Here is an 892,582-nt window from a genome sequence, read left to right on the forward strand (position 1 = left end):
CGCAGGGTGCGTACGATGTTGATGCGCGAAGGGTTGCCTTCGTTGCTGATGCCGGCGCGCACGGTCTTGAAGGTGTCACTGCCGGTGAGGTGGCGCTTGACCAGGTTGGGCAGCTCCAGGTCCTCGAACATGAAGTCGAGGAATTCCTCCTGGGTGATCTGGAAGACGAAGTCATCCATCCCGTCGCCCTGGTTGCTCGCCTTGCCGGCGCCCCGACCACCGCCGCCGCCCTGGGGGCGCGGGATGTGTTCGCCGGTGGTGAATTCCTTGTTGCCGGGGTGGATCACCGTCTGGCGACCGCCACGACCATGGTGCAGGACCGGCTCGTCGATATCGCGGCCAGGAATACTGATCTGCTCGCCGTGTTCCATGTCGGTGATGGAGCGGCGGCTGACGGCCTCTTCGACGGCCTTCTTGATGTGCTCGCGGTAACGCCGCAGGAAGCGCTGGCGGTTCACCGTGCTCTTGTTCTTGCCGTTCAGACGCCGGTCGATGACGTAGCTCATGAATGCTCCTCAGGGCCTGCTGCGCAGCGGCGTGGAGCCGCCAAGGACAGGTCCGAATGCGACGGCGACCGGCGCGGCGGGAATACCGCCGCGCCGATGGCAGACTACTGCGACTTGCGAACCCGCAGATACCATTCCGACAGCAGGCGCACCTGCTTCTCGGTGTAGCCGCGCTCGACCATGCGTTTGACGAAGTCGTTGTGCTTCTGCTGATCCTCCTTGCTTGCCTTGGCGTTGAAGCTGATGACCGGCAGCAGGTCCTCGGTGTTGGAGAACATTTTCTTCTCGATCACCACGCGCAGCTTCTCGTACGACAGCCAGCTGGGGTTCTTGCCGTTGTTGCCGGCGCGGGCGCGCAGCACGAAGTTGACGATCTCGTTGCGGAAGTCCTTCGGGTTGCTGATGCCAGCCGGTTTCTCGATCTTCTCCAGTTCCTCGTTGAGGGCGGCGCGGTTGAGGATCTCGCCGGTTTCCGGATCGCGGTACTCCTGGTCCTGGATCCAGAAGTCGGCGTACAGCACGTAGCGGTCGAAGATGTTCTGGCCGTACTCGCTGTAAGACTCCAGGTATGCAGTCTGGATTTCCTTGCCGATGAATTCGACGTAGCGCGGCGCCAGGTATTCCTTCAGGAAGCGCAGGTAACGCTCGCGGGTCTCCGGCGGGAACTGCTCCTGTTCGATCTGTTGTTCCAGCACGTAGAGCAGGTGTACCGGGTTTGCGGCGACTTCATGCGGATCGAAGTTGAACACCTTGGAAAGGATCTTGAAGGCGAAGCGGGTGGAAAGCCCGGACATGCCTTCGTCGACCCCGGCGGTGTCGCGGTATTCCTGGATCGACTTGGCCTTGGGATCGGTGTCCTTGAGGTTTTCACCGTCGTAGACGCGCATCTTCGAGTAGATGTTGGAGTTTTCCGGCTCCTTCAGGCGCGACAGCACGGAGAACTGCGAGAGCATCTTCAGGGTGTCCGGTGCGCAGTGGGCGTGCGCCAGGGAGCTGTTGATCAGCAGCTTGTCGTAGATCTTGATCTCATCGGAGACGCGCAGGCAGTACGGCACCTTGACGATGTAGATCCGGTCGATGAAGGCCTCGTTGTTCTTGTTGTTGCGGAAGCTGTGCCATTCCGATTCGTTGGAGTGGGCGAGGATGATGCCGCTGTAGGGCAGGGAACCGAGGCCTTCGGTGCTGTTGTAGTTGCCTTCCTGGGTTGCGGTGAGCAAGGGGTGCAGGACCTTGATCGGCGCCTTGAACATCTCGACGAATTCCATCAGGCCCTGGTTGGCCCGGCACAGCGCACCCGAGTAGCTGTAGGCATCGGCGTCGTTCTGCGGGAATTCTTCCAGCTTGCGGATATCCACCTTGCCGACCAGTGCAGAGATGTCCTGGTTGTTCTCGTCACCAGGTTCGGTCTTGGCGATGGCGATCTGGTTGAGAATCGAGGGGTGCAGCTTGACCACGCGGAACTGGCTGATGTCGCCACCGAATTCGTTGAGGCGCTTGGTGGCCCAGGGCGACATGACCGAGCGCAGGTAGCGGCGCGGGATGCCGTAGTCTTCCTCGAGGATGGCGCCGTCTTCGTCCGGGTTGAACAGCCCCAGGGGCGACTCGAACACTGGCGAGCCCTTGATCGCGTAGAAGGGCACGTGCTCCATCAGTTGCTTGAGCTTTTCGGCGAGGGAGGATTTACCGCCGCCGACCGGGCCCAGGAGGTAAAGGATCTGCTTCTTCTCTTCCAGGCCTTGGGCGGCGTGGCGGAAGAAGGAGACGATCTGGTCGATGCATTCTTCCATGCCATGGAAGTCGGCAAAGGCCGGGTAGCGACGTATCACCTTGTTGGAGAATATTCGCGACAGGCGGGAATCGACGGATGTGTCGAGTAGTTCAGGCTCGCCGATGGCCATCAGTATCCGCTCGGCGGCGGTGGCGTAGGCGATCTTGTCCTGCTTGCAGAGATCCAGGTACTCCTGGAGGGAGTACTCTTCTTGACGGGTCGCTTCGAAGCGTTCCTGGAAGTGACTGAAAATGCTCATGACGTCTCCTCGCTCGATGCATGGAGCCGGCGCCGGATCGGTCTGTGCGGGTGCGGTCGGGCTGCCAGTGCTTACCGGCGAGAATCCCCCAGAACTCCAACGGAACCTGGCCACTGCCCTGAACCGCCCCAATGGTCACTGCCGATTAACCGGAAGCCGGTGTGCCGGCTCTCCCTTTTTTGGATGGCCTGAGGGAAAGGATAGTTCGTTCTTCGGTGTGTAAAGGACGAAAGAGCGAGAAGTTACAGATTTTTTGAAGGGGCTAATCCGCCCCTTTCGTAGGGGCTTTCAGTCAGAGCCGCCGACGCTGGTATCCGCGGGATAGACGCCGCGCCACAGCTCGAAGCCGCCATCGAGGCTGTAGACCTCGGAGAAGCCCTGCTGGACGAAATAGGCTGCCGCGCTCTGGCTGGAGTTGCCGTGGTAGCAGACCACGACCAGAGGTGCATCCATGTCGGCCTCGCGGATGAAGTCGGCCACCGAGTAGTTGTCGATGTGCCGCGAGCCGCTGATATGGCCTGCCGCGTAGCTCTGTGGATCGCGGATGTCGACGACCTGGGCGCCGCTTTCGCGCAGTTGCTGGGCCTGGTCGGGGGCGATGCGCTTGAAGTCGCTCATGGGGTTTACCTCGCAAGGCGCGGAGCCTTTGGCTCCGCTGCAATCATTCTGGTTTATCGGCGCAGCTGCAATGGATGCGCTCGAGGGTATCGACGTTCATCAGCGTCATGCTGCCGCCCCACACGCAACCGGTGTCGAGGGCGAACAGGCCGGGGACATCACACTGGCCTTCCAGCGCGGCCCAGTGGCCGAAGATGATCTTGCGCCCGGCGGCCTTGCGCTCGGCGTAGCTGAACCAGGGGGCGTAGCCGGGCGGCGCGGTGTCCAGGCCTTCCTTGGATTTCAGGTCGAGCTTGCCGTCGGGTGTGCAGAAGCGCATGCGCGTGAAGTAGTTGGTGATCACCCGCAGGCGCGCGATGCCATGCAGCTTCTTGTCCCACTTGGCCGGCTCGTTGCCGTACATGCCATCGAGGAACATCGGCAACTGGGTATCGTCGCGCAGGGCGGCTTCGACCTCGGCGGCGCGTTGCAGGGCCTTGTCGATATCCCACTGCGGCGGGATGCCGGCGTGCACCAGGGTCATGTCACGCTGGGCGTCGTGGTGGACCAGCGGCATCTGTCGCAGCCATTCGATCAGCTGCGCGCAGTCCGGCGCCTCGACGATCTCGCGCAGGGTGTCGTTCTTCTTCAGGCGCTCGGCGTTGTAGGCGACGGCAATCAGGTGAAGGTCATGGTTGCCCAGTACGCAGACCAGCGAATCGCGAATGGAATAAAGGAAGCGCAGGGTCTCCAGCGACGCCGGGCCACGGTTGACCAGGTCGCCTACCAGCCACAGCTTGTCGTGTGCCGGGTCGAACTTCACCTGCTCCAGCAGGCACTTGAGCGGTTCCAGGCAGCCCTGCAGGTCGCCGACGGCGTAGGTGGCCATCAGTGCAGTGCCCCCGGTACGGCGAGGCGGAACGCCGCGATGTCTGCGTCGAAGTGATGACCGTCCGCGGCGACCATCTGGTAGCTGCCGTGCATGCTGCCGACCTTGGTCGCCATCACGGTGCCGCTGGTATAGGTGTGACTGGCGCCCGGCTCTATCAGCGGCTTCTCGCCGACCACACCGGCGCCGCGCACTTCCTGCACGTGGCCGTCGCCGTCGGTGATGATCCAGTGGCGGGTCAGCAGCTTGGCGGCCAGCTCGCCGTGGTTGTGGATGGTCACGGTGTAGGCGAATACGTAGCGCTGCTGTTCCGGCTGGGACTGTTCAGGCAGGTGGCGGGTGGTGACGCTGACGCTGACCTGGTAGCGGGGGTCGCTCATGCGCTCGGTCCTTGCTCGGCTTCCGGGTGGGTTTCGCTGTAGCGGTTAGCCAGGCTGACGAAGTCGGCAACGCTCAGTTGCTCGGGGCGCAGCGTCGGGTCGACGCCGGCGGCTTCGATGTCCTCGACGCTCATCAGCGTGCGCAGGGTATTGCGCAGGGTCTTGCGGCGCTGGTTGAAGGCCTCGCGGACGATACGCTCCAGAACGCGGTGATCCTTGGCCGGATGGGGCGGCTCAGCGTAGGGCACCAGGCGGACGATGGCCGACTCGACCTTGGGCGGCGGGTTGAACGCGCCAGGGCCGACGGTGAACAGGTAATCCACGCGGCAGAAGTACTGCACCATGATCGACAGGCGACCCCAGTCGCCATTGCCTGGCTCGGCGGCCAGGCGCTCCACCACTTCCTTCTGCAGCATGAAGTGCATGTCCTGGATGAGCGAGGCGTGGTCCAGGAGGTGGAAGATCAGCGGGGTGGAGATGTTGTAGGGCAGGTTGCCGACTACGCGCAGCTTGTCTTCGGGGGCGGCGATGAGGCTTGCGAAGTCGAACTTCATGGCGTCGCCCTGGTGCAGGCTGAAGTTGGGCTTCAGGCCGAAGCGCCATTTCAGTTGCGGGATCAGGTCCAGGTCGAGCTCGATCACGTCGAGCTTCGCGCCGCTGTCCACCAGGCCCTCGGTCAGGGCGCCCTGGCCCGGGCCGATTTCCAGCAGGTGCTGGCCTTCCTTGGCGGCGATGGCGCGCAGGATCTTGTGAATCACCCCGGCGTCATGCAGGAAGTTCTGCCCAAAGCGTTTGCGGGCGCGGTGCTGGAAAAGTTCGGACATCGAAGGCTCCGGAGAGCAGCCGGGCGCTTGCGGCGGCCGGCTGGAGGCGGAAAAACCATCAGTTTACCAGCCCGGCGCGGCCAGCACGAAACGCTGGCCGAACGGAATGCCCGGGATCAGCGCGCGCCGGTGCTGGCTTCGGCCATCTGGTAGGCGGTTTCCAGGGCGACCTGCAGGCTGCCACTGTCGATTCGCCCGGTGCCGGCGAGGTCCAGCGCGGTGCCGTGGTCCACCGAGGTGCGGATGATCGGCAGGCCCAGCGTCACGTTCACTGCAGCGCCGAAGCCCTTGTACTTGAGCACCGGCAGGCCCTGGTCGTGGTACATGGCCAGCACGGCGTCGCAGTGTTCCAGGTGCTTGGGAGTGAACAGCGTATCGGCCGGCAGCGGGCCTATCAGTTGCATGCCTTCGGTGCGCAGGCGTTCCAGGGTTGGCTCGATCACGTCGATCTCTTCGTGGCCGAGGTGGCCGCCTTCGCCGGCATGGGGGTTCAGGCCGCAGACGAGGATGCGCGGATTGGCCAGGCCGAACTTGTCGCGCAGGTCCGCATGGAGGATGCGGGTAACGCGCTCCAGGCGATTGGCTGTGATGGCATCGGCGATCTGCCGCAGCGGCAGGTGGGTGGTGACCAATGCGACGCGCAGTCCGCGGGTGGCGAGCATCATCACTACCTGGGCGGTGTGGGTGAGGTCGGCGAGGAACTCGGTGTGGCCAGAGAAGGCGATACCAGCCTCGTTGATCACACCCTTGTGCACCGGTGCGGTGATCATCCCGGCGAAGTGTCCGTCCAGGCAGCCCTGGCCGGCGCGGGTCAGGGTCTCCAGCACATAGGCGGCGTTGGCCTGGTTCAGCTTGCCCGGTTCGACGGGGGCGGCCAGCGGGGTATCCCAGATATACAGGGTGCCTGCCGGGGCGGCAGCGCTGGGCCAATGACCGGGAGCGACGTCTTGCAGGTCGATGTCCAACCCCAGCAGGGCGGCGCGCTGTGCCAGCAGGTCACGGCTGGCGACGGCGACCAGCGGGTGCGGTTGCGCTTCGCGAGCCAGCAGCAGACAGAGGTCGGGGCCGATGCCGGCGGGCTCGCCGGGGGTGAGGGCGAAAAGGTGGGGAGTGCTCATCAGGGGGGGCTCTCGAATCGGTATTTGCAGCGGATGGCTCTACTCTACGACGAAGCCCTCGTTCTTCGAAGCTTTCGGCGGGCAAAAAGAAACCCGGCCTTGGCCGGGTTTCTTCTTGAGCGACTCGCGCTGCTTACTGCTTGATCTCGACGTAGGCTTCGTCGCGGATCTGGCGCAGCCAGGCCTGCAGTTCCTCGTCGTACTTGCGTGCGCGAAGGGTCTGCGCGGCTTGTTGCTCGCGGAACTTGTCGCTGCTGTCGGTGGCGCGGCGACCGAGGACTTCCAGCACGTGCCAGCCGAACGGCGAGCGGAACGGCTTGGTGACCTGGCCTTGCGGCGCGTTGTTCATCACCTCGCGGAACTCCGGTACCAGGGATTCCGGGTCGACCCAGTTGAGGTCGCCACCGTTGAGCTTGGAGCCCGGGTCTTCGGAGAACTTCTTCGCCAGATCAGCGAAGCTTTCACCGGCCTGAATGCGCTCGTAGAGCTTCTCGGCCAGTTGCTGAGTCGCTTCCTCGCTGCGGATTTCGCTGGGCTTTAGAAGGATGTGGCGGACGTGGACTTCGTCACGCAGCATCTTGCTGCCGCCACGCTTCTCTTCCAGCTTGAGGATGATGAAGCCGCCGGGGCCGCGCAGGGGCTCGGTAACGTCACCCACAGCGAGGCTGCCGACCATGGTGTCGAACGGAGAGGGCAACTGGGCGGCCTTGCGCCAGCCGATCTCGCCGCCCTCCAGGGCGTTGTCGCCGGCGGAACGGGCGACGGCCATCTGGTTGAAGTCCGCGCCCTGCTTGAGTTGCTGGTACATCTCGGCAGCTTGACGGGCAGCGGCCTGGACGGTTTCAGGCGAAGCGCTGTCCGGCACCGGGATCACGATATTGGCCAGGCGATACTCTTCCGAGAGCTGGATCTTGCCCAGGTCCGAAGCCAGGAAGTTCTGCACCTCCTGCTCGCTGACCTGGATGCGCTCGGCCACGCGGCGCTGGCGCACACGGCTGATGATCATCTCGCGGCGCACCTGCTCGCGGGCCTCGTCATACGACAGGCCGTCGTGGGCGAGGGCGGCGCGGAACTGATCCAGGCTCATGTTGTTGCGCTGGGCAATGGTGCCCATGGCCTGGTTCAGCTCTTCGTCGGTAATGCGCACGCCGGAGCGGTCACCGATCTGCAGCTGGATGTTCTCGATGATCAGGCGCTCGAGCACTTGCTGGGTCAGCACATGCTCGGGCGGCAGCGGCGCGCCGCGCTTCTGGATGGTTGCACGGACTTCGCGCAGGCGCTGGTCCAGCTGGCTCTGCATCACCACGTCGTTATCGACGATGGCGACTACACGGTCCAGCGGAACCACTTCGGCGTGCACGACGGAACTTGCCAACAGCGCGCCCAGCATCAGCGGGCGCAGGGCCTTACATAGCATTGTCTTCACGTTGACGATAACCCTGGATACCTTGGTCGAGGAAGCCTTCCACCTGGTTGCCAACCACGCCGCCAAGGCCTTTCAAGATGATTTGAAGGAATACACCGCGGTCGGCCTTGGACGTGGAGGTCACGAATTCCTCGTCGTCGTAGTCGACCCAGTAGCGATTGATCAGGCGCAGCTTCCAGCAGCAGCTGTCGTACTCGAAGCCACCAAAGGCTTCCAGCGTGCGGCTCTGGTTGTAGTCGAACTGCCAGCGACCGATGGCGGCCCACTGCGGCAGAACCGGCCAGATGAACGAGAAGTCGTGCTGTTCGATCTTGTACTCGTCGCTGCCGTACTCGAACTGGCCGGTGTTGGGGTTGAAGCGCTTGCTGTCCGCACGGTAGCGGTAGCCAGCGTTCAGCACCTTGCGAGGATCGGCTTCGGGCTGATAGTGGAACATCAGGTTGCCGTTGTCGGTGTGGTGCGTGTTCGGGTTCCAGTTGAAGTCCGAGCTGGCGTACCAGTCGTGGTTGAAGCGGTAGATACCGGTGAGCGCGTAGGGCGAGCGCCAAGTGTCTGCGTCCGGGTTTTTCTTGCCACTGGCAGCCAGGTCGTTCTCGGTCAGGCCAGGCAGTTGTACCCGGCGGTCGCTGAAGTAGTAGATCTGGCCGGCAGCAATGTAGGCGCGCTCAAAGCCGTCGTCCTCGATGAAGCGGGAGCCCAGGCCCAGGGACAGCTGGTTGGCGTCGCCAATGCGGTCACGACCAGTGAAGCGGTTCTCACGCCACAGCGAGTCGTAGCTGAAGGTGAACTCGCCGGTATCGAAGGTCGGCAGGTTGTCCTGGTTCTTGTACGGGACGTACAGGTACATCGCGCGCGGTTCCAGGGTCTGGCGGAATTTGGTGCCGCCGAAGGTGGTGTCGCGGTCGAAGTACAGGCCGGAATCGAGCTTGGCCAGGCCGAGCGAACGATCGGGGCTGCTGTCGTAGTCGATGTAGGACGGCAGAGTAGCCTTGCCCTGGCTGTCGAGGTCCAAATCGTACTTGGTGTACAGACCTTTGACGGTTGGGGTCATGAAGCCCCAGCTGCGGTTCATCGGCAGGCTGATGCCCGGCTCGGCGTGGAAGCGATCGCCGGTCGCGCGCGCCAGGCCCTGGATGTTGTTGTCCGGGCGTGGGTAACGGGTCGGATCGTTTACGTCGATGCGGTAGTAGCCTTCATCCAGGTCGCGGTCGAAGCGCACGGCTTCGGTGCTGTAGGTGAAGTCCAGGCCGCCCGGGTTGAACGGCAGCTTGCCGTCCAGGGTGAGCTGCGGCAGACGGTCGTACGGGGTGACGTCAGTCACGGTCGCCAGCTGGTAGGACTGTGCGTTCAGTCTGGCAGTGTAGCTGTCGCCGCGGTAGGTCAGGATGCCTTGCTGGTTGACGTAGGTCGGCGAGCCGATGCCCAGCGAGGTGTCCAGGTCCTGGAAGTAGTACGGGTCGCTGATACGGGTGTAGTCGACTTGCGCCATCAGGCGCTCATCCAGGCCACTGACGTTCTTCCAGCCGTACAGCCAGCGGGTGTCGGTGTACTGCGGGAAGTCCTCGCGGTCGTCGTTCTTGTCGTTCAGGTAGGCCGCTGTGACCTGGCCTTCGCTGCTGTGGGTCAGGTAGCGGAACTCACCTTCCATCAGCAGGCCGCGCTTGACCATGTAGTGCGGGTACAACGTGGCGTCGTAGTTGGGCGCCAGGTTGAAGTAGTACGGCGTGGTCAGCGTGAAGCCGGTGTCGGTCGAGCTGGCGAAGGAAGGCGCCAGGAAGCCGGATTGACGACGGTTGTCGATCGGGAAGTAGATATACGGGGTGTAGAAGACCGGAATGTCCTTCACCCGCAGGGTCGCGTTGGTCGCGGTGCCGAAGCCGGTGGCCGGGTTCAGCTTGATGTTGTTGCCCTTGAGGACCCAGGCGTTGCTGCTCGGTTCGCAGCGGGTGTAGGTGCCGTCCTTGAGCTGGATGATCGCGTCTTCCTGGCGCTTGGCGTACAGCGCGCTGCCGCGGATCTGCGCCTGGTGCATGACGTACTCGGCGTTGTCGATCTTCGCCGCGCCGTTGTCCAGTTGCAGTTCGGCGTGGTCGCCGACGATCAGCGCGCCGTTGTCGCGCAGCTTGACGTTGCCGACCAGCTCGCCGCGGTTCTCGGCCTGGTGCAGGTTGGCCTCGTCGGCCTCCACCTGCATGCTGCCCTGGCGCAGGACCACGTTACCCGCGAGGGTGGCGACCTGTTTTTCCTGCTCGTAGCGGGAGACCTTGGCCGAAACGTAGGTCGGGGCCTCGTCGTTCGGCGTCTTGTCGTTCATGCCCGGGCGGGTCGGCTCGACGTAGGCGCCGCTGCAGTACGGGCCCATTTCCGCCTGCTGGGCAGCGGTGAGCTTGTCACGCGGGATCCAGTCGAGGTGGCTGTAGTCGCTGCTGCGCGACTTCAGGCCGCGCCCGCTGGACTCGGTGACCAGTTGTTTGGGCTCTTCGCCAGCGCTGCTGCTCGAGCTGCTCGAGGACTTCGAGCCGCTGGCGGCAGCGGTGCCGCCGGCGCTGACCGAGCTGGCGCCATGCTGTGGACGCGGTACGCTGCTGGCGCTGTTCTGCGAGGAGCAGTCCCAGGCGCCAGACGCGGAGGGCTGGCAGGCGAACTGCTCGCCGGGTGCCGCGGTCACAGTGGCGAGCGGTTGGATAGCCAGCAGGCCACCGGTCACCAGTAAGGGGAATTTTCTACGGAACACGGGGAAATTCACTGCCATCTTGTTAATCCGGGCTTCCTGCGAGCCTTCAGCCCAAAACGGGCCGCACGCCTATCGATGGGCTCAAAAAGATGCTGGATAATAAAGCATGACCCGCGCAACGGCTAGGGCCGTGGAGAACCCATAAAGATGTCACAGGATGCCCGTTACCAGCAGATGATCGGCTGGTTGGACTTGAGTTTGCCCGCAGTGTTCAACGCGCAGGGCTGGGGCCAGGTGCCCGAAGCGAGCCTTACCGCGGCCAGCAGCGACGCCAGCTTCCGCCGCTATTTCCGCTGGCAGGGCGAGGGTCGCAGCCTGATCGTGATGGACGCGCCGCCGCCCCAGGAAGACTGCAGACCCTTCATCAAGGTCGCCGGTCTGCTGGCTGAAGCGGGTGTGCATGTTCCGAAGATTCTGGCCGAGGACGTCGAGCAGGGCTTCCTGCTGCTCGATGATCTGGGTCGCCAGACCTACCTGGATGTACTCACCGCGCAGAACGCCGAGGAGCTGTTCGAGGACGCCCTCGACGCCCTGGTGGCCTTCCAGCAGGTCGACGTTGCCGAGCGCCTGCCGGCCTACGATGAGGCCCTGTTGCGCCGCGAGCTGCAGCTGTTTCCCGACTGGTACCTGCAGCGCCACCTTGGCGTGACCCTCGAAGGTGAGCAGCTCGCGCGCTGGGAGCGTACCTGCGACCTGCTGGTGCAGAGCGCCCTGGAGCAGCCGCGTGTATTCGTGCACCGCGACTACATGCCGCGCAACCTGATGCTCAGCGAGCCGAACCCCGGCATCCTGGATTTCCAGGATGCGGTCTACGGCCCGGTGACCTACGACGTGACCTGCCTTTATAAGGACGCCTTCCTCAGTTGGCCCGAGCCGCGCGTGCACGACGGCCTCTCGCGTTACTGGCGCAAGGCCCAGGCTGCCGGTGTCCCGCTGCCGGACAGCTTCGAGAGCTTCTTCCGCGCCAGCGACCTGATGGGTGCCCAGCGCCACTTGAAGGTGATCGGTATCTTTGCGCGCATCTGCCACCGTGATGGCAAGCCACGCTACCTGGGCGACGTACCTCGCTTCTTCCGTTACCTGGAAAGCGTCATCGCGCGCCGACCGGAACTGGCCGACCTCGCTGCATTGCTGGCCAGCCTGCCCAAAGACGAGACACACCCCGCATGAAGGCCATGATCCTCGCCGCGGGCAAGGGTGAACGCCTGCGCCCGCTGACCCTGCATACACCCAAGCCGCTGGTGCGTGCTGGTGGCGTGCCGCTGATCGAGTACCAGCTGCAGGCGCTGCGCCGGGCCGGATTCGATCAATTGGTGATCAATCACGCCTGGCTCGGCCAGCAGATCGAGGATCACCTGGGCGACGGTTCGGCTTTTGGCGTGGACATTCGCTACTCGCCCGAGGGCGAACCGCTGGAAACCGGCGGCGGTATCTTCAAGGCGCTGCCACTGCTGGGGGACGAGGCATTCGTCATCGCCAATGGCGACATCTGGACCGACTTCGACTACGCGGGCCTGCACGGAGCGTTGGCCGAGGACGACCTGGTGCACCTGGTGCTGGTGGATAACCCCGGCCACCACAGCCGAGGTGATTTCTGTCTGAGTGAAGGCCGCGTCAGCGATTACCGCGAAGGTCAGCCCAGTCTGACCTACAGTGGCATCGCCATCCTCCGTCCCGAGCTGTTCGCGGGCTGCAAGCCCGGTGCCTTCAAGCTGGCGCCACTGTTGCGCCAGGCCATGGAGGCCGGTCGGGTGAGCGGCGTCTATCATCGTGGACGCTGGATTGACGTCGGCACCCACGAGCGCCTGGCAGAAGTCGAACGCCAACTGGCGGAGGGCTGAGGTGTTCTGGCCGGGGACTTTGCTGGGTGTCATCGCCGGCTGGGCATTGGCGAGCATTCCGGGCGCCATGCTCGGCGCGTTGCTGGGCCAGGTGCTCGACCGGCGCCTGAAGAAGCGTACCTGGCGGGGTCTTCTCGAACAGTTGCGCGGTGGGCCCCAGGTGGGCGACCAGGAACTGCTCTTCCTGCTGCTCGGCCGACTGGCCAAGAGTCGCGGGCGTGTGATCGATGCGCACATCCAGCAGGCGCGCTCGGAGATGCAGCGCCTGCAGCTGGACGACAAGGCCCGTCGCCAGGCGATCGACGCCTTCGGTCGCGGCAAACTGGGTGGGGCGTTGCTGGATGCTGGCTTGCGCCAGCGCCAAGGCCAGGAAGCCACTGCCGAAGGTCTGCTCCAGGCCTGCTGGCGCATGGCCTGGGCAGGCGGTGCGCCGAATGCCGCGCAAAAGAATCTGCTCCTGCAATGGGGTGACTCGCTAGGGCTTTCCCGCTCCAGGGTTCTCGCGCTGTCGTCGGGCGCCGAGCCGCCCAGGGCGCCGGTGACTGCCCGCGAGTCCTATACCTCGGCGCTGCGCCTGCTGGGCGTGACGACGGAGAGCGAACCGGAGGAGATCAAGCGCGCCTACCGCAAGCTGATCAGCCAGAACCACCCGGACAAGCTCGAAGGCATGGGGGCGAGCCCCGAGCGGATCGCCGCGGCGACCAATCGCACCCGCGAGATCCAGGCTGCCTACCTGCTGGTACGCCACCGTCGCGGGTTTCGCTGAGCCGGGCGGCCCTCAGGGTTGCTCGATCGGCTCCAGGTGCATCGACAGCCAGCCGCGGATGCGCCGGTACAGCTGGTCCTGCTCGGTGCCCAGGTCGGCGGGCAGGGCGTTCATGCCGATCTGCACGTAGTTGGGTGCCTTCTGCCGCTTGCTCGCCTGCAGGCGCAGCTTGGCGGCTGCCACGTCAGGTGCCTTGTCCTTGTAATAGAAGTCGCCGGTGGCGAGGTTCAGCAGCGGCACGGTCTCGTCCAGCGATGGCTTGAAGTCGCGCGGCATCTCCGGTGCTACCAGCAGCAGGTTCTTGATGTCGGCTGGCGTACGCTCGCCCAGGTAGCGGGTCGCCCAATAGGCGCCGGTGCCGTGGCCAAGCAGGACGATGGTCTTGGGGTTGTGTTGCTGGGCCAGTTCGACGGCCGCCTGGATGCGCGCCAGAACGCGCTCGGCGTGGACCTTGCGCAGTTCTACCGGGTCGGTGGGCGGCGGCGGGGCTTCGGCGCTGGCCTGGGCAGGCTCGGCACTGCCGGTCTCGGCAGTGCTTTCCGGTGTGGGTGTCGCGCTGCCTTCGCTGCCCTTCACTTCGGGCTTGCTGGCGCTGTCGGCGGCCGTGGCATCGGTGTCGGCGCTGGCCTTGTCCGGCGATTCCTTCGGGCGTGGCGTCGGCGCAGTGCTCTGCGGGTCGGGGAGGGTAATGGCCAGGGTCTGCCAGCCGGCATCGGGTAACTTGCGCCGCAGCGGGCCTATCGCCACCGGCCAGTCGGCGCTTTCTCCGTCGCCGGGGATCAGGATGACCGCGCCTGATGCGTCGGCAGTGTTGGCCGGCAACCAGAGGGAGAGGAATGTCTCGTCGCCTGCCTTGAGCTCCTGGCGCTCGCTTTCGGGCAACTGGCGCACAAGGCCGCTGGCTTCGTCCTGGCTGCGCTCGCTCACCGCCGGGCGCACCACCGGCGCGGCAGCCGGTTTTTCGGCGACGGGCTTGGCGTCTTCGGCCCAACTGGCGCCCAGCGGCGCAAGGCCAAGGCACAGGCTGAGGGCGAGAAACGTCGGGCGAGGCAAGTGAGGCATCGGAGATATCCCTGTCTGGCGGGCAGCGAGCGGCGGGCGCGAGAGCGGCCAGCCTAGCGGCTTGTATTAGCTTTGTCAGGCGCAGGCGTGCCGGGTTCAACCGGGGTTGCTGTAAGGTATGCCGGCCCTTTGCTTTGACCCGAGTGAAATCCATGGTGCTGTCGGCATGAGTCGTCTGTTCTGGAAAGTCTGCCTGGCCTGGTTGTGCTGCCTGCCTTTACTGGCCGTGGCGGAAACTGCCGCGCCACCGTTGACGCTCGATGAAGCACAACTCGCGTGGCTCGCCGAGCACCCGCAGCTACGTGTGGGCGCCGTGCTCGAAGCGCCCTATGTGCAGCAGGATCGCCGCTTGCAGCAGCTCTCCGGCGCCAACGTCGAGCTGCTGGAGTGGTTGGCCAAGGCCCTGCACGTCAGCCTGGAGTGGCGCACCTATCCCGACCAGACCGCGCTGGAGAAGGCGGTGCGCGCTGGAGAAATCGACCTCGCGCCCGGCGTCAGCCAGACGCCTTCGACCTTGCGCGACTGGCTGTTCTCCGACCCTTACCTGCGCGTTCCTCGCCTGGTCGTGGGCGATCGTCGCAGCGGCACGTCGGTGGAGCTGGATACCCTTGGCGACGGTGAGTCCGTCTCCGTACGCGGCCCCGGCCCGGTGGTGGATTACCTGCGCGGCACCTATTCGGGGCTGACCCTGCAGGTTGTCGACAGCGACCGCGAAGTACTGCGCAAGGTGCTGGGTCGCGAGGCCAACTATGCGGTGATCGACGAAGCGCAGCTGGCCCGCCTGACCCGCGAAACCGAATTCACCGGCCTGCTGGTGGTGGCCGACATCGGTTATCCGCAGTTGCTGCGCGTGGCGACCCGGCGTGGCCTGCCGGAGCTGGCCGGGATCATCGACGCGGCCCTGCGCGCGGTGCCCGCCAAGGACCTCGACCAGCTCCACGAGCGCTGGCTGCAGCCGACCTACCCCCGCCTGGGTTCCTCCCCCGGTTTCTGGCAGAACCTCTGCATCCTGCTCGGCCTGTTGCTGTTGTTCGCGGTTGCCGCGCTGCTCTGGCTGCGCCGCCAGCATCATGCGCTGGAGTCGCGATTGCTCGCGGCGCGCCGCGATATCGAATTGCGCCAGTCGGCGGAGCAGGCCTTGCGCCTGACCCAGTTCGCCATCGACAGCAGCACCGTGGGCATCCTCTGGGTCAACTGGGATAGCCATGTGCGGTATGCCAACCGTGCCGCCGAAGAGTTGCTCGGCTATCTGCCGGGGGCGGTAGTGGACCGGCCGCTGTCGGACTTCGAACCGACGCTGAACATGGATCGCTGGCTGAACCTCTGGCGCCGCGCGCGCAATGCCGACGAGGCGCCGCTGAGCTTCGAAACCCGCTGCCTGCGCGCCGACGGCCAGTGGCTGCCGGCGGACGTTTCGCTGAGCTTCCTGCGCTTCGGCGATTCGGAATACCTGCTGGTGTTCCTCAATGACGTCACCGAGCGCCGCCGTGCCCGCGCCGCGCTGGAGGAAAGCGAGGCGCGCCTGCAGGGCATCGCCGCCAACGTGCCGGGGCTGGTGTTCCGCCTGGAGCCCAATGCGCCGGATGACGACTCCGACTTCGCCTACATCAGCTTCATCACCGGCGGCAGCGAAACCTCCCTGGGCTACTCGCCCGGCTACCTGCGCGAAAGCGGCCTGGGCATCATGGGACTGGTGCATCCGTCAGAACGCGAGGGTTACCTCGCCAGCCAGCTGGAAGCGGTAGAGGGCCATCGCAACTGGCTGTGGCAGGGCCGCATTCTCACCCGCAGCCATGAGCCGCGCTGGGTCGACATCAAGGCTACGGTGCGTACCCTGGACGACGGTCGCCCGGCCTGGGATGGCGTGGTCTGGGACATCACCGAGCACAAGCAGATCGAGCTGGAACTGCAGGATTCCCGCGCGCAGTTGCGTGAGTTGTCGGCGCACCTGGAGAGCGTGCGGGAGGAGGAGAAGGCGCGCATCGCCCGCGAGGTGCACGATGAACTGGGCCAGGTGCTCACCGTGCTCAAGCTGGAGACGTCCATGTGCGAACTGGCCTATGCGGAGCTGGACAGCGGCCTGCGCGAGCGCCTGGACAACATGAAGCGGCTGATCGCCCAGCTGTTCCAGCTGGTCCGCGACGTGGCGACCGCGCTGCGCCCGCCGATCCTCGATGCCGGTATTGGCTCGGCGGTGGAATGGCAGGCGCGCCGCTTCGAATCGCGTACGCAGATTCCCTGTCTGGTGGAGGTGCCGGAAAACCCGCCGGAGCTGTCCGATGCCAAGGCTATCGGGCTGTTCCGCATCCTTCAGGAGGCGCTGACCAATGTCATGCGCCATGCCCAGGCGCATACTGTGGAATTGCAGCTGAGCGTCGAAGGGCGCGAGTTGTGCCTGCGGATCGCCGATGACGGTGTGGGCTTCGACCCGAACGCCACGCGCCAGGGTGTTTCCTTTGGCCTGGTCGGGATGCGCGAGCGGGTGCTGATGTTCGGCGGCACCCTGCAGATCGACAGCCAGCCCGGGGAGGGCACCACGCTGTGGATACGGGTGCCTCTGCGCTCGGCAAGCGCTTAACCGGGCGGCAAGCATAACGACAATGACAAGAGTGGATCGGGAGGAAGGGCGGTGATTCGAGTGCTGGTGGCGGAAGACCATACGATCGTGCGCGAAGGTATCAAGCAACTGATCGGCATGGCCAAGGACCTGCAGGTGGTGGGCGAGGCCACCAACGGCGAGCAGTTGCTCGAAACCCTGCGCCAGACGCCCTGCGAAGTGGTCCTGCTGGACATCTCCATGCCCGGCGTCAACGGCCTGGAAGCCATCCCGCGGATCCGCGCGCTGAACAACCCGCCGGCGATCCTCATGCTGTCGATGCACGACGAGGTGCAGATGGTCGCCCGTGCGCTGAAGGTCGGCGCCGCCGGCTACGCCACCAAGGACAGCGACCCGGCGCTGCTGCTCACGGCGATCCGCAAGGTGGCCAGTGGCGGCCGCTACATCGACCCCGACCTCGCCGACCGCATGGTCTTCGAAGTCGGCCTTACCGATTCGCGCCCGCCCCACGCGCTGCTGTCCGAGCGCGAATTTTCGGTATTCGAGCGTCTGGTGCAGGGCGAGGGCGTCAACGAGATCGCCCAGCAACTGGCGGTGAGCAGCAAGACCATCAGCACCCACAAGGCGCGGCTGATGCAGAAGCTCAATGCCAACTCGGTGGCAGACCTGGTGCGTTACGCCATGGAACACAAGCTCGTCTGATCGCTCCCCGCTGCCGTTTTGATCTGCGGCAGATGGCCATCTGAATTTTCCCTCCACTCTGTGCGACGTGTCCGATTTCTGTAACACACCGTCTATCTAGCGGGCGTGAGGCAGGGAATGATTGCCGGCTTCATGCAGTACGTCGTGATAACAAGGAGAAGAAGATGTTGCGAGCGGTAAGGGGAGGGCTGCTGTTCGGCCTGCTGGGAAGCGCGGCGATGCCGGCGCTGGCGGACTACGTCACGGTGATTTCCTTCGGGGGCGCCAACAAGGCAGCGCAGGAAGCGGCCTTCTACAAGCCGTTCAAGGAAGTGACTGGCAACGCCGTCGTACACGGCTCCTACAACGGCGACCTGGCCAAGCTCAAGCGCATGGTGGAAATCAGCCATGTGTCCTGGGACGTGGTGGAGGTCGAGGCCCCCGAGCTCGCGCGCGGTTGCGAGGAAGGGCTGTTCATGAAGCTCGATCCCAAGACCCTGGGCAACACCGCCGATTTCGTTCCCGGCGCGGTGCAGCCGTGCGGCGTCGGCATCTTCGTCTGGACCACGCTGCTGGCCTACAACCAGAGCAAGCTGCAGGGCACGCCCAGCAGCTGGGCGGATTTCTGGGACACGAAGAAATTCCCCGGCAAGCGCGGCTTGCGCTGGGGCGCCAAGTACAGCCTGGAATTCGCCCTGATGGCCGACGGCGTCGCGCCCAAGGACGTCTACAAGGTGCTCGCCACCAACGACGGCGTCGACCGCGCCTTCCGCAAGCTCGATGAGCTGAAACCGAGCATCAACTGGTGGAAGTCGGGCCAGGATCCGGTGCGTGATCTCGCCGACGGCACTGTGGTGATGAGCTCCGCCTACAACGGCCGGATCGCCGCTGCGCAGGCCGAGCAGAAGGGCTTCCGCATGGTCTGGTCCGGCGGCATCTACGACTTCGACTTCTGGGCGCTGCCCTCGGGCGTGTTCAAGAAGGAACTGGCCGAGCAGTTCGTCAACTTCGCCGGCCAGCCGCAGCAGCAGAAGGCTTTCGCCGAGAACATCTCCTACGGTCCGACCAACCGCAAGGCCGTGGAGTTGCTGGCGCCGGACGTGGCCGCCAACCTGCCCACCGCGCCGCAGAACATCGCCAATGCCGTGGGCATGAACGTGGCGTTCTGGGCCGAGCACGGTGACGCGCTGGAGCAGCGCTTCCAGGCCTGGGCCAAGCGCTGATCGACGGGCTGCCGGCCACAGGTTGGTCGGCAGTCGGTTTCCCTGGATCTTGTAGGGCGATCCCTACAAAGCATCCTCTCTAAGCCTTATAGCAATCTCTCATACCGCCCGATTTGCGTGCCGTTCCAGCTTCTCTAGGCTTGAGATCAACGGCATTTACAAAAAAACAAAGGTGCGGTGATGGCCGAGAATCAGGCAAACGATGTGCTGGTGAGTTTCCGTGGCGTGCAGAAGAGCTACGACGGCGAATCCCTCATCGTGAAGGACCTCAATCTGGACATTCGCAAAGGCGAATTCCTGACACTGCTGGGACCTTCCGGTTCCGGCAAGACCACCAGCCTGATGATGCTGGCCGGTTTCGAAACTCCTACCGCCGGTGAAATCCAGCTCGCCGGCCGCGCCATCAACAACGTCCCCCCGCACAAGCGCGACATCGGCATGGTGTTCCAGAACTATGCCCTGTTCCCGCACATGACGGTGGCCGAGAACCTGGCCTTCCCGCTCTCCGTGCGCGGCATGAGCAAGACCGACGTCAGCGAGCGGGTGAAGCGCGCGCTGTCGATGGTCCAACTCGACACCTTCGCCGGTCGCTATCCCGCCCAGCTCTCCGGTGGCCAGCAGCAGCGCGTGGCCCTGGCCCGCGCGCTGGTCTTCGAGCCGCAACTGGTGCTGATGGACGAACCCCTGGGTGCCCTGGATAAACAGCTGCGTGAGCACATGCAGATGGAGATCAAGCACATCCACCAGCGCCTGGGCGTGACCGTGGTCTACGTGACCCACGACCAGGGCGAAGCCCTGACCATGTCCGACCGCGTGGCGGTGTTCCACCAGGGCGAGATCCAGCAGATCGCCCCGCCCGCCGAGCTCTACGAGCATCCGCGCAATTCCTTCGTCGCCAACTTCATTGGCGAGAACAACCGCATCGCCGGCCAGCTCCAGGCCCGCGATGGCGACCGCTGCACCGTGGGTCTGGCCCGTGGCGAGAAGGTCGAGGCGCTGGCGGTCAACGTCGGCAACGTCGGTGACACCGTCAGCCTGTCGATCCGCCCCGAGCGCGTGCGCCTGAACGGCCACAGTGAAAACTGCGCGAACCGCTTCTCCGGTCGCGTCGCCGAGTTCATCTACCTGGGTGACCACGTGCGCATTCGCCTGGAGGTCTGCGGCCGTACCGATTTCTTCGTCAAACAGCCGATCGCCGAGCTCGATCCCGCGCTCAGTGTTGGCGACGTGGTTCCGCTGGGCTGGGAAGTCGAGCACGTCCGCGCGCTCGACCCACTGTCCGCGGCGTAACAGCGCGGCCCGGCCACTCCCGGACGCATCCAAGAAAAACAAACCTGCACACTGTGGAGACAACAATAATGTCGAAGTCCTTGAAAGCATCGGGGCTCAAACTCGCAGCGCTGACTCTGGGCGTGGCTTTCGCGGCCCAGTCCATGGCCGCCACCGACCTGACCGTGGTGTCCTTCGGCGGCGCCAACAAGAACGCCCAGGTGAAGGCGTTCTACGGCCCCTACGAGAAGAGCACCGGCAACAAGATCGTTGCCGGCGAGTACAACGGCGAGATGGCCAAGGTGAAGGCCATGGTCGACACCAACAGCGTCTCCTGGGACCTGGTGGAAGTCGAATCGCCGGAACTGGCCCGTGGCTGTGACGAAGGCCTATTCGAAGAGATCGACCCGGCCATCCTTGGCAAGGCCGAAGACTATGTGCCGGGCGCCGTGAGCAACTGCGGCGTGGGCTTCTTCGTGTGGTCCACCGTGCTGGCCTACAACGCCGACAAGCTGAAGACCGCGCCGACCAGCTGGGCCGATTTCTGGGACACCCAGAAATTCCCGGGCAAGCGCGGCCTGCGCAAGGGCGCCAAGTACACCCTGGAATTCGCCCTGATGGCCGACGGCGTTGCGCCCAAGGACGTCTACAAGGTGCTGGCGACCAAGGAAGGCCAGGACCGCGCCTTCAAGAAGCTCGATCAGATCAAGCCGAACATCCAGTGGTGGGAAGCCGGCGCCCAGCCGCCGCAGTACCTCGCCTCCGGTGACGTGGTCATGAGCTCCGCCTACAACGGCCGCATCGCCGCCGTGCAGAAAGAGAGCAACCTGAAGATCGTCTGGAACGGCGGTATCTACGACTTCGACGCCTGGGCCATCCCGAAAGGCGCCAAGAAGAAGGATGAGAGCCTGAAGTTCATCGCCTTCTCGGTCCAGCCCGAGCAGCAGAAGACCTACTCCGAGAACATCGCCTACGGCCCGGTCAACAAGAACGCCGTACCGCTGCTGAGCAAGGACCTGCTGAAGGACATGCCGACCACCCCGGAAAACATGCAGGGCCAGGTGGGCATGGACGTGACCTTCTGGGCTGACTACGGCGAGCAGCTGGAACAGCGCTTCAACGCCTGGGCTGCCAAGTAAGCAGCCGTCCCTTGCCGTCGCGGCTACCCGAGCCGCGGCGGACCGGAACCGCCGCTCCCCCTCGCGGCGGCTCCTCCTGACACCACACCTTGGCCGCTCCTAAGGCGGCCTGTTTTACCGGAGTTCGTTATGGCCACCGCTGTGTCTCTGAACGAGGTCGCCGGCCCCACCCTCAAGCAGCGCCTGGCGCGCGCGGAGCGGATGAACCGTCTGAAGTCCCAGGCGCTGGTGCTGCCCCTGCTGGTCTTCCTGCTGCTGACCTTCCTGGTGCCCATCGCGGCGCTGCTCTACAAGAGCGTGAACAACCCCGAGGTCGTCGGCGCCATGCCGCTGACCGTCAACGCCATCGCCGAATGGGACGGCAAGTCGCTGCCCTCGGACGAGGTGTACAAGGCGCTGAGCGAAGACCTGGTCGCTGCGCGCAAGAACCAGACCATCGGTGACCTGTCCAAGCGCCTGAACATGGAGCTGGCCGGCTACCGCAGCCTGCTGTCCAAGACCGCCCGCGCGCTGCCGTTCAAGGAGCAGCCGGCGTCGTACAAGGACGCCATGGAAGCCCTCGACGAGCGCTGGGGTGACCCGGCCTACTGGCAGGCGATCCGCCGCAACGCCAGCTCCGTCACTCCCTATTACCTGCTGGCGGCGCTGGATCACCGCATCGATGACCTGGGCGAGATCGCCCGCGCCACGCCCGACCAGTCGATCTACCTGGACATCTTCGCCCGCACCTTCTGGATGGGCGCGGTGATCACCCTGATCTGCCTCGCGCTGGCCTACCCGCTGGCCTACCTGCTGGCGATCCTGCCGACCCGCAAGTCCAACCTGCTGATGATCATGGTGCTGCTGCCGTTCTGGACCTCGATCCTGGTGCGTGTCGCCGCGTGGATCGTGCTGTTGCAGTCGGGCGGCCTGATCAACGGCGCGCTGCTGAAGATGGGCCTGATCGACCAGCCGCTGCAGTTGGTGTTCAACCGCACCGGCGTGTACATCTCCATGGTCCACATCATGCTGCCGTTCATGATCCTGCCGATCTACAGCGTGATGAAGGGCATTTCCCCCAGCTACATGCGCGCCGCGATTTCGCTGGGCTGCCACCCGTTCGCCAGCTTCTGGAAGGTCTACTTCCCGCAGACCGTGGCCGGTGTCGGCGCCGGTTGCCTGCTGGTGTTCATCCTGTCGATCGGCTACTACATCACCCCGGCGCTGCTGGGCAGCCCGAACGACCAGATGGTCAGCTACTTCGTCGCCTTCTACACCAACACCACCATCAACTGGGGCATGGCCACGGCCCTGGGCGGCCTGCTGCTGTTCGCCACCCTGGTGCTCTACGTGATCTATGGCTGGCTGGTGGGCGCGAGCCGCCTGCGCCTGGGCTGATGAGGAGAACAAGAAGATGCTGAGCCCCTACATGTCCCCGGTCGAGCGCGTGTGGTTCTACACCCTGCGCATCCTCTGCGGCCTGATCCTGCTGTTCCTGGTGCTGCCGGTACTGGTCATCGTGCCGCTGTCGTTCAACTCCGGCACCTTCCTGGTCTACCCGCTGCAGGGTTTCTCCCTGCGCTGGTACGCCGACTTCTTCAACTCCGCCGAGTGGATGCGAGCGCTGACCAACAGCATCATCGTTGCTCCGGCGGCTACCGTGCTGGCGATGGTCTTCGGCACCCTGGCGTCGATCGGCCTGACCCGCGGCGATTTCCGCGGCAAGGCGCTGATCATGAGCCTGGTGATTTCGCCGATGGTCGTGCCGGTGGTGATCATCGGCGTGGCCAGCTACCTGTTCTTCGCGCCGCTGGGCCTGGGCAACAGCTACATCTCGCTGATCATCGTCCACGCGGTGCTGGGTGTGCCGTTCGTCATCATCACCGTGTCGGCAACCCTGCAGGGCTTCAACTACAACCTGGTGCGCGCCGCCGCCAGCCTGGGTGCGCCGCCGGTGCTGACCTTCTTCAAGGTCACCCTGCCGTTGATCGCTCCCGGTGTGATTTCTGGTGCGCTGTTCGCCTTCGCCACCTCGTTCGACGAAGTGGTAGTGACCCTGTTCCTCGCCGGCCCCGAGCAGGCCACCCTGCCGCGCCAGATGTTCAGCGGCATCCGCGAGAACCTCAGCCCGACCATCGCCGCTGCGGCGACCCTGCTGATCGGCTTCTCCGTCCTGCTCCTGCTGACCCTCGAGTGGCTGCGCGGCCGCAGCGAGAAACTGCGCACCGCACCGACTTCCTGATTCACAGTGTTTCGCGGACGGTTCCGTCGTCGTGCTCACCCACGGCGGCGGGATCGATCCGCGATCTTTTTCCTGCGTTCTCGCATTTCCCGCCTCGTTCGTGAACTTTCCGCCTCGACTATCGGCACGGTCATCGCAGAGATGCCCTTCGGCCTACGTGAGCGGCTACAATGCGCGCCATCCGTGATTTCGCCCACAGAGGTGCGCCATGCAACCCTACGCCATCGCTCCGTCGATCCTGTCCGCCGACTTCGCCCGCCTGGGTGAGGACGTCGACAAGGTGCTCGCCGCCGGCGCCGACATCGTTCACTTCGACGTGATGGACAACCACTACGTGCCGAACCTGACCATCGGCCCGATGGTCTGTACGGCCCTGCGCAAGTACGGCGTCACCGCGCCCATCGATGTGCACCTGATGGTTTCCCCGGTGGACCGCATCATCGGTGACTTCATCGAGGCTGGCGCCACCTACATCACCTTCCACCCCGAAGCCACCCAGCACATCGACCGTTCCCTGCAACTGATCAAGGACGGCGGCTGCAAAGCAGGCCTGGTGTTCAACCCGGCCACCTCGCTGGACGCGCTGAAGTATGTGATGGACAAGATCGACATGGTCCTGCTGATGAGCGTGAACCCCGGCTTCGGTGGGCAGAAGTTCATCCCCGGCACCCTCGACAAGCTGCGCGAAGCCCGAGCGCTGATCGACGCCTCCGGCCGTGACATCCGCCTGGAGATCGATGGCGGCGTGAACGTGAAGAATATCCGCGAGATCGCCGAAGCAGGCGCCGACACCTTCGTCGCCGGTTCCGCCATCTTCAATGCACCGGACTACGCCGAGGTCATCCGCGCCATGCACGCTGAGCTGGCGCAGGCGCGCAAGTGATGAGCGCTGCACAACTGCCGTTCGCCGGTCTGCCGCGTCTGGTGATGTTCGACCTGGACGGCACCCTGGTGGACTCGGTCCCCGACCTCGCCGCCGCGGTGGACAAGATGCTGCTGGCGCTCGGGCGCCAGCCGGCCGGCCTGGACGCCGTGCGTCACTGGGTCGGCAACGGTGCGCGCGTGCTGGTGCGCCGCGCCCTGGCCAATGACATCGAACACGAGGGCGTCAGCGAGGAAGACACCGAGCGCGCCCTCGAGCTGTTCATGGATGCCTACGCCGACAGCCACGCGCTGACCGTGGTCTATCCCGGCGTGATCGAGACGCTGAAGTGGCTGAAGAAGCGCGGCGTCGAGCTGGCGCTGATCACCAACAAGCCCGAGCGCTTCGTCGGCCCGCTGCTCGACGAGATGAAGCTGGGCAAGTTCTTCCGCTGGATCATCGGCGGCGACACCCTGCCACAGCAGAAGCCCGACCCGGCCGCGCTGCTGTTCGTGATGAAGATGGCCGGTGTGTCGGCAGAACAGGCGCTGTTCGTCGGTGACTCGCGCAACGACATCCTCGCCGCCAAAGCTGCCGGCGTGCGCAGCGTGGGCCTGAGCTACGGCTACAACCACGGCCGCCCCATCGCCGAGGAAACCCCGACGCTGGTGCTCGATGACCTGCGCCATCTGCTGCCTTGCTTCGACTCGGGCAAAGCGATAGTGTTGCCCGACTCCGCCTCAACTCCCGCTCAGCGAGACAGCACCGTGGAAACGGCTCCCCACACACTCTGGATGAAAGTCATCAAGGCCCTGGCCCGCTGGCGCTGGCGCGCCTGACATCCTTTGGCCGGTACGCCCGGCGCGTGTGTGCAACCAAGTCCGTTACCTCCTCATTCCACGAGGCTGATCATGACCCGCGAAGAATTCCAGCACCTGGCCGCCGAAGGCTACAACCGCATTCCGCTGACCTGCGAAACCCTTGCCGACTTCGACACCCCGCTGTCGATCTACCTGAAGCTGGCCGACGGCTCCAACACCTACCTGCTCGAATCCGTGCAGGGCGGCGAGAAGTGGGGCCGCTACTCCATCATCGGCCTGCCCAGCCGTACCGTGTTGCGGGTGTACGGCCACCAGGCGAGCGTCAAGGTCGACGGCGTCGAGACCGAGAGCTTCGAATGCGCCGACCCGCTGGCCTTCGTCGAGGAGTTCAAGGAGCGCTACCGCGTGCCGACCATTGCCGGTCTGCCGCGCTTCAACGGTGGTCTGGTCGGCTACTTCGGCTATGACTGCGTGCGCTACGTCGAGCAGCGCCTGGCGCAGTGCCCGAATCCCGATCCGCTGAACAACCCTGACATCCTGCTGATGGTCTCCGACGCGGTGGTCGTCTTCGACAACCTCGCCGGCAAGATGCACGCGATCGTCCTCGTCGACCCGGCCCAGGCCAACGCCTATGACCACGGGCTGGCCCAGCTGGAAGAACTGCTGGAGCGCCTGCGCCAGCCGATCACCCCGCGCCGCGGCCTGGACTTCAGCGCCGTGAATGCCCCGGAGCCGCAGTTCCGCGCCAGCTTCACCCGCGAGGACTACGAGCGTGCCGTTGGCACCATCAAGGAATACATCCTGGCCGGCGATTGCATGCAGGTCGTACCGTCGCAGCGCATGTCCATCGACTTCACCGCTGCGCCGATCGACCTGTACCGCGCGCTGCGCTGCTTCAACCCGACGCCCTACATGTACTTCTTCAACTTCGGCGACTTCCATGTCGTCGGTAGTTCGCCGGAAGTGCTGGTACGGGTCGAGGACGGCGAAGTTACCGTGCGCCCCATCGCCGGCACCCGCCCGCGTGGCGCGACCGAGGAGGCCGACCGAGCGCTGGAGGAGGACCTGCTGTCCGATGCCAAGGAAATTGCCGAGCACCTGATGCTCATCGACCTGGGCCGCAACGACGTCGGCCGTGTGTCGCAGACTGGCAGCGTGAAGGTCACCGAGCAGATGGTGATCGAGCGCTACTCCAACGTGATGCACATCGTCTCCAACGTGAACGGCCAACTGAACGAGAAGCTCAGCGCGATGGACGCCCTGCGCGCGATCCTGCCGGCGGGCACCTTGTCCGGCGCGCCGAAGATTCGCGCGATGGAAATCATCGACGAGCTGGAGCCGGTCAAGCGTGGCGTCTACGGCGGTGCCGTGGGTTACCTCGCGTGGAACGGCAACATGGACACCGCCATCGCCATCCGCACCGCGGTGATCAAGAATGGCGAACTGCACGTGCAGGCCGGCGGCGGCATCGTTGCCGACTCGGTGCCCGCAGCGGAGTGGGAAGAAACCATCAACAAGCGCCGCGCGATGTTCCGCGCCGTGGCGCTGGCCGAGCACACCGCCAAGGTGCATGGTCGCGATTGAGTTGCTGATTTACCGGAAAAGCCCCGCTTCGGCGGGGCTTTTTCTTTTCATAGGGGCCGCGCGCCTGACTGCATAGCCCGGCGGTGCAGTACCGGGTGAAGTCACCGCATCAGCCGGCAGAATCGCTGGGGGAGGGCGGCGAGCTCTCGCACAGACTATCCAATGGCGCAGCTCTTCGTAGGAGCGAGCTTGCTCGCGAACAGAGCCTTCCGGCCGCTCCGTCGCTGGGGGGGCGCGCGAGCAATAACGATGGCGTCCCCCTCGCTCCTACAGCACATGATGTATTGCACGCTGGGACTTAACCTGCCTGCCGCGCCTCTACTACCAGCAGGTTCGCCTTGCGCCGGGCGAGGGCGGCGTCCGCCTGCTGCGAGCGCTCCTCCACATACGCGGCCAGGTGATCCACGGCGACGTACTGCATCGCCTTGTGGCTGTCATCCAGCGTGGTCACCGGCAGGGCGATGCGCCCGCAGGACAGCGCCTTGCTGAAGTTTTCCCGGTTCAGGTTGCGGAACCAGCGCTCGCGCACTTGCTCCAGCGGCACCAGGACATCTCCGAAAATCTGGTAGACCAGGCTCACGGTTTCCGGGCGTGGGGCGTGGCGGACTTCTACGGTCGACTGCATGGGGCTCTCCTGTTCCGGCGGTTGTAGCGGCAATAGAAATATAGCAAAGGTTGTATTTCTATTCAATCACCCCCCATGAAAAAGCCCCGCCGAGGCGGGGCTTTTTCTGTGGCAGAAGCTCAGCGAACCAGGGTAGGTGCGCGGCGGTGGCGCACGGTGGACCACCAGAATACCCAGCCGATCATGCGGATCTGCCCGCTGTCGAACTGCTCCGCCGGGTACTCCTCGTCGGGGTACTCGTCGCGGTTGAAGCTGCGCAGACGGATGCCGCCGCCGGGCAGGCGATAGACGAACTTCACCCGCAGCATGCCCTCGTGTTCCAGGGCGTAGATCTCGCCGTCGGTGATGTGCGTGGTGGCTGTGTCGATGCCAATGGTGGAGCCATCCATGATCAGCGGCTCCATGCTGTTGCCGGTGAGCTGGGCGCAGATCGCCGTAGCCGGATCGACCCCCGCCGCGCGCAGCGTGGCGTACGAGAAACGCAGCTTGCGCCCCTCTATCTCGCGCACTGCAGTGCGCCCGGCGCCGGCCGCCAGTTCCACTTCCTTGTACAGGCGTAGTTCCACTTCGTCCTCGTCCAGCGGTGTGTCGCTATCCCATGGGTGCAGCGGTTCCAGTCGCAGCGGGCTGCCATCGGCGGGGCGCGGCGCGGGTGCGCTGGTGCCCGGTGCCGGCGTGCCTTCGCCGGTGGCCAGCCAGGTCGGCGAGACCCCCAGCGCGCTGGCGATCTCGATCAGCTTGCGCGTGCTCTGCGCCTTGCCCGAGGTCAGCTTGTGAATGGTGTTCTGCGAAACCCCGGCGGCTTCGGCCAGGGTTTCCTGCTTGAGGTTGCGCGAGGCCATCGCCTGTTTCAGGCGGTCGGCCAGCGTCGATGAGGGCGTCTTGTCCATGGCGGCACTCTACCTCCTGGGTTGTAGCGTGTAAATAGCTTTGGTGTTGACTAAATATAGCTATAGTTGTAATCATAAAAGTCAGCAGCTACCGGAGAGACGAAAACCGGTTCGGCTAACGGGAAGCGAACGGCTTCCCCCTCACTGCGGCAGGGAAGCCGTGGGTTGCCTGCGCAGCAGGCTGGAGGACGCGGGTGGGCCAGGGAGGCGCCGCCTGCGTACCGGCAAGGGATGCCGTCCGATGAGTCGGTGTCCGCGACGAATAGATCGCGACTGACCACCCAGGCGGCCGAAGGCTCGGCGACCACGGAGGGTACGTCGCCAGGAGGACCTTTATGAGCCAACACTCGAACTACGCAATGCAGCCCGAATCCCTCGCCGATGCGGAGGTGTGCCATGGCTGACATCGCCGACTACGCCAATGACCTGATGCTGGAGCGCATCGAGGACATGCTGCACAGCCGGCGCTCCTCGACGGCCATCAGCTCCGCCGAGTACTGCGAGGACTGCGGTGACGACATCCCGCCGGCGCGCCGCCTGGCCGCGCCGGGCTGCACTCGCTGCATCGACTGCCAGGCAATCGACGAACTCGAGCGGCGGCACTGAGCCGCCAGGGAGACACGCCGTGATCAAACCCATCGATGAAATGCTCAAGCTCTGGGCCGAAGAAATGCACAACCCCGGCAGCGCGGGCGGCGGCTACGCCGGCGGCAACCTGCTGGCGATGATGATGGCCAACAAGGGCGAGATGATTCGTGGCACGCGAGGCAGCAAGGTGATCCTCGACCGCGTCGCGGAACTGGACCTGATCATCAACCACCTGCCTGACGAGCAGAAGGACGTGGTCACCGAGCATTACCTCAATCGCGATAGCGAGGCTTCGCAGAAGTACCGGCACTGCCGCTGCAGCCGCAATACCTTCTACCTGCGCCTGCATGTGGCGCACCAGAGTATCCAGTCGCGGCTGATGCGCCGCGTCGCCTGACCTTCTCCATTCCCCACACGAAGCCCGGCCCTGCGCCGGGCTTCGTGCTTTTCGCGGGCGCCCTTGAGTTATGCTCGCGCCCCATGACGACACCTATCCTGATTCGCCGTGCCGAAGCTGCCGACGTCGATGCCATCCTGCACATCCTGGGCGAAACCTACGAAGCCACGTGGAAGCCGGAACTCAGTGCCAAGGCCATCGCGCGCTTCGAGGCGAGCTCGCACACCGAGGCCTATGTACGCGAGCGCCTGGCGTATTTCGAAGTGGCCTGCTTCGACGGCAAGGTAGTCGGCCTGGTCGACTGGCGCGACGATTTCATCGATGCCCTGCATGTTTCTCCCCGTCACCAGCGCCTGGGTATCGGTGCGGCTCTGTTGCGTCACGCCGAAACCGCTATCGCTGGCGCGGGCTATGCGCACATTCGCTTGGAGACCGATACCTTCAACCAGCAGGCGCGTGCCTTCTATGGCAAGCACGGCTATGCGGAGATCGATTTCTACCCGGACGAGGAGTGGCACAGCGGCTTCACCACCGTGCTGATGAACAAGGATCTCTGAAATTTCCGACGCTGGATTTCGGTGTTTCGACAACGTATTGCGGTGTGTCATCTGCGTATTGCAGCGCATTCCTCGAGAAGCCTTGTTCCGGCAGGAATCGGGGGGTAAAAAGTAGTCATTCTTGTAAAGGTGCGTCCCCAGGGAGCACAACGCGAAACCCCCGAAAAGCCCGGCCAGTGAGCCGGGCTTTTTCATGCCCGCGCTTTCTGATCCGCCGGTTGCGGCGGGTGGCCGGCGAGCACGCCGGCAGTCATCCCCGGTTGGCTGATAGCCGCCGGTTTCGCCCGTTCGCGGGCGTCTTTATCCAAGGTGAGCCAATGGGCAACGAACCTCAGACCCTGGCCGAGGTGCCTTTGTGGGGGCTGATCCTGCTCGCGGTGGCGGGCGGCATCAGCGGTGAAATGTGGCGCGCCGACAAGGCGGGCCTGGGCGGCTGGCGGTTGCTGCGGCGTCTGGCGTTGCGCTCCGGGGCCTCCATCGTCTGCGGTATGGCGGTGATGTTCCTCGCCATGGCTTGCGGCGCTTCGCTGACCCTCGCTGCGGCTATCGGCAGCCTGACGGCAGCGGCAGGTGCCGAGATCGCCGTCGGCCTTTATGAACGCTGGGCGGCGAAGCGCCTGGGTGTCTGCGAACTGCCGCCGAGCGAGCGCGGGCAAGAGTGAAGCTGCAAGGAGACGACATGTCCGAACAATCTTTGACCCTGGCGCTGTTGCTCGACACGGTAGAGCAGGCGCTGTCCGCGCGACTGACCGAGATCGGCGCCTTTCTGCGTGGCCCGCTGACGCAAGCGCCGGCGACACTTCCTGCGCTGGCGCTGGAGTACGCGGGCCTGCTGCCTGGCCGTGATCCCGGCAATGGGCAGACCGCACTCATCTGCCGGCTCCAGACGCGCATTCTGGTGGCAAGAGATGATGCGCAAGCGGAGGCCTTGGCACTGCGCACTGTCGCCGCGCTGGCCGTGCTTTTACGCGGTCAGAACTGGGGGCTGGAACTGGAGCCGGTGAGCTTCATTCAGGCCCAGCCGGAGCTCGATAATTCAGAGCTGGCGGCGTGTCGCGTGTGGCTGGTGGAGTGGCAGCAGCCGGTGCTGCTGGGCGAGACCGAGTGGCCCTGGGAAGACCAGCCGCCGGGCAGCCTCATGCTGGGCTTCGACCCGCAGACCGGACCCGGCCACGAGGACGACTACTTCGACCCGGGAGCCGTGCAATGAACCAGGATTACGTGAGCGCGGAACATGACCGCATGCTCGCCGCCCTGGTCATGCCTTGTGAAGTGGTGGCCGTGGACCTGGCGGCGGCGCAGGTGCGCGTGCGCTCCGGCGAATGGACCAGCGCCTGGGTGCGCTGGCACTCGCAGGCGGCCGGTGCTGCACGGCATTGGCGGGCGCCGAGCCTGGGCGAGCAAGGTGTGCTGCTCAGTCCGTCCGGAATGGCCGCCATGGGTACCTTCGTGCCGGGGCTGTTCGGCGCGGCCTCGGCGCCACCGAACAATCGCGGCGAGGTCGAGAGCTGGCACTTTCCCGATGGTGCTGTGCTCAGCTACGACTGGCAGGCGCATCGCTATGACCTGCAGCTGCCTGCCGGCACCGCCACGGTGAAAGTCGGCGGCACGCAGGTGGTGATCGACCCCGGAGCGGTGAGTATCACCGCCGCCAGCATCCAGCTGACCGGCCCGGTGACCATCAAGGGCGCGCTGACGGTGAACGGCAACATCAGCAGCACCGGCTCGATCATGGACACCGCCGGCAACAGCAACCACCACACTCATTGAAGTCGCTTCGACTTCCAACCCAGGCCCGCCTCGTGCGGGCCTCTGCATTTCTGGAGACCTGCCATGGGCAACTTTTCCCGTGCGCACCCTGAGCGACGGAGGGCGCGGCCATGATCGGCATGGATCGACGCAACGGCCAGCCGCTCGGCGCGCTGGCGCACCTGAAGCAATCCATCGAGGACATCCTCACCACCCCGCTGGGCAGTCGGCGCATGCGCCCCGAATACGGCAGCCGGCTGCGACGCATGGTCGACCTGCCGGTAACCGAAGGCTGGAAGGGCGCGGTGCAGGCTGAAGTGGCCCGTGCCATCGGCCGCTGGGAGCCGCGCCTGCGCCTGAGTTCGGTGCAGGTCGTGGCGGTGGTCGCCGGCAGCGTTTCGCTGCGCCTGCGCGGCGTCTACCTGGGCGACGAGATCGGACTGGAGGTGGCGGCATGAGCCTGATCGACCTGTCTCAACTGCCCGCTCCCGCGGTCGTGGAGACCCTCGACTACGAGACGCTCTACGCAGAGCTGCTGGCGGATTTTCGTAGCGCCATGGGCGATGGCTGGACCGCTGCGGTGGAGTCCGATCCGGTGGTCAAACTGTTGGAGCTGGCGGCCTATCGCGAACTGCTGCTGCGTGCGCGGATCAATGACGCCGCCCGTGCGGTGATGCTTGGCTATGCGACCCAGGGCGACCTCGATCAACTGGCTGCCGGCTACAACGTCAAGCGCCTGGTGATCCAGGAGGCGGATGCCACGACCTCGCCACCGACTCCGGCCGTGCTGGAGGGCGACGATTCCCTGCGCAACCGCACGCAACTGGCCTTCGACCAGCTGTCGGTGGCTGGGCCGCGCAATGCCTACGTGGCCTTCGCGCTCGGCGCCGACGGGCGTATCGCGGATGTTTCGGCGATCAGCCCGCAGCCCTGTGAGGCGCTGGTCAGTGTGCTGTCGTCGGAAGGCAATGGAACGGCAACGGAGGAACTGCTTCAGGCGGTGCGCGTTGCGCTGAACGATGAAGACGTGCGCCCGGTGGGCGATCGTCTCACGGTGCAGTCCGCAGCCATCGTGTCCTACCAGGTCGATGCCGTGCTCTACATCTACCCGGGCCCGGAGGCCGAGCTGATCCAGCAGGCCGCCGAGGCTTCGCTGCAGACCTACATTGCTACGCAGCGGCGCATCGGTCGCGATATCCGCCGCAGCGCGCTGTTCGCCGCGCTGCATGTGGAAGGCGTGCAACGCGTCGAGCTGGCCAAGCCGGCTGCCGACGTGGTGCTCGACTCGACCCAGGCGGCGTATTGCAGCGGCTACCAGATCCGCGTGGGTGGCTCCGATGAGTAGCCGCCTGCTGCCTATCAACTCGACTCCGCTGGAGCGCGTGCTGGCCGACGTGCAGGTCGGCGACCTGCCGGTGCCCCTGCGCGAGCTGATGGACCCGCAGCGCTGCCCGGTGGCCCTGCTGCCGTACCTGGCCTGGGCCTGGTCGGTGGACCGCTGGGACCCGGCCTGGAGCGAGGCAGTGAAGCGCAAGGCGGTGTCCGCGGCGTTCCGCATCCACCAGCACAAGGGGACCATCGCTGCCCTGCGGCGGGTGATCGAGCCGCTGGGTTACCTGATCGAAATCATCGAATGGTGGCAGGGCTCGCCCGTGGGCGAGCCGGGCACCTTCCGCCTGCGCATCGGCGTGCTCGACAGCGGTATCAGCGAGGAAATGTACCAGGAGGTGGAGCGTCTCATCGATGACGCCAAGCCGCTCACGCGGCACCTCATCGGGCTGGACATCAGCCTGGAATCCCAGGGGCGGATCACCGTCGGCTCCGGGCAATACGACGGCGACATCGTCACCGTCTACCCCTACCTCCCGGATGTGATCGAAGCGATCGGCAGCCACGGCTTGCCGGGCCGGGAGCACACCATCGATAGCTTGAGTGTCTACCCATGGCAGTAACCTACTACGCACTACTCACCACCATCGGTGCCGGCAAGCTGGCGAATGCCACTGCGCTGGGCACCACCCTGAAAATCACCCAGCTCGCTGTAGGCGACGGTGGCGGCAACGTACCGACCCCCGACGCCAGCCGCACGCAACTGGTCAACGAAGTCCGCCGCGCTCCGCTGAACCGCTTGAGCGTCGACCCGGCGAACAGCTCGCAGATCATCGCCGAACAGGTCATCCCCGAGGACGTGGGCGGCTGGTGGATCCGCGAGATGGGCCTGTACGACGAAGCCGGCGCGCTGATCGCCTACGCGAACTGTGCGCCCTCCTATAAACCGCAACTGGCCGAGGGCAGCGGCCGCACCCAGACCGTGCGTATCGTGCTGATCGTCAGCAACGCCGCTTCGGTGGAATTGAAGATCGACCCGAGTGTGGTGCTGGCGACGCGGGAGTATGTCGATAGCGCCATCGTCAGTGCGATGAACCGCCTGGACTGCAAGCAGTCGGTCCGAGTTGCGACTACTGGCGCCATTGCGTTGAGTGGGCTGCAGACGGTAGATGGCATCGTGCTCGCAGCGGGTGACCGGATCCTGGTGAAGAACCAGGTCAATGCTAGCCAGAACGGCATCTACGTAGCAGTTGTCGGAGCCTGGATTCGTAGCGCTGACGCTGACGAAAACACGGAAGTAACTCCAGCGCTCACTGTCGCTGTCGAGACCGGCTACACCCAGGCAGATTCTGTCTGGCAGCTAATCACTGACACGCCAATTGCGATCGGCACCACCGAGCTGACATTCCAGAACATCACCAACGGGCTGGCTAGGCTGGCTTCGCCGATATTTACTGGTAGTCCTTCGGCACCGACACCACCCCAGTTCGATAAAGACATCAGCCTCTCGACGACTGAGTTCGTGCAGCGAGCGCTTGGCAATTTCTCCAGTCAGATCAGTGTCAACACGACTCGTGCCCTAACGCTGGATTTGGCTGGCCAGATTATCAACTGCGGGAACACCATCAGCATAACGTTGCCAACGGGCACGGCCGAGGCGGTGGGGGCTACGTTCCAGATCAACAATGCTGGTAGTGGAGTTGTGACTGTGCAGGCCCCCGTCGGGCAAAGTTTGTACGGTGTTGGAAACGGTACGGCTCGCACGTTCACACTTGGTTCTGGCGATACGGTGACAGTTGCGTATGTTGGTGGAAATGCTTGGTACGGCTGGGGTGGCATACAGATAGGCGCGTCGGCTGGTTTCGCTAGTCTTAAACAAGACAGCGGCTATCAGAAGTTGCCCAGTGGATTGATTTTCCAGTGGCTTACTGGAAGTTCTGATTCTGCTGGCAACGTGCAGGTCTCGTTGCCGATGCAGTTCCCGAACGCATTCTTGGGAGGGGTTGCAAGCGAATATTCCCCTGCAGGGTGGACTAGCAATCGCACTACGGTTTGGGCAATTGATCCAACAACCAGCAGTAAGTCGGTTCTTGGCGCAAAGGTCAGGGATATTCAGGGAGCAGGTGGCCCATCGCTGAATCCTGGCATAGCCGGGCGATTCTTCGTGTGGGGGTATTGAATATGACGTTCTACTTTGCAGCGAAAACACTTGGGTTTCTCTCGTCGAATATCCATGGACGCGACATACCTGCTAATGCAGTCGAAATTTCCAAGGAGGCATACGACACACTGATGTCTGGACAAGCCAATGGATGGCGAATAGCGGCAGATGAGGCAGGACACCCGGTATTGCTGGAGTCCTTGCCGCTGACAGATGACGCGTTACGTCACGTCATCTCTACTCGACGGTTTGGAGTGGAGACCGTTGGTGTGAAGGTGCGGGGCGTTGTGTTTTCCTCTGCCCGCGATAGCCAAGGGCTGATTGGAAGTGTGGCTCATGCTGCCTTGTTGGACCCTGGCTATCGCTGTAACTGGAAGACCCAGGATGGTTTTGTGGAGTTGAATGCCCAGCAAATTCTCGATATGGCGGCCTCTATCCGCAAGCACGTACAGGCCTGCTTTGACCGTGAAGCAGAGTTGCTCGCTCATCTGGAGGGTGGAACCTTCACCGAGTCAATGCTCGACGAAGGCTGGCCCGTCTGACTTAAACACTGAATCTCTGCCCATCGTTCTTGCGACCAGGGCAAACCACCCAACCGCCTCCCGGCGGTTTTTTTATGTCTGGAGAAAACCCTATGAGCTTCTTTCACGGCGTCACCGTGACCAATGTCGACGTCGGTGCGCGCACCATTGCGCTGCCGTCGTCCTCGATCATCGGCCTGGTGGACACCTTCACCCCCGATGCCAAGCTGACCGCGCAGGCCGATGTGCCGGTGCTGCTCACCAGCCTGCGCGAGGCGGCTGCCGCGTTTGGCACCGCGTCGGCGATCTACAAGTCCTGCACCGCCATCTTCACCCAGTCCGCCGCGGTGGTCGTGGCGGTTGGTGTGGCCAAGGTCGAGGATGCTGCGCAGCTGACTTCCGCGATCATCGGCAGCGTCACAGAAGCCGGCCAGCGTACCGGTCTGCAGGCGCTGCTCGATGGCAAGTCCCGCTTCAACGCCCAGCCGCGCCTGCTGATCGCGCCGAAGCACTCCGCCACTCAGGCAGTCGCCACCGCGATGGGAGCGCTGGCCGAGAAGCTGCGCGCCATCGCCATTGTCGACGGCCCCAACACCACCGACGAGGCGGCCATCGCCTATGCCGGCGAATTCGGCAGCAAGCGCATCTACCTGGTCGACCCGGGCGTGCAGTACTGGGATACCGCCAGCAGCGCCACCCTCGACGCGCCGGCTTCGGCCAATGCCGCCGCGCTGTTCGCCTGGACCGACAGCCAGTACGGCTTCTGGTCCTCGCCGTCGAACAAGGAGTTGCTCGGCATTACCGGTACCGGCCGCCCCATCGAGTTCCTCGATGGCGACGAGACCTGCCGCGCGAACCTGCTCAACAACGCCAACATCACCACCATCATCCGAGACGACGGCTACCGCCTGTGGGGCAACCGCACGCTGTCCAGCGATGCCAAGTGGGCCTTCGTGACCCGCGTGCGGACCATGGACATGGTGATGGACGCGATCCTCGCCGGGCACAAGTGGGCGGTCGACCGCGGCATCACCAAGACCTACGTGAAGGACGTTACCGAGGGCCTGCAGGCCTTCATGCGCGACCTGAAGAACCAGGGCGCGGTGATCGACTTCGAGGTCTATGCCGACCCGGAACTCAACACCGCCAGCCAGCTGGCGCAGGGCAAGGTGTACTGGAACATCCGCTTCACCGACGTACCGCCTGCCGAGAACCCCAACTTCCGCGTCGAGGTGACCGATCAGTGGCTCACCGAAGTCCTGGACGCAGCTTAAGGAGAACCCCAGATGATTCCGCAGATCCTCACCAACACCAACCTGTTCGTCGACGGCGTGAGCTTTGCCGGTGACGTCCCCTCCCTGACCCTGCCGACCCTCAAGGTGAAGACCCAGGAGTACCGTGCCGGCGGCATGGACGCACCGGTCCTGCTCGACGTCGGCCTGGAGGCCATGGAGGCCAAGTTCACCACCAACGGCGCACGCCGCGAGGCCATGAAGTTCTTCGGCCTGAGTGACCAGGGCTCCTTCAACGGCACCTTCCGCGGCTCCTTCAAGACCCAGAAGGGTGGCACCGTTCCTGTGGTTGCCACCGTCCGTGGCCTGCTCAAGGAGATCAACCCGGGCGACTGGAAGGCCGGTGACCTGGCCGCCTGCACCTACAGCGTGGCGGTCAGCTACTACAAGCTGGAAGTGGAAGGCCGCGAGATGTTCGAGATCGACCCGGCCAACTCGGTGCGCAAGATCGACGGCGTCGACCAGCTCGTCGCCATGCGTAACGACCTGGGCGTCTGAGGAGAACCGTGATGCAAGACTCCGTCAAACAGCCCGCGTGGCTGAGCCTGTCCGAGGACGCGGCGGTGGTGAAACTGTCCCGCCCGACCTCCTGCAACGGTGTCGACGTCGACGCCCTCACCCTGCGTGCTCCCACCGTGCGCGACATCCGCCTGGCCAGCAAGGTGGCCAGCGATGACGAGGAGCGCGAGCTGCAACTGTTCGCCTCGCTGGTGCAGGTCAGCCGCCAGGATCTGGAGGGGCTCAAGCTCAGCGACTACCAACGCCTGCAGCACGCCTACTTTCGCCTGGTGCGAGACGACGGCGATGAGCTTCGAGCTGATGCGCCAGTTGGCGCGGCGGCTGGCGACTGAGTCGGGCTTCACGGCGGGTGAACTGGAGCGCATGACCCTCAGCGACCTGCGTTGGTGGCTGGGGGACGAGGCGGGCTAGTTTGCCCTCGCGGAGCGCCGGGTGACCGGCGCTCCCTTGTCGTCGAAGTGGCGATTGTCGTCAGAGGGCGAGTGAAATGGAAATGAGTGAAAAGTCGGAAGTGCTGGTGGCGGCCGTCCTCGGTCTGGGCAGCACGCTCGGGCGGGTGATAGCCGACTCCACCGTGCGCCTGGGAACCCTCGTTGGAAAGCTGGATGCGAGTCTGCCGCTGCGCGTGCTGGTGGATGGCATCGATACCGTTCAGGACAACCAGGAAATCCGCCATCGCGCCAGCGAGCGCAACGCGGGGGAGACAAGGCTGGCGCTGCGCAGAATCATCGATCTGCTGGGGCAGCGGCCGGCAGAGGTACGCTTGCCGAAGATCACCGTCAGCGTGGCGCCGGCAGCCAGTGCACCGGCGAACGACTGGCAGCGCATGGAGACGGTGACCAGGACGTTGTCCGAGCTGAACTCCGTCGGTGATGTCGCACGATCCTCCCTGAGCGCGAGCCTCGCGTTCCGTGGGCGTCTGATGCAGGTACGCGAAGCGGCAGGGCAACCCTACGACCCGGTCGCGGAGGCGGCATTGGGCAAGCGGGTGGTTAAGGCGGCTGATGAAGCCGCGATGCCGCGCGACAAGGTGCTGGACCTGGCTCAGGCCATGGTCGAGAGCAAGGTGCCGCTCGCCGATATGGACGCGATGTTGCCGATCGCGGCCAGGTTCGCCCAGGGGCAGGGTGTGTCGCCGGAAACAACGGCACAGCTGATCAGCGCTCTGCAGCACAAGGGCGGTTTGAACAATGCTGCCGATCTGGAGCGTGCGCTGAGCGCAGTGGCTTGGCGTGGTCAGAAGGAAGCTCCGTCGGTCGCGCTGTTCAGTCGCGATCTGCTCGGCAGCCTGGCCTCGGTCCGGCCGGGCGACTCGCCAGCGGTCGAGACCTTGCTGCAATCTCGGCAGGCTCTGGCAGCCGCGCCTGCCGATCTGCTTCAGCAAGGCGTGGAGAAACGCCGTGCCTCGCCGCTGGGGCAACTGGAAGCCAGTGAGCAGAAAGTCTCTGCTGCGATGCTCGGGATTGGCGATGCCATGCTCAGCCATCAGGGTGCCCTGGAAGTTGTCGGCGGTGGTCTGTTGGCTCTGAAGTCCCTGATCGATGCAAAGAAATTCGTCGAGGACGCCAATGATGCGATGCCCTGGAACTGGGGCAGGCGCGATGTCCAGGATGTCTTTGTCACCAACTGGCCAGTTGGCGAGTTGGGCGACCTCCCTGATCGCCGGCCGAAAGGCAAGGGCAAAGGAAAGGGCGGCGGAAAATCAAAAGCTGGCGGCTCAGGCGGTGCTGCTCGTGGCGGTCTCTTCCAGCGCGCCCGATCCACCCTGGGACGCGCCGCCGGAGCCGCCTCCGGATGGCTCGGCCGCGCGGCACAATCCGTGCGCTCCTCGCGTGTTGGTCGCGCCGCTGGTGGCGTCCTGCGTCGTGGCGCAGGCCTGGTACGCAACGTTAGTGCTTCCGGAGTCGGAAGGGCGGTCGGTGGGCTCGTGCGGGGAATGGGGGCGGGGCTGCGACGCTTCGCTCCGGTCAGCGCCGCGATGGCGATTACCGATGCCGCTTCGGTCTATGCCAGTGACCAATCGCCTGCGCAGAAGGCGGTTGGCTACGGCAAGGCCGGTGGTGCCGCCATTGGCGCGACAGTCGGTGCGGCTCTGGGCACGCTGATCCCAATTCCTCTGGTAGGCACGCTGGTCGGAGGTTCCATTGGCGCGACCGTGGGCGAGCTGATCGGTGGCAAGGTCGGGGCGCTGTTAGGCCCGTCTGAGGAGATACAGAAACCACCGCCGCTCCCGCCGCTGCCCGCTGCTCCCGCAGCCACGGCAGCTATTGCCAGCGCTCCGCCCAACTGGACCTTCTCGCCGCAGGTGAGCATCAACGTGGCGGGCAATATCGTCAATCCGCAGCAGTTGCTGGACGAACTGATCCCGGCGATGCGCCGGCTGATTGCCGAGGCCCAGCAGGAACGGCAGCGCAACGCGCTGTTCGACACCGTCGTCATGTAGGGAGGCCCCATGACCTATCTGGAACAGTTCAATACCGGCCTGGGCATGATTGCGGGTGCTGCCACGGCCGCCCGCCGCGACCTGGAGCAGGTCGCCGCGCCGGTGGACAAGGCGATGCTGCATATTCGCAGTGGCGTGGCTGCGCTCGAAGGCCTGCCCGGTGTCACCCCCGAAGCGGCAGCAAAGCTCAAGCGCGTCACCGATGGCATCGTCCGCGCCCAGGGCAAGCTGCAGGACGGGGTGAAGAAAGCCCAGGCCGAGCAGGAAAAGCTGCAGAAGAACCTCGACAAGGCCAGGCAAGTGGCGGCCGAGGTCAACGCGCACGTGGAGAAGCTGGGCGAAGAGATCAACAACGCCGGCCAGGCGGTGAACAAGGTGCTGGGCAAGATCGATCCGCGCCTGAAGGACATCCTGCCCAGCTCGGTGTTGACGCCTCGGCTCGATCCCTCCGAGCAGATGTGCAAGGTGCCGCAGCACCTGCTGATCATGACCCCGTTGAAGTCGACCGAGCAGACCTACTACTTCAACGTCGACACCACCGGCTTCCATCGCCTGACCCGCACCAGCAGCTACGCCTGGAAGGACCAGGCGCGACTCGGCCGGCGCAGCGCGCAGCAGAGCGTCGGCCTGGGGCCGGAAACGCTCACGCTCAATGGCGTGGTGATGCCGCTGTTCATCCGTGCCGGCGACACCTCGCAGCGCGTCGGCTGGAACCAGCCGCGGACGCTGCGTGACATTGCGGCGTTGAGCGAGCCGGTCCATCTGGGTACCGGCCGCGGCGATGACCTGGGCAATTGGTGCCTGACCAAGATCACCGAGACGCAGGAAGCGCTGTTCGCCAATGGCGTGCCGCGTCAGCAAACCCTTGACCTGGAGTTCACCCGCTATGGCGACGACGATAGTCAGAAGCGCTGACGGCGACCTGCTGGACCGCCTCTGCTACCAGCGCTACGGGCATCTCAATGGCTGCGTGGAAGCCGTGCTCGATGCCAATCCCGGACTGGCCGACGAGGCTCAGCCTCTACGAGCGGGCGTGATCATCCGCCTGCCGGAACAGGTCGTGCCTGCAGACCAGGGCGTGCGCTTGTGGGAGTGACCATCGGCATTCGCTTCAGCAACCAGGCCCCGCTCCGGCGGGGCCTTTTCATTCGGGGTGGCCTATGAAACCTGCCTTTCGCATCAGCGCCGACGGCGCGGACATCACGGCGTTGGTCAGCGACCGCTTGATCGAACTGCAACTGACCGACAAGCCTGGGCTGGAATCGGACACCTTCCAGATCACCATCGATGACCGCGATGGCGCCGTCACGCTGCCCCGGCGCGGCGCGGCGCTGGAAGTCTTTCTCGGCTACGACGGCGCGCCGCTCACGCGCATGGGCCGATATGTGGTGGATACGCTTACCTACAGCGGTATGCCGGACAGCCTGGTGATCAAGGGCAAGAGCGGCGACATGCGCGGCCAGGGCAAGGCCGCCCGCAGTGGCAGCTGGGAAGGCATGAGCCTGGCGAGCGTGGTAGCAGATATCGCGGCGCGCAATGGCTGGCGTGCGGCGTGCAATGTCGAGACGCTGATCGCGCGCATCGACCAGATCCGCGAATCCGACTTCAACTTCATCACCCGGCTGGCCCGGCAGTACGACTGCACCGCGAAGCTGGCCAACAACAGCCTGCTGGTGCAGCCGCGCCAGTCTGGCCGCAGCGCCAGTGGGCAGGCGCTGGAGATACCGGTGCTGGGGCGCGGGGACGTGGGCTCGTTCCGATTTACCCTGGATGACCGCAAGGTGGTGGCGGCGGTGAAAGTGCCTTATCGGGGGGCAGACGGCGTGCAGAAGCAGGTGCGTGTGCCCAATCCGGACGCTCCCTCGCAAGTCGCCGCGGAGCATTGCGACCGCCATCCGCAGCCGGACGAGGCGGCCGCCCGGCGTCTCGCTGCTGCACGGCTGGCCGAGTTCAATCGCAACAGCGCCGAAGTGCAGCTCGACATGCCCGGTCGTGCCGATCTGTTCGCCGAACTGACTGTTGATCTGAAGGGCTTCAAGGCCGGGCTCGATGGTCGCTACCTGATCGACTCGGTCACCCAGCATTTTTCCGCCGGTGGCTGGACCACTACGGTGCAGTGCAATGGCGGGGCGCAGGGCAAGGGCAAGGCGGGGGAGGGCGGTTGACATGCTTATGGACGAACGCCAGCTGCTGCTGATCCTGCCCAACGCCCGCCCTGTCGCGGGCGTTTTTTTGCCGGTACTGGATACCGCCATGGCGGACTTCGGTATCGATACGCTGCCGCGCATTGCTGCCTTCATCGCCCAGGTGGGCCACGAAAGTGCGCAACTCACCCGTTGCGTGGAAAGCCTGACCTACAGTGCGCAGCGCCTGGCCATGGTCTGGCCCCGGCGTTTTCGCAGTGCCGACGGTTCGCCCACGGCATTGGCGCGGGAGGTTGCTTACCAGCCGGAACGGATCGCCAATCTGGTCTATGCCGGGCGCAACGGGAATGGCGACGAGGCGTCCGGCGATGGCTGGCGCTTTCGTGGGAGGGGCCTGTTGCAGGTCACTGGGCGGAGCAATTACCGCGCTGTCGGTGAAGGGCTCGCGCAACCCTTTGTGGCCCGCCCGCAGCTGCTGGCAGAACCGCGCTGGGCGTGTCGTACCGCAGCGTGGTGGTGGCAGCGCAACGGGCTCAATGAGCTGGCCGATGGGGCGCGCTTCGAGGACATCACCCGGCGCATCAATGGCGGGCTGAATGGCCTCGAGGACCGTGCGAGGGTTTGGCGCCGCGCCCTGGAGGTGCTGGGATGAGCCGCTTCGGGTTGGTGCTGGGGCTGGCCGGCTTTCTGCTGGGTGGCTTCATTGGCGGCTGGCTGACGGCGCGTCTCTATGGCGGCCAGCTGGAAAGCCTGCGCCTGGAACAGGCGCGCTGCAGAGATGCCGGCGAGGCGCTGGAGTCGAAGCTGGTGCTGCAAAATGCTCAGGTCGAGGCGCTGGAGCAGTCTGCCCGCCAGCGTGCGGACTCCGCCGAGCGCGCGCTGGCACTCGCACGCGAACAGGCGCGGAGCCATGAAGTTGCTGCCAGTCGGCTGCTGCTGGAGCGCAGCGAAGGCGATGAATGCGTCGTGGTCCGTCAACTGATCGACCGGGAGCTGTTGCCATGAAGCTGCTGCGGGTTTTCCCCGTGCTGCTCCTGACGGGCTGCACTTCCATCGCGCCAGCGCCGGTGGAGGTGCGTGTTCCCGTCCCGGTACCGTGTCAGGCGCCGGTTGTCGAAACCCCTCGATTCGCCACCGCCGACCTGCGCCCGGCGGACGATCTGCAAACCAAGGTGCGTGCGCTGCTGGCCGAGCGGCAGCAGCACCTGGCCTACGAAACCCGCTTGCGTGCCGCCCTCGAAGCTTGCCGCTGAACCTTCCTACCTTCGTCGGCAGGGGCGCCGCGCTTATTGCGCTGGCGCCCGGCCTTGGGCTACTGTTCGGCCATCGCTAGGCGAGACCGCAACCGTGATCCACCGCACCCGCATCATCACCTCCCTCCTCAAGGCATTCGCCCGTTGGCGCTGGCGCGCCTGATTCCTTCTTTCCCGGCATAGCGCCGGTCTCTTCTTACGCGTCCATTTCTCCCATCCGCTGGCATAATTGCCAGATTCGCGCAGCCCGCGAGGCCGCAACGGGTGTCGACGATGGCGCGATCCGAAAGCAGTGCAATCATGAGGTTCGAGCAGACATGCTGCTGATGATCGATCAGCACGATTGATGTTCTCACCTATCCTCACTTGTTCCCCTTCTCCTACGGAGCGCCCTGTTTTCGCGGGCCTTACGTCCTCTTCTGTTCTCTTCAGTTCGCAGACATCCCCGTAAAATGCGGGTATCGTTGCGGGTATCAATGGACCGATACCCGCATACCCTCATGCCTCTCACAGATGTGAAGATCCGCCAGACGAAGCCTGGCCCTGACCCCATCAAGCTCACCGACGGCGGCGGCCTGCTCCTAGAGGTTCGCCCGAATGGTTCGAAGCTGTGGCGATACCGCTACAGACTCGCCGGCAAGGAGAACACCTTTGCCATCGGTGCCTATCCAGACGTGTCACTCTCGGAGGCGCGTGCGGAGCGCGATGAGGCCAGGGCTCTGGTGAAAGCCGGCCGGCATCCGTCACACGTCCGGCAGACCGAGAAGGCCAAGCAGCTGGCGGAGAATCGGAACACCTTCGAAGCGGTAGCCGAGGAGTGGATCGAGAAGCGTCTGAGCAAGCGAACGGACAAGTACCGTGACCAGATCCGCCGGGCCTTCCAGAAAAATGTCTATCCCCACATTGGCCGGCTGCCGCTGCGCGAGATCACCGCTGCGCACATCCTGGACATCATGCGGCGGATGGATGCTCGCGGCGCGCCGGCATATGCCCTGCAGGTGCGCCAGTGGATCTCGGCGGTGTTCTGTTATGGCGTGGTCACGCTGCGCGCTGATGCCGATCCTGCTGCGGCTGTGAAGGGCGCCGTCGAGCGAGCTGAAATCAACCATAGCCAGCCGATGTCGCGCGAGCAGTTGGGGGTCTACCTGGCGGCGGTCGACCAGTACAAAGGCTTCCGCGTCACGGTGATCGCCCTGCGCCTGCTGCCGATGCTGTTTACCCGCACTGTTGAGCTGCGCGCAGCGCGCTGGTCCGAGTTCGACCTGGACGATGCGCTGTGGACGGTGCCGGCGGAGCGGATGAAGAAGCGGCGCGTACACCTGGTTCCGCTCTCTGCTCAGGCAGTGGAACTGCTTCGGGAGCTCCGAACGATCACAGGCGGCGAACTGTTGTTCCCGGGGTTGAAGGACCCGGCGCGGCCGCTGAGCCCGACGACGTTGAACCGCGCGATGGAGTACATGGGGCTGACGGGATGGCACTGCCACGACTTCCGCGCGACCGCGAACACGCACCTGGAAGAACTGGGCAGCTTCCGCCCCCAGGTGATCGACGCGCAGATGGCTCACAAGGAAAAGGACAAGACGAAGAAGGCTTACAACCACGCCGCCTATATTGATGAGCGACGAATGATGATGCAGGCGTGGGCCGACTGGGTTGATGGCTGCCGGGCGATTGAGTAAAGGAGGGCGGACCTGTGCCGCCCTTTCTCCTACGAGGCCAGCCGCTCGCGTTTTCGCTCATCAAGCCAAGCCTGCACTTCCCGCTGCGACCAGCGCGACGCTCTGCCTAGCTTGACCGGCGCGGGAAAGTCCCCCGTCCCGATCATCCGGTAGATCGCTGTTCTGCCGAGCCCAACCTGGGTGCTCACTGCCTCGAATTTCAGCAGGTTGTCCACCTGGACGATGCCTTTCTGAGCGTCTTCCGCCATACCTACCTCCAGATTTCCCGCGCCACGATTTTACTGCGAGCCAGTTCGTGGCGCGCGCCATGTGTATTCATTGCTTTCCGATCTGCGGCCGCTTCGGCGCCGGGTCGACGTCGATGAACCCGCTTCCTTTGAAGTCGCCATCAGTTGCGCGCGCCATGTCCACTTCCAGTCGCGCGGTGGCATTCACCTCTCCGGCGACTGCCGCCACTGCTTTCGCCTGGTCGACTGAAAGCGACCCGTCCAGTACCCGCTCCATCGTCTTGCCCAGGATCTCCCTCAGTTCGTTCAGATTCTTCATCTCTCTCTTTCTCCAGTCGTTTCAACTTCGCCTTGAAGAAGCCGAGCGTTACAGCAGTGCTGTGTACTTCGCGCGGGTAGCGCACGATTGAATGGCGCCGCATCCGCTCAGCTTCGGTGATCATCTCGAGGTTGCTCGGGTCCAGGTTCTGGCTGTCCCCATCCCTGAACACGATTAGGTGTCCGGCGGGAATGGGCCCATGGAGTTCTTCCCACACAGCCCGGTGAGCAAGCTTCCAATCCCTTGTTTCCCCTGTGTCGGAGACCTTCCTGAACAGCTTCCCGCCTTGCATAGATTCCGTGCCGACCGGGACAGCGGTTGAGTTCCTATAGCCGCTATCCCGTTTGGCCTTCATGTGCTCGCTATGAGCACGATGAGCGGCCTTTCGGTCTGGGCTGTCGATCCTTTTGATGCCGAGGATTGCCGCTCTGGCGCGCAGGGCAGTTGAGGTCCTGCCGGTGATACGGCGCATCTCGGCCATTTCCATGCTCGGGTAGATCTCGCGTAACTGGTCCTCGTCTGGCTGCGTCCAAGGGCGCTTGCCCAGACCGAGGAAGCTGGCCCTGCTGACCACGGCGGACAGTGTCCGGCCGAGCGCCTGCGCAACCTGCTCGGCACCCATGGTGCCGTAGAGTTCGCGCAGACGATCATCGTCAGCTGGCAGCCAACGCTTCTTCACTTGGCCACCTCCGGTTTGCGCTCGATCACCCTGGTGCTGCCGTCGCTGTCGTGTACCGTCAGCCCAGGCCGGCGCGTGGAAACATTGCCGTTGCCGTCGACCATACGGACGGGCAGGCCATAGAGCGGGCCTCCAGGGGAAAACGGGTCAGGCATCTCCTCAGGATGCTCATCGAGGAAGATCAGCATCCGCTCTAGATAGCACTGGAAAAGCGGCCCATCCTTCCAGATGTCCTGGCCCCGGCGATGCGCAGCGCTATCTTCAAGCCCTGCCGCAAAGGCGATGTAGTCCAGGGCTCGGCCTTCATCCATTTCCTTTCGAATGCGGCCGCGGTGCGCTGGGTTTACCGCCAGTGCGTCACAGATGCCGGCCACACCGATCTCATGCTCAATTGCGGTTCCAGCACCTAGGAGCCACTGCGCGATCGCCACTTGCCCCTTTGTGCGCCTATCGACGCGGGTCTGGTGATTGGTTTTGGCGTTGTCGAGTTGCGCCTGCGTGAATGGGAGTCCGCGCTTCAGTCGGCGCTCAGTGGTGCGAAGACTGCGCCAGTCGATATCGGTCCAGGAGCGGTACTGTCTTGCGATACGTCGGCAGATCAGCAGGTTGCAGCGAAGCGAGAGCCCAGGCTTTTGCCATATCTCGATCGCTTTCTCGAAGTGTTCAGGCTTCATCAGCACGAGCAGAACCCTCCACTACCTTGATCGATATCGACAGGCCCGATGCCTCCGCGTACGCGGTCAGCTCGCCTATGGTGGTCTCGGCGCGCTGAAGCGCCTTGCCCAGGTCCTGCAGGCGCGCGCCAAGGAGGAACATGGGGCTGGCGAGCGCCTGTGCGCTTGCCGCCACATCACCGGCAATGCGGGCCGGCACGTGTGCATTCAGGGTCATAGGACGAACCTCTCTTGCCGCAGCGCTGGGGTTGCGGCGGTTGGGGTTGCTGGCTTGGGGCACGAGACCACCAGGGTGGTGCCGCGCATATCGATGGTGGGCTTGGTCAGGCGCCGCGCTTCGTCGCGCTGCTCGAGCGCCGCCTGGTAGAAGGCGAAGTTCGCGATCGCGGCGATGCCGAGCAGCCAGTGCCAGAACCAGTGGTTTCTGCTCATGGATTCGGCCCTCTGGCTACGCATACCGCGCAGGTGCGGTTGATCATCAGATGGCAGTAGCAGACGCCACGGCTCTTCAGATCAGTGATCGACTCCTCTTCCCTTGGATTGCAGGTGGTTGGTATCTGGTATTCAGAGCACGCCGGGCACTCCAGGCGGCAATTGCGCCGCCCGCTCCAAACCATCAGACGCCCGCATTCTGGACACTTGCAATCCTCAGACATCGCCCACCTCCAGGTCCGGCCGGGGGAAAATGTTCTGACCATCGGCCGCGTTTGCCTGGTAGACGTCGCTGTTACGATTGTCGCGGTCCTGCCAGAGGCGCACGCCCTCGGCCATAGCCTGGTCGTAGTCGGACGCATCGAAAATGTCCTCTGCGAACATCGGTCCATTGGCGCCGCACTCGTGGCAGTAGACGAAGGCCTCGACCGACAGGCCGTCGTCGCCGTAGCTGTCCAGGCGAGGAGCCGAGCCGAATCCCTGGGATGCCAGCTGCACGAAAGGTACAGGCGGCCCGCCGCAGAATCCGCAAGGCTTGAGCAGCACCAGGTCAGGCCCGTGCTCGCGGAGATCGGCAGCCACCCGCTCGATCTGGGCCGCGTGCTCCTCGGGCGAAGGCAGGTCCTGTCGACGGGGGGCTGACTGGCCAGCGGTACCGGTGATGATGTCGAAGATTCCCGGCTTGGGAGCCTCGCTGGCCGCAGCCCGATCGGCTATGTGTTGGTCGATCTTCTGCACCAAGGCCAGGCCGGCGCGAGCGCCTTGCCAGGGGCAGTTCTCGTCGACGTGATCCGGCTGGCTACAGATGCGACAGCAATCAGAAGCCCTCGCCGGATGGGGTTGCTCGCAGGGAACAAACTTGCGACGAACGTGTTCGCTACCAGGTTTAGCCGGTTCTGCAGCGGCGCCAGAGGCCCGGGTGCTTTGCTGCGCCCGTCCGCCGGAGTTCTCCAGGAATGCTGTTGTTATCTCGCGAATGCGGCGAAGCGCGGCCAGTGGTTCGCTCTGCCCATTGATCGCGCAGCTCTCGATGCAGATCAGAGCGCTTTCCAGACCGACAACGACACCCTCCAGCTTTTCGGAGTTCTCCACGTAACGCTCGACAGAGTCGATGAGTCCGCCGGCGGACTGTGCTGCTTTGCGCTTGTCCTCGATGGCGTTGCCATCTGCAATCTCAGCGATGACTGCTCCGCCACGCCCGATAGCTACCGCGGCACCTGACTGCATAGCGGGGCGCATGGCTTCGAAGTTCAGGCCGAGGCCTTCCTGCAGGACGATAGTGATGCGCTCCATGGTCACTCTCCCACAGCCTTGGGCAGGCGATCTTCGTCAGCGCCATGGATTCGCTCATAGACTTCCTGGCGGTGAACCTCGATGTCACGCGGCGCGGTAACGCCGATGCGAATCTGATTGCCGGTGATGCTGAGCACGGTGACTTCGATGTCATCGCCAATGCGGATGGTTTCTCCAGGGCGGCGGTTGAGGATGAGCATGGTTCCTTCTCCTTGGCATGGGTCCGGCAGGGCCGGCCCTTCAATGGGGCGTTACTTCACGCCGATGAATGGAAGGGGAGAGCCCTGCGCCATGTACTGCGGGAGCTTGCCGTCCCACTTCTCCACAGCGTTCAAGGTCACGACGTCGGGGTTGGCTCGCAGGGCCTGGGCGCGGATCTCGATAGCTTTCGCGTCGGCCTGGGCCAGGGTCAGCTTGGCGTCGGCTTCACCCTGCGCGCGGGCGCGCTCCTTGTCGGCCTCGGCCTTCGCCTGGGCGACCTCGTTGCGCCGCTGTTCTGCCATCTGGGTCGCCTGGATCTTCGCGTTCAGGCTCTGCGTTACCTGCGGCGGCAGCACCAGGTCGGAGGCGTAATAGATGCGCTCGACGTTCAGCCCGATGGGCGCAACCTGCTCACGCACGCGCTTCTCGACAGCCAGGAGCAAGTCGCTCTTGCCGGCGCCGTAGACGCTTTCGACCGGGAGCTTCGAGGCGATGTCGTTGAACGCATCGCGGACCATGTTGCGCAGGAACTTGTTGGTGATCTCGTCGATGCCAGCGCGATACTTCTGGAACAGCGCGGAGACCTTCTCCGGCGCGACCGAGTAAGTGATGCCAACGTCGCCGCCTACCTTCATGCCTTCAATGGTCTGGAAGGTAATGGCGCTCTCGCCACTCCAGGTCTCGGTCTGGGTGAAGGTGGGGAAGAGGTACAGGTCTTCGTTCCAGCCTACCCAGTAGCGACCGGTTCCCACCTCCTTCAGCTCGACACCCTTCTCGGAGCCGTAGAGGTTGACGATGACGCCGACATTGCCGGCTGGCACCTTGGAGCACGCCGTCAGGGCGGCGAGCATGCAGAGCAGGAGGGCGGTGGTGATCCGCTTCATTCGTGGTTCTCCGAGTTGGTGGTGCTGCTGTTGGCCGCCTGTTGGCGGAATCTGAGGAAGAGGTGCAGGCCGATGCAGCCGGAGGCGATCAGCCACACCGCCGGCACGAGGAACCCGAGACCTGCCTGCAGGGTGTCTTTGCTGCTGACCAGGGCCGGCGCGACTCCGCCGAGAAGTACTGCGCTCAGGGCCGCATAGAGCAGAGCGGCGAGGCAGATCAGGAACAGGCGGCCAGGCCGCATCAGGGTGTTACTCATGTCGTCTCCTTTCTCCGGGCAAGCCGATCCCCTGCCGGGCTGTTTGGCTTTCCGAAAGTCAGTGGTGGGTGTTCACCGGACTGCGCTCGATCAGGAGCGCACGCCGCTGATCACGCGGCTATGAGTCCTGCCTCCTCGCTCCGTCGCGAGGTCTGGCGCAGCTCGCTCTTGCGCTCCGGCGGGCGGCGGTCACGACGAATGGGGTCGTCATCGAGGATCGGGTGGATTGCGGCCATGCCGGCCAGCAGCATGACGCAGGCTGGTGCGATGATCTGGCGGCGGAAAGCCTCCAGCACCAGGCCGCGGACGGTCTTGGCGCCAAGCTTGAAGCGCGCGTCATCGAGGCGCTTCTGTACGGTTCCGGGGGAGATGCCCATCACTCGCGCGATTTCCTTCGCGCTCATCTCGTCGGCGGCGAGCAAGGTCGCCTCCAGCTCACGGGGCGCGAGGCCCATGCCGAGGGTGCCTTTCCATTTGCCGGTGTTGATAGTGGTGGTTTCCATGAGTGCTCTCCTTCGTTGCGCTTGAAATATGGGCGTACTCATATTTCCTGTCAAGGGGAATACTCATATTTTTGAGCAAAAAAAAGCGAGGCGACAGATGGCCTCGCTTCGGAGCGTCATTCAAACCAAGCGTGGGCGCCCCTTGTGTCGAACGGTGGACCACCAGAACACCCATCCCAGAACTGTCAGGTTCTGTTCTCTGAGTTGATCGCTCGTGTACTCCTCGTCTTCAAACTCCTCACGATTGAAGCTTCGAAGTCGAATGCCGCCTCCTGGCAGTCGATACACGAACTTAACCCTCAGCATTCCGTCATGCTCCAGAGCGTAGATCTCACCATCGATTATCTGCGTACTGGAGGTGTCAACGCCGATCGTGGAGCCGTCCATTATCAGTGGCTCCATACTCTTGCCTACCAGTTGGGTACAGATCGCGGCCCCTGGGTCGACGCCTGCCGCGCGAAGAGTGGCATAGGAGAATCGTAACTTCCGGCCATAAACGGGCTGGACGGTACTGCGCCCGCTACCTGCCGCCATTTGTACCTCGCGAAACAGAGGCAGCTCCGCATCATCTGCTGCAAGGCTTGTGGAGTCATCCCACCCGTCCACCTGGCCGAGATAGGTCGCTTCGGAGGTTCTCTCACTGGCTTCGGCTAGCGAGACGATAGTTCCGTTTGATGCGAGCATTTCTCCGCTGCCGTTCTCAAGCCACAGGGCATTCACACCACAAACGCTAGCGATGCTTGCGTTGTAGCTGGTGCTCTGAGACTTGCCTCGCTCCAGGTTAGAGACCGAGGTCTGGTCAATGCCCACTCGCTGGGCCAGTTCGGCCTGAGTTAGGCCTGCATGTTTTCTCGCCTTCTTCAGGCGCTCGCTGTATGTGCTCATACCGAAATTCTCAGGAGTTTGCTCATACGATTGCAAATGGGAGTTGTCATGGGCTACCGTAGGGGAAAACTCATATTGAGGCGACCCGTGAACGAAATTTATGAGCGCCTGGTTAAGCACTTCGACACCCAGGAGCTTGCTGCTGCGGCCCTGAAGGTTGATCAGTCGACGGTCTCTGGCTGGATTCGCGGTCGCTGGAAGATGTCACCCAGAGTAGCCGTTCGAGCTGAAGAGGCGACCGGTGGGCTCTTCTCGCGCCGCGACCTTTGCCCAGATTTCCCTTGGGGTCCCGCCGAGCAGAATTGCCGCGACCTTGGTGCAAACGATAGAGACCGCGGGGAGCCGGCGGTAGGCGGGCAAACATGCTGCTGATCCATACAGTGCTTTTCCTGCGAAGCGCAGCACAGCTTCTCAACTCGCGCGTCCTCTGTGTTTCGCATGCGAAACCGAAAGCCTTTTGTGAAAAGGGTTGCTCCCAGAACACTTTTCTACTGGATGTCTCGGCGCGGCGATCTGGGCGGGGGATTCATCGGCTGGGCCCCTTGGGGGCCTTCGTTCGCCTCGTCGCTTGGGATATTTCTAAAAGGGTGCAGGCTGCCTGCATCGACCAATTGCAGCAAAACCGGGGGCTTGCACTTTGAAAAAGTCTGATACGCGCGCACGCGCTCCTCTCTCTCAGCCGCCCTGATCCCAGGGGTTGCACTTCCCAGAATGTGTGGAGGATGGGTTTTGCCCATTCGCCAGACAGCAAAAAGCCCGCTTGGCGGCGGGCTCTTCAGAACCACCCGTTGGCGCGGGTGGCGGGTACTTCTTTGTCTCAAGGAGACGAACATGCCAAGTAAAAATACTCCAGCGCCGGCAGCGGCGCAACAGCTGAAGACCACCAAGGTCGACTTTGCCAACCAGTGCCATGGCGAACTCCTTAGCGTTCGCCCCGGTGTCCCGGCAGTGGAGGCTCTGCAGTTGGCCCGCAGTCTTGCGAGTGGGGTCCAGCAGATCCTTGGCCATCTCAGCGACGTCATCAACTACGGCGACAACCTCGGCTACATGGACGAGATGCGCGCCATCGGCTTCCTCAGCGATACCGTTGCCTCCCTGATCTTCTCTGTAGAGCGCGGCATGGAAGCTCAAGGGGGCGAGGCATGAACCTGGACGCCCCGGAACAGCTTCGTACCACCTTGGAGGTCACGAATGACGTCCTGGCTGCGTTTGGCTCTGCTGCCGATGGGGAGCAGGAGCAGCGCACCTCTCTGGAAATCGCAAACGATCTCCTTGAGTGCATGGAAGCCGAGGTAACTCAGATCATGGAGATGCGCTCCATCCTGCTCGCAGTCTGGCGCGACCCCGAGGCTACAGCGCACATCAAGAACCTCGTCGGCGCCGGAATCAATGCCAGCCACTTCGTGAGCAAGGGGCTAGAGGTCTTGGCGATCTCGTTCAGGGAGGAGTTGGCAGCGCTCGAGCAGCCGGACCAAGTTTCCGCTCCCTCCGATGTCGATGGAGGTGAAGCATGACCGCCAAGCGCTTCGCCCGGGTAACTCCTGAGCAGTACCAGTCCATGTCCAACCTGGCCCGCGAGAAGCGGACCTGCCTTGAACTCGTGGCATCCAGCGAGATCGGCGGCGCCTTCGGCACGTTCGACTGCATGGTCGGCGACGTTTTCCTCAATGCAGCTGATGACAGTCGCTGGCTGGGTGAGCGGATCATCATCAAGCTGGCTATCGACATCGACGTGGATCGCTTCCGCGCGACCGCGCGACCAGAGATCGACTGGTCGGCGTTGGCAGACGACGAGATCCACCTGTTCGTCCTGCAGCATGAGCTCGGCCACCGCGTCGACAACTACTGCACCTACGACATGCCGACTCGTGAGCTGACGGATGACGTTTATGAGCAGTGCAGGCGCCACGTGCGTTGGGCAAACGAGATCCTCGCCGACCGCTACGCCTGGAGCATGATCCGTCCTGGTGAGCCCATGCCGATCGGGGAACATGGCCGGAAGAATGCTGAGCTGATCGCCGAGACCTTGGCCTTCCTCGATCAGCACATCCCACGCCGGCCGTGCGCACCTCTGCCCATCGATCAAGGGCAGTACGCCTGCGTTCCGACTCGAATGCTGGCCAACGACATCCTCGCGGCCTACGTGGGCCCGGAGGTGCATCCCAGCAAGATCGCCAGGGCGAAGGAGATGGTTGAGCGCACCCGCGAGCGCTTGGGCCTGCCGATCCCTGCGCCGCTGTTCGAGGCCGGCCCTGGCGACATCATCCTCACCAACCTCCCGCAGAGGGCAGCAGCATGACCGACCTGATCACCACCGGCGGCCAGGCCGCAACCATGACCAGCTTGGAGTTGGTCGAGTTCATCAACCAGCACCGCGAGCGGCAGGCGGAACAAGCCGGGCAGCTGTTCCCCTCGTATGAGTTCCCCGAGCTGACCCACGCCAACCTGCTCGCCAAGATCCCCAAGGTTATCGGCGAGGTATCTCATTCATTTGAATGCGATCTCCCTGACAGCTATGGGCGCCCGCGGCGTGGCTACCGCCTCCTGAAGCGCGAGGCCTGTTTGATGGCCATGTCCTACAGCTATGCCCTGCAGGCGGCCGTGTTCGACCACATGACGGCGCTGGAGGAGCGCGCGGCCAAACCGCTGACCGCTGCCGAGCAACTGCTGGCCAGCGTGCAGCTCACCGTTGACCTGGAACGCCGCCAGCGGCAGACCGAGCACCAGGTGGCAGCGCTTGCCGAGACCGTCGGTGACATGGATCGCGCCCATCCGCTGCTCGACTCGATCCCCAACGGCATGGAGAGCATCACCGCCATTCGCCAGCGGATCGGTAAGCAGTACGGCCTGCCGCCCAGGGTGATCGATGCGGTGGTGCGCGAGATGCCGCACAGCCCGCGCCCCTTCGCGATGGTTCGCAGCCAGCACGAGGAGGTCAACGGCCGCCCGTTCGCGGTCTGGGCCAAGGCCGAGATCAGCAGGGTGTTCGATCGCTTCGCCCGCGGCTGCACCTTCGTGACTCAGCACCGCGCCACACACCCTGACTTTGGCGCAGGCCAGGAGCGCTTCCAGATGCGCGGCTCCCCTGTGCAGGAGGTGGACGTATGAGCCCCCGTCCGCTTCATCCGGGCCTGATCACCACAGGCGCCAACGGCCAGCCGGTTATCGCCGGCCCGTGGCCTTCCTACCGCCAATTCCGCGGCCTGCCTGAGCGTGAGCGATGGGTGCTGTACGGCCACGCCAAGGCCTGCCGCTCCGCGCTCGAGGACCAGGGCTTCGTCATGGCCGAGAGCTACGACGACTTCGTGAAGCGGGTAACTGAGGAGCTGGACGTATGAACGATGCAGTACCGGCTGATCCGTTGGTGCCGGTGGAGGTCGACCTGCGCGGCCTGGCGTTCATGCCCCTCGATGTGGTCCGCCTCCTCGACAGTGACCTGTTCGCACTCACCAACGGCGAAGAGTTCAAGGCGGCGCTCTCTCTGTGGTGCAAGGCCTGGCTGCAGGTGCCTGCAGCTTCGCTGCCAAACGACGATCGCGTGCTTGCTTATCTCTCCGGGGCCGGCGGCCGCTGGGGGAGAGTGAAGGGCATGGCGCTGCGTGGATGGCAGCTCTGCAGCGATGACCGCCTGTATCACCCTGTGATCGCTGAGAAGGCCCTGGCGGCATGGGAGGAGCGCGTCGCCTATCGAGAGCGCCGGGACAACGAAGCAGAGCGCCTGCGCCGGCACAGAGAGGAGCACAAGAGGCTCCGCGATCAGTTGCGCGAGTTCGGCATCACCTATCCCCACAGCGCACCGATGGAAACGCTTAGGTCCGCGTTGCAGGACGCAGAACTGAACCGGCAGCGAAGCGTATCAGGCAACGCACCCGAACGCGTTTCAACACCGTTGCCTGATACGGGCCAGCTACGGCTAAGAGAGGGAGAGGGAGAGGGAGAGGGAGAGGGAGAGGGAGAGGGACAGAGACAGAGAGAGGGAGAGGGATATCTATTAGATCCCCCCTTACCCCCAGAGGGGGGAGCCGCTACCGCGGCGGGCGAACAGGACAAGCCTCAACGCAAGCGGAAGGAACCAGCCCCGGCGTTCGATCCGCTGGCTGCCAAGCCGGCCAACGTGAGCGCCGAGACCTGGTCCAGGTGGGTGCAGCACCGCAAGGAGATCCGCAAGCCGCTGACGCCGACCTCGTGCAGCCAGCAGGCCGCGCAGTTGGCCACGTGCCCGAACCCTGATGCGGTGATCGCCAAGAGCATTGCCAGCGGTTGGCAGGGGCTGTTCCCCGACCAAGTTGCTCGAGGCCAAGGCGCCAAACCCTCGAGCTTCACCAACCTACCCAAGCACAACGCAGACCAGAATTCAGAGGAGCCCGACCATGACGGCCCGAATTTCTAACTTCGCCCGCGCCCCCGAGCGCATCCTCGGCACCGAGAACGGCGCCCTTTGCCAGCAGCACCGCTCCTACACCGAAACCAAGGTGGAGCAGTTCGAAGGCGGCTATCTCGACGTGGGCTGCCCGGCCTGCCAGTGGTCGGCGTTGCGGCTCGCTCCTACGGGCACCGAGCAGCACCGGCAGGCCCTGCAGGTGGAGCAGGCGCGCAAGCTGAACGTCCTGCTGATCGGCTCCGGCATCACGCCGCGGTTTCGTGCCGCGATGCTGGATAACTACCTGACTGGCGGCAACGCGCGAATGACTGCCGTGCTCGAGCGCTGCCGCGAATTTGCCGAGAACTTCCCAGAGCACTATCAGGCCGGCAACTCGCTCCTGCTGGTGGGAAACGTGGGCACCGGCAAGACCCACCTGGGCAGTGCCATCGTTCAGCACGTGATCCGCGCCCACGGCGCCCAGGCGGTCATAGTCAGCGCCGCGCAGATCATCCGGGCCGCGAAGGGCTCCATGGCCCGGAATGCCCAGTACACCGAGCGCGACGTGATCGAGGAACTGGCCGGCTTCGACCTGCTGGTGATCGACGAGGTGGGCGCCCAGAGCGGCACTGAGTACGAACGCAGCCTACTGCACGAGGTGATCGACCAGCGCTACCAGCAAGTGCTGCCCACCGTGCTCATCTCGAACCTCCCGGCCGATGCTGCTGCGCCTGTCGATGGCCAGCTCACGCTCCAGGACTTCATCGGTGAGCGTGCTCTGGACCGCCTGCGTCAGGGTGGCCGAGCAGTCCGCTTCACCTGGGAGTCCGCGCGCAAGGGGGCGCCCGCATGAGCCGTGACCTGCATAGTCTCGAGGCTGAACACGGCGTGCTCGGCGCGCTCTTCATGGGCGCCGCCCAGAGCGATCAGGCCCTGGTCGACCAGATCGTGGAGAAGCTGACCACGGATGACTTCTACTTCGACGACAACGCCGCGCTGTTTCAGACCATCGCAGACCTTCATGCCGAGGGGGTGCCAGTCGATCCGGTCACCGTTGCCCAGGTTCGTCCCGCGCTGCCGAGCGAGGTGAAGACGCTGGAATACGCCTTCTCGATTCACCGCAACGTGCCGTCGACGGCGAACTGGAAGACCTACTGCAGGCATCTGCGCGAGCGCTCCACTCTGCGCCGCCAAGTCGAGATTGGCCGCCTGATCGAGAGCTTGGCCACCGAGGATCGGCCTCTGGCCGAGATCATCGCCAAGGCACAGGAGGCCATGGCTGACCTGCGTGACCTCGACGACGACGTGCCGGCGTATCGCCGTCTCGATGAGGTGGTGCTGAAGGTGGTGGACCAGTTGGATGATGGTCTGAACGACCGCCTGCCCAAGTTCCAGGACACCGGCCTGGCTGACCTCGACAAGCTGATGCGCGGCATCCGCCCGAAAAAGGTCACCGTCATTGCCGGCCTGCCTGGCAGTGGAAAGACCACCTTGGCGCTGCAGATCGCCCAGCATAACGCCGTGAAGCGTGGGAAGCCTTGGCTGGTGTTCTCGCTGGAGATGCCCGAGGAAGAACTGGGCATTCGTGCGATCGCCTCGCTGGGCGGGATCGATCTCAAGCGCCTCGACTCGCCCAAGGACTTGGACGGGGACGACTGGGAGCGTGTCACTGCTGCGGCGGCCCAAGCCAATGATGCGCCCCTGTTCATCTGCGACGACCCCACTGTCACGCCCACGCGGATGCGCGCCATCTCCCGGCGCGTCATGCGCGAGCACGGGCTGGCGGGAATCGTGGTGGACTACGTCGGCCTTGTTCCGCCGGATGCCAAGGGGCGGACCCGGTCCGATGAGGTGGGCGCTGTGAGCAAGGCCCTGGTGCGCCTCGCCAAGGAGCTGGACGTGCCCGTGATCGAGCTGTCGCAGCTCAACCGCGAGTCGACCAAGCGCACCGGCAAGGCCAAGCGCCCGCAGGCCAGTGATATGCGCGACTCCGGCGAGATCGAGGCTGATGCGAGCTGCATCCTCATCGTCCATCGCGACATGGACAGCGAAGAGGGGCAGAACGGGATCACCGAAATCCTCATGCCGAAGAACCGCAACGCACCGCCAGGGCTTTGCATTGTTCAGCAGCAGGGCCAGTACGGCCGTTTCGTGAACCTCTGCGGGTATCGCGACCCCTCCCAGGAAGAGGTCGAGATGGGCCGCAGCTTCGCCAGCCAGTACGGCGGCAAGGGGAAGGCAGCATGAGCATCGAGAACAAACTCCCTGATCCGCTTCCTGAGTCGCTGGAGGTGTGCCGTGGGCTGATGGAGCGCCTGACTGCCGACTGCAACAACGTCCGCGACCAGATCGAAGAGTCGGACGCGCTGTGGAAGGCCACTGGCCGTGCACCGAACCCTTTGTGGTATCGAAAGGCTCGCTCTGCCTTGCGTTGGCTGAACCGTGACCGCGTGCGCCTGCAGGAGCACATGTCACGCCTCAGGAAGGCGTCGACTGCGCAGGGAAACCAGGACGAGAATCGCTTGCTGATCCTCGCTCTGCGTGAGCACGTCAGCCCCGAGGTGTTCCAGGCCTTCGTCAACAAGGCCCGCTCCCAGGCGGGGCATGGATTCTCCGATTTCAAATCGGAGAATTCCGGCGAGGTGCTCGCATGACTTCCTCGACCGCTTACGTCCGCTTCAGCGATGCGGAGATCCGCCGGCAGGCCCAGGGCACGGCGAAGACCCTGCGCGATGCCCGCTATCCGGCGCTGCGCTTCCGCTTCCACCAGGACCGCGCCCGCGGCTCGTGGCACGTCGTTGTGCGCAAGCGCTGGGGCAAGGCTGCGAGTTATCCCGATCTCACCGCTAGCGCGATGCTGGAGGCCCTGCCGGCGATCCTTGCCCGGCGTGTGGCGGAGCCTGATAGCACCAGCACGGCACGATTCTTCGCGACCGTTGGCCAGGTGCTGGAATGGCAATTGGAGCGCCAGATGACCAACCGCGCTCTGTCCGCCAAGCGCAAGGCCTCGGTGAAGTCGATGATCCGGCGCCACCTGCTGCCACGCCTGCGCGATCTGCCGGTGAGGGACGCCACCAAGGCCACGCTGGACCGCGTGCTGTTCTGGCCCCTGCAGGAGCAGTTCTCGCCGGGCTATGTGCGGCAGGCCTACGGCATCCTCATGGGTGCCATGCGGCAGGCTCACCGCCTCGAGCTGATCCTCGGCAACCCGATGGGGTCGATGCGCTTCACCGACTTCGTGCGCGGCAAGATCCCGCCCAAGCCTGCTGGTCTCCGACCGGACGGAACCGGCCAGCTCCTCGCCCAGCTCGCGGATCACTACGGGAAGGCCCCTGCGGAGGCGCTGGTGGCCCTGCTGATGCTTTGCCATGGCACCCGGCTCGGTGAGACCCGCTCCGCTCGCTGGCGTGACTTCTGGCTGGAGGAAGGGCTGTGGACGATCCCGGCGCGGGACACAAAGACCCGTAGCGAGCACCAGCTGCCGCTCACCGGTCAGGTGCTGGCCCTGCTGCGCGCCCACCGGGAGTACCAGCAGCGCCGCGGCATCGAGTCGGTCTATCTGTTCCCCGGCGCCCGGGGGAAGCCAATCTCGCCCAGCCAGGCGACGGTGATCTTCGCGGCGATGTCGGGCGGCGAGTGGAGCAGTCACGACCTGCGCAAGCTGGCCCGCACGTCCTGGACCGAGCTGGGTGTGGATCACCTGATCGGGGAGATGCTGCTGAACCACGTCATGAACGGGGTGCTGGCCGCGTACATCCAGACTCGCGCCAAGGAGCGGAAACGGGAGGCCCTGCAGCTGTGGCACGACCACCTCGACACTCTCGGCTTCCAGCGCATCCACGGTGAGACATGTGTGGAACTCGCTCCTGCCGATCCCCTTACCAACGCAAGCAGCATCAGCGCTGCCAGCGCTTTTTAGGTTCTCGAAAGATGGAGGAACCAATGAGCCAAGTGACTTCGCTTTTCCCTCGGAAGAACCTGCAGCCGGTGGAGCGCGTGCTGCTCAAGACGGCGGCCAAGGAGTTCGCCCTGGATCGCCTGGCCGGCGTCGGCGCGCTCACCTGCCTGATGCACCTGGTGGTGGACTGGCACAGCAGCCGCGCCGAGCAGGGTTTCACCGAGTACGCCCAGGCCTGGATCGCCCAGGGCAACATCAAAGGCGGCAAGGGCGTGGAGGCCCTCATGCGCGACCTGTTTGGCTGTGATCAGCCGCAACCGCCCAAGGGGGCCGCATGACGGGAATCTATCGAGATGTGTTGCCAGCGATCGTTCGCGTCCTGGCCGCCGACGTGATCGACAACACGGCGAAGCAGAGCTGGCAGAAGCTCATCGATCGGAAGGTGGATGGCGGGTACCGCGCGCTGCTCTCTGCACAGGACCAGTTCGAGTTCGACTGCATGCTCCACGCGCTATTGCATCGCGAGCTGAGCCAGTCGGAGTGGGACGTCTTGTATGCGCGCTACTCGACCCACAATGGCCGCCGCCTCAACGCTGTCGGCCGGATGGTGCCGAGGGTCACCAGCCCAGCGCCGCGCGTCTTCTTGACCTACGCGGTGACCAGTTGGTGCATCCCGAAGCTGAAGGGGAAAGATGGCAAGCGCTCCACCGATGTCCTGGTGCTGTCGGAGAAGTGGTACGACATCAATCAGTGGGACACCGAGGCGCGGCCTGACTCGACTCGCAGCCGTTGGCGCCGAGATATCTGGAAGGCGCTGAACGCCATCGAGGAGCAAGCGATCGTTCGTGTCACCGAGATCCTGGAGCGGGAGAGATTGGTCGAAGTCGCTTGACTCTTGTGAGCGAATGAGCGAAATTGCCCACATCTGCTGATCCGTGCGCGCCGCACAGACCAGCCCCAAAAAGCCCGGCCACTGTGTCGGGCTTTTCCGTTTCTGGACCCGGCCACCGTGCCGGGTTTTTTATTGCTCGCAGATTGTTGCCGCGGCCAGGGCGGACCCCGAAAGGGGCAGGCCTGGACACCGTGAGCCGGAAGCGCGGTGATACGGAAAAACACCGGCAGAGCAGGCGTATCGACATCCTCGATACTCCCGGTGCGGCCTGTTCGGACAGCGTGGAAAGACACGCGCTCAATGCAGGTGAATGCGCAGGCTGATGCGCTATGTGGAGAATGGACGCGAAAACGGTACACCAACGGGGCAAACACCCCCCGGGTGAGGCTGAAACGCTGCCGCCGTCTAGCATGCCGGAGATCAGCACCGGCCCCTGCGCCAATTTCAAAGCCCAGCCATCAAGCTGGGCTTTTTCATTTGAGCCCCGGTGAGGGGATAACGAGATGGCCAACATGCCCGACAAACCGGAGACCTGGGCGCTTGTGCTCGCCTGGCTGAGCCAACACGCGCCCGTGCTGTACGCCACTGGTCTCTCGTTCCTGATGGCTGCCGTCCGGATCATCTATGGCGGTGGCACCCAGCGGCAGGCGCTGCTGGAAGGCGCGCTATGCGGCGGGCTCACGCTCACCCTGATCAGCGGCCTGGAGTTCTTCGGCCTTCCTCAGTCGCTATCCACCTTCGTTGGTGGGTGGGTCGGCTTCCTTGGCGTCGAGAAGGTCAGGGCGCTGGCTGACCGGTACGCCAACTTCAAGATTCCCGCCAGCAAGGCAGGTGAGTGATGGCCTGCAAGCGCTGCGAGGAGACCAGGGCCTACATCCTGGCAAACCTGAGGATGATGTATGAGCGAGCAACCCTGCGAAAAAGAAAGTCCGATCCTCGTGGTCAAGATCCCACAGGTGCTGAGCAAGCAAGCGGCAGAGATGGCCGAACGAGAGGTTGAGCAGATTGCCCAGCGTCTCGGGATGCGGCACATCCTTGTATGCGGAGGCAGCGATGCGCACGTCGAAAGCGACCTGCGCCCGCTGCTGAGTGATCTGGTTGCCGAGCAACGCAAGACCAATCAGTTACTCACCGCGCTGATCACTGCCATGGCAGAAGAGGACGGCGGGGATGGAGAGCCAGATCCAATCATCCCGCGAGATTTGGCGGGTCGGCCCATCGGTTTGCGCCGAGGCCCCGCTGACCATGCCTAAGGTTCAGACCCTCAAGCCAAGGCTGCAGCAGGTCGGCTCGAAGCTGAAGGCAACAGCCAACACCAGCGAACGACGCATGACTGGCAGCAGGCTGCAGAAGCGCCGCTATCGGCTGTGGCTGGCTTCGCCTCAGTGCGCCGAGTGCGGCGTGATGGTGGCTTACCCCAGTGGCTTCGAGCTGGACCACAAGATCCCGCTCTACCAGGGCGGCGAGGACACGGAGGAGAACTGCCAGATCCTCTGCTGTGGGCCGGGCAGCTGCCACGACCGCAAGACCCGGACCGATGAGGCCTCAGCCTGAGGCACGTCAGTCCCCCAATATTTGCACCGTCTTGGGGCGAAAAATCGCCGACGAGGGGGAGGGGTGGGTCAAAAGTCTGAAAAGTCGTTGCACGGGAAACCTCGCCCCCTCTCACGTGCACATTTTCTCCCCCCTTGAGGTTTTTGTTAATGGCGTTAACAGACAAGCAACGGAAGTTTGTCGACGCAAAGGCCCGTGGAGCTTCCAACAAGGAAGCCGCCGAGGCCGCTGGCTGTGTGGGTTCTAGCGCTTCTGTGTCCGGCTCCCGCTGGGGCAATGATCCGAAGATCATCGCAGCGATCGAGGAGCGAAAAGCTGAGCTGAATGTTAATCGCAGGTCTCGCTCGGCGAAGGCCGGGAACCAGCCAGATGATGACGTCGATGACTTGCCTGAGGCAGACGGAGAATTCCTCACCTGCCTCCCAGATACCCAGGACCCGCTCGAATGGTTGCTGGCTCTGATGAATGAGCCGCGCGCAAAAATCTTTGACCGTAGGAATGCCGCACAGACGGCCATGCCCTATGTGCATGGAAAGCGTGGCGAGCAGGGCAAGAAGGAAGCGAAGCAGGAAGCCGCGAAGGAAGTCGGCAAAGGTAAATACAGCCAAGGCAAGCCGCCGCCGCTCAAAGTTGTGAGGTAACCCATGCTCTGGACAACTGCCTGCCCCGGATGGTGGCAGCGCCTGAGCGTGGGCGAATCAATCATCCCGCCTCCGCTTTTTCCGCAGGAGGCTGAGGAGGGGCTGGAGGTTTTCCGCTCCCTCAAGATTGTTGATGCCCCCGGAAGCCCCACCATCGAGGCTGCGTGCGCCCCCTGGGTGCTCGAGTTCGCTGGGGCGATCTTCGGCAGCTACAACAGCGAGACCGGTCAGCGGCTGATCACCGAGTACTTCCTTTGCATCCCGAAGAAGAACTCGAAGTCGACCATCGCCGCAGCGATCATGCTGACTGCGCTGATCCGCAATTGGCGGCTTGAGGCTGAGTTCATCATCCTCGCGCCCACGAAGGAGATTGCGGACAACAGCTTCAAGCCTGCAGCGGCAATGGTGAAGCACAACGAGGAGCTATCCGCTCTTCTTCACGTGCAACGCCCGATGCGTGAGATTCGCCACCTGGAGACAGGCGCAACGCTGAAAGTGGTTGCGGCGGACAGCGACGTGGTCGGCGGCAAGAAAGCGGTTGGCGTTCTGATCGATGAGGCGTGGCTATTCGGTAAGAACCCGAAGGCGTCGGACATGATCAGAGAGGCTACCGGTGGTCTGCTGTCGCGCCCCGAAGGCTTCACCATCTACCTGACGACTCAGTCGAATGAGCCCCCCGCTGGCGTCTTCAAGTCGAAGCTGAGTTACGCGCGCGGCGTGAGAGACGGCAGCATTAAGGACAACAAGTTCCTGCCGGTCATCTACGAGTTCCCGCAGGAAATGATTCAGAGCGGCGAGGCCAGGCGCCCGGAAAACTTCCACCTGGTGAACCCGAACATGGGGTTCTCGGTAGACAGGCCTACGCTCGAGCGCCTGTTCAGCCAGGCCGAAATCGATGGTGAATCTGAAATTCGCGGCTTCCTGGCCAAGTTCCTGAACATCGAGGTCGGCCTGGCGCTGATGTCGAATAGCTGGGCAGGTGCAGAGCACTGGGAGAAGCGGGCCGATAGAACTCTCTCATTCCAGGAGCTGCTGCGCCGCTCCGAGGTGGTGGTGGCTGGCATCGACGGTGGCGGCCTCGATGACCTCCTAGGCCTGACCTTGCTCGGGCGCGAACACCAGACCCGCCGATGGCTGCACTGGGCGCACGCCTGGGCACACGAGATCGTGCTCGAGCGCCGCAAGGACATCGCCACCAAGCTCCTGGACTTCCAGAAGGATGGCGATCTGACCATCGTCGCCTTGCCTGGCGATGACGTGAGAGAGCTTGCGGACATTCTCTGCCAGGTGAAAGACGCTGGGCTGATGCCAGAGCAGAAGGCTATCGGCGTTGACCAAGCCGGCATTGGCGACATTGTCGATGAGCTCACCACCGAGGAGCGCGGCTTCACGATGGAACACATCGTGGGAATCGGTCAGGGCTGGAAGCTCACCGGATCGATCAAGACCACCGAGCGGAAGGTCGCCGGCGGCGAGCTCGTGCACGGCGGGCAGCCGCTGATGGCCTGGTGCGTCGGCAACGCGCGGACCGTCCAGGTCGGCAACGCTCTCGCCATCAACAAGCAGGTCAGCGGCACCGCCAAGATTGACCCACTGATGGCCACCTTCGACGCGGCAACGCTCATGGCTCTCAACCCCTCAGCTTGTGATGAGGGAGATTTCAACGACTTCCTGAAGGCACCGATCATCGTATGAAGCCCAAGACGAAGAAGCCGAGCCGGATCAAGGCTGCCGTGCTGGGCTGGCTGGGTGTACCGGTCGGCCTGACGGATGAAGCCTTCTGGAGCCAGTTCGGCACCAACGTAGCTGGCCAGGCGGTCAATGAGTGCTCGGTCCTCAAGCTGTCGGCTGTGTGGGCCTGTGCTCGCCTGATTGCCGAGACCATCTCGACACTGCCGCTCGGGCTCTATGAGAAGACGGCCCGCGGGCGGATCGCGTTGACGGACCACCCGCTCTACAGCGTCATTCACTCCCGCCCCAACCCTGACTCCACCGCGGTGGTGTTCTGGGAGGCGATGATCGTCTCCATGTTGCTCCGTGGTAACGGGTTCGCGGAGAAGAACTACATCGGCAAGCGGATGGTGTCGATGGACTTCCTGGCGCCTGGCCGGCTTTCCATCACGCGGGACGCCAACGGCAACAGGAAGTACCGGTACACCGAGAAGGACGGGACGCAGCGCGAGATCCCCGCGAAGAACATCTTCCGCATCCCAGGCTTTACCATCGACGGTGACTGGGGGCTGTCCGCGATCGAGTACGGCTCGCAAGTCTTCGGATCAGCCCTGGCTGCGGGTAACGCCGCCAATAGCACCTTCGAGAAGGGCTTGGCGCCGACCGTTGCCTTCACCATGCAGCGCGTCCTCAACAAGGAGCAGCGCACCGAGTTTCGGGAGAGCCTTGCCGAAGTCAGTGGGGCGATCAACGCCGGCAAGTCGCCCCTGCTTGAGGGCGGAATGGATGCCAAAACCATCGGCATCAACCCCAAGGACGCCCAGCTTCTGGAGTCCCGCGCGTTCAGCGTTGAGGAAATCTGCCGCTGGTTCCGGGTACCGCCATTCATGGTAGGACAGTCGGAAAAATCCAGCTCCTGGGGGACCGGCATCGAGCAGCAGATGATCGGCTTCCTGACCTTTACCTTGAGGCCGTGGCTGACCCGCATCGAGCAGGCCATCAACAAGGACCTGCTCTCCCTGGCCGACCAGATGACGACCTACGCGGAGTTTTCCGTGGAAGGCCTTCTCCGCGCCGACAGCAAAGGGCGCGCCGAGTACCTGGCAAGCATGGTGAACAACGGCCTGATGACGCGAGATGAAGGCCGAGCAAAGGACAACCTGCCGCTGATGGGTGGCAATGCCGACGTGCTCACAGTGCAGACCGCACTGATCCCCCTCGACCAGCTGGGCAAGGCCCCCGCCGGCAACTGATCCAGAGGAACCACCATGTCCAGAAAAGCACTGCCCGCCGCGCGCGTGGGCGCGCCGGCGGCTGGCCTGCGTTTTGACCTGTCGGCCCGCGCCATGGAGCGCTGGAACCCGGCAGTGCAGGCGGCCTCCGAAAAAGACAACAGCATCAGCATCTTCGACATCATCGGCCAGGACTACTGGACCGGCGAGGGTGTTACCGCCAAGCGCATTGCCGGCGCACTCCGCGCGATCGGCGACGGCGACGTAGTGGTGAATATCAACAGCCCCGGCGGCGACATGTTCGAGGGGCTGGCTATCTACAACCTGCTCCGCGAGCACCCCGGGAACGTGACCATCAAGGTGCTCGGCATGGCCGCCTCGGCCGCCTCCATCATCGCGATGGCAGGAGACGAGGTGCAGGTGGCTCGTGCGGGCTTCCTGATGATTCACAACGCCTGGACCTTGGCCGCCGGAAACCGGCACGACTTCCGGGAATTTGCGGATTACCTGGAGCCCTTCGACGCGGCGATGGCTGACGTCTATGTGGCTCGCACCGGCCTGGATGCCAAGACTGTCGCCACGATGATGGACGGCGAGACCTGGATCGGCGGCAGCAAGGCGGTCGAGCAGGGCTTCGCTGACTCGCTGCTCGACTCCGACGAGGTCGCTGGCGGCAACGAGAAGCCATCTGCACAGACCGTGCGCCGCATCGAGAACGCGCTTCGCGCTTCCGGAATGCCTCGGTCCGAGGCCATGCGATTGATCTCCGATTTCAAAGCCAGCCTGAGCGACTCGGCCGGCGATGGTGAGCGTGACGCCACCAACCTTGGCGACGGCGCAGCCTCCGCCATCAGCTCCACCATCTCCCTCGAAAACTTCATCAAGAGGTAAGGCCAAATGAGCCAACTTGAACAAGAGTACAAGCAGGTCCAGGCGGACCTGAAAAAGGTCGGTGACGACCTGCGCACCTACGCCGAGCAGTCCGAGAAGGAACTGAAGGCGCACTCCAAGCTGTCCGAAGACACCAAGGCCAGCGTCGATAAGCTCCTGGTTTCCCAAGGCGAGCTTCAGGCCCGGCTGCATGCTGCCGAGCAGCTCATGGCCAAGCTGGAGAAAGGTGGTGGCCGGATCGCCACTCCGGAGAGCATGGGTGAAACCTTCGTCGCCGCCGAAGGCTACGATGCCTGGGCCGCCCGCGCAGCCGGCGGTGCGAAGGGGAGCTTCACCGTTCCGGTGAAGGCTGCCATCACCAGCCTGCCCACCTCGGCCGGCGACCTGATCCAGCCGCAGCGCGTTGGCATGATCCTGCCGACCCAGCAGCGCCTGTTCGTGCGCGACCTGCTGGCCTGGGGCCGCACCACCTCGAACTCCATCGAGTACGTGCGCGAGACTGGCTTTACCAACAACGCGGCTCCGGTCTCGGAGAATCCGCAGAACCCGAAGCCGGAATCGGATATCACCTTCGAGCTGGACACCGATCCGGTGGCGACCATCGCCCACTGGGTGCGCGCTTCCCGCCAGGTGCTGTCGGACGCCCCCATGCTGGCCAGCTACATCGATGGCCGCCTGCGCTACGGCCTCAAGCTCAAGGAAGAGCTGCAGCTGCTCAAAGGCTCCGGCGTCGGCCTCAACCTGAACGGCATCTACACCCAGGCTAGCGTTTACGCGAACCCGGGCGTGGTCGTGCAGGCCGAGACCGCAATCGACCGCCTGCGCCTCGCTCTGCTGCAGGTCACTCTGGCCGAGTACGAAGCCGACGGCATCGTGCTGAGCCCGGTGGACTGGGCAGCGATCGAGCTGACCAAGGACAAGAACAACAACTACGTCTTCGCAACCCCGACCGGCCTGGCCGTCCCGGGCCTGTGGGGACGTCCTGTTGTTGCCTCCCAGTCCATGGACATCGGCGACTTCCTGACTGGCTCCTTCCAGCAGGGCGCCGAGGGCTGGGACCGCGAGGACGTCAGCGTCACCGTCTCCACCGAGGACCGCGACAACCTCGTGAAGAACATGGTCACCATCCTCTGCGAGGAGCGCGTGGGCCTGTCGGTGTTCCGTCCGGAAGCCTTCGTGAAGGGCGACTTCGACGGCCTGCCGGCGTCCTGATCCACTGGCGGGGCTTCGGCCCCGCCCTCTCCTGAGGAGTGACCATGGTCCTGGTAACAGCAACCACAGGTTTTGACCACGGCGGTCGTCGCCGGCGCGGCGAAGAGTTCGACGTCAGTCCGCAGCAGGCACTGGCGCTGAAGCGCAATCGGCTCGTCACCTACGACGAGAACCAGGTGGACCCCGATCCAGCCGCTGGCGAGAAGTCGTCTGCATCGCAAGTGGCCCCAGTCTCACCGCAGACGACTGCGAAACAGTCCGGGCGTGGCGCGAAGAAGAAGCCGGCCGCGGAGTAATCGTCACCAACACCACTTTCCGGCTCTGCCCCTGGGCTGACGTCCTGTATGCGATGGACGCGGCCTGGTGGCAGGTCCACGGCGATGAAGCCGCCGGCGCCTTCGACGGTGAGCGCTGCGCGCCTTTGACCTTCAAGGGCGTGAAGACGGTGCGGTTCCAGCAGTTCCAGAACAGCGGCGCCGGTGCGGCCTCGCTCGCGGCCTTCTGGGGCGCGCGGCGGATCATCCTGCTGGGTTACGACTGCCAGAAAACCGGTGGGCGCGCTCACTGGCACGGCGACCACCCGGCCGCCCTGGGCAATGCCGGCAGCCTCGACAAGTGGCCAGCCCAGTTTCGCCAGCTGGCTGCGCATCTCGCCGGGCTCGAAGTCATCAACTGCAGTCGCGAGACGGCCCTGGAGGCCTTCCCCCGGCGCATCCTTGAAGAGGTTCTCTCGTGAGCGTCATCAACCTTCAGGACGTGAAGCAGGCCCTGCGCGTTATCCACAGCGCCGACGACGACCTGATCCAGCAGCTGATCGACAGCGCCGAGGATGAGGCTGTGCGCTTCTGCGGTCGCACGCAGCTGCCGACCCTGCCGCTGGACAACCCCTGCACGCCGAGCAGCGAGGACGTCCCCTCCAGCGAGGACCCGGTGGCGCCCAGCGTCTTCACCGCGGTGGTCGCGCTGGTAAAGGCCGACTACGAGGCAACGGTCGATGAGGCGAAGAAGCTGCGCGATCTGGCCGAGGTCAAGCTGATGCCCTATCGCATCGGCCTGGGGGTGTGAGGTGCTGACCAATCGATTGCGGCACCGGATCACCTTCCAGGCGCAGGAGCAGCAGCAGGACTCGGAGTCGGGTGACGTGCTGCTGATCTGGGTGGATGCCTCGCTGTCCGACGGCACGCCGCTGGTGGACGTACCGGCCGAGGTGCTCACCGGCGCCGGCCGGGAGTTCATGGCGGCGAACACCAAGCAGAACGAGACAGACGCCCGGATCAACCTGCGTTGGTTCCCGGGTCTGGACATGTCCTGGCGAGTCATCTGGCAGGGCGAGCAATTCACCATAACCGGCGCCGACATGGATGCCACGGGGCGCAAGGAGTGGCGCCTGCGCTGCGCGACAGGAGTCACCGACGGTCGATGATGATCATCAACGGCATGAAGGGGCTGGGCGACAACATCTACCAGCGGGCATTCATCAAGCAGCTACCGCGCGGCGTGTGGCTGGAGACTCCCTGGCCCGAGCTCTACCAGGATATTCCCGACATCAACCTGATCCTGCCGGTGACCAGGCTTCGCACGCAGATGAAGAACATCTGCAGGCAGCCGAAAGGCACCTGGCAGCGCCGCCCTCGCGGCACTGTCGTTCAGGTTGGGTACGGCCGGGAGGGCATCTTCCCGGGAATGATGCGCAGCTTCGCTCGAACACCCGGAGAGATGGACCTGCCAGATTTCGGGCCATCGCCGGTCGAAGGCCGCTACGTGGTGATCCGGCCGGCAACGGTCCGCTCCGAGTGGCGCGCTGACACCCGCAACCCGCTGCCCGAGTACATCGCCCAGGCTGCGGATGAGATGCGCCGGCGCGGCTTCAAGGTGGTCTCGGTCGCCGACCTGGTCGAAGGCCGGGAATGGGCGCTCGACCCGCTGCCCACCGCCGACCTGCAGTTCCACCGCGGCGAGCTGCCGATCGACCAGCTGCTGGCCCTCGTCCAGGGAGCTGCAGCAGTGATCGGCGGAATCGGCTGGCTCCTGCCGGCTGCGATCGCGGCCAAGGTTCCGGCCCTGATCATCTGTGGTGGCCAAGGCGGCTACAACGCGCCGGAGCTCATCACCTCCAAGGTGATGGACACCTCGCGAATCCAATTCGTGGTGCCCGACAAGTTCTGTCGCTGCACCCAGAAAGAACACAACTGCGACAAGAGGATCTCGGACTATGACGCACGCCTTGCCGCCTGGGCTGACCGACTGCCTGCTGTGGTCGGATGAGCTGGGCATGGGGTACCACCCGCGCAAGCCGATGGACTACTCCGGCCCCTACTTCGAGAAGTACCAGGCGATGGATGCGACCCCGATGGGGGATGCCTTGACCAAGGCCCGCGTGCGCATGGTGCGCCGCCACCACGTCGGCGACCTGGTCGACATCGGCATCGGCGGCGGGCGCTTCCTCGAGGCGTCTGGGGCCTTCGGCTTCGACGTGAACGCCGACGCGGTGCGCTGGCTCAAGGAGCACGGCAATTTCCTGGACCCCTACAGCAGCAAGATCCCGGCGATCACCTGCTGGGACAGCCTCGAGCACATCCCGAACCCTGAAGAGTTGCTGGCCCAGGTGGTCGACTGGGTGTTCGTCTCGATGCCGATCTACCACGACCAGGCCGACTGTCTGGCGAGCAAGCACTTTAAGCCAGGTGAGCACCTCTGGTACTGGACTCAGAACGGCCTTATCAGCTGGTTCGCGCGCCTCGGCTTCGGCTGTGTCGAGATCAACCAGGAAGAGTCAGACATCGGCCGGGAGGGCATCACCAGCTTCGCGTTCCGGAGGTTCCATGGCTGATCACATCCACACCCCGAACGATGGCAGAGGCCAGCGCGACGTGTTCGTGAATGGCAATCGAATCGACAACGTCGTGTGGGCTGATGCGCGCGGCGGCGTGGTGTGGTTCTGCCCGGCGCCGGTGCGAGTTGCCAAGCGCAAGGACATCATCTACGCCCGCCGCCTGCGCGGCACGGTAGAGGTTGTCGCTCGTGGCTGATGGCGCGGAGTTCAGCATCACTGGCTTGGAGTCCCTGCTGGGCAAGCTGGATGGTCTGAGCTTCGACATTCGCCGCAAGGGTGGCCGCGCCGCTCTGCGCAAGGCAGCCATGGTGGCGCTGAATGCCGCGAAGGCCGGCGCCGAGAGGATCGACGATCCAGGCACCGGTCGGAGCATCTCCGACAATATCGCCCTGCGCTGGAATGGTCGGCTATTCAAGAAATCCGGAGACCTTGGCTTCCGCATTGGCGTGCTCCATGGGGCTGTTTTGCCGGCCAAGGGCGACAGCGTCGACAAGCAGAAGAACGCGCCGACTCCGCACTGGCGCCTTTGGGAGTTTGGGACCTCGAAGATGAAGGCCTCACCGTTCATGCGCAGTGCGCTGGCCGACAACATCGCCGAGGTGACCAACACCTTCGTCAGCGAGTACGAGAAAGCCATCGACCGCGCCATCAAGCGCGCCCAGAAGAAGGCAGCCAGGAGCAGCTGATGTACGCACCTATTTTCAAGGTCTGCTCGCAGGCTGCCGGCGTGGTCGCCTTGCTCGGCTCGAAGCCCACCAGGCTTTACCTGTTCGCTGAGGCGCCCGACAAGCCGCCGCGTCCCTATGCGACCTGGCAGACCTACGGGGGCGCGCCAGAGAACTTCCTTGCCCACCGCCCCGACATCGACTCTTTCAGCCTGCAGGTGGACGCCTTCGCGGAAACCGCTGCCCAGGCTCGCGCGGTCGCGGCAGCTATTCGTGACGCGATAGAACTGCGCGCCACGATCACCCGCTGGGGCGGTGAAGAAAAGGACGAGCCAACTGGCCTGTATCGAATCAGCTTCGACGTTGACTGGTGGGTGAACCGCTAGCCCGCCGACCTCAGTAACGACCCGCATTCAGCGGGTTTTTTTGTGCCTCAAGAAACCCGCGACAGGAGAACCCCATGTCCATCTTGGCCCAAGGAACGCAGTACTTCGTGCTCGATCCGAACCTCGACAGCAACGGCCCCGGCGTGCTGGAGATCGATTGCATCACCGCCTTCAACCCTGGCGGCAACCCGTCCGACCAGATCGATGACACCTGCCTGAAGGCTCGCTCGCGTACCTTCAAAAAGGGCCTGCGCAATCCAGGTCAGGCCACTGGAACCTTGAACGCCGATCCGCAGAACGATAGCCATTATCGATTCTGGCAGTTCGCTGAAGACCCCGAGTTCGATCAGGTTGAGATGGACATGGTCATCGGCTGGTCTGATGGCCCGCTCGACGCGAGCGGCGAGCCGACTTCCCTGCCGACCGTCGCCAGCGATGGCGGTTTCAACCTGCCAGACGACCGTACCTGGTACCGCTTCCGCGGTTACGTATCGGATTTCCCGTTCGACTTCCAGAGCAATGCGGTGGTGGCCACCAACTTCACCGTCCAGCGCTCCGGTCGCGGCTACTGGATTCGGAAGGTCTAAACCATGCAGCTCAGCCTCTCCAGTCTCACGAAAATGGGCGCCTTCACTGGCGCCCCGGTCGAGAAGGAAATCACCTGGAAGCAGAAGGACTCTGCGGAAGAGTTCAAGGCCACGGTCTTCGTCCGTCCGCTGGGTTACCGCACCGCTGTCTCCGACGTCCTGGCCCATACCGGCAAGGTCGATGGCGTCGCCGGGCGGATTGCGGCCAGCATTTGCGACCAGGATGGCAATCCGATCTTCTCGGTGCTGGACATTACCCACGGCCCGCTCGACCAGGAGGCCCTGGCTGAGGACCCAGAATCGACCAAGCGCCTTGGCGCCCTCGATGGGAACCTCACCGTGGCGCTGCTGGTGGCCATTCAGGAAGTCAACGCCCCGGGAAAGAGCCAAGCCTCGGAGAGCTAGACGAGGTCTGGCACGAGCTCGTGCTGAATGGTGTGGGTGGCAGGACAATCGCCGAGGCGCAGGAGCGCATGAGCCTGCAGGAGTTCTCGCAGTGGGTGGCCTTCCGCAAAAAACGGGGAGGCCTCCACCCAGGGCGCCGCATTGATCGCGGCTTCGCCCTGCTGGCCAGCATGTATGCGAACACCCACACCAAGAATGGCGGGTTCAAGATCGCCGACTTCCAGCCATTCGAGGCTGATGACAAACCGATCTCGCTGGTGGCTGCCATGGAGAATTGGGACTGACTGTCGGCCTATGGTAGGTTTCAGGCCTCCTATCACATGGAGGATGAAGCATGCGCTATATGGCTCTCCTGGTGGGCGCCTTGTTCGTTTCCGGCGCCGCGCAGGCCAATGAGCTTTGCGACAAGGTCGCAAGCACCGCGCGCGAGGTCATGAAGGATCGTCAGAACGGAGTTCCGATCGACTCGATCATGGCTCAGCTCGATAAGCGGCCAGGCGATTCGAGCGAGCTCATAAGGCAGATGGTGCTCACCGCTTATGAACGAGATCGTCGCTATTCCGAGAAATCTAAGGAGCGCGACATAGTCGAGTTCGGCAATGAAATGTACCTGCACTGCTCAAAATTGAAGTAACTGTCCTTTCCTTCAAAACCCGCTTCGGCGGGTTTTTTATTGCCCGGAGTTTTTCATGCCAGCACGCAGCCTCGGCACCCTTACCCTCGATGTCATCGCCAAGGTTGGTGGCTTCGTGTCCGGCATGGATGCCTCCGAGCGCAGCGCGGAGAAGTGGCGCAAGTCTGTCGAGAAGTCCGCCAAGGCGGTCGGCGTTGCTATCGGAGGCGCAATCGCCACCGGAACGACAGCCCTTACCGCCATGACCGTTGGCGCCGTCAGATCTGCTGGGGAAATCACCAACCTTGCTAGCGTGGCCAACGCCGGAACCACCGAGTTTCAGAAGTACGCCGCCGGGGCAAAGTTGGTTGGCGTAGAGCAAGACAAGCTCGCTGATATTTTCAAGGACGTGAACGACAAGGTCGGTGACTTCCTCAACACCGGCGGCGGTGCGCTGGCAGACTTCTTCACGCAGATCGCGCCGAAGGTTGGTGTCACCGCTGAGGATTTCCGGAACCTGTCTGGGCCGCAGGCCCTGGGCTTGTATGTCAGCAGCCTGGAGAAGGCCAACGTCAGCCAAGCCGACATGACCTTCTACATGGAGGCGATCGCCAGTGACGCCACCGCTCTTCTGCCTCTGCTCCGGAATAACTCCGAGGGGTTCACTGCCCTCGGTGACGCCGCTGAAATGGCCGGCGCGATCATGGATGAGAAGACCATCAAGTCGGCCAATGAACTGCAGGCCGCCACCTGGCTTATTGAGCAGAGCGCTGCAGGGCTGAAGAATCAGCTAACCGGGCAACTGTTGCCAGTGCTTGCCGACTTTGCTGACGGGCTCTTCGATGTCTCCAAGGAAGGCAGTGCAACTGTCGCTGTCGGCGAGTTCGTAGTGGAAACCATCAAGTGGATGGCAAAGGCGGCGGTGGGAGCGGTTGGCGCCTTCGACCTGATGGGGAAAGCTATTGGCGGCGCTGCTGCTACTGCGGCAGCTGGGTTCAAGGATGCTGACTGGACGGATTTTGCAGCTGGGCCCGTCGGCTTAGCGCACCTGCTTTACAAAAACCGTCAGAACATCCAGCAGACAGCTGCCGGAGTTGGTGAGGATCTCGACGCTACCGCCCAGAAGTACGGGGATTTCCTCGACACCATCGACAAGGCGGGTACCGGCGGAACGAGTGGACGCATCTCTCAACTGGGAGATTTGCTGGCCAAGTTGCGCGCGGAAGGCAACAAGCCTGGGACGTTCACCGCAGTTACCAAGGAAGAACAGGCAGCCGCGAAGGCCGCCGAGCAGGCCGCCAAGGCCCTGCAGAAGCGCTTCGATGATGCCGAGACCGGCTACGAGCGTCAGATCGCCCTGATCAATACCGAGGTGGACAAGCGCAAGGACGCCACCGAGGTCGCCAAGCTCCAGTTCGAGATCGAGTCGGGCAAGCTGAAGGGCATCAACGCCCAGCAGCAGGAGCGCCTCAACGGCCTGGCCGCCGAGCTCGATCGCCTGCAGAAGATCAAGCAGGCGAACGAGGATGCTGCGAAGGCGGCTGCATACCGCTCCTCGCTGGGGCAGGAGAACTCGACCGCCGCGGCCGGCTTCGACCTGGAGCTGGCCGGTGCTGGTGCCGGCGACAAGTACCGCGCCCGTCTGCAAGGCCTTCTGGAAATCCGCCAGCGCTTCAATGAGAAGCTCTCGGACCTGACCACGCAGTTGAACTCCGGCGACATCAGCAAGGAGCTGTACGACAAGGAAACCGCGATCCTCCAGCAGGCGCTGAACGAGCGGCTGAAGATTCAGGAGGACTATTACGATCGGGTGGACGAGGTCCAGGCGGATTGGATGGCCGGTGTCGATGAGGCCTTCCAGAACTACGTCGACAGCGCCGAGAACCACTACCAGGTCGCCGCTGATGCTGTGACCGACATCCTTGGCGGCGCCACCAGCGCGCTCAGCGACAGCATTTACGACGTCTTCACCAACACCGAGTCGCTCGGTGACGCGCTGGGCAATCTGGCCACCACCATCGGCCAGACGATTGTGCGGGCGATCGCTGATATGGCTGCGCAGTGGCTGGTGGCCCAGGCCGTCCAGCTGATCTATGGGCGTACCACGCAGGCGACGGCGGCAGCGACGATGGCTGCGAACGCTCAGGCAACTGCGCTGCAGGCTGGCCTTGCTGCATTCGCCTCTACTGCTGCCATTCCGATCGTGGGCCCTGTTGCTGCCCCTGGCGCGATGGCCGCTGCCCTCGCTGTCGCTGAGCCGTTGGCTGCAGCTGTCGGCGCAACGGCGCTGGCTGGTATGGCCCACGACGGCATCGACCAGATCCCGGCGGATGGCACCTGGTACCTGCAGAAGGGCGAGCGCGTAACCACAGCAGAGACCAGCGCGAAGCTGGACAGCACGCTGGACCGCGTGCGCGCCGACATGGCGAAGAACTCCGGCCGCGGTGGCGGTATTCGGGACATCAACTTCTACCAGACAACCACCGATTCCAAGAGCCAGAACGAGGCAAATGCCAAGGCCGCTCGCCGGATCAACAGGATCGTCAATGGCGCACCGAGGTTTGAGTGATGGGTGAGTTCATCGAAGAGCGCCTGGACCCTTGCATTCGTCTCGGCGCTGAGACTGAAGACGGGTTCTTCCTGGAGGTGACTCGCACTGCCAGCGGCGCGCGGTATGCTGCCCTAAAGAACGGGAAGCCATGGCGCACCTTTGACATAGAGTACATCAAGGATGACGAGGCGCTGGCTCTGGAGGTGGCGAGCCTCTACTACCGGACATGGGGTGGCTACGCGGGCTTCCGCGTGCAGGCTTGGGACGACTACACCACGGCGCTGGATGGAAAGTCAGCCTACACCGCAAGGGACTGCGTTCTCGATGTCGTCAGCCCCGGGGTCTACCAGTTGGTGAAGGAGTACGGCCGGGACAAGCCGGCGCTGCCCAGCATTGGCCGCCCCCGCAGAACGATCTTCAAGCCCGTCGCCGGCGAGGTACTGATCGCCGTGGCCGAGCGGGACTACCCGAACGGCCATGCCATCGACTACACCACTGGCAGGATCACCCTGGCCGCGAATAAGGCAGGCGCCATCACCGGGATCACGAAGGGCGCCAACACGGTGATCACCGTGAGCAACACCTTTTCCGCCGGCGAGTCTGTGGCGTTGGACCAGATATCCGGAACTACGCAGCTCAATGGGATGCGGGCCGTGATCTCCTCACGAACTTCCACGACCATCACGCTGCCGATCAACTCAAGTTCATTTGGCGACTACACCTCCGGCGGCGTGGTGCAGACGCAGCCATTAAACAAGGGGGCTGACATCCTCACGGCTGGCTGCATGTTCGATTACCCGGTGGTCTTCAGTTCCAAGTTCAACGTCCAGGCGCTCGGCATGGACGTCGGCCAGGCATCCGGCCTGAGCCTCGAGGAAATCCTCAACCCCTGATAACCGCCGGCTCCTGCCGGGCCTTCTGACTGGAATCATCATGAAGCCTCACGTTGCCAACTGGTCGACGAAGATTCGTTGCGCCCGCATTGTGGCGCGCGACGGGACCACGGTTCGGATCACTGAAAGCCCTGTCGACCTGATCATGACCAATGGGCAGGTCTATCGGTCCGATACCGGCTATGAGTTCACCGGGTATGACGACCAGGCAAGCATGGCGCCCGGCAGTTTCGATCTGACCGGGATTCTCGACCACGGCATCAGTCGCGACCAGATCGGCAGCGGGGTTTTCGACAGCGCGCGCATCTGGGCCTTCTCGACCACATGGAATGCGCCTGTGGAGGACGAGGAGCCGGGGGCGGTCGCCTTCCTCGGCAAGACCTCGATCGGTGATACGACGTACTCCACCGAGGTGATGTCGCTTGGCGACGTGCTCAGCCAGCAGAACAACCGCTCCTACACCCCGCAGTGCCCCTATGTGCTCTTCGATCAGCACCTGGGCCAGGAGCTCATCGCGTCTACGCGGAGCAAGTGCATTGGCCCGCGCTCGTCGCCAGATGGCCCGAACATCGAGGCATTCAAGGTCTATGGCTCGATCACTTCGGTGACCAGCCAGTACCAGTTCCAGGACACCAGCCGTACCGAGGAGGACGACTGGTTCACTGCTGGCGAAGTGCTTTTCCTGACCGGAGCCAACGCTGGCCTAAGGGCCCTCCGGATCAAGCTGAGCACTGCCGGCGGCCAGTTCTACCTCCACGGCGGCATGTTCTACATGCCTCAGGTAGGCGACACCTACGTGATGATTCCCGGCTGCCGTAAGCGCAGGCAGGAGGATTGCCGAGTCAAGTTCAACAACGTGAAGAACATCGGCTCGCAGCCAGATGTGCCGACGGCATCCGAATACACCCAGGTGGGGCGTGGCTCATGAAGCGATCCGAAATCGTCGCCTTGGCCATGGCACAGCAGCGCACGCCGTTCCGTCACCAGGGGCGCGTTCCAGGCCTGGTGCTCGACTGCGTGGGGCTCTATATCCACATCTGCAGCGAGCTCGGCATCGAGCACATCGACACGGAAGGCTATGCGCGCCAGCCCTATGACGGAACGCTCGAGCGCGAGCTCGACCGTCAGCCGGGGCTGGAAAAGATCAGCCTTAACGAGGCTCAGGCGGGGGACGTGCTTGCGATGCGCATCAGTCGGGCGCCGCAGCACATTGCCATCCATGCCGGCTTCATCGATGGCCATCCCTACATCATCCATTCCAGTGAGGAGGCCGGGTACGTCTGCCACCATCGGCTCGACTCTACCTGGCGCCATCGCCTCCTCATGGCTTATCGCTTCAAGGGTGTCGATGTATGAGTCTCAGCGCGCAGATTTTTGGTACCGACAGCAGCATTTTCAAGTTCAACAACATTATGTTGGGCGGCGGCCCGAAGATCATCGACAGCCTCTACCGGAAGATTTTCCCAGAGCCTGATACCCCGTCGCCGACCATCCCCACCGTCCAGGAAAGTGCCTACGGCAACCCGATCCCGCGCTTCTACGGCATGATCGGCACGGCCGGCAACATCATCTGGCTGAAGGGCGGAAAGCTCGACTACACCGTCAAAAAGAAGAAGAGCGGCGGCAAGGGCGGCGGCTCCAGCGCGGCCACTGTCACCTATTCGTATTTCGCGACTTTCGCCCTGTGCCTGGGCGAGGGGCCAATCGCCGGCATCCGGCGCATGTGGTGCGGCGATAAGCTGATCTACAACGCCGGCAGCGATGACTTGGAAACGATCATTGCCAGCAATAAGGCGGCGAAGAACTGGAAGCTATATCTCGGCACCGACGATCAGATGCCTGATCCGGACATCGAGGCTGACAAGGGCGTTGGCAATACTCCGGCCTATCGCGGCTTGGCTTACATCAAGTTCAAGCGTTTCGCGCTCAAGGATTACGGCAACTCGCTTGCTGGCGCGCAGTTCAAGGTTGAGGTCATGTCGACTTCCGATATGGCTGTCACCAGCATCCTCTCTGATCGCATCCCGAACTACCCGAGCGCGAACAACCCGGACTGGAACGGCCAGATTTCCTACTTCAGCGGGGAGTCCTCGCTGGCCTATATCGGGCGCTGGGATAACGAATACCAGACGAGCCTGGTCGACGTTTACCGCGTAATTGCAGGGCGGTCCTTCTATCAGACCACTATCACTGCATCCAGCAACCAGCCATTCGCTATCGGCCAGTCCGATGAAGACTCTTTCGTGAACGGCGTCAGCGGGACGTATCACTACTGGAGCAGCACCTACCAGAACTTCACCAGCATCTCGACCTATGACTATGGGGCGACGGATGCTCGATTCGTGAAGAATGGTGACTTTATTGTCTTCGGTGGCAGCAACTCCACCGATGGCAGGCTCCGCAAGTATCGCCTTGTGCCCTATGTGCTGACCGGCGAACTCGAGGCGACGTCTGACCCAATCGAGCGGATCGGCGGCCTCGCGTACGACTCCGGGAAGATTTACGCGGTTTCTGCCGTGTCGCGGAAAATCTATGTCTTCAATGAAGACTTGGTGCTGCTTGAGCAGTTCGACTACTCGGCGTCGATTGGTGGCTTTGGATCGAATACGAGGATCGCTGTAGAAAATGGCGTGATCTATCTCCTCACCGCCAACCTGTATGTAGTCACTCCTACGTCCTATCAGCTGATCTGGACGATCCCGGTAGGGTATGCGACCAGCCAGGCGAACATCATTTCCTCTGGTGGCGTGATCATCATCTGGAACGCTGTTCAGGCGGGCTCGCGCCCCTATAGGCAGTTCTACTTGGCTGCGCCGGCCAGCCCCGGCGTTGTCACGCTGGCTGATGTGGTGTTCGACCAGTGCATCCGGTCAGAGCTGATCACCGCCGCTGATATCGATGTCTCCCTCCTTACCCAGCCTATCCAGGGTTACAAGCTGCTTGGCGGCTCGATGCGAGACGCCATCGAACCGCTCAGGACGGCCTACCCGTTCGATCTGCGGATGCACGGCTACAAGCTGCAGGGTCTTCCGCGGGGCCAGACCTCCCTGGTCACCGTCCCGGCGGGTGATCTGGCGGCAACGGATGGTGATGAGATCTCCGACGCGCTTCCTTACGACTGGGAGATGGAAACGCAGCTGCCGGCGCGGGTGACCGCCAAGGGGCTGAGCGCCGTTCGTGAGTATGCCGATGCTAGTCAGAGCTTCGACAGGATCAGCACTGCCGCAGTAAACACAAAAACGATAAGCCTCGGCCTTGTGCTGAGCGATGACGAGCTCGCCCAGATTGCTGAGATGAACTGCGAGCGGACATGGGAGGAGGAGCAACAACCGTTCGCCTTCTCTCTGCCTCCGATCTATCAGGCGCATGAGCCAGGCGACGTCATTACGCTGGCACCCAAGTTTGGCGTCTTCCCGATCCGGCTGACCGAGGTATCCACTCAGCCGAACGGAATCCTGGAATGCAAGGGCGTGAAGAACAACGCTGCCCTGTATTCCAGCAATGCCGTCGGTGCGCCAAGCCCTGGGCCTGGCGGAAAAATTCCGCTCGATGGCCCATCTGTCGCTCTGCTTCTCGACATTCCTGTGGTGGACGAGACGATTCAGAACACCCCGGGTTTCGTAGCCACGATGAGCGGTTACACCGAGGGCTGGAGCGGGGGTGTGCTGGTCCAGTCTCCGGATGGTGGGCAGACCTGGTCCGACCTACAGGGGTTCGATGGTCGCGGCACGTTCGGCAGAGCGGCAGGGACTCTGCCGGCGAGCAACTGCACGGTCATCGACCAGCGCAGCGTCATCGTCAGCTTAATCTCTGGTGAGCTGGAAAGCGTCACGCGCGACCAGATGCTGGCCGGCGTGAACTATGCGGCGTATGGGGCGGATGGGCGTTGGGAGATTGTCCGCTTCCAGAATGCTGCGCTGCAGGCAGACGGCACCTACCTGGTGTCCAACTTCGTTCGCGGGCAGCGCGGCACCGAGTGGGCGACAGGTCTTCACCAGAGCGGTGACTGGTTCATCTTGCTGGATGACCCGGACAACATCTTCATCGGCATGCCGGTGGAGTCTATCGGCTCCGCGCGTACCTACCGTGCGGTCACGACCGGCGAGTCCATCGATACCGCGACCGATCAGGCCTTCACCTACCGTGGAGTGAATCTGGAGTGCCTGTCGCCGGTTTACGCCCGCGGCAGCCGCGACAGCTCCAGCAACTTCTCCGGCACCTTCACGCGCCGCAGCCGGCTGAGCAGCACCTGGTGGACGAACGGGATCGCGGCCCCGGTGGGGGAGACCAGCGAGGCCTACGAGATCGACGTCATGTCCGGGTCGACGGTGAAACGCACGATCCATGCCACCTCGCCGGCCTGGTCTTATTTGGCCGATGACCAGACGCTCGACTTCGGCTCGCCGCAGTCCTCTATCACCTTCCGCATCTTTCAAATCTCGGCCGTAGTCGGCCGCGGATATCCGCTTGAGGTAACTCTCTGATGGCATCCACGAAGCTCGGTCTCGAGTGGCTGGCGAATGGCGCGGCGAACCAGACTCTGGCAAACCTTACCTTCGCCACGCTGAACCAGGTGGTGCAGCTCTGCATCCTGGATAAGGACCGCACCACCGCGCCCTCATCGCCCAACGATGAGGACGCCTATATCGTCGCTTCGGGCAACTGGGGGACGGCATCCAGCAAGGCCGGCCAGATTGCCTGGTGGTCGTCGACTGCCGGGGCATGGCAGTTCATCGTGCCGAAGGCAGGGTGGACAGCCTCGGTGCTCGATGAAGTGGACGGGGTTGGCGCCTCTCGCCAGTATGTGTGCGTTGTCACCGGCGGCGTCCCGGGGTGGATTCAACGCGAAGGGGCGGGAGGAGCCACAGGTTCTGCCGTGGTCACGGACGCGACCACAGCGCGCACGCTCGGCCTGGCGGACAATGGGGCCTACATCCGCTTCACGAACGCTGGAGCTACCGCGGTCACGGTCCCTCCGCAGTCCTCTGTGGCATGGGGGGCGGTGACAGAGATCCATGTGCGACGAGTGACCGGCGCTGCCCTTACGCTGACGCCAGGGTCTGGCGTTACGCTCAATGCTCCATCGGGCGGCACCCTGGTGCTCTCCAGCGCCATGACCGTGACACTCAAACGCGTAGCCAGCGATGTTTGGGACATCATCGGCCAGACGGTGCCGCTATGATTCCCGGCATCGTAGCGGGGCAGATGGGCGGCAGCGCGCCCGCAGGAGATCCGTACTGGGATAACCGTGTCGCCCTTTTGCACTTCGATGGGACGAACGGATCGACCACGTTTACCGACTCGAAAGGGATCGTGACCTGGTCCGCCGGCGGGACAGCGGCACTCACCACCACCGACCCGAAGTTCGGGACGGCTCAGTTCAATTCTGGATCAGCAGGGTATGCCCTTGCGGCCTATAACGCTGCCTTCAATATCTCGAACCAGGCGTGCACCTTCGAAGGCTTCCTCACCGTCGTCTCGCTGCCGGCGAGCTTCGCGACGCTGTTGTCCTGGAACGCCAATACGGGCACTTATGCCCAGATGCGACTCGATTTGCGATCAGATGGGAAGCTCGCCCTTCTGGTGAGTAGCGCAAGTGCTGGCACATGGTTGCGCACCGATGATGCAGCAATCGCCGGCGGAACCCTGGTCGCGGGGACAAGGTACTTCATCAGGATCGGTCGAGACGCGAGCAACAACGCCTTCATTGAGATCGACACCGTCGCAGTCGTCAGTTACGCGGCAGCCATCACGGTCGCGAACTATTCCGGCAACACGCTTCTCGGCGGCTACCAGAGCGGCGGTGTTCTCGGCTTGCCGGTCGTTCGTTGGGATGAGGTCAGATTCAGCGTAGGTCGCAGCGAGCGAGGGAGGCCGATACCGACGGCAGCCTTCCCGAACAGCCTGTGATCATCGACCAACCAGAGCCCGCCTAGCGCGGGCTTTTTCTTGCTTGGAGACCCTATGGACCTTCGAGAAGTACGCCGCTCGATCATCGAGCCGGCGCTGTTGCTGCTGCCTGCCAAGATGGAAAGCCCACAGGCGGTGGTCATGCTGCTGGCCATCGGGCTGCAGGAGTCGCGCTTCGAGCACCGCCGCCAGATGGGCAATGGCCCAGCGAAGTCGTTCTGGCAGGCAGAGCAGGGCGGCGGCATGGTCACCGGCCTGCTGCGCTACCGCGTCGAGAGCGTTCGCGATCTGGCGACAGGCCTGTGCGCAGTGCGCGGAGTAGCGCCGGCAGCACCGGACGTGTGGAACGCCATCGAGCGCGACGACGTGCTGGCCGCTGGCCTGGCGCGCCTGCTGCTCTATACCGATCCGGCCCGCCTGCCCGAGCTTGGCAAGGAATCGGCGGCCTGGGATCTCTACCTCCGGACCTGGCGACCTGGCGCCTACGACCGCGGCACTCCCGCCCAGCGCGCCGAACTGCGGAAGAAGTGGGCCACGAACTACGCGGCGGCGCTGGCGGTGGCCCAGTGACCGCCGGCTGGAAGTTCCTCGCCGTGGGGCTGACGGTTCTGCTGCTGCTCGCCGCCGGCGCCGGCCTGGGTGCATGGTTGGCCGCCGGGCACTACCGGCCGCAGTTGGCAACGGCCCAGAAGCAGATCGCCGACAGCTCGGCCGCCGTGGCCAGTTGCGTGACGACGCGGGATAGCCTGGTAGCCGGCGTCGATGCGCAGAAACAGGCGCTGGTGCGCCTGCAGGCTGCTGCTGCGCAGTCCGCCGAGCGCGCGCTTGTCGCCCAGCAGGCTGCGGAGGGCCGCGATATTGCCGCCCAGCAGAGCGCCCAAGTCATCCTGGCCGAGCGAATCCCGGTCGGCGCCGAGGCCTGCGGCGCGGCGCGTCGGGCATTCGACCAGGAACTGGCACAGGAGCGCGCGCGATGAAAGCGATGTTGATCGGGCTTTCCCTAGCGCTGGCCGGCTGCCAATCCCAGCAGCCAGCGCCCGCGCCGGAGCCGCGTGTGGTTGAAGTCCAGGTGCCGGTGCCGGTTCCCTGCAAGACCACGCCTGTGGCGCGGCCGGCGTTCGCAGTCGACTCGCTGCCGCTGGGCGCCGCGATCGATGAGCAGATGCGCGCCTTGCGCGCGGAGAGGAAGCAGCGGCAGGGCTACGAGGCACGGCTGGAGGCGGCAGTGCAGGCCTGCCAGTAGGTGGAATTACGCGACACAGTGATATTGCGCCGCGCATAGGTGGTGGGCTACTGTTCCGGTCATTGCAAGAGAGACGGCTACAGTGATCCACCTCCGCAGCATCATCACCTCCCTGATCAAGGCTTTCGCCCGTTGGCGCTGGCGCGCCTGACATTTCTTTTCCCGGTCTTCGCCGGGCCCTCTCCGCCGTCCTGCACCGCCAAGCCCAGCCGAAAAAATAGCGGGTACTTAAACGGGTATCAGTAAAGACGGACCACAGCGAAAGCTTTAAGAATCAATAGGTTAGAGCAAAAATGCTGCTGATGATCGATAACTACGATTCCTTCACCTACAACCTGGTGCAGTACTTCGCCGAGTTGAAGGCCGACATCCACGTCATTCGCAATGACGAACTGAGCGTCGACGAGATCGCTGCGCTCAACCCCGAACGCATCGTCCTGTCTCCCGGCCCGTGCACGCCGAACGAGGCGGGCGTTTCCCTGGAAGTCATCGAGCGCTTCGCCGGCAAGCTGCCGTTGCTGGGCGTGTGCCTGGGCCATCAATCCATCGGCCAGGCCTTCGGCGGCGACGTGGTGCGGGCGCGCCAGGTCATGCATGGCAAGGTAAGCCCGGTGTTCCACAAGGACCTGGGCGTATTCGCCGGCCTGAACAACCCGCTGACCCAGACTCGTTACCACTCCCTGGTCGTGAAGCGCGAGACGCTGCCCGATTGCCTGGAAATGACCGCCTGGACGGCGCTGGAAGACGGCTCGGTCGACGAGATCATGGGCCTGCGCCACAAGACGCTGAACGTCGAGGGCGTGCAGTTCCACCCCGAGTCGATCCTTTCCGAGCAGGGCCACGAGATGCTGGCCAACTTCCTCAAGCAGACCGGCGGGGTGCGCGCATGAACATCAAGGAAGCCCTCAACCGCGTGGTCAACCAGCTGGACCTGACCACCGAGGAAATGCAGGACGTCATGCGCGAGATCATGACCGGGCAGTGCACCGACGCGCAGATCGGCGCCTTCCTCATGGGCATGCGCATGAAGAGCGAGACCATCGACGAGATCGTCGGTGCCGTGGCTGTGATGCGTGAGCTGGCCGACCAGGTCGAGCTGGACAGCCTGAAGCACGTGGTCGATGTCGTCGGCACCGGTGGCGACGGCGCGAACATCTTCAACGTGTCCTCGGCGGCGGCCTTCGTGGTCGCCGCAGCGGGCGGCAAGGTCGCCAAGCACGGTAACCGTGCAGTCTCCGGCAAGAGCGGCAGCGCCGACCTGCTGGAAGCCGCCGGCATCTACCTGGACCTCAAGCCGGTCCAGGTGAAGCGCTGCATCGAGACCGTCGGTGTCGGCTTCATGTTCGCCCAGGTCCACCACAAGGCCATGAAGCACGCCGCCGCGCCGCGCCGCGAGCTGGGCCTGCGTACCCTGTTCAACATGCTCGGTCCGCTGACCAACCCGGCTGGCGTAAAGCACCAGGTGGTCGGCGTGTTCAGCCAGGCGCTGTGCCGTCCGCTGGCCGAGGTGCTCAAGCGCCTGGGCAGCGAGCACATCCTGGTGGTGCATTCGCGCGATGGCCTGGACGAGTTCAGCCTCGCCGCGCCGACCCATGTCGCCGAGCTGAAAGACGGCGTGGTCACCGAATACGAAGTGCAGCCGGAGGACTTCGGCATCAAGAGCCAGAGCCTGATCGGCCTGACCGTGGACAGCCCGCAGCAGTCGCTGGAACTGATCCGTGACGCCCTCGGCCGGCGCAAGACCGAGGCCGGGCAGAAGGCCGCCGAACTGATTGTGCTCAACGCTGGCGCCGCGCTCTATGCGGCCGACCTCGCCACCAGCCTGCACGAAGGCATGCAATTGGCCCACGACGCCCTGCACACGGGGCTGGCGCGGGAGAAGATGGAAGAGCTGGCGGCCTTCACCGCCGTTTACCGAGAGGAGAACGCACAGTGAGTGTGCCGACGGTTCTGCAGAAGATCCTGGCCCGCAAGGCCGAAGAAGTCGCCGAACGCCGAGCCCGTGTCAGCTTCGCAGAAGTTGAGCAGCTGGCGCGTGCGGCGGATGCCCCGCGTGGTTTCGCCGATGCTCTGCTGGAGCGCGCCAAGCGCCGCGAGCCGGCAGTGATCGCCGAGGTGAAGAAGGCTTCCCCGAGCAAGGGCATCCTGCGCGAGAACTTCGATCCCGCCGACATCGCTCGCAGCTACGAAGAGGGCGGTGCCGCCTGCCTCTCGGTGCTGACCGACATCGACTTCTTCCTCGGCAGTGATGCCTACCTGAAGGAAGCCCGCGCGGCCTGCAAGCTGCCGGTGATCCGCAAGGATTTCATGATCGACCCCTACCAGGTGGTGGAAGCCCGTGCCATCGGCGCCGACTGCATCCTGCTGATTGTCTCGGCACTGGATGACGTGCGCATGGCCGAGCTGGCCTCGGTGGCCAAGGATGTTGGCCTCGACGTGCTGGTGGAAGTGCATGACGCCCCTGAGCTGGAGCGTGCACTGAAGACCCTGGACACCCCACTGGTCGGCATCAACAACCGCAACCTGCACACCTTCGAGGTGAGCCTGGAGACCACCCTGGACCTGCTGCCGGAAATCCCGCGCGAGCGCATGGTGATCACCGAGAGCGGCATCCTCAACCGCGCTGATGTCGAGCTGATGGAAGTCAGCGACGTGTTCGGCTTCCTGGTCGGTGAAGCCTTCATGCGTGCCGACGAGCCGGGCACCGAACTCAAGCGCCTGTTCTTCCCCGAGCGCAGCAAGGTCAAGCTGGGCGCCGATCCGGACTGACGGCCCTTATGCAGGAGCGAGCTTGCTCGCGAACTACCCAGATGCCGTAGTGACCGGAAAGGGTTCGCGAGCAAGCTCGCTCCTACAGGATCAGAAAACAAAAAAGCCGGCGATTGCCGGCTTTTTTGCTTTCTGGTGTTCCTTCAGCGGGTGCCGAAAACCACCATGGTCTTGCCTTTCACGTGCACCAGGCCCTGTTCTTCCAGGCTCTTGAGCACGCGGCCGACCATCTCGCGGGAGCAGCCGACGATACGGCCGATTTCCTGGCGGGTGATCTTGATCTGCATGCCGTCCGGGTGGGTCATGGCATCCGGCTGCTGGCACAGGTCCAACAGGGTGCGCGCGACGCGACCGGTGACGTCGAGGAAGGCCAGGTCGCCGACTTTGCGCGTGGTCTTGCGCAGGCGATCCGCCATCTGGCTGCCCAGGGTGAAGAGAATCTCCGGGTCCTGCTGGCTCAGTTCGCGGAACTTCGCGTAGCTGATCTCGGCGACTTCGCATTCGGTCTTGGCGCGGATCCAGGCACTACGCTCCTGGCCGGTGCTGCCTTCCTTCTCGAAGAGCCCCATTTCCCCGAAGAAGTCGCCAGTGTTGAGATACCCGATGATCATCTCGCGGCCGTCGTCATCCTCGATCAGGACGGTGACCGACCCCTTGATGATGAAGAACAGGCTCTCGCAGCGGTCACCGGCGTAGATGATGGTGCTCTTGGCGGTGAAGCGGCGGCGATGACAGTGCGCGAGCAGCTTGTCGAGGTTCTTGATTTTGGGTGTGAGGGTAATAGCTACCATGCCCGAGTCCCGGAAAGTAGAAAAAGTGGCCTTTGCACAACAGGCGCTAATGATTTTTTATGTTCAGCTGTAGTGCCGTGCGTCCCTGGCTCGATCCCCCTCGATCCGCAGGGCGGCAGATTGCCTTGCTGAGCATTCTTGCGCGTACGTAAATCCGCAAGAGCTTAACAGACGACGTGTTACCAACAATCGGAAAGCTGGAACATTCGTGCGGGCAATTTCTGAGAGTGTGCCAGTAAACCGGCGCCAGCTTAAGTGATAAATGCATACTCGCCGTGTGGAAATGAGACCTGGGTAACAGCCATCGCTCCCACTGGGCGTGCTAGGGGCCTGTGATAAGCTGTTGCCCCTTTTTTCCGGCGGAGTTCCTTGCAATGAAAGCGCGAATCCAGTGGGCGGGCGAGGCGATGTTCCTCGGCGAATCCGGCAGCGGCCACGTCGTGGTGATGGATGGCCCGCCAGATGCCGGTGGCCGCAACCTCGGTGTGCGTCCGATGGAGATGCTCCTGCTCGGCCTGGGCGGCTGCACCAACTTCGATGTGGTCAGCATCCTGAAGAAGGGCCGCCAGCCGGTGGAAAGCTGCGAGGCCTTCCTCGAAGCCGAGCGCGCCGATGAAGATCCGAAGGTGTTCACCAAGATCCACGTGCATTTCGTGGTCAAGGGCCGTGGGCTGAAGGAAGCGCAGGTCAAGCGCGCCGTTGAACTGTCGGCCGAGAAATACTGCTCCGCCTCGATCATGCTCGGGCGCGCCGGCGTCGAGATTACCCACGACTACGAGATCGTGGAACTGGGCTGACAAGCCGCGTCATCCTTTCATCATCAGGGGCGCGCAAACTCTGGCAGAGGTCGCTTGACCTCTGCATAATGCGCCACCTTTTTTCAGGGCCATCCGGCTCGAAACCAAGCAACCACAATCGCCATCGCGAAGAGGTGTAAACCGTCCTACGCAGGTGCCGCCGTACGCATCTGACGGGCATGCTCAACCACGCGGCAGAGCCGCATTTGATGAGAGTTCCCCCACGGTGAAAAGCAAACTCAAGCTCCACGGGTTCAACAACCTGACGAAGACCTTGAGCTTCAACATCTATGACATCTGCTATGCCGAGACGCCTGAAGACCAGCAGGCTTACGTTCAGTACATCGATGAAGAGTACGATGCCGAACGCCTCACGCAGATCCTCACCGATGTTGTCGACATCATTGGCGCAAACATCCTGAACATCGCCCGTCAGGATTACGATCCGCAAGGCGCCAGCGTGACCATCCTGATCTCCGAGCAGCCGGTCACCCCGACCGACAGCCAGATCGAGGAATCCCCCGGGCCGCTGCCGGAAACCATCCTGGCGCACCTCGACAAGAGCCATATCACCGTACACACCTACCCGGAGATTCATCCGGTGGAAGGCATTGCGACCTTCCGGGTGGACATCGATGTGTCGACCTGCGGTGTCATCTCGCCGCTCAAGGCGCTCAACTACCTCATCCACCAGTTCGACTCGGACATCGTTACCGTGGATTACCGCGTGCGCGGCTTCACTCGTGATGTGGAAGGCAAGAAGCACTTCATCGACCACGAGATCAACTCGATCCAGAACTATCTCTCCGACGACACGTACGAGGCCTATCAGATGACCGACGTGAACGTGTACCAGGAGAACCTGTTCCACACCAAGATGCTGCTCAAGGAGTTCGACCTGGACAATTACCTGTTCGGCGATGCGACCCGCAACCTGTCGCCCGAGCAGCGCAAGCAGGTGGAAGAGCGTGTGCGGCACGAGATGCTGGAAATATTCTACGCGCGCAACATGCCGCGCTGATCGAGCTACTGCGCTGGGAGATACGGCGTTGAAAAGCCGGGCTGAAATGCTCATTTGCTGCAGCAAACTCCGCTTTCATCCCGACTTTTCGCCTTGTCTCTTCTGCGCTCGTAACGCTCGATAGTAGAAACGAAAAAGGGGCGCCCACTGGGTGCCCCTTTTTTTGTCGGTCGGATCAGATCCGGTAGGTGGACTTGGTCATCACCTTGGACAGCAGCGTCATGCCGAACTTCACCGGCGCCGGGAAGCGCAGGCCGCCGGCCTCGATGGCGCTGGTGGCGTGGTGTTCCTCGTCCTCGCGCATCTGTTCGAGAATGGCGCGGGATTTCTGGTCCTCGACGGGGATTTCCGCCAGGTGCTCGTCCAGGTGCTTGCACACCTGATCCTCGGTGGCCGCGACGAAGCCCAGGCTGACGCGGTCGCTGATCAGCCCGGCGGCAGCGCCGACACCGAAGGACAGGCCGTAGAAGATCGGATTGAGCACGCTCGGACGGCTGCCCAGCTCGCGGATGCGCTGTTCACACCAGGCGAGGTGATCGACTTCTTCATCGGCCGCTTCTTCCATGGCCTTGCGCACCTTCGGCAGCTTGGCGGTCAGCGCCTGGCCCTGGTACAGCGCCTGGGCGCAGACCTCGCCGGTGTGGTTGATGCGCATCAGGCCGGCCACGTGTCGGGCATCGGTGTCGCTGAGCTCGGCGTCGGGCTGGACGATGGCGGGGGACGGGCGGCCCGGATGACCGCTGAAGGGCAGCAGGGTGCGCAGGGCGGCATCGGCCTGCAGCAGGAAGCGGTCGGCGGGGGAGTAGTGACGGTCGGCGGACATGGCGCACCTCCGAGTAGGAACATTCGCCCGGCAGTTTACCGGATGGCGGATGACAGGTCTTGCCGAGGTGCGCGCAGCTTCTTCTGCTCGATCAGCCGAAGATCAGCCCGGCGGCCAGTGCAGCTGGCGCTGACCCAGCACGTGCATGTGGATGTGGTGCACGGTCTGGCCGCCCAGGTCGTTGCAGTTCATCACCACGCGGAAGCCCTCGTCGCAGCCCTGTTCCTTCGCCAGCCGCTGGGCGGTGAAGAGGATGTGCCCGGCCAGCGGCTTGTCCGCCTCGGTCAGGTCGTTGAGGGTCGAGATGTGTTGCTTGGGGATCACCAGGAAATGCACGGGCGCCTGTGGGCCGATGTCGTGGAATGCGATGACCTGGTCATCTTCATAGAGCTTGCGCGCGGGAATCTCCCCGGCGACGATCTTGCAGAACAGACAGTCCACGAAATGCTCCTCCAGCGGTGTGGTCAGGAGCAGGAGTTTAGCGGTCGTCGACCGCCGCGCCCAGTTCCGGGCCGGCCAACGCAAGGAGCAAGCGTGCAGAACGATATCCATGATCTGGGCCTGGTGCTCGATTCCAGGGTCAAGCTGATCGTTATCGAGTCCTGGGATGAACCGCGGGTGCTGGAGACCCTGACCGGCCTGGCGGTACGCCGAGGGCTCAACCTGCAGCTGTGGTCGGCGACCGAAGGCTTGCAGCGTCTTGGTTTTGGTGGCGAACCCCAGGGAGAGGGCGACAGCCGCGAAGCAGAGAACGCCCTGCGTCTGATCAAGGCCGACCCGCAGCCGAACCTCTATGTGCTCTGCGATCTGCATCCGTATCTGGTGGATAACCCGCGCGCCGTGCGTCTGCTCAAGGAGATCGCCATGGCCGAGGGCAATTTCCGCCCCACGGTGGTGCTGGTTTCCCACGCCCTGAAGTTGCCCGCCGAAGTTCAGCGCTTCGCCGCGCGCTTTGCCCTGTCGCTGCCCTCCGAGGATGAGCTGGTGGGGTTGGTCCGTGAAGAAGCGAGCCGCTGGAGTGAACGCAACAAGGGAGCGCGGGTGCGCACGGACAACCGGACGCTGCGCCAGGTGGTGAAGAACCTGCGTGGGCTGACCCACGGCGAGGCCCGATTGCTGGCGCGTAGCGTCATCTGCAATGACGGGGCTATCACCCAGGAAGACCTGCCGGAGCTCAACCGCACCAAGTTCGAGCTGCTCAACCTCGATGGCGTGCTCAGCTTCGAGCACGATACCGCGCGCTTCGCCGAAGTCGGCGGTCTGGCCAGCCTCAAGCGCTGGCTGGGCGAGCGCCAGAGCGCCTTCACCGAGGGCAAGGACAAGGACCTGCCCAAGGGCGTGCTGCTGGTCGGAGTTCAAGGTGGTGGCAAGAGCCTGGCGGCCAAGGCGATCTCCGGCCTCTGGGGGCTGCCACTGCTGCGCCTGGACTTCGGCAGCCTCTACAACAAGTACTTCGGCGAAACCGAGCGCAACCTGCGTGAGGCGTTGCGCCTTGCGGGCAGCATGGCGCCCTGCGTGCTCTGGGCCGACGAGATCGAGAAGGGCGTGGCCACGGGGGATCAGGACAACGGCGTCAGCCAGCGGTTGCTGGCGACCCTGCTGACCTGGATGGCCGAGCGCAAGGCGTCGGTGTTCATGGTGGCGACCGCCAACGCCATCGATCGCCTGCCGCCGGAGCTGGTGCGCAAGGGGCGCTTCGACGAGCTGTTCTTCGTCGATCTGCCGGACCACGCCGTGCGGATGGACATCTTCCGCATCCACCTCGTGCGCCGTGAACTGGAGGTGGCGCAGTTCGAACTGGGGGAACTGGCCGAAGCCGCCGACGGATTCTCTGGCGCCGAGATCGAGCAGGCGGTGGTTGGCGCCTTCTACGCAGCGCAGGCGCGACAGAAGGCCGTGGATCAGACGCTGCTGCTGGAGGAAATCCGCCGCACCGCGCCGTTGTCGGTGGTCATGGCGGAAGAGCTGGCCGCGCTGCGCCAGTGGGCCGACGGCCGTACCGTGCGCGCAGACTGAGCCGGGATCAGCTGGCCAGCGCCAGGCGGTTGATGCGTCCGGCCAGCTTGCGCATGACCCAGCGCGGCAGCAGACGCACGCCGCAGGCGAACAGGCGGTTGCGCCAACCGGGGATGATCATCGCGGGCGCGCGGCGCAGCGCTTTCACCGCCAGGAAGGCGACTTCCTCGGGAGTCATGACGCGCTTGCCATCGTCGAGCTTGCCCAGGCGCATGTCGGCGTTGCGGTAGAAGGCCGTACGGGTAGGCCCCGGGCACAGCACCGAGACCTTGATGCCACGGCCTTTGAGCTCCTCGCGCAAACCTTCGGAGAAATGCAGCACGAACGCTTTGCTGGCGTAGTAGCTGCTCATCCAGGGGCCGGGCAGCAGGCTGGCCATGGAGGCGACGTTGAGAATCCGCCCGCCGCCCGTGCGCTCCATCATCGCTCCGATGCCGTGGCACAGGCGCGCCAGGGCCAGGACGTTGAGCTCCAGCAGTTCCTGTTCGCGGGACCAGTCCTGGTCGATGAAGGCGCCGGAGGTGCCGACGCCGGCATTGTTCACCAGCAGCTCGATCTGCCGCCCGCTCTGTTCCAGCTCGTGCAGCAGGCCGGAGATCTGCAGCGGTTCGGACAGGTCGCAGACGCGGAACAGCACCTCCACCCCGAAACGCTGAGACAACTCGCAGGCGGCGCTGTCCAGCGCATCGCGCTGGCGCGCCACCAGGATCAGTGCCTGGCCACGGCGGGCGAGGGCTTCGGCCAGGGCCAGGCCGATTCCGCTGGAAGCGCCGGTGATGAGGGCAAAACGAGGCATTCAGGAGTCTCTGTGACGGGGTGGCGTTCGACCACGCCCGCCACGGGTTGTTGCATTACTGATCCGAGTCGCCGCCTTCGGTGTCGCCGCTGCTGAAGTCGCCGTCGGAAGGCTCCGCGGTGGCTGCCGGATCGGCAGCTTCGTCGCCTTGCTGATACTGCGAGGCCTGCGCGGCCTGGGCACGTTCGACGTAGCTCTGGTAGGCCGGGATCGCGATGGCGGCGAGGATACCGCCAAACACCGGGAACAGTAGCCAGGAGAAGGCCAGGACCTTGACGCCGGTGCTGTTGGGTGGCGGCGGCGGGCCGAAGCGGTTGGCCGTCTGCTCGCCGGGCATGAACAGCATCAGCAGGCTGAGGACTACGTTGACGAAGGGCACCAGCAGGGCGAGCCAGAGCCAGCCGGACCATCCCAGGTCATGCAGGCGCTGCACGCCGATGGGCACGCTGAAGACCATGGCGGCGATGACCACTGCGGCGATGGCAGCCACGCCCAGGGGCAGCGACACGGCCATCAGCAGGCTGGCGACCAGGTAGGCGCCGAAGACGATGAAGGACAGGGCGGCGGACCAGCCGAGGTAGCGCACGCGACCGATCCGACCGGACAGGCTGCGAACCTTGAGTTCGCCGAATTCCGGCAGGTCTTCGCCGACCTTCGCCTGCGGCGGAGCGTAAGGGGAGGAGGCTGCAGCGGGGGCTGCTGCTACGGCCGGAGCGGCGCTGGCCAATTCGGCCTGGCGTGCCAGGTACTTCTCGATGACGATGCCGCAGGCGCTGCATTCGATGGCGCTGGCCTGCTCATGCCCGCACTTGGGGCAGGTCATCTGCTCGTTGCTGGCGCTTTCGCCGGCGGCGCGGGCTGCCAGGGTCGCTTCGCTGGGGTGGTCATCGGTCTCCACCAGGCTGAAACCGGCAACGCCTTCGGCTTCCTTGCGGGCGTTGGCGCCAGCGCCATGGAGGGCGCGCAGGTACTTGTCGGCTTCATCGCCGGAGAGGTCGCGCTTGAGCACGACCGGCTGGCCGCTGAACAGCGCTTCGATCTTCGACGCATCGCTCTTGAACAGGCGGGCGAGGTTTTCCTTGGCGGTTTCCAGTGGCGTCTGCGGCATCAGTGCGCCGTCGAACACGATCTTGAAGCGGGATTGATCCATCGGGGCATCCTTGTCTTCTGGCTATGTTGGAATCGCTACAGCGTAATCGGGCCGCCGGAGGCCAACAAGCGGCCCCGACGGATATATCGCGAGTGGTGCCGAAGCTCAGACCAGCAGCTGGTTGGACAGGCCGGCGCTGCGGGTCAGGGCCTGGCGGTACTCGTGGTCGAGCCGGGCAATCAGCTCGCCCACCGCCGGCAGGTCGCGGATGTCGCCGACACCCTGGCCGGCGGACCACACGGTCTTCCAGGCCTTGGCCTCGTCGCTCACCGGCTTTAGCTTCTCGCCATAGTTGAGCGCACCCTTGTCGTTCAGCCGTTGCATGTCGAAACCGGCGGCCTCGAGGCTCTGGCGCATGAAGCTGGCGGGTACGCCGGAGACGGCGGGGGTGTGGATGATATCGGCGGCACGGGCGTCCAGCAGCATGTGCTTGTAGGCCTCGGTGGCGGCGCTCTCGCGGGTCGCGATGAAGCGAGTGCCGAGGTAGGCGAGGTCGGCGCCCAGCACCTGGGCGGCGAGGATCTCGTGGCCGTGGTTGATGCAGCCGGCCAGCAGCAGGGTCTTGTCGAAGAACTGGCGGATCTCGGCGACCAGCGCGAAGGGACTCCAGGTACCGGCATGGCCACCGGCGCCTGCGGCCACGGCGATCAGGCCATCGACACCGGCCTCGGCGGCCTTCTCGGCATGGCGGCGGGTGGTGACGTCATGGAACACCAGGCCACCATAGCTGTGCACCGCATCCACCACCTCGCGCACTGCGCCCAGGCTGGTGATGACGATGGGTACCTTGTGCTCGACGCAGAGCTTCAGGTCTTCCTGCAGGCGCGGGTTGGTGTTGTGGACGATCAGGTTCACCGCATAGGGTGCGGCCTGCGGGTCGGCGGCCAGCCCGGCCTCTATCTCTTCCAGCCAGGCCTTGAAGCCGCTGCTCTCGCGCTGGTTCAGCGCGGGGAAGCTGCCGACGATGCCGCTCTTGCAGCAGGCCAGCACCAGTTGCGGGTTGGAGACCAGGAACATCGGTGCCGCCACCAGGGGAATGCGCAGGCGGCGGTCGAGCAGGGCGGGCAGGGACATGACAGTCTCCTTGTCGGGGTCAGAAAGGTTTGACGACCACCAGGATCACGATGGCGATTAGGAACAGCACCGGCACTTCGTTGAACCAGCGGTAGAACACGTGGCTGCGGCCTTTCTCGCCACGGGCGAAGCGCTTGAGCATGGCGCCACAGGCGTGGTGGTAGCCGATCAGCAGGACCACCAGGGTCAGCTTGGCGTGCATCCAGCCCTGGGTTAGCCAGGCCGGGTTGAGGTAGAGCATCCAGGCGCCGAGGACGAGGGTGAGGATCATCGACGGGCCCATGATGCCGCGGTACAGCTTGCGCTCCATGGTGCAGAAGCGCTCGCGGCTGGCGGCGTCCTCGCTCATGGCGTGGTAGACGAACAGGCGTGGCAGATAGAAGAGGCCGGCAAACCAGCAGACCACGGCAATGATGTGAAAGGCTTTCAACCACAGGTAAAGCATCAGGACTTCCTCGGATCACGGTAGAGCCGATAGTAGTGGCGCCGTGCAATGGCGTCATCCCTGGTTCTATTACACTAGGAGCGTCATCGACCTTCCCATGCGTGGTGCGTTGCCGCGTGTGCCGCTTGGCATCCGGTAGATGCCCGGCTCATTGCCCATGTCCGAATCCCCATCGCCAGAGCACTCCATCGAGCCGCTTGCCGAGGCTGTGCAACGTCCGGCCGCCAAGCGCCCCTTGCTTCGGCATCCGCTGTTGCGGCGCTGGCGCCGAACCCTGGCGTTCTGGCTCGGGGCCTTGTTGGTCGGCCTGGTGGCGCTGGCTTTTGCTCATCTGGCGGATCTGGCCAGTGCGACTTTCCGTGGTGTGGTCGCGCACAGTCAGTGGTGGCCCTGGCTGATCTGCCCGCTGGGTTTTGCCGGGCTGGTATGGATGACCCAGGGGGCGCTGAAGAACACCCGCGGTAGCGGTATTCCACAAGTCATCGTGGCGTTGGACCAGCGCAGTAGCCGCACACGCAATGCATTGCTGTCGGTGCGAATCGCTGTGGGCAAGCTGCTGTTGACCTTGCTCGCGTTGTTGGCTGGTGCCTCGGCGGGGCGTGAGGGCCCTACGGTGCACATCGGTGCGGCGCTGATGTATTCATTCGGCCGTCGCCTGGGGCTCTATGACAAGCGCACGGTGTCCGGCCTGATCATCGCCGGTGGGGCGGCGGGCATTGCGGCCGCCTTCAATACGCCGCTGGGCGGGGTGGTGTTCGCCATCGAAGAACTGAGCCGCACCTTCGAGCAGCGCTTCAGCGGGCTGGTGCTCACTGCTGTGCTGCTCGGCGGCATGGTCACGCTCGGTCTGATGGGCAGCTACAGCTACTTCGGCCGCCTCTCGGAAAGCATGCCGCTGGGGCCGGCTTGGATCGCCGTAGTCGCCTGCGGGGTGATTGGCGGTTTGCTCGGCGGGCTTTACTGCCGGCTGGTGCTGCCGACCCAGCGCGGCCCGCTCAGTTTCATCAGCCGCTGGCGCGGGCGCTGGCCGATCCGCTTCGCCGCGGCCTGCGGGCTGGTACTGGCGCTGCTTGGCTTTCTGTCCGGGCAGCATGTGTTCGGTACCGGGTATGCCGAAACCCGTTCCATCCTCGAAGGGCAGCCAGTGGTGGGACATGACTTCCTCCTGTGGAAGTTCCTCGCCAACGTGATTTCCTTCATCGCCGGCATCCCGGGCGGGCTGTTCTCGCCCTCGCTCACCGTCGGTGCCAGCCTGGCTCCCTGGCTGGCACCGCTGATCCCGGGTGCAAGCCTGCCAGCAGTGGCGCTGCTGGGGATGTCAGCCTACCTCGCCGGGGTCACGCGCACGCCGCTTACCGCTACGGTGATCACCGTGGAAATGTCCCACAGCCCGGACATGCTGATCCCGATCCTTGCCGCCACACTGCTGGCCAGTGGCGTGTCGGCGCGCCTGAACCCGCTGCCGATCTATCACGCGCTCGCTCGTCAGATGCAGGAAACCCTGGCTCCGACCAAAGGCTCTTAAACCGGCGTGCATTCGCTCTGTTCAGCGGGGGCAGCGGCTCATATCATGGCTGCCCCTGAATTTGGCCCCATAGGTGGAGTGACAGGCAGATGATCAAGGTCGGTATCGTAGGCGGTACGGGTTATACGGGCGTGGAACTGCTGCGCCTGCTGGCACAGCATCCCCAGGCTCGCGTCGAGGTGATTACCTCGCGTTCCGAAGAGGGCGTGAAAGTCGCCGACATGTACCCGAACCTGCGAGGCCACTACGACGGCCTGGCTTTCAGCGTGCCGGACGTGAAGCGTCTGGGCGAGTGCGACGTGGTGTTCTTCGCCACTCCCCACGGCGTGGCCCACGCACTGGCCGGCGAACTGCTGGCGACCGGTACCCGAGTAATCGACCTGTCCGCGGACTTCCGCCTGCAGGATGCCGAAGAGTGGGCCAAGTGGTATGGCCAGCCCCACGGCGCGCCGGAACTGCTGCCCGAAGCGGTCTACGGCCTGCCGGAAGTTAACCGCGAGGCCATCAAGTCCGCGCGCCTGATCGCCGTTCCCGGTTGCTACCCGACGGCCACCCAGCTCGGCTTCATCCCACTGCTGGAGAACGGCCTGGCCGATGCCAGCCAGCTGATCGCCGACTGCAAGTCCGGCGTCAGCGGTGCCGGCCGCGGTGCCAAGGTCGGTTCGCTGTTCTGCGAGGCCGGCGAGAGCATGATGGCCTACTCGGTGAAAGGTCACCGTCACCTGCCGGAAATCAGCCAGGGCCTGCGTCGTGCGGCCAAGGGTGATGTCGGCCTGACCTTCGTGCCGCACTTGACCCCGATGATCCGTGGCATCCACGCCACCCTCTACGCACGCGTCGCGGACCGTGGCGTCGACCTGCAGAAGCTGTATGAAGAGCGCTACGCCAACGAACCGTTCGTCGACGTGATGCCAGCCGGCAGCCATCCGGAAACCCGCAGCGTGCGCGGCGCCAACGTCTGCCGCATCGCGGTGCACCGTCCGCAGGGCGGCGACCTGGTGGTGATCCTGTCGGTCATCGACAACCTGGTGAAGGGCGCGTCCGGCCAGGCGATCCAGAATATGAACATTCTGTTCGGCCTGGACGAGCACCTGGGCCTGTCCAACGTCGCGCTGCTGCCGTAAGGAAAGACTGCCCCGGAAGGCGGTCGATTGATCTGGACCAATGGATGAGTCGGATTAGTTGACCGTTTTTCTGGGGTAAGCGGATAATGGTCCGCAATGTTGTAACGTACGGCTTCGGCCGGGAGAGTTTTCACCATGACCATCGAAACCTTCACCCCCACTCCGCTGATGTTCTCGCAAGGCGCTGCGAACAAGGTGAAGAACCTGATCGACGAAGAAGGCAATCCGCGCCTCAAGCTGCGGGTGTTCGTCACGGGCGGTGGCTGTTCGGGCTTCCAGTACGGATTCACCTTCGATGAAGACACCGCGGACGACGACACCATCGTCGAGCGCGACGGCGTCAACCTCGTGGTCGATCCGATGAGCTTCCAGTACCTCGCCGGTGCCGAAGTGGACTACCAGGAAGGCCTCGAAGGTTCGCGGTTCGTCATCAAGAACCCGAACGCAGCGACCACCTGCGGCTGCGGCCAGTCCTTCTCGATCTGATGCCGTAGAAGCAAAAACGCCGCGCATCTGCGCGGCGTTTTTGTTTGTGTGGCGGTTCAGGCGGGGTAGAGCGCGCCGAGAATACGCGGCCCTTGGGCGGCGGTGACTTCAGGGCAGTTGCCGGGCTGGCGTTCGAAGAAACGATGGGCCAGCCAGGCGAAGGCCATGGCCTCCATCCATTCCGGTGGGACGCCGCGATCGAGGCTGCTGATTACGCTGGCGCCAGGCATGTGCGCGGCCAGCCGCTGCATCAGCGTCGTGTTGAAGGCGCCGCCACCGCAAACCACCACTTCCTCGCAGCCTGGCTGCGCATCCAATAGTGCCCCGGCGATGCTTTGTGCGGTCAACTCGAGCAGGGTTGCCTGTACATCCTCGCCCTTCACCGGGCCATGCTTGACCAGGATGGCGTTCAGCCAATTCAGGTTGAAGCGCTCGCGTCCGGTGCTCTTCGGGCCTTTGGCGGCAAAGAAGTCATCAGCCAGCATCTTCTGCAGCAGTACCTGATCGATACTGCCGCTGGCAGCCCAGGCGCCATCACGGTCATAGGCTTCGCCCCGCTGCTCCTGAATCCAGGCATCCAGCAGGACGTTGCCGGGACCGCAATCGAACCCGCGAACCGGCTTGCCAGGGCTAAGCAGGGAGACGTTGCTGAATCCGCCCACGTTGAGGATGGCGCACTCGCGATCATCTCGGTCGAACAGCGCGCGGTGGAAGGCGGGCACCAACGGAGCACCCTGGCCGCCAGCGGCGACGTCGCGGCGGCGGAAGTCGGCCACTACGTCGATGCTGGTCAGTTCGGCGAGCAGTGCCGGGTTGCCGATCTGCACGGTGAAGCCCAGGTGCGGGTCGTGGCGAATGGTCTGGCCGTGGCTGCCAATGGCGCGAATTGCGCTGGCGCTGAGCTTCTCGCGGGCGAGGAGTTCATTGATGCCCTGTGCGGCCAGGCGTACCCAGCTGTTTTCCGCGAGGGCAGAGCGGGCTATTTCGTCAGGGCCGGGAGAGCAGAGTGCCAGGAGGTCGGCACGCAGTGCCGCAGGCATGGGGAGATAATGGGAGGCGAGCAGAGTGGTCTGCTCGCCTTGCTCGATCAGGGCGATGTCCAGCCCGTCGAGACTGGTACCGGACATCACCCCCAGATAGAGCGGCATGACTCAGCGCTTGTTCAGGGCCAGGAAGGTTGCCTTCTCCTGGTCCATGCGCGCGATCAGCGGTTGCGCCTGCGCCATGAAGCGCTTGCGCTCCGGGCCGCTCAGCGGATCGGCTGTCGGCAACTTGGCACTCAGCGGGTCGACATGCTGGCCGTTGACCTGGAATTCGTAATGCAGGTGCGGGCCGGTGGCGAGGCCAGTCATGCCGACGTAGCCGATGATCTGGCCCTGCTTCACTGCCACGCCGGAGCGGATGCCCTTGGCGAAGCGGCTCATGTGGCCGTACACGGTGCGATAGCGCTGGCCGTGCTGGATCACCACGGCGTTGCCGTAGCCACCCTTGCGGCCGGCTTCGAGGATCTTGCCGTCGCCGGTCGCCTTGATCGGCGTGCCGATCGGCGCCGCGTAGTCGACGCCCTTGTGTGCACGAATCTTGTTCAGGATCGGGTGGAAACGCCCGATAGAGAAGCGCGAGCTGATGCGGGCGAAGTCCACCGGAGTACGGATGAAGGCCTTGCGCATGCTGCTGCCATCGGCGCGCAGGTAGCTGGTGCTGCCCTGTTTGCTGGTGTAGCGCACCGCAGTGTATTCCTTGCCGCGGTTGACGAAGCGCACCGCGAGGATGCTGCCCGTGCCAACCTGCTTGCCCTGCACCTGCTGGGATTCGTAGATCACGTCGAACGAATCGCCTTCGCGAATATCCTGGGCGAAGTCGATGTCGTATCCGAGGACATTGGCCATCGACATGATCAGGTCGTGGGACAGCCCCGCATTCTTGCCGGCGACGAACAGCGAGCTGTCGACGCGGCCGTGTGCATAGTTCGCATGTACCGAGGGCTTGACCAGGTCGCGCTTGAAGTCATAGCCCTTGGCGGACTTGTTCAGGCTGATGGTTTCAAGGTCGTTGCGCTTGACCTTCAGGCTCTGCAGCTCGCCCTTGGAGTCGAGAAGGAAGTCCACGTCCTGGCCGATATCAAGACGGGTGAACTGCTTGGCGTCCTTGTTGGCGGCAAGCATGTCGTGCACGACGTTCGCCGGCAGGCCGGCCTTCGCGAACACGGTAGAAAGGGTGTCGCCCTTGCCCACGGTCACGCTTTTCCACGCAGGTTCTGCGGAAGCGGAGGGGGAGGCTTGCTGGGTCGAATCGGCGAGATCGTTCTTCTTTTCCGCGTCTTTTCCGGCGCTGTTCTGGTTGTCCGGCTGGCCTTCTATCTGTGCAAAAGGCGAAGAGCCGTCGTCTTCCGTGACCGCGTTGGGTCGAAGATCGTCTTTTTCCTGGAGGATCTGCTCGGTGCCGCTTTCCAGCTCGAGATTGAGCGTGGTCTTCTTCGCCTCGACCTCGGCCGAGGGGAACACCAGCAGAGCCAGGCTGAGGAGCGCTGCTACACCGCTTGCGGCCAGCAGATGGCTCTTCGGGTAGTACGGCGCTTTCTGATCGGATTGCGTCATGGCGTGAGTGGTGTTTTTGGAATGTGAAATAACTGCCTAAAATATAACCAAATTCCCTCTGAAGCAACCCTGATGTCGGGCTTCTGACGTCCTGTCTTCTGGCGCTGGGCAAAACTTGTTTTTAGTGCCTGTTCTTGTATCGTTGGTTCCCTTTCGCAATTCGCAACGTACAGGAACCTGCAATGAAGTCGGTCGAAGAGCAGCTGGCGCTGATCCAGCGCGGTGCAGACGAAATTCTCGTGGAGGCCGAGCTGATCGAAAAGCTCAAGCGCGGTCAGCCCCTGCGTATCAAGGCCGGCTTCGACCCGACCGCTCCCGACCTGCACCTGGGACATACCGTCCTTATTAATAAGCTGCGTCAGTTCCAGGAGTTGGGCCATCAGGTGATCTTCCTGATCGGTGACTTCACTGGGATGATCGGTGACCCCAGCGGTAAAAGTGTTACTCGCCCACCCCTCACTCGCGAGCAGGTTCTCGACAACGCCGAGACGTACAAGGCCCAGGTCTTCAAGATTCTCGACCCCGCGAAGACCGAAGTAGCCTTCAACTCCACCTGGATGGACCAGCTTTCCCCCGCTGATTTCATTCGTCTGGCTTCCCAGTACACCGTTGCTCGTATGCTGGAACGCGATGATTTCAGCAAACGCTATGCCAGCAATCAGTCCATCGCCATTCACGAGTTCCTTTATCCGCTCGTTCAGGGGTATGACTCGGTGGCGCTGCGCGCGGACGTCGAGCTCGGCGGTACTGACCAGAAGTTTAACCTGCTGATGGGGCGCGAACTGCAGCGTGCTTACGATCAGGAGCCTCAGTGCATTCTGACCATGCCGTTGCTCGAAGGCCTGGACGGCGTGAAGAAGATGTCCAAGTCCCTGGGGAACTACATCGGCATCCAGGAAGCGCCGGGCGTCATGTACAGCAAGCTGGTCTCCATTCCCGACACCTTGATGTGGCGTTACTTCGAGCTGCTCAGCTTCCGTTCCATGGAAGAGATCGAGGGCTTCCGAAAAGATGTCGAGGCAGGCGCCAATCCGCGCGACATCAAAATCAAGCTGGCCGAAGAGATCGTTGCTCGCTTCCATGGCGAAGAGGCTGCTGCTTCGGCGCACAAGTCCGCCGGTAACCGCCTGAAGGAGGGTGAGCTGCCAGAAGACCTGCCGGAAGTAGAAGTGGCGGCGGCAGAAGATCTGCCAATCGGCGCTGTCCTTAATAAGGCAGGTCTGGTGAAGAACTCCGCGGTTGCTCGCGACCTGCTGTCCTCGGGCGGCGTGCGCGTGGACGGCGAAGTGGTAGATCGTAGCTTCGTCTTCGCGGTTGGTTCGACTCACGTGCTGCAGGCGGGCAAGAAGGCCTTTGCTCGTGTGTCTCTGGTTGCAGAGTGAAGAAAGTTTAAATTAGTCGTTGACGGCCAATTTAAACTCCCTATAATGCGCACCACTCCCAGCGACGAAGCGCTGAAAGAACTTGAAAATCAAGTACTTACAGAGATTCGAAATTGAGAGTGGTGACCAGGCAGGTGATTCACTTGCCGCTTTTCTCTAGCTGCTTCGGTGGCTCGCTGAAAAGAAGGTTGCCGAGGTGCTTGACAGTGAGTTTGATCGCTGTAGAATGCGCCTCCCGCTGATGAGAGGTTTCACTTCTCGGAAGCCCAAGCGATTGAGTAGAAAAGAAATTTTCGAAAAATAAAGCTTGACGAAAGATGAGGTTAGCGTAGAATTCGCGCCTCGGTTGAGACGAAAGCCTTAACCAACTGCTCTTTAACAAGTTGAATCAAGCAATTCGTGTGGGTGCTTGTGATGTAAGACTGATGATCGACTGATTATCAGCAACGCAAGTAACACTCGTGAATTCGAGAGTTTTAGCTCTTTAAATAGAGCATGCGATTGCTGAGCCAAGTTTAGGGTTTTCTCAAAACCCAAGCAGTATTGAACTGAAGAGTTTGATCATGGCTCAGATTGAACGCTGGCGGCAGGCCTAACACATGCAAGTCGAGCGGATGATGGGAGCTTGCTCCCGGATTCAGCGGCGGACGGGTGAGTAATGCCTAGGAATCTGCCTGGTAGTGGGGGACAACGTTTCGAAAGGAACGCTAATACCGCATACGTCCTACGGGAGAAAGCAGGGGACCTTCGGGCCTTGCGCTATCAGATGAGCCTAGGTCGGATTAGCTAGTTGGTGGGGTAAAGGCCTACCAAGGCGACGATCCGTAACTGGTCTGAGAGGATGATCAGTCACACTGGAACTGAGACACGGTCCAGACTCCTACGGGAGGCAGCAGTGGGGAATATTGGACAATGGGCGAAAGCCTGATCCAGCCATGCCGCGTGTGTGAAGAAGGTCTTCGGATTGTAAAGCACTTTAAGTTGGGAGGAAGGGCAGTAAGTTAATACCTTGCTGTTTTGACGTTACCAACAGAATAAGCACCGGCTAACTTCGTGCCAGCAGCCGCGGTAATACGAAGGGTGCAAGCGTTAATCGGAATTACTGGGCGTAAAGCGCGCGTAGGTGGTTTGGTAAGATGGATGTGAAATCCCCGGGCTCAACCTGGGAACTGCATCCATAACTGCCTGACTAGAGTACGGTAGAGGGTGGTGGAATTTCCTGTGTAGCGGTGAAATGCGTAGATATAGGAAGGAACACCAGTGGCGAAGGCGACCACCTGGACTGATACTGACACTGAGGTGCGAAAGCGTGGGGAGCAAACAGGATTAGATACCCTGGTAGTCCACGCCGTAAACGATGTCGACTAGCCGTTGGGATCCTTGAGATCTTAGTGGCGCAGCTAACGCGATAAGTCGACCGCCTGGGGAGTACGGCCGCAAGGTTAAAACTCAAATGAATTGACGGGGGCCCGCACAAGCGGTGGAGCATGTGGTTTAATTCGAAGCAACGCGAAGAACCTTACCTGGCCTTGACATGTCCGGAACCTTGCAGAGATGCGAGGGTGCCTTCGGGAATCGGAACACAGGTGCTGCATGGCTGTCGTCAGCTCGTGTCGTGAGATGTTGGGTTAAGTCCCGTAACGAGCGCAACCCTTGTCCTTAGTTACCAGCACGTTATGGTGGGCACTCTAAGGAGACTGCCGGTGACAAACCGGAGGAAGGTGGGGATGACGTCAAGTCATCATGGCCCTTACGGCCAGGGCTACACACGTGCTACAATGGTCGGTACAGAGGGTTGCCAAGCCGCGAGGTGGAGCTAATCCCATAAAACCGATCGTAGTCCGGATCGCAGTCTGCAACTCGACTGCGTGAAGTCGGAATCGCTAGTAATCGTGAATCAGAATGTCACGGTGAATACGTTCCCGGGCCTTGTACACACCGCCCGTCACACCATGGGAGTGGGTTGCTCCAGAAGTAGCTAGTCTAACCGCAAGGGGGACGGTTACCACGGAGTGATTCATGACTGGGGTGAAGTCGTAACAAGGTAGCCGTAGGGGAACCTGCGGCTGGATCACCTCCTTAATCGAAGATCTCAGCTTCTTCATAAGCTCCCACACGAATTGCTTGATTCACTGGTTAGACGATTGGGTCTGTAGCTCAGTTGGTTAGAGCGCACCCCTGATAAGGGTGAGGTCGGCAGTTCGAATCTGCCCAGACCCACCAATTGTTGTGGTGTGCTGCTGATCCGAATGGGGCCATAGCTCAGCTGGGAGAGCGCCTGCTTTGCACGCAGGAGGTCAGGAGTTCGATCCTCCTTGGCTCCACCATTAATCGTCGAAAGCTCAGACATGAATGTTCAGGTTGAACGAACATTGATGTCTGGTCTTTGTGCCAGAACTGTTCTTTAAAAATTTGGGTATGTGATAGAAGTAGACTGAATAATCTCTTTCACTGGTGATTATTCAAGTCAAGGTAAAATTTGCGAGTTCAAGCGCGAATTTTCGGCGAATGTCGTCTTCACGTTCGAGACAATAACCAGATTGCTTGGGGTTATATGGTCAAGTGAAGAAGCGCATACGGTGGATGCCTTGGCAGTCAGAGGCGATGAAAGACGTGGTAGCCTGCGATAAGCTTCGGGGAGTCGGCAAACAGACTTTGATCCGGAGATCTCTGAATGGGGAAACCCACCCGGGATAACCTGGGTATCTTGCACTGAATACATAGGTGTAAGAGGCGAACCAGGGGAACTGAAACATCTAAGTACCCTGAGGAAAAGAAATCAACCGAGATTCCCTTAGTAGTGGCGAGCGAACGGGGATTAGCCCTTAAGCTTCTTTGAATCTAACAGAACGCTCTGGAAAGTGCGGCCATAGTGGGTGATAGCCCCGTATGTGAAAGGTTCTTTGAAGTGAAATCGAGTAGGACGGAGCACGAGAAACTTTGTCTGAATATGGGGGGACCATCCTCCAAGGCTAAATACTACTGACTGACCGATAGTGAACCAGTACCGTGAGGGAAAGGCGAAAAGAACCCCGGAGAGGGGAGTGAAATAGAACCTGAAACCGTATGCGTACAAGCAGTGGGAGCCTACTTTGTTAGGTGACTGCGTACCTTTTGTATAATGGGTCAGCGACTTATATTCAGTGGCGAGCTTAACCGTATAGGGAAGGCGTAGCGAAAGCGAGTCTTAATAGGGCGTTTTAGTCGCTGGGTATAGACCCGAAACCGGGCGATCTATCCATGAGCAGGTTGAAGGTTAGGTAACACTGACTGGAGGACCGAACCCACTCCCGTTGAAAAGGTAGGGGATGACTTGTGGATCGGAGTGAAAGGCTAATCAAGCTCGGAGATAGCTGGTTCTCCTCGAAAGCTATTTAGGTAGCGCCTCACGTATCACTCCAGGGGGTAGAGCACTGTTTCGGCTAGGGGGTCATCCCGACTTACCAAACCGATGCAAACTCCGAATACCTGGAAGTGTCAGCGTGGGAGACACACGGCGGGTGCTAACGTCCGTCGTGAAAAGGGAAACAACCCAGACCGTCAGCTAAGGTCCCAAAGTTATGGTTAAGTGGTAAACGATGTGGGAAGGCTTAGACAGCTAGGAGGTTGGCTTAGAAGCAGCCACCCTTTAAAGAAAGCGTAATAGCTCACTAGTCGAGTCGGCCTGCGCGGAAGATGTAACGGGGCTCAAACCATACACCGAAGCTACGGGTGCATCGCAAGATGCGCGGTAGAGGAGCGTTCTGTAAGCCTGTGAAGGTGAGTTGAGAAGCTTGCTGGAGGTATCAGAAGTGCGAATGCTGACATGAGTAACGACAATGGGAGTGAAAAACTCCCACGCCGAAAGACCAAGGGTTCCTGCGCAACGTTAATCGACGCAGGGTTAGTCGGTCCCTAAGGCGAGGCTGAAGAGCGTAGTCGATGGGAAACAGGTTAATATTCCTGTACTTCTAGTTACTGCGATGGAGGGACGGAGAAGGCTAGGCCAGCTTGGCGTTGGTTGTCCAAGTTTAAGGTGGTAGGCAGAGATCTTAGGTAAATCCGGGGTCTTAATGCCGAGAGCTGATGACGAGTCATCTTTTAGATGATGAAGTGGTTGATGCCATGCTTCCAGGAAAAGCTTCTAAGCTTCAGGTAACTAGGAACCGTACCCCAAACCGACACAGGTGGTTGGGTAGAGAATACCAAGGCGCTTGAGAGAACTCGGGTGAAGGAACTAGGCAAAATGGCACCGTAACTTCGGGAGAAGGTGCGCCGGCGAGGGTGAAGTATTTACTACGTAAGCCCATGCCGGTCGAAGATACCAGGCCGCTGCGACTGTTTATTAAAAACACAGCACTCTGCAAACACGAAAGTGGACGTATAGGGTGTGACGCCTGCCCGGTGCCGGAAGGTTAATTGATGGGGTTAGCGAAAGCGAAGCTCTTGATCGAAGCCCCGGTAAACGGCGGCCGTAACTATAACGGTCCTAAGGTAGCGAAATTCCTTGTCGGGTAAGTTCCGACCTGCACGAATGGCGTAACGATGGCGGCGCTGTCTCCACCCGAGACTCAGTGAAATTGAAATCGCTGTGAAGATGCAGTGTATCCGCGGCTAGACGGAAAGACCCCGTGAACCTTTACTGTAGCTTTGCACTGGACTTTGAGCCTGCTTGTGTAGGATAGGTGGGAGGCTTTGAAGCGTGGACGCCAGTCTGCGTGGAGCCATCCTTGAAATACCACCCTGGCATGCTTGAGGTTCTAACTCTGGTCCGTTATCCGGATCGAGGACAGTGTATGGTGGGCAGTTTGACTGGGGCGGTCTCCTCCTAAAGAGTAACGGAGGAGTACGAAGGTGCGCTCAGACCGGTCGGAAATCGGTCGTAGAGTATAAAGGCAAAAGCGCGCTTGACTGCGAGACAGACACGTCGAGCAGGTACGAAAGTAGGTCTTAGTGATCCGGTGGTTCTGTATGGAAGGGCCATCGCTCAACGGATAAAAGGTACTCCGGGGATAACAGGCTGATACCGCCCAAGAGTTCATATCGACGGCGGTGTTTGGCACCTCGATGTCGGCTCATCACATCCTGGGGCTGAAGCCGGTCCCAAGGGTATGGCTGTTCGCCATTTAAAGTGGTACGCGAGCTGGGTTTAGAACGTCGTGAGACAGTTCGGTCCCTATCTGCCGTGGACGTTTGAGATTTGAGAGGGGCTGCTCCTAGTACGAGAGGACCGGAGTGGACGAACCTCTGGTGTTCCGGTTGTCACGCCAGTGGCATTGCCGGGTAGCTATGTTCGGAATAGATAACCGCTGAAAGCATCTAAGCGGGAAACTAGCCTCAAGATGAGATCTCACTGGGAACTTGATTCCCCTAAAGGGCCGTCGAAGACTACGACGTTGATAGGTCGGGTGTGTAAGCGCTGTGAGGCGTTGAGCTAACCGATACTAATTGCCCGTGAGGCTTGACCATATAACACCCAAACAATTTGTGTGTTGTACGGTGAAGACGTAACGAACCGAAAGTTCGTGTGAACCGCAAATACCTGTCACATACCCGAATCTGGATGAGCGTGTGCATCTGCCACGAGCATCCATAAAGAATTGCTTGACGACCATAGAGCGTTGGAACCACCTGATCCCATCCCGAACTCAGTAGTGAAACGACGCATCGCCGATGGTAGTGTGGAGTTTCTCCATGTGAGAGTAGGTCATCGTCAAGCTCCTATCCCAAGACCCCTGGTCAGCTTCGCTGGCCGGGGGTTTTGCTTTTGCGCGCGGGAAAGTTGTGCCATTGCTGCGTAGGCAATTCAGGCATGCCTCTATATGATGCGTGCCTGACTGTTGCGGGGGTGATATGCAGACCTTGCTGAAATTGCTGAGCGATGGCCGCTTTCATTCCGGAGAAGAGCTGGGTGCTCTGCTCGGAGTAAGTCGCAGTGCTGTCTGGAAGCGCCTTGAGGGGTTCGAGCACGACTACGGTGTGGTCGTGCAGCGTGTGCGCGGTCGCGGTTATCGCCTGGAAGAGCCGCTGAGTATCATCGCGCCCAGACCCGATACCGGCCTCTGGCCTCTCGATGTTCTGTTTTCGATCGATTCCACCAACGCCGAAGTTCTGCGACGCCTCTCTGCCGGTGCCACGGCGCCATTCGCCATCTTGGGCGAGCGCCAGACTGCTGGACGAGGCAGGCGAGGGCGGCAATGGGAAAGTCCCTTCGGTGCCAACCTTTATTACACCCTGGGTATCAGCGTGCGCGGTGGTGCGCAGGAGCTGGAAGGGATGAGTCTGGTGGTTGGTCTTGCAGTGGCTAAAGCCATCCAGGCGCTGGGTGTAAAGGATGTTGGCTTGAAGTGGCCCAATGACGTCCTGGTCGGTGGCAAGAAGATTGCCGGTATCCTGCTGGAGTTGACGGGGGATCCTGCTGATATCTGCAGCGTTGCCATCGGTATCGGTATCAATGTGAACATGCGCAAGGCGGATGCCATTGATCAGCCCTGGACCTCGGTTCGAGAAGCGCTAAGCAGGGTGGTCGATCGCAATGAGTTGCTGCAGGCGCTGGAGTCGCAACTCGCGCATGCACTTTCCCGCCATCGCGAGCGCGGTTTTGCCGCCAGTCGTGAAGAGTGGGAGTCCCTTCACCTGTGGCAGGGGCGGCAAGTCACGCTGTCCACTGTCGCCAATAATATCGTTGGGCGCGCCCTTGGCATCGACGAAAGGGGGGCGCTGCGCCTCCTGGTGGATGGCAAGGAGCAGAGCTACAGCGGAGGCGAGCTGAGTCTGAGGTTGTCGGATGATTCTTGAGTTGGATTGCGGAAATAGCCTGATCAAGTGGCGGGTGGTCAGGAGGCACGACCTGGTGACTGTCGCGGGTGGTGTGGCTGATTCTGATCAGGCGTTGTTAACACAACTGCGGGCGAGTGGGGTGGTGGATATCCACTACTGCCGCATGGTCAGCGTGCGTAGCGAGCAGGAAACCGACGCGCTTCGTGTCGGTCTGGAGACCGCTTTTCCCGTTACGGTGCATATTGCTGCCCCTGCGACCGAGCTGAGCGGGGTCGTGAATGGCTATCGCGAGTACCAGCGTCTCGGAATGGATCGGTGGCTCGCTCTGGTGGCAGGTCATTGTCTGGCGGGTCGTGGCTGCCTGGTGCTCGATCTCGGTACGGCAGTTACCTCCGATCTGGTCGACGCTGCTGGCAAGCATCTGGGGGGCTACATTGCGCCCGGGATGCCACTGATGCGCAGTCAGTTGCGCACGCACACGCGCCGTATTCGCTATGGTGACGATGCTGCTCATGAGGCACTGCAGAATTTGCTGCCGGGCCAAGAGACCTCTGAAGCGGTGGAGCGCGGGTGTGTGTTGATGCTGCGGGGGTTCGTGCGGGAGCAGATCGCTCTGGCAAACAGGCTGCTGGGTGATGACTGCGCTGTCTATTTGACCGGAGGGGACGCCGAGCTCGTCAAGGATGAGAGCGCTCGTGCTGTCGTGCTTCCGGACCTGGTATTTCTCGGCCTGGCGCTCGCCTGTCCGATCGAGTGAGTCTGATCGATGCGTTGGTTCTTTCTTTTTCTGCTCGCCCTCAATGTCTTCTATTACGTCTGGCATCAGCAGCAGGTGCCGCTCCGTCCGAAGGAGATCGCGCCGCTCAGCCTGTTTCATGCGGATCAGAAGAATATTCGGCTACTCAGCGAGTCTGCCGAGGCGCCTCAGCGCCGTCCGGCAGAAGAAAAGCCGGCGACTGCTCCCGCGTCCGCGTGTGTTTACCTGGGCAGCTTCCCGGTTGAGGATCGTGCCCGGCAACTGGTCCAGCGCTTGCTGAGCCTGGATGTCCAGGCTTCGGTTCAAACCGTGGATGCTGCTGCTGGCCTCGATTACTGGGTTTATCTCCCGCCCCTGGCGTCGCGACAGGCTTCGTTGTGGCAGCTGCGCGAGCTGCAGGCGAGGAAGATCGATAGTTACATCATCACTGAAGGTGACCTGACTGATGGAATTTCCCTCGGAATCTTCCAGCGCAAGGATTCCGCTGACAGCGTCGTAGAGCGTCTGAAGGCTGCTGGGTACGATGCTCTGGTGCGCGAGCTGGCTCGTTCGCAGCATGATTACTGGGCGCAGATAAGCGCGGAAAGCGGGCGCCTGGTGGACGATTCCCTGGTGCGTCAGCTGGCCCCGGATTTCCCGGAACTGCAAAAACAAACAATGCTGTGTAAAAACGTTGCAAGCCCTCAATAGTTTGAATAGAATGGCGCCCGCTTCACAGGGGTGGCCTGAAAAGGTCGAACACTGGAAGCCGTTGTCGAAGAGCTAAGCTCAAGTTTTTTAAAGAAAAACAGTTGACAACGCGGTGGCAGGCTGTAGAATGCCGCCTCACTCGGAGGGGTTCCCGAGCGGCCAAAGGGATCAGACTGTAAATCTGACGTCTCAGACTTCGAAGGTTCGAATCCTTCCCCCTCCACCAGTTTCAAGCGTGAGCTGCAAGCTCCGCGGGTATAGTTCAGTGGTAGAACCTCAGCCTTCCAAGCTGATGATGCGGGTTCGATTCCCGCTACCCGCTCCAAGTTTGTTGCTTATGTCTTGCTCATGTAGCTCAGCTGGTAGAGCACACCCTTGGTAAGGGTGAGGTCAGCGGTTCAAATCCGCTCATGAGCTCCATCTCGCAAAGGCAGATATGAAAATATCTGCCTTTGTTTTAATGGTGACGTGACTTTCTCAATTCCTTACGGGAGGCGGTCAAGATGGCTAAAGAAAAGTTTGAGCGTAACAAGCCGCACGTAAACGTCGGCACCATCGGTCACGTTGACCACGGCAAAACCACTCTGACCGCTGCTCTGACTAAGGTCTGCTCCGAGACCTGGGGCGGCTCCGCTCGCGCTTTCGACCAGATCGACAACGCGCCGGAAGAGAAGGCTCGTGGTATCACCATCAACACCTCTCACGTTGAATACGACTCGCCGGTACGCCACTACGCTCACGTAGACTGCCCGGGCCACGCCGACTACGTGAAGAACATGATCACCGGTGCTGCCCAGATGGACGGCGCGATCCTGGTTTGCTCGGCTGCTGACGGTCCCATGCCGCAGACCCGCGAGCACATCCTGCTGTCCCGTCAGGTAGGCGTTCCTTACATTGTCGTGTTCCTGAACAAGGCCGACATGGTTGACGACGCCGAGCTGCTGGAACTGGTCGAAATGGAAGTTCGCGATCTGCTGAACACCTACGACTTCCCGGGCGACGACACTCCGATCGTGATCGGTTCTGCTCTGATGGCCCTGAACGGCCAGGACGACAACGAGATGGGCGTTTCCGCCGTGCGCAAGCTGGTAGAAACCCTGGACTCGTACATCCCCGAGCCCGAGCGCGCCATCGACAAGCCGTTCCTGATGCCGATCGAAGACGTGTTCTCGATCTCCGGTCGCGGCACCGTGGTAACTGGCCGTGTTGAGCGTGGCATCGTCAAGATCCAGGAAGAAGTGGAAATCGTCGGCATCAAGGCGACCACCAAGACTACCTGCACCGGCGTTGAAATGTTCCGCAAGCTGCTCGACGAAGGTCGTGCTGGTGAGAACGTTGGCGTTCTGCTGCGTGGCACCAAGCGTGAAGACGTAGAGCGTGGCCAGGTTCTGGCCAAGCCGGGCACCATCAAGCCGCACACCAAGTTCGAGTGCGAAGTGTACGTGCTGTCCAAAGAAGAAGGTGGTCGTCACACCCCGTTCTTCAAAGGCTACCGTCCGCAGTTCTACTTCCGTACCACCGACGTAACCGGCAACTGCGAACTGCCGGAAGGCGTTGAGATGGTAATGCCGGGCGATAACGTGAAAATGGTTGTCACCCTGATCGCTCCGATCGCCATGGAAGATGGCCTGCGCTTCGCGATTCGCGAGGGCGGCCGTACCGTTGGCGCCGGCGTGGTTGCCAAGATCATCGAATAATCGATTGATCTTTCCCTCTCAGGCCGGCATAATGGTCGGCCTGACTTTGTTCTAGGCCAGTAGCTCAATTGGCAGAGCGGCGGTCTCCAAAACCGCAGGTTGGGGGTTCGATTCCCTCCTGGCCTGCCAGATTTCTAAAAAATCTGGCACTTCTTTAAACGGGATTCCTAGCAGATGAATGCGAAGGTAGAAGCCAAAGAGTCGCGTCTTGATCTCTTGAAGTGGCTTGTGGTTGCAGTGCTGGTGGTGGTGGCTGTGGTTGCCAACCAGTATTACTCCGCGCAACCGATCTTCTATCGCGTTCTCGGTATTCTCGTGATGGCGGCTGTTGCAGGTTTTATTGCGCTGCAAACCGTCAAGGGGCGTGCGTTCTTTACTTTGGCTAAAGAGGCTCGCGCCGAGATTCGCAAGGTTGTATGGCCGTCTCGTCAAGAGACAACTCAGACCACGCTGATCGTAGTGGCAGTAGTGCTGGTAATGGCGCTGGTGCTTTGGGGGCTCGACTCCCTGCTGGGTTGGCTGGTTTCCATGATCGTAGGTTAAGGGTGTTCCGTGGCTAAGCGTTGGTACGTTGTGCATGCCTACTCGGGTTACGAGAAGCATGTCATGCGCTCGCTGATCGAGCGGGTCAAACTGGCCGGCATGGAAGATGGGTTTGGTGAGATTCTCGTCCCCACCGAAGAAGTCGTGGAGATGCGGAACGGCCAGAAGCGCAAGAGTGAGCGCAAATTCTTCCCGGGCTATGTCCTGGTGCAGATGGAAATGAATGAGGGTACTTGGCACCTGGTCAAGGACACTCCTCGTGTCATGGGCTTCATTGGTGGTACTGCCGACAAGCCGGCGCCGATCACCGACAAGGAAGCCGATGCCATTCTGCGTCGTGTTGCCGATAGCGGTGACAAGCCGAAGCCGAAGACTCTGTTCGAGCCGGGCGAAACCGTTCGTGTCATCGATGGTCCGTTCGCTGACTTCAATGGTGTCGTCGAAGAAGTTAACTACGAAAAGAGCCGCATCCAGGTCGCTGTGCTCATTTTCGGTCGCTCTACTCCGGTAGAGCTGGAGTTCAGCCAGGTAGAGAAAGTTTAACTGGCACACTGAATCCCACACCCCGCAGCCGTAGGCTGCGGGGTTTTGTCGTCCTTGGGATAAAACGCGAAAGCAACCGGGGAGCCCGACAGGGCGCTTGACCCGCATTTGGAGTAGCAAATGGCTAAGAAAATCACGGCTTACATCAAGCTGCAAGTTAAGGCCGGCCAGGCCAACCCGTCGCCGCCCGTCGGCCCGGCTCTGGGTCAGCACGGCGTGAACATCATGGAATTCTGCAAGGCGTTCAACGCCAAGACCCAAGGCCAAGAGCCGGGTCTGCCGACTCCTGTAATCATCACCGTTTACAGCGACCGTAGCTTCACCTTCGAAACCAAGAGCACCCCGGCTGCCGTCCTGCTGAAAAAAGCAGCTGGCATCACCAGCGGTTCCGCTCGTCCGAACTCTCAGAAAGTCGGCACCGTTACCCGTGCTCAGCTGGAAGAGATCGCCAAGGCCAAGCAGGCTGACCTGACCGCTGCTGACCTGGACGCTGCCGTACGCACCATTGCTGGCTCCGCGCGCAGCATGGGCCTGAACGTGGAGGGTGTGTAATGGCTAAGCTGACCAAGCGTCAAAAGGCTATCGCCGAGAAGATCGAAGCGGGCAAGCAATACGGCTTCGAAGATGCCGCTAAGCTGCTGGCCGAGCTGTCGACCATCAAGTTCAAGGAGTCCGTGGACATCGCCATCAATCTGGGCGTTGATCCGCGTAAATCCGACCAGGTCGTACGTGGTGCCACCGTTCTGCCGAACGGCACCGGCAAATCCGTACGCGTTGCCGTCTTCACCCAGGGTCCTGGTGTTGAAGCTGCCCTGGCTGCTGGTGCAGACAAGGTTGGCATGGACGAACTGGCTGCCGAAATGAAAGCCGGCGACCTGAACTACGACGTCGTCATCGCTTCCCCGGACGCCATGCGTGTTGTTGGCCAGCTGGGTCAGGTACTGGGCCCGCGCGGTCTGATGCCGAACCCGAAAGTCGGCACCGTGACTCCGGACGTCGCTACCGCCGTCAAGAACGCCAAAGCCGGTCAGGTACGTTTCCGTACCGACAAGAACGGCATCATCCACGCTTCCGTTGGCAAGATCGACTTCGAGCCGGTCAAGCTGAAGCAGAACGTGGAAGCGCTGCTGAGCGATCTGAAGCGCCTGAAACCGTCCTCCTCGAAGGGCGTGTACGTTCAGCGCGTTACCCTGAGCACCACCATGGGCCCGGGTCTGCAGATCGATCAGGCTTCGCTGGAAGGCTGATGAACTAAGTCGGACAGTGGGTTCGCCCATTGTCCGCAGGTATTGGGGTCCCTGCCTGGCGGGGGCTATCCAAGACCGTAGGCGGCGCAAGCCTTAAACCTCAAGCCTACGCAGATGGTGCTCCCGATTCGTTTACCGAATCAGACACCAAAACGCCGTCCGGCTCCGGCTGGACGAATCGGTAACATCCAGGAGTAAACCCGTGGCAATTAAACTCGAAGACAAGAAGGCCATCGTCGCTGAAGTCAACGAGGCTGCCAAAGCCGGTCTGTCCGCTGTCGTGGTTGATGCACGCGGCGTGACTGTCGGCGCTATGACCGGACTCCGTAAAGAGGCCCGCGCAGCTGGTGTGTACGTGAAAGTCGTACGTAACACCCTGCTCAAGCGCGCCGTTGAAGGCACTCAGTTTGAAGTGCTCAACGACACGTTCAAGGGCCCGACCCTGATTGCTTTCTCCAACGAACATCCGGGCGCTGCCGCTCGTATCTTCAAGGAGTTTGCCAAGGGTCAGGACAAGTTCGAGATCAAGGCGGCCGCGTTCGAGGGTCAGTTCCTCGCAGCCAATCAGATCGACGTGCTGGCGACCCTGCCGACCTACAACGAAGCTGTTGCACAGCTGATGAGCGTGATCCAAGGCGCTACCAGCAAGCTGGCTCGTACTCTGGCGGCAATTCGCGATCAGAAAGAAGCTACCGCAGCCTAAGGCTCGGCATCTCCTTTCAACCTTTTTTGTTTAATTCGATGGCCTTAGGCCGTCACCCAATACAGGAATTAGAGTCATGGCTCTGACCAACGAAGACATCATCTCCGCCGTATCCGAAATGTCCGTCATGCAGATCGTTGAACTGATCAAGGCGATGGAAGAGAAGTTCGGCGTTACCGCTGCTGCCGCTACCGTTGCTGCTGCTGGCCCGGCTGCTGCCGCTGCTGAAGAGCAAACCGAGTTCACCATCGTTCTGGCCGAAGCTGGCGACAAGAAAGTGAACGTGATCAAGGTCGTTCGTGAACTGACCGGTCTGGGCCTGAAAGAAGCCAAGGCTGTCGTTGACGGCGCCCCGGGCGTGGTCAAGGAAGGCGCTTCGAAAGAAGAAGCCGAAGCTGCCAAGAAAGCCCTGGAAGAAGCAGGCGCCAAGGTCGAGCTCAAGTAAGTTCGTACCTTGCGTCGACAGCCCGAGCGTTAAGCGACAGGCTGATGGCTGGTGGCAATTGCCACCGGCCTTTTTCCGTTATGGGTGGGGTGCCGTAGGTGCCCCCCATAACGTGAAAATCCCGCCACGAGTGGCGGCGCAAACCTAGGGTTTGCACGATTTTTGGGCTGCTCCCCTGTGCGGGAGAGGCCAAACAAGCAGGTGACCAAGCTGGGGAACGCTGATGGCTTACTCATACACTGAGAAAAAACGTATCCGCAAGGACTTTAGCAAGTTGCCGGACGTCATGGATGTGCCGTATTTGCTGGCCATCCAGCTGGATTCCTATCGCGAATTCCTGCAGGCCGGCGCGAGCAAGGACCAGGTTCGAGACATCGGCCTGCATGCGGCCTTCAAGTCCGTTTTCCCGATTATCAGCTATTCCGGCAATGCTGCCCTGGAATACGTCGGCTACCGTCTGGGCGAGCCGGCCTTTGATGTCAAGGAATGCGTGCTGCGCGGTGTGACCTTCGCGGTCCCGCTGCGTGTGAAAGTGCGCCTGATCATTTTCGACAAGGAATCGTCGAACAAAGCGATCAAGGACATCAAGGAACAAGAAGTCTATATGGGGGAGATCCCCCTGATGACCGAGAACGGTACCTTCATCATTAACGGTACCGAGCGCGTCATCGTTTCCCAGTTGCACCGTTCCCCGGGTGTGTTCTTCGACCACGACCGTGGCAAGACCCACAGCTCCGGCAAGCTGCTGTACTCCGCTCGCATCATTCCTTACCGCGGTTCCTGGCTCGACTTCGAGTTCGACCCGAAGGATTGCGTGTTCGTGCGTATCGACCGTCGCCGCAAGCTGCCGGCTTCCGTCCTGCTGCGCGCGCTGAACTACAGCACCGAGGAAATCCTCAACGCGTTCTATGACACCAACGTCTACGAGATCAAGGGCGAGACCCTGAATCTGGAGCTGGTGCCGTCGCGTCTGCGTGGCGAGATCGCCAGCTTCGATATCAAGGATGCTGCCGGCAAGGTCATCGTCGAAGCGGGCCGCCGTATCACTGCGCGCCACATCAACCAGCTCGAGAAGGCCGGCATCACCCAGCTGGAAGTGCCGTTCGACTACCTGATTGGCCGTACCGTAGCCAAGGCTGTCGTGCACCCGGCTACCGGCGAGATCATCGCCGAGTGCAACACCGAGCTGACCGTCGATGCCCTGGCCAAGATTGCCAAGGCCCAGGTTGCTCGCCTGGAAACCCTGTACACCAACGACATCGACTGCGGTCCGTTCATCTCCGATACGCTGAAGATCGACTCCACCAGCAACCAACTGGAAGCGCTGGTCGAGATCTATCGCATGATGCGTCCCGGTGAGCCGCCGACCAAGGAAGCCGCCGAGACGCTGTTCGGCAACCTGTTCTTCAGCGCCGAGCGTTACGACCTGTCCGCCGTTGGCCGCATGAAGTTCAACCGCCGTATCGGTCGTACCGAGATCGAAGGCGCTGGCGTCCTGAGCAAGGAAGACATCGTCGAGGTCCTCAAGACCCTCGTTGCTATCCGTAACGGCAAAGGCATCGTCGACGACATCGACCACCTGGGTAACCGTCGCGTTCGTTGCGTTGGCGAGATGGCCGAGAACCAGTTCCGTGTTGGCCTGGTGCGTGTAGAGCGCGCGGTCAAGGAACGCCTGTCGATGGCCGAAAGCGAAGGCCTGATGCCGCAGGACCTGATCAACGCCAAGCCAGTGGCTGCCGCGATCAAGGAGTTCTTCGGCTCCAGCCAGCTGTCGCAGTTCATGGACCAGAACAACCCGCTCTCCGAGATCACCCACAAGCGCCGCGTCTCCGCACTCGGCCCAGGTGGTCTGACCCGTGAGCGCGCGGGCTTCGAGGTTCGTGACGTACACCCGACCCACTACGGCCGCGTGTGCCCGATCGAAACCCCTGAAGGTCCGAACATCGGTCTGATCAACTCCCTGGCTACCTACGCCCGCACCAACAAATACGGCTTCCTCGAAAGCCCGTACCGCGTGGTGAAGGAAGGTCTGGTCAGCGACGACATCGTCTTCCTGTCCGCGATCGAAGAAGCTGATCACGTCATCGCTCAGGCGTCTGCGACCCTGAACGAAAAAGGCCAGCTGATCGACGAACTGGTTGCCGTACGTCACCTGAACGAATTCACCGTGAAGGCGCCGGAAGACGTCACCCTCATGGACGTATCGCCGAAGCAGGTCGTTTCCGTCGCTGCCTCGCTGATTCCGTTCCTCGAGCACGACGACGCCAACCGTGCACTCATGGGTTCGAACATGCAGCGTCAGGCTGTACCGACCCTGCGCGCCGACAAGCCGCTGGTAGGTACCGGTATGGAGCGCAACGTCGCCCGTGACTCCGGTGTCTGCGTGGTTGCACGTCGCGGCGGTGTGATCGACTCGGTCGATGCCAGCCGTATCGTGGTTCGTGTGAACGACGACGAAGTCGAGACTGGCGAAGCCGGTGTCGACATCTACAACCTGACCAAATACACCCGTTCCAACCAGAACACCTGCATCAACCAGCGTCCGCTGGTACAGAAGGGTGATCAGGTTTCGCGCAGCGACATCCTGGCCGACGGTCCGTCCACCGACATGGGTGAACTGGCTCTGGGTCAGAACATGCGCGTAGCGTTCATGCCCTGGAACGGCTTCAACTTCGAAGACTCCATCTGCCTGTCCGAGCGCGTGGTCCAGGAAGATCGTTTCACCACGATTCACATCCAGGAACTGACCTGCGTTGCCCGTGACACCAAGCTCGGCCCAGAAGAAATCACTGCGGACATCCCGAACGTGGGTGAGGCTGCGCTGAACAAGCTGGACGAAGCTGGCATCGTCTACGTCGGCGCCGAAGTACAGGCTGGCGACATCCTGGTCGGCAAGGTCACCCCGAAGGGCGAGACCCAGCTGACTCCGGAAGAGAAGCTGCTGCGTGCGATCTTCGGTGAGAAGGCGTCCGACGTGAAGGACACCTCCCTGCGCGTGCCGACTGGCACCAAGGGCACCGTCATCGACGTACAAGTCTTCACTCGCGATGGTGTAGAGCGCGATAGCCGCGCCCTGTCCATCGAGAAAATGCAGCTGGACGAGATCCGCAAGGACCTGAACGAAGAGTTCCGCATCGTCGAAGGCGCAACCTTCGAGCGTCTGCGTTCCGCTCTGGTCGGTGCCAAGGCCGACGGCGGTCCTGCCCTGAAGAAAGGCGCAGAGATCACCGACGAGTACCTGGACGGCCTTGAGCGCGGCCAGTGGTTCAAGCTGCGTATGGCGGAAGACGCTCTGAACGAGCAGCTGGAGAAGGCCCAGGCCTACATCAGCGACCGCCGTCAGATGCTGGACGACAAGTTCGAAGACAAGAAGCGCAAACTGCAGCAGGGCGATGACCTGGCTCCGGGCGTACTGAAGATCGTCAAGGTCTACCTCGCTATCAAGCGCCGCATCCAGCCGGGCGACAAGATGGCAGGCCGCCACGGTAACAAGGGTGTGGTCTCGGTGATCATGCCGGTCGAAGACATGCCGCACGACGTGCATGGCACTCCGGTCGACATCGTTCTGAACCCGCTGGGCGTACCGTCGCGTATGAACGTCGGCCAGATCCTCGAAACCCACCTGGGCCTCGCGGCCAAGGGCCTGGGCGAGAAGATCAACCGCATGCTCGAAGAGCAGCGCAAGATCGCCGAGCTGCGTGTGTTCCTGAACGAGATCTACAACGAGATCGGCGGCCGCCAGGAGAGCCTGGACGAGCTGAACGATAACGAGATCCTCGCTCTGGCCAACAACCTCAAGGGCGGCGTGCCCATGGCTACCCCGGTATTCGACGGTGCCAAGGAGCGCGAGATCAAGGCCATGCTGAAGCTGGCCGATCTGCCGGAAAGCGGTCAGATGCGCCTGTATGACGGCCGCACCGGCAACCAGTTCGAGCGTACGACCACCGTTGGTTACATGTACATGCTCAAGCTGAACCACCTGGTCGATGACAAGATGCACGCACGTTCCACCGGCTCCTACAGCCTGGTTACCCAGCAGCCGCTGGGTGGTAAGGCGCAGTTCGGTGGCCAGCGTTTCGGGGAGATGGAGGTCTGGGCGCTGGAAGCCTACGGTGCCGCCTACACCCTGCAGGAAATGCTGACCGTGAAGTCGGACGACGTGAACGGCCGTACCAAGATGTACAAGAACATCGTGGACGGGGATCACCGCATGGAGGCCGGCATGCCCGAGTCCTTCAACGTGTTGATCAAAGAGATCCGCTCGCTCGGCATCGATATCGAACTGGAAACCGAATAACACGTGACGTCAGAACGGTGCGGCTGGTCAAGGCCGGTCGTACCGGGTCCGTGAGGAGGAAAGGCCTTGAAAGACTTGCTTAATCTGTTGAAAAACCAGGGTCAGATCGAAGAGTTCGATGCCATCCGTATTGGCCTGGCCTCGCCCGAGATGATTCGTTCCTGGTCCTTCGGCGAAGTCAAGAAGCCGGAGACCATCAACTACCGTACCTTCAAGCCGGAGCGCGATGGCCTGTTCTGCGCCAAGATCTTCGGCCCGGTGAAGGACTACGAGTGCCTGTGCGGTAAGTACAAGCGCCTGAAACACCGTGGTGTGATCTGCGAGAAGTGCGGCGTGGAAGTCGCTTTGGCCAAGGTGCGCCGTGAGCGCATGGGCCACATCGAGCTGGCCTCGCCGGTCGCCCACATCTGGTTCCTGAAGTCCCTGCCGTCCCGTATCGGCCTGCTGCTGGACATGACCCTGCGTGACATCGAGCGCGTGCTCTATTTCGAGAGCTATGTCGTGATCGATCCGGGCATGACCACCCTCGAGAAGGGTCAGCTGCTGAACGACGAGCAATACTTCGAAGCCCTCGAAGAGTTCGGTGACGACTTCGACGCCCGCATGGGTGCGGAGGCCGTTCGCGAGCTGCTCAACGCTATCGATCTGGAGCACGAGATCGGCCGCCTGCGCGAAGAGATTCCGCAGACCAACTCGGAAACCAAGATCAAGAAGCTGTCCAAGCGCCTGAAGCTGATGGAAGCCTTCCAGGGCTCCGGCAACCATCCCGAGTGGATGGTACTGACCGTCCTGCCGGTGCTGCCGCCGGACCTGCGTCCGCTGGTTCCGCTGGATGGCGGCCGCTTCGCGACTTCGGATCTGAACGATCTGTATCGCCGCGTGATCAACCGTAACAACCGTCTGAAGCGCCTGCTCGACCTGGCTGCTCCGGACATTATCGTGCGCAACGAAAAGCGCATGCTGCAGGAAGCTGTCGATGCCCTGCTGGACAACGGCCGTCGCGGCCGTGCCATCACCGGCTCGAACAAGCGCCCGCTGAAGTCCCTGGCCGACATGATCAAGGGCAAGCAAGGTCGCTTCCGTCAGAACCTGCTCGGCAAGCGCGTGGACTACTCCGGTCGTTCGGTAATTACCGTAGGTCCGACCCTGCGTCTGCACCAGTGCGGTCTGCCGAAGAAAATGGCCCTGGAGCTGTTCAAGCCGTTCATTTTCGGCAAGCTGGAAGGTCGTGGCATGGCCACCACCATCAAAGCCGCCAAGAAGATGGTCGAGCGCGAGCTGCCGGAAGTGTGGGACGTTCTCGCTGAAGTCATCCGCGAACACCCCGTACTGCTGAACCGTGCGCCGACCCTGCACCGTCTGGGCATCCAGGCGTTCGAGCCGGTACTGATCGAAGGTAAAGCCATCCAGCTGCACCCGCTGGTCTGCGCCGCGTACAACGCCGACTTCGACGGTGACCAGATGGCCGTGCACGTTCCGCTGACCCTCGAGGCTCAGCTGGAAGCGCGCGCGCTGATGATGTCCACCAACAACATTCTGTCGCCCGCCAACGGCGAGCCGATCATCGTTCCGTCGCAGGACGTGGTAATGGGTCTGTACTACATGACCCGTGAAGCGATCAACGCGAAGGGCGAGGGCATGGCTTTCGCAGACCTGCAGGAAGTTGACCGCGCGTACCGCAGCGGCCAGGTGTCCCTGCACGCCCGCGTAAAAGTGCGCATCAATGAGAAGATCAAGAACGAAGACGGCTCCCTGACCGCCAACACCCGTATCGTCGACTCCACCGTCGGCCGTGCGCTGCTGTTCCAGGTTGTCCCGGCCGGCCTGCCCTTCGACGTGGTCAACCAGTCGATGAAGAAGAAGGCGATCTCCAAGCTGATCAACCATTGCTACCGCGTGGTGGGTCTGAAGGACACCGTCATCTTCGCTGACCAGCTGATGTACACCGGCTTCGCCTACTCGACCATCTCCGGTGTGTCGATCGGCGTGAACGACTTCGTCATCCCGGACGAAAAGGCTCGCATCATCGATGCCGCCACCGAGGAAGTGAAGGAGATCGAGAGCCAGTACGCCTCCGGCCTGGTAACCCAGGGCGAGAAGTACAACAAGGTGATCGACCTCTGGTCCAAGGCCAACGACGAAGTGTCCAAGGCGATGATGGCCAACCTCTCGAAAGAGAAGGTGACCGATCGCGAGGGCAAGCAGGTCGACCAGGAGTCCTTCAACTCCATGTACATGATGGCGGACTCCGGTGCGCGGGGTTCCGCGGCCCAGATCCGTCAGCTGGCGGGTATGCGCGGCCTGATGGCCAAGCCGGACGGCTCCATCATCGAGACCCCGATCACCGCGAACTTCCGTGAAGGCCTGAACGTACTCCAGTACTTCATCTCCACTCACGGTGCTCGTAAAGGTCTGGCGGATACCGCACTGAAGACCGCGAACTCCGGTTACCTGACCCGTCGTCTCGTCGACGTGGCCCAGGACCTGGTCGTGACCGAGATCGATTGCGGCACCGAGCATGGCCTGGTCATGTCCCCGCACATCGAAGGCGGTGACGTGGTAGAGCCACTGGGTGAGCGTGTACTCGGCCGCGTGATCGCTCGCGACGTGTTCAAGCCAGGCAGCGACGACGTGATCGTTGAAGCCGGCACCCTGATCGACGAGAAGTGGGTCGATTTCCTCGAGCAGATGAGCGTCGACGAAGTCGTTGTGCGTTCGCCGATCACCTGCGAAACCCGCCACGGCATCTGCGCCATGTGCTACGGCCGCGATCTGGCCCGTGGTCACCGCGTGAACATCGGTGAGGCTGTCGGCGTTATCGCTGCCCAGTCGATCGGTGAGCCGGGCACCCAGCTGACCATGCGTACCTTCCACATCGGTGGTGCGGCCAGCCGTACTTCCGCCGTGGACAACGTACAGGTCAAGAACGGCGGCACCATTCGCCTGCACAACCTGAAGCACGTAGAGCGTGCCGACGGCGCCCTGGTAGCGGTTTCCCGTTCCGGTGAGCTGGCGGTCGCCGACGACTTCGGTCGTGAGCGCGAGCGCTACAAGCTGCCGTACGGTGCGGTGATTTCCGTGAAGGAAGGTGACAAGGTCGATCCGGGCGCTATCGTCGCCAAGTGGGACCCGCACACCCACCCGATCGTCACCGAGATGGACGGCACCGTGGCCTTCGTGGGCATGGAAGAGGGCATCACCATCAAGCGCCAGACCGACGAACTGACCGGTCTGACCAACATTGAAGTGATGGATCCGAAGGATCGTCCGGCTGCCGGCAAGGACATCCGTCCGGCCGTGAAGCTGATCGATGCCGCAGGCAAGGATCTGCTGCTGCCGGGTACCGACGTGCCGGCCCAGTACTTCCTGCCGGCGAACGCCCTGGTCAACCTCAACGATGGCGCGAAAGTGCGTATCGGTGACGTTATCGCGCGTATCCCGCAGGAAACCTCGAAGACCCGCGACATCACCGGTGGTCTGCCGCGCGTTGCCGACCTGTTCGAAGCTCGTCGTCCGAAAGAGCCTTCGATCCTGGCGGAAATCAGCGGCACCATTTCCTTCGGCAAGGAAACCAAGGGCAAGCGCCGCCTGGTCATCACTCCCACCGACGGTAGCGATCCGTACGAGGAGCTGATTCCGAAGTGGCGTCACCTGAACGTGTTCGAAGGTGAACAGGTAAGCCGCGGTGAAGTGATCTCCGACGGCCCGAGCAACCCGCACGACATTCTGCGTCTGCTGGGTGTGAGCTCGCTGGCCAAGTACATCGTCAACGAGATCCAGGACGTCTACCGTCTGCAGGGCGTGAAGATCAACGACAAGCACATCGAGACCATTCTGCGTCAGATGCTGCGCAAGGTCGAAGTGGCCGAGTCGGGCGATTCGTCCTTCATCAAGGGCGACCAGGTCGAACTGGTTCACGTGCTGGAAGAGAACGAAGTGCTGGGTACCCAGGACAAGTTCCCGGCCAAGTACGAGCGCGTCCTGCTGGGTATCACCAAGGCCTCGCTGTCCACCGAGTCGTTCATCTCGGCGGCATCCTTCCAGGAGACCACTCGCGTCCTCACCGAGGCGGCGGTCACCGGCAAGCGCGACTACCTGCGCGGCCTGAAGGAAAACGTGGTCGTGGGTCGTCTGATCCCGGCGGGTACCGGTCTGGCTTACCACAGCGAGCGCAAGCGTCAGCGCGAGCTCGGCAAACCGCAGCGCGTCAGCGCGAGCGAGGCCGAAGCAGCACTGGCCGAAGCGCTCAATCTGAGCGGTAACTAAGCCTCAAACAAAGCCCCGGTTGTCTTGACAACCGGGGCTTTGTCTTGACTGGAATCCGTAAGCTCTTTAGTATCTTGTACCCCGAAAATTGGCAGGGCGCTTGCTCTGCCCATTTTCGTTTTTAAGTGTCGTAAGACAATCAGTGGAGCTATAGATGGCAACTATCAACCAGCTGGTGCGCAAGCCGCGCAAGCGCCTGGTAGACAAGAGCGGCGTTCCTGCCCTGCAGAACTGCCCTCAGCGTCGCGGCGTATGCACCCGCGTATACACCACCACCCCGAAGAAGCCGAACTCCGCACTGCGTAAAGTGTGCCGTGTTCGTCTGACCAACGGTTTCGAGGTTTCCTCGTACATCGGCGGTGAAGGTCACAACCTGCAAGAGCACAGCGTAGTGCTGATCCGTGGCGGTCGTGTAAAAGACCTTCCGGGTGTTCGCTACCACACCGTGCGCGGTTCGCTGGACACCTCCGGTGTCAAAGACCGTAAGCAGGGTCGTTCGAAGTACGGCGCGAAGCGTCCGAAGTAATTTTGTTTTCCTATTTGCTGAGTCGATAAGAGTAAGGTCGGGCATCGAGTCCCGGATTACCTGAAGACCGTTTGAGGGCTTATCAATGCCAAGACGTCGTGTAGCGGCCAAACGTGAGATCCTGGCCGATCCGAAATACGGAAGCCAGATTCTGGCGAAGTTCATGAACCACGTGATGGAAAGCGGCAAGAAAGCCGTTGCCGAGCGTATCGTTTACGGTGCTCTGGACAAGGTCAAAGAGCGCGGTAAAGGCGACCCCCTGGAACTCTTCGAAAAAGCACTCGACGCCATCGCTCCGCTGGTCGAAGTGAAGTCCCGCCGTGTCGGCGGTGCTACCTACCAGGTTCCGGTCGAAGTACGTCCGTCCCGTCGTAATGCACTGGCCATGCGTTGGCTGGTGGACTTCGCCCGCAAGCGTGGCGAGAAGTCCATGGCGCTGCGTCTGGCTGGCGAGCTGCTGGATGCCGCTGAAGGCAAAGGCGCTGCCGTCAAGAAGCGCGAAGACGTGCACCGTATGGCCGAGGCCAACAAAGCGTTCTCGCACTACCGCTTCTAATTACGGCAACAACACTTCTGCGAGGGCTTTATGGCTCGTAACACAGCAATCAACCGCTACCGGAACATTGGTATCTGTGCCCACGTTGACGCGGGCAAGACCACCACTACCGAGCGGATCCTGTTCTACACAGGTCTCAGCCACAAGATGGGTGAGGTGCACGACGGCGCTGCTACTACCGACTGGATGGTGCAGGAGCAGGAGCGTGGTATCACCATCACCTCCGCTGCGATCACGACCTTCTGGGAAGGTTCGCGCGGCCAGTACGACAAGTACCGCGTAAACGTCATCGACACCCCCGGCCACGTAGACTTCACCATTGAAGTTGAGCGCTCCCTGCGCGTACTGGACGGTGCCGTCGTTGTGTTCTGCGGCACCTCCGGCGTTGAGCCGCAGTCCGAAACCGTATGGCGTCAAGCCAACAAGTACGGCGTTCCGCGTATTGTTTACGTGAACAAGATGGACCGCGCCGGCGCCAACTTCCTGCGCGTCGTCGGTCAGATCAAGAACCGCCTGGGTCACACCCCGGTCCCGGTTCAGCTGGCCATCGGTGCAGAAGATGACTTCCAGGGTCAGGTTGACCTGCTGAAGATGAAGGCCATCTACTGGAACGAAGACGACAAAGGCACTTCCTATCGCGAGGAAGAAATTCCCGCCGATATGGTCGAGCTGGCCAATGAGTGGCGCAACAACATGGTCGAGGCTGCTGCCGAAGCCAACGAAGAGCTGATGAACAAGTACCTGGAAGAGGGTGAGCTGTCGATCGAAGAGATCAAGGCTGGCCTGCGTCTGCGTACTATCGCCTGCGAAATCGTACCGGCTGTCTGCGGCTCGTCGTTCAAGAACAAGGGCGTGCCCCTGGTTCTCGACGCCGTCATCGACTTCCTGCCTGCTCCGACCGAGATTCCGGCGATCCAGGGTATCCACCCGGATCACATTGACGACGGCGACGATGCTCCGAAAGACGAGCGTCCGGCTGACGACAATGCTCCGTTCTCGGCTCTGGCATTCAAGATCGCCACTGACCCGTTCGTAGGTACTCTGACCTTCGTTCGCGTCTACTCGGGCGTTCTGGAGTCTGGTAACTCGGTTATCAACTCCGTGAAAGGCAAGAAAGAGCGCGTTGGTCGTATGGTGCAGATGCACGCCAACCAGCGTGACGAGATCAAAGAAGTACGCGCTGGCGACATCGCTGCTCTGATCGGCATGAAGGACGTCACCACCGGTGACACCCTGTGCGACATCGAGAAGCCGATCATCCTCGAGCGTATGGACTTCCCGGAGCCGGTAATCTCGGTAGCTGTTGAGCCGAAGACCAAGGCCGACCAGGAGAAGATGGGCATCGCCCTCGGCAAGCTGGCTCAGGAAGACCCGTCGTTCCGCGTCAAGACCGACGAAGAAACCGGCCAGACCATCATCTCCGGTATGGGTGAGCTGCACCTGGACATCCTCGTCGACCGCATGAAGCGTGAATTCGGCGTTGAGGCGAACATCGGCAAGCCGCAGGTTTCGTACCGCGAAACCATCTCGAAGGACAACATCGAGATCGAAGGCAAGTTCGTTCGTCAGTCCGGTGGTCGTGGTCAGTTCGGTCACTGCTGGATTCGTTTCTCGACTCCGGACGTGGACGACAAGGGCAACATCACTGAAGGCCTGGTCTTCACCAACGAAGTCGTGGGCGGTGTGGTTCCGAAGGAATACATCCCGGCCATCCAGAAAGGCATCGAAGAGCAGATGAAGAACGGCGTTGTAGCCGGCTATCCGCTGATCGGCCTGAAGGCGACCGTCTTCGATGGTTCCTACCACGACGTCGACTCCAACGAGATGGCGTTCAAGATCGCTGCTTCCATGGCGACCAAGCAGCTGGCCCAGAAGGGCGGCGGCAAGGTTCTGGAGCCGATCATGAAGGTGGAAGTGGTGACTCCTGAGGACTACATGGGTGACGTGATGGGTGACCTGAACCGTCGTCGTGGTCTGATTCAGGGGATGGAAGACTCGGTTTCCGGTAAGGTTATCCGTGCCGAGGTTCCGCTGGGCGAGATGTTCGGTTATGCAACCGACGTGCGTTCCATGTCCCAGGGTCGCGCTAGCTACTCCATGGAATTCTCCAAGTATGCTGAAGCTCCGGCGAACGTCGTCGAAGCTCTGGCCAAAAAACAAGCTTGATTCAGCTCTTTTAGTAAGAGGTTACTCTCGTGGCTAAAGAAAAATTTGAACGTAACAAACCGCACGTCAACGTCGGCACCATCGGTCACGTTGACCACGGCAAAACCACTCTGACCGCTGCTCTGACCAAGGTCTGCTCCGAGACCTGGGGCGGCTCCGCTCGCGCTTTCGACCAGATCGACAACGCGCCGGAAGAGAAGGCTCGTGGTATCACCATCAACACCTCTCACGTTGAATACGACTCGCCGGTACGCCACTACGCTCACGTAGACTGCCCGGGCCACGCCGACTACGTGAAGAACATGATCACCGGTGCTGCCCAGATGGACGGCGCGATCCTGGTTTGCTCGGCTGCTGACGGTCCCATGCCGCAGACCCGCGAGCACATCCTGCTGTCCCGTCAGGTAGGCGTTCCTTACATTGTCGTGTTCCTGAACAAGGCCGACATGGTTGACGACGCCGAGCTGCTGGAACTGGTCGAAATGGAAGTTCGCGATCTGCTGAACACCTACGACTTCCCGGGCGACGACACTCCGATCGTGATCGGTTCTGCTCTGATGGCCCTGAACGGCCAGGACGACAACGAGATGGGCGTTTCCGCCGTGCGCAAGCTGGTAGAAACCCTGGACTCGTACATCCCCGAGCCCGAGCGCGCCATCGACAAGCCGTTCCTGATGCCGATCGAAGACGTGTTCTCGATCTCCGGTCGCGGCACCGTGGTAACTGGCCGTGTTGAGCGTGGCATCGTCAAGATCCAGGAAGAAGTGGAAATCGTCGGCATCAAGGCGACCACCAAGACTACCTGCACCGGCGTTGAAATGTTCCGCAAGCTGCTCGACGAAGGTCGTGCTGGTGAGAACGTTGGCGTTCTGCTGCGTGGCACCAAGCGTGAAGACGTAGAGCGTGGCCAGGTTCTGGCCAAGCCGGGCACCATCAAGCCGCACACCAAGTTCGAGTGCGAAGTGTACGTGCTGTCCAAAGAAGAAGGTGGTCGTCACACCCCGTTCTTCAAAGGCTACCGTCCGCAGTTCTACTTCCGTACCACCGACGTAACCGGCAACTGCGAACTGCCGGAAGGCGTTGAGATGGTAATGCCGGGCGACAACGTGAAAATGGTTGTCACCCTGATCGCTCCGATCGCCATGGAAGATGGCCTGCGCTTCGCGATTCGCGAAGGCGGCCGTACCGTTGGCGCCGGCGTGGTTGCCAAGATCATCGAGTAATCGCTGATCCGCTCCAGAAAAAGGGACCCTTCGGGGTCCCTTTTTCGTTGAGTTGGTTAAATATTGACACCCCCCAGGAGCATCCGTACAATTGCGCCTCCTTTTAACGGGCGGAGTCCGTCCGTTGGGAATGGCAACTTGGAGTCTGAGGTCAAATGCAAAATCAACAAATCCGTATTCGGTTGAAGGCTTTTGATCACCGCCTGATCGACCAATCTACCCAGGAAATCGTGGAAACCGCGAAACGTACTGGCGCTCAGGTGCGTGGTCCGATTCCTCTGCCGACCCGCAAGGAACGTTACACCGTGCTGATTTCCCCGCACGTCAACAAGGACGCTCGTGACCAGTACGAAATTCGTACCCACAAGCGTGTTCTCGACATCGTTCAGCCGACCGACAAAACCGTCGACGCGCTGATGAAGCTCGACCTTGCTGCTGGCGTCGAAGTACAGATCAGCCTCGGCTAATGCCTTCGGCATTGGTCGTGTAACGCTCTGAAATGGGCGGCCATAGCGGGTGAAAGCCCCGTACACTAAAGAGGTTCTAAAGATGACAATTGGTGTTGTCGGTCGTAAGTGCGGCATGACCCGCATCTTCACCGAAGATGGTGTCTCTATTCCGGTCACGGTCATTGAGGTCGAGCCGAATCGCGTCACCCAGTTCAAAAACGAAGAAAGCGATGGCTATCGCGCTGTGCAGGTCACTGCTGGCGAGCGTCGTGCTTCTCGCGTGACCAAGGCGCAAGCCGGTCACTTTGCCAAGGCGAATGTCGCCGCCGGTCGCGGCGTGTGGGAATTCCGTCTGGGCGAAGAGGAGTTCAAAGCGGGCGATTCCATCTCTGTCGATCTGTTCCAGGCAGGCCAGCTGGTAGACGTTACCGGTGAGTCCAAGGGTAAAGGCTTCGCCGGTACCATCAAGCGCTGGAACTTCCGTGGTCAAGATAACACCCACGGTAACTCCGTTTCCCACCGCGTCCCGGGTTCCATCGGCCAGTGCCAGACTCCTGGTCGAGTGTTCAAGGGCAAAAAAATGTCGGGCCACATGGGTGCTGAGCGTGTAACCGTTCAATCCCTTGAGGTCGTGCGTGTCGATGCAGAGCGCAATCTGCTGCTGGTCAAAGGTGCCGTTCCCGGCGCTACCGGTGGTGATGTGCTGGTGCGTCCGGCAGCCAAGGCTCGCGGTTAAGAGAGGAAGCTGAGATGCAACTGAATGTAAATGGCGCTCAGGCGATCGAGGTTTCCGAGCGTACTTTTGGTAGCGAATTCAACGAGACCCTGGTTCACCAGGCAGTCGTAGCCTACATGGCTGGCGGCCGTCAGGGCACCAAGGCTCAGAAAACTCGTTCCGAAGTCTCCGGTGGTGGCAAGAAGCCGTGGCGTCAGAAGGGCACTGGTCGTGCTCGTGCTGGCACCATCCGTAGCCCCATCTGGCGTGGCGGCGGCGCGACCTTCGCGGCCAAGCCCCAGGATCACTCCCAGAAGCTCAACAAGAAGATGTACCGCGCGGCTCTGCGCTCCATCCTCTCCGAGCTGGTTCGTCTGGATCGTCTGGTTGTCGTTGCCGACTTCGCTGTCGATGCACCGAAGACCAAAGGTCTGGTCAGCAAGCTGGAAGGCCTGGGCCTGAAAGATGTACTGATCGTCACCGAAGGCGTCGATGAGAACCTGTACCTGGCAGCTCGCAACCTGGCCCACGTCGATGTGCGTGACGTCCAGGCTTCCGATCCGGTCAGCCTCATCGCCTACGACAAGGTGCTGGTCACCGTGTCCGCCGTGAAGAAGTTCGAGGAGCTGCTGGCATGAACCAGGAACGCGTATTCAAAGTGCTGCTGGGCCCGCATATCTCCGAGAAGGCCACTGGCCTGGCGGACGGCAACAGCCAATTCGTTTTCAAGGTTGCCACTGATGCAACCAAGCTGGAAATCAAGAAGGCCGTAGAAAGCCTGTTCGGCGTGAAAGTACGTCGCGTCACCACCCTGAACGTTCAGGGCAAGACCAAGCGTACCGTTCGCGGCCTGGGCAAGCGTAACGACTGGAAAAAAGCGTACATCGCTCTCCAGCCGGGCCAGGATCTCGATTTCGCAGCTGGCGCTGAGTAAAGGGGTGCATCATGGCAATCGTTAAATGCAAACCGACTTCCGCTGGTCGTCGTTTCGTCGTCAAGGTAGTGAACCAGGACCTGCACAAAGGTGCTCCGTTCGCTCCCCTGCTCGAGAAGAAGTCCAAGTCGGGCGGCCGTAACAACAACGGTCGTATCACCACCCGTCATATCGGTGGTGGCCACAAGCAGCACTATCGTCTGGTCGACTTCCGTCGCAACAAGGATGGCATTCCTGCCATCGTTGAACGCGTCGAATACGATCCGAACCGTACTGCTCACATCGCTCTGCTGAAATATGCGGACGGCGAGCGTCGTTACATCATCGCCCCCAAAGGCGTGGTGGCTGGCGATCAACTGATCTCCGGTATCGGCGCTCCGATCAAGGCTGGCAACAACATGCCGCTGCGCAACATCCCGGTTGGTAGCACCATCCACGGTATCGAACTGAAGCCTGGCAAAGGCGCTCAGATCGCTCGCTCCGCTGGCGCTTCGGCTCAGCTGGTTGCCCGTGAAGGTGCATACGTAACCGTACGTCTGCGTTCCGGTGAGATGCGCAAAGTCCTGGCTGACTGCCGTGCGACCCTGGGTGAGGTCTCGAACTCCGAGCACAGCCTGCGTTCGCTGGGTAAAGCCGGTGCCAAACGCTGGCGTGGCGTTCGCCCGACCGTTCGTGGTGTTGCCATGAACCCGGTCGACCACCCGCACGGTGGTGGTGAAGGTCGTACCTCTGCTGGTCGTCATCCGGTATCGCCGTGGGGTCTTCAGACCAAGGGTAAGAAGACTCGCGCGAACAAGCGTACCGACAACATGATCGTCCGTCGCCGCAAGTAAATAGAGGGATACGACAGTGCCACGTTCTCTGAAAAAAGGTCCTTTTATCGATCTTCACCTGCTGAAGAAGATCGAAGTGGCGGTAGAAAAGAACGACCGCAAGCCGATCAAGACCTGGTCGCGCCGTTCTATGATCATGCCGCACATGGTTGGTCTGACCATCGCTGTCCACAACGGCCGTCAACACGTGCCGGTTCTGGTCAACGAAGACATGGTCGGTCACAAACTCGGCGAGTTCGCTGCTACCCGCACTTATCGTGGGCACGCTGCGGACAAGAAAGCCAAGCGTTAAGGGGTAAGGAAGATGGAAGTAGCCGCTAAGCTCTCGGGCGCTCGTATCTCCGCCCAGAAAGCCCGCTTGGTCGCCGACCAGATCCGCGGGAAGAAGGTGGGCGACGCGCTCAACCTCCTGGCTTTCAGCAACAAGAAAGCCGCCGAGATCATGAAGAAAGTGCTGGAGTCGGCCGTTGCCAACGCCGAGCACAACGAAGGCGCCGATGTAGACGATCTCAAAGTCTCCACCGTCTTCGTCAACGAAGGTCGTTCGCTCAAGCGCATCATGCCGCGTGCCAAAGGCCGTGCTGATCGCATCGTCAAGCGGTCTTGCCATATCACTGTCAAGGTTGCGGACAAGTAACGGAGTCGATCAGATGGGTCAGAAAGTACATCCCAATGGCATCCGCCTGGGTATCGTCAAGGAGCACACCTCCGTTTGGTACGCAGATAAGCGCACTTACGCCGATTATCTGTTCGCCGACCTGAAGGTACGTGAGTATCTCCAAGACAAACTAAAAAGCGCGTCCGTAAGCCGTATCGACATCCATCGTCCGGCTCAAACCGCACGCATCACCATCCACACCGCTCGTCCCGGCATCGTGATCGGCAAGAAAGGTGAAGATGTTGAGAAGCTGCGTCAGGACCTGACCAAGCAAATGGGTGTGCCGGTGCACATCAACATCGAAGAGATCCGCAAGCCGGAACTCGACGGTATGCTGGTTGCGCAAAGCGTAGCTCAGCAGCTGGAGCGTCGCGTTATGTTCCGTCGTGCCATGAAGCGCGCTGTACAGAACGCCATGCGCATTGGTGCCAAAGGCATCAAGATCCAGGTAAGCGGTCGTCTGGGCGGCGCTGAAATCGCTCGTACCGAGTGGTATCGCGAAGGTCGTGTGCCCCTGCACACCCTGCGTGCCGACATCGACTACGCAACCTACGAAGCGCACACCACCTACGGTGTGATCGGTGTGAAGGTTTGGATCTTCAAAGGCGAGGTCATCGGTGGCCGCCAGGAAGAGCTCAAGCCCCAAGCGCCCGCTCCTCGTAAAAAAGCTGCTAAGTAAGGAGTACGCAAATGCTGCAACCTAAGCGTACGAAGTTCCGCAAGCAAATGACCGGTCACAACCGTGGCCTGGCTCATCGCGGTTCCAAAGTCAGCTTCGGCGAGTTCGCCCTCAAGGCAACCAGCCGCGGCCGTCTCACCGCGCGTCAGATCGAGTCCGCACGTCGTGCGCTGACCCGTCACGTAAAACGTGGCGGCAAGATCTGGATTCGCGTATTCCCCGACAAGCCTGTTACCAAGAAGCCCCTGGAAGTACGTATGGGTAAAGGTAAGGGCGGCGTCGAGTACTGGGTTGCCCAGATTCAACCGGGCAAGGTCCTGTACGAGATCGAGGGTGTATCCGAAGAGCTGGCGCGTGAGGCATTCGCCCTGGCTGCTGCAAAGCTGCCGCTCGCCACCTCCTTTGTTAAGCGGACGGTGATGTGATGAAAGCGAATGAACTTCGTGAAAAATCCGTTGAGCAGCTGAACGAGCAACTGCTCGGCCTGCTGCGCGACCAGTTCAATCTGCGCATGCAGAAAGCAACTGGCCAGTTGGGGCAGTCTCACCTGCTCTCGCAGGTTAAGCGCGACATCGCTCGCGTGAAAACTGTGCTCAACCAGCAAGCAGGTAAGTAATCATGGCTGAAGCTCAGAAAACCGTCCGTACGCTGACTGGCCGCGTCGTCAGCGACAAGATGGACAAGACCGTCACCGTTCTGATCGAGCGCCGCGTTAAGCACCCGATCTACGGCAAATACGTGAAGCGTTCGACCAAACTGCACGCCCACGACGAAACCAACCAGTGCCGCATTGGTGACCTCGTCACCATCCGCGAGACCCGTCCTCTGGCGAAGACCAAGGCCTGGACTCTGGTTGACATCGTCGAGCGCGCGGTTGAAGTCTAAGGGTCGGAGATAGAAGATGATTCAGACTCAATCCATGCTCGAAGTCGCTGATAACAGCGGCGCGCGTCGCGTAATGTGCATCAAGGTGCTCGGCGGTTCCCACCGCCGTTACGCCGGCATTGGCGACATCATCAAGGTCACCGTCAAGGAAGCAATTCCGCGTGGCAAGGTGAAGAAGGGCCAGGTAATGACTGCCGTGGTCGTTCGCACCAAGCACGGCGTACGTCGTACCGACGGTTCCATCATTCGCTTCGACGGCAACGCCGCCGTCCTGCTGAACAACAAGCAGGAGCCGATCGGCACCCGTATCTTCGGGCCCGTGACTCGTGAACTTCGTACTGAGAAGTTCATGAAGATCGTCTCCCTTGCCCCAGAAGTGCTGTAAGGAGTAGCCGTCATGCAAAAAATTCGTCGTGACGACGAAGTCATCGTCATTGCCGGCAAGGACAAGGGCAAGCGTGGCAAAGTGATCAAGGTTCTGGCTGACGACCGTCTGGTCGTTGGCGGTGTGAACCTGGTCAAGCGCCACACCAAGCCCAACCCCATGCTCAACCAGCAAGGCGGGATCGTCGAGAAGGAGGCGCCTCTGCACGTCTCCAACGTCGCCATCTTCAACGCTGAAACCAACAAGGCTGACCGCGTTGGTTTCAAAGTCGAAGACGGTAAGAAGATTCGTGTCTTCAAGTCGACCCAGAAACCGGTTCAGGCTTGAGGGAGCTAGGTAGATCACCATGGCACGATTGAAAGAAATTTATCGGAAGGAAATCGCTCCCAAGCTGAAGCAAGAGCTTCAGCTGGCGAACGTGATGGAAGTTCCGCGCGTTACCAAAATCACCCTGAACATGGGTCTTGGCGAAGCTGTCGGCGACAAGAAAGTCATCGAGAGCGCCGTAGCTGATCTGGAAAAGATCGCGGGTCAGAAGCCGGTCGTGACTTACGCTCGTAAGTCCATCGCTGGCTTCAAGATTCGTGAAGGCTGGCCGATCGGCGTGAAAGTCACCCTGCGTGGCGATCGCATGTACGAGTTCCTGGACCGTCTGCTGTCGATCTCCCTGCCGCGCGTTCGTGACTTCCGCGGTCTGAACGCCAAGTCCTTCGACGGCCGTGGCAACTACAGCATGGGCGTCAAAGAGCAGATCATCTTCCCGGAAATCGATTACGACAAGATCGATGCCCTCCGCGGTATGGATATCACTCTGACCACCACCGCGCGTTCGGATGATGAAGGTCGTGCCCTGCTGCGCGCCTTCAAATTCCCGTTCCGCAACTGATTGGAGTAGGACCATGGCTAAAGAGAGCATGAAGAACCGTGAGCTGAAGCGTCAGCAAACGGTAGCCAAGTACGCCAAAAAGCGTGCCGAGCTGAAAGCGATCATCGCTAATCCGAGCACTTCGGCTGAAGATCGCTGGAATGCCCAGGTCGCCCTGCAGAAGCAACCGCGTGACGCGAGCGCCAGCCGCCTGCGTAACCGTTGCCGCCTGACCGGTCGTCCGCACGGTTACTACCGCAAGTTCGGCCTGAGCCGTAACAAGCTGCGTGAAGCAGCAATGCGCGGTGACGTACCGGGCCTGGTGAAAGCCAGCTGGTAAGTGTTAGACGGAGCTGGCAACGGCTCCGTTGATCGCTTTGCGAATCAAGCCCCTTCTTGGGGCTTGATTCGTTTTTAAGCGATCTCTAGAATACCCGGCTCCCCCGAGTCCGGGTTTTAGTTCGTCCGGCGTTTTGAGGGCGAGTTATGAAGTTGAAGGCTTATCTTTTGTATCAGGAGCATTAAGCCCATGAGTATGCAGGACCCGTTAGCAGACATGCTAACTCGCATCCGTAATGCCCAGATGGCTGAGAAGACCGTCGTGAGCATGCCGTCTTCCAAGCTGAAAGCGGCAGTCGCCAAAGTCCTCAAGGACGAAGGCTACATTGCGGATTTCCAAGTCACCGCCGAGGCCAAGCCTCTGCTGTCGATCGAGCTGAAGTACTTCGAAGGCAAGCCTGTCATCGAGGAAGTGAAGCGAATCAGCCGTCCTGGCCTGCGCCAGTACAAATCCGTAGACCAGCTGCCGAAAGTTCGTGGCGGCCTGGGCGTTTCGATCGTCTCCACCAACAAAGGTGTGATGACTGACCGTGCTGCCCGTGCCGCTGGCGTCGGTGGCGAAGTGCTCTGCACTGTGTTCTAAGGGGAATCAGCATGTCTCGCGTTGCTAAGAACCCCGTCATTCTGCCTGCCGGCGTTGAAATCAAGCTGGCTGGTCAGGAACTTTCGATCAAGGGTGCCAAAGGCGCTCTCGAGCTGAAAGTACATCCGTCCGTCGAAGTCATTCAGGACAACGGTGAGCTGCGTTTCGCTGCGCGTAACGGCGACCAGCAGACCCGTGCCATGGCCGGTACCACCCGCGCTCTGGTCAACAACATGGTAATCGGCGTCAGCCAGGGCTTCGAGCGCAAGCTCCAGCTGGTTGGTGTTGGTTACAAGGCGCAGGCCAAAGGCCAAGTGCTGTCCCTGGCTCTCGGCTTCTCCCACCCGGTTGATTACGAACTGCCTGCCGGCATCGTCGCGGAAACCCCCAGCCAGACCGACATCCTGATCAAGGGTATCGACAAGCAGCTGGTTGGCCAGGTTGCCGCGGAAATCCGCGACTTCCGTCCGCCGGAGCCGTACAAAGGCAAGGGCGTGCGTTACGCCGACGAAGTCGTCCTTCGTAAAGAAGCCAAGAAGAAGTAGGGCATAGCAAATGAGCGTCAAGAAAGAAACCCGTCTGCGCCGCGCTCGCAAGGCTCGCCTGAAGATGCGCGAACTGGAAGCCGTACGCCTCTGCGTGTACCGCTCCTCCCAGCACATCTACGCCCAGGTCATTGCAGCCGACGGCGGCAAGGTCCTGGCCAGCGCCTCGACCCTGGACAAAGAACTGCGCGAAGCTGCCACCGGCAACGTCGACGCAGCCAAGAAAGTTGGTCAACTGGTCGCGGAACGCGCCAAGGCTGCCGGCGTCACTCAGGTGGCGTTCGACCGTTCTGGCTTCAAGTACCACGGTCGTATCAAGGCCCTGGCTGATGCCGCTCGTGAAGGCGGTCTGGAGTTCTAAGTTATGGCAAACAACGATCAAAAGCGCGACGAAGGCTACATCGAGAAGCTGGTTCAAGTGAACCGCGTCGCCAAAACCGTAAAAGGTGGCCGTATCTTCGCCTTCACCGCGCTGACCGTGGTTGGCGATGGCAAGGGCCGTGTTGGCTTCGGTCGTGGCAAGGCGCGTGAAGTGCCGGCCGCTATCCAGAAGGCAATGGAAGCTGCTCGCCGCAACATGATCCAGGTTGATCTGAACGGCACCACCCTGCAGTACCCGACCAAGTCCGCCCATGGCGCCTCCAAGGTGTACATGCAGCCGGCTTCCGAAGGTACCGGCATCATCGCCGGCGGCGCCATGCGTGCTGTCCTGGAAGTGGCCGGTGTGCAGAACGTTCTGGCGAAGTGCTACGGCTCCACCAATCCGGTGAACGTGGTCTACGCAACCTTCAAGGGCCTGAAGAACATGCAGTCCCCTGAGTCGGTAGCGGCCAAGCGTGGCAAGAGCGTCGAGGAGATTCTCTAACCATGGCAACTGTCAAAGTTACCCTGATCAAGAGCCTGAACGGCCGTCTGGCCAATCACAAGGCTTGCGTCAAAGGCCTCGGCCTGCGTCGCATTAATCACACCGTTGAAGTTCAGGACACTCCTGAAAACCGCGGCATGATTAACAAGGCTTACTACCTGCTGCGTGTGGAGGGTTAATCCATGCAACTGAACGATCTGCGTTCCGCGCCGGGTGCCCGTCGCGAAAAGCACCGTCCGGGCCGTGGCATCGGTAGCGGTCTGGGCAAGACCGGTGGCCGTGGTCACAAAGGTCAAACCTCCCGCTCCGGTGGCTCCATCGCTCCGGGCTTCGAGGGTGGTCAGCAACCGCTGCACCGTCGTCTGCCGAAGTTCGGCTTCAACTCGCTGAAAGCCATGGATCGCGCAGAAGTGCGCACTTCCGAACTGGCCAAGGTCGAGGGTGATGTCGTAACCGTGCAGTCCCTGAAGGATGCCAACGTGATTAACCAGAACGTACAGCGTGTGAAAGTCATGCTGTCGGGCGAAGTTACTCGCGCAGTCACCCTGAAAGGCATCGGCGCCACCAAGGGCGCTCGTGCGGCTATCGAAGCAGCTGGCGGCAAAATCGAGGACTAAATGGCTAAGCAAGGTGCTCTCTCTGCGCTGAGCAACGGTGGTGGTTTGTCCGAGCTCTGGGCACGTCTGCGTTTCCTGTTCCTGGCGATCATCGTCTATCGGATCGGCGCGCATATCCCAGTCCCGGGCATCAACCCCGATCGCTTGGCGGCACTGTTCCGGCAGAACGAGGGGACCATTCTTAGCCTCTTCAACATGTTTTCCGGCGGCGCGCTGGAGCGCATGAGTATCTTTGCACTGGGGATCATGCCGTACATCTCGGCATCGATCATCATGCAGCTCATGACCGCTATCAGCCCGCAGCTGGAGCAGTTGAAGAAAGAGGGTGAGTCTGGGCGTCGCAAGATCAGCCAGTACACCCGCTACGCAACTCTCGTCCTGGCACTCGTCCAGGCCATTGGCATGTCCATTGGTCTGGGTAGCCAGGGCGTGGCCTTCTCCAACGACTTCGGCTTCTACTTCGTGTCGGTCACCACCTTCGTGGCGGGTGCACTGTTCATGATGTGGCTGGGTGAGCAGATCACCGAGCGGGGTGTCGGCAACGGCATCTCCATGCTGATCTTCTCCGGTATTGTCGCAGGTCTGCCCCGAGCAATCGGCCAGTCCTTCGAGTCCGCGCGTCAAGGTGACATCAACATCTTCGCCCTGATCGCCATCGGCCTGCTGGCCGTGGCAATCATCGCGTTCGTTGTGTTCATCGAGCGGGGTCAGCGTCGTATCGCCGTGCACTACGCCAAGCGCCAGCAAGGTCGCAAGGTGTTTGCCGCCCAGACCAGCCATCTGCCGCTGAAAGTGAACATGGCGGGTGTCATTCCCGCGATTTTCGCCAGCAGCATCCTGCTGTTCCCGGCATCCCTGGGTGCCTGGTTCGGTCAGTCGGAAGGCCTGGGTTGGCTGCAGGACGTCGCGCAAGCGATCGCTCCTGGTCAGCCGCTGAACATTCTGCTGTTTAGTGCAGGGATCGTTTTCTTCTGCTTCTTCTACACGGCGCTGATGTTCAACCCGAAGGACGTGGCGGAAAACCTCAAGAAGTCCGGTGCATTTATTCCGGGTATTCGTCCGGGTGAACAGTCGGCTCGCTACATCGATGGCGTGCTGACCCGTTTGACCATGTTCGGTGCCCTGTACATGACGGCTGTGTGCCTGCTGCCCCAGTTCCTGGTCGTAGCTGCCCACGTACCGTTCTACCTTGGCGGGACCTCGTTGCTGATCGTGGTCGTGGTTGTGATGGACTTTATGGCTCAAGTACAATCGCACCTCGTTTCTCACCAGTACGAATCCCTCATGAAGAAAGCCAACCTGAAGGGCTATGGCAGCGGTCTGCTGCGCTAATCCGTAAGGTTCGAGGAGTCACTGATGAAAGTTCGTGCATCGGTTAAGAAGCTGTGCCGTAACTGCAAGATCGTCCGTCGCGAAGGCGTCGTTCGTGTGATCTGCAGCTCGGAGCCGCGTCACAAGCAGCGCCAAGGCTGAGTGTGAACCACGCGTTATAACCCGGCAGCTAGTGTGCTGCCGGGTTGATTATTTGTTTTTACAGCGCTAATATCCGCGCCCTTTCTTGGCTCCCTGGGCGCCGGGTAGCTGTCAATTGGAGTTTTTCTGAATGGCCCGTATTGCAGGCGTAAACATTCCGGATAACAAGCACACTGTTATCTCGCTGACCTACATCTATGGTGTTGGTCGCACTACCGCACAGAGCATCTGTGCAGCCACCGGCATCAGCCCGGCTGTAAAGATCAAAGAGCTGAGCGAAGAGCAGATTGATTCGCTGCGTACCGAGGTGGCCAAGCTGACCACCGAAGGTGACCTGCGTCGCGAAATCAACATGAACATCAAGCGTCTGATGGACCTCGGTTGCTACCGCGGTCTGCGTCATCGTCGTGGTCTGCCGGTTCGCGGTCAGCGCACCAAGACCAACGCGCGCACCCGTAAGGGCCCGCGTAAGCCGATCCGCAAGTAATCGCTTAGGAATCTAGTCATGGCAAAACCTGCTGCTCGTCCTCGCAAGAAAGTCAAAAAGACGGTGGTCGACGGGATCGCGCACATCCACGCGTCCTTCAACAACACCATCGTTACCATTACCGACCGTCAGGGTAACGCTCTTTCCTGGGCTACCTCTGGTGGTTCGGGCTTCCGTGGCTCGCGTAAGAGCACCCCGTTCGCTGCCCAGGTAGCGGCCGAGCGTGCCGGCCAGGCTGCTCTGGAATACGGTCTGAAGAACCTTGACGTCAACGTCAAAGGCCCGGGCCCGGGTCGCGAATCGGCTGTTCGTGCGCTGAATGCCTGCGGTTACAAGATCGCCAGCATCACCGACGTAACCCCGATCCCGCATAACGGCTGCCGTCCGCCGAAAAAGCGTCGCGTGTAATAGGAGACAGTGAGAAATGGCTCGTTACATTGGTCCCAAGTGCAAACTGTCCCGCCGCGAAGGCACTGACCTCTTCCTGAAGAGCGGCGTTCGTGCCCTCGACTCGAAGTGCAAGGCAGAACAAGTTCCCGGCCAGCATGGCCAGCGTCGTGGTCGCCTGTCCGACTACGGTCTGCAGCTGCGCGAGAAGCAAAAAGTTCGCCGCATCTACGGCGTTCTGGAACGTCAATTCCGTGGCTACTATCAGGAAGCGTCCCGCCGCAAGGGCTCCACGGGTGAAAACCTGCTGCAGCTGCTTGAGTGCCGTCTGGACAACGTCGTCTACCGTATGGGCTTCGGTTCCACCCGTTCCGAATCCCGTCAGCTGGTGTCCCACAAGACCATCAGCGTCAACGGTCAGACCGTAAACGTACCGTCCTACCAGGTCAAAGCCGGTGACGTAGTTGCTGTTCGCGAGAAATCGAAGAACCAGCTGCGTATCGCCCAAGCTCTGGACCTGTGCGCCCAGCGCGGTCGCGTTGAGTGGGTCGAAGTGGACTCCGACAAGAAAGCTGGCACCTTCAAAAGTGTCCCGGCTCGTGCCGATCTGTCCGCCGACATCAACGAAAACCTGATTGTCGAGCTCTACTCCAAGTAAGGGCTAGAAAATAGGTGCATCCATGCAGAGTTCGGTAAATGAGTTCCTGACCCCCCGCCACATCGATGTGCAGGTGGTCAGCCAAACCCGCGCCAAGATCACTCTCGAGCCTCTCGAGCGTGGTTTCGGCCATACCCTGGGCAACGCGCTGCGTCGCATCCTGTTGTCCTCCATGCCTGGCTGTGCAGTAGTCGAGGCCGAGATCGACGGCGTGCTCCACGAGTACTCCGCCATCGAAGGTGTGCAGGAAGACGTCATCGAGATCCTGCTCAACCTGAAAGGCCTGGCTATCAAGCTGCACGGTCGTGACGAAGTGACGCTGACCCTGGCGAAAAAGGGCTCGGGTGTGGTGACCGCTGCCGATATTCAGCTGGATCATGATGTCGAGATCGTCAACGGTGACCATGTTATCGCCCACCTGGCCGATAACGGCGCGCTGAACATGAAGCTGAAAGTCGCTCGTGGCCGTGGCTACGAGCCGGCTGATGCCCGCTCGAGCGATGAAGACGAAAGCCGTAGCATTGGCCGTCTTCAGCTCGATGCCTCGTTCAGCCCCGTACGTCGTGTTGCCTACGTGGTCGAAAACGCCCGTGTCGAACAGCGTACCAACCTGGACAAGCTGGTCCTCGATCTGGAAACCAACGGCACCCTGGACCCTGAAGAGGCTATCCGTCGCGCCGCTACCATCCTGCAACAGCAGCTGGCAGCGTTCGTGGACCTCAAAGGCGACAGCGAGCCTGTTGTTGAAGAGCAGGAAGACGAGATCGATCCGATCCTGCTGCGTCCGGTCGATGACCTTGAGCTGACCGTCCGTTCGGCCAACTGCCTGAAGGCAGAGAACATCTACTACATCGGTGACCTGATTCAGCGCACCGAAGTAGAGCTGCTCAAAACGCCGAACCTGGGTAAGAAGTCCCTGACCGAAATCAAGGACGTTCTGGCCTCTCGCGGTCTGTCCCTCGGTATGCGCCTCGACAACTGGCCGCCGGCAAGTCTCAAGAAAGACGACAAGGCTACTGCCTGATCGTCGTAGCTACCGAACGTAAAGTTTGGAAAGGAATTGAACCATGCGCCATCGTAAAAGTGGTCGTCACCTGAGCCGCACCAGCGCGCACCGCAAGGCTATGTTCCAGAACATGGCTGTGTCGCTCTTCGAACACGAACTGATCAAAACCACCCTGCCCAAGGCCAAGGAACTGCGTCGCGTTGCCGAGCCGCTGATCACCCTGGCTAAAGTGGATAGCGTTGCCAACCGTCGTCTCGCTTTCGACCGTACCCGTTCGAAAGAAGCCGTAGGCAAGCTGTTCAACGAACTGGGCAAGCGCTACGCCAACCGTCCGGGCGGCTACCTGCGCATCCTGAAGTGCGGCTTCCGCGCCGGCGACAATGCCCCCATGGCATACGTCGAACTGATTGACCGCGCTGTTGGCGGCCAAGCAGTAGAAGCTGCAGAGTAAGGTTTACGCCTTATAAGAAACCGGGCCTTGTGCCCGGTTTTTTATCGCCTATCGAAAAGTTTTTATCTATCGATCAGCTCGAATCAATAAATTGGCTGATCCATCCCATTGTCACCGATCCTTAACGGCGTCGACTTCTACTGCTAGCTGCGCTGGATCAACAGCCGCATAGCCGATGGAAGCGCTTAATTGTCCGATTGGGATGCTGGGCCGCACTCACCGTCCATGTGCAGTGTCGGACTTCCAACACCCCGCCGTTGAGGAGAGTAACGATGAGTGACAACACCCGCCTGACGACTGCTGCCGGAGCGCCGGTCGCTGATAACCAGAACGTCCAGACCGCCGGCCCGCGGGGCCCGATGCTGCTGCAGGACGTCTGGTTCCTGGAGAAGCTTGCGCACTTCGACCGTGAGGTGATCCCCGAGCGTCGCATGCACGCCAAGGGCTCCGCCGCCTACGGCACTTTCACCGTCACCCACGACATCACCCGCTACAGCCGCGCGAAGCTGTTTGCCGAGGTCGGCAAGCAGACTCCCCTGTTCCTGCGTTTCTCCACGGTTGCCGGTGAGCGTGGGGCTGCCGACGCCGAGCGCGATATCCGCGGCTTCGCGATGAAGTTCTACACCGAGGAAGGCAACTGGGACCTGGTCGGCAACAACACCCCGGTCTTCTACTTCCGCGACCCGCTGAAGTTTCCCGACCTGAACCACGTGGTGAAACGCGACCCGCGCACCAACCTGCGCAATGCCACGCTGAAGTGGGACTTCTTCTCGCACCTGCCCGAAGCGCTGCATCAACTGACCATCGACTTCAGCGACCGTGGCCTGCCGCGCAGCTACCGTCACGTTCATGGTTTCGGCAGCCACACCTTCAGCTTCATCAACGCCGGCAACGAGCGTTTCTGGGTCAAGTTCCACTTCAAGACTCAGCAGGGCATCGAGAACCTGAGCAATGAGGAAGCCGCCAAGCTGGTTGGCGCCGATCGCGAAAGCTCGCAGCGTGACCTGTATGACGCTATCGACCGCGGCGACTTCCCGCGCTGGAAGATGTATGTGCAGGTGATGCCGGAGAAGGAAGCAGCGACCTACCGCTACAACCCGTTCGACCTGACCAAGGTCTGGCCGCACGGCGACTACCCGCTGATCGAGGTCGGCTACTTCGAGCTCAATCGCAATCCGGCGAACTACTTTGCCGAGGTCGAACAATCCGCGTTCAGTCCGGCGAACATCGTCCCCGGCATCGGTTTCTCGCCGGACAAGATGCTTCAGGGCCGCCTGTTCTCCTACGGTGATGCGCACCGCTACCGCCTGGGGGTGAACCATCACCAGATCCCGGTGAACGCTGCGCGCAACAACCCGCGCATCTATCACCGCGACGGGGCCATGCGGGTGGACGGCAATAACGCTGACATGACCGTCACCTACGAGCCGAACAGCTTCAACCAGTGGCAGGAGCAGCCGGACTATTCCGAGCCGCCGCTGACCCTGGAAGGCAGCGCTGATCACTGGAACCACCGCGTGGACGATGACTACTACAGCCAGCCGGCCGCGCTGTTCCGCCTGTTCGACGAAGCTCAGCGGCAGCGTCTGTACGAGAACATCGCCGGCGACATGGCGGGCGTACCGGAAGCCATCCAGCGCCGCCAGCTAGCTCTGTTCTTCAAGATCGATCCGGCTTACGGCGAAGGCGTCGCCAAGGCGCTGGGCCTGAAGCTGGGCTAAGCTGGAACCGCTCCACCAACCGCCCTCTTCGGAGGGCGGTTGCGTTTAAGGGGCATTGCGGACTTGACCCCGGTCATGGCCAGTCGCGACCATAGCGCCGTTTAATTCGCTGTCACGTCCCAGGGAGAAGGCTGATGCAAGGCCACGCCGAGGTTATCGATTATCTCAACACGCTGCTGACCGGTGAGCTGGCCGCTCGCGACCAGTACTTCATCCACTCGCGCATGTATGAGGATTGGGGCTTCACCAAGCTCTACGAGCGCCTCAACCACGAGATGGAAGAGGAAACCCAGCACGCCGACGCGCTGCTGCGCCGTATCCTGCTGCTCGAAGGCACCCCGCGCATGCGTCCGGACGACATCCATCCGGGCAAGACCGTGCCGGAGATGCTGGAGGCCGACCTCAAGCTGGAGCGCCACGTACGCGCAGCGCTGGCCAAGGGCATTGCCCTGTGTGAGAAGCACAAGGACTTCGTCACCCGCGATATCCTGCGCGTGCAGCTCACCGATACCGAGGAAGACCACGCCTACTGGCTGGAGCAGCAACTCGGCCTGATTGCCAAGATGGGCCTGGAGAATTACCTGCAGTCGCAGCTCTGACCCGCGGTGTCGCTTCACAAGAGCCCTCGGCGCTAGCGCGTCGGGGGCTTTTTGTTCTGGCGTCCGGTGGTATCCCTTGTAGGAGCGAGCTTGCTCGCGAACCGCCCAATTGCTGAGCTGCCTGGAAACGCTGTTCGCGAGCAAGCTCGCTCCTACGAAAAGCTCAAGAAAAAGCCCCTGCGCCGGAAGGCGACAGGGGCTTTTTCATGCCGCCGCGGATCAGGCCCGATCACGCTCCAGCAGCGGTTTGAGGAAGTGCCCGGTGTGCGATACCGCCAGCTCCGCGACCTGCTCCGGCGTGCCGGTGGCGATGATCTGGCCGCCCTTGGAGCCACCTTCGGGGCCGAGGTCGACCAGCCAGTCGGCGGTCTTGATCACATCCAGGTTGTGCTCGATGACCACCACGGTGTTGCCGTGGTCGCGCAGTCGGTGGAGCACGTCTAGGAGTTGCTGGATATCCGCGAAGTGCAGGCCGGTGGTTGGCTCGTCGAGGATGTACAGGGTCTTGCCGGTATCGCGCTTGGACAGCTCGCGAGACAGCTTCACCCGCTGCGCCTCGCCGCCGGACAGCGTCGTCGCACTCTGCCCCAGCTTGATGTAGGACAGGCCGACATCCATCAGCGTCTGCAGCTTGCGGGCGATGGCCGGTACGGCATCGAAGAACGCCCGCGCGTCCTCGATGGTCATGTCCAGCACCTCGGTGATGCTCTTGCCCTTGTAGCGGACCTCCAGGGTCTCGCGGTTATAGCGCTTGCCCTTGCACACGTCGCAGGGGACGTAGATGTCCGGCAGGAAGTGCATCTCCACCTTGATCACGCCGTCGCCCTGGCAGGCTTCGCAGCGGCCGCCCTTGACGTTGAACGAGAAGCGCCCCGGGCCGTAGCCGCGCGAACGGGCTTCCGGCACGCCGGCGAACAGCTCGCGGATCGGTGTGAACAGCCCGGTGTAGGTCGCGGGGTTGGAGCGTGGCGTGCGGCCGATGGGGCTCTGGTCGATGTCCACCACCTTGTCCAGATGCTGCAGGCCGTCGAACGAATCGTAAGGCGCGACTTCCAGCGTGGTGGCGCCGTTGAGCGCAGTGGCGGTGATCGGGAACAGGGTGTTGTTGATCAGCGTCGACTTGCCCGAGCCGGACACCCCGGTGATGCAGGTGAACAGGCCGACCGGGATCTCCAGGTTGACGTTCTGCAGGTTGTTGCCGCGCGCGCCCTTGAGCTTGAGCAACTGCTTCTTGTTGCGCGGGGTACGCTCGGCCGGCACGACGATCTTGGTACGCCCGGACAGGTAGGCGCCGGTGACCGAGTCCGGATGGTCCATGACCTGCTGCGGCGTGCCCTCGGCGACGATCTGCCCGCCATGCACGCCGGCGCCGGGACCGATGTCCACGACGTAATCGGCGAGGCGGATGGCGTCCTCGTCGTGCTCCACCACGATCACCGTGTTACCCAGGTTGCGCAGGTGGGTCAGGGTGCCCAGCAGGCGCTCGTTGTCGCGCTGGTGCAGGCCGATGGAGGGTTCGTCGAGGATGTACATGACGCCCACCAGGCCGGCACCGATCTGGCTGGCCAGGCGAATGCGTTGGGCCTCACCGCCGGACAGGGTGTCGGCGCTCCGGTCCAGAGTCAGGTAGTCGAGGCCGACGTTGACCAGGAACTGCAGGCGCTCGCGGATCTCCTTGAGGATCTTCGAGGCGATCTCGCCGCGGCGACCGGTGAGGGTCAGGCTCTCGGCGTACTCACAGGCGGTGCCCACCGGCATCGAGGTGATCGCCGGCAGCGTCTTGTCGCCCACCCACACGTGGCGCGCCTCGCGGCGCAGGCGGGTGCCGTGGCAGTCCGGGCAGGGCTGGGTGCTGAGGAACTTCGCCAGCTCCTCGCGCACGGTGGCCGACTCGGTCTCGCGGTAGCGGCGTTCCAGGTTCGGCAGGATGCCTTCGAACGGGTGTGCGCGCTTGACGATGTCGCCCCGGTCGTTGAGGTAGCGGAACTCGACGTTCTCGCGGCCCGAGCCGTTGAGGATGAACTTCTGGTGGTCCGGGTCGAGGTCCTGGAAGGGCTCTTCCAGGCTGAAGCCGAAGTGCCCGGCCAGCGAGCCGAGCATCTGGAAGTAGTAGACGTTGCGCCGGTCCCAGCCGCGGATTGCGCCTTCGGCCAGGGTCAGCTCACCATTGACCACCCGCCGCGCGTCGAAGAACTGCTTCACGCCCAGGCCGTCGCAGGTCGGGCAGGCGCCGGCCGGGTTGTTGAAGGAGAACAGCTTGGGTTCCAGCTCGCTGATGGAATGCCCGCAGATCGGGCAGGCGAAGCGGGCGGAGAAGATCATCTCTTCGCCTTCCTCGTCGTCCATCGGGGCTACGAGTGCGATGCCGTCGGCCAGGTTGATCGCCGTCTCGAAGGACTCTGCCAGGCGCTGCTGCAGGTCGCCGCGGACCTTGAAGCGGTCGACCACGATATCGATGGAGTGCTTGAGCTTCTTGTCCAGCTTGGGCACTTCATCCAGCTCGTAGAGCTTGCCGTCGACGCGGGCGCGAACGAAGCCCTGGGCGCGCATCTCTTCGAACACCGCCAGGTGCTCGCCCTTGCGCTCGCGGATCACCGGAGCCAGCAGCATCAGCTTGCGGCCTTCGGGCAGCGCCAGCACCTGGTCGACCATCTGGCTGACGGTCTGCGCCTCCAGCGGGATGTCGTGGTCCGGGCAGCGCGGGATACCGACACGCGCATAGAGCAGGCGCAGGTAGTCGTAGATCTCGGTGATGGTGCCCACGGTGGAGCGCGGGTTGTGGGACGTGGATTTCTGCTCGATGGAAATCGCCGGCGACAGGCCTTCGATGGTGTCGACGTCGGGCTTTTCCATCATCGAGAGGAACTGCCGGGCATAGGCCGACAGGGATTCCACGTAACGGCGCTGGCCCTCGGCGTAGAGGGTGTCGAAGGCCAGGGAAGATTTGCCGGAACCCGACAGGCCGGTGATCACGATCAGCTTGTCGCGCGGCAGGGTCAGGTCGATGTTCTTCAGGTTGTGGGTACGTGCCCCACGGATGAGGATCTTGTCCACTGCGGCCTCGCATGGCGGGCGAAAACTATCGATTATACGGGGCGTTTCCGGCACGCGGCAAAGCAGCGCGTGTGTGCCCTTGGACCGTTGGGCTGGTAGAATGCGCGGCTATTTTTCGGCGTTGGCGACAACCGGCCCTGCAGGGCCCGGGGGCGCGATGCCACGGGGGCAATCCAGCGCATTCCCGTTTTTTGTCTTTTCATGAGGGGCTTATGCAAGATTCCCACACTGAGCGCATGAGTGGCACCGAAACCCGTGCGGCCGCCGGCCTGTCGCTGGTCTTCGCGTTCCGCATGCTCGGCATGTTCATGGTCCTGCCGGTCCTGGCGACCTATGGCCAGGACCTGGCCGGCGCCACCCCGGCACTGATCGGCCTGGCCATTGGCGCCTACGGCCTGACCCAGGCGATCCTGCAGATTCCGCTGGGCACGCTGTCCGACCGCATCGGCCGCCGCCCGATCATCATCGTCGGTCTGCTGGTATTCGCTGCTGGCGCGGTGCTGGCGGCCAACGCCGATTCCATCTGGGGCATCATCGCCGGCCGTGTCCTGCAGGGCGCCGGGGCAATTTCCGCGGCCGTGATGGCGATGCTCTCCGACCTCACCCGCGAGCAGCACCGCACCAAGGCCATGGCGATGATCGGCATGAGCATCGGTGTGTCCTTCGCCGTGGCGATGGTCGCCGGCCCCGTGCTGACCCACTGGTTCGGCCTGCACGGTCTGTTCTGGTTCACCGCCGGCATGGCCCTGGTGGGCATGCTGATCATTCTGTTCTTCGTGCCCACGCCCGACCACCGCATGCAGCACCGCGAGTCCAGCGTGGCCAAGCAGTCGCTGCTGCCGACCCTGAAGAACGGCGAGCTGCTGCGCCTGGACGCCGGCATCCTGGTCCTGCACGCGATCCTCATGGCCAGCTTCGTTGCCTTGCCGCTGGCCCTGGTGGAGCGCGCCGGGCTGCCCAAGGAAGAACACTGGTGGGTCTACCTGACCGCGCTGCTGGTGGGTTTCTTCGGCATGGTCCCGTTCATCATCTACGCCGAGAAGAAGCGCCAGATGAAGCGCGTGCTGGCCGGCGCCGTGGCGACCCTGATGCTCTGCGAGCTGTTCTTCTGGGAGTTCGGCAACAGCCTCAAGGAACTGGTGTTCGGCATCATCGTCTACTTCACCGCGTTCAACCTGCTGGAGGCCTCGCTGCCGTCGCTGGTGAGCAAGGTGTCGCCGGCCGGCGGCAAGGGCACGGCGATGGGCGTGTACTCCACCAGCCAGTTCCTCGGCGCTGCCGTAGGCGGCATTCTGGGCGGCTGGATGTACCAGCACGGCGGGCTCGACGGGGTGTTCATCGGCTGCGCGGTGCTGGCTGCCATCTGGCTGGCGATTGCTGTTACCATGCGTGAACCGCCTTATGTAACGAGTATTCGCCTGCCTCTTTCCGATGAGGCGCTGCGCGATGCTTCGTTGGCTGAGCGTTTCAAGGCATTGCCCGGTGTGAGCGATGTGATGGTGGTCGCTGAAGAAGCGGCCGCTTATGTCAAAGTGGATTCCCAACAAGTTGATCGCACGTCCCTCGAGCGCCTTGCCGGCGCCGAGCAGGCGACGTGCTGAAGCCTTTAGGAGAGCGTCATGGCCCGTGGGGTTAACAAAGTCATTCTGGTGGGTAACGTCGGTGGCGATCCGGAAACCCGTTACATGCCCAACGGCAACGCGGTGACCAACGTCACCCTGGCCACCAGCGAGAGCTGGAAGGACAAGCAGACCGGCCAGCAGCAGGAGCGTACCGAGTGGCACCGCGTGGTGTTCTTCGGTCGTCTGGCGGAAATCGTCGCCGAGTACGTGCGCAAGGGCTCGCAGATCTACGTCGAAGGCAGCCTGCGTACCCGCAAGTGGCAGGGTCAGGACGGCCAGGACAAGTACACCACCGAGATCGTGGTCGACATCAACGGCAACATGCAGCTGCTGGGTGGCCGTCCGGGCGCCGGTGGTGACGATGCTCCACGCGCTCCCCGCGAGCCGCAGCAGCGTCCGCAGCAGGCCCAGCGTCCTGCGCCGCAGCAACAGTCCCAGCCCGCGCCGCAACCGGCTCCGGACTACGACAGCTTCGACGACGACATTCCGTTCTAAGTCGAACGGTTCGTCACCAAGAGCGCAGCCTTCGAGCTGCGCTTTTGCGTTTCTGGGACGCTCGTTTTGGCGAATCTTCGTAAAGGTCTTTCTCGAAAGCACCTATTTAATTAGCTAGCTAATTAAATGATTCTGGAATTGCCTTGATGTACGGCAAAACCGGAGAAGAAAAGACATGAGCATTACAGTGACCGAGCGTGACGACGACCACAAATCCCGCGAGTTCCGCGCCATCGGTGGGCGTTGCTGGGATGTGCACCAGGAAGGCCTGCTGGTCGGCATCTTCCACACCGAAGGCGAGGCGCAGGCCTATCGCATTTCCCTGGAGCTGGAAGCGCGTTACCGCCACGCGGCGGAGTTCTAAAAAGCAAAAAAGCCCCGTGGCGACGGCCGCGCCACGGGGCTTATGAGTCCGAAATCCCTGTAGGAGCGAGCTTGCTCGCGAACCGCCCAGCATCGGTGCCGCCGGAAACCCCGTTCGCGAGCAAGCTCGCTCCTACAAAAAGCGCCGGGTGACGGGCGATCAGAACTGATAGTTCACCGTCGCGGTGACGTTGCGCTTCTCGCCGAAGTAGCAGAAATCCAGGCTGTAGCAGGACGCCACGTAGTCCTTGTCCAGCAGGTTGTTGGCGTTGAGGCTGACATCCAGACCCTTCAGACCAACGCGAGACAGGTCGTAGCCGATGCGTGCATCCACCAGGGTGTAGTCCGGTACGCGCAGGGTATTTTCCTTGTCCGCCCAGGTCTCGCCGACATAGCGTGCGCCGCCACCGAGTGTCAGGCCGTCCAGCGGGCCGGCGTTGAAGCCGTAGTCGGCCCACAGCGAGGCCATGTGCTTGGGCGCCTGGTTCGGGGTGTGACCCTGGTTGCCGTCGAGCGACTTGGTGTAGGTGATGTCGGTGTAGGTGTAGCTGCCGAGCACCTTGAGGTTGTCGGTGACCTGAGTGTGGGCTTCCAGCTCGAAGCCCTGGGAGCGCACTTCACCCACGGAGGTGTAGAAGTTGTCCTGCGGCTCCTTCGAGGCGACGTTCTCCTGGGTGATGTGGAAGATCGACGCGGTGTACAGGCTGCGGCTGCCCTCGGGCTGGAACTTCAGGCCGGCCTCCCATTGCTTGCCCTCGGTCGGCTCCAGCGGCGTGCCGGACTGGTCGGAGTAGGCGTTGGGGTTGAACGACTCGGAGTAGCTGATGTACGGCGCGATGCCGTTGTCGAACAGGTACAGCGCACCGATGCGTCCGGTGAATTTCTTCCAGTCGTCGTCGGCTTTGCTGCCGGTGCTGCGGTTCTTGTCCTCGACGGTCACCCAGTCCTCGCGCATGCCCAGGGAGAAGCGCCAGTGGTCGATGTCGATCAGGTCCTGCAGGTAGACGCCGGTCTGTTCCAGGCGACGGGTGTGGTTGTCGTCGGGGTAGTAGCTGATGGCGTCGTTGCCGTAGTGTGGGTCGAAGGCATCCAGTGGCGCCACCGAGCCGGAGCGCCAGTCCACGGTGGTGCGGCGCTTCTGGTAGTCCAGGCCCATCAGCAGGGTGTGCTTGGCGGCGCCAGTGCTGAACTCGGCCTGGGCCATGTTATCGATGATGTACGCCTGCAGGTGCTCGCTGGCGCCGGAGTAGTAGCGGTTCAGGGTGTTCTGGTCCGGTGCGGTCCAGCCGTAGGCGTAGACCTGCGAGAGGTCGACGTCGGAATCCAGGTAGCGGAAGTTCTGCCGCGCGGTCCACACGTCGTCGAAACGGTGCTCCAGCTGGTAGCCGAACATGCGCTGGGTGCGGTCGAAATCGTCCTGGCTCGGCTCGCCGTCGAAGAACTCGCGGGAGATCTTCTGGCCGTTGTGGTGATACAGCGCGCCGTCCGCCGGCACGCCGCCGTGGTAGCCGCCGTTCGGGTCGTGTTGCAGGTAGCCCTGCAGGGTCAGCGTGGTGTCGTCGGTGAAGTCGATGGCCAGGGTTGGGGCGATGGCGTAGCGCTCTTCCTTGACGTGGTCGAACTGGGTGTCCGAGCCCTTGCCCAGGCCGACCAGACGGTAGGCGATGCGCTTTTCCTCATCCAGCGGGCCGCTGAAGTCGAAGCCCATTTCCTTTTGGCCCATGTTGCCGACGGTGCCGGTGATCTGGTGGTAGTCCTCGTACAGCGGCTTCTTGCTGGTCAGCGCCACCAGGCCGCCGGGCAGGCTGCGGCCGTAGAGCACCGAGGACGGGCCCTTGAGCACGTCGATGCGCTCGAGGAAGTACGGGTCGATCTGCATCGAACTGAAGGTGCCGCTATCGCCCATGGCCTTCAGGCCGTCGAGGTAGATGTTGTCCACGCTGTTGTCGGCGAAGCCGCGCATCACCACATAGTCGTAGCGGTTCGACGCGCCGACCTGGCCGGTGAAGATACCGGGGGTGTAGCGCATGGCTTGCTGCACGGTCTTCGAGGCGGTGTCGTCGATCTGCTCGCGGGTGATGACCGAGACGCTCTGGCTGGTTTCCAGCAGGGACTTGGAGGTCTTGGTGGCGATCTGGCTGTGGGTTGCCAGGTAGCCGTCTTCCTCGCCCAGCGCATTACCGAGGGCGAATACGTCGCTGGCCGGCATGGCCAGTACGTCGGTCGGCGCGGCCGGGCGCAGTACGTAGTTGCCGTTGCCCTGATCCACTGCTTCCAGCGGGGTGTCCACCAGCAGACGGCCCAGGCCCTGGTCCACCGAGTAGGTGCCGTTCAGCCCAGCCGAGTTCAGGCCGCGGGTCTGCTCCGGGGTAGCCGACAGGGTGATTCCCGCTTCGCGGGCGAAAGCATTCAGCACCTCGCCCAGCGGGCCGGCCGGAATGGCATAGGCGCGGCTGCTGGTGATGGCGCTGGCGTCCGCAGCAACGGCGTTCAGCGGCAGGCTGGCGCCCAGGCTTGCACAGAGCAGGGCGCCGCGCACGGCGTGGGCCAGCCGGCTGGCGCGGGGCAGGGCGGGAGAGTTGGTCGGGACGTGGACGGCTCGCATGGAGGGGCTTCCGTGGACAAGGGAAATGATCGGGTTATTCCTCCTTGCCGGCCGAGGCGGCGAAACCCGACAGAAATAATTCGCGATTGCGAAGAAATATTATTTGGCGGCGATCTTGTCGGTGGCTTGGTTTGAGGCTCGGGCAAGGGCCCCTCCCCCTCTCCCTGAAGGGAGAGGGGGCTGATCGGAGTGGGGTGATACGCCTTTGCTCGCCGGTGGGCGCAGTGCTTTCCGTTCGCACGGATAACTCCCTCTCCCTTCGGAGCGGGGCGCGCAGCCAGGGTGGGGGAGAGGGTGCTGGGCCGAGCGCCGATCTTCCCATTCAGCCCCGCGCAGTGACCGTCACCCACCAGTCCGTGCGTTTCTCTATCCGTACTGGCAGGGTCTGCGGCAGCAGGGCGAGCAGTTGGTTGGTGTCGTCCAGGCGGAATACCCCGGACAGGCGCAGGTCGGCCACGCTCGCATCGCACTGCAGATGCCCGTGGCGATAGCGGCCAATTTCCGCAAGGAAATCGGCCAGGCGCATGTCGCGGGTGACGATCAGCCCGTCGGCCCAGGCGGCGCTGTCCATGTTGCTCCGCTCGGCCAGCAGTGCGCTGTCGCCGTTGATCTCGTAGGTCTGCCCGGCTTCGGCGATGGCGGTGGTCTGGCCGCGAACACGCGGGGCGATCGCCACCAAGCCGTCCTCGACGCTCAGGCGCGTAGAGCGTTCGTCCTGGCGCAACACGAAGCGCGTGCCCAGCGCCTCGAACAGGCCGTCGCGGTTGCTCACCCGCAGCGGTCGCGCGGCATCCTTGGCCGTGCTCAGGAGGATTTCACCGCGCTCCAGAATCAGCAGTCGCTGGCTCGGATCGAAGCGCACGTTCACCGCACTGTCGGTGTTCAGTTGCAGGATGCTGCCGTCCGCCAGGGTGAAGCGCTGGCGTTCGCCGATCCCCGTGCTGAAGTCCGCCATCCAGCGCTGCCAGGGCGTGACATCGCGGGCCAGCCACAGCGCGGAAGCGCCGATGGCGAAGGTCGAGAGCAGCTTGAGCGCCTGGCGCCGTTGCAGGCGCTGGGTGGTGTTTTCCAGCGTCTCCAGCGCCACACGGGCGCCGGGCACGGCCTGGTAACCGCTGGCCAGTTCGCTGTTCAGCGCCTGCACCCGCAGCCAGGCGGTTTCGTGTTCGGGGTTGGCCTGGCGCCAGTGCTCGCAGGCGCTGAGCAGTTCGGGATCGGCCGTGCCGTTCAGGCGCAGGGTCCATTGGATGGCCTGTTTCACCACCCGTGGATCGGGCGTTGCGCTGGCGCCGCTCACTCGGCGTACCGCAGCTGGTAGCAGTGGAACAAGGCTTCGGCGATGTAGCGCTCCACCGAGCGTACCGAGACGCCCAGTTGCTCCGCGATTCGCGCGTGGGGCATGCCTTCGCACTGAGCCAGCAGGAAGGCTTTGCGCACCTTCGGCTTGAGGCCGTCGAGCAGGCGGGCGATGTTTTCCAGCAATTGCAGGATGTTGTGCCGGTCTTCCGCTGAGGGCACCTGCGCTTCCGGCAGATGGGCGATGGAGTCGAGGTAGGCGCGCTCCAGCTCCTGGCGTCGCCAGTGATCGATGACCAGGCCGCGGGCGACGGTGCGCAGGAACGCGCGCGGTGTGTGCAGTTCGACGCGCTCGGGTCTGAGCAATACGCGCAGGAACGTGTCCTGGGCCAGGTCGGCGGCATCGGCGGCATTGCCCAATCGGCCGCGAAGCCAGTTGTGCAGCCAGCCGTGATGGTCGCTGTAGAGCGACTGGACGTCGAAGGTCGAGGACATGGGTGCGCAGAGCTTGCAAATGATAATTTATCGCATTTTCAACAAGGCGCTGGCCATTTGCAAGATGTGTCTGAGCCGTGGGCGATTCCCTGTAGGAGCGCCCCATGGGCGCGATCGCGGGCATAGCCCGCTCCTACAGGGTTCGGCGCCCGGGTTCAGCGATACCAGTTCGTAGGATGGGTGGAGCTTGCGATACCCATCAGCCTGACAGCCAGGCTATCGATGGGCATCGCTTCGCTCCACGCCATCCTGCGCGGGCGCCAACAGGCAGAATTGGCGTGAAACGCCCGGGTTCAGCGGTACCAGCGCGGCGTGTACACCCAGTCGCCACCGCCGGCCCGGGGGAAGCGCCGGGTCAGGGACGAGCCGATGATCACCAGGGTGCGCATGTCCACCATCTCCGGTACCAGTTCGCCCAGGGTGACGACGCGCAACGCCTCCGCCGGGCGGCCGATGTCACGGCCAAGCACCACCAGGGTTTCCGGCGTGCGGTGGCGGCGGACGATTTCCAGCGCGCGCCCCAGCTGCCAGGGGCGCGCTTTGGAGATCGGGTTGTAGAAAGCCATGGCCAGGTCGGCGGCACCGGCATGGTCCAGGCGCGTCTCGATGGTCTCCCAGGGCTTGAGGTTGTCCGACAGAGAAATCAGGCAGAAGTCATGTCCCAGCGGTGCCCCGGCCTTGGCCGCGGCGGCCAGCGCAGCGGACACGCCTGGCAGTACCTCCAGCTCCACGCCATGCCAGTGCGGATCGCTGCTCTCGTGCAGGGCTTCCATCACGGCGGCGGCCATGGCGAACACGCCGGGGTCACCGGAGGAAATCACCACCACGCGCCGGCCGCTGGCAGCCAGCTCGAAGGCGTGGCGGGCGCGCTGCATTTCCTCGCGATTGTCGGTGCAGTGGCGCACCTGGTCGTCACGCAGCGGCTCGGCCATCTTCACGTAGGTTTCGTAGCCGAGAAGGTCCTGGGCTTCGTCCAGCGCGCGGCGCACGGCGGGAATCATGAAGTCGCTGGCGCCGGGGCCGAGACCGATCACGCTAAGACGTCCGCGCGGCTGGCCGATGCTCTGGGCTTCCAGCGGAGTGGCGGCGCGGTGCAGATGGAAGGAATCGCCGTGCAGCACTTCCGCTGGCAGCGTCGCGTCCTGCTCGACGAAGCGCAGCGGAACATTCAACTCTGCGGCAGCCATGGACAGTGCTGGATCGGCCATCCGACAGCGCGGGGCGATCAGTGCTGCCAGCGACGCCTCGGCCAGGCCGGCCTGCGCCAGGCCCTGGCGGATGCGCTCGGGCAGTTGCGAGTCCACCAGCGTGACATGGGCGAGGACGATACGCGGATGGATGCGCAGCTCATGCTGCCCGATGCCCTCGGCACGGGCGTCGATGCGCAGGGTGTGTGCGGCATCTTCGGCCAGCGGCAGGTCCAGCTCGTCCAGCCAGGGTGCGTTGCCCTCGATGCGCAGGGTGTCACCGCCCAGCAGGTCGGAGACGAAGCGTTTGCCCTGCTCGATGTCCGCCAGCGCATAGCCCGGCGGCGGGTCGAGCAGGCAGGCGCCGAAGCGCAACTCGCCGCTGGTGGTGATGGCGGGTGCCACGTTCAGCTTGGCGGCGATCTCGCGGGCCATGCGGTTTACCCCGCCGAGCCCGCCGAGCAGCGGCACCACGGCGCTGCCGTCTTCGGCCACGGCCAGGACCGGCGGCTCTGCGCCTTTCTCTACCAGCAACGGAGCGAGGGTGCGGATGACGATACCGGCGGCGCACAGGGCGATGATCGGGGTGTCATCGCGGTACAGCTGGCGCAGGGTCTCGCCGAAGTTTGCGTAGGACTCATCGGCGCCTTCGACGCGATCCTTCAGACCCATCACGCGCGCCTGTGGGTAAACGCCTTGCAGGCATCGGGCCGTGGCCAGGGCGCCCTGGCCGAGAATGACGATGGCGGCGCGCATCAGCCGTTCCACCGCTGGCCGGGGATGACGATCATCGAGAAGTACGGCGAAGCCATCGGATCGACGTCGTCCAGCGCGACGATGCGCTGCTCGCGCATGGTCGCGCGCTCGACGTAATGGGCTCCGCCGTCACGGCCCAGCTCGCGCAGCACGCGGCGGACCTTGTCGAAGTTGCGGCCGAGCTTCATCACCACCGCCGCATCGGCGTCGGCCAGGCGGCGCTTGAGTTCGTCCTCGGGCAGTACGCCGGAGAGTACCGACAGGCTCTGGTTGCGGTACACCAACGGCACGCCGAGCACCGCCGCGCTGCCGAGCATCGAGCAGACGCCGGGTACGACTTCGGTGTCATACCGTTCCGAAAGACGGTCATGCAGGTACATGTAGGAGCCGTAGAAGAACGGGTCGCCCTCGCAGATCACTGCCACGTCGCGGCCGGCGTCCAGGTGCATCGCCACCTGCTCGGCGGCGGTGTCGTAGAAGTCGCTGATCACGCCTTCGTAGGTCAGTGGCGGCTCCAGCTTCTCGGTGGTCACCGGGTAGACCAGCGGCAGGCGCTGCTGCTCATCGAGCAGGTGCTGTTCGATGATGGCGAAGGCGTTGCCGCCAAGACCTGCGTGGTGCTTGGCCTTGGCCACGAAGTAGCCGATCACCGGGGCGGCGCGCAGCAGGCGCAGGGCCTTGAGGGTCAGCAGTTCCGGGTCGCCCGGGCCGACGCCCAGGCCGATGAGGCGGCCGGTCATCACTCCACCTCCGTGGCCAGGGCGTTCACCGCCGCAGCGGCCATCGCGCTGCCGCCACGGCGTCCGCGCACGATCACGTAGGGCACGCCACGGCTGTCGGCGGCGAGGGCATCCTTGGACTCCATGGCGCCGACGAAGCCCACCGGGAAACCGAGGATCAGCGCCGGTTTCGGGGCGCCGGCATCGAGCATTTCCAGCAGGTAGAAGAGGGCGGTCGGCGCGTTGCCGATCACCACCACGCTGCCTTCCAGGTGCTCGCGCCAGTGTTCCAGCGCCACCGCCGAGCGGGTGTTGCCCAGCTCGCGGGCGAGTTCCGGAACGTCCGGATCATTGAGGGTGCAGATCACCTCGTTGTGTGCCGGCAGGCGGGCGCGGGTGATGCCCTCGGCGACCATCCGCGCATCGCAGAGAATCGGCGCGCCAGCGGCCAGCGCCGCACGGCCGATGGCCCCGGCGCCTTCGGAGAAACGCAGGTCTTGCACGACGTCGACCATGCCGCAGGCGTGGATCACTCGCACGGCGAGTTTTTCCAGGTCGGCGGGGATGCCGCTGAGATCAGCTTCGGCGCGGATGGTGGCGAAGGATTGGCGATAGATCGCCTGGCCGTCGCGGATGTAATCAAGCATCGGTGGAAACTCCGGGTGCGGCGAGCAGGTCGCCCGCGGCATCGAGGGAAAGGTTGCGCGCCAGCGGCTGGCCGAAGCCGGCCACGCCATCGGCGCGGCGGAACAGGTCATAGCGGCCGTCGGCGACGGCCAGCAGGGTGTAGGGGGCAACGTGGGCGGCGGCGCAGGAACGCGGGCAGCCGCACAGGTGCACGCCGGCCTGGGCTGCGTGGCGCAGGCGTGTGGCCAGGCGCAGGGCGTCGGCCTTGGTGTCGGCCAGCCCGCGTGCGCAACCCGTGGAGCCGCTGCACGCGACGATGCGCGAGAGCGGTTGAGCGGCGTCGATCACCAGGCCGAGGTTGGCCAGCGCGCCGAGGACGACGGCGACATCGGTGGGTGCCACGCCAGGGAGGATCAGACTTTGCCAGGGCGTCAGACGCAGCTGTCCGCCGCTGAAGCGCTCGGCGAGGTCGGCCAGGCCGAACAGCGTGGTGCTGTCCAGGCGTCCGAGGACGAATCCCGCACCGACCATGGCGCGGTCCGGCTGGCGCTGTAGCTGAATCCCGAGATGGCCGAATGCTCGCGGTGCAGGACGTCGCCAGTTATCCACAGCCGGCCCGAGGTGCAACTGGAAAGGCAGGCGTTGCTGCAGGCGCTCCAGCAGTACTTCATCGCGGAGCATCTCGCGCAGGTGGCGCATGCGCGTCTGGCCGTCGCCGGCGAGATCGAGGAACAGGTGCAGCAGGCTTTCCACCAGCAGCGGTACCTGCTCGGCGGACACGGCGGCGAGGGCGGGACGATCCGTCTCGCGCTGCGGCGGACAGCCGGCGAGACCGAAGGCGAACAGCGGTGCCGCGTCGTCGGACATGGCTGACAGCCAGAGGTCGTTGGGGTGCTCCAGCATCGCCAGCGCTTCACCGGCGTCCAGCTGAATGCCGAACTTGGGAGACAGACCGTGGAAGCGTGGGGTGCGCTCCAGCAGGTCGAGCAACTGCCAGGCCAGTGGCGCAGGGTCGAACATCGCCGAGGCATCCAGGCCCAGCGCCGGGCTGACCAGCAGGTTGCGCACATCGTCCGAGGCCAGCTCACGCGGGCCGAGGCCGGCGGTCAGCAGCTCATGGCTCAGCGCATGTTCGGCGCCAGCCTGCACGCCGCGAATCTGCAGGTTGGCGCGGTTGGTCGCTTCCAGCACACCGTCGGCGTGGCGCTCGGCGGCCTGGGCGATGGCGCGCGCGGCGCGGGCGTCGAGTTGCCCACAAGGCAGCTTGATACGGCAGATGCCGCCATCGCGGGAGGCCACGATGCGCAGCAGGCCGGGGCAGGCATGCGGGCGGACGGGCAGGGCTGAGGAGTCTTGCACGGAGGTCACCAGGGCTGGGTCGCGGTGACCTGCGAATCCCCCCAGGGGGATTTCACGACACCGATACACCCCGCTCGATGTCTGCACGCGCGACTGGTTTCGTCGGCAGGTCTCCTGGCTGGCAGGTCCTCATCCAGCGCGGCCTTCCCGGTTTCCCAGTGGCCTGGCCGGCGGCACGGAACCTCGTTCTCGTGTCGCCGCATTGCGCGGACTCGCTGCTTACAGTTGCGGGGGCAGCCACGGCTTAACCGTGTTCCCTCTTCGGCTCTGAGAAACCTCGCCACAAAGGCGAAGCGTCCTACGAGCACCGACGAAGCGGGTATTATGCCTGCTTTGCCCGATGTCAGGAAAAGCCTGCCCGTCGGATCAATCGTCGCACCCCGAGGAATTTTCATGACGCCCTGGCTGACCATCGTCGGCATCGGCGAGGACGGTTATGCCGGCCTCGGCAAGGCCGCGCGCCGCGCCCTGCTCGCCGCCAGTGAAGTGATTGGCGCGCCCCGCCAGCTGGAGTTGCTGCCGCATTGCCTGGGCGCCCGTCGCCAGGCCTGGCCGAGCCCGTTCAGCCTGGAACCGGTGCTGCGCCGGCGTGGCGAACCGACCTGCGTACTGGCCAGCGGCGACCCGATGCTGTTCGGCGTCGGTGCCAGCCTTGCCCGTCAGATTCCGTCCGAGGAAATGCTCGTGCTTTCCGCGCCATCCTCCGCTTCTCTCGCGGCGGCACGAATGGGCTGGGCATTGCAGGACTGCACGCTGCTGTCGTTGGTGGCGCGCCCATTGGCCGCACTCAACGCGCAGATCCATGACGGCGCCAGGCTGCTGATCCTCAGCAACGATGGCGGCAGCCCGACCGCCATTGCCGCTCTGCTGCGCGAACGCGGTTTCGGCGCGAGTCGCCTCAGTGTGCTGGAACACCTCGGCGGTGAGGCGGAGCGACGCATCGACGGGCTTGCCAGCGACTGGTCGCAGAGCGAGACCGCTGCGCTGAACCTGGTGGCTGTGCACTGCGTCGCGGGTGTCGATGCGGTTCGCCTGCCGCTGACCAGCGGTTTGCCGGACGATGCCTACCGCCATGACGGCCAACTGACCAAGCGTGACGTGCGCGCCGTGACCCTGGCGCGGTTGGCGCCCAGGCCCGGCGAGCTGCTCTGGGACGTCGGCGCCGGCTGTGGCTCCATCGGTATCGAATGGATGCGCGCGCATCCGAGCTGCCGCACGCTGGCCATCGAAGCCAACGATGGGCGCCAGGAACACATTCGCTTCAACCGCGACAGCCTCGGCGTGCCGGCGTTGCAACTGGTCTGCGGCGCCGCGCCGGAAGCCTTGCAGGGGCTGGAGCGCCCCGACGCGATCTTCATCGGCGGTGGCGTGACCCTGCCCGGCGTGTTCGAGCAATGCTGGGAGCAACTCAAGCCCGGCGGTCGTCTGGTTGCCAACGCCGTCACCCTGCAGAGCGAGTCCATGCTGCTGAGCTGGCGCGCGCGCATCGGCGGCGAGCTGACCCGCCTGTCGGTGTCCCAGGCCCAGCCGCTCGGCGGCTTCGATACCTGGCGCGCGGCGTTGCCGATCACCCTGCTGGAAGTCTGGAAGGAATGAAGCGTTTTTCGTACCACGACTGCATGGGTATCGCTTCGCCCCACCCATCCTGCGGTGCGCGTAGTCATGCGTGACGAAACCCCGGAAGAACCCCGCCCGCTGCGCAGCGGCTACACCACCGGCAGCTGCGCTACCGCCACCAGCCTGGCGGCGGCGCGTCTGCTGCTCACCGGTGAGGCGCTGGACGCCGCGCAGATATCCCTGCCGAAAGAGCGCCGCGCGACCCTGCGCCTGGAGTTCTGCCGCCTCATCGCTGGCGGCGCCGAAGCCGGTACGCTGAAGGATGCCGGCGACGATCCGGACGTGACCCACGGTGCGCTGGTCTTCGCGCGCGTCGCCTTGAGCGATGAGCCGGGCGTGCGCTTTTACGCTGGAGAAGGCGTCGGCACCGTCACCAAGCCGGGGCTGGTGCTGGCGGTGGGCGAGCCGGCGATCAACCCGGTGCCGCGGCAGATGATGCAAGGCAACCTCGCTGCGTTGGCGGCTGAGTGCGGCTATGCCGGCGGCTTCGACGTCACGATCAACATCGAGGGCGGCGCCGAGCTGGCGCTCAAGACCATGAACCCGCGCCTGGGTATCCTCGGCGGGCTGTCGATCCTCGGCACCACCGGCATTGTCCGGCCGTTCTCCTGCTCGGCCTACATCGCCTCGATCCAGCAGGGCATCGATGTTGCCCGCGCCAACGGCTTCCGCCACCTCGCCGCCTGCACCGGCAATGCCAGCGAAGATGCCATGCGCCGTCGCTACGGCTTCGACGACACTGCGCTGATCGAGATGGGCGACTTCGCCGGTGCCGCGCTCAAGCACCTGCGCAAGGTGCCGGTGGAACGTTTCAGTGTCTGCGGCGGCTTCGGCAAGATCAGCAAGCTCGCCGCCGGCCACATGGACCTGCACAGTCGTCACTCCAGCATCGACCTGCCGCAGCTGGCCGAGTGGGCGGCGGCCATAGGCGCCTCGGCGGAGCTGCAACAACGCATGCGCGAAGCCAACACCAGCCAGCAGGCGCTGGCGCTTTGTCGCGCCGAAGGCATCGCCCTGGGGGATGCCGTTTGCGCCCGCGCGCTGGCCTTTGCCCGGCGCATCGTGCCCCTGGAAGTCACGCTGGAAGTCTTCGCCATCGACCGCCAGGGCAACCTGGTGGGCGAAGCGCTGGAGGTACGATGAAGCGCGTCCTGCTGCTGGGCGGCATTGGCGAGGCGCTGGCCATCGCGCGCCGTCTGGGGCCGCAGCATCTCTACAGCCTCGCCGGGCTGGGCAAGGTGCCGGACGATCTGGCCTGCGAAGTGCGTATCGGTGGCTACGGCGGCGCCGAAGGCCTTGCGGACTATATCCGCGAGCGCGGTTTCGACCTGCTGCTCGACGCCACCCATCCCTACGCCGCGCAGATCAGCGCCAACGCCGCCCGCGCCGCGCAACTGGCCGACGTGCCGTGCTGGGCGCTGCGGCGTCCCGGCTGGCAGGCAGGGCCTCTGGATGACTGGTGTGACGTTGCTGACTGGTCGTCGCTGATCGCTGCACTGCAAGCGTTCCGCCGACCGCTATTCACGATGGGCCGTGAGCCGCTGGAGCACCTGGACGAGATCCCCGCCCATCAGCACTGGACCGTGCGCTGCCTGCAAAGCCTGCCTGGCAACGCTCGCGCCGACGTGCTCGGCGCGCGCGGGCCGTTCACTCTGGAGGGCGAGCGCGAGCTGTTCACCCGCCTGGGCACCGACGTGCTGGTCAGCAAGAACAGCGGCAGCCAGGCCACCGAGCCGAAGCTGCAGGTCGCCCGCGAGCGGGGTGTGCCGGTGCTGATCCTGGCGCGGCCGGGGTTGCCGGAAGTGGATCGCGAGTTCGACAGCATCGAGGCGCTCTGGCAGGCGCTGGAGCCCCTCGCCGCCGATTGACGGAACGTCCTGCGCCACGGGTGTTCACAGCTTCGTAGCGATTCGAGGGCAAGCTCGCGGTTGCGTCAAGACCGCGCTTCTCCGCCGCGCCGCCAGCCCCTATGCTGAGCCCCGGTTATCACAGGGAGTGACCCCATGCTGCGAATCCTCGGCCGCGCTTCATCGATCAACGTGCGCAAGGTGCTGTGGACCTGCGCCGAACTGAACCTGGCCTACGAACGGGAAGACTGGGGCACGGGCTTTCGCTCCACCGCTTCGGCGGAGTTCATCGCGCTCAACCCCAACGCCATGGTGCCGGTCCTCGTCGACGGCGACTTCGTGCTCTGGGAATCCAATGCCATTTGCAGCTACCTCGCCACCCAGTATCCCCAGGGCGAATTGCTGCCCACCTCACCGCACGAGCGCGCGCTAGTGGAGCAGTGGATGGGCTGGCAGGCCACCGAACTGAACACTGCCTGGCGCTATGTGTTCATGGCCCGTGTGCGTAACAGCCCCAGCCATACCGACGAGTCCGCCATCGCCCTGAGCGAGGCGCAGTGGAACCATTGCATGGCCCTGCTGGACCGCCAGCTGGAGCGTACCGGCGCGTTCGTCACCGGCGCCTGCTTCAGCCTCGCCGATGTCGTGCTCGGCCTGTCGGTGAATCGCTGGTACCTGACGCCCCTGCAGCGTCCGGATCTACCGGCGGTGGCGGCCTATTACGAGCGGCTGAGCGAGCGGCCGGGGTTCCTGTTGCATGGGCGCAACGGCGAGCCTTGATCCGGGCCATGCAATGCAGCGGTCAAATCAGCGAGCTTTGCTTGCCAGGTCGCTGATCGGCCGATACTCGGCGTCAAGTTCTTGCGCCAGTTTCCGCGCCCGTCCGAGCCTGACGGCTCCCCCCTCGATATCCACCAGCAGCGTCGGGCAGTTCAACGGTTGCAGCTCCGGCCAGTCGCGCAGGCGGCCATCGGTCAGCACCAGCAGGCGCTGGCGCTCACCTGACTGCTGCCGCTGGCGTTTGTCCAGCCATTCGCGGGCTTGTTGCAGCGCCTCGATCAGCGGGGTACCGCCGCCCGCGCCGAGCTGCTCCAGCCACTCCTGCAATTGACTCGAGGCCTTCTGGCCCTGCCATAACCAGCGCGCTTGTGTGCCAGTGGCGTGTAGTACGGCGAGGCGTGCGCGTTGCCGGTAGGCCTGCTCGAAGGTGTCGGCGAGCAGCCCCTTGGCCTGTGCGAGCGCGCCATGGCGGCGGGTGCTGGCGGAGGCATCGACTATCACCAGCCAGAGTTCGCCGGGCTTGCGACTGCGGGCGCGCAGCACGAGGTCGGCGCGGTGTTGCGGGCGGCCGTTGCGCAGGGTGGCGGGCCAGTCGATACGGCCGTGCGCGCCCGGCTGGCGGGCGCCGCTGCGGCCGCCGGCAAGCTGGCCGGGTCTGGGGTTGGCATCCGCGCCTGGGGCCGGGCGCGGGCGGATGCTCAGGGCTTTTTTGGCCAGCCCGTCAGTTGCCGGCGTTCGCCCATGGCCACGTTCCGGGCGGGCAGTTCGCCCCACTGGCCTTCGCCGTTCGAGGCGTTGGAGGGGGCCTCGGATTGGCTGGAAGCGGACTGCGGCGGCGTGCTCGGTTGGGGCGGTGTGTGACGACGGCGGTGGGCGAGGGCGAAGTGCTCGACGGCATTTATGTCCTGCGCGTCGATAGCGTGGGCACCGCGCCATGCCGCATGAGCGCGGGCGGCGCGCAGCCAGACGAGGTCGGCGCGCAGGCCGTCTACGCCGGCGGCGTGGCAGCGTTGGGCGATGTCATTCAGCGCCACGTCATCCAGCGCAATCGACGCCAGCCGCTGGCGCGCATCGACACAGCGCTGTTGCAGCGCTTGCTGTGCGCCTTGCCACTGAATGAGGAACGCCTGCGGGTCGGCATCGAAAGCCAGCCGCCGGCGGACGATTTCGGCTCGCTCGGTCGGCGCGGGCGTACCTTCCAGTTGCACCTTGAGACCGAAGCGATCCAGCAGTTGCGGGCGCAGTTCGCCTTCTTCGGGGTTCATCGTGCCGATCAGTACGAAGCGCGCCGGATGGCTGTGGGACAGGCCGTCGCGCTCGATCAGGTTGATCCCGCTGGCGGCCACATCGAGCAGCAGGTCGACGAGGTGGTCGGGCAGCAGGTTCACTTCATCCACATAAAGTACGCCGTCGTGGGCATGCGCCAATACGCCGGGGGAGAACTGCACGCGGCCTTCACCCAGCGCCGCATCCAGGTCGAGGGTACCGACAATGCGCTCCTCGCTGGCGCCCAGCGGCAGGGTGACGAAGCGCCCGCCATCCAGCAGGTCGGCCACGCCGCGCGCCAGGGTGGACTTGGCCATGCCGCGCGGCCCTTCGATCAGCACGCCGCCGATGGCCGGATCGATGGCCGCCAGGCACAGGGCCAGCTTCAGCTCATCGGCGCCAACGACGGCAGCCAGTGGGAAATGGGGAAGGGCGCTCATGGGGATTTCCTGCGGATTTCGTCCGTGCATGGTAGCGAACCGAGAGTAGGAGGTGCGACCAATGTCCATCAGAACGATAGAGCCAAGTCATTGAACGATGCGTCGCGATGCAGTAACTTGGCTCCACTTCCACGGAGAACATCATGCCGTCCAGCCTGTCCATCCAGTCCCTCGCCCGCCTCGGTGCCATCGGCTCCGTGGTTGCTCGCGCGCAGGTTCTGGCCGCGGCTGCCGGCTATTTCTTCTATGGGTATTGGTTTAGCCAAAGGCGCGCCTGATACCCCACAGGCGCCCTAGCAAGCAGGGTCGCCAACCAGACAGTTTCCCAAAACCCCGGTCGGCAACCCGACCGGGGTTTTTGTTTTTCCGGCCCACAAGGCCAACGCATTGCAAACCAATTGAATCGGGCCAAAACGCCCGGACAGAGGATCGACACATGAACACCACTTATTACCGTTACTACCGCAACTCCGACTGGCGATTTAGCAGCGCGCTGCGTGCCACCCAACGAACCTTGCCACGAACACTTAGATAGAGCGCCGAGCGCGGAACGACCACCGCGCCGGCCAAGGATGCCAGTCAGATGAACGCTTCCACCTCCACCCTGATCCGCCCAGAACACGCAGCTACCGCCGAAGTCCTCGACCTGCCGCTGCCTTCCGCTCGCCGCCGCGAACAGCCGCTGCCGAGCCCCGCCGAACTGCGCCAGCGTCTGCCGCTGTCCGCCGCCATGGCCCACCGCGTCCGCGAAGGCCGCGAAGCGATCCGCGCCGTCCTCGATGGCCGTGACCCGCGCCTGCTGGTGGTGATCGGTCCCTGCTCGCTGCACGACCCCGTCTCCGCCCTCGAATACGCCGACCGCCTCGCCGAACTGGCGCCGCAGGTGAGCGACCAACTGCTGCTGGTGATGCGCGCCTACGTCGAGAAACCGCGTACCACCATCGGCTGGAAAGGCCTGGTTTACGATCCGCAGCTGGACGGCACTGGCGACATGGCCGGCGGCCTCGAACTGTCGCGCCGGCTGATGCTGGGCATGCTCGAACGCGGCCTGCCGATCGCCACCGAACTGTTGCAACCGCTGGTGGCCGGCTACTTCGACGACCTGCTGGGCTGGGCCGCCATCGGCGCACGCACCAGCGAATCCCAGGTGCATCGCGAGATGGTCAGCGGCCTCGACCTGCCGGTGGGTTTCAAGAACGGCACCGACGGCAGCATCGGCATCGCCACCGACGCCATGCGCTCGGCAGCGCATCCGCACCAGCACTTCGGCATCGATGCGCAGGGCCGACCGTCGCTGGTACAGACCCAGGGCAACCCGGACACCCATCTGGTCCTGCGTGGCGGCCACGCCGGTCCGAACTTCGACGCGGCCAACGTGCAGCAGATTCGCCAGGGCCTGGAGAAGCTCGGCCTCGAGCCGAACATCATGGTCGATTGCAGCCACGCCAATAGCGGCAAGGACCCGCTGCGCCAACCGGCGGTACTGGACAGCGTGCTCGACCAGCGCCTGGCTGGCGACGCATCGCTGCGCGGCGTGATGCTGGAGAGCCACCTGTTCGACGGCTGCCAACCGCTGTCCGGTGAGCTGCGCTACGGTGTATCGATCACCGACGGCTGCCTGGGCTGGAGCGGCACCGAGGCGCTGTTGCTGAATGCGGCGCAGCGCCTGCGTCGGGGCTGAGGTTTTTCTGTACGAGCGAGCTTGCTCGCGAACGATTTTCCCGGCGGCTCCGAGGCTGGGCGGGTTCGCGAGCAAGCTCGCTCCTACACGTCAATGCGCCATACCGCACTGGAGGTGCGTTTTGTGTGGGGGCAACTGGCTTCTTCAGTTTGTAGGATGGGTGGAGCCTAAGCGATACCCATGCTGCTGGCGCAGGAATTGATGGGTATCACTTCGCTCCACGCCATCCTACGAAAACTGGAAATTCCTCACTGTTCCTCGCTGTCCACCAGCAGGTTCTCCAGCGTCTCCCGATAGTCCCCCGGCTCTTCCCACAACCCGCGCTGCTGCGCTTCCACCAGGCGTTCGGCGATGTCGCGCAGGGCTTCGGGGTTGTGCTGGCGGATGAACTCGCGGGTGTCGTCGTCCAGCAGGTAGGCGTCGGCCAGCAGGCGGTACTGGTGGTCGTCGACCAGTTCGCTGGTGGCGTCGAAGGCAAACAGGTAATCCACCGTGGCGGCCAGTTCGAAGGCGCCCTTGTAGCCGTGGCGCTTCATGCCGGCGATCCATTTCGGGTTCACCGCGCGCGAGCGCACCACGCGGCCCAGTTCTTCCTTGAGGGTGCGGACGCGCGGGTTGTCCGGCTGGCTGTGGTCGCCGTGGTAGCTGGCCAGCGCCTGGCCCTGGATGACCTCGGCGGCGGCGAGCATGCCGCCCTGGAACTGGTAGTAGTCGTTGGAATCGAGGATGTCGTGCTCGCGGTTGTCCTGGTTGTGCAGCACCGCCTGCAGGCCGGACAGGCGCTGGGCGAAGCGCTCGCGCGCCGGGGTGCCGTCGTCGCCGGCGCCGTAGGCGTAGCCGCCCCAGTTGAGGTAGGCCTCGGCGAGGTCGGCGCGGTTGTCCCACTGGCGGGACTCGATCACGCCCTGCACGCCGGCACCGTAGGCGCCAGGCTGTGCGCCGAAGATGCGCCAGCCGGCCTGACGGCGGGCTTCGTCGAGGTCCAGGCCTTCGCTCAGCAGGCGAGATTGATCAGCACGCACGCGAGCCGCCAGCGGGTTCAGATCGTCCGGCTCATCCAGCGCGGCGACAGCCTGCACGGCGGCGTCGAACAGGCGGATCAGGTTGGCGAAGGCATCGCGGAAGAAGCCCGAGACCCGCAGCGTCACGTCGACCCGCGGGCGGTCGAGCAGGGTGATCGGCAGGATCTCGAAGTCCTCCACGCGCTGGCTGCCGGCCTGCCACACCGGGCGCACGCCGAGCAGCGCGAGGGCCTGGGCGATGTCGTCGCCGCCGGTGCGCATGGTTGCCGTGCCCCACACCGACAGGCCGAGCTGGCGCAGGTGGTCGCCGTGGTCCTGGAGGTGGCGTTCGAGCAGGCGACTGGCGGACTGGAAGCCGAGGCGGAAGGCAGTGGGCGTGGGCAGGTTGCGCACGTCCACGGTGAAGAAGTTGCGCCCGGTGGGCAGTACGTCGACCCGCCCGCGACTGGGTGCGCCGCTGGGGCCGGGTGGGACGAAACGGCCGCTGAGGCCGGCGAGCAGGTGGCCGATTTCGCTGGCGCCACAGGCATCCAGGGTCGGGGCGATCTGCTGGTGAAGCTGCGCGAGCACCGCCGCGCTGGCGCTGCCGGGTGCGCTGACCGAGCCGTCGATCAGGCGCAGGGCGAACAGCTCCAGGCGTTCGCGGGTGTCGCCGTTGCTGCGCCAGGGTTCGTCGCTGACGGCGGTCAGCGAATCAGGGCGCGGACCTTCCCACGGCTCGGCGAAAGCGGCGTCCAGCGGGTCGCGGCCGAGCTTCAGGTCTTCGCTCAGCGCGCGCAGCAGGCTGGCGTTGCCGCCACGCCCATCGCCGCGCGGGATGCGCACCAGCGACAGCAACGTGTCGCGGCGCAACTCGCCCACGGGCGACTCGCCGAACACGTGCAGGCCGTCGCGAATCTGCGATTCCTTGAGGTCGCACAGGTAGGCGTCCAGCTGCGGCAGCCAGCTTTCCGGATCGTCACTCAACTGCAGGCCCAGCTCGCGGTCCAGCGCGGTCTCACGCACCAGCGTGAGGATGTCGCCACGCAGTTCGCTGGCGCGGCGCGGGTCGAGCAGCGAGGCGTCGTAGTACTCGTCGGCCAGGCGTTCGAGGTCGCGCAGCGGGCCGTAGTTTTCCGCGCGGGTCAGCGGCGGCATCAGGTGGTCGATGATCACCGCCTGGGCGCGGCGCTTGGCCTGTGCGCCTTCGCCGGGGTCGTTGACGATGAACGGGTAGAGGTTGGGGAGCGGGCCGAGGATCGCGTCGGGCCAGCATTCCTCCGAGAGCCCGACGCCCTTGCCGGGCAGCCATTCGAGGTTGCCGTGCTTGCCGACGTGGATTACCGCATCGGCGCCGAACACTTCGCGCAGCCAGAAGTAGAAGGCGAGGTAGCCGTGGGGCGGCACCAATGACGGATCGTGGTAGATCGCTGCTGCGTCGAGCTGGTAGCCACGTGCTGGCTGGATGCCGACAAAGCCCAGGCCGAAGCGCAGGCCAGCGACCATCATCCGGCCGCTGCGGAACATCGGATCCTGTTGCGGCTCGCCCCAGCGCTCGCGCACGGCTTGCTGGTTGGCTTCGGGCAGGCGCGCGAAGCAGGCAAGGTAGTCGTCCAGCGCCAGGCTCTGCGCGCAGGGGCGCAGGTCGAGGCTGTCGAGGTCGTTGCTGACGCCACCGAGCAGTTGCTGGATCAGCGCCGTGCCGGAAGCGGGCAGGCCGGCGACCGGATAACCCTGGGCCTCCAGCGCACGCAGGATGTTCAAGGCGGCGGCCGGCGTGTCGAGGCCGACGCCATTGCCGATGCGCCCATCGCGGGTTGGATAGTTGGCGAGGATCAGCGCCACGCGCTTGTCGGCGTTGGCCTTGCGCGCCAGCAGCATCCAGCGCCGCGCCAGTTCGGCGACGAAGTCCATGCCCGGCCGGTGCGGCAGGTAGCAGACCACATCGCTCTGGCTGCGCTCGCTGCGCCAGGCCAGGCCCTTGAAGCTGATCGGCCGGGTGATGAGGCGGCCATCCAGTTCCGGCAGTGCGATGTGCATGGCCAGGTCGCGCGGGCCGAGGCCTTGCGGGTTGGCGCGCCAGAGGTCGAGGTTGTCCAGCGAGCAGATCGCTTGCAGCACCGGCACGTCGCGGCGGAACGGCCGGTCCTGTGGCGCCTCCGGGTTCGACTGGGCGAAACCGGTGGTGTTGATGATCAGTTCGGCGTCGGCGCTATCGAGCAGGTTTTCCACTGCTTCCAGGCAGGCGGCTTCCTTGAGGCTGGCCACGGCAATGGGCAGCGGGTTGATGCCCTGGGCCAGCAGGCGATCGCAGAAGGTGTCGATGAAGCCGGTGTTCGCCGCTTGCAGATGCGTGCGGTAGAACAGCAGCGCGGCGACTGGGCACTCGGGATTCCAGTCGGCCTGCCAGCGGGCGAGGTCGCAGCGGCCGGTCTGTGGATGGTAGAGCGCGATGCGGGGCAGCGTTTGCGGCTCGCTCCACGGATAGTCGCGTTGCAGATGGCGCGTGGCGAGGCTGGCGAAGAGGTGCCGGGCGTTGTCCATCCCGCCCTGGCGCAGGTACTGCCAGAGGCGCTCTGCATCCTGCGGCGGGACGCTGCACAGCGCGCTGAGTTCGGGGTCGGGCTTGTCGTCGCCGGGTACCGCGATCAGCGTGACGCCGCGCTCGGCCAACGCCACCAACTGCTCCATGCCGTAGCGCCAGTAGCCGATGCCGCCGTGTACCGAGATCAGGATGACCTTGGCGTGCTGCAGCACTTCGTCGACGTAAAGGTCCACCGAGGCGTGGTTCTGCAGCTGCATCGGGTTGGCCAGCCGCAGGCTCGGGTAGTCCTCCGGCAGCTCGCGGGCGGCCTCGGCGAGCAGTGCCAGGTGCGAGTCGCCGCTGCAGAGAATCACCAGCTCGGCGGGCGTCTGGGCCAGGTGGGCGATGCCGTCGTCGGGGACGAAACCGCCGGGTTGGGTGCGCAGCAGGTGCATGGGCTTGCTCGGTGGTGGCTCTTCGTAGGAGCGAGCTTGCTCGCGAACAGCCTCGCGTCGGGGCTTGGTTCGCGAGCAAGCTCGCTCCTACAGGGACTTGGCATGACCGCAGGATGGGTGGAGCTTGCGTTACCCATCATCGGTGGTGGGTATCGCTGCGCTCCACGCCACCCTACGAGGTCATTACGCCAGGGCAGTACGCAGCTCGTTGGCGATGGTCGCCTGGTCCAGTTCCTGGCCGATCACCACCAGGCGCGTGCCACGGGTTTCGTCGCTGCGCCAGGCGCGGTCGAAGTGCTTGTCGAAGCGCTTGCCGACACCCTGCACCAGCAGGCGCATGGGCTTGCCGGGGATGGCGACGAAGCCCTTGATGCGCAGCACGGCGTGGCGCTCGACCAGCGCGTTCAACGCCTCGAGCAGGGCGCGTTCTTCCACTTCCGGCAGGTCGACATGGAAGGAGTCGAACTCGTCGTGGTCATGATCTTCATGGCCTTCGTGGTCGTGGTGTGTCGGGCGGCTGTCGATGTGCAGCTCGGCCTCGGCGTTCAGCCCCAGCAGCACCGAGAGCGGCAGCTGGCCGGAGCTGGCTTCGACGATCTTCACCGCCGGCGGCAGCTCCTCGGCGACTTCGGCGCGTACGCGGGCCAGCGCTTGGGCGTCGAGCAGGTCGGCCTTGTTCAGCACCACCAGGTCGGCGCTGGCCAGCTGGTCTTCGAAGAGTTCGTGCAGCGGCGATTCGTGGTCCAGGTTCGGGTCCTGCTGGCGCTGCTCGTCGACCTGCTCGGGATGGGCGGCGAAGGTGCCGGCGGCCACGGCCGGGCTGTCGACCACGGTGATCACCGCATCCACCGTGCAGGCGTTGCGGATTTCCGGCCACTGGAAGGCTTGCACCAGCGGCTTGGGCAGGGCCAGGCCCGAGGTCTCGATGAGGATCTGGTCGAGGTCGCCGCGACGCGCCACCAGTTCGCGCATCACCGGGAAGAACTCTTCCTGCACGGTGCAGCACAGGCAGCCGTTGGCCAGTTCGAAGACGCGGCCGACCGCCTCTTCTTCGCTGCAGCCGATGGAGCACTGCTTGAGGATGTCGCCGTCGATGCCCAGCTCGCCGAATTCGTTGACGATCACCGCGATGCGGCGGCCTTCGGCGTTGTCCAGCATGTGGCGGAGCAGGGTGGTCTTGCCGGCGCCGAGGAAGCCGGTGACGATGGTGACGGGGAGTTTGGCCAGGGTTTTCATGCGCGCCTCGCAAGCGGAAGTTGGCGGGCGGATGAAGGGCGCGCGCGCGGGTTCGCCGCGCAACGAAGGTCGCCACCGGATCACCCCGCCCGGTTGTCTTGATGCTGCACGAGGCAGGTCTCCTGGCTCACAGCCCTCTGTCGTCTCTTCGCCTTCCCGCCCGAATCGGCAGTGGCGCGTGAAGAGACAGGCTGTTCACAGTTGCGGGGGCAGCCGTGGCGCATCCGAAGATTTCCACGTTCCCTCTTAGCTCCGGCCAGCGCCGGAGAACCTCGAAGCAGGGAAGGCTACGCAGCGCAGGCGGGACGGTCAATCGCCGGGGATCGGTTGACGCCTGTCGGCTGCCGTGGTCAGCTAGCGCGGTTCCAGGTGTCTCGCGCCACGCGCGAGGTGAAACGGGAAGCCGGTGCGTCCGCAAGGACCAGTCCGGCGCTGCCCCCGCAACGGTAAGCGATCGTAGGGTCATCAGTAGTCACTGTGCTGACGCATGGGAAGACTGACCCGCTTGGCCACAGGCCAACGTCGCAAGCCCGGAGACCGGCCTGGAGCTTTCGTTTTTTGGCAAACCCGCGGTGGGCGGGCGCAGGCCGTGGCGCGACCGTTCCGGCGCGTTCGAATGCGTTCAACCTCTGCGTTCTCTTACTTTGATCTTCAGAGGGAACGTTCATGTCCAGCAGCACCCTGACGCACGCGTCGAGCACTTCCATCCCCCTTTCCAAGCGCATCAGCCTGGCCGTTGGCGCCAGCCTGCTGGGCGCGCTGCTGGTGTACTTCGCCGGCTTCTCGCATCTGGATGCGGTCCACAACGCCGCGCACGACACCCGCCACAGCGCCGGTTTCCCCTGCCACTAATGTGCACCGCCTGCGCGTAAGCGCAGCGAATTCGAGGCACTCTCGGTCGCGCTTTTGCAGCGTTCGAGGCCTCGTCTCGCCTGGAGAATTGCAATGATCAAACGTATCGCCCAGACCGCCGGTTTCGCCGGTCTGATCGCGGCGCTGGTACTCACCGTGGTCCAGTTGCTGTGGGTATCCCCGCTGATCCTCAAGGCGGAGACTTTCGAGAAAGCCGAGCCGGCCGCCGCGCTGGTCGAAGAACATGCCCACGAGCATGCCGAGGGCGCCGCCGCCGGCCACCACCATGATGACGAAGCCTGGGAGCCAGAAGACGGCTGGCAGCGCATCCTCTCCACCACCGGTGGCAACCTGGTGGTCGCCGTGGGTTTCGCGCTGATGCTGGCCGGCCTGTTCACCCTGCGTGAGCCGGGCAAGACTTCCGAAGGCCTGCTCTGGGGGCTGGCCGGTTTCGCCGTGTTCACCCTGGCACCTTCGCTGGGCCTGCCGCCGGAAGTCCCTGGTACCGCCGCCGCCGATCTGACCCTGCGGCAGACCTGGTGGATCGGCACCGCCGCCGCCACTGCCGTTGGCCTCGCGCTGCTGGTGTTCGGCCGTCACTGGGCACTGAAGGCCGTCGGTGTCGCGTTGCTGGTGGTACCGCATGTGATCGGTGCGCCGCAGCCGGAAGTGCATTCCAGCCTTGCACCGGAAAGCCTGGCCCACGAGTTCATCATCGCCTCGCTGGTCACCAACGCGGTGTTCTGGGCAGCCCTTGGCCTGGTCGCGGCCTGGCTGTTCCGTCGCTTCGCACCGTCGGCCTGATTCGCGCGTTATGCTCGCCCCCGCAGCCGGCACCGCCGCCTGCGGGGTTTTGTTTTCTGGAGGTAGGGAATGACGCTGGTTGCCGGCCTGGGTTGCCGCCGTGGCTGCTCGCTCGATGAACTGCGCGAGTTGCTGCGCGCGACGTTGGCCGAGTCCGGGCTCGACGAGTCGCACCTCACCGCGCTGGCCAGTGCCACGCTGAAGGCCGACGAGGAGGGGTTGTTGGCGCTGGCCGCCGCACTCGATCTGCCACTGAGGCTGTTCACGCCCCAACAGCTGGCAGCGTGCGAGAAGCGCCTGAGCGATCCCTCCGAAACCGTGCGCGCGGCCACTGGCAGCGCCAGCGTCGCCGAGGCTGCCGCGCTGCTGCAGGCCGAGGCCCAGGGCAACGCGCCGGCACGCCTGCTGGTGGGAAAACGGCGCAGCGACCAAGCCACCTGCGCGTTGGCCTTCATCCCCGTCGAATCCGCACAGGAGCAGCCATGACGGTCTACTTCATCGGCGCCGGCCCCGGCGACCCCGAACTCATCACGGTCAAGGGCCAGCGGTTGATCCGCACCTGCCCGGTGATCCTCTACGCCGGCTCGCTGGTGCCGCCAGCGGTGCTGGAAGGGCACAGCGCCGAACGCGTGGTGAATACTGCCGAACTGAACCTGGACGAGATCGTCGCGCTGCTGGCGCAGGCCCATGCCGAGGGCAAGGACGTGGCACGGGTGCACTCCGGTGATCCCTCGCTGTACGGCGCCATCGGCGAGCAGATCCGCCACCTGCGCGACCTGGGCATCGCCTACGAGATCATCCCCGGTGTTACCGCGACTTCCGCCTGCGCGGCGATCCTGGGTTGTGAGCTGACCCTGCCGGATATCTCGCAGACGCTGATCCTCACCCGCTACGCCAGCCGGACGCGCATGCCGGAAGGCGAATCCCTCGCCGAACTGGCGCAGCACCGCGCGACCCTGGCCATTCACCTAGGCGTCGGCCAGTTGGCCAATATCGTTGCAGAGTTGCTGCCGTACTACGGCGCGGATTGCCCCATTGCGGTGATCCACCGCGCCAGCTGGCCGGACCAGGACCAGGTCACCGGCACCCTCGGCGACATCCTGCCCAAGGCAGAAGCCAAGGGTTTCCGGCGTACGGCGCTGATCCTGGTGGGCAGGGTGCTGGGGGCGGAAGGGTTTGCCGATTCGTCGCTGTACAGCGCGGAGCATGCGCACCTGTATCGGCCGTAGCGAAATCACTCGGCTGGCAGGGGCCGCGATCCAAGACTCTGGGCGAAGCGCAACAGGTAGCCGTCCGGGTCCTGGACGAGGAAATTGCGCTCGCCGTACAACTGTTCGTCCTGCCGGTACCAGCGCTCCTCGACGGGTTTGCGTAGCGAGATGCGCGCCTCGTTCAGCGAACTCACCAGCGCCTGAATATCGGGGCAGCGAATGGAGAAGTTGACGCCTCGTCCCAGTGGAGGGTCCAGTGGGCGCACGCTCCATGGCGAGTCGGAATGCCAGTCCTGCTCCAGCATGAGCTGGCTGTCGCCAAAGGAAAGAAAGGCGAAGTCGTCTTCGCGGCGCTGGTACTCGATGGCGAAACCGAGCACCTCGCAGTAGAAGTGCAGGCTTCTCGTCAGGTCTGCGACGATCAGTTCCGGCACCAGGGCGTTCATCTTCAGCATGTCGGTGTTCTCACGCCAGCCACTGCTCCCCGCGCGGCGCCATGCCGCGCCGCAGGTACCAGCGTACCCACAGGTGCACGCCGAGTGCGGCGCACACCGTGAGCAGGATCATCAGGTCTTCGGCATCCATGGCAGCTTCCCTCGTCCGGGTTTCCTGCCTGACAGGGTAGGCCTGCGACAAAGTGCCGCACAGATACAGATCGTTTCCGAATGTGCGGATCAGTCCTGCGGCGCTTGTCAGCCCTGCAGCGAATGAATGATCCGTCCGAGGGTTTCCATGGCCTGTTCGCTGGCCGTCGTCCAGGGGTGCCCATAGTTCAGCCGCAGGCAGTGGCCGAAGCGCCGCGTCGCCGAGAAGATCGGCCCCGGCGCCAGGCTGATGCCCTGGGCGTGGGCGAGCTGGAACAGCTTGAGCGCGTCGATCTGCTCGGGCAGCTCCAGCCACAGGAAGTAGCCGCCGCTGGGCCGGGTGACGCGGGTAGCGGCGGGGAAGTGCCGGGCCACGGCGGCGAGCATCGCGTGCTGCTGGCTTTCCAGCGCGTGGCGCAGCTTGCGCAGGTGGCGGTCGTAACCGCCGTGCTGCAGGTAATCGGCGATGGCCGCCTGGGCCGGCACCGAGGCTGACAGGCTGGTCATCAGCTTGAGCCGCTCGATCTGCTCGGCGTAGCGTCCGCCGGCCACCCAGCCGACCCGATAGCCTGGCGCCAGGCTCTTGGAGAAGGAACTGCAGTGCATCACCAGCCCTTCGCTGTCGAACGCCTTCACCGGTTTGGGCGCCTGGGCGGCGAAGTACAGTTCGGCGTAGACGTCGTCCTCGATCAGCGGCACCTGGTGCTGGCTCAGCAGGGCGGCGAGGGCGCGTTTCTTGTCTTCGCTCATGCTGGCGCCCAGCGGGTTCTGGAAGTTGCTCATGAACCAGCAGGCCTTGATCGGCAAGCGCGCCAGGCTGTCGGCAAGCACGTCGAGGTCGATGCCTTCGCGCGGGTGTACAGGGATTTCCACGGCCTTGAGCTTCAACCGCTCCAGTACCTGCAGGCTGGCGTAGAAGGCCGGTGCTTCGATGGCGACCAGGTCGCCCGGCTGGGTGACCACCTGCAGGCACAGGTTGAGCGCTTCCAGCGCGCCGTTGGTGACCACCAGTTCCTCCACCGGCAGCGGCATGCCGCCGACCATGTAGCGCAGGGCGATCTGCCGGCGCAGCGCGTGGCTGCCGGGGGCGAGGTCAGCGACCACCGAGCGCGGGTCCATGTCACGCACGGCGTGGGCCATGGAGCGGGCCAGGCGTGGAAGGGGGAAGAGTTCCGGCGCCGGGAAGGCCGAGCCGAAGGGCACGGTGTCCGGGTCCTTGATCGAGCTGAGCACCGAGAACACCAGTTCGCTGACGTCCACTTCGGTGGTCTGCGCGTCGTGGCGGGCGATCTCCGGTTCGGCCAGGGCCCGCTGCACGTGCTCGCGGACGAAGTAGCCCGAGCGCGCGCGGGCGACGATCAACCCGCGATCCTCCAGCAGGTAATAAGCCTGGAACACCGTGGAAGCGCTGACCCCGTAGGTGCGGCTGGCGTGCCGCACCGAGGGGACCTTCTGGCCGGGGGCGAGCACGCCGCTGCGGATCAGGCCGGCAATCTCGTCGGCGAATTTCTCGTAGCGCTTCATCTTGTCCTGCACGGCGGCCTGGGGGGCGGAAGAGTCCGCCCACTCTAGGCGCTGCGCCGAGGTCACGCCAAGCTCCCTGGCCATGCTCAGCGCCTCGGCGAGACGAAGGTGCTGGCGGCGTCGATCTCCTCATTACCGTCACTGACGCGGAAGTGCAGCGGCACCGAACCACCCGCGCTGCTCTGCGCCTCACTGGCCACCGAGACGGCGAAGTCGCGAATCTCGCCTGGTTGCAGCATCAGCTCCGGCACGCCCTGCAGGCGGTAGCCGGCACCGTCGGCGAGGCTCAGGTGGTAATGCTGCGGCTGCTGGGTCTTGTTGATCAGCTTGAGGTTGTAGATGTTCTCGATCTCGCCGGCGGCGTTCTCGCGGAACAGGCCACGGTCGCGGGCCACGTCGAGGTTGATCAGCGGCCTCGCCTCCAATGCCCAGACGAAGGCGCCGATCATCACCAGCAGGACTGCCGCGTAGCCGATCAGGCGCGGGCGCAGCAGGTGGGTCTTGCCGCCTTCGAGCGCACGCTCGGAGGTGTAGCGCACCAGCCCGCGGTCGTAGCCCATCTTGTCCATCACCGAGTCGCAGGCGTCGATGCAGGCCGCGCAGCCGATGCAGGCGATCTGCAGGCCGTCGCGGATGTCGATGCCGGTGGGGCAGACCTGCACGCACTGGTGGCAGTCGATGCAGTCGCCCAGGCCCAGGGCCTTGGGATCGGCGTCCTTCTTGCGTGCGCCACGGGATTCGCCGCGCACCGCGTCGTAGGAAATGATCAGGGTGTCCTTGTCGAACATCACGCTCTGGAAGCGCGAGTACGGGCACATGTGGATGCACACCTGCTCGCGCAGCCAGCCGGCGTTGGCGTAGGTGGCGGCGGCGAAGAAGGCGACCCAGAAGGTGCTTTCCAGGTCGAGCTTGAAGGTGAGCAGGTCCATCACCAGCGGCCGCACCGGCGTGAAGTAGCCGATGAAAGTGACCGCCGTGGCCAGGCTGATCAGCAGCCAGAGACCGTGCTTGGCACTTTTGCGCAGGACTTTCTCGGCGCTGGCCGGGCCCTTGTCGAGTTTCATGCGCTGGTTGCGGTCGCCCTCGGTGACCTGCTCGGCCCACATGAAGATCCAGGTCCACACGCTCTGCGGGCAGGTGTAGCCGCACCAGACGCGGCCGGCGAACACCGTAATGAAGAACAGGCCAAAGGCGGCGATGATCAGAATCGCCGAGAGCAGGATGAAATCCTGCGGCCAGAAGGTCGCGCCGAAGATGTAGAACTTGCGCTCGGGCAGGTCCCAGAGCACCGCCTGGCGGCCGTTCCACTGCAGCCACAGGGTACCGAAGAACAGCAGGAACAGCAGGCCGCCGCCGAGCCGGCGCAGGTCGCGGAAACGCCCGGCGAAGCGCTTGGTGTAAACCGTCGGGGTCACCGCCGACAGCGGTTTCGGTGGCGGGGTGAAGCGTTGCGGTGCGTCGATCTCGATGACCTTCGCGGGGATTCTTTCGCTCATTATCGTGGCCCATCAGGCAGAAGAGGCGCCGCGACTGTACGAATCGGTCTGCACCCGAAACAGATTCAGGTCCGCCGGAAAAAACCATATCAGATGACGAAAATCGCTCCGCCCCGCGGCGCCACGGGCTCGGCGTGCTGGGCGATAGGGCGGCTGATCGGGCCTGTTGCGGCAACCGGTCGCAGGCCCGCCGGGACAGGCGCGGGGCGCATCTGATCCGGTTTTTCCCGCGCGATCTGCCGCTGTTTTGCGCAGCAGGCGCCGGCCACTATTTGGTCAACCGCAAAGTAGCGCGCTCGACGACAGAAGCAGGCCGCTACGCAACGTCCCGAAGGTGGCCTGGCGATGTACCGATACGATGATTACGACCGCGCCCTGGTGCGCGAGCGGGTGGCGCAGTTCCGTGACCAGGTGCAGCGCCGCCTGAGCGATGAGCTGAGCGAAGAGGAGTTCCTGCCGTTGCGTCTGCAGAACGGCCTGTATCTGCAGAAGCACGCCTACATGCTGCGCGTGGCGATTCCCTACGGCACCCTGTCCAGCGGGCAGATGCGCATCCTGGCCTGGATCGCCCGCGAGCACGACCGCGGCTACGGTCACTTCACCACGCGGCAGAACATCCAGTTCAACTGGGTCGAATTGGCACGCGTGCCGGACATTCTCGAACGCCTGGCAGATGTCGAGATGCATGCCATCCAGACTTCCGGCAACTGCGTGCGCAACATCACCACCGAGGCCTTCGCCGGTGTCGCCGCCGACGAGTTTCTCGATCCGCGCCCGCTGGCGGAAATCCTCCGCCAGTGGTCGACGGTGAACCCCGAATTCCTGTTCCTGCCGCGCAAGTTCAAGATCGCCCTCTGTGCCGCCGAAGAAGACCGTGCGGCAGTGATGATGCACGACATCGGCCTCTACCTGCGCCGCGCCGAGGATGGCGAGCTGCGACTGAAGGTGCTGGTCGGCGGCGGGCTGGGGCGCACGCCGATGCTCGGCCAGGTGATTCGCGACGACCTGCCCTGGTGGCACCTGCTGTCCTACGTCGAGGCCATCCTGCGCGTGTACAACCGCCATGGCCGGCGCGACAACAAGTACAAGGCGCGGATCAAGATCCTGGTGAAGGCGCTGGGCATCGAGGCGTTCTCCCGCGAGGTAGAGGAAGAGTGGCAGCACCTGCGCGATGGCGAGGCGCAGCTGACGCTCGATGAGTACCAGCGCGTCGCGGCGGCATTCGATCCGCCGGTCTACGCGCCTTCTGACGATCTTGCTTTCGGGACGGCGTTGGCCGCTGATGCGGCATTCGCTCGCTGGGTGTCGCGCAACGTGCGCCCGCACCGCGTACCGGGCTATGCCAGCGTGGTGCTCTCCACCAAGCCGGGTGCCGAGGCGCCGCCGGGGGATGCGACGGCCGAGCAGATGGAGCGGGTGGCCGACTGGGCCGAGCGCTTCGGCTTCGGCGAAATCCGCGTCGCCCATGAACAGAACCTGGTACTGCCGGACGTACGCAAGGCCGATCTCCATGCGCTCTGGCGGGAAGCCTGCGCGGCTGGCCTGGGCACGCCGAACCAGGGGCTGCTGACCGACATCATCGCGTGCCCCGGCGGCGATTTCTGTGCGCTGGCCAATGCCAAGTCGATCCCCATCGCCCAGGGCATCCAGCAGCGCTTCGAAGACCTGGACTACCTGCACGACCTGGGCGACCTGAGCCTGAATATCTCCGGCTGCATGAACGCCTGCGGTCACCACCACATCGGCAACATCGGCATCCTCGGCGTCGATAAGAACGGCAGCGAGTGGTACCAGATCACCCTGGGTGGCGCGCAGGGTACGAAAAGCGCGCTGGGCAAGGTGATCGGCCCGTCGTTCAGCGCCGCCGAGGTGCCGGACGTGATCGAGGCGCTGGTGCAGACCTACGTGGAGCAGCGTGGCGCGGGCGAGCGCTTCGTCGAAACGGTCGAACGCATCGGCCTGGAGCCTTTCAAGGCGCGGGTTTACCGCCAGGCGGAGGTGCCGGCATGAAGAATCTGATTCGTCTGCGTGACGGTGTGGCCGAGCTGGCGCCACACGATCCCTGGACGCTCTTGCGTGAAGTGCCTGATGAGTTGCCTGACGGTCATTTCATCCTGCCACTGAAGGATTGGCTAGCGCTCAGCTCTGGTAGGAGCGAGCTTGCTCGCGAACAGAGTGCTCCCGAGACGCCGGAGCTGGTCGGTTCGCGAGCAAGCTCGCTCCTACAGAATGCCGGGGTGTGGCTGGCGCCGGAGGACGATCCCGAAGACCTGATCTGGCGCCTGAAGGAGCCCGCCTTGATCGCCATCGACTTCCCCAGCTTCCGCGACGGTCGCGGCTACAGCCTGGCCTACCTGCTGCGCAGTCGCCTGGGGTGGCGCGGCGAGTTGCGCGCGGTGGGCGACGTGCTGCGCGACCAGCTGGCGCACCTGCGCCAGTGCGGTTTCGACGCCTTCGCCGTGCGCGAGGACAAGTCCGTGGAAGACGCGCTGAAGGGGCTGGCGGGCCTGAGCGTGCTCTATGGCCGCTCGGTGATCGAGCCGCGTCCGCTGTTCCGTCGTCGCACTTAGCACGTCACCGCCGCTCGCGGCCAAGGCTGCAGCGGGTCGGCCAAGCTTGACGCTGTGCCGGGGGGCAGGAAAAATGCGGGCATCATCCTCGACGCCGCGTGCGCCGGGGTAACCCACGGATTCGAGTGACCCCCAGAATATGCGCATGCGCCTGATGCTGTTGGGTGGCGGTAATGCCCTTGGACAGGCGCTGATCCGCCTTGGTGCCGAGGAAGACATCGGCTTCCTCGCCCCCCGGCCGCCCGAACAGGGCTGGGACGCCTCCAGCCTCACCGTCCTGCTGGACGAGACCCGCCCCGACGCGGTGATCAACCTCGCCTACTACTTCGACTGGTTCCAGGCCGAGGCCGTCGACGCCGCTCGCCTGGCCAGCCAGGAGCGCGCGGTGGAGCGTCTGTCGGAACTCTGCCAGCACCACGAGATCCTGCTGATCCAGCCGTCCAGCTACCGCGTGTTCGATGGCGCCCGCGCCACCGCCTACAGCGAGAAGGACGAGCCGCTGCCCCTGGGCCCGCGCGGCCAGGCGTTGTGGCGTATGGAACAGTGGGTGCGGGCGACCTGCCCGCGCCATGTGCTGCTGCGCTTCGGCTGGCTGCTGGATGACAGCGCCGACGGCGTGCTTGGCCGCTTCCTCGGGAGAGCCGAGAAGGAGCAGGTGCTGTTCCTCGCCGACGACCGGCGCGGCAACCCGACCCCGGTGGATGACGCCGCGCGGGTGATCCTCTCCGTGCTCAAGCAACTCGACTGCCAGTCGCCGCTGTGGGGTACCTACCACTACGGCGGCCTGGAGGCCACGACCACCCTGTCCCTGGGTCAGGTGGTGCTCGGCGAGGCCCGCGCCTTCCATACCCTGGCCGTCCAGGAACCGAGCCCGCAGGCCCACGCCGCGCGCCCGGACGCCGGTGACGAACCGCAGCATGCGGTGCTCGCCTGCAAGAAGATCCTCCATACCTTCGGTATCAAGCCGCGCGCCTGGCGCGCCGGCCTGCCCGCCCTGCTGGACCGTTACTACCGCCATGTCTGATCGCCTCATTCCCTCCGCGCAGCCCATCCTCATCACCGGCGGCGCGGGGTTCATCGGTTCCCACCTGGCCGACGCCCTGCTGGCGCAGGGGTTTGCCGTACGCGTGCTGGACGACCTGTCCACCGGCAAGCGCGAGAACCTCGACAGCCGCGTCGAACTGATAGTCGGTAACGTTGCCGATGAAGCCGCTTTGCGCGGTGCGGTGAGCGGTTGCCAGGGCGTCGTGCACCTGGCGGCCATCGCTTCGGTGCAGGCTTCGGTGGAAGACCCGGTGGGCACCCACCGCGCCAACTTCATCGGCACCCTGAATCTCTGCGAGGCGATGCGCCAGGAAGGCATCCATCGAGTGCTGTTCGCTTCCAGCGCAGCCGTCTACGGGCAGAACGGCGAAGGCTCCGCCATCGACGAGGACGTGGTGAAGGCGCCGCTGACGCCCTATGCCTCGGACAAGCTGGCCAGCGAGTACTACCTGGACTTCTACCGTCGCGAACACGGCCTGGAGCCGGCGATCTTTCGTTTCTTCAACGTCTATGGCCCGCGCCAGGACCCGTCCTCGCCCTATTCCGGGGTGATCAGCATCTTCGCCCGGCGCGCCGAGCAGGGCCTGCCGATCACCGTGTTCGGCGACGGCGAGCAGACTCGCGACTTCATCTATGTCGGTGATCTGGTGAAGCTGCTGATGACGGCGCTGCTGGCGAATGACGTGGCCGAGTCGGCGATCAACGTCGGCCTCGACCAGTCCACCAGCCTCAACCAGTTGCTGGCCGAGATCGGCAAGCTCACCGGCGGGCTGCCGCCGGTCACCTACCAGCCGGCGCGCCACGGTGATATCCGCCACTCCCGCGCGGACAACCGCCGCCTGCTGGAGCGCTACAGCCTGGATACCCCCACGCCGTTGGCAGAGGGCCTGGCCCAGCTGATCACCACCAGGGCTTGTTGACGGCCAGGTAGAAGATGCTGGCCAGCGAACCCAGCGCGAGCACGCTGAGCAGCGCCTTGCGCGGTTTCGATGCGCTGCGCAGGGCAAAAGCCGCCAGCACGATGTAGAGCACCAGCAGGCCGATCTTTGCCTGCAACCATACCGGCAGCGGCCAGGGCATCGCCAGGTGCACCAGGCCCAGGGCGCTGAGCAGCAGCAGGGTGTCGATCAGATGGGGCAGTCCGCGCTGCCAGCCCGAAGGGCGCTTGCCCCACCAGCTCAGTCCCAGGCGCAGGAGAAAGAGCAGGGTGCTGATGATCGCCAGGCTGACGTGCAGTGCTTTGAGTTCGAGGTACATACCGGTTCCCTGAAAGTGAAAAAGGCGCCCTTGGGCGCCTTTTTCATGTTTGCTCCGTCAGAAACGGTAGCCGAAACCGACCATGTAAACCCAGGGGTCGACGTCGACATCAACCTTGACTTTGCCTACGCCATCCAGATTGGTAGTGGCTTTGGTATCGATGTCCATGTACCACACCGCGGCGTTGACAAAGGCGTGTTCGTTAAGCATGTAGTCCATGCCCAGTTCGGCGGCCAGGCCCCAGGAGTCTTGCAGCTTCAGGTTGCTGAAACCCTGATCCTTGCGGGAGCTGGTGAGGTCTTCGTCAAAGAAGGTGGTGTAGTTCACGCCGAGGCCGCCATAAGGCTGGAAGGCAGAACCGGTACCACCCATGGGGTAGTACTGCAGCAGTACGGTTGGTGGCAACTGTTTGATATCAGCGAGCTTGCCATCAAGGCCGCCCAAGCCTTTCACGTCAACCTGGTGCTTGAACGGAGTCGCGGCGACCAATTCGACGCCGATTTTGTCGGTGAGCAAGTATGCGAAGGTCAGGCCCAATTGGGTATCGCTATCGACGGTAGCTTTTCCACCCAGCGATGTGCCATTGGCTTTCAGGTGGCCGCTGCTATCGTCAGGGTCAACGGTGGCGATACCGCCGCGTACCAGGAAGTCGCCAGCCTGGTGGCCGCGAATGTCGGCGGCCTGGGCTGCGATCGGCGCTGCGACGGCGAGGGAGAGAAGCGAGGCGGTGAGCCAGGACTTACGCATGATGAGCTCCAATATCTCTTTGGTATAAGTGTTGGTGCTCAGAATAGTAGAGAGCGCTAAAAGCACACTTTTGACCTGGCTCAATAAAGACCCCAGACCGCAGAGGGTCAAGGCGTGCGGCAAAGCGCCGCACCATTACTGGCCGGTGTACTCGTAGGGTTCGATGCTGCTGGCCTGCATCTGGTAGCCGGCCTCGGCAAGATCGCTTTCCATCGCCTTCACGCTCATCTTGCCGATGATCCAGAAGGGTTGGTAAAGCTCGTCGACTTTTACGCCCTTGCCGCCTCGAACATAGACGATCTGGTTGGATGGCGGTGCTGGTACGTGGATGCAAGCGCCGTAATAGGGCACCAACAGGAAGTCGCGCACGGTCTGGCCGTCTTCCTCCACTTCCAGGGGCACGATGTAGCCCGGCATCTTCACTTCCTGGCCGTCCAACTGCGCTACCACGGGTGCGTTGGGTATCTGCTGCTTCACTGCCGGGCCACTCTCCGAATTGAGTACATCGGAAAGCTTGGACATATCGTGCAGCGGCACCGGCGGCGGGGGCGGTGGTGCGCCCTCGGGGATCAGCTCGGGCCAGGTCAGCTCACGCGGCGCCGCCCAGACGGCGGCGCTGGTGGCGAGCAGCAGGAGGAACAGCAGACGGCGCATGGGACTTCTCTGTACGGGGATGGCTTGCACGGGGCTGGTTCAGAGCCGGATCGACAAGCCATCGGCGAGCGATTGCCGATAGGCACGCCACGCCGGCACACAGCCGATCAGCAGCGCGGCCAGGAGTATGCCGCCCAGCAGTGACCATTCATAGGCGCTGGGCAGCGCCAATGGCAGGAAGATACCGTAGTTCGCCTGCACGAAGGCCTGACTGCCGGCGATGCCCGCATAGAGCAGCCCGACGCCCAATGCCACGCCCGCCAGCGCCAGGGCGAAGGCCTCCGCCACCAGCAGGCTGAAGATGTGCCAGGGCCGCGCGCCCACCGAGCGCAGGATGGCCATCTCGCGGCGGCGCTCGTTGAGGCTGGTGAGGATCGCCGTGAGCATGCCGATCAGGCCGGTCAGCACCACGAACAGCGAGACCACGAACAGCGCCTTTTCCGCCGTGCCCATCAGTCCCCAAAGCTCCTGCAGCGCCACGCCCGGCAGGATCGCCATCAGCGGCTCGCCGTCGTATTCGTTGATCTGCCGCTGCAGGGTGAAGGTCGCTACCTTGCTCTTCAGGCCCAGCAGGAAGGCGGTGATCGCCTTGGGTTGCAGATCCATGGTGCGCGCCTGGTCCTCGCTGACGCGGTCGGTGCCGCGTGCGGGGACGCCGTTCTTCCAGTCGACGTGCAGCGCCTCCATGCCCTGCAGCGAGATGTGCAGGGTGCGGTCCACCGGCGTACCGGTGCGCTTGAGGATGCCGACCACGGTGAAGGGTTTGTCGTCGTGCTGCACCAGGCTGATGGTGCTGACGCCGTGGGCGAGGACGATCTTGTCGCCGAGTTTGTAGTGCAGCGCCTCGGCGACTTCCGCACCCAGTACCACGTCGAAGAGGTCCTGGCCGAACGGCCGGCCCTCGGCGAGTTCCAGCATCTGCCCGCGGCCAAAGCGGTAATGCTCGAAGTAGCCGGTGTCGGTCCCCATGACGCGGTAGCCACGGTGCGAGTCGCCCAGGGAGATCGGGATGGCCCACTTCACCAGCGGGCTGTGGGTCACCGTCTCGTAGCTTTCCCAGCGGATGTTGTTGGTGGCGTTGCCGATGCGGAACACCGAGTAGAGCAACAGGTTCACCGAGCCCGAGCGGGCGCCGACGATCAGGTCGGTGCCGGAGATGGTGCTGGCGAAGCTGGCCTTGGCCTCGGTGCGTACGCGCTCCACCGCCAGCAGCAGGCAGGCGGAGAGGGCGATGGCGAAGATGGTCAGCAGCGCGGTGAAGCGGCGGTTGGACAGGCTGGCGAGCGCCAGGCGCAACAGGTACATGCTCAAATTCCCGGAGCGCGGGCGGCGCGGTTGAGGTCGGCGAGGGAGACGCTGCGGTCGAACAGCGGCGCCAGACTCTGGTCGTGGCTGACGAACAGCAGGCTGGCACCGGCCTCGCGGCACTCGGCGAACAGCAGTTGGAGGAAGGCCTCGCGGGCGTCGGCGTCCAGTGCCGAGGTGGGTTCGTCGGCGATCACCAGTTCCGGCTGGCCGATCAGCGCGCGGGCCGCAGCGACCCGTTGCTGCTGGCCGATGGACAGGCTGTCGGCGCGGCGTTCGATCAGTGCCGCGTCACCCAGCCCCAGGTGTTTCAGCAATGCCTCGGCGGCCTTGATCACACTGCCGTGGCGCAGGGTCGCTCGCTCGGCGCGGCTGTGGGAGAAATGACAGGGCAGCTCGACGTTCTCCCGTACCGAGAGGAACGGCAGCAGGTTGAACTGCTGGAAGATGTAGCCGGTGTGATCGACGCGATAGTGGTCGCGGCGTGCCGATTTCATCTGCGCGATGTCCTCGCCGAGCAGCTTCACGCTGCCGCGCTGGGGGCGCTGTACGCCGCCGAGCAGGCCGAGCAGGGTGGTCTTGCCGCTGCCGGACGGGCCCTTGAGGAACAGGGTTTCGCCAGCGGCCAGCGCGAAGGCGGGGATGTCCAGCAGCTCCGCCTGGCCAGGCCAGGCGAAGCCGAGGTTGTCGAGTTCGAGCAGTGCAGTCATTTCAGCGCGTCGTGATCAGAAGTTCAGGGTGGGGTTGGCGGCAGTCAATTCTGCACCTTGCTGGCCGCTCGGGCCGATCAGTTGTACCTGAATCTTCTGGGTGGCCGAGAAACGCTTGAACAGCGGAGAGAAGTCGAGGCTGGCGAGGTCCTGCGGCTGGGCGCAAGTCAGCAGGTAGTGGGCGTCGATGTCGGCGTGATGATGGCCTTCGTGCTCGTCGTGGTCGCCATCCGCGTGGTCGTGATCCTCTTCAGCCTTGGGCGCATCGCCGAACAGCGGGCTGGACAGCTCCACCGATTGCACGCTGCACTTGGCCGAGGCGGGGAGGGCAAGCAGTTGCAGCGGCTGCTTGAGCTGGGCCTGCACGGCGGCGACCGTGGCCTTGTCGGCGTCGCTGGTGGCGGCGTGCTCGAAGCCGACGAAGTTCATCGCCGGGCTGTCCATCTCCAGTTCCAGGGTCTTGCCGTCGAGGGCGACGTTGAGCTGGGCGACGCCATGCTCGTGCTTGCCGAGGCTGCCGTGTTCATGTTCGTCGTGGGCTTGGGCGGCGAGGGGCAGCAGGGCGACAGCGAGCAGCAGGGGGCGCATGGGAAACTCCAGTCCGATGAATGATTTTGTTACGTTATAACAGATGAAAAATTAAGGCCAGCTTAGCGTGTGTTTGGCGCGGCACCGATGGCGTGGGAGCATGCGCGAAACAGCGCGAGGAGAAGGGCGATGCTGAGGATCAAAGGCACCATCGGCGACTGGCCGGTGGACCTGACCGTGGAAATGGACGACGCCGACTGGGCGAAGCTGGCGCAGAACCTGCCGAAGGCGGTGGTGGCGCCGGCCGCCCCGGCGGCGCCAGTGGCCGCCACGGCTCCGGCAGACAGGCTGTGGCTGGCCGCGCAGGACCTGTTGCAGCGCAGTGGCAGCTGCGAAGGGCCGCAGTTGATGGGCGAGCTGGAGGCGCTGGCCGGCAGTGCGGCGGCGGCGAAGGGATTGCTGGTGCGGCTGCGGCACAACCCGAAGGTGAAGATCGAGGTGCGCGAGGGCGTGCAGGTCTTCAACTGGATCGAGGAGTAGAAGCGATCTGGTAGGGCGAACAACGCGCCAGCGTTATCCGCCGCTGCGGCTACGGCGGATAACCTGCTCCAGGTTATCCGCCCTACGGTAACGCGTCGCCGGATATCTGTAGGAGCGAGCTTGCTCGCGAACAGCCCTGCAGCGGGGTTCGGTTCGCGAGCAAGCTCGCTCCTACACGGTTATGCCTGCCAGCGGCGCGGCGGTCAGTACAGTACGTTCGCCAACTTGCGGCGGTAGGCGATCACCAGGGGATGGTCGTTGCCCAGCAGGTCGAACACCTGCACCAGCGTCTTGCGCGGCAGGTCCTCGCCGTAGCTGCGGTTGCGCACGAACAGCTTGAGCAGGGCGTCCAGCGCCGCCTCGTACTGCTGGCGGGCCAGTTGCTGCACGGCCAGCTGGTAGGTGGCTTCGTCGTCGTTGGCGTCGGCGGCCAGGCGGGTCTTCAGCGTGGCGGCGTCGGGCAGCTCGGCCGCCTGGCGCAGGAAGGTCAGCTGGGCCTTGGCGGCGGCCAGTGCCTGCTTGTGGTCGTCGCTCTTCACCGCCTCGAGCACGGTCTCGGCCTCACCCAGCTCGCCGCGCTCGGCGAGGCAGCGGGCATAGAGGATCAGCGCGGCGGCATTGGTATTGTCCTCGCCCAGCAGCGCTTTCAGTTGCGCCTCGGCGTCGGCGAAGCGGCCTTCGTTGAAGGCGGTCTGTGCCAGCTCCAGCGGATTGCCGGCGGCCGGGGCGGGCGGTTGTACGTGCTGTTCGAGCATCTGGCGGATCGCCGACTCTGGCTGCGCGCCGGCAAAGCCGTCCACCGGCTGGCCGTCCTTGAACAGCACCACGGTGGGCAGGCTGCGGATGCCGAAGCGCATCACGATGTCCTGCTCGACGTCGCAGTTGACCTTGGCCAGCAGCAGCTCGCCCTGGTAGGACTCGGTGATCTGCGCCAGCAGCGGCATCAGCGCCTTGCACGGGGCGCACCAGTCGGCCCAGAAGTCCACCAGGACCGGCTTGTGGAAGGAGTTCTCGATGACGACCTGATCGAAGTTGGCGATGCTGGCGTCGAAGATGTAGGGCGTCTCGCTCATGGGGAATCTCGAATCGAGTGGGGCGATGGAGGTGATTGCCACTATAAGTGGGGGCGCTGCCTGACGGAAACAACCCGCGGTTGCTGCCCGGCAGGAACTGGCGCTTGCACGCAGGCTGGATGGGGCCTAGGCGAGCCCCATGCTGTTGGAGCGGCGAGTGATGGGTATCGCTTCGCTCCACGCCATCCTGCGAATGCCAGTCCGGCTCAGTCTCGTTGCGCGTGATACAGGCTGACGTGGCGGAATTCGGCCGGCTCGGCCAGGTCCGGCCAGGTGCAGCCGTCGAGAATCCCCAGGCGCTGGTACAGCGGATGGCTGAAGTCGCGGACGCGCGAGTCGGCCACCAGGGCTTCGCGGCCACGGCCGAGGAATTCGTCCAGCAGCGGCAGGTTGGCGCGATCGTAGAGCACGTCGGCAACGATGATCAGGTCAAAGCGGTCCTCTTCCTGGAAAAAGTCCGTCGAGTAGCTCAGCTCCACGCCGTTCAGCTCGGCATTGGCGCGGCAGGCGTCCAGCGCCAGCGGGTCGAGGTCGCAGGCCACCACTTCGGCGGCGCCGGCCTTGGCCGCGGCGATGGCGGCTATTCCGGAGCCCGCGCCGAAATCCAGCACGCGCTTGCCGCGTACCCATTCGGGCTTTTCCGCCAGCCAATGCGCCAGCACCAGCCCGCTGGCCCAGCAGAAGCACCAGTAGGGCGGCTCTTCGAGGATGCGCCGGGTTTCGTCGGGGCTGAACTCGCGGTCCATGTTCTGCGCGTCGATCAGCCAGAGGCGGATGTCGGTGCCGGGCAATGTTTCAGCGGACAGGCGTGCGTCGCCGAGCAGTTCGCCCAGGGCGTTCTGCAGGGAAAGCGGCGGTGTCACGGCGCGCGCTCCAGGCGCAGTTCACCGAGGGCACGGGTTTCCGGCTGGGTGATGCGCACCGGCGGCAGGCGCCAGGCCAGCTGGCCGGACTGCGAGACGCGGCCGTGCAGTTCGACGCGGGCGCCGGCCGGGAAGGATTGCGGGTTGAATACCACGCGGAACGGCAGCGCCTGGCCGGTGGCGATCATCTTCTCGCTGGAGAGCAGTTGCTGCGGGCGGTCGCGCTGGTCGATCACCAGCAGCGCCAGCTCCACTTCGCTGCCGGCCGGCAGGAAGCCCTGGGAGCTGCTGAGCTGGCCGCTGAGGGCGCGCAGGTTGGCCGGCACGGGCTCGTCCAGCGGGGAAGAGGGCTTTTTCGTGACGGCGACCGGCTGGGTGACCGGCGCGGGTTTCTCGCTGGCGCAGGCGGCCAGCAGGACGGTAAGGGACAGGCAGAGCAGGCGGGCGAACATGGCGGGCTCCATCGCAACAGGTTCCGGGCGGGCGCCTGTATAGCCTAATGCCTGCGGCCTGTCTCGTGGGAGCGGGGTTTATTCGGCCAGTCGATGCGCTACCATGAGCCTCTTACCTATTCCTCCGACAAGACTGCCCAAGACTCGCCATGCATTGTCCTTTCTGCGGCGCCCACGACACCAAAGTCATCGATTCGCGCCTGGTCGCCGAGGGCGACCAGGTCCGCCGGCGCCGCGAGTGCCTGGCCTGCGGCGAGCGTTTCACCACCTTCGAGACCGCCGAACTGGTCATGCCGCGCCTGATCAAGCAGGACGGCAGCCGCCAGCCCTTCGACGAGGACAAGCTGCGCGCCGGCATGCAGCGCGCGCTGGAGAAGCGCCCGGTGAGCATCGAGCGGCTGGAAGAGGCGATGGCGCATATCAAGCACAAGCTGCGCGCCACCGGCGAGCGCGAGATCAAGTCGCGGGTGCTGGGCGAGCTGGTGATGGCCGAGTTGCAGAAGCTCGACGAAGTCGCCTACATCCGTTTCGCCTCGGTCTATCGCCGCTTCCAGGACCTCAACGAATTCCGCGAGGAAATCGAGCGCCTGGCCCGCGAACCGTCGAAGGAATGAGTGCCATGGACCCCATGGAAAGCCTGGACGAACTCTGGATGGCCCGCGCCATCGAGCTGGCCCGCAAGGGCTGGTACACGACCCATCCCAATCCGCGCGTCGGCTGCGTCATCGTCCGCGATGGCGAGGTAGTCGGTGAAGGCTGGCACGTGCGCGCCGGCGAGCCCCATGCGGAAGTCCACGCCCTGCGCCAGGCTGGCGACAAGGCCCGTGGTGCCACCGCCTACGTCACCCTGGAGCCCTGCAGCCACTTCGGTCGCACGCCGCCGTGCGCCGATGCGCTGATCGGTGCCGGCCTCGCCCGTGTAGTCGCGGCCATGCAGGACCCGAACCCGCAGGTTGCCGGCAGTGGCATGCGGCGCATCGCCGAAGCCGGCATCGAAGTGCGCTCCGGTGTGCTGGAAAACGAAGCCCGCGCATTGAACCAGGGCTTCCTCAAGCGCATGGAAACCGGTTTACCGTTTGTCCGCGTGAAGCTGGCGATGAGCCTGGATGGCCGTACCGCCATGGCCAGCGGCGAGAGCCAGTGGATCACCGGCCCGGCCGCGCGCCGCGCCGTGCAGCGCTTGCGTGCGCAATCCAGTGTGGTGCTGTCCGGCGCCGATACCGTGATGACCGATGACGCCCGCCTGACCGTGCGCCCGGACGAGCTGGGCCTGGATGCCGACCAGACCGAACTGGCCTCCCGGCGCCAGCCGATGCGCGTGCTGATCGATGGACGCCTGCGCGTGCCGTTGACCGCGACCTTCTTCCAGGCCGGCCCCGCGCTGGTGGTGAGCACCCAGGACGACCCGAACTACGCCGTGGTCGGTCACGAACTGCTGAACCTCGCCGGCCTCGATGGCCAGGTCGACCTGCTGGCGCTGCTGAGCGAGCTCGGCCGCCGTGGCGTCAACGAGGTGCTGGTGGAGGCCGGCCCGCGCCTGGCCGGTGCCTTCGCCCGCCTCGGTCTGGTGGACGAGTACAGCATCTTCATGGCGCCCAAGCTGCTCGGCTCTTCCGCACGCCCCTTGCTGGAGCTGCCGCTGGAGCGCATGAGCGAATCCCGCGAGCTGAAGATCGTCGATATCCGCGCTGTGGGTGACGACTGGCTGGTCACCGCCAGGCCCGTCTGATTCCGCCTTTCCCGGCTTGCCGCTGAGCCCGCGAGGAGCGCTCGGGGTCAAGCCGAAACTTCCGACTCGCGGCCACCTGTGGTAAAACGCCACACGCGGTCGACGCTGTAACGACCGCGATTGACGTTCTCAGGGCGGGGTGCAAGTCCCCACCGGCGGTAATGGCGCGCAATGCGTCTAGCCCGCGAGCGCTTGTCCAGACCGGTTCGCCGGATGGGCAAGGTCAGCAGACCCGGTGTGATTCCGGGGCCGACGGTCATAGTCCGGATGAAGAGAGAACGGGATGAGCCATCGGAGCGTGCCTGCACGCGTCCGAGAAGTCCCTTCGATCCGATACGCCCTGTTTTTTAACGAAAAACAGGAGTTCGCTTGTATGCACCATTGCGTTACTTCGCCGGCATGCCGGCCAGCCGCTCTTACCGTGCGGGAGGCCTCATGTTCACCGGCATAATCGAATCCATCGGCACCATCGCATCCATCACCCCGAAAGGCGGTGACGTGCGCCTGTACGTGAAGACCGGCAAGCTCGACCTCGCCGACGTCAAGCTCGGCGACAGCATCGCGGTCAACGGCATCTGCCTGACGGCGGTGGAGCTGCCCGGCGACGGCTTCTGGGCCGATGTCAGTCGCGAGACCCTGGCCCGCACCGCCTTCGCGCAGCTCAAGATCGGCAGCCGGGTGAACCTGGAAAAGGCCCTGACCCCGACCACCCGCCTGGGCGGCCACCTGGTCAGCGGCCACGTCGACGGCGTCGGCGAGATCGTCAAGCGTGAGGAAAACGCCCGCGCCATCCAGTTCACCGTGCGCGCACCGCGCGAGTTGGCCAAGTACATCGCGCTCAAGGGCTCGATCACCGTGGACGGCACCAGCCTGACGGTGAACGCGGTCAACGGCGCCGAGTTCGAGCTGACCATCGTCCCGCACACCGTGCAGGAGACCATCATGGCCGACTACCGTGGTGGTCGCCTGGTCAACCTCGAAGTCGACCTGCTGGCGCGTTACCTGGAGCGCCTGCTGCTCGGCGACAAGGCGGCGGACCCCGCGGCCGGCGCTGGCGGCATCACCGAAGCATTCCTGGCCGAAAACGGCTTCATGAAACACTGATAAGGCTCTTCCCCGTATGGCACTCAACAGCATTGAAGAACTGCTCGACGACATGCGTCAGGGCAAGATGGTCATCCTCATGGATGACGAGGACCGCGAGAACGAAGGCGACCTGATCATCGCCTCCGAGTGTGTCCGCACCGAAGACATCAACTTCATGGCCCGCTTCGCCCGTGGCCTGATCTGCATGCCGATGACCCGCGAGCGCTGCGAGCGCCTCGGCATCCCGCTGATGGTGCAGCGCAACGGCTCCGGCTTCGGCACCAAGTTCACCGTTTCCATCGAGGCCGCCGAAGGCGTCACCACCGGCATCTCCGCCGCTGACCGCGCGCGCACCGTGCAGGCCGCCGCCGCGAAGAACGCCGTCGCCGCCGACATCGTCAGCCCCGGCCACATCTTCCCGCTGATGTCGCAGCCCGGCGGCGTGCTGGCTCGCGCCGGCCACACCGAAGCGGCCTGCGACCTGGCGCGCATGGCCGGTTTCGAGCCGTCCGGCGTGATCTGCGAGATCATGAACGACGACGGCACCATGGCCCGTCGCCCGGAACTGGAAGAGTTCGCCCAGCAGCACGGCATCAAGATCGGCACCATCGCCGACCTGATCCACTACCGCCTGATCCACGAGCGCACCGTCGAGCGCCTCGCTGAGCAGCCGCTGGATACCGAGCTGGGCCAGTTCAACCTGATCACCTACCGCGACTCCGTGGAAGGCGACGTGCACCTGGCGCTGACCCTGGGCAAGGTCTGCCCGGAAGAGCCGACCCTGGTGCGCGTGCACAACCCCGACCCGCTGCGCGACCTGCTGATGGTCAACCAGGCGGGCCGCTGGAGCCTGCGCGCGGCCATGGCCAAGGTGGCCGAGGCCGGCACCGGCGTGGTCCTGCTGCTGGGCCACCAGGTCGGCGGTGATGATCTGCTGGCGCACGTCCGCGAGATCACCAACACCCCGGCGCCGGCGCAGAAACCGACCACCACCTACAGCACCGTGGGTGCCGGGTCGCAGATCCTGCGCGACCTGGGTGTGCGCAAGATGCGCCTGATGTCGGCACCGATGCGCTTCAATGCGATATCCGGTTTCGACCTCGAAGTAGTAGAATACCTGCCCGCTGAATGAACCTCGCCGCCGTGCCCTGGCACGGCGGTGCCGTTCTTCTACCTTATTTGCGGAGCGTCATCGGACGCTCCGGCTCTTTAACAGTGAGACTTGCCCATGACCCTGAAGACCATCGAAGGTACCTTCATCGCCCCCAAAGGCCGCTTTGCCCTGGTGGTTGGCCGCTTCAACAGCTTCGTGGTGGAAAGCCTGGTGGAAGGCGCCATCGACGCGCTGGTGCGCCACGGCGTCGCCCAGAGCGACATCACCGTGATCCGTGCTCCGGGCGCCTTCGAAATCCCGCTGGTCGCGCAGAAAGTCGCCCAGCGCGGCGAGTTCGACGCCATCATCGCCCTCGGCGCGGTGATCCGTGGCGGCACCCCGCACTTCGAATACGTGGCCGGTGAGTGCACCAAGGGTCTGGCGCAGGTTTCCCTGCAGTTCGGCGTGCCGGTCGCCTTCGGCGTGCTGACTGTCGACTCCATCGAACAAGCCATCGAGCGCTCCGGCACCAAGGCCGGCAACAAAGGCGCCGAAGCTGCCCTGTCCGCCCTGGAAATGGTGAGCCTGCTGTCGCAGCTGGAGGCCAAGTGAGCCAGGACAGCACTACTCCGGACAGCAAGCCGGCCAAGCCCGCCAAGCCGAACAAGATCGCCATGCGTCGCAAGGCCCGCAGCCTCGCGGTGCAGGCCCTGTACTCCTGGCAGATGGCTGGCCAGCCGCTCAACGAGATCGAGGCGTCCTTCCGCACCGAGAACGATTTCAGCGATGTGGACGGTGCCTACTTCCACGAGATCCTGCACGGCGTACCGCGCCTGAAGACCGATCTGGACGAGGAGTTCACTCCCTGCCTGGACCGCGCCCTGGAAGAGGTCGACCCGGTTGAACTGGCGATCCTGCGCCTGGCCACCTACGAGCTGCGCAACCGCCTGGACGTGCCCTACAAGGTCGTCATCAACGAAGGCATCGAGCTGGCCAAGACCTTCGGCGCCACCGACGGACACAAGTTCGTCAACGGCGTGCTGGACAAGCTCGCTCCGCGCCTGCGCGCCGCCGAACTGCGTGGCGCCAAGCGCTGAGGCATGGGTGAGTTCGAGCTGATCCGTCGCTACTTCGCCTCGGCCGCCTGTGCGGCCGGCGGCGAGGCAGTGGCATTGGGGATCGGCGACGACTGCGCGCTCCTCGCTCCTAAGGCCGGCGAACAGCTGGCGATTTCCACCGACACGCTCGTCGTCGGTGTGCATTTCCCCACCGTCTGCGATCCCTTCCTGCTCGGCCAGCGTGCCCTGGCGGTGTCCGCCAGCGACCTGGCGGCCATGGGCGCATCACCCATCGGCTTCACCCTTGCCCTGACCCTGCCCGAGGCCGATCCGGACTGGCTGGAAGGTTTCGCCCGTGGCTTGAACCAGAAGGCGCAGGAATGCGCGCTGGCGCTGATCGGCGGCGACACCACCCGCGGTCCGCTGGCGATGACCGTCACCGTGTTCGGCGGCGTGCCGGCCGGACAGGCGCTGACTCGCGCTGGAGCACGCCCGGGCGATCTGCTGTGTGTCGGTGGTCCGTTGGGCGAGGCGGGCGGGGCGTTGCCGCTGGTGCTGGGCGAGATGACCGCTGAACCGTCCGTCGCCGAGCCGCTGCTGGCGCGCTACTGGTCGCCGCAGCCACAACTGGACTTCGGGCAGGCGCTGCGTGGCAAGGCCTCGGCGGCGCTGGATATTTCCGACGGGCTGCTTGCCGACTGCGGACACATCGCCCGCGCCTCGGGCGTGGCGCTCATCGTCGAAGCCGACAAACTGCCCGAAAGCCCCGCGCTGGAAGCCCTGCTGGGCGCCGAGCGCGCTCAGCAGCTCAAGCTGGGCGCCGGTGACGACTATGTGCTCGCCTTCACTCTGCCTGCCGAGCATCTGCCGGCACTTTCGGCGAACTGGCCGGCCCTGCGTGTGGTCGGTAGGGTGGAAGCCGGTTCCGGCGTCCGTGTGCTCGATGGCGCCGGCGCCGACATCACGCCGCGTCAGGGCGGCTACCTGCATTTCATGGAGTGACCGTGACAGAACACCCCAACCAGGCCCCGGCCCAACCCGTACCCCATTCGGTCTGGAGCAATCCCTGGCACTTCCTGGCCTTCGGCTTCGGCTCGGGCACCCTGCCCAAGGCGCCGGGCACCTGGGGTTCGCTGGTTGCGCTACCCTTCATACCACTCTGGCAGATGCTGCCGGACTGGGGTTACTGGCTGATGCTGGGCATCACCATGCTGTTCGGCTTCTGGCTGTGCGGCAAGGTGGCCGACGACCTGCGTGTACACGATCACGAAGGCATCGTCTGGGACGAGATGGTCGGCATGTGGATCACCCTCTGGCTGGTGCCGGAGGGCTGGTGGTGGCTGCTGGTCGGTTTCGTGGTGTTCCGCATCGTTGACATTGCCAAGCCCTGGCCGATCAGCTGGATCGACCGCAACGTCCATGGCGGTGTCGGCATCATGCTGGACGATGTGCTGGCCGGCGTTTTCGCCTGGCTGGTGATGCAAGGCCTGACATGGGGTTGGGCCCACTGGCTGATCTGAGGAAGATCGATGCGCCGACTGCTGTGCCTGCTCCTCTGCCTGTGCTGGCTGCCGGCGATTTCCCTGACGTCGGCCCTGGCCGCCGAAGCACCTGCCGGGCTACCTGCCGAGGTCCGAGTGGTCAGCGAGGTCTGGGTCAACTACAGCCAGGCCGACGGCCGTGGCCTGGCCTGGGACCTGCTGCGGGCCATCTATGAGCCCGAAGGCGTCCGCCTGAGCCTGCGCAGCGAGCCCTACGTGCGCTCTGTCGGGCTGGTGCAACGCGGCGAGGCGGACGCGTGGGTTGGCTCCTACCGCAACGAAATCGATCACATCATTTATCCGCACTGGCCCTATGACGTCGACCCCATCGGCGCGCTGGGCCTGAAGAGTTCGCCCCAGCCAACCCTGGCCACGCTCGACCGCTATCGCCTGGCGTGGATGCGTGGCTATGCGTTCGACCGCTACCTGGATCACCTCAAGCAGCGCAACGAGCTGCAGCGGCGCAGTTCTGCCTTGCCGATGCTCGACGGCCACCGCATCGACTACTTCATCGACGCACGGCCCGAGCTGGAAGAGATGATCGAGGCCAAGGGTGTCGACGCCAGCGTCTACCACATCACCGATGTGGGTTCGATTCCGCTGTATCTTGGCTTCGCCAACAACGACCGTGGGCGGGCATTGGCGAAGCTCTATGATTCCCGCATGCAGGCGCTCTACCACAGCGGCGAACTGGAGCGCATCTTCGCCCGCTGGCACTGGCCCTATGCCCCGCTGAAACCCCTGCTGCCGCCCAAGGAGTGATCGCCATGCGCCTGTCTGCCCTGATCTGCCTGTCCATCTGCTCCCTCGTCGCCGTGGCGGCGCCTCAGGTGCAGGTAGTGGGTCTGTTCCCTGGTGCCGCAGTGCTCAATATCGACGGTCAGCGCAAGCTGCTGAAGGTTGGCCAGACCGGTCCGGAAGGCGTCCAGGTGGTCAGCGCCGACAGCCACAAGGCGGTGCTGCGCGTCGGCGGGGTCGAGCAGACCTACGAACTGAGCCGCGAGTACAACAGTGCAGGTTACGCCACGCCGGCCGCGAACGCCGAGACGAGTATCGCCCGCGGTACCGGTGGCCATTACTGGGTGGCCGGCACGATCAACAACCAGAATGCGCAGTTCCTGGTGGATACCGGCGCGACCTCGATCGCCATGAACGAAGGTCAGGCCCGGCGCCTGGGGCTGGATTACCGCGCCGGCGGTACGCCCATGATGGCCTCCACCGCCAGCGGTACGGCCAAGGGCTGGCGGGTGACCCTCAACAGCGTGAAGCTCGGCGGTGTCGAGGTGCTAGGGGTTGAGGCGGTGGTGCTCGAAGGCGATTTCCCCACCGATATTCTGCTGGGCATGAGTTATCTCAACCGCGTCGGTTGGCGCGAAGACCAGGGCATGATGTACATCCAGGCCAAGCACTGATCGCTCGGCTTCTATCAACCGCATCGATGCTTATCTTGCAGAATTCGCAATGACGGTGCGGACGACGCAGCTGTTACAATGCCGGCCTTCTTTCCTTAGATAAATCTTTCAGGAGTTTCCGGTGTCTGTCGTTTTCGTCGCCGCCTCCAAGCTGCCCACTCCTTTCGGCGAATTCACCATGCATGGCTTCCTCGACGAGGAAACCGGCAAGGAACACGTCGCCCTGACCATGGGCAAGCTCGATGACGGCCAGCCGGTGCTGGGGCGTCTGCATTCCGAATGCCTCACCGGCGATGCGCTGTTCAGCCTGCGCTGCGACTGCGGTTTCCAGCTCGAGGGCGCACTGTCGGCCATCGCCAAGGAAGGCCGCGGTGTCCTGCTGTACCTGCGTCAGGAAGGTCGTGGCATCGGCCTGCTCAACAAGATCCGCGCCTACGCCCTGCAGGATGAAGGAGCGGATACCGTGGAAGCCAACCTGGCCCTGGGCTTTGGCGCCGACCAGCGTGACTATGCCATGTGCCTGCCGATGCTCAAGCACCTGGGCGTCTGCTCGCTGAAGCTGATGACCAACAACCCGCGCAAGGTGAAGGCGCTCGAAGGCTATGGCCTGACCGTTGCCGAGCGCGTGCCGCTGCAGAAGGGCCTGAACCCGCATAACAAGCGCTACCTGCAGACCAAGGCAGGCAAGCTTGGCCACATGCTGGGCAACATGCATCAGGGCGAAGCCGAGGCCGAGGCATCCGCTTCGTGAATCGCGCCGCTGCCCGGCGCCGGCTGAATCTGATCTGGTGGCTATTGCTGGCGCTTGCGCTGGCGCCGCAGCACCTGATGCTGGCGCTGGTGGGCGAGGCGCCCTTCGGCGATACGCTGGCGACGCCGGTGTTCGTCGTCGGACTGCTGTCGATGTTCCTTACCCTGCCGCTGTTCCGTCGCTACAAGCACGCGCTGATCGCCACCGGCAAGGCGCGAGATAACGCCGACGAGCCGGCTGCCTGGCAAGCGCTGGGCGCCGCACAGCGCCGTGGCGCGCTGGTGGGCAGCCTGCCGGCCTGGATCGGTGCCCTGGCGGTGCTGGTCGACCTGCATGGCGTGCCGGTCCTGCTGCTGGGCTTCGCCAGTCTGGTTATCCTCTGGCTCTACCGCCTGCCGCGCCAACTGGCCTGATGCGCCACTTCCTCTGCCTGCTCCTGTTGTTCGCCGGCCTGCCCGTTGCCGCAGCGGAGCGGGTGGTCAGCCTGGCGCCCTCGCTCACCGACATGGTCCTCGAACTGGGTGCCGCCGACCGGCTGGCCGGCCTGCTCGATGGTGGGCCGCGTCCGGAATCTCTGAAAAGTCTGCCGTCCGTCGGCCGCTACGGCCAGGTCAACCTCGAACAGATTCTCGCCCTGCAGCCGGACCTGCTGCTGGTCTGGCCCGGCGCCGTGCCCGAAGCACAGCTGCAACGCCTGAAGTCCGCAGGTATCCCGGTCTATGTGGCCGATCCGCACCGTCTGGAGGATATCTCCCAGCAGTTCCGCGAGCTGGGCGAGCACCTGGGGCGGGCGGAGCAGGGGCGTGAGCTGGCGGAAGCCTTCGATGCGCGCTTGGTGCAGCTGCGGGCGCAGTACCGCCGCGAGCAGCCGCTCAGGGTGTTCTATCAGGTGTGGGACCGCCCGCTCTATACCGTCGGTGGCCGGCAGATCATCAGCGAGGCGCTGGAAGTCTGTGGCGGGCGCAACCTGTTCGCCGACCTCGACCTGCCGGCACCGCAGGTTGGTCAGGAAGCCGTGCTGGCGCGCGATCCGCAAGTGATCCTGGCGGCCAGCGAGGATCAGCTGCGTGATTGGACCCGCATGCAGCAGCTCAGCGCCACGAGGCTCAAGCAGCTCTGGGTGGTGCCGGATCGCGATCTGGAGAAGCCGAGCTTCGCGATGCTCGACGCCACCGAGAAGCTCTGCCGTTTGCTGGCCGGGGCCAGGACCAGCGACTGAGCTGGCCGGGGTTCGCGAGCAAGGACTAGGCGTCCCCCTTGGTCCTACGAAGATCCATTCCGGCGTTTCCGGCTACTTGTAGGAGCGAGCTTGCTCGCGAACAGCCGTGCACAGGCGCTTCCCCACGACGCCATCTTCGTCGGGTGCATAACCCGGAACGGATTTATCCGCCAAAGCCGCTGATAACGCCCTAGGCGTTATGCGCCCTACCGGGAGCAGTCGATCAGAACCCTTCCAGCACGATCTTGCCCTTGGCCGTGTTGCTTTCCAGCAGCGCATGGGCGCGACGCAGGTTGGCGGCGTCGATCTTGCCGAAGTGCTCGCCCAGGGTGGTCTTCAGCACGCCACTGTCGATCAGCCCGGCCACGCGCTGCAGCAGCTTGTGCTGCTCGATCATGTCGTCGGTCTGGAACATCGAGCGGGTGTACATGAACTCCCAGTGCAGCGACAGGCTCTTCTGCTTGAGCAGGCGCACGTCGAGGTTCAGCGGGTCGTCGATCAGTGCCAGGCGACCCTGCGGGCGCAGGCTGGCGACGATCTCGGCGAGGTGCTCCTCGGTCTGGTTGAGGCTGGCCACGTGGGTGACTTCGCCGACGCCGATGCGTTTGAGCTCTTCGCTCAGCGGCTTGCGGTGATCGATCACGTGGTGCGCGCCAAGGTTGCGTACCCATTCCTGGGTTTCCGGGCGCGAGGCGGTGCCGATCACGGTCATGCCGGTGAGTTGGCGTGCCAGCTGGGTGAGGATCGAGCCCACACCGCCGGCGGCGCCGACGATCAGCAGGCTCTGGCCTTTGCTCGCATTGCCCTCGGCCACCTGCAGGCGGTCGAACAGCAGTTCCCAGGCAGTAATGGTCGTCAGTGGCAGGGCGGCGGCGTGGGCGAAATCCAGGCTGGTCGGCATCGCGCCGACGATACGCTCGTCCACCAGCTGCAGTTCGGCATTGCTGCCGGGGCGAGTCAGGTCGCCGGCATACCAGACCTTGTCGCCCGGCTTGAACAGGCTGACCTCGTTGCCCACCGCGCGGACCACGCCGGCGGCATCCCAGCCGAGCACCTTGTACTGGCCTTCGGCAGGTTGAGCGCGTTGGCGCACCTTGGTGTCCACCGGGTTGACGGAGATGGCGCGCACTTCCACCAGCAGGTCACGCGGGCCGGGCGTTGGGTCGGGCAGCTGGATGTCGAGCAGGGAATTGGCATCGTTGCTGGGCAGACTCTGGGTGTAGCCGATGGCTTTCATGGGAATTCCTATTCGTTTTGAACGATCAGTCGATGCGGTTCATCAGGCGGATGTCGAGCTCCGCCAGGTCGGCTTCGGCGGCCTTCACGAAGGCCTGGAAGTGCGGGCTGGCCTCGTGCTCGGCCAGGGCTTCTTCGCTCTGCCATTGCTCGATCATGTAGATCAGCTCGGCGTCCTTGATATCGCGGTGCAGGTCGTACTGCAGGCAGCCCGCCTCGGCGCGGGACGGCGCGAGCATGCCGTGCAGGCGCTCCTGCAGGCTGTCGGCATGGCCGGGCTTGGCGCGAATGATGGCGATCAGGGTCAGGCTCATCCGGGTATCTCCAGATTGATGGGGCAGGTGCGTTGAAAGTGAAGGCATGCTGCTCTCTTTCTTCGGGAAGAAAAACCGCGTAAGTAGAGAGTCTCTTTCAAAGGATTTTTGAAAATGCTGCGTTTCGACGACCTGCAGATCTTCGTCCGCACCGCCGAGCGCGGCAGCCTTTCCGCCGCCGCTCGTGAGCTGGAGCTGTCACCGGCGGTGGCCAGCGCGGCGCTCAAACGCCTGGAAAACGAGTTGGACGTGCGCCTGTTCGCCCGCTCCACCCGCAGCCTGCGCCTGACCGCCGAGGGTGAGCTGTATCTGGCCCACGCCCGTGCGGCGTTGCAGAGCCTGGACGACGGCCGCCAGCTGCTGGCCGGCGGCAAGAGCGAGATCGCCGGCAACTTCCAGGTTTCGGCACCGTCGGATTTCGGTCGCAACGTGCTGTTGCCCTGGCTCGACGAATTCCAGGCGCTGCACCCGCGGATGAACCTGCGCCTGCTGATCAGCGACCGCCAGGCCGACCTCTACCGGCAGCCGGTGGACGTGGCTTTCCGCTTGGGCCTGCCGGGCGATTCGAACCTGGTGGCGCTGCCGCTGGCTCCGGAAAATCGTCGGGTGCTCTGCGCCGCGCCGGAGTACTTCGCGCGCCATGGCAAGCCGGCGCACCCGGACGAGCTACAGAAACACAACTGCCTGCTGTACATGCTGGGCGGACGTGCCCACGAGCGCTGGCGTTTCAGCGACAGCCGCAGGCAGCACGAAGTGACGGTGCGCGGCGATCGCCTTTGCGACGATGCCGATGTGGTGCGGCGCTGGGCGGTGGCGGGGCAGGGGCTGGTCTACAAGTCCTGGCTGGACGTGGCGGCCGATGTGCGTGCCGGCCGGCTGGAAGTGGCGTTGGCCGACTACCTGGGCGAAGCCACGCCGATGAACCTGTTCTGCACTCACCGCGCCCAGCTCAGCCGGGCGGTGACCCAGTTGCGCGAGTTCGTGCAGTTGCGCTGCGCCGACCTGATGCGCGAGCGCCCCTGGGCCTGATGCCGGGTCAGAGCGGCGTGTAGCGGTGGATGGCTGCCGACAGTCCCCAGGCGCTGGCGACCGCCAGCAGGACCATGGCGGTCGGCAGCAGGCTCCACCAGATGCGCGGCGTCAGGGCCGGCAGCTCGCTGCGGCGCTGGCTTATCCACAGGCTGGCGGCGCACACCGAGGCGCCGAGCAGGGCGCCGGCGATGATGTCGCTGGGCCAGTGGGCGCCCAGGTACACGCGCGACAGGGCGATGCTGGCGGCGGGAATCACCGCCAGCAGCATCCAGGTCAGGCGCACGCGCGGGGATTTCTCCCGGCTGGCCAGCACGCCGAGCACCAGGAAGAAGGCGAAGGACGCCGAGCTGTGCCCGCTGGGCATGCTGAAGGCGGACAGCGGGTCGGCGATCACTTCCGGGCGCGCGCGGCCGAAGAAGTGCTTGAGCGTGGTATTGAGCAGCGCCGTACCGACCATGGTGCCAGCGGCGAAGAAAGCGTGCCGCCACAGCCGCAGGGCGGCCAGCAGGAGGGCGAGCAGCGCGCCGGCTATGAACTGGGTACGGAAGTCGCCGACACGGGTGACAGCCACCATGATGTGATCCAGCCATGCATGGCGGTGTTCCTGCACTAGAGCCATGAGGCCCTTGTCCAGGGCATCGAGGTGCGGCCAGCCGATCAGCATGCCGATCAGCAGCGCGAAACAGCCAATAGCGCCGATCAGCGGGGCGTTGCGCTCCTTGCGCAGCTCAGCGTGGATGATCAGGGCCAGCACCGCGGCGACGCAGGCGGCGACCACCCCGGCTTCCGGCCAGAATCCTTCGGGCAGCGGCAGACGCATGGCCGCGCCGGTCGCCCAGCCGGGCACCAGGTAGGCGATGGACCAGCCGGCGGCAGCCACGATGGAGACTGCCAGGAAGCGTCCGAAGGGCATGTCGAGCATGCCGGCGATCATTGGCAGGAACGGCCGCAATGCGCCGATGAAGCGGCCCACCAGCAGGCTGGCGACTCCATAGCGGTGGAAGAAGCCTTCGGCCGCGGCCATCCATTCCGGGTGGTGGCGCAGCACCGGCAAGCGTCGGATGTCCTGGTGGAAGTGGCGGCCGATCCAGTAGGACGACAGGTCGCCCAGCAAGCCGCCGAAGAACGCCAGCGCCAGGGTTTCCCCCAGGCCCAGGGCGCCGCTGCCGGCCAGTACGGCGATGGCGAAGAGCATGACCACGCCGGGCAGGATGATGCCGATGACGGCGGCACATTCGAGGAAGGCAACCAGGAACAGGACCAGGGCGAGCCATTGCGGGTGGGTCGCCATCCAGGCGTTGAAGGCGGCGAGATCGATCATCGGCGGGAGTCGTCCTGGGTTCCGAGCAGGTGGTAGTCGTGGCCTTCGACCTGTCCGCGGCGCAAAGGGTTGCGTGTGCAGAAGTTGGCGAAGGCGGCATCGACGAAGCGGTATTGCAGGTGTTCGTCGCGGCCGTGGGGAATGCCCAGACGCGCAGCCTGGATGACCAGCGAGGGCTGCTCGGCGATGTCGTCGACGAACAGGCGCTGCGGGTCGAAGCGCTGGGCGTCCCAGTCCGGGACCTTCAGGCCCATCGAGCGGCAGAGCAGGGTCTGGCCGTTGCACAGCTTGCCCAGCGGGCGTTCGCTGCCGTCGGCGGCGGGGTTGAGCTGGCGCATGCGGGCCAGCGAGTCATCGCCGGAAATGCGGTCCATCCAGGGGTGGCCGGACTTGATCAGTACCGCATTGCCGGGCCCGCCGGCACTGAAATTCAGGGAGTCGCCGCCGCGGGCGTAATACATGTAGATGTGCCCGCCATCGAGGAACAGCGCCTTGCGCTTTTCGGTGTAGCCCAGGGAGGCGTGGCTGCCTTTCTCATCGAGGTAATAGGCCTCGGTCTCGATGATCCGTGCTGACAGCCACAGGTCGCCGACCCGGTGGCGGACCACCTTGCCCAGCAGGTCGCGGGCGACGGTGAGGGCGTCGCGGTTGAAGAAGGCGTCCGGCAGCGGGTTGGCCTTTGGCCAGGGCAAACTTAGGTTGGGTTCGGCGGGCATCGGATTGTCGCGGTTCTCGGGCCGGTCTTAGGCTGGGGAATCATAACAACAAGATTCTTAAGCATGGCTGAACGGATCCGGGCCGACAGCGCCCACATCACCCCCAGCGCGCACTACACCGGTTACGTCTGGTATCGCCACCAGTTGGCCGACCCAGCCTTCGCCACGGCGTTCGGCCGCTGGGTGCACAGCTGCGTGGCACCGATCAACTGGGGCGCGCGGATCGGCTTCGGGCTGAATATCGAAGATTTCCTGTTACAACGTCACCTGCTGATCGATGCTCGGCTGACCCAGTCCATCGAATTGCGCGGTGTTACCCAGGTGGTGGAGATTGCTTGCGGACTTTCTCCCCGCGGGCGGCGCTTCCGCGAGCGCTATCCCCAGCTGACTTATCTCGAGGCCGACCTGCCACCGATGGCGGCGCGCAAATCCGCGCTGCTCCAGGAGCAGGGTTGGCTGGACGGCAAGCATCGCGTGCGGGCTGTGGATATCCTTGCCGAACAGGGCGAGCAGACCCTCGCCGCGCTGCTTTGCGAACTGGACCCGGACCGCCCGGTGGCGGTAATCACCGAGGGGCTGGTGAATTACTTCCAGCGCCCGGTGATCGAGAACTTTTGGCGTCGGCTGAGCTCAGCGCTGCGGGTGTTCCCGGAAGCGACCTACTTGACCGAACTCTACCCCGATCTGCGCGAGCACCCGCGCTACCGGCAGATCCGCTGGGGTGTCGGGCTGATCGGCAAACTGACCCGTGGTGGCTATCCGCTGCATTACCGCAGTGCCGCTGAAATCGAGGAAGCATTCGTTGGATGCGGATTCGGCCGGGTAAACGTGCTCGACCCACAGGTGGACGGCGCGGGGTTGGGCCTGCCGAAAGGACGGATGCCGAGCCTGGTGCGGGTGATCGAGGCGCGGATTTGATCGACATCTTTGTAGGTTCGGAGTGGTGACTGCCCTCTCCCTAGCCCTCTCCCTGAAGGGAGAGGGGACTGTCCTCAGCCGCTTGTGGCAGGGGAGTCCCCATGAAGTAACCGGCTGACGCCAGAGTCCCCAGCCACGCCGAACGGCTCCCTCTCCCTTCAGGGAGAGGGCGGGGGAGAGGGAAGCAGTCCGAGCGCGGGGACATCATCGCTCAGTCAATCAAGCCGCACACGCCCCCTGCTGCATCGGCACCACCATCGCCGCCAGTGCCGCGCTGGCTTGTGGGTCGCCGTGGGCGAAGATGAAGGCCAGGCCGTCGCCGCTGTAGCGCAGCGGCAGGATATCCAGCTCCGGCAGCCCGGCGGCAACCATCTTCCAGCCGCGCGCCGGGCGATCCAGCGGCAGCGCGACGCGGATCAGTCCGCCGAAATACCCCAGCTCCGCCAGCTCGCAGCGCCATTCGCCGCCTTCGTCGTTGCGCAACACGGCGCGCGTGTCGGCCGGCGCCAGGCGCGGCTCGAAGCGGCGCTCCAGATGCAGCAACTGCTGGCGCTGGAAGCGCGTGCTGCCGGCGGCGCTGCGCGGCAGCGGTTCGCCACGCAGGAAGGGGTTGTACAGCCGGGCGCAGGCGTCGCGGCGTTCGAACTGGGCCAGGTGGTCGGCGTTGTGGATCAGCGCAAATTCGGCGTCCGTGCAGGCATGGGCGAACTCGGCGTGCTCCCAGGGCTGGGTGAAGTGATCGTACTCGCCCGCCAGCACCAGGGTCGGGCATTGCGGGTGGCGGTCGAAGCCGCCGAAGGCCAGCAGGCGCTGGCTGTTCTGCCGGTAGCGTTCGATCTCCGCCGGGGTCAGGCGCTGCAATTGGCGCAGCAGGGCCTTGCGGAATACCGGGGAAACACCGGTGTCGGCCAGCCGTAGCGGGTTGATCAGGCCGGTCAGCACGCCGTGGGCGAAGGGCGTCTGCTCGCCCAGTTCCAGGCGCGCCAGGGCTTCCACCAGCAAGGCGCGGGCGCCGGGGCGGCCGAAGGCGGTGATACCGGCCAGCAGCAGGCGTCCGCAGCGCGCCGGGTGGCGGGCCGCGAACAGCGCGGCCAGGGCCGAGCCGTAGGACAGCCCGATGGGCATCAGCGGTGGCAGTTGCAACGTTTCGGCGAAGGCGGCGATCAGGTCGGCCAGGTCCTCCAGGCTCAGCTGCGGCGCCAGTTGCAGGTTGCCGCCCTGGCTGGGCAGGTCCAGCAGGATCACCGGGTGCCCGGCGAGCAGCTCGGAAACTTCGCTGGCGAAAGAGCGGAAGCTCTGGAACGCGCCGCCCAGCAGCAGGACTGGCGGGCGAGTGTCATCTTCCCTGGAGGAGAAGGCCTGGTAGTGCAGTTGCCAACCGTCCAGTTCCAGCACCGCCGGGGCGGCGGTCAGGGACTGGGCGCTGTAATCGGTGCGATAGCGCATGGCAGTTCTCCGGCGGTGGACCGCCTCTTGTTGTTCTTCCCTGGCCTGAGTCCCTGGCATGCGAGCACTGCGGGGGCAACTAGCCATGCTTGCAAAGTAACCAGCCGATACGAATTTGGTTACCCAACCTTCGGGCGGCGTAAGGGGCCAGGGAGCCTGCGGATGTCACCGTTTCACCGATGGGGCGGGGTGTTGAGGCGGGTAAGCGTTACGTGCGGCGCGTCGCTGACCGGCCGGCTGCTGTGGCTGGCCGCTGAGGGGGCGCTCCCGCTATACTTGCGCATTTCCCTCACGCAGACGCGTTTGATCATGACCGAGTCCGTTCTCGACTATATGAGCCGCCTGGGCCGCGCCGCCCGTGAAGCGTCGCGCGTTGTCGCGCGCGCCACGACCGCGCAGAAGAACCAAGCCCTGCTGGCCGCAGCCGATGCCCTGGACGCCGCCCGCGCCCAGCTGACCGAAGCCAACGAACAGGATCTGGCCAATGGCCGTGCCAATGGTCTGGAGCCAGCCATGCTCGATCGCCTGGCCCTGACCCCGGCGCGCATCGACGACATGATCGAAGGTCTGCGCCAGGTCGCCACGCTGCCGGATCCCATCGGCGAGATCCGCGACATGCGTTACGTGCCGTCCGGCATCCAGCTGGGCAAGATGCGCGTGCCCCTGGGTGTGGTCGGCATCATCTACGAATCGCGTCCGAACGTGACCATCGACGCCGCCAGCCTGTGCCTGAAGTCGGGCAACGCGACCATCCTGCGCGGTGGTTCCGAGGCGATCCACTCCAACCAGGCGATTGCCGCGTGCATCCAGACGGGCCTGGCCGCAGCAGGCCTGCCCGCCAGCGTCGTGCAGGTCGTGGAAACCACCGACCGCGCCGCCGTCGGCGCGCTGATCACCATGCCCGAGTATGTGGACGTCATCGTTCCGCGCGGTGGCAAGGGCCTGATCGAGCGCATCAGCCGCGATGCCAAGGTGCCGGTGATCAAGCACCTGGACGGCATCTGCCATGTCTACATCGACGTTGCCGCCGACCTGGACAAGGCGATCCGTGTCGCCGACAACGCCAAGACCCAGCGCTACGCACCGTGCAACACCATGGAGACGCTGCTGGTGCACGCCGGCATCGCCGACCGCGTGCTGCCGCCGCTGGCTGCCATCTACCGCGACAAGGGCGTGGAACTGCGTGGTGACGCCGCCACCCGCGCGCTGCTGGGCGCCGACGTGCTGGAAGCCACCGAGGAAGACTGGCGCACCGAGTACAACGCGCCGATCCTGTCGATCCGTATCGTCGACGGCCTCGACGCGGCGATCGAGCACATCAACACCTATGGCTCGCAGCACACCGACGCCATCATCACCGAGAACTTCACCGATGCCCGCCGCTTCCTCACCGAAGTGGACTCGGCCTCGGTCATGGTCAACGCCTCGACCCGCTTCGCCGACGGCTTCGAGTACGGCCTGGGCGCCGAGATCGGTATTTCCACCGACAAGCTGCACGCCCGCGGTCCGGTCGGCCTGGAAGGCCTGACCAGCGAGAAATACGTGGTGTTCGGCGACGGACACGTGCGGACCTGATGAACAAGGCGCGTTCCCGACGGGTCGGTCTGTTCGGCGGCACCTTCGACCCGGTGCACATCGGCCACTTGCGCAGTGCGCTGGAGATGGCCGAGCAGTTCGAGTTCGACGAATTGCGCCTGATCCCCAACTTCCGCCCGCCGCACCGCGACACCCCCCAGGTGAAACCGGAACAGCGGCTGGCGATGGTCGAGCTGGCGGCTGCCGGCGTAGACCCGCTGGTGGTCGACGACCGCGAGCTGAAGCGTGACAAACCCTCCTACACCATCGACACCCTGGAGTCGCTGCGTGGGGAGCTGGATGTGCAGGACCAGTTGTTCCTGCTGGTTGGCTGGGACGCATTCTGCGGCCTGCCGACCTGGCATCGCTGGGAAGAGTTGCTGGAGCACTGTCATATCGTCGTGCTGCAGCGCCCGGATGCCGACAGCGAGCCGCCGGAAGACCTGCGCGACCTGCTGGCGGCGCGCAGTGTTGCCGACCCGAAGGCGATGACCGGCCCCGCCGGGCAGATCACCTTCGTCTGGCAGACGCCGCTGGCAGTATCCGCCACCCAGATCCGCCAACTCCTGTCGCAGGGGCGCTCCGTGCGCTACCTGGTGCCGGATGCGGTATTGAACTATATCGAGGCGCACGGCCTGTACCAGGCGTCTCACTGATCAAGTTAGAGAGTCATTCAATGCAAACCGAACAACTGGTCGAGCTGGCCATCGCCGCTCTGGAAGATCTCAAGGCGCAGGACATCGTCGTCATCGACGTGCGTGAGAAAACCAGCATCACCGACGCCATGGTCATCGCCACCGGCGCCTCCAGCCGTCAGGTCAAGTCGCTGGCCGACAACGTCCTGGAAAAGGTCAAGGAACAGGGCGTGCGCCCGATCGGCAGCGAAGGCCAGGAAGGCGGCGAATGGGTCCTGATCGACCTGGCCAACGTCGTGGTCCACGTCATGCAGCCGGCTACCCGCCAGTTCTACGACCTGGAGCGCCTGTGGCAGGGCGCCGAGCAGAGCCGCGCTTCGCACAGCGCCGAGTAAGCCTGCCGTGCGTCTGCGTCTGATCGCGGTCGGCTCGCGCATGCCGCGCTGGGTGGAAGAGGGCTGGGCGGAGTACGTCAAGCGCCTGCCCTCGGAGCTGTCCCTGGAACTGGTGGAGATCCCGCTCAACACGCGCGGCAAGAATGCCGACGTGGCGCGGCTGATCCGCCAGGAAGGCGAGGCCATGCTGAGCAAGGTCCAGCCTGGGGAACGCATCGTCACCCTGGAAGTCGAAGGCAAGCCCTGGAGCACCCCCCAGCTGGCGCAGGAGCTCGATCGCTGGCGCCTGGACGCGCGCACCGTCAACCTCATGGTCGGCGGGCCGGAAGGCCTGGCGCCAGAGGTCTGCGCGCGCAGCGAGCAGCGCTGGTCGCTGTCGCCGCTGACCCTGCCGCACCCGCTGGTGCGGATCCTGGTCGGCGAGCAGATCTACCGCGCCTGGACGGTTCTGTCCGGGCACCCCTACCACAAGTAGTCGTAGCCGTTTTCGATGCCGCAGCCGATACAGCTCAAGGACCACGAGAAGGACGCCCGTCTGGTCCGCGCCCGCGTCATCGTCGGCGGGGTGGCGATCTTCCTGCTCGCCCTGGTGCTGGTGGCGCGCATGTATCACCTGCAGGTGACGCAGTACGACTACCACTCGACGCTGTCGGAGAACAACCGCGTCCACGTGCAGCCGATTCCGCCCAATCGCGGGCTGATCTTCGACCGCAACGGGGTGATCATCGCCGACAACCGTCCCAGCTTCAGCCTGACCATCACCCGCGAGCGCACCGAGAACCTGCAGGACACGCTCAAGACCCTGGTGGACATCCTCGGCCTCACCGAGGAAGACAAGGCGATCTTCGAGAAACGCATGAAACAGGGGCGCCGGCCGTTCGAGCCAGTGCCGATCATGTTCGAGCTGTCCGAGGAGCAGATCGCCCGTATCGCGGTGAACCAGTACCGCCTGAACGGCGTCGACGTGGCCGCGCAATTCGTCCGCCATTATCCGCTGGGCGAACACTTCGCCCACTCGGTCGGCTATGTCGGGCGGATCAACGAGGCGGAACTGAAGAAGCTCGACCCGGTGGCCTATTCGGGCACCCACCACATCGGCAAGACCGGCGTGGAAAAATTCTACGAGGACGCGCTGCACGGCACGGTTGGCTACGAAGAAGTCGAGACCAACGCCCGCGGCCGCGTCCTGCGCGTGCTCAAACGCACCGAGCCGGTCTCCGGCCGCGACATCGTACTGAGCATCGACAGCAAGCTGCAGGCTGCCGCGGAAACCGCACTGGCCGGCCGACGTGGTGCCATCGTGGCGATCCAGCCGTCCACTGGCGAAGTGCTGGCAATGGTCAGCCAGCCCGCCTACGACCCCAACCTGTTCGTCACCGGCATCAGCTTCAAGGACTATGCGGCCCTGCGCGATTCCGAGGACCGCCCGCTGTATAACCGTGTGCTGCGCGGCCTGTACCCGCCCGGCTCGACGGTGAAGCCGGCCGTGGCTATCGCCGGCCTCGATGCGGGTGTCGTGACCCCGGCCAGCCGCGTGTTCGACCCCGGCTACTACCAACTGCCGAACTACGACCACAAGTACCGCAACTGGAACCGCACGGGCGACGGCTGGGTGAACCTGGAAACGGCGATCATGCGCTCCAACGACACCTATTTCTACGATCTGGCCCATAAGTTGGGGATCGACCGTCTGCACGACTACATGAGCGAATTCGGCTTCGGCCAGCGGGTCGCCCTGGACATGTTCGGCGAAGCCGAAGGCCTGATGCCATCGCGCCAATGGAAGCGTGCCCTGCGCCGGCAGGCCTGGTTCCCCGGCGAAACCCTGATTCTCGGCATCGGCCAGGGCTACATGCAGGCCACACCGCTGCAGCTGGCGCAGATGACCGCGCTGCTGGCCAACAAGGGCAAGTGGATTCGTCCGCACCTGGCCAAGACCATCGACGGCAAGCCGCCGGTCGACGAGGATCCGATGCCGGATATCAAGCTCAAGGACCCGAACAACTGGAACCTGGTGGACTACGGCATGCAGCAGGTAGTCCACGGGCCACGCGGCACTGCGCACAAGGTCGGAGCCACTTCCGTCTACCGCATCGCCGGCAAGTCCGGTACCGCACAGGTCGTCGCGATCAAGCAGGGCGAGAAGTACAACCGCTCCAAGCTGCTCGAGCGCCACCGCGACCACGCCCTGTTCGTCGGCTTCGCTCCGGCGGACAACCCACAGATCGCCGTGGCGGTAATGGTCGAGAACGGCGAGTCCGGCTCCGGCGTCGCCGCCCCCGTGCTCAAGGCCGTGACTGACGCCTGGTTGCTCGACGAGACCGGCAAGCTCAAACCCGAATACGCACCGCAGGCCACGGCGGAGGCGCCCAAACCATGACCATGAACGGAAATTTCGACCGTACGCTGTCCAGCGAAGACGTCATGAAGCGGCGCTCCAGCCTGCTGCAGCGCCTGCACATCGACGGCCTGCTGCTCCTGCTGCTGGTCACCCTCGGTTCGGTCGGCCTGTTCGTCCTGTACTCCGCCAGCGGCAAGAGCTGGGACCTGCTGATCAAGCAGGCTTCGTCGTTCGGCCTGGGCCTGGGCGCGATGTTCGTGCTGGCGCAGATCGAGCCGCGCTTCCTCGCCCGCTGGGTGCCGCTGGGCTACCTGATCGGCGTGGCGCTGCTGGTGGTGGTGGACGTGATGGGCCACAACGCCATGGGCGCAACCCGCTGGATCAACATTCCAGGGGTGATCCGCTTCCAGCCGGCGGAGTTCATGAAGCTGCTGATGCCGATGACGATTGCCTGGTACCTGTCCAAGCGTTCACTGCCACCGGGCTTCAAGCACAGCGTGGTGGGGCTTGCGCTGATCGTCGTGCCCTTCGTGCTGATCCTCAAGCAGCCGGACCTGGGAACGGCCATGCTGGTACTGGCTTCCGGCTCCTTCGTGCTGTTCGTTGGCGGCCTGCGCTGGCGCTGGATCATCATGGCCGTATCGGCTGCGGTGCCGGTCGCCGTGGGCATGTGGTACTTCGTCATGCACGATTACCAGAAGCAGCGCGTACTGACTTTCCTTGACCCGGAAAGCGACCCGCTGGGCACCGGCTGGAACATCATCCAGTCAAAAGCGGCCATCGGTTCGGGCGGCGTGTTCGGCAAGGGCTGGCTGCTGGGCACGCAGTCCCATCTGGATTTTTTGCCCGAAAGCCATACGGACTTTATCATTGCCGTGCTCGGCGAAGAGTTCGGCCTGGTCGGGGTGTGCCTCCTGCTGGTGCTGTACCTGCTGGTGATCTACCGGGGGTTGGTGATCACGGCGCAGGCGCAGACGCTGTTCGGCAAGTTGCTCGCCGGCAGTATCACCATGACCTTCTTCGTGTATGTGTTCGTCAACATTGGTATGGTCAGCGGATTGTTGCCAGTGGTGGGGGTGCCGCTGCCCTTCATTAGTTACGGCGGAACTTCGCTGGTGACCCTGATGTCAGGGTTCGGCGTTTTGATGTCGATCCACACCCACCGGAAGTGGATCGCCCAGGTTTGATGACAAGAGTGAAGAAAGGAATGCAAGTACTGCGCGCCTGGGCTGCCAGGGGGGTGCATTGGGTCGGAATCGCGGGGGCGATCGGCATGTCCGGCGCAACCCACGCGGGCGACTACGATGGTTCGCCCCAGGTCGCCGAGTTCGTCAGCGAGATGACCCGCGACTACGGCTTCGCCGGCGAACAGCTCATGGGCGTCTTCCACGACGTGGAGCGCAAGCAGTCCATCCTCGACGCTATCTCTCGCCCGGCCGAACGGGTGAAGACCTGGAAGGAATACCGCCCGATCTTCGTCACCGACGCGCGCATCAACCGCGGCGTGGACTTCTGGAACCAGAACGCCGAGGCCCTGGCTCGCGCCGAACAGGAATACGGCGTGCCGGCCCAGTACATCGTTTCCATCATTGGCGTGGAGACCTTCTTCGGCCGCAACACCGGCAACTTCAAGGTGATGGACGCGCTGTCCACCCTGGGCTTCGACTACCCGCCGCGCGCCGACTTCTTCCGCAAGGAGCTCAAGCAGTTCCTGCTGCTGGCCCGCGAACAGCAGGTTGACCCGCTCAGCCTGACCGGCTCCTACGCCGGCGCCATGGGGCTGCCGCAGTTCATGCCGAGCAGCTTCCGCGCCTACGCCGTGGACTTCGACGGCGACGGCCATATCAATATCTGGAGCGACCCCACCGATGCCATCGGCAGCGTCGCTAACTACTTCAAACAGCATGGCTGGCATACCGGCGAGCCGGTGGTGACGCAGGCGGAAATCGGCACCTCCACCGCCGAAGACGCGCTCACCCAGGGCCTGGAGCCGCAGCTGAACCTTGGTCAGCTACGCTCCCAGGGCTGGCGCACCCATGACGTGATCCGCGACGACCTGATGGTGACCGCCATGCGCCTGGAAGGCGCACAGGGCACCGAGTACTGGGTCGGCCTGCCGAACTTCTACGTGATCACCCGTTACAACCGCAGCGCCATGTATGCCATGGCGGTCCATCAGCTGGCCGGCGAGATCGCCAAGGCACGAGGTGTCCATTGAGCAAGCGAATCGCAAGTCCCGGCCTCTGGTCGCTGGCCGCCTGCGTTGGCCTGAGCACCGTGTTCCTCGCCAGTTGCACCGGCAACCGCGCGCCGCAACCGCAGCCGCAGGTCAGCAGCGGTATCTCCGGCCCGTACGACTACAACCGGCCGCACCGCGATGGAGCGCCCTGGTGGGACGTGGACGTCTCGCGCATCCCCGATGCCGTGCCGATGCCGCACAACGGGCCGTTCAAGAACAACCCCTACACCGTGCTGGGCAAGACCTACTACCCGCTCAACAACGCGAACACCTACAACGTGGTCGGCACGGCCTCCTGGTACGGCACCAAGTTCCATGGCCAGGCCACCGCCAACGGCGAGCAGTACGACCTGTACGGCATGACCGCCGCGCACAAGACCCTGCCGCTGCCCAGCTATGTGCGCGTGACCAACCTGGACAACGGCAAGAGCGTCATCGTCCGCGTCAACGACCGTGGCCCGTTCTATTCCGACCGGGTGATCGACCTGTCCTTCGCCGCCGCCAAGAAGCTCGGCTACGCCGAGACCGGCACCGCCCACGTCAAGGTTGAAGGTATCGACCCCGACCGCTGGTGGGCCTCCCAGGGCAAGCAGCCGCCGATGATCATGGCCCTGCCGAAGATGGCCTCGCAGCCTGCCGCCGCGCAGCCGCAGGCGGTCGCCATGGCCCAGCCCATCGAAACCTACACGCCTCCGCCAGCGCAGCACGCCGCGCCAGTGGCGCCGGTCCAGATCGACTCAAAAAAAAACGCTTCATTACCAGCCGATGGCCTGTATCTCCAGGTGGGTGCCTTCGCCAACCCGGACGCTGCGGAGCTTCTCAAGGAGAAGGTCGGCGGCCTGACGGGGGCGAAATCCTTTATCAGCTCGGTCGTGGTCAACCAGCAGACCTTGTACCGGGTACGCCTGGGACCGATCGGAACGCAGGATGAAGCAAGTCGGATGCAGGACAGCATCCGCGTGGCCAACCTTGGCCAACCCAAGCTCGTGCGCCTGGACTGAGTTTCCACCGCACGTGCAATAGCGGCACGTAGAGGCCGCCTCACGAGTTCCCCCGCGGGGGAGTGTTTGACCATTAGTAAACCCCAGAGAGACGGATGAACATCTTCAACTTCGCCAAACGCCTGTCCTTGCTCGTGCTGTTCAGCGCCCCCGTGGCCAGCTGGGCAGCTGAAGTCGTTCCCGCCGCCCCGCAGCTCGCGGCCAAGGCCTGGGTGCTGATGGACGGCGCCAGCGGCAACATCCTGGTCGAGAACGCCGGCGACGAGCGCCTGCCGCCCGCCAGCCTGACCAAGCTGATGACCGCCTACATTGCCACCAAGGAAATCGAAGGCGGCCGCATCGCCGAATCCGACTTGGTCACCGTCAGCGAACACGCCTGGCGCACCGGCGGCTCGCGCATGTTCATCAAGGTCGGCTCCCAGGTCTCGGTGAGCGACCTGCTGCACGGCATCATCATCCAGTCGGGCAACGACGCCTCCGTCGCCCTGGCCGAGCACATCGCCGGCAGCGAAGACGCTTTTGCCGACATGATGAACACCACCGCGCAGAAGTTGGGCATGACCAATTCCCACTTCATGGACGCCACCGGCCTGCCCAACCCGGACCACTATTCGTCCGCCAAGGACATGGCCACGCTGGCTCGCGCCATCATCTACGGCGAGCCGACCCACTACGCCATCTACGCGCAGAAAGAGTTCTTCTGGAACAACATCAAGCAGCCCAACCGCAACCTGCTGCTGTGGCGCGACAAGACCGTCGACGGCCTGAAGACCGGTCACACCGACGAAGCCGGCTACTGCCTGGTGGCTTCCGCCGTGCGTGACGGTCAGCGCATGATCGCCGTGGTGTTCGGCACCAACAGCGAACAGGCTCGCGCCGCCGAAACCCAGAAGCTGCTGACCTACGGCTTCCGCTTCTTCGAATCGCAGACCTTCTACAAGAAGGGCGCCGAGCTGACCAAGGCCATGGTCTGGAAAGGCTCCGAGCATGAAGTCAAAGCCGGCCTGTCCGAGGACCTGACCATGACCGTGCCGCGCGGTCAGCTCAAGCAGCTGCAGGCCAACATGGTCGTCGAGCCGAACCTGATGGCGCCGATCCAGCAGGGTCAGGTGATCGGCAAGGTCGAGGTCAAGCTGGGTGACAAGGTGGTCCGCACCTCCGACCTGGTCGCGCTGAACGCCGTTGAAGAAGGCGGCTTCTTCCGCCGTATCTGGGACAGCATCCGCCTGTTCTTCTTCGGTCTGTTCAACTGACCGCCCGTCCCGGTCTTGCACTTTTGTATACAAGACCGGGATTGACCCGCCCGCGCAGTCGCAAACTCGGGTAAAATGCCCGCCTGCGACTGCCTGGTCCCCCCGTGGCCCGGCGGCCGTCGTCCGATCCACCCGGAGCGCCCCCATCCCGGACGCTCATGCGGAGGCGGGCCACACGCCCGCGAGAGCCATGACTGATACCCCTGATTCTGTCGATACCACAGAACAACCCGCGCCGAAGATCGAGTTCCCCTGCGAACGCTATCCGATCAAGGTCATCGGCGATGCCGGCGAAGGTTTCTCCGATCTGGTCATCGAAGTCATCCAGCGCCATGCGCCGGAGCTCGACATCACCACCCTGGTCACCCGTGACAGCCGCAACGGCCGCTTCCTGTCCGTGCAGGTGCTGATCACCGCCACCGGCGTCGACCAACTGCAGAACATCCATAAAGACCTGCGCGCCACCGGCCGCGTCCACATGGTGCTCTGATGGGCGAAACGCTGGGCTTTCGTGAGCTGGGTATCCTCCCTTACGAGCCGACCTGGCACGCCATGCAGCGCTTCACCGCCGAGCGCGAAGCCGTCACGCCCGATGAAGTCTGGCTGCTCGAGCACGAGCGGGTATTCACCCAGGGCCAGGCCGGCAAGGCCGAGCACGTGCTGTTCCCCGGTGATATCCCGGTCGTCCAGGTCGACCGCGGCGGCCAGGTGACCTACCACGGCCCCGGCCAACTGGTCGCCTACCTGATGCTCGACGTGCGTCGCTCCGGCATTGGCGTGCGTGACCTTGTCTCGCGCATCGAGCAGAGTCTCATCGGCCTGCTCGACAGCTACGGCGTCACGGCTGTGTCCAAATCCGACGCACCGGGCGTCTATGTGGACGGCGCGAAGATCGCATCCCTTGGCCTGCGCATCCGCAATGGCCGCTCCTTCCATGGCCTGGCCCTTAACGTGGACATGGACCTGGAACCCTTTCGACGCATCAATCCCTGCGGTTACGCAGGTATGGCCATGACCCAGCTGAGTCAGCTGGCCGGCCCCATCGCATTGGCCGATGTGCGCGAGCGCCTGCGTGGCGAACTCGTCGAACGCCTTGGCTACGTGGCACAGAAGACCCTAATGGGCGGGATCCAACCTAGATGAGCACTGTTGTGGAGAGTTCCGGCCAGGCTGCCCCGGCCGCCAAGCCGGGCAAGGTGGAAGTTGGCGTCAAGCTGCGCGGCGCAGAGAAGGTCGCGCGTATTCCGGTGAAGATCATCCCCACCGACGAACTGCCGAAGAAGCCCGACTGGATTCGCGTGCGCATCCCTGTTTCCCCCGAGGTCGACCGTATCAAGCAACTGCTGCGCAAGCACAAGCTGCACAGCGTTTGCGAGGAAGCTTCCTGCCCGAACCTGGGCGAGTGCTTCTCCGGTGGCACCGCGACCTTCATGATCATGGGCGACATCTGCACCCGCCGCTGCCCGTTCTGCGACGTCGGCCATGGTCGTCCGAAGCCGCTGGACGTCGATGAGCCGACCAACCTCGCCATCGCCATCGCCGACCTGCGCCTGAAGTACGTGGTGATCACCTCGGTGGACCGCGACGACCTGCGTGACGGCGGCGCCCAGCACTTCGCTGACTGCCTGCGTGAAATCCGCAAGCTGTCCCCCGGCGTGCAGCTGGAGACCCTGGTCCCGGACTACCGCGGCCGTATGGACATCGCCCTGGAAATCACCGCCAACGAGCCGCCGGACGTGTTCAACCACAACCTGGAAACCGTACCGCGCCTGTACAAGTCCTCCCGTCCGGGCTCCGATTTCGAGTGGTCGCTGGACCTGCTGCAGAAGTTCAAGCAGATGGTTCCGCACGTACCGACCAAGTCCGGCCTGATGCTAGGCCTGGGCGAGACCGACGAGGAAGTCATCGAAGTCATGCACCGCATGCGCGAGCACGACATCGACATGCTGACCCTCGGTCAGTACCTGCAGCCCTCGCGCAACCACCTGCCGGTGCAGCGCTTCGTCCACCCGGACACCTTCGCCTGGTTCGCCGAGGAAGGAGAGAAGATGGGCTTCAAGAACGTTGCTTCCGGCCCTCTGGTGCGTTCCTCGTACCACGCCGATCAGCAGGCGCACGGTACCAAGATCGGTTGATCGCCTGGAGTTTCTACCCGCCCCGGTAGCCGCTCGAAGAAAAGGCCGCCTCTCCCACGAGAGGCGGCCTTTTTCGTTTCCGCATTCCGTGTCTCGTTTTCGAGCTGACCACCCCTAGCGTGTAGGAATTCCCGATTTCGAATCGGATGATTCCTGACGGCATTGGCACTTTGGCCGACAGCGCCGACATTGTTGCATCAGCAGAATTCACAGGTTGCTCGCTCTTTCCGAGGGCAGCGCTCAATGCCATGGGGAACATCGATATGGCTTGAACCGGTTGGGAGCAAGTTCCCGGCCCCCTAATCACACTGCTGAGTCATCACCATGAAAAAGCTGCTCGTAGCTGCAATTCTCTCCTCCGCCTCCGTGGGCGCCTTCGCCTATGACGCCCAGGTCAACTTCTCTGGCGAAGTACTGGACCAGACTTGCGAGGTGAACGGCACCACCAAGCCTGCCGTTCTCGCTGTGACATTGCCGACGGTGAACAAGGATTCCCTGGTCGGTACCGATAGCTGGACTGGCAACACCCCTTTCACTTTCAACCTGACCAACTGCCCGGTGCAGCTCACCAAGGCTAAGTGGGAAATCACTGGCCAGGTCGACAGTGCCGGCACTCTGACCAACACCATTGCCGGCGGCACCAATGCCACCGTTCGCCTGATCGACCCGGCCAACAACTACATCAACATCAACACCGACACAGGCTACAGCTTCACCCCGGCCGCTGACGGCAGCGCCACCTTGAAGTACATGGCCCAGTACTACTCCCAGGCGGGCTCCGCGACCCCCGGTAAGTTGAGCACCGTTGGCTACTGGACCCTGACCTACTAATAGGGGGCGCGCCGCTTTTGGCGCGTGTGCTTTGTTGCTGCACCCGGAGGGAAGGGTAGCCACCTCGCTCTTCCTATCCGGCTTTCAAAGGTGATCGTGCAATGGCAAGTCTGAGTTCAAAATTCCTCTGGTTCGCCGGCTGCCTAGGCGCGACGATCCTTTGGTCGGGCCTGGCGCAGGCCGGCATCGTCATTCAGGGTTCCCGAGTGGTGTACCCCGCCAAAGAGCGGGAAGTGACCGTCAAGCTGACTAATGTTGGCGAGCAGCCTTCCCTGGTGCAGGCCTGGGTCGACAAGGGCAATGAAAAGCTCACTGCCGACAAGGCCGATGGCCCCTTCCTGATCACTCCCCCTATCACGCGTGTAGAGGCCAAGAAGGGGCAGACCCTGCGCCTGGTCTATACCGGCGATGAAGCCGCCTCGAAGAAGCAGGAAACCGTCTTCTGGCTGAACGTGCTCGACGTTCCTCCCATGCCCAAGGATCAGGAGGCGAACTTCCTCCAGGTGGCCGTTCGCTCGCGGATGAAGATTTTCTATCGCCCCGAGGGGTTGGCGGGTAACCCGAACCAGGCCGCGGAAAATCTCAGCTGGTCGGTCGTCCAAGCTGGCAGTGGCTACGTCATCCGCGCCCGTAACGACGGGGCGTTCCACGTCTCGCTCGCCACTGTCCAGCTAATTGCCGGCGGTAGGAGTTACGACGTGCGCAAGGACGACGTGAAGATGGTGGCCCCGGGCAGTAATGTGGATTTCGCCCTGCCGAGCCTCGCGGGTCTGCCAGGCGCTGGCGCCAAGGTCGACTACCAGTGGGTGACGGACTACGGCGCATTGAACCAGCACGAGAGCGCTCTCTGATACCAGCATGGCCGGATTGAGTCCGGCCAGTTGCATTCAACCTGACTAGGTTCCCCTGCCGATTTTTGCGCGGAGAGGATTCGTTCGTCCCGAGAAAGGCGGACCACTGGAGAAAACACCATGGATCTGAAGCAAGGTACTGACTTCCTGCCGTTCGAGCGCTCGTCGCTGGCTGCCGCGGTTGCATCCCAAGCTGCCTCATCGGCCGTCATTGGCTGTGGCCTGATGCTGGGTGCCTTGCTGATGCTCGGCGGCGGCTCTGTTCGCGCAGAAGAGGCTGCGGACAGCGGAGCATCTCCAGTCGTTCTCCAGAATTCACCTTCCTTCGCCGCTTTCAACCCTAACTTCTTCGATAATGGCGGTAGCAGTCCCAGCGTCGATGTATCACGATTCGAAAACGGTACGCCGGTGGAGCCGGGCACCTATCGGCTGGACGTCTATGTCAATGATGCCTGGATCGGCCGTATGCCGATCAGCGCGGTATCCAACGGCAGCGGTAAGGGGGCGACTGTTCGCTACTGCGTGAAGGCCGCACAGTTCCCCGAGTTAGGTGTAGCCGTCAGCAAGTTGCCGGCAGAAAACCAGAAGCTTGTCTCCGGCGACTGTGTCGACTTCGCTGCCGCCGTCCCGGATGGCAAGATCGACGTTGACCTCTCCGAGCTGACGGCTCGCGTGTCTATTCCGCAGCTCTACGTGGGTCGGCAGGTTCGGGGTTACGTGGACCCTTCGCAATGGGACGCTGGCGTCACCGCTGGCTTCCTCAACTACGATACCAACCTGTATCGCACGGACAGCAGTGGCTCCAACTCCACACAGAAGTATGCCGGCATCAATGCGGGGATGAACCTCGCCGATTGGCGCCTGCGCTACAACGGCACCTACAACCACAGCAAGACTGACGGTAGTCCGGCGCAGAGTGGCTACAAGTCGCTCAGCACCTATGCCCAGCGGGATGTCACCGCTTTGAAGTCGCAATTCACGGCGGGGCAATACTATACCCCCAGCGATCTGTTCGACTCGGTGCCCTTCACGGGTATCCAACTGTCCAGTGACGACCGCATGCTGCCTGATTCGCAGCGTGGATTTGCACCCGATATCCGAGGAGTCGCCGACTCCAACGCGCGGGTTCGTGTCTTGCAGGGGACGAACGTCATTTACGAAACGACGGTGGCGCCAGGCCCATTCGAAATCAACGATCTGTTCAATACCGGCTATGCAGGTGACCTGACCGTGGAAGTCACCGAGGCCGATGGCCGTGTGAAATCCTTCCTGGTGCCCTATGCCTCCATCAGCCAACTGGTGCGGCCAGGCGTGTCCCGCTACAGCTTGACCGGGGGGCAGTATCGTGATGACACCCTGGATCGTGAGCCCAACTTTGCCCAGGGCACCTATCAGTACGGCCTTAACAACCTGATGACCGCCTATACCGGCGGCATCGTCGCCAATTCGTACCAGGCTGCCCAGGGTGGCCTTGCGTTCAGCACCCCCTTTGGTGCCCTGGCGGCGGATGTCACCCAGTCACATGCCACCGCTTTGCCTACCGAACGCTATGGGGTCGAATCCGACATGAGCGGCCAGAGCTACCGACTGACCTACAGCAAGCTGCTGGAAGCGACCTCCACCAACATGACGATCGCCGCCTACCGCTTCAATAGTGAGAACTACCTGAGCCTTCAGGACTACGCTCAGATCTGGGGCCGGCTCAGCGAGAAGTACGATCTGGATCGTCAGCGCAACCGCTACCAACTGACTGTCAACCAACCGGTGGGGGAGCGCAGTTCCTTCTATTTCAGCGGCTCCAAGCAAAACTACTGGAACCGTAGCGATACCGATACGAGTTTTCAGGCCGGTTACAGCACCGGGTTCAGTTGGGGGACCGTCAACCTGAGCGCGTCCCGGACCAGCACGGGCAGCACCAGCAATCGCGATGGCCGTATCAACGACAGCGATTACCAGAATACCTACATGGTCAGCGTCAACGTTCCGATCGGTATGGACAGCGGCCATCCAATGTCGCTGACTACCAACCTGAACGTCACCGACAGCAAGAACAACAGCGTCCAGAGCACCCTCAGCGGCACCACGGGTGAAGAGCGGCAGATCAGCTATGCCGTCTACGGGTCAGGCAGCAAGACCGATGGGGACCGTAAGTACAACGGGGGCGCCAACGTCACCTACAACTCGCCCCATGCCATTTATACCGCCAGTGCCAGCGGTGGTGACGGCTACAAGCAGGCAGGCTTTGGTGCCCGTGGCTCCATCGTGGCTCACCCGGGCGGTATCAACTTCAGCCAGAACCAGGGTGAGACGCTTGCCATCCTCGAAGCCAAAGGTGCTGAGGGGGCGTCGGTCAATGCAAACGTCGGAGCCAAGGTGGCCGGCAACGGCTATGCCGTGGTGGGGGGGCTGACTCCGTACCGCCAGAACGACGTCGAGATTGACCCGAAAGGCACCTCCAAGGATGTTGAGCTCCAGGTTACCTCCCAGAGCGTCGCCCCGCGCTATGGCTCGATCGTCATGCTCAAGTACCCGACCGTCAGCGGTGCGCCAGTGCTGATGACAGTCAAACGGGATGATGGCGAAGTCATTCCGCTGGGGGCTGACGTGCTGGATGCTAAGGGCAACAGCTTGTCCATGGTGGGGCAGGGAGGGCGCATCTTCTTGCGCGGCCTGGAAAATGTCGGGGAGTTGATGGTCAAGTGGGGTGATGGTTCGGGCCAGCGTTGCCATATCAACTATCAATTGCCGAACAGCGGCAGCAAGGATGCTCCGTTCTTGAAGGTTGAATCGACTTGCCGAGCGATAGTGGATAAGCCGGCGATGGCGCAAAGATAAGATAGACTTTTAAAGCGTGCGAATGTTTCGGTGGGAAATATGATTCGCATTCGCGAGATGTGTTTCAGTGAGCCTCGTAAACGGCATCTTGTAGTTTTAGGTTTGAGATGAAAATATTTTCTTTTTTGTTGTTATTGTGCGTATTGTCGGCACGAGCATACGCAGTCAGTACATGCGTTGCTTATTCCGGTTTGCCCGGCGTTATTGCATACCCAGGCTCGGTCGCTATTTCGTCATCGCTGAAATATGGAGATATGATACCCGGCACCCAGAGGCCATTTTCTGCATCGGGAACCTGTAAGCTAGGTGTGAATAGCGGAGGGGGGAATACGCCAACCATACAAGTGGGCAGCAAAATCGTCATCTGCACCATGAATGGCGGCTCCACCGAAATTTCTCCGGGAATATACTCCACTGGTGTAAATGGCGTTGGTATGCGCGTACGGGACAGTTCTGGAAGTACGATTACCAATGCCACCTCTCAGGCTTGCGCATCCCAGATTTCGACCATTGGCTCCGGCGGCTCGTATAACTTCTCCGGGACGCTGGAGTTGGTCAGGACGTCAGGTGCTATTCCATCGGGAGCAGTCCTGAACAAGGCAGGTACGCAATGGGCCTTTGGCGTCTATAATACCGGCATTGTACTGAATAATGATAATGGAAGTATTTATACCGGGAGCAGCAGCATATCGGCTTCAGGAAGCATAGTGTTTCGTGCTTTGACCTGTACGGTTTCCGCTCCAGGGAACGTGGTTTTGAAGAAAGCGCGATTGTCGAAGTTTCAGAATATCGGTGATGTCGATGGGGCGAGTCCATTCAATGTATCCCTTCAGTGTAACGATAATGCTTTGGTTGGTATGACGATGGATGCTGCCTACGGCTACAGTGTCATTGATGCTTCCAATGGCGTAATTGGAATATTTCAGCAGTCGGGAGCGGCAAAAGGATTTGGTCTTCAGATCAGCCGTGCTAACGGCTCGGTCATGCCATTTCAGACCCGTGTTGATATGGGTGCGATCACGGCGGACTCTATTAATAACTATGGATTCAGCGTGCAGTACAGGAGAGTTTCCTCACCAGTTTCTTCTGGCGTAGTTACTAGTGGCTTGGTCTTGACGATGGATTATCAATAGAAGTTAACCCCGCGCCTCTACCTCCATAAAAAATAACGGCTCGGCCGCTGTAGCCGAGCAGCTGTTCTTCGTGTAAGCACGGGTGGCTTTGTAGGATTCAGGGAGCAGTGAAATCGATAATTCCCTGATTTCGGATGTAATTGCTGGCAGAGCCTTGGGGATATTTCGGTAGGTTGACGGGTGCTTGTCGGGCGAGCTTTTCATCCGCAACGAGCCTGTCGTCCTGTTGCGGTCATGACTCTTGAAAAAGGAACTTGAAATGAAAAATCTGCTGGTTGCAGGGGTGTTATCCACACTGGTTACTGGGGCATTTGCCTACGATGCTCAAGTAAACATTGGCGGTGAGGTGATCACCGAGTCCTGCAAGATAAACAACTCCGCCACTGAACCGGTGTCGATCAACGTTCCGTTGAGCAGCATCAACACCAGCGCGCTGCCATCGGTGGGCAGTTGGGCGCAGAACACCAAGTTCGTGGTATCGCTGACGGATTGTCCGGGGGCGGTCAATGTTGTCTGGGAGAAATTTGCCAATGTTGACGCGAGCACCGGCGCGTTGATCAACACGGTCTCCGGTGGCACCAACGCTCAGATTCGAGTGCTGGATAGGAGCTTTACGCCGATCAACATGAATCAGGACACCGGCATTCAGGTGACCACGACCTCGGCCGACCTTCCTTATTACGCGCAGTACTACGCCAAGGTGACGCCAGTGACACCCGGCAAGATTTCTACCTTTGGTTATATCAGCCTGTACTACCAGTAACAGGGGGCCGTACTCCGGTGGCAATTAGTCCACCGGGTACGACAGGACAACAGGCGCCTTCGGGCGCCTTTTTCATTTCGCCTGTTCAGTGTGCGTTGCGCAACTGCTGCAACAGCGCCGGGGTCGGGTAGCCGTCAGCTGGCTGGTCGATGGACTGCTGGAAGGTGCGGATGGCCTTGCGCGTATTGGCGCCAATGATGCCATCGACCGTTCCGGGAGAAAGGCCTCGGTCGGCCAGTGTCTGTTGCAGTTCAATACGTTCGCTGCGGCTCAGCGGCGTGTCTTCCACCGGCCAGTTTCCCACCAGTTTTCCGCCGCCCTTGAAGCTGTCCGCCAGAAGACCAACGGCGAGGGCATAAGACGTGGAGTTGTTGTACTTGAGTATTGCGCGGAAGTTGTCGGTCACCAGGAACGCCGGGCCGCGATAGCCTGCCGGTAGCACCAGCGAGACGCTGGCCTGCGGGTCCGAAGGCAGGTTGCCACTCGCCGGACGAACACCCTGGCGCAGCCACTCGGCCATGGGTTTGCGTATGCTCATTTCCGCCTGGGAGTAGTCGAAGCCTGGCGGCAGGCGCACTTCGAAGCCCCAGGACTGGCCGCGCTGCCAGCCGGAGGTCTTCAGGTAATTGGCGGTGGAGGCAAGGGCGTCCGGGGACGAGCCCCAGATATCGCGTCGGCCGTCGCCGTCGAAGTCCACCGCGTACTGGTTGTAAGTGGTGGGAATGAATTGCGTCTGCCCCATGGCGCCGGCCCAGGAGCCGATCATGTTGCCGGCTGGCACGTCACCGTGCTGGATGATCCGAAGCGCCGCGATCAACTGGTCGCGACCGAAGTCTGGGCGGCGACCTTCATAGGCGAGGGTGGCGAGGGAGCGGATGACGTTCTTGCTGCCCATCTGCTGGCCGAAATTGCTTTCCATGCCCCAGATCGCTACCACTGCTTCGCGGTCCACACCGTAAGCCGTGTCGATGCGTTGCAGCACCTCCGCGTTCTGCAGTAGGCGGTCCTGACCATTGCGCACTCGCGCCGGGGAGACGGCGCTTTCCAGGTACTGCCAGACGGGGCGAGTGAACTCGGGTTGACTGCGGTCGGCGGTCACCACCGAGTCATCCGGCTCGATGCCTTCGAACGCCTGATCGAAGGTCTGCGGGCTGATGCCGGCGGCCAGCGCTTGCGCGCGGAAGCCGTCGCGCCATTGGGCGAAGCTCTGCGTGGGTTGAGCATGCTCGACGGCGGCGCCTTTGGGCGGCGGCTCGGTGCAGGAGGTCAACAGGCCGAAGCTGGCCAGGGACAGTGCGGCGATGAGCAGGCAACGTTGGCCGACAACAGGTGAAACAGGCTTGCGCATTGCTCTCCTCGGGAACTGGCAGGGGAGGGGCCACCTTAACATGGCGTCTTTGACGCGTCTGCGTTCGACAGAGGCGGCGGGTCAGCAGATTCGATGTTGCAGCGGCGGCAAAATTCCCTCCGGCGACGGGGCGGTCGTCGGGCGGTGCACTTTTAAGTCTTGTGCGGGGGCTTTGGGGGCTCAGTCGAGGGCTTGGCCCGCTGCTACAAGGGCATCATTTATTGCCTGGGCTGCCACCGCTTTCCTGATCGACGTTGGGTGCGCTCTGGTTCAGTTCCTTGAGCATGTCGTCATAGGCGGCGCAGTCGTCGGGGCGCTGCTCACTGGAGCGGGACTTCTTCATTTCCGCGAGCTTTTCGTTGAGCTTCTGCGCGCGCTGGGGATCGCTGCGGGTGACTTCGGTGACCTTGGCGGCGACCTGCTTGCCCTTGGCTTCAGCTTCCTGATCGGAGCAGAACGCATGGGCGGACAGGCTGAAGGGGAGGGCGAGGATGGCGACTATCAGGGGCGCTTTCATGGGTGGACCTCCAGGGCTTGGCTGTCCGGTTGAAAGCGAAAGGGCGGGGGTGGTTCAGGTTTTCTGAGGATTTCAGGCCGCCAGAAGCGAAGAAGCCTCCCAATTTCGGGAGGCTTCGCGGCGGTAACTGCCTTTGCCTTTGAGCGGTTGTTCCTGTCGGCTGCGGAACAGCGGTTGCGCGACCAGGGACTTGGCCTTGTTCGGCCGTTTGGATTTCTTCGCCATGGGTCTTTCCTCGTTGAGGCCGGCGCCGTTGCCGGCGCGCGCATCTTCCGCCTATCTGGGACGCTTGTCCATGCCACTGGTCTACCGGCGGGCGGGCCAAGGCGAGCGGTTGGCGTTCGGGGCTACGCTGGGACGACGGACCTTTCTGATATGACAGACAAGAACGAGGGCAAGGGTGATGAAGTTTCTCTGCATGATCTACTTCGACGAGCGCAAGGCCGCTGAGCTGCCGGAAGCCGAACTGCGTGGCATTGTCGACGAGTGCATGACCTACAGCGAGCAACTGCGCCGCAGCGGCAACTACATTGCGGCCAATGCGCTGTTGCCGACGCCGACCGGGCGCACGTTGCGCGGGCAAGGCGAAAAGCTCGCCGTTACCGACGGGCCGTTCGCCGAGACGCGGGAACAGCTGGGCGGTTTCTACCTGATCGAGGCACTGAGCATGGAGGAGGCCGAGCGGATCGCCGCGAAGATTCCGCCAGGGCGGCTCGGGTGCGTGGAGGTTCGCCAGGTGCGGGAGTGGGAATGAGGCGGAATCCCTCTCGAAGGAAGCCCGCTTCCTCGTGATGAGATACCTCGGAGCTGGCCTGTAGGGCGCCCGATGGGCGCGATCGCGGGCGCGGCCCGCTCCTACAGGGGGTGGCCTTCAGAATGCCTGTGGGCAGTTTCCTAAGAGGTGAACCGGGCCACGCTATGCGGCGAAACGTCCGGGTTTGAGCTGTCGGAACAGTGAAATCTCCTACCTTCTTTTAGCCTTGAGGGCCTACGTGCGTGCTCGCTAGATTCCGGCTGCCACGGTCAATCCCGTGGCCGGGTGTCGCAGCCCGGTATAGCCAACAGGTGCGCACGTAACACCTTTGCTCTCAAGTCAGGCAACCCTGTCTGATAGGTGATGCATCCATGGTGGGCCGTGCGGTGCAGGCTTATGCCTGGCCGGTTTTTGGCTCCTGTTCGCCGGTACTGCGACCTCCGCACGGTCCCGCCTCCCTAACTTGCGTCGCAGTGAGTTAGCGAGGCGGCTCTTTGCTGAAAAGGAGTGTTTTTGCATGCACTATCCCCCTTTTACTCTCGCGCCCCACCCTGGTTCTTTCTGTCCTGCTGCACCGTCCCCGGAGGTGCGCCATGACTGAGTTCCTCCCCGTTCCGCTGGAATCCCGACCCTACGAAGACGTGATGTTCATCAATGCCCTGGCCTCGGTCGAGGCGTTGCGCGACGCCGCGCTGCGGCGTCTGACAGCGGTGGAAGACCTGCTGTGCTTGCTGGAGGACGACTCCGATCCTGGCCTGATCCGCGCGACGTCGCGTCTGGCATCGGCACTCTCGCCGCTGGTCAGCGAAGCTCGGCAGCTTTACGAACTGGCGCTGGATCGGCCGACCGAGGAGCGGGGAAAGGCGCGTCCCGCGTCGCAGGAGTCAGGAGCGGCGTTGCGCTGATCCGTTCTGGAGCCGGGGGGAGGCGCCTCGCGGATTCATCGAACCCTGGCCTGTGGCGGATTGTCGCTATTTCTGTAACAGATTTTTTCAGAGGCGCGACTGTGGCTGGTTCGCTGGCTCGGTTAGCTTGGTAGCTGACTAACTATTGCCTCGGTGTGCAGGGACCGCGACGCCCCCGGCTGGAGATGTGTCATGCAGCAATGGTCCCCGACCCAGCGCAATGTGGTGATCGCTTCGGTGCTCGCCTGGACGCTGGATGCCTTTGACTTCTTCCTCCTGGTCTTCGTCCTCACCGATATCGCGCAGACCTTCCAGGTGGACCTCCCGCAGGTGTCGCTGGCGATCCTGCTGACCCTGGCGGTGCGGCCCATCGGTGCGCTGCTGTTCGGACGCGCTGCCGAGCGTTATGGCCGGCGACCGGTGCTGATGGTCAACATCCTGATCTACTCGGTGCTGGAACTGGCCTCGGCCTTTTCGCCGAACCTCGAGACCTTCCTGATCCTGCGCGTGGTCTACGGCGTGGCGATGGGAGGCATCTGGGGCGTGGCTTCCTCGCTGGCGATGGAGACCATTCCCGAGCGTTCGCGGGGGATGGTGTCGGGGTTGTTCCAGGCGGGTTACCCGGCGGGCTACCTGATCGCTTCGATCATCTATGGCCTGTTCTTTGAAGCGCTGGGCTGGCGTGGGATGTTCATCGTCGGTTGCCTGCCGGTGGTGCTGGTGGTGTTCATCTGGTTCAAGGTGCCGGAATCGCCGATCTGGCAGGCGGCACGCGAGCGCAAGGAGTCGACGCCGCTGTGGCCGGTGCTGCGCAGCCAGTGGAAGTTGTGCCTGTACGCGGTCCTGTTGATGGCTTGCTTCAACTTCTTCAGCCATGGCACGCAGGACCTTTACCCGACTTTCCTGAAGGTGCAGCACGGGTTTGATACGCAGACGGTCAGCCTGATCGCGGTGGTCTATAACATCGCGGCGATCCTGGGAGGCATTCTGTTCGGCAGTCTGTCCGAGCGTATCGGGCGGAAGAAGGCCATCATCTGCGGCTCGCTGCTGGCGCTACCGGTGCTGCCATTGTGGGCATTCAGCCACGGCGCGGTGGCGCTGGGCGTCGGCGCCTTCCTGATGCAGTTCATGGTGCAGGGCGCCTGGGGTGTGATTCCCGCCTATCTGAACGAATTGGCGCCGGTGGGCACTCGAGCGGTGCTGCCGGGGTTCGTCTATCAACTGGGCAACCTGATCGCTTCGGTCAATGCGCCACTGCAGGCGGAGATCGCCAGGAGCTACAGCTTTGGGACGGCGATGGCCGTGGTTGCCGGGGTCGTGGCGGTGCTCATCTGCGTGCTGATCAGTACCGGGCGCGATACTCGCGGTGTGGCGCTGGATAGGGCGGAAGGCCAGGAGCACCGGGCAGTGCCGGCGCGGTCCTGAAACACCGGGCACTGGGCGGGTGTACGAGCAAGCTCGTTCCTACCGGGCGCCGCGTAGGGGCGGACTGCGTCCGTGATGGCCTCTAGTCAGGTCGCGAGGCGTTGCAATCAGGCCGAAGGCAGGCTGATGCGCTGGCCGGCGACCAGCAGGGCGAGGCGGGCGAGGCTGTTCCAGACGTTGCCGGGGGCCTGGCCCTTGATCTGTGCGTCGATCAGCTGGGCGTCCTGCAGCATCTGGTTCCAGCGCTGCGTGGTGTGCCGTTGCAGGGCCTTGCTCATCAGCGGGCGACGCTTGTCCCAGATGGGAGGGCGGGCCTGGCTGAAGGCCTTGTCGAGCGGGACGCCCTGGCTGAACTGCTGGGCGAGGCTGGCGAGCACGCGGATTTCCCGGGCCAGGGCCCAGAGGATGACCGGGGGTTCCACCCCTTCGCCGCGCAGGCCTTCGAGCATGCGCAGGCAGTGGGCGGCTTCGCCGTTGAGGGCAGCATCGATCAGGCCGAAGACGTCGAAGCGCGCGCTGTCGGCCACGGCTGCCTGCACGGTGTCGGCGTCGATCTGCTGGCCATCGGCAAGCAGCTTGAGCTTCTCGATTTCCTGGGCGGCGGCCAGCAGGTTGCCTTCGACGCGCGCGGCGATCAGGTCAACCGCTTCCTGGCTGGCGGCGAGTCCGGCCTGGGAGAGGCGCTGACGGATCCACTGCGGCAACTGGTGTGCGTCGATGGGCCAGATCTGGATGAACTGGGCGGCGTCGCCGTCGATCAGGGCCTTGGCCCATTTGGTCTTCTGCGTGCTGCCGTCGAGTTTGGGCAGGCTGACCAGCAGGACGGTGTCTTCCGGCGGACGCTGCAGGTATTCCTGGAGAATCGCCGCGCCCTTGTCGCCAGGCTTGCCAGAGGGAAGGCGCAGTTCGATCAGGCGCTTCTCGGCGAACAGCGAAAGGCTGGCGCCGGCCTCCAGCAGCTGGCCCCAATCGAAGTTGGCTTCGGCGTTGAACACCTGGCGCTCACCGAAATCACGCTGGCGGCAGGCGGCACGGATGGCGTCGCAGGCTTCCTGGCAGAGCAACGGTTCGTCGCCGCTGACCACGTAGACGGGCGCGAGGTTGCCTTGCAGGTGCTTGGCGAGTTGTCCGGGATTGAGCTTCATGATGAGAAAGGGGCCGGTTGGCCGGCCCCTTGTCGCTTACTGCTTCGGAAATTCGATCGGCGACTGCTGCGGCTGAGACTTGGCAGCCTCGTCCGCGGCCTTCATCGCGTCCGCTTCGGCCTTGGCCTTGGCTTCCGCCTTGGCTTGCAGGTCGTCGAGCTGGGCCGGGGTGATCAGCTGCAGGCGGGTGACCATCTGCTGGACCAGGTCGCGGCGCATTTCGGCACGGATCTGCTGGGCTTCCTGGTCGGAACCGATCAGGTTGTTCTCGTCCTGCACGTAGACCTTGCGGACCTGCACCTGATTGGCGAGCAGCAGCAGGTTGTCGCTGCCGCGAATCTCGTAGCTCAGGGTGTTGGTCAGTTCGTTTTCTGCGCTGCGCGCCGAGCTGGTGTAGCTGACGCTACGCTGGGTCACGTCTTCGCGGGCGAGGATCAGGTGGTACGGCGCACGGGAGACGACTTTCACGCCGCTGCCTTCAAGCACCTGCTTGAGCTGCGTGACGGTGTCGCCATAGGCGTTGCGCGCGCTCACGTCGATCTCCTTGAGCGCAAAGTTCGTATCGCCCAGGCCACGCAGTTGGAAACCGCAGGCGCTCAGCACGCTGGCCAGGCCGATCAGCGCGAGGCTGGTCAGGATACGTTTCATCAAGCTTCCCTCACTCCTGTTGATCCGGTATGCCCGTGGCGAAGGTGCCACGGGCGAATGGGTCTTTTCCAGCGTTGCTTTTAGTTGGCGACGATATTGACCAGCTTGCCGGGCACCACGATGACCTTGCGGATGGTCAGGCCGTCGGTGAAGCGCAGCACGTTTTCGTTGGCGCGAGCGGCGGCTTCGACTTCCTCGCGGCTGGCGCTGGCGGGCATTTCGATGTGGCCGCGCAGCTTGCCGTTGACCTGAACCACCAGTTGCAGGCTGTCCTGTACCAGGGCGGCTTCGTCGACCTGCGGCCAACTGGCGTCGATGACGGCGCCGTCCTTGCCCAGCTCTTCCCAGACCACGTGGCAGATGTGCGGGGTGATCGGGGCGAGCAGCAGGGTGACGGTTTCCAGGCCTTCCTGCAGCAGGGCGCGGTCGGCGGCGGATTCGGTCGGAGCCTTTTCCAGTACGTTCATCAGGGTCATCACGGCGGCGATGGCGGTGTTGAACTTGTGGTGCTGGCCGACGTCCTGGCTGGCCTGACGGATGGCCAGGTGGATGGCGCGGTGAATGGCCTTCTGCGCGTCGTCCAGCGCGGACTTGTCCACGGCGCCGGCGGGGCCTGCATTGACGTGGGCCTGGGCCAGACGCCAGACGCGGCGCAGGAAGCGGTTGGCGCCTTCAATGCCGGAGTCGGACCATTCGCAGCTCATGTCCGGCGGCGAGGCAAACATCATGAACAGGCGGCAGGTGTCGGCGCCGTAGGCGTCGATCATGGCCTGCGGGTCCACGCCGTTGTTCTTGGACTTGGACATCTTCTCGGTGCCGCCGATTTCCACCGGCAGGCCGTCGGTCCTCAGGCGTGCGCCGATGACCTTGGCCTTGGCGTCACGCTCGACTTCCACGTCCGCCGGGTTGAACCATTCCTTGCCACCGTTGGCGGCGACGCGGTAGTACGTCTCGGCGACCACCATGCCCTGGGTCAGCAGGTTCTTGAACGGTTCGTCGGAGTCGATCAGGCCTTCGTCGCGCATCAGCTTGTGGAAGAAGCGCGCGTAGAGCAGGTGAAGGATCGCGTGTTCGATACCGCCGATGTACTGGTCGACCGGCAGCCAGTAGTTGGCGGCCTTCTTGTCCAGCATGCCGTCTTCGAACTGCGGGCAGGCGTAGCGGGCGAAGTACCAGGAGGACTCGACAAAGGTGTCCATGGTGTCGGTTTCGCGCTTGGCCGGCTGGCCGCATTTCGGGCAGCTGCACTCGTAGAACGAGGGCAGTTTGGCCAGCGGCGAACCAGCGCCGTCCGGCACCACGTCTTCGGGCAGGACCACCGGCAGCTGGTCGGCCGGTACCGGCACGTCACCACAGCTGTCGCAGTGGATGATCGGGATCGGGCAGCCCCAGTAGCGCTGGCGGCTGATGCCCCAGTCGCGCAGGCGGAACTGGGTGCGCTGCTGGCCGAGGCTCTTGGCAGCGAGGTCGGCGCCAATGGCATCGAACGCAGCCTGGTAACCCAGGCCGTCGTATTTGCCGGAGTTGACGGTGACGACGCTCTCGTCCTTCAGGCCGTACCACTCTTTCCAGGTGCCGGCTTCGAAGTCGTTGTCGCCTTCTACCTTGGCGATGACCTGAACGATGGGCAGGCCGTACTTGTTGGAGAACTCGAAGTCGCGCTCGTCGTGACCCGGGACCGCCATTACGGCGCCTTCGCCGTAGGTCATCAGGACGTAGTTGGCGATCCACACTGGCAGCTTGTCGCCGGTCAGCGGATGCTCGACGAACAGGGAAGTGGCGACGCCTTTCTTCTCCTGGGTGGCGATGTCGGCTTCGGCGACACCGCCGCGCTTGCACTCGTCGATGAACGCTTGCAGCGATGGATCGCGCTCGGCGGCCAGGGTGGCCAGCGGATGCTCGGCGGCCACGGCGACGTAGGTGGCGCCCATCAGGGTGTCCGGGCGGGTGGTGAAGACTTTCAGTTGGCCGGCTTCGCCGATGGAGGCCTGGTCATAGGGGAATGCGATTTCCATGCCGCGGGACTTGCCGATCCAGTTGCGCTGCATGGTCTTGACCTGTTCCGGCCAGCCCGGCAGGTCGTCGAGGCTGGACAGCAGCTCTTCGGCATAGGCAGTGATCTTGAAGTAGTACATCGGGATTTCGCGCTTTTCGATCAGCGCGCCCGAACGCCAGCCACGGCCGTCGATGACCTGCTCGTTGGCCAGTACGGTCTGGTCTGCCGGGTCCCAGTTCACGGTACCGTTCTTGCGGTAGATCACGCCCTTCTCGAACAGGCGGGTGAACAGCCACTGTTCCCAGCGGTAGTAGTCCGGCTTGCAGGTGGTGACTTCGCGGGACCAGTCGATCGCCAGGCCCAGGCTGTTGAGCTGGGACTTCATGTAGGCGATGTTGTCGTAGGTCCAGGCTGCCGGTGCGACGTTGTTCTTCATCGCGGCGTTTTCCGCCGGCATGCCGAACGCGTCCCAGCCCATCGGCTGCAGGACGTTCTTGCCCTGCATGCGGTGGTAGCGGCTGATCACGTCACCGATGGTGTAGTTGCGCACGTGCCCCATGTGTAGCTTGCCGCTCGGATACGGGAACATCGACAGGCAGTAGAACTTCTCCTTGCCGGCGACTTCGTCGACGCGGAAAGAGTTGTGTTCGTTCCAGAAGTTCTGGGCCTGGGATTCGATCTCGAGAGGCTGATATTGCTCGTGCATGGCGCGATTTGAACCTGTACGGAAGAGAATTGTGCGGCCGGGGAGGTCGAGTGGCCCTCCGCTTCACCAGCCCCTGAGAAAACAAGGGTCGGGCGGCTACAGAAAGCCTCGTAGCATACATGACCCCCACCCGAGCCGGTAGCCCGCGCCGTTTGTCGCGCGCTCGGTGTGGCACGGGGTGGGCCGCTAAGCTTTGCCTGAGGGCGGGAGGTTTCCGCCTGTCTTGAGGTGACTGATGGCTGAGCTGCATCGCGCAAGTGCTTCGGGTTCCGGTCTGTATGAACGGTTGTTGCAACGGCTCGCGCTGGCCCTGGATGAGGCCGACACCGCTGAGCGATTACGTGACGAGTGCCCCGTGGAACTGGAGTTGCGCGGTTTGAGCAGTGCCGAGATGGCGTTGATCAGGGCTTATCTGGACCAGGATGTGAACTGGCTGCGCGGCTGGCATGCCGCGGCGGAAGAACTCGCCATGCTGGAGCGCGCACCGGCCCGCGCCGCGCGCCATGTGCGTCAATCCGCACCTCCCAGCCGTCTGCGCCTGGTGCCGCGCCCTCAGCAACTGCAGTGCGCGCTGTGTGGTTCGCCGGTGGCCTGGAGTCGCAACCAGGGCGTGTTGCCCTGCACATCCTGCGGCTCGCAGCTGTTCCGTAACGCGAAGGCACGCTGACATTTCCCCGATCCGTTAGGCTTGGCGCCTCGACAAGGAGTCGCCAATGCCTATCCGCTTCATCCTCAAACAGATTTTCATGCCGCCGGGATTGCTGCTGCTTTTGCTGTTCCTGGGTTTCGTGCTGCGCCGGCGTTGTCCGCGCTTATCGGTGTTCTGCTTCTTTTCCGGCTTCCTCGGCCTGCTGGTGATGAGCCTGCCGGTGACGGTGGAGTGGGGCGCGCGCCAGCTGGAGCAGCAGGATGCTCTGAAGCAGGCGGACTGGGCGGCTTTGGCACAACGCGCCGACGCCATTGTGGTGCTGGGTGCCGGCAGGGTGCGCGGGGATCGCGCCTGGGATGCGGACCAGCCCGGCCTGATGGCCCGCGAGCGCATTCGCTATGCGGCGCGCCTGGCCAAGGCCAGTGGCTTGCCGGTATTGACCTCCGGCGGCCTGCATTACGGCACACCGCCCAGCGAGGCGCGAATCATGGCGCAGAGCCTGCTGGACGATTACGGCGTGCCGGTGCATTGGGAGGAGGGACGCAGCCGCACGACCTGGGAGAATGCGCGATTCAGCGCCGACATGCTGCGCGAAGCGGGGATCAAGCGGGTGGTCTTGGTTACCAGTGCCATTCACATGCCGCGCTCGATCTGGAGCTTCGAAAAGGCCGGGCTGGAAGTGCTGCCGGCGCCCTCGGGCTATATCGGCACGGACGACGCAGTGCCCATGGGTGGCTGGCTGCCGGAAGGGCGGGCGATCTGGCAGAGCGGGCAGTTGCTGAACGAGGCGATTGGGCTGGTGGGGTATCGGTTGTTCTACCGATAGACCCGGATTTGGGCTGTTCGCGAGCAAGCTCGCTCCTACAGGTCCGAGCTCGCTTTTGTAGGAGCGAGCTTGCTCGCGAACCTGGCTCCCATGATGAAAAAGGGCCTCGCGATGAGGCCCTTTTCGTTGGAGTCAGCCGAACAGTCGGCGTTCTTCCGGATGCGTACGGCGACGCACCAGCGCCCATACCAGCAGCACGGCGCTGAGGATCGCCAGTGGCCAGACGCGCCATTGCAGGTAGGGTGTCAGGCCCTGCATCGGTACGACTTCGCCACGCAGCACGCCTTGCTGGAATTGCGGAATCTGCACCGCCAGCTTGCCGAACGGGTCGATCAGCGCGGTAACGCCGTTGTTGGTGCCGCGCACCATCCAGCGACCGGCTTCCAGGGCGCGCATCTGCGCCATCTGCAGGTGCTGCAGCGGGCCGATGGAGGTGCCGAACCACGCGTCATTGCTGATGGTCAGCAGCAGCTGGCTCTGCGCCGCGAGCTCGGCGGCGAACTCCGGGTAGACCACTTCGTAGCAGATGTACGGCGCCACGGAGTAGCCCTTGGCCTTGAGCAGCGGCTGGTCGGCCGGACCGCGGGCGAAGTCGGACATGGGCAGGTCGAAGAAGGCGATCAGGCCGCGCAGCAGGTCCTGCAGTGGGACGTATTCACCGAAGGGCACCAGCTTCTGCTTGAGGTAGTTGCCGCTGCCGTCGCCAACTACGGTGATGCCGTTGTAGTAACGGATGCCCTCGGCCGTCTTCTCGCGCACCGGCACGCCGGTAATGAGCGCGGCCTTCTTGGCGGTGGCGACACCATTGATCATCTCCAGGTAGCCGGTGGCCTGGTCCTTGAGGATCGGCACGGCGGTTTCCGGCCAGACGATCAGGTCGACGTCGTGCTGCTCGGCGGTGAGGTCGCGGTACAGCTCCAGCTGGTGAGTGATGGCCTTCGGGTCCCACTTCATTTCCTGGGCGATGTTGCCCTGCAGCGCGGCGACCTTCAGCGGTGCGCCGGCCGGGGTGGTCCAGGCGTGGCCCTTGTAGCCCAGGCCCACGGCCCAGGGGGCGATCAGCAGGATCAGGCCGGTGACCAGGCGCGCGGGGCGCCGGGTCAGGGCCGGGATGTTGACGATCAGCGCGCCGCTCAGGGCGATGGCGAAGGACACCAGCCAGACGCCGCCCAGCGGGGCGAGGCCGGCCAGCGGGCCTTCCAGCTGGCTGTAGCCGGCATAGAGCCAGGGGAAGCCGGTGAGGAACCAGCTGCGGAACAGTTCCAGCACTACCCACAATGCGGCGAAGGCCAGCGCGTCGCTGACTGGCGCATTGTTGCGACGGAAGAATTTCGCCCAGACCCAGGCAGGCAGGGCGAAGAAGAAGGCCACGCCAGCGCTGAATCCGCCCACCAGGAAGCCAGCCAGCGGCCCGGACGCGCCGCCGAAGTTGTGGATGCTGAAGTAGATCCAGCTGGTGCCGGCGATGAAGGCGCCGAAGCCGTACCACCAGCCACGCCAGAGCGCCGAGCCCGCGGTCGTGCCGCGCAGGCCGAGGTAGAACAGGGCCAGCGAGAGCACCGCCAGCGGCCAGTAGCCGAACGGGGCGAGGGTCAGCGGCGTGAGCGCGCCAGCGGCCAGGGCGAGCAGATGGCCTGGCAGGCCGGGGCGGGTGATCCAGCGCATCGGAAATCCTTGTAGCGGTTAAGCGATGCGCAAGAGTAATGGAGAGACGAACGGTAGGCTATGGGGATGAAAGCCAAAAGCCATGAGCTGACTGCGGCAGGGTGTTGCAGGAGCGTTCGGAGCTGATTGTAGGAGCGAGCATGCTCGCGAACGGCCCTCGCAGCGGAGTGGGTTCGCGAGGCCGAATCCGTTCCCTACGGATAACGGCGCTCCCCACATCCCTGTGGGTCACAAGCTCGCTCCTGCAGGGGTTTACCTTCAATCCTGCAGCGGAGTGAGGCGCAGCAGATGCAGCCGGCGGCTGTCCGCGTTGAGCACGCGGAAGCGGAAGCCACCCAGTTCGGTGGTCTCATTGCGCTTGGGCAGGTGGCCAAAGGCGCTCATCACCACGCCGCCGACGGTGTCGAATTCCTCGTCGGAGAATTCCGCGCCGAAGAAATCGTTGAAGGCTTCCACCGGGGTCAGCGCCTTGACGATGAAGTCACCGCTGGGCAGCGGCTTGATGTAGCTGTCTTCCTCGACGTCGTGCTCGTCCTCGATGTCGCCGACGATCTGCTCCAGCACGTCCTCGATGGTCACCAGCCCCGCCACGCCGCCGTACTCGTCAATGACGATGGCCATGTGGTTGTGGTTGGCGCGGAACTCGCGCAGCAGCACGTTCAGACGCTTGGATTCCGGCACGAAGGTGGCCGGCCGCAGCAGGTCCTTGATATTGAACGCATGCGTGTCGTCGTGAAGGATCAGCGGCAGCAGGTCCTTGGCCAGCAGGACGCCCATGACGTCGTCGAGGCTCTCACCCACGACCGGGTAGCGCGAGTGCGCCGCCTCGATGATCGCCGGCAGGAACTCACGCGGCGTCTGGGTGGCCTTGATGCTGATCATCTGCGAGCGCGGCACCATGATGTCGCGCACCTGCAGGTCGGCGACCTGGATCGCCCCCTCGACGATGGACAGCGCTTCGCTGTCGAGCAGCTTGTTGACGTGGGCTTCGCGCAGCAGCTCCAGCAGCTCCTGGCGGTTTCTCGGCTCATGGGCAAAAGCCTGGGTGATCTTGTCCAACCACGACTTGTGCCCATTGCTCGATCGATCTTCGCTCATCTTTTCCTTGCTCGGTGGCTTTTATTCTTCATCGGCCGCGTACGGGTCCGGGTGACCCAGTTCGGCCAGCAATTCCCGTTCCAGGCCTTCCATTTCCTCGGCTTCGGCATCATCGATGTGATCGTAGCCGAGCAGGTGGAGGCAACCATGGATGACGAGGTGGGCCCAGTGGGCCTCGGCGGACTTGTCCTGTTCGGCGGCCTCGCGGGTGACTACGGGGGCGCAGATCACCAGGTCGCCGAGCAGCGGGATGTCCAGCAACTCATCGGGAACATCGGCGGGGAAGGACAATACGTTGGTGGCGTAGTCCTTGTGTCGCCAGGTCTTGTTCAGTTCGCGCCCTTCGGCTTCGTCCACCACGCGGATGGTGAGTTCAGAATCATTCGAGCGCTGGCGCAAGGCCAGCTCGCACCATTTTCTGAAGTCAGCTTCGCTCGGCAGGTCGGTCGCTTCGGAAGCGACCTGCAGGTCCAGTTCAAGCATGCTTGTTGCCCTGGCCTTCTACGCCGGTCAGGCGATTCTCGTAAGCGTCGTAGGCGTCGACGATGCGCTGCACCAGCGGATGGCGCACCACGTCCTTGGACTTGAAGTGGGTGAAGCTGATGCCGGGAACGTCGCGCAGCACTTCCATCACGTGCTTCAGGCCAGAGCGCGTGCCTTTCGGCAGGTCGACCTGGGTGACGTCGCCGGTGATCACCGCGGTGGAGCCGAAGCCGATCCGGGTGAGGAACATCTTCATCTGTTCCATCGTGGTGTTCTGGCTTTCGTCGAGGATGATGAAGCTGTTGCTCAGCGTGCGGCCGCGCATGTAGGCCAGCGGCGCGACTTCGATCACCTGGCGTTCGATCAGCTTGGCCACGGTCTCGAAGCCGAGCATTTCGTACAGCGCGTCGTACAGCGGGCGCAGGTAGGGGTCGATCTTCTGAGACAGGTCGCCAGGCAGGAAACCGAGCTTCTCGCCGGCCTCGACCGCTGGGCGTACCAGCAGGATGCGGCGGATCTGCTCGCGCTCCAGGGCGTCTACGGCGCAGGCCACGGCGAGATAGGTCTTGCCGGTGCCGGCCGGGCCGATGCCGAAGTTGATGTCGTGGTCGAGGATGGCCTTCACGTAGCGCTGCTGGTTGGCACCGCGCGGGCGGATGTGCGCCTGGCGAGTCTTGAGCGTGACCAGCGGGGCGACGGGCTCCACGGCGAGTTCTTCCAGTCCTGACTCCTGCAGGAACAGGTGAACCAGGTCGGGCGTCATCTCGGTGCCGTTCTGCACTTCGCGGTAGAGGCGCTGCAGGAGGTTTTCGGCCGCTTGGGTGCGCTCGGGGTCACCGACCAGTTCGAACTGGTTGCCGCGGTTGCGGATCTCGATGCCGAGGCGCTTCTCGATCTGGTGCAGGTGTTCGTCGAACTGGCCGCACAGGTTGGCGAAGCTGCGGGCCTCGAAGGGCTCGAGCATGAAACGATGAATATCCAGGGGGGCGTTCAAGGTGTTGTCTAAGTCGCCGTGCTTCAAAGGGAGATGGTCGAAGAATAACCCCACGCGACCGAGTACGAAAGTTCAGTCGCCAACAGGTCAATCAACGGTCGGTTGTCAGTGACTTGCTTCCACAAGCGTCGCGCGCAGGGAGTTGGGCAGCGCCTCGTAGATTTCCACGTCGACGAACTGGCCGATCAGGCGTGGATTGTCGCAGCGGAAGTTGACCACGCGGTTGTTCTCGGTGCGCCCCTGCAACTGGCCGGGGTCGCGCTTGGCGTAGTCGGTGACGAGGATGCGCTGGATAGTGCCGACCATCCGTCGGCTGATCTCGAAGCCCTGCTGGTTGAGGCGGCTGTTGAGGATCAGCAGGCGCTGCTTCTTTACATCGTCCGGGGTGTCGTCAGCCAGGTCGGCGGCCGGGGTACCCGGGCGTGAGCTGTAGATGAAGGAGAACGAGTAGTCGAAGCCGACGTCTTCCACCAGCTTCAGGGTCTGTTCGAAATCTTTCTCGGTTTCTCCGGGGAAGCCGATGATGAAGTCCGAGCTGATGCAGATGTCCGGCACCGCGGCCTTAAGCTTGCGGATGCGCGACTTGAACTCCAGCGCGGTGTGGTTGCGCTTCATCGCTGCGAGGATGCGGTCGGAACCGGCCTGCACCGGCAGGTGGACGAACTTCACCAGTTGCGGCACTTCGGCGTGGGCGGCAATCAGCGAGTCGGAGAACTCCAGTGGGTGCGAGGTGGTGTAGCGGATGCGCTCGATGCCATCGACCTCGGCGATCACGCGGATCAGCTCGGCGAAGTCGGCGATGCGGCCGTCATGGGTAGGGCCGCGGTAGCCGTTGACGTTCTGGCCGAGCAGGGTGACCTCCTTCACGCCGTTCTCGGCCAGGTGGATCACCTCGGCCAGCACGTCGTCGAACGGGCGGCTGACTTCCTCGCCACGGGTATAGGGCACCACGCAGAAGGTGCAGTACTTGCTGCAGCCTTCCATCACCGAGACGAAGGCGGTGGGGCCGTCGACACGGGGCTCGGGCAGGCGATCGAACTTCTCGATTTCCGGGAAGGACACATCCACCTGCGGTTTGCGGGTGGTGCGGGCGGCGTCGATCATTTCCGGCAGGCGGTGCAGCGTCTGCGGGCCAAACACTACGTCAACGTAGGGCGCGCGCTCGCGGATCGCGGCGCCTTCCTGGCTGGCCACGCAGCCGCCGACGCCGATCACCAGGTTGGGGTTCTGCTGCTTCAGCGTGCGCCAGGCGCCCAGCTCGGAGAACACCTTCTCCTGGGCCTTCTCGCGGATCGAGCAGGTATTGAGCAGGATGACGTCGGCTTCTTCGGCCTTTTCGGTGATCTCCAGGGCCTGGTGCTCACCCAGCAGGTCGGCCATGCGCGAGCTGTCGTACTCGTTCATCTGGCAACCGTGGGTCTGGATGAAAAGCTTCTTGGCCATGGAACCTGTCTTGGGTTGGTTAAAAAACGACCGCGCATTATAAGCCCCGGGGCGGGCATCTACCAGCGGCGGGCTTGAGGGGCGGCTGTCTGTGCTATGCTGCGTCCCCTTTTTGCAAAGCTGTCATCCTTCGTTCATGAGCAAGCGCGAGAACCCGATCTACAAGGTGGTCTTCCTCAACCAGGGCCAGGTGTACGAGATGTACGCCAAGCAGATCTATCAGAGCGATCTGTGGGGCTTCCTGGAGATCGAGGAGTTCGTCTTTGGCGAGCGCACCCAGGTAGTGGTGGACCCCAGCGAGGAGAAGCTCAAGGCGCAGTTCGACGGCGTCATCCGCAGCTTCGTGCCGCTGCACTCGATCATCCGCATCGACGAAGTGGAGCGTCTGGGCACCGCGAAGATCAGCGAGGCTAAGCCCAGCGGCAATGTGATGCCGTTCCCCATGCCGATGCCGAGCAAGGACAACTGACGCTCTTCGGGTTGGCCCGGGTTCGAGTCTGGCTTCCATCTGCTGCGTCGGCCGCTCTCCTGCTGGCGCTCAGTTGCTGGCTGGTCTTTGGCTTCTCCCCGCAACGAGGATTTCCCGATCGGGCGTCCCTGGAGTCGCTGACGGGTACCGTCTCCTGGGTTGAGTCCTCGCGAAACTCTCTGTCTTTCGGCCTCGAAGGACACGATCTTCGATTCTTCTATCCCAAGAGTGCGGGTGACGTAACCCGCGTGCTGAGCCATCTACGCTCGGCACTGCCGATCACTGTGCGCTATGCGAGGCCCGCGTCAGGCGGTGACAGGGCTGCCGTCTGGGGGCTGCTCGCGAGCAACGTCAGCATTCGCTCGTACGATGAGATTGCGCAGCAACGCCAGCGGGACAATTACCTTGCGATGCCGCTGGGGCTGATCTGTCTGGTGGCGGGGTTGTATTTGCTGGACCGTGCGTGGCGCCAGTACGAGGGTTCGACGCCGTCTTAAGGCAGCGGCGAGAACGGTGAGTTGCCGGCGGTCTGCAGTTCGATCAGGTAGTTGCGGAAAATCTGTCCGAGGACCTTGGTGGCGATGTCCAGCTCGTCCTTGTTCATCTGCTCGGCGACCAGGTCGGCGCTGTCCATGGCGTCTTCGGCGCCGTTGACCGCGGCCATCTTCAGCACGATGTAGGCCTGCACATTGTTGGCCTTCACGCCTTCGCCACGGAAGAACATGGTGCCCAGGCGCAGCTGCGCGTCGGCGTGGCCTTGCAGCGAAGCCTTCTCGTACCAGTGCAGGGCGGCCTGGAAGTCGCGTGGGGCGCGCTCGCCGGTGTAGAAGAATTCCCCCAGTTCGAACTGCGCCTGGGCGTCGCCGGCATTGGCGGCCTGCTGGCAGCTGGCCAGGGCCTGTTGCAGCTGTTCGGGCACGGTGTTCAAGGTGCAGCGTCCGGTGGCTGGAATCAGCAGCGAGTTGCCGCCCGCCTGAGTGAACAGGGGCAGTGCGAGCAACAGGCAGCCCAGCAGGGTGCGACCGGAACGGTACATGGGGAGAAGCGGCCTCCAGGATCGGGGCGGGTAAAACCCGGCCAGCGAAATGCGCCAGCCTTCACATTATGAAATAAGCGGGCGCTTCCTTACAAAGTCTTTACCTTCTTTTCTGTTTTTTTGCTGGAAACGGCTGCGGCGGCGGGGTGGGTATAACGCGGGTATAAAGCCCCGAAAGCGTCGGGGCAGAGCGGAAGGCGCCCGGACGGGCGCCTTCGCGAGGGGCGGCTTACTTGAGGGCGGCGAAAGCGCGCTCGGCGGCGTCCAGGGTCAGTTTCAGCTCGGTTTCGCCGTGGGCGATGGAGGTGAAGCCGGCCTCGAAGGCGCTAGGGGCCAGGTAGATGCCGGCGTCCAGCATCAAGTGGAAGAAGCGCTTGAAGCGTTCTGCATCACTGGTCATCACGTCGTCGAAGGTCACGATGTCATCGGCGCCGGTGAAGTACAGGCCGAACATCGCGGCACCCGCCTGGGTGGTCACGAAGGGGATGCCGGCGGCGTCGGCGCGCTCCTGCAGGCCCTGCAGCATGCGGGTGGTGTAGGTGGTCAGCTCGTCGTGGAAGCCGGGGCGGCTGATCAGGCGCAGGGTGGTCAGGCCAGCGGCCATGGCCAGCGGGTTGCCCGACAGGGTGCCGGCCTGGTAGACCGGGCCGAGCGGGGAAATCTGCTCCATGATCTGGCGCTTGCCGCCGAAGGCGCCCACCGGCATGCCACCGCCGATGATCTTGCCGAAGGTCGACAGGTCCGGGGTGATGCCGTAGTGCGCCTGAGCGCCGCCCAGGGCGACGCGGAAGCCGGTCATCACTTCGTCGAAGATCAGCACTACACCGTGTTGGTCGCACAGGCTGCGCAGGCCTTCCAGGAAGCCTGGAGCCGGCGGGACGCAGTTCATGTTGCCGGCGACCGGCTCGACGATGATGCAGGCCACGTCCTTGCCGACTTCAGCCAGGGTCTTCTCGACGGCGGCGATGTCGTTGTAGGGCAGGGTCAGGGTGTGCTTGGCGAAGGCTGCCGGCACGCCGGGGGAGTTCGGTACGCCGAAGGTCAGGGCGCCGGAGCCGGCTTTCACCAGCAGGCTGTCGGAGTGACCGTGGTAGCAGCCCTCGAACTTGATGATGCTATCGCGGCCGGTGTAGCCACGGGCCAGGCGGATGGCGCTCATGGTGGCTTCGGTACCGGAGCTGACCATGCGAACCATGTCCATGGACGGCACCAGGGAGCAGACCAGGTCGGCCATTTCCACTTCCAGCGCGGTCGGCGCGCCGTAGGACAGGCCGTGGTCGAGCTGCTTGCGCACGGCGTCGAGGACTTCCGGGTGGCTGTGGCCGAGGATCATCGGGCCCCAGGAGCCGACGTAGTCGACGTAGCGCTTGTCATCCTCGTCCACCACGTAGGCGCCTTCCGCGTGCTTGAAGAACAGCGGAGTGCCGCCAACGCTCTTGAACGCGCGTACCGGCGAGTTCACGCCACCGGGGATGTGTTTCTGGGCATTGGCGAAAAGCGTTTCGGAACGGGACATGGTGTACCTCGCGAAGCTGTGAAGGGCTGGGCGCTTGGCGCTCAGCGGGTTTCGAAGAGTTGGCTGAAGGCGCGGGCGCGCTGTTCGACTTCGGCCGGGGTGTCGGCGGCGAACAGGGCGTGGATCACGGCAATCATGTCGGCGCCACGGGCAATCAGCTCGGGTGCGTTATCCAGGGTCACACCGCCGATGGCCACCAGCGGCACGTTGAAGCGCGCCCTGGCCTGCTCCAGCAGTTCGAGGCTGGCGGCGGAGGCGCCGGGTTTGGTCTGGGAGGCGAAGAAGCGGCCGAAGGCGACGTAGCTGGCGCCTTCGGCGATGGCCTTCTCGGCCAGGTCGAGGCTGGCGTGGCAGGTGCCGCCGATGACGGCATCGCGGCCGAGCAGGGCGCGGGCGGCGGCCAGCGAGCCGTCGGTCTGCCCCAGATGTACGCTGACGCCCAGGCGCGCCGCCAGTTCGGCGTCATCGTTGATCAGCAGTGTGGCGCCGTAGCGCGCGCAGAGGTCGCGCAGGGCCTCGGCCTCGCGCAGGCGGCGCGAGGCGTCGTCGGACTTGTCGCGGTACTGCAGCAGTTTGGCGCCGCCCTTCAGGGCGGCTTCGACGTAGGGTAGCAGGCGGCCGCCGTCGAGCAGCTGGCTGTCGGTGATGGCGTAGAGTCCGCGCAGTTTCATCAGTGCCTCGATCTTCGTGCGATTGATCAGTGAATCAGTTGCAATAGTCCAGCGGCAGGCGGCGTGGCACGTACTGGCCGTGGCCGGGCGCTTCCGCATCGCGCAGGGTGCGCCAGGTGTAGTCCAGGGCGCTGCGCACTGCGCTCACCAGTTCCTCGCCCAGGGCCAGGCGGCCGGCGAGGGTGCTCGCCAGGGTGCAGCCCGAGCCGTGGTAGCTCCCGGGCAGGCGCTGGCAGGTGAAGGTGTGGCGCTGGCCGTCGCGGGTGTACAGGCGATTGTGCACCTCGGACTCGTCGCCATGGCCGCCGGTGATCAGCAGGGTCTGGATATAAGGCAGCAGCTTGTCGGCGCACTCGTCCGCCGTGCCCTCGGGCAGTTCGGCGAGGATGCGCGCTTCAGGCAGGTTCGGTGTCGCCACTGCGGCAATCGGCAGCAGGCGTTCGCGCATGGCGTAGCCGACGTCGTCCTTGCCCAGCGAGCCCCCGCCGCCGGCGCGCAGCACCGGGTCGCAGACCAGCGGGATGCCCGGCAGGGACTGCATGATCTCGACGACTGTGTCGACCATCTGCACCGAGCCAAGCATGCCCAGCTTGACCGCAGCCACCGGCAGGTCGGCGATCACGGCGTTGGCCTGGGCCAGCACCCACTCGCGGTCGAGCACGCGGAAGTCGGAAACGTTGACGGTATCCTGAACGGTCAGCGCGGTGACGGTCGGCGCCGCGTGGCAGCCTTGGGCGATCAGGGCTTCGATATCGGCCTGCAGGCCGGCACCGCCACTGGGGTCGTGGCCGGACAGGCAGAGCACTACGGGACGGGAGGCAGGTGTTTTCATGGCGCGGGAGCTTATCACCAAATCGCGGCGCTGAGCTGACCGAGCGGTCCGATGCGCATCGCCCGGCCGAGTCCTGCCCGGATGGTCGAATGCCACGTGGCACAAGGCCTGTGCTAGAGTTCGCCGATTCCAACACAACGCCTCCACGGCGCGCCAAAGCAGGGGATGGGGATCTCCGGCGCAGCTGTCGGTGGCACTGCGGGGCACCATGCGGCACTGGCTGATCTTCCTGATCCTTCTCATCCTCTCGCCAGTGGCGAGCGCCATCAGCTTCGACGAGCACGTCGGGCAATTGCCCCTGGGGCGGGCGATGGATGTCTTCGAGGACGTGCGCGGCACGGCCGATATCGCCGAGATCAGCTCGCCGGCGCTGGCCGCCAGCTTCCGCCACCATGAACGTGACGTGCTCAATGCCGGCTATTCGCGCTCGGTGTTCTGGCTGCGCCTGGACCTGGACTACCAGCCCAAGGCCTCGAGCGATCCGGCCAACTGGTTGCTGGAGCTTGCCTACCCGCCACTGGACAAGCTCGATCTGTACCTGCCCGACGGCCAGGGCGGCTTCAAGCTGGCCCAGCGCACCGGCGATACCCTGCCGTTCGACAGCCGGCCGATCCGCCAGAACAACTACCTGTTCGACCTCAAGCTGGAGCCGGGCAAGCCGCTGCGCGTCTACCTGCGCCTGGAAAGCCAGGGCTCGATCCAGGCGCCGCTGACGCTCTGGTCGTCCAAGGCCTACCTGGAGGAGCAGCCGCAGCGCATCTATGTGCTGGGCATCATCTATGGCGTGCTGCTGGTGATGCTGATCTACAACCTGTTCATCTTCCTCAGCGTCCGCGACACCAGCTACCTCTATTACATCCTTTATATAGCCTCGTTCGGCTTCTACCAGATCTCGGTCAATGGCGCGGGCATCGAGTATTTCTGGCCCAGCAATCCCTGGTGGGCCAACGCTGCCACGCCGTTCCTGATCGGCTCGGCCGGTCTGTTCGGCTGCCAGTTCGCCCGCAGCTTCCTGCATACCCGTGAGCACAGCCTGTGGATCGACCGCATCCTGCGCGTGCTGATGGGCATCGGCGCGCTGGTAATGGTGCTGGCGCTGACCGTCAGCTACGCCATCGCCCTGCGGCTGGCTACCTACCTGGCGCTGGCGTTCACCGTGGTCATCTTCACCGCCGGCATCGTCGCCTGGCTGCGTGGCATGCGCGTGGCGCGCTACTTCATCTTCGCCTGGAGCGCCTTCCTGCTCGGCGGGGTCATCAACACACTGATGGTGCTGGGGTTCCTGCCGAACATCTTCCTCACCATGTACGCCAGCCAGATCGGTTCGGCGCTGGAGGTTGGCCTGTTGTCCCTGGCGCTGGCGGATCGCATCAACGCCATGAAGGAAGAGCGCACGCGTATCCTCCAGGAAACCAGCCGCAAGCTGGAGCAGCTGAACCTGGAACTGGCCAGCAGCAACCGCCTGAAGGACGAATTCCTCGCGACCGTCACCCACGAGCTGCGTACGCCCATGAGCGGGGTGATCGGTTCGCTGGAGCTGATGCAGACGGTGCCCATGGACATCGAGCTTGCCCAGTACCACAAGACCGCCACCGGATCGGCGCGCGACATGATGCGCATGGTCAACGACATCCTCGCGCTGATCGAACTGCAGGCCGGCAAGCTTTACCCGCGTCGCGAGCCGTTCAGTCTGCGCGGCTTGTGCGACGGATTGCGTGCTCAGTACGCGCCGCGTGCCGAAGAGCGCGGGCTGCGCTTCGTCCTGCAGCTGGACGAGAGTCTGCCCGACACCCTCGAAGGCGATGCCGGCAAGCTGACCCAGGCGCTGGGTTACCTGATCGACAATGCCATCAAGTTCACCCATCAGGGTGGCGTGCACCTGCGGGTTGGCGGTGTCCCGAACAATGAAGGGCTGGTGCTGCGCGTTGAAGTGCAGGACAGCGGTATCGGCTTCTCCACTCCGCCGGATGGCGCGCTCTACCAGCGCTTCTTCCAACTCGACGGATCGCTGACTCGCGAATACGGCGGCCTCGGTATTGGCCTGGCGCTGACCCGCAAGCTGGTCGCGCTGCTGGGCGGCACGCTGACCCACGAATCCGTGCCGGGGCAGGGCAGTCGCTTTGCCCTGGAGCTGCAGGTCGGTCAGCCGGTGCAGAGCATTGCCCCGCCGCCGCGTCGCGCGGGCGGCCAGGTGCTGCGCAGCCCGGACCAGTGCACCGTGCTGGTGGTGGAAGACAACGCCATCAACCAACTGGTGATCCGCGGCATGTTGCTCAAGCTCGGTTATCGAGTCCGTACGGCCGACAACGGTGCCGAAGCCATCGAGCTGCTGCGGCGAGAGGCCGTCGACACCGTGCTGCTGGATTGCCAGATGCCGGTGATGGATGGCTTCGCTACCTGCCGGGCGATCCGTACACTGCCGCGCTGCGCCGACCTGCCGGTGCTGGCGATCACCGCCCACAGCCATAGCGGCGACCGCGAGCGCTGCCTGGCTGCTGGGATGAGCGACTACATGGCCAAACCGGTGAAGTTCGAGGAGCTGCAGGCGCTACTGCACGACTGGCTGCTGTGCCAGCCGGCGCTGTCGAATCCTGTCTGATGCCGGGGGCTGCGCGGGAGCAACTGTCTTTCGCGCGGTATCTGTTCGCGAGCAAGCTCGCTCCTACGAAGAGTGCACCGGAGCAGGCCCTGTAGGAGCGAGCTTGCTCGCGAACTGTCTCTGTGGCGCCGAGCCATGGTGTTCGTGCGCTCCCTGATGAAAAACGCCGCGATCCCTTTCGGCATCGCGGCGTTTCTGTTTCGGCGAGCGGTCAGGTTCAGACCTTGACGACCCAGCCTTCCGGGCCTTCCACGTCACCCTTCTGGATGCCGGTCAGCTCTTCGTAGAGGCGGCGGGTCACCGGGCCGACGTCTTCGCGGCTGAAGAATACGTGCAGGTTGTCCTTGTACTGGATGCCGCCGATCGGGGTGATCACGGCCGCGGTACCGCAGGCGCCGGCTTCCTTGAAGCGGGCCAGGTCGTCGATCTGCACGTCGCCTTCGACCACTTTCAGGCCCAGGCGCTGTTCGGCCAGTTGCATCAGCGACAGGCGGGTAATGCCCGGCAGTACCGAGCTGGAGCGCGGGGTGACGAACTCGTTGTCGTGGGTAATGGCGAAGAAGTTGGCCGAGCCCACTTCCTCGATGCGGCTATGGGTGGCCGGGTCGAGGTAGATGCAGTCGGCGAAGCCGTCTTTCTTGGCCTGGGCGCCTGGCATCAGGCTGGCGGCGTAGTTGCCGCCGACCTTGGCGGCGCCGGTGCCGTTGGGCGCGGCGCGGTCGTAGGTGGAGATCACGAAGTCATGGGGCTTCATGCCGCCTTTGAAGTAGGCGCCGACCGGGATGCAGAACACCGAGAAGATGAATTCCGGAGCCGGGCGCACGCCGATGTTGTCGCCAACGCCGATCACGAACGGGCGCAGGTACAGCGCGCCGCCGGAACCGTAGGGGGGAATGAAGCGCTCGTTCGCGCGCACGACCTGCTTGCAGGCTTCGATGAACTGCGCTTCGGACACTTGCGGCATCAGTACGCGGGCGCAGCTGCGAGCCATGCGCGCGGCGTTCTGGTCCGGGCGGAACAGGTTGATCGAGCCGTCCTTGCAGCGGTAGGCCTTCAGGCCTTCGAAGCACTGCTGGCCGTAGTGCAGGGCGGAGGAGCCCTCGCTGATGTGCAGGGTGTTGTCTTCGGTCAGCTTGCCGTCGTCCCACAGACCATCGCGCCAGTGGGAGATGTAGCGGAAGTCGGTCTTGATGTAATCGAATCCGAGCGTGCCCCAATCGATGTCTTTCTGTTCCATGGTTGCCTCATTCAATGGGATTACCTGCGGCTGCCGCGAGCCATGCAAGGCCGGCGAGCATCCGGGCAGAGGGTTTGGCGGGCTCTGGCGGCGGGCTGCCCGGATCGCACAGGGATTCGGGCTTGCGGCGGGAACGGTGTTCTCCGCGGGATGGTCACCGCCAGGACTCCATCAAGACTTGCCATGATACCGGCGATAGTCGCGGCTGTGGGCCTCTGGCGGCGAATATCGCTGCCATCAGTCGCATCGGGAATGTCGCGACGCGGGAGCTGGCGCGCGAGGTTTCGTTGTGCAGTTTTGCGTCAGCTCCGCTGGTTTCGTTGAAGTCATCCATTCACATGAATGTCATTTCATATGATGAATGGTTGTTGGCTTATTCCGTGGGGCCGGTCTGCGGGAACAGCGAGCGGCTGATGAAGCGAGCCGTCTCGTGCAGGCTGGCGCCGATCTGCTCCAGCTTCTCGCGGTCGTGCTGGGCGCTGATGCCGATGCCGGAGATCACGAAGCGTGGCTGCCGGTCGTGATCGGTGATCGCGCTGGCGACCATGCTGACGCCGCGGTACAGGTGGTCCTGGTCGATGGCCCAGCCCTGCTCCAGGGCGTCGCGGGCGTCGCGCTGGTACTCCTCGAAGCTGGGCGGAGTCTCCCAGCGCACGCGAGTCAGGCGGCGGCGCAGTTCATCCTCGGGAAGATTGCGCAGGCTGGCGATGCAGCGTCCGGCGGCGCCCACCAGTTCCGGCAGGCGCGAGCCGACGGCAACGTTGACGTGCGCTACGGCTGGGGCGGACACGGCGATCACGCGGATGTGCGCATCGTCGGTGACCTGCCACAGGGTGATCAGGATGCTGTGGCTGGTGCTCAGGCGCTCCAGCTCCGGCTGGATCAGGTCGGCGTAGCTGCGGCCGATGAAGCTCACCGCCAGCTCCGACAGGCCCAGACCCAGGCGATAGGTCTTGGTTTCGTTGTCGAACGAAGTCAGTGCCTCGTTGCTCAGCGTGCGCAGGATATTGAAGGTGGTGCTCGGGCTGATGCCGGTGGCGCGAGCAATGGCGGTCGCGCCTTCGGGGCCTTCGGCATTGGCCAGGTGGCGCAGGATCTGGATGGCATTCACCACGGCGCCGACATCCTTGGCGTTGCCGGTGCGTTTGTTGCTGGCTTCTTCGACGGTTTTTTCAGTGGTCATATTCTGTATTCTGATTGACATTCAGTATTGTGAATGTATTCTGACCCTGCGACGCCTGCAACGGCTTCCGTGAAGCTGGCTTGGCATGGGCGGTAACGCACTTTGCAACAAAGGCAGAACAAGAACAAAGGAGAAACCTCAATGGTGGATTTCCCCGACCGCAACATGCCAGGGCCCGAGGCGCAGTACCTCGCCTTCCTTGCCCAGGGTCGCTTCATGTTGCAGCGCAGCGCCTCCACCGGCCGGCACGTGTTCTACCCGCGCACCCAGGTGCCCGGCAGCGGCGAAACGGACCTTGAATGGGTCCCCGCCAGTGGCCTGGGCACTCTTTATGCCCTGACCGTCAACCGCGCCCGCAGCGGTGACTACAACGTCGCCCTGGTCGACCTCGACGAAGGCGTGCGCATGATGTCGCGCATCGAAGGACACCTCAGCCTGCCCATCGGCACCCGCGTCAAGGCGCGTATCGCCCAGCAGGAGAGTGGTGCCGTCGTTGTCTTCGAGCCCCTGGCGGAGGTGCAGCCATGAGCCAGGTCCTGCGCGGCAAGACCGCCATCGTCGGCATCGGCAGCGCCGGTATCGGCGAAGCCCACGGCTACAGCGCCATGGAACTGCTCGGCCAGGCCTCGATGAAGGCCATCGCCGATGCCGGACTGAAGCTCTCGGACATCGACGCCGTATTCTCGGCCACCAGCTCCCACGCCTTCCCGACCCTCTCGGTCTGCGAATACCTGGGTATCAAGCCGAAATTCGTCGACGGCACCAACGTCGGCGGCTCCAGCTTCGAGTTGCACCTGCTGCAGGCGACACTGGCCCTGGAGGCCGGCCTGTGTGACGCGGCGCTGATCTGCTACGGCTCCAACCAGCGCACGGCTGGCGGCAAGCTGGTGTCGATGAGCGAGCCGCAGTGGCATGAGACGCCCTACCAGCCGCGCCACCCGATCACCGCCTATGCACTGGCCGCGAGCCGGCACATGCATCAGTACGGCACTACCCGCGAGCACCTGGCCGAAGTGGCCGTGGCCGCGCGGGGCTGGGCCAACCTCAACCCCGAAGCCTTCGCCCGTGGCCCGCTGAGCATCGATGACGTGCTCGCCGCGCGGATGGTCAGCGACCCGCTGAGCAAGGCCGACTGCTGCCTGGTCACCGATGGCGGCGGCGCCTGCGTGATGGTGCGTACTGACCGCGCGCGGGACCTGCCCAAGGCGCCGATCTACTTCCTCGGCGCGGCCGGTGCGCAATGGCACCGCTCCATCGTTGCCATGCCCGACCTCACTGTCACCGCCGCATCCGAGAGTGGGCCGCGCGCAATGCAGATGGCCGGGGTGAAGCACTCGGACATCGATCTGGTGATGGTTTACGACGCCTTCACCATCAACACGATTCTGTTCCTAGAAGACCTCGGCTTCTGCCCGAAGGGCGAGGGCGGCCGCTTCGTCCAGGGTGGGCGCATTGCCCCCGGCGGCGAGCTGGCGGTGAACACCAACGGTGGCGGGCTGTCCTGTGTGCATCCGGGCATGTACGGCATGTTCCTGATCATCGAGGCAGTCACCCAGCTGCGCCGTCAGGCCGGTGAACGCCAGCTGAAGAAAGCCGACGTGGCGCTGCTGCACGGCAACGGCGGCACGCTGTCCAGCCAGGTCACCGCGCTGCTCGGCACCCAGAACGTGCTCTGAGATTCGGGTTCGACGCTCCCGGTGGCCGTAACAGACGGCCCACCGTGGACGCGCTCGCCTTCGCGCCGGCCCACAAACGGCCGGCACCCGCTACTTGTTCAGGTGGAACGTCATGTCAGTGAGTCACTTGCAACACTCCGGTTTCTCCAGTCTCACCCCTCTGGTGCAGCCGCGCTCGGTCGCGGTGGTCGGCGCCTCCAGCGACCCGCACCGCATCGGCGGTCGCCCCATCGCCTACATGCTGCGCAACGGCTTCAGCGGTCGCATCCTGCCGGTGAACCCCAACCGTACCGAGATCCAGGGCCTGCCTGCCTATGCCAGCGTCGACGCGCTGCCCGAGGCGCCAGACGTGGCGATCATCGCGGTGCCCGCGCCGCAGGTGCTGGAGACCGTCCAGGCACTGGGGCGCAAGGGCGCGCGCAGCGCCATCGTATTTTCCTCTGGCTTCAGCGAAGTCGGCGAGGAAGGCGTGGCCATGCAGGACGCCATCGTCGAGGCTGCACGCGCGGCCAACATGCGCCTGCTGGGGCCGAACGCGCTGGGCGTGTTCAACGCCAACCTGGGCTACTACGCCTTCTTCTCCACCAGCCTGGAACGCGGAATTCCGTTGGCCGGGCGGGTCGGCATCGCAACCCAGTCCGGCGCCTACGGCGCGCACCTGCTCGGCCTGTCGCGGCAGCGCGGGCTGGGCACGCCGATCTGCGTCGCCACTGGCAACGAGGCCGACGTCACCCTGGGCGATGCCATTGGCTGGTTGGTGGAATCGCCGGAGATCGACGTGGTGATGGCCTATGCCGAATCCATCCGCAACGTCGACAGCTTCCTGGCCGCCCTGGAAGCGGCCCATCGCGCCGGCAAGCCGGTGATCCTGCACAAGGTCGGGCGCAGCGAGCTGGGCGGCCGCGCGGCGATGTCCCACACCGCCTCCCTGGCCGGTGACGACAAGGTGCTTGACGCGGTGCTAGCCGACTACGCGGTGGTCCGCGCGCGCACCACCGAGGAGCTGGTGGACATCGCCTACCTCGCCACCCAGCGCATCTACCCGGTGAACAACAGCCTGGGGATGATCACCGTCAGCGGCGGCGCCGGCATCATCGTCAGCGACGCCGCCGAGGACGTCGGCCTGCCCATGCCGCCGATGCCGGAAGCGGCCCAGGCGCGCCTGAAACAGCGCCTGCACTATGCCTCGCCGCTCAACCCGGTGGACTGTACCGCCCAGGCGCTCAACGACCTGAGCCTGGTCCACGACTTCACCGAGTCCATGGTGGTGGACGGCGGCTACCGTTCGCTGATCGCCTTCTTCACCCAGGCCGGAACCGCCGCCTCCATCGGCCCGCGCCTGGCCGAGCAGTTCGCGCGGATCAAGGTCGACCATCCGGACCGCCTGTTCGTGGTCTCGGTGATGGGCGAGGGCGAGGAATTGGCGCCCTACCAGAAAGCCGGCTTCGCCCTGTTCGAAGACCCGACCCGCGCCGTGCGCGCCATCCAGGCCATGGGCCAGCTGGGCGAGGCCTTCGCCCGACCGCTGCGCAGGATTCCCGTTTCCGGCGGCGTGGAGCTGCCGGCCAGCACGCCCGGTGAGGCCGAAGCCAAGCAACTGCTGGCCCGCGCCGGCATCGAATCGGCGCCCGAGCGGGTTCTGAAGAGTGCTGTGGAAGCTGCTGCTTTCGCCGAGCAGATCGGTTTCCCGGTGGTGCTGAAAATCGCCTCGGCGGACATCCTGCACAAATCGGAAATCGGCGGCGTGCTGCTCAATGTGAACAGCGCCCAGGCCGTGCGCGAGGGCTATGACCTGTTGCTGCAACGCGCTGCCGAGCACGCGCCGAACGCTCGCCTCGACGGCGTGCTGGTGGCCCGTCAGCTGCAGGGCGGCGTGGAGTGTTTCATGGGCATCCAGCGCGACCCGCAGTTCGGGCCGGTGGCGGTGTTCGGCCTCGGCGGCATCTTCGTCGAAGTCCTCAAGGACGTGGTGTTCCGCCGCTGCCCGTTCGGCGTCGACGAGGCCGAGCAGATGATCCGCAGTATCAAGGGGGCACCGCTGCTGCTGGGCGCCCGTGGCCGTCCGGTGACAGATATCAAGGCGCTGTCGCGGGTGCTCGCGCAGCTCTCTCAGTTCGCCGCCGAAGCCGGCCCGCGCCTGCGCTCGGTGGACCTCAACCCGGTCTTCGCCATGCCCGAGGGGCAGGGCGCCTGGGCCGCCGACGCGGTGCTGGAAGTGGAGGAGGTGGCCCATGGCGCTGAATCCTGAGCACTTGCTGAACTACCCGATTCCCGAAGTACGGCAGCGCTTCAGCCGCCACGACAGTGCTTTCTATGCACTGTCGGTGGGCCTGGGTGCGGACCCGATGGACGAACACCAGCTGACCTTCGTCGACGCCAACCGCGACCTCCAGGCGCTGCCCTGCATGGCCGTGGTGCTCGGTCATCCCGGCTTCTGGCTGGGCAACCCGGACACCGGCGTCGACGCCCTGCGCCTGGTCCACGGCGAGCAGAGCATCGAATGGCGCAAGCCGCTGCCGGTGGAAGGTGAAGTGATTGGCCGCACCCGTGTCACGGGGCTGGTGGACAAGGGCGCCGGCAAGGGCGCGCTGCTCTACAGCGAGAAGGTCGTCAGCGATGCGCAGAGCGGCGAGGTGCTGGCGATCGCCCGTGGCACCACCTTCCTGCGCGGGGACGGCGGCTTCGGTGGCGACAGCCAGTCGCTGAGCCAGCCGCACCGTTTGCCCGAACAGGCGCCGGACCTGGTCATCGACCTGCCGACACGCCCCGAACAGGCGCTGCATTACCGCCTCAACGGCGACGACAACCCGATCCACGCCAGCCCTGCAGCGGCCGCCCGCGGTGGTTTTCCGCGGCCGATCCTGCATGGCCTGTGCACCCTCGGCGTGGCCTTCCACGCGCTGCTGCGCGGTTACGCCGACTACCGCGCGGAGCGCTTCGCCCACCTGCAGGTGCGCTTCTCCGCACCGGTGTTCCCCGGCGAAACCCTGCGTACCGAAATCTGGAACGACGGCTCCTTCCGCACCCGCGTCGTCGAACGCGACGTGGTGGTGCTCGACAACGGCCGCGTACGCCTAACCCCGGACAGCGGAGAAACAGCCGGGATGGCCTAGCGCGAAGACGACCTCAACTCACCTGCGAGAACAACAACAATGAACGCATCCGACAGCTTGGCCCAGGGCTCCGCGATACCGCGGCGGACCCTGGTGATCGCCTTCTTCTTCTGCTTCCTGGGTCTGCTCGCCGACGGCGCGGACCTGATGTTCCTCGCCTACAGCCTGAACAGCCTCAAGGCTGAGTTCGGCCTGTCCAACTTCGAGGCCGGGTCGCTGGGCAGCATCACCCTGGCCGGCATGGCCATCGGCGGCATCTACGGTGGCTGGGCGTGCGACCGCTTCGGTCGGGTGCGCGTGGTGACCTGGACCATCCTGGTGTTCTCCGTCGGCACCGCGTTGCTGGGCCTGGCGCACAACTACTGGGCCTTCGCGCTGATCCGCTTCGTCTCCTCGCTGGGCCTGGGCTCGCTGTTCGTGGCCTGCAACATCCTGATGTCCGAGTTCGTCACCGCCAAGTACCGCACCACCATCCTGGCGACCATGCAGGCCGGCTGGACCGTGGGCTACCTGGTGGCGACCGTCCTCGCCGGACAGATCATCCCGGATTACGGCTGGCGTGCGCTGTTCTTCACCGCCATCGGCGCGGCGCTGATCTGCCTGGCGCTGCGGCCCTGGGTGCCGGAGTCGCCGTCGTGGCTGGCCGCTCGTGCGCAACGGGTGCAACAGCGTGCTGCCGGCGCCGCCCGCCAGGCGGCCAGCAGCGGCGGCATGCGCCAGTTGCTGGTCGACCCGTCCACCCGACGGATGTTCGTGCTCTGGAGCCTCACCTCGTGCTTCCTGCTGTTCGGCTACTACGGCACCAACAACTGGATGCCCTCGTACCTGGAGAGCGAGCTGGGCATGAACTTCAAGTCCATGACCGGCTACATGGTCGGCACCTACACCGCGATGATCCTCGGCAAGGTGCTCGCCGGCATCGCCTCGGACCGCTTCGGCCGCCGCGCCACCTTCGCCGCCGGCGCCATCGGCACCGCCATCTTCATGCCGGTGATCGTGTTCTGGCACACGCCGGACAACATCGTCTGGATCCTCGCGCTGTTCGGCTTCATCTACGGCGTGCCGGTGGGCGTGCTGGCCACCTACATGACCGAGAGCTTCTCCACCCAGGTACGCGGCGCCGCCGTGGGCACTTCCTACAACCTCGGCCGCATCGGCGCGGCGGTGGCCCCGGCGGCCATCGGCCTGCTGGCCTCCCACGTGTCCATCGGCGCGGGCTTCCTGGTGATGGGTATCACCTACGTCATCACCGGCCTGATCCCCGCGCTGCTGATCCCCAACCGGCTGTATGACCCGAACCGCGAAGCGCGCACGGCGCAGCCCAGCGCGCCTGCGCCTGCGTCGACGCACAGCACTGCCCGCCCGCTGGGCCAACCCGTCACGGAGGAAAGCCTGCGATGACCGATCTCACCTGCGCTGCCAATGCGCCCGGGCCGGACATGTTCCCCCGCGATCGATACACCTTCCAGGAGTTCCTCGGCCTGGAGCGCTGGATCGACGGCGATGTCGTGCGGGTGCGCCTGCGCCATCGACCGGAGCTGATGAACTACATCGACAGCTTCCACGGCGGCGTGCTGATGAGCGTGCTCGACGCCGCCATGGCCGGGGCCATCCGCGCGCAGATGCCGGGTTGCTCGATGGTCACCATCGACATGGCCACCCACTTCATGGGCAGCACCCGCGGCGAGATCAACGCCGTCGGCCGGTTGCTCAAGCGCACCCGCACGCTGTGCTTCTGCGCGGCGGATATCTACGACGAGGCCGGCGAGCTGATCGCCAGCGCCACCGGCAGTTTCAAGTACCGGCCCGCAGCGGCCGGAGCTGTTCAACCGACACGGGAATGATGAAATGACCGACCACACCGCGATGGCCGAGGAACGCGAAGAGCGCCTGCGGCTGATCCGTGACAGCGCCGCCTCCCTGGTCCCGCGCGGCGGCGACCTGGGGCGGGTGCGCCGCCTGCGCTTCCAGTCGGCGGGCGTGGACCGCGACGCCTGGGGTGAAGTCTGCGCCATGGGCTGGCCGGGCCTGCGCCTCGCCGAAGAGCTGGGCGGCAGCGGCCTGGGCATGGCCGAGTACACCGCGCTGCTGGAAGAGCTCGGGCGCGGCCTGCTGCCCGAGCCGCTGATCGAGGCGAGCCTGGTGGCGCCATTACTGCCGGCTGACGAGCGCGACGCGCTGCTGGCTGGCGAGCGGTTGATCCTGCCCGCCGGTATCGGCTACGAAGCGGGCGCTGCGTTACCGGTACTGCGCGACGGCCAGTTGCGCGGCGAGATCGCCCATGTGGCGCTGGGGGCTGCCGCCGACGCGTGGCTGGTCGCCTGCAACACCGGTCTCGCGTTGGTGCAGCGCAATGCCGAGGGATTGAGTGTTCACCAGGAACCGACCCAGGACGGCGGCCACCTCGCGCGTCTGCGCTTCGACGGCACGCCGGCGAAGCTTGTCGAAGCCACGCCCGCGGCGCTCGATGAGTCGGCACTGGCCTGCGCCGCCTACCTGGTGGGCCTGATGGATGCGACCTTCGAACAGACCCGCGACTACCTCGGTGTACGCCGCCAGTTCGGCCGCGAGATCGGCAGCTTCCAGTCGCTGCAGCACCGCATGGTTGACCTTAAGCTGCAGATCGAACTGGCCCGCGCCATCGTCGGCGAAGCGGCCACCGCGCTGGACGAAGGCGCGCCGACTGCGCGGGTACAGCGCCTGGTGTCCACCGCCAAGGTGCGTGCGGCCGAGACCGCCATGCTGGTCACTCGCCAGGCGATCCAGCTGCATGGCGGCATCGGCTACACCGACGAGGCCGACATCGGCCTGTTCCTGCGCCGCGCCATGGTGCTGCTCAACTGCCAGGGCTCGCTGGCCTTCCACCGAGCGCGCTACATCGCCCTGCTGCATGCGGAGGTGGCGTGATGAGCGAGATGCTGCTGCAGGAAAGCCATGGCTCGGTGCGTCTGCTGCGCTTCAACAATCCGGTGCGGCGCAATGCGTTGTCCCCCGCGCTGCGTGCCGAGTTGCTCGAAGCACTGCGTGAGGCGGATGCCGATCCCGCCGTGCGCAGCGTGGTGCTCACTGGCTCGGCGGAAGTCTTCAGCGCCGGCGGTGACCTCAGCGACATGCACGTCACCGACCTCAACGCCGGCCGCGTGCGCATGCAGAAGAACGCCGACCTGATCCGCCAGATGCTGCGCATGGGTAAGCCGGTCATCGCCGCCATCGAAGGTTGGGCGGTGGGTGCCGGGCTGTCCGTGGCGCTGGCCTGCGACAGCCTGGTATGTGGCGGCACGGCACGCTTTGCCGCCGGCTTCGGCAAGGTCGGGCTGATCGCCGATCTTGGCCAACTGCACACCCTGCCGGCCCGTATCGGCATCGGCCGCGCCCGGCAGGTGCTGATGTTCGGTCAGGTGATCGAAGCCGAGGAAGCGCTGCGCATTGGCCTGGTGGATCAGCTCTGTGCACCCGGTGCCGCGCTGGATGCCGCGCTCGCGCTGGCCGCGAAGGTCGAGCAGCAGGCACCGCTGCCGCTGACGCTGACCAAGGCCTTGCTGGCCGACGGCCTGGAACTGCTGCTCGAACGCGAGGGCGACTTCCAGAGCCAGCTGTTCCTCAGCGCCGACCATGCCGAAGGCAAGGCGGCTTTCCTCGAAAAACGTTCCCCGAACTTCCGGGGCCAGTAATCAAGAGAGCAGTGACATGACCGATTACAACGCCCTGGGCGATGACGAATTCCGCCGGCTGGTGCGCGACTGGGTCGCCGCCAACTACCCGCAACGCATCCGCAACCCGGCCCACCGCCTGGGCCGCGACGACACCTGGGAGTGGTACCAGGCGCTGTCGCAGCAGGGCTGGCTGTGCCCCGGCTGGCCCGTGCAGCACGGCGGCATGGGGCTGTCCGCCGGCAAGCAGCTGATCATGATCGAGGAGATGGAAAACTACGGCTGCGCGCGCCTGCCCGACAGCGGCATCACCATGCTCGGTCCGCTACTGATCCGCTATGGCACCGACGCCCAGCGCGAGCGCTTCCTGCCGCGCATCCTCAGTGGCGAAGACATCTGGTGCCAGGGTTACAGCGAACCCAACGCTGGCTCCGACCTGGCCAGCCTGCGCACCGAGGCTGTGCTGCGTGACGGCGAATGGGTGATCAACGGCCAGAAGACCTGGACCACCATGGGCACCGAGGCCAACTGGATCTTCGTGCTGGCGCGCACCGAGCGTAGCGCCAAGGCGCAGCAGGGCATCAGCTTCCTGCTGGTGCCGATGGACAGCCCCGGCGTCGAGGTTCGGCCGATCCTCAACCTCGAACTGCAGGGCGAATTCTGCGAGGTGTTCTTCAACGACGTGCGCGTGCCGGAGGAGAACCTCGTCGGCGCGGTCAACCACGGCTGGGGCATGGCCAAGGCGCTGCTGGGCTTCGAGCGCATCTTCCTCGGCTCGCCGAAGCAGGCCACCTTCGCCCTCGAACGCCTGGTGCGCCTGGCGCGTCACCAGGGTCTGTGGGACGACCCGGTGTTCTCCCAGCGCTTTGCCGCACTGAGCATGGACCTGGACTGCCACAAAGCGCTCTACGAACGCTTCGCCGAACGCCTGCGGCGTGGCGAGGAGCTGGGCCCGGACGTTTCCCTGCTGAAGATCCACCAGTCCGAGCTGTACCAGCGCATCAGCGAGCTCGGACTGGAGATCGCCGGCGTGGACTCCGCCCTGCTCAACCCCTTCGCCGACGATCCCGAGCTGCACCCGGCGGGCATCTTCATCCAGTCACGGCCGACCACCATCTACGGCGGCACCAACGAGATCCAGCGCAACATCCTGGCCAAGGCCGTGCTCGGCCTGCCGAGCTGATCTGCGCGCAACGAATTCTCCGATTGAACGAACCGAACAGTAAGGAATTAGCGATGACCCAACGACTCAACGAAGGCAAGGTAGCGATCGTCACCGGCGCCGGTGGCGGCATCGGCCGCGAGATTGCCCTGGCCCTGGCCGACAGTGGCGCGCGGGTACTGATCAACGATATCGGCGTGTCCCTGCAGGGCGAGGGCGGCTCGGCGTCCCCGGCCGAGGAAACCCTCGGGCTGATCCGCCAGCGCGGCGGCGACGGCGCCATCAATACCGACAGCGTGTCGGACTGGGACAGCGCTCGGCGCATCGTCTCCAGTGCCATCGATGCCTTCGGCCGCGTGGACATCGTGGTGAACAACGCCGGCATCCTGCGCGACACCATCTTCCACAAGATGAGCGCCGAGGACTGGTTGTCGGTGATCAACGTGCACCTCAACGGCAGCTTCTTCGTCAGCCGCGCTGCCGCCGAGCACTTCCGCGCGCAGAACAGCGGTGCCTTTGTGCACATGACCAGCACCTCGGGGCTGATCGGCAACTTCGGCCAGGCCAACTACTCGGCAGCCAAGCTCGGCATCGTCGCCCTGAGCAAGTCCATCGCCCTCGACATGCAGCGCTACAACGTGCGTTCCAACTGTATCGCACCCTTCGCCTGGAGCCGCATGACCGACTCCATCCCGGCCGAGACGCCGGAGCAGAAGGCGCGGGTGGAAAACCTCCAGCGCATGACCCCGGACAAGAACGCGCCGCTGGCCGTCTACCTTGCCTCGGATGCTGCCAGCGCGGTCAACGGCCAGGTGTTCGCCGCGCGCAACCACGAGATCTTCCTGATGAGCCAGAGCCGCCCGCTGCGCAGCGTGCACAGCGACAACGGCTGGACCCCGCAGAGCATCGCCGAGCACGGCATGCCGGCATTGCGCGGCAGCTTCATGGACCTGGCGCGCAGCCCGGACGTGTTCTCCTGGGACCCGATCTGACCTTTCGGAGGCAGGCGCATGTTCAAGACCCGATTCACCGAAACCTTCGGCGTGCGGCACCCGATCATGCAGGGCGGCATGCAGTGGGTGGGGCGCGCCGAGATGGCGGCGGCGGTGGCCAACGCCGGTGGGCTGGCGACGCTGTCGGCGCTGACCCAGCCGACCCCGCAGGCGCTGGCCGACGAGATTGCGCGCTGCCGTGAACTCACCGACCAGCCTTTCGGCGTCAACCTCACGCTGTTGCCGACGCAGAAGCCGATCCCCTACGCCGAGTACCGCGCGGCGATCATCGAGGGCGGCATCCGCGTGGTCGAGACCGCCGGCAACAACCCCGGTGAACACATCGCCGAGTTCCGCCAGCACGGGATCAAGGTGATCCACAAATGCACCGCCGTGCGCCATGCGCTCAAGGCCGAGCAACTGGGGGTGGATGCGGTATCCATCGACGGCTTCGAGTGCGCTGGCCATCCGGGGGAGGACGACATTCCTGGCCTGGTCCTGCTGCCGGCGGCGGCCAACCGGCTGAGCGTGCCGATCATCGCCTCCGGCGGTTTCGCCGACGGCCGGGGACTGGTGGCGGCGCTGGCGCTGGGGGCCGACGCGATCAACATGGGCACGCGCTTCCTCAGCACCCGCGAATGCCCGATCCACCCGCAGGTCAAGGCGGCGATCCGTGCCGCCGACGAGCGCTCCACCGACGTGATCATGCGTTCGCTGCGCAACAGCGCACGGGTCGCGCGCAACGCCATCAGCCAGGAAGTTCTGGCCATCGAGGCACGCGGCAACGCCACCTACGCCGACGTCGCCACGCTGGTCAGCGGGCTGCGCGGGCGCACGGTCTACGAGCAGGGCGACACCGACCTGGGGATTTGGTCGGCAGGCATGGTCCAGGGCCTGATCGATGACGAACCGACCTGCGAGGAACTGCTACGCGGCATCGTCGAGCAGGCGCAGGGCCTGATCCGCAAACGACTGGAGGGCCTGCTCTCCGATTGATCCCAAGCGCGGCGCCTTCAGGAGCGGCGCCGCCTTCACCTCACCTGACGAAGAGACAACAACAATGAAAAATCTTCCCGTACGGGCGCTCGTGTCGAGCTTCGCCTGCCTGCCCCTGTTCGCCCACGCGGACTTCATCGCGGACAGCAAGGCCAACCTGGAACTGCGCAATTTCTACTTCAACCGCGACTACCGCCAAAGCGGTGCCGCCCAGTCGAAATCCGAGGAGTGGGCGCAGGGGTTCCTGCTGCGTTTCGAGTCTGGCTACACCGAGGGCACGGTCGGCGTGGGCGTCGATGCTCTCGGCCTGCTGGGGATCAAGCTGGACTCCAGCCCGGACCGCACCGGCTCCGGCCTGCTGCCGTACTCGGCCAGCGACAAGCGCGCCGCCGACGACTACAGCGACCTGGGCGTGACTGCCAAGCTGCGTGCGTCGAAAAGCACCCTGAAGGTCGGCACCCTGCTGCCGAAGATGCCGGTGGTGCAGTACAACGACACGCGCCTGCACCCGCAGACCTTCCAGGGCGGCCTCGCCGAGATCAACGAGATTGAAGGCCTCACCGCGCAGCTCGGCCAGCTTCGGCAGGTAAAACAGCGCGACTCGACCAACGACGAAGACCTGTCGATGACCCGTGGCAACAAGCGCAACATCGTGCTGGGCAGCCATACCAGCAGCGACCGCTTCAACCTCGCCGGTGGCACCTACCGCTGGACCGACAACCTCAGCACCAGCTACCACTACGGCGGCCTGGAGAACTTCTACCGCCAGCACTACCTGAGTGTGGTGCACACCCTGCCGATCACCGCGGGCCAATCGCTCAAGTCCGACATCCGCTGGGCGCGCTCCACCGATGACGGCGGCAGCAACGTCGACAACCGTGCGCTCAACGCACTGTTCACCTACCGCATCGGTGGCAGCGGTTTTGGCGTGGGCTACCAGCGCATGTCCGGTGATACCGGCTTTGCTTACCTGTCCGGCACCGACCCGTACCTGACCAACTTCGTGCAGATCGGCGACTTCGCCAACAAGGACGAGCGCTCCTGGCAGGCGCGCTACGACTACGATTTCGCCGGCCTCGGCCTGCCCGGCCTGACCTTCATGACCCGTTACCTGCAGGGCGACCACATCGACCTGCTCAACGGCCAGGGACGCGGCAAGGAGTGGGAGCGCGACACCGACATCGGCTACGTGGTGCAGAACGGCCCGTTCAAGAACCTCGGTTTCAAGGTGCGCAACGGTGCCTTCCGCAGCGACTTTGGCAACGATATCGACGAAACGCGGGTCATCGTCAGCTACCAGATGCCGCTTTGGTAGCTGTGAAAATGAGCGGTGGTGGTTTGGCCAGAATCGCTCCGTCCGTGGCGGGAATGTCCCTTTCCGCCAAAGTCTGAACCGTGATTCACTGCTTTTCATGCAGTGAATCAGGATTCAGATCATGGCTTACCGGCAAACCCCGGCCCGCCTGCAAAAGGACGGCGAACAGCGTGAGCGCATCCTCGCGCTGGCGCTGTCGCGGGTTGCCGATGGCGGCTTCACCGCGCTGACCATGCAGGGCCTGGCCGATGATGCCGGCATCGCCACCGGCAGCCTCTACCGGCATTTCAGCGGCAAGGGCGAACTGGCCGCAGAAGTCTTTGCCCGCGCCAGCCAGCATGAAGTCGATACCCTGGGCACTTTGCTGAAAGCTTCCGGCAGCGCATCCGAACGCCTGAGCCGAGGCCTGCACCAGTTCGCCGCCCGTGCCTGGGGTAGCCGCCAACTGGCCTTTGCGCTGATCGCCGAGCCGGTGGACCCGGAAGTGGACGAGCAGCGCCTGATCTACCGCGAAGCCTACGCCGCGCTGTTTGTCACCCTGCTGGAGCAGGGCATCGCCGCCGGCGAATTCCAGCCGCAGCCGGTGCAACTGACCGCCGCCTGCCTGGTCGGCGCCATCGCCGAGGCTCTGATCGGCCCGCTCTCGCCACCGGCTCGAGCCGCGCGCGATGCTGGGCAATCCAGGGTTGCCCTGGAGGACGTCAGTGACGCCCTCGTGACTTTCTGCCTGCGCGCCGTCGGGGCGCGCCCATCTGTTCTGCCAAAGCCTGCCTCGCCCACAACCGCCACGGAGGACCCGCCATGAGCCTGCACCAGTACGCCGAAACCCATGAAGTGACCAACCAGGTGCCGCCGCTGGACGGTGCCAACCTTTATCGCATCGACCTGCCGCTGCAGGAGTGGGTGTGTCGCTATGACGGCGGCTTCGCCGAGCAGAAGCTCGACGCTTACGGTGCGCTGGCCGGCGGGCCATTGATGGCGGCGGGTTTCCTGGCCAACGAGAACAAGCCGGTGTTCAAGTCGCACGACCGCTATGGTCACCGTGTCGACCTGATCGAATTCCACCCGGCCTATCACGAGCTGATGCGTGCCTCCATCGAGGCCGGCATTCCCTCCATGCCCTGGACCGACCCGCGCGCCGGTGCCCAGGTTGCCCGCGCGGGCCTCAGCTACCTGCACAGCCAGGCCGAAGCCGGCACCGGCTGCCCGCTGACCATGACCTTCGCCAGCGTGCCGGCGATCCGCCTGCAAGCGGACGTCGCCGAGAAGTGGCTACCGAAGATCCTTTCCACCGAATACGACCCGCGCAACCTGCCCATCGAGCAGAAGGCCGGCGCCACCATCGGCATGGCCATGACCGAGAAGCAGGGCGGCACCGACGTCCGCGCCAACACCACCCGCGCCTATCCGGTGGGCATTCCCGGCCCGGGCCAGGCTTACGAGCTGGTTGGCCACAAGTGGTTCTGCTCGGCGCCCATGTGCGATGCCTTCCTTACCCTGGCCTATACCGACAAGGGGCTGACCTGCTTCCTGCTGCCGCGTCACCGCCCGGACGGCAGCCGTAACGAGTTCTACATCCAGCGCCTGAAGAACAAGCTGGGCAACTGGTCCAACGCCTCCAGCGAGGTGGAGTACCGAGGCGCGCTGGCGTGGATGGTCGGTGAGGAAGGCCGTGGCGTGCCGACCATCATCGAGATGGTCGCCATGACCCGCTTCGATTGCATGATCGGTTCCAGCTCCCTGATGCGCCAGGCGTTGACCCAGGCCGCGCACCACTGCGCCTACCGCCAGGTCGGTGGCCGCGTGCTGGCCGAGCAGCCGCTGATGCAGAATGTGCTGGCCGACCTTGCACTGGAAAGCGAAGCCGCGCTGGCGCTGACCATGCGCATGGGCCGTGCCCTGGACCATCTGCACGACGAGCAGGAGGACAAGTTCGCCCGCCTGGTCACCGCCGTGGGCAAATACTGGATCTGCAAACGCGCCCCCGCGATGATCAACGAAGCCGCCGAATGCCTGGGTGGCGCCGGCTACGTCGAGGACACCATCCTCCCGCGCCTGTACCGCGAAGCGCCGGTCAACTCCACCTGGGAAGGCTCGGGTAACGTGCAGTGCCTGGACGTGTTGCGCGCGCTGTCGAAGGAACCCGGCGTGCTCGACGCGCTGTTCGCCGAACTCGGCGACGGCCACGGCGACGCGCGACTGGCCTCGTTCATCGGCAACCTCAAGGCCTCTTTCGCCGACACCCAGGACATCCAGTACCGCGCCCGCCAGCTCACCGAGAATGTCGCCGTAGCGCTGCAGGCCAAGCTGCTGCTCGAAGCGGGCAATTCGGTGGTCTCCGACGCCTTCATCGCCAGCCGCCTGGACGACGGCGGCCGTGTCTACGGCACCCTGCCGCGCGGGGTGGATGTGGAAGCGCTGGTAGCGCGCTCGACGCCGCATCTGGCGTGAGCCCGGGAGGGCGGGGAAGTCCTGCCCCGCCCGTTCACGGTCACGTGCCGCGGGTGAGCTTTTCCAGCGCTGCAGTTGCCAGGAAGGAGGAGCGGCTCTTCACGCCGTGCAGGCGCACATGGTTGTCGATGCGCTGGATGATGTAGCCGGGCAGGGTGACGTTGACCTTCTCGGTCTTGCCCAGGTACGGGGTGACATCGATCTCCAGCAGACCCCAGCCCATTCCTTCGAAATCAGGATGGCTGCGGTGAGCCGCGACACTGGTCGGCAACGGGACGTCCTCGCCGGCTCCAGCAATTTCTTCGAGCATCAGGTGCGCAACTTCGACGGCCGCTGCATAGGCCTCTTCGTAGGTGTCTCCGGCAGTGACTGCCCCGGGAATATCCGGAATGTGGATGCCGATGGCCGTGTCGTCGTTGCCCCACTCGATGGCGATTGGGTATTGCATGTCAGCCTCCTGAGGGTGATGGATCAAATCAGGCCGGCTCGCTTCTTGATGCTGCGCACCGTGCCGATGGGGAGGTCCTTCTTCGGATGAGGAACGGGGACCGAGTGAAGGCAGCCGGGGTGGGTGAAGACATGATGGCTGCCGGTAATCCGTTGAAGCGTCCACCCTGCTGTTTCCAGTTCCTTGATCAGTTCCCTGCTCTGCACGGTCTCATCCTTTCCTGTTGATGATTTAAATACCTCCAGGGGTATATTTCAAGTCATGAAATAACCCTGGAGGCATGTTTCACATTCAGATACCCGTTCGAGAACGCAGCGAGCGCCACCAGCCGGCGCGTGAAGTTGTATCGGGTTTGGGTTGCAGCAACTGCGGCACGTCGCTGTAGCGCACCCAGAGTTGGTCGTTCCATTCCAGCAGGGCGATGTCGCGGCTTTCCCAGCGCAGCAGGGAGCGGCGCGGTTGCTGGACGGGGAGGGTGGGGCCGCGCAGGGCGGGGATGACTTCCTGAGTTATCCATTGGCGCAAGCTGCGGTTTTCCGGGTGTCGGTAGCGCGTCAGCAGAAAGAAGAAGCCGCCCTCGCTGACTATCCAAGCGTCTTCCTCGCTTGTCTGGGTCTGTAGGCGGACTTTCTGTCGCAGGTCGGTATCGAGACGGTGAGCGACATACTGTTCGGCGTCGTGCCCGATCAGGCCGCCAAGGTCGCGGGCGGCGAACCAAGGCTGGTCCTCAATTATCAGGGCCCGAAGCGGGCGTTGGTGTCGCATGAAAACTGAAGGAATGTGAACGTCAATGTTCATGAAAGGAACTCATCTGATTGGATCAAAAGTTCCTGCCTCCCTCCGCCGTCAATCGAGGGGTGGCAGACCGCGCGGGGTTGACGGACCGGCAATCAGACAAACCGGCAGATCCCATCCAGAGGAGGGTCTCCCTGCGCGACCTGCCATTGAACGTGACTGCAATAATGCAGACGGACAAGGCATACGAAGGTGTTCACCACCGTCATAGGTGTCGCAAGACGCAAGCGCGTCTAATTGATCAGGCCGTCAAACCCGGCTGCGGGATTGACCGCAGCGCGGTCAATCTAGCCGCGACACCTCGATAAACAAGGCCCCTCCGGCAGCTTGGGATGCCCCGACACGCGATATACGAAAACGGAAGGTCGCCCGGTAATTCGGGCTGTCATCCGCACTCGCGGGCACGGATTCTGTCATAGGCTTTCTTCAACGCTTCCGCTCGTCCTGCCGGTTCCGAATCTGTCATCCCTTTCTGTGACGGAAGCAGGCAAGATGGAGCTGATCGTTCAGACAGGATGCCCACCATGAGTCTTACGACTGGCGACGAGTTCTTCGTCGCGCAGACCGCCGAAGAGGCCGTCGATCAACTGGCCGTGCTCCACGAGCGCGCCACCGGCGCCCTGAACCAGGCGCTGAAGCGGTACCTGAAGGACCGCGAAGTTCCCGACGCGCAGCAGCGCGAGCAATTCCGCTACCCGCTGCTGCGGGTGACCTACCTGTGCCAGGGTGAAGTGCCGTCCACTACCCGCGCCTACGCCAAGGTCCAGGTGCCCGGCACCTACGCGGTGACCATCACCCAGCCCAAGGCCTTCCGCAAATACCTGCTGGAACAGCTGCGCCCGCTGATGGAGGACTTCACCGTGCGCGTGGAAGTCGGCGTCAGCCAGCAGAACATTCCTTACCCCTATGTGGTGGAAAGCGGCGACGAACTGGGTGGTTCCGGCGTAACGGCCGCCGAGCTGGCGCGGGTGTTCCCCAGTACCGATCTGTCGGCCACCTCCGATGGGGTGGCGGATGGCCTGTATGAATGGGAAGGCGCCGACCCGATGCCGCTGGCGCTGTTCGACGCCGCGCGCACCGACTTCTCCCTGCGCCGCATGGTGCATTACACCGGCAGCGACTGGCGCCATGTGCAGCCGTGGATCCTGCTGACCAACTACCACCGTTACGTCGACCAGTTCATTCACCTGGGCCTGGAGCGCCTGCGCGATGACCCGCGCTTCGTGCGCATGGTGTTGCCGGGCAATGTGATCATCGAGCGCGGCACCGACGCGGGCGAAGCCAACGCCATCGTCGCCAGCGTCGAATGGCACCGCTTCCAGATGCCGGCCTACCACCTGATCGCCGAGGATGGCGACGGCGTGACCCTGGTGAACATCGGCGTCGGCCCGTCCAATGCGAAGAACATCACCGACCACCTCGCCGTTCTGCGCCCGCACTGCTGGTTGATGGTCGGCCACTGTGGCGGCCTGCGGCAGTCGCAGACCATCGGCGATTACGTGCTGGCCCACGCCTACATGCGCCGCGACGGTATCCTCGACCGCGTGCTGCCGCCGCACATTCCGATCCCGGCACTGGCCGAGGTACAACTGGCGTTGCAGGAAGCGGCCGCGCTGGTGACCGGCGAGCGCGGCGATCAGCTCAAGCGTCGCCTGCGCACCGGCACCGTGCTCACCTACGACGACCGAAACTGGGAGCTGCACTGGGCCCAGGAGCGCCCGCTGATCAACCTGGCGCGGGCGATTGCGGTGGACATGGAAAGCGGCACCATCGCTGCCCAGGGCTACCGTCTGCGGGTGCCTTACGGCACGTTGCTGTGCGTCTCGGACAAGCCGTTGCACAGCGAGATCAAGCTGCCCGGCGCGGCCACGGCTTTCTACCAGCGCGCAGTGAGCCAGCACCTGTCCATCGGCATCGCCGCCGTCGACCTGTTGCGTACCCAGCTCAACTCGCTGCACTCGCGCAAACTGCGCAGCTTCGACGAGCCGCCGTTCCGCTGATCTGCGACAGGGCGCGGAGTGCCTGCCGGGGCGATGGTGGTTGCCCCGGCTGCCTGAAGAAAGCCGAAGGAGAGTGTTGCCGATGACCGATCCTCGCAAGACCCCGGCGGGCCGTGTGCTCGCTCTGCTCGACCTGACCTCGCTGAATGCCGGCGATGACCTGCAAAGCACCGTGGACCTCTGCCGCCGTGCACTGACGCCTTATGGCGAAGTGGCGGCGGTGTGCGTGTGGCCGAAGCTGGTACACGTCGCTCGGCGCACGCTCAACACCCTGGGCGGGCGCTCGGTGAAGGTTGTCAGCGTGTGCAACTTCCCCGCCGGCAATGCGCCGCTGGCGGATGTGGTGGAGGAGGTGCGCAAGACCCTCGCCGAAGGCGCTGATGAAATCGATCTGGTCTATCCCTGGCGCAAGCTCAAGGCGGGCGAGGCCACCGGTGCGGAGGAGCTGATTCGTACCTGCAAGACACTCTGTGGTCCCTACCATCGCCTGAAGGTCATCCTGGAAACCGGCGAGCTGGACGATGCGGAGCTGATCCGCACGGCTTGCCGCGAATCCATCGCCGGCGGCGCGGATTTCCTCAAGACCAGTACCGGCAAGGCGGCCACGCATGCCACGCCCGAAGCCGTGCGAGTGATGCTTGAAATCATCGAGGAAGAGGGCGGCAAGGTCGGGCTGAAGGTCTCCGGTGGGCTGCGCAGCCTGGCCGACGCACTGCAATACCGGACGCTGGTGGAGGAGCGTTTGGGTGCCGCGTGGATCACGCCGGAGCACCTGCGTTTCGGCGCCTCCGCACTGCTCGACGATCTACTGCGTGAGCTGAGCACCGAGGCCAAGCCCATCTCCACTCGCAGCTATTGAACCGAGCGCGTTGACGCCACCCGAGACGAGCCTAGGATGCTCGCCTCCCGCGCCACGGGGAACCGTGGCGCGTCCCTCCGGTCGGACCTTCGCCGACCTTTTCCGCTGGTGATCCCATGCCGTTTCGCGCTCCTTCTCACCTCACCAACCCTCTGCGCCGTTTTGCCCGCCGACTGGTGGAAAACGGCACGCTCGAAGTTGCCGCGCCGCTCCCTCTGCCCGACAGCATTGCCGGCGAGCCCTGGTTCTCCGTGGGCAAGGCAGTGGCAGGGCTGGGCGGCGAACGGGTGGATGGCTGGTGCCTGGAAGAGTGGCCCGGCCTGGCCTTGCGCGCCCGTTTCAGCGCCTGCTGGCGCGACGCTCAGGGCCGCTTGTGGAATGTGCTGCCAGGCGGTGAAGCCATTGCCTTCCTGCCCGACCCGAAGCGCCGCTACGAAGGCGTTCCTCTGGCCGAGCACCTGCACGCGCTGGAGCGTGACGAACTGCTGGAGGACTACCTCTGGCTCAGCCGCGAGCTGAGCAAACCGCAGCTGGACGACGAGCGCCGGGAAGTCCGTGAGTCCATGCGCCAGCGCCTGGAAAGCTGGCTGGAGCTGGGCGGTCGGGGTGATAAACCTTGCCCGTGCAACAGTGGCAAGCGTTATCGCAATTGCTGCAGCAAGCGCGTCCGCGAGCACTGACCCAAGGGGATTTTTCGTAGGGCGAATAACGCGCCAGCGTTATCCGCCGAGAAGGGCCGGCGGACAACCTGTTCCAGGTTATGCGCCTACCGATCTGACGTTTTCTATAGGAGCGAGCTTGCTCGCGAACCGCCCAGCACCCAAGCCGCCGGAAGGCACGTTCGCGAGCAAGAGCGATGGCCTCCCCCTCGCTCCTACAGCGATGCGTCTGGCATAGGTGGGACGAGCCATTGTTCGCCCGGCTTCGGCGCGCGGAAACGCTCCGCCGCCACGCCTCGCTTCTGCAACGCCGCCGCCAGGTCGCTGACCGGCGTGAACTGCCCTTCGTCGCTCAGGCGGAAGGTGCCGAAGTGGATCGCCATGCTGCATTGTGAGTCGAGATGCTGGTGCGCTTGCACCGCATCGTCCGGGTTCATGTGGTGGTGGCGCATGAACCAGCGCGGTTCGTAGGCGCCGATGGGCAGGGCGGCGAAGCGCATGGGGCCGAAGCGCTCGTGCATCAGGCCGAACTCTTCGCCCAGCCCGGTATCGCCGGGGAACAGCAGCGGGCCATCCGGCGACTCCAGCACGAAGCCCATCCACAGCGTGCGGTTGGTGTCGCGCCGCGAGCGCGCCGACCAGTGCTGCGCCGGCACGCCGGTGAGCAGCATGCCCTCGGGCATCGGCAGGCTCTGCCACCAGTCCAGCTCGGCGATATCAGTGAAGCCGCAGGCGCGGATCAGCTCGCCATTGCCCAGGCCGGTCACCACCTTCGCGGACGGGAAGCGCCGGGCCAGTTCGCGCAGGCTGTGGATATCCAGGTGGTCGTAGTGGTTGTGGCTGACCAGGATCAGGTTGATCGGCGGCAGCTCGTCCAGCGCCAGGCCCGGCGGATGTACGCGCTTGGGGCCAACGAAGCTGAACGGGCTGGTGCGCTCGCACCAGAGCGGGTCGGTGAGGATATTCAGGCCGCGGTGCTGGATCAGCAGGGTGGCGTGGTTGATGTAGGTGACGCGCAGTTCGTCACTCTCGACGCGGGCTGGTGTCTCCGGGCGGGCATCCGGGCCGGGTTGGGCAATCCACTCTTGCTGGCGGCCGCGCTCACGCTGCCACTTGAGAAAGGCGCGCAGGCCGTTGTGCGGTTGGCGGTCGAGGTTGTGGAAGCGGCTACCGTCGAAATGTTCGGATTGCGGGCCGCGATAGCGGGCGCCGAGGCGACCGCTGAGGTTCTGCAAGGTGATCAGCCAGGTGGGGTGGCTCATGGGCATGCTCGTGCGTGCTCTTGCGATGAGGACTCGGCACAACCTAGCATGCCGGGCATTCGCCGTACCCCCAACCTCGGTTACCAGTCTTTTCGCCATGTCTCGTCCTCCGCGTCCCGCCAATCGTCGTCCCGCCAGCCGTCCCGCGCCTCGCCGTGTGGCCAAGGCGCCGCCGGCGCAACCGAAGCTGATCCTGCTGAACAAGCCGTTCGACGTGCTGACGCAATTCAACGACAGCGAGGGCCGCGCGACGTTGAAGAATTTCGTCGATGTGCCGGGCATCTACCCGGCGGGCCGCCTGGACCGCGACAGCGAAGGCTTGCTCCTGCTGACCAATGACGGTCGCTTGCAGGCGCGCATTGCCGACCCGAAGCACAAGCTGCCGAAGACCTATTGGGTGCAGGTGGAAGGCGAGCCGAGCGAAGAACAGCTCGATCAGCTGCGCAAGGGCGTGCAGCTCAATGATGGCCCGACCCTGCCGGCGGAGGCCCGGCGGCTGGAGGAGCCGCGGCTGTGGGAGCGCAACCCGCCGGTGCGTTTTCGCAAGTCGGTCCCGACGGCCTGGCTGGAGCTGGTGATCCGCGAAGGGCGCAACCGGCAGGTGCGGCGGATGACGGCGGCAGTCGGCCTGCCCACGCTGCGCCTGGTGCGCGTGCGCATCGGGCCGTGGCAGCTGGATGGGCTGCAGCCGGGGCAGTGGCGGGAAGTCAGCCCCGAGCTCTGAAACTCGGGGCGGGGGTGCGGGTCAGAAGCCGCCTTCGAGCCCGGCGACGACCACGGACTTGATCAGGAAGCCGAGCACGCCCAGGCCCAGAGCAAAGAACAGAACCATGGTGCCCATGCGGCCGGCCTTGGACTTCTTGGCGAGGTCCCAGACGATGAAGGCCATGAACAGGATCAGGCCGGTCACCAGGCCATACATCATCCAGTCTTCGAAACTTTCGTTCATTACAGCTCCTGCCCGGTGCGGAGGTTATCCGAGGGACGCCGGGGCGCGGTGGTGGTGAAGAAGGCGCGCATTATACGCATGCGGCGCTTTGTCGTTCAGAGCCGTTCATAAATTGAACAGTTCCTCCTGCGCGGCGGGTGCAATGCCGCAAAAGTTCGCGCCGAGGCACGGCTGGCGGGGAAATCTGCGGTATCGATTTCGTTCGGCGGGAGGCAGGGTGCGCCGCTGTGTCGCAGGGGCGCAGGTTGTAGGAGCGAGCTTGCTCGCGAAGCGCACGGCACCGGCGTGCCAGGAGGCCACGTTCGCGAGCAAGGGCTAGGCGCCCCCCTCGGTCCTGCAGAAAGCCGATCAGGCCCGCAGGTGATCCAGCGGCAACTCGGTGCTCGCCAGCACATTGCGCAGTACGAAGCTCGAGCGCACGCTGGTGACCCCTTCGATACGGGTCACGGTGCCGAGCAGGAAGTGCTGGTAGTGCTCCATGTCCGGCACCATGACCTTGAGCTGGTAGTCTGCGTCCATCCCGGTCACCAGGCTGCATTCCAGTACCTCGGGGCACTTGCCGATGATCTGCTGGAAGTGCTCGAAACGCTCCGGCGTATGACGGTCCATGCCGATCAGCACGAAGGCGGTGAGGCTCAGGCCGAGCTTCTTGCTGTCGAGCAGGGCGACCTGGCGGACGATGTAGCCGTCGTCCTCGAGCTGCTTCACCCGCCGCGAGCAGGGCGAGGGCGACAGGCCGATGCGTTCGGCCAGCTCCTGGTTGGAGATGCGTGCGTCGCGTTGCAGTTCGGCAAGAATGCGCAGGTCGTAGCGGTCCAGCTTGTCCATGAAAGCCTCGTTATTCTATTGAATTGCGCTTGTGGCGTAATTTTTAGGTATTTGTTGCTCAGGTGGTGCCTGTATGAGCAATCTTAGCAATCATTTCCTTGCCTTGTCGCTTTACTATTTCTCCCAGATTCACAGCCCGGACATCACGTCCCCTGCGATCCGCCCAATCAGGCGCTTCGCGGCCCGCCGACCCCACAGGATCGCGCCGGCCACCGGGCTACGCACTGCCCAGAAGGTGGAGCGAGGTGAGCCGGCGCCAACAGCGACGAGCAGGACGAGATTCCGGAAGGGAGGCTGACGAGTCTCCCTTTTTTCTTGCCCGCGATTTACCCCCCATCTTTACCCTGACTTTACCCAGCACCCTGCAATGGCGGCTTCGCGCCGTGGTCTATGGCAATGTCACATCACGGTTTCGGCCATTGCCGAAGTGAGGAATCCATGAAGTCGGGTCTCGGGCGGTTCGCCTCGTTCGCTGTGCTTTCTCTGGCCGTCGCGGCCCAGGCGCTGGCAGCCGACGGTCCCGATATGCAGGGCCGTCCGGCGGCAGGCGGCGGGCCGTCCCAGGGGGGGCCGCAGGGCAGCAATGGAGGCCAGGAGCGTGGTCGTCCACAGGGCAACAATGGCGGCCAGTGGCAGGGCCGTCCTCAGGGCGGCAATGGAGGCCAGGAGCACGGTCGTCCGCAGGGCAACAACGGTGGCCAGTGGCAGGGGCGCCCGCAGGGCAATAATGGTGGCCAGGACCACGGCCGTCCGCAGGGCAATACCGGCGGCCAGTGGCAGGGGCGTCCGCCGGGCAACAGTGGGGGCCAGGACCATGGCCGTCCACAGGGCAACAATGGCGACCAGTGGCAGGGCCATCCGCCGGGTAACAGTGGTGGCCAGGACCACGATCGTCCGCCGGGCAATAACGGCGGCCAATGGCAGGGTCGTCCGCCAGGCAACAACGGTGGGCAATGGCAAGGCCGCCCGCCGAACAACGACCACGACAGCACCGGCTGGCAGGGCGGCAATCGCCCGCCATCGGCCGGCTGGCAGGGTCGTCCGCCGCCCTCCCACGGCAACTGGGGCCCGCATCCGTCCTACTGGCGGCCGGGCTATGTGGTCAATTCCATGCCGAGCGGCCATTACCGCGTGCCTTATCGCGGCAGCGACTACTACTTCAACGATGGCTACTGGTACCGCCCTTACGGCTCACGCTATGTAGTGGTGACGCCACCTTATGGCGTGCGCGTACGCTATCTGCCGTCCTACGCCGAGCAGGTGTGGATCGGCAGCATCGGCTACTTCCTGGCCGCCGGTACCTACTACCTGTGGCAGGCCAGCTCGCAGGACTACGAAGTGGTGGAGCCGCCGCAGCAGGTGGCCAGCGTGGCGCAGTCGGCTTATGACGTGATCGCCTACCCGATGTACAACCAAGGCCCGGACCAGCAGGCCCGCGACCGCTACGAATGTCACCGCTGGGCCGCCGATCAGAGTGGCTTCGACCCGGCCCTGGCGAGCTATGCGCCCCCGGCCTACGTTGCCGACAACTACCGCCGCGCGCTGGGCGCCTGCCTGAGCGGACGCGGCTACAGCGTCAACTGATGCCCTCTAGCTGATGGTTTCCTTGCCTACCACTTCCTGCGGGTCGGCGTGCACCAGCACCTCGGCCCGCGGAAACTCCTTGTGGATCGCCAGCACCGCCTCGTCGCACAGATGATGCGCTTTCGACAGTGACAGCTCGCCGGGCAGCTCCAGGTGCAACTGGACGAACCAGTGCGTGCCGGAAATCCGCGTGCGCAAGTCATGGGCGCCGAGCACGCCGGGCACTTCGCGCACCAGTTCGAGCATGCGCGTGCTGACGTCCGGCGGCAGCTCCTCGTCCATCAGCACCGCGACCGATTCGCGGGCGATCTGGAAGGAGCTCCAGAGGATGTAGAACGCGATGCCCAGGCCGAAGATGGCGTCCATCTGCTGCCAGCCGAACTGCGCGAGGAGCAACGCCACCAGGATGCTGCTGTTGAGCAGCAGATCCGAGCGGTAGTGCAGGGAGTCGGCGCGGATGGCGTTGGAGCCGGTGATCTTCACCACGTAGCCCTGCACCATCAGCAGGCCAGCGGTGAGCACCAGCGACAGGACCATCACCGCAATGCCCCAGCCGACGGCTTCCACCGGTTCGGGGTGCTGCAGGCGGTCGATGGCCTGCGCGCCGACCAGTACGGCACTGACCGCGATGAACAGCGCCTGCGCCAGCCCCGACAGCGATTCCGCCTTGCCGTGGCCATAGCGGTGGTCGTCGTCCGCCGGGCGAATGGCGTAGTGCACCGCCAGCAGGTTGAGGAAGGACGCGGCGCCGTCGAGCAGCGAGTCGGTGAGGCCGGCGAGCAGACTGACCGACCCGCTGAGCCACCAGGCGATGGCCTTGGCGACGATCAGGGTGGTGGCGACGCCGAGCGACGCAAAGGTCGCCAGCCGCATCAGGTGGGCGTGGCTGGCGTGCTTGAGCATCAGGTGTCCAGGCGGTTGGGCAGGAAGTAGATGTAGTCCAGCAGCGGCGCCTTCTGGCCCAGCGTGGTGAGCGCAGCGCTCATCTGCCCGCGGTGGTGGGTGCCGTGGTTGACCAGGTGCTGGACGATGTTCGCCAGGCTCTGGCGGTGTTCCTGCCCGGCCATGTTGCGATAGTCCAGCTGGGTACCGAGGGTGGCGTCGCTCTGCTTGCTCAGCCACAGGCGCCAGGCACCGACGCCGTCATTGAGGAAATCGGCGAGACCGGCCCGATCAGGCGCGGCCTCGGCGTCGAGCCGTTCGAACTGCCAGGGCTCTCGCTGCACGCGGGCGAACCAGATGCGATCGACCACCGCGAGGTGGTTGAGGGTGCCGTGCAGGCTGCCGAAGAACAGCCCGCGCGGTGCGCGGTAGGCCTCTTCATCCAGGGGCGCGACGGCCTCCAGGATGCGTTCGTAGGCCCACTGGTGGTACGCCAGGAGTTGTTGCAGGTGTGAAGCGAGAGCGCCGTGCATATCAGGCCTCCGGGCGCAGGCCCAGGCTGGCGAGTTGTTGGAGGCTGCCGCTGCGCTGGAGCAGACGCGGGTCGTCCAGGGGCAGGCTGCGGCCGGTTTCACGCTCGAGGATCGCCTTGAGTTTAGCCTTGTCCACGGTGCCGTCTTCACTCACGGCATCCTTGAGCTTCTCCGGGGCGACCGAGTACTTCTCATCGGGCAGGTAGATCGCGCCGGTGGCGAAGTCTACGCCGAAGGCGATCAGGCCCGGGATGACGTAGAACAACAGGCCGACGGCATCCAGGGCGGCGACAGCCGGGTCGATGCGGCCGTCGATCTGGCCGCGACGATCAGGGTAGAACAGGGTGCCGCAGGCCGTCAGCTGGCTGAACAGGGCGGCGCTCAGAACTGCACAGGAGACTCGGGTGGCAAGACGCATGAAAAAACCTCCGGGAGGATGATGCGGACAACTATAACAACGAGTCTTGAACGGCTGCTGGCAGTTTCGCACTAGCCGGCGTTCTCGTTGCTTCTATTGACTGCCGAGTTGGCGCCGCGGTTCGCCCGCTATAATCGCCGCCCCCCGCGTAATCCGGGTTACCGCCTTATGAAATTCGAGTTCCAGGAGCCGGCATGAACGCCCTTCCCATCGACAGCGTCCTACCCGCCCTGCGCCAGGCCCTGGCCGCGCGCCACGAAGTGGTGCTGGAAGCGCCGCCCGGCGCCGGCAAGACCACCCGCGTGCCGCTGGCGCTGCTGGGCGAGGCGTGGCTGGACGGACAGTCGATCCTGATGCTGGAACCGCGCCGCCTGGCTGCCCGCGCCGCCGCCGAAAGACTGGCCACGGAACTGGGTGAAAAGGTCGGCGAGACCGTCGGCTACCGCATTCGCCTGGACAGCAGGGTGGGACCGAAGACGCGCATCGAGGTGGTCACTGAAGGCATCCTCGCCCGCCGCCTGCAGGACGACCCGGCGCTGGAGGGCGTGGGGCTGGTGATCTTCGATGAGTTCCACGAGCGCTCGCTGGATGCCGACCTCGCGCTGGCGCTGACCCTCAACGGTCGCGCGCTGCTACGCGACGAGCCGCCGCTCAAGGTACTGGTGATGTCCGCCACGCTGGAAGGCGAGCGCCTGTCTGCATTGCTCGACGATGCGCCGGTGGTGCGCAGCGAGGGCCGCATGTTCCCGGTGGGTATTCGCTGGGGCCGGCCTTGGCAGGCCGGCGAGCTCATCGAGCCGCGTGTGGTGCAGACAGTGCAACAGGCGCTGGCGGATGAGCCCGGCAGCCTGCTGGTGTTCCTCCCCGGCCAGGCGGAGATTCGTCGCGTCGCCGAACAATTGGGTGAGGCACTGGCCGGTCGTCCCGAAGTCCTCATCTGCCCGCTGCACGGCGACCTCGACCTCGACGCCCAGCGCGCCGCCATCGAGCCCGCACCGACGGGCAAGCGCAAGGTGGTGCTGGCGACCAACATTGCCGAGACCAGCCTGACCATCGACGGCGTGCGCGTTGTCGTGGATGCCGGGCTGGCGCGGGTGCCACGCTTCGATCCGGGCAGTGGCATGACCCGACTGGACACCCAGCGTATCTCCCGTGCCTCCGCCACCCAGCGCGCCGGCCGTGCCGGGCGCCTGGAACCGGGCGCCTGCTATCGCCTGTGGTCCGAGGCACAGCACGATCAACTGCCGGCTTACGGCACGGCGGAAATCCTCCAGGCCGACCTGGCTGGCCTGGCCCTGCAACTGGCGCGCTGGGGCGTCGCTCCGCAGGAACTGGCCTGGCTCGACCTGCCGCCCGCCGCCGCTTATGCCCAGGCCCAGGATTTGCTGGAGCGCCTTGGCGCGCTCGCTTCCCGTGTCGGTGGCGGCAGCCTCACGCCCCACGGCCAGGCCATGGCCGAAGTACCGGCGCACCCGCGTATCGCCCATCTGCTGCTGCGCGGCCATGCGTTGGGGCTGGGGCAGTTGGCCTGTGATCTGGCCGCCCTGCTGGGCGAGCGTGACATCCTGCGCGGCAACGATGCCGACCTGCATCATCGCATCGCTTTACTGGCCGGCGAGCAGAGCGGCCCGCGCGCCAGCCGGGGCGCGGTGCAACGTGTTCGCCAGCTGGCGCGGCAGTTCAAGGGCTACTTGCGCGGCCCGGCCCGCGAGCCGGTGGCCGACCCCGATCATCCGCGCTGGCTGGGCGGCCTGCTGGCCTTCGCCTACCCGGACCGCATCGCCCGACAGCGTCGCGCTGGCGGTGGCGAGTACCGCCTGGCCAACGGCCGCGCCGCGCTGTTCGGCGAGCCGGACGCGCTGATGAAAGAAGCCTGGCTGGTGATCGCCGACCTCGGCAGCCGCCAGGGCCAGCGCGAGGAGCGCATCTACCTGGCAGCGGCGCTGGAGCCGGCACTGTTCGAGACCATCCTCGCCGAACAGGTCAGCGTCCACGATGAGCTGGAGTGGGACGAGCGCGAAGGCGTGCTGCGCGCCGAGCGTCAGCGCAAGGTCGGCGAGCTGGTGCTGTCCACCGAGGCGCTGCCCAACCTCGACGCCGAGGCCCGCAGCCGTGCGCTGCTTGGGCTGGTGCGGCGCAAGGGACTGGAGCTGCTGCCGTGGACGCCGGAGCTGCGCCAGTGGCAGGCGCGCATTGCCTTGCTGCGCCGGCTCGATCTGGACGGCAAGGGCGAGAGCGAGTGGCCGGACGTCAGCGACGCCGCGCTGCTGGCTTCGCTGGAAGACTGGCTGCTGCCCTACCTTGGCAAGGTTTCGCGGCTGTCGCACTTCGCCAACCTGGAGCTGAGCGGGATTCTTCATGCGCTGCTGCCCTGGCCGTTGCCGCAAAGGCTGGACGAGTTGGCGCCGCGCACGCTGCAGGTGCCGTCCGGCTCGAATATCCGTCTGGACTACAGCGAGTTTCCGCCGGTGCTCGCCGTTCGCCTGCAGGAGCTGTTCGGCCTGGCCGATACGCCGCGCATCGCGGGTGGCCGGGTGGCGGTCAAGTTGCACCTGCTATCCCCGGCGCAGCGTCCGGTGCAGGTCACCCAGGACCTGGCCAACTTCTGGCGTAGCACCTATGCGGAAGTGAAGAAGGATCTGAAGGGCCGATACCCCAAGCACTATTGGCCGGACGATCCCTTGATCGCCGAGCCAACGGCACGGGCGAAGCCGCGCAAGGGATAGCTCGGGCGTGGAGCGTTCGCTCCGTAGGATGGCGTGGAGCGAAGCGATACCCATCGCTCGTGGGCGCGGCATTCCAGTCCCGTAGCGTAGAGTGCATTACGCGCCAGCGTTATCCGCTGCTTGATGGCAGGCGGATAACCTGCTCCAGGTTATGCGCCCTGCGGGTACGCCGGCGAATGGAAGACGGTCGCGCCTGTGCGAAACGCCGTTCAGGGCAATTTCATTTCGTAGCCCGCCGCCACCAGGTCGTCGTAGGCGCGGTCCAGCTGCGCGCGCAGACCTTCGGCGTCGGGAGCGTGGCGGGAGACGATGAGCTTGGTCGGCACGCTGTACAGGCTGTCGAAGGCCAGTGGCGCCATGTTCAGTTCCCGGCGTGCCTGCTCCACCGGGGTCTGGTAGTCGATCAGGTAATCGCCGCGGCCGCGTTCGAGCATCTGTAAGGCAGCAGCGTGGGTGCTGGTGCGATGGATTTCCAGTTGCAGCTTGGGGTCGGCCAGCATCTCGGTGATGGGGCGCCAATAGCTGTAGCCGCTGATGAGGATGACGCGGCTGCCGGTCAGCCCATCCGGTATTTTCGGAGAGTTTTGCGAGGGCATGCGGTAGAGGTTCAGCTCAACGTGACCGAGCACGCGCTCGCACTCCAGGGTGCTGTCGGCCAGCTCGACCTTGCCCGGTGCGCCGGCCCACAGCTGCACGCTGCCGTCCTGCAGGCCGAGGTACAGGCGGGCGCTGGGCAGCGGACGGAAGTCGGCGCGGTAACCGGCCTTGAGCAGGATGCGCCGGACCATCTCGGCGCCGCTGCCTCGGGTGCTGCCATCCGGGGCAGTGTAGGTATAGGGCGGGAATTCGTAGTAGCCCACGGTCAAGGCCGGCAGCGGGTGCGGCAGGCGGTCGGCCAGCGTGGGCCTGTCGACGGCGAGGGCGTTGAGGCAGAAGAGGGCGAGGATCAGCCCGGCGAGACGGCGCAAATGCATGGATGGCCTGGATGCTCGTTATCGTTTTTGTTCGAAGCGAGCCAAGCATGCGACTGCCACATCGCGCTTGTCCAGCCTCCACCGGCGGCGATGTGCCGCAGCGCTCAGTGAGGTAGCAGGAAGCGCGCGGATAGCGGCAGGTGGTTGGAGATGCGCAGGGTGTCGTGGCTGCGTACGCCGGCATCCAGGCGGTTCAGGCTGGTGCTGTGGAACAGGTAGTCGAGGGTGCGATCGGGCTTGTGCACGCGCGGGTCGTTGGGGAAGTGGGTGTACCACTTCTCCTGGTCGGCGCCGCTGGATTCCTCGACCGCCGGGACCACTGGGAAGCGCGCCGCCAGCAGGTTCAGTTCGCTGTTGGCGCGGTAGGGCTCGCGCAGCACTTCCGGCAGGTAGGGGTACTGGCCCAGCGGCAGCAGGCCGAGGTCGCCGCCGAGCAGCCAGGGGCGGCCGGCGGCCTGCAGGGTGTTCAGGTGGGCCTCGACGGCCTCGACCTGCCGCTGTGGGGTGTTGTCGCCGTTGGGGCGTTCCAGGCGCGTGTTGATCACGCTGAGCTGGCCACCGCCGCGAATCGGCAGGTCGCTCTGCAGCATCGCCGGCTGCGGGGCGAACAGGTGCAGCAGCGGGATGGATGAGCGCTGCGGCAGGGCGATGCGCTCGCCGCCGGTGATCTGGAAACGACTGAAGGTCACCAGCTTACGCCCGGCGCTGCCGAAAACATGGGGGTTCGGATCGAAGCGCGCTTTCCAGTCGAAGGCGGCGGTGGAGCAGGGGTAGAGGTCGGTCAGGCGATCGCCGATGAGCGCCTGCTGGTCCTGCTTGCCGGTGGCGGCGGCACCGTCGTCGACCTCCTGCAGCAGGACGATGTCCGGGGCCTCGTCGCGAATCACCCGCACCACTTCGTCGAGGCTGTAGGCGATGTCCTCGGGGCTGGGGCTGTCGTCGGGACCGGTGGTGTCGGGCAGGTCGTCCCAGAAGATGTAGCGCTTGCCGGCCAGGTACTGGACGTTCCAGGTCATCACCTTCAGCGCCTGCCCCGGCTGCAGTTGCGGCGCGGGTGCGCGGCACTGCGCGGCGACGCTTTCACGCTCGGCGGGGTGCCAGGCCAGCAGCCAGGCGGCGGCGGTGACGGCGAGCAGCAGGGCGATGAGCAGCACGAAGAGGAAGCGGTGGCGAAGCGAGAGGCTCATGGGTGACCAGGGGCTATGCTTGTTGGGTCCAGAGGATAGTGGTTGCGACTTTGTATTTCACCTCCGTGTTTGATGTGGGAATTATCCTGAAACCTTGTGAGATGTAGTTCGCAAGACGTCAACATCGCGCCCTGCGGGCTTCGGGAGACTGCCATGCCCCGCACACTCTTCTCCCATTCGACCTACCGGCGCAAGGTGGTGCTGGTCAGCGGCGGCTGTTCCGGTATCGGCCGCGCGCTGGTGCTGCGCTTTGCCCAGGCCGGCGCGCACCCGGTGATCCTCGACCTCGATCAGGCGGCGCTGGACAGCCTGGTGCAGCACTTGCGCGAGCACCTGAACGTCGAAGCCCTCGGCCTGCGCTGCGACATCGCCGACGCTGAGGCGGTGGAGCGTGCAGTAGCGCTTGCCGTCGAGCGCTTCGGCGGCATCGACGTGCTGGTGAACAACGCCGGCATCACCCACCGCAGCCTGTTCATCGAGACCGAGCTGGCGGTGTTCCGGCGGGTGATGGCAGTGAACTTCTATGGTGCGCTGCACTGCACCCAGGCGGCGCTGCCCAGCCTGCTGGCGCGGCACGGGCAGATCGTCGTGCTCAGTTCGCTGACCGGCTTCGCCCCGTTGCTTTACCGCAGCGCCTACAACGCCAGCAAGCACGCGCTGCACGGGCTGTTCGACACGCTGCGCATGGAGCTGGACGGCACCGGCGTGGCGATCACCCTGGCCTGCCCGGGCTTTACCGCCACCGATCTGCGCAAGAACGCCCTGGTGGGCGACGGCTCGGTGATTCGCCAGCCAGCCGTGGTGCTGGGCGCGGAAGTGGCCTCGCCGCGCGACGTGGCCGAGGCGATCTACCAGGGGGCCTTGCGTCGTCGGCGACTGCTGGTGCTGTCCAACGTCAATTGGCGTGCGCGCCTGCTGGCGCGGTTTTTCCCCCGGCTGTTCGAGAAGCTGCTGGTGCCGAAGATGTCGGGGCTCAGGCCGGGACATTAGCTTTTCTACAGATGAAGCCCCTTGCCACCCCTCAGTGGGAGTGGGTATCGAAACCTCCACCCGCCAGCGCCATGTCCCAGAACGACGCCTCGATCTTGTGCCCGTCCAGGTCACGGATGAAGCAGCCGTAGTAGGGGGCGCCGTAGAGCGGACGCGGACCGGGGGCGCCCTCGTCGGTGGCGCCAGCGGCAATCGCGGCGCGGTAGAAAGCGTCCACGTCCTCGCGGGAATTGGCCATGAAGCCGAAATGCGTGCCGTTGCCGACAGAGGCCGGGCGCCCGTCGATGGGCGTCTGCAGCCAGAACTCGGGGAACACCCGGCCGTAGGCCACGGCGCCGGGGTGTTCCATGATCGGCTGGCAGCCCAGGGCCGGCAGCACGGCGTCGTAGAACGCCTTGGCGCGGGGATAGTCGTTGGTGCCGATGGAAATGTGCGAAAGGCAGCTGGGCGGGAAGTCGCTCACGGCGAGTCTCCATACTCGGGGAAAGGAGACTCCAGCGTAGAACCCCGGCTCGTTGTGTGCCGGGGGATTTGTTGCGACTTGCTGCCGCTCAGGCGGCTTCGCGGCCGAGCAGGATGAAGATGCGGTAGGCGGCCACCGTCAGCAGCAGCTGGAAGAACCCGCTCAGCGAGTGCAGGACCACGCTCAGGACCGACGCGTCCTTGCCGGCCTCGGTGATCCAGCCCTCGGCGATCCACACCGGGGCGAGGATGGCCAGGGAGGTCATCAACAGCAGGAAGAAATGCCCGGTGGTCAGCGCGAAGCTCTCGCGCATCGCGTCGATGGGCGAACGGCCGCGCTGCACCAGGAGGAATTCGGCGAAGGCCAGCTTGATCATGACGAAGATGCCCGGCAGGACCATCAGGTACAGGCCGATCACGATCAGCAGCGAGGTGATTGCCGAGAGCAGGGCGAAGGCCGGCCACAGCCGCAGGGCTGCGCTCCACAGTTCGCGTACGCCCCGCTCGACGCCTTCGCCGGCGTCGATCATGTAGAGGATCAGGCTGGCGGTGTAGATCGGGTAGAACACCAGGCCCGCGGCCATGCCCCAGGGCGCGAAGTTCTGCGGGCCGGCGGCGACGTTGATCTGCTGCTGGACCAACGTCTCGATGACGATCCAGGGCAGGCACAGCGGCACCAGGATGCCGAGGTGACGGGAGAAGAAGAACCAGGTGTCGCGGAGGATGGAAAGGGGATTCATCAGTAACCCGATACTGTCCGAGGGCTTCGACTCTAACTTAAGCAAACCCTCAGCTGAAGACGCCAGAATTCTGCGATCGGAACTTGTTTTTTTGCGAGCCGATCCAATGTTGGAAAGGCAATGTTCTGCCGAACCACCCGCTCACTCGAGGTCTGCCTTGAATTCCGAAGAGCAATCCCTGATCGATGGTCTGTTCACCCGCCTGCGTGACGCCGAGGCGCAGACCGCGCCGCGCGACGTCGACGCCGAAGCACAGATCAACCGGCACCTGGTGCAACAGCCGGCTGCGCCGTACTACATGGCCCAGGCGATGCTGATCCAGGAAGCGGCGATCAAGCGCCTGGACCAGCGCGTCAAGGAGCTGGAAGCGCAGCAGGCCAGGGCGCAGGAACAGCGCCCGAGCAGCGGCGGCTTCCTCGCCGGGCTGTTCGGCGGCGGCCAGAGCCAGGATCCGCGCCCGGCGCAACCGCAGCAACGCCCGGATGGCTGGGGCCAGACGCGCTTCTCGCAACCCGGCGGCAATGCGGCTTACGCCAATACCCCTGCGAGCAGCAATCCGAACGACTTCAGACCTGCTCAGCCTGCGCAAGCCGCGCCCCAGGGCGGCGGCTTCCTGCGCGGTGCCCTGCAGACCGCTGCGGGCGTGGCCGGTGGCGTGATGGTGGCGAATGCGCTGACCAGCCTGTTCCACAGCAGCCAGCCCCAGGAGATCGTCGAGGTGATCCAGGAGCAGCCGGTACAGCCGGAGCCCTCGAGCTTCGATGACTCCCGAGGCGACGATTCCTTCGGGGGTGGCGACCGCTATGCCGACAACAACTTCAGCGACGCCAATTACGACGACGGCGGCAGCTTCGGTGACGACTCCGGCTTCTTCGGCGGTGACGACGGCGATATGTTCAGCTGAGCGCACGCCCAAGCTGACCCGCCCGCCGGGACTGGCGGGGGCGCGTCGCTGTGCCGATAATGCGCCCCCGCTGTTCGAGTCCCGGAGTCACCGTTGAAGACCATCGCCCTGTTCGCCGACGTGCAGAACCTCTACTACACCGTGCGTCAGGCCTACGGCTGCCACTTCAACTACGCTGCGCTGTGGGCCGAGCTGAGTGCCCAGGGCACTATCGTCCAGGCCTACGCCTATGCCATCGACCGTGGCGATGCCAGGCAGCAGCAGTTCCAGCAGATCCTGCGCAAGCTTGGCTTCACCGTGAAGCTCAAGCCCTACATCCAGCGCGCCGACGGTTCGGCCAAGGGTGACTGGGACGTGGGCATCACCATCGACATCCTCGACGCCGCGCCAAACGTGGACGAGATCGTCCTGGCTTCCGGCGACGGTGATTTCGACCTGCTGCTCGACCGCGTCCGTGCCGGCGGCACCGATGCCACTGCCTACGGCGTGCCGGGCCTTACCGCCCAGGCGCTGATCCGCGCGGCCAGCCGCTACGTGCCCGTCGAAGGCTCGCTGCTGCTGCGATCCTGACCCTTGCGGCTACAATGCCGCCCATTCCAAATCGTTTTTGCGAGCGCTCCATGACCTTCGCCTCCCTTGGCCTGATCGATCCCCTCCTGCACGCCCTCGACGGGCTCGGCTACCAGAATCCGACGGCGGTGCAGGCCCAGGCCATCCCTGCGGTGCTCAAGGGGCGCGACCTGCTGGCCGCCGCCCAGACCGGCACCGGCAAGACCGCCGGCTTCGCCCTGCCGCTGCTGCAGAGGCTGCTGCAGGAAGGCCCGCAGGTGGCCGCCAACTCGATCCGCGCCCTGGTACTGGTGCCGACCCGCGAGCTGGCCGAGCAGGTCCATGAGAGTGTCCGCGCCTACGGCCAGCATGTGCCGCTGCGCACCGCCGTGGCGTACGGCGGGGTCAGCATCAACCCGCAGATGATGAAGCTGCGCAAGGGTGTCGATGTACTGGTGGCGACGCCCGGCCGCCTGCTCGACCTGTATCGGCAGAACGCCCTGAAATTCACCCAGCTGCAGGTGCTGGTGCTGGACGAGGCCGACCGCATGCTCGACCTGGGCTTCGCCCGCGAGCTGGACGAAGTCTTCGCCGCGCTGCCCCGGCGCCGGCAGACCCTGCTGTTTTCCGCAACCTTCTCCGACGCCATTCGGCAGATGGCCCGCGAGCTGCTGCGTGACCCGCTGACCATCGACGTGGCGCCGCGCAATACGGCGGCAAAGACGGTGAAGCAGCACCTGGTCACCGTGGACAAGAAGCGCAAGGCTGAGCTGTTCCTGCACCTGCTGCGTGAGCAGGGCTGGCGCCAGGCGCTGGTGTTCGCCAAGACCCGCAAGGGCGTCGACGAGCTGGTCGACGTGCTGCACAAGCAAGGCATTCGCGCGGACTCGATCCACGGCGACAAGCCGCAGCCGACACGCCTGCGCGCGCTGGCGCGGTTCAAGGCCGGCGAAGTGGATTTCCTCGTCGCCACCGACGTCGCCGCGCGCGGCCTGGATATCGAGGAGATGCCGCTGGTGGTCAACTTCGACCTGCCCATCGTCCCCGAGGATTACGTGCACCGCATCGGCCGCACCGGTCGCGCTGGCGCCAGCGGTCAGGCGATCTCGCTGGTCTGCGCCGATGAAGTGCAGCAGCTGGCGGCCATCGAGACGCTGATCGGGCAACTGTTGCAGCGTCGTGAAGAGGATGGGTTCGAAGCCGAACACCGGGTGCCGCAGACCACGCTGGGCGGCCAGGTACTGAAGAAGCCGAAGAAGCCCAAGCAACCCAAGGTGCCCGAAGGCAAGCCGGGCAAGGTTCACCTCGGCTCGCTGCTGGATGACAAGCCGCAGGTCAAGGCGGTGCGCAAGGCCCCGGGCTTTGGCCTCGGTGGTAAACCGGCCGGCGGCAAGTCTCCCGCCGGCAAATCGCCTGCTGCAAAGCCGGGCGGCAAGGGCGGTCGTCGCCCCTGAGCCGATAAGGCGCGCGCCTGCTCCATCGCGGTGCGCGGCCTTGGGCTGAATCGGGGTTGTCTTCAGGCGCGGCGGGGCCTTGCGGGGTGTGGCGCAAAAGCTGCATTTCCGTGTGGAATCCCGAACGCCTATAGTGTGCCCATTGCGCACACAACAAGAACGACAGCCCATGCGCCACAAGGAACTCAAAGCCTGGACCGGCGGAGTCGCCCATCTGCTCCCGCTGGCCGCCGGTCGCCCGCGCCTGCTCGGCCTCAGCCAATGGCTGCAGCAGGTCTGCGCGGTGGATAACTTCGTGCTCTTCGTCTACGAAGGCAACCACCGACCACTGGACCTGTTCGACAGCTTCCCGGCGGACATCCGGCATGTCTACGTCGAGGACTACCAGGCCGGCCCGTACCTGCTCGATCCCTTCTACCTCGCCTGCACCCGCCACCAGGCGCCCGGCCTGTGGCGTTTGCGGCAGTTCGCGCCGGACCACTTCTACTTGGGCGAGTACTACCAGACGTATTACCAGCAGACCGGCCTGACCGAGGAGATCGCCTTCTTCATCGACCTTGCCGATGGCGCCACCGCCGTGCTCTCGCTGATGCGCAAGACCTCCAGCCCCGCCTACAGCCGTGACGAGATGCAACTGCTGGAGTGCGCGCGGCCGGTGGTCGAGCAGGTGGTACGCGAGGCCTGGGAGCTGCGCCGTGCGCAACCGCGCCCGGCACAGGACCTGGACTACCAGATCCGCGAGGCCTTCGACCAGTTCGGCGCCCAGCTGCTCACGCCCCGTGAGCAGGAGATCGTCCAGCTTCTGCTGCGTGGCCACTCCAGCGCTTCGGTGGCCGAGCAGCTGGATATCAGCCCCGGTACGGTGAAGATCCACCGCAAGAACATCTACGCCAAGCTCGGCATCGGCAGCCAGTCGGAGCTGCTCGGGCTGTTCATCCGTGAACTGGCGGGTCGCGATGCGGCGGGTGGGATGCTCGCGGCGGGTTGAGTGTTGGCAACCCGTAGGGCGAATAACCGTTCACGGTTATCCGCCGTTGTCTTTGGCTGCGATCCGCGCGGCGGATAACGCTTGGGGCGTTATGCGCCCTACGTCACTCGGTCCTGCGGGCCAGGCATTCAATCCCGCCATCTATCCCCCGAGGGATATATACACCCCGAAAGCCCCGTTGCTAGCTTGAGCCCCAACAAGAACAAAGTGGGAGCGCGCGGTGATGGAGAGCGGTCAGGACTTCGATATCGAATTCCGCAACGTGGTCAAGCGCTACGGCAGCGTGCCGGCGGTCAACGGGCTGAGCTTCCGGGTGAAGCGCGGCGCCTTCCATTCCTTCCTCGGCAGTTCGGGCTGCGGCAAGACCACCACCCTGCGGATGATCGCCGGCTTCGAGCAGCCCAGCGAAGGCGAAGTGTTGTTGGCCGGTAAGGCCGTGGCCGGGGTGCCGGCGCACCAGCGCGCAGTGAACATGGTGTTCCAGCACTACGCGTTGTTCCCGCACCTGACGGTGGCCGAGAACATCGCCTACGGCCTGCGCTACCGCACGCCGCGCCCGGACCGTACGCAGCAGCGCCGCATGGCCGACGAGGCGCTGGAGATGGTGCGCCTGTCCGGCTTCGGCATGCGCAAGCCCCACGAGCTTTCCGGTGGCCAGCAACAGCGCGTGGCGCTGGCCCGCGCGCTGGTCAACAAGCCCACCGTGCTGCTGCTCGACGAGCCCCTGGCGGCGCTGGATCGCAAGCTGCGCAAGGAGATGCAGTCCGAGTTGCTGCGTCTGCAGCGCGAGGTCGGCATCACCTTCGTGCTGGTCACCCATGACCAGGAAGAAGCGCTGTCGATGAGCGACAGCATCAGCATCATGAAGGACGGCCTGATCATCCAGACCGCCACCCCCGAGGCGCTCTACGAGACCCCGGCGAGCCGCTACGTGGCGGACTTCATCGGCGAGTCCAACCTCTTCTCCGGCACCGTGCGCCGACTTGATTCCGGCCGGGTGGTCCTGGGCACCCCGGCCGGGCTGGAACTGAGCAGCCCGCCGACGCCCACCGGCCCTGCGCTGGCGCCCCAGGCCGAGGGTTGCATCGCCGTGCGCCCCGAGCTGGTCGGCATCGCCGCCGCCGACTCGGAGCTGCAGCGCGAGGTGCGCCTGAAGGGCCGCGTCGAAGACCGTATCTACCTGGGCAACCTCACCGAGTACCGCGTGCGCACCGACGCCTTCGGCATCGTCTGCGTACGTGTGCCGCGCAAGGCAGGAGGCGAGGCCGAGGCCTTCGAGCACGGTGCGCCGGTACTGGTCGGCTGGAACCAGGCCAGCGGCCTGGCCATGGCCCTTTGAGTTCGACGATCCAACCATAACGACAATCAGCAGACAGGCGGGGAGTGACGATGGACAAGAAGAGCTTCATCAAGACGATGCGCAGCTGGGAAAACGGCTCCATCACGCGGCGCGATTTCCTCGGCAAGACCGGTCTCGGCCTGGCGATGGCGGTGGTCGCCGCCAACACCCCCGGCCTGCTGACCGGCAAGGCCTACGCGGCCGAGGGCAGCAACATCGGTGACCGCCTGGCGCTGGCCACCTGGCCGAACTACCACAGCCAGGAAAACTTCGACGCCTTCGCCAAGGCCACGGGCGCGCGCGTACAGATGAACGTGTTCGGCTCCAACGAGGAGATGCTCGCCAAGCTGCAGGCCGGCGGCAGCGGCTGGGACGTCTTCGTGCCGACCAACTACACGATCAGCACCTATGTGCAGCTCGGGCTAATCGAGCCGCTGGACCTCTCGCGCATTCCCAACTTCGACCCCAAGGCCTTCGAGGAGCGCTTCATGGCCCAGGGCACGGTGGACGGCAAGGTCTACGCGGTGCCGAAGAACTGGGGCACCACCGGCATCGTCTATGACGCCAGTCGTGTGAAGGGCAGCCCGGATTCCTGGAAGCAGTTCTGGGACCTCACGCTGACCAGCGCCTCGGGCCGCACCATCGTCCACGACTACCAGCTCACCGCCATCGGCAACGCGCTGAAGTATTACGGCTACAGCTTCAACTCGCTGGACCCGAAGGAACTGGCCGAGGCCGAGAAGCTGCTGATCCAGGCCAAGCCGCACCTGTTCGCGATCAACTCCGACATCCAGCCTTCAATGCGCAACGGCGACGCCTGGATGGCCATGGCCTGGACCGGCGATGCCTCGCAGCTGCACCGCGACAACCCGGACATGACCTTCGTGCTGGGCAAGGAGGGCGGCGAGATCTGGAGCGACTTCTTCGCCATTCCCAAGGGCGCCGAGCACAAGGATGCTGCCTACGCCTTCATCAACTACCTGCTCGACCCGCAGCACAACAAGCTGGAGGTGCTCTCCCACGGCTACCCGAGCGGGGACAAGCGCGTCGATGCGCTGCTCTCCAAGGAGATGCTCGACGATCCGATCATGTACCCGGCGGCCGAGCGTCTTTCGCCGCTGGAGTTCGGCGCCGCGGCGACCCTCACCAGCCCGGCGCGCGCCGAACTGATGGCGCGGTTCAAGGCCGCCTGACGGCCTCTTTGTAGGAGCGAGCTCGCTCGCGAACCCGCCCAGCCTCCGAGCTGACGGGAGAAGCGTTCGCGAGCAAGCTCGCTCCTACAGGGGAGCTGCGTAATTCCATGCGTAGGGAATCGAACATGAACATCGCTGTCAGCGCCCCGTTGCCGCAGACCCAGGCGACGCCCACGGTCTCGCGTGCGAAAAGCCTCGGCCGGCGCGTCACGCTCCTGCTGCTCCTGCCGTCCACCCTGTGGTTCCTGCTGCTTCTGCTGATGCCGCTGGTGATCATCCTGGTCTTCAGCTTCGGCGAACGCAGCGCCGTGGGCGGCTACGGCGGCGGGCTGACGCTGGAGAACTACCTGAACCTCGGTTCCCGCGCCCAGGCCTTCTGGAACACCCTGACCCTGGCGCCGCTGGGCACTCTCGCGTGCCTGCTGGCGGCCTACCCGCTGGCCTACTTCCTGGCGGTGAAGGTGCGGCGCAACAAGTCGCTGCTGCTGACCCTGGTGATCGTGCCGTTCTGGACCAGTTTCCTGATCCGCACCTACGCCTGGATCTTCATCCTCAGCGGCCGCGGCATCCCGGCGCTGCTGGAGAGCTTCGGCATCGCCGACGTGCGCCTGATCAACACGCCGTACGCGGTGCTGATCGGCATCGTCTACGGCTACCTGCCGCTGATGGTGTTCCCCATCTACGTGACCCTGGAAAAACTCGACAAGCGCCTGCTGGAAGCTTCCGGTGACCTCGGCGCGAGTGCCTTCGAGACCTTCCGCCGGATCACCCTGCCGCTGTCCGCGCCGGGGGTGATCACCGGGGTGATGCTGGTGTTCATCCTGCTCATGGGCGAGTTCCTGATCCCGGCGATCCTCGGCGGCGGCAAGGTGTTCTTCGTTGGCAACGCGCTGGTCGACCTGTTCCTGCAATCGCGCAACTGGCCCTTCGGCAGCGCGGTGGCGATGACCCTGGTGGCGATGATGCTGGTGATCATCGGCGTCTACCTGAAACTCGTGGCGCGCTACGGCGGCTCACGCAACGACGGAGTGCTCTGAGATGTGGCTGCGCAGTTACTCCACCTCGGTCTACCTGTTCCTCTACGCGCCCATCGCGCTGATCATGCTCTTCGCCTTCAACGCCGGGCGCAGCGGGCTGAGCTTCCAGTGCTGCTCGGTGCAGTGGTTCGGCCGTGCCTTCGGCAACCCATTCATCATGGAAGCGCTGGGCAACAGTGCGCTGATCGCCTTCTGCTCGGCGCTGATCGCCACACTGTTCGGCACCCTTGCGGTGTTCGGCCTGCAGCGCGTCGGCAAGCGCGTGCGCCTGCTGTTCGACGCGCTGACCTACTGCGCGATCATCGTGCCGGGCATCGTCATCGGCATTGCCACGCTGATCGCCTTCATCACTTTGTTCGACGTGGTGAACCCGCTGCTGGCGCTGCTGGACATCGGCCTGCCGAAACTCAAAATGGGCTTCGGTACCGTGGTGGCGGCGCACTCGCTGTTCACCATGGCGCTGGTGATGGTGATCGTCCGCACCCGCGTCGAGGCCATGGACAAGTCGTTGCTGGAAGCTTCCGCCGACCTCTATGCGCCGCCGCTGGACACCTTCCGGCGTGTGACCCTGCCGCAGATCGCCCCGGCGATCCTCGCCGGCTTCCTGCTGGCGTTCACCTTCAGCTTCGACGATTTCATCATCGCCTTCTTCGTTGCCGGCTCCGAGACCACGCTGCCGATCTACATCTTCTCGTCGATCCGCCGCGGCATCACGCCGGAGATCAACGCCATCTCCACGGTGATCATCTGCGCCTCGCTGGCGCTGCTGTTCACCTCCCGCTACCTGCAGAACCGCCGCACCGGCGTTCAGGCCGCCTGAGGGCCGACTTCAAGGAGACGCGAGCATGCGTGACCAGCTCTACATCAACGGGCAGTGGGTCAGGCCAGACCTGGGCGGTCGCTTCACCAGCTTCGACCCGGCCAACGGCCAGCCGCTGCGTGAAGTGCCGGCGGCCACCGAGGAAGACGTCGACCACGCCGTACGCGCGGCGCGTACCGCGTTCAATCGCGGCTGGGGGCAGAGCCGCGGCAGCGAACGCGCCGAATGGCTGGAAGCGCTGGCCGGCGAGCTGGAACGGAACCAGGATTCGCTGGCTGAACTGGAAGTGCGCGACAACGGCAAGCCGCTGCCCGAGGCGCAGTGGGACGTGGCCGACGCCATCGGCTGCTTCCGCTACTACGCCGAGCTGGCGCGGGAACTGGACGAGCGCCAGGACCAGGTTCTGGCGCTGCCCGACGAGCGCTTCCGCTGCCGCATCCGCCAGGAACCGGTGGGCGTGGCGGGGCAGATCATTCCCTGGAACTACCCGCTGCTGATGGCGGCCTGGAAGGTCGCGCCAGCCCTGGCGGCGGGTGCGACCTGCGTGCTCAAACCGTCCGAGCTGACACCGCTGAGCGCCCTGGAGCTGGCGGCCGCGGCGGACGCCGTGGGCCTGCCAGCGGGCGTACTCAATGTATTGCCCGGCCACGGCGCAGAGGCCGGCGGGCCGCTGAGCCAGCATCCGGGCGTGGACAAGCTGGCGTTCACCGGCAGCGTGCCGACCGGCTCGCGGATCATGTCGGCGGCAGCCCAGGACATCAAGAACGTCAGCCTGGAGCTGGGCGGCAAATCGGCCTTCATCGTCTTCGACGACAGCGATGTCGAGGCGGCGGTGGAGTGGATCCTGTTCGGTATTTTCTGGAACCAGGGGCAGGTATGCAGCGCCACCTCGCGCCTGCTGGTGCAGGAGGGCATCGCCCAGCGCCTGATCGAGCGGCTGGTGGAGGCGACCCGCGCCATCACCATTGGTGACGGCCTGCAGCCGGGCGTGCTGCTGGGGCCGCTGGTCAGCCAGGGACAGCACGAAAAGGTACTCGGTTTCGTCGAAAAAGGCCGCGCGGGCGGCGCCCGGCTGCTCACCGGCGGCAAACGTCCGGCGGGATTGAATGAGGGTTGGTTCATCGAGCCGGCGATCTTCGACGAACCGACCGAGGACGCGCTGATCTGGCGCGAGGAAATCTTCGGCCCGGTGCTCTGTGTGAAGCGCTTCAAGACCGAGGCCGAGGCCCTGCGCCTGGCCAACGACAGCCGCTTCGGCCTGGCAGGCGCGGTGATGTCGGGCGACCCGCAACGCGCCGCGCGGGTGGCCGACGGGCTGCGCGCGGGGATCGTCTGGGTCAACTGCTCGCAGCCCACCTTCACCCAGGCGCCCTGGGGTGGCATGAAGCAGAGTGGCATCGGCCGCGAGCTGGGCGTGTGGGGGCTGGAGAACTACCTGGAGGTGAAGCAGGTAACCGAGTATGTCTCCGATCAGCCCTGGGGCTGGTACCTGAAGTAGCGGCATCACTGTAGGAGCGATCTTGCTTACTCCCAGTCACCCGGGGGGTTCGGCCGGGCTTCGCCCCTCTCCCTAACCCTCTCCCTGAAGGGAGAGGGAACCGTTGGGCAGAGTCGGGTGTTCCGGAGTCAGCCGGCTAGCATAGGGTAGCCGGCTGAAATCTAATCTCGCTCGGCACGGACAAGCCCCCTCTCCCTTCAGGGAGAGGGCAGGGGAGAGGGATCGAGGGTCAACCCAGTACACTGCAGTACCCGACGAGCACCACCCGCGACACACCTCAGTCGAGGTTATGCCCGATCCGCCAGAGCACGCCGCTCGGGTCGTGCAGGGTGAAGTCGCGCATTTTCCACGGCTGGTCTTCCAGTGCACCGAGGCGCACGCCATAGCGCTCGGCGAGGCCGGAGTCGCGGACCTTCGCGTACCAGGCGTCGGCATCCTCCACCAGCAGGTGCAGCATCAGGTTCTCGGCGAATTCCTTGACGTAGTAGTTCTGCAGCAGGAAGGCGCAGTGGTCGCCATGGTGGAAGTAGGCGAGTTCCTCGGAGTTCCACGGCGAGAGGAATCCCAGGTCCTTGTAGAACTGTTGGGAGAGCGTGAAATCGCGGGCGGGGACGAAGACTTTCAGTTCAACGCTGGCAGTGCTCATGGGCAACCTTCCTGGTAAGTCGTGAGCAGGCTTTTCGACGGTGCCCTCAACGCGGGCCGGCCGCCTCTGGTGGGCGGCTGGCCGCGAGTCTAGCTCAGAGCTGGCGCTGCATGTAGCGGTGGCTGGAAACGCCCGGCAGGGTCGAGACGCGCTCTACCTGCACGCTGAAACCCAGGCGTTCATAGAGCGCCTGGGCCTTGGGGTTGGCCACCGAAACGTCCAGCGCCGCCATGGGCAGGTTGGCGTCGCGACCCATTTGCAGGAAGTGATCGATCAGCTGGCTGCCCAGGCCTTCGCCGCGCAGCGTCGGCGTGACGCCCAGATGCGCGAGGTACAGCGTCCGGCGCGGCGGCGGGCAGATGATCTTCTCCAGTTGCAGGCCACGGCGTATCACCCCCGCCGATCCCAGTCCGAAGTAGCCGAGGATCTGCCGCGTAGCCGCCAGTAGGTAGCCCAGGTTCGCCTCGCCGCCGAACACCGTGCCGGCCGCCACCACCTGGCCGTCCTGTTCGCCGACCCAGTGCTGGCGCCAGCCGAACTGCCCGTTGCCCTGCACGAAGGCGTAGCGCAGGAAGTCCTGGGCGCTGTGGCGGCCAGTGCGGGCGAAGGCATAGTCGAAGGCATCGGGGCCGGAGCTGTAGATCAGCGGGATGGCGGCGTCGACATCATTGGGGCGGGCGCGGCGAAAGGTCAGCGGCATGCAGGCGACTCCTGGGTGGGAGTCGAGAATCTAGCACTGTCGTTCCATAAAGTGCAGCGCTCAGCCTTGGGCTTCGAGCCACTTCAGCGCGCCCAATCCGGACGTACGGCCGCTGGCGAAGCAGGCGGTGAGCAGATAGCCCCCGGTGGGCGCTTCCCAGTCGAGCATCTCGCCGGCGCAGAACACGCCCGGCAGCACCTTGAGCATCAGGTGCTCGTCCAGTGCCTCGAAGGTCACCCCGCCGGCGCTGCTGATGGCTTCATCCAGCGGGCGGGTGCGCACCACGGTCAGCGGGAGTGCTTTGATCCGTTCGGCGAGGCGCTGCGGATCAGCGTAGTCGGCGGCTGTGGACAACTCGCGCAACAGTCCGGCGCGCACGCCGTCCAGGCCGAGTCGGCCGCGCAGGTGGTTGGCCATGGACTTGGAGCCGCGCGGCTGCGCGACAGCCTTGGCGACCTGCTCCAGGCTGCGGCTGGGCAGCAGGTCCAGGTGCACGGTGGCGCTGCCGGTCTGCTCGATGCACTCGCGGATGCCGGAGGACAGCGCGTAGACCAGGCTGCCCTCGATGCCGCCGGCCGTGACCACGAACTCTCCCTGACGCGGCGTACCGTCGGCCAGCGAGAGCGCCACCGGCTTGACCGGTGCGCCAGCGAACTTCTCGCGGAAGAACTCGCTCCAGCCGGCCACCTCGAAGCCGCAGTTGGCCGGGCGCAGTGGCGAGATATCCACCGCGCGTTCGGCCAGCAGCGGCACCCAGGTGCCGTCCGAGCCCAGGCGCTGCCAGCTGCCGCCCCCGAGGGCCAGCACAGTGGCATCGCCCGTCAGGCTACGCTGGCCTTCCGGTCCGTCGATCAGCAGCGCGCCCTCGGCGTCCCAGCCCAGCCAGCGGTGACGGGTGTGGATAACCACGCCGGCTTCGCGCAGGCGTTTGAGCCAGGCGCGCAGCAGCGGCGCGGCCTTCATGTCGGTGGGGAAGACGCGGCCGGAGGTGCCGACGAAGGTCTCGATCCCCAGGCCATGAATCCACGCGCACAGCGCCTGGTTGTCGAAGGCGTCGATTAGCGGCGCGAGGCTCGGCGCGCGCTGGCCGTAGCGCGACAGGAAGGGTTCGCGCTCCTCGGAGTGGGTGATGTTCATGCCGCCCACGCCAGCCAGCAGGAACTTGCGCCCGACCGAGGGCATGGCATCGAACAGCTGTACCTGCACGCCGGCACCAGCCAGGACTTCGGCCGCCATGAGGCCGGCGGGGCCGCCGCCGATGACAATCGCGGTACGGGAGGCGAGCGGGCGGAGATCGGTCATGCAGGAGGCCAGGCGAAGGAGGGGGGGGAAAGGCCGCAATTCTAGCGCAGCGGTGCGGCGCGCCGGTTGCTCATTTTTTGTCCAGGTCTCGCGGAGCCTGTGTCGTTGGGCGCGGCAGGCATTTTTCCGCAGCTTATCCACAGGCCGCCTCACAGTTATCGTGGAAAAGCCGCACAGCGGCGAAAGCGGGGCTCCAAGCCCTGATGGATAGGGGTTGCGAGAATTCCTACAGGGGATCGGGATTGCGCCGATGTTGGCGCTTTTGTGAATCCATCAGCATGCGGGCCTCTTGCAACCTTGGTCCGACTGTCGATGAAAGTCCGTGATTACCTTCGCTCTCATGAGGCCCACCTGTGGGTGGAGGGCAGCGACACCCGCGTCCGGGTGAATGGCCTCGACATTGTCATCCGTAGCCTGCCCAGCGAGGAGATCCGCACCCTCCTCAACGAGGCGGTGGCCCATATGGTGGTGCGCCTGAACAAGAACCTGCAGGGTTCGAAGGTCAAGTTCGAACAGCGGGTACTGGAGCTGCTGTCGATACAGATTGCGCTGCACAACCTCTATGTCTTCACCAACTGGAGCCGCCTGTTGCCGCGTTACCTGCAATTCGCGGGGCCGCTGCGCGCCCAGGAACTGCTGCAGCATCATGTGCCCGAGCAGGTGATGCGCTTTTGCGAGAGGAGTTACGGCGACGAGTGCCGCCCGCGGGCTGCCGCGCTGCTGGGGTTTTCCGCCCATGAACTGGCGCGCTGGGAGCAGCAGCGCCTGCCCACGCGAATGGACACCAACAACTCGCGCTACCGGGCCAACTGAAACTCGCGCGCCACCCGCGCGGCGCTGTGGTGCAGGATGCCATGGCGCCGGGCCAGCGCCTGGCGGTCCTTGTCGTAGCCACCGCCGATCACGCCCACCACTGGGATATCGCTGGACAGGCAGCGGCGGATGACGTGCTCGTCGCGCGCCGCCAGTCCCGCGTCGGTGAGTTGCAGGTAACCCAGGGCGTCGTCCTTGTGCACATCCACGCCGGCGTCATAGAGCACGATGTCCGGCTGGTACAGCGGTAACAGGTAGTCCAGCGCTTCCTGCACCACCTTCAGGTACTCCGCGTCCCCCAGGTGCAGTGGCAGGGGAATGTCCCAGTCGCTCTGCGCCTTGCGCGCGGGGAAGTTCTTCTCGCAGTGCAGTGACACGGTCACGGCATCCGGTACGTTCTCCAGGATGCGCGCGGTGCCGTCGCCCTGGTGCACGTCGCAGTCGAAGATCAGCACCCGGTTGGCCTTGCCGCTTTCCAGCAGGTAGAGGCTGATCACTGCCAGGTCGTTGAAGATGCAGAAGCCCGAGGCGTGGTCGTGGTGTGCGTGGTGCGTGCCGCCGGCGAGGTGGCAGGCCAGGCCGTTCTGCAGTGCCAGTTCGGCCGTCAGCAGCGAGCCACCCACTGCGCGCACCGTGCGCCTCGCCAGCGCTTGAGTCCAGGGCAGGCCAAGGCGGCGAAGTTCCTCGCGCTCCATCGCGCCGCTGCAATAGCGCTCGATATAGTTGCGGTCGTGGGCCAGGGCGAGGATATCCACAGGGCAGAGTTCCGGGCGCAGCAGCTGCTCGTCCTGCACCAGGGCGCTGTCCACCAGGTGGTCGCGCAGCAGGCGGAACTTCTCCATGGGAAAACGATGGTTGTCCGGAAAGGGCGGACTGTAGTCGTCGTGGTAGACCAGGGGCAGCGGCATGGCGTCGGCGGATCGGGAATGTGCTGCACAGGGTACGTCGTCGTGGCGCACAGACGAAAGGGCCGGCATTGCGCCGGCCACATCGCATTCGAGCTCGCGTATCAGCCTTCGTTGGAGGCTGCTGCGTTGCGCTGTTCGCCGCGGCTGGTAGCCACCGACACCGACCACAGCACGAAGCCGCCGATGGCCAGCAGGCTGCCGACCCAGCCCGGCGAGGTCCAGCCGTAGCCCGCCGCCAGGGCCAGGCCGCCGAGGTACGGGCCCAGCGCGTTGGCGAAGTTGAACGCCGAGTGGTTCAGTGCCGCGGCCAGGCCCTGGGCGTCCTCGGCGACGTCCATCAGGCGGGTCTGCAGGACGGTGCCGAGGGCGCCGCCGAAGCCGACGAAGAACACGCAGATCGAGATGGTCCAGATGTTCCCGGCAGTGAACGGGAAGATCGCCAGCACCACCGCGCTCCACACCAGCAAGCCACCGGCGGTGGGCATCACGGCACGGTCGGCTAGCACCGGAATGAACAGGTTGCCCAGGGTCATGCCGATACCGAACACCGCCATCACCAGCGGCACGATGCTCGGCGAGACGTGGGTCACCGCGCCGAGGATATCGGCCAGGTAGGTGTACACCGCGAACAGGCCGCCGAAGCCGATGGCGCCGATGCCCAGGGTCAGCCAGACCTGCCCGCGCTTGAGCGCACCCAGCTCGCGCAGCGGGCTGGAGTTCGGCTCGGCGGGCGAGTAGGGGGCCAGCAGGCGCACGCAGATCATGGTCAGCACGCCCAGCGCAGCAACCAGGGCGAAGCTCCAGCGCCAGCCCACGGCCTGGCTCAGCCAGTTGGCCAGCGGCACGCCGATGATGGTGGCGACGGTGAGGCCGAGGAACATCCGCCCGACCGCCACGGTGCGCCGGTGCGGCGGCACGATGGAGGCGGCGACCAGCGCGGCGATGCCGAAATAGGCACCGTGGGGCAGACCGCTGATGAAGCGGAACAGCAGCATCCAGTGGTAGGTCGGCGCCAGGGCGCTCAGGCCGTTGCCGACAGCGAACAGCGCCATCAGCAGCACCAGCAGGGTGCGCCGCGGGAGGCGCGCGCCGAGCACCGCCAGCAGCGGTGCACCGACGACTACGCCCAGGGCGTAGGCGCTGATCACATGACCGGCGGTCGGGGCATCGATGCCCAGTGCCGGGGCGAAGTAGGGCAGCAGGCTCATGGTGGCGAATTCGGTGGTGCCGATGGCGAAGCCGCCGACAGCCAATGCGAAAAGCACCAGGGCCGTACTGCGTTGCAGTCCGGTGGTGGAGGTCGTCATGGGAGTTCCTTGGTCTTTTTTGAGGTGCGCCATGGCGGCGCGGCTGTCTGCGTGAGCACGGTCAAGGCAGTGACCGACAGCGAAGGTAGGAGAAAAATACCAGATGAAGGTGCTTTGTGCTGAATCGATTGCGCCTGGTCTGACGGATTGCGCCCTACAGCCGTGGGGACGGGTATCATGGTCTTCTCTGATGAACCGCGATGCCGCCCATGGATTTTCCCAGCCTGACCACCGAGCGCCTGCTGCTGCGTCCCTGGCGCCACGACGACCTGGTGCCCTTCGCCGCGCTGAATGCCGACGCCGAGGTGATGCGCCATTTCCCTGCCTGCATGAGCCGTGAGGAAAGCGATTTGCTGGCCGCGCGAATCCTCCAGCATTTCGATGAGCAGGGCTTCGGTCAGTGGATCGTCGAGCGCCGCAGTGACGGAGCATTCATAGGCGTACTCGGGTTGGCTCGGGTCTCCTTCGAAGCGGCGTTCACCCCGGCGGTGGAGATCGGCTGGCGCTTCAATGTTGCCTACTGGCGCCAGGGCTATGCGCTGGAAGCGGCCCGTGCGGCGCTGGACTTTGCATTCGACCAGTTGAAGCTAGACGAGGTCGTGGCCTTCACCGTGCCGGCCAACCTGCCCTCGCAAGGATTGATGCAGCGCCTGGGCATGCAGCGTGACGAGGCTGGTGATTTCGAGCATCCGCGCCTGCCCGAAGGCCACGCCCTGCGCCCGCATGTGCTGTACCGGATGCGCCGCCCATGACGCCGGAAGAGGGCGTGCGCGCCTTTCACCAACTGAGTAGCCACCGCCCCGAGCGCTTCGCCCCCGGCCCCGGCCAGCTCGACTGGGCGACTCAGCCGGCTGCCTTCCGCCGTTATGCCGGCGCGCGTTGCGTCGAGCTGCTGCATCGGCCGCAGGAAGAGTCGCCGGGGTATGACGAAGCATTTGCCGGCCCCATCGGCCAGCCAGCGCCGCTTGATCTGGCCAGCGTTTCGCAATTGCTCTACGACAGCCTGGCTATCTCGGCGTGGAAGGAAGCGGGCGGCAACCGCTGGGCGCTGCGGGTCAATCCGTCCAGTGGCAACCTGCACCCGACCGAGGCCTATCTGCTGCTGCCTGCCGGGGCTGTGGATAACGCCGCGCTGCTGGCTCATTACAGCGCCGACGAGCATGTGCTGGAGGTGCGTGCCGAGCTGCCCACGCCGCTGGCCGAACAGCTGAACCACGCTCTGCCCGCTGGCGGTTTCCTGCTGGCGCTGGCGAGCATCCCCTGGCGCGAGGCCTGGAAGTACGGCGAGCGCGCCTATCGCTACTGCAATCACGACCTCGGCCACGCGCTGGCCTGCCTGAGCATCGCCGCAGCGATCCAGGGCTGGGAAGTGCGCCTGTTGCATGGTGTCGCCGAGGCACGGCTGGATGCGCTGATCGGCCTCGACCGTGACGGCTTCAGCGAGCACGAATTCGCCGACGCACTGCTGTGGATCGGCCCGGCACAACCCGCCGAATTCCCGCTGCCCAACAACCTGCTCAAGGGCCTCGCCGAACTGCCGCTGGCCGGAACGCCCAATCGCCTGTCGCGGGACTATCGCCACTGGCCGGAGCTGGAGCGCGTGCACGCGCTGTGCCGCGCGCCTGCGTTGCCGGCTGGCGAATGGGCCGCGTCGCAGCTGGAAGCGGCTGTGGATAACCCCGGCCTGCCGCTGCGCCCGATCCTCCACCGCCGCCGCAGCGCGCAGTCCATGGACGGCCGCAGCGGCATTCACGCCGAGCTGCTGTATGCCTGGCTGCGCCGCCTGATGCCGGAGCGCTCGCCCGTGCCCTTCGCCTGTACCGGCGAACCGGCGCGCATCGACCTGCTGCTGTTCATCCACCGCGTCCAGGGCCTGGAACCCGGCTTGTACTGGCTGGGCCGCAGTGGCCGCGACGCCGGTGGGCTGCGCGCGGACTACCTGTGGCAGAGCGTGGAGGAAAGCGGCCTGCCGCTGTACCGCCTGCTGTCCGGCGATGCGCGCGGGCTGTCGGCTTTCCTCTCCTGCGGGCAGGACATCGCCAGTGACGGCTGCGTCGCCTTTGCCATGCTCGCCGATCTCGACGCTGCGCTGGCCGAGGGGGCATGGACTTATCCGCGCCTGTACTGGGAGGCCGGCCAGATCGGCCAACTGCTCTACCTGGAAGCCGAGGCTGCGGGAATTTCCGGCACCGGCATCGGCTGCTATTTCGATCCGGCGCTGGAAGAACTGCTGGGCGGGAGTTCGGACTGCCCGGTCAGCCTCTATCATTTCACCATCGGCCGCGCGGTCTGGGATGAACGGCTCACCAGCCTTCCCGCCTACAGCGCGCCGCGCCGACTCCCACTTCAGCAAGACCGCAATTGAGGAAACAACGCGCATGACCCAGATCCTGGACAACCTGGTGGCTCTGCTGAGCCTGGAACAGATCGAAGAGAACCTGTTCCGCGGCACGAGCCAGGACCTCGGGTTCCGCCAGCTGTACGGCGGGCAGGTACTCGGCCAGGCGCTGTCGGCGGCCAGCCAGACCGTCGAGGCGGAGCGCCACGTGCATTCGATGCACGGTTACTTCCTGCGTCCGGGTGATGCCAGCAAGCCGGTCGTCTACCAGGTCGATCGCGTGCGTGACGGCGGCACCTTCAGTACCCGCCGCGTCACCGCGATCCAGAAGGGCCAGCCGATCTTCGCCCTGAGCACCTCGTTCCAGACCGACGAGGAAGGCTTCGAGCACCAGATCACCATGCCCGACGTGGTCGGCCCGGAGAACCTGCCTACCGACCTGGAACTGAAGAAGGCCGGCGCGGAGAAATTCCCAGAACGCATCCGCGACAAGCTGCTCTATCCCAAGCCCATCGAGATCCGTCCGGTCACCCAGAACGACCCTTACGAACCCACCGTCGGCGAGCCGATCAAGTACCTCTGGCTGCGCGCTGACGGCAAGCTGCCGGACATCCCGGCACTGCACAAGTACATCCTCGCCTACGCCTCGGACTTCGGTTTCCTCACCACCTCGCTGCTGCCCCACGGCCGCTCGGTCTGGCAGAAGGACATGCAGGTCGCCACCATTGACCACTCCGTGTGGTTCCACCGCGACCTGCGTGCGGACGAATGGCTGCTCTACGCCATCGACAGCCCCTGGGCCGGCAACGGCCGTGGCTTTGTGCGCGGCAGCATCTTCAACCGTGACGGCCAGCTGGTCGCATCCTCGACCCAGGAAGGCCTGATCCGCCGCCGCGAGGACTGGGCATGACGCTCGCCCTGTCGCTGGGAGAGATTCGCCACTGGGTGTTCGACATGGACGGCACCCTGACCCTGGCGGTGCACGACTTCCCGGCGATCAAGCGGGCGCTGGGGATTCCCCAGGAACACGACATCCTCACCCACCTGGCCGCGTTGCCGGAAGATGAGGCAGCAGCCAAGCACGCCTGGCTGCTGGAGCATGAGCGCGAGCTGGCGGTGGCGTCCAAGGCCGCGCCGGGCGCGGTGGAACTGGTGTGTGCGCTGCACGGCGCGGGTTACCGGCTCGGCATTCTCACCCGCAATGCCCATGAGCTGGCGCTGATCACACTGGACGCCATCGGCATCGGCGATTGCTTCCTCACCGAGGATGTTCTCGGCCGTGGCGAGGCGGACCCCAAGCCCAGCCCGGACGGCCTGCTGCGCCTGGCCGCGCGCTGGGATGTGGCGCCGCAGCGGATGCTGATGGTCGGCGATTACCGCTTCGATCTCGATTGCGCCCGTGCCGCCGGCGCGCACAGCGCGCTGGTCAATCTGGCCGACCATCTACAAGAGAACCCCTGGCCCGAGCTGACCGACTGGCATGCGCAGGACTGCGCGGAGCTGGGACGGATGGCGGGCGTGCTGGTCTGAGTCCGCTGCCTTGCGGGTTCGCGAGCAAGCTCGCTCCTACGATGAGCAAACCGGGGAGCTCAGGGATATCCCTGCACGCCAACCCTGTAGGAGCGAGCTTGCTCGCGAACAGCCGCCAGCACCGAGGTTCCCGGTAGGAGCGCCCCTTGGTCGCGCTCCTGGCATATGTGTGAACCTCGATCCGTAGGATGGGTGGAGCCTAGGCGATACCCATGCTGGCAGTGCCAGGCACGATGGGTATCGCTGCGCTCCACGCCATCCTACGAAAGCGCCGCAGCGCTGGCAGGAGTTACAGCTCCGGCGTCCAGGTCACCGCCAGCAGCGCGGTGCGGCCCGGTTCGCGGTAGGGGCGGGCTTCGCCCATGTAGTCGCTCGGGCTGGTCGGGCGCAGGTAGTCGCCCAGGGTGTAGTTGCGATCCAGGGCGTTATCCAGCTTCAGGTCGAAGCGAATTTCATTGCTGGCCAACCAACTGGTGCGCAGGTCGAGCACGCCGTAGCCGGACAGCTCGCGGGTGTTGGCGGCGTCGTCGTAGCGCTGGCTGACCGCGCGCCAGGTGCCGCCGACACCGAAGGCGCCGAACTGGCGGTCGAGGTCCAGGCTCAGGGTGCGGCGCGCGCGGTAGGGCAGGGTGTGGCCGGTGTCGCGGTCGCGCGGGTCGATCAGGCTCAGGCCGAGTGCGGCCTGCCAGCCCAGTACCTCGCGGGCGACGCTGGCCTCGAAGCCATCGATGCGCGCCTTGTTGATGTTCTCCGGCTGGTTGCTGGTACTGTCCCAGGCGATCAGGTCATCGATCTCGGTGCGGTACAGCGAGGCTTCCAGGTGCGTGCCGGAGAAGTCTCCGCGCCATTGCAGCTCGTAGGTCTTCGAGGTCTCGGCCTTCAGGTCCGGGTTGCTCGCGCCGGGGTAGTAGAGGTCGCTGAAGGTCGGCGCGCGGAAGCCTTCGCCGTAGCTGGCGATCCAGGTCTGGCTGTCGCCCACCGGCAGGCTGAAGGCGGCGTTCCAGCTGTTCTGGCTGCCATAGGCCTGGTTGTTGTCGTGACGGATACCCAACTCGGTGCCGAAGCTGTCGCCCTTGAAACTGTGCTGGGCGAAGAAGGCGCGGTTGCTGCGCTGGTCCTCGGCGAAATCGGTGGTGCCGTCGACCTTGTCTTCGTACCAGTCGGCGCCCAGGGCCAGCTGGTTGGCTTCGTCCAGTTGCAGGCGGTTGAGCCAGCTCGCCGAGTGGCGGGTGGTTTCCAGCGTGCCGTTGTTCCAGCTGTCGGCGGCGCCCACGGCCTTGTTGCGGTCATAGCTGCGACCCAGCTCCAGGCGGCTGTTCCACATCGAGGTGATCTGGCCGTCGAGGTAGGCGCTGTAGCTGCTGACGCGGAATTCGTCACGGGGCGAGCCCGGCTCGAAGTTGTAGGCGTCGTCGTATTCGTTCTTGCCGCGCTGGTCGTTGAGGTTCAGGCCGGCCTTCCAGTCCTCGCTGAAGCGATGGTCCAGGTTCAGGTGCACGGCCTTGTTGCGCTGGGCGTCGTGGTCGTTGTCGGCGCCGACGTTGTCGCTGGTGCGGTCCCAGCCCTGGCTCTCGTCCAGGCTGCCGCCGAGGTTGTAGCGGGTCTGCTCGTTACCGCCGGAGAGGCTCAGGCTGCGCTCGAAGGTGCCGTGGCTGCCGGCGGCCAGGCGCACTTCCGGGTGCAGGCCGGCTTCGCCGCGGCGGGTGAAGATCTGGATGACGCCGCCGATGGCATCGGCGCCGTACAGCGCGGAACGCGGGCCACGGGTCACTTCGACACGCTCGATGCTGTCGATGCTCAGGTAGTCCAGGCGGGCGATGCCGCTGCTGGCCGAGGCGACGCGTTGGCCGTCCACCAGCACCAGGGTCTGCGCGGTGCTGGTGCCACGCACGGAGTACGAGACCACGCCGCCGGAGCTGCCCATCTGCACGCCGGGCACGCGGGCGAGCAGGGCGGGGACGCTGCGCACCTGCAGGCGTTCGATGTCGGCACGGGTGAATACGCTGTTGGCCGAGGTGGCTTCGGCGCGCGGCTGGGCCTGGCGCGCGGAGGTGATCACCTGGTCGGAGAGTGTGTAGATGTCGCCAGCGGCGAAGGCCATGCCGGGCAGCAGGCTGGTGGCCAGGGCGAGTCGGGTCAGTTTCATGGAGCGTCCTCAAAAGCGGTCGGATGACTTTCGAGGAGGGCGTGGCAAGGGCGGCAGGCCGCACTTGACGGTGCGGCCCTCCGCAACACCTGTCGGGGCGTGTCGAGGGCGGTCTCCGGGCTGCCGACGTCACATCGCCGCCTTCCCACAGTCGTGCAGTGGCTACTGGCGATGCTGCAATCCATGAAGGATCGCGTCGGTTACCGTTGCGGGGGCAGCGCAGGTCTTTCACCTGCTTCCCGTTACCTCGAACGAAAACGGGGCGAACCATACGACCAAGGTCTGCGATGAGCAAGGGCAGCGGCGATCGACGGCTCGTGCTGCGCTGTGCCAACGCTTTCCGACGACTCGCCGCCAGCCCATCTGGCAGGGGCTTTGCCGACCTATTGCGGGCTGCGACGAAATCGCCCAGGTCGTGCCCATGGGCGCGATGGCCCGCTCGAACTCTGTCGATCCGCTGAAAAGTTTGCCGATTTTCGATAGGGCTGGTCTGCCCCCCTTGGTTAGCCTTTTGTTCATGGACAAGAGGTGCGCCCGATGAGCAGAGAACGAATCATTCAGGAGTTTGTGCCAGGCAAGCAGGTGACCCTGGCACACCTGATTGCGCATCCGCAGGAAGACCTGTCGAGCAAGATCGGCGTCCCTGGCGCCGAGGCCATCGGCATCATGACGCTCACCCCCGGCGAGACGGCGATGATCGCGGGTGATTTCGCCACCAAGGCCGCCAATGTGCAGATCGGCTTCCTCGATCGCTTCAGCGGCGCACTGGTCCTCTATGGCAGCGTCGGTGCGGTGGAAGAAGCGCTGGAGCGTACCTGCGCCAACCTCGACCGCCTGCTCGCCTACACCATTTGCCCGGTGACCCGGAGTTGAGCATGCAGACCCATCGATATGCCCTGGTCGGCGGCGTGGGAGCGGGCAAGACCACCTTGTTCAACGCCCTGCGCGGCCGCCGCGAAACGCCGCGCAAGACCCAGGCCCTGGACTTCGACCTGTGCGGTGCGATGGATACCCCCGGCGAGTTCATCAGTCATCCACGGCTGTACCGGGCCTTGATTACCAGCACCGACAACGTGGACACCCTGGTCTACGTGCATCCGGCCAATGAGCCGGAGTGTCGTTTGCCGCCGGGACTGCTCGACATTCACTCGGGCAAGCGCCTGGTCGGTGTGATCAGCAAGTGCGACCTGGCCGACGCGGACCCGGATGCGGCCGAGTCCCTGATGCGGCGGCACGGCATCCATGGCGAGATCCTGCGCGTCGCCCAGGACGACCCCACCAGTATCGAGCGTCTGCGCCAGGTGTTGCACGGACGCGCTCCGCTTGAGGAAAAGTATCCATGAAAAAGCTGATTACCGCGGGCTCCGTGCGCGAGGCGATTGCCGCCGGGCAGCGTTCGCTCGAAGTCGAGCTGCCGCGCTGCATTCTGACGCCCGAGGCGCGGATGATCGCCGAGGAAGCAGGGCTGGAGATCATCGAGCGCATCGCCGGTGAGGCCGTGCAGCCTGGGGATGGTACGGCCATGAAAGGCACCGAGGCGGTCAACGATTCCGCGGTTGCCAGCGAGGACCAGATTGCGGCCATCCGCGCAGCCGTGCTGGAGCGTCTTCCTGCCGATGCCGATGCGGCACTGGTTGAACAACTGGTGCGCAAGGCGGCTCGGGCGGGTGGCATGACAGCGAGTCCGGAACCGTCGGGATTCGAGTCGCGCACCGGTGCTGGCGGCATCAAGCTGGTGAAGGGCGACAGCGTGCGTTTCGGCCTGCTCGACGGCGTCGAGGGCGGTTGCCAGATCGGCATCACCGACGTGGTCGGTACCGAGGATGGCAGCAGCATGGGCGCCGGCTTCATGCAGTGGGAAAACGCTTTCTTCCCGTGGACGCTGAACTACGACGAGGTGGACCTGGTACTCGAGGGTGAGCTGCACATTCGTCAGCACGGCGAGACCCTGGTTGGCCGGCCCGGCGACCTGCTGTTCATTCCCAAGGGCAGCCGCATCGAGTTCGGTACGCCGACCCGTGTGCGCTTCCTCTATGTGGCCTGGCCGGCCAACTGGCAGGAGCAATGAGGCGATGAGCACCTTCATCACCGAGACCTGGCTGCGTGAGCGACATGGCCTGAGCGAAGGTACCGAGTTGCACCTGCCGGCCGACGCCCGCTTGACCCCGGCGGCGCGTGCGCTGATCGAGGCGCGCCGGCTGACAGTGAAGTACCACGACGAGCAAGGGCGCCTGTTCCGCGACAACCAGGCCGGCGATGGCGCCGAGCCGGAGCCGGTGCACGGGCTGACCGGTCAGGCGGAAAGCGTCGTTGCCTGCTGCCAGCTGTGTCACCAGCCGGCCGAGCACAAGCCCGAGGGCATGACGCACCTGAACGCCCGCGAGCTGGTGGCCAAGAACGATCCGCGCCTGCGCTTGCGCGCCCAGCTCGATGCGGCCATCGCCCTCGCGGTGTGGTTGCAGGTGGAGCTGCGCGAACCTCAGGAACTGGTCGCCTGGCTGGGTGACCTGCGCTCGGTGCTGGGCCAGGTGATGCGCGCTGATGTGCTGGGTGAGTCGTTGCCTGGTTTCAGCATCGGCGGGCTCGATGATGGCGAGCTGCACCGCCTGTCCCATGCGCCGCTGAAGTACCTCGGGCATGACCATCTGGTGCCGGAGCTGGCGCACGGGCGTGCCTGCGCACAACTCAACCTGTTGCGCGCCAAGGTGCGCGAAGTCGAGGTCTGTGCCGCCGAGGTGTTCATCGGACCCGGCTACCAACTGCAGCGCAAGGATCTGCTGCACGCACTCAATCGGCTTTCCAGTGCGCTCTATGTGGCGATGCTGCTCAGTGTCCTGCACCAGCGCGGCCAGCCTTGGCCCAGTCGAGAAGTGCTGCTGCAACGCCTGCAAGGAGATCGCTCATGAGCCTGCTCGACGAGTGCCGCCGGGCCGCCCGGCTTGATCCACCGCGGGTGGTATTCCCTGATGGCCTGGATCGCCGCGCCATCGAGGCGGCGCAGTATCTCAAGCGCGAAGGGCTGGCACAGCCACTGCTCCTGGGCAACCCCTTCGCCCTGCGCAGCTATTGCCTGGAGCAGGGCGTGCGTCTGGGCGAGGTACCCGTGCTCGACCCCGAGCACTCGCCCAGGATCGATGCCTTTGTCGAGTCCTTGTTGCAGCGGCAGTCGAAGCTGACCCCGGAGCAGGCGTGTGAGTCGCTGCGTTCACCGCTCGGGTTCGGCGCGGCCATGCTCGAGGCGGGCCTGGTCGACCTGTGCATTGCCGGCAATCTCAGTTCCACCGCCGATGTGCTGCGCGCAGGTCTGCGAGTGGTGGGCCTGGAACCGGGTAACCGCACACTGTCTTCGGTGTTCTTCATGCTGCCGCCCGATGGCGGGCAGCCGCTGGCGTTCGCCGATTGCGGCGTGATCCCGCGGCCGACGGTGGAGCAGCTGGCGGATATCACGCTCAGCTCGGCTGTCAGCTTCGAGCGGGTGACCGGTCAGCCGGCGAAGGTGGCGATGCTCTCCTTCTCCAGCCATGGCAGCGCCCGCCATCCCGATGCCGAGGCCGTACGCGAGGCCTGCGCGCTGGTACGCGAACGCGCGCCGCAATTGTGTGTGGATGGCGAGCTGCAGTTCGACGCGGCTTTCGTGCCCCAGGTCGCCGCCCTGAAGGTGCCCTCCAGCCCGCTGCAGGGGGCGGCCAATGTGTTCGTCTTCCCCAGCCTGGAGGCCGGCAATATTGGCTACAAGATCGCTCAGCGCCTGGGTGGCTATCGCGCCATTGGGCCGATGCTGCAGGGCATGCGCGCCGCGCTGCACGACCTGTCCCGTGGCTGTAGTACGGAAGAAATGATTCAGATGGTTCTGCTCGCCGGAAAGATGGGCGGTGGAGCCGCTGCTGTGAACCGCGTCGCCTGAGCGGCCGGTTCGAGCCATACGGTGGCCCCCGCCGTCCCGGGGGTGAGTCGAGTGGTCAGCCACTCGGATGCAGTCCCGCAAGGGTGATTGTTCGAGGAGAGTGTGATGGAAGCGTTAGGCATGATTGAAACCAAGGGCCTGGTGGCGCTGATCGAAGCGTCCGACGCCATGGTCAAGGCCGCCCGGGTCAAGCTGGTCGGGGTCAAGCAGATCGGTGGTGGCCTGGTCACCGCGATGGTGCGTGGCGACGTCGCCGCGTGCAAGGCCGCCACTGATGCCGGCGCCGCCGCGGCACAGCGCGTCGGGGAGGTGGTTTCGGTGCAGGTGATCCCGCGTCCGCATTCGGACCTGGAAGAAGTCTTCCCGATCAAGCTGACCGGTGGTTCGCTGGATTGATGATCCGAGTGTGCGGTGTACCAACGTGTTGGTGCTCCGCCATCGGTGAATGCACCTCGCCGCCCCGGAGCCGTCCCTGCGATACAGGGCGGCGCCGGCCAGCGGCATGGCAAGGAATGACGAATGAAACTGGCAATGGTGGTGGGGCAGGTGGTTTGCACCGTCAAGCATCCGGGCCTGGGACTCGACCGGCTGTTACTGGTCCAGGGACTGGACGGTGAAGGCCGACCCGACGGCGAGCGCCTGGTCGCCAGCGATGCCATCGGCGCCGGCAACGGCGAATGGGTTCTGCTGGCCAGCGGGAGCTCCGCACGGCAGGCCAGCAGCGACGGGCGCGCGCCCATAGATCTGTGCGTGGTCGGCATCGTCGATGAGGCGGTGCTGGACGGCGAAGTGTTCTACCGCAAGTAAGCGCGCCAAGACAGCGCACCCCGAATTTCGAAACGGCTTCTCCGCTGGCCCCGTCCAGCCGGAGCGGACGGATTCATCCTGAATTTGAGAGAGGCACGACGTGGATATCAACCCGAAGGAAATCGAACAGGTAGTCAAGGCGGTACTCGCCTCGATAGGGGCGACCTCCACGGCCGCTGCAGCCTCCGCGCCGGGTGTCAGTTGTGCACCGGGCGTCTTCATCGAACTCGACGACGCCGTGGCGGCCGCTCGCCACGCACAAAAGGCTCTGCATTCGGTCGCCATGCGCAACACCGCGGTTGCCGCCATTCGCGGCGCCGGTGAACGCCATGCCCGTGAACTGGCGGAGCTGGCGGTGGAAGAAACCGGCATGGGCCGGGTGGACGACAAGATCGCCAAGAACATCGCCCAGGCTCGTCATACCCCGGGTACCGAATGCCTGCAGGCGCAGGTGCTGACCGGCGACCACGGCTTGACCCTGATCGAGAATGCCGCCTGGGGCGTGATCGCCTCGGTGACGCCGTCGACCAACCCGGCGGCCACGGTGATCAACAACGCCATCAGCATGATCGCCGCCGGCAACTCGGTGGTGTTCGCCCCGCACCCGGCGGCCAAACGGGTATCCCAGCGCACGGTCAGCCTGCTCAATGAAGCGTTGGTCGAAGCGGGCGCGCCGGCCAATCTGATCACCACCGTACAGAGTCCGGACATCGAAACCGCGCAGCGCCTGTTCCGTTATCCGGGCATCGGGCTGCTGGTGGTCACCGGTGGCGAGGCCGTGGTCGAGGCGGCGCGCAAGCACACCGACAAACGCCTGATCGCCGCCGGTGCCGGCAACCCGCCGGTGGTGGTGGACGAATCCGCCGACCTGGCGCGCGCCGGGCGCGACATCGTGTTTGGCGCCTCGTTCGACAACAACATCATCTGCGCCGACGAGAAGGTGCTGATCGTCGTCGAAAGCGTGGCCGACCGTCTCAAGGCCGAGATGCTCAAGCATCAGGCGGTGGAGCTGACAGCGGCCCAGGCAGCGCAGCTGCTACCGGTGCTGCTGCCGAAGATCGACGCCCAGGGCCGTGGTGCTGTGTCCCGCGACTGGGTCGGCCGCGACGCGGCGAAGATCGCCGCCGCCATCGGCCTGCAAGTGCCTGCCGACACGCGTCTGCTGTTGGTGGAAACCAGTGCCGAGCACCCGTTTGCGGTCACCGAACTGATGATGCCGGTGCTGCCCATGGTGCGGGTCGCCAGCGTCGAGCGCGCCATCGAGTTGGCCGTGACGCTCGAAGGTGGCTGCCACCACACCGCTGCCATGCACTCGCGCAATCTGGAAAACCTCGATCGCATGGCCAACGCCATCGACACCAGCATCTTCGTCAAGAACGGGCCGTGCATTGCGGGCCTGGGCTTTGGTGGGGAGGGCTGGACCACCATGACCATCACCACACCCACCGGCGAGGGCGTGACCTCGGCGCGCACCTTCGTGCGCCTGCGTCGGTGCGTCATGGTCGATCAACTGCGAATCGTCTGAGGCGGCCATGCAACGCGATCTGCAGCACTGGCTGTCACCCCGCTTGCGGCGCGCCGCCGCCTGCCTGGCTGAACCCGCCGTGACGGACATCGTCGCGGGGCCGCTGAGCCTGGGCATCGACCTGGGGACTTGCGACGTGGTGTCGATGGTACTCGACACCCAGGGCATACCGGTTGCTGTGCGCCTGGACTGGGCGGATGTGGTGCGTGATGGCGTGGTCTGGGATTTCTACGGTGCGGTGACGCTCGTCCGCCGGCAACTCGACAGCCTGCAGGAGCAGTTGGGCGTGCGCTTCACCCAGGCGGCGACCTCCTTCCCTCCGGGCACCGAGCCACGCATCTCGATCAACGTGCTGGAAGCGGCCGGGCTGGATGTCACCTGCGTGATCGACGAGCCCTCCGCCGTGGCACGGATGCTCCGGCTGAAGAGTGCCGCGGTGGTCGACATCGGTGGTGGCACCACTGGCGTAGCGGTGGTGCGTGACGGCCAGGTCATTCATTCCGCCGACGAGCCCACTGGTGGTCACCACGTCAGCCTGGTGCTGGCCGGCCACCTGGGCATTGCCCTGGAAGAGGCCGAGCAGCGTAAACGCCGTGAAGGCGAAGCGCTCTGGCCGCTGGTGCGCCCGGTGTTCGAGAAGATGACCGACATCGTCCGCCAACACTTGCGCGGCTTCGACGTCGACGAAATCTACCTGTCCGGCGGCTCCTGCACCCTGCCCGGCGTGCAGGCGTTGTTCGCCCAGGCGTTTCCACAGCAGCGGGTGCTGCTGCCGGCGCCCCCTCTCTTCACGACCCCACTGGCCATTGCCAGTTGTGGCCTGCAAGCCGCGTCAGGAGTTTCACCATGAAGCAGCAGGATGTCGGCCGGGTGATCTACCGTGCCCTGGACATGCTCAACGCCCGAGCCGTGCGTGAGTTTCGCGTGCCACCCAGCACCTACATCGGCGCCGGTGCCATCGCGCGCGCTGGAGAAGCGATCAGGGCCTGCGGCATCGGCCGGGTGTTCGTGATGGTCGATGGTCTGCTGCACCAGCAGGGACTCGACGAAGGGCTGTTCCGCTCGCTGGACGATGCCGGCGTGGCCTTCGAATGCCTGGTCTATCCCGGCGGTGAGCCACACAGCGAAACCGTGGAAGCGGCGGGCCGGCAATTGCTCGCCACCGCCTGTGACGGCGTGCTGGCCTTCGGTGGCGGCTCGGTGCTGGATGCCGCCAAGGTCACCGCGATGCTGGCAGCCAACCCGGGTTGTGCGCTGAACGGCCTGGGACAGGAAGGGCAGCCGTTGCGCCGCCGAGTGCCACTGATCGCCGTACCGACCACCGCCGGCACCGGCTCCGAAGCCACCAATGTGGCGGTCATCACCGACAGCATCCGGCGGGTGAAGCAGGTGTTGGTGCACACCGACCTGATTCCTGACCTGGCGATCATCGATGCCTGTCTGACCGTTGGCGTGCCGCCGGCCGTGACCGCCACTACCGGTATCGATGCGCTGACCCATGCGGTGGAGGCCTATGTGTCGCCGACCGCCACGCCTCTGACCCAGGGCCTGGCCCTGCGCGCCGTGACGCTGATCGGCGAGGCGCTGCCGCTGGCAGTGGGGCAGGGCGGCAACGTCGCTGCGCGCGAGTCGATGATGCTCGCTTCCTACATGGCCGGAATGGCCTTCTCCAACTCCGGGCTGGGGCTCTGCCATGCCACTGCTCACCCGCTCGGCGCGCGCTACGGCATCCCTCACGGGCAGGCCAACGCGCTGATGCTGCCGGCCGTCATGCGTTTCAACCAACTGGTGTGCAAGCGCGCCTACGCCGAGATCGGTTGTGCGCTGACCCGCCGTGAGCTGGATGCCAGCGACAGCATTGGTGCCGTGCAGCAGCTGATCGACGAAGTCGGTGCGGGTCGCCCACTGGCGTCGTTCGGCGTGTTGCGCGAGGACTTCGCCGCCCTTGCCGAGGTTGCGCTGCAGGACAACTGCCTGGCCGGAAACCCGCGCACTGCCACGGCACAACAAATCATCGGCATCTACCAGGATGCCTGGCAGCGCTGAGGCGGCTGCCCAACGGAATCAAGAGACGTTCAGGAGCAGTAGCAGTCATGAGCATCAACGAAATCATCATGGTCATCATGATGGTCTTCCTGCTGATCGCAGCGGTGGACAGGGTATTCAGCCAGTTTGGTGGATCGGAACGCATCCTCGGCTTCATCGGCCTGGGCAAGGTCGGACGGGGCATCGAGGGGGCCGGCTCGCAGTTCGAAGAAGGCTTCATGGCCATGGGCGCCCTGGGCCTGGCGATGGTCGGTATCACCGCGCTGGCGCCGGTACTGGCGCACCTGCTCGGCCCGCTGGTGATCCCGCTGTATGAAAGTGTTGGGGCGAGCCCGGCCATGTTTGCCGGCACCCTGCTGGCCAACGACATGGGCGCGTTCTTCCTGGCCAAGGAACTGGCCGGTGGCGACACCGCCGCCTGGCTGTACTCCGGCCTGATCCTCGGCGCGATGATGGGCCCGACCCTGGTGTTCATCATTCCCGTGGCGCTGGGCATCATCGAGCCGGGCGACCGCCGCTACCTGGCCCTTGGCACGCTGGCTGGCATCGTCACCATTCCGCTGGGCTGCATCGCCGGTGGGCTGGTGGCGATGGTCTCGAACATCGAGGTCAACGGCCTGCCGGTCGAGTTCACCCTGGCGATGATCCTGATCAACATGATCCCGGTGCTGATCGTCGCCGGCCTGATCGCCCTGGGCCTGAAGTTCTGCCCGGAAAAGATCATTGCCGGCTTCGAAGTGTTCGCCAAGATCCTCGTCGGCGTGATCACCGTCGGCCTGGCTGCCGCCGTGGTGCAGTACACCGTTGGCTGGACGCTGATCCCCGGCATCGATCCGATCTTCATGAGCGCCGGTGACAAGCCGGGCGAGGTGATGCGCGCCATCGAGGTGATCGGCTCGATCGCCTGCGTATTGCTGGGCGCCTATCCCATGGTGATGTTGCTGACCCGCTGGTTCGGCACACCGCTGATGAAGGTCGGCAGCCTGCTGGGGATGAACAAGGATGCCGCCGCCGGCATGGTCGCCAGCCTGGCCAACGTGATCCCGATGTTCGGCATGTTCGGCAAGATGGATAACCGCGGCAAGGTCATCAATTGCGCCTTCGCCGTGTCCGCTGGCTTCGCCCTGGGCGACCACCTCGGTTTCACCGCCGCGAACATGTCCGCGATGATCTTCCCGATGATCGTCGGCAAGCTGATCGGCGGCGTCACCGCGGTGATCGTGGCGATGATGATCGTGCCCAGGTCCGAGCCGCTCGCCATCGACGCCGATGCGCCCGCATCGCTGCCGGCCAAATAGGAGCGCGGCGATGAGCAGGAAGGAGTTGCGCAGCGTTGGTATCGACATCGGCACCACCACCACCCAGGTGATCTTCTCCCGGCTGGTGCTGGTGAACCGCGCGTCGCTGTCCCAGGTGCCGCACTACGAGTTCGCCTCGCGGGAGGTCACCTATGTCAGTCCGGTGACTTTCACGCCGATCGACTTCGAGGAGCACCTGCGCGAAGACGAGCTGCTCGACTTCATTCTTGCGCAATATCAAGCGGCAGGGCTGGTGCCGGAGGACATCGAATCCGGCGCGATCATCATCACCGGTGAAACCTCCAAGGCGCGCAATGCCCGTCCAGCCGTGCTGAAGCTGGCCGAGCGGCTCGGTGACTTCGTGGTTGCCAGCGCCGGGCCGCACCTGGAGTCGGTGATCGCCGGGCGCGGCGCCGGTGCCGCCGAGCTGTCGGCGCAAAGCGCCAGCCGCGTTCTGAACATCGACATCGGTGGCGGCACCGCCAACTATGCGCTGTTCGAGGCCGGCCGGGTGGTCGCCTCGGCCTGCCTGAACGTCGGCGGGCACCTGGTGGAGCTCGATGGCCAGGGGCGGGTCAGGCACCTGCACGCCCCTGCACGCGCCATCTGCCGTGAGCTGTTTCCCGGCTTTGACGAGGCCCGTGGGCTGAGCGCCGAGCAGTTGCGCGCGCTGACCCGGCGCATGGCCCATTTGCTTCATGAGGTGATCAGCGGCGAGCTGTCACCGCTGGCGCACGAACTGCTGATGACTGCTCCGCTGCCGGCCACGGCGCCGCTGCACGCGGTGACCCTCTCCGGCGGCGTCGGGCAGTGTTACTACCATGATCGCGACGAGGCGCCGTTGCGCTACGGCGATATCGGCCCTTTGCTGGCCAACGCGCTGCGCGAGGACGCGGGACTCGCCAGCCTGCCGATCCGCGAGCCGAAACAGACCGTGCGCGCCACGGTGATCGGCGCCGGCGCTCACAGCCTGTCGCTGTCGGGCAGCACCATCTGGTTGCGCGACCTGCACCTGCCGTTGCGCAACATCCCGGTCATCCATGGTGTGCCTGGCCAGGCATCGGTCGAGGCCTGGAGCGCCCGCCTGGCGCAGATGGACCTGCGCGCCAGCGAGGACCTCTATGCCCTGGCCCTGGCCGACGACCTGCCCATCGCCTACCAGGCGTTGCAACGCTGCGTGACGGAACTCAGCGAGTTCCAGCGCCGGCATCCCAATCCCCATCCATTGCTGGTTGTCGCCAGCCAGGACCTCGGCAAGGCGCTGGGCATGTTGCTCCAGCCGCACCTGGCCGGGCGGGCCCTGGCGGTGATCGACGAGGTCGCGACCGGCGATGGCGATTACATCGATATCGGCAGCCCGATCTTCGACGGCGAGATCCTCCCGGTCACCGTCAAGTCCCTGGCTTTTCCTTCCTGAGCTTTCTCTTTCCCAAGGCAGTGACGATGAAACTCAAGACTCAGTTGTTCGGCAAGATCTACCAGTTCGGTAGCGTCAAGGAAGTCCTGGCCAAGGCCAACGAGCCACGCTCAGGCGACATTCTCGCAGGAGTTGCCGCGAGCACTGCCCAGGAGCGTGTCGCGGCCAAGCAGGTGCTTTCGGAACTGACCGTCGCCGACATCCGCATGAACCCGGTCATCCCTTATGAGGAGGACTGCGTCACGCGGTTGATCCAGGACGGCATCAACGAGACGTCCTATGCCCGTGTGGCGAACTGGAGCATCGGCGAGCTGCGCGAGTACATCCTCGCCGACAGCACCGACACCGATGCCATTGCCTTCCTCCGCAAGGGGTTGAGCTCCGAGGTGGTCGCGGCGGTGGCGAAGATCTGCTCCAACACCGACCTGATCTACGGCGCGAAGAAGATCCCGGTGGTCAAGCGCGCCAACAACACCATCGGCCTGCCCGGACACTTCAGCGCCCGCCTGCAACCCAACGACACCCGCGACGATGTGAAGAGCATCGCCGCGCAACTGTACGAGGGGCTGTCCTACGGCATCGGCGACGCGGTGATCGGGGTCAACCCGGTGACCGACAACGTGGAGAACACCACCCGGGTACTGGGCACCCTCTACGAGGCCATCGACAAGTTCGAGATTCCGACCCAGGGCTGCGTGCTGGCGCACGTCACCACCCAGGTCGAGGCCATTCGCCGGGGCGCACCGGGCGGGCTGATCTTCCAGAGCATCTGCGGCAGCGAGAAGGGTCTGCGCGAGTTCGGTGTGGAACTGGCCATGCTCGACGAAGCACGGGCCGTGGGCGCCGAGTACAACCGTATCGCCGGCAGCAACTGCCTGTACTTCGAAACCGGCCAGGGCTCGGCGCTGTCCGCTGGGGCGCACTTCGGCGCCGACCAGTTGACCATGGAAGCGCGCAACTACGGCCTGGCCCGCCACTACGACCCGTTCATGGTCAACACGGTGGTCGGCTTCATCGGCCCGGAGTACCTCTACAACGACCGCCAGATTATCCGCGCCGGTCTCGAAGACCACTTCATGGGCAAGCTCAGTGGCCTCTCCATGGGCGTGGACTGCTGCTACACCAACCACGCCGACGCCGACCAGAACTCCAACGAGAACCTGATGATCCTGCTCGCCGCCGCTGGCTGCAACTTCATCATCGGCATGCCGATGGGCGACGACATCATGCTCAATTACCAGACCAGCGCCTTCCACGACACCGCCACCATTCGCCAGTTGCTCGGCCTGCGTCCGGCACCGGAATTCGAGCAGTGGCTCGAGCGCATGGGGCTGATGCACAACGGCCGGCTGACGGCGCGCGCCGGCGATCCCTCCATTTTCTTTTAAAGGTGAACTGACATGCATCAGCAGCAGATCGAGGACATCGTTCGCTCCGTATTGAACGAGCTCAAGGCAAGTCCGGCCGGTGCCCCGGGAATGGAGGCGGCACCCGCTCAGGCCGGCGTCGAGGACGGCCTGTGCTCCTGGGACCTGGGCTCCGCCGAGGCCCGGCAATGGATCGGTATCGACAACGCGCAGCGCCCGGAGGTGCTCCAGGAATTCCGCAAATCCACCGCCGCGCGCGTCTGCCTCGGGCGTGCCGGCGTGCGTCCGCGCACCCAGGCACTGCTGCGTTTCCTGGCGGACCACTCGCGCTCCAAGGACACCGTGCTCAAGGAGGTCTCTGCCGAGTGGGTGAAGCAGCAGGGCCTGCTCGAAGTGCAATCGGAAGTGGAAACCAAGGACCAGTACCTGACCCGTCCGGACATGGGCCGTCGCCTTGACGAAAAGGCCATCGCCACACTGTTGGCCGAGTGCAGGAAGAACCCGCAGGTGCAGGTGGTGATCTCCGATGGTTTGTCCACCGATGCGGTGACGGCGAACTTCGACGAGATCCTGCCGCCCTTGCTGCAGGGCCTGAAAAGCGCCGGGCTGGATGTCGGCACGCCGTTCTTCGTGCGCTACGGCCGGGTCAAGGTCGAAGACCAGATCGGCGAACTGCTCGGCGCCCAGGTAGTGATCCTGCTGGTGGGTGAGCGTCCGGGTCTGGGCCAGTCGGAAAGCCTGTCCTGCTACGCGGTGTACAAGCCGACCCAGGCTGGCACCGTGGAAGCCGACCGTACCTGCATCTCCAACATCCACCGTGGCGGCACTCCGCCGGTGGAAGCGGCAGCGGTCATTGTCGATCTGGCCAAGCGGATGCTGGAGAAGAAAGCCTCCGGTATCGCACTGAACCGTTAAGGGAGTGACATTCGATGAGCATGCTCGATCCGATCAAACCCAGCGTCACGGCCATGCGCCTGATCGCTTCGCTGCAGGATGACTTCCGCCGCGAACTGAAACTCCCCGATGACATCCGCAGCCTCGGCCTGATCAGCGTCGACTCCGATGACGTCGCCTACATCGCCGCTGACGAAGCCACCAAGCAGGCGTTGGTGCAAGTGGTCTACGGCCGCTCGCTCTACGCCGGCGCCGCCAACGGCCCGTCGTCCACCGCTGGCGAAGTACTGATCATGCTCGGTGGGCCGAACCCTGCCGAGGTGCGCGCCGGCCTCGATGCGATGGTCGCCACCATCGAGAACGGCCCGGCGTTCCGCTGGGCCAACGATGCCGAGAACATCGCCTTCCTCGCCCATGTGGTATCGCGCACCGGCAGCTACCTGGCGCAGACCGCGGGGATCACCGAGGGCGATCCCATCGCCTACCTGGTGGCGCCTCCGCTGGAAGCGACCTTTGGCATCGACGCGGCGCTCAAGGCTGCCGACGTGCAACTGGTGACCTACGTACCGCCGCCTTCGGAGACCAACTACTCGGCCGCGTTCCTCAGTGGCAGCCAGGCGGCCTGCCTGGCCGCTTGCAACGCCTTCCGCGAAGCCGTCCTGGACGTTGCGCGGCAGCCTGTCCAGTTGCGCTGAGGAGGAACGCGGAATGCTCAACGCCATCGGTCTGCTGGAAGTTCGTGGCCTGGTCGTCGGGATCGAGGCCGCTGACGCCATGCTCAAGTCGGCCTCGGTTCGCCTGCTACGCCAGGCACTCACCAATCCTGCGCTGGTCAGCCTGGTGGTGGAGGGCGATCTCGCAGCCTGCCGCGCTGCACTGGATGCTGGCGCAGCTGTAGCCTTGCGCGCCAACGCGCTGGTCAGCCGCAAGGAAATCGGCCGGCCGGAGGACGACACGGCCTACCTGCTGGACACTCTGCTGGCGGAGCCACCTCCGCCTCCGTCAACCGCTTGCGCCAGCGCGCCGGCGGTCGTTGCCGAGGAACCGATCGAGGTGCCGGAAGGGCTTCTGCCGTTGTTGGCGCAGCACAAGCACGGCTGCAGTGCCAGTGAGGTGTCGGCGGCGTTCGAGGTGCCAGTGGAGGTGGCTCGCGATTGGCTGGAGCAACTCTGCGTCAGCGGCAAGTTGCGCAAGCGCGGCAGCCGCTACCGGCGTGCGGGAGGTAGTGCGACATGACCCGCATCCTCGACCTGGATGCCGGGCTGATCCGGCGCCGGGTAGCGGCGGCAGGTGTGGTCGGGGCCGGCGGCGCCGGCTTCCCGACTCACGTCAAGCTCAATGCCAGCGCCGAGATCTACCTGGTCAACGGCGCGGAGTGCGAGCCTTTGCTGAAGGTCGACCAGCAGATGGCCGATGAGCAGGCCGAGTGGTTGATCAAGGGGCTGCTGTACGGCATGGCTGCGACCGGCGCCGCTGAAGGCATCATTGCGCTCAAGGCCAAATACCAGGCCGCCATCGATCGCCTGACGCCGTTGCTCCCCGAGCGCGTGCGGTTGCACATCCTGCCGGACATCTATCCGGCCGGCGACGAGGTGATCACCATCTGGCTGGCCACTGGCCGGCGTGTACCGCCGGCGCAGCTTCCGCTGTCCATCGGCGTGGTGGTGAGCAACGTGCAGACGCTGATCAACGTCGCCCGCGCGGTCGAGCTCGAGCAGCCGGTCACCCAGCGCACCCTGACGGTGAACGGCGCGGTGCGCCAGCCGCTGACGCTCAGCCTGCCGCTGGGTACGCCGCTGCGCGAGGCGCTGGCGTTGGCTGGCGGCTGCACGGTGAGCAATCCCGCCTTCATCAATGGCGGGCCGATGATGGGGCACCTGCTGGATGACCTCGACGAGCCGGTGACCAAGACCACCGGCGGCCTGCTGGTGCTGCCCGAGGATCACCTGCTGATCCGCCGTCGCCGGCAGAGCATGGACACGGTGCTGGCCATGGCACGTTCGGTGTGCGAGCAGTGCACGCTGTGCACCGAACTCTGCCCACGGCACATGATCGGTCACGAACTGCCGCCGCACCTGATCGTGCGCGCCACCAATTACCAGCACATTGCCCAGCCCAGTGTATTGCTGTCGGCGCTGACCTGTTCCGAGTGCGGTATCTGCGAGGCCTATGCCTGCCCGGTGGAGATATCGCCGATGCGCTTGAATCAGGCGCTCAAGGGCCGTCTGCGCGCCGAGGGCGCCCGCTACGAAGGCGAGCTGCGCGCGGCCGACCCGATGGCCGAGTACCGCCTGCTGCCGGTCAGCCGGCTGATTTCCCGCCTGGAGCTGCAAGCCTTCAACCACAAGGCGCCGATGCAGGTCACGGACTACGCCCCGCGTGAGGTCAGCCTGCCGTTGCGCCAGCACATCGGCGTGGCAGCCGAGCCTTGCGTTGGCGTGGGCCAGACGGTGGTTGCCGGCCAATGCATCGCCAGCATCCCTGAAGGGCAGCTGGGTGTTCCGCTGCACGCGAGTATCGATGGCCAGGTCATCGAGGTCGGTATCAGCCATATCCGCATTGCAGCCTCCACCGCGGACACACTTTCCCAAGGAGAATCTCCATGTATCACGCCATCGGCCTGATCGAGCTGACCAGCATTGCCCGTGGCGTCCAGGTCGCCGACCTGATGCTCAAGAGTGCCGATGTGCAACTGCTCTCGGCCAAGACCATCTGTCCCGGCAAGTACATTGCCATGGTCGGCGGACAGATCGCTGCGGTGCAGCAGGCCGTTGCCACGGGAGAAGAGGCGGGCGGCCACATGGTGGTCGATCGCTTCGTTCTGCCCAATATCCACGAATCGGTGTTGCCGGCGATCAGCGGCGTGACCCGGGTGGAGCGCACCCAGGCGCTGGGCGTGGTGGAAACCTTCAGTGTGGCAGCCTGCATCGAAGCGGCGGACGCCGCGGTGAAAGCGGCCAACGTGGTACTGGTGCGGGTACACATGGCCTTCGGCATTGGCGGCAAATGCTACCTGGTGGTGACCGGCGACGTCGCCGACGTGGAGACCGCGGTCAAGGTCGCGTCGCAAAGTGCCGGTGAGAAGGGTCTGCTGGTTCACAGCATGACGGTTCCCAGGCCGCACGTTGACCTGTGGCAGCACCTGCTCTAGCTGACTGAAACAGTCTTGTCAGGCGGCCGAAGAGTCGCTGATCCAAGTAAGAAATGTTGTGCCTTGCAGATGAAGTTGGCGTTCAGCGCCAGATTTGGTCGTGGACCCCGTCGGGGTGTGGCAAGGCAAGCATGAGCAGTAAAAAGCGCGAGATCGACCTGCATCACTTGTGGCAGGAGCAAGGAACGGGGGGCCCGGCCCAGGAGCCACTGGGGCGTAGCGAGTGTGTTCGCCTGCGTCGTACGGAGGACGTCTATGCCCATGCCTGTCACATCACCGCCTGGCAGCAGCTTTACGACCAGTTGAGGCCGGGGGCATTCCAGGGGGAGTTGGACGAGGTCTGGCTGAAGGGGCTGCAGTTCTTCCGTGAACGCACCAGCCACGCCCTGCACCAGTCCTGCATGGTTTGGCCGGGCGCCTTCTGGTTTGGCATTCCTTTCGCGACACAGGCCCAGGGCTACATTGGTCGTCGGCAGATCGACACCGAGTCCATTGCGGTAAGGCCCGGTGGTCGGGAGTTCGAGCTGAGCACCCCGGACGACTACGGCATCCTCGGCCTGGTAGTCGACAGAGGGTTGTTGCAGGAACAACTGGAATTCCAGGGGCAGGCGCAGACGTTGTGCCTGCTGGAAGAACACACCGTGCTGCACCTGGATGCCGCCCACAAGCAACGCTTGTGCATGTACATCGACGAGGCCCTGGAGGTCGCCGCCAAGGCCCCGGCAAGCATGGGTACACCGGCGGTCGGCAAGCAACTGAGCCATGAGTTGCTGCTGGTCCTGCTGGCAGCGTTGCAGGGAGCCCAGACAGTCGATCTGGACTGCTCCGTGACTTCACTGCGCAAGCGGCAGATCGTCTCGCGGGCGCGCGAGTACGTGCTCGACAATCCCAGTGATCACGTGACGGTGCTGGATCTCTGCCAGCGCCTGCACGTCAGCCAGCGCACGCTGCAGAACTGCTTCCTCGAGGTGATCGGCAGAAGCCCGATGAACTACCTCAAGGCCGTGCGCCTGAATGCCGTGCACCGAGAGTTGGGCAGCCCCTATTCAACGTTCAACACCGTCCAGGATGCCGCCATGGCCTGGGGCTTCTGGCACATGGGCCAGTTTTCACGCGACTACCTGACGCATTTTGGCGCCCGGCCTTCGCACACCCTCGCCGAGCGCGCGCGGCTCAATACGGCCTGGTAGCCGCCAGCCTTCCCGTCAATCACTCCATCGTTCCGTTCGTGCCTGCAGCGCAGGCGCGACGGGCACTTTTTACCCAGGAATCAACGATGTCCCAGAGAAACGTCCTTGTCATCAATTGTGGAAGCTCCTCCATCAAGTTCGCCCTGATCGGGGAGGGCCGCAGCCACTTTCTGCTGTCCGGGATTGCCGAGCGGCTGGGCTCGGCAGAGGCGCTGTTGCGGGTGCGTGACCGCGAAAGTGAAGACTGCCTGCCGATTCCCCACGCCGGTTATGCACAAGCCCTCGCCCGGCTATTGCCGCTGGCACGCCTGGCTGCAGGAGGTGAGCTATATGGCGTGGGGCATCGCGTGGTGCATGGTGGCGAGCACTTCACCCAGGCGTGCCGAATCGACCCCCAGGTAGTGGATACCATCCGCGCCACCATTGGCCTCGCCCCGTTGCATAATCCGGGGGCTCTGGCGGGTATCGAGGCGGTTCTGCAGCTGTTTCCCTCGATGCCGCAGGTGGCGGTATTCGACACGGCATTCCATCAGACGTTGCCCGAGCACGCTTACCGCTATGCATTGCCGGATGAGCTGTACCGCGAGCACGGCGTGCGACGCTACGGTTTTCATGGCACCAGCCACCGCTGCGTCAGCCAGCGTGCCGCCGCGCTCTGCGACCTGCCCATCGACGACAGCTGCTGGCTCTCGGCACACCTGGGCAATGGCAGTTCGACCTGCGCCATCGTCGACGGTCGCAGCCGTGACACCAGCATGGGCATGACACCGCTGGAGGGATTGGCGATGGGGACTCGCAGCGGAGACGTCGACCCCAACCTGCACATTCATCTGATGCGTACCTTGGGCTGGTCGATCGAACGAATCGATCGCCTGCTCAACCAGGAAAGTGGCCTTCTGGGGATGTCCGGGTTGTCCAACGATATGCGTACGCTGGAGCAGGCTCGAGCCGAAGGGCACCCGGGAGCGACCCTGGCCATCGAGGTGTTCTGCTATCGGCTGGCGAAGTCGCTGGCAGCGATGAGCTGTGCGCTGCCTCGTATCGACGGCCTGATCTTCACCGGTGGGATCGGTGAGAACTCGGCGCTGATCCGTAGCCTGACCGTGGGGCATCTGCGGGTTCTGGGTTTTGCTCTGGACGAGAGCGCCAACCAGACTCGGGGCAACCAGGGGCGAGCGATTCAGGCGGTTGGCAGTCCGCGGGTATTGGTCGTACCGACTGCCGAGGAAAAGATGATCGCTGTGGATACCCTGACGCTCCTCGGCTGAGGAGCGTCAGGCTGACTCTCAGCGCTGCTGGCTGGCGCTGAGGTTCAGCAGGTTCAGGCGTTGTTCGACGGCGCGCTGAATGCCATCCGCGTCAAGACCGCACTCCGCAAGCATCTGCGCCGGCTTGGCGTGCTCGACGTAGTAGTCCGGCAGGCCCAGGTGCAGGATCGGCTGCTGGAGGTTCTCGCGGGCGAGGAATTCGCTGACGGCGGCGCCAGCGCCACCCATCACCGAGTTCTCCTCGACGGTCACCAGCAATTCGTGGCTGGCGGCCAGCTGGCGCACCAGTTCCTCATCCAGCGGCTTGACGAAGCGCATGTCGGCAACCGTGGCGTCGAACTGCTCGGCCACTTTCAGCGCTTCGGCCAGTTGCACGCCGAAGACCAGGAAGGCGACCTTGCCGGCCTTGCCTTCACGGCGCACCACGCCCTTGCCGATCTCCACCGGAGCCAGTTCGGCCTCGATGGTGGCGTTCGGGCCGGTGCCGCGCGGGTAACGCACCGCCGCCGGGCCCTCGAAGTGATGGCCGGTGGTGAGCAGCTTGCGCAGTTCGTTCTCGTCGCTGGGAGTCATCACCAGCATGCCGGGGATGCAGCGCAGGTAGGAGAGGTCGAAGCTGCCGGCGTGGGTCGGACCGTCTTCGCCGACCAGACCGGCGCGGTCGATGGCGAACAGCACGTCGAGGTTCTGCACCGCGACGTCGTGGATCAGCTGGTCGTAGCCGCGTTGCAGGAAGGTGGAGTAGATCGCCACCACGGGCTTGGCGCCGTCGCAGGCCATGCCGGCCGCCAGGGTCACGGCGTGCTGCTCGGCGATGGCGACGTCGAAGTAGCGGTCCGGGAACCGGTCGGCGAAGGCCACCAGGTCGGAGCCTTCCTTCATCGCCGGGGTGATGCCGACCAGGCGCGGGTCCTGGGCAGCCATGTCGCACAGCCACTGGCCGAACACGCTGGAGTACTTCGGCCCGCCAGCCTTCTTCGGCACGGCGTGGGCGGGAGCGCCTTCGGGTTCGAGCTTGGTGATGGCGTGGTAGCCGATCGGGTCGATCTCGGCCGGCCCGAAGCCCTTGCCCTTCTTGGTCACCACGTGGAGGAACTGCGGGCCCTTGAGGTCACGCATGTTGCGCAGGGTGGCGATCAGGGTCGGCAGGTCGTGGCCGTCGATGGGGCCGATGTAGTTCCAGCCCAGTTCTTCGAAGAGCGTGCCGGGGACCAGCATGCCCTTGGCGTATTCCTCGGTGCGGCGGGCGATCTCCCAGGCGCCGGGCAGGCGCGAGAGCACCTTCTTGCTGCCTTCGCGCATGCTGCTGTAGGTGCGGCTGGAGAGGATCTTGGCCAGGTAGTTGGACAGGCCGCCGACGTTGTTGGAGATCGACATGTCGTTGTCGTTGAGGATCACCAGCATGTCGGCCTTCACTTCCGACGCGTGGTTGAGCGCCTCGAAGGCCATGCCGGCGGTCAGCGCGCCGTCACCGATCACCGCCACCGACTTGCGGTTGGAACCTTGCATCCGAGCGGCGATGGCCATGCCGAGGGCGGCACTGATGGAGGTGCTGGAGTGACCGACGCCGAAGGTGTCGTACTCGCTTTCCGAACGACGCGGGAAGGCGGCCAGGCCGTCCTTCTGGCGCAGGCTGCCCATGCGCTCGCGGCGACCGGTGAGGATCTTGTGCGGGTAGGCCTGGTGGCCGACGTCCCACACCAGCCGGTCGTCCGGGGTGTCGAAGACGTAGTGCAGGGCGACCGTCAATTCGATGACGCCCAGGCCTGCGCCGAAGTGGCCGCCGGTCTGGCCGACGCTGTACAGGAGGTACTGGCGCAGTTCGTCAGCGAGGGTCAGCAGCTCCGCTTCCCCGAGCCGGCGCAGTTCGACCGGCGTGCTGGCGCGGTCGAGCAAGGGCGTGGCAGGGCGCTCGCGGGGAATCTCGTGGAACGTCGTGGGCATCAGGCTGATCGTTATGAGAGGCAAAGATGCGGAAGTTTACCCGAAGCTCCGGATTGGCCCAAGCAACGTAGGGCCAATCCTTTGGACGACCGGATGGTCGGGAATTGGTCCATCGATGATGGCGGGTACGCGGCATCTTACGGGGGCGGCGAAAGTTCGGCGGCGGCCAGGCGAAATAGCTGAGCAAGGGAGGCAAGTTGTCGCAGCGGGCCTCCCGGTGGAGACCCGCTGCTTGACGCTGGGGTCAGATCACGACGTGCTGGGCAAGCTCGTCGAAGTATGCCGGGCGGAAGTCTGCGGGGGCATAGTGCTGTTCCTGTGCGCCGGTATGGGTTGACGCGTTGGCGAACGGCAATACCGATTCACTCGTTTCCAACATGCTGGTCCACAACGGCAGGGCGGTCTTGCCAGTTGCCGGGCTTTCGTTGATCGGGAGGTTGAACGTTGCCATGTCGAGCTCCCAGCCCTGCGGGCCAATCAGTTGCTCGGTGCCATCGCTGGTCGGTAACGGCCCCTTATCGATAACCAGATGGAATGCCTCTCCGTCAGCGGGACCATGCCCGATATGGAAGTTGTAGGTCCCCTCGCCCAGCGCGTGAACGGGGGTGAACTGCCAGGTGCCGTCCTGCTGCACCAGTGCGGTACCCAGGATCATGGTGACGTTCGAGGTTGGGTGGCCATTGGCGTCGACGGCAATAGCGCTGACGTTGAGCAGGTCGCCGGGGGTACCGGTGCCATGGAAGGTCGGGCGGGTGTCGTCGGTGGTGGCGCCATTGGCCAGCTCACCGGTCACGGGGCTGACATGGTCGATGGCGCCGGTGATGGTGGCCGTTACCGGCAGAGGATGCGGCTCTGGCTGGGGTTCCGGCTGCGGCTCTACCGGCTGCCAGTTGCCGGAGGACTTGTCGATGTCCAGGCGCAAGGCAGTCCCTGTGGTGCCCTGGCCGGCGTAGAAGTCATAGGTGCCTTCGCCCAGCGCGTGAACGGGGGTGAATTGCCAGGTGCCGTCCGGCTGGACCAGTGCGTTGCCCAGGAGGATGACTACGTTCGAACCGGCTTTTCCGTCTGCGCCGATGGCGACGGCACTTATATTGATCAGTTCGCCTGGGTTGCCGGTACCGTGGAAGGTCGGACGGGTATCGTCGGTGCTGGCGCCATTGTGCAGTTCGCCGGTGACCGGGCCCACGTGGTCGGTCGCGCCGATGAGAACAGTTTCATGGTGTACCGGCTCGGTGGCTGGCACATCGCTAATATTCAGACGGAAGTTGCTCGACTGGCCCTGACTGGAGCTGGCCTGGAAGTCATACAGGGCGCTCTGCGGGACCTGCGGAACACTGAACTGCCAGGTGCCGTCTGCCTGCACCACTGCCTCGCCCAGGGGATAACCGGTGAGCATGAGGCCGGTGCTGTCCACGGCGGTGGCCCACAGGTGAAGGGTCTCGCCGGGGGTGCCCGTGCCGAAGAGCAGCGGAGTGGTAACACTGGTTGTCTGGCCGTTGCTCAAATCCCCTTGGGTGCCATCGTGTGCGCCGAGGATGACGGTCGGCTCGGCTTGAGCCACCGGCGGCTGCCAGGTGGTGTAGGCGGATGCGGAGTAGGCGTCGTTGCCGTACAGAGGGCTGGAAGAGAAGGCTCTTTGATAAAGAGAACTCGAGGTAGTGCTCATGGAGGTGTTCCATACAGGGAAAGTGAGTCGGCGAACGACCGGGGATAGCCGTAGTCTTTCGCGCGCCGGGATGGTAGGAGGAGTCCGCAGGGGGGGAGTGCTGCGACCGACAGCGGACAGAGAGATGGGGGGAACTGAGAGGTGGTTAGTGTTTGTATTTCGTCATTGATCAATAGGAGGCGAAGAGCTCAATCGGATGTTTTCCGAAGTCCTGCGGAGTTAATGGCGATTACGTGACTGTGCTTCGGATAGGCTGTTACTCCGTGGGGTTCGGCCCAATGGCTGTGCTGAATTCGTCGTATCCGGAAGGGAATCCATTCAAGCGTCGACCCGGTTGAGCGGTCACTGTGAGGGATGTCCGGGTGGCCTGCGCTGCCCTTCGCCACAAAGGAATTGAATCGTGGTCCGATTGAGCCTGGCTGAACTGCGCGAATTGTCCGAAGCGATCCTGCGTCGCCACGGTTTCAGCGAACCCCATGTACTGGGGGTGACCGAGACGGTGCTGGCCGGTGAGCGCGACGGCTGCACTTCCCATGGCGTGTGGCGGCTGTTGGGTTGCATCCATACGGCGCGTGCCGGAAAGGTTTCGCTGGATGCCGTGCCGCACCTGTCGGAGCCTGCCCCGGCGCTGGTGCGGGTAGACGCCAAGGGTGGCTTCTCGCAGTGCGCCTTTGACCTCGGGCTGCCGAAACTGGTGGAGAAGGCGCGGAGCCAGGGCATTGCTGCAATGGCGGTCAACCATTGCGTGCACTTTTCGGCGCTGTGGGTGGAGATTGAACGGATCGTCGCCCAGGGTCTGGTGGCGCTGGCGGTGACTCCGGCCCAGGCCTACGTGGCACCGGCAGGCGGGACGCGGCCTTTGTTCGGTACCAACCCCATCGCTTTCGGCTGGCCGCGTGCCGGGCAGAATCCCTACGTCTTCGACTTCGCCACCACCGTCGTGGCGCGCGGGGAAATCCAGCTGCACGAGCGCGAGGGCAAGTCCATCCCGCTAGGCTGGGGTATCGATGCAGAAGGTCAGCCCAGTACGGATGCGAGCGCCGTGCTCGACGGCGCCATGCTGACCTTCGGTGGGCACAAGGGCTCGGCACTGGCGACCATGGTCGAGTTGATCGCCGGCCCGCTGATTGGCGACCTGACCAGTGCCGAGTCCACGGTCTTCGACGCCGGGACGAAGTCTTCGCCGTATCATGGTGAACTGCTGATCGCCATCGACCCGGCGCGCTTCCTCGGTGCGGATGCTGCGCAGCACCTGGCGCGGGCGGAAACCCTGTTCGAATCCATCGTCGACATGGGCGCGCGCCTGCCGTCTCAGCGGCGTTTCGCGGCGCGCGAACGCAGCTTGAAAGAGGGCGTGGAGATCAGCGATTCGCTGTATGCCGATCTGCGCAAGCTGCTGGAGTAGGCAGGACGTAGAGCTAATAACCTGGAACAGGTTATCCGCCGCTGGCTTCGTAGCGGATAGCGCTGGCGCGTTATGCGACCTGCGAAAAGCCATGCCTCGCGGCGTTTCGCGAATAAAAAAGCCCCGGCGCAAGGCCGGGGCTGAGCATCGGCGCGGGACTGGCCGACAGTTCACTCCCGCGCCGACGAACCTTCAGCGAGTCACCGCGTTGCGTGTCGTCTCGCCATCCACCAGCCGCGCGATACCCAGTGGGTTGGCGTCCTTCAGCGCCTCGGGCAGCAGCGCATCCGGGTAGTTCTGGTAGCACACCGGGCGCAGGAAACGGTCGATGGCCAGGCCGCCGACGGACGTGCCGCGCGCGTCGGAGGTCGCCGGATAGGGGCCGCCGTGAACCATGGCGTCGCAGACTTCCACGCCGGTGGGGTAGCCGTTGATCAGCAGGCGTCCGGCCTTGCGTTCCAGTACTGGCACCAAGGCGGCGAAGCGTGAGAGATCGTCCGGTTCGGCGATCAGCGTGGCGGTGAGCTGGCCGTGCAGGCCGTCCAGCGCGCGGCGCAGTTCGGCTTCATCGGCCACTTCGACGACGAGGGTGGTGGGGCCGAAGACTTCCTCCTGCAACAGCTCTTCGCCCTCCAGCAGCAGCTCGGCCTTGGCCTGGAACAGTTGCGGGAATGCCTGCCGGCCTTCCTGCGGATGCCCGGCGAGGTGGCGCAGGCCGGGATGGGTCAGCAGGCGGGAGACGCCCTTTTCATAACTGTTCAGCGTGCCGGCGTTGAGCATGGTCTGCGCCGGGCGCTGGCCGATCTCGGCGATCAGGTTGGCGACGAACAGGCTGAACGCGGGCGAGGCGATGCCGATCACCAGGCCGGGATTGGTACAGAACTGGCCGCAGCCCATGACCACCGAATCCACCAGTTCGCGGGCGATCTTTTCGCCGCGTGCTTCCAGGGCGGCGGGCAGGACCAGCACCGGGTTGATGCTGCTCATTTCGGCAAACACCGGGATCGGCTGCGGGCGCGCGGCGGCCAGATCGCAGAGCGCGCGGCCGCCCTTGAGCGAGCCGGTGAAGCCGACCGCCTGGATCGCCGGGTGCTTCACCAGCGGTTCGCCGACGCCGGCGCCATAGATCATGTTGAACACGCCGGCCGGCATGCCGGTGGATTCGGCGGCGCGGATGATGGCCTCGCCGACCCATTCCGCCGTGGCCATGTGGCCGCTGTGGGCTTTCACCACCACCGGGCAACCGGCAGCGAGGGCGGCGGCGGTGTCGCCACCGGCGGTGGAGAAGGCCAGCGGGAAGTTGCTGGCGCCGAACACGGCCACCGGGCCGACGCCGGTGCGATATTGGCGCAGGTCCGGGCGTGGCAGCGGCTGGCGATCCGGCAGGGCGCGGTCGATGCGCGCGCCGAGGAAGTCGCCGCGGCGCAACACCCTGGCGAACAGGCGCATCTGGTTCGCGGTGCGGCCCCGTTCGCCCTGGATACGTGCGGCGGGCAGCGCGGTCTCGCGGCAGACGGTGGCGATGAAGTCGTCGCCGAGGGCTTCGAGCTCCGTGGCGATGGCGTCGAGGAACTGTGCGCGGCGTTCCGGCGACAAGGCGTTGTAGGTCGGGAAGGCCGCTTCGGCGGCGCGGGCGGCGGCGTCGACTTCGGCTTCGGTGGCCTGGAGGAAGTCACGGGGCAGGGCTTCGCCGGTGCTGGCGTCGAGGCTCTGCAGGCGGACATTGCCGGCGCCGACGCGCTGGCCGGCGATGAAGTTCTGGGCGGTCATGGGCGGGCTCTCTGGTGCTGGATTTCGGTACGGCGAAGAGCCCCTCTCCCCAGCCCTCTCCCTGAAGGGAGAGGGCGTGTCCGAGTGGCTCGAGCTGTCGAGTACTCCTGAAGGAAAGGTGTCAGGAGGACTGCGTTCTGCCCCCTCACGCCGAACCAGTCCCCTCTCCCTTCGGAGCGGGGCGCGCAGCTAGGGTTAGGGAGAGGGCATCGAACGCGCGGGTGAACCTTGGAGTTTCGGTTCGCGCCGACTGCCCCTCTTTCCGGAAGTCGCGATTACAGCCCGACATCCGGCAGCTTCGGCCGGTTCGCCAGCGCCTTGGCCATGATGGTCTCCACGTGCTTGCGGTCGGCTCCTTGCAGCGCCAGGCGCGGCGGGCGGGTGAGGGCGGTGCCGCGGCCGGCGATCTCCTCACACAGCTTGATGCACTGCACCAGGTCCGGACGGGCGTCGAGGTGGAGGATCGGCATCAGCCATTCGTAGATCGGCATGGCCTCTTCATAACGGCCGGCCTTGCACAGGCGGAAGATGGTTTCGCCTTCCTGCGGGAAGACGTTGGACATGCCGGAAATCCAGCCCTCGGCACCCACTGCGATGCTTTCCAGCACGACGTCGTCGAGGCCGGCGAAGAGGATGAAGCGGTTGCCCACTTCATTGCGTACGTCGATGAAGCGGCGGGTGTCGCCGGAGCTGTCCTTGAAGCAGACGATGTTCTCGCAGTCGGCCAGGGAGATGAGGATGTCCGGGGTGACGTCGTTCTTGTAGATCGGCGGGTTGTTGTAGACCATCACCGGCAGGTCGGTGCTGGTGGCCACGCTGCGGAAGTGCGCGGCGGTCTCGTGCGGCTTGGAGGAGTAGACCAGCGCGGGCATCACCATGATGCCGTCGACGCCGACCTTCTGCACCGCCTTGGCCACTTGCGAGGCGCCATGGCTGGTGAACTCGGCGATGCCGCAGATCACCGGCACGCGGCCACCGGAGGCGTCCTTGGCAACCTCGGTGACGGCCATCTTCTCCTCGATGGACAGCGAGGTGTTCTCGCCCACGCTACCGCAGACCACCAGGCCCGACACGCCGTCGCGCACCAGGTTGGAGATCACCTGGTGGGTGGCTTCCAGGTTGACCGAGAAATCGTCGTTGAACTGGGTGGTGACCGCGGGGAACACGCCGCTCCAATTGACCTTCTTGCTCATGTTTCTCTCCAATTGTCGTATTTCGTATACGAAAGTTCCGGGAGGCTTCCCTGAAAATTCGTCGTAGGGTGCCGCTACGCGGCGAATCAGGGGTGAATTTGGGAAGCGTCAGTAACCGTTCGGCCAGGTGTCCGACAGCCGATAGCCTTCGGGCCAGGGGTCGGATGGGTCGAGCAGGTGCTGGTGGGTGCCGGTGATCCAGGCGCGGCCGGAAATGCACGGGTGGATCGCCGGTTTGCCGCCGACGCTGGTGAGGCCGTCGATGCGACAGTGGAACTTGGAATCGATGATCGAATGGCCGACGAAGCGCTCGCCGTCCTTCAGCTGGCCCTTTGCATGCAGCACTGCCATGCGCGCCGAGCAGCCGGTGCCGCAGGGCGAACGATCGATCTTGCCGGGGCGGATGACCACGGCGTTGCGGCCGTGCAGCACGCCGTCGATGCGTTCCACCGGAGCGGTCAGCTGGCAGAAGGAGATGTGCGCCCAGTCGTGGTTTTCCGGGTGCTTGAAGCCCAGTTGCTGGTTCGCCGCCTGGGTGATCTTCAGGCCGGTGGCGACCAGGTCGGCGGCTTCCGAGGCATGCAGGGTGAAACCCAAGGCATGGGCGTCGGCGAGCACGAAACTGTCGCCGCCGTAAGCGGTATCCACCTGCAGTGAACCGAGGCCTTCCACTTCGATCCAGGCGTCGAGCTGGTCGGCGAAGGAGGGCAGGTTGCGCACTTCCACACGCTGCACCTTGCCGTCCTTGCAGTCGGCCACGGCTTCGATCAGGCCGCCTGGCGCTTCCAGGGTCAGGCGCGTCTGCGGTTCCTGCATCGGCAGGATGCCGCTGTCGAGCAGCACAGTGCTGACGCACAGCGAGTTGGAGCCGGACATCGGCGGCACGTCGGCCGGTTCCATGATGATCCAGGCCATCTGCGCGCGCGGGTCCTTCGGCGGTACCAGCAGGTTCACATGGCGGAACACACCGCCGCGCGGCTCGTTGAGGACGAAGTTGCGCAGCACGTTGTCGCTGGCGATGAAGCGCGACTGTGCCCACACGGTGTCGCCGGGCGGCGGGGCGACGCCGCCGACGATGACATCGCCGACCTCGCCTTCGGCGTGGCAACTGACCACGTGGATGATCTTGCTCGAACGCATGTCTGTCTCCTGGTTCTGTAGCAGCCCATTTCCCTCTCCCCAGCCCTCTCCCTGAAGGGAGAGGGAGCCATCTGTGCCGGCTGACACAGAGGCATCAACCTGCTTCGATCCAGTCCCCTCGCCCTTCAGGGAGAGGGTCAGGGAGAGGGGCTCTTGTCTCTAGTTCACCGATCTCAAAAATTCTGCCGTCTCCGCCCGCTGCGGGTTGACGATCACCTGGTCCGGCGTGCCGATCTCGTGCACCAGCCCGTCGCGGAAGAACGCCACGCGGTCGGACACGTCACGGGCGAAGCGGATCTCGTGGGTCACCAGGACCATGGTCATGCCCTCTTCGGCGAGCAGGCGCATGGTGTCGAGCACTTCGCCCACCAGCTGCGGGTCGAGCGCCGAGGTGGCTTCGTCGAACAGCATGTAGTCGGGCGACATGGCCAGCGCGCGGGCAATCGCCATGCGCTGCTGCTGTCCGCCGGAGAGCTTCTGCGGGAACACCTTGAGCTTGTCGCCCAGGCCCACGTGCTTGAGCTGCTTCACCGCCATGGCCTCGGCTTCTTCCTTGGTCAGGCCAAGCACCTTGCGCGGGGCGAGCATGACGTTCTCCAGCACGGTGAGGTGCGGGAAGGCGTTCCACTGCTGGAAGACGATGCCGATCTTCTGCCGCAGCTTGTTCAGGTCGGTGGTCTTGGCGTGGACCTCGATGCCGTCGACGCGGATCTTGCCGCGCTGGATCGGTTCCAGGCCGTTGATGCACATCAGCAGGGTGGACTTGCCCGAGCCCGAGCCGCCGATGATCGAGACCACTTCGCCCTTCTTCACGGTCAGGCTCACGCCCTTGACCACTTCCAGATCGCCGTAGGCTTTGTGCACGTTGTCGATTTCAATCATTTTCCTGCCACCTTTGTTCCAGTCGGGCACCGAGGCGCGCCACGACCCAACTCATGAGGTAATAGATGACCCCGGCGATGCACAGCACCAGCAGGGGTTCCTGGATGCGCGTGACGATGGTCTGCGAGGCGCGGAGCAGTTCGACGATGCCGATCCACATGACCAGCGCGGTGTCCTTCATCACCCCCAGCACCAGGTTCAGCCAGCCGGGGAAGGCCACCCGCGCCGCCAGCGGCAGCACGATGTAGCGCAGGTCCTGCCAGTAGGTCAGGCCCAGCGAGCGGCTGGCGCGGCGGATGTTCGGGCCGACGGCGAGGATGCCGCTGCGGATGATCTCGGTGCAGAACGCTGCCGCGTAGACGCCCAGTACCAGGCAGCCGACGGTGAAGGCGCTCCAGTTCAGGCCGACGATGCTTTTCAGCGAGTTGAACAGCACGAACTGGATCAGCAGCGGCACGCTTCTGAAGATGTCGAGGAACCAGCCGACCGGCATCGTGGCGCGCGGCAGGGTGGCGCGCAGCCAGCCCAGCACGATGCCGGCGAGGGTGCCGATGAGCATGGCGCCGACGGTCAGCTTGACGGTGACCCAGGCCCCTTGCAGCAGGAACATCAGGTCGCCTGCGGTGAAGCTCGTGGAAAACATGCGTGCTTCTCCTAGTAGCGGAACAGTCGCCAGCTCAGCAGGCGGGCGACCACCACGATGACCTTGGCGATGAGGTAATAGAGCACCGCCGCCAGGGCGAAGTACTCGAAGGTGCGGAAGGTGCGCACGTTGAAGTCCTGGGTCACGCCGGTGAGGTCGTTGTTCAGGCCCACCACCACGCCCAGCGAGGTCATCAGCACCGCCCAGACCATCTGGTTCGTCAGGGGGTAATAGACGATGCGCAGCAGCTGCGGAACGATGATCATCCGGTACGCCTGAAAGGCGCTCATGCCCAGTGACCGCGCGGCGCGCATCTGGGTGTCCGGCACGGCCTTGAGGCCGCCGCGGAAGTTCTCCGCGAGGTAGCCGGCGTTGTTGAAGGTGATCCCCGCCAGCAGCGCCACCCAGGAGCTGACGTGCAGGCCGAAGGAACCCAGGCCGAAGTACAGGATGTAGATCTGGAACAGCGACGGGGTGTTGCGCGCAATCGACACCCAGGTGTCGGCGAAGCCCTTGAGCAGCGGGTTCTTCATCTGCCGCATGACGGTCAACAGCAGCGCGATGAGTACGCCGAGGATCATCGACAGCGCGGCCGTCTCCAGGGTCACCCAGGCGCCGCCGAGCATGTCCGGCAGGGCCTTGAACGCCGAGCGCCAGTGGAAGCTGTAGTTGAACATCAGCGTACCCCCTCGCTCAGCCAGCGCGGTACGCCACCGTCACCCCGTCCGCTGCAGGCTGCTTCGACGCAGGCGGCGAGGCTGCCGAAATGCACCTGGCGCCCGGCCAGGCCCGGACCGTAGTGGGCGTACTTCGCCGAGTTGGTCATCAGCGTGGTGCACTGCGGCGGGATCACCGGCTCGCCGATCATGCACCAGCAGGTGTCGTTGAGCAGTTGCGCGCCGAAGTCTTCCAGCACCTTCACGTCGCCGGCGGCGCGGGCCTTTTCCTGCACGGCGCGGCCGAGGGCGATGACCAGCGCGACGTCCGGATGCTTGCGGCGCCCGGCCAGCAGTTTCGCCAGGTCGGCGCATTCGCTGGCGGAGAAATGCGGGTTGCCCAGCGACACCAGTTGCACGCCGGGTTCGCTGGCGTGGTCCAGCTCGCGCCAGGAGGCGATGAGGTCCGCCGGGGTGACGCGCAGGTGTTGCTGCGGTGCCTTGCCGCCCAGGGCGGTGCTGGTGTCCGGCGCTTCCGGCGTGACCCCGGCAATGTGGAACATCGGCGCGGCGGAGGTGGTGGCGAAGGCCGCGCCGAAGGCTTTCAGCGCATCGCTGTCCGGCGCCAGCGGCTGCAGGCCGTCGACCACCGGGATGCGCGAGCCGCACAGCTCGCCGATGTGGTAGCCGAGCAGCGGGAAGATCGACTCGTCGTGCCCGGCCGGCAGCTCGACATCGATCCGCAGCGTCGCCAGCCGGCCTTCGTCGCGGTGGCTGCCGACGTTCGGTGCGCGGCCGGTGAGGGCGATGCAGATGTCCAGATAGTCCGGGTATTTCAGGGTGCGCGCGCCGAGTACGCTGTTGGCGTACACCACGGCGTTGGACTCGGCCCAGACCACCTGTTCGCCGAGGCTCGGCTTGCTGTCCAGCAGGTAGGGCGCGCAGGTGTAGCTCATCTGCGCACCCATCTCCATGTAGGCATCGCCCAGGGCGGCGGCGGGTTCGCCGAAAGCCTTGTCGACGCCCAACTCACGCCAGCGGCGGTGGTCTACGGAGATGGAGTTGAGGGTGGTCGGCACCTTCACCTTGCCGCCCCAGTCCGCCAGCTGGCGGGCGAAGCGCAGGCTTGCGGGGCCGGTATAGATGCAGCCGTCGATGTGCGCCTGGGCGACATCGAGCAAATCCTGCGCACCTTGCAGCGCAGCCATGCGCAGGACGATCTGCATGGCGGCCTGGGCAGCCTTGCCGTGCTTGCCGTCGAGCAGCTCATGGTCGCCCGCATTCAGCGCCAGGCCTTCCGGCAGTGGGCCGGCGTCGCTGGCCATCACGCCCTGCCAGCCGTCGGCAGGGCGCTGGGCCGTGAGTGTCACGGTATCGCCTTCGATGCGGGCCCAGCCGCCCGCAGACAACTGCTCGAAACCCTCGCGTCCTACGCACAGCACCGGGATGGAGCGGCCGAACAGCGCCTGCGCCACCAGCACGCCGAGGGTGAGGATTTCATCCGGCTCGGCCAGCAGCAGCGCTGCCGGCGCGTGGCCGTTGAGCAGTATCTCCAGCATCACGCTGCTGCCGGTGCAGGAGCCGCGTCCGCTGGGAATCGCCAGCACCCGTCCGGGCAGGAAGCTGCCGGAGAGCGGATGGTGGCGGTCGATGACCTCGCCGCTGAAGGGCTCGACGCCACCCCAGAAGCTCAGCCCGGTGTCGGCATGGAGCAGCGCCCCTTCGGCGCTACCCCCCATCAGGACCCGCCCGGTAAGGCGTGAGTCCTGCACCCTTGAAGCCTGCATCGAAGACATGTCGCACCCGCTGTCAGTAGTACACGTGGGGAACGGTGAGATCGACCGGGGCGCCGCCGACCCACTTCTCGTACAGCTCGGCGTAACGGCCGGTGCGGACCTGCTGGTTGACGAAGAGGTTGAGGTAATGGATCAGGCCGTACTCGTTGCGCGCGGCGGCCAGCGAGACGTAGTCGATCACGTAGGGCGCGTTACCCACGACCTTCAGGCCCTTGTACTTGCCGGACTTGAGGGTGGAAGCGGCGACGGTGTTGGTGACCACGGTGGCGTCGATGTGGCCCTGGGCGACGGCGAGGATGGTGTCGTTCTGGCTCTGGTAGGCGCGGAAGCTGCCCTTGCCGCCCCATTTCTTCACGTCCTTCTCCAGCGCGATGGCTTCATAGGTACCGCTGGTGTTGCCCACCGGACGGTCCTTGATGTCCTCGTACTTGGTGATGCCAGTGTCCTCGCGGGTCAGCACCACCATCTGGAAGGCGAAGTAGGGGATGGTCATGGCGACCGTCTTGGCGCGCTCCAGGGTGTCGGAGGTGGAGGCGACGATTACGTCGGCGCGGCCGGAGACCAGCGCGGGAATACGATCCGGGAAGGGCGTCTCGACGACTTCGGCGGTAACACCGAGCACTTTCGCCAGGTCGTTGCAGTAATCCACGTCGAAACCGACCGGGTTGTTCTGCGCATCGCGCGAGCCCATGGGCGGGAAGTCCAGGGTCACGGCGCAGCGCAGCTTGCCGGATTCGATGATGTCGTCGAGCTTGTCGGCCTGGGCCTGGCCGACGAGGAACACAGCGGTGAGGGCTAGCGCAATTCGGGAGAATTTCATGGGGGCCTCTCTGAGTCAGTGTTGTGCAGCGATTTTTGTATTATGGATTTCGTATACGATATTTTCATGAGCAAGGCATGTGCCAGAAATGGCCCGGGCATGACCAATCGGTCGCGAGCCCCGCTGTTGTGGGGATGGGGACTACAGGGCGTTCCGAATTGCCTGTAGCCATGTTCCGAACGCTGTTACCAAATGAAGCAGGAACGCGTTTCGCTGCCCCGAATGGGAGCACTTGGCGGGGATGGTGGAGACCCGTAGGGCGCAAAAAGCGGCACGCTTTATCCGTCGGTTACGTATTCGTGCCTCGGCTAATGGCGGAAAACGCCGTGTGTGGCTGATTTCCCCTGAAAGCCTGTGCCTGGGATTTCCCTCTCCCCCGCCCTGGCTGCGCGTCCCGCTCCGAAGGGAGAGGGAGCTGCCCGTGCCGACTGACACCGAGGCATCAACCTGCTCCGATCTAGTCCCCTCTCCCTTCAGGGAGAGGGTTAGGGAGAGGGGATCTGGCAGGAGAGGCGGATGTGCCCGGCTCATGCCAGCGTTCGCGTGCAGGGGCTTGTCAGTTGGGCGCGGATTGCGACTCGCGGTACTGCGTCGGTGACAGCCCGGTGAGCGCGCGGAACTGCCGGCTGAAGGCGCTGTGGTCGGTGTAGCCGCAGCGCAGGGCGATCTCGGTGATCGGCAGGTCTTCACCGAGCAGGCGGGTGGCCGCGCCCAGGCGCGCCTTGTGGATCATCTGCCGTGGGGTGAGCTGGAAGATGCGCTTGCAGTGGCGTTCCAGCTGGGCGACGGACAATCCGGCCAGCTCGGTCAGTTCGGCGAGATTGATCGGCTTGTCGAAGTGCTCGCGGATGTAGGCATCCACCGTCGCCAGGCGCTGGTACGCCGGATGCGTGGACTGTGCCGCCTGCAGGTCGCTGGAAATGCCCGCCATGCCGATGACGTTACCTTCCGCATCACGCAATGCCAGCTTGTGGGTCAGGCACCAGCCCGGCTGGCGGCCTGGGTAGAGGTGCAGCTCCAATTGGTCGCTGAGCTGCCCGCCGGTCTCCAGCACGCGGCGGTCCTGCTCGGTGTAGATCGGCCCGAAGCGCGAGGGGAAGACCTCCTCGGCCGTGCGTCCGAGCAACTCGCAGGCATCCTTCACGCCGCAGCGCCGCGCCAGGGTCTGGTTGACCAATACGTAGCGCGCCGCGGTGTCCTTGATGAAGAACACCACGCCGGGCATGGCATCGAGCAGCGGGGAAATCTGCGCGAGGGTCTGCAGCAGGCTGTCCAGGTCGCGGGCGCCCTGGGGGATCAGGTCGTGCATCGGGAAGCGGGTCGGCTGTCGGAACATGGCGGAAGGTACGGTGCAAAGTGGCGAGGTGGCGGGGCGCTGTCAACTCGTAGGGCGCGCAATGCCTCTGGCGAATCAGTCAGCGGGCCAATGGTGGCGGATAAAGCGTGCCGCTTTATGCGCCCTACGGGGCGATGTGTGAGGCAGACGCAGGGCGGATAACGCCTCAAGCGTTATCCGCCATCCGTGGCCTGTGTCTTCAGTCTTCGGCGAGCTGCAGCAGGGTTTCCACCCGCGCCGGACTGTAGGGCGGTCGCGGCGTTGGCGGTTGCCAGCCGAACAATTGCTTGGCCGCCGCGCCACAAACGCGGCCCTGGCAGGCACCCATGCCGCAGCGGCTGGCGAGCTTGGCGGCAGTCCAGTCCGGTTTGCCGGCCAGCGCCGAGTAGGGCACGTCTTCGCAGCGGCAGACCAGGGTGTCCGGTTGCGCCAGCTGGTTCAGGCGCGGGTCGAGGGCGAAGTCGCGCTTCAGTGCGACGGCGAAGCCCTGCCAGCGCTGGCGCTGCGACCAGAGTTCGCGGGCGCGGTCGTGTTCCCCCACGGCGGCGTGGCCGGCGATGCGACCCTCCACCAGCGCTTTCTCCGAGCCGCCGAAACCGGTGCATTCGCCCGCGGCGTAGATACCGTCGCGGCTGCTTGCCTGCCAGGCGTCGACGCGGATCGCACCGTCGTCCAGCGTGCAACCCAGTGCCTGGCCGAGCTGCACGTTGGGAATCAGACCGAAGCCGCAAGCCAGCCGGTCGCAGGCGATTTCCTTCAGTTTGCCACCCTGGTTGATTCGTACGCCTTCCAGGTGATCGGTCCCCAGCGCGGCAACTACATGGCTGTCGGCACGGTAGGCCGGGTCGTACAGGCCGAACGACTGCAGCAGCTTGTTCGGCCAGCGTGGCAACTTCAGGGCGAAACGCGCGAGCGCCGGCCAGGATGCCTGCTCGGCAATGCGCAGGATCGTTGCGCCGTTGGCTCGGGCAGTGGCGGCGCTCGCGAGCAGGAGTGGGCCGCTGCCGGCGATCACCACGCGCTGCCCATCCACCGGCATGCCGCCTTTGACCAGCGCCTGCAGCCCGCCTGCACCGGTGACGCCGGGCAGCGTCCAGCCGGGAAAAGGCAGCAACAGCTCGCGGGCACCGGTGCAGAGAATCAGTTTGCGGTAGTCCAGCCGCCAGCCGCGTTCGAAGTCTTCCAGCAACAGACCGCGCTCGCCGGCCAAGGCCACCACGCGCGTGCCGTTGTGAATCTGGACGTTGGCGCAGGCTTCGACACGTTCGCGCAGCTTGATGGCAGCGCGGGGCAGGTGGGCATTGGGGCCATCGCGCCAGATCTGCCCGCCAGGCAGCGGGTTGTCGTCGAGGATGACGATGCTCGCGCCGCTGGAGGCGGCGGCGAGAGCGGCGGACAGGCCCGCCGGCCCGGCGCCGATGATGACGATATCGGCCGTTTCGCTCATGGACGCGTCTCCACCTGCATGCCGTCGCGGCACAGGGTCTGGCAGGCCAGGCGGCGCTGGCCGTCGATGGTCACCCGGCATTCCTGGCAGACACCCATGCCGCACAGCGGTGCGCGGCGCTGGCCGCTGACCGAGGTGCGCGAGGTGCCGTCGCCACCCAGGGCGAGCGCGGCGGCGACCGTGGTGCCAGCGGCGACGCGCAGCGGAAGGCCATCGAGGATCAGCTCAGGCATGGGCGGTGGCTCCGAGGAAGCGGCGTGGGGAATAGGGTTCGGCCGGCAGCGGCAGTGGCTCGTCGCACAGCTGCGCGGCGAGCAGGTCGGCGGTGCCGGGCGCCGTGGTCACCCCCAGGCCTTCGTGGCCGACTGCGAGCCACAGGCCGGGGCGCTGCGGGTGTTCCCCCACCAGCGGCATGCCGTCCGGACTGGCCGCGCGGAAGCCCGCCCAGCTGCGGATGACGTTGAGGTTGGCCAGGCCGGGCATGTAGTCCACGGCGCGGCGCAGCATCTTCGCCAGCATCCAGCCTTCCACCTGCGGGTCGGTGGTGCCGAACTGCCGCGAGGCGCCAATGAACAGCTGCCCGGTCGGGCGTGGCTGGATGTTGCAGGCCACCGAGGGGCCGCTGGCGTTGTGCGCGCTGGTCACGTAGCCGAGCTCGACCAGGGTGCGGCGCACCTTGCCGGGGTAACGGTCGGTGATCAGCAGGTGACCCTTCTTCGGTTCGATGGGCAGGTCGGCGCAGAGCTGCGTGGCCTGGATGCCGTTGGCCAGGACGATAGCCTTGGCGCTCAGCCACTGGCCGTCGTCGAGGCGCACGCGGGGTTCATCGATTTCCACCACTTTCGCCTGACGCTGGCGGATCGGTTTCGGTGCCGATTCCAGCAGCCAGGCGGCGGCGCGCGGCGCGTAGAGAATGCCATCACCGGTGATCTCCAGCCCGCCGTGCAGGTCGCTGCGCAGCTCGGGTTCTTCGCGATGCAGCTCGGCGCTGTTCAGCAGCCTGGCGGCCACACCGTGGGCACGCAGCACCGCGAACTTGCGCTCGGCCTCGGCCATTTCTTCGTCGTTGGCCGCCAGCCACATCGTGCCGTTGCTGCGGTAAGCACACTCGGCGGGCATGTCGCGCCCCCACTCGCGCCAACGCTTCAACGAGTAGTCGCTCAGCGCCAGTTCGGCGGCGTTGTCGTCGAGCACCAGCAGGTGGCCCATGCCGACGGCAGTGGCGCCGGGCAGGCGCGCATCCAGCACCAGCACGTCCAGCCCTCGTCGGGCGAGGGCATTGGCGCAGGCGGCGCCGACGATGCCGGCGCCGATGACGATGATGTCGGCATCGCTCACGGGCGGATGCCCCAGGCGAAGGGATCGTCCTCTTCCAGCAGCAGGGTGGCTTCGGCGCTGATGTTGGCACGGCCACGAATGGTCGGGATGATGCGCCCTTCGGCCGGCTCGCCGATCCACTCGAAGCGGCCCTCGAACTGGCTGCCGATCACGCTGGCCTGGCGCCAGCTGTCGCCGGCGGCGAGCTTGCCGTCGGCGGCCAGGCACGCCAGCTTGGCGCTGGTGCCGGTGCCGCAGGGCGAACGGTCGTAGGCCTTGCCGGGGCAGAGCACGTAGTTGCGGCTGTCTGCGTCGGGATCGTCGGCGAACAGTTCGATGTGGTCGATCAGTCCGCCGTCCTCGCCACGGATGCCCTGGTCCTCCAGCGCCTTCTGCACGGCGACGGTATAGGCGGTCAGCTCGTCCAGGTTGTCACCAGCGACGCGCAGGCCGTGATCGGAAATCAGGAAGAACCAGTTGCCGCCCCAGGCGATGTCGCCGTGCACCCGGCCATGGCCGGGCACGTCGACAGGCACCTGTTTGCGGTAGCGATAGGAGGGGACGTTGCGCACGCTCACCGAGCGGTCGTCGTGCAGGGTTGCTTCGACGGTGCCCACCGGCGTCTCGATCTTGTGCGTTCCCGGGCCGATGCGGCCCAGGTGCGCCAGCGAGACCACCAGGCCGATGGTGCCGTGGCCGCACATGCCCAGGTAGCCGGTGTTGTTGAAGAAGATCACGCCGGCACAGGCGCTCGGGTCCACCGGCTCGCAGAGCAGCGCGCCGACCAGCACGTCGCTGCCGCGTGGCTCCAGCACGGTCGCGGCGCGCCAGCTGTCGTGCTGCTCGGCCAGCAGCGCGCGGCGATCGGCCATGCTGCCCCTGCCCAGATCGGGAAAGCCATCGAGCACCAGGCGCGTGGGTTCGCCGCCGGTGTGGGAATCGAGAACCTGGATGCGTTTCATGCTGCCCCCTGGGGTGTCTTGTTGTTGACCCTAGGGTGGCGCGGGGCGGGGATTGGAGCTTGAGGGTTTTCCGCCGGGCCGATGATGAAATCGGCACAGCGGATGGTTTTGCTCAGCTCGGCGTGGGCCGGTTCGGCAGGTGCTCGTAGAGCGTGCGGCAGACGCCGTTGATGTGTTCCTCCAGCAGGCGCGCGGCACGGTCGGCATCGCCGGCGCGGCAGGCGTCGAGGATGTCGTGGTGCTCGTGGTCGGCGCGTTCCTTGCCGTCGGACATGCTCATCTGCAGGCGCAGGTAGCGTTCTACCTTGTCGTGGATCGAGCGGATCAGCCCGACCAGGTACGGCCGCTGCGCCGGTTCGTAGAGGCAGGCGTGCAGTTCCCAGTTCAGCTCAGCCCAGCGGCCGATGTCGTCCTCGCCGACGAACTCGGCACAGATGCTCTCGGCGCGGGCGAAGGTCGCGTCGCTCATGTTCGGGATCGCCAGGCGCAGCGCCTGGACTTCCAGGACCACGCGCACCTCGAACATCTGCGCCAGCTCAGGCTCGGAAATCTTCGTCACCAGCGCGCCCTTGTTGCGCTGGAACTCCACCAGGCCCTCGGCCTCCAGGCGCTTGAGCGCCTCGCGCACCGGGATCTTGCTGACGTTGAAGATCTGCGCGATGTCGTCCTGGCGGATCGGCTCGTGTTCCGCCATCTGGCCGGAAATGATCGCCTCGCGCAGGTGCTTGGCGATGGTCTCCGAGGCGGAGGGGACGATACCCAGGTTGGGGGCGTTGCGTAGCGGCACGATGCAGTCCGGTCAGGTGGCTAGTGTCGGATATGGTATACGAAATCCCTGTTGTGCAGTGAAGCACCGGCCAGCGCTCATCGCAATGGGTGATTCACGGGATTTGCACACGCAATGCGCGTGCCGGGGGATCAGTTGCGGCGTTCGACGATGTAGCGGGCGAGGGCGCGCAGCGGCTCGGCGTTGTCGCCGAAACCTTCCAGCGCAGCCAGTGCCTGGTCGCGCAGCGCCAGGGCATAGGCCTTGGCGGCGTCGAGGCCGAGCAGGGCGGGGTAGGTCGGCTTGTCGTGGGCCTGGTCCTTGCCCTGGGTCTTGCCCAGGGTGGCGGTGTCGCTTTCCACGTCGAGGATGTCGTCCTGCACCTGGAACGCCAGGCCCACGGCCTCGGCATAACGGCGCAGCGCTTCCAGCGCATCGGCGTTGGCGCGACCGCTGGCCAGGGCACCCAGCTGAACGCTGGCTTCGATCAGCGCGCCGGTCTTGTGTCGGTGCATGGTTTCCAGCGCGGCCTGGTCGATCTTGCGGCCCACGGATTCCAGATCGATCGCCTGCCCGCCGACCATCCCGGCAGAACCGGCGGCACGGGTGAGGATCATCAGCATGTCCAGACGGGTCTGGGCATCCTGCGGATTGAGTTGTGCGTTACCGATCACCTCGAATGCCAGCGCCTGCAGGCCGTCACCGGCGAGAATCGCGCAGGCTTCGTCGTAGGCGATGTGGGTGGTCGGCTGGCCGCGACGCAGATCGTCGTCGTCCATGGCGGGCAGGTCGTCGTGCACCAGGGAATAGGCGTGGATCAGCTCCACCGCGCAGGCTGCGCCATCGGCACGCTCCACTTCACCACCGAGGGCTTCGCAGGCCGCGTAGGCCAGCAGCGGGCGCACGCGCTTGCCACCGTTGACCACGCTGTAGCGCATGGCGGCGTAGATACGGGTGAGTTCTTCACGGGGGGCGACGAAGAGTTTTTCCAGCGCAGCATCGACACGCGCCTGGCAGCGCGCCTGGTAGGCCGAGATCATGCGTCTTCGCCTTCCGGGTCGAAGGGCGCTTCGCTCAGCTCGCCGTCGCGTTCCAGCAGGATCTGCACCTTCTGCTCCGCCTGGGTCAGCGCCGCCTGGCAGTCACGGGTCAGGCGGATGCCCTGCTCGAAGGCACCCAGCGAGTCCTCCAGCGACAGCTCGCCGCTTTCCAGACGCTCCACCAGCGTTTGCAGCTCGGCGAGGGACTGTTCGAAGTCGAGGGAAGCTTTCTTGCGGGCCATGCGGACATCTCGGCGGGGGTATTCGGAAACCTCGCGACACTAGCAGAGACGGGCTTTGCGGGCAAATCTTCGGTCATCTGACGGGTGTCCGGGCAAGCGCCGCAGTCGGCGCCTTCCGGCCGGTTGCCCTAGTAGCCGCCGTCGCGGACGCCCTGGTGCTCCGCCACCACTTTCAGCATGCGCAGCGACTCGAAGGGAGCGTCCACCACGAACTGGTTCGCCAGCCAGGACGGTACGCTGCCACCCGGCTCGCCGCGCATCTCGTAGGTGACTTCGGTGAGCCTCGGGCCCTTGGGGACCATCTGCCAGGTGCCGGAGACGCTGGGTACGCGGATGCGATCCTTGACCGGTGGGACGTAGTCCGGAGCGGCCTGCAGGTGGCGGATCATGCCGCCGTCGGGAGTTTCCTCGGTGCTCACCTTCAGCACCAGGTCGCGCGGGGCGGCGGGCCAGGGGAGTTTGGTATCGAGGTAGACCCAGATGGCTTCGTCGCTGTACTTGAGCAGGCGCATCTGCGCGCAGGCATAGAGCCAGGCGCAGGAGACGCGCAGATTCTCCTGCAGGTGGCCGAGGGTGGCGACATCCGCCTTCACCAGGGTGACACCCCGGAAGCTCTTGTAGCGTGAGCCGGGGACTTCGCTGAGGTAGACGCGCACGCCGTCCTCGTCCTTGGCGAGCTTCCAGTCCGCCGCTTGCGCGTGGGCAAGCGCAGGCGTTGTAAGCACCAAGGCGAGCAGGAGGAGCGACGAGCATTTCATGGCGACGGTCCGGCGGAGGAATAGTCCGATCTTATGCCTGGCCCGTGACAGCGGCGCATTGGCCGGCGAGCGGTCTGGCGGGATGCTTGGCGGGGATGGAGCCGTCGGTCAGCCATGCCCTGACACGGGAGCCTGAAAGGGGGCGGGCAGCGGCCGCTTGAGCACGTGCTGATGCCCCGGATGAGCCGGCCCCTCTCACCGGCAGGCGCCGATAGCCAGCACGGCGGCAGCGGAGCGGGTCTCCACGCCCAGTTTCACGTAGACGTGTTCCAGGTGCTTGTTCACCGTTCTGGGTGACATGCCGAGGATGTCGCCGATATCCCGGTTGGTCTTGCCGCAGGTTACCCAGTGGAGGACTTCGACTTCCCGACTGGTCAGCTGGTAGCGGTTGCTGAGGGCCTTGAGGTTCTGCTCGCCGGTGAGTTGCGGGCGGCTGGCGGGGGTTCTCCTGGCGGCCTGGAGCTCACGGGCGGTCCTCAGGTGCGCGGCCACGCGGGCGAGCACTTCGTCGGTCTTCAGGGGCTTGGTGACGTAGTCGATGCCGCCGGCGGAGAAGGCTTCGACGACGTGTTCGCTGTCGGTCAGGGCGGTCATGAACAGGACCGGGATGTCGGCGATCTCGGCCTGGGCCTTGATCCGCCGGCAGGTCTCGAAACCGTCCAGGCCAGGCATCACCGCATCCAGCAGGACCACGTCCGGACGGCGGCGTTGCATGCGCTCCAGGGCGCTGGCGCCGTCCATGGCGACCAGCACCATGTAGCCGGCGGCGTCCAGGGCGTCGGAGAGCAGGGCCAGGTTGTCCGGGGTGTCGTCGACGATCAGCACGACGCCGGTCGAGGTGGGTTGCAGGGCGGCGTTCATGGTTTTTCTCCTTCCAGGGGCAGGTCGGCTGGCTGCAGGGTGTCCTTGAGGCGACGGTTGAACTCATTGAGCTGGAAGCGCTTGACCAGCTTGCGCAGCGTATCCACGTAGGCAGCGCTCGCCGGCTCCTCGACCTCGATGCGGTCCAGGCGCTCGAGGATGCCTTTCACGTAGCCCAGTGCGCCCAGCTCGTGGAGTTCGGCGAGGCTGGCCGCGCTCGGTGCCTGCAGCCGGGCTGGCGGCGGGGCGGGAGGCTCGTCATGGCGCTCCAGCCATTCCAGGTCCAGCTGTTGCCTGATCTTCTCCAGCAGTCGGGGAACGTGCACCGGCTTGGCCAGGTAGTCGTCACAGGCGGCGGCAACGCTGCGTTCTCGGTCGTCGGCGAAGGCGTTGGCGGAGATGACGATGATGGGGGCCGTGGAAAGGCCGTTGCGGCGAATCAGGGTGCTGGCCTCCAGGCCGTCGAGCAGCGGCATGGACAGGTCCATGAGGATCAGGTCCGGCTGCAGCAGCGCCACCTGGCGGATGGCTTCCTGGCCGTTGCCGGCCTCGGCCAGGTCGAACCCCAGCGGTTCGAGCATGCCGGCGAGCACGCGGCGGTGCTCGATGTGGTCGTCCACCAGCAGCACCCGGCGCCGTGGACCCTGATAGCCGACGATATTGTGGTCGACGTGGACCAGCGCCTGCGGTACGCGGACTTCAGAGAGGAACAGGCGGACCACGAAGCTGGTGCCCTGGCCCGGCCTGCTGCTGACGTCCAGGGCGCCGCCCATCAGCGCGACCAGCATGCGGGTGATGGTCAGGCCCAGGCCCAGGCCGCTGTCCTGGCGCAACGGGTCGCCGCGCTCGAAAGGCTGGAACAGGCGCTCCAACTGCTCCTCGGGGATACCGATACCGCTGTCGATGACTTCGAAGGCGGCGGTCTCGCGGGCATAGGTCACCCGCAGGGTGACGCCGCCGCGGTCGGTGTAGCGCACCGCGTTGCCGAGCAGGTTGATGAGGATCTGGCGGATGCGCTTCTCGTCGCCGCGCACCACCGCTGGGATACGCCCCAGGGACTCGAAGCGGAAGCTCAGGCCTTTCTCCCCGGCCTGGGGAGCGAACATCTGCTGCAACTGCTCGAGGAACTCCGGGAAGGGGATTTCCGTGGGTTCCAGGTTGAGCTTGCCGGCCTCGATCTTGGCCACGTCGAGCAGGCCGTCGATCAGCGACAGCAGGTGCGAGCCGCTGCGGTAGATGGTCGCCAGGGCCTCCTGTTGGCGACTGCTGCTGGCCGGGTCGCGCTGCAGTATCTGGGTGTAGCCGAGAATGCTGTTGAGCGGCGTGCGCAACTCGTGGGACAGCCCGGTGACGTAGCGACTCTTCGCGGCGTTGGCAGCTTCCGAGGCTTCCTTGGCCTTCTGCAGGGCTTCGTCGGTCTTGCGGTGGGCCTGGATTTCCTGCATCAGCAGGGCGGTCTGCCGGGTCGACTCCTCCAGTGCCACGTGACGGCTTTCGCGGGTCAGCACCACCCACCAGGCCAGCGCCGCGGCGAACAGGGTGAGGACCATGAAGGCCTTGAAGAAACCCTGGTACAGCAGGTGGCGCTCGTCACCCTGGAGGCCCTGGGAGACCTGGCTGTAGATCAGCGCCAGGGCGCAGAACATCAGTCCGACCATGACGATGAGGACGCCCAGATAGTGCGCCAGGCGGGTGTGCAAGTGCGGCACCGAGGTGTTGGGCAGCAGCCAGCGCAGCAGGGCGTCGAACTGCGCCGCGAGGCGCGCCTTGGGTTTGCACAGGTCGCCACAACGGGCGTCCAGTGAACAGCACAACGAGCAGATGGGCGCGCCGTAGGCGGGGCAGAAGGCGATGTCCTCGCGCTCGAAGGCATTGGCACAGAGCACGCAATCCAGGTGAGTCTGCTGCGGGTGCTCCAGCTTGAGCACACTGGTGCGGGCGATGTAGTAGCGGCCGCCGGTGAGCCACGCCAGCAGCGGTGCGCAGACCAGCGCGGAGCCCAGGGACACCACCGGTGAAGCGGCCTGTGCCAGTGCGCCGAACAGCCCCGCGTGGGCCAGGCCGGAGAGCAGTGAGGCGAGCAGCATGGCGCCGACGCCCACCGGGTTGATGTCGTACAGGTGGGCGCGCTTGAACTCGATGTGTTTGGGCGACAGGCCCAGGGGTTTGTTGATCACCAGGTCCGCGACCACGGCGCCTATCCAGGCGATGGCGATGTTGGCATAGAGCCCGAGGACTTCCTCGATGGCTTCGAATACGCCCAGCTCCATCAGCATCAGCGCGATCATCACGTTGAACACCAGCCACACCACGCGTCCGGGGTGGCTGTGGGTGACGCGGGCAAAGAAGTTCGACCAGGCGAGGGAGCCGGCGTAGGCGTTGGTCAGGTTGATCTTCACCTGGCTGACGATGACGAACAGCACCATGGCGCCCATGGCCCAGGCGGGGGAGGCGAACACGTAGCCGAAAGCGACCAGGTACATCTGGGTCGGTTCGGCGGCGCGTTCCATGGGGATCTCGTGCTGCAGGGCGAGGAATGCGAGGAAGGCGCCGGCGAGCATTTTCAGCGCGCCGGGGATGATCCATCCGGGGCCGGCCATCAGCAGCGCTGCCCACCAGCGGCGGCTATTGCGAGCGGTCTTTTCCGGCAGGAAACGCAGGTAGTCGACCTGCTCGCCGACCTGGGTCACCAGGGCCAGGCCCACGGTGCAGGCGGCCCCGAAGGACAGCAGGTTGAAAGCCCCGGCCTCGCCCTCGCGGCCGGCGAAGGTGGTCCAGTCAGCCAGCGCGCCGGGGTTCTTGGCGACGACGAAGACGTAGGGCAGCACCAGCAGGATCAGCCAGATCGGCTGGGTCCACATCTGCAGGCGGTTGATCAGGGTGATGCCGTAAGTGACCAGCGGGATGACGATGATCGAGCAGATCACGTAGGCCAGCGCCAGCGGGATGCGGAAGTACAGCTCCAGGGCCAGCGCCATGATCGCCGCCTCCAGGGCGAAGAACAGGAAGGTGAAGCTGGCGTAGATCAGCGAAGTGATGGTCGAGCCGATGTAGCCGAAGCCTGCGCCGCGGGTCAGCAGGTCCATGTCCACGCCATAGCGCGCTGCGTAGTAGCTGATCGGCAGGCCGGTGAGGAAGATCACCAGGCTCACCGCCAGCACCGCCCAGAGGGTGTTGGTGAAGCCGTAGCTGATCGCCAGGGCGCCGCCGATGGCCTCCAGCGCCAGGAAGGAGACGGCGCCCAGCGCGGTATTGGCGATACGGAACTCCGACCACTTGCGGAACGACCTGGGCGTGTAGCGCAGGGCGTAGTCCTCCAGTGTCTCGTCGGCGACCCAGCTGTTGTAGTCGCGGCGGATCTTGGCGATGCGTTGCGTCCCGGTGTGCTGCACGGTGGCGCTCCTGGCGGTGTGGCGGAAAAGGGCATCAGGCAAGTTCCGTGCCCCCGCACGGGGGCCGGGCCAGACACCTCGAAGCGCGCTACCCCGTCAACCTTGCTCCGCGCGGGCGCGTGATGGGCAGAGCATGCCCCAGTCCGTTGCAGCGAGCTGTACGTCAGATGACGTATGCCGTTACGTCATCCTGCGTATGTTCCGCCGCCCGGCCCGCGACGCATCCTTTCTCCGCAGCGAACCCCCGCAGCCCCGGCCACAAGGGGCGACCGGTACATCACCTAGAGGAGCGAGAAGATGCACAGACCATCGGCTGTGAAACCCAGCCTTCCCCGGCGCCTGGCGCTGGGTGCCGCGGCATTGTCCCTGCTGGCGGCCAGCGTGTTCAGCCAGGGGGTGATGGCGGATGCCGCCAACACCACCGGCCTGGCGGTGACCGACAAGGAAGTGACCGTCGGCCAACTGCACTCGGCGACCGGCACCATGGCGATCTCCGAGACCGGCGCGATCCAGGCCGAGCGCCTGGCCATCGAGCAGATCAACGCCGAGGGTGGTGTGCTCGGCCGGCAGATCAAGATCATCCAGGAAGACGGCGCCTCCGATTGGCCGACCTTCGCCGAGAAGGCCAAGAAGCTGCTGGAGGCGGACAAGGTCGCCGCGGTGTTCGGCTGCTGGACCTCTGCCTCGCGCAAGGCGGTGTTGCCGATCTTCGAGAAGGACAACGGCCTGCTCTATTACCCGACTTTCTACGAGGGCCTGGAGCAGTCGAAGAACGTCTTCTACACCGGCCAGGAGGCCACCCAGCAGATCCTCTCGGCGCTGGACTGGCTGGCCAAGGAGAAGGGCGCCAAGACCTTCTACCTGGTGGGCTCGGACTACATCTGGCCGCGCACCTCGATGAAGATCGCGCGCAAGCACATCGAGAACGTGCTGCATGGCGAGGTGGTGGGCGAGGAGTACTACCCGCTGGGTGGCACCCAGTTCGGTTCGCTGACCAACAAGATCAAGCTGAAGAAGCCCGATGTGGTCTTCGCCGCGGTGGTCGGTGGCTCGAACGTGGCCTTCTACAAACAGCTCAAGGCTGCCGGCATCAACTCGTCCAAGCAGACCCTGATGACCCTCTCGGTGACCGAGGATGAAATGCTCGGCATCGGCGGCGAGAACATGGCCGGCTTCTACTCCTCGATGAAGTACTTCCAGACCCTGGATAACGACAACAACAAGAAGTTCGTCGAGGCGTTCAAGGCCAAGTACGGCAAGGACGCTGTGATCGGCGACGTGACCCAGGCCGCCTATCTCGGCCCCTGGCTGTGGAAGATGGCGGTGGAGAAGGCCGGCAGCTTCGACGTCGACAAGGTGGTCGCGGCCTCGCCGGGCCTGGAGCTCAAGACCGCCCCGGAAGGCTACGTGAAGGTCCACGACAACCATCACCTGTGGAGCCGCTCGCGCATCGGGCAGGTCCAGCCGGATGGCACCTTCAAGGTGGTCCACGAGTCTGCCGACCTGATCGAACCCAACCCCTTCCCCAAGGGCTACCAGTAAGCCTTGCCTGACCGGGGCCGCCCGCCGCTGGCGTGGCGGCCCCATCACCTTTGCGGGAGACCCTCATGGAATGGTTATCCGAGTTCGGCGCGATCGCCGTGATGCAGGGCTTCAACGGCCTGTCGGTGTTCTGCGTGCTGCTGCTGATGGCACTGGGGCTGGCGATCATCTTCGGGCAGATGGGGGTGATCAACATGGCCCATGGCGAGTTCCTCGCCGTGGGGGCCTATACCACCTACGTGATGTCTTCGCTGACCCTGCACTACTTCCCGGCCTTGCAGCCGTACTACTTTTTCTTCGCGATCATTCTCGCCTTCTTCGTCGCCGGCGCCATTGGCTGGGTGGTGGAGTGGGCGATGATCAGCCGCCTCTACCAGCGGCCGCTGGATACCCTGCTGGCCACCTGGGGGCTGTCGCTGATCCTGCAGCAGCTGTTTCGTTCGGTGTTCGGCGCCCGTGAGGTCAGCGCCGAGATGCCGGAGTGGGTCATGGGCTCCTGGAGCCCCTCCGACAGTATCGACATCCCCAAGAACGGCCTGTTCGTCATGGCCCTGACCGTGCTGCTGACCATCACCCTGTTCCTCATGCTCTATCGCTCGCGCTGGGGCCTGCAGGTTCGCGCGACCATGCAGAACCGGCTGATGGCCCGTGCGGTGGGCATCAACACCAAGCGCGTGGACCGCATGACCTTCGCCCTCGGTTGTGGCGTGGCCGGCGTGGCCGGCGCGGCCTTCACCACCATCGGCTCCATCGGCCCCACCTCCGGCTCGCTGTACATCGTCGACACCTTCCTGGTGGTGGTCTTCGGCGGCGCGGCCAGTCTGCTCGGCACCATCGCCTCGGCCTTCGGCATCGCCCAGGCGCAATCGATCATGGAGTTCTTCCTCTCCGGTTCGATGGCCAAGGTGCTGACCCTGTCGGCGGTGATCCTCATCCTGATGATGCGGCCCCAGGGGCTGTTCTCGGCAAAAGTCCGCAAGTAGGGAGCGCGCAATGAACAAGGCAATCGACAACCTGCTCGGCGGCAGGCAGGGCGCCATCGGCCTGCTGTTGCTGGCCGCGCTGATCCTGGTGGTGTTCCCGCTGGCGCTGGACACCTTCCGTCTGAACATGGTCGGCAAGTACCTGACCTATGCCTTCGTCGCCGTCGGCCTGGTGCTGTGCTGGGGCTACGGCGGCATCCTCAGTCTCGGCCAGGGCATCTTCTTCGGCCTCGGCGGGTACTGCATGGCGATGTTCCTCAAGCTGGAGGCCTCGGACCCGGAGAGCACCAGGATCCAGTCCACTCCCGGTATCCCGGACTTCATGGACTGGAACCAGATCACCGAACTGCCCTGGCTCTGGCAGCCGTTCCACAGCTTCGGCTTCACCCTGGTGGCGGTGGTCGCGGTACCGGCGCTGCTGGCGTTCGTGATCGGGCTGGCGATGTTCAAGCGCCGGGTGGGGGACGTGTACTTCTCCATCGTCACCCAGGCCATCGCTGCCATCCTGACCATTCTCATCATCGGCCAACAGGGCCTGACCGGCGGGGTCAACGGCATCACCGACCTGAAGACGGTGCTGGGCTGGGACATCCGCCCGGACAGCGCCAAGGTCATCCTGTACTTCGTCAACGCCGCGCTGCTGCTGGGCTGCATCCTGCTCGCCCGCTTCGTGCTGGCGTCCAAGCTCGGCCGGCTGCTGGTGGCCATGCGCGACAAGGAGGAGCGGGTGCGTTTCTCCGGCTACGACGTGGCCAGCTTCAAGATTTTCGTCTTCTGCGTCGCCGCGGCCTTCTCGGCCATCGGTGGCGCCATGTTCGCCCTGCAGGTGGGCTTCATGTCGCCGTCCTTCGTGGGCATCGTGCCCTCCATCGAGATGGTCATCTTCGCTGCCGTCGGCGGGCGCCTGTCGCTGCTCGGCGCGGTTTACGGCGCACTGCTGGTGAACTTCGGCAAGACCTACTTCTCCGAGTCCTTCCCGGAGCTGTGGCTGTACCTGATGGGCGGGCTCTTCATCGTGGTCGTCATGTACTTCCCCAACGGCCTCGCCGGGCTCTGGGACAGCCACGGGCGCCAGTGGCTGGCGCGCTTCGCCCGGCGCAAGCCCAAAGCCATGACCGTTGCGGTGCAGCCGGTCGCGCCGGCCGCCGCCGAGCGCAAATCCCCTGAGCTGGAGACCACGCCATGACCCCGACGGGTTTCGAAAGTCCCAAGCCGGTGCTGGCCATCGAGGGCCTGACCGTCTCCTTTGACGGTTTCAAGGCCGTCAACGACCTCAACCTGTACGTCGACCGCAACGAGGTGCGGGTGGTGATCGGCCCCAACGGCGCCGGCAAGACCACCGTGCTCGATCTGATCTGCGGCAAGACCCGCGCGACCGCTGGCAGCATCCAGTTCGAGGGGCGCGAGCTGACGAAGATGCGCGAGTACGACATCGTCCGGGCCGGCGTCGGGCGCAAATTCCAGAATCCCTCGATCTACGAGAACCTGACGGTGTTCGAGAACCTGGAGATGTCCTACCCGGCGGGGCGCAAGGTGTTCGGCGCGCTCTTCTTCAAGCGCACTGCAGAGGTGATCGAGCGGGTCGAACAGGTGGCGACCGAGATCGGCCTGGGCGAGCACCTGCAGCGCCAGGCCGACCTGCTGTCCCACGGGCAGAAGCAGTGGCTGGAAATCGGCATGCTGCTGATGCAGGACCCGCAGCTGCTGATGCTCGACGAACCGGTGGCGGGCATGAGCGTGGCCGAGCGCCAGGCCACTGCCGAACTGCTCAAGCGCATCAGCCAGGGTCGTTCGGTGCTGGTCATCGAGCACGACATGGAGTTCGTCAAGAGCATCGCCCACCGTGTCACCGTGCTGCACCAGGGCAAGGTGCTGGCCGAGGGCAGCATGGAAGCGGTGCAAAGCAACCCGAAGGTGATCGAGGTGTACCTCGGCCACTGACGCCATCGCCTGCCGTGCCGCCGCCGGTGACACGGCTTCCCACCCGCGCCAAGCGGCTTCGGGCACAAGGAGTTCCGCATGTTCCAGATCAGCAACCTGGTCTCCGGCTACGGCCAGAGCCGCATCCTCCACGAGCTCAGCCTGGACGTGGCCAAGCGCGAGATCGTCGCGGTGATGGGCCGTAATGGCATGGGCAAGACCACCCTGTTCAAGAGCCTGATGGGCATTCTGCCGACCTGGGCCGGCTCGATCAGCGTCGATGGCCGCGACGTTTCCGCCCAGGAGACCCACCAGCGGGTCGCCAGCGGCATCGCCTACGTGCCCCAGGGGCGGATGATCTTCCCCAGCATGACGGTGCTGGAGAACATCCAGACGGGCCTCCCGGCCTCGGCCAAGGGACAGGTGCCGGACGATCTCTTCGCACTCTTCCCGGTGCTCCACGAAATGCGCGGCCGCAAGGGCGGCAACCTCTCCGGCGGCCAGCAGCAGCAACTGGCGATTGCCCGCGCGCTGGCGACCAACCCCAAGGTGCTGCTGCTCGACGAGCCGACCGAAGGCATCCAGCCGTCGATCATCAAGGACATCGCCCGCACCCTGAAGGAGATCCGCAACATGCGCGACCTGACCATCGTGGTCTCCGAACAGGTGCTGTCCTTCACCCTCGACATCGCCGACCGCTTCCTGGTGATCGAGAAGGGTCGATTCGTGGTCGAGGAGACCCGCGACAAGGTCGACGAGGCCACCATCAGCCGCTACCTGTCGGTCTGAGCAGCGCTTCCTGGCGGCCGCCATGCAACAGCGTGGCGGCCGCTTCCGCACGCCGGGCGGAAATGGCCGGAGACCGCGCAACCACTGGCTTCCGGCATACGTTATCCGACGTATTTGCAGCGCCGATACAAGCCCCGAGACTGGCCCGGAACCTTCCCGCAACCGGCACAGCAAGGAGCCGCGCGATGACCGACACCCTGATCCAGGTCGACCTCAACCAGGCCGCCACCGAGAACGAGCAAGTCCACAACCGCTGGCACCCGGACATTCCCATGGCCTGCTGGGTCAAGCCGGGGGACGATTTCATCCTCGAGACCTACGACTGGACCGGCGGCGCGATCAGGAACGACGACGACGCCAGCGACGTACGCGATGTCGACCTGTCCACCGTGCACTACCTGTCCGGCCCGGTCGGGGTGAAAGGCGCCGAGCCCGGCGACCTGCTGGTGGTCGAGCTGCTCGACATCGGCGCCAAGGCCGACTCGCAGTGGGGCTTCAACGGCTTCTTCTCGAAGCAGAACGGCGGCGGCTTCCTGACCGACTACTTCCCGTCCGCGCAGAAGTCGATCTGGGACTTCGAGGGCATGTTCACCCGGAGCCGGCACATTCCCGGCGTGCGTTTCGCCGGCCTGATCCACCCCGGCCTGATTGGCTGCCTGCCGGACCACAAGATGCTTGCCGAGTGGAACCGCCGCGAGCAGGAACTGATCGATACCAACCCGACCCGCGTGCCGCCACTGGCCAATCCGCCGTTCGCCAGCACCGCACACATGGGCAAGATGACCGGCGCCTCGCGAGACATGGCGGCCGCCACTGGCGCACGTACCGTGCCGCCGCGCGAACATGGCGGCAATTGCGACATCAAGGACCTGTCCCGCGGATCGAAGATCTTCTTCCCGGTCTACGTCGACGGCGCCGGCCTCTCGGTGGGCGACCTGCACTTCAGCCAGGGCGACGGCGAGATCACCTTCTGCGGCGCCATCGAGATGGCCGGCTGGGTCCACATGAAGGTCGAGCTGATCAAGGGCGGCATGGCCAAGTACGGGATCAAGAACCCGATCTTCAAGCCCAGCCCCATCGTGCCCACCTACAACAACTTCCTGATCTTCGAAGGCATCTCGGTGGACGATGACGGCAAGCAGCACTACCTGGACGTCAACCTGGCGTACAAGCAGGCCTGCCTGAATGCCATCGAGTACCTGAAGAAGTTCGGCTACAGCGGCGCCCAGGGCTACTCGCTGCTGGGCTCGGCGCCGGTGCAGGGACACATCAGCGGGGTGGTCGACATCCCCAACGCCTGCGCCACCCTCTGGCTGCCGACGGACATCTTCGAGTTCGACATCAACCCCAGCGCCGCCGGTCCGACCCGCTACCTGGACGGCAGCATCGACATGCCCATCGCCTACGACAAGTGACGCCCCGGGCGCGACCGCCCACGGTCGCGCCTCGTCGCCAGGAGCACGCCATGCCGATCTATGAATACGACTGCCCGAACTGCGGTGACTTCACCCTGCTGCGCCCCATGTCCGAGCGCGACCAGCCCTGCGCCTGCCCCTACTGCGAGACGCAGAGTGCACGGGCGATCTTCAGCGCCCCGGGTCTGGCGACCCTGCCCGGCAGTCAGCGCCGCGCCAACGAAGCCAACGAACGGTCGCGCCATGCCCCGCAGACCCTCGAAGAGTACAAGGCCAACCGCAAGCACGGCGCTGGTTGCAGTTGCTGCGCGCCAAGCAAGCCGGTGCAGCGCACCAAGGCCAACCCCCATGGACTGAAGGCCAGCCCGGCGGCTCGGCCCTGGATGATCAGCCACTAATCCCCCTCTGCCGATGGGCGCGCGCAGCGCTGCCTGTCAGCCCGTTTCCCAAGGAGTCACCCGATGCGCCATGGCGATATTTCCAGCAGCCCCGATACGGTCGGCGTCGCCGTCGTCAACTACAAGATGCCGCGCCTGCACAGCAAGGCCGAGGTGCTGGACAACGCCCGCAGGATCGCCGAGATGATCAAGGGCATGAAGCTCGGCCTGCCGGGCATGGACCTGGTGGTATTCCCCGAGTACAGCACCATGGGGATCATGTACGACCCCGAGGAGATGATGGCGACCGCCGCGACCATCCCCGGCGAGGAAACCGCGATCTTCTCCGCGGCCTGCCGCGAGGCGAAGACCTGGGGCATCTTCTCGCTCACCGGCGAGCGCCATGAAGAGCACCCGCACAAGGCGCCCTACAACACCCTGGTACTGATCAACGACCAGGGCGAGATCGTGCAGAAGTACCGCAAGTGCATTCCCTGGTGCCCCATCGAGGGCTGGTACCCGGGCGACCGCACCTACGTCAGCGAAGGCCCCAAGGGCCTGAAGATCAGCCTGATCATCTGCGACGACGGCAACTACCCGGAAATCTGGCGCGACTGTGCGATGAAGGGCGCCGAGCTGATCGTGCGTTGCCAGGGCTATATGTACCCGGCCAAGGAGCAGCAGGTGCTGATGTCCAAGACCATGGCCTGGGCCAACAACTGCTACGTGGCGGTGGCCAACGCTGCCGGCTTCGATGGCGTTTACAGCTACTTCGGCCACTCGGCGATCATCGGTTTCGACGGCCGCACCCTCGGCGAATGCGGGGAAGAGGAGATGGGCATTCAGTACGCCCAGCTGGCGGTCTCGCAGATCCGCGATGCACGGGCCAACGACCAGTCGCAGAACCACCTGTTCAAGCTGCTGCACCGCGGCTACACCGGGGTCTACAACTCCGGTGACGGCGACAAGGGGGTGGCGGACTGTCCGTTCGACTTCTACCGCACCTGGGTACTGGACGCGCAGAAAGCCCGGGAGAACGTCGAGCAGCTCACCCGCTCGACCATTGGTGTGGCCGATTGCCCAGTGGCTGAGTTGCCGCATCCGGGAAAGGAACGGCAACTGGGCTGAACCCGGCCCCGAGGGAGAAGTCCATGCCATTCGTCAACGACCTGCTCGAGCACAACCGCGGGCAGCTCGCCCGCGAAGGGGCTGCGCTGCTGCCCTCGCGCTTTCTCTTCGAGCCGCCTGCGGTGATGGCGTTGCTGCGTTCGCGCATCATCGGCCAGGACGCGGCGCTCGATCAGGTGGAGGCGCTGCTCAAGGTGGTGAAAGCCGATATCGGCGACCCCGAGCGACCGTTGGGGGTCAGCCTGTTCATCGGTCCTACCGGCGTCGGCAAGACCGAGATGGTGCGGCTGCTGGCCCAGGCCATCCACGGCCGGGCGGACGCCTTGTGCCGGATCGACATGAACACCCTGGCCCAGGAGCACTACGCCGCTGCGCTGGCCGGGGCGCCGCCCGGTTACGTCGGAAGCAAGGAAGGCACCACGCTGTTCGATGCCGAGGCTATCGCGGGAAGCTATGGGCGACCGGGCATCGTGCTGTTCGACGAAGTGGAGAAGGCCGATCGCACGGTGATCCGCACGTTGCTCAACGTCCTCGACAGTGGCCAGCTGGTGCTCAGCGCTGGCAGCAGGCGCATCGACTTCCGCAACAGCCTGATCTTCATGACCAGCAATATCGGTGCGCGCAAGGTCTGGGAGTACCGTGCGCGTTTCGAGCGCGGCTGGCGCCGCTGGCTCAACCTGCTGCCCCATGATCACCCCAAGGTGCTGGAAGACGCCCTGCACGGACACTTCGAGCCGGAGTTCCTCAACCGCATCGACCGCATCCTGGCGTTCGATCGTATCGACGGCGACTGGCTGCCAGGGCTGCTGGACATCGAACTGGGCAAGCTCAACCAGCGCCTGGGCAGACGGGGGCGAAGCCTGGAGTTGAATGAGGCCGCCAGGGCCTTTCTGTGCAGCGGGCATGATCCGCGCTTCGGTGCCCGCGACCTGGTTCGGCGCCTGCGCCGGGGCCTGGAGCCGGTCCTGGCTGAGCGGCTACTGGAACAACCGACGGCCACACGGCTGCGGGCCAGTGTCGACGACGCGGGCTTGCGAGTGGATGCGGTGAACTGAGCGAGCGCCGCCGACTTCCGGAGGGTGTTTCGGGGAGGTGCGAGCTCTCTGACGGGGCGCGGGGCCACGCCGTTGCTCGGGATGCTGCGGTATGAGACGTCAGTTTCCACGCCCTTGCCTGCGCTTCGAGCAGACGGGCCAATGGGGGCGGAGGGATTTCTGCGGGCATTAAAAAAGCCGGCTTGTGGCCGGCTTTCAGGGGGTGGTCCAACCTTACTTCTGGTAGGGCGGACCGCCTTGATTCTGTGGCGTCGCAGCGGGCTGCGCGCGGGGCGCAGATGGTAACAAAGTCGGGACGAAAAGCCTAATCCCGGTCATAAAAAAGCCCCGCACGGGCGGGGCTTCTTCACGGTGCGCGGATAATCCGCGCGACCATCACTTGGCCTGGAAGGCAGCGACGGCCTTGTTGATGTAGTCGTGAGCCTGGGCGGTGTCGCCCCAGCCTTCGACTTTCACCCATTTGCCCTTCTCGAGATCCTTGTAGTTCTCGAAGAAGTGCTTGATCTGCTCCAGCAGCAGGGCCGGCAGGTCGGTGTATTCCTTCACGTCCTGGTACAGGACGCTCAGCTTGTCGTGCGGCACGGCGATCAGCTTGGCGTCGCCGCCGGCTTCGTCGCTCATGTTCAGCACGCCAACCGGACGGGCGCGGATCACGGAGCCCGGAGCGACCGGGTACGGGGTCACGACCAGCACGTCCAGGGGGTCACCGTCGTCGGCCAGGGTGTTCGGGATGAAACCGTAGTTGGCCGGGTAGAACATCGGGGTGGCCATGAAACGGTCGACGAACAGGCAGTCGGTGTCCTTGTCGATTTCGTACTTGATCGGCGCGTGGTTGGCCGGGATCTCGATGGCGACGTAAATGTCGTTCGGCAGGTCTTTGCCAGCCGGGATGCTGCTGTAGCTCATGGACGACTCCAGATAGTGGTCGGGCCGAAAAAGTGCGGCGGATTATAGGCAGATTGCCGTGTCCAAGCCACAGACATCGCCTAGTGGGCCTGAGTTTCCTGATATTCGGGGTGTTCGGCCTGAAGCTTGTGCAGGCGCGAGAGCGGATCTTGCCGGTAGAACAGCGAAAGCTGTTCATAGACTTTGGGATAGGCCGCCTGAAGGAGGTCCGGAGCGGTGAAGAAGTACTCGCTGGTGACGGCGAAGAACTCCGCCGGATTCTCCGCCGCGTACGGATCGATGGCGGTGTGCGACTGCGGGTTGTGGTCGAGCTGGCGGTTGAGGTCGTCGTAGGCGGCCTGCATGGCGACGGCCCAGTCGGCAACACGCATGTCGCGGTGCAGCGGCGGCATGCCGTTGGCATCGCCATTGAGCATGTCGAGCTTGTGCGCCAGCTCGTGGATCACCAGGTTGTAGGCATCCCAGCCACCGCCGCTTTCCACGCCAGGCCAGGCGAGGATCACCGGGCCCTGCAGCGATGTCTCGCCGGCGCGCTCGTCGTCGAATTCGTGCATGACGCCAGCCGGGTCGCGGTGCTTCTGTGGGCTGACGAAGTCATCCGGGTAGAGCACCAGCTCATGGAAGCCGCCGTACCAGTTCAGGTCCGGCAGGTGCAGCAGCGGCAGTTCGGCCTGGGTCGCCAGCAGCAGGCGGCGGTAGTCGTCCAGTTCGATGCCCGGCAGCGGCGACAGGCGTTTGTCGCGCAGGAACAGCAGCGCGCGCTCGCCGAGCCGGCGCAGTTCCTCTTCGCTCAGGCCGTCGAGGATCGGCAGGTGCCGGCGCACCTGCGTCCACAGCTCTGCATCGAGCGGATAGCGGGCGAGAAAGCGCCGGCGGCGCCATTCATTGAACGACCACATGGGCGGATCAGTGCTCGCCGGGCTGGGCCTTGGCCGAGGGGCGCAGCTTGTGGCGGATGAAGCCGATCAGCATGGGCACCAGCGAGAAGGCGATGATGGCGACGATCATCACCGACAGGTTCTGCTTGATGAAGGGCACGTTGCCGAAGAAGTAACCCAGGGTCACCAGGCCGCCGACCCAGGCGATGCTGCCGGCCACGCTGAAGAACAGGAAGCGCGCGTAGGGCATGTAGGCCATGCCGGCGACGAAGGGGGCGAAGGTCCGCACGATGGGCAGGAAGCGCGCCAGGGTCACGGTCTTGCCGCCGTGGCGTTCGTAGAAGGCGTGGGTCTGGTCCAGGTAGTCGCGGCGGAAGACTTTCGAGTTCGGATTGCTGAACAGGCGTTTGCCCAGTGTTCGGCCGATCACGTAGTTGGTGCTGTCGCCGCTGATCGCCGCGAGCAGCAGCAGGCCGCCGAGCATCCACGGGTCCATGCCGCCTGCGGCGCAGATGGCGCCGGCAATGAAGAGGAGGGAGTCGCCCGGCAGGAAGGGGGTCACCACCAGGCCGGTCTCGCAGAAGATCACCAGGAAAAGGATGGCGTAGATCCAGGTGCCATAGTTGGCCACCGCCAACGACAGGTAGGTGTCGAGGTGGAGAATCAGGTCGATCGGGTTGAATTCCATGAGAAGCCTGTCTGACAACAAGGTGAACGGCCGGGCCGCCCATTATAAGGCTCGGCCGGGCTGCCGGGGGCGCGCTCCGTCGAATCCTGCGACGGAAGTCCGCGGGAGGATATTACAGCTTCTGCGTGAAAATCCTGTCGCTGTGAACGCGGCAACGCCTTGTGACAAATGCCCGGGGCAGCGCGGGGCGTTGCCTCAGAGCAGGCTCGCCTGCCAGCTCAGCAGGTCCGGCGGCGTCCTGGGCGTCAAGGCAGCCCCGTGCTGATCGCTGGTCGCTGGCAGCTGTTCGGCCAGCGGATGGGTAGCTACCTCGCGGCTGTTCATCGCCGTGTCGAGGCGCGCCTCGGCGATCAGCTGCTGCAGGCGCCCACTGCGACGCAGGGTGCGCAGGCCGCGGTCGAGGCTGGCGGCCAGGGCTTCGCCTTCGGCGCGCTTCTTCGGCACCAGCACGTAGAGCGGTTTGACCTCCAGCGGTGGGTCGACGAACTCCAGTTGCTCGCGCAGCGCCGGAGCATTCTGGCTGAGCAACTGGTAGCCGGTGTAACGGTCCACCACGGCCAGGTCGATGCGCCCGCGCAGGAGTTTTTCCAGGTTCTGCCAGTCGCTGCTGACCACGTCCTTGTTGAGGAAGTCGGCGGAGTCGAAGCCCTCCTGGTTGACGTAGCCGCGCACTACACCGATGCGGTAGGGGCGCAGCGTATCGAGGTCGCGCGGGTTGATCGGCAGGGCGCGGTCACGGCGGCGGAAGAAGCCGAGCTGGGAGTCCAGCAGCGGCATCGAGGTGTAGAAATCCTGGCTGCGGTCCGCCGACAGGTAGGCGGGCATCAGTGCGTCGAAGCGGCCTTCGCGGGTTTCGTTGAGGGCCCGTTGCCAGGGCAGGAAGACCAGTTCGGCCTTGTCACCGTTGAGCGCCAGGGCCTCGTTGAGGATGCGGCTGGCCAGCCCGTTGCCTGGCAGGTCGCTGCCGACATAGGGCGCCCACTCCAGCGTGGCGACGCGCAGGGTCTGGGCCTGGGTGGTGGCGCCCAGGACGGCGAAGCAGAGACAGGCGGTGCGCAGAACGAGCAGGGAAGTACGCATGGGATCCCTTCATGCGGAGGCCGCGGCGATTCCGATGATGGCACTTTAATGCGCCAGGCCCGCCGATGCCAGCGGGCCGGTCTACAGCCTGTACCGGAGCGTCAGTTCAGGTCGTCGCTGATCGGCAGGATGTAGTTCTTGAACTCGCTGTCCTCGCGGAAGCCGATGGACTCGTAGACCTTCTGCGCCACTTCGTTGTTGACGCTGGTGGACACCCGCATGCGCACGGCCTGGGTCTCGCGCGCCATCTGTCGGGCGGTCTGCAGCAGGTGGTCGGCGACCAACTGGCGGCGCGCCTCTTCGGCGACGTAGATGTCATTGAGGATCCACACGCGCTTGAGCGACAGCGAGGAGTAGCTCGGGTAGAGCTGGCAGAAGCCCAGCAGCTTGCTGTCGTCGTCATCCGGCAGCGCCAGGTAGATCACCGATTCCTTGCGGCGCAGGCGCTTCTCGAGGAATTTTCGCGAGGATTCGGGGTAGGGGAGCATGCCGTAGAACTCGCGGTATTTGACGAACAGCGGAGCGAGCAGATCGAGGTGGTCGAGCGTGGCTTGCACGATGCGCATAAGCGGGCCTCGGCGGGAGGTGAGTGGGCTGGTATGGCAATGCAGGGGCTATGCCAGCGGATAGCCGTTGGTCCGATGCTGCACCAGAATTTGTGGAAAGCGCAATCCAAGCGAGCGTTTGATCAACGCCAGCAGCTTTCCACGCTGCCTGCGCTGGTGCCACGGTTGCCCTGATGGTCGAGGGTGAAGTCGCCGCATTCGCTGTCGCTGGCCTGGGCGCCCCGGCGCAGGGCGGTCAGGCGGTAACTGCGGGCATTGCCGTCGATGAATTCGGCCTGCAGTTCGTAGAGCTGGTGCGGCGACAGGCGTTTGCCGTCGGCCAGTGGATAACCGAAGGCCAGCCGGGTCGCGGTATCGGTGTACTTGCTGTATTGCGCCAGGTAGCGCTCCTGCTGGGCGGCGGCGTCGCGCAGCAGCGTCTGGGCCTCGCTGCGATTGGCGCGCAGGACGTATTGGCGGTAGCTGGGGATGGCGATGCCGGCCAGCAGGGCGAGGATGCACACCACCACCATCATCTCGATCAGGGTGAAGCCTTGTACTCGCCTGGACAGTGCGTGCCTGAGCATCAGGGATACCCCGTGGGCAGGTTGAAATTCATGATCTGCCAGTTGAAGCGGCCCTGGTTCACCGGATCGAAGAGCTGCACGGGCAGGCGGTTGCCATCGGGGGTATAGAGGTTGTCGCCGATGCGCGTCACCGGCCCGTCGATCTGGAGGCCGCTGGCCCTTTCACTGAAGGAGCCATCGCCTGCCAGGTCGAAGGCGTTGAAGTTCAGCGCGCCGCCCGTTTTGGGGTTGACCGCCAGCAGCCAGTAAGTGATACCGGCGCTGCACGGGTCGGCGTTGGGCTTGCTGACGGTGACGAAGAGCACGTCGCCGAGCATGAAGGGCTGGTCGAGGATCATCTCGGTCTCCGCCAGGTCGAAGTACCAGCCGCGGATGCCGACACCGCGCTTGCCGCTGCTGTCCCAGCTCACGCTCTCGCTGCTCAGTTGCCGAACGAGGGTGCTGCCGCCGCTGTGGGTGACGGTTTCTTCGGTGAGCGTCTGCTTCTGCAGGTTGTCCAGTTTGCTCAGGGTGGCGGGGTCGCCGGCGCCATCGACGTGGGCGAGGTAGTCGGTCTGGTCCCAGAAACCGTACAAGGATTGCCGGGTGGCGGGGCCCTCCTTGTCGCTGCCTTCGAAATACTTGCCGGTACCGGCCATGACAAACTGCCCTCCGCGGGGGTGCTGGGTGACTTCCGGTGCCGCGCTCAGCGCCTGGCCGCGCGCGCTGGCGACGCTGGCCAGCAGACTCGCGGTGGCATCGAGGCCACCTTGCCGGTACAGGTTGCCCTGCAGGTTGCCGTAGTAGCGCTGGGCGAGTTCCCCCGGGCTGGCGGCCTGGGTCCAGGCAACCGTGCTTCCGACTTCACCATCGCCGGACGTGGCGTGGCTGGCGGCATCGATCCGGCCGTCGGCCAGCCGAATCGATAGCGAATAACCCTTGCCCGCGTCGTAGCCATTGCCGGTGAGCACGTAGGGCTCACCCTCGAAGAAGGTGATGACCGGGCGCTCCAGCAGGTAGCCGAAGCCGATGTCCTTGCCGTCGCGACTGCTGGCGCTGGCGGTGTGCTCCCAGAGCAGCTGCGGGGTGTCCGGATCGGTGATGTCCAGGGCGAACAGCCCGCGCCCGCCACGCCCTGGCGCCATGACCAGCACGCTGCGCCAGGCGCCGTCGAAGTAGACATCCTGGGTGACGGCGCTGCCGTCGACGAAGAAGCGGTGCAGGTTGTTGGTGTTTTCTTCCTCCGAACGCCCCGCGTAGTTCATCGCCGACAGGTAGTTGAGCTTGTCGACCACTGCGGCGGGAATGAAGGCCCAACGCTCCCGGCCCGTCTCGTCGAAAGCGTGCAGCATGCCGTCGTTGGCGCCGACGTAGATGCGCCGCCCTCGGTCTGCGTGGTCCTGGCGGAAGGCTTCGTAGCCCGTGCTGCGGGCGGCTTTCTCCAGGTAGTAAGTTACGCTGGACGGCGGGCCGACCACCACCGGCGAGGAGTAGATGATGTCGCCGAGCAGGTGGTTGCGTGCGCGGAAGGTCGAATCCTCGTCACTGCGGTCGCCGCGCAGCCAGGCGACACGGCGCTCGCCGAGGTTGTCGCGGATCTGGGTACCGGGCGCCTTGTCGAGCAGGTCCTGCTGCGAGGTCGCGAGGTTGCTCCAGGTGAAGGCCTGGAGATGTCCGCTCGGGCGATCCGGCCGCGCATTGATGTAGAGGCTGCGGCTGGCGGGGGAGCGCTGGTCGAGCTGATTGCGGAAGGACAGGGCCGTGTTGGCCTGGGCGTTGCCCTCGGCGTCGAGGCGGTACTGCAGGATATCGCCGCTCCAGTCGGTGGGCTGGTAGCTGGCGCGGTAGAGGTAGGTGTCGGTGCTCAGCGAGGTCGAGCTGGCGCCGGCAGCAGCCACCGCCAACTGGCTGGTGGAGATGCTGCTGACGATGGACTGGAAGGCCTGCACCAGCTCGCTGGTGGAGTCGGCGCTGAAGAATTCGCCGCGGGAGTTCAGCGCGCCGTGCCAGAGCGCCGCTACCTTGCCTTCGTTGGCAGTCACGGTCATGCCGTCCAGGCTGGTGCTGCCGCTGGGATTGGGCCAGCTCTTGCTGCCGTCGAGCAATTGCGCATAGGAGCCCGAGTAGGTGTCGCCACCCCATTGCAGGTACTTCAGCGTCGGGCCGAGCCCCAGGCCGACGGTGTAGGTGGTGACGTGCTGCCAGGTAGCGGGATCGTTCTTCGGGTTCCAGTAGTCGTTGCCGTCGCGGTAGCGCGGCGGAACCTTGTTCTCCAGGTCGGTACGCGCGTCGGTCGCCCAGCCGAGGAAGATGTTATCGGCCAGGGTATTGGACCACTTGTCGTAGTAAGGCGCGGTCGCGGCGAAGGCTTTGCCGTCGGGCAGGGTGCGTGTGGTGCCGTCGGCATTGCTGCCGCCGGAGCCGTCGCCGAAACCATCGGTCATCAGCAGGTGGTAGGTCGGTCGGCAGGCGTATTCGGTTTTCACGTCGCGCGTACTGCCTGGCGCTCGGGCATAGGGGTTGTAGGCAGTGGTGTTGCTCAGGAAGTTGTTGACCCGGTTCTGTGCGGTGCCCAGCGGTGTCCCGCCGCTGGCGACCAGGCGGCTGGTGAAGGTGAAGAAGTCTGCCTTGTGCTGGCTGGCGAAGGCTGACAGGGTCTGGTTGCCGCAAGCCGTGGAGCTCAGGTTGAAGTTGGTGCTGTAACAGTTGTTCAGGCCCTGCCAGGTCACCCGGATATGGTCGGGCAGATCGAACAGCGCCAGGTTCGCCGCGGTGCGCGTGGCGAGTTGGCGCGTGCGGTAGAAGGAAAACCAATTGGCATAGTTCTGCTTTTCCGCGTCAGTGGTGACCCATTGCGGGGTAAAGCAGCTCTTGGTGCAGGCGTTTGCATTGGTATAGGAGTAGTCGGATGCGCAGTTCTGCACCGCGCTGAGTGTGCCGGTGGCAGTGTTGCGCGAATGCGGGCAGGCAGCGTCGAACTGGTAGTAGTGGGCGTACTGCTTGTAGCTGTCGGTGGTGTTGACCGCCTGGATCGAGTTCTGCCCGTAGCCGTTGCCGGTGTACTTGTTCAGATCCAGCGTACCGGTCTGGATGGTGAGAAAGCCGTCGTAGTAGGCCTTGTCGAAGCTGGTGGTGTAGCGCTCGCTGTTGAGTCGCCCGCCGCTGAAGGTGACTTTCCACGGCGCGTCGTAGGTGATCGCCGGGTTGTAGTACATCGGGTTGTACGCCGAGGAGCGGTTGGCGATGGTGTAGGAGCTCATGCCATCGGGTGTATAGGCGCTGGTCATGCTGCCGGAGTCGTCGAGGGTGACGATCAGGTTCGGCGAGACACCCTCGACCAGGAACAGCGGTGCCTGGCTTGGAGCGGCCGCTGCCGCGGTGCCGCTGGCAAGCAGGGTGGCGCCCAGCAGAGCGGCGCGCAGGAGGGCTTCAGCGCTGCACACGGGCATACTCCTGCAGGCGTACCTGGGCCTGGTCGGTGATGCCGGTGGCGAGGGTGTTCACCTGCAGCAGCAGGGTGCCGCTGCCGGCCAGGCAATCGGCCATGGCGCTGGAGGAGCGGCTCTCGCATTGTGCCGCGACGTACCAGCGCGGCGCGCGGCTCAGTTCGTCCATCTCGCCGGGGGTCGCCAGGTCGTTGCCGCGATAGGTGCGCGCCTGCTTGATGAGGGCGCTGCTGGTCGGGTCGGATGGATTCAGCCACAGTCGGTCGCAGAGCAGTACCTGCTGCTGGTCCTGCGGCGTATCGATGCAATCGTCGCGGGTACCCACCGCCATGTAAGGGCTGTGACGGCTGCGGTACAGCGCTTCGTTGACGGCCGAGGTGGCGCCGCCCAATGCCGCCTGGTAGTCGCGCGCATCGGCAAGGCTGTTGTCCAGCAGCAGGCCGCTGCGCAGGTTGCCCAGGGTCAGGATGCTCAGGCCGAGCAGCAGGAGCAGGGCGATCAGCAAGGTCTGGCCGCGTTGCCGGTTCATGGCTGGTTCCTCAGGTAGAGCGACTGGGCGAAAGCGCTGCACAACCCGCGCGTGCCGGTGTTTTTCTGCTGGTCGCCGAGAGGGTCCTGGTAGGTGCAGTTCTCCGGCAGCAGAAGGCGGGTAGAGGTCAGGACCAGGCCGACGCGAACCTGGTTGACCGAGGCGGATTCGAAGCGCAGGTCATGGATGCCCGTGGCGAGCACGACCTCGCCGGCGGAGGCCGTGTTGTTCGTCTTGCAGTGCAGTTCGCTGCCCGAGACGTACAGGTGGCTCACCAGCACCTGTGGCGTGCTGCTGTCGGCGTCGCTGTAAAGGGCGCCGCCGCTGCAGTCCTGGTGAAACTGCGCGTCGCTCCGTTGTGAGCGTTGGTAGCGCACGCAAAGCCCCTTGCCGTCGGCGTCGACGGCGCTGACCTTGCCATCGGCGAAGCTGCAGCCAGTGCGACTGTCGGTCAGCGAAGGAAAGGGGCCTTCGCGATCGAGGACGAAGTCGAAAAGCGCCGCATCCTGCGCCGTGGCGTGGCGTTGCCAGGCGACATAGCCGGCCTGTCCGGCCTGGCTCTGCAGCAGGTCGAGGATGAAGCGCGCCCGGCTCTGGTTCTGTTGCTGGGCATTGTTGAAGGCGGCGTGGTCGCTGCCGGACAGGTAGATCTGCAGCACGGTGAACAGCACGAGGGTGCCGAGGGCCAGCGCCACCATGAGTTCGATCAGTGAAAGGCCTTTCTGCGCGCTGGCGTTCATGGCTGGAAACTCAGGCGATAGCGCTCGACGCCACCGTCGGCGTCCGCAGTCAGGCAAGCGGCGCTGGCGTCGTCAGCAGTGGTCGGGCTGCCGCTGCGACAGTTGCGGCTGTGCCAGGCGAGTTGGATCAGCAGCAGGGGTTGCTCGGAGCCACTGGCGCAGGATTTGCCGTCACGGGTGGCGCAAATGAAGGTGGAATCCTTGAGCAGTGTCGCGTCCGTAGCGAGTTGGCGCTGCACCTGCGTTGTCCAGCAGGCCAGTTCGCGACGAATCCGATCGCTCACCCCGAGCCCGCTGGTGATGCAGGACTCGCCGCTGCCCAGGCTGGGGAAGGCACTGCCCTCGGCCACCAGGAACGCCGCGTCGCCCTTGAGCTTGCCGTTGCGCACCAGTCCCTCGCGATTGGCCTGCATGCTACGGGCGAGATCGGCGGCCAGGAGGATGGCGTTCTGTCGCTGCTGGCTGTCGTGGGCATAGGTGATGCTGCGCGCTTGCAGCGCCACCATGCCCAGTAGCGCCACGCTGGTGAGCATCACCGCCACCATCACTTCGATCAGGTAGAACCCTCGCTCGTCGTGCCTTGGCCTCATTCGCATGCCCACACCGCCCCGCTGCGTTGCAGGCAGACCTTGCTGCCGTAGCTGCCGGAATCGAGGGTGAAGACCAGTGGGTAGTCGGGGCCGGATTCGGCGATGCCGTTGCTATCGAAGACCACCTGTGCAGCGCTGCTGCTGGTCTTGACCTGAACCTGGGCGGAGTCATCCAGGCGGCTTCGGCGCAGTTCGACGGCCTGGCTGTCCGGCCCGTCTCCTCCCTGTTGTCGGGACACCACCAGTGTTGAGGTCCAATCGCCGGCTGTTTGCGGGGTGACGCTGATTTCCTGATGGCTGATCTGCGCCTGCGCGCGGGCGTACTGCAGCAGTGCGATCAGTTGCTTGCCGCTGCTCTGGGCGCGGTTGCGGTTGATCAGCAGGTCGAAGGAGGGCACTGCGATGCCCAGCAGGATTGCCAGGATCGCGATGGTCACCAGGGTCTCGACCAGGGTGATGCCGCGTTGGTTGGCCAGCAGGGTGGAGGTAGAGGTACTGGGTGAATCCATGATCTCGCCATCGACTGGAGCGCGCGGGGCCGCGCAGCCGTTCGTGTCAGTGCGCGGTCCTTGATGGCGAGTTTTTTAGCGCGACGAACGGGAGGGGCGATTTAAGACGATTCTTAAAGACGGCGATCTTCTGCGCGGCATGTGGTCGCGTTCACAGCCGCGCCAAGCCTGCTCAGCCACCGAGCAGGAAGTTGCCCCGTGAAGAGGGTCCGTCTCCCTCCAGTGCAGGCAGTTGCGCTTCGTCCTTCAGGTTTACTCCCGACAGCTGCCGGCGACAGGCTTCGCGCATCAGGTAGAGCAGGCGGTGCGCCGCGAGGCCGTAGCTCAGGCCTTCGAGCCGAACATTGGAGATGCAGTTGCGGTAGGCGTCGTTCAGGCCGACCTTCGGCGCCCAGGTGAAGTACAACCCGAGGCTGTCCGGCGAGGACAGGCCGGGGCGCTCGCCGATCAGGATCACCACCATCTTTGCGCGCAGCAGCTCGGCGACTTCGTCGGCTACGGCGACACGTCCCTGTTGCACCAGCGCAACCGGCGACAGGCTCCAGCCTTCATTGCGCGCCTGTTCTTCCAGGCGTTCGAGGAAGGGCAGGCTGTGGCGTTGCACTGCAAGCGATGAGAGACCGTCGGCGATCACCACCGCCAGGTCGTAGCCCTGGGGATGGCGGTCGGCGTGGCAGCGCAGGATTTCCGCCGATTCCTCGTTCAGTCGCCGGCCCAGGTCGGGGCGTTGCAGGTAGGTGTCACGGTCGGCGGCGGCACTGTGCAGCAACAGAGCATCGCGACCGCGCTCGGCCAATTGCGCGGCAAGGCCGTCACGGTCGAAGGGCAGGTGCACGGCGTCGCGCGCCTGGGCGTGGGCGAACTGGAAGTCCAGCTGCGCCCCGGTCGGCAGGCTGGTGCCGGCGCGGCCCAGGGCGATGCGCGCGGAGGTCAGGCGGCGCAGTTCCTGCCAGGGGTTGGGGATGAAGCTGTCGCTCATCGAACACTCCTCATGCATGCGGCCCTCAGGACAATTGCGCCAGCGCCTGGCGGAAGGCGCCGGGAAGCTGGCTGGCCATGTGCACACGGCCGTCCTGCTGGCGGAGGATTTCCATGCGTTCCAGCCACGCCTCGAATTCCGGCGCCGGCCTGAGCCCCAGCGTCTGGCGCGCATAAAGTGCGTCGTGGAAGGAGGTGGTCTGGTAGTTGAGCATCACGTCGTCGGAGCCGGGGATGCCCATGATGAAGTTGATGCCGGCCACGCCCAGCAGGGTCAGGAGCATGTCCATGTCGTCCTGGTCGGCCTCGGCGTGGTTGGTGTAGCAGATGTCGCAGCCCATGGGCACGCCGAGCAGCTTGGCGCAGAAGTGGTCTTCCAGCCCGGCGCGGATGATCTGCTTGCCGTTGTACAGGTATTCCGGGCCGATGAAGCCGACCACGGTGTTCACCAGGAACGGCTTGAAGTGCCGTGCCACCGCGTAGGCGCGGGTCTCGCAGGTCTGCTGGTCGACGCCGTGGTGGGCGTTGGCCGACAGCGCGCTGCCCTGGCCGGTTTCGAAGTACATCAGGTTGTCGCCCAGGGTGCCGCGCTTCTGCGACAGACCGGCGTCGTAGCCCTCCTGGAGGATCGACAGACTCACGCCGAAGCTGGCGTTGGCCGCTTGGGTGCCGGCGATGGACTGGAACACCAGGTCCAGCGGCGCGCCGCGGTTGATCGCCTCGATGGAGCTGGTGACGTGGGTGAGCACGCAGGACTGGGTGGGAATCTCGTAGCGCTGGATGATCGCGTCGAGCATTTCCAACAGGGTGCAGATCGACTGCAGGCTGTCGGTAGCCGGGTTGATGCCGAGCATGGCGTCGCCGTTGCCATAGAGCAGGCCGTCGAGCACGCTGGCGGCGATCCCGGCCGGGTCGTCCGTGGGGTGGTTGGGTTGCAGTCGGGTGGACATGCGTCCGCGCAGTCCCAGGGTGTTGCGGAAGCGGGTGACCACGCGAATCTTCTGCGCCACCAGCACCAGGTCCTGCACGCGCATGATCTTCGATACTGCGGCTGCCATTTCCGGCGTCAGCCCCGGCGCCAGGGCGCGCAGGCTGGTCTCGTCGGCTGCATCGCCGAGCAGCCAGTCGCGCAGGCCGCCCACCGTGAGGTGGCTGACCGGCGCGAAGGCTTCGCGATCATGGGTGTCGATGATCAGCCGGGTGACTTCGTCGCTTTCGTAGGGGATCAGCGCCTCGTCGAGAAAACGCTTGAGCGGGATGTCGGCCAGCGCCATCTGCGCCGCAACGCGCTCGGCATCGCTGCCAGCGGCGACCCCGGCGAGGCGGTCGCCGGAGCGCGCCGGGCTGGCCTTGGCCATCACCTCGCGCAGGCTGTCGAAGCGCCAGGTCTGGCCACCGACGCTGTGGACGAATCCGGACATGGCGCGACTCCTCAGCCCTGGCTGGCGAACGATGCGTCGGTGCCGCGATTGAGGCTGATGACGATACTGCAGCAGGAACAGCCGCCGATCATCAGCACCAGGAACACCGAGGCAATAACGCTGTTGAACCAGAGCATCGCGGCCAGGCAGACCAGCGCCAGGCCCAGCGCGATGGCCGGCACCACCGGATAGCCCGGCGCGCGGAAGCTGCGCTCCAGGTCAGGCTCACTGCGGCGCAGCTTGAACAGGCTGAGCATGCTCATGATGTACATGACGATGGCGCCGAATACGCTCATGGTGATCATCGCTGCGGTCAGGGTCATGCCCTGCAGGCTGATCAGACCGTCGCTGAAGATCGCCGCGATACCTACGGCGCCGCCGGCAAGGATGGCGCGGTGCGGCGTCTGGAAGCGCGAGAGTTTCGCCAGGCTGCGCGGCAGGAAGCCGGAGCGGGCCAGCGCGAAGAACTGCCGCGAGTAGCCCAGGATGATGCCGTGGAAGCTCGCCACCAGGCCGAACAGGCCGATCCACACCAGCATGTGCATCCAGGTGGAGTTGTTGCCCACCACGGCCTTCATCGCCTGCGGCAGCGGGTCGTTGATGTTCGACAGGGCGCGCCAGTCGCCCACGCCGCCGGCGAAGATCATCACGCCGATGGCCAGGGTCACCAGGGTCAGGATGCCGGCGATGTACGCCCGCGGAATGGTGCGCTTCGGGTCCTTGGCCTCCTCGGCAGCCATGGCCGCGCCCTCGATGGCGAGGAAGAACCAGATGGCGAACGGAATGGCGGCGAAGATGCCGGCCATGGCCGGGGCGCCGAACACGTCCGAGCCGGCCCAGCCGTTGAGCACGAAGTTGCTGAAGCTGAAGCCCGGTGCGACCACGCCCATGAACACAAGCAACTCGGCCACCGCCAGCACGGTCACCACCAGCTCGAAGGTGGCGGCGATGCTCACGCCGAGGATGTTCAGCGTCATGAAGATCACATAGGCGCCGGTGGCCGCCCACTTCGGATCGAGGCCGGGAAACTGCACATTGAGGTAGGCGCCGATGGCCATGGCGATGGCCGGCGGGGCGAAGACGAATTCGATCAGCGTGGCGATGCCGGCGATCATCCCGCCGGTCTTGCCGAAGGCCCGCAGGCTGTAGGCGAAGGGCCCGCCGGCGTGGGGAATGGCGGTGGTCAGTTCGGTGTAGCTGAAGATGAAGCAGGTATACATCACCGCGACGATCAGCGTGGTGACGAGGAAGCCCAGGGTGCCGGCGGCGGCCCAGCCGTAGCTCCAGCCGAAGTATTCGCCGGAGATCACCAGGCCCACGGCGAGCCCCCAGAGGTGCAGGGTGCCAAGCGTGGGTTTGAGTTGTGATGCGCTCATTGTTGTTATTCCTCTCTCCGCAAGGGATAGGCCGCAAGTGGGGCGGGTCGCAAGGGCGTGGACGGATACCTGAGACCCGATGGTAGTGGCGCACTGACGCGCAAGACTTGACCGCTGGAACCGGCTTTCGCCGTGCAGGGTCAACTGGTTGTTACCCATTGCCCCACCGGGCGCGCGGTGCTCGCTTCTGGTGCCGGAAATCGCCGGCCTGCCCCGTGCTGTGGCAGCTGCAGGCCAGGCGCGGCGCCCTGTCCGGCGGGTCGCTGAAGGGCAGTCGAGGCACGGGATTTGCTTTGTTTATTGGCCCCTGCTTTGGGGACGACGTGTTTTGCGTGCCTGATAACAAGATCGGTATCCGACATGAGCCAGCCTCTGTTCTCCCCCTCCGGCCTGAGCCTGCCCCTGGCCAGCAACATCGGCGTGCTGTCCGCCGCCGCCAGTGGCCTGGGCCGCTTCATCGGCGACCAGGGCGGTGACATCGACCGCGTCTTCGGACGCGCCGGTATCGACCCGGAGCGCCTGCTGCATCCGACCCTGAGTCTGGCGCTGACCAACTACTGCCAGGTGCTGGAAGAGGCCGCGCGGCAGTCGGGTTGCGACAACTTCGGGCTGCGCTACGGCGAGCAGTTCCGCCCCCGCGAGCTGGGTCTGCTGGGCTACGTCGGGCTCTGTTCGGAGACGCTGGAAGAGGCGCTGAAGAACTTCGCCGCTGCCTTCCCCTATCACCAACACGACACCCTGATCCGCCTGGTGGATTGCGGCGAGTGTTATCGCTTCGACTACCAGGTCCGCCACGGCGCCATCCTCGACCGCCGCCAGGACGCCGAGCTGACGCTGGGCATGGCGCTGAACCTGATGCGCCACGCGCTTGGCCCTGAATGGGCGCCGCGCGCGGTGAGCTTCGAGCATGCGCGGCCGGAAGGTTGGCAGGAACATGGTCGGGTGTTCGACGCGCCGGTGCTGTTCCAGCGCGGCTGCAATTCGATGCTGATTCCCAAGCGCGACCTGTATGGTCGGCAGATGCCCGAGCGCGACGCCAACCTGCTGTTCCTGGTGCAGGATGTGATCCGTCGGCTGGGCGAGCAGGGCGGCGCGCCTAATCTGGTGGAGGACGCCGGCACGCAGATTCGCCTGGCGCTGGCGGATGGCGAGCCGTCGCTGGAGATCATCGCCGAGCAGCTGGAACTCACCACCGCCGGCCTGCAGCGCCGCCTGCGCGAGGCCGGGTTGAGTTTCAGCCAACTGGTGGAAAACACCCGTCGTGAGCTGGCGCTGCACTACCTGCGGCAGCCGCAGCGGCCGATCTCCGAGCTGGCTCCGCTGTTGGGGTATTCCGAGACCAGCGCCTTCTCCCGCGCCTTCCGCCGCTGGTTCGGTGTGAGCCCGCGGCAGTGGCGCAGCGATGCGCAGTGACGTGCCGCGAACCGTAGGATGGGTGGAGCGGAGCGATACCCATGCTGTCGTTGCGCGGGGCTGATGGGTTTCGCTGCGCGCTACACCATCCTACGAAAAGCACCTTTCCCCGGGCATAAAAAAGCGCGGCCCGCAGGCCGCGCAAAGATCGATTCGGGGGAGACCGCCCGGCGAACCGGGCGGAGGCAATCAGCAGCCAGCCATCAGAAGAAGCCCAGCGGATTGATGTCGTAGCTCACCAGCAGGTTCTTGGTCTGCTGGTAGTGGTCGAGCATCATCTTGTGGGTCTCGCGGCCCACGCCGGATTTCTTGTAGCCACCGAAGGCGGCGTGTGCCGGGTACAGGTGGTAGCAGTTGGTCCACACGCGGCCGGCCTTGATGCCGCGACCCATGCGGTACGCACGGTTGATGTCGCGGGTCCAGACGCCAGCGCCCAGGCCGTACTCGGTGTCGTTGGCGATGGCCAGTGCCTCGGCTTCGTCCTTGAAGGTGGTGACGCCCACCACCGGCCCGAAGATTTCCTCCTGGAACACGCGCATCTGGTTGCTGCCCTTGAGCAGGGTCGGCTGGATGTAATAGCCGGTGGAGAGACTGCCCTCGAGCTTCTCGACCTTGCCGCCGGTAAGGATCTGCGCGCCTTCCTGCTGGGCAATGTCGAGGTAGGAAAGGATCTTCTCGTACTGCTGCTGCGAGGCCTGGGCGCCGACCATGGTGTCGGTGTCCAGCGGGTCGCCACGCTTGATGGCTTTCACCTTCTTCATCACCACGTCCATGAACTGCGGGTAGATGGACTCCTGCACCAGTGCGCGGGACGGGCAGGTGCACACCTCGCCCTGGTTGAAGAAGGCCAGCACCAGGCCTTCGGCAGCCTTCTCGATGAAGGTCGGCTCGGCCTGCATGATGTCCTCGAAGTAGATGTTCGGGCTCTTGCCGCCCAGCTCCACGGTGGACGGAATGATGTTCTCGGCGGCGCACTTGAGGATGTGCGAGCCCACCGGAGTCGAGCCGGTGAAGGCGATCTTGGCGATGCGCTTGCTGGTGGCCAGCGCTTCACCGGCTTCCTTGCCGAAGCCCTGGACGACGTTGAGCACGCCCTTGGGCAGCAGGTCGCCGATCAGTTCCATCAGCACGCAGATGCCCAGCGGGGTCTGCTCGGCCGGTTTGAGCACGATGCAGTTGCCGGCAGCCAGGGCCGGCGCCAGCTTCCACGCGGCCATCAGCAGCGGGAAGTTCCACGGGATGATCTGCCCGACCACGCCCAGCGGCTCGTGGATATGGTAAGCGACGGTGCTGTCGTTGATCTCGGCGGCACTGCCTTCCTGCGCGCGGATGCAGCCGGCGAAGTAGCGGAAGTGGTCGGCGGCCAGCGGGATGTCGGCGTTGAGGGTTTCACGCACCGGCTTGCCGTTGTCCCAGGTTTCGGTGACGGCGAGCAGCTCCAGGTTCTGTTCGATGCGGTCGGCAATCTTCAGCAACACCAGCGAGCGGTCCTGCACCGAGGTGCGGCCCCAGGCATCGGCGGCGGCGTGGGCGGCGTCCAGCGCCTTGTCGATGTCCTCGGCGGTGGAGCGGGGGAATTCGGCGATGGGCTGGCCATTCACCGGCGACGTGTTGGTGAAGTACTGACCCTTTACCGGCGGGACGAATTCGCCGCCGATGTAGTTGCCGTAGCGCGCCTTGAACGAAACGATGGCGCCTTCGCTACCGGGATGGGCATAACGCATGGTCGGATCTCCTGGGTCTTGTGCTTGTTGGGGAGGACGTTGATTCAGCGTAGAGCAAGGGCCGGGCCATGCCAGTGAAAGGCACGCCGTGTGTGGCCCGGACGGGATCACGGCGGTGCGGCGGAAAGCGCGCTGTCACGCGCCTGGCACAGTGCTGCGTGACACTTTGTCCCGACTTCGTGACAGTCGTGACCTGACGGTCGGCCAGGCGTTGCATTGGGCTGGCGCGTGGGGGATGCTGTCCTGCGTTCCTGCGAATTGTCTGACAAGGATTCGCTGGAACCCGGGGCTGCCTCCCCGTCCCCCAAGCGGAGAACAACAAGAATGCGCGCCAACGATTTGAGCCGCCACGCCCGCCAGGTCATGACCGTGGCCGAGGGCAAGGCCCGCGCCGGAGCTCCCGGTGCGGACCCGTCGATCGCCCGTTCCTGGATGCGCTGCCTGGAGCAGTACCACCTCGACCCGGCGCAGCCCATGGCGCCGGCAGTGCTGGAGCACGCGCGCATGCTCGAAGTCCGCGAGCGGCACCGCCAGGTGCTGGAGATCGCCAGCGACGAGATGAACAGCCTGCACCAGCAGCTCTCCGGCGCCGGCCACGCGGTGCTGCTCACCGATTCTCGCGGGGTGATCCTCAACTGCGTCAGCGAAGCTGCCGAGCGGCGCACCTTCGAACAGGCCGGGCTGTGGCTCGGCGCCGACTGGAGCGAAGCCCGCGAAGGCACCAACGGTATCGGCACCTGCCTGGTGGAACGCCAGGCGCTGACCATTCACCAGGACGAACATTTTCGTAGCCGCCACACCGGGCTGACCTGCTCGGCCAGCCCGGTGTTCGACCCGCAGGGCGAACTGCTGGCGGTGCTCGACGTTTCCTCCGCGCGCCGCGACGTGTCGCGGCAGAGCCAGTTCCACACCATGGCGCTGGTCAACCTCTCGGCCAAGGCCATCGAAAGCTGTTACTTCCTGCGCCATTTCGAGGACCAGTGGCTGCTGCGCTTCCACCTGCAACCGGACGGCCTCGGGCTGTTCAGCGAGGGCATGCTGGCCTTCGGCGGCGACGGGCGTATCCGCGCGGCGAACCAGAGCGCTATCAACCTGCTCGGCAGCCGCCGGGACAGCCTGATCGGCCGCTCCCTGGAGCAGTTCTTCGATTGCCGGCTGGATGACCTGTTCAGCCGCGCCGATCCGCAGCCGAGTGCCAGCTGGCCTCTGCGCACCCACACTGGTCGTACGCTCTATGCGTTGCTGCGCGGCAAGCGTCCCATCGTCGCCGCGCCGGTGCTGCCGCGTGCGCCACTGGCCAAGGGGTTGTGCATCGACGACCCGCAACTCGCCCATGACTTCCGCCGCGCGCTGAAGGTCTACGCCCACGACGTGCCGCTGCTGCTGCAGGGCGAGACTGGCACCGGCAAGGAGGCTTTCGCCCGTGCCGTGCACCTGGGCGGCGAGCGCGCTGGCAAGAGCTTCGTCGCACTGAACTGCGCGGCGATTCCCGAGACCCTGATCGAGAGCGAGCTGTTCGGTTATCGCGGTGGCAGCTTCACCGGCGCGCGTAAGGAAGGCATGCGCGGCAAGCTGCAGCAGGCCGATGGCGGCACGCTATTCCTCGACGAGATCGGCGACATGCCGCTGGCGCTGCAAACGCGTCTGCTGCGCGTGCTGGAAGAGCGCCAGGTGGTGCCCATCGGCGGCGAGCCGCAGGACGTGGATATCCGCCTGATCAGCGCCAGCCACCGTGATCTGGAAGCGCTGGTAGACGCCGGACAGTTCCGCGAAGACCTCTATTATCGCCTCAACGGCCTGGTGGTTGCGCTGCCGCCGCTGCGCGAGCGTGAGGATCGTGGCGCCCTGCTCGATCACCTGTTGGCCGAGGAGAGCAAGGGCCGCAGCGTGCGCCTGGACGACGACGTGCGCCGGCACCTGCTGGACTTCCCCTGGCCGGGCAACGTGCGCCAGCTGCGCAACGTGCTGCGCACGCTCTGTGCGCTGTGCGAAGGCGGCCGGATCCAGATGGCCGACCTGCCGCCGGACCTTCGCCGTACACCGGCTGCCGCTGTGACTGCGGTCGCCCTGGGCGAGGAATGTAGCGACACCCTTGGCGCTGCCGAGCGCAACGCGCTGCTGGAGGTGCTCGAAGCGCAGCGCTGGCATGTCAGCCGTGCGGCGCAGCAGCTGGGCATCAGCCGCAATACGTTGTATCGCAAGCTCAATCGCCACGGCCTGAGCCGCAAGAGCCTTTCGTAGGATGGCGTGGAGCGCAGCGATACCCATCAATGCCGGGCGCCGGATCGGCATGGGTATCGCTTCGCTCCACCCATCCTACGCGCCACCCCTCGTGACAACATTCTCAAGCCACCGGGAACCGCCTCCCCACCTCGTCGTCTGATGCCCCGGCGGCGGGCCGCGCGGGGGCGCGCTGTGCTACTCTGCCGCCCATTCGAAGCGCCTGGAAAGGCTTGATTGCAGGAGTCTGCATGCATATCCACATCCTCGGCATCTGCGGCACCTTCATGGGGTCGCTGGCCGTCCTGGCCAAGGAACTGGGCCACCGCGTGACCGGCTCCGACGCCAACGTCTACCCGCCCATGAGCACCCAGCTGCAAGCCCAGGGCATCGAGCTGATGCAGGGCTATGATCCCGCCCACCTGGAGCCGGCTCCGGACCTGGTGGTAGTCGGCAACGCGCTGTCGCGCGGCAATCCTGCCGTGGAATACGTGCTGAACAAGGGTCTGCCCTATGTCTCCGGCCCGCAGTGGCTGGCCGACCACGTGCTGCAGGGCCGCTGGGTCCTGGCGGCGGCCGGCACCCACGGCAAGACCACCACCAGCAGCATGCTGGCCTGGGTGCTGGAGCACGCCGGGATGAGCCCGGGTTTCCTGATCGGCGGTGTACCGCAGAACTTCGGCGTCTCCGCGCGCCTGGGTGGCACACCGTTCTTCGTGGTCGAGGCGGACGAGTACGACAGCGCCTTCTTCGACAAGCGCTCCAAGTTCGTCCACTACCACCCGCGCACGGCGATCCTGAACAACCTGGAATTCGACCACGCGGACATCTTCCCCGACCTCGCCGCCATCGAGCGCCAGTTCCACCACCTGGTGCGGACCATTCCCGGCGAAGGCCTGGTCATCCACCCCACGTCCGAAACCGCCCTCAAGCGCGTGATCGACATGGGTTGCTGGACCCCGGTGCAGACCACCGGCGAAGGCGGCCAGTGGCAGGCGCGCCTGCTCAGCGAGGACGGCTCGCACTTCGAGGTGCTGTTCGACGGCAAACCCCAGGGCACCGTGGACTGGGAACTGACCGGCCAGCACAACGTCGCCAACGCCCTGGCCTGCCTCGCGGCGGCCCGCCATGTCGGCGTGGTGCCGGAGCTGGGCTGCGCCGCGTTGTCGGCCTTCAAGAGCGTCAAGCGGCGCATGGAGAAGGTCGCCGAGGTCAAGGGCATCACCATCTATGACGACTTCGCCCACCACCCGACCGCCATCGCCACCACCCTCGACGGCCTGCGCAAGCGCGTCGGCGATGCCAAGGTGATCGCCGTGGTCGAGCCGCGTTCCAACTCCATGAAGCTCGGTGCCCACCGCGACGGCCTGCCGGAGTCCGTGGTGCAGGCTGACAACGTGTTCTGGTACGCACCGCCGAACCTCGGCTGGGACCTGGCCGCCACCGTGGCCAGCTCCACCGTTCCCACGCAAGTGTGCGACTCGCTGGAAGCCATCATCGAGGGCGTAAAAGCCATCGCCACGCCGGGTACCCAGGTCGTGGTCATGAGCAACGGCGGATTCGGCGGCCTGCACGGCAAGCTGGCCCAGGCGCTGGAGGGCTGAACATGGCCGGAGCCGAACGCGTCACCCTCGCCATGACCGGCGCCTCCGGCGCCCAGTATGGCCTGCGCCTGCTCGATTGCCTGGTGCAGGAAGACCGCGAGGTGCACTTCCTGATCTCCAAGGCTGCGCAACTGGTGGTGGCCACCGAGACCGACGTGACCCTGCCGAGCAAGCCGCAGGCGATGCAGGCCTTCCTCAGCGAATACACCGGCGCCGCCCCCGGGCAGATCCGCGTCTACGGCAAGGAAGACTGGATGGCGCCGGTGGCTTCCGGCTCCGGCGCGCCGAGTGCGATGGTGGTGGTGCCCTGCTCGACGGGGACGCTGTCGGCCATCGCCACAGGCGCCTGCAACAACTTGATCGAACGCGCCGCCGACGTCGCCCTGAAAGAGCGCCGCCAACTGATCCTGGTACCACGCGAGGCGCCGTTCTCCAGTATCCACCTGGAGAACATGCTCAAGCTGTCCAACCTGGGCGCGGTGATCCTGCCGGCTGCTCCGGGCTTCTATCATCAGCCGCAGACGGTCGATGACCTGATCGACTTCGTCGTGGCGCGCATCCTCAATCAGCTGGGCATTCCCCAGGACATGCTGCCGCGCTGGGGCGAACACCATCTTGTCAGTGACGAATAAACTCCTCGCCGCCCTGTTGCTGTTGCAACTGGGCGGTTGCGCCACCGTGAAGACGCTCAACGACAGCCGGCCCGGCGATCCGCTGATCTATGCCGGTACCCGGCTGGACTGGTATTCGCTCAATGGCGGCTGCTGCCCGAAGGACCATTTCGGTGTCGATGCGCCGGCCTACCCGGGCCTCGACCTGCCGGGCAGTGCGCTGCTCGATACGCTGCTGCTGCCGCTCTCGATTGCGGCGGAGCTGGGCATCGGCTTGCAGGTGTGGGGCGGGAACTGAACCGCTTCTGCTGATCACCGAAGGGCGTTCAGGGAGACCCATCCTACAAGAGCATTCGGGTGGTATCCGTCGGGAGCTATTTACCGAGCTTGCGCAGTTCGTCCGACTCGACGACGCGCACGCCCTTGCCGGTTTCCAGTGCCAGACGCCAGAGCGCGCGGGCCAGGGCGATAGCCTCGATGCCGTGCAGCTTGCCCGGCAGGATGCGCGAGAAGGGCGCGGCGAGCAGTTCGGCGAGGCGGACCTCCTCGCGCTGGCCCAGCAGCAGTGACGGCCGTGCGATGGTCAGTTGCTGCCAGCCTTGCTGGCGCAGGGCGTCTTCCAGTTCGCCCTTGGTCCGGCTGTAGAAGATCGATGACTTGCTGTCCGCGCCCAGCGCGCTGACCACGATGTAGTGCCTTGCGCCAAGGGCCAGGCCGCGCTCGCCCAGGGCCAGCGGCAGGTCGTAGTCGACACTGCGGAAAGCCTCCTCGGAACCGGCCTCCTTGAGCGTGGTGCCCAGGCAGCAGAACACCGTGTCCACCGGCTGGACCAGGTGCGGGATGAGTTCGGCCAGCGGGCCGATGGGGTTTTCCAGGCGTGGGTGCTCCGCCAGCTTCCTTCGGGCCGGGGCAATGACGCGCTTGACCGTGGGCTCATTGAGCATGCGGTCGAGCAGATGTTCACCAGTCAGGCCGGTGGCGCCAGCAAGCAGAATATTGGTCGGTTTCGAGAGCATCTGTGTTTCTCCCCTGACACACAGTCCAGCTTAGTTGTCGCCTTATTGTTTTGCCTGCGCGGCGACACTTTGAGCATCGTAAGCGGCTTGCGACGGCTGCGCGCGCAAAGCCTTCCAGCGGCTGATGACCGCATCCGGCGCCCAGAGTTGCGGCTCCGACGGTTCGAATTCTTCTTCCTTCTCGCGTTTGGCGACCGTATCGCTGGCCAGCGAAAAAGCTTTCTTGAGGTCATCGGTCTGCTGGAATGCCTGGGCGAACAGTGCATCACCGAAGTAGGTGAAATCGGCTTCCTCGGAGCAGCCGAAGGACACCCGGTCGCTGCGCGCGGCGGTCATGATCAGGGTCTTGTCGTCCTTGAGCGCGGGGATGAAGCCGCCGCTGTAGCAGGCGGAGATCACCAGTACCTTGGTGCGGTCCTTGAGGGGGGCGAGCAGCGTGGCCAACTCGCTGGCCGGCAGGTTGTCGAGCTTCAGGCCTGGCATGTCGAGCACCAGCTGGTGGTCATGGGAGCCGTGGCTGGTCAGGTAGATGAACACCAGGTCCTCCGGGCCACTGCGCTCAGCAATGGTTCGCAGGGTGCGGGCGAGCGTTTCGCGGGTGGCCATGGGGCGGTCGGCGAGGTGGTCGCGGTGGTTCACCAGACGCACCACGCCGCGCGCGCCGAAGCGGTCACCGAGCAGCTTGGCGACATAGTCGGCCTCGCGCAGGAACACGCTCTGCTTGCCGTCGCCACCCAGGCTGACGCCGTAGAGCTCGATCGCAGGCGTAGACGCGGGGACGGCCGCCAGCGCCTTGTCCAGCAGCGCGCCTTGCTCCAGCAGACCCACCTCCAGCGGATTGGGCAGCCGCTTGCCGGTGGCGTCCTGGCGTAGCTGGCCGGCACTCCAGGTGCCTTTCTGCACACTGCCGTCGCGGCGGGTGAGGGTGCCTTCTCCGGAATATTCGCCACGGGCGAAGCCGCCGCTGTAGGTCTGCCCGTCGGCCTTGCTCAGGGTGCCCTGGCCGTCGAAGCGCCAGAAGCGGAAGTCGCCCTTGTAGCGGCTGCCATCGCTGCCGATGAACTCGCCCGGCCCGCTCAGCGCGCCGGCCTTGAAGCGGCCGAACCAGACGTCGCCGTCGGCGTTCTGGAAGCGCCCGGTGCCGTCGAACTGGTCGTTGCGGAACTCGCCGCTGTACTGGTCGCCCGCGTCGTCACGGAAGATGCCCTTGCCTTCGAGCACGCCATTCTTGAACGGGCCGCTGTACTGGTTGCCCAGGCTGTCCCGGCGTGCGCCCTCGCCGTTGGCCTCGCCCCTGGCGAAGGCTCCCTGGTGTCGGGTGCCGTCGGCCTGTTCGAGGCTGCCCAGGCCTTCGTAGCGGCCCTTGCGGAAACCACCGCTGTAGGTGGTGCCGCCTTGGGAGAGCTGCCCCTCGCCGTCGAACTCGCCGCGCTTGAACTGGCCCTCGTAGAAGCTGCCGTCGGCGTACTGCAGGCGGCCACGACCGTCGAACAGGCCGTCGCGGAACTCGCCTTCATAGCTCGTGCCGTTGCCGTCGCTCCATTTGCCCTGGCCGCTCTGCAGGCCCTTGTCGAAGCCGCCCTCGTACCAGGCGCCATTGCTGTAATCCAGCCGCCCCGGACCTTGCAGCTGGCCGTTCACCAGCTCGCCACGGTAGCGCGCGCCGTCAGGCAGGCGGGCGTCCGGGGGCATCAGCGGTTCGCCGTCGCCGCAGGCAGTCAGGAGCAGGGCGAGGCTCAGGGGCAGGAGGTGGCGTGGCATTGGGGCTCTCGAATCGACGGTGGGGCGCAGGCTGAGTGTGACGTAAAAAAGCCCGCGGACGCGGGCTTTTTTCTCAGCGCTGAGGCAGAGCCGTCAGACGAAGCACAGGCTCAGGGATTCGGCGATGTAGGCCGGCTTGGGCAGGCCTTCGATCTCCAGGGTGCAGCGTGCCTTGATCAGCCACTGGCCGGGGTTCTTCTCGGTGATGTCAGTGATCGTCACCTGCAGGCGCACGCGCGAATCCACCGGTACCGGCTGGATGAAGCGCACGCTGTCCAGGCCGTAGTTGACCACCATCTTGGGGTTTTCCGGCAGGACCAGCAGGCCCTCGCAGAGCTTGGGGATCAGCGACAGCGACAGGAATCCGTGGGCGATGGTGCCACCGAAGGGCGTCTTCTTCGCCTTCTCCGGGTCGACGTGGATGAACTGGTGGTCCTCGGTGCACTCGGCGAACTGGTTGATGCGCTGTTGATCGACGGTGATCCACTGCGAATGACCCAGGTCCTTGCCGATGTAATCCTTCAGTGCGCTTACGGGTACGAATGCCATGTTTCCTCCGGGGATATCGTTGTTCTTCTAGTGCGGCCTGCGTAAGAGTCCGACAACAGATCAGCATGGGGTCCGCGGCCGGTCAAGCCGCAGCGGCATTCATGCTTTGGGCGAATGCCGAGCCATAGCGGGCGCCGGGCGGGCATAATGGCCACTCCTTGCGCTGGAGATGTTCCTGATGTTGCTACGCGGCCTGACCTGGCTGGTGCTGTTCCAATTGCTCGGCACGGGCCTGAATGCTCTCATCCTGCACATGATTCCCGGCCCCATCATTGGGCTGGTGCTGCTGTTCGCCTTCCTGGTATGGAATGGCGAGGTGAGCAAGCCGGTGAACGAAGCCGCCGCCTCGCTGCTGCGCTACCTGCCGTTGCTGCTGGTGCCGGCAGCGGTCGGCGTGATGGCCTATGCGAAGCAGATCGCTGCGGACTTCTGGGCCATCGCCGGGGCATTGGCGCTGTCGTTGCTGGTGTCCTTCGTGTTCGCCGGCTGGCTGATGCAGAAGCTCATCGACCGCCAGCGCAAGCAGAAGGAGGGCGCGTGATGTTCGACTGGCAAGGCGCGCTGGACTCGGTCATCCACCATCCGCTGTTCTGCGTCGGCGTCACCCTGGGCGCTTATCAGTTGGCGCTGGCCGGCTACGAGCGCACGCGCTGGGTGTTCCTGCAGCCGGTGCTGGTGTCGATGTTGATCGTCATCGCGGTGCTGCTGGCGTGCGGCATCGACTACAGCGAGTACAGCAATAGCGCCAAGGTGCTGACCATCCTCCTCGGCCCCGCCACCGTCGCGCTGGCGGTGCCGCTGTTCCTCAACCTGAAACGCATCCGCCAGCTGTTCTGGCCGACGCTGATCACCCTGCTGGTTGGCGGCCTGTTCGCCACTGCGCTGGGCATTGGCCTGGGCTGGCTGTTCGGTGTCGACCATGAACTGCTGATGAGCCTGGCACCCAAGTCGGTGACCTCACCGATTGCCATGCTGGTGGCCAGCCAGATTGGCGGTGTGGCGGCGCTGGCGGCGGTGTTCGTGCTGATCACCGGCGTGCTCGGGGCCATCCTCGGCCCGGAACTGCTGCGCCGTTTTGGCGTCCACCATCCGGCCGCGCAAGGCATGGCGCTGGGCATGACCGCCCACGCCGTAGGCACCTCCCGCGCCCTGCAGGAGGGTGAGGAATGCGGCGCCTTCGCCGCCCTGGCCATGAGCCTGATGGGCGTGGCCACCGCTGTGCTGCTACCGTTGGCGGTAGCGCTGATCGCCTGACGAATCGACGGAGTGTCCATGAGTTTCCCGCTGTTCCCCCTCAACACCGTGCTGTTTCCCGGCTGCCGCCTCGACCTGCAGATCTTCGAGGCGCGCTACCTGGACATGATCGGCCGCTGCATGAAGCAGAACGGCGGATTCGGTGTGGTGGCCATCGTCGAGGGCGAGGAAGTCGGCGATGCGCCGGAGCGTTACAGCCTGGTCGGCTGCGAGGCGCGCATCTGCGACTGGCAGCAGCAGTCCAACGGCTTGCTGGGCATCCGGGTCGAAGGCGGGCGGCGCTTCCGCGTGCTCTCCGCCAACGTGCAGACGGACCAGCTGACGGTGGCCGAAGTGGAGTGGCTGGACGAGCAACCAAACCGGCCGCTGACCAAGGAACACGACGACCTGGCCGCGTTGCTCGAGGCGCTGTCCATGCACCCCATGGTCTCGGCGCTGGAAATGGGCGGCGAAGTGAATGGCCAACAGGAGCTGGCCTGCCAGCTCGCTTACCTGTTGCCCTTCGAGCGCGACCAGAAGCAGGTGCTGCTGGAGATGGACGACCCGACGGTGCGCCTGGCGCGCATCCAGGTATTGCTGGAGCAGTTGCAGGGTGATTTCGTCGCCTGATTGCGATGCTTCGAGCCCCGTAGGATGGGTGGAGCTTGCGATACCCATCAGCGTTGCGTGTGTCGAAATCGATGGGTATCGCTTCGCTCCACGCCATCCTACGAAGTCATCACGGTTCCCATTTCCATGCGGTTCCCCCCGTGAAAACACAAGGCCCGCGAATGCAGGCCTTGTCGTTTTTGGGGGCTGCTGGGGTTAGAACGAATCCCCTGGCACCCGTACCCAGCCTTCCATAAGGATGCGCGAGCTACGGCTCATGATGGCCTTGGTCACGGTCCACTCACCGTTCACCTGTTTCGCCTCGGCGCCCACGCGCAGGGTGCCGGAGGGGTGACCGAAGCGTACGGCGCTGCGTTCTCCGCCGCCGGCGGCGAGGTTCACCAGGGTGCCGGGAATGGCCGCGGCGGTGCCGATGGCCACAGCGGCGGTGCCCATCATGGCGTGGTGCAGCTTGCCCATGGACAGCGCGCGCACCAGCAGGTCGACGTCGCCGGCCTGCACTTGCTTGCCGCTGGAAGTGATGTAGTCCTTGGCCGGTGCAACGAAGGCAATCTTCGGCGTGTGCTGGCGGGTCGCGGCTTCCTCCGGAGTCTTGATCAGACCCATGCGCAAGGCGCCGGCGATGCGGAATTGTTCGAAGCGCGCCAGCTGCTCCGGGTCGCCATTGATCGCTTCGCGCAGCTCGGCACCGGTGTAGCCGATGTCCTGGGCGTTGACGAAGATGGTCGGGATGCCGGCGGTAATCATGGTCGCCTTGAAGGTGCCGACGCCGGGGACTTCCAGGTCGTCCACCAGGTTGCCGGTGGGGAACATCGAGCCGCCTTCCTCGCCATCGTCGGACGGGTCGAGGAACTCCAGCACGATCTCGGCGGCGGGGAAGGTCACGCCGTCCAGTTCGAAGTCGCCGGTTTCCTGCACCTGGCCATTGGTGATCGGCACGTGGGCGATGATGGTCTTCTGGATGTTCGCCTGCCAGATGCGCACCACGCAGGTGCCGTTGTCCGGAATGCGCGAGGGATCGACCAGGCCGGCGTGGATGGCGAAGGAGCCGGCGGCGGTGGAGAGGTTGCCGCAGTTGCCGCTCCAGTCGACGAAGGCCTTGTCGATGGAAATCTGTCCGTAGAGGTAGTCGACGTCGTGCTCGGGCTGGGTGCTTTTCGACAGGATCACGCACTTGCTGGTGCTGGAGGTCGCGCCGCCCATGCCATCGATGTGCGCGCTGTACGGGTCGGGGCTGCCGATCACGCGCATGAACAGCTGGTCGCGCGCCGCGCCGGGCACCTGGCAGCGTTCGGGCAGGTCCTGCAGGCGGAAGAACACGCCCTTGCTGGTGCCGCCGCGGATGTAGGTGGCGGGGATCTTCACTTGGGGTACGTGGGGCATGGGACTCGATCCTGTTTGCTTTTCGTAGGAGCGAGCTTGCTCGCGAACAGCCCCGCAGCGGAGTTGGGTTCGCGAGCAAGCTCGCTCCTACAGGATTAGTGCCGACCTGCCGTGAGGCGGGCCGGCTGTTACATCACGCTACCGCGCCTTCCAGGAAGTCCTTGGCAAAGCGCTGCAGCACGCCACCGGCCTTGTACACCTTCACTTCGGCGGCGGTGTCCAGGCGGCAGGTGACCGGGACTTCGACCACGTCACCATTGCGGCGATTGACCACCAGGGTCAGGTCGCAGCGCGGCGAGACGTCGCCCTTGATGTCGTAGGTCTCGGTGCCGTCCAGGCCCAGGGTCAGGCGGGTGGTGCCCGGCTTGAACTCCACCGGCAGCACGCCCATGCCCACCAGGTTGGTGCGGTGGATACGTTCGAAGCCTTCGGCGACGATCACTTCCACGCCTGCCAGGCGAACGCCCTTGGCCGCCCAGTCGCGGGACGAGCCCTGGCCGTAGTCGGCGCCGGCGACGATGATCAGGTTCTGCTTGCGGTTCATGTAGGTTTCGATGGCTTCCCACATGCGCATGACCTTGCCTTCGGGCTCGACGCGGGCCAACGAACCTTTCTTCACTTCACCATTCACCACGGCCATTTCGTTGACCAGTTGCGGGTTGGCGAAGGTGGCGCGCTGGGCGGTCAGGTGGTCACCGCGGTGGGTGGCGTAGGAGTTGAAGTCCTCCTCCGGCAGGCCCATTTTCGCCAGGTATTCGCCGGCCGCGCTGTCCAGCAGGATGGCGTTGGACGGCGACAGGTGATCGGTGGTGATGTTGTCCGGCAGGATTGCCAGCGGGAGCATGCCCTTGAGCGTGCGCTCGCCGGCCAGCGCGCCTTCCCAGTACGGTGGGCGGCGGATGTAGGTGGACATCGGGCGCCAGTCGTACAGCGGGCTCTCGGCTTCCTGCACGCTGCCCAGGTCGAACATCGGGATGTAGACCTGCTTGAACTGCTCGGGCTTCACGCTGGAAGCGACGATGGCGTCGATCTCTTCGTCGGACGGCCAGAGGTCCTTCAGGGTAACCGGGTTGCCGTTCTTGTCGGTGCCCAGCGGGTCCTGCTCGATGTCGAAGCGCACGGTGCCGGCGATGGCGTAGGCGACCACCAGCGGCGGCGAGGCGAGGAAGGCCTGCTTGGCGTAGGGGTGGATACGGCCGTCGAAGTTGCGGTTGCCCGAGAGCACGGCGGTGGCATACAGGTCGCGGTCGATGATCTCTTTCTGGATCGCCGGGTCCAGCGCGCCGGACATGCCGTTACAGGTGGTGCAGGCGTAGGCGACGATGCCGAAGCCGAGCTTCTCCAGCTCCGGCAGCAGACCGGCTTCTTCCAGGTACAGCTTGGCGACTTTCGAACCCGGCGCGAAGGAGGTCTTCACCCACGGCTTGCGCAGCATGCCCAGCGCGTTGGCCTTCTTCGCCACCAGGCCGGCGGCGATGACGTTGCGCGGGTTGGAGGTGTTGGTGCAGCTGGTGATGGCGGCGATGATCACCGCTCCATCGGGCATCAGGCCTTCGGCTTCCTCGACGCGACCGGACTCCAGCTTGGCTTCGTCGGCGATGCCACGCTCGGCCAGCGCCGAGGTCGGCAGGCGACGGTGCGGGTTGGACGGGCCGGCCATGTTGCGCACCACGCTGCCCAGGTCGAAGCTCAGTACACGCTCGTACTCGGCGGTCTTCAGCGCATCGCTCCACAGGCCGAGCGTCTTCGCGTAGTGCTCCACCAGCTCCACCTGCTCCGGCTCACGGCCGGTGAGCTTGAGGTAATCGATGGTCTGGCCGTCGATGTAGAACATCGACGCGGTGGCGCCGTATTCCGGGCACATGTTGGAGATGGTCGCGCGGTCGCCGATGGACAGGCTGTCCGCACCCTCGCCGAAGAACTCGACGTAGGCGCCGACCACGCGTTCCTTGCGCAGGAACTCGGTGATCGCCAGGACGATGTCGGTGGCGGTGATGCCCGGTTGGCGCTGGCCGGTCAGCTCGACGCCAACGATGTCGGGCAGGCGCATCATCGAGGGGTGGCCCAGCATCACGGTCTCGGCCTCGAGGCCGCCGACGCCGATGGCGATTACGCCCAGGGCGTCCACGTGCGGGGTGTGCGAGTCAGTGCCGACGCAGGTGTCGGGGAACGCGATGCCGCCGCGCGCCTGGATCACCGGGCTCATTTTCTCCAGGTTTATCTGGTGCATGATGCCGTTGCCGGCCGGGATCACATCGACGTTCTTGAACGCGGTCTTGGTCCAGTCGATGAAGTGGAAGCGATCCTCGTTGCGGCGGTCTTCGATGGCGCGGTTCTTCTCGAAGGCATCCGGGTCGAAGCCCGGTGCTTCCACGGCCAGCGAGTGGTCGACGATCAGCTGGGTCGGCACCACCGGGTTGACCTTGGACGGGTCGCCACCCTTCTCGGCGATGGCGTCACGCAGGCCGGCGAGGTCGACCAGCGCGGTCTGGCCGAGGATATCGTGGCAGACCACGCGCGCCGGGTACCAGGGGAAGTCGAGGTCGCGCTTGCGGTAGACCAGTTGTTCCAGCGAAGCGGTCAGGTCCGCCGGCTCGCAGCGGCGCACCAGCTGTTCGGCCAGCACGCGGGAGGTGTAGGGGAGCTTGTCCCAGGCGCCGGCCTGGATCGCTTCGACGGCCTCGCGGGCGTCGAAGTAATCCAGCGCGGTGCCGGGCAGGCGCTTGCGGTATTGGCTGTTCACGGAAGTAGTCATTTTGTTATCCAGGAAGCCTATTTGCGGTCCTTGAGCGGCACGAACTTCAGGTCTTCAGGGCCTGTGTAGTTGGCGCTCGGGCGGATGATCTTGCCGTCGATGCGTTGCTCGATGACGTGGGCGGACCAGCCGGCGGTGCGGGCGATGACGAACAGCGGGGTGAACATCGCGGTGGGCACGCCCATCATGTGGTAGCTCACGGCGCTGAACCAATCGAGGTTGGGGAACATCTTCTTGATGTCCCACATGATGGTTTCCAGGCGCTCGGCGATGTCGTACATCTTGGTGTTCGACTGCTCGTTCGACAGCTGCTGGGCGACTTCCTTGATCACCTTGTTGCGCGGGTCGGACACGGTATAGACCGGGTGGCCGAAGCCGATCACGACTTCCTTGCGCTCGACGCGGGCACGGATGTCCGCCTCGGCTTCGTCCGGGTTGTCGTAGCGCTTCTGGATCTCGAAGGCCACCTCGTTGGCGCCGCCGTGTTTCGGGCCGCGTAGTGCGCCGATGGCGCCGGCGATGCAGGAGAACATGTCCGAGCCGGTGCCGGCGATCACGCGGGAGGTGAAGGTCGAGGCGTTGAATTCGTGCTCGGCGTACAGGTTCAGCGAGGTGTGCATGGCGCGCACCCAGGATTCGCGCGGCTTCTCGCCGTGCAGCAGGTGCAGGAAGTGACCGCCGATGGAGTCGTCGTCGGTCTCGACGTCGATGCGCTTGCCGTTGTGGCTGAAGTGGTACCAGTAGAGCAGCGCGGAGCCCAGGGAAGCCATCAGCTTGTCGGCGATGTCGCGGGCGCCCGGGTGGTTGTGGTCGTCCTTCTCCGGCGACAGGCAGCCGAGCACGGACACGGCGGTGCGCATCACGTCCATCGGATGGGCCGACGGCGGCAGGGTTTCCAGAGCGGCCTTCACGCCCGCCGGCAGGCCGCGCAGGGCTTTCAGCTTGGCCTTGTAGCCGGCCAGTTCGGCGGCGTTGGGCAGCTTGCCGTGGACCAGCAGGTGGGCGATTTCCTCGAAGTCGCAGCGGTTGGCGAAATCCAGCACGTCATAGCCACGGTAGTGCAGGTCGTTGCCGGTACGGCCAACGGTGCACAGGGCAGTGTTGCCAGCGGCGGTGCCACTCAGGGCCACGGACTTCTTCGGCTTGAAGCCGGTGGTGGTTTCTGCGGTAGCGCTCATCGCGTGTCTCCTCATCAAATCCGGTTGCTTGTTCTTGTTCCGCCGGCATGGGCCGTGCGGTCGGTTCGAATCTGGTTGGCGGATAACGCCTGTGGCGTTATGCGCCCTACGGTGTCTCAGGCCGGGGCGTAGGGCGAATAACGCGCAGCGTTATCCGCCGTTTTTGCCTCAGATCACTTCTTGCCAGCAGCGAACAGCGCGTCGAGCTTCTGCTCGAAGGCGTGGTAGCCGATGCGGTCGTACAGCTCGGCACGGGTCTGCATCAGCTCGATCACGTTCTGCTGGTGGCCTTCCTGGCGGATTGCGGTGTACACGGCTTCGGCGGCCTTGTTGGCGGCGCGGAAGGCCGACAGCGGATACAGCTGGATCGCCACGCCGACCGAGGCCAGCTCGTCGCGGGTGAACAGCGGGGTGGCGCCGAACTCGGTGATGTTGGCCAGGATCGGCACGTTCAGCGCATCGACGAAACGCTTGTAGGTCGGCAGGTCGTAGGCAGCTTCGGCGAAGATCGCATCGGCTCCGGCCTCGACATAGCGCTGGCAGCGCTCGATGGCGGCGTCCACGCCTTCGGCCTGGATGGCGTCGGTGCGGGCGATCAGGAAGAAGTTCGGGTCGGTCTTGGCGTTGGCGGCGGACTTCACGCGGTCGACCATCTCCTGGGTGGAGACGATTTCCTTGCCCGGACGGTGGCCGCAACGCTTGGCGCCGACCTGGTCTTCGATGTGGGCGGCAGCCGCGCCAGCCTTGATCAGGCTCTTCACGGTGCGCTCGATGTTGAAGGCGCTGGGGCCGAAGCCGGTGTCGATGTCCACCAGCAGCGGCAGGTCGCAGACGTCGGTGATGCGGCGCACGTCGGTGAGCACGTCGTCCAGGGTGTTGATGCCCAGGTCCGGCAGGCCGAGGGAACCCGCCGCCACGCCGCCACCGGAGAGGTAGATGGCCTTGAAGCCGGCGCGCTTGGCGAGCAGGGCGTGGTTGGCGTTGATCGCGCCGATCACCTGCAGCGGCTTTTCTTCGGCAAGGGCTTCACGGAAACGTTGGCCGGCGGTCTTGTAGCTCATTGTTCACCTCGTTCGTTGGCTGTCTTGGCTTGGGCGTCCAGGTAGTGACGCTCCATATTGCGTTTCGAGGCGCCGATGTGACGGCGCATCAGCAACTCGGCCAGCTCGCCGTCACGATCGGCGATGGCATCGAGAATCCGGTGGTGCTCGGAGAAGGCCTGGCGTGGGCGGTTGGGCGTCGCCGAGAACTGCAGGCGGTACATGCGCACAAGCTGGTACAGCTCGCCGCAGAGCATGCGGGTGAGGGTGCGGTTGCCGCTGCCCTGGATGATCCGGTAGTGGAAGTCGTAGTCGCCTTCCTGCTGGTAGTAGCCACGGCCGGCCTGGAACGCTTCGTCGCGCTCGTGGGTGTCGAGCACCCGGCGCAGCTCGTCGATCTCGGCCTGGCTCATGCGCTCGGCGGCCAGGCGGCAGGCCATGCCTTCGAGGGATTCGCGGATCTCGTAGAGCTCCAGCAGCTCCTCATGGCTGAGCGAAACGACCCGCGCGCCGACGTGGGGTACGCGCACCAGCAGCTTCTGGCCTTCCAGGCGGTGGATCGCCTCGCGCAGCGGGCCGCGGCTGATGCCGTAGGTACGCGCCAGCTCCGGCTCGGAAATCTTGCTGCCGGGGGCGATCTCGCCCTTGACGATGGCCGACTGGATCTTGCGGAACACGTGTTCCGACAGGGTCTCGCCGTCGTCGCTGGCGGGGGTGGGCAGAATCAGGCTATCGCTCATGGTGTCGACAATCTTCTTGGTGTGCGGCGAAAGCTACCCCTGGAAGCCCTCTGGGTCAATCAAGTTCTGATGAATTGTCGACAATCGTCTAATGGTCCGGTTTTCTTATACCGGGCTGCGACGCACTCCGGGGAGCAGGGCCGCAGACGTGAGAAGATGCCCGCCAGAACGATCAGGGAGTTTGCCGTGCGAGGAAGGGAGCGGATGAAACGAATGCTGGCCAGCGTGGCGGGATTTCTCCTGCTGGGCTGGGGACAAGGGCTGTGGGCCTTGCATCCGTATCGGGAGAACCTGACGGCAGACGTACAGTCGATCGGTCTGTGGCGAGAAATGACGCCGCTGCTGCTGTTCTGGGCGCTGTGGGTTGCGCTGGCGGCCTGGCCGAATCGAGCAGCGGCTTGCTGGCAAGTGGCGCTTTCGTCGGGAGTTGCCCTGCTGGGCTGGTTCTGGGTGGATCTTTGCCTCTATGACAGCCGGGTGGCGAGCTGGAGCACCTATTCCCTTGCCGAGCTGGCGGCGGAGGTGGCCCAGGTCTGTGGTTGGCCGCTGCTGCTCGCCGTTCTGGCCTATGGTGGAGGCTGGGCCCTGGTGGCCCGGAGGAAGATCGATGATCCGAAGCTGGTATGACCGTCATGCGTTGCCCCGGCTGATCGACTTCGCCTGCGGCATGGGTGATGTGATGAAGCAGCGCTCGCTGCTGGTGCCCCGTGCGCGCGGCCGCGTGCTGGAGATCGGCATGGGCACCGGCCTGAACCTGTCGTTCTACGATCCGGCGAAAGTGTCGACAATCGTCGGAGTCGACCCGGCGGCGCAGATGCAGAAGCTCGCCCGCAGCCGTGCCGAGGCGATTGGCATCCCGGTGGACATGGTGGCGCTGGAGCTGGGGCAGATCCGTGCCGACGCCGGCAGTTTCGACAGCATCGTCTGCACTTTCACCTTGTGCAGCATCCCCGATGCGGTGGCGGCGCTGAAGGAAATGCGCCGGGTACTCAAGCCCGGGGGCGAGCTCCTCTTCTGCGAACATGGCCTGGCGCCGGATGCCGGCGTGCGCGCCTGGCAACACCGGCTGACCCCGGTATGGAAGCCGCTGGCCGGCGGCTGCCACCTGGACCGGGACATGCCGGCGCTGATCGAATCCGGCGGCTTCCAATTGCGCGAACTGATCCAGGACTACCTGCCCGGTCCGCGGCCGATGACCTACGTCTACCGTGGCATGGCCGACTGACGAGCGGGCAGGCGGTCGAGCACCTCGATGCTGAGGATGTAGGCGCTACGCACGTAGATGTCCTCTGGGCGTTCGAGCAGTCCCATGTCGGACTGGCAGTCATTCATGCGCACCACGAAAGGTGCGGCGCCGTCGCACAACGCCGAGTAGTCCCCACGGCTGATCCAACCCTGGAGCACAGAGGACTCGCGGTTGTGCGCGCGAACCACGACTTCGACCTTGAGATGTTCGTTCATTGCCACGTCGCTCGACGGAAGGTGAGTAGAGGTGGCAAACCTTAACGTCCGTCCCGTGTGGCCTCTGTCAGGTTCCTCTGATTGGCCTGTGGGACTATCCCCCCAAGTGTCCGACCCTCGTACTTCAGGCCACCCGCTCGGCCGGGGTGACATTGAGGATATGCGTGCCGCTGAGGAACAGGTCCTGCACCGGGCCGGTGGGGCAGTGGCGGCTCTGGCAATCGCCCAGGCGCACCTCGAAGGGAGTGCGGCCGTCGCGCAAGGCAAGGTAATCCTCGCGACTGATGCGGCCGTGGAGAATGCGTTGGGGGCGGTAGGGAGACCAGGTCTCCACATCGACCCAGAGACTGTCGGGAGCGTGGTTCATGGCGGTGGTCCGGCCGTTGGTAAAGGGGCGAGTACTCTAGACAGCGGACCAGCGCCAAATTCATCAGGACCCTCTGAGATATTTGTAGGAAATTATGTTGGCCTGACTGGCGGTGCCGTCCTAAGGCAAAGCGCGGTAGGCCTTGGCCCAGTCCTGGGCGAAGTCCTCGAAGGGAGTCGCCGTGGTATTGGCCGGTGAGCGCGCCTCCTGCGCCCGAACCCGTCCGCCGCTGATCGCCTCGCCCAGTTCGGCGTAACACGCGGCGACGCTGGCGGAGCAGCCCGCGTCCCGCAGCGCGCCCTCCAGTTCCTGCGGCGATACCGGCACGTAGGGCAGGTCCGGTCGGCCGATGGCTGCACCCAGCAGCCGGGTGGCCTGGGCATAGCTGATGTCGCGCTGGCCGAGCACTTCGCGGATTACCACGCCCTGCCAGTCGTGCTCCAGCAGGGCACGGCTGGCGGCGTCGGCAACATCCCGGGTGGCGACCATCGGCACCGGCACATCCGGCGCCACCGCGTCGCTGTAGCAGTCATAGGCGCGGACAATCTCCAGCGCGCCATAGAGGTTTTCGAACAGCGCGCCGGAGCGCAGCATCAGCACGTCCATCTCCGGCGGCAACTGGCGCAAGCGCTGCTCCTGGTCGTGCATGCTGATGATCGGTCCGGTGCCGGATGGCACCTCGGCGCCCACGCTGCTCAGGAAAACCACCCGGCGCACGCCGCTGTCGCGGATCGCGGTGAGAATCGCCTCGCCCTGGGCGGCCTGCTGTTCGCGGTAGTCCTCGGTGTCCGGGCCGTAGGCGAGCAGGGTGTAGACCGCTTCCGAGCCGCGGAACGCCTCGGTGAGAAACGCGGCGTCGTGCGATTCGCCCACGGCGATCCGCGCGCCGGCGGCAGCCAGCGGTGCAAGGCGCTCGGCATTGCGGCCCAGGGCACAGACGGCCACGCCGGCCTCCAGCAGGGTCTGGCAGATTCTCGAACCGGTGCGGCCGGTGGCTCCCATTACAGTGATCATGGCGGTGTCCTCGCTGCTGGCCGTCCCGCGGCGCCCGCCGTGGGTTCGTTGGCCTGGGTTCAGTCTCCTGGCAGATCGCTGGACGGTTAATGCCTGGGAGTCGCCGGTTCATGCTCTTTCGTCCAGAAGTGCTGGACGTCGCCAGACGGCCGGACCAGTCTCAAGGCCATGAACGCTCCTACCGCCATTCCGGACCTGACCGACGCCTGGGCCTCCACCGATCCCCTGGGGGAGGCGCTGCATTTCCTGCGCATGAGCGGCACTTTCTATTGCCGCTCCGAATTTTCCGCGCCCTGGGGCCTGGACCTGCCGGCTATGCCGCAGTGCCTGATGTTCCATGTGTTGACCGTCGGCGAGTGCTGGCTGGAAGCCGAGGGCGACGAGCCGCGCAGGCTGGCGCCAGGCGACCTGGTGCTGGTGCCCCATGGTGAGGGCCACCGGCTGGTGAGCGCGCCGGGCGAGACGGCGGCCGGCTTGTTCGACCTGCCGCGCGCCTACGCCAGTGACCGCTACGAAGTGCTGCGCCAGGGCGGCGGAGGGGAGCCGACGGCGATGATCTGTGGCGCGGTGCGCTTCGACCATCCCGCCGCGTTGCAGCTGGTGCGCCTGCTGCCGCGCGTGCTGGCGGCGCAGGTGCGCGACCCCGGCCAGCGCGACTGGCTGATGAGCACCCTGCTCTTGATGGAAAGCGAGGCGCGGGCCATGCGCCCCGGCGGCGAAACGGTGATCACCCGGCTGGCCGACATCCTGGTGATCCAGGCGATCCGCGCCTGGATCGAGCAGGACCCGGCTGCCCAGACCGGTTGGCTCGGCGCCTTGCAGGATCGACAGTTGGGCCGGGCGCTGAGCCTGATCCACCGTGACCCGGCGCAGGACTGGAGCCTGGTTTCCCTGGCCGGCGCGGCGGCCATGTCGCGCTCGGCCTTCGCGGCGCGTTTTGCCGAGAAGGTCGGCATGCCGGCCATGCACTACGTCACCCGTTGGCGCATGCATGTGGCGCTGAGCTGGCTGCAGGAGCGGGAGATCGCCGTGGCCGAACTGGCCGAGCGCCTGGGCTACCAGTCCGAGGCGGCGTTCAGCCGGGCGTTCAAGCGCTGTATCGGGGTGTCACCAGGAAGCGTGCGGCGCTCTTTGTAGGAGCGCGCCATGCGCGCGATAGCGGGCATGGCCGCGCTATCAGGCTTCCAGCAAGCCGCTTTCGTTGGCCATCAGCCGCTGCTGCAGGCGCCAGAGGAAGGCCGCTTCGTAAGCCAGACTCTCCATGCCACTGGGCAGCTCGGCCCGACCAATCTGCAGGGCAATCCACAGGTTGGTCTTGTGCCGTTCGCTAAACCAACGCTCGACTCGCTGGACGGCGGCATCCGCAGCGCCTTGGCAGTTTTCCGGCCAGTCGAGGGCGAGGCCCGGTTGGCCATCGGCGGGAAGGACATGAACCAGAAACGCATCGGGCGTATCGGACGCGCGCAATTGTCGACCCATGACGAACTCCTTGCCCGCCGTGCTTCAGCCAAGCGGACATCGTTTGAGGGAATGGCCAGGAAATCGCCGGGCAAGATCGCCCGGCGATCTGCCGCAAGCTTCAGCGGAACGCCAGCAGGGGGAGGAGTGCGAGCGGTGCCAAAGGCCGGCGAATGGACTCTCTCGATAGAAGGATGTCGTGGGGTATTCGTGGGTGGTGCGCGGGGGTAAAAGCGGGGTAATGCATTGTGCTTCTCCTACATTGATGAGTCGCCTTTCTCCTTATCCGTCTCACGGGAAAGGGTGGCGAACCGTGCAAGGGTGAGACCCGGAAATGTAGGCAACCGGCCGGGCCGAAGCCCGCCTCGCACGGTCCGCCATAGACAGGCCACAGCGGAGCGGAAGCGCCAACATTTTCGAGCCGGGGTCTCACGCCCAGGTCACGACAACCGTCGCGACCGGGAGACCTTACCGACGGCCTTGCAGGCGCAGCAATGCGCGATGCTACCGGTAATTCCGATGCCCGTGCAGGACAGCTCTCGGGTACGCCGTCGCATTTTCGTAGGAAGGAATAACCGTCTGAGGAACGCGGCTCGTGGTGACTTCAGACTCGTAGGGCGCATAACGCGCCAGCGTTATCCGCCGCAGCGCATCGGCGGATAACCTGTTCCAGGTTATGCGCCCTACGTTCAGGCTGGCGGCGGTCAGAGGGACGAGCCCGCACCTACAGGCTTGCCTTGACTACGGCGTTCTTCGTAGGACCGAGGGGGGCGCCTAGCCCTTGCTCGCGAACTGCACGGCACGATGGTCTGTGCGGGAGGTGGTCGGTTCCGGGACGCGCCCGATCAGAGCTGGATATCGTCGCGGATCAGCACGCAGGTGCAGCCGTCGTCGTCTTCGCGCCAGTCGTGGAGGAAGTACATCTGGATCTTGCCGCCATCCATCACTGCCAGGTAGTCGCCGACTTCTGGAACGAAGAAACCCGAGGTGCCGGGTTCGGCTTCGCACTCGATGCGCACGCTGAAGAACAGCGCCGGGTCGGCGTCATCGAAGAAGTCTTCGCGCTCGGCGGCGTCCCACTCCACAGGGGCTTCGAAGGGGCCGAGGAAGAGGACCTTGGCATCACCCATGTCCAGTTCTTCGGCGTCCGGGTCATTGTCGTCCGGACGGTAGACGGTGGCGTCCAGCGCGCTGCTGTCGGCGAGGATGGCGCGGCGCGCGGCCATGCGTTGCTGCGGATCGACGCCGGCGTCGGCGCAGAGCTGGTTCCAGAGGGTTTCGGCTTGGGTGGACATGATGGCTCCCGCTCGTGCGGCCGGTTCAAAGGGCAATAGTGTCGGGGACACTTCACTCCGGATCAATGGGGCGCTGCGTCACGCGATGTTCTTCGTGTAGGAGCGAGCTTGCTCGCGAACGCTTTCAGCCGGGCATCACGGTATCAGACGGGTTCGCGAGCAAGGACTGGGCGTCCCCCTCGGTCCTACGAAAAGCCAAGTGCGCCGATCACTCGCCCTTGAGGCCGTACTTCTTCACCTTGTCGAACAGTGTGGTCTTGGCCATGCCCAGTGCGTGCGCGGCCTGGCTGAGGTTGCCGGCGTGGCGCTCCAGGGCGGTGGACAGCAGGCTCCTCTCGAAGGCTTCCACGGCTTCGGCGAAGCGCGGCTCGCCGGCGTCCGGGCCGAGGTTGCCGCCGGCCAGCACCGGCAGGCCGAGGGCGAAGCGTTCGGCGACGTTGCGCAGCTCGCGCACGTTGCCCGGCCAGTCGTGGGCCATCAGGGTGGCGGCGGTGGTGTTGTCGATGGCCGGTGCCGGGCGGTCGAAGCGCAGCGAGGATTGCTGCAGGAAGTGCTCGAAGAGCATCAGGATGTCTTCGCGGCGCTCGCGCAGCGGCGGCAGGTTCAGGGTGATGACGTTGAGCCGGTAGTAGAGGTCGCTGCGGAAAGTGCCTTCACGGCCCATGACGGCGAGGTCGGACTTGGTCGCGGCAATCACCCGGCAGTCCACGCGGATCAGTTCGTTGGAGCCCAGGCGTTCCAGCTGCTGTTCCTGCAGCACGCGCAGCAGCTTGATCTGCAGGTTCAGCGGCATGCTCTCGATCTCGTCGAGGAACAGGCTGCCGCCGTCGGCGTGCTCGATCTTGCCGATCCGGCGCTTGCCGGCGCCGGTGAAGGCGTGGGCCTCGTGGCCGAAGATTTCGCTGTCGATCAGGCTTTCCGGCAGGCCGCCGCAGTTGAGCGCGACAAAGGGTTTGGGCTGGCGCCGGCTGGAGTCGTGCAGGCAGCGCGCGACCAGTTCCTTGCCGGTGCCGGTCTCGCCTTCGATGAGTACGTTGGCGGAGGTGTCGGCGACGTTGGCGATCAGCTCGCGCAGCGCCTGCATGGCCGGCGAACGGCCGATCAGCCGGCTCTCCAGGGCCTGCTTGCCGGCGAGCTGGCGACGCAGCTGGCTGACTTCGCGGGTCAGGGCGCGCTGGGCGAGGGCGCGGCGCGCGGTGTCCACCAACTTCTCGGGGGAGAAGGGCTTCTCCATGAAGTCGTAGGCGCCGTCGCGCATGGCCTTGACCGCCATGGCGATGTCACCGTGGCCGGTGATCAGCACCACCGGCAGGCTGGGGTCGCGCTCCTTGAGTTTCTCCAGCAGTTGCAGGCCGTCCATACCGGGCATGCGGATGTCGCTGACGACGATGCCGGGGAAGTCGGCGCCGACTTTCTTCAGCGCTTCCTCGGCGCTGCCTACGCTGTCGGTCTCGATGTCCTCCAGGGCCAGCGCCTGCTGGCAACCGAGGCGCACGTGGGGATCGTCCTCGACGATCAGGACGCGCAGGGATGAGTCGCTCATGCGGGTGTCTCCATGGCGGGCAGCAGCGGCAGGTGCAGTTCGAAGGCGGTGCCGCCGGCCTCCGGATAGGCCACGCTCAGGCTGCCGCCGGCGGCGGTGGCGAGGCTGGCCGAAAGGGTCAGGCCCAGGCCCAGGCCGAGTTCGCCGGGCTTGGTGGTGAAAAAGGGTTCGAACAGGTGCTGGCGCGCATCCTGCGGGATGCCGGGGCCGTTGTCGCGGACCACCAGGCGGTAGTGCCCGTCACCTTCGCTGCGGCCTTCCAGCCAGAGCTGGCGGTCGAGCTGCGGGCCCATGGCGTCGAGGGCGTTGGCGATCAGGTTGACCAGGATCTGTTCCAGACGCGTCTGGTCGATGGCCAGCTGTGCGTCGGGGTAGTCGCGGTGCAGGGCCACCGGTACTTCGGAGAGCCTTCCCTGCAGCACCATCACGGCGGCGTCTACCGCCTTGCTCAGCGTCGCCTGGCCATGGTCGTCGGCGCGCCGGGCGAAGGCGCGCAGGCTGGCGGTGATGCGGCCCATGCGGTCGACCATCTCGGCGATGGCTTCGAGGTTGCTGCTGGCGACATCGAGCTTGCCGCGTTCGAGGAAGCGCACGCTGTTGCTCGACAGGGTGCGCAGCGCCGCCAGCGGCTGGTTGAGTTCGTGGGCGATGCTGGTGGACATCTGTCCGATCACCGCCAGCTTGCCGGCCTGCACCAGGCGGTCCTGGGCCTTGCGCAGGGTGTCCTCGGCCTGGCGGCGCTCGCGGATCTGCTCGCGCAGGTGCTGGTTGCTGGCGCGCAGGTCGGCGGTGCGCTCGGCGATGCGCCGCTCCAGGGCGTTGTTGGCCTGCTCCAGTGCCTCGCGGGCGGCGAGGCGGGTGGCGATGACCTTGCGCCGTTCGTTCCAGGCGATCAGCAGGAAGGCGAACAGGGCGAAGCCGACGGCGGCCAGCACGCCGTGCATCAGCGCTTCGCGGCGCAGGTCGGCCAGCGGGGTGAGCAGGGTGAAGTTCCATGGCGTGTCGCTGAGCTGGCGCGTCTGCATCAGGTAGCTGAGCGGCTTGTGGCTGTCGGCGTGCTCGCCGGGCGGGAAGCTGATTTCCTCGACGCCGTCGCCCAGCGGATGGCGCGACAGCGGCTGCCACTCGTTGAGTGCCCACCAGTAGTACTGCAGGCTGCGGGCAAGGCGCTCCTTGTCCTGGTCGCTGAGCGGGCGCACGGCCTTCAGGCGCAGGGTCGGGTCGCTGGAGAGGATGATGATGCCGTTCTCGTCACTGACGAAGGCTTGCAGGCGCGCCTTCTCCCAGCGCTCCTCGAGGGATTCCATGCGCACCTTGACCACCGCCACGCCGACGATCTTGCCGCCGTGGACCAGGCCGTGGGCGAGGTAGTAGCCGGGCTCGCCGGTGGTGCTGCCGATGCCGTAGAAGCGGCCGGGGCGGCCGTTCACCGCTTCCTGGAAATAGGCCCGGAACGAGAGGTCTTCGCCCAGGTAGCTGTCGGCATCCTGCCAGTTGCTGGTGGCCAGCACGCGGCCGGAGGTGTCCAGCAGGTACACGGCGCGGCTGCCGGCGCGGCGGTTAAGGCCTTCCAGGTAATGGTTGACGCGGTCGCGGTGCAGCGGTGTCGGGTCCACCAGCAGGCGGCTGACGCTGCCTTCGAGTTCCAGCAGGCTGGGCAGGTAGGTGTAGCGGCTGATCTCGCTCTCCACGCCACGGGCGTGCAGTTCGAGCTGGCGTTCGCCGGTCTCGATCAGGGTGCGGGTACCGGCGCCTTCGCTGATCAGGTAGCCGCCGTAGCCGAAGCCCAGGGTGAGCAGGAGCAGCAGGAAGGGCAACAGGTAGTTGCGCACGAGGCGTGGCTTCACGGTGAGCGGCGGCAATGGGCTGGAAGCGCATTGCAGCACAGACGCCGAGGCCGAGCCAGCCCAACGCCGGGGGGCGGCGATGGACTGGCTCGGGTACCACACGGTGCGTCCGCCAGGGGTTAGGGCTTGACCACCAGCCCGACGCCGCGGCCGCGCGGATCGGAGGCGGTTTCCAGGGCCTTGCCGTTGACACGGATGGCCTGGATGTCACCCATGTTCCAGCCCTGGTCTTCCAGGGTGTAGCCCATGGCTTTGAGCTCGTCGGCAACCTTGCCGGTGAGCGGCGCGTAAGCGTCGTAGTAAATGGTGTCCTTGGGCAGCAACTGGTGATGCACGCGCTGCGCGGCCACGGCCTTCTCCAGGGGCAGGTGGAAGTCGTAGACGTTGTTCAGCACCTGGAAGATCGAGGTGAAGATCCGCGAGCCGCCGGGGGTGCCCAGTACCAGGCTGACATGGCCGTCGCGGGTGACGATGCTCGGGCTCATGGAGGAGAGCATGCGCTTGCCCGGTTCGATGGCGTTGGCGTCGCTGCCCACCACGCCGAAGGCGTTGGCCACGCCCGGCTTGGAGCTGAAGTCGTCCATCTCGTCGTTGAGCAGGAAGCCCGCGCCCTTGACCACCACGCCACTGCCGAAGTCCCAGTTGAGGGTGTAGGTGTTGCTGACGGCGTTGCCGTCCTTGTCGACGATGGAGAAGTGCGTGGTCTGGTGCGGCTCCAGGCCTGGGCGGACTTTCTCGGTGGGCGAGATGGCGTCCGGGTTCACTTCCTTGGCGCGCTTGGCGATGTACTTGGGATCGGTGAGTTGCTGCACCGGCACCTTGGAGAACGCCGGGTCGCCCAGGTAGTCGGCGCGGTCGGCGAACACGCGCTTCTCGATCTCCGAGAGCAGGTGGATGTACTTCGCGGAGTTCAGCTCCACGCCCTTGAAGTCGGCGGCGCGCTGTTCCTTGATGCCGATCAGCTGGGCCAGGGCGATGCCGCCCGAGCTGGGCAGCGGCGCGGTGTAGAGGGTGTTGCCCTGCCAGTCGATGCGCATGGGTTCGCGCCACTGGGCCTTGTAGTCGACCAGGTCGTCGGCGGTGATCAGCCCGCCATCCGCCTTCATCTGCGCGATCAGCAGCTTGGCGGTCTCGCCCTTGTAGAAGTCGTCCGGGCCCTTGTCGGCGATACGCTCCAGGGTCTTGGCCAGTTCCGGCTGCTTGAAGGTCTCGCCCGGCTTCATGGTGCCGAAGTAGTCGCCGAAGTTGGTCTTGCCGTTGAACAGCGCGATGGCGTCCTGGCGATACTGGTACTGCTGGTCGGCGACGCGGAAGCCGCTCTGCGCGTAGCCGATGGCCGGGGTCAGCAGCTCGCTCCACTTCAGCTTGCCGAAGCGCTTGTGGGCTTCCCACAGGCCCATCACGGTACCCGGTACGCCGGCGGCCTTGGCGCCGACCAGGCTGAGGTTCTCGATCACCTCGCCCTTCTCGTTCAGGTACATGGTCTTGGTCGCCGCCTTCGGCGCGATCTCGCGGTAGTCGAGGAAGTACGGCTTGCCCTCGACGTACAGGGTCATGAAGCCGCCGCCGCCGATGTTGCCGGCTTCGGGGTAGGTGACCGCGAGGGTGAAGGCGGTGGCGACCGCTGCGTCGACGGCGTTGCCGCCTTTCTTGAGGATTTCGGCGGCGACTTTCGCGCCGTACTGGTCGGGGGAGGCGACCGCGCCGCCGTCGAGGGTGACGGCGAACACCGACGAACTCGCCGCGAGGATCGCGACGCCCAGGGGCAGCTTGCTGAAGTGGAACACGCGCATGGAACTTCCTTATTTATTCTTGTGCTTGCGGTGAGGGTGAATGCCCCGGCGAACCGGGGCATTCGGGTAAATCAGAGCGGGCGGATCAGTGCGGCAGGATCTTGGCGAGGAACTGCTGGGTGCGCTCGGCGCGGTTCTGCAGGTCGCCGAAGAATTCCTCCTTCGGGCAGTCCTCGACGATCTGCCCGCGGTCCATGAAGATCACCCGGTCGGCGACCTTGCGCGCGAAGCCCATCTCGTGGGTCACGCACATCATGGTCATGCCTTCGTGGGCGAGCTGGACCATCACGTCGAGCACCTCGTTGACCATCTCCGGGTCGAGCGCCGAGGTCGGTTCGTCGAACAGCATGACGATCGGGTCCATGGCCAACGCGCGGGCGATCGCCACGCGCTGCTGCTGGCCGCCGGAGAGCTGGCCGGGATGCTTGTGCGCATGGGCCTTGAGGCCGACGCGGTCGAGCAGCTTCATGCCCTTGTCCATCGCCTCCTCCTTGCTCCGGCCGAGCACCTTGCGCTGGGCGATGGTGAGGTTCTCGGTGATGGTCAGGTGCGGGAACAGCTCGAAGTGCTGGAACACCATGCCAACGCGCGAGCGCAGTTTCGGCAGGTCGGTCTTGGGGTTGGCGATGGAGGTGCCGTCGACGGTGATGTCGCCCTTCTGGAAGGGTTCCAGCGCGTTGACGCACTTGATCAGGGTCGACTTGCCCGAGCCGGACGGCCCGCAGACCACCACCACTTCACCCTTGGACACCTTGGTGTTGCAGTCGGTAAGCACCTGGAAGTCGCCATACCACTTGCTGACGTTATCGATGGAGATCATACGGTTAACCTTTTCTGCAGGCGCTTCACACCGAAGGACGCGGCGAAGCTGATGACGAAGTAGACGAGTCCGGCGAAGATCAGGAACTCATGGGGCTGGCCGATGATGTCGCCACGGGAACGGGCGGCGTTGAGGAAGTCCATCAGGCCCACCGAGTACACCAGCGAGGTGTCCTGGAACAGGATGATGCTCTGCTGCAGCAGCAGCGGGGTCATCTTGCGGAACGCCTGGGGCAGGATGATCAGGCGCATGGACTGGCCGTAGGTCATGCCCAGCGCGTAGGACGCGCCGATCTGGCCCTTGGGGATGGCCTGGATGCCGGCGCGGACGATCTCGCAGTAGTAGGCCGCCTCGAACATCATGAAGGCCACCAGGCACGAGGTGAACGCGCCCACGGGGGTGTCCTGACCGGTGATCCAGCGCAGGATGAAAGGCACCGCGAAGTAGAACCAGGTGATCACCAGCAGCAGCGGGATCGAGCGGAAGTAGTTCACGTAGAAGCCGGCGATGTTCGACAGCAGCTTGCTGTTGGACAGCCGCATCAGCGCGAGGATGGTGCCGAGCACCACGCCGCCCAGCACACCCAGCACCATCAGTTGCAGGGTGGTGAGCATGCCTTCCCAGAGGCCGGGGAGGGCGGGGACGATCTGGCTGAAATCCATCATTTACCTCCCACGGAGATCAGGCCCGGCACGGCGACTTTCTTCTCGACCATGCGCATGATCAGCATCAGGCTCATGTTCAGGGTGAAGTAGATCGCGGTGGCGAGGGTGAAGGCCTCGAACAGGTTGGCGCTGAATTCGGCGGTCTGCTTGGTTTGCGCCAGCAGCTCCATGAGGCCGATCAGCGAGGCCACCGAGGAGTTCTTGAAGACGTTGAGGAATTCCGAGGTCAGCGGCGGAATGATGATCCGGAACGCTTGCGGCAACAGCACGTGCCGATAGATCGACGGCAGGCGGAAGCCCACGGCGCTGGCGGCGGCAAGTTGCCCCTTGGGCAGCGCCTGGATACCGGTGCGCACCTGTTCGCAGACCCGCGCGGCGGTGAACAGGCCCAGGCACACGACGACGCTGATGAAGGCCGAGGTTTCCGGGGCGATGCCCAGCTTGAACCAGTCCTGGATCGGCTGCGGCAGGTAGTCCGGCACGAAGAAGTACCAGAGGAACAGCTGCACCAGCAGCGGCACGTTGCGGAACAGCTCCACGTAGGCCGTGGCGATGCCCGACAACCAGCGGTTGGGCAGGGTGCGCATCACGCCCAGCAGCGAGCCGAGTGCCAGGGCGATGACCCAGGCCGCGAGCGAGACGGCGATGGTCCAGCCCAGGCCGGTGATGTACCAGTCCAGGTAGCGTTCGTCGCCGATCCCGGTGGACTTGAAGAACACGCCCCAGTCCCAGTTGTAATCCATGACGGGTTTCCCCTCGATTGCTTTGCACGGTGGCTTGGTACGGTACGGGGCCGGACGCGGGCGCAAGGTCGCCCGCCACCCGCGGGTAGCGGGTGTTCCGGCATCGTCATCAGGAAGTGTGGGCCGGGAGCGCATGGCTTGCGCTCCCGATCCCCCGCGTGGCTACGCCTTGTGGGCGCAGCCGCGCGCGACCGTTACATCTGCTCGGCAGACTTGTCGGTCGGATTGGCGATCAGCTTCTTGAGCTCATCACTCATCGGGAAGTTGAGGTTCAGGTTCTTCGGCGGGATGGGCTGCATGAACCACTTGTCGTAGATCTTGTTGACCTCACCCGAGGCGAAGGTGTCGGAGATGGCCTTGTCGACCACCTTCTTGAACGGTGCGTCGCCCTTGCGAACCATGCACGCGTAGATCTCGTAGGACTGCGGCTTGCCGACCACATGCCAGTCGTCCGGCTTCTTGGCCTTGGCCATTTCGCCGTAGAGCAGCGCGTCGTCCATCATGAAGGCCACGGCGCGGCCGGACTCGAGCATCAGGAAGGACTCGCCGTGGTCCTTGGCCGAGATGATGTTCATGCCCATCTTCTGGTCGGCGTTCATCTGCTTGAGCAGGCGCTCAGAGGTGGTGCCGGCGGTGGTCACCACGTTCTTGCCCTTGAGGTCCGGGAAGTCGTTGATGCCCGAGCTGGTCTTGGTCAGCAAGCGGGTGCCGACCTCGAAGATGCCGACCGAGAAGTCGACCTGCTTCTGGCGCTCGAGGTTGTTGGTGGTGGAGCCGCACTCGATGTCCACGGTGCCGTTCTGCACCAGCGGGATACGCGTCTGGGAGGTCACCAGGTTGTAGCGGACCTTCAGGTCGGGTGCGTTCAGCTCTTTCTTCAGGGCTTCGACGACCTTGATCTGCAGATCGTGGGAATAACCTTCAGGCTGGCGCGGGTCGCTGCCGAGGTAGGAGAAGGGGATGGAGGCGTCACGGTGGCCGAGAACGATAGTGCCGGAGTCCTTGATCTTCTTCAGGGTACCGGTCAGTTCTTCGGCGACGACGGGAGTGGCGAGCAGGGCCGCGACAATGGCGACACCCAACGCACGGGGTGCGAAACGCATGGAGACTACCTCGACTGGTTGTGTTTGTTATTCAGTCCTGCGCCGACGAGGCTCACTCCAGGCCGGTCGCATGTTCGAGGTGGAGCAGAGCAGGCTCCGTGCCAAGGCTTTTTATTTTTCGTAAATAATTGAATTTAAAGGATTAAATTATTTTTCCTGGCGGTGGCGCGGTGGCATCTTGTTCGGCCATCCGGATATTCCAGAAATTGTCGTTCGGAAATCCGAACGAATCTCCCGCTCAGACGTCCGGCTGGCCGGCCCACTGGCCACGTTGATAAGGCTGGTCGCGGTCGGCCAGGTGCGCAGCGATACGCTCAAGCAACTGGTGCGTCGGGGCGCGCACGCCGGTGACCGCCTGGCCCAGCCCCAGCGCGACGACCAGCAGCAGGAGGGCGGGCTGGAAGGCTGGCAGGCTGACGCGCGTCGCGCCGAGGAAGGCCGCGCTGGTGCCCAGGCCCAGAGCCAGGCCGGCATAGACCTCGGCCGGCGAATGCACGTTGATCGCCAGCCGCGAGAGGCCCACCAGCACGGCAACCGCCGCCGCCAGCGCTGCAGAGGCGAGGCTGGCGCGCCGCGAGGTAAAGAGTTGCGCGGCCAGGGTCGGCAGCACCGCGCCGGCCATCATGCTGTGGCCGGAGATGCCGGTGAAGTTCAGGTTCGGAATCCCGATTCCCCAGCCCATGAAGGCCAGCTTCGAACCCACCACCAGCGCGGTCGAAAATCCGAACAGCACCGCCCAGAGCCCGGCCTTGGCGGTCTCGCGGCGGTACAGCAACCAGCAGAAGACGAACACGGCGGCCGGCGCCAGCAGGGAGCTGTCGCCGAGGCGGGTGATCAGGGGCCAGAAGGTCATGGGGCGTCGGACGGAGGAATGAAGGCTGGCAACGGTAGCACAGGCCGGTGTCGTCACTGGGCGCCAGGCGACGGGATGTGAGCCTGCGCTCTTCCGCCCGCTTGGCCCCTCGCCGGTCCTGGCCCAGAATGTCGCCTTCAGCTCAAAGGAATGCACAGCATGGAAATGGAAAACCCCTACCGCGCCCCTGAAGCCCCGCTGGTCGAAGCGCGTGCCGGCGCCGAGCAGGCCAGGCCGTTCTTCGTCATCTCCCTCACCAAGATGGTCGTGCTCTACGTGGCGACGCTGGGGCTGTTCAACCTGTACTGGATGTACAAGCACTGGTCGATCCAGAAGCCGCACATGCCCGGCAAGATCAATCCGCCGCTGCGCAGCCTGTTCATGATCTTCTATATCCACTCCCTTGCCCGGCGTGTGCACGAAGCCTTGCCCGAGGTGCAGCGCAAAGGCTGGAGCTACAGCAGCGACGCCACCTGGGCGGTGGTGCTGCTGATCGTTTCCAATGTCGCCGACAAGCTGACCAGTCGCATTCCCGAGCTCAGCCATTACAGCCTGCCGTTCATCATCCTGGGTCTTGTGCCGCTGATTCCGCTGACGAACATCCAGCGTCGCGCCAACGAGGCCAGCGGCGATCCACAGGGCCAGGGAAATGCTTCATTGACCCGCTACAACGTGCCCTTCCTGATCCTCGGCGGCCTACTCTGGGTGCTGATCCTGATTGGCTCGGTGGCGGAGTTCGCGGGCGTCGCCTGAGCCGCCCTCGCGCCGCAGCAGTTCGCGCTTGCGCGGCAAGCCCCAGCGATATCCGCCCTCGCCGCTACCGCCGACCACGCGGTGGCAGGGCACCAGCAGGCCGATGGGGTTGCTGGCGCAGGCGCGGGCGATGGCGCGCGGGTGCGTGCCCAGTTCCTCCGCCAGCTCGCCATAGCGCCGCGTTTCGCCGCTGGGGATGCGCGTGAGGGCCCGCCAGACGCGAAGCTGGAAGGCGCTGCCGTGCAGGTCCAGCGGCAGGTGCGCGGCCTGCTCGGGCTCTTCCAGCTGGGTGATCACCTCGCGTAGCCAGTCGCCCAGTCCGTCGTCGTCGCGGGTGCGCTCGGCGGCGGCGAAGCGCTCGGCCAACTGGCGCTCCAGTTCGCCGGCATCGTCGGCGAAGAGCAGCGCGCACACGCCTTTATCAGTGGCCGCCAGCAGGACCAGCCCGAGCGGGCAGGGGGCGATGGCGTAGCGCAGGTGCTCGCCGGCTCCCTTCTGCCGACGTTGCGCCGGGCTCAGCGGTGTGGCGCTTTCATACAGGGCGCGGGTACCGGAATAGCCGGCCTCCAGCGCGGCATCGAGCACCGAGCGCGATTGTGGCAGGGCGGCAGCCAAGCGTTGCTCACGGCGGGATTCCGCCCAGGCCCGCGGCGTGAGGCCCGTGCGGGCCTTGAAGGCTCGGGCCAGGTGCGAGGCGGACAGACCGATGCGCCCGGCCAGCTCCTCCAGCGTCAGTGGCTTTTCCGCCTGGTCGAGCAATTCGCAAGCGGCGACGACCAGTGCATCGAGCTGTTCGCGCGGGCTGGGACCGCGCGGCGAGCAGCGTTTGCACGGACGGAAGCCGGCGGCTTCGGCGGCTTCGGGCGCGGCATGGAAGGTCACGTTCTCCCGTGATGGCCGGCGCGCCGGGCAGTTCGGCCGGCAGTAGACGCCCGTGGAGCGCACGCTGAAGACGAAACGCCCCTCATAGCGCTCATCGCGCTCGCAGACCGCCTGCCAGCAGCGCTCGGGGTCAAGTCGGGTAGTGGTCATGGCCGCTCTCCGGGGCAATGGCTGTTGGGGAGATTGTCCGTCCCGACATCCAGTGCAGCAATCCGCATCACGTTTTCAAACTCGAAGCGCGGCGGCAGGGACTACGCTTGCTGGGTATTCCCTGAAGAAGACCCCATGCCCTTGCGCCGATTCTGCCTGTGCTGCCTTCTGCTGCTCCTTGCGCTGAGTGCCCAGGGCCGTGCCGCGAGCCTGGCGCTTAGCGACCCGGAGCGAGCCTTCATCTCGGCCCACGAGCCGATCCGCGTCGGCCTGTTCCGCGCCGGCTGGCCGCCGTTCGAGGTGATCGACGAGTTCGATCAGTTCCACGGCATCAGTGCCGACTACCTGCAGTTGCTCTCCGAGCGCCTGGGCATGAAGGTCCAGCCGGTACTGTACAACACCTGGGAAGAGGTGCTGGCGGCAGTGAAAGCCGGCGAGGTGGACCTGGTGCCTTCCGTGGCGGCCACCGAGGAGCGCCAGCGCTTCCTGAACTTCACCCAGCCCTACGTCACCACCAGCAGCCTGATCTTCGCCCGGCGCGACAGCACCATTCGCACACTGGATGACCTGTCCGGCCGCCGGGTGGCGGTGGAGCAGGGCTACGCCGTCCATGAGCTGCTGGGCAAGGCGGTGCCGGGTATCGACTTCGTGCTGGTGGAGGACTCCCCCGGCGCGCTGAAGGCCGTCTCCACCGGGCGTGCCGATGCCTATGTGGGTAACCTCATCTCCACCACCTTCCTGATCGAACAACTCAGCCTGTCCAACCTGGAGGTGCGGGGTGACAGCGGGCTGGGCAACAGCCAGGTGCGCTTCGCCATGCGCAAGGAGCTGGAACAGCTGGTGCCGCTGCTGGACCGCGCACTGGGCAACATCACCCGTAGCGAGCAGGAGGCAATACAGGCGCGCTGGCTGCCGTCGCTGGATGTCTTCGACTGGATGAACCTGCTGCAGATCGCCTGGCCGTGGGTGGTGGGCTTCCTCGCCCTGCTGACCTTCGTGCTGGTGTGGAACCGCCGGCTGTCGATCCAGGTGGCCGAGCGCGCCCGCGCCGAGGCGGAGGAGCGGCGCCAGCGCAGCACCCTGCTGGCGCTGATCAACTCGATCCCCGACCCGATCTGGTTCAAGGACACCCAGGGGCGCTACCTGGGCGTCAACCAGGCTTTCGCCGACTGCCTCGGGCGGGCCCCGGAGGACATAGTCGGGCGCAGCGACCAGCAGATGTTCAGCCGTGCGGCCGGCACCGGTCGCCAGGAACGTGACCGCCAGGCGCTCACCGAGAGCGAGCCTTTCGCCAGCGAGGGTTGGGTGGTGTATCCCGACGGCCGGCGGGTGCTCTTCGACACCTTGCGCAGTGCCTTCCACGACGACCATGGCCGGCTGCTCGGGCTGGTGGGTGTCAGCCGTGACGTCACCGCGCGCAAGTCCACCGAATTGGCGCTGGCCGAGGCCCGCGACCTGGCCGAGGAGGCGGCGCAGCTCAAGAGCGACTTCCTCGCCAACATGAGCCACGAAATCCGCACGCCACTGAACATCATCATCGGCCTGGCACACCTGCTCCAGGAAACCACTCTGGACCCGCAACAGGTGGATTACCTGGGCAAGATTCAGGGTTCTGGCCAGTACCTGCTGGAGCTGATCAGCGACATCCTCGATCTGTCCCGCGTCGAAGCTGGCAAGCTGGAGTTCGAGCACATCGGCTTCGACCTGGAGCGCCTGCTCGGCGAGCTGTTCGATCTGTTCAACATCCGCGCCGCGAGCAAAGGCCTGGCAGTGCGCTGCGAGATCGACCCACGGGTGCCCGCCCAGGTGGTGGGAGATTCGCTGCGCCTGCGACAGATCCTGATGAACTACGGCAACAACGCACTGAAGTTCACCGAACAGGGCGAGGTAGTGCTGATCGTTCGTCTGGAAGACGAGGACGAAGACAGCCTGCAGCTCTACTTCGCCTTCCGCGACACCGGCATCGGCATCTCCGAACCGCAGCAGGAGCGTCTGTTCGAGTCCTTCCAGCAGGCGGACAGCTCCATCACCCGCCGCTACGGCGGCTCCGGCCTGGGCTTGGCGATCTGCAAGAAGCTGGCGGAGGCGATGGGCGGCAGCGTCGGGGTGGAGAGCGAGCCCAACCACGGCAGCCTGTTCTGGTGCCGGCTGCCCCTGGGGCGGGTGGACGACTCGGTCAGCCTGAGCTTGCAGACCATCAGCCACGAACCGCTGCCGGTGCCCATGCTGCCGGCCGCTTCGGCGGCGCCGGCACTGCTGGAGAGCGGCAATGTCGCCGAGGTCGAGCAGGTCTGCCGGCGCCTGGCCCACTTGCTGGCGGCGGACGACCCGCGCGCCGGACGGTTGCTCGGCGAGCGTGCAAGCCTGCTGCGCAGCGTCTTCAATGAGGGCTACGAGGGCATCGCCACGAGCGTGCGGCGCTTCGAGTTCGAACGGGCCCTGGAAAGTCTGGTGAATCTCGCGAGGGAGCGTGACATCCGCATATGACGGGGGCGGATAGAGCAAGTGGCGGTATGAACACGCGGGCAAGGCCGTGGTCCGATCAGCCATGGCATGTCACGAATCTGACCGATGCGAGGAGTTGCGATGGATAGCATGCTGGACCGGCCGGAGCAGGAGATGATCCTGGTGGTGGACGATCAGCCGGACAATCTGATGCTCATGAGCGAGCTGCTCATGGACCGCTACCAGGTACGCGTCGCCTCCAGCGGCGAGAAGGCGTTGCGCCTGATGCAGAGCGATCCGCGCCCGGACCTGGTGCTGCTCGACATCATGATGCCGGAGATGGACGGCTACGAAGTCTGCCGCCAGCTCAAGGCCGACCCGATGACCCGTGACATCCCGGTGATCTTCCTCACCGGCATGGTCAGCGCCGCCGACGAGCAGAGGGGCCTGGACCTGGGCGCGGTTGACTACCTGACCAAGCCGATCAGCCCGCCGGTGACCCTGGCGCGCATCCGCGCGCACCTGAACCTCAAGGCCAACGCCGACTTCCTGCGCGACAAGAGCGAGTACCTGGAGCTGGAGGTGCGCCGCCGCGCCCGCGAGCTGCAGGCCATCCAGGACGCCACCCTGGAAGCCATGGCGACCCTCTGCGACCTGCGCGATAACCCCCACAGCAACCATCTGGTGCGCATCGAGCACTACATGCGCCTGCTGGGGAGCGCGCTGTCCCTGCACAGCGAGTTCGCCGCCGATTTGTCGGTGGAGAACATCGAGTTGCTGGTGCGCTCGGCGCAGTTGCACGACATCGGCAAGGTCGCCGTGCCCGACCGTATCCTGCATAGCCCCGGCCAGCTGGAAGAGGCTGACCGATTGATCCTCGAAAGCCACACCACCGTCGGCCGCGACGCGCTGGCGGCCGCCGAGCGCAAGCTGGGCTCCCCGGCGGAGTTCCTGCGATTCGCCAAGGAAATCGCCTACAGCCACCACGAACACTGGGACGGCAGTGGCTTCCCCGAGGGCCTGGCCGGCGAGCAGATTCCCCTGGGCGCGCGGATGCTCTCGCTGATCGACGGCTATGACGAACTCACCTGCCGTCACGCCTACCGCACCTCGCTGAGCCCGGAGGAGGCCGCCGCGCGCATCAAGGCCGGTGCCGGCAACCAGTTCGACCCGCGTGTGGTGGAGGCCTTCGGCGAGGTCGCCGAAGGCTTCGCCAACATCGCCCAGCGCTACGCCGACAGCGACGAGGCGCTGGGGCTGGAGCTGCAGCGGCTGGAAGACGCGGTAACCGAAAGTATCGAGCTGACACCGCCTGAACCCTGATCGCGCTGGGCGGTTGTCGACGGATGCCGTATAAGGAGCGCAGCGCCCCAGAGAGGTACGCCAGGAAGCCTGATGAAAACCCCGAAACGCCTGGAGCCGTTGATCGAAGACGGCCTGATCGATGAAGTATTACGCCCGCTGATGAGCGGCAAGGAAGCAGCGGTCTACGTGGTGCGCTGCGGCGCCGAACTGCGCTGCGCCAAGGTCTACAAGGAAGCCAACAAACGCAGCTTCCGCCAGGCCGCCGAGTACCAGGAAGGCCGCAAGGTGCGCAATAGCCGCCAGGCCCGCGCCATGGCCAAGGGCACCAAGTACGGCCGCAAGGAGCAGGAAGACGCCTGGCAGAACGCCGAGGTGGCCGCGCTGTTCCGCCTGGCCAACGCCGGGGTACGCGTCCCCAAACCTTATGATTTCCTCGACGGCGTGCTGTTGATGGAGATGGTCGCCGACGAAGAGGGGGACGCCGCGCCACGTCTGAACGACGTGGTGATGGAGCCCGAGCTGGCACGAGACTTCCACGAATTCCTCATCCGCCAGATCGTCATGATGCTCTGCGCAGGCCTCGTGCACGGCGACCTGTCGGAATTCAACGTGCTGGTCGGCCCGGATGGCCCGGTGATCATCGACCTGCCGCAGGCCGTGGATGCCGCCGGCAACAACCACGCCTTCCGCATGCTCGAACGTGACGTGGGCAACATGGCTGCCTACTTCGGCCGCTTTGCTCCGGAGCTCAAGTACACCCACTACGCCAAGGAAATGTGGGCCCTCTATGAAGACGGCAAGCTGCAGCCGGATACCCCGTTGACCGGGCACTTCGATGATCCGGAAGACGAGGCGGACGTGGATTCGGTGCTGCGTGAAATTGCCGAGGCCATGCGTGAGCAGGAGCGCCGCGAAGCCGGCCGTGCTGCCCAGGACGCCCCGCAGCAACGCGACGAGCCGCCGCCCCCGCCGTGGGAGCAGGCCTGAGCCCATTGCCCGGCGAGTCGGCGCTTCTTGCCCTGATCGCCGGGCAACCTGATCGTCTGCACCTGCTGCGTGTAGTGCGCGATCACGGCCCGGAAGACGCCTGGATCGCCGCAGGTTTCGTGCGCAATGCGGTTTGGGACGCCTTGCATGGCTACATCGAGCCCACGCCGCTCAGCGATATCGACGTGCTGTATTTCGCGGCCGACAGCCTGGAGCCCGAGGCGGACTACGCCTGGGAGCGCCGGCTGCTGGACGTCTGCCCGGATGCGCCCTGGTCTGTGCGCAATCAGGCGAGGATGCACCTGCGCAATGGAGACGCGCCCTACAGGGATTGCGCCGATGCCATGTGCCGCTGGCCGGAGGTCTGCACGGCGGTGGCGTTGCGTCTGCGCGGTGATTCCCTGGAGCTGCTGGCACCGCTGGGCCTGGAGGACATCTGGGCGCTCTGTGTCCGGCCCACCGAGCACTTCCGCCGCAAGCCGGATATCTACCGCGAACGCATCGCCGCCAAGAACTGGCCGGCGCGCTGGCCGAAGCTCCAGATCGAGCCCCTGTAGGAGCGAGCTTGCTCGCGAAGCAGATTTCCGACGGAGTCCCCGGTGTTGTGCGGTTCGCGAGCAAGCTCGCTCCTACCGGTCAGCTCCTTCGCTCCCGTTCTCGTCGGAGCGGACTCCTCGCCCCTCTGACTGGCTGGGTGTTGCTGGAAGGCAGGGGCGTGGAATGGCAGATATCGAGGGCTGGCTCCGTTCCTACAAAACCCTTCTCCACGGGCTGCCGAGAGCTGCCCGGAAAACTGTAAGGCCACAACTGTATCCATACATTTCAAGCGAGGGCTGTTAGTTTTCCTGCATCGCACCCCGAGCGCTCTGCCATGCCCCTCCGCCACGTTCTCCTCGCCTTGCTGGTCACCCTGATCTGGGGCGTCAACTTCGTCGTGATCAAGGTCGGCCTGCACGACTTCCCGCCGCTGCTGTTCTGCGCCCTGCGCTTCGCTCTGGCGGCGCTACCGTTGATCTTCCTGCGCGGCCCGCTGCCGGCGCCGTTCTGGCGCATCGTGCAGATCGGCGTACTGCTGGGCGTGGTCAAGTTCGGCCTGCTGTTCGTCGGTATGCATATCGGCATGCCCGCTGGCCTGTCGTCGCTGGTGCTGCAGAGCCAGGTGTTCTTCACCGTGCTGATCGCCGCTGCCTTCCTCGGTGAGCGTCCCAGCCCGCGTGCGTTGATCGGCTTGGCGCTGGCCGCTGGCGGCCTGCTGCTGATCGGCCTGGAACGCCCCATGGGCGACAGCCTGGTGGCCTTCCTGCTGGTGATTGCCGCCGCGCTGGCGTGGGCTTTTTCCAACATCGCCACCAAGCGCTCCGGTGCCAGCGACATGCTGCGCCTGATCAGCTGGGTCAGCCTGATCCCGCCGTTGCCGCTGCTGGTGCTGTCGTGGATCTTCGAAGGCCCGGAGGCCATCGAGCACGCCGTGGTCAACATCAACTGGACCGGCGCAGGTGCGCTGCTCTACATCGCCTTCCTCGCCACCACCGTCGGTTTCGGCCTGTGGAGCTTCCTGCTGCGCCGCTACCCGGCCAGCCAGGTCACGCCCTTCGCCCTCGCCGTGCCGGTGTCCGGGCTGCTGTCGGGCTGGCTGTTCCTGGGGGAAGACCTCACCACCCAGGACTGGATGGCCTGCGTGCTGGTGTTCGTCGGCCTGGCCGTAACCGTGCTGCCGGCTTCGATCTGGCGTCGTCGAGCGGTAGCGAACGCTTAGCAGGGTGTCAGACCACCTCGCCGAGGCGCTCTACTACCCACTGATTGATGCTCTGGTTGCTCAGCTCCGCCTTGATCGCCACCTGCGCATGCAGTTGCGGGTCCAGGCGCAAGCTGAGCTTGCCGGAGAACGGCCGCTGCGGTTCGCGGCCGAGTTTGCTGCAGGTCGCCAGGTAGTCGTCCACCGCCTCTTCGAACGCCTCGCGCAACTCGCCGACCGACTCACCGTGGAATCCGATCACGTCGCGGATGCCGGCGACATGGCCGATGAACAGCCCGTCGTCGTCGCTGTATTCGATTCGTGCGGCGTAGCCTTGGTATTTCATGGGCGTCATGGGTGGACTCCTGCCTGTTCGAGCAAAGCGCGTGCGTCACGCACCTGATAGGGCATGGCTTCCTTGGTCGGGTGTGGGCGATGGAAGGTGGCGATGATGCCATTCAGCTCGAAACGCACCCGTGAACCATGGCCCTCGACCACCTGCGCGCCGGGCGAGATCAGCAGCGACTCGATGCGCAGCCATTCCAGTGAAGCCGGAACGGGGAGGGAGTAGATCAACTCCAGTGTCCTGCGTTGCCGGGCATTCATCCCGTGCTCCGATAGTTGGTATCAGATTATGCTACCAACTGATGCGAAGAGCCAGGTGTCGGATACGTCGCCAGGGATCGTGTGAATTGTCTTCAGTGACAGCACTTCCCCGACTCCAGGTCCTTGAGGATCGGGCAGTCCGGCCGGTGGTCGCCCTGGCAGTGGTCGCTCAGTTCCTGCAGGGTGTCGCGCAGGCTGCTGAGTTCGGCGATCTTGCGGTTGAGTTCGTCGATGTGCCGGGCGGCCAGGGCCTTCACGTCGGCGCTGGCTCGCTGGCGGTCCTGCCAGAGGGCGAGCAGGTGGCCGACCTCTTCCAGTGAGAAGCCGAAATCCCGCGAGCGGCGGATGAAGGCCAGGGTGTGCAGGTCCTGCTCGCTGTAGTGACGGTAGCCGCTGGCGCTGCGGCCGGCGGGGGCGAGCAGACCGGTGGATTCGTAGTAGCGGATCATCTTCGCGGTCAGGCCGCTCTTCTTTGCTGCTTCACCGATGTTCATGCCGATTCCTCTTGAGCGACCGCCCCCGATAGTTCGGGGGCGACACTGTCATTTCTGATCCTGGGGTTTCCAGCGCTTGAGCAGCAGGGCGTTGCTCACCACGCTGACGCTCGAAGCGGCCATCGCCGCGCCGGCCACCATCGGGTTGAGCAGGCCGAAGGCCGCCAGCGGAATGCCCACCAGGTTGTAGATGAAGGCCCAGAACAGGTTCTGGCGGATCTTCGCGTAGGTGCGCCGGGAGATATCCAGCGCCGCCGGCACCAGGCGCGGGTCGCCGCGCATCAGGGTGATGCCGGCCGCGTGCATGGCAACATCGGTGCCGCCGCCCATGGCGATGCCGACGTCCGCCGCGGCCAGTGCAGGGGCATCGTTGATGCCGTCGCCGACCATCGCCACGACTTTGCCTGCCTGTCGCAATGCACCGACCACGGCAGCCTTGTCGCCGGGCAGCACTTCGGCGTGCACATCGTCCAGGCCCAGGGCGTCGGCGACGACCTTGGCGCTGCCACGGTTGTCACCGGTGATCAGGTGGCTGGCGATGCCGCGTTCGCGCAGAGCGTCAATGGCGACCTTCGCTCCTTCCTTGAGGCTGTCGCCAAAGGCGAACAGGGCGATGACGCGGGGCTGCGGTTCGCGCTCGATCAGCCAGGACAGGGTGCGGCCCTCGGCCTCCCATCGCATAGCGGAGTCGGCCAGCGCTCCGGCTGGCAGCTGTGCTTCGTCGAGCATCCGCCGATTGCCCAGGGCCAGCAGGCGGCCATCGATGCGGCCCTGGATGCCACGCCCGGTTAGGGCCTGGATGGCCTCGGCGGCGGCGGGATTCAGGCTGCGCTCGGCGCAGGCATCGAGCACGGCGCGAGCCAGTGGGTGTTCGCTGCCGCGTTGCAGGGCGCCGGCCAGAGCCAGGGCCTCGGCTTCGTCACCGGCCGCGGCAAGGTTGGTGATGCGTGGCTGGCCGGAGGTGAGGGTGCCGGTCTTGTCGAAGGCGACGGCGGTTACCGCATGGGCGACTTCCAGGGCTTCGGCGTCCTTGATCAGGATGCCATGCTTGGCCGCTACGCCGGTGCCCGCCATGATCGCGGTCGGGGTGGCGAGGCCCAGGGCGCAGGGGCAGGCGATGACCAGCACGGCCACGGCGTTGATCAGTGCCTGTTCCCAGCCAGCGCCAGCGATCAGCCAGCCGACCAGGGTGAGCAGGGCAATGCCGATCACCACCGGCACGAACACGTTGCTGACCTTGTCCACCAGCTTCTGGATCGGTGCCTTGGCTGCCTGGGCGTCTTCCACCAGGCGGATGATGCGTGCCAGCACGGTCTCGCCGCCCAGTGCAGTAGTCTTCACGCGCAACACGCCTTCGCCGTTGATGGCGCCGCCGGTGACCGGATCGCCGATGTCCTTGGGCACCGGCAGGCTTTCGCCGGTGATCAGGGCCTCGTCGGCATGGCTCTGCCCGGCGAGGACTTCACCGTCCACCGGGAAACGTTCGCCGGGGCGCACCAGCACTTCGTCGCCCAGGCGCAGTTCGGCGATGGCGACGTCCTCTTCGATACCGTCACGCACGCGGGTAGCGCGCTCTGGCCGCAAGGCTTCAAGAGCTCGGATGGCGGCGGCGGTCTGGCGTTTGGCGCGGCTTTCCAGGTACTTGCCGAGCAGGATCAGGGTGATGACCACGGCGCTGGCTTCGAAGTACAGGTGCGGCATCTGCCCGGGAGCTGCGGCGTACCAGAGGTACAGGCTCAGGCCATAGCCGGCGCTGGTGCCGAGGGCGACCAGCAGGTCCATGTTGCCGCTGCGGGCGCGTACGGCCTTGTAGGCCGATACATAGAAGCGAGCGCCGATGATGAATTGCACGGGCGTGGCGAGGACGAACTGCACCCAGGCCGGCAGCATCCAGTGCTGGCCGAACCAGTCGCCAACCATCGGCAGCACCAGCGGCAACGACAGCAGGATGGCGGCGGCCAGCCACCAGCGCTCGCGCGCCAGGCGGGCCACGGCCGGGTCCACGGTGGGTTGGTCTGGTTCAAGGGGGCGGGCCTTGTAGCCGGCCTTGTCGACGGCAGCGATCAGCGTGGCTGCCTCCACCGCGCCGAGCAACTCGACATGGGCGCGCTCACTGGCCAGGTTGACGCTGGCTGTGCGCACACCGGGCACCTTGGCCAGGGCGCGCTCGACGCGCCCGACGCAACTGGCGCAGGTCATGCCCTCAATGGCCAGTTCCAGGCTGTGGGCCGGTACCTGGTAACCGGCCTGCTCGACGGCGGCGACCAAAGCCGGCAGGGTGTTGCTGCTGGACGGTGCGGCGAGTTGCACGCGGGCCTGTTCGCTGGCCAGGTTGACGCTGGCGTCCTGCACGCCGGGCACTTTGCGCAGGGCGCGCTCGACCCGACCGGCGCAGCTGGCGCAGGTCATCCCGGAGACGGGCAGGTCGAGCTCGATGGGGTTGGCGCTGCTCATGGGGCTTTCTCCCTGAAGTTCCCCGATAGCATCAACCTTGACACGAGGGTAAGGTCAACCCTCGTTCGCTGCCATCTTGTCGCAGGTCAGGCTGCGAGGCGGATTCTCAACTGCCGCTGGAGACCGGCATCAGGTAAAGACCGCTCTCGCTGTTGGCGATACGGAATTTGCGCACTTCGCCGGCATGCAATTGGACAGACTGCGCGCGCAGCGGCTGGATACCACTGCGGCAGAGTCCGGAATTGGCGGTCTGCAGGCGAAGGGAGACTTCGCCAGGCGGCAGGTTGAGGGCGATTTCGCCTTCGGGCTGCAGGCGCGAGACCTTTTCGTCCTGCACATAGAGGTCGATGTCGCAGGCGGTGCCGGTATCCAGCCGTTCGCGGCTGACGATCAGCACGGCATAGGCCACCGGCTGTGCGTCGGGCACTGGCCAGGAGCCGGGAGTGCTTGGTGGCGGCGCGGTCGGGGAAGTAGGCGCGGGTGCGGAAGGCGCCGAGGGCTCTTCGGGCATGCCGTCGGCGCAAGCAATGAACGGGAGGGCGGCCGTGAGGCCAACGGCGAGCAGTAGGGAACGGCGCATGGGCGTTCTCCGATGAGTCAGCTATTTCCGCAGCTTGGCTGAGAGGCTGACGTAGGACAAGTGCAAGGCGACTTCAGCGCGACAGGCTTGACCTTGCCACGGTGGCAAGGTCGAAACTGCACCCAACGCTTCAATCCATCAGAGGAGAGATTCCATGCACACCTTCAATGTCAAAGGCATGAGCTGCGGCCACTGCGTGCGAGCCATCACCCAGGCGGTACAGGCGCTGGATGCCGCGGCGGATGTACAGGTCGACCTGGGTGCCGGCGAAGTCCGCGTCGCCAGCCGTCTGGACGATTCCGCGATTCTCGCGGCGATCCGCGAGGAAGGCTACGAGGCCGAGGCAGCCTGAGGTTTCATCCCTTCCGGGCCGGCGTCCTGCCGGCCCTTACGCCAGTGCCGGATGCCAGTCGCGCACCAGCCCACGGAACACGGCGTCGAACAGTTCGCGGGTTTCCTGCAACGGGTCGAACAGGCCCGGGTCGCGCAGCCAGTCACTGAGCAGGCCGAAGATCATCGCGTGCACCGCTCGCGAGGCGATCTTGGGCGTCACGCCGGGCATCAGCCGTGTGCGGCAATCCTCGCGGTTGAACAGCTGCTCGCAAAGCTCGATGAACTGGCGGACGAACTGGTTATGGCGCTCCTCGGCGTCGCGCAATTCATCGGTGAACTCGCAGCGTTGCAGGAGGATGGTGAGGATGCGCCGGCGCTGCTCGTCGCGGGCCAGGTTCTCGACCACTTCCACGCTGAGCTGGAACAGCGATTCGATCGGGTCGTGGCCGTCGCAGCCGGATAGCCGCTGCGCCAGTTGCTCGGGCGGCAGGCGGACCTGGTTGAGCATGTCGTTGAACAAGTGCGCCTTGTTCTGGAAGTGCCAATACACCGCGCCGCGGGTCACTCCTGCGGCGCGCGCGATCTCTTCGAGACTGGTATTTGAGACGCCTTTCGCAAAGAAAAGGCCTTCAGCCGAGTCAAGAATCGTCTGACGGGTTCGTTCCGAATCTTCTTTAGTTCTTCGCATGGCGCTTGCTGGTATACAGGCTAGGATCACTGAGTGACAGGCAGTTTACTGATTTTATAGCGCTAACAGTGCTTTACAGACACTGGCGTAGGTAAGAGTCACACCGTCGTCGTCCCCTGGGGTTCCGCCGTCAGTCATTTCCATGGAGAGGTTACATGCCGTTTGCCCGTCGTTTGCCCGTCGCGCTTGCTGTCGTTGGGTTGCCAGTCCTGTTTTCTGCCTGGGCCCAGGCCGAGGACAAACCTGCCACGGCGGCGCCTCCTCCCCCGGCAGTGACGGTCGAAGTGGCCAAGAGCGCCCCGGTGCCCCTGACCTTCGAATACGCCGCGCGGACTGCCGGCTACCGCGAAGTGGAAGTGCGCGCCCAGGTCAGCGGCATCCTGCAGCGCCGCACCTACGAGGAGGGCCGGCCGGTGAAGGAGGGCCAGGTGCTGTTCCGCATCGATCCGCGTCCCTACCAGGCTGCGCTGGGCCAGGCCAAGGGTTCCCTGGCGCAGACCCAGGCGCGCTACCGGCAGACGGAGCGTGACCTAAAGCGTATCCGCGAACTGCAGAAAAAGGGCTTTGCCAGCGAGAGCGAACTGGATCGCTACGTCTCCGATTTCGAACAGGCCAAGGCGGACGTCGAGGCGGCGAAGGCCAATGTCCAGGCCAAGCAGATCGACCTGAACTACACCACGGTTACCGCGCCGATTTCCGGCATGGCGAGCAAGGAAGTGCGTTCGGAGGGCAGCCTGGTGGCGGCCAGCGATCCGAACTCCAGCCTGCTGACCAAGCTCACCCAGCTCGACCCGGTGTACGTCAACTTCGCCTATCCCGACACCCAGGCCGCGCAGATGAACGATGGGGTGAAGAGTGGTCGCTACATCCTGCCCAAGGACGGCAAGCTGACCGCCGAGTTGCGCTTCGGTGATGGCAGCAAGTACCCCATCGAAGGCGTCGTCGATTTCACCGACAGCTTCGTCAACACCGGCACCGGCACCGTGAACGCCCGCGCCGTGGTGCCCAACCCTCACAACCTGCTGATCCCTGGTCAGTTCGTGCGCATCCTGATCACCGGCATCACCCAGAGCAACGCCGTGACCCTGCCCGAGCGCGCACTGGCCCAGGGCCCGCGCGGCACCTTCGTCTACGTGGTGGACAAGGACGGTTTCGCCCGTGTGCGCCAGGTGACGACCTCCAAGACCGTCAACGGCCGCTGGATTATCGATGCCGGCGTGGATGACGGTGACCACGTGATCGTCGAAGGCATTCCCAAGGTCAGGCCGGACCAGCCGGTAAAGGCCAGCGAGGCAGCACCGCAGGCGCCTGCGCCGCAACCCGCCCAGGCACAGTCCTAAGGAGCGCCCATCGTGATCTCGCGCTTCTTCATCGAACGCCCCGTGTTCGCGATGGTGATTTCCATCGTGATCCTGCTCGCCGGCCTCGTCGCCATGCGCGCGCTGCCCATCGCCCAGTACCCGGAAATCGTTCCGCCGCAGGTGTCGGTTTCCGCCGCGTACCCCGGCGCCAGCTCCCAGGTGATCGCCGAAACCGTGGCCGCCCCGCTGGAGCAGGAAATCAACGGCGTCGAAGGCATGATCTACCAGCTGTCGAACTCCGACAGCAGCGGGGCCATGAGCCTGACCGTGTACTTCGAGGTGGGCACCGACCCGGACCAGGCCACCATCGACGTCAACAACAAGGTGCAGGCCGCGCTCGCCAAGCTTCCGGAAGAGGTACGCCGGCAGGGCGTGCAGGTGGAGAAAAAATCCTCCGACATCCTGCAGGTGGTGACCCTGTTCTCACCGGACAACTCCCGAGACCCGATCTTCATCAGTAACTACGCGCTGATCAACGTGATCGACGACCTCAAGCGGATTCCCGGGGTTGGTGACGTCAGCCAGTTCGGTTCCAAGGACTACTCCATGCGTATCTGGCTACGGCCGGACAAGCTGGCGCAATACAACATGACGCCTTCGGACGTGGCGAGCGCGATCCGCGAGCAGAACTCGCAGTTCGCCGCGGGCAGCTTCGGCCAGCAACCGATGAAGGAGCCGCAGGACTTCACCTACATGGCGACCGCCCAGGGGCGGTTCACTGATCCGAAGGAATTCGAGAGCATCATCCTGCGCAGTGACCCGACCGGCGCCAGCCTGTTGCTCAAGGACGTGGCGCGCGTCGAACTCGGGGCCCAGGACTATTCCCTGGTGACCTCGCTGAACGGCCAGCAGAACGCTGCCTTCGGTATCTACCTGCAGCCGGGCGCCAACGCACTGGATACCGCCCAGGCCGTGCGCGACCACATGGATGCCATGGCCAAGCGCTTCCCTGAGGGCATCACCTACAAGATTCCCTACGACACCACCATCTTCGTGCAGGTCTCCATCGAGGAAGTGATCCATACCTTCATCGAGGCGCTGATCCTGGTGATGGTCGTGGTCTTCGTGTTCCTGCAGAGCATCCGCGCCACGCTGATCCCGGTGCTGGCGATTCCCGTCTCGCTGGTCGGTACCTTCGCCGGCATGTACCTGATGGGCTTCTCCATCAACCTGCTGTCGCTGTTCGGCATGGTGCTGGCCATCGGCATCGTGGTGGACGACGCGATCGTGGTGCTGGAGAACGTCGAGCGGGTGATGCGCACCGAGAAGCTCGGACCCAAGGAGGCGGCGATCAAGGCGATGGAGGAGGTGACCGGACCGATCGTCGCCATCGTGCTGGTACTTTGCGCCGTGTTCATCCCCGTCGGGTTCCTTGGCGGCCTGGCCGGGCAGATGTACAAGCAGTTCGCGATCACCATCGCGGTGTCGGTGGTGATCTCCGGCATCGTGGCCCTGACCTTGTCACCGGCACTCTGCGCGTTGATCCTCAAGCCCGAACACAAGGAGCCGGCTGCGCCGTTCCGCTGGTTCAACCGCATGTTCGAAAAAGCCACCAACGGCTATGGCGCTGGCGTGCAGTTCTTCCTCAAACGGGCGGCGCTGGGGCTGCTGCTGTTCGGCGGCATGATCGCCCTGCTGGTCATCCTGTTCGGCCGGGTCCCCGGCTCGCTGGTGCCCGACGAGGACCAGGGCTACGTGCTCAACGCCTACTTCCTGCCGCCGGCGGCCTCGCTGACCCGTACCGAGAAGCTCACCAGCGATGTGACCCATCAGTTGATGAAGCACCCGGCGGTACAGGACGTGGTGACCTTCGCTGGCTTCGACATCCTCACCTTTGGCACCCGCAGCAACGCCGGCGTGTCTTTCGTGCCGCTCAAGGACTGGAAGGAACGCACCACCCCCGAGCTGGACGCGCGCAACCTGACCCATGAATTCATGAAGATGGGCGCGGGGCAGGAAGACGGCGTGGTGATGTCCTTCAACCCGCCGCCGATCACCGGCATGAGTACCACCGGCGGCTTCGAGGCCTATATCCAGGACCGCAGCGGTGGCACCTCCGAGCAGCTGGAAGAGGTAACCATGAAGTTCCTCGCCGCCGCGGCCAAACGGCCGGAGCTGGCGGGGGTGAACACCACCTTCAACGCCAACGTGCCGCAATACTACATCGACCTGGACCGCACCAAGGCGCGCTCCCTGGGCGTGGCGATCAATGACGTGTTCACGGCCATGCAGTCCACCTTCGGCAGCTACTACGTCAACGACTTCACGCTCTACGGGCGGACCTGGCAGGTCACCCTGGAATCGGAGCCGGAGTTCCGCCGCAAACCGGACGACCTGAGCCAGGTCTTCGTGCGTTCCTCCACGGGCGATCTGGTGCCCTTGACCACGCTGGTGTCGGTCAAGCGCATCCTCGGTCCGGACTCCTACGCACGCTTCAACGTCTTCCCGGCGGCCAAGCTGCTTGGCGGTCCGGCGCCGGGTTACAGCTCCGGCCAGTCCCTGGCGGCAATGCAGGAAGTGGCCAACGAGGTGTTGGGGCAGGACTACACCCTGGCGTGGATCGGCTCGGCCTACCAGGAGCTGGCGACCCAGGGCTCGGGTAGCACGGCGTTCATCTTCGGCCTGATCCTGGTGTTCCTCATCCTCGCGGCCCAATACGAGCGCTGGACGCTGCCGCTGGCGGTGGTCACCGCGGTGCCCTTCGCCGTATTCGGGGCGATCCTGGCGATCTGGCTGCGCGGACTGGATAACGACGTGTACTTCCAGGTCGGCCTGGTGACCCTGATCGGCCTGGCGGCGAAAAACGCCATCCTGATCATCGAGTTCGCTGTGCTGTGCCGCGAAGAGCAGGGCATGGGCCCGGTCGAGGCCGCGCTGGAAGCGGCCAAGCTGCGCTTCCGCCCCATCGTGATGACCTCGCTGGCCTTCATCCTGGGTTGCGTGCCACTGGCGATCAGTACCGGCGCCGGTTCCGCCAGCCGTCACTCCATCGGCACCGGGGTGATCGGCGGGATGCTGGCAGCGACCCTGCTGGCGACCTTCCTTATCCCGATGTTCTACATGCTGGTGGAATCGGCCGCCGACAAGCTCAGCGGTCGCAAGAGCAAGACCAAGCCCGCCGCAGAGGGGGCGCACGAGGTCTGATGTCCTGACAGGTCCGGTCGGCGCGGCCGGGCCTGTCTCTCCCACTATTTGGGGAGTTGCTTCGGGGGTTGCTTAGGGAGCTTGCTAATTTTTCGGGCCAAGCCACAATGCAGGGCTTCGCCGCGTCATCCGTGCGCGCCAACAAGATATTCACACCGGCCTGCCCGCGGTCTTCGCCGCTCCTCGGCGGACGCGTGTGACCAGGTGATCCATGAACCTCCGCATCCTGCTGATCCTCGGTGCCCTCAGCGCCTTCGGGCCCATGGCCATCGACTTCTACCTGCCCAGCTTCCCGACGTTGGCGCAGGCCTTTGGCACCGACGTCGAACATATCCAGCTGAGCCTGTCGGCTTATTTCGCCGGCCTTGCCCTCGGTCAGCTGCTCTACGGTCCGCTGGCCGATCGTGTTGGCCGGCGCATGCCGCTGCTGCTGGGGGTCAGCATCTTCACCCTGGCGTCCGTCGCCTGCGCCTTCGCGCCGAACCTGGAGTGGCTGATCGGCGCACGCTTCGTCCAGGCGCTGGGCGGTTGCGCGGGGATGGTGATCTCGCGGGCAGTGGTGCGTGATCTTTGCGACCCGGTGGCTGCCGCCAAGGCCTTTTCGCAACTGATGCTGGTGATGGGGCTGGCGCCGATCCTGGCACCGCTGGGCGGCGGGTTGCTGCTCAGCCTGTCGGGCTGGCAGTCGATCTTCTTCTGCCTGACGTTGTTCAGCGCCCTGGCCGGTGGCGCCATCGCGCTGTGGCTTCCCGAGACCATTCCGGCCGGGCCGCGTGCGCCGCTGCGGGGGGCTCTCGGGCAGTACCGGGCACTGTTCCGCGACCGCTCCTTCCTCACCTACGCGCTCACCGGCGGCGTGGCCATTGCCGGGATGTTCTCCTATATCGCCGGTTCGCCGTTCATCTTCATCCAGCTCTACGGCGTGCCAGCCGAGCACTACGGCTGGATCTTCGGCAGCAACGCCGCAGGCTTCATCCTGATGGCACAGGTCAACGCGCGGCTGCTGCGCTATCGCGGGCCGGGGTTCTGGCTGCGGCGGGCGGTCTGGGTATATTTCGGTTGTGGCGTGGCGCTGCTGGCGGTCACCCTGGCGAAGCCGACGCAACTCTGGCCGCTGCTGATTCCGTTGTTTGGCTCCATCGCCAGCCTGGGCTTCCTCATGCCCAATTCGTCAGCCTGCGCCATGGCCAGCCAGGGCCGGCACGCGGGCAGTGCGTCGGCGCTGATGGGCAGCCTGCAGTTCACCGTCGCGGCGGGTGCTTCGGCGCTGGTTGGTGCCTTGCACGACGGCTCGGCGCTGCCGATGGCCGTAGTCATCACGGTGTGCGGCCTGGTGGCCGCGGTGCTTGGCTGGCTGAGCGGGCAGATCAGCGAGCGTGCCGCGTGATCAGCCGGCGGCGCGTTGCACCCGTTCGGGTAGCTGGTGCGGTGCCCTCAAGCGGGCTTCGAGGGTAGCGACGAAACTGCGTGCCTCCCGTTCGCTGCGGAAGCGCACGGCCTGCTGGTCGAGGCAGACTTCCCACGGCTGGTCTTTGCGGAGGCTGGACGGACGGACGAGGATGTTCACGGTGCTCACCCCTGTGCTGTCAGGTGAAAAGGGACTCTCAGTGTAGTCCTGTCATGTGGCGGTAGCAGGTGCGACCTGTAGTCGCCGACATGCGGCGTCCAACTGGCTGGAAAGCCTTGCAGCCGCCGTCCCAGAGCGCTGCGCGTGCCGTTGCGCCGCTTCGCTGAAAAATCCTGCAAAGCTTTGCTGCCGGCTCGCTTGTGGAGCCCGCGGCAGAACTACGACCAAAGGTTGATGGTGGGGTGGCGATCCCCGTCCATACTCGTTGTTCGACCTCGATAACAACAATAAGAGGCAGTGACGATGAGTTACCGGCAGTCCCATCACCGCTCCATCACGGAACCCTCCGCTTTCTGGGCCGAACAGGCCGGCCGCGTGGCCTGGTACCGCGCCCCGCAGGACACCCTGCAAGCCCTGTCCGACGGCAGCCACCGCTGGTTCGCCGATGGCCGACTGAATACCTGCTACCTCGCGCTCGACCGGCAGATCGAGCTCGGCCGTGGCAACCAGACCGCTCTGATCTATGACTCCCCCGTGACCAGCACCCAGCAGCGCTTCAGCTACCTGGAGCTGCGCGATGAGGTCGCGCGCCTGGCCGGCGCCCTGCGTGCGCTGGGTGTGGAAAAGGGCGACGGGGTGATCATCTACATGCCGATGGTGCCCCAGGCGGCCATGGCCATGCTTGCCTGCGCGCGCCTGGGGGCGGTGCACTCGGTGGTCTTCGGCGGCTTCGCGCCCCATGAGCTGGCGCTGCGCATCGACGACGCCCGGCCCAAGCTGGTGCTCACCGCCTCCTGCGGCCTGGAGTTCGAGCGGGTGATCGAATACAAGCCGTTGGTGGACAAGGCCCTGGAGCTGGCCAGCCACCAGCCGGCCCATGTGCTGGTGCTGCAACGCCCCCAGGCAATGGCGGAGCTGAAGGCAGGTCGCGACCTGGACTGGCGCGAGACCCTGGTCCATGCGCAACCGGCTGATCCGGTGGAAGTGGCCAGCGGCGACCCGCTCTACATCATGTACACCTCCGGCACGACCGGGAAACCCAAGGGCATCGTACGCGACAACGGCGGCCATGCCGTGGCGCTGAGCTATGCGCTGCCGACCATTTTCGGCCTGCAGCCGGGGGATGTCTGGTGGGGCGTATCCGACGTGGGCTGGGTGGTCGGCCACTCGCTGATCGTCTACGGACCATTGATGAACGGCTGCACCACGGTGTTCTACGAGGGCAAGCCGGTGCGGACGCCGGACGCCGGCAGCTACTGGCGAGTGATCGAGGAGCACAAGGTCAACAGCCTGTTCTGTGCGCCGACGGCGATCCGTGCGATCCGCAAGGAGGATCCGCAGGGCGAACTGCTCAAGCGCTACGACCTGAGCTCGCTGCGACACCTGTTCCTGGCGGGCGAGAAGCTCGACAGCACCACTCAGCACTGGCTGGAGGAACTTACCGGCAAGCCGGTGCACGACCACTGGTGGCAGACCGAAACCGGCTGGCCGGTGACCGCGCCCTGTACCGGCCTGGGCGACCACGACCTGCGCGGCGGCTCCACCAACCGCGCGGTCCCCGGCTACCACGTGCAGGTGGTGGACGACGAAGGCCGCCTGCTGGGCCCGAACGAGCAAGGCTCCATCGTCATTGCCTTGCCGCTGCCGCCCGGCTGCGCACAGACGTTGTGGAACGACCACGCGCGCTACCTGCAGGCGTACCTGAAGACCTATCCCGGCTACTACCACACCGGCGACGGCGGCTATGTGGACGAGGAGGGCTTCGTCTACATCATGGGGCGTACCGACGACGTGATTAACGTCTCCGGCCACCGCCTCTCCACCGGTGAGATGGAGGAGTTGCTGGCGCTGCACGAAGCCGTCGCCGAGTGCGCGGTGATCGCCGTACAGGACGACCTCAAGGGCCATGTGCCGCTGGGGCTGGTGGTACTCAAGGATGGTGCGCAGGCGACCGAGGCCAACCTGCAGCGCGAGCTGGTGGCGTTGGTGCGCGAGCGTATCGGCGCGCTGGCCTGCTTCCAGCGGGCGGTGGTGGTGAAGCGCCTGCCCAAGACCCGCTCGGGCAAGATCCTCCGCGCCGTGCTGCGCAAGATCGCCGACGGTGAGAGCTACGCGCCGCCTTCCACCATCGATGACCCGGCGATCCTCGGCGAAATCGCCGAGCGCCTTGGCCAGGCCGGCCTGGCCAAGGCGGGTTGATATCCCACGACGCCGGTGCTGCCGGCGTATTTCCAGGGCCGCACTTGTTGCGGCCCTTTTTATCGCCGTGTATTTCCAGTCATCGCCCAACATTGGCTCGGCAGGAATAAAGGCCGTTTGCCATCTAACATCATGTCAACTGGCCTTCATTGGACGTATTGCGCCCATGATCAAGCGTGTTGACCTCGATGACGAGGAGCTGAGGGTGCTGCGTGAGATCACGGCGCCGGCGCCGCGCCGGCCCGTGGTCCTGCTGGTGGACGATGATCGTGCGCTGCTGGCGCGTACGCGCCGGCTGATCGAGCGGGCCAACCTGCGTTGCCTCACCGCCAGCAGTGGGGCCGTGGCGCTGCGGCGTATTCGTCGCGATGAGGCGGCCATCGACCTGCTGGTCAGCGGCCTGGCACTGGAGAGCGGAGGGCCAGGGCTGGCGTTCATCCGCGAGCTGAACCGGGCTGGCACCTTCCTGCCAATCATCGTACTGTCCGCGCGCATCAATCTGGGGGATGAATTGTCGGAAACACCGTTGAATGTGCTGGGTTTCCTGCCAAAGCCCTTCGACCCTGCCAGCTTTCTCCACACGCTCAGCCATAGCCTGTAGGGGCGGGCCCGGCTCGCACCTACAGGTTCAGCCTCAGAGCGTCTGAGCCTTGAAGGTGTCGCATTTGCCTGGCGAGCCACTTTCGAAGCCGATCTTGAACCAGCGCACGCGCTGCTCGGACGAGCCGTGGGTGAAGGAGTCCGGCATCACCGTACCTCGCGCCTGGCGTTGCAGGTGATCGTCACCGATGGCCGTGGCGGCGTTCAGCGCCTCATCCACGTCACCCGGCTCCAGCCAGTTCAGGCGTTGCTGGGCGTGGTTGGCCCAGACCCCGGCGAAGCAGTCGGCCTGCAACTCCTGACGCACCGAAAGGCCGTTGGCACCTTCCATGCGCGCGCCACGCTGCCGGGCGGCGTTGATCTTGGCGGAGATGCCCAGCAGGTTCTGCACGTGGTGACCGACTTCGTGGGCGATCACGTAGGCCTGGGCGAAGTCACCGGCGGCGGAGAACTTCTGCTCCATCTCGCGGAAGAAACCGAGGTCGAGGTACACGCGGTGGTCGCCCGGGCAGTAGAACGGGCCTACCGCCGAGGAGGCGAAGCCGCATGCGGAGTTCACGCCACCGTTGAACAGGATCAGCTTGGGCTGCTCGTACTGGGCGTTGCTGCGGGCGAAAATTTCGCCCCAGGTGTCCTCGGTGTCGCCCAGAATCGACTGGACGAACTCCACTTGCGGGTCGCTGCCGGTGGCTGGTTTGCCCTGCGTCGGCCGACTGGGCGCCTGCTGCGAGACGTCCATCTGGCCGAGCAGCGAGCCGAGGATGGTCATTGGGTCCTGCCCGGAGAGCAGGCCGATCACCACCACGATGGCCACACCGCCCAGGCTCAGGCCTCGGCCACCGATACGCATGCCTCCGCCACCGCCGCCGCCGGTTTCATCGCGGGCATCCACTACGTTGTCGCTGCGTCGTCCTTTGCGCCATTGCATGGCGGCATCTCCATCGAACAGGTGGTTTCAGTGTTGTCTCGGGTGGGGCAGGCCGCCAGCCCGGTCGTCAGGCGAAACGGTGCAACAGCTCGGCGCGGGCCAGCAGTTGCACGTCGCCGCCGACGCGAACCTCATCGTCCTGGCCGACCTGTACGTCGAGCCGGCTCGGGCGGCCGACAAAGCGGCCCTGGGACAACTGGAACAGCTCGCCACGGCGTGCCTTGCCCAGTTCCACCAGGTAAGCGGCAACAGGGCCGGCGGCGCTGCCGGTGGCGACGTCCTCGATGACCCCGGCACCGTCCCAGGTTCGGCCTTCGCGATTATCCACATCCAGCACGAAAACGAAGGCGGCATTGAGCTTGGCCAGCTCGGCTGACAGATCCGTGCGCTGGCGCACGCGTCCCAGGGCCTCGCTGCGCACCGGCAGCAGCAGGTAGGGCAGGCCGGTGCTGACCACGGCGGCGGGGTAGTCGGCGAGATCGCTGGTGGTCAGCGAGAAGGCCTCGGCGAACCAGCGGCGCGCGTCGTCATCGAGCACGGTGCCGAAGTCAGCGGCGCCCTGGTTCATTTCGGCGTGGAAGCCGGTGCCGCGACGGCGTGTGGCCACTTTCACTTCCCTGGCTGGCAGCAACAGTGTCCAGTGTTCCTCTTCGCCACGCTGGTGCAGGTGGTGCAAAAGCGCGGCCGCGCCCAGCACCGGGTGGCCGGCGAAGGGCAGTTCCTCATCGACGGTGAAGATGCGCGCCGAGTAGGTATCCAGGGAGGCGGACGGAAACAGGAAGATCGACTCGAACTGCCGCAGCTCCTGGGTCAGTGCCAGCAGGGTCTGTTCGGGGATGCCGCGGGCATCGGGGAACACCGCCAGGCCATTGCCGGTGAGCGGTTGGTCGGCGAAGACGTCGAGCTGCCAGTACTGTTGCGCGGACATGGGCCTCCAGATGCCGCCCTTGAGCGGCTAAAGAAAAACTCGACAGCCAGCCTAGCGAGCTATATGTTCGCCGACAAGAAAGCGCAGGTCACAGCGCCGCGCTTTCCAGGCCACCGCAGTGGCCGGCGTCGCTCGGACGGTTCCGGGCGCCTACGTTCATCAGAGGACACCATGACTGAACCCCGTTCAGCTCGTCGCTTTGCGCGCATCGATCGCCTGCCCCCTTACGTCTTCAACATTACCGCCGAACTGAAGATGGCCGCCCGCCGCCGTGGCGAGGACATCATCGACCTGTCCATGGGCAACCCGGACGGGGCCACGCCGCCGCATATCGTCGAGAAGCTCTGCCAGGTCGCCCAGCGCGAAGACACCCACGGCTACTCCACGTCCCGTGGCATTCCGCGCCTGCGCCGCGCCATCTCGCACTGGTACCGCGACCGCTACGAGGTCGAGATCGACCCCGAATCCGAAGCCATCGTCACCATCGGCTCCAAGGAAGGCCTGGCACACCTGATGCTCGCCACCCTGGACCACGGCGACACTATCCTCGTGCCCAACCCCAGCTACCCGATCCATATCTACGGCGCGGTGATCGCCGGCGCCCAGGTGCGCTCGGTGCCACTGGTGCCGGGGATCGACTTCTTCAACGAGCTGGAACGGGCGATCCGCGAATCGATCCCGAAGCCGAAGATGATGATCCTCGGCTTCCCCTCCAACCCCACCGCGCAGTGCGTGGAGCTGGACTTCTTCGAGCGCGTGGTCGACCTCGCCAAGCGCTACGACGTGCTGGTCGTACACGACCTGGCCTACGCGGACATCACCTTCGATGGCTGGAAAGCCCCGTCGATCATGCAGGTGCCCGGCGCCAAGGACATCGCGGTGGAGTTCTTCACCCTGTCCAAGAGTTACAACATGGCCGGCTGGCGGATCGGCTTCATGGTCGGCAACCCGGAGCTGGTCTCGGCCCTGGCGCGGATCAAGAGCTACCACGACTACGGCACCTTCACCCCTTTGCAGGTGGCGGCCATCGCGGCGCTGGAAGGCGACCAGCAGTGCGTGCGCGACATCGCCGAGCAATACCAGAAGCGCCGCGACGTGCTGGTGAAGGGCCTGCACGAAGCCGGCTGGATGGTGGAGAACCCCAAGGCCTCCATGTACATCTGGGCGAAGATTCCCGAGCCCTATGCGCACCTGGGCTCGCTGGAATTTGCCAAGAAGCTGCTCAAGGACGCCAAGGTCTCGGTGTCGCCGGGGGTCGGCTTCGGCGACTATGGCGACGACCACGTGCGCTTCGCCCTGATCGAGAACCGTGACCGTCTGCGCCAGGCCGTGCGCGGGATCAAGGCAATGTTCCGTGCCGATGGGCTGCTGCCGGCCAAGGCCGAGTGAAGGCCACATGAATGAAAAGGGCGACCTGCTGGTCGCCCTTTCTTTTTGGAGTCCCTCACCCCGTCATGCTCGTGGAGCATTGCCGCGCGGGAACCTGGAGAGTGCCCCGCGCGCCGGAAGCCCCATCCCACCTCCACCAGCTTTCAGGGGTGAGGGAGTGCCTCGATGTAAGATCAGTGTGCGGGGTAGTCTGCCAGTACTTCGCGTTGGCCGGATTTGGTCAGCCCGACCACCTGGTAGGCGTCGTGGCGGTCGCCCATCTCCATGCCCGGCGAACCCATCGGCATGCCTGGCACGGCGGCACCGACCAGGTCCGCGCGTTCGCGCAGCTTGAGCACGTCGGCAGCCGGCACATGACCTTCGACGAACTTGCCGTCGATCACGCCGGTGTGGCATGAGCCCATGCTGTGCGGCACGCCAAGTTTGGTCTTCACTGCACTCATGTCCGCCTCGACGTGGTCGTTGACGGTGAATCCGTTGCTTTCCAGGTGCTTGATCCAGTCCTTGCAGCAGCCGCAGTTGGCATCGCGGTGCACGTCGATGGACAGCGGCTCGGCAGCCTGGGCGGCGCCGGCGACGAGGGCGGTTAGCAGAAGCAGGGTGCGCATGGTTGGAACCTCGAAATTCGAACGCGACCGAGCATACTCCCGAGCGTCTTCAGCCCCCACTCGCCGTTTGTTTCCCCATATGACGCGGACGTCGAACTTGCCGCGTCGTGCGGGGTCTCTAGCTGATCGGTGTGCGTCCGCGACTCCCGGTCGCAGGTCTGGACGCTCGGCAATGGCTGTATGGCCAAGGAGAAATCGGATGCTCTTCGCCCGTCTCGTCCTGCTGGTCCAGGCTCTGGTCTGGGGTGGCCTGGGACTGCTCTACTGGATTCGTCCCTATGAGATGGCCAACCTCAGCGGCATGTTGCTGATGGAGCCGTCGTCGGTGAGCGACGCTCGCGTGTTCTATGGCGGCCACCAGTTCGCCCTCGCGCTGTTCCTCGTCTTCGCCCTGCGCCGTCGTCTGCTGGTGCGCCCGGCGCTGATCCTGGTGATCCTGGTGCAGCTGACCCTGACATTGTCGCGCCTGCTGATCGCCTGGACCGAGGGCGGCATGGAATGGGATGCGCAACTGGCCGGGGTGGTCTACCGCGGAGTGATTTCGGCGCTGGCGATCTTCGCCCTCTACTGGCTGGAGCGGCAGTCGCGTAATCGCCAGGTGGTGGTGCGCGAAGAGCCGGAGCCCGAGGAGCGCAAGGCGGACTTCGAGGGACTCTGAGCTTCGGATAGGCGGCGCAGTCTGCGGGCGGCGCCGCTGCCGGGCCAACCCCGCTCCGTGCTATCGTATTGATTTCGCGGTAGAAGCAAGGCGGAGCCAGCATGAAGTTCGTACATCAACGGGAACACCTGAACGAAGGCGACCTGGTCGTCATCGAGTGCTCCATGACCTGCAACATCCGCCTGATGACCGATGCCGCCTTCCGCAGCTTCAAGAATGGCGGGCGCCACGTCTACCACGGCGGCGCGTTCGACCGGTTCCCGGCCAAGATCAAGGTGCCCAGCACCGGCAACTGGAACATCACCATCGATACCGTCACCCGCCGCGCCATCAGTGTGACGCGCAAGGCCGACTTCAAGTACAGCATCAAGTTCGTGCGCAAGTCGCCGTCGAACTACAGCTGATCCTCAGCTCCCCGCATGGGCGGGGAAGTCCTTGAGCAGGCGGGCGATACCTTCGTCCACCGCCTGCTGGGTGATCTTCGGGTCGTGCAGCTGGCGCGCCACCTGCGCCTGATAAAGCACCTGCCCGGTTGCCTCGTCGATAATCTGCAGCGCCAGGCGCGCCTGTTCCTGGTCGGTGATCTGGGTCTGGGTCATCACACCCGCGCCGGTCACCACTGGGCGCTGGACAATGCCGGTCTGGCTGTCCAGGCCGACGGCATAGATCACCCGCAGCTCCCCTGAATTGTCCTGGTAGCGGTAGCCCTTGGCTTCCAGCGCGCGGCGCACGGCAAGATCGAAGCGATCTTCCAGGTCTTCGCGGTGGCCCTGTGCGCGCACGGCCTGGATGAAGAAGGTGCTTTGCCGGCCATTGGCGGCGGGGGAGACGCTGATGTTGGCAGGATCGCTGCCGGCGCAGGCGGCCAGCAGCAGGCAGAGCAGGGGGAGGATCAGGCGGGACATGGACGTGCCTCTTGTCATTGTCCCGCAAGCGTAGTCGCCTTGCGGTTGCACACCGCCCAACCCTTGGTTGGGCGGCAGGCGACTATGCGGCCAGTGCTCAGCGGCGGGTCAGCAGTACGCCGGTTTCCATGTGGTGCGTGTAGGGGAACTGGTCGAACAGGGCGCAGCGGCTCACCTGGTGGGTGTCGTGCAGCTGGGCGATGTTCTGCGCCAGGGTCTCCGGGTTGCAGGAGATGTACAGGATGTTGTCGAAGCGCCGGGTCAGCTCGCAGGTGTCCGGGTCCATGCCGGCGCGCGGCGGGTCGACGAACACGCTGCCGAACGCGTAGGACTTCAGGTCGACGTCGGCCAGGCGACGGAACGGGCGCACTTCGTTGAGCGCCTGGGTCAGCTCCTCGGCGGAGAGGCGCACCAGGGTCACGTTGTCCACGGCGTTGTCGGCCAGGTTGGCCAGGGCGGCGTTCACCGAGGTCTTGCTGATCTCGGTGGCCAGCACCTTGCGCACGCGGGTCGCCAGGGGCAGGGTGAAGTTGCCGTTGCCGCAGTACAGCTCCAGCAGATCGTCCTCACGCTCGCCCAGGGCTTCGTACGCCCAGTTGAGCATCTTCTGGCACACCTCGCCGTTGGGCTGGGTGAAGGCGCCTTCCGGCTGGCGGTAGCGGAACAGGCGGCCGGCGACGGTCAGTTCTTCGCTCACATAGTCACGGCCCACCACCAGGCGCTTGCCGCGCGAACGGCCGACGATGCTCACGCCCAGCTCGGCAGCCAGCTTCTCGGCAGCAGCCTGCCAGGTCGCGTCCACCGGGCGGTGGTAGCACAGGGTGATCAGCGCATCGCCCGCCAGGGTGGTGAGGAATTCCACCTGGAACAGCTTGTGGCCCAGCGTCGGCTCGGCCCAGGCAGCCTTCAGGCGCGGCATCAGTTCGTTGATGCGCTGGCTGGCGATGGGGAACTCCTCGATCAGGATCGGCGTGTGCTTGTCGCCCTGCTCGAACATCGCGTAGTGGCGTGCCTCGCCCTCGCGCCACAGGCGGAACTCGGCGCGCAGGCGGTAATGCTCACGGGGCGAATCGAACACCGCAGGCTCGGGCGCGGCGAAGGGCGCCAGCAGCTCGCGCAGGCGGGCGACCTTGTCGGCCAGTTGGCTGTCGTAGTGGGACGGATCGAAACGCGGACTGCTCATGGGGCGGGTAACTCGTGTGGTCGGCGGCATCCTGATGGGTATCACTGCGCTCCACACCATCCTACGCCGGTGCGACTCGTAGGGTGGTGTGGAGCGCAGCGATACCCATGCCGCGAAAAGAAAATCAGGCGTTGAACCAGCCCAGCTTGATCACGAACAGGATCGAGAGGATGACCAGCGCCGGGTTCAGCTCGCGGAAGCGGCCGGACAGCAGCTTGCAAGCGGTCCAGGTGATGAAGCCGAAGGCGATGCCGTTGGCGATGGAGAAGGTCAGCGGCATCGCCAGGGCGGTTACTACGACCGGTGCGGCGACGGTCAGGTCGTCCCAGTCGATTTCGGCCAGGCCGGAGGCCATCAGCACGGCGACGAAGAACAGGGCCGGCGCAGTGGCGAAGGCCGGCACGTTGCCTGCCAGCGGGGCGAAGAACAGTGCCAGCAGGAACAGCACGGCGACCACGATGGCGGTCAGGCCGGTACGGCCGCCAGCGGAAACGCCCGCCGCCGACTCGATGTAGCTGGTGGTGGTGGAGGTGCCCAGCAGCGAGCCGACCATGGCGGCGGAGCTGTCGGCGATCAGCGCACGGCCCATCTTCGGCATGTGCCCGTCCTTGCCCATCAGGCCGGCGCGCTTGGCCACGCCGATCAGGGTGCCGGAGTTGTCGAACAGGTCGACGAAGAGGAAGGCGAAGATCACGCTGAACAGGCCGATGTCCAGCGCGCCCTTGATATCCAGCTGCAGGAAGGTCGGCGCCAGCGACGGCGGCATCGACACCACGCCACCGAACTGGGAAACGCCGATGGCGATGGAGATGAAGGTGACGACCAGGATGCCGATCATCACAGCGCCAGTCACGCGGCGGGCTTCCAGGGCGACGATCAGGATAAAGCCAAGGATCGCCAGCAGCGGTGCCGGCTTGGCCAGGTCACCCATGCCTACCAGGGTGGCCTGGTTGGCGACCACGATGCCCGACTCCTTCAGCGCGATCAGCGCGAGGAACAGGCCGATGCCGGCGGCGATCGCCGAGCGCAGGGCCAGCGGGATGCTGTTGATGATCCATTCGCGGATGCGGAAGATCGAGATGACGAAGAACATGCACGCGGAGAGGAACACCGCACCGAGCGCCACCTGCCAGGTGTGGCCCATGTGCAGGACCACGGTGTAGGTGAAGAAGGCGTTCAGGCCCATGCCGGGAGCGAGGGCGATCGGGTAGTTGGCGATCAGGCCCATCACCGCCGAACCGATGGCTGCGGCCAGGCAGGTCGCCACGAAGATCGCGCCCTTGTCCATGCCCGTCTCGCCGAGGATGCTCGGGTTGACGAAAAGGATGTAGGCCATGGTCAGGAAGGTAGTGATACCCGCCAGGATCTCGGTACGCACGTTGGTGTTGTGCGCCTTGAGTTGGAACAGCTTTTCCAGCATGTTTGGCTCCCCGTGACGCTCTCGCGCCGTTATCGTTCTGGCCGGGAAAAGCAAGGTGCATGCCCAGGTGGGCCGTGCGCCTGTTCTTGTGGCCGGCAAAAGGCGCGCATGATACCAGCTCGTCCTGCGCCGGAGAATTTCTGACCGGACCGCCAGCATCCGTTCGTCTGCAAGCTTAGTCGCGGGCGCCGACCAAGGGAGTGCAACTTGTACGCTGGCGGTGGTCTGACTCTCCATAACCCTGGCCCGACCGGGCCGTCCTGTCCGATTCGCAGTCGATGAAACGCTCTATTCCGATCCTGCTCGCCTCATTATTGGGCGCCTGCGCCGGCGCGCCGCCGGCCACGCCCCAGCACACATTCGATGTTCACGCGGTGGCGGATAAGCCCACGGCCAGCACTCGCACCCTAGCCGACCCGCAGGGCAAAGCGGTGCTGCTGCAAACCCACCCGGTGCTCACCCAGCGCGACGTGCAGCGGGCCCAATTGGCCAGCGTGGCCGACGGCAAGCCGGCGGTGCGCGTCTTGTTCACGCCCGACGCCAGCCAGCGTTTGGCGAAACTGACCGAAGAAGAACAGGGCAAGGCGCTGGCGGTGGTCATCGACGGGCAACTGCGCCTGCTGCCGAAGGTGACGCGGGTGGTGACCGATGGTCAGGTGATGCTCAAGGGCTTCGCCAGCCAGGCGGAGGCGGAGACACTGGTGCGCCGGCTCAATGACCTGCGCGATGTGCCGGTGCAACCGGAGCAGGGAGCGGGAGGGCAACCCTGATGCGACTTCGACGGGCTTTACCCGGTACAGGCTAATCGCTGTAATAGCGGCTTTACATTCCGATGGATCGGGCAGTGAGGCGACCGGGTTCGCCATGCCCCGCAAGGAGAGCGCCAGAGTGATTGTCGGCATCGACCTCGGTACCACCAACAGCCTAGTCGCCGTTTGGCGTGATGATTCTCCACAGTTGGTGCCCAATGCGCTGGGAAGCGTGATTACGCCCAGCGTCGTAGGGCTGGACGATCAGGGACAAGTCCTGGTCGGCCAGGCCGCCCGAGAGCGGCTGCAGACCCATCCCCAACTGACTGCGGCGCTGTTCAAGCGGCACATGGGCAGTGCCCAGGAAATCAGCCTCGGTGCTCGCCGCTTCCGTCCCGAAGAGCTGTCTGCGCTGGTATTGCGCAGCCTCAAGGAGGATGTCGAACGGGCCTTTGGCGAAGCAGTGACGGAGGCTGTGATCAGCGTTCCGGCCTATTTCAGCGATGCCCAGCGCAAGGCGACGCGGATCGCCGGGGAGCTGGCCGGGCTGAAGGTCGAGAAGCTGGTCAACGAACCCACCGCCGCCGCGCTGGCCTATGGCGTGCACCAGAAGGACCGGGAAACCTCGTTTCTGGTCTTCGACCTGGGGGGCGGCACCTTCGACGTCTCGATCCTCGAACTCTTCGAAGGGGTGATGGAGGTCCGCGCCAGCGCTGGCGACAACTTCCTCGGCGGCGAGGACTTCGATGCCGCGCTGGTCCAGCATTTCCTGTCCAGCCAGCGCCAGGACAAGGCTTTTCCTGATGTCGACAGCCCCGGTCTGCGCAATCGCCTGCGCAGGGAGGCCGAGCGCGTGCGCCAGGCTCTGGGGCAGGAAGCAACGGCCACCTTCAGTCTGGCCCATGGGGGGCAGCAGTGGGAGCAGGTGATCAGTCAGGACGAACTGCAGAAGATCTGCGCGCCACTGCTGGAGCGGCTGCGCGGCCCCATCGAGCGCGCCCTGCGCGATGCGCGTATCCGCGTCGCCGATCTCGATGAGATTCTGCTGGTCGGCGGCACCACACGCATGCCGCTGATCCGCAAGCTGGCGGCGGGCCTGTTCGGGCGCTTCCCGGCCATGCAGATCAACCCGGACGAGGTCGTCGCGCTGGGCGCCGCGGTCCAGGCGGCGCTCAAGCAGCGGGCGGCGGCGCTGGAAGAAGTGGTGCTGACTGATGTCTGCCCGTACTCGCTGGGCATCGAGACCACGGCGCAGTTCGGACGAATGTACGAGGCCGGCCATTACCTGCCGATCATCGAGCGCAACTGCGTCGTGCCGATCAGCCGGGTGAAGACCATCCAGACGCTGCACGACAACCAGACCCAAGTGCTGCTGAAGATATTCCAGGGTGAAAGCCGCATGGTGAAGGACAACATCGCCCTGGGCGAGTTGAGCATTCCCGTTCCACCGCGCCCGGCGGGCGAGGTGGAGCTGGATGTGCGCTTCACCTACGACAACAACGGCATCCTTGAGGCGGAAGTGAAGATCCCCGCCACCGACGAGGTGCACAGCCTGGTGATCGAGAAGAGCCCTGGCGTGCTGTCGCCGGAGGAAGTGCGTCGTCGTCTCGCCGAGCTGGCGCAGTTGAAGGTTCACCCTCGCGAGCAGTTGGTCAACACTGTGCTGCTGGCGCGCCTGGAGCGCTTGTATCAGGAGCACCTGGGCGAGGTGCGGGAGATGCTCGCGCAGATGGCCGGTAGCTTCCAGCAGGTGCTCGGAACCCAGGACACCGGCCGCATCGCTGACCTGCGCGCGGCCATCGAGCAGCGCCTCGAGGAACTCGAACGATCCCCCTGGCAATAAAGGAAGCGGCCATGAGTTGTTGGGAAGTCCTCGGCCTGGATGCCGAGGCGGATGAGCGAACCATCAGGCGGCACTACGCGCGGTTGCTCAAGGGGACTCGCCCGGATGAGGACCCTGAGGCCTTCCAGGCTCTGCGTGAGGCCTACGAGCAGGCACAGCGTTGGGCGCAATGGCGTGCGGAAAATCGGGATGAGGTCGTTCCGGAAGCAGATCTGCCGGAGGATGCGCCTTCCTCGGTGCCCACTCCGGTGGTGGTCGAATTGCCAGGACCAGTACCAGAACTGCTTCAGGAGTTTCGCGACGAACGACCGAAACGCCTGGCAGAGCTGCTGTCCGGGCTGCGTCCCTCTCTGCTCACCGAGCGTCGCTTGCAAGCCGAAGCCGCCGGCCTCGCTGTGGCGTTCGAACGCGGCGTGCTGCGCCTGTGCCTGGAGGAGGAGTATGAATCCATCCTCCGCGAGGCGGCCTGCCAGGAGTACCACTGGCTGGAGGTGATCGAGGCTCCCGCGCTGACGTCGCTGGAACTCCAGCCGCTGTATGTTCGGATCTTGCAGACTCATCTCCTGTGCTTGCGTCAATTGCACAACCATGGCGAGCCGGCCGCGCTGGTGGATGGCCTGCGGACCCTGGCCGGGCAACCCTGGCTGCAGAGCTACGACGGCCGGGCGTTGCTGGAGAGCGCGGTAGTGTCGATGCTGCTGGAGATGCCGTCATGGTCCAGCGACACCCTGGACCAGGTGGCCGCCGTGTTTGCCTGGCAGGAAGGCCAGCGGGAAGCCAATTGCCCTGACTATCAATGGCGCGAACTGCTGGAACGCTGGGATGCCGAGCGCTTCTACGCGCGGGTGCTGGACAACGCTCGACGCTGGGAGCTGACGGCAGAGTGTCGGGCTGCCCGGCTGCTGCTTTCGCCTTTCGATGCCCGTCAGCGGCGCCGGTTCATGGCGGACTTCGACGAGGAGGATCGGCAGCACAGCACTTCTATCGCCAGGGCGTTCATCTATCGCTATCCGCAGTTGCTGGAACGCCTGCCCGGTGCGCCGCTGGATGAAGTCTTCTGGCGCGACCTGGGGCGGAGCGGGCCTTGGGTCGGGAGAACGGCCGTCTTGTGGGGCGCTTTCCTGGTGTTCTATGGCGTGACGGTAGCTCCGGGGGAGCTGGCCAAGCCAAAGCCTGATTATGGGGTTCTGCTCATCGGTCTTCCCGTGGTGTCAGCCGTTCTTGCCGGGGTATTGAGCCGGGTGATCGGGTGGTTCCAGGCTATGACCGGTTATGCGCTAGCCAAGCTGGATTACCGCTTGAGCGGCTTTTTGCCGGCAAGTTGGCACCAACATGGCGCGGGTATTCGCCCTCTTTGGCATGGCGCCATCAGCTATGTGATGGCTCTGGCTGTCGGTGGTGCGTCGGGGCTGAGGGTCCCCGACTTGTGGCTGCAAGCGCTCGTCATCGCACCCGGAGTAATGTTGGGCCTGCATCTGTTCAAACACTTCAGTGTCATGGACAGGGGTATCGGATTTGTGGCCAGTCTATGGTTACGCTACCGGCGCTACCTGCATGTTGTGGTTCTGCTGTTCATCGCTCTGACTGTCGTGACGGCGATGGTGGTCAAGAGCGCGAGTGAAACCAAACCCAGATACCAGACCGAGGCTGAGATCGCCCGGTACTGCCAGGAGGCGAAAAATCACGGGGATATCCGCTGCGTCCTGCGTGATGCCGCAAACTCGCCGCCGGCCAGCGGAAAGTGAGGCCATGAAAAAGCCCGGCATCTGCCGGGCTTTTTCGTCGTGCTGTTCGCGGGTTCGGCTTAGGCGCCGTAGACCGGGAACTTGGCGCAGATGGCCTTGACCTTCTCGCGCACGCCGTCCACCACGGACTCGTCGCCCATGTTGGTCAGGATGTCGCAGATCCAGCCGGCCAGCTCGCGGCACTCGGCTTCCTTGAAGCCGCGGGTGGTCACGGCGGGGGTGCCGATACGCAGGCCGGAGGTGACGAACGGGGAGCGCGGGTCGTTCGGTACGCTGTTCTTGTTCACGGTGATGAAGGCGCGGCCAAGGGCGGCGTCGGCGTCCTTACCGGTGATGTCCTGCTTGATCAGGGACAGCAGGAACAGGTGGTTCTGGGTACCGCCGGAAACCACGTCGAAGCCGCGCTCGATGAACACGCTGGCCATGGTCTGGGCGTTCTTCAGGACCTGCTGCTGGTAGGCCTTGAACTCGGGCTGCAGGGCTTCCTTGAAGCACACGGCCTTGGCGGCGATCACGTGCTCCAGCGGGCCACCCTGGGCACCCGGGAAGACAGCGGAGTTCAGCTTCTTCTCGATCTCTTCGTTCTTGCGAGCGAGGATCAGGCCGCCGCGCGGGCCGCGCAGGGTCTTGTGGGTGGTGGTGGTGACCACGTCGGCGAACGGCACCGGGTTCGGGTAAACGCCAGCGGCGACCAGACCGGCCACGTGGGCCATGTCGACGAACAGGTAGGCACCGACCTTGTCCGCGATGGCGCGGAAGCGGGCGAAGTCCAGGACCTGGGAATAGGCGGAGAAGCCGGCGACGATCATCTTCGGCTTGTGCTCGACAGCCAGGCGCTCGACTTCGTCGTAGTCGATCAGGCCGGCGTCGGTGATGCCGTACTGCACGGCGTTGTACAGCTTGCCGGAGGAAGAAACGCTGGCGCCGTGGGTCAGGTGACCACCGTGGGCCAGGCTCATGCCCAGGATGGTGTCACCGGCCGACAGCAGGGCCAGGTAGACGGCGGCGTTGGCCTGGGAGCCGGCGTGCGGCTGGACGTTGGCGTAGTCGGCGCCGAACAGCTCCTTGGCGCGGTCGATGGCCAGCTGCTCGACGACGTCGACGTACTCGCAACCACCGTAGTAGCGCTTGCCCGGGTAGCCTTCGGCGTACTTGTTGGTCAGCACCGAACCCTGGGCTTCCATCACCGCCGGGCTGGTGTAGTTCTCGGAGGCGATGAGCTCGATGTGCTCTTCCTGGCGCTGGGCTTCCTGCTCCATCGCGGCGAAGAGTTCGGCATCGTAGCGGGCGAGGGTCAAATCACGGCTGAACATGGCGGTCCTCTTAAGGATCGGGTGCTGGGGGAAAGGCGCGCATTCTAACCCAAGGCGCCGGTGCTGGCACATGAAAGGCGGTCATGTGGCTGACAAGCGGGGTTCAAGGCCAGGATCGCGGGAGAGACAAGCCGCCGAGTGGCGTGGGTAGCCGGCTTGTCGAAGGTGCAGGATGAACACGACGTAGGATGGTGTGGAGCGTAGCGATACCCATCGGCCCGGCATCGCGACAGCATGGGTATCGCTACGCTCCACCCCTCCTGCAAGGGCGCTCGCCGTGCGCAGTGGTGCGCTCAGCCGAGCAGGAACAGTGCGTTGCTGGCGAACAGTGCGGCGAACTGGTCTGCCGGCACCGGGCGGCCGAAGAGGAAGCCCTGCACCTCGTCGCAGCCGTGTTCACGCAGGAAGTCCAGCTGCTCGTGGCTCTCCACGCCCTCGGCGATCACCATCAGGTTCAGGCTGTGGGCCATGGCGATGATGGCGCGGGCGATCTGCGCATCCTGCTCGCCGTGGGGCAGGCCGTCGACGAAGCTGCGGTCGATCTTCAGCACGTCGATGGGGAACTGCTTGAGGTAGTTGAGCGAGGAATAGCCGGTGCCGAAGTCGTCCACCGCAATCGCCAGGCCCAGGCGTTTCAGGCCTTGAAGTATCTGCATCGCCTGGGAAACGTCGCTCATCAGGATGCTTTCGGTCAGCTCCAGCTCCAGGCACGCCGGGGCGATCCCGGTGTCCTCGAGGATGCCGGCGATGCGCTCGCCCAGTTGGCCGTCGGCGAACTGCCGGGCCGAGAGGTTCACGGAAATCTTCGGCACCCGCACCTTGTCGCGGTGCCAGGCGCGCAGCTGCAGGCAGGCCTGTTCCAGCAGCCAGTCGCCGACCTGGGCAACCAGACCGAGTTCTTCCAGCACCGGGATGAACTCCGCCGGCGGGATCAGTCCGCGCTTGGGATGCTGCCAGCGCAGCAGCGCCTCAGCACCGGTCAGGCGGCGGCCGTCGCCGGTGAACTGCGGCTGGTAGTGCAGGACGAACTCGTGCAGCTCGATGGCGCGGCGCAGGTCGCTTTCCAGTTCCAGGCGCTCCAGGGCGCGGGCGTTCATCTCGGCCTGGTAGAACTGGAAGTTGTTCTTGCCCATTTCCTTGGCGTGGTACATCGCCGTGTCGGCGTTCTTCATCAGTTGGCTGAGCTCGGCGCCGTCCTGCGGCGAGAGCGCCACGCCAATGCTGGCGGTGACGAAGAATTCGCGGCCTTCCAGGGTGAAGGGGCGGGCGAGACTGGAGAGGATCTGCTCGGCGACCTGGATCGCCTGCCTCAGCGCTTTATCGCGGTCCTTCTGGCCGGGCAGCAGCAGGGTGAACTCGTCGCCGCCCATGCGCGCCACGGTGTCGTCGTCGCTGACGCAGTGGCTCAGGCGCTCGGCCACTTCCTTGAGCATACGGTCGCCCGCGGCGTGGCCGAGGGAGTCGTTGATCGGCTTGAAGCGGTCGAGGTCGAGGAACATCAGCACCACCCACTGCTGGTGCCGTTCGGCCTGCAGCAGCGCGGTGTGCAGGCGGTCCTGGAACAGCGTGCGGTTGGGCAGGTGGGTCAAGGCGTCGTAGTAGGCGAGGCGGTGGATGCGTCGCTCGCTGGCTTTGCGCTCGCTGATGTCGCTGAAGAAGCAGACGAAGCTGACCAGGTCGCCTTCCTCGTCGTGTACCGCATTGATGCCGACCCAGCTGGGATAGAGCTCGCCGGACTTTCGCTTCTGCAGGATCTCGCCTTCCCAGCTGCCGCTGCGGTGCAGGCTCTCCATCACATGCTTGAGCTGGTTGGCCTCCTGGCGGTCGGCGGTGAGCATGCGCGGCAACTGGTCCAGGACCTCCTCGGCGGAGTAGCCGGTGAGTCGGCTGAAGGAGTCGTTGATCTGCACGATGTAGCCGGCCGGGTCGGTGACCATGATCGCCGCGGTGGAGTGCTCGAATACCGTGGCCGCCATGCGCATCTCGCGTTCGGCGCGGCGCTGCTGGCTGACGTCGCGGGCGACGCCGAGCAGGCCTTCGAAGCGGCCGTGGTCGTCCCACATCAGGGCGATGCGCAGTTCCACGGGAATCTTGTGGCCGTCCGCGTGCAGGCAGTCGAGGCTGAACAGCTGCGGCTCGGCGCTTTCGCGCAGTTCGGCCAGGCGCTTGGGCTCGCCGATGGCGCCCTGCACGCGGTTCAGCAGTTCATCCAGGCGCTCCAGCTGCGCTGGGTTGGCGGCCACCTGCTGGAAGCCGTTGGACAGCACCCACTCGGGACTGTAGCCGAGCACCTGCTGGATCGACGGGCTGATGTAGTTGAGCTTGACCTGGGCGTCGGTGGAGAGGATCACGTCGCTGATGCTCTCGGCGAGCATGCGATAGCGACGACCGCTCTCGCGCAGGGAGTTGTGCGCCTCCACCGTGTCGGTGATGTTCTTGGCCACGCCGATCAGCCGCGCCACGCGACCATCGCTGTCGCGCGTCAGGGCCTGCTCGCGGATGTCGAACCAGTGCCAGGAGCCGTCGCGGTGGCGCCAGCGCAACTGGCTGTCGAGCAACAGGCCGTCGCCGACCACCTGTTGCAGGTTGCGGATGCGCCAGTAGTACTCCACGTCGTCCGGGTGCAGGACCTTTTCCCAGAAACGCTCGCCCATCTCGCGCAGTTCGTCGCCACTGTAGCCGAGCTGGTAGCCCAGGTTGTGATTGGTGAAGATCACCCGGCGCGCGGCAATGTCATGGATATAGAGAGTGTCAGGCACCGCGCGCACCGCGTCGGACCAGAACTTTTCGCGCTCGATCAGCGACAGTTCGACCTGCTTGCGGCTGGTGATGTCCGACAGGCTCAGGGTGACGGCGTGGAAGTCCTGGATCATCTCCGGCACGCGCAACTGCAACCACAGGTGGCGCTGCTCACCCTGCCGGGTGTTGATGCAGGCTTCCAGCTCGACCATGCCCTGGCCATGCAACACGGCCTCGAGCACCTTGCTGCGCACGCCGTCCGGACGCATGCCGGCGCTGCCAATGAGAATCTGCCAGGCTTGCTCGGTGTTGGTGACGCGCATCAGGCGCTTGGCGACGTTGTTGATCTCGGTGATCTTCGCCTGGCGCAGCAGCCAGGGCAGGCGCTCGGGCTGCGAGGCGAGCCACTCGCGCAGGTCGCTCTGCCGGCGCAGGTTGAGGTCCACCAGGCTCTGGCGCAGGCCGGAGAGGTCGAGCACGCAGAGGGCGACACCGACGCCGTCGAAGATGTCCTGGTAGCGCCGACGGGTCTCTTCGAGGATGTGCAGCGCCTGCTGCTCCTCGGTGACGTCGCGTAGCACCCAGACCTGCCCGCCCTGGGGCAGGTTGCCGCGCAGTACCCAGCTCTGCTCCGGCGATAGCGGGCTGTCGTCCAGGGAGTGGTGGCTGACGGCGAACAGCCGGGCCTGGCCGGTATCGTTGACGCGCACCAGCTCGGAGCCATTGTCTGCCGAGGCATCGCTGCCAGGCAGCAGACCGCCCAGGCCGGGCAGCAACTCCAGAAGATGGTGTTCACCAGCCTTGTCGGCGCTGATACCGAACAACTGCTCGGCCTGCGGGTTGAGGTAGGCGAGGCGGCCGTCGGCGCGGGTCACCAGGACGCGCTCGTCGATGGCGCCCAGGGCTTGCGCGGCCTGACGCAGGTTCTGCTGCGACTCCACGGTCAGCGCACGCAGGTTCTGTTGCTCGCGTTGCAGGCGCAACAGGGCGGCCCCGGCGATGCCTGCCAGTACCAGCAGCAGCGCCAGCTCGCCGCCCAGGCGCGGCAGCAGGGTGGCACGGATCTGCCGGTCGTCGAATTGCGGATGCAATTGCCAATCGGTGTTCTGGATGTCGAGGCCGTCCAGACTCTGTGCCTGCTCCAGCGGCGAGGCGGCGGACAGCGGGCCGGGACGGTAGCCGCTGGAGCGGCCTAGGACCTTCTGCTGGACGTCGTCGACCAGGATCCAGTCCGGCGACTCGGGGCGAATCTGCGCTGCCCAGCCGCGCCGGGCAATCTTCTCGTCAAGGCGGAGAACGCTGTCGCCTTCGCCCGGCTCTGTGGCCTTCAGCCAGACATAGAAGTGGCCGCCGTTTTCTTCGCTGAAGGCGTAGTGATAGGCCTGCTGCGAGCTGCGCTGGCGCAGGGACTCGATGAAGGCGCCGTCCTTGATGCCGCTGGCGGAGTCGCGCACGGGCGTGCCGCTGGCATCCAGCTGGACCAGACTGTGGAAGGACGGGTAGATGTGTTTCAGGCCGGCGATCAGCGGCGTGTGGACATCGCTGTGCTCGCGGTCCTGCTCCTGCTGCAGCAGGGCCTGGGCCGCCACGGCCTTGAGCTCCAGGGTCAGGGAAATCCGCTGGGCCATCTGTTCGCCGTGCAGCACGACCCGTTCACGCTCGAAGCGCTCCTGGCTACGGAACTCCTGGTGCAGCTGCCAGCCCAGCAGGCCGAGCATGAACAGCACCAGTAGCACCAGCGCGGTCCGGGTCGCCACGCGGCCAGGCCTGACCAGGGCGTCCGGAGGAGTACGGGGGAAAATAGACAAGGACTTAAGGACCTGGGGCGATACGGCTGAATTCGGCGCGGGCTAGGATGCCCGGAAAGGCGGCTAAGTGCCAGTATGGCCGACGAGCGTCGTTTGCCCTTCCTGCCTCATTCCGGTAGCTTTGCCGCACGCGCGCGTGATGTACGGCCAAAGTTCGGGGCATAAAGTACATCCCCGCAGAGTCCCGCGCGAAGGGCCGTCCATCGGCCGTTCGCGCCCTTCGGTGGCCCGCAGTGCTGCCGCTCCGGCCCGAAGTGCCGGCGTCCCGGAACCTGCCGTCGTCCGTTCCGGCCATCCCGATCACAATTCATCCCAGAAGTCAGGTATCCATGGCTCAATACGTCTACACCATGCACCGGGTCGGCAAGGTCGTGCCGCCCAAGCGTGAAATCCTCAAGAACATTTCCCTGTCGTTCTTCCCTGGCGCCAAGATCGGCGTACTCGGTCTGAACGGCGCGGGTAAATCCACCCTGCTGCGCATCATGGCCGGCGTCGACACCGAGATCGAAGGTGAAGCCCGCCCGATGCCTGGCATCAACGTCGGTTACCTGCCGCAGGAGCCCAAGCTCGACCCGCAGGCCACCGTGCGCGAGATCGTCGAAGAGGCCGTTGGCCAGATCAAGGCCGCCCAGGCCCGCCTGGACGAGGTCTACGCCGCCTACGCCGAGCCGGATGCCGACTTCGACGCCCTGGCCGCCGAGCAGGCCAAGCTGGAGGCCATCCTCCAGGCTTCCGACGGCCACAACCTGGAGCGCCAGCTGGAAGTCGCCGCCGACGCCCTGCGCCTGCCGCCGTGGGATGCCAAGATCGAACACCTCTCCGGTGGTGAGAAGCGCCGTGTCGCCCTGTGCCGCCTGCTGCTGTCCGCCCCGGACATGCTGCTGCTGGACGAACCGACCAACCACCTGGACGCCGACTCGGTCGCCTGGCTGGAACACTTCCTCCACGACTTCCCGGGCACTGTGGTAGCGATCACCCACGACCGTTACTTCCTCGACAACGTCGCCGGCTGGATCCTCGAGCTGGACCGTGGCCAGGGCATCCCGTTCGAAGGCAACTACTCCGGCTGGCTGGAATCCAAGGCCAACCGCCTGGCCCAGGAAGCCAAGCAGGAAGCCTCCCACGCCAAGGCCATGAAAGCCGAACTGGAGTGGGTGCGCCAGGGCGCCAAGGCTCGCCAGTCCAAGTCCAAGGCCCGTCTGCAGCGCTTCGAGGAAATGCAATCGCAGGAATTCCAGAAGCGCAGCGAGACCAACGAGATCTATATCCCGGCCGGTCCGCGCCTGGGCGACAAGGTCATCGAGCTGCACAACGTCAGCAAGGGCTACGGCGATCGCCAGCTGATCGACGATCTGTCGCTGAGCATTCCCAAGGGCGCCATCGTCGGCGTGATCGGCGGCAACGGCGCGGGTAAATCGACCCTGTTCCGCATGCTGACCGGCAAGGAGCAACCGGACTCGGGCACCATCGAGATCGGCGAAACCGTGCAGATCGCCAGCGTCGACCAGAGCCGCGAAATCCTCGACGGCAACAAGACCGTATGGGAGCAGGTGTCCGATGGCTTCGAGCAGATCAAGATCGGCAACTACGAAGTCCCGTCGCGCAGCTACGTCGGCCGCTTCAACTTCAAGGGCGGCGACCAGCAGAAGTTCGTCAAGGACCTCTCCGGTGGTGAGCGTGGCCGTCTGCACCTGGCCCTGACCCTGAAGCAGGGCGGCAACGTCCTGCTGCTCGACGAACCGTCCAACGACCTCGACGTGGAAACCCTGCGTGCGCTGGAAGAGGCGCTGCTGGACTTCCCTGGCGCCGCCATCGTGATTTCCCACGATCGCTGGTTCCTGGACCGCATCGCGACCCACATCCTCTCCTACGAGGATGACGGCAAGGTGGTCTTCTTCGAAGGCAACTACACCGAGTTCGAAGCCGATCGTAAAAAACGCCTGGGCGACGCTGCCTCGCAGCCGCACCGCGTGCGTTACAAGAAGCTGGCGTAAGCCGCTTCTCAATGAAAACGGGGCCTTCGGGCCCCGTTTTCATTTCTGCCGCTTTTCGTCAGCGACTGCGCTTCAGATCGTCCAGGGCGCGACGCTGTTCCTCCAGCTGGCGTTGCAGTGTGTCGATTTGCCGCGCCTGGTCCTGCAGGGCGCGTTGCTGTTCCTCCAGCTGGCGCGACATGCGCTGCAGGTCGTCGGTGCTGAAGTTCGACTTGTGGATCACTTCGCTGTCGAATGTATCCGCCACCACCAGCGCGCCGGACTCGGTGAAATTGCCGAGTTTCATGGCCGCGTGGGCAGGAAGACTGAGCGTGCAGGTGAGGGCGACAAGGAGCGCGAATAAGCGTGTGGGCATCGGGATTATCCTGCTTGAAGGAATATCTTGATTTCAATCTTCTATTGATTTTGTATACAAAAAACTGCTTTTCTGCCGGTCCGGCAGTAGCGGAATTTATATTTTTGCACCATAAAGATTCATAAAAGCGTCACGCTGCACTATCTCGGGGCGGCGTGGGTTGTTAGAGTCTGCCGGCAAAAAGCATCACATAATCAGAAAAGTACCGGTGTAGACATGACGCAATCCGTTGACTCGTTCCTCGAGCGCCTCAAGCGGCGCGACCCCGACCAGCCCGAATTCCACCAGGCGGTGGAAGAGGTGCTGCGCTCCCTCTGGCCCTTCCTCGAAGCCAACCCGCATTACCTGCAGGCCGGCATCGTCGAACGCATCGTCGAGCCCGAACGCGCGATCCTGTTCCGCGTACCGTGGGTGGATGATGCCGGACGAGTACGGGTCAACCGTGGTTTCCGCATCCAGATGAGCAGCGCCATCGGCCCGTACAAGGGCGGCCTGCGCTTCCATCCCTCGGTGAACCTGGGCGTGCTGAAGTTCCTGGCCTTCGAGCAGGTCTTCAAGAACTCCCTGACCTCGCTGCCCATGGGTGGCGGCAAGGGCGGCTCGGACTTCGATCCCAAAGGCAAGAGCGACGCCGAGGTCATGCGCTTCTGCCAGTCGTTCATGAGCGAACTGTTCCGTCACGTCGGTGCGGACCTCGACGTGCCGGCTGGTGACATCGGCGTGGGTGCCCGCGAGATCGGCTACCTGTTCGGCCAGTACAAGCGCCTGTCCAACGAGTTCACCTCGGTGCTGACCGGCAAGGGCATGACCTACGGCGGCAGCCTGATCCGTCCGGAAGCCACCGGCTACGGCTGCGTGTACTTCGCCCAGGAGATGCTCAAGGCCCGCGAAAGCGGCTTCGACGGCCAGCGCGTGGCCATCTCCGGCTCCGGCAACGTGGCCCAGTACGCTGCGCAGAAGGTCATGGAGCTGGGCGGCAAGGTGATCTCGCTGTCCGACTCCGAAGGCACCCTGTTCATCGAGGCCGGCCTGACCCTGGATCAGTGGGAAGCGGTCATGGAGCTGAAGAACGTCCGTCGCGGCCGTCTCAGCGAGATGACCGGCCCCGGCCTGCGTTTCCTCGCCGGCGAACGTCCGTGGTCGCTCGCCTGCGACATCGCGCTGCCCTGTGCCACGCAGAACGAACTGGATGCCAACGATGCGCGCACCCTGCTGGCCAACGGCTGTATCTGCGTGGCCGAAGGCGCGAACATGCCATCGACCCTGGAGGCTGTGGATATCTTCATCGAAGCGGGCATCCTCTACGCGCCGGGCAAGGCGTCCAACGCCGGTGGCGTGGCCACCAGCGGCCTGGAGATGAGCCAGAACGCCATGCGCCTGCTGTGGAGCGCTGGGGAAGTGGACCAGCGCCTGCACGGCATCATGCAGAACATCCACCATGCCTGCGTCGCCTACGGCGAGGAGAATGGCCGGATCAACTACGTGAAGGGCGCCAACATCGCCGGCTTCGTCAAGGTTGCCGACGCGATGCTGGCCCAGGGCGTGGTCTGAGCGCTCCGCCAGTATGAAGAACGGGCCCCATGGGCCCGTTTTCATTCTGCCAGCACGGCCGCTCTTCGTAGGAGCGAGCTTGCTTGCGAAGAACCCCGCAGCGGGGCTGGTCAGGCGGCGATCCGATCAGTCCACCGGTTTGGGTGTGGTCGCGGTACTCGGCGGCAGCAACGGGTACTCCACCTTCGGCTGCTTGCCGGTGACGGTCTTGAGGAAGGCGACGATGTCGCCGACTTCCTCGGCGTTGAGCTGCTTGCCCAACTGTGCGGTGCCCATGATCGCCACCGCTTCCTCCAGGTCCCAGACCTGCCCACTGTGGAAGTACGGCGCGGTCAGCGCGATGTTGCGCAGCGGCGCGGCGCGGAACACGTACTGATCGTTCTGCGTCTTGGTCACCTCGAAGCGGCCCTTGTCGCCGCTGGGCAGGATCTTGCCGTCGGGCTTCTTCACCAGGCCGAACGGGAAGTACGCCTGGCCGCCCAGGTTCACGCCGTTGTGGCAACTGATGCAGCCCGAGCTCATGAAGGTCTGCAGGCCTTTCTTCTCCTTGGCCTCAAGGGCGTTGTCGTCGCCCTTGAGGTAGAGGTCGAAGCGCGAGTCCGGGGTGATCAGGGTCGATTCGAAGGCCTGCAGCGCCCGGGCCATGTTGTCGAAACTGACCGGTTGCTTGTCGCTGGGGAACGCCTTTCCGAAGGCGGCGACATACTCGGGCATGCTGCTCAGCGTGGCCTCGACGTTCTTCGGCGTGTTGTGCATCTCCACCGGGTTCTGCACTGGGCCCTTGGCCTGTTCTTCCAGGTCCTTGGCGCGGCCATCCCAGAACTGCGCGACGTTGAATACCGCGTTGAACACCGTGGGTGAGTTGCGTGCACCTTTCTGCCAGGCGTGACCGCTGGAGGCGGGCACGTTGTCGGCGCCGCCGGTGCCGATGTTGTGGCAGGTGTTGCAGCTGATCACGTGGCTGGCGGACAGGCGTGGTTCGAAGAACAGCTGCCGGCCCAGCTCGATCTGGTTGGGGTCGAGCTGGTCGCTGGCCTGCTCCGGGATGGGCTTGAAGATGCTGTTGGCGTTGTCGCGCAGTACGTCGGCATTTGCTTGCGCCGCCGCGGTGCTCACGGCCAGCAGCAAGCTGCCCAGCGCCAGTTTGATGGGCTGCATGTGGAGTCTCCTTGTCTCAGGCTTTGGTTTCTTCTGAGTTCAAGGAGAGGCCAGGCGGGAGAGGGGTGGCTTGACCGAAATCAAGCGGGCGGCCCGGGCAGGTGCGGATGGTTGCCGCAGCGGTCAGTTGCCGCGCAGGGCGTGGGACAGCGCGCGGTCCTTCTGCTGTTCCCAGTCGCGGTCCCGGTCGCTGTTGCGCTGTTCCTCGTACTGCTGGCGTTCCTGGCTCACGCGCATGGCCTGGCATTGCTGGAATCCGTCGTTCCAGCCGAGGGCATACTGCGGCTCGCCCAGGTAGCGCGGCACGTTCTTGCGGAACTCGCCGGTGATGGCGCCGGCCGCCTGACGACCGCTGCCGCAGCCATCGTCATAGCCGTCGGCATAGGCGGGTGGATAGCCCTGGGCGAGGAGGGTTTCGTGGGTGGTTTCGCAGCCGGCGAGCAGAGTGGCGCAGAGCAGGACGAGGACGGCGCGCGGCGCCATGGAGACTCCCGTGTGCCTTGGGGGCGGGCACACGCGCCGGATAGGGTGACTGGACGGCACTCTATCCGGCGTTTGGTGAGAAAAGCGTCAAGCCGGCGTGATGCGGATGTGCTGCCCGCCGGCTGTTCGCGCTTCGCAGTCGATGCGCACCGGCAGGAAGGCTTCGATCACCGCCCGGTTGCTCAGCAGGTGATCGCTCAGCAGCGCGGTGGTGAAGCTGCCGCCGCCGGCCAGCGCCATGGGTAGCAGCAACTGGTCGGCAAGATGCTCATCGACGCTGGTGCCGCTGCGGCGCCAATCATCGGCCTGACGCAGCGCCTGGCTGGAAACGCGTTCGGCGCTGATCCCGGACTGACCGAAGGCGCAGAACACCAGGGTCAGTTGCTCGCATTCGATTTCCAGCAGCAGCGCATTGCCCGGGCCCTGATCCTCCGGCAGACGGACGACCTGAGTGGCTGCCGTATGCCAATTCTGATGCCGCTTCACCTTCTCCAGCTCGCGATCCCCTACGTGACCGGGAATGGCCGCGAGCAGGGCACGGGCTGAATGCGAAAGCACAGCGCCGGTCTCCGGTAGGTGCAGCGGCTGCAACTCTCCGGGCTCGACGCACGCCCGCAATTCACCGCCGCCGGCGGGCATGAAGCCGTGACGCAGCAATTCGAAGTCGACCTTCGCGCCCATGCGCCGCAGCAATGGCAGCCAGCTGCGCTCGATGAAGTCCGCCGGCGGGGCCAGCGGGTTGTGCGTGCCGCCGCTGATCGCCAGGCTGCTCGGCCCGTCGGCGAACAGCAGTGCCGGCAGGAGCGTCTGCAGCACCAGCACGGCGCTGCCCGCGCTGCCGATGGCGAAGCGGTAGTCGCCGCCGCGAATCGCACCGGGGCGGAAGGTCAGGCTGCGCGAACCCAGTTCGTCGCCTTCCACCGCCGCGCCGCAGATTTCCGCCGCCGCGCGCACGGACGTCAGGTGCTGACGCAGCAGCCCCGGCCGCGAGCGTCGGCCGCGGATGTTGACGATGCGCAGTCCCTTGCCGGTGATCATCGACAGGCTCAGCGCGCTGCGCAGGATCTGCCCGCCACCTTCGGCGCCGTCGAGTTCGATCAGGTGCTTGTTCATCGTGCGTACTTCCTCACCTGCTCGCGCAGGAAGCTATCCAGACGCTCCGTGTCGCGGCAGCCGCCGCGCAGGGCGCCAAGGGTTTCCGCGCGTTGCAGTTCTTGCTCGATCAGCCGGTGCAGGGCCGGGCGCGCCGGGCCGTATTCGGCCTCGACCGCCTGGCGCTTGAGCACCAGCAGTTCCTCGACTTCGGCGCGCTGCGCGGCATCGTCGAGCGTTGCCTCCATCAGTGTCTCAAAGACCATCGGCGGCATGCCGAGGCCCAGGTCGATCCAGCGCACCGCCAGCAGCGGGCGCAATACATAGAGGTACTTCTTGTAGCGAACCTCCTCGCCCTGCAGATAGCCACGGAAGTTCTTCTTCGCCATCGACAGGTAGTGCGCCCGCGCAGCGGCGGGCGAGTAGAAATCCTGCGCCAGTTGGCGCAGACCCTCGGTCGCTGCCGATTCGCTGCGGTACACCAGCGGCGAGTCCAGCCACTCCAGCAGTGTCGGGTTGGATTTGCGCAGCAGTCGCAGCGTCTTGCGCAGCTCCCAGCCGCTGAGGTCCAGCTCGTCGGTCAGCGGGCGCTCCAGCACGTCGCGCGGTTCCTCCACGCGCAGATACCAGTCCGGTTGATGCACATAGACGAAGCGTACGTCGTAGTCGCTGTCCGGCGAGGCGAAGCCCCAGGCGCGGCTGCCCGATTCACACGCGTAGAGCACGGTGACGCCTTGCTCCTGCTCCAGTCGTTTCAATTCGTCCAGGACCCGTTCGCGCATGGCGGTGGGGAGTGGATGTCGTTCGTCCCTGTTCATGGGGTATTCCTTGTTCGTTCAGTCCGTCGCGCTGGCGGCCAGCGCGGACAATGTCCGTCGCCGCGGGTTGTACAGGGTGAGGCACCAGATGCCCCACCATTCCTTGCCGTCGTCGAAGTAGCAGCTCCAGTGGCTGCGATGAGGTTCGGCATCGCCGTCGCCCACCCAGTCGAATACCTGCAGGCCTTCGTCCGGGTACAGCCGCAGCACCTGCAGCCATTCGCGGAAGTCCGCTACCTGAAGCTGGGTGCCGTAGGGCGGGTCGCGGAAAGCGCGGCACAGCGGGCCGTCGTCGCGGGCCAGTTCGCGCACTGCCTCGAGATCGAGTGCCTGCGGGCGGGCCTGGGCCAGGTCCGGTGTCAGGTCCGGCCAGCGCTGCTTGGCATAGCGGGCGTCCTTGGCGATCAGCTCCAGCCTCCACAGTCGTGCGCGCTCGTTGATCGTCTCGAACAGTATCTGCAACGCCAGGCGATGTTCCGCTTCGCCGGGGGTGGCGGTCGGGTCGAATGCCAGCACGCGGAAGTCGAAGACGCAGCCCGCCTGTTCCAGGCGGGCGCGCAGCTCTTCTGTGCGCTGGTTTTCCAGGAGTTGCAGCATGTCCTCACCTCATCCTTTCACGCATACCACCTGACGCAGGGTATGCAGCACTTCCACCAGCTCGCGCTGGGCGTCCATCACGGCATCGATGTCCTTGTAGGCCATCGGGATCTCGTCGATCACATCCGCATCCTTTCGGCACTCGACGTGGGCGGTGGCACGCACCTGGTCCTCGACGCTGAACAGTTTCTTGGCCTTGGTGCGGCTCATGGTCCGGCCGGCGCCGTGGCTGCACGAGCAGAAGGCTTCCTCGTTACCCAGGCCGCGGACGATGAAGCTCTTGGCGCCCATCGACCCCGGAATGATGCCGAGCTGGCCTTTCTGAGCGGACACCGCACCTTTACGCGTTACCAGTACCTCTTCACCGAAGTGACGTTCCTTCTGCACGTAGTTGTGGTGGCAGTTCACCGCTTCCAGGCTGGCCTCGAACGGCTTGCGGATGACCTGCCGCGCTGCGGCGATCACCGCGCGCATCATCAGTTCGCGGTTCTGCCGGGCGAAGTCCTGGGCCCAGCCCACGGCTTCGACGTAGTCGTCGAAATGCTGGCTGCCTTCCTCGAAGTAGGCCAGGTCACGGTCCGGCAGGTTGGCGATGTGCTGGCGCATATCGGCCTGGGCCAGTTCGATGAACAGGTTGCCGATGGCGTTACCCACACCGCGCGATCCGCTGTGCAGCATGAACCAGACGCGGTTGGCCTCGTCGAGGCAGACCTCGATGAAGTGGTTGCCGGTGCCGAGGGTTCCCAGGTGCTTGCGGTTGTTGGTCTTCTCCAGTTTCGGGTACTTGTCGGTGATCACCTTGAAGCGCCCGGCCAGCGTGCGCCATGCGTCATCGGCGTGCTCGGGCACGTCTTCCCAGGCGCCCTGGTCGCGGCGGCCGAAGGTCTTGCCGTGGGGCACGGCCTTCTCGATGGCGCTGCGCAGGCCGTGCAGGTTATCCGGCAGGTCCGAGGCCACCAGCGAGGTGCGCGCGGCGATCATGCCGCAGCCGATGTCCACTCCCACGGCGGCCGGGATGATGGCGCCCCGGGTGGGAATCACGCTGCCGATGGTCGAGCCCTTGCCCAGGTGCACGTCCGGCATTACCGCCATGTGCTTGAAGATGAAGGGCATCTTCGCGGTGTTCATCAGTTGCTGCTTGGCGTCTTCTTCCACCGGCACGCCCTGGGTCCAGAGCTTGATCGGTTTGCCGTTGGCGACTTCCAGCAGTTGGAAGGTCTTGGTGCTCATGTTCTGACTCTCTTCTATTGCGTGGCGATCTGGCCGGCAGCAGGTTGTGCCCGGCCATCGCGAATGCGTTTGTTCAATCGACAGGTGCGGCAGCGTATCGCTGTAGAGAACACCTGTCCCTGACAGTCCTCGTACCACCACTTCTGCTGGGCGGCAGTCCAGGTTTGCTCGGCGCCGCAGTCTTGGCAGGTGAAATCCTGGTCCTCGTACCAGCCACGTCGCACGAATGGCGGGTCGCCGTAGCTGTTATAGGGGGCCAGGTTCGAGCGGCTGACCGGGGCGTTGCCGGACGGGGCCAGGCGCCTCTCGGGGCACCTGGCCTGCTCGGATTTGCAGGTCTTGCGTCGCTCGCGCTTCCGGCGGATTTCCTGGCGGCGCTGCTTGTTGCTCTTCACGGTGCCCTCTCCTGCGCCGGGCAGGCCCTGTTCAGGCCTGCTTCAGCGTTACCAGTCCATTCAATACCTGATCCAGGCCACCGAATACCGAGATGCGGTCGATTCGTTCGGCCACCCGCTCCAGGGTTTCCAACTCCTTCAGGCGCAGGGCGGTGGGGTTGTCCTCCATCACCTTGGCCGTGTTCAGCAACGCGCGGGTCGCCGAGGTTTCTTCACGACGACGGATCACGTTCGCCTGCGCGGCCTTCTCCGCCTCCACCACCTGGGCCAGCAGGGTCTTCATCTCGCCCGGCAGGATGATGTCGCGCACGCCCAGGCCGCTGACCTCGATGCCGGTGCCCGGCAGCCGCTCCTTCAGGTAGGCGCTGACCGAGTCGTCGATGAGTTGCTTGTTCTCCAGCAGCTCATCCAGCGAGCGGGTGCCCACCGCCGCACGCAAGCCGAACTGCAGCTCGCGGTAGAGGTGTTCCAGCGGCTTGGACAGGCTGGAAAACGCCGTCAGCACATCGCTGTAACGCCAGTTGGCGGCCAGATTCAGGCGCAGGCTCACCTTGTCGCGGGTGAGGATTTCCTGCCCGCTGACTTCCAGCGCCTGGATCCGCGTATCGATCAGCTCCACGCTCACCTGACGGTTGTAGCGCCAGAAGCCGTACTGGCCCGCCGGCAGCAACTCGACCACCGCACCGTCGACCTTCAGCACGCCGACCTGGTAGGCCGGCACCAGGGTCACCAGCAACGCCTCGACGCCGATCACGCTGCGGCCGCGCAGGTTGCCCTGCATCTGCTGCAACAGCGCCGGAGCCACGCGGTACTCCTGGCTCAGGTCGATGCGTTCCAGGCGCTGCTCGGTCTGGCCTTTCCAGTACAGCCGGCGGCTGCCCGGCGCGAGGATTTCCGCCAGTACGCCGTCTTCGAAGCGCAGGCCGGCCTCGTTCTCGGCCAGGTCCATGCGGGTGAAGTAGCGTTCGACCAGTGCCGGTTCCGACTGGCGCAGATAGCCGGCCAGGCGGTGCTCGAACAACGGGGTGTTCAGGCTGAAGGTTTCCACGCTCAGGCGGTTGTACAGGTCCAGGTGGCGGTGGATGCCCGGTTCGAGGATCGCCAGGAAATCGCCTTCTGAGTACAGCAGGCCGCGTTCGTTCTTCTTCACGGTAAAGCGCTTCAGCAGTTTCATTTCTCTCTTCCTTCTTTCTCTTGTCCTTGGGTGCCGGTGTTCGCCAGCCCGTCGAGTGGCGAGGCGGGGGCCTGCGAGAGCCAGGTGCTGCGGACGTCCTGTCCTTTACGCCGAATCCATCGGCCAGCACTTGCCTTGTCGCGGGCCCGGTCCTCGTACCGGGCGGGCCGGCGGTGGCTTCGGGTCCCTGGCGTATTTGGCCTTCCTGGCCTCTTTGCGCCTGTCCCGTCGCCCACCGGCGGGGTGTTGCCTTCATGAGTAGCTGCCGTGGGAGGGCAGTGTTCGAGCGGGAGTCGAACCCGCGACAGGCCATTCCTTCGATGGCTGCTCTACCGGACTGAGCTATCGAACGGCACGGGCAGGATTCGAACCTGCGACGGCTCCCGCGAAGGGGAGTGCTCTACCGGGCTGAGCTACCGCGCCATCGACCGTGACTGCTGCAGCGGCATGCACGAAGCCGACACCAGGGGTGGGCTCGGGCACCGGCGGGAGTGGAAGTCCCTGCCCGTGGGCTGCATCAGCGATGCGGTCGAAGGAGATATAGCGAGGGGCGTGCCAGGTTTGATTTCGAAGGCTGATGAATTTTTATAAGTGACTGATATGTATGGGTTTAATTATTTTTATCGGCTGCCTGGCGGGCATCAGTGGCTGGCCGGGATGGGGATTTATGGATATTCTGAGATCGTTATTTATCTTGATGGATAAAAGATGAAGGCCAAGAAAACCGTCGCCATCGGCTTCCTCGGTTCGACCCTGGATCGCGTTGGCAAAGGCGCGGCGCGCTGGCAGAAGTGGCGGCCCACGGTCGGCCTGTGCCAGCAGCAGGACTTGCTGATCGACCGCCTGGAGCTGATCCATGGGCTGGATGCGCGGGACGTCGGACTGGCCGAGCGCATTGCCGCCGACGTGCGGCATATCTCCCCGGAAACCGAGGTGCGCCTGCAGCCCATGGCGCTGCGCAACCCGTGGGACTTCGAGGAGGTGTACGGCGCGCTGCACGATTTCGTCGGCGGCTACAGCTTCGATACCGAGCACGAGGATTACCTGGTGCACATCACCACCGGGACCCACGTCGCGCAGATCTGCTGGTTCCTCCTGACCGAGGCGCGCTACCTGCCGGCACGGCTGGTGCAGGCCTCGCCATCGCGGCGCAAGGACGAGGCGCGGCAGCCGGAAGGGACGGTGACGGTCATCGACCTCGACCTTTCGCGCTATGACCGCATCGCCACGCGCTTCCGCCGTGAGCAGGAAGAAAGCCTGGCCTTCCTCAAGTCCGGTATCGCCACGCGCAACGCTGAATTCAACCGCTCCATCGAACAGATCGAGCGGGTTGCCGGACGCTCCCGCGCGCCAATGCTGCTGATCGGCCCGACCGGCGCCGGCAAGTCCTTCCTCGCTCGCCGCGTGTACGAACTCAAACGCGCACGGCACCAGTTCCAGGGCCGTTTCGTCGAGGTGAACTGCGCGACCCTGCGCGGCGACGGCGCCATGTCCGCGCTGTTCGGCCATATCAAGGGGGCCTTCACCGGTGCGCAGAACGCCCGTGAAGGCCTGCTGCGCGCGGCGGATGGCGGCATGCTGTTCCTCGACGAGATCGGCGAGCTGGGCCTGGACGAGCAGGCCATGTTGCTCAAGGCCATCGAGGAGAAGCGCTTCTTCCCGCTGGGCTCGGACCGCGAGGTGGGCAGCGATTTCCAGCTGATCGCCGGCACCCACCGCGATCTGCGCGAGCGCGTCGCCGAAGGGTTGTTCCGCGAGGACCTGTTCGCCCGCATCAACCTCTGGACCTTCGACCTGCCGGGGTTGGCCGGGCGCCGCGAGGACATCGAGCCGAACATCGATTTCGAGCTCGAACGCCACGCCCGCGAGCAGGGCCGCCTGGTGCGCTTCAACCGTGAGGCGCGCACGCGCTACCTGGCTTTTGCCAACTCGGCGCAGGCATTGTGGAGCGGCAACTTCCGTGAGCTGTCGGCGTCCATCACGCGCATGGCGACCCTGGCCGACAGTGGTCGAATCGATGAGGCGCTGGTGGAAGAAGAGATCGGCCGGCTGCGCCGCTCCTGGGGCGCGACCCAGGCGCAGAGCCCGCTGGACGGCCTGCTGGGGGAGGGGGTCGAAACGCTGGACCTGTTCGACCGCCTGCAACTGGAAGCGGTGATCGACGTCTGCCGGCAGGCGCGTAGCCTGTCCGACGCCGGCCGCCAGCTGTTCGCCGTGTCGCGTCAGGAAAAGCAGAACCCCAACGATGCTGACCGCCTGCGCAAGTACCTGGCGCGCTTCGGCCTGGATTGGGCCGGTATCACCGACGGGGTGCGCTAGAATCGGCGTTTTGCGCCAGCGGCAAGGAGCCGACCATGGAAGAACCGATGAGTGTCGAGCAGCTGTGCCGGCGCATCGAGGCGGGTGAAGCGTTCAAGTATGTGTACTTCTGGGGGCATCGCCCGAAGCATGCCGTGGAAGTCGACAAGAGCTGTTTCAGCCAGTGGTTCGAAGCGGACTTCGAGATCGATGGAGTGACCTACGCCAGCGCCGAGCACTGCATGATGGCCGGCAAGGCCCGGCTGTTCGGCGATGAAGCGGCGCTGGCACGGATTCTCGCCGCGCGCACGCCAGCCGAGGCGAAGTCCATCGGTCGCGAGATCCTCGGCTTCGACGAGGCGGCCTGGAATGCCGAGCGGCTGAGAATCGTCACCCGTGCCAGCCATGCCAAGTTCGGGCAGAACCCGGCCTTGCGCGAGTTCCTGCTGGGCACGGGGGATCGCGTGCTGGTCGAGGCCAGTCCGGTGGATGCCATCTGGGGCATCGGCCTGGCGGTCGATCACCCCGACGCGGGCAACCCGGCGCGCTGGCGCGGGCTGAACCTGCTGGGCTTCGCCCTGATGAGCGCGCGCGATGCGCTGCGCAAGGAGGGCGGCGATGCCTGAGTTCACGGCTGCCCAGCAGCAACTGCTGCGCGACCACCGCCTGGCCTGGTTCGCCGGGCGCATCATCCACGACGCACGGCCGCCGATCAGCGATACCGAACTGGCCGAGGTCGAACAGCGCCTGGGCAGTGTGCTGCCACCCGAGCTGGTCGCCCTGTGGCGCTGCGCCTTCGGTGGCCGGCTGGATTACGAACTGTGCGTGGACTACGACGGCCACCTGCATCCCTATTCCTTCAATGAGCTGTTCTATCCGGACAGCGACGGCTACCACGACCTGTGGGGCTGGTTGGAGCACGAGCAGGAGTGTGCCGAGGAAGTTGCCGGCGAGAATGGCGAGGAATGGAATGGTCGCGTGGGCTTCCTGCCCATCGGCGGTTTCGAATACCTGGAGCGGGTGTACGTCTGCGTCGAGCCGGAGGAGTTCGGGGCCATCTACGTCTGGAGTCGCGCATTGCCGCCCGCCTGGCCGCTCCGGCTGCATGAGGATGCACTGACCAGGGTGGCTGACGATCTGTGCGGCCTGTTCGAGTTGCTGGGCTTCGATGAAGACCCGTTCGCCGAGGGCGCGGATGCCGGACAGGAGTTGCTCGAAGCAGTGGATGAGCTGGCTGCTTCGGGTGCGGAGGGCGAAGCGCTGGCGCAGTTGCTGCAGAGTTCGTTGCGGCCGCTGGTGCGCGACTGGCGCGCGGCACTGGAGCAGGGACGTATCGCCGGTGAGCCTGAGTTGCAACGCCTGGCCCTGACTCACGCGGTGCGCAGCGGCGATATCGCCTTGCTGGAACAACTGCGTGACCAGGGGTGCGACCTCGGCCGGCTGTTGACCGGTGGTGGAAACGCGCCGGTACATGCGCGGTTGATGCAGCGCGAGGCGGTGATCCGCTGGTTCGTCGAGCAAGGCGTCGCGGAATATCAGCTTGACGGAGACGTAGCATGACGCTGGCGACAGGCCTTCCGGAGTCGCTGGTCGAGTTCCTGCGGCAGTCGGTGAATGCGCCGCAGGATCGGGTCGAGGCGCAGGACTTCGTCCGTCGTTCCGATGTCCGCGAGTTGTACCGTGACACCCTGGGAACGCCCCGCGCGGACGAGATGCTTGCCCAGTGCGCGGTGCTGTTTCCCGAGCTCAACCTTAACCGTGCGTCGTTGCTGGCGCTGTTCTGCGGCAGTTGGGTGGAAGGTGGTGCCAGTCCGCGTATTGCCTTCGCGGCAGTGCTGGATGCGTTGGGGCGTGCGCTGGCGGTACTGCGCCCGTATTGCGCTGACGAAGAAGCCGAGGACGACGAGGACGCACAGGCCGCAGCCCGACAGGCTCGCGCACGGCTCGACAGCCTGACGCCTTCGCAGTCACTGCTCATTGACAGCGCACACGCGGCGGTCGACCTGCTGGTATTGCCGCTGATGACCATGCTGATGCGCTCGCGGGACAATCACCGCGACTTCCTGACCAATGGCGAGCTCCTGCTCGCCATCGACGCGATGGTGAAGTCCAACACCACGCTGCCCTTCGAAAACCTGCACTTCCTCGATCACGCGGCGGCGCTGACCTACGAAGACGAGCTGGTGGTGATCCTGCCCGCGACGCGCACGGGGCTGGTGGTGAGCGCGCAGGGCATCAACTGCAATTTCCACGCGTTCTCTCTCCTGCAACCGCTGCTGGCCGCCCATGGCAAGCGGCTCGGATTGCAGGTGTCGGCGCCGGTTTCGGCAACCGAGGTACCAAGGGAAGACAGAGCGCAGTACCTGTGGCTGCAGGCGTTCGCCTACGAGAAGGGCGAGTTGGTCAACAACCTGGCCTGGGCCTGGGGTGAGGCGCCATTGCGCAGCAATAGCCGCAAACACGGCCATTGCGTGTTGATCGCGCTGGATACCGAAGAGGGCGTGTCGCGTTCCTGGTCGGGCTTCGCTGATCGGCTGCACGACGCGCATCAGCCGTCGGTGGAGCTGGTCCGCTTCCTCAGCGAGGACGAAGTGGCGGCCTATCTGGCGTGACGCCGGCAAAGGCGCGCCACGGCATCGGCCGCAGCGCGCCTTCCCGGGTCAGTAGTGGTACCAGCGCAGCTCCAGCATGACTTCACTGCGCGGGCTGGCTTCGTGGCTGAACTCGCGTTGTGCCGAGAGGCGCAGGCCGAGGTTGCGGCCCAGCTCCACCTGCTGGCCGAAGCTCAGGGTGCGGCGTACTTCGCCGTTGTGGAAATAGTCGCCCTTGCCTTCGAGGCTGAGGTTGCCCAGCGGGTTGCTCCACAGCACGCCCGTGTCGAAGCCCATGGCTGGGGCGAGGGTGGCGGCGAAGTCCTGGTTGTTCTCCAGGCGCGCCGTGCCCAGGGCGTAGGCCTGCAGATCGTCGCTGAGCTTCCAGCTGCCACCGGCGCCGCCGTTGAGGTGGCCGACCAGTGTGTCGTGGTCGTTGTCGCTGTGCTTGCCGATCACTCGTTCCCAGCCGCCGGCGACCTGCCAGGACAGCGGTTTCAGCAGCTCGTTGCGCGGCGTCATGGAGCGGATGGTGACGAGGTCCAGCTGCTGCAGTTGCCAACGATTGCCCTCGTACTGGCGCAGCTTGAGCTGGCCAATCTCGATCTGTGCGCCAAGGGGGAAGCCGTAGGCGTTGTCGTCGAGGTCGTGGTAGGCCATGCGCAGGCCGTACTGGGCGAAGGCTTCGCCATCGCGGCTGCCAGCGCCCAGTTGCCAGGTGCGTGACTCGTGGCCGTTCTCCGGCTGACCGGGGCGTTCCACGTCCAGTGCCGGCGGTGGGTTGCGGTTGATCGCCTTGAGCAGGTTGTAGCTGCGCGAGGCGGTGGACTGGTCGCGCTCCTGGCCGGTGGCGCGGTAGCGCACCAGGCGGAAGGCGGTGTCCTGCACCAGTGCCTGGCGGTCGGCGGGCAGGGCGGCGAACTCGGGGCTCTGCAGCTGGCTGTCGTCGTCGGCGATGTGGCGGGCCAGCACCTTCTCGTCGTGGCTCAACGGTTCGCCGCGAGCCAGCAGCTCACGCTCGCGGGATGGACGATAGTCCACCCGGTCGATCAGCCCGGCGTCCTTAACCGCGCGCACCGTATCGGTAGGGATGGCAGTGATCGGGAAGTGGTCGGTGAGCTCGGTGCCGGGGCGGGCGATCTCCAGCAGCTCGAGCAGGCGGAATGAGCAGTTCTCGTCGAAGAAGTAGTACTTGAAGCGGATCTGCTTCAGCTCCCAGACGTGCTCGACCATGCGCGCGGTTTCTTCCGGTGTCAGGTTCAGGCGGTACTCCCAGAGGTCGCGGTTCTCCAGGCGGCTGTACTCGGAGAGCTTCTCGCGGTAGGGCACCAGGGCGAACAGGCCGGGGTAGCCGCCCATCAGGCCTTTCCAGGCATAGAGGATGCTGTTGTCCATGCCCTCGATGTAGGCGCCGAAGTTGAGCGCGTAGCTGAGCAGGGCGGTGTTGTCGGAGTCGACGTCGGCCTGGTCGATGCGCAGCAGGGTGTGACCGAACATCGAGGACGGGCTGTTCAGGTAGGCGGCGGGGAACACCAGCACGGCGCTGTGCGGGTTGATGTCCTGGTACCAGGTGGTGAACTCCTTGCACTCCACCGTCGGCAGGTCAGCGAGCTGCAACTGCTGGCGCAGCCAGCGGGTACGAGCCGGGTAGACACACTGGGCGTGCTTGTCGCCGAGGCTGGCTGGGGCATAGAGGGCCTTCACGGTGGCGGCCAGTTCGGATTCCGGATGGCGGTCTCCATCCTTGGCGAGGAAGAACCTAGGGTCGTCGACGAAGCTGCGCCAGCCACCGAGCTTGGCGTGCTCATAGTGACCCAGGGCCAGCCAGTAGGGCTCGTTGGCCAGGCTTTGCAGGCGTTGTGGGTCGATCGCGGGCGAAGCCAGCAGTGGGGTGCAGGCGCACAGCGCCATCCAGGGCAACAGGCGTTTGGGCATCGAGTGGGCTACTGGGAGGGAAGGGTGAGCCCGCCCGGAAGGGGCGGGCTCGCGTTGGCCATCAGGCCTGTTCGGCGTACTTGGCCAGGGTGCTGTCCTGCTTCAGGACGGCCTGGGTGTTGGCGTAGACGTCCTCGGCGGTGACGTCCGACTTGTTGAAGATCTGCGCGAAGTGCTCGTGGGTGACCTGGGCGAAATGCGCGCGGTCCTCGGGCTTCACGCCCAGTACCACGGCGTAGGTGGTCAGCGCCTCGCCGTCACCCTTGGCCATGTCTTCGGACAGTTCGTCCATCATGCTGCTGAGCACGATCATCGGCTTGCCGCCGTAGGTCAGCGCGCCATTGGTGTGGCAGCCGTTGGTGCCGGTGGTCATGCCGAAGGTGTTGTTGCCGCTGGTGCCGTTGGTAGTAGCTGCCAGGACGTGCGTGGCGGTACCGCGCTGGCCCTTGAACAGCATGTTGCCCCAACCGCAGCCGTCGCTGCCGGGGGCATCGGCGAGAGCACTCAGGGAGGCGGTGGCGAGGAGGGTACCGAGCAGAATCCTTTTCATCGTTTTTCTCTCTATATGAGGTCGGGGACCGTTGAACAGCCGCTGACAGCCTAACAGCGCCTGCCAGAGCTTTTCTCCAATGCCTTGCGGGTGTCAAGGCAACCGCTGCCGCAGACAGTATGGCCGAGCCCGCCTGGGGTGACTCAGATGACCGGCAGTTGATCGGCATCAGCGGCGGAAGTCTTGGAACCGACCACACTTGAATCAGTTCCCCTTTTGAGGAAGTCGTCATGGTCGATTTCGATCCACGGCCAGCGCTGGACCAACTGGCTGCCGAGTACTCCAAGCGCGCCGAGGCCATCCGCCGCGACCTGGGTCGCAGCCATTCGCCGGACTTCGCCGAGCAGGCCCAGCAGCGGCAGAACGACGACGTGCTGCGCGCCCTGCTGGCCGAAGCGGAGGCCGGCATGCGGCTGGTGGGCCTGGCGCGCCTGCGCCTGGCTGATGGGACCTACGGCGAGTGCGCGCGTTGCGGCGAGGCCATCGAGGAGCGCCGCCTGCGTGCCCTGCCAGCTGCCGAGCACTGCCTGCGCTGCGCCGATGCGGTGGACTGAAACTGTCACCAATACTGCCTTGCCAGTGGCGCGCGGGCGGCGCGAGAATGCGGACGAATCTCCGCGGCCTCGCGCCGCCCGAAGCAAGGACCTCCAATGCCCGATTCCGTTGCTGCCGGCCTGCGCCTGGCGCCCGATGAACTGACCCGCCCCTTCACCCCCGAACAGTTTCCCTTCAAGACCACCGAAGAACTGGAGCCTTTCCTGGGCGTGCTCGGACAGGAGCGCGCGGTCGAGGCGCTGCAGTTCGGCGTGGCGATGCCGCGCCCGGGTTACAACGTGTTCGTCATGGGCGAGCCGGGCACCGGCCGCTTCTCCTTCGTGCAACGCTATCTGAAGGCCGAGGGCAAGCGACTGCCGACGCCGGCCGACTGGGTCTACGTCAACAACTTCGATGATTCGCGCGAGCCGCGCGTGATCGAACTGCCCCCGGGCAGCGCCGCCGAGTTCGGTACCGACATCGATCACCTGATCGACAACCTGTTGTCCACCTTCCCCTCGGTGTTCGAGAACCCGGCGTACCAGCAGAAGAAGAGCGCCATCGACCGGGCCTTCAACCAGCGCTACGACAAGGCCCTCGATACCGTCGAGCGGCTGGCGCTGGAGAAGGAAGTCGCCCTGTACCGCGACAGCGCCAACATCGCCTTCACCCCGATGAAGGACGGCAAGGCCCTGGATGAGGCCGAGTTCGCCCAGTTGCCGGAGGAGGAGCGCGAGCGCTTCCACGCCGACATCGCCGACCTGGAGGAGCACCTCAACGAAGAGCTTTCCAGCTTGCCGCAGTGGAAGCGCGAGTCGAGCAACCAGCTGCGCCAGCTCAACGAGGAAACCATCACCCTGGCGCTGCAGCCGCTGCTGGCGCCACTGGTGGAGAAGTACAACAACAACTCCGGGGTCAGCGCCTACCTGCAGGCCATGCAGCTGAACCTGTTGAAGACCGTGGTCGACCAGCTGGTGGACGCCGAGCGTACCGACCCGCAGCGCAAGCAGAGCCTGGAGGAGCAATACGCGCCGAACCAGGCGATCGGCCACCATGCCACCAGCGGTGCGCCGGTGGTGTTCGAGTCGCACCCGACCTACGACAACCTGTTCGGCCGCATCGAGTACGCCTCCGACCAGGGCGCGCTCTACACCAGTTACCGCCAGCTGCGTCCCGGTGCGTTGCACCGCGCCAACGGCGGCTTCCTGGTGCTGGAGGCAGAGAAGCTGCTGAGCGAGCCGTTCGTCTGGGACGCCCTCAAGCGTGCGCTGCAGTCGCGCCAGCTGAAGATGGAGTCGCCACTGGCCGAGCTGGGTCGCCTGACCGCCATGAGCCTGACGCCCCAGGTGATCCCGCTGAACATCAAGGTGATCATCATCGGCTCGCGGCAGATCTATTACACGCTGCAGGACCTGGATCCGGACTTCCAGGAGATGTTCCGCGTGCTGGTGGACTTCGACGAAGACATCCCGCTGGCCGAGGACAGCCTCGAACAGTTCGCCCAGCTGCTCAAGACCCGTACCTCGGAGGAGGGCCTGGCGCCGCTCACCCGTGAAGCCGTGGCCCGCCTGGCGACCTACAGCGCCCGCCTGGCCGAACATCAGGGGCGTCTCTCGGCACGCATCGGCGACCTGTTCCAGCTGGTCAGCGAAGCGGACTTCATCCGCCAGCTGGCCGGCCAGGAAGTGACCGACCTGGGCCACATCGAGCGCGCCCTGAAGGCCAAGGAAACCCGCACAGGCCGCGTGTCAGCGCGCATTCTCGACGACATCCTCGCCGGTATCATCCTGATCGACAGCGAAGGCGCTGCGGTGGGCAAGTGCAACGGCCTGACTGTGCTGGAAGTGGGTGACTCCGCCTTCGGCATGCCGGCGCGCATCTCCGCCACCGTCTACCCCGGCGGCAGCGGCATCGTCGACATCGAGCGCGAGGTCAACCTCGGCCAGCCGATCCACTCCAAGGGCGTGATGATCCTGACTGGCTACCTTGGCAGCCGCTACGCCCAGGAATTCCCCCTGGAGATTTCCGCGAGCATCGCCCTGGAGCAGTCCTACGGCTACGTCGACGGCGACAGCGCCTCGCTGGGCGAGGTCTGCACGCTGATCTCCGCCCTGTCGCGCACGCCGCTGCGGCAGTGCTTCGCCATCACCGGCTCGATCAACCAGTTCGGTGAAGTGCAGGCGGTCGGCGGGGTCAACGAGAAGATCGAGGGCTTCTTCCGGCTCTGCGAGGCGCGTGGCCTGACCGGCGAGCAGGGTGTGATCATCCCGCGCGCCAACGTTGCCACCCTGATGCTCGACGAACGCGTGCTGCAGGCGGTGCGCAACGGCCAGTTCCATATCTACGCCGTGCGCCAGGCCGACGAGGCGCTGAGCCTGCTGGTCGGCGAGCCGGCCGGTGCGCCGGATGCCAAGGGTCACTTCCCCAAGGGCAGCGTCAACGCCCGTGTCGTCGAGCGCCTGAAGGAAATCTCCGAGCTGGGCATGGACGAGGAAGAGAAGGAAAAACCGGCCAAGGAGCCCGCCGCCAAGCCTGCCAGCAAGTCGAAAGTGAAGGCACCGGCGGAAAAGGTTCCTGCAGATGAAGCTCTTGTCGACCAGGCTCCGGTGAAAAAGGAGCGTGCCCGCAAGAAGAAAGACGCCGACTGAACACGGTCTGGCGCAAGGTGCCGGTCGGAGCATTCCGCCGGCGCCATTTTCACGTCGTTGTCTGCAAGATAGCCGGATAAATCCGCACTTTCGCGTGTCGGAACCTGGGTGTAGTCTCGAACTCAGGACAACCGCGAGGGTGCCGCCATGCCGCGTAACCTCTGCCTTATCCGCCCCTGTCTGGGGCTGACCACGCGCATCGAGTGCGAGATCAGGCCGCTGGCCGGAGAGAATGGACTCTGGACCTTGTTGTGTGCCGCCGGCATGTCCGGCGCGCAGCCCACCGCCATCAAGGCGCAGGGCCCGTTCTGCGGGCCTTTCGTGGCCGAAGGTGTGCTCGAGGCGATTTCCGACTGCCTGGCCCAGCAGGGCTACATCGTGGCAGACGATCCCCCCATCTGGCAGTTGCACCTGCAGGGCGAACTGCGCCGCCTGAACGGCGAACGCTCGCGTCATGTCGGCAACTTCCAGTTCCGCCCTGAAGGTTGAGGCTTTCAACCCTGAGAGAGGGGTTGCACAGTCCCTGTGCGATCCGCTGAAAGCCGCGGGGTGCCTGGTCGCTACGGCTTCATACCGTGGCCGCCCACCTGTTTGTCCACAGACATAATTATCCATAGAAAGCCGGGATCACTCGCAAAAGTCATCCGCTATACTGCGGCCGCCCCTTTCCCAACGACCATTCCCGCGAGAACCATGGAACGCTTCGTCGAAAACTCCCTGTACGCCGCGCGCTGGCTGCTGGCGCCGATCTACATTGGCCTGTCGCTGGCCCTGCTGGCGCTGACCATCAAATTCTTCCAGGAAATCTTCCACATCCTGCCCAGCATCTTCAGCATCGCCGAGGCGGACCTGATCCTGGTGCTGCTGTCGTTGATCGACATGGCGCTGGTCGGCGGTCTGCTGGTGATGGTGATGTTCTCCGGCTACGAGAACTTCGTGTCGCAGCTGGACATCGACGAAGGCAAGGAGAAGCTCAGCTGGCTCGGCAAGATGGACGCCAGTTCGCTGAAGAACAAGGTGGCCGCCTCCATCGTGGCGATCTCCTCGATCCACCTGCTGCGTATCTTCATGGATGCCAAGAACATCGAAGACAACAAGCTGATGTGGTACGTGATCATGCACCTCACCTTCGTCCTCTCGGCCTTCGCCATGGGCTACCTGGACAAGGCCACGCGCCACGACCACTGAGGCTTTACGGCTCCATTCTTGCCGCCCGGCCGTTGCGAAACGGACGGGCGGTTGTGTTTTCGGCTTGCGGTAGGCGCCTGCTGGTCAAGACTTTCCGCGTGGATCAATCCGCAGGAGGTGCAGCACATGAATCTGCAGGAACTGACCAGTCGCTCCGTTGCTGGCGATATCGACGAGATCAACCTGGTGTCGCTGGAAGGCGATATCTACGTACTGGAGGCTCGCATGGGCGCGCGCTTCTATCCGGTCCAGGACGAGGCTGGGCATGTCATCAGTGTGCGCTCGGTCGCCCACGCTCGGGAGGTGCTGCGGGCACTACCCAGCGTTCCCTTCCATCTGGTGCATGCTGTGGTGCATGACGAGATGTGTGGCATGGACGACGAGCGCGACATTGGCGCCGGCGTGACTATTCCGTTGCACTGAGTCCGTTGCGCGAGGCCTATTCCGCCGCGCGAGGCGCGGTGGGGGAGGCGGTGCATCTGTGCTAGGCTGGCGGCCCTTTTTTGAACCCCCAGCGGAGCGCCGCCATGAGCGAACTCAACCTTTCCACCGACGAAGCCCGCGTCAGCTACGGCATCGGCCGTCAGCTGGGCGACCAGCTGCGCGAGAACCCGGTACCGGGTATGACCCTCGACGCCATCGTGGCCGGCCTGTCCGACGCTTACGCTGGCGCCGAAAGCCGCGTTCCGGGCGAAGCCCTGTCCGCCAGCTTCCAGGTGATCCGCGAGCGCATGCAGGCCGAAGCCCAGGCGAAAGCCGAAGCCGCCGCTGCAGTGGGCCGCGAGTACCTGGTGGAAAACGCCAAGCGCGAAGGCGTGACCGTCCTGCCGTCCGGCCTGCAGTACGAAGTACTGGTTACTGGCGAAGGCGCCAAGCCGTCCCGCGAAGACACCGTGCGTACCCACTACCACGGCACCCTGGTCGACGGCACCGTCTTCGACAGTTCCTACGAGCGCGGCCAGCCGGCTGAATTCCCGGTGGGCGGCGTGATCGCCGGCTGGGTCGAGGCCCTGCAGCTGATGAACGCCGGCAGCAAATGGCGCCTGCACGTGCCGAGCGAGCTGGCCTATGGCGGCCAGGCCGTCGGCAGCATCCCGCCGCACAGCGTGCTGGTGTTCGACGTCGAGCTGCTGGAAATCCTCTAAGGCTCTGAGTCAGAGCCGGTAGAGGTGCAGTCCGCGGCGGTCCTCCCTGACCGCCGTGGCTTGCGCGGGGCCCCTCCGGACCCCGAGTGCAGCCGCCTCCCGGGCGGCGACCGCACCGATGGCGCTTCCTGCGCCATCGCAAACAACGTCTAGCGCAGTGCGCGGGCGTAACAGAACAGGAACAGGTTGCGCACCAGCTCCTTGAGCACCAGCGGCTCGCTGGTACTGAGCTCGGACAGCTCCAGGCCACCCTGCTCACGCAGCTCGTCCAGGGCCTCTTCCTCCAGCACTGCGCAGACTTCCCCGGTGTCTCGATGCAAGATTCGCAGGTAGGGGTGCGGGCGATCCAGCCAGGCGTCGATCATGTAGGTCATGGCGTGTTCCTCCGTGCAGACCGTTTAATGAGAATAATTCTTATTATCTTAATAGCAAGCGCCAATTGGAAAATATTTTGCGCTGGCGACGATCTGTTGCTCCTGATCAACGGACGGACAACAAAAAGCCCGCCGCGGCGAACCGGGGCGGGCTTTTGCGAAACGGCGGATCAGTGCGTGCGCGCGACCGAGAACTCGGCCAGCTCGATCAGCGCGGCGCGGTATTCGTTGTCCGGCAGCGCCTGGAGGTGCTCGATGGCGCGGGCGGCATAGTCACGGGCCAGGTTGGCGGTGTAGTCCAGCGCGCCAGCGGCTTCCACGGCGGCGCGGATACCTTCCAGGTCCTGACTGCCGCCCTGCTGGATGGCCTTGCGCACCAGCGCGGCCTGTTCCGGTGTGCCGTCGCGCATGGTGGCGATCAGCGGCAGGGTCGGTTTGCCTTCGGCGAGGTCGTCGCCGACGTTCTTGCCCAGGCTGGCGGCATCGCCACGGTAGTCGAGCAGGTCGTCCACCAACTGGAAGGCAATGCCCAGGGCGTCACCGAACAGGCGCAGCGCTTCGGACTGCTCCGGCTGGGCGTTGGCCAGCGCGGCGGCGCTGTGGGTGGAGGCTTCGAAGAGCATCGCGGTCTTGCCGCGGATGACTTCCATGTAGGTTTCTTCGGTGGTGCTGGCGTCGCGGACCTTGGACAGTTGCAGCACTTCGCCTTCGGCGATCACGCGGGTGGCCTGGGAAATGATGCGCATGACCGGCATGGAGCCCAGCTCGACCATCATTTCGAAGGAACGCGCATAAAGGAAGTCGCCCACCAGCACGCTCGGTGCGTTGCCCCACTGGGCGTTGGCGGTAGCACGGCCGCGGCGCAGGCCGGAGGCGTCGACCACGTCGTCGTGCAGCAGAGTGGAGGTGTGCAGGAATTCGATGGTGGCGGCCAGCAGCTTCAGGTCGTCGCCCGAATAGCCCAGGGCCTTGCCGGAGAGGAGCACCAGCAGCGGGCGCAGACGCTTGCCGCCGGCGGAGATGATGTAGTCGCCGATCTTTTCCACCAGGGGAACGCGGGAAGTGAGTTGGCGACGGATGATGCCGTCGACGGCGGTGAAGTCGTCCGCCACCACGCGATAGAAAGCCTGGGGTTGCATTAAAGACAGCGCTCCTCGTAGATTGCGCGGCATGCTAGGTGGCGCGGGGAAGGCCTGTCAAGGCGAGGCCCCATGGGGCTTGATCCGCGCCGAGTGTTTGCGTAGAATCGCGGCCCCGAACTTCCCTGGCATATCCTGCCTTACGCAATTGCACGGGCGTCCTTTCCGGCCCCATGCAGCCATGCCGACCGATTCCTCTTTCTATAAAGCGTCGGGTGAGCAGGTCTAACGGAGACATCCAGATGTACGCAGTAATTGTTACTGGTGGCAAGCAATACAAAGTCACCGAAGGCGAATTCCTCAAGGTCGAGAAACTCGACGTCGCCACCGGCGAAGCGATCAACCTGGATCGCATCCTGCTGGTCGCCAACGGCGATGACGTCAAGATCGGCCTGCCGGTGGTAGAAGGCGCGAAAGTGACCGCAGAAGTGGTTTCCCACGGTCGTCACGACAAAGTGCGCATCATCAAGTTCCGCCGCCGCAAGCACCACATGAAGCGTCAGGGCCACCGCCAGTGGTTCACTGAAATCAAGATCACCGGCATCCAGGCCTAATTCCTCTTCAGGAGAATTGACTCATGGCACACAAAAAAGCTGGCGGTAGTACCCGCAACGGCCGCGACTCAGAAAGCAAACGCCTTGGCGTGAAGCTGTTCGGTAGCCAGGCTGTGAAAGCAGGCAACATCATCGTGCGTCAGCGCGGTACCCAGTTCCACGCTGGCTACGGCGTTGGCATGGGCAAGGATCACACCCTGTTCGCTAAAGTCGACGGCGTGATCAAGTTCGAAGTGAAAGGCGCCTTTGGCCGTCGCTACGTAAGCGTCGTCGCTGCCTAAGCGAGCTCTCACTGAAAAAGCCCTGTCTCGCGACGGGGCTTTTTTGTTTCTGGCGTTTCCAGGCGAGGTGCTGTCGGTTCGGGCGTTTGCGCGGACTTGGCTGTATCCTATGCTCCTTTTCTTATTTTCAACCCGCAGGCTCTGCGGGAGGCGTTCGCAATGAAATTCGTCGACGAAGTATCCATCCACGTGAAAGCCGGTGACGGCGGCAACGGTCTCATGAGCTTCCGCCGCGAGAAGTTCATCGAGAAAGGCGGTCCCAACGGCGGTGACGGTGGCGACGGCGGCTCGGTGTACCTCGAGGCCGACGAGAACCTGAATACCCTGGTGGACTATCGCTATACCCGCCGTTTCGACGCCCAGCGTGGCGAGAACGGTGGCAGCAAGGATTGCACCGGTGCCAAGGGTGACGATCTCGTCCTGCCCGTGCCGGTCGGTACCACCATCATTGATGCCAATACCCAGGAAATCATCGGTGACCTGACCACTGCCGGTCAGCGCATCATGGTTGCCCAGGGTGGCTGGCACGGTCTGGGTAATACCCGCTTCAAGTCCAGTACCAACCGTGCGCCGCGCCAGACCACCCCGGGCAAGCCCGGTGATGCGCGTGACCTCAAGCTGGAGCTGAAGGTTCTGGCGGACGTCGGTCTGCTCGGCCTGCCGAACGCCGGCAAGAGCACCTTCATTCGCGCGGTGTCGGCCGCCAAGCCGAAGGTTGCCGACTATCCCTTCACCACTCTGGTGCCGAACCTGGGCGTGGTCAGCGTCGGTCGCTTCAAGAGCTTCGTCGTCGCCGACATTCCTGGTCTGATCGAGGGTGCCGCCGAAGGCGCCGGCCTGGGTATCCGCTTCCTCAAGCACCTGGCACGTACCCGTCTGCTGCTGCATATCGTCGATATGGCGCCGCTGGACGAAAGCGACCCGGCCGATGCTGCGGAAACCATCGTTCACGAGCTGGAAAAATTCAGCCCGGCGCTGACCGAGCGTGACCGCTGGCTGGTGCTGAACAAGATGGACCAGATCCTCGAGCCTGAGGAGCAGGAGCGTCGCAAGCAGGCCGTGGTCGAACGACTTGGTTGGGAGGGGCCGGTCTATGTGATCTCCGCCCTGGAGCGTGAAGGTACCGAGAAGCTGAGCCAGGACATCATGAAATACCTCGACGAGCGCACCCTGCGCATCGAGGAAGAGCCGGCCTATGGCGAAGCCCTGGCGGCCCTGGATCAGCGCATCGAAGACGAGGCTCGTGCCCGTCTGCAGGCCCTGGATGATGCTCGTGCGCTGCGTCGCTCCGGCCTGAAGAATGTCGACGATGTGGATGACGATGATTTCGAGGATGACGAAGACGACGGCGATGGGCCGGAAATCTTCTACGTGCCTTGATCGGGGCGGCGCCCGCCGGTCCGGATGAAACGTGTGAAGCCTGACTTCTAAGGTTGAGGGTATGCGTGAGAAGGTCACTGGCGCCAAGCGCTGGGTAGTCAAGATTGGCAGTGCGTTGCTGACCGCTGATGGTCGCGGTCTGGATCGCGACGCCATGGCGGTATGGGTCGAGCAGATGGTCGCGCTGCATTGCGCGGGCGTCGAGCTGGTGCTGGTGTCCTCGGGCGCTGTTGCGGCGGGCATGAGTCGCCTGGGTTGGGTTTCCCGACCTAGTGACATGCACGAGCTGCAGGCCGCCGCCGCGGTAGGGCAGATGGGCCTGGTGCAGGCCTGGGAGTCCAGTTTTGGCGTGCATGGCCTGCAGACTGCGCAGGTGCTGCTGACCCATGACGACCTGTCCGATCGCAAGCGCTACCTGAACGGGCGCAACACCTTGCGCACGCTGGTCGATCTCGGCGTGATCCCGGTGATCAACGAGAACGATACCGTGGTCACCGACGAGATCCGCTTCGGCGATAACGATACGCTGGCGGCGCTGGTGGCCAATCTGGTCGAGGCTGATCTGTTGGTGATCCTTACCGATCGCGATGGCATGTTTGATGCCGATCCGCGCAACAATCCTGATGCCGAGTTGATTTTCGAGGCTCGCGCTGATGACCCTGCCCTGGATGCAGTGGCGGGCGGCACGGGTGGTGCGTTGGGGCGTGGCGGCATGCAGACCAAGCTGCGCGCAGCTCGTCTCGCTGCGCGCTCGGGCGCGCACACCGTCATCGTTGGTGGTCGTATCGAGCGCGTGCTGGACCGCCTGCGGGTGGGTGAGCGCCTCGGCACGCTGCTGACCCCCGAGCAGAGCCGCAAGGCGGCGCGCAAGCAGTGGCTGGCTGGGCATTTGCAGATGCGCGGCACGCTGGTGCTGGACGACGGCGCAGTCAAGGCTGTCGCCCAGGATCACAAGAGTCTGCTGCCGGTCGGTGTGAAGGCCGTGCAGGGCAGCTTCCGGCGCGGCGAGATGATCGTTTGCGTGGATCAGCAGGGGCGCGAAATTGCCCGTGGGCTGGCCAACTACAGTGCGCTCGAGGCGCAGAAGATTATTGGTCAGCCGACCGATGCCATCGAAAGCCTGCTGGGCTATGTCGATGGTCCGGAGTTGGTGCATCGCGACAATCTGGTTCTGGTCTGAGGGGCATTGGCATGCGTAATGGATTGATCGCTGCACTGCTGTTGCTGCCGGCGTTGGCGCGGGCCGACGTGGTTGGTGAGGTGTCCACTGTCTTCAAGTGGGTCGGGCCGAACGACAAGATCGTCGTTGAGGCTTTCGATGATCCGAAGGTGCAAGGCGTCAGCTGTTACCTGTCGCGCGCCAAGACTGGCGGTGTGAAAGGTGGGCTGGGCCTGGCGGAGGATCGCGCCGAGGCGTCGATCTCCTGTCGTCAGGTCGGGCCGATCCGCTTTGCGGGTGAGCTCAAGGACGGCGAAGTGGTATTCCAGCAGCGTACTTCGCTGGTGTTCAAGACCATGCAGGTGGTGCGCTTCTTCGACAAGAAGCGAAATGCGTTGGTCTATCTGGTCTACAGCGACCGGGTGATCGAGGGCAGTCCGCAGAATGCGGTGACGGCGATTCCGATCATGCCGTGGCCTGAGAAGTAAGAAGGGAAAGGGCGGGTGACCGCCCTTTCTTTTTGTCCGCAGAAAGGTGTGTCTGTGGATAAGGGTGTGCTTTCTGTGGGGTGAGTAACCTGGAGCAGGTTATCTTCCGGTTTTGGTGGATGGCGCTGAAGAAATCGCAGGCAATAAAAAACCGGCCCTGGGGCCGGTTTTTCAAGAACAGAACGCTTACGCGGTGGCCAGGGCCTTCACGTGGGCGTTCAGGCGGCTCTTGTGACGAGCGGCCTTGTTCTTGTGGATGATGCCTTTGTCGGCCATGCGGTCGATGACCGGTACGGCAGCAACCAGAGCGGCCTGGGCCTTCGGCAGGTCCTTGGCGTCGACTGCTTTGACTACGTTCTTGATGTAGGTACGAACCATGGAACGCAGGCTGGCGTTGTGGCTGCGACGCTTCTCAGCCTGTTTGGCGCGTTTTTTGGCGGAAGGTGTGTTGGCCACCGTCGAGCTCCTCGAAAAAAACTTGGGATGTTGCGAATAAATTAAGGCCGCGAATAATGCCGTTGCATCAGGGCCTTGTCAAGGGTATGCGCGGCCTCCGACGAGTGGTGCGACGGGCGCACGCTGTCCGGCGGATGGGGTGATTTATTCGCCCCGCGGCCCTACACTGCTGCGCTTCGCCTGGCGCTCGAGCAATCGCTCTAGGCCAGGGCTGCACCCTGCAGGGGCGGCCATTCTACCAGTTCTGGACGCTATGAACCTACTCAAGTCGCTGGCCGCGGTCAGCTCGATGACCATGATCTCGCGGGTGCTCGGCTTCGTGCGCGACACGATCGTCGCCCGCATGTTCGGCGCCGGGATGGCCACCGATGCCTTCTTCGTTGCCTTCAAGCTGCCCAACCTGCTGCGCCGCATCTTCGCCGAGGGGGCGTTCTCCCAGGCTTTCGTGCCGATCCTGGCCGAGTACAAGACCCAGCAGGGCGAAGAGGCGACCCGCACCTTCATTGCCTATGTGTCCGGCCTGCTGACGCTGATCCTGGCGCTGGTTACCGCGCTGGGCATGCTCGCCGCGCCCTGGGTGATCTGGGTGACTGCGCCCGGATTCGTCGATTCGCCGGAGAAATTCGAACTCACCAGTTCCCTGCTGCGGGTGACCTTCCCTTATATCCTGCTGATTTCCCTGGCCTCGCTGGCGGGGGCGATCCTCAATACCTGGAACCGCTTCTCGGTGCCGGCTTTCGTGCCGACGCTGCTGAACGTCAGCATGATTCTCTTCGCGCTGTTCCTGACGCCGTACTTCGACCCACCGATCATGGCGCTGGGCTGGGCGGTGCTGGCCGGGGGCCTGGCGCAGCTGCTCTACCAGCTGCCGCACCTGAAGAAAATCGGCATGCTCGTGCTGCCGCGCATCAACCTGCGCGACTCCGGCGTCTGGCGCGTGCTCAAGCAGATGGGGCCGGCGATCCTCGGCGTCTCGGTCAGCCAGATTTCGCTGATCATCAACACCATCTTCGCCTCCTTCCTGGTCGCCGGTTCCGTGTCCTGGATGTACTACGCAGACCGCTTGATGGAGCTGCCGTCCGGCGTGCTTGGCGTGGCGCTGGGGACCATCCTGCTGCCGTCACTGGCCAAGACCTACGCCAGCGACGATCGCCACGAGTACTCGCGGCTGATGGACTGGGGCCTGCGCCTGTGCTTCCTGTTGGTGCTGCCGTGCTCCCTGGCGCTGGCGGTGATCGCCGAGCCGCTGACCGTCGCGCTGTTCCAGTACGGCAAGTTCAGCGCCCACGACGCGCTGATGACCCAGCATGCACTGATCGCCTACGCGGTCGGCCTGCTCGGCATCATCCTGGTGAAGGTGCTGGCGCCGGGCTTCTATGCGCGGCAGAACATCAAGACACCGGTGAAGATCGCGCTGTTCACCCTGGTTTCCACCCAGCTGATGAACCTGGTGTTCATCGGTCCGCTCAAGCATGCGGGGCTGGCGCTGGCGATCAGCCTGGCGGCTTGTCTGAATGCCGGCCTGCTTTATTGGCAACTGCGCAAGCACCAGCTATTCGATCCGCAGCCGGGCTGGGGCAAGTTCATCGCCAAATTAGTCGTATCTGTACTGGTGATGTGCGCCGTGCTGATCGGCATGATGCACTTCATGCCAGCCTGGGATCAGGGTGGCATGCCGATTCGCCTGGTGCGCCTGGGCGCGCTGGTGGTGGCCGGTGTAGTCGCCTATTTCGGTATGCTGGCGATCCTTGGCTTCCGCTTGCGGGACTTCTCTCGCCGCGCGGTGCTGTAACCTTCGCCGGGCAAAGCATTGCATCGGTTTGCGGCGACGGCATTTTGCCTGTCGCATGGCAACGGGTGCAGGTATAATCGACCACTTTCTGAGCAATACGCGCGCTATGCAGCTGCTTCGAGGCCTTCACAACCTGCGGCCCCTGTCCGGGGGCTGTGTCGCCACCATCGGTAACTTCGACGGCGTCCATCTCGGCCACCAGGCGATCCTGGGGCGTCTGCGCGAGCGTTCGCTGGAGCTGGGCGTGCCCAGCTGCGTGGTGATCTTCGAGCCGCAACCGCGCGAATACTTCGCTCCCGATGCCGCCCCGGTGCGCCTGACGCGCCTGCGCGAGAAGCTCGAACTGCTGCGTCAGTACGGTGTTGACTTCGTTCTCTGCCTGGCCTTCAACCGCCGCCTGCGCGAGCTGTCGGCCGCCGAGTTCGTCCGCCAGGTGCTAGTGGAGGGCCTGCGGGTCCGCCATCTGGAAGTGGGCGACGATTTCCGCTTCGGCTGCGACCGCTCTGGTGATTTCGCCTTCCTGGTCAACGCCAGCGCGGAGCAGGGCTTCACCGTCGAAGCTGCGACTACCGTGGAAGTCGACGGCATGCGCGTGAGCAGTTCGCGTATCCGCAAGGACCTGGCCGACGGAGACCTGCACATGGTCGGGCGCCTGCTGGGTCGTCCATACAGCCTGAGCGGCCGCGTGCTGCACGGGCAGAAGCTGGGTCGCACCCTGGGTTCGCCCACCGCGAACATCCAGCTCAAGCGCCGCAAGGCGCCGCTCAATGGCGTTTATCTGGTCAGCACGTTGGTGGCTGGCCAGCGCCGGAACGGGGTGGCCAACATCGGCACCCGACCGTCCGTGAATGGCGACGGCCGGCCCCACCTGGAAGTACATCTGCTGGATTTCGCCGGCGATCTGTACGGCCAGCACCTGGATATCACGTTCCACCAGAAGCTGCGTGATGAGCAGCGTTTTGCCTCGCTCGAGGCACTCAAGGCGGCCATCCTCGCCGACATCGCCGCCGCCCGGGCCTATTGGCTGGGCCAACCGCTTGATTGAAGATCCTGAACAGGCCCTGAGATGACCGATTACAAAGCCACTCTGAACCTTCCCGAAACCGACTTCCCGATGAAAGCCGGCCTGCCGCAGCGCGAGCCGCAAACTCTCAAGCTCTGGAACGACATTGGCCTGTACCAGAAGCTGCGGAAGATTGGCGAAGGTCGCCCGAAATTCATCCTGCACGATGGCCCGCCCTACGCCAACGGCAGCATCCACATCGGTCACGCGGTTAACAAGATCCTCAAGGACATCATCGTCCGTTCCAAGACCCTGGCCGGCTACGACGCCCCCTATGTGCCGGGCTGGGACTGCCACGGCCTGCCGATCGAGCACAAGGTCGAGACCACCCACGGCAAGAACCTGCCGGCGGACAAGACCCGCGAACTGTGCCGCGAATACGCCGCCGAGCAGATCGAAGGGCAGAAGGCGGACTTCATCCGTCTGGGTGTGCTGGGCGACTGGGACAATCCCTACAAGACCATGAACTTCTCCAACGAGGCCGGTGAAATTCGCGCGCTCGCCGAGATGGTCAAGCAGGGCTTCGTGTTCAAGGGCCTGAAGCCGGTAAACTGGTGCTTCGATTGTGGTTCCGCCCTGGCCGAAGCCGAGGTTGAATACGCCGACAAGAAGTCCGACGCCATCGATGTCGCCTTCCCGGTTGAAGATGCAGACAAGCTGGCCGCCGCCTTCGGTCTGGCCAGCCTGCCCAAGCCGGCCGCCATCGTCATCTGGACTACCACGCCCTGGACCATTCCGGCCAACCAGGCGCTGAACGTCCACCCCGAATTCACCTACGCGCTGGTCGATACCGGCGAGCGCCTGTTGGTGCTGGCCGAGGAGCTGGTCGAGTCCTGTCTGCAACGCTACGGTCTGGAAGGCCAGGTCATCGCCACCGTACAGGGCGAAGCACTGGATCTGATCCGATTCCGCCACCCGTTCTACGAGCGCCTGTCGCCGGTCTACCTGGCCGAATACGTCGAACTGGGCGCCGGCACCGGCGTGGTTCACTCCGCCCCGGCCTACGGCGAGGACGACTTCCGTACCTGCAGGCAGTACGGCATGGTCAACGACGACATCCTCAGTCCCGTGCAGAGCAACGGTGTCTACGTGGCCGACCTGCCGTTCTTCGGCGGCCAGTTCATCTGGAAGGCCAACCCGGCCATCGTCGCCAAGCTCGATGAAGTCGGCGCGCTGCTCAAGCACGCCAGCATCAACCACAGCTACATGCACTGCTGGCGCCACAAGACCCCGCTGATCTACCGCGCCACCGCGCAGTGGTTCGTCGGCATGGACAAGCAGCCGCAGACCGGTGCCACCCTGCGCGAGCGCGCGCTGGAAGCCATCACCGAAACCGAATTCGTGCCCACCTGGGGCCAGGCGCGCCTGCACGGCATGATCGCCGGCCGTCCGGACTGGTGCATCTCGCGTCAGCGCAACTGGGGCGTGCCGATCCCGTTCTTCCTGCACAAGGCCACCGGCGAGCTGCACCCGCGCACCGTCGAGCTGATGGAAGCCGTCGCCCAGCGCGTCGAGAAGGAAGGCATCGAGGCCTGGTTCAAGCTCGATGCCGCCGAACTGCTGGGCGATGAAGCCGCGCAGTACGACAAGATCAACGACACCCTGGACGTCTGGTTCGACTCCGGCACCACCCATTGGCACGTGCTGCGTGGCTCCCACGCTGAACTGGGCCATGCCAGCGGTCCGGCCGCCGACCTCTACCTGGAAGGCTCCGACCAGCACCGCGGCTGGTTCCATTCTTCGCTGCTGACCGGCTGCGCCATCGACGGCCACGCGCCGTACCGCCAGCTGCTGACCCACGGCTTCACCGTGGACGAGTCCGGCCGCAAGATGTCCAAGTCGCTGGGCAACACCGTGGTACCGCAGACCGTGATCGACAGCATGGGCGCCGACATCCTGCGCCTGTGGGTCGCTTCCACCGATTACTCGGGTGAGATCGCCGTTTCCCAGCAGATCCTCCAGCGCAGCGCTGACGCCTACCGTCGTATCCGTAATACCACGCGCTTCCTGCTGTCCAACCTGTCCGGCTTCGACCCGGCCAAGGACCTGCTGCCCAACGACCAGCTGCTGGCCCTGGACCGCTGGGCCATCGACCGCGCGCTGCAGCTGCAGCGCGAGCTGGAAGAGGCCTACCGCGACTACCGCTTCTGGAACGTCTACTCCAAGGTGCACAACTTCTGCGTGCAGGAGCTGGGCGGCTTCTACCTGGACATCATCAAGGACCGCCAGTACACCACCCAGGAGAACAGCGTCGCCCGTCGCTCCTGCCAGACGGCCCTGTTCCACATTGCCGAGGCCCTGGTGCGCTGGATCGCACCGATCATGGCGTTCACCGCCGAGGAAATCTGGAGCTTCATGCCGGGCGAGCGTGCCGAGTCGGTGATGCTGACCACTTGGTACGACGGCCTGACCGAGCTGCCGGCCGATGCCGAGCTGGACCGCGCCTACTGGGACGAAGTCATGGCTGCCAAGGCCGCCGTGAACAAGGAGCTGGAAAACCTGCGCAGCGCCAAGACCATCGGCGGCAACCTGCAGGCCGAGATCACCCTGTATGCCGAGGACTCCCTGGCCAAGCGCCTGGAGAAACTGGGCAACGAGCTGCGTTTCGTGCTGATCACCTCGGCCGCCACCGTCGCGCCGCTGGCCGATGCGCCGGCCGACGCGGTCGAAAGCGAGCTGCCAGGCCTGAAGCTGCAGGTCGTTAAGTCGTCCCATGCCAAGTGCGGCCGTTGCTGGCACTTCCGCGCCGATGTCGGCAGCAACGCTGCACATCCGGAACTGTGTGGCCGCTGCGTCGAGAACATCGAAGGCGCGGGCGAGGTGCGTCACTATGCCTAACGCCGATCGTTTCGGCCGCCTGCCCTGGCTGTGGATCACCGTGGTCGTGTTCGTCCTGGACCAGGTCACCAAGACCTTCTTCCAGGCTGAGCTGAGCATGTACCAGCAGATCGTGGTCATTCCCGACCTGTTCAGCTGGACCCTGGCCTACAACACCGGTGCCGCGTTCAGCTTCCTGGCCGACAGCTCCGGCTGGCAGCGCTGGCTGTTCGCCCTGATCGCCATCGTGGTCAGCATCGTGCTGGTGGTCTGGCTCAAGCGCCTGAAGCGCGGCGAGACCTGGCTGGCCATCGCCCTGGCCCTGGTGCTGGGCGGCGCGCTGGGCAACCTGTACGACCGCATGGTCCTGGGGCACGTGGTGGACTTCATCCTCGTGCACTGGCAGGACCAGTGGCGCTTCCCGGCCTTCAACCTGGCCGACAGCGCGATTACCGTCGGCGCCATCATGCTGGCGTTGGACATGTTCAAATCCAAGCATTCTGGAGAGGCCGCCAATGGCTGATGTTCGTATTGGTGGTGATTCCCAAGTCACCCTGCATTTCGCCCTGAAACTGGATGACGGCAACGTCGTCGACAGCACTTTCGACAAGCAGCCGGCCACCTTCAAGGTCGGTGACGGCAACCTGCTGCCGGGCTTCGAGCAGGCGCTGTTCGGCCTCAAGGCCGGCGACAAGCGCACCCTGACCATCGAGCCCGAGAATGGCTTCGGCCAGCCGAACCCGGCCAACGTGCAGGTCATGCCCCGCGACCAGTTCCAGGGCATGGAGCTGGCCGAAGGCCTGCTGGTGATCTTCAACGATGCCGCCAAGACCGAGCTGCCGGGCGTCGTGAAAGAGTTCGACGAGCAGCACGTCACCATCGACTTCAACCATCCGCTGGCCGGTAAGACCCTGGCGTTCGAAGTCGATATCATCGACGTACAACCAGCCTGACTGGCTGCGCGGCCCGTCACTGGCGGGCCGTTGCACTTGAGGCGAAGTATTCCTACCGGCCCCTCGTGGGCCGGCTTGCGTAGCACCCGAGGCCACCATGCAAATCAAACTCGCCAATCCCCGCGGCTTCTGCGCCGGCGTTGACCGGGCGATCGAGATCGTCAACCGCGCCCTCGACGTCTTCGGGCCACCGATCTACGTGCGCCATGAAGTGGTCCACAACAAGTTCGTGGTGGAGAACCTGCGCAACCGTGGCGCCGTGTTCGTCGAGGAACTCGACCAGGTGCCGGACGACACCATCGTTATCTTCAGTGCCCATGGCGTTTCCCAGGCAGTGCGCAAGGAAGCCGAGAATCGCGGCCTGAAGGTCTTCGACGCCACCTGCCCGCTGGTGACCAAGGTGCACCTGGAAGTCGTGCGCTACAGTCGCGACGGCCACGAGTGCATCCTGATCGGCCACGAAGGCCACCCGGAAGTGGAAGGCACCATGGGGCAGTACGACGCCTCCAACGGCGGCGCCATCTACCTGGTGGAGGACGAGGACGATGTCGCTGCGCTGCAAGTGCGCAACCCCGAGGCGCTGCATTTCGTCACCCAGACTACCCTGTCGATGGATGACACCTCCAAGGTGATTGACGCCTTGCGCGCGAAATTCCCCTCGATCATGGGGCCGCGCAAGAACGATATCTGCTATGCCACCCAGAATCGCCAGGATGCGGTGAAGGAACTGGCCGACCAGTGTGATCTGGTGCTGGTAGTAGGCAGCCCCAACAGCTCGAACTCCAACCGCCTGCGCGAGCTGGCCGAGCGCATGGGAACCCCCGGCTACCTGATCGATGGCGCCGAGGACATGCAGAAGGAGTGGTTCGATGGCGTGCAGCGCATCGGTATCACCGCCGGCGCTTCGGCGCCGGAAGTCCTGGTGCGCGGCGTGATCCAACAACTGCGCGACTGGGGCGCTGAGCCCGAGGTGGAGCTGGATGGGCGGGAAGAGAACATTACCTTCTCGATGCCCAAGGAGTTGCGGGTGAAGGCGCTATGAGTTCTCGCTGATCCGCGAGCGGAAAAAAGGGCCGACATTGTCGGCCCTTTTTCTTTACCAGCAGTTCTCCAGTGTATCGCTGCCGCTTTTGGTCTTGATGCCTGTGCTATCCAGAGTGAGCGTACCGCACTTGCTATCGCCGGCTTGCGCCCCGGTCGGGGTCGCGGTCAGGTTCACGCAGCTAGCAATGGTCTTTCCGCTGCAGGCTGCTGCCGTGATGTTGTATTTGCGGGACTCGCTCGCGACGGCACCATTGGCGTCAGCCGTATATCCCAGTCCTCCGCTCGCTGTGCCCAGCGTTGCTGTGTAGGTCTGGTTCTGCGAGAAGAACCTTTCCTGGGCCTGGAGCACTTCCATCAGCTTGGCTTTCCCGTCGGCTCGTCCTGAGCGCAGCACATACTGCTCATAGCTGGGGTAGGCGATGGCGGCAATGATGCCGATGATCGCGACGACAATCATCGCTTCAATCAGCGTAAATCCCTTTTGACGCATCAATTCTCTCTCCAGTAGGTACCGCTTACGGCGTTGTTTGTCTTGCACAGGCCGGAGCTGGTGAAGGTGCATTTCAGGTCGCCGCCGTTACCGTCTCCCGAGGGCTTTTCCGAGCCTACCAAGATGGTCGTCTTGTCGTCCCCGAGAATGATGGCGGGGGTCGGTGGAATACCACCGCGGACCAGATCGAACGACCGGCTGGGTGTCTCGGAGCCGCTGACCGTCTTGGTATAGACGGCGGAAGCGTCCACCAGGCTCATGGCGTACATGCGACCACGTCCCACATCCGGACCACAGGTGGTAACGGTCTGGCCATTGGGGCTGAAGGTGGTGAACAGCACCGCACCCTGGTAGCTGATCGAGGTGGCCAGTACTTTCTCGCCCTGCGGGAAGCGTACGAACCAACCGCTACTGGCATTCAGCAGATCCGAGTTGACGGTGTAGCTATCGCCCGGCGTCAGCTGCTGATAGAGCGTATTGATTTCGCCGCGCAGGACCGGGATTTGCGTCAACGCATTGCTGCGTGCCTTGTTGCGCAGATAGTCGTAGGCCTCGAAGGTGCTCAGCGGCGGGGTGGTGTCCTGGGCAGTGGCATCTTGCAGTTCGGCTGAGGTCAGCAGGTTGCTCGAGGAGTTATACGGCGCATTGGATAGTGCCTGGAGCTCGGCCTGCAAGGTGGAAGCCTGACTGACCAGGCCGACCCTCTGCGTTTCCAGATCGGTGGCCAGTTGCAGCAAGCCGTTCTGGCTGCTGGCCTTGGCCTGAAGGTCCGAGGCCGTCTTGGCCACTGGCAGTTCATTGAGAGTGGTGACGTCCACGGTGCTCGGCACATCCGTCAGGCCGAGTTGCGAGGCGATGGCTTGAACGGCGTTGTTCGCCGCGGCGACGTCTTTGGCGGTGATAGCTTGGTTGAGGCTATTGATGGCCGCGCTCAGATCGACCCCGTTGAGCGAGTTCCGCTGGGTATAAGCGGTGGACGCCTGATAAGCGGTGCGGGCCTGGTCCAGGTCCGTTTGCAGGGCGTTGAGGGTCGTATCGGATGCGCCACTGGCCTTGGCATCGAGAACGGCTTGTTCCTTGGCAGTAATGGAGGTTGCTGCGTTCTCCAGCGTTTTCTGCACGATCATGACGCCGGCCATCTGCTGCCCCAAGGCTTGAGCCGAACCGGTGTCGAAGGCAAACAGCTGTTTCAGGGAGGTCTGCAGTGCCAGCAATTGATTCTGCAGCGTGCTTTGCTGTGACGTCTCAGGCGAGTGCTCGTCCAGGAACGGGTTTTCCTTGTAGATCGCATCGATCTGAGCCTGGCGTTGTGTTGCGTCGCTGTTGGCCTGGGTCAGCTGGTTGTATTTCTGGGTGTAGCCGATGCTGCTCTTGTAGCTATCGAAGTTGGTATCTGCAGTGCTGGTCGCCTGATTCAGCTGCGCGATCTGACCAAGTTTCGTGTCGATGCTCTGCTTGATCTGTTGAGCTTGCTGGCTGGTGAGGTTGACGCTGGTCACATCGACCAGGCTCGATTCCGTCAGAGTGGTGTAGCTGGACGGCCCGGAGTACACGTTGCTGTCACGCAGAACGTAGAACCGATCGACGGTATCCTCGTTGAGGGGGTGTTCGCGGTAGCCGCTGCCCAGGGCGATGGTGAAGTAGGTCTTGCCACCACGTTCGCGAATCAGGGATACGTCGGGCGCGTTGTAGAAGCGGCGGTTTTCCGCTGCCGTGGTACCGCCCAGCGCGGCGATGCGGCCGCCCGTGGCGAAGTTGCTCGAGCCTGCGTTGCCGGAGTTCAGATCGATACGGAAGACCTGGCCCCGCGTATCCGCCATGAAAATGGTGTCGATCAGACCATCACCAGTGATGTCGACCAGTGTAGGGTCAGCCGGGATGCTGTTCGTCAGGGTGGCAATCTTCAGGTTGGCAGATGTTTCAGCCGTTACACCGGCATGCCACAGCAGCGCTCCAGTCGCGGCATCGACCATGTACAGGGCGTTGCCAACGGTGTCGTTGGTGGGCGTATTGGGTGACTCGGTATCCTGGTTGGTGTCGTAACCACCAGTGAAGAACAACACGCTCTTGATGGCGCCGTTGAACTTCACCTTAGCCAGCTTGGGGGACGACCAGGTTTGCCCCAGTTTCTCGAAACCGGTGCTGGTGCCACCCTTGATCACCCACTTCAGTTTGGGTGTGATGGTGACCGAGCCGCTGGTGCTGGAGGGGCTTACGTCCAGGGCGTAGTAGTTGCGCCCGCCGCGGCGCATGCCGGCGTACAACGTTGCCTGGGTGACGGTGCGCGTCGAAGTGGAGCTTACTGCGCCGTAAGTCACGTTCATCTCCAACTGTCCATCCATCCCGTAGCGCTTCATGGCCGATCCTTTCGGGTCGGTCAGGTAGTAATTCAGGTTGGGCAGTAGCTCCTTGGGTATGAAGGAGAAAATCTCGGCGCCAGTGGAGGGATCGACTGCGTTGATGAAACCTTCGTTGGTGCCATAGAACAGCACAAGCCGCTCCGTCGAAGTGGCCGTCGGAGGCGTGGCCTGGGAGTTGGCAACTCGCTGCAGATCCTCGTCTGTCACGTAGGCGACCAGGCGAGGCTCGCTGTGCAGAATGTCGGCGATGGCGAGGCGGGCCGACCCGTCACTCGGGTTGATGCCCACGCCCCAGTTGATGGTGTCGGTGCGCGACTGATCACTGGCGTTGGTCGCCAGGCCGAGCATTGCCTTGGTAATCCCCGTGTTGCTGGTAGACAGCGCCGACAGCGCGGCGGAGTCAGTGAGGCCGGGCGCCCGGTCCTGGCCCGTGTAAGTCAGGATATTCCGAGTGGACGGGTTGATCAGTCGGCTTGCCGCACCACCCAGCTTCACGTCCTTGCCGTCGGCGCTGGTGCTCCAGTAGCTGGTCGATGTCGTACTGAAGAAGCCAGTGGAACTGTCCACGGCATTATTGCCGTTGCGATCCATCACAATGGAACTGCCCGTGGTGTCCTTGCCTAGCTTGTACTTCTTGATGTTGCCAAACCAGCGTGCGCCTTCCGCGGGGCGGAACAGCGCGTAGTACAAGTCATTGCGATAACCGAGGTTGTTGTAGGCGCTGACCGAAACGCTGGGGGTGGCGAAGGTGGTGTTCTCGGCCAGGATATCCACGGCGATCGAGCGAAGCGCTTCAGCCAGTTCAGAGGTATTGCTGGTGGTGAAGAATCGCCCGCCGCCCAACGTAGCGCTGTCCTCCAGGAGACGGGTGTCGCTGATGTTGCCAAAGCCGATGGTATAGGTGTTGACCGTCTGCTTGCCTGTCTGGCTCGAACTCACGTCCTGGTTCGCCATGTACTCGGCAAGGCCGGGCATCCAGCAGCCCGAAGTGGTCCCGTTATCGTCGGTCGGGTAGTTTCGGTTGCACGACTTGTAAGTCTGATTGACTGATGAAACGAGACTCTGAACGGTGCTGTTTGCACCGACGTCGTTGCTTGGCAGGCCGTCGGTCAGAACAATGATGTTGCTCTTCTGGCATGAGTACTGAATCGGTGACTTGTACTTGCTGCCTGTCATCGACCCGCTGTCGCTCTTCCAGGGGCTAACCAGTTTCGCGTCGAGCTTGTTCTCTATATACCCCTTGGAATTGAGGCCGTAGCTCGGGGTGCCTCCCGACATGTACAGATAAGTTTCGTAGTACGACTCCAGCAGGGGCGTACCACCGTCGGCGTAGTAGGTGCTCAGCGCCGTCTTGAACGCACTAGCAACATCGCCTGCGCGCTGCATCGGGATATTGACGAAGCCGCCGTTGCTCGAGGAGTCGAAGCGGGCCAACCCGATGTTTACATCGTTGCTGGCGGCCAGCTCATCCACGAGCGAATTGACTACTTCCTTGACCACCTGAATTCGGGTCTTGGTACCTTTGGTCCTGTTCGAGTTGGTGCACCAGTTTTCCGGAACGGTGTTGGTACCGTTGTAGTTCAGCGTCTTGCAGTTGGTGCCCGGTACCGAACTGAGCATCGACCCGGAGGTGTCGATAAGGAACATCAGGTTCGGGCGGATACGCTGGTCTGCCGGAAGATCACGGGTGACATAAATCTCGGTATCGTCGGCCATTGCGGTTTGCAGGCCGCCAGAGACATAGGCGAAGGCGGAGAGCCCGAGAAGAAGGTTGCGCTTGAGTTTCATCACGGGGACTCCGGTTTACGCAGGAAGACCTTGGACGCACGGGTCGGGTCGGCTATCGGAAACATGATCATGCCGCTCCAGTCGATTTTCCCGCCCAGCTCGCTGAACTCCACCGGAGCGCCGCCAAGTACGAAGACCGTGTCGCGGTTATAGGTGAAGCGGCGGCTGGGACACTCTGTGCAGGGAAGGGCGAGGATCACCCCGGCCTCCCCGTTGGGGCCGGAGCTCGCGTTGATGATCATCTGGGTATCTTCTATGTACCCGGTGTTTTCTTCGTCTTCTGCATGGGCCGCGACGCTGAAAGCGTTGGCGCAAATCGCAAGAGCGAACAGGAGGATGCGTCTCATACGAGGGCCTATTTCGAATTGATGAAGTAGATGCCTTGGACCTGGTTGGACGATGCACCGTTGTCCAGGCGGGAGGCCGAGTTGATCTCGTAACCCGAGCATTCGAACTTGCCGACGCTGGCGCCTTCGCAGATGCCCTTGTTCATGAAGCGAATGGTGTTGGTGGTGATATTCGCGTTAGTCAGGATGGCGTCCACGGCCACGGTGCGGCGTCGATCGGGAAAGCCACTGATGGCATCTGCGCTCTGGTTGGCGGCATCCAGCAAAGGTTTGCGGCCTAGCAGGTTTGCGTTGTACGCCGCCATCTGCGAACGGATTTCGCTTTGGGCATTCTGGTAGGTCAGTCCCCGGAACTGCGAGTTGCCGGCCATCCGCTCTTCCATGTTGGTCAAGCGTGCGGCGGTGATGCCGGCGATGGTCAGCACGGCGAGGAACACCAGGGCCACGATGAGGCCGGCGCCTTGTTGGGTACGAAGTGAAAGGGCGTTCCGCATGCGAGCCTCAGTAAGTGTTCTTAAGACCGATGGTTGTGCTGAAAATCTGGCGTGCGAATCCGTCGTTCGGCGTCAGCGCAGCGGCGTCCAGCAGGTAGTAGCCACGTTGTGGCGGAGCCGGTGACACCGTTGTCTGGGAGTTGGCCAGTACCGCGACACGAACTGCCCTGACATCCGCCCACTTCGAGACTCTGTTGGCCGACACATAACGTGTGACGCCTTCCGGGTTGCCGTCGGTGCTGATGCCGTAGAGGACCTGCATCGCATCGATGCCGGGCACCAGCGCCTGGTTCTGGCTGAGCCAGGCTGTCTCACCGAGGAAATAGGAACTGCATGTCAGGTTGCCGTCACTGACACGGAAGACATTCACCAGAACTTTTCCCACGTTGGCAGTAGTCACTTCGGTTCCAGCACAGTCGCGTCGTTTGTTGCTGTCGGAACTGTCTGGCGGGACCTGGAACGCTACAGCGATACTGTCGGAAGCATTCCCGTTACCGTTGCTGCTGCAGGGGGTGTCATCCGGGCCTACACAATTGGGGCCTTGAATCGCCATTGGCTTGGGTAGAATCGAGCCGGGCTCCAGGTAGCCGCCCAGGCGCACGCTGCTGGAGATGAAGGTGAGGGCGAAGCGCCCGCTTTCCTGCATGCGCGAGGTCGCATCGTTCGCGCTGTAGGTTTGCCGGACAGACAGGAAGACCTGGATGACACCCAGCATGAGAACCAGGCTGAGGGTCATTGCGATCATCAGCTCGACCAGGGTCAGGCCGGCCTGGCGGCGGTTAAGAGGCATCATCGACGGACCCCCAGCGAGGCGCTCAGTACCGACTCCGAGCTTTGTTGCTTGGCTTCGTCGCCTTTGCTTTTCCAGCGACTCGTGAGCGTGATCAGGTGGTTGTTGGCATTGACCGTCAGGGCTGCCCCTTGTGAGGGGGCGGTCAGAAAGTCGGTACTGGTGTATCGCCCCGCTGCAGCAGTAGCGTTTGCTGCGTAGGTAGTGCTGGCGGCATAGGAACATTGGGCTTCCCAGCGGTCGAAGGCGGCCATCTGGTCGCTGGTGCAGGTAGCAGCATTGACCTTCGCCCCGGATATCGGATTGAAATGATCCGCGCACCAGGTGGTAGGCAGGGTCGAGCAGTTCGGTGCAGTCGTATAGCTGGACTCTGCGCCCACGCTGTTTGCCCTCATGCGCTCGGCGAGCTCCTGCATGACCCAGGTTGCCTGCGAGCGCTGGTTACTGTCGGCGGTACCTTTCAGGGCATTCAATTGCAGAGCGGCGACGCCGAGGAGTCCGACGGTGAACACGAGGAGTGTTACCAGCACCTCGATCATGGTGATGCCGTGTTGGGCATTACGGGTCATGGTCGTTCCCCTCAGCACGAAGTGTCGCGCGCCACAGTACGCACTGTTGTGCGTCCTACGGCGTTGATGTCGATGCAGCGCCCTTCCGTCACCGAAGATGAAGAAGGCGCATTGACTTTGAAGGGGCGGGCGCTGAGCCCGCTCAGCAAGCTCCCGTCACGGCGGAAGGTCAGCTTGTTGGCGCTGAGCTGGTAGTCGCTGGAAACCTCTACACCGCTCATGGCGCCGTAGTGCTGGATCGCGGCAGCGTCCTGGCAGTTGGCGATGGTGGCAGGGCCAAAGCACCAGCCACTGACCCAGCCGTTAGCGCCACTGGCTGCCGGGATCACCACCATGTTGGCATTTCGCTTGGCCGCTTCGGCTCGGGCGGTTGCCAGCGTATTGGCCAGGTCAGAAGTCTGACTGGAAATACGTTGTCGAGTAACGAAGTCCCCCATGGATGGAGCGGCGATGGAAATCAGGATTGCCAGTACGGCAAGCGTGACCATCAACTCCACCAAGGTGAACCCGGCCAATTCCTTGGGGCGCGACATGGCGCATTCCTCACATTTTCGATAGTGGCAATGCTGCCTAGTCGTGTGGGAAATGTCTTTTTTCTATGGATGACCGTTCGTATTAGGGTGATGTTCGGTCATGCCTTCCGAGGTTCTGTGAACCTCGTCGCGTCAGGCGTGAGAAGTCGGTCAGTGGGGGCAGAAGTCCGTGGTGCTTCCAGCTTCGCTGCGGATCCGCCCGGCCTTGTTGAAAACGAGGCGATAACTCGATCGGCCTTCGCCGCAGAGCGTCAGCGTACCGGCGTGAAAGGCGCCATTGGGCTGGATTGCGTTACCTCGCGGGGTGAAGTGGAGGTAGTGGCGCGAGTTGCCGTCGGTGCGAACGCTGATGCCACTCAGCGGGCCGTGGGCGGCCAGAGGCGGCTGTTGGAGGCTGTGCGTGCCGTGATTGCCGGAGTCCACGAACACCTCCCAGCCGGAGGTCCACTCGCCGTTGATCGCAGCGACGCTGATGGGTTGTCCACTGTGCGCGGCCGATTCGCGAGCGAAGTCCAGCGCATTGCGCAACTCCTGGGCGGCTGCACTCGTTCGCTGGTCGTGTAGCAACTCGCTGAATGAAGGCGCTGCGATGGACAAGGCGAGGGCAAGGATTGCAAGGGTGAACAGCAACTCGACAAGGGTGACCCCCCGTTCCCTGGTCATGGTTCGCTTCCGGGCAGTTGAGGAGCGGAAAGTATTGGTCGCCGTCTGCGGTGTGCCTGTCAGCGAATTGGATAGATGCCGTAGGAGCGGTCCGATGCCGCACCGACTTCCGTCTTGCTCCGTCGACGGCCCATGCCCGGTATAGTGTGCGGCCGGCGATGGGCCGTTGGTTTTCCTGTGATGTGGGGCGTGGTATGCCGGACATGATCGTGGTGGGCGGTGGGGTAGTCGGGATGCTGACTGCCTGGACGCTGGGGCAGGCGGGCGCCGAAGTCCTGCTGCTGGAAAAGGGCGAGACCGGACGTGAAGCGTCCTGGGCCGGCGGCGGTATCGTTTCGCCGCTCTATCCGTGGCGCTATAGCTCGGCCGTCGCCAACCTGGCTCACTGGTCGCAGGACTTCTATCCGCGACTGGGTGAGCGTCTGCTCGCCGATACCGGGCTCGACCCGGAAGTGCATGTCACCGGCCTCTACTGGCTGGACCTGGATGACCAGGCCGAAGCCCTGGCATGGGCCAGGACCCATGGTCGGCCGCTTTCGGAGGTGGCGATTGGCGCCGTGCACGAGGCCGTTCCGGTGCTGGGGCAAGGCTTCGAGCGCGCGGTGTACATGTCGGGTGTCGCCAATGTGCGCAACCCGCGCCTGGCCAAGTCTCTGCGCGAGGCATTGGTGCGACTGCCAAACGTCAGCCTTCAGGAGCAGGTCGAGGTGACCGGTTTCCTTCACGATGGCGAACAGGTGAAAGGCGTACGCACCGCACAGGGAGATTTCACGGCCGACTCGGTGGTGCTGGCGGCTGGCGCCTGGAGTGGCGAGTTGCTGGCGAAGCTGGGGCTGGTGTTGCCGGTTGAGCCGGTGAAGGGGCAGATGATCCTCTATCGCTGCGCCCCGGACTTCCTCTCCAGCATGGTATTGGCCAAAGGTCGCTACGCGATTCCGCGCCGTGACGGGCACATCCTGGTGGGCAGCACCCTGGAGCACGCCGGCTTCGACAAGACGCCGTCGGGCGAGGCTCTGAGCAGCCTGCGCGCGTCGGCAGAGGAGCTGCTTCCTGCGCTGGCAGGGATGGAGCCGGTAAACCACTGGGCGGGGCTGCGTCCGGGTTCGCCGCAGGGCATCCCCTTCATTGGCGAGGTGCCCGGTCATCAGGGGCTATGGCTGAACACCGGTCATTACCGCAACGGTCTGGTGCTGGCGCCGGCGTCCTGCCAGTTGCTGGTGGACCTGATGCAGAAGCGTCAGCCGATCATCGAGGCGGCATCCTACGCACCGGAAGGGCGCCTGGTGGCGACGCCCATCGTCTGAGACCAGCCGGGGATCAGTCGATCCCCAGTTTCTTCAGGCGGTAGCGCATGGAGCGGAAGGTCAGGCCCAGGCGCTGCGCTGCCGCAGTACGGTTCCAGCGCGTCTCTTCCAACGCCTGCATGATCAGCTTGCGCTCGATGTCCTCGAGGTAATCCTCGAGGTTGTCGATCTGCGCCAGACTCGCGTCCCCACCGCCGTCCGCCGTGCTGGTTTCGGCCAGGCGCAAGTCGTGAGGCTGGATGACGTCGTCTTCGCAGAGCGTGTAGGCGCGCTCCAGCATGTTTTCCAGTTCCCGCACGTTGCCGGGGAAGCGGTAGCTCTTGAGCTTCTCCAGCGCATCGGCACTGACTGCCGCGGTAGCCAGTCCGGTGTCTCCGGCAAGGCGCTTGAGCACGCGGTCGGTCAGCAGCGGGATGTCCTCGCGCCGCTCGCGCAGTGGCGGGACGCGCAGTTCGATGACATTCAGGCGGTAGTAGAGGTCCTGACGGAATCGACCAGCCGCGACTTCGGCAGCCAGGTCCTTGTGGGTCGCGCAGAGAACGCGCACGTCCACCGCAACCTCCTGCTGGCCACCCACGGCGCGTACGGCCTTCTCCTGGATGACGCGCAGCAGCTTGACCTGCATCGGCAGCGGCAGGTCGGCGACTTCGTCGAGGAACAGCGTGCCGCCGTTGGCCGCCTGGAACAGCCCGAGCTTGTCTTCCACGGCACCGGTAAAGCTGCCTTTCTTGTGGCCGAAGAACTCGCTTTCCATCAGCTCGGACGGAATGGCGCCGCAGTTGACCGGCACGAAGGTCTGGGTCTCGCGCGGGCCTTGCTCGTGGATCAGCCGGGCTACCAGCTCCTTGCCGCTGCCGGATTCGCCGCTGATGTACACCGGCGCCTGGCTACGGGCGAGCTTGGCCACCTGGTTGCGCAGGGTGCGCATGGGCGGCGAATCGCCGAGCAGCCGGCTGTCCACCGGTGCTTCCTCGGCTTCTGGCGAGCGCAGGCGCAAGGCGGAGTTCACCAGCTCGCGCAGGCGGGCGAGGTCCACCGGCTTGGTCAGGAAGTCGAAGGCGCCGGCCTTGAGGGCCTGCACTGCGGTGTCGAGGCTGCCGAAGGCGGTGATCATCGCCACTGGCATCTGTGGATGACGCTGCTGGATGTACTGCACCAGGTCCAGGCCGGTGCCATCGGGCAGGCGCATGTCGGTGAGGCAGAAGTCGAAGGGCTCGCGGGCCAGGAAGTCGCGGGCTTCCTTGACGTTGCGGGCGCTGCGGGTATCCAGCTTCATGCGGCCGAGGGTGATCTCCAGCAGCTCGCGGATGTCGGGTTCGTCGTCGACGATCAGGGCTTTTTGACGGCTCATGCTCTTTGCGTCTTCTTAGCTTTGTTTGCGCGGGTGGGCGAAGGTGAGGCGGAAGCAGCTGCCACCTTCATCACGCGTCTTGTAGTCCAGCCGGGCCTGGTTGCTTTCGCACAGCTCGCGGGAGATGTACAGGCCAAGGCCGGTGCCCTTGCTTTCAGTGGTGAAGAACGGCTCGAACAACTTGCCCCGCTGATCGGCAGCGATGCCGGGACCGTCATCGAGCACTTCCAGTACGGGCAGGTCGGTCTCGCTGTCGCGGAACAGACGCAGCCACACCTGGCCGGTGCCGTTCTTCTGAGTGCTGTACCGTAACCCATTCTGCACGAGGTTGGTCAGTACCTGCGTCAACTGGTGCGGGTCCATGCGCGTCTGCACGGTGCCCTGGCCGGTTTCCACGTGGATCTGCTGGCCCTCGCGCAGGCTCTCGCGCATCTCGCCGGCGTAGCGGTGCAGCCAGTACTTCAGATCGAGCAGTTGGGGCTCTGACTGGCGGCGGCGCGACAGTTGCAGGACGTTCTCGATGACCAGGTTCATGCGCCGCGACTGGTCCTGGATGATCTGCGTGAGGCGTCGGTCGGGCTTGTCCAGTTCTTCGGACTCCAGCAGCAGCTGCGCCGCATGGCTGATCGCGCCCAGCGGGTTGCGGATTTCATGGGCAATGCCCGCGGTGAGTCGGCCCAGGGCGGCAAGCTTGAGCTGCTGGGCCTGCTGGGCGATCTGTGAAATGTCCTCGAGGAACATCAGGATGTGCTGTTCGTTACCCCGGCGCAGGGGGATGAAGCTCGGTTGCACGGTCGGGCCGGACTCCATGGGCTGCAGGCTGGGCGGGCGCAGGGCAGGGTTCTGCTGCCATTGCTGCAGGCTGGCGACCAGTTGCGGGCTGTACTCGGCCAGTGAGTGGCCGGGCAGGTCATGGCCGCCCAGCAGGGTGGTGGCGCTCTGGTTGGCCAGCAGAACCCGGTGACGATCACCCAGGACAAGGATGCCGGTGCGCATGCGCTGGAGGATCAGTGCATTGAGCTCTTCCAGGTTGGCCACCGTGGTGGCGCGCTGCTCGGCGATGCTTTCGACGATCTGCTGGCGCCGTGCCAGGGCCTGGATCAGCAGGGCCGAGGCGAAGCTCAGGGCGCCCAACCCGCCTGCCTGCACATAGTGGTTGATGGCGGTGGGCTGGCTGAGGCTCAGGTAAAAGGTCAGGTAGATCAGGCCAATCGCGGCGATCGCGGCGATGAGCAGCCCGACCCGCCCGCGCAGCAGGATGTTGGCAATGGCCACGGCGACCACCATCAGGTTGCCGATGCCGCTGGGAATGCCGCCTGCCGTGTAGAACAGGGCGCTGAGCAGGAGTATGTCCAGTGCCGCCAGAATGAACAGCGGCAGCAAATGCCGTGGGGTCGGCATCAGCACCGCGATCAGGATGTTGAGGACCAGGTAGATCCAGCAGCCGACGTGGAAAAGCTCGGGGTGGGACAGTTTCAGGAGCTCATCGTCCAGGCTGCTGGAGATCAGCAGTACCAGCACCAGCCCGATGGTCAGGCGGTACAGGTGGTACAGGCGCAGTACCCGCAGGCCCTGTCCTGTGAGGGAAATCCCTTCAGCGACCACGGTCGGTGCGGTCCTGTTCGAGGTGCGCGCGGCTGCAGTACCACTTGCTCTCGTCCTGCAGGGCATGGGTCTGCGGTACATGCACGCCGCACTGCGCACAGCGGACCATGGGCGCGGCCGAGTCGTCCCCCTTGGGCTTCTCGACAGGGCGGGCTGGTCGGGTAGCTTTGCGCCACAACCACCAGCCGAGGGCGAAGAGGGCGATCCAGAACAGCAGACGGGTCATGGCAATCCCTTGTGCTTAAAGAGCGGCAGTTTATCCAAGCCACGCGGTGCCGCACAGTGAGCCCGTGCGCGCACCTGCCAGGCCATGGACGAAAAGCGCCCATGCTTGGCCCAAACGAAAAAGGGAGGCCGAAGCCTCCCTTTTTCTCGAACCCGTCGGTATCAGTCGAAGATACCGAAGGTCATGTAGCTGAACCAGGAGCGGTCGCTGCTGCCGGCGTTGCCTTCGGACTCGTGCTGTTCTTCTTCCACGTCGCTCTGGTTCTCAGGCTTGAGCTCGGCGGGAATCTGCTGCTCGGCATCTTCGTACTGCTTGATCACGTCCTTGGAGGCCTGGGTTTCCATGTGCGGCGGGGCATCGTTGGTCTCGATCAGACCCAGGGTGGCCTTGGCCAGCCAGGAGCGGTTGTCAGCTTCGTCTTCGCGCGGCACGAACTGGCCATCCTTGAGGCTGGCGTTGTCCGGATAGTTGGCCTTCAGGGTTTCCAGGCTGGAATCGGCGAGGTCATTCAGGCCCAGGCGCTGGTAGGCTTCGACCATGATCGCCAGGCCATCGCCGACGGCCGGGGTTTCCTGGAAGTTCTCGACCACGTAACGACCACGGTTGGCGGCGGCGACATAGGCCTGGCGCTTGAGGTAGTAGTGGCCAACGTGCACTTCGTAGGCCGCCAGCAGGTTGCGCAGGTAGATCATGCGCGCCTTGGCGTCCGGGGCGTAGCGGCTGTTGGGGTAGCGACTGACCAGCTGGGCGAACTCGTTGAAGGAGTCGCGGGCCGCACCCGGGTCGCGCTTGGTCATGTCCAGCGGCAGGAAGCGCGCCAGCAGGCCACGGTCCTGGTCGAAGGAAGCCAGGCCCTTGAGGTAGTAGGCGTAGTCGACGTTCGGGTGTTGCGGGTGCAGGCGGATGAAGCGCTCGGCGGAGGCGCGGGCGGCCTCGGGCTCCATGTTCTTGTAGTTGGCGTAGATCAGCTCCAACTGGGCCTGCTCGGCATAGCGGCCGAACGGATAGCGGGACTCCAGCGCCTTCAGCTTGGCGACGGCGTTGGTGTAGCTCTTGTTGTTGAGGTCTTCCTGTGCCTGCTGGTACAGCTGGCTTTCGCTCAGGTTCTCATCCACCTTCTCGCCCTTGGAGGAGCAGGCGGTAACGAAGGCGAGGGTGGCGATCAGCAGCAGGTGTTTCACTTGCATGGCGGCTTGCGTCCCTGGACGGTCGGCTGTCGCGGCCGCAACCGTCTGTTATGATTGGCGCCCCAGGGGTACCCCTGGGACAAAGGCCCCGTATTTAACCACAGCGCGCAGCCGAACCAAAAGGCCGCGCGCCCTTCGTGTCCAGTCATGTCCGATATCATCCAACTCGCGGCAGAAGTGCCGTTCGACCTCGGTGGTCAGCGTCTCGACCAGGTCGCCGCCCAGCTCTTCTCCGATCACTCCCGTTCCCGCCTGGCTGGCTGGATCAAGGACGGCCGTCTCAAGGTCGATGGCGCCGTGTTGCGTCCGCGCGACATTGTCCACGCCGGCTCGCGCCTGGAACTGGACGTCGCGCTGGAGGCCCAGGGTGAATGGGTCGCCCAGGATATCGAGCTGGACATCGTCTATGAAGATGACCACATCCTGATCATCGACAAGCCGACCGGCCTGGTGGTTCACCCCGCCGCCGGCCACCAGGACGGCACCCTGCTCAATGCGCTGCTGCACCACGTGCCGCATCTGGCCAATGTGCCGCGCGCCGGCATCGTGCACCGCCTGGACAAGGACACCACCGGCTTGATGGTGGTGGCCAAGACCCTGGAAGCGCACACCAACCTGGTCGCCCAGCTGCAGGCGCGCAGCGTCAGCCGCATCTATGAGGCCATCGTCACCGGCGTGATCGTCGCTGGCGGCACCGTCGACGCGCCCATCGGCCGTCATGGTGTACAGCGCCAGAAGATGGCGGTGATCGAGACCGGCAAGGTCGCCATCAGCCATTACCGCGTGCTGGAGCGCTTCCGTGCGCATACCCACACGCGGGTGAAGCTGGAAACCGGACGTACCCACCAGATCCGCGTCCATATGACGCACATTGGCCATCCGCTGGTGGGCGACCCCACCTACGGCGGACGTTTCCGCATTCCGCCGGGGGCCAGCCCGACGCTGATCGAGTCCCTGCGCGATTTCCCGCGTCAGGCCTTGCATGCGCGCTTCCTGGAGTTGGATCACCCGGCCACCAACGTGCGTATGAAGTGGGAGTCGCCGCTGCCGGATGACTTCACCTGGCTGCTGAGCCTGCTGCGGCAGGACAACGAGTCCTTCGTATGAGCCCGTGGCTGACGCCCGACTGGCCGATTCCAGCGAACGTCCGCGCCTGCGTGACGACCCGCGCCGGCGGCGTCAGCCTCGAGCCTTTCGACAGTTTCAACCTCGGTGACCATGTCGGTGACGACCCGGTTGCCGTGGCCGAGAACCGCCGCCGCCTGACCGCCGAGCTGGGCTGCCAGCCTGCCTGGCTGAGCCAGGTTCACGGTATCGATGTGGTCGAGGCGGATCCGTCTGTTGTCTCCACTGCGGATGCCAGCTGGAGCGCCACGCGTGGTATTGCCTGCACCATCATGACTGCTGATTGCCTGCCGGCGCTGTTCTGCGACCGCGCGGGTACTCGTGTCGGTGCAGCCCACGCCGGCTGGCGCGGGTTGGCGGGCGGCGTTCTGGAGGCAACCGTGGACGCCATGGGCCTCGCGCCGGTTGAGCTGCTGGTCTGGCTGGGGCCGTCCATCGGCCCGCAGGCCTTTGAAGTCGGCCCGGAAGTGCGTGAAGCCTTCCTGAAGGGCCACGCCGAAGCCGAGCGCGCCTTCCTGCCCAGTGCCAATGCGGGCAAGTACATGGCCGACATCTATGAACTGGCGCGTATCCGCCTCGCGGTGAAGGGTGTAACTGCCGTCTACGGTGGGGACTTCTGCACATTCACTGACACCGAGGACTTCTATTCTTACCGCCGCAATGCCTGCACCGGCCGCCTGGCCAGTCTGGTCTGGTTAGCATAACCTCACCGTTCGACTCCTTCGGTGAAGCAGGGCGAATCAGTTTTGCGGCGGGTGGGGGCAAGGCATGGTCTCCAGTGGATACGGCAAACAGCCGTTGCCCGTCTTGGAGTATTGCGGGTCTATCAGCGTCAACAGCCCGCGTAGGAAAACGAAAAATCCTGACGGCGGCAAAAGCTGAGTGCAACACCTGACCAATCCGGTACGGTGTTGCCATGACCTACTAAGAACTCAGTATCGAAGAACGCATCACGATCTAGCTTGGCCAGCTTCAGGGTTTGAGCCAGCGAGCCATCGCCAGAATGCTTGATCGAAGTCCCTCGACCATCAGCCGCGAGCTTCGTCGCAACAGCTCCGAGGCCAACTATTACAGGGCGAGCCAAGCTCAACAGCACATGCGCCAGCGTCGCACCGCCTGCCGTCCTCAGCGCAAGCTGCTGCCGGACAGTGAGTTGTTCGACCTGGTGGTACATCTGCCGCGAAAGCGCTTTTCTCCTCAGCAAATTGCCGGCAAGCTTCGAGATATGAAATTCCCAAATTTTGAAGACGTGTACGTCTGTCGCGAGACAATCTACAACGCCATTTGCGCGCTGCCCGTCGGTGAGCTTCGCAAGGCGCTGATCATCTGCCTGCGCCAAGGCAAAACCAGTCGCCGCCCCCGCGCGGGCGAGGTTGACCGTCGTGACTAAATCCCCGACTTGGTCAGTATTCATGTGCGACCACCGGAGGTGGAGGATCGCCTGACGCCGGGTCACTGGGAAGGTGACTTGATCAAGGGCAAAGCCAATGCTTCTGCGGTGGGAACACTGGTAGAACTCAGCACGGGTTATCTGATGCTGGTGAAGATGAACGACGCAACCGCCACCTCGGCTGTCGAGGGTTTCATTGCCGCATTGAACCGCATGCCGCGGGCTGCGCGTAAAACGTTGACCTACGACCAGGGCCGGGAAATGGTGCGTCATGCCGAGATCACCCAGCGTACTGGAGTGGCTGTTTACTTCTGTGAGCCGCATAGCCCTTGGCAGCGCGGCAGTAACGAAAACATCAACGGCCTGATTCGCCAGTACCTGCTCAAAGACACGGACTTGTCTGGCCACAGCCAGGAGCAACTGGATGCTATTGCCTACGAGTGGAATATCCGCCCGCGTCAGCATTTCAATTACAAGTGTCCCATCGAAATGATGACGGCGATGATGGCCAAGCATCATGAGAGTCCATCCGTAACTCAATGACAGGGTGTTGCGCTCGGTCTCTGAAATCGCCGACTTATAAAATCAAGGCGCCATCCAAGGGGAATATTATCTCATGGTGTTTGGAGGAAAAGACGCTTTCACTCTTTATGTTATCGCTAAGTTAATGTGTGGCGGGAGCGCCATTAAGCACACAAGTTTCTATGTAATTTGACAGTATAATAAATTATGCGCTCTGCAGCCCCGGAGAGCGCATAATGTTCTCCTGCCAATTTCGTGGAAAAGAGATGGCGGTTTGCGCGAAGATCACAATAGAATCAAAGTTTGGCGAACTGAGATATCGCTTTGGCACTCATCAGGCTTTGGAATTGGAGTTCCCCTCAAAACCTATGTCTCCTGCAGAATATGCAAGAGGGAATAGACTCGGATATGGTTCGCGAGGAATCTTGACTTTTCTCAGGCTTGTTACAGAGGGTGCAAGTTATACAGTTTCACGGAAGTTATAAATCCGACTTGCCAGGAGGATGGTGCAAGCGAGCAGGGCGGGGTCATCATCGAAAGGTATGGAAAAATAATTTGAATACGCTTGTGTGATAACGACGAGATTCCTTATGCGGGGCTGCTATCAGATCAAAAGGTCCAAAGCAGCGAAATTCCGCTAAATTCAAAAGTCCCATCCGGGCTCTCTGATTTCAAACCATGAGCTTGCTTGAGCAAGCGTCATTCGAGCTAATCACGTTGAGCTTCACATAAAAACATGAGCTCCATGTTTTCTGCGCGCCAGAATACCTTTTTACGCGCATGAACTCTTCCTCTGTGTTTATCTGGTCGGAGAGAATAGAAGGATAAAGTAAACTTCGAATTGGGTTGGATCTATACTTAGTGGGCGCGTGCGATTATTATTTTTGAACTATAAATAGCGGATTAGGGAGGTGTTAAACAGTGCGTGGCGTTAGCGGGCTGGTAGTGGTGGATTTTTCCCCGTCAGCCGGGCACTGCACCACCGTTAAGTTGATGTGGTCCGAAGTCCTCTGCATTCACGAGGAGATCGATAATTCAGTGCGCTGTGGGATGCCCGTTGTTGTAGTGCTCCAAGGCAATGGCCAGCTTCTTTTCCGCGCTCCAACGGCGTCTGCGCTCAATCTCGAGAATTTCTGCCCCTAGGGGCTTGGTGTTAGTCATAAACACAACTGTATGCTTATCCCTTAAGTTGCGGATGATACGCTATCCGGTCTTTCAGGGAGCAAGTCCAGGTCTGAAGTAACTATGAATTTCTATCCGACTTCAGCGCCTACCGATTTTGAAAGCGACCCATTGATAAAAAACTATCAGATCAGCCGCTAATTTCTGTGTTTTTAGCTGCGGCCAGAACTCCACGGCAGTCATCTTCCGCTTTAAGGATATTCTGAAAAAGCCCGAATTTTATGAAACTACTGGCCTGTAAGTCGCATGGTTACTGGGTCTGATTTTTCGATTGGGGGCTTTTTCAGAGTATCTCTAAAGGTTTAGTATTAGGGGGTTGAAAATCAGGATAAATATTTTGGAAAATCAGGATAAAGCCCATTGGGCGGTTGTTCCGTGCAGGTGTTTTCTGTTGGGGGCGCGTCTTTCGCTGAGGGCGCGTTACCTTCTCTTTCAGTTGGTGCGCCTCTATTCACTGGGGCAGCCTGAACATACAACAGTAGGTGGAGTACAGCGTCTGGCCAAGGACACTGGATTTAGCAAGGATGGGGTAAGTAGAAATCTAAGGATCTTGGTTGATCTGGGAGTGCTAGTGCGAGAGCAAAAGGCGACTCAGGGTCGGCCAAAGGCTATCTATCGACTCAATAGGACAATGCAGCAAAAGCTGTTGCATCGTTGGTCAATGACGCTTTTGGCTCCCTGGTTGTCTAGAGTTCTGATATCTGATGAGCCTCCATTTAGTGCTCTATCCATATCAGAACGATCTCTGCTGGCGTTTCTCTGGGGCCAAGTTAAGAATCCTAGGGTATGTGTGTTGGATGGCCAGAGTGTCTCTAAGCTAGCCAGGAGGGCTGGTATCTGCTCGTCCACGTTTTACGCACTCACCCAGCAGCTACGCCAGAAAGGTATGCTGGTGTCTTCCGGCGCAGATTTTACTGCTGATGGGAAATCCAATAAGACGAAAACGTATTTTCTACTGGGGCCGGCGGTTGTGAGTTGTTGGTCCCATGCGTATACCTGGCATGTATGTTTGGATGCAGGGGCGAAGGAAGGGGAAAAGGCAGTGTTGCGTTGGTTTTCGAGCGGTAGTGGTCAGCACAGCGGCGAGGAGTTGCTAGCGATTATAGAGAGTTTTTCCGGCGCTAGAGCTAGTAATGAATGGCAGATTGTTCGGTATAAATTGCCAGGATTTTTGGATGCTCCTGGAAGCGGGAGCTACGTGTTAACGCAGTGTTGTGCTGCGCTCTCTCATGCATTTTCGGATACGAGGAGTTTTATATGGTATACCCGTGTTCTCTATGTGAAAATTCAATGGGCGTTACTAAGGGTTTTAGGTTTTCCGATTGCGGACGCTGATGTACATCAGCTCGCGATTGAGGAGCTTGACCTTGAAAAATTTTCTAGTGAATGGCGGGCATTGTGTTTGTTTGCTGAAAAACTCTCGGTGTTATTGGTGGAGGCGCTCAAGCAGATATTTCCTGTGTTCCTATCTCCACAAGAGCTTGGTAGGGGGAGGAGGTTGAGCTGCTATCCGGTGGCAGTCGATGGCTCTCAGCAGGTGCGTATTGATCTTGTGACCGATGATGAGTTTGCCGCTGCTAAGTTCGGAGCGTATTTGCTTTCTGAAAGTAAGCATGGTGGCCTTGATCTACCTGAGCAGCTTCAGGCTGGTGCGTAGTATTGAACGCTGTTTTGCTGTTGGTTAGTTAATATTATTAATCCTGGCGATGCTAATAGAAATACCAGCCTGGTTTTGGGTTGTATCAAAGTGATGCTGTAAGCGCTTACAACATGGAGAGCTTTTATGTAACTCATCATAGGAGCTTTCCATGTTCATACAGCCACCTAATGACTCGCCTGAATGGCAGGGCCTACCAGTTCAGCGGCCACTGCATGAGCTCATTCCGCATTATCTGCAACGCACACATGCCTTGCTAATGGATTGTCTGAAATCACATCCCCGCTGGAGTGTGTTCCGCATCGATCTCAGGGTGCCTGATGGGGAAAGCTTGCCCCTCAGGGCCATGACCGATTTTATCGAGTCGATGAAGAGTCAGTTGATGCATGCACAAGCTGTCAAGCGGGCCGCTGGGAAGCGAGGTTATGACCCAATGCTTCGCTATCTCTGGGTGAGGGAATGGCAGGATGCTGATTTCCCGCACTACCACGTCGCGCTATTGCTCAATCGAGATGCTTATTTCTCCTTGGGTGACTACAGCCAGTTGCAGTCTGACGTGTGCTCTTACGAGACAATGCTCGCTGGGCGCATCTGTAAAGCCTGGGGTGCCGCGCTGGGGATGGATTGGCGTGTTGCAGGACGCGGTGTGTATTTCCCGGAGCGGCCGGTATCGCCGTTACTGCTGCGGCACGCGAACTACCTGCAACAGTTCGCTGGGGTCTTCTACCGTCTGAGCTATTTCGCCAAACTCGACACTAAGCCGGATGGCGATGGTCAGCGCAATTTCGGTATGAGTCAGCTACACCGGCATTCAACCGGCACTCCTTGGGCTACCACTTGAGCCTAACAGCGGCGCTTGATCATTGAGGCGCGGGGGCGGCACCGATGGCGGGGAGAGGAGGTCTAGGGCGTTGGGAGTCTGAGGTCTGGGAATGGATTCTGGCACCGCGCGAAGAGCAGGGTGAACATCCCCCTCGCTGATCCGCGAACAGTTATTGTGCTGTCTTATAGCAAGTCCATCCTGACTTCCGCGCATCCCGCCAACGAGACGCCATGCCCGGTTGCTGCCAAAGCAAAAAAAAAATAAGGGCCTATAGCTGTACGGACAGCCCTTGGGCTGTCCGTACATGCCAGTGGCCTCCCGCACTCGAGTTGCCTGTCTGCTGTTTTTTGTCCAGTGTGTAATGGTCTAGCGGGCAGCAGCGCTGCAACGAGTCTACGACCCGCGCCGTTAGAGCTGCATATGCGGGTTAGCGCAGCCCCGTACCTACGCTTCAGAGGTAGCCCAGCTCTGCCAGCGACGCGCAACCCTCACTACCGACAATGATGTGATCGAGCGTGCGTATGCTGACCAACTCCAGTGCCTGTTTGAGTTTGGTGGTTAATAGGCGGTCTGCCTGACTAGGCGCCGGATCCCCCGAAGGATGATTGTGTACCAATATGACCGCTGCGGCGTTATGGGCGAGGGCGAGCTTGACGACTTCCCGGGGATAGACGCTGGCACCATCCAGCGTGCCGCGAAACAGTTCCCGAAATCGGATGACACGGTGTTTGTTGTCGAGTAGCAGTACGGCGAATACCTCGTGCTCGTACTCCTGCAGGAGAATCTGCAGGTAGCTGAACACCTCCGCGGGATGATGCAAGGCATGACCTTTCCGCAGCCGCTGGCTGGCCAGGTGCTTGGCCATCGCCAGGATGTCGTGCTCAGTGAGCGGGGCATTCGCGATGTAGGTGTCGGTGGTTTCTCCGGCCTTGAACTTGGCTGTCATTGGATGAGCTCCATGGGCTTTTTGCGGGCATAAAAAAGCCTGACCCGTTGCCGGGTCAGGCTGTTAGATGGGATGGGCGTCGAGAGATGCTGTCGTGATCTAGTAGGGAGAGGCCAAAAGAGCCCGGTATTACTGGCTACGGAAACCCTGAAGAGGAATTCACGAATCTGGCGTAGTGGCTCTTCGGTTGCTCGAGTTTTCTGCAGAGAGGAGGAGTTTATGAACGATCAAAACTAAAGTCGTAATCACCCGCACTGGTGGAAATGGAAACTTCAACCACTTTCCTGCAGGAGGAAATGTCAATCTTCAACACTTCGCCAAATGGTATTTTAGACGGCAGAACCTGCTGAGCAGCAGCTGTGCAGTTCCCTCGATTCACTTGCACTTTTTTGATCGTGACACTGTCTTGTTTGGCAGTAATTCGTACTTGCGGTGTTCCCCAAAAGGAGTTGCTTCCCAGTTCCACTTCAACGGGGGGCTTCGAGTCACAACCTGTAATGGCGGCTACTACAAATGCGATAGTCAAGTATTTCTTCATCGATTGAGTCCTTTGAAGGATATAAGTTGCCGCTTTTGGTTGAACTACCAAGCGGAACGACAGAAGTTTTTATTGCTGTTCAGAGGTTGGAGAACCTCTGAAAGATTCTTGGTCGGAAGCTTCACTGTCTTGCCCTCTGCACTGAGCTGCAGGTTGTTGGCCCTGCGCAGCGCTGCCCAGAACCCAGGGAAGTTGGAGCCACAGGCATGGCAGTCGGTGAAGAACGGATTGCTGTAGAACACACCATCGACGATGACATCGAAGCCAATGTCGTCGCTGGATGAGTACTGCTTGCCTGCAATCGTGGCGTAGGCGCTGACGGCACTTTCACCATCGTCCGGGCAGGAGATATTCAGCTCGTTACCATTGCCATCGTCGACCAAGTGTTCCTGGACCCCTTGGGCGTAACCGCTAGTCCATTCGTAAGTGCCAGCGCTGGCTGTGGAGACGGCAGCCGTTGTTAGAACGGCTGCGAGCAGTAGTTTCTTTTTCATGAGGACACGTCCTTTTCCCAATAGAGTTGAGAGGAAAGTGGTTTCTGATCAGGGATGCAACTCAATAGGTTGAGAGTCATCGTTTTGTGTCCTTCATGTCAATGGGGCGGTAGCCAACCATCAAGGTTGAGATGGGAGGCGTCATGTCCGAGATTGATCAGAAACACTTGGCTGAAGTTGTGGGCCGAGCGATTGCCAAGCAGCGGGTGCGCTGTGGCATGACCCAGGAGGAGGTTGCCGAGCGCCTCGGAGTGGGGAGCGAGGCGGTATCGCGCATCGAGCGTGGGGTGGTCATTCCGACGGTGCTGCGCTTGCTCGAGCTGGCCTCGGTCTTCGAGTGCGAAGCCGCTGAGCTACTCAACGAGTCGAGTTCACGCGTGACCGATCAGGCGAGCCGAATCAGCCAGCTGTTGGGTGGACTGAACGAGGTGGATCGTCAGTTGGTGATGGGCATCGTGGAGCAGTTGAGCGGGCGGCTTAGCCGCAAGCAGGGAAAGGCTCGCTGAATTAGGCCATGTTCGCGAAGCACGGTAATCTCGCCAGCGGCGGTGCGTCTGGATCGAGCAGCAGAAAGCGTACATTGGCTTGCCCAGCCAGGTGCAGGATGTCGACGAACTCCACGGGCAAGCCGTAGTCCAGTTGCCGCTGGCGCAGATCGGCCGGGCGGGTGCTAACAGTTCCAGGTTATCTTCCGTCCAGGGGGTATTTCTCAGCTTGCAGCCGACGACACTGTGCCCCGACATCTCAAAGAACTCGATGTGTAGTTGGCGTAAGTGCAGGGGTTTATCGGCATAGGCGAGGCCGAACAATTCATCCACGACGACCTCCGGTAAATGCGCAGTGCTGATTTCCCAGCAGCGACTGAAGTGCCCAGTCGCGAAGGTCAGTCGTTCAGCGATTTGCTGCGCCTGCTCCTGCGTGGGTTGTACGCCCAGAACCAGTGCGTGATCCCGGTCCTTTGCGTGGATCACGTAGGACAATGCTTGCAGCGAACCACCCGGTTGCAGGTCCTGTACCAGTAGTTGGATGGACAGCTTGTCGTAACCGCGTAAAAAGGGATTTGGATTCATGGAGCCTCCGAACGGATGCATGCTGGCATCCGGCGACGGTGAAAACAGGTGATGGAAGGCAGGAGCCCCAAAGAGGGCTTCTGCTCATACGGTTTCAGGCCAATGGTCCCGCGCGCCCGAGAGCCTCTGTGCGCTCTTTCAGCAAGCTGGAAAGCTGTGCGCAGGTGCTGTCATTTGTTGATGACGGTACCGAGTGCTTGGACTGCGATAATGCTTGGGCTGGTGTATCGGTCGAAGGCTCCGGGAAGAACTCATCGACGATGGCGCTGCCTTCGTCCTCGCTGTCTTCGAAGGCGCCATTGGCAAAGCCCAGACGGGCTGTGGCATCCAGGGCCGCCTGATCAAACCCCGAAGCCTGGCGTAGTTCATCGAGCTTGCGCGCCTGCTGCAGCGCCAGCTCCATGGCCACGCCACTACGCACCGTGATATCGACGTAAAAGATCGGTGAGCCATGGCTCTGGCGGGTGGACTTGCCCCGCAGGCGTAGTTCCAGAGGAAGACAGGCCAGGCGATTGCCGGAGATGGCCTGCAGGTACTGCAGCCGTGCTGCCAGCGTGCGGATGCTGTTGAAGCCGGTCGTGCGAAACACGAAGCTACCCAGCGCATCCTCATCGCCGATGACCACGTTGAGTCGACCGTAGGGCTTGCAGGCTCCACCCTTGCCCAGCGGACAGGCATCGGGTGAAGGGCAGGGTAGCGACTCGATACCCTCCTGGCCTCGACGCTTGCAGGTCTCGCCATTGCCGACGCACAGAGGCCGCCCCGACTGCCGATCGAACAGGCAATACTCGGCGCGAAAATTTAGCTCTGGTGCGTTGAACAACAGACGCACCGGGATGCTGCGGATCTTGCCGCCCTGAGCCTTACGCAGCGCTTCGTCCAGGGGATGATTGATCCAACCATCGCGCAGTTGCACCTGTGAGGTAATGGTGAATTGGTCGTCTTTCTCCGGCAGGCGCTTGCCGTTCTTCTCAACAACCTTGCCGATGGAAATCCGTCCGAGCACCGGTGGGGTAATGGCCAAGCCTTTGAGCATGGTGGTTCTCCAGTGGATGAATAAAAAAGATCACCTCGACGCAGGAGCGCCGAGATGGTCAATGGGGGAAACGAGATCAGAGGATCAGGAAGCGGCGGCTGCCGGTCTTGGTGCTGGGATAGCGTGCCAGCAGGTAGGGCTTTTCCTTGAGCAGCCGCGGTATGTCGAGCACCACGCTGTCCTTGGCTTTGCGCCAGGACACCGAGCCGTTGGCGAACTGCGCCCGGGTGGCATCCCCCATGGCTTGCTGCAGTTGCTGCTTTAGTTCGGCTTCACGTTTGCCCTGGGCTGTCAGGCTGGCACGAACCGATTGCAGTTCATCGAAGACGCCCGATAGGAGCGGGCTCTGAGTGAAGTCCACGGTGCTACCACTGTCTTGTGGATACAAACAGCGCAACGCCTGCTCCGCGGAGTCGGAGCCATCAGCGGGTGGTGGCGTATCGCGTTGTACGTAATTCCAGAAGTCCCGCTCCAATTCGATCAGCCGCGTGATGAGCTCTTCGTCGCGCTCGATGCGGTGGATCTCTAGACTCTGACCACCGAGCAGTATGGCCACGTCGGCAGCCTGTTTGCCGGTTACTGCCAACTGGTGCATGACCTGCAGTTGCACATACACCGGTACACCTTCTTTCCAGAGTCGAGCTCCATTGATGCCCGCGGTCTTGCATTCGAGAATCTGGACATCGCTGGCGCCGATCACCTCGCGGTCGATATTGGCGAGCATCCAACTCAGTGTGGGATCGGGATGCTGCAGCACGGCATTGATCCTCCGTACTCGATTACCAGTGCGTTGGGTGTAATGGGTGGCCACGATAGGTTCGAGGATGTTGCCCCAGTAGGTGGGGCTATCTTCATCGTGGGGATCGCTCTTGGGCAGTAGGGCATCGCGGCCTGTCTTCTCCAGCCACAACTCCAGTTGCGACTGGTAGGGATTGAGGCCGACTGCGGCGGCGGCATCCGAACTGCCGATACCGTGCTTACGCACTGACAGCCACTCGTCACGAGACAGATCCTTGGTGCTTACCAGGCGCAGGGCCGGGCGGGGGCTGCCATGCAATGAGGTTGCTTTCATCGTATTTACCTGCAGACATAAAAACGCCCGATCAGAGCGAGGCTGATCGGGCGCGAGGATTGATGAGCGAAAGGGCTAGGCGACAAGGCGCAGTGCGGCATCCAGGGCGCGTTGCTTGATCTGGGCGCCCTGGCCGAACCAGGCCGAGTCCATGCGGTACTCGTTGCTGCGCGCACGACGCTCGTGGTCGACGAACTCGGTAACGGCATTGAGCAGTCCCCAGGCGGTACCGCGTGCTGAGTCCAACTGACTGCCTCGGCCGTGCCCTTGGTACAGGCTTTCCACCTTTTGCATGGCGCGAATGTTCGGTACAGCCTTGCTTTGCTGACTGGTAGGCGAGCTGTCGCCCAGTACGGTGGTGATGAAGCTCAGTGCTTCCTTGGATTTCACTTTCCGCTCAGCCAACGTCCTCATGCGATACATGAACTCGTCCCATTGCGAGACGGCGATACCGAGTTGCTTCTTCACTAGCTGCAGATCAAAGCGGGTGCTATGCGGCACCTTGATCGCCCGGCTAGTACCGTCCAGGGCGATGGTCAGGGTGTTGTTGCACACCACGCGCACCGTGGTCGGCGTCGCCGTGGTGGCCAGGGTGCCGTCGCAGGAAGTGGCCAGCAGCAGGTAGCCATTCACCTGGTCATTACCCTTCAGGGGTGTGCCTTGTCCCGTGCGTGCCAACGCCCAGAATTTTCGTCCTCCCTTGAGCACGCCAGCAGTCTCCAGCTCATAGCCAGAGACCTCGGTTAGGTCGCGGTAGAATTCCAGCACCTCACGGGGCTGCACGGTGTGATAGCGCTGGGAAACCACCGATAACGGCGCTTTGCTGTCCGAGCGATAGAGCACCTTCTGCTCGGGGTAGGAGTGGATGGTGCCCAGATGGCCGATGGCGTCGGACTTGAAGTGAACCGGACTTTCGAGAATTTCCCAGTCCATGCCGGCGTCACGTTGCCAGACTTCGATGGGTTGTTGCTGGGTGAGTTGATTGCCCAGGCCATGCCAGGGTGTGGCACCGACATAAGCCATTTGTTCGATGAGATGAGCCATAAATATCTCCTTGCCAGAGGACACTGGCGAGCGCCAATGCTCGGCTTCAGCAGCGAACATCAACGTGCGGAAAAGTGAGGGAAAGGCGATGCGCGGGAGCGGGGTGCTACAGGGGGGTGGTTAGTTTTCGCTGACCGAAAACACCTGGCCGCAGGCCTGGCACTCGAAGTTGTCGAGCACCTGGGCATCGATTTCTTCGCCCATGCGGGCACCGGCCAGGCTGCCCACGGCGCCACCGGCCAGCCCGCCCAGAATGGCGCCGGCTACACCGCCGAGTACGGCGCCAATGGGACCCGCAACGGCGCCTATAGCAGCGCCACTTTGGGCGCCGGTGACCGCGCTGGCGGCACCGGTCGCGGCGCCACCGAGCGCTCCGGCTGCGCCGCCGACTTTGCGGGCGAAATTACGGGTACGAATGTGCTCAGAATTACAGGAAGGGCAGTAAATCGACATTTTTCAGACTCCTGTTCAACGAAAAGGGCTGAAGAGGGCCATACGTGCCCGTCTTCCCTTGAGTAATACAGGTCTGAAATTTCTTTGAATCCAGGTGATGGCCTCCGACATCACGACAGGATGGCTGGTCTACATAGGCGAAAGCTCTCTCGCTTCATCGAGGCTTCAGGGGCTCAGGTCGACCGACCATTCCGGCCTCAATGGAGCACTCGTGACGTGAGTCTTCGGTCTCAATATGCTTTCTTAGGGTGAGCCCCGTATGGGCGGATGTTTCTCTGGAGGGTGTCCTGCTCTTGGAGTGGATCTTGTTTGCGACAACCGGACCCTCTGTAAGCTTCGAGAAAAAGATTCGCTGTTAGGAACGCTCTCGTCAAATTGCGCCGGACGCCATGCCAATACCACGACCTGACCGGTGTCATGGCTAAATGGCTTGAACCGACCAAAATAGCCCTTATCTATCTGGCATCCCGGCGGGTTAGTCGTGACCAGGGGCACTCATCGCTCCGGCCCGCCATAGAAAGGAAGGACGACCCTCATGCGAATCGACCGTTTGACCAGCAAGCTCCAGCTTGCACTCTCCGATGCCCAGTCCCTGGCCGTTGGACATGACCACCCGGCCATCGAGCCGGTGCACCTGCTGTCCGCGCTGATCGATCAGCAGGGCGGCTCCATCAAGCCCCTGCTGATGCAGGTCGGCTTCGATATTCCGGCGCTACGCTCCTCTCTCAATAAGGAGATGGACACGCTGCCGAAGATCCAGAACCCCACCGGCGATGTGAACCTGTCGCAGGACCTGGCGCGCCTGCTCAACCAGGCCGACCGCCTGGCCCAGCAGAAGGGCGACCAGTTCATCTCCAGCGAACTCGTGCTGCTCGCCGCCATGGACGACAGCACCAAGCTTGGCAAGCTGCTGACCAGCCAGGGCGTCTCCAAGAAGGCCCTGGAGAATGCTGTGGCCAACCTGCGGGGTGGCGAGGCGGTCAACGACCCGAACGCCGAGGATTCGCGCCAGGCGCTGGACAAGTACACCGTCGACATGACCAAGCGTGCCGAGGACGGCAAGCTCGACCCGGTGATCGGCCGTGACGACGAAATCCGCCGGACCATCCAGGTCCTGCAGCGCCGCACCAAGAACAACCCCGTGCTGATCGGCGAACCCGGCGTCGGCAAGACCGCTATCGTCGAAGGCCTGGCCCAGCGCATCGTCAACGGCGAAGTACCCGACGGCCTGAAGGACAAGCGCCTGCTGGCGCTGGACATGGGCTCGCTGATCGCCGGCGCCAAGTTCCGCGGCGAGTTCGAGGAGCGCCTGAAGGCCGTGCTCAACGAGCTGTCCAAGCAGGAAGGCCGGATCATCCTGTTCATCGACGAACTGCACACCATGGTCGGCGCCGGCAAGGCCGAGGGCGCCATGGACGCCGGCAACATGCTCAAGCCGGCCCTGGCCCGTGGCGAGCTGCACTGCGTCGGTGCCACCACCCTGGACGAATACCGCCAGTACATCGAGAAGGACGCCGCCCTGGAGCGCCGCTTCCAGAAAGTCCTGGTGGATGAGCCGAGCGAGGAAGACACCATCGCTATCCTGCGGGGCCTGAAAGAGCGCTACGAGGTGCACCACGGCGTGACCATTACCGACGGCGCGATCATCGCCGCGGCCAAGCTCAGCCACCGCTACATCACCGACCGCCAGCTGCCGGACAAGGCCATCGACCTGATCGACGAGGCGGCCAGCCGCATCCGCATGGAGATCGACTCCAAGCCGGAAGAACTCGATCGTCTGGATCGCCGCCTGATCCAGCTGAAGATCGAGCGCGAGGCGCTGAAGAAGGAAGACGACGAGGCCACCAAGAAACGCCTCGCCAAGCTGGAAGAGGACATCGCCAAGCTCGAGCGCGAGTACGCCGACCTCGAGGAAATCTGGAAATCGGAGAAAGCCGAGGTCCAGGGTTCCGCGCAGATCCAGCAGAAGATCGAGCAGGCCAAGCAGGAAATGGAAACCGCACGGCGCAAGGGCGACCTGGAAACCATGGCGCGCATCCAGTACCAGACCATTCCGGACCTGGAACGCAGCCTGCAGATGGTCGACCAGCACGGTCAGACCGAGAAGCAGCTGCTGCGCAACAAGGTGACCGACGAGGAAATCGCCGAGGTCGTCGCCAAGTGGACCGGCATTCCGGTGTCCAAGATGCTTGAAGGCGAACGCGAGAAGCTGCTGCGCATGGAAGACGAGCTGCATAAGCGCGTCATCGGTCAGAACGAGGCCGTGGTGGCCGTCTCCAATGCCGTGCGCCGTTCCCGCGCAGGCCTGGCGGACCCGAATCGCCCCAGCGGCTCCTTCCTCTTCCTCGGCCCGACCGGGGTGGGCAAGACCGAGCTGTGCAAGGCCCTGGCCGAATTCCTCTTCGATACCGAGGAAGCGCTGGTGCGCATCGACATGTCCGAGTTCATGGAGAAGCACTCCGTGGCTCGCCTGATCGGCGCACCTCCGGGCTACGTCGGCTATGAAGAGGGTGGCTATCTGACCGAGGCCGTGCGTCGTAAGCCGTACTCCGTGGTGCTGCTCGACGAAGTCGAGAAAGCCCACCCGGACGTCTTCAACGTGCTGCTGCAGGTGCTGGAAGATGGCCGTCTCACCGACAGCCATGGCCGCACCGTGGACTTCCGCAACACCGTAGTGGTGATGACCTCGAACCTTGGTTCGGCGCAGATTCAGGAGCTGGTGGGCGATCATGAAGCGCAACATGCCGCCGTCATGGATGCGGTGAATGCGCACTTCCGTCCGGAATTCATCAACCGGATCGATGAAGTGGTGGTCTTCGAGCCGCTGGCCCGTGAGCAGATTGCCGGCATTGCCAAAATCCAGATGGGGCGCCTGCGCAAGCGCCTGGCCGAACGCGAGCTGAGCCTGGAGCTGAGCGACGAGGCGATGGACAAGCTGATCGCCGTCGGCTTCGACCCGGTGTATGGCGCGCGGCCGCTCAAACGCGCGATTCAGCGCTGGATCGAGAACCCGCTGGCGCAACTGATCCTGGCTGGCAAGTTCAACCCTGGCACGCAGATCCATGCCAAGGTCGAGAACGACGAGATAGTCTTCTCCTGATCCGAGCTCCACGAAAAAGCCCGCCAATTGGCGGGCTTTTTCTTTGGCTCTTCGTAGGAGCGAGCTTGCTCGCGAACAGCCCCCGCAGTGGGGCTCGGTTCGCCGGCAGACGCGCTCCTACAAATGCTCAGCTGGACTGGTCGCCACCTCCCAGCATGACAAGCAGTTGCTCGATCAGCTCCGCCTGATCCTCGGCGATATCGATGATGTGGAAACCCGCCCAGCCCAGCTGGCCGTCGGTGCCGGCGCGACTCCAAAGGCAGTCGGCGCCGAGCTGGATTTCGCCGATCTCGTCCAGTGGCGGTGCCGGTACCAGGTGGCACTCCCAGACCGAGTCGGCCTCTGGTACGTCCACTCCGCAGAGCATAAACCCCTCAGCGGACAGGTCGGCAAGCCGGCCCAGGCTGCGCCCGGTGTGGCGGTCGAAGACTTCCACGGTCAGCCCGGTCTGCTGCCGGCTATGCTGGCGACGTTCACTCATCGACTGCTCCCTCAGGTCTGGGCCGGGCTGCGCCCGGAAGTAAAGCGTTGCAGGACACGGTAGATCGCGCTCAGCGCACGATCCATCAACGGGGCGGACTGTTCCGTCGGTACCAGGCGGACCCTGCCCGCTTCCATCTCCTGGGCCAACTGCACTATCGGTTTGACCGCCACCCGTTGCCCGGTGTGGTCGACGAACATGTAGTTGCGGGTGGTCGGGCTGAACCACGAAAGCTTGAGCCGACGCGCCGGCGTGGTGTCGCTGAATTCAAACCAGGTACCGAACTCCAGGTGGCTCAGCTCCTTCATCAATACCCGCACGCGCTCGGAGAGCGCCTCGCCGTTGGGCTTGACCAGGGTATGGCCCTCGGCGCCAAGCATGGCGCCCAGCGGACTCTCCGGCAGCTCCTGCTTGAGTTGCGCGGCTATCTGCGGTTGCTGTGCCTGGATCGCGTGCTGGCAGGCAACCAGATCCTGCAACAGCCGGCGGATGCCGTCTTCGTGGTAACCGCCCAGCACTTCCAGACCCTTGCGCAGCTCTTCCAGGAGGGCCAGGCGGATGGCCTGCAGATGATCGCGACCGGCGGCATCCAGCGGCGTCACGCTCCAGGCGAGTTGTTCACCCACTTCGCAGGCGCGTTTCCATTCGTCGCTGTGCTCACCGCTGCGTAACACGATGAAGGTAAGAGCGTCGCACCAGCTCATTTCCAGGAAGTTGCGTACCAGCTCCGGCAAGTCGCGATCCTGTGTCACCTTGGCGATGGCGTCCAGCGCGTGCTCACGGGCGGCCAGCAGGCGGTCGCGGCCACGGGCGGCCTCCATGGCGCGGCGTTCGCGCAGCTCGACCTTCTGCCGCAGGTTGCTGACGTATTCGTTGAAATCGCCCAGCAGACTGTCGAACAGCGACAGATCGCCGACGAAGTCCTGGATTACTCGCTCGACCACCCAGTGCATCTTCGCCAGCAAAGCGCGCTCCTCGCCCTCGCCGCCATACAGCACGCCGGCCTGGGCCATGGCGTTGAGCAGCTTGCGTGCCGGATGGTGATGCTGGGTGAACAGCTGCTTGTCCAGCAGGGCGACCTTGAGGAAGGGCGTATGCAGGTGGGAGAGGGTGGTCTTGCAGCTGTCCGGCAGGTTTTCGTCGTCAAGGATGAAGTCGAAGACCATGCCCACCAGGTCGATGACGTCGGCCTCCTGGTCGGTCAGCCGGGTGTTCTTCGGTTGCGCGCTGCCGGCTTCCAGGTGGCGCTGCAGATCGGCTTTCAAGGCATCGACCGGTTGCGGCTGGCGCAGGCGCTGGGCCAGCTCGTGGGCCGATTCGCGCTGCAGGCGGTTCAATGCTTCCAGCAGCTCATTGGCGCTATAGGTCGTCGTGGCGGTGGTGGGGCCGAAGCTGACGATACTCTGGGTGTTGCCGAACAACGTGGCCTTGTCGCCGCGCCGACGGCGTTCGGCGAGCAGCACGGCGAGGCCCCCGAACAGGGCATTGCGGTCGCCGGGTGGCATGTCCGGCAGGTCACTGGCGCTGTAGGGCGGCAGCACTGGTGCCCCGTCGTCCGGCATCGTGGTGCTTTTCTCCGCAATCTTCGCCGGGCGTGGTGTGTGGGAGGACGCCGGGCGCTGGCCTTGCGGGCGGTATTTCAGGTTGGGCAGGACCCCGCCGTCGGCCAGGCGCTTGTTCAGCTGTTCATATATAGGTTGCAGATGCTGCATGACCTGTTGGTCGAACAGCACATAAAGGATGGTCTTGATCCGCAGCGGGAAGACACTGCGCGCCAGGGTGTCGCGGAACGCCTGGGCAATGGCCTGCGGGCCGAAGGGATTACGGTCCTCGCCCAGCTTGCTGCCGTTGTTGAGCAGTGCCAGGCGCTGATCCAGCGCGAACAGCTGCTGTGCACAGTGCGCGCGCACCTGGTTGACCATGTTGGTCACCAGCAGCGTTTCTTCATATTCGTCGTTGCCGACCAGGGTCAGCTGGTCCATGTCCAGCTCTTCAAGCGGCTCCGTGAGAGGCAGTTTGCCTTCGAGGAAGTCGCTCAGGCCCTGGGCGATGCGCTGGTGGTAGAAGCGCTCGAGGTTCGGCCGCTCGCGGCGGACTTCGCGCATGGCGTCGAAGAACAGGGCCTGGACCTGGTTGTTCTCGGCTTTCTCGGCGCATTCGAAGAGCGCGTCGTCCACCTGGGCGAAGACATTGCCCAGGAGCTCGGCAAGGTGATTCATCGCCAACTGGCGGCAAGCCTGCACCAACTCGCCGAAGCGGGGCTGGATCACCCGGCTGGCGATGGGGGAGGGCGGTGGGGTGTCCTTGTTGCTCATGGCCATCCTGTGCGTGATCGTTCCGTTTACACCCGCGGTGGATCACTCGAGTTTTTCCATGCAGATATAGCAATCAGCCTGGCCCCCTGCAAAGCACAGAAAAACTTTTTGGATCAGAGTGTTGACAGACGTTTCGATATACGTAAAATGGCGCGCCTCTGATACGGGATTCCGGTGAAGCCGGAAGCGAAGTGGAAGAGATTGAAAGGTTCGTCGTTCCGCGATAGCTCAGTCGGTAGAGCAAATGACTGTTAATCATTGGGTCCCTGGTTCGAGTCCAGGTCGCGGAGCCAACTTTCAAACGGGGTATAGCGCAGTCCGGTAGCGCGCTTGCTTTGGGAGCAAGATGTCGGGAGTTCGAATCCCCCTACCCCGACCAAATTCAGGGTCGTTAGCTCAGTCGGTAGAGCAGTTGGCTTTTAACCAATTGGTCGTAGGTTCGAATCCTACACGACCCACCATATCAGGCTCGCAAGAGCCAAGAAAAGCCCGCAGTCTCATAGAGACTGCGGGCTTTTTCTTTTTCCGCAACAATCGCCTCTTCCAGATCCTGTCGTAGAACATTCATCCGCACTCCTTTGTGACGATCGTTTCGTGCTTTGCACTCGGAACGATCGTCACAATTGGTCGCATATTAGCCCTTGCAAAAAGCCTGATGCGTCGATGTGTCGCAGGATGCGCGGAGCCATTTTCGAGCTTTTGAAAAGGTTCTTGATCGCCGTCATGGCAAGGTCTTTGCCAGATGCTTTAGCGGCTCGCGGAAGGTCTTTCTTGAAGGGCTGAAACGCCCGTGGTTCATGGGGCCGACGTATTTTCGTGGAGGCCGGAGCCGAGACTTGGCAGGGAGGGAAAGCCCCTTTCTCTCATGTGTTAATTGGGTGTTTTCTGAACGATTCGAGTCGGGACTGTTTCATGGGGTGAGAAAATATCTTGTTAAAAATGAAAGGCCGGGGCCTTGAAAGGGGTTTCTGAAATGCTTTGTAATACCCGCCGTCCATTTCCTACCCCCAAATCGCTGAGTCGCACTGACGTAGATCAAGGCCAGTGCTCACCCTTCGGTGCAGCGGCATAACAACAGGGGGCTGCCATCGGTGGGCTCCTGTCATACGACGAGTCGGGCAATCCGCTCGTGCATCCGGTGTGCGACGCGCGCGCTTCAACGAGCCGCCAGTCCAGACACCACACGCTGAATAACACGGAACGAATCAGCTGACGAAATCGGTTTCGCATCGCGAAGACCGGGCGACCTCCCTTTGCCTGGAATCCTTGCGGCCGCGTTCGTGAATCCATGACAGCCCTGGCAGGCGGCTTGGAAAAGTCGCGGGTAACGAGTCGTCGAGCAATGCGTGGCGAAGGCTCATGGGCGGTGAAGCGATTTTCATCCACTAAGGCCGCAAGATGAAAAAAGAGCAGTACACAGGAATTTTGAAGAGACTTGCGTTTCTGCCGATGCTGATGCTCGGCGGTTGCAACATGGCGCTGTTCGACCCGAAAGGGCAGGTCGGCGCTGACGAGAAGTCCCTGATCATCACGGCAACCCTGCTGATGCTGATCGTGGTGGTGCCGGTCATCCTGATGACCTTCGCGTTCGCCTGGAAATACCGGGCTTCGAACACCAAGGCCACCTACATGCCGGACTGGTCCCACTCGACCAAGATCGAGCTGGTGGTTTGGCTGGTGCCCTGCGTGATCATCGCCGTGCTCGGCTGGATCACCTGGGAAAGCACCCACAAGCTGGACCCGTACCGTCCGCTGGACTCCGAGGTCAAGCCGGTGACCATCCAGGCCATCTCGCTGGACTGGAAGTGGCTGTTCATCTACCCGGAACAGGGTATCGCCACCGTCAACGAAATCGCTTTCCCGAAAGACACCCCGGTGAACTTCCAGATCACCTCGGATTCGGTGATGAACTCGTTCTTCATCCCGCAGCTGGGTAGCCAGATCTACTCCATGGCCGGAATGATGACCAAGCTGCACCTGATCGCCAACGAAGAAGGCGTGTTCGACGGCATCTCCGCGAACTACAGCGGCGGCGGCTTCTCGGGCATGAAGTTCAAGGCCATCTCCACCTCCGAGCAGGGCTTCCAGGATTGGGTCGCGAAGGTCAAGGCCTCGCAGCAGACCCTGAACCTGGACCAGTACCCGGAGCTGGTGAAACCGACCGAGAACGTCCCGGCCACCTACTTCTCCACCGTCAGCCCCGAGCTGTTCTCCCACGTGCTGAACAAGTGGGAACACGCCGGCCACGCGATGGCCAAGGCCCACGAAGCCAAAGAGCAGGCCGAGAAGGGCGAGCACGGCGAAGCAGCGCATGACGAGGCCGCCATGGCGGGCCACGACATGAGCAACATGCAAGGCATGCCTGGCATGCAAATGAATCCGAGCCAGGAGTAACCGCAGATGTTCGGGAAACTGACACTGTCGGCCGTGCCGTATCACGAGCCGATCATCGTCATCACGTTGGCCATCGTCGCCCTGTTGGGCCTCGGTGTGTTCGGCGCGATCACCTACTACCGCAAGTGGACCTACCTGTGGACCGAATGGCTGACGTCCATCGACCACAAGAAAATCGGCGTGATGTACATCATCGTCGCCCTGGTCATGCTGCTGCGCGGCTTTGCCGACGCCATCATGATGCGCGGCCAGCTCGCGCTGGCTGAAGGCGCCAACCACGGCTACCTGCCGCCGGAACACTACGACCAGATCTTCACCGCTCACGGCGTGATCATGATCATCTTCATGGCCATGCCCTTCATGACCGGTCTGATGAACCTGGCCGTGCCGCTGCAGATCGGCGCACGTGACGTGGCGTTCCCCTTCCTGAACTCCCTGAGCTTCTGGCTGCTGGTCGTCAGCGCCATGCTGGTGAACGTATCCCTAGGCCTGGGTGAATTCGCCCGTACCGGCTGGGTCGCCTACCCGCCGCTGTCCGAGCTGGCCTACAGCCCGGGCGTGGGTGTGGACTACTACATCTGGGCACTACAGATATCGGGTATGGGTACCTTGCTCACGGGTATCAACTTCCTGGTGACCGTGTTCAAGATGCGTACCCCCGGCATGAAGCTGATGCAGATGCCGATCTTCACCTGGACCTGCACCTTCGCCAACATCCTGATCGTTGCGTCGTTCCCGATCCTGACCGCGGCCCTGGGCCTGCTGTCGCTGGACCGTTACTTCGACATGCACTTCTTCACCAACGAGCTGGGCGGCAACGCCATGATGTACATCAACCTCTTCTGGGCCTGGGGCCATCCTGAGGTGTACATCCTGATCCTGCCGGCTTTCGGTATCTTCTCCGAAGTCACCGCGACCTTCGCTGGCAAGCGCATGTTCGGCTACACCTCGATGGTGTGGGCGAGCGCTGCGATCACCTTCCTCGGCTTCACCGTGTGGCTGCACCACTTCTTCACCATGGGTTCGGGCGGCGACGTCAACGGCTTCTTCGGCGTGGCGACCATGCTGATCTCCATCCCGACCGGGGTGAAGCTGTTCAACTGGCTGTTCACCATCTACCGTGGCCGCCTGCGCTTCGACACCCCGATCCTGTGGACCCTGGGCTTCATCGTCACCTTCACCATCGGTGGCATGACCGGCGTTCTGCTGGCCATCCCGGGCGCTGACTACCTGCTGCACAACAGCCTGTTCCTGATCGCCCACTTCCACAACACCATCATCGGTGGTGCGGTGTTCGGTTACCTGGCCGGCTTCGTCTTCTGGTTCCCGAAAGCCTTCGGCTTCAAGCTGGACGAGAAGTGGGGCAAGCGCTCCTTCTGGTGCTGGCTGGTCGGCTTCTACATGGCCTTCATGCCGCTGTACATCCTCGGCTTCATGGGCATGACCCGTCGCCTGAACCACTACGACAACCCGATGTGGAAGCCGTACCTGGTGGTGGCCTTCTTCGGCGCCGTGCTGATCTTCTTCGGTATCGCCTGCCAGCTGATCCAGCTGCTGGTCTCGATCAAGAACCGCAAGCAACTGGCCGACCTGACTGGCGACCCGTGGGGTGGCCGTACCCTGGAATGGTCCACTTCCTCGCCGCCGCCGTACTACAACTTCGCCGAACTGCCGAAGGTCAACGACATCGACGCGTTCCACGACATGAAGCAGACCGGTACCGCATACCGCAAGCTGCCGGCCTACGCGCCGATCCACATGCCGAAGAACACCGCCGCTGGCTTCTCCATCGCCGTGTTCGCCTTCCTCTTCGGCTTCGCTGCCATCTGGCACATCTGGTGGCTGGTGGGTGTTGGCTTCGTCGGCATGATCGCCTCGGTCATCGTGCGCAGCTACATCACCGACGTGGACTACTACGTCCAGCCGGATGAGATCGAGCGCATCGAGAACGCCAACTTCCAGCAACTCGCCTCCGCACAGCAGGTATAAACCATGTCGACGGCAGTACTTGATCAACACCTGGTCGATACGCACGAAGCGGCGCACGACCATGACCATGCTCACGACAGCGGCGGTATGACGGTATTCGGCTTCTGGCTGTACCTGATGACCGACTGCATCCTGTTCGCGAGCGTCTTCGCCACCTACGCCGTGCTGGTCAACCACACGGCCGGCGGCCCGAGCGGCAAGGACATCTTCGAACTGCCCTACGTGGCCGTCGAAACCGCGATCCTGCTGATCTCCTCCTGCACCTACGGCCTGGCCATGCTGGCCGCGCACAAGGGTGCCAAGGGCAAGGCCATCGCCTGGCTCGGCGTGACCTTCCTCTGTGGCGCGGCGTTCATCGGCATGGAACTCAACGAGTTCCATCACCTGATCGTCGAAGGCTTCGGCCCGAGCCGCAGCGCCTTCCTGTCGTCCTTCTTCACCCTGGTCGGCATGCACGGCCTGCACGTATCCGCAGGCCTGCTGTGGATGCTGGTGCTGATGGCGCAGATCGGCACTCGTGGCCTGACCGCGCAGAACAACACCCGCATGATGTGCCTGAGCCTGTTCTGGCACTTCCTGGACATCGTCTGGATCTGCGTCTTCACCGTCGTCTACCTGATGGGGGCTCTGTAATGTCCGCTGCTGCACATCATCACGACTCCCACGGCGCCCACGGCCACGATTCCCACGGTGCCGGCCACGGCAGCCTGGGCTCATACGCCATCGGCTTCGTGCTCTCGGTGATCCTGACCGCGATCCCGTTCTACATGGTCATCGACGGCGGCTTCTCGCGTCACGCCACCCTGCTGACCATGGTGATCCTGGGCCTGGTTCAGGTCGTCGTGCACCTGATCTGCTTCCTGCACATGAACTTCAGCTCCGAAGGCCGCTGGAACGTCATGGCATTCATCTTCACCGCCATCATCATTCTGCTGGTGGTCGGTCTGTCGCTGTGGATCATCTACACCGCAGACACCCTGATGATGCCAATGCCCTGAGGGCCGATGCCGTGAAACTCAAGCGTTATCTCCTGGTTGCCAAGCCGGGCATCATCTTCGGAAACCTGATCGCGGTGGCGGGGGGATACTTCCTCGCCGCTCGCGGCAGCGTTGACCCGATGCTGCTGCTGGCCACCGTGATCGGCCTGTCCCTGGTCGTTGCCAGCGGTTGTGTGTTCAACAACTGCATCGACCGCGACATCGATCGCTTCATGGAGCGTACCCGCAGTCGTGTCACCGTAACCGGGCAGATCTCGCTGAAGGCCGCCCTGGCCCACGGCGTGGTCCTCGGCGCGGCGGGCTTCGGCCTACTGGCGTGGAAGACCAACGTGCAGGCCACTCTGCTCGCTGCGTTCGGCTTCTTCGTCTACGTCGTGCTCTACAGCCTCTGGCTCAAGCGCAGTTCGGTCTACGGCACACTGGTCGGCAGTCTCTCCGGAGCCATGCCGCCGGTGGTGGGTTACTGTGCCGCGAGCGGTCACTTCGACATGGGCGCGGCGGTGCTGCTGCTGATCTTCTGCCTCTGGCAGATGCCGCACAGCTACGCCATCGCGATCTTCCGCCTCAACGACTACCGCGCCGCCGGGATTCCCGTGCTGCCGGTGGAGCGGGGCATCGAAGCGACCAAGAAGCAGATCCTCTACTACGTCGTGGCCTTCGGCCTGGCGACCCTGCTGCTGACCGTGACCGGCTTTGCCGGCTACGGTTACCTGGTGGTGGCGCTGGCCGTCAGTGCCTGGTGGCTGTTCATCGCGGTGAAAGGCTTCAGTGCCGAAGACGACCGCCGCTGGGCCCGCCAGTTGTTCGCCTTCTCCATCATCGCGATCAGCGTGCTGAGCCTGATGATGTCCATCGACTTCCAGACCATTCCGGCCCAGTCGATGTTGGCGGCGCTGTAAGGCTGCTCTGCTGCAACGAAAAAGCCGCCCCTCGGGGCGGCTTTTTTGTGCCTGGTATTTCCTGGCGATGTGGCTTATGTAGGAGCGAGCTTGCTCGCGAACGCTCTTTGCCGGCAGATCCAGAGCTGGGGCGGTTCGCGAGCAAGCTCGCTCCTGTAGGGTGCTTCGGGTCGTGCAGGAGCGGACTGCGCCCGCGATCGCTACCCGATCAGTGCAGCTTCAAGCGCGGCTCGGTGCTGCGTCCGATGCGATCCGCGATCATCAGCAGCGCGGTGCGGAACGGCCCGTAAAGCGCCACCTGGTGCATGCGGTACAGCGACACGTAGAACATCCGCGCGAGCCAGCCTTCCAGCTTCACGCTGCCCATCAGGTTGCCCATCAGATTTCCGACGGCACTGAAGCGCGACAGCGAGATCAGCGAGCCGTAGTCGGTGTAGCGGTACTCCGGAAGCGGCTTGCCATCCAGCTTCGCGACCAGTGCCTTGGCCAGCAGCGAAGCCTGCTGGTGCGCGGCCTGGGCGCGCGGCGGCACGGTGCGTTCGCTGCCATCACCCATAGGGCAGGCGGCGCAGTCACCGAAGGCGAAGATGTTGTCGTCGCGGGTCGTTTGCAGGGTCGAGCGGACCACCAACTGGTTGATGCGGTTGGTCTCCAGCCCGTCGATCTCCTTGAGCAGGCTCGGCGCGCGGATGCCCGCCGCCCAGACCTTCAGGCTTGCGGGGATGAACTCGCCGGCCGAAGTGCGCAGACCCTCGGCCGTCACTTCCTGTACAGCCGAACCAGTAGCCACACGTACGCCGAGTTTCTCCAGCGTCTGGTGGACTGGCTGGCTGATGCGCTCGGGCAGCGCCGGCAGCACACGCGGGCCAGCCTCGATCAGGGTGATGCGCATGTTCTGTGGCTGGATGCCAGTCAGGCCGTAGGCAGCCAGCTCCTGCGCGGCATGGTGCAGCTCAGCGGACAGCTCTACGCCCGTGGCGCCGGCACCGACGATGGCGACGCTGATCTGGTCGTCCTTGTCCTGTCCGGCATGGGCGCGCAGGTAATGGGTCAGCAGCAGCTTGTGGAAGCGCTCGGCCTGCTCGCGGGTGTCCAGGAAGATGCAGTGGTCTGCGGCCCCGGCGGTACCGAAGTCGTTGGTGGTGCTGCCGATGGAAAGGACCAGCGTGTCGTATTCCAGACTGCGCGCCGGCACCAGCTCTTCGCCTTGCTCATCGAGCGTGGCGGCGAGCTGGATGCGCTTGCTCGCGCGGTCCAGGCCGTCGAGGCGGCCGAGCTGGAATTCGAAGTGGTTCCATTTCGCCTGGGCGACGTAGTTCAGCTCATCCTCGGAGGAGTTGAGCGAGCCGGCGGCGACTTCGTGCAGCAGGGGTTTCCAGATGTGGGTGAGATTGGCGTCGACGAGCGTAATGCGCGCCTTGCCCTTTTTACCCAGGGTGCGGCCGAGACGGGTCGCGAGCTCCAGCCCGCCGGCGCCGCCGCCGACGATCACGATACGATGGGACATGGTGCATTCTCATAGCTTAAGGAATCCTGTATCGGCCCGTGGCGGCACGGCGCTCACGCAAGGTAGGCCAGGAGGCGGCTCAGCAAACCCAGGGCGACGACCACCGCAAGCAATCCGGCCATCATCAGCCAGGGCTTGAACGGAGCACGCTGGACCTGGTGGACGGGGGAGCTGAGGTACTGATCGACCTTCTGCTGGTCTTCGGGGCTCAGGCGACTGGGCATGGGCGGCCTCCGTTTATAATGTCGAGCATTCTAGTAGGGCTTGGGCGGCCTCTCAATGCACCGCCGATCAATGCAGCTTTGCGTCGTTGCCTATTTACAGGCCGACGCCCATGTCGAAAAGGATGCTGCGGCCCAGGCTGCCGCGCAGGAAATCCGGCGCGTCGCTGTGGGCGAAGAGCACGCGGGCGAAAGTCGGGCCCACCACCGATAGCGAGCGCCAACCCTGGCGCAGGTACTCGGTCGGCGGCGGAAAGGGCGTGTTGAAATCGGGTGTCTCGCGCTTGAGGCTGACAAAGGCGAGCAGGTCCAGTTCGCGTGGGTCGATGCCGCGCTCGGTATAGTTGTGCGCCTTCTTGCGCAGCGTCGGTGCCAGGCGCGCCTGCAGTTCCGCGCAGGGAATCCGCCGGGGCCGCTGCTCACGGCGGATCAGCTGGTTGATGCTCTGGGCCATGCGCCGGCGCAGCAATTCTTCCTTCCATTCCTCGTTGAGCCGACGGCCCTGGTCGAGCACGAAGAACACCTCGAAGGCAGCGTCGCGGAACAGCACATCCGGTGGCTGCTGCGAGGGCGCGATGAAGTCCTCCTGGCGATACGGCACCTTCAGCGCCTGCAGCAGGCGCTGGCAGGCCCAGCACTCCCGTTCCCACTTGCGGGCGTTGGAGAGGAAGTCGTTGGCTTGTTCCGCCTGGCGCGTCAGCAGGCGCAGATAGTCGGACTCGTTCATGTCTCAAGCATAGTTGCTGGCAACCGCAGGCGGGCGCCGATGGCGGTGTAGACTGTTGCCAATCATTGGCGGTTCCGGGCAAGGGGGGAAGCGTGAGACGAGTGCTGGGTGGGATGCTGTTGATGGTGCTGGCGAGCGTGGCAATGGCGCAGGAATCGCCTGCCACCGGTTGGACGCTGCTGGATCAGTACGACAAACCCTACACCGCCACAGCCGATCTGAAGGTGCTGCTGGTTGCCCACGATATGGCCGGCTCGAAGCTGGTAAAAGCCGCGCTGGCGGATCGCCCTAAGGGATACCTCGAATCGCGTAGCACAGCCTTCGTTGCCGATATCAGCCGCATGCCTGCGCCCATCTCGAAGCTGTTCGCCGTCCCCGCCATGCGCGACTACTCCTACCGCGTACTGCTCGACCGCGAGCCCCGCGTGGCCAACCGCTTCCCGGCCCAGGCGGATGCGGTGACCTGGCTGCAACTCGAACAAGGCAAGGTCGTCGCGACTCGCCAGTTCGACTCGGCTGAAGCCTTGCGTCAGGCGCTGGAGCAGGGCGAGCCGTGATCGCCGCACAGCTGTTGTCAGCGGAAACCCTGGAGATCGGCTGGGCGATCTATTTGCCCATCGTCGTCTGGGCCATCTGGCGCGCGCCCTGGGTGGAGCTGGTCAGCGACTTCCGCCGCCAGCACCTGGTGTTCGGCACCATGCTCGGGTTGTTCCTGCTCTGGCTGGTACGGCGCGACTTCGCTTCCGGGGTATCTTTCCACTTCATCGGCATGACGGCCGTGACCCTGCTGCTGGATTGGCCGCTGGCTATCATCGTCGGGCTCGTCGCACAGCTCGGGCTGTGCCTGATCGACCGCCAGGACTGGGCGGCCATCGGCGTGAACGGCATCCTGCTGGTGCTGATTCCGGTGCTGATCACCGAGGTCGCGGCGATCCTCGTCGAGCGCCGGCAGCCGCGAAACCTGTTCGTCTACATCTTCTGCTCAGGCTTCTTCCCGGCGGCGCTGGCGGCGGTGTGCAGCCTGCTATTGGGCCTTGGCCTGTTGTGGATGGATGGACTGTTCCCGATGCCACCGTGGATCGAGGATTTCATCGGCTACCTCTGGCTAATCATGTTCCCCGAGGCCTTCATCAACGGCACCATCGTGACCGGACTGGTGGTCTTCTACCCTGACTGGCTGGAGACCTTCAATCGCACGCGCTACTTGCAGGCGCCGTGGAAGGATGACGATGAGCCGCACTGATGTTCAGCCATCTGCGAGGCTCATGGCCCAGGCGATTTGATCCAGGTCAGTTCGGAAACCTCCCGGGATCAGGGAAGCTTGGCCCCCATTCGCAAGGAGATTGCCGATGAGCATTCACAGCTGGGCCGAGCAGCGCCTCCACGAGCTGCTGATCGAAGCCGAAGCGGCCGGCCAGGACCCGCAACTGGCCGTGCGCGCGCTGCTCAGCGCCGTGGTGCAGGCCAATGCGCAGGTCCGTACGCAGGAAGACCTGGGCCACGAGCTGCACTTCCTCGCCGATAACCTGGACGAAGAGCGGGACTACGCTTTCATGCGTCCCTGAATGAAAAAGGCCCGCTTCTGCGGGCCTTTTTCTGGACGGGTCAATGTCCTCGTGGCTTCTCGAGGTCGCCGGAGAACAGTTCGTCTTCCAGGTTGTCGCCGGGAATGGCGTGCTCTTCCGCTGCCCAGGCGCCGAGGTCGATCAGCTTGCAGCGGTGCGAGCAGAAGGGGCGGTATTCGTTCTTGGCGCTCCATTCAACAGGAGCGCCACAGGTAGGGCATTCCACGGTCAGGGGTTGGCTCATGGTTGTCCTCCACGCAGGCCTAGATAGAACTGATGCAGACGCTCGACCTGCTGGTGCAGGTGACCGAGGTCGCCATCGTTGAGCAGCACGTCGTCCGCGTGCTTGAGTCGGTCGTCGCGCAAGGCCTGGGCCTTGAGAATCGAGCGGACCTGTTCTTCGGACACCTGGTCGCGGCGCATGGTGCGTTCCAGTTGCAGGTGTTCGGGGGTGTCGACCACCAGCACGCGCTGGGTCATGCGGTGCTGCCCGGACTCCACCAGCAGTGGCGAGACCAGGATGGCGTAGGGCGACTGCGCCTGCGCCAGGTTGCTGGCGATCTCCTGGCCGATCAGCGGGTGCAGCAGTTGCTCAAGCCAGCGGCGCTCGTCCTCGGCCTTGAAGATGCGCTCGCGCAGGGCTGCACGGTTGAGCTGGCCGTCCGGCAGCAGCAGGGCGTCGCCGAAGCGCTCGACGATCCTCGCCAGGGCAGGGCGGCCGGGCTCCACTACCCAGCGCGCAGCGTGGTCGGCGTCGACCATGTGGATGCCCAGCGAGGCGAAATGCTCGGCGGCGGCGCTCTTGCCGCTGCCGATGCCGCCGGTGAGGCCCAGAATCCAGGGTTTCATCGTTCTCCTTTCTGCCGGCCCGGTGGCCGTCGCGGGCGCCGAGGGAAGTCGGCGCCGGAGAAGGCTAGCGGAAACCGGCGAACTGCAGATAGGTCGCGGTTATTTGATCACCCCAGAGCAACGCAATCCAGCCGGCGATGGCCAGATAGGGGCCGAAGGGGATGGGCGTACTGGTTTCGGCATTGCGCAGGCGCAGCATGATCACGCCCAGCACGGCACCCACCAGTGACGAGAACAGGATGGTCAGCGGCAGCACCTGCCAGCCACCCCAGGCGCCGAGCATGGCCAACAGCTTGAAGTCGCCGTAGCCCATGCCTTCCTTGCCGGTGATCAGCTTGAACAGCCAGTACACCGACCACAGGCTCAGGTAGCCGAACACCGCACCCCAGAGCGCGTCGCCCAGGTTGGTAAAGAGTCCGAAGTGATTGACGATCAGCCCCAGCCAGAGCAGCGGCAGCACCAGGGCGTCCGGCAGCAACTGGTGATCGACGTCGATCATGCTCATCGCCAGCAGGCCCCAGGTCAGCAGCAGCATCGCGCCGGCCTGCCAGCCGAAGCCGTAGTGCCAGGCGATGAAGGCCGACAGCGCACCACAGGCCAGCTCGATCAGTGGGTAGCGCTTGCTGATCGGCGCCTTGCACGACGAACACTTGCCGCCCAGCGCCAGCCAACTGACCACCGGGATGTTCTCCCACGGTTTGATCTCGTGGGCACAGTGCGGGCACTGGGAGTTGGGCAGGACCAGGTTATAGGTCGGGCGCTTCTCGCCCTCTGGCATACCCAGGGTTTCCCGCGCCTGTTGTTGCCAGTCGAGCTCCATCATCCGCGGCAGACGATGGATCACCACGTTGAGGAAGCTGCCGAGCAGCAGGCCGAGGAGGGTGGCACATAAAACAAAGGCCAGCGGGGTGCTGGCCAGGAAGTCGAGAACAGGCATGGGTTAGACGACAGAGCCCAGTTGGAAGATCGGCAGGTACATGGCGATGATCAGGCCGCCGACCAGAACGCCCAAAACGGCCATGATCATCGGCTCCATCAGTGTGGTTAGGTTATCGACGGCGTTGTCTACTTCTTCTTCATAGTAGTTGGCGACCTTGTCCAGCATGTTGTCCAGGGAGCCGGATTCCTCACCGATGGCAGCCATTTGCACGGCCATGCTGGGGAAGATTCCGGTGGTCTTCATGGAGAAGTTCAGCTGTGTGCCTGAAGATACGTCCTGCTTGATCTTGGCGACTGCATTGCGGAAAACTACGTTACCCGTGGCGCCGGATACCGAGTCCAAAGCCTCTACCAATGGCACGCCGGCGGCAAAGGTAGTGGACAGCGTGCGGGCGTAACGGGCTACGGCGGACTTGTAAATGATGTCGCCGACGATTGGGACGCGCAGGACGCCACGATCCACCATGTCACGGAATCTTTCCGAGCGGTTATGCGCGGTCTTCAATGCGTAGCCGATTGCGAACATGGCGATCAGAATGATGAACCACCAGGCCTGCATCACCTCGGAGAGGTTGATGACCATCTGAGTGAACGCCGGCAATTCAGCGCCAAAGTTCTCGAATACCGACTGGAACTGGGGCACCACCTTGATCAGCAGAATGGCGGAAACGATCAGTGCTACGATGACCACCGCGATCGGATAGGTCATGGCTTTCTTAATCTTGGCCTTAAGCGACTCGGTCTTCTCTTTGTAAGTTGCCACGCGATCGAGCAGCGTTTCGAGGGCGCCTGACTGCTCGCCTGCATCCACTAGGTTGCAATAGAGGTCGTCGAAGTACTGGGGCTTTTTGCGCAGGGCATTGGCCAGGCTGTTACCGGCCGCAACTTCCTGCTTCACCTCATCGATCAGCTTACGCATGTTGGGGTTGTCGAAACCCTCGCCGATGATGTCGAAGGACTGCAGCAGTGGTACGCCCGATCCCATCATTGTTGCCATCTGACGAGTAAACAGTGCGATGTCCATTGGCTTGATGCGCTTGCCCTGACTCAGCAGGGAGATACCCTTCTTGCGCACCTTGGTGGGGTTGATGCCTTGCTTGCGCAATTGAGCCTTGACCAGCGCCGTATTGACCCCGGAAAGCTCCCCCTTGACCTTCCCGCCTTTGCGATCAGTGCCTTCCCAGGCGAAGACGCTGCTCTTCAATGCTTTTTCCGCCATGGATTAATCCTTGGTCACGCGGTTGACTTCTTCGAGACTGGTTATGCCTTGCATGGCTTTAAGCAGGCCCGAAGTGCGCAGATCGTTGAAGCCTTCTTTTCGTGCTTGATCAGCGATCTGAATGGAATTGCCTTCTTCCATGATAATCCGCTGCAGGGCCGGCGTGATTTTAACCACTTCATAAATACCTACGCGGCCCTTGTAGCCACCCTTGCAATTTTCACATCCGATGGGCGCGTATAGCTTGAAGGAGCCGATCTTGTCCTCGGGGAAGCCTTCGTGGCGCAATGCATCGCCAGGAACATCGTGTTCCTTCTTGCAGTGCGGGCAGAGCTTACGGGCCAGACGCTGGGCAATGATCAGGTTCGTAGAGGTCGCCAGGTTGAAGGAGGCGACGCCCATGTTCAGCAGGCGCGTCAGGGTTTCCGCTGCGCTGTTGGTGTGCAGGGTAGACATCACCATGTGGCCAGTCTGCGCAGCCTTGATGGCGATTTCTGCCGTTTCCAGGTCACGGATCTCGCCAACCATGATCACATCCGGGTCCTGACGCAGGAAGGCCCGCAGGGCCTGGGCGAAGTCCATGCCCTGGCGCGGGTTGACGTTCACTTGGTTGATGCCTTCCAGGTTGATCTCCACCGGGTCTTCCGCGGTAGAAATGTTGATATCGGGGGTATTGAGAATATTCAGACCGGTATACAGTGATACGGTCTTGCCCGAGCCTGTGGGACCGGTGACCAGGATCATGCCCTGCGGTTGCTTGAGGGCTTCCATGTAGAGCTGTTTCTGGGCGTCTTCGTAGCCCAGTGCGTCAATCCCCATCTGTGCACTGGCGGAGTCCAGTATCCGCATCACGATCTTCTCGCCCCACAGTGTGGGCATCGTATTAACCCGGAAATCGATGGATTTACTCTTGGATACACGCATCTTGATGCGGCCATCCTGGGGTTTGCGGCGCTCTGAGATATCCAGCCCGGCCATGACTTTCAGGCGGGCCGAAATGCGGCTGGCCAACTGAATTGGCGGTTTCGCGACTTCGTGCAGCATGCCATCAGTCCGGAAGCGGACCCGGTAGATCTTCTCGTAGGGTTCGAAGTGGAGGTCTGAGGAACCTCCCTTGATGGCATCGAGCAGCATCTTGTTGACGAAGCGCACAACGGGGGCGTCGTCGGCATCCCCTCCGATGGGGTCATCCTTCTGCTCTGCATTGCCGTTCTCGATATCCAGGCCGTCTAGGTCGATATCACCCAGATCGTCAAGGGCGCTGGTGGCGCTTTCGAAGAGCTTTTCGATGGCGTCGCCGAGCTTGTCGTCTTCGACCAGGATGGCTTCGGTCGTCAGGCCAGTGCTGAACTGGACGTCGGTGATCGCTTGGTGGTTGGTCGGGTCGGAAAGGCCGACAAACAGTTTGTTGCCACGTCGCCAGAGCGGAAGCACCCGATGCTGACGGATCAGTTTTTCCGAGACCAACTCCTTGGGCAGGGCTTCGCGATCGAGGCTGCTCAGATCGCAGAAGGCCACGCCAAACTGATCAGCGGCAAGTTCTGTCAGAGGGCGACTCTTCACGAGTTTGTTCTGCACCAGATAGGTGACCAGCGACAGCTTGTTGCGTTGCGCCTGTAATTGCGCCTGCTGGGCACTCTTCTCGTCGAGAAGCTCGGATTGCACCAGTTGGCGAGCGAGGCCGGACAGGACGACTTGATCGTTCATGGAAGGTAAATGCCGGGAAGAGGTATCAATGCCTTATAACGCAGATGTCGCGGAGTGCCAAATTGGCGAAGCACCACTGCCAAAAAATGTCACTTCCTGCGCAATAGTGCGTAGCTGCTATTGAGAAATTTCTGCTGGATCAGGGGATGCGCGGCTGTAGGAGTATTGGCATGATTTCTGCCTGATGTTTGGAAGGTCCTACGACCTCTTATATAAACCTGGAGAGAATTATGAAGGCTCAAAAAGGCTTTACTCTGATCGAACTGATGATCGTGGTTGCCATCATCGGTATTCTGGCTGCCATCGCACTGCCGGCCTATCAGGATTACACCAAGCGCTCCCACGTGACTGAGGGTCTGACCCTGGCTTCGGGTGCCAAAACGGCTGTTACCGAATTCTTCGCCTCCAAAGGCACCTGGCCGACCAACAACGCCTCGGCTGGAATTGCTACGGCTGCTTCTATCAACGGCAATGCAGTTCGCAGTGTCACCGTCGATACCTCGAAAATCACCATCGTCTACAATACCAAAGTTGAAGCTGGCAAGACTGTTGTTCTGCAGGGCTCGTCCAGCTCCGCTGGTGCCGTTACTTGGACCTGCAATACTGGTAACTTGAGCGCCAAGTACCTGCCGTCCAACTGCCGTTAATTCGTGCTTTGAAAAAGGCCCCTTTCAGGGGCCTTTTTTCATAAGGAGTCGGAGTGAAGTTGTTTGTAGTTCTGTTCGTGGGCCTGTTGTCGGTGGTTTTATTTCTTTATGCGCCGGGGCTTCACGGAGACTTTGAGTTCGATGACTCCGCCAATATCATTGATAACAACAGTCTGCATATAACTGCACTGGACCTGAAGCAGCTCAGAGCAGCAGCCGTCTCAGGCGATGCAGGGCCTACAGGCCGCCCGCTGGCGCTCATCAGCTTTGCGCTGAACATCTACTTCTTCGGCATGCAGCCGTTCTATTTCAAGCTTATCAACGTCCTGATCCACCTTTGCAACATTGTGCTTGTGGCTGGACTCTCTTCTCTGATCCTGCGGCGGTGGTACAGCCTTTCTGCCCGAAGCGGAGCACTGGCGGGGTTGGCAGTGGCTGCGCTCTGGGGGGTGCACCCGATCAACCTGACCAGCATACTGTATGTTGTGCAGCGCATGACCAGCTTGTCTGCGCTATTCGGATTCCTTGCCATCTATCTTTATGTCCGCTGGCGGTCGAAGCCGAGCACGGAACAGCTTTCTCTCAAAGGAGGGCTGTCGATACTCCTGATTCTGCTGGCCTTGGTGCTCTCGATGTTCAGCAAGGAGTCCGGAGTTTTGTTCGTCCTATTGCTGGCCTGGATCGAATACTGCGTCTTCGAGTTCAAATCAGATGGGCGAGTACTGCGTTTAGGAGCTCTCACTCTCCGGTATTTGGTGACAGCTGTAGGGCTGGCAATGGCGCTCGTTGCCCTTGTCTGGGTGATTCCGCCAATGATCTCGCCGGGCGCATTCGCACAGCGCGACTTCACTCTATCCGAACGACTTCTTACCGAGTCGCGGGTGATCTTCTTTTATCTGGCCATGATTGTTTATCCGGTCTTGTCCAGCCTCAGCCTCTATCACGACGATTTCACCATCTCGACCTCGCTGACACAGCCGGACAGCACGGTATATGCAGTATTTGGAATCGTCTTGCTTTGGGCCATCTGCCTATTTGGCTGGCGCCGCTATCGGATGTTGTCCTTTGCGATTGGGTGGTTTTTCATCAGTCATTTGCTCGAGTCCACGGTGTTTTCGCTGGAGTTGGTCCACGAACACCGCAATTATTTTGCGAGCATCGGCTTGCTATGTTTCTTGGTCGGAGTTGGCACGCAACTGCGCGGGCGGGTACGTGTCACCTTGATGATACTGGGCGCGGCCTTTTTCCTGCTGTTCTCTTTCGTGACCTACAACCGCTCTTTGGTCTGGTCGAGTCTGGTGGACCATGCCGCGTACGAAGCGGAGATGCATCCCAGGTCCGACCGGGCGAATTATCAGATGGGGCGCATCTACCTCAAGTTGCTGGACAATAGCAAGGACATGGCTTTCGCCGCCAAGGCGAGGGAGTACTTCCAGCGTTCGGCCGACGCCTATCTTCCGGCGAATGGCTCCTATTTCGCATTGATCCATCTGGCCTACTATCTGAATGAAAAGGCAGACCCCTTGGTGGTCCAGCGCCTTCAGGAGCGCTTGCGGACCTTGCCTTTCTACAACAGCAACGTAGCGTTCTTGAGGGTGCTGGTTGATTGTCAGTTGGGCGGCTTCTGTCATTTGCCTCCCGAAGAGCTGGTTGCCCTGTTGGCAGCCTCCCTGGAAAATCCCCGGGCAGCGCCGGAAAGTCGGAGCAGTGTCTATCTGCTGCTGGGCCGCTATTTTATCGAGTCGATAGGAGATCTGAGAAAGGGTGAAGAGTTCTTCCGCGATTCGATAAACGTGTTAGATGCTCCAGGAGCGAGGATCATGCTGGTCCAGGCGCTGCGCATGCAGGGGCGGTTTGCCGAGGCGCTCGATGAGCTGAAGCTCGCCGCTGCTCGGGATCGACTGGGTGCCAATGCCCAGTGGATCGTATCAGAGCACCAGCGAATCCTGCAGGCACAAGATAACAAGGTGGAAAATCATAATGCCGTTCACTGAAGTCGGGGCGCCGAGCCTCAGCATCGTTCTTCCGGCGAAGAACGAAGCCGACGGATTGTCCCTGGTCTTGCCGAGACTTAAGTCTCTGTATCCTCTGGCGGAGATTATCGTGGTTGATGATGGTTCGACCGATTACACCGCCAGTGTCTGTGCGGCGCAAGAGGTTATCCGCGTGCCCCACCCCTACAGCCAGGGTAACGGTGCTGCAATCAAGACCGGACTGAGACGAGCCACGGGTGAAATCGTCGTGTGCATGGATGCCGACGGCCAGCATCGCCCGGAAGAAATCGAGTTGCTGTTGGATAAAATGGCCACCGGTTACGACATGGTGGTGGGTTCGCGGAACAAGTCCGGCCAGGCCAGCGCCCACCGAGGGCTGGCCAATGCGCTCTACAACCGCTTGGCCAGCTGGATGGTCGGCCACAAGGTGGCCGATCTCACCTCCGGTTTCCGCGCCATGCGCCGTTCGCGCGCCCTAGAGTTCATTTCGCTGCTGCCCAATGGTTTTTCCTATCCGACCACGACGACCATGTGCTTCTTCCGTGCAGGGTATCCGGTCGCCTATGTCGATATCGACGTGCAATCGCGCCTGGCCGGCACCACCAGCCATGTTCGGCTGTGGAGGGATGGCATGCGCTTCCTGCTGATCATCTTCAAGATCGGCACGCTCTACTCGCCACTGAAGATTTTCCTGCCCATTGCCGCAAGCCTCTTCGCTACGGGCACGGGCTACTATCTGTATACCTTCCTGACCATGTCCCGGTTCACCAACATGAGTGCATTGCTGTTCACCTCGGCGCTGGTGATTTTCCTCATGGGTCTGATCTCCGAACAGATCACCGCGCTGATGTATCAGGATCGGTCCGGCCATTGATGAAGGTTATTCCGCCATCGCGTCCAGTCCTGCTGGTGCTGGCATCTACCTATCCTCGCTGGCGGGATGACCCGGAGCCCGGTTTCGTCCATGAGTTGAGCCGACGGCTGACGGACCGCTTCGATGTGCATGTGATTACCCCGCATTTCGCCGGTGCACTGCGCAAGGAAGACCTCGACGGCGTGCACGTCCACCGGTTCCGCTATGCACCGGCGGCCTGGGAGACCCTCGTCAGTGGAGGTGGCATGCTGGCCAATGTTAGGCGCGATCCCCTGAAGTGGCTGCTGGTTCCCGGATTCCTGCTCGCCATGTTTTTTTCTCTGCTGAGGTTGGTTCGTTCGCTGAGGCCCGCGCTCGTCCACGGTCACTGGATCATCCCGCAGGGAGTGATCATTGCACTGGCTCGATACTTCTGCCGGTTGCCTCCGGTGGTCCTGACCTCACATGGCGGCGATCTCTTCTCACTCAAGAATGGACTCATGGGTCGGCTCAAGAGCTGGGTCATGAGGCGCATCGATCATCTGAGCGTCGTCAGCGAGGCCATGGTGGAGCCGGCCCAGGTGCTGGGAATGCCTCATGGCCAGATGAGCGTGCTGCCGATGGGGGTGGACCTGGATGAGCGCTTCACGCCATCGGAAGTTGCGCGCAGTGACAAGTTGTTGCTTTTCGTCGGGCGCCTAGTGGAGAAAAAGGGTCTTGCGCACCTGCTTAATGCGCTGCCGATCCTGTGCCAGCGTTACCCTGGGCTGCGTCTGCGCATTGTCGGCTTTGGCCCGCTGCAGGAATCATTGCTGCAGCGGGCCGTCGAACTGGGGCTGAGCGAGTCTGTGGAGTTTGTCGGGGCCGTCGCCCAGGAGGGACTGGCTCCGCACTACCGGGAAGCAACCCTGCTGGTCGCCCCGTTCGTTAGGGCGTCCACTGGCGATGTCGAAGGTCTCGGATTGGTCAGTATCGAAGCGATCGGGTGTCAGTGCCCGGTGATCCTTGGGGATGTGCCGGCAGTGTGGGATGTCCTCGCCGAGCAGCCGGAGTGGATCGTTAATCCGCAGGATTTGCAGGCGCTCATTGCTGCTGTTTCATCCGTTCTTGATGATCCGGAGGCGGTCCGCAACCGAGTGGATACGCTGCGTGGTCGCCTGTACCAGAGGTTCTCCTGGAGTGCTGTCGCCCAGCGCTATATCCACCTGTTCGATAACCTCATCCCGGATTCCGGGGCGCGTCAGCGGTGAGCTCACGCGCCCTAACCATCTGGCTTCCCTCCCTTCGAGCCGGTAGTGGCGCCGATGTCTTTACCCTGCGTCTGGCACAGAGCTTAAAAAAGGCAGGGCATTGCCCGGTGGTGCAATGGTTCGATCGCCGTTTTGAACTCTGTCCATCGCTGCTCAAGGGCATCCAGCCTCCGGCCCGCGCGGATTTGGTCCACGCCGGCAGCTGGCAGGGCTTTGCCTTCAAGCGCCAAGGCCTGCCGTTGGTGGTCACGGAGCATCACTGTTCCCTCCATCCGCTGCTGCGTCGCAGCCACTCGACTACCCAGGCTCTCTATCACCGATTCTGCGTGCAACGCTGGAATCGACTGAGTTATCGCATGGCCGACTCGGTCGTTGCCGTGAGCAACTTTGCCGCCCAGCCGTTACGCCCAATGCTGGGCGAGCGCCTGCAGGTCATCCACAATGGCGTCGATACCGCGCACTTCTGCCCCGGCCAGCGCGGGACGTCGAGGCGCTTCCGGTTGCTTTTCGTCGGCAATCCCTCGCGCTGGAAAGGTGCGGATCTGCTTGCTCCGCTGGCGGCAAGGCTGGGCGGCGACTTCGAGGTTTGTTGCCTGAGCGGCCTGCGCTCGAATTGGCCGAAAGGGCTTGATGCGACGGGGCTGACCTTTCTGCCACGCGTTGCGCCGGCAGATATGCCTACTGTCTATCGTTCTGTCGATGCTGTGCTGGCGTTGACTCGCTTCGAGACATTCGGCTATGTGGCACTGGAGTCGATGGCTTGCGGTACGCCGGTGGTCGGGTTCGATTGTGCCGGGACGGCTGAGGTCTGCGCTGGCGCTGATTCAGCCTTGCTCGGTCCCGTCGATGACCTTGACGCGCTGGCAGGCCGAATTCGTGAATTGTCGGCAGATGCCGAGCTTGCTCGGCGCCTGTCGTTTAACGGGCGTCGACGCGCTGAAGAGCTGTTCTCCATCGATCGGTGTGTCGGGTCTTATCTGAAGTTGTATGAGCAGTTGGTGGAGCGATGATGGCCGAGCGTGCCGATCCCTTCTGGAAAGACGCCGAGTTGGAGTTCGTCGCGGCGTGTCCGGTCTGCGGCTCGGACGCCTCGCGCGTCCAGTACTCCTGTTTGAGCGATGGGCTGGAGGGCGTGCCAGGGCAATGGGAAATGCGTCAGTGCCTCGGATGCGCAAGCAGCTATCTGGGCGAGAGACCAGCGTCTCACGCGATAGGCAAGGCATACGGCAGCTATCACACGCACGCCGACCCACGCACCGAGCACGAGGGGGATAACGGGCACGGCGTGCTCTGGCGTCTGATCAATGGGTACCTCGATCACCGTTTTGGTGCCAGCCGGACGCCGTCTTCTGCCATGGGGCGCTGGTTGGTGCCTCTGTTTCTGCCCTTGCGCCTGCAGCTCGACTTTTTCTTTCGTCATCTTCCTCAGGCTCGCGGTCGATTGCTGGATATCGGCTGCGGCAACGGGCGATTCCTGCTGCGCGCGCGCGAGGCGGGCTGGCAGGTCCAGGGGCTCGAGCCGGACGCCAAGGCCGCACAGGCCGCTGGTCTCGCGGACATTCCCGTGCATGTCATGGGGTTTGAAGGGCTGGCGGGAGCCGGAGAGTACGATGTGGTGACATGCTCCCATGTCATCGAGCATGTGCATTCGCCAGATGCGCTGCTGCAGTCCATCAGGTCGCACCTTCGTCCGGGAGGCATGCTGTGGCTGGCGACGCCCAACGTTCGCAGCCTGGGCCATCGAGTCTTCCGCGAGAATTGGCGTGGGCTGGAGCCGCCTCGCCACCTTCAGGTGTTCTGCATCGCATCCTTGCGACAGTTGCTCAATGACGCCGGATTCGAGGACATCTCGTTCAGACGCCGTGGCCGGGGAGCTGCTTACATCCTACAGTCCTCCCAGGCCGCCGTAACGAAGCCCAACATGATTCAAAGGCTCGTGCCGGTATGGGTCATCGACCTGCTGGCGACATTTTCGCCGCACTTTTCGGAGGAGATCGTTGTAGTGGCTCGGAATCCTGAAGCGTGATGCGCCCCGTGACGGCCGTACTGATCAACTTCCGCGATGCGCAGCGGACCTGCAAATGCGTGAAGAGCATTCTTCGTGAGCAGGTCGATCAGGTGTTGGTATGGGATAACTCCGAAGATGCCGGTCGTTCGGCGGCCGCTGTCAGGGAGGCGCTTCAAGGGGAGCCATTGGTGCAGATCGAGGTCTGCAGCAAAAACCTCGGATTTGCGGCGGGTGCCAATCGGGCCATTGAGAGCGCGCGGCGCGATCGGCCGGATAACTGGATCCTGCTCATCAACAATGACGCGACCCTGCGCGAAGGGGCCCTCGGCAAGATGGCGGAGGTACTGGCGGATCACCAGCAGACGCAGCTGGTCAGCCCGCGTATCAACCACGCCGGCATTGATTCCGGGCCGCTGTTCTATCACCGCTGGACGGGCCTGCAATTCCGTCGACCCAGACCAGGCAGCTTTGCCTTTCCAACCGGCTGTTGCCTGCTGGTGGCGCCCGAGCGAATCGCGCTACCGTTGTTTGATGAAGTCTTCTTCATGTACGGCGAGGATGTCGCTCTTGGCGCCAGGCTGCAGTCGGTTGCGCACTTGCCCGAGGTGCTGGTGGATCATGAAGGCTCCGCAAGCAGTGGCTTGGGGAGTCGCTTCTACGAGGAGCGGCTGGTGGCGGCGCACTGCATGCTGGCGAGGGCGCTGGCGCGCAATGCTATTGAGCATTGGGCGATGCTCCTGGTGCGGCTGCCCTTGCTCCTGGCACGAGCCACGCTACGTTCGTTGCGATTCCGCTCGCTGCTTCCGTTGAGAGCCTTGTATGGCGGGATGCTTATCGCCGCCGGCAAGGATCCTCTGCGTTCGCCTGTTTGCGCAGCGTCCGGAACACCAGCCACCAGCCAACGCCTGCCATGAAGGCTTCGGCGCCAGCCAGCGCTATCGCCGTACCGGACAGCCCGTAGCTCGGCACCAGCCAGATGATCAGGCCGAGCAAGACCGGGATGCCGCTCATTTCGAAAACCAGGCGCCGCTCCGGCTGCCCATTGGCCACGAGGATGGTGCCGCTGCTGATGCGCAGCGCAAGTGGAAGCGCTGCGCAGGCCAGCAGTGGCGCCAAGGTCGCTGTTTCGCTGTAGCTGCTGCCCAGAATCCAGGGCAGCGCCAGGCTGCCGATGGCCAGTGCTCCGGCCGCGCAGGCGCCGCCCAGAGCGCTGAACAAGGCAAGAAGGCGAACGAGTCGAGTCTGGGACTGGTTGGCCGAGTGGCTATTGAGCTGGAACAGTCGAGGCTGTGCCGCCAGCAGCAAGGCGCTGACCGGCGTCATCAGTGCTCCTAGCACACGATTGGTGATGGCATAGATTCCCGCATCGTGGGCGCTGGCTACTTTGGCGATGACGATCTTGTCGATCTCGGATGGGTTCATAGCCACCATATGCATCGCGCAGTACGTCAGCCCTTTTCGCCATTGGGCGAAACTCAGGCGACGGGGAGTGGAGCTCAGGTTCAGGCCGCGCAAGGTCAGCCCCAGGACCATGAACAGTGCAAGTCCCGCGGCCAGCACCTGGCCGACGATAAAGGCTTCCAGGTTGGAAAGACTGTCGATCAGGGCGCAAGGCAGCAGTGCCAGCAAGCGCAGCCCCAGCGGTAACCACTGCAGCAATTGGCCGCGCGCCACCAAGTGATGGGCCTGATGCGCCCAGCTGCAAAGCAGGATCAGCGGCATCATGACCAGCTCGATCAACCCCAGGCCCAGGGTCACCGCAAGACTCAGGTGCAAGTCGAGCCCCAGGGCATGGGCGAGCAGCAGGAATCCTCCCAGCAGCACCGTGGCAACCCCCAGGCTTGCCGGCCATGCGCCGCGCCAGATGTCCTCCACCGCTTCACGCCCCTGGGCCGACGCAGCGAGCATCAGGTAGCCGCAACCTAGCGTCGGCACCAGGCCGAGCAGCGTCGCCAATGCGGCCAGGGCTGCATACGGGCCGTAGATCGCCGGAGGCATGAGGTGCGTCAGAAGAATCAGCGAGCCTGCTAGGGTGAGCAGGCGCAATCCCAGTATCAGCGAGGTGTCGAAGGTACTGCGTGCCAGAGCACCGATCATGCCGGGATGATATTCGCTGCCCGGCTCGGCGCGTACCGGCCACGCGTATCGACCAGCAACCGGGAATGTCTGGCAAGTGCTTCGTAGTCGAACAGGTCGTGGTCGGTGGCCAGCACTACGCAGTCGAACTCCTGGATGTTGCCACCGCTCAATTGCACGGAGTCCAGGTCGAACGAATAATCCCGTTTACGCGGGAAGGTTGGGACGTGTGGGTCCGAATAGGCGACCAGGGCGCCGCGCTGTTCGAGCAGGGACATGATCTCGACCGCCGGCGATTCGCGGGTGTCATCAATGTTCTTCTTGTAGGCCAGGCCAAGGATCAACACCCGGCTGCCGTTCACGGCCTTCTTCTGGCTGTTGAGCGCGTCGGCGACCTTCTCCACCACCCAGTGCGGCATGTAGTGGTTGATCTCACCCGCCAGCTCGATGAAGCGAGTGTTGACGCCGTACTCCTTGGCTTTCCAGGTCAGGTAAAACGGGTCGATCGGAATGCAGTGGCCGCCAAGGCCAGGACCGGGCGTATAGGGGACGAAGCCGAAGGGCTTGGTCGCCGCTGCGCGGATCACTTCGTGAATATCGATGCCCATCTTGTCGGAGACGATCTTCATCTCATTGACCAGGCCGATGTTCACCGCGCGGTGGATGTTCTCCAGCAGTTTGGTCATCTCGGCTGCGCGGGGGCTGCTGACCGGCACCAGCGTATTGATGGCGTGGCCGTAGATGGCCTGGCCCAGCTCCAGGCAGCGAGGCGTCATGCCGCCGATGACCTTGGGGATGGTGCGCGTATCGTAGTGAGCGTTGCCCGGGTCCTCGCGTTCCGGCGAAAACACCAGGGCACAGTTGCTGCCCGCCTTGAAGCCGCAACGTTCCAGGCGGGGAGCCAGCTCTTCTTCTGTGGTTCCCGGCCAGGTCGTACTCTCCAGGCTCAGCAACTGGCCCTCGCGGAAGTACGGCAAGATGGCTTCCGTGGTGTCGATAACGAAGCTCAGGTCGGGCTCGTGATGGGTATTGAGTGGCGTGGGCACGCAGATGATAAGGGCGTCGGCTTCCGTGCTGCGGGAGAAGTCACCGGTTGCCTCGAAGCCGGCTTTCCGGGCGCTGGCAATCAGTTCGTCGCCCAGGCGCTCGATATAGCTTCGACCGGCGTTGAGCGCTTGCACCTTGCTGTCGTCTATATCGAAGCCGATGACCCGGATTCCCACTTCGGCGAAGCGCAATGCCAGGGGAAGCCCCACGTATCCAAGACCGTAAATGCCAACTACGGCGCTTCCGTCGGAGATCTTGGTATGCAGCTGGTCCAGTGCGCTCATGGAAATGCCCAGATAGAAGAGAATCCGGCCATTCTGGCGAGTTTTTTTGGTCGTGGGAATTCTCAGAATCGCAGGTGAGACAATATGTGACTGATCTCTCGCCCATTACCGGCAAGGGGGGGCAATTGCCTAGACCGGAACAGGGTGGTAGCTTACGCCCGCCGCCGGTGTAGCTCAGTCGGTAGAGCAGCTCATTCGTAATGAGAAGGTCGGGGGTTCGATTCCTCTTACCGGCACCAGCTTCAACAAAAAGCCCCGCTTTCGAGCGGGGCTTTTTGTTTTCCGATTGGAAGAAAAATCAGGCGTAGCCGCTGGGGTTCCGGCTTTGCCAGTTCCAGGCATCGCGGCACATGTCTTCGATGTCGCGGGTGGCGCTCCAGCGAAGTTCAGTGCCGGCCAATGCCGGGTCGGCGTGGTAGCTGGCGATGTCGCCGTCGCGGCGGGGCAGGAATTGGAAGGGCAGTTCGTGGCCGCAGGCCTTTTCGTAGGCTTGGATGAGCTCCAGCACGCTGTAGCCGCGACCGGTGCCAATGTTGAAGGTCTTTGCGCCGCTGGCTCCGTCCAGCCAGCGCAGAGCGCTGAGGTGGGCGTTGGCCAGGTCAACGACATGCAGGTAATCGCGCACGCCAGTGCCGTCCGGGGTCGGGTAGTCGTTGCCGAAGACACGGATGAAAGGTTGTTTGCCGGTGGCGACCTGGGAGACATAGGGCATCAGGTTATTGGGGATGCCGTTGGGGTCTTCGCCGATGCGTCCGCTGGCGTGGGCGCCCACAGGGTTGAAGTAGCGCAGGATGGCCATGGTCCACTGCGGGTCGGCGTGGGCGATGTCGCGCAAGGCGATTTCCGCCATCAGCTTGGACTGGCCGTAGGGGCTGGCCGGGCCCGTGGGGGCGTCTTCTCGGATCGGGCTTTCCGCCGCCAGGCCGTACACCGTGGCTGAAGAGCTATAGATGAAGCGCTTCACGCCATGGCGTTGCATGACCTGGCAAAGGGTGACGGTGCCCGTGAAGTTGATCTGGTAGTAAGCGATAGGATCGGCCACCGATTCGGCGACGGACTTTACGCCGGCGAGGTGGATGGCGGCGTCGATCTCGTATTCGTTGAACAGCCGGTCGAGGATGGCTTCGTCGCGAACGTCACCCTTGACGAAGGGAATGCTCCGCCCGGTGAGCTGCTCGATGCGTTGCAGTGGGATGGGGGAGCTGTTGCTCAGGTTATCGAGCACGACGGGCTGATAACCCTGCTCGATCAGTTCCAGACAGATATGGGAGCCGATATAGCCGCAGCCCCCGGTCAGCAGAATCGTGCCCGCCATCGCGCCAGTGCCTCCTTTCGCCAGCTGTAGGAAGGCGCCTGAGGGAATTCAGGCGCTTGGCTGGAAGCGTAGGCGAGGGAGGACAGGTGCGCCTGTCAGGGCGATTACAGGCTCAGGCGCATCGACAGGTCCAGCGCCTTGACGTCCTTGGTCAGGGTGCCTATGGAGATGTAGTCCACCCCGGTCTCGGCGATGGTGCGCAGGGTGCTCTCGGTGATGCCGCCCGAGGCCTCCAGCTTGGCGCGGCCGGCGGTAAGGGCGACGGCGGTGCGCATGTCGTCCAGGCTCAGTTCGTCGAGCATGACGATATCGGCGCCGGCGTCCAGCGCCTGGCGCAGTTCGTCCAGGTCTTCCACTTCGATCTCCACCGGTTTGCCGGGGGCGATCTGGTGAGCGGTCGCGATGGCCTGGGCGATGCCACCACAGGCGGCGATGTGGTTTTCCTTGATCAGGAAAGCGTCGTACAGGCCGATACGGTGGTTATGGCAGCCGCCGCAGGTGATCGCGTACTTCTGCGCCAGGCGCAGGCCGGGCAGGGTCTTGCGGGTGTCGAGCAGCTTCACGCCGGTGCCTTCCACCAGGTCGGCATAGTGGCGGGCGCGGCTGGCGGTGCCGGAGAGTAGCTGGAGGAAATTCAGTGCGCTGCGCTCGCCGGTAAGCAGGGCGCGGGCCGGGCCTTCCAGGGTGAACAGGGTCTGGTCAGCGCTGACTTGTTCGCCGTCTCGGGCCTGCCACTTCACCTGCACACGCGGGTCGACCTGGCGGAAGACCTCGTCGACCCAGGCGGTGCCGGCGAGGGTGGCGTTCTCGCGGGTGATGATGCGGGCGCTGGCGTCGCGCTCGGCGGGGATCAGCTGGGCGGTGATGTCGCCGCTGCCGACGTCTTCGACCAGTGCGGCGCGGACGTTGGCCTGGATTTCCCCGGAAAGCTCGGCGAGGGTGAGGTTCGGCATGGAAGGCTCCTGTTCGCAGTGGCGCGATTATACGGAGGAGGGCGCCTGGCGGGCAGTGACCGCCTCTTTTTGCGTCACCGCACGATTTGTCGGACGGACGGCGACTTTCCTACTGTGAATTTCTTCAAGAATGCGTGAAATGTCTCTTGGTTGTGTAAGAAGCTTCCCTATAATGATGTTGAACCTTTCCGCTTTTTGACGCCACGATATTGACGTTACGGATGACGCTTCGATGACTGTTGGTGCCGCCAGACAGGTCTGACGGCAGGAGACTTGCGATGCAGAACGACGCGAACGTAGTGCCGCTGAACAAGTCGGCCACGGAACCCTCGCAGACTTCGTTCGCTGGACGCGTTCCGGCGGGGCTCGTCGCTGTCCGCGATAAGGTCGCCGTCCAGCTGCGTCATGCCATGCAGGCCCTGTTCGACAACGCCGACGATACCCTGTTCGAGATGGCTGATCGTGCCGCCAATAACGCCGAACAGAGCGCCTACTTCGAAGCCATGCGCGACCTGCGCCTCAAGCGCAAGGGCATCGAGCGCGGCTTCCTGCAGAAGGTCTTCGAGAATTTCGCCAACCTGAACCAGTATGAAATCGGCCGCGCGCCGGTGCTGGATACGGTTTCCTACGAGAATCTCACCCTGGTGCAGAACGACGAGCTGGAAGAGTCCGTCGCCCTGGATGCCATGGTTGCCAAGGTAGTGAGCCGCGACGGCGTCGCCCTCACGCACCTCACCACTCGTTTCAACACCCTGGTCAGCAAGAAGGTCGAGGACAAGAGCAACCCGCTCGGTCCGCGCCAGCTGTGTGAAGCCTTCCTCGAGGCCTGCCGCGGCCTGGGCGTGGAGATCAAGGTCAAGCTGATCATCCTCAAGCTCTTCGAGAAGTACGTGCTGGCCGATGCCGAACACCTGTACGCGGAAGCCAACCAGACCCTGATCGCCCTGGGCGTGCTGCCGGAGCTGAAATCCGTTCCGCTGCGCCGCCCGCCGCAACGTACCGTGCCCAGCAGTCAGGGGGCCGCGCCGTCCGCTGCCGCCCCTGAAGCGGGTGAGCAGGGCAGCGCTCAGTACATGGACGCCGACAGCCAGGCCGCCTTCGCCGCCCTGCGCGATCTGCTCTCGCAAGTGCGCGGCAGTGCCGCCCCTGCGCGCTCCATGCCCGCCGATGCGGTGCCGATTTCCAGCAACGACTTGATGCGCCTGCTGTCGCACCTGCAGTCGCACCTGCCGGCGCAGACCATCGACGAAGTCGACGTGCGCCAGCACCTGGACCACCTGCTGACCCGCGTCAGCAGCAAGAGTGGCCGTTCCCGCGTGGTCGGCCAGGTGGACGAGGACGTCATCAACCTCGTCTCCATGCTCTTCGAATTCATCCTCGACGACCGCACCCTGCCGGATTCGCTCAAGGCCCTGATCGGCCGCATGCAGATCCCGATGCTGAAGGTCGCGGTGCTCGACAAGACCTTCTTCAGCCGTGGCAGCCACCCGGCGCGTCGCCTGCTCAACGAGATCGCCTCGGCCGCCCTGGGCTGGGCCGAACACTCCGATGGCCAGCGCGACCACCTGTACCAGAAGATCGAGCAGGTGGTAATGCGCCTGCTGAACGACTTCGTCGACGATCCGGCGATCTTCTCCGAACTGCTCGACGAGTTCATCTCCTTCACCGGGGACGAGCGCCGCCGCAGCGACCTGCTGGAGCAGCGCACCCGCGATGCCGAGGAGGGCCGCGCCCGTGCCGAGCTGGCCCGTCAGGATGTGGAAGGCGTGCTCAACGAGCGTCTGCTCGGCCGCACCCTGCCTGAAGTGGTGGTGCGCCTGCTGCAGGAAGCCTGGAGCCAGGTTCTGCTGCTGACCTGCCTCAAGCACGGCACTCACTCCTCCGAGTGGGAAGCTGCCCTGGCGACCATGGACGACCTGATCTGGAGCGTAGAGCCCCACGAAGACCCGGATTCGCGTCTGCGTCTGCTGGAGATGGTTCCGCAACTGCTCAAGTCGCTGCGCGAAGGCCTGGCTTCGGCCGCCTTCGATCCGTTCTCCACGGGCGAATTCTTCAGCCGTCTGGAGGGGTTGCACGTGCAGGCCTTCCAGCGCTACAAGCAGGTCGAGGAAGCTCCGCTGCTCGATCTGGAAGATGACCTGCCGTTGCTGGACGACCCGCTGGACGCGCCGGTAGCTGTCGCGCCTGCCGCTGTTCAGCCGGCCATGGTGGCGGTGGTCGAGGAGATCGTCCTCGCCTCGCCGGAGCCGGCCCGTGCCGTAGAGCCCGAGGAGGCCTTTGCCGACGACGACGAGTCGCTGCGCAAGGTCGATGACCTGCGTGTCGGCAGCTGGGTGGAGATCCAGGAAGACGAAGAACACAAGCTGCGCTGCAAGCTGGCAGCGGTGATTCGTCCGAGTGGCCGCTACATCTTCGTCAACCGCACCGGCATGAAGGTGCTGGAAAAGACCCGCATGAGCCTGGCTGTCGAGTTCCGCCGCAACGCCGTGCGCCTGCTCGACGACGCGCTGCTGTTCGACCGTGCCCTGGAGTCGGTGATCGGCAACCTGCGCCGCCTGAAGAACGCCTGAACCCGCTGGCCGCGCGCCAGCGAGTTCATTTCCCCCGTCGCCTGCTTTAGAGTGGGGCTCTGCCAAGGAGTCTCCATGCAGATCGATCCCGAATCCGGCTGGTGCCTCGAGGCCCAGCGCTGCCCCTCGCCGAACTTCAACGCGCGCCCGGACGGCGAGGAAGTCTCGCTGCTGGTCATCCATAACATCAGCCTGCCGCCCGGCCAGTTCGGTACCTGCAAGGTGCAGGAGTTCTTCCAGAACCGCCTGGACGCCGACGAGCATCCCTATTTCGCCAGCATCTGCAGCCTGACGGTGTCCGCGCATTTCCTCATCGAACGCGACGGCTCGCTGTTCCAGTTCGTCTCCTGCCATTCGCGCGCCTGGCATGCCGGCGTGTCGCGCTTCGACGGGCGAGAGAACTGTAACGACTTCTCCATCGGCATCGAGCTCGAAGGCACCGATACCGAACCCTACAGCGACCGGCAGTACGAGGTGCTGGCGCAGCTGACACGGGAGATACGCAAGGTATTCCCGGCGATCACCCCGCCGCGCATCCAGGGCCATTGCGATATCGCTCCCGAACGCAAGACCGACCCGGGCGAGGCGTTCGACTGGACGCGTTATTTTGCCGATATTGGCGCCGGCCTGAAGAAGGAGCCGACATGAGTTTCCTGGTGCTGTTGCTGGTCCTGCTGGTCGAGAAGTTTTCCGGCTGGCGTGCAAAGGTGCAGCGGGACGGCTGGTGGTTTGGCTGGCTGGATGCTGTGGGCGGCGTGAAGTCTCTGGTGGCGCAACCCTGGCTCGGCCTGCTGCTGGCGATCCTGCCGCCACTGCTGTTGCTGGCGTTGCTGCTGACCCTTCTCGAGCCGGTTGTTTACGGTCTGCTGGCGCTGCCGGTGCAGTTGCTGGTGGTGGTCTGGAGCCTGGGACGTGGCGACGTGCTGCGCGCCATCGGGCCGTTCCGCGATGCCTGGCGCCGCGAGGATGCCCAGGCCGCCTACCACGTCGCCGAGCGCGACCTGGGCGTGCAGGTGCAGGCCGATGGCGACGACGATCTGCTGGCCGTGGTGCAGGGTACGCTGGTGTGGGAGGCCTACCAGGCCTTCTTCGCCGTGATCTTCTGGTACGCGCTGCTGGGTCCGGTGGCCGCGCTGGCCTACCGGCTGCTCGCCATCGCCGCTGAGCAGGCCCGCCAGCCGGAGCTGCGCGAGCGCGCCGCACAACTGCGGCATGCCTTCGACTGGTTGCCGTCGCGTGCGCTGGTGCTGAGTTTCGCCCTGGTGGGCAACTTCGTCGCGGTAACCCGTACCCTGTTGCACGACCTGCTGGCCTGGGATGTACCCGCCGCTCGTCTGCTGGCCCGCGCCGGCTATGTGGCCGAAGACTTCAACGAAGGCGGCCTGGGTGCCAAGGGCGTCGCCAGCCTGGACGCGCTGTGGCAACTGCTGGTGCGCTCGGCGGTGCTCTGGTACGCGGTCTTCGCCATCTGGGCGTTGCTGCTCTGATCCTGCGAATCGGGCCGGCTGCCGCCGGTCCGATGATGGCATTTTAACCTTAAGTTACAGAACTCCCCGCCGATATCAGGTACACATCGAACCCGACGCGTGAGGTGGCGGCTGCTGCATGACAGCGACCGCGCCGATGTGTGCTCGCGGCGACGACCCGTCCAGGGGCGCGCCGCACCATCCCCGACAAGCGACATAACAATAACGGGAACAGGAGACGTCTTTGTGAGGACCGTGCTCTATCCGGCCATCGCGCTGATGAACCGCCTGAGCTTCGGTATGAAGTTCAGCCTGATCAGCGTGCTGTTCTTTCTGCCGATGCTGATCACCAATTTCTACCTGGTGCGCGACTCCTACGAGCAGTTCGTCAGCACCCGCGCCGAGCTGGAAAGCCTCCAGCTGATCGGCAATGGGTTGCAGGTGCGCCGTCACCTCGAGTCCTACAACGATCTGTTGCAGATCAACGGGACGCTCGGCCAATCCGGCAAGACGGCTGGTCTGGACTCGCGCATCAGCCAATTGCACAAGGACCTGCAGGCGCAGATCGGCGCCCTCCAGCCGGTCGCCCAGGACGCCGAGCAGATCGCCGAATTCAATGCCAAGCGCGACGAGTTGCTGGCCAACCTGAAGGCTGTAGATGCCGAAGGCTCGCTGCAGAGCAAGTCGGCCATGGCTGCGCGCCTGCTCAGCGAAGTGCAGGTTTTCAACAAGCTGCTGGTGTCCCAGGCCGGCCTGAGCCAGGACGACGCCCGCGACCTGCGCCAGCTCGCCGAGCTGATCACCTCCGGCACCCCGCAAGTCACCGAGACGCTCAGCCAGGGCCGCACCATGGGCGCCGGCGCACTGGGGCAGGGGTTCCTCAACTCCTCCACGAGCAGCAAGCTGGATGACCTGCTGCAGGAACTGGAGAAGCTCCACGCGGAATACGGCCTCAAGCTGCAGGACGCGCTGGGAGCCAGCCCGGCTGCGCAGAACGCGCTGTCCGCCGACGCGCAGGCCAGCCGCGAAACGATCAAGAGCATGGGCAAGCTGTTCGAGGACAAGGTCGTGATGGCCGACACCCTCGACACGCCCTGGGCGGAGTTCTACGAGCAGGTCAGCAAGGCGATGGAGCAGACCTACCGCCTCGATGACCATGTCCTGCAATATGTCGACGGCGCCCTCCAGGCGCGCCTGGCCAGCAAGCAGCGGCAGATGGTGCTGTTGGTCGTCGCGCTGCTGGTGGTGTTCGTCTCCATCGTCTACCTCTACGGCGGCTTCTACGTCTCCACCCGCACCACCCTGAAGAGCCTGGGCAAGATGATGGAGCGCGTCGCGTCCGGCGACATGACCGTCAACTTCCAGGCCCAGAGCCGCGACGAGCTGGGTGAACTGGGTGATGCCTTCAACCAGACCGTGTCGAAGATCCATGACCTGATCGAACAGGTCGGCCGCACCGTCAGCGAAGTGGAGCGGCAGACCGTGCGAGTGGAGTCGGTGTCTGCCGAGAGCAACCAGGCGGTGGCCGGTCAGCGCAACCAGATCGAGCAGGTCGCCACGGCGATGAACCAGATGGCCGCGACCGCCCAGGAGGTCGCACGCAGCGCCGCCGTGGCAGTGGGCAGCGCGCATAACGTGAACCAGGAAACCACCAGCGGCCGCGCCCTGGTGGAATCCCAGGTGGGCAGCATCCAGCGTCTGGCCGGCGAGATCGACGAATCGGTGGCGGTGATCAATCAGTTAGCCGCCGACAGCGCTTCGATCAGCCGTGTGCTGGACGTGATCAAGGGCATCGCCGAGCAGACCAACCTGCTGGCGCTCAACGCCGCTATCGAGGCCGCGCGTGCCGGTGAGCAGGGCAGGGGCTTCGCGGTAGTGGCCGACGAAGTCCGTACCCTGGCCAAGCGTACCCAGCAGTCCACCGAAGAGATCGAGCAGATGATCGCGCGCCTGCAGAACGGCGTAGGCGCGGCGGTGAAGGCCATGGGCAGCAGCCACCAGACCGCCGACGGCACCGTCAGCCAGTCGGCCCAGGTACAGCAGGCGCTGGAGAACATCCTCAGCGCAGTGGGCGCCATCGTCGACCAGAACCAGCAGATCGCCGCCGCCGCCGAGCAGCAGACCGCCGTGGCCCATGACATCGACCAGAACATCGTCGAGATCAACCAGGCCGGCGAGCGTACCTCCGAAGGCGCCAGCGAGACCGAGCGCGCCAGCCGCGAACTGGCGGGGCAGGTGGTGGAACTCAAGCGACTGATCGGCGCGTTCCGCGTCTGATCCGATGGGTCCGGGGCGGACAGGGCGGTCCGCTTCGCAGCAGGGTTTTCGCCAGCAGACCGATGTCCGTGGGTCGCACGGATGCACCCCATCTCACGGGCATCGGTTTGTCGGTGAACTCGACACGCGACTTTCTGTAGGAGCGAGCTTGCTCGCGAACAGAGTCAGCCGGCAACGCCATCGCTGGGCGCTTCGCGAGCAAGCTCGCTCCTACGAAAAACCGAGGCTCAGCGCCAGCCAAACAGCTCCATCGCATTGCGTGTGCTGGCGCTGGCCAGCTCTTCCGGGCTGATGCCCTTCAGCTCCGCCAGTGCCACGCAGATATCCGGCAGATGCTCCGGGCTGTTGCGCACGCCGGGGTACATCGACGGCGCCATGTCCGGCGAGTCGGTCTCCAGCACGATGGACTCCAGCGGAATCTCCGGCACCACCTTGCGCAGGCGGTTGGCCTGCGGCCAGGTTGGCGCGCCGCCCAGGCCCAGGCGGAAGCCCAGCTTGAGGTATTCGCGGGCTTCCTCGCGGCTGCCGGCGAAGGCATGGACGATACCCTGGCGTTTGGGCTTGAAGCGCTTGAGCGTGGCGATCATCGCCGCATGGGCGCGGCGCACGTGCAGCAGCACCGGCAATTCGAAGTCGATGGCGATGCGCAGCTGCTCCTCGAAGATGGCCTGCTGGCCGTCGCGGTCGAGGTCTTCCAGGTAGTAATCCAGGCCGATCTCGCCCACCGCGCAGAGCTTCGGGTGACCGGCGAGGCGCTGCAGCCAATCGCGCAGCGCCGTCAGATGTTCCGGCCGGTGTCGCGCCAGGTAGATCGGGTGCAGGCCCAGGGCGGCGTACAGGTCCGGCTCGCTTTCCACCAGCGCCCAGACGTCTTCCCAGTTCTCGCGAAACACCCCCAGCAGCACCTGTCGCTCCACGCCCAGCTCGCGGCTGCGTTGCAGCACGGCGGCGCGGTCCTGCTCGAAATCCGGGCAGTCGAGGTGGTTGTGGGTGTCGATCAGGCGCATCGGCTTACTCCGTGCGCAGCTTGAGGTTGCGCGGGATCGGGTGTACGCCGGGGGTGTAGCTGTTCTGCTCGATGGCGGCCAGCGCCAGGTCCAGCGCGCGCTCGGCGATCAGCGCGTGCTGCTGGGAGATGGCATTGACCTTCAGCGGCACGAAGTCCAGCAACTGGGTATCGCCGAAGGTGGCGATGCGCAGATCCGCTGGCCAGCCGCTGGGTAGCGCCTGGAGCACATCGAAGACACCTTCGAGCAGCACGTAGGAGGTGGTGATCAGCGCATCGGGCAACTGCCCCTGGCTGGCCAGCAGCTCTTCCATCAGGCGGCGGCCGCAGGAGCGGCTGAAGGTCTCGCCGTGCTCGATCAGCACCTGGCCCTGATAGTCGCGCAGGGCGCTACGGAACCCCGCGGCGCGTTCCTGGGAAATGATCAGCTCCGGTCGTGCGCCGAGCAGGGCGATGCTGCGCGGTGCCGGCTTCAACAGGCTGGCGGTGAGACGTTGGCTGGCGTCGCGGTCGTCGCTGACCACCGAGCAGAAGCGCTGCGGGTCGAGCTGGCGGTCCACCGCGATGATCGGCACGCCGTCGGCCTGCAGGCGCGCGTGGCTGTCGTCACCGACGGGCAGGCAACTAGCGACGACCAGTGCGTCACAGCGCCGCGCGCGGAACAGGCTGAGCACCTGGCGCTCGGTGTCCGGCTCGTCGTCGGAACAGGCGATCAGCAGTTGGTAGCCGCGCGCCCGTGCGCCCTGTTCGAGCAGCTTCGCGAGCTTGGCGTAGCTGGGGTTCTCCAGGTCCGGCAGGACGAAGCCCAGGGTGCGGGTCTGCCCGCGGCGCAGGCTGGCGGCCTGCTGGTCCGGGTGGTAGCCGTGCTCCTCGATCACCGCGCGCACGCGCTCCACCGTGGCGGCGCTGATGCGGCGCTGGACGGCCTTGCCATTGATCACATAGCTGGCGGTGGTGACCGACACACCGGCCAGGCGGGCGATATCACTGAGTTTCAACGAGGGATGCTGCCGACAATTGGGGGCTTCAAGGATCACGCATTATCGAGTAACGTGCCAGTCTCAATAGGTGAAACGATTCAGCATTGCGCACGCAGTATTGCCTGAACCCTGTTCCTGCGCCGCAACCTCTAAGCTGATCACCGTACAAGCGGATAACCGCCCCAGCGCCGGCGTGCGCGAACGCCGGTGAGGAGAACGCGATGCTCGAATTCAATGCGCAGCAGGTCCGCATGGGCCAGCGCGCTGCCGACAAGCAGGCCGCCCTGGCCATGCTCGGCTCTGCCCTCGAAGACGACGGCCTGGTCGCTCCGGGCTACCTCGCCGGGATACAGGCCCGCGAGGCGCAAGGCTCCACTTACCTCGGGCAGGGCATCGCCATTCCCCACGGCACACCGGAAACCCGACACCTGGTGCAACGCACCGGCGTGCGCCTGATGCATTTCCCCGAAGGCGTGCATTGGGGCGACGGGCAGACCGTTCACCTGGCAATCGCCATCGCCGCCAAATCCGATGAACACCTGCGCCTGCTGCAACTGCTGACCCGTGCGCTGGGCGACGGCGAAGTCGGTGCGGCGCTGCGGGCAGCGCAGAAGCCCGAAGACCTGCTGCAGTTGCTGCAAGGTGGAGCACCGCAACCGTTGCTGTTCGACGAGCATCTGGTTGGGCTCGGCGTCGCTGCCGAGGATTTCGACGAACTGGCGCTGGTCGGCGCCCGCCGCCTGAAGAAGGCGGGATGCGTCGTCCCCGGCTTCGCCGCGGCATTGCATGACCAGGAGGCCCTGCCGCTGGGCGGTGGGCTCTGGTGGCAGGACAGCGAGCAGTGCGTCACGCGTCCCGGCCTTGTCTTTGTCTCCCCTGCGCGCGAACTGAGCCACGCCGGCCAGCCGGTGCGCGGATTGTTCTGCCTGGCGCGCCAGGGCAACGCCCATGAAGCGGTGTTCGCACGTCTCTGCGATCTGTTGGTGGATGGTCGTGCCGGCGAGCTGGCGAGCGCTACTTCCGTTCGCGCAGTGCTGGAAGCCCTGGGCGGCGAATTGCCGGTGGACTGGCCGAGCATCCGTGTGCCGCTGGCCAACCCGCACGGCCTTCACGCGCGCCCGGCGCAAGTACTGATGTTGCTGGCGCGCGACTTCAGTGGGGAAATCCGTGTGCGTATCGCCGAGGGCGAAAGCGCCCCGGTGTCGATCCGCAGCCTGAGCAAGCTGCTCAGCCTCGGCGCGCGGCGCGGGCAGATGCTGGAGTTCTTCGCCGAGCCGGAGATCGCCGAAGCGGCCCTGGCTGCCGTCCGCGCGGCAGTGGAGCAGGGCCTGGGCGAAGAGGTTGAGCCACTACCGGAGGTCCCCGAGCCGATTGTTGAAAGCTCTCACGTGGATGAGCAGGAACTGCAAGCCGTGCGAGCGCCCGAAGCCGGTGCGCAACTCCAGGCCATCCCCGCGTCGCCGGGCATTGCCCACGGACCGGCCTATGTACAGGTGGCCAGCGCCTTCGAATTCGCCGCACGCGGTGAGTCGGCGGAGGTCGAGCGCCGGCGTCTGGATGAGGCGCGTACGGCCATCAGCCGGGAAATCGAGATCCTGGTGGAGCGCAGCCAGGTCAAGGCGATCCGTGACATCTTCGTGACCCACCAGGCGCTGCTGGACGACCCCGCACTGATCGACGAAGTGCAGGCGCGACTGGTTGAAGGCGCCAGCGCCGAATCGGCCTGGAGCCAGGTGATCGAACGCGTGGCCGGCGAGCAGGAGGCGTTGCGCGATGCGCTGCTGGCCGAGCGCGCGGCGGACCTGCGCGACATCGGCCGGCGCGTGCTGGCGCGCCTGTGTGGCGTCGAGGGCGCCGTGGAGCCCGGCGAGCCCTACATCCTGGTGATGGATGAAGTCGGTCCGTCGGATGTCGCGCGGCTCGACCCGCAGCGCGTGGCCGGTATCGTCACCGCGCGCGGCGGGGCGACTTCGCACAGCGCGATCATTGCCCGGGCATTGGGCATTCCCGCGCTGGTGGGCGCTGGTGCAAGCGTGCTGGCGCTGGAGTCCGGCACGGCCCTGCTGCTGGATGGCGAAAAGGGCGAGCTGACCATCGCGCCGGATGCGCAGACGCTGCAGAGCGCCGAAACCCGGCGCGACCTGCGCCAGCGCCGAGCCGAGCAAGCCGAGGCACGCCGTCACGAGCCGGCGGTGACCCGCGACGGCCATGCCGTGGAGGTCTGCGCCAACCTCGGCGATACCGCCGGGGCAGCGAAAGCCGTGGAGCTGGGCGCTGAAGGCGTGGGCCTGCTACGCACCGAGTTCGTCTTCATGGACAACCCCCAGGCGCCGGACCAGGCGACCCAGGAGATCGAATACCGGCGTGTCCTTGATGCCCTGGAGGGCCGCCCGCTGGTGGCGCGCACCCTTGACGTGGGCGGCGACAAGCCGCTGCCTTACTGGCCGATTCCCGAGGAAACCAACCCTTACCTGGGCATCCGTGGCGTGCGCCTCACGCTGCAGCGCCCGCAGATTTTTCGCACCCAGCTGCGTGCCTTGCTGAGCGCTGCCGCCGGCCGCCCGCTGCGCATCATGTTCCCCATGGTCGGGCAGGTGGAGGAGTGGCGGCAGGCCCGCGACCTTACCCTCGAACTGTGCGCGGAACTGGGCGGCGAGCATGACCTGCAGCTCGGCATCATGGTCGAGGTGCCGTCCGCGGCGCTCCTGGCCCCCGTGCTGGCGCGCGAGGTGGACTTCTTCAGCATCGGCACCAATGACCTGACCCAGTACGCCCTGGCCATCGACCGTGGCCATCCCAGCCTGTCCGCCCAGGCCGACGGTCTGCACCCGGCGGTGCTGCAACTGATCGACATGACCGTGCGCGCCGCCCATGCCCACGGCAAGTGGGTCGGCGTGTGTGGCGAGCTGGCCGCCGATCCGCTGGCGGTGCCGCTGCTGATTGGGCTGGATGTCGATGAACTGAGTGTCTCGGCGCGCAGCATTCCCCTGGTGAAGGCGCGGGTCCGCGAGCTGGACCTGCCGACGTCCCGCGAGCTGGCGCAAGCGGCTCTCACCCTGTGCTCGGCGGCGGATGTTCGCCAGAGTGTCGCCCTCGCGCTGCCGGAGGTGCACTGATGGCCCGCATCCTGACGCTGACCCTGAACCCTGCGCTGGACCTCACCGTACGCTTGCCGACGCTTGCACCCGGAGAGGTGAACCGCAGCGAATCCGCGCTCAGCCAGCCGGCCGGCAAGGGGCTGAACGTCGCCCAGGTACTGGCCGATCTGGGGCACTCCCCGACCGTCGCCGGCTTCCTCGGTGCCGACAATGCACTGCCCTTCGAAGCCCTGTTCCGTCGTCGTGGATTCGTCGACGCCTTCGTTCGTGTGCCGGGCGAAACGCGCCGCAATATCAAGATCGCCGAAGGTACTGGGCGTATCACCGATATCAACGGCCCCGGCCCGGAAGTCAGTGGTGCGCAGCAGGACGCGCTGCTGGATCGTCTCGACCTGATTGCCGCCGATTTCGAGATCGCCGTGGTCGCCGGCAGCCTGCCGCGCGGCGTCGCCCCCCACTGGTTGCGAGAGTTGTTGCTGCGCCTGCAGAGGCATGGCCTGAAGGTCGCTTTCGATTGCAGCGGCGCGGCTTTGCGTGCGGGCATCGAAGCGGCGCCCTGGCTGATCAAGCCCAACGACCAGGAACTGGGTGAGGCCTGTGGACAACTTGCCGGCAGCGCCGAGGAACTAGCGGCGCAGGTCGCATCGTTGCGCGCTCGCGGCATCGAGCAGGTGGTGCTGTCCCAGGGGGCCGAGGGCGTGCGCTGGTTCGGCCCACAGGGCGTCTGGCAGGCGGTGCCACCGACGGTGGAAGTGGCCAGCACGGTGGGTGCCGGCGATTCCCTGCTGGCCGGCATGGTCCACGGCCTGCTCGCCGGTTGGCCGGCCGAGCGTGTGTTGCGCCAGGCCACGGCGGTGGCCGCGCTGGCAGTCACTCAATTCCAGTTCGGCATCGGTGATGCGCAACGACTCAAGCGCATCGAGGACGCGGTGCAGGTTCAGGCATTGGCCCCGTGCCAGGCCTGAGCGATAGAGCAACAAGAGGTATGACGATGAACCTTGCCCTGATCACGGCCTGCCCCAACGGCCAGATTTCCAGCGTGCTCAGCGCTCGCCTGCTGCGTGCGGCGGCCGAGCGCCTGGGCTGGTCGGTCTGTGTCGAACAATGCGACCCGCAGCATCCGGAGCGCCAGCTGAGCGAAGGCCAGATCGCTGCGGCCGATTGGGTGCTGGTGGTCAGCGTGCAACCGCTGGACCTCACCCGCTTTGTTGGCAAGCGGCTGGTACAGGCGCGGCCGGCCGAAGCCCTGGCCGATCCCGCCAGCTTCCTGCAGCGAGCACAGGATGAGGCGACGGTCTGGCAGCCCGGTGAGCTTTCGAGCGCGCCTGCCGCAGCGGAGCGCGTGGCGAAAGTCGTTGCGGTAACGGCCTGCCCGACCGGTGTAGCGCACACCTTCATGGCAGCCGAAGCGTTGCAACAGACGGCGCAGCAGATGGGTGTCGAGCTGCGGGTGGAGACCCAGGGCTCGGTGGGCGCGCGCAACCCACTGACGGCGGAAGAAATCGCTGCCGCCGATGTGGTGCTGCTGGCGGCGGACATCGAGGTCAACCCCGAACGTTTCGCCGGCAAGCGCATCTTCCGTTGCGGCACCGGCGTGGCGCTGAAGCAACCGCAAGCGACCCTCGAGCGCGCGCTGAAGGAAGCGACGGCGGAGTCTGCTTCGGCTGTCGGCAGCCAAGCGGCGCCGACAAAGAACGAGGCGCGTGGCGTCTACAAACACCTGCTGACCGGCGTGTCCTTCATGCTGCCCATGGTGGTGGCGGGCGGCCTGCTGATCGCGCTGTCCTTCGTCTTCGGCATCGAAGCCTTCAAGCAGCAGGGCACCCTGGCGGCGGCCCTGATGCAGATTGGCGGCGACGCGGCGTTCAAGCTGATGGTGCCGATGCTGGCAGGCTATATCGCCTGGTCCATCGCCGACCGCCCGGGCCTGGCGCCGGGGATGATCGGCGGGTTGCTGGCGAGCACGCTGGGCGCGGGCTTTCTTGGCGGCATAGTCGCCGGCCTGCTGGCGGGTTATTCGGCGCGCGCGATTGCCCAGTGGATTCCACTGCCGGCCAGCGTCGCGGCGCTCAAGCCGATCCTGATCATCCCCCTGCTGGCCAGCCTGTTCACCGGCCTGGTGATGATCTACGTGGTGGGTTCGCCGGTGGCGGCGATGATGCGCTCGCTCACCGACTTCCTCGCCGGCATGGGTACCACCAATGCGATCCTGCTCGGCCTGCTATTGGGCGGGATGATGTGTGTGGACCTGGGGGGACCGATCAACAAGGCGGCCTATGCGTTCTCGGTCGGACTGCTGGCGTCGCAGAGCTATGCGCCGATGGCGGCGGTAATGGCCGGTGGCATGGTCCCGCCTATCGGCATGGGCATCGCCACGCTACTGGCGCGGCGTAAGTTCGCCCAGAGCGAGCGCGAGGCCGGCAAGGCGGCGCTGGTGCTGGGGCTGTGCTTCATCTCTGAGGGGGCGATTCCCTTTGCCGCCAAGGACCCGCTGCGGGTGATTCCGGCAAGCATCGCCGGCGGTGCGCTGACTGGCGCGCTGTCGATGCTGTTCGGCTGCAAGCTGCTGGCGCCCCATGGTGGGCTGTTCGTGCTGCTGATCCCCAACGCGATGAACCACGCGCTGCTCTACCTGCTGGCGATTGCCGCGGGCAGCGTGGTGACCGGGGTGCTCTATGCGCTGCTCAAGCGCGGCGAGGCGGCGCCGATGATGGTGATGGGCGAGCAGGCGCCGGGGCGGGGGTGAGCGGCTTGGCCTGGTCGGCGTGGGTGGGTTCGCGAGCAAGCTCGCTCCTACCCAGAGCCGTGTCCCTCCGGTAGGAGCGAGCTTGCTCGCGAATGCTCTTCAAGCTGTGCGACGCGGGCGTTGTTCGACGACCTGCGCGGGCACCGGCAGACGGTGCGAGTCGCCACGGCCCATGGGGAAGTACTCGAAGCCGTAGCGCGCCACGCGCTCGGGGTCGAAGAGGTTGCGACCGTCGAAGATCACCGGGGACTTCAGGCGGCTGGCCACGACTTCGAAGTCGGGTGCCTTGAACTGCCGCCACTCGGTGCAGATCACCAGGGCATCGGCGCCACCCAGGGTGGCTTCCGGAGTGCCCATCAGGGTCAGGCGTTCATCGTGGCCGTACAGGCGCTGCGCTTCGGGCATGGCTTCGGGATCGAAGGCGCGGACCTTGGCGCCGGCCTCCCACAGGGCTTCCATCAGGGTGCGGCTGGGAGCGTCGCGCATGTCGTCGGTGTTGGGCTTGAACGACAGGCCCCAGAGGGCGAAGGTGCGGCCCTTGAGCTTGCCGCCGTAATAGCTGCGGATGCGCTCGAACAGCTTGCTCTTCTGCCGTTGGTTCACTGCTTCCACGGCGCGCAGCAGGTCGCTGGAGCAGTGGGCTTCCTCGGCGCTCTGGATCAGGGCCTGGACGTCCTTGGGGAAGCACGAGCCGCCGTAGCCGCAGCCGGGGTAGATGAAGTGGTAGCCGATGCGCGGGTCGGCGCCCATGCCCTGGCGTACCGCCTCGATGTCGGCGCCCAGGTGCTCGGCCAGCTCGGCGATCTGGTTGATGAAGCTGATCTTGGTGGCGAGCATGCAGTTGGCGGCGTACTTGGTCAGTTCCGCGCTGCGCAGGTTCATGCTCAGGATGCGGTCGTGGTTGCGGTTGAACGGCTCGTAGATCTCGCGCATCACGTCCAGCACCTCGGCGCTTTCGCAGCCGATGACGATGCGGTCGGGTTTGCGGCAGTCGGCCAGCGCCGAACCTTCCTTGAGGAACTCGGGGTTGGAGACGATCTCGAAGTCCAGGTTGCGGCTTTCTTCGGCGAGCACCGCGAGCACCTTGGCCTTGACGCGATCGCCAGTGCCCACCGGCACGGTGGACTTCTCGACGATGATCACCGGTTGCGTGCGATTGCGCGCGATGCCTTCGGCCACCGCCAGCACGGCGCGCAGGTCGGCGGAGCCATCGGGCAGCGGCGGGGTGCCGACGGCGATGAATTGCACGCGGCCATGGCCGGCGGCCTCGGCGACGTCGCTGGTGAAACGCAGGCGGCCGGCTTCCAGGTTGTCTTTCACCAGCTCGGCGAGGCCCGGCTCGAAGATGCTGATCTGGCCGCGCTTGAGCTTGGCGATCTTGTCCTCGTCGATGTCCATGCACAGGACGTCGTGGCCCACTTCGGCCATGACCGCGGCCTGCACCAGGCCCACATAACCGATTCCGAATACGCTGATTTTCATGGTCTGCTCTCCCGAAAAGGGACTAGAAGCGGGATTGAGGTCAGTCGAACTGCGCGTGCTCGGAGCGAGCGTCGCTGGGTTTGATGACGGTTGTTCTGTCAGGACGGCGTGGTGCGTTGATCGCGATCACGCCGGCGATTACCAGGGCGACGCCCAGGGTGCGCGGCAGGCTCAGGGGTTCGCCCAGCCCCGGCAGCACAGCGGCGCCGAGGTAGACGAAGGCGTAGCTAAGGCTCAGCAGCGAATAGGCGCGGCTCAGCGGCAGGTGTTTGAGGGCGAGCAACCAGCAGAGCATCGACAGCGCGTAGGCCACTACCGCGCCGGCCAGCGCCAGCAGGGCGGCGAGGTCCAGTTGCGCGAAGTCGAACGGCCACTGCGTGGGCAGGCGTGTCATGCTCCAGCGCATGCCCAGCTGCGCGCCGCTCACCAGCAACACGCTACCCAGGGCGAAAGCGATGCCGCGCTTCACGAGTGCATCCCCAGCAGGGCGACGCCGCCGACGATCAGCGCCACGCCGAACCAGTGGCGCGCATCGATGCGCTCCCCGAACAGACGGCTCGCCAGGAGCGTCACCAGCACGAAGTTCAGGCTCAGCATGGGGTAGGCGATGCCTACCTCCAGGCGTTGCAGGACCAGCAGCCAGAGCAGCAGGCCGAACCCCAGGCAGGCGATGGCCAGCAGCAGCCAGGGGGAGAAAAGCTTCGCCGCAACGCTCGAAGGAGCGTCGCGCCAGCTTTCGACGGCGAACTTCTGCGCCAGCTGGCCCATGCAGGTGAGCAGGCAGACACTGATCAGCAGCAGGGCGGTCATGGTGTGGCCTGCGGAATCAGCAAGACCACCAGGTGGTTCTGCCGGTAGCTGATGACGTCGCTGGGCAGCATGGCCAGTTCTTCTTCATCGTTGCCGCTGTTGACGCGCATGACCACGCCAATGGAGCCCTCGGCACGGGTCTGTTCGATCCACGCGCGGATGTCCGGGAGGCCGATGCTGCGCCCCTGGCCTTCGGGTTGGCGCAGGCCATACTTCAGTTCGCCTTCTGTGTTGAAAAGCGTTATGTCATCTCGTCCGGTACGCCAAGCCAGCGCGGTGGCGGCGCCCAGGTCGTTGCTCAGCAGGCTGTGGGCACCCTTGAGCTGTTCCAGGTGCTCGGCGATGAACTGGTCGGGCATCTTGCTGTTGACCATCTTGTTCGGCATCGCATTGGGTACCAGCGCTACCAGCAGCCAGGCCGCGAAGGCCGGCGCCGCCCAGAAGCGATTGGGCCGCAGCAGTTGCAGCAGGCCAGCCAGCAACCAGGCGATGCAGACCAGGGCGATCATCAGCACGCTGGGTAGCTCGTCGTGGTACTGCGGCTGGCGGGCCTGCATGAACACAAGGCCGGCCAGGGCGCTGCCGCCCAGCAGCAGGTTGAGTGCGCCGTTGAGTTTCAGTGCGACCAGCTTGCGCTGCTGCAGCGCCCTGCCGATGGCGTCGGCCATCAGCAGGGCTAGCGGGGCGAAGCAAGGCATGATGTAGGTCGGCAACTTGCCCTTGGCCAGGCTGAAGAACAGGAAGGGCATGACGAACCACAGCAGCACGAACAGCAGTTTCGACTCGCGCCAGCCGGCCAGCCCATTACGCAGTGCGGGGATGATCAACACAGCCCAGGGCAGTGCACTGGCGAACAGCAGCGGGACGAAGAACCAGAATGGACGGTCGTGCTGCGCGTCCTCGCCGGCAAAGCGGCGGATGTGTTCGTGCCAGAAGAAGAAGTCCCAGAAGTCCGGCTCGCGGGCGTGGATCATCATTACCCAGGGCGCGCAGACCAGGGCCGCGACCAACACCGCCAGCGGCCCGTAACGCAGCAGCTCGCCCAGGCGCTTCTGCAGCACGGCGTAGGGCAGTCCGACGATCACCGGCAGCAGGAAGGCGAGGAATCCCTTGGTCATGAAACCGAAGGCGCAGGCGGCGCCCAGTAGGCTCCAGGCGGCGAGGCGCCCGCGCGTGGTTCTGGCGTCGAAGGCGAACCACAGGGCGCCGAGGCTGAGGTTCACGCAGAGGGTGAACTGCGGGTCGAGGTTGGCGTAGCCGGCCTGTCCGGCAATCAGCCCGAAGCTCAGGTAGAGCAGGCCGGATGCCCAGGTGCGGCGCGGGTCGTTCCACAGCCGGCGGGCAACAAGGATGACCAGCAGGGTGCTCAGCGCGGTGACCAGCGCCGAGCCGAAGCGCACGCCGAACAGGTTCTGCCCGAACACGGCCTGGCTGGCTGCGGTCAGCCAGTAGCCGCCGGTGGGCTTCTCGAAGTAGCGCAGGCCGAGCAGGTGCGGGGAAACCCAGTCGCCACTCTGCAGCATGGACTGGCTGATCTGTGCGTTGCGCGACTCGTCGGGGATCCACAGGCCGTGGAAGGCCATCGGCAGCAGGATGCACAGCACGAAGGCGGCGAGCAGGGTCGGGTAGGCCAGGCGCTTCATGTGTGCTGCACCCCCAGCCAGCCTTCGCGGCCGGCCAGTTCGCCGCGCACTAGGCTGGCGACGGGCAAGGTGGTCGGGTCGTCCGGCAGCAACCGGCCCAGCGGGACGAAGCGGATGCCGCTGGCCCGTGCCTGGGCCAGCAAGCGTCGGAAGTCGTGGGCCATCAGAATGCCCTCGACCTCGGCGTGAATGGTGTACACGTTCAAGGCGTCCATGTCGAAGCGGGAAAGGATGTAGTCGTTGAAGGCGGACGGCGCCACCTGCGGGCCGACGACTTCGTCGAAGGTGGGCATGTCCACGGGGATCTGCGGGGTACCGGCGCGGCCGTCGGCCAGGCGCGGGCGGAACAGCGAGCGGCCCCGGCAATCGCTGTTGTAGCGAAAGCCGAAGCGCTCCTTGGCTTCCACGGTACGCTCGTCGGCGCGCCAGCCAGCCACCGCCGAGCACTCCACCGGCTTGCCGAGGATGTCGGCAAGGGTGTCCACGCCACGGCGGATCTGCTGTTCCAGTTGCGGTACGCTCCAGCGGCCGGCGTTGGCCTGCCAGCCGTGGTGGTCCCAGGCGTGCAGGCCGACTTCATGGCCGGCGTCCTGGGCGCGCCGCATCAGGTGGCCGAGGTCGCGGCCGATCGGCTTGCCCGGCCAGGCGGTGCCGGCCAGGAGAATGTCCCAGCCATAGAGCCCGGCGGCGTTGGAGCGCAGCATCTTCCACAGGAACTGCGGGCGGATCAGGCGCCACAGGTGCCGGCCCATGTTGTCGGGGCCGACGCTGAAGAAGAAGGTCGCCTTGACCTCGGCTTCCTCAAGCATGTCCAGCAACCGGGGCACGCCGTCACGGGTGCCACGGTAGGTGTCGACGTCGATGCGCAGTCCCGCTCTCATCAGGCGATGCTTTTCTTCAGCGGAAAGGCGTGGGGTTGAGCACCGGAGCGCTCGGCCAAGGCTTCACGGAGGAAGAAGTCCAGGGTCTTGCCGATGGTGGCGGAGAGCTCCACGCTCGGCTGCCAGTTCAGCAGGCGACGGGCGTTATTGATGCTCGGCTTGCGGTGCGACACGTCCTGGTAGCCATCGCCATAGAAGCTGCGGCTTTCCACTTCGCGGAAACCGGCAAAGGGCGGGAACTGGTCACGCAATGGGTGGGCTTCGAACTGGCGCAGCAGCTCCTCGCCCAGTTGGCGGATGCTGGCTTCGTTGTCCGGGTTGCCGATGTTGACGATCTGCCCATCGCAGCGGCTGCCCTCGTTGTCGATGATGCGCGCCAGCGCCTCGATGCCGTCGTCCACGTCGGTGAAGCAGCGCTTCTGCTCGCCGCCGTCGACCAGGCGGATCGGCGTGCCTTCCACCAGGTGCAGAATCAGCTGGGTGATGGCGCGGGAGCTGCCGATGCGCGCAGAGTCCAGGCGGTCCAGGCGCGGGCCCATCCAGTTGAACGGGCGGAACAGGGTGAACTTCAGGCCCTTCTGGCCGTAGGCCCAGATGACGCGGTCGAGCAGTTGCTTGGAGACCGAGTAGATCCAGCGCTGCTTGTTGATCGGGCCGACGATGAGGTTGGACTTGTCCTCGTCGAAGTTGGCGTCGGTGCACATGCCGTACACCTCGGAGGTAGACGGGAAGATCACGCGCTTGTTGTACTTCACGCAGTAGCGGACCAGCTTGAGGTTTTCCTCGAAGTCCAGTTCGAACACGCGCAGCGGGTTGCGGGTGTATTCGATGGGCGTGGCGATGGCCACCAGCGGCAGGACCACGTCGCACTTCTTGATGTGGTACTCGATCCACTCGGTGTGGATGCTGATGTCGCCTTCGACGAAGTGGAAGTCCGGGTTGCCCTTCAGGCGCTCGATGGCATCGGAGCCGATGTCCAGGCCATAGACCTCGTAGTTGCCGTCGCGCAGCAGGCGCTCGGAGAGGTGGTTGCCGATGAAGCCGTTGACGCCGAGGATCAGCACGCGGGTCTTGCGCTTGGGCTTGCCGACAGCGCCGTGCAGACGCGAGCCCTCTACCAGGCCCATCTCGCGGGCCAGCTGCGGGCCGGCGAGGAACAGGCCGCTGTCATTCTGCTGGCCGGAGAGGATTTCCAGCGAGTCTTCGCCGCAGGCGATGCGCAGGGGATCGACCGAGAGCACCGAGCCGGGTGCCATGCCGTTGTTGCCGGCAGCGACGCGTGAGCTCCAGACGATCAGCTTGCGATCGCCCACCGGGGCGAAGGCGCCGGGGTAGGGCTGGGTGACGGCACGGACCAGGTTGTGCAGTTCGCGGGCCGGGCGTTTCCAGTCGAGCTGGCCGTCCGCCGGGGTGCGGCGACCGAAGTAGCTGGCGCGGGATTCATCCTGGGCGACCTCCTGCAGTTCACCGCGCGCCAGGCGCGGCAGCGAGGACGCGAGCAGCTCGCGGGTGGCTTCGCGCAGCTTGCCGTGCAGCACCAGGGCGGTGTCGTCGGGGCCGATGGCAACGCTCTGCTGGGCGAGGATACCGCCGGCATCGGCACGCTTGACCATGCGGTGCAGGGTCACGCCGGTCTCGCTCTCGCCATTGACCAGTACCCAGTTGGCCGGGGCGCGGCCTCGGTAGCGCGGCAGCAGCGAGCCATGCAGGTTGTAGGCGCCCCTGGCGGCACAGGCCAGCAGTTCTTCGCTGAGCAGGTGGCGGTAGTAGAAGGAAAAGATGTACTGCGGCTGCAGCTCGCGGATGCGCGCGACCCACAGCGGGTGGTTGACGTCTTCCGGGGCGTGCACCGGGATGCCCAGGCGAGCGCAGAGTTGCGCCACCGAGCCGTAGAAGCGGTTTTCCTTGGGATCGTCGGCGTGGGTGAAGACGGCGTCGATCTGGTAACCGGCGGCGAGCAGGGCCTCGATGCCGGCGCAGCCGAAGTCGTGGTAGGCGAAGACGATGGTCTGCTGGGTCATGGCTGGATGGACTCGAGAGAGGAAGCGGAAGAGGAATAGGGCAGTTGAGCGGGCGCGGCATCGGAGCGGACGATGCGCTCGATGAAGAAACGGGGGCGGGCGCGCACGTCGTTGTACATGCGGCCCAGGTATTCGCCGAGCAGGCCCATGCCGACCAGCTGCACGCCGGTGAACATGAACAGCACGGCGAACAGCACGAACACGCCGTGGCCGGCCCAGGCGGCGCCGAACAGCAGGCGCAGCACCACCAGCAGCAGGGCGAAGGCGAAGCCGGCCACCGCCATGCCGCCGCCAACGAAGGACAGCAGGCGCAGCGGCGAGGTGGTCATGCAGGTGACCAGGTCGAACATCAGGTTGATCAGGCGCAGGAAGTCGTACTTCGACTCGCCATGCTCGCGCTCGGCGTGGGCGACGAGGATCTCGCTGGTGTGGCGGGCGAAGCTGTTGGCCAGGATCGGGATGAAGGTGCTGCGTTCGCGGCAGGCGAGCATGGCCTTGACGATGCTGGCGCGGTAGGCGCGCAGCATGCAGCCGTAGTCGTTCATCGCCACACCGGTGGAACGCTGCACGGCGAGGTTGATCAGCTTCGACGGCCAGCGGCGCAAGGCGGAGTCCTGGCGTTGCTGGCGCACGCTGCCGACCACGTCGTAGCCCTTGGCGGCCTCGTCGACCAGGCGCGGGATTTCTTCCGGCGGATTCTGCAGGTCGGCGTCGAGGGTGATCACCAGGTTGCCCTGGCACTGCTCGAAGCCGGCCATGATTGCCGCGTGCTGGCCGTAGTTGCGGTTGAGGATCACCGCTACCACGTGGCTGCCCGGCGCTGCGGCGGCTTCCTGCAGCAACTCGGCGGAGCTGTCGCGGCTGCCGTCGTCGATCAGCACGATCTCGTAGTCACGGCCCAGCTGTTCGCAGGCGGCGGTGGTACGGCGCAGCAGTTCGGGCAGGCTGGCCTCTTCGTTGTACACCGGGATGACGATGGACACGCGATGGATCGGATAGGGTTTCACGGTGGCGTTACCGAAGCAGGGTTTCGATGGCGTCGACCACACGGTCCTGGTCGGCCTGGGTCATGTCGGGGAACAGCGGGATGGAGACGATCCGCGAGGAGTTCCACTCGGTGTTGGGCAGTTGCACGCGCGGATAGCGCTGGCGGTAATAGCTGTGTAGGTGGCTGCCGATGAAGTGGATGCCGCTGCCGATGCCGCGCTGCTGCAGGCCCTGCATGAAGGCGTCGCGGTCGAGACCGCAGCTCTCCTGGTCGATGCGCAGGACGTACAGGTGCCAGGCGTGATGTTGCGGGTAGTCCGGCACTGCCAGCGGTTGCACGGGCAGGTGCGCCAGGCGCTCGGCGTAGCCGGCGGCCAGTTCGGCGCGGCGGGCGTTGATCGCTTCGAGCTTGGGCAGCTGGACCAGGGCGATGGCGGCGTTGATGTCGGTGAGGTTGTACTTGAAGCCCGGTTCCACCACCTGGGCCTGCGGCTTGCGGCCGTGGGTCAGGCGGTCGTAGGCATCGACGCCCAGGCCGTGGAACTTCAGGGTGCGCACGCGGTTGGCCAGGACTTCGTCATCGGTGACGAACATGGCGCCCTCGGCGCAGGTAAGGTTCTTGATCGCGTGGAAAGAGAAGATCGCGGTGCCGCGCTGGCCCACCGGACGACCGCGGTAGAGAGTGCCGGCGGCGTGGGCGGCGTCCTCTATCACGGGAATGCCATGACGCAGGGCGAGCTCGTCGATCGGGTCCATGTCGCAGGCGGCACCGGCGTAGTGCACCGGGATGATGGCGCGGGTGCGCGCGGTGATCGCGGCCTCGATGCGTGAGGCGTCGGTCATCAGGGTGTCACGGTCGACGTCGACGAACACCGGCGTGGCGCCCAGCAGGCTGATCATGTTGACGGTGGAGACCCAGGTCTGCGACGGGGTGATCACTTCGTCGCCCGGGCCGATACCCAGGGCCAGCAGTGCCAGGTGCATACCGCCGGTGGCGGAGGACAACGCCACGGCGTGGCGGCAACCAATCGACTGGGCAAAGCGTTGTTCCAGTTCGGCGTTCTTCGGCCCGGTGGTGATCCAGCCCGAGCGCAGGACTTCATTGACTGCCTGGATCTCCTCCTCGCCGATGTTGGGGCGGGAGAAGGGGAGGAAGGGGATTTCCATGGGGTGTTCCAAAGGCCGTCGCGGCTCTGTCAGGGGGTGAGAGAACGCTACGGGGGAGATCGTTAAGAAGCCGTTAAGTGGATGTCGTGATTCCGTTCGTCGGTCGAACTTGCGACATACAGCACCGGAAGAGCGGAAGGTCGGTGACGGAGCGGTCTGAAAACGACATGGCTGATGTCGGAAACTGCTGTTGAACAGTCGTTCATCCTTGGCTATGGTGGCCCCACGCTCCTGCGGACCCTTCCGCAGGACATTCCGTCATTCGGATGAGGCCCTTGCATGCGTTATTCGTCGCTTGTGGACAGGATGGTCGGACCCGGCGTCGCTGCCTGGGACATTCACTACGCCGCCATTGCCGCCCAACGCGCCGGCCGCGATGTGATCGTGCTCAGCGTCGGCGACCCCGATTTCGCCACCCCGGACTTCATCACGGATGCTGCTGTTTCCGCCTTGCGCGACGGCGACACCCATTACAGCGACGTGGCCGGCAAGCCCGCACTGCGCCAGGCGATCGCGGCATTGCATGAGCGGCGTTTCGGCCAAAAGGCGGGTGCCGAAAACGTCATCGTGGTTGCCGGCGCGCAGAACGGCCTGTTCGCCGCTGCGATGTGCCTGCTGGAGAAGGGCGACGAGGTCATCACCTTCGACCCGGTCTACGTCACCTACGAAGCCACGCTGAAAGCTACCGGCGCCGTGCTGGTCGGGGTTCCGACCCGTCCGGAAAACGGCTTCCGCCCGCTGGCCGCCGATATTGCTGCGGCGATCACTCCGCGCACCAAGGCGATCTTCCTCGCCAACCCGAGCAACCCCACCGGCGTCGTGCTGGACCGCGACGAGCTGCTGGCTATCGCCGCGCTGGCCGAGGCTCACGACCTCTGGGTGGTGGTGGATGAGGTCTACGAGGGCCTGACCTTCGAGCGCGAGCACCAGAGTTTCGCCGCGCTACCCGGCATGGCCGAGCGCACCCTGAGTATCGGCAGCCTGTCGAAGTCCCACGCCATGACCGGCTGGCGCGCCGGCTGGATAGTCGCCAATCCGACGTTGGTCGGGCACCTGGAAAACCTCGCGCTGAACATGTTCTACGGCCTGCCGGGCTTCGTGCAGGAAGCCGCGCTCGCCGCGGTGGAGCGCCACGACGAGGTGGTGTCGGCGATGCGCGAAATCTACCGCCGCCGCCGTGACCTGGTGGTCGCCGCGCTGAGCGACTGCCCGCGCGTGAAAGTGCTGTCGCCTGAAGCCGGCATGTTCGTCATGGTCGACGTGCGCGACACATGTCTCAGTTCCCTGGACTTCTCCTGGCAGCTGTTCCATGCCACAGGCGTTTCGGTGCTCGATGCGGCGGCTTTCGGTCCTCAGGCGCAAGGTTTCGTGCGGCTGTCATTTGGTCTGAGCGACGAGAGCATGGCGGAGGCCTGTGCGCGGATCATCCGCTTCGTCGAATCGCTTCCCGCAAGTGCCGAATCAACTGTAGGAGCGAGCTTGCTCGCGAACGCTCCTGATGCTTCTGCGGCTGTGGCTGGTTCGCGAGCAAGCTCGCTCCTACAGAAAGCAGAACAGTCCGCAACCAAACCAGTGATCGAAGTGCGCGATATCCACAAGCGCTTCGGCGACTTTGAGGTGCTCAAGGGCGTGTCGCTGTCGGCCCGTGAAGGAGAGGTGATTTCGCTGATCGGCGCCAGCGGTTCGGGCAAGAGCACGCTGCTGCGTTGCATCAACATGCTGGAAATTCCCAACCAGGGTTCGGTCACCGTCAACGGCGAGACCATCGGCCTGGCCCAGAACCGCCACGGCGAGCCGATGGTGGCCGACCAGAAGCAGCTCACCCGCATCCGCTCGCAGTTGGGCATGGTGTTCCAGAGCTTCAACCTTTGGCCGCACCGCACTGTGCTGGAGAACCTGATCGAGGCACCGACCTTCGTCCTCCACGAGAGCAAGGCCGAGGCCCGCGAACGCGCCGAGGCGCTGTTGGAGCGCGTCGGCCTGGCCGAGAAGCGCCACGAGTACCCGGCCTTCCTTTCCGGCGGTCAGCAGCAGCGCGTGGCCATTGCCCGCGCGCTGGCCGTGCGGCCGAAGGTGATGCTGTTCGACGAGCCGACCTCGGCGCTGGACCCGGAGCTGGTGGGCGAGGTGCTGAAGGTGATCCGCTCGCTGGCGGAGGAGGGGCGCACCATGATCCTGGTTACCCACGAGATGGCTTTTGCCCGCGACGTGTCTAGCCATGTGGCTTTCCTGCACAAGGGCCTGATCGAGGAGGAGGGCACCGCCGAGGAAGTCTTCTCGCGGCCGCGTAGCGAGCGCTGCCGGCAGTTCGTCAACGCGCACCAGAATCGCTGACCGATGCCGCGCAGTCGGCGCATCGATGAGCGTGACCCAACACTAAATAAAACAATGCAGGGGATCACGATGAACAAGAAAGGTCTGTGCAATCTGATGGTGGGCGCGGCGATGCTGATGGCCGGCGTGGCGAGCGCCCAGGCCGAGACGATCCGCTTCGCCCTGGCCGCCGAACCCTATCCGCCGTTCTCGCAGAAGCAGCCCGACGGCAGCTGGGTCGGCTTCGAGCCGGACCTGATCCACAAGGTCTGTGCCGAGATGAAAGCGACCTGCGAGATCGACGAAGTGGCGTGGGACGGCATCATCCCGGCGCTGCTGGCGAAGAAGATCGACGTGATCTTCAACTCCCTGTCGATCACCGATGAGCGTGAGAAGCAGATCGCCTTCAGCCGCCCCTACTACGACACTCCGGTGGCCGTTGCCGCACCCCAGGCGACGGACGTGCAGATCAGCCCCGAGGGCCTGAAGGGCAAGACCATCGGCGTGCAGATCTCCACCGTCAGCTCCAACTACCTGAAGCAGTACTACGAGAAGATCGCCGACGTGCGTTACTACGACACCCAGGACTCGGTGAACGCCGACCTGGTGGCCGGGCGCATCGACCTGATGATGGCCGATGGCATCGCCGTGGCGTCCTTCGTCAAGTCGCCGGATGCTCAGGCGGCCGGTATCGTCAACAAGGGCGAGGTGAAGTACGACCCGCTGTTCGGCCGTGGCGTCGGCGCCGGCCTGCGCAAGGGCGACACCGAGCTGAAGGCAAAGATGGACGAAGCCATCGGCAAGCTGCTCGCCAGCGACGACTACAAGGCGCTGTCGGACAAGTACTTCGGCATGAGCGTTGCGCCCAAGCAGTAATCCCGACGTGAGTTGAACCCGTGCCCACTGCGGGCACGGGGATGACCCGACCCTCCAATCATGGAGATGGCCATGCAAAGCATCTTCGACCTGATCGGCTTCGGCCCCACCGGCTGGGGCCCGGCCCTGTTCAAGGGGCTGCTGGTCACCCTGCAGATTTCCGTCGGCGCCTTCCTCGTCGGCCTGCTGATCGGCCTGGCCGCGGCCAGCGCCAAGATCGGCGGACCGCGCCCGCTGGCGATGCTCGCGCGCGGCTACACCACACTGTGCCGCGCGGTGCCAGAGCTGCTGCTGATCCTGCTGCTGTTCTACGTCGGCTCCATGGGCCTGAACCAGTTCTTCGAGTGGCTGGGCTACGGCCAGGTGAAGCTCAACGGCATGATGGTGGCCATCGTTGTGCTCGGCCTGGTGCAGGGCGCCTACGCCTCGGAAATCTTCCGTGGCGCCATTCAGTCGATTCCCTATGGTCAAATCGAGGCGGCGCGTGCTTACGGCATGCACGGCTTCGGCCTGTTCCGCCGGGTCACCCTGCCGATGATGGCGCCCAACGCGCTGGCCGGCATGGCCAACCTGTGGGTCAACCTGATCAAGGACAGCGCGCTGATCAGCGTGGTGGGCACCAACGAGCTGCTCTATACCGCCAAGCAGGCCGCCGGCTCGACTCGCCATTACCTGACCTTCTACCTCACCGCGGCGGCGCTGTATTACGTGCTCACCGTGCTTTCCAACCTGTTCGCGGGCTACCTGGAGCGGCGCTTCCGCCGCTGGATTCCGGCGGTCTGAACGAGGCGCGGCGATGAACGAACACTGGCTATTCGTCTACGGTGCCCTGCTGCTCAAGGGGCTGGGTACCACGTTGGTGATCCTGTTGATTTCCGCCGCGCTGGGCTTCGTGCTGGCGCTGGGTGTGGCGCTGGCGCGGATGTCGCGCAATTTTCTGGTCTCGCGCCTGGCACTGGTTTACACCAGCGTGATTCGCGGTACGCCGCTACTGGTGCAGATCTACATCTTCTACTACGGCCTGGGCAGCCTGTTCGCGCAGTTCCCGCTGATCCGCGGCAGCTTCCTCTGGCCGTATCTACGCGATGGTTTCTGGTACATCGTGATCGCGCTGATCCTCTCGGTCGGCGCCTACGTTGGCGAGGTGATTCGCGGCGGCCTGAAGGCCGTGCCGCGAGGCGAGCTGGAGGCCGCTTCGGCATTCGGCATGAACCGCACGCTGGTGCTCTACCGGGTGTGGCTGCCGCGTGCGATCCGCCTGCTGCTGCCGACCCTGGCGGGGGAGAGCGTGATGCTGCTCAAGTCCACCGCCCTGGCGTCCACCATCGCCGTGGTCGACCTGCTCGGTGCGGCCAACGTGGTGCGCGCGCAGACCTTCCAGGTCTATGAACCGCTGCTGCTGGTGGCGGCGATCTACATCTGCCTGACCTTCATCATCGAGGCGCTGTTCGCCATGCTGGAGCGCGCCACGCCGGTACGCCGCGAGGCACAGAAGACCACGCAGCGCTCCTGGTTCGGCAAGCGCAGGCCACGCACCGCTGTGTGATCGATTGATCAGGCGTAGGCGCCGCGGCGGAGCCCTTCCACCCAGCAGCGGCTGAGTTCGAGGCCGTCGGCGGCGCTGAAGGTCGAGGGGTTCAGGCACCACTCCAGCCACAATCCGTCGAGCATGGCGGAGAGGCCGATGGCGGCCAGGCGCGGGCGCGCCACGCGGAAACCCTCGGCGCTGGCGAGTTCGCTGATGAGCTTTTCCAGGATGGCGAGGTAGCTGTGGTAGCCGCGCTCGTGCGCTTCGTTCACCGGCGGCGAGTGACGGATCAGGCTCCAGAACACCACCCAGGGGCTGAGCAGGTCGGGGTCCAGCACCTGGGGCGAGAAGGAACCGGTGAGGAAGGCTTCCATGCGCGCGGCAGGGTCGTTGCCGACCGCATCGACCTGCAGGTAGAGCGCCTGGGTGACTTCGCTGGCGAGGGTTTCATAGGCTTGCGCGACCAGCGCGTCGATGCTGCCGAAATGGTGGTTCACCAGGCCCACGGCGACGCCGGCTTCCTTGGCGATGCGGCGCACCGAGATGCCCGCGTGGCCATCGGCGATCAGGCACTTGAGGCAGGCGCGCACGAGGTGATCGCGGCGTTCCTCGGGTGTGGCGCGCTGGGCTTTCTGGCGGGGCATATCCACGGTGCGGCGTCCTTGTACGGCGTGCCGGAGACCGGCGACTGGTTTCGATACTAGGAGGCGCTGGCAAAGATTTCCACGGGTGATTCGGACAGAGGAGGTGACAGATGATCGAGGACGTATCCTTCAGCGTACCCGGTGATTCCGGTGCCGAGCTGCGCGTGCGCGCCTGGCGTATCGACGGCGGCAGGCCGGGGCCGAGAGTACACCTGCAGGCGGGCATCCACGCTGACGAAATCGCCGGAATGCTGGTGCTTCACGAGCTGCTGCCGCGCCTGCGCGATGCTGCCGAACGGGGCGTGCTCAACGGCAGTGTGACCGTCGTGCCGCAGGCCAACCCTTTCGGCATCGGGCAGTTCCGCCAGGGACGGATTCTCGGCCGAAACCACGAGGCGACCTCGCGCAATTTCAACCGTGGCTTCATCGCCTCGGCGGCCGCCAGCGGCACCCTGGATAACCTCACGCTGTGGCAGAAGCGCTTGGCCGAACTGGCGGCGTCGGCGGACATCGTGCTCGACCTGCACACTGACGACGAGGCGTTGCAGTACGTCTACATCCACGAGTGTTTCTGGCCGGCCGCGCAGGACCTCGCCGCTGCGCTGCAAGCAGAGCTGGCGATCATCTGGGAAGGCGATGGCGACGGTGCGTTCGAGGAGGTGGTGATCGCCCCGTGGCTGGCCGAACAGCGCTTCGCCGGGCGCCTGGTGGCGACCGTCGAGTTGCGTGGTCAGGGCGACGTCAGCGACGCGCTGGCGCAGCAGGATGCCGATGGCCTCTACCGCTTCCTCGGCGCCCGTGGCGTGGTCACCGACGCCGGGCCGTTGCCGGAATGGAAGGGCGTCGCCACGCCCATGGGCTTCATGGAAACCGTGTTCGCCCCGGCGGCAGGGGTGCTGGTCTTCGAGCGCGAACTGGGCGAGTACCTCGAGGCGGGTGAGCGCTTCGCGCGCATCATTTCGTGCCCCGGCGACGCCAGCAGTGAGCACATCCTGCGGGCGCCGCAGAGTGGACTGTTCGCCACCCGTTACCGTGACCGACTGATTCCCCAGGGCGCCATTGCGGGCAAGTTCACTGGTACGGTGCAATCGAGCACCTGGAGCTCCGGGGCGCTCGATCCGTAACGCCGAACTGCTTTTGCGCTTTTGTAGGAGCGAGCTTGCTCGCGAACAAACCCCGCTGCGGGGCTAGGGTTCGCGAGCAAGCTCGCTCCTACAGGGCTATGCGTCATAGCCAGACGGCGTTCCAGAAGGGATAGTCCCGAAGCGATTTGACTAGCCCGGCACGCAGAGGATTGGCAACCAGATAACGGGCTGCTGCCTTCAGATCTTCTTCATGGCGTAGGGCGTGGTCATGGAAACCGGACTGCCAGACTTTGCCGGTGCGCCCCAGCGTCTTGTTGAATGAGATCGCGGTGAGTGATTTCAGCCGCTGCATGAACGCGCTCAGTGAGTCGTTTTCGAGTTGAACCAGACAGTGCAAATGATCAGGCATCAATACCCAGGCTAGAAGATGTGCCGGTACCGCTTGGTGGATCGCTCGAGCGACGGCGCATGTTGCGTTCCATTGCGTGAACAGGGATTGGCGCTGGTGAGTGACGGCGGTTACCAGATAAATCTGTCCTGTGATCGAATGACGTCCGTTACGCAAATTCTTGCCATGAAACCCCATCGCCAATCTCCGGTGAGTATCCATGCCCAAGATTGCAGAGGAGGTTGGGTCTGACTGTAGGAGCGAGCTTGCTCGCGAACCTGTGACGTCCGGTTCGCGAGCAAGCTCGCTCCTACGAAAAACAGGCCGGTGCAAATGAAAACGCCCGCACAAGGCGGGCGTTTTCGAACAGCGACGAACTCAGTGGTGCTCGCGGGTGGCGCGGAAGGTGATGTCCGGCCAGCGCTCTTCCATCAGGCTCAGGTTGACGCGGGTCGGCGCCAGGTAGGTGAGGTGGCCGCCGCCGTCCACGGAGAGGTTCTCGAAGGCCTTGTCCTTGAACTCCTTGAGCTTCTTCTCGTCCTTGCATTCGATCCAGCGCGCGGACCAGACGTTGATCTGCTCATAGGCGCACTCGACCTTGTATTCCTCCTTCAGGCGGCTGGCGACGACGTCGAACTGCAGCACACCGACGGCGCCGAGGATGATGTCGTTGTTGCGCTCGGGGAAGAACACCTGGGTGGCACCTTCCTCGGCCAGTTCCTGCAGGCCCTGGCGCAGCTGCTTGGACTTGAGCGGGTCCTTCAGGCGTACGCGGCGGAACAGTTCCGGGGCGAAGTGCGGGATGCCGGTAAAGCCCAGCGCCTCGCCTTCAGTGAAGGTGTCGCCGATCTGGATGGTGCCGTGGTTGTGCAGGCCGATGATGTCGCCGGCGAAGGCCTCTTCCAGCTGCTCACGCTCGCTGGAGAAGAAGGTCAGCGCATCGGCGATCTTCACGTCCTTGCCCAGGCGCACGTGGCGCATCTTCATGCCCTTCTCGTACTTGCCCGAGCAGATGCGCATGAAGGCGATGCGGTCGCGGTGCTTGGGGTCCATGTTCGCCTGGATCTTGAACACGAAGCCGGAGAACTTCTCCTCGGTCGGCGCCACGGTGCGCTCGTGGGCGCCACGTTCCAGCGGCTGCGGGGCCCAGTCGACGATGCAGTCGAGCACCTGGTCGACACCGAAGTTGCCCAGCGCGGTGCCGAAGAACACCGGGGTCATCTCGCCCTTGAGGAAGGCGTCCTTGTCGAACTCATGGCAGGCGCCCTGCACCAGTTCCAGCTCTTCGAGGAAGTTGTCGTAGAGGTCGCCCAGGTGTGCGCGCGCCTCGTCGGAGTCGAGCTTGTCGATGATCCTGGTCTCGATGCGCTCGTGGCCGTGGCCCGGCACGTAGACGATGATCTTGTCCTGGGCGAGGTGGTACACGCCCTTGAAGTCGCGGTAGCAACCGATCGGCCAGGTGATCGGCGCGGCCTTGATCTTCAGTACCGCTTCGATCTCGTCGAGCAGCTCGATCGGGTCGCGGATATCGCGGTCGAGTTTGTTGATGAAGCTGACGATGGGAGTGTCGCGCAGGCGGCAGACTTCCATCAGGGCGATGGTGCGCGGCTCGACGCCCTTGCCGCCGTCGAGGACCATCAGCGCCGAGTCCACCGCGGTCAGGGTGCGGTAGGTGTCTTCGGAGAAGTCTTCGTGGCCGGGAGTGTCGAGCAGGTTGATCATGTGCTCGCGGTAGGGGAACTGCATTACCGAGGTGGTGATGGAGATGCCGCGCTGCTTCTCCATCTCCATCCAGTCGGAGGTGGCGTGGCGGTCGGACTTGCGCGACTTCACGGTACCGGCGACGGCAATCGCCTTGCCCATCAGCAGGAGCTTCTCGGTAATGGTGGTCTTACCGGCGTCGGGGTGGGAAATGATCGCGAACGTACGGCGCTTCGCGACTTCGGCGGCTTGGATGCTCATGGATGGGTGCCTGGTCGATTCGGTGAAGACGGGCGGCAAGCGGCCCGAAAAACGCGGGATTATAGCGTAAACAGCAGCGTCGCCGGCAGACCCGGCGACGCAAGGCTCAAGGTCGTTGGAGAGCGCCGTCAGTGATCGCTGTCGGCGACACGCTCCGCGTCCTTGTAGATGCGCCGCACCAGCGGGCCGATGGACAGGCCCTGGAGCAGGATCGACACCAGCACCACGACGTAGGTCAGGCTGAGGATCAGGTCGCGCTGCTCGCCCAGCGGCAGGGACAGCGCCAGGGCCACCGAGACACCGCCGCGCAGGCCTCCCCAGACCAGGATGCGGATGGTGCCAGCGGGCACTTGGCGGCCACCGTTCCGGGTCTGCCGCAGCACGAGGATGGCCGGTGCCACGGTGAGCAGACGCGAGATCAGCACCGCGCCGCCGAGGGTGAATGCTGCCACCACATGCAGCCAGTTGAACGGCAGCAGGAGCAGTTCCAGGCCGATCAGGGCGAACAGCAGGGCGTTGAGGATCTCGTCGATCAGCTCCCAGAACTTGTCGATGTAGCGCCGTGTCTCGTCGGACATCGCGTACTGGCGCGCCTGGTTGCCGATGATCAGGCCGGCTACCACCATGGCGATCGGCGCCGACACGTGCAGCCGCGCCGCCAGTGCCGCACCGCCGATCACCAGGGCCAGGGTCAGCATGACTTCCACCTGGTACTGGTCGATGCCGCGCATCATCAGGAACACCCCGTAGCCCAGCGCCGCGCCGAACAGGATGCCGCCGATGGCCTCCTGCACGAACAGCCAGGCGATGCTCGACACAGTGGGCGTCTCGCCGGCCAGCAGGATGCCCAGCAGGATGGTGAAGACCACCACGGCGGTGCCGTCGTTGAACAGCGACTCGCCGACGATGGTGGTGGCCAGCGGCTTGGGCGCGCCGGCGGACTTGAGGATGCCGAGTACCGCGATGGGGTCGGTGGGCGAGATCAGCGCACCGAACAGCAGGCAGTAAATGAAGTCCACGTGCCAGCCGAAGAGGGCGAAGGTGTAGTAGGCCAGGTAGCCGATCACGGTGGTGGCGATCAGCACGCCAAAGGTGGCCAGCAGGCCGATGGGCCACTTGTAGTTGCGCAGGTCGGCGAGGTTCACGTGCAGGGCGCCGGCAAACAGCAGCGCGGGCAGGAACCAGGTCATCAATACATCGGAGAAGTCGATGCGGCTGATGATCTGCTGCATCTCCACTTCGAGGACCGGGTAGCCGATCAGCGACATGCCCTGGGCGATGAAAGAGAAGATCAATGCGGTGGCCATGACGCCGATGGTTGGCGGCAGGCGGATGAAGCGGTAGTTGACGTAGGTGAGCAGGGTGGTCAGCGCGATGAACGCCGCGGCCAGGTCAAGCATGGCGATGGATCTCCGTGGTAGGCAAGAACGCCGGCCCCGAGTGACCTATCCATGGGTCGGGGGCACGCGAAAGAAGCCCGATGATAACCGCTGAGAGAGTCTGCGTGCGTTTTCGCCGGGCGCATCCGCCGTTGGGCAAGCGGCGCAGCGTGATGGTTCAGCCTGATCGCGACTTTTCTCGAAAAAAAGTTTGTCCGCCACAGCCCCCGGACCATGGGGGCTGACGCTGAATGCGCCACCCGGCGATGGCACAAGGATGGCAATTTTATTGAACATAACGGCACGCACGGGGGTCCACCCCTTCGCGACGGCAATCCGCAAATGCATCTGCAAGTGCTTGATTCCTGTCGCGTTTAATGGCGGTCCCAATCAGGTTTCTGGACGGGATCGAGCGTCAAGTGAGTGCGGCGATGCCAGTCGCCGCACACCCGAAGGGAGTCCCCCAACCATGGTGAAGTCCACCACGGGCAAGGCCCTGTTCGGCGTCTGCTTCGCAGTCGTTGTGCTGGCTTTGCTGATCCACTGGATCACCCCCGCCACTCTGTGGCAGTACCGCGAAGACCTGCTGTTCTACCTGCAGGCGCACCTGGTCCTGGTGTTCGCGTCCATGTTCGCCGCCATTGTGGTCGGCATCCCCGCCGGCATGCTGCTCAGCCGGCCCGCCTTGCAAGGGCAGGCTGAGCGCCTGATGCAGGTATTCAACGTCGGCAACACCATCCCGCCGCTGGCCGTGCTGGCCATCGCCCTGGCGATTGTCGGGATCGGTAACGGCCCGGCGATCCTCGCACTGTTCCTCGCCTCGCTGCTGCCCATCGTGCGCAATACCTACGAGGGTCTGCGCGCCGTGCCGGCCTCGCTCAAGGAGGCGGCCACCGGCATCGGCATGACACCGCGCCAGGTGCTGTGGCGCGTCGAGCTGCCCAACGCCGTTCCGCTGATCATGGGCGGCGTGCGTATCGCCCTGGCGCTGAACGTCGGTTCCGCGCCGCTGGCCTTCCTGATCGGTGCCAACAGCCTGGGCAGCCTGATCTTCCCCGGCATCGCCCTGGACGACCAGTCCAAGCTGCTCCTTGGCGCGGTGTGCACCGCGCTGCTGGCGCTGGTGCTCGATGGTCTGGTGGTGCTGTTCAGCCGCACCGTGCTGGAACGGGGGCTGACGCAATGAATGTCAAAGGAATGGGTATGAAACCTTTGCTCGGCGCGCTTGGTCTGCTGCTGGCCGCTTTATCCGGCGGCGCCCAAGCGGCAGATACAATCCGCATCGGTGGCAAGCCTTTCACCGAGCAACGCCTGCTCACGGCGATCTCTTCGCAGTATCTGCAGAGCAAAGGCTATGACGTGAAAGTCACCAACGGCCTAGGCAGCACCCTGGCGCGCAGCGCGCAGGAGAGCGGCCAACTCGATATCGTCTGGGAATACACCGGCTCGTCGCTGATCGTTTACAACAAGGTCACGGAAAAGCTCGACGCCGAGCAGTCCCTGGCCAAGGTCCGCGAGCTGGACGGCAAAAAGGGACTGGTCTGGCCCACGCCCGCGCCGTTCAACAACACCTATGCCCTGGCGATGCCCGAGGAGCAGGCCGAACAGCTCGGGGTGCGCACTCTCAGTGACTTGGCCCGGGTGATGAAGGAGCAGGGCGACAAGAAGCCCCATCTGTTCGCCATGGACCCGGAGTTTGCCGGCCGCCCGGACGGCCTCGCTCCGATGAGCGAGCTATACGGCTTCCACTTCACCCGCGACGACGTCCGGCAGATGGATGCGGGCCTGGTCTACACCGCGCTGAAGAACCGTCAGGTGTTCGTTGGGCTCGTCTACACCACCGATGGCCGCCTGAAGGACTTCAAGCTGCGCGTGCTGGAAGACGACAAGCAGTACTTCCCGTTCTACAACGCTGCACCGGTGATGCGTGCGGACCTGCTGGAGAAGCACCCCGAACTGAAGACGCTGTTCGATCCCATCGCCAGGCTGCTCGACGACAAGACCATGCAGGCGCTCAACGCCCAGGTCGACATCCAGCAGGAGCCGGTACAACGCGTGGCGCAGCAATTCCTGCGCGAGCACCAACTGATCGGCGACAACGCGCAGACCACTCGGAAGCAGCCCGCCGGGGAGGAGAACTGACATGGATTTCATGACCGTGATTTCCCGCCTGGACTGGACCCAGGTCGGCCAGCTGACGCTGCAGCACCTGATGCTGGTGTCCGTGGCGGTGGGCCTGGCCATCGTCGTCGGCGTACCGCTGGGTGTGCTGATGACCCGCTTCAAATGGCTGGCCGGCCCTCTGCAGGGCGCCGCTACCGTGGTGCTGACCATCCCGTCCATCGCGCTGTTCGGCCTGATGCTGCCGCTGTACTCGAAGATCGGCCAGGGCCTCGGCCCGTTGCCGGCGATCACCGCGGTGTTCCTCTATTCGCTGCTGCCGATCCTGCGCAATACCTACCTCGCGCTGACCAACGTCGAACCCGGCATCCGCGAAGCCGGCAAGGGCATCGGCATGACCTTCTGGCAGCGCCTGCGGATGGTCGACATTCCCATTGCCGTGCCGGTGATCCTCGCCGGCGTGCGCACCGCCGTGGTGATGAACATCGGCGTGATGACCATTGCCGCCGTGATCGGCGCCGGTGGCCTGGGCGTGCTCATCCTCAATTCCATCAGCCAATCCAACATGCCCATGCTGGTGGTCGGCGCGGTGCTGGTGAGCCTCTTGGCCATCGCCGCCGACCTGCTGCTGCAATGGCTGCAGCGTGCGCTCACCCCCAAGGGCCTGCGCCCGCAGACAGGAGACTGACCATGATCGAACTCGACCAACTGACCAAGACCTTCACCCTCAAGGACGGCAAGGAATTCCGTGCCGTGGACAAGGTCAGCCTGACCGTGGAGAAGGGCGAGATCTGCGTGTTCCTCGGCCCCTCCGGCTGCGGCAAGACCACCACGCTGAAGATGATCAACCGCATCATCCAGCCCACCTCCGGGCGCGTGCTGATCGATGGCCAGGACACCCGCGAACTGGATGAGGTGACCCTGCGCCGGCACATCGGCTACGTCATCCAGCAGATCGGCCTGTTCCCCAACATGACCATCGAGGAAAACATCATGGTCGTGCCACGCTTGCTCGGCTGGGACAAGCAGAAGTGCAAGGAGAAGGCGCGCGAGCTGATGGCGATGGTCAAGCTCGAGCCCAAGCAGTACCTGTCGCGCTACCCGCGCGAGCTGTCCGGAGGCCAGCAGCAGCGCATCGGCGTGATCCGTGCGCTGGCCGCTGACGCGCCGCTGCTGCTGATGGACGAGCCGTTCGGCGCGGTGGACCCGATCAACCGCGAGTCGATCCAGAACGAGTTCTTCGAGCTGCAGCGCAAGCTGGGCATGACCGTGATCATGGTCAGCCACGACATCGACGAGGCGATCAAGCTCGGCGACAAGGTGGCGGTGTTCAAGAGCGGCCGCCTGCTTCAGTTCGACCATCCCGACACCCTGCTGGCACACCCGGCGGACGAGTTCGTCAGCGCCTTCACCGGCCAGGACAGCACCCTCAAGCGCCTGTTGCTGGTGCGTGCCGAGGATGCCGCCGACAGCAGCATCGTCACCGCCAACCCGCAGACCACGGTGGCCGAGGCGCTGGAGAAGATGGAAGAAGACGACCGTCGCTACCTCGTCGTCGTCGATGCCAATGGCAAGGGCCTGGGCTATGTGCGGCGCAAGGACATGCGCCGCCAGGAAGGCGTGTGCAGCGACTTCCTCAACGAGTTCCGCGTCACCGCCAGCCACGACGAGCACCTGCGCATCCTGTTGTCGCGCATGTACGAGTTCAACAGCTCCTGGTTGCCGGTGCTGGATGCCGAAGGGCAGTTCCTCGGCGAGGTGACACAGGAGTCGATCGCCGATTACCTGAGTTCGGGGCGCTCCCGCGGGCGCAAGACGAACATCGTGTCGCCGGCGGAGGTGGCGCAGGCTTCCTGAGCTCTCCTGACACCGCTTTGCCCTCTCCCTAACCCTCTCCCTGAAGGGAGAGGGGATATCCGTGCCGGCTTCTACGTTTGTGCCATCCGGCTGACACGGGGCTGTCAGCGCACTCGGACAGCGCCCTCTCCCTTCAGGGAGAGGGCGGGGGAGAGGGGGCGCCCAGCTCCGATTTTCCCCCGTACATCCCTCACGAAATCCCCTCCCGCACCACTCATCTCAATCAGCTGAACTCCCCCCTCTGTCATCGGTCGTTAACTGAAGTAGGACGATGATGCAGAAACCCGTCGAAAGCCCCGTTCTGTGCGGTATTCCGTGCATTTTGTTGAGTATCCAAAACAGTCAACCGGCAGTGCGACAAAGGGATGCGAAAAAGCGGCAAATCAGGGTTGAACTCACGGACCTCAGGTCCTAAAGTTCGCGCCCGAACGTCCATGCTGGAAACGATCCATCCGGCTCAAGTACTGACGACGAGAGATAGCCGGTGCCCTTGACCGGTATCGGTAATGCTCGGCGACATGCCTTGGGAAGTAGGCGAACCAAAGTGGGGAAACGGATTCGACGTTCAGCTTCACCCCTACGAATAACCTGTTCTGCCATTTGGAGTCCCAACCATGTCCATCAAGGTCGAGGATTACTTCGCCCCCGAAACCTTCCAGCGTATGAAGGCGTTTGCCGACAAGCAGGAAACCCCCTTCGTTGTCATCGACAAGCAGACCATCGCCGATGCCTACGACCAGCTGACCGGCTGCTTCCCGTTCGCCAAGATCTACTACGCCGTGAAGGCCAACCCGGCCACCGAAATCACCGAGTTGCTGCGCGACAAGGGTTCGAATTTCGACATCGCCTCCATCTATGAGCTGGACAAGGTGATGAAGACCGGCGTGCGCGCCGAACAGATCAGCTACGGCAACACCATCAAGAAAGCCCGCGACATCCGCTACTTCTACGAGAAGGGCGTGCGCCTGTTCGCCACCGACTCCGAGGCCGACCTGCGCAACATCGCCAAGGCCGCGCCGGGCTCCAAGGTCTACGTGCGCATCCTCACCGAAGGCTCCACCTCCGCCGACTGGCCGCTGTCGCGCAAGTTCGGTTGCCAGTCCGACATGGCCATGGACCTGCTGGTGCTGGCCCGCGACCTGGGTCTGGTGCCCTACGGTGTGTCCTTCCACGTGGGTTCGCAGCAGCGCGACATCGGTGTATGGGACGCGGCCATCGCCAAGGTGAAGGTCATCTTCGAGCGCCTGAAGGAAGAAGACGGCATCGAGCTGAAGCTGATCAACATGGGCGGAGGATTCCCGGCCAACTACATCGCCAAGACCAACAGCCTGGAAACCTACGCGGAAGAAATCATCCGTTTCCTCAAGGAAGACTTCGGCGACGAGCTGCCGGAAATCATCCTGGAGCCGGGCCGCTCGCTGATCGCCAACGCCGGCATCCTGGTCAGCGAAGTCGTGCTGGTGGCGCGCAAGTCGCGTACCGCCGTGGAGCGCTGGGTGTTCACCGATGTGGGCAAGTTCTCCGGCCTGATCGAAACCATGGACGAGTCCATCAAGTTCCCGATCCACGTGGAGAAGGCGGGCGAGTTGGAAGAAGTGGTGATCGCCGGCCCGACCTGTGACAGCGCGGACATCATGTACGAGCACTACAAGTACGGCCTGCCACTGAACCTGGCTGCCGGCGACCGCCTGTACTGGCTGTCCACCGGCGCCTACACCACCAGCTACAGTGCGGTGGAATTCAACGGCTTCCCGCCGCTGAAGGCGTTCTACCTGTAAGCCTCGCTTCAATGAAAAAGCCCCGCCGATGCGGGGCTTTTTCATTATCTGCCGGCGGCGCTTTTCGTAGGGCGAATAACCTGGAACAGGTTATCCGCCGTCTCTGAATGGCGGATAACGCTGGCGCGTTATGCGCCCTACCAACTTTGTGGTGCGTGGGCGCCGTGTGGGAGCGGGCCATGCCTGCGATCGAGCCCATGGGGCGCTCCTGCAGGTGCGGGTGGTGCTTGGAAAGAAAAACGCCCCGCAGTGCGGGGCGTTTTACGGTGCGTCGGGAAGACTCAACCCTCGTTGGGCTGCGCCTTCACCGGTGCCTGTGCCGTGGCTGGCGCCTTGGCGCCGTCGGCGATTTCCTGCTGCGGCGCGGCCTTGTCCTGCGGCAGCTTGTCGAACTCGTGCAGGCCATCCTTCTTGTACGGATCGCCGATCCAGCGCGGGGCGGCGGCAAACTGCTCGTTCACCAGGCTCTTGGCCGGTTCGTAACGGTCGTAGCTCAGGCCCGCAAGGTCCGACAGGGTGTGGATCAGGTGCGAGCTGCTGTAGGAACGATTGGCCACTGCCTGCAGGTCGCGCGGGTGCTCGGCCTGCCAGCTCGGCGAAGTCCAGACCATGAACGGAATGGTGTACATCGGTCGGGTCGGGTCCATCTCGTTGCGGCCCAGGCGGTCGTGGTTGCCCGAGCTGTAGACCTCCTCACCGTGGTCGGAGAGATAGAGCATGAAGCCGTTGGCGTTGGCGGCCGAGTAACGCTTGATCAGGCTCGACACCACGAAGTCGTTGTAGCGCACCGCGTTGTCGTAGAAGTTGTAGGTTTCCACCTGGTCATCCGACAGGGCCGAGGGGGCGCCCTGGCGGTCCTTGAAGTAGGCGAACTCGTCCGGATAGCGGTAGCGGTAGTCCATGTGCGTGCCCAGCAGGTGGATCACGATGAACTTCTTCTGCGCCGGGTCCTTCAGGGCCTTCTCGAACGGGTCGAGCACCACGCCGTCGTACTGGCTGGCGTTCTGGTTGCGCTGGTTGTTCAGGTACGCCTGCTCGTCCGTCTGCTGGGAGAAGGTGGTGAGCATGGTGTTGCGCTTGGTCATCGTCTGCTGGTTGGTGATCCAGAAGGTCTTGTAGCCCGCCTGTTTCATCAGGTTGATCAGCGACGGATCGGTGAGGAAGCGGTCCGGGTTCTGCTCATCGCCGAAGGTGAGGATCTGCTGCATCACCTCGATGGTGTAGGGGCGCGGCGCGACCACGTTCTGGAACACGGTCAGGCCCTGGCCGCTGGCGGCGAGGGCGTCGAGGTTCGGCGTGGTGTCGCGGCCGTAGCCATAGAGGTGCATGTGCTGGCGAGTCGTGGATTCGCCCAGGACCAGCACCAGGGTGCGCGGCTCGTTACCGCTGCTGTCCTTGAGGTTCTGCAGGGGTGGCAGGGAGGCGTTCTGCTGCAGCAGCTTCTGCATGTTGTCCAGTTGCTGGCGGTACTGGACGTAACCCACCACCAACTGCCACGGAACCGCCGGCTCCATGCGCGACTGCACCTTTTCCACCGCCTGGGCGAAGGTACGCTCCTGGGTGACCATCTGCTTGTAGAAGGGATAGAACAGGTTCAGCACGACCAGCAACACGGCCAGCGGTATGCGGGCATAGGCCGGCATGTTGATCGGACGGATGCGCTTCCACAGCACCACGGCGACCACGGTGTAGGCCAGCAGTGCCAGGCACAGCCAGAGGCTGAAGTACTGGCTGAAGTACTCGCCGGCCTCGGCGGTGTTCGACTCGAACATCACGAAGATGACGCTCTGCGAGAACTCCTGCTTGTAAATGCCGAAGTAGCTCAGGCCCACCAGCGAGGCGCCCCAGAGCACCAGGCCGATGATGGCGGCGACGCCCTTGGTGAAGCGCGGCAGCAGCAGCGGCGGTGCGAGCCACAGGCTGCTGAGGAAGAACGCGTCACGGAAACCGGCGAAGCCAGTGGTGCCGCTGAACAGGATCAGCGCCTGGGTAACGCCGGAGAAGTACCAGAAGAACAGCAGGAGCCAGCCCAGGGCGGCCCAGTCCACGCGTTTGCGCGCTGCGGGAGATGTGGTGTTCGACACTTGCGCCTCGTCGTTGCCAGGCGGCTGCCGAAACGGTCCGGCAGCCAGATTAGCCGGCAAAGCTAGCAGGGTGGGCGTGAAAATTACGTCAAGGGGCGTCAGGCGACGCCCATCTGCTCGGCGAGGTGACGCAGGTCCGACTCGTCACCCAGTTCGGCGGCGCGCTGGAAGTAGGCCAGGGTCAGCTCGCGCAGGCTCGGCGGCATGGAGGCCGCCAGCTGCTGGCGGGCCACGCGCAGGAAGTTGAGGTTGCCGCCTTCCAGTGCGCGCTCCAGCCAGACGCGCGCGGCGGGCAGGTCGCCGCGCTCGGCGAGCACCGAGGCGTGGCTGAACTGGCCACGGAAGTCACCGGCCTCGGCCGACCGACGGTACCACTGGTGCGCCGCGTCCAGGTCGCGCGCTACCACCAGGCCTTCCTCGTGGAAGCGTCCGACGAGGTTCATCGATTTGGCGTGCCCCAGCGCCGCCGCGCTTTGGTAAAGCGCCAGCGCGCGGGCGTCGTTGCGCTGCACGCCACGGCCGGTGGAGAGCAGGTTGGCGAGGTTGTACATCGCCCAGTCGAGCTTCTGCTGCGCCGCTATCGCGTAATGGCGAGCGGCGGCGGCCTCATCCTGCGGGCAACCCCAACCGTGTTCGAGGCAGCGCCCGAGCATGTTGCGCGCCATGGCGTGGCCGCGTTCGGCAGCGATGCCGAACCAGGTCAGGGCCAGGCTGACGTCCTGCTCGATGCCGTGGCCGTCGAGGAGGATCTGCCCGAGCAGCGCCTGGGCTTCGAGGTCGCCCTCGCGGGCGCCGGTCAGGATAAGCCGGGCGGTCTGCCGCGGGTCATCGGCGAGTTGGCCGGTGAGGTCCTCGACATTGATTTCTTCAGTGCGACGCAGGACGAAACTCATGACAGATCAGACATCCACCCAGCGGCGCAGCAGGTTGTGGTAAGTGCCGGTCAGCTCGATCAGCGCCGGATGGTCCGGCACGTCGCGGGTCAGCGCCTGGATCGACTGGTCCATCTGGAACAGCAAAGCGCGCTGGCTGTCCTCGCGTACCAGGCTCTGGGTCCAGAAGAACGAGGCGATGCGGGCGCCACGGGTCACCGGGTTGACCTTGTGCAGGCTGGTAGCGGGGTAGAGCACCAGGTCGCCGGCCGGCAGCTTCACCTGCTGGGTGCCGTAGGTGTCCTGGATCACCAGTTCGCCGCCGTCGTAATCCTCCGGGTCGCTGAAGAACAGGGTCGAGGACACGTCGGTGCGCACCCGCTCGCGGCCGCCCTGGGTATCGCGTACGGCATTGTCGATGTGAAAGTCGAACGAGCCGCCACCGGTGTAGCAGTTGAACAGCGGTGGGAAGACCTTGCTGGGCAGGGCTGCCGACTGGAACAGCGGGTTGCTCCACAGGCGCTGCAGCATGGCTTCGCCGATTTCGCGGGCCAGCGGGTGGTCCTGCGGCAGTTGCAGGTTGTGTTTGGCGCGGGACGACTGGTAACCGGCGGTGACCTTGCCGTCGGCCCACTCGGCCTGTTCCAGGGCCGCGCGGATGCGCGCCACCTCATCGCGGGTGAAGACGCCGGGAATGTGCAGCAGCATGGGCCGGTTCCATCAGTTTCGATAATTTGCCAATGATAATGATTTGCAACATATCGGTACAACCGGCATACCCCTACTTCCGACAGGGAGAAAGTGTAAATGTTGTAAATCATATGCGTATGGTAATGAATGTGAATTGATACAAATTCTCAGTTGCAATAAATTGCGCGGCCTTCATGAACCCCTGGGGAGGGAGTTTCGATGTCGCGTCAATCCACCGAGTTCGCCGGCAGCAAGCCGCGCCTTCTAGTCAGCGCTGTCGGCGTGGCGATCACCGCCATGTCCGGTACTCACCTGGCCCATGCCGCCGAGGCTTCGCCGAAGAAGTCCGGCCAGGACGTGCTGTCCCTGGACGCCGACACCGTCGTTGGCACCCAGCAGCAGGACCCGACCACCTACAACGTCGAGAAGTCCGCGTCGAAGAAGTACACCGCGCCGCTGCTGGATACACCGCGCTCGGTGACCGTGGTACCGCAGCAGGTGATCAAGGACACCGGCGCGCTGACCCTGCAGGACGCCCTGCGCACCGTGCCGGGCATCACCTTCGGCGCTGGCGAGGGCGGCAACCCGACGGGTGACCGCCCGTTCATCCGTGGTTTCGACGCGCAGAGCGACACCTACGTCGATGGCGTCCGCGACACTGGCGCGCAATCGCGTGAAGTCTTCAACCTCGAGCAGATCGAAGTCAGCAAGGGCCCGAACTCGGCCTTCGGCGGCCGCGGCTCGGCCGGTGGCAGCCTGAACCTGATCAGCAAGCAGGCCAAGGCCGGCAACTTCACCGATGGCAGCTTCACCTACGGTTCCGACCAGACCCGTCGCTACACCCTCGACACCAACCAGGAATTCCTCGACGGCAATGCCGCGTTCCGCCTGAACCTGATGACCCACGACCAGAACGTCGCCGGTCGCCAGGCGGTGGACGCCAGCCGCTGGGGTATCGCGCCGTCCCTGACCTTCGGCCTCAACGGCCCGACCCGCGTCACCGTCAGCCATTACCACCTGGAAAGCGACGACACCCCGGACTCGGGCATCCCGTACGCCAAGAGCGCCGACCGCAGCAAGCACAACCCCGACAAGCCGGTGAACGTCGACCGCGACAACTACTACGGCCTCGAGGATCGTGACTTCCAGAAGAGCCGCATCGACACCAGCACCATCACCTTCGAGCACGACTTCAACGATGCCCTGAGCCTGCGCAACACTACGCGCTACGGCACCGCGCACCAGGACTACATCTGGACCCAGCCCGACGACAGCCAGGGCAACATCAACAACGGCACCGTCTGGCGCCGCAACAACAACCGCATCAGCACCACCACCACCGCGACCAACCAGACCGACCTGTTCGGTGAGTTCTACCTGGCCGGCTTCAAGAACAGCTTCACCACCGGCCTGGAATTCACCCGCGAAAACAGCAAGCGCGACGGCTACACGGTGAACACCAACACCGGCTCCAGTGCTGGCGCCAACAAGTGCCGCCCGGCCATCGTCGGCGCACCCAGCGGCTACAACTGCACCAGCCTGGAAAACCCGAACCCGCACGATCCGTGGAACGGCAGCATCGTCCGCAACTACAAGCCGCTGAACACCGTCGCTACCACCAAGGCGATCTACGGCTTCGACACCATCGACCTGAACGAGCAATGGCAGGTCAACGTCGGCGCGCGTTTCGACAGCTTCGAGACCACCGCGAAGAACCATGGCGTGAGCCCGACCACCAAGTTCGAGGACAGCTCCAGCTTCTGGAACTGGCAGGCCGGCGTGGTCTACAAACCGGCGCCTAATGGCAGCATCTACGCCTCCTACGCGACCTCCGCGACCCCGCCCGGCTCAATGCTGGACAACGGTGACACCGGCAACGCCGTGGATACCTTCGCGGTGAAGAACAACCTGGAGCCCGAAGAAACCACCAACTACGAAATCGGTACCAAGTGGAACTTCCTCGACGAGCGCCTGGAGCTGACCGCGGCGATCTTCCGCACCGACAAGGACAACGCCCGGGTACTGGTCTCCAACCAGACCTACGACAACGCCGGCCAATCCCGCGTCGACGGCATCGAACTGTCCGCCAGCGGCAAGATCACCGACAAGTGGAAAGTGTTCGCCGGCTACAGCTACCTCGACAGCGAGCTGGTCAAGGCGGGCAAGTCCGGTCGTAGCGGCACGGTGAACGCCACCGCGGCCTCCAACGACGGCAACCAGATGCCCAACACCCCGGAAAACAGCTTCAGCCTGTGGACCACCTACGATGTCCTGCCCAACGCCACCATCGGCGGCGGCACCTTCTACGTCGACAAGGTCTACGGCGACGTGGCCAACACCATGTACGTCCCGGACTACTGGCGCTACGACGCGATGGCCGCCTACAAGCTGAGCAAGAACGTCGACTTCCAGCTCAACGTGCAGAACGTCTTCGACAAGAAGTACTTCGACAAGGCCTACGCCTCGCACTACGCGTCCCAGGCGGCCGGCCGCACCGTATTGCTGTCCACCAACTTCCACTTCTAAGGCCGCGCACCTCTGGCGACCTGCCCCGGCCGATGCTCCTCGACCGGGGCTTTTCTTTGTCCGGGGCTGGCGCCCGTTCAACGAAGGTAAGGCCAGGGTAAAGATTGTTAAATGGGCTGCGTTTGCGAGCCATTCTCATTAAAATGCCCGCCCTGCGTGATGGGTCTGCGAAGGTGAAACCGCGGTGTTGAAGAAAGTCCTGTTCCAGTTGCATTGGCTGTTCGGTATCAGCGCAGGTCTGGTGCTGGCGCTGATGGGCATCACCGGGGCGATGCTGTCGTTCCAGGATGAAATCCTGCGCGCCATCAACCCCGACAGCCTGGTGGTGGAAAAGCGCGCCGAGTCCGTGCTGCCCATGGACGAGCTTATCCGCCGGGTGGAGAGCGCCGAGCCGGGCAAGAAGGTGTCCTTCCTCTGGCTCAAGACCGAGGGCGTGGAATCCGCGCGTCTCTTCTTCACGCCGCCGCCGGGCCAGCGCCGTGGCGAATCGCTCTATGTCGACCCGTACACCGCAGAAGCTCTGCCCGCGCCCGTGGGCGAGGGCGCCTTCATGTTCATCATGCAGCTGCATCGCTTCCTCGCCGCAGGCGAAGTCGGCCAGCGGATCACTGCCGCCTGCACCCTGATCCTGGTCTTCTTCTGCCTCTCCGGGCTGTACCTGCGCTGGCCGCGCAAGGCGCTGAACTGGCGCATCTGGCTGACTTTCGACTGGCGCAAGAAGGGCCGCGCCTTCAACTGGGACCTGCACGCGGTGGCTGGCACCTGGTGCCTGGTGTTCTACCTCCTGGCCTCGCTGACCGGCCTGTACTGGTCCTACGAGTGGTACCGCAACGGCCTGTTCAAGTTGCTCGACGACGCCCCCGCCGGCCAGGCCAAGGGCGGCCAGCGCGGTGGCGGCAAGCGCGGCCCGGCGCCCGAGGGGCCGCCGCCGGTGGTGGATGCCACGGCCATCTGGAACACCGTCGCGCAGACCGGCGGCCCCAACATGACTGCCTACAACCTGCGCCTGCCGCCGGTGAAGGGTCAGCCGGCCACCGTGTTCTACCTCCTCGATGACGCCGCCCACGAGCGCGCCTTCAACGAGATGACCATCGACCCGGCCAGCGGCAAGCTGCTCAAGCATCGCCGCTATAACGACAGCAGCGCCGGCAAGCAACTGCTCACCAGCGTCTATGCCCTGCACGTGGGCAGCTACTTCGGCCTTACCGGTCGCATCCTGATGATGCTCGCCAGCCTGGCGATGCCGCTGTTCTTCATCACCGGCTGGCTGCTCTACCTCGACCGCCGCCGCAAGAAGCGCGCCGCGCTAGCGGCCCGTGGCGGTCTGGAGAACACGGCCGGTGGTGCCGACTCCTGGCTGGTGGGCTACGCCAGCCAGAGTGGCTTTGCCGAACAACTGGCGTGGCAGAGCGCCGGTCAGCTGCAGGCCGCCGGGCTGCCGGTACGTGTCGAGCCGCTGGGCAAGCTGGACCGCGCGCAGCTGGAGCAGACCCGTAATGCGCTGTTCGTGGTCAGCACCTTCGGTGAAGGCGAGGCGCCGGACAGCGCCCGTAGCTTCGAGCGCCAACTGCTTGGCCAGACCCTGGGGCTCAATGACCTGCGCTTTGCCATCCTCGCCCTGGGCGACCGTCAGTACGAACATTTCTGCGGCTTCGCCCGGCGTATGCAGGGCTGGCTGCAGGGGCAGGGCGCGCGCCCGCTGTTCGATGGCGTGGAAGTGGACAACGGCGACGCCGCCGCGCTGCATGACTGGCAGGTGCGCCTGGCCGAACTCTCCGGCACCGCGCCGCAAGTGGCCTTCACCGTGCCAGCCTTCGAAGTCTGGACGCTGAGTGGCCGTGAGCACCTCAATCCCGGCAGCCAGGGCGAATCCACCTGGCTGTTGCGCCTGAGTGCGCCGAACGATTCGCAGATCGACTGGGCCGCTGGCGACCTGGTGGAAATCGTCCCGCGTCAGCCACAGTTCCTCGTCGCCCGCTGGCTCGCCCGCCTCGGCCTGGATGGCGCCGCCCAGGTGCAGGTGGATGGCCTGGCGATGCCGCTGAAGGACGCCTTGGCTGGCTGCCTGCTGCCGGCGAACCTCGAGCATCTGGTCGGCCAGCACGGTCAGGCGGTGTACGACGCGCTGATCAAGCTCTCGGTGCGCCAGTACTCCATCGCCTCGCTGCGCAGCGCAGGGGCCATGGAGCTGATCGTGCGCCAGGAGCAACATGCCGACGGCTCACTGGGCATCTGTTCCGGCTGGCTGACCGAGTACCTGCCCGAAGGCGGCAGCCTGCTGATGCGCCTGCGCCGCAACCGCAGCTTCCACCTGACCGAGGAGGATCGCCCGCTGATCCTGATCGGCAATGGCACCGGCATCGCCGGCCTGCGCGCACTGCTGCAGGCGAGCGTGGCCGAGTGCCGCTCGCGCAACTGGTTGCTGTTCGGTGAGCGCAACATTGCCCACGACTTCTACTGCCGCGAGGAACTGGAAGGCCTGTTGGCGCGCGGCGAACTGCAGCGCCTGGACGTTGCCTTCTCCCGCGACCAGGACGAGAAGGTCTACGTGCAGGACCGTCTGCGTGCCAGCGGCGAAGTGCTCGCCCAGTGGCTCGATGACGGCGCGGCGATCTACGTTTGCGGCAGCCTGCAAGGCATGGCCGAAGGTGTCGACCGCGCCTTGCGCGAGATGCTGGGCGATGCCGAGGTCGAGGCGCTGTTGGAGAGCGGGCGCTATCGTCGCGACGTGTACTGATCCTGCGTTGGGTGTAGGTCAATCGCGACGAAGTGGCGTTTTTTTGTAGGAGCGAGCTTGCTCGCGAGCAGATATCCCGGCAGCTCCGGAGCTGGCTGGGTTCGCGAGCAAGCTCGCTCCTACAGGGAAACACTGCACTGCGCTCCCGGCAGTTTCGTAGGGCGCATGAAGTGCCAACGTTATTCGCCCTACGCACGGCTCCTCAAATGGCACAAACAAAAAGGCCCCCGCGAATGCGGAGGCCTTTTTTGGCTATCGGGGCGCTTGAATCCAGCCGCTCAGATCCACAGGAACAGTGCCAGCACCGCCGCGAAGAAGCCCCACTTCTGCAGGTAGTACAGCTTGCGGTTGCGCTTCTTCAAGGCCTTGCCCTGCAGGCGGATCTTGTACAGCGAGGCGAAGGCGCGGTTGATGCCGCCGGTCTTGTCGCCCGCGTCGTTGGGGGATGCGGCCGCGGCCATCACATTGCGGCTGAACCAGCGGTTGAACGCCGTCACCCAGCCATACTTCAACGGGCGCTCGATGTCGCAGAAGAGGATCACCCGGTCATGGTCCGTGGTGTTCTCGGCGTAGTGGATGTAGGTCTCGTCGAACACCACCGCCTCGCCATCGCGCCAGTGGTAGCGCTCGCCGTCCACCTCGATGAAGCAGCCCGGATCATTGGGCGTCAGCAGGCCAAGGTGGTAGCGCAGCGAACCGGCGTAGGGGTCGCGGTGGCGCACCAGGCGCGAGCCCGGCGGCAGCTCGGCGAACATCGCCGCCTTGACCGACGGAATCTGCCGCAGCAGTTCGGTGGTCTTCGGGCACAAGGCGTCGGCGGACGGGTGGCTGTCGTCGTACCACTTCAGGTAGAAACGCTTCCAGCCGGTCTTGAAGAAGGAATTGAAACCCACGTCGTTGAGCTGGTCGGAGCGCTTGATGCTGCCGGCGTCGCGCAGGTGCAGGGCTTCGCTGCGGATGGCTTCCCAGTTATCGCTGAGCAGGCGCATCTCGGGGAATTCGTCGGTCGCCAGGTAGGGGCGGCTCGGCACCTTGGAGAACAGGTACATGAGGCAGTTGATCGGCGCCAGGAAGCTGGAGTGGTCGCTCAGCTGGCGTGTGAACTTATGGCGCACCCGCCCACGCAGGTGGACATAAACGATGCTCAGGCCGAAGGCGGCCAGAATGGCGGCTTTGATCATTCGGGGTGGTATCCGTTACTACAGACCGGGGATAGTACTCCTCCTGAACGTGACTGAGTATTCTCCGAAGGCCAAAGGCCAGCGGGTGCAGTAACCTGTGTCGGAGACAGAACCCAGGACCGACCGATGACAGCGCGCACCACGCCAATCCTGCTGAACTGCGACATGGGCGAAAGCTTCGGCGCCTGGCGCATGGGTGACGACACCCACGCCATGCCGTTGATCGACCAGGCCAACCTCGCCTGCGGCTACCATGCCGGCGACCCGTTGACCATGCAGCGCACCGTTCGTCTGGCGGTGGAGCAGGACGTCAGCATCGGTGCGCACCCGGCCTACCCGGACCTGGCCGGCTTCGGCCGCCGCCACATGAGCTGCTCGCCCGAGGAAGTCCACGCCCTGGTGCTCTACCAGATCGGCGCGCTGGACGCCTTCTGCCGCGCCGCCGGTACTCAGGTGGCTTACGTGAAGCCCCATGGCGCGCTGTACAACGACCTCGTGCGTGACGATGCGCTGCTCGCCGCGGTGCTCGATGCCTGTGCCGCCTACCGCAAGCGCCTGCCGCTGATGGTGCTGGCCCTGGCTGATAACAACCGCGAACTGCAACTGGCTGACGCTGCCGACGTGCCGCTGATGTTCGAAGCCTTTGCCGATCGTGCCTATCTGCCCGATGGCCAGCTTGCTCCGCGCCGCCTGCCCAACGCCGTGCACCACGAGCCGCAGCGCATCCTCGACCAGGCCCTGGCCATCGCCCGTGGGGAACCCTTCCCTGACATTGACGGCAACCCATTACGCCTGCGCGCCGACAGCCTCTGTGTGCATGGCGACAATCCCGAATCCCTGGCGGTGCTGCGGCGCCTGCGTGGCCTGCTGGACCAGGCATGATCCGCGTCGAAGCCTTCGGCGCCACGGCGCTGCTGATTACCCTCGCCGAGCAGCCCGACGACAGGTTGCCCTTGCGCATTGCCCGCTTGGCCGAGCGCTTGCGCGCCGAGCTGGGCGTTGCGCTGGCGGATTGCGTGCCGGGCTGGACCACCTTGCTGCTGCATTACGACCTGCTGCGCATCGACCTGCCTCAATTGCAGCTCCGCGTGCGAGCGGCTCTGGCGGGCTGGCCTGATGACTCCCTCGCCGACCGCGCCGGGCGCCTGCATGAAATCGCCGTGTGGTATGCCGGTGAAGACCTCGCGGAAGTTGCGCGGCTCTGCGGGCTCACCTCCGCCCAGGTGGTCGACCTGCACGCCGGGCGCGACTATCGCGTCGGCGCCATCGGCTTCTCTCCCGGCTTCGCCTACCTCGGCGAGCTGGACGAACGCCTCGCCTTGCCGCGCCGGGCGACGCCGCGCACCCACGTGCCCGCAGGCAGCCTGGCGATTGCCGAGCGGCAGACGGCGGTTTATCCACAGGCTTCGCCCGGTGGCTGGCATCTGCTCGGCCGCACCGCGCGACGCCTGTTCGATCCCGGTCAACAGCCGCCTTGCCCGTTGGCCGTGGGTGATCGCGTGCGTTTCGTACCCTTCGATAAGGCGGCTTATCGCGCGGCCGGAGGCGAGCCATGAGCCTGAAAGTCATCGCCTGCGGCCCGCTGTGTCTGCTGCAGGACGGCGGTCGGAAAGGCTGGCAGCACCTGGGCGTTTCGCCCGGCGGCCCTGTGGATAAACAGGCCGCAGCCTGGGCCAATCGACTGCTCGGCAATATGCCAGGCGTGCCGTTGCTGGAAATCGCGCTGGGCGGGGTGGTGCTGGAAGTGCAGGCGGACACCTGGCTGGCGCTGACCGGTGCCGACGTGCCGGCAACCCTGGATGGCGAGCCGCTGCCGGGTTGGTCGCGCTTTCGCGCAAGGGTAGGGCAACGCCTGAAACTGGGCTTCGCCCGCGCCGGTCAACGGGCCTATCTCGCCACTGCCGGAGGCTTCCATGCGCAGTCGATTCTGGGCAGCATTGCGACCCAGACGCGGGAAAAGCTCGGAGGAATTGGCGGCAATGGCCAGCCGCTCCAAGCCGGCGATCTGCTGGAATGCGCAGCCCACGGCGAAGGTTTCACTCGCGGTGCCAGCGTGCCCTGGCCTTATCGACCGGACTACTGCGAGCCCCCTATCCTGCGCGTGCTGCCCGGCCCGGATGCTTTCAGCGAGGAGCAGCGCCAGGCCTTCTTCGAACAGCGCTGGCAGATCAGCCCGCAATCCGATCGCATGGGCGTGCGACTGCGCGGCGAGGCACTGAGCGCGCCTCGCCGGCAATGGTCGCTGGGGATCGTGGAAGGCGCCATCCAGGTACCGCCGGATGGCCAGCCGATTGTCCTGCTGGCCGACCGCCAGACCATGGGCGGCTACCCGTTGCTGGGCGTGCTGCACCCGCTGGACATCGGCCGTCTGGCGCAATGCCCGGCGCATAGCGATGTGCGTTTCGTGGCGGCGAGCGTGGAACAGGCGCAGGCGGACCTGCGCGCCTTCCTGCGCTTCTTCTCCGGCTGACCTCAGCCTTCGAAGCGTTCGCCACGAAACACCCGGCGCGGATTGCCGCGTTGCAGGTGGTGATGCACCAGCCGGCGTTCGGCACGCAGCTCGCTGCTCGCCTGCTCCGCGCGTTCCTCCAGCTTGCGGGCAATCAGCAGCAGCGCCAGACGTTTGTTGGCGTGCTGACTGCGCTCGCTCTGGACCTTCACGCTCAGGCCGCTGGCAACATGGGTGGCGCGCACCGCCGAGTCGGTGGTGTTGACGTGCTGCCCGCCGGGACCGGAGGAGCGCAAGGTTTCGAAGCGCACTTCACCTTCGAGGCTGGCCGGTGGCGCGTTGAATCGTGCGCCGCCGAAGTACCAGTTCTTGCGCCCGTGGTTGGGCCGGTAAGGGCTGGCGCAGACCCATTGCAGGGTGCCGCTCCACTCCTCGGCCAGGGTTGCTGCCGAGTCGCCGTCCAGCGCCAGCAGCACCGAGAGCAGGGTGCCCCGGCGCGGGCCGGCTTCTTCCTCGATCGTGCGAGCCTCGACCCCGCTGGCTTCGGCCTCGCGCAGCAGTCGCTGCAGGGCCTTGGCCACGGCCAGTGCGCATTCGTCCGGCCCCTGGGCCGCGGAAAGTTGCAGCAGGATCATCAGCAGCACTCCCCGCGGGTCTTGTAGGTCAGCACCGGCTTGAGTCGAGCCAGTACCCGCAGCAGGCCCGCTTCGCGCAGTGCACCGACTACCGAGTCGATGGCTTTGTAGGCTTCCGGCGCCTCCTCGTAGATCAGCCCGCGATCACCGCAGATCACCCGGCTGCCCAGCGCGGTGCGGGCCAGTTGCTCGACGCGATAGCGCGCCGAGAGACGGTCCTTGCACTCGCTGCGCATCCACTTGCGCCCCGCGCCGTGGGCGAGGGAGAACAAGCTGCGCGGGTCGGCGACCGGCTCCACCAGGTAGCTGTAGTCGCCGCGCGAACCGGGGATGACCATCACCCCGCGATCCGTCGGCGTCGCGCCCTTGCGGTGCAGCCAACCGTCGACACCTTCGATTTGTGCCGGACTGACGAGGTTGTGGTTCACGTCCAGCACCTGCGCGCCGTCTGCACGCAAACGGTCGAGCATGCGCAGGGCGATCAGCTGACGGTTGGCTTCGGCGAAACGCAGCGCGCCGTCGTGGCGAGCCAGGTAGTGCGCACAGTCGTCGGTGCCTTCCTCCAGGCCCTGGTGGCTGAAGCGGTCCACCTGCTCGCGCAGGATGGCTTCGCCCAGGCCGCGCGAGCCGCTGTGCACCAGCAGGAGCAGGTGGCGACGGTCGAGACCGAGGGCTGCCACGGCGGCTTCGTCGTAGAGCTGATCGAGCTGCTGCAGCTCGGCGAAGTGGTTGCCTCCGCCGATGGTGCCCAGCGAGTGCTCGTGGCCGCAGGGTGGCAGAGCGAAGCCGGCAATGCGCTCGCTCCAGTCTTCGTCCAGCGGGCCGTCGAGGTTGCCCAGGCGCTTCTCCAGCTTGTCCAGGTTCAGCTTGGCGGTGGCGATATCGGTGCGCCACAGCGCCATGCCGCAGCCGATGTCGTTGCCCACCAGCGCCGGATACAGGCGGCCGATGGAGAAGAACGCCGCGCCGATCGGGTAGCCGCGCCCGGGATGCAGGTCCGGCATGCCGGCGACCCGTTGCATGCCCGGCAGGCGGGCGGTGGTTTCAAGTTGCTGGATCGCTTTACCTTCGATCCAGGTGTCGTCCGCGGCAATCAGGGTGATGCCGGCGGACAGATTTTGGATGCAATTGCCCATTGTCCAATCCCATGAGGAATGAAACGAAAAAAGAGGATGGGGGCAGGCCGGAGCCGGGCAATGCGATGCCGCCAAAGGGGCGGCGGGGAAACGATTACGCCAGACGCGACCTGCAAAGGGTGATCAGTGCTTGCATGATGTCTCTCCTTTGCTGTCGGTGGATGGGAAGGTGGCGAATGATAGGCGCGCAGCCGCCCGCGCGCAATCCCGCTATTTCGGCAGGTGCCGCAGCGGTAGGGGGGCCGACTCCTTCACCGTCTGGATGGCGAAGTTGCTGCGGATATCGCTGACGCCCGGCAGCTTGAGCAGGGTGCCGGTGAGGAACTGCTCATAGGCGCGCAGGTCGGGCAGCACCACTTGCAGGAGGAAGTCCGACTCGCCGCTGACCAGGTGTACCGAGATGACTTCCGGCAGGTCGATCACTGCCTGGCGGAAGGCGGCGGCACTGGTGTCGCTGTGGCGTTCCACTTTCACCCCGACGAACACGGTCAGCCCCAGGCCGACTTCGTCGCGCCCCAGCTCCGCGTGGTAGCCACGAATCATGCCGGCTTCTTCGAGAATGCGGACGCGCCGCAGGCAAGGGGAGGGCGACAGGCCGATTTCTTCGGCGAGCTGCACGTTGGTCAGGCGGCCGTCGCGCTGCAAGGCAGCGAGAATGCGGTGGTCATAGGCGTCCAGTTTTTGGATTGGCATGAGTGACTACTCAATGGGCTTGAGGTTGGCAGGATATGCCAATTGTTAGCGCCAGGATGGTCGAATACGCAAGCACCTGCCTGGGCCTTCAGGCATAGAATCCTTATCCGCAATCACTGCTTCGGAGTGGCTCTTGTGGATATCGGCGTCTTCCTGCTGGCCCTGGCGATGGTCTACCTGCTGCCGGGGCCGGACATGATTCTCCTGCTGCACACCGGTGCCCGTGACGGTTGCCGCGCGGCGCTGGCAACTGCGCTCGGGTTGGGCCTGGCACGCGGCTGCCATGTGGCGTTGGCGGCGACCGGACTCGCACTGCTGTTCCGCACGGCGCCCTGGACCTTCGATGGGGTGCGCATCGGTGGCGGCCTCTACCTGGCGTGGATCGGTCTGCAACTGCTGCGTGCTCCGGTGGGCCTGCCGGAGGCAACCGGCGCGGTCGGGTTATCCACAGTCAGCTATCGGCGTGCATTCAGCCGGGGCTTGCTGACCAATCTGCTCAACCCCAAGGCGCTGCTGTTCTGTTCGGTGTTGCTGCCGCAGTTCATCCACCCACAGAACGGTCCTCTGGCGCTTCAGTTCGCACTACTGGGCGGCGTATTGGTAGTGGTCGGGCTGGGCTTCGACAGCTTCTATGCGGTCAGTGGCGAGCGCATGGGCCGCTGGCTGGCGCGGCACAGGACGATGCAACGGATGCAGCAGTGGGGCTTCGGCGGCATCCTGCTGGGGTTCGGTGTGCGACTGGCGCTGATCCGCGATCTGTAAGGCTGAAGTCTTTCGTAGGAGCGAGCTTGCTCGCGAACCAGTTTGCCAGCAGCTTCGAAGCCTGGGTTGTTCGCGAGCAAGCTCGCTCTTACAGGTCTTCTGGCAGGATTTTCCACAGCCGTGCCACGGACGGATTCTGCGGATTGCGCGCGACTACCAGCAGGCCAACGTCGCCGCCGCTCAGCTCGCGCACCAACTGTTCACCCTTGCGTTGCTGCATGCCTTCGGCCAGATAACCCAGGGCGATGCTCGCCGCCGCCGGGTGGGTGGCGACTGGCACGTAACTGCCATCGTCCATGTCCAGTACCACATGCCGTTCTCCGGCATCTGGCGCGGGAACGTGCAGATCGGCCTTGCGCAGTTGCGCCATGGCTTCGTTGCGGTGTGCGCTGGTCATCCGTTCCTGCAGCGCACGCTCCAGCGGCAGGTATTCGTCCCTGGGTTGGGCTTTGGGCTTTGCCGGGGGCGGCAGTGCGGGTGGCTCAGCTCTTGCCGGTACAGGTTTGAGGGGCGCTGGCGGAGTTGCCGCCGGAGGCGCTGGCGTGACATCCGGCTCTTCCTGGTCGAGACCGTCCCAGTCGATCTCGTCGAGATCGACTTCCCCTGCTGCCTTCTTCTTCGGCGCAGGCTTCTTCCGCGACTTCACGGCCGCGCGCACGTCCATGCGCCGCTGACGCTTCCACTTGTGCAGCTGCACGTTGGCGATGACAGCGGTGACGAGGATGAGCAGGAGGAAGAACAGCAGCATGGAAGATCGTGGCCCTGTGGATAACGGCCACGGCGTGCAGGCGGTGGCGGGGTGCCACCCTGGCGGGATTGTCTGGCTCAGGCGATAGGCCTGCTCCGGCTGCGTTGTAGGACGCAGCTGTTTCCGAAAGAGGGGCCGGCCTATGACCGGCCCGTTTCGGTTCAGTTCAGGAACTGCTCCGCATGGTGGCAAGCCACCTGGCGCTCATCGAGCAGGCGCAGCTCCGGGACTTCGGCCTTGCAGCGCTCGGTCGCATACGGGCAGCGCTTGTGGAAGGCGCAGCCAGTGGGCGGGTTGAGCGGGTTGGGGAGTTCGCCCTGGATCTTGATCTTGGGCTTGTCCGGATCGGGGTGGATCGCCGGGGTCGCCGAAAGCAGGGCCTGGGTATAGGGGTGCAGCGGGCGCTCGTAGAGCTTGTCCGCCGGGCCCATCTCCGCCGGGCGGCCGAGGTACATCACCAGCACGTCGTCGGCCACGTGGCGGACCACGGCGAGGTTGTGGGAGATGAACACGTAGGCGGTGCCGAACTCCTGCTGCAGGTCCATGAACAGGTTGAGCACCTGGGCCTGGATCGACACGTCGAGCGCCGAGGTCGGCTCGTCCGCCACCAGCACCTTGGGCCGCAGCATCATCGCGCGGGCCAGGGCAATGCGCTGGCGCTGGCCGCCGGAGAACATGTGCGGGTAGCGCTGGTAATGCTCAGGGCGCAGGCCGACCTGCTTCATCATCGCCTGCACCCGTTCGCGGCGTTCGACGCGGGAGAGGCTGGTGTTGATGACCAGCGGTTCGGCCAGTTGGTCGCCGATCTTCTGCCGCGGGTTGAGCGAGGCGTAGGGGTTCTGGAAGACCATCTGCACGTCACGGCGCAGTTGCTTGCGGGTGTCGTGGTCGGCGCCTTTCACCTCGTGGCCGGCGATCTGCAGCGAGCCGGAGGTGGGCTCCTCGATCAGTGTCAGCGCACGGGCGAGGGTGGACTTGCCGCAGCCGGACTCGCCGACCACGGCGAGGGTCTTGCCGGCCTGCAGGTCGAAGGACACGCCGTTGAGCGCGCGGACCAGGGCGTGCGGCTTGAACAGGCCCTGGGAGATTTCGTAGTGACGGGTCAGGTCGCGGGCGGTCAGGACGGCGCTCATCGGGCCACCTCGGTGTTCAGGTTGAGCGGGTAGAAGCAGCGCACCGCGCCGCGCTCATGGGCTTCCAGGGCCGGACGCACGCTGCGGCAGTTGTCCTGCACGTAGGGGCAGCGCGGTGACAGCAGGCAACCCTGCGGACGGTCGTACTTGCCGGGGACGATGCCGGGCAGGGTGGCCAGGCGTTCCTCGCCGGCACTGTGCTCGGGGATCGCCTTGAGCAGCGCCTCGGTGTACGGGTGGGTCGGCAGGTCGAACAGCGCCGGCACCTGGCCGATCTCCACGGCTTGCCCGGCGTACATCACGCAGACGCGCTGGGCGGTCTCGGCGACCACGGCGAGGTCGTGGGTGATCAGGATCAGTGCCATGCCCTGGTCGCGCTGCAGGTTCAGCAGCAGCTCCATGATCTGCGCCTGGATGGTCACGTCCAGCGCGGTGGTGGGCTCGTCGGCAATCAGCAGCTTGGGCTCGCCGGCAATCGCCATGGCGATCGCGACGCGCTGGCTCATGCCGCCGGACAGCTGGTGCGGGTAGGCGTCCAGGCGCTGCGCGGCGCCGGGGATTTCCACCCGTTCGAGCAGTTCCAGGGCGCGCTGGCGCAGGGCCTTGCCGCGCAGGCCGAGGTGCAGCTTGAGCACTTCCTCGATCTGGTAGCCGACGGTGAAGCTGGGGTTGAGGGCGGTCATCGGGTCCTGGAAGACCATGGCGATGTCCTTGCCGACGATGCGCCGCCGCTCGCGGCCCTTCAGGCGCAGCATGTCGGTGCCATCGAACTGCATGGTGTCGGCGGTGATGATGCCGGGGGCGTCGATCAGGCCCATCAGGGCCATCATGGTCACCGACTTGCCGGAGCCGGATTCGCCGACGATGGCCAGGACTTCGCCCTTGTCCACCGAGAGGTCGAGACCGTCCACCACCGGGATGGCGTTGCGATCGCCGAAGCGCACCGAAAGATTGCGCAGGTCGAGGAGGCTCATACGGCGGTCTCCATCAGGCTTCTGTTCTTTTTGTAGGAACGAGGGGGACGCCTTAGTCCTTGCTCGCGAACGGGGAACGCGGAGGAGTGCAGGTTCGCGAGCAAGCTCGCTCCTACAGACAGCGGGAAGGTATTCATCTGTCTGCTCCTCACGCCGCGTTCTTCAGCTTCGGGTCCAGCGCATCGCGCAGGCCGTCGCCCATCAGGTTGATTGCCAGCACGCTGAGCAGGATGGTCAGGCCGGGCAGCGAGACGACCCACCAGGCGCGCTCGATGTAGTCGCGCGCGGAGGCCAGCATGGTGCCCCACTCGGGCGTCGGCGGTTGCACGCCGAGGCCGAGGAAGCCCAGGGCCGCAGCGTCGAGGATGGCCGAGGAGAAGCTCAGGGTGGCCTGCACAATCAGCGGCGCCATGCAGTTGGGCAGCACGGTGACGAACATCAGGCGCAGGGTGCCGGCGCCGGCCAGGCGCGAGGCGGTGACGTAGTCGCGGTTCAGCTCGCCCATTACGGCGGCGCGGGTCAGGCGCACGTAGGCCGGCAGCGAGACGATGGCGATGGCGATCACGGTGTTGATCAGGCCTGGGCCGAGGATGGCGACGATGGCCACCGCCAGCAGCAGCGACGGCAGGGCCAGCATGATGTCCATCAGGCGCATGATCACCGGGCCCAGGCGGGTCGGCGAGAAGCCGGCGAGCAGGCCGAGGAAGATGCCGGGGATCATCGAGATCAGTACCGAGGTCAGGCCGATCATCAGCGACAGCCGCGCACCGTGCATCAGCCGCGAGAGCAGGTCGCGGCCCAACTCGTCGGTGCCCAGCAGGAACTGCGTGTTGCCGCCTTCGAGCCACAGCGGCGGAGTGAGCAGGAAGTCGCGGAACTGCTCGCTCGGATCGTGGGGCGCGACCCAGGGCGCGAACAGCGCGCAGAACACGATGACCAGCATGAACAGCAGGCCGCCGACCGCGCCCTTGTTGCGCGAGAAGGCTTGCCAGAATTCTTTCAGCGGGGACGGGTAGACCAGGCTCGGGTCGCTGGCGGGAGCTTTGGCGTTGGCAGTCATGGCGTCGGCTCCGGTTAGCGTTGGTGACGGATGCGTGGGTTGGCGAGGCCGTAGAGGATGTCCACGATGAAGTTCACCAGGATCACCAGGGTCGCCACCAGCAGGATGCCGTTCTGCACCACCGGGTAGTCGCGCCGGCCAATGGCGTCGATCAACCATTTGCCGATGCCGGGCCAGGAGAAGATCGTCTCGGTCAGTACTGCACCGGCGAGCAGCGTGCCGACCTGCAGGCCGAACACGGTGAGGACCGGAATCATGGCGTTGCGCAGGGCGTGCACGAACACCACGCGCGCCGGCGACAGGCCCTTGGCGCGGGCGGTGCGTACGTAGTCCTCGCGCAGCACTTCGAGCATCGAGGAGCGGGTCATCCGGGCGATCACCGCCAGCGGGATGGTGCCCAGCACGATGGCCGGCAGGATCAGGTGGCGCACGGCGTCCATGAAGGCGCCTTCCTCATCTGACAGCAACGTGTCGATGAGCATGAAGCCGGTCTTCGGTTCGATGTCGTAGAGCAGGTCCAGGCGCCCGGAAACCGGCGTCCAGCCCAGGCTCACGGAGAACAGCATGATGAGGATCAGGCCCCACCAGAAGATCGGCATCGAGTAGCCGGCCAGGGAGATGGTCATCACCCCGTGGTCGAACAGCGAGCCTCGTTTCAAGGCGGCGATCACCCCGGCGAGCAGGCCGAAGACACCCGCGAACAGCAGGGCCGCCAGGGACAGTTCGAGGGTCGCCGGGAACAGGGTGAGGAATTCGTGCCAGACGCTGTCGCGGGTGGTCAGCGATTCGCCGAGGTTGCCCTGGGCGAGGTTGCCGATGTAGTCGAGGTACTGCTGGTAGAGGGGCTTGTCGAGCCCCAGGCGGTGCATGGCCTCGGCATGCATCTGCGGATCGACGCGGCGTTCGCCCATCATCACTTCCACGGGGTCGCCCGGAATCAGGCGGATCAGCGCGAAGGTCAACAAGGTGACGCCGAAGAAGGTCGGGATCAGGAGCCCGAAGCGCCGGGCAATGAAGGACAGCATTGTGGGGAATTCTCCACATGGGATGGTCACGGTTGGGCCGCGTCATGGGCGGTCCGTTCTTGTCGACGTCGACCCTTATGAGGTCCGGTCCTTGTCGTTATGGTCCCGGCGCGCCCTGTAGCTGCACGCGGGAGAAATTATTCGAACCCAGCGGGCTCAGGGTAAAGCCTGTCACGCTTGGGCGCACCACGGCGAACTGCTTCGGGTACGCCAGGGCGATCCACGGCGCCTCGCGCTGGTAGATCGCCAATGCCTGGCGGTATAGCCCGGCACGGGTTTCCTGGTCGGTGATGGCGCGCGCCTTGCGCAGCAGTTCGTCGAACTCCGCATTGCACCAGCCCGCCTGGTTCTCGCCACTCTTCGCGGCAGCGCAGGACAGGTTCGGCGTCAGGAAGTTATCCGGATCGCCGTTGTCGCCCGCCCAGCCCATGAAGATCAGGTCGTGCTCGCCCTGCTTGGCGCGCTTGATCAACTCGCCCCATTCGAACACGCGGATATCGGCCTGGATGCCGATCTTGCCCAGGTCATCCTGCAGCATCTGTGCGCCGATGCCGGGATTGGGGTTGGTCGGACCGCCGCCGGGGCGGGTCCAGATCGACAGTTTCAGGCCGGGCTTGATGCCGGCTTCTGCCAGCAATTGTTTCGCCCGCGCCGGGTCGTGGGGCCAGACCTTGAGTTGTGGATCGGAACCCCACAATGTCGGCGGATAGGGCGCTACAGCCAGCGTCGCGGCGCCTTCGCCGAACTGCGCCCGCAGGTAGGCTTCGCGGTCGAAGGCGAGGTTGATCGCCTGCCGCACTCGCACGTCATCCAGCGGCTTGTGCCGGGTATTGAGGCCGACATAGGCGACCAGCAACGAGTCCAGTTCCTCGATGGTCAGCTTTGGATCCTGGCGCAGCGCAGGGATGTCGGTGGGCTTGGGGTAGACGGCTATCTGGCAATCGCCGGCCTTGACCTTCTGGATGCGCACGTTCGGATCAGGAGTGATCGCCAGCAGCAGGTGGTCGATCTTCGGCTTGCCCCCCCAGTAGTCGGGATTGGCGAGGAAGCGCACCTGGGCGTCCTTCTGGTAGCGCTGGAAGATGAAGGGCCCGGTGCCGATGGGCAGGTTATTCAGTTGGTCGGCTTTTTCGGCGGCCAGCAGCAGGTCACCGTACTCGGCGGAATAGATGGAGGCGAAGCCCATCGCCAGGTCGGCGAGGAAGGGCGCCTCGGGGTGCCTGAGAGTGAAGCGCACGTGGTGGTCGTCGAGCTTTTCCACCGCGCTGATCAGGCTGGGAAGACCCATCGCCTCGGCATAGGGAAAGCCGCGTGGCGCCAGTTTGTTCCAAGGGTGCTTCGGGTCGAGCTGGCGCTGGAAACTCCAGAGCACGTCGTCGGCGTCGAAATCACGGGTCGGGGTGAAGTAGTCGGTGCTGTGGAATTTCACACCCTGACGCAGGACGAAGGTGTACTGCAGGCCGTCGTCGCTGATCTCCCAGCTCTCTGCGAGGGCTGGCACCACGCGGGTGCTGCCGGGGGCGAACTGCACCAGGCGCTCGAAGACCGTCTCGGCGGAAGCGTCGGCGGTGGTGGCGGCGGTGTACTGGGTGATGTCGAACCCTTCCGGGCTGGCCTCGGTGCAGACCACCAACGATTGGCCGAATGCCGGCGCACAGCCGAGCAGGCTGGCCAGGGTCAGGCGGATGAGCGCTTTGCGCACGGCGGCTGCCGGGAGAAAGGGCCGCCGGGAAGCCCGGCGGCCGCTGGCCTTACTTGCCTACGCTGACGCCGTAGAACGAGTTCAGCGCGAACGGGCTGATCTTGAAGTCCTGCACCGTCTTGCGCATCGGCTGGTACACGGTGGAGTGGGCGATCGGGGTGATCGGCACCTGCTCCTTGAGGATGTGCTGGGCCTGCTTGTACAGCTCGGTGCGCTTGGCCTGGTCCGGAGTGCGCTTGGCATCCTTGATCAGCTTGTCGTAGGCCGGATCGCACCACTTGGAGAAGTTGTTGCCGTCCACGGCGTCGCAGCCGTAGAGGGTGCCCAGCCAGTTGTCCGGGTCACCGTTGTCGCCGCTCCAGCCGATCAGCATGGCGTCATGCTCGCCGCCCTTGGCACGCTTGATGTACTCGCCCCATTCGTAGGTGACGATCTTCGCCTTGATGCCGACCTTGGCCCAGTCGGACTGCAGCATCTCGGCCATCAGCTTGGCGTTGGGGTTGTACGGGCGTTGCACCGGCATGGCCCACAGGGTGATCTCGGTGCCTTCGGCGACGCCGGCCTTCTTCAGCAGCTCCTTGGCCTTCTCCGGGTTGTAGCCGGCATCCTTGATGGTGTCGTCGTAGGACCATTGGGTCGGCGGCATGCCGTTCACGGCGAGCTGGCCGGCGCCCTGGTAGACGGCGTCGATGATGGCCTTCTTGTTCACCGCCATGTCCAGCGCTTCGCGCACTTCGAGCTTGTCGAACGGCTTGTGGGTGACGTTGTAGGCGATGTAGCCGAGGTTGAAGCCCGGCTGCGACGGCATGTTCAGGTTCGGGTCCTTCTTCAGCGACTCCAGGTCGGCGGGGCGCGGGAAGAGGGTGACCTGGCACTCGTTGGCCTTGAGCTTCTGCATGCGCACCGAGGCGTCGGTGTTGATGGCGAAGATCAGGTTGTCGATCTTCACCTCACCCTTGTTCCAGTAGTCCGGGTTGGCCTTGAAGCGGATCATCGCGTCCTTCTGGTAGCGATTGAACACGAACGGGCCGGTGCCGATGGGCTTCTGGTTGATGTCGGCGGCTTTGCCCTGCTTGAGCAACTGGTCGGCGTATTCGGCGGACTGGATCGAGGCGAAGCTCATGGCCAGGTTCTGGATGAACGCGGCGTCGACTTCGTTGAGGCTGAACTTGACGGTCTTGTCATCGACCTTCTCCACCTTGGCGATATTCGCGTCCATGCCCATGTCGGTGAAGTAGGGGAATTCGGTCTGGTACGCCTTACGGAACGGATGGTTCTTGTCGAGCATGCGGTTGAAGGTGAACAGCACGTCGTCGGCGTTGAATTCGCGGGTTGGCTTGAAGTAGTCGGTGGTGTGGAACTTCACGCCGGAGCGCAGATGGAAGGTGTAGGTCTTGCCGTCATCGGATACGTCCCATTTTTCCGCAAGGCCCGGGATGACCTGGGTGCCGCCGCGCTCGAACTGGGTGAGACGGTTGAAGACCGTTTCGGCCGAGGCGTCGAAGTCGGTGCCGGTGGTGTACTGGCCGGGGTCGAAGCCCGCGGGGCTGCCTTCGGAGCAGTAGACCAGGTTGTTGGCGGCGTGGGCGAGCGGGGCGCTGGCGATCAGCCCAGCGGCAATCATGGAGCGGATGACGGCGTTCTTACGCATACGGACCTCTGTTTATTCTGGTTGTCATCGAGGGGCAGCCTCGTGAGCTGCGTTGCGTGAAACTATGCACGGCACATGCCGGGCGCAAGCTGCTGGCGGGGATGAGTGTAGAAGTTGTGACGCGGGTGCAAGGGAATGTCGCAATTTCGACAATGGGAACCGTGCAGTCGAGTGGCGGCGCCCCGGTCCCCGAAGGCGCCGCGCAGGAAGAGGTCGTGGGTGTTACGGCATCTGCACCTCGATCGTGCCGTCGGCGCTGACGGTGACCTGGCTGGTACCGGCTTCGATTTCCTGCGCCGGGGCGCCGCCGTAGCTGTCGGCCTTCATCGCGGCCATGCGCATCACGGGCATCGGGCGAGGCGCGCCGGAGGTGTTCAGGTTCAGGCTGACCAGCTTGTAGCCCTTGCCGCCGAGGGCATCGGTGAGCACCTGGGCACGGGCCTTGAAGGCATCCACGGCGCCTTTCATCATTGCATCCTCGTTCTTCGCGCGGGTCGCGTCGGCGATGCTGAAGTTCATGCTGCCCATCTTCAGCTTGCCCAGCAGGTCGGCGGTGAGCTGGGAGAGGGCGGCGAAGTCGGTGCTTTCCAGGCGCAATTCTGCGCGCTCGCGCCAGGCGGTGATCTTCTGGCCCTTGTCGTCATACACCGGGTAGCTGTTGCGACTGCCCAGGCTGACGGTCACGCCTTTCACCTTGCGCGCCTGCTCGACTGCCGCGTTCATCGCGGTGGTGGTTTCGGCCGCCAGCTTCGTCGGATCGTTGGCCTGGCCTTCGGTGAACAGGGTCACGTGCATCAGGTCGTGGGCGACTTCCTGGCTGACCTCGGCGCGCAGCGAAACCTGGTTGTAGCGAGGTTCGTCTGCCAGGGCTCCCAGGCTGGTGGCGCACAGAGCGATGGCGGCGGCGATGGCGGTGAAGGGTTTCTTCAGTACAGACATGGATGACTCCTTGCTCCAGAAAAATGTCCGGGCCACAGCTTAGTAGAGCCGCTGGCGAGGACTGTCAGACTCTTTGACGACGATGGCGTCGAGTTCGGGTTATTGACCGGTGTCACTAAATGTTTCGGCATCGGGCGGCCAGCGCAGGGCGCGCTGGAGTATGCTGTGGCGCTATGCCGCATAAAGGAGAGGGGGCTCTTGGCTATACTCGCGCAAATTCCGGAATTCACCATGCGCCCACCGGTTTTCCAGCTGTCCGCCAGTCGTCAGAACCTCCTGCATCTGACGCTCATCCGTATTCTCGTGCTTGCCGCCCAGGCCGGTTCGGTCGGGCTTGCCTACAAGGCCCAGCTGATCCAACTGCCCTGGCTCGCGCTCGGCGTGACCCTCGGCGTCTCCCTCGTACTCTGCCTGGGTACTGCACTGCGCCTGCGCGGTCCATGGCCGGTGACCGAACTCGAGTATGCCGTTCAGTTGGCCTGCGATCTGGTCATCCACAGCGTGCTGCTCTATTACTCGGGCGGTTCGAGCAATCCCTTCGTCTCTTATTACCTGGTGCCGCTGACCATCGCCGCGGCGACCCTGCCGTGGCTCTACACCATCGCCCTGGCGGGCCTCGCGCTGGCCAGCTACACCGTGCTGCTGGTGTGGTTCCACCCGCTGGAGATGGCTGCCGGGCAGCGCGACAACCTGCTGATCTACGGCATGTGGCTGAGCTTCGCCCTCGCCGCCGCGCTGATCACCTTCTTCGTCGCCCGCATGTCCGAGTCGCTGCGCCGGCAGGAACAGTTGCAGGCCCAGCGTCGCGAGGAGGGCATGCGCGACCAGCAATTGCTGGCCGTCGCTACTCAGGCCGCCGGAGCCGCCCATGAGCTGGGCACCCCGCTGGCGACCATGAGCGTACTGCTCAAGGAATTGCGCCAGACCAATGCGGACCAGCCGATGTTGCAGGAAGATCTCGCCCTGCTGCAGGAGCAGGTCAAGCTCTGCAAGACCACGCTTCAGCACCTGGTGCGCGCCGCCGAGGCGGACCGTCGCCAGGCGGTGGAGGAGCAGGGCGCCAACGAATGGGTCGAGTCGGTACTGCGTCGCTGGCACCTGATGCGCCCCGAGGCGAGCTATCGCTATCAGACGCTGGGCAAGGGCAAGGCACCGCGGATGACGCCGCCGACCGACCTGAGCCAGGCGCTGTTGAACCTGCTCAATAATGCGACGGACGCCTGTCCGGACGATCTGGACATCCGCCTGGACTGGGATGCCGGTGAAATCTGCCTGAGCATCCGCGACCAGGGCCCAGGCGTGCCGTTGGCCATTGCCGAACAACTCGGCAAGCCGTTCTTCACCACCAAAGGCAAAGGGTTCGGCCTGGGGTTGTTCCTCAGCCAGGCCAGCGTGACCCGCGCGGGTGGAACGGTGAAGTTGTATAACCATGAAGATGGCGGCACTCTGACCGAGTTGCGTCTGCCCAGAAGCTATGGCGTGGCCTGATCGCCGCGCCCGCGAGGAAGTACCATGAGCGAAGAGATCCTGTTCGAAGGCGAAGAGCAGCCCCACCTGCTGCTGGTGGACGACGATGCCACCTTTACCCGCGTCATGGCCCGCGCCATGACCCGTCGCGGGTTGCGGGTGTCGGTCGCCGGCTCCGCCGAGGAAGGCCTGGCCATGGCCAAGGAAGATCTGCCCGACTACGCCGTGCTGGACCTGAAGATGGACGGCGACTCCGGCCTGGTCCTGCTGCCCAAGCTGCTCGAGCTCGACGCCGAGATGCGTGTGGTGATCCTCACCGGCTACTCCAGCATCGCCACCGCGGTGGAGGCCATCAAGCGCGGCGCCACCAACTACCTGTGCAAACCGGCCGACGCAGACGATGTGCTCACCGCGCTGCTGTCGCAGCATGCGGACCTGGAGACCCTGGTGCCGGAAAACCCCATGTCGGTGGATCGCCTGCAGTGGGAACATATTCAGCGCGTGCTTGCCGAACATGACGGCAACATCTCAGCGACCGCCCGAGCGCTGGGTATGCACCGGCGTACATTGCAACGTAAGCTGCAAAAACGCCCGGTGAGGCGTTAAGCGATCGATCAGACAAAGGAGCGCCAATGAGCGCTCCTTTTTATTTCCAGCCGTGCGAGCCGACCCCATGACCGACAGCGCCGAGTACCGGGCCGCGAACGATGCCGTTCGCAGCCGCTTCTTCCACCGAGTCTGGCAACTCACCGCGCCGTACTGGCGCAGCGAAGAGAAGGGCATGGCCTGGCTGCTGCTGATCGTGGTGATCGCCCTCTCCCTGGTGGGTGTGGCCGTCTCGGTCTGGCTTAACAGCTGGTACCGCGACTTCTACAACGCCCTGCAGAACAAGGACGTCGACTCTTTCATTCGCCTGGTTCTGTACTTTTGCGGCATTGCCGCAGCGGCCATCCTGATCGCCGTCTACCGTCTTTACCTGACCCAGATGCTCACCATCCGCTGGCGCCGCTGGCTGACGGAGAAACACTTCGCCGCCTGGCTCGGGGACAAGAACTACTATCGCCTCGAACAGCGTGGCCATACGGACAACCCTGACCAGCGCCTGACCGAAGACCTCAACAATTTCACCGACACTACCCTGACCCTGGGTCTGGGTCTGATCCGTAACGTGGTCAGTCTGGTGTCCTTCTCGGTGATCCTATGGGGTGTCTCCGGCAGCATCGAAGTGTTCGGCATCAGTATTCCCGGCTACATGTTCTGGGCTGCGCTGGTCTACGCCGCGGTCGGCAGTTGGCTGACCCATCTGATCGCCCGCCGTCTGATCACGTTGAACAACCAACAGCAGCGCTTTGAGGCGGACCTTCGCTTCGGCCTGGTGCGGGTGCGCGAGAACGCCGAGAGCATTGCTCTGTATAACGGTGAGGCCAATGAGAATGAGCGATTGATGGCCCGCTTCCGCAATGTATGGGGCAATTTCTGGGAGCTGATGAAGGTGCAGAAGCGCTTGACCTTCTTCAGCTCTGGCTATGCGCAGATCGCCATCATCTTCCCCTTGGTGGTCGCCGCGCCTCGCTATTTTGCCGGCAAGATCCAGCTCGGCGAGCTCATGCAGATCAATTCCGCGTTTGGCAACGTGCAGGATGGCCTGAGCTGGTTCATCGACGCTTATGCCAGCCTCGCCAACTGGCGTGCTACCTGTGACCGTCTGCTGAGCTTCCGCGGGGCCATGACCGAGACGGCTCAGGAGTCGGCCAATATTGATGTGCGCAAGACCGGCACCAACCTGCAGTTGCAGGACCTGACGCTGAGCCTGGGCAGTGGTCGTGAACTGCTGGAGCCAACCCGCCTGACTATCAATACTGGCGAGCACGTGCTGATCGGCGGCCCCTCCGGTGGCGGCAAGAGCACCCTGCTGCGTGCCATGAGCGGCCTGTGGCGCTACGGCAGCGGCGTGGTGCAGATGCCTGAGGCGCGCAGCCTGTTCGTGCCGCAGAAACCGTACCTGCCCATAGGCACATTGGCCGAAGCGCTGTGTTATCCCGAGGCGGGCGACCGGCATGATCTCGAAAGACTGAAGCAGGTGCTGCACTTGTGCCGCCTGGACTCCTTGGTATCCCGCCTGGAAGAGGCTGATCACTGGCAGCGCGTGCTCTCGCCGGGCGAGCAGCAGCGCCTGGCCATCGCCCGCGCGCTGCTTTATGCACCACAGTGGCTGTTCCTCGACGAGGCCACCTCCGCGCTGGACGAGACCGACGAGGCTGCGCTTTATCAGGTGCTGATCGACCAGTTGCCGGGGGTGACCCTGGTCAGCATTGGCCATCGGGTCAGCCTGAAGCGATTCCACCCGCGCCAACTGCGCCTGGAGGAGCATCGTTTGCAGGAGATCGAGTCTGTTTTGCCCGCGTAGTGGCAGTTTGATTCACTGGAATAATGTGATCGCGTTAGTGGGAAACATCTGAAAGTCTTCTCAGACAGGATGATTTCTTCTTATTTATTTACATTTTTCAGTGTTTAGCCGCTGCGAAGTTTTCAAGAACAGGTACCCTGTGCACCCCGGCGGTCATCCGCCGGGCCGAATGCATTCCAACGGTACCGCCATGAAACCCCTTTCCCCCTCACGCCAAGCCCTGACTCGCTCGGACCTGCGCCTGATCGACACGCGCCGGTACGTGCTGGGCGCTGCCTGCGTGTCGCTGGTCATCGCCGCGGCTGCCTTCGCTGGCGGGCTGTGGATCGGGCGGGGCCAGGCCGAACCGGTGATGGTCCCGGTGGCGCAGTCCGACGAAGCGCCCGATGAGTCCGGCGAGCGTTTTGCCGCCGAGCGCATCGGCGAGCTGACCGGTCGCCTGCAAGTCCTGGAGAAGGACGCGGACTACCTGCTCAAGGCTGTCGATAGTCACGAGGAAATCGCCCGCAAGCTTTCCAAAGTCGACCCGGAGCTGGTCCCCGTCCCAAAAAGCAAGCCAGCCTCCACCCGCAACGAAGGTGGCATCCTGCTGCCGCCCCGAGCCTGCGTCGACCCGTTGCCCGCATCGGCCGCTGACCTCGAGCGCAATGAGCAATCGGCCAAGTGCCTGCGCCGGGTCTTCGACCTGCTGATGGACCAGGTGGCCCGGCGTAACGCCGATTTCATGGCAATCCCCGCGCGCCGCCCGATGGAGCAGGCGCGCCTGGGCTCGCCGTTCGGTAACCGGGTTGATCCGTTCAACCGCCACCTGGCCTTCCATTCTGGCCAGGACTTCTCCGCGCCCACCGGTAGTCCGATCCATGCCGCCGCCGGCGGCCGGGTGATCGTTTCCGGGCGACATGCTTCCTATGGCAATCGCGTCGAGATCGACCACGGTAATGGCCTGGTGACTCGCTACGCCCATGCCTCCAAGCTGCTGGTGAAAGTCGGCGACGTCGTACTGCCGGGGCAGGAGATCGCCAAGGTCGGTTCCACTGGACGCTCCACTGGTCCGCACCTGCACTTCGAAGTGCTCTACCACGGCGAATTCGTCGACCCGCAGAACTTCCTTTCCCTGGGCGGCATGGAGATCGACAGCGATGGCCTGGCCACGGACTAAGCGGCCCTCCACCCGCCACCTGTTGCGCGCCGAGCACCGCCCTCATGTTCCCCAGGGCTTTGCCTGGTTGGGCTGGGCGGCGCTGGTGCTTCTCGTGTTCGCAGCTCTCGCGCTGGGCGGCTGGCAGCTGCGCGCCAGCGATGATGGCCAGGCGCGTGAGCGCATCGGTGCGCTCGAGGCGAAAAACGCCGAACTGACGCAGGAGCTGGAAGAAAGGCACCTGCAAGCCGAAGAGGAACGCGCCAACCGTGAGCAGCTGATGCGGCGGATCGACGCGATGTCCGCCGAAATCAAGAAACTCAAGACTGAGCTGGCCTTCTTCCGCCAGCAGAAACCTGGCAAGTAGTACGCGCGAGGAATTGCGATGTTCAGCAACAGCAAGAAGAAAGGCCCGCAGGTCTCGGTGGACAAGTTCTCCAGCCTGCTCTCGGGCAACGTCGATCTGGTCGGCGACATGCAGTTCCAGGACGGCCTGAAGATCCTCGGCACGGTGAAAGGCAACATCAGCCACAAGCCCGGCGCGGCCAGCCTGCTGGCGCTCAGCGCGGAAGGCCGGATCGAGGGCAACGTCAGCAGCTACGATGCCCTGATCGACGGCACCATCATCGGCGACCTCTACGTCGAGCACCTGCTGGAACTGCACTCGAACGCGAGGGTGGTCGGCAACATCCAGTACCGCCAGTTGAGCATGGAGAACGGTGCGACGGTGGACGGCAAGCTGACTCGTCTCGCCGACGGCGAGGCGCCCAAGCCCCTGGAGCTGCCGGCTCCGGTGCGCGATGAGGAAGCCGAAGCCTGATTTGCCCCGGCGCGGTGGGTACTTAGCTTGCTATGATTGTCGCCCCCACCGCCCAGACCCGCCCGTCCCATGCTCGCACTCCTGCTCCAGACCTTCAGCATCACCGCCCCGGTCTTTGCCATGCTGTTCCTCGGAGTGCTGCTGCGCCGCGTGGGGGCGATCAATCCGGAATTCATCCAGACGGCGTCGGCGCTGGTGTTCAACGCCACCATGCCGGCGATGCTGTTCCTCGGCATCTACCACTCCGACCTGCACAGCGCGGCGCGTCCGGAAGTGCTGCTGTATTTCTGTGCGGCAACCCTGGCGGGCTTCCTGCTGGCTTGGGGCTGGGCCGTCTGGCGGGTACCGCGCGAGGAGCGTGGTGTCTACGTCCAGGGCTCGTTCCGCGGCAACAACGGCATCATCGGCCTGGCGCTGGCCACCAGTCTCTATGGCGAGCACGGCCTGGCGCTGGGCTCGGTCCTCGCTGCCCTGGTGATCCTCTGCTACAACACACTGTCCTCGGTGGTGCTGGCGATCTACAGCCCGAGCATGAAGTCCGACCCACTGAGCATCGCCCGCAACGTCATCTGCAACCCGCTGATCATCAGTGTGCTGGCCGCACTGCCGTTCTCCTGGTTCGGTATCGGCCTGCCCCAGTGGCTGCTGACCTCCGCCGACTACTTCGCTCAGATGACCCTGCCGCTGGCGCTGGTTTGCATCGGCGGCACGCTGTCGCTGGCCTCGCTACGCGAGAGCGGCGGCCTGGCAATCAGCGCGAGCCTGATGAAGATGGTCTGGTTACCGCTGATCTGTACTTTCGTCGCCTGGGCGCTGGGCTTCCGGGGTGCCGAACTGGGGATTCTCTTCCTCTATTTCGCCAGCCCTACGGCGGCCGCCAGCTATGTCATGGCCCGCGCCGCCAATGGCAACCATGAACTGGCAGCGTCGATCATCGTCATCACCACTCTGGTGGCGGCGCTGACTACCAACGTCGGCATCTTCGTCCTGCAGTGGGGCGGCTGGATGTGACTTGGCGGAAGTCGAGATCCTTCCAAGGGGTGTTGCGCCAAATGCTATTCGGTTTGTAGGAAATTTCTGAAAGATCGCTCTGTATCGCATCCGCGAGCGAACGCCGTTCCGCACACGTACAAGACCGGTTACATTTGGCACCCCGCTATGCACGATCAAGGAATGTTCATGCAGCTCACGCGTCGGATGGTTCGTGCCGTCTTTTTTCTATCAGCCAGTCTCCAGGCTGCGACGGTCGCTGCCGAACCGCGTGCGGACCTCTCCAGCCCAACCGCCGGCTGGCGCTACTCCGGCCTGACCGATGATCCGAGCGTGCCCCGCGTGGCCTATCCCACGCCGCCTATCGACCGTGGCGGTGTGCGTGGCCGCAGCCTGATCGAAGGCCATCTGCGTGAAGTCTCTGGTATCGACCGTGCCCAGCGCCTGGTGGTGAATGGCAATCCGCTTCCTCTCTATACCGACGCTGAAGGCAAGTTCGTTCGCCCCTACAACTTCGGTGCGGGCAGCAACAGCGTGGCGGTCAGCAGCGATCAGGGGAAATCCCTCAAGCGCGTCCAGTTCTACGAAGCCAACACTGGCCGCATTCCACCGCGTATCCGCCTGGCCCTGGGCTGGAACGACCCCAAGGCCGAACTCGATCTGCATATCGTCACGCCTGACGGCCAGCATGCCTTCTGGGCACGCCCGCGCCTGAGCAACGGCGGCGGCCTCGACCCGGATGGCGTCGACGGCCCCGGCCCGGAAATGTTCACCATGGCGGCGCCGTTGCATGGCACTTACCTGGTCTACGTCAATTACTGGGGCAACCTGAACAGCCAGGGTTACAACTTCCAGGCCGGCAGCAATGTGCAGGACGTGATCACCGCCGAGATCAACCTGGTGTTCAACGAAAACACCGTCAACGAGAAGCGCGAGACCTTCGTGGTGCCCATGCGCACCATCGGCGATCTGGTGCTGGTGAAGACCTTCAACTACTGAATTCGCCCCTCGCAGGGATGACACGGGACAAGCGATCCATGAGCGACAATACGCCCTCCAGCAGCCAAGACAGCACCCCTTCGCCGACGCCGGCCCAGGCCCCGAGCCGTGGCCCGTTGATCGCCATCGGCGCGCTTGCCGCCGCGCTGGTGGCCGGCGGCCTGGCCCTGGCCTTCGGCCTGATCCCTGCGTTCCATTCGGCGCCGGTGGGCACCCTGGAAGCGCCCGAAAGCCCAGAAGTGGTCCGCGACCTCAAGCGCCCGGATGCGTTGATCGAGAGTGCCTCTCTCAGTCAGCTGCCCAAGGCGCTGCTGGAAGTGCCGCTGCTGCGCGACGTGCTCACCGAGGACTTCGTCTTCTACTACGAGAACAACGCCGACCGCCTGGGCCTGACCGGCACCCTGCGGCGCATAGTCTACGAACACGACCTGACCCTGAAGGACAGCGTGATCGAGGAACTGCTCGACCAGCCGGCCCAGGTAGCCCTGTGGCGTGGTGCCGATGGCCGTCTGCGTGACTTCATGGTGGTGCTCAGGCGCGGTGGACTGGCCAAGGTACTGGAGCCGCTGGCCAAGGTCGCGGCCGATGACACCCAGCTGAAGAAGGTTGCGGAAATCCAGGTGAAGGGCGGTGCCACGCCGGTCTACAGCCTGCGCTACGGCGCTGAGAAGACCCTGCTGTTCGTCTCCCGTGGCGACCAGATGCTGGTGTTGTCGAACCCGAAGATGCTCTTCCCCAATCCGGACTACGACACTCTGGGTGAGCCCGATGCCGCGATCGCCAAGGATCTGGGCACTGCGCTGGAAGGTGAACCTCTCTTCGCCAAGGACTTCGCCCTGGAGCCGCGCGGCGAGCTGAAACAGCGCATCACCCTGGGCGCTGGCGTGCTCGCGATGGGCTACCAGCGCTTCATCCCGACCTTTGCCGGCGTGCGTTTCGAGCAGGGCAAGGATGGTTGGCACAGTTACCTCGCACTCAACGAAGTCGCCCGCCAGCCGGACCTGGACTTTACCCCCGTCTGGCAGGCGATGCCCATGGGCGCCAGCGCGTGCGTCGCGTTGCCGGTCACGCCGGGCCTGTATGACAACATGCTGGTGAAACTGGGCGCCGAGCAGAAGATGGCCGCGGCATTCTCCGAGCACCTCTCCGGCGCCGCCGGCTTGTGCTGGTACCCGGATTCGCGGCTGCACTCTCCGCTGTTGGCGGTGAAGCTCGACGCCCCTGCCAGCCCCGAGCTGGACGAGCAGCTGGGCAAGCTGTTCGGCAGCATGATTGGCGCCTACGAGGCCAACGTGGAGACCGGTGCCTTCGAGGTTGAAAGTCGAGCCGAGGGCGAAGGGCGTCTGTGGCAACGCCAGGTCAGCTCGCGCTTCGGCCAGTATCAGGCGAGCGAGGCGGAAAATCCCGACCAGGTCAGCGGCAACGGGTTCTTCCGCGTCAGCCTGCTGCGCGATGGCAACACCCTGCTGTTCTCCATCGACGACAAGCTGCTCGACAAGGCCCGCAACACCCTGGCCAAGCGCTTCCCGCCGCTGGCCGACGTGCTGCCCAAGGATGCCCTGGTGCCGGCGTACCTGGCACCCAAGACGCTGTCCGCACTGCTCCAGCGCGAAACCCTCGACAGCCTGCCGCAGGATATCGAACCGGTGTTCCGCAACGCTGCCGACACACTGCTCCTGCCACGCCTGAAGACCCTCGCCGGCAACGGCTCCTACGCCCTGACCCTGCCGGCCGGCAGCGAGCCCAGTGGCGAGTGGGAGTGGCTGCCGCTGGAATGGAAGGCACTGTGATCTGCAAACCCCTCATGCTGGTGGCCGGTCTGCTTGCTGCCACGCTGGCGCACGCGGTGGAGCCTGCACTGGATGCGCAGCAGACCCAGGTGTTCCGCGCCTGGTTTGTGCGTATCGCCGAGGAGCAGCTGCGCCGCGGGCCGAACCCGCGCTGGTACCAGCAGGACTGTGCAGGGCTGGTGCGCTTCGCCGCCAACGAGGCGCTGAAGGTGCACGACGCCAAGTGGCTGCGCGCCAACGGCATGTCCAACCGCTACCTGCCGCCGGAACTGGAACTGTCCGACGCGCAGCGCAACCTCGCGCAGACCTGGCAGCAGGGAGGCGGCAAGACCGGCCCCTACGTCAACGCGATCAAACTCATTCAATACAACAGCCAGCTCGTTGGCCGTGACCTCAACCAGGCACGCCCCGGCGACCTGATGTTCTTCGACCAAGGCGATGACCAGCATCTGATGATCTGGATGGGCCGCGACATCGCTTATCACACCGGCACTCGTACGGCGACCGACAACGGCATGCGCTCGGTCAGCCTGCAACAACTCATGACATGGAAGGACACCCGATGGATACCCGACGAATCCAATCCCAACTTTATCGGCGTCTATCGCTTGTCCTTCCTGACCCGATGAATACGCTGCGCGGCATTGCCGCCGCCCTGGCCTGCGCCGGCCTGTTCGCCGCCGCGCCCGCGGTCGTGCAGGCGGACGACGACGTGCCGGCGAGCAACTACACGCCCATGGCCGGCGAGTCGTTCTTCCTGCTCGCAGACAGCAGCTTCGCCTCCGACGAGGTGGCCAAGGTGCGCCTGGAGGCGCCGGGCCGCGACTACCGCCGCTACCGCATGGAGCCGTATGGCGGCGCAGATATCCGCGTCTACCGCATCGACCAGCCGCTGGACTTCCTCAAGCGCCAGAAGAACCTGCACCGCGTGCTGTCCGAAGGGCAGTTCAAGGGCGAGGGCTTGTCCAACACCCTGGCCTACCTGTGGGACAACTGGTACCGCAAGTCGCGTCGGGTGATGCAGCGGACCTTCTCCTACGAATCGCGCCAGCAGGTCACCGAAGTCGTGCCTGAGCTGAAAATGGGCAATGCCATGCGCGCGCCGACGCCGTATGACGCGCAGCCGCAGTACGCGCCGATTCCCGGACTGCCGATGGTCAGCCAGTTCCGCTATCCGCTGTGGGACGCCAAGCCGATCCAGCCGCCGAAGGAAGTCACCCTCGCCGGTTCCTCCAGCGAGTTCATCAACGTCGCCCCGGGCAACGTCTATGTGCCGCTAGGCAAGCTGAAACCCGGCCTGTACCTGGTCGAAGCGCTGGTCGGCAAATACCGCGCGACCACCGTGGTGTTCGTCTCCAACAGCGTCGCGGTGAGCAAGATCGCCGGCAACGAGCTGCTGGTCTGGACCGCGCGCAAGCATGAAGGCACGCCGGTGGGCGGCGCCAAGGTGCTGTGGACCGATGGCCTGGGCGTGATGAGCAGCGGCAGCAGCGATGCCGACGGCCTGCTGCGCCTGCAGCACGTCAGCCCCGAGCGTTCCTTCGTGATCGGTGAGGACGAGGAGGGCGGCGTCTTCGTCTCCGAGAACTTCTATTACGACAGCGAAATCTACGACACCAAGCTCTATGCCTTCACCGACCGCCCGCTGTACCGTCCGGGCGACTGGGTGTCGCTGAAGATCGTCGGCCGCGAGTTCAAGAACTCCCGCGAATCGCAGTCGCCGCAGAGCGCGCCGCTGCGCCTGTCTGTGATCGACGCCGCCGGCACCACGCTGCAGACCCTGGACCTCAAGTACGACGCCAAGAGTGGTACCAGCGGCCGCTTCCAGCTACCGGCCAACGCCGTCGCCGGCGGCTACGAGCTGCGCTTCGACTACCGCGACCAGACCTACAGCAGCGCCTTCCGCGTTGCCGAGTACATCAAGCCGCACTTCGAGATTTCCCTCGACCTGACCAAGCCGGACTTCAAGACCGGCGAGCCGGTGAAAGGCAACCTGATCCTGCTCTACCCGGACGGCAAGCCGGTGGCCAACGCCCGCCTGGAGCTGAGCCTGCGCGCGCAGCAGCTGTCCATGGTGGATAACGAACTGCAGTACCTCGGCCAGTTCCCGGTGGAGCTTTCCAGCGCGCAGATCACCACCGACGACCAGGGCCGCGCCGCGCTGGACCTGCCGGCGGCGGAGAAACCCAGCCGCTACATGCTCACCGTGTTCGCCAGCGATGGCGCCGCGTACCGCGTGAAGACCAGCAAGGAAATCCTCATCGAGCGCGGCGCCGCCCGCTACCGCGTGAGCGCACCGCAGCGTTTCAGCGCCGCGGGCGATCAGGTCGAGTTCAGCTATGCCGCTGAGCAGCAGACTCAGATCCAGCCCAGCGCCTACCGTTGGCTGCGCCTGGAAGACCGCAGCAGCGGAGATGGCGTTGTGGCCGATGGCAAGTTCGCCATCACCTTCGACAAGCCTGGCACCTACAGCGTCGAACTGCGCGACAAGGCCGGCCAACTACTGGGTGGCACCGGTCACTCGGTCAGCGGCGATGGCGTGAAGGCCGTACCGGGCACCGTGGAAATCGTCCTCGACAAGGCCGAGTACCAGGCCGGTGAAGAGGCGCTGGCGCTCATCACGTTCCCGGAACCGGTGGACGATGCGCTGTTGTCGCTGGAGCGCGACAAGGTGGAGGCCACCGCGCTGCTGTCCAAGGGCGGCGACTGGCTGAAGTTGGAGAAGCTCAATCCGACCCAGTACCGCGCGCGTATCCCGGTGAAGCCGGAGTTCTCGCCGAACCTGACCTTCTCCGTGCTCTACACCCGCAGCGGCGACTACAGCTTCCAGAACGCCGGCATCAAGGTCGCCGTGCCGCAGGTGGAGATCGCTGTCAGCACCGACAAGGAGCGCTACGAACCGGGCGAGACGGTCACCGTCAATCTCGACACTGCCTATGCCGGCAAGCCCGTTTCCAGCCACCTCACCGTGAGCGTGGTGGACGAGATGATCTACGCGCTGCAGCCGGAGATCGCCCCGGGCATCGACCAGTTCTTCTACCATCCGCGCCGCAACAACGTGCGCACCAGCGCGAGCCTCGCATTCATCAGCTACGACGTGGCACTGCCCGGCACGCCCAGCGCACCTGGGCGCGCCAACCGCAGCGAGCGGGGCGTGAAGGTGCTGGAGCGTCCGCGCCGCGAGGAAGTCGACACTGCCGCCTGGGAACCGGAACTGGTCACCGATGCCAACGGCAAGGCCCAGTTCAAGTTCCGCATGCCTGACTCCCTGACCCGCTGGCGCATCACCGCTCGCGCCATGGATGACGAAGGCCAGGTGGGCCAGAAGAAGCAGTTCATCCGCTCGGAGAAACCGCTGTACCTGAAGTGGAGCGGTCCGAAACGCTTCCGCAGCGGCGACGCGCCGGACCTCGGCCTGTTCGTCTTCAACCAGGGCGAGCAGGACACCAAGGCTGAGCTGCTGATCCGCGCCAACGGTGGGGAAAAGACCCAGACGTTGGAACTCAAGCGCGGCGTCAACTACATCGCCCTGCCGCAACAGCCGCTCAGCGATGGCGACTGGAGCGTGGAGCTGCGCCAGGATGGTCAGGTACGCGACAGCCTCGGCGTGCACTTCAGCCTGGTAGCGGACAGCTGGCAGGTGCTGCAGTCCAGGCCGTTGCAGGTCAATGCGCAGAACACCCCACTGCAGTTGCCGGCGGATGCCCGCGACGTCAGCCTGCGCCTGGATGACAGCGCCCAGGCCCTGCTGCGCGGTAACCTCGACTCGCTGCTCGACTACCCCTGGGGCGGCGTCGAGCAGACCGCCAGCCAGCTGCTGCCGCTGAGCGTCGCCTACCCGATGCTGGCGAACGGCGAACCGCGTGTGCGTGATCGCCTGCGCCTGATCATGCAGACCAGTCGCCTGCGCCTGGTGCAGATGGCCGGCCCGGACGCCTACTTCACCTGGTGGGGCGGCGAAGACTACGACGCCTTCCTCACCGCTTATGCCTACTACGCCGACTGGCATGCCAGCCGCGCACTGGACATCCAGCTGCCGCCGGAGCACTGGCAGCGTGTGCTGGAGCTTTACTCCGCGCGTGCCAGCGCCACGCCGCTGTTGCAGCGCGCACTGATCCTGGCGTTCGCCCGCGACATGAAGTTGCCGGTGCAGACCCTGGTCAGCGGCCTGCTCACCGACCTGGAGAACGCCGGCAATGGCGAGGCGGCGAAGTCGGTGAACGACTTCGACAGCGACGACAGCCTGGTCATGGGCCAGCCAGATGCCGAACTGGGCCTGGCAGTAGCCCGTGTGCTGACGGCCAGCCTGGCCGAGCAGAACAAGGTTGCGCTGCCGCAGGGGTTCGCCAAGCAATTGGATGGCGCGCGCCTGAAGCTGAACACCAGCGACCAGCCGTTCGCCCGTGCTGTGCAGCTCTACAGCGGTACCGTCGATGCCGGCCGTGCTCGCACACTGTTGCAGAGCCTGGCGCCGCAGCAGTCCACCGTCGAGCGCGCCCTGGCGCTGACCTGGATGCAGCGCGCCGTGGCCGATGCCCCGGCTGCCGAGCTGCCCAAGCCGATCACGGACTGGAAGGAAGGCCGCAGCACCACCGGCGATGCCTTCTGGCAGTGGCAGGGCAAGGCAGTGCCTGCGCAACTGGACCTGAGTGCCGCGCCTTCGCGTCCGCTCAACGCTTCCGTGACCTTCCGCAGCGCCGAAGCGCCAGCCAGCCAACTGCCGGTAACCATCAAGCGCCGCCTACTGCGCCTGGTGCCGGGCGAAGATGCGTTTGCCTTCAGCGCCGAGGCACTGGGTGATAAGCCGCTGTCCAGCGACGAGTTGTACCTGGACGAAGTGACCCTGACCGCCGAACAGGCGCAGGCCCTGCGTTACGGCATGCTGGAAGTACCACTGCCGCCGGGTGCAGACGTCGAGCGCACCACCTGGGGCCTGCAGATCAGCGGCCTGGGCGGTGTCGAGGCAACCAGCCTGGAGCGCGCACGCAACGAGCCGGGTGACCTGTTCTACGGCGTGCCGGTGGACACCCTGGGTGGCGAGCTGCGCTTCCGTCATCTGGTCCGCTTCTCGCAGAAGGGCGAGTTCGTCCTGCCGCCGGCACGCTACCAGCGCCTCTATGCGCCGCAGGAGCAGGCGCTGGAGCAGAACCCGGCCCTGGCGAAGATCAAGGTCCAGTAAGCCATGCACGCGCGCCTGGCCGGCCTGATCCTGCTGTTGCCGCTGAGCGCCCTCGCGGCGCCCGGTCCGCAAGAGCAGGCACAGCTGGCCTGGCGCACGGCGCAGGGCGATGAACTGCTGCGGCTCGGGCCGCAGCAGGTGCTCGATCGCCAGCCGTTGCCGGCCGACCTGCACGCTCCGCTGGGCAGCCTGTGGAAACTGTTCGTTTATGCCTGGCTCAACGATACCGGCCAGCAGGAGCCGGCCTACCAGTGCCGTGGCGAGAGCAAGGAAGAAGTCTATTGCTGCACCACCGGGCAAAGCATCGAGCGCGACGCCGCGCTGGTGAAGTCCTGCGGCCTGTACTTCCAGCCGCAGCGCCTAGGCATCGATGGCTCGGTCTGGCAGCAATACTGGCAGGCGCGCCATGCGCCGGCCTGGATCGCCCGGCTGGACAGGCTGGCACCACAAACCGAGGTGCCGGTCGCCGAGTTGCTCGATCAACTGCAGCACTTGCCGGCCCAGGAACAGGCGCGGAAGGTGCTGCTGGACGTCAGCCTCGCCGCCGATGAAGGCCGCACACCGGCCGCATTGGGCGGTCGCCTGCGGGTGAAGACCTGGAGTTGGGACGAGAATGGCCAGCGTGAAGGTGGCTTCGCCGGGTGGCTGGTCGATGGCACGCCGCTCTGGGCGCGCGGGCCGGGGACCAGCAAGACAGTCCTGGCGAAGTACGGCAACGCCATCGGTGCCGCACTGCCGGCTCCTTGGCCCAGCGATCCAGGCCGTTGCGTCGAAGTCGGATTGTTCAGCCGCTATCCGCTGAAAGAGGTCTACGACGCACACAACCAGCCCGTCGCCGAAGGTCTTCTGCAAGGTCGGCAGAGCGTTCTGTTCGCCAATGGCGTCCGGCTGGATGTGGATAGCAGCGGCGATCTTTTCCTTGTGCGCGGCGTCGAAGGCCCGCGTCTGACCGCGCGCCTGTCCCGCGAGGAGTACGTCGCTCGCGTGCTGGATCGCGAGGCGTCCGCTACACCGGCGGAGGCGGCCAAGGCGTTGGCGGTGACCATTCGCACTTATCTTTTGCAAAACGGTGCCCCGCGCGGCGACTGCCTGAGCATCGACGACAGCAGCCAGCGCCAGCGTGTGGCGCCGCGACCGGCCAGCGAAGCAGCGCGTGGTATTGCCGCCTGGACGGCCGACCTGGTGCTGGCTGGCGGCACCGTCACCTACCACACGGACGAGGCGGGGCAGTCGAAACTGTCTTGGCGCGACGCGCAGGAGCAGGCCGCCAAGGGGCTGCGCTATGACGCGATCTTGGCCCGCGCTTTCCCGCGCACGAGCCTCAGTCGTTGGAGCAATCCGATCGCCGCCTGTCAGCCGCTACCGGAGGCGGAGCGTTGGCTGAAGGCACAGCGGCGCGACTGGCGCCCGCGCCTGGAAACCGAGGCGGGCTATGAGGAGCTGCAGTCCTTCGCCGTGTGCCGCCTGAGCAGCGGCCGGCCCTACGTCGACCGCGAACGCCAGCGCATCTATGTGCGCGGGCTGTACTCCCAGCAGGACCGACTCGACCTGGCTCATGAATACCTGCACCTGGCCTTCCAGGCGCACCCCAATGGACAAGACGAGGGCTACGTGGAAAGCCTGGCCCGTCGCCTGATACTGGAATGATCAGCATGAAACTCGCCCACGTGCTCCACCTGTCCCTGCTCGCCAGCCTGATCCCGCTGGGCGCGCAGGCCGCCGAACCGCCGATCAGCCTGGATACCCCACTGGGCGGCTGGCGCTCGGGCGATGGCGACAAGGCCGACTTCCGGCAGACGGTGAACTACCCGGCATCCTCGGTGAACTCGCGGGAGGACCAGTCCGACACTGCGCGGATCCGTGGCGAAATCCGTGGGTTGCCCAAGGACAGCAAGGAGCCTGCGCGGCTGGTGGTCAATGGCGTGGCCATGCCGATGCGGGTCGAAAGCGACGGCAGGTTCGACCGCCCGTTCGCCTTCCCGGCGGGTTCCAACAGCGTCGAAGTCGTCAGCCCGGACGGCCAGCAGCGCAAGCGCGTGCAGTTCTACCACGGCGGCGGTGGCGGCGAGGTGGCGGCCAAGCTGCGGGTCATGCTGTCCTGGGATTCGGACAACACCGACCTCGACCTGCACCTGGTGACGCCCGATGGTGGGCACGTCTGGTACGGCAACCGCTCGCTGCCCAACGGTGCGGCCCAGGACGTTGACGTGACCACCGGCTACGGTCCGGAAATCATCGCCAGCCCGACTCCGCTCAAGGGCCAGTACCTGGTCTACGTGAACTACTACGGCGGTGGCTGGAGTTCGGATGAAAGCTCCGGCGACGTGAATGCGGCCAAGCCGCTGACCACGGCGCAGGTGACTATCGTCACGGAGGAGGGCACGGTGAACGAGAAGCAGGAGTCCTTCCTGATCCCGATGCGCCAGCCGGGTGAGCTGACGCTGGTCAAACGGTTCAGTTATCCGTAGGGCTCATGTAGGAGCGAGCTTGCTCGCGAACCCGCACCGCTGCGGAGCTGTTCGTGAGCAAGCTCGCTCCTGCAGGTTCGCTGTTCAGGCTTTCTGATCCGCTTGCCACGCCTCGATCACTTCCTGCGCTGCGCGGAACGCGTCGATGGCTGCCGGGACGCCGGCATAGACCGCGCAATGCAACAGCGCTTCGCGAATTTCTTCCACGGTGCAGCCATTGTTCAGCGCACCGCGCACGTGGCCTTTCAACTCCTGCGGGCACTTGAGGGCGGTCAGCGCGGCCAGGGTGATCAGGCTGCGAGTCTTGCGCGGCAGGCCGTCGCGGTTCCACACGCCGCCCCAGGCGTGCTCGTTGACGAAGTCCTGCAGCGGCCGGGTGAACTCGGTGGCGTTGCCCAGGGCGCGGTCGACGAAGACGTCGCCCATCACTTCACGGCGAACCTGTTCGCCGGCCTTGCGGTTATCGTTGCTCACTTCTGACTCCTTCAGAGACCTTCCAGGCGCACCCGGGCAGTGCCGGAGCGCAACATATTGAGTTGTTCGGCGGCGGCCTTGGAGACATCGATGATGCGTCCACGGCCAAAGGGTCCGCGATCGTTGATGCGCACCACGACACTGCGGCCATTGTCGAGATTGGTCACCCGTACCCGTGTGCCGAAGGCCAGGGTGCGATGGGCGGCGGTCAGGGCATTCTGGTTGAAGCGCTCGCCGCTGGCGGTGCGTTTGCCGTGGTGGGCCTTGCCGTAATAGGACGCGGTGCCTTCGGCGCGGTAGCCGCGGCCGGAGACCTCCGAGTCGCTGTCGTACGATGTAGTGCTACAGCCGGCCAGCAGGGCCAGGCAGCCGACGAGGGCCATGGGTCGCAGCATCGAACCTCCGGACGAAAAAACGCCGGGCAAGCCCGGCGTCGTTGAAGTGTGGGCTCAGGCTTCGAGCTTCTTCTTCAGCAGTTCGTTCACTTGTGCCGGGTTGGCCTTGCCCTTGGCAGCCTTCATGGCCTGGCCGACGAAGAAGCCGAACATCTTGCCGCGCTTGGCTTCGTCGCTGGCGCGGTACTGTTCCACCTGCTCGGCGTTGGCTGCCAGCACGTCGTCGAGCAGTTTCTCGACGGCGCCGCTGTCGGTGTTCTGCACGAGGTCCTTGGCCTTGATGATTTCGTCCGGCGAGCCTTCACCTTCGGCCAGGGCAGCGAACACGGTCTTCGCCGCCTTGCCGTTGATGGTGCCGTCCTTCAGGCGCAGGATCATCTGGCCCAGGTGCTCGGCGGAAACCGGCGATTGCTCGATTTCCAGGCCGTCCTTATTGAGCAGGCTGGAGAGCTCGCCCATCACCCAGTTGGCGGCCAGCTTGGCATCGCCACAGATGCTCTGGACCTGCTCGAAGTAGTCAGCCATTTCGCGGCTGGCAGACAACACGCTGGCGTCGTAGGCGGACAGGCCGTACTGGCTCTCGAAGCGCTCGCGCTTCTGGTCCGGCAGTTCCGGCAGCTGGCCGCGCAGTTCTTCGAGGAAGGCACGCTCAATGACCACTGGCAGCAGATCCGGGCAGGGGAAGTAACGGTAGTCGTTGGCTTCTTCCTTGCTGCGCATGGAGCGCGTTTCGTTGGCTGCTACGTCATACAGGACGGTTTCCTGGACGATCTTACGGCCGGATTCCAGTTCGTCGATTTGCCACGCGATCTCGGTGTTGATGGCGCGCTCGATGAACTTGAACGAGTTCACGTTCTTGATTTCGCGACGGGTACCGAACTCGGCCTGACCCTTCGGGCGTACCGACACGTTGCAGTCGCAGCGCAGCGAGCCTTCGGCCATGTTGCCGTCGCAGATGCCCAGGTAGCGCACCAGCGCATGGATCGCCTTGGCATAGGCCACGGCTTCCTTCGCGCTGCGTATCTCCGGCTCGGAGACGATCTCCAGCAACGGAGTGCCGGCGCGGTTCAGGTCGATGCCGCTCATGCCGTGGAAGTCTTCGTGCAGGCTCTTGCCGGCATCCTCTTCCAGATGCGCGCGAGTGATGCCGACGCGCTTGACGGTGCCGTCTTCCAGGGTGATGTCCAGGAAGCCCTTGCCGACGATGGGATGGTCCATCTGGCTGGTCTGGTAGCCCTTGGGCAGGTCCGGGTAGAAGTAGTTCTTGCGCGCGAAGACGTTGCGCTCGGCGATCTCGGCGTTGATCGCCAGGCCGAACTGGCAGGCCATGCGCACGGCCTCCTGGTTCAGCACTGGCAGGGTGCCGGGCATGGCCAGGTCGACCAGGCTGGCCTGGGTGTTCGGGGCGGCGCCGAAGGTGGTGGCGCTACCGGAGAAGATCTTCGATTGGGTGGAGAGCTGTGCGTGGATTTCCAGCCCGATCACGGTTTCCCATTGCATGTGTGTCGTCCTCAGAATCCAGCCGGTGCTTGTTTGTGCCAGTCGCTGACCAGTTGGTACTGGTGCGCGACGTTGAGCAGGCGGCCTTCCTGGAAGTACGGCGCAAGCAACTGGACGCCCACCGGCAGGCCGTCGACGAAGCCGGCGGGCATGGACAGGCCTGGAATGCCGGCAAGGTTGGCGGTGATGGTGTAGATGTCTTCCAGGTACTGGGCGACCGGGTCGTTGTTCTTCTCGCCCAGTTTCCAGGCAGGGTTCGGCGTGGTCGGGCCGAGGATCACGTCGACTTCGGCGAAGGCGTTGGTGAAATCGTTCTTGATCAGGCGACGAATCTTCTGAGCCTTCAGGTAATACGCGTCGTAGTAACCGGCGGAAAGCGCGTAGGTGCCGACCATGATGCGGTTCTTCACTTCAGCGCCGAAGCCTTCGGCGCGGGAGCGCTTGTACAGGTCCTGCAGGTCCTTAGGGTTCTCGCAGCGATAGCCGTAGCGAACGCCGTCGAAGCGCGACAGGTTGGAGCTGGCCTCTGCGGGCGCGATCACATAATAAGCAGGGATCGCGTGCTGCATGTTCGGCAGGGAGATCTCCTTGACCACCGCGCCGAGCTGCTTGAGCTGCTCGACCACCTTCATCACCGCGTCGGCGATACGGCTGTCCAGGCCGGCGCCGAAGTACTCCTTCGGCAGGCCGATGCGCAGGCCGGTCAGCGGCTTGCTCAGGGCGGCCAGGTAATCGTCCACCGGCTGATCGACGCAGGTGGAGTCCTTCGGATCGAAACCGGCCATGGCGCCGAGCATCAGCGCGCAGTCCTCGGCGGTGCGGGCCAGCGGGCCGCCCTGGTCGAGGCTGGAGGCGTAGGCGATCATGCCCCAGCGCGAGACACGGCCGTAGGTGGGCTTGATACCGGTGAGGTTGGTCAACGCTGCCGGCTGGCGGATCGAGCCGCCAGTGTCGGTGCCGGTGGCGGCCGGGATCAGGCGCGCGGCCACGGCGGCGGCGGAACCACCGGAGGAGCCGCCCGGTACGCGGGAAGTGTCCCAGGGGTTCTTCACCGGGCCGTAGTGGCTCGATTCGTTGGCCGAGCCCATGGCGAACTCGTCCATGTTCAGTTTGCCCAGGCTTACGGTGCCGGCGTCGGCCAGGCGCTCGACGACGGTGGCGTCGTAGGGCGAGACGAAGGCGTCGAGGATCTTCGAGCCGCAGCTGGTGCGCACGCCCTGGGTGCAGAACAGGTCCTTGTGGGCGATCGGTGCGCCCAGCAGGGCCCCGGTTTCGCCTTTGGCGCGCCGCTCGTCGGCTGCCTTGGCCTGGGCCAGGGCAATTTCCTCGGTGACAGTGATGAAACTGTTCAGCTGCGGGTCGAGCTGCTGGATGCGCGCGAGCAGGGCAGTGGTCAGTTCCTGGGCGGAGAATTGCTTGTCGGCGAGTCCGCGGGCGACTTCGGCGAGGGTCAATTGATGCAGCATATGTCCGTGTCCTTAGCGCTTACTCGATGACTTTCGGGACGAGGTAAAGGCCGTCTTCCACGGCTGGCGCGATGGCCTGGTAGGCTTCGCGGCGGTTCTCCTCGGTGACGGCGTCGGCGCGCAGGCGCTGCGTGGCTTCCAGCGGGTGGGCCAGGGGCTCTACGCCATCGGTGTCGACCGCCTGCATGGCGTCGATCAGGCCGAGGATGTTGTTGAGGGTATCGGTGGTGCGCGAAATGTCGGCTTCCTCCAGGCCCAGGCGGGCGAGGTGGGCGATCTTTTCCACGTCGGAGCGTTCAAGCGCCATCGGGGTCTCCAGCTAGAGCGGCCCGGTTCGAACTGGACCTGGCCGGAAGGAATTGAGGGGGCAGGGAACAGAACCCGCGGCAGACGGTCGAAGGCCGCTGGGATGGGCCTGCGGGCCCGAAAAACGAGGAATCTAGCATAAATTGCCGCCTTGCCCAAAACCCCCGTCATTGTTAGAGTTTGCCGCACTTTTTTACCCGCGCACTTTTCACCCACGCGCCACCTATGGGTTTCTTTCCAATGTTCAAAAAACTGCGTGGCATGTTCTCCAGTGATCTGTCGATCGACCTGGGCACTGCCAATACCCTTATTTATGTGCGCGAGCGCGGCATCGTCCTGAACGAACCGTCCGTGGTCGCCATTCGTAGCCACGGCAGCCAGAAGAGCGTGGTCGCGGTCGGTACCGAAGCCAAGCGCATGCTGGGCCGTACCCCGGGCAACATTGCCGCCATTCGTCCGATGAAGGACGGCGTGATCGCCGACTTCAGCGTCTGCGAGAAGATGCTGCAGTACTTCATCAACAAGGTTCACGAGAACAGCTTCCTGCAGCCCAGCCCGCGCGTGCTGATCTGCGTGCCGTGCAAGTCCACCCAGGTGGAACGCCGTGCCATCCGTGAATCGGCCCTGGGCGCTGGTGCCCGTGAGGTGTACCTGATCGAAGAACCGATGGCCGCAGCCATCGGCGCCGGCCTGCCGGTGGAAGAGGCCCGTGGTTCCATGGTCGTCGATATCGGCGGCGGCACCACCGAGATCGCGCTGATCTCCCTCAACGGCGTGGTCTACGCCGAATCCGTCCGCGTCGGCGGCGATCGCTTCGACGAAGCCATCGTTACCTACGTGCGCCGCAACTACGGCAGCCTGATCGGCGAATCCACCGCCGAGCGCATCAAGCAGGAAATCGGCACCGCCTTCCCGGGCGGCGAAGTCCGCGAAGTCGACGTCCGTGGCCGTAACCTGGCCGAAGGCGTACCGCGCAGCTTCACCCTGAATTCCAACGAAGTGCTCGAAGCGCTGCAGGAATCCCTGGCGACCATCGTTCAGGCGGTCAAGAGCGCCCTGGAACAATCCCCGCCGGAGCTGGCTTCCGACATCGCCGAACGCGGCCTGGTACTGACCGGTGGCGGCGCGCTGCTGCGCGACCTGGACAAGCTGCTGGCCCAGGAAACCGGCCTGCCGGTGATCGTCGCCGAAGACCCGCTGACCTGCGTCGCCCGTGGCGGCGGCAAGGCGCTGGAGATGATGGACCGTCATTCGATGGACCTGCTTTCCACCGAGTAAGGTAGGAAAGCCCTGTAAAGGTCGGTTGACGTTTCGCCCGCGCTGGTGAAACTTCAACCGACTTCGCACAGCTAGGAGCCGGTCATCAAACCGATATTCTCCAAAGGGCCCTCGCTGGGCGCGCGCCTGCTGGTGCTCGCCGTCCTGTCGGTCGCCTTGATGGTGGTCGATGCCCGCTTCGATTATCTGAAACCGGTACGCAGCCAGATGGGCCTCGTGCTGAGTCCCTTCTATGGCATCGCCGATTTCCCCGTTCGTGCGTGGGAAGGTGTGCGCGACCAGTTCACCAGCCGCAGCGAGCTGCTGGCCGAGAACGAGCGCCTGAAGGCCGAGCAGCTGCTGATGCAGCGCCGCCTGCAGAAGCTGGCCACCCTGACCGAACAGAACGTGCGCCTGCGCGAGCTGCTCAACTCCTCCGCCCTGGTCGATGACAAGGTGCTGGTGGGCGAGCTGATCGGTGTCGACCCAAACCCGTTCACTCAACGCATCCTGATCGACAAGGGCGAGAAGGACGGCGTGTTCCAGGGCCAGCCGGTGCTCGACGCCAGCGGCCTGATGGGCCAGGTGGTCGAGGTCATGCCCTACACCGCGCGCGTGCTGTTGTTGACCGATACCACCCACAGCATTCCGGTGCAGGTGAACCGCAATGGCCTGCGTGCCATTGCCGTGGGCACCGGCAACCCGGAACGCCTGGAGCTGCGCTACGTCGCCGATACCGCCGATATCAAGGAAGGCGACCTGCTGGTCAGCTCCGGCCTTGGCCAGCGTTTCCCGGCCGGCTATCCGGTGGCGGTGGTGAAGGAAGTGCTGCACGACACGGGGGGGCCTTTCGCCACCATCCGCGCTGTGCCGACCGCGAAGATGAACCGCAGCCGCTACGTGCTGCTGGTGTTCAGCGACAGCCGTACTCCCGAACAGCGCGCCACCGATGCTGCCGAGGCCCAGGCCGAGGCCGACCGCAAGGCTGCCGAGTCCGGCACGCAGGCACAGCCGGCACCGGGCGCTCCGGCAGCCCAGCCGCATGATGGCGCGCAGCCGGCTGCTCCTGCTGCTCCCGCCGCGCAGCCCGTCCATCCGGCCGCTACCAATGGCACGGCTCCTGCTGCGCCTACCGGTGCGCCGGCATCGCACCCGGATGCAAGGACCCGTCACTGATGGCGGCCCAGGGCTCGAACAACGGCTGGGCCATCTGGTTGACCCTGCTGGCGGCGCTGCTGCTGTCGGTGGCGCCGATGCCCAGCTTCATGGAGATCGGCCGTCCGCTGTGGCTGGCGATGTTCCTCACCTACTGGGTGCTCTACCTGCCACACAAGGTCGGCATGCTGACCGCCTGGGTGCTGGGCGTCGCCGAAGACGTGCTCTACGGCAGCCTGCTGGGGCAGAACGCCTTGATCCTCAGCCTGATCATCTGTCTGGTGCTGTCGCTGCACCAGCGCCTGCGCATGTTCCCCATCTGGCAGCAATGCCTGGTATTGCTGGTGGTCTTCGGTCTCGCCCAGCTGGTCCAGTTGTGGATCAGTGCCCTGACCGGCAACCGCCCGCCGACCCTGGTTTTCCTCCTGCCGGCACTGGTCAGCGCCTTGCTCTGGCCTTGGGTCTACACACTGCTGCGGGCCCTGCGGCTGCGCCTGAACATCAACTGATCGCCCCCTTGCGGGGGAATCGCCGGGCCCGCGTTGCGTGGGCCCGCTTCGGAGTCCCTGATGGCCCAGCTGTACCTCGCCTCCAGTTCGCCGCGCCGCCGCGAGCTGCTTACCCAGATCGGCCTGCCGTTCCACATAGTGCCCGCGTCCATCGATGAAACGCCCGAGTCCGGCGAGTCGGCGCACGCCTATGTCGAGCGACTGGCGCGCGGCAAGGCCAAGGCTGGGCTCAACTTCCTCGCTCAGCGCGCCGACGTCTGCGTGCTCGGCGCCGATACTGCCGTGGTGCTGGACGGCCGTATTCTCGGCAAACCGGTGGATCGCGACGACGCCCTGGCGATGCTGCAGGCCCTGTCTGGTCGCGAGCACGAGGTGCTGACCGCCGTGGCGGTAGCCGACCGGGATCGTTGCGAGGCGCGCGTGGTCAGCAGCCGCGTGGTCTTCCGCGAAGTATCCGTCGAGGAAGCCGAGCGCTATTGGGAAACCGGCGAGCCCCAGGATAAGGCCGGTGGCTATGCTATCCAGGGGCTCGCGGCGGTCTTTGTCAGTCGCGTCGAGGGCAGCTACAGCGCCGTGGTCGGCCTGCCTCTTTGCGAAACCTCGGCATTGCTGGCTGACTTCTCCATCCCCAGCTGGCAGTCTTGATCGGAAAATAGCGCTGGCAAGACTCCGGGCGCGATAAGGAAGGGCGCATGAGCGAAGAGATCCTGATCAATATCACGCCGATGGAATCGCGCGTGGCGGTGGTGGAGAACGGCGTCCTGCAGGAGGTCCATGTCGAGCGCACGTTGCGCCGCGGGATCGTCGGCAACATCTACAAGGGCAAGGTCGTGCGCGTGCTGCCAGGTATGCAGGCGGCCTTCGTCGATGTCGGCCTTGAGCGTGCGGCCTTCATCCATGCCGCGGAGATTTCGACCCGCGAGGGTAGCGCCGTGGAAAGCATCGGAGCGCTGGTCCACGAAGGGCAGAGCCTGGTGGTGCAGGTCACCAAGGACCCCATCGGCACCAAGGGCGCGCGCCTGACCACGCACCTGTCGATCCCCTCGCGCTACCTGGTCTACATGCCGCGCACCAGCCATGTCGGCATTTCCCTGAAGATCGAAGACGAACATGAGCGCGAGCGCCTCAAGCAGGTGGTCGCCAAATGCGTGGAGGCGGAGGGCATCGTCGAGCGCGGCGGGTTTATCCTGCGCACGGCGGCCGAAGGCGCCGGCGAGGACGAGATCCTTGCCGATATCCGCTATCTGCGCCGCCTGTGGGACCAGATCGACGCTCAGATCCAGACCGTCGGCGCGCCAACGATGATCTACGAAGACCTTTCCCTGGCCTTGCGCACCTTGCGCGACCTGGTGAATCCGCGCATCGAGAAGATCCGCGTCGATTCCCGGGAGAACTTCCAGAAGATCACGCAGTTTGTCGAAGAACTGATGCCGGAAATCGCCGATCGCCTGGAACACTACCCGGGCGAGCGGCCGATCTTCGATCTCTACGGGGTCGAGGATGAGGTGCAGAAGGCACTGGAGCGCAAGGTGCTGCTCAAGTCCGGCGGCTACCTGATCATCGACCCGACCGAGGCGATGACCACCATCGACGTCAATACCGGCGCCTTTGTCGGCCACCGAAATCTCGAAGAAACCATCTTCAAGACCAATCTCGAGGCGGCCACCGCCATTGCCCGTCAGCTGCGCCTGCGCAACCTGGGCGGGATCATCATCATCGACTTCATCGACATGGAAGACGAAGAGCACCGCCGCCAGGTCCTGCGGACCCTGGAGAAGCAGCTCGAACGCGACCATGCCAAGACCAATATCATCGGCATCACCGAGCTTGGCCTGGTGCAGATGACCCGCAAGCGCACCCGCGAAAGCCTGGTGCAGGTGCTCTGCGAGCCCTGTCCGAGCTGCCAGGGGCGCGGCATGCTGAAGACCGCCGAAACCATCTGCTACGAGATTTTCCGCGAGATACTCCGCGAAGCACGGGCTTACCAGGCCAATTCCTATCTGGTGCTGGCCAACCAGAAGGTCGTGGATCGCCTGCTCGACGAGGAGTCGGGTAATGTTGCGGACCTGGAGCTGTTCATCGGTCGCCCCATCAAGTTCCAGGTCGAGGCCATGTATTCCCAGGAGCAGTACGACGTGGTCCTGCTTTGAGCGGCGGATCGCACAACCTGGGACTCCGGCGGGAGACCGCCGTGCAATGGGGTTTTTTGGAGCTTTGCCTGACGCACACTGTCAGACCTGGTTCGACATTGCCTGGCTGGGAGGCCGCTCGATGACCCTTCGCTTCGCTTCACAGGTAGCCGGCTGACATGGAGCGTGCCGGCCGCCTGTTTGCCACTTCCCTGCGCATCCTCCTGGGCCTCCTGGCGCTGGGGCTGGTGCTGCTCGCGCTGTATGTCAGCCTCGGCCGACAATTGGTGCCACTGGTGGCGGAGTACCGCGATGACCTGGCGCAGAAGGCCAGCGAACAGCTGGGCCTGCCGGTGGCCATCGGCGCGCTGGAGGGGCACTGGCATGCCTTCAGCCCGATAATCGTCGTGCGCGACATCCAGCTGGGTGAAGGCAATGACTCCCTGCGCCTGGAGAGGGTGCGCCTGACTCCGGACATTCTCGGCAGCGTGATGGCGCGCCAGCCGCGCATCGACAGCCTGGAGCTGGAGGGCCTGCACCTGACCCTGCGCGAGGACGAGGACGGCAAATGGCACGCCGACGGCCTGCCCAGCCGTGGCGGCGACACCGACCCGCGCAAGCTCATCGACCTGCTGCTGACCCCGCGTCGCCTGTCGCTGATGGACAGCCAGCTGACCGTGCTGCCGCAACAGGCCAACCCGCTGTCGCTCAGCTATGTCGGCATGACTCTGCGCAGTGGCAGCCGACAGCGTCTGGAAGCACGCCTCAGCCTGCCCGGTGGCGAGCCGGTGGCGGCGCGGCTGGAAACCCGCCTGAACCGTGACGACTGGGCGAAGAGTTCGGCCCAGCTGTACCTCAGCCTGCCGCAGGCCGACTGGGCCAAGTGGTTGCCCGAGCGTCTCACCGGTGCCTGGAAGCTGGCCCAGGCCAAGGCCGGTGGCGAGTTCTGGGCGACCATCGACAAGGGGGTGCCGGTGTCTGCGGTGGCGCGCCTGAACGCGCCGAAGATCGATGCTGCGTTAGGCGACCGCAAGCCGGTCAGCCTGAGTGACCTGGGTGTCAGTCTCTACTTCCAGCGTAATGGGGACGATCTCGACGTGCGCGTCGCCGATCTGGCGGCGAACCTCGGTGAAATCCGCTGGGGGGAAGTGGAGCTGGAGCTGACGCGCCGCATGAAGGACGAGGAGCATTGGCAGCTTCGCGCCGACCGCCTCGACCTGACCCCGCTGGGGCCGACCATTACCGCCCTGGCACCGCTGCCGGACAAGGTCATCGAGTGGCTCGACGGCCTGAAGCCGCATGGCGTCCTGCACAATGTCAATTTCGACTACTGGCCGCAGCGCGAGGGCGCTGAGCGGGCCATGTACGCCACCAACCTGGAGAAGGTCGGCGTCAGTGCTTTCCATGACGTACCCGCGGTCGCCAATGTCGACGGCACCCTGCGCGGCAACCTTGGCGGCGGCACGCTGGACGCCAATGCCCAGGATTTCATGCTGCACCTGGCGACCCTGTTCCCCGAGCCCTGGCACTACCGAACTGCACATACGCGGATGTTCTTCCAGCTCAACGACGAAGCCTTCACCCTCGGCAGCCACCTGATGCAGGTGGAGGGCGAGGAGGGCACTCTCGCTGGCGACATGCTGATCCGCCTCATGCGAGACCCGGCGCAGGAGGATTACATGGACCTGCGTGTTGGCATGAGCAATGGCGACGCGCGCTATACCAGCAAGTACCTGCCCACCGTCATCCCGCAAATGAGCAAGGACCTCGCTGCCTGGCTCAAGGGCTCGATCAAGAGTGGCCGGATCGAGCAGGGCTACTTCCTCTGGCAGGGCTCTTTGCAGAAGGGCTCGGCGCCTGAAGCCCATGCCATGACCCTGTACTTCAAGGTCCATGACGGCGTTCTCGACTACCAGCCCGGCTGGCCCGGCCTGAGCAAGGCGGAGGGCGAAGTGCGGGTCGAGGACACCGGTGTCAGCATCAACGCCACCAGCGGGCAGATCCTCAATAGCCAGGTGCGCGATGTTTCGGTGGAGATTCCTCACTCTGACCCGGGCGAGGTCGCCCACCTGCACGTGAATGGCGACATCGACAGCAACCTCGTGGATGGCTTGAAGATCCTCCAGGACTCGCCGATCGGCGCGACTCATACCTTCGCCGGCTGGGAAGGCTCCGGAGACCTGAACGGCCATCTCAATCTCGACATTCCCCTGGCCAAGGGAGAGGCGAGCAAGGCGCGGGTGATAGTCGACTTTGACACCGACAAGGCGAAGTTGAAGATTGCCAAGCCCGAACTGAACCTCGAACAGGTCAAGGGCAAGTTCCGTTACGACACCGACAGCGGCCTGAGCGGGCAGAACGTCGCTGCCCAGGTGCTGGGTAGCCGGATCACCGGCAGCATTCGTGCCGAAGGTCGCAACGGCATACCGCGTACGCGAGTGCTGGTCGGTGGCCAGGTACCGATCAAGTCCCTGCTCGACTGGGGCAAGGTACAGCAGCAACTGCCGGTGGATGGCCGGGTGCCGTTCCAGCTCAACCTGCTGCTCGATGGCAAGGACAGCCAGTTGCAGGTCGCCTCGAACCTGCAGGGTGTCACCATCGACTTGCCGGCGCCGTTGGGCAAGGCCGCGCAGGAGACCCGAGAGAGCGAGTGGCGTATGACCCTGGACGGCGCCGAGCGGCGCTACTGGGCGACTTATGGCGACCGCGCCAGCCTGGCCTACGCCGCGCCGGCTGACCAACCGCTTGCCGGTCGTGGTGTGTTGCGCCTGGGCGGCGATCCGGCCGTGCTGCCCAACTGGAGCGGCGTGCAGGTGCGCGGCAAGATCGACGAAATCGACGCCGACGCCTGGATGGCGGTCGCGAAGAAGTACTCCAACGCCGGGGTTGAGGGCGCGGCTGGCCTGCTACGCGGGGCTGACCTGCAGATCGCTCGCTTCAAGGGCTTCGGCCAGACCCTGGAAAACCTCTCGCTGGACCTGGCGCGCGTCGACAGCAGCTGGCAGGTCGGACTGGTCAGCTCGCTGGTCTCCGGCAAGGTCACCCTGCCCGACAGCAAGGTGAAGCCGATTCAGATCGCCCTGGACCGCATCGACCTGCCCAAGGGCGAGGCCATCGATTCCGAGAAAGCGGTGGAAGCGCCGGACCCGCTGGCGAAGATCGACCCGCGCACCCTGCCGCCGATGGATGTGAGCATTCGCCAGGTGCTCAAGGCTGGCAAGCCCGTTGGTGCCTGGAGCTTCAACCTGCGTCCGACGACGACCGGCGTCGGCTTCAACGATGTCAATCTCGACCTGCGCGGGCTGTCGGTGAAGGGCAACCTGCGCTGGGACGGTATGGATACCAGCGCGCGCAGCACCTTCCAGGGCAAGCTCGAGGGCAAGAACCTGGGGGATGTGCTCAAGGCCTGGGACTTTGCGCCCAGCGTGACCAGCGAGCGCTTCAGCGTGGACATCAACGGCAACTGGCCGGGCTCGCCGGCGGCGCTGAACCTGCGGCGCTTCGGCGGCACCCTCGATGCCAGCCTGCGCAAGGGCCAATTCGTCGAGGTGGAGGGGGGCGCCAATGCCCTGCGCGTGTTCGGCCTGCTGAATTTCAACGCCATCAACCGCCGCCTGCGCCTGGACTTCTCCGATCTGCTGGGCAAGGGCTTGAGCTACGACCGGGTGAAGGGTGTGCTCACCGCCACAGACGGGGTGTTCTTCACCCGCGAACCGCTGCGCCTGGACGGTCCGTCGAGCAACCTCGAGCTCAACGGCACGCTGGACCTTGCCCACGATCAGATCGACGCCAAGCTGCTGGTGACCCTGCCGGTGACCAACAACCTGCCACTGGCAGCGCTGATCGTCGGTGCGCCTGCCATTGGCGGTGCCCTGTTCGTCGTGGACAAGCTGCTGGGTGACAAGGTCGCGCGTTTTGCCAGTGTGCAGTACAGCGTGAAGGGCCCGTGGCAGAGTCCGGCCATCACCTTCGAGAAACCTTTCGAAAAGCCTCATTGAGCCCCTCAATCGAGCATAAAGTCCGGGCTTCAGTTAGCATGAAATCCAGACACCGACGGAGCTCAGCATGTCCATTGCCGTCATCCAGATGGTCAGCCAGGACGATGTCCTGGCCAATCTCGCCGCCGCCCGTCGCCTGCTCGAGCAGGCTGCCAAGGGCGGAGCGCGCCTCGCCGTGCTACCGGAAAACTTTGCCGCCATGGGCCGCCGCGATCTCGCACAGATCGGTCGTGCCGAAGCCCTCGGCGAAGGCCCTGTCCTGCCCTGGTTGAAAAGTACCGCCCGCGACCTCAGGTTGTGGATAGTCGCCGGCACCCTGCCGCTGCCGCCTGAAGGCCAGCCCGACGCGAAGGCCAATGCCTGTTCGCTGCTGGTAGACGAGCGCGGCGAAGTGGCGGCGCGCTACGACAAGCTGCACCTGTTCGACGTGGACGTCGCCGACGCCCGTGGCCGCTATCGCGAGTCGGATGACTACGCCTTCGGCCAGCGCGTGGTGGTGGCGGACACGCCGGTGGGGCGTCTGGGGATGACGGTCTGCTACGACCTGCGCTTCCCTGAGCTTTACACCGCACTGCGCGAAGCCGGTGCGGAGCTGATCAGCGCCCCTTCGGCCTTCACCGCGGTGACCGGCGCGGCGCATTGGGAAATCCTCATCCGAGCCCGTGCCATCGAGACCCAGTGCTACCTGCTGGCGGCCGGGCAGGGCGGTACCCACCCCAAAGGACGGGAAACCTGGGGCCAGTCGGCCATTGTCGATCCCTGGGGGCGTATCCTCGCCGAACAGGCCAAGGGCGAAGCCGTGCTGCTGGCCGAGCGCGACAGCAAGGAACAGGCGGCGGTCCGGCAGCGCATGCCGATTGCCCGGCACAGAAGATTTTTCCCGCCGGTCGAACCACGACCGGCGCGTACGGAGTGAATATGAGCGAACTGTTGTCATCCGTCAGTCAGCACCTGCTGGCCCCCGGTGGTCTGGATATCGACCAGCTGTCGCCGATCCTGCACGAGCTGAGCGGCCCCGGCATCGACGCCGCCGATCTGTACTTCCAGAGCCAGGTCTCCGAGTCCTGGATGCTGGAGGACGGCATCGTCAAGGAAGGCAGCTTCCACATGGACCAGGGCGTCGGCGTGCGCGCGCAGTCCGGCGAGAAGACTGGCTTCGCCTACAGCAACGCGATCAACCATGAAGCGCTGATCCAGGCTGCTCGCGCTGCCCGTTCCATTTCTCGTGCTGGGCAGAACGGCAAGGTGCAAGCCTTCCAGGCCGTGGTGCCGACCCGCCTGTATGCCGGCGAGAATCCGCTGGACGTGATGAGCCGCGCCGAGAAAGTGGAGCTGCTGCAGAAGATCGATGCTGCCACTCGCGCCCTCGATCCGCGCATCCAGCAGGTCACCGTCAGCCTCGCCGGCGTCTGGGACCAGGTGCTGATCGCAGCGGCGGATGGTTCGCTGGCGGCGGACATCCGTCCGCTGGTGCGCTTCAACGTCAGTGTCATCGTCGAACAGAATGGCCGCCGCGAGCGTGGCGGTCACGGCGGCGGCGGGCGCACCGACTACCAGTACTTCCTCCAGGAAGACCGTGCCATGAGCTATGCCCGCGAGGCGCTGCGCCAGGCCCTGGTCAACCTCGAAGCCGTTCCCGCGCCGGCCGGCAGCCTGCCGGTGGTGATGGGCGCCGGCTGGTCCGGCGTGCTGCTGCATGAGGCCGTGGGCCACGGTCTGGAAGGCGACTTCAACCGCAAGGGCAGCTCGAACTACAGCGGTCGTATCGGCGAGAAGGTCGCTTCCAGCCTGTGCACCATCGTCGATGACGGCACCATCGCCGGTCGTCGCGGTTCGCTGTCGGTGGACGACGAAGGCACGCCAACCCACTGCAATGTGCTGATCGAGAACGGCATCCTCAAGGGTTACATGCAGGACAAGCTCAACGCCCGCCTGATGGGCGTGGCGCGCACCGGCAACGGTCGCCGCGAGTCCTACGCGCACCTGCCGATGCCGCGCATGACCAACACCTACATGCTGGCCGGGCAGAGCGATCCGCAGGAAATCATTGCCAGCGTCGAGCGCGGCATCTACTGCGCCAACCTTGGCGGCGGCCAGGTGGACATCACCAGCGGCAAGTTCGTCTTCGCCACCAGCGAGGCCTACCTGATCGAGAACGGCAAGATTACTCGCCCGGTGAAGGGCGCGACTTTGATCGGCAACGGTCCGGAAGTGATGAGCCGGGTGTCCATGGTCGGCAACGACCTCGCACTGGACAGCGGCGTGGGCACCTGCGGCAAGGACGGCCAGTCCGTGCCGGTCGGTGTCGGCCAGCCGACCCTGAAGATCGACGCGATCACTGTCGGCGGCACGGGCGCCTGAGGCTGTTGCCGGTGGGGCTGGATGGAAAGGGCGCGGCCGCTCAGCGCAGGCCGCGTTTCATCTCGTCCAGCTCGCGGATGTACTTGAAGATCTTCCGCGCTGCGGCCGGAGGCTTGTTGTGAGCGGCCTCGTGCTGGGCGTGACGGATCAGTTGGAGCAGATGCTGGCGGTCGCTTTCCGGGTATTCGCCGAAGAAGGCCGACAGCGCCGCATCACCGCCGGTGATCAGGTGGTCGCGCCAGCGTTCGAGAGCGTGGAAGCGTTCGTTGTACTGGCGGGTGGAAGTGTCTACCTGCTCCAGCAGGGCGAGGATGGCCTCGACGTCCTGGTCGCGCATCAGCTTGCCGATGAACTGCCGGTGGCGTTTCTTGGCGGCGTTGGCCTTGTGCTTGGGTGCTTCTTCCAGTGCGCGGCGCAGCGGATCGGTGAGCGGCATGCGGTCGAGCATGTCGGCCTTGAGCGTGGTCAGGCGCTCGCCGAGCTCCTGCAGCGCGTGCATTTCGCGTTTTACTTGCGACTTGCTCTTCTCATCGAAGGACGAGTCGTCATCGTGAATTTCAGCCATGGCGGGGGTCTCGTTGAAAACGCCGCCATGATAACGAGTCAGGGGCCGCTTGTCCGGCCCGCACCGGTTGCCGCCGCCTGATGGCGCGACCGGACCATGAACAGGAGAGGCATGCAATGAGCGAACACAACCCGGCAGTGAGCCCGGAGGTCCTTCCCGAACTGCGCGAGCAGGTCGAGCGGATCATCGCCGAGGCCACCCGGCAGGGTGCCAGCGCCTGCGAGGTGGCGGTGTCGGTGGAGCAGGGGTTGTCGACCTCGGTGCGCCAAGGTGAAGTCGAGACCGTCGAGTTCAACCGCGACCAGGGCTTCGGCATCACCCTCTACGTCGGCCAGCGCAAGGGCTCGGCGAGCACCTCGGCGACTGGGGCGGATGCCATCCGCGAAACCGTGGCGGCGGCGCTGGCGATTGCCAAGCACGCTTCCGAGGACGATTGCGCCGGCCTGGCGGACCCGGCGCTGATGGCCCGCGACCTGCCGGACCTGGACCTTTATCACGGCTGGTCGATCACCCCTGACCAGGCCATCGAACGCGCGCTGGCCTGCGAGGCGGCAGCGTTCGCCACTGACAAACGCGTCACCAAGGCCGACGGCACCACGCTGAACACCCACCAGGGCTGCCGTGTCTACGGCAACAGCCACGGCTTCGTCGGCGGCTACGCCAGCACTCGCCACAGCCTGAGCTGCGTGATGATCGCCGAAGGCGAAGGGCAGATGCAGCGCGACTACTGGTACGACGTGAACCGTCGCGGCGAGTTGCTGGCCACCCCGGAATCCATCGGCCGTCGCGCCGCTGAGCGCGCCGCCAGCCGCCTGGGCGCCCGCCCGGTGCCGACCGCCGAAGTACCGGTACTGTTCGCTCCGGAAGTCGCGGTGGGTCTGTTCGGCCACTTCCTCGGCGCTATTTCCGGCGGCAGCCTGTACCGCAAGTCGTCCTTCCTCGAAGGTGCGTTGGGCCAGCGACTGTTCCCGGAGTGGCTGACTCTGGATGAGCGTCCGCTGCTGCGCGGCGCGCTGGGCAGTGCCTCGTTCGACAACGATGGCCTGGCGACTTACGCCAAGCCCTTCGTCGAAGGCGGCGAGCTGGTTTCCTATGTGCTGGGCACTTACTCCGGGCGCAAGCTGGGCATGCCCAGCACGGCCAACTCCGGTGGTGTACACAACCTGTTCGTCAGCCATGGCGACGAAGACCAGGCCGCCCTGATCCGCCGCATGGGTCGGGGCCTGCTGGTCACCGAGCTGATGGGGCAGGGCGTCAACCTGGTGACCGGCGACTACTCGCGTGGCGCTGGCGGCTACTGGGTGGAGAACGGCGAGATCCAGTTCCCGGTGCAGGAAGTCACCATCGCCGCCAACCTGCGCGACCTGTTCCGCAATATCGTCGCCATCGGCAACGACGTGGAGTATCGCGGCAACCTGCACACCGGCTCCGTGCTCATCGAAAAGATGATGGTCGCCGGCAACTGATTCGCCCGCGCGGCCTTGCCGGCCGCGGCTTCCCCGCCTTTCTCACGAGCAGCCGCCCAGCGCATTGCGTTCGGGCGGCTTGTTTTTTTGTCTTTCGGAAACAATAATCAATCTCATTATCGATTGAGAGATTGCCATGTTCGCCGAAATCGACAGCTCGATCACCGACCGCTGGTATCGCCTGGGCACGCGCATCCGCTGTGCTCTGGAGCCGAATGAACCGCGCCTGGTCGAGCAGTACCTCGGCGAGGCGCGCTACCTGGCGGCCTGGGAGCCGGTGCCGGCTTGGCGCCTGTTCGAGAAGTGCTTCCAGCTGCTGCTCGACAGCAGCCGTGACATCGCGCTGCCCTGGCACTGGCGTGTGCTTTGCCTGGACCACGCCTATCTCCCCCTGCGCGAACTGCAACGCCTGGCGACTTCGACCGCCCAGCGCCAACGCCTGTGCCTGCTGGCCCGGCGCATGGCGCAGCAGGAGATGGCGCCTTCCCTGAGACTGCAAGAAGGAATAGAGAATGACTGACAGCCGTATCGAACGCGACAGCATGGGCGAACTGGAGGTGCCGGCTTCGGCGCTGTACGGCGCCCAGACGCAGCGGGCGGTGAACAACTTCCCCGTCAGCGGTCAGCGTATGCCGCGTCCGTTCATTCGCGCACTGCTGCTGGCTAAGGCCGCCGCGGCGCGTGCCAATGTCAGCCTGGAACAGCTGGACGCGGAGACCGGCGCCGCCATCGTCGCTGCCTGTGAAGAACTGCTGGCGGGCGACCTGCAGCAGCACTTCCCGGTTGACGTGTTCCAGACCGGTTCGGGCACCAGCTCCAACATGAACGCCAACGAGGTGGTCGCGACGCTCGCCACCCGTCGCCTGCGCAAGCCGGTGAATGCCAACGACCAGGTCAACTGCGGGCAGAGCAGCAACGACATCATCCCTTCCACCATCCACATCAGCGCGGCGCTGGAAATCCACCAGCACCTGCTGCCGGCCCTGGACCATCTGCATGCCACTCTGGAGAAAAAGGCCAAGGCCGTGCATCAGCACGTGAAGACGGGCCGCACCCACCTGATGGACGCCATGCCGGTGCGCCTGAGCCAGGTGCTCGGTGGCTGGGCCCAGCAGGTGCGCCAGGCATCGCAAGGTATCGAGGGGCAACTACCGGCATTGCAGCAACTCGCCCAGGGCGGCACTGCCGTCGGCACTGGGGTGAACGCCCATCCGCAGTTCTCTGCGCGCTTCTGCGAGGAGCTCAATGGCCTGACTGGCCTGGTGTTCCGCCCCGGTGATGATTTCTTCGCGCTGATCGGCGCCCAGGACATCGCCGTGTCCACTTCCGGTCAGCTCAAGGCCCTGGCCGTGGCACTGATGAAGATCGCCAACGACCTGCGCTGGATGAACTCCGGTCCGCTGGCCGGCCTTGCCGAGATCGAGCTGGAAGCGCTGCAGCCGGGCTCCTCGATCATGCCGGGCAAGGTCAACCCGGTGATCCCGGAAGCCACCGCCATGGTCGCCGCCCAGGTGATGGGCAACGACACCACCATTGCCGTCGCCGGGCAGTCCGGCAACTTCGAGCTGAACGTGATGCTGCCGGTGATCGCCGACAACCTGCTGCACAGCATCCACCTGCTGGCCAATGTCAGTCGCCTGCTGGCGGACAAGGCCATCGCCAGCTTCAAGGTCAACGAGGCGAGCCTGCGCGAGGCGCTGTCGCGCAATCCGATCCTGGTCACGGCGCTGAATCCGATCATTGGCTACCAGAAGGCTGCCGAGATTGCCAAGCAGGCCTACCGCGACGGCCGGCCGATCATCGATGTCGCGCTAGAAAACACGGACCTGGACCGCGCCCGCCTCGAGCAACTGCTCGATCCCGAGAAGCTCACCGCCGGCGGACTCTGAGTCCGCCCCACCTGCTGGAGGAACCTGCCATGCGTCATTGGCAACGCACCATCGAACTGGGCAATCGCTGCTTCATTCGTCAAGAGTTGATCGATGCCCGTGAGCACTACCTCCACGCTCTGGCGCTGGCCCAGGTGCTGCTGGATCGCTGGCATGACGCCGAGGAAGCGGTGATGGCCTTTGTCATCTCGCACCACAACCTCGGTGATCTGCATCTGCAGCTGGGCCAGCCGGAGGAGACCGCCGAGTACCTGTGTGCTTGCCACGAACGCCTGCTGCATCTGGGCGAGGACCTGCGCAAGCGCTCCGAGTTGCGCGCCGCGGCGGTGCAGCACAGCCGCCGCACCTACGTTGAATTGCTCAACTTCATCGGCGAGCACGGCACCTACCCGCGCACCCAGCGCCTGCTGCGCCGCCAGGGCGCGGTAGAGCTGCGTCCGGGGCTGTTCACCGCCGTGCACTCGATGCGTTACCACTAGTCGATGCGCTACCACTGAAAGAAGGTTTGAAGATGCCTCACGTCCTGCCTGCCTTGCCCTACGCCTACGACGCTCTAGAGCCGCACATCGATGCGCAGACCATGGAGATCCACCACAGCAAGCACCACCAGACCTACATCAACAACCTCAACGCGGCGCTGCAAGGCACCGAGTTCGCCGAGGTTCCGGTGGAGGAGTTGCTGCAGAAACTCGACCGCCTGCCCGATGCCCTGCGCGGCCCGGTGATCAATAACGGCGGTGGTCATGCCAACCATTCGTTGTTCTGGACCATCATGGCGCCGGACGGTGGCGGTCAGCCCCAGGAAGAGCTGCGCCAGGCCATCGATGCCGAACTGGGCGGTTACGACGCCTTCTGCCAGGCCTTCACCAAGGCAGCGCTGACCCGCTTCGGTAGCGGATGGGCGTGGCTGAGTGTAGATCCGCAGGGCAAGCTGGTGGTCGAGAGTAGCGGTAACCAGGACAGCCCGCTGATGCAGGGCAATCTGCCGATCCTCGGCCTGGATGTCTGGGAGCACGCCTACTACCTGCGCTACCAGAACCGTCGGCCGGAATACATCGCAGCCTTCTACAACGTGGTCGCCTGGCCCGAGGTGCTGCGCCGTTACCGCCAGGCGTTGCGGGCACGAGGTCAGGGATGAGACCGGTGGACCTGCCATGCGTCTGATTGTGCAGAGTCTGCGGGAAAGCGGAGGGCGCAATCTGCGTTGGTTGCTAGGTCTGACCATTTCCCTTGGCGGTGCCGTGCTGGTGGTTCAGCACCTGATGCTGCTGGCGAGACTGTCTTTGTCTGCGCCGATGTACCTGGCCCTGCACGGCGGCATGCTCTGCGCGCTCGGCACGGCCTTGGGGGCGGTGCCGGTGCTGCTGGTGCGGAGCATGCCGGCGCGCATCGCCGATGCCATGCTGGGCTTCGGTGCCGGGGTGATGCTGGCTGCCACGGCGTTCTCCCTGCTGCTGCCGGCGCTGGAGGCGGCGGAAGCTTCCGGGCGCCCGACCTGGCTGGCCTCGCTGCTGGTCAGTCTCGGCCTCGCGTTGGGCGCCTTTGGCCTCGCCGTGTTCGGGCGGGTGCTGGAGGATGCCCAGGCGAATATCCAGGGTGTTGCTGACGGCAAGGTGCCTGCGCGCATCCTGCTGTTCGTCGCCGCCATTGTTCTGCACAACATTCCCGAAGGCATGGCCGTGGGCGTTGCCGCCGGGGGAGAGGTGCAGGGGGCGAGTGGCCTGGCGCTGGGGATCGCGCTGCAGGATGTGCCCGAAGGGCTGGCGATTGCGCTGGTGCTGGCTGGGGCGGGTGTTTCGCGCGGCAAGGCGGCACTGGCGGGGGCGGCTTCCGGGCTGGTCGAGCCGCTTTTCGCGGTACTCTGCGCCTGGCTGATCGGGATCTCGCGGATGTTCCTGCCCTGGGGGCTGGCCGCTGCGGCGGGCGCGATGCTCTATGTGGTGGTGCGCGAGATCATTCCCGAATCGCAGCGGCGCGGCCACGCGGCGCAGGCCACCCAGGGGCTGATCATCGGTTTCTGCCTGATGATGGTGCTGGATACGTCGCTGGGCTGATGGCCCGGCGCGTCACTCGCCTTCGTCGAAGTAGTTGTTGATCAGTTCGACCAGCGCCTTGAGCGCTTCGTCTTCCTGTTCGCCCTCGGCGGCGAGGTGCAGGTTGGTGCCCTTGCCGGCGGCCAGCATCATCACGGCCATGATGCTCTTGCCGTCCACCGTACTTTCCGGATTTCGGCCCACGCGAACCTGGCAGGGGAATCGACCCGCGACGCCGACGAATTTGGCCGCCGCACGTGCATGCAGGCCAAGCTTGTTGATGATGGTGATTTCGAGGGCGGGCATCGCGAGGGGCTGTCCTTTTGTTGTCTGTCGCTGCTTAGCTCAGGTCGCGGTGGCGAATCTGTACGTTGGTGAGGGTTTCCTTGAGGGCCTGACCAATACGCTCGGCAATGTAGGTCGAGCGGTGCTGGCCACCGGTGCAGCCGATGGCGATGGTTACGTAGGCCCGGTTGCTCGCGGCGAAGCGCGGCAGCCATTTGTTCAGGTAGGCGAGGATATCCTGGTACATCTCCTCGACGTCCGGTTGCGCTGCCAGGTACTCCTGGACTTCCGTTTCCAGCCCGGTGTGCTCGCGCAGGTCGGGTTTCCAGTACGGATTGGGCAGGCAGCGCACGTCGAACACCAGGTCCGCGTCCACCGGCATGCCGCGCTTGAAGCCGAAGGATTCGACCAGGAAGGCGGTGCCCAGTTCGGGCTTGTTCAGCAGGCGCAACTTGAGCACGTCGCGCAACTGGTAGAGGTTCAGGTTGGTGGTGTTGAGCTTGAGATCGGCCAGGTCGGCGATCGGCGCCAGCAGGTTCGACTCGTCGCTGATGGCCTCCGCCAGGGAGCGGGTGTCGGTGGTCAGCGGATGCCGCCGGCGGGTCTCGGAGAAGCGTTTGAGTAGCGTCTCATCATCGGCATCGAGGTACAGCACGTCGCACTGGATGTGCTTGTCGCGGGCTTCCTGCAGCAGCTCGGGGAAGCGCTGCAGCTGGCTGGGCAGGTTGCGTGCGTCGATGGAGACGGCAACCTGGGGGTGCAGCAGCTCGGTGTGCAGCAGGGCGCGCTGGGCCAGATCCGGAAGGAGGCTGGCCGGCAGGTTGTCGATGCAGTAGAAGCCGTTGTCCTCGAGCACGTTGAGCGCGGTGCTCTTGCCCGAGCCGGATCTCCCACTGATGATGATCAGGCGCATGATCAGTGCCCGTTGTTCTGGAAGTCCACGACGATCCGGTACAGGTCCTCGCCGTTGGCGGCGTGACGCAGGCGGTCGCGGACGTCGGAGCGGTCGAGCATGGAGGCGATCTGCCGCAGCAGTTCCAGGTGCTCCTCGGTGGCCGCTTCCGGCACCAGCAGCACGAACACCAGGTCGACCGGTGCGCCGTCGAGGGCGTCGAAGTCTACCGGGTGATCAAGGTGCAGGATGGCGCTGATGGGCGACTGGCAGCCGGGGAGGCGGCAGTGCGGAATGGCGATGCCATTGCCGAAGCCGGTGGAGCCCAGGCGTTCCCGGGCCACCAGGCTGTCGAAGATGTCTTGGGAATCGAAACCCGGCAGCTCGCGAGCCACCAGGTTGGCGATTTGTTCGAGGACACGTTTTTTGCTGCCGCCCGGCACGTTCACGAGGGAACGGCCGGGGGTCAGGATTTGCTCAAGTCGGATCATAGAGAGGGGTTAACGGACGCCAACACCTTGCTGGCGTTCGAGGTATTTTTCCTTGTGCTTGATCAGTTGGCGGTCGAGCTTGTCGGTGAGCAGGTCGATGGCCGCGTACATGTCTTCATGTTCGGCGCAGGCCACCACTTCGCCACCGGCGATGTGGAGGGTGGCTTCAATTTTCTGCTTCAGCTTCTCGACCTCCATGATGACCTGAACATTGGTGATCTTGTCGAAGTGGCGCTCCAGTCGGCCAAGTTTCTCGCCGACATAGTCGCGCAGGGCGTCGGTCACATCCAGTTGATGTCCACTGATGTTGACTTGCATACCGCTTTCTCCTTGTTGCCCGTGTGTAAGTGGCAGGTTATGTGGCCTGCCGCCGGAACACCTTGGCGTGGATCAACGTCACACCAGCCGCTTGCGCTCGCTCGAGGGAGAGATTCCTAGGGACTCCCGGTACTTGGCGACGGTACGACGTGCCACTTGAATGCCCTGTGCCTCCAGTAAACCAGCGATCTTGCTGTCACTCAATGGCTTTTTCGGACTTTCCGCCGCGACCAGTTTCTTGATGATGGCGCGAATCGCGGTGGACGAGCACTCGCCGCCTTCGGAGGTGCTGACGTGGCTGGAGAAGAAGTACTTCAGCTCGAAGATGCCCCGCGGCGTGTGCATGAACTTCTGCGTGGTGACGCGGGAGATGGTCGATTCGTGCATGCCCACCGCCTCGGCGATATCGTGCAGGACCAGCGGTTTCATCGCTTCCTCGCCGTACTCGAGGAAGCCGCGCTGGTGCTCGACGATCTGGGTCGCCACCTTCATCAGTGTCTCGTTGCGGCTCTGCAGGCTCTTGATGAACCAGCGCGCTTCCTGCAGCTGGTTGCGCATGAACGTATTGTCGGCGCTGGAGTCGGCGCGGCGCACGAGGCCCGCGTACTGCGAGTTCACGCGCAGGCGCGGCACCGCTTCCTGGTTCAGTTCCACCAGCCAGCGGTCGTTGTTCTTCCGAACGATGACATCCGGGACGACGTATTCGGCTTCGCCGGATTCGATCTGCGAGCCGGGACGTGGGTGTAGCGACTGGATCAGCTCGATGGTCTCGCGCAGCTCGTCTTCCTTGAGCTTCATGCGTCGCATCAGCTGGCTGTAGTCGCGGCTGCCGAGCAGGTCCAGGTGGTCGCTGACCAGGCGGATGGCCTCGGCCAGCAGGTAGGTCTTGGTGGGCAGCTGGCGCAGCTGCAACAGCAGGCACTCGCGCAGGTTGCGCGCGCCGACGCCTGCGGGCTCGAGCTGCTGCACGCGGCGCAGCACGACTTCCACTTCATCCATCTCCACGCCCAGCTCCGGGTCGATGGAGGCGAGGATGTCGTCGAGAGATTCTTCGAGGTAACCGTCATCCGTGATGCCGTCGATGATGCTCAGGGCGATCAGGCGATCGGTATCGGACATCGGCAGGAGATTGAGCTGCCACAGCAGATGGCTCTGCAGGCTTTCGCCGGCGGAGGTGCGGGAGGTGAAGTCCCACTCGTCGTCATCGTTGCTGGGCAGGCTGCTGGCGCTGGTCTGGTAGATGTCTTCCCAGGCGGTGTCGACCGGCAGCTCGTTGGGGATGCGCTCGGCCCACTGGTCATCGTCGAGGCTGTCGACGTTGGGCGTGGTGCTTTCCTGGAAGTTGTCCTGGGAGCTGCTGGTGCCGTTGGCGCCTGACTCGGCACCGTCAGCCATGGGATCGCTGTTATCGAAATCCTCGCCTTCTTCCTGGCGCTCCAGCATCGGGTTGGACTCCAGGGCTTCCTGGATTTCCTGTTGGAGGTCCAGCGTGGAGAGCTGGAGCAGTCGGATGGCCTGTTGCAGCTGCGGAGTCATCGTCAGCTGCTGGCCCATCTTGAGGACTAGCGATGGTTTCATGGCTGGAACTAGGCACCTTGTTCGCTGGCGCGAAGCGCGCCATATCCACGACTACGGACACCGGGGTGCCGCGAGGAAGCAAATTATATGCCTGAGTTTGGACGCTTTGCCTAGGGGCTGTCGACCTTTCGTTACAACCCGGTTGCGCCACGGTGGGTCGGGCAGCCGCGTACGTCGCGGAGCGGCCGACGAGCCGCGCCACGCTTGCGTGGAGAGGTGGAGCCACCGCGCCCGGACAGGGCGCGGTGCAGGGCCTTAGAGGCGGAACTCGTGGCCCAGATAGACTTCTTTCACCAGGTCGTTGGCGAGGATGCTTTCGGCGCTGCCTTCGGCGATCAACTGACCGTCGTTGACGATGTACGCCGTTTCGCAGATGTCCAGGGTCTCGCGGACGTTGTGGTCGGTGATCAGCACACCGATGCCCTTGGCCTTGAGGTGGTGGATGATCTGCTTGATGTCGCCCACGGAGATCGGGTCGACGCCGGCGAAAGGTTCGTCCAGCAGGATGAACTTCGGCGAACTGGCGAGCGCACGGGCGATTTCAACGCGGCGCCGTTCACCACCGGACAGGCTCATGCCGAGGTTGTCGCGGATGTGGTGAATGTGGAATTCCTCGAGCAGGCCTTCCAGGGCTTCCTGACGGCCAGCGCGATCCAGGTCGGTGCGGGTCTCGAGGATCGCCCCGATGTTGTCCGCCACCGACAGCTTGCGGAAGATCGAGGCTTCCTGCGGTAGGTAGCCGATGCCGGCGCGGGCGCGGCCGTGCATGGGCAGGTGGGTGACATCCTGCTCGTCGATGCGCACGACGCCCTGATCGGCACGGACCAGGCCGACGATCATGTAGAAGCAGGTGGTCTTGCCCGCTCCGTTGGGGCCGAGCAGGCCGACGATCTGCCCGCTCTCGATGCTCATGCTGACGTCGCGGACGACTTGCCGGCTCTTGTAGCTCTTGGCGAGGTGCTGGGCGGTTAGCGTAGCCATTACTGCGCTTGATCCTGCTTTTTCTTGGGCTGGATGACCATGTCGATACGCGGGCGCGGCGTGGTCACCTGGGAGCCGGTGGCGCGGCCTGCGTTGACGATCTGGCGCTGGGTGTCATAGACGATCTTCTCGCCTTCGAAGGTGTTGCCTTCCTGGATCACCTTGGCCTGGTCGATCAGCACGACGCGGTTCTGCGAGACGAAGTACTGGATGGTGAGGCCGTAGGCCTGGGTGATCTGCTTGTCCGGCGCCGGCTTCTGTTCGAAGTAGGCGGGCTTGCCGACCGAGGTGACGACCTCGATCTCGCCGTCCTTGTTCTGCTTGAGCGTAACGGTGTTGCCAGTCAGCTTCATGCTGCCCTGGGTTACCACCACGTCGCCGCGATACACGGCCACGCCCTGCTTGTCATCCAGTTCGGCGCTGTCGGCCTGGACGCGGATCGGCTGTTCCCGGTCGGTGGGAAGCGCCCAGGCGGCAGAGCTGCCGATAGCGGCGGCGAGGCTGAAAAGAAGGGGGAGGGTGTTAACGAGCCTCATGCTGACCTCTTACGTTGGACAGCAGGAGCATCCGGCTGTCTTTCAGATACGCTTTCATGCCAACTGCCGTGGTCACACCGTTGGGTTCGGTGATCTTCACGGGTTGGTCAGTCTGCGCATAGTCCTTGTCTGGGAACACCGTCATGCGCGAGGTGTTGAGCAGGAGCGTGCGCTGTTGCGCGTCGGTGCGCGCGACGCGCACGTCGTCGATCAGCTCGACCTGCTTGCCTTCGGGGGCTACTTCGGCGCGAACGCTCTGGACGTGCCACGGCTGAGGCTCATTCTCCCGGTGGAAGTAGAGGTCGGGCGTGGTAACCAGGGTCACGTCGCTTGCTTTCAGGTGTTCGAGTTTGTCGGCGGTCATCTCGTAGGCGAGGGAGCCGTCGACGCGGTATTGAACGCTCTTGGCGTTCACCACGTAGAAATCGACAGCGTCGCTGGTCTGCGACTTGAGTTGCCGCTCGTTGAAGTCCAGGCGCACGTTCCAGTAATAGCCGAGGGCGATCAGCAGGATGGCGATCAGGGCGAGCAGCAGCTTCTGTTGGAATGTCTTGGGCATGTTCGGCTCTAGAGATACGCGTTCTGGGCAGCTTCGAGGTTGCCCTGGGCGCGCAGGATCAGTTCGCAGAACTCGCGGGCGGCACCTTCACCGCCACGGGCCTGGGTCACCCCGTCGGCGTGCTGACGGACGAAAGCGTCGCCGCTGGCGACTGCCATGCCGAGGCCTGCGCGGCGGATGGCGGGCAGGTCGGGCAGGTCGTCACCCAGGTACGCCACCTCTTCATAGCCTAGACCCAGTTCGGCAAGCAACTCGTCAAGGGCGACCAGCTTGTCCTCGCGGCCCTGGAACAGGTGGTTGATGCCAAGATTCTTCGCCCGGCGCTCGACCACCGGGCTCGAGCGGCCGGTGATGATTGCGGTGCGTACGCCGGAGTTCATCAGCATCTTGATGCCCTGACCGTCCAGCGTATTGAAAGTCTTGAACTCGCCGCCATCGGGCAGAAAGTAGAGTTTGCCGTCGGTGAGCACACCATCGACGTCGAACACCGCCAGGCGGACCGCTTTCGCGCGTTGCAGCAGGTCGGCGGTCATTCAGATGACTCCCGCACGAGTCAGGTCGTGGACGTGCAGGACGCCGACCGGATGATCCTTGTCGTCGACCACCACCAGTACGTTGATCTTGTGGTCGTCCATGATCTTCAGGGCTTCGGCGGCGAGCATGTCCGGGCGGGCGGTCTTGCCATGCACGGTCATCACCTGGTCGATGGTCACCTGACGGAAGTCCAGCCCCTTGTCCAGGGTGCGGCGCAGGTCGCCGTCGGTGAAGACCCCAGCCAGGCGACCGTCTTCACCCAGGATGACGGTCATGCCCAGACCCTTGCGGGTCATTTCAAGCAGGGCGCCACTGAGCGAAGTGCCAGGAGAAACCTGCGGCAATGCTTCACCCACGTGCATGATGTTTTCCACTTTCAGCAACAATCGACGGCCCAATGCGCCGCCCGGATGCGAGAAAGCGAAGTCTTCGGCGGTGAAGCCGCGGGCTTCCAGCAGGGCGATGGCCAGCGCATCGCCGATCACCAGGGAAACCGTGGTGGAGGAGGTGGGTGCCAGGTTCAGCGAGCAGGCTTCGTGCTCGACGCTGGCGTCCAGGTTGACTGCGGCGGCCTTGGCCAGCGGCGACTCGGCATTGCCGGTCATGCTGATCAGGGTGATGCCCAGGCGCTTGATCAGCGGCAGCAGGGTGATGATTTCGGCAGTGGAGCCGGAGTTGGACAGGGCCAGGACGACGTCGTCCTTGGTGATCATGCCCATGTCGCCGTGGCTGGCCTCGGCCGGGTGCACGAAGAAGGAGGGCGTGCCGGTGCTGGCCAGGGTGGCGGCAATCTTGCGGGCGATGTGCCCGGACTTGCCCATGCCGACCACGACCACGCGGCCCTTGCAGGCCAGCAGCAGTTCGCAGGCCTGGGAGAATTCGGCGCCAATGCGCGGCAGCAGAGCGTCCACCGAGTCACGCTCGAGGCGGATAGTGCGTTGTGCCGACTGGATGAAATCGTGTTTCTGGCTCATGTTCGAAAGGCGCGGGGCAAAATGAAGTGCGAGATTATAACGGGAAAGCGGCAAAGGCTTCATCACTGGCATCTCAATGTTGAGCGCATTTTGCTGAACTGTGCCTTAACAGCGGCTTAGCAGCCCTTGGGGCGCGGCTTCGCGGGGTGTTATAGTTCGCGGCCGTTCGGCCTGCCGCGCCGTGTTTCTGCCGTGTGACAGACGGGGCAACGGACAGCGCCGTGATGAAAGGAGTTCTATGAGCACCAATGACCAATACGCGGTCGAGTTGAAGGGCCTGAGCTTCAAGCGTGGCACGCGTAAGATTTTCGATAACGTGGACATCCGCATTCCACGCGGCAAGGTCACCGGGATCATGGGGCCGTCGGGGTGTGGCAAGACCACCCTGTTGCGACTGATCGCCGCCCAGCTGCGGCCGGCGAGCGGGGAAGTGTGGGTCAATGGCCAGAACCTTCCCACGCTGGGCCGCAGTGACCTGTTCGACATGCGCAAGCAGTTCGGCGTGCTGTTCCAGAGCGGCGCACTGTTCACTGACCTTGATGTCTTCGAGAACGTGGCCTTCCCGCTTCGCGTGCACACCGAGTTGCCCGAGGACATGATCCGCGACATCGTGCTGATGAAGTTGCAGGCCGTTGGCCTGCGCGGGGCGGTCGAGCTGATGCCGGATGAACTGTCCGGCGGCATGAAGCGTCGCGTGGCGCTGGCCCGTGCCATCGCGCTGGATCCGCAGATCCTGATGTACGACGAGCCTTTCGTGGGCCAGGACCCGATCGCCATGGGCGTACTGGTACGCCTGATCCGCCTGCTCAACGATGCCCTGGGGATCACCAGTATTGTGGTGTCCCACGACCTTGCGGAAACCGCGAGCATCGCCGACTACATCTATATCGTCGGCGACGGTCGCGTGCTCGGTCACGGAACACCGGCTGACCTGCAGGGTCTCGATGATCCGCGGGTACGTCAGTTCATGAAAGGCATCCCGGATGGTCCGGTGCCGTTCCACTATCCTGCTCGCGATTACCGCGCCGACCTGCTGGGAGAACGTTGATGCGCAAGACTTCACCGCTCGAGCGAGTTCGCCTGCTCGGGCGTGCAGGCCTCGATGTCCTCGAATCGCTGGGTCGGTCGACCCTTTTTCTGGTACACGCCATCTTCGGTCGTCGTGTGCACAGCGGCGCCTTCCAGCTGCTGATCAAGCAGCTGTATTCGGTGGGCGTGCTGTCGCTGGCGATCATCGTCGTTTCCGGTCTGTTCATCGGCATGGTGCTGGCCCTGCAGGGCTACAACATCCTCGCGAGCTACGGCTCCGAGCAGGCGGTCGGCCAGATGGTCGCGTTAACGCTGCTGCGTGAGCTGGGGCCGGTGGTGACCGGTCTGTTGTTCGCCGGGCGTGCGGGTTCCGCGCTGACCGCCGAGATCGGCAACATGAAATCCACCGAGCAGTTGTCCAGCCTGGAGATGATCGGCGTCGACCCGCTCAAGTACATCATCGCTCCGCGCCTGTGGGCGGGCTTCATCTCGATGCCGCTGCTTGCAGCTATCTTCAGTGTTGTCGGCATCTGGGGCGGAGCCCTGGTCGCCGTGGACTGGCTGGGTGTGTATGACGGTTCGTACTGGTCGAACATGCAGAACAGCGTGCAGTTCACCAAGGACATTCTCAATGGCGTGATCAAGAGTGTGGTGTTCGCCTTCGTCGTGACCTGGATCGCCGTGTTCCAGGGTTATGACTGCGAGCCCACTTCCGAGGGAATCAGTCGCGCCACCACCCGTACCGTTGTGTATGCCTCCCTGGCCGTGCTGGGGCTGGACTTCATCCTGACCGCCTTGATGTTTGGAGACTTCTGATGCAAACCCGCACCCTGGAAATCGGTGTAGGCCTGTTCATTCTGGCCGGCCTGCTGGCCCTGCTGCTGCTGGCCCTGCGTGTCAGCGGACTGACCATCGGCAATTCGGGCGATACCTACAAGCTGTATGCCTATTTCGACAATATTGCCGGCGTCACCGTACGTGGCAAGGTCACCATGGCTGGCGTCACCATCGGCAAGGTCACTGCGGTGGACCTGGACCATGACAGCTATCGTGGTCGTGTGACCATGGAGATCAATCGCCAGGTCAACAACCTGCCGGACGACTCCACCGCTTCCATCCTGACCGCCGGCCTGCTGGGCGAGAAGTACATCGGCATCAGCGTCGGTGGCGATGAAGAGCTGCTGAAGGAAGGCGATACCATCAAGGACACCCAGTCGGCACTCGTGCTGGAAGACCTGATCGGCAAGTTCCTGCTGAATTCGGTCAACAAAGACGACTCGAAGAAATGAGGACTCACTCCATGTTGAAAACCTTGCGCCGTGGCTTCCTGGTTCTGCTCGCGATCCTGCCGCTGTTCGCCCAGGCCGAACAGACCGCTCAGCAGGTCGTGCAGCAGACCGTCGACAGCCTGCTGTCGGACCTGAAAACCAACAAGCCCAACTACAAGGCCAATCCCCAGGCGTTCTACGACACCCTGAACCGCATTCTCGGCCCGGTCGTGGACTCCGAGGGCATCGCCAGGGGCGTGATGACCGTCAAGTATTCCCGTCAGGCGACTCCGGAGCAGGTCAAGCGCTTCGAGGAGACCTTCAAGAACAGCCTCTTCCAGTTCTACGGCAACGCGCTGCTGGAGTACGACAACCAGGACATCCGCGTGCTGAACACCGGCAAGCAGGACCAGGATCGTGCGTCGGTGAACATGGAAGTGGTCGGTGGCAACGGTGCCATCTATCCGGTGCAGTACACCATGGTCAACCAGGGCGGCCAGTGGCGCCTGCGTAACGTGATCATCAACGGCATCAACATCGGCAAGCTGTTCCGTGACCAGTTCGCCGACTCCATGCAGAAGAACCGCAACGACCTGGAAGCCACCATCGCCGGTTGGGGTCAGGTGGTCGCCAAGGCCAAGGACGCGGCCAAGGGCCAGCCGGAAGGCGGCGCAGAATGAGTCAGGGCAGTATCACGGAGCGTGGCGAGGGCGAACTGGCCCTCGCCGGCGTGCTGGACTACAGCACCGGCCCCGCGTTGCGTGAGCAGGGCGCCCGGCTGATCGCTTCCAGCAAGGCCGGGGCGCTGCGCCTGGACTGCTCGGCGGTGGAGCACTCCAGCAGCGTCGGATTGTCGCTGCTGTTATCCTACACCCGTGATGCGCGCAAGGCCGGCAAGACGTTGCAGATATCCGGCCTGCCCAAGGACATGCAGGAAATCGCCAAGGTTGGCGAGCTCCTGGAGATTCTGCCGTTACAGCATTGAAACACTCAAAAGGGCCCTCCGTCCGCGACTTCCCCTGCCGGGGTTCGCAGGCGGGGGGCTTTTTTGTATCATGGCCGACCCGCGCGCGTAGGGCGCCGAACGAGGTTGAGCATGCAGGCCGTAGAAGTCAAAAACTTCCTGGAATCGAAACTCCCAGGTACCCAGATCGAAGTGGAAGGCGAAGGCTGCAATTTCCAGCTGAACCTGATCAGCGACGAGCTCGCCGGCCTGAGCCCGGTCAAGCGCCAGCAACAGATCTATGCCCACCTGAACGAGTGGATCGCCTCCGGCGCCATCCATGCCGTCACCATGAAATTCTTCAGCCGCGCCGCCTGGGCCGAGCGTTCCTGAGCCCACGGGGAAAATAGCAATGGATAAACTGATCATTACCGGCGGCACTCGTCTCGATGGCGAGATCCGCATCTCCGGCGCGAAGAACTCGGCGCTGCCGATCCTCGCCGCGACCCTGCTGGCGGATACCCCGGTGACCGTCTGCAACCTGCCGCACCTGCATGACATCACCACCATGATCGAGCTGTTCGGTCGTATGGGCGTGCAGCCGATCATCGACGAGAAGCTCAACGTCGAAGTCGATGCCAGCACCATCAAGACCCTGGTGGCGCCGTACGAGCTGGTCAAGACCATGCGTGCGTCGATCCTCGTGCTCGGCCCGATGGTTGCCCGCTTCGGTGAAGCCGAAGTCGCGCTGCCCGGCGGCTGCGCCATTGGTTCGCGTCCGGTGGACCTGCACATCCGCGGCCTCGAAGCCATGGGCGCGCAGATCACCGTCGAAGGCGGCTACATCAAGGCCAAGGCTCCGGCCGGCGGCCTGAGGGGTGCGCACTTCTTCTTCGATACCGTGTCCGTGACCGGTACCGAGAACATCATGATGGCCGCGGCCCTAGCCAATGGCCGTTCCGTGCTGGAAAACGCCGCGCGCGAGCCCGAAGTCGTCGACCTGGCGAACTTCATCAACGCCATGGGCGGTGACGTGCAGGGCGCTGGCACCGACACCATCGTGATCAACGGTGTCAAAAACCTGGGTGGCGGCGCCAAGTACAACGTCATGCCCGACCGCATCGAGACCGGCACCTACCTGGTCGCCGCTGCGGCTACCGGTGGCCGTGTCAAGCTCAAGGACACCGATCCGACCATTCTCGAAGCGGTGCTGGCCAAGCTGGTCGAAGCCGGCGCGCACATCACCACCGGCAGCAACTGGATCGAGCTGGACATGAAGGGCAACCGGCCGAAGGCGGTGAATATCCGCACCGCGCCGTACCCGGCATTCCCGACCGACATGCAGGCGCAGTTCATCTCCCTGAACGCCATTGGCGAAGGCACCGGCGCGGTCATCGAGACCGTGTTCGAGAATCGCTTCATGCACGTCTACGAGATGAACCGTATGGGCGCGCAGATTCTGGTGGAGGGTAATACCGCCATCGTCACCGGTGTTCCGCAGCTCAAGGGTGCACCGGTCATGGCGACCGACCTGCGTGCTTCCGCCAGCCTGGTGATTGCCGCCCTGGTGGCCGAAGGCGATACCATGATCGACCGCATCTACCACATCGACCGTGGTTACGAGTGCATCGAAGAGAAACTGCAACTGCTCGGGGCGAAGATTCGCCGCGTGCCGGGCTAGGGCTGAGCCAGACAATGCTGACGATTGCCCTGTCCAAGGGCCGGATTCTCGACGACACCCTGCCGCTGCTCGCAGCGGCTGGCATCGTGCCGACCGAGAATCCGGACAAGAGCCGCAAGCTGATCATCCCCACTACCCTCGATGACGTACGTCTACTGATCGTGCGTGCTACCGACGTGCCGACCTATGTCGAGCACGGCGCCGCCGACCTCGGCGTGGCGGGCAAGGACGTGCTCATGGAGTACGGTGGCCAGGGCCTCTACGAGCCGCTGGACCTGAAGATTGCCAACTGCAAGCTGATGACTGCCGGTGCGGTCGGCGCGCCGGAGCCCAAGGGCCGCCTGCGCGTGGCCACCAAGTTCGTCAACGTCGCCAAGCGTTACTACGCCGAACAGGGCCGTCAGGTTGATGTGATCAAGCTGTACGGCTCCATGGAGCTGGCACCGCTAGTCGGTCTCGCCGACAAGATCATCGACGTGGTCGACACCGGCAACACCCTGCGTGCGAACGGTCTGGAGCCCCAGGAGCTGATCGCTCACATCAGCTCGCGTCTGGTGGTGAACAAGGCCTCGATGAAGATGCAGCATGCTCGCATCCAGGCCCTGATCGACACCCTGCGCGAAGCGGTGGAGTCTCGACACCGGGCGTAATTCCCCGCGCGGCCTCCCCGCCGCGCCCGCCTATCCGTGTCATAGCCAAATTTTCTCGGGTGCCCGCACGGAAGGCTTGATAGTCTTGCGGCGCCCGAGATCATGCCAATTAAAGAGGCCAGCTATGACCGCACCCTTCGCTATCCGTCGACTCAACGCCGCCGATCCGGACTTCGCGCGTCATCTGGACCATCTGCTCTCCTGGGAAAGCGTGTCCGACGATGCGGTGAACCAGCGTGTGCTCGACATCATCGCCGACGTGCGCAAGCGCGGTGACGCCGCCGTGGTGGAGTTCACCCAGCGCTTCGACGGCGTCGACGCCAAGACCATGGCTGACCTGATCCTGCCGCGCGAGCGCCTGGAACTGGCCCTGACCCGCATCACTCCGGCCCAGCGAGAGGCGCTGGAAACTGCTGCTGAACGCGTGCGCAGCTACCACGAGAAGCAGAAGCAAGACTCCTGGCGCTATACCGAAGCCGACGGCACCGTGCTCGGCCAGCAGGTCACCCCGCTGGATCGCGCCGGCCTGTACGTGCCTGGCGGCAAGGCGTCCTACCCTTCGTCCGTGCTGATGAACGCCATTCCGGCCAAGGTCGCCGGCGTCGCCGAAGTGGTGATGGTGGTGCCGACCCCGCGCGGCGAGATCAACGAGATCGTCCTGGCCGCTGCCTGCATCGCGGGCGTTGACCGCGTCTTCACCATCGGTGGCGCCCAGGCCGTGGCCGCGCTGGCCTATGGCACCGAGAGCGTGCCGCAGGTGGACAAGATCGTCGGCCCGGGCAACATCTACGTCGCCACCGCCAAGCGCCACGTGTTCGGCCAGGTCGGCATCGACATGATCGCCGGCCCCTCCGAGATCCTCGTGGTCTGCGATGGCGGCACCGATCCGGACTGGATCGCCATGGACCTGTTCTCCCAGGCCGAGCACGACGAAGATGCCCAGTCGATCCTGGTCAGCCCGGACGCTGCCTTCCTCGACAAGGTCGCCGCCAGTATCGAGAAGCTGCTGCCGACCATGGAGCGCGCCGAGATCATCCGTACTTCGCTGACCAATCGTGGTGCTCTGATTCTCGTTGCCGACCAGGAGCAGGCCTGTCAGGTCGCCAACCGCATTGCCCCGGAGCACCTGGAGCTGTCGGTGGCCGATCCGGAAAGCTGGCTGCCGAAGATCCGCCACGCCGGTGCCATCTTCATGGGCCGCTATACCGCCGAGGCGCTGGGTGACTACTGCGCCGGCCCGAACCACGTGCTGCCGACCTCCGGTACCGCGCGCTTCTCTTCGCCGCTGGGCGTGTACGACTTCCAGAAGCGTTCCTCGATCATCTTCTGCTCCGCGCCGGGCGCTTCCGAGCTGGGCAAGACCGCTTCGATCCTGGCCCGTGGCGAGTCGCTGACCGCCCACGCGCGCAGTGCCGAATTCCGCATCCTTGACGGCAAGAGTGAGTAATCGATGAGCAAGTTCTGGAGTCCCTTCGTCAAGGAGCTGGTGCCCTACGTTCCGGGCGAGCAGCCGAAGCTGGCCAAGCTGGTCAAGCTGAACACCAACGAGAATCCCTACGGCCCGTCGCCTGAGGTGGTCGCCGCGATTCAGGCCGAGTTGAACGACACGCTGCGCCTGTATCCGGATCCGAACGCCGATCGCCTGAAGCAGACCATCGCCGAGTACCACGGCGTGAAGACCTCCCAGGTCTTTGTTGGCAATGGTTCGGACGAAGTGCTGGCCCATGCCTTCCACGCGCTGTTCCAGCACGGCAAGCCGCTGCTGTTCCCCGACGTGACCTATAGCTTCTATCCGGTCTACTGCGGCCTCTACGGCATCGAGTTCGAAGCGCTGCCGCTGGACGAGCAGTTCCAGATCCGCGTCGAGGATTACGCGCGCCCCAACGGCGGCATCATCTTCCCCAACCCCAACGCCCCCACAGGTTGCCTGCTGCCGCTCGAGGCCATCGAGCGCCTGCTGCAAGCCAGCCCGGACAGTGTGGTGCTGGTGGACGAGGCCTACGTCGACTTCGGCGGCGAGACCGCGATTTCCCTGGTCAACCGCTACCCGAACCTGCTGGTGGCGCAGACCCTGTCAAAGTCGCGCTCCCTGGCGGGCCTGCGGGTCGGCTTCGCCGTTGGCCACGAGGACCTGATCGAAGCGCTGGAGCGGGTGAAGAACAGCTTCAACTCCTATCCGCTGGACCGTCTGGCGCTGGCCGGCGCGGTCGCGTCCTTCGAGGACCAGGCCTACTTCGAGCAGACCTGCAACGCGGTTATCCACAGCCGCGAGAAGCTGGTGGCCGAGCTCAAGACCCTGGGCTTCGATGTGCTGCCTTCCGCGGCGAATTTCATCTTCGCCCGCCACCCGCAGCGCGACGGCGCTGAACTGGCGGCTGCCCTGCGCGAGGAGGGCGTGATCGTGCGCCACTTCAAGCAGCAACGGATCAACCAGTTCCTGCGCATCAGCATCGGCACCGAAGAGCAGAACCAGGCGTTGCTCGATGCCCTGCGTCTGAAGCTGTAAGGTCATCGTGGTAATGAAAAACGGCGCCTTCAGGCGCCGTTTTTCATTGCGGTGTCAGTTGGCGTTAGGGGCCGGTGGCGGACGAAGGCCGACTTCGGCGTTGAGCGTCACCGGTTTGCCATTGCGCAGCACCTCGATGGTGATCTTCTCGCCCGGCTTGGTGCGTGCCACCTGGTTCATCGAACGGCGGCCATCGCTGGCGGCCTCGCCATCGATGTTCAGGATGATGTCGCCCGGCAGCAGGCCCGACTTGGCGGCGGGGCCGTCGCGATAGACGCCGGCGACGACGATGCCAGCCTTGTCCTTGAGGTCGAAGGACTCGGCCAGCTCCGGGGTCAGCGGTTGTACTTCGACGCCGAGCCAGCCGCGGATGACCTGGCCGTGCTCGATGATCGACTGCATGACCTCCAGGGCCAGCTTGGTCGGGATGGCGAAGCCGATGCCCTGAGAACCGCCGGACTTGGAGAAGATCGCCGTGTTGATGCCGATCAGGTTGCCGTTGGCATCCACCAGTGCGCCGCCGGAGTTGCCCGGGTTGATCGCTGCGTCGGTCTGGATGAAGTCTTCGTAGGTGTTCAGGCCCAGCTGGTTGCGGCCGGTGGCGCTGATGATGCCCATGGTCACGGTCTGGCCGACGCCGAAGGGGTTGCCGATGGCCAGGCAGACGTCGCCGGTACGGATACCGTCGGAGCGGCCGAGCATGATCGAAGGCAGATCCTTCAGATCGATCTTCAGCACCGCGAGGTCGGTCTCGGGGTCGCTGCCCACCAGGCGGGCGATGGTCTCGCGGCCGTCGCGCAGGGCCACGACGATCTGGTCGGCGCCGGAGGTTACGTGGTTGTTGGTCAGCAGGTAGCCTTCGGGGCTCATGATCACCGCCGAACCCAGGCTCGATTCCATGCGCTTCTGCTGCGGCAGGTTGTCGCCGAAGAAGCGCCGGAACAGCGGGTCGTCGAGCATCGAATTGTTCGGCTTGCTGACCATCTTGGTGGTGTACAGGTTGGCCACGGCCGGCGAGGAGCGGGTCACTGCGTCGGCGTAGCTGACCGGGCCCTGCTGCAGGCGGCTGAGCAGAGGAGCCTGTTGCAGGTGCACTTCCTGCTGCGGAAGGCCGACCCATTGCGGGTTATGCTGGATGATCAGAAGCGCCAGCAGGACGCCAACCAGCACGGGCCAGCCGAGGAAACGCAGGGCCTTCAGCATCGAAGAAAATCCTTGGGGTTGCTTGGCCGGGGGATGGCCGATAGGGTGGCGGCCATTATACGGGCGGCGAGCCAAGAAAATAGACGCTCGCAGCCGATGTTGGAGGAATTTCGATGGCAATCGCACTGAGTACGCTGGTCGAGGAAGCGGACCGTTTCCTGGAGGCGGCGAAGATCCAGGATTACTGCCCCAACGGCCTGCAGGTCGAGGGGCGCCCGCAGGTGCGCCGCATCGTTTCCGGTGTTACCGCCAGCCAGGCGCTGCTGGATGCCGCCGTGGAAGCGGACGCCGATGTGGTACTGGTCCACCACGGCTATTTCTGGAAGGGCGAGGACGCCCGCGTGGTGGGCATGAAGCAGCGTCGCCTGAAGACCCTGCTGAACCATGACATCAGCTTGCTGGCCTACCACCTGCCGCTGGACCTGCATCCCGAGGTGGGTAACAACGTGCAACTGGGCCGCCAGCTCGGTTTCGAGATCGAAGGGCCGCTGGAGCCGGGCAACCCTCGCTCCATCGTGCTGGTCGGTTCGCTGGCTGAGCCCATGCTGCCCAGCGATCTCGCAATCCATGTGCGTGACGTGCTTGGCCGCGAACCGCTGCTGGTCGACGGCGGCCAGCCAATCCGCCGCATTGCCTGGTGCACCGGCGGCGCCCAGGGCTACATCGATCAGGCGATTGCCGCAGGCGTCGATGCCTACCTGACTGGCGAGGTCTCCGAGCAGACCGTGCACAGCGCGCGAGAGAACGGCATCAGCTTTATCGCCGCCGGCCACCATGCCACCGAACGCTACGGCGTGCAGGCGCTGGGAGACTACCTGGCCAAGCGCTTCGCCATCAAGCATCTGTTCATCGATTGCCCGAACCCCGCCTGACTCTTTGGCGCCATGAAAAAAGCCGGCTCGATGAGCCGGCTTTTTTGTGCGCGCCTCAGCGGTAGCCGTGGCGCTGGCGGTCCACCGCCTTGCCCAACTCCCACACCGCCATGGCGTAGTGCGTGCTGTGGTTGTAGCGGGTGATCACGTAGAAGTTCGGTAGGCCGTACCAGTACTGGTAGGTGTTGCCCATATCCAGACGTAGCAGGCTGGCGGTCTGGTGATTGCCCAGCGATCCCTGCGGGCGCAGGCCGGCGTTGGCCAGGACGCTGACGGGGTACTGGGTCTTGAAGCCGTCCTCCAGCGAACGGGCCTGGCCGGTCGCGGGGATCGCCACTGCGTCGCCGGTGACCCAGCCATGCTGTTTGAAGTAGTTCGCCACGCTGCCGATGGCGTCGCGCGGGTTCCACAGGTCGCGGTGGCCATCGCCGTCGAAGTCCACCGCGTACTTTGTGAAGGAGGAGGGCATGAACTGTCCGTAGCCCATGGCGCCGGCATAGGAGCCGCGCAGCGAGAGAGGGTCCACACCTTCCTTGCGCGCCTGGAGCAGGAACTGCTCCAGTTCACCGCTGAAGAACTCGGCGCGGCGCGGGTAGGAGAACGACAGGGTGGCCAGCGCGTCGATGATCCGCGTCTTGCCCATGACGCGGCCCCAGCGGGTTTCCACGCCGATGATGCCGACGATGATTTCTGGCGGTACGCCATAGGTGCGCGAGGCGCGCTGCAGGTCGGCTTCATACTGGTCCCAGAACAGTACGCCCTTCTGCACGTTGTCCGGGGTGATGAACTTCTTCCGGTAGCGCAGCCAGGCGCCGTTCGGGCCGCTCGGCGGGGTGTAGGTCGGCGCCTGGCGGTCCATGAGGCGGATCACCCAGTCCAGCTCCTGGGTCTGCGCGAACAGATCGTGCAGGCTCTGCCGGTTGAAGCCGTACTTGCTCACCATCATGTCGATGAAACGATTGGCGTTGGCATTGTTGGCATAGTCGCCGCGCAGCGGAGTGATCGGTTGTACCGAACCGAACGCCGGGTGGGCGCTGGGGGTGATCAGGGTCGGCGTCTTCGGCTTCTGGGCCGGCTGCGGGGCGGGAGTCGGTTTGCTGCTGCACGCGGAGATGAGGACAAGCAGAGGCAGGGCGTAAGCGATGCGGCGCATGGGAAATCTTCTGGGGCAGGAAAACGTGCCCGCTATGCTAGCGCAGTGCCGGCCAGGTACAAGCCAGGAGAACATCGTAGAAGCCGCTGACTCTGTTGCAGGAAAAGTCCCGGGGCCGTTTCCGAGATGGCATTTGGGCCGTTGCTGTGCCTCGTTCGAGCGGCTCGCGGGAGCGCCTTCAGACAGCGGTTGAAAGCGGTTTTCACACTGAGCGCGTATGGCTATATCAGTATATTTTTTCGGTATAACTCGCCCGCCGGTTAGAGCCTTGCGCTGTGATAGAGTGCGCGCTCGTCTACGGCCCGCCGGCCGTCCATAAGCAATTCCGTGAGTAGCCATGGTCGACAAACTGACGCATCTGAAACAGCTGGAGGCCGAGAGCATCCACATCATCCGCGAGGTCGCCGCCGAGTTCGATAACCCGGTGATGCTGTACTCGATCGGCAAGGACTCCGCCGTGATGCTGCATCTGGCGCGCAAGGCCTTCTTCCCCGGCAAGCTGCCGTTCCCGGTGATGCATGTCGACACCCGCTGGAAATTCCAGGAGATGTACCGCTTCCGCGAGAAGATGGTCAACGAATACGGCCTGGACCTGATCACCCACATCAACCCCGATGGCGTGGCGCAGGACATCAACCCGTTCACCCACGGTAGTGCCAAGCACACCGACATCATGAAGACCGAGGGCCTCAAGCAGGCGCTCGACAAGTACGGCTTCGATGCCGCTTTCGGTGGCGCCCGCCGCGACGAGGAGAAGTCCCGCGCCAAGGAGCGCGTCTACTCCTTCCGTGACAGCAAGCACCGCTGGGACCCGAAGAACCAGCGCCCGGAACTGTGGAACGTCTACAACGGCAAGGTAAAGAAGGGCGAGTCCATCCGCGTCTTCCCGCTGTCGAACTGGACCGAGCTGGACATCTGGCAGTACATCTACCTGGAACAGATCCCGATCGTGCCGCTGTACTTCGCCGAGGAACGCGAAGTCATCGAGATGAACGGCGCGCTGATCATGATCGACGACGAGCGCATCCTCGAGCACCTCACGCCCGAGCAGAAGGCCAGCATCCAGAAGAAGATGGTGCGCTTCCGCACCCTGGGCTGCTACCCGCTGACCGGCGCGGTGGAGTCCACCGCCACTTCGCTGCCGGAAATCATCCAGGAAATGCTGCTGACGCGAACTTCCGAACGCCAGGGCCGGGTCATCGACCACGATGCCGCCGGCTCGATGGAAGAAAAGAAACGTCAGGGCTACTTCTAAGGTTCTCGCACCATGTCGCATCAATCCGATCTGATCAGCGAGGACATCCTCGCCTACCTGGCCCAGCACGAGCGCAAGGAACTCCTGCGCTTCCTCACCTGCGGCAACGTCGACGACGGCAAGAGCACCCTGATCGGGCGCCTGCTGCACGACTCCAAGATGATCTACGAGGACCACCTCGAGGCCATCACCAAGGATTCCAAGAAAGTCGGCACCACGGGCGACGACGTCGACCTGGCACTGCTGGTGGACGGCCTGCAGGCCGAGCGCGAGCAAGGCATCACCATCGACGTGGCCTACCGCTACTTCAGCACTTCCAAGCGCAAGTTCATCATCGCCGACACCCCCGGCCATGAGCAGTACACCCGCAACATGGCCACCGGCGCTTCCACCTGCGACCTGGCCATCATCCTGATCGACGCCCGCTACGGCGTGCAGACCCAGACCCGCCGGCACAGCTTCATTGCCTCGCTGCTGGGCATCAAGCACATCGTCGTCGCCATCAACAAGATGGACCTCAAGGGCTTCGACGAGGGCGTCTTCGAGCAGATCAAGGCCGACTACCTGCAGTTCGCCGAGAAGATCAACCTCAAGACCAACTCCCTGCACTTCGTGCCGATGTCGGCGCTGAAGGGCGATAACGTGGTCAACAAGTCCGAGCGCTCGCCGTGGTACACCGGCCAGTCGCTGATGGAAATCCTCGAGACCGTGGAAGTCGCGGGCGACCGCAATCTCGACGACATGCGCTTCCCGGTGCAGTACGTCAACCGTCCGAACCTGAACTTCCGTGGCTTCGCCGGTACCCTGGCCAGCGGCATCGTGCGCAAGGGTGACGAAGTCGTGGCCCTGCCGTCTGGCAAGGGCAGCAAGGTCAAGTCCATCGTCACCTTCGAGGGCGAGCTGGAGCAGGCCGGTCCCGGCCAGGCCATCACCCTGACCCTGGAAGACGAGATCGACGTATCGCGCGGCGACATGCTGGTGCATGCCGACAACCGTCCGCAGGTAACCGACGGCTTCGACGCCATGCTGGTGTGGATGGCCGAAGAGCCGATGCTGCCGGGCAAGAAGTACGACATCAAGCGCGCTACCAGCTACGTGCCGGGCTCGATCCCGAGCATCACCCACAAGGTGGACGTGAACACCCTGGAAGAGACCGCCGCCAGCGAACTCAAGCTCAACGAGATCGCCCGCGTGAAGGTCAGCCTGGATGCGTCCATTGCGCTGGACGGCTACGACCAGAACCGCACCACCGGCGCCTTCATCGTTATCGATCGCCTGACCAATGGCACCGTTGGTGCCGGCATGATCATCGCCGCCCCGCAGTCGAGCCATGGCAGTGCTGTACACCACGGTGCAAACGCCCATGTAGCTCGGGAAGAGCGTGCAGCACGCTTCGGCCAGCAACCGGCCACCGTACTGTTCAGCGGTCTTTCCGGGGCGGGCAAGAGCACACTGGCTTACGCGGTGGAGCGCAAGCTGTTCGACATGGGCCGCGCGGTCTATGTGCTGGACGGCCAGAACCTGCGTCATGACCTGAACAAGGGGCTGCCACAGGATCGCGCCGGTCGCACTGAGAACTGGCTGCGCACCGCTCATGTCGCCAGGCAATTCAACGAGGCCGGCCTGATCAGCCTGTGCGCCTTCGTCGCTCCGAGCGCCGAGGGGCGTGAACGCGCCAAATCGCTGATCGGCGCCGAGCGCCTGGTCACCGTCTACGTCCAGGCTTCTCCGCAGGTTTGCCGTGAACGCGACCCGCAGGGTTTGTATGCCGCCGGCCAGGACAACATTCCGGGCGAGTCTTTCCCGTTCGACGTGCCGCTGGATGCCGATCTGGTGATCGATACCCAGAGCCAGTCGGTGGAAGAGGGCGTCAAGGCCGTTCTTGACCTGCTCCGCCAGCGCGGCGCGATCTGATCGCACGGCGCTGAATTGAAAAAGCCCCGCATCTGCGGGGTTTTTTCTTGCCTGAGATTCTGCTGAAGCCGCCGTGGCGGGCTGCCCGGTCGATTGTTTCGCCCCGCAGACATTCGCTGGCAGATGGCTATTGCCGTCGATCGACACCTGCATATAATGCGACTGATTATTATTTGCTGAATAGCAGGTGCGGTGGTGTCGCTACTGGGTCGTACACAACTCGCGGATCACGACATGCACCGCCTCTACGCGGACCACCATGGCTGGCTGCAAGGCTGGATTCGCCGCAAGACGGGCTGCTCACAGGGGGCTGCCGACCTCGCCCAGGACACTTTCCTGCGCGTGCTCACGGTGCGGGCCAAGGGTATCGCGGTGTATCTCGATCAACCGCGCACCTACCTCGCGACCATTGCCCGCGGCCTGGTGATCGACCAGTGGCGCCGTCTGCAGTTGGAGCAGGCGTGGCTGGAAGCCCTGGCCGCTCAGCCCGAAGCGGTGCAGTCGTCTCCCGAGCAATTGGCGCTGATCCTGGAAACCCTGCAGCAGGTGGACGCGCTGCTTCTACGTCTGCCCGCCAGGGTGCGCCGGGCCTTCCTGCTGGCACAGATCGATGGCCTGCCGTACCGCGAAATCGCCGTGGAGCTGGGGGTGTCCGAGCGCATGGTGAAGAAGTACCTCGCCCAGGCTTTCCTGCATTGCGCGGTGCTGGAAGCCGAGCTGGATGGAGTGCTGGTGGAGTGAACGGTCGCGACGACAAGCTCAGTCACGCCAGCCTGCAGCAGGCGGCGAACTGGTACGTGCTGCTGCAGGATGAAAATCCCAGCGCGCAACTCCATGCGCAATGGCGCCAGTGGCTTGATCTGCACGCCGAGCACCAGGCCGCCTGGCACTACGTCGAGCGTATAGGCCAACGCTTCGCGCCATTACAAGGCGAGAGGCAACTGGCGGGGCGGGTGCTCAGGGCCAGTGGCGAGCGTCAGCTCTCACGTCGCCAGGGGCTCAAGAGCCTGTTGGTACTCAGTGGCGGCCTGCTGCTTGGTTGGGGCACCTGGCGCGGCACTCCGTTGCCACGGCTGGTGCAAGGCTGGAGCGCTGACTACAGCACCCGTACCGCCGAGACTCGCGAGGCGATTCTCGCCGATGGCACCCATCTCTGGCTGGCGGCGATCAGTGCGGTGGATGCCGACTTCGGTCCGGACCAACGCCTGCTGCGGCTGCGCTTCGGCGAAGTGCTGGTGGACACCGCCAGGGACGCCGCGCACCGACCCTTCCTTGTCGACACCGAGCAAGGGCGCCTGCGCGCGCTGGGGACGCGCTTCGCGGTCAGGCAGCTGGGCGACGCTACGCGCCTCAATGTTTACGCCGGCGCGGTGGAAATCCGCACCGCGGACAGTGGCGAGCGGCGGGTGCTGGAGGCCGGTCAGCGCGTCGATTTCACGCGCCTTGGCATTGGTGAGGTGTCGCCTGCGCAGACGGCAGGTGAGTCCTGGGTACGCCATGTGCTCACAGCCGAGAACCTGTCGCTGGGACAATTGGTCGAGGAACTGGGCCGTTATCGCCACGGCTACCTGGGTTGTGACCCGGCCGTCGCGCAGCTGCCGGTGATGGGCGCCTTCCCCCTGGACGACAGTGACCAGGCGCTGCGACTGCTGGCAGCGGCATTGCCGGTCAGGGTCCAGCGTCTGACACCGTGGTGGGTGAGCATCGAGTCCGTCTGACGTATCGCGGAAAAACTTTCCGCGGCGGTTCCCTTTTCAGTTTCCCGTTCGGTCATTCCACAGAAACGCACTTTTACCCACTGCACCGAACCAGGGAATTCCATGTACTCGCCCACCTACTCCTCGCGCCGCTTCGCCCGGCGGCCGCTGGCGCTGGCCATCTCGTTGTCGCTCTGCAGCGTCGCTGCGCTGCCCCTGAGCTCGCCCACCCAGGCAGCTTCTGGTGCGGAACAGGCCGCTCTGCGCGAATACCACATCGCACCGGGCGCTCTGGCGGCCTCACTCAACCAGTTCAGCAGCCTGGCCGGGATCTATCTGGTCGGCCACAACGACCTGACTGCCGGAAAGTCCAGCAAGGGCCTTGATGGTCGCTACAGCGTCGAGCGGGCCCTGGCGCTGCTGCTCGATGGCACGGGTCTGCAGGCGGTGCCGCAGGAGTCCGGCGGCTACGTGTTGCAACCGGACCCGAACGGTACCGTGCTGCAGATGGATTCGACCTCGATCATCGGTAGCGGTGTGGGTGCGGAGCAACTGGACGACAGCGGCTACAACGCCAAGGTCAGCTCCACTGCGGGCAAAACCAGCACTTCCCTGGCGGAGACGCCCCGCTCGATCTCGGTGGTGACTCGCCAGCGCATGGAGGACCAGCAATCGCAGACCCTGACCGATGTGCTGGGCTACGTACCGGGCATTTTCGCCCCGCCGTTTGCCGCTGGCGATGGTCTGGCCGGCGACCTGTTCTTCATTCGCGGCTTCAACGCCACCGACTGGGGCTACGGCCTGCTGCGTGACGGACTGCGCGTGCAGGGCAACCGTTACGACACCACCAGCGAGCCCTATGGCCTGGAGCGCGTCGAAGTGTTCCGCGGCCCCACCTCGATCCTCTACGGCGAGAATGCGCCCGGAGGCATCGTCAACCTGGTGAGCAAGCGGCCGACCGTTGATCCTCGCGGTGAGGTCCAGCTCACTTATGGTTCCCATGATCGCAAGCAGCTGGGCGTCGATGTTTCCGGCCCGCTGAGCGACGAAGGCAACATCCTCGGCCGCGTGGTGATGCTGGGCCGCGACTCCGGCACCCAGGTCGATCATCAGCCGGACGATCGCCTCTATATCGCTCCGTCGATGACCTTCAACTTCGACGACGCCACGTCGCTGACGCTCCTCTCCACCTACCAGCGCGACCGTACGCTGATGGAGCTGGGCTACCCGGCGGCTGGCACGCTGCTGCACAACCCCAACGGCAAGATCGACAAGGACACGCTGTCGGGCAACCCGGACTGGGACAAGTTCGAGCGCGAGGTCTGGACCCTGGGCTACGAGTTCAGCCATCAGCTCAACGATACCTGGCAGTTCCGCCAGAATTCGCGCTACATGCAATCGCGCATCGACCGCCGCGAGATGTGGCCGGGCAGCCTGAACAATGGCGGCTTCGGTACCAATGTCAGCAATACGGCGTACGATCGCTACAACAAGTCGATGACCTACTCGCTGGACAACCAGTTCGAGGGGCACTTCCAGTCCGGCGAGCTGGCCAACACCGTGTTGCTGGGCGCGAGCTTCGACCGTACCTCGTTCAATCAGGACTGGGACGCTGGCGCCGGTGGTTCGGTGAATGTGTTCGATCCGGTGTGGACGATCAAGCCGACCACGCCGATCCGCGTACAGGATGCGCTGCTGGAGCAGAAGATGTACGGCCTCTACGGCCAGTTGCAGACGCGCTACGACAACTGGATCGCCCTGCTCGGCGGGCGGCTCGACGAGGTCAACAGCCAGTACCGCAACCGCGCCGGCACCACCAACGGCCTGGCCGACCTCGATTACTGGGACCATGACTTCACCTGGCAGGCCGGCCTGATGTACCAGTTCGACAATGGCCTGACGCCCTATGTCAGCTATTCCACCGCCTTCGCCCCGACCCAGCAGACTTCCAGCAAGTCCGGCACGCTCAACCCCACCAAGAGCGAGCAGTACGAAGCCGGCGTGAAGTACGAGCCCAAAGGCTGGAATACCTCGGTCACCGCTTCGGTCTATGACCTGCGCAAGACCGACGACGTGATCTACGACAGCGTGGTGGGTGACTACCGGCAAGTCGGCGAGAGCCGCGCCAAGGGTGTGGAGCTGGAGGTCAACAGCGACTTGACCGAGAACCTCAGTGTCACGGCGTCCTACACCTACACCGACTCGCGTATCACCCAGGATGCTCCGGGCTCGCTGCTCGAAGACCACCAGATGACCGGCGTGCCGCGGAACCAGGCGTCGGCCTGGGGTACCTACCGCTTCCTCGACGGCTACCTCAAAGGGCTGCGCGTGGGCGGCGGTGTACGGCACTTCGACAGCACCTTCGCCTACACCCCGGCATCGCTGTACGGCAAGCTGGATACCGGCGACGTGACCCTGGTGGACGCCCTGCTCGGCTACCAGCTCGACGAGCACTGGTCCGCCGAAGTGAACGCGAAGAACCTGCTGGACAAGGAGTACGTTGCCGGCTGCAACAATGCCGGGCGTTGTTACTGGGGCGAGGAGCGCACGCTACTGGGCAGCGTGACCTTCCGCTGGTAATCCTGGCCGCATGAATGAAAAAGCCCCGCATCGGCGGGGCTTTTTCGTTGGGGCGGAGACCTCAGTACTTGCTCTTCAGCCCGTACGTCTCGTCCAGGGTGCCCGGGCCGTCGCCGGTCTTGGGCGCGTAGTCGCGCGGCGCTTCGTTGTTCGCCGGCGGGGTCAGGCGCTCGCGGCGCTCGGGATATTCGTCGGCATGCAGGGCGGCCAGCAGGCGCTGCTTGGTCTGTTCGTCCAGGGCCAGGCGCTCGGCGCCCTCGGACAGGTGCTCCTGCACATCCTGATAGCTCTGGGTGAGCTTCTTCATCAGACTGGCGGAGGTGCTGAAGTGGGTCACCACTTCGCGCTGGTAGCTATCGAAACGATCCTGCATGTCGTCCACCTGACGCTGCAGCTTGTTGGGCGCGGCGTTGGGCAGCAGGCGGGCGATCAGAAAGCCGATGCCGACCCCGACGATCAGGGCGAGTAGCGGCAGCAACCAGGTGGTGAGGGACTGTTCCACGCGAATCCTTCCTCTATAGACGGCTTTGCTTTACGTTAGCGGCTTGCACCTGTGCTTGTATACCGTGGCGAATGCTTCGCCGCCTGCGCAGGTATTGAGCTAGACGAGACGACCCGCCACGGGGTCACGGAGCTGTTGTTTGACCACCCGCGAAATCCCCCTGTTCCTCGACGGCCCCGAGGGCCAGCTGGAAGCCCTGCACCTCGCCACGCCCGACGCCACGGGCGTCGCGCTGATCTGCCATCCGCATCCGCTGTTCGCCGGCACCATGCAGAACAAGGTGGTCGCCACCCTGCAGCGCGCTGCAAGGGATGCAGGATACGCCACTCTGCGTTTCAATTTTCGTGGCGTGGGTCAGAGCGCCGGCAGTTATGCCGAAGGCCGCGGCGAGGTCGATGATGCTCTGGCTGCCGCACGCTGGCTCGCCGAGCAGCATCCGGACCTGCCGCTGACGCTGATGGGTTTTTCCTTCGGCTCCTGCGTGGCCGGCAACGCCGCCGAGCGTCTGGAAGAGGAGGGCGCTGAGCTCGCGCAGCTGTTCATGCTGGCGCCGCCGGTGGAGCGCTTTGATGTCGACCTGCCCGAACGCTGCCCGCTGACGGTGATCCAGCCGGAGGCCGACGAAGTGGTCACGCCCGAGCGCGTGTATGCCTGGAGCGCCGGGCTGAGCAAGCCCCACGAACTGATCCGCATCCCCGAGTGCAGCCATTTCTTCCACGGCAAGCTGATCGAGCTCAAGGACCTGATACAGGCCCGGCTCGCCTAGGTCGGCCAGCCGCGTTACCATCCGGCCCGCCATTTCATTTGTGTTGATTCCTGGATTCCCATGACGACCCGTATCCTGACCGGCATCACCACCACCGGTACTCCGCACCTGGGCAACTACGCCGGCGCCATCCGCCCGGCAATCGTCGCCAGCCGCGATCCGCAGGCAGATTCCTTCTACTTCCTGGCCGACTACCACGCACTGATCAAGTGCGATGACCCGACGCGCATCCAGCGTTCGCGCCTGGAAATCGCCGCCACGTGGCTGGCCTGCGGCCTGGATGCGGACAAGGCGACCTTCTATCGCCAGTCCGATATTCCCGAAATTCCCGAACTGACCTGGCTGCTCACCTGCGTCAGCGCCAAGGGCCTGCTCAACCGCGCCCACGCCTACAAGGCTTCGGTGGACAAGAACGTCGAGGCCGGCGAAGACCCGGACGCCGGCGTCACCATGGGCCTGTACAGCTACCCGGTGCTGATGGCCGCGGACATCCTGATGTTCAACGCCCACAAGGTGCCGGTGGGTCGCGACCAGATCCAGCACGTGGAAATGGCCCGCGACATCGGCCAGCGCTTCAACCACCTGTTCGGCAACGGCAAGGAGCTGTTCACCCTGCCCGAAGTGGTGATCGAGGAAGACGTGGCGACCCTGCCGGGCCTGGACGGTCGCAAGATGTCCAAGAGCTACGACAACACCATCCCGCTGTTTGGCAGCGCCAAGCAGCTCAAGGACGCCGTCGCGCGCATCGTCACCGACTCCCGGGCGCCGGGTGAACCGAAAGACCCGGACAACTCGCACCTGTTCACCCTCTATCAGGCCTTCTCCACCCACGAGCAACAGGCTGCGTTCCGCGCCGAACTGCTCGGCGGTCTGGCCTGGGGCGAAGCCAAGCAGCGCCTGTTCGAGCTGCTCGACAACGAACTGGGCGAGGCTCGTGAGCGCTACCACGCGCTGATCACCCGCCCGGCCGACCTGGAGGACATCCTCCTGGCCGGTGCCGCCAAGGCACGCCGCATCGCCACCCCGTTCCTCGGCGAGCTGCGCGAGGCCGTGGGCCTGCGTTCGTTCCGCGAGCAGGTGCAGGTGGCGTCCGAGGGCAAGAAGAAAGCCGCCAAGGCTGCGCGTTTCGTCAGCTTCCGCGAGGACGATGGCTTCCGTTTTCGTCTGCTCGATGCCGCGGGGGAGCAACTGCTGCTCTCCATCGCCTTCGCCGATGGCAAGGCCGCCGGCCAGGTGACCAAGCGCCTGCAGTCCGAAGCACTGGACCTGCACGCCGAGCTGAATGCTTTCAGCGTGCGTCTGGATGGCGAAGCCGTGGCGTACAGCCCGGAGTTCTCCACCGACGCGGAGCGTGACGCCGCCATGCACCGTCTGCGCGAGGCTCTCGCTCCACAGGAGTGAGGCGCAGCAGGCCGGTCCGACTACCGGCCAATTGCCAAGCAACGGGGGCGCCGCTAAAGTGTGCGCCCCCGTTTTCGTTGCCTTGCTACCGATCATGACGCCTCTTCAGCGCTACCAGGAAGACCTCAAACGCCCCGATTTCTTCCACGACGCCGCGCAAGCGAACGCCGTGAAGCACCTGCAACGCCTCTACGACGACCTGGTCGCGGCCGGTAAGGGCAAGACCGGCCTGTTCGGCAAGCTGCTGGGCAAGAAGTCCCAGGAGCCGGTGAAGGGCCTGTACTTCTGGGGCGGCGTCGGCCGTGGCAAGACCTACCTGGTGGATACCTTCTTCGAGGCGCTGCCCTTCAAGCAGAAGATGCGTACGCACTTCCACCGCTTCATGAAGCGCGTCCACGAGGAAATGAAGACCCTCAAGGGCGAGAAGAACCCGCTGACCATCATTGGCAAGCGTTTCGCCGACGAGGCCAGGGTGATCTGCTTCGACGAGTTCTTCGTCTCCGACATCACCGATGCGATGATCCTGGCGACCCTGCTGGAGGAGCTGTTCAAGAACGGCGTCAGCCTGGTGGCAACCTCCAACATCGTGCCGGACGGCCTGTACAAGGACGGCCTGCAGCGCGCCCGCTTCCTGCCGGCCATCGCCCTGGTCAAGCAGCACACCGAAGTGGTCAACGTCGACAGCGGCGTTGACTATCGTCTGCGTGCCCTGGAGCAGGCCGAGCTGTACCACTGGCCGCTGTCCGAGCAGGCCGAGCAGGCCATGAGCCGCGACTTCAAGGCGCTGACCCCGGACTGTGCCGCGGCCACCCGCGATGACGCGCTGATGATCGAGAACCGTGAGATCCGCGCGCGTATCACCTGCGATGACGTGGCCTGGTTCGAATTCCGCGAGCTGTGCGACGGTCCGCGCAGCCAGAACGACTACATCGAACTGGCGAAGATCTTCCATGCCATCCTGATCTCCAACGTCGAGCAGATGGGCGTGGCCAAGGACGACATGGCCCGCCGCTTCATCAACCTGGTGGACGAGTTCTACGACCGCAACGTCAAGCTGATCCTCTCCGCCGAGGTCGAGCTCAAGGACCTGTACACCGGTGGCCGCCTGGAGTTCGAATTCCAGCGCACCCTGAGCCGCCTGCTGGAAATGCAGTCCCACGAATACCTGAGCCGCCCGCACCGTCCCTGATGGTCCGGTGAATGAAAAAGGCTGCCCGAGGGCAGCCTTTTTCGTTTGCGAGGATTGGCGGGGATCTGTAGTTGTAGGATGGGTGGAGCGGAGCGATACCCATGCTGCGGGTGCCGAGATTGATGGGTATCGCTTCGCTCCACGCCATCCTGCGGACTGGGCATTGCGCTCAGCGCAGCGCCATCTCCTGCTGCGCTTTCTTCAGCAGTTGCTGGGCGTGGGCAACTTCCAGCGCTTCCATGGCGTTGATCGGCTTGATCGCCACTGCCTTCTTCAGTTGCTCCAGCGCTTTCTGCTCCTCATCTTCGCCGTAGACGTACGCCAGGGCGTTCGCATATTCGTAATGGCCGATGGGCAGATCGTCGGCGGCACGGAAGGAGCGGGCGAAGTACTGCTCCATCTTGTCCGCGCTCACTCCGTAGGTCATCTTGCCCACCAGCTTGCCGACCTTGCGGATCACACCGGCCTCATAGCCGCCGTAGAGCGCCAGGGCGAATGGTTGGTTCGGCTGCTTGGCCAGCAGGGCGTCCAGCTCCTTGGGAATCTCGCTGGTATAGCCACGCTTGAGTACCACCGGCACTGGCAGGTCCTCGGCCAGGCGTGCTTTGGCGTAGGCGCGGCCGAACTGGGCGATGGGGTCGGCGTTGAGCAGCGGGCCGGCCTCGTCGGTGTAGCTGATGACTTCCTCCAGCAGGCGCTGCTTCTCGTCCTGGTTCGGCGCGAGGAACATCGCGTACAGAACTTGCGCGAACATACCCGGCACCTGGCCGCCGACGCCCAGCGCCAGGCCATCCTTCTTGGCCTGGGCGAAGTCGCCGCGGAATACCTTGCGCCACACATCCTGCAGCTTCTCGGCATAGACCTGCGCTTCTTCCGGCTTACCGCTGAAGCCAGTGCCGGCGGCCACGGTCTTCTCCAGGGCTTCGGGATGTTTCGTGGCCATGGTCACCACCCAGTCCGCATCCGGGAAGGGGTAGTTGGCGCCGAAACCGCGCGTCAGGCGAGGCCAGGCCTCACGCAGCTTGTCGCCGCTATAGTCGAAGGCGCTCTGGTCGTAGGGGAAGGGTTTCCAGGTGTCGTCCGCCACAGCGTTCAGGCTGAAGACGGCCAGCAGGGCAAGCAGAAAGCGGCGCATGGCGATATCCCGTTGGGTTCTTGTTGTCGAAAGCTGCCCGAATCATAGGGCGGCACCCGAGTCCGTGAACCCATCCTAGGGATGGCCTGTTTCAGGCTTCCTTCTGTTCGTACTGGCGTCGGTAGTGATTTGGCGACAGTCCTGTGTGCTGCCTGAACAGGCGGGCGAAGAAGCTGGCGTCGTCGTAGCCGACTTCGTAGCTGATTGTCTTGATGCTCTTGCGGCTGGTAGACAGCAGGTTGCGCGCGGTCTCGATGCGCAGGCGTTGCAGGTAGTGCAGCGGCTTGTCACCGGTAGCCGCCTGGAAGCGCCGCATGAAGTTGCGAATGCTCATGCCGTGCTCGCGGGCGACGTCCTCGAAGCGGAACTTGTCGCAGAAGTGCTCTTCGAGCCAGTGCTGGATCTGCAGGATGGCCGGGTCGTGGTGCAGTTTCTGTCCACCGAATCCGAGTCGGCCGGGCACGTAGCTGCGCTGCACCTCGTAGAGAATGTCGCGGGCCACGCCCTGGGCCACTGTAGCGCCGCAGAAATGTTCGATCAGGTAGATATACAGGTCGCAGGCCGAGGTAAGGCCGCCGGCGGTGTAGATGTTGTCGGCATCCGCGATGTGTTTCTCCTGATTGAGCAGTACCTTGGGGTAGCGCTCGGCGAATTCGCGGAAGAATCGCCAGTAGGTGGTCGCCTCCTTGCCGTCGAGTAATCCCGCCTCGGCTAGCCAGAACACCCCGGAGACCTCGCCACACAGTACGCAGCCGGCCGCATGGCGCTCGCGCAGCCAGGGCATTACCTGTGGATAGAGGGTCAGCAGTTCGTCGAAGTCGCCCCAGAAAGCGGGGAGGATGACCAGTTCCGGTTCGTCCAGGGCGCCGTGTACGGGCAGGAGGTCGCCGCTGAAACTCATCACCGGCTGGCCGTCGGGGCTGACGATGCGGGTTTCGAAACTGGGCTTCAGACCGAGGCCCTGTTGGCGGCCATGGCGCAGGGCGGCCATGTGGAAGAAATCCTTGGCCTGCATCAGGGTGGAGCCGAACACGCCGTGGGTAGCAAGGATGCTGACGCGGCGCAGCACGCGGGAAGCTGGGTTGGGCATCGGTTCTTGTACTTCTTATGGATGTCTTTGCATGACGCTAAAGCGGTCATGATGCGGCTGGATCGTCTTATTTTTTGGCGAAAGTGTCCAGTGCAGAGCGGTTCGTGCTTGGCCTACAGTCGGCCTTCAAATAATTCCTACAACCGATCCGCAGGTGCACCGCATGATTCCAAGAACCCTGTTCAGTTCCGACCACGAGCTGTTCCGCGACAGCGTCCGCAAGTTTCTCGAACAGGAGGCAGTTCCCTTCCACGCCCAGTGGGAAAAGGACGGTCACGTCGACCGCCAGCTGTGGAACAAGGCGGGGGAGGCCGGAATGCTCTGCTCGCATCTGCCCGAGGCCTACGGCGGCATGGCGGCGGACTTCCTCTACAGCGCCGTGGTGATCGAGGAGATCGGTCGCCTGGGCCTGACCGGCATCGGTTTCTCGCTGCATTCGGACATCGTCGCACCCTATATCCTTCACTACGGCAGCGAAGAGCTGAAGCAGCGCTACCTGCCCAAGCTGATTTCCGGCGAGATGGTGTCAGCCATTGCCATGACCGAGCCGGGTGCGGGCTCCGACCTGCAAGGTGTGAAGACCACCGCCGTGCTGGACGGCGACGAGTACGTGATCAATGGCTCGAAGACCTTCATCACCAACGGCTGGCTGGCTGACCTGGTGATCGTGGTCGCCAAGACCGACCCCAAGGCTGGCGCCAAGGGCACCAGCCTGTTCCTGGTGGAGGCGGGCACGCCGGGCTTCAGCAAGGGCAAGCGCCTGGAGAAGGTCGGCATGAAGGCCCAGGACACCTCCGAGCTGTTCTTCCAGGACGTGCGCATCCCCAAGGAAAACCTGCTGGGCAAGGACGGGCAGGGGTTCATCTACCTGATGCAGGAACTGCCTCAGGAGCGCCTGACCGTCGCCCTCGGTGCACTGGCCTCGGCCGAAGCGGCGTTGAAGTGGACGCTGGACTACACCCGCGACCGCAAGGCCTTCGGAAAATCCGTCGCGGACTTCCAGAACACGCGCTTCAAGCTCGCGGAAATGGCCACCGAGATCCAGGTTGGCCGCGTTTTCGTCGATCGCTGTCTCGAGCAGCACCTGGAGGGCAAGCTGGACGTACCCACGGCAGCGATGGCCAAGTACTGGACCACGGACCTGCAATGCAAGGTGCTCGATGAATGCGTGCAACTGCATGGGGGCTACGGCTTCATGTGGGAGTACCCGATCGCCCGCGCCTGGGCTGATGCGCGCGTGCAGCGCATCTACGCCGGCACCAACGAGATCATGAAGGAAATCATCGCCCGCGCGCTGTAACCGCAGCGGATGAAAAAAGCCCGGCATTGCCGGGCTTTTTCGTTTGCGGGGCGATCAGGGCGCCGGGTTCGGCTGGTCCTTATGGATCGCCTCGATGCCGGCCAGCACCTCGTCGGAGAGCTTCAGCTCGAAGCTGCCAAGGTTGGCTTCCAGTTGCTCGAGGTTGGTCGCGCCGATGATGTTGCTGGTCACGAACGGCCGGCTGGTGACGAAGGCCAGGGCCATCTGCGCCGGGTCCAGGCTGTGCTCACGGGCCAGGGCCACGTAGCGGTCGCAGGCGCGGGCGGTCTGCGGGTTGGTGTAGCGGGTGAAGCGGCTGAACAGAGTGATCCGTGCGTTGGCCGGGCGGGCGCCGCCGAAGTACTTGCCCGAGAGCATGCCAAAGGCCAGCGGCGAGTAGGCCAGCAGGCCGATCTGCTCGCGGAGGGCGATTTCCGCCAGGCCCACCTCGAAGCTGCGGTTCAACAGGTTGTAGGGGTTCTGGATCGACACGGCGCGCGGCCAGCCGCGCTCCTGGGCGATCTGCAGGAAGCGCATGGTGCCCCAGGGGGTCTCGTTGGACAGGCCGACGTGGCGGATCTTGCCGGCGCGGACCTGCTCGTCGAGCGCCTCCAGGGTGTCTTCCAGTGCCGTGAAGCTTTCTTCCTTGTGCTGGTAGCCCAGTTGGCCGAAGAAGTTGGTGCTGCGCTCGGGCCAGTGCAATTGGTAGAGGTCGATCCAGTCGGTCTGCAGGCGCTTGAGGCTGCCGTCCAGCGCCGCGACGATGTTCTTGCGGTCGAGCTTCGGCTGGCCGTCACGGATGTGGCTGATGGAGTTGCCGGGGCCGGCGATCTTGCTGGCGAGTACCCAGTCGGCGCGATCGCCGCGCTGGGCGAACCAGTTGCCGATGATCTGCTCGGTGCGGGTGTAGGTTTCCGCGCGTGGCGGCACCGGGTACATCTCGGCGGTATCGATGAAATTCAGACCGGCGGCCTTGGCCCGTTCAATCTGGGCGAAGGCCTCACCTTGTGTGTTCTGCTCGCCCCAGGTCATGGTCCCCAGGCAGAGGGCGCTGACTTTCAGTTCGGTGCGGCCGAGCGGGCGGTACTCCATGCGGGTCTCCTCATGAAAACAAGTGCGTCATACAGTTGAAAATTCTGCCGGAATCTGCATAATTCCGCAGCCTTTCATCGGTGGGGGATGCCAAAGCCTGCCGATTGATACATCTAGTCGTTACGGACGCACACCGACCCGAGCCCCAATTCGTGTCTGTCTTCGGCTGTCCTTGACTTGTCAAGGCAACCACTGTCCAGTAAGATTCGCCGTCTTATTTTCAGGCGGCCCCTGAGGCTATAACGAATGAAAACTTATACCGCGAAACCAGAAACTGTTAAGCGCGACTGGTTCGTCGTCGACGCTGCTGGCCTGACCCTGGGTCGTCTGGCTACCGAGATTGCTACCCGCCTGCGCGGCAAGCACAAGCCGGAATACACCCCGCACGTTGACACCGGCGACTACATCGTCGTCATCAACGCCGAGCAGGTTCGTGTCACTGGCGCCAAAGCTACCGACAAGATGTACTACCATCACTCGGGCTTCCCGGGCGGTATCAAGTCGATCAACTTCGAGAAGCTGATCGCCAAGGCTCCTGAGCGCGTTATCGAGACTGCCGTCAAAGGCATGCTGCCGAAGAACCCGCTGGGCCGCGACATGTACCGCAAGCTGAAAGTGTACAAGGGTGCCAGCCACCCGCACACCGCTCAGCAGCCTCAAGAACTGAAGATTTAACGGGATAGCTCATTATGTCGGCGACTCAAAATTACGGCACTGGCCGTCGTAAGACCGCTACCGCTCGCGTCTTCCTGCGTCCGGGCACTGGCAAGATCTCCATCAACAACCGCTCCATCGAGCAGTTCTTCGGTCGTGAGACCGCTCGCATGGTTGTCCGTCAGCCGCTCGAGCTGACCGAGAACACCGAGAAGTTCGATATCTACGTAACCGTCGTTGGCGGTGGCGTAAGCGGTCAAGCTGGTGCGATCCGTCACGGTATCACCCGCGCTCTGATCGAGTACGACGAAACCCTGCGCAGCTCCCTGCGTAAAGCCGGCTACGTCACTCGCGATGCTCGCGAAGTTGAACGTAAGAAAGTCGGTCTGCGTAAAGCGCGTAAGCGTCCGCAGTACTCCAAGCGTTAATACGACGCTTCGAAAAAAACGCCCAGATCCTTTGGACTGGGCGTTTTTTTATGTCTTCAATAAACTCGTGCGGCAAGGTGTCGCATCCATGCAGGCCGCGTCCTATAAGGGTTCCAGGCTTTCCGTAACAGGCTATTACCTTGTCATCACAAGGGCTTTTCTTTACCATTTGGCGAATTTTTTGCGCGGCTCGAATTTTTACTTAAAAGCCTGATTTGAACAGGCTTGAAGCTGATGGGAGACGACTGAATGAGTAATGACGGCGTGAATGCAGGCCGGCGTCGCTTCCTTGTCGCGGCCACCTCGGTGGTAGGTGCGGCAGGAGCGGTCGGAGCTGCGGTCCCGTTCGTGGGGTCATGGTTCCCCAGTGCCAAGGCGAAGGCCGCTGGCGCGCCGGTGAAGGTCAACGTAGGGAAGATCGAGCCGGGCCAGCAAGTCGTGGCCGAGTGGCGCGGCAAGCCGGTATTCCTGGTGCATCGCACCAAGGAAATGCTGGATGCGCTGCCGACTCTCGATGGGCAACTGGCCGACCCCGAGTCGAAGGCTTCGGAGCAGCCGGCGTACGTCGATCCCAAGCTGCGTTCGATCAAGCCCGAGCTGGCTGTGATCGTCGGTATCTGCACCCACCTGGGCTGCTCGCCGACCTTCCGCCCGGAAGTCGCTCCCGCGGATCTCGGTCCGGACTGGAAGGGTGGTTACTTCTGCCCGTGCCACGGCTCCCATTACGATCTTGCCGGCCGCGTTTACAAGGGACAACCCGCGCCCCTGAACCTGCCGATTCCGCCCTATACGCTGGATGGTGATGAGTTGACCATCGGTGTGGACCAGGAGAAAGCCTGATGAACAAGTTCATGGCTTGGGTCGATGCCCGCTTCCCCGCGACCAAGATGTGGGAAGACCATCTGAGCAAGTACTACGCCCCGAAGAACTTCAACTTCTGGTACTTCTTCGGTTCGCTCGCACTGCTGGTCCTGGTTAACCAGATCCTCACCGGTATCTGGCTGACCATGAGCTTCACCCCGTCGGCGGAAGAGGCCTTCGCTTCCGTCGAGTACATCATGCGAGATGTAGATTACGGCTGGATTATCCGCTACATGCACTCCACCGGTGCGTCGGCATTCTTCGTGGTCGTCTACCTGCACATGTTCCGTGGCCTGCTGTACGGTTCGTACCAGAAGCCGCGCGAGCTGGTGTGGATCTTCGGCATGCTGATCTACCTCGCCCTGATGGCCGAGGCCTTCATGGGCTACCTGCTGCCCTGGGGTCAGATGTCCTACTGGGGTGCCCAGGTGATCATCTCGCTGTTCGGCGCCATCCCGGTGATCGGTGAAGACCTGTCCCAGTGGATTCGTGGTGACTTCCTGATCTCCGGGATCACCCTGAACCGCTTCTTCGCCCTGCACGTGATCGCCCTGCCGATCGTCCTGCTCGGCCTGGTCGTGCTGCACATCCTGGCGCTGCACGAAGTCGGTTCGAACAACCCCGACGGCGTGGACATCAAGAAGAAGAAGGACGAGAACGGCATCCCGCTGGACGGCATCCCGTTCCACCCGTACTACACCGTGAAAGACATCGTCGGTGTCGTGGTCTTCCTGTTCGTCTTCTGCACCGTGATCTTCTTCTTCCCGGAAATGGGCGGATTCTTCCTCGAGAAGCCCAACTTCGAGATGGCGAACCAGTTCAAGACCCCGGATCACATCGCCCCGGTCTGGTACTTCACGCCGTTCTACGCCATCCTGCGCGCCGTTCCGGACAAGCTGATGGGCGTTATTGCCATGGGCGCCGCCATCGCCGTGCTGTTCGTGCTGCCGTGGCTGGACCGTAGCCCGGTCCGCTCGATCCGCTACAAGGGCTGGCTGAGCAAGATCTGGCTGGTGATCTTCGCGGTGTCCTTCGTTGTCCTCGGCTACTACGGTTCGCAAGCTCCGTCTCCGCTGGGTACCACGCTGTCCCGCCTGTGCACCATTCTGTATTTCGCCTTCTTCATCCTGATGCCGTTCTACACCCGGATGGAGAAAACCAAACCGGTTCCGGAAAGGGTGACTGGCTGATGAAAAAGCAATTCGCTGCATTTGTTCTGGCTCTGCTGCCTGTCTTCGGTTTCGCCGCTGAAGGCCATGGCCCTGCTCTGGACAAGGTCGATATCGACCTGACCGACAAGGCCGCCATGCAGGATGGCGCACGTACCTTTGCCAACTACTGCATGGGCTGTCACAGCGCCAAGTTCCAGCGTTATGAGCGTGTCGGCCGTGATCTGGGTATTCCGGAAGAGCTGATGATGAGCCACCTGGTGTTCACCGGTGCGAAGATCGGCGACCACATGGACATCGGCATGAAGCCGGCTGACGCCAAGGTATGGTTCGGTGCTGCGCCGCCGGACCTGACCCTGGTGGCCCGTGTTCGTGGTGCTGACTGGCTGTACACCTACCTGCGTTCGTTCTACGAAGATCCCAAGCGCCCGTGGGGCGTGAACAACAAGGTCTTCCCGAACGTTGGCATGCCGAACGTGCTGGTGAGCCTGCAGGGTCGCCAGGTCGTCGGTTGCAAGCAGGTTCAGGTCGTCGAGGATGGCAAGAAGCAGTACGATCCTTTGACCGGTACCCCGCTGACCCACGAAGCCTGCGACCAGCTGACCATCGTTCCGAAATCCGGCCAGCTGACCGAAGCTCAGTTTGACGAGAAGGTGAAGAACCTGGTGACCTTCCTGGCTTATTCGGCTGACCCGAACAAGCTGGATTCCCAGCGCATCGGCACCTACGTCCTGCTGTTCCTGGCCTTCTTCTTCGTATTCGCCTACCTGCTCAAGCGCGAATACTGGAAGGACGTGCACTAAGCACCACCCGTCGTAGTAACAAGCGCGCGCCCTACGGGGCGCGCGTGCGTTTTTCTACCTCCCACAAGAAGATCCTGCGAGGAGGCGCGCGGCATGGCCGCAATCAATAAGCTCACCTGCTTCTCCGATCCTTCCTGCCACTACAGTCACCGCGTGCGCCTGGTGCTGGCCGAGAAGAGCGTCGTTGCCGACATCATCGACGTACCCGCCGGAAACATCCCGGCCAAACTCGCCGAAGTGAACCCCTATGGCAGCCTGCCGACCCTGGTGGATCGCGATCTCGCGCTCTACGAGTCGACGGTGGTCATGGAGTACCTCGATGAGCGTTATCCACACCCGCCGCTGCTCCCGGTCTACCCGGTGGCCCGCGCCAACAGCCGCCTGCTGATGCACCGCATCCAGCGCGACTGGTGCAGCCTGGTGGACCGCATCCTCGATACCCGCCGCAAGGATGCCGAACGAGCCTTGGCGCGCAAGGAGTTGCGTGAGAGCCTGACCGGAGTGTCGCCGCTGTTCGCAGACAAGGCGTTCTTCCTCAGTGACGAGCTGAGCCTGGTGGATTGCTGCCTGTTGCCGATCCTCTGGCGTCTGTCGATCCTGGGGATTGAGCTTCCGCGGCCGGCGAAGCCTCTGCTGGACTACATGGAGCGGCAGTTTGCGCGGGAAGCTTTCCGTGCGAGCCTGTCCTCTGTCGAACGTGATATGCGCTAAGGAGCCTGATGATGAACTCCAGTCGTCCCTACCTCGTGCGAGCCCTCTATGAGTGGATCGTCGACAACGGCTGCACGCCGCATATCCTGGTGAATTCCGAGTATCCGGGCGTGCGGGTACCGCCGGGGTATGCCAGCGACGGCCAGATCGTACTCAACGTCTCGCCGACCGCGGTGCGCCATCTGCAGATGGATAACGAGGCGGTCAGCTTCGAAGGTCGCTTCGGTGGTGTCGCCCAGAGTCTCTATGTCCCGTCCCAGGCGGTGATGGCGATCTACGCACGGGAGAACGGCCAGGGCATGGTCTTCGATCTGGAGCCACCGGTGCCCACCGATGATGAGGATCTACCGGATGACGGTCCCTCCGACGAGCCGCCGCGCCCCAGTGGCCGGCCGAGTCTCAAGGTGGTGAAGTAATAAAAAAGGCGACCCGAGGGTCGCCTTTTTCATGCCTGCAATCGAGTGATCAGTCGATGTACTCGAACAGGCGGACGATCTTCTGCACGCCGTCCACGCCCTGGACCACCTGGGTAGCCAGGTCGCCTTCCTTGCGGGTGACCAGGCCCAGCATGTAGACGATGCCGTTCTCGGTCAGAACCTTGATGCGGGTGGAGGGCACGTTCGCGTCAGCGAGCATCTGGCTCTTGATCTTGGTGGTCAGCCAGGTGTCGTTGCTGCGGGCGGCCAGGGAGGAGGGCTGCAGGATCTGCAGCTCGTTGTGCACGGTCTTGACCTTCTGCACTTCCTTGGCGGCCTGTTCGGCCTTGTTCTTCAGGTCGGCGCGAGGAGTCTGGCCGGCCAGCAGCACCACGCCGTTGTAGCTGATCACCACGACGTGGGAGTCGCGGTCGAGGGCGGGGTCGGCCTTGGCGACGTTCACCGCCACCTTGGTTTCGATCAGCGAATCGTCGATCTTGCTGCCAAGGGTGCGGGTGCCCTTGTCATCGTCGATCGGTTTGTCGCGGGTGGCGCTCACGAAGCTCGTGCAGCCACCCAGTGCCATGGTCACGGCCAGTGCGGCTGCGATCAGTGGGGTACGGGTCATTCTTCACTCCCGAACAGTTGACGGTCGATGAGGTCGCACAGGCAGTGGATGACCAGCAGGTGGACTTCCTGGATGCGTGCGGTGACCTTGGCCGGAACGCGGATCTCCACGTCTTCGGGCAGCAGCAACGATGCCATGTTGCCGCCGTCGCGGCCGGTCAGAGCTACGACAACCATTTCGCGATCATGTGCGGCCTGGATCGCCTGAATGACGTTCGCCGAGTTGCCGCTGGTGGAAATCGCCAGCAGTACGTCACCTGGTTGACCCAGTGCGCGGATCTGCTTGGAGAAGACTTCGTTGTAGCTGTAGTCGTTGGCGATCGAGGTGATGGTGGAGCTGTCGGTGGTCAGGGCGACCGCCGGCAGGCTCGGGCGCTCGCGCTCGAAGCGGTTCAGCAGTTCGGAGGAGAAGTGCTGAGCGTCGCCGGCGGAGCCGCCATTGCCGCAGGAGAGAATCTTGCCCTCGTTCAGCAGGGCATTGACCATGACCATGCTGGCCTGCTCGATATGCGGGATGAGCACCTCGGTGGCCTGTTGCTTGGTCTCGATGCTGGCATGGAAGAGCTGGCGGATACGGGATTGCATGTCCATCAGGTGTGACCTTTCGTCGGGCGTCTGATCAGGTGTCAAAAGCGTTGGGAATCCAGTTCAAGTGCCCTGCGGAGCCTGGGGTGCGCGCGTCGATGGCGACGATGTCGAACCGGCAGGGGTGGCTGCTCCAGCGGGCGTTCTGTTGCAGGAAGAGTTCGGCGGAAATGGCCAGGCGTTGACGCTTGCGCATGTCCACGCTCTCCAGCGCTCCGCCCCAGGCAGAATGCCGGCGGGAGCGAACTTCGACGAATACTACTGTATCGCCGTCCAGCATGACCAGATCGAGCTCGCCTCGGCGGCACATCCAGTTCTGCGCCAGGAGGCGCAATCCATGCTGTTCCAGGTGGGCCAGGGCGGCGGCTTCAGCCTGCCGCCCGGCTTTCTGGGTGGGGCTGTTACCGATCAAATACCGCTATTCTCCAGCGGCTGGACCTGGCCGTTCTTGAACTCGGCCCAGGGCAGGCGGCGCTCTACACGCTGGCTGGCGCTGACGCTCAGGGTGCCGGTCAGGCCGTCGACCTGCATGCTCGGCACGGCCTTGAGCTCCGGCAGGCGCGGGGCCAGCTGGTAGGCGTCGGCGCCCATGGCGTACAGGCGACCGAGGCTGCCGTTGGCGGCCGGCCATTGCGCAGCGACTTGCTGGCGCAGGGCGTTGTTCGGGTTCAGCAGCCACGGAGTCTCGCAGAAGCGGATGCCGTTCAGGTCCTGGTCCTGTGCCGGGTTGTTCACGCCGGTGTACAAGTTGGAGGTGGCGTAGACCGGCAGGTCGCCAGCGTACTGGAAGGCCAGGGTCGGCTTGATCTGGCGGGCTTGCTGCGGGGTGGCGGCGAGGAAGATGAAGTCGATGTCCTGGCGGCGCGACGGCTGGGTGTCGACGCTGCTGTCGAGCACGCCCTGCAGGCGCTTGGCGCGGCCTTCGCTCTGGCGCAGTTGCAGCAGGTCGGCGATCTGGCGGGCCAGTTCCACTGGCTGGTCGACGTGCTCGGCGGCGATCAGGGTGCCGCCGGCGGCTTGCCAGTTGCGGCTGAAGGAGGCGAGTACGCGATCACCCCACTCGCCACGTGGCACCAGGGCCACGGCGCGGCGCATGCCGTCGTTCCAGGCGCGGTTTGCGACTTCGCGGGCTTCGTCCTCGGCGGACAGGCCGAACTGGAACAGCTGGGCCGGACCTTCCTGGTTGCCGTCGGCGTAGTTCAGCGCCAGTGTGGTGATCGGCAGTTGCGGCTGGCTGCTCATCTGCTTGACCAGGTTCTTCTCCAGGGGGCCGACGACCAGTTGTACGCCATCGGCCTGGGCCTGGCGGTAGAACTCGTCCAGCGAACGCACCTGGGTACTGTCGTAGAGCTTGATGGCCGGCTGCGCCTGGCCGCCCTGCTGGGCCTGGTAGTGGGCAGCGAGGAAGCCGTCCTGCAGCGCGCGGGCGACGGAGGCCAGTTGGCCTTGCTGCGGCAGCAGCAGGCCGATCTTGTTCAGTGGCTGGGCAGCCAGGGACTTCAGCTTGGTCAGCGCGTCGGGCAATTGCTTGGCGGCCGGGTGGTCGGGGTTCTGCGCGACCCAGTTGTCGATGTTCGACTGCTGTTCTTTCAGGGTCGACGAGGACTTGGTGATGCGCGCCAGTTCCAGCCAGCCGTTCAGGTCGCCTTCGTTGCTGCTGGCCTGCATTTGATCCAGGGGCAGGCTGGACACCAGTTTCCAGATTTCCTCATGGTTGGCCTTGCTGGCCTCGGCGTTCAGCAGGGGATCGATGAACACGCGCTCGCGGGCGGCGCTCAGGGTCTGGCCGTCGGCGGCCAGGGCCAGGGATTTGACCATGCCGGCGCGGGCCTGAAGGTCCACTGGCATTTCGCCCAGGCGCTGGAAGCTGGGGTTGTCGAAGGCCTTCAGTGCAGCCTTGGTCTTGTTGCGGGCCAGTTCGAGTTGGGCGCGCAGCGTGCTGGCGAAGACCTGCTGGGCGGGCTTCAGGCTGTCCATGGGGATCTGGTCGAGGATCTGCGTAGAGCGGCCGAGATCCTTCTGCTTGTAGGCCAGATCGGCGGCGGACAGGCGCAGGACGGTAGCTTCGTCCGGCTTGGCAGTGGAGGCCTGCTGCAGCAGCTGTTCGATGCTGGCGTCCGGGGTGCGCGGCAGTTCGCCGAGATTGGACGACGGGGAGGATGCACAGGCGGCGAGCATGCCGGCCAGGAACAGAGCAGATAGCGGACGCAGGCGAGCGATCATATCGGGCTTCTCGTGACGCATTCAAAGAGCTGCCGATTGTACCCAAGCGGCGAGGGGGACGCGATGGCGGCTGCCGGAATCGGGATACAATGCGTCTTTTCCGACACTTCCGGTGAGGTTCTCCCGCGTGACCCTAGGCACTCTCTATGTGGTGGCCACTCCTATTGGCAACCTGGACGACATCAGCGCCCGGGCGCTGAAGGTGCTGGCCGACGTGGCCCTGATCGCGGCCGAAGACACCCGACACTCCGTGCGCCTGCTGCAGCACTTCGGCATCCAGACGCCGCTGGCGGCCTGCCACGAACACAACGAGCGGGAGCAGGGCGGCCGCTTCCTCACCAAGCTGCAGGCTGGCGAGGACGTCGCGCTGATCTCCGATGCGGGGACGCCGCTGATTTCCGATCCGGGCTACCACCTGGTGCGCCAGGCGCGCGCGGCGGGCATCGCTGTCGTGCCGGTGCCGGGGGCCTGTGCGCTGATCGCCGCGCTTTCCGCTGCTGGCCTGCCGTCGGATCGTTTTGTCTTCGAAGGCTTCCTGCCGGCGAAGGTCGCCGGCCGCCGTGGGCGCCTGGAGGCGCTGGTGGATGAGCCGCGCACCCTGATCTTCTACGAAGCGCCGCATCGCGTGCTGGAGTGTATCGAGGACATGGCGGCGATCTTTGGCGACGAACGGCCAGCGCTGCTGGCGCGCGAGCTGACCAAGACCTTCGAGACCCTGAAAGGGCTGCCGCTGGGCGAGTTGCGCGAATTCGTAGCGTCCGACAGTAACCAGCAGCGCGGCGAGTGTGTGCTGCTGGTGGCCGGCAAGCCCGCACCGGAAGGCGATGAGGCGGTGGACGCACAGACGCTGCGGGTGCTCGATCTGCTGCTGGCGGAACTGCCCGTCAAGCGTGCCGCAGCGCTTGCCGCGGAGATCACCGGAGCACGCAAGAACCAGCTTTATCAGATCGCGCTGGAGCGCCAGGGCAAGGCTTGAGCTTGTCCTGAGCGCCGTCAGCCGCTAACCTTGCGGACTGAGAGTCGATTGGACAGTCGCTGTTCCGTGGTGTTCCACCACGGGGTGGAGGAAAGTCCGGGCTCCATAGGGCAGAGTGCCAGGTAACGCCTGGGAGGCGCGAGCCTACGGAAAGTGCCACAGAAAATAACCGCCTAAGCGCGCAAGCGCCGGTAAGGGTGAAAAGGTGCGGTAAGAGCGCACCGCACGGCTGGCAACAGTTCGTGGCTAGGTAAACCCCACTCGGAGCAAGATCAAATAGGAACCCATTGGCGCGGCCCGCGTTGGGTTCGGGTAGATCGCTTGAGGCATGCAGTGATGTATGTCCCAGAGGAATGGCTGTCCTCGACAGAACCCGGCTTACAGATCGACTCTCACCACTTTTCCTCCACTTCTTCCCACATGACCATTTGTCGCTGACCGGAAGAAGTTACAAACTTAAGAAATCACTTTAAGTATGAAAGCCCAGTGTTTTGAAAACACTGGGCTTTTCTCTTTTCTAGCGCGTCAAATTCCCTCCCCGAACCTCGCAAAAGCACGCTAAATCTCGGTCCTGTAAGGATTTTTCCCCTCTGGCTCGCCTTGACGGTGGGGAGCGTGGATTTCTATAGTGTGCGGAAGTGGTACGAAGTGGGTAAAAGTGGGATCAACAGGCATGGATAGCCAACCACAGGGGAAGCGCTGACGTGTTTCGCGGAGCTAACGCCATCAGTCTCGACGCCAAAGGGCGCCTCGCGATGCCGAGTCGGTATCGTGACGAGCTCGTTTCGCGTTGCAATGGCCAGCTCATCGTCACCATCGATGCCGTCGACACCTGCCTCACCGTCTACCCCCTCCCGGAATGGGAACTCATCGAAGCCAAGCTGCGCGAACTGCCCTCGCTGCGCGAAGAAACGCGGCGCCTGCAACGTTTGCTGATTGGTAATGCCGTTGACCTGGAGCTGGATGGCGCCGGGCGTTTTCTCATTCCGCCGCGCCTGCGTGAGTACGCCGGCCTGGACAAGAAAGCGATGCTGGTCGGCCAGCTGAACAAGTTCCAGTTGTGGGACGAAGACAAATGGAATGCGGTTGCCGAGGCCGATCTCGCAGCCATCAAAGAACCCGGCGGTCTGCCGGATGAATTGCGCGACCTTATTCTGTGAGCCTGCCTGTGACCAGTACCTTCCAACACATCACCGTTCTGCTCGAGGAGGCCGTCGAAGCGCTGGCCCCCCTGGAGGGCGGCCGCTATGTGGACGGCACCTTCGGAAGGGGAGGGCACAGCCGGGCCTTGCTCGGCAAGCTCGGCCCGGGCGGTCAACTGCTCGGGTTCGACAAGGACCCCCAGGCGATTGCGACGGGAAAAACACTGGCGGCCGAAGACGGCCGCTTCGTCATTGTGCAAAGGTCCTTCGCCGAGATGGCGGAAGAGTTCTCCGCGCGTGGTCTGCAGGGCAGCGTGAACGGCGTTCTGCTGGACCTGGGCGTGTCTTCGCCGCAGCTGGATGACCCCGAGCGAGGCTTCAGCTTCCTCAACGATGGCCCGCTGGACATGCGCATGAACCCGGAGCAGGGCGTCAGTGCTGCGCAGTGGATCGCCACAGCCGCGGAAGACGAGATCGCTCGCGTATTCAAGGATTACGGCGAAGAACGCTTCGCCAAACGTATGGCACGCGCCATCGTGCAGCGTCGCGCGGAAGCGCCTTTCGAGCGCACCGCCGATCTGGCCGCCGTGATCACCGAGGCCAATCCGGCCTGGGAGAAAGGCAAGAACCCGGCTACCCGCGCTTTCCAGGGGCTGCGCATCTTCATCAATAACGAGCTGGGCGATCTGGAGCGTGGCCTTGAAGCTGCGCTGGAAGGTCTGGCCGTGGGTGGTCGCCTGGTGGTGATCAGCTTCCATTCGCTGGAAGACCGTATCGTCAAACAGTTCATGCGCAAGCAGGTGAAGGGCGAGGCGGACAATCTGCCGCGCAATCTGCCGATCCAGGTCAAGCCTTTCGATCCGCGCCTGAAGCTGATCGGCAAGCCGGTCTATGCCTCTGAGGCGGAGCTCAAGGCCAACCCGCGTTCGCGCAGCGCAGTCATGCGTATCGCGGAGAAGCTCAGATGAGCCGCCTGTTCTCCAAGCGTCTGCCGACCGGCAGCTTCTTCATGTTGCTGCTGTTCATCGGCGTGCTGCTGTCGGCCATCTCCGTTTCCTACAGCGCCTACTGGAACCGCCAACTGCTCAACTCGCTTTACACCGAGCTCAATATTCGCGACAAGGCGCAGGCCGAATACGGCCGCCTGATCCTTGAGCAGAGCACCTGGACGGCCCACAGCCGCATCGAAGGTCTGGCGACCGACCAGTTGAAGATGCGCGTGCCCGATCCGACCGAAATCATCATGGTGGCGCCATGAGAGACCTGGCCGGCGCTCGCTACCCCTGGCGCTTCCGCGTCGTCATCGCCTTGCTGCTGGCGATGGTGGCGGCGATCGCCTGGCGGATCGTCGACCTGCACGTCATCGACCACGACTTCCTCAAGGGCCAGGGCGATGCGCGCAGCGTGCGGCACATCACCATTCCCGCGCACCGTGGGCTGATCACTGATCGCAATGGCGAGCCGCTGGCGGTGAGTACGCCTGTCGCCACGCTCTGGGCCAACCCCAAGGAGCTGGTGCTCGAGCGTGAAAAATGGGGTTTTCTTGCCGACGCCCTTGGTCAGCCCAAGGCGGCTCTGTCCGAGCGGCTGGAGGCAAACGCCGACAAGGAATTCATCTACCTCGTCCGTGGCCTGACCCCGGAGCAGGGTGAGGCCGTGATGGCCCAGGTGAAGACCCATCGCATCCCCGGCGTCTATTCGGTCGAGGAATTCCGCCGCTTCTACCCGTCCGGCGAAGTCGCCGCACAGGTAGTGGGCTTCACCGACGTCGACGACCGCGGCCGTGAAGGCGTGGAACTGGCCTTCGACAGCTGGCTGGCCGGTGTGCCGGGCAAGCGTCAGGTGCTCAAGGACCGTCGTGGTCACCTGATCCGTGACGTGCAGGTCACCCGCAACGCCAAGGCCGGCAAGACCCTGGCGCTGTCCATTGACCTGCGCCTGCAGTACCTCGCCAACCGCGAGCTGCGCAATGCGCTGGTGGAGAACGGCGCCAAGGCTGGCAGCCTGGTGATTCTCGACGTGAAGTCCGGCGAAGTGCTGGCCATGGCCAACCAGCCGACCTACAACCCGAACAACCGTCGCAACCTGCAGCCGGCGATGATGCGCAACCGCGCCATGATCGACGTGTTCGAGCCGGGTTCGACCATGAAGCCGTTCTCCATGAGCGCGGCGCTGGAAACCGGCCGCTGGAAGCCCACCGACAAGGTCGAGGTCTACCCCGGCACGCTGCAGATCGGCCGTTACACCATTCGTGACGTGTCCCGCACCGAAGGGCCGGTGCTGGACCTGACCGGCATCCTGATCCGCTCCAGTAACGTGGGCATGAGCAAGGTCGCCTTCGATATCGGTGGCGAAGCCATCTACAGCCTGATGCAGAAGGTCGGCCTCGGCCAGGACACCGGTCTGGGCTTCCCCGGCGAGCGCGTCGGCAACCTGCCGAATTACCGGGAATGGCGCAAGGCAGAAACCGCGACCCTGTCCTACGGCTACGGCCTCTCCGTCACCGCGATCCAGCTGGCCCATGCCTATGCGGCGTTGGCCAACAATGGCCGCAGCGTGCCGCTGACCATGGTCCGCGCTGATCGCCCGGCAGAAGCCACCCAGGTCATCCCCGAGCCGGTCGCCAAGACCATGCAGGGCATGCTGCAGCAAGTGATCGAAGCGCCGAACGGCGTATACCGCGCCCAGGTGCCGGGTTACCACGTGGCCGGCAAGTCCGGTACCGCGCGCAAGACCGCGACGGGCGCCAAGGGCTACGCCGAGAATTCCTACCGCTCCCTGTTCGCCGGCTTCGCGCCGATGAGCAATCCGCGCTATGTCGCCGTGGTGGTCATCGATGAACCCAGCAAGGCCGGCTACTTCGGTGGCCTGGTGTCCGCGCCGGTGTTCAGCAAGGTGATGTCCGGCACGCTGCGCCTGATGAACGTGCCGCCGGACAACCTGCCGGCGACCCCGCAGCAACAAGCTGATGCTGCGCCCGCTGCCAAAGGAGGGCGTGGCTGATGCCGATGAGCCTGAACCAGCTGCTGCCACAAGCCGAAAGCGGCGAACTGATCCGCGAACTGACCCTGGACAGCCGCACCGTCAAACCGGGCGACCTGTTCCTGGCCGTGCCGGGTGGTCGCCAGGATGGCCGCGGGCACATTGCCGCCGCGCTCAGCCTGGGCGCTGCGGCAGTCGCCTATGAGGCCGAGGGCGCAGTCGATCTGCCGCCCAGCGATGTGCCGATGATTGCTATCAAGGGTCTCGCCAGGCAGCTGTCGGCTATCGCCGGTCGCTTCTATGGCGAACCGAGTCGTGGCGTCGAACTGGTCGGCGTGACCGGCACCAACGGCAAGACCAGCGTCAGCCAGCTGGTGGCCCAGGCGCTGGACCTGCTCGGCGAGCGCTGTGGCATCGTCGGCACCCTCGGTACCGGTTTCTATGGCGCGCTGGAAAGCGGCCGTCACACCACGCCCGACCCGCTCGCCGTGCAGGCGACCCTGGCGCGCCTGAAGCAGGCGGGAGCCAAGGCAGTGGCCATGGAAGTGTCCTCCCATGGGCTGGAGCAAGGCCGTGTCGCGGCGCTGGGCTTCGACGTGGCGGTGTTCACCAACCTGTCCCGCGATCACCTGGACTACCACGGCTCGATGGAGGCCTACGGTGCTGCCAAGGCCAAGCTGTTCGCCTGGCAGGGTCTGCGCTGCCGGGTGATCAACCTGGACGACGACTTCGGCCGTCAACTGGCCGCCGAGTCCCACGAGTCCCGTCTGATGGGTTACAGCCTGAGCGATCCGTCGGCCTACATCTACTGCCGCGAAGCCACCTTCAGCGATGCCGGCGTGCAAGCGCAGATCGTCACCCCGCAGGGCGAAGGCCTGCTGCGCAGCTCGCTGCTGGGCAAGTTCAACCTGAGCAACCTGCTGGCCGTGGTCGGTGCGCTGCTGGGCCTGGACTACCCGCTGGGCGACGTGCTCAAGGTACTGCCGCAGCTGGAAGGTCCGATTGGGCGCATGCAGCGCCTGGGCGGCGGCGAAAAACCGTTGGTAGTCGTGGACTACGCCCACACTCCGGACGCGCTGGAAAAAGTCCTGCTGGCCCTGCGCCCGCACGTTCATGGTCGACTGCTGTGCCTGTTCGGCTGCGGCGGCGACCGTGACAGCGGCAAGCGCCCGATCATGGCGCAGATCGCCGAGCAGCATGCTGATCGCGTGCTGGTCACCGATGACAACCCGCGCACCGAGAAGAGCGACGCGATCATCGCCGACATTCGTGCCGGCTTCACCAAGCCCGAAGCGGTCGAATTCGTGCCCGGTCGTGGCGAGGCCATCGCCCGTCTGATTGCTTCTGCCGGAGTCGACGATGTCGTGCTGCTGGCCGGCAAGGGACATGAGGATTACCAGGAGATCGACGGTGTTCGCCACCCGTTCTCCGATCTGGATCAAGCCGCCAAGGCGCTGGCTGCCTGGGAGGTGAAGCGTGCTTAAGCCCCTTTCGCTCAATGAGGTCGCTGCTGCACTGCAAGGCCGAGTGGTCGGTGCTGATGTCAGCTTCGATGCCGTGAGCACCGATAGCCGCGCCATCGTGCCCGGCCAGCTGTTCATTGCCCTGACCGGGCCGCGTTTCGATGGTCACGACTACCTGGCCGACGTCGCTGCCAAGGGCGCAGTCGCCGCTCTGGTCGATCGCGAAGTCGCCGGTGCGCCGCTGCCGCAACTGGTCGTGGCAGACACCCGTATTGCACTGGGCCAGCTCGGCGCGCTGAACCGCACTGCCTTCACCGGCCGTGTTGCCGCCGTGACCGGTTCCAGCGGCAAGACCACCGTGAAGGAAATGCTCGCCAGCATCCTGCGGACCCAGGGCGAAGTCCTGGCGACCCGCGGCAACCTGAACAACGACCTCGGTGCGCCGCTGACCCTGTTGCAGCTGGCTCCAGAGCATAAAAGTGCAGTCATCGAGCTGGGCGCCAACCGTGTCGGGGAGATTGCCTACACCGTCGCGCTGACCCGTCCGCAGGTCGCCATCATCACCAACGCCGGCACTGCCCACGTGGGCGAGTTCGGTGGTCAGGACAAGATTGTCCTGGCCAAGGGCGAGATCCTCGAAGGGCTGGCCGCTGACGGCGTGGCCATCCTCAACCGTGACGACAAGGCCTTCGACACCTGGCAGGCCCGCGCCGCCGGTCGCCGTATCTCCAGTTTCGGCCTGCACGACGCCCGTGCCGACTTCCGCGCCAGCGATGTACAGCGTGATGCCCGCGGTTGCCCTGGGTTCACCCTGCAGGGCCCGGCTGGCGAGGCTGCCGTTCAGCTGAATCTGCTCGGTGAGCACAACGTCACGAACGCGCTGGCCGCCGCCGCCGCCGCCCATGCCCTTGGCGTGCCACTGGTCGGGATCGTTTCCGGCCTGCAGAACCTGCAGCCGGTCAAGGGTCGCGCCGTAGCCCAGTTGGCGACGAATGGCATGCGTGTGATCGATGACAGCTACAACGCCAACCCGGCTTCAATCTGCGCGGCGATTGATATACTCGCCGGCTTTTCCGGCCGGACCGTCCTGGTCCTCGGGGACATGGGCGAGCTGGGTGCCTGGGCGGAATCTTCCCACCGCGAAGTGGGAACCTACGCCATTGGCAAAGTCACCGCGCTCTATGCCGTCGGACCGTTGATGAGCCACGCCGTGCAGGCGTTCGGTTCCGCGGGCCGGCACTTCGCCGATCAGGCCAGCCTGATCCAGGCCCTGGCCGAAGAAGCTTCGACAACCACCATTCTGATCAAGGGTTCCCGCAGCGCGGCGATGGACAAGGTCGTCGCGGCGCTCTGTGGTTCCTCCGAGGAGAGTCACTAAATGCTGCTGCTGCTCGCCGAGTACCTGCAACAGTTCTACAAGGGCTTCGGCGTCTTCCAGTACCTGACCCTGCGCGGCATCCTGAGCGTGCTGACCGCACTCGCCCTGTCGCTGTGGCTGGGCCCGTGGATGATCCGCACCCTGCAGATCCGCCAGATCGGCCAGTCCGTGCGCAATGACGGTCCGCAATCGCACCTGTCCAAGAAAGGCACGCCGACCATGGGTGGCGCGCTGATCCTCACCGCCATTGCCATCAGCACGCTGCTGTGGTCCGACTGGTCGAACCGCTACGTCTGGGTCGTGCTGGCCGTGACCCTGCTGTTCGGCGCCATCGGCTGGGTGGATGACTACCGCAAGGTGATCGAGAAGAACTCCCGTGGCCTGCCGAGCCGCTGGAAGTATTTCTGGCAGTCGGTATTCGGCCTGGGCGCCGCGATCTTCCTCTATATGACTGCCGAGACGCCGGTCGAGACCACCCTGATCGTGCCGATGCTGAAGAACGTCGAGATCCCGCTGGGCATCTTCTTCGTGGTGCTGACCTACTTCGTGATCGTCGGCTCCAGCAACGCGGTGAACCTGACCGACGGCCTCGACGGCCTCGCCATCATGCCCACCGTGATGGTCGGCGGCGCGCTGGGGATCTTCTGCTACCTGTCGGGCAACATCAAATTCGCCGAATACCTGTTCATCCCGAGCGTTCCGGGTGCGGGCGAGCTGATCATCTTCTGCGGCGCCATCGTCGGCGCAGGGCTGGGCTTCCTCTGGTTCAACACCTATCCGGCGCAGGTCTTCATGGGTGACGTCGGCGCGCTGGCGCTCGGCGCCGCGCTGGGCACCATCGCGGTGATCGTCCGCCAGGAAATCGTGCTGTTCATCATGGGCGGCGTGTTCGTGATGGAAACCCTGTCGGTGGTGATCCAGGTCGCCTCCTTCAAACTGACCGGCAAGCGGGTGTTCCGCATGGCGCCGATCCACCACCACTTCGAACTCAAAGGCTGGCCGGAGCCGCGCGTGATCGTGCGCTTCTGGATCATCACGGTGATTCTCGTGCTGATCGGCCTGGCCACGTTGAAACTGCGTTGAGGACTGATCGAGCATGAGCCTGATCGCTTCCGACCAATTCCGCATCGTTGTCGGCCTCGGCAAGAGCGGCATGTCCCTGGTGCGCTACCTGGCGCGCCAGGGCGTGCCGTTTGCCGTGGCCGATACGCGCGCGAATCCGCCGGAGCTGGCGACCCTGCGCGAGCTGTACCCGCAGGTCGAGGTGCGCTGCGGTGACCTCGACGCCGATTTCCTCTGTCGTGCACAGGAGCTCTACGTGAGCCCCGGCCTGTCGCTGCGCGTGCCGGCGCTGATCGAAGCTGCTGCCCGTGGCGTGCGCATGTCCGGCGACGTGGACCTGTTCGCGCGTCACGCGAAGGCGCCGATCGTCGCCATCACCGGTTCCAACGCCAAGAGCACCGTCACCACCCTGGTGGGCGACATGGCCAAGGCAGCCGGCAAGCGCGTCGCCGTTGGCGGCAACCTCGGCACCCCGGCGCTGGACCTGCTGGCCGATGACGTCGAGCTGTATGTGGTGGAGCTGTCCAGCTTCCAGCTGGAGACCTGCGAGCGTCTGAACGCCGAGGTCGCCACCTGCCTCAACGTCAGCGAAGACCACATGGACCGCTATGACGGCATGGCCGATTACCACCTCGCCAAGCACCGCATCTTCCGCGGCGCCAAACAGGTCGTGGTGAATCGTGCCGACGCGTTGAGCCGCCCGCTGATCGCTGACAACGTGCCGTGCTGGACCTTCGGTATCAACAAGCCGGACTTCAAGGCCTTCGGCCTGATCGAAGAGGACGGAGAGAAGTGGCTGGCCTTCCAGTTCGACAAGCTGATGCCGGCGCGCGAGCTGAAGATCCGTGGTGCGCACAACCAGTCCAACGCCCTGGCCGCGCTGGCGCTGGGGCATGCCGTTGGCCTGCCGTTCGAGTCGATGCTTCAGACCCTGCGTGAGTTCGCCGGTCTCGCCCACCGCTGCCAGTGGGTTCGCGAGCGCAATGGCGTGAACTACTACGACGACTCCAAGGCCACCAACGTCGGTGCTGCCCTGGCTGCCATCGAAGGCCTGGGAGCGGATATCGACGGCAAGCTGGTGCTGATCGCCGGTGGCGACGGCAAGGGTGCCGACTTCCACGACCTGCGTGAGCCGGTCGCGCAACATTGCCGCGCCGTGATGCTGCTGGGCCGCGACGCCGAGCTGGTGGGCGCTGCCATTGGCAACGTCGTGCCCAAGGTTCGCGTGAATACCCTCGAAGAAGCTGTCGAGCATGCCAGCGATCTGGCCCTGCCGGGCGACGCGGTACTGCTGTCGCCAGCCTGCGCGAGCCTGGACATGTTCAAGAACTACGAAGAACGCGGACGCCTGTTCGCCAAGGCCGTGGAGGAGCTCGCCTGATGTTCTCCTTCCTGCGCCCGTACCCGTCCCCGCTGATCAGCCGCAACGGCATCGACATCGACTTCCCGCTGCTTGCGGGTTGTCTGGCGCTGCTCGGCCTCGGCCTGGTGATGGTCACTTCGGCATCCTCCGAAGTCGCCGCGGCGCAGTCCGGCAACCCGCTGTACTTCTCGGTCCGTCACCTGATCTATCTCGCCATCGGCTTCGTCGCCTGCGGCGTGACCATGATGGTGCCGATGGAAACCTGGCAGCGCTGGGGCTGGAAGCTGCTGGCCGTGGCCTTTGTGCTGCTGGTGATGGTGATCACCCCCGGCATCGGTCGCGAAGTGAACGGTTCCATGCGCTGGATCGGCTTCGGCCTGTTCAACATCCAGCCCTCGGAGATCGCCAAGGTCTTCGTGGTGATCTTCATGGCTGGCTACCTGGTTCGCCGCCAGGAGGAGGTACGCGAAAGCTGGCTGGGCTTCTTCAAGCCGTTCGTGGTGCTGCTGCCCATGGCCGGCCTGCTGCTGCGCGAGCCGGACTTCGGCGCCACCGTGGTGATGATGGGCGCGGCCGCCGCGATGCTGTTCCTCGGCGGTGTGGGCCTGTTCCGCTTCGGTCTGATGGTCGCGCTGGCGGTCGGCGCCGTGGTGCTGCTGATCCAGACCCAGCCTTACCGGATGGCGCGTCTGACCAACTTCACCGATCCTTGGGCCGACCAGTTCGGCGCGGGCTACCAGCTCAGCCAGGCGCTGATCGCCTTCGGCCGCGGCGGCTGGACCGGCATGGGCCTGGGCAACAGCATCCAGAAGCAGTTCTACCTGCCCGAGGCGCACACCGACTTCGTGTTCGCGGTCCTCGCCGAAGAGCTGGGCATCGTCGGCGCCATGGCCACCGTGGCCCTGTTCGTCTTCGTCAGCCTGCGCGCGCTGTACATCGGTATCTGGGCCGAGCAGTCGAAACAGTACTTCTCCGCCTACGTCGCCTACGGACTGGCTTTCCTGTGGATCGGCCAGTTCCTGATCAACGTGGGAGTGAACGTCGGCCTGCTGCCGACCAAGGGCCTGACCTTGCCGTTCCTCAGCTACGGCGGCAGTTCCCTGGTGATCTGCTGTGCCCAGCTGGGGATGCTGCTGCGCATCGAATGGGAGCGCCGCACCGTGATGGGCAGCGAGGAATATGAATTCAGCGAAGAGGACTTTGCCGATGAAAGGTAACGTCCTGATCATGGCGGGCGGCACCGGCGGACACGTGTTCCCGGCCCTGGCCTGCGCCCGTGAGTTCCAGGCACGCGGTTACAGCGTGCACTGGCTGGGCACCCCACGTGGTATCGAAAACGATCTGGTACCCAAGGCCGGCCTGCCGCTGCACCTGATCAACGTCAGCGGCCTGCGTGGCAAGGGCCTCAAGTCCCTGCTGCGAGCGCCGTTCGATCTGCTCAAGTCGCTGTTCCAGGCCCTGGGCGTGGTGCGCCAGCTCAAGCCGGTCTGCGTGCTCGGCCTGGGTGGCTACGTCACCGGTCCGGGCGGCCTGGCTGCCAAGCTGTCCGGCGTGCCGCTGGTGATCCATGAGCAGAACGCCGTCGCCGGCACCGCCAATCGCAGCCTCGCGCCGCTGGCCAAGCGTGTCTGCGAAGCCTTCCCGGATACCTTCGACAGCAGCGCCAAGCGCCTGACCACTGGCAACCCGGTGCGCGCTGAACTGTTCCTGGAGGAGGACGCCCGTGCGCCGTTGGCTGGTCGTCGCGTCAACCTGCTGGTGCTGGGTGGCAGCCTGGGCGCCGAACCACTGAACAAGCTGCTGCCCGAAGCGCTGGCGCAGGTGCCGGCTGAGATTCGCCCGGCCATTCGCCATCAGGCCGGTCGTCAGCATGACGAAATTACAGCGGAGCGTTATCGCACTGCGGGTGTCGAAGCGGACGTAGCTCCGTTCATCGCAGACATGGCCGCTGCCTACGCCTGGGCCGATCTGGTGATCTGCCGCGCCGGAGCGCTGACCGTGAGCGAGCTGACTGCCGCCGGCCTGCCGTCCTTCCTGGTGCCGCTACCCCATGCGATCGACGACCACCAGACCAAGAACGCCGAATTCCTGGTGCGGGAGGGCGCGGCCCTTCTGCTGCCACAGAAATCTACCAGCGCCGCCGAACTGGCCGCGCAGTTGTCCGAGGTATTGATGCATCCCGATTCCCTGACCCGCATGGCCGCTCGCGCACGCAGCCTGGCCAAGCCCGAGGCTACCCGCACGGTAGTCGATGCCTGCCTGGAGGTGGCCCGTGGTTAAAGAACCCACCGGCGTCACCCGCACCATGCGGCGCATCCGCCGCATCCACTTCGTCGGCATCGGTGGCGTGGGCATGTGCGGTATCGCGGAAGTGCTGCTCAACCTCGGCTACGAAGTCTCCGGCTCCGACCTCAAGGCGTCGCCGGTTACCGAGCGCCTGGAAAAATTCGGCGCGGAAATCTTCATCGGCCACCGCGCGGAGAACTCCGACGGCGCCGACGTGCTGGTGGTATCCAGCGCGGTGAACAAGTCGAACCCGGAAGTTGCCGCTGCGCTGGATCGCCGCGTGCCGGTCGTGCCGCGTGCCGAGATGCTCGCCGAGCTGATGCGCTACCGCCACGGTATCGCCGTAGCCGGTACCCACGGCAAGACCACCACCACCAGCCTGATCGCCTCGGTATTCGCTGCCGGCGGCCTGGACCCGACCTTCGTCATCGGCGGCCGCCTGAACGCCGCCGGCACCAACGCGCAGCTGGGTACCAGCCGTTACCTGGTGGCCGAGGCGGACGAGAGCGACGCCAGCTTCCTGCACCTGCAGCCGATGGTCTCGGTGGTCACCAACATCGACGCCGACCACATGAGCACCTACGGCGGCGACTTCAACAAGCTCAAGCGCACCTTCGTCGACTTCCTGCACAACCTGCCGTTCTACGGCCTGGCCGTGGTCTGTGTGGACGACCCGGTCGTGCGCGAGATCCTGCCGCAGGTCGCCCGCCCCACCGTCACTTACGGCCTGAGCGAGGACGCCGACGTCCGCGCCATCAACATCCGCCAGGAAGGCATGCGTACCTACTTCACCGTGCTGCGCCCCGAGCGCGAGCCGCTGGACGTTTCGGTGAACATGCCCGGCCTGCACAACGTGCTGAACTCCCTGGCGACCATTGTCATTGCCACCGACGAGGGCATCTCCGATGAGGCCATCGTCCAGGGCCTGTCCGGTTTCCAGGGCGTCGGCCGACGCTTCCAGGTCTACGGCGACCTGCAGGTGGAAGGCGGCAGCGTGATGCTGGTCGACGACTACGGCCACCACCCGCGCGAAGTCGCGGCGGTGATCAAGGCCGTGCGTGGTGGCTGGCCGGAGCGCCGTCTGGTGATGGTCTACCAACCGCACCGCTTCAGCCGTACCCGCGATCTGTATGACGACTTCGTGCAGGTGCTGGGCGAAGCCAACGTGCTGATGCTGATGGAGGTCTACCCGGCCGGCGAAGAGCCGATCCCCGGCGCCGACAGCCGTCACCTGTGCCACAGCATCCGCCAGCGCGGCCAGCTCGACCCGATCTATCTGGAGCGTGGCGGTGACCTCGCTTCTCTGCTCAAGCCGCTCCTGCGTCCGGGCGACATCCTGCTCTGCCAGGGCGCCGGCGATATCGGCGGGCTGGCTCCGGCACTGATCAAGAATCCGATGTTCGGCGCCGCTGCTGCTGCTGGCGTCGAGGGGAAGAAGCAATGAGTGACGCCCTCAAATCCGCCCTCGAGCCCCGCGCCTTCGGTCGCGTCGCTGTGCTGTATGGCGGCAAGAGCGCCGAGCGCGAGGTGTCGCTGAAGTCCGGCGCCATGGTCCTGCAGGCTCTGCAGGGCGCGGGCGTGGACGCTTTTGGCATCGATGTGGGCGACGATCTGCTGGAGCGTCTGACCCGCGAGAAGATCGACCGTGCCTTCATCATCCTCCACGGCCGTGGCGGTGAAGACGGCACCATGCAGGGTCTGCTGGAAATCGCCGGCATTCCCTACACCGGCAGCGGCGTGCTCGCGTCCGCCCTGGCCATGGACAAGCTGCGCACCAAGCGTGTCTGGCTGAGCCTCGGCTTGCCGACGCCCGACCACGCCGTGCTCGCCAGCGAGGACGATTGCCGTGCCGCGGCTGCGAAGCTGGGTTTCCCGCTGATCGTCAAGCCGGCCAGCGAAGGTTCGAGCATCGGCATGGCCAAGGTGAACAGCGAGCAGGAGCTGATCGCCGCCTGGACCGTCGCCGCGAAATACGACCCGCAGGTGCTCGTCGAGCAATGGATCAGCGGCCCCGAGTTCACCGTCGCGATCCTTCGTGGCCAGGTGCTGCCGCCCATTCGCCTGGGCACCCCGCACACCTTCTATGACTACGACGCGAAGTACCTGGCCAACGATACCCAGTACCAGATTCCCTGCGGCCTCGACGCCGACAAGGAGCAGGAGCTCAAGGACCTGACCGCGCGCGCCTGCGATGCCCTCGGCATCCAGGGCTGGGGTCGGACCGATGTGATGCAGGACGCCCAAGGGCGTTTCTGGCTGTTGGAAGTGAACACCGCACCGGGCATGACCGACCACAGCCTGGTGCCCATGGCCGCGCGCGCGGCCGGCCTGGATTTCCAGCAACTGGTGCTGGCGATCCTCGCCGACAGCGTCGAGGCAAGGGGGTAAGTCATGAACGGCGCGCAGCTTCGTCACCAGAATCCCGGAATCGGCCGTGCCCCCGCACGCAAGCCGGTGCCGCGCGGCGCCAGCCGTCTGGTGGCCAAGGAGCCGCTCAGCGCTCGCATGCCCAAGCCCAGCTTCGGCTTCCTGAAGGTGCTGCTGTGGCCTCTGGTGCTGGGCGTGCTCGGCGGCGGTGCTTACTACGGCGCGCAATACGTGCTGCCCTATGCCGACCGCCCGATTGCCAAGGTCAGCGTGGAAGGCGACCTCAGCTACATCAGCCAAGCGGCGGTGCAGCAGCGGATCAGCCCCTACGTGTCGGCCAGCTTCTTCACCATCGACCTGGCCGGCATGCGTCAGGAGCTGGAGCAGATGCCCTGGATCGCCCATGCCGAAGTGCGCCGCGTTTGGCCTGATCAGGTGGTTGTGCGCCTGGACGAGCAATTGCCCATCGCCCGTTGGGGTGACGAAGCCCTGCTGAACAACCAGGGTCAGGCTTTTGCCCCGCGTGAAGTGGCCAACTACGAGCACCTGCCGCGCCTGTCGGGCCCGCAGCGCGCTCAGCAGCAAGTGATGCAGCAATACCAGATTCTCAGCCAGATGCTCCGCCCGCTGGGCTTCACCATCGCCAGCCTGGACATGAGCTCTCGCGGCGCCTGGACCCTGGGCACCGCGCAGGGCGTGGAGATCATGCTGGGCCGCGATCACGCGGTAGAACAGATTCGCCGGTTCGTGACCATCTACGACAAGGCGCTGAAAGACCAGATTACGAAAATTGCCCGCATCGACATGCGCTACCCCAACGGCCTGGCCGTGGGTTGGCGCGATCCGATGCCGGAAGCGACGGTGGCTCAGACCACCGCCGCGCAGTGAGTTGAGGAGACTTCTATAAACATGGCAAGCGTGCAGAGCGGCAAAATGGTCGTTGGCCTGGACATCGGTACCTCCAAGGTGGTGGCGCTGGTGGGCGAGGTGGCGGCTGATGGCAAGCTGGAAATCGTCGGCATCGGGACGCATCCGTCGCGCGGCCTGAAGAAGGGCGTGGTGGTCAACATCGAATCCACCGTGCAATCGATCCAGCGCGCCATCGATGAAGCCCAGCAGATGGCTGGCTGCCGTATCCACTCGGCCTTCGTCGGCATCGCCGGCAACCATATCCGCAGCCTGAACTCCCACGGCATCGTGGCGATCCGCGACCGCGAAGTCAGCGGCGCGGACATCGAACGCGTGCTGGACGCGGCCCAGGCCGTGGCCATCCCGGCCGACCAGCGTGTGCTGCACACCCTGGCCCAGGACTACGTGATCGATAACCAGGAAGGCGTACGCGAGCCGCTGGGCATGTCCGGCGTCCGCCTGGAAGCCAAGGTGCACGTGGTGACCTGCGCCGTGAACGCCGCACAGAACATCGAGAAGTGCGTGCGCCGCTGCGGTCTTGAGGTGGACGACATCATCCTCGAGCAGTTGGCCTCGGCCTACTCCGTGCTCACCGAGGACGAGAAGGAACTGGGCGTATGCCTGGTGGACATCGGCGGCGGCACCACCGATATCGCCATCTTTACCGAAGGCGCCATCCGCCACACGGCGGTGATCCCGATCGCTGGTGACCAGGTCACCAATGACATCGCCATGGCGCTGCGCACCCCGACTCAGTACGCTGAGGAAATCAAGATTCGCTACGCCTGTGCACTGGCCAAACTGGCCGGCCCCGGCGAAACCATCAAGGTGCCCAGCGTCGGTGATCGTCCGCCGCGGGAACTGTCGCGCCAAGCGCTTGCCGAAGTGGTCGAGCCTCGCTACGACGAGCTCTTCACCCTGGTTCAGGCAGAGCTGCGTCGCAGTGGCTACGAGGACCTGATTCCAGCCGGGATCGTCCTGACCGGTGGCACTTCCAAGATGGAAGGCGCCGTCGAGCTGGCCGAAGAGATCTTTCACATGCCGGTGCGCCTGGGCGTACCCCACAGCGTCAAGGGACTGGCCGACGTCGTGCGCAATCCAATCTATTCCACCGGTGTGGGGCTGCTCCTGTACGGACTGCAAAAGCAATCCGACGGCATCTCCATGTCCGGCAGCAGCTTCAGCAGCGACGAACCCAAGACACCGGTACTGGAAAAGCTCAAACGCTGGGTCCAGGGCAATTTCTGATTTACCACCGCGGTAAACGTAGGCAACACAACTAGAAAGGAAGGAGAGGGGAAATGTTTGAACTGGTAGATAACGTCCCGCAAACAGCAGTCATCAAAGTGATCGGCGTGGGTGGCGGCGGCGGCAACGCCGTGAACCACATGGCCAAGAACAACGTTGATGGCGTCGAATTCATCTGTGCCAACACCGATGCGCAGGCGCTGAAGAACATCGCCGCGCGCACCGTGCTGCAACTCGGCCCGGGTGTGACCAAGGGTCTGGGCGCTGGCGCCAACCCTGAAGTAGGCCGCCAGGCCGCCATCGAGGACCGCGAGCGTATCGCCGAAGTCCTGGAAGGTGCCGACATGGTCTTCATCACCACCGGCATGGGTGGCGGTACCGGTACCGGTGCTGCGCCGATCATCGCCGAGGTTGCCAAGGAAATGGGCATCCTCACCGTGGCCGTGGTCACCCGTCCCTTCCCGTTCGAAGGTCGCAAGCGCATGCAGATCGCCGACGAAGGCATCCGCTCGCTGGCGGAAAGCGTCGACTCGCTGATCACCATCCCGAACGAAAAACTGCTGACCATCCTGGGTAAGGACGCGAGCCTGCTGGCCGCCTTCGCCAAGGCTGACGATGTGCTGGCCGGTGCCGTTCGCGGTATCTCCGACATCATCAAGCGCCCGGGCATGATCAACGTCGACTTCGCCGACGTGAAAACCGTCATGAGCGAAATGGGCATGGCCATGATGGGTACCGGTTGCGCCAGCGGCCCGAACCGCGCTCGCGAAGCGACCGAAGCCGCGATCCGCAACCCGCTGCTGGAAGACGTCAACCTGCAGGGCGCCCGCGGCATCCTGGTCAACATCACCGCCGGTCCGGACCTGTCCCTGGGCGAGTACTCCGACGTGGGTAACATCATCGAGCAGTTCGCTTCCGAGCACGCCACTGTGAAAGTGGGCACCGTGATCGATCCGGACATGCGCGACGAGCTGCACGTGACCGTGGTCGCCACCGGTCTGGGCGCGCGCCTGGAGAAGCCGGTCAAGGTCGTCGACAACACCGTTCAGACCCAGGCCGTCAGCACCCAGGCTCCGGTTCAGCGCGAGCAGCAGTCGGTGAACTACCGTGACCTGGACCGTCCGACTGTCATGCGCAACCAGAACCACGGCGGCGCAGCCACCGCGGCCAAGTTGAATCCGCAGGACGATCTGGACTATCTGGACATCCCGGCCTTCCTGCGTCGTCAGGCCGATTGAGTCGATTTATCAGGAGTATCAATGTGATTGGTGTTCAGCAAAGGGCGGTTCTGCTATCATCGCCGCCCATTGTTGACAACAGTTCGCAACTTGCGCGAAAGCGGCCAAAGCCATGATCAGACAACGCACCTTGAAGAACATCATCCGGGCGACCGGTGTCGGCCTGCACTCCGGGGAGAAGGTTTACCTGACCCTGAAGCCGGCTCCCGTCGATACTGGCATCGTGTTCTGCCGGGCTGACCTCGACCCTGTGGTGGAAATTCCTGCCCGGGCCTCGAACGTCGGCGAAACCACCATGTCGACCACCCTGATCAAGGGTGACGTCAAAGTGGATACCGTGGAGCATCTGCTTTCGGCCATGGCCGGCCTCGGAATCGACAACGCCTATGTCGAGCTGTCCGCGTCGGAAGTACCGATCATGGACGGCAGCGCGGGTCCCTTTGTATTCCTGATCCAGTCCGCTGGCCTGCAAGAGCAGGAAGCGGCCAAGAAGTTCATCCGCATCAAGCGCGAAGTGACGGTGGAAGAGGGCGACAAGCGCGCCACCTTCGTTCCGTTCGACGGCTTCAAGGTGAGCTTCGAGATCGATTTCGATCATCCGGTCTTCCGTGGTCGCACCCAGAAAGCCGTGGTGGATTTCTCCAGTACTTCCTTCGTGAAGGAAGTCAGCCGCGCCCGTACCTTCGGGTTCATGCGCGACATCGAGATGCTGCGTTCCCAGAACCTGGCTCTGGGTGGCAGCGTGGAGAACGCCATCGTGGTCGACGAGTATCGAGTGCTCAACGAAGATGGTCTTCGTTACGAGGACGAGTTCGTCAAGCACAAGATCCTGGACGCCATTGGTGACCTGTACCTGCTGGGTAACAGCCTCATCGGCGAGTTCATCGGCTACAAGTCCGGTCACGCCCTGAACAACCGTCTCCTGCGTACCCTCATCGCAGACAAGGACGCTTGGGAAGTGGTGACCTTCGAGGACGCCAAGACTGCGCCGATCTCCTATATGCGACCCGCTGCGGCCGTATAAGGAAACCTCCTCCTTTCAGCTACAACTTTCAAAGGCCACCTTCGGGTGGCCTTTTTTTATACCCGCTATTTACTCCTCGCCTGGCTCCGCTGATTTCCGGCTACGGCTGGCGAGTCGCTCGAGGGCGGCCTTGAGTTGCGGATTGCTGATGCCTTCGGCGGCTTCGTGGAGGGTGGCGGAGGCAGACTCGGTGATGCGGTTGGTGTTCACACGGGTTGGCGCCTGGATCGCCGGTTGCACCTTGAACAGGATGCGCGCCAGGCCCCTGAACTCCTCGAACGCGGCCAGTTGCCGCAGTAGGCGGTTCTGCTGGTAGCGCAGGCGCGTGGCCCAGTGGCCGTCGGTGACGACCAGCAGCAGACTGCCTTCTCGCCAGGAGGCGACACGGCAGTAAGGGCGCGCGGCGGGCTGCAGTTGCGAGTCGAGCAGTTCCTGCAGGCGCGAGAGGCGCTGTGCCTGGGCGAACAGCGACTGCAGCGGCTTGGCTTCACGCAGCAGCTTGGTCATCGCCTTGGCGGGCAGGGGGCGGAAGGCCATGGGGGGCAACCGGGAGTGAATGAAGAGGGATGGTAACAGATGCGCTCAGGGCCAGATGCCACCGTCCGCCCTTGAAGTTGCCCGGCTGCGTCACCATATCACCCACTCGGATTCAAAGTTGTCCGCCCATGCATTGCTCCCAAGCTCGCAGAATGCGAAGCTTCGGAGGATGACTTCGGCACTTTTTTCCCGGAAGTTTCCGGGTAGAATGCCCGCTTCATTGCCGTTCCGCGCCGCGGCCAGCCAGTCGGGCAGCCCTCCAATTCTCCAGTTCGGATGACCCAGTCGATATGTTTGCGCCTTTGTTGAAAAAACTCTTTGGAAGCAAGAACGAGCGCGAAGTGAAGCGCATGGCCAAGCAGGTCCAGGCCATCAATGCACTCGAGCCCCAGATGGTCCCGCTTTCCGATGAGCAACTGAAGGCCAAGACCGAAGAGTTCAAGGCACGTGTCGCCAAGGGTGAAACCCTCGACCAGATCCTTCCGGAAGCCTTCGCCGTAGCTCGCGAGGCCGGCAAGCGCGTGATGGGCATGCGCCACTTCGATGTCCAGCTGATCGGCGGCATGTCCCTGCACGAAGGCAAGATCGCCGAAATGCGTACCGGTGAGGGCAAGACCCTCGTAGGTACCCTGGCCGTCTACCTGAACGCCCTGTCCGGCAAAGGCGTGCACGTGGTCACCGTGAACGATTACCTGGCCCGCCGCGACGCCAACTGGATGCGTCCGCTGTATGAGTTCCTCGGCCTGACTGTCGGCATCGTCAGCCCGTTCCAGCCGCCGGAAGAGAAGCGCGCTGCCTACGCTTCCGATATTACCTACGGCACCAACAACGAATTCGGTTTCGACTACCTGCGCGACAACATGGCGTTCAGCCTGGAAGACAAGTTCCAGCGTGAACTGAACTTCGCCGTGGTCGACGAAGTGGACTCCATCCTCATCGACGAGGCACGGACTCCGCTGATCATCTCCGGCCAGGCCGAAGACAGCTCCGAGCTGTACATCAAGATCAACAAGCTGATCCCGCGCCTGAAGCGTCACATCGAGGAAGTCGAAGGCCAGGTGACCCAGCAGGGCCACTACAGCATCGACGAGAAGACCCGCCAGGTCGAACTCAACGAACAAGGTCATGCCTACGTCGAGGAACTGCTGACCCAGAACGGCCTGCTGGCCGAGGGTGAGAGCCTCTACTCCGCGCACAACCTCAGCCTGCTGACCCACGTCTATGCCGCGCTGCGCGCCCACACCCTGTTCCACCGCAACGTGGAATACATCGTCCAGGGCGACCAGGTCCTGCTCATCGACGAGCACACCGGCCGCACCATGCCGGGCCGTCGCCTCTCCGAGGGCCTGCACCAGGCCATCGAGGCGAAGGAAAACCTGCCGATCCAGGCCGAGAGCCAGACCCTGGCTTCGACCACCTTCCAGAACTACTTCCGCCTCTACACCAAGCTGGCCGGCATGACCGGTACCGCCGACACCGAGGCCTTCGAATTCCGCCAGACCTACGGCCTGGACGTGGTGGTGATCCCGACCCACCGTCCGGTTGCCCGTAAGGACTTCAACGACCTGGTCTACCTGACCCAGGACGAGAAGTACGCTGCCATCATCACCGACGTGCAACAGTGCCAGGCGCTGGGCCGTCCGATCCTCGTGGGTACCGCCTCGGTCGAGACGTCCGAGTACGTCTCGCAGTTGCTGCAGAACGCCGGCATTGAGCACAAGGTACTGAACGCCAAGTACCACGAGAAGGAAGCCGAGATCATCGCCCAGGCCGGTCGTCCGGGTGCGGTCACCATCGCCACCAACATGGCCGGTCGGGGTACCGACATCCTGCTGGGCGGCAACTGGGAAGTGGAAGTCGCCGCGCTGGAGAATCCCACTGACGAGCAGGTCGCGCAGATCAAGGCTGACTGGCAGAAGCGCCACCAGCAGGTCATCGAGTCGGGTGGCCTGCATGTGATCGCCTCGGAGCGCCACGAATCCCGCCGTATCGACAACCAGCTGCGCGGCCGTGCTGGCCGTCAGGGCGACCCGGGTTCCAGCCGCTTCTACCTGTCGCTGGAAGACCACCTGATGCGTATCTTCGCCTCCGACCGGGTGAAGAACTTCATGAAGGCCCTGGGCATGCAGCCGGGCGAGGCGATCGAGCACCGCATGGTGACCAACGCCATCGAAAAGGCCCAGCGCAAGGTCGAAGGCCGCAACTTCGACATTCGTAAGCAACTGCTGGAGTTCGACGACGTCGCCAACGAGCAGCGCAAGGTGATCTACCACATGCGCAACACCCTGCTCGCGGCCGACAACATCGGCGAGACCATCATCGAGTTCCGCGAAGAGACCCTGAACAATACCGTCAGCGATCACATTCCGCCGCAATCGTTGCCTGAGCAGTGGGACATCACCGGCCTGGAGATGGCGCTGTACAGCGACTTCGGCCTGAAGCTGCCGATCCAGCAGTGGCTGGACGAAGACGACAAGCTCTACGAAGAGACCCTGCGCGAGAAGATCCTCACCGAACTGGTGGCGGCCTACAACGAGAAGGAAGACATGGCGGGTGCCGAAGCCCTGCGCACCTTCGAGAAGCAGATGCTGCTGCGCGTGCTGGACGACCTGTGGAAGGATCACCTGTCCACCATGGATCACCTGCGCCACGGCATCCACCTGCGCGGCTATGCGCAGAAGAACCCGAAGCAGGAATACAAGCGCGAGTCCTTCAACCTGTTCCAGGAACTGCTCAACTCCATCAAGCGCGACACCATTCGCGTGCTGTCCTTCGTCCAGGTTCGCCGCGAAGACCCGGCCGAGGAAGAAGCCCGTCTGCGCCGCGAAGCGGAGGAAATGGCCAAGCGCATGCAGTTCCAGCACGCCGCCGCGCCGTCGATGGAGCAGGTCACCGCCGATCCGGAAGAGGAAGGCGAACTGCCGGCCGATAACGTGGTGCCGATGGAGCCCATCCGCAACGAACCGAAGATCGGCCGCAATGAGCCGTGCCCCTGCGGTTCGGGCAAGAAGTACAAGCACTGCCACGGTCAGGTGGAATAACACTTCCCGGCCTTGATACCGACGCCGCGACCGGCTCTGCCGCTCGCGGCGTTTTTCTCATTTGATCCACTGATTGAATGATTCACTGACTCGATAGGAGCGCGCCACATGGCTGTTGGTCTCGGCCCCATGTCCACCCTGCACCCGGTCCCCGGTTTCGAACTCGGCATCGCCTCTGCCGGCATCAAGCGACCCGGCCGCAAGGACATCGTGGTGATGCGTTGCGCCGAGGGCTCCACGGTGGCCGGTGTGTTCACTACCAACGCCTTCTGCGCCGCTCCGGTGATCCTGGCGCGCAAGCGCTTCCTGGGCCCGGTGCGCTACCTGCTGACCAACACCGGCAACGCCAACGCGGGCACCGGCGAGCCGGGCCTGGCCAATGCCACCCGTACCTGCGCCAAACTGGCCGAGCTGGCTGGCGTGCCAGAAAACGCCGTGCTGCCATACTCCACCGGCGTGATCGGCGAGCCGCTGCCGGTCGAGAAGATCGAAGCCGCGCTGCCTGCAGCGCTGGCCAACCTGTCTGTGGATAACTGGGCCGACGCCGCTGCCGGCATCATGACCACCGACACCCTGCCCAAGGGCGCCAGCCGCCAGTTCCAGCACGATGGCGTAACCATCACCGTCACCGGCATCAGCAAGGGTGCCGGCATGATCAAGCCGAACATGGCCACCATGCTCGGTTACATCGCCACCGACGCCAAGGTTGCCCAGGGCGTGCTGCAGGACCTGCTGCGCGATGCGTCGAACAAGTCCTTCAACCGCATCACCATCGACGGTGACACCTCCACCAACGACTGCTGCATGCTGGTCGCCACCGGCCAGGCTGCGCTGCCGGAAATCACCGCCGCCACCGGCGCGCTGTTCGCCGCGCTGAAGCAGGCCGTGCTGGACGTCTCCATGGAACTGGCCCAGGCCATCGTCCGTGACGGCGAAGGCGCCACCAAGTTCGTCACCGTGCAGGTGAACGGCGGCGCCACTCATCAGGAGTGCCTGGACGTCGGCTACGCCGTGTCGCACTCGCCACTGATCAAGACTGCGCTATTCGCTTCCGACCCGAACTGGGGCCGCATCCTCGCCGCAGTCGGCCGTGCCGGCGTGCCGGACCTGGATGTGAGCCTGATCGACGTGTTCCTGGACGACGTGGCCATCGCCAGCCGTGGCTGCCGTGCCACCAGCTACACCGAAGACCAGGGCGCGAAAGTCATGGCCCAGGAGGAGATCACCATCCGTATCGATCTCGGCCGCGGCACCTGCAGCGAGACCATCTGGACCACCGACCTGTCCCACGAGTACGTGAAGATCAACGCGGAATACCGCACCTGATCCCGCGCCGGCCCAGGCGCCGGCGCATCGCTTCACTCGGATTCCCGATTTTCATGCATCGATGAAAATCGGGAATTTGTTTTCATGGCTGCCGCGCTCTAAGGTCTTCTGACTGACCCTCAAGAGCGCCGCGTCCATGTCCCTCACCCTGATCATCGGCAGCAAGAATCTTTCCTCCTGGTCCCTGCGCGGCTGGCTGGCCATGCAGCTCACCGGCGCCGAGTTCGAGGAAATCCTCATTCCCCTGGGCGGCCTGGATACCGCGCGGCGTATCCGCGAGCACTCGCCCAGTGGCAAGGTGCCGGCACTCAAGTGCGAGCACGGGCTGATCTGGGACTCTCTGGCGATTGCCGAATACCTCGCCGAACGCTTCCCCGAAGCGCACCTCTGGCCCCGTGGCGAAGCGGCGCGAGCGCTGGCTCGTTCAGTCTGCGCCGAGATGCACAGCGGCTTCATGGCGCTGCGCTCGCACATGCCCATGGATATCCAGCGCAACCAGCCGTTGGCCGATGTTCCCGAAGCGGTGGAGGCGGATATCGCCCGCGTCGTCGAGTTGTGGGCCCTGTGTCGCCAGCAGTTCGGCCAGGACGGTCCCTTCCTGTTCGGTCACGCCAGCATCGCCGATGCCTTTTACGCGCCAATTGCGACACGCCTGCGCAGCTACTGCGTGACCTTGCCCATCGAGGCGCAGAACTACGTCGATGCCATCTACGCCTGGCCGGTCTTCCGTCCCTGGCTGGACGCGGCGATGGTCGAACGCGCCTGATGCCGGCCGCCAATGACGTTAGAATGCTCCTCTGCGTAGGCCCCGCCTGAATCGGATTGAGGAGTAGCACTGTGAAACGAGTACATGTCGCCGCCGCCGTCATTCGCGGACTCGATGGCCGGGTGCTGATCGCCCGCCGTCCGGACGACAAGCACCAGGGAGGTCTCTGGGAGTTTCCCGGTGGCAAGGTGGAAGAAGGCGAAGCGGTGCAGGTTGCTCTGTCCCGCGAGCTGAAGGAAGAGCTCGGTATCGACGTCGAGCAGGCGCGCCCGCTGATCCGAGTACAGCACGACTATAGCGACAAGCATGTACTGCTGGATGTCTGGGAGGTCTCCGCCTTCTCCGGCGCGCCCCATGGCGCCGAGGGACAGCCGCTGGCCTGGGTCGCTCCGCGTGACCTGGCGGACTACGAATTCCCGGCGGCCAACGAGCCGATCGTGCAGGCCGCGCGCCTGCCGGACCGCTACCTGATCACCCCCGGCGGCCTGGAAATCCCGCAGCTGGTGCAGGGTGTGCGTGCCGCCGTTGCCAGTGGTATTCGCCTGATTCAGCTGCGCGCGCCGAACATGTACAGCCCCGAATACCGCGACCTCGCTGTCGACGTGCAGGGCCTGTGCGCCGGCAAGGCGCAGCTGATGCTGAAAGGCCCGCTGGAATGGTTGGGGGACTTCCCGGCGGCCGGCTGGCACCTGACTTCCGAGCAGCTGCGCAAGTACGCGCCCAACGGCCGGCCGTTCCCCCGCGAGCGCCTGCTGGCGGCTTCCTGCCACAGCGCCGAGGAGCTGGAGCTGGCGGCACGCATGGGTGTGGACTTCGTTACCCTGTCCCCGGTGCAGCCCACCGAGAGCCATCCGGGCGAGCCGGCGCTGGGCTGGGAGGTGGCGGCGGAGCTGATCGATGGCTTCAACCAGCCGGTGTTCCTGCTCGGTGGCGTCGGCCCGCAGGATGTCGAGCGCGCGTGGCAGGCCGGGGCCCAGGGCGTTGCGGGTATTCGAGCGTTCTGGCCGAAAGCCGAAGGCTGATCGGCACTTTACGTGGAGCGGCGATGGGTATCGCTTCGCTCCACACCATCCTACGAAATACCGCCGTGCTCACTGTAAGTGCGCGCCATGCCCGCGATCGCGCGCATGGCGCGCTCCTAGGTTGGCTGCGTCATTTCCCGGTGTGAGTGGCCTGTCACGTCGATCAGGTGGGCTTTTCAGCGGCTTGCCAGAGAATCTCTTCCACGCCCTGGCGTCGGGCTATGAAGCGTGCAGCGACGAACAGCAGGTCCGATAGGCGGTTCAGGTAGCGCAGGCCCGCGCCTTCCAGCGGTTCTTCGGCGTTCAACTGCTGGCAGCGGCGCTCGGCGTTGCGCGCCTGGGCACGGCACAGGTGGGCGAGGGCGACCAGGCGCGAGCCGCCGGGCAGGATGAAGTTCTTCAGCGGCCCGAGCTCTTCGTTCCAGCGGTCGATGACCTGCTCCAGGCGTTCCACTTCGGCATCGTTCAGCGCGCGGTATTCCGGCATCGCCAACTCTCCGCCGAGATCGAACAGGCGATGCTGGATCGGTGCCAGTACCCCGATCACTTCTTCCAGCGCACTGCTGCGCGCCTCGTTCAGTCCAGCCAGCAGCAGGCCGAGATAGCTGTTCAACTCATCCACCGCCCCCATGGCTTCCACGCGCGGATGGTGCTTGGGCACTCGGCGACCGTCGGCCAGGCCGGTTTCACCGGCATCGCCGGTGCGGGTGTAGATCTTCGACAGGCGATTGCCCATGGCTCAATGCTCCTTGTCGCCCTGCGCCAATAGCGGCAGCGGCGCTGAAATCTCGGCGGCCAGCGGCAGACGGATGGTGAAGCAGGTGCCCACGCCCAGCTCGGACTGCACCTCCATCTGCCCCTTGTGGTTGTTGGTGACGATGAAGTACGAGACCGACAGGCCCAGCCCCGTGCCCTGGCCGACTTCCTTGGTGGTGAAGAAGGGCTCGAAGATGCGCTTGCGCACGTTCTCCGGCATGCCGCAGCCGTTGTCCTCCACGTGGATTTCTGCCCACGGTGGATTGAGCCGGGTGCGCAGGGTGATCCGGCCGTACTCGCCTTCTTCCTCGTCGTCGCGCAGGTGGATGGCCTGGGCTCCGTTCTTCAGCAGGTTGAGCAGGACCTGTTCGATCTCGTTGGCGATCACGGGTACAGGGCCCAGGCGCGGGTCGTACTCGTGGACGATCTCCAGGGACTTGAAGTCGAAGCCGCCGGTGAGGTCGAAGTCGTTGCCGGCGATCTCCACGGCCTGTTCCAGCAGCGCCGGCAGCTCGCAGGCGGCCATCTGGCGGTGGCTGCGGCGGCTGAAGGAGAGCATATGGGTGACGATCTTCGCCGCGCGGGAACCGGCGTACTGGATGCCATCCATCAGCTTGGGAATCTCCCGTGCCTCCAGGTAGTGGTTGAGGTCGTCCAGGCGTACGCCCACTTCACCGGCCACTTCGAGATTCTTCGGCAGGTCCGGCGACAGGCGCCGGCGGATGTTCTGCACGTTGTGCAGGATGGCCCCCAGCGGATTGTTGATCTCGTGGGCCATGCCGGCGGCGAGGCCGCCGACGGAGAGCATTTTCTCCGACTGCACCATCATCTCTTCCATCCCCAGGCGGTCGGTGATGTCGTCGATACGGATCACTGCGCCGCGGCCGGTGCCGCCCATCAGCGGGTAGAAGGTCAGCGCGTAGTGGCGTGGGGCGTCGGTGAGGGCCCAGGTGACGCGCTCGACGCGCTCCACCTTGTGCTGCTCGGCGGCGCGGGTGAGCTGCGGCAGGAAGGGCTTGAGCGACGGGAAGGCAAGGAACACCGGCTGGTTCACCGCATCGTCCAGGCTGGTGCCTGAGAGTTGGCTGGCCTCCTGGTTCCACTGGGTGACGTAGAGCTGCTCGTCGACGGCAATCAGCGCCGACGGCATGGAGTCGATGATGCTGTTGAGGTAGTGCTGGAAGCCGGTGAGCTTCTTCTCGATCTTGCTGCGCACCTGGACTTCCAGCTCCAGCTTGCGGTTCGAGCGGCGGGTCTCCTCGGCCAGCGACTGGGCCTGCTCCACGGCTTCCTGGGCATCGTCGCGCGCGCGCTTGAGCTGCTGCTCGCGAGCCTCGATGCGGGTCAGCATGGTGTTGAAGGCGTCGGCGAGGCGGCCAATCTCGTCGGCATTGCCGCGCTCGGCGCGCAGGGCGTAGTTCTCCTCGCGGGTGACCTGGCGCGAGAGCTCTTCCAGGCTGCGGATCGGCCGGGTGATCAGGCGGCGGATCTGCTGGGCGATGAGCAGCCAGAGCAGCACCGAGACGGCGAGGATGACCAGGCTGGCGGTGAGCGTGCCGGTGTAGAAGGCGCCAGGCAGTTCGCTGCTCGCCACCAGCAGCAGGTAGCCGCTGTTGCGGCCGGCCTGGGGCAGTTCGAACAGGGCATTGAGGCGGTATTCGTGCTGTCGCCAGCGCTCCAGATGGTCCAGGCGCTCGGGCAGGGCCACCGGGCCGTTGCTGGGCGTCTGCGCGATGCGTTCGCCATTGCTGTCGTAGAGCGCGGCGGCGCGCAGCGGCTGGTAGTCGTCCAACTGGCGCAGCAGCACCTGGGCCTGGGTCGGAGAGGACAGTGCCGGCTCGCTGAGAGCCGGGTTGGCGATCAGGCGGCCGATGGTTTGCAGGGCCTGGGGCGCGACGCTGTCCTGGGAAATCCAGTAGGCCGCGCTGATGAAGGCAAGGTTGGCCACCAGCATCACGGTCGCCAGCAACACCAGCAGGGCGGCGAGGATCTTCTGGCCGACCGGCAGGTCTTCCAGGCGCTGGCGCAGGTTCATGGGTGAAGGCATGGGCGCTTTCGTAGGAAACAGGGAAGGCGGGCAGGGTAGCCCGCGATCAGGTGTCGGGCAATCCGCGCGCCACCAGGTAGGCGCGCAGGCGTTCGTGCAGGGCGCGCAGTTGCGGCATGGCCAAGTGCAGGCGATCACCCTCGCGGCAGGCGTGGCCGAGCAGGTAGGCGATCTCGCTGCGCCGACCTTGGGCGACGTCCTGGTACATGGAGGAGAAGTTCGCCGCGGTGGCGGAAATGACGCGCTCCACGTCGCCTTGCAGCTCCCGCGCGGCTTCTGGGTAGCCGGATGCGTGCAGAAGTTGTCCGAGCTCGTCGCACAGCTTGGCGACTTCCTCCGGGTGGCTGGCCAGGTCACCGTTGCGGCACTGGTGCAGCACGGTGAGCGGGTTGATTGCGCAGTTCAGAGCGACCTTGCGCCACAGGCGCTCCAGGATATTCTCGCTCCACTGGGCGGGAATCCCGGCCTGCTCCAATTCAGTCAGCCATCCCGGTGCGGGCCCACCATCCTTGTCGCCCAGCCAGGTCTGCCCTCGGCCTGCGAACACCACGTGGAAATCCGACTCGCGGAATGCGCCTTCGGTGCTGGAAGCATACAGGCAGCGTGCGCGCGGCAGATGGGCGCTGACCGCCTGCTGGCTGCCCAGGCCGTTCTGCAACAGGATCAGTTCGGCACCGGGTGCCAGCCGCGCGGCCACGCTGGCGGCCGCAGATTCGGCGTCGTAGGCCTTGCAGGCCAGCAACAGACGCTGGATCGGTGCGCCCTGGGCGGCGGTTTCCGCCGGGATGGGGTAGAGACTCTCGCGACCGTCTTCCACCAGGGTGATACCGCCGAGGGCGCGGTAGGCGTTGAGGCGCTGGCGGTCACGCAGCAACAAGCGCACCGGCAGGCCGGCGCGGGACAGGCGGGCGGCCCACAGGCAACCGAGGCTGCCGGCGCCGAGGATGGTCCAGGTCATGGGAGGAACTTCGCGGTTTCGGGGGCTTACCGCGAAGTTTAGCGCAGGCCGGTCAGCCGGCTGGCGTTGATTCGCCCACTGGCGAAGGCATCGGGCAGCAGGGCGCGGCCTTGTTGCATCAGTTGCTCGACCTCAAGCGGCAGCGCCTTGGCGTCCAGCCCCACCAGGCTGATACCGGCCTTCAGTGTGATGAAGCCCTCACTGGTCTTGAACGCCTTGAGGTTCAGGCCTTCGTGCAGGCGGCGGAAGCTGCTGGGTGAGCACTCCTGCAGGTCTTCGAGCAGGGTGATCAGGGCAAAGTGCTGGCCATCGATGCGCGCCAGCACGTCCAGCGGCCGTACCAGTTGCTGCAGGCGTCGGGCGACGCCATGGAGCAATTCGTTCTGGAAGGACTGACCGTGCTTCTGCCCCAGCTCGGCCAGCTCCGGCAGGCCGATCAACATGTAGCACACTGCGCCGCCACGGGACTCCACCTGGCGGATGCTGTCCGCCAGTTTCTGCTTCAGGTAACGCTGGTTGCCCAGGCCCGTAGCGCTGTCCACCAGGTTGCGCTCCTCCAGGCTGGTGATGTTCTCGGTGAGCAGGCGGTTTTCCATCAGGAGGCGCTGCAGGGTGTTGCTCAGGCGGTCGGCCGCCAGTACGCGAGGCACCAGTTGCTCGTTCATCGACGACTTGCTGACGAAGTCATCGACGCCGCGATCGAAGGCTTCGGCCAGGGCGTTGTCGCCCTCCTTGCCGGTAAGCAGGATGATGTAGGTGTAGTGGTCGCCGCTTTCGTCGAGCTGGCGCACCCGTGCGGTCAGCTCCAGACCGTCCATCTCGGGCATCAGCCAGTCGGCGAGCAGTACGCTTACCGGCTCCTTTTCCAGCAGGTCGAGCGCTTCGCTGGCGCTGCTGGCGAAGCGTACGTTCTGATAGCCGGCCTGACTCAGCGCTCGGCCGATCATGGCGCTGGAGAACTTGGCGTCGTCGACCACCAGAATGCTGAGATGGTTGGTTGGCATGGAAAGGAATGTCTCGCAAACGAGTGGGAAATGCCGACTCTCAATGTCGGAGGTCGGGCGCAGTCTTGTCTGTCAGTTATAATGACCGCGCATTTTTATCGTCAAGCCAGGCTCGATGCTGACTGTGAACCGCATCGCGCCGTCCATCTGGAGAGATGTCATGCCTTCGTTCGACGTGGTGTCCGAACTGGACAAACACGAACTGACCAACGCCTTGGATAACGCCACCAAGGAACTGGACCGCCGTTTCGACCTGAAGGGCAAGTGCAGCTTCGAGGCCAAGGAAAAGTCCATCACCCTGACCGCCGAGGCGGACTTCATGCTCGAGCAGATGCTCGACATTCTTCGCTCCAGCCTGGTCAAACGCAAGATTGACGCACAGTGCATGGAGGTCAAGGACTCCTTCGCCTCCGGCAAGGTGGTCAAGCAGGAAGTCGACTTCCGTGAGGGCATCGACAAGGATCTGGCGAAGAAGATCGTCGCCCTGATCAAGGACAAGAAGCTCAAGGTACAAGCCGCCATCCAGGGCGAACAGGTACGTGTCACCGGCAAGAAGCGTGATGACCTGCAAGAGGCCATCGCGCTGCTGCGCGGCGAGTCCCTCGGTATGCCGCTGCAATTCAACAATTTCCGCGACTGATGCGGGCTCTCGACGAAAAGCTGCGGAACCTCACCGCCCGCTTGACGTCGCAGTAATAGAGTCGCTCGGCGAACTCCCGACCGCCATGGCTTGCCATGGCGGTTTTGTTTTTGGAATGGCAATAGACAAGGGGCCTGCATCCATGGATATGAATTACGAGCAGATCATGAACAGTGCGGAGGCCTGGACTCCGCTTGCTCTGACCTACCTGGGCAATGCCGTCCTGGCGCTTCTGACCCTGCTGATCGGTTGGTGGGTGATCAACCTGTTCACCCGGCGCGTGGGTGGGTTGCTGTCCACCAAGCACGTGGACAAGACGCTGCAGGGCTTCATCGGCAGCATGGTCAATATCATCCTGAAGATCCTGCTGATGGTCAGCGTGGCGTCGATGATCGGCATCCAGACCACCAGCTTCGTCGCCGCCATCGGTGCCGCCGGCCTGGCCATCGGCCTGGCGCTGCAGGGCAGCCTGTCGAACTTCGCCGGTGGCGTGCTGATCCTGCTGTTCCGCCCGTTCAAGATCGGCGACTGGATCGAAGCCCAGGGCGTGTCCGGTACCGTGGACAACATCATGATCTTCCACACCGTGCTGCGTACCGGTGACAACCGCACCGTGATCGTGCCCAACGGTGCTCTGTCCAACGGCATCATCACCAACACCTCGACCCAGACCACCCGCCAGGTGACCTTCGACGTGAAGCTGGCCTTCGACGCCGACCTGGATGGCGCCCGCGCCATTCTCAAGGAGCTGGCCGAGGATTCGCGCGTGCTCAAGTCGCCGGCGCCGGTGGTCGTGGTCGCGGGCCTGGGCGAGAACTCGGTGACCCTGTCGCTGCGCCTGTGGACCGCCAACTCCGACTACTGGGGGGTCACCTTCATGCTCAATGAGCAGGTGCGCCTGCGTCTGCGCGACTCCGGCATCGACCTGGCGCCGAACAAGGTAGTGCGCGTGGTCAAGGGCGAAGAGGATGCCGTACTGGCGGATTGATCCTGCAAGCTCGAACGAAAAGGCCGGCGATTGCCGGCCTTTTTCATGGGCGCTGGTTCATGAGCGGTTCAGTGACGTTCTGCGCTGGGTTGTTGCGCTGGCGCTTCCGTGGCTTCCTCGGTCGCGCCATTGGTCATGTCGTTATTGCGGCGCAGCCAGAGCCAGCCGATCAGCAGCAGTGTGGGTATGCCGAGCAGCGCGGTGAAGAAGAAGAAACGCTCGTAGCCCATGCCTTCGACCATGCTGCCGGAGTAACCGCCGATGAAGCGCGGTAGCAGCAGCATGGTGGAACTGAGCATGGCGTACTGGGTCGCCGAGAACTTCAGGTTGGTCAGGCTCGACAGGTAGGCGACGAAGGCAGAGGTGGCGAGGCCGCCGCTGAAGTTGTCGAGCATGATGGTCACCACCAGCATGGTGACGTGGGGCTCCAGCACCTTGAGCAGGGCAAAGACGTTCTGGCTCATCAGGTGGGGATCGTCGATCGCTCCCATCTGCGCCAGCATGGCGAACAGCAGGTTGGTGCCCGCCGAGGCAGCGCCACCGATGAAGAGGATCGGCAGGATGCTGAAGCGGGCGATCAGCACGCCGCCGGCTGCCGCGCCGATCAGGGTCATGACTACGCCGAACAGCTTGCTGACGGTGGCGATGGTGTCCTTGGTGAAACCCATGTCGATATAGAACACGCTGGCCATGGTGCCCATGACGGTGTCGGACATGCGGTAGGTGGAGATCAGCCCGAGCAGCAGCAGCGCCTGCCAGCGGTAGCGGCGGACGAACTCGGTGATGGGCGTCAGCACCGGCGCCATCAGCAGGCGGCCGGGAGCGGAAATACAGCTCAGGGCGATCAGCAGGTAGAGGATGGCGAGCCACCACTTGCCAGCTTCGGCCATGTTGATGAAGGCGGTTCCGGTGACCAGCAGGATGATCAGGACGATCACTGAAACGGCCTGGTGGACGAAGTCGAATTGCGGCAGGCCGCGTCCGTGCACGGCTAGCAGCAGCGGACGGCGTACCTTCGACAGCAGTTCGCGCACCGGGCGGATCTGCCGGCGGCCGTGGGGCGTCATGCAGATGCCGATGAAGATTCCGTACAGCGCGGCCCGTGGCCAGGCCTGGGCGGTCAGTGCGGTGAGCATGGCCGGCACGGAGATCAGCAGTACCAGCAGGGTCAGCACCGAGAGCAACTGGTGGTTGAAGGCGAAGGCTGAGCTGCCGGCCTGCGGCTGCACATTCACCGGCGGCTCTTTCATCAGCAGCGTGGTGACCAGGCCGGGCAGGATCGCCAGGGAGCAGACGGCATAGGTCAGCGCCCAGGCCGATTGGCTGTAGTGCAGGGCGCTGGAGCCGGCCCACTCGGCGAGGAACAGCACGCCGGCGGTGGCGAACAGTACGGCGACCCGGTAGCCGGTCATGTAGCACGCGGCCAGCGCGGCCTGGCGGGTGTTCTCGGCGATTTCCAGGCGATAGGCGTCGATGGCGATGTCCTGGGTGGCCGAGGCGAAGGCCACCACCATCGCCAGGGCGATCAGCCAGTTCAGGTGCGATTGCGGGTTGCACAGGGCCATGCCAAGCAGGCCGATGGCGATCAGCCCCTGGGAGAACACCAGCCACGAGCGGCGGCGGCCCAGGCGGCCGATGAAGGGCAGGCGCCACTGGTCGAGCATGGGCGACCACACCCACTTGAAGGCGTACACCAGCCCGATCCAGCTGGCGAATCCGATGGTTTCCCGAGCGACACCCGCTTCACGCAACCACACCGAGAGAGTGGAGAGCACCAGCATGTACGGCAGGCCGGCGGCGAAACCCAGCAGCAAAAGCGCGAGGCTGGCGGGAGACTTGTAGGCAATCCATGCCTCGCGCCAGGAATGCTCTTTCATGGGGGGTGTTTTCCAGCAGGTCGAAAAATTACGCGAACTCTACTAGGACTGCTCGCCGCTAGGCCAGCCGTGCCGACGTATGTCCACCCGATCGTTATGGATTCTGACACCCTCCGCACGCAATCGTGCGCGCTGTTCGTTACCCGAAACGGTGCCGAGCGGCAGGCTGATACGCCCGCCGGCAGCGATCACCCGGTGCCAGGGCAGGCGGGTGCCCTCCGGCAACTGGCTGAGGATGCGTCCTACAAGTCGTGCGGAGCGGCCCAGACCGGCCAGCCTGGCGACGTCGCCGTAGGTGACGACCGATCCTTCCGGTACTTGGGCGATCACCAGAAAAATCGCCTCGCGACGTACCTCCAGGCTTTCCAATCCGAGATCGGCAACCGGCACGCTGGATGGGGACTTGGGCTTGGGCATCGAAAGCACCGGAACAGAGGGGCTGACGATCAGGATATAGGCTGGCGCAGAGCTGACAAGTCGGCTTTTTCCTAAGACCCATCTGTCAGTCATGGTGAACTCCCTGCAACTGGGTCTGTCAGTCGTTGCTCTAGTGCCGGGTATCTGGATAATGCCCGGCTTTTTGCCCAATCAGTCCAGTTGAATTCGACTCATGTTGCCCAGAACCCTGCTCTCCCTTGCCCTCGCGTCCTGTTCCCTGTCCGCCCTGGCCGATACCGTCTGGTTGAAGAACGGTGACCGCCTCACCGGCACCATCAAGCTGTATGACGGCGGCAAGTTGCTGCTCGCGACCGACTACGGCGGAGAGATCACCCTCAAATGGGACAAGATCAAGACGCTGGAGACGGACCAGAATCTGCTGGTGAAGTACGACGACGAGCAGGGCGAGCATTCCAAGGGCCTGAAGGCATCCGACCAGGGCAAGGTCACGCTGGTCAATGGCGAGGCGAAGACTGTGGAGCTGGCGAAGATCGAGCAGATGATGCCGCCCAAGCCGATCCTCGAAGACTGGGTCTGGACGGGCAACGTCGACTTCTCCCTGGATCACAAGCAGGCCGAGAACGATGTCGAGGATTACGACATCGACTTCAAGACCAACGCCCGTCACGGTCGCTGGCGCCACAACCTGCAGGGCGAGTACAACCGCGAGAAGAAGGACAACCAGGTCAGCACTGACAATTACTCGGCACAGTACGCGCTGGACCGCTTCCTCGACGAGCACTGGTTCTGGCAGGGCCAGGCACAGTACAAACGCGACTGGATCGAGGACCTGCAGAAGAAGCGCACCGTTGGTACAGGCCCGGGCTACCAGTTCTGGGACAATGAGCTGGGCGCATTCTCCCTGGCGACTCTGGTCAACCGTAACGACTACGAGTTCGTCGACAACGAGAAATCCCACTTCTACAGCACCAGCCTGAAGTGGGACTACAACCGTTACCTGCTGGCCAAGCAGTTCGAGCTGTTCACCAACGGTGAGGTGAGCAAGCCGCTGGAGTCCAATGTGGAGTACGAACTGGAGAGCGAGGCGGGCATCCGCTACAAGCTCACCTCCTGGGCGTCCCTCAGCCTAAAGGCCGAGTGGGACAAGCTCAGTGGCAACGACGGCGACGTCAACGAGCGCCGCTATACCGTCGGCCTGGGCGTGGGTTGGTAACTGCGGCCAGGACGAATGAGCACAAAAAAGCCCCGCACCTGGCGGGGCTTTTTCATGGGCGGGCGGATTACAGGCGCAGGCCGCCGTCCAGCTCCAGCACACGGCCGGTGTAGTAGTCGTTCTCGAGAATGTAAGCCACCGAGTGGGCGATTTCCAGCGGCTTGCCCAGGCGCTTGAGCGGGATGCCGGAGGTCATCTTCTCCAAGGCCTCGGGCTTCATGCTGGCGACCATGTCGGTCTCGATGAAGCCGGGAGCCACACCCGCCACGCGGATGCCGTAGCGCGCCAGTTCCTTCGCCCAAACCACGGTATCGGCGGCGACGCCGGCCTTGGCAGCGGAGTAGTTGGCCTGACCCATGTTGCCGGCGCGGGAAATGGAGGAAATGTTGACGATCGCGCCTTCGTTCTTCAGCTCGATCATCTTCGCCGCCACTTCGCGGGTACAGAGGAACACGCCGGTCAGGTTGACGTCGATCACCGCTTGCCACTGGGCCAGGCTCATCTTGCTCAGTTCGCCGTCCTTGACCTTGATGGTCAGGCCGTCGCGCAGAATGCCGGCGTTGTTGACCAGGCCGTTGATGGCGCCGAAGTCGCTGGCGACCTGGGCCACCATGTGGGTAACCTGTTCTTCATTGGCGACGTTGCACAGATAGGCGCGTGCGTCACCGCCGGCGGCGTTGCAGGCGGTCACGGCTTCGTCCAGTTTTTCGGCATTGAGGTCAACCAGTGCCACGCGCGCGCCCTTGCCGGAGAGATACTCGCCCATGGCGCGGCCCAGGCCCTGGCAGCCACCGGTGATGATGATGACCTTGTCTTTCAATTGCATCGGAACAACCCCACGAACAGTTTCTGGTGAAAGGCCCCGCCGGCAGCTGTGCACAGAGTCAGTCCTGCCCGTCCGTTTGCGACGGATTCTTTGCGAGGAGTCATAAGTTGAGCGTGAAAGCTGCCAAGCATGCCCGAGAACTGCTGCTCAAGGAATACCGCGGCGTCCTCTCCACCCACTCGAAGAAGTGGCCAGGATTCCCCTTCGGCTCCGTGGTGCCCTACTGCCTGGACGAGGCGGGCCGGCCGCTGATCCTGATCAGCCGCATCGCCCAGCACACTCATAACCTGCAGATGGACGGCAAATGCTCGCTGCTGATCGGCGAGCGCGGTGTCGACGACATCCAGGCCGCCGGTCGCCTGACCCTGCTGGCCGAGGCGTTGCTGATCGAGGACGTCGACGCCATTGCCGGCGCTGCCGAGCGCTACTACCGCTACTTCCCCGGTTCGCAGGATTACCACATCGTCCACGACTTCGATTTCTGGGTGCTGGAGCCGGTGCAGTGGCGCTTCATCGGCGGCTTCGGCGATATCCATTGGCTGGGCGCGAACAGTGTGCCGCTGGCCAACCCCTTCGTTGGCGATGCGGAGAAAAGCATGGTCGAGCACATGAACAGCGACCATGCCAACGCCATCGAGCACTATGTCGAACTGGCCGGGCTGCCCGTCGGCAAGGACCCGCAACTGGCGGGAATTGATACAGAAGGTTTCCACCTGCGCATCGGCCAGGGGCTGCATTGGCTGCCGTTCCCCGCGCCCTGCGGCAACGCCGGCGCGGTGCGCCAGGCGCTGGTGCAGCTGGCCAAAGCGGATGTCTGGCCGGGCAATGAAGTGATCCAGGCTTGAAATCGTAGCGGGGCGTCGCCACCTAGCCTTCTACCCGGGCAATGACCCCGCCAAGGATTCATCGATGCGAGTTCCCCTGTTTCTGATTCTTCTGTTCCCGCTGATCGAGCTGGCCGTGATGATCAAGGTCGGCAGTGTGATCGGCGTGGGCTGGACCCTTCTGCTGATCATCGCCGGCGCCTTCATTGGTGCCGCGGTGCTACGCGTGGCGGGCGTCGCCACTGCGCTGCGTGCCCGCGAGCGCCTGAATCGCGGCGAGCTGCCCGAGCAGGAAATGCTCGAAGGCCTGGTCATTGCCCTCGGCGGTGGCCTGCTGATGCTGCCGGGCTTCATCAGCGACATCGTCGGCCTGCTCTGCCTGATCCCCTTCACCCGCCGGCTGATGCTTGGCCGCGTACGCCAGCGCATGCAGGAACAAGCCGAGCGTCGTCGCGCCTTCGCCGACGATCCGGCCGCCCAGCACCGTAGTGGCCCCAGCGTGATCGAGGGCGAGTACCAGCGCCGCGAGGAAGACCGCGACCGCCTGCGTTGAGCTTCGGGCGGTTTCGCCCGCCCAAGGCACCCTCCGTTAGCAAAAAATTTTTCGTCACACACTTGAAATGCCTTGTAGCGACCTTATGTACCGGTCACCGCAAGGTCCCTGTCATACGGACAGGCTGCTCTTTACGCGTCTCGCCAGCCGGGACGCAAACCGGCGCCGCCGGATTCAATAAAACCTGCCGGGCATCGATCCGGCCGTTGGAAATCACAGTTTGGGAGAGTTACGACTATGAAGCTTCGTCCTCTGCATGACCGCGTCGTCATCCGTCGCAGCGAGGAAGAGACCAAGACCGCAGGCGGCATCGTGCTGCCGGGTTCCGCCGCCGAGAAGCCGAACCGCGGTGAAGTGGTCGCTGTTGGTGCCGGCCGTGTCCTGGACAACGGCGAAGTTCGCGCTCTGGCCGTGAAGGTCGGTGACAAGGTGGTCTTCGGTCCGTACTCCGGCAGCAACGCCATCAAGGTCGACGGCGAAGAACTGCTGGTGATGGGCGAGTCCGAGATCCTCGCCGTCCTGGAAGACTGATTTTCAGTCCGTCCACTCCCCACCGAATTCGATTTAGAGGAAACAGAACATGGCTGCCAAAGAAGTTAAGTTCGGCGATTCCGCTCGCAAGAAAATGCTGGTCGGCGTAAACGTCCTGGCCGACGCTGTGAAAGCGACCCTGGGCCCGAAAGGCCGTAACGTCATCCTGGACAAGAGCTTCGGCGCTCCGACCATCACCAAGGACGGCGTTTCCGTCGCCAAGGAAATCGAGCTCAAAGACAAGTTCGAGAACATGGGCGCCCAGCTGGTGAAAGACGTGGCCTCCAAGGCCAACGACGCTGCCGGTGACGGCACCACCACCGCTACCGTTCTGGCCCAGGCCATCGTCAACGAAGGCCTGAAAGCCGTCGCTGCCGGCATGAACCCGATGGACCTGAAGCGCGGCATCGACAAGGCCACCGTGGCCATCGTTGCCCAGCTCAAGGAGCAGGCCAAGCCGTGCGCCGACACCAAGGCCATCGCCCAGGTCGGCACCATCTCCGCCAACTCCGACGACTCCATCGGCAACATCATTGCCGAAGCCATGGACAAGGTCGGTAAAGAAGGCGTGATCACCGTTGAAGAAGGCTCGGGCCTGGAAAACGAACTGTCCGTCGTAGAAGGCATGCAGTTCGACCGTGGCTACCTGTCCCCCTACTTCATCAACAAGCCGGACACCATGGTGGCCGAGCTCGACGGCCCGCTGCTGCTGCTGGTCGACAAGAAGATCTCCAACATCCGCGAAATGCTGCCGGTCCTGGAAGCCGTTGCCAAAGCCGGCCGTCCGCTGCTGATCGTGGCTGAAGACGTCGAAGGCGAAGCCCTGGCTACCCTGGTCGTCAACAACATGCGTGGCATCGTCAAGGTCGCGGCCGTCAAGGCTCCGGGCTTCGGCGACCGCCGCAAGGCCATGCTGCAGGACATCGCCATCCTGACCGGCGGCACCGTCATCTCCGAAGAAGTCGGTCTGAGCCTGGAAGGCGCCACTCTGGAGCACCTGGGCAACGCCAAGCGCGTGGTCCTGAGCAAAGAAAACACCACCATCATCGATGGCGCTGGCGCTCAAGCCGACATCGAAGCTCGCGTCCTGCAGATCCGCAAGCAGGTCGAAGAGACTTCCTCCGACTACGACCGTGAGAAGCTGCAAGAGCGTCTGGCCAAGCTGGCTGGCGGTGTTGCCGTGATCAAGGTTGGCGCTGCCACCGAAGTCGAGATGAAAGAGAAGAAAGCCCGCGTTGAAGACGCCCTGCACGCTACCCGCGCTGCTGTGGAAGAAGGCGTGGTTCCTGGCGGCGGCGTCGCTCTGGTTCGTGCTCTGCAAGCCATCGAAGGCCTGAAGGGTGACAACGAAGACCAGAACGTCGGTATCGCTCTGCTGCGTCGCGCCGTTGAAGCTCCGCTGCGCCAGATCGTTGCCAACTCCGGTGACGAGCCGAGCGTCGTGGTCGACAAGGTCAAGCAGGGTTCGGGCAACTTCGGCTACAACGCTGCTACCGGCGTGTACGGCGACATGATCGAGATGGGTATCCTCGATCCGGCCAAAGTCACCCGTTCGGCTCTGCAAGCTGCTGCTTCCATCGGTGGCCTGATGGTCACCACCGAGGCCATGGTTGCCGAAGTGGCTGACGACAAGGCTGCTCCGGCCATGCCGGACATGGGCGGCATGGGTGGCATGGGCGGCATGATGTAAGCCACCTGGCACCTGCTGTAGGAAAAAGCCCCGCCTAGGCGGGGCTTTTTCATGGGCGCAGGTTATGCCAGACTGCGCCGCAGGAGATGGCATTCCTCCTTCAACCGCCCTTGTGGCTGATGATGCCTACGCATAGACCTGGAAAGGCGCGTAGGCGCTCGCCTGCAGCCTGTCCAAAACACCTTCCCCAGGACAGGACCATGTGGAAATCCATTCTCGCCGTCTCACTCGGAGCCGCCCTCGGCGCACTGCTGCGCTGGGTGCTCGGGCTCAAGCTCAATACCCTCCTGCCATCCATGCCGCCGGGCACGGTGGTCGCCAATCTGGTTGGTGGCTACATCATTGGCGCAGCCATCGCCTTCTTCGCCAACTCCCCCGGCCTGGCGCCAGAATGGCGGTTACTGATCATCACTGGCTTCTGCGGTGGCCTGACGACCTTCTCCACCTTCTCGGCTGAAGTCGTCGTGCTGTTGCAGCAGGGGCGTCTCGCCTGGGCAATGGGCACTGTCGCCACGCACCTCGCCGGTTCCCTGTTGATGACTCTGGCCGGACTCTGGTCTGTGCACGCGCTGATGGGCCGCTAGGCCCTGGGAGGAAACCATGAACGGCTTTCAGTTGAAGTTCTTCACCCAGCAGGACCGCAAGCATGCCGGCCTGCCTTTGGCTCAATGGCTGCTGGAAGAGGCGCGCCGGCAAGGCGTGCGCGGTGCCACCCTGATGACGGCAAGCGAAGGTTTCGGCAAGACCGGTCGCATCCACTATGCACACTTCTTCGAACTGGCCGACCAGCCGCAGGAAGTCACCATGGCCGTGAGCGAGGAAGACTCGGAGCGCATCTTCGAGGCGATCCGCAATGCGGGTGTGAAGTTGTTCTACGTGAAGACGCCGATCGAGTTCGGCGTCACGGGCGAGGATGACTGACTCCCGCCTGGCTATTGCATTCAGCGCGTTGCGTGTCAGTGCTACCGTGTCAGTGCGAGCAAGTGTGAAAAATCCGTCAAAGGCGCTTAAGTTCCATTTAAGCCAGTTACGCTAGAGTGCTGTTCGCGAAAGGAGAGCACATGCGCATTCTGTTGGTTGAAGACAATCGGGACATCCTGGCCAATATGGCCGACTACCTGGGCCTCAAGGGCTATACGGTGGATTGTGCCCAGGACGGCCTGTCCGGATTGCACCTGGCGGCGACGTCCCATTACGACCTGATCGTGCTGGACGTGATGCTGCCGGGGCTGGACGGCTTCACCCTGTGTCGCCGCCTGCGCGAAGATGCGCGCCGTGACACTCCGGTGATCATGCTCACCGCTCGCGACCAGCTGGACGACCGCCTGCAGGGCTTCCGCTCCGGCGCCGACGATTACCTGCTCAAACCCTTCGCGCTCTCCGAGCTGGCCGCCCGCATCGAAGCGGTGCTGCGTCGTAGCCAGGGTGGCGGGCGTCGCGAACTGCAGGTCGCCGATCTGAGCTACAACCTCGACACCCTCGAAGTGAGCCGTGCCGGCAAGCCGCTGAAGCTCAACCCCATCGGCCTCAAGCTGCTGGCGGTGCTGATGCAGAAGAGCCCGCATGTGGTGCGCCGTGACGTGCTCGAGGAGGCTGTGTGGGGTGATGACTGCCCCGACAGCGACAGCCTGCGCAGCCACGTTCACCAGTTGCGTCAAGTGATCGATAAGCCCTTCGGCTCCTCCCTGCTGCACACGGTGCATGGCGTCGGCTACAAGCTGGCGGAGGAAGCGCATGGAGTATAAGCAGAGCCTTTCCCGACGGATTGTCTTTGCCTTCGTACTCATGACCGCCGCCGTAGGCGGCCTGTTTTCGGTGGGAATCGTCGGCGTCGTTCATATTGTCGAAGAGCGCCTGATCTCCCGCGACCTCGGCGGTGAACTGGACCGCATCATCAATGAGGACCTGGGCAACGGCCAGGCCCCCAAGCTCGACCCGGGCATGCGCTTCTTCATCAGCGATGGTGCCGGCGTCTATGCCATGCCGCCGGCGCTGCGCCGGCTGGATGCTGGTTTCCACGAGGTTTTTGACGGCGAGTTGTCATTCCATGCGCTGGCGCGCGATATCGACGGCCGCCGTTTCGTCCTGCTGCAGGACCAGAGCGATTTCGAGGCGCGTGAGCAGATTCTCTACGCCGCCGTCGTCACCGGCTATGTCCTTAGCCTGGCCCTGTCCGGAGTCCTTGGCTGGCTGCTGGCGCGCAAGGTCATGGAGCCGGTGTCGCGCCTGGCGCGGCAGGTTCGCCACCGAGACCAGTTGCTGGAACTGGCGCCGCCCATGTCGCCGGACTACGCCAACGACGAGGTGGGCGAGCTGGCGGCGGCCTTCGATTACGCCATGGGTCGGCTGCACGATGTGCTGACCCGGGAGAAGCTCTTTACCAGCGATGTCAGCCATGAACTGCGCACCCCGTTGATGGTGATCGCCACCAGTTGCGAACTGCTGGCGGAGGAGCCGGGGCTCAGCCCGCGGGCGCGCGCTCAGCTGGCGCGCATGAACAGCGCCTGCGAAGAGATGCGTGATCTGGTGCAGACCTTCCTGATGCTGGCGCGGGCCCAGCGCAGGGACATGGCCATGGTGTCCCAGGCTGGATTGCGGAAGATCGGCGACGAGCTGGTCGCACAGTGGCGCGGCCCTATCGAAGCGAAGGGCCTGACCCTGGAATACAGCGTCGACGAGGAGATGCCCGGGCAGTTCAACGCACCTTTCCTGCGCTCGGTAATGAGCAATTTATTGCGCAATGCCATGCATTACACCGAAAGCGGCAGCATCCGCTTACAACTTGGACCGACCGGATTCTGGGTCGAAGACACCGGCGCTGGCATCCCGGAGGAACAGCGCGAACGCGTCTTCCAGCCGTTCGTGCGCGGCCAGAACCCGCGTGGTGAGGGGCTTGGCCTGGGGTTGTCGCTGGTCAAGCGGATCTGCGCGTCCGAAGGCTGGGACGTCACGCTGCGTCCTGCCGAACCCCATGGCTGTCGCTTCGAAGTTCGCCTAGCCGTCGTTTGACAAAAACTTCACAAGTGCATGACCCGGCTGTGACAGGCTGGTTTGTATCGTTCGCCCTGAATTCGGGAAAGGTAAATATCCGATGACTGAAAAACCCGTCGACCTGGAGTTCTCCCAAAAGTACGACCGCCAGCACGCAGAGCGTTACCTGCGCAAGCACCAGGCCGGACTCTCCCGGAAACTTTCCCACTGGCGCGATGTCCAAGTCGCCCGCCAGGCTCTCAAGCTTGCCGGCCAGCCCAACCTGGTACTCGACCTGCCATGCGGTGCCGGTCGTTTCTGGCCAATGCTGGCCGAAAAGGAGAACCGGGTGATCATCGGGGCGGACAATTCCCCGGACATGATCGCCGTGGCCTGCGCCGGTCAACCGAATGAGGTTGTAAAACGCGTCCGACCTTTGCAGACTTCCGCGTTTGCCATTGATTTACCCGACAACGCCGTCGATAGCATCTTCTCGATGCGCCTGATGCACCACATCGGCGAATCTGAGGATCGTTTGACGATGTTGCGCGAATTTCACCGCGTAACCCGTGACTCGGTGATCCTGTCGATGTGGGTCGATGGCAACTTCAAGTCCTGGAAACGTGCTCGCGCCGAGTCGAATCGCAAGAAACACGCCTACCAGAACCGCTTCGTGATTCCCGCCAAGACCATCGAGGCGGAGTTCCGCCAGGCTGGTTTCAAGGTCCAGGATCACATTGATTTCGTCCCGCTCGTACACATGTGGCGGGTCTACATTCTGCGTAAGGAGTGATGGATGGCCGTTGATCTGGCTTCGCTGCAGCAAATTTCCGGTGAGAACGCCATCGACCGTTGGCTCCAGGTGCCCGGCAAGTGGGTCGAGGAACCCAACCGTCGGCGTGGCGGCGAAAGCGGCGTGCAGCGAGTCCTGACCTCCGACGGCCGGATGCTCTATCGCAAGCAGCAGATGGGGCACATCTATCGCGATCTGCTGCATCCCTTCGGCTATCCCACTGCCATCCGCGAGCGCAATGCGCTAAAGGCCGCCGAAGCACTGGGTGTGAAAGTGCCGACCCTGGTCTACGCCGGCTGCCGCAAGGTGGACGGCGAATGGCAGGCGCTGCTGGTCACCGAGTCTCTGGACGGCTTCAGCAGCCTGGAAGATTGCTACGCCCGTGGTGACCAGGAGCGCTGGGGTGAAGCCCTGCACCAAAGAATTCTGCAACATTACGGTAGTACCCTTGCAAAGCTTAACGCCGGCCGTTGGCAGCATGGCTGCCTCTACCTGAAGCACGTGTTCGTGAAGGTGGACGGTGACAAGATCGAAGTGGCCCTGATTGACATGGAAAAAGCCCGCCAGCGCTTCAGCGCCCAGCGTGCTGCCCGTCACGATCTTCGCCAGGTGAAACGCCGCTCGTCGTGGACAGAGGCGCAATGGCAGGCCTTTGTCTATGGTTACCAAGCGGCGTTTGGCAGCGCCATCAAAGGGTTGCAGACATGAAGTTAGAAATTACGCGAGGTTTGCTCCTCGTCGGCGCGCTCGGGGTGGCAACCCTGGCGGCGGCGGCCTGGCATGAGCCGGGGCCTTCGGTCATTTCCGGAAAAGGCGGCCTGGACAGCTGCCCGATGCCGCCCAACCTGCGCGCCAAGCAACAGGACATCCGTCCGGATGACGACCTGCTGCTTTTCCTGTTCGGGATGTCGCAGAGCAAAGCACGCTGATTTCTGATTCCAACTCAAAACCCCGCCCAGGCGGGGTTTTTTGTGGGCGACGGGTTTAGACTGCCGATTCAAGCCTGCAATGAGATGAGCATGAGCGACAGCGCATTTTCCCGGCGGATCGTGCAGAACCTGCTGGATACCGACTTCTACAAGCTGAGCATGATGCAGGCGGTGCTGCACAACTACCCCAACGCCGAAGTCGAGTGGGAGTTCCGCTGCCGCAACGAAGAGGACCTGCGCGCCTACCTGGACCCGCTGCGCGAGCAGATCGAGCAACTGGCGGAGCTCTCCTTCGCAGCACAGGACCTGGCTTTCCTCGAGCGCATTCCGTTCTTCAAGCCCGACTTCATTCGATTTCTGGGTCTGTTCCGCTTCAATCCCCGTTACGTGGAGTTGGGTGTGGAGAACGAGGAGCTGTTCCTGCGCCTGAAAGGGCCGTGGCTGCACGTGATTCTCTTCGAGGTACCGCTGCTGGCGATCATCAGCGAAGTGCGCAACCGGCACCGCCATCCGGGCACGACGCTGACGATGGTTCGCGAGCGTCTGCAGGAGAAATTCGACTGGCTGCGCAAGGAGGCCAGTGCCCAGGAGCTGGCGGGTTTCAAGATGGCCGACTTCGGTACTCGCCGACGCTTCTCCTACCCGGTACAGGAGGCCGTAGTCCGCGACCTGCGCGACGGTTTCCCGGGGCACTTCGTCGGTACGAGCAATGTCCATCTCGCCCGTGAGCTGGGAGTGAAACCGCTGGGGACCATGGCCCACGAGTGGCTGATGGCGCACCAGCAGCTCGGCCCGCGGCTGATCGACAGTCAAGCCGCTGCCCTGGACGCCTGGGTTCGCGAGTACCGCGGCCAATTGGGCATCGCCCTGACCGATTGCATCACCATGGAAGCCTTCCTGGCGGATTTCGACCTGTACTTCGCCAAGCTCTTCGACGGCCTGCGCCACGACTCGGGCGACCCGCTGGAGTGGGCGGAGAAGGCCATCCGTCATTACGAGCACCTGGGTATCGACCCGCTGACCAAGACCCTGGTGTTCTCCGACGGCCTCAACCTGCCGCGTGCGCTGGAAATCTACCGTGCGCTGCGCGAGCGCATTGACGTCAGCTTCGGTATCGGCACGCATTTCACCTGCGATGTGCCGGGTGTGCAGCCGATGAACATCGTTCTGAAGATGACCGCCTGCAACGGCCACCCGGTGGCGAAGATCTCCGATGCGCCGGGCAAGACCCAATGCAAGGACGAGAACTTCCTGCACTACCTCAAGCACGTCTTCAAAGTACCGGGGTAGCCGATTGCGCGGCACGTCGGGACGCGCCACTCTTGTTCAAGCATTCATCGCGACAGGCCTACTGGCGCGACAGGTCCACTGAAGGGGAACAACGGATGTCAGCCACCAACGAACTCATCATCGGCGCGGGGCCCGACGGGCAGCCGGTCGGCCAGTCCTGGAAACTCGCCAACCGCCACGGCCTGATCGCCGGCGCCACCGGCACCGGCAAGACGGTGACGCTGCAGCACCTTGCCGAATCCTTCAGCGACGCCGGCATCGCGGTGTTCGCCGCCGACATCAAGGGTGACCTGTGCGGCATTGCCGCAGCCGGCAACCCGCAGGGCAAGGTGGCCGAGCGCATCGCCAGCATGCCCTGGCTGAACCACAAGCCCCAGGCCTACCCAGTGAGCATCTGGGACGTGGCCGGGAAGACCGGCCATCCGCTGCGCACCACGCTGTCGGAGATGGGCCCGCTGCTCCTTGCCAACCTGCTGGAGCTGACCGAGAGCCAGCAGGCGGCGCTGTTCGCCGCGTTCAAGGTCGCCGACCGCGAAGGCCTGCTGCTGCTCGACCTGAAGGACCTCAAGGCGCTGCTCAACCACTTCAAGGAAAACCCCGAAATCCTCGGCGAGGACCGCGCGCTGTTCACTGGCGCCTCGGCCCAGGCGCTCCTGCGGCGCCTGGCTCTGCTGGAGCAGCAGGGTGCCGAGGACTTCTTCGGCGAACCGGCGCTGCAACTGGAAGACCTGCTGCGTCCTGAAGCCGACGGACGTGGCCGCATTCACCTGCTGGACGCCAGCAAACTGGTGCATGACGCGCCCAAGGTCTACGCCACCTTCCTGCTCTGGCTGCTGGCCGAGCTGTTCGAGCAATTGCCCGAGCGCGGCGACGCGGACAAGCCCATCCTCGCGCTGTTCTTCGACGAGGCGCACCTGCTGTTCAACGGCACGCCCAAGGCCCTGCAGGATCGTCTGGAGCAGGTAGTGCGGCTGATCCGCTCCAAAGGCGTGGGCGTGTACTTCGTCACCCAGTCGCCCGGCGATCTGCCGGATGACGTGCTGGCGCAACTGGGGCTGCGTATCCAGCACGGCCTGCGTGCGTTCACTGCCAAGGAACAGAAATCCCTGCGCGCGGTGGCCGATGGCTTCCGCCCCAACCCGGCGTTCGACACCCTGAAGGTGCTCACCGAACTGGGCATTGGCGAGGCACTGGTCGGCACGCTGGAAGAGAAGGGCACGCCGGCGGTGGTCCAGCGCGTGGCCGTGGCTCCGCCGCAGTCGCGCATCGGCCCGCTGACTGACGCCGAGCGTGCCGACGTCATTCGCCGCTCGCCGTTGGCAGGTCGTTATGACCAGCCGATCGATCGAGAGTCCGCCTACGAGAAACTGACCGGCCGCGCCGACGACAAGATGGCGCCGACCCAGGAAAAGGAAGAGAAGGGCGCTGGCACCGACTTCGGTGGTATGGCCGGAGAAATCCTCGGTTCGCTGGCCAGTCAGGTCAGCAAGACGGTGGTGCGCCAGGCGGCGAACCAGATCGGCCGCCAGCTTGTACGCGGTTTGATGGGCGCGCTGCTGGGGGGTAGCAAGCGACGCTAGGCATCTGCCTGTCGAAGTCGAATCGAGATCCAATGAAAAAGGCGCCCTGAGGCGCCTTTTTCGTTTCTTCCGCAATCAGATGCGGAAGCTGTCCACCAGCTGACGCAGGCGCCCGGCCTGGTTCTCCAGGTCGGCGCAGGCGCGCAGGGTGGCTTGCAGGTTCTCCACGCCTTCCTGGTTCAGGGTGTTGATCTCGGTGATGTCCATGTTCAGCGAGTCGACCACGGCAGTCTGCTCTTCGGTGGCGGTGGCCACCGACTGGTTCATCGAGTCGATCTCGCCGATGCGGTGGGTGACGCTGGCCAGGCGCTCGCCGGCGCGGTTGGCGATCTCCACGCTTTCCAGGCTGTAGCGCTGGCTCTCGGTCATGGTGTCCACCGCTTCGCGGGCGCCGACCTGCAGTTCCTCGATCATCTTCTGGATCTGCTGCGCCGACTCCTGGGCGCGGTGGGCGAGGTTGCGCACCTCGTCCGCCACCACAGCGAAGCCACGGCCGGCTTCACCGGCACGGGCGGCCTCGATGGCGGCGTTCAGGGCCAGCAGGTTGGTCTGCTCGGAGATGCCCTTGATCACTTCGAGGATCTGCCCGATGTTCACCGTGCGGCTGTTCAGCGCTTCGATGTTGGCGCAGGCCGAGCTGATCTTGTCGGACAACAGGTTCATCGCACTGATGGTCTGCTCCACCACCTGACGGCCGTCGCCGGCCTGGTGCGAGGCGTCGGTGGCGTGGTGGGACGCGTCGGCGGCGTTGCGGGCGATTTCCTGGGCGGCAGCGCCCAGTTCGTTGATCGCCGCGGCCACACTATTGGTGCGATTGGATTGCTCGTCGGAGTTGCTCATGGACGAATTGGAGGCGTTCACCACCAGTTGCGAGACGTCGTGCAACTGGCGTGCGGTGGAAGCCACCTCGCGAATCGATTCGTGGATGCGCTCGACGAAGCGGTTGAAGGCATTGCCCAGCACGCCAAACTCGTCGTTGCTGGCGACCTTCAGGCGCTTGGTCAGGTCGCCTTCGCCCTGGGCGATGTCTTCCATGGCGCGGCCCATGGTGGTCAGCGGCTGCATCAGCACGCGGATCAGCATGCCCAGCAGGAGCAGGATGGCGACGATGGCGATGGCGGCGGCAACGATGGCCGATGCGCGGAACTTGCTCAGCATGGAGTAGGCGGCGTCCTTGTCGATGGACAGGCCGATGTACCAGTTCACCGACGGCAGGCCCTTCACCTGGGTGAAGCTGAGGATGCGCGTGTGGCCATTGAGCTCGGCCTCGCTGAAGCCGCCGCCGATCTTCGGGGTGTTCTGCGGGTAGATGTCGGAGAGAGACTTCATGATGAAGCTCTTGTCCGGGTGCACCAGGATCTTGCCGTCACCGCTGACCAGGAAGGCGTAGCCCATGCCGCTGAAGTCCAGCGAGTTGATGATCTGTACCAGGGTCTGCAGGCCGAGGTCGCCGCCGACCACGCCCACGGTCTTGCCAGCGGCGCGGGCCGGGGTGGCCACGGTCATGATCAGCTCCTGGGTGGCTGCGTCGATGTACGGCTCGGTCAGCGTAGTGCCGCCGGCCGCGACGGCATCCTTGTACCAGGGGCGGGTGCGAGGGTCGTAACCGTCAGGCATGGCGCTGTTGGGGCGCATGGTGAAGGTGCCGTCTTCCTGGCCCAGGTAGGTGAAGTTGAAGGTCTTGCGCAGGGTGTCCTGCTCCAGCAGCTCGCTCAGGTGTTCCGGCGTGCTGTCGCGGGCGATGGTCTGCGCAGTGCTTTCGATCAGCAGCAGTCGGCCGCTCAGCCAGTTCTGGATATTGCTGGCGCTCACGTCGCCCATTTCCCGCAGATAATCCTCGAGGTCCTCGCGGATCGCGTTGCGCTGCAGGTAGTCGTTGTAGAGGGTGAAGAGGGCGAATGCCGAGAAAACAACAAGCGAGGCGGCCAGAAGGATCTTATGGCTGAATTTCAGGCTCTTGATCATGCTGCGAGTCCGGAAGTAGTGGGATGCCTGAACGGCGTTGGTCCGGGCGACAGATCCGGTGTCGCCGCAGAACGTCCGTCCCCTTGGTGTGAAACGGACGGCACCGGCGCGGCGGATAGCCGTGCGGGCGTGGCCGGAACTCCCTTGTGCCGGCGGTGACGACAGGCCCGGTTTGTTGGTTGCTATCAAAGGCCTTCACCCTTGATTTCGGCGTGCGCGAGGGAAGCTTGAAAGAGTCGGACGAACGGTAGAGGTGGCTCTGTGGCGGGTGTTTCAGCGCTGATACAGGTGTGTTGACACGGCCCCTGTGCAAGCGGCGTCTGCTTCTGGATAGCTCGCGAAAAAAAAGGCGCCCGAAGGCGCCTTTTTCATCCGTGCTGAAAATCAGATGCGGAAGCTGTCCACCAGGTGACGCAGGCGGCCAGCCTGGTTCTCCAGGTCGGCGCAGGCGCGCAGGGTGGCTTGCAGGTTCTCCACGCCTTCCTGGTTCAGGGTGTTGATCTCGGTAATGTCCATGTTCAGCGAGTCGACCACGGCGGTCTGTTCCTCAGTGGCGGTGGCCACCGACTGGTTCATCGAGTCGATCTCGCCGATGCGGTGGGTGACGCTGGCCAGGCGCTCGCCGGCGCGGTTGGCGATTTCCACGCTCTCCAGGCTGTAGCGCTGGCTTTCGGTCATGGTGTCCACGGCCTCGCGAGCGCCGACCTGCAACTCCTCGATCATCTTCTGGATTTCCTGCGCGGACTCCTGGGCGCGGTGCGCCAGGTTGCGCACCTCGTCCGCCACCACAGCGAAGCCACGGCCCGCTTCACCGGCGCGGGCGGCCTCGATGGCGGCGTTCAGGGCCAGCAGGTTGGTCTGCTCGGAGATGCCCTTGATCACTTCGAGGATCTGCCCGATGTTCACCGTGCGGCTATTCAGCGCTTCGATGTTGGCGCAGGCCGAGCTGATCTTGTCCGACAGCAGGTTCATCGCGCTGATGGTCTGTTCCACCACCTGACGACCGTCGCCGGCCTGGTGCGAGGCGTCGGTGGCGTGGTGGGACGCGTCGGCGGCGTTGCGGGCGATTTCCTGGGCGGCAGCGCCCAGCTCGTTGATCGCTGCGGCCACGCTGTTGGTGCGATTGGCCTGCTCGTCGGAGTTGCTCATGGAGGAGTTGGAGGCGTTCACCACCAGTTGCGAGACGTCGTGCAGCTGGCGTGCGGTGGAGGCCACCTCACGGATGGACTCGTGGATACGCTCGACGAAGCGATTGAAGGCGTTGGCCAGCACACCGAATTCGTCGTTGCTGGCGACCTGCAGGCGCTTGGTCAGGTCGCCTTCGCCTTGAGCGATGTCCTGCATGGCGCGGCCCATGTCGGTCAGCGGTGCCATCAGCACGCGGATCAGCATGCCGAGCAGGAGCAGGATGGCGACGATGGCGATGACGGTGGCGATGATGGCGGTGTTGCGGAAGTCGCTGAGCATCGCGTAGGCGGAGTCCTTGTTGAGCACCAGTGCGACGTACCAGGTCACTCCCGGCAGGCCCTTCACCGGAGTCATGGAGACCAGTTGGTCTTCGCCGTTGATGCTGACTTCCTGCACGCCCGGCTGCACCTTGGGTGCGCCTTGCTGGTAGACCTCGCCGAGGCTCTTGAAGATCAGGCTGCTGTCCGGGTGCAGGAGGATCTTGCCGGCGTCGCTGACCAGGAAGGCGTAGCCGTCGCCGTCGAACTTCAGCGAGTTGATGATCGCGGTGATGGTTTCCAGCTTCATGTCGCCGGCCGCCACGCCAACCAGTTGGCCGTTGCGCATGACCGGCATGGACATGGCGAGGATCTGCTCGTTGGTCCCCGCATCCAGGAAGGGCTCGGTGACGATCAAGCGGCCTGCGGCCACGGCGTCCTTGTACCAGCCGCGGGTGCGCGGGTCATAGCCATCGGGCATCGGTGCGTAGGGCCGCATGGTGAACACGCCGCTGGCGGCTTCACCCAGGTAGACCGATTCGAAGTTCTTCTGGAATACCTGCTGTTCCAGGATGTGCTGGATACGTTCAGGTGTTGGCTCGCCGTCGGCCAGCTGTGCGGCCTCGGCCTCCACCAGTTGGATGCGTCCTTCCAGCCAACTCTGGATGTTGCTGGCGGTCAGGCTGCCGACCTCGGAGAGGTAGGATTCGGTGTCGGAGTGGATGGCCTCGCGCTGGCGGAAATCGTTGAAGAAAATGAAACAGGCGAAGGCGAAGGTGACCACGAGAGAGGCTGCCAGGAGGATCTTCCTGGAGAAGGACAGCGAACGAAGCATCGGTAAAGCATCCTGCTGTAAAACGGGTTTGAGCAGGCTGTATCGGCAGCAGCGGGAAAAACTTTAGTTTAAAAATATAAACCGCATTCCCACACTTGTTGTGGGAATGCGGAATTAATAGGGTTCGATGCGGAAGCAGGTCTTCCGCTTTACTTGATCTCGGTAGAGACCTTTGTGAATACGGCGCTGATGTCAGTGCCCAGGATTTTGGCTGCACCAACGATAGCAACTGCGATAAGCCCGGCAATTACCGCATATTCAATCGCTGTTGCCCCTTCCTTGTCGGCCACAAACGCCTTGGCCATGCAATACAGTTTCAGGGACAGGTTTTTTATTTTCAGGTCCATGGCGGGTGCTCCCTCGAATACCACCGGGGCGGCGCCCCGACTTCATCGTCAGGCTAGGCGTCGTATGGCTGAATGCAATTGTTCAAATAGCGCTAATACCAAAGTTATAGTCATCTCGGCATATAAATAATTGCAGGTCGGAAATTTAACCTGTGCGGTTGACGCTCTAAACACAGCTACTAGATTCAGCCTTGTAACAAGCAGCGTCTGGTTATGAGGAATGATTCTTATCGAAATTTCCCGTCTGGCCGAAACAACAATAAAGGTCTGAAGGAATAGCATCGACGGTGCCGGTGCTGGACCTTCTTACGACAAGGCCGTGGACCTTAGGGTCCGCATCCCCGACCTCACCCAAGGAAGTGGTCATGAATAGCAAGGTGCTGATGGTATTCGCCGGGCTGTTGTTGGTGTGCGCAGGTGTCGTGGGGTACCTGGGGCTTCAGGTTGGCAAGCCGGCCGCGCCGGTAGCCGGTGTCGTGCAGGAGGTTGCGCCGGCGGCGCTGGCCGAGGCGGACAAGCTGCAACGCACCGCCGTGGTGGTGGCTGCCCGTGACCTGCCGGCCCTGGCGGTGATCGGCAAGGAAGACCTCACCGTGGAGATGCTGCGCACGGCCCCAGCGGGCAGCGTTCCCAAGCCTGAAGCCTTGATCGGCCAGCGCGTCTGGGTCGCCGTTCCGGCGGGCAGTATCCTCACCTCCGCCGTCACCGAGCCGGGCGGGCCATTGGCCCGCACCATCCGCCCGGATGAGCGCGCCATGGCCATTGCCGTGGACGAGGTCATCGGCGGCGGCGGCTTCGTACTTCCCGGCGACTATGTCGATGTCATGCTCTTCGTCCAGGATCAGCAGAGCACCGAGCGCAGCCTCAGCGCCCAGGTGGTGCTGCCGGGTGTGCGGGTGCTGACCTACGGCGAGCAGATCGCCGTTTCCACCGATGGCCAGGCACGCAACGCCGGCGACCCCAAGGACAAGACGCCCAAACCGCCGCGTACTGCCGTGCTGGCAGTGCCCGCCGAAGCCGCTTCGCGCCTGATGCTCGCCAGCCAGGCCGGTTCGCTGCGGCTGGCCGTGCGCAGCAAGGACGAGAACCTCTACGAGAAGGAGCAGCAGGGCCGTTATATCCAGGCCTCGCTCGGCGGCGCCTCCAGTCAGCCAATCACCCTCGAGCAACTGATCGGCAAGCCCCGCCAGGCCCCTGCGGTGCGCCAGGTTTCCGCACCACAGGTAAACGCTGGCGTGGTGGTCTACCGCGGCACCACCGTTACCCGTGAAGCACATTGAGCAAGGAGTGCATCGATGTCCAAGCGCTTCATCCTTCCCCTGGTCGCCGTGCTGGCCTGCGCCGTCCACTCTGCGGCGCAGGCCGTACCGAGCGCGTGCGCGGGCTTCGCTGACCAGCAACTGAACCTCGACGTCGAGCAGGGTGCCCAGCGCGACCAGCAGCTTCCGGTGCCGATCAAGCGCCTGGCCATCGGTGATCCGAACATCGCCGACGTGCAGGTGCTGGACAAGCGCGACTTCCTCGTCACCGGCAAGGCCGAAGGCCTGACCAGCCTGCTGATCTGGACCGCTTGCAGCGACCAGCCGATGCGCACTGTGGTGCGGGTTGGCGCACGGGCCGTGGGGGATGTCGCCGGGGTCTCCGGGGCAGGGGCTGCCAGTTTGTCCAACCAGGTGCAGACCGACATTCGCTTCGTCGAAGTCAGCCGCAGCAAGCTCAAACAGGCCAGTACGTCGCTGGTTCGTCGCGGCTCCAACACCTTTGTCCTCGGTGCGCCGGGCAGCCTGGGCAATCTTGAGGTCGGCGCCGACGGAGGCCTGGGAGGCACCTTCGGCACGTCCGACGGTTTCAACATCATCTGGGGCGGTGGCAGCAGCAAGTGGCTGGGCTTCATCAATGCCCTGGAAGGCAGCGGCTTCGCCTACACCCTGGCGCGGCCGAGCCTGGTGGCCATGAGCGGACAAAGCGCCTCGTTCCTGGCCGGTGGCGAGTTTCCGATTCCGGTACCCAATGGCGACAACGACAACATCACCATCGAGTACAAGGAGTTTGGCGTTCGCCTGACCCTGACCCCGACGGTGATGAACGACAAGCGCATCGCGCTGAAGGTGGCTCCGGAGGTCAGCGAGCTGGACTTCTCCAGCGGCATTCGCACGAACGACATCGCCGTCCCGGCGCTGACCGTGCGGCGCACCGACACCAGCGTGATGCTCGCCGACGGCGAGAGCTTCGTAATCAGTGGGCTGATCAGCAGCAGCACCATCAGCAATATCGACAAGTTTCCCTTCCTGGGCAGCATCCCGGTGATCGGTGCGCTGTTCCGCTCCTCCAACCTGGACAAGGACGATCGCGAGCTGCTGATGATCGTCACCCCACACCTGGTCCAGCCGCTGGCGGCCAATGCCGCGCTGCCGAAGCTTCCCGGCGAAGGACTGCGTGACTACGACCCGGGGTTCGGCGAGTTCTACTTCCTTGAGGACGGCCGCTTCGACAAGCGCAAGGCCAGCAGCGGGATGTCGCACTGATGGATACCTACGAAGCGCTGACCCGCCAGAGAGCGGGAGGCACGGCAAAGCAAGGGAGCACGGGCATGAGTCAGACTTTCGTGGCGCTGGTCCAGCATCCCGGCGAGCAGGAATGGTTGCAGAGCAGCCTGGCCGGCTGCGGACAGGTGGTCCTGGCCAACAGCGGGACGCTGGAGGAGCTGCTGTCGCTGCTGGACGTCACCGGTGCGACGGTCCTGTTCACCAGCCTGAACAAGGCCAACCTGGTCTCCCAGGGCTCGCTCATCGAGGGACTGGTTTCTGCGCGGCCGCTGCTCTCGGTCGTTGCTGTCGGCGATGGTCTGGACAATCAGCTGGTGCTGGCCGCCATGCGCGCTGGAGCGCGAGACTTCGTCACCTACGGTGCCCGTGCCAGCGAACTGAGCGGGTTGGTCCGCCGCCTCGGCGGACGCCTGCCCACTGTACCGGTGAGCGCCACCCAGCAGGGCGAACTGGTCAGCCTGATCAGCGCCCGGCCCGATGCCGACGGCGCCTTCGTCGCCCTGCACCTGGCCCTGGCCCTGCAACGCCAGCCCGACCACCGCGTGCTGCTGGTGGACATCGGCCAGCCCACCGGCGAGGCGCTGGCTATCCTCGGCATGGAGCCGTCATTCACCTTCGCCGATGCGCTACGCAACCTGCGCCGCCTGGACCAGACCTTGATCGACAGCGCCTTTGCCCGCCACGAGTCCGGCCTGCGTGTGCTCAGCCTGTCGGACGAGCCCGGCGTGCTGGAGCGCATCACCACTGCCGAGCTGTACCTGCTGCTGGGCAACCTGCGCAGCGCCTTCAGCCATATCCTGATCAACCTTACAGGCGTTGCCGAAGGCGAACTCAGCGGCCAGTTGCTGATGCAGGCCAACCGCGTGCTGTGGCTAGTGGACCAGAGTGTGCCGTCGTGCAAGAAAGGACTGGAACGTCTGCGCCGCCTGCGCGAGCGCACCCCCTCGCTGCCGCGCATCGAGTTGCTGATCGAGCGCTACTGGGCCTCGGTGCCACCGGATGCCCCGGCGCTGGGCAAGATGTTCGGCCTGGAACTCTTCGGCGTGCTGCCGGCCTCGCCCGAAGCCCGCCTGCGTGCCAAGAACGTCGGCCAGAGCCTGTTCGACCTGGCCCCGCGTGACCCGTTGACGGTGAAGCTACGCGACCTGGCCGAGGCACTGGGCGCGGGCGTGGCCGAGAAGCGCGGGCTGTTCAGCTGGATCGGTCGGGCGAAGGCCGCACGCTCATGAGCCAGCACTACGGCGGCGGTCACGGCCGTCACGACCAGGACCTGCAGACGCTGAAGATGCGCCTGCACCGCTACATCATCGATGAGATCGACGAAGACGGCATGAACCTGCTGGAGGGCGCGCGGCCGGCGGTGGCGCAGTACGTCTCCGAGAAGGTCTGCGAATACGCCTCGCGCCGCCAACTGGCGATCTCTCGCTACGAATTGGACCGCCTCGCCGAAGAGGTGGTGGACGAACTCACAGGCTTCGGCCCGCTGGAAATCCTCCTGCGCGATCCGGGCATCTCGGAAATCCTGGTCAACGGCCCGGACCGGGTGTTCATCGAGCACGAAGGCCGGCTGTACCAGAGCGACCTGCGCTTCATCGACGACCACCATGTACAGCGGGTGATCCAGCGCATCCTTGCGCCCCTGGGCCGGCGCCTGGACGAGTCCAGCCCGATGGTGGACGCGCGCCTGCCCGACGGCAGCCGGGTCAACGCGATCATCCCGCCAGTGGCACTGGACGGGCCGTGCCTGTCGATTCGCAAGTTCAGCAAGGAACTGCTCAAGAGCGCCGACCTGCTGGCCTACCAGAGTGTCGACGAAGCCATGCTGGCTTTTCTCCGCCAGGCAGTGGCGAGCCGCTGCAACATCCTCATCAGTGGCGGCACCGGTACCGGCAAGACAACGCTGCTCAACGTCATGAGCAGCTTCATCGACGAGCGCGAGCGCATCGTCACCATCGAGGACACCGCCGAACTGCAACTGGGCCATGATCACGTGGTGCGGCTGGAGACCCGTCCGCCGAACGCCGAAGGCTTCGGTGAGGTGACCGCTCGCGACCTGATCCGCAACGCCCTGCGGATGCGCCCGGACCGCATCATCCTCGGCGAGATCCGCGGCGTCGAAGTGCTCGACGTGCTGCAGGCGATGAACACCGGTCACGATGGCTCGATGAGCACCGTGCACGCCAACTCGGCGATGGATTCGCTGTTACGCCTGGAGATGCTGGTGGGGCTTACCGGCCAGCGTGTGCCGGAGCAGACCCTGCGGCAGATGCTCTGCTCGGCGCTGGATATCATCGTGCAGATCACCCGCCTGTCCAACGGGCGCCGCTGCGTCAGCGAGATCCTCGAGGTGCTGGAAGTGCGCGACGGCGTCTACGTCACCAACTCGCTGTTCAGCCTCGACCGACGCGGTACCGGGCAGTTCGTCCGTACGGCTCAGCCAAACGGGCTGAAATTCCACCAGGTGCTGCTATGAGCGGCGGGCTGTTGATGAGCCTGTCCAGCCTGCTGCTGGCTGTTTTCGGCGTTGTCGTTGGCGCGCTGAGTTGGCGTGCGCGGCACAACGAGCAAGTCATGCGTCGTCTGACTGGAGAGGCCCAAGCAGTGAGCGCTGCGCGGGTGCGCAGTAGCCACTGGCTGGCACGCCGCATGCGTCGCGCAGGTATAGCCGAAGCACAGCGCTGGTGGCTTGCCTGTGCTGCGGCGGCGTTGCTGCTGGCGTTGCTCGGCCTGCGCCTGTTCGGCCCGGGGGGCGTGCTGGGCGGCGTGCTACTGGTGGGGTTCGGGTTTCACCTGTTGCTCAACGTTCTCTATCGTCGGCGCCTGCAGAAGATGATTCGGCAAATGCCCAACTTTCTTGACCAGGTGGTGCGCAGCCTGCACTCCGGACGCACCCTGGGCGATGCCATCACCCAGGCGGTGGGTGTTGCCGATGATCCACTGCGGGAAATCTTCTCGCTGGTGAACAACCACGTGCTGCTTGGTATCAGCCTGCCTGAGGCGCTGCAGGAAGTGGCCGAGCTCTACGATGTCGAGGAGCTCCATGTTTTCTCCCTCGGGGTGGCGGTGAACCATCGTTATGGCGGCAATACCACCGACTTGCTGGAGAACATCATCAGGGTCATTCACGAGCGGGAGAAGCTTGGGCGCCAGTTGCGCGCCATGACCGGTGAGACGCGTATGAGTGCTCTGGTGCTGGCGATCCTTCCGGTAAGCCTGGGCGGCTACATTCTGCTGACCAATCCCGGTTATCTGATGAACATGTGGCTGGATACTGGCGGTCGCTGGCTTCTGCTGACATCCCTTGGCTTGCAGGTGCTGGGCTGCTTCACGCTCTGGCGCATGCTCAAGAGTATTTGAGGAGGCCGGCATGCCCTTTTTTTACGGTCTGATGGCTCTGATCCTTGCTCTCGCGGCGATCCTCCTGTTGCTCTCGCAAAGCCGCGCGGCGGGACGCGAGCAGCGCCTGATCGAGCAACGACTGGGAGGAGAAGCACTGCCGCGTGAGGGCAACCTACGTATCGCCCGAGTGCTCGACCGCATGGGCGGAAATGGCTTGGGCCGGCGCTTGCAGCTGCGCGACGAGGAAGTCCAGCTGCTGCTGAACCAGGCCGGCTGGAGCGGTAACTCGCCGCGCAGTCTTTATCTGGTATCGGTCGTTCTTGTCCCCTTGTCGCTGATCGCCATCGTGCTCGTGGTCCTCGCCACGCCGGCACATGCCAACACCTCTCCATTGCTGCCGGTGGTATTCGCCGGCGGTGTTGGATTCCTGCTGCCCAAGCGAGTTCTGGCCTACGTTGCGGGCCAGCGCCGACAACGTCTGGCGGACGAGGTCATCCTGTTTATCCAACTGATCCGCATCCTCTTTGATTCCGGCCTCACGGTGGAGCAGAGCCTTCGTGTGGTCTGTCGGGAAGGGCGGAGCATCGTGCCGGTGCTGGTGGAAGAACTGGATGGTGTCCTGGCCCATGCCGAAAGCGGCCTGGACCTGGCCGACGAGCTGGAGCTGCTGAGCAAGCGCCTGGCGGTGGTAGAGCTGAGCGACTGCTGCAATGTGCTGCGCCAGATGGTGCGCCAGGGCGGCAGCGTGCGCGGGTCGCTGCTGACGCTCAAGCAACTGTTCGAGGACCGGCGTCTGACCGGCTTGCAGGAAAAGGTCAGCAAGCTGTCGGCGAAGATGAGCCTGGTGATGATGCTGCTGCTGTTCCCGGCGCTACTGATCATCCTCGCCGGGCCCGGCTTCCTCGCGATTACCAAGGCCCTGGGGAGAATGGGATGAGAAACGCCTGCTGGATCGGCCTGCTGGGCCTCGCACTGGGTGGCTGCGCGAACCTCGACACCCTGGGTGGCGGCCCGAGCGTCGGGCAGAACTGCGACGAAAAGCTCGGCCAGTCGGTGGAGCTGCAGCTCAACCTGGCCCGCGAAATGCTCGACAACGGCCGTGCTCACGCAGCGCTGGCCAATCTGGAAACCCTGCCGCCGAACTCGCTGGAAGTGCGCGAAAGCAAGGCGCTGGCGCTGCGCCGCATCGGCGATCCCAAGGCGCGGACCGTTTATGAGGGGCTGCTCGGTACCTGCAAGGCTGCCGAGGCGCATCACGGCCTTGGGCAGATCGCCATGCGCGGTGGCAACACCGTGGAAGCCGAGCGCGAGTTGCGTGAAGCGGCACGCCTGCAGCCGACCAACAGCTCACTGCGCAACGACCTGGGCTATGTCCTGTTGCGGCGTGGCGACATGGAGAAGGCACGCTTTGAATTCATCACCGCCATGGAGCTGAACGAGCACGACAAATTGCCGGCCACCAACCTGCTCAGTGTCATGTTCATCCAGGGTGAGAACAGTGAGGCCAGCCGGTTGATCCAGAGCGTCGGGCTGTCTGCCGACCAGGTTCGCGCGGCCCAGGACCAGGCGAAGGACCTTCGCCCTGCCAGCCCGGCCAGTCAGCCGGCGGTGCAGGTCGAAAGCGTGAGCTACGTGAACGATCCGGTGGACGAAGCGCACCCGGCGCTGGTCGAGTCGACACCGGCGGTGGCGCGCGACGCCAAGCTGCTGGTCAAGGCCCGCTGACATGGGCAGGGAGGGAAGCATGAAGACATGGATTCTGGCCGGCGCATTGCTGGCGACGCCGATGCTGGCCCAGGCGGTGGAGAACACTCGCCCTGAAGCTGGTACCACCGCTCGTGACCAGCAGGAAGTGCTGACCTGGCTGGACTTGCAGAGCAGCGGCAAGGCCGCCTCGCCACACCGGCAGAGCGCCACTCCGGCCGAGCGTGACCGCGCCTACCAGCGCTACCTGAAGAGCTATACCCGCGAGATTCCCGAGTATCTGCTCGACGACAACAGCTTCAGCACCGACAACAAGTAGTCCTTCGGGAGGCTGCCATGGGACGTGAGCGGCAGCGAGGTGCCATCGGCATCATGGCGGCAGTCACGCTGTTGATGGCGTTGATCTGTCTGGCCCTGGTGATCGATACCGGGCGCTTGTACTACGAGCAGCGCAAGTTGCAGCGCGTGGCGGATGTGGCTGCGCTGGAGGCGGCGACTCAGAGCGGCATGTGCGGATCGCAGGAGGCGACAGAGATCCAGGGATATGTGCAGGCCAGCGCCACAAAGAACGGTTTCGTGGCGGAGGCGGGAGATTCGCTCACCGGGACCCTGGGGACTGTCGGTTTCGACGCCACCTTCGGTTCGGCCGAGTCGCGCAGGGTGTTCTCTGCTGGTGGCGAGATGGCCGACGCTGTGCAGGTCCTGGCAGTCAATCGGGTGCCATCGAGCCTGGTGCTCAATGTCGCCAGTATCTTCAGTGGCATGCCGGCGCAGACTGACCTGACCGCCCGCGCGGTGGCAAGGCGTACAGCGTTGGCGGGACTATCGGCGGGAACTGGGTTAGCCAGTCTGGACGATCAGCAGTCGATCCTGCTCAACAACCTGTTGAACAATCTGCTGGGTAGCCATCTGTCGCTCAAGGCTGTTGGCTACCAAGGGCTGGCCAACGCGCAAGTCAGTCTGCTGGGACTGTCCGATCAGCTGCGGGCGTTGGGAGTCAATTTGGAGGCCGGCTCGGTGGATTCGCTGTTGGGCGCGCAGGCTGATCTGGCTCAATTGCTCAACGCCACGGTGAACGCCATCGACCCAACACAAGTCGCGAATCTGGACACCTCCCTGCTTCACCAGCAACTGCTGGGCGCGGGAGTCAAGGCGGCGACCGTCACTCTGGGCAGCGTGTTGTCAGTGGTGGCACCCGACTCGGTGCGCGATCAGGCGCTGCAAGGAACAGTCAGCGTCCTGGACCTGATCACCGCCCTGGCCTTTGTCGCCAACCGACAACATGCGGTTGAGGTCAATACCGGCATCAACCTGGGCGGCCTGGCCTCGGCGAAAGTCAAACTGTGGATCGTCGAGCCGCCGCAGATTGCCTTCGGTTATCCGGGGAAGAACAGCAACGGTAAATGGCGCACTGAGGTGCGAACGGCGGCTGTGCGTACGAGCGTGGAGGCCAGCACCGGGTTGCCGGGTGTTCTCACGGTTGATCTCGGCCTTGCGGTCAATGTCGCGCAGGGGACGGCGGCCCTGGACACGATCCAGTGCGGAGGAGTGGGCCAGCCGGTGAAAGTCGAGGTGTATGCGCTGCCGGGCATCGCTTCGCTGCAATTGGGGACCTACGCCGACCCGTCCAATCCCGTTGTCTCGCCCATCCAGGTCGAGGTGCTCAGTGGGCTGGTCGAGTTGAACGTATCAGCGAACACCGTGGTGGGTGGAGCAACTGGGACGACGCTGAAGTATGACGTCGCCAGTCCAGCCGATTTGCCCAGCCAGGACAAGACAGCCTCCAGCGCGCTCGGGGCTTCGTTGGACAACGCTTTGGGCACGCTGGCATCGTCGATCAAGGTCGAGCCGAAGATTCTTGGCCTCGATCCGCTGGGCTTGATCGGGGCGACGCTCTCCGGTCTCGTCAGCGGACTGCTGACATTACTCAAGCCTGCGGTTTCCGCGCTGGGGCACGTCGTGCTCGACCCGCTTCTGCAATTGCTCGGGGTCAGTCTGGGAACCATTGATGTGCGCCTGATCGACCTCCAGACCGGTGGTGCCGAGTTGCTGATCTGAAGGTCGTCGGCGATCGCGCCAGCGTCAGTGCACTGCGCTGCTCTGTGCGGCGGAGGGGGAGATGGCGAGAGCGAGTTGCGTACGGTTGTGCATATGCATCAGCCGAAGCACCTGGGAAACGTACAGCTTCACGGTGTTCTCGGTGATCCCCAGGTCGTAGGCGATCTGGTAGTTGGTAAGCCCCTTGCTGACCAGGCGCGCTACCGCCTGCTGGCGCGGCGAGAGCTTGTTGAACAGCGGGTTGTTCACCACCGGCGTCATCTGCTCGGCATTGCTCGGCGCGGAACTCGCAGCGGGCTCGGGCTGTTCCTGCTTGAGCGCGCTGCTGTTGGCCGGCTGGCCGCCACCATGGACCTCGTACTTGATCTTGTGGATATCGCGCGAAATCGAGTTGAGCGATTCGGCGAGGTACTCCAGGCGCTGGTTCACATGGCTCAGGCTGAGCTGGCTGCGGATGCGCTCGTGCAGGCGGGCCTCCAGGCGCTCCAGGCCCTTGAGCAGGTCCATGGGCGCCACCGGTTTCTGGTAGTAATCGGCAACACCCACGCGCATGGCCTCGATCACTTCCTGGCTGCCTTGCTGGCCAGTGAGGATGATGGTCTCGAAGAATCGTGTCGAACCGGCCAATTCCTTGAGGGCCTCGACCACGCGGATGCCATTGTCACGACCCAGGCCCAGGTCGCAGATCACCAGGCCGATCGAGGCATCATCGCGAAACTTCTGCAAGGCGCTGTCCTTGCTGTCGCTGACCGCGCAGCGGTAGCCACTGTTCTCCAGCAACTCGGAGAGCTCGGTAGTGACCTGAGGCTCGTCATCAATGACCAGCACGCTGAAACGGCGATTGGCCGTTTTATCCATGACTGCACGCTCCTTGAAAGAGTACTTCCATTATTTTTATCGTCCGGCCGTTCAATTACCGTAGCCGGATCTTCCCATCAGGCGATAGGTGGTATTAACCCTTAGCATATAGTCGTTAAGTTTGGATTCTGCCAATTGTCGGAATCATAATTAATGGAGGATGGTCAAAGTCGTCAGAAGACCGGCGAATAGCGCGAAGATGAAAGGAAATGACTTGAACTTTGACGGTCGCAACGGCGCTAATTTCGATTTGCAATTAGCCGGTACTTTGTCCGAATCAATCAAAAGTTTGCTGGCGAACATCAGCGCCACGCAGAACAGGCAGGCCAGCGCCAGGGTGTACAGCACCGTCAGCGGGTCGCTGGCCAGGCCCAGGGCGATCAGCAGTTTGACGTCGGCTGCGCCCAGCTTTCCCAGCCAGTAACCCGGCACGCTGAGCAGCGCCGCCAGTAGCGCAGCGACCCCCGCTGCAAGCGGCGCAAAGCCTGTCAGCGTGTGGCCCGTGAAGAGTAGGAACAACAGGGCGGCCAGCGCCCCACCCAGGGTCAGCCAGTTGCTGACGCGCAACCGAGTGAGGTCCTGATAGGCGCACAGTGCGAACCAGCCCAGCAGGCAGAGTTTGTACAGCATCGAGACTATCCTTATCCAGCAGGAGCATACGAAGCGGCTACGTGGAGTTTTAAGGTATCTGGTAGGTCAGCGCTATATTGCAATTCAAGCCATATGAAATCGGATTTGGCCCGTAACGTTATTCCTGCAAGCCATGAGGGCGAATCCCGGAAGAGCGCCTAGTATTGCTCGATAGTGGAATTTATCCGACGGCGAGTATCTTCAGTAAAGTTCTGCCGCGCCGATAAGTTGAACGATCATTCAAGTTGCAAGTTGGTCTGGGAGTATTGCGCATGAACGGAGTCGGCCGGCGTGGCACGCAGCGGGGCGCGGTGGCTATCGAATTCGCCGCCGTATTCGTCCTGTTCTTCGCCGTTCTCTATGGTCTTCTCGGCTATTGCGTGCCCTTGTTGATGTTGCAGTCCTTCAACGACGCGGCGGCGGCCGGGGCTCGGGTAGCCGTGTCGGTGAATCCCCAGGCGGCGGGTGGTTACAACGCCGCCCTGAAAGCGGCAGTGGACAACGCCGTGACCCAGCGCCTGAGCTGGATGCCCACGAGCTGGCGCAACGGCTGTTACAGCGGGCAGTTCATGGACACCCCGGTGGCGGAAACGGTCTCGGGGCGGCAGTACACCCGAGTCCGGGTGTGCGTCAGCTATCCCTATGCCTCCTCGCCCATCGTCCCGCTATTGACCCTGCCGGGAATCGGCACGATACCGCGCCTGCCCGACGTGCTCAGCAGCACCGCCAGCGTCCTGCTCTGAGGCCCGGATGTTCGATTTCTGGCGCTCCAGGCCGCGTGGCCAGCATGAGATGAACGACAACCCGGTGCCGAGTCGGCCTCTGGCGGCACGTCGGCGTCCGGCGCTGCCGGTGGAAGAGCTGGCCGAGCCAGTGGTGACCGGCCACTGGGACCTGTGGCTGGAGCTGGACAGCCGTGATCGCGTCATCGCCCGTGGCGGCAGCCAGGCTCACCGGCTGCTGCCGCCGGCGCCGGGCAACGGTGACCTGCCTGGGCTGGGTGATTATCTGGACCGGCGCATTCCCGGCGGCATGCAGGTGTCCAGCCTGCGCGGTGGCGAACGGCTCGACCTGGTACTGCGCAGCACCGGCGACCTACCGTTGGTTTGCCGCTTCCAGGCCGTCCTGCAGGCCAACGAGCACTGCCTGTTGCTGGGTACGGACATCTCCGACCTGAACTGGCAGTCCGACAGCCAGCAGCACAAGCTGCAATGCCTGAACCTTAGCAAGCTGTTGCTGGCGCGCCTGCGGCACAGCTCCCAACGCCGCCTCGGCGAGGCCGTCGGTGAGGTGCTGGAGGCGTTCTGCAGCAACTTTCACATGCGCAGCATGGCCCTGTTGCTGGAAGCGCCGGACCAGAGCCTGCGGGTTTTTGCCTGCTATGTGCAGCCCGGTTTCGACAGCCTGCTGCGGGAAAACCTCGCCCTGCCCGGCGATGAGTTGCGCGCCGCCAGCGGTGCCAGTCTGCTGGGAGCGGACGGCAGCCCGTCGGAGCTGCTGCGCACCTTGTGCTGCGCCCAGCTCTACCTGATCCCGGCACCGGTGCGCGGCGGGAGGTTGGCGGGGTTGCTGGCCGAGCCGATGGAACACGGCGGCAGTTGGCCGGGGCTGGCGCCGAGCGACTGGCAGTACCTGGCGGAGATCCTCACCAACCTCGTCCACGAGCGCACCGAGCTGCACAGCCTGCGCGACAGCAGCCGGCGCCTGAGCCTGCTGCAGGACATGGTAGGCGGCGGGTGGTGGCGCTTGCACGTCGACGAGGGCCTGTTCGAACTGTCGCCGGCGGTGGCGGCGAGCCTTGGGTTGCCTGCCGGGCAGTTGCAGCTGGCGCTGTCCGACCTGCTGAGCCAGTTGCATCCCGCTGACGCCGATGAACTCGGCCTGCGTCTGCGCAACCTGCAGCCGGGGGGGCGTCTGGTCCAGGACCTGCGCCTGCGCGGTGCGGCTTCCACCCAGACGCGCCGCTGGCTACGCCTGCAGGGTCGGCGGCAGGCGCGTGCCGGCGACCAGTTGATGGACGGCGTGCTGCTGGACATCAGCGAGGGCAAGTTGCAGGAAGAACAGGCTCTGGCCGCCCACGCCCGGCTGCGCAACCTGATCGACAGCGCACCGGTGGTGATCTACGTGCAGCGGGTAGAGGAGGGGCACCTGATTCCCGAGTTCTACAGCGAGAGTGCCGGCAACCTGCTCGGCCTCGACCTGCAGGGCCAGAACTGGCAGGCGCTGGCCGAACGGGTGCACCCCGAAGACCTGGAAACGTTCCTCGATCGTGGCCGTGAGCTGCTGCGCGAAGGCCGCGTGCGCACCGAGTACCGCTTGCGCGATAGCGCTGGAGAATGGCACTGGCTGTACGACGAGGCCAAGCTGCTGCGTGACATCCAGGGCATCCCGCAGGAGGCTGTCGGCCTCTGGCTGGACGTCACCGAGCAGCACCTCGCCGCGCTGCAGATCGCCGAGAGCGAGGAGCGCTACCGCGTCCTGGTGGAGGACTCACCAGCGCTGATCTGCCGCTACGACCCCAGCCTGCAGCTGACCTTCATCAACCACACCTTCGCCCAGGTACTGGGAGAGCCGGTGGACGCGCTGCTCGGCCGGCGACTCGACGAGTGGCTGTCGGAACAGGACTGCAGCGCCCTGCGCGCACGCCTGGTGGGAGGCGGCAAAGGCGCGGCGGACGACTCCTGGGAACTGCGTTTCTGCCTGCCCGGCCAGCGCAACCTCTGGCTGATCTGGTCAGACCGGCCGCTGCTGGATGCCGAAGGACGACTGGTGGAAATCCAGGCCGTGGGCCGTGACAACACCGCCGTGCGGCACGCCCAGCAGCAACTGGCGCAAGGCGCGAAAATGGCCAGCCTGGGCGAGATGGTCAGCGGCATGGCCCACGAGATGAAGCAGCCCCTGCATGTCATGCGCATGTCCCTCTACAACGCACGGCAGAAGCTGGGCGAGCCCGAATACCTGAAGGAAAAGCTGGAGCGCGCCGACGCGCAGATCGACCGTCTCTCACGGGTGATCAGCCACATGGGCGTATTCAGCCGCAAGTCGGAGCTGGAGGCTGCACCCTTCGACCCCTATGACGCTTGCGAAGGCGCGGTCGCGCTGCTGGGCGAAAGCCTGACGCAGCAGGGCATCAGCCTGGAGTGCCGACCACCGGCACAGCGGGTGGTGGTGCGCGGTTATTCCGACCAATTGGAGCAGGTGCTGATCAACCTGCTGGCCAACGCCCGTGACGCATTGCTTGGCCGAGGAGAGGAGGGCGCGCGCTGGGTCGGTGTGTCGCAGGAGCCCTTTACGGACCCAGGCTGGGTGGAGCTGCATGTGCGCGACAACGCCGGTGGCATCGACCCGGTAGTGATGGAGCGCATCTTCGAGGCCTTCTTCACCACCAAGCCTATCGGCAAGGGCACTGGCCTGGGGCTGTCGGTGAGCCACGACCTGATCCGCAACATGGGCGGCAGTCTGTCTGTGGATAACTACAAGGGCGGTGCGCGGTTCGTCATCCGGCTGCCGCGACAGGCCATCACTATTTGAGTGACGGGAAATGAAAAACGCCTGCGGATGCAGGCGTTCTTCATAGTGCGCGGCGCGAGGTCAGCCGATGAAGCGCGACGACAGCCAGAACAGGCCGGCGGACAGCGCAATCGATACGGGCAGGGTCAGCACCCAGGCCATGAGGATGTTGCGGATCGTGCTGCCTTGCAGGCCGCTGCGGTTTGCCACCATGGTGCCCGCTACGCCCGAGGACAACACGTGGGTCGTGGAGACCGGCAGGCTGTAGATGTTGGCCATGCCGATGGCGGCGGTCGCGGTGAGCTGGGCGGCGATGCCCTGGGCATAAGTCATGCCCTGCTTGCCGATCTTCTCGCCGACGGTGAGCACCACGCGCTTCCAGCCGACCATGGTGCCGATGCCCAGGGCCAGGGCCACCGCGATGATCACCCAGAAGGGCGCGTATTCGGTGGTGCTGGTCAGGTCCTTGCGCAGCTTCTCGAGGTCCGCTTTCTCGCGGGACGGCAGCTCGGACAGCTTGCCGACCTTCTTCGCGGTGTCGTCCAGGCACAGCAGGTAGCGGCGTACCTGGACACGCTCGTCGTCGTTCAGGTCGTTGTAGCTGGAGACGCCGTGCAGATCGCCCAGCAGGCCCTTGAGGGTTGCTTCGGTCTGCTTCGGCTCGCAGCGGTACAGGTCAGGCATGTCCGCTTCGCCGGCCTTGCCCAGCGCGAGCATCTCGCCGAGGGTGTCGGAGTGGCGGTTGTAGAACTGCTGCAGGTGGATGGCGGCGTCGCGGGTGCGCTCGATCTGGTAGGTGGTGCTGTTCAGATCGAGGACGAATTTCGCCGGGACGATGCCGATCAGCACCAGCATGATCAGGCCGATACCCTTCTGGCCGTCGTTGGAGCCGTGCACGAAGCTCACGGTCATGGCCGAGATCACCAGCACCAGGCGGTTCCAGAACGGCGGGTGCTTCTTCTCGTCGACGTCGCGGCGGGTTTCCGGGGTCTTGTGCATCTTCGACAGCGGATACAGCCACTTCAGGCCGATCAGCAGGGCGCCCGCGACGATGAAGCCGGCCAGCGGCGAGAAGATCAGCGACAGGCCGATGTCGATGGCCTTGCCCCAGTTGATCCCGTCGGCCACCGGTACGCCGTTGATCAGGGCATTTGCCAGGCCTACGCCGAGAATCGAGCCGATCAGGGTGTGCGAGCTGGAGGCCGGGATGCCGAAGTACCAGGTGCCCAGGTTCCAGGTGATGGCCGCGGCGAGCAGCGAGAACACCATGGCCAGACCGTGGCCGGTGTTCACGTTGATCAGCAGCTCCACCGGCAGCAGGTGGACGATCGCGTAGGCGACGCCGACGCCACCGAGCAACACGCCGAGGAAGTTGAAGATGCCGGACAGGATCACCGCGCGGTACGGGGACATGGCCTTGGTGTAGATGACCGTGGCCACCGCGTTGGCGGTGTCGTGGAAGCCGTTGATGAACTCGAAGGCCAGGACGAATGCGAGTGCCAGCACCAGGCTGATACCCACCCAGACATCGAGTCCGCTGAAGAGATCGAACATGAAAATTCTATGACCGGTCGGAGACGGGGCGGCGATTATGCCAGAAGCTTGGAGCACCGTATTTAGCCTGAAACGGTTTCTCCAATTTGCGCGACGCCTCGTCGCACGGCGCTTTCAGGCAGGGTGGAAAAAGTTTGCAATGCTTCCACGCGGGCCGCCGGCCCATCGGATGAGTGTTTGCAGGCCAACTGGCGGGCTCCCCCACGGAGCGCTGCTCGCCCAAGGCTTCGAGACTTTCCCACAATGGATTCGGGGAGATCCTTCAGCCTGGGGCCGTACCTGCGATTTAAACGGAAGCGGCTTCCTGATCCTTTTTCAGTCGTTCTTCTTCGATTCTTTCCAGTTCCCGGTCGAACGCCTTGTCCTGCACGCTGGGTCGCTTGCGCCAGGGTTTCTTGCCGGGTTCGGGCTGGGCGGCATAAAGGGTTACTTCGCCGCCCTGTTCATCCTTGAAACGTTGCTCCTGGCGCTCCAGTTCCGCGCGCAGTTCGTCTTTGGTCACGATCATTCCTGATGACTAAAAGCTGATGACTAGGAAATATTGACTAGAAGCTGGTGACGATAGGACGGTCGCCGGCGATCGACGCCTTGCCGGGACGTCACCCTGGCAGTGTAGACGCTGAGGTCGCATTGGCGTGCCGGCCGTAAAAACGGCGCGGATTATAACCTTTCGCGGGGGGAGGTCGGGCGGGGATCGCCGACGGACGGTTTCAGCCCGCTGCTGGTGCAGGCTGAACTCACCTCAGCCAGTGCGGCTGAGGTTCAGTTCACCGATCTTTTCCAGGCGTGCGCGAACGATGTTGCGGCTGATGCCCAGCAAACGACCGGTCTGCAGCTGGTTGCCATGGCAGAAGTGGTAAGCGGTGCGGAACAGCACTTCCTCGACGTGCTCGTAGAGATCGGGCTTGTTGCTTTCGAATAGTTCCAGCAGCGCCTGCTCCAGGGTGCCCTCGACGCGAGGAGCCAGGGCGTGGGGGAAGGCTTCGTGGCGCAGAGCGTCGTGACGCGGCGCCGACGGCAGCTCGGCGAGTTGCAGGTCGCCAGGCTGCACCTGCTGGTTGCGGCATACCAGCAGGGCATGGTGGATGGCGTTCTCCAGCTCGCGAATGTTGCCCGGCCAGGTGTGGCCCAGCAGCTTGCGTTCGGCCTCGAGGCTCAGGGTCGCGCGGTTGTATCCCAGGCGCTGGCAGTGCTCTTCGAGGAAGAATTCGGCCAGCGGCAGGATGTCGCCGGGACGCTCGCGCAACGGGGGCAGGCGGATGGTGGCGACATGCAGGCGGTAGAACAGGTCCTCGCGAAAGTGCCCGGCCACCACGGCGTCGGCCAGGTTGACGTTGGTGGCGGCGACCACTCGCACGTTGATCGGCACTGGTGTGCGCGAGCCGAGGCGCACGACCTCGCGCTCCTGCAGTACGCGCAGCAGTTTTACCTGCATGTTCAACGGCAGGTCACCGATTTCGTCGAGGAACAGGGTGCCGCCGTTGGCCGACTCGAACCAGCCGGCCTTGCTGCTGGTAGCGCCGGTGTAGGCGCCTCTTTCGTGTCCGAAAAGCTCGCTTTCCACCAGCGTCTCGGAGAATGCGCCGCAGTTCACCGCCACGAAGGGCGCGCCGCTGCGGCGGCTGAGCTTGTGGATATGCCGCGCGACCAGTTCCTTGCCGGTGCCGGTCTCGCCGATGATCAGCGCGTTGGCTTCGCTGGGGGCCAGGCGCTCGATACGGTTGAGCAGCTCCTGCGAGCGCGGGTCCTTGAACACCAGCACCGTGGCGCGGACCGACTTGGTTTGCTCGCGGGCATTGGGAAGGGTCAACAGCGACATGGCGGGTTCCTGGCGTACCGAATGGGTGGCAGCGCCATACTGCGGCATTTTTTATATTTCAAAAAATTATCAATTCGAATTTATATATAGCTAATTTTTCTTTATGCCTCGTGCAAGCCATCACGAGCCGGGAGGGCTGACGTGCAGCATCGCGTCGCAGCCCTCGCGAATGCTGGGCTGCGAGCTACGCTCAGAGTGGCAATTCCATCCTGGGAGACCACTCCATGACCACCGTTCGGATTCCGCTGCTCGTCCTGGCTCTGCTTTTTTCGGCGCAAGGCTTTGCTGCCACCGCCGCGCAGACCGCGCAGCAGGAGAAGATGAAGACCTGTAACACCGACGCCACCACCAAGGCGCTCAAGGGCGATGAGCGCAAGGCGTTCATGAGTACCTGCCTGAAGGCCGGCAGTGACACCAAGGCGATGACGCCGCAGCAGGAGAAGATGAAGACCTGCAACGCCGACGCCACCACCAAGGCGCTCAAGGGCGATGAACGCAAGGCGTTCATGAGCACTTGCCTGAAGAAGTGAGGATGGAGCGCGGCAGTGCCGCGCGGGACACGAAAAAGGGCAGCCTCGGCTGCCCTTTTCAATTGTGTCTGTCTCGGCGGCCCGGCGTTACAGGCCCGAGAAAACAAGCCAGGCCGCGGCCATGGCGTAGAGGACGATCACCGCATCCATGCGCAGCGCAGGCGGGAGTCGCCGCACAAGGTTCATTTCTTCGCCACCGCGGACCAGAAGCCCTGGGCATTGCGGAAAGGCTGGCGGGCCATCTGTTCGGGACGGGTGATGCCATCGGCGCGCAGGGCGTTGACGAGGGCGGAAAAGGACTTGGCGCTGTAGCTCATGATCGGGCTCCCGATGCTTTCTCTCCTTGGGGTGGAGCTATGAAAACATCCGGGCCGCTATCGACGGAAATGGATCGTCTTAAGGGTGACCATCGATGAAATTGATGGAAGGCCAGGTCAGTTCCAGCCGGCTCCTGAATTGTCGTGCCTCACCGGTAAACGGGTCGATGAACGCCAGTTGCCGGGCCAGCAGCTTCAGCGGCTTGTCGAAATCCTCCGGTGGCCGCTCGCCGCGCGGCGGCAGCGTCGGGTAGAGCGGGTCGAAGCACAGCGCCGCGCCCAGGCCCGACATGTGCACGCGCAACTGGTGGCGTTTACCGGACACCGGATGCAACCCATAGCGCCACAGGTCACCGCGCTGCTCCAGTACCTCGATCTGTGTTTCGCTGTTGGGCTCACCGTCCACTTCCTGCATGCGGATGAAGGGATCACCCTCGACCATCCGCGAGCGGTGCACCAGCGGGAATTCCCGTTGCGGCAGCGCCGGGGCGATGGCCTCGTACATCTTGTCGATGCGTCGCTCGCGGAACAGCGCCTGGTAGGCATCGCGGTTGTTTGGGTTGGCGGAAAACAGCACCAGCCCGGCGGTGAGCCGGTCGATGCGGTGCAGCGGCACCAGTTGCGGGTTGTCCAGGCGCTTGGCGAGACGGGCGAGGAGGGTTTCCTCGACGTACTGGCCCGCGGGTGTTACCGGCAGGAAGTGCGGCTTGTCCGCCACTACCAGGTGATCATCGGCATACAGGATGCTTTCCTGGAAGGGGACCGGCGCTTCCTTCGGCACCTCACGGAAGTAATGGATGCGCAGGGCTTCGCGATACGGGTGCGCGGGGCCAATGGGCTGGCCGTTGTTGTCCAGCACCTTGCCGCGCGCCATGCGGTCCAGCCAGGTGTCGCGGCTGATCGCCGGGAAGCGCGCGCACAGGCAATCGAGCACCGTCGTCCAGGGGCCGGCGGGCAGGTGCAGGATGCTGGCGCGTTGCTGGGCGGTGGAGAAGCGGGAGCTGGACATGCGGGCAGGCGATCGGGTTCGACAGGCTGCGCATTAGGCCGCAGCGGCGTGGCGGCCGTCAAAGCCGCCACGACTTCCGGTCATTCCGGGTGCAGTTCTCAGGTGGGGATCGGGTTGATCTCCACGGTGATGTGCGCCAGCTCCTCATGGATCTGCAGGCGCTGACGCACCAGTTCTGGCGTCAGGTCGCCGCTGCTGGCGAGGCTGAGGATGCAGGCGTAGCGTGACTTGCCCACGCGCCACAGGTGCAGGTCGGTGATACGCGCCGGATAGGGCAGCTCGGCGACTACCTCGCGGATTTCCTCCACCACCGGGTCGTTCATCTCCGCGTCCAGCAGCACGCGCCCGCTCTGCTTGAGCAGGCCGACTGACCACACGGCCACCAGTACCGCGCCGACCATGCCCATCAGCGGATCGAGCCAGGCGGCGCCCCAGATCAGGCCGCCGATCAGGGCGATGATCGCCGCCACCGAGGTGGCGGCGTCGGCCAGCACGTGCAGGTAAGCGGCGCGCAGGTTCAGGTCGTGGCCATGGTCATGATGTTCATGGTCGTGGTGATGGTCATGGCCATGAGCGTGATCATGGCCATGGTGATGGTGCTCGCCGCGCAGCAGCCAAGCACAGGCCAGGTTCACCAGCAGGCCGATGACCGCGATGGCGATAGCCTGCTGGTAGTGGATCGGCGAAGGAGAGAGCAGCCGGGCGACAGACTCGAACATCATCAGCGCCGCCACGCCCAGCAACAGGATGGCGCTGGTGTAGCTGGCGAGAATCTCGATCTTGAAGGTGCCGAAGGCAAAGCGCGCGTCGCCCTTGAAGCGCCGTGCCGCCACGTAGGCGAAGAAGGCAAGCCCCAGTGCCAGGGCGTGGGAGCTCATGTGCCAGCCGTCCGCCAGCAGCGCCATGGAGTTGAAGATCCAGCCGCCGGCGATTTCCACCACCATCATCACGACGGTCAGCAGCGCGGCGCGCAGGGTGTTGCGTTCGGCCAGGGGATTGCCTTCGTGGAACTGGTGGTCGTGGCGACCGTCTTGCGGGTGGGCGGCGTGCTGCATGATGATGGTCCGTAGGATCAGTCTGGATACTATACCCCAGTATACCTTAGGAGTTTTGACGTGGGACATACCATCAAGGACCAGAAGAAGCTGCTGACCCGGGTGCGGCGCATCAAGGGCCAGAGCGAGGCGCTGGAGCGGGCGCTGGAGGCGGGCAGCGAATGCGCGGCGATCCTGCAGCAGATCGCCGCCATCCGCGGCGCGGTGAACGGATTGATGGCCGAAGTGCTCGAAGGCCACCTGCGCGATCACCTGGGCGCCGAGGACCGCACCGCGGAGCAGCGCCACGAAGACCTGGAACAGGTCATGGGCGTGCTGCGCTCCTATTTGAAGTAGGGCTACTTCAGGTCGCTGCGGGTGCGTTGCGGGTCAGTTGGACAGCCGCACCGCCAGCTCGTCGGCTTCCTCGGTCCAGTCCGAATCCTGCTGCAGCGCCTCGCGCAGGAACTGCGACTGGGCGGCGTTCCAGAACGGCGCGTCCGGTAGTTTCTGCCCATCGGCGAGGCGGTGGCTGCCGAGGAAGGCGTCGATGTCCTTGCGCCCGTCGGGCAGGCCCAGTTGCTTGAACAGGGCGCTCAGGCTGTGCTGGCTGGTATCCATCACGATCTCCTTGATGCGTAGGGAGCGCGCCGCCACGGCGCGCGGCAATGGAACAACTATAGGAGCATCGGCCGACGAGCAAGGTTCGGATTGGCAATCGGGGCGGAAATAGATAGCCTGCTTTCAATCGTCCCCGCACACGCTCCGCCACCCACCGTCAGGCCCGTCCATGAGCTCGTCCGAGCAGCGAACCGCCTCCGTCACCCTGCGCATCCTCGCGACCGTCTTCTTCACCTTTGTCCTGTTCCTGAGCATCGGCCTGCTGCTGCCGGTACTGCCCGGATTCGTTCATGAAGGCCTTGGCTACTCGACGGTGATCGCCGGCGCGGTGATCGGCCTGCAGTATATCGCCACGCTGCTGTCCCGCCCGCTGGCGGGCTACGTGGCCGACACCTACGGGGCCAAGCGTGCCGTGCTCCATGGCCTGGGCGTACTGGGCGTCGGCGGTGTGCTGGTGCTGGCATCCACCAGCTTCGAGTCCGTGACCTGGCTGAGCCTGACTCTGCTGCTCGGCAGCCGCCTGCTGTTCGGCCTGGCGCAGGGGCTGCTGGGGATCGGTACGGCGAGCTGGGGCATTGCGCTGGTGGGCACGCAGAACACTGCCAAGGTGATTTCCTGGAACGGCATCGTCAGCTACGGCGGCATCGCCATCGGAGCGCCGCTGGGCGTGACCATGTCGGCCTCGCTGGGCCTGTGGAGCCTGGGCATGAGCATCCTGGTGCTCACCGCGCTGGGCTGGCTGGCGGCCCGTGGCCGGGACGAGGTTCCGACTATTCCCGGCACGCGCATGGCTTTCCATGCCGTGCTCGGCCGCGTGCTGCCCTACGGAATGTGCGTGATGCTCGGCTCCATCGGCTTCGGCACCCTGGCGACCTTCATCACCCTCTATTACGGCAGCCAGGGCTGGGCGAACCCGGCCTGGTGCCTGACCGCCTTCGGCGTCTGCTTCGTCGGCGCTCGGCTGATCTTCTCGGGCATGGTCAACCGTTTCGGCGGTTTCGCCGTCGCGGTGGTCTGCCTGGGCGTGGAGGTCTTCGGCCTGCTGCTGCTCTGGCAGGCGCCGGGGCCGGGATTCGCGCTGCTGGGGGCGGCGCTTACCGGTTGTGGCCTGTCGCTGGTCTATCCGTCGCTGGGCGTCGAGGCGGTGCTACGCATCCCGGCCAGCAGCCGCAGCGCGGGGCTGGGTGCCTACGCACTGTTCTTCGACCTGGCAATGGGCGTCGCCGGCCCGCTGATGGGGCTGGTCGCCGCCCGCCACGGCTACGCGTCGATCTTCCTGGCCGCCGCCGGGTTGGCGCTCTGCGGCTTCGTCATCTGCTTCGGCTTGCTGCGTTTTACCAGACAGCAGCATGAAGAATTGCCCAAGGACTGAGTCTCCTACGGCCAATTGGGTGCCGTGCCAAGGGATCACACCGGCGGGAAAGCCTTGAACGCCTCCAGCGCTTCGGCCTGTTCCGCCCAGTCGTGCACCGCCGGGTAACTGTCCGCCGGGATGTCTTCGGAGTGCAGCAACTGCACAAAGGTCCAGGCCACTGCGATGCTCAGCCCGGCCTGATCCAGCGGCGCGCCGGCGTCCAGCGACATCTCGCGCAACTCGCCTTCCAGTTGCGCCAGGGCGGCGTGCAACTGCTGGTCGACCCGCTCCTGCCAGGTGGCGAGCTGCTTGTCGTCCGGCCGCTGCTGTTCGTAGTAGCGCTGCACTGCCTTCTCCATGACCGCCAGGGCCAGGCCCAGCAAGCGCGTGGCGCGTACCCGCGCGGCCGGCTCGGCGGGCATCAGGCTGCGTCCGGCCAGGTGTTCGAGGCAGTCGATGATCAGGGTGGAATCCATCAGCACCTGGCCGTCGCCCATTACCAGGGTTGGCGCCTTCACCACCGGGTTGATGCCGCGGAATTCCTCGTAGGTGCGGAATACCGACAGTGACTGGTGGCTGAACTCGATGCCGAGCAGGCGCAGGGTGATGGCGACGCGGCGCACGTAGGGCGAGTCGAGCATGCCGATCAGGTGCGGAAGCTTCTGTTGCATGGGCACATCCTGTTAGTGGAGATTGCATCGTGGCTGGCGCGGATCTTCGCGCAGTGGCCATGAATCTAGAGGCTTTTTCCGCCGGAAAATAGCGACGATTAGTGACCGATTTGGTTAGGAATACTTACATGAGTGCAGTGCCCCCGCTCTCCGCCCTGCGTAGTTTCGAGGCCGTTGCCCGGCTCGGCAGCGTGACGCTTGCCGCCAGTGAACTGCACGTCACGCATTCGGCCATCAGCCAGCAGGTGCGCCAGCTGGAGAGCCTCCTGGGCATCACTCTGCTGCAGCGCGAGGGCCGCGGGGTGCGCCTGAGCGAGGAAGGGCGCCTCTACGCCCTGCAGATTCGCGGGGCGCTGCGCGATATCGCCGAGGCGACCCGCCTGGCGAGGGCGCGTCCGGGCGAGGATGAGCTGGTAGTGGCGCTCACACCGTCGTTCGGCCAGAAGTGGTTGCTGCCACGCCTGCCGGGCTTTCGCGCGACTTATCCACAGTACCGTCTGCGCCTGCTCGCCAGTCTGGAAGTGATGGACCTGCGCCAGGGGCTGGCCGATGTGGCGATCCGCATCGGTCAGGGGCACTGGGAAGGGTTGGCGCAGGAGCGTCTGTTCGAGGATGAAATGGTGGTCGTTGGCGCGCCGGACTTCAACGGAGGGCGTCTGCCGCAGACTCCGGAGGAAATCCTCCGCTGCCCGCGCGTCACTGGTTTCGAGTCCTGGCTGGGCTGGTGCCAGGCGGCAGGCGTGGAGGTGCCGCAGGAGTCGGCGGAGTTCGTGGTGAACGACTCCAACCTGAGTATCGAGGCGGTGCGCTTGGGGCAGGGGATCGGCCTGGAACGCCGCAGCCTGGTGGCGGGGGCGCTGGAAAGCGGTGAACTGGTTGCCCTGAGCGATCTGCGCGTGCCCTACGGCTTCCCCTACTGGTTGGTCTGGCCCGAGCGCGAGGCGACCCAGGCCAAGGTGGCGGCCTTTGCCAGTTGGTTATCGGGGGAGGTGGACCGCTATCTGCAGGCAATCGCCTGAGCGACTGGATCCGGGGCCGGTGAGAGCCGGCCCCGGTTGGTATCAGAATTTTTCTTCGATGAAGTGGATCGGGTAATCGGGACTCTGGTACTTGCCGATCTTGCCGCGCTTGGGCAGCTTCACTTCCTCGCGCGGGAGCTCCTTGTAAGGCACGTGCTTGAGGATGTGACTGATGACATTCAGGCGCACGCGCTTCTTGTCCTCGGAGGGCGCGACGATCCAGGGCGCCCAGGGCGAGTCGGTGGCGGCGAACATCAGGTCGCGGGCGCGGGTGTACTCGTCCCAGCGGGTGAAGGACTTCACGTCCATCGGCGAGAGTTTCCAGATCTTGCGACCGTCAGTGATGCGGTCCTTCAGACGGCGTTCCTGCTCCTCGGGGCTGACCTCCAGCCAGAATTTCAGCAGGATGATTCCCGACTCGGTGAGCATGCGCTCGAACAGCGGGGTCACGGCGAGGAATTTGTCCGCCTGCTCCTCGGTGCAGAAGCCCATCACCCGCTCGACGCCGGCGCGGTTGTACCAGCTGCGGTCGAAGATCACCACCTCGCCGGCTGATGGCAGGTGGCGGATGTAACGCTGGGCGTAGAGCTGGGATTTCTCCCGCTCGGTCGGTGTGGGCAGCGCCACCACGCGGAACACCCGTGGGCTGACGCGCTCGGTGAGCGCCTTGATAGTGCCGCCTTTACCGGCGCCATCACGGCCCTCGAAGATGATGCAGACCTTCAGGCCCTTTTGAACCACCCATTGCTGCAGCTTGACCAGTTCCACGGACAGCTTGCGCAGGTGTTCCTCGTACTCGCTGTTCTTCATCTTGCCTTGCGGTTCTACAGCCTGATTCTTGGCTTTGCTCTTCTTGCCCATCTTGGTCTCCATGTCGGGGCGTTGGGATACCACTCCAGAGCATAGCGGTGGATTGCCATCGAGCATCTGCGAAAGCGAGCGGATATCCGTCGGACTTTGCTGCATGCCAATCGGAAATATCACTCAGCGGGGCGGCCGGGAGACCGATCCCCCGGCGGGAACTTCACGACCACACTGGCGCGCTTTTCATTTCGCGTGCGCAGGAGTGCGCCGCTTTCTCCCGCTCCGGACCCCTCAGACCCATGCGCTGGAAAACCATTCGCAAGACCGGCCAACGCGCGCTGGCAGCCACCCTGTTCCCCTACCTGCACTGGTGCTGGTCGCGCCGTATTCAGCTTATGCCGGTGCTGTCCGAGTCCTACCGGGACGGGTTGCCGCCCGCCCAGAAACACTGGCGAAAGTACCTGTGCCGCCACTGGAGCGTCCGGCGCCGGCTCGCTGCATTGCTGGAGCACTATTCACAGCTGGATTGCCTGCCTGGCGCCTGGAGAGAGAAGTTACTGGCCCTGGGGCCGGTGCACCTCAGCCTGGTTCCTCTGAAAAGCGGTGACGCGCTGGAAGTGCTGCTGGAGCCATCGGACTTCTACCGTGAGGGAGAGCTGGGCCTGTACCTGCGCAATGGTGACGGTGAGCGCTTGTACTCCCTGAGTTTCACCCTCGGAAAGAATGGTCAGCTGCTGATCGGTGGGCTGCAGGGGCCGCGCACGACAATGGACGAAGGCACCGTCAAATGGCTGGGCAAGGAAATGTTCGGCCTGCGGCCCAAGAGCCTGCTGCTCAGCGCTCTTTATACGCTGGGCGAGCAGATGGGCGGCCGGCAGCTACTGGGTATCAGTGACGCCGCGCATACCTGCTCGCACAAGCTCAAGTCCAGTTACGACGCCTTCTGGCTGGAAGCCCACGCCAAGCGGCACGACCGCCACTGGTATCGCCTGCCCAAGCGCGAACCGGTGCGCGACATCGCCGAGGTGAAGAGCCAGCGGCGCAGCGAGTTCCGCCGCCGCGAGGCACTGCGCGAGGAGATCGCCGAAGCCATCCGCAAAGCCTGGGAGCAAGGTGCCGTCGCCGCCTGAGCGGCGCTGTAAAAAACTGCCCCGCCAGCCCGCTTTTTTGGTGAAATGCCCGTCATCCCCGGCGGGCGCTCCCAGTTGCCCGCTCCGCACCAGGAGACACGATGAGCGAGCAGCGACTGACCCCCGGCCTGATGGTGATCCACGGCAACCATCCGGAAGCGCTGCGCGACCTGCTGGTGCAGTGGATGAGCCTGCACCCGCTGGCGCCGCTGGAGAACGAAGTCATCCTGGTGCAGAGCAACGGCATTGCCCAGTGGCTCAAGCTGGCGCTGGGGCGCGATGTGGAGGAGGGTGGCTGTGGTGTCACCGCCGCGCTGGACGTGCAACTGCCTGCGCAATTTCTCTGGCGTGCCTACCGTGGTGCGCTGGGCCGCGATGAAATCCCCGAGGTCTCGGTGCTCGACAAGGGCCCGCTGACCTGGCGCCTGATGCGCCTGCTGCCGACGCTGCTGGAGCGCGACGAGTTCGCCACCCTGCAACGCTTCCTCGCCGACGACGCCGACCTGCGCAAGCGCCACCAGCTGGCCGAGCGCCTGGCCGACCTGTTCGACCAGTACCAGGTCTACCGCGCCGACTGGCTGGAGGACTGGAGCCGTAGTGTCGATCAGTTGCGCCTGGCCAACGGCAGCGTACGCGAGCTGGACGCCGACAATCGCTGGCAGGCCGCCCTGTGGCGCTCGTTGCTCGAGGATGTCGGCCCCGAAGGTTTGGCCACCAGCCGCGCCGGCGTTCACGGGCGTTTCATCGCGAAACTGAAAAACGCCGAGAGCCTGCTGCCGAACCTGCCGCGCCGCGTGGTGGTGTTCGGCATCTCCGCCATGCCCGCGCAGACGGTGGAAGCCCTCGCCGTGCTGGCGCGCCATGCCCAGGTGCTGCTCTGCGTACACAACCCCTGTCGCCATCACTGGGCCGACATCGTGGCCGACAAGGACCTGCTGCGCCACGAGTACCGCCGCCAGCGCCGCCGCGCCGGCACCCCGGAGCTGCTCAGCGACGACCAGCAGCACCAGTACGCCCAGCCTTTGCTGGCCGCCTGGGGCAAGCAGGGGCGCGACTACATCAACCTGCTCGACCAGTACGACGATCCGGAAACCTACCGTGCGCGCCTGGGCGCGGTGAGCAATGGGCGCATCGACCTGTTCAGCGAAGTGGAACCGGGCAGCCTGCTCGGCCAGCTGCAGGACGATATCCTCGAATTGCGGCCGATCAACGAAACCCGCGAACACTGGCCGGCGGTCGACCCGAAGGCCGATGACTCGGTGCGCTTCCACGTCGCCCACAGCGCCCAGCGCGAAGTGGAAATCCTTCACGATCAGCTGCTTGCGCGCTTCGATGCCGACCCTACGTTGCGCCCGCGCGACGTGATCGTCATGGTCCCGGACATCAACCCCTACGCGCCGCACATCGAAGCCGTGTTCGGCCAGATCGCGCGCGACGACAGACGCTTCATCCCCTACACACTGGCTGACCAGGGCCAGCGCGGCCGCGAGCCGCTGCTGGTGGCGCTGGAACACTTGCTGCGGCTGCCCGACAGCCGTTTTGCGGTGAGCGAAATCCTCGACCTGCTGGACGTCGCCGCCGTGCGTGCCCGCTTCGGCCTGGCCGACGCCGACCTGCCGCTGCTGCGCCGCTGGATCGACGGTGCCGGTGTGCGCTGGGGGCTCGACGGCCAGCAGCGCGAACGCCTCGGGCTGCCGGCAGCCGCCGAAGCCAATAGCTGGCGCTTCGGCCTGCGGCGCATGCTGCTGGGCTTCGCGGTAGGCGAGGGCGAAGCCTTCCAGGGCATCCAGCCTTATGCGGAAATCGGCGGGCTCGACGCCGCCGCCCTCGGTCCACTGGCCGGGCTGCTTGGTGCGCTGGAGAACGCCTGCGACCTGCTCGCCGAGGAAGCCGATGCGGCGACCTGGGTGCAGCGCCTGCGCAGCCTGCTGGAAGACTTCTTCCGGGTCACCGACGACCACGACGAACTGCTTCGCCAGCAACTGCTGAACCTGCTCGAAGGCTGGCTGGAAACCTGCGGCTACGCGGGCTTCACTGACCCGCTGCCGCTCTCGGTAGTGCGCGAGGCCTGGCTCGGCGGCCTGGATGCCGGCGGCCTGAACCAGCGCTTCCTGGCCGGCGCGGTGAGCTTCTGCACCCTGATGCCGATGCGTGCGATTCCCTTCCAGCTGGTCTGCCTGCTGGGCATGAACGACGGCGACTACCCACGCCCGCAATCGCCGCTGGACTTCGACCTGATGCGCAATGACTACCGCCCCGGCGACCGTTCGCGCCGCGAGGACGACCGCTATCTGCTGCTCGAAGCGCTGCTCTCGGCGCGCCGCCAGCTCTACGTCAGCTGGGTTGGCCGAAGCATCCGCGACAACAGCGAGCGCCCGCCGTCCGTGCTGGTCGGCCAGCTGCGCGACCACCTCGCCGCCGGCTGGCACGGCGCCAACGGCAGCGACCTGTTGCACGGGCTGACCCTGGAACACCCGCTGCAGCCATTCAGCCGCGCGTACTTCGCTGCGCCTTCCGGGCAGGGCATCGACGGCCTCTACACCTATGCTCGCGAATGGCGCGACGTGCACCGTGAGCACGACGATGAGACGAACGACGCGCCGCTGTCGCCGCTGGTGCTGGACGCCCCCATCGGCCTGCGCGTGCTCTCGGACTTCCTCGCCAACCCGGTCGGCGCCTTCTTCCTGCAACGCCTGAAGGTGCGCTTCGGCGAGGAGCAACTGACTGGCCAGGACGAAGAGCCCTTCGAGCTGAACGGCCTGGACGTCTGGCAATTGCAGTTCGAACTCTGCGAACGCCTGCGACCCTGGGTGGAGCAGCATTGGCAGGATGAGCAGCTAGCTGTGCAACTGACCGGCCAAGTGGAGCGCCTGCGCCGCGAGGGCCGGCTGCCGTTGGCGGCCTTCGGTGACTTCTCCGCCCAGGCGCTGGTGGCGCCGCTGCACGACCTGTTGGCCCGCTACCGTGAGCAACTGGAGCATTGGTCGCAGGTGGAAGACGAACAGCGCGAGCTCCACCATGAGCATGCCGGCATCGAACTGGCCGACTGGCTCGGTGGTTTGCGCCGCAATGCCGACGGCCAGCTCGCCAGCCTGCAGCTGGTCAGCGGCAAGCTGCATGAAGGCAAGGGCTACAAATGGCATGGGCTGGTGCGCCCGTGGGTGCGCCACCTCGCGCTGCAACTGTGTGGTGAGCCGGTGACCAGCGTGCTGGTCGGCCTGACCGGCACCCTGGAATTCCCGCCGCTGCCGGCGCAGGAGGCACGTGCCGAGCTGGATGCGCTGCTGGATGCCTGGTTCCAGGGCATGAGCCGCCCGCTGCCGGTCGCCTGCAAGGCGGCTTTCGCCTGGCTGGCCGCCGGAGAGGACGAAGAGCGTGCCGCCCGTGAAGCCGCCAAGCGCTACGACGGCGGCTTCAACCTGAGCGGCGAGGCGGCGTCTTCGGCAGCGCTGGCGCGGGTCTACCCCGATTTCGCCGCGCTCAACGCCAGCGAGGAATTCGCCGCCTGGGCCGAGGCCTTGTACGGGCCGTTGTTTGCGATTCTGCAGCGCAAGGAGGAGGCCGTATGAGCGCCGTCGAGCTCAATCCCCTCGACTTCCCGCTGCACGGCAGCCGGTTGATCGAGGCCAGCGCCGGCACCGGCAAGACCTTCACCATCGCCTTGCTCTACGTGCGTCTGGTCCTCGACCACGGTGGCGAGCAGGCTGCGTTCGGCCGGCCGCTGAGCCCGCCGGAAATCCTCGTGGTGACCTTCACCGAAGCCGCGACCCAGGAACTGCGCGAGCGTATCCGTGCGCGCCTGGGCGAGGCTGCGCGCTGCTTCGCCGAGCCCGAGCAGAAGCACGACGGTCTGCTGGTGAAGCTGCGCGACAGCTACGCCGCCCAGCGCTGGCCCGGCTGCGCACGCCTGCTGCGTCTGGCCGCCGAATGGATGGACGAGGCCGCGGTCTCCACCATCCACAGCTGGTGCTACCGCATGCTGCGCGAGCACGCCTTCGACAGCGGCAGCCTGTTCACCCAGGACCTCGCCGCCGACCAGAGCGAGCTGCTCGCCGAAGCCGTGCGCGACTACTGGCGACGCAACTTCTACCCGCTGGGAGTGGCGGCGGCCAACGCTGTGCGCCATTGCTACGCCGGCCCCGAAGCACTCGCCCGCGCCCTGCAACCGCTGCTGGCGGCGCAGGAGGCCGGCTTCCGCTACGCCGACCAGCCGCTCAGCGCACCGGTTTCGCTCAGCGAACTGCTGGAAACCACCGGCCAGTTCTACGACGAACTCGATGCCGCCGAGAGCCGCGCCCGTGAAGCCTGGGCGGCGGATCGCGAGGGTGTCGCCGAGCTGCTGCGCAGCCTGCGCGGCGATCTGAACGGCAACAGCTACCGCGGCAAGGATGACGATGCCGTCTTTGCCAGCTGGATCGAGGCATTGGATGCCTGGAGCGAAGGCGCCGATGCGCCGGACAACCTGGCCAAGTTCGGCCAGACGCGGATCAAGGTGAAGGCCAAGGCCGTGGTGCCGGAGCACCCCGCACTGCAGGCCATCGACGCCTGGGTCGAGCGTGCCGAGCAACGCCCGGAGATCGCCCCGCAACTGTTGCTGCACGCCCTGGGCGAAGTGCGGCTCAACCTGGAAGTGGAGAAACAGAAGCGCGCCGAACTGGGCTTCGACGACCTGCTGGTGCGCCTTGATCGCGCGCTGGCCGGCAGCGCTGGCGAACGCCTGGCCGAGCGCATCCGTGAGCAGTTCCCGGTGGCGCTGATCGACGAATTCCAGGACACCGACCCGCTGCAGTACCGCATCTTCGAGCGCGTCTACCGCATCGGCGAGAACCCGCGGAGCCTCGGACTCTTCATGATCGGCGACCCCAAGCAGGCGATCTACGCCTTCCGTGGCGCCGACATCCACACCTACCTGCGCGCCCGTGCCGCCACCGCCGGGCGGCACTACACGCTGGGCACCAACTACCGTTCCACGCAGGCGATGGTCAACGCCGCCAACCGCTGTTTCCTGTTCGCCGAAGGCCATCAGCGCGGCGCCTTCCGCTTCGCTGTGGAAGGGCAGGAGAACCCCGTGCCCTTCCTCGAGGTGGGCGCGCGTGGCCGTGACGAAACGCTGCTGCTCGAAGGCAGCGAAGCGCCGGCCATGACCTTCTGGCAACTGGATAACGACGGCCAGGTCTGTGGCTCCACGCTGTACCGCCAGCAGATGGCCGAGCGCAGCGCCAGTGCCATCCAGCGCTGGCTGAGCTCCGCACAGAGCGGTTTCCGCGACGCCGATGGCCAGTGGCGCGCGTTGCGTCCGGCGGACATCGCCATCCTCGTGCGCGGTCGCAGCGAAGCCGAAGCCGTGCGCGGCGAACTGGCGAAACGCCGGCTCGCCAGTGTCTACCTGTCCGACCGTGACTCGGTGTTCGACAGCCCCGAGGCCGTCGACCTGCTGCACTGGCTACGCGCCTGCGCCGACCCCGGCGACGATGGCGCACTGCGCATCGCCCTGGCCACCCGCAGCCTGGCGCTGGACTGGGCGACCCTGGAGCGGCTGAACCAGGACGAGCGCTTCTGGGAAGACATGGTATTGCGCTTCCGCGACTACCGCGTGCTCTGGCAACAGCAGGGCGTGCTGCCGATGCTGCGCCGCCTGCTCGCCGACTTCGCCCTGCCGGCGCGCCTGCTGCGCGAAACCGATGGCGAACGCAGCCTGACCAACCTGCTGCACCTGGCCGAGTGGCTGCAGCGCGAAGCCGTGGAGCTGGACGGCGAACATGCCCTGCTACGGGGGCTCGCCGAACAGCTGGAGAACCCTTCCAGCGAAGAAATCCTGCGCCTGGAAAGCGACGCCGACCTGATCAAGGTGGTGACCATCCACAAGTCCAAGGGCCTGGAATACCCGCTGGTGCTGCTGCCCTTCATCTGCACCTGGCGCGAGCTGGACGGCAAGAGTGGCACGCCGCCGAGCTTCCAGTCCGGCGAGTCGCGGGTGGTTGAACTGTCCCGCGACAAGGAGCTGGCCAGGGCCGCCTTCCAGCTGGCCAACGACGAGCGCCTGAGCGAGGACATGCGCCTGCTCTACGTGGCCCTGACCCGTGCGCGCCACGCCGTGTGGCTGGGCATGGCGCCGCTGGCGATGAGCAACAGCAAGAACCCCGAGTTGCACAAGGGCGCCATGGGCTACCTGCTCGGCGGCGGTAACGCGCTGGGTGTCGAGGAGGTGGTCGCACGGCTGGGCGAATTGCAGGCCGGCCACGCGGAAATCGCCCTGGAGCCGGCGCCGGAAGTCGGCACCGAGCTCTTCGTTGGCCAGCAGGCCGGCGACCTGGGCGCGGCCCGCGAACCGCGCCGCCGGGTGGCGGAAAAATGGTGGATCGCCAGCTACTCCGCGCTGGCGACGCTGGCCACCGAGGACGACAGTGACATCGCTCCCGCACCGGCCGCCGACGAACCCATCAGCGCCGGCGAAGACCTGCTGCGCGAGAGTAGCCTGGAAGAACACCGCGAACTGGAGGCCGTGCCTGCACCCTTCAGCCTGCATGCCTTCCCGCGTGGAGCGAACCCCGGCAGCTTCCTCCACGGCCTGCTGGAGTGGGCTGCCGACGAAGGCTTCGACGCCGACGAAGAGCAGCTACGCGACCAGATCGCCCGGCGATGTGCAGTGCGTGGCTGGGAAGAGTGGATCGAGCCGCTGACCGGCTGGCTCGGGCAGTACCTGCGTACGGCATTCCATGTGCCTGATGCGGCGCCGGTCAGCCTTGGCGGGTTGACCACTTTCCAGAAGGAAATGGAGTTCTGGTTCTCCACCCGCAATGTCGACAGCCAGCTCCTGGACGCCGCCGTGATCCGCCACACCCTCGGTGGCGTGGCGCGTCCGACACTGCAGGCCAACCTGCTCAACGGCATGCTCAAGGGTTTCATCGACCTGGTGTTCGAGCACGAGGGCCGCTACTACGTGGCGGACTACAAATCCAACTGGCTGGGCGCCGACGACGAGGCCTACACGCAAGGTGCGCTGCGTGAAGCGCTGCTGGAGCACCGCTACGACCTGCAGTACGCGCTCTACCTGTTCGCTCTGCACCGATTGTTGCAGGCGCGCCTGCCCGACTATGACTACGACCGCCATATCGGAGGCGCGATGTACCTGTTCCTGCGCGGCAGTTCCTCGGCAACCCAGGGCATGTACCTGGAGCGCCCACCGAAGGCGCTGATGGACGAGCTGGACAGCCTGTTCCGCGCGGAGGTGCCGGCATGAAGAGCCCCGCTCAGATGCTCGAACTGATCGGCCGCTGGGCCGAACGTGGCTGGCTGCGCGAGCTAGACCGCGCCTTTGCGATCTTCCTCGTCGAGCGCGCGGCGGACGCCAACCCGCTGCTGATCCTTGCCGCCGCCCTGGCCAGCCACCAGCTCGGCCGTGGGCATGTCTGCCTCGACCTGGAAGCGACCCTGGCTGACAGCCGCTTCGCCCTGTCGTTGCCCCCTGAAGGCGACTCGGCCAAGGATGCGCCGGAGCTGCCCGGCGTGCTGCTGGACGGCATCGATCTCGACGCCTGGCGGGGCGTGCTCAACGATCCGCGCCTGGTCAGCGACGGGCCCGGCGAGACGCCGCTGGTACTGGCCGGCCGCCGTCTCTATTTACGCCGCTACTGGCAGTACGAGCGCGAAGTGCGTGCCGGTATCGATCAGCGGCTGCAACAGGGCGATGCGCTGCGTGCCGCGTTGCCCGCTGCCCAGTTGCGCCAGGCGCTGGATGCACTGTTCCCGAAGAAACCCGGCGCGCCGGCGGACTGGCAGAAGCTCGCCTGCGCGCTGGTTGCCGGCAACGCTTTCGGCATCGTCACTGGCGGCCCCGGCACCGGCAAGACGACCACCGTGGTGAAACTGCTCGCCCTGCTGCAAAGCCTGGCGCTGGGGGAGGGCGGGCGACCACTGCGTATCCGCCTCGCTGCGCCCACCGGCAAGGCAGCCGCGCGCCTGAACGAATCCATCGCCGGTGCGGTGCAGCGCCTTGATCTCGCGGGGCTGGCCAACGGCGAGGCCGCGCGCGCGGCGATCCCAACCGAAGTCACCACACTGCACCGCCTGCTCGGCAGCCGCCCGGACAGCCGTCAGTTCCGTCACCACGCCGGCAACCCGTTGGCGCTGGAGCTGCTGGTGGTGGATGAAGCCTCGATGGTCGACCTGGAAATGATGGCCTCGCTGCTTGCCGCGTTGCCGCCGCGCGCACGCCTGATCCTGCTCGGCGACAAGGACCAGTTGGCCTCGGTGGAAGCCGGCGCGGTGCTCGGCGAGCTGTGCAGCCGTGCCCGCGAAGGGCACTACCGCCCGCTTACCCGCGACTGGCTGGAGGCGGTGACCGGCGAACAGATCGACCCTGCGCTGCTGGACGCTGCCGGCAGCGACCTCGACCAGGCTGTGGCCATGCTCCGTCACAGTCACCGCTTCAGCGCCGACAGTGGCATCGGCCAATTGGCCGATGCGGTCAATGGCGGCGATATCCCGGCCCTGCGCCAGGTCTGGAAAGCACAGCATGAAGACCTTGCCCGCATCGTCGTGGACGCCCAGGAGACTCGTAGCCTGCGTGATCTGGTGATCGATGGCGGGCGCGGCGGTGACCTGTTCGGTCCGGTTGGTTACGCCCACTACCTGCGCGTGGTCAGCGGCTCGCGTCCGGCGGACAACGCCGGTCAGGCCGAGTTGGATGCCTGGGCGCGAAAGGTGCTGGAAGCCCATGGGCAGTTCCAGTTGCTCTGCGCATTGCGGCGCGGACCCTGGGGGGTGGAAGGGTTGAACACCCTGATCGGCGAGTTGCTGCAACGCGAGGGACTGATCCCCACTGCGAATGGCTGGTTCGCTGGGCGCCCGGTACTGGTTACCCGTAATGACTATGGCCTGGGGTTGATGAACGGCGACATCGGCATCACCCTGGCGCTGCCGCAGTCGGCCGACGACGGCTCGGTACGCTGGGTGGCGCGGGTGGCCTTCCCGGCGGGCGACGGCACCGACGCCATTCGCTGGATCCTGCCCAGCCGATTGCAGGCGGTGGAAACGGTGTTCGCCATGACCGTACACAAGTCCCAGGGTTCGGAGTTCACCCACGCTGCGCTCCTGCTGCCCGACAGCCTCAACCCCATTCTCACCCGCGAGCTGGTCTACACCGGCATCACCCGCGCACGGAAATGGTTCACCCTGGCCAGCGCCGGGCGCGGCTGGCAGGTACTGGAGGCCGCGACCGAGCGGCGCGTGCAGCGCGCCAGCGGCTTGCTGGATGGCTGATGCCCCGGCACGGCAGGCGCCGTTGCGCGGTTGCTCGCGTTTCCACACTTTTTAGATTTGTCTGATGTCCCATCGGTCAGCTTTTCGCCAGGCTGGCGGGCATGAAACTCAAGCAGTTCCTTCGCCCCCAGGATTCGTCCTTTTCCACCCCGAAGGCGGCCCGAAAGCTCCTTCGTATGCTGGCCTGGGTGGTGATCGCCTGCCTGTTCTTCACTCTCAGCCTGTTCCTCGCTGCGACCGTCAACAGTGAGGTGTCGCAACTGCGCCGGCAGATGAATGCCGCGATGTACGAGGCCCAGGACTACCTCGGTCAGCGGGAGCTGCTGCTGGAGCACATCAGCCGCGGTGTGACCTGGAAAGTCCGCGAGCCGCTGGTCCAGTGGCGCCAGCTGGGCGTGCCGGTGCCGCCCCACGAGCAGGTATTCGTGACGCTGGGCGAACCCGGTTCCGGCTGGAGCCTGGCGCTGTCCGGGCGCGACTTGTCGGAGATGGAATCCAAGCGGCTGAACCTGATTTATGTCTCTTCCGCGCCGGAGCGCTCCGTCACCCGGCTATATGGGGCGCCGGCGCTCAATGCGGTGGTCCCTCCGTCGGTGCTGGAGGCGCTGGGACAACCGGGGACGCCGAAAGAGGAGCAGCAGGTCCGCTGGCTCGCTGACCCGACCGACCCGCAGGCCAGGCAATACCTGTTCACCCGCGTGACCAGCGAGCAGGACAACGGCTGGCTGGGGCTGGAGCTGTTCGGCGCCGACCTCGCCGCTGCGTTCGGCGTGCCCGAGGCGGGCCGTTTCCTGCTGCTGGATCACGAACATCGTGCTGTTCTCGGCAGTGCGGTGACGCCGCAACTCGGCCTGCAGTTCAGCGACTTGTGGGACGGCGACAACTTCGCCTTCAGTGGTCCCGGCCTGCTGCCAAGCCACCTGGCGTTGCTCAAGCATCTGGGTAGCTCCGACTGGTCACTGATCTACTACTTCAATCTTGCCGACCTTCTGCTGCCGATATGGCCCAGGCTGTTCGCCTCCCTGGCTTTCTTGCTGGTCTGCTCGCTGCTGATCTGGGGCATGTGCCGGCGCATCAATCGGCGCCTGATCGAGCCAGCGCAGCACCGGCTCAATGCTCTGGTGGAGAACGAAGGCTTTTCCCGCGCCATGATCCAGACGGCGCCAGTAGCACTCTGTGTACTGCGCCGCAACGACGCCGAGGTGGTGCTGGAAAACCGCCTGGCCCAGCAATGGCTGGGCAGTGGCGATGAGCGGCGCTACTGGAGCCACGGCTGGCTGGAGCGGGGTTTCAGCAGTGGTGAGGCAGGTGGTTCGGAGGAAGTGGAAACCCATACTGGGCGGCACCTGTACCTGAGCTACACACCGACCCGCTACAAGGGCGAGGAGGTGCTGTGCTGCGCCTTCAGCGATATCAGCGCGCGCAAGCAGACCGAGGCGGCACTGGCCGAAGCCAAGCACCTGTCGGACACCGCCAACGAGGCCAAGACCCTGTTCCTGGCAACCATGAGCCACGAGATCCGCACGCCGCTCTACGGGGTGCTTGGCACCCTCGAGCTGCTCGGCCGTACGGCACTGGATCACCAGCAGTCGGGCTATCTGCGCGCCATCCAGCGCTCGTCCTCGACCCTGCTGCAACTGATCAGCGATGTGCTCGATGTGTCGAAGATCGAAGTCGGCCAGTTGGGCCTGGAACCGGAAGAGTTCTCGCCGCTGGAGCTGACCCTGGACACGGTCCAGTCCTATGCTGCCAGCGCCCGCGCCAAGGGCTTGCAGATCTATGCCTGCTGCGATTCGCAGATGCCCGAGCGGATGCTGGGCGATGCCACGCGCATCCGCCAGATTCTCAACAACCTGCTGAGCAACGCCGTGAAGTTCACCGACAGCGGCCGCATCGTCCTGCGCGTCCGTGCCGAACATGGCGCGGATTGGCACGACATCGTGCACTGGCAGGTGGCTGACACCGGCGTCGGTATCCCTGAGGATCAGCAGGAGCATCTCTTCGATGCCTTCTACCAGGTGTCGGGGCATGCCCGCGTGGCGGGTGGAACGGGCTTGGGCCTGTCGATCTGCAAGCGGCTCACCGAATTGATGAACGGCCAGTTGCGGGTGGTCAGCGATGTCGGCCTGGGCAGCAGCTTCTCGCTGAGCCTGCCGCTGCAGTGTGTGGACCGCCGTTCATCCACCCCGCCGCTGCGCGACTCGCTGGTGTGGGTGCATGCACCGACCCGTGAGCTGGCCCAGAGTCTCTGTGGCTGGATCGAGCGCTGGGGCGCCCGGGCGCAAATGGCCAGCACCGAGCAGACTTTCGAAGAAGACAGCACCGGGGTGCTGGTGGATCTGCGCTTCAATCCCAGCGATCGCCGGCCGTTGCCCGCCTGGCAGGGGTGCCGGGTGGTGGTGTCGGACCTGGGGGGCGAACAGCCGCGCCAGGAAGGTTGCGACTGGCACGTCGGCCGCTACAACCTCGAGGGCCTGTGCCGTGCCGTGGCGGCGGCGCAGGGCTGCGTGGACAGCGACGCTTCGCGGCTGACCGACACGCTGCCGGACATCGGCCTGGGCCTGCGCATCCTGCTGGTGGAGGACAACCCGATCAACCAGTTGATCCTGCGCGACCAACTGGAAACCCTGGGCTGCCAGGTCGAGCTCGCCGCCGACGGCCGGCAGGCGCTGGCACGCTGGCAGCCGGAAGCCTTCGACGTGGTCCTGAGCGACGTCAACATGCCCCATCTCAACGGCTACCAGTTGGCCGCGGCCCTGCGCCAGCGCGGCTACCGCGGGCCGATCATCGGCGCCACCGCCAATGCCATGCACGAGGAAAACGAACGCTGCCTCGCCGCCGGCATGAATCTCTGCCTGCTCAAGCCGGTGGACCTGCGCACCCTGCGCCAATGCCTGATCAGTCTGCCCAAGGAGGTGCCGCCATGCGACGTCAGCGAATCCTGATCGTCGAGGATCAGCCCTTCCAGCGCGAGTACCTGCTCAACCTGTTCCGCGAGCAGGGCGTGGAGCACCTGCGGGCCGCCGAGGATGGCGCCGAGGCCCTGCGCTGGCTGGAGCAGGAGCGCTTCGACCTGGTTGTCAGTGACCTGATGATGCCTGGCCTGGACGGTGTGCAGCTGATCCAGAAACTGGCGGCGCTGGAGCAGCCTCCATTGCTGGCGATCATGAGCTCGGCTTCGCGCCGGTTGATGGGCAGCGCCTGCATGGTAGCGCGCGCCCACGGCATTACCGTGCTCGAGCAGATCGCCAAGCCGGCCCGCGCGCCGGTCATTCGCCGCCTCCTGGAGAAGCTCGTCTCGCGCCTGGAGCGCGAGGAACAGCGCGAAGCACCGGCCATCGCCGTGCCGACCCGCGAGGAGCTGCTGCAAGCCCTGGAACGCCGGGAGTTCCATGCCTGGTACCAGCCCAAGGCGTCGCTGATCGATGGCCGCATCGTCGCCGCCGAGGCCCTGGTGCGCTGGCAGCATCCGCAGCACGGTGTGCTCAGGCCCGGCAGTTTCATGGGCGCGCTGACTGCGGCGGGCCTGGACGAGGCGTTGCTCTGGGTGATTCTCGATCAGGCGTTGCAGGCCCAGGCCGACTGGGCGCAGCTGGGCTTTCGCCTCTCGGTGGCAGTCAACCTGCCGACCCACCTGCTGGATGATCCCGAGCTGCCCGATCGCCTGGCTGAGTTCGTCGCCGAGCGCGGTGGCGCACCGGCGCACATCGTCTTCGAACTGCTCGAATGCAGCAGCACGGCGACCCCGGCGAACTACTACGCCGGCACCTGCCGCCTGCGCATGAAGGGCTTCGGCCTGGCCCAGGATGACTTCGGCCAGGGCTACAGTTCGCTGTACAACCTGGTTTCCACCCCGTTCACCGAGCTGAAGATAGACCGCGCCCTGGTGCATGGCTGCGTGGATGACGAAGGCTTGGCGGCGGCGCTGGAGAGCATCGTCAAGCTGGGGCGGCAACTGGGACTGGAGGTGATTGCCGAAGGGGTCGAGCATCCCGATGAGCTGGCCTTGCTGCGCCGGCTCCGTTGTGACTGCGCCCAGGGCTATCTGTTCTCCAGGCCGGTGCCTCCGGAAGTGTTCACCCGGCAGCTGCTCCAGGAGCGGCCAGCCAAGGCTTATTGATTTACAGCAGGTCCGACGTCAATGCCCGGGCGAGCGTCGGCTCGCCGGGTGCGTTCGGCTCGCCTGAACCCGCACTCACATCTACAGTCTGCTGGTATCCGGCGGGCCTCCGCCGCCACTTTCGTGACACCGGATACTTCGCATGAAGGAACATGACAACGGCTCGATTCGAAAACTGGCCAGCACTTCGGTGCGCCTGAACGTTGTGCTGCTGTGTGCCGTTTCCCTCGCCCTGATGCTGGTGGGCGCTTTCTACTGGGCGCTCGGCCGGGTAGTGCAGGAAGAGCGCGACAAGGTGCATTTCCACTTCACCCGGCTGGTGGGGGACATCCACGAGCACGAGGCGTTTCTCAACCGCGTCGCCCAGCAGAGCGATGAGTCCACCCAGCGCCAGGACCTGGACGTGATTCCGTTGCAGCGGCGCATGCTGAGCCGTGAAAACGGCATGGAGATCCACGAGGGCCGGGAATTCTCCTTCGCCATGTCCTTCACCCTGGCACAGCTGATGCGTCCCAGCCCCCAGGAGCAGCCCGGGACCTTTTCCTTCGGCGTAATGCTGGCGAATTTCTACAGCAGCTACTGGAGCACCTCCTCCTTCCCTTCGCCGCAGGTCCTGGTACTCGACCTGCAGGGGGCCACCAGCCTCGCCGTGCCCTCGATCGGAAACTTCCGCGGACAACGGCCGCTGACCCGGGGCAACTACCTGCGGGTCATCGAGCGGGTGCGCAAGGCGCTGGAAGCGCGCTCGCCCAAACGCAGCGACACGCAGGTGCACTGGACGCAGGCGCAGCCATATACGGGCGGGTCGACTCGCGAGCTTCTGGCCTATGTCAGCCTCGACCTGCCCGATGCCCTATGGTGGGAGTCCGACCTGGACCGGCGCGTCGTCGCCGTGTCGCTGCTGGACCTGGGGCGTATCAATGATCTGGAACAGGTGCTTGATCGGCCTGTGTTCGACGAACTGGAACTGATCGCTCCGGACGGCCAGGTGCTGATCGACTTTCCTGGCGGCGAGAAGGATTACCAGGATGGCCTGAACTTCAGCGCCGACGGCCTGGTGTTCAAGGCTCGCAGCGAATTCAAGGGGGGCTGGACGGCGCTCTATCGCCTGAGCTATGCGAGCTTCTTCCGCTATGCCAAATGGCAATTCCTCGGCGGGCTGGTGCTGATTCTCGGTAGCCTCGCCGGTGGCTGGTTCGCCATTCGCTGGTACTCGCGGCGAGTGATCAAGCCTGCGCGCCGTGCGCATCTGGATATAGTGGAAAGCGATGCCTTCAGCCGTGCGGTGATCCAGACTGCCCCGGTGGCGCTCTGCGTGTTGCGTCATGGCAGCCACCAGGTCGTGATGCAGAACCGCCTGGCCGAGCAGTGGCTGGGCGACGCCGAGGCCATCACCCGCATCAGCCGTGACTGGGACCTGAGTGGCAGGATCGGCGAAGTGGATGGGGAGCTGGTTTTCGAGGTGGAGGGCCGGGCACTGCATGCGAGCTTCGCGCCGACCCGTTACCGGGGCGAGAACGTGGTGCTTTGCGCCTTCAATGACATCAGTGCGCACAAACAGGCGCAGCAGATGCTGGCCGACGCCAAGCTCTCGGCGGATGCCGCCAGCGAGGCGAAGTCGGTGTTCCTGGCCACCATGAGCCATGAGATCCGCACGCCACTCTATGGTGTGCTGGGGACCCTGGAACTGCTCGGGCTGACCGAGCTGACCCGCCAGCAGCGCGATTACCTCGCCACCATTCAACGCTCGTCCTCGACTCTGTTGCAGCTGATCAGCGACATCCTCGACGTGTCCAAGATCGAGGCCGGGCAGATGGCCCTGGAGGCGACGGAGTTCAACCCGCTGGAGCTGGCCGAAGACGTCGTCGCCGGCTACGCCGGAGTGGCCGAGGGCAAGGAGCTGCAGCTCTATGCCTGCATCGAGGCGAACGTGCCTGGGTTGGTGCGAGGCGATGCCGCACGCATCCGGCAGATTCTCGCCAACCTGTTGAGCAATGCGCTGAAGTTCACCGATATCGGCCGTGTGGTGCTGCGCTTGCGTATCGTGGCTGACGAAGCGGGCGAGATGGCCTTGCAGTGGCAGGTGACGGATACCGGTATCGGCATGTCCGACATTCAGCAGCAGCGGTTGTTCGAGCCCTTCTACCAGGCCCATGGTCATGAGCACACGGTGAGCGGCACCGGGCTGGGCCTATCGATCTGTGCGCGACTGAGCCACTTGATGGGTGGCCAACTGCGCGTCGTGAGCGAGACCGGGCTGGGCAGCAGCTTCACCTTCACCCTGGCCCTGCCGGTGCTCGAACGCGTCCAGCCGCTGGCAGACGGTACATCGCTGTTGTCGCAGCCGGTGTATGTGCGGGCCCCGGTGAAGGAGCTGGCGCAGAACCTGGCTAGCTGGATCGATTGCTGGGGAGGATTGGCGATGGTCCAGGATGAGCTGCCGGCGGACATTCCCACCGGCGCGGTGCTGCTGGACCTGCTCGAATCCGGCGACGAGCCGGCGTGGAGCGGCCGGCGTGTCTGCGTCCTGGCCGATGCCGGTATTCAGCCGCTGGCGTCGGCTCAAGGATGGGAGGTCAGCCTCTACCACCTGGCCGGCATTGCCCAGACCCTGCGTCTGGCGCAGCAGGGCGGAGGTGGCGAGACTCGCCAGCCGCCGCGGGCATCCCGGCTGGGCAAGCTCGGCCTGCGGGTGCTGGTGGCCGAGGACAATCCGATCAACCAGGCGCTGCTCAAGGAGCAGCTCGAGGAGCTGGGCTGTCGTGTCACCCTCACCAGCAATGGCCGCGAGGCCTTGCAGCGCTGGGCGCCCGGCGCCTTCGATGCGCTGTTGACCGATGTGAACATGCCGGTGATGAATGGTTACGAGCTGGTGGGCGAACTGCGTCGACACGATAACTGGCTGCCGATCATCGGGGTTACCGCCAACGCGCTGCGCGAAGAGGGCGAGCGGTGCATGGCGGTGGGCATGAATGCCTGGTTGGTCAAGCCGATGAGCTTGCGCACCTTGCATGACGGCTTGCTCAAGGTCTGTGGCCACGCCCTGCCGGGCGAGGTGATCCACGCCGAGGGCCAGGATGAGGACCGGGCTTCGGTGGACGATCGCCTGGAAGTGTCGGAGAAAATGCGTGACCTGTTCCTGCGCACCATGCGTCAGGACATGCAGGGCGTCAGCCAGGCCCTGCAGGACAATGATCTGGCGACCGTTCGCCAGCACGTCCATCGCCTGCGCGGAGCCCTCGCAGTGGTTCGCGCCCACGGGCTGAGCGATGCCTGCGGGGCGGTGGAAGAGGCACTGCTGGCCCAGCCTGCCGGGCGGGAGCTGAGCGCAGCGGTGCACGCGTTGATGGGACGAATCGAGGCGGCCTTGGCCAGTCTCTGAGAGCTGCCCCCGATCCAGGGCTACTCTGAATGAAGGTCGTGCCCTTCCGGGGCCGGCCAACGAACGCAAATGTTGGGACTCAAGAAGAACTCATGGAAAAAGTCAGAGTGGTAGTAGCGGACGACCACCCCATCGTGCTGATGGGGGTTCGCGAGGTGATCGATCGGGATGATCGCTTCGAAGTGGTCGGCGAGGCGCACAACTCCAGCGAACTGGTCGCGTTGTACCGCGAACAGAGGCCTGCCATCGTCATCACCGACTACAACATGCCTGGTGACCAGACCTATGGCGATGGCATCAAGCTGATCGAGTTCCTGCTGCGCAACTTCCCCGATACGCGCATCCTGATCCTCACCATGCTGTCCAACCCGCTGATCCTCTCCAGCCTGTACGACCTGGGCGTTTCGGGGGTGATCCTGAAGAATGGCGACCTCAACGAGATCCTCGTGGCGCTCAAGGCGTTGTCCCAGGACCGCATCTACCGGGGGCCGGGCATGCAGTCCTCGAGCAGCGTGCTGTCCAGTAGGGACGATGTGGAGGGGCGCATCGCCAGCCTGTCGGTAAAGGAGTACGAGGTACTACGACACTTCGTGTCGGGGATGAGCGTGCGCGACATCGCGCTGCTGCTGAACCGCAGTGTGAAAACGGTGAGCGCGCAGAAGATCTCTGCCATGCGCAAGCTGGACGTGGATACCGACCAGGCGCTGCTGACGTTCTGCGTGATGGCCAATCTGTTCCAGTAAGCCCTGCGGCGTGCATTCCCCGCAGGAACGGGCCCTGTCCGCGATCGCCTGCAGGGTGCGCCCTCGCAGGCACGCTCCGTGACTTCGGACGTCAATGCAGTGGCGCAGAGTCCTGCTGACTGTTCCCGCCATCGTCGATCCACAGGTAACGTACTTCGTCACCGCTTGACGGCAACGGCCGGGTTGGCGACAGCGTGCGTTGCGAGAACGGCGGCAGCAGTTCGGCTGGTAGCGGTGAGCCGGTGTTGCCCTGGCGTACCTCGGCGCCGGCCAGGGTGATGAAATAGGCGGTGGGATTGTCCACCTGCACCGCATTGCCAGTCCTTCGGAAGACCAGCTTGCGCGGGGCCTCCTCGGCGTCCTTCAGCAGCTTGCGCGGTCGATAGATGATCTTCATCTGCGTGCGCAAGGTGACGGTCAGGCGCGACTGTCCCTCAGCCAGCGGCTCGCCCGATTGCGGCGGAATCTCGTAGAGGTTGAGCCAGTACAGCGACTCGCGGTCCGCGGGAAGCGCCTCGCCGGTATAGAGCAGGCGCAGGCTGCGCTGCTGGCCGGGGTTCAGGCGGAATACCGGGGGTAGAGGCATGATCGGTGCTTGCGCGGTCTGTGGCGCGGCGTCGAGATCGCCGTCGTCGACCCAGGTCTGCACGATGACCGGGTAGCTGTTCTGGTTCACCAGCGCCAGCGAAGCCTCGCGCTTGCCTTCGTCGAAGATCACCCGTGTGCGTTCGGCAGTGACACCGGCCTGCGCCTGCGCACCTGTCAGCAGCATCAGGCTGAGAAGGGTTGCACGCAGCCGCTTACTGCACACGGATCACCACCTGCGCGGTGGCTTCCACGCGGCCGGGCGTCACCGTGGGCATGCTGCCGAGGCTGAGCTTTTCCAGCCGGGCGCGGAAGGTTTCGCTGTACTGGGAGATACCGCCCACTTCACCGGTTTTGTTCGAGGCGTTGCCGATGACCGGGTACCAGCCACGCGCTTCGGCGTTGCTGCCGTTGGCGGAGTCCTCGTTGGCCAGCAGGTTCATCGTGCTGCCGTTGCGCAGCAGGCGAATACCCACACCCTGGGCCATGCCGGGTTCGCCGTAGCGGTCGGAGACCAGGTAGGACAGTCCGCCGCTGGCATTGACCAACCCAAGGCCGGAGGAAGCCGCCAGCGCCCCGGCCGAGACCTTGATGCCCAGCGCGGTGCCGCTGGTGCCAGTCTGGCTGGTGCTGGGGGTGGTGCTGCTGAGTACGCCGCTCTGGCACTTGAAGTCGACCTGGAAGGGCATCTCGCGGCTCGCCCCGGCGTTGATCTCACCGATGGAAATCGATGGGAACACCACGTGCGGCGTGACGTTGGTGACGGCGCAGGTCGGGTAGCGCTTGAGTGTGACATCGCCATACAGTCCGATGGCGCCCGGCCAGTTGTAATGCCAGCCGCTGTAGTTGCCGTAGTGGGTCTGGCCGACGTTGGGATAGGCCAGCCCCGGCCCCTTGATGGCGATGTAGCCGGCGGGCTGGGTGCGGCCATACAGCTGCGATTTCGTATTCGGTGAGTAACCCTGGGTGCTTTCCAGCGGCGCCCTGAAGAGTTCGGCGCGCACCGCGCTGAGGTTCTTCGCCTTGACCAGCTGGTAACCGCGCGAGTCGATATCCAGCCCGCTCAACTGGCGCTCGCGCCAGACATCGGTGAAGTACTGGCCGGTTTCCACGTGGGTCAGGCGCAGCAGTACGTTGGGCCAGGCGGTGCGATAGGCGGCCTGCAGGCCGATGGAGTTGCCCACGCTGTCGCCGCCCTGGTACCAGCCGCTGTAGAGGTCGTCGGCATTGGTGGAAAACATCTCGTATACCGCGTCTCCCGGCGCACAGCGGAAGAACACACGTTCGCTGTCGTAGCCGGCGGAGTTGCCATATTGGGTAATGGGTGACACGGCGCTGGCAATCAAGGTGCCGTCGGGCTGAAAGCTGGCATCGCTGACGTTGATTACGCTGGGCAGGCCGAGGGAGCCGTTGCAGGTATCGCAGGCGCCGTCGCCGGGCCACGCACCGGCCACGCCTTCACCAGGGCGGATCTGGTAAGTCAGGGTGGTGGTGGCGCTGCCCACGCCGGTGACCTTATAGCAGGTAGCCCAGGCACTTGGCGCGAGCAGCAGGGTGAGCAGCGGCAGGCTGCGCAGGAGAGGGGTCATGAGGCCTCCGGTAGGCAGGTAGCCTGCAGGCGGATCAGTACCTGGTCGACATCGGCGCCCTTGAGATCATACGGCAGCAGACATCCGTCTTCCGGGCGTTCGCCCCACTTCACGCGCAGTTGTCCTTTCTCGCCTTCCGCGCGGGCATAGACCTGGCCGCCCTGGCCGACCATGCCGATGTTCACGCCATTGCCATCGAGCACGTCGGCTCCCAGCGGCAACGGCTGGCCATCGGGCAGCCTGGCCTGGATCAGGAGCGGGTGGCCGGTGAGGGTCTTGAACTCGACATGCACGGCCGCGCCGGCGTAGGGGGCGATCTTGCGCTCGGTCTCCACCAGTTCGGCGTTCTCGTCGATGCCTTGCGGGTCGAGGCTGATGGGGTTGTAGCGGTAGGGCGAAAGCGAAGGCACGACGGCATAGCCGTTGCTGTCCACCCGCGCGCCCTGGCCGCCGCGCACACCGGCGCCGCTGGCGCCCTTGGCTTCCACCAGGGCGAAGGTGTCGCCGACGTAGGGGCCGAGGGTCAGGCCGCCGCTGTGCAGCACCGCCGCACCGCGCATGCCGCCGTTGACCTGGCGGTAGCTGGAGCTTTCGGCGTAGCCGGCGTTGAAGGTGGCGACCGAGGTCTGCTGCTGCATGCTGCCGTTGAAGTCTGTGCCCTGGCCTTCGCTGTCGCGCCCGGCGGAGAGGGCGTAGCTCAGGGTGCGGTCCTCGCCCAGGGTGCCGTTGAGGCCGGTCTGGTAAGTGCTGCCGCTGGTGTCGCCGCTACGCCGCGAGGCCATGGCGCTGAGGTTCGGTGCGCGGCTGGTGGAGCCCAGTGGCATGGAGAGGCTCAGGGTCAGGGTGTTGTTGCGGTTGCTGCCGTGCTGCAGGTTGTACTGCGGCGGCTGAGACGGGTCGTAGTCGTCGTTCACGTCGCGGTACCAGGTGGTTTGCTGGCGCGAATAGGACAGGTTGTAGCTGAGCTGGCGCCAGGTATTGGAGTAGCCGACCTGCAACTGGGTATCGCGGCTCTTGCCGTCGTAGTAGTCGGCGGTGGAGCCGGACAGGTAGAGGTTGCCGTACTGCCCCAGGCCCTGGTTGACCAGCAGGGTGAACTGGTTGCGCTGCTTGTAGCTGCTCGAGTCCCAGCTCTCGCCGTGGTCGTCGGCATCGCGGGCGGAAAGTGCGTCGCCCAGATCGCGATAGCCCTCGGTAGAGTAGCGGTAGCCGGCGAGGGTCAGGGTGGTCTGGGTCGGCTGGAAGGTCCGGCTGTAGTTCAGGCCGACGCGCCAGCCCTGCTTGCGCTGGTTGTTCTCCACCGTGGCGCTGGAGAAGGTGGTGTTCATGCCGAAGGCGCCGTAGGGCGTGGCCAGCACGCCGCCACCGAGCAGGGCCAGGTAGTCCTCGGCGACGCGGGCGCCGAGGTTGGCGGTGAGGGCGTTGGTCAGGCCACGCTGGTAGGTCAGGTCGCCGAACAGATCGTTGCCGTCACCGTACTGGCGCGCCTGGCCGACCGTGGCGCTGTAGCGCGACAGGCCGGGACGCATGGATTCGGGCACGGCGGAAAAGGGCACGGAGAAGCGCGAGACGCTGCCGTCGGCCTCGATCACCTGCACGTCCAGATCGCCGTCGTAGGCCGTGCCGTAGAGGTCGTCGATGACGAAGGGGCCGGGCGCCACGGTGGTCTCATGGATCTTCCGACCATTCTGGCTGATCACTACCCGCGCATTGGTGTTGGCGGTGCCACGCACTTGTGGCGCGTACTGGCGCTGCGAGTCGGGCAGCATGCGGTCGTCGGTGGCCAGGCGCACGCCGCGATAGCCCAGGCTGCCGAACAGGTTGCCTTCGGTATAGCTGTCGCCCAGGGTCAGCTCGCTGCGTATGCCGGGCAACGCGCGTTGGGCATAGGTGCGGATGCTGTTCCAGTCACTGCGGGTGTTTCCCGCGTAGCTGGAATAGGTGTAGTTGGACTGGTGGCGCAGGCGCCACAGGCCGAGGTTCACACCGCCATTCAGGCCGAGGTAGCCGTAGTCCGAGTCACCGCCGCTGCCGGAGTCGTCGAAACTGGAGCGGTAGAGGTTGGCGTCGTAGTTGACGAAGCCCATGGTGCTGCCGGCGTCCCATTCCTCCGGGCTGACATAGCCGCGCGGCTTGATGTCGAGCAGCGCCTGGGGCACCGAGAGGTCCAGGCGCAGGCGCGCGGTATCGAGGTTCCAGGTCGAGTCGGGCAGGCGCTCGCTCAGCCAGTGGCAGATCCCCTGGTCGTCCTTGCCGGCCTTCGGGTCGGGGCGCGCACCCAGGCTCTGGCGCAGGAAACGCTCGCTGAAGCAGGGCTCGGCGCGCTCGCCACGCTGGCGCATTTCCACTTCGGCACGGGTGGCGTACTGACCGTTGAGATAGAGATCGACGTGGTAGGTACCGGGGTCCACCTGATCGGCGCGGTTGAATCGCTCCAGGCTGCCGCCGGCCAGTCCCGAGCCCATCAGCAGGCTGTCGTCGAAGCGATAGTCCGCATCGCCCTGGGCCAGGCCCGCGACCACCATGGTGAGGGTTCCGAGGGCGAAGGGCAGCAGCGGTCCGTGGTTGGCGTCAACGCGGCAGGTCATGGCGAAGTTCCACTCTTGCGCCGTAGTCGTTGATCAGCAGGGCGGACAGTCGCACGTTGCCGGCAGGCAGGGCGGAGGCTTTTTCCGCTCGCCACTGGGCCTGGCCCATGGGCGCGACCATGCTCGGCTGCAGCTTCCACTGGCGCCCACCGACGCTGAGCGTCGCGCCGCCGAAGGAGGCGTGGTAGCCAGTGGGGTTCTCGACCTTCACGCTCCAGCCGTCACTGTTCTGCACCAGGGAGAAGCGCAGCTTCTCGGGCAGTTGCTCCGGGTTGCCGGCGATGGCCGCTGGGCGATAGAACAGCTTCAGGCGGTTGCGCAGCATCAGCAGCATCTGGTTCTGCTCGGCCTTGGCGGCGTTGCGTGGCGGAATCTGCAGCACATTGAGGTGGAACAGCGATTCGCGGTCCTGGGGCAGCCCGGAGCCGGTGTAGAGGATGCGCAGGGTCTGGCCGCTGCCGGGCGCCATGCGCGACACGGAAGGGTTGACCACGAAGGGGGCCTTGGCGGTGTCCGGCGTGGAGGCAGGATCGTTGACGTCGATCCAGGCCTGGATGACGTTGGGGAAGCCGTCCTTGTTGGTCAGTTGCACGGTCTTCTCCCGGGCATCGCCGGGGTAGATGACGCGGGTGCCGGTGATCACCACGCTGGCCTGGGCGAGCGTGGCGGTGAAGGATGCCAGCAGGGCGAGCGCGAGCGTCGCCGCGCGGAGCGGGCGCAGTGGGAGGGCGTTCATCCGGTTCACCTGTCTTGTCGCATCGTTCGGGGCGTGATCACGCCTGAACGATGCTGTGCAATGCGAGAAGGCGGCACCGGGGGGCGGTGCCGCGGGGTATCACTCGTAACGCAGGGTGTAGGTCACCGAGCCGAGCACCGGGCCGGGAGTCACGGAGGTCGCCTCGGAGATGTACTGCACCGCGTAGTCGTAGCTGGCATCGGTCTGGCCGTCGGCCAGGACGATGTCACCGGCTTCTACGGCCGCGCCGCCAGCCAGGTTCACCGGGGTGCCGGCCGGACCATCGAGCAGTTGCAGGGCTACGCCGGTGGCGCCGCCCGAAGCGGTGTTGGTCAGGTTGCCGGAGGCGGTGGCGTTGGTGGCCTGGAACAGGGTGGTGAAGTGCTCGTCCGCACCACTGGGGGCGGCACAACCGGTCAGCTGCAGGGTGAAGCTGGTCTCGCCGGTGGTCTGGCCGACGGAGCCGTTCAGGGCGCTGACCGGCACGCTGTCGAGGATGACGGTCGGGTCAGTGTTGCCATCGACTACGGCCGAGCAGGTCTGGTCGGTCACTTCACCGCTGAAGTTGATGGTGTTGGCGGCGAAGGCAAAGCCCGGCACAGCGAGGGCGGCTGCGACAGCCAGGGCGGTTGCGTGAAGTTTCATTCTCTTGAGCTCCATGGTCAGGGTTTTTTTCCCACGGTTATCTTCCCTTCGCAGCGTGCGGAACTCTCTGAGACGAATCTGAAAACTCAAGCCCTCACCTGACGGGCGGCTCCAGGGCCGTGCCAGAGCCGCTCTTCACCGTCATGGGGTGGTGTTATCGGACTGCGCGCAAAAAACTTTCCCCAGCCTGTCGATTCCCGCCCGTGCGCTTCGACTATGAGGTAACTGCAAACGCACAGCGCCCCGGAGACGGCCATGAAGTACCTCTGTCTGATCTATGTGGATGACGAGCGCCTGTCGAGCCTGTCCGAGCCCCAATATCGACGCCTGATGGACGAGTGCTTCGCCAACGACGAATACCAGCGGCGCGCCGGCCGGGTGCTTGCCTCGGAGGCGCTGGAAACGGCGGAGACCGCGACAACGCTGCGCCATGGCGCGGCCGGACTGTCGATCACCGATGGGCCGTTTGCCGAGACCCGTGAATACCTGGGCGGCTTCGTGCTGATCGACGCCCGAGACCTCAATGAGGCGCTGCAGATCGCCCAGCGGATTCCCAGCGGCCGCCTGGGCGCGGTGGAGGTCCGCCCGGTGCGCGACTGGGACCGTTACTTCGCCGGGCGCTGAGGCCCGGCTCTTCAAGTGATAACTACGTCAGGAGGATGTGATGCTGAAGTGGATCGGGTTGGTGGTGGTACTGGCCGTAGCGGTGGTCCTGGTGCTGGCGGCGAATCGCCCGGGCACCTTCCGCGTGGAGCGCACTGCGCGCATCCAGGCGCCGCCGGAGAGGGTCCAGGGCTATATCGAGGACTTCCACCAGTGGGGGCGATGGTCGCCCTACGAGAAGCTCGACCCGCAGATGCAGCGCAGCTTTTCCGGCGCCGAGAAGGGTCGTGGCGCAGTGTACGCCTGGTCAGGCAATGGCAAGGCGGGCGCCGGGCGGATGGAAATCGTCGAGAACGATCCCGGCAGCCGCACCACCATTGCCCTGGATTTCCTCAAGCCGTTCAAGGCCAGCAACACCGCCGAATTCACCCTGGTGCCGCGCGAGGGTGGCACCGAGGTGACCTGGGCGATGTTCGGCCCGGTGCCCTTCGTGGCGAAGATCATGCACCTGTTCATCGACGTGGACCGCATGGTCGGCAAGGACTTCGAGGCGGGCCTGGCCAACCTCAAGGTGCTGGCCGAGAAGGGCTGATGCAAGCCGCAACCCGAAGGAGGTGAGCCATGTGCCCTCTGTGCGTATCGACCCTGACGCTGGCCGTGACCAGCGTTCTTTCCGCCGGCGGCGTCAGCGCATTCGCCGTCACCCGCCTGCGCGGCAAGCGCCGCGTCCGGCCCCACGAGCAACGGGAGCTTCCCCGGGAGCGTGCGCTATGAAACTGGCCAACCAGGACTTTCCTCGCGTGGTCTCCCCGGCCGCCTGGCGGCAGGCGCGCATTCGCCTGCTGGAACAGGAAAAGGCCGCGACCCACGCCCGCGACGCGCTCAGCGCCCAACGCCGCGAACTGCCGGTGGTGCGCCTCGACAAGGACTACCGCTTCGAAGGCCCGCACGGTCCGCTACGACTGCTCGATCTGTTCGAGGACCGTCCGCAGCTGATCGTCTACCACTTCATGTTCCACCGCGACACGGGGCTGGGCTGCGAAGGCTGCTCCTTCCTCATCGACAATATCGGCCGGCTGGAGCACCTGCATGCGCGTGGCACCACCTTCGCCATGGTCTCCCGCGCGTCGCTGGAGGAGATCGCGCCGTTCCGCGCCCGCATGGGCTGGCAATTCCCCTGGTACTCGTCGCTGGGCAGCGACTTCAACTACGACTTCCACGTCAGCGTCGACGAGGCCATCGCCCCGGTGGAATACAACTATCGTGACAAGGCAGAGCTGGAGCGCCTCGGCCAGGACTACCACGTACGCGGAGAGCAGCCGGGCATGAGCGTATTCCTGCGCGACGGCGAGCAGATCTTCCACAGCTACTCGACCTACGGCCGGGGGCTGGAGGCGCCGCTATTCACCTATCACCTGCTCGACCTCACTCCGCTGGGGCGCGGCGAGGGTTGGGGGGGTATGCCCGACTACCAGGGCAAGGGCCTGAACTGGACGCGCTTCCACGACGACTACGACCAAGTCCCGCCGCCGCACAGCTGCTGCGGTTCCTGATCCGCCATCAGAACGAGGAGAACCCCATGACTGCCGCTGAAAAGAACGCCGCCCACGCCGAACTTCACGCGCTGCTGGAGAGCTGGCTGAAGGCCGTCCGCGCCTCCGACGTGGAAGGCATCACTCGCCACTACACCCGCGATATCCTCGCCTTCGATGCGGTGAAACAACTGCAGTTCAAGGGCGTCGAGGCCTACGCCAGCCATTGGCGCGACTGCACGCAGATGTGCAGGGAACCTACATTCGAGATACAGGAACTGAGCTTCGAGGGTGGAAGTGGGGAGACGGCCTTCGGGCACTATCTCGCCTACTGTGGCGGCACCGATGACAAGGGCCAGCACAACGCCTCCTGGGCGCGCGTCTCGGTTGGACTGCGACGCGAAGCGGGACAGTGGAAGATCGCCCATGAGCACTTCTCGATTCCCTTCGATCCAGCCACGGGGCAGTTGTTGTTCGATGCCAAGCCCTGACCTCGACTTGGAGGAGCAAGTTTGCTCGCCAACGCATTACCCGGCAGCACCGGCGTGAAGCGGGTTCGCGAGCAAGCTCGCTCCTACAGGGGGGCGCCATCTGAAACACCCCGCAACCCTCTCGGGCTGAACACCCGTCCGATGATTTCCCACCGCGACGAAAACCCGTGCAGGATAGGCAGACCTCCCACGCCAAGGATCATCGGCCCGCATGCACGAGTACTCCGCCCAGCCCCTGCGCGACGTGGTGGACGACATCTACCGTCGCGAATCGCGCCGTGTGCTGGCTACGCTGATCCGCCTGCTGGGTGATTTCGACCTCGCCGAGGAGGCACTGCACGAAGCCTTCGTTGCCGCCGTGGACCAGTGGCGGCGCGATGGCGTACCGGCCAGCCCGCGCGCCTGGCTCGTCTCCGCCGGGCGCTTCAAGGCCATCGACGGCCTGCGCCGGCGCTCGCGCTTCGACGCCTCCCTGACGCAGATCGCCGAGCAGCTGGAGATCGACGCGCAATCGGTGGAGGAGCAGGCCGATGAAAGTGTCGAGGACGACCGCCTGCGGCTGATCTTCACCTGCTGCCACCCGGCGCTGCCGGCGGACTCGCAGGTGCCGCTGACCCTGCGCGAAGTCTGCGACCTGAAGACCGAGGAAATCGCCCGCGCTTACCTCGCTACGCCCTCGACCATTGCCCAGCGCATCGTTCGCGCCAAGGCAAAGATCCGCGATGCGCAGATTCCCTACCAGGTGCCGGAGGCCGCCGAGCTGCCGGAGCGCCTGGCCAGCGTGCTGCGGGTCATCTACCTGGTATTCAATGAGGGCTATTCCGCCTCGGCCGGCGATTCGCTGACCCGCACCGATCTGTCAGCCGAAGCCATTCGCCTGGGCCGGCAGCTGCTGGAGTTGCTGCCGGAGGCCGAAGTGATGGGGCTGCTGGCGCTGATGCTGCTGCACGAGTCGCGGCGCGAGGCGCGCACCGCAGAAGACGGCGAGCTGGTGCTGCTGGAAAGCCAGGACCGCTCACGTTGGAACCGCGCGCTGATCGAAGAAGGCCAGCAATTGATCACTGCCGCCCTGGCCACCCGTCGCGTCGGCCCCTACACCCTGCAGGCGGCGATCTCCGCCGTGCACGCCGCTGCTGCTGACATGGCCAGCACTGACTGGGCAGAGATCGTCGGTCTCTATGATCTCCTGCTGGCGATGCAGCCCTCGCCGGTGATCGAGCTCAATCGCGCCGTGGCCCTGGCCATGCGCGACGGCCCGGCAGCGGGGCTGGCGCAGATCGATGCCATCCTGGCCCGTGGCGACCTGCAGGATTATCACCTGGCCCATGCCGCGCGCGCCGATTTCTGCCGGCGTCTAGGGCGCCGCGAGCCAGCTCGTGACGCCTACGTGCGTGCGCTGGCGCTGGCGAAACTGGAGCCGGAGCGGCGCTTCCTCGAGCAGCGGATTCGCGAGCTCGACCGCTGAGTTGCATTGCAATATCCAACTGCCAGACTGTGTGACCGACTCCCGCCGACCCGTTCCCATGACCGAACCGACGCCGCGCGATTCCCTCTGGACCGTCTTCCTGATCTTCCTGCGCCTGGGCCTGACGTCCTTTGGCGGGCCGGTGGCGCACCTGGGCTATTTCCGCGAGGAATTCGTGAGCCGACGGCGCTGGCTGGACGAGCCGCACTACGCCGATCTCATCGCCCTCTGCCAGTTCCTCCCCGGCCCTGCCAGCAGCCAACTGGGCATGGCACTCGGCGCCTTGCGCGCAGGGCAATGGGGCGCGTTGGCGGCATGGATCGGCTTCACCCTGCCGTCGGCCATGTTGATGCTGCTGCTCGCCCTGGGGCTGTCGCGGCACGGTCAGTGGTTGCCGGCAGGTGCACTGCACGGGTTGATGCTGGTGTCCGTTGCTGTGGTGGCCCACGCCGTCTGGGGCATGGCCAAGTCCTTGTGCCCGGACTGGCAGCGTCAGGGGCTGATGATCCTGGTGACCGCCGTGGCGCTACGCTGGCCTGGCGTCGTCGTGCAGTTGCTGGTGATCCTCGCGGCTGCACTGGTCGGCACGGTCTGGTTGCGGCCGTCCACCGTGGGCGATTCCGTAGGATCTGGCCATTCCGCATCCCGTCGCCGCGGCGGCCTCTACCTGCTGCTGTTCTTCGCGCTGCTGGTGCTTCTACCGTTGGCGGCGGCAGCGTGGCATTGGCCGTCGCTGGGACAATTCGATGCCTTCTACCGGGTCGGCAGCCTGGTCTTCGGTGGCGGGCATGTGGTGCTGCCGCTGTTGCAGAGCGCGGTGGTCGAGCCCGGCTGGGTCGATGCGCAGACCTTCCTCGCCGGCTACGGCGCAGCGCAGGCGTTGCCGGGGCCGCTGTTCACCTTTGCCGCTTTCCTCGGAGCAGCCATCATCGAGCCGGGCGGCGCAGCCGGTGCACTGATCTGCCTGGTGGCGATCTTCCTGCCGTCCTTCCTGCTGGTGCTCGGCGCCCTGCCATTCTGGGAAAGCCTGCGTCGCCAGCGTCATCTGCGCGCGGCGCTGGCCGGGGTGAACGCTGCCGTGGTCGGTCTGTTGCTGGCGGCGCTGATCCATCCCATCGGCAGTGAAGCCATCGTTGGCCTGCTCGACGTCTCCCTGGTCGCGCTGGCTTTCCTGGTCTTGCTCAGTGGCCGCCTGCCGCCCTGGGCGCTGGTGTTGCTGGGCGCGCTGGGCGGAGGCCTGGCCGGCTCGTTCTAGAGGCTGCTCACCAGATGCCCGCCGTCGACGGCGAGCACCGCGCCGGTCATGAAAGCGCCGGCGTCGCTGGCCAGCAGCAGGAAGGGGCCTTCCAGTTCATTCAGCTGGCCGAGGCGGCGCATCGGTACCGTGTCGCGGATATAGGCCTGGCCCTTGTCGCTGTCGAAGTAGGCGTCGTTCATTTCAGTCTTGAAGTAGCCCGGGGCGATGGCGTTGACTCGCACGTTGAAGCGCGCCAGCTCCAGCGCCAGGGACTTGCTCAGTTGCACCACGCCGGCCTTGGCGGCGCAGTAATGGCTGTAGCCGCCGCCCACGCGCAGCCCGAGGATGGAGGCGATGTTGACGATGCTGCCGCCACGCCCGGCCTTGGCCAGGCGTTGCGCAGCACACTGGGCGACGCGCCAGACGCCGTCGAGGTTGGTGGAAAGCATGTTGCGCCAGTCTTCCTCGCTGACCTCCAGCGCACGTTGGCCGTTGCCGATGCCGGCGTTGTTGAGGACGACTTCGACCACGCCGAACTGCGCTTCGGCGCTATCGAAGGCGGCCTCGACGCTGGCGCGGTCGGTCACATCCAGCGCTACGGCATGGGCTTCGCCGCCCTCGGCGCGGATGGCTTCAGCCAGCTGCGCCAGGCGCTCGGTGCGACGTGCCGCCAGGACCACACGGGCGCCAGCACGGGCGGCTACGCGCGCGAGATGCGCGCCGATGCCGCTGGAGGCGCCGGTGACCAGTACGGTCTTGCCGGCGAGGGAGAAGAGGTCGTTGCTCATGGCTGCACCTGTGTCGACGGAGCGAAATCGCTGATCGCCAAGGTTAGCCCGAGGAGCCCTCAAGGGCGTGCAGGGTGCGCCATTCGCGCGGCTGATGACGTGTCGGCTCTGCCCAACCTGCGACTACCCGCCATCGCGGCCGGAGAGCCGGACGTAGGATGGTGTGGAGCGAAGCGATACCCATCGATGAGCAGGCATACCGCAGCTGGCGTCGCTCAATAAAAAAGCCCGGCGCAAGGGCCGGGCTTCTTCATGACGCGGGAAGCGAATCAGGCAGCGAGTGCGCGAGCCTGCTTCTTCTTCACCTGGGCCCGGCAAGCATCGCCGAACGCCTGGAAGATCTTCACCGAGTCGGGGTTCTTCGCTGCCTGCCATTCCGGGTGCCATTGCACCGCGAAGAGGAAGGGCGAGAGAGTCGGAGCGTGGATCGCCTCGACCAGGCCGTCTTCGGCGTGGGCGATGGCTTCGATGCCCTTGCCCAGATTCTTCAGGCCCTGGCCGTGCAGCGAGTTGACGCGGATCTCGTCACCCAGCAGCTGCTGCAGCCAGCTGCCCTGGATCGGGCGAACACCGTGAGCCGGGCTGTACTGCACGTCGACCGGGTCTTCGGGATTCTCGCGATGGTCGTTGAAGCCGGGCTCGGCGTAGACCTTCTGGTAGATATCGCCGCCCAGGGCCACGTTGATTTCCTGCATGCCGCGGCAGATGCCGAAGATCGGCAGGCCACGCGCGATGGCGGCCTTGATCAGCGGGATGTCGAAGTTATCGCGGTCCTTGTCCTGGCCCTTGCCGGGAGTTTCGTTCTCCTGGCCATACAGGGTCGGATCGATGTTGCTGCCGGCGCCGGTCAGGTAGACGCCGTCGGCCATGTCCAGGTATTGCTCGAGGTCTTCGATGCCGCAGCAGGTCGGTACCAGTACCGGCACGCAATCGGACTGTTCGACCAGGGGCACGATGTATTTGTGGGTCATTACCTGATAGTCGTGGCCTTTGCGCTCTTGGCTGCCCATGGACATCAGGACGACGGGTTTACGGAGAGTCTGTTTCTTGTTGCCAATGTTGCTGTTGGACATATGTCACCTTTGGACGGGCTGCAGCCCATCGTTTTTGTGCAGGCGCGCAGCGGAAAGGCGCGCTACCTGAGGCCCCGAGCACTGCCGGGAGCGCACAGAAGGCGAAGTTTCCCGGTCGAAACCTGCCTACCAGCCTGCCAGAGCCGTTAAATATGTCAAACGAATTCGATGCGTGGCGTCAAAAATAATGGCCGAATTCCTGTCTTCCAATTATTGCATGTGATTGTTTTTAAAGGATTTATTGAAATATCCAGGCGTGCTGAAAAGTCCATTATTTAAAACGCCAGGTCATAATGGTGAAAAATTCTGCACGCTTTTTCATGGCGGCCGTTCAGGATCGGCAACGCCCGCGAAGACGGCACGCTCTGTCTCGCGGGTTTGCCTTCAGTGACGCTCGATGCGGTTGCGACCGTTCTGCTTGGCGCGGTAAAGCGCGCTGTCGCTGCGGGAAAGCCCGGCCTCGGCGGAAGCGTCACTGGCTTCCAGCGAAGCGATACCGATGCTGATGCTCAGCGGGATGCGCTGTCCGCCCTGCATCAGCGGTTGCTCCAGCAGTTGCTGCTGCAGGCGCTGGGCGAAGACCTGGGCGGCGGCGACGTCAGCATCCCCCAGCACCACGGCGAACTCCTCGCCGCCCATGCGTCCGGCGAAGTCGACACGGCGGATGTCTCGCCCGAGGATGCTGGCGAAATGGCGCAGGGCCTCGTCGCCGACGGCGTGGCCCCAGCGGTCGTTGATCGCCTTGAAGTGGTCGATATCGCACATCAGGATCGCTGCGCGGTGCGTCGTCGAGCGCTGTACGCGGCCAAGCTCTGCCTCGATCAGGCGCATGAAGTGGCCACGGTTGGGCAGTTGCGTGAGGAAGTCGGTGGTGGCCAGTACCTGCAACTCGGCTTCGATGCGCTTGCGTTCGGTGATGTCGGTGATGAAGCCGTGCCAGATCAGCGAGCCGTCCTCCCCGCGCTTGGGGTGGGCATTGCCCTGGCGCCAGAGCGTCCCGCGCCCGGCGATCTGCACGCGATATTCGTGCCTCCAGGGTTGCAGGTGGGCGGCGGAGGCCTCCAGCGAGGCGAGGCAGGCCGGCAGGTCCTCGGGGTGGATCAGGTCGCGCAGGAACACGGAGTTGTGCTGCATCTGCTCGGCCGGAATGCCGTAGATGTCCATCACCCCCGCGCTGACATAAGGGAAGGTTCCGGTACCGTCGGGCAGGCGGCGGAACTGGAAGACCATGCCGGGGATTTCATTGGTCAGGTCGGTAAGCAGCTCCACGCTTTCACGCAGTTGCTCGGCCATGCCACGCAGGGCGGTGATGTCGGTGGTGGTGCCGAGCATGCGCAGGGCGTTGCCGGCGGCGTCGCGCTCGACCACCTTGCCACGGCTGCAGACCCACAGGTAGTGGCCGTCCTTGTGTTGCAGGCGGTGTTCTACCTCATAGGCTTCGGTGCGACCCTCGAAGTGTTCGCGCATGGTGTTCTGCACGTAATCGAGGTCTTCGGGGTGCACCCGGGTGTAGGCGTCCTCGATGCGACTGCCGATTTCTTCCTCGGTATAGCCCAGCAGGGATTTCCATGCGCTGGAGTAGTGGATCTCGCCGGTGGGGACGTGGCGGTCCCAGATGCCGGTGCCGCTGCCGTCCACCGCCAGGGCCATGCGCCGCTCGCTTTCCTTCTGCGGAGCGCAGGCACGGTCGAGCAGAGCCTCGCCCAGTTCCAGTACATCGGCGAGCAGGTCTTGCTGCTCCTGGCTGAGTACCTGGCTGCTGTTGCCGAGCAGCAGCAGGCGTGCCTGGGGGAAGCCTTCCTGGTCGCGCAGTGTCTGGCTGGCCAGCAGATTCAGTAGCTGGCCCTGGTGGCTCAGGGGGCTGGTGGCGGCATTGAGGGAGAGCAGGGTGGCCAGGGAGAGGGCGCCGGCACCGTCGATGCCGAGCTGGCCGAGCAAATGGCCGCGCATGTCGATGAGCAGGACGGCGCAATCGCCACCCGCATGGCGGGCGAGACGCAGCAGGCCGTCGTATCGCCCGTACTCCTTTACCCCAGGATTACTGGAAGTTCGCATCCGATAGCAGCTTCTTCAACGGAGGATGGGCGTCGTTCTGGATTGCGATCCGAGCCGGTCATGCGGCAGCCGGACGCAGGTGGCTTTATGAAATCACGGTCGGGTGAGCGGCCACAATCTCTGCCTGCGACATGGGCGACGAGCGTGCCGCCCCCGCCGGATACACGGCGGGAGCGCGAGGGTCAGTTGATCAACTGGTCGATCAGCACGGCATTGGTGTAGATCAGGCTGCCGTCGCTGGCGCGATGGCCGACCAGGTGGAATTGTCCGCGCTTTTCGACGCCCCCCAGGTACACCCGGAACATACAGTCGGCCAGCGGCCCGTAGCCTTCGGGCATCCGCAGTTCGAGGGTGTCGAGGTCGGCATCGACCATCATTTCCCGCTGTCCGTTTTCCTGCAGATAGACCTCGGCCTGTTCCAGATGCAGGCGGTCGTTGTCGGTCAGATAGAAGCGGATATCTTCCAGCGGCGTGGGCTTCTGCTCGGCGGTGGTCTTGCACCAGCCTTCGAGGGTCATTGCGCTCATGGTGAGGTGCCTCCTGGGGTTGCGGACGGGATTACCGCGTCGTCCCAGAGTTGGACCGCTGCGCCGGGCAGTTCGATCAGTTTTTGTTCAGGTCATTAATTGAACGATAAATGCCGGGCATAAAAAAAGCCGCTCCAGGGGAGCGGCTCGAAGGACGTCGAAGGAGCAATCACAATATCAACGTCAGGAGTTGCCTTCCGCAGGGAAAGTGCGGAAGCGGGAAGATGGGGTAATTCTAGGAAGTTGCTTCCGTGGAATAAACAGCCATTCCGGGAAGAGACTTTCTGCATGGGCGTAATAATCTCACCCGGACACGGGGCAAACTTTCAGATAAATCCGAAAGTTGCCCCGCAGCGTTATTCAGGCAGGTAGTTGCACTGAATCACAGGATCGACAGCGGGTACTCGACGATCAGGCGCAGCTCATTGTTGTCGGCTTCACCCTGGTCGGCGTTGGCACGGTGGAAGGCCTGGCGCAGGCGGAAGGACAGGTCCTTCGCCGGGCCGGCCTGGACCACGTACTTGGCTTCCAGATCGGTCTCGTGGTGGCTGCCGTCCTCGCCGTACAGACCGACGTAGGCACCATCCGCATCGGCGTGGCTGCCGTCGATGCCGGTACCGTTGATGTAGCGGGCCATGAAGCTCAGGCCCGGTACGCCGTAGGTGTCCATCGCCAGGTCGTAGCGGACCTGCCAGGAGCGCTCGCCCGGGCCGTTGAAGTCGGAGTACTGCACGGAGTTGGCGAGGAACACCGAGTCACCGGTGGCACCGGCGCCATCGTCGCCGAAGCCCACGTAGTCGAACGGCGTGTCGCCATGGACTTTCTGGTAGGCCAGGGTGACGGTGTGTGCCTGCAGGAAGGAGTAGGCGGCCGCCAGCGACCAGGTGGTGTTGCTGATCTCGCCGGCCTTGGCCTGGCCTTCGTCGTTGGTGCGGTAGATGTTGAAGTCGAAGGCGAGCGACTGGTCATTGGCGACCGGCAGCACCCAGTTCAGGTTGCCGTAGTACTGGCGCCAGATGTCCTTGAACTCGGAGCCGTACAGCGAAACGCTCAGGTTGTCGTTGATCGCGTACTTGCCGCCGAGGAAGTCGACGTCGCTGGTTTCCACCGCGGCGTAGGCCGCCCACAGGCCGCCGTCACGGGCGGTGGTGACCGGGCTGGTGCCGGAGGTGAAGTGACCGGCTTCCAGGTCCAGGCCCTCGATTTCGCTGCTCAACAGGTTGAAGCCCGAGGCGGTCTGCGGGATCAGGCGGGTGCCGCCGGCGGCGAACACCGGAGCGGTCGGCTGCATGTCGCCGAATTTCAGCTCGGTCTTGGAGATGCGCACCTTCAACGCGCCACCGGCCTTGCCGTAGTCGTCGTCCGGCTTGCCGTCGTTGCCCACCGGCAGGTTGCCGGTGCCCGCGCGGCCGCGGCCGGCGTCGAGCTTGATGCCCAGGTAGCCGAAGGCATCCACGCCGAAGCCGACGGTGCCCTGGGTGTAGCCGGAGGAGAAGTTCGCCAGGAAGCCCTGGGTCCAGTCGCGGTTGTCGCCTGCGCCGTTCTTGCCGTCGTGGTCGTAGTACTGGTTGCGCAGCAGGACGTCGAGCTTGGCGTCCTCGACGAAGCCCTTGGCATCGGCCTGATCGGTGACGAAGGGCTCGGCAGCGGCGAACTGGCTGGCGGCGGCGGAAACAGCGAGCACGATGGCGCTGCGTTTGAGGTGCTTCATGGATATTGCCCCTAGAGTCTTGGAGGACCGGCTCGGTGAAGTGCGTGAGAACCGGACGTTTTTATAGGCAGGCACAATGAATCCGGACATGGTTTGACCACGGCGGAAAGTCGCAGGAAGTTGCGTTGGCATTGTTGCAGTTAACTGGCTTTGTATTCCCCCGCGAATTGCTCCAGACGCGGAAGAGCCGACGTCATAATGCCCAAAGAGTTCGTCGTTTAAATCACGGATTATGAAAAGGTCTATATCCCAAACTGTAATAATCGGGACTTTTGTCCAGTTGACATAACTAATCCGGAAGTTCTTCGGAGAGAGGCAATGTCACTGTTTCCGGGGGCTGCGGGCACGGTGACATGGCGCCCTGAGGGGCGATGCGGCTAAGCTGCGCCACCCGGCCGCCGCACCTGGTGCGGCGACGTGCCCCATTCACCGACAGCAGAGATTTGTCCCATGACGCCTACCTTCATCCCCGACGCGGACCCCGAATCCATCTCCTCCGACGTCGCCGGCTTCGGCGGCCTGCTGGTGTCCACGCAGATCCCCACCCTCGAGGACGGCAGCCTGGAACTGGGCGACATCAAGGCCCAGAGCGAAGCTACCCTGCGCAGCCTGCAGCTGGCCCTGGAAAAGGCCGGCAGCGGTCTGGACCACGTACTGCACCTGACCATCTACCTCACCAGCATGGCCGACCGCGCCGCGTTCAACGAGGTGTACTGCCGCTTCTTCGCCAAGCCTTATCCGGTGCGCGCCGCCGTCGGTATCGCCGAGCTGGCGGTCGAGGGCATGAAGGTGGAAGTCACCGCCATCGCGGCCAAGCGCGCCAGCTGAACCCTTGTAGGAGCGGGCCATGCCCGCGATGGGGCCGCTTAGCGGCCCTTTCTTTTTCCCCTCTCCGATTTCCCCGCACAGCCCACCTCTGCTTCGCGGGCATGGCCCGCTCCTACAGGTCTGCCGTCTGTTGCTCTTCGTAGGAGCGAGCTTGCTCGCGAATCTCCCCGCTCCAGATTCCCGCCAAATGTATTGCTTTGTATCTGCCGCTCCCTGAGCGGACACACGCATACAAAAGCCTCCAGCTGCCGATACGCCCGCGATACATCGCCCAGGCGAAATAGCCTTACCCGAACGAAACAACGCGACGGCAGGGAAAACCCTCCAGCGCCTCGTTCCAGGGATTCGCCCTTGCGGCATGACCCGGCGCACCCAGCGTCACAGCATCTGGAGAAACACTATGACTCGTACCTCGAAAACCCAGCTCGGCCTGCTCGCGGTTGCCCTGGCTGGTGGCCTGAACCTGGCGACTTCCGCCTTCGCCGTCGAAGCCCTGCCACAGGGCTACCAGCTGGCTTCCGCCGCCAAGGCCGGGGAGGGCAAGTGTGGCGAGGGCAAGTGCGGCGCCAACGAGGCCAAGACCAAGGCCAAGGCGAACCAGGGCGAAGGCAAGTGCGGCGAAGGCAAGTGCGGTGCCGACGGCGCCCAGGCCAAGGCCACCGGCGCCGAGGGCAAGTGCGGTGAAGGCAAGTGCGGCGATGCCTCCTTCGCCCGCACCGATACCGACCACGACGGCCGTGTCTCTCGCGCCGAACTGCTGGCCGTGGCGCCCAAGGCCAATGCCGAATTCGACGCCATCGACGCCAACCACGACGGCTACCTCTCCGAAGGCGAGGTCTACCAGTTCCGCAAGAACCAGTTCGACTCCAACGGCAAACCGTTCCCTTCCGACCTGTACAGCAAGCTGAGCCAGGCCAGGAACTGAGCCAGGCCGGACCTCCCCGCGCCATCGGCCGGGGAGGACAACTCGCCCAAGGAGAGCACCATGACGACTTCCGTATCCCTGCAAGGAGCCGGCCTCGGCCTGCGCCGCGCCATGCTGACCGACCTGCTGAGCGTGGATGACCGCGCCGTCGATTTCCTCGAAGTCGCGCCGGACAACTGGATCGGTGTCGGCGGCTCCTATGGTGAGGGCCTGGCGCGCCTGGCCGAACGCTTCCCACTGTCCTGCCATGGCCTGTCACTGTCCCTGGGCGGCCCCGAGCCACTGGACCACGTGTTCCTCGGCCGCGTCCGCGAGTTTCTCGACCAGCACAGGGTGCCGCTGTTCAGCGAACACCTGAGCTACTGCTCTGACGAAGGCCATCTCTACGACCTGATTCCCATGCCCTTCACCGACGAGGCCGTGCGCCACATCGCCAGCCGTATCCGTGAAGTGCAGGACGTCCTCGGCCGCCGCATCGCCGTGGAAAACATTTCCTACTACGCCGCGCCCTACCAGGCACTGAGCGAGATCGACTTCCTCCGAGCCGTGCTCAGTGAGGCCGACTGCGACCTGCTGCTGGACGTCAATAACCTCTACGTCAACGCCCACAACCACGGCTACGACGCCGCTGGCTTCCTGGCCCGCGTACCGGCCGAGCGCGTCGTCTGCCTGCACGTCGCCGGCCACTACGACGAAGCGCCGGACCTGAAGATCGACACCCACGGCGCCGCTGTGAAGGATGACGTCTGGAGCCTGCTGGCCAGCGCCTACCGGCACCTGGGCACGGTCCCGACCCTGCTGGAACGAGACTTCAACCTGCCGCCCATGGCTGAACTGCTCGCTGAGGTGGACTACATCCGCGCGCTGCAAACGGCCGCACGCCAGCCGGAGGTGCGCCATGGCTGAGTCCCTGCGCGAACAGCAACTGCGCATGACCCGCTACATCCGTGATCCGCAGGCCAACGAACCGCCGCCGGGCATCGAGGCGCGGCGCCTGGCGGTGTACCGACAACTGTTCTTCGGCAACCTGCAATCGCTGCTCGCCGGCAACTTCCCGGTGCTGCACGCGAGCCTGCCGCGCGAACAGTGGCAGGGGCTGACCGAAGACTTCTACGCCAGCTTCCGCTGCCAGACGCCGCTGTTCACCGAGGTGGCCGGTGAGTTCGTCGAGTACCTGGAGGGCCGCACCGAGCTACCCGGCTGGGTCGCCGAGCTGGCGCACTATGAATTCATCGAGACCGCGTTGCTGCTCAGCGACAACACCGAGCCGTCCCATGACCCGGACGGCGACCTGCTCGATGGCGTGCCGCTGTTATCCAGTCTCTGTACGCCGCTGGCCTATGCCTGGCCGGTGAGCCACATCGGCCCCGAGCATATCCCGCAGCAAGCACCGGCTGAACCGACGCTGCTGCTGGCCCGTCGGGATACCGACCTGAAGGTGTACTTCTCGCGCCTGGCCCCGCTGGCCCATGCTCTGCTGGTGTCGCTGCAACAGTGGCAGCTCACCGGTCGCCAACACCTCAAGGCGCTGGCGGAAATCGCCAACGTCGAACCGGCCGCCATCGAAGGGCAAGGCATTGCCTTGCTGCGCAGCCTGAAGAAGCAAGGCGTGGTGCTAGGCACTCGCCCGAACTGCACCACCCCACGTCGTCCCCCCTTGACACGCCCTGAAGGAGAAGCGTCATGACCGACATCCTGGCAACCGTGATCTACACCGCCCACACCCACACCACCGGAGGCCGCGATGGCCGTGGCCAGACCTCCGACGGTGAGCTGGACCTGCCCCTGAGCCCGCCCGGCTCCGGCCGCCCCGGCACCAACCCCGAGCAGCTGTTTGCCATCGGCTGGTCTGCCTGCTTCATTGGCGCCCTGCGCCGCGCCGGGCAAAAGCTGAACGTGCGCCTGCCGGCCGATGTGGCGGTCGATGCGCAAGTTTCACTGGGCAACACCGCCGATGGCGGCTTCGCCCTGGCCGCTCAGCTCACCGTGCACCTGCCCGGCTTGTCGGTGGAGGACAAGGAGAAGCTGGTGGCCGAAGCGCATCAGATCTGCCCGTACTCCAAGGCGACTCGCGGGAACATTGAGGTTGGGTTCGTCATTCCCTGATCGATCCCTTGTCCAGAGCGCAGCCCGCGCACCTTGATCGGTGCGCGGGCTTTCTGCTTTTCGTAGGAGCGAGCTTGCTCGCGAACCCGGTGACCGTCGAAGGCGCTGGAGAATCCGTTCCCGAGCAAGCTCGCTCCTACAGCCCCCGTTCGAGTTCAGCGTTGAATGGGGCGGCATGGGTATCGCTGCGCTCCACCCATCCTACGTTGACGCGTCCGACGGGCTTATGCGCCGCGTCTTCATTGACCTTCCCAGGGCCAGCCCTTACGTTTCCCAGCCGCTCAACAGAGTGGTGCGGGATTGGCGTCCCGGACCTCAGAACAAACGTAAGCTTTCGGGCTCATGTCGGCATGGTCGCACCTGTGCAATGGGCGGCCCGTGCAGGGCATCTTCGGATGCGCCGGATGTTCTGACCGGTACGCGAACCTGTACGACCTGCTCTCCCGGATTGGCGTCTGGATGAGCAGCTCAAAGCTCTCATCCAGGTCAAGAAAATGCTTCCATTCCATATCCGCAACGATGCCACCCCGCTCGAGCTCTTCGACGCCGCCGAAGACCGCCGCCCGTTGTGTCCTGCTCCTGCTGGCCTGCGCAGATAACCTGCCCAGTGGCGACCTTCTTTCCCGCACTCTGAGCGGCCTTGAAATCCTTCTAGCCGACGCCGCCTTGCTCTATGAAGGCACCCTCGATGGCATGAATAGCGCGCACTTGTAGGATGGGTGGAGCGCAGCGATACCCATGCGGATCGCGTGCTGCCCGTGCCTGATATCGCGGAAATCATCCGCTCCCGCCTTAATGAGCCGAAAACAAAAACGCCCTCTCCATCGGAGAGGGCGTTTCTGTCGAACAGTCGCTGTGCGGGGCGATCAGTTCAGCCGCGAAGTCCCCACGAACCGCCGTACCAGCCCATCCACGCTAAGCGCTCCCGCCCCCTTCAGCACCAGCGGCACCAACGCCACCAGGTAGATCAGCGGCAGCTTGTAGTTGCCAAAGCCATGGTCGGTGATCGAGTAGCCCTGGGCGAGTTCCGCCAGGCTCGACCACTGCGCCGGCCAGTGCACGGCGGCGATGGCGACGAGGGTTACGACGATCAGCGAGGCCGAGGCGAAGCGTGTGGCGAGGCCCAGCAGGAGCAGGATCGGCGCGATCAGCTCGGCCCACATCGACACCTGCCAGTCGAAACCGGCAGAGAAGTGGTTGAAGGGGAAGGGGAAGCTGGCGTGGATCTGCTCGAACCAGTTGTCGCCGTGCCATTTCTCCAGGCCGGATTCGAAGAACTCCCAGGCCAGGAACAGCCGCAGCGGGATGTCCCAGCCCCAGGCGGCGAGGCGGTCGAGTTGGTCGAAAGCGGTCTTGAGCGGATTCAGGGTCAGCAGGGTCATGGCGCACCTCGTGGGCAATGTTGTAGGCAATCGATCGTGAGCAAGGCTTGGGTGGCCGGGCGATGGTTTCGCCCGGTGGCGGAACAAGTGGGTATCAGGCGTTCGGCAGCGCGGGGCGAGCACCACGGCGCAGGCGCACGGCCAGCTTGGCGATGAGCTTGAAGACGATGGCGCTGAAGATCAGGCCGAAGCCCAGCGGGTACCAGGAGCCCATTGGCAGGCGCTTGTAGAAGGACAGCAAGAACACCCCGGCGATGACCCAGGTGCCGATACTGTGCAGGCCCTTCCAGACACGGGCACCGAGCAGTTTCACCGCGTAGGGGAAGGAAGTGGCGGCCAGCAGGGCGATGAACAGGTAGCCGACCGAGCCGGGAATATTCGCGGCGGCGCTGCGGCCGTTCCAGAAGGTCTCGGGGAAGAACTTCACATAGAGGAGGATCAGCACCGCGTGTACGGCGTGGGAGAAGGCGAAGGCCAACCCGAGGAAGCGTCGCTCGCGCAGCAGGCCGCGGGTGAAGTCGCTCGGCACCAGCGCTGCCAGGGACGAGGCGAGGAACGTGGCGAGGAACAGCGCGAAGGAGGTGCGGGCGGTGACGCGGATCGAGCTGCGTAACGCGTCCACCCATTGCGGCTGGGACCACAGGGCCAACGCGGTGACGATCAGCACCAGCAGCGACAGCAGGGAAAACAGGCGCCAGCCATGCAGGCGGGCAGGTTCGGCGGGACGGTTCATGGCGGGCTCCTTTGGGCGAACGCGGCGGGCGGGGGTGCCGCCGCTGTTCGTGGAGCCATCTTGTCGACGGGCCTTATCCCGGATGTGTCCGGCGAGGCCCGTCTTGTATCCCTCTGTACAAAGCCTCAGCTGGCAGGGCGAAGTACCAGCTGCACACACAGCCCGCCGCTGGTGCGGTTGGACAGGGTCAGCGTGCCGCCCAGCGCCTGGCTCAGCTGCTGGGCGATCGCCAGCCCCAGGCCGGTGCCGCCGGTGCTGCGGTTGCGCGAGCTCTCCACCCGGTAGAAGGGTTTCACCACTTCGGCGAGTTCCTCCTCGGGGATGCCCGGGCCGTCGTCGAGTACACGAACACACACGACGCCCTGGCTATCGCGCTCGACTTGCACCTGGGCGGAGCCGCCGAACTTCAGGGCGTTGTCCACCAGGTTGGTGAGCACCCGGCGCAGGGCGTGGGGGCGAGTTTCCAGTACCGCATGGCTGTTGCCCTGCAGTTCCACGGCCTGGCCGCTGTCCTGGTAGTCGAGCACCAGGCTGTCGAGGAAAGCGTCGAGGTTGACCTTCACCGCCGCCTCGCTGGCACCGTCCATGCTGCGTGCGTAGGCCACGCCTTCGCGGACCAGGTGTTGCATTTCTTCCAGGTCGCTCCACAGGCGCTCGCGCTCGGGCGAGTCGTCCATCTGCTCGACGCGCAGTTTCATCCGTGTGATGGGGGTCTGCAGGTCGTGGGAGATGGCGGCGAGCAGTTGCATGCGCTCCTTCAGGTAGGAGCCGATGCGGCCTTGCAGCGCGTTGAAAGCGCGGGCGGCATAGGCGACTTCGCTGGGGCCGCGCTCGTCCAGCTCCGGGGCCGGGGCGTCCGGGTCGAGATGGTCCACGGCCTGGGCCAGTCGCGTCAGCGGGCGGATCGCCAGGCGCACGGCGAGCCAGGTGCAGAGCAGCAGCAGCGCCAATTGCACGATCAGCACCCAGGGCAACCATTGCGCCACGGGCACGCCCTTGGGCGTCACGTCGATGGTCAGCGGCATGCCGTCGGCCAGCTTCAGGTGTACCTGGAAGTGCGGGATCGAGCCGGCAATGGTCTCGAAACGCAGCCCGTAGCGCGGGCCGATGGCGTCGGCGATGGAGGTCGCCGCCATGGGCGCCTGCGCCATGTTCATCGGCTCGCCGGGCTGGCCGCCGTCCAGGCGATAGCGGTAGTTGGGCCGTTGCACCATGGGCAGCCAGCGCTCGCGTTCGTCCAGCGGCAGGCGGTCGAGCAGCGCGACAGCGGTGCTGACGTCGGTTTCCAGGTTGCCCAGCATCATGCTGCGCGCGCTCTGGTAGCGCTCGTAGAACTGCGAGCAGAACGACAGGCTGTAGGCGAATACCAGCCCGGCGAGAAAGATCAGCGCCAGGCGTGCGGCCAGTGTACGTGGCCAGTGCAGGAGGGATTTCATGGGTTGGGCTCGAGCAGTTCGACAGCCAGGGCGAAGACGTAGCCTTCGCTGCGCACCGTCTTGATGTAGGCCGGCTCGCGGGCGTCGTCCAGCAGGCGCTGGCGCAGGCGGCTGACCAGCAGATCGATGGAGCGGTCGAAGATGTCCGCCTCGCGGCCTTGTGTCAGGTTCAGCAGTTGTTCGCGGCTGAGCACGCGCTGCGGGTGATCGACGAACACGCGCAGCAGGCGGTACTCGGCGCCGCTCAGGGCGACCAGGGTGCCGTCTTCGTCGAGCAGGTGGCGCGCGGTGGTGTCGAGCTTCCAGCGACCGAAGCCGATCAGCCGGCTCGCTTCGCTGACCTGCAGGTTCGGCGGCAGCATGCGGGTGCGGCGCAGCACGGCGTTGATCCGTGCCAGCAGCTCGCGGGCAGAGAAGGGCTTGGTGAGGTAGTCGTCGGCGCCCATTTCCAGGCCGATGATGCGGTCGGTCTCATCGTTGCGTGCGGTGAGCATCAGCACCGGAGTGGACTTGTGCTTGCCCACGCGGAGCTCACGGCACAGCTTCAGGCCGTCGTCGCCGGGCATCATGATGTCGAGGACGATCAGGTCCACCGAGTTGGCATCGAGGAAGGCGCGCATCTGCCGACCGTCTCCTGCCAGGCTCACGCGCAGGCCGTTCTTCTTCAGGTAGTTGCCGACCAGCTCGCGAATCTCGCGGTCGTCGTCGACGATCAGTACGTGATCGACATGGTCCATGCCGGTGCCTCGTTCGTAGTGGGTTGAGGCGAGTTTATAGCGCAGCGTCGCGCTTGCCTGCCGTGCTTTGTATTCCACTGTATCCAGAGCCGCCGCCGATACCCGGCGCGGCAAACCAGGGGCCTGTGCGACACAAGCCCGATACCTCCTGAACGTGAAATGGGCACCAACGGCGAGGCACACAGCCCCCGCCGGCCAAACCCGACACAGGACAGGAGAACCGCCATGAAGACCATCCAATTCGCCAGCGCTTGCCTCTTCGCTTCCCTCGCCGCTTTTGCCAGCTTCGGCGCCCAGGCCGCCGATACCCAGCCCGCCGAGCCGTACCACTACGGCCAGAAGCTGGACGTGAAGCAGGTCATCGCCATCCAGGAAGAGGCTGCTTCGCCCTTCGACTGCGGCATCGTCAACGCTCGCATGGATTACCTGGATTCCCACGGCCAGCCGCACAGCGTGGCCTACCGCAAGTTCGCCACTAACTGCAACGAAGGCGGCTGATTCCCCTGGACCGCGGCCAGGGACGGCCGCGGCGTTTACTCCCAGCCGCTCACTCCAGAAAAAGCCCCGGGCCGACCGCCCACCGAGGTGCCCATGTTGCTCATCGCCTTTCTCGGCGGGGCGCTGACCCTGCTCAGCCCCTGCATCCTTCCCGTACTGCCTTTGTTGCTGCAGCGCGCCGGCGGACCGGCGTGGTCGCCGTGGGTGACCTTGCTCGGCCTGGCCAGCGGCTTCGCTGTGCTGGCGAGCCTGGCGACCGTCTCCAGCAACTGGGTGATTGCCGCCAGTGAGTGGGGGCGGTACTTCGCCCTCGCACTGCTGTCGGTTTCCGCCGTTGCGCTGCTCTGGCCACGTTTCAGCGACTGGCTGGCCAAGCCCTGGGCGTGGCTCGGTGACCGCTTGCATGGCGAAGCTCGGCGTATGCCACCGGCTTTCTCCGCGTGGGTACTGGGTTTCGCTGCCGGCCTGCTGTGGGCGCCCTGCGCCGGCCCGGTGCTGGGGCTGATTCTCTCCGGCGCCATGCTGCAAGGCCCGAGCGCGCAGGCCAGCCTGCTGCTGTTCGCCTACGGCCTGGGTAGTGCCACCGTGCTGGGCATCGTGCTCTTCGCCGGTCGGCGGCTGATGCAGCACCTGCGTCCGCGCATGGCGGTGATTGAAGGCCTGCGTCGCGCCACTGGTGTGCTCGCTCTGCTGGCCGTCGTCGGCATCGCCAGCGGTACCAGCGCACAGCTGGCTTCCGGCAGCTCATCGACCCTGGTGAACAGCCTGGAACACAAGGTCATCGACGGCGTGCCCGCGCTTATCAGCCAACTGATGCCCGGCGACATGGCCCACGGCGCCGAACGCCTACCCGACCTCGGCCCTGCTCCCGAACTGCAAGGCGCGGTGGAGTGGATCAACAGCCCCGAACTGAACCTGCGTGACCTGCGCGGCAAGGTGGTGCTGGTGGACTTCTGGACCTACGACTGCATCAACTGCCAGCACAGCCTGCCGTACGTGAACGCCTGGGCGAGGAAGTATGCGGACCAGGGCCTGGTGGTGATCGGCGTGCATACCCCGGAATATCCGTACGAGCGCGTCCCCGCGAACGTCCGCGATGCCGTGAACAAGCACGACATCCACTACCCCGTAGCGCTGGATAACCAGTACCGGATCTGGAACGCCTTCGCCAACCAGTACTGGCCGGCGCACTACTTCATCGATGCCCAGGGGCGCGTGCGCCACCTGTCGATCGGGGAGGGCGGGTATGAGGAGCAGGAACAGGTGATTCAGGCTTTGCTGAAGGAGCGGGATGGGGCGAAGGCTGGGGTGTGAGTGGCGATTGGGCGGATGGAGTATCCGTCCATTCTCCTTACTTCCCGCTGCCGGCGGGCCTTGCCTGCAGCTCTACGCCCAGTGCGCGCATGACCTTCATCACTGTCTCGAAGCGCGGCTTGGCGCCCGGGGCAAAGACCTTGTACAGGCTCTCCCGGCCCAGACCCGAGTCGTTGGCGATCTTGGTCATCCCGCGCGCCTTGGCGATGTTGCCGATGGCCAACAGCAGCTCATCAGGATCGCCGTCAGCCAGGACCTGGGACAGGTATTCGGCGATGACTTCCTCGTTGTCGAGGTAGTGGCTGGTGTCGAAGTCGCTCAGTTCAACGCTCATTGAATGTCTCCCGCCAGCTGCTGCGCCAGCTTGATATCCCGCTGTTGGGAGGATTTGTCTCCGCCGCACAGCAGCAGGAACACCATATCGCCACGGCGCATGAAGTACACGCGATAGCCAGGACCGATATCCAATCGGATTTCCGAGACACCGATCCCCACTGACCGCGTGTCGCCGAGATGGCCCGATCGGATACGGTCCAGGCGCCGCAGGATTGCGACTTTCCCACGGGCATCCCGAAGGCCGGAGAGCCAGCGATCAAACTGGCTGGTTTGCTTGAGCTGGTAGGTCATGCGGCGACTGTATCCAGAAGGATACAGCTGTGCCAGCGAGTCTGCAGCTGAAATGTTCGGCAATCGCAACGAAAGCGCTGAAGAGGGCGTAGGACGATAGAGTGCTCGGCTGTCTTCAGCCCAGCACCTGATTCCGCCCCTGCTTCTTCGCCTCATACAACGCCGCATCCGCCCTTGCTACCAGTGCTTCGGCGGAGGCTTCCTGCCCAGGCACCGACGCCGCCACACCGATACTGACGCTCACTCGCCCCAACGGTGAAAGCTCATGGGGCAAGGCGATGGATTCCACCGCCTGCAGCAGCTTCTGCGCCATGCCACGCACGCCCGCAAGGTCGGTCATCGGCGCGAGGAAGACGAACTCCTCTCCGCCATAACGCGCCACCAGGTCGGTGGAACGGTTCACCGTGGTCGCCAGTGCCTGGGCTATCTCACGCAGGCAGGCGTCGCCGGCCGGGTGGCCGTAGTGGTCGTTGTAGCGCTTGAACCAATCTACATCCATTACTGCCAGGGCCAGCGACTCGCCGGAGCGGCGCGCGTGGCCCCATTCCTGCTCCAGCACCTGGTCGAAGCGGCGGCGGTTGGCGATGCCGGTGAGGGCGTCGGTCAGGCTCATGGCTTCCAGCTGGTTGTTCAGCTCACGCAGCTCGTCGGTACGCTCGGCGACGCGCAGCTCCAGTTCGTGCTCGGAGCTGCGGAGGTTATCCACAAGCTGCTGCTGGGCGCGGATCAATTCCTCCTGTACCCGTACCTTCTCCCGGCGCATCACGTTGAAGCGGTCGGCGAGGGCGAAGGCCAGCACGATCATCTCCATCGCCGAGCCCAGCTGCAGGCCGTCCACGGTGAACAGGTTGGTCGGCACGATGCCCATGGCGCGCAGCGAAGTCATTGCCCCGCCGAGCATCAGCAGGGCGAAGGCGGCCAGGAAGAAGAACGCGCTGCGCTGGCGCTTGAAGGCACAGAGCGCCGCGCACAGCAGCAGGATCAGCGCGGTGGCGAAATTCAGCAGGATGCCCGCGCGCGAGACATGCGGCAGCGCGAGCGCATAGGCGATCGGGCTGACCAGGTAGAGCGCGATCATCCCGCGCAACACCCAGTCCAGGCGTGGCAGCAAGCGGTCGAGCTGCATCATTCGCCGCGCGAACAGCAGCAGCGCGGCGAGGGCCAGCGACACGCCGGAGTAGTAGATGACGTTGGAATTGAGCGGTTCACCGAAGATCGACCAGTCCGGCGCCAGGCCGTTCTTGATCGCCAAGGCCCCGGCCGTGCAGCTCACGAAGACCACGTAGAGCAGGTAGATCGGGTCGCGCAGGGCGAACAGCAGCATCAGGTTGAACAGGATCATTGCTACGGCGATGCCGAAGTACCAGGCCTTGCCGGTGTAGTCGTCACGCTCGTAGGTGTGGAACGCCTTCACCGGCCATAGCTGCAGCGGCACCAGCAGGCCGATACTCGACTCTACGCGCAGGTACAGCACCTGCTCGGCGTGCGCCGGCAGGTTCAGCGGGAAGACGAAGTTGCGGTTCGGGTAGACCTTGCTGCTCTGCGGAACGTCGCTGCCGGTGTTGATCGTCCGGTAGCTGCCATTCGCCTGCGGGATATTCGCCTGCACATGGGAGATACGCGGGTTCTCCACCACCAGCAGGCGCTGCACCGGGGCGTCGCTGGGATTGCTCAGCTGCAACTTCAGCCAGAAGGCCGAGCGGGTGAAGCCCATCGCCAACGAACTGCCCGGCGGCTGGTCGGCCTTGAAGCGGGGCTGCTGCTCGGGGGACTGCACATCCGCCAGCGTCAGGTTGCGCGTTGGGTCTTCGAGGATGGAGACATAGGTGGTCAGTGTCAGAGGCTGGGTGCTGACACTGGCCACGTCTACCCCTGGTGCAGCCCAGGCGGGGCGGAGGAACAGTACGAGGGAAAGCAGGAGCCAAGACAGTAACTGCCGGTGCGAGGCGAGAGCGGGCATGCGGCAAGGTCCGGGCTGTAGGGAGGCGGAAAGTCTACAAGAGCCAGGGCCGGCTAAAAAAGCCGACGGTGGAGCGATGATTGCCTCGGTCTACTCGTGCGATCGGGCCAGAGAGTAGGTACGCTCAGGACTTCCAACAGAATCAGGGCGATACTGCCGATGACCTCCGACGCATGGATAGCGATGCAATGAATCTGGCAGACATTCTCGGCGAGCTCTGTTCAGTACTCTTCAACTGGCCTGGGCCAGACAATCGGCCGAACCGGGTATTTACCCCAGGCTTTGTAGTGCTCTGCATCATCCTGGCGATGGTTGAACTGGCGGTGCTGCACGGGATATTTGGGCAGCAGGGATGAATTGGGCCGGGATCTTGGCTCCATGAAAGATTGCGCCTGAAAACAAAAGCCCCCGGCAATTCACGTTGCCGGGGGCTTTTGCTTGCATTCTGGAGCGGGCGAAGGGAATCGAACCCTCGTCATGAGCTTGGGAAGCTCAGGTAATGCCATTATACGACGCCCGCTTGGGGGTGCCTTTTTACCAGAAGGGCGGGGCTTAGTGAAGCCTCGGCGTTCAGGTAGGGCGAGTGGGCGGAATTCGTGAGCGGGATGGTGCAGTGAAACACCGGGGACGGAGGGTCTGGGGCCGGCCCCCGGCTGTGTGCGCAGGCTGCATCAGCCCACCATGGCGGCGATGGGTACGCCCTGGCTGCTGGGCAGGTAGGGGTTGGCCAGGACCGGGTGGCGCTGCGGCTGGAGGAAGGTCAGGAGGGCGTCCTGGGTTTCCTGCCAGGCCTTCTTGTGTTCCACGTCGATGAAGTGGCCGGCGTTGCGGATGGTGCGGAATTCGCAGTCGCGGATCAGTTGCTGGAACAGCTTCGCCTCGGCCGGGGTGGTGTAGATGTCCAGCTCGCCATTCATGAACAGCAGCGGGATGTCGATGGCCGCGAACTTCTCCATGTAGCTGTCCGCGCTGAGCTTGAGCACTTGGCAGATGTGGAAATGCATCTGCTGGTATTCGTGCTCGTCGAGGCCGCTGACGTGGCGGAAGTTGTAGCGCTTGAACAGCTGCGGCAGGTACTGGCCGATGGTGTCGTTCACCAGGTTGCCGACATTGGTGCGGTCGCAGGCGGACAGGTAGTCCAGGCCGCGGTGCAGGTAGTCGAGCATCGAGGCGTTGAGCAGCGGCGAGAATGAGTTGATCACTGCCTTCTGGATCCGCGCCGGGCGTTCTGCCAGGGCCAGCAGGGTGGCGACGCCGCCCCAGGAGAAGGACATCACCACGTCGGCGCGGTAATGCTCGATCAGGCCGAGCAGCAGCTGTGCCTCGTACTCCTTGGTGATGAACTCGCGGCAGTCGTTGTGCGCCTTGGACTGGCCCGCATACGGCTGGTCGTAGCAGACCACGTTGAAGTGCGGTTGCAGGTATTTCACCGTTTGCGCGAAGGAGGCGGTGGTTGCCAGCGAGCCGTTGACCAAAATGATGGTCTGGCGCGCTTCCCTGTTGGCGTGAAACTCCGTGTGTACCCGGTGTTGCTGAATCTCGACGACGGCGGTTTCCGGCCTCATGTCGTATTCCTCCAGACGCAGGTCATGGTGCGCATCCACCATCGGATGCGAAGAAAGTACCCAGGCAGAGGAAAGCGTCTTGACGTGACAGCTTCATGTCACTCGACGAAAGTTAACAATCTCTTGATTTTCAAATGGTTACGACACCAAAAGACAGCTATCCGAAGCCGGTTAGGCGCGGAGGATTGGCTTCTGATCAGGCGGGGGAAGGTGCGGCTTGGGGAACAGCTGCCGCGAAAATCATTGTTGGTTGCGCTGCGTGACTCATTGGTCACGCTTGAGCCTGAGTTAAGCAGGGTGGTCCGGCGCCTGCAACCGCCACTGGGCGCCTGAGTCACATCGGTTTGCCGAAATCCGACGAAATGACATTTCTCATCGCGATTCTCCGGCGCTTTGGAGAAGCCGGATTACACTCATGTGATGGCTGTAACGCCCCCTGCCGAAGACGAGCGATCTCGCCGTGCTCCCCCTGAGGCCGATACCGCGTGCGGAGCGGTTCAATGGCACTTCATCCACGGTTCTCCACATTGCTGGTCCTGGCCCCGGCCGCTTGGCTGTGTGCGGAAGCCATGGCCGAAGATCGCTACGGTTGCGAGCAGCCGATCTCTGTGGCCTATACCCGCAATGTCGTGTTCTTTCATGACGACGTGGGCATCGATCCGGACCTGATCGCCGAGTTGGGCAAGCGCACTGGCTGCCAGTTCGAGACGTCGATTCGCCCGCGCGACGAAATCTGGCGCAAGTTGGAAAACGGCGAGCTGCAGATGGGCACCAGTGGCGTGGCGACGCCGCAGCGCCGTGCCTACACCTACCTGCTGCCGTACCTGTACATGCGCAACAAGCTGATCGTGCGTGAAGACCTGGGGGAAATGAACAGCCTGGATGCCTTCCACGACATGCCGGGTGCGCGCCTCGGGGTGATTGCCGGTTACCGCCACGGTGCCTACATCGATGGCATGTTGCGCATCCTCCGGGCCGAAGGGCGGGTGATCGAGTACAAGGACGACGCGGCACGCTTTACCGCGCTGCTCAATGGCAACGTGGAAGGCGTCATCGGCCATGAGATGAATCTCGAAGGCGCGGTGAGCGATCGTCGTCAACGGGACCGCTTTCATGTGATAGATGTGATGCCCGGGCCGGCTACACCCCATAACCTGATGCTCTCGCGCAAGCGCTTCACTCCGGCGCAAAGTGCCGAATGGATGCGCCTGATGGAGACGTTGTGGCTGGATGGCACCCTGGCCCGGATCATGCGTAGGAATGCACCGCCGCAACAGGCGGAAGGACTGCTCGACAGCGGCTATCGCTACAGCTCCACGGACAGAGGCTGGTAAAGGATGAAGGCATTCGAACGGGGCATTCCGCTGCAACTGCTGGTGGCCGGCGCCATCATCGCCAGCATGCTGGTGCTGGCGGGGGCGTTGCTGATCCAGGGATACCGCGGTGTGGAAGGCGCGCTGGTGACGGCGGCGGGGGAGTCGGCCAGTCAGTTGGGCGCGACCATCAACGAACGGATTCGCCGCCTGATCGACCCGGCGGAAAGCGCACTGCGCCTGCTGACTCACGATCCCATCTCGCAGACCGACAACTTGCCGGCCCGCCTCGATCGCCTGCCGATGCTCGTGGAAAACCTGCGCGCCAACCGTACCCTGAGCGCGGTGTACATCGGCTATCCGAACGGCGAGTTCCTGCTGATCCGCGCGCTGCGGGTACCGGAGGTCCGCCGTGCGTTGCAGGCACCGGACGCAGCCAAATACCTGGTGCAGAGTCAGACGCTCAACGGCCAGGGCGGCCTGCTCGGTGAGTGGCGTTTCTACGACAGCGACTTGCGCTTGCTGCGCGTGCAGGAGCGCCCCGACTACAACTACGACCCGCGACAACGTCCCTGGTACAACGAGGCGCGTCTCACCAGCAAGACGGTGCTGACCCAGCCCTACGTCTTCTTCACCACCCGCGAGATCGGCCTGACCCTGGCGCACCGCAGTGTTGACGGTGCTGCGGTGATCGGCATGGACGCCTCGGTCAACGACCTGGGCGGCGAGATGGGTGACCTGCGCCAGACCGCCCACACGGAACTGGCGGTGGTCGACGGCAAAGGCACGGTAATCGCCTACCCGGATCTGTCCAGGCTGATGGTCCATGAAGGCAAGGACCTGCGCCTGGCCACGCTGGCCGAGCTGAAGGTGCCCGCCCTGAGCGAGCTCAATGCCGAGAATGTGCCCTCCGGTACGCCGCAGTCTTATCGGGTGAGTGGCGAGGACTGGTATGGCATCTGGGTGCCGCTGTCGAACTTCACCAGCAACGAGGTGAAGGTGCTGATCGCCATTCCTGCTGTGGAGCTGCTGGCAGGCGCGCGGCAACTGCTGTTCAACCAGGCCCTGTGGAGCGGCACGCTGCTGCTTGTACTGCTGCTGATCGGCTGGTACATCGGCCGGCGCATCGCCCGCCCGCTGACCGCGTTGGCTGACCAGGTCGGCGCGCTGGCGGCTTTCGACTTTGCCCGGCCGGTGGGCGTGGAGTCGAAGATCGCCGAGGTTCGTGACCTGAGCAGTGTGATGGGCAGCATGTCGCGCACCATCCATAACTTCCAGGCGATCACCTTGACCCTGAGCCGTGAGACGCGCCTGGAAAGCATGCTTGAGGGCGTGCTCTCGCGCCTGGTGGAAGCGACTGGCGTCATGGGCGGGGCGGTCTACCTGCTGGACGACGAGGAGTGCCGTTTGCGCCTGGCCTGCTCGGTGCAGGGCGAGCAGTACCCGCAATCCATGCTGATCGAAGGCTTCACCGAGTCGGAGCTGGCCGAGCGGGTGGACCTGGCGCTGGCCAATCGCGGACAGTACCTGGAGGTTTCCCTGCGCAACCGCTCGGACGAGCTGCTGGGCATTCTGGTCCTGCAGCTGGCTGAAGAAGGAGCCCTCAGCCGCCAACCGCGCAAACCGTTCAAGCGTTTCGTCGAGGAGCTCTCCGGCGCCGCCGCCGTGGCCATCGAGACCCGGCAACTGATCGAGGCCCAGCAGCGTCTGCTGGATGCGATCATCAAGCTGCTCGCCGACGCCATCGACGCCAAGAGCCCCTATACCGGCGGCCACTGCGAGCGGGTGCCGCAGCTGGCCGACCTGCTGCTGCAGAAAGTCATCGACTCGCATGACGGCGAGTACGCCGGCTTCACCATGAGCGACGCCGAGCGCTACGAGTTCCAGATCGCTGCCTGGCTGCATGACTGCGGCAAGATCACCAGCCCCGAGTACGTGGTGGACAAGGCGACCAAGCTGGAGACCCTGTATAACCGTCTGCACGAGGTGCGCACGCGCTTCGAGGTGATCTGGCGCGACATTGAGCTGGACTACTGGCGCGGCATCGCCGAAGGCAGCGATATTGGCCTGCTCGCCGCCCGCCGCGACGCGCTGCACGAGTCGCTCCGCGACGACTACGCCTTCGTCGCACAGGCCAACGTTGGCGGCGAGTTCATGAAGGACGAGGACATCGAACGCCTCAAGCAGATCGGCGAGCGCCGCTGGCTGCGCTATTTCGACGACCGCCTGGGCATCTCCCATGACGAGGCCGAGCGGTTGCAGGGACGACCGGAACGGCCGCTGCCGGCGGAGGAGTTCCTCCTCGCCGACAAGGCCGAACACCGCGTGCCCTGGGGAGAGCGCAAGCCGCCGGTGGTGAAGGACGACCCGCGCAACATCTGGGGCTTCGACATGCGCCTGCCGCCTTACGCGAGCAACTATGGCGAGCTGTACAACCTGGGCATTCGACGCGGCACGCTGAACGATGAGGAGCGCTTCAAGATCAACGAGCACATCGTTCAGACGCTGATGATGCTCACCACCCTGCCGTTGCCGCGCAACCTGCGCCGTGTGCCGACCATCGCGGCCAACCACCACGAGAAAATGGACGGCACCGGCTACCCGCGCAAACTCTCCCGCGAACAGATGAGCATCCCCGAGCGGGTGATGGCGATCGCCGACATCTTCGAGGCGCTGACCGCCGCCGACCGCCCCTACAAGGCGCCAAAGACGCTGTCCGAGTCGCTGAAGATCCTCGCCTTCATGGCCCGCGACCAGCACATCGACGCCGACCTGTTCCGTCTGTTCATCAGCCAGGGGGTGTACCGCGAATACGGCGAGCGTTTCCTCCAGCCCGAGCAGATGGACTCCGTGGATGTGCGCGCGATCCTGGAGATACTCGATGGGGTGAAGGCGTAGTCCTTCCAGCAGGCCCCACAAACGCAAACCGCCGGCATCAGCCGGCGGTTTGCGTTTGTGGGGCGAGATCAGCGCTTGGCGAGGTTGGTGGCGTAGCGGTTGATCTGCGGATTCTTCGCCACGGTGCAGCTCTGCCCGGCGAGGAACTGCGAGGTCTTCAGGTAGTTCTGCTGTGGGTAGTAGGCGAACACGTAACTGCCGTTCTTCACTGTGTCGATCAGCTTCTGCGCGACTTGCGGACGCACCGCCGGGCAGCCCAGGCTGCGGCCGAGGCGACCGAGGCCGGGGACGACCTTGGGGTCGGCATAGGCAGCGGCGTGCATGACGATGGCGCGCTCTTCGCTGTTGTCGTTGAAGCCGGGCTCCAAGCCCAGCAGGCGCAGGGAGCGACCGTGCTTGCCGCTGTACGTCTGGCCGGTCTGGTAGAGGCCGATGGAGGACTGGTTGCTCTCCGGGCGGTTGGAGAAGGAAGTGGCCATGTCGTCGCCACTCTTCTTGCCATGGGCGACCCACTCCTCGAAGAGCAGCTTGCGCTGCTTCAGGTCGAAGACCCAGAGGCGCTTGTCGCGGGACGGCTTGGAATAGTCGATCACCGTCAGCAACTGGTTCTGGCCACCCAGCTGGGTGCTGGCGCACTGCAGCGCGCTGAGCGCCAGACGCAGGGTTTCGGTGTTGGTCGCCGGCGCGAGGCGGTGCAGTTCCTCGGCCGTGGGCAGGCGGGCAGCGGACGCGGTCTGCCAGCTACCGATCGCGAAAAGCGCGGCACTGGCGAGCGAAATCCGGAAGAACCCCCGTAACTTCAAAAAAGTCAGCATGAATACAACATTCCCGTTGAATCGATATGGTTTTTTCTGGGAAACGCCGCATTGTGCGCGATTTTTGACCAGTAATGTGGTTGTTTTTTAATCAAGTATGGTTCCGCCCGTCGGTAATTACGAACTTTTCAGTGCGGGAAAGCGCCGCAGCGTGCCGGTTTCCGGGAGGGAGGGCGAAATAAGCTCGCCCCGGACAGGTGCCCGGATTCTTTGTGTTTCGAGATTCTTCGGCTGCTTGCACGGCAGGCTTGAGGCCGTCTGTCCGCGGGGGAGTGCTGGCAGTTTGAAGGGCGCTGGAGAGAGCCGGTGCAGTGGAATGATGAAGACACTGTCAGGGAAATCCGGAGCGCCCTGTCGTCGCTCCGGTTCATCGCGTTACTGCACGCTCTGGTTCTTGACCGGCTTCTGCTCGGCCTTGCGGTCGTTGGTGGTGATCACGGTGAAGTCCGGGTTGCTGCGCATGTCGCGGGTGGACGGCAGGTCGGTGATCACCAGGGTGCTGCCCACATCCATGCTGGCCAGCAGGTTGCGCAGGAACTCGCGGTCGAGGCTGAACTTGCCCAGTTGCTCGGCGGGTGAAAGGCCGCGCTGCGGGTCGCTGACCTGTACGCTGGTCCAGCGCAGGTTCGGGCTCTCGCTGTCGATTTCGGTCTGGGAAGGTTTTTCCATGAGGGAGAAGGCGGCGACGCCGGTCCTCTCCTCCGGGTGCTCGAAGGCGACCGGCGCGGTGCCAATCTGCAGGCCGCCGCGGTAGACGTAGAGGCGGCGGTCGGCGCGGCTGACCAGCACGGAGACCGGGCCCTTTTCGGCGCCAGGGTCGCTCCAGAATGGCACCACCATGCCGCTGTCGTCGTGCGGGCCGGCGGCGCGTCCGTCACTGACGATGGGGGCGAGCAGGCCGGGATGGTAAACCTCCACGGGGGAGCTCTTGGCGTCGGAGATGATCACGGTGGTGGTACTGAAACCGGTGACCTCGTAGAGCTTCTTGGCGAAGGCCATGGGCAGTCGGATGCAGCCGTGGGACGCCGGGTAGCCGGGCAGGTTGCCGGCGTGCAGGGCGATGCCGTCCCAGGTCAGGCGCTGCATGTAGGGCATGGGGGCGCTGTTGTAGAGGTCGGAGTGGTACTCGACCTTCTTTTGCAGGATGGAGAAGACGCCGGTGGGAGTTTCCTTGCCCTTCTTGCCGGTGCTCACCGTGGCTACGCCGATGGCAATGCCGTTGCGGTACACGTAGGCACGCTGTTCAGTCAGGCTGACCACCAGGGTGACCGGACCCGCCGGGGAGATTTCCGGGTACCAGAGGAACTGGCCGGGCTTGAGTGTCTTCAACGCGGCCTGCAGGTCCGAGAGCGGCGAGGGCTTGCTCGGATTGGCAAAAGCGACGCTGGCGCTCAGGGCGATCAGCAGGGCAACCGACAGTTTCTTCATTACCTTTCCTTGGATCGCGGGCATGGCAGGGAGCTTAGCCAAGCGGCGCCGGAGGCTGCAAACTGCCGGGCTGAACGGTGCGCGTAGGGTTTTTCGGAACGTTGCTCAGGGCGTGGTACGCAGGAGCGGCTCAGCCGAGGTTGGCGATTTCCTGCGCGGTCAGTGCGCGGTATTCGCCCGGTTGCAGGGCGGGGTCGAGCGCGAGGCTGCCCATGCTCTCGCGATGCAGCCGCGTCACCTTGTTCTGGAAGTGGCCGAACATGCGCTTGATCTGGTGGTAGCGGCCTTCGTGCAGGGTCAGGCGCGCGGCGCGCGGGCCGAGGATTTCCAGCTGGGCGGGCAGGGTGGTGAGGTCTTCGAAGGCGAAGTACAGGCCGTGCTCGAAGGTCGCGATGTAGTGCTCTTCGATAGGGTCTTCGGTCTCGACGTAGTAGACCTTGGGCAGCTTGCGCCCTGGCAGGGTCATACGCCGCGACCACTGGCCGTCGTTGGTGATGAGCAGCAGGCCGGTGGTGTTGTAGTCCAGACGGCCGCCGATGTGCAGCTCGTGCTTGTCCGGCTCGTCCAGCAGGTCGAGCACGGTGCGGTGCTCGGCGTCGCGGGTGGCGCTGACGCAGCCCGCGGGCTTGTGCAGCATGAAGTAGCGCGCCGGCTTGCCGGCCTGCAACAGTTCGGCGTCCAGTTCTACGCGGGAGAACTCGCGCACCTCGTGGCGCCCGTCACGCACCACCTGGCCATCGACGCGCAGGCGGCCTTCGGCGAGCAACTGGCGGGCCTGTTGTCGGTTCAGGTGTGGCAGGTTGGCGATGAAACGATCCAGACGCATCAGGCGTTCTCGTCGTCCATGCCCTGCGGCGAAAGCCCGGCGGCGCAGCGTGGGCACAGGCAGGCGCGGTCGACCAGCTCGGGGGGGATGCGCTCCAGCGCGTTGCGGTCGATACGCGTGCTGAAGCACCAGCAGGACTGGCCTTCCAGCGCCGGGTCGGCCTGGGTGCAACGGTTGGACTGACCGCAGAGCGGGCAGCGATTGGGATCGGGAGCGACGTCGTTCATGGCCGGCCGGGCGAGCGTGGGCAGTGGAGCGGGCGCACAGGGTGCAGCGCCGATCCGCCTCGCGCAAGCGGATTCGGATCGGCGCGGGGTGTCGGTCAGGGAACTTCGACGCGTTCGATCCAGGGCTCCAGGCGCCGGCCGAAGGCGACTTCGGCGACGAAGGGCAGGGGCAGGCCGTCTGCGGTCCGATGCGGCTGCGCCGTGATTGCCTCCAGGCGTTCGCGCCACGCGTACGGCACGTTGATGTTGTCGGTGCTGATGGCGCTGGCGGTGCCGCCGAGTGTCCAGATGTGCTGGTAGTAGTTGGAGATGGGGCGCACACGACCGTGGATGATCAGGTAGCGCTGGCGGTCGGGGTAGCGCGCCCGAAGCGTCTGCAGGTCCAGGCCGACGTCCTTGAGCAGCAGGCGCGTGTCGGTCTTCTCCTCGTTGTCCAGTTCACGCCGGATGAAGTCGCGCTCGTCGGCCAGACGCGCATTCTGCGGTGCGGCGTCGGCGGCCTGGCGGGCCTCGTCGAGGCGCTTGCGCGTCAGTTGGACTTCGCGCTCGTACAGCGGGCCGGCCAGTTCCAGCACCAGCAGGGCGTTGCGCGATTGCTGGCGACCAAATTGTCGGGCGCTGTCGTCGTCCACCTGCTGGGGCATGTCGAAGCCGAGTTCCGCCATCTTGCGACCGTCGAGGGCAGGCTGCCAGCCGCGGTTGTGCTGGCGCGCCTCTTCATCCCGGCTGGGAGTGCGCCAGCGCAGGCGCAGGCTCAGGCCGCTGTTCTCGTTGTGCCAGGTGTTGTTGCGGAGTAGTTCGCGCTGGCTGAGGGGCAGTCGGCTGTCGGGCTCGGCCGAGCGGTTCCAGGCGACGCCGCCCAGGGCCACGGCATTGACCAGCAGGATCAGGCCGACACCGCCGACCAGGGCGTGGGTGCGCGTCCAGTTCATGACGAAGTCCCCCCCAGCAGGCCATGGGCACGGCGCAGGCGGCGCAGCACCAGCAGGATCAGTACGGCGCAAAGGCCCAGCACGAGGAAGAACAGGTACTTGGGCATCACCTCCCACCACCAGTCGAAGAACTTGGTGTAGAGGAAGATCACGAAGAAGGTCAGCCCGGTGTTCACCACTTCCGGCCACTCGCGACGTGCGCCAAGCCAGATGACCAGCGCGGAGACGACGAAGCCCAGTACCTGGTAGAGATTCTCCACCGCGGCGAAGCCCAGCGGCAGGTAGCTGCCGCCACCCCAGTTGGCCAGTACCAGCATCGGCAGGAACAGCCCGAGCAGACCGAACACCCGGTAGATCGTGGCGAAGCCGTCGAAGCGGTTCTGCCCGATGAACGACGGGACGAGGAAGATCAGCAGGGCGGCGGGGAAGAAGTTCTCCGGGCGCTCCCCCACATCCAGCCAGTAGACGCCGCTCCAGGTGCCGACCCGCGCGGCGACGTAGCCCATCAGACAGATCAGCGCGGCTGCCAGCAGCAAGCGTGTATTGCAGGTGTAGGCGAGCAGCAGGGCGTAGGCGGCCCACGGCAGCAGGGCCTTGTCCGAAGGCGTGATGTTGAAGATCTGCCCGACCATCACGACGTTCAGCACAAAGCAGGCGAAGGCCAGCATGGCGCCGAGCTTGGCGAAGTAGCCGGAAGCGTCGCGGCGTTGCAGGAAGAGCGTCAGTAGCAGGCTGATCAGGGAGGCGGCGATGAGGGTGAGTACCTGGGCGGTTTCCGCGAACAGGCCCCAGAACTGGTAGAACAGGAAGAACAGGCTGGCGGCCAGTGCCAGCGCGCCGAGGAAAGAAGCGATGCGCATGCCGAGGGACAGGCGGTGGTCCTGGCTGTCGCGGTCGATGTCGAAGCGCGCGTGGTAGTCGGCGAGCAGGCGTTGCTGGTGGTCGTGCAGGCGGTCGCGCTGGGCGGTGTCGAGGACGAGGGCTCCCTCGTCGTGCAGGCGGCGCAGCTCGCGATCGAAGGCCAGGATATCGTTGACGCGGTGCTGCGCCTGCTGGTGGCTGAGGTCGGGCATGACCGGTCCTTGCGGCGGGTGATGCTGGAACTCTAGCGGGTGGCGCGGCGGGGTTCCATGGGCGTGATCACCTCGGAGTGAGCGGCGTGGTGTTTTACACCATTGCGGGTGTACAGGGAGCTTGGTCCACCTACCGGCGATGCAGGATCGTAGGATGGGTGGAGCGCAGCGATACCCATGCTGGCGGAGCATAGGACTGATGGGTATCGCTGCGCTCCACGCCATCCTACGGGGAGCCTGCCGTGCTTAGCTGCGGCTCTGCAGCCAGGCTCGCCAACCGCCGAAGCGGCTGATGTCCTCGGCGCCATTCAGGCCCCAGGCGTCGCAGATGAAGCCGGTTTCCCAGCTGTCGTCTTCCAGCTGCACCTTGCCCAGTCCCAGTGGCGCCGGGATGCCGGTGAGGAAGGAGCCCAGCTCGGCGCTGGGCAGCTCCCAGACTTCCACCTCGATGGCCACGCCACCCTCGTCCACTCGCAGCATGCCGGGGCGCAGCGGCGGGCCGCCGGCGAGGGCGTAGAGCTTGTAGGCCGGGGCGCTTTGAGTCGCGCGCAGCAAGCGCGCGCCGCGCTGGCGCAACTGCCAGTTCAGCGCCAGGCCGTCCAGGTGCGCGCCGCAGACCACCAGGCGCACGCGGTCGTTGTGCGCGGTGTTGGCGGAAGACGCCGGGGCAATGGCGTTGCCGCCAGTGAGCGGCAGGTTGTGCCGGCGCTGCAGTGCATCGGCCACGCCGAGCAGGTACTGGTCGGTGAAGGCGCGACCGAACAGCGTCACGCCCCACGGCAGGCCGTTGTCCATGAGGGCGCTGGGTACGGCGACGGCGGCGTAGTCCAGCAGGTTCATGAAGTTGGTGTAGTACCCCAGGTCGGAGTTGCGCTTCACCGGTTCGGCGTGCAGTTCGTCCAGTGTCACCGGACGGCCGATGGTGGGCGTCAGCACGCAGTCGAGGTCGGCGATGATCGCGTCGCATTGCGCCTTTAGCTCCTGCAGCCGGTATTGCGCTTGGAATGCCTGTACGGCGGTTGCGCCGGGGGCTTTCGCCAGCACGTCGCGTATCACCGGCAGCACCGCCTGCGGGTCACGTTCGATCAGCTCGCCCGCCACGCTGTAGCGCTCGGCTACCCACGGGCCTTCATAGAGCAGGCGCGCGGCCTCGAGGAAGGGCGCGAAGTCGATTTCCCGCGCCTCGCCGCCGAGGGCCTTGAGCTGGTCCAGAGCGTCGGTGAACAGCACCGGGCCTTCGTGGCAGCCGAAGAATTCCAGCTGATTGGCGCGGGGGACGCCAAAGCGAAAGCGTTTGGGGGCGCCGAATGCACCGGCATCGTTCCACGCCGGGTTGGCGCGGCTGTAGCCGTCCTGCGGATCGAGCCGTGCAGTAAGGGCGAGCAGCTCGCTGGCCTCGGCGGCGCTGGCGGTGAAGTAGGTGATGCAGTCCAGTGTGCGGCAGGCCGGCACCAGGCCGTGATTGGACAGCAAACCCTTGCTCGGTTTCAGTCCCAGCAGGCCATTGAGCGCCGCCGGCACACGGCCCGAACCAGCGGTGTCGGTGCCCAGGGCGAAGCTCGCCACGCCCAGCGCCATGGCCAGCGAGGAACCGGCGCTGGAGCCGCCCGAGGGGTACTCCGGCAGCACGCTGTTGCGGCATTCGCCGTAGGGCGAGCGGGTGCCGTTGAGACCGGTGGCGAACTGGTCGAGGTTGGTCTTGCCCAGCGGGATGGCGCCCAGTTCGATCAGTTGCCGGACCAGTGTCGCGGAGGTTTCCGGTGTGTAGGCGAAGGCCGGGCAGGCGGCGGTGGTGGGGATGCCGGCGAGGTCGATGTTGTCCTTGATGGCGAAGGGGATGCCGTAGAGCGGCAGGCTTTCCGGGGACTTGCCGTCCAGGGCGGCGAGGTAGGGCTCCAGCTCTTCCAGGCTCAGCAGGTGGATGAACAGGTGGTAGTCCGGGTTCAGGGCGGCGGCCTTGTCACGCAGTTGGGCGATCAGCTGGCGCGGGGTGGCGCGGCCCTCGCGGTAGGCGGCGCGCAGGGTGGGCAGGCGGAGGTCGAAGGTGTTGGGCATGGTTGGGGTTCCTGTGCTGGGCGGCTACCCTCTCCCCGGCCCTCTGACTGGGCGTCCCCCTCATGAAGGGAGAGGGGGAAGAGCAGTCCGGCGCGGGGTTGAGTTCAATCCAAAGGCTTGGCCGTGGTTTCAGGATGAATCAGTTGCTGCTCCCTGCTCCGAACGGCTCCCTCTCCCGCTTGCGGGAGAGGGTTGGGGAGAGGGGCTCTCTGCAGTCGACTACGTCAACTCAAGCCTCCTCCATCACCACCACCCGCTGCCCGGCCCGCACCGGCGAGCCGGGCTGCACGCGGACCTCGCGCACCACGCCGTCGCGCGGGGCGGTGAGGGGGATTTCCATCTTCATGGATTCGAGGATCACCAGGATGTCGCCGGCCTTCACGCTGGCGCCGGCTTCCACCTGCACCTGCCAGAGGTTGCCGGCGATGTGGCTTTCGACCGCGTGCTGGCCGACGCCGAGCGGAGCGTCCTCGCCGGTGTCGACGGCGGCTTCTTCGCTCTCGAAGTGCGCCTGGCCGGAGGCGATCCAGCGCTCGCGCTCGGCATCGAAGGCGGCACGCTGGTGGCTGCGGAAGGCGTCGATGCTCTCGGCTTCCTTGGCGAGGAACTGTTGGTAGTCGGCCAGGCGCAGTTCGCTGTGCTCGATGTGCAGCGGGTAGCGGCCCAGCGGGAAGTCGCGGCGAATGCGCAGCAGCTCCTCGGCCGAGACCGGGTAGAAGCGCACCTGGTCGAAGAAGCGCAGCAGCCAGGGCTTGCCGTCGAATGCCGCGACCTCGCGGTAGCGGTTCCACATCTGCAGGGTGCGGCCGACGAACTGGTAGCCGCCAGGGCCTTCCATGCCGTAGACACACATATAGGCGCCGCCGATGCCCACGGAGTTTTCCGCCGTCCAGGTGCGCGCCGGGTTGTACTTGGTGGTGACCAGGCGGTGGCGCGGGTCCAGCGGCGTGGCCACCGGTGCGCCGAGGTAGACGTCGCCCAGGCCCATCACCAGGTAGCTGGCCTCGAACACGGTGCGGTACACCGCTTCGAGGTCCGGCAGTTCGTTGATGCGGCGGATGAACTCCAGGTTGCTCGGGCACCAGGGCGCGTCCTTGCGCACGGTGGTCATGTATTTCTCGATGGCCAACTGGCAGGCCGGATCGTCCCAGGACAGCGGCAGGTGCACGATGCGGGACGGCACCTTGAGGTCCTGGGCGGCGCAGACGGCGTCCCAGAGACCAGCGACGGTTTCCAGCAGGCTTTGCAGCGGCAGGGTTTCCGGCTGGTAGTGCACCTGCAGCGAGCGGATGCCGGGGGTGAGATCGATCACCCCGGCGAGAGCTTTGGCTTCCAGCGCCTGCATCAGCGCGTGGGCGCGGAAGCGCAGCACCAGGTCCAGCTCGGGCTGACCGATTTCCAGCAGCAGGTGGGTATCGCCGGAGAGCCGGGCAACCAGGCGGGTGTCGTCCTGGCCGAGGTCGAGGACGATGGGAGACGTGAGTGCGGCGCTCGGACTGCCCTCACCCCCCGCCCTCTCCAGCAAGCGGGGGAGTGGGCTGTCTGTGCCACCGGCAAGCGCTGTGCTCGCAGGCGGCACCGAACTGCCCCCTCTCCCTCCGGGAGAGGGCTGAGGTGAGGGCAGACCGGCGGTGCCGGAGCTGACATCTCCTGTAGGAGCGAGCTTGCTCGCGAACCCGCCCAACTCCTGGAGCTCCGGCAGAATGCTTTCGCGAGCAAGCTCGCTCCTACAGAGAGCTCGGTATTCGGTGGTTTGGGAGCGGCTCAGCGATCGGGCGGTGGACAGGTCTACCGGCAGGAAGCGCACCTTATCCCCAGCCTTGAGCTGGCCGAGCTGCCAGAGGTCGGCTTCGATCACCGTCACCGGGCAGACGAAGCCGCCCAGGCTCGGGCCGTCCGGGCCGAGGATCACCGGCATGTCGCCGGTGAAGTCCACCGCGCCGATGGCATAGGGATTGTCGTGGATGTTCGACGGGTGAAGGCCGGCCTCGCCGCCGCTTTCGCGCACCCACTCAGGTTTCGGGCCGATCAGGCGCACGCCGGTGCGGCTGGAGTTGAAGTGCACTTCCCAGTCGGTGGCGAAGAAGGTGTCGATGTAGGCCGGGGTGAAGTACTCCGGCGCGCCGTGGGGCCCATAGATCACGCGGACCTGCCGCACGGCCGGCAGAGAGGTGCGCAGTTCAGTCGGAAGGCTGGCGCCGTGAGTGTCGTCTGCCAGCTCCGCCAGGTGCAGCACATCGCCAGCCCGCAGGGCACGGCCGCCGTGGCCGCCGAACTGGCCGAGGGTGAAGGTGCTCTTGCTGCCCAGATAATCCGGCACCTGCAGGCCGCCGCGCAGGCACAGGTAGCTGCGCGCGCCGGTGCCGCCGACAGTGCCGAGGCTGAGCGTCGACCCGGCGGCGACGAACAGGGATGTGTCCATCGGCTGCTCGACGCCATCCAGGCTGATCGGCAATGCCGCGCCGGTGACGGCCACGACGGCATCGGTGTTGAAGCGCAGAGTCGGGCCGCTCATGGTGATTTCCAGCGCGGCAGCGCCTTCGGGGTTGCCCAGCAACTGGTTGCCCAGACGCAGAGCACGATCGTCCATCGGCCCGGACGGCGGCACGCCCACGGCCCAGTAGCCGAGGCGGCCGGGGTAGTCCTGCACGCTGGTCTGGGTACCGGCGCTGAGTACCTCGAAGGTTGTCGCGCGGTACCGCAGGCCTTCCAGGCAGCGGGTCCAGGGCGAGCCGCTGGCGAAGGGCGCGTCTGCCAGGATCTGCCGCAGGTAGTCGCGGTTGCATTCCACGCCGTAGAGCAGGCTGCCTTCGAGGGCGCGATCGAGGCCAGCGCTGGCCTGCTCGCGGGTCGGTGCCCAGGCGATCAGCTTGGCGATCATCGGGTCGAAGTAGGGCGGAATCTCGCAGCCGGCCTCGACCCAGGTGTCGATGCGCAGGGTCTTGCCGTTTGTCGCCGGGAACTGCACGGCGGTGAGCAGGCCGGGGCAGGGCTGGAAGTCGCGACCGGGGTCTTCCGCGTACAGGCGCGCCTGGATCGCATGTCCGCTGGGCTTCAGCGCGTCGGCCAACTCGGCCAGGGGCGGCAGGTCACCGGCGGCCAGTTCGATCATCCAGCGCACCAGGTCGACGCCCCAGACCTGTTCGGTGACACCGTGCTCCACCTGCAGGCGGGTGTTCACTTCGAGGAAATAGAAGCGCTGTGCCTGGCTGTCGTAGACGAATTCCACAGTGCCGGCGCTGCGGTAGCTGACGGCTTTCGCCAGCTGGATCGCCGCCGCGCACAGGGCCTCGGCCATGCCGTCGGGCAGGTTGGGCGCCGGGGTTTCCTCCAGCACCTTCTGGTTGCGTCGTTGCACCGAGCAGTCGCGCACGCCGAGGGCGATCACCTCGCCCTGGCCGTCGCCGAACACCTGCACTTCCAGGTGGCGGGCGCGCTCGATGTACTTCTCGATGAACACGCCGGAATCGCTGAAGTTGTTCTGCCCCAGGCGTTTCACCGCATCGAAGGCGTCGCGCAGCTCATCCGCCGAGCGGCACACGCGCATGCCGATGCCGCCACCGCCGGCGGTGCTTTTGAGCATCACCGGGTAACCGACTTCTTCACCCGCGAGCAGGGCGGCTTCGAGGTCGGGCAACAGATCGGTGCCTTCGAGCATCGGCACGCCCTGTTCGCGGGCCAGGGCGCGTGCCGTGTGCTTGAGGCCGAATACCCGCAGTTGCTCCGGCGTCGGGCCGACGAAGGCAATGCCGGCAGCTTCGCAGGCTTCGGCGAAGGCGGCGTTCTCGGAAAGGAAGCCGTAGCCGGGGTGGATCGCTTTGGCACCCGTGTCGCTGGCGGCCTGAAGAATCTTCTCCACCATCAGGTAGGTGCTGGATGCCGGGCCCTCGCCGAGGCTGATGGCCTGGTCGGCCTGCTGGATGTGCAGGCTGGCGGCGTCAGCTTCGGAGTACACGGCTACGCCTTCTACTTGCAGCTCACGAAGGGTGCGCAGGATGCGGCAGGCGATGGCGCCGCGGTTGGCGATCAGGAGCTTGTCGAACATGAGGGCGTCCCCATGGGGTGGCGGGCCGTCCCGCCGTCATTCGGTGCGCGCCACGGTCGTCCGTGGCGCTGGAGGCTCTCGTAGGATGGGTGGAGCGGAGCGATACCCATGCTGTATCGGTGATGGGTATCGCAGGCTCCACCCATCCTACGAGGCAGGTTCGTTTTCGCGGGGACGCTCAACTAGCGTCGGGCTGCACTGGGCGCTGCGGCTCTGGCAGAGCGCGAACAGCCAGCGGCGCAGGCGAGAGGTCAGTCCCATACCAGCAACTCCGCCGGGGTCGGGTTCCAGCCGTTGCAGGGGTTGTTGAGCTGCGGGCAATTGGAGATCAGGACAATGACGTCCATGTGCGCGAGCAGCTCGACGTACTTGCCGGCAGCGGAGATGCCGTCCTCGAAGGTCAGGCCGCCTGCTGCGGTGACCGGCACGTTCATGAAGAAGTTGATGTTGTGGCTGATGTCGGCCTTGCTCAGGCGGCCGTCGTGAAGGCTGGCGCGCAGGAAGTTGTCGCGGCAGCTGTGCATGTAGCGCTTGTCCAGGGCGTAGCGCACGGTGTTGCTTTCCTGGGCGCAGGCGCCGCCGAGGGTGTCGTGGCGGCCGCAGGTGTCGGCGACGATGCTCAGCATCGGGTTGCCGAGGTTGGACCAGAGCACGCTGCCGGCGCTGAGGTAGACCTGTCCCTGCTTGCGCAGGGTGCGCTGCACGTCGTAGCGCTCGCGCGGGTTGGCAGCGCTGAAGAACAGCGTGTCCACCGCCTGGTTGCCTTCCAGGTCGAGGATGCGCAGGGTCTGTCCGGCCTTGAGTTCGGTGAGGCTGGGTTCGCCGGCCGGGATCAGGGTGCGCGAGACGCAGGCTTCGGGGTGTTTGTCGCTGGGGACGATGGGCATGCTCGCGCTCCTTACAGGTACTGGCGTTCGGTGTTGTGGAAGCCGCGGCCGTTCTCCGCGCGGGAAGTGCGGCAGAGCACGCTGATGCCGTCGGCGGCGACCTGCTGCCAGGTCAGGCCGATGGGCTTGGGTGCGTATTGCGGGTTCGGGTCCAGCGGGTGTTGCAGGGCGGTGAGGACGACGAGGGTGTCCATCGGTGCGTAGAGCTCGACGAAGTCGCCGGCTTTCGAGTTGCCCGGCGCGAAGTGGAAGCAGCCATCGGCGTCGACGTCCACGCGGCTGAACAGGTTCAGGCACATCAGCAGGTCCTGCAGGCGCATGTCCCACTTGCCCATTTCCACCAGCAGGTTATCCACGCCGTTGCGGTAGAAGCCGTTGCGCAACTCCTGGTAGCGGCCCTGGCCGTATTTCTCCTGCACTTCGGCGGCGTTGAGCACGCCGCCGAAACTGTCGTGCCAGCCACAGCTGTCGGCGGTGATGGCAGCCAGTACGCGGCCCATGTCCGAGTACAGGCAATGGCCAGCGGTGAGCTTGGCGGTGTGCTGGCACTTGAGGCTGTCGGGCAGGTTCAGTCGCTCGCTTTTCTCGGCGGCACTGAACAGCAGCACGCTGGCGTTGCTGCCACCTTCCAGGTCGGTCAGGCGCAGCAACTGGCCGCGCTTGAGAACGAAGGAGGTGTGGCCGCCGCCGGGGACGGTTTCTTCGTAGAGGGTGGTACGCAGGTCATTCATGGCGGGCTCCTTAATAGGCCGGCGTGATCAGCGGGGCGGCGGCCGTTTCCAGGCGCGCGGCGAGCGGTTCGGGCAGGGCGGCGCGGGCGGCCTTGCGGTCGGCGTTGAGCGGGATGTCGTAGGTGATACGGGCGCCGTAGGCGGTGGGCGCCTGCGGATCGTGGCGGACCTTGTCGAAGACCAGCAGGCGGGTGCCCAGGCTGAAGCCCTCGGCCAGGTCGTGGGTGACCATGAATACGGTGAGGCGGGTTTCCTGCCACAGCTCCAGCAGCAGGGCGTGCATGTCCTTGCGAATGCCTGGGTCGAGTGCGCCGAAGGGCTCGTCGAGCAACAGCACGCGCGGCTTCATCACCAGCGCCTGGGCGATGGCCAGGCGCTGCTGCATGCCACCGGAGAGGGCGCTGGGATACTGCTTGAGCGCATGGCCGAGGCCGACCCGTTCCAGCAGGGCGGCGGCCTGTTCGCGGGCCTCGCGCTTGGCGCTGCCCAGCAGCCGGCCGAGCAGTGGCGAGCGCGGCAGTTCCAGGCCGAGGGCGACGTTGTCGAGCACGGACAGATGCGGGAACACCGAGTAACGCTGGAACACCACGCCACGGCTCGGGTCGGGTTCGCCGGGCAGCGGCTGGCCTTCGAGCAGCAACTCGCCACGGCTGGGGCGCTCCTGGCCGAGCAGCAGGCGCAAGAAGGTGGACTTGCCGCAGCCGGAGGCGCCAACCAGGGTGCAGAACTCGCCTTCCTTCACCTCGAGGTTGAGGCGTTCGAGCACCACGTTGCCGTCGTATTCCTGCCAGACATTCTTCACGCTGATGAAACTCATGCCTTGCCTCCTTCGTACCAGGGGAAGGCGCGACGGGTGAGCGCACGCAGCGCCCAGTCCATCAGCCAGGCCAGCGCAGTGATCCACACCACGTAGGGCAGGATCACGTCCATGGCGAGGTAGCGGCGCACAAGGAAGATGCGGTAGCCCAGACCGTCGGTGGAGGCGATGGCTTCGGCGGCGATGAGGAACAGCCAGGCCGAGCCGAGCATCAGGCGCAGGGAAATCAGCAGGCGCGGCATCAATTGCGGCAGCACCACGCGCAGGATCAGCGTCCAGGTGTTGGCGCCCAGGGTCTGCGCCTTGATCAGCAGTTCGCGGGGGATTTCCCGCGCGCGCTGTTCGATGTCGCGGGCGATGCACGGGGCAACGCCGATGACGATCAGCACCACCTTGGACAGCTCGCCGAGGCCGAAGACGATGAACAGCACGGGCAGGATCGCCAGCGGCGGGATCATCGACAACACGGTGAGCAGCGGCGAGAGTGGCGCGCCGAACAGCGGCACGCTGCCGGCGGCGATGCCCAGCACCAGGCCGAGCAGGGCGGCAATGCCCAGGCCCAGACCGAGGCGTTGCAGGCTGGCGCCGGTGTCCTTCCAGAACAGCACGTCGCCGGTGCGCTTGTCCTCGCTGAAGGCCAGGCGGTTCACCGCATCGGCCATCTGCGCGGCGCTGGGCAGCAGCTTGTCGTTGGGGTTTTCCGCCAGCCGCGATGCCGACCCGGTGAAGTAGGCGAACAGCAGCAGGGCGAAGGGCAGCAGCACCAGGAACAGGCGGCCGCTGCGGTCGGGGGTTCGGTTGATCAGGCGCATGGGGTGTACCTGTGGGGTTCCGGTTGAAGCCTCCCTCTCCCTAACCCTCTCCCTGAAGGGAGAGGGGACCGTTCTGTGCAGGTTGAAACCACGGCGTCAGTCGGCACGGACAGCTCCCTCTCCCTTCAGGGAGAGGGCGGGGGAGAGGGGCTTCGGGAATGAAATGAGGTGCCATGTGAGGGCGCCTTAGAGCTTCCCGTCAGCCGCCATCTGCACGTAGGTCGGGTCGAAGCGCAGCTTGAGGTTCTTCGCGTCGCCGGTGGACAGTCCGTTGGCGAAGCTCATGCCCACCGCGTCGGCGCTCTTGGCGCCTTCGCCGAGCAGGCCGTGGGTGAAGGAGAAGGCCGCGACCTTGTCCATGGTCGCCGGCAGCTTCGGGCTGGTGGCGAAGGCCAGGGCTTCCTGTGGCGTGGCGAACAGTTTGGTGGTGGCGAGCTGGCTCTGGTAACCGGCGAGATCGGTGCCCGAGGCCTTGGCCATGTGTTCCAACGCGGCGCGGGTTTCGGCGCTGTCGCCCTGCATCAGCGCCACGGTCTCGAACCAGGCACCGGTCAGTGCCTTGCCCAGGGCAGGGTTGTCTTTGAGTACGGCGCTGTTGACCACCATCATGTCCATGATCTCGCCGGGGATCTGGCTGGAGTTGAACACCTCGGTGGTGCCCGGCTTGGCGCGCGCCTCGGCGAGCATCGGGTTCCAGGTGGTCACGGCCTGCACTTCATCGGTGTTGAAGGCGGCGGCGATATCGGCGTCGGAGGTGTTCACCGTCTTCACGTCCTTCTCGGTCAGGCGGGCGCTTTCCAGCGCTCGGGCGAGCAGGTAGTGGGAGACCGAGAGTTCCACCAGGTTGACGTCCATGCCCTTGAGATCGGCCAGGGTCTTGCCTTCGCCCTTGAGGACGATGCCGTCGTTGCCGTTGGAGAAGTCGCTGACGATCAGCGCGGTGGAGTCGACGCCGCCGGCGGCGGGGATGGTCAGGGCGTCCATGTTGGTCATGGTGCAGCCATCGAAGGTGCCTGCGGTGTACTGGTTGATCGACTCGATGTAGTCGTTGAGCTGGGTGACCTTGATCTCGATGCCGTACTTCTTCGCCCACTTGTCGACGATGCCGTGGCTGGCCGCGTACTCCCAGGGCATCCAGCCGGCGTAGAGGGTCCAGCAGAGGTTGAAGCTGTTCTTCGCGGCGGCGGAGGCAGAGAGGCTGAAGGCGGTAAGGCCGGCGGCGAACAGGGCGGTCAGAAGGGGCTTGCGCATGGAGCATCTCCAGTCGATTGTCGGGCAGGCAGGAGTCGGGCGGCACTTGTCGCTCTCGTCTCCCGGGCTTTTGTCCCGCCGTGTAACCTCGCTGGAGGTCGATGACTCTCGGACCAGTCACTCGCTGCGCGAGCCGGAACCCTAGTCATCCATTGTCAGATTGTGGTGCCGCTGTCCGAGTGGTTCGGATCGTTCCTGCACAGCCGATGCAAAGCGAGCGGCGTGCCAAGTTGGCGAAAGTGCCGAAGCAGAAGGGCTGCGGTGGCTCGGGGTGGATGTTTCGCTGCAAGCCGGGGCGTTCGCTCGCCCTCAAATGAAGCGCGACGCCGCATCCTGGTGCGTGGGCCAGTCGAAAGGCAGGAGCGTGCGCGGCGTGCCGGGCGGCAGACTGCGGTGACCTTCACTTGAGGAGTCCATCGCCATGTCCGAGTTGCTGAGCTTCGCCAAGGGCGCGCTGACCACGTTCTGGGTCGCTGCCGTGCTCAACCTGATCTACCCCTTCGGCGAGCTGCATCGCCCGCTGCTGTGGCTCTCCGCGATCCTGCTGGTGGTGCATGCGGGCGAGGTGCTGCTGCTGGCTCGCCGCCGTTCGATCACCGAGAAAGTACAGGTCCTGCTGTTCGGTGTGCTGCACCTGCAAAGCCGCAAGCTTCGTCGCCTGGAAACGGTAAACGGCTGATTTACCCAAGCTTTACCTTCGGCTGTGGCACCGCCTTCTGACAGACATGTCTGATCTAGCGAGACCGGAAGAATGTACGCCCCGCATCCCGGTGGGGCGGCCGGCTCGCCTGATGGAGGCGCCATGCGTCGTATCTTTGCTGCTGCACTGTTGTTTCTCCCGCTGGTTGGCTGCGTGATCCTTCCGCCGCCGGGACACGGTCACGGCGGTTGGCGGGATGGTCCTCGCTATTACCAGCCGGCACCGCCGCCGGCCTACTACGGTGGGCCGCACCAGGGGTGGCGTCGTTGACCTTCACGACGCGGCGTTGAACGCCGCGTCTTCCTCCAGCAGCAACTCGACGAACTGACTGGCCGCCGGCGACAGGCTGCGGCTGGCGTGGCGTACCAGGGCGTAGGCGGAGCCACGCCCTGAGGCGTCGGTACCGCCGGGCCAGGGCAATATTGCCAGGCTGCCGGCCTGCACGTCGGCTGCTACCACGTCCCAGGTGGCGAGGCAGAGTACGTCGCTGCCTTTCACCAGTTCCTTGAGCATCAGTACGTCGTCGCATTGCACGCTTAGCGGTTGGTCGCGACCCAGGGTGCGCACCATGCCTTCGTGGGCATCACGCGGCAGGCGCGGGCCGGCCAGCGGGAAGTCGAGCAGGCGCTCCACCGAGGGCGCGCTGCCGATCAGTGAATGTCCCGGCCGACAGAACAGCACACTGCGATGCACCCGCAGCGGCAGGATGTCGAGGCGGTTGTCGCCTTCGAGTTCGCGGTAGTCGGCAATGAACAGCTCCAGCTCGTCGTCCAGCAGACGCTGGTGCAGCTCGCTCCAGTTCTCGATGGAGAGCAGGACCGACACCTTCGGGTGTGCGCTGCAGTAGCGCGCGAGCACCTGGGGCATCAGCCGTGCGCCGGGAAATGGCCCGGCGCCCAGGCGCAGCTCGCCGGTTTCCAGGTCGGCCATCTGCAGCACGGCATTCTTCAGTGCGCGGTCGCCGGCGAGCAGGCGACGGGCGTGCTCCAGCACCAGCTTGCCATGGGCGGTGAGGGTGACGCCGCGCGGGTTGCGGTCCACCAGTTGGCAGCTCAGCTGGCCTTCCAGCGCCTGGATGCTCCGCGACAGGGCGGGTTGACTAAGATTCACCGCATCCGCGGCGCGGGCGAAGTGACCGTGCTCGGCGAGGGCGACGAAGTGGCGTAGCTGGCGGAGATCGCTCATGCGCTTCCTGCATTGATTGTGAAATTGGAATGCATTGGAATTATTAGCGCGACGGCCGGCATAGTGCGAGCACAACTACAAATACCGGAGCCCTCCGATGTCCCGTCTTTCCGCTGCCGTGCTGCTGGCCGGCCTTTGCCCTGGCCTGCTGGCTGCCGCCGAGCAACCCAAGGCGCCCACGTCCTTTACCGCTGCCGCCCAGGAGCAGGTGCGCCAGTCGCTGCCCTTCAGTGACCGCGCCGATTTCGACCGGGTGGAAAAGGGCCTGATCAAGCGCCCCGAGAACCTCGTGATCAAGAACGAGGACGGCACGGTGGCCTGGCAATTGGGCGACTACGACTTCATCAAGGCCGCCAAGGACGTGGCCAGCGTCAACCCGAGCCTGATGCGCCAGGCGCAGCTGAACCTCAGCTACGGCCTGTTCAAGGTCACCGACGGCATCTATCAGGTGCGCGGCTTCGACCTCGCCAACACCACCTTCATCGAGGGCAAGACCGGCTGGATCGTCATCGACACCCTGACCACCCCGGCGACCTCCAAGGCCGCCTACGCCCTGGTGAGCCAGGAGCTGGGTCAGAAGCCGATCCGCGCGATCATCTACAGCCATGCCCATATCGACCACTTCGGCGGCGTGAAGGGCCTGGTCAGCCAGGAACAGGTCGACAAGGGCGAAGTGCAGATCATCGCGCCCAAGGGCTTCATGGAAGCGGCGATCAAGGAGAACGTGCTGGCCGGCAACGCCATGCTGCGTCGTGCCACCTACCAGTACGGCACGCTGCTGCCCAAGGGGCCGAACGGCCAGGTCGACATGGCCATCGGCAAGGGGGTCGCCCACGGCCCGATGAGCATCATCGCGCCGACCAGGCTGATCGAGGGCAACCTGCAGGACCTGGAAATCGATGGCGTGCCCTTCACTTTCCAGAACACTCCGGGCACCGAATCGCCAGCGGAAATGAACGTCTGGCTGCCGCAGCAGAAGGCGCTGCTGATGGCCGAGAACGTCACCGCCACCCTGCACAACCTCTATACCCTGCGCGGCGCCGAGATTCGCGACCCGCTGGGCTGGAGCAAGTACATCAACGAGGCGCTGCACCGCTTCGGCGACCAGGCCGAGGTGATGTTCGCCGTGCACAACTGGCCGCGCTGGGGGCACGAGGACATCGTCCGCACCCTGGAGAAACAGCGTGACATGTATGGCTACCTCAATGATCAGACCCTGCACCTGGCCAACAACGGGGTGACCATCAACCAGATCCACGAGCGCCTGAAAGTGCCGCCGGAGTTGGCCAACGAATGGTTCAACCGCGGCTATCACGGCAGCGTCAGCCACAACGTGCGCGCGGTGGTGAACAAGTACCTGGGTTACTACGACGGCAACCCGGCGACCCTGAACCCGCTGGCGCCAGAGGATTTGGCGGTGAAGTACGTCGAGTTCATGGGCGGCGCCGACCACCTGCTGCAGATGGCCAAGGCGTCCTACGACAAGGGCGAATACCGCTGGGTGGTGGAGGTGGTGAACAAGCTGGTCTTTGCCGACCCGAGCAACCAGGCGGCACGCAGCCTGCAGGCCGACGCCCTGGAACAGCTCGGCTACCAGGCGGAGAACGCCGGTTGGCGCAACAGCTACCTGGCGGCAGCGCAGGAACTGCGCAACGGCGTGCCCCGTGACCTGCCGCCGATGAAGTCGGGCAGCCCCGATGCGCTGGCGGCGATGGATACCGGCCTGCTGTTCGACTACCTCGGCGTGCGTCTGAACGCGGAAAAGGCCGAAGGCGAGGACTTCGCCATCAACCTGGTGCTGCCGGACAAGAACGAGCAGTACCTGCTGGAGCTGAAGAACTCGCACCTGAACAACATCAAGGGCGTGCAGAGCGAGAACGCCGGGCAAACCGTGACCATCGACCGTGCCGACCTCAATCGCCTGATGCTCAAGGAAGTCTCGCCGGTGCGCCTGGTGTTCGAGGGCAAGCTCAAGAGCTCGGGCAATCCGCTGCTGCTGGCCAAGCTGTTCGGCATGCTGGAGGACTTCAACTTCTGGTTCGACATCGTGACCCCGCCCGAGAAGAGCTGATCCCGCTCAAGCCCGCGTCACCCGGTGATGGCACAATGCAGTGATTGCATTGTGCCATTGTTTTTTTCCCGGCCAGTCTGCACCATGCCACCCCTGCGCCCGCAGCTGGTTGTTGGCGCTCGCAGTCGGGTAGTCGCGATCGTGTTCAGCCGTTGTTCCAGGACGTTGCGCCGTTGCTGGCCGGGCCCTTTGGCCCTGGTGCTGGTGACATCGCTCGGCGTCCTGGCGGGCGCCCAGCAGCTTGAGTGGGACTTCAAGCGCATTGGCGAACAGTCCACGCGGCTCTACGGCCCGCTGGGCGACGGTCAGGTGCGCATCGACGCCTGGCAGAAGCTGCTCGCGCAGCAGGCCTCCGCCAGCGAGCGCGAGCAGTTGCAGGCGGTCAACCGCTTCTTCAACGACCAGCTGCGTTTCACCGACGACCTGAGCCTCTGGCACGAAGTGGATTACTGGGCCACGCCGGTGGAGGCGTTGCTCAAGGGCGCCGGCGATTGCGAGGACTTCGCCATCGCCAAGTACATCAGCCTGCGACACCTGGGCGTGCCGGCACAGAAGCTGCGCATTACCTACGTCAAGGCATTGCGTTTGAACCAGGCGCATATGGTGCTGACTTATTACCCGAGGCCCGACGCCGTGCCGCTGGTGCTGGACAACCTGATCGGCAGCATCCTGCCGGCCAGCCAGCGCAGCGACCTGCAGCCGGTCTATGCGTTCAACGGCGAGGGCCTGTGGCTGGCCGGCAGTGGTGCGGGCGGCGGCAAGCAGGTGGGCGACAGCAAGCGGCTGTCGCGCTGGCAGGACCTGTTGAAGAAGATGAAGGCCGAAGGCTTTCCCGAGAACGAATAGCTCCTCTGACTGAGGCGAATAGCTCCATCGACGGAGCCTGGAGACACGATGTCCCTGTTCAAACAGTTGTTGATCGCCATCTGCCTGTTCCTGGTGGTCGCCTTCAGCGGCAGCTTCATGGTCGGCCTGGAAAGCTCGCGCGAGCAGTATGGCAACCAGCTGCGCTCCCATGCCCAGGATGCGGCTACCGCGCTGGGCCTGTCGCTGACGCCGAACATCGACGACCCGGCGATGGTCGAGCTGATGGTCAGCTCGATCTTCGACAGTGGCTACTTCGAGAGCATCCGGGTGATCGACCTGTCGACCAACAAGGTGATCGTCGAGCGCACTGGCGTGCCCGACGCGGTGGCAGCCAAGGTGCCGCAGTGGTTCATCTCGCTGATCAACCTGCACTCGGCCGGCGGCGACGCCATCGTCAGCCGCGGCTGGACCCAGGCGGCGCGCGTGGAAGTGCTCAGCCACCCGATGTTCGCCATCGCCAAGCTCTGGCAGAGCGCCCTGGGCAGCCTGCTCTGGCTGGTGCTGTGTGGCATCGCCAGCGCCGTGCTCGGCGCCATCCTGCTGCGCCGCCAGCTCAAGCCGCTGGACTACATGGTGGAGCAGTCCCACGCCATCGCCCGCCGTGAATTCCTCAGCCTGCCGGAACTGCCACGCACCCCCGAGCTGCGTCGCGTGGTGCAGGCCATGAACCAGATGGTGGAGAAGCTCAAGGCACTGTTCCAGGAGCAGGCCCAGCGCAGCGAACGCCTGCGCGACGAGGCCTATCAGGACAGCCTGACAGGGCTGGGCAACCGGCGCTTCTTCGACATGCAGCTGAACAACCGGCTGAGCGCCGAGGACCGGGTCAGCAGCGGCGTGTTGCTGGTCCTGCGGGTGAATGATCTCGCCGGACTGAACCAGCGCCTGGGCGGCCAGCGCGTCGACCAGTTGCTCAAGGCCGTGGCCGACCAGTTGCGCCTGGCTGGACAAGGGGTGGGCGCGGGCCTGACGCTGGCGCGCAGCCGTGGCGGCGAGTTCGTCATGCTGGCGCCTGGACTGATGCCCGAGGACGCGCCGGCCCTGGCGATGCGCCTGGAAGGCATGCTCGCTGCGCTGGTCACCACCGGTGCTAGCGACGTCAGTCCGGTTGCCTGCCTGGGGCTGGTGCCTTTCGTTTCCGGCGAATCCGCCCAGGCGCTGTTGCAGCGCGCGGACGAGGCGCTGGTGCAGGCCGAGCGGCAGAACGACAGTTGCTGGGCCTTCCTCCAGGGCGGCGCTAAGCCGGTCGCCGAGGAGCGTCACAGCTGGCACCAGTTGCTGGACGAGGCGCTGGTGCACAAGCGCTTCCAGTTGCACTTCCAGGCCGTGGTGTCCTGTGCCGACCCGCAGGTGGTGCTGCATTACAAGGTGCTCTCGCGCCTGCCGGACGGACAGGGCGGCAGCATCGCCGCCGGGCGCTTCCTGCCCTGGCTGGACCGCTTCGGCTGGACCGCGCGGCTGGACCTGCTGATGCTGGAAAGCGTGCTGGCGGACATGGCGAAGCACAATCGACCGCTGGCGTTGAACCTGTCCGCTGCGCTGCTGCGTGACGAATGGGCGACCACCCGGGTGTTCGACCTGCTGAAGCAGCACCCGCAGTTCGCCGGGCGCCTGACCCTGGAGCTGGAGGAAGACCAGCTGCCGGCGCAACCAGTGCTCGAAGCGCTGACCCGCCGCCTCGGCGAGCTGGGATATCGTCTGAGCCTGCAGCATTTCGGCGGGCGCTTCAGCATGATCGGCAACCTGGCGCGGCTGGGGTTGGCGTACCTCAAGGTCGATGGCAGCCACATCCGCCATATTGATCAGGAGAACGACAAGCGCCTGTTCATCGAGGCGATGCAGCGCGCGGCGCACAGCATCGACCTGCCGCTGATCGCCGAGCGCGTGGAGACGGCCGGGGAGTTCCGTGTGCTGAAGGAAATGGGTATCCAGGGCGTGCAGGGGCAGCTGTTCGGTGGGCCGGCGCCCTGGTGATTGACGTCAGGGCGGGGCGCTCCTGCGGGTAATTCGCCATGGCTTTGGCTCTGGCTCTCGAAGATTTCCAGAGAAATTTCCGCACGCTCCGGAGTGCCCCTTTCAGGAGGCCTCGTTGAGCCGGAGTTTCAGGGGTTGAGCTGCATGGATGTCGCGAGAGCCGCGATGGGCCAGGGATGGCCCTTCGCGGCGTGCCCCTGAAACTTCGGTTCAACGAGGGTATTTTTCGCCCCAAGCGAAAAACCGGATGGCAGGGGCGAGACCTTTGCCTCCTTTGGGTCTTTCCAAAGGAGGTCGCCCGAGGGGGCGAAACACGAAGTCCGCGCTTACGCCGAAGCGGCGCAGAAATCCCCAGCCTGAGGCAAAAGCATTTCGAGCAAAGACTGATCTTGCACGTGGAAAGCGACGGCTTGGGCAGCGTCCGTAGTGGATCGTGCCATGCGGTTCGCGAGCAAGCTCGCTCCTACAGGGAGGGCTATGCAGCCGTCGCGCAAAAGAAAACGGGGCTCAGATCAGCCCCGTTTCCTCGTCGTCGTTGATCAGCCGGGTCAGCCCGCCCAGGGCTTCCCGAGCCTGGGTGCGGTTGAGCAGCTTCGAGCGTGCCGCCGGCGGCAGGTCGGTGATACGGATCACCCCCTTGGTGATCAGGACCGAGATCAAGTCCTCCAGTACCCGGATCATGTCCAGGTCGCTCTGCTTGAGTTGCAGCAGGCTGCTCTCGGCCGCCCAGGCCTGGATGTCCGGATGGTCCGCCGGCAAGGTACCGGTGGCGCCTTCGAACTCGGCGTCCTCGACGCGCGCGACTTTTCCCTCGGCGTTGCGCTGGATGTACAGCATCGACCCGTCCCCATGTCTCTTGATGTGAAGGAACGACAGCGGGACCACCCCGAAGGGTGGCCCCGCTGTCGCCGTGTCAGAGCCTGACCGTTTGGAAGCCTGGCGGCAACCGCGGATCAGTGATGCTCAGTCTTGACCACCGGGTCGGAACCCGCCACCAGCTTGTTGACGATCTCGGTGGAGGTCGAGCCGTAGCTGGAGAGGTCGACGCCGCTCAGCTTGATGGTCACGTCCGCCGCGCCGCCACTGTTGATCTGCCCGGTGGTGCTCACCTGCAGGGTCGAGGTCGCGGTGTCCACCTTCAGGTAGCTGAGGATGTCGTTGTGCGCGGTCTCCGGCAGCAGGTCGCTGATATCGATGCGGTCACCTTCACCGGCCTTGAAGTCGGTGATGGTGTCGTTACCGGTATCGCCGGCCTTCCAGATGAACAGGTCCGCGCCCGCACCACCGGTGAGGATGTCGTTGCCCTTGCCGCCGGTCAGCTGGTCGTCCCCGGTGCCGCCGATGAGGATGTCGTTGCCATTCTCGCCGAACAGGAAGTCGTTGCCGCCCTGGCCGTAGAGGATGTCGTTGCCCTCGCCGCCGTAGAGGCTGTCGCTGCCTCCACGGGTATCGCCCTCGACGTTGAACAGCGTGTGGTTGTTCTTGATGTAGTCGTACATCTCGTCGCTGGTCGCGGCGTGGCCGTTCTTCAGCTCCAGGAACGCCGATAGCGCGCTGACGCCGGAGCCCGCCGGCATGTCGGCCGGTTTCGCCGGATTGCCGTTGACGCCCCAGGGCAGGTTATCGGTGTTGATGGTGTCACCGAAGATGATGTCGTCGCCGGCACCGCCGTGGATGGTGTCGTTGCCCGACGGCGCCAGCTCGGTGCTAGTGGAACCGCCATGCAGCGCGGCAGTGAGGTCGCTGGCCTGCTTGACGATATCCACTTCGCCGGTCGGCGCGTAGGTGGTGACGGTCTGTTTGACGTTGTCCAGGTTGACGGTCGCGGTGCCCTGCGAGCTGCCATCGGTCAGCGTGAAGTCCAGGCGGTAGGTGCCTTCGCCGACGCTGGTGGAGGTGTAGGTGGTGTTGCTCGAACTGGAGCTCAGCGTGTGCGTCTCGACCTGGGTCCAGCCGCCGCTACCGTCGCTCTTCATCAGTTTCCACACGAAGGCGTCGCCATTGCGCATGGATTCAGTGAAGTCGAAGCTGAAGGTCGAGGTGGTGTTCTTGGCGACGGTCAGGTCCGAGCTGTTGACGACGGTAGAGCCGGCGGCATTGGTGTCGGTCAGCACCAGCTTGTTGTTGGCGATTGCGGCCGAGCCGGATGAGCTTGGGGTCAGTTTCCAGTTCGGCAGGGCAGTGTTGTTGTCGAACGTGAACAGCGTCGTGGAAGTGCTGCCCAGGCTGATCGACGTATCGACACCGGTGACGCTGGTGTTGTCGAAGTGCTTGAGGATGTCCGAGTTGACGTTGGTGCCGATGCCGATGGCGCGCACTTCGCTCAGGCCGCTGAGGGTGACGAAGGCCTGTGCCGACTCCTTGACGATGTTGCTGTTGGTGCTGGAGCCGTCACCGTAGCTCTTCGACTCGGTCGGGTCGCCGTCGGTGAGGAACAGCGTCAGGTTGGTGTAGCCCTTGGTCTGGCCGTTGAACCAGCTGACCGCCTGCTCGAACGCCGCCTGGTAGTCGGTGCCGCCGGTGGCGGACAGGCCGTTGATGGCGGTGACCAGCTTGTCGATGTTGGCGCTGGTCAGGTCAGAGACGCTGACCTTCAGGCTGGCGGTGCTCTGGAAGCCGATCAGGGCGATGTTGACGATGCCGTCGTGGCCCTTGAGTTCATTGGCCAGGTTGATCAGCGCGTCCTTGACCAGCTTCATGCGCGAGTCGTTGTACGCCGCGCCGGACTGGCCGGCGAGGTTGTAGGCCATGCTGCCGGAGGTGTCGATCACCAGGGCGATGTTGTAGTTGGTACCGCCCTGGGTGAGGGTCTTGATACCGCCGACGTCGCCGAGGATCACGTCGTCGCCCGAGCCACCGGTGAGGGTGTTGTCGCCGTTGGGCGTGGTGCTCGGGATCTGCACCTGGCCGACGTGGATGTCGAAGCCATAGGTCGCCGAAGTATCGACGCCACCGTTGGCAGTGCCGCCGCTGTCCTGTACGGCGAAGCTGAAGTGAGCGTTGCTGCCCGAGCTGTCCGGGACGAAGGTCAGTTTGCCGCTGGAGATGTCACTGGCGCTGATGGCCTGGCCGGCTTTCACCGCGGTGCCGTTGAGCAGCAGGCTGCCGGAGTCCGGCAGGGCCTTGACGATGACGTTCTGCAGGCTGTGGTTCTGGCCGTTGGCGGAGTCCGCGGTGTCGCTGAAGGCGAAGTCCTTGGTGCCGAAGGTGTAGGTCTTGCCGGCGTAGACGCTGGCCGAACCGTCCGCCGACAGCGGCGCATCGTTCACCGCGGTGACGGCGAAGGTCAGGGTACTCGACGAGCTGGAGAAGCTGTCGTGGCTGTCCTGCACCGAGAACTTCAGCGTCGCGTAGGTGGAGCCGGCGGCGTTGGCCAGGGGGGTGTAGACCAGGCTGGCGAGCAGGCTGACGGCGATCACCTGGCCGGCGGTCACCGACTGGCCGTTGAGGGTCAGGCTGCCGGCAGTGGGCAGGTTGTCGATACGGATGGCCTTGAGCGCATCGCCAGCGTCCTTGTCGGCGAAACCGAAGTCGGCGGCAGTGAAGGTGCGGTTGCTGTCCTCGTTCAGGCTGACGGTCTTGTCGGCGCCGGTGGGGGCGTCGTTCTCGCCGTTGATGGTGATGGTCACGGTGGCCGGAGCGCTGACCGCGCCCTGGGCGTCCTTGGCGGTGTAGGTGAAGGTCACCTGGCGGGTTTCGCCGACGTTGAGCGAGTCGAACGCCGTGCCCGGGTTGTAGACGTAGCTGCCGTTGGCGTTGAAGGTCAGGGTGCCGGCGCTCGGGCCGCTGACCAGCGCGTAGCCGTTGGCGTCCACGGCGCTGTCGATATCGGTGGCGGTCGGAACCTGGCCGCTGATCGAGGTGTTCTCGCCAGTGGTCTTGCTGTCGCCCTTGGCTTCCGGCGCATCGTTCACCGCGTTGACGCCGACGGTGACGGTCGCGGTGCTGGTGCCGCCATGGCCGTCGCTGATGGTGTAGGTGAAGCTACCGCTGCCATTGAAGTCCTTGGCCGGAGTGAAGACGACGTTGCCGCCTTCGAGCTTCACGCTGCCGTTCACCGCGCCCTGCACGCTGACGATGGACAGGCTGTCGCCGTCCACGTCGCTGTCGTTGCCCAGCAGGGTCTGCGGGGCAATGGTCAGCGGGGTGTCCTCGTTGGTCACCAGCTCGCCCACGGCGTGGGTCAGCGCGGTGCCGCCCACGGTGGCGTAGGTGCCGCCCTGCGGGCGCATTTCCACCTGCAGCTGGGCCTGGCCACCCTGATCCCAGTAGACGATCTCGATGCTGTGGTTGCCGCTCTGGGCGATGGTGAACACCGCCGATTCGCGACCGGTCGGGCTCTGGATGGCGTCGTACTTGAACACCTCCACGCCGTCGATCTTGATGCTGAAGCCGTCGTCGGCGTTCACCCGCAACTGGTAGCTGCCGGCGTTGAGGTTGATCGCGCCGGTGAGCTGGATGATCGCATCGGAGGTGTTCGCCGGGTCGGTGTTCAGCGAGCCGGCATCGTTGCCGAGGAACTTCTGCAGGTTGCCGTCGCCGCCCAGGTCACCGCCGCTGAGGTTGTAGTTCAGCGTGGTGGAGGTGAAGGTGGCGCTGGCGGCGTGACCGTTCATGAAGGCGGTCACCTGGCCCAGGCTGGTCAGGTTGCTGCCATCCGGGCCTTCGTTGTAGCCCCAGTATTTGCCGGTCAGGCCGCTGACGGTGAAGGTGTCGTTGACTGCCACCGGTGCATCGTTCACCGGGGTGACGTTGAAGGTCACCTTGTTCGGGGTGGCGTCGAAGGCACCGTTGCTGTCCTTCACCGAGAAGGTGAAGTTGGCGTAGTTGCTGCCGTTGCCATTGGCGGCCGGGGTGAAGACCAGCTTGCCGAGGTCGGCGGCGTCGATCACCTGGCCGGCGTTCACGGCGTTGCCGTTGAGCTTCAGGCTGCCGTTGGTGGGGAGGCTGTCGATCCGCACGGCGCTGAGGGCGTCGTTGTGGTCGACGTCGCTGAAGCCGAAGTCGCTGGCGCTGAAGCTGCGGCTGCTGTCCTCGTCCAGGGTGATGGTCTTGTCGGCGCCATTGGGGGCGTCGTTGGCACCGTTGACGGTGATGGTCACGGTGGCCGGTGCGCTGACTGCACCCTCGGCATCCTTGGCGGTGTAGGTGAAGGTCACCTGGCGGCTCTCGCCCGGAGCGAGGGAGTCGAAGTCAGTGCCCGGGTTGAACACGTAGCTGCCGTTGGCGTTGAAGGTGAGGCTGCCGTTGCCGCTGCCGACACCCTGGACCAGCGTGTAGCCGTTGGGGTTGACCGCGCTGTCCACGTCGGTGGCAGTCGGCACCTGGCCGTTGAGCGTGCTGTTCTCGCCGGTGGACTTGCTGTCGCTCTTCGCTTCCGGCGCATCGTTGACCGGGGTGACGTTGAGGCTCACTACGGAGTTGACGGTGCCGCCTTTGCCATCGCTGACCACCACGGTGAAGCTGTCCGAGCCGTTGTAGTCCTTGGCCGGGGTGTAGGTGTAGTCACCGGTGGCCGCGTTGAGCGTGACGGTGCCGTGGGCCGGCGCGCTGCCGGCCTTGAGGGTGTAGGACAGGGTATCGCCGTCGACATCGCTGGCGATGATCTTGCCGGTCACCGCAGTATCTTCGGCGGTGGTCTTGGACTGGTCGGCGGTGGTCGGCGCGTCGTTGACCGGGTTGACGGTGATGCTCACCACCGAGTCGACGCTGCCGCCCTTGCCGTCGCTGACGGTGATGGTGAAGCTGTCCGGGCCGTTGTAGTTGGCAGCCGGCGTGTAGGTGTAGTCACCCGTGGCGGTGTTGAGCACCAGTTGACCATGGGCGACGCCGCTCTTCACGGCGTAGCTCAGGGTGTCGCCGTCGACATCGCTGGCGATGATCTTGCCGCTCAGCGGGCTGTCTTCGTCGACGGTCTTGGTCTGGTTGCCGGTCGTCGGTGCGTCGTTCACCGGGGTGATGGTGAGGCTGACGACCTGATCCACCACGCCACCGTGACCGTCGTTGACGGTGACGGTGAAGCTGTCGCCGCCGTTGTAGTCCTTGCTCGGGGTGTAGGTGTAGTTGCCGGCAGCGTCGACCACGATGCTGCCGTGGCTCGGCCCCGACTTCAGGCTGTAGGTGAGGCTGTCGCCATCGACGTCGGTGGCGCTGACCTTGCCGGTCAGCGGGGTGTCTTCCGGCGTGGTGGTATTGCTCGGCGCATTGAACACCGGTGCATCGTTGACCGGGGTGACGGTGATGCTCACCACGGAGTCGACGCTGCCGCCCTTGCCGTCGCTGACGGTGATGGTGAAGCTGTCCGGACCGTTGTAGTTGGCAGCCGGCGTGTAGGTGTAGTCACCCGTGGCGGTGTTGAGCACCAGTTGACCATGGGCGACGCCGCTCTTCACGGCGTAGCTCAGGGTGTCGCCGTCGACGTCGCTGGCAGCGATCTTGCCGGTCAGCGGGCTGTCCTCGGCGACGGTCTTGCTCTGGTCGCTGGTGGTCGGTGCGTCGTTGACCGGGTTGATGCCGACCTTGACCACCTGCTCGACGCTACCGCCTTTGCCATCGCTGACCACCACGGTGAAGCTGTCGCTGCCGTTGTAGTCCTTGGCCGGGGTGTAGGTGTACTGGCCGTCACTGCCGAAGGTCACGGAACCGTGCGCCGGGCCGCTGCCGCTCTTCACGGCATAGCCGAGGCTGTCGCCGTCCACGTCGCTGGCGTGGATCTGCCCCGAGACCGGGGTGTCCTCGTCGGTGGTCAGGTTCTGTGCGCCACTGACGGTCGGCGCGTCGTTCACCGGGTACACGGTGACGTTGAGGTCGACGGTACGGGTCGCCGCATCGTTGTTGCTGCTTTCGGTCGCGGTGGCGCTGACTTCCAGCTTGATGGTGCCGTTGAAGTCGGCTGGCGGAGTCAGGGTCAGGGTATCGAGGTTCCAACCCTTGAGGTCGACGCTGTTGTGGGTGGCGTCGGCGGTGAAGCTGTTCTTGCCGTCGCTCAGGGTGGCGCCGACCGGAATCTTGCCGATGCTGACCGAGAGGGTTTCCGAGCCGTCGGTGTCGACCAGTGCAGCCTTGATCTTCGACAGGTTGATGGTGGTGTCTTCGTTGCCTTCATTGAGGCCGAAGACCTTGTAGTGGGTCTGGCCAGAACTGCCGGTCAGGTCGGACAGGCGCTCGCCGCCGGAAGTCAGTTCGCCGGCGTTGTGGTACACCAGCGCACTGCCGGTGCCCAGCACCTGCGCGCTGCTGCCGTTGTCGGAGATGCTCAGGGTGTAGTTGCCCGGGCCGCTCTGGTTGTGCTGGTAGAGCGCGATCGGGTAGTAGCCGCTTTCGGTCGGGGTGAAGGTGCCGCTGAACTGGCCGCTGGTGCCGCCGGTGCCGCCCCAGGTGGCCTGGGCGACGGTGCTGCCGCCGATGACCAGGCGCACGCTGTCATCGCCTACACCGGTGAAGGTGTAGGTGTGGCCAGCCTCGAGGAAGATCAGGCCGCTGACCTTGGTGGCAGTGCCGGCGGTGACGTCGGTGTTGCTCACGCTGTTGGTGGAGCCATGGGTGGTCGGGGTGCCGGCGGCGTCGATCTTCGCCTGCAGGTCGGCCGGTGCTGCGCCGTTGCCGCCATTGCCCAGGGCCAGGCCGGTCCAGGTGTCCACAGTCAGGCCGGTGGCTTTCGGATGGCTGCTGCTGCCGTCCAGGCTCAGGCTGGGTTTGTCCGCCACGGCCTCGATGCTGACCGTCACGGTGGAGGTGGAGGTGCCGCCTTTGCCGTCGCTGATGCTGTAGGTGATGGTGTCGGAGCCGCTGAAGTTTTCCTTCGGCGTGTAGCTCAGGCTGCCGTCCTGGTTGATCACGACGGTGCCATTGCCGGCGCTGGCGCCGGTGACGATCAGGGCGTCGTGTTCGGCGTCGGTGTCGTTGCCCAGCACGTCGATACGGATGGCCGTGTCTTCGTTGGTGTGTGCGGTGTCAGGTACAGCCACCGGCGCGTCATTGGTGCCGGTGACGGTGATGGTGATGGTCTGCGGGTCGCTCAGGGCGCCGTTGTTGTCCTTCGCCTGGTAGGTGAAGGTGACGTTCTCGCTCTGGCCGGCGGCGAGGTGATCGAAGGCGGTGCCGGGGGTGAAGGTGTAGCTGCCGTCGGCGTTGAAGGTCAGCGTGCCTTTGCCCTGGGCCACATCGGTCGCCAGCTGGTAGCTGGCGATGGTGCCGTCGATATCGGTGGCGACCGGGACTTGCCCCTGGAGAACGGTGTTCTCTTCGGTGGTCTGGGTGTCGGCGTAGGCCACCGGCTTGTCGTTGGTACCGGTGACGGTGATGGTGACCGTCTGCGGATCGCTCAGCGCGCCGTTGTTGTCCTTCGCCTGGTAGGTGAAGGTGACGTTCTCGCTCTGGCCCTGGGCCAGGTGATCGAAGGCGGTGCCAGGGTTGAAGCGGTAGCTGCCGTCAGCGTTGAACGTCAGGGTGCCCTTGCCGGCAGCGACGTTGGTCGCCAATTGGTAGCTGGCGATAGTGCCGTCGACGTCGGTGGCGGCCGGTACATGGCCATCCAGCACGGTGTTCTCGCCGGTGCTGGCGGTGTCGGCGAAGGCTACAGGTTTGTCGTTGGTACCAACGATGGTCACGGTCACGGTGGCGCTGGTGCCGTCGGCGGCCTTGACGGTGAAGCTGTCGGTCAGTTTTTCACCTTGCTTCAGTTCGTTGTAGGCGCTGTTGGCGACATAGGTCCAGGCACCATTGGCACCGATGCTGAACTTGCCGTAGTCGCCAGCGGAGTTGGTCTGCGCCTGGAAGCTGGCCGGGCTGTCGACGTCGCTGATGTCCAGCTTGCCGCCGATGGTGACCGGGGCATCGGTTTCGTTGGCGCTGCCACTGGCCTGGCCGGTAATCATGGCCGCGTCATTGCTGCCAGTGACGGTGATGGTGATGGTCTGCTGATCGCTCACGGCACCGTTGTTGTCCTTCGCCTGGTAGGTGAAGGTGACGTTCTCGCTCTGGCCGGCGGCCAGGTGGTCGAAGGCGGTACCCGGATTGAAGGTGTAGCTGCCGTCGTCATTGAAGGTCAGCGTGCCCTTGCCCTGGGCAACGTCTTTGACCACTTCGTAACGGACGATGGTGCCGTCGATGTCGGTGGCGACCGGGACCTGGCCGTGGAGTACGGTGTTCTCCTCGGTGCTATGGCTATCGGAGAAGGCAACCGGGCGATCGTTGGTGCCGACGATGTTCACGGTCACGGTGGCGCTGGTGCCATCGGCGCTCTTGACGGTGAAGGTGTCGGTGTAGCTCTGGCCGACTTTCAGCTCGTTGTAGGCATCCTTGGCAACATAGGTCCAGGTGCCGTCGGTGCCGAGGTTGAAGGTGCCGTACTTGCCGGCGACGTCGGTCTGCGCCTGGAAGGTTTCCGGGCCGTCGACGTCACTGACGGTGAGCTTGCCGCCGGTGCTGATCGGCGCATCGGTCTCGTTGACGGAGCTGGACTTGACGCCGCTGATGATGGCCGCGTCATTGCTACCGGTGACCGTGATGGTGATGGTCTTGGGCTCGCTCAGCGCGCCGTTGTTGTCCTTCGCCTGATAGGTGAAGGTGACGGTTGCGCTCTCGCCGGCGGCCAGATGGTCGAAGTCGCTGCCCGGATCGAAGTGGTAAGTGCCGCTGGAGTTGAAGTTCAGCGACCCCTGGCCCTGGCTGACATCGGTGACCAGCTGGTAGCTGGCGACGCGGCCATCCGGATCGGTGGCGGCCGGCACCTTGCCGTTCACGCGGCCGTTCTCGTCGACGCTGACGCTGTCGTCGTAGGCGGTGGGGGCGTCGTTGGTGCCGAGGATGTTCACGGTGACGCTGGAGCTGGTGCCGTCGGCGGCCTTCACGGTGAAGGTGTCGGTCAGGGTCTCGCCCGGTTTCAGCTCGTTGTAGGCGTCCTTGGCGACATAGGTCCAGGCGCCATCGGTACCGAGGTTGAAGGTGCCGTATTGGCCAGCGACGTTGGTCTGGGCCTGGAAGGTCTCCGGGCCGTCGACGTCACTGACGCTCAGTTGGCCGCCGGTGGTGATCGGCGCATCGGTCTCGTTGACATTGACGATCTTCGCCCCGCTGATGATCGCGGCGTCGTTGTTGCCGGTCACGGTCAGGGTCAGGACGTTCTCGTCGGTCGCGCCGTGCTCGTCGGTGACGATGAACTTGATCTGCAGTTCGAGGGTTTCACCTGCGCCAAGCTGCTGGTAGTCGGCATGGTTGCCGTCGAAGCTCCAGGTGCCGTCCTGGTTCAGGGTGAAGCCGCCGGGCGCTGCCTCCTTCAGGCTGAAGGCGAGCGTGTGGCCGTCATCCACGTCGGTGGCGGTGAGCGTGCCGCTGGAGAGGTTGTCTTCGTTCACCGAGGCGCTGGCGGCCTGGGCCTGTGGCGCATCGTTGGTGCCGATGACGGTGATGGTCAGGGTGCTGGAGCTCTTGGCGCCGTACTGGTCGGTGACGCTGTAGTTGACGGTGAAGGTCTGCGTGTCGCCTACGGCCAGGTGCTGGTAGGCAGGGTTGTTGGCGTCGAAGCCCCAGCGACCGCTGCTGTCGCTACCGAAGCCCGCCGGCAGCGGGCCGGTGGTGCTGTAGGTCAGTTGGGCGCCGTGGTCGACGTCGCTGCCGGGCAGTTGCCCGCCGATCCAGTTGTCTTCGTAGACGGTTCCTACCATCTGACCGGCTACCGGGGCGTCGTTGGTCCCGGTGACGGTGATGGTGATGGTTTGCGGGTCGCTCAGCGCGCCGTTGTTGTCCTTGGCCTGGTAGGTGAAGGACACGTCGCGGGTTTCGCCCTGGGCCAGGCTGTCGAAGTCCTTGCCGGGGTTGAAGCTGTAGCTGCCGTCACTGTTGAAGGCGAGCGAGCCGTTACCGGTGCCGAGATTGCTGGCCAGCTGGTAGCTGACCACGGTGCCGTCGATATCGGTGGCCACCGGGACCTGGCTGGAGAAGGCTGCGTTCTCGCCGGTGGTCCTGGTATCGCCATAGGCGACCGGAGCATCGTTGGTGCCGACGATGTTCACGGTGACGGTGCTGCTGGTGCCGTCGGCGGCCTTGACGGTAAAGGTGTCGGTCAGGGTCTCGCCCTGCTTCAGCTCGTTGTAGGCGTCCTTGGCGACATAGGTCCAGGCGCCGTCGGTGCCGAGGTTGAAGGTGCCGTGCAGGCCGGCGACATTGCTCTGGGCCTGGAAGCTGGCGGCACCGTCGACATCACTGACGGTCAACTGCCCGCCGGTGGCGATGGGGGCATCGGTCTCGTTGACATTGACCGTGGCCACGCCGCCGATGACGGCCGGGTCATTGGTCCCGGTGACGGTAATGGTCAGCGTCTGGGTATCGGTGGCGCCGTGCTCGTCGGTGACGATGTACTTGACCTGGATGTCCTTGGTCTCGCCTTCGGCGAGGGATTGATAAGCCGGGTTCTTGCCGTCGAAGGTCCAGCTGCCGTCGGTTTTCAGGGTGAAGCCGGCGGGCGGGTTGCCGGAGACGCTGAAGCTCAGCTTGGCGCCGTCGTCCACGTCGGTGGCAGTGAGCTGGCCCTTGCTGACGGCGTCTTCGGTGGCGGCCGCGGTGGCGGCGTCGGCTCTGGGCGCGTCGTTGGTGCCGGTGACGGTGATCACCAGCACGCTCTGGGTGCTGGCGCCGTGCTCGTCGGTGACGGTGTAGGGGACGTTGATGATCTGTACGGCACCGGCTTTCAGGTGCTGGTAGGCGGCATCGCTGGCATCGAAGCTCCACTTGCCGTCGCTGCCGAGGATCAGGCCGGCCGGGGCGGCCTTGTTCAGGCTGAAGGTCAGCTGGGCGCCGTTATCGACGTCGATGGCCTTGAGCTCGCCGCTGATCTGCGCGTCTTCGCGGACGAAGGTCAGCGAGGGCAGGGCGATGGGAGTGTCGTTGGTGCCGGTGACGGTCAGCGTCAGGGTGTTGGTGCTGGTGGCGCCGTGTTCGTCGGTGACGGTGTAGTCGATCGACAGCACCTTGGCCTCGCCAGCGGCCAGGCTCTGATAGGCCGGGTCGAGGCCGTTGAACAGCCAGCTGCCGTTCTTGGCCAGGGTGAAGCCGGCCGGAGCTTTGTCATTCAGGCTGAAGCTGAGCTTGGCGCCGTCATCGACGTCGGTGGCGGTGAGTTTGCCGATGCTGAGCTTGTCTTCGCTGGCGTTGGCGCTGATGGCATCGGCCACCGGCGCATCGTTGGTGCCGGTGATGGTGATGGTCAGGGTGCTGGAGCTGGTGGCGCCGTGTTCGTCGGTGACGGTGAACGGCACGCTGATGACCTGGGTGGCACCGGCTTTCAGGTGCTGGTACTCGCTGACGCTGGCATCGAAGGTCCACTTGCCGTTGGCGTCGACGCTGAAGCCAGCCGGGGCGGTCTTGTCCAGGGCGTAGCTGAGCTGGGCGCCGTTGTCGGCGTCGGTGGCGGCGAGCTGGCCGCTGATCTGTGCATCTTCCTTCACTGCGCCGCTGGTGGCGCTGGCGACCGGCGCGTCGTTGCTGCCGGTGACGTTGATGGTGATGGTCTGCGGGTCGCTCAGGGCGCCGTTGTTGTCTTTGGCCTGGTAGGTGAAGGTGACGGTGTCGCTCTCGCCATCGGCCAGGTGATCGAAGTTCGTGCCTGGAGTGAAGCTGTAGCTGCCGTCGCTGTTGAAGGTCAGCGAGCCTTTGCCCTGCGCCACATCGGTGGTCAGCTGGTAGCTGGCAATAGTGCCGTCGACATCGGTGGCAGCCGGGACCTGGCCGTTGAGAACGGTGTTCTCTTCGGTGGTGACGGTATCGGCGTAGGCGACTGGGGCGTCGTTGGTGCCGGTAACGGTGAGGGTCAGGGTCTGGGTATCGGTGGCGCCGTGCTCGTCGGTGACGATGTACTTGACCTGGATGTCCCGGGTCTCGCCCTCGGCGAGGGACTGGTAGGCCGGGTTCTTGCCGTCGAAGGTCCAGCTGCCGTCGGTCTTCAGGGTGAAGCCGGCGGGCGGGTTGCCGGAGACGCTGAAGCTCAGCTTGGCGCCGTCGTCCACGTCGGTGGCGGTGAGCTGGCCCTTGCTGACGGCATCTTCGGTGGCGGCCGCGGTGGCAGCGTCAGCCCGCGGCGCGTCGTTGGTGCCGGTGACGGTGATCACCAGCACGCTCTGGGTGCTGGCGCCGTGCTCGTCGGTGACGGTGTAGGGGACGCTGATGAGCTGTACGGCACCGGCTTTCAGGTGCTGGTAGGCGGCATCGCTGGCGTCGAAGCTCCATTTGCCGTCGCTGCCGAGGATCAGGCCGGCCGGGGCGGCCTTGTTCAGGCTGAAGGTCAGCTGGGCACCGTTATCGACGTCGATGGCCTTGAGCTCGCCGCTGATCTGCGCGTCTTCGCGGACGACGGTCACCGAGGGCAGGGCGATGGGGGTGTCGTTGGTGCCGGTGACGGTCAGCGTCAGGGTGTTGGTGCTGGTGGCGCCGTGTTCGTCGGTGACGGTGTAGTCGATCGACAGCACCTTGGTCTCGCCAGCGGCCAGGCTCTGATAGGCCGGGTCGAGGCCGTTGAACAGCCAGCTGCCGTTCTTGGCCAGGGTGAAGCCGGCCGGGGCTTTGTCATTCAGGCTGAAGCTGAGCTTGGCGCCATCGTCCACGTCGGTAGCGGTGAGTTTGCCGATGCTGAGCTTGTCTTCGCTGGCGTTGGCGCTGATGGCATCGGCCACTGGCGCATCGTTGGTGCCGGTGATGGTGATGGTCAAGGTGCTGGAGCTGGTGGCGCCGTGTTCGTCGGTGACGGTGAACGGCACGCTGATGACCTGGGTGGCACCGGCTTTCAGGTGCTGGTATTCGCTGACGCTGGCATCGAAGCTCCACTTGCCGTCGGTGTCGACGCTGAAGCCGGCCGGGGCGGTCTTGTCCAGGGCGTAGCTGAGCTGGGCGCCATGGTCGACGTCGCTGGCGGCGAGCTGGCCGCTGATCTGTGCGTCTTCCTTCACCGCACCGCTGGTGGCGGTGGCGAGCGGGGCATCGTTGGTGCCGTTGATGGTGACGGTCACGGTGGTGCTGGTGCCGTCGGCGGCGAGGACGGTGAAGGAGTCGGTGAGATGTTCGCCAACCTTCAGTTCGTTGTAGGCACTGTCGGCAACGTAGTTCCAGGTGCCGTCGGCAGCGACGCTGAACTTGCCGTAGGTGCCGGCGGTGTTGGCCTGGGCCTGGAAGCTGGCCGGGCTGTCGACATCGCTGATGGTCAGTTTGCCGTTGAGGCTGACCGGTGCGTCGGTCTCATCGGTACTGCCGCTGGTCTGGCCAGCGATCACGGCGGCATCGTTGGTGCCGGTGACCGTGATGGTGATGGTCTGCGGATCGCTCAGTGCGCCGTTGTTGTCCTTCGCCTGGTAGGTGAAGGTGACGTCGCGCGATTGACCGTCAGCGAGGCTGTCGAAGTCCTTGCCCGGATTGAAGACGTAGCTGCCATCGGCGTTGAAGGTCAGCGAGCCATTGCCATTGCCGACGTCGCCCACCAGCTGGTAGCCGGCGATGCTGCCGTCCACGTCGGAGGCGGCCGGGACCTGGCCATTGAGCACGGTGTTTTCTTCGGTGGTGGCGGCGCCCGGCAGGGCGACCGGCGCGTCGTTGGTGCCGGTGACGGTGATGGTGATGGTCTGCGGGTCGCTCAGGGCGCCGTTGTTGTCCTTCGCCTGGTAGGTGAAGGTGACGTCGCGGGATTGGCCATCGGCGAGGGCGTCGAAATCCTTGCCGGGGTTGAAGCTGTAGCTGCCGTCCGGGTTGAAGGTCAGGGTGCCGTTATTGGCGCCGACGCCGGTGGTCAGCTGGTAGCCGGTGACGTTGCCATCCACGTCGGAGGCGGCCGGGACCTGGCCGTTGAGCACGGTGTTCTCTTCGGTGGTGGCCGCGCCCGGCAGGGCGACCGGTGCGTCATTGGTGCCGGTCAGGGTCACGGTGAGGGTGGCGGTGCTGGTCGCGCCGTGCTCATCGGTGACGGTGTAGGGCACCTGCACGACCAGGGTCTCGCCCTCGGCCAGGTGCTGGTAGGCCGGGTCCTTGCCATCGAAGGTCCAGCTGCCATCCGGCTTCAGGGTGAAGCCCGCTGGCGGATTGCCGTTGGTGGTGAAGGTAAGGGTGCTGCCGGTGTCGCGGTCAGTGGCCACCAGTTGGCCGCCGATCACGCTGTCTTCGTTGCCGCTGGCCTGGCCATCCTGGGCGACCGGGGTGTCGTTGGCGCCCTGGACGTTGATGGTGATGACGCGGGTGTCGGTGGCGCCGGACGGGTCGGTCACGGTCACCGTGAACCTTTCGCTCGGGTTCTGGCCCAGGGGGAGGGCGTTCACCGCGTTGGCGTCGACCACATAGGTGTAGCTGCCGTCGGCGTTGACGGTCAGCTCGCCGTAGGCGCCCTTGGCGCTGCCGCTCCAGGTCAGGTTGGTGTCGTCGACGTCGGTGGCGGTCAGTTGGCCCTTGATGTCGGCGAAGCTGTCGTTGGCGGCGGTGTCAGTGACGCTGCTGGTGTAGGTGCCAGTGGCCACCGGGGCGTCGTTCACCGGAGTGATGCCGACGTTCACCACCAGGGTGCTGGTGGCGCCACGGCTGTCGGTGACGATCACGGTGAAGCTGTCGGCACCGTTGTAGTCGCCATTGGGGTTGTACTGCCAGGTGCCGTTGGGGTTGAGCACCAGCAGGCCGTTGGCCGGAGCCTGACCGACGCTGTAGCTGATGGTGTCGCCATTGGGATCGCGGGCGGCGAAGGCGCCGGTGAGCAGGGTGTCCTCGGCGGTGGTGAGGTTCAGCACGCCGTTGCTGCCTTCGGAGAATTCCGGGGCGAGGTTGGGCGGCAGTTCGCCCTGCCTTTCGTCGGATGCGTCGCCGCCGTTGCCCAGGCCGGCGGTGTCGTAGCCGATGGTCGGATCGACGCGCCCGGCCGTAGCGTCCAGCACCACGAAGCTGTGACCACCACCGACGCCACCGTTGCCGGCGGCCGAAGGCGCGGCGCTCGGGCCGGCTGCAGTGGGGGCGAGCGCCTGGGTCGGGTCGAGGCCGGCGGCGATGGCCTTCTGCAGGTCCTCGGTACTCGGCACGTCGTTGGCCTGCGTGGTAGCGCGGGGAGCCTCGGCCTGCGGCAGGTCGGCGCTGCTCCACTGGCTGTCACGGCCCAGGTCCACCAGCTTGCCGTTGCCGACGTCGAGTGTCACCGCACCCGCGGCGCCGGTGAGCAACTGATCGCCCTGGTAGATGCGGTCACCTTCCACCAGGACGCGCTGGACGCCTTCGGGGGATACCGCAATCACTTGGCCGATGATGCTTTTGACGACGGCGACGACGCTGCTCATGCACTTCTCCTGGTGAGGCTTGCCTGGTTGCCGACCGGCCGGATCGTAGTCGGCTCAGGAGGCATTCCCTTGTCTGTAAGAGCAAAAAGTTTGGCGTCAAAAACATGGCTTATAGCGGATGGAAATTACGTATATGCCAATGTATTGACCATTCGATTGCCATCCTAAACAATTGGCAAATCGATGTCACTTTGATATCGGGTGCTCGCGTAAAAAAATTTAGCGTGAAATACATCACGCTTTTCGATGCTTCCTAGCAGCGCATTCGCCGGTCTTTTGACGCTATTTGCGGCAATCGAATCGCTGCGGCTATCCCATTGATAAGGATGTTTTCCTCATGCGCATGCGATTCGCTGCTGTAGTGCCCTTTGCCCTCTCCTTCGTCCTGCCAGCCCACGCTGACACGCTCAACCAGGCCATGCAGAAGGCCCTGGAGTACCACCCGGAAATCCAGGCCGGGGTGAATTCGCGTCTCGCTGCGGACAAGCAACTGCGCGCCGCGAAGGGTGGTTACCTGCCGTCCGTCGACCTGACCGCCGGTTACGGCCGCGAAGGCTCCGACAACACCACTACCCGTGGCCAAGGCGACCACTGGGAAACCCTGAACCGGGGCGAGTCCAACCTCGCCCTGCGCCAGATGGTGTTCGATGGTTTCGCCACCTCCAGCGAAGTCGGTCGTCAGCAGGCCAACGTGAACTCCCGTGCCTATGCGCTGCTGGGTACTTCCGAGCGCACCGCGCTGAACGTCGCCCAGGTCTACACCGACGTGCTGCGCCGTCAGGAAATGGTTCGTCTGGCCGAGGAAAACCTGAAGAGCCACCAGCGCGTCTATGACCAGATCAGCCTGCGCAGCGCCCGTGGCGTTGGCCGTCTCGCCGACCAGGACCAGGCCGAGGCCCGCCTGGCCCAGGCGCAGAACAACCTGATGACCGAGAAGACCAACCTGGCCGACGCCCGTACCAACTACTACAGCGTGGTGGGCAGCGATCCGGTGGAGCTGAGCGAGCCGACCGGTCTTGTCGGCCAGCTGCCGGAAGACCTGCAGGCCGCTCGCCGCCAACTGGTGGAGAACAGCCCGATCCTGCGCTCCGCAGAATCCGACGTGGCCGCCGCCGAGAAGCAGTACGACGCGGCGAAATCGACCTTCTATCCGAGATTCGATGCAGAACTTTCCCGAGGTGCCGATAACAACCTCGACGGAGAAGAAGGCCACAACAACGAATGGCAGGCCATGTTGCGCATGCGCTACAACCTGTTCGCCGGTGGCAGCAACAAGGCCGAGCTGGAAGCCAAGTCCTACGAGGCGAACCAGGCCCTGGATATCCGCAACAACGCTTTGCGCCAGCTGAACGAGGAACTCGGATTGTCCTGGAACGCCCTGAACAACGCCCGCGACCAGCTGCCGATCGCCCGCCAGTACGTGGACTACAGCACCCGCGTGCGCGAGGCCTACCAGAAGCAGTTCACCATCGGCGAGCGCACCCTGCTCGATCTGCTGGACAGCGAGAACGAACTGTTCAACGCTTCGCGCCGTCTGGTCGACCTGAAGTACACCGAGCTGTTCACCCAGTACCGCATCAAGGCCACCATGGGCGAGCTGCTCAAGAGCCAGGGCGTGGTCGCGCCGATGGCCGCGGTGGCTTCCGAAGACATCAAACCGAAAGTCCAGCTGCCCGGCCTCAACTAACCTGCCCGAGAGAGCATCCGCGTGGATCAAGAAGTCAGCGAAGTACCCCTAAGCCATGATCCGCGCGGTCTGCTGGATGACCCGCTGCTGGACAGCCTGCTGACGCTCTGTCAGCTGCACCAGAAGCCGGCCAGCCGCGCCATGCTCACCAGCGGCCTGCCGCTGCCCGGCCAGCGCCTGTCCGCCGAGCTGCTGCCTCGTGCGGCGGCCCGTGCTGGCCTGCAAGGACGCCTGCTGCAGCGCAAGCTGGAGCAGATTCCCGCGTTGGCGATGCCCGCCATGCTGTTGCTGCGCGAAGGGCGCTGCGCGGTGCTGCTGGGCTGGGAAAGCAATGGCGATGCCCGCCTGCTGCTGTCCGAGAGCGACGGCGGCGAGGTGCGCGTCACCCGCGAGTTGCTCAGCGAGGACTACGCCGGCCAGGCGTTCTTTGCCCAGCCGCAGCACAAGTTCGACCTGCAGCACGGCGAGCTCATCCCGCGCGCCAAGAGCTGGTTCCGCGATACCCTCAAGCGTTCGCGCTGGCTCTACGTCGACGCCGTGGCCGCGAGCCTGCTGATCAACCTGATCGCCCTGGCCGCGCCGCTGTTCGTCATGAACGTCTACGACCGCGTGGTGCCCAACCAGGCTGCCGCCACCCTCTGGGTGCTGGCCATCGGCATCAGCGGCGCCTACCTGTTCGACCTGCTGCTCAAGACCATGCGCGGCCTGTGCCTGGACCTGGCCGGCAAGAAGACCGACCTGATCATTTCGGCGACGCTGTTCGAGCGCATCGTCGGCATGAGCATGAAGTACCGACCGGCGCGGGTCGGCTCGTTCGCCCAGAACATCCATGAGTTCCAGACGCTGCGTGACTTCCTCAACTCGCTCACGCTGACCACCCTGATCGACATGCCCTTCACCCTGCTGATCCTGCTGGTGATCGGCATCATCGGCGGGCCGCTGGTGTTCGTTCCGCTAATCGCCTTCCCGCTGGCCGCGGGCCTGGGCTGGCTGCTGCAGAAGCCGTTGGTGGAGACCATGAACCGCACCATGGCGCTGGCCGCCGAGCGCCAGTCGAGCCTGATCGAGACCCTCGCCAGCCTCGACGCGGTGAAGGTCAACAACGCCGAGAGCGAGCGCCAGTACCTGTGGGAACAGACCATCGGCACCCTCAGTCGCCTGGAACTGCGGGTCAAGCTGCTGTCGACCCTGGCGATGAACATCACCGTGCTGATCCAGGCCCTGGCCGGGGTCATCATGATCATCGGCGGCGTCTACCTGATCATCGCCGGCGACCTGTCCATGGGAGGCCTGATCGCCTGCTACATGCTCAACGGCCGCGCCCTCGGCCCGCTGACCCAGCTTTCCGGGCTGATCCAGCGCTACCAGCAGGCGCGCCTGTCCATGGCCACCACCAACCAGATGATGGAGCTGCCGCAGGAGCGCAACGCCGACGAACGTCCGCTGACCCGCTCGCAACTGCGTGGCGGCATCGAGATGCGTGGCCTCGACTTCGCCTATCCGAACCAGCAGGTGGCGGCGCTGCACGGCATCAACCTGCAGATTCGCGCTGGCGAAAAGATCGGCATCATTGGCCGCAGCGGCTCGGGCAAGAGTTCGCTGGCCAAGCTGATCGTCGGCCTGCACCAACCCGAGAACGGCAACCTGCTGGTGGATGGCGCCGATGTGCGCCAGCTGGACATCAGCGAGTTGCGCCACAACATCGGCTACGTGCCGCAGGACATCAGCCTGTTCAGCGGCACCTTGCGTGACAACCTGGTCAGCGGCGCACGCTACATCGATGACGAGCGCGTGCTGGAAGTGGCCGAGCTGACCGGCGTGAACGAGTTCGTCCGCCTGCACCCGCAGGGTTACGAACTGCAGGTCGGCGAGCGCGGCCACAACCTCTCCGGCGGCCAGCGCCAGAACGTCGCCCTGGCCCGCGCCTTGCTACTCGACCCCCCGATCCTGCTGTTGGACGAACCCACCAGCGCCATGGACAACGCCGGCGAAGAGCGCCTGAAAGCGCGCCTGCAATCGATCATGGGCGAGAAGACACTGCTGCTGGTCACCCACCGCGCCTCCATGCTCAGCCTGGTGGACCGCCTGGTGATCATCGACAAGGGCCGCATCATCGCCGACGGTCCAAAGGACGTGGTCATGGATGCACTGAAGAAGGGGCAGATCAGTGTCGCTTAATCCTCTGGGCAGTATCCGCCACTCTGTCCGTGGCTATTTCAAGGGCGGCGACAACCTCTCCGGCCAGCCGCTCCCGGAAGTCAGCAAGGCGCTGATCGAGGACGCACCACGCGTGGTGCGCCTGACCATCTGGATCCTGATCGGCTTCGTTGCCTTCCTGCTGCTCTGGGCGCATTTTGCGCAGATCGACGAAGTCACCCGTGGCGAGGGCAAGGCGATTCCTTCGTCCAAGGTGCAGAAGATCCAGAATCTGGAAGGCGGCATCGTCTCGCAGATATTCGTCCATGAAGGGCAGGTGGTGCAGGCCGGCGAACAGCTGATGCGCCTGGACCCGACGCGCTTCCAGTCCAACGTCGGCGAGACCGAGGCCGACCGCCTGGCGATGTTCCTGCGCGTGGAGCGCCTGTCCGCCGAGGTGGAAGAGCGCCCGCTGAACATTCCCGACGACGTCCGCGCCAAGGTGCCGGGCCAGGCCAGCAGCGAAGAAGCGCTGTTCCACAGCCGCCAGCAGCAGCTCAAGGACGAGACCGACGGCCTGCAGCAGCAACTGGTGCAGAAGCAGCAGGAACTGCGCGAGTTCGTCTCCAAGCAGGCACAGTACCGCAACAGCCTGAACCTGCTGCGCCAGGAAATCTCCATGTCCGAGCCGCTGGTGGCCCAGGGCGCGATGTCCCAGGTGGAGCTGCTGCGCCTCAAGCGCGGTGAAGTGGAGAACCGTGGCCAGCTCGACGCTACCACCCTGGCGATCCCGCGTGCCGAAGCGGCCGTGAAGGAAGTGGAACGCAAGGTCGCCGAGACCCGGTCGCGCTTCCGTAGCGATGCGCTGAAGGAACTCAACGAAGCCCGCACCGAGCTGAGCAAGGCCACGGCCACCGGCAAGGCGCTGGAAGACCGCGTCAGCCGCACCCTGGTCACCTCGCCAGTGCGCGGCATCGTCAAGCAGCTGCTGGTGAACACCATCGGCGGCGTCATCCAGCCGGGCAGCGACCTGATCGAGATCGTCCCGCTGGACGACACCCTGCTAGTGGAAGCGCGCATCCGTCCGCAGGACATTGCCTTCCTGCGCCCGGGCCAGCATGCCATGGTCAAGTTCACCGCCTACGACTACACCATCTACGGTGGCCTGCAGGCGGACCTGGAGCAGATCGGCGCGGATACCGTCACCGACGAGGACGGCAACAGCTTCTACCTGATCAAGCTGCGCACCCGCAAAAGCCACCTGGGCACGGATGACAAGCCGCTGCTGATCATCCCTGGGATGATCGCCACCGTGGACATCATGACCGGCAAGAAGAGCATCCTGAGCTATCTGCTCAAGCCGATCCTGCGGGCCAAGGCAGAGGCATTGCGGGAGCGGTAAGCCGGGGCGACCCGCGTAGAAAAGGCCATCCCGTGGGATGGCCTTTTTTGTTTGCGCGGGGTTAAGAACACTCGGGCTTCGGCTGGAGCAGGAGCGGACGTTCTCGGCGAAACCCTCCGCCCCGTGATCAGCTGTAACCGGCGAGCTTCGCGTATCAGCTAGCGCAGGAGCGGACTCCGTCCGCGATGTGTTTGCCTCGCTCGGAGGCTTCCAGCGCCGCCTCGGTACGCGCGCTGGCTTCCTGTTTCGCCCCCTCGGGCGACCTCCTTTGGCAAACGACGGATGGCCGCCCCACCCAAAGGAGGCAAAGGTCTTGCCCCGGACATCCGGTTTTTCGCTTAGGCGAAAAATTCCCTCGTTGAAACGAAGTTTCAGGGGCCCGCGTTGACGGGCCATCCCCGGCCCGACAACGCTCTCGCGACAGCCATGTCGCTCAACCCCTGAAACTCCGCTTCAACGAGGCCTCCTGAACGGGGCGGCTCGGCGTGTTTGGGTATTTCTCTGGAAGCCTTAAGGAGCCAGAGCCAGAGCCAGAGCCAGAGCCAGATCGGGGCGGGAGCGTCTCGCCCTTTTGTAGGAGCGAGCTTGCTCGCGAACCAGCTGATGCGAATCAATAAGCCACGGTGAACCGCTGCTGGTGATGGTTGGCCTGTTCGGCCTCGTCGATCATCGCCACCGCCAGGTCCGGCAGGGAGATGCGACTTTCACCGTTGCCATCGAACAGTACCTGGTCGCCGCCGACGCGGAAGCTGCCGGTGCGGGTTTCGCCGTCGAGCAGCATCGCCGGGCTGAGGAAGGCCCAGTCCAGTTCCTTTTCGCCACGCAATTGCTCCAGCGCGTCAGCGGCGCCCAGCGCGCCTTGCTTCCACTGTTCCGGGAATTCCGGGCTGTCCACCAGGCGCTGGCTGGGGGCGATTTCCAGGCTGCCGGCGCCGCCAAGCACCAGCAGGCGCTTCACGCGTGCCGCCTTCACACCGTCGAGGATGGCTCGGCTGCCCTTGGCATGGGCTGCACGGATATCCGGGTTGGCCCAGCCGGCGTTGAACGCGCTGACTACGACATCCTGGCCAGCTACGGCTTGGGCGACCTGGGCCGGATCGTAGATGTCGGCCTGGACCACCCGGAGATTGTCACGCGCCGGCAGCTTCGCCGGATCGCGCACCAGCGCGGTGACCTGATGGCCGCGCCGCAGGGCTTCTTCGAGGAAGTAATGGCCGACGTGGCCGGTGGCGCCGATCAGGGCAATGTTCATGGAATCACCTTTGTGGGATGGCTTGCCGCACGGTGGCGGCGGGTGATTCATCTTCGGCTTGTGAAGGTTGACGATAAAGACGGGTTGAAACCATGCACTCGTAAGCCTGGCTTCACAATCAGTCCTTGCTGTCGTCGCTCATCAGGCTCAACCCTCTCGCTACTGCCAGTGCGATGAATAATGCTCCCATGATGGCCTCGCTGCCCGCCAGCAGGCGCGGCAATGGGTGCACCGGGACAATGTCGCCGTAACCGATGGTGGTCAGGGTGATCATGCTGAAGTAGACAAAACTGGCCATGTCCAGCGGGCCGTTGGCGGACACGAAACTATGGGGACTCAGACGTTCGATCAGGTTGTAGGTGAGGGCGAAAGCCAGCACGAAGTTCAGGTACAGCGCGCAGAGCCCGTAGAGCAACTCGCGGGTGACCGGCCGCTGCTGGGTGACCCGATGGAAGATGCTGACGACCAGCAGCAGGAGGAAGGTGATCTGCGGAATGCCGCGTTTCAGGAAGGGATGGATGTGCCAGCTGGGAGGGACGAATGTCATGAACAGGCTCAGCGTGCCCATCGCGCAAATCAGGTGGAACCAGCGGTTGTGGCTACGCACGGTGTTGATGCCGGCCAGGACCAGCAGTAGCAGGCTGCTCAGCTCCAGCAGCAGGGGCGGAGAGGGGATCGACAACACCAGCAGCACCAGCAGGACGCTGTTGAGCAGCAGGCGGAAACGGTAGTGCGACAGAAACTGCTTCAAGAGGGCCGCCAGGGGTACAGCTCGGGAAGGGCTGGCCAGTCTGATTCAGCGCCTCATCGGACTTCCAGGCACGAGCCTAGGAATCGAAGAGTTTCTGTATGACGGAAAAGTCCTGTTCACCATGGCCTTGTTTCACCAGCAGCCGATACAGCGCCAGCGCCAGGCTGCCCATCGGTGTGCTGTTGCCGCTGACCTGTGCCGTCTCTTGCGCAAGGCCCAGGTCCTTGGTCATCAGGGCGGCCATGAAACCGCCGGTATAGCCACGCGAGGCGGGGGCGTTCTCCATCACGCCGGGCCAGGGGTTGTACACCTCCAGCGCCCAGTTGCCGCCGGAGCTGCGGCGCATGATTTCCGACAGCACCACTGGGTCCAGGCCATTGGCCGCGCCGAGGGCGAGGGATTCGGCAGTGCCGATCATCAGCACGGCGAGCAGCTGGTTGTTGCACACCTTGGCCACTTGTCCGGCACCGTCGGCGCCGGCGTGGAAGATGTTCCGGCCCATGGCGGAGAACACCGGGTGGGCGCGTTCGAGCACCTGTGCGTCGCCGCCGACCATGAAGGTCAGGGTGCCGGCGATGGCGCCACCGGTGCCACCGGAGACCGGGGCATCGAGCATCGGGATCTTGCGTTCGGCGGCGGCCTGGTGGACTTTGCGCGCCGAGGCGGGGGCGATGGTGGAGCATTCCAGCACCAGGGTGCCGGGGGCAATGTGCGCCAGCAGGCCCTCGTTGCCGAGGTAGAGCCCCTCGACGTGCTGGCTGGCCGGCAGCATGGTGACCACCACGTCGGCGCCGTCCACCGCGTCGTGGGCGCTGCGCGCGGCACTGGCGCCCTGGGCGATCAGGCCGTCGATGGCGCTCTGCACCAGATCGAACACGCGCAGCAGGTAGCCGGCCTTGATCAGGTTGGCGGCCATGGGGGCGCCCATGTGGCCGAGGCCGATGAAGGCGATGGTTTGCATGCTGGTTTCCTCCTGTTCACCGACGACAGGCACTCCAGCGCTTGGCTCTTCATAGGAGCGAGCTTGCTCGCGAACAGACTCGCAGCGCGGGCCGGTTCGCGAGCAAGCTCGCTCCTACAGGGGACGGCAGGGGCGGTTACAGGTCCGCCAGCGGATGCTCGCCCTCCCAGGTCGCGTCGAAGTGCGCATTCACCACAGCAACAGGTATGGCAGCGATATCCGGCCAGTGCCAGTGCGGGGTGTTGTCCTTGTCGATCAGCCGGGCGCGCACGCCTTCGGGGAATTCTGGGTGGCGACAGCAGTTCAGGCTCATCGCGTACTCCATGCGGAACACCTCGGCAGTCGACAGATGGCGCGCTCGGCGGATCTGTTCCCAGACCAGATGAGCGGTCAGCGGGCAGCCGGAGGCGAGGGTCTTCGCCCCGCGGGCAATCAGCGCGTCCTCGTCGTCGACCAGCGCGGTCAGCGCGTTCCAGGCCTCGGCGATGTTGGCGCTGTCGAGCACCGCATCCAGGCGCGCGCGGCGCGGTAGCAACTGGGCTTCGGGCATTTCGCCACGGGCTTCATGCTCCAGCGCCTGGAGCAGGCTGTGCAGCTGCACGTCGGCCTGTTCGCGCCAGTTCAGCTGAACCAGGCCTTCGATCAGGTCTTCCTGCTGGGTGTCGAGCAGGAAGCGGTCGGCGAGGTCCAGGTCCAGCGCGTCGCGGGCATTCATCTGGGTGGCGGTCAGGCCGAGGAACAGGCCGAGGCGGCCGGGCAGGCGGGCGAGGAACCAGCTCGCGCCGACATCCGGGTACAGGCCGATGTTCACTTCCGGCATGGCCAGTCGGCTGCTCGGGGTGACGATGCGCACACCGGCGCCCTGCATCAGGCCCATGCCGCCGCCCATCACGTAGCCGTGGGCCCAGCAGATCAGCGGCTTGGAATAGGTGTGGATGAGGTAGTCCAGGCGGTATTCGTCGGCGAAGAAGCGGCGGGCCAGTTCCGGCACTTCGCCGGGCTTCTCGCGGCAGGCATCGACCAGCTTGCGCACGTCGCCGCCAGCACAGAAGGCCTTGCCGCCGTTACCGCGCAGCACCACGCAGGCAATCTGCGCGTCGTCCTGCCAGACGCGCAGCTGGTGGTTCATCGCCTCGATCATCGGCAGGCTGAGGGCGTTCAGGCTCTTTTCCGCGTCCAGCGTCACCACGCCGATGCGGAAGCCGTGCAGGCCGGGGCGTTCTTCGAACATCACATTCATGGTTGGGGCCTTATTGGTTGCGCCAGTGCGGGTCGCGTTTTTCCAGGAAGGCATTCACGCCTTCGCGGGTGTCGTCGGCGTCGAACAGGTCGACGAAGCGTTCACGCTCCTCCGGCAGCCAGGTGGTCGGGCCGCGCTCGCGGGCGCCCTGGATCAGCGGCTTGATGGTGCGTACCGCCACCGGGCTCTGCCGCGCGACCTTGGCCGCCAGCAGCAGGGCGGTGCCGCGTGCCTCGCCGGTATCGACGACCTGCTCGATGAGGCCGATGCGCAGGGCGGTGTCGGCATCGACGCGCTCGCCGCAGAGAATCATGCGCTTGGCCCAGCCTTCGCCGACCAGCCACGGCAGCGCCTGGGTGCCGCCGGCGCAGGGCAGCAGGCCCACGGTGGCTTCGGGCAGGGCCATCTGCGCCTGGCGTTCGGCGATGCGGATGTCGCAGGCCAGCGCGCACTCCAGGCCGCCACCCATGGCGTAGCCGTTGATCGCGGCGATGGACACGCCGCGGAAGTCGCGCAGCGCCTCGAAGGCTTCGCCGAAGCGGCGGGCCATCTCGCGGGCACGGGCCTTGTCGCCGTCGGCGAACATGTTCAGGTCAGCGCCGGCGGAGAAGAATTTCGGGCCCTGGCCGGTCACCACCAGGGCGTAGATGTCGTCGTCGCGGTTCAGGTGTTCGACTACCTGGCGCAGGCCGATCAGCGAGTCACGGTCCCAGGTATTGGCCGGCGGGTGGTTGATGGTGATCAGCGCGGTATGGCCGTGCTTTTCCACCGTCAGCTTGTGGGTCAGGTCGAAGACTCCGGGTTTGTAGGGTTCCAGGGCGTTGCTCATGGGCATCTCCTTGTCGGTCATGGGCATGGACTCTAGGTGTGCGCGGCAGGGCGCGTCCATGTCCGATCTGTTCGATTGCGCCCGCGTTGGCGGGCGGTTTTTCCAGTGGTTCCACTGCGGACCACAACCGCTGGCGCTTCATGTAGGGCGCATAACGCGTCAGCGTTATCCGCCATCCAGGGGCCGGCGGATAACCTGTTCCAGGTTATGCGCCCTACGGTTGGGCCATTTGATTTCAGAGCAAACGGTCCAGCATCCCGCCCTGTTCCAGCAGGCGGCGGGCGACGATGACGCGCATGATCTCGTTGGTGCCCTCGAGGATCTGGTGCACACGGCTGTCGCGCACCCAGCGCTCCAGCGGGTAGTCATTGAGGTAGCCGTAGCCGCCATGCAGTTGCAGCGCCTCGTTGCACAGGGCGAAGCAGCGGTCGGTGGCGAAGCGCTTGGCCATGGCGCAATACAGCGTCGCCTCGCCGTCCTTGTGGTCCAGCTTGTGCGCAGCCAGGCGCACCATCTGCCGGCTGGCGGTGAGGTCGGTGAGCATGTCGGCGAGCTTGAATTGCAGCGCCTGGAACTCGGCCAGCGCCTTGCCGAACTGCTTGCGCTCCTCGACGTAGCGCAGCGACTGCTCCAGCGCGGCCTGGGCCGCGCCAAGGGAGCAACTGGCGATGTTCAGGCGGCCGCCGTCCAGTCCCTTCATGGCATAGACGAAACCCTGGCCTTCCGGGCCGATGCGGTTGCCGGCGGGGATGCGCACGCCCTCGAAGGTGATGGTGCGGGTCGGCTGCGCCTTCCAGCCCATCTTGTCCTCGTTGCGGCCGTAGCGGATGCCCTCGGCGTTGGCCGGCACCAGGAAGCAGGAGATGCCCTTGGCGCCTTCCTCGCCAGTGCGCGCCATGACGATCAGCACGTCTGTGCTGCCCGCGCCGGAAATAAAGGTCTTGGCGCCATCGAGCACATAGTCGTCGCCGTCGCGTTTGGCGCGGGTGCGCAGGCGCGCGGCGTCGGAGCCGGCGTCCGGTTCTGTGAGGCAGTAGGAGGCGAGCAGCTCGCCGCCGATCAGCCCCGGCAGCCACTGCTCCTTGAGCGCGGCGTCGCCGAAGCTGGCGAGCATCCAGCTGGCCATGTTGTGGATGGTCATATAGGCGGTGGTGGCGACGCAGCCCGCCGCCAGTTGCTCGAATATCAGCGAGGCGGACAGGCGTGACAGGCCCAGGCCGCCGTCTTCCTCGGCGATGTACAGGCCCAGGTAGCCCTGCTCGGCGGCGCGGCGGATCACCTCCACCGGGAAGTGGTGCTGGCGGTCCCAGTCGGCGGCGTGGGGGGCCAGTTCGCGGCTGGCGAAGGCGCGAGCGCTCTCCACCAGCAGGCGTTGTTCTTCGGACAGATCGAAATGCATGCAGCTACCTCTGCTTGTTCTTGTCGGCTACCGCTTCGCGCTTGTGGCGCGCGCTCTTTGGTAAAGAGGCTCTTGGGTAAAGAGTCCTTCGGTTATAGCCGTTGCGCCATCGGCTGTGGATTGACGATCTTGTGTTGGAGATGGACGATCTTGGCATTGTTGCCTTCGGATTCGCACCCATGTCCCGCCCACTGATTTCCACCTGGCCGCTGCCGCAGCAGGGCGTTCGCTTCATCACCCCGCCGCGCCTGCGCCGCGCGTTGGACCGTCATCCGCTTGGCCAGGCTTGCTATCCGCTGGCCCTGGGTTATTACCCAGCAGCGGTCGGGCATCGTATGGAGCGGGAGAGCCCGGATGATCACCTGCTGATCTACTGCAGTGCCGGGCAGGGCTGGCTGGAGACGGCGGATGGACGATTCGAGGTAACCGGTGGTGATCTTCTGGTGCTGCCCAAGGGCCGCGCCCACGCCTACGGGGCCGACCCCCAGCGACCCTGGTCGATCTTCTGGGTACACCTGGAAGGCCGGCTGGCCGAGGACTTTCTACGCCCGCTGGGCAAGTCGCCGCGCCTGCGCGTGGGAGTGCAGCCGCGCCTTCTGGGGGAGTTCGACGCGCTATTGGCGCTGCGCCGCCAGGGCCTGAGCCTGCCGCACTTCATCCATGCCGCCCATCTGCTGCAGAGCCTGCTGACTTCTCTCGCCCTGCGCCCGGCGCGGGCGAGGTTGAAGTCCGGGCGCATGTTGGACGTCGAGGCGGTGCAGGCCATGATGCACGAGCACCTGCACGATGCTCTGAATCTCGACGAACTGGCGGCGCAGTTCCGCCTGTCACGCTTCCACTTCGCCAAGACCTACCGCGCACTGACTGGCCAGGCGCCGATCCAGGATTTCATCCGGCTGAAAATGACCCACGCCTGCCGCCTGCTCGACCAGGGCAACCTGGAGGTACGCCAGGTTGCCGAGCAACTGGGCTACGCCGATCCGTACTACTTCTCGCGGCTGTTCAAGCGTGTGGTGGGCATGGCGCCCAGTCACTACCGGGCGCTGCATACCGGCTGAGTTACTGCAGGGTCAGCGGCTTGCCCGCGGCGCGGCGTTCGGCCTGCCATTCGGCGAGGGTCGGGGCCGCTTCGGGGCCGTCCATGTGCTCGACGATCTCGAAGTAGTCCTGGTGCAACGGATCGCGCAGCACCTCGTCGCGCGGTTTCACCTTCACCACGTAGACGCGCTGGATATTCTGGTGGTCGAAGTCACGCCATTGCTGCTCGCCCTTGAGCAGGCTGTAGCGATGGCCTTCCAGCGCCTTGACCAGCGCGTCGCTGTCCAGGCTGCCGCTGCGCTTCGCGGCGTCGGCCCACTGGTAGACGATGCTGTAGGCCGAGGCGGCGGAGCTCGCCGGGTAGACGCCGTAGCGTTGGGTGAAATCGCGCACGAAAGCCTGGCCGCGCGTCGAGCCTTCGCGCTCGGGCACCTGCCAGGTCCAGGGTTCGGTGCCGATCACGCCCTGCATCAGGCCGGGGCCGGCCAGTTCGACCATGCTCTGGGTGAGGTTGGGGGCGATGATCTGGTGGTTGCGCGTCAGGCCCAGTTCGTCGGCGATGCGCATGGCGTGCACCAGGTCCTCGCCGAACAGTGCCAGTACCAGCACGTCGGCCTTGCTCGCCGCTGCCTGGGTCAGCGCATCGCGGTAATCGGAAAGCCGCGCGCCGGGGAAGGGGACCTTGATCGACGGATGCCGGGCGGCGTCCTCGGTGCCGGTGTAGTGTCGCAGCGAGCTTTCGGTGGTCAGGCCCCAGGTGTAGTTGGCAGTGACATAGAAGTAGCGCTTGCCCGGCAGCGTGCGGCCCAGGTAGCTGCCCAGGGCGCGGGCGCTCATCCAGGCGCTGTTGCACTCGCGGAACAGGTAGTGCTGGCCGTCCTTGCCGGTGGTGTCGTTGGAGTAGGTGAGGGTGCCGAAGTACAGCAGCTTCTTCTGCGCCGCCCGTTCGCCGGCGGCGATGGCCACCGCGCTGGAAGCGCCGCCGAAGAACATCGCTGCGCCGTCGGCGGCCATGGCGTCGATATTGCGTAGGGCCTTCTCTGGGCGAGAGGCATCGTCCTTGCTCAGCAGGTGCAGCGGTCGGCCAAGCACGCCGCCCTGGGCGTTGATCTCGTCGATGGCGAGCAATGCGCCGCGCATCTGCGCGAGGCCTTCTTCCTTGTAGGAACCGGTGCGGGGGTAGTTGAGGCCGAGGTTGATCGGTTCGGCGGCTTGCGCCAGGCAGCTGAGGGCAGCCACCAGCGAGAGTGCGGCAGTCAGAAATCGCATGTTCGTTCCCTGTTGTTTTTATTGGCGGGTGAAGCGAAGAAGGGACTGTGCACAGACTGGTCGGCCGCTCCCATTGGTCTTTGGTCGAATCCCCGCGCGGCCGATGGACGCAGGGTGGCGCGTGGCGTCGCCTGCACTGGCGTACTCGACCGTGCGCGCAGCGGTGCGGCTCGCTAGTCTTCGCCGACCCCCCGGAGAAGGATCTGCCCGATGCTGCCCGTGATCGCCGAACTGCTGTTGACCCTGGCCTGCGCCGTCGCCGCCTGGCTTGCCCTGCGCGAGCAAATGGGCTGGCGGGCGCTGGGTTTCCTGTCCATGGCCATCGCGGCGCTTCTCGGTGCGCTGGAGTACGGCGGCATTGCGTTGTTGGCCGAGCCGCATCATCTGGCGAGTGTGGTGTCCGGTGCTGCCGGGCTACCGCTGATTGCGCTCGGTCGGCTGTCCGGCGCACCCGTGCAGCGTGCAGTGGTGCTATTGGCGTGCATGGCGCTGGTGATGATGCCTTCCCAGGTCACACTGCTGACCAACCTCGTTGCGCTGCTGGTGATCGCCTGGCCAGGACGTTCGCGGCGCTATGCGCTGGCCCTGCTGGGTGCGCTGCTGTTCATCGGCAGTGGTTTGCTGATCGGCACCCAGGGTGAGCTGGCTGGCATGGCGCGTCGCGAACTGTTCCATCTGGGCCTGATGGCGGCCATCGTCGCCTGGGCGTTTGCGCGGCTGGGCAGCGGGTTGCCCCGGTTGCAACGGGCGCTGGCGGCGCGGCACAAGTCGCCTTGACTTGGCCGGGGCGCTTGCTTAGCGTGCCGGTTCGTTTCACCAGGCAGACGCACCATGACCAACGAAGATCGGATCAAGCTGGAACCCAGCTGGAAAGAAGCCCTCCACGAGGAATTCGAGAAGCCCTACATGAAGCAGCTGGGCGAGTTCCTGCGCGCGGAGAAGGCGGCCGGCAAGGTGATCTTCCCGCCCGGTCCGCTGATCTTCAACGCGCTGAACACCACGCCGCTGGAGCGCATCAAGGTGGTGATCATCGGCCAGGACCCGTACCACGGCCCCGGCCAGGCCCACGGCCTGTGCTTCTCGGTGCAGCCGGGCGTGCCGACGCCGCCGTCGCTGCAGAACATCTATAAAGAGCTGCAACGCGACCTGAACATCCCGATCCCCAGCCATGGCTACCTGCAGCACTGGGCCGAACAGGGCGTGCTGCTGCTCAACACTTCGCTCACCGTCGAACAGGCCCGTGCTGGTTCCCACGCCCAGGCAGGCTGGGGGCCCTTCACCGACAAGGTGATCGAAGTGGTCAGCCAGCGCTGCGAGAACCTGGTGTTCCTGCTCTGGGGCTCCCACGCGCAGAGCAAGCAGAAGCTGATCGACGCGCAGAAGCACCTGGTGCTCAAGTCCGCGCACCCGTCGCCGCTGTCGGCCTACCGCGGCTTCCTCGGCAACGGCCATTTCAGCCGTACCAACAAGTTCCTGGAGCAGCACGGGCTTACGCCTATTGACTGGTCGTTGCCTCCGGTATGACCCGGTGCGCAGGGCTGGCGCTCCTGCCGGGTCTGCTGCTCGGCGGGAACTGCCTCGCTACCAGCCTCGATGCCTGGCACTCTACTGAGTCGGTTCAGGGGCTGTACGAGATCGACCAGGCGGCCCGCGCCTTCGTGGCTGCCGAGAATGCTCGCGACAACGGCGACCGGGTTGTCGCCGAGCCTAATCTGAAGACCCTTGTTGCGCGGTGCTCCGTTCCATTGAGCACTCGCTGGGGCGAGGTACGCCTGTTCGCGCCGGATGGCCGCGAGCTCACCCGCAAGGTCGTCGAAGTGGTTTGCAGCAAGCCGGTCAGCGGCGAGCGCTGGACCATTCCGCTACGCGTTTCTCCGGCTTCCTGACTCGCACCACTCGTCCAAAAAAGAGGCCCGCACAAAGGCGGGCCTTGAAAGTCGCCGCGTGTCTCTCGGCGCGGCGAGCGTGGTTACCTTTTACGCAGCGTCAGCCAGCGTCTCACGGGAGCGGCGAGCGCGCTTGCGCCAGGCGCGGTACAGCGGCAGGCCGAGCATCAGCGCGACCAGCGCCCAGGTGCCGATGGCGATGGGGCTGGACCAGAGGATGCCCAGCTCGCCATTGGAGATGGACAGCGCGCGGCGCAGGTTCTGCTCCATCAGCCCGCCGAGGATGAAGCCCAGCAGCAGCGGCGAAAGCGGGAAGTCCAGCTTGCGCAGGATGTAGCCGAGGATGCCGATGGCGACCATCAGGAACAGGTCGAAGGTGGTGGCGTGCACGGCGTACACGCCGATGGCGGTGATGATCGCGATGCCCGGCACCAGTGCCCAGTTCGGCACCGAGAGGATGCGGGTGAACACCCGGACCATCGGCACGTTGAGGATGATCAGCATGACGTTGGCGATGAACAGCGAGGCGATCAGGCCCCAGACGATGTTCGGCTGTTCCTGGAACAGCAGCGGGCCGGGGGTGATGTTGTACAGGCTGAGCGCGCCGATCATCACCGCGGTGGTGCCCGAGCCGGGGACGCCGAGGGTCAGCATCGGTACCAGCGCGCCGCAGGCGGACGCGCCGATGGCGGTTTCCGGGGCCGCAAGGCCACGCAGGTCGCCCTTGCCGAACTTGCCCGACTCGCCGGCCATCTTCTTCTCGGTCATATAGGCCACGGCGCTGGCCAGGGTCGCACCGGCGCCGGGCAGTACGCCCATGATGAAGCCGAGCAGGCCGCAGCGCAGGTTCACCACTGCCACTGAGGCGGCTTCCTTGGCGTTGAACAGCATGCGTCCGCTGGCCTCGACCATCTTGTGGCCGTGGTGGGTCTTCTCCAGCAGCAGGAGGATTTCGCTGACCGAGAACAGGCCCAGTACCAGCACCACGAACTGGATGCCGTCGGAGACGTGGATGTTGTCGAAGGTGAAGCGGTACACGCCGCTGTTGGCGTCGATCCCGACGCTGGAGAGGAATAGCCCCAGCAGCGCCGCCAGCAGCGTCTTCAGCGGTCGGTCGCCGGCCAGGCCGCCCAGGGCGACGATGGCGAAGACCATCAGCACGAAGTACTCCGCCGGGCCGAAGGCGATCGCCCATTTCGCCAGCAGCGGGGCGAACAGCACCATGCCGCAGGTGGCGATGAAGGCGCCGATGAACGAGCTCCAGGCCGACAGCGACAGGGCCACGCCGGCCAGGCCGTTGCGTGCCATGGGGTAGCCGTCGAGGGTGGTCATCACGGTGGAGGCTTCGCCGGGAATGTTCAGCAGGATCGAGGAAATCCGGCCGCCGTACTCGCAGCCCAGGTACACGGCGGCCAGCAGGATCAGCGCCGACTCCGGCGGCAGGCCGAGGGCGAAGGCGACCGGGATCAGCAGGGCCACGCCGTTGATCGGGCCCAGACCCGGCAACAGGCCGACGACCGTGCCGATCAGGGTGCCGATCAGCGCGGTGATCAGGTTGTAGGGGGTCAGGGCGACGCCGAAGCCTTGCCCGAGGTAGCTCAATGTTTCCATGACGGTTTCCTCAGAGCAGGGGGTCGAGGATGCCCAGCGGCAGCGGGACGTCCAGGGTGCGGTCGAACAGCACGTAGAGACCGATGGCGAGCAGCGTGGCGGTGACCACGCTGGCCACCGGACGCCCGCCGTAGATCAGCGCGATGAAGGTGCCGACCAGGGCGCTGGCGGGGATGAAGCCCAGCGGCTCGAACAGGCCGGCATAGACCGCCAGCAGGACGACGCAGAGCACCACTTTGCCCAGCAGTGCGCCCTCCAGCGCGGGCTCGTCGTCCTCGCGCTTGATTGGCGTGGGCCGCACGATCAGCCAGGCCAGGCCGGCGGTCATCAGGCCCAGGCAGAGCAGCGGATAGGCGCGCGGGCCGACCGGTTCGTAGGAAAAGGGCGCCTGGAGTTGCCAGGCGATCAGGGCGAAGGCGACGCAGGCGAACAGCCAGGCGCCGGCGAACAGCCGCTGGAAGAGGCTGGTACGGGACATGGGGAGTCTCCTTGCGCCGCCTTCGCAGAAGACGGCGCCGCACGGGGCGTTACTGGATGAGGCCGAACTCGCGGGCCAGTTGCTTGTACTGGGCGACCTGCTGCTTCACGTAGGCGTCCAGCTCCGGGCCGGTCATGGCGAAGGGGAACAGCTCGCGCTGGTCACGCAACTTGGCGAAGTCTTCCGAGGCCAGCAGCTTGTCGAAGGAGGCCTTCCAGAACTGGTAGTCCTCGTCGCTCACCTTCGGCCCGACGTAGAAGCCGCGCACCACCGGCCAGACAATGTCGAAGCCCTGCTCCTTGGCGGTAGGGATATCGGCCATGCCTTCATCCTTCAGGCGCTCCTCGGAAAACACCGCGAGGATGCGCATCTTGCCGGCGCGGATGTGCGGCATGGAGTCGGAGATGTCCGTGCTGCCCACCTGGATGTGCCCGCCGAGCAGCGCCGTGGCGATCTCGCCGCCGCCTTCGAGGGCGACGTAACGCAGCTGCTTCGGATCGATGCCGGCGGCTTTGGCGATTAGCGCGGTCTGCATCCAGTCCTGGCTGCCGACGGTGCCGCCGGAGCCGATCACTACCTTGCCCGGATCGGCCTTGAGCGCGGCCACCAGGTCGCCGAGGTTCTGGTACGGCGAGTCGCTGGGCACGGCGATGGCGCCGTAGCTGGTGCCGACGGCGGCCAGCCACTTCACGGCGTTCTCGTCGAAACGGCCGAACTTGCCCTGGGCCAGGTTCAGCAACGAGCCGCTGGAGAAGGCGGTGATGGTGTTGCCGTCGGCCGGGCGCTGGGCGACTACCGCGTTGTAGGCCACGGCACCGACGCCGCCGGGCATGTAGGTGACGCGCATCGGCTTGGTCAGCAGCTTCTCGTCCACCAGGGCGCTCTGCGCCAGCTTGCAGGTGAGGTCGAAGCCGCCGCCGGGAGAGGCCGGGGCAATGCATTCCGGGCGCTTGGGCTCGGCCATCAGTTGGCTGGCGGCGAGCAGGGTGGCGCCGGCCAGGGTCAGGTTGCGCAGGACGGTGGACATGGTGCGATTCCTCTCTTGTTGTTGTCGGTTTACCAGATCGCCAGCGAGTAGCTGAGGTAGATGCGCGTCTCGTCGGCATCGCGCGCGAAGCTGGAGCGGTAAGTGGCGTTGCGCACGCGCACTGCCACGTCCTTGAGTGGACCGCTCTGGATCACGTACTTGATGTCGGTGTTGCGCTCCCATTCCTTGCCGTGACCGTCCATGCCGTTGATTTTGGCATTGTCGCCGCTGATGTAGCGATTCATCAGGGTCAGGCCGGGGAGGCCGAGGCCGGCGAAGTCATAGTCGTGGCGCACCTGCCAGGAGCGTTCGTCGGTCTCGGCGAAGTCGCCGACCTGGACGAAGTTCACCAGATACGGGTTGCTGCCATCGATGTAGGGGAAGGCGCTGTCGCCGCTCATCTGCTGCCAACCGAGGCTGAACTTGTTGGCGCCCAGGGTGTAGGCGAGCAGGCCGTTGAAGGCGCGGTTGTCGATCTTGCCTCCGCGTGCCTCGCCCTGGTCGTCGCTGATGGCCAGGCGCACGTCGGCGCTGAACTTGCCAGGGCCGAGCGGATAGGCTGCGAGTAGGCCGACGAAGTGCTGGCGGTAGACCTCGTCCAGCTGCGCGTAGTGGTAGCGGCCGGTGAGGTGATCGGTGAGTTTGTAGTCGCCACCGGCCAGGTCGTAGTGTTTGCCTTCGGCACTGCCGCCGGAGAAGCGGCGGTTCTTGTTGTTCAGCGCGAGGTCCTGCCAGTCGGTGGAGTCGCGGTCCTTGACCTTCTCCAGGCGCCCGCCGGTGAAATTCAGGCCCGGCAGGTCGGTGGAGTTGAGCAGCCCGCCTTCGAAGGTCTGCGGGAACAGGCGGCTGTCATTGGGCTGCAGGGTCGGCAGGTCGGGGATCAGGCTGCCGACTTTCAGCTCGGTCTCGGAGGCCTTGAACTTGGCCGTCAGGCCCAGCTTGCTGTACTCGTCGGCGGCGCGACCGTCGTCGTGGGTCGGCAACAGGCCGGTGCCGGTGCGGTCTGGCGAGGAGTCGAGCTTCAGGCCGAGCATGCCCATGGCATCGAGGCCGACGCCGATGGTGCCGGGCGTGTAGCCGGACTGGAAATCGAGGATGAAACCCTGCGCCCATTCTTCGCGCTTGGACTGGCCGGCGCCGTCGCGAAAATCACGGTTGAAGTAGATGTTCTGGGTGCTGAGCGTGGCGCTGCTGTCTTCGATGAAGCCAGCGGCTTCGCACAGTGGGGCGACCCCGGCGAAAGCCAGCAGGGCAGGCGTCAGGCAGCGGGTATTGGGCTTGGCAAAAGCCGATGCAGCCGAAGGCTGGGCGGTGGGCATCTGTGGTCTCCGTTCTTGTTGTTGTCGCGAAAGGGCACCACGCCGCCTTTCGCTCTGTTGACGGTCTTTGCCGTCGTCGAGTCCGCTGCTCCCGCCGTTGCGCCTGGGCAGTCGGCGCTGAAGATTCGGGGTTGGGAGGCGGCTCGTTGGCGATGCTAACGGGCTAAGCTTTCGCCAGGCTTTCAGTCTCCTTTCGCAGTGATTTCAGCGAATTTCCCCCATTCACAGTGGCGCGCGGATGGGTAAACTGCCGGCCCGAACCTGTCGTCCGAGGGGGACAAACGCGTGCGAATTCTCCTGGTTGAAGACCATCCGCAACTCGGCGAAAGCGTCGCCCAGGCACTCAAGGGCGCCGGTTGGACCGTGGACCTGCTGCAGGACGGCGTGGCCGCCGACCTGGCTCTGGCTAGCGAGGACTACGCCCTGGCGATCCTCGATGTCGGCCTGCCGCGCCTGGACGGCTTCCAGGTGCTGGCGCGCCTGCGCGAGCGCGGCAAGACCCTCCCGGTGCTGATGCTCACCGCCCGTGGCGAGGTGCGCGACCGCGTGCACGGGCTGAACCTGGGCGCCGACGATTACCTGGCCAAGCCCTTCGAACTCACCGAGCTGGAGGCGCGGGTGAAGGCCCTGCTGCGCCGCAGCGTGCTCGGTGGCGAGCAACAGCAACGTTGCGGCGAGCTGGTCTACGACCTTGGCGCGCGGCGCTTCACCCTGGCCGAGCAGGCGATGAACCTGACCTCCCGCGAGCAGGCCGTGCTCGAAGCCCTGATTGCCCGGCCGGGTCGGGTGATGAGCAAGGAGCAGCTGGCGGCGCAGGTATTCGGCCTCGATCAGGACGCGAGCGCCGATGCCATCGAGATCTACGTCCATCGCCTGCGCAAGAAGCTCGAAGGCAGCTCGGTACGCATCGTCACCTTCCGTGGCCTGGGCTACCTGCTCGAGGCCCAGGATGGCTGAACGGCGCCGGGTGCTGCCCGGCACGGGAAGCCTGCGAGGGCGCCTGCTCTGGCGCCTCGGCGGCCTGCTGCTGGTGCTGTTGCTGATCGGCAGCGCGGCCACCTACTGGCGCGCCAGGCATGCCGCCGACATCGCCTATGACCGCACCCTGCTGGCGTCGGCGCGGGATATCGCCGATGGCCTCTACGCCAGCGACGGTACCCTGCGCGCCAACGTGCCCTATGTGGCGCTGGACAGCTTCGAGTACGACAGCGCCGGGCGCATCTTCTACCAGGTGATCGACCCCCAGGGGAACATGATTTCCGGCTATGAGAACCTGCCGGCGCCGCTGCCGACTACGCCGCGCACCGACGACTATCCGGCGTTGGCCAAGTTCTACGACGCTACCTACGAAGGGCAGGGCGTGCGGGTGGTCAGCCTGCTGCAGCCGGTGAGCCAGCCGACGGTCAATGGCATGGCGGAAATCCGCGTCGCCGAAACCATGGGCGCCCGCGAGCGGCTCGCACGCAACCTGCTGGCCGATACCCTGCTCAACCTCGCGCTATCGGCCATCGCCGCGCTGATGATGGTCTGGTACGCGGTGAGTGCCGGCCTGCGCCCGCTCGACCGTCTGCGCGAAGCGGTGGAAGAGCGCCAGCCGGACGACCTGCGGCCGTTGCCGGAAGTCCGCGTGCAGAAAGAGCTGCGCCCGCTGGTGGCGGCGCTCAACCACTTCACCGTGCGCTTGCGCGGGCTGTTCGACCGCCAGTCGCAGTTCATCGCCGAGGCTTCCCACGAGTTGCGCACCCCGCTGGCGGCGCTCAAGGCGCGGCTGGAGCTGGGCCTGCGTGAACAGGACCCGCAGCAATGGCGCGCGACGCTGGTGGACGCGGTACAGAACACCGACCGGGTGACCGGGCTGGCCAACCAGTTGCTCTCCCTGGCGCGCGTGGAAAGCGGCGCGAGGGCTATCGCCGAAGGCGCGGGGGAACGCATCGAGCTCGGCCAGCTTGCCCGGGAACTCGGCCTGGCGCTGGCGCCGCTGGCGTATTCGCGCGGTGTGTCGCTGGCGCTGGAGGCGGACGAGCCGGCCTGGGTGAAGGGCGATCCGACCCTGCTCAACGAACTGCTCAGCAACCTGGTGGACAACGCCATCGCCCACGCACCGGCGGACGGCAATGTGATCATCCGCGTGCGCGCGCCAGCGGAGCTGGAGGTCGAGGACGACGGCCCCGGCATTCCGACGGAGGAGCGCGACAAGGTGTTCCGCCGCTTCTACCGCCGCCGTCAGCAGGGCACCGGCCTGGGCCTGGCGATCGTCGGCGAGATCTGCACTGCGCACCGCGCCCGTATCGAACTGGGCCAGGGAGAACTGGGCGGGTTGCTGGTGCGGGTGACCTTCCCGGCGGAAAACGCTTGAGCCAGAAACGCGAAACCCGCCGGCGAGGGCGGGTTTCGGGAGCAGCACGACAGCAAGGCGGTCTTTTGTAGGAGCGAGCTTGCTCGCGAACGGGCTTGCCGGCAGCACGGGCGCTTGGCCTTTCGCGAGCAAGCTCGCTCCTACGAAGATCCCTGCGCCTGAACCGCAGGTTGGGGTGGCCCAGGGGTTCTATGGCCGGTGTTACTGAAGCATGCTCATGGCCGCTTCCATGGCGGCGGAGAGGTCTTCGTCTTCCTTCACGTCCGCCTTCGGGTCCAGGCCCAGCTTGGCGAAGGCCGGGATGGTCGCCCAGTCCAGCTCGGTGTAGGGGTGCTGGCTGCCGAGGTAGCTCTGCAGGGTGGCGACCTGGACGATGTCCACGTAGTCGACCTTGGCCGAGTCGCGGCTGAAGTCCAGGTGCTGGCCCGGCACGGCGGCGATCGGCGCCGGGAAGTCCCAGGCCTTGAGGATGCGGTCGCCGATGACCGGGTGGATGCGCTCGATCACGTGGTTGAGGCTGATGGAGTCGGCCAGCAGTTCGCTGTGCTCCTCGGCGTAGGTGAGGATCGGCAGTACGCCGATCTGGTGCACCAGGCCGGCCAGGGTCGCCTGGTCTGGCGCCAGTCGGGTGTAGTGACGGCACAGGGCGTGGCAGATGCCGGCGATCTCGGTGCTCTTGTTCCACACCTCGCGCATCTTGCGGTCGACCACATCGGAAGTGGCCTGGAACATCTGCTCCATGGCAAGGCCGGTGGCCAGGTTGCAGGTGTAGTTGATCCCCAGGCGGCTGATCGCCATCTGCAGGTCGGTGATTTCCTTGTTGGTGCGCAGCAGCGGGCTGTTCACCACCTTGATGATGCGCGCGGTCAGGGCGGCGTCGTTGCCGATCACCTTGGCCAGATCCTGGATGCTGATGTCCGGGTCTTCCGCCGCTTCCCGGACGCGCAGGGCGACTTCCGGCAGCGTCGGCAGCACCAGCTCATCGTTGTCGATGGCCCGCAGCAGTTCCTGTTGTACTTTTTCGGCAAGCTTGCTCATGAAGTGTCCTTCAGGGAAAGCCGGGCTCCCCGCCCGGCACGAAATTCAGCGCTGGATCTCGCGGTCGCTGTCCAGAACGTAAGGCAGATCCAGCAGGCGCAGGGGCTGGTCCTCGCCCAGGCGAACATTGCCGTCGGTCGCGGCGTCGTCCTGCAGCACGGCGAGCAGCTCCACGCCATCGGCTGAACGGGCGGCCAGTACCACTTCGCCGACGCTGGTGGAGTGCACCGGCGAGAACAGCTCGCGGCCCGGCTCCGGCAGTTCGGCGCTATCGAGTTTCAGGCGCTGGAGGCGGCGCTTGAGGCGGCCGAGGTACTGCATGCGCGCGACGATTTCCTGGCCGGTGTAGCAGCCCTTCTTGAAGCTGACACCGCCCACGGCCTGCAGGTTGATCATCTGCGGGATGAACTGCTCGCGAGTGGCACCGAACACCTGGCCGACGCCGGCGCGAACCTGGCCGAGCAGCCAGTCGTTGAGGTTGGCGTGGGGCAGGCGGGCCTGCAGCAGGTCGGCGATGGCGACGGCGCGTTCGGCCGGGGCCCAGAGCTCGACACGGCCCTGGCCAAGGCCGATGGCGATCAGACCGTCGGCCCGCGCTACCTGGTCGGCTTCTCCGGAGAGGCTCAGGCCCAGTTCAGCGAGGACGGCATCCGCACCGCTGAGGCCGAAGCGCGCCCACTGGGCGCTGTCATCGGAAAGGGTGGCCTTGGAGAACACCGCGTATTTCTTCAGGTCCGTCAGCTGGCTTTCCAGCAGGTCGTTGGCCATGGCCAGCAGGAAGCCTTCGCCCTCGGCGAGGATGCGGAAGCTGGAGGTCATGCGGCCCTTGGGCGTGCAACGGGCGCCGAGGCTGGAGTATTCGGCATTGAGGTAGTTGAGGTTGCAGGTCAGCTGGCCCTGGAGGAATTTGGCAGCGTCCGCGCCACGGACGGCAAGAATCCCTTCGTGATTGAGTTCGGTGTAGAAAGCAGAGTCGGTCATCACGATTCGCTGGAAGAAAGTTAGGGGACTCATGATAGAGCTCAGGCCCAGCCTTGTCAGCGGGTGCCGGGTGGGCCGAGCATGCGTATAATGCCGCTCGGCTCGCGCCGTCCGTCGATTTCGCGAGCGACTAGACGTATTCGCCCGCTGTTAATCGAGGTGCCCCGCAGATGACTGACGAAATCGAACTCAAACGCCTTTTCTGGCACAGCCGCCGCGGCATGCTGGAACTGGACGTCCTGCTGGTGCCCTTTGTCCAGGAAGTCTACCCGGGCTTGCCCGCCGACGATCAGGCGCGCTTCCGCAAGCTGCTGGAGTGCGAGGATCAGGACATGTTCGGCTGGTTCATGCAGCGCGGCGAGCCGGAAGATGCCGACCTGCGCATCATCGTTCGCATGATCCTGGACCGTGTCCAGCCGAAGTGACCCCTTCGAGTGCCGCTGGCAGCCGTCCATCGGCTTGCTGGCGGCCTACATCGCCGCGCAACTGGGCGCCGTTCTGGCGCTGCTGCTCGCGGACATTCCCCTCCACTGGAAAACGCTCGGTCTGAGCCTCTGCCTGCTGCATGCCTGTTGGGTTGTGCCTGGGCGGATTCTATTGCGCGCGCCGGATTCGGTGCGTGCGCTGCGCCACAACGCCGAGGGCTGGCAGTTGTGGAGCGAGCGGGAGGGGTTTCAATCGGTGCAGTTGATGGCGGCCAGTCTGGCGCTGCCCTCATTGATCGTCCTGCGTTTCCGCCGTCCCGACGACTGGCTGGCGCGCAGCGTTTGCGTTCCGGCCGATGCACTGGCGCCGGAGTTGCACCGGCGCCTGCGCGTGCGACTGCGCTTCAGCCGCAATAGGTGGACGGCGCCAGGATAGTGTCGCGGGCCTCGGGCAGCAGGTCCGGGTAGTCCAGCGTGTAGTGCAGGCCGCGGCTCTCGTGGCGCTGCATGGCGGAGAGGATGATCAGCTCGGCCACCTGGGCCAGGTTGCGCAGCTCGATCAGGTCGCGGCTGACCTTGTAGTTCGAGTAGAACTCGTCGATCTCGTCCAGCAGCAGGCGCACGCGGTGCTGGGCGCGCGCCAGGCGCTTGTTGGTGCGCACGATGCCCACATAGTCCCACATGAAGCGCCGCAGTTCGTCCCAGTTGTGGGCGATGATCACGTCTTCGTCCGAGTCGGTCACCTGGCTGGCGTCCCAGCAGGGTAACGCGACCAGCGTCTGGGCCTTGGGCAGTTCGGCGAGGATGTCGGCGGCGGCCGATCGGGCATAGACGAAACACTCCAGCAGCGAGTTGCTGGCCATGCGGTTGGCACCATGCAGGCCGGTGAAGGTGGTTTCGCCGATGGCATAGAGGTTCGGTACATCGGTGCGGCCCTGGGAGTCGACCAGCACCCCGCCGCAGGTGTAATGCGCCGCCGGCACCACCGGGATGGGCTCGCAGGTGATGTCGATGCCGAAGTCCAGGCAGCGCTCGTAGACGGTGGGGAAGTGCTCGCGGATGAACTCGGCCGGCTTGTGGCTGATGTCCAGGTAGACGTAGTCGATGCCCAGGCGCTTCATCTCGTGGTCGATGGCGCGGGCCACCACGTCGCGCGGGGCGAGTTCGCCCAGGGTGTGGAAGCGAGGCATGAAGCGCTCGCCGTTGGGCAGGCGGAGCAGAGCGCCTTCACCGCGCAGTGCTTCAGTGATCAGGAAACTCTTGGCCTGCGGGTGGTACAGGCAGGTCGGGTGGAACTGGTTGAACTCCAGGTTGCCGACCCGGCAGCCGGCGCGCCAGGCCATGGCGATGCCGTCGCCGGAGTTGCCGTCAGGGTTGCTGGTGTAGAGGTAGACCTTGCTGGCGCCGCCGGAGGCCAGCACGGTGAAGCGTGCGCTGAAGGTATCCACTTCGCCGGTGGAGCGGTCGAGGACGTAGGCGCCGAGGCAGCGTTGACCGTCCATCCCCAGTTTCTGCTCGGTGATCAGGTCGACGGCGACCCGTTGCGACAGCAGTTCGATGTTCGGCCGCTGCCGGGCCTGTTCCAGCAAGGCGTTGAAGATCGCGGCGCCGGTGGCGTCGGCGGCGTGGATGATCCGGCGATGGCTGTGGCCGCCTTCACGGGTCAGGTGAAATTCGAAACTGCCGTCCTCGCGGCCCGGCTCGTGGTCGCGGGTGAAGGGCACGCCCTGTTCGATCAGCCACTGGATCGCCTCGCGGCTATGCTCGACGGTGAACTTCACCGCGTCCTCGCGGCACAGGCCGGCGCCGGCGACCAGGGTGTCCTCGACGTGGGACTCCACGGTATCGGTATCGTCCAGCACGGCAGCGACGCCGCCCTGGGCCCAGAAGGTGGAGCCCTGGGAAAGTTCGCCCTTGCTCAGCACGGCGATCTTCAGGTGCGAAGGCAGCGTCAAAGCCAGCGTCAGGCCGGCGGCCCCGCTGCCGATCACTAGGACATCGTGCTGGAAATGCTGACTCATACCCGGCTCCACAAAATGGCGCCCTAGTATATAGAAGGGGGCCACGGCACAATACTGGCGAACCGATGACACCGAAGGCTCGTGCGGTGGGGCGGCAGTCGCAGGGCGGGAAGCTTTCTTCTCCGCTCAAGCCGGTCCGGCAGGCGCCAGGGGTAGCGTCGAAGTCATTGAACGATCACGGCAAATCACCGGAACTTTTTCAGGCGTTCCGGTTCGAACTCGGAATACCCAATCAACTTTGCGCGCAGATTGACATTGCGCGGAAGGGGAGCGGGTGTTCCGCCCGGTGCAGTTGAATTTGACGGGCTTCGGACACATGTCGGGGTCCGATTGCCGCAAATGTGAAAAAACTGTGCGGCGCATGCTTGGAGGGGAGAACT

Annotated in this window: 841 protein-coding genes, 12 tRNA genes, 3 rRNA genes, 1 other RNA gene, 4 pseudogenes and 7 riboswitches (1 of these 868 cut by a window edge); of the genes and pseudogenes, 516 read left to right on the plus strand and 345 right to left on the minus strand. The window is 64.6% G+C overall.

The window, feature by feature from the left end; all coding sequences use genetic code 11:
- The 9 genes from ACKI1H_RS07590 to ACKI1H_RS07630 form a co-directional block, all read right to left on the minus strand.
- Window positions 1-506: the start of a YeaH/YhbH family protein gene (locus tag ACKI1H_RS07590; RefSeq protein WP_045212721.1), read on the minus strand. 766 nt of this gene lie to the left of the window's left edge; only the first 506 of its 1,272 coding nucleotides appear in the window; it begins with the start codon at window positions 504-506; its stop codon lies beyond the left edge, outside the window.
- Window positions 507-610: 104 nt separating this feature from the next.
- Window positions 611-2,533 carry a PrkA family serine protein kinase gene (locus ACKI1H_RS07595; protein ID WP_045212719.1) on the minus strand — a complete coding sequence of 641 codons (1,923 nt, stop codon included), beginning with the start codon at window positions 2,531-2,533 and terminating at the stop codon, window positions 611-613.
- 288 nt (window positions 2,534-2,821) lie between these two features.
- Entirely contained in the window at window positions 2,822-3,151 is a 330-nt protein-coding gene (gene glpE, locus ACKI1H_RS07600; RefSeq protein ID WP_440468041.1) for a thiosulfate sulfurtransferase GlpE, read from the minus strand.
- Between the two features lie 43 nt (window positions 3,152-3,194).
- A complete protein-coding gene (locus tag ACKI1H_RS07605) occupies window positions 3,195-4,019 on the minus strand; it encodes a symmetrical bis(5'-nucleosyl)-tetraphosphatase (RefSeq protein WP_138525593.1) in 825 nt (274 codons plus the stop codon).
- Window positions 4,019-4,399 carry a Co2+/Mg2+ efflux protein ApaG gene (gene apaG, locus ACKI1H_RS07610; protein WP_440468042.1) on the minus strand — a complete coding sequence of 127 codons (381 nt, stop codon included), beginning with the start codon at window positions 4,397-4,399 and terminating at the stop codon, window positions 4,019-4,021. Before apaG ends, ACKI1H_RS07605 begins: the two co-directional genes overlap by 1 nt.
- Window positions 4,396-5,223 carry a 16S rRNA (adenine(1518)-N(6)/adenine(1519)-N(6))-dimethyltransferase RsmA gene (gene rsmA / locus ACKI1H_RS07615; RefSeq protein ID WP_440468043.1) on the minus strand — a complete coding sequence of 276 codons (828 nt, stop codon included), beginning with the start codon at window positions 5,221-5,223 and terminating at the stop codon, window positions 4,396-4,398. The genes apaG and rsmA overlap by 4 nt, the downstream gene beginning before the upstream one ends.
- A gap of 116 nt (window positions 5,224-5,339) precedes the next feature.
- Entirely contained in the window at window positions 5,340-6,341 is a 1,002-nt protein-coding gene (pdxA, locus tag ACKI1H_RS07620) for a 4-hydroxythreonine-4-phosphate dehydrogenase PdxA (RefSeq protein WP_440468044.1), read from the minus strand.
- Between the two features lie 133 nt (window positions 6,342-6,474).
- Window positions 6,475-7,767, minus strand: coding sequence for a peptidylprolyl isomerase (locus ACKI1H_RS07625; RefSeq protein ID WP_138525597.1), 1,293 nt, complete (start codon window positions 7,765-7,767; stop codon window positions 6,475-6,477).
- A complete protein-coding gene (locus ACKI1H_RS07630) occupies window positions 7,748-10,519 on the minus strand; it encodes an LPS-assembly protein LptD (RefSeq protein WP_440468045.1) in 2,772 nt (923 codons plus the stop codon). Before ACKI1H_RS07630 ends, ACKI1H_RS07625 begins: the two co-directional genes overlap by 20 nt.
- 129 nt (window positions 10,520-10,648) lie before the next feature.
- Here ACKI1H_RS07630 and ACKI1H_RS07635 point away from each other — a divergent pair, with 129 nt between their 5' ends.
- From ACKI1H_RS07635 to ACKI1H_RS07645, 3 genes are read left to right on the plus strand one after another with little or no spacing between them, the layout of a single operon-like run.
- Window positions 10,649-11,671 carry an aminoglycoside phosphotransferase family protein gene (locus ACKI1H_RS07635; protein ID WP_138525599.1) on the plus strand — a complete coding sequence of 341 codons (1,023 nt, stop codon included), beginning with the start codon at window positions 10,649-10,651 and terminating at the stop codon, window positions 11,669-11,671.
- Window positions 11,668-12,342, plus strand: a complete 675-nt coding sequence (gene murU, locus ACKI1H_RS07640) for an N-acetylmuramate alpha-1-phosphate uridylyltransferase MurU (RefSeq protein ID WP_440468046.1) — start codon at window positions 11,668-11,670, stop codon at window positions 12,340-12,342. The genes ACKI1H_RS07635 and murU overlap by 4 nt, the downstream gene beginning before the upstream one ends.
- Window position 12,343: 1 nt before the next feature.
- Entirely contained in the window at window positions 12,344-13,108 is a 765-nt protein-coding gene (locus ACKI1H_RS07645; protein WP_440468047.1) for a DnaJ domain-containing protein, read from the plus strand.
- A gap of 12 nt (window positions 13,109-13,120) precedes the next feature.
- Here ACKI1H_RS07645 and ACKI1H_RS07650 read toward each other — a convergent pair whose 3' ends face one another.
- Window positions 13,121-14,170, minus strand: coding sequence for an alpha/beta hydrolase family protein (locus ACKI1H_RS07650; protein ID WP_440468048.1), 1,050 nt, complete (start codon window positions 14,168-14,170; stop codon window positions 13,121-13,123).
- Window positions 14,171-14,336: 166 nt separating this feature from the next.
- Between ACKI1H_RS07650 and ACKI1H_RS07655 the strand changes: the two genes are divergently transcribed.
- The 10 genes from ACKI1H_RS07655 to trpE all read left to right on the plus strand — a co-directional run bounded on the left by ACKI1H_RS07655 (window position 14,337) and on the right by trpE (window position 26,527).
- Complete coding sequence (locus ACKI1H_RS07655) at window positions 14,337-16,748, plus strand: PAS domain-containing sensor histidine kinase (protein ID WP_440468049.1); 2,412 nt, start codon at window positions 14,337-14,339, stop codon at window positions 16,746-16,748.
- A 51-nt stretch (window positions 16,749-16,799) separates the two neighbouring features.
- A complete protein-coding gene (locus ACKI1H_RS07660; protein WP_138212997.1) occupies window positions 16,800-17,429 on the plus strand; it encodes a response regulator in 630 nt (209 codons plus the stop codon).
- A gap of 164 nt (window positions 17,430-17,593) precedes the next feature.
- Window positions 17,594-18,631: an ABC transporter substrate-binding protein gene (locus tag ACKI1H_RS07665; RefSeq protein ID WP_440468050.1), complete on the plus strand. Its 1,038-nt coding sequence runs from the start codon at window positions 17,594-17,596 to the stop codon at window positions 18,629-18,631.
- Window positions 18,632-18,811: 180 nt separating this feature from the next.
- Window positions 18,812-19,921, plus strand: coding sequence for an ABC transporter ATP-binding protein (locus ACKI1H_RS07670; protein ID WP_440468051.1), 1,110 nt, complete (start codon window positions 18,812-18,814; stop codon window positions 19,919-19,921).
- Window positions 19,922-19,989: 68 nt separating this feature from the next.
- On the plus strand, window positions 19,990-21,039 hold the full coding sequence (locus ACKI1H_RS07675; protein WP_138525606.1) for an ABC transporter substrate-binding protein: 1,050 nt from the start codon (window positions 19,990-19,992) through the stop codon (window positions 21,037-21,039).
- A 129-nt stretch (window positions 21,040-21,168) separates the two neighbouring features.
- A complete protein-coding gene (locus tag ACKI1H_RS07680; RefSeq protein WP_440468052.1) occupies window positions 21,169-22,416 on the plus strand; it encodes an ABC transporter permease in 1,248 nt (415 codons plus the stop codon).
- 16 nt (window positions 22,417-22,432) lie between these two features.
- The gene (locus ACKI1H_RS07685; protein ID WP_054908041.1) at window positions 22,433-23,260 is read left to right on the plus strand and encodes an ABC transporter permease; all 828 of its coding nucleotides are present in this window, start codon (window positions 22,433-22,435) and stop codon (window positions 23,258-23,260) included.
- 208 nt (window positions 23,261-23,468) lie between these two features.
- Window positions 23,469-24,143, plus strand: a complete 675-nt coding sequence (gene rpe / locus ACKI1H_RS07690; protein WP_088420343.1) for a ribulose-phosphate 3-epimerase — start codon at window positions 23,469-23,471, stop codon at window positions 24,141-24,143.
- On the plus strand, window positions 24,143-24,961 hold the full coding sequence (locus tag ACKI1H_RS07695) for a phosphoglycolate phosphatase (protein ID WP_440468053.1): 819 nt from the start codon (window positions 24,143-24,145) through the stop codon (window positions 24,959-24,961). The genes rpe and ACKI1H_RS07695 overlap by 1 nt, the downstream gene beginning before the upstream one ends.
- A 72-nt stretch (window positions 24,962-25,033) precedes the next feature.
- Window positions 25,034-26,527, plus strand: coding sequence for an anthranilate synthase component I (trpE, locus tag ACKI1H_RS07700; protein ID WP_440468054.1), 1,494 nt, complete (start codon window positions 25,034-25,036; stop codon window positions 26,525-26,527).
- A gap of 298 nt (window positions 26,528-26,825) precedes the next feature.
- Here the strand turns inward: trpE and ACKI1H_RS07705 are convergent, their stop codons facing one another.
- Both ACKI1H_RS07705 and ACKI1H_RS07710 read right to left on the minus strand, forming a co-directional pair.
- Window positions 26,826-27,152, minus strand: coding sequence for a pyocin activator PrtN family protein (locus ACKI1H_RS07705; protein WP_440468055.1), 327 nt, complete (start codon window positions 27,150-27,152; stop codon window positions 26,826-26,828).
- Window positions 27,153-27,271: 119 nt separating this feature from the next.
- Window positions 27,272-28,042 (minus strand): XRE family transcriptional regulator, encoded by a 771-nt coding sequence (locus ACKI1H_RS07710; RefSeq protein WP_138525611.1) that lies wholly within the window; start codon window positions 28,040-28,042, stop codon window positions 27,272-27,274.
- Window positions 28,043-28,438: 396 nt separating this feature from the next.
- Between ACKI1H_RS07710 and ACKI1H_RS07715 the strand changes: the two genes are divergently transcribed.
- The 22 genes from ACKI1H_RS07715 to ACKI1H_RS07820 all read left to right on the plus strand — a co-directional run bounded on the left by ACKI1H_RS07715 (window position 28,439) and on the right by ACKI1H_RS07820 (window position 44,674).
- Window positions 28,439-28,648 (plus strand): TraR/DksA C4-type zinc finger protein, encoded by a 210-nt coding sequence (locus tag ACKI1H_RS07715; RefSeq protein ID WP_138525612.1) that lies wholly within the window; start codon window positions 28,439-28,441, stop codon window positions 28,646-28,648.
- Between the two features lie 19 nt (window positions 28,649-28,667).
- Window positions 28,668-29,027, plus strand: coding sequence for a PA0613 family protein (locus tag ACKI1H_RS07720; protein ID WP_045212666.1), 360 nt, complete (start codon window positions 28,668-28,670; stop codon window positions 29,025-29,027).
- An 83-nt stretch (window positions 29,028-29,110) separates the two neighbouring features.
- Complete coding sequence (locus ACKI1H_RS07725) at window positions 29,111-29,584, plus strand: N-acetyltransferase family protein (RefSeq protein ID WP_440468056.1); 474 nt, start codon at window positions 29,111-29,113, stop codon at window positions 29,582-29,584.
- A gap of 317 nt (window positions 29,585-29,901) precedes the next feature.
- Window positions 29,902-30,246, plus strand: a complete 345-nt coding sequence (locus tag ACKI1H_RS07730; RefSeq protein WP_440468057.1) for a phage holin family protein — start codon at window positions 29,902-29,904, stop codon at window positions 30,244-30,246.
- Between the two features lie 17 nt (window positions 30,247-30,263).
- Complete coding sequence (locus ACKI1H_RS07735; protein WP_440468058.1) at window positions 30,264-30,794, plus strand: hypothetical protein; 531 nt, start codon at window positions 30,264-30,266, stop codon at window positions 30,792-30,794.
- The gene (locus tag ACKI1H_RS07740) at window positions 30,791-31,354 is read left to right on the plus strand and encodes a phage baseplate assembly protein V (RefSeq protein WP_440468059.1); all 564 of its coding nucleotides are present in this window, start codon (window positions 30,791-30,793) and stop codon (window positions 31,352-31,354) included. Before ACKI1H_RS07735 ends, ACKI1H_RS07740 begins: the two co-directional genes overlap by 4 nt.
- Before the next feature lie 110 nt (window positions 31,355-31,464).
- On the plus strand, window positions 31,465-31,791 hold the full coding sequence (locus ACKI1H_RS07745; protein ID WP_440468060.1) for a GPW/gp25 family protein: 327 nt from the start codon (window positions 31,465-31,467) through the stop codon (window positions 31,789-31,791).
- On the plus strand, window positions 31,788-32,678 hold the full coding sequence (locus ACKI1H_RS07750) for a baseplate assembly protein (protein ID WP_138525615.1): 891 nt from the start codon (window positions 31,788-31,790) through the stop codon (window positions 32,676-32,678). Before ACKI1H_RS07745 ends, ACKI1H_RS07750 begins: the two co-directional genes overlap by 4 nt.
- Complete coding sequence (locus ACKI1H_RS07755; protein WP_440468061.1) at window positions 32,671-33,285, plus strand: phage tail protein I; 615 nt, start codon at window positions 32,671-32,673, stop codon at window positions 33,283-33,285. Before ACKI1H_RS07750 ends, ACKI1H_RS07755 begins: the two co-directional genes overlap by 8 nt.
- The gene (locus ACKI1H_RS07760; RefSeq protein ID WP_440468062.1) at window positions 33,276-34,841 is read left to right on the plus strand and encodes a phage tail protein; all 1,566 of its coding nucleotides are present in this window, start codon (window positions 33,276-33,278) and stop codon (window positions 34,839-34,841) included. Before ACKI1H_RS07755 ends, ACKI1H_RS07760 begins: the two co-directional genes overlap by 10 nt.
- Before the next feature lie 2 nt (window positions 34,842-34,843).
- On the plus strand, window positions 34,844-35,365 hold the full coding sequence (locus ACKI1H_RS07765) for a DUF4376 domain-containing protein (protein ID WP_440468063.1): 522 nt from the start codon (window positions 34,844-34,846) through the stop codon (window positions 35,363-35,365).
- A 92-nt stretch (window positions 35,366-35,457) separates the two neighbouring features.
- A complete protein-coding gene (locus ACKI1H_RS07770) occupies window positions 35,458-36,618 on the plus strand; it encodes a phage tail sheath subtilisin-like domain-containing protein (RefSeq protein ID WP_440468064.1) in 1,161 nt (386 codons plus the stop codon).
- A gap of 12 nt (window positions 36,619-36,630) precedes the next feature.
- Window positions 36,631-37,134, plus strand: coding sequence for a phage major tail tube protein (locus ACKI1H_RS07775; protein ID WP_138525619.1), 504 nt, complete (start codon window positions 36,631-36,633; stop codon window positions 37,132-37,134).
- An 11-nt stretch (window positions 37,135-37,145) separates the two neighbouring features.
- Window positions 37,146-37,487, plus strand: a complete 342-nt coding sequence (locus ACKI1H_RS07780) for a phage tail assembly protein (RefSeq protein ID WP_138525620.1) — start codon at window positions 37,146-37,148, stop codon at window positions 37,485-37,487.
- Window positions 37,488-37,642: 155 nt separating this feature from the next.
- A complete protein-coding gene (locus ACKI1H_RS07785) occupies window positions 37,643-39,598 on the plus strand; it encodes a hypothetical protein (protein ID WP_440468065.1) in 1,956 nt (651 codons plus the stop codon).
- A gap of 9 nt (window positions 39,599-39,607) precedes the next feature.
- On the plus strand, window positions 39,608-40,513 hold the full coding sequence (locus tag ACKI1H_RS07790; protein ID WP_440468066.1) for a phage tail protein: 906 nt from the start codon (window positions 39,608-39,610) through the stop codon (window positions 40,511-40,513).
- Window positions 40,485-40,694 carry a tail protein X gene (locus ACKI1H_RS07795; protein WP_138525623.1) on the plus strand — a complete coding sequence of 70 codons (210 nt, stop codon included), beginning with the start codon at window positions 40,485-40,487 and terminating at the stop codon, window positions 40,692-40,694. Before ACKI1H_RS07790 ends, ACKI1H_RS07795 begins: the two co-directional genes overlap by 29 nt.
- A 64-nt stretch (window positions 40,695-40,758) precedes the next feature.
- Window positions 40,759-41,763, plus strand: coding sequence for a phage late control D family protein (locus ACKI1H_RS07800; RefSeq protein ID WP_138525624.1), 1,005 nt, complete (start codon window positions 40,759-40,761; stop codon window positions 41,761-41,763).
- A 1-nt stretch (window position 41,764) separates the two neighbouring features.
- Window positions 41,765-42,394: a glycoside hydrolase family 19 protein gene (locus ACKI1H_RS07805; RefSeq protein ID WP_440468067.1), complete on the plus strand. Its 630-nt coding sequence runs from the start codon at window positions 41,765-41,767 to the stop codon at window positions 42,392-42,394.
- On the plus strand, window positions 42,391-42,747 hold the full coding sequence (locus ACKI1H_RS07810; RefSeq protein WP_440468068.1) for a hypothetical protein: 357 nt from the start codon (window positions 42,391-42,393) through the stop codon (window positions 42,745-42,747). The genes ACKI1H_RS07805 and ACKI1H_RS07810 overlap by 4 nt, the downstream gene beginning before the upstream one ends.
- Window positions 42,744-42,995, plus strand: coding sequence for a hypothetical protein (locus tag ACKI1H_RS07815; RefSeq protein WP_440468069.1), 252 nt, complete (start codon window positions 42,744-42,746; stop codon window positions 42,993-42,995). The genes ACKI1H_RS07810 and ACKI1H_RS07815 overlap by 4 nt, the downstream gene beginning before the upstream one ends.
- Window positions 42,996-43,495: 500 nt before the next feature.
- Entirely contained in the window at window positions 43,496-44,674 is a 1,179-nt protein-coding gene (locus tag ACKI1H_RS07820; RefSeq protein ID WP_440468070.1) for a tyrosine-type recombinase/integrase, read from the plus strand.
- A 29-nt stretch (window positions 44,675-44,703) separates the two neighbouring features.
- Here the strand turns inward: ACKI1H_RS07820 and ACKI1H_RS07825 are convergent, their stop codons facing one another.
- From ACKI1H_RS07825 to ACKI1H_RS07880, 12 genes and pseudogenes are all read right to left on the minus strand, one after another.
- On the minus strand, window positions 44,704-44,922 hold the full coding sequence (locus ACKI1H_RS07825; RefSeq protein WP_440468071.1) for a helix-turn-helix transcriptional regulator: 219 nt from the start codon (window positions 44,920-44,922) through the stop codon (window positions 44,704-44,706).
- 67 nt (window positions 44,923-44,989) lie between these two features.
- Window positions 44,990-45,220 (minus strand): hypothetical protein, encoded by a 231-nt coding sequence (locus ACKI1H_RS07830; protein WP_440468934.1) that lies wholly within the window; start codon window positions 45,218-45,220, stop codon window positions 44,990-44,992.
- A gap of 109 nt (window positions 45,221-45,329) precedes the next feature.
- Window positions 45,330-45,842 (minus strand): annotated as a pseudogene (locus tag ACKI1H_RS07835) (HNH endonuclease signature motif containing protein); the annotation flags it as partial.
- 53 nt (window positions 45,843-45,895) lie between these two features.
- The gene (locus ACKI1H_RS07840; RefSeq protein ID WP_440468072.1) at window positions 45,896-46,579 is read right to left on the minus strand and encodes a hypothetical protein; all 684 of its coding nucleotides are present in this window, start codon (window positions 46,577-46,579) and stop codon (window positions 45,896-45,898) included.
- On the minus strand, window positions 46,563-46,790 hold the full coding sequence (locus ACKI1H_RS07845; protein WP_440468073.1) for a hypothetical protein: 228 nt from the start codon (window positions 46,788-46,790) through the stop codon (window positions 46,563-46,565). Before ACKI1H_RS07845 ends, ACKI1H_RS07840 begins: the two co-directional genes overlap by 17 nt.
- A complete protein-coding gene (locus tag ACKI1H_RS07850) occupies window positions 46,787-47,005 on the minus strand; it encodes a hypothetical protein (RefSeq protein ID WP_440468074.1) in 219 nt (72 codons plus the stop codon). Before ACKI1H_RS07850 ends, ACKI1H_RS07845 begins: the two co-directional genes overlap by 4 nt.
- Before the next feature lie 216 nt (window positions 47,006-47,221).
- Window positions 47,222-48,298, minus strand: a complete 1,077-nt coding sequence (locus ACKI1H_RS07855; RefSeq protein WP_440468075.1) for a hypothetical protein — start codon at window positions 48,296-48,298, stop codon at window positions 47,222-47,224.
- A 2-nt stretch (window positions 48,299-48,300) separates the two neighbouring features.
- Window positions 48,301-48,498 carry a carbon storage regulator CsrA gene (gene csrA, locus ACKI1H_RS07860; protein WP_440468076.1) on the minus strand — a complete coding sequence of 66 codons (198 nt, stop codon included), beginning with the start codon at window positions 48,496-48,498 and terminating at the stop codon, window positions 48,301-48,303.
- A 51-nt stretch (window positions 48,499-48,549) separates the two neighbouring features.
- Window positions 48,550-49,383: a prohibitin family protein gene (locus tag ACKI1H_RS07865; protein ID WP_024762902.1), complete on the minus strand. Its 834-nt coding sequence runs from the start codon at window positions 49,381-49,383 to the stop codon at window positions 48,550-48,552.
- Window positions 49,380-49,640 carry a hypothetical protein gene (locus ACKI1H_RS07870; RefSeq protein WP_440468077.1) on the minus strand — a complete coding sequence of 87 codons (261 nt, stop codon included), beginning with the start codon at window positions 49,638-49,640 and terminating at the stop codon, window positions 49,380-49,382. Before ACKI1H_RS07870 ends, ACKI1H_RS07865 begins: the two co-directional genes overlap by 4 nt.
- A gap of 110 nt (window positions 49,641-49,750) precedes the next feature.
- Window positions 49,751-50,143, minus strand: coding sequence for a response regulator transcription factor (locus tag ACKI1H_RS07875; protein WP_440468078.1), 393 nt, complete (start codon window positions 50,141-50,143; stop codon window positions 49,751-49,753).
- 120 nt (window positions 50,144-50,263) lie between these two features.
- Entirely contained in the window at window positions 50,264-51,028 is a 765-nt protein-coding gene (locus tag ACKI1H_RS07880) for a LexA family transcriptional regulator (RefSeq protein WP_440468079.1), read from the minus strand.
- An 831-nt stretch (window positions 51,029-51,859) separates the two neighbouring features.
- Here ACKI1H_RS07880 and ACKI1H_RS07885 point away from each other — a divergent pair.
- The 46 genes from ACKI1H_RS07885 (at window position 51,860) to trpC (ending at window position 86,234) form a co-directional block, all read left to right on the plus strand.
- Window positions 51,860-52,174 carry a hypothetical protein gene (locus ACKI1H_RS07885; protein WP_440468080.1) on the plus strand — a complete coding sequence of 105 codons (315 nt, stop codon included), beginning with the start codon at window positions 51,860-51,862 and terminating at the stop codon, window positions 52,172-52,174.
- Window positions 52,171-52,542, plus strand: a complete 372-nt coding sequence (locus ACKI1H_RS07890) for a hypothetical protein (RefSeq protein WP_440468081.1) — start codon at window positions 52,171-52,173, stop codon at window positions 52,540-52,542. The genes ACKI1H_RS07885 and ACKI1H_RS07890 overlap by 4 nt, the downstream gene beginning before the upstream one ends.
- The gene (locus ACKI1H_RS07895) at window positions 52,539-53,327 is read left to right on the plus strand and encodes a hypothetical protein (RefSeq protein ID WP_440468082.1); all 789 of its coding nucleotides are present in this window, start codon (window positions 52,539-52,541) and stop codon (window positions 53,325-53,327) included. The genes ACKI1H_RS07890 and ACKI1H_RS07895 overlap by 4 nt, the downstream gene beginning before the upstream one ends.
- Complete coding sequence (locus tag ACKI1H_RS07900; RefSeq protein WP_440468083.1) at window positions 53,324-54,136, plus strand: hypothetical protein; 813 nt, start codon at window positions 53,324-53,326, stop codon at window positions 54,134-54,136. The genes ACKI1H_RS07895 and ACKI1H_RS07900 overlap by 4 nt, the downstream gene beginning before the upstream one ends.
- The gene (locus ACKI1H_RS07905) at window positions 54,133-54,366 is read left to right on the plus strand and encodes a hypothetical protein (RefSeq protein WP_440468084.1); all 234 of its coding nucleotides are present in this window, start codon (window positions 54,133-54,135) and stop codon (window positions 54,364-54,366) included. The genes ACKI1H_RS07900 and ACKI1H_RS07905 overlap by 4 nt, the downstream gene beginning before the upstream one ends.
- The gene (locus ACKI1H_RS07910) at window positions 54,363-55,418 is read left to right on the plus strand and encodes a DUF1376 domain-containing protein (protein WP_440468085.1); all 1,056 of its coding nucleotides are present in this window, start codon (window positions 54,363-54,365) and stop codon (window positions 55,416-55,418) included. The genes ACKI1H_RS07905 and ACKI1H_RS07910 overlap by 4 nt, the downstream gene beginning before the upstream one ends.
- A complete protein-coding gene (locus ACKI1H_RS07915; RefSeq protein WP_440468086.1) occupies window positions 55,399-56,241 on the plus strand; it encodes an ATP-binding protein in 843 nt (280 codons plus the stop codon). The genes ACKI1H_RS07910 and ACKI1H_RS07915 overlap by 20 nt, the downstream gene beginning before the upstream one ends.
- A complete protein-coding gene (locus ACKI1H_RS07920) occupies window positions 56,238-57,635 on the plus strand; it encodes a replicative DNA helicase (protein ID WP_440468087.1) in 1,398 nt (465 codons plus the stop codon). Before ACKI1H_RS07915 ends, ACKI1H_RS07920 begins: the two co-directional genes overlap by 4 nt.
- Window positions 57,632-58,042: a hypothetical protein gene (locus ACKI1H_RS07925; RefSeq protein WP_440468088.1), complete on the plus strand. Its 411-nt coding sequence runs from the start codon at window positions 57,632-57,634 to the stop codon at window positions 58,040-58,042. Before ACKI1H_RS07920 ends, ACKI1H_RS07925 begins: the two co-directional genes overlap by 4 nt.
- Window positions 58,039-59,307, plus strand: a complete 1,269-nt coding sequence (locus ACKI1H_RS07930; RefSeq protein WP_440468089.1) for a tyrosine-type recombinase/integrase — start codon at window positions 58,039-58,041, stop codon at window positions 59,305-59,307. Before ACKI1H_RS07925 ends, ACKI1H_RS07930 begins: the two co-directional genes overlap by 4 nt.
- 23 nt (window positions 59,308-59,330) lie before the next feature.
- Complete coding sequence (locus ACKI1H_RS07935; RefSeq protein ID WP_440468090.1) at window positions 59,331-59,624, plus strand: hypothetical protein; 294 nt, start codon at window positions 59,331-59,333, stop codon at window positions 59,622-59,624.
- Window positions 59,621-60,178 (plus strand): hypothetical protein, encoded by a 558-nt coding sequence (locus ACKI1H_RS07940; RefSeq protein ID WP_440468091.1) that lies wholly within the window; start codon window positions 59,621-59,623, stop codon window positions 60,176-60,178. Before ACKI1H_RS07935 ends, ACKI1H_RS07940 begins: the two co-directional genes overlap by 4 nt.
- Before the next feature lie 503 nt (window positions 60,179-60,681).
- Window positions 60,682-61,017: a phage holin, lambda family gene (locus ACKI1H_RS07945; RefSeq protein ID WP_440468092.1), complete on the plus strand. Its 336-nt coding sequence runs from the start codon at window positions 60,682-60,684 to the stop codon at window positions 61,015-61,017.
- Window positions 61,018-61,077: 60 nt separating this feature from the next.
- The gene (locus ACKI1H_RS07950; protein WP_440468093.1) at window positions 61,078-61,431 is read left to right on the plus strand and encodes a hypothetical protein; all 354 of its coding nucleotides are present in this window, start codon (window positions 61,078-61,080) and stop codon (window positions 61,429-61,431) included.
- Window positions 61,424-61,732 (plus strand): HNH endonuclease, encoded by a 309-nt coding sequence (locus tag ACKI1H_RS07955; RefSeq protein WP_440468094.1) that lies wholly within the window; start codon window positions 61,424-61,426, stop codon window positions 61,730-61,732. The genes ACKI1H_RS07950 and ACKI1H_RS07955 overlap by 8 nt, the downstream gene beginning before the upstream one ends.
- Before the next feature lie 149 nt (window positions 61,733-61,881).
- Window positions 61,882-62,373 carry a terminase small subunit gene (locus ACKI1H_RS07960; RefSeq protein ID WP_440468095.1) on the plus strand — a complete coding sequence of 164 codons (492 nt, stop codon included), beginning with the start codon at window positions 61,882-61,884 and terminating at the stop codon, window positions 62,371-62,373.
- A 3-nt stretch (window positions 62,374-62,376) separates the two neighbouring features.
- Window positions 62,377-64,068: a terminase large subunit gene (locus tag ACKI1H_RS07965; protein WP_440468096.1), complete on the plus strand. Its 1,692-nt coding sequence runs from the start codon at window positions 62,377-62,379 to the stop codon at window positions 64,066-64,068.
- Window positions 64,065-65,297: a phage portal protein gene (locus ACKI1H_RS07970; protein WP_440468097.1), complete on the plus strand. Its 1,233-nt coding sequence runs from the start codon at window positions 64,065-64,067 to the stop codon at window positions 65,295-65,297. Before ACKI1H_RS07965 ends, ACKI1H_RS07970 begins: the two co-directional genes overlap by 4 nt.
- A 15-nt stretch (window positions 65,298-65,312) precedes the next feature.
- Window positions 65,313-66,167: a head maturation protease, ClpP-related gene (locus ACKI1H_RS07975; protein WP_440468098.1), complete on the plus strand. Its 855-nt coding sequence runs from the start codon at window positions 65,313-65,315 to the stop codon at window positions 66,165-66,167.
- Window positions 66,168-66,173: 6 nt separating this feature from the next.
- Window positions 66,174-67,379, plus strand: coding sequence for a phage major capsid protein (locus ACKI1H_RS07980; RefSeq protein ID WP_440468099.1), 1,206 nt, complete (start codon window positions 66,174-66,176; stop codon window positions 67,377-67,379).
- Between the two features lie 44 nt (window positions 67,380-67,423).
- Window positions 67,424-67,675 (plus strand): hypothetical protein, encoded by a 252-nt coding sequence (locus ACKI1H_RS07985; RefSeq protein WP_440468100.1) that lies wholly within the window; start codon window positions 67,424-67,426, stop codon window positions 67,673-67,675.
- A gap of 53 nt (window positions 67,676-67,728) precedes the next feature.
- Entirely contained in the window at window positions 67,729-68,115 is a 387-nt protein-coding gene (locus ACKI1H_RS07990; RefSeq protein WP_440468101.1) for a hypothetical protein, read from the plus strand.
- On the plus strand, window positions 68,112-68,444 hold the full coding sequence (locus tag ACKI1H_RS07995; RefSeq protein WP_440468102.1) for a head-tail connector protein: 333 nt from the start codon (window positions 68,112-68,114) through the stop codon (window positions 68,442-68,444). The genes ACKI1H_RS07990 and ACKI1H_RS07995 overlap by 4 nt, the downstream gene beginning before the upstream one ends.
- Window position 68,445: 1 nt before the next feature.
- Window positions 68,446-68,802 carry a phage head closure protein gene (locus ACKI1H_RS08000; RefSeq protein WP_440468103.1) on the plus strand — a complete coding sequence of 119 codons (357 nt, stop codon included), beginning with the start codon at window positions 68,446-68,448 and terminating at the stop codon, window positions 68,800-68,802.
- Window positions 68,802-69,644 (plus strand): hypothetical protein, encoded by an 843-nt coding sequence (locus tag ACKI1H_RS08005; protein ID WP_440468837.1) that lies wholly within the window; start codon window positions 68,802-68,804, stop codon window positions 69,642-69,644. Before ACKI1H_RS08000 ends, ACKI1H_RS08005 begins: the two co-directional genes overlap by 1 nt.
- Window positions 69,592-70,209: a class I SAM-dependent methyltransferase gene (locus ACKI1H_RS08010; protein ID WP_440468104.1), complete on the plus strand. Its 618-nt coding sequence runs from the start codon at window positions 69,592-69,594 to the stop codon at window positions 70,207-70,209. Before ACKI1H_RS08005 ends, ACKI1H_RS08010 begins: the two co-directional genes overlap by 53 nt.
- Window positions 70,202-70,408: a hypothetical protein gene (locus ACKI1H_RS08015; protein WP_440468105.1), complete on the plus strand. Its 207-nt coding sequence runs from the start codon at window positions 70,202-70,204 to the stop codon at window positions 70,406-70,408. The genes ACKI1H_RS08010 and ACKI1H_RS08015 overlap by 8 nt, the downstream gene beginning before the upstream one ends.
- The gene (locus ACKI1H_RS08020) at window positions 70,401-70,898 is read left to right on the plus strand and encodes an HK97-gp10 family putative phage morphogenesis protein (RefSeq protein WP_440468106.1); all 498 of its coding nucleotides are present in this window, start codon (window positions 70,401-70,403) and stop codon (window positions 70,896-70,898) included. Before ACKI1H_RS08015 ends, ACKI1H_RS08020 begins: the two co-directional genes overlap by 8 nt.
- A complete protein-coding gene (gene gp17 / locus ACKI1H_RS08025; RefSeq protein WP_440468107.1) occupies window positions 70,898-71,263 on the plus strand; it encodes a tail completion protein gp17 in 366 nt (121 codons plus the stop codon). The genes ACKI1H_RS08020 and gp17 overlap by 1 nt, the downstream gene beginning before the upstream one ends.
- A gap of 74 nt (window positions 71,264-71,337) precedes the next feature.
- A complete protein-coding gene (locus ACKI1H_RS08030) occupies window positions 71,338-71,850 on the plus strand; it encodes a phage tail tube protein (RefSeq protein ID WP_440468108.1) in 513 nt (170 codons plus the stop codon).
- A 3-nt stretch (window positions 71,851-71,853) separates the two neighbouring features.
- Window positions 71,854-72,255, plus strand: a complete 402-nt coding sequence (locus ACKI1H_RS08035) for a phage tail assembly chaperone family protein, TAC (protein WP_440468109.1) — start codon at window positions 71,854-71,856, stop codon at window positions 72,253-72,255.
- 68 nt (window positions 72,256-72,323) lie between these two features.
- Window positions 72,324-72,539: a phage tail assembly protein T gene (locus ACKI1H_RS08040; protein ID WP_440468110.1), complete on the plus strand. Its 216-nt coding sequence runs from the start codon at window positions 72,324-72,326 to the stop codon at window positions 72,537-72,539.
- A gap of 50 nt (window positions 72,540-72,589) precedes the next feature.
- Window positions 72,590-72,889 (plus strand): hypothetical protein, encoded by a 300-nt coding sequence (locus ACKI1H_RS08045; RefSeq protein WP_440468111.1) that lies wholly within the window; start codon window positions 72,590-72,592, stop codon window positions 72,887-72,889.
- A gap of 55 nt (window positions 72,890-72,944) precedes the next feature.
- On the plus strand, window positions 72,945-75,437 hold the full coding sequence (locus tag ACKI1H_RS08050; RefSeq protein ID WP_440468112.1) for a phage tail tape measure protein: 2,493 nt from the start codon (window positions 72,945-72,947) through the stop codon (window positions 75,435-75,437).
- Window positions 75,437-76,312, plus strand: a complete 876-nt coding sequence (locus ACKI1H_RS08055) for a DUF2460 domain-containing protein (RefSeq protein WP_440468113.1) — start codon at window positions 75,437-75,439, stop codon at window positions 76,310-76,312. The genes ACKI1H_RS08050 and ACKI1H_RS08055 overlap by 1 nt, the downstream gene beginning before the upstream one ends.
- A gap of 40 nt (window positions 76,313-76,352) precedes the next feature.
- Window positions 76,353-77,240, plus strand: a complete 888-nt coding sequence (locus tag ACKI1H_RS08060; protein ID WP_440468114.1) for a DUF2163 domain-containing protein — start codon at window positions 76,353-76,355, stop codon at window positions 77,238-77,240.
- Window positions 77,237-77,668: an NlpC/P60 family protein gene (locus tag ACKI1H_RS08065; RefSeq protein WP_440468115.1), complete on the plus strand. Its 432-nt coding sequence runs from the start codon at window positions 77,237-77,239 to the stop codon at window positions 77,666-77,668. Before ACKI1H_RS08060 ends, ACKI1H_RS08065 begins: the two co-directional genes overlap by 4 nt.
- Complete coding sequence (locus ACKI1H_RS08070; RefSeq protein WP_440468116.1) at window positions 77,665-80,796, plus strand: phage tail protein; 3,132 nt, start codon at window positions 77,665-77,667, stop codon at window positions 80,794-80,796. The genes ACKI1H_RS08065 and ACKI1H_RS08070 overlap by 4 nt, the downstream gene beginning before the upstream one ends.
- Window positions 80,796-81,494: a DUF2793 domain-containing protein gene (locus ACKI1H_RS08075; protein WP_440468117.1), complete on the plus strand. Its 699-nt coding sequence runs from the start codon at window positions 80,796-80,798 to the stop codon at window positions 81,492-81,494. The genes ACKI1H_RS08070 and ACKI1H_RS08075 overlap by 1 nt, the downstream gene beginning before the upstream one ends.
- A complete protein-coding gene (locus ACKI1H_RS08080; RefSeq protein WP_440468118.1) occupies window positions 81,491-82,222 on the plus strand; it encodes a hypothetical protein in 732 nt (243 codons plus the stop codon). Before ACKI1H_RS08075 ends, ACKI1H_RS08080 begins: the two co-directional genes overlap by 4 nt.
- A gap of 54 nt (window positions 82,223-82,276) precedes the next feature.
- Window positions 82,277-82,792 (plus strand): hypothetical protein, encoded by a 516-nt coding sequence (locus tag ACKI1H_RS08085; RefSeq protein WP_440468119.1) that lies wholly within the window; start codon window positions 82,277-82,279, stop codon window positions 82,790-82,792.
- The gene (locus ACKI1H_RS08090; protein ID WP_440468120.1) at window positions 82,750-83,199 is read left to right on the plus strand and encodes a hypothetical protein; all 450 of its coding nucleotides are present in this window, start codon (window positions 82,750-82,752) and stop codon (window positions 83,197-83,199) included. The genes ACKI1H_RS08085 and ACKI1H_RS08090 overlap by 43 nt, the downstream gene beginning before the upstream one ends.
- Window positions 83,196-83,465 carry a hypothetical protein gene (locus tag ACKI1H_RS08095; RefSeq protein ID WP_440468121.1) on the plus strand — a complete coding sequence of 90 codons (270 nt, stop codon included), beginning with the start codon at window positions 83,196-83,198 and terminating at the stop codon, window positions 83,463-83,465. Before ACKI1H_RS08090 ends, ACKI1H_RS08095 begins: the two co-directional genes overlap by 4 nt.
- A gap of 293 nt (window positions 83,466-83,758) precedes the next feature.
- The gene (locus tag ACKI1H_RS08100) at window positions 83,759-84,355 is read left to right on the plus strand and encodes an aminodeoxychorismate/anthranilate synthase component II (RefSeq protein WP_440468122.1); all 597 of its coding nucleotides are present in this window, start codon (window positions 83,759-83,761) and stop codon (window positions 84,353-84,355) included.
- Complete coding sequence (trpD, locus tag ACKI1H_RS08105) at window positions 84,352-85,401, plus strand: anthranilate phosphoribosyltransferase (protein WP_138525628.1); 1,050 nt, start codon at window positions 84,352-84,354, stop codon at window positions 85,399-85,401. Before ACKI1H_RS08100 ends, trpD begins: the two co-directional genes overlap by 4 nt.
- Entirely contained in the window at window positions 85,398-86,234 is an 837-nt protein-coding gene (trpC, locus tag ACKI1H_RS08110; protein ID WP_138525629.1) for an indole-3-glycerol phosphate synthase TrpC, read from the plus strand. Before trpD ends, trpC begins: the two co-directional genes overlap by 4 nt.
- Before the next feature lie 143 nt (window positions 86,235-86,377).
- On the opposite strand, the gene crp is transcribed toward trpC, so the two are convergent.
- Complete coding sequence (gene crp, locus ACKI1H_RS08115) at window positions 86,378-87,025, minus strand: cAMP-activated global transcriptional regulator CRP (RefSeq protein ID WP_024763566.1); 648 nt, start codon at window positions 87,023-87,025, stop codon at window positions 86,378-86,380.
- Between the two features lie 374 nt (window positions 87,026-87,399).
- On the opposite strand from crp, the gene ACKI1H_RS08120 reads away from it, so the two are divergent.
- Together ACKI1H_RS08120 and speD are read left to right on the plus strand one after the other, a co-directional pair.
- A complete protein-coding gene (locus ACKI1H_RS08120; protein WP_015475289.1) occupies window positions 87,400-87,822 on the plus strand; it encodes an OsmC family protein in 423 nt (140 codons plus the stop codon).
- Window positions 87,823-88,048: 226 nt separating this feature from the next.
- Complete coding sequence (speD, locus tag ACKI1H_RS08125; protein WP_138525630.1) at window positions 88,049-88,843, plus strand: adenosylmethionine decarboxylase; 795 nt, start codon at window positions 88,049-88,051, stop codon at window positions 88,841-88,843.
- Between the two features lie 175 nt (window positions 88,844-89,018).
- On the opposite strand, the gene coq7 is transcribed toward speD, so the two are convergent.
- Together coq7 and ACKI1H_RS08135 are read right to left on the minus strand one after the other, a co-directional pair.
- Window positions 89,019-89,666, minus strand: coding sequence for a 2-polyprenyl-3-methyl-6-methoxy-1,4-benzoquinone monooxygenase (gene coq7 / locus ACKI1H_RS08130; RefSeq protein WP_440468123.1), 648 nt, complete (start codon window positions 89,664-89,666; stop codon window positions 89,019-89,021).
- 102 nt (window positions 89,667-89,768) lie between these two features.
- Window positions 89,769-90,107, minus strand: coding sequence for a histidine triad nucleotide-binding protein (locus ACKI1H_RS08135; RefSeq protein WP_440468124.1), 339 nt, complete (start codon window positions 90,105-90,107; stop codon window positions 89,769-89,771).
- Window positions 90,108-90,200: 93 nt separating this feature from the next.
- Between ACKI1H_RS08135 and ACKI1H_RS08140 the strand changes: the two genes are divergently transcribed.
- Window positions 90,201-91,682 (plus strand): AAA family ATPase, encoded by a 1,482-nt coding sequence (locus tag ACKI1H_RS08140; protein WP_440468125.1) that lies wholly within the window; start codon window positions 90,201-90,203, stop codon window positions 91,680-91,682.
- A 7-nt stretch (window positions 91,683-91,689) separates the two neighbouring features.
- Here ACKI1H_RS08140 and ACKI1H_RS08145 read toward each other — a convergent pair whose 3' ends face one another.
- The 4 genes from ACKI1H_RS08145 to hemJ all read right to left on the minus strand — a co-directional run bounded on the left by ACKI1H_RS08145 (window position 91,690) and on the right by hemJ (window position 95,147).
- Window positions 91,690-92,478 (minus strand): SDR family NAD(P)-dependent oxidoreductase, encoded by a 789-nt coding sequence (locus ACKI1H_RS08145; protein ID WP_138525634.1) that lies wholly within the window; start codon window positions 92,476-92,478, stop codon window positions 91,690-91,692.
- A 55-nt stretch (window positions 92,479-92,533) separates the two neighbouring features.
- On the minus strand, window positions 92,534-93,628 hold the full coding sequence (locus ACKI1H_RS08150; RefSeq protein ID WP_440468126.1) for a DUF805 domain-containing protein: 1,095 nt from the start codon (window positions 93,626-93,628) through the stop codon (window positions 92,534-92,536).
- Window positions 93,629-93,733: 105 nt separating this feature from the next.
- On the minus strand, window positions 93,734-94,702 hold the full coding sequence (locus tag ACKI1H_RS08155; RefSeq protein WP_138525636.1) for an NAD(P)H-dependent flavin oxidoreductase: 969 nt from the start codon (window positions 94,700-94,702) through the stop codon (window positions 93,734-93,736).
- A gap of 19 nt (window positions 94,703-94,721) precedes the next feature.
- On the minus strand, window positions 94,722-95,147 hold the full coding sequence (gene hemJ / locus ACKI1H_RS08160; RefSeq protein WP_138525637.1) for a protoporphyrinogen oxidase HemJ: 426 nt from the start codon (window positions 95,145-95,147) through the stop codon (window positions 94,722-94,724).
- A gap of 157 nt (window positions 95,148-95,304) precedes the next feature.
- On the opposite strand from hemJ, the gene ACKI1H_RS08165 reads away from it, so the two are divergent.
- From ACKI1H_RS08165 to erpA, 3 genes are all read left to right on the plus strand, one after another.
- Window positions 95,305-96,672, plus strand: coding sequence for a chloride channel protein (locus ACKI1H_RS08165; RefSeq protein ID WP_440468127.1), 1,368 nt, complete (start codon window positions 95,305-95,307; stop codon window positions 96,670-96,672).
- Between the two features lie 89 nt (window positions 96,673-96,761).
- On the plus strand, window positions 96,762-97,796 hold the full coding sequence (argC, locus tag ACKI1H_RS08170; RefSeq protein WP_045212607.1) for an N-acetyl-gamma-glutamyl-phosphate reductase: 1,035 nt from the start codon (window positions 96,762-96,764) through the stop codon (window positions 97,794-97,796).
- Window positions 97,797-97,931: 135 nt separating this feature from the next.
- Window positions 97,932-98,282: an iron-sulfur cluster insertion protein ErpA gene (gene erpA / locus ACKI1H_RS08175; RefSeq protein ID WP_045212604.1), complete on the plus strand. Its 351-nt coding sequence runs from the start codon at window positions 97,932-97,934 to the stop codon at window positions 98,280-98,282.
- A 56-nt stretch (window positions 98,283-98,338) separates the two neighbouring features.
- On the opposite strand, the gene ACKI1H_RS08180 is transcribed toward erpA, so the two are convergent.
- Together ACKI1H_RS08180 and ACKI1H_RS08185 are read right to left on the minus strand one after the other, a co-directional pair.
- Window positions 98,339-99,430: an anhydro-N-acetylmuramic acid kinase gene (locus ACKI1H_RS08180; protein ID WP_440468128.1), complete on the minus strand. Its 1,092-nt coding sequence runs from the start codon at window positions 99,428-99,430 to the stop codon at window positions 98,339-98,341.
- Between the two features lie 3 nt (window positions 99,431-99,433).
- Window positions 99,434-100,879 carry a peptidoglycan DD-metalloendopeptidase family protein gene (locus ACKI1H_RS08185; protein ID WP_440468129.1) on the minus strand — a complete coding sequence of 482 codons (1,446 nt, stop codon included), beginning with the start codon at window positions 100,877-100,879 and terminating at the stop codon, window positions 99,434-99,436.
- Between the two features lie 182 nt (window positions 100,880-101,061).
- On the opposite strand from ACKI1H_RS08185, the gene tyrS reads away from it, so the two are divergent.
- The 56 genes from tyrS (at window position 101,062) to bfr (ending at window position 144,813) form a co-directional block, all read left to right on the plus strand.
- The gene (gene tyrS / locus ACKI1H_RS08190; protein ID WP_138525640.1) at window positions 101,062-102,261 is read left to right on the plus strand and encodes a tyrosine--tRNA ligase; all 1,200 of its coding nucleotides are present in this window, start codon (window positions 101,062-101,064) and stop codon (window positions 102,259-102,261) included.
- A 545-nt stretch (window positions 102,262-102,806) separates the two neighbouring features.
- Window positions 102,807-104,343 (plus strand): 16S ribosomal RNA (locus ACKI1H_RS08195).
- 64 nt (window positions 104,344-104,407) lie between these two features.
- Window positions 104,408-104,484: transfer RNA gene (locus ACKI1H_RS08200), tRNA-Ile, on the plus strand.
- Window positions 104,485-104,512: 28 nt separating this feature from the next.
- Window positions 104,513-104,588 (plus strand) — tRNA-Ala (locus ACKI1H_RS08205).
- Window positions 104,589-104,817: 229 nt separating this feature from the next.
- Window positions 104,818-107,709, plus strand: a 23S ribosomal RNA gene (locus tag ACKI1H_RS08210).
- A gap of 134 nt (window positions 107,710-107,843) precedes the next feature.
- Window positions 107,844-107,959: ribosomal RNA gene (gene rrf, locus ACKI1H_RS08215) — 5S ribosomal RNA — on the plus strand.
- The 16S, 23S and 5S rRNA genes sit together here with 2 tRNA genes alongside, the layout of an rRNA operon.
- 134 nt (window positions 107,960-108,093) lie before the next feature.
- Window positions 108,094-109,038, plus strand: coding sequence for a bifunctional biotin--[acetyl-CoA-carboxylase] ligase/biotin operon repressor BirA (gene birA, locus ACKI1H_RS08220; RefSeq protein ID WP_440468130.1), 945 nt, complete (start codon window positions 108,094-108,096; stop codon window positions 109,036-109,038).
- The gene (locus tag ACKI1H_RS08225; RefSeq protein ID WP_440468131.1) at window positions 109,028-109,777 is read left to right on the plus strand and encodes a pantothenate kinase; all 750 of its coding nucleotides are present in this window, start codon (window positions 109,028-109,030) and stop codon (window positions 109,775-109,777) included. Before birA ends, ACKI1H_RS08225 begins: the two co-directional genes overlap by 11 nt.
- Window positions 109,778-109,786: 9 nt before the next feature.
- The gene (locus tag ACKI1H_RS08230) at window positions 109,787-110,467 is read left to right on the plus strand and encodes an SPOR domain-containing protein (protein ID WP_440468132.1); all 681 of its coding nucleotides are present in this window, start codon (window positions 109,787-109,789) and stop codon (window positions 110,465-110,467) included.
- 141 nt (window positions 110,468-110,608) lie between these two features.
- Window positions 110,609-110,693 (plus strand) — tRNA-Tyr (locus ACKI1H_RS08235).
- Window positions 110,694-110,718: 25 nt separating this feature from the next.
- A tRNA-Gly gene (locus ACKI1H_RS08240) sits at window positions 110,719-110,792 on the plus strand.
- Window positions 110,793-110,811: 19 nt separating this feature from the next.
- Window positions 110,812-110,887: transfer RNA gene (locus tag ACKI1H_RS08245), tRNA-Thr, on the plus strand.
- A gap of 83 nt (window positions 110,888-110,970) precedes the next feature.
- Window positions 110,971-112,164 carry an elongation factor Tu gene (gene tuf, locus ACKI1H_RS08250; protein ID WP_054910987.1) on the plus strand — a complete coding sequence of 398 codons (1,194 nt, stop codon included), beginning with the start codon at window positions 110,971-110,973 and terminating at the stop codon, window positions 112,162-112,164.
- Window positions 112,165-112,217: 53 nt separating this feature from the next.
- Window positions 112,218-112,293: transfer RNA gene (locus tag ACKI1H_RS08255), tRNA-Trp, on the plus strand.
- 45 nt (window positions 112,294-112,338) lie between these two features.
- Entirely contained in the window at window positions 112,339-112,707 is a 369-nt protein-coding gene (secE, locus tag ACKI1H_RS08260; RefSeq protein ID WP_088421640.1) for a preprotein translocase subunit SecE, read from the plus strand.
- Window positions 112,708-112,716: 9 nt separating this feature from the next.
- Window positions 112,717-113,250 carry a transcription termination/antitermination protein NusG gene (gene nusG / locus ACKI1H_RS08265; protein ID WP_015475310.1) on the plus strand — a complete coding sequence of 178 codons (534 nt, stop codon included), beginning with the start codon at window positions 112,717-112,719 and terminating at the stop codon, window positions 113,248-113,250.
- A gap of 120 nt (window positions 113,251-113,370) precedes the next feature.
- Window positions 113,371-113,802 carry a 50S ribosomal protein L11 gene (gene rplK / locus ACKI1H_RS08270; RefSeq protein ID WP_024767122.1) on the plus strand — a complete coding sequence of 144 codons (432 nt, stop codon included), beginning with the start codon at window positions 113,371-113,373 and terminating at the stop codon, window positions 113,800-113,802.
- Window positions 113,802-114,497, plus strand: coding sequence for a 50S ribosomal protein L1 (rplA, locus tag ACKI1H_RS08275; protein WP_015475312.1), 696 nt, complete (start codon window positions 113,802-113,804; stop codon window positions 114,495-114,497). Before rplK ends, rplA begins: the two co-directional genes overlap by 1 nt.
- A gap of 202 nt (window positions 114,498-114,699) precedes the next feature.
- Window positions 114,700-115,200, plus strand: coding sequence for a 50S ribosomal protein L10 (gene rplJ / locus ACKI1H_RS08280; RefSeq protein WP_017516429.1), 501 nt, complete (start codon window positions 114,700-114,702; stop codon window positions 115,198-115,200).
- A 76-nt stretch (window positions 115,201-115,276) separates the two neighbouring features.
- Entirely contained in the window at window positions 115,277-115,645 is a 369-nt protein-coding gene (rplL, locus tag ACKI1H_RS08285; RefSeq protein WP_017516430.1) for a 50S ribosomal protein L7/L12, read from the plus strand.
- A gap of 223 nt (window positions 115,646-115,868) precedes the next feature.
- Window positions 115,869-119,942: a DNA-directed RNA polymerase subunit beta gene (gene rpoB / locus ACKI1H_RS08290; protein ID WP_138526792.1), complete on the plus strand. Its 4,074-nt coding sequence runs from the start codon at window positions 115,869-115,871 to the stop codon at window positions 119,940-119,942.
- Window positions 119,943-120,008: 66 nt separating this feature from the next.
- Window positions 120,009-124,208, plus strand: coding sequence for a DNA-directed RNA polymerase subunit beta' (gene rpoC / locus ACKI1H_RS08295; protein ID WP_138526793.1), 4,200 nt, complete (start codon window positions 120,009-120,011; stop codon window positions 124,206-124,208).
- Between the two features lie 154 nt (window positions 124,209-124,362).
- On the plus strand, window positions 124,363-124,734 hold the full coding sequence (gene rpsL / locus ACKI1H_RS08300) for a 30S ribosomal protein S12 (protein ID WP_015475317.1): 372 nt from the start codon (window positions 124,363-124,365) through the stop codon (window positions 124,732-124,734).
- An 85-nt stretch (window positions 124,735-124,819) separates the two neighbouring features.
- Complete coding sequence (rpsG, locus tag ACKI1H_RS08305; protein WP_138526794.1) at window positions 124,820-125,290, plus strand: 30S ribosomal protein S7; 471 nt, start codon at window positions 124,820-124,822, stop codon at window positions 125,288-125,290.
- A 30-nt stretch (window positions 125,291-125,320) separates the two neighbouring features.
- The gene (fusA, locus tag ACKI1H_RS08310) at window positions 125,321-127,456 is read left to right on the plus strand and encodes an elongation factor G (RefSeq protein ID WP_138526795.1); all 2,136 of its coding nucleotides are present in this window, start codon (window positions 125,321-125,323) and stop codon (window positions 127,454-127,456) included.
- A gap of 29 nt (window positions 127,457-127,485) precedes the next feature.
- Complete coding sequence (gene tuf, locus ACKI1H_RS08315; protein ID WP_054910987.1) at window positions 127,486-128,679, plus strand: elongation factor Tu; 1,194 nt, start codon at window positions 127,486-127,488, stop codon at window positions 128,677-128,679.
- Between the two features lie 155 nt (window positions 128,680-128,834).
- The gene (gene rpsJ, locus ACKI1H_RS08320; protein ID WP_003243886.1) at window positions 128,835-129,146 is read left to right on the plus strand and encodes a 30S ribosomal protein S10; all 312 of its coding nucleotides are present in this window, start codon (window positions 128,835-128,837) and stop codon (window positions 129,144-129,146) included.
- Between the two features lie 82 nt (window positions 129,147-129,228).
- Window positions 129,229-129,864 carry a 50S ribosomal protein L3 gene (gene rplC / locus ACKI1H_RS08325; RefSeq protein ID WP_024767389.1) on the plus strand — a complete coding sequence of 212 codons (636 nt, stop codon included), beginning with the start codon at window positions 129,229-129,231 and terminating at the stop codon, window positions 129,862-129,864.
- A 14-nt stretch (window positions 129,865-129,878) separates the two neighbouring features.
- The gene (gene rplD, locus ACKI1H_RS08330; RefSeq protein ID WP_017521904.1) at window positions 129,879-130,481 is read left to right on the plus strand and encodes a 50S ribosomal protein L4; all 603 of its coding nucleotides are present in this window, start codon (window positions 129,879-129,881) and stop codon (window positions 130,479-130,481) included.
- The gene (gene rplW / locus ACKI1H_RS08335) at window positions 130,478-130,777 is read left to right on the plus strand and encodes a 50S ribosomal protein L23 (protein ID WP_015475322.1); all 300 of its coding nucleotides are present in this window, start codon (window positions 130,478-130,480) and stop codon (window positions 130,775-130,777) included. The genes rplD and rplW overlap by 4 nt, the downstream gene beginning before the upstream one ends.
- Before the next feature lie 11 nt (window positions 130,778-130,788).
- Window positions 130,789-131,610: a 50S ribosomal protein L2 gene (gene rplB, locus ACKI1H_RS08340; protein WP_024767388.1), complete on the plus strand. Its 822-nt coding sequence runs from the start codon at window positions 130,789-130,791 to the stop codon at window positions 131,608-131,610.
- A gap of 16 nt (window positions 131,611-131,626) precedes the next feature.
- The gene (gene rpsS, locus ACKI1H_RS08345; protein WP_017521902.1) at window positions 131,627-131,902 is read left to right on the plus strand and encodes a 30S ribosomal protein S19; all 276 of its coding nucleotides are present in this window, start codon (window positions 131,627-131,629) and stop codon (window positions 131,900-131,902) included.
- Between the two features lie 12 nt (window positions 131,903-131,914).
- On the plus strand, window positions 131,915-132,247 hold the full coding sequence (gene rplV, locus ACKI1H_RS08350; RefSeq protein WP_015475325.1) for a 50S ribosomal protein L22: 333 nt from the start codon (window positions 131,915-131,917) through the stop codon (window positions 132,245-132,247).
- Window positions 132,248-132,260: 13 nt separating this feature from the next.
- Window positions 132,261-132,947: a 30S ribosomal protein S3 gene (gene rpsC / locus ACKI1H_RS08355; RefSeq protein WP_024767387.1), complete on the plus strand. Its 687-nt coding sequence runs from the start codon at window positions 132,261-132,263 to the stop codon at window positions 132,945-132,947.
- A gap of 11 nt (window positions 132,948-132,958) precedes the next feature.
- Window positions 132,959-133,372 (plus strand): 50S ribosomal protein L16, encoded by a 414-nt coding sequence (gene rplP / locus ACKI1H_RS08360; RefSeq protein ID WP_009617163.1) that lies wholly within the window; start codon window positions 132,959-132,961, stop codon window positions 133,370-133,372.
- Window positions 133,372-133,563 carry a 50S ribosomal protein L29 gene (gene rpmC, locus ACKI1H_RS08365; protein ID WP_003093720.1) on the plus strand — a complete coding sequence of 64 codons (192 nt, stop codon included), beginning with the start codon at window positions 133,372-133,374 and terminating at the stop codon, window positions 133,561-133,563. The genes rplP and rpmC overlap by 1 nt, the downstream gene beginning before the upstream one ends.
- A gap of 2 nt (window positions 133,564-133,565) precedes the next feature.
- Window positions 133,566-133,832, plus strand: coding sequence for a 30S ribosomal protein S17 (gene rpsQ, locus ACKI1H_RS08370; protein ID WP_009617165.1), 267 nt, complete (start codon window positions 133,566-133,568; stop codon window positions 133,830-133,832).
- Window positions 133,833-133,848: 16 nt separating this feature from the next.
- Window positions 133,849-134,217, plus strand: a complete 369-nt coding sequence (gene rplN, locus ACKI1H_RS08375; protein WP_017521901.1) for a 50S ribosomal protein L14 — start codon at window positions 133,849-133,851, stop codon at window positions 134,215-134,217.
- Between the two features lie 12 nt (window positions 134,218-134,229).
- A complete protein-coding gene (rplX, locus tag ACKI1H_RS08380) occupies window positions 134,230-134,544 on the plus strand; it encodes a 50S ribosomal protein L24 (RefSeq protein WP_045215317.1) in 315 nt (104 codons plus the stop codon).
- Window positions 134,545-134,563: 19 nt separating this feature from the next.
- The gene (gene rplE, locus ACKI1H_RS08385; protein ID WP_017521899.1) at window positions 134,564-135,103 is read left to right on the plus strand and encodes a 50S ribosomal protein L5; all 540 of its coding nucleotides are present in this window, start codon (window positions 134,564-134,566) and stop codon (window positions 135,101-135,103) included.
- Between the two features lie 13 nt (window positions 135,104-135,116).
- Window positions 135,117-135,422, plus strand: coding sequence for a 30S ribosomal protein S14 (gene rpsN, locus ACKI1H_RS08390; RefSeq protein WP_045215313.1), 306 nt, complete (start codon window positions 135,117-135,119; stop codon window positions 135,420-135,422).
- 189 nt (window positions 135,423-135,611) lie between these two features.
- Window positions 135,612-136,004: a 30S ribosomal protein S8 gene (gene rpsH, locus ACKI1H_RS08395; protein WP_015475331.1), complete on the plus strand. Its 393-nt coding sequence runs from the start codon at window positions 135,612-135,614 to the stop codon at window positions 136,002-136,004.
- Between the two features lie 11 nt (window positions 136,005-136,015).
- Window positions 136,016-136,549, plus strand: a complete 534-nt coding sequence (rplF, locus tag ACKI1H_RS08400) for a 50S ribosomal protein L6 (protein ID WP_015475332.1) — start codon at window positions 136,016-136,018, stop codon at window positions 136,547-136,549.
- Between the two features lie 10 nt (window positions 136,550-136,559).
- Complete coding sequence (rplR, locus tag ACKI1H_RS08405; RefSeq protein WP_017521897.1) at window positions 136,560-136,910, plus strand: 50S ribosomal protein L18; 351 nt, start codon at window positions 136,560-136,562, stop codon at window positions 136,908-136,910.
- Between the two features lie 3 nt (window positions 136,911-136,913).
- On the plus strand, window positions 136,914-137,414 hold the full coding sequence (rpsE, locus tag ACKI1H_RS08410; RefSeq protein WP_009617173.1) for a 30S ribosomal protein S5: 501 nt from the start codon (window positions 136,914-136,916) through the stop codon (window positions 137,412-137,414).
- Between the two features lie 2 nt (window positions 137,415-137,416).
- Window positions 137,417-137,593: a 50S ribosomal protein L30 gene (gene rpmD, locus ACKI1H_RS08415; protein ID WP_009617174.1), complete on the plus strand. Its 177-nt coding sequence runs from the start codon at window positions 137,417-137,419 to the stop codon at window positions 137,591-137,593.
- Between the two features lie 3 nt (window positions 137,594-137,596).
- Window positions 137,597-138,031, plus strand: coding sequence for a 50S ribosomal protein L15 (rplO, locus tag ACKI1H_RS08420; protein WP_138216856.1), 435 nt, complete (start codon window positions 137,597-137,599; stop codon window positions 138,029-138,031).
- Window positions 138,032-139,363 (plus strand): preprotein translocase subunit SecY, encoded by a 1,332-nt coding sequence (gene secY, locus ACKI1H_RS08425; protein ID WP_024767080.1) that lies wholly within the window; start codon window positions 138,032-138,034, stop codon window positions 139,361-139,363.
- Between the two features lie 24 nt (window positions 139,364-139,387).
- Complete coding sequence (rpmJ, locus tag ACKI1H_RS08430) at window positions 139,388-139,504, plus strand: 50S ribosomal protein L36 (RefSeq protein WP_045215308.1); 117 nt, start codon at window positions 139,388-139,390, stop codon at window positions 139,502-139,504.
- Between the two features lie 130 nt (window positions 139,505-139,634).
- A complete protein-coding gene (gene rpsM / locus ACKI1H_RS08435; RefSeq protein ID WP_024767079.1) occupies window positions 139,635-139,991 on the plus strand; it encodes a 30S ribosomal protein S13 in 357 nt (118 codons plus the stop codon).
- An 18-nt stretch (window positions 139,992-140,009) separates the two neighbouring features.
- A complete protein-coding gene (rpsK, locus tag ACKI1H_RS08440) occupies window positions 140,010-140,399 on the plus strand; it encodes a 30S ribosomal protein S11 (protein ID WP_003093689.1) in 390 nt (129 codons plus the stop codon).
- A gap of 16 nt (window positions 140,400-140,415) precedes the next feature.
- On the plus strand, window positions 140,416-141,036 hold the full coding sequence (gene rpsD / locus ACKI1H_RS08445; RefSeq protein ID WP_138216857.1) for a 30S ribosomal protein S4: 621 nt from the start codon (window positions 140,416-140,418) through the stop codon (window positions 141,034-141,036).
- A gap of 22 nt (window positions 141,037-141,058) precedes the next feature.
- A complete protein-coding gene (locus ACKI1H_RS08450) occupies window positions 141,059-142,060 on the plus strand; it encodes a DNA-directed RNA polymerase subunit alpha (protein WP_009617182.1) in 1,002 nt (333 codons plus the stop codon).
- A 43-nt stretch (window positions 142,061-142,103) separates the two neighbouring features.
- Window positions 142,104-142,493: a 50S ribosomal protein L17 gene (gene rplQ, locus ACKI1H_RS08455; RefSeq protein WP_015475338.1), complete on the plus strand. Its 390-nt coding sequence runs from the start codon at window positions 142,104-142,106 to the stop codon at window positions 142,491-142,493.
- A 272-nt stretch (window positions 142,494-142,765) separates the two neighbouring features.
- On the plus strand, window positions 142,766-144,214 hold the full coding sequence (gene katA / locus ACKI1H_RS08460) for a catalase KatA (protein ID WP_440468133.1): 1,449 nt from the start codon (window positions 142,766-142,768) through the stop codon (window positions 144,212-144,214).
- Window positions 144,215-144,348: 134 nt separating this feature from the next.
- The gene (bfr, locus tag ACKI1H_RS08465; protein WP_138520039.1) at window positions 144,349-144,813 is read left to right on the plus strand and encodes a bacterioferritin; all 465 of its coding nucleotides are present in this window, start codon (window positions 144,349-144,351) and stop codon (window positions 144,811-144,813) included.
- A 219-nt stretch (window positions 144,814-145,032) separates the two neighbouring features.
- Here the strand turns inward: bfr and uvrA are convergent, their stop codons facing one another.
- Window positions 145,033-147,867: an excinuclease ABC subunit UvrA gene (uvrA, locus tag ACKI1H_RS08470; protein ID WP_081517084.1), complete on the minus strand. Its 2,835-nt coding sequence runs from the start codon at window positions 147,865-147,867 to the stop codon at window positions 145,033-145,035.
- Between the two features lie 212 nt (window positions 147,868-148,079).
- On the opposite strand from uvrA, the gene ACKI1H_RS08475 reads away from it, so the two are divergent.
- The 3 genes from ACKI1H_RS08475 to ACKI1H_RS08485 all read left to right on the plus strand — a co-directional run bounded on the left by ACKI1H_RS08475 (window position 148,080) and on the right by ACKI1H_RS08485 (window position 150,348).
- Window positions 148,080-149,468: an MFS transporter gene (locus ACKI1H_RS08475; RefSeq protein ID WP_440468134.1), complete on the plus strand. Its 1,389-nt coding sequence runs from the start codon at window positions 148,080-148,082 to the stop codon at window positions 149,466-149,468.
- 18 nt (window positions 149,469-149,486) lie between these two features.
- Complete coding sequence (gene ssb, locus ACKI1H_RS08480; RefSeq protein ID WP_017521888.1) at window positions 149,487-149,984, plus strand: single-stranded DNA-binding protein; 498 nt, start codon at window positions 149,487-149,489, stop codon at window positions 149,982-149,984.
- Window positions 149,985-150,159: 175 nt separating this feature from the next.
- Complete coding sequence (locus tag ACKI1H_RS08485; RefSeq protein WP_138520042.1) at window positions 150,160-150,348, plus strand: hypothetical protein; 189 nt, start codon at window positions 150,160-150,162, stop codon at window positions 150,346-150,348.
- Between the two features lie 159 nt (window positions 150,349-150,507).
- On the opposite strand, the gene ACKI1H_RS08490 is transcribed toward ACKI1H_RS08485, so the two are convergent.
- The 7 genes from ACKI1H_RS08490 to cobG all read right to left on the minus strand — a co-directional run bounded on the left by ACKI1H_RS08490 (window position 150,508) and on the right by cobG (window position 159,400).
- Entirely contained in the window at window positions 150,508-152,952 is a 2,445-nt protein-coding gene (locus ACKI1H_RS08490; protein ID WP_440468135.1) for a TonB-dependent siderophore receptor, read from the minus strand.
- A gap of 322 nt (window positions 152,953-153,274) precedes the next feature.
- A complete protein-coding gene (locus ACKI1H_RS08495; protein ID WP_440468136.1) occupies window positions 153,275-154,249 on the minus strand; it encodes a FecR domain-containing protein in 975 nt (324 codons plus the stop codon).
- Complete coding sequence (locus ACKI1H_RS08500) at window positions 154,246-154,743, minus strand: sigma-70 family RNA polymerase sigma factor (protein ID WP_440468137.1); 498 nt, start codon at window positions 154,741-154,743, stop codon at window positions 154,246-154,248. Before ACKI1H_RS08500 ends, ACKI1H_RS08495 begins: the two co-directional genes overlap by 4 nt.
- Before the next feature lie 293 nt (window positions 154,744-155,036).
- Entirely contained in the window at window positions 155,037-156,686 is a 1,650-nt protein-coding gene (gene cobJ / locus ACKI1H_RS08505) for a precorrin-3B C(17)-methyltransferase (RefSeq protein WP_440468138.1), read from the minus strand.
- Complete coding sequence (locus ACKI1H_RS08510; RefSeq protein ID WP_440468139.1) at window positions 156,686-157,426, minus strand: precorrin-2 C(20)-methyltransferase; 741 nt, start codon at window positions 157,424-157,426, stop codon at window positions 156,686-156,688. The genes cobJ and ACKI1H_RS08510 overlap by 1 nt, the downstream gene beginning before the upstream one ends.
- Window positions 157,426-158,052 (minus strand): precorrin-8X methylmutase, encoded by a 627-nt coding sequence (locus tag ACKI1H_RS08515; RefSeq protein WP_440468140.1) that lies wholly within the window; start codon window positions 158,050-158,052, stop codon window positions 157,426-157,428. The genes ACKI1H_RS08510 and ACKI1H_RS08515 overlap by 1 nt, the downstream gene beginning before the upstream one ends.
- Window positions 158,045-159,400 (minus strand): precorrin-3B synthase, encoded by a 1,356-nt coding sequence (gene cobG / locus ACKI1H_RS08520; protein WP_440468141.1) that lies wholly within the window; start codon window positions 159,398-159,400, stop codon window positions 158,045-158,047. The genes ACKI1H_RS08515 and cobG overlap by 8 nt, the downstream gene beginning before the upstream one ends.
- A gap of 78 nt (window positions 159,401-159,478) precedes the next feature.
- Window positions 159,479-159,718: riboswitch (cobalamin riboswitch) on the minus strand.
- A 66-nt stretch (window positions 159,719-159,784) separates the two neighbouring features.
- Between cobG and cbiE the strand changes: the two genes are divergently transcribed.
- The 4 genes from cbiE to ACKI1H_RS08540 all read left to right on the plus strand — a co-directional run bounded on the left by cbiE (window position 159,785) and on the right by ACKI1H_RS08540 (window position 163,635).
- The gene (gene cbiE, locus ACKI1H_RS08525) at window positions 159,785-160,987 is read left to right on the plus strand and encodes a precorrin-6y C5,15-methyltransferase (decarboxylating) subunit CbiE (RefSeq protein ID WP_440468142.1); all 1,203 of its coding nucleotides are present in this window, start codon (window positions 159,785-159,787) and stop codon (window positions 160,985-160,987) included.
- A 66-nt stretch (window positions 160,988-161,053) separates the two neighbouring features.
- Complete coding sequence (locus tag ACKI1H_RS08530) at window positions 161,054-162,151, plus strand: cobalt-precorrin-5B (C(1))-methyltransferase (protein WP_440468143.1); 1,098 nt, start codon at window positions 161,054-161,056, stop codon at window positions 162,149-162,151.
- A complete protein-coding gene (locus ACKI1H_RS08535) occupies window positions 162,148-162,876 on the plus strand; it encodes a cobalt-precorrin-6A reductase (RefSeq protein ID WP_440468144.1) in 729 nt (242 codons plus the stop codon). The genes ACKI1H_RS08530 and ACKI1H_RS08535 overlap by 4 nt, the downstream gene beginning before the upstream one ends.
- A gap of 135 nt (window positions 162,877-163,011) precedes the next feature.
- A complete protein-coding gene (locus ACKI1H_RS08540; protein WP_440468145.1) occupies window positions 163,012-163,635 on the plus strand; it encodes a glutathione S-transferase family protein in 624 nt (207 codons plus the stop codon).
- A gap of 27 nt (window positions 163,636-163,662) precedes the next feature.
- On the opposite strand, the gene ACKI1H_RS08545 is transcribed toward ACKI1H_RS08540, so the two are convergent.
- Complete coding sequence (locus ACKI1H_RS08545) at window positions 163,663-164,352, minus strand: vWA domain-containing protein (RefSeq protein ID WP_440468838.1); 690 nt, start codon at window positions 164,350-164,352, stop codon at window positions 163,663-163,665.
- Window positions 164,334-165,341, minus strand: a complete 1,008-nt coding sequence (locus ACKI1H_RS08550) for an ATP-binding protein (protein WP_440468146.1) — start codon at window positions 165,339-165,341, stop codon at window positions 164,334-164,336. The genes ACKI1H_RS08545 and ACKI1H_RS08550 overlap by 19 nt, the downstream gene beginning before the upstream one ends.
- 143 nt (window positions 165,342-165,484) lie before the next feature.
- On the opposite strand from ACKI1H_RS08550, the gene ACKI1H_RS08555 reads away from it, so the two are divergent.
- Window positions 165,485-165,619: a hypothetical protein gene (locus tag ACKI1H_RS08555; RefSeq protein ID WP_256205205.1), complete on the plus strand. Its 135-nt coding sequence runs from the start codon at window positions 165,485-165,487 to the stop codon at window positions 165,617-165,619.
- 305 nt (window positions 165,620-165,924) lie between these two features.
- The gene (locus ACKI1H_RS08560) at window positions 165,925-167,022 is read left to right on the plus strand and encodes a 3-deoxy-7-phosphoheptulonate synthase (protein WP_440468147.1); all 1,098 of its coding nucleotides are present in this window, start codon (window positions 165,925-165,927) and stop codon (window positions 167,020-167,022) included.
- Between the two features lie 248 nt (window positions 167,023-167,270).
- Here the strand turns inward: ACKI1H_RS08560 and cobN are convergent, their stop codons facing one another.
- The gene (cobN, locus tag ACKI1H_RS08565) at window positions 167,271-171,002 is read right to left on the minus strand and encodes a cobaltochelatase subunit CobN (RefSeq protein ID WP_440468148.1); all 3,732 of its coding nucleotides are present in this window, start codon (window positions 171,000-171,002) and stop codon (window positions 167,271-167,273) included.
- 183 nt (window positions 171,003-171,185) lie between these two features.
- On the minus strand, window positions 171,186-172,238 hold the full coding sequence (cobW, locus tag ACKI1H_RS08570; RefSeq protein WP_440468149.1) for a cobalamin biosynthesis protein CobW: 1,053 nt from the start codon (window positions 172,236-172,238) through the stop codon (window positions 171,186-171,188).
- A gap of 95 nt (window positions 172,239-172,333) precedes the next feature.
- Window positions 172,334-172,526, minus strand: a riboswitch (cobalamin riboswitch).
- Window positions 172,527-172,588: 62 nt separating this feature from the next.
- Window positions 172,589-172,798, plus strand: a riboswitch (cobalamin riboswitch).
- A gap of 106 nt (window positions 172,799-172,904) precedes the next feature.
- On the opposite strand from cobW, the gene ACKI1H_RS08575 reads away from it, so the two are divergent.
- The 4 genes from ACKI1H_RS08575 to cobM all read left to right on the plus strand — a co-directional run bounded on the left by ACKI1H_RS08575 (window position 172,905) and on the right by cobM (window position 175,123).
- Window positions 172,905-173,090, plus strand: coding sequence for a CbtB domain-containing protein (locus ACKI1H_RS08575; protein WP_138520058.1), 186 nt, complete (start codon window positions 172,905-172,907; stop codon window positions 173,088-173,090).
- A gap of 93 nt (window positions 173,091-173,183) precedes the next feature.
- Window positions 173,184-173,894, plus strand: a complete 711-nt coding sequence (locus ACKI1H_RS08580) for a CbtA family protein (protein WP_138520059.1) — start codon at window positions 173,184-173,186, stop codon at window positions 173,892-173,894.
- 69 nt (window positions 173,895-173,963) lie between these two features.
- Entirely contained in the window at window positions 173,964-174,380 is a 417-nt protein-coding gene (locus ACKI1H_RS08585) for a cobalamin biosynthesis protein (RefSeq protein WP_440468150.1), read from the plus strand.
- Window positions 174,377-175,123: a precorrin-4 C(11)-methyltransferase gene (cobM, locus tag ACKI1H_RS08590; RefSeq protein ID WP_138520061.1), complete on the plus strand. Its 747-nt coding sequence runs from the start codon at window positions 174,377-174,379 to the stop codon at window positions 175,121-175,123. The genes ACKI1H_RS08585 and cobM overlap by 4 nt, the downstream gene beginning before the upstream one ends.
- Before the next feature lie 5 nt (window positions 175,124-175,128).
- On the opposite strand, the gene ACKI1H_RS08595 is transcribed toward cobM, so the two are convergent.
- The 3 genes from ACKI1H_RS08595 to ccoG all read right to left on the minus strand — a co-directional run bounded on the left by ACKI1H_RS08595 (window position 175,129) and on the right by ccoG (window position 178,709).
- Window positions 175,129-175,560: a bleomycin resistance protein gene (locus ACKI1H_RS08595; protein WP_138520062.1), complete on the minus strand. Its 432-nt coding sequence runs from the start codon at window positions 175,558-175,560 to the stop codon at window positions 175,129-175,131.
- A gap of 237 nt (window positions 175,561-175,797) precedes the next feature.
- Window positions 175,798-177,213, minus strand: a complete 1,416-nt coding sequence (gene mapR / locus ACKI1H_RS08600) for a GntR family transcriptional regulator MpaR (RefSeq protein ID WP_026079353.1) — start codon at window positions 177,211-177,213, stop codon at window positions 175,798-175,800.
- A gap of 86 nt (window positions 177,214-177,299) precedes the next feature.
- On the minus strand, window positions 177,300-178,709 hold the full coding sequence (gene ccoG / locus ACKI1H_RS08605) for a cytochrome c oxidase accessory protein CcoG (RefSeq protein ID WP_440468151.1): 1,410 nt from the start codon (window positions 178,707-178,709) through the stop codon (window positions 177,300-177,302).
- A gap of 345 nt (window positions 178,710-179,054) precedes the next feature.
- Here ccoG and ACKI1H_RS08610 point away from each other — a divergent pair, with 345 nt between their 5' ends.
- From ACKI1H_RS08610 to ACKI1H_RS08625, 4 genes are all read left to right on the plus strand, one after another.
- On the plus strand, window positions 179,055-180,719 hold the full coding sequence (locus tag ACKI1H_RS08610; RefSeq protein WP_440468152.1) for a nitrite/sulfite reductase: 1,665 nt from the start codon (window positions 179,055-179,057) through the stop codon (window positions 180,717-180,719).
- Window positions 180,716-181,279, plus strand: coding sequence for a DUF934 domain-containing protein (locus ACKI1H_RS08615; RefSeq protein WP_440468153.1), 564 nt, complete (start codon window positions 180,716-180,718; stop codon window positions 181,277-181,279). Before ACKI1H_RS08610 ends, ACKI1H_RS08615 begins: the two co-directional genes overlap by 4 nt.
- A 139-nt stretch (window positions 181,280-181,418) precedes the next feature.
- Complete coding sequence (locus ACKI1H_RS08620) at window positions 181,419-182,303, plus strand: sugar nucleotide-binding protein (RefSeq protein ID WP_138520066.1); 885 nt, start codon at window positions 181,419-181,421, stop codon at window positions 182,301-182,303.
- Entirely contained in the window at window positions 182,296-183,243 is a 948-nt protein-coding gene (locus tag ACKI1H_RS08625; RefSeq protein ID WP_138520067.1) for an NAD-dependent epimerase/dehydratase family protein, read from the plus strand. The genes ACKI1H_RS08620 and ACKI1H_RS08625 overlap by 8 nt, the downstream gene beginning before the upstream one ends.
- Here the strand turns inward: ACKI1H_RS08625 and ACKI1H_RS08630 are convergent.
- The 6 genes from ACKI1H_RS08630 to ACKI1H_RS08655 form a co-directional block, all read right to left on the minus strand.
- On the minus strand, window positions 183,224-183,580 hold the full coding sequence (locus tag ACKI1H_RS08630) for a SirB2 family protein (RefSeq protein ID WP_440468154.1): 357 nt from the start codon (window positions 183,578-183,580) through the stop codon (window positions 183,224-183,226). The two genes, ACKI1H_RS08625 and ACKI1H_RS08630, sit on opposite strands and share 20 nt — an antisense overlap.
- A 57-nt stretch (window positions 183,581-183,637) precedes the next feature.
- Window positions 183,638-184,327, minus strand: coding sequence for an OmpW/AlkL family protein (locus tag ACKI1H_RS08635; protein WP_440468155.1), 690 nt, complete (start codon window positions 184,325-184,327; stop codon window positions 183,638-183,640).
- A 135-nt stretch (window positions 184,328-184,462) separates the two neighbouring features.
- A complete protein-coding gene (locus tag ACKI1H_RS08640; protein WP_138520070.1) occupies window positions 184,463-184,981 on the minus strand; it encodes a DUF3299 domain-containing protein in 519 nt (172 codons plus the stop codon).
- A gap of 39 nt (window positions 184,982-185,020) precedes the next feature.
- Window positions 185,021-186,286: an ABC transporter permease gene (locus tag ACKI1H_RS08645; RefSeq protein ID WP_138520071.1), complete on the minus strand. Its 1,266-nt coding sequence runs from the start codon at window positions 186,284-186,286 to the stop codon at window positions 185,021-185,023.
- 2 nt (window positions 186,287-186,288) lie between these two features.
- Window positions 186,289-186,996, minus strand: coding sequence for an ABC transporter ATP-binding protein (locus ACKI1H_RS08650; protein ID WP_440468156.1), 708 nt, complete (start codon window positions 186,994-186,996; stop codon window positions 186,289-186,291).
- A gap of 15 nt (window positions 186,997-187,011) precedes the next feature.
- Complete coding sequence (locus ACKI1H_RS08655; RefSeq protein WP_440468157.1) at window positions 187,012-187,584, minus strand: DUF2796 domain-containing protein; 573 nt, start codon at window positions 187,582-187,584, stop codon at window positions 187,012-187,014.
- Between the two features lie 129 nt (window positions 187,585-187,713).
- Between ACKI1H_RS08655 and ACKI1H_RS08660 the strand changes: the two genes are divergently transcribed.
- Window positions 187,714-188,064, plus strand: coding sequence for a hypothetical protein (locus ACKI1H_RS08660; protein WP_440468158.1), 351 nt, complete (start codon window positions 187,714-187,716; stop codon window positions 188,062-188,064).
- A 203-nt stretch (window positions 188,065-188,267) separates the two neighbouring features.
- On the opposite strand, the gene trxA is transcribed toward ACKI1H_RS08660, so the two are convergent.
- The 3 genes from trxA to ACKI1H_RS08675 all read right to left on the minus strand — a co-directional run bounded on the left by trxA (window position 188,268) and on the right by ACKI1H_RS08675 (window position 190,464).
- Window positions 188,268-189,137 carry a thioredoxin gene (gene trxA / locus ACKI1H_RS08665; RefSeq protein ID WP_440468159.1) on the minus strand — a complete coding sequence of 290 codons (870 nt, stop codon included), beginning with the start codon at window positions 189,135-189,137 and terminating at the stop codon, window positions 188,268-188,270.
- A 206-nt stretch (window positions 189,138-189,343) separates the two neighbouring features.
- Window positions 189,344-190,000 carry a class I SAM-dependent methyltransferase gene (locus ACKI1H_RS08670; RefSeq protein WP_440468160.1) on the minus strand — a complete coding sequence of 219 codons (657 nt, stop codon included), beginning with the start codon at window positions 189,998-190,000 and terminating at the stop codon, window positions 189,344-189,346.
- The gene (locus ACKI1H_RS08675; RefSeq protein ID WP_138520077.1) at window positions 189,997-190,464 is read right to left on the minus strand and encodes a YbaY family lipoprotein; all 468 of its coding nucleotides are present in this window, start codon (window positions 190,462-190,464) and stop codon (window positions 189,997-189,999) included. Before ACKI1H_RS08675 ends, ACKI1H_RS08670 begins: the two co-directional genes overlap by 4 nt.
- Window positions 190,465-190,601: 137 nt before the next feature.
- On the opposite strand from ACKI1H_RS08675, the gene nrdR reads away from it, so the two are divergent.
- The 13 genes from nrdR to ACKI1H_RS08740 all read left to right on the plus strand — a co-directional run bounded on the left by nrdR (window position 190,602) and on the right by ACKI1H_RS08740 (window position 200,341).
- Complete coding sequence (gene nrdR / locus ACKI1H_RS08680; RefSeq protein ID WP_017521848.1) at window positions 190,602-191,066, plus strand: transcriptional regulator NrdR; 465 nt, start codon at window positions 190,602-190,604, stop codon at window positions 191,064-191,066.
- Between the two features lie 14 nt (window positions 191,067-191,080).
- Window positions 191,081-192,181 carry a bifunctional diaminohydroxyphosphoribosylaminopyrimidine deaminase/5-amino-6-(5-phosphoribosylamino)uracil reductase RibD gene (ribD, locus tag ACKI1H_RS08685; protein ID WP_440468839.1) on the plus strand — a complete coding sequence of 367 codons (1,101 nt, stop codon included), beginning with the start codon at window positions 191,081-191,083 and terminating at the stop codon, window positions 192,179-192,181.
- Window positions 192,182-192,302: 121 nt separating this feature from the next.
- Window positions 192,303-192,465, plus strand: a riboswitch (FMN riboswitch).
- A 151-nt stretch (window positions 192,466-192,616) separates the two neighbouring features.
- Window positions 192,617-193,285 carry a riboflavin synthase gene (locus ACKI1H_RS08690; protein ID WP_081517123.1) on the plus strand — a complete coding sequence of 223 codons (669 nt, stop codon included), beginning with the start codon at window positions 192,617-192,619 and terminating at the stop codon, window positions 193,283-193,285.
- Window positions 193,286-193,301: 16 nt separating this feature from the next.
- Window positions 193,302-194,399, plus strand: coding sequence for a bifunctional 3,4-dihydroxy-2-butanone-4-phosphate synthase/GTP cyclohydrolase II (gene ribBA, locus ACKI1H_RS08695; RefSeq protein WP_138520078.1), 1,098 nt, complete (start codon window positions 193,302-193,304; stop codon window positions 194,397-194,399).
- Between the two features lie 96 nt (window positions 194,400-194,495).
- Window positions 194,496-194,972: a 6,7-dimethyl-8-ribityllumazine synthase gene (gene ribH, locus ACKI1H_RS08700; RefSeq protein WP_015475395.1), complete on the plus strand. Its 477-nt coding sequence runs from the start codon at window positions 194,496-194,498 to the stop codon at window positions 194,970-194,972.
- A gap of 62 nt (window positions 194,973-195,034) precedes the next feature.
- Window positions 195,035-195,457, plus strand: a complete 423-nt coding sequence (nusB, locus tag ACKI1H_RS08705) for a transcription antitermination factor NusB (RefSeq protein WP_246084806.1) — start codon at window positions 195,035-195,037, stop codon at window positions 195,455-195,457.
- 3 nt (window positions 195,458-195,460) lie between these two features.
- Window positions 195,461-196,420 carry a thiamine-phosphate kinase gene (gene thiL, locus ACKI1H_RS08710; protein ID WP_440468161.1) on the plus strand — a complete coding sequence of 320 codons (960 nt, stop codon included), beginning with the start codon at window positions 195,461-195,463 and terminating at the stop codon, window positions 196,418-196,420.
- Window positions 196,421-196,422: 2 nt separating this feature from the next.
- Complete coding sequence (locus tag ACKI1H_RS08715) at window positions 196,423-196,938, plus strand: phosphatidylglycerophosphatase A family protein (protein ID WP_138520081.1); 516 nt, start codon at window positions 196,423-196,425, stop codon at window positions 196,936-196,938.
- Between the two features lie 9 nt (window positions 196,939-196,947).
- Window positions 196,948-197,721, plus strand: a complete 774-nt coding sequence (locus ACKI1H_RS08720; RefSeq protein WP_138520082.1) for a substrate-binding periplasmic protein — start codon at window positions 196,948-196,950, stop codon at window positions 197,719-197,721.
- 5 nt (window positions 197,722-197,726) lie between these two features.
- Window positions 197,727-198,371, plus strand: coding sequence for a retropepsin-like aspartic protease family protein (locus ACKI1H_RS08725; protein ID WP_440468162.1), 645 nt, complete (start codon window positions 197,727-197,729; stop codon window positions 198,369-198,371).
- A 121-nt stretch (window positions 198,372-198,492) separates the two neighbouring features.
- Window positions 198,493-199,122: a GTP cyclohydrolase II gene (gene ribA, locus ACKI1H_RS08730; protein ID WP_440468163.1), complete on the plus strand. Its 630-nt coding sequence runs from the start codon at window positions 198,493-198,495 to the stop codon at window positions 199,120-199,122.
- Window positions 199,119-199,535, plus strand: a complete 417-nt coding sequence (locus tag ACKI1H_RS08735; RefSeq protein WP_440468164.1) for an MFS transporter — start codon at window positions 199,119-199,121, stop codon at window positions 199,533-199,535. The genes ribA and ACKI1H_RS08735 overlap by 4 nt, the downstream gene beginning before the upstream one ends.
- Window positions 199,535-200,341, plus strand: a complete 807-nt coding sequence (locus ACKI1H_RS08740) for a cobalamin-binding protein (RefSeq protein ID WP_440468165.1) — start codon at window positions 199,535-199,537, stop codon at window positions 200,339-200,341. Before ACKI1H_RS08735 ends, ACKI1H_RS08740 begins: the two co-directional genes overlap by 1 nt.
- Before the next feature lie 223 nt (window positions 200,342-200,564).
- Here ACKI1H_RS08740 and ACKI1H_RS08745 read toward each other — a convergent pair whose 3' ends face one another.
- Both ACKI1H_RS08745 and ACKI1H_RS08750 read right to left on the minus strand, forming a co-directional pair.
- Entirely contained in the window at window positions 200,565-201,578 is a 1,014-nt protein-coding gene (locus ACKI1H_RS08745; RefSeq protein WP_440468166.1) for a zinc-binding alcohol dehydrogenase family protein, read from the minus strand.
- A 25-nt stretch (window positions 201,579-201,603) separates the two neighbouring features.
- Window positions 201,604-201,891, minus strand: coding sequence for a putative quinol monooxygenase (locus tag ACKI1H_RS08750; protein ID WP_138520088.1), 288 nt, complete (start codon window positions 201,889-201,891; stop codon window positions 201,604-201,606).
- A 114-nt stretch (window positions 201,892-202,005) separates the two neighbouring features.
- Here ACKI1H_RS08750 and ACKI1H_RS08755 point away from each other — a divergent pair, with 114 nt between their 5' ends.
- Window positions 202,006-202,920 (plus strand): LysR family transcriptional regulator, encoded by a 915-nt coding sequence (locus ACKI1H_RS08755; protein WP_440468167.1) that lies wholly within the window; start codon window positions 202,006-202,008, stop codon window positions 202,918-202,920.
- A gap of 7 nt (window positions 202,921-202,927) precedes the next feature.
- Here the strand turns inward: ACKI1H_RS08755 and ACKI1H_RS08760 are convergent, their stop codons facing one another.
- Both ACKI1H_RS08760 and ACKI1H_RS08765 read right to left on the minus strand, forming a co-directional pair.
- Window positions 202,928-204,244: a bifunctional DedA family/phosphatase PAP2 family protein gene (locus ACKI1H_RS08760; RefSeq protein ID WP_138520090.1), complete on the minus strand. Its 1,317-nt coding sequence runs from the start codon at window positions 204,242-204,244 to the stop codon at window positions 202,928-202,930.
- Complete coding sequence (locus ACKI1H_RS08765) at window positions 204,241-204,960, minus strand: DNA-3-methyladenine glycosylase (protein ID WP_440468168.1); 720 nt, start codon at window positions 204,958-204,960, stop codon at window positions 204,241-204,243. Before ACKI1H_RS08765 ends, ACKI1H_RS08760 begins: the two co-directional genes overlap by 4 nt.
- 63 nt (window positions 204,961-205,023) lie before the next feature.
- Between ACKI1H_RS08765 and ACKI1H_RS08770 the strand changes: the two genes are divergently transcribed.
- Window positions 205,024-205,878 carry a class I SAM-dependent methyltransferase gene (locus ACKI1H_RS08770; RefSeq protein WP_440468169.1) on the plus strand — a complete coding sequence of 285 codons (855 nt, stop codon included), beginning with the start codon at window positions 205,024-205,026 and terminating at the stop codon, window positions 205,876-205,878.
- A 219-nt stretch (window positions 205,879-206,097) separates the two neighbouring features.
- On the opposite strand, the gene ACKI1H_RS08775 is transcribed toward ACKI1H_RS08770, so the two are convergent.
- A complete protein-coding gene (locus ACKI1H_RS08775; protein WP_440468170.1) occupies window positions 206,098-207,324 on the minus strand; it encodes an alpha/beta fold hydrolase in 1,227 nt (408 codons plus the stop codon).
- A gap of 309 nt (window positions 207,325-207,633) precedes the next feature.
- Between ACKI1H_RS08775 and ACKI1H_RS08780 the strand changes: the two genes are divergently transcribed.
- The 17 genes from ACKI1H_RS08780 to ACKI1H_RS08860 all read left to right on the plus strand — a co-directional run bounded on the left by ACKI1H_RS08780 (window position 207,634) and on the right by ACKI1H_RS08860 (window position 225,311).
- On the plus strand, window positions 207,634-208,899 hold the full coding sequence (locus ACKI1H_RS08780; RefSeq protein ID WP_138520094.1) for a glutamate-5-semialdehyde dehydrogenase: 1,266 nt from the start codon (window positions 207,634-207,636) through the stop codon (window positions 208,897-208,899).
- Complete coding sequence (gene nadD / locus ACKI1H_RS08785; RefSeq protein ID WP_440468171.1) at window positions 208,899-209,555, plus strand: nicotinate-nucleotide adenylyltransferase; 657 nt, start codon at window positions 208,899-208,901, stop codon at window positions 209,553-209,555. Before ACKI1H_RS08780 ends, nadD begins: the two co-directional genes overlap by 1 nt.
- Window positions 209,556-209,575: 20 nt before the next feature.
- A complete protein-coding gene (gene rsfS, locus ACKI1H_RS08790; RefSeq protein ID WP_138520096.1) occupies window positions 209,576-209,929 on the plus strand; it encodes a ribosome silencing factor in 354 nt (117 codons plus the stop codon).
- A 7-nt stretch (window positions 209,930-209,936) separates the two neighbouring features.
- A complete protein-coding gene (rlmH, locus tag ACKI1H_RS08795) occupies window positions 209,937-210,404 on the plus strand; it encodes a 23S rRNA (pseudouridine(1915)-N(3))-methyltransferase RlmH (protein ID WP_015475414.1) in 468 nt (155 codons plus the stop codon).
- A 15-nt stretch (window positions 210,405-210,419) separates the two neighbouring features.
- Window positions 210,420-212,309: a penicillin-binding protein 2 gene (mrdA, locus tag ACKI1H_RS08800; RefSeq protein WP_138520097.1), complete on the plus strand. Its 1,890-nt coding sequence runs from the start codon at window positions 210,420-210,422 to the stop codon at window positions 212,307-212,309.
- A 44-nt stretch (window positions 212,310-212,353) separates the two neighbouring features.
- Window positions 212,354-213,457 carry a rod shape-determining protein RodA gene (gene rodA / locus ACKI1H_RS08805; RefSeq protein ID WP_138216950.1) on the plus strand — a complete coding sequence of 368 codons (1,104 nt, stop codon included), beginning with the start codon at window positions 212,354-212,356 and terminating at the stop codon, window positions 213,455-213,457.
- A gap of 8 nt (window positions 213,458-213,465) precedes the next feature.
- The gene (gene mltB, locus ACKI1H_RS08810) at window positions 213,466-214,488 is read left to right on the plus strand and encodes a lytic murein transglycosylase B (protein ID WP_138520098.1); all 1,023 of its coding nucleotides are present in this window, start codon (window positions 213,466-213,468) and stop codon (window positions 214,486-214,488) included.
- Window positions 214,485-215,510 (plus strand): septal ring lytic transglycosylase RlpA family protein, encoded by a 1,026-nt coding sequence (locus tag ACKI1H_RS08815; RefSeq protein ID WP_440468172.1) that lies wholly within the window; start codon window positions 214,485-214,487, stop codon window positions 215,508-215,510. Before mltB (ACKI1H_RS08810) ends, ACKI1H_RS08815 begins: the two co-directional genes overlap by 4 nt.
- Before the next feature lie 95 nt (window positions 215,511-215,605).
- The gene (locus tag ACKI1H_RS08820; protein ID WP_138520100.1) at window positions 215,606-216,763 is read left to right on the plus strand and encodes a D-alanyl-D-alanine carboxypeptidase family protein; all 1,158 of its coding nucleotides are present in this window, start codon (window positions 215,606-215,608) and stop codon (window positions 216,761-216,763) included.
- A gap of 190 nt (window positions 216,764-216,953) precedes the next feature.
- Complete coding sequence (locus tag ACKI1H_RS08825; protein ID WP_017521820.1) at window positions 216,954-217,253, plus strand: DUF493 domain-containing protein; 300 nt, start codon at window positions 216,954-216,956, stop codon at window positions 217,251-217,253.
- On the plus strand, window positions 217,253-217,906 hold the full coding sequence (gene lipB / locus ACKI1H_RS08830; protein WP_440468173.1) for a lipoyl(octanoyl) transferase LipB: 654 nt from the start codon (window positions 217,253-217,255) through the stop codon (window positions 217,904-217,906). Before ACKI1H_RS08825 ends, lipB begins: the two co-directional genes overlap by 1 nt.
- Window positions 217,903-218,898 (plus strand): lipoyl synthase, encoded by a 996-nt coding sequence (gene lipA, locus ACKI1H_RS08835; protein WP_138520102.1) that lies wholly within the window; start codon window positions 217,903-217,905, stop codon window positions 218,896-218,898. The genes lipB and lipA overlap by 4 nt, the downstream gene beginning before the upstream one ends.
- A gap of 324 nt (window positions 218,899-219,222) precedes the next feature.
- A complete protein-coding gene (locus ACKI1H_RS08840; RefSeq protein WP_440468174.1) occupies window positions 219,223-219,729 on the plus strand; it encodes a fimbrial protein in 507 nt (168 codons plus the stop codon).
- Window positions 219,730-219,830: 101 nt separating this feature from the next.
- Window positions 219,831-220,580, plus strand: coding sequence for a fimbrial biogenesis chaperone (locus ACKI1H_RS08845; RefSeq protein WP_440468175.1), 750 nt, complete (start codon window positions 219,831-219,833; stop codon window positions 220,578-220,580).
- A gap of 120 nt (window positions 220,581-220,700) precedes the next feature.
- Entirely contained in the window at window positions 220,701-223,415 is a 2,715-nt protein-coding gene (locus tag ACKI1H_RS08850; RefSeq protein ID WP_440468176.1) for a fimbria/pilus outer membrane usher protein, read from the plus strand.
- Window positions 223,416-223,522: 107 nt separating this feature from the next.
- Window positions 223,523-224,548: a fimbrial protein gene (locus ACKI1H_RS08855; protein ID WP_440468177.1), complete on the plus strand. Its 1,026-nt coding sequence runs from the start codon at window positions 223,523-223,525 to the stop codon at window positions 224,546-224,548.
- A 259-nt stretch (window positions 224,549-224,807) separates the two neighbouring features.
- A complete protein-coding gene (locus ACKI1H_RS08860) occupies window positions 224,808-225,311 on the plus strand; it encodes a fimbrial protein (protein WP_440468178.1) in 504 nt (167 codons plus the stop codon).
- 85 nt (window positions 225,312-225,396) lie between these two features.
- Here ACKI1H_RS08860 and ACKI1H_RS08865 read toward each other — a convergent pair whose 3' ends face one another.
- The 3 genes from ACKI1H_RS08865 to arfA all read right to left on the minus strand — a co-directional run bounded on the left by ACKI1H_RS08865 (window position 225,397) and on the right by arfA (window position 227,401).
- The gene (locus tag ACKI1H_RS08865; protein ID WP_440468179.1) at window positions 225,397-226,659 is read right to left on the minus strand and encodes a lytic murein transglycosylase; all 1,263 of its coding nucleotides are present in this window, start codon (window positions 226,657-226,659) and stop codon (window positions 225,397-225,399) included.
- 214 nt (window positions 226,660-226,873) lie between these two features.
- Entirely contained in the window at window positions 226,874-227,176 is a 303-nt protein-coding gene (locus ACKI1H_RS08870; RefSeq protein ID WP_138520104.1) for a hypothetical protein, read from the minus strand.
- 72 nt (window positions 227,177-227,248) lie between these two features.
- Entirely contained in the window at window positions 227,249-227,401 is a 153-nt protein-coding gene (gene arfA, locus ACKI1H_RS08875; RefSeq protein WP_045215115.1) for an alternative ribosome rescue factor ArfA, read from the minus strand.
- 178 nt (window positions 227,402-227,579) lie between these two features.
- Between arfA and ACKI1H_RS08880 the strand changes: the two genes are divergently transcribed.
- The 3 genes from ACKI1H_RS08880 to ACKI1H_RS08890 all read left to right on the plus strand — a co-directional run bounded on the left by ACKI1H_RS08880 (window position 227,580) and on the right by ACKI1H_RS08890 (window position 230,260).
- Window positions 227,580-227,930 carry a YciI family protein gene (locus ACKI1H_RS08880; protein ID WP_440468180.1) on the plus strand — a complete coding sequence of 117 codons (351 nt, stop codon included), beginning with the start codon at window positions 227,580-227,582 and terminating at the stop codon, window positions 227,928-227,930.
- 593 nt (window positions 227,931-228,523) lie between these two features.
- The gene (locus tag ACKI1H_RS08885) at window positions 228,524-228,835 is read left to right on the plus strand and encodes a hypothetical protein (RefSeq protein ID WP_440468181.1); all 312 of its coding nucleotides are present in this window, start codon (window positions 228,524-228,526) and stop codon (window positions 228,833-228,835) included.
- Window positions 228,836-229,027: 192 nt separating this feature from the next.
- A complete protein-coding gene (locus ACKI1H_RS08890) occupies window positions 229,028-230,260 on the plus strand; it encodes an MFS transporter (protein ID WP_138520108.1) in 1,233 nt (410 codons plus the stop codon).
- 107 nt (window positions 230,261-230,367) lie between these two features.
- Here ACKI1H_RS08890 and holA read toward each other — a convergent pair whose 3' ends face one another.
- From holA to leuS, 3 genes are all read right to left on the minus strand, one after another.
- A complete protein-coding gene (gene holA, locus ACKI1H_RS08895) occupies window positions 230,368-231,405 on the minus strand; it encodes a DNA polymerase III subunit delta (protein ID WP_138520109.1) in 1,038 nt (345 codons plus the stop codon).
- Window positions 231,406-231,441: 36 nt separating this feature from the next.
- Window positions 231,442-232,053: an LPS-assembly lipoprotein LptE gene (locus ACKI1H_RS08900; protein WP_138520110.1), complete on the minus strand. Its 612-nt coding sequence runs from the start codon at window positions 232,051-232,053 to the stop codon at window positions 231,442-231,444.
- 80 nt (window positions 232,054-232,133) lie between these two features.
- Complete coding sequence (leuS, locus tag ACKI1H_RS08905; protein ID WP_440468182.1) at window positions 232,134-234,755, minus strand: leucine--tRNA ligase; 2,622 nt, start codon at window positions 234,753-234,755, stop codon at window positions 232,134-232,136.
- A 235-nt stretch (window positions 234,756-234,990) separates the two neighbouring features.
- Between leuS and ACKI1H_RS08910 the strand changes: the two genes are divergently transcribed.
- Both ACKI1H_RS08910 and ACKI1H_RS08915 read left to right on the plus strand, forming a co-directional pair.
- Window positions 234,991-235,422 (plus strand): hypothetical protein, encoded by a 432-nt coding sequence (locus ACKI1H_RS08910; protein WP_138520112.1) that lies wholly within the window; start codon window positions 234,991-234,993, stop codon window positions 235,420-235,422.
- 46 nt (window positions 235,423-235,468) lie between these two features.
- Window positions 235,469-236,230 (plus strand): YdcF family protein, encoded by a 762-nt coding sequence (locus ACKI1H_RS08915; RefSeq protein WP_440468183.1) that lies wholly within the window; start codon window positions 235,469-235,471, stop codon window positions 236,228-236,230.
- A gap of 132 nt (window positions 236,231-236,362) precedes the next feature.
- Here ACKI1H_RS08915 and lnt read toward each other — a convergent pair whose 3' ends face one another.
- The 5 genes from lnt to miaB all read right to left on the minus strand — a co-directional run bounded on the left by lnt (window position 236,363) and on the right by miaB (window position 241,913).
- On the minus strand, window positions 236,363-237,895 hold the full coding sequence (gene lnt / locus ACKI1H_RS08920; RefSeq protein WP_440468184.1) for an apolipoprotein N-acyltransferase: 1,533 nt from the start codon (window positions 237,893-237,895) through the stop codon (window positions 236,363-236,365).
- Between the two features lie 258 nt (window positions 237,896-238,153).
- The gene (locus ACKI1H_RS08925; RefSeq protein ID WP_138520115.1) at window positions 238,154-238,993 is read right to left on the minus strand and encodes an HlyC/CorC family transporter; all 840 of its coding nucleotides are present in this window, start codon (window positions 238,991-238,993) and stop codon (window positions 238,154-238,156) included.
- A gap of 21 nt (window positions 238,994-239,014) precedes the next feature.
- Window positions 239,015-239,476 (minus strand): rRNA maturation RNase YbeY, encoded by a 462-nt coding sequence (gene ybeY, locus ACKI1H_RS08930; protein WP_440468185.1) that lies wholly within the window; start codon window positions 239,474-239,476, stop codon window positions 239,015-239,017.
- On the minus strand, window positions 239,469-240,470 hold the full coding sequence (locus tag ACKI1H_RS08935) for a PhoH family protein (RefSeq protein WP_138520117.1): 1,002 nt from the start codon (window positions 240,468-240,470) through the stop codon (window positions 239,469-239,471). The genes ybeY and ACKI1H_RS08935 overlap by 8 nt, the downstream gene beginning before the upstream one ends.
- A gap of 105 nt (window positions 240,471-240,575) precedes the next feature.
- Window positions 240,576-241,913, minus strand: coding sequence for a tRNA (N6-isopentenyl adenosine(37)-C2)-methylthiotransferase MiaB (gene miaB, locus ACKI1H_RS08940; protein ID WP_440468186.1), 1,338 nt, complete (start codon window positions 241,911-241,913; stop codon window positions 240,576-240,578).
- A 136-nt stretch (window positions 241,914-242,049) separates the two neighbouring features.
- Between miaB and ACKI1H_RS08945 the strand changes: the two genes are divergently transcribed.
- The gene (locus tag ACKI1H_RS08945; protein ID WP_138520119.1) at window positions 242,050-242,382 is read left to right on the plus strand and encodes a DUF1820 family protein; all 333 of its coding nucleotides are present in this window, start codon (window positions 242,050-242,052) and stop codon (window positions 242,380-242,382) included.
- Window positions 242,383-242,875: 493 nt separating this feature from the next.
- Here ACKI1H_RS08945 and ACKI1H_RS08950 read toward each other — a convergent pair whose 3' ends face one another.
- The 4 genes from ACKI1H_RS08950 to ACKI1H_RS08965 all read right to left on the minus strand — a co-directional run bounded on the left by ACKI1H_RS08950 (window position 242,876) and on the right by ACKI1H_RS08965 (window position 246,437).
- Window positions 242,876-243,418, minus strand: coding sequence for a tetratricopeptide repeat protein (locus tag ACKI1H_RS08950; RefSeq protein ID WP_017521798.1), 543 nt, complete (start codon window positions 243,416-243,418; stop codon window positions 242,876-242,878).
- A 229-nt stretch (window positions 243,419-243,647) separates the two neighbouring features.
- A complete protein-coding gene (gene hemL, locus ACKI1H_RS08955; RefSeq protein ID WP_138520120.1) occupies window positions 243,648-244,934 on the minus strand; it encodes a glutamate-1-semialdehyde 2,1-aminomutase in 1,287 nt (428 codons plus the stop codon).
- Window positions 244,935-244,975: 41 nt separating this feature from the next.
- Entirely contained in the window at window positions 244,976-245,605 is a 630-nt protein-coding gene (gene thiE / locus ACKI1H_RS08960; protein WP_138520121.1) for a thiamine phosphate synthase, read from the minus strand.
- 34 nt (window positions 245,606-245,639) lie between these two features.
- The gene (locus ACKI1H_RS08965; RefSeq protein WP_045215075.1) at window positions 245,640-246,437 is read right to left on the minus strand and encodes a hydroxymethylpyrimidine/phosphomethylpyrimidine kinase; all 798 of its coding nucleotides are present in this window, start codon (window positions 246,435-246,437) and stop codon (window positions 245,640-245,642) included.
- Window positions 246,438-246,645: 208 nt separating this feature from the next.
- Between ACKI1H_RS08965 and ACKI1H_RS08970 the strand changes: the two genes are divergently transcribed.
- Complete coding sequence (locus ACKI1H_RS08970) at window positions 246,646-249,036, plus strand: 7TM diverse intracellular signaling domain-containing protein (RefSeq protein WP_440468187.1); 2,391 nt, start codon at window positions 246,646-246,648, stop codon at window positions 249,034-249,036.
- Between the two features lie 217 nt (window positions 249,037-249,253).
- Here ACKI1H_RS08970 and ACKI1H_RS08975 read toward each other — a convergent pair whose 3' ends face one another.
- Together ACKI1H_RS08975 and ACKI1H_RS08980 are read right to left on the minus strand one after the other, a co-directional pair.
- On the minus strand, window positions 249,254-250,273 hold the full coding sequence (locus ACKI1H_RS08975; RefSeq protein WP_138520123.1) for a branched-chain amino acid aminotransferase: 1,020 nt from the start codon (window positions 250,271-250,273) through the stop codon (window positions 249,254-249,256).
- A gap of 373 nt (window positions 250,274-250,646) precedes the next feature.
- Window positions 250,647-251,456: an IclR family transcriptional regulator gene (locus ACKI1H_RS08980; RefSeq protein WP_138520124.1), complete on the minus strand. Its 810-nt coding sequence runs from the start codon at window positions 251,454-251,456 to the stop codon at window positions 250,647-250,649.
- Between the two features lie 141 nt (window positions 251,457-251,597).
- Here ACKI1H_RS08980 and ACKI1H_RS08985 point away from each other — a divergent pair, with 141 nt between their 5' ends.
- The 14 genes from ACKI1H_RS08985 (at window position 251,598) to ACKI1H_RS09050 (ending at window position 266,811) form a co-directional block, all read left to right on the plus strand.
- Window positions 251,598-251,984, plus strand: coding sequence for a Zn-ribbon domain-containing OB-fold protein (locus ACKI1H_RS08985; RefSeq protein ID WP_138520125.1), 387 nt, complete (start codon window positions 251,598-251,600; stop codon window positions 251,982-251,984).
- Entirely contained in the window at window positions 251,981-253,132 is a 1,152-nt protein-coding gene (locus tag ACKI1H_RS08990) for a thiolase (RefSeq protein ID WP_440468188.1), read from the plus strand. The genes ACKI1H_RS08985 and ACKI1H_RS08990 overlap by 4 nt, the downstream gene beginning before the upstream one ends.
- A 112-nt stretch (window positions 253,133-253,244) precedes the next feature.
- Entirely contained in the window at window positions 253,245-255,380 is a 2,136-nt protein-coding gene (locus tag ACKI1H_RS08995) for an acetate--CoA ligase family protein (RefSeq protein WP_440468189.1), read from the plus strand.
- On the plus strand, window positions 255,364-256,245 hold the full coding sequence (locus ACKI1H_RS09000) for a MaoC/PaaZ C-terminal domain-containing protein (protein WP_440468190.1): 882 nt from the start codon (window positions 255,364-255,366) through the stop codon (window positions 256,243-256,245). Before ACKI1H_RS08995 ends, ACKI1H_RS09000 begins: the two co-directional genes overlap by 17 nt.
- A gap of 39 nt (window positions 256,246-256,284) precedes the next feature.
- Window positions 256,285-257,646: an MFS transporter gene (locus ACKI1H_RS09005; protein ID WP_138520129.1), complete on the plus strand. Its 1,362-nt coding sequence runs from the start codon at window positions 256,285-256,287 to the stop codon at window positions 257,644-257,646.
- 38 nt (window positions 257,647-257,684) lie between these two features.
- Window positions 257,685-258,089 carry a PaaI family thioesterase gene (locus ACKI1H_RS09010; protein ID WP_192435079.1) on the plus strand — a complete coding sequence of 135 codons (405 nt, stop codon included), beginning with the start codon at window positions 257,685-257,687 and terminating at the stop codon, window positions 258,087-258,089.
- A 4-nt stretch (window positions 258,090-258,093) separates the two neighbouring features.
- Entirely contained in the window at window positions 258,094-259,152 is a 1,059-nt protein-coding gene (locus tag ACKI1H_RS09015; RefSeq protein ID WP_440468191.1) for an acyl-CoA dehydrogenase family protein, read from the plus strand.
- Window positions 259,153-259,160: 8 nt separating this feature from the next.
- The gene (locus tag ACKI1H_RS09020; protein WP_440468840.1) at window positions 259,161-259,916 is read left to right on the plus strand and encodes an enoyl-CoA hydratase/isomerase family protein; all 756 of its coding nucleotides are present in this window, start codon (window positions 259,161-259,163) and stop codon (window positions 259,914-259,916) included.
- A 16-nt stretch (window positions 259,917-259,932) separates the two neighbouring features.
- The gene (locus ACKI1H_RS09025; protein WP_138520133.1) at window positions 259,933-261,078 is read left to right on the plus strand and encodes an acyl-CoA dehydrogenase family protein; all 1,146 of its coding nucleotides are present in this window, start codon (window positions 259,933-259,935) and stop codon (window positions 261,076-261,078) included.
- Between the two features lie 53 nt (window positions 261,079-261,131).
- Window positions 261,132-262,049 carry an SDR family NAD(P)-dependent oxidoreductase gene (locus tag ACKI1H_RS09030; RefSeq protein WP_015475457.1) on the plus strand — a complete coding sequence of 306 codons (918 nt, stop codon included), beginning with the start codon at window positions 261,132-261,134 and terminating at the stop codon, window positions 262,047-262,049.
- 18 nt (window positions 262,050-262,067) lie between these two features.
- Window positions 262,068-263,045 (plus strand): NADH:ubiquinone reductase, encoded by a 978-nt coding sequence (locus ACKI1H_RS09035; RefSeq protein ID WP_440468192.1) that lies wholly within the window; start codon window positions 262,068-262,070, stop codon window positions 263,043-263,045.
- 64 nt (window positions 263,046-263,109) lie between these two features.
- Window positions 263,110-264,360: an OprD family porin gene (locus ACKI1H_RS09040; protein ID WP_440468193.1), complete on the plus strand. Its 1,251-nt coding sequence runs from the start codon at window positions 263,110-263,112 to the stop codon at window positions 264,358-264,360.
- 121 nt (window positions 264,361-264,481) lie between these two features.
- The gene (locus ACKI1H_RS09045; RefSeq protein WP_440468194.1) at window positions 264,482-265,165 is read left to right on the plus strand and encodes a TetR family transcriptional regulator; all 684 of its coding nucleotides are present in this window, start codon (window positions 264,482-264,484) and stop codon (window positions 265,163-265,165) included.
- Window positions 265,162-266,811, plus strand: a complete 1,650-nt coding sequence (locus tag ACKI1H_RS09050) for an acyl-CoA dehydrogenase family protein (protein WP_440468195.1) — start codon at window positions 265,162-265,164, stop codon at window positions 266,809-266,811. Before ACKI1H_RS09045 ends, ACKI1H_RS09050 begins: the two co-directional genes overlap by 4 nt.
- Before the next feature lie 40 nt (window positions 266,812-266,851).
- On the opposite strand, the gene ACKI1H_RS09055 is transcribed toward ACKI1H_RS09050, so the two are convergent.
- From ACKI1H_RS09055 to ACKI1H_RS09065, 3 genes are all read right to left on the minus strand, one after another.
- Window positions 266,852-267,259 (minus strand): type II toxin-antitoxin system HicB family antitoxin, encoded by a 408-nt coding sequence (locus tag ACKI1H_RS09055; protein WP_440468196.1) that lies wholly within the window; start codon window positions 267,257-267,259, stop codon window positions 266,852-266,854.
- Between the two features lie 23 nt (window positions 267,260-267,282).
- Entirely contained in the window at window positions 267,283-267,465 is a 183-nt protein-coding gene (locus ACKI1H_RS09060; RefSeq protein WP_138520139.1) for a type II toxin-antitoxin system HicA family toxin, read from the minus strand.
- A gap of 85 nt (window positions 267,466-267,550) precedes the next feature.
- Complete coding sequence (locus ACKI1H_RS09065; RefSeq protein ID WP_440468197.1) at window positions 267,551-268,057, minus strand: BRO-N domain-containing protein; 507 nt, start codon at window positions 268,055-268,057, stop codon at window positions 267,551-267,553.
- 521 nt (window positions 268,058-268,578) lie between these two features.
- Here ACKI1H_RS09065 and amn point away from each other — a divergent pair.
- The 3 genes from amn (at window position 268,579) to ACKI1H_RS09080 (ending at window position 271,593) form a co-directional block, all read left to right on the plus strand.
- Window positions 268,579-270,054: an AMP nucleosidase gene (amn, locus tag ACKI1H_RS09070; protein ID WP_280054796.1), complete on the plus strand. Its 1,476-nt coding sequence runs from the start codon at window positions 268,579-268,581 to the stop codon at window positions 270,052-270,054.
- 82 nt (window positions 270,055-270,136) lie between these two features.
- The gene (gene deoC, locus ACKI1H_RS09075; protein WP_440468198.1) at window positions 270,137-270,913 is read left to right on the plus strand and encodes a deoxyribose-phosphate aldolase; all 777 of its coding nucleotides are present in this window, start codon (window positions 270,137-270,139) and stop codon (window positions 270,911-270,913) included.
- 116 nt (window positions 270,914-271,029) lie between these two features.
- Window positions 271,030-271,593, plus strand: a complete 564-nt coding sequence (locus ACKI1H_RS09080; RefSeq protein ID WP_440468199.1) for a hypothetical protein — start codon at window positions 271,030-271,032, stop codon at window positions 271,591-271,593.
- Between the two features lie 194 nt (window positions 271,594-271,787).
- On the opposite strand, the gene ACKI1H_RS09085 is transcribed toward ACKI1H_RS09080, so the two are convergent.
- A complete protein-coding gene (locus tag ACKI1H_RS09085) occupies window positions 271,788-272,840 on the minus strand; it encodes an MBL fold metallo-hydrolase (RefSeq protein ID WP_440468200.1) in 1,053 nt (350 codons plus the stop codon).
- A gap of 151 nt (window positions 272,841-272,991) precedes the next feature.
- Between ACKI1H_RS09085 and ACKI1H_RS09090 the strand changes: the two genes are divergently transcribed.
- Window positions 272,992-273,558, plus strand: coding sequence for a pseudouridine synthase (locus tag ACKI1H_RS09090; RefSeq protein WP_440468841.1), 567 nt, complete (start codon window positions 272,992-272,994; stop codon window positions 273,556-273,558).
- Between the two features lie 21 nt (window positions 273,559-273,579).
- On the opposite strand, the gene ACKI1H_RS09095 is transcribed toward ACKI1H_RS09090, so the two are convergent.
- Both ACKI1H_RS09095 and ACKI1H_RS09100 read right to left on the minus strand, forming a co-directional pair.
- Window positions 273,580-273,783, minus strand: a complete 204-nt coding sequence (locus tag ACKI1H_RS09095; RefSeq protein ID WP_015475469.1) for a DUF2788 domain-containing protein — start codon at window positions 273,781-273,783, stop codon at window positions 273,580-273,582.
- A gap of 348 nt (window positions 273,784-274,131) precedes the next feature.
- Complete coding sequence (locus ACKI1H_RS09100) at window positions 274,132-274,611, minus strand: Lrp/AsnC family transcriptional regulator (protein ID WP_138520145.1); 480 nt, start codon at window positions 274,609-274,611, stop codon at window positions 274,132-274,134.
- Window positions 274,612-275,049: 438 nt separating this feature from the next.
- On the opposite strand from ACKI1H_RS09100, the gene ACKI1H_RS09105 reads away from it, so the two are divergent.
- Window positions 275,050-276,195: a DUF6515 family protein gene (locus ACKI1H_RS09105; RefSeq protein ID WP_440468201.1), complete on the plus strand. Its 1,146-nt coding sequence runs from the start codon at window positions 275,050-275,052 to the stop codon at window positions 276,193-276,195.
- Window positions 276,196-276,201: 6 nt separating this feature from the next.
- Here ACKI1H_RS09105 and ACKI1H_RS09110 read toward each other — a convergent pair whose 3' ends face one another.
- From ACKI1H_RS09110 to ACKI1H_RS09120, 3 genes are read right to left on the minus strand one after another with little or no spacing between them, the layout of a single operon-like run.
- On the minus strand, window positions 276,202-277,098 hold the full coding sequence (locus ACKI1H_RS09110; protein WP_138520146.1) for a cation diffusion facilitator family transporter: 897 nt from the start codon (window positions 277,096-277,098) through the stop codon (window positions 276,202-276,204).
- Window positions 277,098-277,610, minus strand: coding sequence for a DinB family protein (locus tag ACKI1H_RS09115; protein WP_138520147.1), 513 nt, complete (start codon window positions 277,608-277,610; stop codon window positions 277,098-277,100). Before ACKI1H_RS09115 ends, ACKI1H_RS09110 begins: the two co-directional genes overlap by 1 nt.
- Before the next feature lies 1 nt (window position 277,611).
- Window positions 277,612-278,028, minus strand: a complete 417-nt coding sequence (locus tag ACKI1H_RS09120) for a polyribonucleotide nucleotidyltransferase (RefSeq protein WP_138520148.1) — start codon at window positions 278,026-278,028, stop codon at window positions 277,612-277,614.
- Between the two features lie 194 nt (window positions 278,029-278,222).
- Here ACKI1H_RS09120 and hrpB point away from each other — a divergent pair, with 194 nt between their 5' ends.
- Window positions 278,223-280,754, plus strand: coding sequence for an ATP-dependent helicase HrpB (gene hrpB, locus ACKI1H_RS09125; RefSeq protein WP_440468202.1), 2,532 nt, complete (start codon window positions 278,223-278,225; stop codon window positions 280,752-280,754).
- A 209-nt stretch (window positions 280,755-280,963) separates the two neighbouring features.
- Here hrpB and ACKI1H_RS09130 read toward each other — a convergent pair whose 3' ends face one another.
- Entirely contained in the window at window positions 280,964-281,728 is a 765-nt protein-coding gene (locus tag ACKI1H_RS09130) for a substrate-binding periplasmic protein (protein ID WP_138520150.1), read from the minus strand.
- Between the two features lie 104 nt (window positions 281,729-281,832).
- Entirely contained in the window at window positions 281,833-282,915 is a 1,083-nt protein-coding gene (locus tag ACKI1H_RS09135) for an endonuclease/exonuclease/phosphatase family protein (protein ID WP_138520151.1), read from the minus strand.
- 153 nt (window positions 282,916-283,068) lie between these two features.
- Between ACKI1H_RS09135 and ACKI1H_RS09140 the strand changes: the two genes are divergently transcribed.
- A complete protein-coding gene (locus ACKI1H_RS09140; RefSeq protein ID WP_440468203.1) occupies window positions 283,069-283,905 on the plus strand; it encodes an SDR family oxidoreductase in 837 nt (278 codons plus the stop codon).
- 31 nt (window positions 283,906-283,936) lie between these two features.
- Here the strand turns inward: ACKI1H_RS09140 and ACKI1H_RS09145 are convergent, their stop codons facing one another.
- The gene (locus ACKI1H_RS09145) at window positions 283,937-284,368 is read right to left on the minus strand and encodes a VOC family protein (RefSeq protein ID WP_440468204.1); all 432 of its coding nucleotides are present in this window, start codon (window positions 284,366-284,368) and stop codon (window positions 283,937-283,939) included.
- Between the two features lie 88 nt (window positions 284,369-284,456).
- A complete protein-coding gene (locus tag ACKI1H_RS09150; protein ID WP_440468205.1) occupies window positions 284,457-285,107 on the minus strand; it encodes a hypothetical protein in 651 nt (216 codons plus the stop codon).
- Between the two features lie 157 nt (window positions 285,108-285,264).
- Here ACKI1H_RS09150 and ACKI1H_RS09155 point away from each other — a divergent pair, with 157 nt between their 5' ends.
- The 9 genes from ACKI1H_RS09155 (at window position 285,265) to ACKI1H_RS09195 (ending at window position 294,889) form a co-directional block, all read left to right on the plus strand.
- Complete coding sequence (locus tag ACKI1H_RS09155; protein ID WP_138520155.1) at window positions 285,265-286,011, plus strand: DUF2076 domain-containing protein; 747 nt, start codon at window positions 285,265-285,267, stop codon at window positions 286,009-286,011.
- Between the two features lie 93 nt (window positions 286,012-286,104).
- Window positions 286,105-286,581 (plus strand): LabA-like NYN domain-containing protein, encoded by a 477-nt coding sequence (locus ACKI1H_RS09160; protein ID WP_138520156.1) that lies wholly within the window; start codon window positions 286,105-286,107, stop codon window positions 286,579-286,581.
- Between the two features lie 50 nt (window positions 286,582-286,631).
- A complete protein-coding gene (locus tag ACKI1H_RS09165; RefSeq protein WP_138520157.1) occupies window positions 286,632-288,014 on the plus strand; it encodes a DEAD/DEAH box helicase in 1,383 nt (460 codons plus the stop codon).
- 169 nt (window positions 288,015-288,183) lie between these two features.
- Complete coding sequence (locus tag ACKI1H_RS09170) at window positions 288,184-289,002, plus strand: helix-turn-helix transcriptional regulator (RefSeq protein WP_280054793.1); 819 nt, start codon at window positions 288,184-288,186, stop codon at window positions 289,000-289,002.
- A 223-nt stretch (window positions 289,003-289,225) separates the two neighbouring features.
- Window positions 289,226-290,341: an ABC transporter ATP-binding protein gene (locus ACKI1H_RS09175; RefSeq protein ID WP_440468206.1), complete on the plus strand. Its 1,116-nt coding sequence runs from the start codon at window positions 289,226-289,228 to the stop codon at window positions 290,339-290,341.
- A 50-nt stretch (window positions 290,342-290,391) separates the two neighbouring features.
- Entirely contained in the window at window positions 290,392-291,534 is a 1,143-nt protein-coding gene (locus ACKI1H_RS09180; RefSeq protein ID WP_138520160.1) for an ABC transporter substrate-binding protein, read from the plus strand.
- A gap of 125 nt (window positions 291,535-291,659) precedes the next feature.
- Window positions 291,660-292,571, plus strand: coding sequence for an ABC transporter permease (locus tag ACKI1H_RS09185; RefSeq protein ID WP_440468207.1), 912 nt, complete (start codon window positions 291,660-291,662; stop codon window positions 292,569-292,571).
- A 1-nt stretch (window position 292,572) separates the two neighbouring features.
- Window positions 292,573-293,391 (plus strand): ABC transporter permease, encoded by an 819-nt coding sequence (locus tag ACKI1H_RS09190; protein ID WP_440468208.1) that lies wholly within the window; start codon window positions 292,573-292,575, stop codon window positions 293,389-293,391.
- A 25-nt stretch (window positions 293,392-293,416) separates the two neighbouring features.
- Window positions 293,417-294,889: an aldehyde dehydrogenase family protein gene (locus ACKI1H_RS09195; RefSeq protein WP_440468209.1), complete on the plus strand. Its 1,473-nt coding sequence runs from the start codon at window positions 293,417-293,419 to the stop codon at window positions 294,887-294,889.
- A gap of 277 nt (window positions 294,890-295,166) precedes the next feature.
- On the opposite strand, the gene ACKI1H_RS09200 is transcribed toward ACKI1H_RS09195, so the two are convergent.
- The 3 genes from ACKI1H_RS09200 to ACKI1H_RS09210 form a co-directional block, all read right to left on the minus strand.
- On the minus strand, window positions 295,167-295,535 hold the full coding sequence (locus ACKI1H_RS09200; protein WP_440468210.1) for a VOC family protein: 369 nt from the start codon (window positions 295,533-295,535) through the stop codon (window positions 295,167-295,169).
- Window positions 295,536-295,629: 94 nt separating this feature from the next.
- Window positions 295,630-296,235 (minus strand): GNAT family N-acetyltransferase, encoded by a 606-nt coding sequence (locus tag ACKI1H_RS09205; protein WP_440468211.1) that lies wholly within the window; start codon window positions 296,233-296,235, stop codon window positions 295,630-295,632.
- A gap of 60 nt (window positions 296,236-296,295) precedes the next feature.
- Window positions 296,296-297,537, minus strand: a complete 1,242-nt coding sequence (locus ACKI1H_RS09210; protein WP_440468212.1) for a TIGR03862 family flavoprotein — start codon at window positions 297,535-297,537, stop codon at window positions 296,296-296,298.
- A 312-nt stretch (window positions 297,538-297,849) separates the two neighbouring features.
- Here ACKI1H_RS09210 and ACKI1H_RS09215 point away from each other — a divergent pair, with 312 nt between their 5' ends.
- On the plus strand, window positions 297,850-298,350 hold the full coding sequence (locus ACKI1H_RS09215; RefSeq protein ID WP_171049423.1) for a hypothetical protein: 501 nt from the start codon (window positions 297,850-297,852) through the stop codon (window positions 298,348-298,350).
- Here ACKI1H_RS09215 and ACKI1H_RS09220 read toward each other — a convergent pair.
- Together ACKI1H_RS09220 and ACKI1H_RS09225 are read right to left on the minus strand one after the other, a co-directional pair.
- Window positions 298,335-299,258, minus strand: a complete 924-nt coding sequence (locus ACKI1H_RS09220) for a histone deacetylase family protein (protein ID WP_440468213.1) — start codon at window positions 299,256-299,258, stop codon at window positions 298,335-298,337. The two genes, ACKI1H_RS09215 and ACKI1H_RS09220, sit on opposite strands and share 16 nt — an antisense overlap.
- A gap of 101 nt (window positions 299,259-299,359) precedes the next feature.
- The gene (locus ACKI1H_RS09225) at window positions 299,360-300,565 is read right to left on the minus strand and encodes an MFS transporter (RefSeq protein ID WP_440468214.1); all 1,206 of its coding nucleotides are present in this window, start codon (window positions 300,563-300,565) and stop codon (window positions 299,360-299,362) included.
- 209 nt (window positions 300,566-300,774) lie between these two features.
- On the opposite strand from ACKI1H_RS09225, the gene ACKI1H_RS09230 reads away from it, so the two are divergent.
- The 4 genes from ACKI1H_RS09230 to ACKI1H_RS09245 are packed head-to-tail and all read left to right on the plus strand — an operon-like array spanning window position 300,775 to window position 304,433.
- Window positions 300,775-301,317 (plus strand): GNAT family N-acetyltransferase, encoded by a 543-nt coding sequence (locus tag ACKI1H_RS09230; protein ID WP_440468215.1) that lies wholly within the window; start codon window positions 300,775-300,777, stop codon window positions 301,315-301,317.
- Complete coding sequence (locus tag ACKI1H_RS09235; protein ID WP_440468216.1) at window positions 301,314-302,930, plus strand: nitroreductase family protein; 1,617 nt, start codon at window positions 301,314-301,316, stop codon at window positions 302,928-302,930. Before ACKI1H_RS09230 ends, ACKI1H_RS09235 begins: the two co-directional genes overlap by 4 nt.
- 13 nt (window positions 302,931-302,943) lie before the next feature.
- Window positions 302,944-303,813: an acyl-CoA thioesterase II gene (gene tesB / locus ACKI1H_RS09240; protein ID WP_138520170.1), complete on the plus strand. Its 870-nt coding sequence runs from the start codon at window positions 302,944-302,946 to the stop codon at window positions 303,811-303,813.
- 8 nt (window positions 303,814-303,821) lie between these two features.
- Window positions 303,822-304,433 carry an HAD family hydrolase gene (locus ACKI1H_RS09245; protein ID WP_440468842.1) on the plus strand — a complete coding sequence of 204 codons (612 nt, stop codon included), beginning with the start codon at window positions 303,822-303,824 and terminating at the stop codon, window positions 304,431-304,433.
- Window positions 304,434-304,722: 289 nt separating this feature from the next.
- Here ACKI1H_RS09245 and ACKI1H_RS09250 read toward each other — a convergent pair whose 3' ends face one another.
- Window positions 304,723-306,579: a TonB-dependent receptor domain-containing protein gene (locus ACKI1H_RS09250; RefSeq protein WP_440468217.1), complete on the minus strand. Its 1,857-nt coding sequence runs from the start codon at window positions 306,577-306,579 to the stop codon at window positions 304,723-304,725.
- 94 nt (window positions 306,580-306,673) lie between these two features.
- Window positions 306,674-306,863: riboswitch (cobalamin riboswitch) on the minus strand.
- Between the two features lie 253 nt (window positions 306,864-307,116).
- On the opposite strand from ACKI1H_RS09250, the gene eutS reads away from it, so the two are divergent.
- From eutS to ACKI1H_RS09350, 20 genes are all read left to right on the plus strand, one after another.
- Window positions 307,117-307,452, plus strand: a complete 336-nt coding sequence (gene eutS, locus ACKI1H_RS09255; RefSeq protein WP_138520172.1) for an ethanolamine utilization microcompartment protein EutS — start codon at window positions 307,117-307,119, stop codon at window positions 307,450-307,452.
- 2 nt (window positions 307,453-307,454) lie between these two features.
- Entirely contained in the window at window positions 307,455-307,922 is a 468-nt protein-coding gene (locus ACKI1H_RS09260; RefSeq protein WP_138520173.1) for a EutP/PduV family microcompartment system protein, read from the plus strand.
- Entirely contained in the window at window positions 307,919-308,647 is a 729-nt protein-coding gene (eutQ, locus tag ACKI1H_RS09265) for an ethanolamine utilization acetate kinase EutQ (RefSeq protein ID WP_440468218.1), read from the plus strand. Before ACKI1H_RS09260 ends, eutQ begins: the two co-directional genes overlap by 4 nt.
- Before the next feature lie 4 nt (window positions 308,648-308,651).
- Window positions 308,652-309,485: an ethanolamine utilization cob(I)yrinic acid a,c-diamide adenosyltransferase EutT gene (eutT, locus tag ACKI1H_RS09270; protein WP_138520175.1), complete on the plus strand. Its 834-nt coding sequence runs from the start codon at window positions 308,652-308,654 to the stop codon at window positions 309,483-309,485.
- Window positions 309,482-310,483, plus strand: a complete 1,002-nt coding sequence (locus ACKI1H_RS09275; protein ID WP_440468219.1) for a phosphate acetyltransferase — start codon at window positions 309,482-309,484, stop codon at window positions 310,481-310,483. The genes eutT and ACKI1H_RS09275 overlap by 4 nt, the downstream gene beginning before the upstream one ends.
- A gap of 105 nt (window positions 310,484-310,588) precedes the next feature.
- Complete coding sequence (gene eutM / locus ACKI1H_RS09280) at window positions 310,589-310,879, plus strand: ethanolamine utilization microcompartment protein EutM (RefSeq protein ID WP_138520177.1); 291 nt, start codon at window positions 310,589-310,591, stop codon at window positions 310,877-310,879.
- A gap of 123 nt (window positions 310,880-311,002) precedes the next feature.
- The gene (gene eutN / locus ACKI1H_RS09285; protein ID WP_138520178.1) at window positions 311,003-311,290 is read left to right on the plus strand and encodes an ethanolamine utilization microcompartment protein EutN; all 288 of its coding nucleotides are present in this window, start codon (window positions 311,003-311,005) and stop codon (window positions 311,288-311,290) included.
- Between the two features lie 100 nt (window positions 311,291-311,390).
- Entirely contained in the window at window positions 311,391-312,815 is a 1,425-nt protein-coding gene (locus tag ACKI1H_RS09290) for an aldehyde dehydrogenase family protein (RefSeq protein WP_440468220.1), read from the plus strand.
- A 7-nt stretch (window positions 312,816-312,822) separates the two neighbouring features.
- Entirely contained in the window at window positions 312,823-313,665 is an 843-nt protein-coding gene (eutJ, locus tag ACKI1H_RS09295) for an ethanolamine utilization protein EutJ (RefSeq protein WP_440468221.1), read from the plus strand.
- The gene (locus ACKI1H_RS09300; protein WP_440468222.1) at window positions 313,662-314,861 is read left to right on the plus strand and encodes an iron-containing alcohol dehydrogenase family protein; all 1,200 of its coding nucleotides are present in this window, start codon (window positions 313,662-313,664) and stop codon (window positions 314,859-314,861) included. The genes eutJ and ACKI1H_RS09300 overlap by 4 nt, the downstream gene beginning before the upstream one ends.
- 47 nt (window positions 314,862-314,908) lie before the next feature.
- Entirely contained in the window at window positions 314,909-316,159 is a 1,251-nt protein-coding gene (gene eutH / locus ACKI1H_RS09305) for an ethanolamine utilization protein EutH (protein WP_138520181.1), read from the plus strand.
- 10 nt (window positions 316,160-316,169) lie between these two features.
- Window positions 316,170-317,576, plus strand: a complete 1,407-nt coding sequence (locus ACKI1H_RS09310) for an ethanolamine ammonia-lyase reactivating factor EutA (protein ID WP_440468223.1) — start codon at window positions 316,170-316,172, stop codon at window positions 317,574-317,576.
- A 26-nt stretch (window positions 317,577-317,602) separates the two neighbouring features.
- Entirely contained in the window at window positions 317,603-318,964 is a 1,362-nt protein-coding gene (locus ACKI1H_RS09315) for an ethanolamine ammonia-lyase subunit EutB (protein WP_138520183.1), read from the plus strand.
- Between the two features lie 12 nt (window positions 318,965-318,976).
- Window positions 318,977-319,858, plus strand: a complete 882-nt coding sequence (gene eutC / locus ACKI1H_RS09320; RefSeq protein WP_440468224.1) for an ethanolamine ammonia-lyase subunit EutC — start codon at window positions 318,977-318,979, stop codon at window positions 319,856-319,858.
- 14 nt (window positions 319,859-319,872) lie between these two features.
- On the plus strand, window positions 319,873-320,532 hold the full coding sequence (gene eutL, locus ACKI1H_RS09325; protein WP_138520185.1) for an ethanolamine utilization microcompartment protein EutL: 660 nt from the start codon (window positions 319,873-319,875) through the stop codon (window positions 320,530-320,532).
- Window positions 320,533-320,545: 13 nt separating this feature from the next.
- Complete coding sequence (locus ACKI1H_RS09330) at window positions 320,546-321,073, plus strand: BMC domain-containing protein (protein WP_440468225.1); 528 nt, start codon at window positions 320,546-320,548, stop codon at window positions 321,071-321,073.
- Window positions 321,070-322,461, plus strand: coding sequence for a 4Fe-4S dicluster domain-containing protein (locus ACKI1H_RS09335; RefSeq protein ID WP_440468226.1), 1,392 nt, complete (start codon window positions 321,070-321,072; stop codon window positions 322,459-322,461). Before ACKI1H_RS09330 ends, ACKI1H_RS09335 begins: the two co-directional genes overlap by 4 nt.
- Entirely contained in the window at window positions 322,440-322,988 is a 549-nt protein-coding gene (locus ACKI1H_RS09340) for a BMC domain-containing protein (protein ID WP_138520188.1), read from the plus strand. Before ACKI1H_RS09335 ends, ACKI1H_RS09340 begins: the two co-directional genes overlap by 22 nt.
- A 131-nt stretch (window positions 322,989-323,119) precedes the next feature.
- Window positions 323,120-324,178: an HTH-type transcriptional regulator EutR gene (eutR, locus tag ACKI1H_RS09345; protein WP_440468227.1), complete on the plus strand. Its 1,059-nt coding sequence runs from the start codon at window positions 323,120-323,122 to the stop codon at window positions 324,176-324,178.
- Window positions 324,179-324,264: 86 nt separating this feature from the next.
- On the plus strand, window positions 324,265-325,446 hold the full coding sequence (locus ACKI1H_RS09350; RefSeq protein ID WP_440468228.1) for an acetate/propionate family kinase: 1,182 nt from the start codon (window positions 324,265-324,267) through the stop codon (window positions 325,444-325,446).
- 18 nt (window positions 325,447-325,464) lie between these two features.
- Here the strand turns inward: ACKI1H_RS09350 and dxs are convergent, their stop codons facing one another.
- Together dxs and ACKI1H_RS09360 are read right to left on the minus strand one after the other, a co-directional pair.
- Window positions 325,465-327,390: a 1-deoxy-D-xylulose-5-phosphate synthase gene (gene dxs, locus ACKI1H_RS09355; protein WP_138520191.1), complete on the minus strand. Its 1,926-nt coding sequence runs from the start codon at window positions 327,388-327,390 to the stop codon at window positions 325,465-325,467.
- Window positions 327,391-327,634: 244 nt separating this feature from the next.
- A complete protein-coding gene (locus tag ACKI1H_RS09360; RefSeq protein ID WP_440468229.1) occupies window positions 327,635-329,056 on the minus strand; it encodes an Ig-like domain-containing protein in 1,422 nt (473 codons plus the stop codon).
- Window positions 329,057-329,456: 400 nt separating this feature from the next.
- On the opposite strand from ACKI1H_RS09360, the gene ACKI1H_RS09365 reads away from it, so the two are divergent.
- The gene (locus ACKI1H_RS09365; protein WP_440468230.1) at window positions 329,457-330,461 is read left to right on the plus strand and encodes an Ldh family oxidoreductase; all 1,005 of its coding nucleotides are present in this window, start codon (window positions 329,457-329,459) and stop codon (window positions 330,459-330,461) included.
- 192 nt (window positions 330,462-330,653) lie between these two features.
- Here the strand turns inward: ACKI1H_RS09365 and ACKI1H_RS09370 are convergent, their stop codons facing one another.
- The 19 genes from ACKI1H_RS09370 to ACKI1H_RS09460 form a co-directional block, all read right to left on the minus strand.
- The gene (locus tag ACKI1H_RS09370) at window positions 330,654-332,231 is read right to left on the minus strand and encodes an aldehyde dehydrogenase (NADP(+)) (RefSeq protein ID WP_440468231.1); all 1,578 of its coding nucleotides are present in this window, start codon (window positions 332,229-332,231) and stop codon (window positions 330,654-330,656) included.
- 275 nt (window positions 332,232-332,506) lie between these two features.
- Window positions 332,507-333,424 carry a dihydrodipicolinate synthase family protein gene (locus tag ACKI1H_RS09375; RefSeq protein ID WP_138520194.1) on the minus strand — a complete coding sequence of 306 codons (918 nt, stop codon included), beginning with the start codon at window positions 333,422-333,424 and terminating at the stop codon, window positions 332,507-332,509.
- A gap of 108 nt (window positions 333,425-333,532) precedes the next feature.
- Window positions 333,533-334,564, minus strand: coding sequence for a trans-3-hydroxy-L-proline dehydratase (locus tag ACKI1H_RS09380; protein WP_138520195.1), 1,032 nt, complete (start codon window positions 334,562-334,564; stop codon window positions 333,533-333,535).
- A 159-nt stretch (window positions 334,565-334,723) separates the two neighbouring features.
- Window positions 334,724-335,446 carry an amino acid ABC transporter ATP-binding protein gene (locus tag ACKI1H_RS09385; protein WP_440468232.1) on the minus strand — a complete coding sequence of 241 codons (723 nt, stop codon included), beginning with the start codon at window positions 335,444-335,446 and terminating at the stop codon, window positions 334,724-334,726.
- Window positions 335,439-336,089: an amino acid ABC transporter permease gene (locus ACKI1H_RS09390; protein ID WP_138520197.1), complete on the minus strand. Its 651-nt coding sequence runs from the start codon at window positions 336,087-336,089 to the stop codon at window positions 335,439-335,441. The genes ACKI1H_RS09385 and ACKI1H_RS09390 overlap by 8 nt, the downstream gene beginning before the upstream one ends.
- An 11-nt stretch (window positions 336,090-336,100) precedes the next feature.
- Window positions 336,101-336,766, minus strand: coding sequence for an amino acid ABC transporter permease (locus tag ACKI1H_RS09395; RefSeq protein WP_024764661.1), 666 nt, complete (start codon window positions 336,764-336,766; stop codon window positions 336,101-336,103).
- Window positions 336,766-338,484 carry a cis-3-hydroxy-L-proline dehydratase gene (gene lhpI, locus ACKI1H_RS09400; protein ID WP_440468233.1) on the minus strand — a complete coding sequence of 573 codons (1,719 nt, stop codon included), beginning with the start codon at window positions 338,482-338,484 and terminating at the stop codon, window positions 336,766-336,768. Before lhpI ends, ACKI1H_RS09395 begins: the two co-directional genes overlap by 1 nt.
- Before the next feature lie 70 nt (window positions 338,485-338,554).
- Window positions 338,555-339,361: an ABC transporter substrate-binding protein gene (locus ACKI1H_RS09405; protein ID WP_192211166.1), complete on the minus strand. Its 807-nt coding sequence runs from the start codon at window positions 339,359-339,361 to the stop codon at window positions 338,555-338,557.
- 556 nt (window positions 339,362-339,917) lie between these two features.
- The gene (locus ACKI1H_RS09410) at window positions 339,918-340,697 is read right to left on the minus strand and encodes an AraC family transcriptional regulator (RefSeq protein ID WP_236172523.1); all 780 of its coding nucleotides are present in this window, start codon (window positions 340,695-340,697) and stop codon (window positions 339,918-339,920) included.
- 199 nt (window positions 340,698-340,896) lie between these two features.
- Window positions 340,897-342,144, minus strand: coding sequence for an FAD-dependent oxidoreductase (locus ACKI1H_RS09415; RefSeq protein ID WP_440468234.1), 1,248 nt, complete (start codon window positions 342,142-342,144; stop codon window positions 340,897-340,899).
- A complete protein-coding gene (locus ACKI1H_RS09420; protein WP_236172525.1) occupies window positions 342,141-342,377 on the minus strand; it encodes a 2Fe-2S iron-sulfur cluster-binding protein in 237 nt (78 codons plus the stop codon). The genes ACKI1H_RS09415 and ACKI1H_RS09420 overlap by 4 nt, the downstream gene beginning before the upstream one ends.
- Window positions 342,370-343,482: an NAD(P)/FAD-dependent oxidoreductase gene (locus tag ACKI1H_RS09425; RefSeq protein ID WP_440468235.1), complete on the minus strand. Its 1,113-nt coding sequence runs from the start codon at window positions 343,480-343,482 to the stop codon at window positions 342,370-342,372. Before ACKI1H_RS09425 ends, ACKI1H_RS09420 begins: the two co-directional genes overlap by 8 nt.
- The gene (locus ACKI1H_RS09430; RefSeq protein WP_440468236.1) at window positions 343,479-344,423 is read right to left on the minus strand and encodes a 4-hydroxyproline epimerase; all 945 of its coding nucleotides are present in this window, start codon (window positions 344,421-344,423) and stop codon (window positions 343,479-343,481) included. Before ACKI1H_RS09430 ends, ACKI1H_RS09425 begins: the two co-directional genes overlap by 4 nt.
- A 112-nt stretch (window positions 344,424-344,535) precedes the next feature.
- On the minus strand, window positions 344,536-345,210 hold the full coding sequence (locus ACKI1H_RS09435; RefSeq protein WP_138520204.1) for a GntR family transcriptional regulator: 675 nt from the start codon (window positions 345,208-345,210) through the stop codon (window positions 344,536-344,538).
- A gap of 131 nt (window positions 345,211-345,341) precedes the next feature.
- Window positions 345,342-346,229, minus strand: coding sequence for a (2E,6E)-farnesyl diphosphate synthase (gene ispA, locus ACKI1H_RS09440; protein ID WP_440468237.1), 888 nt, complete (start codon window positions 346,227-346,229; stop codon window positions 345,342-345,344).
- Entirely contained in the window at window positions 346,226-346,471 is a 246-nt protein-coding gene (locus ACKI1H_RS09445; RefSeq protein ID WP_024764669.1) for an exodeoxyribonuclease VII small subunit, read from the minus strand. Before ACKI1H_RS09445 ends, ispA begins: the two co-directional genes overlap by 4 nt.
- Before the next feature lie 128 nt (window positions 346,472-346,599).
- A complete protein-coding gene (locus tag ACKI1H_RS09450) occupies window positions 346,600-347,229 on the minus strand; it encodes an START domain-containing protein (RefSeq protein ID WP_138520206.1) in 630 nt (209 codons plus the stop codon).
- A 195-nt stretch (window positions 347,230-347,424) separates the two neighbouring features.
- Window positions 347,425-348,090 (minus strand): response regulator, encoded by a 666-nt coding sequence (locus ACKI1H_RS09455; RefSeq protein ID WP_440468238.1) that lies wholly within the window; start codon window positions 348,088-348,090, stop codon window positions 347,425-347,427.
- Window positions 348,087-351,482 (minus strand): hybrid sensor histidine kinase/response regulator, encoded by a 3,396-nt coding sequence (locus ACKI1H_RS09460; protein WP_440468843.1) that lies wholly within the window; start codon window positions 351,480-351,482, stop codon window positions 348,087-348,089. Before ACKI1H_RS09460 ends, ACKI1H_RS09455 begins: the two co-directional genes overlap by 4 nt.
- A gap of 297 nt (window positions 351,483-351,779) precedes the next feature.
- Between ACKI1H_RS09460 and urtA the strand changes: the two genes are divergently transcribed.
- The 9 genes from urtA to ACKI1H_RS09505 all read left to right on the plus strand — a co-directional run bounded on the left by urtA (window position 351,780) and on the right by ACKI1H_RS09505 (window position 360,691).
- Window positions 351,780-353,024: an urea ABC transporter substrate-binding protein gene (urtA, locus tag ACKI1H_RS09465; protein WP_088421333.1), complete on the plus strand. Its 1,245-nt coding sequence runs from the start codon at window positions 351,780-351,782 to the stop codon at window positions 353,022-353,024.
- Between the two features lie 65 nt (window positions 353,025-353,089).
- On the plus strand, window positions 353,090-354,007 hold the full coding sequence (gene urtB / locus ACKI1H_RS09470; RefSeq protein ID WP_172419288.1) for an urea ABC transporter permease subunit UrtB: 918 nt from the start codon (window positions 353,090-353,092) through the stop codon (window positions 354,005-354,007).
- A 10-nt stretch (window positions 354,008-354,017) separates the two neighbouring features.
- On the plus strand, window positions 354,018-355,193 hold the full coding sequence (urtC, locus tag ACKI1H_RS09475) for an urea ABC transporter permease subunit UrtC (protein WP_138520209.1): 1,176 nt from the start codon (window positions 354,018-354,020) through the stop codon (window positions 355,191-355,193).
- Entirely contained in the window at window positions 355,190-355,948 is a 759-nt protein-coding gene (gene urtD, locus ACKI1H_RS09480) for an urea ABC transporter ATP-binding protein UrtD (RefSeq protein ID WP_088421331.1), read from the plus strand. The genes urtC and urtD overlap by 4 nt, the downstream gene beginning before the upstream one ends.
- A 78-nt stretch (window positions 355,949-356,026) precedes the next feature.
- Complete coding sequence (gene urtE, locus ACKI1H_RS09485) at window positions 356,027-356,716, plus strand: urea ABC transporter ATP-binding subunit UrtE (protein ID WP_088421330.1); 690 nt, start codon at window positions 356,027-356,029, stop codon at window positions 356,714-356,716.
- A 185-nt stretch (window positions 356,717-356,901) separates the two neighbouring features.
- Entirely contained in the window at window positions 356,902-358,131 is a 1,230-nt protein-coding gene (gene fmdA, locus ACKI1H_RS09490) for a formamidase (protein ID WP_138520210.1), read from the plus strand.
- A gap of 50 nt (window positions 358,132-358,181) precedes the next feature.
- The gene (locus ACKI1H_RS09495; RefSeq protein WP_236172530.1) at window positions 358,182-358,529 is read left to right on the plus strand and encodes an FmdB family zinc ribbon protein; all 348 of its coding nucleotides are present in this window, start codon (window positions 358,182-358,184) and stop codon (window positions 358,527-358,529) included.
- 63 nt (window positions 358,530-358,592) lie between these two features.
- Window positions 358,593-359,636, plus strand: a complete 1,044-nt coding sequence (locus tag ACKI1H_RS09500) for an aliphatic amidase (protein ID WP_440468239.1) — start codon at window positions 358,593-358,595, stop codon at window positions 359,634-359,636.
- A gap of 23 nt (window positions 359,637-359,659) precedes the next feature.
- Entirely contained in the window at window positions 359,660-360,691 is a 1,032-nt protein-coding gene (locus ACKI1H_RS09505) for an AAA family ATPase (RefSeq protein ID WP_440468240.1), read from the plus strand.
- A 375-nt stretch (window positions 360,692-361,066) separates the two neighbouring features.
- On the opposite strand, the gene ppa is transcribed toward ACKI1H_RS09505, so the two are convergent.
- From ppa to eat, 14 genes are all read right to left on the minus strand, one after another.
- Window positions 361,067-361,597: an inorganic diphosphatase gene (gene ppa / locus ACKI1H_RS09510; RefSeq protein ID WP_138520214.1), complete on the minus strand. Its 531-nt coding sequence runs from the start codon at window positions 361,595-361,597 to the stop codon at window positions 361,067-361,069.
- An 80-nt stretch (window positions 361,598-361,677) separates the two neighbouring features.
- Window positions 361,678-362,496, minus strand: coding sequence for a zinc-dependent peptidase (locus ACKI1H_RS09515; protein WP_138520215.1), 819 nt, complete (start codon window positions 362,494-362,496; stop codon window positions 361,678-361,680).
- 7 nt (window positions 362,497-362,503) lie between these two features.
- A complete protein-coding gene (locus ACKI1H_RS09520; RefSeq protein WP_138520216.1) occupies window positions 362,504-363,163 on the minus strand; it encodes a DedA family protein in 660 nt (219 codons plus the stop codon).
- 195 nt (window positions 363,164-363,358) lie between these two features.
- A complete protein-coding gene (locus tag ACKI1H_RS09525) occupies window positions 363,359-364,243 on the minus strand; it encodes a substrate-binding periplasmic protein (protein WP_138520217.1) in 885 nt (294 codons plus the stop codon).
- Between the two features lie 101 nt (window positions 364,244-364,344).
- On the minus strand, window positions 364,345-364,809 hold the full coding sequence (locus ACKI1H_RS09530) for a GNAT family N-acetyltransferase (protein WP_081517245.1): 465 nt from the start codon (window positions 364,807-364,809) through the stop codon (window positions 364,345-364,347).
- Window positions 364,810-364,931: 122 nt separating this feature from the next.
- A complete protein-coding gene (locus ACKI1H_RS09535; protein WP_138520218.1) occupies window positions 364,932-365,375 on the minus strand; it encodes a type IV pilin protein in 444 nt (147 codons plus the stop codon).
- Complete coding sequence (locus ACKI1H_RS09540) at window positions 365,375-368,797, minus strand: pilus assembly protein (protein WP_440468241.1); 3,423 nt, start codon at window positions 368,795-368,797, stop codon at window positions 365,375-365,377. Before ACKI1H_RS09540 ends, ACKI1H_RS09535 begins: the two co-directional genes overlap by 1 nt.
- Complete coding sequence (locus ACKI1H_RS09545; protein ID WP_138520220.1) at window positions 368,784-369,329, minus strand: hypothetical protein; 546 nt, start codon at window positions 369,327-369,329, stop codon at window positions 368,784-368,786. The genes ACKI1H_RS09540 and ACKI1H_RS09545 overlap by 14 nt, the downstream gene beginning before the upstream one ends.
- On the minus strand, window positions 369,326-370,069 hold the full coding sequence (locus ACKI1H_RS09550) for a PilW family protein (protein WP_138520221.1): 744 nt from the start codon (window positions 370,067-370,069) through the stop codon (window positions 369,326-369,328). The genes ACKI1H_RS09545 and ACKI1H_RS09550 overlap by 4 nt, the downstream gene beginning before the upstream one ends.
- The gene (gene pilV / locus ACKI1H_RS09555; protein WP_236172534.1) at window positions 370,066-370,659 is read right to left on the minus strand and encodes a type IV pilus modification protein PilV; all 594 of its coding nucleotides are present in this window, start codon (window positions 370,657-370,659) and stop codon (window positions 370,066-370,068) included. Before pilV (ACKI1H_RS09555) ends, ACKI1H_RS09550 begins: the two co-directional genes overlap by 4 nt.
- A complete protein-coding gene (locus tag ACKI1H_RS09560) occupies window positions 370,656-371,168 on the minus strand; it encodes a GspH/FimT family pseudopilin (RefSeq protein WP_138520223.1) in 513 nt (170 codons plus the stop codon). Before ACKI1H_RS09560 ends, pilV (ACKI1H_RS09555) begins: the two co-directional genes overlap by 4 nt.
- 172 nt (window positions 371,169-371,340) lie before the next feature.
- Entirely contained in the window at window positions 371,341-372,147 is an 807-nt protein-coding gene (gene eutC / locus ACKI1H_RS09565) for an ethanolamine ammonia-lyase subunit EutC (RefSeq protein ID WP_236172535.1), read from the minus strand.
- Window positions 372,148-372,172: 25 nt separating this feature from the next.
- Window positions 372,173-373,567 (minus strand): ethanolamine ammonia-lyase subunit EutB, encoded by a 1,395-nt coding sequence (locus tag ACKI1H_RS09570; protein ID WP_138520225.1) that lies wholly within the window; start codon window positions 373,565-373,567, stop codon window positions 372,173-372,175.
- 11 nt (window positions 373,568-373,578) lie between these two features.
- Complete coding sequence (eat, locus tag ACKI1H_RS09575; RefSeq protein WP_440468242.1) at window positions 373,579-374,943, minus strand: ethanolamine permease; 1,365 nt, start codon at window positions 374,941-374,943, stop codon at window positions 373,579-373,581.
- Window positions 374,944-375,303: 360 nt separating this feature from the next.
- Here eat and qhpR point away from each other — a divergent pair, with 360 nt between their 5' ends.
- Window positions 375,304-376,356 (plus strand): AraC-like transcriptional regulator QhpR, encoded by a 1,053-nt coding sequence (gene qhpR, locus ACKI1H_RS09580; RefSeq protein ID WP_236172537.1) that lies wholly within the window; start codon window positions 375,304-375,306, stop codon window positions 376,354-376,356.
- 203 nt (window positions 376,357-376,559) lie between these two features.
- Here the strand turns inward: qhpR and exaC are convergent, their stop codons facing one another.
- The gene (gene exaC / locus ACKI1H_RS09585; protein WP_138520228.1) at window positions 376,560-378,080 is read right to left on the minus strand and encodes an acetaldehyde dehydrogenase ExaC; all 1,521 of its coding nucleotides are present in this window, start codon (window positions 378,078-378,080) and stop codon (window positions 376,560-376,562) included.
- 324 nt (window positions 378,081-378,404) lie between these two features.
- On the opposite strand from exaC, the gene ACKI1H_RS09590 reads away from it, so the two are divergent.
- From ACKI1H_RS09590 to ACKI1H_RS09605, 4 genes are all read left to right on the plus strand, one after another.
- Window positions 378,405-380,321: a sigma-54-dependent Fis family transcriptional regulator gene (locus ACKI1H_RS09590; protein WP_440468243.1), complete on the plus strand. Its 1,917-nt coding sequence runs from the start codon at window positions 378,405-378,407 to the stop codon at window positions 380,319-380,321.
- A 230-nt stretch (window positions 380,322-380,551) separates the two neighbouring features.
- Window positions 380,552-381,904, plus strand: coding sequence for a UDP-N-acetylmuramate:L-alanyl-gamma-D-glutamyl-meso-diaminopimelate ligase (gene mpl, locus ACKI1H_RS09595; RefSeq protein ID WP_440468244.1), 1,353 nt, complete (start codon window positions 380,552-380,554; stop codon window positions 381,902-381,904).
- A 2-nt stretch (window positions 381,905-381,906) separates the two neighbouring features.
- Window positions 381,907-382,536 (plus strand): flavin prenyltransferase UbiX, encoded by a 630-nt coding sequence (gene ubiX / locus ACKI1H_RS09600; RefSeq protein WP_081517259.1) that lies wholly within the window; start codon window positions 381,907-381,909, stop codon window positions 382,534-382,536.
- The gene (locus ACKI1H_RS09605) at window positions 382,526-382,813 is read left to right on the plus strand and encodes a YceK/YidQ family lipoprotein (protein WP_138520332.1); all 288 of its coding nucleotides are present in this window, start codon (window positions 382,526-382,528) and stop codon (window positions 382,811-382,813) included. Before ubiX ends, ACKI1H_RS09605 begins: the two co-directional genes overlap by 11 nt.
- 76 nt (window positions 382,814-382,889) lie before the next feature.
- On the opposite strand, the gene ACKI1H_RS09610 is transcribed toward ACKI1H_RS09605, so the two are convergent.
- The 3 genes from ACKI1H_RS09610 to ACKI1H_RS09620 all read right to left on the minus strand — a co-directional run bounded on the left by ACKI1H_RS09610 (window position 382,890) and on the right by ACKI1H_RS09620 (window position 385,841).
- Window positions 382,890-383,531, minus strand: coding sequence for an oxidoreductase (locus tag ACKI1H_RS09610; RefSeq protein ID WP_138520231.1), 642 nt, complete (start codon window positions 383,529-383,531; stop codon window positions 382,890-382,892).
- 42 nt (window positions 383,532-383,573) lie between these two features.
- Window positions 383,574-385,292 carry a C13 family peptidase gene (locus ACKI1H_RS09615; RefSeq protein ID WP_440468245.1) on the minus strand — a complete coding sequence of 573 codons (1,719 nt, stop codon included), beginning with the start codon at window positions 385,290-385,292 and terminating at the stop codon, window positions 383,574-383,576.
- A 93-nt stretch (window positions 385,293-385,385) separates the two neighbouring features.
- Window positions 385,386-385,841: a MaoC family dehydratase gene (locus ACKI1H_RS09620; protein WP_045217066.1), complete on the minus strand. Its 456-nt coding sequence runs from the start codon at window positions 385,839-385,841 to the stop codon at window positions 385,386-385,388.
- A gap of 178 nt (window positions 385,842-386,019) precedes the next feature.
- On the opposite strand from ACKI1H_RS09620, the gene ACKI1H_RS09625 reads away from it, so the two are divergent.
- From ACKI1H_RS09625 to ACKI1H_RS09635, 3 genes are read left to right on the plus strand one after another with little or no spacing between them, the layout of a single operon-like run.
- Window positions 386,020-386,382, plus strand: a complete 363-nt coding sequence (locus ACKI1H_RS09625) for a CidA/LrgA family protein (RefSeq protein WP_045217069.1) — start codon at window positions 386,020-386,022, stop codon at window positions 386,380-386,382.
- A complete protein-coding gene (locus ACKI1H_RS09630) occupies window positions 386,382-387,095 on the plus strand; it encodes an LrgB family protein (RefSeq protein ID WP_138520233.1) in 714 nt (237 codons plus the stop codon). Before ACKI1H_RS09625 ends, ACKI1H_RS09630 begins: the two co-directional genes overlap by 1 nt.
- A gap of 18 nt (window positions 387,096-387,113) precedes the next feature.
- On the plus strand, window positions 387,114-387,704 hold the full coding sequence (locus ACKI1H_RS09635; protein WP_236172542.1) for an LON peptidase substrate-binding domain-containing protein: 591 nt from the start codon (window positions 387,114-387,116) through the stop codon (window positions 387,702-387,704).
- Window positions 387,705-387,899: 195 nt separating this feature from the next.
- Here the strand turns inward: ACKI1H_RS09635 and prpF are convergent, their stop codons facing one another.
- The 5 genes from prpF to ACKI1H_RS09660 form a co-directional block, all read right to left on the minus strand.
- On the minus strand, window positions 387,900-389,087 hold the full coding sequence (prpF, locus tag ACKI1H_RS09640; protein WP_138520235.1) for a 2-methylaconitate cis-trans isomerase PrpF: 1,188 nt from the start codon (window positions 389,085-389,087) through the stop codon (window positions 387,900-387,902).
- A 133-nt stretch (window positions 389,088-389,220) separates the two neighbouring features.
- Window positions 389,221-391,830: a Fe/S-dependent 2-methylisocitrate dehydratase AcnD gene (gene acnD, locus ACKI1H_RS09645; protein ID WP_171049432.1), complete on the minus strand. Its 2,610-nt coding sequence runs from the start codon at window positions 391,828-391,830 to the stop codon at window positions 389,221-389,223.
- A 29-nt stretch (window positions 391,831-391,859) separates the two neighbouring features.
- A complete protein-coding gene (gene prpC, locus ACKI1H_RS09650; protein ID WP_138520237.1) occupies window positions 391,860-393,020 on the minus strand; it encodes a bifunctional 2-methylcitrate synthase/citrate synthase in 1,161 nt (386 codons plus the stop codon).
- Window positions 393,021-393,193: 173 nt separating this feature from the next.
- Window positions 393,194-394,081: a methylisocitrate lyase gene (prpB, locus tag ACKI1H_RS09655; RefSeq protein ID WP_024763011.1), complete on the minus strand. Its 888-nt coding sequence runs from the start codon at window positions 394,079-394,081 to the stop codon at window positions 393,194-393,196.
- Window positions 394,078-394,800 carry a GntR family transcriptional regulator gene (locus ACKI1H_RS09660; protein ID WP_081517269.1) on the minus strand — a complete coding sequence of 241 codons (723 nt, stop codon included), beginning with the start codon at window positions 394,798-394,800 and terminating at the stop codon, window positions 394,078-394,080. The genes prpB and ACKI1H_RS09660 overlap by 4 nt, the downstream gene beginning before the upstream one ends.
- A gap of 204 nt (window positions 394,801-395,004) precedes the next feature.
- On the opposite strand from ACKI1H_RS09660, the gene ACKI1H_RS09665 reads away from it, so the two are divergent.
- Together ACKI1H_RS09665 and ACKI1H_RS09670 are read left to right on the plus strand one after the other, a co-directional pair.
- Entirely contained in the window at window positions 395,005-395,427 is a 423-nt protein-coding gene (locus tag ACKI1H_RS09665; protein WP_236172544.1) for a hypothetical protein, read from the plus strand.
- Window positions 395,408-396,025 (plus strand): class I SAM-dependent methyltransferase, encoded by a 618-nt coding sequence (locus ACKI1H_RS09670; protein WP_138520239.1) that lies wholly within the window; start codon window positions 395,408-395,410, stop codon window positions 396,023-396,025. The genes ACKI1H_RS09665 and ACKI1H_RS09670 overlap by 20 nt, the downstream gene beginning before the upstream one ends.
- On the opposite strand, the gene ACKI1H_RS09675 is transcribed toward ACKI1H_RS09670, so the two are convergent.
- The 3 genes from ACKI1H_RS09675 to ACKI1H_RS09685 form a co-directional block, all read right to left on the minus strand.
- Window positions 396,004-396,261, minus strand: a complete 258-nt coding sequence (locus ACKI1H_RS09675; protein ID WP_236172545.1) for a hypothetical protein — start codon at window positions 396,259-396,261, stop codon at window positions 396,004-396,006. The two genes, ACKI1H_RS09670 and ACKI1H_RS09675, sit on opposite strands and share 22 nt — an antisense overlap.
- A gap of 124 nt (window positions 396,262-396,385) precedes the next feature.
- A complete protein-coding gene (locus ACKI1H_RS09680) occupies window positions 396,386-396,628 on the minus strand; it encodes a hypothetical protein (RefSeq protein ID WP_138520241.1) in 243 nt (80 codons plus the stop codon).
- A 120-nt stretch (window positions 396,629-396,748) separates the two neighbouring features.
- Window positions 396,749-397,642: an NAD(P)H-binding protein gene (locus tag ACKI1H_RS09685; protein WP_440468246.1), complete on the minus strand. Its 894-nt coding sequence runs from the start codon at window positions 397,640-397,642 to the stop codon at window positions 396,749-396,751.
- A 168-nt stretch (window positions 397,643-397,810) separates the two neighbouring features.
- On the opposite strand from ACKI1H_RS09685, the gene ACKI1H_RS09690 reads away from it, so the two are divergent.
- Complete coding sequence (locus ACKI1H_RS09690; protein WP_440468247.1) at window positions 397,811-398,779, plus strand: AraC family transcriptional regulator; 969 nt, start codon at window positions 397,811-397,813, stop codon at window positions 398,777-398,779.
- A 39-nt stretch (window positions 398,780-398,818) separates the two neighbouring features.
- Here the strand turns inward: ACKI1H_RS09690 and ACKI1H_RS09695 are convergent, their stop codons facing one another.
- From ACKI1H_RS09695 to ACKI1H_RS09740, 10 genes are all read right to left on the minus strand, one after another.
- On the minus strand, window positions 398,819-399,121 hold the full coding sequence (locus tag ACKI1H_RS09695) for a LasR-specific antiactivator QslA (RefSeq protein ID WP_138520244.1): 303 nt from the start codon (window positions 399,119-399,121) through the stop codon (window positions 398,819-398,821).
- Window positions 399,122-399,945: 824 nt separating this feature from the next.
- Complete coding sequence (locus tag ACKI1H_RS09700) at window positions 399,946-400,395, minus strand: hypothetical protein (protein WP_138520245.1); 450 nt, start codon at window positions 400,393-400,395, stop codon at window positions 399,946-399,948.
- A 208-nt stretch (window positions 400,396-400,603) separates the two neighbouring features.
- Window positions 400,604-401,938: a sigma-54-dependent transcriptional regulator gene (locus ACKI1H_RS09705; RefSeq protein WP_440468248.1), complete on the minus strand. Its 1,335-nt coding sequence runs from the start codon at window positions 401,936-401,938 to the stop codon at window positions 400,604-400,606.
- Window positions 401,935-403,824, minus strand: a complete 1,890-nt coding sequence (locus ACKI1H_RS09710; protein WP_440468844.1) for a sensor histidine kinase — start codon at window positions 403,822-403,824, stop codon at window positions 401,935-401,937. The genes ACKI1H_RS09705 and ACKI1H_RS09710 overlap by 4 nt, the downstream gene beginning before the upstream one ends.
- Window positions 403,825-403,904: 80 nt before the next feature.
- On the minus strand, window positions 403,905-405,578 hold the full coding sequence (gene ggt, locus ACKI1H_RS09715; RefSeq protein ID WP_236225420.1) for a gamma-glutamyltransferase: 1,674 nt from the start codon (window positions 405,576-405,578) through the stop codon (window positions 403,905-403,907).
- 85 nt (window positions 405,579-405,663) lie between these two features.
- Window positions 405,664-406,398: an amino acid ABC transporter ATP-binding protein gene (locus ACKI1H_RS09720; RefSeq protein ID WP_017521680.1), complete on the minus strand. Its 735-nt coding sequence runs from the start codon at window positions 406,396-406,398 to the stop codon at window positions 405,664-405,666.
- On the minus strand, window positions 406,395-407,063 hold the full coding sequence (locus ACKI1H_RS09725; RefSeq protein ID WP_138520248.1) for an amino acid ABC transporter permease: 669 nt from the start codon (window positions 407,061-407,063) through the stop codon (window positions 406,395-406,397). The genes ACKI1H_RS09720 and ACKI1H_RS09725 overlap by 4 nt, the downstream gene beginning before the upstream one ends.
- Entirely contained in the window at window positions 407,060-407,806 is a 747-nt protein-coding gene (locus ACKI1H_RS09730; RefSeq protein WP_138520249.1) for an amino acid ABC transporter permease, read from the minus strand. The genes ACKI1H_RS09725 and ACKI1H_RS09730 overlap by 4 nt, the downstream gene beginning before the upstream one ends.
- Window positions 407,807-408,000: 194 nt before the next feature.
- The gene (locus ACKI1H_RS09735) at window positions 408,001-408,909 is read right to left on the minus strand and encodes a glutamate/aspartate ABC transporter substrate-binding protein (RefSeq protein ID WP_065084484.1); all 909 of its coding nucleotides are present in this window, start codon (window positions 408,907-408,909) and stop codon (window positions 408,001-408,003) included.
- Window positions 408,910-409,147: 238 nt separating this feature from the next.
- Window positions 409,148-409,762: a phosphatase PAP2 family protein gene (locus ACKI1H_RS09740; protein ID WP_138520250.1), complete on the minus strand. Its 615-nt coding sequence runs from the start codon at window positions 409,760-409,762 to the stop codon at window positions 409,148-409,150.
- A gap of 159 nt (window positions 409,763-409,921) precedes the next feature.
- On the opposite strand from ACKI1H_RS09740, the gene ACKI1H_RS09745 reads away from it, so the two are divergent.
- Window positions 409,922-410,515, plus strand: a complete 594-nt coding sequence (locus ACKI1H_RS09745) for an MFS transporter permease (protein WP_440468249.1) — start codon at window positions 409,922-409,924, stop codon at window positions 410,513-410,515.
- Here the strand turns inward: ACKI1H_RS09745 and ada are convergent.
- On the minus strand, window positions 410,459-411,547 hold the full coding sequence (gene ada / locus ACKI1H_RS09750; RefSeq protein WP_138520251.1) for a bifunctional DNA-binding transcriptional regulator/O6-methylguanine-DNA methyltransferase Ada: 1,089 nt from the start codon (window positions 411,545-411,547) through the stop codon (window positions 410,459-410,461). The genes ACKI1H_RS09745 and ada overlap by 57 nt on opposite strands.
- A gap of 135 nt (window positions 411,548-411,682) precedes the next feature.
- Here ada and ACKI1H_RS09755 point away from each other — a divergent pair, with 135 nt between their 5' ends.
- The 5 genes from ACKI1H_RS09755 to ACKI1H_RS09775 all read left to right on the plus strand — a co-directional run bounded on the left by ACKI1H_RS09755 (window position 411,683) and on the right by ACKI1H_RS09775 (window position 418,040).
- On the plus strand, window positions 411,683-414,034 hold the full coding sequence (locus ACKI1H_RS09755; RefSeq protein WP_440468250.1) for an ATP-binding protein: 2,352 nt from the start codon (window positions 411,683-411,685) through the stop codon (window positions 414,032-414,034).
- Window positions 414,035-414,133: 99 nt separating this feature from the next.
- Complete coding sequence (locus tag ACKI1H_RS09760; RefSeq protein ID WP_138520253.1) at window positions 414,134-415,315, plus strand: two-component system response regulator; 1,182 nt, start codon at window positions 414,134-414,136, stop codon at window positions 415,313-415,315.
- Window positions 415,316-415,387: 72 nt separating this feature from the next.
- Complete coding sequence (locus ACKI1H_RS09765) at window positions 415,388-416,284, plus strand: PA4780 family RIO1-like protein kinase (RefSeq protein WP_045217128.1); 897 nt, start codon at window positions 415,388-415,390, stop codon at window positions 416,282-416,284.
- Window positions 416,269-416,841, plus strand: coding sequence for a nucleotidyltransferase family protein (locus ACKI1H_RS09770; protein WP_440468251.1), 573 nt, complete (start codon window positions 416,269-416,271; stop codon window positions 416,839-416,841). The genes ACKI1H_RS09765 and ACKI1H_RS09770 overlap by 16 nt, the downstream gene beginning before the upstream one ends.
- Window positions 416,842-417,155: 314 nt before the next feature.
- Window positions 417,156-418,040 carry an EamA family transporter gene (locus ACKI1H_RS09775; RefSeq protein WP_138520254.1) on the plus strand — a complete coding sequence of 295 codons (885 nt, stop codon included), beginning with the start codon at window positions 417,156-417,158 and terminating at the stop codon, window positions 418,038-418,040.
- 7 nt (window positions 418,041-418,047) lie between these two features.
- Here the strand turns inward: ACKI1H_RS09775 and ACKI1H_RS09780 are convergent, their stop codons facing one another.
- The 5 genes from ACKI1H_RS09780 to ACKI1H_RS09800 form a co-directional block, all read right to left on the minus strand.
- Window positions 418,048-418,374, minus strand: a complete 327-nt coding sequence (locus ACKI1H_RS09780) for a type II toxin-antitoxin system HicB family antitoxin (protein WP_236172555.1) — start codon at window positions 418,372-418,374, stop codon at window positions 418,048-418,050.
- Complete coding sequence (locus tag ACKI1H_RS09785) at window positions 418,371-418,625, minus strand: type II toxin-antitoxin system HicA family toxin (RefSeq protein ID WP_440468252.1); 255 nt, start codon at window positions 418,623-418,625, stop codon at window positions 418,371-418,373. The genes ACKI1H_RS09780 and ACKI1H_RS09785 overlap by 4 nt, the downstream gene beginning before the upstream one ends.
- A gap of 92 nt (window positions 418,626-418,717) precedes the next feature.
- Window positions 418,718-419,119: a Cu(I)-responsive transcriptional regulator gene (gene cueR, locus ACKI1H_RS09790; RefSeq protein WP_236172557.1), complete on the minus strand. Its 402-nt coding sequence runs from the start codon at window positions 419,117-419,119 to the stop codon at window positions 418,718-418,720.
- Between the two features lie 48 nt (window positions 419,120-419,167).
- Complete coding sequence (locus tag ACKI1H_RS09795; protein ID WP_440468253.1) at window positions 419,168-421,573, minus strand: heavy metal translocating P-type ATPase; 2,406 nt, start codon at window positions 421,571-421,573, stop codon at window positions 419,168-419,170.
- Between the two features lie 106 nt (window positions 421,574-421,679).
- Window positions 421,680-422,153, minus strand: a complete 474-nt coding sequence (locus tag ACKI1H_RS09800; protein WP_138520259.1) for a hypothetical protein — start codon at window positions 422,151-422,153, stop codon at window positions 421,680-421,682.
- A gap of 154 nt (window positions 422,154-422,307) precedes the next feature.
- On the opposite strand from ACKI1H_RS09800, the gene ACKI1H_RS09805 reads away from it, so the two are divergent.
- Complete coding sequence (locus ACKI1H_RS09805; RefSeq protein ID WP_017521666.1) at window positions 422,308-422,505, plus strand: heavy-metal-associated domain-containing protein; 198 nt, start codon at window positions 422,308-422,310, stop codon at window positions 422,503-422,505.
- A 36-nt stretch (window positions 422,506-422,541) separates the two neighbouring features.
- Here ACKI1H_RS09805 and ACKI1H_RS09810 read toward each other — a convergent pair whose 3' ends face one another.
- Complete coding sequence (locus ACKI1H_RS09810) at window positions 422,542-423,174, minus strand: TetR family transcriptional regulator (protein ID WP_138520260.1); 633 nt, start codon at window positions 423,172-423,174, stop codon at window positions 422,542-422,544.
- Between the two features lie 155 nt (window positions 423,175-423,329).
- On the opposite strand from ACKI1H_RS09810, the gene ACKI1H_RS09815 reads away from it, so the two are divergent.
- The 3 genes from ACKI1H_RS09815 to ACKI1H_RS09825 all read left to right on the plus strand — a co-directional run bounded on the left by ACKI1H_RS09815 (window position 423,330) and on the right by ACKI1H_RS09825 (window position 429,066).
- A complete protein-coding gene (locus ACKI1H_RS09815; RefSeq protein ID WP_236172559.1) occupies window positions 423,330-424,514 on the plus strand; it encodes an efflux RND transporter periplasmic adaptor subunit in 1,185 nt (394 codons plus the stop codon).
- A 12-nt stretch (window positions 424,515-424,526) separates the two neighbouring features.
- Complete coding sequence (locus ACKI1H_RS09820) at window positions 424,527-427,679, plus strand: efflux RND transporter permease subunit (protein WP_275094695.1); 3,153 nt, start codon at window positions 424,527-424,529, stop codon at window positions 427,677-427,679.
- Between the two features lie 211 nt (window positions 427,680-427,890).
- On the plus strand, window positions 427,891-429,066 hold the full coding sequence (locus tag ACKI1H_RS09825) for a multidrug effflux MFS transporter (protein ID WP_138520263.1): 1,176 nt from the start codon (window positions 427,891-427,893) through the stop codon (window positions 429,064-429,066).
- Here the strand turns inward: ACKI1H_RS09825 and ACKI1H_RS09830 are convergent, their stop codons facing one another.
- On the minus strand, window positions 429,067-429,246 hold the full coding sequence (locus ACKI1H_RS09830) for a hypothetical protein (protein WP_138520264.1): 180 nt from the start codon (window positions 429,244-429,246) through the stop codon (window positions 429,067-429,069). It abuts the gene before it with no gap.
- 303 nt (window positions 429,247-429,549) lie between these two features.
- Here ACKI1H_RS09830 and ACKI1H_RS09835 point away from each other — a divergent pair, with 303 nt between their 5' ends.
- Both ACKI1H_RS09835 and ACKI1H_RS09840 read left to right on the plus strand, forming a co-directional pair.
- Complete coding sequence (locus tag ACKI1H_RS09835; RefSeq protein WP_440468254.1) at window positions 429,550-431,445, plus strand: propionyl-CoA synthetase; 1,896 nt, start codon at window positions 429,550-429,552, stop codon at window positions 431,443-431,445.
- Window positions 431,446-431,611: 166 nt separating this feature from the next.
- A complete protein-coding gene (locus ACKI1H_RS09840; protein WP_138520266.1) occupies window positions 431,612-432,046 on the plus strand; it encodes a response regulator in 435 nt (144 codons plus the stop codon).
- Window positions 432,047-432,079: 33 nt separating this feature from the next.
- Here ACKI1H_RS09840 and ypfJ read toward each other — a convergent pair whose 3' ends face one another.
- Together ypfJ and ACKI1H_RS09850 are read right to left on the minus strand one after the other, a co-directional pair.
- Window positions 432,080-432,973, minus strand: a complete 894-nt coding sequence (gene ypfJ / locus ACKI1H_RS09845; RefSeq protein ID WP_138520267.1) for a KPN_02809 family neutral zinc metallopeptidase — start codon at window positions 432,971-432,973, stop codon at window positions 432,080-432,082.
- Window positions 432,974-433,040: 67 nt separating this feature from the next.
- Window positions 433,041-433,901 carry a PhzF family phenazine biosynthesis protein gene (locus tag ACKI1H_RS09850; protein WP_236172562.1) on the minus strand — a complete coding sequence of 287 codons (861 nt, stop codon included), beginning with the start codon at window positions 433,899-433,901 and terminating at the stop codon, window positions 433,041-433,043.
- A 171-nt stretch (window positions 433,902-434,072) separates the two neighbouring features.
- Between ACKI1H_RS09850 and alaC the strand changes: the two genes are divergently transcribed.
- Window positions 434,073-435,290, plus strand: a complete 1,218-nt coding sequence (gene alaC / locus ACKI1H_RS09855; protein WP_236172563.1) for an alanine transaminase — start codon at window positions 434,073-434,075, stop codon at window positions 435,288-435,290.
- 173 nt (window positions 435,291-435,463) lie between these two features.
- Here alaC and ACKI1H_RS09860 read toward each other — a convergent pair.
- Window positions 435,464-435,915 (minus strand): annotated as a pseudogene (locus ACKI1H_RS09860) (DUF411 domain-containing protein).
- A 182-nt stretch (window positions 435,916-436,097) separates the two neighbouring features.
- On the opposite strand from ACKI1H_RS09860, the gene ACKI1H_RS09865 reads away from it, so the two are divergent.
- Both ACKI1H_RS09865 and ACKI1H_RS09870 read left to right on the plus strand, forming a co-directional pair.
- Window positions 436,098-436,556 (plus strand): DUF4345 family protein, encoded by a 459-nt coding sequence (locus tag ACKI1H_RS09865; RefSeq protein WP_024763055.1) that lies wholly within the window; start codon window positions 436,098-436,100, stop codon window positions 436,554-436,556.
- Window positions 436,557-436,657: 101 nt separating this feature from the next.
- Window positions 436,658-436,960 (plus strand): DUF1883 domain-containing protein, encoded by a 303-nt coding sequence (locus ACKI1H_RS09870; protein WP_017521653.1) that lies wholly within the window; start codon window positions 436,658-436,660, stop codon window positions 436,958-436,960.
- Between the two features lie 3 nt (window positions 436,961-436,963).
- Here ACKI1H_RS09870 and ACKI1H_RS09875 read toward each other — a convergent pair whose 3' ends face one another.
- The 3 genes from ACKI1H_RS09875 to ACKI1H_RS09885 form a co-directional block, all read right to left on the minus strand.
- Complete coding sequence (locus ACKI1H_RS09875; protein ID WP_138520271.1) at window positions 436,964-437,461, minus strand: DUF4136 domain-containing protein; 498 nt, start codon at window positions 437,459-437,461, stop codon at window positions 436,964-436,966.
- A 97-nt stretch (window positions 437,462-437,558) separates the two neighbouring features.
- Window positions 437,559-438,644: a tRNA (uridine(54)-C5)-methyltransferase TrmA gene (gene trmA, locus ACKI1H_RS09880; RefSeq protein ID WP_440468255.1), complete on the minus strand. Its 1,086-nt coding sequence runs from the start codon at window positions 438,642-438,644 to the stop codon at window positions 437,559-437,561.
- 124 nt (window positions 438,645-438,768) lie between these two features.
- A complete protein-coding gene (locus tag ACKI1H_RS09885) occupies window positions 438,769-440,064 on the minus strand; it encodes an NCS2 family permease (protein WP_045217177.1) in 1,296 nt (431 codons plus the stop codon).
- A 278-nt stretch (window positions 440,065-440,342) separates the two neighbouring features.
- Here ACKI1H_RS09885 and ACKI1H_RS09890 point away from each other — a divergent pair, with 278 nt between their 5' ends.
- The 3 genes from ACKI1H_RS09890 to ACKI1H_RS09900 all read left to right on the plus strand — a co-directional run bounded on the left by ACKI1H_RS09890 (window position 440,343) and on the right by ACKI1H_RS09900 (window position 444,401).
- A complete protein-coding gene (locus tag ACKI1H_RS09890) occupies window positions 440,343-440,834 on the plus strand; it encodes a SecDF P1 head subdomain-containing protein (RefSeq protein ID WP_440468256.1) in 492 nt (163 codons plus the stop codon).
- 118 nt (window positions 440,835-440,952) lie between these two features.
- Window positions 440,953-442,656 (plus strand): molecular chaperone HscC, encoded by a 1,704-nt coding sequence (locus tag ACKI1H_RS09895; protein ID WP_236172583.1) that lies wholly within the window; start codon window positions 440,953-440,955, stop codon window positions 442,654-442,656.
- Between the two features lie 11 nt (window positions 442,657-442,667).
- The gene (locus ACKI1H_RS09900; protein WP_440468257.1) at window positions 442,668-444,401 is read left to right on the plus strand and encodes a hypothetical protein; all 1,734 of its coding nucleotides are present in this window, start codon (window positions 442,668-442,670) and stop codon (window positions 444,399-444,401) included.
- 59 nt (window positions 444,402-444,460) lie between these two features.
- Here the strand turns inward: ACKI1H_RS09900 and glyA are convergent, their stop codons facing one another.
- Window positions 444,461-445,714 (minus strand): serine hydroxymethyltransferase, encoded by a 1,254-nt coding sequence (gene glyA, locus ACKI1H_RS09905; protein WP_024763060.1) that lies wholly within the window; start codon window positions 445,712-445,714, stop codon window positions 444,461-444,463.
- A 293-nt stretch (window positions 445,715-446,007) separates the two neighbouring features.
- Window positions 446,008-450,171 (minus strand): EAL domain-containing protein, encoded by a 4,164-nt coding sequence (locus ACKI1H_RS09910; protein WP_440468845.1) that lies wholly within the window; start codon window positions 450,169-450,171, stop codon window positions 446,008-446,010.
- 419 nt (window positions 450,172-450,590) lie between these two features.
- On the opposite strand from ACKI1H_RS09910, the gene ettA reads away from it, so the two are divergent.
- A complete protein-coding gene (ettA, locus tag ACKI1H_RS09915; protein WP_017521646.1) occupies window positions 450,591-452,255 on the plus strand; it encodes an energy-dependent translational throttle protein EttA in 1,665 nt (554 codons plus the stop codon).
- Window positions 452,256-452,313: 58 nt separating this feature from the next.
- On the opposite strand, the gene ACKI1H_RS09920 is transcribed toward ettA, so the two are convergent.
- Window positions 452,314-452,610 (minus strand): hypothetical protein, encoded by a 297-nt coding sequence (locus ACKI1H_RS09920; protein WP_246084804.1) that lies wholly within the window; start codon window positions 452,608-452,610, stop codon window positions 452,314-452,316.
- Window positions 452,611-452,826: 216 nt separating this feature from the next.
- Here ACKI1H_RS09920 and gdhA point away from each other — a divergent pair, with 216 nt between their 5' ends.
- Window positions 452,827-454,161 (plus strand): NADP-specific glutamate dehydrogenase, encoded by a 1,335-nt coding sequence (gene gdhA / locus ACKI1H_RS09925; protein ID WP_236172568.1) that lies wholly within the window; start codon window positions 452,827-452,829, stop codon window positions 454,159-454,161.
- Window positions 454,162-454,287: 126 nt separating this feature from the next.
- Here gdhA and ACKI1H_RS09930 read toward each other — a convergent pair whose 3' ends face one another.
- From ACKI1H_RS09930 to ACKI1H_RS09970, 9 genes are all read right to left on the minus strand, one after another.
- Complete coding sequence (locus tag ACKI1H_RS09930) at window positions 454,288-455,319, minus strand: cytochrome-c peroxidase (protein ID WP_236172569.1); 1,032 nt, start codon at window positions 455,317-455,319, stop codon at window positions 454,288-454,290.
- A 123-nt stretch (window positions 455,320-455,442) separates the two neighbouring features.
- Window positions 455,443-455,802: a hypothetical protein gene (locus ACKI1H_RS09935; RefSeq protein ID WP_138520278.1), complete on the minus strand. Its 360-nt coding sequence runs from the start codon at window positions 455,800-455,802 to the stop codon at window positions 455,443-455,445.
- Window positions 455,803-455,889: 87 nt separating this feature from the next.
- Window positions 455,890-456,915: an RNA 3'-terminal phosphate cyclase gene (rtcA, locus tag ACKI1H_RS09940; protein WP_440468258.1), complete on the minus strand. Its 1,026-nt coding sequence runs from the start codon at window positions 456,913-456,915 to the stop codon at window positions 455,890-455,892.
- Window positions 456,912-457,712, minus strand: coding sequence for a nucleotidyltransferase domain-containing protein (locus ACKI1H_RS09945; protein WP_440468259.1), 801 nt, complete (start codon window positions 457,710-457,712; stop codon window positions 456,912-456,914). Before ACKI1H_RS09945 ends, rtcA begins: the two co-directional genes overlap by 4 nt.
- A gap of 18 nt (window positions 457,713-457,730) precedes the next feature.
- Window positions 457,731-458,309, minus strand: coding sequence for a hypothetical protein (locus ACKI1H_RS09950; protein ID WP_440468260.1), 579 nt, complete (start codon window positions 458,307-458,309; stop codon window positions 457,731-457,733).
- 9 nt (window positions 458,310-458,318) lie between these two features.
- Window positions 458,319-459,539 (minus strand): RtcB family protein, encoded by a 1,221-nt coding sequence (locus ACKI1H_RS09955; RefSeq protein ID WP_138520282.1) that lies wholly within the window; start codon window positions 459,537-459,539, stop codon window positions 458,319-458,321.
- A 14-nt stretch (window positions 459,540-459,553) separates the two neighbouring features.
- Window positions 459,554-459,934, minus strand: coding sequence for a zinc-ribbon domain containing protein (locus ACKI1H_RS09960; protein WP_440468261.1), 381 nt, complete (start codon window positions 459,932-459,934; stop codon window positions 459,554-459,556).
- 31 nt (window positions 459,935-459,965) lie between these two features.
- Window positions 459,966-461,108 (minus strand): slipin family protein, encoded by a 1,143-nt coding sequence (locus ACKI1H_RS09965; RefSeq protein ID WP_440468262.1) that lies wholly within the window; start codon window positions 461,106-461,108, stop codon window positions 459,966-459,968.
- 350 nt (window positions 461,109-461,458) lie between these two features.
- A tRNA-OTHER gene (locus ACKI1H_RS09970) sits at window positions 461,459-461,531 on the minus strand.
- A 285-nt stretch (window positions 461,532-461,816) separates the two neighbouring features.
- Between ACKI1H_RS09970 and rtcR the strand changes: the two genes are divergently transcribed.
- The 4 genes from rtcR to ACKI1H_RS09990 are packed head-to-tail and all read left to right on the plus strand — an operon-like array spanning window position 461,817 to window position 466,018.
- Window positions 461,817-463,427 (plus strand): RNA repair transcriptional activator RtcR, encoded by a 1,611-nt coding sequence (rtcR, locus tag ACKI1H_RS09975; protein ID WP_440468263.1) that lies wholly within the window; start codon window positions 461,817-461,819, stop codon window positions 463,425-463,427.
- A gap of 35 nt (window positions 463,428-463,462) precedes the next feature.
- Window positions 463,463-464,032, plus strand: a complete 570-nt coding sequence (locus ACKI1H_RS09980; protein WP_440468264.1) for an NADAR family protein — start codon at window positions 463,463-463,465, stop codon at window positions 464,030-464,032.
- Window positions 464,025-464,966 (plus strand): SMI1/KNR4 family protein, encoded by a 942-nt coding sequence (locus ACKI1H_RS09985; RefSeq protein ID WP_440468265.1) that lies wholly within the window; start codon window positions 464,025-464,027, stop codon window positions 464,964-464,966. The genes ACKI1H_RS09980 and ACKI1H_RS09985 overlap by 8 nt, the downstream gene beginning before the upstream one ends.
- Window positions 464,963-466,018, plus strand: coding sequence for a hypothetical protein (locus tag ACKI1H_RS09990; protein ID WP_440468266.1), 1,056 nt, complete (start codon window positions 464,963-464,965; stop codon window positions 466,016-466,018). Before ACKI1H_RS09985 ends, ACKI1H_RS09990 begins: the two co-directional genes overlap by 4 nt.
- Before the next feature lie 48 nt (window positions 466,019-466,066).
- Here ACKI1H_RS09990 and ACKI1H_RS09995 read toward each other — a convergent pair whose 3' ends face one another.
- Window positions 466,067-467,932: an Lnb N-terminal periplasmic domain-containing protein gene (locus tag ACKI1H_RS09995; RefSeq protein ID WP_138520289.1), complete on the minus strand. Its 1,866-nt coding sequence runs from the start codon at window positions 467,930-467,932 to the stop codon at window positions 466,067-466,069.
- 61 nt (window positions 467,933-467,993) lie between these two features.
- On the minus strand, window positions 467,994-468,482 hold the full coding sequence (locus ACKI1H_RS10000) for a DUF3015 domain-containing protein (protein WP_038803701.1): 489 nt from the start codon (window positions 468,480-468,482) through the stop codon (window positions 467,994-467,996).
- Window positions 468,483-468,712: 230 nt separating this feature from the next.
- Between ACKI1H_RS10000 and ACKI1H_RS10005 the strand changes: the two genes are divergently transcribed.
- The 6 genes from ACKI1H_RS10005 to ACKI1H_RS10030 all read left to right on the plus strand — a co-directional run bounded on the left by ACKI1H_RS10005 (window position 468,713) and on the right by ACKI1H_RS10030 (window position 473,997).
- Window positions 468,713-469,036 (plus strand): TraR/DksA family transcriptional regulator, encoded by a 324-nt coding sequence (locus ACKI1H_RS10005; RefSeq protein ID WP_138520290.1) that lies wholly within the window; start codon window positions 468,713-468,715, stop codon window positions 469,034-469,036.
- A 96-nt stretch (window positions 469,037-469,132) separates the two neighbouring features.
- Window positions 469,133-471,664: a Lon protease family protein gene (locus ACKI1H_RS10010; RefSeq protein ID WP_138520291.1), complete on the plus strand. Its 2,532-nt coding sequence runs from the start codon at window positions 469,133-469,135 to the stop codon at window positions 471,662-471,664.
- 147 nt (window positions 471,665-471,811) lie between these two features.
- Entirely contained in the window at window positions 471,812-472,153 is a 342-nt protein-coding gene (locus ACKI1H_RS10015; RefSeq protein WP_024763074.1) for a PA4575 family protein, read from the plus strand.
- A 204-nt stretch (window positions 472,154-472,357) separates the two neighbouring features.
- Window positions 472,358-472,852 carry a TIGR00645 family protein gene (locus ACKI1H_RS10020; RefSeq protein ID WP_017521628.1) on the plus strand — a complete coding sequence of 165 codons (495 nt, stop codon included), beginning with the start codon at window positions 472,358-472,360 and terminating at the stop codon, window positions 472,850-472,852.
- Between the two features lie 126 nt (window positions 472,853-472,978).
- A complete protein-coding gene (locus tag ACKI1H_RS10025) occupies window positions 472,979-473,275 on the plus strand; it encodes a DUF6482 family protein (RefSeq protein ID WP_024763075.1) in 297 nt (98 codons plus the stop codon).
- Window positions 473,276-473,379: 104 nt separating this feature from the next.
- Window positions 473,380-473,997, plus strand: coding sequence for an FKBP-type peptidyl-prolyl cis-trans isomerase (locus ACKI1H_RS10030; RefSeq protein ID WP_138520292.1), 618 nt, complete (start codon window positions 473,380-473,382; stop codon window positions 473,995-473,997).
- A 149-nt stretch (window positions 473,998-474,146) separates the two neighbouring features.
- Here ACKI1H_RS10030 and ACKI1H_RS10035 read toward each other — a convergent pair whose 3' ends face one another.
- Both ACKI1H_RS10035 and ACKI1H_RS10040 read right to left on the minus strand, forming a co-directional pair.
- Entirely contained in the window at window positions 474,147-474,371 is a 225-nt protein-coding gene (locus ACKI1H_RS10035) for a PA4570 family protein (protein ID WP_024763077.1), read from the minus strand.
- A gap of 170 nt (window positions 474,372-474,541) precedes the next feature.
- Complete coding sequence (locus tag ACKI1H_RS10040; protein ID WP_138520293.1) at window positions 474,542-475,510, minus strand: polyprenyl synthetase family protein; 969 nt, start codon at window positions 475,508-475,510, stop codon at window positions 474,542-474,544.
- A gap of 242 nt (window positions 475,511-475,752) precedes the next feature.
- Between ACKI1H_RS10040 and rplU the strand changes: the two genes are divergently transcribed.
- The 5 genes from rplU (at window position 475,753) to ACKI1H_RS10065 (ending at window position 479,372) form a co-directional block, all read left to right on the plus strand.
- On the plus strand, window positions 475,753-476,064 hold the full coding sequence (gene rplU / locus ACKI1H_RS10045) for a 50S ribosomal protein L21 (RefSeq protein WP_015475683.1): 312 nt from the start codon (window positions 475,753-475,755) through the stop codon (window positions 476,062-476,064).
- Window positions 476,065-476,087: 23 nt separating this feature from the next.
- Window positions 476,088-476,345, plus strand: a complete 258-nt coding sequence (gene rpmA / locus ACKI1H_RS10050) for a 50S ribosomal protein L27 (RefSeq protein ID WP_017521622.1) — start codon at window positions 476,088-476,090, stop codon at window positions 476,343-476,345.
- A 159-nt stretch (window positions 476,346-476,504) separates the two neighbouring features.
- Complete coding sequence (gene cgtA, locus ACKI1H_RS10055; protein WP_138520295.1) at window positions 476,505-477,725, plus strand: Obg family GTPase CgtA; 1,221 nt, start codon at window positions 476,505-476,507, stop codon at window positions 477,723-477,725.
- A 61-nt stretch (window positions 477,726-477,786) separates the two neighbouring features.
- The gene (proB, locus tag ACKI1H_RS10060; RefSeq protein WP_138520296.1) at window positions 477,787-478,905 is read left to right on the plus strand and encodes a glutamate 5-kinase; all 1,119 of its coding nucleotides are present in this window, start codon (window positions 477,787-477,789) and stop codon (window positions 478,903-478,905) included.
- A gap of 11 nt (window positions 478,906-478,916) precedes the next feature.
- Window positions 478,917-479,372 carry a CreA family protein gene (locus ACKI1H_RS10065; RefSeq protein WP_138520297.1) on the plus strand — a complete coding sequence of 152 codons (456 nt, stop codon included), beginning with the start codon at window positions 478,917-478,919 and terminating at the stop codon, window positions 479,370-479,372.
- 186 nt (window positions 479,373-479,558) lie between these two features.
- Here the strand turns inward: ACKI1H_RS10065 and rpsT are convergent, their stop codons facing one another.
- Complete coding sequence (gene rpsT / locus ACKI1H_RS10070; RefSeq protein WP_009617555.1) at window positions 479,559-479,828, minus strand: 30S ribosomal protein S20; 270 nt, start codon at window positions 479,826-479,828, stop codon at window positions 479,559-479,561.
- 253 nt (window positions 479,829-480,081) lie between these two features.
- On the opposite strand from rpsT, the gene murJ reads away from it, so the two are divergent.
- From murJ to ispH, 6 genes are all read left to right on the plus strand, one after another.
- On the plus strand, window positions 480,082-481,620 hold the full coding sequence (gene murJ, locus ACKI1H_RS10075) for a murein biosynthesis integral membrane protein MurJ (protein WP_138520298.1): 1,539 nt from the start codon (window positions 480,082-480,084) through the stop codon (window positions 481,618-481,620).
- Between the two features lie 106 nt (window positions 481,621-481,726).
- Complete coding sequence (ribF, locus tag ACKI1H_RS10080; protein ID WP_440468267.1) at window positions 481,727-482,665, plus strand: bifunctional riboflavin kinase/FAD synthetase; 939 nt, start codon at window positions 481,727-481,729, stop codon at window positions 482,663-482,665.
- A 21-nt stretch (window positions 482,666-482,686) separates the two neighbouring features.
- Window positions 482,687-485,521, plus strand: a complete 2,835-nt coding sequence (ileS, locus tag ACKI1H_RS10085; protein WP_440468268.1) for an isoleucine--tRNA ligase — start codon at window positions 482,687-482,689, stop codon at window positions 485,519-485,521.
- A complete protein-coding gene (lspA, locus tag ACKI1H_RS10090; RefSeq protein ID WP_440468269.1) occupies window positions 485,514-486,023 on the plus strand; it encodes a signal peptidase II in 510 nt (169 codons plus the stop codon). Before ileS ends, lspA begins: the two co-directional genes overlap by 8 nt.
- Window positions 486,016-486,453, plus strand: a complete 438-nt coding sequence (fkpB, locus tag ACKI1H_RS10095; protein WP_138520302.1) for an FKBP-type peptidyl-prolyl cis-trans isomerase — start codon at window positions 486,016-486,018, stop codon at window positions 486,451-486,453. The genes lspA and fkpB overlap by 8 nt, the downstream gene beginning before the upstream one ends.
- Window positions 486,454-486,550: 97 nt before the next feature.
- Window positions 486,551-487,495, plus strand: a complete 945-nt coding sequence (ispH, locus tag ACKI1H_RS10100; protein WP_138520303.1) for a 4-hydroxy-3-methylbut-2-enyl diphosphate reductase — start codon at window positions 486,551-486,553, stop codon at window positions 487,493-487,495.
- A 54-nt stretch (window positions 487,496-487,549) separates the two neighbouring features.
- Here the strand turns inward: ispH and ACKI1H_RS10105 are convergent, their stop codons facing one another.
- The 8 genes from ACKI1H_RS10105 to ACKI1H_RS10140 all read right to left on the minus strand — a co-directional run bounded on the left by ACKI1H_RS10105 (window position 487,550) and on the right by ACKI1H_RS10140 (window position 495,531).
- On the minus strand, window positions 487,550-487,987 hold the full coding sequence (locus tag ACKI1H_RS10105) for a type IV pilin protein (protein ID WP_171049434.1): 438 nt from the start codon (window positions 487,985-487,987) through the stop codon (window positions 487,550-487,552).
- Window positions 487,987-492,135 carry a PilC/PilY family type IV pilus protein gene (locus ACKI1H_RS10110; protein ID WP_440468270.1) on the minus strand — a complete coding sequence of 1,383 codons (4,149 nt, stop codon included), beginning with the start codon at window positions 492,133-492,135 and terminating at the stop codon, window positions 487,987-487,989. Before ACKI1H_RS10110 ends, ACKI1H_RS10105 begins: the two co-directional genes overlap by 1 nt.
- A complete protein-coding gene (locus ACKI1H_RS10115) occupies window positions 492,135-492,482 on the minus strand; it encodes a hypothetical protein (RefSeq protein WP_138520306.1) in 348 nt (115 codons plus the stop codon). The genes ACKI1H_RS10110 and ACKI1H_RS10115 overlap by 1 nt, the downstream gene beginning before the upstream one ends.
- A gap of 8 nt (window positions 492,483-492,490) precedes the next feature.
- Complete coding sequence (locus tag ACKI1H_RS10120; protein ID WP_138520307.1) at window positions 492,491-492,976, minus strand: pilus assembly PilX family protein; 486 nt, start codon at window positions 492,974-492,976, stop codon at window positions 492,491-492,493.
- Between the two features lie 7 nt (window positions 492,977-492,983).
- Window positions 492,984-493,769: a PilW family protein gene (locus ACKI1H_RS10125; RefSeq protein WP_138520308.1), complete on the minus strand. Its 786-nt coding sequence runs from the start codon at window positions 493,767-493,769 to the stop codon at window positions 492,984-492,986.
- Window positions 493,766-494,335 (minus strand): type IV pilus modification protein PilV, encoded by a 570-nt coding sequence (pilV, locus tag ACKI1H_RS10130; RefSeq protein ID WP_138520309.1) that lies wholly within the window; start codon window positions 494,333-494,335, stop codon window positions 493,766-493,768. Before pilV (ACKI1H_RS10130) ends, ACKI1H_RS10125 begins: the two co-directional genes overlap by 4 nt.
- Before the next feature lie 11 nt (window positions 494,336-494,346).
- Complete coding sequence (locus tag ACKI1H_RS10135) at window positions 494,347-494,868, minus strand: GspH/FimT family pseudopilin (RefSeq protein WP_440468271.1); 522 nt, start codon at window positions 494,866-494,868, stop codon at window positions 494,347-494,349.
- A 150-nt stretch (window positions 494,869-495,018) separates the two neighbouring features.
- On the minus strand, window positions 495,019-495,531 hold the full coding sequence (locus tag ACKI1H_RS10140; protein ID WP_440468272.1) for a GspH/FimT family pseudopilin: 513 nt from the start codon (window positions 495,529-495,531) through the stop codon (window positions 495,019-495,021).
- Window positions 495,532-495,725: 194 nt separating this feature from the next.
- Here ACKI1H_RS10140 and thiO point away from each other — a divergent pair, with 194 nt between their 5' ends.
- Window positions 495,726-496,835 (plus strand): glycine oxidase ThiO, encoded by a 1,110-nt coding sequence (gene thiO / locus ACKI1H_RS10145; RefSeq protein WP_440468273.1) that lies wholly within the window; start codon window positions 495,726-495,728, stop codon window positions 496,833-496,835.
- Window positions 496,836-496,848: 13 nt separating this feature from the next.
- Here thiO and ACKI1H_RS10150 read toward each other — a convergent pair whose 3' ends face one another.
- The 4 genes from ACKI1H_RS10150 to ACKI1H_RS10165 all read right to left on the minus strand — a co-directional run bounded on the left by ACKI1H_RS10150 (window position 496,849) and on the right by ACKI1H_RS10165 (window position 501,204).
- Window positions 496,849-498,186, minus strand: a complete 1,338-nt coding sequence (locus tag ACKI1H_RS10150; RefSeq protein ID WP_440468274.1) for a sigma-54-dependent transcriptional regulator — start codon at window positions 498,184-498,186, stop codon at window positions 496,849-496,851.
- A gap of 15 nt (window positions 498,187-498,201) precedes the next feature.
- Complete coding sequence (locus ACKI1H_RS10155) at window positions 498,202-499,791, minus strand: sensor histidine kinase (RefSeq protein ID WP_138520314.1); 1,590 nt, start codon at window positions 499,789-499,791, stop codon at window positions 498,202-498,204.
- Window positions 499,781-500,023, minus strand: coding sequence for a PP0621 family protein (locus ACKI1H_RS10160; RefSeq protein ID WP_226046556.1), 243 nt, complete (start codon window positions 500,021-500,023; stop codon window positions 499,781-499,783). The genes ACKI1H_RS10155 and ACKI1H_RS10160 overlap by 11 nt, the downstream gene beginning before the upstream one ends.
- A gap of 155 nt (window positions 500,024-500,178) precedes the next feature.
- A complete protein-coding gene (locus tag ACKI1H_RS10165) occupies window positions 500,179-501,204 on the minus strand; it encodes an outer membrane protein assembly factor BamD (protein WP_226046001.1) in 1,026 nt (341 codons plus the stop codon).
- A 147-nt stretch (window positions 501,205-501,351) separates the two neighbouring features.
- Between ACKI1H_RS10165 and rluD the strand changes: the two genes are divergently transcribed.
- The 5 genes and pseudogenes from rluD to ACKI1H_RS10190 all read left to right on the plus strand — a co-directional run bounded on the left by rluD (window position 501,352) and on the right by ACKI1H_RS10190 (window position 507,921).
- Window positions 501,352-502,311 carry a 23S rRNA pseudouridine(1911/1915/1917) synthase RluD gene (gene rluD, locus ACKI1H_RS10170; protein ID WP_440468275.1) on the plus strand — a complete coding sequence of 320 codons (960 nt, stop codon included), beginning with the start codon at window positions 501,352-501,354 and terminating at the stop codon, window positions 502,309-502,311.
- Window positions 502,308-503,033, plus strand: a complete 726-nt coding sequence (pgeF, locus tag ACKI1H_RS10175; RefSeq protein WP_440468276.1) for a peptidoglycan editing factor PgeF — start codon at window positions 502,308-502,310, stop codon at window positions 503,031-503,033. Before rluD ends, pgeF begins: the two co-directional genes overlap by 4 nt.
- A 233-nt stretch (window positions 503,034-503,266) precedes the next feature.
- A pseudogene (locus ACKI1H_RS10180) lies at window positions 503,267-504,262 on the plus strand (IS30 family transposase).
- Window positions 504,263-506,309: 2,047 nt separating this feature from the next.
- A complete protein-coding gene (locus ACKI1H_RS10185) occupies window positions 506,310-507,080 on the plus strand; it encodes a hypothetical protein (protein ID WP_226046003.1) in 771 nt (256 codons plus the stop codon).
- Window positions 507,081-507,231: 151 nt separating this feature from the next.
- Window positions 507,232-507,921, plus strand: coding sequence for an inovirus Gp2 family protein (locus ACKI1H_RS10190; protein WP_226046004.1), 690 nt, complete (start codon window positions 507,232-507,234; stop codon window positions 507,919-507,921).
- Between the two features lie 433 nt (window positions 507,922-508,354).
- On the opposite strand, the gene radC is transcribed toward ACKI1H_RS10190, so the two are convergent.
- The 3 genes from radC to ACKI1H_RS10205 all read right to left on the minus strand — a co-directional run bounded on the left by radC (window position 508,355) and on the right by ACKI1H_RS10205 (window position 509,881).
- Window positions 508,355-508,849 (minus strand): RadC family protein, encoded by a 495-nt coding sequence (gene radC / locus ACKI1H_RS10195; protein ID WP_440468277.1) that lies wholly within the window; start codon window positions 508,847-508,849, stop codon window positions 508,355-508,357.
- Window positions 508,850-509,066: 217 nt separating this feature from the next.
- Entirely contained in the window at window positions 509,067-509,387 is a 321-nt protein-coding gene (locus tag ACKI1H_RS10200; protein ID WP_440468278.1) for a hypothetical protein, read from the minus strand.
- 44 nt (window positions 509,388-509,431) lie between these two features.
- Window positions 509,432-509,881, minus strand: a complete 450-nt coding sequence (locus ACKI1H_RS10205; protein WP_440468279.1) for a hypothetical protein — start codon at window positions 509,879-509,881, stop codon at window positions 509,432-509,434.
- Window positions 509,882-510,024: 143 nt separating this feature from the next.
- Between ACKI1H_RS10205 and ACKI1H_RS10210 the strand changes: the two genes are divergently transcribed.
- Complete coding sequence (locus tag ACKI1H_RS10210; RefSeq protein WP_440468280.1) at window positions 510,025-510,387, plus strand: helix-turn-helix domain-containing protein; 363 nt, start codon at window positions 510,025-510,027, stop codon at window positions 510,385-510,387.
- Window positions 510,388-511,045: 658 nt separating this feature from the next.
- Here ACKI1H_RS10210 and ACKI1H_RS10215 read toward each other — a convergent pair.
- The 4 genes from ACKI1H_RS10215 to ACKI1H_RS10230 form a co-directional block, all read right to left on the minus strand.
- Complete coding sequence (locus ACKI1H_RS10215; RefSeq protein ID WP_440468281.1) at window positions 511,046-511,987, minus strand: recombination directionality factor; 942 nt, start codon at window positions 511,985-511,987, stop codon at window positions 511,046-511,048.
- A gap of 76 nt (window positions 511,988-512,063) precedes the next feature.
- Window positions 512,064-513,059 (minus strand): YqaJ viral recombinase family protein, encoded by a 996-nt coding sequence (locus ACKI1H_RS10220; protein WP_440468282.1) that lies wholly within the window; start codon window positions 513,057-513,059, stop codon window positions 512,064-512,066.
- Between the two features lie 75 nt (window positions 513,060-513,134).
- The gene (locus tag ACKI1H_RS10225; RefSeq protein WP_440468283.1) at window positions 513,135-514,103 is read right to left on the minus strand and encodes a DUF932 domain-containing protein; all 969 of its coding nucleotides are present in this window, start codon (window positions 514,101-514,103) and stop codon (window positions 513,135-513,137) included.
- Between the two features lie 120 nt (window positions 514,104-514,223).
- Window positions 514,224-514,556 carry a hypothetical protein gene (locus ACKI1H_RS10230; RefSeq protein WP_226046013.1) on the minus strand — a complete coding sequence of 111 codons (333 nt, stop codon included), beginning with the start codon at window positions 514,554-514,556 and terminating at the stop codon, window positions 514,224-514,226.
- A gap of 535 nt (window positions 514,557-515,091) precedes the next feature.
- Here ACKI1H_RS10230 and clpB point away from each other — a divergent pair.
- The gene (clpB, locus tag ACKI1H_RS10235) at window positions 515,092-517,656 is read left to right on the plus strand and encodes an ATP-dependent chaperone ClpB (RefSeq protein ID WP_440468284.1); all 2,565 of its coding nucleotides are present in this window, start codon (window positions 515,092-515,094) and stop codon (window positions 517,654-517,656) included.
- Between the two features lie 127 nt (window positions 517,657-517,783).
- On the opposite strand, the gene ACKI1H_RS10240 is transcribed toward clpB, so the two are convergent.
- A complete protein-coding gene (locus tag ACKI1H_RS10240; protein WP_280050262.1) occupies window positions 517,784-518,137 on the minus strand; it encodes a PilZ domain-containing protein in 354 nt (117 codons plus the stop codon).
- Between the two features lie 11 nt (window positions 518,138-518,148).
- Window positions 518,149-520,452: a DUF1631 domain-containing protein gene (locus ACKI1H_RS10245; protein WP_440468285.1), complete on the minus strand. Its 2,304-nt coding sequence runs from the start codon at window positions 520,450-520,452 to the stop codon at window positions 518,149-518,151.
- Between the two features lie 217 nt (window positions 520,453-520,669).
- On the opposite strand from ACKI1H_RS10245, the gene ACKI1H_RS10250 reads away from it, so the two are divergent.
- From ACKI1H_RS10250 to cyoE, 8 genes are all read left to right on the plus strand, one after another.
- Window positions 520,670-520,745: transfer RNA gene (locus tag ACKI1H_RS10250), tRNA-Asn, on the plus strand.
- Between the two features lie 9 nt (window positions 520,746-520,754).
- A tRNA-Pro gene (locus tag ACKI1H_RS10255) sits at window positions 520,755-520,831 on the plus strand.
- Window positions 520,832-520,837: 6 nt separating this feature from the next.
- Window positions 520,838-520,913, plus strand: a tRNA-Lys gene (locus ACKI1H_RS10260).
- 937 nt (window positions 520,914-521,850) lie between these two features.
- Window positions 521,851-522,846 (plus strand): ubiquinol oxidase subunit II, encoded by a 996-nt coding sequence (cyoA, locus tag ACKI1H_RS10265; RefSeq protein ID WP_138526808.1) that lies wholly within the window; start codon window positions 521,851-521,853, stop codon window positions 522,844-522,846.
- A 6-nt stretch (window positions 522,847-522,852) separates the two neighbouring features.
- The gene (cyoB, locus tag ACKI1H_RS10270) at window positions 522,853-524,835 is read left to right on the plus strand and encodes a cytochrome o ubiquinol oxidase subunit I (RefSeq protein WP_138526809.1); all 1,983 of its coding nucleotides are present in this window, start codon (window positions 522,853-522,855) and stop codon (window positions 524,833-524,835) included.
- 3 nt (window positions 524,836-524,838) lie between these two features.
- On the plus strand, window positions 524,839-525,468 hold the full coding sequence (cyoC, locus tag ACKI1H_RS10275) for a cytochrome o ubiquinol oxidase subunit III (protein ID WP_024765644.1): 630 nt from the start codon (window positions 524,839-524,841) through the stop codon (window positions 525,466-525,468).
- A complete protein-coding gene (gene cyoD / locus ACKI1H_RS10280; RefSeq protein ID WP_024765643.1) occupies window positions 525,468-525,833 on the plus strand; it encodes a cytochrome o ubiquinol oxidase subunit IV in 366 nt (121 codons plus the stop codon). The genes cyoC and cyoD overlap by 1 nt, the downstream gene beginning before the upstream one ends.
- A gap of 11 nt (window positions 525,834-525,844) precedes the next feature.
- Window positions 525,845-526,732 carry a heme o synthase gene (cyoE, locus tag ACKI1H_RS10285; RefSeq protein ID WP_440468286.1) on the plus strand — a complete coding sequence of 296 codons (888 nt, stop codon included), beginning with the start codon at window positions 525,845-525,847 and terminating at the stop codon, window positions 526,730-526,732.
- Between the two features lie 208 nt (window positions 526,733-526,940).
- Here the strand turns inward: cyoE and ACKI1H_RS10290 are convergent, their stop codons facing one another.
- The 3 genes from ACKI1H_RS10290 to ACKI1H_RS10300 form a co-directional block, all read right to left on the minus strand.
- A complete protein-coding gene (locus tag ACKI1H_RS10290; protein WP_440468287.1) occupies window positions 526,941-528,239 on the minus strand; it encodes an NAD(P)/FAD-dependent oxidoreductase in 1,299 nt (432 codons plus the stop codon).
- Window positions 528,240-528,292: 53 nt separating this feature from the next.
- Window positions 528,293-528,463 carry a DUF3094 family protein gene (locus ACKI1H_RS10295; RefSeq protein ID WP_138526811.1) on the minus strand — a complete coding sequence of 57 codons (171 nt, stop codon included), beginning with the start codon at window positions 528,461-528,463 and terminating at the stop codon, window positions 528,293-528,295.
- Window positions 528,464-528,557: 94 nt separating this feature from the next.
- The gene (locus ACKI1H_RS10300; RefSeq protein WP_440468288.1) at window positions 528,558-529,187 is read right to left on the minus strand and encodes a DUF1780 domain-containing protein; all 630 of its coding nucleotides are present in this window, start codon (window positions 529,185-529,187) and stop codon (window positions 528,558-528,560) included.
- Window positions 529,188-529,309: 122 nt separating this feature from the next.
- On the opposite strand from ACKI1H_RS10300, the gene ACKI1H_RS10305 reads away from it, so the two are divergent.
- The 3 genes from ACKI1H_RS10305 to ACKI1H_RS10315 all read left to right on the plus strand — a co-directional run bounded on the left by ACKI1H_RS10305 (window position 529,310) and on the right by ACKI1H_RS10315 (window position 530,752).
- The gene (locus tag ACKI1H_RS10305; protein WP_138526821.1) at window positions 529,310-529,744 is read left to right on the plus strand and encodes an FAD/FMN-containing dehydrogenase; all 435 of its coding nucleotides are present in this window, start codon (window positions 529,310-529,312) and stop codon (window positions 529,742-529,744) included.
- Window positions 529,741-530,430, plus strand: coding sequence for an energy-coupling factor ABC transporter permease (locus tag ACKI1H_RS10310; RefSeq protein WP_138526813.1), 690 nt, complete (start codon window positions 529,741-529,743; stop codon window positions 530,428-530,430). Before ACKI1H_RS10305 ends, ACKI1H_RS10310 begins: the two co-directional genes overlap by 4 nt.
- Before the next feature lie 106 nt (window positions 530,431-530,536).
- Window positions 530,537-530,752, plus strand: a complete 216-nt coding sequence (locus ACKI1H_RS10315; RefSeq protein ID WP_138526814.1) for a hypothetical protein — start codon at window positions 530,537-530,539, stop codon at window positions 530,750-530,752.
- Between the two features lie 40 nt (window positions 530,753-530,792).
- Here the strand turns inward: ACKI1H_RS10315 and yacG are convergent, their stop codons facing one another.
- The 5 genes from yacG to pilB form a co-directional block, all read right to left on the minus strand.
- Window positions 530,793-530,996, minus strand: a complete 204-nt coding sequence (yacG, locus tag ACKI1H_RS10320; protein ID WP_138526815.1) for a DNA gyrase inhibitor YacG — start codon at window positions 530,994-530,996, stop codon at window positions 530,793-530,795.
- Window positions 530,993-531,601 (minus strand): dephospho-CoA kinase, encoded by a 609-nt coding sequence (coaE, locus tag ACKI1H_RS10325; protein ID WP_138526816.1) that lies wholly within the window; start codon window positions 531,599-531,601, stop codon window positions 530,993-530,995. Before coaE ends, yacG begins: the two co-directional genes overlap by 4 nt.
- Before the next feature lie 64 nt (window positions 531,602-531,665).
- Complete coding sequence (locus ACKI1H_RS10330) at window positions 531,666-532,538, minus strand: prepilin peptidase (RefSeq protein WP_440468289.1); 873 nt, start codon at window positions 532,536-532,538, stop codon at window positions 531,666-531,668.
- A gap of 3 nt (window positions 532,539-532,541) precedes the next feature.
- The gene (locus ACKI1H_RS10335) at window positions 532,542-533,759 is read right to left on the minus strand and encodes a type II secretion system F family protein (RefSeq protein ID WP_138526818.1); all 1,218 of its coding nucleotides are present in this window, start codon (window positions 533,757-533,759) and stop codon (window positions 532,542-532,544) included.
- A 3-nt stretch (window positions 533,760-533,762) separates the two neighbouring features.
- A complete protein-coding gene (pilB, locus tag ACKI1H_RS10340) occupies window positions 533,763-535,466 on the minus strand; it encodes a type IV-A pilus assembly ATPase PilB (RefSeq protein WP_138526819.1) in 1,704 nt (567 codons plus the stop codon).
- Window positions 535,467-535,696: 230 nt separating this feature from the next.
- On the opposite strand from pilB, the gene ACKI1H_RS10345 reads away from it, so the two are divergent.
- From ACKI1H_RS10345 to ACKI1H_RS10375, 7 genes are read left to right on the plus strand one after another with little or no spacing between them, the layout of a single operon-like run.
- On the plus strand, window positions 535,697-536,113 hold the full coding sequence (locus tag ACKI1H_RS10345) for a pilin (RefSeq protein WP_280054677.1): 417 nt from the start codon (window positions 535,697-535,699) through the stop codon (window positions 536,111-536,113).
- Between the two features lie 53 nt (window positions 536,114-536,166).
- The gene (locus ACKI1H_RS10350; protein WP_440468290.1) at window positions 536,167-538,107 is read left to right on the plus strand and encodes a hypothetical protein; all 1,941 of its coding nucleotides are present in this window, start codon (window positions 536,167-536,169) and stop codon (window positions 538,105-538,107) included.
- Window positions 538,094-538,981, plus strand: a complete 888-nt coding sequence (locus ACKI1H_RS10355) for a glycosyltransferase family 2 protein (RefSeq protein ID WP_440468291.1) — start codon at window positions 538,094-538,096, stop codon at window positions 538,979-538,981. Before ACKI1H_RS10350 ends, ACKI1H_RS10355 begins: the two co-directional genes overlap by 14 nt.
- Window positions 538,981-540,210, plus strand: coding sequence for a glycosyltransferase family 4 protein (locus ACKI1H_RS10360; RefSeq protein ID WP_138521104.1), 1,230 nt, complete (start codon window positions 538,981-538,983; stop codon window positions 540,208-540,210). Before ACKI1H_RS10355 ends, ACKI1H_RS10360 begins: the two co-directional genes overlap by 1 nt.
- Window positions 540,207-541,220, plus strand: coding sequence for a glycosyltransferase family 4 protein (locus tag ACKI1H_RS10365; protein WP_138521105.1), 1,014 nt, complete (start codon window positions 540,207-540,209; stop codon window positions 541,218-541,220). Before ACKI1H_RS10360 ends, ACKI1H_RS10365 begins: the two co-directional genes overlap by 4 nt.
- Entirely contained in the window at window positions 541,220-542,236 is a 1,017-nt protein-coding gene (locus tag ACKI1H_RS10370) for a class I SAM-dependent methyltransferase (RefSeq protein ID WP_171049464.1), read from the plus strand. Before ACKI1H_RS10365 ends, ACKI1H_RS10370 begins: the two co-directional genes overlap by 1 nt.
- Entirely contained in the window at window positions 542,236-543,132 is an 897-nt protein-coding gene (locus tag ACKI1H_RS10375; RefSeq protein ID WP_246084840.1) for a glycosyltransferase, read from the plus strand. Before ACKI1H_RS10370 ends, ACKI1H_RS10375 begins: the two co-directional genes overlap by 1 nt.
- Here ACKI1H_RS10375 and ACKI1H_RS10380 read toward each other — a convergent pair.
- Both ACKI1H_RS10380 and ACKI1H_RS10385 read right to left on the minus strand, forming a co-directional pair.
- Entirely contained in the window at window positions 543,050-544,315 is a 1,266-nt protein-coding gene (locus ACKI1H_RS10380) for a lipopolysaccharide biosynthesis protein (protein ID WP_440468292.1), read from the minus strand. The two genes, ACKI1H_RS10375 and ACKI1H_RS10380, sit on opposite strands and share 83 nt — an antisense overlap.
- Entirely contained in the window at window positions 544,312-545,625 is a 1,314-nt protein-coding gene (locus tag ACKI1H_RS10385) for a nucleotide sugar dehydrogenase (RefSeq protein ID WP_138521109.1), read from the minus strand. Before ACKI1H_RS10385 ends, ACKI1H_RS10380 begins: the two co-directional genes overlap by 4 nt.
- A gap of 163 nt (window positions 545,626-545,788) precedes the next feature.
- On the opposite strand from ACKI1H_RS10385, the gene ACKI1H_RS10390 reads away from it, so the two are divergent.
- Window positions 545,789-545,864: transfer RNA gene (locus ACKI1H_RS10390), tRNA-Thr, on the plus strand.
- A 59-nt stretch (window positions 545,865-545,923) separates the two neighbouring features.
- Here the strand turns inward: ACKI1H_RS10390 and galE are convergent.
- Both galE and nadC read right to left on the minus strand, forming a co-directional pair.
- Window positions 545,924-546,940, minus strand: a complete 1,017-nt coding sequence (gene galE / locus ACKI1H_RS10395; protein WP_138521110.1) for a UDP-glucose 4-epimerase GalE — start codon at window positions 546,938-546,940, stop codon at window positions 545,924-545,926.
- Window positions 546,941-547,044: 104 nt separating this feature from the next.
- A complete protein-coding gene (nadC, locus tag ACKI1H_RS10400) occupies window positions 547,045-547,893 on the minus strand; it encodes a carboxylating nicotinate-nucleotide diphosphorylase (protein WP_440468293.1) in 849 nt (282 codons plus the stop codon).
- Window positions 547,894-548,171: 278 nt separating this feature from the next.
- Here nadC and ACKI1H_RS10405 point away from each other — a divergent pair, with 278 nt between their 5' ends.
- From ACKI1H_RS10405 to ACKI1H_RS10425, 5 genes and pseudogenes are all read left to right on the plus strand, one after another.
- A complete protein-coding gene (locus tag ACKI1H_RS10405; RefSeq protein WP_440468294.1) occupies window positions 548,172-550,463 on the plus strand; it encodes a DUF1631 domain-containing protein in 2,292 nt (763 codons plus the stop codon).
- A gap of 75 nt (window positions 550,464-550,538) precedes the next feature.
- The gene (gene ampD / locus ACKI1H_RS10410) at window positions 550,539-551,111 is read left to right on the plus strand and encodes a 1,6-anhydro-N-acetylmuramyl-L-alanine amidase AmpD (RefSeq protein WP_440468295.1); all 573 of its coding nucleotides are present in this window, start codon (window positions 550,539-550,541) and stop codon (window positions 551,109-551,111) included.
- On the plus strand, window positions 551,108-551,950 hold the full coding sequence (ampE, locus tag ACKI1H_RS10415) for a regulatory signaling modulator protein AmpE (protein ID WP_440468296.1): 843 nt from the start codon (window positions 551,108-551,110) through the stop codon (window positions 551,948-551,950). Before ampD ends, ampE begins: the two co-directional genes overlap by 4 nt.
- A gap of 1,194 nt (window positions 551,951-553,144) precedes the next feature.
- Window positions 553,145-553,348 (plus strand): annotated as a pseudogene (locus ACKI1H_RS10420) (HAMP domain-containing protein); the annotation flags it as partial.
- A gap of 153 nt (window positions 553,349-553,501) precedes the next feature.
- A complete protein-coding gene (locus tag ACKI1H_RS10425; protein ID WP_371318962.1) occupies window positions 553,502-554,206 on the plus strand; it encodes a methyl-accepting chemotaxis protein in 705 nt (234 codons plus the stop codon).
- A 227-nt stretch (window positions 554,207-554,433) separates the two neighbouring features.
- On the opposite strand, the gene ACKI1H_RS10430 is transcribed toward ACKI1H_RS10425, so the two are convergent.
- Together ACKI1H_RS10430 and cra are read right to left on the minus strand one after the other, a co-directional pair.
- Window positions 554,434-555,213 (minus strand): TatD family hydrolase, encoded by a 780-nt coding sequence (locus ACKI1H_RS10430; protein ID WP_138521116.1) that lies wholly within the window; start codon window positions 555,211-555,213, stop codon window positions 554,434-554,436.
- A 4-nt stretch (window positions 555,214-555,217) separates the two neighbouring features.
- The gene (cra, locus tag ACKI1H_RS10435) at window positions 555,218-556,210 is read right to left on the minus strand and encodes a catabolite repressor/activator (RefSeq protein WP_138521117.1); all 993 of its coding nucleotides are present in this window, start codon (window positions 556,208-556,210) and stop codon (window positions 555,218-555,220) included.
- Window positions 556,211-556,413: 203 nt separating this feature from the next.
- Between cra and ptsP the strand changes: the two genes are divergently transcribed.
- The 3 genes from ptsP to ACKI1H_RS10450 are packed head-to-tail and all read left to right on the plus strand — an operon-like array spanning window position 556,414 to window position 562,036.
- Window positions 556,414-559,308 (plus strand): phosphoenolpyruvate--protein phosphotransferase, encoded by a 2,895-nt coding sequence (gene ptsP / locus ACKI1H_RS10440; RefSeq protein ID WP_440468297.1) that lies wholly within the window; start codon window positions 556,414-556,416, stop codon window positions 559,306-559,308.
- Complete coding sequence (pfkB, locus tag ACKI1H_RS10445; protein WP_440468298.1) at window positions 559,308-560,255, plus strand: 1-phosphofructokinase; 948 nt, start codon at window positions 559,308-559,310, stop codon at window positions 560,253-560,255. The genes ptsP and pfkB overlap by 1 nt, the downstream gene beginning before the upstream one ends.
- Before the next feature lie 26 nt (window positions 560,256-560,281).
- On the plus strand, window positions 560,282-562,036 hold the full coding sequence (locus ACKI1H_RS10450; protein ID WP_440468299.1) for a PTS fructose-like transporter subunit IIB: 1,755 nt from the start codon (window positions 560,282-560,284) through the stop codon (window positions 562,034-562,036).
- A gap of 99 nt (window positions 562,037-562,135) precedes the next feature.
- Here the strand turns inward: ACKI1H_RS10450 and ACKI1H_RS10455 are convergent, their stop codons facing one another.
- Genes ACKI1H_RS10455 through arnB form a run of 8 tightly spaced genes read right to left on the minus strand, consistent with a single transcriptional unit; the run spans window position 562,136 to window position 571,027 of the window.
- Entirely contained in the window at window positions 562,136-563,518 is a 1,383-nt protein-coding gene (locus tag ACKI1H_RS10455) for a UDP-glucose dehydrogenase family protein (protein WP_440468300.1), read from the minus strand.
- Window positions 563,519-563,558: 40 nt separating this feature from the next.
- Window positions 563,559-563,987 (minus strand): 4-amino-4-deoxy-L-arabinose-phosphoundecaprenol flippase subunit ArnF, encoded by a 429-nt coding sequence (gene arnF, locus ACKI1H_RS10460; RefSeq protein ID WP_440468301.1) that lies wholly within the window; start codon window positions 563,985-563,987, stop codon window positions 563,559-563,561.
- Window positions 563,984-564,328 (minus strand): 4-amino-4-deoxy-L-arabinose-phosphoundecaprenol flippase subunit ArnE, encoded by a 345-nt coding sequence (gene arnE / locus ACKI1H_RS10465; protein WP_440468302.1) that lies wholly within the window; start codon window positions 564,326-564,328, stop codon window positions 563,984-563,986. Before arnE ends, arnF begins: the two co-directional genes overlap by 4 nt.
- Window positions 564,325-565,971 carry a lipid IV(A) 4-amino-4-deoxy-L-arabinosyltransferase gene (gene arnT, locus ACKI1H_RS10470; protein ID WP_440468303.1) on the minus strand — a complete coding sequence of 549 codons (1,647 nt, stop codon included), beginning with the start codon at window positions 565,969-565,971 and terminating at the stop codon, window positions 564,325-564,327. The genes arnE and arnT overlap by 4 nt, the downstream gene beginning before the upstream one ends.
- Window positions 565,968-566,855, minus strand: a complete 888-nt coding sequence (gene arnD / locus ACKI1H_RS10475) for a 4-deoxy-4-formamido-L-arabinose-phosphoundecaprenol deformylase (protein WP_440468846.1) — start codon at window positions 566,853-566,855, stop codon at window positions 565,968-565,970. The genes arnT and arnD overlap by 4 nt, the downstream gene beginning before the upstream one ends.
- Window positions 566,852-568,873: a bifunctional UDP-4-amino-4-deoxy-L-arabinose formyltransferase/UDP-glucuronic acid oxidase ArnA gene (gene arnA / locus ACKI1H_RS10480; protein WP_440468304.1), complete on the minus strand. Its 2,022-nt coding sequence runs from the start codon at window positions 568,871-568,873 to the stop codon at window positions 566,852-566,854. The genes arnD and arnA overlap by 4 nt, the downstream gene beginning before the upstream one ends.
- Window positions 568,870-569,880 (minus strand): undecaprenyl-phosphate 4-deoxy-4-formamido-L-arabinose transferase, encoded by a 1,011-nt coding sequence (gene arnC / locus ACKI1H_RS10485; RefSeq protein ID WP_440468305.1) that lies wholly within the window; start codon window positions 569,878-569,880, stop codon window positions 568,870-568,872. The genes arnA and arnC overlap by 4 nt, the downstream gene beginning before the upstream one ends.
- Before the next feature lie 7 nt (window positions 569,881-569,887).
- Window positions 569,888-571,027: a UDP-4-amino-4-deoxy-L-arabinose aminotransferase gene (gene arnB, locus ACKI1H_RS10490; protein WP_440468306.1), complete on the minus strand. Its 1,140-nt coding sequence runs from the start codon at window positions 571,025-571,027 to the stop codon at window positions 569,888-569,890.
- A gap of 279 nt (window positions 571,028-571,306) precedes the next feature.
- Here arnB and ACKI1H_RS10495 point away from each other — a divergent pair, with 279 nt between their 5' ends.
- From ACKI1H_RS10495 to ACKI1H_RS10510, 4 genes are all read left to right on the plus strand, one after another.
- Window positions 571,307-573,361, plus strand: coding sequence for an aminotransferase class I/II-fold pyridoxal phosphate-dependent enzyme (locus ACKI1H_RS10495; RefSeq protein WP_440468307.1), 2,055 nt, complete (start codon window positions 571,307-571,309; stop codon window positions 573,359-573,361).
- Between the two features lie 69 nt (window positions 573,362-573,430).
- The gene (locus ACKI1H_RS10500) at window positions 573,431-574,216 is read left to right on the plus strand and encodes a transporter substrate-binding domain-containing protein (RefSeq protein WP_280054654.1); all 786 of its coding nucleotides are present in this window, start codon (window positions 573,431-573,433) and stop codon (window positions 574,214-574,216) included.
- Between the two features lie 72 nt (window positions 574,217-574,288).
- Window positions 574,289-574,999 carry an ABC transporter permease gene (locus tag ACKI1H_RS10505; protein ID WP_440468308.1) on the plus strand — a complete coding sequence of 237 codons (711 nt, stop codon included), beginning with the start codon at window positions 574,289-574,291 and terminating at the stop codon, window positions 574,997-574,999.
- 13 nt (window positions 575,000-575,012) lie between these two features.
- Entirely contained in the window at window positions 575,013-575,762 is a 750-nt protein-coding gene (locus ACKI1H_RS10510) for an ABC transporter permease (RefSeq protein ID WP_440468309.1), read from the plus strand.
- Between the two features lie 8 nt (window positions 575,763-575,770).
- On the opposite strand, the gene ACKI1H_RS10515 is transcribed toward ACKI1H_RS10510, so the two are convergent.
- Complete coding sequence (locus ACKI1H_RS10515) at window positions 575,771-576,394, minus strand: TetR/AcrR family transcriptional regulator (RefSeq protein ID WP_440468310.1); 624 nt, start codon at window positions 576,392-576,394, stop codon at window positions 575,771-575,773.
- Window positions 576,395-576,498: 104 nt separating this feature from the next.
- On the opposite strand from ACKI1H_RS10515, the gene ACKI1H_RS10520 reads away from it, so the two are divergent.
- Window positions 576,499-577,512: a succinylglutamate desuccinylase gene (locus ACKI1H_RS10520; protein ID WP_440468311.1), complete on the plus strand. Its 1,014-nt coding sequence runs from the start codon at window positions 576,499-576,501 to the stop codon at window positions 577,510-577,512.
- 103 nt (window positions 577,513-577,615) lie between these two features.
- On the opposite strand, the gene ACKI1H_RS10525 is transcribed toward ACKI1H_RS10520, so the two are convergent.
- The 3 genes from ACKI1H_RS10525 to ACKI1H_RS10535 form a co-directional block, all read right to left on the minus strand.
- Complete coding sequence (locus tag ACKI1H_RS10525) at window positions 577,616-578,059, minus strand: REP-associated tyrosine transposase (RefSeq protein ID WP_440468312.1); 444 nt, start codon at window positions 578,057-578,059, stop codon at window positions 577,616-577,618.
- Window positions 578,060-578,239: 180 nt separating this feature from the next.
- Window positions 578,240-579,823: a peptide chain release factor 3 gene (locus tag ACKI1H_RS10530; protein WP_088421170.1), complete on the minus strand. Its 1,584-nt coding sequence runs from the start codon at window positions 579,821-579,823 to the stop codon at window positions 578,240-578,242.
- 128 nt (window positions 579,824-579,951) lie between these two features.
- Complete coding sequence (locus ACKI1H_RS10535; RefSeq protein ID WP_440468313.1) at window positions 579,952-581,223, minus strand: cation:proton antiporter; 1,272 nt, start codon at window positions 581,221-581,223, stop codon at window positions 579,952-579,954.
- 448 nt (window positions 581,224-581,671) lie between these two features.
- Between ACKI1H_RS10535 and ACKI1H_RS10540 the strand changes: the two genes are divergently transcribed.
- The 5 genes from ACKI1H_RS10540 to ACKI1H_RS10560 all read left to right on the plus strand — a co-directional run bounded on the left by ACKI1H_RS10540 (window position 581,672) and on the right by ACKI1H_RS10560 (window position 586,958).
- The gene (locus ACKI1H_RS10540; protein ID WP_440468314.1) at window positions 581,672-582,388 is read left to right on the plus strand and encodes an ABC transporter permease; all 717 of its coding nucleotides are present in this window, start codon (window positions 581,672-581,674) and stop codon (window positions 582,386-582,388) included.
- A gap of 17 nt (window positions 582,389-582,405) precedes the next feature.
- Window positions 582,406-583,344 (plus strand): glycine betaine ABC transporter substrate-binding protein, encoded by a 939-nt coding sequence (locus ACKI1H_RS10545; RefSeq protein ID WP_440468315.1) that lies wholly within the window; start codon window positions 582,406-582,408, stop codon window positions 583,342-583,344.
- A 1-nt stretch (window position 583,345) separates the two neighbouring features.
- Window positions 583,346-584,011 carry an ABC transporter permease gene (locus tag ACKI1H_RS10550; protein WP_045209529.1) on the plus strand — a complete coding sequence of 222 codons (666 nt, stop codon included), beginning with the start codon at window positions 583,346-583,348 and terminating at the stop codon, window positions 584,009-584,011.
- A gap of 2 nt (window positions 584,012-584,013) precedes the next feature.
- Window positions 584,014-585,180, plus strand: a complete 1,167-nt coding sequence (locus ACKI1H_RS10555) for an osmoprotectant ABC transporter ATP-binding protein OsmV (protein ID WP_138521155.1) — start codon at window positions 584,014-584,016, stop codon at window positions 585,178-585,180.
- A gap of 614 nt (window positions 585,181-585,794) precedes the next feature.
- Window positions 585,795-586,958: a type III PLP-dependent enzyme gene (locus ACKI1H_RS10560; RefSeq protein WP_045209531.1), complete on the plus strand. Its 1,164-nt coding sequence runs from the start codon at window positions 585,795-585,797 to the stop codon at window positions 586,956-586,958.
- 281 nt (window positions 586,959-587,239) lie between these two features.
- Here ACKI1H_RS10560 and ACKI1H_RS10565 read toward each other — a convergent pair whose 3' ends face one another.
- From ACKI1H_RS10565 to ACKI1H_RS10575, 3 genes are all read right to left on the minus strand, one after another.
- On the minus strand, window positions 587,240-589,042 hold the full coding sequence (locus ACKI1H_RS10565) for a phosphoethanolamine transferase CptA (protein WP_440468316.1): 1,803 nt from the start codon (window positions 589,040-589,042) through the stop codon (window positions 587,240-587,242).
- A gap of 98 nt (window positions 589,043-589,140) precedes the next feature.
- Complete coding sequence (locus ACKI1H_RS10570) at window positions 589,141-589,935, minus strand: tetratricopeptide repeat protein (protein WP_138521159.1); 795 nt, start codon at window positions 589,933-589,935, stop codon at window positions 589,141-589,143.
- 6 nt (window positions 589,936-589,941) lie between these two features.
- Complete coding sequence (locus ACKI1H_RS10575; protein ID WP_440468317.1) at window positions 589,942-590,622, minus strand: Fe2+-dependent dioxygenase; 681 nt, start codon at window positions 590,620-590,622, stop codon at window positions 589,942-589,944.
- 201 nt (window positions 590,623-590,823) lie between these two features.
- On the opposite strand from ACKI1H_RS10575, the gene ACKI1H_RS10580 reads away from it, so the two are divergent.
- Both ACKI1H_RS10580 and ACKI1H_RS10585 read left to right on the plus strand, forming a co-directional pair.
- Entirely contained in the window at window positions 590,824-593,130 is a 2,307-nt protein-coding gene (locus tag ACKI1H_RS10580; protein WP_440468318.1) for a TonB-dependent receptor, read from the plus strand.
- A gap of 187 nt (window positions 593,131-593,317) precedes the next feature.
- Window positions 593,318-595,867, plus strand: coding sequence for a PepSY domain-containing protein (locus tag ACKI1H_RS10585; protein WP_440468847.1), 2,550 nt, complete (start codon window positions 593,318-593,320; stop codon window positions 595,865-595,867).
- Window positions 595,868-596,145: 278 nt separating this feature from the next.
- Here ACKI1H_RS10585 and lpxO read toward each other — a convergent pair whose 3' ends face one another.
- On the minus strand, window positions 596,146-597,045 hold the full coding sequence (gene lpxO / locus ACKI1H_RS10590) for a lipid A hydroxylase LpxO (RefSeq protein ID WP_138521409.1): 900 nt from the start codon (window positions 597,043-597,045) through the stop codon (window positions 596,146-596,148).
- 129 nt (window positions 597,046-597,174) lie between these two features.
- Between lpxO and ACKI1H_RS10595 the strand changes: the two genes are divergently transcribed.
- The 3 genes from ACKI1H_RS10595 to ACKI1H_RS10605 are packed head-to-tail and all read left to right on the plus strand — an operon-like array spanning window position 597,175 to window position 599,518.
- On the plus strand, window positions 597,175-597,930 hold the full coding sequence (locus ACKI1H_RS10595) for a 5-oxoprolinase subunit PxpA (RefSeq protein WP_440468319.1): 756 nt from the start codon (window positions 597,175-597,177) through the stop codon (window positions 597,928-597,930).
- The gene (pxpB, locus tag ACKI1H_RS10600) at window positions 597,927-598,604 is read left to right on the plus strand and encodes a 5-oxoprolinase subunit PxpB (RefSeq protein WP_440468320.1); all 678 of its coding nucleotides are present in this window, start codon (window positions 597,927-597,929) and stop codon (window positions 598,602-598,604) included. Before ACKI1H_RS10595 ends, pxpB begins: the two co-directional genes overlap by 4 nt.
- Window positions 598,601-599,518: a biotin-dependent carboxyltransferase family protein gene (locus ACKI1H_RS10605; protein WP_440468321.1), complete on the plus strand. Its 918-nt coding sequence runs from the start codon at window positions 598,601-598,603 to the stop codon at window positions 599,516-599,518. Before pxpB ends, ACKI1H_RS10605 begins: the two co-directional genes overlap by 4 nt.
- A gap of 2 nt (window positions 599,519-599,520) precedes the next feature.
- Here the strand turns inward: ACKI1H_RS10605 and prfH are convergent, their stop codons facing one another.
- The 3 genes from prfH to ACKI1H_RS10620 all read right to left on the minus strand — a co-directional run bounded on the left by prfH (window position 599,521) and on the right by ACKI1H_RS10620 (window position 601,961).
- The gene (prfH, locus tag ACKI1H_RS10610) at window positions 599,521-600,132 is read right to left on the minus strand and encodes a peptide chain release factor H (RefSeq protein ID WP_440468322.1); all 612 of its coding nucleotides are present in this window, start codon (window positions 600,130-600,132) and stop codon (window positions 599,521-599,523) included.
- On the minus strand, window positions 600,132-601,268 hold the full coding sequence (locus tag ACKI1H_RS10615; protein WP_440468323.1) for an RNA ligase RtcB family protein: 1,137 nt from the start codon (window positions 601,266-601,268) through the stop codon (window positions 600,132-600,134). Before ACKI1H_RS10615 ends, prfH begins: the two co-directional genes overlap by 1 nt.
- Before the next feature lie 210 nt (window positions 601,269-601,478).
- On the minus strand, window positions 601,479-601,961 hold the full coding sequence (locus ACKI1H_RS10620) for an Lrp/AsnC family transcriptional regulator (RefSeq protein ID WP_138521177.1): 483 nt from the start codon (window positions 601,959-601,961) through the stop codon (window positions 601,479-601,481).
- A gap of 135 nt (window positions 601,962-602,096) precedes the next feature.
- Between ACKI1H_RS10620 and ACKI1H_RS10625 the strand changes: the two genes are divergently transcribed.
- Window positions 602,097-602,723 carry a LysE family translocator gene (locus ACKI1H_RS10625; protein ID WP_138521179.1) on the plus strand — a complete coding sequence of 209 codons (627 nt, stop codon included), beginning with the start codon at window positions 602,097-602,099 and terminating at the stop codon, window positions 602,721-602,723.
- Between the two features lie 88 nt (window positions 602,724-602,811).
- On the opposite strand, the gene ACKI1H_RS10630 is transcribed toward ACKI1H_RS10625, so the two are convergent.
- The 8 genes from ACKI1H_RS10630 to ACKI1H_RS10665 all read right to left on the minus strand — a co-directional run bounded on the left by ACKI1H_RS10630 (window position 602,812) and on the right by ACKI1H_RS10665 (window position 611,955).
- Window positions 602,812-603,471: a hypothetical protein gene (locus tag ACKI1H_RS10630; RefSeq protein WP_440468324.1), complete on the minus strand. Its 660-nt coding sequence runs from the start codon at window positions 603,469-603,471 to the stop codon at window positions 602,812-602,814.
- A 161-nt stretch (window positions 603,472-603,632) separates the two neighbouring features.
- The gene (locus ACKI1H_RS10635; RefSeq protein WP_138521183.1) at window positions 603,633-604,604 is read right to left on the minus strand and encodes a peptide ABC transporter ATP-binding protein; all 972 of its coding nucleotides are present in this window, start codon (window positions 604,602-604,604) and stop codon (window positions 603,633-603,635) included.
- Window positions 604,601-605,578: an ABC transporter ATP-binding protein gene (locus ACKI1H_RS10640; protein ID WP_325436245.1), complete on the minus strand. Its 978-nt coding sequence runs from the start codon at window positions 605,576-605,578 to the stop codon at window positions 604,601-604,603. The genes ACKI1H_RS10635 and ACKI1H_RS10640 overlap by 4 nt, the downstream gene beginning before the upstream one ends.
- A gap of 148 nt (window positions 605,579-605,726) precedes the next feature.
- Complete coding sequence (locus tag ACKI1H_RS10645) at window positions 605,727-606,638, minus strand: ABC transporter permease subunit (RefSeq protein ID WP_138521187.1); 912 nt, start codon at window positions 606,636-606,638, stop codon at window positions 605,727-605,729.
- 14 nt (window positions 606,639-606,652) lie between these two features.
- Window positions 606,653-607,663, minus strand: a complete 1,011-nt coding sequence (locus ACKI1H_RS10650) for an ABC transporter permease subunit (RefSeq protein WP_054906646.1) — start codon at window positions 607,661-607,663, stop codon at window positions 606,653-606,655.
- Between the two features lie 97 nt (window positions 607,664-607,760).
- A complete protein-coding gene (locus ACKI1H_RS10655; protein WP_440468325.1) occupies window positions 607,761-609,365 on the minus strand; it encodes an ABC transporter substrate-binding protein in 1,605 nt (534 codons plus the stop codon).
- A gap of 49 nt (window positions 609,366-609,414) precedes the next feature.
- The gene (locus ACKI1H_RS10660; RefSeq protein WP_138521191.1) at window positions 609,415-611,016 is read right to left on the minus strand and encodes an ABC transporter substrate-binding protein; all 1,602 of its coding nucleotides are present in this window, start codon (window positions 611,014-611,016) and stop codon (window positions 609,415-609,417) included.
- Window positions 611,017-611,238: 222 nt separating this feature from the next.
- Window positions 611,239-611,955, minus strand: coding sequence for an SIMPL domain-containing protein (locus ACKI1H_RS10665; RefSeq protein WP_440468326.1), 717 nt, complete (start codon window positions 611,953-611,955; stop codon window positions 611,239-611,241).
- 231 nt (window positions 611,956-612,186) lie between these two features.
- On the opposite strand from ACKI1H_RS10665, the gene ACKI1H_RS10670 reads away from it, so the two are divergent.
- The 13 genes from ACKI1H_RS10670 (at window position 612,187) to ACKI1H_RS10730 (ending at window position 629,213) form a co-directional block, all read left to right on the plus strand.
- A complete protein-coding gene (locus ACKI1H_RS10670) occupies window positions 612,187-613,443 on the plus strand; it encodes an ATP-binding protein (RefSeq protein ID WP_138521195.1) in 1,257 nt (418 codons plus the stop codon).
- A 24-nt stretch (window positions 613,444-613,467) separates the two neighbouring features.
- Complete coding sequence (locus tag ACKI1H_RS10675) at window positions 613,468-614,028, plus strand: response regulator transcription factor (RefSeq protein ID WP_017518181.1); 561 nt, start codon at window positions 613,468-613,470, stop codon at window positions 614,026-614,028.
- Window positions 614,029-614,095: 67 nt separating this feature from the next.
- Window positions 614,096-615,829, plus strand: coding sequence for an ABC transporter ATP-binding protein/permease (locus ACKI1H_RS10680; protein WP_440468327.1), 1,734 nt, complete (start codon window positions 614,096-614,098; stop codon window positions 615,827-615,829).
- A gap of 190 nt (window positions 615,830-616,019) precedes the next feature.
- Window positions 616,020-616,988, plus strand: coding sequence for a peptidoglycan DD-metalloendopeptidase family protein (locus ACKI1H_RS10685; protein WP_138521199.1), 969 nt, complete (start codon window positions 616,020-616,022; stop codon window positions 616,986-616,988).
- The gene (locus tag ACKI1H_RS10690) at window positions 616,969-617,334 is read left to right on the plus strand and encodes a hypothetical protein (RefSeq protein ID WP_440468328.1); all 366 of its coding nucleotides are present in this window, start codon (window positions 616,969-616,971) and stop codon (window positions 617,332-617,334) included. Before ACKI1H_RS10685 ends, ACKI1H_RS10690 begins: the two co-directional genes overlap by 20 nt.
- An 18-nt stretch (window positions 617,335-617,352) precedes the next feature.
- Window positions 617,353-617,787, plus strand: coding sequence for a bactofilin family protein (locus tag ACKI1H_RS10695; protein ID WP_138521201.1), 435 nt, complete (start codon window positions 617,353-617,355; stop codon window positions 617,785-617,787).
- A gap of 69 nt (window positions 617,788-617,856) precedes the next feature.
- The gene (locus tag ACKI1H_RS10700; RefSeq protein WP_138521203.1) at window positions 617,857-618,798 is read left to right on the plus strand and encodes an AEC family transporter; all 942 of its coding nucleotides are present in this window, start codon (window positions 617,857-617,859) and stop codon (window positions 618,796-618,798) included.
- 186 nt (window positions 618,799-618,984) lie between these two features.
- Window positions 618,985-619,776, plus strand: coding sequence for a YfaP family protein (locus ACKI1H_RS10705; RefSeq protein WP_440468848.1), 792 nt, complete (start codon window positions 618,985-618,987; stop codon window positions 619,774-619,776).
- A gap of 38 nt (window positions 619,777-619,814) precedes the next feature.
- On the plus strand, window positions 619,815-621,566 hold the full coding sequence (locus tag ACKI1H_RS10710) for a DUF2138 domain-containing protein (RefSeq protein WP_440468329.1): 1,752 nt from the start codon (window positions 619,815-619,817) through the stop codon (window positions 621,564-621,566).
- A 14-nt stretch (window positions 621,567-621,580) separates the two neighbouring features.
- A complete protein-coding gene (locus ACKI1H_RS10715) occupies window positions 621,581-622,195 on the plus strand; it encodes a DUF1175 domain-containing protein (protein ID WP_440468849.1) in 615 nt (204 codons plus the stop codon).
- The gene (locus tag ACKI1H_RS10720) at window positions 622,192-626,745 is read left to right on the plus strand and encodes an alpha-2-macroglobulin family protein (RefSeq protein WP_440468330.1); all 4,554 of its coding nucleotides are present in this window, start codon (window positions 622,192-622,194) and stop codon (window positions 626,743-626,745) included. Before ACKI1H_RS10715 ends, ACKI1H_RS10720 begins: the two co-directional genes overlap by 4 nt.
- A 3-nt stretch (window positions 626,746-626,748) precedes the next feature.
- Complete coding sequence (locus tag ACKI1H_RS10725; protein ID WP_440468331.1) at window positions 626,749-628,392, plus strand: DUF2300 domain-containing protein; 1,644 nt, start codon at window positions 626,749-626,751, stop codon at window positions 628,390-628,392.
- A 5-nt stretch (window positions 628,393-628,397) separates the two neighbouring features.
- Window positions 628,398-629,213, plus strand: a complete 816-nt coding sequence (locus tag ACKI1H_RS10730; RefSeq protein ID WP_440468332.1) for a YfaP family protein — start codon at window positions 628,398-628,400, stop codon at window positions 629,211-629,213.
- A gap of 84 nt (window positions 629,214-629,297) precedes the next feature.
- On the opposite strand, the gene ACKI1H_RS10735 is transcribed toward ACKI1H_RS10730, so the two are convergent.
- The 5 genes from ACKI1H_RS10735 to gatC are packed head-to-tail and all read right to left on the minus strand — an operon-like array spanning window position 629,298 to window position 633,355.
- Window positions 629,298-629,639, minus strand: coding sequence for a carboxymuconolactone decarboxylase family protein (locus ACKI1H_RS10735; RefSeq protein WP_440468850.1), 342 nt, complete (start codon window positions 629,637-629,639; stop codon window positions 629,298-629,300).
- Between the two features lie 59 nt (window positions 629,640-629,698).
- A complete protein-coding gene (locus ACKI1H_RS10740; RefSeq protein WP_138521217.1) occupies window positions 629,699-630,082 on the minus strand; it encodes a septal ring lytic transglycosylase RlpA family protein in 384 nt (127 codons plus the stop codon).
- Between the two features lie 54 nt (window positions 630,083-630,136).
- Window positions 630,137-631,582, minus strand: coding sequence for an Asp-tRNA(Asn)/Glu-tRNA(Gln) amidotransferase subunit GatB (gatB, locus tag ACKI1H_RS10745; protein ID WP_138521219.1), 1,446 nt, complete (start codon window positions 631,580-631,582; stop codon window positions 630,137-630,139).
- Window positions 631,583-631,593: 11 nt separating this feature from the next.
- The gene (gatA, locus tag ACKI1H_RS10750; protein ID WP_440468333.1) at window positions 631,594-633,048 is read right to left on the minus strand and encodes an Asp-tRNA(Asn)/Glu-tRNA(Gln) amidotransferase subunit GatA; all 1,455 of its coding nucleotides are present in this window, start codon (window positions 633,046-633,048) and stop codon (window positions 631,594-631,596) included.
- A gap of 19 nt (window positions 633,049-633,067) precedes the next feature.
- Entirely contained in the window at window positions 633,068-633,355 is a 288-nt protein-coding gene (gene gatC, locus ACKI1H_RS10755; protein WP_015475813.1) for an Asp-tRNA(Asn)/Glu-tRNA(Gln) amidotransferase subunit GatC, read from the minus strand.
- Between the two features lie 239 nt (window positions 633,356-633,594).
- Here gatC and mreB point away from each other — a divergent pair, with 239 nt between their 5' ends.
- The 8 genes from mreB to tldD all read left to right on the plus strand — a co-directional run bounded on the left by mreB (window position 633,595) and on the right by tldD (window position 644,763).
- Window positions 633,595-634,632, plus strand: coding sequence for a rod shape-determining protein MreB (gene mreB / locus ACKI1H_RS10760; RefSeq protein ID WP_017518164.1), 1,038 nt, complete (start codon window positions 633,595-633,597; stop codon window positions 634,630-634,632).
- A gap of 93 nt (window positions 634,633-634,725) precedes the next feature.
- Window positions 634,726-635,787 (plus strand): rod shape-determining protein MreC, encoded by a 1,062-nt coding sequence (gene mreC / locus ACKI1H_RS10765; RefSeq protein ID WP_440468851.1) that lies wholly within the window; start codon window positions 634,726-634,728, stop codon window positions 635,785-635,787.
- Window positions 635,787-636,275: a rod shape-determining protein MreD gene (mreD, locus tag ACKI1H_RS10770; RefSeq protein WP_138521224.1), complete on the plus strand. Its 489-nt coding sequence runs from the start codon at window positions 635,787-635,789 to the stop codon at window positions 636,273-636,275. The genes mreC and mreD overlap by 1 nt, the downstream gene beginning before the upstream one ends.
- A gap of 60 nt (window positions 636,276-636,335) precedes the next feature.
- Window positions 636,336-636,920 (plus strand): Maf family protein, encoded by a 585-nt coding sequence (locus ACKI1H_RS10775; RefSeq protein WP_440468334.1) that lies wholly within the window; start codon window positions 636,336-636,338, stop codon window positions 636,918-636,920.
- 47 nt (window positions 636,921-636,967) lie between these two features.
- Window positions 636,968-638,425, plus strand: a complete 1,458-nt coding sequence (gene rng / locus ACKI1H_RS10780; RefSeq protein ID WP_045209573.1) for a ribonuclease G — start codon at window positions 636,968-636,970, stop codon at window positions 638,423-638,425.
- A gap of 158 nt (window positions 638,426-638,583) precedes the next feature.
- Window positions 638,584-642,402, plus strand: coding sequence for a YhdP family protein (locus ACKI1H_RS10785; RefSeq protein ID WP_440468335.1), 3,819 nt, complete (start codon window positions 638,584-638,586; stop codon window positions 642,400-642,402).
- A 67-nt stretch (window positions 642,403-642,469) separates the two neighbouring features.
- Window positions 642,470-643,318, plus strand: coding sequence for a carbon-nitrogen hydrolase family protein (locus ACKI1H_RS10790; protein WP_440468336.1), 849 nt, complete (start codon window positions 642,470-642,472; stop codon window positions 643,316-643,318).
- Between the two features lie 2 nt (window positions 643,319-643,320).
- Window positions 643,321-644,763, plus strand: a complete 1,443-nt coding sequence (gene tldD / locus ACKI1H_RS10795; RefSeq protein ID WP_440468337.1) for a metalloprotease TldD — start codon at window positions 643,321-643,323, stop codon at window positions 644,761-644,763.
- Window positions 644,764-644,803: 40 nt separating this feature from the next.
- On the opposite strand, the gene yjgA is transcribed toward tldD, so the two are convergent.
- Complete coding sequence (yjgA, locus tag ACKI1H_RS10800; protein WP_239746551.1) at window positions 644,804-645,328, minus strand: ribosome biogenesis factor YjgA; 525 nt, start codon at window positions 645,326-645,328, stop codon at window positions 644,804-644,806.
- Window positions 645,329-645,444: 116 nt separating this feature from the next.
- Here yjgA and pmbA point away from each other — a divergent pair, with 116 nt between their 5' ends.
- The 6 genes from pmbA to ACKI1H_RS10830 all read left to right on the plus strand — a co-directional run bounded on the left by pmbA (window position 645,445) and on the right by ACKI1H_RS10830 (window position 650,737).
- The gene (gene pmbA, locus ACKI1H_RS10805) at window positions 645,445-646,794 is read left to right on the plus strand and encodes a metalloprotease PmbA (RefSeq protein ID WP_088421215.1); all 1,350 of its coding nucleotides are present in this window, start codon (window positions 645,445-645,447) and stop codon (window positions 646,792-646,794) included.
- Window positions 646,795-646,930: 136 nt separating this feature from the next.
- Complete coding sequence (locus tag ACKI1H_RS10810) at window positions 646,931-647,314, plus strand: FagA protein (RefSeq protein ID WP_440468338.1); 384 nt, start codon at window positions 646,931-646,933, stop codon at window positions 647,312-647,314.
- On the plus strand, window positions 647,307-648,683 hold the full coding sequence (gene fumC / locus ACKI1H_RS10815; RefSeq protein WP_440468339.1) for a class II fumarate hydratase FumC: 1,377 nt from the start codon (window positions 647,307-647,309) through the stop codon (window positions 648,681-648,683). The genes ACKI1H_RS10810 and fumC overlap by 8 nt, the downstream gene beginning before the upstream one ends.
- Window positions 648,684-648,712: 29 nt before the next feature.
- A complete protein-coding gene (locus tag ACKI1H_RS10820; protein WP_138521240.1) occupies window positions 648,713-649,162 on the plus strand; it encodes a hypothetical protein in 450 nt (149 codons plus the stop codon).
- A gap of 32 nt (window positions 649,163-649,194) precedes the next feature.
- On the plus strand, window positions 649,195-649,821 hold the full coding sequence (locus tag ACKI1H_RS10825; RefSeq protein WP_440468340.1) for a superoxide dismutase: 627 nt from the start codon (window positions 649,195-649,197) through the stop codon (window positions 649,819-649,821).
- A 22-nt stretch (window positions 649,822-649,843) separates the two neighbouring features.
- Window positions 649,844-650,737, plus strand: coding sequence for a ZIP family metal transporter (locus tag ACKI1H_RS10830; protein WP_425048989.1), 894 nt, complete (start codon window positions 649,844-649,846; stop codon window positions 650,735-650,737).
- A 12-nt stretch (window positions 650,738-650,749) separates the two neighbouring features.
- On the opposite strand, the gene ACKI1H_RS10835 is transcribed toward ACKI1H_RS10830, so the two are convergent.
- The 10 genes from ACKI1H_RS10835 to ACKI1H_RS10880 form a co-directional block, all read right to left on the minus strand.
- Complete coding sequence (locus tag ACKI1H_RS10835) at window positions 650,750-651,022, minus strand: HPr family phosphocarrier protein (RefSeq protein ID WP_440468341.1); 273 nt, start codon at window positions 651,020-651,022, stop codon at window positions 650,750-650,752.
- Window positions 651,023-651,056: 34 nt separating this feature from the next.
- Entirely contained in the window at window positions 651,057-651,914 is an 858-nt protein-coding gene (rapZ, locus tag ACKI1H_RS10840; RefSeq protein ID WP_440468342.1) for an RNase adapter RapZ, read from the minus strand.
- Between the two features lie 2 nt (window positions 651,915-651,916).
- Window positions 651,917-652,384 carry a PTS IIA-like nitrogen regulatory protein PtsN gene (gene ptsN / locus ACKI1H_RS10845; protein WP_037009823.1) on the minus strand — a complete coding sequence of 156 codons (468 nt, stop codon included), beginning with the start codon at window positions 652,382-652,384 and terminating at the stop codon, window positions 651,917-651,919.
- A 9-nt stretch (window positions 652,385-652,393) separates the two neighbouring features.
- Entirely contained in the window at window positions 652,394-652,702 is a 309-nt protein-coding gene (gene hpf / locus ACKI1H_RS10850) for a ribosome hibernation-promoting factor, HPF/YfiA family (protein ID WP_017518151.1), read from the minus strand.
- Between the two features lie 78 nt (window positions 652,703-652,780).
- Window positions 652,781-654,280, minus strand: coding sequence for an RNA polymerase factor sigma-54 (locus ACKI1H_RS10855; RefSeq protein ID WP_138521248.1), 1,500 nt, complete (start codon window positions 654,278-654,280; stop codon window positions 652,781-652,783).
- A gap of 255 nt (window positions 654,281-654,535) precedes the next feature.
- A complete protein-coding gene (gene lptB / locus ACKI1H_RS10860; RefSeq protein ID WP_081517456.1) occupies window positions 654,536-655,261 on the minus strand; it encodes an LPS export ABC transporter ATP-binding protein in 726 nt (241 codons plus the stop codon).
- Complete coding sequence (lptA, locus tag ACKI1H_RS10865) at window positions 655,261-655,797, minus strand: lipopolysaccharide transport periplasmic protein LptA (RefSeq protein ID WP_017518148.1); 537 nt, start codon at window positions 655,795-655,797, stop codon at window positions 655,261-655,263. The genes lptB and lptA overlap by 1 nt, the downstream gene beginning before the upstream one ends.
- On the minus strand, window positions 655,784-656,356 hold the full coding sequence (gene lptC / locus ACKI1H_RS10870) for an LPS export ABC transporter periplasmic protein LptC (protein ID WP_138521250.1): 573 nt from the start codon (window positions 656,354-656,356) through the stop codon (window positions 655,784-655,786). The genes lptA and lptC overlap by 14 nt, the downstream gene beginning before the upstream one ends.
- An 8-nt stretch (window positions 656,357-656,364) precedes the next feature.
- The gene (locus ACKI1H_RS10875) at window positions 656,365-656,889 is read right to left on the minus strand and encodes a KdsC family phosphatase (protein WP_054906618.1); all 525 of its coding nucleotides are present in this window, start codon (window positions 656,887-656,889) and stop codon (window positions 656,365-656,367) included.
- Window positions 656,890-657,864: a KpsF/GutQ family sugar-phosphate isomerase gene (locus tag ACKI1H_RS10880; protein ID WP_138521252.1), complete on the minus strand. Its 975-nt coding sequence runs from the start codon at window positions 657,862-657,864 to the stop codon at window positions 656,890-656,892.
- Between the two features lie 238 nt (window positions 657,865-658,102).
- Here ACKI1H_RS10880 and ACKI1H_RS10885 point away from each other — a divergent pair, with 238 nt between their 5' ends.
- From ACKI1H_RS10885 to hisC, 10 genes are all read left to right on the plus strand, one after another.
- The gene (locus ACKI1H_RS10885) at window positions 658,103-658,912 is read left to right on the plus strand and encodes an ATP-binding cassette domain-containing protein (protein ID WP_024766540.1); all 810 of its coding nucleotides are present in this window, start codon (window positions 658,103-658,105) and stop codon (window positions 658,910-658,912) included.
- Entirely contained in the window at window positions 658,912-659,709 is a 798-nt protein-coding gene (gene mlaE / locus ACKI1H_RS10890) for a lipid asymmetry maintenance ABC transporter permease subunit MlaE (RefSeq protein ID WP_045209589.1), read from the plus strand. Before ACKI1H_RS10885 ends, mlaE begins: the two co-directional genes overlap by 1 nt.
- On the plus strand, window positions 659,709-660,182 hold the full coding sequence (gene mlaD / locus ACKI1H_RS10895) for an outer membrane lipid asymmetry maintenance protein MlaD (protein WP_045209590.1): 474 nt from the start codon (window positions 659,709-659,711) through the stop codon (window positions 660,180-660,182). Before mlaE ends, mlaD begins: the two co-directional genes overlap by 1 nt.
- Before the next feature lie 11 nt (window positions 660,183-660,193).
- Entirely contained in the window at window positions 660,194-660,841 is a 648-nt protein-coding gene (locus ACKI1H_RS10900; RefSeq protein WP_138521254.1) for a Tgt2/MlaC family protein, read from the plus strand.
- Window positions 660,838-661,146, plus strand: coding sequence for an STAS domain-containing protein (locus tag ACKI1H_RS10905; RefSeq protein WP_138521256.1), 309 nt, complete (start codon window positions 660,838-660,840; stop codon window positions 661,144-661,146). The genes ACKI1H_RS10900 and ACKI1H_RS10905 overlap by 4 nt, the downstream gene beginning before the upstream one ends.
- A 111-nt stretch (window positions 661,147-661,257) precedes the next feature.
- Window positions 661,258-661,497, plus strand: a complete 240-nt coding sequence (locus tag ACKI1H_RS10910; protein ID WP_017518139.1) for a BolA family protein — start codon at window positions 661,258-661,260, stop codon at window positions 661,495-661,497.
- 19 nt (window positions 661,498-661,516) lie between these two features.
- Window positions 661,517-662,785, plus strand: a complete 1,269-nt coding sequence (gene murA / locus ACKI1H_RS10915; RefSeq protein WP_440468343.1) for a UDP-N-acetylglucosamine 1-carboxyvinyltransferase — start codon at window positions 661,517-661,519, stop codon at window positions 662,783-662,785.
- 14 nt (window positions 662,786-662,799) lie between these two features.
- Window positions 662,800-663,435, plus strand: coding sequence for an ATP phosphoribosyltransferase (hisG, locus tag ACKI1H_RS10920; protein WP_017518137.1), 636 nt, complete (start codon window positions 662,800-662,802; stop codon window positions 663,433-663,435).
- A gap of 124 nt (window positions 663,436-663,559) precedes the next feature.
- On the plus strand, window positions 663,560-664,882 hold the full coding sequence (gene hisD / locus ACKI1H_RS10925) for a histidinol dehydrogenase (protein ID WP_054906612.1): 1,323 nt from the start codon (window positions 663,560-663,562) through the stop codon (window positions 664,880-664,882).
- A 3-nt stretch (window positions 664,883-664,885) separates the two neighbouring features.
- On the plus strand, window positions 664,886-665,941 hold the full coding sequence (gene hisC, locus ACKI1H_RS10930) for a histidinol-phosphate transaminase (protein ID WP_440468344.1): 1,056 nt from the start codon (window positions 664,886-664,888) through the stop codon (window positions 665,939-665,941).
- Window positions 665,942-665,995: 54 nt separating this feature from the next.
- On the opposite strand, the gene algW is transcribed toward hisC, so the two are convergent.
- Window positions 665,996-667,144, minus strand: coding sequence for a Do family serine endopeptidase AlgW (gene algW / locus ACKI1H_RS10935; protein WP_138521262.1), 1,149 nt, complete (start codon window positions 667,142-667,144; stop codon window positions 665,996-665,998).
- 113 nt (window positions 667,145-667,257) lie between these two features.
- Here algW and ACKI1H_RS10940 point away from each other — a divergent pair, with 113 nt between their 5' ends.
- Complete coding sequence (locus ACKI1H_RS10940; protein ID WP_440468345.1) at window positions 667,258-668,016, plus strand: Nif3-like dinuclear metal center hexameric protein; 759 nt, start codon at window positions 667,258-667,260, stop codon at window positions 668,014-668,016.
- Between the two features lie 55 nt (window positions 668,017-668,071).
- Here ACKI1H_RS10940 and mltB (ACKI1H_RS10945) read toward each other — a convergent pair whose 3' ends face one another.
- Entirely contained in the window at window positions 668,072-669,169 is a 1,098-nt protein-coding gene (gene mltB / locus ACKI1H_RS10945; protein WP_138521266.1) for a lytic murein transglycosylase B, read from the minus strand.
- Between the two features lie 337 nt (window positions 669,170-669,506).
- On the opposite strand from mltB (ACKI1H_RS10945), the gene cysD reads away from it, so the two are divergent.
- From cysD to ACKI1H_RS10970, 5 genes are all read left to right on the plus strand, one after another.
- A complete protein-coding gene (gene cysD, locus ACKI1H_RS10950; protein WP_138521268.1) occupies window positions 669,507-670,424 on the plus strand; it encodes a sulfate adenylyltransferase subunit CysD in 918 nt (305 codons plus the stop codon).
- Between the two features lie 12 nt (window positions 670,425-670,436).
- Window positions 670,437-672,338, plus strand: a complete 1,902-nt coding sequence (cysN, locus tag ACKI1H_RS10955) for a sulfate adenylyltransferase subunit CysN (RefSeq protein WP_138521270.1) — start codon at window positions 670,437-670,439, stop codon at window positions 672,336-672,338.
- A gap of 234 nt (window positions 672,339-672,572) precedes the next feature.
- A complete protein-coding gene (locus ACKI1H_RS10960) occupies window positions 672,573-673,079 on the plus strand; it encodes a sigma-70 family RNA polymerase sigma factor (RefSeq protein ID WP_440468346.1) in 507 nt (168 codons plus the stop codon).
- On the plus strand, window positions 673,076-674,056 hold the full coding sequence (locus ACKI1H_RS10965; RefSeq protein ID WP_440468347.1) for a FecR domain-containing protein: 981 nt from the start codon (window positions 673,076-673,078) through the stop codon (window positions 674,054-674,056). The genes ACKI1H_RS10960 and ACKI1H_RS10965 overlap by 4 nt, the downstream gene beginning before the upstream one ends.
- A gap of 102 nt (window positions 674,057-674,158) precedes the next feature.
- Window positions 674,159-676,615, plus strand: coding sequence for a TonB-dependent siderophore receptor (locus ACKI1H_RS10970; RefSeq protein WP_440468348.1), 2,457 nt, complete (start codon window positions 674,159-674,161; stop codon window positions 676,613-676,615).
- Window positions 676,616-676,676: 61 nt separating this feature from the next.
- Here ACKI1H_RS10970 and ACKI1H_RS10975 read toward each other — a convergent pair whose 3' ends face one another.
- Window positions 676,677-677,117, minus strand: coding sequence for a YhcB family protein (locus ACKI1H_RS10975; protein ID WP_045209602.1), 441 nt, complete (start codon window positions 677,115-677,117; stop codon window positions 676,677-676,679).
- Window positions 677,118-677,256: 139 nt separating this feature from the next.
- Here ACKI1H_RS10975 and ACKI1H_RS10980 point away from each other — a divergent pair, with 139 nt between their 5' ends.
- The 3 genes from ACKI1H_RS10980 (at window position 677,257) to zapE (ending at window position 680,473) form a co-directional block, all read left to right on the plus strand.
- A complete protein-coding gene (locus tag ACKI1H_RS10980; protein WP_440468349.1) occupies window positions 677,257-677,883 on the plus strand; it encodes an alpha/beta hydrolase in 627 nt (208 codons plus the stop codon).
- 60 nt (window positions 677,884-677,943) lie between these two features.
- Entirely contained in the window at window positions 677,944-679,284 is a 1,341-nt protein-coding gene (locus ACKI1H_RS10985; protein ID WP_440468350.1) for a tryptophan--tRNA ligase, read from the plus strand.
- Between the two features lie 94 nt (window positions 679,285-679,378).
- Window positions 679,379-680,473 carry a cell division protein ZapE gene (gene zapE, locus ACKI1H_RS10990; protein WP_440468351.1) on the plus strand — a complete coding sequence of 365 codons (1,095 nt, stop codon included), beginning with the start codon at window positions 679,379-679,381 and terminating at the stop codon, window positions 680,471-680,473.
- A gap of 169 nt (window positions 680,474-680,642) precedes the next feature.
- On the opposite strand, the gene ACKI1H_RS10995 is transcribed toward zapE, so the two are convergent.
- Entirely contained in the window at window positions 680,643-681,608 is a 966-nt protein-coding gene (locus ACKI1H_RS10995; protein WP_138521285.1) for a hypothetical protein, read from the minus strand.
- A gap of 91 nt (window positions 681,609-681,699) precedes the next feature.
- Window positions 681,700-682,599, minus strand: a complete 900-nt coding sequence (locus ACKI1H_RS11000) for a GlxA family transcriptional regulator (RefSeq protein WP_171049469.1) — start codon at window positions 682,597-682,599, stop codon at window positions 681,700-681,702.
- A 253-nt stretch (window positions 682,600-682,852) separates the two neighbouring features.
- On the opposite strand from ACKI1H_RS11000, the gene ACKI1H_RS11005 reads away from it, so the two are divergent.
- A complete protein-coding gene (locus tag ACKI1H_RS11005) occupies window positions 682,853-683,998 on the plus strand; it encodes an acyl-CoA dehydrogenase family protein (protein ID WP_416744864.1) in 1,146 nt (381 codons plus the stop codon).
- Between the two features lie 54 nt (window positions 683,999-684,052).
- On the opposite strand, the gene ACKI1H_RS11010 is transcribed toward ACKI1H_RS11005, so the two are convergent.
- Complete coding sequence (locus tag ACKI1H_RS11010) at window positions 684,053-685,090, minus strand: NADP(H)-dependent aldo-keto reductase (protein ID WP_440468352.1); 1,038 nt, start codon at window positions 685,088-685,090, stop codon at window positions 684,053-684,055.
- 246 nt (window positions 685,091-685,336) lie between these two features.
- Here ACKI1H_RS11010 and rplM point away from each other — a divergent pair, with 246 nt between their 5' ends.
- The 7 genes from rplM to ACKI1H_RS11045 all read left to right on the plus strand — a co-directional run bounded on the left by rplM (window position 685,337) and on the right by ACKI1H_RS11045 (window position 690,132).
- Complete coding sequence (gene rplM, locus ACKI1H_RS11015) at window positions 685,337-685,765, plus strand: 50S ribosomal protein L13 (RefSeq protein ID WP_152220722.1); 429 nt, start codon at window positions 685,337-685,339, stop codon at window positions 685,763-685,765.
- A 14-nt stretch (window positions 685,766-685,779) separates the two neighbouring features.
- A complete protein-coding gene (gene rpsI / locus ACKI1H_RS11020) occupies window positions 685,780-686,172 on the plus strand; it encodes a 30S ribosomal protein S9 (RefSeq protein WP_015475858.1) in 393 nt (130 codons plus the stop codon).
- Window positions 686,173-686,421: 249 nt separating this feature from the next.
- Complete coding sequence (petA, locus tag ACKI1H_RS11025) at window positions 686,422-687,012, plus strand: ubiquinol-cytochrome c reductase iron-sulfur subunit (RefSeq protein ID WP_138521293.1); 591 nt, start codon at window positions 686,422-686,424, stop codon at window positions 687,010-687,012.
- The gene (locus ACKI1H_RS11030) at window positions 687,012-688,223 is read left to right on the plus strand and encodes a cytochrome b (protein ID WP_138521295.1); all 1,212 of its coding nucleotides are present in this window, start codon (window positions 687,012-687,014) and stop codon (window positions 688,221-688,223) included. The genes petA and ACKI1H_RS11030 overlap by 1 nt, the downstream gene beginning before the upstream one ends.
- The gene (locus ACKI1H_RS11035; protein WP_138521297.1) at window positions 688,223-689,005 is read left to right on the plus strand and encodes a cytochrome c1; all 783 of its coding nucleotides are present in this window, start codon (window positions 688,223-688,225) and stop codon (window positions 689,003-689,005) included. Before ACKI1H_RS11030 ends, ACKI1H_RS11035 begins: the two co-directional genes overlap by 1 nt.
- A 93-nt stretch (window positions 689,006-689,098) precedes the next feature.
- Window positions 689,099-689,716, plus strand: a complete 618-nt coding sequence (locus ACKI1H_RS11040; protein ID WP_138521299.1) for a glutathione S-transferase N-terminal domain-containing protein — start codon at window positions 689,099-689,101, stop codon at window positions 689,714-689,716.
- Between the two features lie 11 nt (window positions 689,717-689,727).
- On the plus strand, window positions 689,728-690,132 hold the full coding sequence (locus ACKI1H_RS11045) for a ClpXP protease specificity-enhancing factor (protein ID WP_081517483.1): 405 nt from the start codon (window positions 689,728-689,730) through the stop codon (window positions 690,130-690,132).
- Between the two features lie 49 nt (window positions 690,133-690,181).
- Here the strand turns inward: ACKI1H_RS11045 and ACKI1H_RS11050 are convergent, their stop codons facing one another.
- The 4 genes from ACKI1H_RS11050 to ACKI1H_RS11065 are packed head-to-tail and all read right to left on the minus strand — an operon-like array spanning window position 690,182 to window position 693,567.
- Window positions 690,182-690,760, minus strand: a complete 579-nt coding sequence (locus tag ACKI1H_RS11050) for a BON domain-containing protein (protein ID WP_138521301.1) — start codon at window positions 690,758-690,760, stop codon at window positions 690,182-690,184.
- Window positions 690,757-691,350 carry a phosphoheptose isomerase gene (locus tag ACKI1H_RS11055; protein ID WP_017518113.1) on the minus strand — a complete coding sequence of 198 codons (594 nt, stop codon included), beginning with the start codon at window positions 691,348-691,350 and terminating at the stop codon, window positions 690,757-690,759. Before ACKI1H_RS11055 ends, ACKI1H_RS11050 begins: the two co-directional genes overlap by 4 nt.
- Before the next feature lie 28 nt (window positions 691,351-691,378).
- Window positions 691,379-691,756 (minus strand): YraN family protein, encoded by a 378-nt coding sequence (locus ACKI1H_RS11060; protein WP_138521303.1) that lies wholly within the window; start codon window positions 691,754-691,756, stop codon window positions 691,379-691,381.
- Complete coding sequence (locus ACKI1H_RS11065; protein ID WP_138521305.1) at window positions 691,753-693,567, minus strand: penicillin-binding protein activator; 1,815 nt, start codon at window positions 693,565-693,567, stop codon at window positions 691,753-691,755. Before ACKI1H_RS11065 ends, ACKI1H_RS11060 begins: the two co-directional genes overlap by 4 nt.
- A 127-nt stretch (window positions 693,568-693,694) precedes the next feature.
- Between ACKI1H_RS11065 and rsmI the strand changes: the two genes are divergently transcribed.
- The 18 genes from rsmI to lpxC all read left to right on the plus strand — a co-directional run bounded on the left by rsmI (window position 693,695) and on the right by lpxC (window position 713,005).
- A complete protein-coding gene (rsmI, locus tag ACKI1H_RS11070) occupies window positions 693,695-694,543 on the plus strand; it encodes a 16S rRNA (cytidine(1402)-2'-O)-methyltransferase (RefSeq protein WP_171049467.1) in 849 nt (282 codons plus the stop codon).
- Between the two features lie 40 nt (window positions 694,544-694,583).
- Window positions 694,584-694,940, plus strand: an RNA gene (gene rnpB / locus ACKI1H_RS11075) — RNase P RNA component class A.
- A gap of 307 nt (window positions 694,941-695,247) precedes the next feature.
- Window positions 695,248-695,703, plus strand: a complete 456-nt coding sequence (gene mraZ / locus ACKI1H_RS11080; RefSeq protein ID WP_081517487.1) for a division/cell wall cluster transcriptional repressor MraZ — start codon at window positions 695,248-695,250, stop codon at window positions 695,701-695,703.
- A gap of 8 nt (window positions 695,704-695,711) precedes the next feature.
- Window positions 695,712-696,653, plus strand: coding sequence for a 16S rRNA (cytosine(1402)-N(4))-methyltransferase RsmH (rsmH, locus tag ACKI1H_RS11085; protein ID WP_440468353.1), 942 nt, complete (start codon window positions 695,712-695,714; stop codon window positions 696,651-696,653).
- Window positions 696,650-696,943 carry a cell division protein FtsL gene (gene ftsL / locus ACKI1H_RS11090; protein WP_045209619.1) on the plus strand — a complete coding sequence of 98 codons (294 nt, stop codon included), beginning with the start codon at window positions 696,650-696,652 and terminating at the stop codon, window positions 696,941-696,943. The genes rsmH and ftsL overlap by 4 nt, the downstream gene beginning before the upstream one ends.
- A complete protein-coding gene (locus ACKI1H_RS11095) occupies window positions 696,940-698,688 on the plus strand; it encodes a peptidoglycan D,D-transpeptidase FtsI family protein (RefSeq protein ID WP_440468354.1) in 1,749 nt (582 codons plus the stop codon). The genes ftsL and ACKI1H_RS11095 overlap by 4 nt, the downstream gene beginning before the upstream one ends.
- Window positions 698,688-700,151, plus strand: coding sequence for a UDP-N-acetylmuramoyl-L-alanyl-D-glutamate--2,6-diaminopimelate ligase (locus ACKI1H_RS11100; RefSeq protein WP_440468355.1), 1,464 nt, complete (start codon window positions 698,688-698,690; stop codon window positions 700,149-700,151). Before ACKI1H_RS11095 ends, ACKI1H_RS11100 begins: the two co-directional genes overlap by 1 nt.
- A complete protein-coding gene (locus ACKI1H_RS11105; RefSeq protein ID WP_440468356.1) occupies window positions 700,144-701,508 on the plus strand; it encodes a UDP-N-acetylmuramoyl-tripeptide--D-alanyl-D-alanine ligase in 1,365 nt (454 codons plus the stop codon). The genes ACKI1H_RS11100 and ACKI1H_RS11105 overlap by 8 nt, the downstream gene beginning before the upstream one ends.
- Complete coding sequence (mraY, locus tag ACKI1H_RS11110) at window positions 701,509-702,591, plus strand: phospho-N-acetylmuramoyl-pentapeptide-transferase (protein WP_081517491.1); 1,083 nt, start codon at window positions 701,509-701,511, stop codon at window positions 702,589-702,591. It begins immediately after the preceding gene.
- Between the two features lie 13 nt (window positions 702,592-702,604).
- Entirely contained in the window at window positions 702,605-703,951 is a 1,347-nt protein-coding gene (gene murD, locus ACKI1H_RS11115; RefSeq protein ID WP_440468357.1) for a UDP-N-acetylmuramoyl-L-alanine--D-glutamate ligase, read from the plus strand.
- Complete coding sequence (gene ftsW, locus ACKI1H_RS11120) at window positions 703,951-705,150, plus strand: putative lipid II flippase FtsW (protein ID WP_017518101.1); 1,200 nt, start codon at window positions 703,951-703,953, stop codon at window positions 705,148-705,150. Before murD ends, ftsW begins: the two co-directional genes overlap by 1 nt.
- A complete protein-coding gene (gene murG / locus ACKI1H_RS11125; protein WP_440468358.1) occupies window positions 705,140-706,213 on the plus strand; it encodes an undecaprenyldiphospho-muramoylpentapeptide beta-N-acetylglucosaminyltransferase in 1,074 nt (357 codons plus the stop codon). Before ftsW ends, murG begins: the two co-directional genes overlap by 11 nt.
- Window positions 706,206-707,663: a UDP-N-acetylmuramate--L-alanine ligase gene (gene murC, locus ACKI1H_RS11130; protein WP_440468359.1), complete on the plus strand. Its 1,458-nt coding sequence runs from the start codon at window positions 706,206-706,208 to the stop codon at window positions 707,661-707,663. The genes murG and murC overlap by 8 nt, the downstream gene beginning before the upstream one ends.
- Entirely contained in the window at window positions 707,660-708,607 is a 948-nt protein-coding gene (locus ACKI1H_RS11135; protein ID WP_440468360.1) for a D-alanine--D-alanine ligase, read from the plus strand. Before murC ends, ACKI1H_RS11135 begins: the two co-directional genes overlap by 4 nt.
- 3 nt (window positions 708,608-708,610) lie before the next feature.
- The gene (locus ACKI1H_RS11140) at window positions 708,611-709,474 is read left to right on the plus strand and encodes a cell division protein FtsQ/DivIB (RefSeq protein WP_138212316.1); all 864 of its coding nucleotides are present in this window, start codon (window positions 708,611-708,613) and stop codon (window positions 709,472-709,474) included.
- A 21-nt stretch (window positions 709,475-709,495) separates the two neighbouring features.
- Window positions 709,496-710,743, plus strand: coding sequence for a cell division protein FtsA (gene ftsA / locus ACKI1H_RS11145; protein ID WP_045209630.1), 1,248 nt, complete (start codon window positions 709,496-709,498; stop codon window positions 710,741-710,743).
- A gap of 53 nt (window positions 710,744-710,796) precedes the next feature.
- On the plus strand, window positions 710,797-711,981 hold the full coding sequence (gene ftsZ, locus ACKI1H_RS11150) for a cell division protein FtsZ (RefSeq protein ID WP_017518095.1): 1,185 nt from the start codon (window positions 710,797-710,799) through the stop codon (window positions 711,979-711,981).
- Window positions 711,982-712,093: 112 nt separating this feature from the next.
- Window positions 712,094-713,005 (plus strand): UDP-3-O-acyl-N-acetylglucosamine deacetylase, encoded by a 912-nt coding sequence (lpxC, locus tag ACKI1H_RS11155; protein WP_015475884.1) that lies wholly within the window; start codon window positions 712,094-712,096, stop codon window positions 713,003-713,005.
- Between the two features lie 69 nt (window positions 713,006-713,074).
- Here lpxC and ACKI1H_RS11160 read toward each other — a convergent pair whose 3' ends face one another.
- Complete coding sequence (locus ACKI1H_RS11160; RefSeq protein WP_138521327.1) at window positions 713,075-713,542, minus strand: DUF721 domain-containing protein; 468 nt, start codon at window positions 713,540-713,542, stop codon at window positions 713,075-713,077.
- Between the two features lie 290 nt (window positions 713,543-713,832).
- Between ACKI1H_RS11160 and secA the strand changes: the two genes are divergently transcribed.
- From secA to ACKI1H_RS11180, 4 genes are all read left to right on the plus strand, one after another.
- On the plus strand, window positions 713,833-716,583 hold the full coding sequence (gene secA, locus ACKI1H_RS11165) for a preprotein translocase subunit SecA (RefSeq protein ID WP_440468361.1): 2,751 nt from the start codon (window positions 713,833-713,835) through the stop codon (window positions 716,581-716,583).
- A 108-nt stretch (window positions 716,584-716,691) separates the two neighbouring features.
- Complete coding sequence (argJ, locus tag ACKI1H_RS11170) at window positions 716,692-717,909, plus strand: bifunctional glutamate N-acetyltransferase/amino-acid acetyltransferase ArgJ (protein WP_138521331.1); 1,218 nt, start codon at window positions 716,692-716,694, stop codon at window positions 717,907-717,909.
- Between the two features lie 136 nt (window positions 717,910-718,045).
- The gene (locus tag ACKI1H_RS11175; protein WP_138521333.1) at window positions 718,046-718,675 is read left to right on the plus strand and encodes a glutathione S-transferase family protein; all 630 of its coding nucleotides are present in this window, start codon (window positions 718,046-718,048) and stop codon (window positions 718,673-718,675) included.
- A 71-nt stretch (window positions 718,676-718,746) separates the two neighbouring features.
- A complete protein-coding gene (locus ACKI1H_RS11180) occupies window positions 718,747-719,697 on the plus strand; it encodes a Nudix family hydrolase (RefSeq protein ID WP_440468362.1) in 951 nt (316 codons plus the stop codon).
- Window positions 719,698-719,860: 163 nt separating this feature from the next.
- Here ACKI1H_RS11180 and ACKI1H_RS11185 read toward each other — a convergent pair whose 3' ends face one another.
- The 4 genes from ACKI1H_RS11185 to ACKI1H_RS11200 are packed head-to-tail and all read right to left on the minus strand — an operon-like array spanning window position 719,861 to window position 724,462.
- Window positions 719,861-720,433, minus strand: a complete 573-nt coding sequence (locus ACKI1H_RS11185) for a cob(I)yrinic acid a,c-diamide adenosyltransferase (protein ID WP_440468363.1) — start codon at window positions 720,431-720,433, stop codon at window positions 719,861-719,863.
- Between the two features lie 3 nt (window positions 720,434-720,436).
- The gene (locus tag ACKI1H_RS11190) at window positions 720,437-722,488 is read right to left on the minus strand and encodes an ATP-binding protein (protein WP_138521415.1); all 2,052 of its coding nucleotides are present in this window, start codon (window positions 722,486-722,488) and stop codon (window positions 720,437-720,439) included.
- Window positions 722,489-722,546: 58 nt separating this feature from the next.
- Window positions 722,547-723,458, minus strand: a complete 912-nt coding sequence (locus ACKI1H_RS11195) for a putative 2-dehydropantoate 2-reductase (RefSeq protein ID WP_440468364.1) — start codon at window positions 723,456-723,458, stop codon at window positions 722,547-722,549.
- A 38-nt stretch (window positions 723,459-723,496) separates the two neighbouring features.
- Window positions 723,497-724,462 carry a response regulator gene (locus ACKI1H_RS11200; RefSeq protein WP_138521341.1) on the minus strand — a complete coding sequence of 322 codons (966 nt, stop codon included), beginning with the start codon at window positions 724,460-724,462 and terminating at the stop codon, window positions 723,497-723,499.
- Window positions 724,463-724,622: 160 nt separating this feature from the next.
- Between ACKI1H_RS11200 and ACKI1H_RS11205 the strand changes: the two genes are divergently transcribed.
- Together ACKI1H_RS11205 and ACKI1H_RS11210 are read left to right on the plus strand one after the other, a co-directional pair.
- Window positions 724,623-725,102 carry a YajQ family cyclic di-GMP-binding protein gene (locus tag ACKI1H_RS11205; protein WP_138521343.1) on the plus strand — a complete coding sequence of 160 codons (480 nt, stop codon included), beginning with the start codon at window positions 724,623-724,625 and terminating at the stop codon, window positions 725,100-725,102.
- 142 nt (window positions 725,103-725,244) lie between these two features.
- Window positions 725,245-726,090 carry a mechanosensitive ion channel family protein gene (locus tag ACKI1H_RS11210; protein ID WP_440468365.1) on the plus strand — a complete coding sequence of 282 codons (846 nt, stop codon included), beginning with the start codon at window positions 725,245-725,247 and terminating at the stop codon, window positions 726,088-726,090.
- 68 nt (window positions 726,091-726,158) lie between these two features.
- Here ACKI1H_RS11210 and ACKI1H_RS11215 read toward each other — a convergent pair whose 3' ends face one another.
- Both ACKI1H_RS11215 and ACKI1H_RS11220 read right to left on the minus strand, forming a co-directional pair.
- Complete coding sequence (locus ACKI1H_RS11215) at window positions 726,159-727,967, minus strand: AmpG family muropeptide MFS transporter (RefSeq protein WP_138521347.1); 1,809 nt, start codon at window positions 727,965-727,967, stop codon at window positions 726,159-726,161.
- Between the two features lie 42 nt (window positions 727,968-728,009).
- A complete protein-coding gene (locus tag ACKI1H_RS11220; RefSeq protein WP_138521417.1) occupies window positions 728,010-728,384 on the minus strand; it encodes an MGMT family protein in 375 nt (124 codons plus the stop codon).
- A 193-nt stretch (window positions 728,385-728,577) separates the two neighbouring features.
- Between ACKI1H_RS11220 and ACKI1H_RS11225 the strand changes: the two genes are divergently transcribed.
- Complete coding sequence (locus ACKI1H_RS11225; protein WP_440468366.1) at window positions 728,578-729,579, plus strand: DUF481 domain-containing protein; 1,002 nt, start codon at window positions 728,578-728,580, stop codon at window positions 729,577-729,579.
- A gap of 67 nt (window positions 729,580-729,646) precedes the next feature.
- Here the strand turns inward: ACKI1H_RS11225 and ACKI1H_RS11230 are convergent, their stop codons facing one another.
- Entirely contained in the window at window positions 729,647-730,405 is a 759-nt protein-coding gene (locus ACKI1H_RS11230) for an SDR family oxidoreductase (protein WP_138521351.1), read from the minus strand.
- Between the two features lie 107 nt (window positions 730,406-730,512).
- On the opposite strand from ACKI1H_RS11230, the gene ACKI1H_RS11235 reads away from it, so the two are divergent.
- The 13 genes from ACKI1H_RS11235 to ACKI1H_RS11295 all read left to right on the plus strand — a co-directional run bounded on the left by ACKI1H_RS11235 (window position 730,513) and on the right by ACKI1H_RS11295 (window position 741,565).
- Window positions 730,513-731,250: a HugZ family protein gene (locus ACKI1H_RS11235; RefSeq protein ID WP_440468367.1), complete on the plus strand. Its 738-nt coding sequence runs from the start codon at window positions 730,513-730,515 to the stop codon at window positions 731,248-731,250.
- Window positions 731,251-731,314: 64 nt separating this feature from the next.
- Window positions 731,315-731,782: an FxsA family protein gene (locus tag ACKI1H_RS11240; protein WP_138521355.1), complete on the plus strand. Its 468-nt coding sequence runs from the start codon at window positions 731,315-731,317 to the stop codon at window positions 731,780-731,782.
- A gap of 237 nt (window positions 731,783-732,019) precedes the next feature.
- Entirely contained in the window at window positions 732,020-732,313 is a 294-nt protein-coding gene (locus tag ACKI1H_RS11245; RefSeq protein ID WP_009617968.1) for a co-chaperone GroES, read from the plus strand.
- A 49-nt stretch (window positions 732,314-732,362) separates the two neighbouring features.
- Window positions 732,363-734,003 (plus strand): chaperonin GroEL, encoded by a 1,641-nt coding sequence (gene groL, locus ACKI1H_RS11250; RefSeq protein ID WP_045209649.1) that lies wholly within the window; start codon window positions 732,363-732,365, stop codon window positions 734,001-734,003.
- A gap of 73 nt (window positions 734,004-734,076) precedes the next feature.
- Window positions 734,077-734,139, plus strand: a riboswitch (Fluoride riboswitch).
- 64 nt (window positions 734,140-734,203) lie between these two features.
- Window positions 734,204-734,587, plus strand: coding sequence for a fluoride efflux transporter CrcB (gene crcB / locus ACKI1H_RS11255; RefSeq protein WP_138521357.1), 384 nt, complete (start codon window positions 734,204-734,206; stop codon window positions 734,585-734,587).
- A gap of 16 nt (window positions 734,588-734,603) precedes the next feature.
- Window positions 734,604-734,924, plus strand: coding sequence for a DUF190 domain-containing protein (locus tag ACKI1H_RS11260; protein WP_138521359.1), 321 nt, complete (start codon window positions 734,604-734,606; stop codon window positions 734,922-734,924).
- Window positions 734,925-735,064: 140 nt separating this feature from the next.
- Window positions 735,065-735,748, plus strand: coding sequence for a response regulator transcription factor (locus ACKI1H_RS11265; protein ID WP_440468368.1), 684 nt, complete (start codon window positions 735,065-735,067; stop codon window positions 735,746-735,748).
- On the plus strand, window positions 735,738-737,012 hold the full coding sequence (locus tag ACKI1H_RS11270; RefSeq protein ID WP_138521363.1) for a sensor histidine kinase: 1,275 nt from the start codon (window positions 735,738-735,740) through the stop codon (window positions 737,010-737,012). The genes ACKI1H_RS11265 and ACKI1H_RS11270 overlap by 11 nt, the downstream gene beginning before the upstream one ends.
- 82 nt (window positions 737,013-737,094) lie before the next feature.
- Window positions 737,095-737,766, plus strand: coding sequence for a class I SAM-dependent methyltransferase (locus tag ACKI1H_RS11275; RefSeq protein WP_138521377.1), 672 nt, complete (start codon window positions 737,095-737,097; stop codon window positions 737,764-737,766).
- Window positions 737,767-737,769: 3 nt separating this feature from the next.
- Entirely contained in the window at window positions 737,770-738,474 is a 705-nt protein-coding gene (locus ACKI1H_RS11280) for a lipopolysaccharide kinase InaA family protein (RefSeq protein ID WP_138521379.1), read from the plus strand.
- Window positions 738,471-738,695, plus strand: coding sequence for a hypothetical protein (locus ACKI1H_RS11285; RefSeq protein ID WP_138521381.1), 225 nt, complete (start codon window positions 738,471-738,473; stop codon window positions 738,693-738,695). The genes ACKI1H_RS11280 and ACKI1H_RS11285 overlap by 4 nt, the downstream gene beginning before the upstream one ends.
- 90 nt (window positions 738,696-738,785) lie before the next feature.
- Window positions 738,786-739,985 carry a nicotinate phosphoribosyltransferase gene (gene pncB / locus ACKI1H_RS11290; protein ID WP_138521383.1) on the plus strand — a complete coding sequence of 400 codons (1,200 nt, stop codon included), beginning with the start codon at window positions 738,786-738,788 and terminating at the stop codon, window positions 739,983-739,985.
- Window positions 739,986-740,080: 95 nt separating this feature from the next.
- Complete coding sequence (locus ACKI1H_RS11295) at window positions 740,081-741,565, plus strand: helicase HerA-like domain-containing protein (RefSeq protein ID WP_440468369.1); 1,485 nt, start codon at window positions 740,081-740,083, stop codon at window positions 741,563-741,565.
- A 75-nt stretch (window positions 741,566-741,640) separates the two neighbouring features.
- Here ACKI1H_RS11295 and ACKI1H_RS11300 read toward each other — a convergent pair whose 3' ends face one another.
- From ACKI1H_RS11300 to ACKI1H_RS11310, 3 genes are all read right to left on the minus strand, one after another.
- Entirely contained in the window at window positions 741,641-743,530 is a 1,890-nt protein-coding gene (locus tag ACKI1H_RS11300; protein WP_440468370.1) for a methyl-accepting chemotaxis protein, read from the minus strand.
- A 384-nt stretch (window positions 743,531-743,914) separates the two neighbouring features.
- Window positions 743,915-745,810, minus strand: coding sequence for a methyl-accepting chemotaxis protein (locus ACKI1H_RS11305; RefSeq protein ID WP_440468371.1), 1,896 nt, complete (start codon window positions 745,808-745,810; stop codon window positions 743,915-743,917).
- Between the two features lie 149 nt (window positions 745,811-745,959).
- Window positions 745,960-746,145, minus strand: a complete 186-nt coding sequence (locus ACKI1H_RS11310) for a Flp family type IVb pilin (protein ID WP_440468852.1) — start codon at window positions 746,143-746,145, stop codon at window positions 745,960-745,962.
- Between the two features lie 377 nt (window positions 746,146-746,522).
- Here ACKI1H_RS11310 and cpaB point away from each other — a divergent pair, with 377 nt between their 5' ends.
- The 9 genes from cpaB to ACKI1H_RS11355 all read left to right on the plus strand — a co-directional run bounded on the left by cpaB (window position 746,523) and on the right by ACKI1H_RS11355 (window position 755,804).
- Complete coding sequence (cpaB, locus tag ACKI1H_RS11315; protein ID WP_440468372.1) at window positions 746,523-747,437, plus strand: Flp pilus assembly protein CpaB; 915 nt, start codon at window positions 746,523-746,525, stop codon at window positions 747,435-747,437.
- 15 nt (window positions 747,438-747,452) lie between these two features.
- Window positions 747,453-748,682 carry a type II and III secretion system protein family protein gene (locus tag ACKI1H_RS11320; protein WP_440468373.1) on the plus strand — a complete coding sequence of 410 codons (1,230 nt, stop codon included), beginning with the start codon at window positions 747,453-747,455 and terminating at the stop codon, window positions 748,680-748,682.
- Window positions 748,683-748,747: 65 nt separating this feature from the next.
- Window positions 748,748-749,932, plus strand: coding sequence for a type 4b pilus Flp biogenesis protein TadZ (gene tadZ, locus ACKI1H_RS11325; RefSeq protein WP_440468374.1), 1,185 nt, complete (start codon window positions 748,748-748,750; stop codon window positions 749,930-749,932).
- On the plus strand, window positions 749,929-751,176 hold the full coding sequence (gene tadA, locus ACKI1H_RS11330; protein ID WP_440468375.1) for a type 4b pilus Flp biogenesis ATPase TadA: 1,248 nt from the start codon (window positions 749,929-749,931) through the stop codon (window positions 751,174-751,176). Before tadZ ends, tadA begins: the two co-directional genes overlap by 4 nt.
- On the plus strand, window positions 751,173-752,060 hold the full coding sequence (locus ACKI1H_RS11335; protein ID WP_440468376.1) for a type II secretion system F family protein: 888 nt from the start codon (window positions 751,173-751,175) through the stop codon (window positions 752,058-752,060). The genes tadA and ACKI1H_RS11335 overlap by 4 nt, the downstream gene beginning before the upstream one ends.
- Window positions 752,061-752,070: 10 nt before the next feature.
- The gene (locus tag ACKI1H_RS11340) at window positions 752,071-752,979 is read left to right on the plus strand and encodes a type II secretion system F family protein (protein ID WP_440468377.1); all 909 of its coding nucleotides are present in this window, start codon (window positions 752,071-752,073) and stop codon (window positions 752,977-752,979) included.
- Window positions 752,976-753,767 carry a tetratricopeptide repeat protein gene (locus tag ACKI1H_RS11345; protein WP_440468378.1) on the plus strand — a complete coding sequence of 264 codons (792 nt, stop codon included), beginning with the start codon at window positions 752,976-752,978 and terminating at the stop codon, window positions 753,765-753,767. Before ACKI1H_RS11340 ends, ACKI1H_RS11345 begins: the two co-directional genes overlap by 4 nt.
- Before the next feature lie 19 nt (window positions 753,768-753,786).
- A complete protein-coding gene (locus ACKI1H_RS11350; RefSeq protein WP_138521403.1) occupies window positions 753,787-754,065 on the plus strand; it encodes a DUF3613 domain-containing protein in 279 nt (92 codons plus the stop codon).
- 17 nt (window positions 754,066-754,082) lie between these two features.
- Complete coding sequence (locus ACKI1H_RS11355; RefSeq protein WP_138521405.1) at window positions 754,083-755,804, plus strand: pilus assembly protein TadG-related protein; 1,722 nt, start codon at window positions 754,083-754,085, stop codon at window positions 755,802-755,804.
- Window positions 755,805-755,828: 24 nt separating this feature from the next.
- Here ACKI1H_RS11355 and ACKI1H_RS11360 read toward each other — a convergent pair whose 3' ends face one another.
- A complete protein-coding gene (locus ACKI1H_RS11360) occupies window positions 755,829-756,662 on the minus strand; it encodes a response regulator transcription factor (RefSeq protein ID WP_138521407.1) in 834 nt (277 codons plus the stop codon).
- Between the two features lie 150 nt (window positions 756,663-756,812).
- Window positions 756,813-757,292, minus strand: a complete 480-nt coding sequence (locus ACKI1H_RS11365) for a prepilin peptidase (RefSeq protein WP_138521424.1) — start codon at window positions 757,290-757,292, stop codon at window positions 756,813-756,815.
- A 272-nt stretch (window positions 757,293-757,564) separates the two neighbouring features.
- Here ACKI1H_RS11365 and ACKI1H_RS11370 point away from each other — a divergent pair, with 272 nt between their 5' ends.
- Entirely contained in the window at window positions 757,565-758,035 is a 471-nt protein-coding gene (locus tag ACKI1H_RS11370) for a TadE/TadG family type IV pilus assembly protein (protein WP_440468379.1), read from the plus strand.
- Between the two features lie 7 nt (window positions 758,036-758,042).
- Window positions 758,043-760,823, plus strand: coding sequence for a PAS domain-containing sensor histidine kinase (locus tag ACKI1H_RS11375; protein ID WP_440468380.1), 2,781 nt, complete (start codon window positions 758,043-758,045; stop codon window positions 760,821-760,823).
- Window positions 760,824-760,883: 60 nt separating this feature from the next.
- Here the strand turns inward: ACKI1H_RS11375 and ACKI1H_RS11380 are convergent, their stop codons facing one another.
- From ACKI1H_RS11380 to ACKI1H_RS11390, 3 genes are all read right to left on the minus strand, one after another.
- Window positions 760,884-762,356, minus strand: a complete 1,473-nt coding sequence (locus ACKI1H_RS11380; RefSeq protein ID WP_138521432.1) for an inorganic phosphate transporter — start codon at window positions 762,354-762,356, stop codon at window positions 760,884-760,886.
- A gap of 286 nt (window positions 762,357-762,642) precedes the next feature.
- Window positions 762,643-762,858, minus strand: a complete 216-nt coding sequence (locus tag ACKI1H_RS11385) for a hypothetical protein (RefSeq protein ID WP_017519376.1) — start codon at window positions 762,856-762,858, stop codon at window positions 762,643-762,645.
- Window positions 762,859-763,098: 240 nt separating this feature from the next.
- The gene (locus ACKI1H_RS11390) at window positions 763,099-764,175 is read right to left on the minus strand and encodes a sigma-54 interaction domain-containing protein (RefSeq protein ID WP_440468381.1); all 1,077 of its coding nucleotides are present in this window, start codon (window positions 764,173-764,175) and stop codon (window positions 763,099-763,101) included.
- A 224-nt stretch (window positions 764,176-764,399) separates the two neighbouring features.
- Here ACKI1H_RS11390 and ACKI1H_RS11395 point away from each other — a divergent pair, with 224 nt between their 5' ends.
- A complete protein-coding gene (locus ACKI1H_RS11395; protein ID WP_138521437.1) occupies window positions 764,400-764,705 on the plus strand; it encodes a PsiF family protein in 306 nt (101 codons plus the stop codon).
- Window positions 764,706-764,887: 182 nt separating this feature from the next.
- Here the strand turns inward: ACKI1H_RS11395 and ACKI1H_RS11400 are convergent, their stop codons facing one another.
- The 3 genes from ACKI1H_RS11400 to dmeF all read right to left on the minus strand — a co-directional run bounded on the left by ACKI1H_RS11400 (window position 764,888) and on the right by dmeF (window position 767,086).
- The gene (locus tag ACKI1H_RS11400) at window positions 764,888-765,022 is read right to left on the minus strand and encodes a hypothetical protein (RefSeq protein WP_017519380.1); all 135 of its coding nucleotides are present in this window, start codon (window positions 765,020-765,022) and stop codon (window positions 764,888-764,890) included.
- A 79-nt stretch (window positions 765,023-765,101) separates the two neighbouring features.
- The gene (locus ACKI1H_RS11405) at window positions 765,102-766,031 is read right to left on the minus strand and encodes a pseudouridine synthase (protein WP_138521439.1); all 930 of its coding nucleotides are present in this window, start codon (window positions 766,029-766,031) and stop codon (window positions 765,102-765,104) included.
- A gap of 98 nt (window positions 766,032-766,129) precedes the next feature.
- Window positions 766,130-767,086, minus strand: coding sequence for a CDF family Co(II)/Ni(II) efflux transporter DmeF (dmeF, locus tag ACKI1H_RS11410; protein ID WP_138521442.1), 957 nt, complete (start codon window positions 767,084-767,086; stop codon window positions 766,130-766,132).
- 60 nt (window positions 767,087-767,146) lie between these two features.
- On the opposite strand from dmeF, the gene ACKI1H_RS11415 reads away from it, so the two are divergent.
- A complete protein-coding gene (locus ACKI1H_RS11415) occupies window positions 767,147-767,422 on the plus strand; it encodes a metal/formaldehyde-sensitive transcriptional repressor (RefSeq protein WP_138521445.1) in 276 nt (91 codons plus the stop codon).
- A gap of 33 nt (window positions 767,423-767,455) precedes the next feature.
- Here the strand turns inward: ACKI1H_RS11415 and ACKI1H_RS11420 are convergent, their stop codons facing one another.
- Window positions 767,456-767,686: a DUF2789 domain-containing protein gene (locus ACKI1H_RS11420; RefSeq protein ID WP_138521447.1), complete on the minus strand. Its 231-nt coding sequence runs from the start codon at window positions 767,684-767,686 to the stop codon at window positions 767,456-767,458.
- 169 nt (window positions 767,687-767,855) lie between these two features.
- On the opposite strand from ACKI1H_RS11420, the gene ACKI1H_RS11425 reads away from it, so the two are divergent.
- Window positions 767,856-769,058: an MFS transporter gene (locus ACKI1H_RS11425; RefSeq protein WP_440468382.1), complete on the plus strand. Its 1,203-nt coding sequence runs from the start codon at window positions 767,856-767,858 to the stop codon at window positions 769,056-769,058.
- A gap of 35 nt (window positions 769,059-769,093) precedes the next feature.
- Here ACKI1H_RS11425 and ACKI1H_RS11430 read toward each other — a convergent pair whose 3' ends face one another.
- Complete coding sequence (locus ACKI1H_RS11430) at window positions 769,094-769,711, minus strand: glutathione S-transferase family protein (RefSeq protein ID WP_138521452.1); 618 nt, start codon at window positions 769,709-769,711, stop codon at window positions 769,094-769,096.
- Window positions 769,712-769,839: 128 nt separating this feature from the next.
- On the opposite strand from ACKI1H_RS11430, the gene ACKI1H_RS11435 reads away from it, so the two are divergent.
- Window positions 769,840-770,730 carry a LysR substrate-binding domain-containing protein gene (locus ACKI1H_RS11435; protein ID WP_138521454.1) on the plus strand — a complete coding sequence of 297 codons (891 nt, stop codon included), beginning with the start codon at window positions 769,840-769,842 and terminating at the stop codon, window positions 770,728-770,730.
- 42 nt (window positions 770,731-770,772) lie between these two features.
- On the opposite strand, the gene ppk2 is transcribed toward ACKI1H_RS11435, so the two are convergent.
- Window positions 770,773-771,591, minus strand: coding sequence for a polyphosphate kinase 2 (gene ppk2, locus ACKI1H_RS11440; protein ID WP_138521456.1), 819 nt, complete (start codon window positions 771,589-771,591; stop codon window positions 770,773-770,775).
- 242 nt (window positions 771,592-771,833) lie between these two features.
- On the opposite strand from ppk2, the gene ACKI1H_RS11445 reads away from it, so the two are divergent.
- From ACKI1H_RS11445 to ACKI1H_RS11480, 8 genes are all read left to right on the plus strand, one after another.
- On the plus strand, window positions 771,834-772,664 hold the full coding sequence (locus ACKI1H_RS11445; RefSeq protein WP_440468383.1) for a VirK/YbjX family protein: 831 nt from the start codon (window positions 771,834-771,836) through the stop codon (window positions 772,662-772,664).
- Between the two features lie 101 nt (window positions 772,665-772,765).
- Window positions 772,766-776,233, plus strand: a complete 3,468-nt coding sequence (gene recC / locus ACKI1H_RS11450) for an exodeoxyribonuclease V subunit gamma (RefSeq protein ID WP_440468384.1) — start codon at window positions 772,766-772,768, stop codon at window positions 776,231-776,233.
- Window positions 776,230-779,904: an exodeoxyribonuclease V subunit beta gene (gene recB, locus ACKI1H_RS11455; RefSeq protein WP_440468385.1), complete on the plus strand. Its 3,675-nt coding sequence runs from the start codon at window positions 776,230-776,232 to the stop codon at window positions 779,902-779,904. Before recC ends, recB begins: the two co-directional genes overlap by 4 nt.
- Window positions 779,901-781,925: an exodeoxyribonuclease V subunit alpha gene (gene recD / locus ACKI1H_RS11460; protein WP_440468386.1), complete on the plus strand. Its 2,025-nt coding sequence runs from the start codon at window positions 779,901-779,903 to the stop codon at window positions 781,923-781,925. The genes recB and recD overlap by 4 nt, the downstream gene beginning before the upstream one ends.
- Window positions 781,926-782,026: 101 nt before the next feature.
- A complete protein-coding gene (locus ACKI1H_RS11465) occupies window positions 782,027-784,870 on the plus strand; it encodes an ATP-binding protein (protein WP_280054575.1) in 2,844 nt (947 codons plus the stop codon).
- Complete coding sequence (locus ACKI1H_RS11470) at window positions 784,849-786,045, plus strand: EAL domain-containing response regulator (protein WP_138521468.1); 1,197 nt, start codon at window positions 784,849-784,851, stop codon at window positions 786,043-786,045. The genes ACKI1H_RS11465 and ACKI1H_RS11470 overlap by 22 nt, the downstream gene beginning before the upstream one ends.
- A 142-nt stretch (window positions 786,046-786,187) precedes the next feature.
- Window positions 786,188-789,427 (plus strand): response regulator, encoded by a 3,240-nt coding sequence (locus ACKI1H_RS11475; protein WP_440468387.1) that lies wholly within the window; start codon window positions 786,188-786,190, stop codon window positions 789,425-789,427.
- Between the two features lie 92 nt (window positions 789,428-789,519).
- Entirely contained in the window at window positions 789,520-790,170 is a 651-nt protein-coding gene (locus ACKI1H_RS11480; RefSeq protein WP_440468388.1) for a response regulator, read from the plus strand.
- 91 nt (window positions 790,171-790,261) lie between these two features.
- Here the strand turns inward: ACKI1H_RS11480 and ACKI1H_RS11485 are convergent, their stop codons facing one another.
- The 5 genes from ACKI1H_RS11485 to ACKI1H_RS11505 all read right to left on the minus strand — a co-directional run bounded on the left by ACKI1H_RS11485 (window position 790,262) and on the right by ACKI1H_RS11505 (window position 796,313).
- On the minus strand, window positions 790,262-790,981 hold the full coding sequence (locus ACKI1H_RS11485; protein WP_440468389.1) for a fimbrial biogenesis chaperone: 720 nt from the start codon (window positions 790,979-790,981) through the stop codon (window positions 790,262-790,264).
- On the minus strand, window positions 790,971-792,344 hold the full coding sequence (locus ACKI1H_RS11490) for a fimbrial protein (protein WP_440468390.1): 1,374 nt from the start codon (window positions 792,342-792,344) through the stop codon (window positions 790,971-790,973). Before ACKI1H_RS11490 ends, ACKI1H_RS11485 begins: the two co-directional genes overlap by 11 nt.
- On the minus strand, window positions 792,341-794,932 hold the full coding sequence (locus ACKI1H_RS11495) for a fimbria/pilus outer membrane usher protein (RefSeq protein WP_440468391.1): 2,592 nt from the start codon (window positions 794,930-794,932) through the stop codon (window positions 792,341-792,343). Before ACKI1H_RS11495 ends, ACKI1H_RS11490 begins: the two co-directional genes overlap by 4 nt.
- On the minus strand, window positions 794,916-795,668 hold the full coding sequence (locus ACKI1H_RS11500) for a fimbrial biogenesis chaperone (protein WP_440468392.1): 753 nt from the start codon (window positions 795,666-795,668) through the stop codon (window positions 794,916-794,918). Before ACKI1H_RS11500 ends, ACKI1H_RS11495 begins: the two co-directional genes overlap by 17 nt.
- A 99-nt stretch (window positions 795,669-795,767) precedes the next feature.
- The gene (locus ACKI1H_RS11505; protein ID WP_138521482.1) at window positions 795,768-796,313 is read right to left on the minus strand and encodes a fimbrial protein; all 546 of its coding nucleotides are present in this window, start codon (window positions 796,311-796,313) and stop codon (window positions 795,768-795,770) included.
- Between the two features lie 255 nt (window positions 796,314-796,568).
- On the opposite strand from ACKI1H_RS11505, the gene ACKI1H_RS11510 reads away from it, so the two are divergent.
- From ACKI1H_RS11510 to chrA, 7 genes are all read left to right on the plus strand, one after another.
- Window positions 796,569-796,937, plus strand: coding sequence for a YciI family protein (locus ACKI1H_RS11510; protein ID WP_440468393.1), 369 nt, complete (start codon window positions 796,569-796,571; stop codon window positions 796,935-796,937).
- 40 nt (window positions 796,938-796,977) lie between these two features.
- The gene (locus ACKI1H_RS11515) at window positions 796,978-797,508 is read left to right on the plus strand and encodes an SRPBCC family protein (protein WP_440468394.1); all 531 of its coding nucleotides are present in this window, start codon (window positions 796,978-796,980) and stop codon (window positions 797,506-797,508) included.
- Window positions 797,509-797,537: 29 nt separating this feature from the next.
- The gene (locus ACKI1H_RS11520) at window positions 797,538-797,690 is read left to right on the plus strand and encodes a hypothetical protein (RefSeq protein ID WP_440468395.1); all 153 of its coding nucleotides are present in this window, start codon (window positions 797,538-797,540) and stop codon (window positions 797,688-797,690) included.
- The gene (locus ACKI1H_RS11525; protein ID WP_138521488.1) at window positions 797,687-798,469 is read left to right on the plus strand and encodes a DUF899 domain-containing protein; all 783 of its coding nucleotides are present in this window, start codon (window positions 797,687-797,689) and stop codon (window positions 798,467-798,469) included. Before ACKI1H_RS11520 ends, ACKI1H_RS11525 begins: the two co-directional genes overlap by 4 nt.
- Window positions 798,470-798,495: 26 nt before the next feature.
- On the plus strand, window positions 798,496-798,939 hold the full coding sequence (locus tag ACKI1H_RS11530; protein ID WP_138521490.1) for a YybH family protein: 444 nt from the start codon (window positions 798,496-798,498) through the stop codon (window positions 798,937-798,939).
- A 211-nt stretch (window positions 798,940-799,150) separates the two neighbouring features.
- On the plus strand, window positions 799,151-800,404 hold the full coding sequence (locus ACKI1H_RS11535) for an RNA polymerase sigma factor (RefSeq protein WP_440468396.1): 1,254 nt from the start codon (window positions 799,151-799,153) through the stop codon (window positions 800,402-800,404).
- Window positions 800,405-800,462: 58 nt separating this feature from the next.
- A complete protein-coding gene (gene chrA, locus ACKI1H_RS11540; RefSeq protein ID WP_280054565.1) occupies window positions 800,463-801,659 on the plus strand; it encodes a chromate efflux transporter in 1,197 nt (398 codons plus the stop codon).
- On the opposite strand, the gene ACKI1H_RS11545 is transcribed toward chrA, so the two are convergent.
- The 5 genes from ACKI1H_RS11545 to ACKI1H_RS11565 form a co-directional block, all read right to left on the minus strand.
- Window positions 801,656-802,429 carry an SDR family NAD(P)-dependent oxidoreductase gene (locus ACKI1H_RS11545; protein ID WP_440468397.1) on the minus strand — a complete coding sequence of 258 codons (774 nt, stop codon included), beginning with the start codon at window positions 802,427-802,429 and terminating at the stop codon, window positions 801,656-801,658. The two genes, chrA and ACKI1H_RS11545, sit on opposite strands and share 4 nt — an antisense overlap.
- Before the next feature lie 269 nt (window positions 802,430-802,698).
- Window positions 802,699-803,502: a gamma-glutamyl-gamma-aminobutyrate hydrolase family protein gene (locus ACKI1H_RS11550; RefSeq protein ID WP_138521498.1), complete on the minus strand. Its 804-nt coding sequence runs from the start codon at window positions 803,500-803,502 to the stop codon at window positions 802,699-802,701.
- Between the two features lie 384 nt (window positions 803,503-803,886).
- A complete protein-coding gene (locus ACKI1H_RS11555; protein WP_440468398.1) occupies window positions 803,887-805,557 on the minus strand; it encodes a sensor domain-containing diguanylate cyclase in 1,671 nt (556 codons plus the stop codon).
- A gap of 182 nt (window positions 805,558-805,739) precedes the next feature.
- Window positions 805,740-806,084, minus strand: coding sequence for a hypothetical protein (locus ACKI1H_RS11560; protein ID WP_138521502.1), 345 nt, complete (start codon window positions 806,082-806,084; stop codon window positions 805,740-805,742).
- 382 nt (window positions 806,085-806,466) lie between these two features.
- Window positions 806,467-807,795 (minus strand): OprD family porin, encoded by a 1,329-nt coding sequence (locus ACKI1H_RS11565; protein ID WP_138521504.1) that lies wholly within the window; start codon window positions 807,793-807,795, stop codon window positions 806,467-806,469.
- A gap of 450 nt (window positions 807,796-808,245) precedes the next feature.
- On the opposite strand from ACKI1H_RS11565, the gene ACKI1H_RS11570 reads away from it, so the two are divergent.
- The 5 genes from ACKI1H_RS11570 (at window position 808,246) to ACKI1H_RS11590 (ending at window position 811,654) form a co-directional block, all read left to right on the plus strand.
- Window positions 808,246-808,623 (plus strand): RidA family protein, encoded by a 378-nt coding sequence (locus tag ACKI1H_RS11570; RefSeq protein WP_017519416.1) that lies wholly within the window; start codon window positions 808,246-808,248, stop codon window positions 808,621-808,623.
- A gap of 400 nt (window positions 808,624-809,023) precedes the next feature.
- Complete coding sequence (locus ACKI1H_RS11575) at window positions 809,024-809,548, plus strand: HvfA family oxazolone/thioamide-modified RiPP metallophore (RefSeq protein ID WP_440468399.1); 525 nt, start codon at window positions 809,024-809,026, stop codon at window positions 809,546-809,548.
- Window positions 809,549-809,608: 60 nt separating this feature from the next.
- Window positions 809,609-810,454, plus strand: coding sequence for an HvfB family MNIO-type RiPP peptide maturase (locus ACKI1H_RS11580; protein ID WP_440468400.1), 846 nt, complete (start codon window positions 809,609-809,611; stop codon window positions 810,452-810,454).
- Complete coding sequence (locus ACKI1H_RS11585) at window positions 810,447-811,235, plus strand: HvfC family RiPP maturation protein (protein ID WP_440468401.1); 789 nt, start codon at window positions 810,447-810,449, stop codon at window positions 811,233-811,235. Before ACKI1H_RS11580 ends, ACKI1H_RS11585 begins: the two co-directional genes overlap by 8 nt.
- Entirely contained in the window at window positions 811,232-811,654 is a 423-nt protein-coding gene (locus ACKI1H_RS11590) for an organic hydroperoxide resistance protein (protein WP_440468402.1), read from the plus strand. The genes ACKI1H_RS11585 and ACKI1H_RS11590 overlap by 4 nt, the downstream gene beginning before the upstream one ends.
- An 866-nt stretch (window positions 811,655-812,520) precedes the next feature.
- On the opposite strand, the gene ACKI1H_RS11595 is transcribed toward ACKI1H_RS11590, so the two are convergent.
- The 4 genes from ACKI1H_RS11595 to ACKI1H_RS11610 form a co-directional block, all read right to left on the minus strand.
- Complete coding sequence (locus ACKI1H_RS11595; RefSeq protein ID WP_138521514.1) at window positions 812,521-813,036, minus strand: HvfX family Cu-binding RiPP maturation protein; 516 nt, start codon at window positions 813,034-813,036, stop codon at window positions 812,521-812,523.
- Window positions 813,037-813,130: 94 nt separating this feature from the next.
- Window positions 813,131-813,769: a hypothetical protein gene (locus ACKI1H_RS11600; RefSeq protein ID WP_440468403.1), complete on the minus strand. Its 639-nt coding sequence runs from the start codon at window positions 813,767-813,769 to the stop codon at window positions 813,131-813,133.
- A 125-nt stretch (window positions 813,770-813,894) separates the two neighbouring features.
- Window positions 813,895-815,205 (minus strand): ATP-binding protein, encoded by a 1,311-nt coding sequence (locus ACKI1H_RS11605; RefSeq protein ID WP_440468404.1) that lies wholly within the window; start codon window positions 815,203-815,205, stop codon window positions 813,895-813,897.
- Window positions 815,202-815,942 carry a response regulator gene (locus ACKI1H_RS11610; protein WP_440468405.1) on the minus strand — a complete coding sequence of 247 codons (741 nt, stop codon included), beginning with the start codon at window positions 815,940-815,942 and terminating at the stop codon, window positions 815,202-815,204. The genes ACKI1H_RS11605 and ACKI1H_RS11610 overlap by 4 nt, the downstream gene beginning before the upstream one ends.
- A gap of 225 nt (window positions 815,943-816,167) precedes the next feature.
- On the opposite strand from ACKI1H_RS11610, the gene ACKI1H_RS11615 reads away from it, so the two are divergent.
- Complete coding sequence (locus tag ACKI1H_RS11615) at window positions 816,168-816,440, plus strand: DUF2790 domain-containing protein (protein ID WP_138521522.1); 273 nt, start codon at window positions 816,168-816,170, stop codon at window positions 816,438-816,440.
- Window positions 816,441-816,533: 93 nt separating this feature from the next.
- Complete coding sequence (locus tag ACKI1H_RS11620; protein ID WP_440468406.1) at window positions 816,534-817,754, plus strand: cytochrome c biogenesis protein DipZ; 1,221 nt, start codon at window positions 816,534-816,536, stop codon at window positions 817,752-817,754.
- A gap of 37 nt (window positions 817,755-817,791) precedes the next feature.
- On the opposite strand, the gene ACKI1H_RS11625 is transcribed toward ACKI1H_RS11620, so the two are convergent.
- The 3 genes from ACKI1H_RS11625 to ACKI1H_RS11635 all read right to left on the minus strand — a co-directional run bounded on the left by ACKI1H_RS11625 (window position 817,792) and on the right by ACKI1H_RS11635 (window position 820,245).
- On the minus strand, window positions 817,792-818,088 hold the full coding sequence (locus ACKI1H_RS11625) for an addiction module antidote protein (RefSeq protein WP_138521526.1): 297 nt from the start codon (window positions 818,086-818,088) through the stop codon (window positions 817,792-817,794).
- On the minus strand, window positions 818,085-818,381 hold the full coding sequence (locus ACKI1H_RS11630) for a type II toxin-antitoxin system RelE/ParE family toxin (protein ID WP_138521528.1): 297 nt from the start codon (window positions 818,379-818,381) through the stop codon (window positions 818,085-818,087). The genes ACKI1H_RS11625 and ACKI1H_RS11630 overlap by 4 nt, the downstream gene beginning before the upstream one ends.
- A 115-nt stretch (window positions 818,382-818,496) precedes the next feature.
- On the minus strand, window positions 818,497-820,245 hold the full coding sequence (locus ACKI1H_RS11635; RefSeq protein ID WP_440468407.1) for a sensor domain-containing diguanylate cyclase: 1,749 nt from the start codon (window positions 820,243-820,245) through the stop codon (window positions 818,497-818,499).
- Between the two features lie 284 nt (window positions 820,246-820,529).
- Here ACKI1H_RS11635 and ACKI1H_RS11640 point away from each other — a divergent pair, with 284 nt between their 5' ends.
- A complete protein-coding gene (locus ACKI1H_RS11640; protein ID WP_440468408.1) occupies window positions 820,530-820,697 on the plus strand; it encodes a hypothetical protein in 168 nt (55 codons plus the stop codon).
- Between the two features lie 90 nt (window positions 820,698-820,787).
- Here the strand turns inward: ACKI1H_RS11640 and ACKI1H_RS11645 are convergent.
- Together ACKI1H_RS11645 and ACKI1H_RS11650 are read right to left on the minus strand one after the other, a co-directional pair.
- A tRNA-Gly gene (locus ACKI1H_RS11645) sits at window positions 820,788-820,861 on the minus strand.
- A 151-nt stretch (window positions 820,862-821,012) separates the two neighbouring features.
- Complete coding sequence (locus ACKI1H_RS11650; protein ID WP_440468409.1) at window positions 821,013-821,906, minus strand: alpha/beta fold hydrolase; 894 nt, start codon at window positions 821,904-821,906, stop codon at window positions 821,013-821,015.
- A gap of 500 nt (window positions 821,907-822,406) precedes the next feature.
- Between ACKI1H_RS11650 and ACKI1H_RS11655 the strand changes: the two genes are divergently transcribed.
- Together ACKI1H_RS11655 and ACKI1H_RS11660 are read left to right on the plus strand one after the other, a co-directional pair.
- Window positions 822,407-823,240, plus strand: coding sequence for a substrate-binding periplasmic protein (locus tag ACKI1H_RS11655; RefSeq protein ID WP_440468410.1), 834 nt, complete (start codon window positions 822,407-822,409; stop codon window positions 823,238-823,240).
- Window positions 823,241-823,243: 3 nt separating this feature from the next.
- Complete coding sequence (locus ACKI1H_RS11660; RefSeq protein ID WP_440468411.1) at window positions 823,244-826,117, plus strand: HD domain-containing phosphohydrolase; 2,874 nt, start codon at window positions 823,244-823,246, stop codon at window positions 826,115-826,117.
- 68 nt (window positions 826,118-826,185) lie between these two features.
- On the opposite strand, the gene ACKI1H_RS11665 is transcribed toward ACKI1H_RS11660, so the two are convergent.
- From ACKI1H_RS11665 to ACKI1H_RS11725, 13 genes are all read right to left on the minus strand, one after another.
- Window positions 826,186-826,932, minus strand: a complete 747-nt coding sequence (locus tag ACKI1H_RS11665; protein WP_138520617.1) for a murein L,D-transpeptidase catalytic domain family protein — start codon at window positions 826,930-826,932, stop codon at window positions 826,186-826,188.
- A 375-nt stretch (window positions 826,933-827,307) separates the two neighbouring features.
- Complete coding sequence (locus ACKI1H_RS11670; RefSeq protein WP_440468412.1) at window positions 827,308-828,360, minus strand: L,D-transpeptidase; 1,053 nt, start codon at window positions 828,358-828,360, stop codon at window positions 827,308-827,310.
- 130 nt (window positions 828,361-828,490) lie between these two features.
- Window positions 828,491-829,186, minus strand: coding sequence for a pseudouridine synthase (locus tag ACKI1H_RS11675; protein WP_440468413.1), 696 nt, complete (start codon window positions 829,184-829,186; stop codon window positions 828,491-828,493).
- Window positions 829,186-829,413 carry a cysteine-rich CWC family protein gene (locus ACKI1H_RS11680; RefSeq protein ID WP_138520620.1) on the minus strand — a complete coding sequence of 76 codons (228 nt, stop codon included), beginning with the start codon at window positions 829,411-829,413 and terminating at the stop codon, window positions 829,186-829,188. The genes ACKI1H_RS11675 and ACKI1H_RS11680 overlap by 1 nt, the downstream gene beginning before the upstream one ends.
- Before the next feature lie 95 nt (window positions 829,414-829,508).
- Entirely contained in the window at window positions 829,509-830,345 is an 837-nt protein-coding gene (locus ACKI1H_RS11685; RefSeq protein WP_440468414.1) for a DUF4824 family protein, read from the minus strand.
- Window positions 830,342-831,418, minus strand: a complete 1,077-nt coding sequence (locus tag ACKI1H_RS11690) for a DUF2157 domain-containing protein (protein WP_440468415.1) — start codon at window positions 831,416-831,418, stop codon at window positions 830,342-830,344. Before ACKI1H_RS11690 ends, ACKI1H_RS11685 begins: the two co-directional genes overlap by 4 nt.
- Before the next feature lie 246 nt (window positions 831,419-831,664).
- The gene (gene atzF / locus ACKI1H_RS11695; protein ID WP_440468416.1) at window positions 831,665-833,473 is read right to left on the minus strand and encodes an allophanate hydrolase; all 1,809 of its coding nucleotides are present in this window, start codon (window positions 833,471-833,473) and stop codon (window positions 831,665-831,667) included.
- 229 nt (window positions 833,474-833,702) lie between these two features.
- Window positions 833,703-837,518 (minus strand): 5-oxoprolinase/urea amidolyase family protein, encoded by a 3,816-nt coding sequence (locus ACKI1H_RS11700; protein ID WP_440468417.1) that lies wholly within the window; start codon window positions 837,516-837,518, stop codon window positions 833,703-833,705.
- 251 nt (window positions 837,519-837,769) lie between these two features.
- Window positions 837,770-838,405 carry an urea amidolyase associated protein UAAP2 gene (locus ACKI1H_RS11705; RefSeq protein ID WP_440468418.1) on the minus strand — a complete coding sequence of 212 codons (636 nt, stop codon included), beginning with the start codon at window positions 838,403-838,405 and terminating at the stop codon, window positions 837,770-837,772.
- Between the two features lie 11 nt (window positions 838,406-838,416).
- Entirely contained in the window at window positions 838,417-839,136 is a 720-nt protein-coding gene (locus ACKI1H_RS11710; RefSeq protein ID WP_138520626.1) for an urea amidolyase associated protein UAAP1, read from the minus strand.
- 10 nt (window positions 839,137-839,146) lie between these two features.
- Window positions 839,147-839,953 (minus strand): ABC transporter ATP-binding protein, encoded by an 807-nt coding sequence (locus tag ACKI1H_RS11715; protein ID WP_440468419.1) that lies wholly within the window; start codon window positions 839,951-839,953, stop codon window positions 839,147-839,149.
- The gene (locus ACKI1H_RS11720; protein ID WP_440468420.1) at window positions 839,950-840,765 is read right to left on the minus strand and encodes an ABC transporter permease; all 816 of its coding nucleotides are present in this window, start codon (window positions 840,763-840,765) and stop codon (window positions 839,950-839,952) included. Before ACKI1H_RS11720 ends, ACKI1H_RS11715 begins: the two co-directional genes overlap by 4 nt.
- Window positions 840,766-840,951: 186 nt before the next feature.
- Window positions 840,952-842,016 (minus strand): putative urea ABC transporter substrate-binding protein, encoded by a 1,065-nt coding sequence (locus tag ACKI1H_RS11725; protein WP_440468421.1) that lies wholly within the window; start codon window positions 842,014-842,016, stop codon window positions 840,952-840,954.
- A 57-nt stretch (window positions 842,017-842,073) separates the two neighbouring features.
- Window positions 842,074-842,172: riboswitch (guanidine-I (ykkC/yxkD leader) on the minus strand.
- Between the two features lie 265 nt (window positions 842,173-842,437).
- On the opposite strand from ACKI1H_RS11725, the gene ACKI1H_RS11730 reads away from it, so the two are divergent.
- Together ACKI1H_RS11730 and ACKI1H_RS11735 are read left to right on the plus strand one after the other, a co-directional pair.
- Entirely contained in the window at window positions 842,438-842,695 is a 258-nt protein-coding gene (locus tag ACKI1H_RS11730; RefSeq protein ID WP_138520630.1) for a DUF1145 domain-containing protein, read from the plus strand.
- A gap of 123 nt (window positions 842,696-842,818) precedes the next feature.
- Window positions 842,819-842,986, plus strand: a complete 168-nt coding sequence (locus tag ACKI1H_RS11735) for a hypothetical protein (RefSeq protein ID WP_156160365.1) — start codon at window positions 842,819-842,821, stop codon at window positions 842,984-842,986.
- Window positions 842,987-842,989: 3 nt separating this feature from the next.
- Here ACKI1H_RS11735 and ACKI1H_RS11740 read toward each other — a convergent pair whose 3' ends face one another.
- Complete coding sequence (locus ACKI1H_RS11740; RefSeq protein ID WP_440468422.1) at window positions 842,990-843,901, minus strand: LysR family transcriptional regulator; 912 nt, start codon at window positions 843,899-843,901, stop codon at window positions 842,990-842,992.
- Between the two features lie 97 nt (window positions 843,902-843,998).
- On the opposite strand from ACKI1H_RS11740, the gene ACKI1H_RS11745 reads away from it, so the two are divergent.
- The 3 genes from ACKI1H_RS11745 (at window position 843,999) to lapD (ending at window position 848,810) form a co-directional block, all read left to right on the plus strand.
- Window positions 843,999-845,972 carry an alkyl/aryl-sulfatase gene (locus ACKI1H_RS11745; RefSeq protein WP_440468423.1) on the plus strand — a complete coding sequence of 658 codons (1,974 nt, stop codon included), beginning with the start codon at window positions 843,999-844,001 and terminating at the stop codon, window positions 845,970-845,972.
- A 189-nt stretch (window positions 845,973-846,161) separates the two neighbouring features.
- The gene (lapG, locus tag ACKI1H_RS11750) at window positions 846,162-846,818 is read left to right on the plus strand and encodes a cysteine protease LapG (protein WP_138520633.1); all 657 of its coding nucleotides are present in this window, start codon (window positions 846,162-846,164) and stop codon (window positions 846,816-846,818) included.
- Window positions 846,819-846,866: 48 nt separating this feature from the next.
- Window positions 846,867-848,810 carry a cyclic di-GMP receptor LapD gene (gene lapD / locus ACKI1H_RS11755; RefSeq protein WP_440468424.1) on the plus strand — a complete coding sequence of 648 codons (1,944 nt, stop codon included), beginning with the start codon at window positions 846,867-846,869 and terminating at the stop codon, window positions 848,808-848,810.
- 507 nt (window positions 848,811-849,317) lie between these two features.
- On the opposite strand, the gene ACKI1H_RS11760 is transcribed toward lapD, so the two are convergent.
- Both ACKI1H_RS11760 and ACKI1H_RS11765 read right to left on the minus strand, forming a co-directional pair.
- Window positions 849,318-849,647, minus strand: coding sequence for a hypothetical protein (locus ACKI1H_RS11760; protein ID WP_024767779.1), 330 nt, complete (start codon window positions 849,645-849,647; stop codon window positions 849,318-849,320).
- Window positions 849,648-849,763: 116 nt separating this feature from the next.
- Window positions 849,764-865,096, minus strand: a complete 15,333-nt coding sequence (locus ACKI1H_RS11765; protein ID WP_440468425.1) for a retention module-containing protein — start codon at window positions 865,094-865,096, stop codon at window positions 849,764-849,766.
- Between the two features lie 337 nt (window positions 865,097-865,433).
- Here ACKI1H_RS11765 and ACKI1H_RS11770 point away from each other — a divergent pair, with 337 nt between their 5' ends.
- The 3 genes from ACKI1H_RS11770 to ACKI1H_RS11780 are packed head-to-tail and all read left to right on the plus strand — an operon-like array spanning window position 865,434 to window position 870,321.
- Window positions 865,434-866,783, plus strand: coding sequence for a TolC family outer membrane protein (locus ACKI1H_RS11770; protein ID WP_138520636.1), 1,350 nt, complete (start codon window positions 865,434-865,436; stop codon window positions 866,781-866,783).
- Window positions 866,784-866,804: 21 nt separating this feature from the next.
- On the plus strand, window positions 866,805-868,961 hold the full coding sequence (locus tag ACKI1H_RS11775) for a type I secretion system permease/ATPase (RefSeq protein ID WP_440468426.1): 2,157 nt from the start codon (window positions 866,805-866,807) through the stop codon (window positions 868,959-868,961).
- Window positions 868,951-870,321 carry an HlyD family type I secretion periplasmic adaptor subunit gene (locus ACKI1H_RS11780; RefSeq protein ID WP_138520638.1) on the plus strand — a complete coding sequence of 457 codons (1,371 nt, stop codon included), beginning with the start codon at window positions 868,951-868,953 and terminating at the stop codon, window positions 870,319-870,321. Before ACKI1H_RS11775 ends, ACKI1H_RS11780 begins: the two co-directional genes overlap by 11 nt.
- 610 nt (window positions 870,322-870,931) lie before the next feature.
- Here ACKI1H_RS11780 and ACKI1H_RS11785 read toward each other — a convergent pair.
- The 6 genes from ACKI1H_RS11785 to ACKI1H_RS11810 form a co-directional block, all read right to left on the minus strand.
- Window positions 870,932-871,573, minus strand: coding sequence for an NAD(P)-dependent oxidoreductase (locus ACKI1H_RS11785; protein WP_440468427.1), 642 nt, complete (start codon window positions 871,571-871,573; stop codon window positions 870,932-870,934).
- Window positions 871,574-871,691: 118 nt separating this feature from the next.
- Complete coding sequence (locus tag ACKI1H_RS11790) at window positions 871,692-872,324, minus strand: potassium channel family protein (RefSeq protein ID WP_171049445.1); 633 nt, start codon at window positions 872,322-872,324, stop codon at window positions 871,692-871,694.
- Between the two features lie 76 nt (window positions 872,325-872,400).
- Window positions 872,401-873,285 carry a 3-hydroxyisobutyrate dehydrogenase gene (mmsB, locus tag ACKI1H_RS11795; RefSeq protein ID WP_440468428.1) on the minus strand — a complete coding sequence of 295 codons (885 nt, stop codon included), beginning with the start codon at window positions 873,283-873,285 and terminating at the stop codon, window positions 872,401-872,403.
- Between the two features lie 136 nt (window positions 873,286-873,421).
- Complete coding sequence (locus ACKI1H_RS11800; protein WP_440468429.1) at window positions 873,422-874,525, minus strand: enoyl-CoA hydratase/isomerase family protein; 1,104 nt, start codon at window positions 874,523-874,525, stop codon at window positions 873,422-873,424.
- Window positions 874,526-874,535: 10 nt separating this feature from the next.
- Entirely contained in the window at window positions 874,536-875,354 is an 819-nt protein-coding gene (locus ACKI1H_RS11805) for an enoyl-CoA hydratase (protein ID WP_440468430.1), read from the minus strand.
- 235 nt (window positions 875,355-875,589) lie between these two features.
- Entirely contained in the window at window positions 875,590-876,753 is a 1,164-nt protein-coding gene (locus ACKI1H_RS11810) for an isobutyryl-CoA dehydrogenase (RefSeq protein WP_138520642.1), read from the minus strand.
- Between the two features lie 179 nt (window positions 876,754-876,932).
- Here ACKI1H_RS11810 and ACKI1H_RS11815 point away from each other — a divergent pair, with 179 nt between their 5' ends.
- Window positions 876,933-877,811, plus strand: a complete 879-nt coding sequence (locus tag ACKI1H_RS11815) for an AraC family transcriptional regulator (protein WP_138520643.1) — start codon at window positions 876,933-876,935, stop codon at window positions 877,809-877,811.
- Window position 877,812: 1 nt separating this feature from the next.
- Here ACKI1H_RS11815 and ACKI1H_RS11820 read toward each other — a convergent pair whose 3' ends face one another.
- Window positions 877,813-879,060, minus strand: a complete 1,248-nt coding sequence (locus ACKI1H_RS11820; protein WP_440468431.1) for an ABC transporter substrate-binding protein — start codon at window positions 879,058-879,060, stop codon at window positions 877,813-877,815.
- 210 nt (window positions 879,061-879,270) lie between these two features.
- Between ACKI1H_RS11820 and ACKI1H_RS11825 the strand changes: the two genes are divergently transcribed.
- The 3 genes from ACKI1H_RS11825 to ACKI1H_RS11835 are packed head-to-tail and all read left to right on the plus strand — an operon-like array spanning window position 879,271 to window position 880,946.
- Window positions 879,271-879,837, plus strand: coding sequence for a hypothetical protein (locus ACKI1H_RS11825; protein ID WP_440468432.1), 567 nt, complete (start codon window positions 879,271-879,273; stop codon window positions 879,835-879,837).
- 54 nt (window positions 879,838-879,891) lie between these two features.
- On the plus strand, window positions 879,892-880,584 hold the full coding sequence (gene ung / locus ACKI1H_RS11830; RefSeq protein ID WP_440468433.1) for a uracil-DNA glycosylase: 693 nt from the start codon (window positions 879,892-879,894) through the stop codon (window positions 880,582-880,584).
- Entirely contained in the window at window positions 880,581-880,946 is a 366-nt protein-coding gene (locus tag ACKI1H_RS11835) for a hypothetical protein (protein WP_440468434.1), read from the plus strand. Before ung ends, ACKI1H_RS11835 begins: the two co-directional genes overlap by 4 nt.
- A gap of 90 nt (window positions 880,947-881,036) precedes the next feature.
- On the opposite strand, the gene ACKI1H_RS11840 is transcribed toward ACKI1H_RS11835, so the two are convergent.
- From ACKI1H_RS11840 to ACKI1H_RS11855, 4 genes are read right to left on the minus strand one after another with little or no spacing between them, the layout of a single operon-like run.
- Entirely contained in the window at window positions 881,037-882,557 is a 1,521-nt protein-coding gene (locus tag ACKI1H_RS11840) for a tripartite tricarboxylate transporter permease (RefSeq protein WP_138520648.1), read from the minus strand.
- A 10-nt stretch (window positions 882,558-882,567) separates the two neighbouring features.
- Complete coding sequence (locus ACKI1H_RS11845; RefSeq protein ID WP_440468435.1) at window positions 882,568-883,035, minus strand: tripartite tricarboxylate transporter TctB family protein; 468 nt, start codon at window positions 883,033-883,035, stop codon at window positions 882,568-882,570.
- Window positions 883,036-883,084: 49 nt separating this feature from the next.
- Window positions 883,085-884,062, minus strand: coding sequence for a Bug family tripartite tricarboxylate transporter substrate binding protein (locus ACKI1H_RS11850; RefSeq protein WP_236171935.1), 978 nt, complete (start codon window positions 884,060-884,062; stop codon window positions 883,085-883,087).
- Between the two features lie 29 nt (window positions 884,063-884,091).
- On the minus strand, window positions 884,092-885,381 hold the full coding sequence (locus ACKI1H_RS11855; protein WP_440468436.1) for an OprD family porin: 1,290 nt from the start codon (window positions 885,379-885,381) through the stop codon (window positions 884,092-884,094).
- Window positions 885,382-885,666: 285 nt separating this feature from the next.
- Here ACKI1H_RS11855 and ACKI1H_RS11860 point away from each other — a divergent pair, with 285 nt between their 5' ends.
- Window positions 885,667-886,338, plus strand: a complete 672-nt coding sequence (locus tag ACKI1H_RS11860) for a response regulator (protein WP_024765529.1) — start codon at window positions 885,667-885,669, stop codon at window positions 886,336-886,338.
- 13 nt (window positions 886,339-886,351) lie between these two features.
- Window positions 886,352-887,737, plus strand: a complete 1,386-nt coding sequence (locus tag ACKI1H_RS11865) for a sensor histidine kinase (protein ID WP_440468853.1) — start codon at window positions 886,352-886,354, stop codon at window positions 887,735-887,737.
- Window positions 887,738-887,938: 201 nt separating this feature from the next.
- Here ACKI1H_RS11865 and ACKI1H_RS11870 read toward each other — a convergent pair whose 3' ends face one another.
- Both ACKI1H_RS11870 and ygfZ read right to left on the minus strand, forming a co-directional pair.
- Window positions 887,939-888,775 carry an HDOD domain-containing protein gene (locus ACKI1H_RS11870; protein WP_081517625.1) on the minus strand — a complete coding sequence of 279 codons (837 nt, stop codon included), beginning with the start codon at window positions 888,773-888,775 and terminating at the stop codon, window positions 887,939-887,941.
- A 45-nt stretch (window positions 888,776-888,820) separates the two neighbouring features.
- Complete coding sequence (gene ygfZ, locus ACKI1H_RS11875) at window positions 888,821-889,756, minus strand: CAF17-like 4Fe-4S cluster assembly/insertion protein YgfZ (RefSeq protein WP_440468854.1); 936 nt, start codon at window positions 889,754-889,756, stop codon at window positions 888,821-888,823.
- A 170-nt stretch (window positions 889,757-889,926) separates the two neighbouring features.
- On the opposite strand from ygfZ, the gene ACKI1H_RS11880 reads away from it, so the two are divergent.
- Window positions 889,927-890,181 (plus strand): FAD assembly factor SdhE, encoded by a 255-nt coding sequence (locus ACKI1H_RS11880; RefSeq protein WP_015476083.1) that lies wholly within the window; start codon window positions 889,927-889,929, stop codon window positions 890,179-890,181.
- Window positions 890,165-890,617, plus strand: coding sequence for a protein YgfX (locus ACKI1H_RS11885; RefSeq protein ID WP_440468437.1), 453 nt, complete (start codon window positions 890,165-890,167; stop codon window positions 890,615-890,617). Before ACKI1H_RS11880 ends, ACKI1H_RS11885 begins: the two co-directional genes overlap by 17 nt.
- Here ACKI1H_RS11885 and nadB read toward each other — a convergent pair.
- Window positions 890,586-892,202 (minus strand): L-aspartate oxidase, encoded by a 1,617-nt coding sequence (nadB, locus tag ACKI1H_RS11890; RefSeq protein WP_138520654.1) that lies wholly within the window; start codon window positions 892,200-892,202, stop codon window positions 890,586-890,588. The two genes, ACKI1H_RS11885 and nadB, sit on opposite strands and share 32 nt — an antisense overlap.
- Window positions 892,203-892,582 lie beyond the last annotated feature (380 nt).

Origin of the sequence: Pseudomonas sp. YH-1 (assembly GCF_051990045.1) — a bacterium.
Taxonomy (GTDB): Bacteria; Pseudomonadota; Gammaproteobacteria; order Pseudomonadales; family Pseudomonadaceae; genus Pseudomonas; species Pseudomonas nicosulfuronedens.

Excerpts from the sequence above, each read along its gene's own strand:
- ACKI1H_RS07595 (WP_045212719.1), bottom strand. The coding sequence starts at position 2,533 with ATGAGCATTTTCAGTCACTTCCAGGAACGCTTCGAAGCGACCCGTCAA.
- glpE (WP_440468041.1), bottom strand. The coding sequence starts at position 3,151 with ATGAGCGACTTCAAGCGCATCGCCCCCGACCAGGCCCAGCAACTGCGC.
- ACKI1H_RS07605 (WP_138525593.1), bottom strand. The coding sequence starts at position 4,019 with ATGGCCACCTACGCCGTCGGCGACCTGCAGGGCTGCCTGGAACCGCTC.
- apaG (WP_440468042.1), bottom strand. The coding sequence starts at position 4,399 with ATGAGCGACCCCCGCTACCAGGTCAGCGTCAGCGTCACCACCCGCCAC.
- rsmA (WP_440468043.1), bottom strand. The coding sequence starts at position 5,223 with ATGTCCGAACTTTTCCAGCACCGCGCCCGCAAACGCTTTGGGCAGAAC.
- pdxA (WP_440468044.1), bottom strand. The coding sequence starts at position 6,341 with ATGAGCACTCCCCACCTTTTCGCCCTCACCCCCGGCGAGCCCGCCGGC.
- ACKI1H_RS07630 (WP_440468045.1), bottom strand. The coding sequence starts at position 10,519 with ATGGCAGTGAATTTCCCCGTGTTCCGTAGAAAATTCCCCTTACTGGTG.
- ACKI1H_RS07635 (WP_138525599.1), top strand. The coding sequence starts at position 10,649 with ATGTCACAGGATGCCCGTTACCAGCAGATGATCGGCTGGTTGGACTTG.
- murU (WP_440468046.1), top strand. The coding sequence starts at position 11,668 with ATGAAGGCCATGATCCTCGCCGCGGGCAAGGGTGAACGCCTGCGCCCG.
- ACKI1H_RS07650 (WP_440468048.1), bottom strand. The coding sequence starts at position 14,170 with ATGCCTCACTTGCCTCGCCCGACGTTTCTCGCCCTCAGCCTGTGCCTT.
- ACKI1H_RS07655 (WP_440468049.1), top strand. The coding sequence starts at position 14,337 with ATGAGTCGTCTGTTCTGGAAAGTCTGCCTGGCCTGGTTGTGCTGCCTG.
- ACKI1H_RS07665 (WP_440468050.1), top strand. The coding sequence starts at position 17,594 with ATGTTGCGAGCGGTAAGGGGAGGGCTGCTGTTCGGCCTGCTGGGAAGC.
- ACKI1H_RS07670 (WP_440468051.1), top strand. The coding sequence starts at position 18,812 with ATGGCCGAGAATCAGGCAAACGATGTGCTGGTGAGTTTCCGTGGCGTG.
- ACKI1H_RS07675 (WP_138525606.1), top strand. The coding sequence starts at position 19,990 with ATGTCGAAGTCCTTGAAAGCATCGGGGCTCAAACTCGCAGCGCTGACT.
- ACKI1H_RS07680 (WP_440468052.1), top strand. The coding sequence starts at position 21,169 with ATGGCCACCGCTGTGTCTCTGAACGAGGTCGCCGGCCCCACCCTCAAG.
- ACKI1H_RS07685 (WP_054908041.1), top strand. The coding sequence starts at position 22,433 with ATGCTGAGCCCCTACATGTCCCCGGTCGAGCGCGTGTGGTTCTACACC.
- rpe (WP_088420343.1), top strand. The coding sequence starts at position 23,469 with ATGCAACCCTACGCCATCGCTCCGTCGATCCTGTCCGCCGACTTCGCC.
- ACKI1H_RS07695 (WP_440468053.1), top strand. The coding sequence starts at position 24,143 with ATGAGCGCTGCACAACTGCCGTTCGCCGGTCTGCCGCGTCTGGTGATG.
- trpE (WP_440468054.1), top strand. The coding sequence starts at position 25,034 with ATGACCCGCGAAGAATTCCAGCACCTGGCCGCCGAAGGCTACAACCGC.
- ACKI1H_RS07705 (WP_440468055.1), bottom strand. The coding sequence starts at position 27,152 with ATGCAGTCGACCGTAGAAGTCCGCCACGCCCCACGCCCGGAAACCGTG.
- ACKI1H_RS07710 (WP_138525611.1), bottom strand. The coding sequence starts at position 28,042 with ATGGACAAGACGCCCTCATCGACGCTGGCCGACCGCCTGAAACAGGCG.
- ACKI1H_RS07715 (WP_138525612.1), top strand. The coding sequence starts at position 28,439 with ATGGCTGACATCGCCGACTACGCCAATGACCTGATGCTGGAGCGCATC.
- ACKI1H_RS07725 (WP_440468056.1), top strand. The coding sequence starts at position 29,111 with ATGACGACACCTATCCTGATTCGCCGTGCCGAAGCTGCCGACGTCGAT.
- ACKI1H_RS07730 (WP_440468057.1), top strand. The coding sequence starts at position 29,902 with ATGGGCAACGAACCTCAGACCCTGGCCGAGGTGCCTTTGTGGGGGCTG.
- ACKI1H_RS07735 (WP_440468058.1), top strand. The coding sequence starts at position 30,264 with ATGTCCGAACAATCTTTGACCCTGGCGCTGTTGCTCGACACGGTAGAG.
- ACKI1H_RS07740 (WP_440468059.1), top strand. The coding sequence starts at position 30,791 with ATGAACCAGGATTACGTGAGCGCGGAACATGACCGCATGCTCGCCGCC.
- ACKI1H_RS07745 (WP_440468060.1), top strand. The coding sequence starts at position 31,465 with ATGATCGGCATGGATCGACGCAACGGCCAGCCGCTCGGCGCGCTGGCG.
- ACKI1H_RS07750 (WP_138525615.1), top strand. The coding sequence starts at position 31,788 with ATGAGCCTGATCGACCTGTCTCAACTGCCCGCTCCCGCGGTCGTGGAG.
- ACKI1H_RS07755 (WP_440468061.1), top strand. The coding sequence starts at position 32,671 with ATGAGTAGCCGCCTGCTGCCTATCAACTCGACTCCGCTGGAGCGCGTG.
- ACKI1H_RS07760 (WP_440468062.1), top strand. The coding sequence starts at position 33,276 with ATGGCAGTAACCTACTACGCACTACTCACCACCATCGGTGCCGGCAAG.
- ACKI1H_RS07765 (WP_440468063.1), top strand. The coding sequence starts at position 34,844 with ATGACGTTCTACTTTGCAGCGAAAACACTTGGGTTTCTCTCGTCGAAT.
- ACKI1H_RS07770 (WP_440468064.1), top strand. The coding sequence starts at position 35,458 with ATGAGCTTCTTTCACGGCGTCACCGTGACCAATGTCGACGTCGGTGCG.
- ACKI1H_RS07775 (WP_138525619.1), top strand. The coding sequence starts at position 36,631 with ATGATTCCGCAGATCCTCACCAACACCAACCTGTTCGTCGACGGCGTG.
- ACKI1H_RS07780 (WP_138525620.1), top strand. The coding sequence starts at position 37,146 with ATGCAAGACTCCGTCAAACAGCCCGCGTGGCTGAGCCTGTCCGAGGAC.
- ACKI1H_RS07785 (WP_440468065.1), top strand. The coding sequence starts at position 37,643 with ATGGAAATGAGTGAAAAGTCGGAAGTGCTGGTGGCGGCCGTCCTCGGT.
- ACKI1H_RS07790 (WP_440468066.1), top strand. The coding sequence starts at position 39,608 with ATGACCTATCTGGAACAGTTCAATACCGGCCTGGGCATGATTGCGGGT.
- ACKI1H_RS07795 (WP_138525623.1), top strand. The coding sequence starts at position 40,485 with ATGGCGACGACGATAGTCAGAAGCGCTGACGGCGACCTGCTGGACCGC.
- ACKI1H_RS07800 (WP_138525624.1), top strand. The coding sequence starts at position 40,759 with ATGAAACCTGCCTTTCGCATCAGCGCCGACGGCGCGGACATCACGGCG.
- ACKI1H_RS07805 (WP_440468067.1), top strand. The coding sequence starts at position 41,765 with ATGCTTATGGACGAACGCCAGCTGCTGCTGATCCTGCCCAACGCCCGC.
- ACKI1H_RS07810 (WP_440468068.1), top strand. The coding sequence starts at position 42,391 with ATGAGCCGCTTCGGGTTGGTGCTGGGGCTGGCCGGCTTTCTGCTGGGT.
- ACKI1H_RS07815 (WP_440468069.1), top strand. The coding sequence starts at position 42,744 with ATGAAGCTGCTGCGGGTTTTCCCCGTGCTGCTCCTGACGGGCTGCACT.
- ACKI1H_RS07820 (WP_440468070.1), top strand. The coding sequence starts at position 43,496 with ATGCCTCTCACAGATGTGAAGATCCGCCAGACGAAGCCTGGCCCTGAC.
- ACKI1H_RS07825 (WP_440468071.1), bottom strand. The coding sequence starts at position 44,922 with ATGGCGGAAGACGCTCAGAAAGGCATCGTCCAGGTGGACAACCTGCTG.
- ACKI1H_RS07830 (WP_440468934.1), bottom strand. The coding sequence starts at position 45,220 with ATGAAGAATCTGAACGAACTGAGGGAGATCCTGGGCAAGACGATGGAG.
- ACKI1H_RS07845 (WP_440468073.1), bottom strand. The coding sequence starts at position 46,790 with ATGACCCTGAATGCACACGTGCCGGCCCGCATTGCCGGTGATGTGGCG.
- ACKI1H_RS07850 (WP_440468074.1), bottom strand. The coding sequence starts at position 47,005 with ATGAGCAGAAACCACTGGTTCTGGCACTGGCTGCTCGGCATCGCCGCG.
- ACKI1H_RS07855 (WP_440468075.1), bottom strand. The coding sequence starts at position 48,298 with ATGGAGCGCATCACTATCGTCCTGCAGGAAGGCCTCGGCCTGAACTTC.
- csrA (WP_440468076.1), bottom strand. The coding sequence starts at position 48,498 with ATGCTCATCCTCAACCGCCGCCCTGGAGAAACCATCCGCATTGGCGAT.
- ACKI1H_RS07865 (WP_024762902.1), bottom strand. The coding sequence starts at position 49,383 with ATGAAGCGGATCACCACCGCCCTCCTGCTCTGCATGCTCGCCGCCCTG.
- ACKI1H_RS07870 (WP_440468077.1), bottom strand. The coding sequence starts at position 49,640 with ATGAGTAACACCCTGATGCGGCCTGGCCGCCTGTTCCTGATCTGCCTC.
- ACKI1H_RS07875 (WP_440468078.1), bottom strand. The coding sequence starts at position 50,143 with ATGGAAACCACCACTATCAACACCGGCAAATGGAAAGGCACCCTCGGC.
- ACKI1H_RS07880 (WP_440468079.1), bottom strand. The coding sequence starts at position 51,028 with ATGAGCACATACAGCGAGCGCCTGAAGAAGGCGAGAAAACATGCAGGC.
- ACKI1H_RS07885 (WP_440468080.1), top strand. The coding sequence starts at position 51,860 with ATGCCAAGTAAAAATACTCCAGCGCCGGCAGCGGCGCAACAGCTGAAG.
- ACKI1H_RS07890 (WP_440468081.1), top strand. The coding sequence starts at position 52,171 with ATGAACCTGGACGCCCCGGAACAGCTTCGTACCACCTTGGAGGTCACG.
- ACKI1H_RS07895 (WP_440468082.1), top strand. The coding sequence starts at position 52,539 with ATGACCGCCAAGCGCTTCGCCCGGGTAACTCCTGAGCAGTACCAGTCC.
- ACKI1H_RS07900 (WP_440468083.1), top strand. The coding sequence starts at position 53,324 with ATGACCGACCTGATCACCACCGGCGGCCAGGCCGCAACCATGACCAGC.
- ACKI1H_RS07905 (WP_440468084.1), top strand. The coding sequence starts at position 54,133 with ATGAGCCCCCGTCCGCTTCATCCGGGCCTGATCACCACAGGCGCCAAC.
- ACKI1H_RS07910 (WP_440468085.1), top strand. The coding sequence starts at position 54,363 with ATGAACGATGCAGTACCGGCTGATCCGTTGGTGCCGGTGGAGGTCGAC.
- ACKI1H_RS07915 (WP_440468086.1), top strand. The coding sequence starts at position 55,399 with ATGACGGCCCGAATTTCTAACTTCGCCCGCGCCCCCGAGCGCATCCTC.
- ACKI1H_RS07920 (WP_440468087.1), top strand. The coding sequence starts at position 56,238 with ATGAGCCGTGACCTGCATAGTCTCGAGGCTGAACACGGCGTGCTCGGC.
- ACKI1H_RS07925 (WP_440468088.1), top strand. The coding sequence starts at position 57,632 with ATGAGCATCGAGAACAAACTCCCTGATCCGCTTCCTGAGTCGCTGGAG.
- ACKI1H_RS07930 (WP_440468089.1), top strand. The coding sequence starts at position 58,039 with ATGACTTCCTCGACCGCTTACGTCCGCTTCAGCGATGCGGAGATCCGC.
- ACKI1H_RS07935 (WP_440468090.1), top strand. The coding sequence starts at position 59,331 with ATGAGCCAAGTGACTTCGCTTTTCCCTCGGAAGAACCTGCAGCCGGTG.
- ACKI1H_RS07940 (WP_440468091.1), top strand. The coding sequence starts at position 59,621 with ATGACGGGAATCTATCGAGATGTGTTGCCAGCGATCGTTCGCGTCCTG.
- ACKI1H_RS07945 (WP_440468092.1), top strand. The coding sequence starts at position 60,682 with ATGGCCAACATGCCCGACAAACCGGAGACCTGGGCGCTTGTGCTCGCC.
- ACKI1H_RS07950 (WP_440468093.1), top strand. The coding sequence starts at position 61,078 with ATGAGCGAGCAACCCTGCGAAAAAGAAAGTCCGATCCTCGTGGTCAAG.
- ACKI1H_RS07955 (WP_440468094.1), top strand. The coding sequence starts at position 61,424 with ATGCCTAAGGTTCAGACCCTCAAGCCAAGGCTGCAGCAGGTCGGCTCG.
- ACKI1H_RS07960 (WP_440468095.1), top strand. The coding sequence starts at position 61,882 with ATGGCGTTAACAGACAAGCAACGGAAGTTTGTCGACGCAAAGGCCCGT.
- ACKI1H_RS07965 (WP_440468096.1), top strand. The coding sequence starts at position 62,377 with ATGCTCTGGACAACTGCCTGCCCCGGATGGTGGCAGCGCCTGAGCGTG.
- ACKI1H_RS07970 (WP_440468097.1), top strand. The coding sequence starts at position 64,065 with ATGAAGCCCAAGACGAAGAAGCCGAGCCGGATCAAGGCTGCCGTGCTG.
- ACKI1H_RS07975 (WP_440468098.1), top strand. The coding sequence starts at position 65,313 with ATGTCCAGAAAAGCACTGCCCGCCGCGCGCGTGGGCGCGCCGGCGGCT.
- ACKI1H_RS07980 (WP_440468099.1), top strand. The coding sequence starts at position 66,174 with ATGAGCCAACTTGAACAAGAGTACAAGCAGGTCCAGGCGGACCTGAAA.
- ACKI1H_RS07985 (WP_440468100.1), top strand. The coding sequence starts at position 67,424 with ATGGTCCTGGTAACAGCAACCACAGGTTTTGACCACGGCGGTCGTCGC.
- ACKI1H_RS07990 (WP_440468101.1), top strand. The coding sequence starts at position 67,729 with ATGGACGCGGCCTGGTGGCAGGTCCACGGCGATGAAGCCGCCGGCGCC.
- ACKI1H_RS08005 (WP_440468837.1), top strand. The coding sequence starts at position 68,802 with ATGATCATCAACGGCATGAAGGGGCTGGGCGACAACATCTACCAGCGG.
- ACKI1H_RS08010 (WP_440468104.1), top strand. The coding sequence starts at position 69,592 with ATGACGCACGCCTTGCCGCCTGGGCTGACCGACTGCCTGCTGTGGTCG.
- ACKI1H_RS08015 (WP_440468105.1), top strand. The coding sequence starts at position 70,202 with ATGGCTGATCACATCCACACCCCGAACGATGGCAGAGGCCAGCGCGAC.
- gp17 (WP_440468107.1), top strand. The coding sequence starts at position 70,898 with ATGTACGCACCTATTTTCAAGGTCTGCTCGCAGGCTGCCGGCGTGGTC.
- ACKI1H_RS08030 (WP_440468108.1), top strand. The coding sequence starts at position 71,338 with ATGTCCATCTTGGCCCAAGGAACGCAGTACTTCGTGCTCGATCCGAAC.
- ACKI1H_RS08035 (WP_440468109.1), top strand. The coding sequence starts at position 71,854 with ATGCAGCTCAGCCTCTCCAGTCTCACGAAAATGGGCGCCTTCACTGGC.
- ACKI1H_RS08040 (WP_440468110.1), top strand. The coding sequence starts at position 72,324 with ATGAGCCTGCAGGAGTTCTCGCAGTGGGTGGCCTTCCGCAAAAAACGG.
- ACKI1H_RS08045 (WP_440468111.1), top strand. The coding sequence starts at position 72,590 with ATGCGCTATATGGCTCTCCTGGTGGGCGCCTTGTTCGTTTCCGGCGCC.
- ACKI1H_RS08050 (WP_440468112.1), top strand. The coding sequence starts at position 72,945 with ATGCCAGCACGCAGCCTCGGCACCCTTACCCTCGATGTCATCGCCAAG.
- ACKI1H_RS08055 (WP_440468113.1), top strand. The coding sequence starts at position 75,437 with ATGGGTGAGTTCATCGAAGAGCGCCTGGACCCTTGCATTCGTCTCGGC.
- ACKI1H_RS08060 (WP_440468114.1), top strand. The coding sequence starts at position 76,353 with ATGAAGCCTCACGTTGCCAACTGGTCGACGAAGATTCGTTGCGCCCGC.
- ACKI1H_RS08065 (WP_440468115.1), top strand. The coding sequence starts at position 77,237 with ATGAAGCGATCCGAAATCGTCGCCTTGGCCATGGCACAGCAGCGCACG.
- ACKI1H_RS08070 (WP_440468116.1), top strand. The coding sequence starts at position 77,665 with ATGAGTCTCAGCGCGCAGATTTTTGGTACCGACAGCAGCATTTTCAAG.
- ACKI1H_RS08075 (WP_440468117.1), top strand. The coding sequence starts at position 80,796 with ATGGCATCCACGAAGCTCGGTCTCGAGTGGCTGGCGAATGGCGCGGCG.
- ACKI1H_RS08080 (WP_440468118.1), top strand. The coding sequence starts at position 81,491 with ATGATTCCCGGCATCGTAGCGGGGCAGATGGGCGGCAGCGCGCCCGCA.
- ACKI1H_RS08085 (WP_440468119.1), top strand. The coding sequence starts at position 82,277 with ATGGACCTTCGAGAAGTACGCCGCTCGATCATCGAGCCGGCGCTGTTG.
- ACKI1H_RS08095 (WP_440468121.1), top strand. The coding sequence starts at position 83,196 with ATGAAAGCGATGTTGATCGGGCTTTCCCTAGCGCTGGCCGGCTGCCAA.
- ACKI1H_RS08100 (WP_440468122.1), top strand. The coding sequence starts at position 83,759 with ATGCTGCTGATGATCGATAACTACGATTCCTTCACCTACAACCTGGTG.
- trpD (WP_138525628.1), top strand. The coding sequence starts at position 84,352 with ATGAACATCAAGGAAGCCCTCAACCGCGTGGTCAACCAGCTGGACCTG.
- crp (WP_024763566.1), bottom strand. The coding sequence starts at position 87,025 with ATGGTAGCTATTACCCTCACACCCAAAATCAAGAACCTCGACAAGCTG.
- ACKI1H_RS08120 (WP_015475289.1), top strand. The coding sequence starts at position 87,400 with ATGAAAGCGCGAATCCAGTGGGCGGGCGAGGCGATGTTCCTCGGCGAA.
- coq7 (WP_440468123.1), bottom strand. The coding sequence starts at position 89,666 with ATGTCCGCCGACCGTCACTACTCCCCCGCCGACCGCTTCCTGCTGCAG.
- ACKI1H_RS08145 (WP_138525634.1), bottom strand. The coding sequence starts at position 92,478 with ATGCCTCGTTTTGCCCTCATCACCGGCGCTTCCAGCGGAATCGGCCTG.
- ACKI1H_RS08150 (WP_440468126.1), bottom strand. The coding sequence starts at position 93,628 with ATGGATCAATCCCGCTTCAAGATCGTGTTCGACGGCGCACTGATGCCG.
- ACKI1H_RS08155 (WP_138525636.1), bottom strand. The coding sequence starts at position 94,702 with ATGTCCCTGCCCGCCCTGCTCGACCGCCGCCTGCGCATTCCCCTGGTG.
- hemJ (WP_138525637.1), bottom strand. The coding sequence starts at position 95,147 with ATGCTTTACCTGTGGTTGAAAGCCTTTCACATCATTGCCGTGGTCTGC.
- ACKI1H_RS08165 (WP_440468127.1), top strand. The coding sequence starts at position 95,305 with ATGTCCGAATCCCCATCGCCAGAGCACTCCATCGAGCCGCTTGCCGAG.
- argC (WP_045212607.1), top strand. The coding sequence starts at position 96,762 with ATGATCAAGGTCGGTATCGTAGGCGGTACGGGTTATACGGGCGTGGAA.
- erpA (WP_045212604.1), top strand. The coding sequence starts at position 97,932 with ATGACCATCGAAACCTTCACCCCCACTCCGCTGATGTTCTCGCAAGGC.
- ACKI1H_RS08180 (WP_440468128.1), bottom strand. The coding sequence starts at position 99,430 with ATGCCGCTCTATCTGGGGGTGATGTCCGGTACCAGTCTCGACGGGCTG.
- ACKI1H_RS08185 (WP_440468129.1), bottom strand. The coding sequence starts at position 100,879 with ATGACGCAATCCGATCAGAAAGCGCCGTACTACCCGAAGAGCCATCTG.
- tyrS (WP_138525640.1), top strand. The coding sequence starts at position 101,062 with ATGAAGTCGGTCGAAGAGCAGCTGGCGCTGATCCAGCGCGGTGCAGAC.
- birA (WP_440468130.1), top strand. The coding sequence starts at position 108,094 with ATGCAGACCTTGCTGAAATTGCTGAGCGATGGCCGCTTTCATTCCGGA.
- ACKI1H_RS08225 (WP_440468131.1), top strand. The coding sequence starts at position 109,028 with ATGATTCTTGAGTTGGATTGCGGAAATAGCCTGATCAAGTGGCGGGTG.
- ACKI1H_RS08230 (WP_440468132.1), top strand. The coding sequence starts at position 109,787 with ATGCGTTGGTTCTTTCTTTTTCTGCTCGCCCTCAATGTCTTCTATTAC.
- tuf (WP_054910987.1), top strand. The coding sequence starts at position 110,971 with ATGGCTAAAGAAAAGTTTGAGCGTAACAAGCCGCACGTAAACGTCGGC.
- secE (WP_088421640.1), top strand. The coding sequence starts at position 112,339 with ATGAATGCGAAGGTAGAAGCCAAAGAGTCGCGTCTTGATCTCTTGAAG.
- rplK (WP_024767122.1), top strand. The coding sequence starts at position 113,371 with ATGGCTAAGAAAATCACGGCTTACATCAAGCTGCAAGTTAAGGCCGGC.
- rplA (WP_015475312.1), top strand. The coding sequence starts at position 113,802 with ATGGCTAAGCTGACCAAGCGTCAAAAGGCTATCGCCGAGAAGATCGAA.
- rplL (WP_017516430.1), top strand. The coding sequence starts at position 115,277 with ATGGCTCTGACCAACGAAGACATCATCTCCGCCGTATCCGAAATGTCC.
- rpoB (WP_138526792.1), top strand. The coding sequence starts at position 115,869 with ATGGCTTACTCATACACTGAGAAAAAACGTATCCGCAAGGACTTTAGC.
- rpsL (WP_015475317.1), top strand. The coding sequence starts at position 124,363 with ATGGCAACTATCAACCAGCTGGTGCGCAAGCCGCGCAAGCGCCTGGTA.
- rpsG (WP_138526794.1), top strand. The coding sequence starts at position 124,820 with ATGCCAAGACGTCGTGTAGCGGCCAAACGTGAGATCCTGGCCGATCCG.
- fusA (WP_138526795.1), top strand. The coding sequence starts at position 125,321 with ATGGCTCGTAACACAGCAATCAACCGCTACCGGAACATTGGTATCTGT.
- rpsJ (WP_003243886.1), top strand. The coding sequence starts at position 128,835 with ATGCAAAATCAACAAATCCGTATTCGGTTGAAGGCTTTTGATCACCGC.
- rplC (WP_024767389.1), top strand. The coding sequence starts at position 129,229 with ATGACAATTGGTGTTGTCGGTCGTAAGTGCGGCATGACCCGCATCTTC.
- rplD (WP_017521904.1), top strand. The coding sequence starts at position 129,879 with ATGCAACTGAATGTAAATGGCGCTCAGGCGATCGAGGTTTCCGAGCGT.
- rplW (WP_015475322.1), top strand. The coding sequence starts at position 130,478 with ATGAACCAGGAACGCGTATTCAAAGTGCTGCTGGGCCCGCATATCTCC.
- rplB (WP_024767388.1), top strand. The coding sequence starts at position 130,789 with ATGGCAATCGTTAAATGCAAACCGACTTCCGCTGGTCGTCGTTTCGTC.
- rplV (WP_015475325.1), top strand. The coding sequence starts at position 131,915 with ATGGAAGTAGCCGCTAAGCTCTCGGGCGCTCGTATCTCCGCCCAGAAA.
- rpsC (WP_024767387.1), top strand. The coding sequence starts at position 132,261 with ATGGGTCAGAAAGTACATCCCAATGGCATCCGCCTGGGTATCGTCAAG.
- rplP (WP_009617163.1), top strand. The coding sequence starts at position 132,959 with ATGCTGCAACCTAAGCGTACGAAGTTCCGCAAGCAAATGACCGGTCAC.
- rpmC (WP_003093720.1), top strand. The coding sequence starts at position 133,372 with ATGAAAGCGAATGAACTTCGTGAAAAATCCGTTGAGCAGCTGAACGAG.
- rpsQ (WP_009617165.1), top strand. The coding sequence starts at position 133,566 with ATGGCTGAAGCTCAGAAAACCGTCCGTACGCTGACTGGCCGCGTCGTC.
- rplN (WP_017521901.1), top strand. The coding sequence starts at position 133,849 with ATGATTCAGACTCAATCCATGCTCGAAGTCGCTGATAACAGCGGCGCG.
- rplX (WP_045215317.1), top strand. The coding sequence starts at position 134,230 with ATGCAAAAAATTCGTCGTGACGACGAAGTCATCGTCATTGCCGGCAAG.
- rplE (WP_017521899.1), top strand. The coding sequence starts at position 134,564 with ATGGCACGATTGAAAGAAATTTATCGGAAGGAAATCGCTCCCAAGCTG.
- rpsN (WP_045215313.1), top strand. The coding sequence starts at position 135,117 with ATGGCTAAAGAGAGCATGAAGAACCGTGAGCTGAAGCGTCAGCAAACG.
- rpsH (WP_015475331.1), top strand. The coding sequence starts at position 135,612 with ATGAGTATGCAGGACCCGTTAGCAGACATGCTAACTCGCATCCGTAAT.
- rplF (WP_015475332.1), top strand. The coding sequence starts at position 136,016 with ATGTCTCGCGTTGCTAAGAACCCCGTCATTCTGCCTGCCGGCGTTGAA.
- rplR (WP_017521897.1), top strand. The coding sequence starts at position 136,560 with ATGAGCGTCAAGAAAGAAACCCGTCTGCGCCGCGCTCGCAAGGCTCGC.
- rpsE (WP_009617173.1), top strand. The coding sequence starts at position 136,914 with ATGGCAAACAACGATCAAAAGCGCGACGAAGGCTACATCGAGAAGCTG.
- rpmD (WP_009617174.1), top strand. The coding sequence starts at position 137,417 with ATGGCAACTGTCAAAGTTACCCTGATCAAGAGCCTGAACGGCCGTCTG.
- rplO (WP_138216856.1), top strand. The coding sequence starts at position 137,597 with ATGCAACTGAACGATCTGCGTTCCGCGCCGGGTGCCCGTCGCGAAAAG.
- secY (WP_024767080.1), top strand. The coding sequence starts at position 138,032 with ATGGCTAAGCAAGGTGCTCTCTCTGCGCTGAGCAACGGTGGTGGTTTG.
- rpmJ (WP_045215308.1), top strand. The coding sequence starts at position 139,388 with ATGAAAGTTCGTGCATCGGTTAAGAAGCTGTGCCGTAACTGCAAGATC.
- rpsM (WP_024767079.1), top strand. The coding sequence starts at position 139,635 with ATGGCCCGTATTGCAGGCGTAAACATTCCGGATAACAAGCACACTGTT.
- rpsK (WP_003093689.1), top strand. The coding sequence starts at position 140,010 with ATGGCAAAACCTGCTGCTCGTCCTCGCAAGAAAGTCAAAAAGACGGTG.
- rpsD (WP_138216857.1), top strand. The coding sequence starts at position 140,416 with ATGGCTCGTTACATTGGTCCCAAGTGCAAACTGTCCCGCCGCGAAGGC.
- ACKI1H_RS08450 (WP_009617182.1), top strand. The coding sequence starts at position 141,059 with ATGCAGAGTTCGGTAAATGAGTTCCTGACCCCCCGCCACATCGATGTG.
- rplQ (WP_015475338.1), top strand. The coding sequence starts at position 142,104 with ATGCGCCATCGTAAAAGTGGTCGTCACCTGAGCCGCACCAGCGCGCAC.
- katA (WP_440468133.1), top strand. The coding sequence starts at position 142,766 with ATGAGTGACAACACCCGCCTGACGACTGCTGCCGGAGCGCCGGTCGCT.
- bfr (WP_138520039.1), top strand. The coding sequence starts at position 144,349 with ATGCAAGGCCACGCCGAGGTTATCGATTATCTCAACACGCTGCTGACC.
- ACKI1H_RS08475 (WP_440468134.1), top strand. The coding sequence starts at position 148,080 with ATGCAAGATTCCCACACTGAGCGCATGAGTGGCACCGAAACCCGTGCG.
- ssb (WP_017521888.1), top strand. The coding sequence starts at position 149,487 with ATGGCCCGTGGGGTTAACAAAGTCATTCTGGTGGGTAACGTCGGTGGC.
- ACKI1H_RS08485 (WP_138520042.1), top strand. The coding sequence starts at position 150,160 with ATGAGCATTACAGTGACCGAGCGTGACGACGACCACAAATCCCGCGAG.
- ACKI1H_RS08490 (WP_440468135.1), bottom strand. The coding sequence starts at position 152,952 with ATGCGAGCCGTCCACGTCCCGACCAACTCTCCCGCCCTGCCCCGCGCC.
- ACKI1H_RS08500 (WP_440468137.1), bottom strand. The coding sequence starts at position 154,743 with ATGTCCTCGACCTTCGACGTCCAGTCGCTCTACAGCGACCATCACGGC.
- cobJ (WP_440468138.1), bottom strand. The coding sequence starts at position 156,686 with ATGCGCGCCGCCATCGTCATTCTCGGCCAGGGCGCCCTGGCCACGGCC.
- ACKI1H_RS08510 (WP_440468139.1), bottom strand. The coding sequence starts at position 157,426 with ATGACCGGCCGCCTCATCGGCCTGGGCGTCGGCCCGGGCGACCCGGAA.
- ACKI1H_RS08515 (WP_440468140.1), bottom strand. The coding sequence starts at position 158,052 with ATGCTTGATTACATCCGCGACGGCCAGGCGATCTATCGCCAATCCTTC.
- cbiE (WP_440468142.1), top strand. The coding sequence starts at position 159,785 with ATGACGCCCTGGCTGACCATCGTCGGCATCGGCGAGGACGGTTATGCC.
- ACKI1H_RS08530 (WP_440468143.1), top strand. The coding sequence starts at position 161,054 with ATGCGTGACGAAACCCCGGAAGAACCCCGCCCGCTGCGCAGCGGCTAC.
- ACKI1H_RS08535 (WP_440468144.1), top strand. The coding sequence starts at position 162,148 with ATGAAGCGCGTCCTGCTGCTGGGCGGCATTGGCGAGGCGCTGGCCATC.
- ACKI1H_RS08540 (WP_440468145.1), top strand. The coding sequence starts at position 163,012 with ATGCTGCGAATCCTCGGCCGCGCTTCATCGATCAACGTGCGCAAGGTG.
- ACKI1H_RS08550 (WP_440468146.1), bottom strand. The coding sequence starts at position 165,341 with ATGAGCGCCCTTCCCCATTTCCCACTGGCTGCCGTCGTTGGCGCCGAT.
- ACKI1H_RS08555 (WP_256205205.1), top strand. The coding sequence starts at position 165,485 with ATGCCGTCCAGCCTGTCCATCCAGTCCCTCGCCCGCCTCGGTGCCATC.
- ACKI1H_RS08560 (WP_440468147.1), top strand. The coding sequence starts at position 165,925 with ATGAACGCTTCCACCTCCACCCTGATCCGCCCAGAACACGCAGCTACC.
- cobN (WP_440468148.1), bottom strand. The coding sequence starts at position 171,002 with ATGCACCTGCTGCGCACCCAACCCGGCGGTTTCGTCCCCGACGACGGC.
- cobW (WP_440468149.1), bottom strand. The coding sequence starts at position 172,238 with ATGAAAACCCTGGCCAAACTCCCCGTCACCATCGTCACCGGCTTCCTC.
- ACKI1H_RS08575 (WP_138520058.1), top strand. The coding sequence starts at position 172,905 with ATGTCCAGCAGCACCCTGACGCACGCGTCGAGCACTTCCATCCCCCTT.
- ACKI1H_RS08580 (WP_138520059.1), top strand. The coding sequence starts at position 173,184 with ATGATCAAACGTATCGCCCAGACCGCCGGTTTCGCCGGTCTGATCGCG.
- ACKI1H_RS08585 (WP_440468150.1), top strand. The coding sequence starts at position 173,964 with ATGACGCTGGTTGCCGGCCTGGGTTGCCGCCGTGGCTGCTCGCTCGAT.
- cobM (WP_138520061.1), top strand. The coding sequence starts at position 174,377 with ATGACGGTCTACTTCATCGGCGCCGGCCCCGGCGACCCCGAACTCATC.
- ACKI1H_RS08595 (WP_138520062.1), bottom strand. The coding sequence starts at position 175,560 with ATGCTGAAGATGAACGCCCTGGTGCCGGAACTGATCGTCGCAGACCTG.
- mapR (WP_026079353.1), bottom strand. The coding sequence starts at position 177,213 with ATGAAGCGCTACGAGAAATTCGCCGACGAGATTGCCGGCCTGATCCGC.
- ccoG (WP_440468151.1), bottom strand. The coding sequence starts at position 178,709 with ATGAGCGAAAGAATCCCCGCGAAGGTCATCGAGATCGACGCACCGCAA.
- ACKI1H_RS08610 (WP_440468152.1), top strand. The coding sequence starts at position 179,055 with ATGTACCGATACGATGATTACGACCGCGCCCTGGTGCGCGAGCGGGTG.
- ACKI1H_RS08615 (WP_440468153.1), top strand. The coding sequence starts at position 180,716 with ATGAAGAATCTGATTCGTCTGCGTGACGGTGTGGCCGAGCTGGCGCCA.
- ACKI1H_RS08620 (WP_138520066.1), top strand. The coding sequence starts at position 181,419 with ATGCGCATGCGCCTGATGCTGTTGGGTGGCGGTAATGCCCTTGGACAG.
- ACKI1H_RS08625 (WP_138520067.1), top strand. The coding sequence starts at position 182,296 with ATGTCTGATCGCCTCATTCCCTCCGCGCAGCCCATCCTCATCACCGGC.
- ACKI1H_RS08630 (WP_440468154.1), bottom strand. The coding sequence starts at position 183,580 with ATGTACCTCGAACTCAAAGCACTGCACGTCAGCCTGGCGATCATCAGC.
- ACKI1H_RS08635 (WP_440468155.1), bottom strand. The coding sequence starts at position 184,327 with ATGCGTAAGTCCTGGCTCACCGCCTCGCTTCTCTCCCTCGCCGTCGCA.
- ACKI1H_RS08640 (WP_138520070.1), bottom strand. The coding sequence starts at position 184,981 with ATGCGCCGTCTGCTGTTCCTCCTGCTGCTCGCCACCAGCGCCGCCGTC.
- ACKI1H_RS08645 (WP_138520071.1), bottom strand. The coding sequence starts at position 186,286 with ATGTACCTGTTGCGCCTGGCGCTCGCCAGCCTGTCCAACCGCCGCTTC.
- ACKI1H_RS08650 (WP_440468156.1), bottom strand. The coding sequence starts at position 186,996 with ATGACTGCACTGCTCGAACTCGACAACCTCGGCTTCGCCTGGCCTGGC.
- ACKI1H_RS08655 (WP_440468157.1), bottom strand. The coding sequence starts at position 187,584 with ATGCGCCCCCTGCTGCTCGCTGTCGCCCTGCTGCCCCTCGCCGCCCAA.
- ACKI1H_RS08660 (WP_440468158.1), top strand. The coding sequence starts at position 187,714 with ATGCTGAGGATCAAAGGCACCATCGGCGACTGGCCGGTGGACCTGACC.
- trxA (WP_440468159.1), bottom strand. The coding sequence starts at position 189,137 with ATGAGCGAGACGCCCTACATCTTCGACGCCAGCATCGCCAACTTCGAT.
- ACKI1H_RS08675 (WP_138520077.1), bottom strand. The coding sequence starts at position 190,464 with ATGGAGCCCGCCATGTTCGCCCGCCTGCTCTGCCTGTCCCTTACCGTC.
- nrdR (WP_017521848.1), top strand. The coding sequence starts at position 190,602 with ATGCATTGTCCTTTCTGCGGCGCCCACGACACCAAAGTCATCGATTCG.
- ribD (WP_440468839.1), top strand. The coding sequence starts at position 191,081 with ATGGAAAGCCTGGACGAACTCTGGATGGCCCGCGCCATCGAGCTGGCC.
- ACKI1H_RS08690 (WP_081517123.1), top strand. The coding sequence starts at position 192,617 with ATGTTCACCGGCATAATCGAATCCATCGGCACCATCGCATCCATCACC.
- ribBA (WP_138520078.1), top strand. The coding sequence starts at position 193,302 with ATGGCACTCAACAGCATTGAAGAACTGCTCGACGACATGCGTCAGGGC.
- ribH (WP_015475395.1), top strand. The coding sequence starts at position 194,496 with ATGACCCTGAAGACCATCGAAGGTACCTTCATCGCCCCCAAAGGCCGC.
- nusB (WP_246084806.1), top strand. The coding sequence starts at position 195,035 with ATGCGTCGCAAGGCCCGCAGCCTCGCGGTGCAGGCCCTGTACTCCTGG.
- thiL (WP_440468161.1), top strand. The coding sequence starts at position 195,461 with ATGGGTGAGTTCGAGCTGATCCGTCGCTACTTCGCCTCGGCCGCCTGT.
- ACKI1H_RS08720 (WP_138520082.1), top strand. The coding sequence starts at position 196,948 with ATGCGCCGACTGCTGTGCCTGCTCCTCTGCCTGTGCTGGCTGCCGGCG.
- ACKI1H_RS08725 (WP_440468162.1), top strand. The coding sequence starts at position 197,727 with ATGCGCCTGTCTGCCCTGATCTGCCTGTCCATCTGCTCCCTCGTCGCC.
- ACKI1H_RS08740 (WP_440468165.1), top strand. The coding sequence starts at position 199,535 with ATGCGCCACTTCCTCTGCCTGCTCCTGTTGTTCGCCGGCCTGCCCGTT.
- ACKI1H_RS08745 (WP_440468166.1), bottom strand. The coding sequence starts at position 201,578 with ATGAAAGCCATCGGCTACACCCAGAGTCTGCCCAGCAACGATGCCAAT.
- ACKI1H_RS08750 (WP_138520088.1), bottom strand. The coding sequence starts at position 201,891 with ATGAGCCTGACCCTGATCGCCATCATTCGCGCCAAGCCCGGCCATGCC.
- ACKI1H_RS08755 (WP_440468167.1), top strand. The coding sequence starts at position 202,006 with ATGCTGCGTTTCGACGACCTGCAGATCTTCGTCCGCACCGCCGAGCGC.
- ACKI1H_RS08760 (WP_138520090.1), bottom strand. The coding sequence starts at position 204,244 with ATGATCGATCTCGCCGCCTTCAACGCCTGGATGGCGACCCACCCGCAA.
- ACKI1H_RS08765 (WP_440468168.1), bottom strand. The coding sequence starts at position 204,960 with ATGCCCGCCGAACCCAACCTAAGTTTGCCCTGGCCAAAGGCCAACCCG.
- ACKI1H_RS08770 (WP_440468169.1), top strand. The coding sequence starts at position 205,024 with ATGGCTGAACGGATCCGGGCCGACAGCGCCCACATCACCCCCAGCGCG.
- ACKI1H_RS08775 (WP_440468170.1), bottom strand. The coding sequence starts at position 207,324 with ATGCGCTATCGCACCGATTACAGCGCCCAGTCCCTGACCGCCGCCCCG.
- ACKI1H_RS08780 (WP_138520094.1), top strand. The coding sequence starts at position 207,634 with ATGACCGAGTCCGTTCTCGACTATATGAGCCGCCTGGGCCGCGCCGCC.
- nadD (WP_440468171.1), top strand. The coding sequence starts at position 208,899 with ATGAACAAGGCGCGTTCCCGACGGGTCGGTCTGTTCGGCGGCACCTTC.
- rsfS (WP_138520096.1), top strand. The coding sequence starts at position 209,576 with ATGCAAACCGAACAACTGGTCGAGCTGGCCATCGCCGCTCTGGAAGAT.
- mrdA (WP_138520097.1), top strand. The coding sequence starts at position 210,420 with ATGCCGCAGCCGATACAGCTCAAGGACCACGAGAAGGACGCCCGTCTG.
- rodA (WP_138216950.1), top strand. The coding sequence starts at position 212,354 with ATGAAGCGGCGCTCCAGCCTGCTGCAGCGCCTGCACATCGACGGCCTG.
- ACKI1H_RS08820 (WP_138520100.1), top strand. The coding sequence starts at position 215,606 with ATGAACATCTTCAACTTCGCCAAACGCCTGTCCTTGCTCGTGCTGTTC.
- ACKI1H_RS08825 (WP_017521820.1), top strand. The coding sequence starts at position 216,954 with ATGACTGATACCCCTGATTCTGTCGATACCACAGAACAACCCGCGCCG.
- lipB (WP_440468173.1), top strand. The coding sequence starts at position 217,253 with ATGGGCGAAACGCTGGGCTTTCGTGAGCTGGGTATCCTCCCTTACGAG.
- lipA (WP_138520102.1), top strand. The coding sequence starts at position 217,903 with ATGAGCACTGTTGTGGAGAGTTCCGGCCAGGCTGCCCCGGCCGCCAAG.
- ACKI1H_RS08840 (WP_440468174.1), top strand. The coding sequence starts at position 219,223 with ATGAAAAAGCTGCTCGTAGCTGCAATTCTCTCCTCCGCCTCCGTGGGC.
- ACKI1H_RS08845 (WP_440468175.1), top strand. The coding sequence starts at position 219,831 with ATGGCAAGTCTGAGTTCAAAATTCCTCTGGTTCGCCGGCTGCCTAGGC.
- ACKI1H_RS08850 (WP_440468176.1), top strand. The coding sequence starts at position 220,701 with ATGGATCTGAAGCAAGGTACTGACTTCCTGCCGTTCGAGCGCTCGTCG.
- ACKI1H_RS08855 (WP_440468177.1), top strand. The coding sequence starts at position 223,523 with ATGAAAATATTTTCTTTTTTGTTGTTATTGTGCGTATTGTCGGCACGA.
- ACKI1H_RS08860 (WP_440468178.1), top strand. The coding sequence starts at position 224,808 with ATGAAAAATCTGCTGGTTGCAGGGGTGTTATCCACACTGGTTACTGGG.
- ACKI1H_RS08865 (WP_440468179.1), bottom strand. The coding sequence starts at position 226,659 with ATGCGCAAGCCTGTTTCACCTGTTGTCGGCCAACGTTGCCTGCTCATC.
- ACKI1H_RS08870 (WP_138520104.1), bottom strand. The coding sequence starts at position 227,176 with ATGAAAGCGCCCCTGATAGTCGCCATCCTCGCCCTCCCCTTCAGCCTG.
- arfA (WP_045215115.1), bottom strand. The coding sequence starts at position 227,401 with ATGGCGAAGAAATCCAAACGGCCGAACAAGGCCAAGTCCCTGGTCGCG.
- ACKI1H_RS08880 (WP_440468180.1), top strand. The coding sequence starts at position 227,580 with ATGAAGTTTCTCTGCATGATCTACTTCGACGAGCGCAAGGCCGCTGAG.
- ACKI1H_RS08885 (WP_440468181.1), top strand. The coding sequence starts at position 228,524 with ATGACTGAGTTCCTCCCCGTTCCGCTGGAATCCCGACCCTACGAAGAC.
- ACKI1H_RS08890 (WP_138520108.1), top strand. The coding sequence starts at position 229,028 with ATGCAGCAATGGTCCCCGACCCAGCGCAATGTGGTGATCGCTTCGGTG.
- holA (WP_138520109.1), bottom strand. The coding sequence starts at position 231,405 with ATGAAGCTCAATCCCGGACAACTCGCCAAGCACCTGCAAGGCAACCTC.
- ACKI1H_RS08900 (WP_138520110.1), bottom strand. The coding sequence starts at position 232,053 with ATGAAACGTATCCTGACCAGCCTCGCGCTGATCGGCCTGGCCAGCGTG.
- leuS (WP_440468182.1), bottom strand. The coding sequence starts at position 234,755 with ATGCACGAGCAATATCAGCCTCTCGAGATCGAATCCCAGGCCCAGAAC.
- ACKI1H_RS08910 (WP_138520112.1), top strand. The coding sequence starts at position 234,991 with ATGGCTGAGCTGCATCGCGCAAGTGCTTCGGGTTCCGGTCTGTATGAA.
- ACKI1H_RS08915 (WP_440468183.1), top strand. The coding sequence starts at position 235,469 with ATGCCTATCCGCTTCATCCTCAAACAGATTTTCATGCCGCCGGGATTG.
- lnt (WP_440468184.1), bottom strand. The coding sequence starts at position 237,895 with ATGCGCTGGATCACCCGCCCCGGCCTGCCAGGCCATCTGCTCGCCCTG.
- ACKI1H_RS08925 (WP_138520115.1), bottom strand. The coding sequence starts at position 238,993 with ATGAGCGAAGATCGATCGAGCAATGGGCACAAGTCGTGGTTGGACAAG.
- ybeY (WP_440468185.1), bottom strand. The coding sequence starts at position 239,476 with ATGCTTGAACTGGACCTGCAGGTCGCTTCCGAAGCGACCGACCTGCCG.
- miaB (WP_440468186.1), bottom strand. The coding sequence starts at position 241,913 with ATGGCCAAGAAGCTTTTCATCCAGACCCACGGTTGCCAGATGAACGAG.
- ACKI1H_RS08945 (WP_138520119.1), top strand. The coding sequence starts at position 242,050 with ATGAGCAAGCGCGAGAACCCGATCTACAAGGTGGTCTTCCTCAACCAG.
- ACKI1H_RS08950 (WP_017521798.1), bottom strand. The coding sequence starts at position 243,418 with ATGTACCGTTCCGGTCGCACCCTGCTGGGCTGCCTGTTGCTCGCACTG.
- hemL (WP_138520120.1), bottom strand. The coding sequence starts at position 244,934 with ATGTCCCGTTCCGAAACGCTTTTCGCCAATGCCCAGAAACACATCCCC.
- thiE (WP_138520121.1), bottom strand. The coding sequence starts at position 245,605 with ATGAAACTGCGCGGACTCTACGCCATCACCGACAGCCAGCTGCTCGAC.
- ACKI1H_RS08965 (WP_045215075.1), bottom strand. The coding sequence starts at position 246,437 with ATGAAAACACCTGCCTCCCGTCCCGTAGTGCTCTGCCTGTCCGGCCAC.
- ACKI1H_RS08970 (WP_440468187.1), top strand. The coding sequence starts at position 246,646 with ATGCGGCACTGGCTGATCTTCCTGATCCTTCTCATCCTCTCGCCAGTG.
- ACKI1H_RS08975 (WP_138520123.1), bottom strand. The coding sequence starts at position 250,273 with ATGGAACAGAAAGACATCGATTGGGGCACGCTCGGATTCGATTACATC.
- ACKI1H_RS08980 (WP_138520124.1), bottom strand. The coding sequence starts at position 251,456 with ATGACCACTGAAAAAACCGTCGAAGAAGCCAGCAACAAACGCACCGGC.
- ACKI1H_RS08985 (WP_138520125.1), top strand. The coding sequence starts at position 251,598 with ATGGTGGATTTCCCCGACCGCAACATGCCAGGGCCCGAGGCGCAGTAC.
- ACKI1H_RS08990 (WP_440468188.1), top strand. The coding sequence starts at position 251,981 with ATGAGCCAGGTCCTGCGCGGCAAGACCGCCATCGTCGGCATCGGCAGC.
- ACKI1H_RS08995 (WP_440468189.1), top strand. The coding sequence starts at position 253,245 with ATGTCAGTGAGTCACTTGCAACACTCCGGTTTCTCCAGTCTCACCCCT.
- ACKI1H_RS09000 (WP_440468190.1), top strand. The coding sequence starts at position 255,364 with ATGGCGCTGAATCCTGAGCACTTGCTGAACTACCCGATTCCCGAAGTA.
- ACKI1H_RS09005 (WP_138520129.1), top strand. The coding sequence starts at position 256,285 with ATGAACGCATCCGACAGCTTGGCCCAGGGCTCCGCGATACCGCGGCGG.
- ACKI1H_RS09010 (WP_192435079.1), top strand. The coding sequence starts at position 257,685 with ATGTTCCCCCGCGATCGATACACCTTCCAGGAGTTCCTCGGCCTGGAG.
- ACKI1H_RS09015 (WP_440468191.1), top strand. The coding sequence starts at position 258,094 with ATGACCGACCACACCGCGATGGCCGAGGAACGCGAAGAGCGCCTGCGG.
- ACKI1H_RS09020 (WP_440468840.1), top strand. The coding sequence starts at position 259,161 with ATGCTGCTGCAGGAAAGCCATGGCTCGGTGCGTCTGCTGCGCTTCAAC.
- ACKI1H_RS09025 (WP_138520133.1), top strand. The coding sequence starts at position 259,933 with ATGACCGATTACAACGCCCTGGGCGATGACGAATTCCGCCGGCTGGTG.
- ACKI1H_RS09030 (WP_015475457.1), top strand. The coding sequence starts at position 261,132 with ATGACCCAACGACTCAACGAAGGCAAGGTAGCGATCGTCACCGGCGCC.
- ACKI1H_RS09035 (WP_440468192.1), top strand. The coding sequence starts at position 262,068 with ATGTTCAAGACCCGATTCACCGAAACCTTCGGCGTGCGGCACCCGATC.
- ACKI1H_RS09040 (WP_440468193.1), top strand. The coding sequence starts at position 263,110 with ATGAAAAATCTTCCCGTACGGGCGCTCGTGTCGAGCTTCGCCTGCCTG.
- ACKI1H_RS09045 (WP_440468194.1), top strand. The coding sequence starts at position 264,482 with ATGGCTTACCGGCAAACCCCGGCCCGCCTGCAAAAGGACGGCGAACAG.
- ACKI1H_RS09050 (WP_440468195.1), top strand. The coding sequence starts at position 265,162 with ATGAGCCTGCACCAGTACGCCGAAACCCATGAAGTGACCAACCAGGTG.
- ACKI1H_RS09055 (WP_440468196.1), bottom strand. The coding sequence starts at position 267,259 with ATGCAATACCCAATCGCCATCGAGTGGGGCAACGACGACACGGCCATC.
- ACKI1H_RS09065 (WP_440468197.1), bottom strand. The coding sequence starts at position 268,057 with ATGAACATTGACGTTCACATTCCTTCAGTTTTCATGCGACACCAACGC.
- amn (WP_280054796.1), top strand. The coding sequence starts at position 268,579 with ATGAGTCTTACGACTGGCGACGAGTTCTTCGTCGCGCAGACCGCCGAA.
- deoC (WP_440468198.1), top strand. The coding sequence starts at position 270,137 with ATGACCGATCCTCGCAAGACCCCGGCGGGCCGTGTGCTCGCTCTGCTC.
- ACKI1H_RS09080 (WP_440468199.1), top strand. The coding sequence starts at position 271,030 with ATGCCGTTTCGCGCTCCTTCTCACCTCACCAACCCTCTGCGCCGTTTT.
- ACKI1H_RS09085 (WP_440468200.1), bottom strand. The coding sequence starts at position 272,840 with ATGCCCATGAGCCACCCCACCTGGCTGATCACCTTGCAGAACCTCAGC.
- ACKI1H_RS09095 (WP_015475469.1), bottom strand. The coding sequence starts at position 273,783 with ATGAACGAAAGTTTCGAAGACTGGATGATGTATGGCCTGGTGACCGGC.
- ACKI1H_RS09100 (WP_138520145.1), bottom strand. The coding sequence starts at position 274,611 with ATGGACAAGCTGGACCGCTACGACCTGCGCATTCTTGCCGAACTGCAA.
- ACKI1H_RS09105 (WP_440468201.1), top strand. The coding sequence starts at position 275,050 with ATGAAGTCGGGTCTCGGGCGGTTCGCCTCGTTCGCTGTGCTTTCTCTG.
- ACKI1H_RS09110 (WP_138520146.1), bottom strand. The coding sequence starts at position 277,098 with ATGCTCAAGCACGCCAGCCACGCCCACCTGATGCGGCTGGCGACCTTT.
- ACKI1H_RS09115 (WP_138520147.1), bottom strand. The coding sequence starts at position 277,610 with ATGCACGGCGCTCTCGCTTCACACCTGCAACAACTCCTGGCGTACCAC.
- ACKI1H_RS09120 (WP_138520148.1), bottom strand. The coding sequence starts at position 278,028 with ATGCGTCTTGCCACCCGAGTCTCCTGTGCAGTTCTGAGCGCCGCCCTG.
- hrpB (WP_440468202.1), top strand. The coding sequence starts at position 278,223 with ATGAACGCCCTTCCCATCGACAGCGTCCTACCCGCCCTGCGCCAGGCC.
- ACKI1H_RS09130 (WP_138520150.1), bottom strand. The coding sequence starts at position 281,728 with ATGCATTTGCGCCGTCTCGCCGGGCTGATCCTCGCCCTCTTCTGCCTC.
- ACKI1H_RS09135 (WP_138520151.1), bottom strand. The coding sequence starts at position 282,915 with ATGAGCCTCTCGCTTCGCCACCGCTTCCTCTTCGTGCTGCTCATCGCC.
- ACKI1H_RS09140 (WP_440468203.1), top strand. The coding sequence starts at position 283,069 with ATGCCCCGCACACTCTTCTCCCATTCGACCTACCGGCGCAAGGTGGTG.
- ACKI1H_RS09150 (WP_440468205.1), bottom strand. The coding sequence starts at position 285,107 with ATGAATCCCCTTTCCATCCTCCGCGACACCTGGTTCTTCTTCTCCCGT.
- ACKI1H_RS09165 (WP_138520157.1), top strand. The coding sequence starts at position 286,632 with ATGACCTTCGCCTCCCTTGGCCTGATCGATCCCCTCCTGCACGCCCTC.
- ACKI1H_RS09170 (WP_280054793.1), top strand. The coding sequence starts at position 288,184 with ATGCGCCACAAGGAACTCAAAGCCTGGACCGGCGGAGTCGCCCATCTG.
- ACKI1H_RS09175 (WP_440468206.1), top strand. The coding sequence starts at position 289,226 with ATGGAGAGCGGTCAGGACTTCGATATCGAATTCCGCAACGTGGTCAAG.
- ACKI1H_RS09180 (WP_138520160.1), top strand. The coding sequence starts at position 290,392 with ATGGACAAGAAGAGCTTCATCAAGACGATGCGCAGCTGGGAAAACGGC.
- ACKI1H_RS09185 (WP_440468207.1), top strand. The coding sequence starts at position 291,660 with ATGAACATCGCTGTCAGCGCCCCGTTGCCGCAGACCCAGGCGACGCCC.
- ACKI1H_RS09190 (WP_440468208.1), top strand. The coding sequence starts at position 292,573 with ATGTGGCTGCGCAGTTACTCCACCTCGGTCTACCTGTTCCTCTACGCG.
- ACKI1H_RS09195 (WP_440468209.1), top strand. The coding sequence starts at position 293,417 with ATGCGTGACCAGCTCTACATCAACGGGCAGTGGGTCAGGCCAGACCTG.
- ACKI1H_RS09200 (WP_440468210.1), bottom strand. The coding sequence starts at position 295,535 with ATGAGCACTGCCAGCGTTGAACTGAAAGTCTTCGTCCCCGCCCGCGAT.
- ACKI1H_RS09205 (WP_440468211.1), bottom strand. The coding sequence starts at position 296,235 with ATGCCGCTGACCTTTCGCCGCGCCCGCCCCAATGATGTCGACGCCGCC.
- ACKI1H_RS09210 (WP_440468212.1), bottom strand. The coding sequence starts at position 297,537 with ATGACCGATCTCCGCCCGCTCGCCTCCCGTACCGCGATTGTCATCGGC.
- ACKI1H_RS09215 (WP_171049423.1), top strand. The coding sequence starts at position 297,850 with ATGAAAGTCCGTGATTACCTTCGCTCTCATGAGGCCCACCTGTGGGTG.
- ACKI1H_RS09220 (WP_440468213.1), bottom strand. The coding sequence starts at position 299,258 with ATGCCGCTGCCCCTGGTCTACCACGACGACTACAGTCCGCCCTTTCCG.
- ACKI1H_RS09225 (WP_440468214.1), bottom strand. The coding sequence starts at position 300,565 with ATGACGACCTCCACCACCGGACTGCAACGCAGTACGGCCCTGGTGCTT.
- ACKI1H_RS09230 (WP_440468215.1), top strand. The coding sequence starts at position 300,775 with ATGGATTTTCCCAGCCTGACCACCGAGCGCCTGCTGCTGCGTCCCTGG.
- ACKI1H_RS09235 (WP_440468216.1), top strand. The coding sequence starts at position 301,314 with ATGACGCCGGAAGAGGGCGTGCGCGCCTTTCACCAACTGAGTAGCCAC.
- tesB (WP_138520170.1), top strand. The coding sequence starts at position 302,944 with ATGACCCAGATCCTGGACAACCTGGTGGCTCTGCTGAGCCTGGAACAG.
- ACKI1H_RS09250 (WP_440468217.1), bottom strand. The coding sequence starts at position 306,579 with ATGAAACTGACCCGACTCGCCCTGGCCACCAGCCTGCTGCCCGGCATG.
- eutS (WP_138520172.1), top strand. The coding sequence starts at position 307,117 with ATGAGCAGAGAACGAATCATTCAGGAGTTTGTGCCAGGCAAGCAGGTG.
- ACKI1H_RS09260 (WP_138520173.1), top strand. The coding sequence starts at position 307,455 with ATGCAGACCCATCGATATGCCCTGGTCGGCGGCGTGGGAGCGGGCAAG.
- eutQ (WP_440468218.1), top strand. The coding sequence starts at position 307,919 with ATGAAAAAGCTGATTACCGCGGGCTCCGTGCGCGAGGCGATTGCCGCC.
- eutT (WP_138520175.1), top strand. The coding sequence starts at position 308,652 with ATGAGCACCTTCATCACCGAGACCTGGCTGCGTGAGCGACATGGCCTG.
- ACKI1H_RS09275 (WP_440468219.1), top strand. The coding sequence starts at position 309,482 with ATGAGCCTGCTCGACGAGTGCCGCCGGGCCGCCCGGCTTGATCCACCG.
- eutM (WP_138520177.1), top strand. The coding sequence starts at position 310,589 with ATGGAAGCGTTAGGCATGATTGAAACCAAGGGCCTGGTGGCGCTGATC.
- eutN (WP_138520178.1), top strand. The coding sequence starts at position 311,003 with ATGAAACTGGCAATGGTGGTGGGGCAGGTGGTTTGCACCGTCAAGCAT.
- eutJ (WP_440468221.1), top strand. The coding sequence starts at position 312,823 with ATGCAACGCGATCTGCAGCACTGGCTGTCACCCCGCTTGCGGCGCGCC.
- ACKI1H_RS09300 (WP_440468222.1), top strand. The coding sequence starts at position 313,662 with ATGAAGCAGCAGGATGTCGGCCGGGTGATCTACCGTGCCCTGGACATG.
- eutH (WP_138520181.1), top strand. The coding sequence starts at position 314,909 with ATGAGCATCAACGAAATCATCATGGTCATCATGATGGTCTTCCTGCTG.
- ACKI1H_RS09310 (WP_440468223.1), top strand. The coding sequence starts at position 316,170 with ATGAGCAGGAAGGAGTTGCGCAGCGTTGGTATCGACATCGGCACCACC.
- ACKI1H_RS09315 (WP_138520183.1), top strand. The coding sequence starts at position 317,603 with ATGAAACTCAAGACTCAGTTGTTCGGCAAGATCTACCAGTTCGGTAGC.
- eutC (WP_440468224.1), top strand. The coding sequence starts at position 318,977 with ATGCATCAGCAGCAGATCGAGGACATCGTTCGCTCCGTATTGAACGAG.
- eutL (WP_138520185.1), top strand. The coding sequence starts at position 319,873 with ATGAGCATGCTCGATCCGATCAAACCCAGCGTCACGGCCATGCGCCTG.
- ACKI1H_RS09330 (WP_440468225.1), top strand. The coding sequence starts at position 320,546 with ATGCTCAACGCCATCGGTCTGCTGGAAGTTCGTGGCCTGGTCGTCGGG.
- ACKI1H_RS09335 (WP_440468226.1), top strand. The coding sequence starts at position 321,070 with ATGACCCGCATCCTCGACCTGGATGCCGGGCTGATCCGGCGCCGGGTA.
- ACKI1H_RS09340 (WP_138520188.1), top strand. The coding sequence starts at position 322,440 with ATGTATCACGCCATCGGCCTGATCGAGCTGACCAGCATTGCCCGTGGC.
- eutR (WP_440468227.1), top strand. The coding sequence starts at position 323,120 with ATGAGCAGTAAAAAGCGCGAGATCGACCTGCATCACTTGTGGCAGGAG.
- ACKI1H_RS09350 (WP_440468228.1), top strand. The coding sequence starts at position 324,265 with ATGTCCCAGAGAAACGTCCTTGTCATCAATTGTGGAAGCTCCTCCATC.
- dxs (WP_138520191.1), bottom strand. The coding sequence starts at position 327,390 with ATGCCCACGACGTTCCACGAGATTCCCCGCGAGCGCCCTGCCACGCCC.
- ACKI1H_RS09360 (WP_440468229.1), bottom strand. The coding sequence starts at position 329,056 with ATGAGCACTACCTCGAGTTCTCTTTATCAAAGAGCCTTCTCTTCCAGC.
- ACKI1H_RS09370 (WP_440468231.1), bottom strand. The coding sequence starts at position 332,231 with ATGACCGCCCAGAACTTCATCGCCGGCCAGCGCGTCGGCGCCGGCAAT.
- ACKI1H_RS09375 (WP_138520194.1), bottom strand. The coding sequence starts at position 333,424 with ATGAGCAAGAAGGTCAATTGGAGCGGCGTGTTCCCCGCGGTCACCACC.
- ACKI1H_RS09380 (WP_138520195.1), bottom strand. The coding sequence starts at position 334,564 with ATGCGTTCGAGCAAGATCATCCACGTGGTCAGTTGCCACGCCGAAGGC.
- ACKI1H_RS09385 (WP_440468232.1), bottom strand. The coding sequence starts at position 335,446 with ATGATTGAAATCGACAACGTGCACAAAGCCTACGGCGATCTGGAAGTG.
- ACKI1H_RS09390 (WP_138520197.1), bottom strand. The coding sequence starts at position 336,089 with ATGTTTTCCACGAGCTTCACCGCAGGCGACCTGATGTTCCTGCTGCAA.
- ACKI1H_RS09395 (WP_024764661.1), bottom strand. The coding sequence starts at position 336,766 with ATGTTCAACTACAGCTTCCACTGGCGCTCGGCGTTCAAGGCCCTGCCG.
- lhpI (WP_440468233.1), bottom strand. The coding sequence starts at position 338,484 with ATGGGGGGTAGCGCCGAAGGGGCGCTGCTCCATGCCGACACCGGGCTG.
- ACKI1H_RS09405 (WP_192211166.1), bottom strand. The coding sequence starts at position 339,361 with ATGAAATTCTCCCGAATTGCGCTAGCCCTCACCGCTGTGTTCCTCGTC.
- ACKI1H_RS09410 (WP_236172523.1), bottom strand. The coding sequence starts at position 340,697 with ATGTTCCGACAGCCGACCCGCTTCCCGATGCACGACCTGATCCCCCAG.
- ACKI1H_RS09415 (WP_440468234.1), bottom strand. The coding sequence starts at position 342,144 with ATGAGCGAAACGGCCGATATCGTCATCATCGGCGCCGGGCCGGCGGGC.
- ACKI1H_RS09420 (WP_236172525.1), bottom strand. The coding sequence starts at position 342,377 with ATGCCTGAGCTGATCCTCGATGGCCTTCCGCTGCGCGTCGCCGCTGGC.
- ACKI1H_RS09430 (WP_440468236.1), bottom strand. The coding sequence starts at position 344,423 with ATGAAACGCATCCAGGTTCTCGATTCCCACACCGGCGGCGAACCCACG.
- ispA (WP_440468237.1), bottom strand. The coding sequence starts at position 346,229 with ATGATCTCGGCCTACCAGGCGCGCTGCCAGGCGCGTGTCGATGCTGCG.
- ACKI1H_RS09445 (WP_024764669.1), bottom strand. The coding sequence starts at position 346,471 with ATGGCCCGCAAGAAAGCTTCCCTCGACTTCGAACAGTCCCTCGCCGAG.
- ACKI1H_RS09450 (WP_138520206.1), bottom strand. The coding sequence starts at position 347,229 with ATGAAATGCTCGTCGCTCCTCCTGCTCGCCTTGGTGCTTACAACGCCT.
- ACKI1H_RS09455 (WP_440468238.1), bottom strand. The coding sequence starts at position 348,090 with ATGAACGCCGCCCTGCAACCCACCTCGACCGGCGTCGTGCTGATCGTC.
- urtA (WP_088421333.1), top strand. The coding sequence starts at position 351,780 with ATGCACAGACCATCGGCTGTGAAACCCAGCCTTCCCCGGCGCCTGGCG.
- urtB (WP_172419288.1), top strand. The coding sequence starts at position 353,090 with ATGGAATGGTTATCCGAGTTCGGCGCGATCGCCGTGATGCAGGGCTTC.
- urtC (WP_138520209.1), top strand. The coding sequence starts at position 354,018 with ATGAACAAGGCAATCGACAACCTGCTCGGCGGCAGGCAGGGCGCCATC.
- urtD (WP_088421331.1), top strand. The coding sequence starts at position 355,190 with ATGACCCCGACGGGTTTCGAAAGTCCCAAGCCGGTGCTGGCCATCGAG.
- urtE (WP_088421330.1), top strand. The coding sequence starts at position 356,027 with ATGTTCCAGATCAGCAACCTGGTCTCCGGCTACGGCCAGAGCCGCATC.
- fmdA (WP_138520210.1), top strand. The coding sequence starts at position 356,902 with ATGACCGACACCCTGATCCAGGTCGACCTCAACCAGGCCGCCACCGAG.
- ACKI1H_RS09495 (WP_236172530.1), top strand. The coding sequence starts at position 358,182 with ATGCCGATCTATGAATACGACTGCCCGAACTGCGGTGACTTCACCCTG.
- ACKI1H_RS09500 (WP_440468239.1), top strand. The coding sequence starts at position 358,593 with ATGCGCCATGGCGATATTTCCAGCAGCCCCGATACGGTCGGCGTCGCC.
- ACKI1H_RS09505 (WP_440468240.1), top strand. The coding sequence starts at position 359,660 with ATGCCATTCGTCAACGACCTGCTCGAGCACAACCGCGGGCAGCTCGCC.
- ppa (WP_138520214.1), bottom strand. The coding sequence starts at position 361,597 with ATGAGCTACAGCAGCATCCCGGCTGGCAAAGACCTGCCGAACGACATT.
- ACKI1H_RS09515 (WP_138520215.1), bottom strand. The coding sequence starts at position 362,496 with ATGTGGTCGTTCAATGAATGGCGCCGCCGGCGCTTTCTCGCCCGCTAT.
- ACKI1H_RS09520 (WP_138520216.1), bottom strand. The coding sequence starts at position 363,163 with ATGGAATTCAACCCGATCGACCTGATTCTCCACCTCGACACCTACCTG.
- ACKI1H_RS09525 (WP_138520217.1), bottom strand. The coding sequence starts at position 364,243 with ATGCGTACTTCCCTGCTCGTTCTGCGCACCGCCTGTCTCTGCTTCGCC.
- ACKI1H_RS09530 (WP_081517245.1), bottom strand. The coding sequence starts at position 364,809 with ATGCGCATCGTGCAAGCCACGCTCGACCACCTCGATCTGCTCGCTCCG.
- ACKI1H_RS09535 (WP_138520218.1), bottom strand. The coding sequence starts at position 365,375 with ATGCTCAGGCACGCACTGTCCAGGCGAGTACAAGGCTTCACCCTGATC.
- ACKI1H_RS09545 (WP_138520220.1), bottom strand. The coding sequence starts at position 369,329 with ATGAACCGGCAACGCGGCCAGACCTTGCTGATCGCCCTGCTCCTGCTG.
- ACKI1H_RS09550 (WP_138520221.1), bottom strand. The coding sequence starts at position 370,069 with ATGAACGCCAGCGCGCAGAAAGGCCTTTCACTGATCGAACTCATGGTG.
- pilV (WP_236172534.1), bottom strand. The coding sequence starts at position 370,659 with ATGAGGCCAAGGCACGACGAGCGAGGGTTCTACCTGATCGAAGTGATG.
- ACKI1H_RS09560 (WP_138520223.1), bottom strand. The coding sequence starts at position 371,168 with ATGGATTCACCCAGTACCTCTACCTCCACCCTGCTGGCCAACCAACGC.
- eutC (WP_236172535.1), bottom strand. The coding sequence starts at position 372,147 with ATGAGCGACAGCTTCATCCCCAACCCCTGGCAGGAACTGCGCCGCCTG.
- ACKI1H_RS09570 (WP_138520225.1), bottom strand. The coding sequence starts at position 373,567 with ATGTCCGGATTCGTCCACAGCGTCGGTGGCCAGACCTGGCGCTTCGAC.
- eat (WP_440468242.1), bottom strand. The coding sequence starts at position 374,943 with ATGAGCGCATCACAACTCAAACCCACGCTTGGCACCCTGCACCTCTGG.
- qhpR (WP_236172537.1), top strand. The coding sequence starts at position 375,304 with ATGAGCCAGCCTCTGTTCTCCCCCTCCGGCCTGAGCCTGCCCCTGGCC.
- exaC (WP_138520228.1), bottom strand. The coding sequence starts at position 378,080 with ATGCGTTATGCCCATCCCGGTAGCGAAGGCGCCATCGTTTCGTTCAAG.
- ACKI1H_RS09590 (WP_440468243.1), top strand. The coding sequence starts at position 378,405 with ATGCGCGCCAACGATTTGAGCCGCCACGCCCGCCAGGTCATGACCGTG.
- mpl (WP_440468244.1), top strand. The coding sequence starts at position 380,552 with ATGCATATCCACATCCTCGGCATCTGCGGCACCTTCATGGGGTCGCTG.
- ubiX (WP_081517259.1), top strand. The coding sequence starts at position 381,907 with ATGGCCGGAGCCGAACGCGTCACCCTCGCCATGACCGGCGCCTCCGGC.
- ACKI1H_RS09610 (WP_138520231.1), bottom strand. The coding sequence starts at position 383,531 with ATGCTCTCGAAACCGACCAATATTCTGCTTGCTGGCGCCACCGGCCTG.
- ACKI1H_RS09615 (WP_440468245.1), bottom strand. The coding sequence starts at position 385,292 with ATGCCACGCCACCTCCTGCCCCTGAGCCTCGCCCTGCTCCTGACTGCC.
- ACKI1H_RS09620 (WP_045217066.1), bottom strand. The coding sequence starts at position 385,841 with ATGGCATTCGTACCCGTAAGCGCACTGAAGGATTACATCGGCAAGGAC.
- ACKI1H_RS09625 (WP_045217069.1), top strand. The coding sequence starts at position 386,020 with ATGTTGCTACGCGGCCTGACCTGGCTGGTGCTGTTCCAATTGCTCGGC.
- ACKI1H_RS09630 (WP_138520233.1), top strand. The coding sequence starts at position 386,382 with ATGTTCGACTGGCAAGGCGCGCTGGACTCGGTCATCCACCATCCGCTG.
- ACKI1H_RS09635 (WP_236172542.1), top strand. The coding sequence starts at position 387,114 with ATGAGTTTCCCGCTGTTCCCCCTCAACACCGTGCTGTTTCCCGGCTGC.
- prpF (WP_138520235.1), bottom strand. The coding sequence starts at position 389,087 with ATGCCCCACGTACCCCAAGTGAAGATCCCCGCCACCTACATCCGCGGC.
- prpC (WP_138520237.1), bottom strand. The coding sequence starts at position 393,020 with ATGAGCGCTACCGCAGAAACCACCACCGGCTTCAAGCCGAAGAAGTCC.
- prpB (WP_024763011.1), bottom strand. The coding sequence starts at position 394,081 with ATGAGCTACAAGACCGCCGGCCAACGTTTCCGTGAAGCCCTTGCCGAA.
- ACKI1H_RS09660 (WP_081517269.1), bottom strand. The coding sequence starts at position 394,800 with ATGAGCGATAGCCTGATTCTGCCCACCCCCGCCAGCGACGACGGCGAG.
- ACKI1H_RS09665 (WP_236172544.1), top strand. The coding sequence starts at position 395,005 with ATGAAACGAATGCTGGCCAGCGTGGCGGGATTTCTCCTGCTGGGCTGG.
- ACKI1H_RS09670 (WP_138520239.1), top strand. The coding sequence starts at position 395,408 with ATGATCCGAAGCTGGTATGACCGTCATGCGTTGCCCCGGCTGATCGAC.
- ACKI1H_RS09675 (WP_236172545.1), bottom strand. The coding sequence starts at position 396,261 with ATGAACGAACATCTCAAGGTCGAAGTCGTGGTTCGCGCGCACAACCGC.
- ACKI1H_RS09680 (WP_138520241.1), bottom strand. The coding sequence starts at position 396,628 with ATGAACCACGCTCCCGACAGTCTCTGGGTCGATGTGGAGACCTGGTCT.
- ACKI1H_RS09685 (WP_440468246.1), bottom strand. The coding sequence starts at position 397,642 with ATGATCACTGTAATGGGAGCCACCGGCCGCACCGGTTCGAGAATCTGC.
- ACKI1H_RS09690 (WP_440468247.1), top strand. The coding sequence starts at position 397,811 with ATGAACGCTCCTACCGCCATTCCGGACCTGACCGACGCCTGGGCCTCC.
- ACKI1H_RS09695 (WP_138520244.1), bottom strand. The coding sequence starts at position 399,121 with ATGGGTCGACAATTGCGCGCGTCCGATACGCCCGATGCGTTTCTGGTT.
- ACKI1H_RS09700 (WP_138520245.1), bottom strand. The coding sequence starts at position 400,395 with ATGTCCACCCAAGCCGAAACCCTCTGGAACCAGCTCTGCGCCGACGCC.
- ACKI1H_RS09705 (WP_440468248.1), bottom strand. The coding sequence starts at position 401,938 with ATGAGCGACTCATCCCTGCGCGTCCTGATCGTCGAGGACGATCCCCAC.
- ggt (WP_236225420.1), bottom strand. The coding sequence starts at position 405,578 with ATGCGCGTGTTCCACTTCAGCAAGCTGCCCCTGGGCGTCGCGATCCTC.
- ACKI1H_RS09720 (WP_017521680.1), bottom strand. The coding sequence starts at position 406,398 with ATGATCTCCATCGATAACGTCAGCAAGTGGTATGGCGACTTCCAGGTG.
- ACKI1H_RS09725 (WP_138520248.1), bottom strand. The coding sequence starts at position 407,063 with ATGATGGATTTCAGCCAGATCGTCCCCGCCCTCCCCGGCCTCTGGGAA.
- ACKI1H_RS09730 (WP_138520249.1), bottom strand. The coding sequence starts at position 407,806 with ATGGATTACAACTGGGACTGGGGCGTGTTCTTCAAGTCCACCGGGATC.
- ACKI1H_RS09735 (WP_065084484.1), bottom strand. The coding sequence starts at position 408,909 with ATGCGTTTCGCACCCCGTGCGTTGGGTGTCGCCATTGTCGCGGCCCTG.
- ACKI1H_RS09740 (WP_138520250.1), bottom strand. The coding sequence starts at position 409,762 with ATGACCTTCTGGCCCCTGATCACCCGCCTCGGCGACAGCTCCCTGCTG.
- ACKI1H_RS09745 (WP_440468249.1), top strand. The coding sequence starts at position 409,922 with ATGGAAATGGAAAACCCCTACCGCGCCCCTGAAGCCCCGCTGGTCGAA.
- ada (WP_138520251.1), bottom strand. The coding sequence starts at position 411,547 with ATGACCACTACCCGACTTGACCCCGAGCGCTGCTGGCAGGCGGTCTGC.
- ACKI1H_RS09755 (WP_440468250.1), top strand. The coding sequence starts at position 411,683 with ATGCCCTTGCGCCGATTCTGCCTGTGCTGCCTTCTGCTGCTCCTTGCG.
- ACKI1H_RS09760 (WP_138520253.1), top strand. The coding sequence starts at position 414,134 with ATGGATAGCATGCTGGACCGGCCGGAGCAGGAGATGATCCTGGTGGTG.
- ACKI1H_RS09765 (WP_045217128.1), top strand. The coding sequence starts at position 415,388 with ATGAAAACCCCGAAACGCCTGGAGCCGTTGATCGAAGACGGCCTGATC.
- ACKI1H_RS09775 (WP_138520254.1), top strand. The coding sequence starts at position 417,156 with ATGCCCCTCCGCCACGTTCTCCTCGCCTTGCTGGTCACCCTGATCTGG.
- ACKI1H_RS09780 (WP_236172555.1), bottom strand. The coding sequence starts at position 418,374 with ATGACGCCCATGAAATACCAAGGCTACGCCGCACGAATCGAATACAGC.
- ACKI1H_RS09785 (WP_440468252.1), bottom strand. The coding sequence starts at position 418,625 with ATGAATGCCCGGCAACGCAGGACACTGGAGTTGATCTACTCCCTCCCC.
- cueR (WP_236172557.1), bottom strand. The coding sequence starts at position 419,119 with ATGAACATCGGTGAAGCAGCAAAGAAGAGCGGCCTGACCGCGAAGATG.
- ACKI1H_RS09795 (WP_440468253.1), bottom strand. The coding sequence starts at position 421,573 with ATGAGCAGCGCCAACCCCATCGAGCTCGACCTGCCCGTCTCCGGGATG.
- ACKI1H_RS09800 (WP_138520259.1), bottom strand. The coding sequence starts at position 422,153 with ATGCGCCGTTCCCTACTGCTCGCCGTTGGCCTCACGGCCGCCCTCCCG.
- ACKI1H_RS09805 (WP_017521666.1), top strand. The coding sequence starts at position 422,308 with ATGCACACCTTCAATGTCAAAGGCATGAGCTGCGGCCACTGCGTGCGA.
- ACKI1H_RS09810 (WP_138520260.1), bottom strand. The coding sequence starts at position 423,174 with ATGCGAAGAACTAAAGAAGATTCGGAACGAACCCGTCAGACGATTCTT.
- ACKI1H_RS09815 (WP_236172559.1), top strand. The coding sequence starts at position 423,330 with ATGCCGTTTGCCCGTCGTTTGCCCGTCGCGCTTGCTGTCGTTGGGTTG.
- ACKI1H_RS09825 (WP_138520263.1), top strand. The coding sequence starts at position 427,891 with ATGAACCTCCGCATCCTGCTGATCCTCGGTGCCCTCAGCGCCTTCGGG.
- ACKI1H_RS09835 (WP_440468254.1), top strand. The coding sequence starts at position 429,550 with ATGAGTTACCGGCAGTCCCATCACCGCTCCATCACGGAACCCTCCGCT.
- ACKI1H_RS09840 (WP_138520266.1), top strand. The coding sequence starts at position 431,612 with ATGATCAAGCGTGTTGACCTCGATGACGAGGAGCTGAGGGTGCTGCGT.
- ypfJ (WP_138520267.1), bottom strand. The coding sequence starts at position 432,973 with ATGCAATGGCGCAAAGGACGACGCAGCGACAACGTAGTGGATGCCCGC.
- ACKI1H_RS09850 (WP_236172562.1), bottom strand. The coding sequence starts at position 433,901 with ATGTCCGCGCAACAGTACTGGCAGCTCGACGTCTTCGCCGACCAACCG.
- alaC (WP_236172563.1), top strand. The coding sequence starts at position 434,073 with ATGACTGAACCCCGTTCAGCTCGTCGCTTTGCGCGCATCGATCGCCTG.
- ACKI1H_RS09865 (WP_024763055.1), top strand. The coding sequence starts at position 436,098 with ATGCTCTTCGCCCGTCTCGTCCTGCTGGTCCAGGCTCTGGTCTGGGGT.
- ACKI1H_RS09870 (WP_017521653.1), top strand. The coding sequence starts at position 436,658 with ATGAAGTTCGTACATCAACGGGAACACCTGAACGAAGGCGACCTGGTC.
- ACKI1H_RS09875 (WP_138520271.1), bottom strand. The coding sequence starts at position 437,461 with ATGTCCCGCCTGATCCTCCCCCTGCTCTGCCTGCTGCTGGCCGCCTGC.
- trmA (WP_440468255.1), bottom strand. The coding sequence starts at position 438,644 with ATGAGCAGTCCGCGTTTCGATCCGTCCCACTACGACAGCCAACTGGCC.
- ACKI1H_RS09885 (WP_045217177.1), bottom strand. The coding sequence starts at position 440,064 with ATGCTGGAAAAGCTGTTCCAACTCAAGGCGCACAACACCAACGTGCGT.
- ACKI1H_RS09890 (WP_440468256.1), top strand. The coding sequence starts at position 440,343 with ATGAAACGCTCTATTCCGATCCTGCTCGCCTCATTATTGGGCGCCTGC.
- ACKI1H_RS09900 (WP_440468257.1), top strand. The coding sequence starts at position 442,668 with ATGAGTTGTTGGGAAGTCCTCGGCCTGGATGCCGAGGCGGATGAGCGA.
- glyA (WP_024763060.1), bottom strand. The coding sequence starts at position 445,714 with ATGTTCAGCCGTGATTTGACCCTCGCCCGCTACGATGCCGAACTCTTC.
- ACKI1H_RS09910 (WP_440468845.1), bottom strand. The coding sequence starts at position 450,171 with ATGCTCGGCCTGCTGGGCTGGCAGCTGCACCAGGAGTTCCGTAGCCAG.
- ettA (WP_017521646.1), top strand. The coding sequence starts at position 450,591 with ATGGCTCAATACGTCTACACCATGCACCGGGTCGGCAAGGTCGTGCCG.
- ACKI1H_RS09920 (WP_246084804.1), bottom strand. The coding sequence starts at position 452,610 with ATGCCCACACGCTTATTCGCGCTCCTTGTCGCCCTCACCTGCACGCTC.
- gdhA (WP_236172568.1), top strand. The coding sequence starts at position 452,827 with ATGACGCAATCCGTTGACTCGTTCCTCGAGCGCCTCAAGCGGCGCGAC.
- ACKI1H_RS09930 (WP_236172569.1), bottom strand. The coding sequence starts at position 455,319 with ATGCAGCCCATCAAACTGGCGCTGGGCAGCTTGCTGCTGGCCGTGAGC.
- ACKI1H_RS09935 (WP_138520278.1), bottom strand. The coding sequence starts at position 455,802 with ATGGCGCCGCGCGCCGTCCTCGTCCTGCTCTGCGCCACTCTGCTCGCC.
- rtcA (WP_440468258.1), bottom strand. The coding sequence starts at position 456,915 with ATGAACAAGCACCTGATCGAACTCGACGGCGCCGAAGGTGGCGGGCAG.
- ACKI1H_RS09945 (WP_440468259.1), bottom strand. The coding sequence starts at position 457,712 with ATGAACAGGGACGAACGACATCCACTCCCCACCGCCATGCGCGAACGG.
- ACKI1H_RS09950 (WP_440468260.1), bottom strand. The coding sequence starts at position 458,309 with ATGCTGCAACTCCTGGAAAACCAGCGCACAGAAGAGCTGCGCGCCCGC.
- ACKI1H_RS09955 (WP_138520282.1), bottom strand. The coding sequence starts at position 459,539 with ATGAGCACCAAGACCTTCCAACTGCTGGAAGTCGCCAACGGCAAACCG.
- ACKI1H_RS09965 (WP_440468262.1), bottom strand. The coding sequence starts at position 461,108 with ATGAAACTGCTGAAGCGCTTTACCGTGAAGAAGAACGAACGCGGCCTG.
- rtcR (WP_440468263.1), top strand. The coding sequence starts at position 461,817 with ATGAAGGCCAAGAAAACCGTCGCCATCGGCTTCCTCGGTTCGACCCTG.
- ACKI1H_RS09980 (WP_440468264.1), top strand. The coding sequence starts at position 463,463 with ATGGAAGAACCGATGAGTGTCGAGCAGCTGTGCCGGCGCATCGAGGCG.
- ACKI1H_RS09985 (WP_440468265.1), top strand. The coding sequence starts at position 464,025 with ATGCCTGAGTTCACGGCTGCCCAGCAGCAACTGCTGCGCGACCACCGC.
- ACKI1H_RS09990 (WP_440468266.1), top strand. The coding sequence starts at position 464,963 with ATGACGCTGGCGACAGGCCTTCCGGAGTCGCTGGTCGAGTTCCTGCGG.
- ACKI1H_RS09995 (WP_138520289.1), bottom strand. The coding sequence starts at position 467,932 with ATGCCCAAACGCCTGTTGCCCTGGATGGCGCTGTGCGCCTGCACCCCA.
- ACKI1H_RS10000 (WP_038803701.1), bottom strand. The coding sequence starts at position 468,482 with ATGAAAAGGATTCTGCTCGGTACCCTCCTCGCCACCGCCTCCCTGAGT.
- ACKI1H_RS10005 (WP_138520290.1), top strand. The coding sequence starts at position 468,713 with ATGGTCGATTTCGATCCACGGCCAGCGCTGGACCAACTGGCTGCCGAG.
- ACKI1H_RS10010 (WP_138520291.1), top strand. The coding sequence starts at position 469,133 with ATGCCCGATTCCGTTGCTGCCGGCCTGCGCCTGGCGCCCGATGAACTG.
- ACKI1H_RS10015 (WP_024763074.1), top strand. The coding sequence starts at position 471,812 with ATGCCGCGTAACCTCTGCCTTATCCGCCCCTGTCTGGGGCTGACCACG.
- ACKI1H_RS10020 (WP_017521628.1), top strand. The coding sequence starts at position 472,358 with ATGGAACGCTTCGTCGAAAACTCCCTGTACGCCGCGCGCTGGCTGCTG.
- ACKI1H_RS10025 (WP_024763075.1), top strand. The coding sequence starts at position 472,979 with ATGAATCTGCAGGAACTGACCAGTCGCTCCGTTGCTGGCGATATCGAC.
- ACKI1H_RS10030 (WP_138520292.1), top strand. The coding sequence starts at position 473,380 with ATGAGCGAACTCAACCTTTCCACCGACGAAGCCCGCGTCAGCTACGGC.
- ACKI1H_RS10035 (WP_024763077.1), bottom strand. The coding sequence starts at position 474,371 with ATGACCTACATGATCGACGCCTGGCTGGATCGCCCGCACCCCTACCTG.
- ACKI1H_RS10040 (WP_138520293.1), bottom strand. The coding sequence starts at position 475,510 with ATGCAACCCCAGGCTTTCTATCGCGTGGTGGCGGACGACTTCACCGCC.
- rplU (WP_015475683.1), top strand. The coding sequence starts at position 475,753 with ATGTACGCAGTAATTGTTACTGGTGGCAAGCAATACAAAGTCACCGAA.
- rpmA (WP_017521622.1), top strand. The coding sequence starts at position 476,088 with ATGGCACACAAAAAAGCTGGCGGTAGTACCCGCAACGGCCGCGACTCA.
- cgtA (WP_138520295.1), top strand. The coding sequence starts at position 476,505 with ATGAAATTCGTCGACGAAGTATCCATCCACGTGAAAGCCGGTGACGGC.
- proB (WP_138520296.1), top strand. The coding sequence starts at position 477,787 with ATGCGTGAGAAGGTCACTGGCGCCAAGCGCTGGGTAGTCAAGATTGGC.
- ACKI1H_RS10065 (WP_138520297.1), top strand. The coding sequence starts at position 478,917 with ATGCGTAATGGATTGATCGCTGCACTGCTGTTGCTGCCGGCGTTGGCG.
- murJ (WP_138520298.1), top strand. The coding sequence starts at position 480,082 with ATGAACCTACTCAAGTCGCTGGCCGCGGTCAGCTCGATGACCATGATC.
- ribF (WP_440468267.1), top strand. The coding sequence starts at position 481,727 with ATGCAGCTGCTTCGAGGCCTTCACAACCTGCGGCCCCTGTCCGGGGGC.
- ileS (WP_440468268.1), top strand. The coding sequence starts at position 482,687 with ATGACCGATTACAAAGCCACTCTGAACCTTCCCGAAACCGACTTCCCG.
- lspA (WP_440468269.1), top strand. The coding sequence starts at position 485,514 with ATGCCTAACGCCGATCGTTTCGGCCGCCTGCCCTGGCTGTGGATCACC.
- fkpB (WP_138520302.1), top strand. The coding sequence starts at position 486,016 with ATGGCTGATGTTCGTATTGGTGGTGATTCCCAAGTCACCCTGCATTTC.
- ispH (WP_138520303.1), top strand. The coding sequence starts at position 486,551 with ATGCAAATCAAACTCGCCAATCCCCGCGGCTTCTGCGCCGGCGTTGAC.
- ACKI1H_RS10105 (WP_171049434.1), bottom strand. The coding sequence starts at position 487,987 with ATGCGTCAAAAGGGATTTACGCTGATTGAAGCGATGATTGTCGTCGCG.
- ACKI1H_RS10110 (WP_440468270.1), bottom strand. The coding sequence starts at position 492,135 with ATGAAACTCAAGCGCAACCTTCTTCTCGGGCTCTCCGCCTTCGCCTAT.
- ACKI1H_RS10115 (WP_138520306.1), bottom strand. The coding sequence starts at position 492,482 with ATGAGACGCATCCTCCTGTTCGCTCTTGCGATTTGCGCCAACGCTTTC.
- ACKI1H_RS10120 (WP_138520307.1), bottom strand. The coding sequence starts at position 492,976 with ATGCGGAACGCCCTTTCACTTCGTACCCAACAAGGCGCCGGCCTCATC.
- ACKI1H_RS10125 (WP_138520308.1), bottom strand. The coding sequence starts at position 493,769 with ATGATGCCTCTTAACCGCCGCCAGGCCGGCCTGACCCTGGTCGAGCTG.
- pilV (WP_138520309.1), bottom strand. The coding sequence starts at position 494,335 with ATGACCCGTAATGCCCAACACGGCATCACCATGATCGAGGTGCTGGTA.
- ACKI1H_RS10135 (WP_440468271.1), bottom strand. The coding sequence starts at position 494,868 with ATGTCGCGCCCCAAGGAATTGGCCGGGTTCACCTTGGTGGAGTTGATG.
- ACKI1H_RS10140 (WP_440468272.1), bottom strand. The coding sequence starts at position 495,531 with ATGACCAGGGAACGGGGGGTCACCCTTGTCGAGTTGCTGTTCACCCTT.
- thiO (WP_440468273.1), top strand. The coding sequence starts at position 495,726 with ATGCCGGACATGATCGTGGTGGGCGGTGGGGTAGTCGGGATGCTGACT.
- ACKI1H_RS10150 (WP_440468274.1), bottom strand. The coding sequence starts at position 498,186 with ATGAGCCGTCAAAAAGCCCTGATCGTCGACGACGAACCCGACATCCGC.
- ACKI1H_RS10165 (WP_226046001.1), bottom strand. The coding sequence starts at position 501,204 with ATGCAAGTGAAACACCTGCTGCTGATCGCCACCCTCGCCTTCGTTACC.
- rluD (WP_440468275.1), top strand. The coding sequence starts at position 501,352 with ATGTCCGATATCATCCAACTCGCGGCAGAAGTGCCGTTCGACCTCGGT.
- pgeF (WP_440468276.1), top strand. The coding sequence starts at position 502,308 with ATGAGCCCGTGGCTGACGCCCGACTGGCCGATTCCAGCGAACGTCCGC.
- ACKI1H_RS10185 (WP_226046003.1), top strand. The coding sequence starts at position 506,310 with ATGCTGGTGTCTTCCGGCGCAGATTTTACTGCTGATGGGAAATCCAAT.
- ACKI1H_RS10190 (WP_226046004.1), top strand. The coding sequence starts at position 507,232 with ATGTTCATACAGCCACCTAATGACTCGCCTGAATGGCAGGGCCTACCA.
- radC (WP_440468277.1), bottom strand. The coding sequence starts at position 508,849 with ATGACAGCCAAGTTCAAGGCCGGAGAAACCACCGACACCTACATCGCG.
- ACKI1H_RS10200 (WP_440468278.1), bottom strand. The coding sequence starts at position 509,387 with ATGAAGAAATACTTGACTATCGCATTTGTAGTAGCCGCCATTACAGGT.
- ACKI1H_RS10205 (WP_440468279.1), bottom strand. The coding sequence starts at position 509,881 with ATGAAAAAGAAACTACTGCTCGCAGCCGTTCTAACAACGGCTGCCGTC.
- ACKI1H_RS10210 (WP_440468280.1), top strand. The coding sequence starts at position 510,025 with ATGTCCGAGATTGATCAGAAACACTTGGCTGAAGTTGTGGGCCGAGCG.
- ACKI1H_RS10215 (WP_440468281.1), bottom strand. The coding sequence starts at position 511,987 with ATGCTCAAAGGCTTGGCCATTACCCCACCGGTGCTCGGACGGATTTCC.
- ACKI1H_RS10220 (WP_440468282.1), bottom strand. The coding sequence starts at position 513,059 with ATGAAAGCAACCTCATTGCATGGCAGCCCCCGCCCGGCCCTGCGCCTG.
- ACKI1H_RS10225 (WP_440468283.1), bottom strand. The coding sequence starts at position 514,103 with ATGGCTCATCTCATCGAACAAATGGCTTATGTCGGTGCCACACCCTGG.
- ACKI1H_RS10230 (WP_226046013.1), bottom strand. The coding sequence starts at position 514,556 with ATGTCGATTTACTGCCCTTCCTGTAATTCTGAGCACATTCGTACCCGT.
- clpB (WP_440468284.1), top strand. The coding sequence starts at position 515,092 with ATGCGAATCGACCGTTTGACCAGCAAGCTCCAGCTTGCACTCTCCGAT.
- ACKI1H_RS10240 (WP_280050262.1), bottom strand. The coding sequence starts at position 518,137 with ATGAGTGAACGTCGCCAGCATAGCCGGCAGCAGACCGGGCTGACCGTG.
- ACKI1H_RS10245 (WP_440468285.1), bottom strand. The coding sequence starts at position 520,452 with ATGAGCAACAAGGACACCCCACCGCCCTCCCCCATCGCCAGCCGGGTG.
- cyoA (WP_138526808.1), top strand. The coding sequence starts at position 521,851 with ATGAAAAAAGAGCAGTACACAGGAATTTTGAAGAGACTTGCGTTTCTG.
- cyoB (WP_138526809.1), top strand. The coding sequence starts at position 522,853 with ATGTTCGGGAAACTGACACTGTCGGCCGTGCCGTATCACGAGCCGATC.
- cyoC (WP_024765644.1), top strand. The coding sequence starts at position 524,839 with ATGTCGACGGCAGTACTTGATCAACACCTGGTCGATACGCACGAAGCG.
- cyoD (WP_024765643.1), top strand. The coding sequence starts at position 525,468 with ATGTCCGCTGCTGCACATCATCACGACTCCCACGGCGCCCACGGCCAC.
- ACKI1H_RS10290 (WP_440468287.1), bottom strand. The coding sequence starts at position 528,239 with ATGTCCCATCGTATCGTGATCGTCGGCGGCGGCGCCGGCGGGCTGGAG.
- ACKI1H_RS10295 (WP_138526811.1), bottom strand. The coding sequence starts at position 528,463 with ATGCCCAGTCGCCTGAGCCCCGAAGACCAGCAGAAGGTCGATCAGTAC.
- ACKI1H_RS10300 (WP_440468288.1), bottom strand. The coding sequence starts at position 529,187 with ATGAACGAGTCCGACTATCTGCGCCTGCTGACGCGCCAGGCGGAACAA.
- ACKI1H_RS10305 (WP_138526821.1), top strand. The coding sequence starts at position 529,310 with ATGGTGCTGGCGAGCGTGGCAATGGCGCAGGAATCGCCTGCCACCGGT.
- ACKI1H_RS10315 (WP_138526814.1), top strand. The coding sequence starts at position 530,537 with ATGAGCATTCACAGCTGGGCCGAGCAGCGCCTCCACGAGCTGCTGATC.
- yacG (WP_138526815.1), bottom strand. The coding sequence starts at position 530,996 with ATGAGCCAACCCCTGACCGTGGAATGCCCTACCTGTGGCGCTCCTGTT.
- coaE (WP_138526816.1), bottom strand. The coding sequence starts at position 531,601 with ATGAAACCCTGGATTCTGGGCCTCACCGGCGGCATCGGCAGCGGCAAG.
- ACKI1H_RS10330 (WP_440468289.1), bottom strand. The coding sequence starts at position 532,538 with ATGCCTGTTCTCGACTTCCTGGCCAGCACCCCGCTGGCCTTTGTTTTA.
- ACKI1H_RS10335 (WP_138526818.1), bottom strand. The coding sequence starts at position 533,759 with ATGGCGGAAAAAGCATTGAAGAGCAGCGTCTTCGCCTGGGAAGGCACT.
- pilB (WP_138526819.1), bottom strand. The coding sequence starts at position 535,466 with ATGAACGATCAAGTCGTCCTGTCCGGCCTCGCTCGCCAACTGGTGCAA.
- ACKI1H_RS10345 (WP_280054677.1), top strand. The coding sequence starts at position 535,697 with ATGAAGGCTCAAAAAGGCTTTACTCTGATCGAACTGATGATCGTGGTT.
- ACKI1H_RS10355 (WP_440468291.1), top strand. The coding sequence starts at position 538,094 with ATGCCGTTCACTGAAGTCGGGGCGCCGAGCCTCAGCATCGTTCTTCCG.
- ACKI1H_RS10360 (WP_138521104.1), top strand. The coding sequence starts at position 538,981 with ATGAAGGTTATTCCGCCATCGCGTCCAGTCCTGCTGGTGCTGGCATCT.
- ACKI1H_RS10370 (WP_171049464.1), top strand. The coding sequence starts at position 541,220 with ATGGCCGAGCGTGCCGATCCCTTCTGGAAAGACGCCGAGTTGGAGTTC.
- ACKI1H_RS10375 (WP_246084840.1), top strand. The coding sequence starts at position 542,236 with ATGCGCCCCGTGACGGCCGTACTGATCAACTTCCGCGATGCGCAGCGG.
- ACKI1H_RS10380 (WP_440468292.1), bottom strand. The coding sequence starts at position 544,315 with ATGATCGGTGCTCTGGCACGCAGTACCTTCGACACCTCGCTGATACTG.
- ACKI1H_RS10385 (WP_138521109.1), bottom strand. The coding sequence starts at position 545,625 with ATGAGCGCACTGGACCAGCTGCATACCAAGATCTCCGACGGAAGCGCC.
- galE (WP_138521110.1), bottom strand. The coding sequence starts at position 546,940 with ATGGCGGGCACGATTCTGCTGACCGGGGGCTGCGGCTATATCGGCTCC.
- nadC (WP_440468293.1), bottom strand. The coding sequence starts at position 547,893 with ATGCCGAACCTCACCCTCGCCGAGCTTTCCGGGGAAATCCAGGCCAAC.
- ACKI1H_RS10405 (WP_440468294.1), top strand. The coding sequence starts at position 548,172 with ATGCAGAACGACGCGAACGTAGTGCCGCTGAACAAGTCGGCCACGGAA.
- ampD (WP_440468295.1), top strand. The coding sequence starts at position 550,539 with ATGCAGATCGATCCCGAATCCGGCTGGTGCCTCGAGGCCCAGCGCTGC.
- ampE (WP_440468296.1), top strand. The coding sequence starts at position 551,108 with ATGAGTTTCCTGGTGCTGTTGCTGGTCCTGCTGGTCGAGAAGTTTTCC.
- ACKI1H_RS10425 (WP_371318962.1), top strand. The coding sequence starts at position 553,502 with ATGGCCGCGACCGCCCAGGAGGTCGCACGCAGCGCCGCCGTGGCAGTG.
- ACKI1H_RS10430 (WP_138521116.1), bottom strand. The coding sequence starts at position 555,213 with ATGCGCCTGATCGACACCCACAACCACCTCGACTGCCCGGATTTCGAG.
- ptsP (WP_440468297.1), top strand. The coding sequence starts at position 556,414 with ATGCTCGAATTCAATGCGCAGCAGGTCCGCATGGGCCAGCGCGCTGCC.
- pfkB (WP_440468298.1), top strand. The coding sequence starts at position 559,308 with ATGGCCCGCATCCTGACGCTGACCCTGAACCCTGCGCTGGACCTCACC.
- ACKI1H_RS10450 (WP_440468299.1), top strand. The coding sequence starts at position 560,282 with ATGAACCTTGCCCTGATCACGGCCTGCCCCAACGGCCAGATTTCCAGC.
- ACKI1H_RS10455 (WP_440468300.1), bottom strand. The coding sequence starts at position 563,518 with ATGAAAATCAGCGTATTCGGAATCGGTTATGTGGGCCTGGTGCAGGCC.
- arnE (WP_440468302.1), bottom strand. The coding sequence starts at position 564,328 with ATGACCGCCCTGCTGCTGATCAGTGTCTGCCTGCTCACCTGCATGGGC.
- arnT (WP_440468303.1), bottom strand. The coding sequence starts at position 565,971 with ATGAAGCGCCTGGCCTACCCGACCCTGCTCGCCGCCTTCGTGCTGTGC.
- arnA (WP_440468304.1), bottom strand. The coding sequence starts at position 568,873 with ATGACCCAGCAGACCATCGTCTTCGCCTACCACGACTTCGGCTGCGCC.
- arnB (WP_440468306.1), bottom strand. The coding sequence starts at position 571,027 with ATGGAAATCCCCTTCCTCCCCTTCTCCCGCCCCAACATCGGCGAGGAG.
- ACKI1H_RS10495 (WP_440468307.1), top strand. The coding sequence starts at position 571,307 with ATGCGTTATTCGTCGCTTGTGGACAGGATGGTCGGACCCGGCGTCGCT.
- ACKI1H_RS10500 (WP_280054654.1), top strand. The coding sequence starts at position 573,431 with ATGAACAAGAAAGGTCTGTGCAATCTGATGGTGGGCGCGGCGATGCTG.
- ACKI1H_RS10505 (WP_440468308.1), top strand. The coding sequence starts at position 574,289 with ATGCAAAGCATCTTCGACCTGATCGGCTTCGGCCCCACCGGCTGGGGC.
- ACKI1H_RS10510 (WP_440468309.1), top strand. The coding sequence starts at position 575,013 with ATGAACGAACACTGGCTATTCGTCTACGGTGCCCTGCTGCTCAAGGGG.
- ACKI1H_RS10520 (WP_440468311.1), top strand. The coding sequence starts at position 576,499 with ATGATCGAGGACGTATCCTTCAGCGTACCCGGTGATTCCGGTGCCGAG.
- ACKI1H_RS10525 (WP_440468312.1), bottom strand. The coding sequence starts at position 578,059 with ATGGGGTTTCATGGCAAGAATTTGCGTAACGGACGTCATTCGATCACA.
- ACKI1H_RS10530 (WP_088421170.1), bottom strand. The coding sequence starts at position 579,823 with ATGAGCATCCAAGCCGCCGAAGTCGCGAAGCGCCGTACGTTCGCGATC.
- ACKI1H_RS10535 (WP_440468313.1), bottom strand. The coding sequence starts at position 581,223 with ATGCTTGACCTGGCCGCGGCGTTCATCGCGCTGACCACCCTGCTCACC.
- ACKI1H_RS10540 (WP_440468314.1), top strand. The coding sequence starts at position 581,672 with ATGGTGAAGTCCACCACGGGCAAGGCCCTGTTCGGCGTCTGCTTCGCA.
- ACKI1H_RS10545 (WP_440468315.1), top strand. The coding sequence starts at position 582,406 with ATGAAACCTTTGCTCGGCGCGCTTGGTCTGCTGCTGGCCGCTTTATCC.
- ACKI1H_RS10550 (WP_045209529.1), top strand. The coding sequence starts at position 583,346 with ATGGATTTCATGACCGTGATTTCCCGCCTGGACTGGACCCAGGTCGGC.
- ACKI1H_RS10555 (WP_138521155.1), top strand. The coding sequence starts at position 584,014 with ATGATCGAACTCGACCAACTGACCAAGACCTTCACCCTCAAGGACGGC.
- ACKI1H_RS10560 (WP_045209531.1), top strand. The coding sequence starts at position 585,795 with ATGTCCATCAAGGTCGAGGATTACTTCGCCCCCGAAACCTTCCAGCGT.
- ACKI1H_RS10570 (WP_138521159.1), bottom strand. The coding sequence starts at position 589,935 with ATGAGTTTCGTCCTGCGTCGCACTGAAGAAATCAATGTCGAGGACCTC.
- ACKI1H_RS10575 (WP_440468317.1), bottom strand. The coding sequence starts at position 590,622 with ATGCTGCTGCACATTCCCGGCGTCTTCACCCGCGATGAGGTGGCGCGC.
- ACKI1H_RS10580 (WP_440468318.1), top strand. The coding sequence starts at position 590,824 with ATGTCGCGTCAATCCACCGAGTTCGCCGGCAGCAAGCCGCGCCTTCTA.
- ACKI1H_RS10595 (WP_440468319.1), top strand. The coding sequence starts at position 597,175 with ATGACAGCGCGCACCACGCCAATCCTGCTGAACTGCGACATGGGCGAA.
- pxpB (WP_440468320.1), top strand. The coding sequence starts at position 597,927 with ATGATCCGCGTCGAAGCCTTCGGCGCCACGGCGCTGCTGATTACCCTC.
- ACKI1H_RS10605 (WP_440468321.1), top strand. The coding sequence starts at position 598,601 with ATGAGCCTGAAAGTCATCGCCTGCGGCCCGCTGTGTCTGCTGCAGGAC.
- prfH (WP_440468322.1), bottom strand. The coding sequence starts at position 600,132 with ATGATCCTGCTGCAACTTTCCGCGGCCCAGGGGCCGGACGAATGCGCA.
- ACKI1H_RS10615 (WP_440468323.1), bottom strand. The coding sequence starts at position 601,268 with ATGGGCAATTGCATCCAAAATCTGTCCGCCGGCATCACCCTGATTGCC.
- ACKI1H_RS10620 (WP_138521177.1), bottom strand. The coding sequence starts at position 601,961 with ATGCCAATCCAAAAACTGGACGCCTATGACCACCGCATTCTCGCTGCC.
- ACKI1H_RS10630 (WP_440468324.1), bottom strand. The coding sequence starts at position 603,471 with ATGCTGCTGTTCTTCCTCCTGCTCATCCTCGTCACCGCTGTCATCGCC.
- ACKI1H_RS10635 (WP_138521183.1), bottom strand. The coding sequence starts at position 604,604 with ATGAGCGCCGTCCTGACCGCCCGCGACCTGACCCGTCACTACGAAATC.
- ACKI1H_RS10640 (WP_325436245.1), bottom strand. The coding sequence starts at position 605,578 with ATGAGCCTCCTCGACCTGCGCAATCTTTCGGTGCGCTTCGGCGATCGC.
- ACKI1H_RS10645 (WP_138521187.1), bottom strand. The coding sequence starts at position 606,638 with ATGACTGCCAACGCCAAAGCTCCCGCCAGCGACCCGAGCCTGGTCTAC.
- ACKI1H_RS10650 (WP_054906646.1), bottom strand. The coding sequence starts at position 607,663 with ATGCTGTCCTTCATTGCCCGGCGCTTCGGGCTCCTGATCCCGACCTTC.
- ACKI1H_RS10660 (WP_138521191.1), bottom strand. The coding sequence starts at position 611,016 with ATGCGTAAGAACGCCGTCATCCGCTCCATGATTGCCGCTGGGCTGATC.
- ACKI1H_RS10665 (WP_440468326.1), bottom strand. The coding sequence starts at position 611,955 with ATGTCTGTACTGAAGAAACCCTTCACCGCCATCGCCGCCGCCATCGCT.
- ACKI1H_RS10670 (WP_138521195.1), top strand. The coding sequence starts at position 612,187 with ATGCGCCCACCGGTTTTCCAGCTGTCCGCCAGTCGTCAGAACCTCCTG.
- ACKI1H_RS10675 (WP_017518181.1), top strand. The coding sequence starts at position 613,468 with ATGAGCGAAGAGATCCTGTTCGAAGGCGAAGAGCAGCCCCACCTGCTG.
- ACKI1H_RS10680 (WP_440468327.1), top strand. The coding sequence starts at position 614,096 with ATGACCGACAGCGCCGAGTACCGGGCCGCGAACGATGCCGTTCGCAGC.
- ACKI1H_RS10685 (WP_138521199.1), top strand. The coding sequence starts at position 616,020 with ATGAAACCCCTTTCCCCCTCACGCCAAGCCCTGACTCGCTCGGACCTG.
- ACKI1H_RS10690 (WP_440468328.1), top strand. The coding sequence starts at position 616,969 with ATGGCCTGGCCACGGACTAAGCGGCCCTCCACCCGCCACCTGTTGCGC.
- ACKI1H_RS10695 (WP_138521201.1), top strand. The coding sequence starts at position 617,353 with ATGTTCAGCAACAGCAAGAAGAAAGGCCCGCAGGTCTCGGTGGACAAG.
- ACKI1H_RS10700 (WP_138521203.1), top strand. The coding sequence starts at position 617,857 with ATGCTCGCACTCCTGCTCCAGACCTTCAGCATCACCGCCCCGGTCTTT.
- ACKI1H_RS10705 (WP_440468848.1), top strand. The coding sequence starts at position 618,985 with ATGGTTCGTGCCGTCTTTTTTCTATCAGCCAGTCTCCAGGCTGCGACG.
- ACKI1H_RS10710 (WP_440468329.1), top strand. The coding sequence starts at position 619,815 with ATGAGCGACAATACGCCCTCCAGCAGCCAAGACAGCACCCCTTCGCCG.
- ACKI1H_RS10715 (WP_440468849.1), top strand. The coding sequence starts at position 621,581 with ATGCTGGTGGCCGGTCTGCTTGCTGCCACGCTGGCGCACGCGGTGGAG.
- ACKI1H_RS10720 (WP_440468330.1), top strand. The coding sequence starts at position 622,192 with ATGAATACGCTGCGCGGCATTGCCGCCGCCCTGGCCTGCGCCGGCCTG.
- ACKI1H_RS10725 (WP_440468331.1), top strand. The coding sequence starts at position 626,749 with ATGCACGCGCGCCTGGCCGGCCTGATCCTGCTGTTGCCGCTGAGCGCC.
- ACKI1H_RS10730 (WP_440468332.1), top strand. The coding sequence starts at position 628,398 with ATGAAACTCGCCCACGTGCTCCACCTGTCCCTGCTCGCCAGCCTGATC.
- ACKI1H_RS10735 (WP_440468850.1), bottom strand. The coding sequence starts at position 629,639 with ATGGGCGACGTCTTCGTCGACCGCGCCCTGGGCAACGCCACCGAGTTC.
- ACKI1H_RS10740 (WP_138521217.1), bottom strand. The coding sequence starts at position 630,082 with ATGCTGCGACCCATGGCCCTCGTCGGCTGCCTGGCCCTGCTGGCCGGC.
- gatB (WP_138521219.1), bottom strand. The coding sequence starts at position 631,582 with ATGCAATGGGAAACCGTGATCGGGCTGGAAATCCACGCACAGCTCTCC.
- gatA (WP_440468333.1), bottom strand. The coding sequence starts at position 633,048 with ATGCTGCATCAATTGACCCTCGCCGAAGTCGCCCGCGGACTCGCCGAC.
- gatC (WP_015475813.1), bottom strand. The coding sequence starts at position 633,355 with ATGGCGCTTGAACGCTCCGACGTGGAAAAGATCGCCCACCTCGCCCGC.
- mreB (WP_017518164.1), top strand. The coding sequence starts at position 633,595 with ATGTTCAAAAAACTGCGTGGCATGTTCTCCAGTGATCTGTCGATCGAC.
- mreD (WP_138521224.1), top strand. The coding sequence starts at position 635,787 with ATGGCGGCCCAGGGCTCGAACAACGGCTGGGCCATCTGGTTGACCCTG.
- ACKI1H_RS10775 (WP_440468334.1), top strand. The coding sequence starts at position 636,336 with ATGGCCCAGCTGTACCTCGCCTCCAGTTCGCCGCGCCGCCGCGAGCTG.
- rng (WP_045209573.1), top strand. The coding sequence starts at position 636,968 with ATGAGCGAAGAGATCCTGATCAATATCACGCCGATGGAATCGCGCGTG.
- ACKI1H_RS10785 (WP_440468335.1), top strand. The coding sequence starts at position 638,584 with ATGGAGCGTGCCGGCCGCCTGTTTGCCACTTCCCTGCGCATCCTCCTG.
- ACKI1H_RS10790 (WP_440468336.1), top strand. The coding sequence starts at position 642,470 with ATGTCCATTGCCGTCATCCAGATGGTCAGCCAGGACGATGTCCTGGCC.
- tldD (WP_440468337.1), top strand. The coding sequence starts at position 643,321 with ATGAGCGAACTGTTGTCATCCGTCAGTCAGCACCTGCTGGCCCCCGGT.
- yjgA (WP_239746551.1), bottom strand. The coding sequence starts at position 645,328 with ATGGCTGAAATTCACGATGACGACTCGTCCTTCGATGAGAAGAGCAAG.
- pmbA (WP_088421215.1), top strand. The coding sequence starts at position 645,445 with ATGAGCGAACACAACCCGGCAGTGAGCCCGGAGGTCCTTCCCGAACTG.
- ACKI1H_RS10810 (WP_440468338.1), top strand. The coding sequence starts at position 646,931 with ATGTTCGCCGAAATCGACAGCTCGATCACCGACCGCTGGTATCGCCTG.
- fumC (WP_440468339.1), top strand. The coding sequence starts at position 647,307 with ATGACTGACAGCCGTATCGAACGCGACAGCATGGGCGAACTGGAGGTG.
- ACKI1H_RS10820 (WP_138521240.1), top strand. The coding sequence starts at position 648,713 with ATGCGTCATTGGCAACGCACCATCGAACTGGGCAATCGCTGCTTCATT.
- ACKI1H_RS10825 (WP_440468340.1), top strand. The coding sequence starts at position 649,195 with ATGCCTCACGTCCTGCCTGCCTTGCCCTACGCCTACGACGCTCTAGAG.
- ACKI1H_RS10835 (WP_440468341.1), bottom strand. The coding sequence starts at position 651,022 with ATGCCCGCCCTCGAAATCACCATCATCAACAAGCTTGGCCTGCATGCA.
- rapZ (WP_440468342.1), bottom strand. The coding sequence starts at position 651,914 with ATGCGCCTGATCATCATCAGTGGGAGATCCGGCTCGGGCAAGAGCACC.
- ptsN (WP_037009823.1), bottom strand. The coding sequence starts at position 652,384 with ATGATCCGACTTGAGCAAATCCTGACCCCCGGCCGTTCCCTCGTGAAC.
- hpf (WP_017518151.1), bottom strand. The coding sequence starts at position 652,702 with ATGCAAGTCAACATCAGTGGACATCAACTGGATGTGACCGACGCCCTG.
- ACKI1H_RS10855 (WP_138521248.1), bottom strand. The coding sequence starts at position 654,280 with ATGAAACCATCGCTAGTCCTCAAGATGGGCCAGCAGCTGACGATGACT.
- lptB (WP_081517456.1), bottom strand. The coding sequence starts at position 655,261 with ATGGCTACGCTAACCGCCCAGCACCTCGCCAAGAGCTACAAGAGCCGG.
- lptA (WP_017518148.1), bottom strand. The coding sequence starts at position 655,797 with ATGAGGCTCGTTAACACCCTCCCCCTTCTTTTCAGCCTCGCCGCCGCT.
- lptC (WP_138521250.1), bottom strand. The coding sequence starts at position 656,356 with ATGCCCAAGACATTCCAACAGAAGCTGCTGCTCGCCCTGATCGCCATC.
- ACKI1H_RS10875 (WP_054906618.1), bottom strand. The coding sequence starts at position 656,889 with ATGACCGCCGACCTGCTGCAACGCGCGAAAGCGGTCCGCCTGGCGGTG.
- ACKI1H_RS10880 (WP_138521252.1), bottom strand. The coding sequence starts at position 657,864 with ATGAGCCAGAAACACGATTTCATCCAGTCGGCACAACGCACTATCCGC.
- ACKI1H_RS10885 (WP_024766540.1), top strand. The coding sequence starts at position 658,103 with ATGAGCACCAATGACCAATACGCGGTCGAGTTGAAGGGCCTGAGCTTC.
- mlaE (WP_045209589.1), top strand. The coding sequence starts at position 658,912 with ATGCGCAAGACTTCACCGCTCGAGCGAGTTCGCCTGCTCGGGCGTGCA.
- mlaD (WP_045209590.1), top strand. The coding sequence starts at position 659,709 with ATGCAAACCCGCACCCTGGAAATCGGTGTAGGCCTGTTCATTCTGGCC.
- ACKI1H_RS10900 (WP_138521254.1), top strand. The coding sequence starts at position 660,194 with ATGTTGAAAACCTTGCGCCGTGGCTTCCTGGTTCTGCTCGCGATCCTG.
- ACKI1H_RS10905 (WP_138521256.1), top strand. The coding sequence starts at position 660,838 with ATGAGTCAGGGCAGTATCACGGAGCGTGGCGAGGGCGAACTGGCCCTC.
- ACKI1H_RS10910 (WP_017518139.1), top strand. The coding sequence starts at position 661,258 with ATGCAGGCCGTAGAAGTCAAAAACTTCCTGGAATCGAAACTCCCAGGT.
- murA (WP_440468343.1), top strand. The coding sequence starts at position 661,517 with ATGGATAAACTGATCATTACCGGCGGCACTCGTCTCGATGGCGAGATC.
- hisG (WP_017518137.1), top strand. The coding sequence starts at position 662,800 with ATGCTGACGATTGCCCTGTCCAAGGGCCGGATTCTCGACGACACCCTG.
- hisD (WP_054906612.1), top strand. The coding sequence starts at position 663,560 with ATGACCGCACCCTTCGCTATCCGTCGACTCAACGCCGCCGATCCGGAC.
- hisC (WP_440468344.1), top strand. The coding sequence starts at position 664,886 with ATGAGCAAGTTCTGGAGTCCCTTCGTCAAGGAGCTGGTGCCCTACGTT.
- algW (WP_138521262.1), bottom strand. The coding sequence starts at position 667,144 with ATGCTGAAGGCCCTGCGTTTCCTCGGCTGGCCCGTGCTGGTTGGCGTC.
- ACKI1H_RS10940 (WP_440468345.1), top strand. The coding sequence starts at position 667,258 with ATGGCAATCGCACTGAGTACGCTGGTCGAGGAAGCGGACCGTTTCCTG.
- mltB (WP_138521266.1), bottom strand. The coding sequence starts at position 669,169 with ATGCGCCGCATCGCTTACGCCCTGCCTCTGCTTGTCCTCATCTCCGCG.
- cysD (WP_138521268.1), top strand. The coding sequence starts at position 669,507 with ATGGTCGACAAACTGACGCATCTGAAACAGCTGGAGGCCGAGAGCATC.
- cysN (WP_138521270.1), top strand. The coding sequence starts at position 670,437 with ATGTCGCATCAATCCGATCTGATCAGCGAGGACATCCTCGCCTACCTG.
- ACKI1H_RS10960 (WP_440468346.1), top strand. The coding sequence starts at position 672,573 with ATGCACCGCCTCTACGCGGACCACCATGGCTGGCTGCAAGGCTGGATT.
- ACKI1H_RS10970 (WP_440468348.1), top strand. The coding sequence starts at position 674,159 with ATGTACTCGCCCACCTACTCCTCGCGCCGCTTCGCCCGGCGGCCGCTG.
- ACKI1H_RS10985 (WP_440468350.1), top strand. The coding sequence starts at position 677,944 with ATGACGACCCGTATCCTGACCGGCATCACCACCACCGGTACTCCGCAC.
- zapE (WP_440468351.1), top strand. The coding sequence starts at position 679,379 with ATGACGCCTCTTCAGCGCTACCAGGAAGACCTCAAACGCCCCGATTTC.
- ACKI1H_RS10995 (WP_138521285.1), bottom strand. The coding sequence starts at position 681,608 with ATGCGCCGCTTTCTGCTTGCCCTGCTGGCCGTCTTCAGCCTGAACGCT.
- ACKI1H_RS11000 (WP_171049469.1), bottom strand. The coding sequence starts at position 682,599 with ATGGCCGCCCTGCGCCATGGCCGCCAACAGGGCCTCGGTCTGAAGCCC.
- ACKI1H_RS11010 (WP_440468352.1), bottom strand. The coding sequence starts at position 685,090 with ATGGAGTACCGCCCGCTCGGCCGCACCGAACTGAAAGTCAGCGCCCTC.
- rplM (WP_152220722.1), top strand. The coding sequence starts at position 685,337 with ATGAAAACTTATACCGCGAAACCAGAAACTGTTAAGCGCGACTGGTTC.
- rpsI (WP_015475858.1), top strand. The coding sequence starts at position 685,780 with ATGTCGGCGACTCAAAATTACGGCACTGGCCGTCGTAAGACCGCTACC.
- petA (WP_138521293.1), top strand. The coding sequence starts at position 686,422 with ATGAGTAATGACGGCGTGAATGCAGGCCGGCGTCGCTTCCTTGTCGCG.
- ACKI1H_RS11030 (WP_138521295.1), top strand. The coding sequence starts at position 687,012 with ATGAACAAGTTCATGGCTTGGGTCGATGCCCGCTTCCCCGCGACCAAG.
- ACKI1H_RS11035 (WP_138521297.1), top strand. The coding sequence starts at position 688,223 with ATGAAAAAGCAATTCGCTGCATTTGTTCTGGCTCTGCTGCCTGTCTTC.
- ACKI1H_RS11040 (WP_138521299.1), top strand. The coding sequence starts at position 689,099 with ATGGCCGCAATCAATAAGCTCACCTGCTTCTCCGATCCTTCCTGCCAC.
- ACKI1H_RS11045 (WP_081517483.1), top strand. The coding sequence starts at position 689,728 with ATGAACTCCAGTCGTCCCTACCTCGTGCGAGCCCTCTATGAGTGGATC.
- ACKI1H_RS11050 (WP_138521301.1), bottom strand. The coding sequence starts at position 690,760 with ATGACCCGTACCCCACTGATCGCAGCCGCACTGGCCGTGACCATGGCA.
- ACKI1H_RS11055 (WP_017518113.1), bottom strand. The coding sequence starts at position 691,350 with ATGGACATGCAATCCCGTATCCGCCAGCTCTTCCATGCCAGCATCGAG.
- ACKI1H_RS11065 (WP_138521305.1), bottom strand. The coding sequence starts at position 693,567 with ATGATCGCTCGCCTGCGTCCGCTATCTGCTCTGTTCCTGGCCGGCATG.
- ftsL (WP_045209619.1), top strand. The coding sequence starts at position 696,650 with ATGAGCCGCCTGTTCTCCAAGCGTCTGCCGACCGGCAGCTTCTTCATG.
- ACKI1H_RS11095 (WP_440468354.1), top strand. The coding sequence starts at position 696,940 with ATGAGAGACCTGGCCGGCGCTCGCTACCCCTGGCGCTTCCGCGTCGTC.
- ACKI1H_RS11100 (WP_440468355.1), top strand. The coding sequence starts at position 698,688 with ATGCCGATGAGCCTGAACCAGCTGCTGCCACAAGCCGAAAGCGGCGAA.
- mraY (WP_081517491.1), top strand. The coding sequence starts at position 701,509 with ATGCTGCTGCTGCTCGCCGAGTACCTGCAACAGTTCTACAAGGGCTTC.
- murD (WP_440468357.1), top strand. The coding sequence starts at position 702,605 with ATGAGCCTGATCGCTTCCGACCAATTCCGCATCGTTGTCGGCCTCGGC.
- ftsW (WP_017518101.1), top strand. The coding sequence starts at position 703,951 with ATGTTCTCCTTCCTGCGCCCGTACCCGTCCCCGCTGATCAGCCGCAAC.
- murG (WP_440468358.1), top strand. The coding sequence starts at position 705,140 with ATGAAAGGTAACGTCCTGATCATGGCGGGCGGCACCGGCGGACACGTG.
- ACKI1H_RS11135 (WP_440468360.1), top strand. The coding sequence starts at position 707,660 with ATGAGTGACGCCCTCAAATCCGCCCTCGAGCCCCGCGCCTTCGGTCGC.
- ACKI1H_RS11140 (WP_138212316.1), top strand. The coding sequence starts at position 708,611 with ATGAACGGCGCGCAGCTTCGTCACCAGAATCCCGGAATCGGCCGTGCC.
- ftsA (WP_045209630.1), top strand. The coding sequence starts at position 709,496 with ATGGCAAGCGTGCAGAGCGGCAAAATGGTCGTTGGCCTGGACATCGGT.
- ftsZ (WP_017518095.1), top strand. The coding sequence starts at position 710,797 with ATGTTTGAACTGGTAGATAACGTCCCGCAAACAGCAGTCATCAAAGTG.
- lpxC (WP_015475884.1), top strand. The coding sequence starts at position 712,094 with ATGATCAGACAACGCACCTTGAAGAACATCATCCGGGCGACCGGTGTC.
- ACKI1H_RS11160 (WP_138521327.1), bottom strand. The coding sequence starts at position 713,542 with ATGGCCTTCCGCCCCCTGCCCGCCAAGGCGATGACCAAGCTGCTGCGT.
- secA (WP_440468361.1), top strand. The coding sequence starts at position 713,833 with ATGTTTGCGCCTTTGTTGAAAAAACTCTTTGGAAGCAAGAACGAGCGC.
- argJ (WP_138521331.1), top strand. The coding sequence starts at position 716,692 with ATGGCTGTTGGTCTCGGCCCCATGTCCACCCTGCACCCGGTCCCCGGT.
- ACKI1H_RS11175 (WP_138521333.1), top strand. The coding sequence starts at position 718,046 with ATGTCCCTCACCCTGATCATCGGCAGCAAGAATCTTTCCTCCTGGTCC.
- ACKI1H_RS11185 (WP_440468363.1), bottom strand. The coding sequence starts at position 720,433 with ATGGGCAATCGCCTGTCGAAGATCTACACCCGCACCGGCGATGCCGGT.
- ACKI1H_RS11190 (WP_138521415.1), bottom strand. The coding sequence starts at position 722,488 with ATGAACCTGCGCCAGCGCCTGGAAGACCTGCCGGTCGGCCAGAAGATC.
- ACKI1H_RS11195 (WP_440468364.1), bottom strand. The coding sequence starts at position 723,458 with ATGACCTGGACCATCCTCGGCGCCGGCAGCCTCGGTTGCCTGTGGGCC.
- ACKI1H_RS11200 (WP_138521341.1), bottom strand. The coding sequence starts at position 724,462 with ATGCCAACCAACCATCTCAGCATTCTGGTGGTCGACGACGCCAAGTTC.
- ACKI1H_RS11205 (WP_138521343.1), top strand. The coding sequence starts at position 724,623 with ATGCCTTCGTTCGACGTGGTGTCCGAACTGGACAAACACGAACTGACC.
- ACKI1H_RS11210 (WP_440468365.1), top strand. The coding sequence starts at position 725,245 with ATGGATATGAATTACGAGCAGATCATGAACAGTGCGGAGGCCTGGACT.
- ACKI1H_RS11215 (WP_138521347.1), bottom strand. The coding sequence starts at position 727,967 with ATGAAAGAGCATTCCTGGCGCGAGGCATGGATTGCCTACAAGTCTCCC.
- ACKI1H_RS11220 (WP_138521417.1), bottom strand. The coding sequence starts at position 728,384 with ATGCCCAAGCCCAAGTCCCCATCCAGCGTGCCGGTTGCCGATCTCGGA.
- ACKI1H_RS11225 (WP_440468366.1), top strand. The coding sequence starts at position 728,578 with ATGTTGCCCAGAACCCTGCTCTCCCTTGCCCTCGCGTCCTGTTCCCTG.
- ACKI1H_RS11230 (WP_138521351.1), bottom strand. The coding sequence starts at position 730,405 with ATGCAATTGAAAGACAAGGTCATCATCATCACCGGTGGCTGCCAGGGC.
- ACKI1H_RS11240 (WP_138521355.1), top strand. The coding sequence starts at position 731,315 with ATGCGAGTTCCCCTGTTTCTGATTCTTCTGTTCCCGCTGATCGAGCTG.
- ACKI1H_RS11245 (WP_009617968.1), top strand. The coding sequence starts at position 732,020 with ATGAAGCTTCGTCCTCTGCATGACCGCGTCGTCATCCGTCGCAGCGAG.
- groL (WP_045209649.1), top strand. The coding sequence starts at position 732,363 with ATGGCTGCCAAAGAAGTTAAGTTCGGCGATTCCGCTCGCAAGAAAATG.
- crcB (WP_138521357.1), top strand. The coding sequence starts at position 734,204 with ATGTGGAAATCCATTCTCGCCGTCTCACTCGGAGCCGCCCTCGGCGCA.
- ACKI1H_RS11260 (WP_138521359.1), top strand. The coding sequence starts at position 734,604 with ATGAACGGCTTTCAGTTGAAGTTCTTCACCCAGCAGGACCGCAAGCAT.
- ACKI1H_RS11265 (WP_440468368.1), top strand. The coding sequence starts at position 735,065 with ATGCGCATTCTGTTGGTTGAAGACAATCGGGACATCCTGGCCAATATG.
- ACKI1H_RS11270 (WP_138521363.1), top strand. The coding sequence starts at position 735,738 with ATGGAGTATAAGCAGAGCCTTTCCCGACGGATTGTCTTTGCCTTCGTA.
- ACKI1H_RS11275 (WP_138521377.1), top strand. The coding sequence starts at position 737,095 with ATGACTGAAAAACCCGTCGACCTGGAGTTCTCCCAAAAGTACGACCGC.
- ACKI1H_RS11280 (WP_138521379.1), top strand. The coding sequence starts at position 737,770 with ATGGCCGTTGATCTGGCTTCGCTGCAGCAAATTTCCGGTGAGAACGCC.
- ACKI1H_RS11285 (WP_138521381.1), top strand. The coding sequence starts at position 738,471 with ATGAAGTTAGAAATTACGCGAGGTTTGCTCCTCGTCGGCGCGCTCGGG.
- pncB (WP_138521383.1), top strand. The coding sequence starts at position 738,786 with ATGAGCGACAGCGCATTTTCCCGGCGGATCGTGCAGAACCTGCTGGAT.
- ACKI1H_RS11295 (WP_440468369.1), top strand. The coding sequence starts at position 740,081 with ATGTCAGCCACCAACGAACTCATCATCGGCGCGGGGCCCGACGGGCAG.
- ACKI1H_RS11300 (WP_440468370.1), bottom strand. The coding sequence starts at position 743,530 with ATGATCAAGAGCCTGAAATTCAGCCATAAGATCCTTCTGGCCGCCTCG.
- ACKI1H_RS11305 (WP_440468371.1), bottom strand. The coding sequence starts at position 745,810 with ATGCTTCGTTCGCTGTCCTTCTCCAGGAAGATCCTCCTGGCAGCCTCT.
- cpaB (WP_440468372.1), top strand. The coding sequence starts at position 746,523 with ATGAATAGCAAGGTGCTGATGGTATTCGCCGGGCTGTTGTTGGTGTGC.
- ACKI1H_RS11320 (WP_440468373.1), top strand. The coding sequence starts at position 747,453 with ATGTCCAAGCGCTTCATCCTTCCCCTGGTCGCCGTGCTGGCCTGCGCC.
- tadZ (WP_440468374.1), top strand. The coding sequence starts at position 748,748 with ATGAGTCAGACTTTCGTGGCGCTGGTCCAGCATCCCGGCGAGCAGGAA.
- tadA (WP_440468375.1), top strand. The coding sequence starts at position 749,929 with ATGAGCCAGCACTACGGCGGCGGTCACGGCCGTCACGACCAGGACCTG.
- ACKI1H_RS11335 (WP_440468376.1), top strand. The coding sequence starts at position 751,173 with ATGAGCGGCGGGCTGTTGATGAGCCTGTCCAGCCTGCTGCTGGCTGTT.
- ACKI1H_RS11340 (WP_440468377.1), top strand. The coding sequence starts at position 752,071 with ATGCCCTTTTTTTACGGTCTGATGGCTCTGATCCTTGCTCTCGCGGCG.
- ACKI1H_RS11345 (WP_440468378.1), top strand. The coding sequence starts at position 752,976 with ATGAGAAACGCCTGCTGGATCGGCCTGCTGGGCCTCGCACTGGGTGGC.
- ACKI1H_RS11350 (WP_138521403.1), top strand. The coding sequence starts at position 753,787 with ATGAAGACATGGATTCTGGCCGGCGCATTGCTGGCGACGCCGATGCTG.
- ACKI1H_RS11355 (WP_138521405.1), top strand. The coding sequence starts at position 754,083 with ATGGGACGTGAGCGGCAGCGAGGTGCCATCGGCATCATGGCGGCAGTC.
- ACKI1H_RS11360 (WP_138521407.1), bottom strand. The coding sequence starts at position 756,662 with ATGGATAAAACGGCCAATCGCCGTTTCAGCGTGCTGGTCATTGATGAC.
- ACKI1H_RS11365 (WP_138521424.1), bottom strand. The coding sequence starts at position 757,292 with ATGCTGTACAAACTCTGCCTGCTGGGCTGGTTCGCACTGTGCGCCTAT.
- ACKI1H_RS11370 (WP_440468379.1), top strand. The coding sequence starts at position 757,565 with ATGAACGGAGTCGGCCGGCGTGGCACGCAGCGGGGCGCGGTGGCTATC.
- ACKI1H_RS11375 (WP_440468380.1), top strand. The coding sequence starts at position 758,043 with ATGTTCGATTTCTGGCGCTCCAGGCCGCGTGGCCAGCATGAGATGAAC.
- ACKI1H_RS11380 (WP_138521432.1), bottom strand. The coding sequence starts at position 762,356 with ATGTTCGATCTCTTCAGCGGACTCGATGTCTGGGTGGGTATCAGCCTG.
- ACKI1H_RS11390 (WP_440468381.1), bottom strand. The coding sequence starts at position 764,175 with ATGTCGCTGTTGACCCTTCCCAATGCCCGCGAGCAAACCAAGTCGGTC.
- ACKI1H_RS11395 (WP_138521437.1), top strand. The coding sequence starts at position 764,400 with ATGACCACCGTTCGGATTCCGCTGCTCGTCCTGGCTCTGCTTTTTTCG.
- ACKI1H_RS11400 (WP_017519380.1), bottom strand. The coding sequence starts at position 765,022 with ATGAGCTACAGCGCCAAGTCCTTTTCCGCCCTCGTCAACGCCCTGCGC.
- ACKI1H_RS11405 (WP_138521439.1), bottom strand. The coding sequence starts at position 766,031 with ATGTCCAGCTCCCGCTTCTCCACCGCCCAGCAACGCGCCAGCATCCTG.
- dmeF (WP_138521442.1), bottom strand. The coding sequence starts at position 767,086 with ATGCAGCACGCCGCCCACCCGCAAGACGGTCGCCACGACCACCAGTTC.
- ACKI1H_RS11420 (WP_138521447.1), bottom strand. The coding sequence starts at position 767,686 with ATGGATACCAGCCAGCACAGCCTGAGCGCCCTGTTCAAGCAACTGGGC.
- ACKI1H_RS11425 (WP_440468382.1), top strand. The coding sequence starts at position 767,856 with ATGAGCTCGTCCGAGCAGCGAACCGCCTCCGTCACCCTGCGCATCCTC.
- ACKI1H_RS11430 (WP_138521452.1), bottom strand. The coding sequence starts at position 769,711 with ATGCAACAGAAGCTTCCGCACCTGATCGGCATGCTCGACTCGCCCTAC.
- ACKI1H_RS11435 (WP_138521454.1), top strand. The coding sequence starts at position 769,840 with ATGAGTGCAGTGCCCCCGCTCTCCGCCCTGCGTAGTTTCGAGGCCGTT.
- ppk2 (WP_138521456.1), bottom strand. The coding sequence starts at position 771,591 with ATGGGCAAGAAGAGCAAAGCCAAGAATCAGGCTGTAGAACCGCAAGGC.
- ACKI1H_RS11445 (WP_440468383.1), top strand. The coding sequence starts at position 771,834 with ATGCGCTGGAAAACCATTCGCAAGACCGGCCAACGCGCGCTGGCAGCC.
- recC (WP_440468384.1), top strand. The coding sequence starts at position 772,766 with ATGAGCGAGCAGCGACTGACCCCCGGCCTGATGGTGATCCACGGCAAC.
- recB (WP_440468385.1), top strand. The coding sequence starts at position 776,230 with ATGAGCGCCGTCGAGCTCAATCCCCTCGACTTCCCGCTGCACGGCAGC.
- recD (WP_440468386.1), top strand. The coding sequence starts at position 779,901 with ATGAAGAGCCCCGCTCAGATGCTCGAACTGATCGGCCGCTGGGCCGAA.
- ACKI1H_RS11465 (WP_280054575.1), top strand. The coding sequence starts at position 782,027 with ATGAAACTCAAGCAGTTCCTTCGCCCCCAGGATTCGTCCTTTTCCACC.
- ACKI1H_RS11470 (WP_138521468.1), top strand. The coding sequence starts at position 784,849 with ATGCGACGTCAGCGAATCCTGATCGTCGAGGATCAGCCCTTCCAGCGC.
- ACKI1H_RS11475 (WP_440468387.1), top strand. The coding sequence starts at position 786,188 with ATGAAGGAACATGACAACGGCTCGATTCGAAAACTGGCCAGCACTTCG.
- ACKI1H_RS11480 (WP_440468388.1), top strand. The coding sequence starts at position 789,520 with ATGGAAAAAGTCAGAGTGGTAGTAGCGGACGACCACCCCATCGTGCTG.
- ACKI1H_RS11490 (WP_440468390.1), bottom strand. The coding sequence starts at position 792,344 with ATGACCCCTCTCCTGCGCAGCCTGCCGCTGCTCACCCTGCTGCTCGCG.
- ACKI1H_RS11495 (WP_440468391.1), bottom strand. The coding sequence starts at position 794,932 with ATGACCTGCCGCGTTGACGCCAACCACGGACCGCTGCTGCCCTTCGCC.
- ACKI1H_RS11500 (WP_440468392.1), bottom strand. The coding sequence starts at position 795,668 with ATGAACGCCCTCCCACTGCGCCCGCTCCGCGCGGCGACGCTCGCGCTC.
- ACKI1H_RS11505 (WP_138521482.1), bottom strand. The coding sequence starts at position 796,313 with ATGAAACTTCACGCAACCGCCCTGGCTGTCGCAGCCGCCCTCGCTGTG.
- ACKI1H_RS11510 (WP_440468393.1), top strand. The coding sequence starts at position 796,569 with ATGAAGTACCTCTGTCTGATCTATGTGGATGACGAGCGCCTGTCGAGC.
- ACKI1H_RS11515 (WP_440468394.1), top strand. The coding sequence starts at position 796,978 with ATGCTGAAGTGGATCGGGTTGGTGGTGGTACTGGCCGTAGCGGTGGTC.
- ACKI1H_RS11520 (WP_440468395.1), top strand. The coding sequence starts at position 797,538 with ATGTGCCCTCTGTGCGTATCGACCCTGACGCTGGCCGTGACCAGCGTT.
- ACKI1H_RS11525 (WP_138521488.1), top strand. The coding sequence starts at position 797,687 with ATGAAACTGGCCAACCAGGACTTTCCTCGCGTGGTCTCCCCGGCCGCC.
- ACKI1H_RS11530 (WP_138521490.1), top strand. The coding sequence starts at position 798,496 with ATGACTGCCGCTGAAAAGAACGCCGCCCACGCCGAACTTCACGCGCTG.
- ACKI1H_RS11535 (WP_440468396.1), top strand. The coding sequence starts at position 799,151 with ATGCACGAGTACTCCGCCCAGCCCCTGCGCGACGTGGTGGACGACATC.
- chrA (WP_280054565.1), top strand. The coding sequence starts at position 800,463 with ATGACCGAACCGACGCCGCGCGATTCCCTCTGGACCGTCTTCCTGATC.
- ACKI1H_RS11545 (WP_440468397.1), bottom strand. The coding sequence starts at position 802,429 with ATGAGCAACGACCTCTTCTCCCTCGCCGGCAAGACCGTACTGGTCACC.
- ACKI1H_RS11550 (WP_138521498.1), bottom strand. The coding sequence starts at position 803,502 with ATGTCCAACAGCAACATTGGCAACAAGAAACAGACTCTCCGTAAACCC.
- ACKI1H_RS11555 (WP_440468398.1), bottom strand. The coding sequence starts at position 805,557 with ATGCGAACTTCCAGTAATCCTGGGGTAAAGGAGTACGGGCGATACGAC.
- ACKI1H_RS11560 (WP_138521502.1), bottom strand. The coding sequence starts at position 806,084 with ATGAGCGCAATGACCCTCGAAGGCTGGTGCAAGACCACCGCCGAGCAG.
- ACKI1H_RS11565 (WP_138521504.1), bottom strand. The coding sequence starts at position 807,795 with ATGAAGCACCTCAAACGCAGCGCCATCGTGCTCGCTGTTTCCGCCGCC.
- ACKI1H_RS11570 (WP_017519416.1), top strand. The coding sequence starts at position 808,246 with ATGACGCCTACCTTCATCCCCGACGCGGACCCCGAATCCATCTCCTCC.
- ACKI1H_RS11575 (WP_440468399.1), top strand. The coding sequence starts at position 809,024 with ATGACTCGTACCTCGAAAACCCAGCTCGGCCTGCTCGCGGTTGCCCTG.
- ACKI1H_RS11580 (WP_440468400.1), top strand. The coding sequence starts at position 809,609 with ATGACGACTTCCGTATCCCTGCAAGGAGCCGGCCTCGGCCTGCGCCGC.
- ACKI1H_RS11585 (WP_440468401.1), top strand. The coding sequence starts at position 810,447 with ATGGCTGAGTCCCTGCGCGAACAGCAACTGCGCATGACCCGCTACATC.
- ACKI1H_RS11590 (WP_440468402.1), top strand. The coding sequence starts at position 811,232 with ATGACCGACATCCTGGCAACCGTGATCTACACCGCCCACACCCACACC.
- ACKI1H_RS11595 (WP_138521514.1), bottom strand. The coding sequence starts at position 813,036 with ATGACCCTGCTGACCCTGAATCCGCTCAAGACCGCTTTCGACCAACTC.
- ACKI1H_RS11600 (WP_440468403.1), bottom strand. The coding sequence starts at position 813,769 with ATGAACCGTCCCGCCGAACCTGCCCGCCTGCATGGCTGGCGCCTGTTT.
- ACKI1H_RS11605 (WP_440468404.1), bottom strand. The coding sequence starts at position 815,205 with ATGAAATCCCTCCTGCACTGGCCACGTACACTGGCCGCACGCCTGGCG.
- ACKI1H_RS11610 (WP_440468405.1), bottom strand. The coding sequence starts at position 815,942 with ATGGACCATGTCGATCACGTACTGATCGTCGACGACGACCGCGAGATT.
- ACKI1H_RS11615 (WP_138521522.1), top strand. The coding sequence starts at position 816,168 with ATGAAGACCATCCAATTCGCCAGCGCTTGCCTCTTCGCTTCCCTCGCC.
- ACKI1H_RS11620 (WP_440468406.1), top strand. The coding sequence starts at position 816,534 with ATGTTGCTCATCGCCTTTCTCGGCGGGGCGCTGACCCTGCTCAGCCCC.
- ACKI1H_RS11625 (WP_138521526.1), bottom strand. The coding sequence starts at position 818,088 with ATGAGCGTTGAACTGAGCGACTTCGACACCAGCCACTACCTCGACAAC.
- ACKI1H_RS11630 (WP_138521528.1), bottom strand. The coding sequence starts at position 818,381 with ATGACCTACCAGCTCAAGCAAACCAGCCAGTTTGATCGCTGGCTCTCC.
- ACKI1H_RS11640 (WP_440468408.1), top strand. The coding sequence starts at position 820,530 with ATGAATCTGGCAGACATTCTCGGCGAGCTCTGTTCAGTACTCTTCAAC.
- ACKI1H_RS11650 (WP_440468409.1), bottom strand. The coding sequence starts at position 821,906 with ATGAGGCCGGAAACCGCCGTCGTCGAGATTCAGCAACACCGGGTACAC.
- ACKI1H_RS11655 (WP_440468410.1), top strand. The coding sequence starts at position 822,407 with ATGGCACTTCATCCACGGTTCTCCACATTGCTGGTCCTGGCCCCGGCC.
- ACKI1H_RS11660 (WP_440468411.1), top strand. The coding sequence starts at position 823,244 with ATGAAGGCATTCGAACGGGGCATTCCGCTGCAACTGCTGGTGGCCGGC.
- ACKI1H_RS11665 (WP_138520617.1), bottom strand. The coding sequence starts at position 826,932 with ATGCTGACTTTTTTGAAGTTACGGGGGTTCTTCCGGATTTCGCTCGCC.
- ACKI1H_RS11670 (WP_440468412.1), bottom strand. The coding sequence starts at position 828,360 with ATGAAGAAACTGTCGGTTGCCCTGCTGATCGCCCTGAGCGCCAGCGTC.
- ACKI1H_RS11675 (WP_440468413.1), bottom strand. The coding sequence starts at position 829,186 with ATGCGTCTGGATCGTTTCATCGCCAACCTGCCACACCTGAACCGACAA.
- ACKI1H_RS11680 (WP_138520620.1), bottom strand. The coding sequence starts at position 829,413 with ATGAACGACGTCGCTCCCGATCCCAATCGCTGCCCGCTCTGCGGTCAG.
- ACKI1H_RS11685 (WP_440468414.1), bottom strand. The coding sequence starts at position 830,345 with ATGAACTGGACGCGCACCCACGCCCTGGTCGGCGGTGTCGGCCTGATC.
- ACKI1H_RS11690 (WP_440468415.1), bottom strand. The coding sequence starts at position 831,418 with ATGCCCGACCTCAGCCACCAGCAGGCGCAGCACCGCGTCAACGATATC.
- atzF (WP_440468416.1), bottom strand. The coding sequence starts at position 833,473 with ATGCCCAACACCTTCGACCTCCGCCTGCCCACCCTGCGCGCCGCCTAC.
- ACKI1H_RS11700 (WP_440468417.1), bottom strand. The coding sequence starts at position 837,518 with ATGTTCGACAAGCTCCTGATCGCCAACCGCGGCGCCATCGCCTGCCGC.
- ACKI1H_RS11705 (WP_440468418.1), bottom strand. The coding sequence starts at position 838,405 with ATGCCCATCGTCCCCAGCGACAAACACCCCGAAGCCTGCGTCTCGCGC.
- ACKI1H_RS11710 (WP_138520626.1), bottom strand. The coding sequence starts at position 839,136 with ATGAATGACCTGCGTACCACCCTCTACGAAGAAACCGTCCCCGGCGGC.
- ACKI1H_RS11715 (WP_440468419.1), bottom strand. The coding sequence starts at position 839,953 with ATGAGTTTCATCAGCGTGAAGAATGTCTGGCAGGAATACGACGGCAAC.
- ACKI1H_RS11720 (WP_440468420.1), bottom strand. The coding sequence starts at position 840,765 with ATGCGCCTGATCAACCGAACCCCCGACCGCAGCGGCCGCCTGTTCCTG.
- ACKI1H_RS11725 (WP_440468421.1), bottom strand. The coding sequence starts at position 842,016 with ATGCGCAAGCCCCTTCTGACCGCCCTGTTCGCCGCCGGCCTTACCGCC.
- ACKI1H_RS11730 (WP_138520630.1), top strand. The coding sequence starts at position 842,438 with ATGTCCGAGTTGCTGAGCTTCGCCAAGGGCGCGCTGACCACGTTCTGG.
- ACKI1H_RS11735 (WP_156160365.1), top strand. The coding sequence starts at position 842,819 with ATGCGTCGTATCTTTGCTGCTGCACTGTTGTTTCTCCCGCTGGTTGGC.
- ACKI1H_RS11740 (WP_440468422.1), bottom strand. The coding sequence starts at position 843,901 with ATGAGCGATCTCCGCCAGCTACGCCACTTCGTCGCCCTCGCCGAGCAC.
- ACKI1H_RS11745 (WP_440468423.1), top strand. The coding sequence starts at position 843,999 with ATGTCCCGTCTTTCCGCTGCCGTGCTGCTGGCCGGCCTTTGCCCTGGC.
- lapD (WP_440468424.1), top strand. The coding sequence starts at position 846,867 with ATGTCCCTGTTCAAACAGTTGTTGATCGCCATCTGCCTGTTCCTGGTG.
- ACKI1H_RS11760 (WP_024767779.1), bottom strand. The coding sequence starts at position 849,647 with ATGCTGTACATCCAGCGCAACGCCGAGGGAAAAGTCGCGCGCGTCGAG.
- ACKI1H_RS11765 (WP_440468425.1), bottom strand. The coding sequence starts at position 865,096 with ATGAGCAGCGTCGTCGCCGTCGTCAAAAGCATCATCGGCCAAGTGATT.
- ACKI1H_RS11770 (WP_138520636.1), top strand. The coding sequence starts at position 865,434 with ATGCGCATGCGATTCGCTGCTGTAGTGCCCTTTGCCCTCTCCTTCGTC.
- ACKI1H_RS11785 (WP_440468427.1), bottom strand. The coding sequence starts at position 871,573 with ATGAACATTGCCCTGATCGGCGCCACCGGCCACGTCGGCCATTACTTC.
- mmsB (WP_440468428.1), bottom strand. The coding sequence starts at position 873,285 with ATGCAAACCATCGCCTTCATCGGCCTCGGCCACATGGGCGCCCCCATG.
- ACKI1H_RS11800 (WP_440468429.1), bottom strand. The coding sequence starts at position 874,525 with ATGAATGTGATGTTCGAAGAACGCCCCGGCCTGCACGGCTTCCGCATC.
- ACKI1H_RS11805 (WP_440468430.1), bottom strand. The coding sequence starts at position 875,354 with ATGAGCAACGCCCTGGAACCCTACAAACCCGGAGTCTTCGACCTGACC.
- ACKI1H_RS11810 (WP_138520642.1), bottom strand. The coding sequence starts at position 876,753 with ATGCATTTCGATCTGTCCGAAGAACAACGCCTGCTGGTGGAGAGCGCT.
- ACKI1H_RS11815 (WP_138520643.1), top strand. The coding sequence starts at position 876,933 with ATGTCCCGCCCACTGATTTCCACCTGGCCGCTGCCGCAGCAGGGCGTT.
- ACKI1H_RS11820 (WP_440468431.1), bottom strand. The coding sequence starts at position 879,060 with ATGCGATTTCTGACTGCCGCACTCTCGCTGGTGGCTGCCCTCAGCTGC.
- ACKI1H_RS11825 (WP_440468432.1), top strand. The coding sequence starts at position 879,271 with ATGCTGCCCGTGATCGCCGAACTGCTGTTGACCCTGGCCTGCGCCGTC.
- ung (WP_440468433.1), top strand. The coding sequence starts at position 879,892 with ATGACCAACGAAGATCGGATCAAGCTGGAACCCAGCTGGAAAGAAGCC.
- ACKI1H_RS11835 (WP_440468434.1), top strand. The coding sequence starts at position 880,581 with ATGACCCGGTGCGCAGGGCTGGCGCTCCTGCCGGGTCTGCTGCTCGGC.
- ACKI1H_RS11840 (WP_138520648.1), bottom strand. The coding sequence starts at position 882,557 with ATGGAAACATTGAGCTACCTCGGGCAAGGCTTCGGCGTCGCCCTGACC.
- ACKI1H_RS11845 (WP_440468435.1), bottom strand. The coding sequence starts at position 883,035 with ATGTCCCGTACCAGCCTCTTCCAGCGGCTGTTCGCCGGCGCCTGGCTG.
- ACKI1H_RS11850 (WP_236171935.1), bottom strand. The coding sequence starts at position 884,062 with ATGTCCACCGTCCTGCGCAACCTGACCCTGGCCGGCGCCACCCTGCTC.
- ACKI1H_RS11855 (WP_440468436.1), bottom strand. The coding sequence starts at position 885,381 with ATGCCCACCGCCCAGCCTTCGGCTGCATCGGCTTTTGCCAAGCCCAAT.
- ACKI1H_RS11870 (WP_081517625.1), bottom strand. The coding sequence starts at position 888,775 with ATGAGCAAGCTTGCCGAAAAAGTACAACAGGAACTGCTGCGGGCCATC.
- ygfZ (WP_440468854.1), bottom strand. The coding sequence starts at position 889,756 with ATGACCGACTCTGCTTTCTACACCGAACTCAATCACGAAGGGATTCTT.
- ACKI1H_RS11880 (WP_015476083.1), top strand. The coding sequence starts at position 889,927 with ATGACTGACGAAATCGAACTCAAACGCCTTTTCTGGCACAGCCGCCGC.
- nadB (WP_138520654.1), bottom strand. The coding sequence starts at position 892,202 with ATGAGTCAGCATTTCCAGCACGATGTCCTAGTGATCGGCAGCGGGGCC.